General features: G+C 56.2%; 760 protein-coding genes, 6 tRNA genes, 8 pseudogenes and 1 riboswitch (1 of these 775 only partly in view). Of the genes and pseudogenes, 336 read left to right on the top strand and 438 right to left on the bottom strand.

Going from position 1 to position 911,628, the window contains the following annotated elements; translation table 11 throughout:
* Positions 1 to 189: 189 nt before the first annotated feature.
* The 4 genes from LA5095_RS32645 to LA5095_RS05270 form a co-directional block, all read right to left on the bottom strand.
* Positions 190 to 360: a hypothetical protein gene (locus LA5095_RS32645; RefSeq protein WP_158510343.1), complete on the bottom strand. Its 171-nt coding sequence runs from the start codon at positions 358 to 360 to the stop codon at positions 190 to 192.
* Positions 361 to 733: 373 nt separating this feature from the next.
* Entirely contained in the window at positions 734 to 2,818 is a 2,085-nt protein-coding gene (gene pbpC, locus LA5095_RS05285; protein WP_055112820.1) for a penicillin-binding protein 1C, read from the bottom strand.
* Positions 2,819 to 2,871: 53 nt separating this feature from the next.
* Positions 2,872 to 8,310: an alpha-2-macroglobulin family protein gene (locus tag LA5095_RS05280; RefSeq protein WP_208992542.1), complete on the bottom strand. Its 5,439-nt coding sequence runs from the start codon at positions 8,308 to 8,310 to the stop codon at positions 2,872 to 2,874.
* 572 nt (positions 8,311 to 8,882) lie between these two features.
* Positions 8,883 to 9,767 carry a LysR family transcriptional regulator gene (locus tag LA5095_RS05270; protein ID WP_055112511.1) on the bottom strand — a complete coding sequence of 295 codons (885 nt, stop codon included), beginning with the start codon at positions 9,765 to 9,767 and terminating at the stop codon, positions 8,883 to 8,885.
* A 99-nt stretch (positions 9,768 to 9,866) separates the two neighbouring features.
* Here LA5095_RS05270 and LA5095_RS05265 point away from each other — a divergent pair, with 99 nt between their 5' ends.
* Together LA5095_RS05265 and LA5095_RS05260 are read left to right on the top strand one after the other, a co-directional pair.
* Entirely contained in the window at positions 9,867 to 10,484 is a 618-nt protein-coding gene (locus LA5095_RS05265; protein WP_055112509.1) for a LysE family translocator, read from the top strand.
* Positions 10,485 to 10,512: 28 nt separating this feature from the next.
* Positions 10,513 to 11,076, top strand: a complete 564-nt coding sequence (locus LA5095_RS05260) for a GNAT family N-acetyltransferase (RefSeq protein ID WP_144436060.1) — start codon at positions 10,513 to 10,515, stop codon at positions 11,074 to 11,076.
* A 159-nt stretch (positions 11,077 to 11,235) separates the two neighbouring features.
* Here LA5095_RS05260 and parA read toward each other — a convergent pair whose 3' ends face one another.
* From parA to phnC, 7 genes are all read right to left on the bottom strand, one after another.
* The gene (gene parA, locus LA5095_RS05255) at positions 11,236 to 11,877 is read right to left on the bottom strand and encodes a ParA family partition ATPase (RefSeq protein WP_055112818.1); all 642 of its coding nucleotides are present in this window, start codon (positions 11,875 to 11,877) and stop codon (positions 11,236 to 11,238) included.
* 140 nt (positions 11,878 to 12,017) lie between these two features.
* Positions 12,018 to 13,217 (bottom strand): lytic murein transglycosylase, encoded by a 1,200-nt coding sequence (locus LA5095_RS05250; protein WP_055112506.1) that lies wholly within the window; start codon positions 13,215 to 13,217, stop codon positions 12,018 to 12,020.
* 147 nt (positions 13,218 to 13,364) lie between these two features.
* The gene (locus tag LA5095_RS05245; protein ID WP_055112504.1) at positions 13,365 to 13,889 is read right to left on the bottom strand and encodes a cysteine hydrolase family protein; all 525 of its coding nucleotides are present in this window, start codon (positions 13,887 to 13,889) and stop codon (positions 13,365 to 13,367) included.
* 77 nt (positions 13,890 to 13,966) lie between these two features.
* Positions 13,967 to 15,304: a phosphonate ABC transporter, permease protein PhnE gene (gene phnE / locus LA5095_RS05240; RefSeq protein WP_055112502.1), complete on the bottom strand. Its 1,338-nt coding sequence runs from the start codon at positions 15,302 to 15,304 to the stop codon at positions 13,967 to 13,969.
* Between the two features lie 11 nt (positions 15,305 to 15,315).
* Positions 15,316 to 16,164 carry a phosphonate ABC transporter, permease protein PhnE gene (phnE, locus tag LA5095_RS05235; protein WP_055112500.1) on the bottom strand — a complete coding sequence of 283 codons (849 nt, stop codon included), beginning with the start codon at positions 16,162 to 16,164 and terminating at the stop codon, positions 15,316 to 15,318.
* A 76-nt stretch (positions 16,165 to 16,240) separates the two neighbouring features.
* Positions 16,241 to 17,158 carry a phosphonate ABC transporter substrate-binding protein gene (gene phnD / locus LA5095_RS05230; protein WP_055112498.1) on the bottom strand — a complete coding sequence of 306 codons (918 nt, stop codon included), beginning with the start codon at positions 17,156 to 17,158 and terminating at the stop codon, positions 16,241 to 16,243.
* 54 nt (positions 17,159 to 17,212) lie between these two features.
* Positions 17,213 to 18,046: a phosphonate ABC transporter ATP-binding protein gene (phnC, locus tag LA5095_RS05225; protein ID WP_055112496.1), complete on the bottom strand. Its 834-nt coding sequence runs from the start codon at positions 18,044 to 18,046 to the stop codon at positions 17,213 to 17,215.
* 397 nt (positions 18,047 to 18,443) lie between these two features.
* On the opposite strand from phnC, the gene LA5095_RS05220 reads away from it, so the two are divergent.
* The 6 genes from LA5095_RS05220 to LA5095_RS05195 all read left to right on the top strand — a co-directional run bounded on the left by LA5095_RS05220 (position 18,444) and on the right by LA5095_RS05195 (position 21,792).
* The gene (locus LA5095_RS05220) at positions 18,444 to 19,070 is read left to right on the top strand and encodes a DapH/DapD/GlmU-related protein (RefSeq protein ID WP_055112494.1); all 627 of its coding nucleotides are present in this window, start codon (positions 18,444 to 18,446) and stop codon (positions 19,068 to 19,070) included.
* A gap of 78 nt (positions 19,071 to 19,148) precedes the next feature.
* Complete coding sequence (locus tag LA5095_RS05215; protein WP_055112492.1) at positions 19,149 to 19,586, top strand: GFA family protein; 438 nt, start codon at positions 19,149 to 19,151, stop codon at positions 19,584 to 19,586.
* Entirely contained in the window at positions 19,583 to 19,993 is a 411-nt protein-coding gene (locus LA5095_RS05210) for a VOC family protein (RefSeq protein WP_055112490.1), read from the top strand. Before LA5095_RS05215 ends, LA5095_RS05210 begins: the two co-directional genes overlap by 4 nt.
* Positions 19,994 to 20,043: 50 nt before the next feature.
* Positions 20,044 to 20,616, top strand: coding sequence for a helix-turn-helix domain-containing protein (locus LA5095_RS05205; RefSeq protein ID WP_055112489.1), 573 nt, complete (start codon positions 20,044 to 20,046; stop codon positions 20,614 to 20,616).
* 49 nt (positions 20,617 to 20,665) lie between these two features.
* Positions 20,666 to 21,286, top strand: coding sequence for an HD domain-containing protein (locus LA5095_RS05200; RefSeq protein ID WP_055404373.1), 621 nt, complete (start codon positions 20,666 to 20,668; stop codon positions 21,284 to 21,286).
* 140 nt (positions 21,287 to 21,426) lie between these two features.
* Positions 21,427 to 21,792 carry a SpoIIAA family protein gene (locus LA5095_RS05195; protein ID WP_055112487.1) on the top strand — a complete coding sequence of 122 codons (366 nt, stop codon included), beginning with the start codon at positions 21,427 to 21,429 and terminating at the stop codon, positions 21,790 to 21,792.
* Positions 21,793 to 21,805: 13 nt separating this feature from the next.
* Here the strand turns inward: LA5095_RS05195 and LA5095_RS05190 are convergent, their stop codons facing one another.
* Both LA5095_RS05190 and LA5095_RS05185 read right to left on the bottom strand, forming a co-directional pair.
* The gene (locus LA5095_RS05190; protein WP_055112486.1) at positions 21,806 to 22,594 is read right to left on the bottom strand and encodes a class II glutamine amidotransferase; all 789 of its coding nucleotides are present in this window, start codon (positions 22,592 to 22,594) and stop codon (positions 21,806 to 21,808) included.
* 14 nt (positions 22,595 to 22,608) lie between these two features.
* Entirely contained in the window at positions 22,609 to 24,075 is a 1,467-nt protein-coding gene (locus tag LA5095_RS05185; RefSeq protein ID WP_055112484.1) for an aminotransferase class V-fold PLP-dependent enzyme, read from the bottom strand.
* 104 nt (positions 24,076 to 24,179) lie between these two features.
* Here LA5095_RS05185 and LA5095_RS05180 point away from each other — a divergent pair, with 104 nt between their 5' ends.
* Entirely contained in the window at positions 24,180 to 24,641 is a 462-nt protein-coding gene (locus LA5095_RS05180) for an Lrp/AsnC family transcriptional regulator (protein WP_055112482.1), read from the top strand.
* Between the two features lie 55 nt (positions 24,642 to 24,696).
* On the opposite strand, the gene LA5095_RS05175 is transcribed toward LA5095_RS05180, so the two are convergent.
* The 3 genes from LA5095_RS05175 to LA5095_RS05160 all read right to left on the bottom strand — a co-directional run bounded on the left by LA5095_RS05175 (position 24,697) and on the right by LA5095_RS05160 (position 30,001).
* Positions 24,697 to 27,378, bottom strand: a complete 2,682-nt coding sequence (locus LA5095_RS05175) for an SH3 domain-containing protein (protein ID WP_055112816.1) — start codon at positions 27,376 to 27,378, stop codon at positions 24,697 to 24,699.
* A 751-nt stretch (positions 27,379 to 28,129) separates the two neighbouring features.
* Entirely contained in the window at positions 28,130 to 29,254 is a 1,125-nt protein-coding gene (locus LA5095_RS05165; RefSeq protein WP_055112478.1) for a Gfo/Idh/MocA family protein, read from the bottom strand.
* Between the two features lie 36 nt (positions 29,255 to 29,290).
* Positions 29,291 to 30,001 (bottom strand): GntR family transcriptional regulator, encoded by a 711-nt coding sequence (locus LA5095_RS05160; protein ID WP_055112476.1) that lies wholly within the window; start codon positions 29,999 to 30,001, stop codon positions 29,291 to 29,293.
* Positions 30,002 to 30,230: 229 nt separating this feature from the next.
* On the opposite strand from LA5095_RS05160, the gene LA5095_RS05155 reads away from it, so the two are divergent.
* The 6 genes from LA5095_RS05155 to LA5095_RS05130 are packed head-to-tail and all read left to right on the top strand — an operon-like array spanning position 30,231 to position 36,016.
* On the top strand, positions 30,231 to 31,385 hold the full coding sequence (locus LA5095_RS05155; RefSeq protein ID WP_055112474.1) for an LLM class flavin-dependent oxidoreductase: 1,155 nt from the start codon (positions 30,231 to 30,233) through the stop codon (positions 31,383 to 31,385).
* On the top strand, positions 31,385 to 32,275 hold the full coding sequence (locus tag LA5095_RS05150) for an aldo/keto reductase (RefSeq protein ID WP_055112473.1): 891 nt from the start codon (positions 31,385 to 31,387) through the stop codon (positions 32,273 to 32,275). Before LA5095_RS05155 ends, LA5095_RS05150 begins: the two co-directional genes overlap by 1 nt.
* Positions 32,275 to 32,790: a flavin reductase family protein gene (locus LA5095_RS05145; protein WP_055112471.1), complete on the top strand. Its 516-nt coding sequence runs from the start codon at positions 32,275 to 32,277 to the stop codon at positions 32,788 to 32,790. The genes LA5095_RS05150 and LA5095_RS05145 overlap by 1 nt, the downstream gene beginning before the upstream one ends.
* Positions 32,791 to 32,849: 59 nt before the next feature.
* Entirely contained in the window at positions 32,850 to 33,440 is a 591-nt protein-coding gene (locus LA5095_RS05140) for a TRAP transporter small permease (protein ID WP_055112469.1), read from the top strand.
* Entirely contained in the window at positions 33,440 to 34,930 is a 1,491-nt protein-coding gene (locus tag LA5095_RS05135) for a TRAP transporter large permease (protein ID WP_055112467.1), read from the top strand. The genes LA5095_RS05140 and LA5095_RS05135 overlap by 1 nt, the downstream gene beginning before the upstream one ends.
* Positions 34,931 to 34,957: 27 nt before the next feature.
* Positions 34,958 to 36,016: a TRAP transporter substrate-binding protein gene (locus LA5095_RS05130; protein ID WP_055112465.1), complete on the top strand. Its 1,059-nt coding sequence runs from the start codon at positions 34,958 to 34,960 to the stop codon at positions 36,014 to 36,016.
* Between the two features lie 121 nt (positions 36,017 to 36,137).
* On the opposite strand, the gene LA5095_RS05125 is transcribed toward LA5095_RS05130, so the two are convergent.
* Positions 36,138 to 36,533 (bottom strand): tetratricopeptide repeat protein, encoded by a 396-nt coding sequence (locus tag LA5095_RS05125; RefSeq protein ID WP_235808849.1) that lies wholly within the window; start codon positions 36,531 to 36,533, stop codon positions 36,138 to 36,140.
* Here LA5095_RS05125 and LA5095_RS05120 point away from each other — a divergent pair.
* The 3 genes from LA5095_RS05120 (at position 36,519) to metG (ending at position 40,990) form a co-directional block, all read left to right on the top strand.
* The gene (locus LA5095_RS05120) at positions 36,519 to 37,943 is read left to right on the top strand and encodes a cytochrome-c peroxidase (protein ID WP_208992541.1); all 1,425 of its coding nucleotides are present in this window, start codon (positions 36,519 to 36,521) and stop codon (positions 37,941 to 37,943) included. The two genes, LA5095_RS05125 and LA5095_RS05120, sit on opposite strands and share 15 nt — an antisense overlap.
* An 11-nt stretch (positions 37,944 to 37,954) precedes the next feature.
* Entirely contained in the window at positions 37,955 to 38,950 is a 996-nt protein-coding gene (locus tag LA5095_RS05115; protein ID WP_055112462.1) for a YeiH family protein, read from the top strand.
* Between the two features lie 519 nt (positions 38,951 to 39,469).
* Entirely contained in the window at positions 39,470 to 40,990 is a 1,521-nt protein-coding gene (gene metG, locus LA5095_RS05110; protein ID WP_055112460.1) for a methionine--tRNA ligase, read from the top strand.
* Between the two features lie 88 nt (positions 40,991 to 41,078).
* On the opposite strand, the gene LA5095_RS05105 is transcribed toward metG, so the two are convergent.
* The 3 genes from LA5095_RS05105 to LA5095_RS05095 form a co-directional block, all read right to left on the bottom strand.
* Positions 41,079 to 41,366, bottom strand: coding sequence for a YciI family protein (locus LA5095_RS05105; protein WP_055112458.1), 288 nt, complete (start codon positions 41,364 to 41,366; stop codon positions 41,079 to 41,081).
* Positions 41,367 to 41,399: 33 nt separating this feature from the next.
* Positions 41,400 to 42,002 carry a TetR/AcrR family transcriptional regulator gene (locus LA5095_RS05100; protein ID WP_055112456.1) on the bottom strand — a complete coding sequence of 201 codons (603 nt, stop codon included), beginning with the start codon at positions 42,000 to 42,002 and terminating at the stop codon, positions 41,400 to 41,402.
* Between the two features lie 180 nt (positions 42,003 to 42,182).
* A complete protein-coding gene (locus LA5095_RS05095) occupies positions 42,183 to 42,461 on the bottom strand; it encodes a hypothetical protein (RefSeq protein ID WP_144436061.1) in 279 nt (92 codons plus the stop codon).
* A gap of 77 nt (positions 42,462 to 42,538) precedes the next feature.
* Here LA5095_RS05095 and egtB point away from each other — a divergent pair, with 77 nt between their 5' ends.
* Both egtB and egtD read left to right on the top strand, forming a co-directional pair.
* On the top strand, positions 42,539 to 43,804 hold the full coding sequence (gene egtB, locus LA5095_RS05090; RefSeq protein WP_144436062.1) for an ergothioneine biosynthesis protein EgtB: 1,266 nt from the start codon (positions 42,539 to 42,541) through the stop codon (positions 43,802 to 43,804).
* The gene (gene egtD, locus LA5095_RS05085) at positions 43,801 to 44,748 is read left to right on the top strand and encodes an L-histidine N(alpha)-methyltransferase (RefSeq protein WP_055112451.1); all 948 of its coding nucleotides are present in this window, start codon (positions 43,801 to 43,803) and stop codon (positions 44,746 to 44,748) included. The genes egtB and egtD overlap by 4 nt, the downstream gene beginning before the upstream one ends.
* A 26-nt stretch (positions 44,749 to 44,774) precedes the next feature.
* Here egtD and LA5095_RS32640 read toward each other — a convergent pair whose 3' ends face one another.
* Together LA5095_RS32640 and LA5095_RS05075 are read right to left on the bottom strand one after the other, a co-directional pair.
* Entirely contained in the window at positions 44,775 to 44,912 is a 138-nt protein-coding gene (locus LA5095_RS32640) for a hypothetical protein (RefSeq protein ID WP_158510342.1), read from the bottom strand.
* Between the two features lie 92 nt (positions 44,913 to 45,004).
* Positions 45,005 to 47,404, bottom strand: a complete 2,400-nt coding sequence (locus tag LA5095_RS05075; RefSeq protein WP_055112448.1) for a GcvT family protein — start codon at positions 47,402 to 47,404, stop codon at positions 45,005 to 45,007.
* Between the two features lie 92 nt (positions 47,405 to 47,496).
* Between LA5095_RS05075 and LA5095_RS05070 the strand changes: the two genes are divergently transcribed.
* From LA5095_RS05070 to LA5095_RS05045, 6 genes are all read left to right on the top strand, one after another.
* Positions 47,497 to 48,366 carry a MurR/RpiR family transcriptional regulator gene (locus LA5095_RS05070; RefSeq protein ID WP_055112446.1) on the top strand — a complete coding sequence of 290 codons (870 nt, stop codon included), beginning with the start codon at positions 47,497 to 47,499 and terminating at the stop codon, positions 48,364 to 48,366.
* Positions 48,367 to 48,418: 52 nt separating this feature from the next.
* Positions 48,419 to 49,384, top strand: coding sequence for a TAXI family TRAP transporter solute-binding subunit (locus LA5095_RS05065; protein WP_055112444.1), 966 nt, complete (start codon positions 48,419 to 48,421; stop codon positions 49,382 to 49,384).
* An 80-nt stretch (positions 49,385 to 49,464) separates the two neighbouring features.
* The gene (locus LA5095_RS05060) at positions 49,465 to 52,080 is read left to right on the top strand and encodes a TRAP transporter permease (RefSeq protein ID WP_055112811.1); all 2,616 of its coding nucleotides are present in this window, start codon (positions 49,465 to 49,467) and stop codon (positions 52,078 to 52,080) included.
* 13 nt (positions 52,081 to 52,093) lie between these two features.
* On the top strand, positions 52,094 to 52,522 hold the full coding sequence (locus tag LA5095_RS05055; protein WP_055112810.1) for a universal stress protein: 429 nt from the start codon (positions 52,094 to 52,096) through the stop codon (positions 52,520 to 52,522).
* A 392-nt stretch (positions 52,523 to 52,914) separates the two neighbouring features.
* Positions 52,915 to 55,344, top strand: a complete 2,430-nt coding sequence (locus LA5095_RS05050; protein WP_055112442.1) for an EAL domain-containing protein — start codon at positions 52,915 to 52,917, stop codon at positions 55,342 to 55,344.
* A gap of 28 nt (positions 55,345 to 55,372) precedes the next feature.
* Positions 55,373 to 56,149, top strand: coding sequence for a substrate-binding periplasmic protein (locus LA5095_RS05045; RefSeq protein ID WP_082442780.1), 777 nt, complete (start codon positions 55,373 to 55,375; stop codon positions 56,147 to 56,149).
* 51 nt (positions 56,150 to 56,200) lie between these two features.
* On the opposite strand, the gene LA5095_RS05040 is transcribed toward LA5095_RS05045, so the two are convergent.
* The gene (locus LA5095_RS05040; protein WP_055112438.1) at positions 56,201 to 57,088 is read right to left on the bottom strand and encodes a LysR family transcriptional regulator; all 888 of its coding nucleotides are present in this window, start codon (positions 57,086 to 57,088) and stop codon (positions 56,201 to 56,203) included.
* Positions 57,089 to 57,184: 96 nt separating this feature from the next.
* Between LA5095_RS05040 and LA5095_RS05035 the strand changes: the two genes are divergently transcribed.
* The 6 genes from LA5095_RS05035 to LA5095_RS05000 all read left to right on the top strand — a co-directional run bounded on the left by LA5095_RS05035 (position 57,185) and on the right by LA5095_RS05000 (position 66,196).
* Entirely contained in the window at positions 57,185 to 58,444 is a 1,260-nt protein-coding gene (locus LA5095_RS05035) for a M24 family metallopeptidase (RefSeq protein WP_055112808.1), read from the top strand.
* A 206-nt stretch (positions 58,445 to 58,650) separates the two neighbouring features.
* Positions 58,651 to 59,523, top strand: a complete 873-nt coding sequence (yghU, locus tag LA5095_RS05030) for a glutathione-dependent disulfide-bond oxidoreductase (RefSeq protein WP_055112807.1) — start codon at positions 58,651 to 58,653, stop codon at positions 59,521 to 59,523.
* Between the two features lie 389 nt (positions 59,524 to 59,912).
* Positions 59,913 to 61,496 carry a Re/Si-specific NAD(P)(+) transhydrogenase subunit alpha gene (locus tag LA5095_RS05025; protein WP_055112436.1) on the top strand — a complete coding sequence of 528 codons (1,584 nt, stop codon included), beginning with the start codon at positions 59,913 to 59,915 and terminating at the stop codon, positions 61,494 to 61,496.
* Between the two features lie 12 nt (positions 61,497 to 61,508).
* A complete protein-coding gene (locus LA5095_RS05020; RefSeq protein ID WP_055112434.1) occupies positions 61,509 to 62,942 on the top strand; it encodes an NAD(P)(+) transhydrogenase (Re/Si-specific) subunit beta in 1,434 nt (477 codons plus the stop codon).
* A gap of 437 nt (positions 62,943 to 63,379) precedes the next feature.
* Positions 63,380 to 65,173, top strand: coding sequence for a calcium-binding protein (locus LA5095_RS05010; protein ID WP_082442779.1), 1,794 nt, complete (start codon positions 63,380 to 63,382; stop codon positions 65,171 to 65,173).
* Between the two features lie 423 nt (positions 65,174 to 65,596).
* Complete coding sequence (locus LA5095_RS05000; RefSeq protein WP_055112428.1) at positions 65,597 to 66,196, top strand: RNA polymerase sigma factor; 600 nt, start codon at positions 65,597 to 65,599, stop codon at positions 66,194 to 66,196.
* Positions 66,197 to 66,270: 74 nt separating this feature from the next.
* On the opposite strand, the gene LA5095_RS04995 is transcribed toward LA5095_RS05000, so the two are convergent.
* From LA5095_RS04995 to LA5095_RS04975, 5 genes are all read right to left on the bottom strand, one after another.
* Positions 66,271 to 67,269 carry an ABC transporter ATP-binding protein gene (locus LA5095_RS04995; RefSeq protein ID WP_055112426.1) on the bottom strand — a complete coding sequence of 333 codons (999 nt, stop codon included), beginning with the start codon at positions 67,267 to 67,269 and terminating at the stop codon, positions 66,271 to 66,273.
* Complete coding sequence (locus tag LA5095_RS04990; RefSeq protein ID WP_082442778.1) at positions 67,266 to 68,300, bottom strand: Gfo/Idh/MocA family protein; 1,035 nt, start codon at positions 68,298 to 68,300, stop codon at positions 67,266 to 67,268. Before LA5095_RS04990 ends, LA5095_RS04995 begins: the two co-directional genes overlap by 4 nt.
* Complete coding sequence (locus LA5095_RS04985) at positions 68,297 to 69,136, bottom strand: carbohydrate ABC transporter permease (RefSeq protein WP_055112424.1); 840 nt, start codon at positions 69,134 to 69,136, stop codon at positions 68,297 to 68,299. The genes LA5095_RS04990 and LA5095_RS04985 overlap by 4 nt, the downstream gene beginning before the upstream one ends.
* Positions 69,137 to 69,146: 10 nt before the next feature.
* Positions 69,147 to 70,061, bottom strand: a complete 915-nt coding sequence (locus LA5095_RS04980) for a carbohydrate ABC transporter permease (protein WP_055112422.1) — start codon at positions 70,059 to 70,061, stop codon at positions 69,147 to 69,149.
* Positions 70,062 to 70,127: 66 nt separating this feature from the next.
* A complete protein-coding gene (locus tag LA5095_RS04975; RefSeq protein WP_055112804.1) occupies positions 70,128 to 71,381 on the bottom strand; it encodes an ABC transporter substrate-binding protein in 1,254 nt (417 codons plus the stop codon).
* 418 nt (positions 71,382 to 71,799) lie between these two features.
* On the opposite strand from LA5095_RS04975, the gene LA5095_RS04970 reads away from it, so the two are divergent.
* From LA5095_RS04970 to LA5095_RS04930, 8 genes are all read left to right on the top strand, one after another.
* Complete coding sequence (locus LA5095_RS04970; RefSeq protein ID WP_055112420.1) at positions 71,800 to 72,453, top strand: NADPH-dependent FMN reductase; 654 nt, start codon at positions 71,800 to 71,802, stop codon at positions 72,451 to 72,453.
* Positions 72,454 to 72,598: 145 nt separating this feature from the next.
* Complete coding sequence (locus tag LA5095_RS04965; RefSeq protein ID WP_055112418.1) at positions 72,599 to 72,940, top strand: hypothetical protein; 342 nt, start codon at positions 72,599 to 72,601, stop codon at positions 72,938 to 72,940.
* Positions 72,941 to 73,517: 577 nt separating this feature from the next.
* Positions 73,518 to 74,057 carry a VPLPA-CTERM sorting domain-containing protein gene (locus LA5095_RS04955; RefSeq protein WP_082442777.1) on the top strand — a complete coding sequence of 180 codons (540 nt, stop codon included), beginning with the start codon at positions 73,518 to 73,520 and terminating at the stop codon, positions 74,055 to 74,057.
* Between the two features lie 284 nt (positions 74,058 to 74,341).
* Positions 74,342 to 76,789, top strand: a complete 2,448-nt coding sequence (locus LA5095_RS04950; RefSeq protein ID WP_055112411.1) for a tetratricopeptide repeat protein — start codon at positions 74,342 to 74,344, stop codon at positions 76,787 to 76,789.
* 52 nt (positions 76,790 to 76,841) lie between these two features.
* The gene (locus tag LA5095_RS04945; protein ID WP_055112410.1) at positions 76,842 to 78,398 is read left to right on the top strand and encodes a GumC family protein; all 1,557 of its coding nucleotides are present in this window, start codon (positions 76,842 to 76,844) and stop codon (positions 78,396 to 78,398) included.
* A 34-nt stretch (positions 78,399 to 78,432) separates the two neighbouring features.
* Positions 78,433 to 79,257: a CpsD/CapB family tyrosine-protein kinase gene (locus tag LA5095_RS04940; protein WP_055112408.1), complete on the top strand. Its 825-nt coding sequence runs from the start codon at positions 78,433 to 78,435 to the stop codon at positions 79,255 to 79,257.
* Positions 79,258 to 79,569: 312 nt separating this feature from the next.
* Positions 79,570 to 80,280 (top strand): VPLPA-CTERM sorting domain-containing protein, encoded by a 711-nt coding sequence (locus LA5095_RS04935; protein WP_208992540.1) that lies wholly within the window; start codon positions 79,570 to 79,572, stop codon positions 80,278 to 80,280.
* Positions 80,281 to 80,807: 527 nt separating this feature from the next.
* Positions 80,808 to 81,560, top strand: a complete 753-nt coding sequence (locus LA5095_RS04930) for an ExeA family protein (RefSeq protein WP_235808848.1) — start codon at positions 80,808 to 80,810, stop codon at positions 81,558 to 81,560.
* A 176-nt stretch (positions 81,561 to 81,736) separates the two neighbouring features.
* On the opposite strand, the gene LA5095_RS04925 is transcribed toward LA5095_RS04930, so the two are convergent.
* Positions 81,737 to 83,080: a nucleotide sugar dehydrogenase gene (locus tag LA5095_RS04925; RefSeq protein WP_055112403.1), complete on the bottom strand. Its 1,344-nt coding sequence runs from the start codon at positions 83,078 to 83,080 to the stop codon at positions 81,737 to 81,739.
* 286 nt (positions 83,081 to 83,366) lie between these two features.
* The gene (gene xrtD / locus LA5095_RS04915) at positions 83,367 to 84,977 is read right to left on the bottom strand and encodes a VPLPA-CTERM-specific exosortase XrtD (protein ID WP_055112399.1); all 1,611 of its coding nucleotides are present in this window, start codon (positions 84,975 to 84,977) and stop codon (positions 83,367 to 83,369) included.
* Positions 84,978 to 85,291: 314 nt separating this feature from the next.
* On the opposite strand from xrtD, the gene LA5095_RS04910 reads away from it, so the two are divergent.
* Positions 85,292 to 86,506, top strand: a complete 1,215-nt coding sequence (locus tag LA5095_RS04910; RefSeq protein ID WP_196905442.1) for a glycosyltransferase family 4 protein — start codon at positions 85,292 to 85,294, stop codon at positions 86,504 to 86,506.
* Between the two features lie 36 nt (positions 86,507 to 86,542).
* Here LA5095_RS04910 and LA5095_RS04905 read toward each other — a convergent pair whose 3' ends face one another.
* The 5 genes from LA5095_RS04905 to LA5095_RS04885 all read right to left on the bottom strand — a co-directional run bounded on the left by LA5095_RS04905 (position 86,543) and on the right by LA5095_RS04885 (position 93,931).
* Positions 86,543 to 87,739 carry a glycosyltransferase gene (locus LA5095_RS04905; protein WP_055112394.1) on the bottom strand — a complete coding sequence of 399 codons (1,197 nt, stop codon included), beginning with the start codon at positions 87,737 to 87,739 and terminating at the stop codon, positions 86,543 to 86,545.
* Between the two features lie 9 nt (positions 87,740 to 87,748).
* Positions 87,749 to 88,510, bottom strand: a complete 762-nt coding sequence (locus LA5095_RS04900; RefSeq protein WP_055112392.1) for a PHP domain-containing protein — start codon at positions 88,508 to 88,510, stop codon at positions 87,749 to 87,751.
* Complete coding sequence (locus tag LA5095_RS04895; RefSeq protein WP_144436063.1) at positions 88,507 to 89,724, bottom strand: hypothetical protein; 1,218 nt, start codon at positions 89,722 to 89,724, stop codon at positions 88,507 to 88,509. Before LA5095_RS04895 ends, LA5095_RS04900 begins: the two co-directional genes overlap by 4 nt.
* Before the next feature lie 11 nt (positions 89,725 to 89,735).
* Positions 89,736 to 90,356 (bottom strand): polysaccharide deacetylase family protein, encoded by a 621-nt coding sequence (locus LA5095_RS04890; protein WP_186009640.1) that lies wholly within the window; start codon positions 90,354 to 90,356, stop codon positions 89,736 to 89,738.
* A 689-nt stretch (positions 90,357 to 91,045) separates the two neighbouring features.
* Positions 91,046 to 93,931, bottom strand: a complete 2,886-nt coding sequence (locus LA5095_RS04885; RefSeq protein ID WP_082442776.1) for a right-handed parallel beta-helix repeat-containing protein — start codon at positions 93,929 to 93,931, stop codon at positions 91,046 to 91,048.
* Between the two features lie 696 nt (positions 93,932 to 94,627).
* Here LA5095_RS04885 and LA5095_RS04880 point away from each other — a divergent pair.
* The 6 genes and pseudogenes from LA5095_RS04880 to LA5095_RS04860 all read left to right on the top strand — a co-directional run bounded on the left by LA5095_RS04880 (position 94,628) and on the right by LA5095_RS04860 (position 101,954).
* The gene (locus LA5095_RS04880) at positions 94,628 to 97,735 is read left to right on the top strand and encodes a right-handed parallel beta-helix repeat-containing protein (RefSeq protein WP_055112384.1); all 3,108 of its coding nucleotides are present in this window, start codon (positions 94,628 to 94,630) and stop codon (positions 97,733 to 97,735) included.
* Positions 97,736 to 98,177: 442 nt separating this feature from the next.
* The gene (locus LA5095_RS04875) at positions 98,178 to 99,296 is read left to right on the top strand and encodes an acyltransferase family protein (RefSeq protein WP_055112382.1); all 1,119 of its coding nucleotides are present in this window, start codon (positions 98,178 to 98,180) and stop codon (positions 99,294 to 99,296) included.
* Between the two features lie 317 nt (positions 99,297 to 99,613).
* A pseudogene (locus tag LA5095_RS31975) lies at positions 99,614 to 99,826 on the top strand (transposase); the annotation flags it as partial.
* Between the two features lie 88 nt (positions 99,827 to 99,914).
* Positions 99,915 to 100,166 (top strand): annotated as a pseudogene (locus tag LA5095_RS04870) (transposase domain-containing protein); the annotation flags it as partial.
* Between the two features lie 39 nt (positions 100,167 to 100,205).
* Complete coding sequence (locus tag LA5095_RS04865; protein ID WP_055112380.1) at positions 100,206 to 100,658, top strand: SMI1/KNR4 family protein; 453 nt, start codon at positions 100,206 to 100,208, stop codon at positions 100,656 to 100,658.
* 552 nt (positions 100,659 to 101,210) lie between these two features.
* Positions 101,211 to 101,954, top strand: a complete 744-nt coding sequence (locus LA5095_RS04860) for an FkbM family methyltransferase (protein ID WP_055112378.1) — start codon at positions 101,211 to 101,213, stop codon at positions 101,952 to 101,954.
* Positions 101,955 to 102,016: 62 nt separating this feature from the next.
* Here LA5095_RS04860 and LA5095_RS33500 read toward each other — a convergent pair whose 3' ends face one another.
* Together LA5095_RS33500 and LA5095_RS33170 are read right to left on the bottom strand one after the other, a co-directional pair.
* Positions 102,017 to 102,994, bottom strand: a complete 978-nt coding sequence (locus tag LA5095_RS33500) for a glycosyltransferase family 4 protein (RefSeq protein ID WP_328586520.1) — start codon at positions 102,992 to 102,994, stop codon at positions 102,017 to 102,019.
* Between the two features lie 227 nt (positions 102,995 to 103,221).
* Positions 103,222 to 104,154 (bottom strand): glycosyltransferase family 2 protein, encoded by a 933-nt coding sequence (locus tag LA5095_RS33170; RefSeq protein ID WP_235808847.1) that lies wholly within the window; start codon positions 104,152 to 104,154, stop codon positions 103,222 to 103,224.
* A gap of 593 nt (positions 104,155 to 104,747) precedes the next feature.
* Between LA5095_RS33170 and LA5095_RS04840 the strand changes: the two genes are divergently transcribed.
* A complete protein-coding gene (locus LA5095_RS04840) occupies positions 104,748 to 106,100 on the top strand; it encodes an O-antigen ligase family protein (protein WP_055112370.1) in 1,353 nt (450 codons plus the stop codon).
* A gap of 127 nt (positions 106,101 to 106,227) precedes the next feature.
* Here LA5095_RS04840 and LA5095_RS04835 read toward each other — a convergent pair whose 3' ends face one another.
* From LA5095_RS04835 to LA5095_RS04815, 5 genes are all read right to left on the bottom strand, one after another.
* Positions 106,228 to 106,452 (bottom strand): hypothetical protein, encoded by a 225-nt coding sequence (locus tag LA5095_RS04835; RefSeq protein ID WP_055112368.1) that lies wholly within the window; start codon positions 106,450 to 106,452, stop codon positions 106,228 to 106,230.
* Between the two features lie 238 nt (positions 106,453 to 106,690).
* A complete protein-coding gene (locus LA5095_RS04830; protein ID WP_055112367.1) occupies positions 106,691 to 107,839 on the bottom strand; it encodes a Coenzyme F420 hydrogenase/dehydrogenase, beta subunit C-terminal domain in 1,149 nt (382 codons plus the stop codon).
* A gap of 425 nt (positions 107,840 to 108,264) precedes the next feature.
* Entirely contained in the window at positions 108,265 to 109,446 is a 1,182-nt protein-coding gene (locus LA5095_RS04825) for a polysaccharide pyruvyl transferase family protein (protein ID WP_055112365.1), read from the bottom strand.
* 8 nt (positions 109,447 to 109,454) lie between these two features.
* Positions 109,455 to 110,186: a CatB-related O-acetyltransferase gene (locus tag LA5095_RS33165; RefSeq protein ID WP_158510341.1), complete on the bottom strand. Its 732-nt coding sequence runs from the start codon at positions 110,184 to 110,186 to the stop codon at positions 109,455 to 109,457.
* Positions 110,187 to 110,208: 22 nt separating this feature from the next.
* Complete coding sequence (locus LA5095_RS04815) at positions 110,209 to 111,648, bottom strand: oligosaccharide flippase family protein (RefSeq protein ID WP_082442771.1); 1,440 nt, start codon at positions 111,646 to 111,648, stop codon at positions 110,209 to 110,211.
* 150 nt (positions 111,649 to 111,798) lie between these two features.
* Here LA5095_RS04815 and LA5095_RS04810 point away from each other — a divergent pair, with 150 nt between their 5' ends.
* Complete coding sequence (locus tag LA5095_RS04810; RefSeq protein ID WP_144436066.1) at positions 111,799 to 113,625, top strand: asparagine synthase-related protein; 1,827 nt, start codon at positions 111,799 to 111,801, stop codon at positions 113,623 to 113,625.
* 231 nt (positions 113,626 to 113,856) lie between these two features.
* Here LA5095_RS04810 and rfbA read toward each other — a convergent pair whose 3' ends face one another.
* From rfbA to rfbC, 4 genes are read right to left on the bottom strand one after another with little or no spacing between them, the layout of a single operon-like run.
* Positions 113,857 to 114,726, bottom strand: a complete 870-nt coding sequence (gene rfbA / locus LA5095_RS04800) for a glucose-1-phosphate thymidylyltransferase RfbA (RefSeq protein WP_055112354.1) — start codon at positions 114,724 to 114,726, stop codon at positions 113,857 to 113,859.
* On the bottom strand, positions 114,723 to 115,571 hold the full coding sequence (gene rfbD / locus LA5095_RS04795; RefSeq protein ID WP_055112352.1) for a dTDP-4-dehydrorhamnose reductase: 849 nt from the start codon (positions 115,569 to 115,571) through the stop codon (positions 114,723 to 114,725). The genes rfbA and rfbD overlap by 4 nt, the downstream gene beginning before the upstream one ends.
* Positions 115,568 to 116,611 carry a dTDP-glucose 4,6-dehydratase gene (gene rfbB / locus LA5095_RS04790; protein ID WP_055112350.1) on the bottom strand — a complete coding sequence of 348 codons (1,044 nt, stop codon included), beginning with the start codon at positions 116,609 to 116,611 and terminating at the stop codon, positions 115,568 to 115,570. Before rfbB ends, rfbD begins: the two co-directional genes overlap by 4 nt.
* Before the next feature lie 8 nt (positions 116,612 to 116,619).
* Entirely contained in the window at positions 116,620 to 117,171 is a 552-nt protein-coding gene (gene rfbC / locus LA5095_RS04785; RefSeq protein WP_055112348.1) for a dTDP-4-dehydrorhamnose 3,5-epimerase, read from the bottom strand.
* A gap of 996 nt (positions 117,172 to 118,167) precedes the next feature.
* On the opposite strand from rfbC, the gene LA5095_RS04780 reads away from it, so the two are divergent.
* On the top strand, positions 118,168 to 118,842 hold the full coding sequence (locus LA5095_RS04780) for a sugar transferase (RefSeq protein WP_055112346.1): 675 nt from the start codon (positions 118,168 to 118,170) through the stop codon (positions 118,840 to 118,842).
* A 375-nt stretch (positions 118,843 to 119,217) separates the two neighbouring features.
* Here LA5095_RS04780 and LA5095_RS04775 read toward each other — a convergent pair.
* Positions 119,218 to 120,360: pseudogene (locus LA5095_RS04775) on the bottom strand (IS3 family transposase); the annotation flags it as partial.
* A 368-nt stretch (positions 120,361 to 120,728) separates the two neighbouring features.
* On the opposite strand from LA5095_RS04775, the gene LA5095_RS04765 reads away from it, so the two are divergent.
* A complete protein-coding gene (locus tag LA5095_RS04765) occupies positions 120,729 to 121,643 on the top strand; it encodes an MBL fold metallo-hydrolase (protein WP_055112344.1) in 915 nt (304 codons plus the stop codon).
* Positions 121,640 to 122,590 (top strand): MBL fold metallo-hydrolase, encoded by a 951-nt coding sequence (locus LA5095_RS04760; RefSeq protein ID WP_055112342.1) that lies wholly within the window; start codon positions 121,640 to 121,642, stop codon positions 122,588 to 122,590. The genes LA5095_RS04765 and LA5095_RS04760 overlap by 4 nt, the downstream gene beginning before the upstream one ends.
* 20 nt (positions 122,591 to 122,610) lie before the next feature.
* Here LA5095_RS04760 and hemA read toward each other — a convergent pair whose 3' ends face one another.
* The 13 genes from hemA to LA5095_RS04695 all read right to left on the bottom strand — a co-directional run bounded on the left by hemA (position 122,611) and on the right by LA5095_RS04695 (position 134,294).
* On the bottom strand, positions 122,611 to 123,825 hold the full coding sequence (gene hemA, locus LA5095_RS04755; protein ID WP_055112340.1) for a 5-aminolevulinate synthase: 1,215 nt from the start codon (positions 123,823 to 123,825) through the stop codon (positions 122,611 to 122,613).
* A complete protein-coding gene (locus LA5095_RS04750; RefSeq protein WP_055112799.1) occupies positions 123,825 to 124,259 on the bottom strand; it encodes a DUF302 domain-containing protein in 435 nt (144 codons plus the stop codon). The genes hemA and LA5095_RS04750 overlap by 1 nt, the downstream gene beginning before the upstream one ends.
* Before the next feature lie 91 nt (positions 124,260 to 124,350).
* Positions 124,351 to 125,610: an NAD(P)/FAD-dependent oxidoreductase gene (locus LA5095_RS04745; protein WP_055112798.1), complete on the bottom strand. Its 1,260-nt coding sequence runs from the start codon at positions 125,608 to 125,610 to the stop codon at positions 124,351 to 124,353.
* Positions 125,611 to 125,632: 22 nt separating this feature from the next.
* The gene (locus LA5095_RS04740) at positions 125,633 to 126,241 is read right to left on the bottom strand and encodes a c-type cytochrome (RefSeq protein ID WP_208992539.1); all 609 of its coding nucleotides are present in this window, start codon (positions 126,239 to 126,241) and stop codon (positions 125,633 to 125,635) included.
* A gap of 102 nt (positions 126,242 to 126,343) precedes the next feature.
* The gene (locus LA5095_RS04735; protein WP_082442770.1) at positions 126,344 to 127,636 is read right to left on the bottom strand and encodes a c-type cytochrome; all 1,293 of its coding nucleotides are present in this window, start codon (positions 127,634 to 127,636) and stop codon (positions 126,344 to 126,346) included.
* The gene (gene soxC / locus LA5095_RS04730) at positions 127,620 to 128,891 is read right to left on the bottom strand and encodes a sulfite dehydrogenase (protein ID WP_055112337.1); all 1,272 of its coding nucleotides are present in this window, start codon (positions 128,889 to 128,891) and stop codon (positions 127,620 to 127,622) included. The genes LA5095_RS04735 and soxC overlap by 17 nt, the downstream gene beginning before the upstream one ends.
* Positions 128,892 to 128,913: 22 nt before the next feature.
* Positions 128,914 to 130,611 (bottom strand): thiosulfohydrolase SoxB, encoded by a 1,698-nt coding sequence (gene soxB / locus LA5095_RS04725; RefSeq protein WP_055112334.1) that lies wholly within the window; start codon positions 130,609 to 130,611, stop codon positions 128,914 to 128,916.
* A 92-nt stretch (positions 130,612 to 130,703) separates the two neighbouring features.
* A complete protein-coding gene (soxA, locus tag LA5095_RS04720; RefSeq protein WP_055112332.1) occupies positions 130,704 to 131,534 on the bottom strand; it encodes a sulfur oxidation c-type cytochrome SoxA in 831 nt (276 codons plus the stop codon).
* 33 nt (positions 131,535 to 131,567) lie between these two features.
* Positions 131,568 to 131,897, bottom strand: coding sequence for a thiosulfate oxidation carrier complex protein SoxZ (gene soxZ / locus LA5095_RS04715; protein WP_055112330.1), 330 nt, complete (start codon positions 131,895 to 131,897; stop codon positions 131,568 to 131,570).
* Between the two features lie 23 nt (positions 131,898 to 131,920).
* Positions 131,921 to 132,343, bottom strand: a complete 423-nt coding sequence (gene soxY, locus LA5095_RS04710; protein WP_029065275.1) for a thiosulfate oxidation carrier protein SoxY — start codon at positions 132,341 to 132,343, stop codon at positions 131,921 to 131,923.
* A 21-nt stretch (positions 132,344 to 132,364) separates the two neighbouring features.
* Positions 132,365 to 132,820, bottom strand: coding sequence for a sulfur oxidation c-type cytochrome SoxX (gene soxX / locus LA5095_RS04705; protein ID WP_055112328.1), 456 nt, complete (start codon positions 132,818 to 132,820; stop codon positions 132,365 to 132,367).
* A gap of 156 nt (positions 132,821 to 132,976) precedes the next feature.
* Positions 132,977 to 133,537, bottom strand: coding sequence for a thioredoxin family protein (locus LA5095_RS04700; protein WP_055112326.1), 561 nt, complete (start codon positions 133,535 to 133,537; stop codon positions 132,977 to 132,979).
* A gap of 16 nt (positions 133,538 to 133,553) precedes the next feature.
* On the bottom strand, positions 133,554 to 134,294 hold the full coding sequence (locus LA5095_RS04695; protein ID WP_055112324.1) for a cytochrome c biogenesis CcdA family protein: 741 nt from the start codon (positions 134,292 to 134,294) through the stop codon (positions 133,554 to 133,556).
* A gap of 81 nt (positions 134,295 to 134,375) precedes the next feature.
* On the opposite strand from LA5095_RS04695, the gene LA5095_RS04690 reads away from it, so the two are divergent.
* The 4 genes from LA5095_RS04690 (at position 134,376) to LA5095_RS04675 (ending at position 137,568) form a co-directional block, all read left to right on the top strand.
* Entirely contained in the window at positions 134,376 to 134,744 is a 369-nt protein-coding gene (locus LA5095_RS04690; RefSeq protein WP_235808846.1) for a hypothetical protein, read from the top strand.
* An 81-nt stretch (positions 134,745 to 134,825) separates the two neighbouring features.
* Positions 134,826 to 135,134 carry an ArsR/SmtB family transcription factor gene (locus tag LA5095_RS04685; protein WP_082442808.1) on the top strand — a complete coding sequence of 103 codons (309 nt, stop codon included), beginning with the start codon at positions 134,826 to 134,828 and terminating at the stop codon, positions 135,132 to 135,134.
* A gap of 41 nt (positions 135,135 to 135,175) precedes the next feature.
* A complete protein-coding gene (locus LA5095_RS04680; RefSeq protein ID WP_055112318.1) occupies positions 135,176 to 136,231 on the top strand; it encodes a YeeE/YedE family protein in 1,056 nt (351 codons plus the stop codon).
* Between the two features lie 245 nt (positions 136,232 to 136,476).
* Positions 136,477 to 137,568 carry a YeeE/YedE family protein gene (locus LA5095_RS04675; RefSeq protein ID WP_055112316.1) on the top strand — a complete coding sequence of 364 codons (1,092 nt, stop codon included), beginning with the start codon at positions 136,477 to 136,479 and terminating at the stop codon, positions 137,566 to 137,568.
* A 59-nt stretch (positions 137,569 to 137,627) separates the two neighbouring features.
* On the opposite strand, the pseudogene LA5095_RS04670 reads toward LA5095_RS04675, so the two are convergent.
* A pseudogene (locus LA5095_RS04670) lies at positions 137,628 to 137,833 on the bottom strand (integrase core domain-containing protein); the annotation flags it as partial.
* A gap of 302 nt (positions 137,834 to 138,135) precedes the next feature.
* Here LA5095_RS04670 and LA5095_RS04665 point away from each other — a divergent pair.
* The 7 genes and pseudogenes from LA5095_RS04665 to LA5095_RS32305 all read left to right on the top strand — a co-directional run.
* Positions 138,136 to 140,127: a serine hydrolase domain-containing protein gene (locus LA5095_RS04665; protein ID WP_144436067.1), complete on the top strand. Its 1,992-nt coding sequence runs from the start codon at positions 138,136 to 138,138 to the stop codon at positions 140,125 to 140,127.
* 188 nt (positions 140,128 to 140,315) lie between these two features.
* Complete coding sequence (locus LA5095_RS04660; RefSeq protein ID WP_144436068.1) at positions 140,316 to 141,494, top strand: helix-turn-helix domain-containing protein; 1,179 nt, start codon at positions 140,316 to 140,318, stop codon at positions 141,492 to 141,494.
* Between the two features lie 403 nt (positions 141,495 to 141,897).
* Positions 141,898 to 143,088 (top strand): glycoside hydrolase family 5 protein, encoded by a 1,191-nt coding sequence (locus LA5095_RS04655; RefSeq protein ID WP_199485812.1) that lies wholly within the window; start codon positions 141,898 to 141,900, stop codon positions 143,086 to 143,088.
* 292 nt (positions 143,089 to 143,380) lie between these two features.
* Positions 143,381 to 144,283 carry a fatty acid desaturase family protein gene (locus LA5095_RS04650; RefSeq protein WP_158510340.1) on the top strand — a complete coding sequence of 301 codons (903 nt, stop codon included), beginning with the start codon at positions 143,381 to 143,383 and terminating at the stop codon, positions 144,281 to 144,283.
* 8 nt (positions 144,284 to 144,291) lie between these two features.
* Positions 144,292 to 144,762: a P-loop NTPase family protein gene (locus LA5095_RS04645; protein WP_055112307.1), complete on the top strand. Its 471-nt coding sequence runs from the start codon at positions 144,292 to 144,294 to the stop codon at positions 144,760 to 144,762.
* A 450-nt stretch (positions 144,763 to 145,212) separates the two neighbouring features.
* Complete coding sequence (locus LA5095_RS04640) at positions 145,213 to 145,779, top strand: sugar O-acetyltransferase (RefSeq protein ID WP_055112305.1); 567 nt, start codon at positions 145,213 to 145,215, stop codon at positions 145,777 to 145,779.
* Between the two features lie 334 nt (positions 145,780 to 146,113).
* Positions 146,114 to 146,419: pseudogene (locus LA5095_RS32305) on the top strand (integrase core domain-containing protein); the annotation flags it as partial.
* 178 nt (positions 146,420 to 146,597) lie between these two features.
* Here the strand turns inward: LA5095_RS32305 and LA5095_RS04625 are convergent.
* The 5 genes from LA5095_RS04625 to LA5095_RS04605 form a co-directional block, all read right to left on the bottom strand.
* Positions 146,598 to 146,687: transfer RNA gene (locus LA5095_RS04625), tRNA-Ser, on the bottom strand.
* A gap of 437 nt (positions 146,688 to 147,124) precedes the next feature.
* Positions 147,125 to 148,405 carry a TRAP transporter large permease gene (locus tag LA5095_RS04620; protein ID WP_055112301.1) on the bottom strand — a complete coding sequence of 427 codons (1,281 nt, stop codon included), beginning with the start codon at positions 148,403 to 148,405 and terminating at the stop codon, positions 147,125 to 147,127.
* A 1-nt stretch (position 148,406) separates the two neighbouring features.
* On the bottom strand, positions 148,407 to 148,937 hold the full coding sequence (locus LA5095_RS04615; protein ID WP_055112299.1) for a TRAP transporter small permease: 531 nt from the start codon (positions 148,935 to 148,937) through the stop codon (positions 148,407 to 148,409).
* A 50-nt stretch (positions 148,938 to 148,987) separates the two neighbouring features.
* Positions 148,988 to 149,986: a TRAP transporter substrate-binding protein gene (locus tag LA5095_RS04610; RefSeq protein ID WP_208992538.1), complete on the bottom strand. Its 999-nt coding sequence runs from the start codon at positions 149,984 to 149,986 to the stop codon at positions 148,988 to 148,990.
* A 226-nt stretch (positions 149,987 to 150,212) separates the two neighbouring features.
* Positions 150,213 to 150,959 carry an SDR family NAD(P)-dependent oxidoreductase gene (locus tag LA5095_RS04605; protein WP_055112792.1) on the bottom strand — a complete coding sequence of 249 codons (747 nt, stop codon included), beginning with the start codon at positions 150,957 to 150,959 and terminating at the stop codon, positions 150,213 to 150,215.
* A gap of 484 nt (positions 150,960 to 151,443) precedes the next feature.
* Here LA5095_RS04605 and LA5095_RS04600 point away from each other — a divergent pair, with 484 nt between their 5' ends.
* Entirely contained in the window at positions 151,444 to 152,160 is a 717-nt protein-coding gene (locus tag LA5095_RS04600) for a ribonuclease activity regulator RraA (RefSeq protein WP_055112297.1), read from the top strand.
* Entirely contained in the window at positions 152,136 to 152,867 is a 732-nt protein-coding gene (locus tag LA5095_RS04595) for a FadR/GntR family transcriptional regulator (RefSeq protein ID WP_208992537.1), read from the top strand. The genes LA5095_RS04600 and LA5095_RS04595 overlap by 25 nt, the downstream gene beginning before the upstream one ends.
* A gap of 169 nt (positions 152,868 to 153,036) precedes the next feature.
* Here the strand turns inward: LA5095_RS04595 and LA5095_RS04590 are convergent, their stop codons facing one another.
* Together LA5095_RS04590 and LA5095_RS04585 are read right to left on the bottom strand one after the other, a co-directional pair.
* Complete coding sequence (locus LA5095_RS04590) at positions 153,037 to 153,384, bottom strand: cupin domain-containing protein (RefSeq protein WP_055112295.1); 348 nt, start codon at positions 153,382 to 153,384, stop codon at positions 153,037 to 153,039.
* Between the two features lie 361 nt (positions 153,385 to 153,745).
* Complete coding sequence (locus tag LA5095_RS04585; protein ID WP_055112293.1) at positions 153,746 to 155,155, bottom strand: nucleotide sugar dehydrogenase; 1,410 nt, start codon at positions 155,153 to 155,155, stop codon at positions 153,746 to 153,748.
* A gap of 613 nt (positions 155,156 to 155,768) precedes the next feature.
* Between LA5095_RS04585 and LA5095_RS04580 the strand changes: the two genes are divergently transcribed.
* A complete protein-coding gene (locus LA5095_RS04580; protein ID WP_144436069.1) occupies positions 155,769 to 156,482 on the top strand; it encodes a hypothetical protein in 714 nt (237 codons plus the stop codon).
* 1 nt (position 156,483) lies between these two features.
* Positions 156,484 to 157,056 (top strand): NUDIX hydrolase, encoded by a 573-nt coding sequence (locus LA5095_RS04575; RefSeq protein WP_144436070.1) that lies wholly within the window; start codon positions 156,484 to 156,486, stop codon positions 157,054 to 157,056.
* A 32-nt stretch (positions 157,057 to 157,088) separates the two neighbouring features.
* On the opposite strand, the gene LA5095_RS04570 is transcribed toward LA5095_RS04575, so the two are convergent.
* From LA5095_RS04570 to LA5095_RS04505, 14 genes are all read right to left on the bottom strand, one after another.
* On the bottom strand, positions 157,089 to 158,558 hold the full coding sequence (locus LA5095_RS04570; RefSeq protein ID WP_082442768.1) for a sigma-54-dependent transcriptional regulator: 1,470 nt from the start codon (positions 158,556 to 158,558) through the stop codon (positions 157,089 to 157,091).
* A 31-nt stretch (positions 158,559 to 158,589) separates the two neighbouring features.
* Positions 158,590 to 162,090 carry a PAS domain S-box protein gene (locus LA5095_RS04565; protein ID WP_144436071.1) on the bottom strand — a complete coding sequence of 1,167 codons (3,501 nt, stop codon included), beginning with the start codon at positions 162,088 to 162,090 and terminating at the stop codon, positions 158,590 to 158,592.
* Between the two features lie 68 nt (positions 162,091 to 162,158).
* Positions 162,159 to 164,123, bottom strand: a complete 1,965-nt coding sequence (locus LA5095_RS04560; protein ID WP_055112287.1) for a hypothetical protein — start codon at positions 164,121 to 164,123, stop codon at positions 162,159 to 162,161.
* A 13-nt stretch (positions 164,124 to 164,136) separates the two neighbouring features.
* On the bottom strand, positions 164,137 to 165,645 hold the full coding sequence (locus tag LA5095_RS04555; RefSeq protein WP_055112285.1) for an MBOAT family O-acyltransferase: 1,509 nt from the start codon (positions 165,643 to 165,645) through the stop codon (positions 164,137 to 164,139).
* Positions 165,646 to 165,648: 3 nt separating this feature from the next.
* A complete protein-coding gene (locus tag LA5095_RS04550; protein ID WP_055112283.1) occupies positions 165,649 to 166,875 on the bottom strand; it encodes an SEL1-like repeat protein in 1,227 nt (408 codons plus the stop codon).
* Complete coding sequence (locus LA5095_RS04545; protein WP_055112282.1) at positions 166,872 to 167,087, bottom strand: hypothetical protein; 216 nt, start codon at positions 167,085 to 167,087, stop codon at positions 166,872 to 166,874. Before LA5095_RS04545 ends, LA5095_RS04550 begins: the two co-directional genes overlap by 4 nt.
* The gene (locus tag LA5095_RS04540) at positions 167,080 to 168,348 is read right to left on the bottom strand and encodes a hypothetical protein (RefSeq protein ID WP_144436072.1); all 1,269 of its coding nucleotides are present in this window, start codon (positions 168,346 to 168,348) and stop codon (positions 167,080 to 167,082) included. The genes LA5095_RS04545 and LA5095_RS04540 overlap by 8 nt, the downstream gene beginning before the upstream one ends.
* Positions 168,349 to 168,523: 175 nt before the next feature.
* Positions 168,524 to 170,125, bottom strand: a complete 1,602-nt coding sequence (locus tag LA5095_RS04535) for a glycosyltransferase (RefSeq protein WP_082442767.1) — start codon at positions 170,123 to 170,125, stop codon at positions 168,524 to 168,526.
* The gene (locus LA5095_RS04530; RefSeq protein ID WP_082475908.1) at positions 170,125 to 171,699 is read right to left on the bottom strand and encodes a PilZ domain-containing protein; all 1,575 of its coding nucleotides are present in this window, start codon (positions 171,697 to 171,699) and stop codon (positions 170,125 to 170,127) included. The genes LA5095_RS04535 and LA5095_RS04530 overlap by 1 nt, the downstream gene beginning before the upstream one ends.
* A gap of 298 nt (positions 171,700 to 171,997) precedes the next feature.
* Positions 171,998 to 173,893: a calcium-binding protein gene (locus LA5095_RS04525; RefSeq protein ID WP_055112277.1), complete on the bottom strand. Its 1,896-nt coding sequence runs from the start codon at positions 173,891 to 173,893 to the stop codon at positions 171,998 to 172,000.
* A gap of 497 nt (positions 173,894 to 174,390) precedes the next feature.
* Positions 174,391 to 175,365: a TAXI family TRAP transporter solute-binding subunit gene (locus tag LA5095_RS04520; protein ID WP_055112275.1), complete on the bottom strand. Its 975-nt coding sequence runs from the start codon at positions 175,363 to 175,365 to the stop codon at positions 174,391 to 174,393.
* Positions 175,366 to 175,401: 36 nt separating this feature from the next.
* Positions 175,402 to 177,483, bottom strand: a complete 2,082-nt coding sequence (locus LA5095_RS04515; RefSeq protein WP_055112273.1) for a TRAP transporter permease — start codon at positions 177,481 to 177,483, stop codon at positions 175,402 to 175,404.
* On the bottom strand, positions 177,480 to 178,745 hold the full coding sequence (locus LA5095_RS04510) for an alkyl/aryl-sulfatase (protein WP_055112272.1): 1,266 nt from the start codon (positions 178,743 to 178,745) through the stop codon (positions 177,480 to 177,482). Before LA5095_RS04510 ends, LA5095_RS04515 begins: the two co-directional genes overlap by 4 nt.
* Positions 178,746 to 178,748: 3 nt before the next feature.
* On the bottom strand, positions 178,749 to 180,392 hold the full coding sequence (locus tag LA5095_RS04505) for a sulfatase-like hydrolase/transferase (protein ID WP_055112269.1): 1,644 nt from the start codon (positions 180,390 to 180,392) through the stop codon (positions 178,749 to 178,751).
* Between the two features lie 134 nt (positions 180,393 to 180,526).
* Here LA5095_RS04505 and LA5095_RS04500 point away from each other — a divergent pair, with 134 nt between their 5' ends.
* The gene (locus LA5095_RS04500; protein WP_055112267.1) at positions 180,527 to 181,384 is read left to right on the top strand and encodes a helix-turn-helix domain-containing protein; all 858 of its coding nucleotides are present in this window, start codon (positions 180,527 to 180,529) and stop codon (positions 181,382 to 181,384) included.
* Between the two features lie 387 nt (positions 181,385 to 181,771).
* Here LA5095_RS04500 and LA5095_RS04490 read toward each other — a convergent pair whose 3' ends face one another.
* Genes LA5095_RS04490 through LA5095_RS04455 form a run of 8 tightly spaced genes read right to left on the bottom strand, consistent with a single transcriptional unit; the run spans position 181,772 to position 189,929 of the window.
* The gene (locus LA5095_RS04490) at positions 181,772 to 182,545 is read right to left on the bottom strand and encodes an SDR family oxidoreductase (RefSeq protein WP_055112263.1); all 774 of its coding nucleotides are present in this window, start codon (positions 182,543 to 182,545) and stop codon (positions 181,772 to 181,774) included.
* Positions 182,546 to 182,601: 56 nt separating this feature from the next.
* Positions 182,602 to 183,783: an OsmC family protein gene (locus LA5095_RS04485; RefSeq protein ID WP_055112779.1), complete on the bottom strand. Its 1,182-nt coding sequence runs from the start codon at positions 183,781 to 183,783 to the stop codon at positions 182,602 to 182,604.
* A gap of 54 nt (positions 183,784 to 183,837) precedes the next feature.
* The gene (locus tag LA5095_RS04480; protein ID WP_055112261.1) at positions 183,838 to 185,349 is read right to left on the bottom strand and encodes an aldehyde dehydrogenase family protein; all 1,512 of its coding nucleotides are present in this window, start codon (positions 185,347 to 185,349) and stop codon (positions 183,838 to 183,840) included.
* A 10-nt stretch (positions 185,350 to 185,359) separates the two neighbouring features.
* Complete coding sequence (locus LA5095_RS04475) at positions 185,360 to 186,157, bottom strand: nuclear transport factor 2 family protein (RefSeq protein WP_055112259.1); 798 nt, start codon at positions 186,155 to 186,157, stop codon at positions 185,360 to 185,362.
* Positions 186,158 to 186,167: 10 nt separating this feature from the next.
* Positions 186,168 to 186,950 (bottom strand): coniferyl-alcohol dehydrogenase, encoded by a 783-nt coding sequence (locus LA5095_RS04470; RefSeq protein WP_055112257.1) that lies wholly within the window; start codon positions 186,948 to 186,950, stop codon positions 186,168 to 186,170.
* A 16-nt stretch (positions 186,951 to 186,966) separates the two neighbouring features.
* Positions 186,967 to 188,343: a TRAP transporter large permease gene (locus LA5095_RS04465; RefSeq protein WP_055112775.1), complete on the bottom strand. Its 1,377-nt coding sequence runs from the start codon at positions 188,341 to 188,343 to the stop codon at positions 186,967 to 186,969.
* A 5-nt stretch (positions 188,344 to 188,348) separates the two neighbouring features.
* Positions 188,349 to 188,873, bottom strand: coding sequence for a TRAP transporter small permease (locus tag LA5095_RS04460; protein ID WP_055112256.1), 525 nt, complete (start codon positions 188,871 to 188,873; stop codon positions 188,349 to 188,351).
* 45 nt (positions 188,874 to 188,918) lie between these two features.
* On the bottom strand, positions 188,919 to 189,929 hold the full coding sequence (locus LA5095_RS04455; RefSeq protein WP_055112253.1) for a TRAP transporter substrate-binding protein: 1,011 nt from the start codon (positions 189,927 to 189,929) through the stop codon (positions 188,919 to 188,921).
* Between the two features lie 76 nt (positions 189,930 to 190,005).
* On the opposite strand from LA5095_RS04455, the gene LA5095_RS04450 reads away from it, so the two are divergent.
* Together LA5095_RS04450 and LA5095_RS31955 are read left to right on the top strand one after the other, a co-directional pair.
* Positions 190,006 to 190,908: a LysR family transcriptional regulator gene (locus tag LA5095_RS04450; protein ID WP_055112251.1), complete on the top strand. Its 903-nt coding sequence runs from the start codon at positions 190,006 to 190,008 to the stop codon at positions 190,906 to 190,908.
* Positions 190,909 to 191,068: 160 nt separating this feature from the next.
* A complete protein-coding gene (locus LA5095_RS31955) occupies positions 191,069 to 191,761 on the top strand; it encodes a DUF930 domain-containing protein (protein ID WP_199485811.1) in 693 nt (230 codons plus the stop codon).
* 115 nt (positions 191,762 to 191,876) lie between these two features.
* Here LA5095_RS31955 and LA5095_RS04440 read toward each other — a convergent pair whose 3' ends face one another.
* On the bottom strand, positions 191,877 to 192,146 hold the full coding sequence (locus tag LA5095_RS04440; protein WP_172670855.1) for a hypothetical protein: 270 nt from the start codon (positions 192,144 to 192,146) through the stop codon (positions 191,877 to 191,879).
* 325 nt (positions 192,147 to 192,471) lie between these two features.
* Between LA5095_RS04440 and LA5095_RS04435 the strand changes: the two genes are divergently transcribed.
* Positions 192,472 to 193,251 (top strand): alpha/beta hydrolase, encoded by a 780-nt coding sequence (locus LA5095_RS04435; RefSeq protein ID WP_055112249.1) that lies wholly within the window; start codon positions 192,472 to 192,474, stop codon positions 193,249 to 193,251.
* A 216-nt stretch (positions 193,252 to 193,467) separates the two neighbouring features.
* On the opposite strand, the gene LA5095_RS04430 is transcribed toward LA5095_RS04435, so the two are convergent.
* Positions 193,468 to 193,932 (bottom strand): GNAT family N-acetyltransferase, encoded by a 465-nt coding sequence (locus tag LA5095_RS04430; RefSeq protein ID WP_055112247.1) that lies wholly within the window; start codon positions 193,930 to 193,932, stop codon positions 193,468 to 193,470.
* 175 nt (positions 193,933 to 194,107) lie between these two features.
* Between LA5095_RS04430 and LA5095_RS04425 the strand changes: the two genes are divergently transcribed.
* A complete protein-coding gene (locus tag LA5095_RS04425; protein ID WP_029066255.1) occupies positions 194,108 to 194,635 on the top strand; it encodes a hypothetical protein in 528 nt (175 codons plus the stop codon).
* A gap of 43 nt (positions 194,636 to 194,678) precedes the next feature.
* Here LA5095_RS04425 and LA5095_RS04420 read toward each other — a convergent pair whose 3' ends face one another.
* From LA5095_RS04420 to fliK, 6 genes are all read right to left on the bottom strand, one after another.
* Positions 194,679 to 196,220, bottom strand: coding sequence for a glycosyltransferase family 39 protein (locus LA5095_RS04420; RefSeq protein ID WP_055112245.1), 1,542 nt, complete (start codon positions 196,218 to 196,220; stop codon positions 194,679 to 194,681).
* Positions 196,221 to 196,397: 177 nt separating this feature from the next.
* Positions 196,398 to 197,018, bottom strand: coding sequence for a LysE family translocator (locus LA5095_RS04415; RefSeq protein ID WP_055112243.1), 621 nt, complete (start codon positions 197,016 to 197,018; stop codon positions 196,398 to 196,400).
* A 93-nt stretch (positions 197,019 to 197,111) separates the two neighbouring features.
* Positions 197,112 to 197,507, bottom strand: coding sequence for a GFA family protein (locus LA5095_RS33020; RefSeq protein WP_055112241.1), 396 nt, complete (start codon positions 197,505 to 197,507; stop codon positions 197,112 to 197,114).
* Between the two features lie 3 nt (positions 197,508 to 197,510).
* Positions 197,511 to 198,992: an Asp-tRNA(Asn)/Glu-tRNA(Gln) amidotransferase subunit GatB gene (gatB, locus tag LA5095_RS04405; protein ID WP_055112774.1), complete on the bottom strand. Its 1,482-nt coding sequence runs from the start codon at positions 198,990 to 198,992 to the stop codon at positions 197,511 to 197,513.
* 163 nt (positions 198,993 to 199,155) lie between these two features.
* Positions 199,156 to 199,443, bottom strand: coding sequence for an EscU/YscU/HrcU family type III secretion system export apparatus switch protein (locus tag LA5095_RS04400; protein ID WP_029066260.1), 288 nt, complete (start codon positions 199,441 to 199,443; stop codon positions 199,156 to 199,158).
* 9 nt (positions 199,444 to 199,452) lie between these two features.
* Positions 199,453 to 202,086, bottom strand: coding sequence for a flagellar hook-length control protein FliK (gene fliK, locus LA5095_RS31950; protein ID WP_082442765.1), 2,634 nt, complete (start codon positions 202,084 to 202,086; stop codon positions 199,453 to 199,455).
* Positions 202,087 to 202,312: 226 nt separating this feature from the next.
* Between fliK and LA5095_RS04380 the strand changes: the two genes are divergently transcribed.
* Positions 202,313 to 202,555, top strand: a complete 243-nt coding sequence (locus LA5095_RS04380) for a DUF6455 family protein (protein ID WP_035900960.1) — start codon at positions 202,313 to 202,315, stop codon at positions 202,553 to 202,555.
* Between the two features lie 20 nt (positions 202,556 to 202,575).
* Here LA5095_RS04380 and LA5095_RS04375 read toward each other — a convergent pair whose 3' ends face one another.
* Positions 202,576 to 202,878 (bottom strand): hypothetical protein, encoded by a 303-nt coding sequence (locus LA5095_RS04375; protein ID WP_055112233.1) that lies wholly within the window; start codon positions 202,876 to 202,878, stop codon positions 202,576 to 202,578.
* A gap of 302 nt (positions 202,879 to 203,180) precedes the next feature.
* Here LA5095_RS04375 and LA5095_RS04370 point away from each other — a divergent pair, with 302 nt between their 5' ends.
* Both LA5095_RS04370 and LA5095_RS04365 read left to right on the top strand, forming a co-directional pair.
* The gene (locus tag LA5095_RS04370) at positions 203,181 to 203,435 is read left to right on the top strand and encodes a hypothetical protein (RefSeq protein WP_144436073.1); all 255 of its coding nucleotides are present in this window, start codon (positions 203,181 to 203,183) and stop codon (positions 203,433 to 203,435) included.
* 264 nt (positions 203,436 to 203,699) lie between these two features.
* Positions 203,700 to 203,957: a YjhX family toxin gene (locus LA5095_RS04365; RefSeq protein ID WP_029066267.1), complete on the top strand. Its 258-nt coding sequence runs from the start codon at positions 203,700 to 203,702 to the stop codon at positions 203,955 to 203,957.
* 93 nt (positions 203,958 to 204,050) lie between these two features.
* Here LA5095_RS04365 and soxR read toward each other — a convergent pair whose 3' ends face one another.
* Entirely contained in the window at positions 204,051 to 204,515 is a 465-nt protein-coding gene (gene soxR / locus LA5095_RS04360; RefSeq protein ID WP_055112229.1) for a redox-sensitive transcriptional activator SoxR, read from the bottom strand.
* 101 nt (positions 204,516 to 204,616) lie between these two features.
* Here soxR and LA5095_RS04355 point away from each other — a divergent pair, with 101 nt between their 5' ends.
* Positions 204,617 to 205,006 (top strand): VOC family protein, encoded by a 390-nt coding sequence (locus LA5095_RS04355; RefSeq protein WP_055112227.1) that lies wholly within the window; start codon positions 204,617 to 204,619, stop codon positions 205,004 to 205,006.
* 190 nt (positions 205,007 to 205,196) lie between these two features.
* Positions 205,197 to 205,556 carry a cupin domain-containing protein gene (locus LA5095_RS33495; RefSeq protein ID WP_029066270.1) on the top strand — a complete coding sequence of 120 codons (360 nt, stop codon included), beginning with the start codon at positions 205,197 to 205,199 and terminating at the stop codon, positions 205,554 to 205,556.
* A 95-nt stretch (positions 205,557 to 205,651) separates the two neighbouring features.
* Here LA5095_RS33495 and LA5095_RS04345 read toward each other — a convergent pair whose 3' ends face one another.
* From LA5095_RS04345 to LA5095_RS04310, 8 genes are all read right to left on the bottom strand, one after another.
* The gene (locus LA5095_RS04345) at positions 205,652 to 206,896 is read right to left on the bottom strand and encodes an HlyD family secretion protein (protein WP_055112225.1); all 1,245 of its coding nucleotides are present in this window, start codon (positions 206,894 to 206,896) and stop codon (positions 205,652 to 205,654) included.
* 15 nt (positions 206,897 to 206,911) lie between these two features.
* Positions 206,912 to 207,409 carry a hypothetical protein gene (locus tag LA5095_RS04340; RefSeq protein ID WP_144436074.1) on the bottom strand — a complete coding sequence of 166 codons (498 nt, stop codon included), beginning with the start codon at positions 207,407 to 207,409 and terminating at the stop codon, positions 206,912 to 206,914.
* A gap of 184 nt (positions 207,410 to 207,593) precedes the next feature.
* Positions 207,594 to 208,361, bottom strand: a complete 768-nt coding sequence (locus tag LA5095_RS04335) for an SDR family NAD(P)-dependent oxidoreductase (RefSeq protein WP_055112223.1) — start codon at positions 208,359 to 208,361, stop codon at positions 207,594 to 207,596.
* Between the two features lie 176 nt (positions 208,362 to 208,537).
* Positions 208,538 to 209,896 carry an adenylate/guanylate cyclase domain-containing protein gene (locus tag LA5095_RS04330; RefSeq protein ID WP_055112221.1) on the bottom strand — a complete coding sequence of 453 codons (1,359 nt, stop codon included), beginning with the start codon at positions 209,894 to 209,896 and terminating at the stop codon, positions 208,538 to 208,540.
* 97 nt (positions 209,897 to 209,993) lie between these two features.
* A complete protein-coding gene (locus LA5095_RS04325; protein WP_055404351.1) occupies positions 209,994 to 211,145 on the bottom strand; it encodes a helix-turn-helix transcriptional regulator in 1,152 nt (383 codons plus the stop codon).
* 457 nt (positions 211,146 to 211,602) lie between these two features.
* On the bottom strand, positions 211,603 to 212,427 hold the full coding sequence (locus tag LA5095_RS04320; RefSeq protein WP_055112217.1) for an MBL fold metallo-hydrolase: 825 nt from the start codon (positions 212,425 to 212,427) through the stop codon (positions 211,603 to 211,605).
* A gap of 10 nt (positions 212,428 to 212,437) precedes the next feature.
* On the bottom strand, positions 212,438 to 212,896 hold the full coding sequence (locus tag LA5095_RS04315; protein ID WP_029066277.1) for a cyclic nucleotide-binding domain-containing protein: 459 nt from the start codon (positions 212,894 to 212,896) through the stop codon (positions 212,438 to 212,440).
* 99 nt (positions 212,897 to 212,995) lie between these two features.
* A complete protein-coding gene (locus LA5095_RS04310) occupies positions 212,996 to 215,578 on the bottom strand; it encodes an ABC transporter transmembrane domain-containing protein (protein WP_055112215.1) in 2,583 nt (860 codons plus the stop codon).
* Positions 215,579 to 215,796: 218 nt separating this feature from the next.
* Between LA5095_RS04310 and LA5095_RS04305 the strand changes: the two genes are divergently transcribed.
* From LA5095_RS04305 to LA5095_RS04280, 6 genes are all read left to right on the top strand, one after another.
* The gene (locus tag LA5095_RS04305; RefSeq protein ID WP_055112214.1) at positions 215,797 to 217,020 is read left to right on the top strand and encodes a glycosyltransferase family protein; all 1,224 of its coding nucleotides are present in this window, start codon (positions 215,797 to 215,799) and stop codon (positions 217,018 to 217,020) included.
* Positions 217,021 to 217,057: 37 nt separating this feature from the next.
* On the top strand, positions 217,058 to 218,278 hold the full coding sequence (locus LA5095_RS04300) for a glycosyltransferase family 4 protein (RefSeq protein WP_055112212.1): 1,221 nt from the start codon (positions 217,058 to 217,060) through the stop codon (positions 218,276 to 218,278).
* 21 nt (positions 218,279 to 218,299) lie between these two features.
* On the top strand, positions 218,300 to 219,427 hold the full coding sequence (locus LA5095_RS04295; RefSeq protein WP_055112210.1) for a glycosyltransferase family 4 protein: 1,128 nt from the start codon (positions 218,300 to 218,302) through the stop codon (positions 219,425 to 219,427).
* Positions 219,424 to 220,590, top strand: a complete 1,167-nt coding sequence (locus tag LA5095_RS04290) for a glycosyltransferase family protein (RefSeq protein WP_082442764.1) — start codon at positions 219,424 to 219,426, stop codon at positions 220,588 to 220,590. The genes LA5095_RS04295 and LA5095_RS04290 overlap by 4 nt, the downstream gene beginning before the upstream one ends.
* A 30-nt stretch (positions 220,591 to 220,620) precedes the next feature.
* Positions 220,621 to 221,421 (top strand): methyltransferase domain-containing protein, encoded by an 801-nt coding sequence (locus LA5095_RS04285; RefSeq protein ID WP_082442763.1) that lies wholly within the window; start codon positions 220,621 to 220,623, stop codon positions 221,419 to 221,421.
* A 108-nt stretch (positions 221,422 to 221,529) separates the two neighbouring features.
* Positions 221,530 to 222,216: a polysaccharide deacetylase family protein gene (locus LA5095_RS04280; RefSeq protein WP_208992536.1), complete on the top strand. Its 687-nt coding sequence runs from the start codon at positions 221,530 to 221,532 to the stop codon at positions 222,214 to 222,216.
* Between the two features lie 473 nt (positions 222,217 to 222,689).
* Here LA5095_RS04280 and LA5095_RS04275 read toward each other — a convergent pair whose 3' ends face one another.
* Positions 222,690 to 223,205: a peptide-methionine (S)-S-oxide reductase gene (locus LA5095_RS04275; protein ID WP_055112772.1), complete on the bottom strand. Its 516-nt coding sequence runs from the start codon at positions 223,203 to 223,205 to the stop codon at positions 222,690 to 222,692.
* Between the two features lie 128 nt (positions 223,206 to 223,333).
* Positions 223,334 to 224,236 (bottom strand): LysR substrate-binding domain-containing protein, encoded by a 903-nt coding sequence (locus LA5095_RS04270; protein WP_055112202.1) that lies wholly within the window; start codon positions 224,234 to 224,236, stop codon positions 223,334 to 223,336.
* 115 nt (positions 224,237 to 224,351) lie between these two features.
* Here LA5095_RS04270 and LA5095_RS04265 point away from each other — a divergent pair, with 115 nt between their 5' ends.
* From LA5095_RS04265 to LA5095_RS04245, 5 genes are all read left to right on the top strand, one after another.
* Positions 224,352 to 224,786, top strand: coding sequence for a cupin domain-containing protein (locus LA5095_RS04265; protein ID WP_055112200.1), 435 nt, complete (start codon positions 224,352 to 224,354; stop codon positions 224,784 to 224,786).
* A 114-nt stretch (positions 224,787 to 224,900) separates the two neighbouring features.
* Entirely contained in the window at positions 224,901 to 225,533 is a 633-nt protein-coding gene (gene nthA / locus LA5095_RS04260; RefSeq protein WP_055112198.1) for a nitrile hydratase subunit alpha, read from the top strand.
* Positions 225,530 to 226,189 (top strand): nitrile hydratase subunit beta, encoded by a 660-nt coding sequence (gene nthB / locus LA5095_RS04255; protein ID WP_055112196.1) that lies wholly within the window; start codon positions 225,530 to 225,532, stop codon positions 226,187 to 226,189. The genes nthA and nthB overlap by 4 nt, the downstream gene beginning before the upstream one ends.
* A complete protein-coding gene (locus LA5095_RS04250; protein WP_055112194.1) occupies positions 226,176 to 226,529 on the top strand; it encodes a nitrile hydratase accessory protein in 354 nt (117 codons plus the stop codon). The genes nthB and LA5095_RS04250 overlap by 14 nt, the downstream gene beginning before the upstream one ends.
* Before the next feature lie 10 nt (positions 226,530 to 226,539).
* Complete coding sequence (locus LA5095_RS04245; protein ID WP_055112191.1) at positions 226,540 to 226,992, top strand: methyltransferase family protein; 453 nt, start codon at positions 226,540 to 226,542, stop codon at positions 226,990 to 226,992.
* Between the two features lie 6 nt (positions 226,993 to 226,998).
* Here the strand turns inward: LA5095_RS04245 and LA5095_RS04240 are convergent, their stop codons facing one another.
* The gene (locus tag LA5095_RS04240) at positions 226,999 to 227,889 is read right to left on the bottom strand and encodes a LysR family transcriptional regulator (RefSeq protein WP_055112189.1); all 891 of its coding nucleotides are present in this window, start codon (positions 227,887 to 227,889) and stop codon (positions 226,999 to 227,001) included.
* A 146-nt stretch (positions 227,890 to 228,035) separates the two neighbouring features.
* Between LA5095_RS04240 and LA5095_RS04235 the strand changes: the two genes are divergently transcribed.
* Positions 228,036 to 228,323, top strand: coding sequence for a DUF1330 domain-containing protein (locus LA5095_RS04235; RefSeq protein ID WP_055112187.1), 288 nt, complete (start codon positions 228,036 to 228,038; stop codon positions 228,321 to 228,323).
* A 218-nt stretch (positions 228,324 to 228,541) separates the two neighbouring features.
* On the opposite strand, the gene LA5095_RS04230 is transcribed toward LA5095_RS04235, so the two are convergent.
* From LA5095_RS04230 to LA5095_RS04190, 9 genes are all read right to left on the bottom strand, one after another.
* A complete protein-coding gene (locus tag LA5095_RS04230) occupies positions 228,542 to 229,135 on the bottom strand; it encodes a class I SAM-dependent methyltransferase (protein WP_055112185.1) in 594 nt (197 codons plus the stop codon).
* 65 nt (positions 229,136 to 229,200) lie between these two features.
* Positions 229,201 to 230,382, bottom strand: a complete 1,182-nt coding sequence (locus LA5095_RS04225) for an ABC transporter permease (RefSeq protein ID WP_173937320.1) — start codon at positions 230,380 to 230,382, stop codon at positions 229,201 to 229,203.
* Positions 230,379 to 231,404: an ABC transporter permease gene (locus LA5095_RS04220; RefSeq protein WP_055112183.1), complete on the bottom strand. Its 1,026-nt coding sequence runs from the start codon at positions 231,402 to 231,404 to the stop codon at positions 230,379 to 230,381. The genes LA5095_RS04225 and LA5095_RS04220 overlap by 4 nt, the downstream gene beginning before the upstream one ends.
* A gap of 339 nt (positions 231,405 to 231,743) precedes the next feature.
* Positions 231,744 to 233,609 carry an ABC transporter substrate-binding protein gene (locus LA5095_RS04215; RefSeq protein ID WP_408009897.1) on the bottom strand — a complete coding sequence of 622 codons (1,866 nt, stop codon included), beginning with the start codon at positions 233,607 to 233,609 and terminating at the stop codon, positions 231,744 to 231,746.
* Positions 233,610 to 233,629: 20 nt separating this feature from the next.
* Entirely contained in the window at positions 233,630 to 235,516 is a 1,887-nt protein-coding gene (locus LA5095_RS04210) for an ABC transporter ATP-binding protein (RefSeq protein ID WP_055112179.1), read from the bottom strand.
* Between the two features lie 202 nt (positions 235,517 to 235,718).
* Positions 235,719 to 237,599, bottom strand: coding sequence for an adenylate/guanylate cyclase domain-containing protein (locus LA5095_RS04205; RefSeq protein WP_055112177.1), 1,881 nt, complete (start codon positions 237,597 to 237,599; stop codon positions 235,719 to 235,721).
* A gap of 104 nt (positions 237,600 to 237,703) precedes the next feature.
* Positions 237,704 to 238,297 carry an NUDIX domain-containing protein gene (locus LA5095_RS04200; protein WP_055112175.1) on the bottom strand — a complete coding sequence of 198 codons (594 nt, stop codon included), beginning with the start codon at positions 238,295 to 238,297 and terminating at the stop codon, positions 237,704 to 237,706.
* A 27-nt stretch (positions 238,298 to 238,324) separates the two neighbouring features.
* A complete protein-coding gene (locus LA5095_RS04195; RefSeq protein ID WP_055112173.1) occupies positions 238,325 to 239,512 on the bottom strand; it encodes a CaiB/BaiF CoA transferase family protein in 1,188 nt (395 codons plus the stop codon).
* A 29-nt stretch (positions 239,513 to 239,541) separates the two neighbouring features.
* Entirely contained in the window at positions 239,542 to 240,039 is a 498-nt protein-coding gene (locus tag LA5095_RS04190) for a class I SAM-dependent methyltransferase (protein WP_082442762.1), read from the bottom strand.
* Between the two features lie 224 nt (positions 240,040 to 240,263).
* On the opposite strand from LA5095_RS04190, the gene pepN reads away from it, so the two are divergent.
* The 3 genes from pepN to ppk2 all read left to right on the top strand — a co-directional run bounded on the left by pepN (position 240,264) and on the right by ppk2 (position 246,857).
* A complete protein-coding gene (gene pepN / locus LA5095_RS04185) occupies positions 240,264 to 242,909 on the top strand; it encodes an aminopeptidase N (RefSeq protein ID WP_055112169.1) in 2,646 nt (881 codons plus the stop codon).
* Between the two features lie 169 nt (positions 242,910 to 243,078).
* Positions 243,079 to 245,418: a sensor histidine kinase gene (locus LA5095_RS04180; RefSeq protein ID WP_235808844.1), complete on the top strand. Its 2,340-nt coding sequence runs from the start codon at positions 243,079 to 243,081 to the stop codon at positions 245,416 to 245,418.
* 395 nt (positions 245,419 to 245,813) lie between these two features.
* The gene (gene ppk2, locus LA5095_RS04175) at positions 245,814 to 246,857 is read left to right on the top strand and encodes a polyphosphate kinase 2 (protein ID WP_082442804.1); all 1,044 of its coding nucleotides are present in this window, start codon (positions 245,814 to 245,816) and stop codon (positions 246,855 to 246,857) included.
* Between the two features lie 110 nt (positions 246,858 to 246,967).
* Here ppk2 and LA5095_RS04170 read toward each other — a convergent pair whose 3' ends face one another.
* The 5 genes from LA5095_RS04170 to LA5095_RS04150 all read right to left on the bottom strand — a co-directional run bounded on the left by LA5095_RS04170 (position 246,968) and on the right by LA5095_RS04150 (position 254,699).
* Entirely contained in the window at positions 246,968 to 249,973 is a 3,006-nt protein-coding gene (locus LA5095_RS04170; RefSeq protein WP_082442761.1) for a bifunctional [glutamine synthetase] adenylyltransferase/[glutamine synthetase]-adenylyl-L-tyrosine phosphorylase, read from the bottom strand.
* Entirely contained in the window at positions 249,927 to 251,384 is a 1,458-nt protein-coding gene (locus tag LA5095_RS04165; RefSeq protein WP_055112165.1) for a sensor histidine kinase, read from the bottom strand. The genes LA5095_RS04170 and LA5095_RS04165 overlap by 47 nt, the downstream gene beginning before the upstream one ends.
* The gene (locus LA5095_RS04160; RefSeq protein ID WP_104703005.1) at positions 251,368 to 252,054 is read right to left on the bottom strand and encodes a response regulator transcription factor; all 687 of its coding nucleotides are present in this window, start codon (positions 252,052 to 252,054) and stop codon (positions 251,368 to 251,370) included. Before LA5095_RS04160 ends, LA5095_RS04165 begins: the two co-directional genes overlap by 17 nt.
* A 188-nt stretch (positions 252,055 to 252,242) precedes the next feature.
* On the bottom strand, positions 252,243 to 253,775 hold the full coding sequence (locus LA5095_RS04155) for a Do family serine endopeptidase (RefSeq protein WP_082442803.1): 1,533 nt from the start codon (positions 253,773 to 253,775) through the stop codon (positions 252,243 to 252,245).
* A 276-nt stretch (positions 253,776 to 254,051) separates the two neighbouring features.
* Complete coding sequence (locus LA5095_RS04150) at positions 254,052 to 254,699, bottom strand: glutathione S-transferase (protein WP_055112768.1); 648 nt, start codon at positions 254,697 to 254,699, stop codon at positions 254,052 to 254,054.
* Between the two features lie 129 nt (positions 254,700 to 254,828).
* On the opposite strand from LA5095_RS04150, the gene LA5095_RS04145 reads away from it, so the two are divergent.
* Both LA5095_RS04145 and LA5095_RS04140 read left to right on the top strand, forming a co-directional pair.
* The gene (locus LA5095_RS04145; RefSeq protein WP_055112766.1) at positions 254,829 to 255,827 is read left to right on the top strand and encodes a DUF2336 domain-containing protein; all 999 of its coding nucleotides are present in this window, start codon (positions 254,829 to 254,831) and stop codon (positions 255,825 to 255,827) included.
* A gap of 162 nt (positions 255,828 to 255,989) precedes the next feature.
* Positions 255,990 to 257,069: a DUF2336 domain-containing protein gene (locus LA5095_RS04140; RefSeq protein ID WP_055112765.1), complete on the top strand. Its 1,080-nt coding sequence runs from the start codon at positions 255,990 to 255,992 to the stop codon at positions 257,067 to 257,069.
* A gap of 21 nt (positions 257,070 to 257,090) precedes the next feature.
* Here the strand turns inward: LA5095_RS04140 and LA5095_RS04135 are convergent, their stop codons facing one another.
* The 6 genes from LA5095_RS04135 to LA5095_RS04110 all read right to left on the bottom strand — a co-directional run bounded on the left by LA5095_RS04135 (position 257,091) and on the right by LA5095_RS04110 (position 263,866).
* A complete protein-coding gene (locus LA5095_RS04135) occupies positions 257,091 to 258,332 on the bottom strand; it encodes a bifunctional alpha/beta hydrolase/OsmC family protein (protein WP_055112161.1) in 1,242 nt (413 codons plus the stop codon).
* Between the two features lie 122 nt (positions 258,333 to 258,454).
* The gene (locus LA5095_RS04130; protein ID WP_055112159.1) at positions 258,455 to 259,231 is read right to left on the bottom strand and encodes an ABC transporter ATP-binding protein; all 777 of its coding nucleotides are present in this window, start codon (positions 259,229 to 259,231) and stop codon (positions 258,455 to 258,457) included.
* Positions 259,228 to 260,139, bottom strand: coding sequence for an ABC transporter ATP-binding protein (locus LA5095_RS04125; protein ID WP_235808843.1), 912 nt, complete (start codon positions 260,137 to 260,139; stop codon positions 259,228 to 259,230). The genes LA5095_RS04130 and LA5095_RS04125 overlap by 4 nt, the downstream gene beginning before the upstream one ends.
* 2 nt (positions 260,140 to 260,141) lie before the next feature.
* Entirely contained in the window at positions 260,142 to 261,071 is a 930-nt protein-coding gene (locus LA5095_RS04120; protein ID WP_055112157.1) for an ABC transporter permease, read from the bottom strand.
* A complete protein-coding gene (locus LA5095_RS04115) occupies positions 261,071 to 262,132 on the bottom strand; it encodes an ABC transporter permease (RefSeq protein ID WP_082442760.1) in 1,062 nt (353 codons plus the stop codon). The genes LA5095_RS04120 and LA5095_RS04115 overlap by 1 nt, the downstream gene beginning before the upstream one ends.
* A gap of 135 nt (positions 262,133 to 262,267) precedes the next feature.
* Positions 262,268 to 263,866 (bottom strand): ABC transporter substrate-binding protein, encoded by a 1,599-nt coding sequence (locus LA5095_RS04110; RefSeq protein ID WP_158510339.1) that lies wholly within the window; start codon positions 263,864 to 263,866, stop codon positions 262,268 to 262,270.
* A gap of 213 nt (positions 263,867 to 264,079) precedes the next feature.
* On the opposite strand from LA5095_RS04110, the gene LA5095_RS04105 reads away from it, so the two are divergent.
* On the top strand, positions 264,080 to 265,018 hold the full coding sequence (locus LA5095_RS04105; RefSeq protein WP_158510338.1) for a LysR family transcriptional regulator: 939 nt from the start codon (positions 264,080 to 264,082) through the stop codon (positions 265,016 to 265,018).
* Positions 265,019 to 265,037: 19 nt separating this feature from the next.
* On the opposite strand, the gene LA5095_RS04100 is transcribed toward LA5095_RS04105, so the two are convergent.
* From LA5095_RS04100 to LA5095_RS04060, 9 genes are all read right to left on the bottom strand, one after another.
* Positions 265,038 to 265,538 carry a cytochrome c-type biogenesis protein gene (locus LA5095_RS04100; RefSeq protein ID WP_186009642.1) on the bottom strand — a complete coding sequence of 167 codons (501 nt, stop codon included), beginning with the start codon at positions 265,536 to 265,538 and terminating at the stop codon, positions 265,038 to 265,040.
* Between the two features lie 7 nt (positions 265,539 to 265,545).
* On the bottom strand, positions 265,546 to 267,534 hold the full coding sequence (locus tag LA5095_RS04095) for a heme lyase CcmF/NrfE family subunit (RefSeq protein ID WP_055112151.1): 1,989 nt from the start codon (positions 267,532 to 267,534) through the stop codon (positions 265,546 to 265,548).
* 30 nt (positions 267,535 to 267,564) lie between these two features.
* Positions 267,565 to 268,014 (bottom strand): cytochrome c maturation protein CcmE, encoded by a 450-nt coding sequence (gene ccmE / locus LA5095_RS04090; RefSeq protein WP_055112149.1) that lies wholly within the window; start codon positions 268,012 to 268,014, stop codon positions 267,565 to 267,567.
* A 57-nt stretch (positions 268,015 to 268,071) separates the two neighbouring features.
* Positions 268,072 to 269,205: a c-type cytochrome biogenesis protein CcmI gene (gene ccmI, locus LA5095_RS04085; protein WP_055112148.1), complete on the bottom strand. Its 1,134-nt coding sequence runs from the start codon at positions 269,203 to 269,205 to the stop codon at positions 268,072 to 268,074.
* Between the two features lie 118 nt (positions 269,206 to 269,323).
* The gene (locus tag LA5095_RS04080; RefSeq protein ID WP_055112145.1) at positions 269,324 to 270,799 is read right to left on the bottom strand and encodes a hypothetical protein; all 1,476 of its coding nucleotides are present in this window, start codon (positions 270,797 to 270,799) and stop codon (positions 269,324 to 269,326) included.
* Positions 270,800 to 270,906: 107 nt separating this feature from the next.
* Positions 270,907 to 271,344: an RT0821/Lpp0805 family surface protein gene (locus LA5095_RS04075; RefSeq protein ID WP_055112143.1), complete on the bottom strand. Its 438-nt coding sequence runs from the start codon at positions 271,342 to 271,344 to the stop codon at positions 270,907 to 270,909.
* Positions 271,345 to 271,513: 169 nt separating this feature from the next.
* Positions 271,514 to 272,941 (bottom strand): ATP-binding protein, encoded by a 1,428-nt coding sequence (locus LA5095_RS04070; RefSeq protein ID WP_055112141.1) that lies wholly within the window; start codon positions 272,939 to 272,941, stop codon positions 271,514 to 271,516.
* The gene (locus LA5095_RS04065) at positions 272,931 to 273,599 is read right to left on the bottom strand and encodes a response regulator (RefSeq protein ID WP_055112139.1); all 669 of its coding nucleotides are present in this window, start codon (positions 273,597 to 273,599) and stop codon (positions 272,931 to 272,933) included. The genes LA5095_RS04070 and LA5095_RS04065 overlap by 11 nt, the downstream gene beginning before the upstream one ends.
* Before the next feature lie 78 nt (positions 273,600 to 273,677).
* Positions 273,678 to 273,932 carry a PepSY domain-containing protein gene (locus LA5095_RS04060; protein WP_208992535.1) on the bottom strand — a complete coding sequence of 85 codons (255 nt, stop codon included), beginning with the start codon at positions 273,930 to 273,932 and terminating at the stop codon, positions 273,678 to 273,680.
* Between the two features lie 412 nt (positions 273,933 to 274,344).
* Between LA5095_RS04060 and LA5095_RS04050 the strand changes: the two genes are divergently transcribed.
* Positions 274,345 to 275,082: a DUF1194 domain-containing protein gene (locus LA5095_RS04050; RefSeq protein ID WP_186009643.1), complete on the top strand. Its 738-nt coding sequence runs from the start codon at positions 274,345 to 274,347 to the stop codon at positions 275,080 to 275,082.
* Positions 275,083 to 275,084: 2 nt separating this feature from the next.
* Here LA5095_RS04050 and LA5095_RS04045 read toward each other — a convergent pair whose 3' ends face one another.
* On the bottom strand, positions 275,085 to 276,263 hold the full coding sequence (locus tag LA5095_RS04045; RefSeq protein ID WP_055112135.1) for a phytanoyl-CoA dioxygenase family protein: 1,179 nt from the start codon (positions 276,261 to 276,263) through the stop codon (positions 275,085 to 275,087).
* An 85-nt stretch (positions 276,264 to 276,348) separates the two neighbouring features.
* Here LA5095_RS04045 and LA5095_RS04040 point away from each other — a divergent pair, with 85 nt between their 5' ends.
* Entirely contained in the window at positions 276,349 to 277,371 is a 1,023-nt protein-coding gene (locus tag LA5095_RS04040; RefSeq protein WP_055112133.1) for a LacI family DNA-binding transcriptional regulator, read from the top strand.
* A 22-nt stretch (positions 277,372 to 277,393) separates the two neighbouring features.
* On the opposite strand, the gene LA5095_RS04035 is transcribed toward LA5095_RS04040, so the two are convergent.
* Together LA5095_RS04035 and LA5095_RS04030 are read right to left on the bottom strand one after the other, a co-directional pair.
* The gene (locus tag LA5095_RS04035) at positions 277,394 to 278,095 is read right to left on the bottom strand and encodes a helix-turn-helix transcriptional regulator (RefSeq protein ID WP_055112131.1); all 702 of its coding nucleotides are present in this window, start codon (positions 278,093 to 278,095) and stop codon (positions 277,394 to 277,396) included.
* 12 nt (positions 278,096 to 278,107) lie between these two features.
* Positions 278,108 to 278,482: a VOC family protein gene (locus tag LA5095_RS04030; RefSeq protein WP_055112129.1), complete on the bottom strand. Its 375-nt coding sequence runs from the start codon at positions 278,480 to 278,482 to the stop codon at positions 278,108 to 278,110.
* A 285-nt stretch (positions 278,483 to 278,767) separates the two neighbouring features.
* On the opposite strand from LA5095_RS04030, the gene LA5095_RS04025 reads away from it, so the two are divergent.
* From LA5095_RS04025 to LA5095_RS04005, 5 genes are all read left to right on the top strand, one after another.
* Positions 278,768 to 280,708, top strand: coding sequence for a calcineurin-like phosphoesterase C-terminal domain-containing protein (locus LA5095_RS04025; protein ID WP_082442759.1), 1,941 nt, complete (start codon positions 278,768 to 278,770; stop codon positions 280,706 to 280,708).
* A gap of 82 nt (positions 280,709 to 280,790) precedes the next feature.
* A complete protein-coding gene (locus LA5095_RS04020) occupies positions 280,791 to 282,050 on the top strand; it encodes a HupE/UreJ family protein (protein WP_055112125.1) in 1,260 nt (419 codons plus the stop codon).
* A gap of 149 nt (positions 282,051 to 282,199) precedes the next feature.
* On the top strand, positions 282,200 to 282,454 hold the full coding sequence (locus LA5095_RS04015; RefSeq protein ID WP_029065761.1) for an HP1242/YdcH family protein: 255 nt from the start codon (positions 282,200 to 282,202) through the stop codon (positions 282,452 to 282,454).
* Positions 282,455 to 282,776: 322 nt separating this feature from the next.
* The gene (locus LA5095_RS04010; RefSeq protein ID WP_144436075.1) at positions 282,777 to 283,217 is read left to right on the top strand and encodes a hypothetical protein; all 441 of its coding nucleotides are present in this window, start codon (positions 282,777 to 282,779) and stop codon (positions 283,215 to 283,217) included.
* A 95-nt stretch (positions 283,218 to 283,312) separates the two neighbouring features.
* The gene (locus LA5095_RS04005; protein ID WP_055112121.1) at positions 283,313 to 284,062 is read left to right on the top strand and encodes an SDR family NAD(P)-dependent oxidoreductase; all 750 of its coding nucleotides are present in this window, start codon (positions 283,313 to 283,315) and stop codon (positions 284,060 to 284,062) included.
* A 6-nt stretch (positions 284,063 to 284,068) separates the two neighbouring features.
* On the opposite strand, the gene LA5095_RS04000 is transcribed toward LA5095_RS04005, so the two are convergent.
* A complete protein-coding gene (locus LA5095_RS04000) occupies positions 284,069 to 284,497 on the bottom strand; it encodes a secondary thiamine-phosphate synthase enzyme YjbQ (protein WP_055112755.1) in 429 nt (142 codons plus the stop codon).
* Between the two features lie 141 nt (positions 284,498 to 284,638).
* On the opposite strand from LA5095_RS04000, the gene LA5095_RS03995 reads away from it, so the two are divergent.
* Positions 284,639 to 285,931: a glycosyltransferase gene (locus LA5095_RS03995; protein ID WP_055112119.1), complete on the top strand. Its 1,293-nt coding sequence runs from the start codon at positions 284,639 to 284,641 to the stop codon at positions 285,929 to 285,931.
* A 115-nt stretch (positions 285,932 to 286,046) separates the two neighbouring features.
* Complete coding sequence (locus LA5095_RS03990) at positions 286,047 to 287,693, top strand: FMN-binding glutamate synthase family protein (RefSeq protein WP_055112117.1); 1,647 nt, start codon at positions 286,047 to 286,049, stop codon at positions 287,691 to 287,693.
* A gap of 125 nt (positions 287,694 to 287,818) precedes the next feature.
* Here LA5095_RS03990 and LA5095_RS03985 read toward each other — a convergent pair whose 3' ends face one another.
* The 9 genes from LA5095_RS03985 to LA5095_RS03945 all read right to left on the bottom strand — a co-directional run bounded on the left by LA5095_RS03985 (position 287,819) and on the right by LA5095_RS03945 (position 297,756).
* Positions 287,819 to 288,751, bottom strand: coding sequence for a DUF922 domain-containing protein (locus tag LA5095_RS03985; RefSeq protein ID WP_235808851.1), 933 nt, complete (start codon positions 288,749 to 288,751; stop codon positions 287,819 to 287,821).
* 83 nt (positions 288,752 to 288,834) lie between these two features.
* Positions 288,835 to 289,617: a coiled-coil domain-containing protein gene (locus LA5095_RS03980; RefSeq protein ID WP_055112113.1), complete on the bottom strand. Its 783-nt coding sequence runs from the start codon at positions 289,615 to 289,617 to the stop codon at positions 288,835 to 288,837.
* A gap of 150 nt (positions 289,618 to 289,767) precedes the next feature.
* A complete protein-coding gene (locus tag LA5095_RS03975) occupies positions 289,768 to 291,648 on the bottom strand; it encodes a flotillin family protein (protein WP_082442756.1) in 1,881 nt (626 codons plus the stop codon).
* Between the two features lie 53 nt (positions 291,649 to 291,701).
* A complete protein-coding gene (locus tag LA5095_RS03970; RefSeq protein WP_055112112.1) occupies positions 291,702 to 292,460 on the bottom strand; it encodes a YqiJ family protein in 759 nt (252 codons plus the stop codon).
* 2 nt (positions 292,461 to 292,462) lie between these two features.
* Entirely contained in the window at positions 292,463 to 293,146 is a 684-nt protein-coding gene (locus LA5095_RS03965) for a PspA/IM30 family protein (RefSeq protein ID WP_055112754.1), read from the bottom strand.
* A 151-nt stretch (positions 293,147 to 293,297) separates the two neighbouring features.
* Positions 293,298 to 293,804, bottom strand: a complete 507-nt coding sequence (locus tag LA5095_RS03960; protein WP_055112110.1) for a hypothetical protein — start codon at positions 293,802 to 293,804, stop codon at positions 293,298 to 293,300.
* Positions 293,805 to 294,077: 273 nt separating this feature from the next.
* Positions 294,078 to 294,923: a helix-turn-helix domain-containing protein gene (locus LA5095_RS03955; protein ID WP_055112108.1), complete on the bottom strand. Its 846-nt coding sequence runs from the start codon at positions 294,921 to 294,923 to the stop codon at positions 294,078 to 294,080.
* A gap of 270 nt (positions 294,924 to 295,193) precedes the next feature.
* Positions 295,194 to 297,077, bottom strand: a complete 1,884-nt coding sequence (locus LA5095_RS03950; protein ID WP_055112106.1) for an ABC transporter ATP-binding protein — start codon at positions 297,075 to 297,077, stop codon at positions 295,194 to 295,196.
* 46 nt (positions 297,078 to 297,123) lie between these two features.
* On the bottom strand, positions 297,124 to 297,756 hold the full coding sequence (locus LA5095_RS03945) for a helix-turn-helix transcriptional regulator (RefSeq protein WP_055112104.1): 633 nt from the start codon (positions 297,754 to 297,756) through the stop codon (positions 297,124 to 297,126).
* Between the two features lie 381 nt (positions 297,757 to 298,137).
* Here LA5095_RS03945 and LA5095_RS03940 point away from each other — a divergent pair, with 381 nt between their 5' ends.
* Positions 298,138 to 300,135 (top strand): putative bifunctional diguanylate cyclase/phosphodiesterase, encoded by a 1,998-nt coding sequence (locus LA5095_RS03940; protein WP_208992534.1) that lies wholly within the window; start codon positions 298,138 to 298,140, stop codon positions 300,133 to 300,135.
* A gap of 45 nt (positions 300,136 to 300,180) precedes the next feature.
* Positions 300,181 to 300,501: a DUF2293 domain-containing protein gene (locus tag LA5095_RS03935; protein ID WP_055112100.1), complete on the top strand. Its 321-nt coding sequence runs from the start codon at positions 300,181 to 300,183 to the stop codon at positions 300,499 to 300,501.
* Here LA5095_RS03935 and LA5095_RS03930 read toward each other — a convergent pair.
* The 6 genes from LA5095_RS03930 to ettA form a co-directional block, all read right to left on the bottom strand.
* A complete protein-coding gene (locus LA5095_RS03930) occupies positions 300,498 to 300,872 on the bottom strand; it encodes a RidA family protein (RefSeq protein WP_055112098.1) in 375 nt (124 codons plus the stop codon). The two genes, LA5095_RS03935 and LA5095_RS03930, sit on opposite strands and share 4 nt — an antisense overlap.
* A 64-nt stretch (positions 300,873 to 300,936) precedes the next feature.
* A complete protein-coding gene (locus LA5095_RS03925) occupies positions 300,937 to 301,554 on the bottom strand; it encodes an MOSC domain-containing protein (protein ID WP_055112753.1) in 618 nt (205 codons plus the stop codon).
* Positions 301,555 to 301,938: 384 nt separating this feature from the next.
* Positions 301,939 to 302,766 (bottom strand): hypothetical protein, encoded by an 828-nt coding sequence (locus LA5095_RS03920; protein ID WP_144436076.1) that lies wholly within the window; start codon positions 302,764 to 302,766, stop codon positions 301,939 to 301,941.
* 192 nt (positions 302,767 to 302,958) lie between these two features.
* Positions 302,959 to 304,971 (bottom strand): FUSC family protein, encoded by a 2,013-nt coding sequence (locus tag LA5095_RS03915; RefSeq protein ID WP_158510337.1) that lies wholly within the window; start codon positions 304,969 to 304,971, stop codon positions 302,959 to 302,961.
* Between the two features lie 105 nt (positions 304,972 to 305,076).
* Positions 305,077 to 307,167 carry an FUSC family protein gene (locus LA5095_RS03910; protein ID WP_158510336.1) on the bottom strand — a complete coding sequence of 697 codons (2,091 nt, stop codon included), beginning with the start codon at positions 307,165 to 307,167 and terminating at the stop codon, positions 305,077 to 305,079.
* Between the two features lie 182 nt (positions 307,168 to 307,349).
* The gene (ettA, locus tag LA5095_RS03905) at positions 307,350 to 308,999 is read right to left on the bottom strand and encodes an energy-dependent translational throttle protein EttA (RefSeq protein WP_055112089.1); all 1,650 of its coding nucleotides are present in this window, start codon (positions 308,997 to 308,999) and stop codon (positions 307,350 to 307,352) included.
* Between the two features lie 536 nt (positions 309,000 to 309,535).
* Here ettA and LA5095_RS03900 point away from each other — a divergent pair.
* Positions 309,536 to 311,518, top strand: coding sequence for a methyl-accepting chemotaxis protein (locus LA5095_RS03900; RefSeq protein WP_055112087.1), 1,983 nt, complete (start codon positions 309,536 to 309,538; stop codon positions 311,516 to 311,518).
* Between the two features lie 266 nt (positions 311,519 to 311,784).
* Positions 311,785 to 312,261, top strand: a complete 477-nt coding sequence (locus LA5095_RS03895; RefSeq protein WP_055112084.1) for a PM0630 family protein — start codon at positions 311,785 to 311,787, stop codon at positions 312,259 to 312,261.
* Positions 312,262 to 312,301: 40 nt separating this feature from the next.
* On the opposite strand, the gene LA5095_RS03890 is transcribed toward LA5095_RS03895, so the two are convergent.
* Positions 312,302 to 313,282, bottom strand: coding sequence for an acyl-CoA desaturase (locus LA5095_RS03890; RefSeq protein WP_055112082.1), 981 nt, complete (start codon positions 313,280 to 313,282; stop codon positions 312,302 to 312,304).
* A gap of 225 nt (positions 313,283 to 313,507) precedes the next feature.
* Between LA5095_RS03890 and LA5095_RS03885 the strand changes: the two genes are divergently transcribed.
* Together LA5095_RS03885 and LA5095_RS03880 are read left to right on the top strand one after the other, a co-directional pair.
* Positions 313,508 to 313,873 carry a metalloregulator ArsR/SmtB family transcription factor gene (locus LA5095_RS03885; protein ID WP_055112751.1) on the top strand — a complete coding sequence of 122 codons (366 nt, stop codon included), beginning with the start codon at positions 313,508 to 313,510 and terminating at the stop codon, positions 313,871 to 313,873.
* 142 nt (positions 313,874 to 314,015) lie between these two features.
* On the top strand, positions 314,016 to 314,975 hold the full coding sequence (locus LA5095_RS03880; RefSeq protein WP_055112080.1) for a 2-hydroxyacid dehydrogenase: 960 nt from the start codon (positions 314,016 to 314,018) through the stop codon (positions 314,973 to 314,975).
* A 93-nt stretch (positions 314,976 to 315,068) separates the two neighbouring features.
* On the opposite strand, the gene LA5095_RS03875 is transcribed toward LA5095_RS03880, so the two are convergent.
* Both LA5095_RS03875 and bla read right to left on the bottom strand, forming a co-directional pair.
* Complete coding sequence (locus tag LA5095_RS03875; protein WP_144436077.1) at positions 315,069 to 315,434, bottom strand: hypothetical protein; 366 nt, start codon at positions 315,432 to 315,434, stop codon at positions 315,069 to 315,071.
* A gap of 50 nt (positions 315,435 to 315,484) precedes the next feature.
* The gene (gene bla / locus LA5095_RS03870) at positions 315,485 to 316,369 is read right to left on the bottom strand and encodes a class A beta-lactamase (RefSeq protein ID WP_055112749.1); all 885 of its coding nucleotides are present in this window, start codon (positions 316,367 to 316,369) and stop codon (positions 315,485 to 315,487) included.
* Positions 316,370 to 316,517: 148 nt separating this feature from the next.
* Between bla and LA5095_RS03865 the strand changes: the two genes are divergently transcribed.
* A complete protein-coding gene (locus LA5095_RS03865; RefSeq protein ID WP_055112076.1) occupies positions 316,518 to 317,393 on the top strand; it encodes a LysR family transcriptional regulator in 876 nt (291 codons plus the stop codon).
* Positions 317,394 to 317,399: 6 nt separating this feature from the next.
* Here the strand turns inward: LA5095_RS03865 and mnmC2 are convergent, their stop codons facing one another.
* The gene (gene mnmC2, locus LA5095_RS03860) at positions 317,400 to 318,161 is read right to left on the bottom strand and encodes a tRNA (5-methylaminomethyl-2-thiouridine)(34)-methyltransferase MnmC2 (protein WP_055112074.1); all 762 of its coding nucleotides are present in this window, start codon (positions 318,159 to 318,161) and stop codon (positions 317,400 to 317,402) included.
* An 89-nt stretch (positions 318,162 to 318,250) separates the two neighbouring features.
* On the opposite strand from mnmC2, the gene LA5095_RS03855 reads away from it, so the two are divergent.
* A complete protein-coding gene (locus tag LA5095_RS03855; RefSeq protein ID WP_055112072.1) occupies positions 318,251 to 319,420 on the top strand; it encodes an NAD(P)/FAD-dependent oxidoreductase in 1,170 nt (389 codons plus the stop codon).
* Between the two features lie 80 nt (positions 319,421 to 319,500).
* On the opposite strand, the gene LA5095_RS03850 is transcribed toward LA5095_RS03855, so the two are convergent.
* The gene (locus LA5095_RS03850; RefSeq protein ID WP_055112071.1) at positions 319,501 to 319,689 is read right to left on the bottom strand and encodes a hypothetical protein; all 189 of its coding nucleotides are present in this window, start codon (positions 319,687 to 319,689) and stop codon (positions 319,501 to 319,503) included.
* A 244-nt stretch (positions 319,690 to 319,933) separates the two neighbouring features.
* Between LA5095_RS03850 and LA5095_RS03845 the strand changes: the two genes are divergently transcribed.
* On the top strand, positions 319,934 to 320,410 hold the full coding sequence (locus tag LA5095_RS03845; protein ID WP_055112069.1) for a YbaK/EbsC family protein: 477 nt from the start codon (positions 319,934 to 319,936) through the stop codon (positions 320,408 to 320,410).
* Positions 320,411 to 320,413: 3 nt separating this feature from the next.
* Here the strand turns inward: LA5095_RS03845 and LA5095_RS03840 are convergent, their stop codons facing one another.
* The 4 genes from LA5095_RS03840 to cysQ form a co-directional block, all read right to left on the bottom strand.
* Positions 320,414 to 321,427, bottom strand: coding sequence for a GDP-mannose 4,6-dehydratase (locus LA5095_RS03840; RefSeq protein WP_055112067.1), 1,014 nt, complete (start codon positions 321,425 to 321,427; stop codon positions 320,414 to 320,416).
* Positions 321,428 to 321,643: 216 nt separating this feature from the next.
* Positions 321,644 to 323,551, bottom strand: a complete 1,908-nt coding sequence (cysN, locus tag LA5095_RS03835; RefSeq protein ID WP_104702968.1) for a sulfate adenylyltransferase subunit CysN — start codon at positions 323,549 to 323,551, stop codon at positions 321,644 to 321,646.
* Between the two features lies 1 nt (position 323,552).
* Positions 323,553 to 324,482 (bottom strand): sulfate adenylyltransferase subunit CysD, encoded by a 930-nt coding sequence (gene cysD, locus LA5095_RS03830; RefSeq protein ID WP_055112063.1) that lies wholly within the window; start codon positions 324,480 to 324,482, stop codon positions 323,553 to 323,555.
* Positions 324,483 to 324,552: 70 nt separating this feature from the next.
* Positions 324,553 to 325,371 carry a 3'(2'),5'-bisphosphate nucleotidase CysQ gene (cysQ, locus tag LA5095_RS03825; RefSeq protein WP_055112061.1) on the bottom strand — a complete coding sequence of 273 codons (819 nt, stop codon included), beginning with the start codon at positions 325,369 to 325,371 and terminating at the stop codon, positions 324,553 to 324,555.
* Positions 325,372 to 325,970: 599 nt separating this feature from the next.
* Here cysQ and LA5095_RS03815 point away from each other — a divergent pair.
* Both LA5095_RS03815 and LA5095_RS03810 read left to right on the top strand, forming a co-directional pair.
* On the top strand, positions 325,971 to 326,450 hold the full coding sequence (locus LA5095_RS03815) for a PilZ domain-containing protein (protein ID WP_144436079.1): 480 nt from the start codon (positions 325,971 to 325,973) through the stop codon (positions 326,448 to 326,450).
* A gap of 134 nt (positions 326,451 to 326,584) precedes the next feature.
* Positions 326,585 to 327,088 (top strand): PilZ domain-containing protein, encoded by a 504-nt coding sequence (locus LA5095_RS03810; RefSeq protein ID WP_055112747.1) that lies wholly within the window; start codon positions 326,585 to 326,587, stop codon positions 327,086 to 327,088.
* A gap of 27 nt (positions 327,089 to 327,115) precedes the next feature.
* Here LA5095_RS03810 and LA5095_RS03805 read toward each other — a convergent pair whose 3' ends face one another.
* The gene (locus LA5095_RS03805) at positions 327,116 to 327,463 is read right to left on the bottom strand and encodes a hypothetical protein (RefSeq protein ID WP_144436080.1); all 348 of its coding nucleotides are present in this window, start codon (positions 327,461 to 327,463) and stop codon (positions 327,116 to 327,118) included.
* A 469-nt stretch (positions 327,464 to 327,932) separates the two neighbouring features.
* Between LA5095_RS03805 and LA5095_RS03800 the strand changes: the two genes are divergently transcribed.
* Entirely contained in the window at positions 327,933 to 328,307 is a 375-nt protein-coding gene (locus LA5095_RS03800) for a hypothetical protein (protein WP_055112053.1), read from the top strand.
* A gap of 109 nt (positions 328,308 to 328,416) precedes the next feature.
* On the opposite strand, the gene LA5095_RS33015 is transcribed toward LA5095_RS03800, so the two are convergent.
* Both LA5095_RS33015 and LA5095_RS03790 read right to left on the bottom strand, forming a co-directional pair.
* On the bottom strand, positions 328,417 to 329,862 hold the full coding sequence (locus LA5095_RS33015; protein WP_055112051.1) for a pentapeptide repeat-containing protein: 1,446 nt from the start codon (positions 329,860 to 329,862) through the stop codon (positions 328,417 to 328,419).
* A gap of 337 nt (positions 329,863 to 330,199) precedes the next feature.
* Positions 330,200 to 330,274 (bottom strand) — tRNA-Gln (locus LA5095_RS03790).
* 337 nt (positions 330,275 to 330,611) lie between these two features.
* Here LA5095_RS03790 and LA5095_RS03785 point away from each other — a divergent pair.
* The 5 genes from LA5095_RS03785 (at position 330,612) to LA5095_RS03765 (ending at position 334,243) form a co-directional block, all read left to right on the top strand.
* Positions 330,612 to 330,688, top strand: a tRNA-Pro gene (locus LA5095_RS03785).
* A 264-nt stretch (positions 330,689 to 330,952) separates the two neighbouring features.
* Positions 330,953 to 331,987 (top strand): DUF3089 domain-containing protein, encoded by a 1,035-nt coding sequence (locus LA5095_RS03780; protein WP_055112049.1) that lies wholly within the window; start codon positions 330,953 to 330,955, stop codon positions 331,985 to 331,987.
* A 117-nt stretch (positions 331,988 to 332,104) separates the two neighbouring features.
* On the top strand, positions 332,105 to 332,761 hold the full coding sequence (locus LA5095_RS03775) for a nucleotide-binding protein (RefSeq protein ID WP_055112047.1): 657 nt from the start codon (positions 332,105 to 332,107) through the stop codon (positions 332,759 to 332,761).
* Positions 332,758 to 333,441 carry a YcjF family protein gene (locus LA5095_RS03770; protein WP_055112045.1) on the top strand — a complete coding sequence of 228 codons (684 nt, stop codon included), beginning with the start codon at positions 332,758 to 332,760 and terminating at the stop codon, positions 333,439 to 333,441. Before LA5095_RS03775 ends, LA5095_RS03770 begins: the two co-directional genes overlap by 4 nt.
* 214 nt (positions 333,442 to 333,655) lie before the next feature.
* Entirely contained in the window at positions 333,656 to 334,243 is a 588-nt protein-coding gene (locus LA5095_RS03765) for a YcjF family protein (protein WP_055112043.1), read from the top strand.
* A 95-nt stretch (positions 334,244 to 334,338) separates the two neighbouring features.
* On the opposite strand, the gene LA5095_RS03760 is transcribed toward LA5095_RS03765, so the two are convergent.
* From LA5095_RS03760 to LA5095_RS03720, 9 genes are all read right to left on the bottom strand, one after another.
* Positions 334,339 to 334,554, bottom strand: coding sequence for a hypothetical protein (locus LA5095_RS03760; protein WP_055112040.1), 216 nt, complete (start codon positions 334,552 to 334,554; stop codon positions 334,339 to 334,341).
* Positions 334,551 to 335,957: an ABC transporter substrate-binding protein gene (locus LA5095_RS03755; protein WP_055112038.1), complete on the bottom strand. Its 1,407-nt coding sequence runs from the start codon at positions 335,955 to 335,957 to the stop codon at positions 334,551 to 334,553. Before LA5095_RS03755 ends, LA5095_RS03760 begins: the two co-directional genes overlap by 4 nt.
* Positions 335,958 to 335,962: 5 nt before the next feature.
* Entirely contained in the window at positions 335,963 to 336,829 is an 867-nt protein-coding gene (locus LA5095_RS03750; RefSeq protein ID WP_055112036.1) for a prohibitin family protein, read from the bottom strand.
* Positions 336,830 to 337,010: 181 nt separating this feature from the next.
* Entirely contained in the window at positions 337,011 to 357,560 is a 20,550-nt protein-coding gene (locus LA5095_RS32300; RefSeq protein ID WP_145902518.1) for a non-ribosomal peptide synthetase, read from the bottom strand.
* Positions 357,557 to 358,891: a flavin-containing monooxygenase gene (locus LA5095_RS03740; protein ID WP_055112032.1), complete on the bottom strand. Its 1,335-nt coding sequence runs from the start codon at positions 358,889 to 358,891 to the stop codon at positions 357,557 to 357,559. The genes LA5095_RS32300 and LA5095_RS03740 overlap by 4 nt, the downstream gene beginning before the upstream one ends.
* Complete coding sequence (locus LA5095_RS32295; RefSeq protein ID WP_055112030.1) at positions 358,888 to 379,566, bottom strand: SDR family NAD(P)-dependent oxidoreductase; 20,679 nt, start codon at positions 379,564 to 379,566, stop codon at positions 358,888 to 358,890. Before LA5095_RS32295 ends, LA5095_RS03740 begins: the two co-directional genes overlap by 4 nt.
* An 8-nt stretch (positions 379,567 to 379,574) precedes the next feature.
* Positions 379,575 to 381,911: an ACP S-malonyltransferase gene (fabD, locus tag LA5095_RS03730; protein WP_055112029.1), complete on the bottom strand. Its 2,337-nt coding sequence runs from the start codon at positions 381,909 to 381,911 to the stop codon at positions 379,575 to 379,577.
* Positions 381,908 to 383,557, bottom strand: coding sequence for a cyclic peptide export ABC transporter (locus LA5095_RS03725; protein WP_055112027.1), 1,650 nt, complete (start codon positions 383,555 to 383,557; stop codon positions 381,908 to 381,910). The genes fabD and LA5095_RS03725 overlap by 4 nt, the downstream gene beginning before the upstream one ends.
* 3 nt (positions 383,558 to 383,560) lie before the next feature.
* Positions 383,561 to 385,195 carry a cyclic peptide export ABC transporter gene (locus LA5095_RS03720; protein ID WP_055112025.1) on the bottom strand — a complete coding sequence of 545 codons (1,635 nt, stop codon included), beginning with the start codon at positions 385,193 to 385,195 and terminating at the stop codon, positions 383,561 to 383,563.
* Between the two features lie 479 nt (positions 385,196 to 385,674).
* Here LA5095_RS03720 and LA5095_RS03715 point away from each other — a divergent pair, with 479 nt between their 5' ends.
* Complete coding sequence (locus tag LA5095_RS03715; protein WP_029061352.1) at positions 385,675 to 385,923, top strand: acyl carrier protein; 249 nt, start codon at positions 385,675 to 385,677, stop codon at positions 385,921 to 385,923.
* 21 nt (positions 385,924 to 385,944) lie between these two features.
* Positions 385,945 to 387,909, top strand: coding sequence for an asparagine synthase (glutamine-hydrolyzing) (gene asnB, locus LA5095_RS03710; protein WP_055112024.1), 1,965 nt, complete (start codon positions 385,945 to 385,947; stop codon positions 387,907 to 387,909).
* An 8-nt stretch (positions 387,910 to 387,917) separates the two neighbouring features.
* Here the strand turns inward: asnB and LA5095_RS03705 are convergent, their stop codons facing one another.
* Genes LA5095_RS03705 through LA5095_RS03685 form a run of 5 tightly spaced genes read right to left on the bottom strand, consistent with a single transcriptional unit; the run spans position 387,918 to position 392,722 of the window.
* Positions 387,918 to 388,688: an enoyl-CoA hydratase/isomerase gene (locus LA5095_RS03705; RefSeq protein ID WP_055112022.1), complete on the bottom strand. Its 771-nt coding sequence runs from the start codon at positions 388,686 to 388,688 to the stop codon at positions 387,918 to 387,920.
* 16 nt (positions 388,689 to 388,704) lie between these two features.
* Positions 388,705 to 389,934 carry a beta-ketoacyl synthase N-terminal-like domain-containing protein gene (locus tag LA5095_RS03700; RefSeq protein WP_199485810.1) on the bottom strand — a complete coding sequence of 410 codons (1,230 nt, stop codon included), beginning with the start codon at positions 389,932 to 389,934 and terminating at the stop codon, positions 388,705 to 388,707.
* Positions 389,915 to 390,160, bottom strand: coding sequence for an acyl carrier protein (locus LA5095_RS03695; RefSeq protein ID WP_055112018.1), 246 nt, complete (start codon positions 390,158 to 390,160; stop codon positions 389,915 to 389,917). Before LA5095_RS03695 ends, LA5095_RS03700 begins: the two co-directional genes overlap by 20 nt.
* A 19-nt stretch (positions 390,161 to 390,179) precedes the next feature.
* Positions 390,180 to 391,436 (bottom strand): hydroxymethylglutaryl-CoA synthase family protein, encoded by a 1,257-nt coding sequence (locus LA5095_RS03690; RefSeq protein WP_055112016.1) that lies wholly within the window; start codon positions 391,434 to 391,436, stop codon positions 390,180 to 390,182.
* On the bottom strand, positions 391,433 to 392,722 hold the full coding sequence (locus LA5095_RS03685) for a cytochrome P450 (protein WP_055112014.1): 1,290 nt from the start codon (positions 392,720 to 392,722) through the stop codon (positions 391,433 to 391,435). The genes LA5095_RS03690 and LA5095_RS03685 overlap by 4 nt, the downstream gene beginning before the upstream one ends.
* A 109-nt stretch (positions 392,723 to 392,831) precedes the next feature.
* On the opposite strand from LA5095_RS03685, the gene LA5095_RS03680 reads away from it, so the two are divergent.
* Positions 392,832 to 393,656 (top strand): metallophosphoesterase family protein, encoded by an 825-nt coding sequence (locus tag LA5095_RS03680; protein ID WP_055112012.1) that lies wholly within the window; start codon positions 392,832 to 392,834, stop codon positions 393,654 to 393,656.
* Here the strand turns inward: LA5095_RS03680 and LA5095_RS03675 are convergent, their stop codons facing one another.
* Positions 393,657 to 394,466: a 4'-phosphopantetheinyl transferase family protein gene (locus LA5095_RS03675; RefSeq protein ID WP_144436082.1), complete on the bottom strand. Its 810-nt coding sequence runs from the start codon at positions 394,464 to 394,466 to the stop codon at positions 393,657 to 393,659.
* Between LA5095_RS03675 and LA5095_RS03670 the strand changes: the two genes are divergently transcribed.
* Positions 394,465 to 395,433: an acyltransferase domain-containing protein gene (locus tag LA5095_RS03670; RefSeq protein WP_082442754.1), complete on the top strand. Its 969-nt coding sequence runs from the start codon at positions 394,465 to 394,467 to the stop codon at positions 395,431 to 395,433. The two genes, LA5095_RS03675 and LA5095_RS03670, sit on opposite strands and share 2 nt — an antisense overlap.
* Positions 395,434 to 395,448: 15 nt before the next feature.
* Here LA5095_RS03670 and LA5095_RS03665 read toward each other — a convergent pair whose 3' ends face one another.
* The 5 genes from LA5095_RS03665 to LA5095_RS03645 form a co-directional block, all read right to left on the bottom strand.
* Positions 395,449 to 396,687: a cytochrome P450 gene (locus LA5095_RS03665; RefSeq protein ID WP_055112008.1), complete on the bottom strand. Its 1,239-nt coding sequence runs from the start codon at positions 396,685 to 396,687 to the stop codon at positions 395,449 to 395,451.
* Positions 396,687 to 397,964 carry a cytochrome P450 gene (locus tag LA5095_RS03660; RefSeq protein ID WP_055112007.1) on the bottom strand — a complete coding sequence of 426 codons (1,278 nt, stop codon included), beginning with the start codon at positions 397,962 to 397,964 and terminating at the stop codon, positions 396,687 to 396,689. The genes LA5095_RS03665 and LA5095_RS03660 overlap by 1 nt, the downstream gene beginning before the upstream one ends.
* A gap of 74 nt (positions 397,965 to 398,038) precedes the next feature.
* Positions 398,039 to 399,340, bottom strand: a complete 1,302-nt coding sequence (locus LA5095_RS03655; protein WP_055112005.1) for a cytochrome P450 — start codon at positions 399,338 to 399,340, stop codon at positions 398,039 to 398,041.
* A 199-nt stretch (positions 399,341 to 399,539) separates the two neighbouring features.
* Positions 399,540 to 400,352: an FkbM family methyltransferase gene (locus tag LA5095_RS03650; protein ID WP_158510335.1), complete on the bottom strand. Its 813-nt coding sequence runs from the start codon at positions 400,350 to 400,352 to the stop codon at positions 399,540 to 399,542.
* A gap of 670 nt (positions 400,353 to 401,022) precedes the next feature.
* A complete protein-coding gene (locus LA5095_RS03645) occupies positions 401,023 to 402,384 on the bottom strand; it encodes a transposase (RefSeq protein ID WP_145902517.1) in 1,362 nt (453 codons plus the stop codon).
* Between the two features lie 189 nt (positions 402,385 to 402,573).
* Between LA5095_RS03645 and LA5095_RS03640 the strand changes: the two genes are divergently transcribed.
* On the top strand, positions 402,574 to 404,052 hold the full coding sequence (locus LA5095_RS03640) for a toll/interleukin-1 receptor domain-containing protein (RefSeq protein ID WP_158510334.1): 1,479 nt from the start codon (positions 402,574 to 402,576) through the stop codon (positions 404,050 to 404,052).
* Positions 404,039 to 405,562, top strand: a complete 1,524-nt coding sequence (locus tag LA5095_RS03635) for an argonaute/piwi family protein (RefSeq protein WP_055111997.1) — start codon at positions 404,039 to 404,041, stop codon at positions 405,560 to 405,562. The genes LA5095_RS03640 and LA5095_RS03635 overlap by 14 nt, the downstream gene beginning before the upstream one ends.
* 550 nt (positions 405,563 to 406,112) lie before the next feature.
* On the opposite strand, the gene LA5095_RS03630 is transcribed toward LA5095_RS03635, so the two are convergent.
* Both LA5095_RS03630 and LA5095_RS03625 read right to left on the bottom strand, forming a co-directional pair.
* Positions 406,113 to 406,652, bottom strand: a complete 540-nt coding sequence (locus tag LA5095_RS03630; protein ID WP_144436084.1) for a hypothetical protein — start codon at positions 406,650 to 406,652, stop codon at positions 406,113 to 406,115.
* Positions 406,653 to 406,735: 83 nt separating this feature from the next.
* A complete protein-coding gene (locus tag LA5095_RS03625) occupies positions 406,736 to 407,821 on the bottom strand; it encodes a helix-turn-helix domain-containing protein (RefSeq protein ID WP_158510333.1) in 1,086 nt (361 codons plus the stop codon).
* Positions 407,822 to 408,236: 415 nt separating this feature from the next.
* On the opposite strand from LA5095_RS03625, the gene LA5095_RS03620 reads away from it, so the two are divergent.
* Together LA5095_RS03620 and LA5095_RS03615 are read left to right on the top strand one after the other, a co-directional pair.
* Complete coding sequence (locus LA5095_RS03620; RefSeq protein ID WP_144436085.1) at positions 408,237 to 409,094, top strand: hypothetical protein; 858 nt, start codon at positions 408,237 to 408,239, stop codon at positions 409,092 to 409,094.
* A gap of 404 nt (positions 409,095 to 409,498) precedes the next feature.
* Positions 409,499 to 409,915 (top strand): universal stress protein, encoded by a 417-nt coding sequence (locus LA5095_RS03615; protein WP_055111991.1) that lies wholly within the window; start codon positions 409,499 to 409,501, stop codon positions 409,913 to 409,915.
* Positions 409,916 to 410,273: 358 nt separating this feature from the next.
* Here LA5095_RS03615 and LA5095_RS03610 read toward each other — a convergent pair whose 3' ends face one another.
* The 3 genes from LA5095_RS03610 to pcaQ form a co-directional block, all read right to left on the bottom strand.
* The gene (locus LA5095_RS03610; protein ID WP_055111989.1) at positions 410,274 to 410,885 is read right to left on the bottom strand and encodes a ferric reductase-like transmembrane domain-containing protein; all 612 of its coding nucleotides are present in this window, start codon (positions 410,883 to 410,885) and stop codon (positions 410,274 to 410,276) included.
* Between the two features lie 20 nt (positions 410,886 to 410,905).
* Positions 410,906 to 411,394 carry a peptidase associated/transthyretin-like domain-containing protein gene (locus LA5095_RS03605; protein ID WP_055111988.1) on the bottom strand — a complete coding sequence of 163 codons (489 nt, stop codon included), beginning with the start codon at positions 411,392 to 411,394 and terminating at the stop codon, positions 410,906 to 410,908.
* Between the two features lie 223 nt (positions 411,395 to 411,617).
* Positions 411,618 to 412,538: a pca operon transcription factor PcaQ gene (gene pcaQ, locus LA5095_RS03600; protein ID WP_055111986.1), complete on the bottom strand. Its 921-nt coding sequence runs from the start codon at positions 412,536 to 412,538 to the stop codon at positions 411,618 to 411,620.
* 92 nt (positions 412,539 to 412,630) lie between these two features.
* Here pcaQ and pobA point away from each other — a divergent pair, with 92 nt between their 5' ends.
* Genes pobA through LA5095_RS03565 form a run of 7 tightly spaced genes read left to right on the top strand, consistent with a single transcriptional unit; the run spans position 412,631 to position 418,566 of the window.
* Complete coding sequence (gene pobA / locus LA5095_RS03595) at positions 412,631 to 413,800, top strand: 4-hydroxybenzoate 3-monooxygenase (protein WP_055111984.1); 1,170 nt, start codon at positions 412,631 to 412,633, stop codon at positions 413,798 to 413,800.
* Positions 413,800 to 414,600: a 3-oxoadipate enol-lactonase gene (pcaD, locus tag LA5095_RS03590; protein WP_055111982.1), complete on the top strand. Its 801-nt coding sequence runs from the start codon at positions 413,800 to 413,802 to the stop codon at positions 414,598 to 414,600. The genes pobA and pcaD overlap by 1 nt, the downstream gene beginning before the upstream one ends.
* Entirely contained in the window at positions 414,584 to 414,973 is a 390-nt protein-coding gene (gene pcaC / locus LA5095_RS03585; protein WP_055111980.1) for a 4-carboxymuconolactone decarboxylase, read from the top strand. The genes pcaD and pcaC overlap by 17 nt, the downstream gene beginning before the upstream one ends.
* Positions 414,974 to 415,005: 32 nt before the next feature.
* Positions 415,006 to 415,731, top strand: coding sequence for a protocatechuate 3,4-dioxygenase subunit beta (gene pcaH, locus LA5095_RS03580; RefSeq protein WP_055111978.1), 726 nt, complete (start codon positions 415,006 to 415,008; stop codon positions 415,729 to 415,731).
* Position 415,732: 1 nt separating this feature from the next.
* Positions 415,733 to 416,353, top strand: a complete 621-nt coding sequence (gene pcaG, locus LA5095_RS03575) for a protocatechuate 3,4-dioxygenase subunit alpha (RefSeq protein WP_055111976.1) — start codon at positions 415,733 to 415,735, stop codon at positions 416,351 to 416,353.
* Positions 416,354 to 416,362: 9 nt separating this feature from the next.
* Positions 416,363 to 417,199, top strand: a complete 837-nt coding sequence (locus LA5095_RS03570) for a 3-oxoadipate:acetyl-CoA acetyltransferase (RefSeq protein ID WP_055111974.1) — start codon at positions 416,363 to 416,365, stop codon at positions 417,197 to 417,199.
* A 53-nt stretch (positions 417,200 to 417,252) separates the two neighbouring features.
* Positions 417,253 to 418,566, top strand: a complete 1,314-nt coding sequence (locus LA5095_RS03565; RefSeq protein ID WP_055111972.1) for a lyase family protein — start codon at positions 417,253 to 417,255, stop codon at positions 418,564 to 418,566.
* Between the two features lie 6 nt (positions 418,567 to 418,572).
* On the opposite strand, the gene LA5095_RS03560 is transcribed toward LA5095_RS03565, so the two are convergent.
* From LA5095_RS03560 to LA5095_RS03515, 10 genes are all read right to left on the bottom strand, one after another.
* The gene (locus LA5095_RS03560) at positions 418,573 to 419,928 is read right to left on the bottom strand and encodes a TRAP transporter large permease (RefSeq protein ID WP_055111970.1); all 1,356 of its coding nucleotides are present in this window, start codon (positions 419,926 to 419,928) and stop codon (positions 418,573 to 418,575) included.
* 7 nt (positions 419,929 to 419,935) lie between these two features.
* Positions 419,936 to 420,448 carry a TRAP transporter small permease gene (locus LA5095_RS03555; protein ID WP_055111968.1) on the bottom strand — a complete coding sequence of 171 codons (513 nt, stop codon included), beginning with the start codon at positions 420,446 to 420,448 and terminating at the stop codon, positions 419,936 to 419,938.
* Entirely contained in the window at positions 420,448 to 421,482 is a 1,035-nt protein-coding gene (locus LA5095_RS03550; RefSeq protein WP_082442799.1) for a TRAP transporter substrate-binding protein, read from the bottom strand. Before LA5095_RS03550 ends, LA5095_RS03555 begins: the two co-directional genes overlap by 1 nt.
* A gap of 403 nt (positions 421,483 to 421,885) precedes the next feature.
* Positions 421,886 to 423,118, bottom strand: a complete 1,233-nt coding sequence (locus tag LA5095_RS03545; RefSeq protein WP_055111966.1) for a Tm-1-like ATP-binding domain-containing protein — start codon at positions 423,116 to 423,118, stop codon at positions 421,886 to 421,888.
* A complete protein-coding gene (locus tag LA5095_RS03540) occupies positions 423,115 to 424,089 on the bottom strand; it encodes a phosphotransferase enzyme family protein (RefSeq protein ID WP_208992533.1) in 975 nt (324 codons plus the stop codon). Before LA5095_RS03540 ends, LA5095_RS03545 begins: the two co-directional genes overlap by 4 nt.
* The gene (locus tag LA5095_RS03535) at positions 424,082 to 425,386 is read right to left on the bottom strand and encodes an aspartate aminotransferase family protein (RefSeq protein ID WP_235808842.1); all 1,305 of its coding nucleotides are present in this window, start codon (positions 425,384 to 425,386) and stop codon (positions 424,082 to 424,084) included. The genes LA5095_RS03540 and LA5095_RS03535 overlap by 8 nt, the downstream gene beginning before the upstream one ends.
* 14 nt (positions 425,387 to 425,400) lie before the next feature.
* Entirely contained in the window at positions 425,401 to 426,888 is a 1,488-nt protein-coding gene (locus LA5095_RS03530; RefSeq protein WP_055111962.1) for an aldehyde dehydrogenase, read from the bottom strand.
* A gap of 6 nt (positions 426,889 to 426,894) precedes the next feature.
* The gene (locus tag LA5095_RS03525) at positions 426,895 to 428,418 is read right to left on the bottom strand and encodes a tripartite tricarboxylate transporter permease (RefSeq protein ID WP_055111960.1); all 1,524 of its coding nucleotides are present in this window, start codon (positions 428,416 to 428,418) and stop codon (positions 426,895 to 426,897) included.
* 7 nt (positions 428,419 to 428,425) lie between these two features.
* Complete coding sequence (locus LA5095_RS03520) at positions 428,426 to 428,965, bottom strand: tripartite tricarboxylate transporter TctB family protein (RefSeq protein ID WP_055112742.1); 540 nt, start codon at positions 428,963 to 428,965, stop codon at positions 428,426 to 428,428.
* 69 nt (positions 428,966 to 429,034) lie between these two features.
* Entirely contained in the window at positions 429,035 to 429,970 is a 936-nt protein-coding gene (locus LA5095_RS03515; protein WP_208992532.1) for a tripartite tricarboxylate transporter substrate-binding protein, read from the bottom strand.
* A gap of 285 nt (positions 429,971 to 430,255) precedes the next feature.
* On the opposite strand from LA5095_RS03515, the gene LA5095_RS03510 reads away from it, so the two are divergent.
* The 3 genes from LA5095_RS03510 to LA5095_RS03500 are packed head-to-tail and all read left to right on the top strand — an operon-like array spanning position 430,256 to position 433,061.
* A complete protein-coding gene (locus LA5095_RS03510; RefSeq protein ID WP_055111957.1) occupies positions 430,256 to 431,041 on the top strand; it encodes an IclR family transcriptional regulator in 786 nt (261 codons plus the stop codon).
* Positions 431,031 to 431,693 (top strand): HAD-IA family hydrolase, encoded by a 663-nt coding sequence (locus tag LA5095_RS03505; RefSeq protein ID WP_055111955.1) that lies wholly within the window; start codon positions 431,031 to 431,033, stop codon positions 431,691 to 431,693. The genes LA5095_RS03510 and LA5095_RS03505 overlap by 11 nt, the downstream gene beginning before the upstream one ends.
* A 12-nt stretch (positions 431,694 to 431,705) precedes the next feature.
* Positions 431,706 to 433,061, top strand: a complete 1,356-nt coding sequence (locus LA5095_RS03500) for an aminotransferase class III-fold pyridoxal phosphate-dependent enzyme (RefSeq protein ID WP_055111952.1) — start codon at positions 431,706 to 431,708, stop codon at positions 433,059 to 433,061.
* 57 nt (positions 433,062 to 433,118) lie between these two features.
* Here the strand turns inward: LA5095_RS03500 and hpaR are convergent, their stop codons facing one another.
* Positions 433,119 to 433,571 carry a homoprotocatechuate degradation operon regulator HpaR gene (gene hpaR / locus LA5095_RS03495; protein ID WP_055111950.1) on the bottom strand — a complete coding sequence of 151 codons (453 nt, stop codon included), beginning with the start codon at positions 433,569 to 433,571 and terminating at the stop codon, positions 433,119 to 433,121.
* A 103-nt stretch (positions 433,572 to 433,674) separates the two neighbouring features.
* Between hpaR and LA5095_RS03490 the strand changes: the two genes are divergently transcribed.
* The 5 genes from LA5095_RS03490 (at position 433,675) to LA5095_RS03470 (ending at position 439,005) form a co-directional block, all read left to right on the top strand.
* On the top strand, positions 433,675 to 434,061 hold the full coding sequence (locus tag LA5095_RS03490) for a 5-carboxymethyl-2-hydroxymuconate Delta-isomerase (RefSeq protein WP_055111948.1): 387 nt from the start codon (positions 433,675 to 433,677) through the stop codon (positions 434,059 to 434,061).
* A gap of 3 nt (positions 434,062 to 434,064) precedes the next feature.
* Positions 434,065 to 435,579 (top strand): 5-carboxymethyl-2-hydroxymuconate semialdehyde dehydrogenase, encoded by a 1,515-nt coding sequence (gene hpaE, locus LA5095_RS03485; protein ID WP_055111947.1) that lies wholly within the window; start codon positions 434,065 to 434,067, stop codon positions 435,577 to 435,579.
* An 87-nt stretch (positions 435,580 to 435,666) separates the two neighbouring features.
* Entirely contained in the window at positions 435,667 to 436,647 is a 981-nt protein-coding gene (gene hpaD, locus LA5095_RS03480; protein WP_055111945.1) for a 3,4-dihydroxyphenylacetate 2,3-dioxygenase, read from the top strand.
* Between the two features lie 51 nt (positions 436,648 to 436,698).
* Positions 436,699 to 438,096, top strand: coding sequence for a pyridoxal phosphate-dependent decarboxylase family protein (locus LA5095_RS03475; RefSeq protein WP_055111943.1), 1,398 nt, complete (start codon positions 436,699 to 436,701; stop codon positions 438,094 to 438,096).
* Between the two features lie 123 nt (positions 438,097 to 438,219).
* A complete protein-coding gene (locus tag LA5095_RS03470; RefSeq protein ID WP_055111941.1) occupies positions 438,220 to 439,005 on the top strand; it encodes an aldolase/citrate lyase family protein in 786 nt (261 codons plus the stop codon).
* 131 nt (positions 439,006 to 439,136) lie between these two features.
* Here the strand turns inward: LA5095_RS03470 and LA5095_RS03465 are convergent, their stop codons facing one another.
* The 7 genes from LA5095_RS03465 to LA5095_RS03435 all read right to left on the bottom strand — a co-directional run bounded on the left by LA5095_RS03465 (position 439,137) and on the right by LA5095_RS03435 (position 449,594).
* A complete protein-coding gene (locus tag LA5095_RS03465; protein WP_055111939.1) occupies positions 439,137 to 440,507 on the bottom strand; it encodes an HlyD family type I secretion periplasmic adaptor subunit in 1,371 nt (456 codons plus the stop codon).
* The gene (locus tag LA5095_RS03460; protein ID WP_158510332.1) at positions 440,504 to 442,243 is read right to left on the bottom strand and encodes a type I secretion system permease/ATPase; all 1,740 of its coding nucleotides are present in this window, start codon (positions 442,241 to 442,243) and stop codon (positions 440,504 to 440,506) included. The genes LA5095_RS03465 and LA5095_RS03460 overlap by 4 nt, the downstream gene beginning before the upstream one ends.
* A 91-nt stretch (positions 442,244 to 442,334) precedes the next feature.
* A complete protein-coding gene (locus LA5095_RS03455; RefSeq protein ID WP_082442750.1) occupies positions 442,335 to 445,514 on the bottom strand; it encodes a beta strand repeat-containing protein in 3,180 nt (1,059 codons plus the stop codon).
* A gap of 410 nt (positions 445,515 to 445,924) precedes the next feature.
* Entirely contained in the window at positions 445,925 to 446,908 is a 984-nt protein-coding gene (locus LA5095_RS03450; protein WP_158510331.1) for a LysR family transcriptional regulator, read from the bottom strand.
* 489 nt (positions 446,909 to 447,397) lie between these two features.
* Positions 447,398 to 448,378 (bottom strand): LuxR C-terminal-related transcriptional regulator, encoded by a 981-nt coding sequence (locus LA5095_RS03445; protein WP_158510330.1) that lies wholly within the window; start codon positions 448,376 to 448,378, stop codon positions 447,398 to 447,400.
* Positions 448,379 to 448,380: 2 nt separating this feature from the next.
* Positions 448,381 to 448,620 (bottom strand): hypothetical protein, encoded by a 240-nt coding sequence (locus tag LA5095_RS03440; RefSeq protein ID WP_055111929.1) that lies wholly within the window; start codon positions 448,618 to 448,620, stop codon positions 448,381 to 448,383.
* Positions 448,621 to 448,817: 197 nt separating this feature from the next.
* A complete protein-coding gene (locus tag LA5095_RS03435; RefSeq protein ID WP_082442749.1) occupies positions 448,818 to 449,594 on the bottom strand; it encodes a DeoR/GlpR family DNA-binding transcription regulator in 777 nt (258 codons plus the stop codon).
* A 68-nt stretch (positions 449,595 to 449,662) separates the two neighbouring features.
* On the opposite strand from LA5095_RS03435, the gene LA5095_RS03430 reads away from it, so the two are divergent.
* Positions 449,663 to 450,253, top strand: coding sequence for an NUDIX domain-containing protein (locus LA5095_RS03430; RefSeq protein ID WP_055111927.1), 591 nt, complete (start codon positions 449,663 to 449,665; stop codon positions 450,251 to 450,253).
* A gap of 399 nt (positions 450,254 to 450,652) precedes the next feature.
* On the opposite strand, the gene LA5095_RS03425 is transcribed toward LA5095_RS03430, so the two are convergent.
* A complete protein-coding gene (locus LA5095_RS03425) occupies positions 450,653 to 451,171 on the bottom strand; it encodes a Crp/Fnr family transcriptional regulator (RefSeq protein WP_055111924.1) in 519 nt (172 codons plus the stop codon).
* A gap of 66 nt (positions 451,172 to 451,237) precedes the next feature.
* On the opposite strand from LA5095_RS03425, the gene LA5095_RS03420 reads away from it, so the two are divergent.
* Both LA5095_RS03420 and LA5095_RS03415 read left to right on the top strand, forming a co-directional pair.
* Positions 451,238 to 451,825, top strand: a complete 588-nt coding sequence (locus LA5095_RS03420; RefSeq protein ID WP_055111923.1) for a hypothetical protein — start codon at positions 451,238 to 451,240, stop codon at positions 451,823 to 451,825.
* A gap of 40 nt (positions 451,826 to 451,865) precedes the next feature.
* Complete coding sequence (locus LA5095_RS03415; protein WP_144436086.1) at positions 451,866 to 452,153, top strand: hypothetical protein; 288 nt, start codon at positions 451,866 to 451,868, stop codon at positions 452,151 to 452,153.
* A 145-nt stretch (positions 452,154 to 452,298) separates the two neighbouring features.
* Here LA5095_RS03415 and LA5095_RS03410 read toward each other — a convergent pair whose 3' ends face one another.
* The 10 genes from LA5095_RS03410 to hmgA all read right to left on the bottom strand — a co-directional run bounded on the left by LA5095_RS03410 (position 452,299) and on the right by hmgA (position 463,793).
* Entirely contained in the window at positions 452,299 to 454,770 is a 2,472-nt protein-coding gene (locus LA5095_RS03410) for a methyl-accepting chemotaxis protein (protein WP_158510329.1), read from the bottom strand.
* Between the two features lie 209 nt (positions 454,771 to 454,979).
* Complete coding sequence (locus LA5095_RS03405) at positions 454,980 to 456,146, bottom strand: ABC transporter substrate-binding protein (RefSeq protein ID WP_055111917.1); 1,167 nt, start codon at positions 456,144 to 456,146, stop codon at positions 454,980 to 454,982.
* A gap of 352 nt (positions 456,147 to 456,498) precedes the next feature.
* Positions 456,499 to 456,711: a DUF2783 domain-containing protein gene (locus LA5095_RS03400; protein WP_055111914.1), complete on the bottom strand. Its 213-nt coding sequence runs from the start codon at positions 456,709 to 456,711 to the stop codon at positions 456,499 to 456,501.
* Positions 456,708 to 458,321: an FAD-dependent oxidoreductase gene (locus tag LA5095_RS03395; RefSeq protein ID WP_055112740.1), complete on the bottom strand. Its 1,614-nt coding sequence runs from the start codon at positions 458,319 to 458,321 to the stop codon at positions 456,708 to 456,710. Before LA5095_RS03395 ends, LA5095_RS03400 begins: the two co-directional genes overlap by 4 nt.
* Before the next feature lie 23 nt (positions 458,322 to 458,344).
* Positions 458,345 to 458,869: a DinB family protein gene (locus LA5095_RS03390; protein WP_055111912.1), complete on the bottom strand. Its 525-nt coding sequence runs from the start codon at positions 458,867 to 458,869 to the stop codon at positions 458,345 to 458,347.
* An 8-nt stretch (positions 458,870 to 458,877) separates the two neighbouring features.
* Positions 458,878 to 459,483, bottom strand: a complete 606-nt coding sequence (locus tag LA5095_RS03385; RefSeq protein ID WP_055111910.1) for a hypothetical protein — start codon at positions 459,481 to 459,483, stop codon at positions 458,878 to 458,880.
* Positions 459,480 to 460,439, bottom strand: coding sequence for an MBL fold metallo-hydrolase (locus LA5095_RS03380; RefSeq protein ID WP_055111908.1), 960 nt, complete (start codon positions 460,437 to 460,439; stop codon positions 459,480 to 459,482). The genes LA5095_RS03385 and LA5095_RS03380 overlap by 4 nt, the downstream gene beginning before the upstream one ends.
* 89 nt (positions 460,440 to 460,528) lie before the next feature.
* The gene (locus tag LA5095_RS03375) at positions 460,529 to 461,536 is read right to left on the bottom strand and encodes a fumarylacetoacetate hydrolase family protein (RefSeq protein WP_055111907.1); all 1,008 of its coding nucleotides are present in this window, start codon (positions 461,534 to 461,536) and stop codon (positions 460,529 to 460,531) included.
* 5 nt (positions 461,537 to 461,541) lie between these two features.
* Positions 461,542 to 462,411 (bottom strand): MBL fold metallo-hydrolase, encoded by an 870-nt coding sequence (locus tag LA5095_RS03370; protein ID WP_055112737.1) that lies wholly within the window; start codon positions 462,409 to 462,411, stop codon positions 461,542 to 461,544.
* Positions 462,412 to 462,419: 8 nt separating this feature from the next.
* Positions 462,420 to 463,793, bottom strand: coding sequence for a homogentisate 1,2-dioxygenase (gene hmgA / locus LA5095_RS03365; protein ID WP_055111905.1), 1,374 nt, complete (start codon positions 463,791 to 463,793; stop codon positions 462,420 to 462,422).
* Positions 463,794 to 464,015: 222 nt separating this feature from the next.
* Between hmgA and LA5095_RS03360 the strand changes: the two genes are divergently transcribed.
* Positions 464,016 to 464,333, top strand: coding sequence for a hypothetical protein (locus tag LA5095_RS03360; protein ID WP_055111903.1), 318 nt, complete (start codon positions 464,016 to 464,018; stop codon positions 464,331 to 464,333).
* 45 nt (positions 464,334 to 464,378) lie between these two features.
* Here LA5095_RS03360 and LA5095_RS03355 read toward each other — a convergent pair whose 3' ends face one another.
* Together LA5095_RS03355 and LA5095_RS03350 are read right to left on the bottom strand one after the other, a co-directional pair.
* Positions 464,379 to 464,849 carry a DM13 domain-containing protein gene (locus LA5095_RS03355; RefSeq protein ID WP_055111901.1) on the bottom strand — a complete coding sequence of 157 codons (471 nt, stop codon included), beginning with the start codon at positions 464,847 to 464,849 and terminating at the stop codon, positions 464,379 to 464,381.
* A gap of 109 nt (positions 464,850 to 464,958) precedes the next feature.
* Complete coding sequence (locus LA5095_RS03350; protein WP_055111899.1) at positions 464,959 to 466,434, bottom strand: helicase HerA domain-containing protein; 1,476 nt, start codon at positions 466,432 to 466,434, stop codon at positions 464,959 to 464,961.
* Between the two features lie 261 nt (positions 466,435 to 466,695).
* Here LA5095_RS03350 and LA5095_RS03345 point away from each other — a divergent pair, with 261 nt between their 5' ends.
* The gene (locus LA5095_RS03345) at positions 466,696 to 467,352 is read left to right on the top strand and encodes a cupin domain-containing protein (RefSeq protein WP_055111897.1); all 657 of its coding nucleotides are present in this window, start codon (positions 466,696 to 466,698) and stop codon (positions 467,350 to 467,352) included.
* A 4-nt stretch (positions 467,353 to 467,356) separates the two neighbouring features.
* Here LA5095_RS03345 and LA5095_RS03340 read toward each other — a convergent pair whose 3' ends face one another.
* Entirely contained in the window at positions 467,357 to 467,941 is a 585-nt protein-coding gene (locus LA5095_RS03340; protein WP_055112732.1) for a DUF2867 domain-containing protein, read from the bottom strand.
* Between the two features lie 213 nt (positions 467,942 to 468,154).
* On the opposite strand from LA5095_RS03340, the gene LA5095_RS03335 reads away from it, so the two are divergent.
* Positions 468,155 to 469,258 carry an efflux RND transporter periplasmic adaptor subunit gene (locus LA5095_RS03335; RefSeq protein WP_055111895.1) on the top strand — a complete coding sequence of 368 codons (1,104 nt, stop codon included), beginning with the start codon at positions 468,155 to 468,157 and terminating at the stop codon, positions 469,256 to 469,258.
* Positions 469,259 to 469,273: 15 nt separating this feature from the next.
* Complete coding sequence (locus tag LA5095_RS03330) at positions 469,274 to 472,423, top strand: efflux RND transporter permease subunit (RefSeq protein WP_055111893.1); 3,150 nt, start codon at positions 469,274 to 469,276, stop codon at positions 472,421 to 472,423.
* A gap of 62 nt (positions 472,424 to 472,485) precedes the next feature.
* Here LA5095_RS03330 and LA5095_RS03325 read toward each other — a convergent pair whose 3' ends face one another.
* Both LA5095_RS03325 and LA5095_RS03320 read right to left on the bottom strand, forming a co-directional pair.
* Positions 472,486 to 473,070 (bottom strand): nitroreductase family protein, encoded by a 585-nt coding sequence (locus tag LA5095_RS03325; protein ID WP_055111891.1) that lies wholly within the window; start codon positions 473,068 to 473,070, stop codon positions 472,486 to 472,488.
* 99 nt (positions 473,071 to 473,169) lie between these two features.
* Positions 473,170 to 474,105 carry a DMT family transporter gene (locus tag LA5095_RS03320; RefSeq protein ID WP_055111889.1) on the bottom strand — a complete coding sequence of 312 codons (936 nt, stop codon included), beginning with the start codon at positions 474,103 to 474,105 and terminating at the stop codon, positions 473,170 to 473,172.
* 63 nt (positions 474,106 to 474,168) lie between these two features.
* Between LA5095_RS03320 and LA5095_RS03315 the strand changes: the two genes are divergently transcribed.
* The 3 genes from LA5095_RS03315 to trhA all read left to right on the top strand — a co-directional run bounded on the left by LA5095_RS03315 (position 474,169) and on the right by trhA (position 477,248).
* On the top strand, positions 474,169 to 475,122 hold the full coding sequence (locus LA5095_RS03315) for a LysR family transcriptional regulator (RefSeq protein WP_055111887.1): 954 nt from the start codon (positions 474,169 to 474,171) through the stop codon (positions 475,120 to 475,122).
* 113 nt (positions 475,123 to 475,235) lie between these two features.
* The gene (locus LA5095_RS03310; RefSeq protein WP_055111885.1) at positions 475,236 to 476,588 is read left to right on the top strand and encodes a DHA2 family efflux MFS transporter permease subunit; all 1,353 of its coding nucleotides are present in this window, start codon (positions 475,236 to 475,238) and stop codon (positions 476,586 to 476,588) included.
* Positions 476,589 to 476,603: 15 nt separating this feature from the next.
* Complete coding sequence (gene trhA, locus LA5095_RS03305; RefSeq protein ID WP_055112730.1) at positions 476,604 to 477,248, top strand: PAQR family membrane homeostasis protein TrhA; 645 nt, start codon at positions 476,604 to 476,606, stop codon at positions 477,246 to 477,248.
* Between the two features lie 19 nt (positions 477,249 to 477,267).
* Here the strand turns inward: trhA and LA5095_RS03300 are convergent, their stop codons facing one another.
* Entirely contained in the window at positions 477,268 to 477,999 is a 732-nt protein-coding gene (locus LA5095_RS03300) for a L,D-transpeptidase (RefSeq protein WP_055111883.1), read from the bottom strand.
* 154 nt (positions 478,000 to 478,153) lie between these two features.
* On the opposite strand from LA5095_RS03300, the gene LA5095_RS03295 reads away from it, so the two are divergent.
* From LA5095_RS03295 to LA5095_RS03285, 3 genes are all read left to right on the top strand, one after another.
* Positions 478,154 to 479,221 carry a dipeptidase gene (locus tag LA5095_RS03295; protein WP_235808841.1) on the top strand — a complete coding sequence of 356 codons (1,068 nt, stop codon included), beginning with the start codon at positions 478,154 to 478,156 and terminating at the stop codon, positions 479,219 to 479,221.
* A 100-nt stretch (positions 479,222 to 479,321) separates the two neighbouring features.
* Positions 479,322 to 479,600 carry a hypothetical protein gene (locus tag LA5095_RS32635; protein WP_055111879.1) on the top strand — a complete coding sequence of 93 codons (279 nt, stop codon included), beginning with the start codon at positions 479,322 to 479,324 and terminating at the stop codon, positions 479,598 to 479,600.
* On the top strand, positions 479,483 to 480,385 hold the full coding sequence (locus LA5095_RS03285; RefSeq protein ID WP_082442746.1) for a GntR family transcriptional regulator: 903 nt from the start codon (positions 479,483 to 479,485) through the stop codon (positions 480,383 to 480,385). The genes LA5095_RS32635 and LA5095_RS03285 overlap by 118 nt, the downstream gene beginning before the upstream one ends.
* 25 nt (positions 480,386 to 480,410) lie before the next feature.
* On the opposite strand, the gene LA5095_RS03280 is transcribed toward LA5095_RS03285, so the two are convergent.
* The 6 genes from LA5095_RS03280 to LA5095_RS03255 all read right to left on the bottom strand — a co-directional run bounded on the left by LA5095_RS03280 (position 480,411) and on the right by LA5095_RS03255 (position 487,894).
* Positions 480,411 to 482,036, bottom strand: coding sequence for an ABC transporter ATP-binding protein (locus tag LA5095_RS03280; RefSeq protein ID WP_055112728.1), 1,626 nt, complete (start codon positions 482,034 to 482,036; stop codon positions 480,411 to 480,413).
* A 10-nt stretch (positions 482,037 to 482,046) separates the two neighbouring features.
* Positions 482,047 to 483,171, bottom strand: coding sequence for an ABC transporter permease subunit (locus LA5095_RS03275; protein ID WP_055111875.1), 1,125 nt, complete (start codon positions 483,169 to 483,171; stop codon positions 482,047 to 482,049).
* A gap of 14 nt (positions 483,172 to 483,185) precedes the next feature.
* On the bottom strand, positions 483,186 to 484,109 hold the full coding sequence (oppB, locus tag LA5095_RS03270; protein WP_029063583.1) for an oligopeptide ABC transporter permease OppB: 924 nt from the start codon (positions 484,107 to 484,109) through the stop codon (positions 483,186 to 483,188).
* A gap of 90 nt (positions 484,110 to 484,199) precedes the next feature.
* Positions 484,200 to 485,786 (bottom strand): peptide ABC transporter substrate-binding protein, encoded by a 1,587-nt coding sequence (locus LA5095_RS03265; RefSeq protein ID WP_055111873.1) that lies wholly within the window; start codon positions 485,784 to 485,786, stop codon positions 484,200 to 484,202.
* 598 nt (positions 485,787 to 486,384) lie between these two features.
* Entirely contained in the window at positions 486,385 to 487,113 is a 729-nt protein-coding gene (locus LA5095_RS03260; protein ID WP_082442745.1) for a helix-turn-helix transcriptional regulator, read from the bottom strand.
* A gap of 256 nt (positions 487,114 to 487,369) precedes the next feature.
* Entirely contained in the window at positions 487,370 to 487,894 is a 525-nt protein-coding gene (locus LA5095_RS03255) for a BA14K family protein (RefSeq protein WP_082465661.1), read from the bottom strand.
* Between the two features lie 216 nt (positions 487,895 to 488,110).
* On the opposite strand from LA5095_RS03255, the gene LA5095_RS03250 reads away from it, so the two are divergent.
* Complete coding sequence (locus tag LA5095_RS03250; protein ID WP_055112726.1) at positions 488,111 to 489,922, top strand: ABC-F family ATP-binding cassette domain-containing protein; 1,812 nt, start codon at positions 488,111 to 488,113, stop codon at positions 489,920 to 489,922.
* 535 nt (positions 489,923 to 490,457) lie between these two features.
* Here LA5095_RS03250 and LA5095_RS03240 read toward each other — a convergent pair.
* The 4 genes from LA5095_RS03240 to LA5095_RS03225 form a co-directional block, all read right to left on the bottom strand.
* Complete coding sequence (locus LA5095_RS03240) at positions 490,458 to 490,994, bottom strand: GNAT family N-acetyltransferase (protein WP_055111865.1); 537 nt, start codon at positions 490,992 to 490,994, stop codon at positions 490,458 to 490,460.
* On the bottom strand, positions 490,991 to 491,548 hold the full coding sequence (locus tag LA5095_RS03235) for a helix-turn-helix domain-containing protein (RefSeq protein WP_055111863.1): 558 nt from the start codon (positions 491,546 to 491,548) through the stop codon (positions 490,991 to 490,993). Before LA5095_RS03235 ends, LA5095_RS03240 begins: the two co-directional genes overlap by 4 nt.
* Positions 491,549 to 491,786: 238 nt before the next feature.
* Positions 491,787 to 493,049 carry a beta-ketoacyl-ACP synthase II gene (gene fabF / locus LA5095_RS03230; RefSeq protein WP_055111860.1) on the bottom strand — a complete coding sequence of 421 codons (1,263 nt, stop codon included), beginning with the start codon at positions 493,047 to 493,049 and terminating at the stop codon, positions 491,787 to 491,789.
* Between the two features lie 98 nt (positions 493,050 to 493,147).
* On the bottom strand, positions 493,148 to 493,567 hold the full coding sequence (locus LA5095_RS03225; RefSeq protein WP_055111859.1) for a MarR family winged helix-turn-helix transcriptional regulator: 420 nt from the start codon (positions 493,565 to 493,567) through the stop codon (positions 493,148 to 493,150).
* Positions 493,568 to 493,705: 138 nt separating this feature from the next.
* Between LA5095_RS03225 and LA5095_RS03220 the strand changes: the two genes are divergently transcribed.
* Positions 493,706 to 494,269 (top strand): HdeD family acid-resistance protein, encoded by a 564-nt coding sequence (locus tag LA5095_RS03220; protein ID WP_055112724.1) that lies wholly within the window; start codon positions 493,706 to 493,708, stop codon positions 494,267 to 494,269.
* A 274-nt stretch (positions 494,270 to 494,543) separates the two neighbouring features.
* Positions 494,544 to 495,662 carry a TauD/TfdA family dioxygenase gene (locus tag LA5095_RS03215; RefSeq protein WP_055111857.1) on the top strand — a complete coding sequence of 373 codons (1,119 nt, stop codon included), beginning with the start codon at positions 494,544 to 494,546 and terminating at the stop codon, positions 495,660 to 495,662.
* Between the two features lie 60 nt (positions 495,663 to 495,722).
* On the opposite strand, the gene LA5095_RS03210 is transcribed toward LA5095_RS03215, so the two are convergent.
* The 6 genes from LA5095_RS03210 to fabI (LA5095_RS03185) form a co-directional block, all read right to left on the bottom strand.
* Positions 495,723 to 496,421, bottom strand: coding sequence for a pseudouridine synthase (locus LA5095_RS03210; RefSeq protein ID WP_055111855.1), 699 nt, complete (start codon positions 496,419 to 496,421; stop codon positions 495,723 to 495,725).
* Between the two features lies 1 nt (position 496,422).
* On the bottom strand, positions 496,423 to 497,466 hold the full coding sequence (locus LA5095_RS03205; protein WP_055111852.1) for a class I SAM-dependent methyltransferase: 1,044 nt from the start codon (positions 497,464 to 497,466) through the stop codon (positions 496,423 to 496,425).
* A gap of 60 nt (positions 497,467 to 497,526) precedes the next feature.
* Positions 497,527 to 498,105, bottom strand: coding sequence for a GDYXXLXY domain-containing protein (locus tag LA5095_RS03200; protein ID WP_055111850.1), 579 nt, complete (start codon positions 498,103 to 498,105; stop codon positions 497,527 to 497,529).
* Positions 498,102 to 499,547 carry a DUF2157 domain-containing protein gene (locus LA5095_RS03195; protein ID WP_208992531.1) on the bottom strand — a complete coding sequence of 482 codons (1,446 nt, stop codon included), beginning with the start codon at positions 499,545 to 499,547 and terminating at the stop codon, positions 498,102 to 498,104. Before LA5095_RS03195 ends, LA5095_RS03200 begins: the two co-directional genes overlap by 4 nt.
* 441 nt (positions 499,548 to 499,988) lie before the next feature.
* Positions 499,989 to 502,604: a DUF3141 domain-containing protein gene (locus LA5095_RS03190; RefSeq protein WP_055111849.1), complete on the bottom strand. Its 2,616-nt coding sequence runs from the start codon at positions 502,602 to 502,604 to the stop codon at positions 499,989 to 499,991.
* A gap of 9 nt (positions 502,605 to 502,613) precedes the next feature.
* Positions 502,614 to 503,378, bottom strand: a complete 765-nt coding sequence (gene fabI / locus LA5095_RS03185) for an enoyl-ACP reductase FabI (RefSeq protein WP_055111847.1) — start codon at positions 503,376 to 503,378, stop codon at positions 502,614 to 502,616.
* Positions 503,379 to 503,852: 474 nt separating this feature from the next.
* On the opposite strand from fabI (LA5095_RS03185), the gene LA5095_RS03180 reads away from it, so the two are divergent.
* Both LA5095_RS03180 and LA5095_RS03175 read left to right on the top strand, forming a co-directional pair.
* Positions 503,853 to 505,892 (top strand): hypothetical protein, encoded by a 2,040-nt coding sequence (locus LA5095_RS03180; protein WP_055111845.1) that lies wholly within the window; start codon positions 503,853 to 503,855, stop codon positions 505,890 to 505,892.
* Positions 505,889 to 507,205, top strand: coding sequence for a transporter substrate-binding domain-containing protein (locus tag LA5095_RS03175; protein WP_055111843.1), 1,317 nt, complete (start codon positions 505,889 to 505,891; stop codon positions 507,203 to 507,205). Before LA5095_RS03180 ends, LA5095_RS03175 begins: the two co-directional genes overlap by 4 nt.
* A gap of 58 nt (positions 507,206 to 507,263) precedes the next feature.
* On the opposite strand, the gene katG is transcribed toward LA5095_RS03175, so the two are convergent.
* Complete coding sequence (gene katG, locus LA5095_RS03170; protein WP_055111841.1) at positions 507,264 to 509,435, bottom strand: catalase/peroxidase HPI; 2,172 nt, start codon at positions 509,433 to 509,435, stop codon at positions 507,264 to 507,266.
* 273 nt (positions 509,436 to 509,708) lie between these two features.
* On the opposite strand from katG, the gene LA5095_RS03165 reads away from it, so the two are divergent.
* Positions 509,709 to 510,605 (top strand): LysR substrate-binding domain-containing protein, encoded by an 897-nt coding sequence (locus LA5095_RS03165; RefSeq protein WP_055111839.1) that lies wholly within the window; start codon positions 509,709 to 509,711, stop codon positions 510,603 to 510,605.
* A 46-nt stretch (positions 510,606 to 510,651) separates the two neighbouring features.
* Here LA5095_RS03165 and LA5095_RS03160 read toward each other — a convergent pair whose 3' ends face one another.
* Positions 510,652 to 511,812, bottom strand: coding sequence for an MFS transporter (locus tag LA5095_RS03160; RefSeq protein ID WP_055111837.1), 1,161 nt, complete (start codon positions 511,810 to 511,812; stop codon positions 510,652 to 510,654).
* 277 nt (positions 511,813 to 512,089) lie between these two features.
* On the opposite strand from LA5095_RS03160, the gene LA5095_RS03155 reads away from it, so the two are divergent.
* Positions 512,090 to 512,398 (top strand): EthD family reductase, encoded by a 309-nt coding sequence (locus tag LA5095_RS03155; RefSeq protein ID WP_158510326.1) that lies wholly within the window; start codon positions 512,090 to 512,092, stop codon positions 512,396 to 512,398.
* Positions 512,399 to 512,655: 257 nt separating this feature from the next.
* On the opposite strand, the gene LA5095_RS03150 is transcribed toward LA5095_RS03155, so the two are convergent.
* Positions 512,656 to 513,294, bottom strand: coding sequence for a class I SAM-dependent methyltransferase (locus LA5095_RS03150; RefSeq protein WP_208992530.1), 639 nt, complete (start codon positions 513,292 to 513,294; stop codon positions 512,656 to 512,658).
* Between the two features lie 70 nt (positions 513,295 to 513,364).
* Positions 513,365 to 513,511, bottom strand: coding sequence for a hypothetical protein (locus LA5095_RS32630; RefSeq protein ID WP_158510325.1), 147 nt, complete (start codon positions 513,509 to 513,511; stop codon positions 513,365 to 513,367).
* 84 nt (positions 513,512 to 513,595) lie between these two features.
* On the opposite strand from LA5095_RS32630, the gene LA5095_RS03145 reads away from it, so the two are divergent.
* Positions 513,596 to 514,504 (top strand): LysR family transcriptional regulator, encoded by a 909-nt coding sequence (locus LA5095_RS03145; RefSeq protein WP_055111831.1) that lies wholly within the window; start codon positions 513,596 to 513,598, stop codon positions 514,502 to 514,504.
* Positions 514,505 to 514,569: 65 nt separating this feature from the next.
* Here the strand turns inward: LA5095_RS03145 and LA5095_RS03140 are convergent, their stop codons facing one another.
* Positions 514,570 to 515,469, bottom strand: a complete 900-nt coding sequence (locus LA5095_RS03140; RefSeq protein ID WP_055111829.1) for an alpha/beta hydrolase — start codon at positions 515,467 to 515,469, stop codon at positions 514,570 to 514,572.
* A 395-nt stretch (positions 515,470 to 515,864) separates the two neighbouring features.
* On the opposite strand from LA5095_RS03140, the gene LA5095_RS03135 reads away from it, so the two are divergent.
* From LA5095_RS03135 to LA5095_RS03120, 4 genes are all read left to right on the top strand, one after another.
* Positions 515,865 to 516,569, top strand: a complete 705-nt coding sequence (locus LA5095_RS03135) for a ParA family protein (protein WP_055112720.1) — start codon at positions 515,865 to 515,867, stop codon at positions 516,567 to 516,569.
* A gap of 141 nt (positions 516,570 to 516,710) precedes the next feature.
* The gene (locus LA5095_RS03130; RefSeq protein ID WP_055112718.1) at positions 516,711 to 517,667 is read left to right on the top strand and encodes an HlyD family secretion protein; all 957 of its coding nucleotides are present in this window, start codon (positions 516,711 to 516,713) and stop codon (positions 517,665 to 517,667) included.
* On the top strand, positions 517,664 to 518,602 hold the full coding sequence (locus LA5095_RS03125) for an ABC transporter ATP-binding protein (protein ID WP_208992529.1): 939 nt from the start codon (positions 517,664 to 517,666) through the stop codon (positions 518,600 to 518,602). Before LA5095_RS03130 ends, LA5095_RS03125 begins: the two co-directional genes overlap by 4 nt.
* On the top strand, positions 518,599 to 519,744 hold the full coding sequence (locus LA5095_RS03120) for an ABC transporter permease (RefSeq protein ID WP_055111827.1): 1,146 nt from the start codon (positions 518,599 to 518,601) through the stop codon (positions 519,742 to 519,744). Before LA5095_RS03125 ends, LA5095_RS03120 begins: the two co-directional genes overlap by 4 nt.
* Before the next feature lie 12 nt (positions 519,745 to 519,756).
* On the opposite strand, the gene LA5095_RS03115 is transcribed toward LA5095_RS03120, so the two are convergent.
* Complete coding sequence (locus LA5095_RS03115; RefSeq protein ID WP_055111825.1) at positions 519,757 to 520,677, bottom strand: DMT family transporter; 921 nt, start codon at positions 520,675 to 520,677, stop codon at positions 519,757 to 519,759.
* A 229-nt stretch (positions 520,678 to 520,906) separates the two neighbouring features.
* Complete coding sequence (locus LA5095_RS03110; protein WP_144436087.1) at positions 520,907 to 521,239, bottom strand: hypothetical protein; 333 nt, start codon at positions 521,237 to 521,239, stop codon at positions 520,907 to 520,909.
* Positions 521,240 to 521,581: 342 nt separating this feature from the next.
* Here LA5095_RS03110 and minC point away from each other — a divergent pair, with 342 nt between their 5' ends.
* From minC to minE, 3 genes are read left to right on the top strand one after another with little or no spacing between them, the layout of a single operon-like run.
* Entirely contained in the window at positions 521,582 to 522,397 is an 816-nt protein-coding gene (minC, locus tag LA5095_RS03105; RefSeq protein WP_055111820.1) for a septum site-determining protein MinC, read from the top strand.
* Positions 522,398 to 522,450: 53 nt separating this feature from the next.
* A complete protein-coding gene (gene minD / locus LA5095_RS03100; protein ID WP_055112714.1) occupies positions 522,451 to 523,272 on the top strand; it encodes a septum site-determining protein MinD in 822 nt (273 codons plus the stop codon).
* Entirely contained in the window at positions 523,269 to 523,529 is a 261-nt protein-coding gene (gene minE / locus LA5095_RS03095) for a cell division topological specificity factor MinE (protein ID WP_029063613.1), read from the top strand. Before minD ends, minE begins: the two co-directional genes overlap by 4 nt.
* Before the next feature lie 159 nt (positions 523,530 to 523,688).
* On the opposite strand, the gene LA5095_RS03090 is transcribed toward minE, so the two are convergent.
* Positions 523,689 to 524,984, bottom strand: coding sequence for an MFS transporter (locus tag LA5095_RS03090; RefSeq protein WP_055111818.1), 1,296 nt, complete (start codon positions 524,982 to 524,984; stop codon positions 523,689 to 523,691).
* 753 nt (positions 524,985 to 525,737) lie between these two features.
* Between LA5095_RS03090 and LA5095_RS03080 the strand changes: the two genes are divergently transcribed.
* The gene (locus LA5095_RS03080) at positions 525,738 to 526,352 is read left to right on the top strand and encodes a VPLPA-CTERM sorting domain-containing protein (protein WP_158510324.1); all 615 of its coding nucleotides are present in this window, start codon (positions 525,738 to 525,740) and stop codon (positions 526,350 to 526,352) included.
* Between the two features lie 520 nt (positions 526,353 to 526,872).
* Here LA5095_RS03080 and LA5095_RS03075 read toward each other — a convergent pair.
* From LA5095_RS03075 to LA5095_RS03060, 4 genes are all read right to left on the bottom strand, one after another.
* Entirely contained in the window at positions 526,873 to 527,718 is an 846-nt protein-coding gene (locus tag LA5095_RS03075; RefSeq protein WP_055111812.1) for a hypothetical protein, read from the bottom strand.
* Positions 527,719 to 527,878: 160 nt separating this feature from the next.
* Positions 527,879 to 528,619, bottom strand: a complete 741-nt coding sequence (locus LA5095_RS03070; protein WP_055111810.1) for a class I SAM-dependent methyltransferase — start codon at positions 528,617 to 528,619, stop codon at positions 527,879 to 527,881.
* Between the two features lie 130 nt (positions 528,620 to 528,749).
* The gene (locus LA5095_RS03065) at positions 528,750 to 530,351 is read right to left on the bottom strand and encodes a peptide chain release factor 3 (RefSeq protein ID WP_055112712.1); all 1,602 of its coding nucleotides are present in this window, start codon (positions 530,349 to 530,351) and stop codon (positions 528,750 to 528,752) included.
* Between the two features lie 155 nt (positions 530,352 to 530,506).
* On the bottom strand, positions 530,507 to 531,415 hold the full coding sequence (locus tag LA5095_RS03060) for a LysR substrate-binding domain-containing protein (RefSeq protein ID WP_055111808.1): 909 nt from the start codon (positions 531,413 to 531,415) through the stop codon (positions 530,507 to 530,509).
* A 125-nt stretch (positions 531,416 to 531,540) separates the two neighbouring features.
* Between LA5095_RS03060 and LA5095_RS03055 the strand changes: the two genes are divergently transcribed.
* The 4 genes and pseudogenes from LA5095_RS03055 to LA5095_RS03030 form a co-directional block, all read left to right on the top strand.
* Positions 531,541 to 532,488 (top strand): acetamidase/formamidase family protein, encoded by a 948-nt coding sequence (locus LA5095_RS03055; RefSeq protein WP_055404369.1) that lies wholly within the window; start codon positions 531,541 to 531,543, stop codon positions 532,486 to 532,488.
* 204 nt (positions 532,489 to 532,692) lie between these two features.
* Positions 532,693 to 533,642, top strand: a pseudogene (locus LA5095_RS31775) (IS630 family transposase).
* A 326-nt stretch (positions 533,643 to 533,968) separates the two neighbouring features.
* Positions 533,969 to 534,928, top strand: a complete 960-nt coding sequence (locus tag LA5095_RS03035) for an alpha/beta hydrolase family protein (protein WP_055111800.1) — start codon at positions 533,969 to 533,971, stop codon at positions 534,926 to 534,928.
* Between the two features lie 439 nt (positions 534,929 to 535,367).
* Positions 535,368 to 535,769: pseudogene (locus LA5095_RS03030) on the top strand (DUF2585 family protein); the annotation flags it as partial.
* 226 nt (positions 535,770 to 535,995) lie between these two features.
* Here the strand turns inward: LA5095_RS03030 and LA5095_RS03025 are convergent.
* Entirely contained in the window at positions 535,996 to 536,670 is a 675-nt protein-coding gene (locus LA5095_RS03025) for a GntR family transcriptional regulator (protein WP_055111798.1), read from the bottom strand.
* The gene (locus tag LA5095_RS03020; RefSeq protein ID WP_055112709.1) at positions 536,663 to 537,700 is read right to left on the bottom strand and encodes a Gfo/Idh/MocA family protein; all 1,038 of its coding nucleotides are present in this window, start codon (positions 537,698 to 537,700) and stop codon (positions 536,663 to 536,665) included. The genes LA5095_RS03025 and LA5095_RS03020 overlap by 8 nt, the downstream gene beginning before the upstream one ends.
* A 189-nt stretch (positions 537,701 to 537,889) precedes the next feature.
* On the opposite strand from LA5095_RS03020, the gene LA5095_RS03015 reads away from it, so the two are divergent.
* Genes LA5095_RS03015 through LA5095_RS02980 form a run of 8 tightly spaced genes read left to right on the top strand, consistent with a single transcriptional unit; the run spans position 537,890 to position 544,871 of the window.
* On the top strand, positions 537,890 to 538,903 hold the full coding sequence (locus LA5095_RS03015) for a TRAP transporter substrate-binding protein (protein ID WP_055111797.1): 1,014 nt from the start codon (positions 537,890 to 537,892) through the stop codon (positions 538,901 to 538,903).
* Positions 538,904 to 538,956: 53 nt separating this feature from the next.
* Entirely contained in the window at positions 538,957 to 539,493 is a 537-nt protein-coding gene (locus tag LA5095_RS03010) for a TRAP transporter small permease (protein WP_104702781.1), read from the top strand.
* On the top strand, positions 539,490 to 540,773 hold the full coding sequence (locus LA5095_RS03005; protein ID WP_055111795.1) for a TRAP transporter large permease: 1,284 nt from the start codon (positions 539,490 to 539,492) through the stop codon (positions 540,771 to 540,773). Before LA5095_RS03010 ends, LA5095_RS03005 begins: the two co-directional genes overlap by 4 nt.
* A gap of 13 nt (positions 540,774 to 540,786) precedes the next feature.
* Entirely contained in the window at positions 540,787 to 541,077 is a 291-nt protein-coding gene (locus LA5095_RS03000; protein WP_055111793.1) for a putative quinol monooxygenase, read from the top strand.
* Positions 541,074 to 541,871 (top strand): N-acyl homoserine lactonase family protein, encoded by a 798-nt coding sequence (locus LA5095_RS02995; RefSeq protein WP_055111790.1) that lies wholly within the window; start codon positions 541,074 to 541,076, stop codon positions 541,869 to 541,871. Before LA5095_RS03000 ends, LA5095_RS02995 begins: the two co-directional genes overlap by 4 nt.
* Positions 541,868 to 543,100, top strand: coding sequence for a 3-oxo-tetronate kinase (otnK, locus tag LA5095_RS02990; protein ID WP_055111788.1), 1,233 nt, complete (start codon positions 541,868 to 541,870; stop codon positions 543,098 to 543,100). The genes LA5095_RS02995 and otnK overlap by 4 nt, the downstream gene beginning before the upstream one ends.
* Positions 543,097 to 543,744 carry a 3-oxo-tetronate 4-phosphate decarboxylase gene (gene otnC, locus LA5095_RS02985; protein WP_055111786.1) on the top strand — a complete coding sequence of 216 codons (648 nt, stop codon included), beginning with the start codon at positions 543,097 to 543,099 and terminating at the stop codon, positions 543,742 to 543,744. Before otnK ends, otnC begins: the two co-directional genes overlap by 4 nt.
* A gap of 11 nt (positions 543,745 to 543,755) precedes the next feature.
* Positions 543,756 to 544,871 carry an isocitrate/isopropylmalate dehydrogenase family protein gene (locus LA5095_RS02980; RefSeq protein ID WP_055111784.1) on the top strand — a complete coding sequence of 372 codons (1,116 nt, stop codon included), beginning with the start codon at positions 543,756 to 543,758 and terminating at the stop codon, positions 544,869 to 544,871.
* A 7-nt stretch (positions 544,872 to 544,878) separates the two neighbouring features.
* On the opposite strand, the gene LA5095_RS02975 is transcribed toward LA5095_RS02980, so the two are convergent.
* On the bottom strand, positions 544,879 to 545,913 hold the full coding sequence (locus LA5095_RS02975; RefSeq protein ID WP_055111782.1) for a LacI family DNA-binding transcriptional regulator: 1,035 nt from the start codon (positions 545,911 to 545,913) through the stop codon (positions 544,879 to 544,881).
* Positions 545,914 to 546,115: 202 nt separating this feature from the next.
* On the opposite strand from LA5095_RS02975, the gene LA5095_RS02970 reads away from it, so the two are divergent.
* The 6 genes from LA5095_RS02970 (at position 546,116) to LA5095_RS33145 (ending at position 556,656) form a co-directional block, all read left to right on the top strand.
* The gene (locus tag LA5095_RS02970; protein WP_055112707.1) at positions 546,116 to 547,639 is read left to right on the top strand and encodes a sugar ABC transporter ATP-binding protein; all 1,524 of its coding nucleotides are present in this window, start codon (positions 546,116 to 546,118) and stop codon (positions 547,637 to 547,639) included.
* 2 nt (positions 547,640 to 547,641) lie between these two features.
* Positions 547,642 to 548,664, top strand: coding sequence for an ABC transporter permease (locus LA5095_RS02965; protein ID WP_172670756.1), 1,023 nt, complete (start codon positions 547,642 to 547,644; stop codon positions 548,662 to 548,664).
* Between the two features lie 98 nt (positions 548,665 to 548,762).
* Entirely contained in the window at positions 548,763 to 549,719 is a 957-nt protein-coding gene (locus LA5095_RS02960) for a substrate-binding domain-containing protein (RefSeq protein ID WP_055111780.1), read from the top strand.
* 85 nt (positions 549,720 to 549,804) lie between these two features.
* Positions 549,805 to 550,866: a sugar phosphate isomerase/epimerase family protein gene (locus LA5095_RS02955; protein ID WP_055111778.1), complete on the top strand. Its 1,062-nt coding sequence runs from the start codon at positions 549,805 to 549,807 to the stop codon at positions 550,864 to 550,866.
* A 233-nt stretch (positions 550,867 to 551,099) separates the two neighbouring features.
* Complete coding sequence (locus LA5095_RS02950) at positions 551,100 to 552,260, top strand: Gfo/Idh/MocA family protein (RefSeq protein WP_055111776.1); 1,161 nt, start codon at positions 551,100 to 551,102, stop codon at positions 552,258 to 552,260.
* Positions 552,261 to 552,897: 637 nt separating this feature from the next.
* On the top strand, positions 552,898 to 556,656 hold the full coding sequence (locus tag LA5095_RS33145; RefSeq protein ID WP_055111774.1) for a LamG-like jellyroll fold domain-containing protein: 3,759 nt from the start codon (positions 552,898 to 552,900) through the stop codon (positions 556,654 to 556,656).
* Positions 556,657 to 556,857: 201 nt separating this feature from the next.
* On the opposite strand, the gene gcvA is transcribed toward LA5095_RS33145, so the two are convergent.
* Positions 556,858 to 557,817: a transcriptional regulator GcvA gene (gene gcvA / locus LA5095_RS02935; protein WP_196890748.1), complete on the bottom strand. Its 960-nt coding sequence runs from the start codon at positions 557,815 to 557,817 to the stop codon at positions 556,858 to 556,860.
* A gap of 126 nt (positions 557,818 to 557,943) precedes the next feature.
* On the opposite strand from gcvA, the gene LA5095_RS02930 reads away from it, so the two are divergent.
* Positions 557,944 to 558,798, top strand: a complete 855-nt coding sequence (locus LA5095_RS02930) for a DMT family transporter (protein WP_055111769.1) — start codon at positions 557,944 to 557,946, stop codon at positions 558,796 to 558,798.
* Between the two features lie 220 nt (positions 558,799 to 559,018).
* Here the strand turns inward: LA5095_RS02930 and LA5095_RS02925 are convergent, their stop codons facing one another.
* From LA5095_RS02925 to LA5095_RS02915, 3 genes are read right to left on the bottom strand one after another with little or no spacing between them, the layout of a single operon-like run.
* Positions 559,019 to 559,930, bottom strand: a complete 912-nt coding sequence (locus tag LA5095_RS02925; protein ID WP_055111768.1) for an NAD(P)-dependent oxidoreductase — start codon at positions 559,928 to 559,930, stop codon at positions 559,019 to 559,021.
* 30 nt (positions 559,931 to 559,960) lie between these two features.
* Positions 559,961 to 560,509, bottom strand: a complete 549-nt coding sequence (locus tag LA5095_RS02920) for an isochorismatase family protein (protein ID WP_055111766.1) — start codon at positions 560,507 to 560,509, stop codon at positions 559,961 to 559,963.
* 11 nt (positions 560,510 to 560,520) lie between these two features.
* A complete protein-coding gene (locus tag LA5095_RS02915; RefSeq protein WP_208992527.1) occupies positions 560,521 to 561,387 on the bottom strand; it encodes a HalD/BesD family halogenase in 867 nt (288 codons plus the stop codon).
* A 119-nt stretch (positions 561,388 to 561,506) separates the two neighbouring features.
* On the opposite strand from LA5095_RS02915, the gene LA5095_RS02910 reads away from it, so the two are divergent.
* From LA5095_RS02910 to LA5095_RS02870, 9 genes are all read left to right on the top strand, one after another.
* Complete coding sequence (locus tag LA5095_RS02910; RefSeq protein ID WP_055111762.1) at positions 561,507 to 562,376, top strand: LysR family transcriptional regulator; 870 nt, start codon at positions 561,507 to 561,509, stop codon at positions 562,374 to 562,376.
* A 758-nt stretch (positions 562,377 to 563,134) separates the two neighbouring features.
* The gene (locus LA5095_RS02905) at positions 563,135 to 564,271 is read left to right on the top strand and encodes a hypothetical protein (RefSeq protein ID WP_055111760.1); all 1,137 of its coding nucleotides are present in this window, start codon (positions 563,135 to 563,137) and stop codon (positions 564,269 to 564,271) included.
* A gap of 123 nt (positions 564,272 to 564,394) precedes the next feature.
* Positions 564,395 to 565,804: an aminotransferase class I/II-fold pyridoxal phosphate-dependent enzyme gene (locus tag LA5095_RS02900; RefSeq protein ID WP_055111758.1), complete on the top strand. Its 1,410-nt coding sequence runs from the start codon at positions 564,395 to 564,397 to the stop codon at positions 565,802 to 565,804.
* On the top strand, positions 565,801 to 566,691 hold the full coding sequence (locus tag LA5095_RS02895) for a TIGR01459 family HAD-type hydrolase (protein ID WP_055111756.1): 891 nt from the start codon (positions 565,801 to 565,803) through the stop codon (positions 566,689 to 566,691). Before LA5095_RS02900 ends, LA5095_RS02895 begins: the two co-directional genes overlap by 4 nt.
* Positions 566,692 to 566,702: 11 nt before the next feature.
* Entirely contained in the window at positions 566,703 to 567,719 is a 1,017-nt protein-coding gene (locus LA5095_RS02890; RefSeq protein ID WP_055111754.1) for a hypothetical protein, read from the top strand.
* A 404-nt stretch (positions 567,720 to 568,123) separates the two neighbouring features.
* Entirely contained in the window at positions 568,124 to 569,647 is a 1,524-nt protein-coding gene (locus tag LA5095_RS02885) for an ABC transporter substrate-binding protein (protein ID WP_055111752.1), read from the top strand.
* An 8-nt stretch (positions 569,648 to 569,655) separates the two neighbouring features.
* Positions 569,656 to 570,594, top strand: coding sequence for an ABC transporter permease (locus tag LA5095_RS02880; protein WP_055111750.1), 939 nt, complete (start codon positions 569,656 to 569,658; stop codon positions 570,592 to 570,594).
* Entirely contained in the window at positions 570,594 to 571,409 is an 816-nt protein-coding gene (locus LA5095_RS02875; protein ID WP_055111748.1) for an ABC transporter permease, read from the top strand. Before LA5095_RS02880 ends, LA5095_RS02875 begins: the two co-directional genes overlap by 1 nt.
* Positions 571,409 to 572,833: an ABC transporter ATP-binding protein gene (locus LA5095_RS02870; RefSeq protein ID WP_055111746.1), complete on the top strand. Its 1,425-nt coding sequence runs from the start codon at positions 571,409 to 571,411 to the stop codon at positions 572,831 to 572,833. Before LA5095_RS02875 ends, LA5095_RS02870 begins: the two co-directional genes overlap by 1 nt.
* 309 nt (positions 572,834 to 573,142) lie before the next feature.
* On the opposite strand, the gene LA5095_RS32625 is transcribed toward LA5095_RS02870, so the two are convergent.
* Positions 573,143 to 573,301: a hypothetical protein gene (locus LA5095_RS32625; RefSeq protein WP_158510323.1), complete on the bottom strand. Its 159-nt coding sequence runs from the start codon at positions 573,299 to 573,301 to the stop codon at positions 573,143 to 573,145.
* Positions 573,302 to 573,454: 153 nt separating this feature from the next.
* Here LA5095_RS32625 and LA5095_RS02865 point away from each other — a divergent pair, with 153 nt between their 5' ends.
* On the top strand, positions 573,455 to 573,679 hold the full coding sequence (locus tag LA5095_RS02865) for a hypothetical protein (RefSeq protein ID WP_055111745.1): 225 nt from the start codon (positions 573,455 to 573,457) through the stop codon (positions 573,677 to 573,679).
* A 467-nt stretch (positions 573,680 to 574,146) separates the two neighbouring features.
* On the opposite strand, the gene LA5095_RS02860 is transcribed toward LA5095_RS02865, so the two are convergent.
* The 10 genes from LA5095_RS02860 to LA5095_RS02810 all read right to left on the bottom strand — a co-directional run bounded on the left by LA5095_RS02860 (position 574,147) and on the right by LA5095_RS02810 (position 580,964).
* Positions 574,147 to 574,222 (bottom strand) — tRNA-Phe (locus tag LA5095_RS02860).
* Between the two features lie 434 nt (positions 574,223 to 574,656).
* On the bottom strand, positions 574,657 to 576,267 hold the full coding sequence (locus LA5095_RS02850) for a bifunctional metallophosphatase/5'-nucleotidase (RefSeq protein WP_055112701.1): 1,611 nt from the start codon (positions 576,265 to 576,267) through the stop codon (positions 574,657 to 574,659).
* 343 nt (positions 576,268 to 576,610) lie between these two features.
* Positions 576,611 to 576,811 carry a DNA gyrase inhibitor YacG gene (gene yacG, locus LA5095_RS02845; protein WP_055112699.1) on the bottom strand — a complete coding sequence of 67 codons (201 nt, stop codon included), beginning with the start codon at positions 576,809 to 576,811 and terminating at the stop codon, positions 576,611 to 576,613.
* Between the two features lie 40 nt (positions 576,812 to 576,851).
* The gene (locus LA5095_RS02840) at positions 576,852 to 577,478 is read right to left on the bottom strand and encodes a Maf-like protein (protein WP_029064071.1); all 627 of its coding nucleotides are present in this window, start codon (positions 577,476 to 577,478) and stop codon (positions 576,852 to 576,854) included.
* Between the two features lie 42 nt (positions 577,479 to 577,520).
* Positions 577,521 to 577,739: a translation initiation factor IF-1 gene (gene infA / locus LA5095_RS02835; RefSeq protein WP_006939340.1), complete on the bottom strand. Its 219-nt coding sequence runs from the start codon at positions 577,737 to 577,739 to the stop codon at positions 577,521 to 577,523.
* A 104-nt stretch (positions 577,740 to 577,843) separates the two neighbouring features.
* The gene (locus LA5095_RS02830; RefSeq protein ID WP_029064072.1) at positions 577,844 to 578,296 is read right to left on the bottom strand and encodes an arsenate-mycothiol transferase ArsC; all 453 of its coding nucleotides are present in this window, start codon (positions 578,294 to 578,296) and stop codon (positions 577,844 to 577,846) included.
* A gap of 5 nt (positions 578,297 to 578,301) precedes the next feature.
* Positions 578,302 to 578,805, bottom strand: coding sequence for a UPF0262 family protein (locus LA5095_RS02825; RefSeq protein ID WP_055111735.1), 504 nt, complete (start codon positions 578,803 to 578,805; stop codon positions 578,302 to 578,304).
* A 14-nt stretch (positions 578,806 to 578,819) separates the two neighbouring features.
* Positions 578,820 to 580,127 carry a histidinol dehydrogenase gene (hisD, locus tag LA5095_RS02820; protein ID WP_055112698.1) on the bottom strand — a complete coding sequence of 436 codons (1,308 nt, stop codon included), beginning with the start codon at positions 580,125 to 580,127 and terminating at the stop codon, positions 578,820 to 578,822.
* Between the two features lie 52 nt (positions 580,128 to 580,179).
* The gene (locus tag LA5095_RS02815) at positions 580,180 to 580,617 is read right to left on the bottom strand and encodes a DUF2948 family protein (RefSeq protein ID WP_055111733.1); all 438 of its coding nucleotides are present in this window, start codon (positions 580,615 to 580,617) and stop codon (positions 580,180 to 580,182) included.
* 134 nt (positions 580,618 to 580,751) lie between these two features.
* Positions 580,752 to 580,964: a hypothetical protein gene (locus tag LA5095_RS02810; protein ID WP_055111731.1), complete on the bottom strand. Its 213-nt coding sequence runs from the start codon at positions 580,962 to 580,964 to the stop codon at positions 580,752 to 580,754.
* 136 nt (positions 580,965 to 581,100) lie between these two features.
* Here LA5095_RS02810 and LA5095_RS02805 point away from each other — a divergent pair, with 136 nt between their 5' ends.
* Positions 581,101 to 581,577: a DUF3124 domain-containing protein gene (locus LA5095_RS02805; RefSeq protein ID WP_029064077.1), complete on the top strand. Its 477-nt coding sequence runs from the start codon at positions 581,101 to 581,103 to the stop codon at positions 581,575 to 581,577.
* 68 nt (positions 581,578 to 581,645) lie between these two features.
* Here the strand turns inward: LA5095_RS02805 and murA are convergent, their stop codons facing one another.
* Positions 581,646 to 582,935 (bottom strand): UDP-N-acetylglucosamine 1-carboxyvinyltransferase, encoded by a 1,290-nt coding sequence (gene murA, locus LA5095_RS02800; protein WP_055111729.1) that lies wholly within the window; start codon positions 582,933 to 582,935, stop codon positions 581,646 to 581,648.
* A gap of 166 nt (positions 582,936 to 583,101) precedes the next feature.
* On the bottom strand, positions 583,102 to 583,281 hold the full coding sequence (locus tag LA5095_RS02795; protein ID WP_055111727.1) for a hypothetical protein: 180 nt from the start codon (positions 583,279 to 583,281) through the stop codon (positions 583,102 to 583,104).
* 439 nt (positions 583,282 to 583,720) lie between these two features.
* On the opposite strand from LA5095_RS02795, the gene LA5095_RS02790 reads away from it, so the two are divergent.
* Positions 583,721 to 583,795: transfer RNA gene (locus LA5095_RS02790), tRNA-Thr, on the top strand.
* Positions 583,796 to 584,052: 257 nt separating this feature from the next.
* Here LA5095_RS02790 and LA5095_RS02785 read toward each other — a convergent pair.
* Positions 584,053 to 585,039, bottom strand: a complete 987-nt coding sequence (locus tag LA5095_RS02785) for a GlxA family transcriptional regulator (protein WP_055111725.1) — start codon at positions 585,037 to 585,039, stop codon at positions 584,053 to 584,055.
* Positions 585,040 to 585,122: 83 nt separating this feature from the next.
* Between LA5095_RS02785 and LA5095_RS02780 the strand changes: the two genes are divergently transcribed.
* The 3 genes from LA5095_RS02780 (at position 585,123) to LA5095_RS02770 (ending at position 587,997) form a co-directional block, all read left to right on the top strand.
* Entirely contained in the window at positions 585,123 to 585,746 is a 624-nt protein-coding gene (locus LA5095_RS02780) for a lectin-like protein (protein ID WP_082442741.1), read from the top strand.
* A gap of 582 nt (positions 585,747 to 586,328) precedes the next feature.
* On the top strand, positions 586,329 to 586,973 hold the full coding sequence (locus tag LA5095_RS02775; RefSeq protein WP_055111721.1) for a hypothetical protein: 645 nt from the start codon (positions 586,329 to 586,331) through the stop codon (positions 586,971 to 586,973).
* Positions 586,974 to 587,646: 673 nt separating this feature from the next.
* Entirely contained in the window at positions 587,647 to 587,997 is a 351-nt protein-coding gene (locus LA5095_RS02770) for a VOC family protein (protein ID WP_055111719.1), read from the top strand.
* Positions 587,998 to 588,164: 167 nt separating this feature from the next.
* Here the strand turns inward: LA5095_RS02770 and LA5095_RS02765 are convergent, their stop codons facing one another.
* The 38 genes and pseudogenes from LA5095_RS02765 to ehuR all read right to left on the bottom strand — a co-directional run bounded on the left by LA5095_RS02765 (position 588,165) and on the right by ehuR (position 631,181).
* A complete protein-coding gene (locus LA5095_RS02765; protein ID WP_055111717.1) occupies positions 588,165 to 589,775 on the bottom strand; it encodes an isochorismatase family protein in 1,611 nt (536 codons plus the stop codon).
* 57 nt (positions 589,776 to 589,832) lie between these two features.
* Positions 589,833 to 590,681, bottom strand: coding sequence for an N-acyl homoserine lactonase family protein (locus LA5095_RS02760; RefSeq protein ID WP_055111715.1), 849 nt, complete (start codon positions 590,679 to 590,681; stop codon positions 589,833 to 589,835).
* A 44-nt stretch (positions 590,682 to 590,725) separates the two neighbouring features.
* Positions 590,726 to 591,601 carry an amidohydrolase family protein gene (locus LA5095_RS02755; RefSeq protein WP_055111713.1) on the bottom strand — a complete coding sequence of 292 codons (876 nt, stop codon included), beginning with the start codon at positions 591,599 to 591,601 and terminating at the stop codon, positions 590,726 to 590,728.
* Positions 591,598 to 592,701, bottom strand: coding sequence for a vWA domain-containing protein (locus tag LA5095_RS02750; RefSeq protein WP_055111711.1), 1,104 nt, complete (start codon positions 592,699 to 592,701; stop codon positions 591,598 to 591,600). The genes LA5095_RS02755 and LA5095_RS02750 overlap by 4 nt, the downstream gene beginning before the upstream one ends.
* On the bottom strand, positions 592,698 to 593,579 hold the full coding sequence (locus tag LA5095_RS02745) for an AAA family ATPase (protein WP_055111710.1): 882 nt from the start codon (positions 593,577 to 593,579) through the stop codon (positions 592,698 to 592,700). Before LA5095_RS02745 ends, LA5095_RS02750 begins: the two co-directional genes overlap by 4 nt.
* A 3-nt stretch (positions 593,580 to 593,582) precedes the next feature.
* Positions 593,583 to 594,605, bottom strand: a complete 1,023-nt coding sequence (locus LA5095_RS02740) for a xanthine dehydrogenase family protein molybdopterin-binding subunit (protein WP_055111708.1) — start codon at positions 594,603 to 594,605, stop codon at positions 593,583 to 593,585.
* Between the two features lie 491 nt (positions 594,606 to 595,096).
* Positions 595,097 to 596,515, bottom strand: a pseudogene (locus tag LA5095_RS02735) (xanthine dehydrogenase family protein molybdopterin-binding subunit); the annotation flags it as partial.
* Positions 596,515 to 596,997: a (2Fe-2S)-binding protein gene (locus tag LA5095_RS02730; protein WP_055111705.1), complete on the bottom strand. Its 483-nt coding sequence runs from the start codon at positions 596,995 to 596,997 to the stop codon at positions 596,515 to 596,517. The gene LA5095_RS02730 and the pseudogene LA5095_RS02735, both read right to left, overlap by 1 nt.
* A complete protein-coding gene (locus LA5095_RS02725) occupies positions 596,997 to 597,800 on the bottom strand; it encodes an FAD binding domain-containing protein (protein ID WP_055111703.1) in 804 nt (267 codons plus the stop codon). The genes LA5095_RS02730 and LA5095_RS02725 overlap by 1 nt, the downstream gene beginning before the upstream one ends.
* A gap of 3 nt (positions 597,801 to 597,803) precedes the next feature.
* Complete coding sequence (locus tag LA5095_RS02720) at positions 597,804 to 598,247, bottom strand: SRPBCC family protein (RefSeq protein ID WP_055111701.1); 444 nt, start codon at positions 598,245 to 598,247, stop codon at positions 597,804 to 597,806.
* A gap of 17 nt (positions 598,248 to 598,264) precedes the next feature.
* A complete protein-coding gene (locus LA5095_RS02715) occupies positions 598,265 to 598,723 on the bottom strand; it encodes a nuclear transport factor 2 family protein (RefSeq protein ID WP_104703343.1) in 459 nt (152 codons plus the stop codon).
* Positions 598,724 to 598,755: 32 nt separating this feature from the next.
* Positions 598,756 to 599,193 (bottom strand): SRPBCC family protein, encoded by a 438-nt coding sequence (locus LA5095_RS02710; protein WP_055111699.1) that lies wholly within the window; start codon positions 599,191 to 599,193, stop codon positions 598,756 to 598,758.
* Positions 599,194 to 602,673: a flotillin family protein gene (locus LA5095_RS02705; protein ID WP_055111697.1), complete on the bottom strand. Its 3,480-nt coding sequence runs from the start codon at positions 602,671 to 602,673 to the stop codon at positions 599,194 to 599,196.
* Between the two features lie 21 nt (positions 602,674 to 602,694).
* Positions 602,695 to 603,522, bottom strand: a complete 828-nt coding sequence (locus LA5095_RS02700; RefSeq protein WP_199485807.1) for a phosphoenolpyruvate hydrolase family protein — start codon at positions 603,520 to 603,522, stop codon at positions 602,695 to 602,697.
* A gap of 2 nt (positions 603,523 to 603,524) precedes the next feature.
* Complete coding sequence (locus tag LA5095_RS02695) at positions 603,525 to 605,690, bottom strand: ABC transporter permease (RefSeq protein ID WP_055111694.1); 2,166 nt, start codon at positions 605,688 to 605,690, stop codon at positions 603,525 to 603,527.
* On the bottom strand, positions 605,683 to 606,498 hold the full coding sequence (locus tag LA5095_RS02690) for an ABC transporter ATP-binding protein (protein ID WP_104703348.1): 816 nt from the start codon (positions 606,496 to 606,498) through the stop codon (positions 605,683 to 605,685). Before LA5095_RS02690 ends, LA5095_RS02695 begins: the two co-directional genes overlap by 8 nt.
* Complete coding sequence (locus LA5095_RS02685; RefSeq protein WP_055111693.1) at positions 606,495 to 607,562, bottom strand: branched-chain amino acid ABC transporter permease; 1,068 nt, start codon at positions 607,560 to 607,562, stop codon at positions 606,495 to 606,497. The genes LA5095_RS02690 and LA5095_RS02685 overlap by 4 nt, the downstream gene beginning before the upstream one ends.
* Positions 607,563 to 607,565: 3 nt before the next feature.
* The gene (locus LA5095_RS02680) at positions 607,566 to 608,579 is read right to left on the bottom strand and encodes a branched-chain amino acid ABC transporter permease (protein WP_055111691.1); all 1,014 of its coding nucleotides are present in this window, start codon (positions 608,577 to 608,579) and stop codon (positions 607,566 to 607,568) included.
* A 207-nt stretch (positions 608,580 to 608,786) separates the two neighbouring features.
* The gene (locus LA5095_RS02675; RefSeq protein ID WP_029064037.1) at positions 608,787 to 609,620 is read right to left on the bottom strand and encodes a helix-turn-helix transcriptional regulator; all 834 of its coding nucleotides are present in this window, start codon (positions 609,618 to 609,620) and stop codon (positions 608,787 to 608,789) included.
* 150 nt (positions 609,621 to 609,770) lie between these two features.
* The gene (locus tag LA5095_RS02670; RefSeq protein ID WP_055111689.1) at positions 609,771 to 611,201 is read right to left on the bottom strand and encodes an aldehyde dehydrogenase family protein; all 1,431 of its coding nucleotides are present in this window, start codon (positions 611,199 to 611,201) and stop codon (positions 609,771 to 609,773) included.
* On the bottom strand, positions 611,201 to 612,352 hold the full coding sequence (locus LA5095_RS02665; RefSeq protein ID WP_055111687.1) for an iron-containing alcohol dehydrogenase: 1,152 nt from the start codon (positions 612,350 to 612,352) through the stop codon (positions 611,201 to 611,203). The genes LA5095_RS02670 and LA5095_RS02665 overlap by 1 nt, the downstream gene beginning before the upstream one ends.
* Before the next feature lie 82 nt (positions 612,353 to 612,434).
* Positions 612,435 to 613,688, bottom strand: a complete 1,254-nt coding sequence (locus LA5095_RS02660; protein WP_055111685.1) for an ABC transporter substrate-binding protein — start codon at positions 613,686 to 613,688, stop codon at positions 612,435 to 612,437.
* 355 nt (positions 613,689 to 614,043) lie between these two features.
* Complete coding sequence (locus LA5095_RS02655) at positions 614,044 to 614,817, bottom strand: HpcH/HpaI aldolase family protein (RefSeq protein WP_055111683.1); 774 nt, start codon at positions 614,815 to 614,817, stop codon at positions 614,044 to 614,046.
* A 207-nt stretch (positions 614,818 to 615,024) separates the two neighbouring features.
* Positions 615,025 to 616,212, bottom strand: coding sequence for a hypothetical protein (locus LA5095_RS32615; RefSeq protein WP_055111681.1), 1,188 nt, complete (start codon positions 616,210 to 616,212; stop codon positions 615,025 to 615,027).
* A gap of 22 nt (positions 616,213 to 616,234) precedes the next feature.
* Positions 616,235 to 616,948, bottom strand: coding sequence for a vWA domain-containing protein (locus LA5095_RS02645; RefSeq protein WP_055111679.1), 714 nt, complete (start codon positions 616,946 to 616,948; stop codon positions 616,235 to 616,237).
* Positions 616,945 to 618,336, bottom strand: coding sequence for a PrsW family intramembrane metalloprotease (locus LA5095_RS02640; RefSeq protein ID WP_082442737.1), 1,392 nt, complete (start codon positions 618,334 to 618,336; stop codon positions 616,945 to 616,947). The genes LA5095_RS02645 and LA5095_RS02640 overlap by 4 nt, the downstream gene beginning before the upstream one ends.
* Positions 618,333 to 619,142 carry a PP2C family serine/threonine-protein phosphatase gene (locus LA5095_RS02635; RefSeq protein ID WP_055111675.1) on the bottom strand — a complete coding sequence of 270 codons (810 nt, stop codon included), beginning with the start codon at positions 619,140 to 619,142 and terminating at the stop codon, positions 618,333 to 618,335. The genes LA5095_RS02640 and LA5095_RS02635 overlap by 4 nt, the downstream gene beginning before the upstream one ends.
* On the bottom strand, positions 619,135 to 620,523 hold the full coding sequence (locus tag LA5095_RS02630; protein ID WP_055111673.1) for a serine/threonine protein kinase: 1,389 nt from the start codon (positions 620,521 to 620,523) through the stop codon (positions 619,135 to 619,137). The genes LA5095_RS02635 and LA5095_RS02630 overlap by 8 nt, the downstream gene beginning before the upstream one ends.
* A gap of 570 nt (positions 620,524 to 621,093) precedes the next feature.
* The gene (gene doeB, locus LA5095_RS02625) at positions 621,094 to 622,083 is read right to left on the bottom strand and encodes a N(2)-acetyl-L-2,4-diaminobutanoate deacetylase DoeB (RefSeq protein ID WP_055111671.1); all 990 of its coding nucleotides are present in this window, start codon (positions 622,081 to 622,083) and stop codon (positions 621,094 to 621,096) included.
* Positions 622,084 to 622,085: 2 nt separating this feature from the next.
* Complete coding sequence (gene doeA / locus LA5095_RS02620) at positions 622,086 to 623,273, bottom strand: ectoine hydrolase DoeA (RefSeq protein ID WP_055111668.1); 1,188 nt, start codon at positions 623,271 to 623,273, stop codon at positions 622,086 to 622,088.
* Positions 623,274 to 623,292: 19 nt separating this feature from the next.
* On the bottom strand, positions 623,293 to 624,285 hold the full coding sequence (eutC, locus tag LA5095_RS02615; RefSeq protein ID WP_082442793.1) for an ectoine utilization protein EutC: 993 nt from the start codon (positions 624,283 to 624,285) through the stop codon (positions 623,293 to 623,295).
* Position 624,286: 1 nt separating this feature from the next.
* Positions 624,287 to 625,294, bottom strand: coding sequence for a hydroxyectoine utilization dehydratase EutB (gene eutB / locus LA5095_RS02610; protein ID WP_055111663.1), 1,008 nt, complete (start codon positions 625,292 to 625,294; stop codon positions 624,287 to 624,289).
* Entirely contained in the window at positions 625,291 to 626,085 is a 795-nt protein-coding gene (locus LA5095_RS02605) for an aspartate racemase/maleate isomerase family protein (protein ID WP_055111661.1), read from the bottom strand. The genes eutB and LA5095_RS02605 overlap by 4 nt, the downstream gene beginning before the upstream one ends.
* Positions 626,086 to 626,134: 49 nt before the next feature.
* A complete protein-coding gene (locus LA5095_RS02600) occupies positions 626,135 to 626,572 on the bottom strand; it encodes a universal stress protein (protein WP_055112691.1) in 438 nt (145 codons plus the stop codon).
* Positions 626,573 to 626,583: 11 nt separating this feature from the next.
* Entirely contained in the window at positions 626,584 to 627,867 is a 1,284-nt protein-coding gene (locus LA5095_RS02595; RefSeq protein ID WP_055111658.1) for a TRAP transporter large permease, read from the bottom strand.
* A gap of 20 nt (positions 627,868 to 627,887) precedes the next feature.
* On the bottom strand, positions 627,888 to 628,466 hold the full coding sequence (locus LA5095_RS02590) for a TRAP transporter small permease (protein ID WP_235808840.1): 579 nt from the start codon (positions 628,464 to 628,466) through the stop codon (positions 627,888 to 627,890).
* A gap of 85 nt (positions 628,467 to 628,551) precedes the next feature.
* Positions 628,552 to 629,562 carry a TRAP transporter substrate-binding protein gene (locus tag LA5095_RS02585; protein ID WP_055112688.1) on the bottom strand — a complete coding sequence of 337 codons (1,011 nt, stop codon included), beginning with the start codon at positions 629,560 to 629,562 and terminating at the stop codon, positions 628,552 to 628,554.
* A gap of 230 nt (positions 629,563 to 629,792) precedes the next feature.
* Positions 629,793 to 631,181, bottom strand: coding sequence for a MocR-like ectoine utilization transcription factor EhuR (ehuR, locus tag LA5095_RS02580; protein ID WP_055111656.1), 1,389 nt, complete (start codon positions 631,179 to 631,181; stop codon positions 629,793 to 629,795).
* A gap of 63 nt (positions 631,182 to 631,244) precedes the next feature.
* Here ehuR and LA5095_RS02575 point away from each other — a divergent pair, with 63 nt between their 5' ends.
* The 3 genes from LA5095_RS02575 (at position 631,245) to LA5095_RS02565 (ending at position 634,737) form a co-directional block, all read left to right on the top strand.
* Positions 631,245 to 631,766, top strand: coding sequence for an Lrp/AsnC family transcriptional regulator (locus tag LA5095_RS02575; protein ID WP_173937345.1), 522 nt, complete (start codon positions 631,245 to 631,247; stop codon positions 631,764 to 631,766).
* Between the two features lie 91 nt (positions 631,767 to 631,857).
* The gene (locus LA5095_RS02570; protein WP_208992526.1) at positions 631,858 to 633,339 is read left to right on the top strand and encodes an NAD-dependent succinate-semialdehyde dehydrogenase; all 1,482 of its coding nucleotides are present in this window, start codon (positions 631,858 to 631,860) and stop codon (positions 633,337 to 633,339) included.
* Between the two features lie 24 nt (positions 633,340 to 633,363).
* Complete coding sequence (locus LA5095_RS02565) at positions 633,364 to 634,737, top strand: aspartate aminotransferase family protein (RefSeq protein ID WP_055111654.1); 1,374 nt, start codon at positions 633,364 to 633,366, stop codon at positions 634,735 to 634,737.
* Positions 634,738 to 634,776: 39 nt separating this feature from the next.
* Here LA5095_RS02565 and LA5095_RS02560 read toward each other — a convergent pair whose 3' ends face one another.
* From LA5095_RS02560 to LA5095_RS02535, 6 genes are all read right to left on the bottom strand, one after another.
* Positions 634,777 to 635,643: a metal ABC transporter permease gene (locus tag LA5095_RS02560; RefSeq protein WP_055111653.1), complete on the bottom strand. Its 867-nt coding sequence runs from the start codon at positions 635,641 to 635,643 to the stop codon at positions 634,777 to 634,779.
* Positions 635,643 to 636,560: a metal ABC transporter permease gene (locus LA5095_RS02555; protein WP_055111651.1), complete on the bottom strand. Its 918-nt coding sequence runs from the start codon at positions 636,558 to 636,560 to the stop codon at positions 635,643 to 635,645. The genes LA5095_RS02560 and LA5095_RS02555 overlap by 1 nt, the downstream gene beginning before the upstream one ends.
* On the bottom strand, positions 636,560 to 637,432 hold the full coding sequence (locus tag LA5095_RS02550; RefSeq protein WP_055112683.1) for a manganese/iron ABC transporter ATP-binding protein: 873 nt from the start codon (positions 637,430 to 637,432) through the stop codon (positions 636,560 to 636,562). The genes LA5095_RS02555 and LA5095_RS02550 overlap by 1 nt, the downstream gene beginning before the upstream one ends.
* A gap of 108 nt (positions 637,433 to 637,540) precedes the next feature.
* Positions 637,541 to 638,413, bottom strand: coding sequence for a metal ABC transporter substrate-binding protein (locus LA5095_RS02545; RefSeq protein ID WP_281926600.1), 873 nt, complete (start codon positions 638,411 to 638,413; stop codon positions 637,541 to 637,543).
* A 203-nt stretch (positions 638,414 to 638,616) separates the two neighbouring features.
* The gene (locus LA5095_RS02540; protein WP_055111645.1) at positions 638,617 to 639,531 is read right to left on the bottom strand and encodes a DNA-binding response regulator; all 915 of its coding nucleotides are present in this window, start codon (positions 639,529 to 639,531) and stop codon (positions 638,617 to 638,619) included.
* Positions 639,521 to 642,910, bottom strand: coding sequence for a hybrid sensor histidine kinase/response regulator (locus tag LA5095_RS02535; protein ID WP_055112680.1), 3,390 nt, complete (start codon positions 642,908 to 642,910; stop codon positions 639,521 to 639,523). Before LA5095_RS02535 ends, LA5095_RS02540 begins: the two co-directional genes overlap by 11 nt.
* A 321-nt stretch (positions 642,911 to 643,231) precedes the next feature.
* Here LA5095_RS02535 and urtA point away from each other — a divergent pair, with 321 nt between their 5' ends.
* From urtA to LA5095_RS02500, 7 genes are all read left to right on the top strand, one after another.
* On the top strand, positions 643,232 to 644,479 hold the full coding sequence (gene urtA / locus LA5095_RS02530; RefSeq protein WP_408009893.1) for an urea ABC transporter substrate-binding protein: 1,248 nt from the start codon (positions 643,232 to 643,234) through the stop codon (positions 644,477 to 644,479).
* Positions 644,480 to 644,686: 207 nt separating this feature from the next.
* Positions 644,687 to 646,306: an urea ABC transporter permease subunit UrtB gene (gene urtB, locus LA5095_RS02525; protein ID WP_055111643.1), complete on the top strand. Its 1,620-nt coding sequence runs from the start codon at positions 644,687 to 644,689 to the stop codon at positions 646,304 to 646,306.
* Complete coding sequence (gene urtC / locus LA5095_RS02520) at positions 646,303 to 647,541, top strand: urea ABC transporter permease subunit UrtC (protein WP_055111641.1); 1,239 nt, start codon at positions 646,303 to 646,305, stop codon at positions 647,539 to 647,541. The genes urtB and urtC overlap by 4 nt, the downstream gene beginning before the upstream one ends.
* A 7-nt stretch (positions 647,542 to 647,548) precedes the next feature.
* Entirely contained in the window at positions 647,549 to 648,292 is a 744-nt protein-coding gene (urtD, locus tag LA5095_RS02515; protein WP_408009716.1) for an urea ABC transporter ATP-binding protein UrtD, read from the top strand.
* Positions 648,293 to 648,339: 47 nt separating this feature from the next.
* Positions 648,340 to 649,035 (top strand): urea ABC transporter ATP-binding subunit UrtE, encoded by a 696-nt coding sequence (gene urtE / locus LA5095_RS02510; protein ID WP_055111637.1) that lies wholly within the window; start codon positions 648,340 to 648,342, stop codon positions 649,033 to 649,035.
* Positions 649,036 to 649,218: 183 nt separating this feature from the next.
* Positions 649,219 to 650,526, top strand: coding sequence for a UDP-glucose dehydrogenase family protein (locus LA5095_RS02505; protein ID WP_055111635.1), 1,308 nt, complete (start codon positions 649,219 to 649,221; stop codon positions 650,524 to 650,526).
* Between the two features lie 272 nt (positions 650,527 to 650,798).
* Complete coding sequence (locus tag LA5095_RS02500) at positions 650,799 to 651,536, top strand: sugar transferase (protein ID WP_268873268.1); 738 nt, start codon at positions 650,799 to 650,801, stop codon at positions 651,534 to 651,536.
* Positions 651,537 to 651,588: 52 nt separating this feature from the next.
* On the opposite strand, the gene aroQ is transcribed toward LA5095_RS02500, so the two are convergent.
* Positions 651,589 to 652,032 (bottom strand): type II 3-dehydroquinate dehydratase, encoded by a 444-nt coding sequence (gene aroQ / locus LA5095_RS02495; RefSeq protein ID WP_055111631.1) that lies wholly within the window; start codon positions 652,030 to 652,032, stop codon positions 651,589 to 651,591.
* A gap of 199 nt (positions 652,033 to 652,231) precedes the next feature.
* Between aroQ and LA5095_RS02490 the strand changes: the two genes are divergently transcribed.
* The gene (locus LA5095_RS02490) at positions 652,232 to 652,453 is read left to right on the top strand and encodes a hypothetical protein (protein ID WP_029064030.1); all 222 of its coding nucleotides are present in this window, start codon (positions 652,232 to 652,234) and stop codon (positions 652,451 to 652,453) included.
* 21 nt (positions 652,454 to 652,474) lie between these two features.
* Here the strand turns inward: LA5095_RS02490 and LA5095_RS02485 are convergent, their stop codons facing one another.
* On the bottom strand, positions 652,475 to 653,017 hold the full coding sequence (locus LA5095_RS02485; RefSeq protein WP_082442792.1) for a response regulator: 543 nt from the start codon (positions 653,015 to 653,017) through the stop codon (positions 652,475 to 652,477).
* Between the two features lie 279 nt (positions 653,018 to 653,296).
* Between LA5095_RS02485 and LA5095_RS02480 the strand changes: the two genes are divergently transcribed.
* On the top strand, positions 653,297 to 653,476 hold the full coding sequence (locus LA5095_RS02480; protein ID WP_055111629.1) for a hypothetical protein: 180 nt from the start codon (positions 653,297 to 653,299) through the stop codon (positions 653,474 to 653,476).
* A 42-nt stretch (positions 653,477 to 653,518) separates the two neighbouring features.
* Here the strand turns inward: LA5095_RS02480 and ccoS are convergent, their stop codons facing one another.
* The 9 genes from ccoS to LA5095_RS02435 form a co-directional block, all read right to left on the bottom strand.
* Entirely contained in the window at positions 653,519 to 653,677 is a 159-nt protein-coding gene (gene ccoS, locus LA5095_RS02475) for a cbb3-type cytochrome oxidase assembly protein CcoS (RefSeq protein WP_029063994.1), read from the bottom strand.
* Positions 653,678 to 653,683: 6 nt separating this feature from the next.
* Complete coding sequence (locus LA5095_RS02470) at positions 653,684 to 655,930, bottom strand: cation-translocating P-type ATPase (RefSeq protein WP_055111627.1); 2,247 nt, start codon at positions 655,928 to 655,930, stop codon at positions 653,684 to 653,686.
* 10 nt (positions 655,931 to 655,940) lie between these two features.
* Positions 655,941 to 656,453, bottom strand: coding sequence for a FixH family protein (locus LA5095_RS02465; protein ID WP_055111625.1), 513 nt, complete (start codon positions 656,451 to 656,453; stop codon positions 655,941 to 655,943).
* 10 nt (positions 656,454 to 656,463) lie between these two features.
* Positions 656,464 to 657,927, bottom strand: a complete 1,464-nt coding sequence (ccoG, locus tag LA5095_RS02460) for a cytochrome c oxidase accessory protein CcoG (RefSeq protein ID WP_055111623.1) — start codon at positions 657,925 to 657,927, stop codon at positions 656,464 to 656,466.
* Positions 657,928 to 658,118: 191 nt separating this feature from the next.
* Positions 658,119 to 658,997: a cytochrome-c oxidase, cbb3-type subunit III gene (ccoP, locus tag LA5095_RS02455; RefSeq protein WP_055111621.1), complete on the bottom strand. Its 879-nt coding sequence runs from the start codon at positions 658,995 to 658,997 to the stop codon at positions 658,119 to 658,121.
* A gap of 3 nt (positions 658,998 to 659,000) precedes the next feature.
* The gene (locus LA5095_RS02450) at positions 659,001 to 659,156 is read right to left on the bottom strand and encodes a cbb3-type cytochrome c oxidase subunit 3 (protein WP_029063999.1); all 156 of its coding nucleotides are present in this window, start codon (positions 659,154 to 659,156) and stop codon (positions 659,001 to 659,003) included.
* Positions 659,157 to 659,161: 5 nt separating this feature from the next.
* A complete protein-coding gene (gene ccoO / locus LA5095_RS02445) occupies positions 659,162 to 659,896 on the bottom strand; it encodes a cytochrome-c oxidase, cbb3-type subunit II (protein WP_055111619.1) in 735 nt (244 codons plus the stop codon).
* A gap of 12 nt (positions 659,897 to 659,908) precedes the next feature.
* Positions 659,909 to 661,564 carry a cytochrome-c oxidase, cbb3-type subunit I gene (gene ccoN, locus LA5095_RS02440; protein WP_055111617.1) on the bottom strand — a complete coding sequence of 552 codons (1,656 nt, stop codon included), beginning with the start codon at positions 661,562 to 661,564 and terminating at the stop codon, positions 659,909 to 659,911.
* A 247-nt stretch (positions 661,565 to 661,811) separates the two neighbouring features.
* Positions 661,812 to 662,702, bottom strand: a complete 891-nt coding sequence (locus LA5095_RS02435; protein WP_055111614.1) for a LysR family transcriptional regulator — start codon at positions 662,700 to 662,702, stop codon at positions 661,812 to 661,814.
* Positions 662,703 to 662,803: 101 nt separating this feature from the next.
* Here LA5095_RS02435 and glyA point away from each other — a divergent pair, with 101 nt between their 5' ends.
* The 4 genes from glyA (at position 662,804) to LA5095_RS02415 (ending at position 668,105) form a co-directional block, all read left to right on the top strand.
* Positions 662,804 to 664,126, top strand: a complete 1,323-nt coding sequence (gene glyA, locus LA5095_RS02430; protein WP_055111612.1) for a serine hydroxymethyltransferase — start codon at positions 662,804 to 662,806, stop codon at positions 664,124 to 664,126.
* A gap of 78 nt (positions 664,127 to 664,204) precedes the next feature.
* Positions 664,205 to 665,338, top strand: a complete 1,134-nt coding sequence (locus LA5095_RS02425; protein WP_055111610.1) for a PAS domain-containing protein — start codon at positions 664,205 to 664,207, stop codon at positions 665,336 to 665,338.
* A 35-nt stretch (positions 665,339 to 665,373) separates the two neighbouring features.
* Positions 665,374 to 665,742, top strand: coding sequence for a response regulator (locus tag LA5095_RS02420; RefSeq protein ID WP_029063991.1), 369 nt, complete (start codon positions 665,374 to 665,376; stop codon positions 665,740 to 665,742).
* Between the two features lie 35 nt (positions 665,743 to 665,777).
* Positions 665,778 to 668,105 carry a methyl-accepting chemotaxis protein gene (locus LA5095_RS02415; protein WP_144436091.1) on the top strand — a complete coding sequence of 776 codons (2,328 nt, stop codon included), beginning with the start codon at positions 665,778 to 665,780 and terminating at the stop codon, positions 668,103 to 668,105.
* An 88-nt stretch (positions 668,106 to 668,193) separates the two neighbouring features.
* On the opposite strand, the gene LA5095_RS02410 is transcribed toward LA5095_RS02415, so the two are convergent.
* Positions 668,194 to 669,249 (bottom strand): AbrB family transcriptional regulator, encoded by a 1,056-nt coding sequence (locus LA5095_RS02410; protein ID WP_055111606.1) that lies wholly within the window; start codon positions 669,247 to 669,249, stop codon positions 668,194 to 668,196.
* A 60-nt stretch (positions 669,250 to 669,309) separates the two neighbouring features.
* Positions 669,310 to 670,074 carry a glutathione S-transferase family protein gene (locus LA5095_RS02405; RefSeq protein WP_144436092.1) on the bottom strand — a complete coding sequence of 255 codons (765 nt, stop codon included), beginning with the start codon at positions 670,072 to 670,074 and terminating at the stop codon, positions 669,310 to 669,312.
* A 76-nt stretch (positions 670,075 to 670,150) separates the two neighbouring features.
* Between LA5095_RS02405 and hemN the strand changes: the two genes are divergently transcribed.
* Positions 670,151 to 671,527: an oxygen-independent coproporphyrinogen III oxidase gene (hemN, locus tag LA5095_RS02400; RefSeq protein ID WP_055112664.1), complete on the top strand. Its 1,377-nt coding sequence runs from the start codon at positions 670,151 to 670,153 to the stop codon at positions 671,525 to 671,527.
* 18 nt (positions 671,528 to 671,545) lie between these two features.
* Here hemN and LA5095_RS02395 read toward each other — a convergent pair whose 3' ends face one another.
* The 6 genes from LA5095_RS02395 to LA5095_RS02370 all read right to left on the bottom strand — a co-directional run bounded on the left by LA5095_RS02395 (position 671,546) and on the right by LA5095_RS02370 (position 676,896).
* The gene (locus LA5095_RS02395; RefSeq protein ID WP_144436093.1) at positions 671,546 to 672,145 is read right to left on the bottom strand and encodes a hypothetical protein; all 600 of its coding nucleotides are present in this window, start codon (positions 672,143 to 672,145) and stop codon (positions 671,546 to 671,548) included.
* A 213-nt stretch (positions 672,146 to 672,358) separates the two neighbouring features.
* Positions 672,359 to 673,072: a helix-turn-helix domain-containing protein gene (locus LA5095_RS02390; protein ID WP_055111600.1), complete on the bottom strand. Its 714-nt coding sequence runs from the start codon at positions 673,070 to 673,072 to the stop codon at positions 672,359 to 672,361.
* A 276-nt stretch (positions 673,073 to 673,348) separates the two neighbouring features.
* Positions 673,349 to 673,735, bottom strand: coding sequence for a response regulator (locus LA5095_RS02385; protein WP_208992524.1), 387 nt, complete (start codon positions 673,733 to 673,735; stop codon positions 673,349 to 673,351).
* Between the two features lie 99 nt (positions 673,736 to 673,834).
* Positions 673,835 to 674,446, bottom strand: coding sequence for a response regulator transcription factor (locus LA5095_RS02380; RefSeq protein ID WP_055111598.1), 612 nt, complete (start codon positions 674,444 to 674,446; stop codon positions 673,835 to 673,837).
* 39 nt (positions 674,447 to 674,485) lie between these two features.
* Positions 674,486 to 675,649, bottom strand: a complete 1,164-nt coding sequence (locus LA5095_RS02375; RefSeq protein WP_055111597.1) for a two-component system sensor histidine kinase NtrB — start codon at positions 675,647 to 675,649, stop codon at positions 674,486 to 674,488.
* 74 nt (positions 675,650 to 675,723) lie between these two features.
* Positions 675,724 to 676,896 carry a pyridoxal phosphate-dependent aminotransferase gene (locus tag LA5095_RS02370; protein WP_055111595.1) on the bottom strand — a complete coding sequence of 391 codons (1,173 nt, stop codon included), beginning with the start codon at positions 676,894 to 676,896 and terminating at the stop codon, positions 675,724 to 675,726.
* Positions 676,897 to 677,142: 246 nt separating this feature from the next.
* Between LA5095_RS02370 and LA5095_RS02365 the strand changes: the two genes are divergently transcribed.
* On the top strand, positions 677,143 to 680,664 hold the full coding sequence (locus tag LA5095_RS02365; protein WP_055111592.1) for a PAS domain-containing hybrid sensor histidine kinase/response regulator: 3,522 nt from the start codon (positions 677,143 to 677,145) through the stop codon (positions 680,662 to 680,664).
* A gap of 4 nt (positions 680,665 to 680,668) precedes the next feature.
* Here the strand turns inward: LA5095_RS02365 and LA5095_RS02360 are convergent, their stop codons facing one another.
* Both LA5095_RS02360 and LA5095_RS02355 read right to left on the bottom strand, forming a co-directional pair.
* Positions 680,669 to 683,065, bottom strand: coding sequence for a putative bifunctional diguanylate cyclase/phosphodiesterase (locus LA5095_RS02360; protein ID WP_208992523.1), 2,397 nt, complete (start codon positions 683,063 to 683,065; stop codon positions 680,669 to 680,671).
* Between the two features lie 363 nt (positions 683,066 to 683,428).
* Positions 683,429 to 684,109: a response regulator gene (locus LA5095_RS02355; protein ID WP_055111587.1), complete on the bottom strand. Its 681-nt coding sequence runs from the start codon at positions 684,107 to 684,109 to the stop codon at positions 683,429 to 683,431.
* A 472-nt stretch (positions 684,110 to 684,581) separates the two neighbouring features.
* On the opposite strand from LA5095_RS02355, the gene LA5095_RS02350 reads away from it, so the two are divergent.
* Positions 684,582 to 685,451, top strand: coding sequence for a thioesterase family protein (locus tag LA5095_RS02350; RefSeq protein ID WP_055111585.1), 870 nt, complete (start codon positions 684,582 to 684,584; stop codon positions 685,449 to 685,451).
* Positions 685,452 to 685,697: 246 nt separating this feature from the next.
* Here LA5095_RS02350 and LA5095_RS02345 read toward each other — a convergent pair whose 3' ends face one another.
* The 3 genes from LA5095_RS02345 to LA5095_RS02335 form a co-directional block, all read right to left on the bottom strand.
* Positions 685,698 to 686,234 (bottom strand): hypothetical protein, encoded by a 537-nt coding sequence (locus tag LA5095_RS02345; RefSeq protein WP_055111582.1) that lies wholly within the window; start codon positions 686,232 to 686,234, stop codon positions 685,698 to 685,700.
* Positions 686,235 to 686,358: 124 nt separating this feature from the next.
* On the bottom strand, positions 686,359 to 688,008 hold the full coding sequence (locus LA5095_RS02340; protein WP_055111580.1) for a cisplatin damage response ATP-dependent DNA ligase: 1,650 nt from the start codon (positions 688,006 to 688,008) through the stop codon (positions 686,359 to 686,361).
* Positions 688,009 to 688,095: 87 nt separating this feature from the next.
* Complete coding sequence (locus LA5095_RS02335) at positions 688,096 to 690,417, bottom strand: methyl-accepting chemotaxis protein (protein WP_055111578.1); 2,322 nt, start codon at positions 690,415 to 690,417, stop codon at positions 688,096 to 688,098.
* A 307-nt stretch (positions 690,418 to 690,724) separates the two neighbouring features.
* On the opposite strand from LA5095_RS02335, the gene LA5095_RS02330 reads away from it, so the two are divergent.
* Positions 690,725 to 692,782 carry a DEAD/DEAH box helicase gene (locus tag LA5095_RS02330; RefSeq protein ID WP_055111576.1) on the top strand — a complete coding sequence of 686 codons (2,058 nt, stop codon included), beginning with the start codon at positions 690,725 to 690,727 and terminating at the stop codon, positions 692,780 to 692,782.
* 56 nt (positions 692,783 to 692,838) lie between these two features.
* On the opposite strand, the gene LA5095_RS02325 is transcribed toward LA5095_RS02330, so the two are convergent.
* Positions 692,839 to 693,873: an MBL fold metallo-hydrolase gene (locus LA5095_RS02325; RefSeq protein ID WP_055112657.1), complete on the bottom strand. Its 1,035-nt coding sequence runs from the start codon at positions 693,871 to 693,873 to the stop codon at positions 692,839 to 692,841.
* Between the two features lie 463 nt (positions 693,874 to 694,336).
* Between LA5095_RS02325 and LA5095_RS02320 the strand changes: the two genes are divergently transcribed.
* Positions 694,337 to 695,503, top strand: a complete 1,167-nt coding sequence (locus LA5095_RS02320) for a M24 family metallopeptidase (protein ID WP_055111573.1) — start codon at positions 694,337 to 694,339, stop codon at positions 695,501 to 695,503.
* A gap of 24 nt (positions 695,504 to 695,527) precedes the next feature.
* Here LA5095_RS02320 and LA5095_RS02315 read toward each other — a convergent pair whose 3' ends face one another.
* On the bottom strand, positions 695,528 to 695,971 hold the full coding sequence (locus LA5095_RS02315; protein WP_082442735.1) for a DUF6841 family protein: 444 nt from the start codon (positions 695,969 to 695,971) through the stop codon (positions 695,528 to 695,530).
* Between the two features lie 489 nt (positions 695,972 to 696,460).
* On the opposite strand from LA5095_RS02315, the gene LA5095_RS02310 reads away from it, so the two are divergent.
* On the top strand, positions 696,461 to 697,270 hold the full coding sequence (locus tag LA5095_RS02310) for an FkbM family methyltransferase (protein ID WP_055111571.1): 810 nt from the start codon (positions 696,461 to 696,463) through the stop codon (positions 697,268 to 697,270).
* A 188-nt stretch (positions 697,271 to 697,458) separates the two neighbouring features.
* On the opposite strand, the gene LA5095_RS02305 is transcribed toward LA5095_RS02310, so the two are convergent.
* On the bottom strand, positions 697,459 to 698,481 hold the full coding sequence (locus LA5095_RS02305; RefSeq protein ID WP_055112656.1) for a ligase-associated DNA damage response exonuclease: 1,023 nt from the start codon (positions 698,479 to 698,481) through the stop codon (positions 697,459 to 697,461).
* A 133-nt stretch (positions 698,482 to 698,614) separates the two neighbouring features.
* On the opposite strand from LA5095_RS02305, the gene LA5095_RS02300 reads away from it, so the two are divergent.
* Both LA5095_RS02300 and pdeM read left to right on the top strand, forming a co-directional pair.
* Entirely contained in the window at positions 698,615 to 701,119 is a 2,505-nt protein-coding gene (locus tag LA5095_RS02300; protein ID WP_055111569.1) for a ligase-associated DNA damage response DEXH box helicase, read from the top strand.
* A complete protein-coding gene (gene pdeM, locus LA5095_RS02295) occupies positions 701,116 to 701,853 on the top strand; it encodes a ligase-associated DNA damage response endonuclease PdeM (protein ID WP_055111567.1) in 738 nt (245 codons plus the stop codon). Before LA5095_RS02300 ends, pdeM begins: the two co-directional genes overlap by 4 nt.
* 43 nt (positions 701,854 to 701,896) lie before the next feature.
* Here the strand turns inward: pdeM and LA5095_RS02290 are convergent, their stop codons facing one another.
* From LA5095_RS02290 to LA5095_RS02270, 5 genes are all read right to left on the bottom strand, one after another.
* Positions 701,897 to 702,265 carry a hypothetical protein gene (locus tag LA5095_RS02290; RefSeq protein WP_144436094.1) on the bottom strand — a complete coding sequence of 123 codons (369 nt, stop codon included), beginning with the start codon at positions 702,263 to 702,265 and terminating at the stop codon, positions 701,897 to 701,899.
* Between the two features lie 229 nt (positions 702,266 to 702,494).
* Positions 702,495 to 703,595 carry an AI-2E family transporter gene (locus LA5095_RS02285; protein ID WP_055111562.1) on the bottom strand — a complete coding sequence of 367 codons (1,101 nt, stop codon included), beginning with the start codon at positions 703,593 to 703,595 and terminating at the stop codon, positions 702,495 to 702,497.
* 146 nt (positions 703,596 to 703,741) lie between these two features.
* Complete coding sequence (locus LA5095_RS02280; RefSeq protein ID WP_055111560.1) at positions 703,742 to 704,527, bottom strand: TIGR02186 family protein; 786 nt, start codon at positions 704,525 to 704,527, stop codon at positions 703,742 to 703,744.
* Positions 704,524 to 705,453 (bottom strand): sulfite exporter TauE/SafE family protein, encoded by a 930-nt coding sequence (locus LA5095_RS02275; protein ID WP_055111557.1) that lies wholly within the window; start codon positions 705,451 to 705,453, stop codon positions 704,524 to 704,526. Before LA5095_RS02275 ends, LA5095_RS02280 begins: the two co-directional genes overlap by 4 nt.
* Positions 705,454 to 705,578: 125 nt before the next feature.
* Positions 705,579 to 709,670, bottom strand: coding sequence for a peptidoglycan-binding protein (locus LA5095_RS02270; RefSeq protein ID WP_055111555.1), 4,092 nt, complete (start codon positions 709,668 to 709,670; stop codon positions 705,579 to 705,581).
* Positions 709,671 to 710,091: 421 nt separating this feature from the next.
* Between LA5095_RS02270 and LA5095_RS02265 the strand changes: the two genes are divergently transcribed.
* The 8 genes from LA5095_RS02265 to LA5095_RS02230 all read left to right on the top strand — a co-directional run bounded on the left by LA5095_RS02265 (position 710,092) and on the right by LA5095_RS02230 (position 719,359).
* On the top strand, positions 710,092 to 710,553 hold the full coding sequence (locus LA5095_RS02265) for a MerR family transcriptional regulator (RefSeq protein ID WP_029063961.1): 462 nt from the start codon (positions 710,092 to 710,094) through the stop codon (positions 710,551 to 710,553).
* A 317-nt stretch (positions 710,554 to 710,870) separates the two neighbouring features.
* On the top strand, positions 710,871 to 712,667 hold the full coding sequence (locus LA5095_RS02260) for an acyl-CoA dehydrogenase C-terminal domain-containing protein (protein WP_055111553.1): 1,797 nt from the start codon (positions 710,871 to 710,873) through the stop codon (positions 712,665 to 712,667).
* Positions 712,668 to 712,772: 105 nt separating this feature from the next.
* Complete coding sequence (locus tag LA5095_RS02255) at positions 712,773 to 713,411, top strand: glutathione S-transferase family protein (RefSeq protein WP_055111551.1); 639 nt, start codon at positions 712,773 to 712,775, stop codon at positions 713,409 to 713,411.
* 23 nt (positions 713,412 to 713,434) lie between these two features.
* Entirely contained in the window at positions 713,435 to 714,643 is a 1,209-nt protein-coding gene (locus LA5095_RS02250; protein WP_055111549.1) for an acetyl-CoA C-acetyltransferase, read from the top strand.
* 3 nt (positions 714,644 to 714,646) lie between these two features.
* Positions 714,647 to 715,045 carry a cupin domain-containing protein gene (locus LA5095_RS02245; protein WP_055111547.1) on the top strand — a complete coding sequence of 133 codons (399 nt, stop codon included), beginning with the start codon at positions 714,647 to 714,649 and terminating at the stop codon, positions 715,043 to 715,045.
* A gap of 17 nt (positions 715,046 to 715,062) precedes the next feature.
* Positions 715,063 to 717,273, top strand: a complete 2,211-nt coding sequence (locus tag LA5095_RS02240; protein WP_055111545.1) for a 3-hydroxyacyl-CoA dehydrogenase NAD-binding domain-containing protein — start codon at positions 715,063 to 715,065, stop codon at positions 717,271 to 717,273.
* A 144-nt stretch (positions 717,274 to 717,417) separates the two neighbouring features.
* Complete coding sequence (locus LA5095_RS02235; RefSeq protein ID WP_082442734.1) at positions 717,418 to 718,551, top strand: AraC family transcriptional regulator; 1,134 nt, start codon at positions 717,418 to 717,420, stop codon at positions 718,549 to 718,551.
* Positions 718,552 to 719,083: 532 nt separating this feature from the next.
* Positions 719,084 to 719,359, top strand: coding sequence for a DUF6460 domain-containing protein (locus LA5095_RS02230; RefSeq protein WP_055111543.1), 276 nt, complete (start codon positions 719,084 to 719,086; stop codon positions 719,357 to 719,359).
* A gap of 15 nt (positions 719,360 to 719,374) precedes the next feature.
* Here LA5095_RS02230 and LA5095_RS02225 read toward each other — a convergent pair whose 3' ends face one another.
* Together LA5095_RS02225 and LA5095_RS02220 are read right to left on the bottom strand one after the other, a co-directional pair.
* A complete protein-coding gene (locus LA5095_RS02225; RefSeq protein WP_055111541.1) occupies positions 719,375 to 720,292 on the bottom strand; it encodes a histone deacetylase family protein in 918 nt (305 codons plus the stop codon).
* A 79-nt stretch (positions 720,293 to 720,371) separates the two neighbouring features.
* Complete coding sequence (locus LA5095_RS02220; protein ID WP_055111539.1) at positions 720,372 to 721,109, bottom strand: DUF8737 domain-containing protein; 738 nt, start codon at positions 721,107 to 721,109, stop codon at positions 720,372 to 720,374.
* Between the two features lie 88 nt (positions 721,110 to 721,197).
* Here LA5095_RS02220 and LA5095_RS02215 point away from each other — a divergent pair, with 88 nt between their 5' ends.
* Both LA5095_RS02215 and LA5095_RS02210 read left to right on the top strand, forming a co-directional pair.
* On the top strand, positions 721,198 to 721,539 hold the full coding sequence (locus tag LA5095_RS02215) for a winged helix-turn-helix transcriptional regulator (RefSeq protein WP_055111537.1): 342 nt from the start codon (positions 721,198 to 721,200) through the stop codon (positions 721,537 to 721,539).
* Between the two features lie 52 nt (positions 721,540 to 721,591).
* On the top strand, positions 721,592 to 722,944 hold the full coding sequence (locus LA5095_RS02210) for an MATE family efflux transporter (protein WP_055111535.1): 1,353 nt from the start codon (positions 721,592 to 721,594) through the stop codon (positions 722,942 to 722,944).
* Here LA5095_RS02210 and LA5095_RS02205 read toward each other — a convergent pair.
* Both LA5095_RS02205 and LA5095_RS02200 read right to left on the bottom strand, forming a co-directional pair.
* Complete coding sequence (locus LA5095_RS02205; protein WP_055111534.1) at positions 722,941 to 724,035, bottom strand: quinone-dependent dihydroorotate dehydrogenase; 1,095 nt, start codon at positions 724,033 to 724,035, stop codon at positions 722,941 to 722,943. The genes LA5095_RS02210 and LA5095_RS02205 overlap by 4 nt on opposite strands.
* Complete coding sequence (locus LA5095_RS02200; RefSeq protein ID WP_055111532.1) at positions 724,032 to 724,376, bottom strand: DUF952 domain-containing protein; 345 nt, start codon at positions 724,374 to 724,376, stop codon at positions 724,032 to 724,034. Before LA5095_RS02200 ends, LA5095_RS02205 begins: the two co-directional genes overlap by 4 nt.
* Positions 724,377 to 724,603: 227 nt before the next feature.
* On the opposite strand from LA5095_RS02200, the gene LA5095_RS02195 reads away from it, so the two are divergent.
* Both LA5095_RS02195 and LA5095_RS02190 read left to right on the top strand, forming a co-directional pair.
* Positions 724,604 to 725,509 carry a thermonuclease family protein gene (locus LA5095_RS02195; RefSeq protein ID WP_055111530.1) on the top strand — a complete coding sequence of 302 codons (906 nt, stop codon included), beginning with the start codon at positions 724,604 to 724,606 and terminating at the stop codon, positions 725,507 to 725,509.
* Between the two features lie 150 nt (positions 725,510 to 725,659).
* Positions 725,660 to 726,463, top strand: coding sequence for a pyrroline-5-carboxylate reductase family protein (locus LA5095_RS02190; RefSeq protein WP_055111528.1), 804 nt, complete (start codon positions 725,660 to 725,662; stop codon positions 726,461 to 726,463).
* A 47-nt stretch (positions 726,464 to 726,510) separates the two neighbouring features.
* Here the strand turns inward: LA5095_RS02190 and LA5095_RS02185 are convergent, their stop codons facing one another.
* Entirely contained in the window at positions 726,511 to 728,169 is a 1,659-nt protein-coding gene (locus tag LA5095_RS02185) for a lysine--tRNA ligase (RefSeq protein ID WP_055111526.1), read from the bottom strand.
* 254 nt (positions 728,170 to 728,423) lie between these two features.
* Between LA5095_RS02185 and LA5095_RS02180 the strand changes: the two genes are divergently transcribed.
* Positions 728,424 to 728,795 (top strand): tellurite resistance TerB family protein, encoded by a 372-nt coding sequence (locus tag LA5095_RS02180; protein WP_055112654.1) that lies wholly within the window; start codon positions 728,424 to 728,426, stop codon positions 728,793 to 728,795.
* Positions 728,796 to 728,868: 73 nt separating this feature from the next.
* Here LA5095_RS02180 and apaG read toward each other — a convergent pair whose 3' ends face one another.
* Positions 728,869 to 729,270 carry a Co2+/Mg2+ efflux facilitator ApaG/CorD gene (apaG, locus tag LA5095_RS02175; RefSeq protein WP_029063944.1) on the bottom strand — a complete coding sequence of 134 codons (402 nt, stop codon included), beginning with the start codon at positions 729,268 to 729,270 and terminating at the stop codon, positions 728,869 to 728,871.
* Positions 729,271 to 729,419: 149 nt separating this feature from the next.
* Here apaG and LA5095_RS02170 point away from each other — a divergent pair, with 149 nt between their 5' ends.
* Entirely contained in the window at positions 729,420 to 730,028 is a 609-nt protein-coding gene (locus tag LA5095_RS02170; RefSeq protein ID WP_055111524.1) for a CDP-alcohol phosphatidyltransferase family protein, read from the top strand.
* A 33-nt stretch (positions 730,029 to 730,061) separates the two neighbouring features.
* Here the strand turns inward: LA5095_RS02170 and LA5095_RS02165 are convergent, their stop codons facing one another.
* Entirely contained in the window at positions 730,062 to 730,955 is an 894-nt protein-coding gene (locus LA5095_RS02165) for a LysR family transcriptional regulator (protein ID WP_055111521.1), read from the bottom strand.
* 86 nt (positions 730,956 to 731,041) lie between these two features.
* On the opposite strand from LA5095_RS02165, the gene LA5095_RS02160 reads away from it, so the two are divergent.
* On the top strand, positions 731,042 to 731,662 hold the full coding sequence (locus LA5095_RS02160) for a LysE family translocator (protein ID WP_055111519.1): 621 nt from the start codon (positions 731,042 to 731,044) through the stop codon (positions 731,660 to 731,662).
* Positions 731,663 to 731,667: 5 nt separating this feature from the next.
* Here the strand turns inward: LA5095_RS02160 and LA5095_RS02155 are convergent, their stop codons facing one another.
* Positions 731,668 to 732,465: a Stf0 family sulfotransferase gene (locus LA5095_RS02155; RefSeq protein ID WP_055112652.1), complete on the bottom strand. Its 798-nt coding sequence runs from the start codon at positions 732,463 to 732,465 to the stop codon at positions 731,668 to 731,670.
* 278 nt (positions 732,466 to 732,743) lie between these two features.
* Entirely contained in the window at positions 732,744 to 733,502 is a 759-nt protein-coding gene (gene mddA, locus LA5095_RS02150) for a methanethiol S-methyltransferase (protein WP_055111517.1), read from the bottom strand.
* Positions 733,503 to 733,686: 184 nt separating this feature from the next.
* On the opposite strand from mddA, the gene LA5095_RS02145 reads away from it, so the two are divergent.
* The gene (locus LA5095_RS02145) at positions 733,687 to 734,382 is read left to right on the top strand and encodes a winged helix-turn-helix transcriptional regulator (RefSeq protein WP_055111514.1); all 696 of its coding nucleotides are present in this window, start codon (positions 733,687 to 733,689) and stop codon (positions 734,380 to 734,382) included.
* 163 nt (positions 734,383 to 734,545) lie between these two features.
* Here LA5095_RS02145 and LA5095_RS02140 read toward each other — a convergent pair whose 3' ends face one another.
* On the bottom strand, positions 734,546 to 735,745 hold the full coding sequence (locus tag LA5095_RS02140; RefSeq protein ID WP_055112650.1) for an O-succinylhomoserine sulfhydrylase: 1,200 nt from the start codon (positions 735,743 to 735,745) through the stop codon (positions 734,546 to 734,548).
* Between the two features lie 44 nt (positions 735,746 to 735,789).
* Positions 735,790 to 735,869, bottom strand: a riboswitch (SAM riboswitch).
* 128 nt (positions 735,870 to 735,997) lie between these two features.
* On the opposite strand from LA5095_RS02140, the gene LA5095_RS02135 reads away from it, so the two are divergent.
* Positions 735,998 to 737,134 (top strand): 2'-deoxycytidine 5'-triphosphate deaminase, encoded by a 1,137-nt coding sequence (locus LA5095_RS02135; RefSeq protein WP_055112648.1) that lies wholly within the window; start codon positions 735,998 to 736,000, stop codon positions 737,132 to 737,134.
* Positions 737,135 to 737,140: 6 nt separating this feature from the next.
* Positions 737,141 to 737,689, top strand: coding sequence for an IMPACT family protein (locus LA5095_RS02130; protein ID WP_055111512.1), 549 nt, complete (start codon positions 737,141 to 737,143; stop codon positions 737,687 to 737,689).
* A gap of 138 nt (positions 737,690 to 737,827) precedes the next feature.
* On the opposite strand, the gene LA5095_RS02125 is transcribed toward LA5095_RS02130, so the two are convergent.
* Positions 737,828 to 738,325: a phage regulatory CII family protein gene (locus LA5095_RS02125; RefSeq protein ID WP_051645002.1), complete on the bottom strand. Its 498-nt coding sequence runs from the start codon at positions 738,323 to 738,325 to the stop codon at positions 737,828 to 737,830.
* Positions 738,326 to 738,595: 270 nt separating this feature from the next.
* Here LA5095_RS02125 and LA5095_RS02115 point away from each other — a divergent pair, with 270 nt between their 5' ends.
* Together LA5095_RS02115 and LA5095_RS02110 are read left to right on the top strand one after the other, a co-directional pair.
* On the top strand, positions 738,596 to 739,078 hold the full coding sequence (locus LA5095_RS02115; RefSeq protein ID WP_035899561.1) for a DUF992 domain-containing protein: 483 nt from the start codon (positions 738,596 to 738,598) through the stop codon (positions 739,076 to 739,078).
* A gap of 162 nt (positions 739,079 to 739,240) precedes the next feature.
* Complete coding sequence (locus tag LA5095_RS02110; protein WP_144436095.1) at positions 739,241 to 741,163, top strand: hypothetical protein; 1,923 nt, start codon at positions 739,241 to 739,243, stop codon at positions 741,161 to 741,163.
* 95 nt (positions 741,164 to 741,258) lie between these two features.
* Here the strand turns inward: LA5095_RS02110 and LA5095_RS02105 are convergent, their stop codons facing one another.
* Positions 741,259 to 742,713, bottom strand: coding sequence for a gamma-glutamyltransferase (locus LA5095_RS02105; RefSeq protein WP_055111506.1), 1,455 nt, complete (start codon positions 742,711 to 742,713; stop codon positions 741,259 to 741,261).
* Positions 742,714 to 742,769: 56 nt separating this feature from the next.
* Positions 742,770 to 743,570, bottom strand: a complete 801-nt coding sequence (locus LA5095_RS02100; RefSeq protein ID WP_055111504.1) for an ion transporter — start codon at positions 743,568 to 743,570, stop codon at positions 742,770 to 742,772.
* 159 nt (positions 743,571 to 743,729) lie between these two features.
* Between LA5095_RS02100 and LA5095_RS02095 the strand changes: the two genes are divergently transcribed.
* Positions 743,730 to 743,803 (top strand) — tRNA-Gly (locus tag LA5095_RS02095).
* A gap of 622 nt (positions 743,804 to 744,425) precedes the next feature.
* On the opposite strand, the gene LA5095_RS02090 is transcribed toward LA5095_RS02095, so the two are convergent.
* Together LA5095_RS02090 and LA5095_RS02085 are read right to left on the bottom strand one after the other, a co-directional pair.
* Positions 744,426 to 746,048 carry a GMC family oxidoreductase gene (locus LA5095_RS02090; RefSeq protein ID WP_055111503.1) on the bottom strand — a complete coding sequence of 541 codons (1,623 nt, stop codon included), beginning with the start codon at positions 746,046 to 746,048 and terminating at the stop codon, positions 744,426 to 744,428.
* Complete coding sequence (locus tag LA5095_RS02085; RefSeq protein ID WP_055111501.1) at positions 746,045 to 746,758, bottom strand: FCD domain-containing protein; 714 nt, start codon at positions 746,756 to 746,758, stop codon at positions 746,045 to 746,047. The genes LA5095_RS02090 and LA5095_RS02085 overlap by 4 nt, the downstream gene beginning before the upstream one ends.
* 225 nt (positions 746,759 to 746,983) lie before the next feature.
* Here LA5095_RS02085 and LA5095_RS02080 point away from each other — a divergent pair, with 225 nt between their 5' ends.
* The 8 genes from LA5095_RS02080 to LA5095_RS02045 all read left to right on the top strand — a co-directional run bounded on the left by LA5095_RS02080 (position 746,984) and on the right by LA5095_RS02045 (position 755,953).
* Positions 746,984 to 748,453 (top strand): aldehyde dehydrogenase family protein, encoded by a 1,470-nt coding sequence (locus LA5095_RS02080; RefSeq protein ID WP_235808838.1) that lies wholly within the window; start codon positions 746,984 to 746,986, stop codon positions 748,451 to 748,453.
* 52 nt (positions 748,454 to 748,505) lie between these two features.
* Positions 748,506 to 749,480, top strand: coding sequence for an ABC transporter substrate-binding protein (locus LA5095_RS02075; RefSeq protein WP_055112645.1), 975 nt, complete (start codon positions 748,506 to 748,508; stop codon positions 749,478 to 749,480).
* A gap of 62 nt (positions 749,481 to 749,542) precedes the next feature.
* Entirely contained in the window at positions 749,543 to 751,063 is a 1,521-nt protein-coding gene (locus LA5095_RS02070) for a sugar ABC transporter ATP-binding protein (protein WP_208992521.1), read from the top strand.
* Positions 751,060 to 752,043 carry an ABC transporter permease gene (locus LA5095_RS02065; protein ID WP_055111499.1) on the top strand — a complete coding sequence of 328 codons (984 nt, stop codon included), beginning with the start codon at positions 751,060 to 751,062 and terminating at the stop codon, positions 752,041 to 752,043. The genes LA5095_RS02070 and LA5095_RS02065 overlap by 4 nt, the downstream gene beginning before the upstream one ends.
* 28 nt (positions 752,044 to 752,071) lie before the next feature.
* Entirely contained in the window at positions 752,072 to 753,049 is a 978-nt protein-coding gene (locus tag LA5095_RS02060; protein ID WP_055111497.1) for an ABC transporter permease, read from the top strand.
* A complete protein-coding gene (locus LA5095_RS02055) occupies positions 753,046 to 754,143 on the top strand; it encodes a mandelate racemase/muconate lactonizing enzyme family protein (RefSeq protein ID WP_055111495.1) in 1,098 nt (365 codons plus the stop codon). The genes LA5095_RS02060 and LA5095_RS02055 overlap by 4 nt, the downstream gene beginning before the upstream one ends.
* A gap of 8 nt (positions 754,144 to 754,151) precedes the next feature.
* Positions 754,152 to 755,186 carry a (R,R)-butanediol dehydrogenase gene (locus tag LA5095_RS02050; protein ID WP_055111493.1) on the top strand — a complete coding sequence of 345 codons (1,035 nt, stop codon included), beginning with the start codon at positions 754,152 to 754,154 and terminating at the stop codon, positions 755,184 to 755,186.
* Positions 755,183 to 755,953: an SDR family NAD(P)-dependent oxidoreductase gene (locus LA5095_RS02045; protein WP_055111491.1), complete on the top strand. Its 771-nt coding sequence runs from the start codon at positions 755,183 to 755,185 to the stop codon at positions 755,951 to 755,953. The genes LA5095_RS02050 and LA5095_RS02045 overlap by 4 nt, the downstream gene beginning before the upstream one ends.
* 284 nt (positions 755,954 to 756,237) lie before the next feature.
* Here the strand turns inward: LA5095_RS02045 and LA5095_RS02040 are convergent, their stop codons facing one another.
* Positions 756,238 to 757,086, bottom strand: coding sequence for a PfkB family carbohydrate kinase (locus LA5095_RS02040; protein ID WP_055111489.1), 849 nt, complete (start codon positions 757,084 to 757,086; stop codon positions 756,238 to 756,240).
* 90 nt (positions 757,087 to 757,176) lie between these two features.
* Between LA5095_RS02040 and LA5095_RS02035 the strand changes: the two genes are divergently transcribed.
* The 6 genes from LA5095_RS02035 (at position 757,177) to LA5095_RS02010 (ending at position 762,847) form a co-directional block, all read left to right on the top strand.
* Complete coding sequence (locus LA5095_RS02035) at positions 757,177 to 758,043, top strand: dihydrodipicolinate synthase family protein (protein WP_055111487.1); 867 nt, start codon at positions 757,177 to 757,179, stop codon at positions 758,041 to 758,043.
* Entirely contained in the window at positions 758,040 to 758,693 is a 654-nt protein-coding gene (locus LA5095_RS02030; RefSeq protein WP_055111485.1) for a GntR family transcriptional regulator, read from the top strand. The genes LA5095_RS02035 and LA5095_RS02030 overlap by 4 nt, the downstream gene beginning before the upstream one ends.
* A gap of 43 nt (positions 758,694 to 758,736) precedes the next feature.
* Positions 758,737 to 759,732 carry a TRAP transporter substrate-binding protein DctP gene (gene dctP / locus LA5095_RS02025; protein ID WP_055111483.1) on the top strand — a complete coding sequence of 332 codons (996 nt, stop codon included), beginning with the start codon at positions 758,737 to 758,739 and terminating at the stop codon, positions 759,730 to 759,732.
* Between the two features lie 55 nt (positions 759,733 to 759,787).
* On the top strand, positions 759,788 to 760,351 hold the full coding sequence (locus LA5095_RS02020; protein ID WP_055111481.1) for a TRAP transporter small permease: 564 nt from the start codon (positions 759,788 to 759,790) through the stop codon (positions 760,349 to 760,351).
* Complete coding sequence (locus LA5095_RS02015) at positions 760,348 to 761,643, top strand: TRAP transporter large permease (protein WP_055111479.1); 1,296 nt, start codon at positions 760,348 to 760,350, stop codon at positions 761,641 to 761,643. Before LA5095_RS02020 ends, LA5095_RS02015 begins: the two co-directional genes overlap by 4 nt.
* Before the next feature lie 298 nt (positions 761,644 to 761,941).
* Positions 761,942 to 762,847, top strand: coding sequence for a sterol desaturase family protein (locus LA5095_RS02010; protein ID WP_082442730.1), 906 nt, complete (start codon positions 761,942 to 761,944; stop codon positions 762,845 to 762,847).
* A 145-nt stretch (positions 762,848 to 762,992) separates the two neighbouring features.
* Here LA5095_RS02010 and LA5095_RS02005 read toward each other — a convergent pair whose 3' ends face one another.
* The 4 genes from LA5095_RS02005 to LA5095_RS01990 all read right to left on the bottom strand — a co-directional run bounded on the left by LA5095_RS02005 (position 762,993) and on the right by LA5095_RS01990 (position 769,190).
* Entirely contained in the window at positions 762,993 to 763,892 is a 900-nt protein-coding gene (locus LA5095_RS02005) for a regulatory protein RecX (RefSeq protein ID WP_055111476.1), read from the bottom strand.
* Positions 763,893 to 764,248: 356 nt separating this feature from the next.
* On the bottom strand, positions 764,249 to 766,393 hold the full coding sequence (locus tag LA5095_RS02000; RefSeq protein WP_055111474.1) for a S8/S53 family peptidase: 2,145 nt from the start codon (positions 766,391 to 766,393) through the stop codon (positions 764,249 to 764,251).
* 17 nt (positions 766,394 to 766,410) lie between these two features.
* A complete protein-coding gene (locus tag LA5095_RS01995; RefSeq protein WP_055111472.1) occupies positions 766,411 to 767,526 on the bottom strand; it encodes a phosphatase PAP2 family protein in 1,116 nt (371 codons plus the stop codon).
* A 23-nt stretch (positions 767,527 to 767,549) separates the two neighbouring features.
* Positions 767,550 to 769,190, bottom strand: coding sequence for a hypothetical protein (locus LA5095_RS01990; RefSeq protein WP_055111470.1), 1,641 nt, complete (start codon positions 769,188 to 769,190; stop codon positions 767,550 to 767,552).
* A gap of 143 nt (positions 769,191 to 769,333) precedes the next feature.
* Here LA5095_RS01990 and LA5095_RS32290 point away from each other — a divergent pair, with 143 nt between their 5' ends.
* Positions 769,334 to 769,534 (top strand): hypothetical protein, encoded by a 201-nt coding sequence (locus LA5095_RS32290; RefSeq protein WP_144436096.1) that lies wholly within the window; start codon positions 769,334 to 769,336, stop codon positions 769,532 to 769,534.
* Between the two features lie 308 nt (positions 769,535 to 769,842).
* The gene (locus tag LA5095_RS01985) at positions 769,843 to 770,682 is read left to right on the top strand and encodes a transporter substrate-binding domain-containing protein (RefSeq protein ID WP_082442729.1); all 840 of its coding nucleotides are present in this window, start codon (positions 769,843 to 769,845) and stop codon (positions 770,680 to 770,682) included.
* On the opposite strand, the gene LA5095_RS01980 is transcribed toward LA5095_RS01985, so the two are convergent.
* A complete protein-coding gene (locus tag LA5095_RS01980) occupies positions 770,647 to 771,528 on the bottom strand; it encodes a sterol desaturase family protein (RefSeq protein WP_055112640.1) in 882 nt (293 codons plus the stop codon). The two genes, LA5095_RS01985 and LA5095_RS01980, sit on opposite strands and share 36 nt — an antisense overlap.
* Positions 771,529 to 771,674: 146 nt before the next feature.
* Between LA5095_RS01980 and LA5095_RS01975 the strand changes: the two genes are divergently transcribed.
* Positions 771,675 to 772,316 (top strand): alpha/beta family hydrolase, encoded by a 642-nt coding sequence (locus LA5095_RS01975; protein ID WP_055111468.1) that lies wholly within the window; start codon positions 771,675 to 771,677, stop codon positions 772,314 to 772,316.
* A gap of 3 nt (positions 772,317 to 772,319) precedes the next feature.
* Here the strand turns inward: LA5095_RS01975 and LA5095_RS01970 are convergent, their stop codons facing one another.
* From LA5095_RS01970 to LA5095_RS01950, 5 genes are all read right to left on the bottom strand, one after another.
* Positions 772,320 to 775,718 carry an efflux RND transporter permease subunit gene (locus tag LA5095_RS01970; protein WP_055111466.1) on the bottom strand — a complete coding sequence of 1,133 codons (3,399 nt, stop codon included), beginning with the start codon at positions 775,716 to 775,718 and terminating at the stop codon, positions 772,320 to 772,322.
* 15 nt (positions 775,719 to 775,733) lie between these two features.
* Entirely contained in the window at positions 775,734 to 777,149 is a 1,416-nt protein-coding gene (locus tag LA5095_RS01965) for an efflux RND transporter periplasmic adaptor subunit (RefSeq protein WP_055111464.1), read from the bottom strand.
* A 177-nt stretch (positions 777,150 to 777,326) separates the two neighbouring features.
* A complete protein-coding gene (locus LA5095_RS01960) occupies positions 777,327 to 778,301 on the bottom strand; it encodes an Hsp33 family molecular chaperone (RefSeq protein ID WP_055111462.1) in 975 nt (324 codons plus the stop codon).
* A gap of 12 nt (positions 778,302 to 778,313) precedes the next feature.
* Positions 778,314 to 779,243: an ornithine carbamoyltransferase gene (gene argF / locus LA5095_RS01955; protein WP_055111460.1), complete on the bottom strand. Its 930-nt coding sequence runs from the start codon at positions 779,241 to 779,243 to the stop codon at positions 778,314 to 778,316.
* Positions 779,240 to 780,439, bottom strand: a complete 1,200-nt coding sequence (locus tag LA5095_RS01950) for an aspartate aminotransferase family protein (protein WP_055111458.1) — start codon at positions 780,437 to 780,439, stop codon at positions 779,240 to 779,242. The genes argF and LA5095_RS01950 overlap by 4 nt, the downstream gene beginning before the upstream one ends.
* Before the next feature lie 530 nt (positions 780,440 to 780,969).
* Here LA5095_RS01950 and LA5095_RS01945 point away from each other — a divergent pair.
* The gene (locus LA5095_RS01945; RefSeq protein WP_055111456.1) at positions 780,970 to 781,506 is read left to right on the top strand and encodes a GcrA family cell cycle regulator; all 537 of its coding nucleotides are present in this window, start codon (positions 780,970 to 780,972) and stop codon (positions 781,504 to 781,506) included.
* An 81-nt stretch (positions 781,507 to 781,587) separates the two neighbouring features.
* Here the strand turns inward: LA5095_RS01945 and LA5095_RS01940 are convergent, their stop codons facing one another.
* From LA5095_RS01940 to LA5095_RS01905, 8 genes are all read right to left on the bottom strand, one after another.
* Positions 781,588 to 782,208: a helix-turn-helix transcriptional regulator gene (locus LA5095_RS01940; RefSeq protein WP_055111454.1), complete on the bottom strand. Its 621-nt coding sequence runs from the start codon at positions 782,206 to 782,208 to the stop codon at positions 781,588 to 781,590.
* A 66-nt stretch (positions 782,209 to 782,274) separates the two neighbouring features.
* Positions 782,275 to 783,267 carry a succinylglutamate desuccinylase/aspartoacylase domain-containing protein gene (locus tag LA5095_RS01935; protein ID WP_055111452.1) on the bottom strand — a complete coding sequence of 331 codons (993 nt, stop codon included), beginning with the start codon at positions 783,265 to 783,267 and terminating at the stop codon, positions 782,275 to 782,277.
* Between the two features lie 76 nt (positions 783,268 to 783,343).
* Complete coding sequence (locus tag LA5095_RS01930) at positions 783,344 to 784,471, bottom strand: aminotransferase class I/II-fold pyridoxal phosphate-dependent enzyme (RefSeq protein WP_055111450.1); 1,128 nt, start codon at positions 784,469 to 784,471, stop codon at positions 783,344 to 783,346.
* The gene (locus LA5095_RS01925) at positions 784,455 to 785,159 is read right to left on the bottom strand and encodes an ABC transporter permease (RefSeq protein ID WP_055111448.1); all 705 of its coding nucleotides are present in this window, start codon (positions 785,157 to 785,159) and stop codon (positions 784,455 to 784,457) included. The genes LA5095_RS01930 and LA5095_RS01925 overlap by 17 nt, the downstream gene beginning before the upstream one ends.
* Positions 785,156 to 785,857, bottom strand: a complete 702-nt coding sequence (locus tag LA5095_RS01920; protein WP_055111446.1) for an ABC transporter permease — start codon at positions 785,855 to 785,857, stop codon at positions 785,156 to 785,158. The genes LA5095_RS01925 and LA5095_RS01920 overlap by 4 nt, the downstream gene beginning before the upstream one ends.
* Positions 785,858 to 785,944: 87 nt before the next feature.
* A complete protein-coding gene (locus tag LA5095_RS01915) occupies positions 785,945 to 786,721 on the bottom strand; it encodes a transporter substrate-binding domain-containing protein (RefSeq protein WP_055111444.1) in 777 nt (258 codons plus the stop codon).
* 17 nt (positions 786,722 to 786,738) lie between these two features.
* Positions 786,739 to 787,503: an amino acid ABC transporter ATP-binding protein gene (locus tag LA5095_RS01910; protein WP_055112638.1), complete on the bottom strand. Its 765-nt coding sequence runs from the start codon at positions 787,501 to 787,503 to the stop codon at positions 786,739 to 786,741.
* Positions 787,504 to 787,559: 56 nt separating this feature from the next.
* The gene (locus LA5095_RS01905; RefSeq protein ID WP_055111442.1) at positions 787,560 to 788,528 is read right to left on the bottom strand and encodes a Rossmann-fold NAD(P)-binding domain-containing protein; all 969 of its coding nucleotides are present in this window, start codon (positions 788,526 to 788,528) and stop codon (positions 787,560 to 787,562) included.
* A 143-nt stretch (positions 788,529 to 788,671) separates the two neighbouring features.
* On the opposite strand from LA5095_RS01905, the gene LA5095_RS01900 reads away from it, so the two are divergent.
* Positions 788,672 to 789,661, top strand: coding sequence for a threonine ammonia-lyase (locus LA5095_RS01900; protein WP_055111440.1), 990 nt, complete (start codon positions 788,672 to 788,674; stop codon positions 789,659 to 789,661).
* A gap of 435 nt (positions 789,662 to 790,096) precedes the next feature.
* Positions 790,097 to 791,749 carry a vWA domain-containing protein gene (locus LA5095_RS01895; RefSeq protein WP_082442728.1) on the top strand — a complete coding sequence of 551 codons (1,653 nt, stop codon included), beginning with the start codon at positions 790,097 to 790,099 and terminating at the stop codon, positions 791,747 to 791,749.
* Between the two features lie 89 nt (positions 791,750 to 791,838).
* Here LA5095_RS01895 and phoB read toward each other — a convergent pair whose 3' ends face one another.
* The 8 genes from phoB to LA5095_RS01855 form a co-directional block, all read right to left on the bottom strand.
* Positions 791,839 to 792,537 (bottom strand): phosphate regulon transcriptional regulator PhoB, encoded by a 699-nt coding sequence (phoB, locus tag LA5095_RS01890; RefSeq protein WP_029063894.1) that lies wholly within the window; start codon positions 792,535 to 792,537, stop codon positions 791,839 to 791,841.
* Between the two features lie 69 nt (positions 792,538 to 792,606).
* Positions 792,607 to 793,305: a phosphate signaling complex protein PhoU gene (phoU, locus tag LA5095_RS01885; protein WP_055111436.1), complete on the bottom strand. Its 699-nt coding sequence runs from the start codon at positions 793,303 to 793,305 to the stop codon at positions 792,607 to 792,609.
* 31 nt (positions 793,306 to 793,336) lie between these two features.
* Complete coding sequence (gene pstB, locus LA5095_RS01880; protein ID WP_055111434.1) at positions 793,337 to 794,134, bottom strand: phosphate ABC transporter ATP-binding protein PstB; 798 nt, start codon at positions 794,132 to 794,134, stop codon at positions 793,337 to 793,339.
* An 11-nt stretch (positions 794,135 to 794,145) separates the two neighbouring features.
* The gene (pstA, locus tag LA5095_RS01875; protein ID WP_055111432.1) at positions 794,146 to 795,495 is read right to left on the bottom strand and encodes a phosphate ABC transporter permease PstA; all 1,350 of its coding nucleotides are present in this window, start codon (positions 795,493 to 795,495) and stop codon (positions 794,146 to 794,148) included.
* Positions 795,495 to 796,967 carry a phosphate ABC transporter permease subunit PstC gene (pstC, locus tag LA5095_RS01870; RefSeq protein ID WP_055111430.1) on the bottom strand — a complete coding sequence of 491 codons (1,473 nt, stop codon included), beginning with the start codon at positions 796,965 to 796,967 and terminating at the stop codon, positions 795,495 to 795,497. The genes pstA and pstC overlap by 1 nt, the downstream gene beginning before the upstream one ends.
* An 86-nt stretch (positions 796,968 to 797,053) precedes the next feature.
* Positions 797,054 to 798,091, bottom strand: a complete 1,038-nt coding sequence (locus LA5095_RS01865) for a substrate-binding domain-containing protein (protein ID WP_055111428.1) — start codon at positions 798,089 to 798,091, stop codon at positions 797,054 to 797,056.
* Positions 798,092 to 798,513: 422 nt separating this feature from the next.
* Positions 798,514 to 799,695 carry an ATP-binding protein gene (locus LA5095_RS01860; protein WP_208992520.1) on the bottom strand — a complete coding sequence of 394 codons (1,182 nt, stop codon included), beginning with the start codon at positions 799,693 to 799,695 and terminating at the stop codon, positions 798,514 to 798,516.
* Positions 799,696 to 800,050: 355 nt separating this feature from the next.
* The gene (locus LA5095_RS01855) at positions 800,051 to 800,530 is read right to left on the bottom strand and encodes an SRPBCC family protein (protein WP_055111424.1); all 480 of its coding nucleotides are present in this window, start codon (positions 800,528 to 800,530) and stop codon (positions 800,051 to 800,053) included.
* A gap of 338 nt (positions 800,531 to 800,868) precedes the next feature.
* Here LA5095_RS01855 and LA5095_RS01850 point away from each other — a divergent pair, with 338 nt between their 5' ends.
* Positions 800,869 to 801,771, top strand: a complete 903-nt coding sequence (locus LA5095_RS01850) for an MBL fold metallo-hydrolase (protein WP_055111422.1) — start codon at positions 800,869 to 800,871, stop codon at positions 801,769 to 801,771.
* Between the two features lie 5 nt (positions 801,772 to 801,776).
* On the opposite strand, the gene LA5095_RS01845 is transcribed toward LA5095_RS01850, so the two are convergent.
* Positions 801,777 to 802,763: a DUF1499 domain-containing protein gene (locus tag LA5095_RS01845; RefSeq protein WP_055112636.1), complete on the bottom strand. Its 987-nt coding sequence runs from the start codon at positions 802,761 to 802,763 to the stop codon at positions 801,777 to 801,779.
* A gap of 240 nt (positions 802,764 to 803,003) precedes the next feature.
* On the opposite strand from LA5095_RS01845, the gene LA5095_RS01840 reads away from it, so the two are divergent.
* The 3 genes from LA5095_RS01840 to LA5095_RS01830 all read left to right on the top strand — a co-directional run bounded on the left by LA5095_RS01840 (position 803,004) and on the right by LA5095_RS01830 (position 805,240).
* Positions 803,004 to 803,396, top strand: coding sequence for a hypothetical protein (locus tag LA5095_RS01840; protein ID WP_055111420.1), 393 nt, complete (start codon positions 803,004 to 803,006; stop codon positions 803,394 to 803,396).
* Between the two features lie 289 nt (positions 803,397 to 803,685).
* Positions 803,686 to 803,829 (top strand): hypothetical protein, encoded by a 144-nt coding sequence (locus LA5095_RS32895; RefSeq protein ID WP_172670762.1) that lies wholly within the window; start codon positions 803,686 to 803,688, stop codon positions 803,827 to 803,829.
* 436 nt (positions 803,830 to 804,265) lie between these two features.
* On the top strand, positions 804,266 to 805,240 hold the full coding sequence (locus LA5095_RS01830; protein ID WP_055111416.1) for a magnesium transporter CorA family protein: 975 nt from the start codon (positions 804,266 to 804,268) through the stop codon (positions 805,238 to 805,240).
* Between the two features lie 36 nt (positions 805,241 to 805,276).
* Here the strand turns inward: LA5095_RS01830 and pdxH are convergent, their stop codons facing one another.
* Complete coding sequence (gene pdxH, locus LA5095_RS01825; RefSeq protein WP_055111414.1) at positions 805,277 to 805,912, bottom strand: pyridoxamine 5'-phosphate oxidase; 636 nt, start codon at positions 805,910 to 805,912, stop codon at positions 805,277 to 805,279.
* Between the two features lie 80 nt (positions 805,913 to 805,992).
* Between pdxH and LA5095_RS01820 the strand changes: the two genes are divergently transcribed.
* Positions 805,993 to 806,460, top strand: a complete 468-nt coding sequence (locus LA5095_RS01820; RefSeq protein WP_208992519.1) for an RT0821/Lpp0805 family surface protein — start codon at positions 805,993 to 805,995, stop codon at positions 806,458 to 806,460.
* Between the two features lie 202 nt (positions 806,461 to 806,662).
* Positions 806,663 to 807,670, top strand: coding sequence for a DnaJ C-terminal domain-containing protein (locus LA5095_RS01815; protein WP_055111410.1), 1,008 nt, complete (start codon positions 806,663 to 806,665; stop codon positions 807,668 to 807,670).
* A gap of 168 nt (positions 807,671 to 807,838) precedes the next feature.
* On the opposite strand, the gene LA5095_RS01810 is transcribed toward LA5095_RS01815, so the two are convergent.
* Positions 807,839 to 808,330: an SRPBCC family protein gene (locus LA5095_RS01810; RefSeq protein ID WP_055111408.1), complete on the bottom strand. Its 492-nt coding sequence runs from the start codon at positions 808,328 to 808,330 to the stop codon at positions 807,839 to 807,841.
* Between the two features lie 4 nt (positions 808,331 to 808,334).
* On the bottom strand, positions 808,335 to 808,676 hold the full coding sequence (locus LA5095_RS01805; protein ID WP_055112634.1) for an ArsR/SmtB family transcription factor: 342 nt from the start codon (positions 808,674 to 808,676) through the stop codon (positions 808,335 to 808,337).
* A gap of 108 nt (positions 808,677 to 808,784) precedes the next feature.
* Between LA5095_RS01805 and LA5095_RS01800 the strand changes: the two genes are divergently transcribed.
* Genes LA5095_RS01800 through LA5095_RS01790 form a run of 3 tightly spaced genes read left to right on the top strand, consistent with a single transcriptional unit; the run spans position 808,785 to position 810,327 of the window.
* On the top strand, positions 808,785 to 809,315 hold the full coding sequence (locus LA5095_RS01800; RefSeq protein ID WP_055111406.1) for a MarR family winged helix-turn-helix transcriptional regulator: 531 nt from the start codon (positions 808,785 to 808,787) through the stop codon (positions 809,313 to 809,315).
* The gene (locus tag LA5095_RS01795) at positions 809,312 to 809,644 is read left to right on the top strand and encodes a hypothetical protein (protein WP_055111405.1); all 333 of its coding nucleotides are present in this window, start codon (positions 809,312 to 809,314) and stop codon (positions 809,642 to 809,644) included. The genes LA5095_RS01800 and LA5095_RS01795 overlap by 4 nt, the downstream gene beginning before the upstream one ends.
* Positions 809,641 to 810,327, top strand: coding sequence for a GNAT family N-acetyltransferase (locus LA5095_RS01790; RefSeq protein WP_055111403.1), 687 nt, complete (start codon positions 809,641 to 809,643; stop codon positions 810,325 to 810,327). Before LA5095_RS01795 ends, LA5095_RS01790 begins: the two co-directional genes overlap by 4 nt.
* A 47-nt stretch (positions 810,328 to 810,374) precedes the next feature.
* Here LA5095_RS01790 and LA5095_RS01785 read toward each other — a convergent pair whose 3' ends face one another.
* A complete protein-coding gene (locus LA5095_RS01785; protein WP_055112633.1) occupies positions 810,375 to 810,881 on the bottom strand; it encodes a ClbS/DfsB family four-helix bundle protein in 507 nt (168 codons plus the stop codon).
* Between the two features lie 278 nt (positions 810,882 to 811,159).
* Here LA5095_RS01785 and LA5095_RS01780 point away from each other — a divergent pair, with 278 nt between their 5' ends.
* Positions 811,160 to 811,555 carry a hypothetical protein gene (locus tag LA5095_RS01780; protein ID WP_055111401.1) on the top strand — a complete coding sequence of 132 codons (396 nt, stop codon included), beginning with the start codon at positions 811,160 to 811,162 and terminating at the stop codon, positions 811,553 to 811,555.
* Positions 811,556 to 811,589: 34 nt separating this feature from the next.
* Here LA5095_RS01780 and LA5095_RS01775 read toward each other — a convergent pair whose 3' ends face one another.
* Both LA5095_RS01775 and LA5095_RS01770 read right to left on the bottom strand, forming a co-directional pair.
* Complete coding sequence (locus tag LA5095_RS01775; RefSeq protein ID WP_055111399.1) at positions 811,590 to 812,912, bottom strand: NAD(P)/FAD-dependent oxidoreductase; 1,323 nt, start codon at positions 812,910 to 812,912, stop codon at positions 811,590 to 811,592.
* A 1-nt stretch (position 812,913) separates the two neighbouring features.
* Positions 812,914 to 814,239, bottom strand: coding sequence for an NAD(P)/FAD-dependent oxidoreductase (locus tag LA5095_RS01770; protein WP_055111397.1), 1,326 nt, complete (start codon positions 814,237 to 814,239; stop codon positions 812,914 to 812,916).
* A gap of 228 nt (positions 814,240 to 814,467) precedes the next feature.
* Here LA5095_RS01770 and LA5095_RS01765 point away from each other — a divergent pair, with 228 nt between their 5' ends.
* Positions 814,468 to 814,698 carry a DUF3329 domain-containing protein gene (locus LA5095_RS01765; protein WP_208992518.1) on the top strand — a complete coding sequence of 77 codons (231 nt, stop codon included), beginning with the start codon at positions 814,468 to 814,470 and terminating at the stop codon, positions 814,696 to 814,698.
* A gap of 7 nt (positions 814,699 to 814,705) precedes the next feature.
* Entirely contained in the window at positions 814,706 to 817,093 is a 2,388-nt protein-coding gene (locus LA5095_RS01760; RefSeq protein WP_208992517.1) for a fatty acid cis/trans isomerase, read from the top strand.
* 7 nt (positions 817,094 to 817,100) lie between these two features.
* Here LA5095_RS01760 and LA5095_RS01755 read toward each other — a convergent pair whose 3' ends face one another.
* A complete protein-coding gene (locus LA5095_RS01755; RefSeq protein ID WP_055111393.1) occupies positions 817,101 to 817,994 on the bottom strand; it encodes a LysR family transcriptional regulator in 894 nt (297 codons plus the stop codon).
* A gap of 163 nt (positions 817,995 to 818,157) precedes the next feature.
* Here LA5095_RS01755 and LA5095_RS01750 point away from each other — a divergent pair, with 163 nt between their 5' ends.
* From LA5095_RS01750 to LA5095_RS01740, 3 genes are read left to right on the top strand one after another with little or no spacing between them, the layout of a single operon-like run.
* Complete coding sequence (locus LA5095_RS01750) at positions 818,158 to 819,774, top strand: GMC family oxidoreductase (RefSeq protein WP_055111391.1); 1,617 nt, start codon at positions 818,158 to 818,160, stop codon at positions 819,772 to 819,774.
* Positions 819,771 to 821,258: an aldehyde dehydrogenase family protein gene (locus LA5095_RS01745; RefSeq protein ID WP_055111388.1), complete on the top strand. Its 1,488-nt coding sequence runs from the start codon at positions 819,771 to 819,773 to the stop codon at positions 821,256 to 821,258. The genes LA5095_RS01750 and LA5095_RS01745 overlap by 4 nt, the downstream gene beginning before the upstream one ends.
* 15 nt (positions 821,259 to 821,273) lie before the next feature.
* Positions 821,274 to 822,485, top strand: coding sequence for a mandelate racemase/muconate lactonizing enzyme family protein (locus LA5095_RS01740; RefSeq protein ID WP_055111386.1), 1,212 nt, complete (start codon positions 821,274 to 821,276; stop codon positions 822,483 to 822,485).
* 167 nt (positions 822,486 to 822,652) lie between these two features.
* Here the strand turns inward: LA5095_RS01740 and LA5095_RS01735 are convergent, their stop codons facing one another.
* Positions 822,653 to 823,300: a GntR family transcriptional regulator gene (locus LA5095_RS01735; RefSeq protein WP_055111384.1), complete on the bottom strand. Its 648-nt coding sequence runs from the start codon at positions 823,298 to 823,300 to the stop codon at positions 822,653 to 822,655.
* Between the two features lie 139 nt (positions 823,301 to 823,439).
* Between LA5095_RS01735 and dctP (LA5095_RS01730) the strand changes: the two genes are divergently transcribed.
* The 5 genes from dctP (LA5095_RS01730) to LA5095_RS01705 all read left to right on the top strand — a co-directional run bounded on the left by dctP (LA5095_RS01730) (position 823,440) and on the right by LA5095_RS01705 (position 828,129).
* On the top strand, positions 823,440 to 824,423 hold the full coding sequence (gene dctP / locus LA5095_RS01730) for a TRAP transporter substrate-binding protein DctP (protein ID WP_055111382.1): 984 nt from the start codon (positions 823,440 to 823,442) through the stop codon (positions 824,421 to 824,423).
* 59 nt (positions 824,424 to 824,482) lie between these two features.
* Positions 824,483 to 825,016 (top strand): TRAP transporter small permease, encoded by a 534-nt coding sequence (locus tag LA5095_RS01725; protein WP_055111380.1) that lies wholly within the window; start codon positions 824,483 to 824,485, stop codon positions 825,014 to 825,016.
* Complete coding sequence (locus LA5095_RS01720; protein WP_055111378.1) at positions 825,016 to 826,329, top strand: TRAP transporter large permease; 1,314 nt, start codon at positions 825,016 to 825,018, stop codon at positions 826,327 to 826,329. The genes LA5095_RS01725 and LA5095_RS01720 overlap by 1 nt, the downstream gene beginning before the upstream one ends.
* A 24-nt stretch (positions 826,330 to 826,353) precedes the next feature.
* Positions 826,354 to 827,139: a maleate cis-trans isomerase family protein gene (locus LA5095_RS01715; protein ID WP_055111375.1), complete on the top strand. Its 786-nt coding sequence runs from the start codon at positions 826,354 to 826,356 to the stop codon at positions 827,137 to 827,139.
* A gap of 258 nt (positions 827,140 to 827,397) precedes the next feature.
* A complete protein-coding gene (locus LA5095_RS01705; protein WP_055111370.1) occupies positions 827,398 to 828,129 on the top strand; it encodes a spermine/spermidine synthase domain-containing protein in 732 nt (243 codons plus the stop codon).
* 143 nt (positions 828,130 to 828,272) lie between these two features.
* Here LA5095_RS01705 and LA5095_RS01700 read toward each other — a convergent pair whose 3' ends face one another.
* Positions 828,273 to 828,650: a VOC family protein gene (locus LA5095_RS01700; RefSeq protein ID WP_055111368.1), complete on the bottom strand. Its 378-nt coding sequence runs from the start codon at positions 828,648 to 828,650 to the stop codon at positions 828,273 to 828,275.
* A gap of 39 nt (positions 828,651 to 828,689) precedes the next feature.
* Between LA5095_RS01700 and LA5095_RS01695 the strand changes: the two genes are divergently transcribed.
* From LA5095_RS01695 to LA5095_RS01675, 5 genes are all read left to right on the top strand, one after another.
* Positions 828,690 to 829,238 (top strand): winged helix-turn-helix transcriptional regulator, encoded by a 549-nt coding sequence (locus tag LA5095_RS01695; protein ID WP_055111366.1) that lies wholly within the window; start codon positions 828,690 to 828,692, stop codon positions 829,236 to 829,238.
* 289 nt (positions 829,239 to 829,527) lie between these two features.
* Positions 829,528 to 831,321 (top strand): FAD-dependent oxidoreductase, encoded by a 1,794-nt coding sequence (locus tag LA5095_RS01690; protein ID WP_055111364.1) that lies wholly within the window; start codon positions 829,528 to 829,530, stop codon positions 831,319 to 831,321.
* Positions 831,318 to 833,198, top strand: a complete 1,881-nt coding sequence (locus LA5095_RS01685; protein WP_055111362.1) for a 2-oxoacid:acceptor oxidoreductase subunit alpha — start codon at positions 831,318 to 831,320, stop codon at positions 833,196 to 833,198. The genes LA5095_RS01690 and LA5095_RS01685 overlap by 4 nt, the downstream gene beginning before the upstream one ends.
* Positions 833,198 to 834,247 (top strand): 2-oxoacid:ferredoxin oxidoreductase subunit beta, encoded by a 1,050-nt coding sequence (locus LA5095_RS01680; protein WP_055111360.1) that lies wholly within the window; start codon positions 833,198 to 833,200, stop codon positions 834,245 to 834,247. Before LA5095_RS01685 ends, LA5095_RS01680 begins: the two co-directional genes overlap by 1 nt.
* Positions 834,248 to 834,341: 94 nt before the next feature.
* Positions 834,342 to 834,614, top strand: a complete 273-nt coding sequence (locus tag LA5095_RS01675) for a GNAT family N-acetyltransferase (RefSeq protein WP_055111358.1) — start codon at positions 834,342 to 834,344, stop codon at positions 834,612 to 834,614.
* Between the two features lie 90 nt (positions 834,615 to 834,704).
* Here LA5095_RS01675 and LA5095_RS01670 read toward each other — a convergent pair whose 3' ends face one another.
* Entirely contained in the window at positions 834,705 to 836,864 is a 2,160-nt protein-coding gene (locus LA5095_RS01670) for a malate synthase G (protein WP_055112629.1), read from the bottom strand.
* A gap of 227 nt (positions 836,865 to 837,091) precedes the next feature.
* On the opposite strand from LA5095_RS01670, the gene LA5095_RS01665 reads away from it, so the two are divergent.
* Both LA5095_RS01665 and LA5095_RS01660 read left to right on the top strand, forming a co-directional pair.
* Positions 837,092 to 838,012: a DMT family transporter gene (locus tag LA5095_RS01665; protein ID WP_055111356.1), complete on the top strand. Its 921-nt coding sequence runs from the start codon at positions 837,092 to 837,094 to the stop codon at positions 838,010 to 838,012.
* A 65-nt stretch (positions 838,013 to 838,077) separates the two neighbouring features.
* Positions 838,078 to 840,888, top strand: coding sequence for a cation:proton antiporter (locus tag LA5095_RS01660; protein WP_082442725.1), 2,811 nt, complete (start codon positions 838,078 to 838,080; stop codon positions 840,886 to 840,888).
* Between the two features lie 33 nt (positions 840,889 to 840,921).
* Here the strand turns inward: LA5095_RS01660 and LA5095_RS01655 are convergent, their stop codons facing one another.
* From LA5095_RS01655 to LA5095_RS01635, 5 genes are all read right to left on the bottom strand, one after another.
* Positions 840,922 to 841,728 (bottom strand): mechanosensitive ion channel family protein, encoded by an 807-nt coding sequence (locus tag LA5095_RS01655; protein ID WP_055111354.1) that lies wholly within the window; start codon positions 841,726 to 841,728, stop codon positions 840,922 to 840,924.
* 125 nt (positions 841,729 to 841,853) lie between these two features.
* A complete protein-coding gene (locus LA5095_RS01650) occupies positions 841,854 to 843,371 on the bottom strand; it encodes an ankyrin repeat domain-containing protein (protein WP_055111353.1) in 1,518 nt (505 codons plus the stop codon).
* A 187-nt stretch (positions 843,372 to 843,558) separates the two neighbouring features.
* Positions 843,559 to 844,422: an SDR family oxidoreductase gene (locus tag LA5095_RS01645; RefSeq protein WP_055111351.1), complete on the bottom strand. Its 864-nt coding sequence runs from the start codon at positions 844,420 to 844,422 to the stop codon at positions 843,559 to 843,561.
* 178 nt (positions 844,423 to 844,600) lie between these two features.
* A complete protein-coding gene (locus LA5095_RS01640) occupies positions 844,601 to 845,344 on the bottom strand; it encodes a crotonase/enoyl-CoA hydratase family protein (RefSeq protein WP_055111349.1) in 744 nt (247 codons plus the stop codon).
* 22 nt (positions 845,345 to 845,366) lie between these two features.
* The gene (locus tag LA5095_RS01635) at positions 845,367 to 847,148 is read right to left on the bottom strand and encodes an acyl-CoA dehydrogenase (RefSeq protein WP_055111347.1); all 1,782 of its coding nucleotides are present in this window, start codon (positions 847,146 to 847,148) and stop codon (positions 845,367 to 845,369) included.
* Positions 847,149 to 847,357: 209 nt separating this feature from the next.
* Between LA5095_RS01635 and LA5095_RS01630 the strand changes: the two genes are divergently transcribed.
* The 6 genes from LA5095_RS01630 to LA5095_RS01605 all read left to right on the top strand — a co-directional run bounded on the left by LA5095_RS01630 (position 847,358) and on the right by LA5095_RS01605 (position 855,853).
* Entirely contained in the window at positions 847,358 to 848,350 is a 993-nt protein-coding gene (locus LA5095_RS01630) for an L-threonylcarbamoyladenylate synthase (RefSeq protein ID WP_055111345.1), read from the top strand.
* A gap of 558 nt (positions 848,351 to 848,908) precedes the next feature.
* On the top strand, positions 848,909 to 849,838 hold the full coding sequence (locus LA5095_RS01625) for a histone deacetylase family protein (RefSeq protein ID WP_055111343.1): 930 nt from the start codon (positions 848,909 to 848,911) through the stop codon (positions 849,836 to 849,838).
* A gap of 120 nt (positions 849,839 to 849,958) precedes the next feature.
* Positions 849,959 to 850,207, top strand: coding sequence for an exodeoxyribonuclease VII small subunit (locus LA5095_RS01620; protein WP_055112627.1), 249 nt, complete (start codon positions 849,959 to 849,961; stop codon positions 850,205 to 850,207).
* Positions 850,208 to 850,774: 567 nt separating this feature from the next.
* Positions 850,775 to 851,920: a helix-turn-helix transcriptional regulator gene (locus LA5095_RS01615; protein WP_144436097.1), complete on the top strand. Its 1,146-nt coding sequence runs from the start codon at positions 850,775 to 850,777 to the stop codon at positions 851,918 to 851,920.
* A gap of 387 nt (positions 851,921 to 852,307) precedes the next feature.
* Complete coding sequence (gene dxs, locus LA5095_RS01610) at positions 852,308 to 854,227, top strand: 1-deoxy-D-xylulose-5-phosphate synthase (RefSeq protein ID WP_055111339.1); 1,920 nt, start codon at positions 852,308 to 852,310, stop codon at positions 854,225 to 854,227.
* Between the two features lie 165 nt (positions 854,228 to 854,392).
* Positions 854,393 to 855,853 carry an MFS transporter gene (locus LA5095_RS01605; RefSeq protein WP_082442724.1) on the top strand — a complete coding sequence of 487 codons (1,461 nt, stop codon included), beginning with the start codon at positions 854,393 to 854,395 and terminating at the stop codon, positions 855,851 to 855,853.
* A 278-nt stretch (positions 855,854 to 856,131) separates the two neighbouring features.
* On the opposite strand, the gene LA5095_RS32610 is transcribed toward LA5095_RS01605, so the two are convergent.
* Positions 856,132 to 856,287, bottom strand: coding sequence for a hypothetical protein (locus tag LA5095_RS32610; protein WP_158510321.1), 156 nt, complete (start codon positions 856,285 to 856,287; stop codon positions 856,132 to 856,134).
* Positions 856,288 to 856,350: 63 nt separating this feature from the next.
* Here LA5095_RS32610 and LA5095_RS01600 point away from each other — a divergent pair, with 63 nt between their 5' ends.
* The 9 genes from LA5095_RS01600 to ribB all read left to right on the top strand — a co-directional run bounded on the left by LA5095_RS01600 (position 856,351) and on the right by ribB (position 863,740).
* A complete protein-coding gene (locus LA5095_RS01600; RefSeq protein ID WP_055111337.1) occupies positions 856,351 to 856,842 on the top strand; it encodes a copper chaperone PCu(A)C in 492 nt (163 codons plus the stop codon).
* Between the two features lie 22 nt (positions 856,843 to 856,864).
* Positions 856,865 to 857,491 carry an SCO family protein gene (locus tag LA5095_RS01595; RefSeq protein WP_055111335.1) on the top strand — a complete coding sequence of 209 codons (627 nt, stop codon included), beginning with the start codon at positions 856,865 to 856,867 and terminating at the stop codon, positions 857,489 to 857,491.
* A gap of 25 nt (positions 857,492 to 857,516) precedes the next feature.
* A complete protein-coding gene (locus tag LA5095_RS32890) occupies positions 857,517 to 857,654 on the top strand; it encodes a hypothetical protein (protein WP_173937351.1) in 138 nt (45 codons plus the stop codon).
* A 51-nt stretch (positions 857,655 to 857,705) separates the two neighbouring features.
* A complete protein-coding gene (locus LA5095_RS01590; protein WP_055111333.1) occupies positions 857,706 to 858,446 on the top strand; it encodes a TlyA family RNA methyltransferase in 741 nt (246 codons plus the stop codon).
* A 207-nt stretch (positions 858,447 to 858,653) separates the two neighbouring features.
* Positions 858,654 to 859,076, top strand: coding sequence for a hypothetical protein (locus LA5095_RS01585; protein ID WP_144436098.1), 423 nt, complete (start codon positions 858,654 to 858,656; stop codon positions 859,074 to 859,076).
* The gene (locus tag LA5095_RS01580) at positions 859,045 to 859,908 is read left to right on the top strand and encodes a hypothetical protein (RefSeq protein ID WP_055111329.1); all 864 of its coding nucleotides are present in this window, start codon (positions 859,045 to 859,047) and stop codon (positions 859,906 to 859,908) included. The genes LA5095_RS01585 and LA5095_RS01580 overlap by 32 nt, the downstream gene beginning before the upstream one ends.
* Before the next feature lie 79 nt (positions 859,909 to 859,987).
* On the top strand, positions 859,988 to 861,220 hold the full coding sequence (locus LA5095_RS01575; protein ID WP_055111327.1) for a class I SAM-dependent RNA methyltransferase: 1,233 nt from the start codon (positions 859,988 to 859,990) through the stop codon (positions 861,218 to 861,220).
* 3 nt (positions 861,221 to 861,223) lie between these two features.
* Positions 861,224 to 862,336: a class I SAM-dependent methyltransferase gene (locus LA5095_RS01570; protein ID WP_055111325.1), complete on the top strand. Its 1,113-nt coding sequence runs from the start codon at positions 861,224 to 861,226 to the stop codon at positions 862,334 to 862,336.
* 84 nt (positions 862,337 to 862,420) lie between these two features.
* The gene (gene ribB, locus LA5095_RS01565; RefSeq protein WP_055111324.1) at positions 862,421 to 863,740 is read left to right on the top strand and encodes a 3,4-dihydroxy-2-butanone-4-phosphate synthase; all 1,320 of its coding nucleotides are present in this window, start codon (positions 862,421 to 862,423) and stop codon (positions 863,738 to 863,740) included.
* Positions 863,741 to 863,793: 53 nt separating this feature from the next.
* On the opposite strand, the gene yghX is transcribed toward ribB, so the two are convergent.
* Positions 863,794 to 864,699 (bottom strand): YghX family hydrolase, encoded by a 906-nt coding sequence (gene yghX, locus LA5095_RS01560; protein WP_055111322.1) that lies wholly within the window; start codon positions 864,697 to 864,699, stop codon positions 863,794 to 863,796.
* A gap of 145 nt (positions 864,700 to 864,844) precedes the next feature.
* The gene (locus tag LA5095_RS01555) at positions 864,845 to 865,705 is read right to left on the bottom strand and encodes a LysR family transcriptional regulator (protein WP_055111320.1); all 861 of its coding nucleotides are present in this window, start codon (positions 865,703 to 865,705) and stop codon (positions 864,845 to 864,847) included.
* Between the two features lie 95 nt (positions 865,706 to 865,800).
* Between LA5095_RS01555 and LA5095_RS01550 the strand changes: the two genes are divergently transcribed.
* Positions 865,801 to 866,565, top strand: coding sequence for a sulfite exporter TauE/SafE family protein (locus tag LA5095_RS01550; RefSeq protein ID WP_029063836.1), 765 nt, complete (start codon positions 865,801 to 865,803; stop codon positions 866,563 to 866,565).
* 56 nt (positions 866,566 to 866,621) lie between these two features.
* Here LA5095_RS01550 and aroC read toward each other — a convergent pair whose 3' ends face one another.
* A complete protein-coding gene (gene aroC, locus LA5095_RS01545; RefSeq protein WP_055112625.1) occupies positions 866,622 to 867,707 on the bottom strand; it encodes a chorismate synthase in 1,086 nt (361 codons plus the stop codon).
* Between the two features lie 328 nt (positions 867,708 to 868,035).
* Between aroC and LA5095_RS01540 the strand changes: the two genes are divergently transcribed.
* Positions 868,036 to 870,303, top strand: a complete 2,268-nt coding sequence (locus LA5095_RS01540; RefSeq protein WP_055111318.1) for a putative bifunctional diguanylate cyclase/phosphodiesterase — start codon at positions 868,036 to 868,038, stop codon at positions 870,301 to 870,303.
* Between the two features lie 29 nt (positions 870,304 to 870,332).
* Here LA5095_RS01540 and LA5095_RS01535 read toward each other — a convergent pair whose 3' ends face one another.
* From LA5095_RS01535 to fabI (LA5095_RS01525), 3 genes are all read right to left on the bottom strand, one after another.
* On the bottom strand, positions 870,333 to 871,502 hold the full coding sequence (locus LA5095_RS01535) for a DUF3095 family protein (protein ID WP_082442723.1): 1,170 nt from the start codon (positions 871,500 to 871,502) through the stop codon (positions 870,333 to 870,335).
* A gap of 105 nt (positions 871,503 to 871,607) precedes the next feature.
* Entirely contained in the window at positions 871,608 to 872,252 is a 645-nt protein-coding gene (locus tag LA5095_RS01530; protein WP_055111316.1) for a histidine phosphatase family protein, read from the bottom strand.
* Between the two features lie 71 nt (positions 872,253 to 872,323).
* The gene (gene fabI, locus LA5095_RS01525) at positions 872,324 to 873,142 is read right to left on the bottom strand and encodes an enoyl-ACP reductase FabI (RefSeq protein ID WP_055111314.1); all 819 of its coding nucleotides are present in this window, start codon (positions 873,140 to 873,142) and stop codon (positions 872,324 to 872,326) included.
* Positions 873,143 to 873,312: 170 nt separating this feature from the next.
* Here fabI (LA5095_RS01525) and LA5095_RS01520 point away from each other — a divergent pair, with 170 nt between their 5' ends.
* The 4 genes from LA5095_RS01520 to LA5095_RS01505 all read left to right on the top strand — a co-directional run bounded on the left by LA5095_RS01520 (position 873,313) and on the right by LA5095_RS01505 (position 879,997).
* Positions 873,313 to 874,725 (top strand): FAD-binding oxidoreductase, encoded by a 1,413-nt coding sequence (locus LA5095_RS01520; protein WP_055111312.1) that lies wholly within the window; start codon positions 873,313 to 873,315, stop codon positions 874,723 to 874,725.
* Between the two features lie 1,071 nt (positions 874,726 to 875,796).
* A complete protein-coding gene (gene dnaA / locus LA5095_RS01515) occupies positions 875,797 to 877,260 on the top strand; it encodes a chromosomal replication initiator protein DnaA (RefSeq protein ID WP_055111311.1) in 1,464 nt (487 codons plus the stop codon).
* Positions 877,261 to 877,605: 345 nt separating this feature from the next.
* Positions 877,606 to 878,049 (top strand): glyoxalase superfamily protein, encoded by a 444-nt coding sequence (locus LA5095_RS01510; RefSeq protein ID WP_055111309.1) that lies wholly within the window; start codon positions 877,606 to 877,608, stop codon positions 878,047 to 878,049.
* 145 nt (positions 878,050 to 878,194) lie between these two features.
* Entirely contained in the window at positions 878,195 to 879,997 is a 1,803-nt protein-coding gene (locus LA5095_RS01505) for a caspase family protein (protein ID WP_055111307.1), read from the top strand.
* Positions 879,998 to 880,169: 172 nt separating this feature from the next.
* On the opposite strand, the gene LA5095_RS01500 is transcribed toward LA5095_RS01505, so the two are convergent.
* Entirely contained in the window at positions 880,170 to 881,030 is an 861-nt protein-coding gene (locus LA5095_RS01500) for a class I SAM-dependent DNA methyltransferase (protein WP_055111305.1), read from the bottom strand.
* Positions 881,031 to 881,105: 75 nt separating this feature from the next.
* Positions 881,106 to 881,849 carry an SOS response-associated peptidase gene (locus tag LA5095_RS01495; protein WP_055112621.1) on the bottom strand — a complete coding sequence of 248 codons (744 nt, stop codon included), beginning with the start codon at positions 881,847 to 881,849 and terminating at the stop codon, positions 881,106 to 881,108.
* Positions 881,850 to 881,982: 133 nt separating this feature from the next.
* Between LA5095_RS01495 and LA5095_RS01490 the strand changes: the two genes are divergently transcribed.
* The 5 genes from LA5095_RS01490 (at position 881,983) to LA5095_RS01470 (ending at position 884,994) form a co-directional block, all read left to right on the top strand.
* Positions 881,983 to 882,495, top strand: a complete 513-nt coding sequence (locus tag LA5095_RS01490; RefSeq protein ID WP_055111303.1) for a hypothetical protein — start codon at positions 881,983 to 881,985, stop codon at positions 882,493 to 882,495.
* Positions 882,496 to 882,531: 36 nt separating this feature from the next.
* Entirely contained in the window at positions 882,532 to 882,954 is a 423-nt protein-coding gene (locus tag LA5095_RS01485; RefSeq protein ID WP_055111300.1) for an NUDIX hydrolase, read from the top strand.
* Between the two features lie 99 nt (positions 882,955 to 883,053).
* A complete protein-coding gene (locus LA5095_RS01480; RefSeq protein WP_055111298.1) occupies positions 883,054 to 884,082 on the top strand; it encodes a DUF3179 domain-containing protein in 1,029 nt (342 codons plus the stop codon).
* Between the two features lie 38 nt (positions 884,083 to 884,120).
* A complete protein-coding gene (locus tag LA5095_RS01475) occupies positions 884,121 to 884,531 on the top strand; it encodes a TIGR02301 family protein (protein WP_082442722.1) in 411 nt (136 codons plus the stop codon).
* 190 nt (positions 884,532 to 884,721) lie between these two features.
* Positions 884,722 to 884,994, top strand: a complete 273-nt coding sequence (locus LA5095_RS01470; RefSeq protein ID WP_029063820.1) for a hypothetical protein — start codon at positions 884,722 to 884,724, stop codon at positions 884,992 to 884,994.
* 60 nt (positions 884,995 to 885,054) lie between these two features.
* Here LA5095_RS01470 and LA5095_RS01465 read toward each other — a convergent pair whose 3' ends face one another.
* On the bottom strand, positions 885,055 to 885,717 hold the full coding sequence (locus LA5095_RS01465; protein WP_055111296.1) for a LysE family translocator: 663 nt from the start codon (positions 885,715 to 885,717) through the stop codon (positions 885,055 to 885,057).
* Positions 885,718 to 885,900: 183 nt separating this feature from the next.
* On the opposite strand from LA5095_RS01465, the gene LA5095_RS01460 reads away from it, so the two are divergent.
* Positions 885,901 to 886,575 (top strand): hypothetical protein, encoded by a 675-nt coding sequence (locus tag LA5095_RS01460; protein ID WP_082442721.1) that lies wholly within the window; start codon positions 885,901 to 885,903, stop codon positions 886,573 to 886,575.
* 36 nt (positions 886,576 to 886,611) lie between these two features.
* Here the strand turns inward: LA5095_RS01460 and LA5095_RS01455 are convergent, their stop codons facing one another.
* Positions 886,612 to 887,049, bottom strand: coding sequence for a cupin domain-containing protein (locus LA5095_RS01455; protein ID WP_055111294.1), 438 nt, complete (start codon positions 887,047 to 887,049; stop codon positions 886,612 to 886,614).
* A gap of 144 nt (positions 887,050 to 887,193) precedes the next feature.
* On the bottom strand, positions 887,194 to 888,126 hold the full coding sequence (locus LA5095_RS01450; protein WP_055111292.1) for a LysR family transcriptional regulator: 933 nt from the start codon (positions 888,124 to 888,126) through the stop codon (positions 887,194 to 887,196).
* Positions 888,127 to 888,227: 101 nt separating this feature from the next.
* Here LA5095_RS01450 and LA5095_RS01445 point away from each other — a divergent pair, with 101 nt between their 5' ends.
* From LA5095_RS01445 to LA5095_RS01430, 4 genes are all read left to right on the top strand, one after another.
* Positions 888,228 to 889,187, top strand: coding sequence for a Bug family tripartite tricarboxylate transporter substrate binding protein (locus tag LA5095_RS01445; protein WP_055112617.1), 960 nt, complete (start codon positions 888,228 to 888,230; stop codon positions 889,185 to 889,187).
* A gap of 62 nt (positions 889,188 to 889,249) precedes the next feature.
* The gene (locus tag LA5095_RS01440) at positions 889,250 to 889,717 is read left to right on the top strand and encodes a tripartite tricarboxylate transporter TctB family protein (protein WP_055111290.1); all 468 of its coding nucleotides are present in this window, start codon (positions 889,250 to 889,252) and stop codon (positions 889,715 to 889,717) included.
* Positions 889,718 to 889,722: 5 nt separating this feature from the next.
* The gene (locus tag LA5095_RS01435; RefSeq protein WP_055111288.1) at positions 889,723 to 891,237 is read left to right on the top strand and encodes a tripartite tricarboxylate transporter permease; all 1,515 of its coding nucleotides are present in this window, start codon (positions 889,723 to 889,725) and stop codon (positions 891,235 to 891,237) included.
* Positions 891,230 to 892,336, top strand: a complete 1,107-nt coding sequence (locus LA5095_RS01430) for a lyase family protein (RefSeq protein ID WP_082442720.1) — start codon at positions 891,230 to 891,232, stop codon at positions 892,334 to 892,336. Before LA5095_RS01435 ends, LA5095_RS01430 begins: the two co-directional genes overlap by 8 nt.
* A 61-nt stretch (positions 892,337 to 892,397) precedes the next feature.
* Here the strand turns inward: LA5095_RS01430 and LA5095_RS01425 are convergent, their stop codons facing one another.
* The 4 genes from LA5095_RS01425 to LA5095_RS01410 all read right to left on the bottom strand — a co-directional run bounded on the left by LA5095_RS01425 (position 892,398) and on the right by LA5095_RS01410 (position 897,309).
* Positions 892,398 to 893,051: a class I SAM-dependent methyltransferase gene (locus tag LA5095_RS01425; protein WP_055111285.1), complete on the bottom strand. Its 654-nt coding sequence runs from the start codon at positions 893,049 to 893,051 to the stop codon at positions 892,398 to 892,400.
* Positions 893,052 to 893,071: 20 nt separating this feature from the next.
* On the bottom strand, positions 893,072 to 894,334 hold the full coding sequence (locus tag LA5095_RS01420; RefSeq protein ID WP_055111283.1) for a BtaA family protein: 1,263 nt from the start codon (positions 894,332 to 894,334) through the stop codon (positions 893,072 to 893,074).
* A 156-nt stretch (positions 894,335 to 894,490) separates the two neighbouring features.
* Entirely contained in the window at positions 894,491 to 895,702 is a 1,212-nt protein-coding gene (locus tag LA5095_RS01415; RefSeq protein ID WP_055112615.1) for a L,D-transpeptidase, read from the bottom strand.
* A gap of 275 nt (positions 895,703 to 895,977) precedes the next feature.
* On the bottom strand, positions 895,978 to 897,309 hold the full coding sequence (locus tag LA5095_RS01410) for a dihydroorotase (protein ID WP_055111281.1): 1,332 nt from the start codon (positions 897,307 to 897,309) through the stop codon (positions 895,978 to 895,980).
* Positions 897,310 to 897,488: 179 nt separating this feature from the next.
* Between LA5095_RS01410 and ygfZ the strand changes: the two genes are divergently transcribed.
* From ygfZ to LA5095_RS01385, 5 genes are all read left to right on the top strand, one after another.
* Positions 897,489 to 898,367 carry a CAF17-like 4Fe-4S cluster assembly/insertion protein YgfZ gene (ygfZ, locus tag LA5095_RS01405; RefSeq protein ID WP_055111279.1) on the top strand — a complete coding sequence of 293 codons (879 nt, stop codon included), beginning with the start codon at positions 897,489 to 897,491 and terminating at the stop codon, positions 898,365 to 898,367.
* Positions 898,368 to 898,392: 25 nt separating this feature from the next.
* Complete coding sequence (locus tag LA5095_RS01400) at positions 898,393 to 899,055, top strand: YfbR-like 5'-deoxynucleotidase (RefSeq protein ID WP_055111277.1); 663 nt, start codon at positions 898,393 to 898,395, stop codon at positions 899,053 to 899,055.
* Between the two features lie 55 nt (positions 899,056 to 899,110).
* A complete protein-coding gene (locus tag LA5095_RS01395) occupies positions 899,111 to 899,617 on the top strand; it encodes a tyrosine phosphatase family protein (protein ID WP_055111274.1) in 507 nt (168 codons plus the stop codon).
* Positions 899,618 to 899,634: 17 nt separating this feature from the next.
* Positions 899,635 to 900,618 carry an NUDIX hydrolase gene (locus tag LA5095_RS01390; protein ID WP_055111273.1) on the top strand — a complete coding sequence of 328 codons (984 nt, stop codon included), beginning with the start codon at positions 899,635 to 899,637 and terminating at the stop codon, positions 900,616 to 900,618.
* A 326-nt stretch (positions 900,619 to 900,944) separates the two neighbouring features.
* Positions 900,945 to 902,105, top strand: coding sequence for a cell wall hydrolase (locus tag LA5095_RS01385; RefSeq protein ID WP_055111271.1), 1,161 nt, complete (start codon positions 900,945 to 900,947; stop codon positions 902,103 to 902,105).
* A gap of 18 nt (positions 902,106 to 902,123) precedes the next feature.
* Here LA5095_RS01385 and LA5095_RS01380 read toward each other — a convergent pair whose 3' ends face one another.
* The 5 genes from LA5095_RS01380 to nadA form a co-directional block, all read right to left on the bottom strand.
* Positions 902,124 to 902,627: a YqhA family protein gene (locus LA5095_RS01380; RefSeq protein WP_055112613.1), complete on the bottom strand. Its 504-nt coding sequence runs from the start codon at positions 902,625 to 902,627 to the stop codon at positions 902,124 to 902,126.
* Between the two features lie 234 nt (positions 902,628 to 902,861).
* The gene (locus LA5095_RS01375) at positions 902,862 to 903,893 is read right to left on the bottom strand and encodes a GlxA family transcriptional regulator (protein WP_082442719.1); all 1,032 of its coding nucleotides are present in this window, start codon (positions 903,891 to 903,893) and stop codon (positions 902,862 to 902,864) included.
* A gap of 140 nt (positions 903,894 to 904,033) precedes the next feature.
* A complete protein-coding gene (gene nadC / locus LA5095_RS01370) occupies positions 904,034 to 904,897 on the bottom strand; it encodes a carboxylating nicotinate-nucleotide diphosphorylase (RefSeq protein ID WP_055111269.1) in 864 nt (287 codons plus the stop codon).
* Between the two features lie 14 nt (positions 904,898 to 904,911).
* Positions 904,912 to 906,513: an L-aspartate oxidase gene (locus LA5095_RS01365; protein WP_055111267.1), complete on the bottom strand. Its 1,602-nt coding sequence runs from the start codon at positions 906,511 to 906,513 to the stop codon at positions 904,912 to 904,914.
* 102 nt (positions 906,514 to 906,615) lie between these two features.
* Entirely contained in the window at positions 906,616 to 907,698 is a 1,083-nt protein-coding gene (gene nadA, locus LA5095_RS01360) for a quinolinate synthase NadA (RefSeq protein WP_055111265.1), read from the bottom strand.
* A 387-nt stretch (positions 907,699 to 908,085) separates the two neighbouring features.
* On the opposite strand from nadA, the gene LA5095_RS01355 reads away from it, so the two are divergent.
* Positions 908,086 to 909,321 (top strand): MFS transporter, encoded by a 1,236-nt coding sequence (locus LA5095_RS01355; protein WP_055111264.1) that lies wholly within the window; start codon positions 908,086 to 908,088, stop codon positions 909,319 to 909,321.
* Between the two features lie 71 nt (positions 909,322 to 909,392).
* Here the strand turns inward: LA5095_RS01355 and LA5095_RS01350 are convergent, their stop codons facing one another.
* From LA5095_RS01350 to glyS, 3 genes are all read right to left on the bottom strand, one after another.
* Positions 909,393 to 910,436: a fatty acid desaturase gene (locus tag LA5095_RS01350; RefSeq protein ID WP_055111262.1), complete on the bottom strand. Its 1,044-nt coding sequence runs from the start codon at positions 910,434 to 910,436 to the stop codon at positions 909,393 to 909,395.
* A 266-nt stretch (positions 910,437 to 910,702) separates the two neighbouring features.
* Positions 910,703 to 911,182 (bottom strand): GNAT family N-acetyltransferase, encoded by a 480-nt coding sequence (locus LA5095_RS01345; RefSeq protein ID WP_144436100.1) that lies wholly within the window; start codon positions 911,180 to 911,182, stop codon positions 910,703 to 910,705.
* Positions 911,183 to 911,234: 52 nt separating this feature from the next.
* Positions 911,235 to 911,628, bottom strand: the 3' portion of a protein-coding gene (gene glyS / locus LA5095_RS01340; RefSeq protein ID WP_055111257.1) for a glycine--tRNA ligase subunit beta. The gene runs 1,694 nt beyond the window's last position; only the last 394 of its 2,088 coding nucleotides appear in the window; its start codon lies beyond the right edge, outside the window; its stop codon occupies positions 911,235 to 911,237.

Raw genomic sequence — 911,628 nt, 5'->3', positions numbered from 1 at the left:
TCGGCTGCCTGGGCGGTGGTAGCGGTAGCAGCAGCTGCTACGCCGAGCATCAAGCCCTTGAGTTTCATTTCTGACCTCCAAAAGTCAATTTCAATTCAGAGCCTTGAACTACCGGATTTTCGGCCTGCCGGGCTCTGTCCCCGCGATTTCTCTGAAAAATAGACCAAAACAACGTTACGTGATCCATTTCTACTGACGATTACTCGCCATCGCACCAATGGTAAAACCAAATTTGCGCTCAACCGGCAAGCGCAAAACAACTCCAGAGCTCACAACTGTTACGCGCTGTGCTTTTTTAGTAACATTGTTTTTACTGGCTTTTTCTCGATTATATATGAAAATCGAAACAAATTTTCTCATATTGAACCCTGGTTACACACATCAAATCAACCAATGAATGTATAACCTATGGTTGAATTTAAAAGATTAAGAAAATAATCAATTCATATAAATAATTGCATAATAGTTTTTCGACTCTTAAAATTACAATCTATTCGATTTTTACATGTATAAACTCCAAATTAATCTAATTATACTTAAGTTTAAAAAATGACTCTGAGTCAGATTAAGTATTCTCTTATAACGCGAGTTGCAAGTAGCAAAAAATACACTCCTTTTCTCGATCCGGCACCTGGCGCCAAATCCGCTTCCAACCAAGCAGCAGGCCCGAAAATGCAGAGGACGCGTCGAATCGAGTCTCGAATTTTCGATAAAATCGTTTTAATACAATTACTTATTTGATCTTCACGGAAACGCTTGCGCTTTTTCCGCTGGCGTCCTTGACCGTCACATTTGCAAATCCGGGTGACTCCGGCTGCCAGATCAGTTGTCGTTGAGTAGAATCGGTTTGGAACGGGGCTCCGTTGACAAGAACCGCATAGGGTGCAACGCCACCTTTGAATTTGACAACGAGCGGTTGGGAAAATTGCCGTCCTTCTTCCGACGGCTTCAGCCCCAGGTGCAGTTCCGCACCATCCGGTGGATACGAAATCAGCAGTCTGTCTTCCTGGCGGGGTACACTCCGATTTCCAGATGTTCTGGCATATTGGAGCGGTAGCGGTACATCTCCGGCAAGTGCGGCAGCGACATTAGGCGGGTGTGGAGGAAATGGCACGCGTGCTATACTCAGTTTTTGAAAGACTTCAAAAAGAATCGGTACAGAAGTCTTTTGTCCTGTCTGCCCCGGCACCGGTGATCCGTCTGGCCGTCCGACCCATACGGCGGCAACGTATTTTCCGTCGAACCCGAGCGCCCACGCATCACGATATCCATATGAAGTCCCGGTCTTGTAGGCAATATGCTGAGTCTCGGAGCCTTGAAGCTGTGGCATCCCGACCAGAATGTCGCTCACCATGACTGCCGCCTTTGCCGAAAGCACCTTTTGAGATTGCTGTTGCGGCCCCTGCGGAAGACATGACACCCGGCAATGCCTGAATTCGATCGGTTGGCCGCCCCGCGCCAGGGCTCCGTAAGCCTGCGCAAGGTCCTTCAGCGACAAACCCAGTCCACCGAGACTGATCGCCAATCCCGCTGGCTTGCCTTTTTCCAGAACCGGCCGGGCGCCCGCCCGTTTCAAACGCGCCAGCAGCCGCGCTGGTCCAACTGCTTCCAGTAACTGGACAGCCGGCGTGTTCAGGGAAAGCTGCAAAGCTTCTCGCAGTGTCACCGTCCCCTGGTAAGCGCGGTCGAAATTGGTTGGCTGATAACCCCCTATATTGGTCGGTCGATCCCTGATCAGGCTTTGCGGGACCCCAACGCCTTCTTCAAATGCAAGCCCGTAGATGAATGGCTTCAGTGTCGAACCGGGTGAACGCACTGCCCGGGTCATGTCGATATGACCCAATCGCGCTTCGTCCAACAGGTCCGGTGCGCCGAGCCGAGCTACAATTTCACCGCTGCGGTGGTCCGCCACGATGATTGCAAGGGAAACCGGCACCGGAAAGCTGTTGGCGCGCGTTCGTGCGAGTGCTTCCAGAGCCGACTGCAGGTCCTTGTCGATCGTCAGGTGATGTACAGCCCGCTTTGGAGCCATGATTCGCACGTGGCGGCTTTCATGGGCAGCAACCAGCGGCATATTGTTGCGCCGTGTCCGCACGGGTTCCGCTGAGGCCGAAGCAGCTTCGGCCGGTGAAATAACGCCAGCGACAACTGCTCTGGCAAGAACCCTGTTGCGTGCTTTTCGGGCCCGGTCAGGAAAGCGGTCCGGCCGACGAGCTTCCGGGCTTTGAGGCAGCGCAACCAGAAGCGCGGCCTCGGCCACCGTCAAGCGCCCTGGCTCCTTGCCGAACCAGGTCAGGCTTGCCGCACGGACCCCTTCCAGGTTGCCGCCGAAGGGTGCTCTCAACACGTAAAGCCGGAGAATGTCCTCCTTGGAATAAGTCTGTTCGAGCTTCACGGCCTTCAGGACCTGCTCATACTTGCGCCGAGCACTTCTTGTCGGTGCTTCATCCAGCAGCCGTGCGACCTGCATTGTCAGCGTCGAACCACCGGAAACGATGCGGCCGTGCCGAACACCCTGCAAAATCGACCGGATCAGGGCACGCGCATCAACGCCGTCATGCTCAAAGAACCGTTTGTCTTCGAATGAAAGCAGCATCTGAACATAGAGTGGATCGATCTCGTCAAGCTCAACCGGTAGCCGCCATTTCTCATCGCGACTGGTAAACGCCCTGAGCAAACGATCTTCACGGTCAAGAACGACGACCGAAAGCGGCAAATCAGAAATTTGTGGTGGCGGCGCAAGGGCCTTGAAGTCAGAGAGTACTTTCCAGCCTCCAGCTCCCAGGAATGTGCAAAGGCAAACTCCGGCGATCGCCATCGATCGCCGGTTTCCTTGCCAGAACTGCCGCAACCGGATTACCATTTCCAGTGTTACCGGGTCGGGCCCAGAACGTTGAAGCGGCCAGTTTCCGTGATCGCACGACGGTCAGGCCGGTACATGTCCTCAACCGAGGCCGGTGGATGAGCGAATGCGCCGGGTATCGCTGCACGTGCCAGATACGCAAACGTCAGTTCCTGGCCACCCTGCCGGGTCTGATCAACGGCAACCTCGAACCTGTCATCGTAAAAGGCAGCATGCTGCGGGGAGTCTATGGTTGACAGGAAGGAAAGCCCCCCAAGGTCACCGGAGCGCACCAGTCTCGGATTGTCGATGTCGAGACCTGCCGGCAACCGGTCGACAACCATCAGCCGTCCTGGCTGATCTGTCAGTGCACGCACGGTGAGAACAACGGCGAGACGTGTATTGACCGGGACTGCCGACGGATCCACCAGATTGCCGTCCAGATCGTAGATCCGGCGCTCGACTGAGTAATCCTTGCCGCCGGCCGGCTCCGGTGTAACCGGCTGCCCGACAACAGAAACGAGAAGATCTGTCGCTGCCGCGCCGTTATTTGTCACCTGAACCGGCACTCCTTCCAGTTCGCTGCCACTGAACGCCCATGCCAGTCGGCCTGGGGTTTCTGCGCCGCCGACTGATATCCGGGCCTCGTCCGCTGACTCGTTTAGTGCCTGCGCCGCAAGAAGCAGCCACGCCATGTCCTGTGTTGATCGGTTCGACGTTCTGCTCTGCGCAGCCTTCAACCTGTCAACCGCGTCTTCTTCCAGCTGCGTTCCGGCCGAGGCAGAAACGATGTAATCTGTTACGCCCGCGCTGTCGCGCAACGAAGAACCATAGTCACTGCGGTAGGTCTGGTTCTTTTCCCGAGGCAAAGCATTGAGAGCTGCGGTAAATCCGGTTGCGGCCCGTTCCCTCTCGCCGTAAAGCGCAAGTCCTGCGGCAACCTGCGCCTTGGCAAGCGGTGTCGCAAAGCTTTGCAGCTTCGCATCCAGGTAGTAGCGCAGATCGCCCATCGACGCGCGACCGTTTCTTGCAAGCACATACAGCGCGTAGGCAATTCCCTCACCACCGTCCTGAAAGTCGGATGCATAGGCCATCCGGTTCTCCAGATTGTCCAGTGCCGTGGTAAACGCGAGGTCCGGGACCCGGTATCCCTTCTCCCGGGCGCGGGTCAGGAAGTCGGTCACATAGGCGTCTAGCCAGGTGTCACCATCGCCAAAGCTGTTCCAAAGGCCAAATTCACCTGAAGAGGACTGGTTGGCGAGCACAGCCGAAATGGCCTTGACCACCCGACCCCTGATCGCGTCGTCACCGCCAAGCCCTGCCGCTTCGGCGACTTCGCTCAAATAGAGCAACGGCAAGGCCCGGCTCGTGGTCTGCTCGGTGCAGCCGTATGGATACCGGTCGAGCGCGGCCAACAAGCCGGCAACGTCAATGCTGGCAGCACCGCCCGCCGTGAGCGTGACATCAACGGTTTGCGCCCTCAATCCGTCGAAACTGTCAGCGCTCAGGCTCAGGTTGTCTCCGGATGCGAGCTGGAAGGACGACCTTCGCACGACATTGGGTTGCGTGTCCCTGATCTCAAGCCCGATTCGCTTGACGGTGCTCTCACCGTCCGGACCCGTAAGCGACGCAACGACTTCACTGTCTGATGGATCGGAACCGGCGCTGACCGGCAGCAGTGCAAGAACCTTCTTGCCCTTTTCAATCTCGAATGAACGGACTTGCCTTGGAGCATTGTCGATCGACAACCCTTCACCAGCAGTGACCTCCAGTTCATAGGTTCCGGTCTCACCGTCCACATTGTCGATTTCGATCGCGAGACGCGAACTGTCCCCGGGAGCGAGGAACGCGGGTGCACTTGCCGTCATCACGACGGGCGACCTGACTTCCACTTCCTGATCGGCATGGCCTACGCCGTCAGGCGTCCAGGCAACGGCCATCAACCTGAGTGCACCATTGAAGGCTGGAACATCGAACGAAACCGTCGCATTTCCATCTGAATCGACGTTCACGAGCCCCGAAAACAGAGCGACCGGCTCCTCGTCGGGCGGCGGGGAATCAAGTCTGAGTGACATGGCATCACCGCCGGACCGGATCCTTCCCAAAGTACCGGCCATCCGGTCGATCAGCTGTCCGTAAAGATCCCTGATATCCGTTCCGAGCCGGCGCTGGCCAAAATACCAGGCATCCGGGTCCGGTGTCTTGAAATTTGTCAGATTCAAAATGCCGACATCAACGGCCGCGACAGTCAGATAGGCCTCGGTACCAGGCTGAAGATTGGCAAGCCTGACCGGAACCTCAAGTGTGGTTTCCGGCAGGATCCGTCCCGGTGCAGACAACTCGACATCAATCACGCGATCGCCCGGATCCACCTTAAGCCAGGACAGTCCGATTGCCCGCGAGGGCATGCGTTTCTGGTCGATATCCATGGGGCGGTAGAGGCTCGCGGTGACATAGGCACCCGCGCCCCATTCGTCGCTGACGGGAAGCTCGATTTCGGTTTCTTCCGCAGACACTTCAATGGTGCGGCTCGCAAGAAGACCACCCGAGACAACGTTCACCACCGCAATCCCGGCCATCTGCGGCTTCAGCCGCAACTTCGCCGTCTCACCAGGCCGATAGCTTGCCTTGTCCAGTCCGACGTCGAGATAGTCCGGCGTTTCGGATGACGCGTCCGCGGAGTACCAGCCAGCATTGAACGAAACACTTGTCGAGGTCTGAAGCGAACCGCTCCCCTTTACATCGAGCCTGTATTCACCCCATTCCACCGGCAGGGACAGTTCGGCGGGTTTCGCCGCTTCAATGCTCACTTCACCGCTGGCCACCCGCTCTGATGTGGTTATCGGCTCAAAGGACCAGCGTCCGTCAAGACGGTACCACTGGTATCTCCGGCTGACCTTGGAAAGTGTCCATGACAAGTCGTCCGCGTCCAGCTGCTCGCCGTCCGCACCGATGACAATCAGGGAAAAGGCAGCAGGTCCGCCCTCATCAACACCGCCATCGAATGCCGGTCTGATACCGATACGTGGCCCATCCAGGGCAACCGGCAGGTCAAGATCGCGTTCAACATAGCGTCCACCCGCCTCGACCAGACGTGCAACCAGTTCAGCGTCATACAGGGTCGTCGTCTCGGGCAGGGTCGGCAGGGTCACGTCAAAAGAGAGTTTGCCATCCTCGTCCGTTTTCAGACCTGACGGGATCGCACCGCGCTGGGAATAGGTCTCTTCATTCTCCAGTCCGAACAGATACCCCTGATAGGCCTTGAGCGTGCGAACGGGGCGCACGATGACATCGCCTTCCAGAGTCTGGCCGCTGGCGGGAGAACCGTAGAGAAACTTCGCCTCCAGCGTAATCGATGTCGGAGATGTCTGACTGAAGGCTGTCGCTCGGGTTTCCAGCTCGAAATCGACCCTTTCAGGTCGATAATCTTCCACAAGGAAAGTCTCCTGCGCGAGCGCTCCTCCCTTGGGATCGGCGAAGACCTGCCAGGACCAGATCCCCTGTTGCACGGTCCCGCCAAGATCGAGATCCTGCAAATGACCACCAAGACCGCTATCGGTCACGGTATAACGGGCATGTTCCACGCCGTCGGGACGGCTGAAAACAAATGTCAGCGGAAAGTCTTCCTGTGCCATTGCCTTCGAATTGCGAAGGAGAGCCTGGGCGTGAACCGTTTCGCCGGCCTTGTAGATCCCACGGTCAGTCCAGGCAAAGACATCCAGTGGTCCCGGCGCAGGCCTGCCTTCAACCCCGCGGTCGGAAAGATCGAATGCGGGTTTGCGCAGATCGAGGAACGAATAGTCTCCCTCCCCGGTCTCGGCGATGAGAACTCCCGGTGCAGATCCACCGCGACCACGCGTCAGGCCGGCTGCAAACTCGGCGAAGCCCTCCGCGTTTGTCGTGGTCTCACCGAGCACTTCATTGTTCACCGCCAGAAGCCTGACGGTAATGCCATCAAGCGATTTTGCTGTTGAGAGAGAACGGATATTCGCTGCAATGCCGCTGTCGCCTGTAAGTGCGGTCAATCCGAGGTCCGACACCAGGAACCACTGTGTGGCAAGTGTGCCCCAACGGTTCTGCAAATCGAGTTTGGAGCGCGCCGTCATGGCATAGACACCGGGCTTCAGTTCGATCCCGGTATCGGAAACGGGGAACGCCGTAGTGACGTCCTGGTTCAGCGTGTTTTCGGTTTCGAGAATTCCGGACCAGACCTTTTCGCCAAGCTCGTCCTCGATCTGATCTGCCTTCCACGAATCGAGCTGACGCAGGAAACGGTTGTCGCGCAGAACGTCCGCGACAGACCGGTTACCGACGCGATAAATCACGGTTTCAACCTCGGTGCTGTTTACCGACACGATCGGAATGGTTGGATTGCCACCTGAGGGGAGAACGTAAGAGCGGCTGAGGAAATGGACCGATGGCGCACGATCCTTCACGTAGATCGACAATTCAGCCGTCTTTTCAAGCTTTTCGCCATCGGCGGCCGGCAAGCCACTGCGGGCTGTGACCTGATAGCGGGCTCCGTGCTCCAGACCGTCGGCACAGATCTGGTTCCCCTCGGTTTCGACCGAGACCGAGCCGGAACCCTTGACCGTGACATAAGGCCCGAGGTCTTCGCCCAGAGAGAGCTTTTGCGAAAAGGTCAGACAGATTCTGGGAGAGACGCTGTCCGAATCAACCTGATGATCGACGATACGAAAGCCATGCTGTGCAACAAGGCCGTCGTAACGGCGACGCAGGTCCGGATTTTCCTCGAGTGCGAGCGAGGCGCGCAGTGCCTTGATCGCCGGTTTGAATTCGTTGCGGCGTTCCAGCGCCCGTCCGAGCAGATCAAGTGCAAATGCCCTCTCCTGCGAATTGATCGCCTTCAGATAGGCATTGATGGCAGCGGATACCGCGTTTTTCTGCTTGGTTTCCCGTTCCTGCCAGTTATCCGGATTTTGAAGCAGCAATGCTGCTGTCAGGCTTGTCCAGTCGTTGAAGTCGCCAGGTTCCAGAACGATCAACTGGACAAAGTCCGCCTCGGCGAGCGCTCCATTGCGATTGTTCAGCGCTGCAATCCCGTTGCGGCGCAGCTGTTCCACCGTTTGTGCCGTCGAGCGGCCGGAATTGGCGATGCTTTGCGTGTAGGTTGCCGCGGTTTCCAATTGCGAACCGGGCAGAAACGCCAGTTCCGCTTTCCTGTCCGCGCTCAGATCTGCGCGTGGCGCCCTGACTTCAACCACCCTGCCTGCAATGGCGCCAGCGAAACTCTGGAGTTCGCCGAAATCCGATTTCAAAAAGCACCAGCCGGCCGACGTGTTGAACGTAAAGGCGCGGCACTGATTGTCAGTCAGACAGGCCGCCTTGCAGCCCTCCAGATCAACATCCTTCACGGTTCGGTAGTCACTTCCGAAGAAGTCGGCGTCATCGATCGTCACGATGCGCCGGTCCTGCGCAACTGCAGGCATTGCCAGTATGGCAGCCACTCCTGCAACCAGAATCGGACGGAAAATCCTAGATTTTCGGCTGTTCCGATGCGCTGTTTTTGAATAAACGGATTTGAAAACTTTGGAAAAAAGAAACATGGCCTGTCCTCCCGGACCGATAATTTCCCCTATCAAGGCATCGGAACGTGACTAGGACAAGGCAAAAATTTCGACAAATGCACCGGTGCAATGTCCGACCAGACCGTGGTCTGGCACATACGCGCCGATACCGAAGGGCGACCAGCTTGGCGAATGCGGGCAGGTTTGCCGTCCGCTTCTCTCATCGAGCAGCAACACGATGGCCGCGCTCTGTGAAATTCAAGATTCGATCGACCGGCGTTCGAACCCGACAGACGTGGCGCTTGAAGCAAACCGGAGAACGCATATCACATTCGGATTGCCTTTTTGCAGCTTGAAACACGCCGCTTCGTCCAGTGCACTTTCTGCTCAAGAGAGTATGACGGGCTTCGCTGCCTGCAGTCCCATTTCGCCAGGCAAGTCCTGATTTGCGTTGTTGCAAACTTGAGAGGCATCTGCATATGGAAAAGTGCTATCTGCCAGGGGTTTGATTTTTAGGTCTGACTTGCTGCCTTTTTCAGCCAGTTGACAAATTCCCTCGCTTTTGAGCTCAAGCCGGAACGCGTAACGAGGTAGTACGCCAATGGAGCACTGTCCTCAGCATAAAGCTCCTCGAGTATGCCAAGATTCAGATCCGTCTGCACCAGCGCCCGCGATTGCAGGGAGACGCCATGGCCAGCTCTGGCCGCCGCAATCACGAGCGAGTTGGTTGGATAGTGACGGTTGGTCCGTGCATCGAAATCGATACCATGCCTTTCGGCCCAGTCACGATGCTCCTGGCGCGACGCTTCAAAGAGCCATGGGTAAGATTTGAGATCACTCAGATCGCTCAGTTCCCTCGATACGGCCGCATCAGCGAGGCCGGGCCTTGCGACAACGACATACTCCGCCGATGCCAAGCGTGTCGTCTTGGTGCCGGGCCACTTCCCGAGACCGTATCTGATTGCCAGATCGAACTGCTCGCCGCGGATTTCGGCAAGCTGCAGACTTGGCTGGAGACTTATCTCAATATCCGGATGTTCCTTCCAGAAGCTATCCAGTCTCGGCATCAGCCAGATCTCTGCGAATGCCGGTGTCAATGCGACAGTGACAGGCCGGTTCTCCTCGGCAGCAACAAGAGAATTGACCCCTTGAACAAGTGTCTGAAAGCAATCGGACGTGGACGCTGCCAATCGCTCTCCCGTTTTAGTCAAGCTGACACCCTTGCCTTTGCGCTCGACAAGGCTGACACCAAACCATTCCTCCAGTCCGCGAACATGCTGGCGCACCGCAGCTTCCGTGACATTTAGTTCGCGTGCCGCAGCCGTAAAGCTCTTGTTTCGCGCCACCGTTTCAAAGGCGCGCAACGCATGCAAAGACGGTATTTTCTTCCAATCCATATCGTAGCTCAACTTCGATTATGAATTTCATATTGATTTGATTTTTTCACGAACTCAAACAAAATTTAGCGAAATTCACATTGATATTAGGAGAGCACGATGAATATCGAAGTTTGGCTTGCGTTTACATTTGCCTCGCTCGTGTTGCTGCTGGTGCCTGGTCCGGTTGTCATGCTTGTGATGGGATATACAATCAGCAATGGCAGATCGCTTGCTGCTGCGGCCATTCCCGGGGTTATCCTTGGTGACTTTGTTGCCATGACAATTTCGCTCCTTGGCGCCGGTGCGATCCTGCAAGCCTCCGCAACCTTGTTTTTGACGCTGAAGTTCGCCGGAGCGGTTTATCTGGTATGGCTGGGTATCAAAGTGTGGAAAGGCGGAGCGGGATCAACGTTCAAGGAAAGCATCAATCGCCCACCTACGCGCATCCGGATAATGCGCGATGCCTTTCTGGTCACGGCACTGAACCCCAAGGACGTCCTTTTCTTTGTCGCCTTTCTCCCACAGTTCATCACACCGAACCAACCATTATTGCCGCAAATCATCACACTTGAAGCAACGTTCCTGGTGATTGTCTTTTTCACGACGACTGCGTGGGTTGCATTGGCGGACACGCTCGCCCGTCAACTGAAGTCCCCTGAAACTTCAAAGTTGGTTTCACGCTTCGGTGCCAGCTGGTTAATCGGCGCCGGTATTGTCACAGCCGCACGCGCCTGAAAACCTCACACAACAGGAAACTGCTCATATGACCTGCTTCAAGATACCGACAATTGAATCCGAACGACTGATCTTTCGTGAATTCCGGGAAGAATGTGATTTCGATGCATATGCGCATTTCTACGCCTCGGAACAGACCCGGTATTATGGTGGCCCGCTTGACCGATCTTCCGCATGGCGTGCGGCATCTGCCATGATGGGACACTGGATCATCCGGGGATATGGCGCCTGGGCAATCGAAGAGAAAGCAACGGGTGATTTTTGCGGCATCGTGGGACTGTGGTACCCTGAAAGCTGGCCCGAACGTGAGATTTCCTGGAGCATCGTCACTGAAAAACAGGGGCAAGGCTTCGCATACGAAGCTGCAATCCGAGCCCGTCGGTATGCCCATGAAATCCTCGGGTGGGACGCGGTTCACAGCTGTATTGTGGAGGGCAATAATGCTTCGATAGGCTTGGCAAAAAAGCTCGGAGCCGTCCTCGAACGGGAAGAAGAGCACCCCACACGTGGCAAATTCTTGATATTCCGCCACAAGGACCCAATCGCGGCTTCCCCGAACCCAACGAAAAATAGAGGTGGAACCGACACGTAGCCAGACATGCGAAACGAACAAACGAAAAATCAGACCAGTTCAGTAAACGTCAGGATTTTCCGAACTTTCGTCCTTGTCCGCGTCTGTGACATCGATCGATGTCACAGACAGCCTTGGCGAACCCGCAAATTCGGACGCCAGGTTTTGTGACCCTATGAGCTAGCCAACCCGGTTGACCAATTCATCAATCAGCGACGCAACTTCGAGAGAGGCTTTGCTTGAAGGTGCTTCTTCGGTAACGGCAAGCCCCTTGCCCATCGCCGAGGCAAAAACGGTCCTGTTGCCCAGGCGGGAATTCAACGCATCATAGCCTGACGCAGCGATCGCATCGGCCATTTCACCGGTGAGTGATGCGCGCGGTGGAACACGGTTCAACACCAGCAAAGCCGGTGTACTCTCGCGCGCAGCGAGATCGATTGTCTGAGAGGTCGCCCAAAGATCCACAGGTGTCGGCTGGACTGGCACAATGACAAAGTCCGCCGCGTCTATGGCCGGTTTGGCATCTGTATCGGTTTTCGGCGCCGTGTCGACAACGACATAACCATGTGATCTTGCCAAGGATCGGGCTTCACGCCGCGCGCCCCACCCCGATGCCGTCCGGAACTCAAGGCCGGTGCCGGCTTCTCCCAGATTTTCTTCACGTGCCTCGAACCAGGTACCAAGGGAGCCTTGAGGGTCAACGTCCAGAATCGCGACGGGCTCGCCTGATCGACCGGCAAGGGCAACCGCCAGATGTGCCGCCAGAGTTGTTTTCCCTGACCCGCCCTTTTGTTGGGCTACAGTCAATATTCGACCGGACATCGCAATCCTCCTGGAAACAACCGGTATATTGCGATGCCATTTTTCGCAGCGCAACAAAACAATGCTGCAATACGAAATATTCCCCTGTCGATTGCAAAGACCGACCTGTTTTGCAAGCAAAGAATGCCGGTCCTGCGTCCTTACTTGCCACCTAGAGAATTATAGACATTCCAGGACGGTCGCCCGGTAACAGGCAGCCCATATTTGGCTTCGGCCTTTCTGATCCCGGCCCGCGTAAGCGGCCCGACCTTGCCGTCCGGTTCGCCTACATTGAAGCCATTCCTGTTGAGGAGCTTCTGCAATTCCAGCCGCTGCGCCCTGGAAAGACCCGGATTGTCTGTCGGCCACGGTGTCTTGAAAGGATCGCCATCCGACACGAGTTCGGACAGGAGCGCAATCGCCAGGCCGTAGGAGGTCGATGCATTATAGGAGCGAAGCGCGTTGAAATTCCGCGTTACCAGAAAACCCGGTCCGTTCGCACCAGCCGGGCGGATCAGTGCGGCCTCGGTCTTGCCGGAGATGTTTCCACCATCGATCTTCTTCAAGCCCCGTTGACCCCAGGTTGACAGGGACGCCCGTTTCTTGAGACCGGCAGGGCCTGAGTATCCAGCGGGAACCTTGACCTCATAACCCCATGCGCGGCTGTCGCGCCAACCGGCATTTTTCAGGAAATTTGCCGTCGAAGCCAAGGCGTCGGGGACGGAATTGACAAGATCTTTGCGTCCGTCGCCGTCGAAATCAACAGCAAGACTGTTGTAGGTGCTGGGCATGAACTGCGTCTGCCCGAAGGCACCAGCCCAGGACCCCTGGAAGTCACTGGCCGGTACGTCACCGCGCGACGCAATCTGCAAGGTCTTGATCAATTCGCCACGGAAATATTTCTGGCGGCGCTTCCCCGCGCAAACCAGGTTCGCGAGAGCATGGGGTGTATAGAAATCCCCCTTGAACTGACCGAAGTCGCTCTCAATTCCCCAGACAGCAAGAACGATATGACGATCGACATCGTAGCGTTTTTCGATGTCGGTCAGGGTCTTGCGGTGTTTTTTCAGGTTCTTTTTGCCGTCCTTGATACGTTCGGCGTCGACAAGGAAGGCCATGTAGTCCCAGATTTCAGTCTTGTATTCCGGCTGGGATGTCGAAAACCGGATGACCTTTTCGTCGAAGGAAGCCCCCTTGAGCATCCGCTCCGCGATTTCAGGCCGAACCCCGGCGGAAACGGCCTGCTTTTTGAGCGCCGAAACACAGCTTTCAATGGCGAACGCTGCGCCGGTCATCGACCCGGCAAAAATCCCGGATCCGAGAACCACTGCAATAAGTTTTTTCCAGCCGCCTTGCTGCATCAGCCCCTCCACGTGCGTTGAATCATCCGCCGATCGTCGTGACCATGGCACGACGGAAATGCGGCGAAAAAGGGTTCTGAGAGAACTTAACCACATACAACGGCTGCCTGTCGCCGCAATCAGGGAAAATCCAGCGCACCGCGGCGGTCATGATCCATCGAAAAAACTGGTGCCGGACTGATCGGCCCAGACATTGTCTTTCCCGATCAGACGGCGCAATGCCACAAGTCCTGCCGCGTGCCCATCGGGCCCACCTCCTGATGCGCAGGCCCATTCCAGCACGACGGGTTTGAGGGAGACTTCAAAGAGTGCCGTGGCAGACGTCAGCACACAGATTTCCGTATCGATACCGCAAAGATGAACTTCCGAGAGACTGTTGAGATGAACCCACCGCAAAAGTTCAAACGAGACGGCCGAGTATTGTGGCTTGTCAAAAACGAAAGCTTCTCGTGACGGCTTGAATGCAAGTTCCGTTTCATTTGTGCCTGGCAGGAAACGGTTCCAACCCAGAAAGCAGCGATGAGGCGAGTTGACGTTGTTCAAGAACCTCGATGCCGCGACATGGCGATAGTCGTTCTGCACCTTCTCTACAATGCGAGGGATATGCGACGTCCCGGGTGCAACAAAGCCCCTTTGGACGTCAACAATCAGCAATCCGATGTGATCCAGCATGGTTTTTGCCTCCTGCAGGTCAAGCGGACCATAGGGGGCAAAAAAGCGCAACTGCCGCGCTTTTCTGTTTTCGCGGCTTATCTTCCTTCAATCAGCTTGCGGCGCAGCCAGCTTGAGGTCTGGTCCATCACGATCACGACGACGATTGTCAGAATGATGATGTAACTGGTGTTTTCCCAGTCACGCGAGGTCTTCATGGTCTCGACCAGCATCAGGCCGATCCCCCCGGCCCCGAGGGCACCGATCACGGTGGCCGAGCGTGTATTCGATTCAAGGTAGTAGAGCACCTGGGAAACGAAGACCGGCAGGATCTGCGGGATCACGCCAAAGCGGTATCTCTGGATCTGGCTGGCGCCGGTTGCCCTGACACCTTCGACCTGTTTGTTGTCTATGTTTTCCAGTGCTTCGGAAAAAAGCTTGCCGAGGGAACCGGTATCGGTGAAGGCAATCGCGAGTGCGCCGGTAAGCGGACCGAGACCGAAGGCTCGAATGAAGATCAAGGACCAGATCAGCATGTCGATGCCACGCAGGAAGTCGAACAGTCGGCGCGTTCCGAAGCGCAAGAACCTGGACGGCGTGAAATTCCGAGCGGCAAGAAAGGCCAGGGGCAGGCCGAACAGGGCTGCGGTGATCGTGCCGAGCACAGCCATCATGATCGTCTCGAAGAGGGCCACAAAGACCTCGCCATGCTGCCAGTCCGGATTTTCCAGAAAATCATGCATGATCAGCGACATGTTGGACCTGTTCGGATCCAGGCGCTCATTGGAGAGCGCTATTGCCCAAAGCTGGCTGAAGGACATGCCGTGGAGTTCGGAGTGAAACGGAAACCAGAAATTCTCCCAGCCGCCGAAATAGTTATGCACTTCAATTTTGGTCCTCGTAACCTGCACACGGCGATCCAGCGTGGGCCTGGCATCGAGCTTTTTCGGGTTGTCCTTCAGCCAGTCGGGTACCGGACCGGCGGGAAGCTCGGTCTCGACACCACTGTTGGTCGCCGTGACCTTGATCGTACCATAGTCAGGAACGGTAAATTCCATCACCTTGCCTGCGATCGTGACCCCGTAGCCCTCGCCAAGATCGATCACGGCGTCGGTGCCGTCGACTTCAACCCATTCGGGCAAGTCTTCCTGTGAATAGGTTGCGCGACGTTCCCCTTCAATGGCGACTTCCATGATGTCGCGGCGCAGAAACTTGGTCACGTGAACCTTGTAGGCGACGGAATCGGTCGCAAGGATCGCCGCGCGCTCGGGCTGTGCCTTGGCAAGCAGGTTCGGCACATTGAAGGCAAACCAGGTGTAGGTCAGATATGCCAGGATCGCCAACGGTGCACCGACCGTGATCCAGGCTCTGCGACGTACATTCCTGAAGACCATATCCCGATTGAAGACCGGCTCATTGAGCGTGTCGATTGCCATCTCAGTTCTCCTCAATGAGCGCGACTGGCGCCGACAAGTTTGCCGCGCAGGAAGGAAGAAACCTGGTCAATCAGCATGATGGTGAGAAACAAAAGCACGAAGATTGCTGCTGTTTCGTCGCCTGCCCCCTTGCCCCAGCCGATTGTCCGGCGCAGTTCCTGGCCGATACCGCCGGCACCGACAAACCCCAGAATGGCAGACGCGCGGACGTTGATTTCAAGCCGCAACAGGAAATAGCTGAGATAGTTCGGCGCGACCTGCGGCATGACCGCAAACCGGATCCGCTGAAGCCAGCTGGCGCCGCAGGCAGACAGGCCTTCTATCGGCTTTCGGTCGATGTTTTCATTGACCTCGGAAAACAGTTTGCCGAGTGCCCCCGCTGTGTGGAAGGCAACTGCGATCATTGCCGGAACCGGGCTGGATCCGAGAACGAAGATCAGGAAAAGGGCAATGATCAGCTCCGGAAACGCTCGCATGATGTCCATCATGCGCCGGACGACCGGGATGAGCGGGCCCCAGCTGTCGACGTTGCGGGTGGACGCCATCGCCAGAATAACCGCCATGGCGCCACCCAGAAGGGTCGCAACCCCGGCAATATTCAGCGTCTCCAGCATCGCAGGTACGTACTGAATGATCAGGCCGAAGAAGGCAGGTCCGGCCTGCCACGCTTCCACAACGATTTCGCCCGGATAGTCAAAGAACTTGGAAAGGCCTTGCAGGAATCCTCCGGAATTCATCTCGTTTGATTTCGAGTATCCGGAAACCAGCACCGCCGCTACCAGCAGAATTCCCATGAGAGAATAGAGCTGACGGCGTTTGCGCATGGACAGGATTTCCTGTTCGAGAGCGGCAACAGCCATTACCAATGTCCTTTGAAGCAGATCGCAAGAAAACGCGGGCCGAAATGCGGCCCGCGTTCCGGTTCGGACGAACCGATCAGTTTTTGTTTTTCGCCTTACGGGCTTCAACAATGTTGACGTAAGCCTCGTGAGTGATCGGCATGAAACCCCTGGTCTCGCCGGCAGCGATGTTGTAGGCGCAATCCGGATCGATGGAATTCAAGGACGCGACAAGGCCGGTCATCTTGATCTTGACGTCTTCCGGCAGCTTCTTGGAAAGAACAATCGGGCCTTCCGGAATCACCGGGGATTGCCAGATCTTGCGCAGTTCGGTCATGTCGACAAGACCGGCATCAGAGGCCTTGCGCAAGGCACCGGAGTTGTAGCCGTCTTCCCACTCGCCGAGGCCGTCAGCCCAGGTCACACCGGCGTCGATATCGCCGTTGGAAACAGCAACAATGGTCTGCTCATGGCCACCGGTGAAGACCACGTCGCCGAAATATTCGCCGGCAGACATGGAGTAGCCTTCCTGCGGAATGGCGATGGAGGGGATCAGGTAGCCTGAAGTCGAGTTCGGATCGCCGAAGCCGAAGACCTTGCCCTTCATGTCATCCAACGAGTTGATCTCGCTGTCGTTGCGCGCAAAGCCGATGGAATAGTAGCCGTAGCCGCCATCCACGTTCACCTTGACCAGAACCGGATCCACAGCTTCCGGATCGGTAATGAAGACCTTCGCATAGCCGGAAGCCCCGAGCCAAGCCATGTCGAGATTGCCGCCGAGCAGACCTTCGATCACACCATTGTAGTCGGCTGGTGCGAACAGTTTGACCGGCACACCAAGCAGGTCAGCGGTTTTTTGTTCCAGGCATTCGTAAGCACGCAGGCGGTCAGAAGCGTTTTCACCACCCAGAATACCGATGCGGAATTCCGTGATTTCTTCTGCTCCAGCAACTGAAGCGTTCAGAGCGATCATGCTGACAGCAGCAAGCGCAGCAATTTTGGAAACGATTTTCATTTGGGACACTCCCCGGGATCTGAAACTGATGACGTTTATCTGAGCGCAGGCGGATTAACCTGCTGCCGCCGCCGGGGTCATCGCACCGACGGATTCTCTTGTGCCGGTATTTCCGGCATCAATGGCTGTGGAAGTGGCGGCCTCGTTGAAGCTTTCGTCCGCGCCGTAAATTTCACGAGCAGCGGTGGTCGTGAGTTCTTCCGGCTTCCCATCAAAAACGATGAAACCGTCACGCATGCCGATCACCCGATCGCAATAGGAACGCGCGGTGTCGAGCGTATGCAGGTTGCAGATGACAACCTTGTTGTCGCGCTCATGAATTTGCCGAAGCGCATCCATGACGATTTTCGCATTCATGGGATCAAGAGAGGCTATCGGCTCATCTGCAAGGATCATGTGGGGGCCTTGCATCAGCGCGCGGGCAATCGCTACCCGTTGCTGTTGCCCACCGGACAATTCTTCGGCACGTTTCGTTGCCTCCTGCACAATACCGAGGCGATCGAGAGCCTGGAGCGCATCCGCGACATCCGCTTCGCCGAAGATATTGAAAAGGCTCTTCAACGTGCCGTGGCCATTCAACCGGCCCAGCATCACGTTGGTCGCGACGTCAAGGCGGGGAACAAGATTGAACTGCTGGAAGACCATGGCGCAATCGCGCTGCCAACGGCGCATCATCGCGCCTCGAAGGCGAAGTATGTCACGTCCCTCGAACAGGATTTTTCCTGAAGTCGCAGGTGTGAGCCGATTGATCATTCGCAGCAGTGTCGATTTACCGGCACCCGACCGACCGATTATGCCGACCATCTGCGGTTCGTCGATATTAAAACTGACCTTGTTGACCGCAGTCCGAGACCCGAAAGTCTTGGTGACATTCTGAAACTGAATCACGCGCCAGCCCTGTTCTTTTTCGATTGATAACGCTGGGCGACATGAGCCATCCGTCGATTACAGAAAGATGACGAGTTCTTGACAGTGAGGCTAAGAATTTACGTCAGTTCAATGACATGGATCTTTCGATCCTTGTTCCGGCTTTGCCGGTTAAGTGAATTCAATCCGTTCTTACCGATCCTTAGCGCGATTGATTTACAGCTCATGAGCGCTGAACGGTTCGGCCTGATTTCGAGATGCTGTTTACGGGATTGTCCGATTTTTGTGGTTTTCCACGATGTTCAACAGGCAAAATTAGCGGCTGCCGTCATGACAACGTCATGAAAGCTTCACGCACACAGACTCTGTGCTCGCTAAAAGGCACTCGCCTGGAAGGTCAGCACTTGAAGGAGGTCCGATGTCCGCACCCACGCAAAAACCCTCGCTCACGGAAAGCCCGAATGTTCACCGGGACGCCAACATCATGAATTGCGAACTCGGCATCTGGACGGAGGTCGGCGCGCGAACCGACATGCGTGAGAGCCGGATGGACGACTACTCCTACATCGTACAGGACGGCGACGTCATCTGGACAAGCATCGGCAAGTTCTGCTCGATTGCACGTCGCGTGCGGCTCAATCCCGGAAACCATGCGACCTGGCGCGCTTCCCAACACCATTTCACCTACCGGGCGGCCGCCTATGGTCTTGGTGATGACGACGCCGAGTTCTTTCAGTGGCGCAAGGACGACTGGGTGACCATCGGAAACGACGTCTGGATTGGTCACAACGTCACCGTGCTTGCCGGCGTCACCATCGGAACGGGTGCCATCGTGGCTGCGGGTGCGGTGGTCGCGCGGGACGTTCCCCCATATACGGTGGTTGGCGGTGTGGCCGCCAAACCGATCAAGCGCCGTTTCACCGAAAATCAGGAAGACGCTTTGATGGAGATTTCATGGTGGGACTGGAGCCATGAGCAACTACGCGAACGTTTGCCGGATTTCCGCAACTTGCCGATTGATGCCTTTATTGAAAAATATCGATAGGTGTCTTCGATAACACCCCTATTGAACGCATCCAGCTCGAGTGCTTTGCTGCAGGTCGAAACGCGTTGGAGGCGATAGATGGTGAAACGAACGGCATCGTGCAGATGCGGACAGCTGAGCGCCGTGTGTGAAGGCGAACCGGTACGCATCTCCGCCTGCCATTGTCTTGAATGCCAGAAACGGACCGGCAGCGTGTTTGCCGTTCAGGCACGATGGCCGGACGAGCATGTCACGCTTTCGGGCAAGTTTTCAGAATGGCAACGGGATTGCGACAGCGGGCACACGGCCACTTATCGCTTTTGCCCCACCTGCGGGTCGACCCTCGCCTTTGTGATCGAAGGCTGGCCAGGCGTGACGGCTATCCCGGTCGGAGCGTTTGCCGATCCGGATTTTCCAAGTCCGCGCTTTTCGGTATATGAGCACCGCAAGCATCAGTGGGTCACGGTTCCGGGCGAGAATGTCGAGCATTCGTCCGATCCCTCGATCGCCTTCACACAAGGCGAACTCAAAAAATGAACGAAGCAGAACAGACCGGTTCGCGGTGTGTCGAGACCCCGATTGCCGCCGGCCTCCATCGCATCATCCTTTACGTACGAGACGTGGATATCAGTACCTCGTTCTATGCATTCTTCTTTGGTTTCAAAGCCATCAGGACCCCAACCGACCGGTTGACCGAACTGGTGCCGGAAAATGGCGGTGCGCACTTGCTGCTTCACAAGGCAGGCAAAGCGCAAAAGCTCGGCCAGGCTGCGGTCAAGCTTGTGTTCGATGTGGCGAACGTTGCAGCCTTTCATGAAAGTGCCTCGAACAAGGGATTGAAGTTCGGTTCCATTCACCAGGCAGACGGATATGAATTTGCAAATGCAAAGGATCCTGACGGCAACTCGGTTCAGGTGTCCAGCAGGGCATTCAAGTCAACCTGAATGCGAGCTGCCGCCTCCCCCTGCGCGGCATTTGGCGCTACAATCGAAGCATGACTATTGATACAGCCGTTCTTCAATCGAGCCTGGGCCCTTCACTCAGAAGGTGGCGCGTGCTCAACCGGGTCAAGCAGCATGCACTTGCGGAAGACCTGGGCGTTTCCCAAAGCAGGATTTCACGTTGGGAAAGTGGACGGTCCGAGCCCGACGACCGCGCCCGGCGGAAAATCACGCGTCTATTGCGTGCTCGTCCGGAAACCGCGTCAGATCGTGCTCTTCTGGACCTTGTCACGCAGGCCTCGACGCCTGTGCACCTTGTCTGCGACCTGACTCACCGGCTTCTTGCCGCATCACCGAAACGCGTGCGGCTTTGGCACGTGCCTGTCTCGGAGCTGATGGACAGGCCCTTGTGGCAATTTGCTTCCGAGAGCATTCGCCGTATCGAGCACCAGTTGGAGGACAAAGGCTGGTTCGAACCCTGCGGCGTCGACATTGTCTACCGCACGGAACGCGCGGAATTCACCGAACTGACAATACCGGAAAGCGATATCCGGATTTCGCGACTTGCCCTGTCAGACGGACGATTTGCGCGCCTCGTACGGGATGAGCCAAAGGCACCTGCATAAATTATTCAGACTGTCGAAAAGCTGCAGCGGGAACGTTATCATCGACACCATGTCGCTATCAGATCCCGAGATGCCAGCTGCGGCCATGCAGCCTCAACGACTGACCGGACTCCTGACCTTTCTCCAGGAGGCAGAAAGGTTGAAAGACACACTGCGGTCCGGCTCAACGCGCCAGGGCCGTCCGGAAAGCACGGCGGAACATAGCTGGCGGCTCGCACTCATGGTTCTTCTGTTTGAAAGGGAACTTGCGGGAGTCGACTTGTCGAGGCTCATGAAACTGTGCCTGATACACGACCTCGGTGAAGCAATTTCCGGGGACGTTCCGGCACCGCTGCAACGCGATGGCGATGATCGGGAGAAGCGGGAAAGAGCCGATTTTCAGACGCTTTGCGCCAGCCTGCCAGCAGACGTTTCACGAGATTTTCTTGTCCTGTGGGACGAATACGCTCAGGCTGAAACGCTCGAGGCGCGTCTTGCCAAGGCATTCGACAAGCTGGAAACCATTAAGCAGCACCACCTGATGCCGCCCCAAAGCGTTGAATTTCATGAGTTCAACCTGACATACGGACGCGAGCGCACGGATGTATTTCCCCTGACGCGGCAAATCCGCGATATCGTGGACGAAAATACGCTTCAGATTTTATCGGAGTTAAGGAAAAGTGCCGACTGAACCCGGAACGCATCTTTTCGGCGAAGCAATCACATATCCCCGGGTGTGGACCGGCCTGGAAGGCTTGATCACCTTTCCCGGATTGCACTAGGATTTTCCTCCTGCAGCGGAAATGCCCGCTCACTTCGGAGGATGCACCCATGTATACGATCCTGCCCCGCAGCAATGGCCCGGTTCTCGGCGTCGAAATCTCCGGCAAAGTCGATATCGAGCAGGAAACGGAATTGATTGCAAAGGCCGAAGAGATGATCGAAGCCTTTGACAAGATCAGTATCCTGGTAGTCCTCGGCGAGCATGTCGGCATTTCCTTCGAGGCAGCCGCGTCGGACATCAAGTGGGTGCTTACTCACATGAAACACCTTCACAAGGTTGGGATCGTGGCTGATGGCAAGCTTATGGCAGCCCTTGTCGCGATTGACGCGACATTCGCCAAGATGGTCGGTATCCAGGAAAAGCACTTCGACAGGGACGAGATAGAAACGGCCTGGCACTGGATCGAAAGCTGAACGCCAATTGAGCTCACGCGTGTGCGAGTTCTTCCTCGCTGAGGAAGGCTACCACTTCCACTGCGCCGTCACTTACCTTGATCATGTGGCCCTGCGGGACTTCAACCCAGCAATTTCTCGCTTCGTCCAGGGGCTCTGAAACGACCATGATGCCGTCTTCAAATTGCCGGTAATAGAGCGTCGGTGCAAACTTGTCCGACGCGTAGCGCGCTGCATAGAGCGTTGTTCCGTCAGACCAGGCCGATGCAAATCGCATGTGAGGCGCAACGCCCGAATACCGTGACAGGGCTTCCGCCTCGCGAACAGCCCTGGCCATGGCGGCCCGCGGATGCAAATTAAGACCATAAGCCAGCGCGACCAGAAACAGGCATTCGCTGTCCGTGCCACCCATGCGATGCCCGTAAAGGTCGTCCGGGATCATATTGTCCAGCCGGCGGCGAACCTTTTCATATCCACCGACCTGACCGTTGTGCATGAACGTCCAGCGCTCATGTGTAAACGGATGACAGTTGTCGCGTGTCGTCGCCGTCCCGGTCGAGGCACGCACATGCGCCAGAAAATGTCTTGAGCGGATATGCCGCGCGATCTGCAGGAGGTTGGGGTCCGACCAGGCCGGCCGCACGTCCTTGTAAAGGCATGGTGTCTCCCGATCTCCGTACCATGCGACGCCGAAGCCATCGGCATTGACTGCCGTTTTGCAGGACAAGGCATTGCGACTCTGATCGATCAGGGAATGCTCCGGATCGCAGATGACTTCTTCCAGATATCTCGGAGCTCCGCTCCAGGCTGCCCAGCGGCACATATCAGCTACTTTCGTTATGCGGCATCGCGAGCGGCATTGAACCGCGCGGTGGTTTCGTCACAAGTATAACGGTCTGCGATCGGATATGGCGCACGCGCCAGATGATCTACCGCAGTTATGATCTTATCCGCCTTTTCGCTGGTGAGCAGAACCGAAAAATTCAGCCGGGTCCATCCGGGCTTCTTCAGTTCCTCGCCGGACAGGATCCCCTGCCGGAGAATTTCGGACTCAGAGCGCTCAATACCGAGCAGACGGTGTGCGTAAGGTCCTGCGCAGGCGCAGCCGCCGCGCGCCTGGATACCGTAGGCGTCCGACAGCATGCGTGTCACGAGCTGCTGGTGAATGTATCCGCCCCGTTCAAGGTCCCGCATCCTGAAGGAGAAAACCGGCAGGATATGGCGGGCACCCTGGTTGCCCATGATCTCGATTGCAGGGTTTTCCTGCCACTTGGACAGCGCTTTTTCGCGCCATGCGGCGTTGCGCGCGTCCATGACGTTCTGACCTATGGCTTCCTTCACCAGAAATGCGAGCGCTGCACGTATGTCACCGATCACGTTCGGTGTTCCCGCCTCTTCGCGCGCCGCGATATCCGGTGTGTAGTCGTGCCCCCAGGGCGAGACAAATCGAACCGTTCCGCCACCTGGAAAAACCGGAGCATCCATTCTCACGGCAGACTTGCGCACAATCATGACACCGGATGCGGCAGGTCCACCGATGAACTTGTGAGGCGATACGACAACTGCATCCTTTTGGGCATCCGAACCAGCGTGCATGTCGATCGGAAGGTAGGGTCCGGAACCGGCGCAGTCCCAGACGCTCAAGGCCCCATGTTTCCTGAGGAGACGCGTCACAGCTATATCGTCGGTCACGATGCCCGTCACATTGGACATCATCGAGAACGCACCGACGGTGAGCCTCTCCGCCCCCGCTGCTTGCAAGACGATTTCCAGTTCGTCCAGGTCCGGGCCACCGGTGTCAGCCTCCCCTATCTCGATCACTTCCGCGCCACTTTCACGCCAGGGCAGAATGTCGGAATGATGCTCGTAGGGTCCAAGGACGACGAGGGGATTTTTCCCCTGCCGTGCCGCCGCATCGACACCAAGGAGATGAACAAGCCGGTTCAATCCTGCCGTGGCACCAGAACCACAAAACACCGTGGCATATGTTCCGTCCGCGCCGCAGATACGGGCGATCTCCGATCTCGCCGCTTCGCGCATCCGCGTCATGGCACTGCCGCAATAGGAGGCCTCGGTATGGCTGTTGGCATAGACGGGAAGAACTTTCTCCAGAACAAAATCCTCGATCTGACGCAGGGCCCTGCCCGAAGCCACGTAATCGGCGTAGATCATCTCGTGTTCACCCATGGGACCGGACACGTTTGTCCCTTCCCCGATCAGACCGGCCCTCAGGCGCTCTAACAGGTCAGGGCAATCAAGTGACCTGTTGAATTGATCAATCGCCGTTCCGGTTTTTTGTGTCATTTGTCTCTCCAGGATCCTATCCGGAGATCATATGACCAATCATGATTGGTATTCTTCACCTGATACTTTTGATTTTTTCATGTTTTTGTGTCATTTGATCGAAAATGAAAGAAAATCTCGATCAAATAGACAGATCACTGCTGCGTGCGCTTCAACGGGATGCACGTTTGTCGCAACGCGAATTGGCAGAAACTGTCGGCCTTTCCCAAAATGCCTGCTGGCGGCGGCTCAAGACACTTTACGAAGGTGGATTGATTGAGGGACACACGATCAGGCTGGACCCGGCACGCCTTGGTCTCAACCTCACCGTCTTTGTCATGATCCGAACAAGACATCACTCCAAGGACTGGCTCGCGACATTCCGGAAGGAAGTCTCGGCCATTCCCAACGTAATAGATTTTTACCGGATTGCTGGCGATTACGACTACATGCTGAAAGTCGTGGCCGAGGACATGAATGCCTTTGATCGCGTTTATCAGCGGCTGATCGAAAAAGTCGATCTGGACACAGTCACCTCCTACATGACCATGGAGGCGATCGCGGACGCCCGCGATCTGCCGATTTAGCGAAGCGGTGAAGTGGTGTTGGCACCTCTGTCACATTGCCTGACACCGCACGACCTTAACGCCTGCGGTGACCACCACCCCTGCGCTGCCCGCCGCCGCCGCCGCCACGATTCGGCCGTGCCTGTTGTGGCCGGGCCTGCTGTGGACGGTTTCGCTGGACATTCCGCTGACGGTTGACCTGCCGGTTTCCGGAGGTCCGGGCCTTCCGGTCCCTGTTCAGGTGCGCCGGCGCCTGTCTTGTCTGCTTGGCTGGACGTGTCGCCGGTCTTTGCGTATTCGGGCGCTGCGCAGCTGGCCTTTGTGCCGGTTTTTGTGCATTCGGCCGTTGCGCAGCCGGCAAGTTGGTCGGACGTTCGCCCGCCGGACGGTTCACATTGGGGCGCTGGCCTGCCGGGCGATTTTGCGGGCGCTGCAAATTGCCCTGCCCGGCATTCGGCCGGTTCTGCAGGCGATCGCCTGCCGGACGGTTGGCAATCGCTGCTCCGGCGCCGGCTCCAATTGCCGCGCCGGCACCAACATCTCCCAGACGGTTTTGAATGTTCTCCCTCGACGGCGCAGCAACTTCACCCCAGCGCCCGCCTTCGAACTTCTGCCAGTTCTCGCCATCACGCCGGTAGACCGACCCGTCACGCCCTGCAAATACGTCACCCCTGCGGTCGAGACTGCCGACGCGGCCGAGATTGCCGTCTTCTTTCCACCTCTTGGCGGCTCCTGCCTGTATATCCCGCGTGCGCGACCATTGTGGTCCGGACACCACCGCTCCCCCCCAGGAGCCATAGATACCGCGCGCGCCACCGGCGACGATCCGGTTGCCGGTGCGGGGATTATAGGCGGTGATGAAGCCGGCGCTGCCGCGCGGACCGCTGATAGCCGCTCCACGGATGTATCCGCCGGTGCGGGGATTATAGATGCCGCCACCCGCGATGCCGCGCCGGGGTCCGTAGGCATATCCGTAGCGGCCGTAGACGCCGCGAACAGGGTTGTAGAAAGCCCCGATGCCGTAGGTAACCGGGCGCCGGAAATAGATCGGCCGGTAACCCGGGCGGTACCACGGCCGGTAATACCAACCCGTGCCGTAGACAAAGACGCCCCAGGCAAGGAAACCGGTCAGGTATCCCATCGTGTAGCCGTACCAGACGGCATTCGGTTCACTCTCGTAAACCCGGACATACGTCACGTTGTAGACCGGTGAAGACGGCGGGATGGTGTAGATCTCATCCGGAACGGCGGTCGCGACAACAAAGGGTCCTTCCGGGCTGTCGCCCACGAACCAGACACCGTCCTGAAGAACATAGTACTTGGCGCCGACCTGGATGACCTGGTCATTGGTGTTGACCGCATAAGACATGGATGTGCCGTCGATCGACTGGAATTCCGGGTCTCCTGCATACGCAATATCTGCACTGACAGAACCGACTTCCACGCGTGCCGTCGTCGGAATGCTCGCCTTTAAGCGCGCCTGCGAGGCTTCAGATGTTCCCGGAATGGAAGACCGAACCGAGTAGTAGGGCGCATTTTCGGGAATATTCTGGAAATCGGACGGCATGTCAGGTGTCGTGAATTCCCAGGGCCCGTCCAGTGAAGCCGATTTGAACCAGCGTCCCGAAACCAGAATGTACCAGGTCGAAGTTGTTTTCAGGAAAAACACGTCGCTGTCCGTGTTCGATGCCCATTCGAGATCGGTACCTTCTACCGGTTCCAGTTTCGGCTCCCCTTCAAAAACAATCATCTCGGCCGGTTTGTCGGAATAGATCACCTTCGGCGCCGTGTTGTCTGCAAACGCCTGCGGCGGAATGGCTGCACGGGTTTCCGACCAGTTGTCGTCATCGGGAAGTTTCGTGATCAGGTCCGGTAATTCGGACACGATTTCCCAGCCGGCGGAAACATCCTTGGTCTTCAGCCAGGACTTCTCGTCTCGCAGGTAAAATTCCTCGGTTTCGTCAATCTTGAGTATGTCCCAGTTGGTATTGACGACGAAACTCAGCCCCTGATCACCCTTGACCGGTGCCATGATGGGCGCACCCTCGGTCTGAACCAGGATAGCAGGCTCGGTCGATATGAATATGGGCGGTGCTTCCGCATTCAATCCCTTCACGTCTTCCATGCGCTTGTATTCCGCCAGACCGGCCGTGATCCTGTCCTCTTTCACGGTAATCGTTCCCGTCGGCATGATCTTTCCGACCTGAAGCGTCAGATCCGTCAGGGAGGTCCTGTCGAGTGAAGAGAAATCCAGCTGCGTGACCTGTATGTCGCTGACCTCGACTTCACCCTGTGCCGGATCGGCGAGCGTACTCCCGCTGACACCGATCACACCAAATACCGGCTGAGCTTCCTTGTCCTTGACATATTCGGCGGCAATCAGCGCCTTGAGCGTCTTGAAATTGTCCCACTCGGTAAATTGCGGCTGGTAGAGGATCAGGGTCGCACCGCCGTCGGTTTCAAAAGACCGCGGCCATCCCGTCGTCTGCTCCGCTTCAGACAGTTGAAGATACTGACCGCTGATAAAACCGTTTTGACCATTGATACTCACGGAGCACCAGGCACCGGTGTCGTCGCAGTTCTCCAGTTCAACCTGGGATCCGTTCGGCACGGTCCCGAGCGACCCAAAGCCGGTTCCAGGTCCCTGCCGGAAATTCACATTTGCCGTCGTCACCGCTGGTGCGGCGAACGCGCCGTTCACGAATACGGTTTGAATGATCAATGCTGAAGACAAAATCACGGAAATAGTCTTGCGCATCAGGCCCTCCCAAAGGCGGAAAATGCATATGTTTACAACACCGGCTGCGCCCTTTGACCACATGGCCAGATTTTGCAACCCAACAACCGGAGCACGAACTTGCGCCGCACATTTTCAGTGTGCCCAGCGTCACAGGCATAGAAAACGACGCCGCGTTAGTTCTGTCCTCACAGCACCATGACACAGATTTTGTAGAGCTGTAAGGCCCGGAGGTTTTGACAATGTTTCCACTTAGTCGCGCGATGAGAGTTTGCTTGAGCGGTGCGGGTTTTGCCCTGTTTGCAGCCCTCTTTGTACCGTCTTCCGCGTCGGCGGAAGTTTTTCACTGCGAAAGCACGCGCACGCCGAACGGTAGCTCGAAATACTGTAATTTCCTGCTTTTCGATTCGAATTTCAGCCGCCATCGTCAGGTAGTTGTTGCCCAGGGAGCCCGGCGAAACATCGCAATAAACGGACGCTACGACGTCTTCTGCGTGCTCGTGCAAGACCACAGCGGCGTGCCCAACAACATTGCGCTGAGGACGAAGCAATGCCGAAAGTCGCACAGCGGTCGGAATTACCAGGTCGCGATAAAAAAATACAATTTGCGCCGGGGACGCGACGGCTTCAGCACCAATGCACCTCAGATCGTCCGACCGGTGGATCGCTGGTAGGAAAAAGGCCGGGGCGGCATCAGCCGCACCGGCAACAGGATTGCAAGGATTTGGTCTCCCGAGAAGTCGGCAATCGTCTTTCTGCTAAAAACGCCGGATCAGCAGGCAACCGAGGAAAGACCGGGAGAGGACAAGATCACGGCCTGCCCAGAACGCGCGGATTGTTGGGCCGCGAGCCCCATTTCAACAGCGCGTCTGCCATCTTCCAGACTGACTTCGGGCGTTTCAATTTCGCCGCGCACCAGTGCCAGGAAGCGCTCATGCTGATAGTAGGTCGAGCCGTTGTGATCACCGGCGTCCAGAAGTGCCGGATCGACCGGAATATCCAGACTGCGCGGACCTTTCGGACTACGGGGCGACACGACCAGCTGTGCGACTGGAGGATCTCCAAGGTCCTCGGGCCAGAACCGGCCAGGTCCGGGCACAAAGGCCTCGATCTTGCCTTCCGGACCGACTGCGACAACCTCTTCCTGATATTTGGCACCTTCCGCGAACATGCAAAGATCCAGCAGCGCACGGGATCCGTTCTCGAAATCGACAATCACGAAACCATTGTCGAGTATGTCCGGCCGCTCGCCGTCATAAACTTCGTCCTTGTGATTGGCATCCTGACCCGCTGACGCCATCACGCGGACAGGTTCCGACTTCATGATCAGACGCATCAGATCGAAGAAATGGCAGCATTTTTCAACAAAAGTGCCGCCTGAATACCGGTTGAACCTGTTCCAGGCGCCCACCTTGTCCAGAAACGGGAACCTGTGCTCGCGGATGGTCAGCATCTTGATGCCGCCCGTGACTTCCCCGGTCCTTGCGATCAGAGCCGCAATCGCGGGCATATAGCGATACTCCATCGCCACCCATATCGGTGCCGGATATGTTGCCTTGAATGTCTCCAGTTCGGCCTGCTCCCTGGGATCGGTAAAGAGCGGCTTTTCCACGAGCAAGGGCAAAGGCCTTTTCTGACGGATTTCCTGCATTTGCGGAACATGGCAATGGTTCGGGCTGGCAATAAGGATGCAGTCCAACTCATCAACGTCCAGCAATTCGGAGACCGAACCCACGAAATTTGCAGCCGGTGCGATTTCCGCTGCCGCTTCAGCCATATGCGTGTCCGGTTCGAAAATGACCGTGACTTCGGTGTCTGGCAGCAGAGCGATATTGCGCAGATGCTCCTGCCCCATCATTCCACATCCGATCACACCGTATCTTACCTTCGCAGGCATTTATGTCTCCTTTTGCGGCCGGTTTCTGCGACCAGCCTATTTCAACCGCTGTACGTAATGTGCCCTGCCCGTGTCGAACCAGGTGCGTGAATATTCGACGGATTCGGGGCGGTCCGCCCAACTGAACCTTTCGATGAAACCCGTGAGCGTGCCGGGTTCCAGGGTGAATTCTTCCGGCGCCCAGTCAGGCACCTTGCCGATCGTAACGCGGTCTTCCGCACGCACGATCCAAAAGCCGAGATGCTTTTGATAGAACCTGTAGAGCGAGTCCGAAAGCAGGTCCCGTTTTACAAATCCGGCATCTCCGTCAAGCCAGATTTCCTCGACCGCGATTATGGTCTCGTTCAGATACCTGAGCCGGCGGATCCGGGTGCCTTCCCCGCTGGTGCCGAAAGCCGGCAGGTCTTCCGGCTTGCGCGTACGCACAGCGTTCAGGATGTCGGCCCGGGGCAACCCGCCGCCGGAAAGCAATTCCAGCCGGAACATCGCATAGATGCTCTCCTGCGTGCCGCCTTGACGTATGTAGTTTCCCGAACCCTGAATGCGCTCGAGTAAGCCCTTTTCCGTAAGATCGGCAAGCGCCTTGCGCAGTGTTCCGATCGAGATACCCAACTCGTCAGCCATGTCGCGCTCAGGCGGAAGCCGCTCGCCGTCAATCAGGCGTCCCGCCGCAATATCCCTGATCAAAAGCTCACTGATCTGCAGATAAAGCGGCAGTGCATTTGAGGACTGCGACGTGGATTGCATGGTGATCGGCGCTCTGTTTTTTAAAATTGATACACTATTGATTTACATCAATGCGGATGATAAGCAAGAAGAAATCGACGGTAAAGTGAAGCTGTTCGAAATCAAATGAAACCTCGCCCATCGAATGCTCGGTCGCAGATGCTGCAGGTTTGAAAATACTGAATGACTAACAATGGGTTGAGCACATGATCGCTTCGGGAATGGCGCTGGATGCTCAGGGGAGTTTTTTATGACAGTTGTCCCAGTGACATCGCCGGATCTCGACGCAGCGGAAGTATCCTGGTTCGCTGCCTTGTGTTCTGACGACTATCAATTCCTGGGCGTCCCGGAAGGCCAATTGCGCTCATCCTGGGACCATTGCTCGACGATCGTCAAAACGGCGGAACAAGAAGGATTTCGCAATATCCTGTGCCCATCTTCCTACCAGGTGGGTCAGGACACGTTGTCGTTCGTCGCCGGTTGCGCACCGATCACCGACAAGATCAACCTTCTTGCAGCCGTTCGCTGCGGTGAAATGCAGCCGATCATGCTTGCCCGTACGATCGCAACGCTCGACCACATGCTGAAAGGCCGCCTTACGGTCAATATCATTTCCTCTGATTTTCCGGGCGAGCAGGCCGACAGCGGGTATCGTTACCAGCGTTCACGCGAGGTCGTCGAAGTCCTGAAACAAGCCTGGACACGAGACGAGATCAACTATGAAGGCGAGGTCTACAACTTTACGGGCCTGACCACCGACCCGGTGAGACCGTATCAGACCGGCGGTCCACTCCTTTATTTCGGAGGTTATTCGCCAGCCGCTCTGGAGCTGTGCGGTCAGCACTGCGACGTCTACCTGATGTGGCCCGAGAAGATTGAAGAACTCGAAGGACGCATGAAGGCTGTCAACACGGTCGCGGAAAAATACGACCGGACGCTCGATTATGGTCTTCGTGTCCACATGATCGTGCGCGACACCGAAAAGGAAGCGCAGGAATACGCCGACTACATTGTCTCGAAACTTGACGACGATCAGGGCACGGCCATCCGCGAGCGCGCGCTCGACGCGAAATCGCTCGGCGTGAGCCACCAGGCCAAAAACCGCGATGTTGCCGACGAGTTCGGTTACATTGAACCCAACCTCTGGACTGGCGTCGGCCGGGCCCGCTCCGGTTGCGGGGCTGCTCTTGTCGGCTCGACCGACCAGGTCATGTCCAAGATCGAGGCTTACCAGAAGATGGGCATCAGAGCCTTCATCTTCTCCGGCTATCCGCATCTGGAAGAAGCGCGGCATTTCGGCAAGCGCGTGCTGCCGAACCTCAAGACCTGTTCGCTTCCCCACGCTTATGGCCGGGTTCCGGCCGAAACACCTGCAACCCCGCTTGGCAATGGAGTCCGCCGCTAATGCAGCGCGTATCGCTTACAGAATCCCTGGAATTTTCCCGCCTCATCTACGGCATGTGGCGGCTCGGTGACGATGCGGACACGACCCCGGCCTACGTGGAACGGAAAATCCAGCTGTGTCTCGATCAGGGGATCACCACGTTCGATCAGGCGGATATCTATGGCGGGTACACTGCGGAAGCGGTTCTCGGCGGTGCGCTCAAAGCCAATCCGGCCCTGCGCAACAAGATGGAGATCGTCACCAAATGTGACATCGTCGCTCCCGTCGGTCGCCATGAGCAGGCAACGGTGAAGTATTACGACACCTCCCGGCAGCATATCGAGAAGTCGGTCGAAACGTCGCTGAGCGACATGGGGATCGACACCATAGATATGCTTCTCATTCACAGACCCGACCCCCTCATGGATCACCATGAGACCGGTGCCGTGCTGGATGACCTGGTCAAGAGCGGCAAGGTCCGGAATGTCGGCGTGTCGAACTTCCGCCCGTGGGACTGGGACCTGTTGCAGTCGGGAATGTCCAACAGGCTCGTGACCAACCAGATCGAGGTCTCGCTGGCTGAAATCACGCCGTTTACAAACGGAGACATTGCCTTTCACCAGCGCCTGGGCACGAATCTGATGGCCTGGTCCCCGCTTGGGGGCGGGGCACTGATCTCCGAAACCGGCAAGCTTGGCGCGGTCATGGACGACGTAGCTGCCGGCTTCAATGTCGACCGGTCTGCCGTCGCCATCGCGTTCCTGCTTACCCATCCGGCAACCCTTCTGCCGGTTCTGGGAACAAACAATCCTGACCGTATCGCAAAGATTTCAGATGCACTGAAAGTCTCGCTTGATCGTGAAACCTGGTACCGGCTCTACGAAGCCGCCCTTGGAAATGAGGTACCCTGATGACCATGCAAAATGCCAATCATCCTGTTACCTTCGCACCGCACACGGACAACACCCGTTTGCTGCGCGACGCGTTCGGCCGATTTGCAACCGGCGTGACTGTCGTCACCACCGGATCGGATGACGGGCCGGTCGGCATCACGGCGAACAGCTTTTCGTCCGTATCGCTCGATCCGCCACTCGTGTTGTGGATGCCGGACAAGGGTTCGCGCCGTTTCCGCTACTTCGAAACCGCCGAAAACTACGCCATCCACGTTCTCAGCCATCACCAGGCTGAAGTGTGCAACGGCTTTGTACGCAATGCGAATGCCTTCGACCAGTTGCCGCACAGGATTGACGAAAACGGCGTGCCGTTGCTCGAGCACTGCCTCGCACGCTTCGAATGCAAACGGTTTGCCGCTTATGAAGGCGGCGATCACCTGATTGTTCTGGGACAGGTCATGCAGGCAGAAATGCGTCATGGGGAGGCGCTGACCTTTTTCGCAGGCAAACTTGGACAAATCGCTCCGAAATGAGAGCAAACGGCAGGACGGGAACCGCCCTGCCGACAGGAAGTAATTAGGGAGGAGCCCGAATGGGGGCATTGCTGGCGGTCCTTGCACCGCTCGCCTTTGTCAATTCGCAGCTATTGCGGATCGGCAGAGCGATAGGCATCGTAGCCGTGGCCTTGATGGTCGTTGCGATCCTGATTCAGGTCGTATTCCGCTATGTATTCAACAACGCGTTGCCCTGGCCAGACGAGGCAGCGCGTTTTTGCATGTTGTGGATGACGGGCCTGATGGCACCAACGGCGTTCCGTCGCGGCGGCTTCGTCGCCATCGACATGCTTGGCCACGCACTTCCTCAGGCTCTGGGCAAGCTGCTTTCCCTGCTCTTGCTCATCGTGTCGCTCCTCGTCCTTGCGATCGCGGTACAGATCGGCTTTGCCGAAGTCACCGGCTTTGGCGGCAAGTTTGCGACAGCGTCACTCTACGTTCCGGGAAATATTACACTGACCGAATGGATCCGTGTGCCCAGAAGCTGGATGATGATGTCCTTGCTCGTCGGTGTCGTTCTGCTGACCCTCGTCAATGTCGAACTCATCTTGCGCAATCTCATTTCTCTTATTGGCGGCAATGACCGACTGCCGGCCATACCCGATGCTGACATGGCGGGAGCGGACTGATGCTTATATGGTTTCTTCCTGTTTTTCTCCTGTTCCTGATGATCGGACTACCGGTCTTTTTCGGCTTGCTGGCGGCTCCCGGCATCCTGCTTTGGCTGAATGGCCAGGAACGCGACATCACGCTGCTCTACCGTAACGTCTACAACGGCATGGACAGTTTTCCTCTCATGGCGATTCCGTTCTTCATGCTCGCAGGCGAGCTGATGAACAAGGGCGGGATCACGACCCGCCTGGTAGAATTCAGCCAGGCACTCATGGGCCACCTGCGCGGCGGCCTTGCACATGTGAATATCCTGTCGTCGATGCTGTTTGCCGGTCTTTCCGGTTCGGCAGTCGCCGACACGTCCGCACTTGGCTCCATGCTTATTCCAGCGATGGAAAAACAGGGGTACACGCGCCGGTTCGCAGCAGCGGTAACAGCAGCGTCGTCTGTTATCGGTCCTATCATCCCGCCGTCCGGCATCATGATCATCTATGCCTATGTCATGGGCGAAAGTGTTGCCGCCCTCTTCCTGGCCGGTATTGTCCCCGGCGTCATGGTCGGCATCGGCCTGATGCTGGTTGTCCGACTGATGGCTGACAAGTACGATCTGCCCAAGGCCCAGCGGATCGTCAATCCCGGTCAGAAAATGGCGCCGGTCGAATACTGGGTGTCGTTCGCATTGCTCAGGATCAATCTCGCATCGCTCCTGCTGGCGCTTGCATTCGGCATTCTCAGTCAGACCTCTCTGGACGTGTCGGGTATCACGACTTTCGTCCTGTTTGTCGTCCTGATTGGAATGTCGCATCTGCTATTGAAGGGTCTGCGCGGCGCAGTGTCCGAAGATTTCCGGATGGTCTGCAAAAAAGCCGTCGTGCCTTTGCAGACACCGATCATCATTCTGGGTGGCATCCTGATCGGTGTCTTCACGCCGACGGAAGCGGCCGCCGTCGCAGTCGCCTATGCGCTGATCATCGGCTTTTTCGTCTTGCACTCCATCAAGGTGAAGGAAGTTCCCGGCATCCTGAACAGGGCTGGCATCACGTCGGCAGTGGTTCTTCTTCTTGTCGGCGCTGCAATGGCCTTCAAGACCGTCGTCAGCCTTAGCCATGCTCCTGAAATCATGGCCGACTTCGTACTTTCGCTTTCCGACAACCCGCTGATCCTGCTGTTCCTGATCAACCTGCTCCTGTTCATTGTCGGAATGTTTCTCGATGCGGGGCCAGCGATCATCATCCTCGGACCGATCCTCGGGCCCATTTTCACATCGATGGGAGTGGATTCGATCCACTTTGCCATCATCATGAGCGTGAACCTGACCATCGGTCTTGCCACGCCGCCAATGGGCCTGGTGCTATTTGTCGCCGCCTCGGTTTCAAAGGAACGGGTTGAAACCATTGCCAAAGCCATTCTGCCGTTTCTGGCGGTAGAAATCGCGGTGATCTTCCTGATCACCTACATACCGGCACTTTCGATGACGATCCCTCGATGGACCGGATTTGCCAACTGATCTTGAGCTTAATATGGGAGGTACCTGATGCTCAAATCTGCTCTGAAAACACTCACCGTCGCGGCGATGCTCGCCGGTTCTTCGCTGAGTGCCGTTGCTGCCGACTATACGCTGCGTGCAACCGCCAATTCCAACGAGAATGACGAAGATTATGATGGCCTTGTGGTCTTCAAGAACTTCGTTGAAGCCGCATCCAACGGAGCAATCGAGGTCGAACTCTTCATCGGAACACAGCTCTGCTCGAATGGTGCTGAATGCCTGCAGGGCGTTGCCGGTGGTGCGATTGACATCTACATCTCCACATCAGGCGGAGCCTCCGGCATCTTCCCGTATGTTCAGGTGCTCGACCTGCCATACATGATGTCCGACGACCGGATCGCCGAACATGTCCTGTCCGGCAACTTCACGCGTACCTTGCGCAACATGGCGCTTGAAGACAGCGACAACACGATCCGTCTGATGACGGTTGGCAACACCGGTGGCTGGCGGAACTTTGCCAACACAAAGCGCCGTGTCGCCAATCCGGCCGACATGGAAGGCCTGAAGATCCGTACCGTTGTGGCCGACCTGCCGCAAGAGCTGGTCAAGTCGCTGGGTGCTTCTCCCACCCCGATCCCGTGGCCTGAGCTGTTCACATCATTCCAGACCGGTGTCGTTGAAGGTTCCAAGAACGGCATCACCGACATCATGGGCATGAAATTCCCCGATGCGGGCCTGCAGTATGTGACGCTCGACGGCCACGCCTACATGGGTGCCCTCTGGTGGATGAGCAACGAACGGTTCCTCGCCATGCCGGAAGACATGCGCCGGGTCGTGGTGGACGGCTTTTATGCTCTCCAGCAAGCAACATTCGCTTCTCCGAAGCGTAAATCCATCCAGGCCTACGAGGACTTCGTTGCCGGCGGCGGCGATCTTTATGTTCCAACGCCGGAACAGAAAGCCGCTTTCAAGGAAGCAGCCGCACCGGTCTACGACTGGTTCAAGGACAATGTCGCACGCGGCGGCGAGATCTTCGGCGCACTGGAAGAAGCCGTTCAGGAAGCTGAAACCTCCGTCAACGGTGCGCGTGACGCCGACCTGAACTAAGCTGTTCTTCAATCAGACACGTCCGGCCAGTTGCCGGACGTGTCAATTTTCGAGTTCGCCTCGACAACTCCGGAAAGACAACAAGCCGATTTTCGGATCCGGGGTTGCAAATGAGCAGGATCTACCGGAACGGGTACATCCAGACCTTGTAGTCATCGACCAGAACATGCGCCTTTTCAATTTCCTCTTTGGTCATTTTCTTCACGACTTCCTCAAGCGAGATCGCCGCATCGGGATCTCCTCCGATGGCGGAAAGCGTGTACCACATGTAAGCGCGAACAAGATCCGGCGCGGGCATTCCCCGGCCGACCTCGTAATACCAGCCGATACCGGATTGCGCGCCCGGATGCCCCTTCATGGCGCTTCTGAGATACCACTCGAAAGCGCGCTGATCGTCCCGCTCCACGCCGAGACCCATTGCATACATCACGCCGATCAGTTCCTCGGCATCCGCGTTGCCGGAACGTGCGGCGGGCCAAAGTTCCTTCCTGGCCTCCTCAAATTGTCCGGCCTCCATCAGATCGCGCGCGTTCTCGATTTCAGCCTGGGCAGGGCCCGCAGCCAGGAAAAGCCCAATCACGGCGGCTTTCAGCATTTTCGTCATTTTTTCCGGTCGTTCTTTCTTGGTGTTCTTCTGGCAGCACCAGCTCATTCCGCGGAGCTGCCCTCCCCGCTGACTGACGATGATTTCATCGCCTTCGACAGGAAACAGGCGGCCCTCGGTCAGCTTCTCTTTTACGACAGGATCCTTTCCGGGAACAGGAATATTGCCTGTTCGACATGTCATCATCCGGTCCTTGGAACAGGAGACGGCCTTTCCCTCGGCATTGGCGAAGGCGGAGAAGGCCTCGGACCGGACCGGACCGCACTTGTCGACGACAACCGAATTAAGAAAAGGATTCCGCGAAATGCGCCAGGCCTCTGGAATCTCGGGGCAAAAGAGCTTCACACGCTTTTCCACGACGGCCGTCTTTCCATTTCCGACGACTATGAAAACGGCTTCAACTCACCGGCGGAGGAATGGCTTCCCGAGGGCCTGAACAGCCTTCTTGCGGCCCAGGCGATTTTTCCGCTTGTTGCCCAGTTCGAAATGGCCGGCAATCCGAAAGAAAACGAGATCGCAGGCGCCGTTCACAACCGGATAGACGCCTCCTGGCCAATTATCGCCAAGCGGGTCCGTGTCATACCCGAATACGGCAAGATGTTTGTCGATGCGTTCGATCACATCGATGAGCCCGAGCAAGTCTCGATTGCCGAGATCGGAAATGCACTTGCAGCCTTCCAGGCGATCGAGTGGACGAGTTTTGACAGTCCGTTCGACCAGTATATTTCCGGCAGGAAGGCCGCACTGACGGATGCGCAAGAGCGCGGCATGGGTCTCTTTTACGGAAAGGGTAATTGCTCCAGCTGCCATTCCGGCAAACTCATGAGTGACCAGGAGTTTCACGCAATCGGCCTGCCCCCCTTCGGACCCGGACGCACGCGGCGTTTCGATCCAATGGTGCGGGATGTCGGCCGCATGGGCGAAAGCGACAGACTGGAAGATGCCTATCGTTTCCGCACACCGATGCTGCGCAATGTCGAGCTGACATCGCCTTATGGCCACAACGGCGCCTACCCGACGCTCGAAGGTATTGTTCGCCACCATCTCGACCCGGACGGAATGCTGGCAAAATGGCAACCGAAAACAGCTGCACTTCCCGACGCACCGTGGCTGGAACCAATCGATTTCGTGGTCTATAAGGATCAGCGTGAAATGGCCAGGCAGGCCCGGCTTCGGGATGTCGAGCGGATTTCACTTTCCGATCAGGAAGTTTCCGATCTCGTCGCGTTTCTCAAGGCGCTCACCGGTACGTCTTCGGTTTCTTCTCCTTCCTTCGGCATCCCCGATAGAGTTCCCAGCGGGCTTCCAGTCGACAGACCCTAAACAGGACAAACATGATCGAAACTTTGAAGACCCGGGCAAACCAGCTTTTTCCCGGTATCGCCATCGCCGGGCTCGTGGCCATTTCGGCTCAGTTTCTGAATGAGCACTACGGCGCACCTGCCATGTTGATGGCGATCCTGCTGGGCATGCCTTTGAATTTCCTCTCGGACGAACAGCGTACCTCGGAAGGCATTGCCTTTGCTGCAAGAACACTCCTGCGGGTCGGCGTTGCGCTTCTGGGCGTGCGCATCAGTATCGAGATGGTGCAGGCACTCGGCCTGCCCTTTCTGCTTCTTGTCATCCTCGGTGTTCTGGCGACCATCGTCTTTTCGCTGATGATCGGAAACCTTTTTGGCAAGGACCGGCTCTTCGCCTTCCTTTCCGGCGGAGCGGTCGCCATTTGCGGTGCATCCGCGGCGATGGCGATCGGCTCGATCCTGCCAAAACGGCAGCATGCGGAACGAGACCTCGCCTTCACGGTAATCACCGTGACGGTCCTGTCCACACTGGCCATGATCGTCTACCCGATTCTGACAAGCAATCTCGGACTTTCCGTTGATGCCACCAGCGTGTTTCTCGGCGGCACCATTCACGACGTTGCCCAGGTGGTGGGTGCCGGATTTTCCGTGTCCGAAGAAACCGGAGATCTGTCCACGCTTGTAAAACTCATCCGCGTGACCCTGCTGGCGCCCATTGTGCTGGTCGCTGCCCTGATCCTGCGCGGCAGCGCCGAGCCAGGTGCAAGCCGTCCGCCGCTGATGCCTGTCTTCGTACTTGCCTTCCTGATCCTGGCGGCCTTCAATTCCTTCGGCCTGGTTCCTGAAACCGCAAAAGACCTTGCGGGCCAGATTTCCCGTTGGGCGCTGCTTGCCGCGATTGCCGCCGTTGGCATGAAGACCTCGATCCCGAAACTCCTGGAAGTCGGTGGTCCTGCAATCTGGATGGTGGTGTCCCAGACAGTGTTCCTTGCTCTGTTCGTGCTCGCGGGGATATGGGTGATCGGGTAGGCTATTTCCTCATCGCCCTAACCGCAGCAGAGCGAAGATTTGGGATTGGGAGTGACATAGCCCCTTGAATCAGCTTTCAAGCAAGGCGGTTATTGGATCCCTGCTTTCGCAGGGATGACAAGGGATGTGAGGACATTTGCGCTTCTTGCTTTTCCCAGGCGATTGTCATCCCGGACACAGCGGAGCGGAGATCCGGGACCCAGTACACCACAGCGTTTCGGATTTCAGCCGGAGGTCTGCGGTTGTTGGTTCCCAAACGGAGCAAATGCCCGCGAAAACGGGTAAAGGGATGACGAGGGAGCACTTTGCCACTCCCTCACTCAAGACCTGCGTGTCTGGTCTGAACATTGCCAATCGCGCCGGAAACCCCACATTGAGGTCAGAAACCCGAAGCGGGGCTTTCCTTGATCCCTTGAGTGTGAAATATAGCTGCGGTCCCCTTCCCGGGAGCGCATCAGCTATCATGCCGCATATGTTTATGCGTTTTGCTCGTGATACAGAAAATTCGAAAGCGTTTGGATGAAAAGCTACATCACAACCCCGATCTATTACGTCAACGGTTCTCCACATATCGGTCATGCTTTCACGTCCATCATGGCCGATATCCTGAAGCGCAACCGCCAGGCACTGGGTTATGAACTGATGCTGTCGACGGGCGTGGACGAGCACGGCCAGAAGAACCAGGAAGCCGCGCAGGAACTGGGTATGCCGGTCGAGGAATATCTCGACATGCGCTGCGCGGAGTTTCGCGACGTTTTCGAAAAACTCGGTGTCGAATTCGACTATTTCGTCCGCACAAGCCGCGAAGGCCACAAGAAAGCCGTCGCGGAGATGGAGCAGCGCATCTTCGACAAGGGACTGATCGTCAAGAAGCAGTATACGGGCACCTACTGCAAGGGCTGCGAGGAGTTCAAGAAGGAGAGCGACCTCACAGAGGACGGACAGTGTCCGCTGCATCCGACCATGCAGGTCGAGCAGACGGACGAAACCAATTACTTTTTGAAAATGGAACCGTTCCGTGTACAGCTCCTGAAACACATCGACGACAATCCGGATTTCGTCCAACCCGAGTCGTTCAGGAACGAGCTGAAGAAAATGCTGGCCGAACCGCTGGAGGATCTGTGCATCTCCCGGCCGAAATCCCGTGTGACCCTCGGCGTGGAATTGCCCTTCGACACGGACTTCGTCACCTATGTCTGGTTTGACGCCCTGGCCAACTACCTGACCAATATCGGCTGGCCGGAAGATGGCTACCAGGACTGGTGGGCGGAGTGCGAGCACATGATCGGCAAGGATATCCTCAAGCCGCACGGTGTCTACTGGCCCCTGATGCTGATGGCCGCTGATCTGCCGCTGCCGAAAAAGCTCTCGGTGCACAGCCACTGGGTCGGCGCCGGCGGGGTCAAGATGTCCAAATCCATCGGCAACACAGTCGATCCGATAGAGGTCATGGACAAGCTCGGCGTTGACGCGTTGCGCTGGTATCTCGCCCGCCACATGCGTGCGGACAGTGACAGCCAGATTTCGGTCGAGCTGATTGCGCAGACTTACGAGAGCGAGCTCAACAACAAGCTTGGCAACCTGCTTTCTCGCGGTGCCAAGTTCGCCAGAAAGAACTTCGACGGAAAACTTCCGGTCAAGGGTCCTCTCACGGCAGAAGACGAGGCTTTGCGTCAAACGGTGCTTGATGCGACCGCAGGCATGGGTGAATGGATAGATCTCGCCGACATTCCGGCGCGGATGCAGTCCATCATCAATGCGGCGGCCGAGATGAACAACTATTTCGACAAGCAGGCTCCCTGGACGCTCTTCAAGTCCGAAGAGACCAGGGACCGCGCGCGAGATGTCGTCTATGTCGGTCTCGATTGCCTGCGTATCGTGATGGAAGCGTTGCAGCAGGTGATCCCGGTGTCGGCCGGCAAGGCCCTTGCCACGCTGAACGTCACCGACATTGCCCGTCCATGGAAACCGGAGCTGGACAGGCTACCGGGCGGCAGTGAACTGGACGAAATCGAGCCGCTTTTTCCGCGGGTTCAGTAAGGCCCCACCCGACAACATGTAAAAGCGCCCCTGCGGGCGCTTTACTTTTTTGATCAAGGCCGATATCCAGCTTCAGTCGCTCAAGACCTTACGCCGCCAGAAACTCCAACCGCTCGTCCAGCCGCGCGGGCGTGATTTCCAGAATTTCGGCACTCACCACGCCTTCGGAAACGAATGGATCTTCTCCGACGAAGACTTCGATTTCCTCTCGGGTCGTGTTGTGAGCGATGATGCCGCCACCCATGTTCGGCTGCAGGCTGCCAACCATCAGAAACAGGCCCTGATCGAAGCCGTCTTTGATCCATGCCTTGTGCCCGTCCATCAGGTCACCGGCACGTGCCTTGTTGTCAGAAAACTTCAGCGTCACGATAAACATTTCATTCTCCCTTGAAACAGAATTGAAGCTCTTTCAGATGCCGGCCAGACCGGGTTGCCGAAGACTGGAACTCGGCGACACCCGTCCGACCCAGTCGAGGATCTGATCCACTTCCCGCCGAACGAAGTCTTCATCCCTGAAGGCCTGCGCCAGTGTTGCAACCCCCTGGCTCCAGCTGAGGACATGAAGCGCCTGAGCCTCAGCGTCAGCGTCGCTGTCAAGTTCCGAAAACTGGCGGGTCAGCCAGTCGCGGAACAATCCCATGATGCGGTTGGCGTTGCCGCTGGAGGCGTGCTCAAGCTTGGCAAGTTCCATCGTCAGCGTCCCGACAGGGCAGCCATAGGCAAATATTTTCGTCTGATTGACGATGAGTATCCGCACGAAACAGGCAATTCGCTCTGCCGGGTTCCCGGACATCTTGTCCCAGTTTCGCAGCATGTCTTCCCGGTCGGACAAACGCTTTTCGATGACCGCGTCGAGGATCTCATCCTTGGTTTTGAAGTGGTAATAGAAGTTTCCGCGCGAAATGCTGACCGATTTCGCGATATCGGCGAACGAGGTTTCGCCAAATCCCTGCGCGTAGAACAGCTCATCCGCCGCATCAATGATCTGCTGCCTGGTGGAGCTGGATTTCATTTTGATTTTCCCGGCACATTTTTCATGTTTGATGTCACTCTAGGACAATTGACCTATTTTTAGTTAGGACAATTGTCCCAAAATGTCAATCAAGTGCGAAACGAGACCGGCAAAGACCTGTTTGCAACACAATTTAGAGACACCCTGCCCGCACATCTCATGGTTGGTGCGCACAACCCCTCACACGTTTGTGAAGTCAACTTCCCAACAATCCTGACAGGCAGTTGTCAGGAACAATTTCTTACTTTCAGCACCATCAAAAGCCGGATGACTCGTTCTGAAGGCGCGAACTTCTGACTGAAAATCAATGAATTGCGGATTAACTACCATGAAACCGGACGTTATGCTTTTTTCAAGCACATGGTGACTTTTGTCACCAAACCATTCTTTCACAGCTGCATGGCGCGTTTTTGCACCGGCATGGTGCAAATCCCAACGTTGGAATTCACGATCCGTCACTTACGTAGAGGCCGCTTGGTGGCAGTCACAGGGCCGGCTCGAGGCGTCAAAGCCGTTGCCTGCGTGGAGGGAAACATATGACCTACCTGGATGAGCGGAGCGAACCGTCTTCCGCTTCGGAACTCCTGGATCTATTTTACGCAACACGAACGCAAACGGAAAAGCTAACCGCCCCACTCAATGACGAAGACCTGGGTCTTCAATCCATGGAAGACGCCAGTCCGCCCAAGTGGCACCTGGCGCATACGACCTGGTTCTTCGAGGAATTCATCCTGAAACCATTCCTGCCCGGTTACCAGCCAAAGGACAACCGTTTCGCAGTTCTCTTCAACTCCTACTATGTTCAGGCCGGCCCCAGACACACGCGCTCACGGCGTGGCCTGTTGTCCCGCCCGACGGTCACGGAAGTCCTTTCCTATCGGGCGCATGTCGAAGATGCATTGCGGGACGGTCTTTCGCGCGGCGGATTCACTCTTGACCCTGACAGGCTGGACGCACTGGTTACACTGGGGTGTCACCATGAAATGCAGCACCAGGAACTGTTGATTACCGACCTCCTGCACGCCCTTTCCTTCAATCCGCTGCTACCGGCCTACATTCCCTCACAACCCGGCGCCGTTACCGCCATACGAGAGCAAGACTGGACATTGCATGCGGGCGGGCTCGTTGAAATCGGCCATGATGGCGACGGCTTTGCCTATGACTGCGAAGGACCGCGGCACAAGGTCTGGCTGGAACCGTACAAGCTTGCCGACCGCCTGGTAACCAACGGCGACTGGATCGCCTTCATGAATGACGGCGGATATGAAACCCAGACGCTCTGGTTGATGGAAGGCTGGGCGGTTCGCGAAAAGAACGGCTGGGATTCTCCCCTCTACTGGTGGCAACAGGACGGCCAATGGTGGACCTACACGCTGCAAGGTCCGCGTCCCGTCGATCTGTCTGCTCCCGTGGTCCATGTCAGCTTTTACGAGGCCGATGCCTTCGCCCGCTGGAGCGGTCGTCGGCTGCCGACAGAAGCGGAATGGGAAGCGGCGGCCGAAGCGACTGAAATCGAAGGAAACTTTCTGGAAAACGGCACACACATACCGCAGGGGCGCCACGCAAGCCTCTGGGGAGATGTCTGGCAGTGGACCAGCAGCGCCTTTTCTCCTTATCCGGGCTTCTCGCCTCCCGATGGCGCCATCGGGGAATACAACGGCAAATTCATGGTGAACCAGATGGTGCTGCGGGGCGGGTCCTGTGCAACCCCGAAGCTTCAGATGCGTTCTTCTTATCGAACCTTTTTCTATCCACAGCAGCGCTGGCAAATGCTGGGGCTCAGACTGGCGGCAGATCAATGACCAAACATGTTCCCCCTGTACGAGCCGACAAAACCTTCAGGTCCGACGTCCTTGCCGGCCTGAAAGCGGCGCGCAAATCCGTCAGCAGCAAATGGCTTTATGATGATGTCGGCTCGCATCTGTTCGAAGCCATAACCGAACTGGACGCCTATTATCCAACCCGAACCGAACTTGGCATCCTGGAGACTGAAATCCGCCAATATTCGCGGCTGCCGGGAGCCCGTGGCGCAATGGTCGAACTCGGCAGCGGCTCCAGCCGGAAGACGAACCTGCTTCTCGGCGCCTTTCCCGACCTTTCGGTCTATATGCCGGTCGATATTTCCGCCAACCATCTGAAAGACGCTGCCGAACGCGTTCGGCGGGCCTACCCGTCACTGGCCGTGATCCCGGTCGCGGCCGATTTCACGCAGCCTCTCGGCAAACTGCCTTTGCTGCCCGAACTGCCCGTGCTGGTCTTTTTTCCCGGCTCGACAATCGGCAATTTCGAACGCGCCGAAGCCACGGCTCTTTTGCGGTCTCTCCGCGAGGCCATGCCTGGCGCAACGATGATTGTCGGCGTTGACCGTCCGAAGGAAGAAGAGGTGCTCCTGGAAGCATATGACGACCCTGCCGGAGTGACTGCGGCCTTCAACCTCAATCTCCTGCAACGGATAAACCGGGAATGCGGGGCAGATTTCGAACTCAATGCCTTTGCGCACAAGGCTATATGGAACGCGGATGAGAGCCGGATCGAAATGCACCTGGAAAGCCTGACCGAACAGTCGGTCACGATCGGCGCGGATACCATCGCTTTCCAGAAGCACGAAACGATCCACACCGAAAATTCCCACAAATACGACGAAGAGGCTTTTTCAGAGATTGCGAACCAGAGCGGCTGGAGGGTCCTGGATCAACATTGCGATGCGCAATCCTGGTTCTCCGTCTACATCCTTCAGTCCGGATAAAGCTGATCAGGCGACCACTGCCCGGATCAACCTGACTGGTTGGGTTCGGGCAGGTTCCATCCCGATCCGTGACCGGCGATCGCAAGACGCAGGGCAAGCCCGGTGCAAAGGCCAGGAGAAACCACGAAACCGGCAACCCGGCCCTGAAAAGCCGATTGGGTCAAAACGAGTTTGGCGTCCGATCCAGACGCAAACCCGGATACGACCGAAGCGACAAGGAAAGTTCAAGTCCAGGAAGGATCGAATTTATTTGAAGTCAAGACGGCCGCATGCGACTGCCCTGAGGATCGAACAGCGGACCAATGGTGACAGTTGCCTTGAACAATGACCCGGCAATGTCGACATCGACCTCAGATCCGGACTCTAGCGACTGCTCCACGTGCGCCAGGGCAATCGGCCGTCCGATACGGTAGCCGTAAGCACATGTCGTCGTTTGCCCCAAAACCTCCCCATCGAGCAGCAAAGGCTCGTGTCCGAGCGGAACCGCAGCCTCGTCCTCGAACGCGAGTGAAACCACCTTCGATACGCCACCACCTGCCTTGTGTTTCGCGATGGCGTCAGCGCCGATGAAACCACCCGACTTCCGGGTCATTGCATCAAGACCGGCCTCCACCGGTGTCACATCGCTGTCAAGTTCGTGTCCCATCGCGCAGAACCCTTTCTCGACACGCATCGATGTCTGTGCAAACAAGCCCGCCGGTTCGGCACCGGCATTCGTCAGCGCCGCGTAGATTGACCTGGCGTTTTCAGACCGGCAGGTTATCTCCCACCCCGCTTCCCCGACATAGGACAACCTTGCAGCCCGCACATGATGACCTGCGATATGTGCTTCGGCGTGTTTGAAATACCCGATATCGTTGAGTTCGGGCGCGCCGACTTCTGCCGCAATACGGGCACTCTCCGGTCCCATGAGACCAAGAACGGCGTAGGTTTGGGTAGTGTCGGTGAGTGACACATCGAAGTCCGCGGAGTGTCTCCGGAGCCAGGCCAGGTCCTTCCTGATCGCGTTGGTTCCGACAAAGAGACGATAATGGGCATCCGAAAGGCGCTGAACGGTAATGTCGCTTTCGAATGTGCCGCGTTCGTTGAGGATCGCGGTATAGATGACCGACCCCGCACGGCGACCAACATATCCTGCACAGACCCTCAACAGGAATGCTTCTGCATCCGGGCCCTCGATCTCAATCTTGCCGAAGGGTGACGCATCGAAAATGGCGGCAGTCTCGTGCGCTGCCATCACCTCCTGCCTGACATTTTCAAACCAGTCCGGCCGACCGAATTTCAGTTCAGGTTCCTGCTCCTTGCCGAAATACAGCGGCCGTTCCCATCCGAAGAACTGACCGAAATGGGCTTTTGCCTCTGTGTATTCACTGTCGAGCGGCAATCTCCTCAGTTTGCGGGCCGTCTTGAACTGCTTGCCGGGATAGGCAATGTCGTAATGGGTCCCGAGAACCTCCGGCGCGCGCGCCATCAGATGTTCGACAGAATTGAAGACCGGTGCGAAGCGCTTGGCATCGGCTTCGGAAAGATCATATGACGGCGCTCCGTGAATGATCGTGTGGGCGAGGTTCATTCCCGCGCCTCCCCCGGCGGCAACGCCCACCGAATTCATGCCACATCCCAGGAAAAGGCCTCGAGTTTCCGCGGCCTCACCCAGCATGAATGTCCCGTCCGGCGTGAAACTCTCCGGGCCATTCAGGAGCATCTTCACTTCGGCGGTCTCCAGTGCCGGCAACCGGTGAAGTGCGTTCATCATCATCGGCTCGAAATGATCCCAATCCTCAGGAAGCAGGCCGAATTCGAAACTCTCCGTCAGGACACCGGGTGCGATCGGTTTGCCCATCGGCTCAAAACAGCCAACCAGCAGGCCGCCGCTGTCATCGCGGATATAAAGATGATTGTCATGATCACTGAGGGTCGGTGTGTTACCGACTATTCCGTCGACCGGCTTTGTCAGAAGATAGAAATGTTCACAGGCAAGCAGAGGCACTTCAGCTCCCGCCATGGCACCGGCTTCACGTGACCAGAGGCCGGCACACAAGGCAATGGCATCACACATTACCGTACCGTTGACTGTTTCCACGCCTTTGACCTTGCCGTTCTCCGTCAGGATTGCCGTCACCCCGGTCTTTTCGAAAATCTTTGCGCCCAGCGATCTGGCGCCTTTCACGAGAGCGGCGCAAACGTCTGAAGGACTCACGCGCCCGTCATCCGGCGACCAGACTGCGCCAAGGACATCGTCCGCGTTCATCAACGGCCAACGTTCCCTGGCTTCATCCGGACTGATGGACTGCGCAGGAATTCCATAAGCTTTCGCGAGCGCTTCCTGCCGCCTGATGTGGATCATCCTGTCCTCACTGGTCGCGATAGAAAGTGAGCCTTTCTGGATCCAGCCGGCAGCCTGCCCCGTCTCCTGCTCCAGCTGGCCATACAGCTCGACCGAGTATTGAATCATGCGCGTCAGGTTGCGAGAATTCCGAAGTGCACGCACCTGTGCCGCGGAGTGCCAGGTGGTTCCGGATGTCAATTGGTTCCGCTCCAGCAGGACCGCATCAGAAACACCCATTTTGGCAAGATGATAGAGGGTAGAGCAGCCCATGATTCCCCCGCCGATGACAACGACGGGAGCATGTGCGGGAGGAGTACGAGTGGACATTTGAAAACTTCCGCGGAGGCGATAAAAACTGCGACAACGAAACATTTGTTTCAAGATTTGACAAGAGAAAAAACAAATGAAACAGTAAACAAATGGAAACCCATTCGCCGCCCCAGATCCGGACCGCGATTTCGACCAGCTATGCAGAGCTGAGCGATACTCTGCGAATTGCGGCTGACTATATTGCTGAAAACCAGGTAGAAATCGCGACGAGAAGTTTGAGGTCCGTGGCTTCCGCAAGCGGCGTTTCCCCGGCAAGCTACACAAGACTGGCACGCGCACTCGGTTTTTCAGACTATGAAGCGCTGCGCGAACAGGCCCGATCCGAACTCAACAAGCGAGAGCAGGACAGCTTTCAGGACAAGGCGAGACGTCTTCGAACCGATGCCGATCAACCCCTGTTGCCTCGGCAGGTCGCTGCTTGCATCGCCAACATCAACGGCCTCTTGGAAGATGTCGATCAAGAACTCCTGGATACGGTCGTCGATCGCCTGGATTCTTCCCGCAAGATCGTTCTCATCGGAGCGCTCGCATCGGCAGGTTTCACCGATTATTTCGCTTATCTGGCCAAATGGTTCGATGACCGCTGGCTCGTTGCCGGTCGCAATGGAACAACGCTCGGCAGCACGCTTGCAGGCGTCGGACCGGAAGATACGGTGCTGATAATCTCCAAACATCCCTATGCGCACCGATCCGTCCGTGCCGCGGCGGTTGCCGCCGGAAACGGTGCAACGGTTGTTGTCCTGACCGACAGCCATACATTTCCGGGATTGCAATACGCAGACTTTCACTTCATACAACGTACTGAAAGTCCACACTTTTTTTCGTCTTACGCAGCCACGCTCGTCCTAATAGAAACGATAACAGGCATGCTGGTTGCGCGAGCCGGGTCCGGGGCTGACGCCCGGATCCAGGAGGTCGACAAACATAATCGTTTGCTCGATGAGTTTGAAAATGTCTAGGGTGTAGGTCACTCTGGACCAAAGAAGTTTAACAAGAGGGAAGCCTAGTCAAATGATGATGAAAATGAACCTTGCTGGTGCCGTTCTCGCCACCAGCATTGCATTTACCGGCGCAGCATCGGCTGAAGAATTCATCACGATTGGAACCGGTGGCGTCACGGGTGTCTATTACCCGACAGGCGGTGCGATCTGCCGGCTGGTCAACAAGGGCCGCAAGGACCATGGTATCCGCTGCTCGGTAGAATCCACAGGTGGATCGGTCTACAACACCCGCACGATCCGTCAGGGCGAGCTGGATTTTGGTGTCGTCCAGTCCGACGTCCAGGCTGCTGGGCTTAACGGCACCGGTGCCTTCAAGGACGATGGTGCCTTTCCGGAACTGCGCGCGATTTTCTCCGTGCACCCGGAGCCGATGCACGTCATGGCTCGCGCCGATGCCGGCATCAATTCGCCTGAAGACCTGAAAGGCAAGAAGGTCAATATCGGCAACCCGGGTTCCGGTACTCGCGTTCTCGCGGAAACGCTGATGGAATACACCGGTATCATCCCGGACGATTTCGCGCTCGCCGCCGAGTTGAAGTCTTCCGAACAGGCCGCGGCACTGTGCGACGGCAAAATCGATGCGGCAATCTGGGCGGCAGGTCTGCCCAACGGTTCGTCCCAGGAAGCAACGTCCACATGCGACATCAAGATCGTGCCGCTTGCTGGCGCGCCGATCGAGAAACTGCTTGCCGACAATTCCGCCTATGCAGCCGCCACCATTCCGGGCGGCATGTATCCGGGCAACGCCGACGACATCCCTTCCTGGGGTCCGAAGGCAACGATCGTGACCTCCGCAAATACGTCTGACGACGTCGTATACGCACTGGTTTCCGCAATCTTCGAAAACTTCGACGATTTCAAGAAACTGCATCCGGCTTTCGGACGCCTGATGGAAGAGGATATGATCAAGGATGGCCTGACCGCCGACCTGCATCCGGGCGCTGTTAAGTACTACAAGGAAAAAGGCTGGATGTAATCCGCCACCGAAATTCTGCAGCCCGGCTTTCCGGGCTGCAGTTTCTTTAAGATATTGAAAACATGCGGGTTGGGGACAGCATGACCGACAAATCGGCAGAAACAGCGTCAAACGACCTTGAGGACATTGTCGCGGAGGCCGATACCGGCGCCCGCGCGCCCAAGGACAGTTTTTCAAGAAACGTACTTTGGTTCGTTCCATTATTCTGGTCGGTCTACCAGCTCTGGATCGCATCACCCCTGCCCTATCTGATCGGGGTTGGCGTTCTCAACGATACCCAGACACGGGCAATCCATCTCGGATTTGCAGTCTTCCTGGCCTTTCTTGCCTTTCCGGCGTTCAAGAACAGTCCACGCAACTACATTCCAATTCTGACATGGGCGGTTGCGATCATTGCAGCCGTCTCCTGTTCCTACCTGTGGTGGGATTATCGCGGGGTCGCCGACCGAACCGGCGTTCCGAACACCATGGACCTCATCATGGCCGGGGTCGGTCTCGTGCTGCTTCTGGAAGCCGCTAGACGCTCGCTCGGTTTCCCTTTGATGGGTGTTGCGATTTTCTTCATGTCCTACGTCTTCTTCGGCTCCTGGGATGGATTGCCAGACGTCGTTCGCTGGAAGGGCGCGTCTTTTGAAAAGGCGATGAGCCACCTGATGCTGACCACCGAGGGTGTTTACGGTGTGGCGCTCGGTGTTTCCTCCGGATTCGTGTTCCTGTTCGTGTTGTTTGGCGCGCTGCTTAATCAGGCGGGTGCGGGTAACTACTTCCTGCAGCTTGCCTTTGCCGCGCTCGGCCATTTGCGTGGCGGTCCGGCAAAAGCCGCGGTTATCGCCTCTGCCGCGACCGGATTGATTTCCGGCTCTTCCATCGCCAACGTGGTGACGACCGGCACATTCACTATTCCTCTGATGAAGAAAGTCGGTTTCTCGCCGACAAAGGCCGGTGCGATCGAAGTCTCGTCATCAATCAACGGTGTCCTGACACCACCTGTCATGGGCGCAGTTGCCTTTCTCATGACCGAATATGTCGGCATTTCCTATGTAGAAGTGGTCAAGACCGCGATCATCCCGGCGGCGATTTCGTATATCGCCCTCGTCTATATCGTGCACCTGGAAGCGCTGAAAAGCGGCATGAAAGGCACATCAACCACGAACAACGTCACCTTCCTGCTGGGTGCGATTTTCATCATCGCGATTTCCATCGTCATTGGTGGCGGAACTTTGTTCCTTCTCGGCTTTATCGTCGATTTCTTCGAAGCAACATTTGGAGGCGCCGCGACACCCCTCCTGATTGTCCTGTTGGCCGTCGCCTATATTGCCGCTGTCTGGTACGCGTCAAAGGGACCTGACCTCAACACCGACTTGGATACGATGCAGCACCTGCCTCCGGTCGGCGTCATTTTCAAGACCGGCATACACTATCTTCTGCCGATACTGCTTTTGATGTACATGCTCATGATCGAGCGCAAGTCGCCAGGACTGTCCGCCTTCTGGTCCGCGATCGTGATGCTTGTCATCCTCATGACCCAGAACCCGCTGAAGGCTTTCTTCCGCGGGCAGGGCGAGCTTTCCCGGCATATCAAGGACGGCTGGGAAAACCTGACCGAAGGGCTGGTCGTCGGAGCCCGGAACATGATCGGCCTGGCAGCAGCCATGGGTGTTGCAGGCATCATCGTCGGGTCTGTGACACTCACCGGCGTTGGTCAGGTGATGGCGGAATTTGTCGAATTCCTCTCCGGTGGCAACCTGCTCGCGATGCTGTTTTTCGTGGCGTTAATCTCCATCATCCTCGGCATGGGACTTCCAACGACGGCGAACTATATCGTCGTGTCTTCGCTGATGGCTGGCGTCGTTGTCGAACTCGGTGCGCAGGCCGGACTGATCGTACCTCTAGTTGCCGTTCACATGTTTGTCTTCTATTTCGGGATCATGGCCGACGTTACGCCACCTGTCGGACTTGCGAGTTTCGCGGCGGCTGCGATATCGAAAGGCGATCCGTTGAAGACAGGATTCCAAGCCTTCTTCTATTCGATCCGGACGGCACTCCTACCATTCCTCTTCATCTTCAACACGGACCTCCTGTTGATCGATGTCGGGCCGGTTCAGGCGATCTTCGTATTCATCGTCGCGCTGATTGCGATGCTCTTGTTTGCGGCCGGAACGATGAACTATTTCATCGTCAAGTCACGGCTCTGGGAGAGCGCGGTGCTCTTACTCGTCGCCTTTACGCTGTTCCGACCGGGTTTCTTCTTGAACATGGTTGCTCCGGAATTCGATACACGGCCTGCGGATCAGGTTTACCAGATGGCGCAGGACGCGCCGGAGGGTTCTTCCTTGCAGGTCAGGCTGACCGGAGAAAACCTCGAAGGCCAACAGGTCGATGCCAAATATCTCTTGCCGCTCGGGTCTAAAGGGGCGGATGGCCAGGACAGGCTCCTTGATAATGCAGGTATCGCCTTCCGCGACGAAGGAGGTGCGTACCTCGTTGACGATCTCGCGTTCGGTGGACCGGCAGAGAACCTGGGAATCGATTTCGATTGGGAGCTGAAAGAACTCGAGGTACCGGCAGACCGGCCACCGAAAGAACTGTTCTACATCCCTGCTCTTCTCATACTGGGGATTATCGTGCTTTTGCAACGGCGGCGGTTAGCGATCGCCGATGCAGACGAAAAAGAAGCTGCATCCGCAGCAGCATGAGGGGAGAAAACTCATGAAAAAGAACGTTCTCGCAGCGATAGATCTCACTCATCTTCAAGACCAGAAACACATTCTGGAAGAGGCAAAACGCTTTGTTGACCTGGACGGAGGAACTCTGAACGTCATGACCGTCCTTCCGCCGCTCGGTGGTGCCTGGGTTGCAACATGGTTCAAGGACGATGCGGAGGAGACCATGCTGCAGGAAGCGGACAAGGCGTTGCATACATTTGTCAACGAGACGCTCGGCACAGAAACCAAGGCGCGTCACATCGTCAGCCATGGGACTGTGTATGAAGAGATCCTCGAAATGGCTGAGCGGCTTTCGATAGACCTGATCGTGATGGGGGCGCATCGCCCCGAACTGAGCGACTATCTTCTCGGTCCGAACGCAGCCCGTGTTGCCAGGCATTCGAAATGCTCGGTTTATATCGTGCGGGAATAGGTCCGGCTCCTCCCTTTGTAGATCCGGGGGCGCAATTCGTGTTGGTACCAGCCAGTCGCGCCTCCCCGAACTAAACATCCAAAGCACAAACGCCTCACGTTCCGCTTCTCCCTTGATTGGGAACGTGGCGCAGAAAACCGTGTTCTGGTGAAAACAGTCTGAAACAAGAAATACAATCACTGATTTACTAGATCGAAACACAACAATTCAAGATTGGATCGACCGAACACCAGTGTTACCACCCTGAAATTGCAGACTGAATTCATACTGACGATGATCCCGTAGTAGCATTTCGCGGAAAAAGCCAATAGATACGATAAGTTAAACTATATCTGGTAGCTTCATCTGCAATGCAACCATATCCAAAAATGCAACCGGGGTGATATTGCTCCATGCTGGGGCTCATTCGCACATCTACGCAGCGGAAATTTCTCGCGATCATGTTTGCGGCACTCATTGCCGTGAACGGTCCGCTGCTGGTTACGTTTTTTATCGTTACCAAAGACACCCTTGAGCGCGAAATGATCGCAAAGAAACGGGTTTTGCTCGACGCCAACAGCAAGGCGCTGAGCAAGGTGCTTTGGGATTTCGACTATGAAAACCTGCGCAAATGGACCGTTGCGATCGCAAACGACCGCGACATTTTCAGTATCGAAATTCTGGACGACAACGACAAGCGGCTCGCTTTCGTTTCAAACAACGAGAACGAAACCAACATTCCCGAAAAAGAGGAAGCGCTCTTTTCCAAGGAAATCACGCATGCTGTTGACGGAACCGATCATGTCGTCGGAACCCTGCGTATCAGATTCATGTCCGATCGCATTAGCAACGCTGCGATGGGTGAAGTCGGCAAGTCTGTAATACTGTTCATCGTGTCGACCATTTCGGTTCTTGTGGCTGCGCTCATTGCCAACCGCTTCATGATTACAAGGCCACTCCTCCGCCTGAATGAAGCGATCGAAGCAACCCATCGCTCGGGAACAAGAACAAAGGTGGACTGGTCCTCGTCTGACGAACTTGGCCGGGTCACCAGCGCATTCAACGAAATGCAGGACAGCCTCGACCAGGACGAGGCCAAGCTGCTCAAGGCGAACAAGCGGCTTGCATTCCTCTACAACAACACCCCGGTCATGCTGTACTCGATCGACCGGGAAGACCGCATCATCAAGGTTTCAGACTATTGGCTCCACGCGACTGGTTACAGCCGCAAGAACGTAATCGGCCGCAAATTCCGCGAGTTCATTCATCATGAATTCAAGGAAGAATATCTGAACAATCGCAGCCTGCTCTCCACCGGCAGGAACGAAACGCTCGAGTTCACCTCCGTTTTTGAAAAGGCGGACGGAACCCAGCTTGATGTCCTGATCACCGAAGCAAAAGACTACGACGACAGCTCAAGCGGCCGCAGGTCACTGTCTGTCATGACCGATATCTGCAAATTGAAGGCAGCCGAAGCGGAAATCCTGCGCCAGGCACGTACTGATTTTCTCACCGGGCTATTGAACCGGGAAGGCTTTGCAGATCGCCTGAACACCGCCATCGAAGAAGCCGGCGACACGCTGGAAATTGCGGTCCTGTTTTTCGACCTCGATCGCTTCAAGTGGGTCAACGACAATCTGGGACACTTTGCGGGTGACCGGGTTCTGCAATCGGTCTCACGGGAAGTGTCACATCTGCTGGATGAAGGGGACTGTTTCGGCCGGTTCGGTGGAGACGAGTTCGCGATCATGTTGTCGAGCAACGCCGTAAGAAAGCGCGCCGTTGAACTCGCGACAAGGATCAACAGGGTGCTGAACAAGCCGATCGACCTCGGCGGCAGGACGCTGCAGATTTCCGCAAGCGTGGGTATTTCCTTCTATCCTGAAAACGCAATGAATGCGGAGGACCTGCTGAAAGCGTCCGATGTTGCAATGTACCGTCAGAAAAACAGCGGAAGAAACGGTCATTGCGTGTTCAACGAGAAATTCGGCAGGGAGGCGGCCAGACAACTTGAAGTCAAAGAGGTCATTTCCGAAGCCCTCAAGAACGATTGGTTCGAACTGCATTTCCAGCCGATCGTCGATTTGAAGAGCCGATCGACAATCGGTTTTGAAGGACTTCTTCGGCTGGTGCATCCCGGCAAGGGTATTCTCCCACCACTTGAATACATCCGGGCTGCGGAGCAGACGGGTGGCATTCTTGAAATAGGGGACCTGGTGCTGGAATTGGGGCTGCAGGCCCTTGAGCGCCTTCATTCGAAGCCCGAATGGCAATCAACTTATGTCGCGTTGAATTTCTCTGCCGCACAATTTCTACCGGACCTGCCCGCCAATCTTGCACAGAAACTGTCAGCTCACTCGATCGATCCCGATCGCCTGGTACTGGAAATTACCGAAACAACCCTGATGCAGAACAACATGGGTCTGGCCAGCTTGATCGAGGACATCAGAAATCTGGGCTGCGTGTTCGCACTCGACGATTTCGGCACAGGCTTTTCGTCGCTCAGCTACATGAACCGCTTTCCGGTTGATACGGTCAAGATCGACAGTTCCTTCATCAGCGGGCTGGACGAGACAGCCGGCAGCGAGCGGGCCAACAAGACCCACGCCCTGATCGAAGCAATCGTCGGGCTTTCGAAAAGACTCGAACTCAATGTCATTGCAGAGGGTATTGAGAACGAAGAACAACTCCGCTGCCTGATCGAGATGGGTGTTGAAACCGGCCAGGGTTTCCTGTTCGGGAAAGCTGAACCGCTCGACACCGTCCTTTCCGGGCATACAGCGCGGCAACCGGAAATAATTTCCTTACCGGATATGAAACTGAGCAACACCGGGTATGGTTAGATCAACGTAACGTAATGAGGGTCAACCGATGCGATTTTTGACAAGACGGTCCGTCGTCGCCGGAATGGCTGCCTTCACGTCCCTAACGCTGATCCGCTCGTCGCATGCGAGAACCGGGCTCGGCTCCTTGAAGGTCATGACGGAGGAATATCCGCCCTACAATTACAAAGACGGGGCAGGCCTGAGCGGCATCAGTGTCGAGATCATGGATGAGATGTTCAAGCGGGCGGCGTCGGGGCACAATCGGGAAGACATCGCTCTTTTGCCTTGGGCCCGGGGCTATAATCTCACTCTGCAGCGCCCAGGACACGCATTGTTTTCCACAACACGCACGCCGGATCGCGAGGATCTGTTCAAGTGGGTGGGGCCGTTCGTTCCAACAGTCGTCGGACTGACAGCGAAGAAAAGCCGCCACCTTGAGATCAAAACGGTGCACGACCTTGCAGATATTCGGATCGGGGTTGTCAAGGATGATGTCGGTCAGCTTCTGTTGCGGGCACAAGGTGTGCCGGACGACCGCATCGAGACGGTGCTGTCGAACGAACAGAACTTCCGCAAACTCATGGCAGGCCGCGTGGATGCGATCTCCTACGAAACCAAGGTCACGCGCTGGGGTTTGCAAATGCGTGGCGCCGATCTTGAAAACTATGAAACCGTCTATGAACTGGACCGGGGGGAGTTATTTCTGGCGCTGCACTACCAGACCTCCGACAAAATTGTCGAAACGCTGCAAAGTGCCTTCGACACGATTGTCGCAGACGGAACACACGAGAAAATTCTGAAACAGTACGGCATTACATCCTAGCGAAAATTCTCCGATCCATACCAGCGGCAAACTAGCAGCAAACTTTCCAGATCAACTGCTCCCCAGGAGCACATTTTTCAATCGCTCGGCCTCATCACTCATCGGGCGCGCCTTTGGCCACGCGATGTAATATCCCTTGCCGGTAGACAGTGTCCTGGAATTCATGGCCACCAGATCTCCCGACGAAAGCTCATCCTGCAAAAGGGGCAGTGCACCAAGTGCGATCCCCTGCCCTTTCAGCGCACGTCCGATCGTCTGGTTGTAACTAGCGCAGTTCAGCACCGGCCATTCACGAAATTCCGACCATCCGGTTCGCTGGATCCATACATTCCAATCGGTCCAGTTCGGTGCCATTCGTGCAAAGTTCAACAGCACCTGACCGTCATTCTGTCTGAATGCACCTGCTTCATCTACTACCGCCAGAGTTCCAACTGGAACAATTTCCTCTTCAAACAGCAATTCAGCATTCCAACCCGGAAGCCGGTTTTCACCATGCAGGATGACCAGGTCGTGTTCCGGGCGGAGCAGATCCCCCAATTCGTCTGCGCTCGTGAGGTTGAACGGACAAGCCTCATCGGAAAGTGCGAAAGACCTTAGTTTGGGCTGTAGCCAGAAGGTCGCGAGCGCCGTTACCGACGCAATGCGGACCACCGGTTGGGACGGGATCTTTACCGTCCGCAATGCCTGGTCCAGATAGTCCAGTGTCATACCGGTCTTTTCGGCGAGATATTCACCAGCTTCGGTTGGTATCAACTTGCGACCGGAACGCTCGAACAGATCGACGCCGAGCCAGGTTTCCAGTTGCCGGATTCGCTTGCTGACCGCCGCCTGCGTGACAAAGAGTTCGTCGGCTGCTTCCGTAAAGTTCTGATGCCTCATTGCCGCTTCAAAAAAGACCAGCGTGTCCAGCGGTGGCAGTGACTTGCGATAACTTAGCATTCCTGGAAGTTATCAATACGGGTGAATTTTTCCAGGCTTTTCCTGTCGGTTCAAGATGCAATTATTCCCTGATGTGTGTTTGGAGACGAAATCATCATGGCGGAACTTGACTGGCACGCGGAGCGAAGCGATCTGGCTGACATTGTACAGCTCGACCGGTCACCGGAAACCGACGGCATTGACCTTGCTGGTGTGCGCGCCTACCGGCAGGCGCGCGTGCGCCGGAAAATGTCCGAATACGGTGTTGATGCCGTGATCCTCTCAGATCCCGTCAACATTCGCTATGCGACCGGCACACGCAACATGCAGGTCTTTTCCATGCGCAATGCTCCGTCGCGTTACCTGCTTTTGACACTGGACAAGTCAATCCTGTTTGAATTCACCGGCTGCCTGCATCTGGCGGAAGGCTTCGAAACCATCGATGAGGTCCGCCCGGCGAGAACTGCCAGTTTTGTTGCCGCCGGACCGCATATTGTAGAGCGCGAGGCGCTCTGGAGCGCGGAAATGGCCGACCTGATTCATGAGCTGACGGACAACAGGAAGGCCACTGTCGGCCTGGAGCGCTTGAATGCGGGAACGAGCATTGCTCTTCGAAACCGTGGTCTGTCAATCGTCGACGCGCAGCAACCGATCGAAATGGCGCGCGCGATCAAGTCGCCTGAGGAAATGAAATGCGTGATCGCCTCGTTGCGGGCGACGGAAATCGGGGTGGGCAAGCTCAGGGAGGCGATCCGCCCAGGCCTGACGGAGGCCGAACTCTGGTCCGTCCTGCACAAATCAATCATCGAGCAAAACGGCGACTATGTGGAAACCCGATTGTTGAATGCCGGCGACCGGACAAACCCCTGGTTTCAGGAAACGTCGGCGAACCTCATTGGCAGAAACGATCTGATCGCGCTCGATACGGATGTCGTCGGCTGTCACGGTTATTATGCCGATTTCTCGCGCACCTTTCATGCCGGGCCGGACAAACCCAGCGCCGAGCAGCGAGACCTCTACAAGATCGCCTTTGAGCAGGTGCACCACAACATGGACATCCTGCGCCCCGGCATGACATTTCGCGAATATGCAGACCGGGCATGGAACATACCCGAGAAATACCACACCAACCGCTACTACCTGTCTGCACATGGTGTCGGCATGACCGGCGAATATCCCTATCTCTATCACCATGGAGACTTTCCGGAAGCCGGTTATGACGGCGCGCTGGAATCGGGAATGACGATTTGTGTGGAAAGCTTTATCGGCGAAGACGGAGGCAGGGAGGGTGTCAAGCTGGAACAACAGGTTCTGATCACCGACAGCGGGATCGAGCTTCTGTCCAGATTTCCCTTCGAGGATGACCTGCTGGCCTGAGATCCCGGTTCCTTTCACCTGGCTGCAGTTCCCAACCGGTTTGCCAGGGATTGTCACCATGAGATACTTTTTTGGACTGCATCGGACAAAAACTCTAGGCAAAGCGAATTTGCCACCCTATCTAATCGCAAGATTGCGATGAATTGGGGACTTGCCCAGGCATGCGCAGACTGTTTCAACCTGATCCGAGCCGGAGAGCGATTCTGATGACTGACACCCCGACCTACACGCCACCGAAAGTCTGGACCTGGGAACAACCGAATGGCGGCGAGTTTGCCAGTATCAACCGGCCAATCTCCGGCGCAACACATGAGAAAGACCTGCCCACCGGCGACCATCCCCTTCAACTCTATTCGCTGGCGACCCCGAACGGCGTCAAGGTAACCGTGATGCTTGAAGAGCTTCTGGCGCTCGGCCACAAGGAAGCCGAATACAATGCCTGGCTGATCCGCATCAATGAAGGCGATCAGTTCTCCAGCGGCTTTGTCGGAGCCAATCCAAATTCGAAAATCCCTGCCCTGGTGGACCACAGCACGGAAGAACCGACACGGGTGTTCGAATCCGGGTCCATTCTTCTCTACCTGGCAGAGAAATTCGACGCATTTTTGCCCAAAGATGCTGCAGCCCGCACCGAAACACTGAACTGGCTCTTCTGGCAGATGGGGTCCGCCCCCTATCTTGGCGGCGGTTTCGGCCACTTCTATGCCTATGCTCCGGAAAAATTCGAGTATCCGATTGATCGCTTCAGCATGGAAACCAAGCGTCAGCTGGACGTGCTCGACAAGACACTGGCCGAGCGACCCTATATCGCCGGCGAAGATTACACGATTGCGGACATGGCGATTTTCCCGTGGTACGGCGGCCTCGTACTCGGCCGTCTCTACGATGCTGCCGAGTTCCTCGCTGTTGACGAGTACAAGAACGTCAAGGCATGGGCAGAAAAGATAGATGCCCGTCCCGCGGTCGTTCGCGGCAGGAAGGTCAACAAGGCGTGGGGAGAGGAATCCGAACAGGTTCACGAACGCCACAGCGCGGACGACCTAGATCCGAAAGCAGCGGTTGAAGCGGCCGCAGAGTGAAGTCCCGGCAGCGACCTGCGTCCACAGGTCGCTGCCTGCACTCAGCACAGCGAAATTTCCTGGACACAATCTCAAAACGCGCGTCTTGCTCAGAATAAATTGCTAAAGCTGCCGAATTTGTGAGTATTCCGGCTAATCTTCGGTATGGATTTAAAGACTCCAGTACCCCTGAAAGCCGATTTCGCCAACTTTCGGATCTCGCGCTTGTCTGCCTTCAGTGACGGAATACCGTCCTGCTCCCTGGCAAACACATCTTGTCATAAGTAAAATTTTCGTCTCTATAGTCGAGCATGCATACAAAGTCCGCACGATACCGATGAATTCCTTCGTCGTAAGGTGCAGGCTCCCCTTCTTTAGGCCATGTCCTGGTCACCATCTTGGAGCGACATATGTCAGAAGCCCTTAAGATAGGCACACCCAAGGAAATCTTCCCCGGGGAGGCCCGTGTGGCCATGACCCCGGAATCGGCAAAGCAACTGCAGAAGCTGGGCTATAGCTGTCTCATTCAGAGCGGCGCCGGCAAGGCTGCAGGGTTTTCAGACGACGCATACAAGGAGGCAGGCGTCGAGATCGTCAAGACCGCGCCCAGTCTCTGGAAGCAGTCGGACATTGTCGCAAAGGTGCGCCAGCCCGAAGACAAGGAACTGGGTTACCTGACGAAGGTCAAGACGCTGATTTCCTTCTTCAATCCGGGCGGCAACGAAGCCGGGATGGAAGCGGCGAAGGAAAAGGGCGCCAACGTCATCGCCATGGAGATGGTGCCGCGAATCTCGCGCGCGCAGAAGATGGATGCACTGTCTTCGATGGCCAATATCGCCGGATACAGGGCGGTCATCGAGGCCGGCAATAATTTCGGCCGGTTCTTCACCGGCCAGATCACCGCTGCCGGCAAGGTTCCGCCGGCAAAGGTGCTCGTGGTTGGCGCCGGCGTTGCGGGCCTTGCGGCGATCGGCACATCCACGTCGCTCGGTGCGATTACCTACGCGTTCGACGTTCGCCCCGAGGTGGCTGAACAGGTTGAATCCATGGGCGCTGAATTTGTCTATCTCGATTTCGAGGAAGACCAGCAGGACGGGGCGGCAACGGGTGGTTACGCAAGCGTGTCCTCACCGGAGTTCCGGGAAGCGCAGCTGGCAAAATTCCGCGAACTCGCGCCCGACATGGACATTGTCATCACGACGGCGCTCATTCCGAACCGTCCAGCACCGAAGCTGTGGCTTGAAGACATGGTCCAGTCCATGAAGCCGGGTTCGGTGATCATCGATCTTGCCGCGGAGCGCGGCGGCAACGTGGAAGGTACGGTTGCCGACAAGAAGATCGTCACCGACAACGGCGTGACGATTGTCGGTTATACGGACTTCCCGTCCCGGATGGCAGCCCAGTCTTCTACCCTATACGCAACGAACATCCGCCACATGATGACGGATCTGACGCCGGAAAAGGACGGTCAGCTCGTCCACAACATGGAAGATGACGTCATTCGCGGCTCAACGGTGACCCATGGCGGTGAGATCACCTTCCCGCCGCCGCCGCCGAAGGTCCAGGCGATCGCGGCCAAGCCGAAGGAAAAACCGAAGGAGCTGACGCCGGAGGAAAAACGCGCTCAGGAAGTTGCCGCCTTCAAGCAGCAGACCAAACAGCAGGTCACTTTGCTTGCCGTCGGAGGGCTGTTCATGCTTCTCGTCGGGCTCGTGGCGCCGGCCAGCTTCCTGCAGCACTTCATTGTCTTCGTGCTTGCGGTGTTCGTCGGTTTCCAGGTGATCTGGAACGTCAGCCATTCGCTGCACACGCCGCTGATGGCGGTGACCAACGCCATCTCGTCGATCATCATAGTCGGGGCATTGCTGCAGGTCGGTTCGGGATCGTTCCTGATCATCCTGCTTGCGGGGCTTTCCATATTCATGGCCGGGATCAACATTTTCGGCGGTTTCCTCGTCACACGGCGCATGCTCGCCATGTTCCAGAAGTCCTAAGGAGCCCGACCCATGGAATTTGGCTTTACAACTGCCGTCTACGTGGTTGCGGCAATCCTGTTCATTCTCTCGCTCGGCGGCCTGTCAGGTGAAGAGAGTGCAAAACGCGCGGTCTGGTACGGTATTACCGGCATGGCGCTCGCCGTCGTTGCAACGCTCATCGGGCCCGGTTCCGGTCTCTGGCTGCTGTCGGTGATCCTGATCGCAGGCGGTGGTGTCATCGGCTACTACGTCGCCCAGCGGGTCCAGATGACCGAGATGCCTCAGCTTGTTGCAGCAATGCACTCGCTGGTCGGCATTGCCGCCGTGTTTGTCGGTTTCAACGCCTATATCGAACTCGGCCGCGTTCTGGCCATGGGCGATGAAGAGCGCAAGGCGCTCGAAGGGTTTGCTGCCTTGCTGGCGAAGAAGACTTCTGCGGAACAGTCCATCCTGAAGGTCGAGGTTTTCCTCGGCGTCTTCATCGGTGCGGTCACCTTTACCGGCTCGGTCGTGGCCTTCGGCAAGCTGGCCGGCAAGATCACGTCCAAGGCGGAAAAACTGCCCGGTGGACATGCCCTGAATGCCGGTGCGGCGATCCTTTCGTTCATTCTCCTGATCCTGTTCCTGAGCGGTGCCGGTATCTGGACGCTCATCCTGATGACATTGCTGGCGTTCTTCATCGGCTATCACCTGATCATGGGGATCGGCGGCGCGGATATGCCGGTGGTCGTCTCGATGCTAAACAGCTATTCCGGCTGGGCGGCAGCAGCGATCGGCTTCTCGCTCGGCAACGATCTGCTGATCGTCGTCGGCGCGCTTGTCGGTTCATCCGGTGCGATCCTGTCCTACATCATGTGCAAGGCGATGAACCGCTCGTTCATCTCCGTCATTCTCGGCGGCTTCGGCAACACGACCGGACCGGCGATGGAGGTTGAAGGTGAGCAGATCGCCATCGATGCCGACGGTGTTGCAGCTGCCCTTGATGACGCGGACAATGTCATCATCATACCGGGCTACGGCATGGCGGTGGCCCAGGCACAGCAATCGGTCAGCGAACTGACCAAGCGCTTGCGTGCGAAGGGCAAGAACGTGCGGTTTGCGATCCACCCGGTCGCAGGTCGCCTGCCCGGCCACATGAATGTGCTTCTGGCGGAAGCCAAGGTCCCATATGACATCGTTCTGGAAATGGACGAGATCAACGAGGACTTTCCGGAAACCGATGTCGCCATCGTCATCGGTTCCAACGACATCGTCAATCCGGCTGCCCAGGAAGACCCGAACTCGCCGATCGCCGGCATGCCGGTTCTGGAAGTCTGGAAAGCCAAGCAGGTGTTCGTCTCCAAGCGCGGCCAGGGCACCGGTTACTCCGGTATCGAGAACCCGCTGTTCTACAAGGAAAACACACGCATGTATTATGGCGACGCAAAGCAGTCTCTCGACAAACTGCTCACCATGATCGAGTGATTTCCCAAACTCGACTGTAAAAAAGGCCGCTCCGGAACCCCGGAGCGGCTTTTTTTCTGGAATGATTGTATTGACTTAGTGTCGCGTTTCGATGGGGGGAAGAAACGCAATGACTCTTGTGATGTTTGTGCATTTTTTGGCAGGCAGTTACAGAGCCATGATCGCGTTCAGTCCCGAACCAGAAGACACACCGCTACCCGGTTTCAATCCTGATCACCCAACCGCGTTGAAAATGCCGGTCCTGGCCCAGATCCGCCTGACACACCGATGTGGGCACGCTGCAAAATCTTTTTTTGAACCTTTTTCGATCGCCTGAGCACCAACAAGTACTCGCACCTGGCGAGGTCACCATCGCGGTCCTTTGTTGACGTCTGGCGGCAGACCACTGCGTCAGACCGTCGGGACGATTGGTGATTTTTCAAGACAGGAGATTTGCAATGAGCTTCCTTTATTCTTTCCTGAATTTCTTCAAACCCCAATTCATCAACGGGTCTCATCAAAGTGATTATCTCTTTGGAGGATTTGCCTCCGACTTCATTTTTGGCAATGGCGGTAACGACAGTATCTTTGGTCGCTTCGGAAACGATTTTCTTGATGGCGGAAAAGGCAACGACAAAATCTTCGGCGGCTTCGGAAACGACACGGTGTTCGGTGGGCACGGCAATGACAAGATCGACGGAGGCTTTGGAAACGACATCCTTTTCGGGGGCAAGGGCAACGACAAGATCCTTGGCGGCTTCGGCAAGGACACATTGTTCGGAGGTATCGGGAACGACAAACTTATTGGAGGCTTCGGCAACGACACACTGAATGGCGGTGACGGTGAAGACACGTTGCGTGGTGGCAAGGGCAATGACCGTCTTGTCGGCAACAAGGGCAACGATCGGATGTTCGGCGGGTCCGGCGACGACCTACTTCTCTGGAACAACGGTGATGGGTCCGACCTGATGAATGGCGGCAGCGGCTATGACCGCGTCCAGGTCAACTTCAACACCGATCTCGTCAATGACGATCTTCAGAACAAGGACGTTGCCGAATTCTCCGTGACACCGAACGGCGTCCAGTTCGCCCGGGTCGAGTTGAACGACCAGAACGTCAACGGCCTGTTCCGGCTGGATATTCGCAAGACTGAAGTACTGGAAACCAATTTCGGCGGCGGTGACGACACTGCGCAGATCGTCGATACCGTTCTGGATGAGATCAAGCTCGACCTGGATGGTGGCGACGGCATTGACACGCTGGACCTCTCCCGGGCAGCCGAAGGCGTCGAGGTCGATCTTGCCGCCGGAACGCTCGAAGGCTCCAGGGCCGTCAACTTTGAAAACGTTATCGGAACCGAATTCGACGACAGGATAACCGGCGACGATCAGGACAATGTCATATCCGGGCTCGGTGGTGTCGACACGATCCATGGCGGAAAAGGCAACGACATCCTTGTTGCCAACAAAGGCAATGATTTCGTCTTCGGCGAAGAAGGCGACGACCTTCTTGTCTGGAACAACGGCGATGGGTCCGATCTTATGGACGGTGGTGCGGACTATGACCGCGTCCAGGTCAACTTCAACACCGATCTCGTCAATGACGATCTTCAGAACAAGGACGTTGCCGAATTCTCCGTGACACCGAACGGCGTCCAGTTCGCCCGGGTCGAGTTGAACGACCAGAACGTCAACGGCCTGTTCCAGCTGGACATTCGCAAGACTGAAGTACTGGAAACCAATTTCGGCGGCGGTGACGACACCGCACAGATTGTCGATACCGTTCTGGATGAGATCAAGCTCGACCTGGATGGCGGCGACGGCATTGACACGCTGGACCTCTCCCGGGCAGCCGAAGGTGTCGAGGTCGATCTTGCCGCCGGAACGCTGGAAGGCTCCAAGGCCGTCAACTTCGAGAATGTCACCGGAACCGACTTCGACGACACGATCACCGGCAACGATCAGGACAATGTCATACGCAGCGGCTCAGGGTTCGATATCATGTCAGGCGGAGAAGGATCCGACACCTTCCTTTTCACCGCCGACGACACGGGTCTGAAGGTCATCACTGACTTCGACTTCGAAGAAGACCGTTTGCTGTTTGTCACGGACGAGGACTTCAACGCGACTGACCTTGTCGATCAGCTGACCCAAATCGGTGATGATGTGCAACTCGACGTGAACGGCAAGCTCATTACGTTCGAAGGCGCGAGCGTCGACGACTTCGGCACAGACGCGTTTCTTTTCGGATAGAGCTGCTCGATCCCTTTGCTTCGTGTCTCGATCCCGCCGGCTGACCAGCCGGCGGGATTTGCAATTGGCGGTGCAAACTCCCGTCGTGCCGAACATCTGACCGGGAGAAGGTTTCCTCCATCCGGCGCTGCATGACGTGAATAAGGGACACTCGCGTGAATTCGAACGGCGACCACCCTCGCCTCGTCTCAGGCCCATGTTGCGCGCTGCACCGACGCGGCGAGAATCAGATTGTACTTTCGCAAGGCACCGTATTTTGATTGTGACGCGCGTCATAAGCACCGCAGGCGAAACCGGCCATCTTTGGATCAGGTTCCGCGCAGATTTCTGGAACCTCAATTTGAATTCGCACAGGAAACGTCGACGCAACCCTTTGGCCGGGTCTGCGAACGGAACTTTTTTGATTGAGGGTTGGCAGCTGACATGAAACGTCTTGATTCACCGGGCAAAAACAGTTCGAATTCCCTGTATCTGGATGACAAGCATCTGTTGGTAGCCGTGACAAATGGTGACCTTGCTGCCTTCGAGACGATCCACCGCAAACATTTTTCCAAGCTCATGAAATTCGCAACGCGGATCACGGGAAACCACGAAGCGGCCGAAGAGGTCATCAACGACACGTTCATGGTTGTTTGGCGAACGGCCTCGCATTTTCAGGGACGTTCAAAAGCAACGACGTGGATGTTCGGGATTGCCTACAGGCTTGCGATAAAGAAAAAACAGAAACTCGGCCGGTTGAAAAACGACATCTGTCTTGATGAATGCGTGATCCGCGACACCGCAAACACGATGGAAACGGTCCTCTTCCGGCGTGATGTTGACGACGCGCTTGGAAAGTTGAAGCCCGAATTACGGGCTGTCGTCGAGTTAACCTACTTCAGCGGGTACCTCTACTCCGAAATCTCGGAATTGCTCGGATGTCCGGTTGGGACCGTCAAGACGCGCATGATGACGGCAAGACAGCATTTACGCAGACTGCTCTCAGAAGAACCGGCACGCATGCCGGCGCTTGCGGCCGCCTGAAGGACAGACATTGCAAAACAGGTGCATTTCACCTTGCTGCCAGCGTAACTGATCCCTGTTTCGCTTGAGGAAGGTTATGCGCCGAGACGCACTCCCGAACCGTCAAAGTAGTAGCTCTTCCCGTCGGAAATCGCGAGGTCGAGTTCCCTGCCCGGCTCGATGGCATGCTGACCGAACAGACGTGCAGTGACCTGTTGTCCGTTGACCCTGCCAATCACATTGGTGTCGCCGCCCAGTTGTTCGACATGCTCGACCCTCGCTTTGAGTGGACCATTGTCGGAGAGATAAAGATCTTCGGGACGAACACCCAGGGTGCGCTCGTCCCCTTCGCTCAAAAGTCCGGCCGGCAGAAAATTCATGGCAGGAGATCCGAGAAAACCAGCAACAAACTGGTTGACCGGATTGTTGTAGAGCTCCATCGGACTACCGATCTGTTCGACATGTCCATCTCTCAGCACGACAATCTTGTCGGCAAGTGTCATTGCCTCGGACTGGTCGTGGGTCACATAGATCATGGATGCTTCCAGTTGGCGGTGCAGATTGGCAATCTCCAGTCGCGTGTTCATCCTGAGCGCGGCATCCAGGTTCGAAAGCGGTTCGTCGAACAGGAACAGTTTGGGATGGCGAACAATGGCGCGGCCGATGGCCACCCGTTGCCGCTGCCCTCCAGAAAGCTCGGACGGATAGCGATCCAGGTAATCTTCCAAATTCAGCATGCGCGTCGCCTCGGCGATGCGCTGATCGATGACATCCTTTGTCTGCCGCTCCTGTTTCAGCGCCAGCGACATGTTGTTTCTGACATTCAGATGCGGATACAGGGCGTAGCTCTGGAACACCATAGCGATGCCGCGTTTCGAGGGCGGCGTGAAGTTGACATGCTCTCCGCCGATATGAATATCGCCTGATGACACGTCCTCAAGACCTGCGATGACACGCAACAGGGTCGACTTGCCGCAACCGGATGGCCCGACAAAGACAACAAATTCGCCGTCTTCAACCTCAAGATTGACATCTTTCAGAACGTGAACGGCACCGAAGAACTTGTTGACGTTGTGCAGAGTGAGCGCTGTCATTGCGTTGGCTCCTTCAAGATGACGGAATTGCCGGTGCGGACGCTGTGATCGGCGGCCAGGCATATGGCCAGCGACCGGACGGCATCCTGCATGTGCCGGGTGAGATCGATATTTTTGGTGATTGCGCGCAGCATATAGGCTTGCTCCGCGTCGCAGAGTTCCTGGTGACCCGGTTCATCTGGCAGGCTGATGCTGGTGTCGCCGCCCGGACGATGAACCAGCAGACCTCCCACCTTTGTGTGGCCATCCACATCCGCGGAAGCACCCTTGTTGTCTTCCACGATGGAGACGGAGCCGGCGGGAGAAACGACATCTTTCACAAAGAAGGCCGTTTCGGACATCATGGGGCCCCAACCGGCCTCGTACCAGCCGACGGAACCGTCGTCGAAAACAACCTGGAACTGGCCATAATTGTACATGTCCGGTGCAATCTCGTCGGAGAGCCGCAGCCCCATACCGTTGACCTTTACCGGTGTCGCATCGGTGATCTGGCACCAGACATCCACATAGTGCACCCCGCAATCGACGATGGGAGCAGTGGTCTGCATCAAGGCCTTGTGCGTTTCCCACTCGGAGCCGGAGCTCTGCTGATTGAGGTTCATGCGGAAGACATAAGGGCCGCCGAGTGCACGCGCCTCCTCTATCAACCGGACCCAGGACGGGTGGTGACGAAGTATATAGCCGACAACAAGCTTCTTTCTCGTCTCCCTGGCACATTCAACGACACGCCTGGCATCTTCAACGCTGGTCGCCAACGGCTTTTCGACGAAAACATTTGCGCCCGCATACATGGCCGCGACCGCATAGTCGGCATGAGTGTCCGAATATGTGGCAATCACCACCAGATCAGGTGACGTTTTTTCCAACGCAATGTCATAACTGGTAAAAACCGGATAACCCGCCAGTTCATCGTGCTCGACGCGGCCCGACCGATTGACCAGCCCGACAATCTGCGACGCATCGTTGCGATGGTGCGCCAAGGCATGAGAAAGGCCCATATTGCCTAGCCCCGCTATCAAAACCCGGATCATTTGACAGCTCCTGACGTGATGCCCCGGATCAACTGGCGTGAGAAGATCACATAGAGTATGAGGACCGGCAAAATGGCCATGCTGAGTGCGGAAAGCACGGCATTCCAATTGGTCACGAACTGCCCGATGAACACCTGGCTGCCAAGCGTCAGCGTCTTGGTTTCCTCTGCGGGTGCCAGGATCAACGGGAACCACAGGTCGTTCCAGATCGGTATCATGTTGAAGACCGCAACGGTTGCCATCGCCGGGCGGACCAGCGGCAGCACGAGACGGAAGAAAATCGTGTACTCCGACAGTCCGTCAATCCGGCCCGCGTTTTTCAGGTCGTCGGAAACCTGCCGCATGAATTCACTCAATATGAAGACTGCGAGCGGCAGACCCTGCGCCGTGTAAACCAGGATGAGCGCCGTCAACGTGTTGACCAGGCCAGTTGCGACCATCATTTCCAGAATTGCAACCGTCCCGATCCGGATCGGGATCATGATCCCGAGCGCCAGGTAGAGCCCAAGCAGAAGGTTGCCCTTGAAACGGTATTCGCTGAGCGCGAACGCTGCCATGGCGCCAAACAGCAGAATGAAGAACAGCGACGCGACCGTGACGATCATCGAGTTCTGGAAATAGAGGAAAAAATCCCCCTGTTTCATCACTGTCTGATAGCCGATCATTGAAAAACTGTCGGCATCTGGCAGGCCCAATGGCTCGCGGAAGATTGCCTTGCGTGTCTTGAAGCTGTTGATCAGGATCACGAAAACCGGGAACAGTGCGATCAGCGTGTAGAGGATCAACGCACCGTGCATGGCGGCAGTGTTGAACGGATTTGTACGTGCCTTGTTCATCTTGCGCCCCTTACAGCTGATACCTGCGCATCCGTGTCTGGATGCCGAAAAGGTAGATGCAGACACCGATCAGAATGATCGCGAACATGGCGCTTGCAATCGCCGAGCCCATGTAAGGATCGCCCAACTGAAGCTGGAAGCCGAAGAAGGTGCGGTACATGAATGTCCCGAGAATGTCGGTTGAGAAATCCGGCCCTGCCAAAGCACCCTGTGCGGTGTAAATCAGGTCAAAAGCATTGAAATTGCCAACGAAAGTGAGGATCGAGATGATGCCGATAGAGGGTAGAATCAGCGGTAGCTTGATTTTCCAGAAAGCCGACATGCCGGTAATGCCGTCAATCTCTCCCGCCTCGAGCACCTCCTCCGGAATGGACAGCAGCGCCGCATAGATCAGCATCATCGGGATTCCAACGAATTGCCAGACCGAGATCAGCGACAGGGCCGTAAGCGCATACTCCTCCTTGCCGAGCCAGGGAGCGTAGAGCGATTTCAAGCCGACAGCATCCAGCATCGAGGGCGCAATGCCCCAGATCGGTGACAGGATCAGTTTCCAGGCGAAACCGACGATCACGAAGGACAGGATGGTCGGGATGAAAATGGCCGAGCGGTAAAATGCAGCGAAGCGTAACCTCGGATGGCTCAATATGGCGGCCAGAGCAATGCCGATCGGATTCTGGACCAGCATATGGACCAGGAAGAACCAGAAATTGTTTCCCAGAGCATTCCAGAACTGATCTGACCAGATCGGGTCGCCGAACAATGTCGTAAAATTCTGCAGTCCGACAAATACCCGCTCCTGATCGATCTTGCTGTAGAGGGCAAGCCGCAACGTGTTGAAAAGCGGAAATATCATGACTGCCGTGTAGACAATGACCGCCGGGGTCAGGAACACGACGACGTGCCAACGTATGCGAGGCTTGCTCATCAGAAGCTCCGGTCAATGGGTCCCGAACAAGGCGCACCTTGTTCGGGAATATGTTTTGAAGGCAGATTACTTGTGCGGCTCGTACCAGGTGGCCAGGCCGTCCTGCAGTTTCTTGCCGAGCGCTTCGGGAGTTTCCGCACCCTTTATGGCTGCAACAGAGGCGCCCCAGGTCTCGTTTTCCAGGTTCGGCGTTCCGCGCGACAGGATCTGATATGTGGATCGGATCGTGCTTTCACACTCTTCGCGCCAACCGACGAATTCCTTGGCAAGGGGATCTTCAAGCTCAACCGGAGTTTTCGAGAGCGGGAAGAAGCCCGGAAGCGCATTGCCGAAAATCGACGCAAATTCCGGCGAAGCGACCCATGCCAGGAAGGTCTTGGCGGCTTCCGGATGATCTGTCGCAGCGTTCATGCCAATGCCGATATCCGTGTGATCGGAAATGTAGCACGTGTCGCCCGCGCTCTGGACCGGCGCTTTGAAGGCACCCATTTCAAAATCTGCCTGCGCGTTAAAGCCGGAGATCTCCCAGCTGCCCGCCGGGTAGACCGCTGCACGGCCAAGCGTGAAGAGGTTCTGGCTATCCGGATAGGTCTGCGCCTCATAGCCGTCACCGAGATACGGGCCCCATTTCGCCAACGTCTCGTAGGGTGCCACCCATTGCGGGTCGGTAAGTTTCTGCTCACCCTTGATCAGGGCGTTACGACCTTCCTCACCCTTCCAGTAGTTCGGACCAATGTTGTTGTAGCCCATGGTGGCGGCTTCCCACTGGTCGTTGGTTCCCATCGCCATCGGAATGTAGTTGCCGTCTTCCTTGATTTTTTCAAGAACGGCAAAGAACTCTTCTTCGGTCGCGGGCACGGAAAGGCCAAGTTCGTTGAACGCATCCTTGTTGTAGATGAAGCCGTGAATCACGGATGCCATCGGAACGCAGAAACTGGCCGATCCGTCATCGCTCTGCCATGCAGACTTGGCGACGTCGGAAAAGTTGCTCATCGCCTCCATGTCAGCGAGGTCAACCAGGTGACCGGCGTCAAAAAGTGCAAGTGAGGCATCGAATGGGCGGCAGGTAATCAAGTCGCCGGCGGAACCAGCATCCAGCTTGGAATTCAGGACGGCATTATATTCTGTCGGAGCAGAAGGCGTGAACTTCACCTTGATACCCGGATGAGACGCTTCAAAGGCCGGAATGATTTTTTCCTGCCAGAGGGTCAGGTCGTCGTTCCGCCAGCTTTCGATCGTCAACGTGACGTCTTCCGCATAGGCACTGCTTGTAATCAGAGCTGTGCTGACCATTGCCAAGGATAAAAACTTACGTGTCATTGCGCTGTTCCCTGTTTTCACTCGGTTTGTGTTGTTATCCATTAAATACAGCCTGACGAGGCGCGTCCCCATGCTGAATGACTGCGCGCCAACAAACGCCCTGACCGGTGCAATGCCTGACAATTCATTGGCACGTGGCCGGACGCTTCCCGTCAGCCTTTCAAAATATAATACCTATTTAATACCATTTGTCGACTATTAAGTTTCATAAAGAGAAATTCAAGGGATTTTGCGGGTTGAAAAGGCTTAATCAAGGTGATTTAGTGGCATTGTCACCTCTCTTTCGAACCAAAGGCATTGTAAAGGTATTACACTGTTAAGCGTTCGTTAAGAGTGGGAAAGACGGCTCACTTGAACCGCATTTCAGTTGACACGGCCTGCGGTTTGACAACCGCTTCCCCTCTTCGACGGAGCTTCAATGAACTTCCTGGTCTTCCTTGGTTCGGAAAGAGACAGTACGCCACCGCGCCCGGCTCGCCTGGGAGAACGTGTAGCGGCCGCATGTGCAAAGAGGCTTACCGCCAACAATGTCGAGCACAAAATTGTCGACCCCCTCGAGATCAACCTGCCGACTCCGTTCAAGCCACATTTTTCCTACGCTCGGGGCAAGGCACCGCCTGCACTTGAAGATCTTGCGGAGCAAATCTCCTCAGCCGACGGCTATGTTATGGTAAGCCCGGAATACAATCATTCAATGTCACCTGCGCTTGCCCACCTGCTCAACCATTTCGGCAGTTCGCTCTTCTCCTATAAACCGAGCGCCATCGTAACGTACTCCGCCGGGCAATGGGGCGGTGCCAGGGCAGCCGTCAACATGCGCACATTCCTTTCTGAAATCGGATGCCTTCCTGTGTCGGCGATGATCCATATTCCGAAAGCCCAGGAAGTCTTCGACGAATCGGGTCTGTATCTTGCCGGTGTCGACCCGGAACAATGGGATGGGTATCTGGATCGCACATTGAAGCAACTGTTGTGGTGGGCTGAAGCTGCCAACTTTCAAAAAATGTCAGGCACGACCGACGTACCTGGAGCGTTTACCCGGACACCCACCCAAAGAAATGCACCTGACTGACCTCGCTCGATCAGGTTCCAGCAAAACTGCCGAATGTCAGACCAACCGAAATGCCAGGCCCTTGCCTTTACACGGGAATTGAGAATTTCAACACCGCTTTCCACTTAAAGTTTCGCTTTCGAAAATTGCCATCAAGACACGTTCAATGTGCGAATATCACCTGAATTTTATCGCTTTTCCGCAGCCCACTCTTTTCAAAACCCAATCGAAGCAATACTCTGTTAACCTAATCTGCCCTATCGGGGAGCGTGTTTTTCACGCTGGCAACCGAGGTTTTTTGATTATGTTTTTGCTAATTGGTGCCGGACTGTTTTTGTATTTTTGTGTGGCTCTGGCGATTTTTGCACTCAGCGCATTGGAGCTTAGTGAAACCGGTCGCGGCAGTGCAGCATCGATTTGTGCCGCATTATTCGCAGCCATCTTTTGGCCTATTACAATTTCAGTCATGTCGACCCTGGTGATTTTGACCAAGGTTCGTCATAGCTGACATCGAATGACGTGCCATCCCAAAAAAGTGATCGCGGCCAGGTGCCAACTGTCAGCGCCAACCATCACCCGCTATGTGGAACATCCATTGATCCCTGTGCGGCGGTCCCGGCCAAGGCACCCTACAGTCGGCTGATCTGAAAAGCGGAATCGTTTTCGAGCGCTTCACCGCTGCTTGGAACCTGAACGAATCATATCTGGATTTATCGCGGAATTCCCGCATTCCCAAGCCGATTTCCCCGCTGACGCCAATTGTCATGATCAGCCGCAGATCAACGAATTCGACGCTTATAAAAGCCGTCTGATTCCTTCTCGGTCAGCACAGTCGAAATTCTTTTTTATTGCACTGGCTAACGCATACATAATTCTGACAATGCCGGGTTTTTGCGGTTTTGAAGCAGACGCGACATTCAAAGTTGCCTAAAATTTGATGGATTTGCCTCCAAATGCTTCAATTTTCTGAAAAAATCCGTTTGACTTTGACGCGGGTTTTTGGTTTAAATTCTGTTAATGCGGTATATGAGGTTTGCTGCGCTGCAGCGTAAATACACATTATTGTAGTGAGAGGGTTATCTCTAATGAAACTATTTCAAGCTCTAAAAACGGCGGCAATTGCAGCTGGTATGGGCATCGCGATGCTCGGTGTTGCAACTGCAGCGCCGATCAGTGGCGCGATCTCGATCTCTGGTCCAATCGTCAACCCGACCGACACCACCGGTGTTGACTTCGCTGGTTCGGGTTTTGTGAACGGTGGCAGCGGCGACTTCGCCGGTATTGCTGCTGGTACACTGGTCAACCTGTTTGACATCTCCTTTGCTGCGCTTCCGGGCACAGTGTGGAACGTCAGCGGTTTCTCGTTCACCATCAACTCCTTGACTTCTGCAGTTACGACCAATGCACAGGGCGGTATCAGCTTCAATGCATTCGGTACACTTGCAGGCGCTGGCTTTGATGACACCGATGGAAACTTTGTCTTCAACGGTTCAAGCATCGGTGGCGTTGCTAACTTCTCATCCGTAACTTCAGTTGTTCCGCTTCCGGCTTCTATTCTTCTGCTCGGCGGCGCACTGGTTGGAATGGGTGCAGCAGCACGTCGTCGCAAGAACGCGGCAGCTTGATGTGATATGAACTAAGGTCTGGTTCGAAAGCATCTGAACTAGAACCGGACTGAAGTTGAAAATTTGAATTGGGGGATCGTTCCAATATTGGGTGATCCCCCTCTTCGTTTTTATGAACGCATCTTCGTGTTCGCGAGACTGCTGTCGGTCTCACAGGTTGAATTTCAGTTCTTCAATTTCTTTAACCTTGAGTCGAATTTTACAAATTGGTTACTCGAACTTTAATGTACATAGCCCTATCTTGTGGGAAATAAATTTATTGGAATTTTGCAGGAGTTGGTGTGATGCCCCTGGCGCCTCTGTTTAAGCAGGTAGTCACTTATTTTGCGCTCTCGCTGGGAGTATTGTTTCTAGTCGGTTGCAGTTCGTCTGAGGAACGGGCCGAAAACCATTACAAACGTGGTCTGGAGCTTGTCGAAGAAGGCGAACTGACGAAGGCAAGCCTGGAATTTAGGAACGCGCTCAAGCTGAATTCTGATCATGTTGACGCGCTGTTTGCCTTCGGAGAAATCCAGGAGCGTCAGCGCGAAATTCAGGCCGCCTACAGGGTTTACACCGCAGTCGCCGAGCAGGACCCGAATCACATTCCGGTTCGCCTGAAACTCACCTACATGCTTCTGAGTGCAAATCAGACCGAGCAGGCGCGAAAATTTCTGGATGAAGCCCTGGCGCTTGATGCCGAAGCACCAGAAATCAAGGTTGCCAAAGCGACATACGAGCTCAAATCGGGAAATCATGACGCGGCTGAACAGATCGCCAAGGAGGTTCTCAAAGCAGAACCCGGGTCAAAGGAAGCGTTGGTCGTTCTTGCCTCGTCGCGCATTGCAGCGGAAGACCCTGCCGGAGCTTTGGAATATCTCGACAGTGCATCGGAAGAAGGTAAAGACGATATCGGGTTTCAAGTCTTGCGACTTTCCGTTCTGGAAACACTGGGCGATGACGCGAGGATCGATGAATCGTTTGCTGATCTCGTTGAGCGCTTTCCCGACACACCACAATTCAATCAAACGTGGACCCAGTGGCACCTCAGCAAGGGACGCACTGACAAAGCCGAAGAGATCATTCGTCGATACGCGGCAGATCGCTCGGACGATGATGTCGCTCAACTCAACCTCGTCTCCTTCCTGATATCGCGAAGAGGGAACGACGTCGCACAAACCGAGCTCGAGACCATCATCAAGACCCGTCAAGAAGCGGGCGGTGACGCGTTTCCGTTCAAAGTTGCGCTTGGTCAAATGCATTTCGTTCTGGACAAACAGGACGAGGCCATAGATCTCATGCGGACCGTGCTGTCGGAGACCGACGACGCGGAACAGAAGAACCAGGCGCGGATTGTTCTTGCAACGATGCTGATCCAGAACGGGAACTATGCCCGTGCGGATGAACTGGTAAATGAAGTTATTGAAGAAGATGACAAAAACGTCGAAGCTCTGCGGCTCAGGGCCACAATCAAGCTGTCAAACAACGACAGTGCAGGCGCCGTGGACGATATTCTTCTTTCATTGAATGAAGCACCAAACGACGCAAGACTGCGCGTAATGCTGGCAGGTGCCTATGAGCGCAATGGTTCAACCATATTGGCGGAGGAGCAATACGCCAAAGCGCTGGTGCTTGACAACAATTCACCGGAAGCTGGCCTGCCAATGGTTCAGTTCCTTTTCCGGCACGGCAAGGCGGAACAGGCAGAGCGCGTACTTGAGTCCATCCGCGAACGTCATCCCACCAACCGCCAGGTGCTCAACCTTGTTGCCCAACAGCGGCTGGCAAGACAGGACTGGGTTGGCGCACAGGAAATTGCGGATATCCTGAGAAACACCGATGAAAGCGATAATTCGGCATTCGCTGATCGCATTACCGCGGCGGCCCTCGGTGGCCAGGACAAGCATGACGAAAGCCTCGATCTGCTCAAGAATTCCATGACCACGCCTGAAGATGAGGCAAGGCTGTTGCCTGACCTTGTCCGTGCTTATGTCCAGGCTGGAAAACAGGGCGTAGCCATTGATCATTTGAACTCCGTGCTTGCCAAGGAACCCGACAATGTTCTGGCGCAGGTCCTGCTTGGTTCTGTTGTTTTGTCTGAAGGTCGAACAGAAGAAGCAGAGGAAAGATTAAAGTCCGCGGCTGCGATCGAAGGTAGCGTTCTGGGCAACACGTCTCTGGCGCAATTCTACTTTGCGACCGGCAAGCTGGAAGAGGCTGACGCAGCTATCAGAAGCGGGTTGGCAAAAGACGAGAACAACACCGCGTTGCGCCTGATGTTGACCTCCGTTTTGCAACAGACCGAAAAATTTGACGAAGCGATCGAGGAATACGAAAAGCTGTTCAAGGCGGATCCCGATTCAACCATTGTTGCCAACGATCTTGCGAGTCTTCTTTCCGAACGGCGTGGAGATGAGGCATCTCTGGAACGCGCCTTTGAGATCGCACAAAGGTTTCGTACCTCTGAAGTCCCTCACTATGTAGATACCCTGGGCTGGATTTACTATCTGAGAGGAGAGTACTCATCCGCTCTGCCGCTTCTGCGAAATGCTGCGGAAAAACTCCCCAACCTGGGCCTGGCGCAGTTTCACTATGGAATGACGCTTGCGGCATTGAACCAGAAGGAGCAGGCGATCACTTCGCTGGAGAAGTCACTGGATCTTAAGACACTTATGACAGAAAAAGACTTTGAATTAGCCCGCTCTACAGTGGAAAGACTGAAAAGTCCGGAACCGCAAACAAAGTCCAACTGAGTTGGCGAATTTGCTTAACCGGTAATCACTCAGGCACAAACGGTTTGAATTGATGGAACAGAGTTTTGAACTTGGAATGATATGGGCGATTGTCAAGCGCCGCTATCTCTACTTCGTTGTACCGTTTGTCCTGGTGTTTGCCATCGTTGTTGTGGTCGCCTACGCCCTGCCCCGCAGCTACGAAGCCAAAGCGACGATCCTTATTGAATCTCAGCGAATTCCCAGCGAGCTGGCCTCCACCACAATCACAGCCAGCCCGAGTGAACGGATCAAGGTGATCGAACAGCGTTTGTTTGCTCGTGACAATCTGCTGAGCATCGCAAGCAAGTTCTCGTTGTACAACTCGGAAGGCCGAAGAGACAATTCACCATCCGAAATCGTCGATTTCATGCGGGATGCGATCGAAATAAAGCAAATCGGCGTCGCAACATCGCGCAGGAATACTCAGGTCATTGGCTTTGATGTCACGTTCCTTTATACAAACGCGACATTGGCTGCACGTGTCACAAACGAGTTGGTGACGTCGATCCTCTCGCAAAATCTCGAAACCCGTCTGAGCCGCGCTGCTGAGACAAGTGATTTCTTTCAGCAACAACTGAGCAATCTTGAAAAGAAACTGCTGGCAGTCGAAAACCAGATCGCCGCTTACAAAAGAGATAACGAGACAGCGTTGCCGGACACTCTTGCCATCCGGCGCGAAAAACTGACGGAGATATCCGCCAATATTGACGCGATAGGCCGGCAGATCACGCTCTCGGAACAAGCTGAAAACGGCGCCGGATCAACGGGCGGCGCGGAAGCGCAACAACTTGCCTTCCGTCTTCAATCCCAGGAACTGAACTACGATGCGTTCGTGGAACGGCGCGAATTGCTGGCACCGCTTCTGGAAAAAGGGTTCGTCTCGCAGAGAACCATGGATGATCTGGACAGGCAGATTGCGCAAGCCGAAATTGAAATCGCGGCCGTGAAGTCCCAGATGGCTCAGCAGGGCTTTACCGCTGATCCCGACACCAGGCTCAAATTGCTACAATCGCAAAAGGTCGAATTCGAGCGAAGGGCCGACGACCTTCGAAAGAGCATTTCCAGAACGCCTTCTGTGGAAGTCGAACTGGCTGCAATGGTGCGGGAGTATGAAAACCTGCGGGCGGAATATACCCAAACCAAAGCAAAACTCACGGATGCAGAGATCGGCGAAAAGCTTGAGCAGGACAGGCAGGCTGAACGTTTCGAAGTCCTCGAGCAGGCCACAACACCGGAAGAGCCAACAAAGCCGAACCGTATTCAGATTGTCGCAGCCGGTGGAGCCGGTGCAATGGCGCTAGGCGCGGGACTGGTTCTTCTGCTTGAGTTTCTCGACAAGAGCGTTCGAACCGCAAGTGATCTGGAGAGACGGCTTCAATTGCGTCCAATCGCCGTCATTCCCTATGTCACGACCCGACGAGAACGGATTCGTCGTGTCGCAAATCGCGTTTTAGCAGTTTGCATCTTGTTGACTGTCGTCGTCGGAGCCCTGGCAGCGGCCCATCTTTTCATTACCCCCCTCGATATTTATGCCGAGCGCATGTGGCAAAAGGTTCAACCTTTGCTGCCGATTTCGTTGCTGTCGTAAGTTTCGTCCAGGTCTCGATGTTTGGAGAAAATGAGTGGAACACATCAAGAGTGCACTAAAAAAGGCCGGCGTTCTGGACGAAAATATCGAGTCGGTTGCCCCTGCGCGCGCACCGGAACGCAGGATGCCCGTCAAGGAATTCGAGGCGACCGAACAACCGGAACCTTTTACACTGCGTCAGGTTGAAATAGACCAGAAGCACCTTGAGAAAACGCGGATCGTGTCAAAGTCCATGGACGATCCCAACCACATCGCCTTCAACCTGCTTCGCACGAGAGTGCGCAAGGCAATGTCCGACAACAAGTGGAATTCCCTTGCGATCACATCGCCTACAGCCGGTTGTGGCAAGACCATGGTTACCTTGAACCTGGCGTTCAGTCTTTCCCGAAATCCGGGGCTCAGGACAGTTGTCGTCGACCTGGATCTCAAGAGACCGTCGGTTGCGCCTACACTCAAGGTCGAACCGGATCGATCTATTGCCCAGTATCTTTTGGGAAAGGCAGAAGCCAAAGACTGTTTCGTACAGGTGGATCCAAACCTGGTTCTGGGTCTCAACAGCGGCCATACGCCCGCCTCGTCCGAGTTGCTTCAAGCTCCCAAAATGCTGGAACTGTTTGAATTTATTGAAACCAAACTCCAGCCTGAAGTCATCCTGTTCGATCTCCCTCCCATGCAGAGCAGTGATGATGCGCTGGGGTTTCTCCCCCGAGTGGACACTTCCCTGCTTGTTGTGGCGGCAGGAACGACAACAACTGCCGAAGTTGACGAGTGTGAATTGCAGATAAGCGAACTCGACAAACTTCTCGGCATCGTCCTGAACAAGTGCGAAAGCGCTAAGAGTGAAGAATATTATTATTAGAGCAAGTGTCATTTTTGAGTTTCGAGCACGGGCTGATTTGCCGGTCCCGGTGGATCGGTCGCAGAATTGAACGCCAATCCGTATCGCAGTCGTGAGAATACATCGCTGCAACATTTTCGGCGCTGACGATATCCACTCTTGAATGGGCAAAACAAAAAACGCTCTAAAGACAAATATGACTAATCGTAACCTTGTTTTCAAAAATTCCGTAGAGGCACTGCAATCCTGCTTGTCACTCCGTATCGGAGATGATAACTCAATTTTGTATAAAAATAGATATAACTGACAATGCAATAAAAGGCTGTGTTAATCATGAAGTTTAAGAGTGTGGTTTCCGCGTGTGCCCTCTTGGCGGCCAGTGCGAGCATGGCTGTCGCGGCCCCGATTTCCCTGACAAAGACAAATCCGAGTGACACATTTGACGGCGGCGGCCGGAAGTCTCTCAGAATTATCAACGATGCCGGACCTGCACTCAATCAGCGAGTGACCGCAGGTGGTTTCCGTCTCACCGATCAGACAAATGGCATTGATTTTATCGCGTGGTGCGTGGATATCGCGCACAACCTTTCGCTGAAGGGTCTCTACGAGGTCACGAGTGCGCCGTTTACAAATACGTTTGCATTCACGCAGACGCAAAAAGACAACGTCAAGAGCCTCTTTGAAACAAGCTATTCCAGTCTGAACCTGAATAACAACAATGAGTCTGCCGGTTTTCAGCTGGCGCTCTGGGAAGTTATTTACGAAGATTCCGGAACATTCGATGTGAAGAATGGGTCATTCTATTCGAACACGAATACCTCTGCCCGGAACATTGCCAATGGTTTCCTTGCAAACCTGGGTGGTGCGGTTACGCAGGCGTATAACGTTTCGTATCTGGAGTCTCTTGGTTGGGAAAAAAGTGGCAAAACGAAATATAGTCAGAACCTTGTCAGCGTGACACCGGTTCCACTGCCCGCGGCTGGACTATTGCTGGCTTGCGGCCTGGCAGGACTTTACGCTTCAAATCGGCGCAAGAAGACATAACTTTTTGTTGCGTTACTTGAACGCGCAAACTATTTTGCATGTCGAATTGTATAAAGTCCGGGTTTCGGCCCGGATTTTAATATTATTTTTAATTAGAGTTGGTATTTTGCTTTCTACTTTGCAGTCCAAGCGCGAATTTGCTGCCTTTTCGCCGCAATTCAACCCTAGGCTTAAATACGATCAAATTGAGCGGACGAATTTGCATGGTTCGACTTGCAGGTTCTGAAAATCATTTGATCGTGTGCAAAGGGAACGTCGTATCGAATTTACCTTTTTTGGAGTAAGATCTTGAAAACGTCCCGTAAACTTGTTTATTGAAATTCAAAATGAAACTGTAAAATTGCAATCAAATTAGAACAGTCGAAGCATTGCAATTTTATTGGCTTTAGCTGATGCAACAAGAACCAAAATTTGAACAATCGCGCACCTCGGGGTCGATGATGTACGAGCCGTATTACGGTCTCTTGATGAAGCCTTTTGCACTGGTTCCCGACCCCCGATTCATATATTGGGCGGGACCGCACAGCATGGCATTTGCCATGCTGGAATATGGAATAGTCAACCACGCCGGTTTCACCGTCGTGACCGGTGAAGTCGGTGCCGGCAAGACAACGCTCATTCAACACCTGCTCAGCAAGCTGCCGGGAGATATCCAGGTTGGGTTGCTCGACAATACGGGTGGCACCGGAGAACTGCTTCAATGGATCCTGATGGCGTTTGATCAGGACTTTGATAGCGACTCACACGTCAAGCTGTACAAGCAATTTCGTGATTTTCTCATCGAGCAATATGAGGCCGGCCGCCGCACCGTTCTTATTGTCGATGAAGCACAGAACCTGGGTTCGGAAACGCTCGAAGAACTGCGGATGCTTTCCAACATCAACACGCATGACCGGGAACTGCTTCAGATCGTGTTGAGCGGGCAACCGGAGCTGAAAACACTGCTCGCGGCGCCGAGCTTGAGGCAATTCGTTCAACGGGTAACGTCCGACTTCCACCTGTCGTTCCTCGAGCAGCAGGAAGTTGCCGGATATATCGCGCACAGGCTGAAAGTCGCTGGCGCAAAACGAGCCCTGTTCACTCCAGGAGCCTGTGATCTGATATATTACGCGACACAGGGCACCCCGCGACTGATCAATACGCTGTGCGACACAGCGCTGCTCTACGGCTTCGCCACAGAAGCAGAGGAAATAACACCTGACATCGTCAAAAGAGTGCTCGATGATAAACGGCGCTTTGGTGTGTTTGCCGTACAGCCGGATCTTGCATTGCCGCAGTGATGCGCTGAGAACCGTCTGGAGGCGGTTGCAGGCTTCGTGAACGCATAGCAGAGAACCTGATTGAGTTATCAAACAAACGCGGGCCCAGGGTCCGCGTTTTTGCGTTGTTGACGCTGTCAGAAGCTGGACCGGTGTCGGTCCGGGATTTCACTGCGGCTTGAAACGGAACCAAAGCTTCAGGCTTTTGAGACCATTTCAGTCGGCAGACCCCGCCGGGCAATGGCGTTTCGTGTATCAACGATCGGTACGTTCAGGCGGATCAGCGCTTCATAGTCAATTGCATCATGATCCGTTGAAATCAGAATGGCGTCGTAGTCTGCGTCCCCGACTTCCACAGAGCTTACGGATTCCCGTCCAAGAAGATGAGCAAACTCTCTCATGGCCGGGATCCTGTCGATATGAGGATCAAGAAAATCTACTTCCGCCCCGCTTTTCAGCATCATGTCCATCAACGTGACTGACGGGCTTTCCCGCATGTCCGGCACATTCTTCTTGTAGCTTATTCCGACAAGCAAAATCCGTGAGGTCGAGAGCCCCTTCCCGCACTTCAGATCCAGGACCTCACGCAATTTCGAAATGACAAACTGAGGCATGTTGACGTTGATCTCGCCGGCTAGCTCAATGAACCGGGTTGTGTGGCCGAATTCGCGGGCCTTCCAGGTCAGATAAAACGGGTCGATAGGGATGCAATGCCCTCCCAAACCCGGCCCGGGGTAGAAAGGCATGAAACCGAATGGTTTGGTTGACGCGCCGTCGATCACTTCCCAGACGTCTATTCCCATCGCGTCGTAGATCACCTTCAGTTCGTTCACGAGCGCGATGTTGACCGCTCGAAAAATGTTTTCCGTGATCTTTACTGCTTCGGCGGTGCTGGTCGTCGAAACGGGCACAACCTCGTCCACGACCTTGCTGTAAAAAGAGACGGCCAATTTCCGTGAGATTTCAGAATCGCCGCCAACGATCTTCGGAATGGAATGCGTGCGATAATCCTTGTTGCCGGGATCCTCTCGTTCCGGGCTGAAGGCAACCCAGAAATCTTTGCCGGGACAAAGGCCACCTGAGGCCAGAACCGGTGTAAGAACTTCCTTTGTTGTCCCGGGGAAAGTCGTGGACTCAAGAACAACCAGGGTCCCCTCCAGCATGTTTTGCGCAATGACCTTTGCCGTATCTTCAACGTAGGACAGATCTGGTTCGCGATGGCGCGTGAGTGGTGTCGGGACACAAATGACGATGACGTCGCATTTCGCCAACCCTGAAAAATCGGTCGTCCAGTTCACAGATCCGATCCGAGAGGCCTCATTGAGCATCTCGTCTGTCACCGCGTCGATGTAGCTCCTTTCTTCCTCCAATCGACTGATCTTGTCGGCGTCGATGTCAAAACCCGTAACGGAAAACCCTCGCAACGCGACGGTTACGGCAAGCGGCAAGCCGACATAACCCAGACCGATTACCGCGATCCTGGCCTGCTTGCTCTCAAGCATTTCCAGCAGTTTGACGCTATTCCTGTATTCCGTATCCATCTTGGGGTCCTGGTCAGTTGAGCATGCGCGCGCCCGGCAAAAAATCAGAATGAGATGTTTATCTGTTTTTCACCGGCGTTCAAAAAAAAAGGAAAGCGGTTCATGGAATTCAACCGCTGCGCTTTCGTTCATTGGGTTATCACTCGGGCCAAAGAACTCTCCAGACACAAAAACACCCGGCCGGACTGCGAATGTCCTGCCGGGTGCTCTTCAACTGACTACTTTCAACTGAAGTCTCCGCTCGGAGAAAGCGAGTGACCGCGATGTTGTGCGCTCAGCGCTGTTCTCAGTTTTCAATTGCCGGGAAATAACTCGGCAATTGCGGAACCACGCTGCTCAGGAAATTCTGCAAACGCTCGTCGGCGAGCTCAACATCTTCCGTCCGCGTGAGAGGTGTGACGACACGCACAAGACCGCCATCAGATCGACCATCAGCAAACGTATCCCACATCGATGCGAATTTCGCTTCGAAGTCATTCGTGATCCGGCGACCACGCTGCTCGAACCAGAAATACACCAGCTGGCGTTCAAGTCCTTGCTGGATAATTGCGCGGTTCACCGGAAAACTCTGCTGTTCGCCATCGCTTCCAACTGTAATTGTCCTTTGCTGCCACTGGGAAACCTCCCAGCCGCCACCTGGCAGGCAAATTTCAGGAGAGTGAATGCCGGAGCCCTTTGTCTGAGACTTGTAGAACGTCATCAGCAGGTTGATGTCCTTCTCTCCGTCACTGAAATCCGCCAGGAGATATTCGTCAGCGCCCAGAACCCGTTCGATATCTCTGTCGAGGATCGTTGCCCGTCCCTGCCAGTTCTCGACATTCATCGGGAATATGCCAAGCGGCAGCCGATTGATCGGTGCAGGCTCTTGCGTGGGTGTCATCTGCCAGGCGATGCCCGCAAGCAACGCAATAACCGCAGCGGAGATGAAGGCGCGGCCTGCCTTGAGAGACGGGAGCTTCTTGAGAGGCCCCATCATACCCTGATAGTCCATGCCGATGATGTAGGCGGGGCGCTCTCTTCCGAATGAGAAGTAGCGCGACAGGATCCAGGCCAGAATGTAGAGGATGGCGGTACAGGAGATAAAGATTACCCAGCCTTCAAAATAGTGCAGGAAACCTTCGGCCTGTTCAATTCCGTAGTAGTTGACCAGAACCCCGATCATGCCGACCCGGAAACTGTTCATCAAGATTGTGACTGGAATTGTTGCCAGAAAGATCACGACCCTGTGCCAGTTCGGACCGTTGTAAAGCACAGCCATCAGCCAGCCAAAGCTGAACAACGGGAACAGGTACCGAAGGCCGCTGCACGCTTCAGCCACGAGCAGCTTGTATTCGCCAAGATCGATTACCGTGCCATCCAGCAATACGGGAATGTTCATAAGCTGAATGACCGCAACACCAAGTTCGGCGGAAACAGCCTGAAGATGCGTGGAAACCTGCAGATAAATGAAGGCAGGCAAAGGCAGCATGAAGATCAGGTGCAGCCAGCCGGGCCAGAACCTGAATCCTTCCCTGGTGCCAGCCAGCAGCAAGATCAGCGCGCCAATATAGAGAATGAAGCCGTAGGTGATGATGTCGGGAATCTCGACGAGGTTCCCAACCAAGCCGATCAGGAGAGCGGCAGCGAGAACAATGAACCCAACAATCCGACTGCCGTGATCGGCTTTGACCGGATGACGGTTGATTTCAAGAAGCGTCATGTAAAGGGTGATGAGCGGAACAAGCGGGCCGTAACTGTATTCCGGCCGCGCCCATGCGTATCCCAGGGAAATCAACCCATCCCAGTAAAATGCGGCCGCCCCGAGTGACGCAACCAAGATCCACGGAATTGCGCGTGTCGCAAGCGAGGCATAGTCGGTAGACGCACCGTGTTCATCGTTTCGAAAGTCGACAGTCATAAAATGTTCCGTCCAAAATCGTTAAATTCGGTAACCCAGAAATTCAAATCTGATCTTTGAACTCTACATACCTACATTCCGGCCCTATTTGTAACTAAATTATTGGTGAGAATGCGAGCATCATTAGAATTTGAATAAAACAATTGACGAATTAAGCTTAATTTCGGATCGATATTGAATTTGGCCAGACTCTGTTTGACCTTGCAAACTGGTTCGCCATATACCTTGCTTGATTTGATTTTTGATTTGTGTACCGAGGAGTTGGATAGTTGGTAGAAACGTACAACAAGCCAATGCCTGTTCTGGGAAAAGTATTGATAATCGTAGAAAATCTTCCTGTCCCGTTTGACCGCCGGGTATGGCAGGAGGCGACAGCGCTTCGGCAAGCCGGGTATGAAGTCTCTGTTATTTGCCCTACCGGTAAGAAGCATACTCTCCTAGAGGAAACTCTGGACGGCATTCATATCTACAGGCACAACCTGCCGCTGGAAGCATCCGGAGCTCTCGGTTACCTCGTTGAATATTCAGCTGCGCTTTTCCATGAAATGCGGCTGTCTCTCAAGGTTCTGAGGAGACATGGTTTCGATGCCATTCATGCCTGCAATCCGCCAGACCTGATTTTTCTGGTTGCGCTCTTCTACAAGTTGTTTTTCGGCAAAAAATTTATTTTCGACCAGCACGATATCAATCCGGAGCTCTATGAAGTCAAATTCGGCAAAAAGGGCTTCTTTCACAAGCTGCTGACATTTTTCGAACGCTGCACCTTCAAGCTTGCAGACGGGAGTCTTGCAACGAACGAAACCTTGAAGGGAAGAGCCATTGAAACGGGCAAGATGCCGCCGGACAAGGTCTGGGTCGTCAGAAGCTTTCCAGATATCGAACGGTTCAAGAGAACCACTCCGGACGAGAGTGCAAAAAGAGGCCGGCGCTATCTGGCGGGTTATGTCGGCATCATGGCCGAACAGGACGGTGTTGAGTATCTCGTGCGGGCAATGGACCATATCGTCAATGGTCAAGGTAGAGACGATATCGGCTGCGTCATTATCGGCGACGGCCCCGATTATGATCGATTGCGCGCACTTGCGGCCGAACTCAATCTGCTCGACCATGTTGAATTCACCGGATATCTCTCAGGAGCGCCGCTCCTTGAAAAATTGTCCGCATGCGATATCGGCGTCATCCCCGACCCGCCAAATGTCTGCAACGACAAGCTCTCCATGAACAAGGTGTTCGAGTACATGGCGCTTGGAATGCCGTTCGTGCAATTCGAGCTTGAGCAGGCCAAGATCGACGCCGGAGAAGCCGCTCATGTCGTCCCTGAAAAGACGCCGGAAAGCCTGGCGCAGGGTATGATTGACCTTCTGGGCGACCCTGAGCGGCGCACCACAATGGCGACCTATGCTTCGCATCGTGCACAAAGAGAATTCCACTGGGATCTGGAGAAACATTCCCTGCTGGATGCATACCGTACACTTTTGCAGCCAAAGGAAGCCGCGAAGATCACTGAATCGGTCAGCGTCTCTCAGTGAATACGCCGTCATTGCGACGTAGCATGGCCACAAGCTTCATTTTGGCTTGTCGAGTGCGGCGCAAACCGAGTCTTTATAGGTCGCGATGACATTTTTCCGCTGAAACTGCGATAATTTGCCGGATTCCTGCCAAGTTGCCAGTTCCTTTTTCAAGGCAACTTGCTCGACAACCAGTCTTTCCATCGCGGCTTCGATGCCCGATCCGTCATTCGCCGACACGCCGAGAGCAAATAAGGCTTCGTCGAAAAACCCATCGATTGCCCAATCCTTTGGAAACACAACCGGGCATCCCGCAAGCAGCGCCTCAAGAAAGACCATGCCAAAAGTTTCGCGTTTCGAGACCATCGCAAAACCGCAGGCACCGTTGAGCATTGACTGGACATTTTCGTGCGGGATTGGGCCTTTGCGCACAAATGAGGTCGCCTGACAATCAGCAATCAGCTTGTCGATCGCTGTTTCCTGTTCGGCCGCCCCGCCCCCATAAAGGTGAAATGCATAGGCGGGGTGCCGCTTTTGAATTTCTGAACTTGCCTTTATCAACGCGGCGACGTTCTTGTTGCGATAATCCTTGAGATGAAAAACGGACGCCAACACAGGATCGACAACGCGCGGTGCAATTATCCGGTCTTCGGGTGACGTGCACGGCAGGAGAATGGTCGGTTTTGTGCGCGCGCCGAGTGCATTGTCACAAACGCGCTGGCCCATCACGGAAAAGGGGAACACCAGCTCTGCTCCGTGGTAGATCCGTCGATAACTGGCGAGAAGGTCCGGGCGAAATTTCAAGATCTTTCGGTCCGTGTTTACCTGGATCGAAAGCGCGTAAGGGCACCCGAAATATTCGCTGAGTTTTTCAGCGATCAATCCCTCAATGGACAACTTGTGGCCGTGTATCAGGTCGGGCTTTATGCCTTTTGTGACCAGATCATCGGCAATCCTATCCGCCAGCTGCAAGAGTGAGGCCTGCATGTAAAGACCACCTGGCAATCCCTCATAGCGAATTGCTGTTACGCCATCCTTCTCGCGTTCAAAGCCGATACCGAACGCGGGTTTTGCCGGATTTCCAATAAGTGTCGTGAGTGCCGAAACAGCGGATGGGGACGCCCGATTGATCGAGTAGACGTGCTGGTCGAATGCTTTGTGAACAGCTTCGACAAGACTGCTGACTGCCCTTGTTTTTCCCGGCAGAAAACTATCGGGGTAGTCTCCCGAGACATGCACAATCACTTTGGCCATCTTCAGGAACTACCTCTTGCCGGCTTTCTTGTTGTTTTTGCTCCCAGAACCCGGTCTTAAGCGTTTCAGGCCCCGTCTCAGCTTCTCCAGCACTTCTGATAACGGTGTTGAAATCTCGTCCTGCGCGTTGAGGATACTGCGGCCCATCAACATCGGCTGCAGCCTCCTTTCCCGGATGGCCCTGACAAGTTCCTGCTCCAAGTCGTCGCCCGAGACATTGGTGCGATGTGTCAACGGCCAATAGTGGCGAATATGATGAAAGTCGACACCGACGGTGGCGGACAGCCCGGATTTGGCAATCAGGGACTTTGCTTCCTTGCCAGGTGCCACACCATCAGACTTGCGGTTCCAGACTTCGATGCCGTCCAGATAGGGAACGAATGCCTCTTCGAACTTCAGATAGGCCTGACGCCTGACCGGATGGGCGAAGATCGCGACGCCGCCCGCGGATTTGACCTTTTGCAACGTTTCGAGAACCGGCTGGTGTTCACTCAGAAAATGATCGAGCCCCCAGGTCAATATGTGAATGTCATTGTCGGGAGAAGAATATTCAATTCCCGGAACCAATGTACATTTCCCCGTTGATGCGCTGGCGCATTCGGCCCTGTAGTCATCAAAACTCGCAGGTTCGAATCCCGTGTCGTGTTCGCTCATCATAACAACGTCAACACCACGGGCACCGAAGAAATCCGCAATCTCCGCAAGCGTCCAATGACCATCATAGGACCAGAGGGAATGCGCATGCAGAACGACATTGAGCGTCCGGTTCATCTGTTGCGTCCCCTGATCCCCTTCACAACGGTGAATGCCGCTTCCCGCAGAAAGAAGAGCGGAAAAGCGCGGTCATAGTTATAGAAGCCGGATGGTGAATGAAGTGAGAAAACGCCGCAGGCGGAACGAAAGAAGTTCGGCCACCTCTCCGCATGAAACTTGCTCTTTGGTCCCTTGATCACGAAGAGAAGGTGCAGAATTTCCCGCCCCAGATGACGAACCCGTCGGTCGTCGGGGGAACCGGGCGATGCGTCGGGATGAAAGCCCGGATCAAATGCCTGTTCGACGGCCCAGCCTGGATAGTCGTAACCATTGCGACGCGTAAGGGCCGTGGATCCCCACAGCCGGCCATTCAGTTCGATAAACCAGCTATTGCCTTCCTCATCGGTCAACAACTCGACCATGAACGGGCCCTGCCAACCAATGGACGCTATGAAGGTCTTCACCTTGTCAATCAGGTCATCCGCGGGTCTTGTCGCGCAGCAAGCACTTGCGCCTGACCCGTGCGGGTTCATCATCCTGATCCGGCGATGTCCGAAAACCTGTGCGACCCCATCCTTTCCCGCAAATCCGAAAACGCCCTCACCCGTTCCATGAATAAGTGGTTGAACAAGTACCGGAAAGGAAAATGCCTGTTCGCCGGGAAGCGTTTCAAGGTCTGTCTGGTCGAAGAGGTAGTGGGCATCTCCCTTCCTTATCCGACCGGCATGGTCCAGCGATACTGCGCGAGCAGGTTTCACGATTGCCGGGAATTTTGATGCCTTGAAAATTTCATCCCGCGAACTTGCAACGATTGTGGGCGGAACTGCCAGACCTGCGGCCTCTGCAGCTTCGATCTGTCGAGCCTTGTCGAGGGCAATGTCCTTTTGTACTCCGACAGCGTTCGCCAAAACGGGCTTGCGTTCCGCGTCGCCAAGACTGTTTAACGCCTCGTTTGCGAGCCACAAACTCGTATCGTCAAGCGCAAGCATCGCATCGATGTCCGGGTTGTTGCGAAGCAGGTTGGCCAGATCCCGTGTCGCCAGATCGGCGCTTTGCTCGGGTGCGTGTATCAGGAAGGGTTCACCCACCGGAAGAATTTTCGACAAGGGGGCAACAGTATCCTGACGCTGAAACACTCGCACCTTGTATCCCTTGTGATACAAGCTGAAAAACACTTCGGGCGCAGCCAGGGCATCCGCGAAGCCAATGAGGACAGTCTTTGCGTTTTGCACTGGTTTCATCTTCAAAGGATCTGTTTCTTGGCTTTGGCAAGTGAGCGGCGCAAGCTCCTGACGATGCTTTCCCGGCCCGACAGAAAAAGTGCCACCGCCTCTTGTGATGTATCAGCGCGTACCGACCAGCGCGGTATTGGGTATGGCGTACCTGAATACCCGCCCCCGTCACTTGAAAAAACACGCTCATATCCGTTGAATTTCAGTCGTTCGAGAGTGGATCTTCCGTACTGTCCGAACGGAATGGCAGCTTCGGTGATCTTTTCGCCTGTGCAGTCTTCCAAACGCGCCTTGGCGTCTACAAGTTCCCTGCGCGCGCTGGCGTCGTCGAGATGCTTCCAACTCACGTGGTCATACCCATGAGATCCGATCTTGTGTCCGAGACCCAATAGCTCACGCAGATGCACGCTGCCCAGAGAGCCTTCCTCGTCCAGACGACCGGCCAGGGGGAAGAATGTTGCAGTCAATTCTCTTGCCTCCAGCCCCTTTGCGCCAATCTCCAGATCGGACAGGTTGCCGTCGTCGAATGTAATAAGGACCCTGTCCTTGACCGGGGCGATCAGATCAAGAAACCGGTGATACTGCTCCTCGCTGATCCAATAGTGCGCCTCCCCGTCTTCCAGGGGCCGCATCGGCGAACCAATTCCATGAAAATTGACAATTAGAAACTTGTTTTTTTGCATGTTGTTCAAAATCCGGATACTTCGGAAAAATCTTCAATATCACATATTTCATCAGCATTGATCAGCACCGCTCAGGTGATTCACGGTGATTGTTAGTCCATCATCGACTGTGGGTCCATTGAGATGATGGTTTGTGGTGCCGGACCTACACATGCCAACCAGCATCTCTTGACGCACCGTGATCCATTTGTGGTCAGCTAGACAAACTGGTGAGCCAGTACATTCACGTGAAGACCAGAAGATACTCGTGCCGGCAAAGACACAAAATAGTCGCTGCTCAGAGGCGTAAAACTGGTGTCGAATATGACTGGTACAAGCGCGACGTCATTGATTTCAAAACTTCGAACAGCTTGAAATCACATTGCCGAACAACCTCAAGAAAAAACCATCAAGCGCATCCGTTTCTCCGGACAAACCGGCAGACCACGTCTGTGGAGGACAACAACCTGGTCTCCGGAGTCGTTCAACCCGCTGCGAGAGGTATTAGCTCCGCGCAGCGGGTGAAGTCTCAGTGAGCGCCTTTGCACGTATTGATCAGCAAGGCACTCGTCTCATTTGGATGTGGTGCCCGAGTCAGGTGAGTGATTGCTTGTGAAAACCCAACCCGCGCAAGTGTCCAATCCGTTGAACGCTCAAACCTAGAAGATTAGATCACCGAGCTGAAATTCTGCTGAGCCCGGCACTTCGCCGGTGGCAAGAACTGTTCCATCGTCGGTTAGTATCGTGGCTTCAGCGCTTACAAGGAACAGCTTTTCATCCCGATAGCGAGTTGTTTCGATGGCGTTGAAAATTTCATCATCAATTTCAACCGTGCCGATGAAACTCGCCGTGCTGAAAGAATCGGCGTCATCAAAAATGACCGTATCGTTCGAGTCTGCACTGATCTGCAGATATCCGGTCTCAGAGCCATTCTCGTTGAGGTGGTGCACTTTCAAGGTGTCAGCATGATCGTTCTTGATATCGATTTCTTCGATATTTCTGTGATAGCCGTCAAACCCTGAAAAATCCAATACGTCTTCTGAGTCTTGGAACTGCAGAATATCGTGGCCTTTTCCGCCATCGATGCGAATATCGTCCAGGTCTGCGACCAGTACATCGTTGCCATTGCCACCGATCAGCGTATCAGCGCCCTCGCCTCCAACGAGAACATCGTTGCCGCCATATCCGACAAGAACATCATCACCGCCGCCGCCATCGAACGCATCGTCGTCATTGCCCCGACGGATTTTGTTGTTTCCGTCATCGCCAACAATATCAAATTTCCCACCGGTATCGCCCGTGTCTCCGGTATCGCCCGTGTCTCCGGTATCACCTGTGTCACCGGTATCGCCCGTGTCGCCGGTATCACCCGTGTCACCGGTATCGCCCGTGTCGCCGGTATCACCCGTGTCACCGGTATCGCCGGTATCTCCCGTGTCGCCAGGGTTCCCTGGATCTTCATCGCGATTTTCAATCCGGTGGACAATTTCCTCCTGGCTCAAATCATAGGCAAGGAAAGAAACGTCAGACAACGCACCTTCGAAGTGATCCTTGTTGAAGCGATCACCAAGGTACAAGTCCTGCGGAGCCATGCCGCTCTGCATCGCGCCCTTAAGGCCTGAGACTTCCTGAACCACCTCGCCATCCACGAAGAGGGTCAAAGTGCCCTTTTCGCTGGAGAATGTCAGAGATACGGAATGCCAACCGTTATCCTGGATCTGCGGAACCGGAGCTCTCAGCCATTGAGTTCCCTGATCCGTCGTAACGGCGATCGGAATGTCGGTTTCACCAATAAAGACTGCAAAGCTTCCAGGAAAATCAATCACCCTGCCGCTTGCGTCCGCGTCGTCTTTCTTGAAGTCGAAAGAGAGCGTGTAACTATCGTTGTTGTAGTAGTCCGAAGACGCCTCGACCCGCACGGTATCTTCATTAAGTCGGATTGCAGAGCGATCGTCTACGTCAACAACTTCAACTTTTGATCCAGTCGTTGCCGAATTGGCAAGATCACTGCTGTCTTTCACGCCATCGCTGAGATCGAGATCAAACAAGTTGGGGGACTCGACCTCGATGGTCTTCTGTACTTCCAGTGTGCGCCCGTCGGCAAGCTTGACAGAAACACTGACCTCTTGCACTCCACCTTCTGCAAAGCGGTGATCAACCTGCACGCCCGATTTCGTTGTTCCGTCAGAGAATGTCCAGACAACTTCAAGCGTGTCCTCATCAACCAGGCCAGCATCGGTAAAGATATTTTTGGCGTCAAAGGAGACAAGCATTGCATCACGGCCGCTATGACCTTCAGTTGCAATGAAACCGGCAACATCTTCTGGCGATGTGTCGAACGCAGTCAGTTCCGCACCATACCCCTCTACTATCGAGCCAGGAATGGCCTTCAGTTCTGAAATGAGGGCCTGCGGGTCGAGCGCGTTCACGAAAAGTTTGCCGACATAATTGGGTTGAGAACTGTCATGCATCTGGACATAGACATTGTCGCCGATTTTTTGGTTCTCGTTATCGGACGCTATTTCGTGTGACAGTATATTACCTTCGATAACCGCGTTTTCGGTTCCAAAACGAAGAATAATAGTCGGACCGTCTTGCTCATCGCCTGAACTTTGCAACAAGGTGTTGTTCAAAATGGAGAGGTCTTCGACGCCTTCCATTCGAATACCCTGTCTGTCCCCATTGAAGATTACATTGTTTTCAATAAGAACGTTCGAGAACTGATTACCTTCGGTATCTCCGTTATTATCGAGATAAATTCCCAAGAGAGCAGCGCCGTCACCCTGCTCAAAATAGTTGTCCCTGATAATGATGTTTTCACTATCAAACGTCTGATCACCGTCAATCCAGAAATGAACGTGATCTCCGTGGTCGCCGGCGCCACCCAAATTCCATGGCGTTGAGCTATGGAAGTGATTGCCTTCCAGCAATACGTTTGAAACTTCAGCACCGTGTATGGGTGTCGTCCTCAAGCTATGGATTTCCGTTTCCAAAAGCTCAAAACCAGCGACATTCGAGAGCAAAATGCCTTTGTGAAACTGTGAAATCTCCATGTTGTCGAAGACAACATTGCTCGAATCCACAATTGCAGCAGCACGACCGGCAGGAAGCCCCAGGACGCTACCGGACGGATTTTCGGTTCCAATCGGGGAATCCGGGTCAATACCGTTGACAGCCGGCCCACCCTCGATAGTGGAATTTTGGAAGGTAATGTCTGATGAGTATTTTACGTCGACTGCCTTCGTCAGATAGGACGTTTCGCTATCCGGGACAAAATCAACAAATACATCGTCGAACGTTATATTCGATGAGGATGCAATCTTAACCGACGAAAAGACGGCCTGATCGGAAGAATCCTGAGATTTGATAGTTATGTTTGCGTCTGGACTAATGTTGTGAAACAGAACGTCGCCATAATCTCCAGGCTCGAGGAGAATTGTCTCTCCACCAGTCGCTTTTGCGACGGCTTCCATTAACTCGCTGGCTGACGAAACTGTTATCGTGGCAGGCGTACCCGAAGAGTCGTTAAGCACAAGTCCAGACATATAAAATTCCTCGTGATTGCGAAGTTGCGAGGAAATTACCAAGCCGCTGTTGATATGCTGTTTAATCTCAGATGAGTTATTGAGGAAAATTTTAACTAGTTTTACTATCTAATGTAACTTTATGTAATTACAGAAGAAATTTATTCGAGAATATTTCCTGCAGGGTGATTTTTAACAAGTTTAATACACATCGGTACTGTTTTCTTTCCGCCACCCTGATCGGCTTTCATACGCAGACTCAGTGCGTCAGGCACCGCCCCGATTTTGGTTCAGAACAAATTTCCAACGAACAGGTTCATCAGGTCGCTTCGGATAGACCACTCAGTGTTCAATAAGCGGCAGTCCAGCCAGTTGTTTCAAGGCGGAGTGGAATGCCACATCACCTTCAGGACTGGGCAATGCCTCAACGAAATCTGCAAATCTGCTGTACGTTTTGTTTTGGACAATCAGGACCGGTACGACCAGGACACCGCATTGGCTCAAACTGGCCCATCAGTGTTGTGGATCGGGCCTAGTGGTAGCGGCGTCAAACGATGTTATGTATATTCTCATCTTTGTCGCCGTAACAATTTCTGCACCGTCAGCTGTCTTGCCGGAGCGAAAACGTCGCATTGCCTGTAGCTAATTCCAATTCAATGCATACATGACTGACAAGAATCTTGCGACAAACCTAAAGGCCAACATGATCGTGGTAGCATGAGTAATTGCCAGCAATTCAATCCGCCGGTCACCCGGCGAACGTTCCTCGGCGCCACGCTGAGCATTGCTGCGCTGTTCAGCAGTACCGCGCTCTCTTCGCCTGCCGCTGCGGAGCCATATGCGAGCAACACGGGTTTCCAGGCGGACAAGGACGAAGGTACGGATGGAGACCTGTTCGTCGATAACGTCAACGGTTCGGATTCAAATTCAGGGACGAGCGTCAGCGACGCCATGGCAACTGTTTCAGCAGCCCTGGCCATTGCGAAACCCGGCCATGTCGTCAAGATTCGCAATGCAGGTGGCACCAAGTACCGGGAACGCATTGCCGCCCCCTCCGGGACTGCAGGCAACACGATCGTTCTGGAGGGATATGGAACTGAGAAGCCAGTCATTACGGCAGCCGAGCCGTTGACCGGTGCAGTTGCATGCACAGTCGCCGACGAGCCTGTCCTGGGCAAAAACTATGCGTCGATCTACAAGGTGCCGGGGTTCGCAAAGGAGGACATAGCATCCGGCGATCCTCGCGCTGCATTCCTGTTCGAAGGTGACAAGCGTTTGATCCCGTGTATGGGTCGCAAGCCGAATCCACAATATCCGCATACAGAAAGAGCCACAAAGGACTGGCTCGACGCTGACGAAACGGTGACCGACGGTGGTGATCCGAACCTGGTTCTTGGCACCCGGCTTCCGGGCTTTACTGATCGGTTCACAGCAGCACAAATCGAAAACTGCGACATTCTTTTCCATCGTTTCCCAAACCGTGATGCGCGGACAACCGTGGCGTCGTTTGATGCGGCCAGTGATACCATCTACCTGAGCGATCAGTCGTGGACGGCCGAGACCAACGCGAACAAGGACAAATTCATCCTCGTGAACCTTTTGCCACAGATGCGGAAAGGCGAATGGGGTTTCGTCGACAATGGAGCGACCGTTGATCTTTACTTCTGGCCCAATGACCCATTGAGCGTTGACAACAACATCGAGTACTCCCGACGATCCATCTGCGTGGATGGACGCGGGCAAAGCCACTTGGCGTTTCGGTCCATCATTTGTGAAAGGTCCAGCGCCGCAGGGCCCCGCACGGATGGCCGTTACGCAATGACATTCGGTCATGTGGTAGGTGCACCTTATGCAACCGATGTCACGCTGGACAATTGCTGGATCAGGGATACCTATCGGGATGGATCAAGCTACGCCCCGGTCTGGGTTCGCAATGTCAACAACTTCAAAATGTCCAATTCCACGGTATCCGATGCAATCAATCAGTTCGGCATCCAAGTTCAGGGTCCGTTTTGGAACAAATATGAGGGGGCGGCGCTTGGCTGTGTCATCGACAGAAACATAGTCCTAAGATCCGACCAATCGCCCGTTCGGTTGTTCGGCCTTGAAAACTTCATGGTCGTTCGCAACCAGTTTATCGACTGCGGTCAAGCCGCCCACGCAAACAAGGGCAATATCTACCAGGGTGGTCACAACGGTCTGTGGTGGCACAATTACTGGTGGGCCTGTTCCGGATACTGGACGTTCCAGCGCTCGTCCGCTCAATTCTTCGGCTTCAATTTCATTCATGGCAACACGCTGGATAAAGATGGGCGCGCCATTGAAGACCAAAACTTCGACAGAACCTCGAAACTAACCAATTTGTCTCCAGCGACTGGCCAAGGCATAAACGGCGATTCATATTTCCTGAACAACATGCTCGTGCCCTGGCGAAACGCCGCGACCTATGCCAACTCGCTCATCTTGGGGTCAAAGAGCGAAGCTGCGATCAATTTCTCTGTGATGAACAACATCCTGAATGGCACAGGCTTTGTGACCGAGAAGCTCATCGCAAACGGCATTAAAACAAATGTCTACACCAACGGAACACCGTTTGATGCGTCAGACAGTCTGCGCCCCTTCGGCGATGTCTATCAGAACATCACAATCGGAGACATCGCAGTCAAAGGCAACAGCCCGACACTGAAGGCTCCATCTACCGCAATCGACAGTCTTCCGGGAATGGACGGGAGTATTTCGCTTCGTTCGAAGTTCCCTGACTTTGACGGCTTTGGGATGGACATAGCAGGCAAACCGGTCGATCTTTCGAAGCCGCCCGTCGGCCCGGTCAACGACCCTGCCGACCTGCATCGGTTCGACCCGATCTGGATCTTGCGTCCGAAACTGACAGGAGCGCCGACTGTCGGTGGTTCCGTCACGGCCGACGATGGGTACGTGATGGCGCTTGGTCACACCTCCCGGACTTACCAGTGGTATCTGGTGGAGGACGTCTATGATCCGCGCGACGACTGGACGCCCATCGCTGGGGGAGATTCCGCGACGTACTCACCTGTCACGAGTGATGTCGGCAAGTATCTTGCACGGCGTACGACCATGGATGGGGTGCCTACATATTCATTGATGTCCGCGCCCGTCGCATCCTCTTTCCCGATCGGCAAACCTGTCAGTCTCCTGAACCCACGCGCGGTTGACGCTCGCAAGTTTGCTGCGGGCAAGTGGCTCGAAACAGCGACGTTGGCAACGTCCAACAAACCGCTTCTGGTGATCGTGTCGACTTTGAATACCGCTTTTGGGAAAATCGCCAGCCTTTCCATCACTCTGGGAGCAGAAGGAAGGGAAAACGGATCGGGCAAGGAGCTATCCGTTGATCCTACGGCAGCCCTGCGGACAAGGAACCAGTTGTCGGTGGCCACGATTCTCGAACCTGGAACCGGCGTGCAGACCATTCAGGTAAGCAGTGACGACAACTGGACGAACATTCACGTGACAGTTCTTGAAGTGGATGGCCTTGCCGGCATCGCTGTCGGTTCGGTTCAGGGTGGCTCAAAACCGACCGAGCTTTCACCAGCAATCACCACGAGTATGGACAACACGCTGGTCCTCTATGCCCTCAATCGATATGACGGCACCGGAGATCCGATCACCTGGGACGGGGGCACGACACTTATTGAAGAACCAACGGGAAGAGGTCATCCCTCAAATTCGCTACGCGTGTCCTACACGTACGAGCAGGCCGCCTCTTCAGGCACGTACTCCAAAACTGCGTCCTGGTCCGTGACCCACGGGGCTGCAACATCGTTTGCGATTGAATTGCGGGCTGCATGACTTGCGGTTCACTGCAAGCTGCACTGATACCGGGTTGAATTTGTCTTCGCTGCTTCCGGATATCGGCGAACGACGAGAATCCCGAAAATCGAAGAAATTGCGTCAATTCTCAGCGAATGCCAAATCGCTGCAAGCAAATTTGCGACTACGACACTGCGACGCTTTCCGGGCCACATCGTGGTAGGGATGACCTGTCGACAGACCATTCCGCCACCGCTTTTGTTACTAGACTAGTTTGCGGAAGGCCGGGTATACAGAACTTTAATATCAATGCCTTACTAGGAATACAGTCCGCGGATTTCGTATCCAGCGCAAAGTAGATACCCATTTGTGTTTATTACGGCTCAGATTCGGGCTTCTATTGCGAGCGTGATTGAGACCGTTGCTTGTTTTTATGGCAATTCCAATACCTTCGTGTGGTAAGCAAGGATCACTGGCTGAGATGGCGGCTGTCACCAAACTAGAAAACATTCAGGCCTTGAGAGCCATTGCGGCTCTTGGTGTGGTCTTGTCCCATGCACACAGTCGCGTGGAACGCACCTACCCATCCCTGATTTCTGAATCCTTTGTCGATCGCTTCGGGGGGCTCAGCTGGATTGGCCATGCCGGAGTGGATCTGTTCTTCGTCATAAGCGGCTTCATAATGATCTATGTGCACTTTGACGACTTCGCCACCCGGAATGCCCCGTTTCAGTTTTTTGTCAAACGACTGATCAGGATTGTTCCCATCTACTGGCTTCTTTCGGCCACCGCGCTCGCGCTTTTGTTTATCGAACCAAGTCTGTTCTATCACGCCCGCTCGTTGGACGTGGAATGGATCGTATCCTCGTTCCTGTTTTTCCCGATCCGTTCCGAAACGGGTGTAACGACCCCTCTTCTGGGACTGGGATGGACATTGAATTATGAAATGTACTTTTATCTGATATTCGCCTTCTGTCTGTTCTTCAGGCGGTCGTTTCTTCTGCCATTCATGTTGATCTTTTTTGGAACGAGTATTTTGATCGGTGTATTGATTTCACCGTACAAGCTTTTCGTCATCCTGATGACCAACTGGCTCTTGCTCGAGTTCTTTCTCGGCTGCCTGATTGGTTATGCCTTCAGATCAGGTTACAATAAATTGCCTCTGCCCCTTGCGGTGGTCTTGATAGTATCGGCGGTCGCGACAATTTTGGCGTGGGTAACATTCGGCCCAAATCATGAGATCCGCGGACTGCCTCGCTTCTTGTGGTGGGGCCTGCCAGCTGCGAGCATCGTTGCAGCATTGGTCCTTTGTCCAAGACTGGTGGATCTCAAAGTTCCCAAGTGGCTCCTGGAACTGGGGAACGCTTCCTACAGCATCTACCTTACGCACATATTCACCTTGCCTGCGTTGGCACTGATACAAAAGCGGGTCGATCACATCGCTCTCCTGCATCCAGATGCGGCTATCGCAGTCATGATCGTCGTCAGCGCCATTGCAGGCTATGTATTCTACCGTGTCGTCGAAAAGCCGATTACACGCCTGCTGACAAAGCGTTACCGGCCAATGGCTTCAGCTCGACAAAAGAGCGCCACGGGTTGATGCGCAGACTTGTTGTGCTGTGTTGGCGATCGCATCGGTGCGCTGTCACGCGTTGGCCTGAAACGGGGCAGTTATGGTTCGGGCGAGTCCGAACACCGAACTGTCTGCCGCGGAATCCGCCTCACATCCCCTGCTCCATCGTCATGCAGACTGCTGGCTTGTATCCCGCTTCCAGGTGAAAACGGATCTTCGATGGCGACGGTCTTTCATGAATAATGCAAGTGAGCTTTGATGTAAGCGGTGTTTTGACCCCACCTTCCGTTTGGTTTTGAGATCTGCGAGTTCATGCGAGATGTGTATTCTCGCGGATTAGCTCCATGGATGGACACAGAGAGTTTCTCACACATTCTGATTTGATCCTTGGCCCCCGGGGACATCGGCGATGGCCAGATGAGGTGAAGGCCCGCATTGTTGCGGAGACTTTGGAGAATGGCGTGCGGGTCCCGGAGGTTGCGCGTCGCTATGGTCTTCGCCCGAACCATTTGTCTGCCTGGCGGCGTCTTGCGCGTGATGGGAAGCTGGTTCTACCCGCGCCTGTGGTCGATGCCGGGCTGGAAAAGGCCCAGTGTTTGCACCGATGATCGTCGAACCGGTGACACAGCCTACCGAGCAACCTTCATTGAACGCGACAACAACACCGTCGAACGCACCATCCGCCCAATCGCCCTCAATCGGAAAAACGCGCTCTTCGCCGGACATGATACCGGCGCTCAAAACTGGGCTATGATCGCGTCACTGATCGAGACATGCAAACTCAACGCGATCGAACCACACGCCTACCTAACAGGCATTCTGACAGCCATAGCCCAAGGCCACAAACAGGCTGACATTGCCGCGCTGCTGTCATGGAACTATGCCAAAGCCGTGTGATCGGCGCACCGCTTACGTTAATTTTGACTAGGAACAAATATGTCGCTGAAAAAAGTACAACAAGCTCTCGATCTAATTGAAGCAAACGATGACGCCGACTTCGTTGGACCAGTATCCGAGGAAACGATTATTGAATCTGAGGAGAGGCTGGAGTTAGTATTTCCGCCTTCGTACAAGCTTTTTTTGAGTACACTGGGCTGTGGAGATATCGATGGCTTGGAGTTTTACGGCATAGTTAGTTCTGATCTGAGCGTAGTTGGCGTTCCAAACGCAATTTGGGTGACATTAGATGAGAGAAAAAGAGGGCTTCCACATCGTTATGTAATAATTGGCGCCGGCGGCGACGGTACTTTTTTTGCAATTAATACTGCGACTTGCGACGAAAACGGGGAATGCCCTGTTGACGTTGTCAGCCCGGGTGGAGATGCTTCTCGCTGCCATGGTACCTTTGGTGAGTATTTTTATGAAGAACTTGAAAATGTTTTTGAGTGAGGGAATCATTGTTTGAATATTGTTGAATTGTTCCGAACTGATTATTTGATACGAAAGGCTTGGAGTCTAGATTAGCGCAGAAAAATTTGTCGTAGTTTGTTCTTATACTTCAGAACAACGAAACAAAATTTGCAATGTGGTGAGGTTCAAAACACCGCTTACGCTTTGATGAGGGTCCCAGCGACTATTTTCTCAATCCTGTTGACACTGACTTCACTTGGCCCAAGAAAGTCACACGACAATTGTGTTCGGGAAACAAGATGAAACGTTCAATGGCAGGTTTCTTATGATAATAAGACGCCAATAGGATTTTCAAATCTTTGAGTTGCCTGCCAGATACCCAGATTCAGAAACACGCACCATCATGCACTCCGGATTAACAACTCTCACATATTGTGGGAGACTAAACATTGACGAATTTGACCCCCAGTGGTCGCACCCAAGTTAGTGCTTCATAAAAAATGCCGAGAACCTCTCCCAGAAAATCAGATTAATCGACGGAATTGTTACATTATTCCAACAAGATCGCCGCTATCGAAAAGGTGCAAACGTATGACCATCAGGGATTTGCTAAGCTTTCAATACAGGAAGAAACTCCCGGCAGAATTCGGGAGCGGCCGTGTACTTGTGACAGGGCGCTCAGATATGCGGGTTCTGAAACCAGGTTGGACGGCATGCGCTCACGATCTTATGCTTGTAACTCGCAGTATTGTCGAAAAGGATATGTGTGTCTGGGACATCGGATCTAACCTCGGTATTCTTTCCGCTATGGCTGCGGGAAAAATCGGCCCTGGAGGTTCCGTGTACGCGCTGGAAGCTGATCCTGAATATGCGCGGTTGATTAACCTGACCGCCGGCAAACTGCCTGAGTCCTACGCCCCTGTCACTGTGCTCTGTGCCGCAATCGCAGACAAAAGAGGCGTCATGACTTTTGGTGTCGCCGACAAGGGGCATGCTCGCAGTAAACTGCTTGGAATATCCGATGATGATGATTTCAAAGTTGCGTCCCAAAAGCAGGTTGTTACTGTCACGGGAGACGAGTTGCTTGAATATTGGTCACCGCCCGCGTTTGTGAAAATGGACGTTGAAGGTGCCGAGTTGTTGGCCTTGAGTGGCAGCCAACGGCTTTTAACTGAAATTCGTCCAATTTTTTATCTCGAAGTATCCCCACAAAATCAAACAGAAGTCAGCAAACTCCTGAAATCAAATCAGTATGAAATCTTCCATCTCAAAGGGGATGGCAGCGAGCAACAGGTCGACGAATGTACTTTTTATACAATTGCAAGACCTGGGTAATATTTGGTCCGGCCTTGTAAACGCGGGTTCTTATGTCAACGCACTCGGACTGCTCAGTACGATCACATTACTGATTTGTATGTTTTAAGCATTTCCTGCGCTTTGATTTTCCAGAGGTGCTCTGCCAACAACTTCTGACGTCCACCCGCTCCTAGCTTGTTGCGCAACACTGGTTCTGCAAGGAGCTCCTTGATGGCATTGGCCAGGTCCATTGGCATCTTTTGCGGGTCGGTGACAGGAATTCTCAGTCCTGTCCCGTCGTCGACAATGAAGCCGGGACCGCCAGCCGAAACAGTTATCACGGGAAGGCCCCAGCGCATGGCCTCAAACAATACGCCCCCCATGGATTCCCGGAAACTGGGAAAGACAAATACATCGCTCTCTTGATAGTATTTTTCGATTTCTTCCCGCGGCAACTTGCCAAGAAACTGCACCCTTTCTGAAACACCCAATCTTTCAGCTTCGGCCTTGCAGATCGCAATTTCCTCTCCGTCACCGATGCTCGTAAGCGTAACATCCGGGAATTCCTTCAGATACGCCATTGCCCGCACAACATCGCGCAAACCCTTCGTTCTGACGGCACGTCCCACATGCAACATTTTCATCGTTTGTGGAACCACTCGACGCTCTACCGCCGTCTCAACACTATCAACACCGATTGCCAAAAACGGCTGAAAACGCTTTTTGGGAATAGCTCGCAGAATATCGTTCATATAAGGAGCGACACCGAGAACCAATTCCGCCCTGGCATAGCTTGACCGCAGATAAGGGTCATACTTGAATCTCACCTGATCCAGGCCACGCAATCGTGTATACCAACTGGCTGAACCGCATTCGCTCGAGAAGGCTTTTGGCGTTGGCAATGCGCCGCCAAGCGAACCAAGAATGTATGGAATATCGAACTTTCGAAAGATCGTCGGATAACGCGGCGCCGCCGGGAGTATCTGGTGCGCGACATCCCAGGTTCGTCCTTCCGACAACGATTTACGAATCCACTTTTCTGCGAACCAGGCAACGACAAATATGTTCGGGCGGAACATGGCGCGCATGCGTTCATATCTGCGAAGCCATTCCGGCTCTTCAAACGTAACCACTTCCGCATTTGGCAATTGTTCCGAGAGCGGCGGCCCCTTGGTACATTCAAGCGCGAGAATAGTCAGATCTGCTATTTTTGAAAGCTCTTCCAGGAGCCGAAATCGCGTCAGGCTTTCTCCCACATCATATGCATCAATATGTGGCGCCAGGATCAAAGCCCGTAGTTTTGAAGTCATATTCTGCCGCTCCAGGCATTTCCCAATGCCAGAAACACACGTCGAAAATGCAAAGCACGTTCCTTTGTGACCGGCGATGAGGATACCATGTTGCGAAGGGTCCAAAACACGGCCCTGGTCGCATTGAAAAAAGCCAAAATCAACCAACAAACGGAAGCAGCAACCAGCCCTCCGTGCTTCCTGTGAAGCTTAACCTTTGAGTTCGTGAGCAATAAGTCACGTTTATGATTGAGTTTTTTGACCGATCCGCCACCGTGATGCGTAATTTCTCCAACCGGTGCAAACATGAGTTGCCAGCCAGCACTGCGAATTCGATAGCACCAGTCCGTCTCTTCACCGAAAAAGAAGAAGTGTTCATCCAGAGGGCCGACTTCGCGGATCACTTCCTGACGCAACAACAAGTAACAGCCCGAAATCACTTCAACAGATCTTTCGGAATCTCGCTGCCAATCCGTCATGAGGTATTTCCCAAACCAACGCGGCGATTTCAGCTTCCATAGTCCTGAAGACATAACCAGTAGATTTGTTAACGTCGGAAACTCGCTACAAGTAAGTTGAACAGATCCGTCAGTATTCAATACACGACACCCCATGGCACCAACGCTCTTGTGCTCAACCAGATAGTTCACAGATTGCTTTAGAACATCTCCATGGACAATGGTGTCGGAATTTAACAGTAAGACATACTCACCTTTCGCAATACGAAACCCTTGATTATTTGCGGCAGCAAACCCGACGTTTTCTTTGTTTTTGATAAGAACCACATTTTGGAACTCACGCTCGACCATCTCCTGGGAGCCGTCACTTGACGCGTTGTCGATAACGATGACTTCCGCATCGAGATCATCGAGATTTTGCACAACAGACGTCAGGCAGTCTCGTAACATGTCAACTGTATTCCAGTTGACGACAATGATCGAAATATCCATACCGGCTTCCATGATCCCGCTAACGTTCACTTGCAATTCTGCTGACTTTTTCTGTACGGAAAAATTTGTTTAAGATTAAAGATTGTATTTAGGGTTACTTCCTACTCTTTTGCGTCGATAGCAACTGAAATAATGCTTAACAATTTGTTGAGTGATCAGCTTGTTGCCTTATATGCGACAACAAATCCAATGTTTTGTCTCTCCCAAACCACCCGGTCGCTCATCGCTGTCGTCCCCGAGGACTCGCGCCGGATATTACTCAATTATTCCCGAGAGACAATGACCGTCATGAAGGTTACCAAACATGGACAAGTTCGGAAAAGAAACAATGACTTCTGGTATTGTGATCGCAATCGGCACAAAGAGTTGGACAAAGGTCAACTTCGCGTTGGCCTTGGCGATGAAGACTTGGTACGTACGCGTGAACTCAAGGAACATCGGCCAGCGATGACCGGATCGATACCATAAATTGATCGAACAATAACCAGTCCATGCAATATATATTTACTCAATCGCACCTAAATTCATATGACTAAAAAACCATTCACCAACGTCATTACCGCAATCGTCCACCCAAGAAGGACTAGTTTTCGATGGCTTTGAACCAAGATCAAACGCTGGATAAAGTCAGTCCGAATCAGGGTATTGGCATATTTGGGCAGCTTTTGATAATTTCTCTATTCATCCCTCTTAAGTTTAGTCTTGGATCACTGCTTTTAACTCCCTACCGGCTTGTAATATTAGTTGCAATCGCACCTGTGATGATGAACTGGCTGTCTGGGGCGGCAGGCAAAAAAACCAAACCTGATTACTTTATGCTCATTTACGTTACCTGGTCCGTGATCGCGACCATGTACAATCACGGGTTTGTGCTAATCGAAAAAATGGCTATCTATTTCATTGAAATAGGCGGGACATACTTTATTGCCCGGACACAGATCCGGAGCGTAAAGGCCGCGGTGGATGCGTTCAAACTGTTGTGGCTTGGCGTCCTGTTCCTGTTACCCTTTGCACTCTATGAGAGTTTCACAAACCGAAGCCTGTTTCAGACCTTCCTTGGGTCATTGAGCAGCCCCAGAGTAATGGCAGATACCCGGCTTGGTCTATTTCGGGCACAAGCAGCATTCGATCACCCAATACTGCTGGGAATGTTTGCAGGCAGCATAATAGCACCATCGTACTATGTGCTCGCTCACGGAAAATCGTTTATCCAGAAAATCATGAAGACCCTGATCCCGCTGGCATGCGCATTTTCGTCGCTTTCATCAGGAGCCTTTGCAGGCGTGGCAATCCAGATCGGCCTGATCGGTTGGGACACAGTGGTCAAGGCGAAAAACCGTTGGAAGATACTCTCGTTGTTGGCGGTTGCGGCATATGTGGCGGTCGACTTGCTTTCAACTAGGTCTCCGTATGCAGTCCTGATCAGCTATCTCAGTTTCAGCTCCGGTTCCGCATACAATCGAATTCTCATCTGGCGGTTTGCACAAGATGATCTCTTTCGAAACCCGATCTTCGGGATTGGCTTCAATGAGTGGGATCGTCCGGCGTGGATGCACTCTGCAAGTACAGACAATTTTTGGCTGGTTATCGCCCTCAACTACGGGATAGTCGGTTTCTTGTTCTTCTTCTTGGCATTCATCTTCGCAATTCGCTACCTGATCATGCAAAATTTCACTGATCCCCTGGCAATCGCTTACCGGCGCGGATACATCATCATGCTTGTCGGGCTGGGCACTGCCATTTTCACCGTTCATATGTGGGGCGCAGCCATTATTGTTTTCGTGTTTTATATCGGAATGCACGCGATCACGGCGGAAGAGGGAAATGCGGCGACGCAGTCCAGTCCCCAGGCCAAGCCTGAGAAGCGCAGATTGCCGACAACACGCCGCCGCCAACCTGCTGCAGGGAGGCTTCATAGAGGGGGAAGGAAACAGAGTGCTTCCTAATCGATGCATTTCCTTCCAAAACTCTTGGTCACTTCGAGGCGTACTGACAGGGCGTCCTGCCGTACGCGCATCTGCTTTGCCCCGTTCCACGGCTTACCGGACTAGAGCGCATCCATTGAATGTTGGATCATTTGACCGGCGCGCTTTCTTCGGCTGCCCAGGCGGCTTGTGTGCAGCGGTGTACCCCACCACAAGCGCAAGCCAACGCAGTCAGCGGGAGAAAGAGCCCGGCCCTTCGGGTGCCGGAAAGCAGCGCATCGGCAGCGTTGCGCCACTTGACCGATGCACCGCATCGCCCTTCGTGACGCGCCTTGCCGAGTGACCCGCTTTCCGGCATCAAACGAACCAACATTCAATGGATGCGCTCTAGTAGCGCTCAAGAAGCGGCTTTGTTCACCGAACAGTCTTCGTTAGCCGGTGCTGCACGTGCGTGCATTGCGCATATCCAGGCCGGATGACGATCGGTTCAGGTCGCGATCGTTTCTGCGGAAAATGAAAAACGCAATAGAAACGGGAAAATTGCGCGTCGCGTTTTTGAAGTTGAATTTTTTTTGGACAAGACCCAACAAACGAATTTCAGATGCGAATAGCTAGGGAAGCTTCCAGAGGCGACGGCGCCAAATTCTCTGCAAAGTCCCCAACGTCGAACGCACCTTGGTACGAAACGGCAAGTCAAGCCAAATCGAGAAAAGGTCGACGTCTTTGAACTTTGCATTCGGCATGCCCATAACGCGATGCATCTGCCTTCGGCCCCAGACAGCGCCCTTCTTTCTCAACAACCCAGCCTGGGATTTTTCGAGCTTCCAGACTTCCGCCGGAGTTGCAGTCAGATAGCCATGCTCAATTGCGCCTTCGATAATTTCTCTGCCCAGCCTGGTACGCGCCACAAGGAGTGAAAAACCCGGATTTTCGCCATCCGGTTCCTCGTACCAAGGATCACCGCAGGATATGTCGGCCAGTTCACCCGATCCATCTGGCCACTGGTGGACAGCCCATGGGCGATATTGTTGCAGATAAGCCCAGGTTTTGTCGTATATCCAGTGCTGCTTTGGCTCTTCTGAGGCACATTGCGTGACGAAATACCCTGGCCAACCGTAACCGCGGTAGCGCAAACTTTTCAGTGCACCCTCAGAAACACCCAGTTTCTCCAGAAGAGATCTCGTCGCCTTGGTTGGGGGCGTCTCCGCGCAAAAGAACGAAAGCGTCAAACCAACATTTTTTTCCAGAGCCGGCCGCAAATTCATTGCATTTCGTGTCGCTGCAATTTCAACCGGCTTGCCGATGACAACGCACGGTTTGGGAGCCGTCTCAACCATTTCCAGTCCGTCACATACCGACGCCGGAGAGTATCTGGATCCTACTACCTCCAGAAGCTCTTCGCGGGAACGCGACAGTCTGGATTTGTTTCTAATTGGATCATCCCGGTTTTGTCCGGTATGCAACACCCCGTGCATTTCGAGCACTTCAAGGCAGTATTGTGAAATGGCAGTCAGCGCACCGCCGGAACTGCCCTTGAACCGTATTTCGTCGTCGCCTGCGTGACCTTCCCAAATCCCCGTGATCGCTCCCCACGCAGCCTCCGTCTTGCTGTCAACAGCCGGTTCATAATCGTCTCTCCTCCTTAGTATTCCAAAATCGGAGGAAACCGTCGGACAGGCCGACATCGCTTCTTTTACCGACGCCGGGCTAACGTTTTCGGAGAACTCTGGACGCACGCCCAGATGATCGACATCGATCATCGAGACCTTGTCTTTTGAGCAAATATAGGAGCATAGACCGCAGCCCAGACAAAGCCGCGGATCAGTGAGGCGCTTGATATCAGTCTCTAAACTCATAAACGGTCAATCGCTAACAGGAATTCTCTTCAATGGTAGATACGCAGGTCATCTCCTGCCGATCAAGTTTTTCACGCATCCGACAAAGCATTGCTGCCCCGTGTTTCACAACGATCCCGACCCCGCCCATTTGCCTGGCCAAGCCAGCGCCCCGGTATCTGCCTGAAAACGTCTGCATCAAGCGTGGCGCCGGTTTTTGCTACGGTCCGCGCACGAGCCCACGTTAGCGTCGGACACGGACAAGTAACATCGTTGCCATGTTTCTTGCAGATTACGCCATCCCGGTCGTAAACCTGCATTTCGGAGAGGAAACGACAATTGGTGCATTGCTATGCAGCACGTTTGGTGTTCTCCATTACTTCTCTCAAATAGTCCTGGTAATGGACCAGTTTGCGCTCTGCTTCCTGAAACGCATTTTCAACATCCACCTTCAGTTCCTCGCGGCGCCCAAAAGCGCTTGTGACAGCCTCGACTATCTCTTCTGTTGTTTGCGCCTTGCAGTCTGCAAGATGGTCATAGCCAAGGGTGCCGAACAAACCTGCAAATTTTCGGCTGTAGGCCATCGACAGAACAGGGACGCCCGAAGAAAATGCCGCTATGCACGCATGCATGCGAGCGCCAGCGAAAAAGTCCATGGTCGCAATATATGTCTTGGCATCCGAAGGGCTTTCAAATCGAGGTGCGAGTACTGCTGACGGATATTTCGCGGCCAGCTTCTCAGCGACCCTGTAGTCATCCTCGACTTCGTGATTATGCGAATTGACGTGGCCCAGAAGATGCAACTCTACACCGGGCTGGTTCGTGAAATACTCGCAGAGCGCATGGATCACAGCGGCATAGTCCGCGGACAGCGCAAACATGTTGTCCTGGCTGTAGCCTCCGTTGAACAGAAGACCCGATACATTCAGTCCGACCCGGACGTTGCCGTCCTCGCGTGGTGCCGGCAATTCGTATGGAAGTCGCATGGCTACATCCGTGGACTCGATGAGACGGTCTGCCAATCCCAACTCACGCAGATAGTCGCTGGAGAGCTTGTCGCGCGTTACGACCTTTTTTGCACCGCGCATAGCAACCGTCGCCAGCAGCCTGGTCCACCATCTTTGAAATGGTCCGATTGTCTGGGGGCTGAGAATGAGCGGACGCCAGGACGCAATGACGTTGGTCTTTGCAATAATATTGTACAAGAACCGTTGCCGGCCATAGATGTCGGCAAAGCTGTCGCCTGCGGAAATATCGAGGATCAGATCACAGCTCCGTGCCGACGACCAGAGGCCGGAAGGGCTCAGCAAATCCCTCGCCCGCATCGGCACGACCTCGATATTGTCGCCCTTGATGTAAGACGGTTCGGGGTCTCGCCAACCAAGAATCTTGAATTTCAGCTTCAAATTCAGGTCAGCGGCAACCTCTTCAAGTATCACGATCTGAGAAGCCGTAAGCGCCCCTATTCCCAGGTTGTCGGAATTAGTTGAATGCCACAAAAGGCCGATCGTGAGAACGCTGTCATTTGTCATGAGTGGTTTTACTTCTTCGGTGTCATCAAATTGTTGAAATAATTCAGACTCTCAACTGTAAGCGGCTGTAAAATCCACTTTTTTTGAGTCAACAGACTGGTCAAGTTCAGCTCCCACCATCGCAGCTTCTCGAGCCCATCGGCGACCTCTTCTTCAAATCGCATTTTGAGTTTTTTAGCTGGAACACCTGCAACTATCGTGTAGGGCGGTACATCACGTGTGACCACGGAACCTGCGGCAATTACTGCCCCGTTCCCAACCGATTTGCAACCTGCCAGGATCGATACCCGTTCACCGATCCAAACATCGTGTCCGATTGTGAGTGGATTTTCGCTGTTTGACGGTATGGTGTCCTTTCTCAGATAGCCCAGACCGCTGTTATAGAAAAACGGATGCTGCGAAAGTCTGTCAAAGGGGTGATTGCGCCGCAAAACAACCAGACCGGCACCGATGGAGCAATAGTTTCCCACTATTGTGCCAACGGGCAAAATCCCCGGGGTCAGGATGGGCCCATAAGAATACTTTCCAATGGTTACACCGTGGTATCGTGACAATATTTCCCGAAGGGTGCTTGAATAGAACGAGCCGTGTTCAAGCCTATTGCAAAGACTAAGGCAGATTGATCGCAGGCGCCGAATTCCGTAAGCCTTGACTAAAAGGGGGGCAAATCTGCTGGATGCTTCAGCGTCCCTTTGCGTGGCCATCCGCTCGGCATTTTCATTCCACAGTTCTTCGTTCAACGATGCACCCATTTTTCGGTATCTAATGCGTTTGGTTGGTAGCCTTGCCGCCTCCGCTTCGATGCAGACTGAGCATGTGCTGAACCCAGGCACGAAGATCACGCATCGACCACATGAGGGCTGCAATCAAGACTACTGTCAATGCGGCCTGAGCAGCCCAGGCTTCAATTGAATTTTCAGTGACAATTAAGCTGTTTGACGCTGCAACACCATAGGCGAGTGCGGAAATGGCTAACGGAATTGACAATGGTTTAAGCGGCAGATTCTGGCGCTTGTGCAGCATCAACAAGGACACGACGAGAGCGAGGGCCTCACCGGCTATCGCCACGTAGATGATCGTCATGATTCCCCCGCCCTGCGTCAGAGCGAGCCATGCGACCGGGAGAGCGAGAAAACGACATGCATTTGCAATCATCGGATTTTTTGTGTCGGCTTTGGCTGTCGCCGCAATTGCCGGGCCTGCCTTGCCGATTCGCAAGCCCTGGGCGATGAACAGCAGGACAAGCAAGGGCACTGCCGGGCCGTATTTTGCTCCGTAGAGAATGTGAACCAGAAATTCGCCCAGCAACACTGCAAGAAGTGTGAGTAGAACCCCCGCGAAAAGCGCAGCTTGCGTCGACGCAAGATACAAATGACCAAACTCTTCCGGTTTGCTCTGAACCCTGCTCAACTGGGGAAGAAAGAAACTATCCAGAGTTTTTCCGATGACGACTGTCGGCGCTATCGCCAATGTAAGTGCTGCGGAAAACCACCCCAGTTCCTTCATGCCGATCATGCTTCCGACCAAAACTCGGTCGCCCTGAAAAATCGTGAACATCAGGATACCGTTCAGCAAGAGTGGCCAACCGAACACAAATGCACGCTTTGCAACTATCGAGTCGAACGACCAGCGATACCTGCGCTTCGCCAAAACGTGTGACAAAATGGTGTAGGTCGATTGTTGCAACAACAAGACCCAGAGCATAGCGCGATAGTCCTGCAGCCAAATGGACAATGGAAATGCAGATGCTGTGGCCAAAAACACAGCGCCCATTTCGACACAGATAATTGTTCTGAACTCGAGTTTTCGCTGAAGCCGAAACATGTCGAAATGGGCTAGCCCCCTCAACAACGGCACAAGGGCGAGAAGCTGATAGGCCCAGGCAACATCAGGAACACCGAAAAGGACAGCAATCGGCCCGGCGGCCAAAAACATGATCGCCGCGCCAATTGCACCACGCGCGGCCTGCAACATCTGCACACTTGACTGAAAGCGGTTAGAGCCTCCGTCTGACGTCTGAACCAACATGCGGTCCAACGCGAAATTGCTCGTCATTTCAATCAAGGACATCGTGACAGCAAAAGTACTCGCTATGCCGAAATCTTCTACGCTTATCAGTCTTGCAATCAATATATTGCGGAACAGATTAACCAGAGCGATTAAGCCATTGCTTGCGCTGAGGGAAAGTGCTTGCTTTAACATTAATCGGTCTCTAAGAGGTGGGCGTTTTCGAAAAGTGTCTGTATATTACTAAGCACATAATGCCAATGTTCCTTGCCCAAAGATTAAACGACTAATATTTGAGTAACTTTCTTGGGTAAGCAAACTAATAACTACCTGGAGACAACACGCGTGATAACACGAATCCAATATTGTTCGTTGATATTATCATTTTCAAGCGAAATTGACCCAGATAAAAAGCAGAATATATTTAACAGAGCTGCCAATTCCCTCGCATTTTTTGGTGATCCCGAAATAGGCGCAGTGACGGTTGATGAGACCACGACAATTCTGTCCAATTATCCGCGTGAGAAAATAGCACACAAGGATGGTAGCTGGTTGTTTTTGCACGGCACCGGCGGCCTGGATTCAAACGGCGAACTCCTGAACGCAAATCGGCTGTTGCCCGAGTATCTGGACAAGGGCCCGACTGCACTGGACAGGTTCGAGCCTCCCTTTGTGGCGATAGCCGCAACCGACGGCGGAGCATCGGCGCATTCTGACTTTGTGGGGCTCGGACATCTCTTCTCCTTTCAGGGAAGCGATTGTGCGGTCGTGAGTACATCCGCGTCCGCGATCGCACGCACTTTCGATCGACCATTGAATCATTTCGGGCTTTTCCAGCAAATGACAATTGGCCACCTTCTGGACAACACGACTTTGTTCGAAGATGTGACAATGGTTCCTGCGGGAACAAGCGCACGCCTAAAAAACGGCACTGTCTCTTTCGAGCAAAGTCACGAACACGATGCCGGTTCGCAATACGCTGGAATTGCAGACGGGGCGGCTGCGATCAGGACATCCGTCGAACGTTGCATTACGTCTATGCCGGACGCCGCAATCGAGCTGAGCGGCGGCCTTGACTCACGCATTGCACTGAGTGCGATACCTGAACAACTCAGAGCCGGCAGACACGCCATCACGATTGGCTACCCGGATTCACCAGACATCGCCAGCGCCAAGAAGCTAGCAGAGGTATGTGGTTTATCGCACGAAATCATAGACCTTTCACAATTCAACGATGAATCCATCGAAAAGGTCTGGGAGCGTAGCCGAAGGGTCGCTTACCGAGACGATTTTTCGACCAACGCCTATGATCGCCTGACGATTGATTGCGTGGACGACTTTCTTTTGGAAACGTCCCGCATCGGCGGAGTGAATGGCGAATTCGCACGGGGTTTTTACTACGCGGCAATGCCCATCGAAAAACCGGTCACCCAGGAGAGCATTTCAAGACTGTTGTCCTGGCGCCTGACAACAAACGATGCCGCTCCCGAAACCTTGTTCAGACAGGAACAAAGAAGTGCATTCCAATCGCAACTTGGCGAGTTGGTGGCCGATTTGCTTTCTGCCAACGACGAACCGCTCGGAAGTGCCCTCGACCGCTTCTACCTGAATCAGAGAATGCGCCGGTGGGCTGGCAGTGCGATTACACGTGCCATGGCCGATCGCACGATCTTCACTCCGTTTTTCCATTCCGATTTTGTCAAATGGGCAAGCGTCGTTTCTGCGACTTCAAAACGGGATTCAGTTGCTTTGAGCAAAGTCCTGCAAGACCTGGATGAACACCTGTCCAACATTCCTTTGGACAGCGGGTTGTTACCTGCTGCGATTGCAAATGGCGGCCTTGCGATGAAATTGGCGGGATTTCAGCAAAAGGCCAGAAAACTAAAAACGAAACTTCTGCAAAGATTTGGCGGATCAAGGAAATTGAGCCTAGGCGGCAAGAATTTTCAACAAAAACTATCGGCAAAAGACTCGATAGACAGACTTAACTGGTCAGCTATCGGCGACATCGGCTTTTTTGATCAAAAAATGATTGAACAACTAAGAAGTTACGAAATAAATGGCAGCCGCACCACTATCGGATACCTTCTTCCACTGAGCTTCCTCACAGAGTACCTTCGTGAACCTGACAACAAAGCAAGGGTCACTCGATTGGCACCCGGCGAAAACTAGAATGCCTTTCGGTTTTCAGAGAAAGAACCGAATTCTCAGCTTTGTCTGACCTTCACATTTCGACGCGGGACTGGTGAACAAAAGTTCGCCATGGAACCTGCTCTGTCGGGACCCGACGCTTGCGAGCACAATCAAACGCGACCAAACCAGATGCAACCGCTGGTCAATCCGTTTTCCCCCGAGCGTTGCCAGATTTTGCGAGAATGGTCCGGCCGGTTCTTGCGACTGCACTCAAGCCAGGGTTTCCAAATATTTTCCGTAGTCCGTTTTGCCGAAGAGCCTTGCATGTTCAAGCAGCTTTTCCCGGTCAATCCAGCCGTTTGAGAATGAAATTTCCTCGGGGCAACCTGACTGCATGCCCTGTCTGACGGATAATGTCCTGACAAAGTTGCCAGCATCCAGCAAGGATTGATGCGTGCCCGTGTCAAGCCATGCAAAACCGCGGCCCATCCGCTCAACGCTCAGCGCTCCCTCGCGCAAATACATATCCAACAACGTAACGATTTCCAGTTCGCCGCGAGCGGACGGCTGGACCTCACGAGCCCTGCGCGGCGCATCGCCATCAAGGAAATAGAGCCCTGTTACGGCGAAATTCGAGGGAGGAACAGCCGGTTTTTCAATAATCTCCTGGGCGAGGCCCTCTTCATTGAATTTCACAACACCGTATCGTTCCGGGTCGGCAACATGATATCCGAACACCGTGCCTCCCGAGTCGCGCTGGTCGGCGGCATGCAATATTTCCGGCAGGCCATGACCGAAGAAGATGTTGTCCCCGAGAACCATGGTCGAAGGCGCACCATTCAGGAAGTTCTCAGCCAGAATATAGGCCTGAGCAAGCCCGTCCGGCGAAGGCTGCTCGATATATTCAAACAGCATGCCCCACTGGCTTCCATCCCCAAGAAGGCGCCTGAATTGGGGTTGATCCTCGGGGGTGGTGATGATGGCGACTTCACGAATACCGGTCAGCATCAGCACAGACAAAGGATAATAAATCATGGGCTTGTCATAGATCGGCATCAGCTGCTTCGAAACGGCCATCGTCAGCGGAAACAGCCTGGTTCCGGATCCGCCTGCCAGAATTATGCCCTTGCGTTGTGTCATGAATTCACACCCAATTTTGTCAAAGTATCTGCGACGCCAGCTTTCCAGTCGGGACGATCCAACCCGAACACCGAGAGCGAACGGCAATCCAGCCGGGAATTCAACGGACGCCTCGCCGGCGTCGGAAAATCGGATGTCGGAATATCTTCAACATGGACCTTCCGGCCAGCCTGATAGAATATCTCGCGCGCGAACTGTGCCCAACTGACGTCGGGGGCTCCGGAAAAATGGTAGATGCCGGACTTTGCAGGTTCGTTCTTCAACTGTCGCACCACCTTGACGCACGCATCAGCAATCGCCGCGGCCGGCGTCGGACCGCCAACCTGATCAGCAACGATGGTCAAACGATCACGCGTTTCAGACAAGCGAAGCATTGTCTTCAGAAAATTGGCGCCATGTGCCGAAAACACCCAGCTGGTCCGCAGGATTGCACAGTTCGCGCCCTCTTTCTGAATTGCCTCTTCACCGCGAAGTTTCGTCCTGCCGTAAGCACCCAGCGGCCCGGTTGCCGCATCCGGTAAAAAGGCTGCCTCGCCACCACCGTCAAATACGTAGTCGGTCGAGATGTGAACAAGCGGCACACCCAGCTTGTGCGCGGCTCTTGCCATCTCCCGAGGACGCTGCGCATTGATTATCAACGCCAGGTCTTCTTCTTCCTCTGCCTTGTCGACGGCGGTGTAGGCAGCGGCATTAATAATGCCGTCCGGATTGTATCTTTCGATAACCGGGCCCAAGTCCGCTTCCCGCGACAAGTCGACCTTGTCCCGGCCCAGAAAAACGGCATCCGGCACCAACGCGCGCAGTTCGCTTGCCACTTGACCGGAGGAACCGAAGACCAGGATCATGGTTTCGTCCCAAGCCGTTCACCGACACCTTTCCGGTTCTGCAACGCGCGCCACCAGTTTTCGTTATCAAGGTACCATTGAACCGTCTTTTCCAGCCCTTCTTCAACGCTGACACTTGGACGCCATCCAAGTTCGTCACTGATCCGGGAAGGATCAATGGCGTATCGCATATCGTGTCCCGGCCGGTCGGTGACAAAGGTGATCTGATCCGCGTAAGTTCCTTCTGCCTTGGGTCTCTTGCGGTCGAGAAGCTCACATATCGTCCTTACCAGATCGATGTTGCGCCGCTCATTCTCGCCACCGACATTGTAGCTGCGGCCCGACGTGCCCTTCTGCAGAACCAGCAACAAAGCGTCCGCGTGGTCTTCAACGTAAAGCCAGTCGCGTACGTTTTCTCCCTTGCCGTATACAGGAATGGATTTGCCGGCAAGCGCATTCAAAATGACTACAGGGACAAGTTTTTCGGGAAAGTGGTAGGGTCCGTAGTTGTTGGAACAATTTGTGACGACGACCGGCAGGCCATAGGTCTCGTGCCAGGCGCGTACCAGGTGGTCTGACGCGGCTTTTGAAGCAGAATACGGACTGCGTGGATCATAACCCGTCGATTCGGTGAACAGCCCTTCTTTTCCCAACGAACCGAAGACTTCGTCCGTTGAGATATGGTGAAACCGAAATCCCTCTGGCCGCCCCATGTCTTCCCAATAGCGACGGGAAGCTTCAAGCATGTTGAAGGTTCCACCGATATTCGTGTCAATGAAATCCGAGGGTCCATCGATCGACCGGTCAACATGGCTTTCCGCCGCCAGGTGCATCACGGCGTCGGGACGGTGTTCAGCAAATATTCTTTGCAGAGCCGCGCGGTCCCGGATATCCGCCTTTTCAAAGGCATACAAGGGATCGTCGGCAACCGAAGCGACATTCTCAAGACATGCCGCATAGGTCAATGCATCGACATTGACCACGCTCAATCCGCGCTGAACTGCCAAACGTATAACCGCCGAACCGATAAAACCCGCTCCGCCCGTCACAAGAATTTTCATGGAAAGCCTCAATATTGGAATGGTGTGTCAAATTCGGAAAACACGGGCGCTGCAGCATCTTTTCCTGACAGAACAGGATCGTGAGACACAAGTGGCCAATCAATTCCGCAACTGTCCCAGCGAACTGCTCCATCGCACTCGGGTGCATAATAGTCGGAGCATTTGTAGATTATCTCGCTTCCTGGCTCCAGAGTCATGAAGCCGTGGAGAAATCCTTCCGGAATAAGCACCTGTTTCCCGTTTTCAAAGCTGAGTTCAACACCGTACCATTTCCCGTATGTCGGGGAGCCTCGCCGGATGTCGACGGCCACGTCGAAAATGCGGCCGCGGCCGCACCGGACCAACTTCGCCTGTGCGTGAGGAGGTGCCTGAAAATGAAGTCCTCGTACAGTTCCCTCGCTGGTGCTGAGCGAATGATTGTCTTGAACGAACTCCGTGTCGATACCGCGTTCGGCAAAGGACCGCATGTTCCAGCTTTCAGCAAAAAAACCTCGCTCATCTCCAAACCGCTTGGGCGTAATCAGAAATACGCCCGACAAATTCATTTCTTCGACAACCATTTAAACTCCAAAACTCAAACCGCTATTGATCAAACGCACCAGCCGAACACCAGCTCAACTCGGGGGCTTCCAGTTGGTGCTCATGCCGACTGACCTTGTTTCCCTACCGCTGGCGAATTGCTCAAACTTTAACAACTGGCCACAAGGCTTTTCGGCCTGGCAACCATGACACCAATTCAATGTCCCGGCAGGGCTGCGAAACGGGCGCGACTATACCGTCATTTTTCCAAGATGACGAAATCAAACCAACTGAATTAAGATTTTGGTAAATTTAATAAAGTGTTCATGTGACACAAATGTAGACGAAGCCAGCCGATCGCCCAAATTCGACGACTTGCTTACCCCCTTTCCTGACCGTTCGCCTGGAAATAGGCAACCAGTTTCTGCTGCAACAATTCCATCCCTTCGCACGTGGGGGAAGTCGCCTGAAGGTGACCTGGTCAGCGCAACCCGGGAGCCGGTTAGTTCTGCAATGCTCCCTTGGGCCAAGTGCGTTGCCGGGCGCAAACAACTACCCGGCTGAAATCCTCCACCGGCTCGCGGCAAACGGCTCTTTGTCGATAGTGTTCCCGCTGGTTCTCGCGGCGTCACCCACCATCCGCGCTACCTCAACGCAGCTTCACCCTGACAAGAGCTATCGAAACTTCACATGCATAGGTTTTATTTCTCTCAATTTCCCTCATAGGCTGAATACGTCAATTTTACCAATAAGTCAGGGCGCTTTGGCGAGCTGACCAGCGCGCTCACACTATCGTGTATCAATTTCCTCTTTCATGGCGTGAAGATCGTATGTGATTGAATGTATGCATTAAAACGAGCCCCCAGTTCAACCAAGCCGAAAATTTCAAGTTGCAACGCAGCGTCCAATCGATTAACCTGCGATTAACCAAATTTATGGCGACCACAATTTTTTTTAGTGGTCATTGAATTGATGAGAATACTCCGTGCCCGTTTTTTTCAACGGTGTTTTGAGATAAAAGTGTAAGAGTTTTTAGAATGACTGACGATGTTTTCGGATTTCATGATACTGATTTGGGTCGATCTGTTAATAATGCAGATAACTCGCATTCTTCTCAATTTTCGAAGCGTGGGCTCGATATTTTCGGTGCTGTCGCCGGACTTATTGTTCTGCTGCCACTCTTTGCCTTCCTTGCCGCGGCAATCAAATTGACAAGCAAAGGTCCGGTGTTCTTCAAACAGAAGCGCCATGGTCTCAACGGCAAGATTTTCACGGCATACAAATTCCGTTCGATGTATACAAATCGATGCGATCAATCCGGTGTCCGGCAGACAACCAAGAATGACCCCAGGATTACGCCGGTCGGACGCTTCCTGCGCCGAAGCAACTTCGATGAATTGCCGCAGTTGATGAATGTCCTGAAAGGCGAAATGTCTCTTGTCGGCCCTCGCCCGCATGTTCCGGGCATGCTTGCCAACGGCGTTCCCTACGAAGTTTTCGACCCGCGCTACCAATCCCGCCACAAGGTGAAGCCCGGCATAACCGGTCTGGCCCAGGTCAAAGGTTTCCGCGGCGAGACGAAAGACGCCTATGCTGCCTCGATGCGTCTTAAGTACGATTTGGAATATATCGAGACCCGCTCGCTGTTTGTTGACGTGAAGATTCTCATCAACACCGTAATCCAGGAATTTTTGGGCGGGAAAGGCTACTAAAACCTGTTTTGGATTTCCGGACGCACCCGTTCTCCGGTTGGTAGCGGCGTTGTAGATATGCCGGTGCTGTTGGGACATTTCCATTTGCCTCCTATTTCTAGGACGACGGAGATGCGCATGTGCAATGATCCGCGCGAGGTTCAACGCAAACCACGCATTCTGAGAAATGCAGATGGGAGTGGGCAAACTGTGATGACCTGTGTCAGTCGTAGTATGGAGTTGGTCGTTCCAGGTACTACCGTTGGCAAGAGGCCAATCGTAAGGACGGCAAATGCAGAATGGTTACCTACTCCCAGTTCGTTGGACAGGTTTTGGCGTAAATTTAGCTACTCTCTGCGCCTGCCGATCGGGTTGGTTGTGTTCGTTGCACTGCCAATAGACCACGGCAGGCGGCTTGCCGCCAAGGGCTGAGTATGTGGGCTTCCGGTTATAGATGTCCACCCAATTTCGGACACCGGCCCTGGCCTGCGATCCGGTTTCCCAGGCGTGCAGGTAGACGCACTCGTATTTGAGCGTATGCCACAGCCGCTCGACGAAGATATTGTCGAGGAACCGTCCCTTGCCGTCCATCGAGATGCGCACGCCCATTCGCCGTAGTCGATCCATCCATGCAAGCGAGGTGAACTGTGATCCCTGGTCCGTATTCATGATTTCCTGCGCGCCGAATTTGTGGATCGCTTCATTCAACGCCTCGACGCAGAAGTCGGCTTCCAGCGTATTGGAGCTGCGCTACGCCAGCACCTTGCGGGCGAACCAGTCCATGATCGCGACCAGGTAGAGGAACCACGACGCATCGGCAAATACGTGATGTCGGACGCTCAGGCCTGGTTCGGCCGTTCCACCCGCAATCTCTTGAGCAGATATGGCCAGATCTTGTGTCCCTTGGCTGGCCTGCTTGTATTGGGCTTCTGGTAGATCGGCATCAGACCCATGAGCCGCTGGATCCGCTTCTCGTTCACCGGATGACCTTCGTTCTTTAGGTGCCAGGTCATCTGCCGGACGCCGAAGAACGGCGTCTCCCATCGCCTGACAGGCGTTGCGCAGCAACGCCGAGAAGAGGGAACTGTTCGTCGATCTGGCGCATCAGCATGAGGTTCATCTCGCTCTTGCCCTTCGGCGTGTAATAGAAAGACGAGCGCGAGATCGACAGCAGAAAACACTGCTTGCCGACCGACAGGTTGGGATGTCCCGGCTCGATCATGCCGCGTCTCACTTCACGCCCCAAGGCTTGAGCTTTCTGGACAAAAAATCATTGGCGACCGCCAACTCCCCGATCTTGGCGTGGAGCTCTTTCATCTGGTCCTCGTCAATCTCCGGCTTTCGTTTGCCACCACGTGCAAACACGCCCGAGGCACCTTCAAGAAGAGCCCGTTTCCATTGATGGATCATGGTTGGGTAAACACCGAAGCGGCTCGCCAGCTCGGATACCGTCTCCTCGCCCTTCAAGGCTTCCAGGACGAGAGTGCTGCTTACGTTTCGACATCTCTGATCTCCTTGCTCTTGAAGATCAGAAGACAACAAATCGTAGCTTACGTCAGTGTCCGATTTCGGGGGAGTAGGTCAGTCTCCATTTGCGACGAAAAACCCCTCTCAGACCAAATCGTATCCATTAGTTTTTGGTACATTATCACAACATCAAGATATCGACGCAACACGTGATCGACGGTCCCTTCGACTGATCCCGACCACGGGAAATCACAGACACTGAGCCTTGATGCTCAGGAAGTGGACTGCCCCCACCGGTGCTTCTCGCTTGTGGCAAGGTCCGGTGCTGTTGTTTGTCTGCGGCGATGCCATGTTCCTGCTTCAACGGCACGCGAAATTTCTTGCGAAGAAACGCAATCTAATACATATTCTAATATTAGAATTTTATATGAGGTTGTGTCATGCCCGTGTCCCGTCGCACTTTCCTGTCCGGTTGCGTTGCCTTGCCTCTTTCCGCACAGACAAGCGGATTTTCGGTGGCTGAACAGTCAGTTGGAAACGGCACACTGACAACGATAAGCGACGGACATCTGACACTTCCGGGCAGCTTCGTGTTCGACCCAATGCCGAGGGACGAACTTCTCCCCCTGTTGGAAAACGCGGGCATTTCAGAAAAAACACTCACACCCGAGTGTAACGTCTCACTCTATCAGGACGGCCAAAACACCGTCCTGTTCGATGTCGGTTCCGGCCCCGATTTCCAGTCATCCGCGGGCAAGTTGCCGGATGGTCTGGAGTTGGCTGGAATCGCGCCTGAAGACGTCACCCACGTGGTTTTCACACACGCTCATCCGGATCACATCTGGGGGCTTTTGGACGAATTCGACGACCCGCTATTCTACGATGCGACCTACATGATCGGCAGAGCGGAATGGGACTATTGGTGGAACCCGGAAACGGTGAACACGATTGGCGAGGCGCGTGCCGCGATGGCCGTCGGGGCCAAACGGCGGCTGGAAGCGATTGAAGACACCGTCGAGTTTTTCGATGGCGGCCAGGAGATACTCTCCGGTATTCAAGCCGTTGCAACACCCGGACACACCCCCGGGCATATGAGCTTCGAGGTTCGCGGTGGATCCGACGCCGCCATGATCATCGGCGACGCAATCACAAATCATCATGTTGCGTTTATGAGACCTGAATGGCTTAGCGGTTCGGACCAGGATGCGGAGACGGCCGCGTCCACGCGAACCGCGCTGTTCGACCGTATTGTTGCAGACAACCTGAAGATAGCGGGCTTTCACCTTCCCGGTGGCGGGGTCGGACACGTGGAACGAAATTCCGAAGGCTACCGTTTTGTTCCGGAGAACTCATGATGCGTGTCATTGGATTACTTGTTTCGGCATGCCTTGCCGCTGCGGCTCATGCCAGTGAAGATATTGCCGACCAGTATCCTGCTTCGGCGCTCTATTCCAAGCCGGTCGAAGTGATACCGAATGTCTGGTCTGCCATTGGTGCCACTGCGCCACCGACCTACGAAAACTCGGGCCACAACAACAATCTGAGCTTCATTGTAACCGGTGACGGCGTGATCGTTGTCAATGGCGGTGCGGCTCACATCCTCGCCGAGGCCCTTCACGAGGAAATCAGGAAAGTCACGAACCAACCGGTAAAGCTTGTCATCGACGAGAATGGCCAGGGCCACGCAATGCTCGGCAACTCCTACTGGGCAGAACAGGGCGTTCCTATCCTTGCGCATGCCGATGCTGCTCACGAGATTGATGAACGCGGCAACCAGATCCTTGAAGCCATGAAGCGTTACAACGGCGACAAGGCCGAAGGCACATTCGTGGCCCCACCCACGGATACGTTCGAGGACAAACGTGTTATCGAGATGGGGGACTTCCATGTCGAGGTACTTCATCTCGGGCCGGCGCACGGACCGGGTGACACACAAGTGTGGCTGCCCGAACAAGGTCTGGTGATTGCCGGTGACATGGCGTTTCACGAACGCATGTTGCCGATTTTTGAAGACACGATCGTCTCGGACTGGCTCGACACCTGGGAGACCGGCTTCGAAGCGTTGAACGCGACCTATGTCATTCCCGGCCACGGACATCCGACCAACATGGCTCAGGTGCGCCGCTATACCCACGGGTATCTGACCTATCTGCGTGGCAAGATCGGAGAGCATCTTGAAAATGGCGGAGATCTCGCGGATGCCTACTACGTGGACCAGTCTCCTTACGCGCATCTCGATACATTCGAGGAACTTGCGACAAAAAACGCCGGACGCGTCTATGAGCAAATGGAGTTCGAATAGCCTATGCCTGAAGGCGTAGCCTAGGCTGCGACGGGCCGGCGTGCCAATTCGCATCTGGTCCACAGCGTTTCCAGTGCATGGACCAGGTGATTAATATCCGCTGTCGAATGCACCGGTGACGGCGTAATGCGCAGTCGCTCGGTTCCTTTTGCAACGGTCGGATAGTTGATCGGCTGAATATAGATGCCGAAATCCTTCAGAAGAACGTCTGAAATGTATTTGCACTTCAGCGGATCGCCGACCATCACCGGAATGATATGACTTGGGTTGTCGAGATGAGGCAAGCCCATGGCGTCGAGGCGCCTTCTCACCTCCGCCACGTTGGCCTGTTGCCGGCGACGCTCTGCGTTGCTGGCCTTCAGGTGCCTGATGGATGCTGCAGCACCAGCAGCCACAGAGGGTGGCAGGGCAGTTGTAAAGATGAAACCACTGGCAAAGGAACGCACGAAATCGCACATTTCGCGGGAGCCGGTGATATATCCGCCGACCACACCGAATGCCTTGCCGAGCGTGCCTTCAATCACCGTCACCCGGTCCATCACACCGTCGCGTTCGGCAATACCTGCCCCGCGTGGTCCATAAAGGCCAACGGCGTGAACTTCATCAAGATAGGTCATGGCACCATACCGGTCGGCCAGTTCGCAAATCTCCGTGATCGGCGCAATGTCACCATCCATGGAATAGACACTTTCGAACGCAATCAGCTTCGGTTGGCCAGTGGGCAATTCAGCAAGCCTGGCTTCCAGATCGTTCAGATCGTTGTGTTTCCAGATTATCTTTTGGGCACGGCTGTGCCGGATGCCTTCGATCATTGAAGCGTGATTCAAGGCGTCCGACAGCACAACGCAATCCGGGATGCGCGACGCGAGTGTGCCCAGCGCGGCCCAATTGGCCACATAGCCGGAGGTAAAGAGCAGCGCCGCGTCCTTGTCATGAAGATCGGCAAGCTCAGCCTCCAGCATCGCATGGTCATGGGTATTGCCCGAGATATTGCGCGTGCCTCCCGCCCCAGCGCCAGACCGATCAAGCGCCTCGTGCATGGCAGTCAACACCTTGGCATTCTGCCCCATGCCCAGGTAGTCGTTGGAACACCATATGATCACATCGCCCGGACCGTTGTGGCATGTCGCGTTGGGAAAGTCGCCACAGTGCCGTTCCAGCTCAGCGAATGTACGATAGTTGCCCTCCTGCCGAAGGGCTTCCAGTTCTGAACGAAAAAAACCGTCGTAACTCATCAGTCGCCTATTGCTTCTGCAACAATCTGCTGCATCAGATTCTCGACAGCCTGCATGGATCCGTCCGGATAATCCTTGTGTCCGATCGTAACCCCCTCACCTGTTTCCATGACGAAAATTCCATAGGGGCAATGGGTTATGTTCATCGGATCAATTTCCATGACTTGCCGGGATATCAACGCCGAGCAGAACAGGAAAATGTCGGCGTTCTTGAAGATCATCTTGTCGCTGCCGACATCGGCCCCGGTCCGGTTGAGCATTTCACCGACATGGCTGACATAGTCGATGACGAGCCCCTGACCGACGATCGCGCTTTCAACGGCAAAGGTCGCGTCTTCGAACGAACCATCAAAGGGATATGTGAACGGCTGTTCCGCATGGGCTGCAGTGCAAAGCGCAACGCCAAACGCGGCGGCGAGAATAGTCGATTTCATGCCTTGATCCTCCATTGGGTTGGACAAGCCTTGCATACCACCACGCCCCGTGCATTGAGCCAGATCCAATCCGGGACGCGGTGATGTCAGATCATCCGAGCATGTCTGTGGTGATACCGGTGTACCAACCTTCAGATTCCTCGTAGGTCGCCTTGCGCAGGTCGGAACTTTCCCCGGTCTGAGAAATAAACCCGTCGACCTTGGCTATCTTCTCCGGCGTCGCCTCGTATGTTGCCCCGACCTTTACACCATCGTCTGGCGCAATCAGGGACCAACATGTATTGGAGAATTTTGCCGGGAAGACCTTGGAACCCGTCAGAGCACCCCGCACTGCATTGGCGCAGACCTTGGCCTGCGAGTTCGCCGAAAAGCCTGACTTGGGCATATCACCCTGGCTGGAAGCGTCACCCAGAACATAGACATCGGCATCCGCCTTTGTTGACATGTCCGAGGCATTCACCGGTGCCCAATTGCCGTCGGTTACACCTGCAAGCTCGGCAATACGGCCGGCCTTCATGGCCGGGATGACATTGCAAACGTCAACCTTGGTCACCTCGCCATCGATTGAGACCGTCATTTCATTCGGATCAACGGAAACATTTCCGCCGCCAAAATCATCGCCGATCCAGTCGATCATACCTTCGTAGTGGTTCGCCCATCCCTCCTGGAACAGTGCCATCTTGGAAAATTTTGGCTTCGGATCGGCCACGATGATCTTCGCGGTCGGATTGTTCTGCTTGAGAAAGTGGGCCACCATCGATACACGCTCGTATGGTCCCGGAGGACAGCGGTACGGATTTGGGGGGGCGACCATCGCAAAGGTGCCACCTGCCGGCATAGCCATCAGCTGCGCCTTCAACAGTTCGGATTGGGAACCTGCCTTGTAGGCGTGCGGCATCGCGTTTTGAGCGCTGAGCCCCCAACCTTCCACCGCACCTTCGACAAAATCAATGCCTGGACTGAGGATCAGCTTGTCGTATGGCAGCGAACCGCCGCCGGCCAACGAAACGGTCTTGGCATCCCGGTCCACGCCAACAGCCCAATCATGCACCACGTTCACACCGCCCGCGGCCAGACCGCCATAGGTGTGGCCAATGTCCTCGATTTCCTTGAAACCACCCAGATAAAGATTGGAGAAAAAGCATGTGTAGTACTTGCGTGTCGGCTCAATCAACGTGACGTCGACTGCGCCCTTGCTGCCCTTGGCGATGTAGCGCGCTGCTGTAGCACCGCCAGCACCGCCGCCGACCACCACAACGCGCGGCTTGCCTTGCGCCCTTACCATGGGGGCCGACAGGACTGCGGCCATTGTGGCCGTGGTGCCGATAAATTGCCTTCTATTCAGTGTCATTTTCTCCTCCATAAATGCACTGTCATTGTTCCAGCGCGGCGAAATATGCTGCAAGAGCAGCGATCTCTTCCGCATTCAGTCGTCCAGCCATCATCTGCATGACCGGATGTGCACGTTTCTTGTTCTTGTATGCGTACATCGCGAGAACGAAGTCTTCTTCCGGCCAAAGAACAATGGACGGTATCCCGTCGTCTCCTCCATCGGCCTGATGACATGTCGTGCATTCGCTGCTGAGATATTCCCCGTATTCAGGGTCACCCTTCAACGCGAGTATCGCCGGATCCAGGTTGTGATCCGTCGCAGTCGCTGTCGGGTCAGCCTCCGGAATGTTGGCCGGGTCATCTGAGAAGATGCGCAGGTAAGCAATAAGGTTCAGCCGGTCTTCAGTCTTTTTAAGACCGGCGAAACTCATGCGCGTACCGCTCGCGATGGCCCGTGGTTTTTCCAGAAAGGTGTCCAGGGTATCAGCATGCCACTCGAGCCCGCCCGTTCCGGCCCGCACAAGTGCGCGTGAGTATCGAAAATCCTCATGACTGGCGACCTGCCGCCCGAATATGCCATTCAAATGAGGGCCAATACGGTGTTTTGCCCCCTCTCCCAGCTGGTGGCAACTCTTGCACTTTCGGAACACCTTTTCTCCCGCGACAGGGTCCCCGAAGTTATCTGCCAAGGCGGCCGTGCAAGATACTGCCAGCGCAACTGTGAGGAGGAACCGAGAGAAACTCATTCTCCCTCACTCTCCGAAAGACTTGAGGTAAGCCTTAATGGCGGCCAGATCCTCTTCCTTCTTCAGGCCGGAGAAGGACATTTTTGTGCCTTTCATGTAGGATTTCGGTTTGGCAAGGAATTCAGTCAGTGCCGTTTCATCCCAGATCCGGCCCTCGCCATGCGCCGCAACAAACACCTTGGAATACTTGAACCCTTCGACAGCGCCCATCGGACGGCCAATCAAGCCATTCAGTTGCGGACCGGACTTGTTTTTCGCTCCTTCTCCGACCGCATGGCAGGCCTTGCATTTCTTGAATACCTTTTCGCCCGACGCCAATAGTGCGGGATCAATGGCCGGAGATGGCGCTGCGGTTTCCGCCTCGCCACCGGTGGCGTCCGAAGTTGCGGCCTTCGCGACAAATGTCGGCGTGTCGTCCGCTTTGGCATCGTTCATGACGGATTCGCCACCGTTTTCAGGTGTCACGTCCAGAAATGTCGCCCGCATCGTGATTTCGACAGAAGGCTTGCAGTTCTCCATGCAAGGTTCGCTGCTCCACCTTGCATATTCACGCTCGGGACGGTCGTCGATCAGGAAACCGCCCTTGTTGTACATTTCAAAACCCGAGAAGTTTTCGTGACTTAGCTCAAATTCATCATCCACCAGATCGTTGGAATAGAGAATGTAGGCAACAATCGCGTAAGTCTCATCCGGCGTAAGTGTCTGCGCTTCGCCAAACGGCATCGAACGATGGACATAGTCCCAGACAGTGGACAGATGTGGCCAGTAAGATCCAACGGTCTTCACCGGGTCCTTGTCCGCCAGTGTATCAAATCCACCGGCGAGGACCGGCCAGTTGTCGACCCCTTCAGCGAAGTCGCCGTGACATGAGGCACATTTTTCGGCGAAGACTTCTTCTCCGGTAAATACATCGCCGCGCCCCTGCGGAAGACCGCGGCCGTCAGGGAGCACGTCAATATCCCAGGCCGCGATTTCCTCGGTGCGTGCCTTGCGGCCCAGGCCGTATCCGCTTTCCCTTTTCGGAGCATATTCCGTCAGGCCTGGATTGCTCGCAGCACGGACCTTTGCATCAGCTTGAATTTCGGCAATTTTTGCTTCCAGTTCAGCGGTGACGGCTGCTTCCTCACGTGCCTTTCCAGCGGCCTCGTCAGCCCGCATCGACGCTTGTTCCAAGCGCCCCTCCAGCGAAGAAATCTTGTTCTGCCCGTAATCCAGATTCGCGACAACGAGCGCAAGCGACAATGCCAGTGCGGTGCCGCCGGCAACCGGAAGAACGATCTGGCTAAGAGACTTCGACATTCTCTACGACCCCATTTTCATCCACGTACCAGGTCTGGATGCAGTTGTTGTGATAGACCGAGTTTTCGCCACGCGAATCCCTGAGCTGCTGCTTGGTCGGCTGGACGTATCCCGTTTCGTCCATGGCGCGGGACTGCAGCAGCATCGCTTTGCCATCCCAATCGCCATCGAGGTAGAAGCGTGTCAGTGCCTTGGAATCACCCTGTTTTCCCAGACGCGCCTTTTGCCAGGTAATACCGCCGTCCCTGGACACATCCACCCGTGTGATCTTGCCGTGACCAGACCAGGCCAGACCCGAAATGACCATCGGACCGGGTGCATGGCTGACCGGCATCTGCGGACTGGGGGACGTTATGACGGATTTAGCATCCATGACCCAGGTCCACTTTCGTGCGGTCCCGTCCTCGTAAACATCGGTATATTTGGAGGTTTCTTCCCGGCTTTCGACCGCTGCATCGGTTACCTCGATGCGTCGGAGCCACTTGACCCACATGTTTCCTTCCCAGCCCGGCACAACCAGGCGGACCGGGTAGCCGTGCTCCATGCGCAACGCCTCGCCGTTTGCCTTGAAAGCGACCAGAACATCGTCCAATGCCTTTTCCATCGGGATTGACCGGCCATTGGAAGATGCATCGGCACCTTCGACATAGACCCATTTGCCTGTCAGGTCGCCAGCTGCCCCCAGTCCCGCCTCGTTCAACAGGGTTCGGAGAGGGACCCCGGTGTACTCCATGTTGTGGATCATGCCGTGGGTGAATTGTGCACCGTTCAACTGCGCGCCGGCCCACTCCATGCCGGTGTTGGCAGCGCACTCACAGAAGTAGACGTGGTTTTCTCTCGGGAAGCGCTCCAGATCCTGGTAGCTGAACACCAGCGGCGTATCGACCAGACCATTGACCATCAGGCGGAAATCTTCCTTGCGCAGCTCAATCGCGCCCGAATGATGACGCTCGAAAGCACAGCCTTGCGGTGTGATGGTACCGTCGAGGGCATGAATCGGCGTGAAATTGATCGAGGAAATCGGCGATGCCGTCAGCCATTCGACGTTTCGGCGAACCACGTCTTTTTCGAAGCTGATCGGCATTCCGTAAGGCGTTTCATCTACGCCGACACCTGTCGCGGACGCCCACTCCTGGACTTCGGTGATCAGGGGATCGGCCTCGTTTGCGACTGCTGCCCCTGCAACTGACCCGCCTGCCAGAGCGACACTGCCTTTCAGGAACGTCCGGCGGGACGTTTTCATTTTGCTGTCCATTCTTCGGGCCTCCCTGTTTCGGCTAAGCACCAACCACCTCGACACTGTTGTTTTCCCGCGCCGTCACGATGCCGAGGTTTCGAACATGGTTCTCGACAACGTCCCAGATCTGCGGACCCTCGGTGCCTTCGTTCACACTGGCCCAGCCGGCAACCACGTAGGATCTCGCCGGGTCTATGGCCTCACCACTTTGCAGCAGCGTCATATTCGAAACCCTGTCGCCTTGAGGCTTGTTGACGTCGATCCTGTATCCAAGCCCACCGGTTCGAACCATGTCGCCGCCCTGCTGGTAGTAGGGATCGGGATTGAAGATGTTGTCCGCCACGTCTTCCAACACGATCTTTAGAAATTCGCCTGTCATTTCAGTACGGTATGCCTTGCCATAGGTCATCGACGTCACATTGAAAATGTCTTCGCGCGTGATGTCCTGACCCGGGATCAGTGACGGCCCCCAGCGCACACCGGGACTGAGCGCGATTTCCGCATCGCGTTCGGAAATCAACGCATCGCAGATGAGGTCATCCCACGTGCCGTTGAAGTTGCCGCGCCGGTAGAGAAGGCTGTCGGTCTTGCCGATAACCTCCGACATGTCCTCCAGATAAGGGGCTCTTTGCTCATCGATCAGGGCAGATACTTCGGCATCCCGCTCAATGACGTCCGCAAACACGGGAATGAGCTTGTGCCGATATCCCATCAGCTGACCGTTCCGGATGTCCAGATCAACCCGGCTGACGAATTTACCGTTGGACCCAGACGGCACGATGATCGTCTTCCCGGAAAGTACGGGTTCGGGAAGAGCATCATGGGTATGGCCTGAAAGTATGACGTCGATGCCATCGACAACCGTTGCCATTTTCTTGTCGACGTCGAAGCCGTTGTGGCTCAGGACGACAACACATTCCGCACCATCAGCGCGAACTTCGTTCACCATGGCCTGCATGTTCTTGTCCCGAATTCCGAACGCGAATTCCGGAAACATCCAGCCCGGGTTTGCAATCGGCATGTAAGGGAATGCCTGCCCGATCACCGCAACCTTCGTGCCGCCGCGCTCGAACATCTTGTAAGGCGGGAAAAGCTCCGTCGGCTCGTCCCATTCCACGTCGAATATGTTCTGGCCAAGCGCGGCAAAGGGAAGGTTTTCGACGATCTCAGTCACCCGATCGCTGCCGAGTGTGAACTCCCAGTGAAATGTCATCGCGTCCGGGTTCAAGGCGTTCATGACATTGACCATGTCCTGACCCGCCGTCTTGTAGCAGGTATAGGACCCATGCCATGTATCGCCTCCATCCAGCAGGATGGCATCCGGCCGGTCCGCACGAATGGCCTTGATGACAGTGGCCACGCGATCCAGTCCACCGACACGCCCATAGCCTTTTGCCAAAGAGGCGAAATCGCCGGAACTCAGGGCATAATGGCTCGGGCTGCCATCCTCTATCCCATAAAGGCTGCGAAACCTTGCGCCGGTTACGTGCGGGACGGCGCCCTTGTTGCTGCCAACACCTATGTTTTCCGAAGGTTCCCGAAAATAGACCGGTTTCAGTTGGGCATGGATGTCGGTGACATGAATGAGGGACACGTTTCCAAATGTTTCGAATTCGAGAAGCTGATCCTGTGACAGCGACTGCTGCGCCGCCAGACGAGCCCAGTTGCCAAAGCCGGATCCTCCGACGATTGCCGAGGCGGCCATGCCGACCTGTAGAAAATCGCGCCGCGATATCATATTCCTGTCAGCTCCTTGTTAAATATTCATATATTTGAATAATTATAAGAAATGAAAAGCCCAACGCCAGACGGCGACGGGCTTCTCAAATCTCAGTTTCGTACGGACGGCGTTTCCACTGAAAGACCCTGTCCGCGCGACGCAAGGTAGAGCTCCAAAGCCTTGAACTCGTCGCCACCTTCCTTGAAAGGCTCGGCGCGAATGTTCTTCATGCACCCCTTGAAGCGAGCATGGATGGAATTCAGCTTGGCATTTTTCAACCTGTAGGTCGGAAACCCGTTGATTTGACCCTGGGACAGGTGATCGGCCCGGATCATCACACCATAATTGTTCTCGTGGCAGTTGGAACAGGCCATGTCCAGCTGACCGACCCTGGTGTAATAAAGTTCCTTACCCTTTTCCCAGAATGGCGCCGCTTCACCGTCGATCTTGACACCGACGGGCATGCCCCGGGATTGCAAGCCGATCAACGCGGTCATTGCAGTCATGTTGCCACCCGACCATTTCCACGGCTCGGCACCCATTCGTTCCGTGCGGCAGCCGTTCACAAGGTCTTCCATCGCAACAAGTTCACCGTCCTGAACTCGTGGCAACTGCGTACGAAGACCCGCGAAGTCCTCCACGTCTTCATGGCACGAGGCACACGCCTTGCCGGCAGAACCATCGACCTCTTCCCAAAGATCCAGGCCCTGATCAACGAAAACAAAGGCCGGATTGTCAAAGTCGTCTGTTTCCAAAGCCTGTGTTTCGCGCGAGCGAAACCGCCATCCTGAATAGATCGTATCGAAATCTTCCAGATGCGCCGGAGCAGCGGTTTCGGTGACAAGCGTTTCGCCGTCAATCACCAGTTCGTTGCTGTCCTGTGCGATGGCAGCTGTCGACAGACTGCCCACCGCCAGGGATATCCATAGCTTCAGGTTCATGCTCCCCCTCCCTCGTTAGATCAATTCTCCCTGTCAGGAGACCTTGATCTTCTTGGCTGTTTCGTAGACTGAACCGTCATCATCGTACCAGGTGAACTTGAACTCGCCCGACTCTGGCACCACAGCGTCGAACTGGAAGTACGGATTGGTCGAAATCGCGGGCTCCAGGGTCACGTCAATGACGTTTTGACCGTTAAAATCTGCGGTGAAGCGATTGATAATGGAACGCGGAATGACATTTCCGTCGTCATCTTTGCGCTGTCCGCTTTCCATCTTGTGGCTGATCAAGGTCTTGATCGTGATCGTTTCGCCAGCGGATGCCTTTTTGGGGACTTTGACACGGGGTTTTACACCGGATGCCATGTTCTAACTCCTCGTCTCGTCACTCAGCCGCCGCAGCCACCGATTGTTACCTTCACGTTGGAAGAGGCCTTTTGAAACGACCCGTCTTCCATTTGCGCGATTGCGATGACATTTTGCGTCGACGCCAATCGAATTCTCGTCGAAGCGCTGCGCGAGGCGCTCAAAGGTCCGAACTTGAACGTTGCGACGCTCGGAACCGGATTGCCGTCCGCAAACAACGTCACCGAAACAGCGCCCGGAGCATCTACCGAAATCGGAACGGTGTTGCCGTTTTCCGCGATTTCCGGAGCGGTCAATGAAATCGCACCTTCTCCGATTTCCTTGCCACCCGTAAGCGACGCAATCGCATCGTCTGCGAGATTTGCGAATGCCGGCAGTCCGGACAAACTGGTAAAAACCAGCGCTCCAGAACCTACCGCCAGGATTTTTCGCCTTGTCAGTTCCATGTCGTGCTCCAATAGGGATTCTTACTCTTCCTTGAGCGTCATCAGATACGCCACCACATCTTCCACTTGCTGAGCAGACAAGATGCTCTTTCCAGCAAAGTCTTCGAGAGGACGCTCGTAACCGCTGTCGATGTAGAACGCCGGCATAATCGTGCCCTCAAAGACCATCTTGGAGTTCGTCACGATCGCACGCAGTTCGCCTGCGCTCCAGCGATCGGCAACACCATCAATCGGCGGGCCAACCTCTCCGTGAAAGATCTCTTCCGACAGGTCCGAGTTCACATGGCAGGCAAGGCAGTTGCCCTGCTTGCGGTTCGCAAAGACCTTTCTGCCTTCGACGGGGTCGCCGGGTTGCCCGGTCAGCGACGCTTCGATAACTCCGTCCGCCAAAGTGACGTTTGTCGGCGCCACTGTTTCCGCGAGTGCCGCAGATACTGTCATGGCCGCGATCGCAGCCAGTCCAATTGCGCGTTTCATGCCCCCTCCCTTGATACGATTCTTGTCGACCTTGGAAGGAAGCGTACATCACACATTCCTTTTAACGCAATAACAAATTCAATTAAATGAATTTTTGTATCTGTTCGCATCTGCAGCAATTTTCACAAGAAAGTGTCTCAATACGCCCAGATTCTCTCAATTTTTCTGACTTTCGAATTTTCGCGCATGATACTTCTGGAAAGGTTCATCGCTGCTGTAACCTTTCTCGACAACCCAATTCAGCATATTGAAGGTTGTCCACCGCCCGAATGCACCCGGCATGTTGGCAACTGCAACCTGGCTCGCCATGAGCCCTTCCGGCACCTCTTGTGGGAAAAAATAGATACTGGGCGTGAACAGTGCCCCCCAGCGTTTCACCATCTCCTTTTCAGGCAGCGCCGTGCCATCAAAATCGGTCACCTCGACATCACCAAACATGTTTATCTGAATGACGAAGTAGTTGTCCTCGATAAATTTCCTGATTTCAGGGACGACGAAAACCTCCTCATGCATCTTCCTGCAATAGATACATCCCCGCTGCTCGATGATCACCATCAGACGCTTGCCTTCAGAGTTTGCCTCTTCAAGATCCTCTGAAAGGTCCTTGAATGTATCGCGCATCCAGGAGGTCTTGTGGAGGCCGTCATCGCCTATATCGGCGGCGTGAACCTGGATGGAAAAAAGAAGAGCGGTGACAAAAGCGAACAGTCTTACCATGCGATTTCTCCCTGAATTATCCAATGGCGCCGAACCAAGGCACATTTTCCAGCATCCATTGAGCGATGATGTTGATTGAATTTGTGGCGATCAGAACCCCGAACAGGATCAGCAGCATGCCCATGAGCTTTTCGACTATGCCCAGGTACCTGCGAAACCTGGCCATCGCCGACATGAACGGTCCGATGAACAGGGCGGCTGCGACAAAGGGAAGTGTCATACCCAGGCCGTAAACAAGAAGCAGCCCGGCGCCTTGTCCGGCTGTTTCCTGCCCTGCGGCCGTAAACAGGATGGCGGCGAGCACAGGGCCGACACAAGGTGTCCAGCCGAATGCAAATGCCAATCCCACCACATAGGCGCCGAAAAGGCCGGTGTTCGAACGCTCACCGGTATCGGCCCTGAGTTGTCGGTAGAGAATGCCTATGCGGATGACACCTAGGAAGTGCAATCCCATCGCGATGATGATGGCTGCCGCGAACCAGCGAAGCACGTCGAAATAGTCACGTACCATCTGGCCAAATGTTGTGGCGGTCGCTCCCAGCCCGACAAAGACGGTGATGACCCCCAGGGCAAAGAAGCAGGCCGCCAGGAAAGCGCGGGCGCGCACCGCTCCCGTCACTTCGCCGCCGGCCCCGACCTGGTTCACTCCGACACCGGCGAGGTAGCTGAGATAGAACGGGACAATCGGCAGGATGCAGGGCGACAGGAACGACAAAAGTCCAGCTGCAAAAACTCCCAGAAAAGTTAGTTCGAACATGTATGATTCTGCTTCTCACCTTGATATATTCACAAATTAGATTATGATTAAGTTTATGAGTTCGTCAATCGGAGTCGCGTTTTGAAATTACTGAAGACGCTGATGGTATTGCTTCTGGCCCTGACACCGGTTGCGGCCGGTGCCGACACCTATCTGCTCATGGCCGAGGAAGAAGGCTGTTACTGGTGTGGCAAGTGGGACGAAGAAATCGCGCACATCTATCCAAAAACAGCCGAGGGCAAGACCGCGCCGCTGAGACGCTTCGAGCTGCACGGCAAGACACCGGATGTGGCGTTTGAAAAATCGATCCACTTCACACCCACGTTCATACTCGTGCAAAATGGTGTGGAAGTGGGACGAATCGAAGGCTATCCCGGCGAAGATTTCTTTTGGGGCTTGCTTGGTATTATGTTCGAACGTGCAAAAATCACCGTGGACCAGACAGGTTGAACAGACATGACAATTGATGCCACAACCAAAACCGATGGTCCGACCGAGGCGCCTTCGCGGCTGCCGGTTTTTGACGCAGACATGTGTGCTGAGGATATGGACCGGATGATGAAGAATGCTCAGCGTGCTTCCAATTTCCTGAAGGCGATCAGTCACGAAGGGCGCCTGATGATCCTTTGCCACCTCGCCTCGGGCGAGAAGTCCGTGGCGGAACTGGAAAATCTGCTCTCCGCAAGACAGGCTGCCGTTTCACAACAACTCACACGATTGCGTCTGGAAGGGCTCGTCACGCCGCGACGCGACGGCAAGGCGATTTACTACAGCCTGGCTGACGATCGCCCCAAGCAAATCATGGAAGTGGTCTATGACCTGTTCTGTCGAGAGGACTGACCGAACGCTGTTTTAGCGTCCGGTTCGGGGAGGAGCCGGATATGCTGGAACAGCTTGGAGAAGCGAACACCGCTACCCTCATAGGTCTCGGCGGTGGAGTTGTGCTTGGACTGGCGGCCCGCATCGGGCGGTTCTGCACATTGGGAGCCATCGAGGACTATCTTTACGGTGCAGACGACCGGCGGCTGCGCATGTGGGCTCTTGCGATCGGCGTCGCGATCATCGGTTGCCATCTCGCAATGTCAACAGACCTGCTGGATGGCGCCAGCACAGCCTATCTCGACAGGGTCTGGAATCCCGCTGGTTCGATTGTCGGCGGGCTGATGTTTGGCTACGGCATGGCGCTCAGCGGAAATTGCGGTTATGGCGCGCTCGCCCGCCTGGGCGGAGGAGACCTCAGATCCTTCCTTATTGTCATTGTCATGGGGCTCTCGGCCTATTTCGTGATGTCCGGCCCGCTTGCTCATGTCCGTGTCTGGCTGTTTCCGGTTGAAACCGGTGCGCAATCGCCTCAAGGGCTGAGCCAATACCTGGACGCCAGTCACGGTGTAGACCCCGCCGTGACAGGACTGGTTGTCGGTGGCCTGATTATCGTTGTCGCACTTTGCAACTCCACATTCCGCAAATCACCGGTGCACATCTTCTGGGGGAGCATCGTTGGGCTGGCCATCGTGTCAGGCTGGGTTGGAACGTACTGGGTTGCCATGACCGGGTTTGAAGCCGAACCAATCGAAACCCATTCCTTCGCAGCACCGATCGGCGACACGATTTACTACGGCATGACCGCTTCCGGGAACATGTTGTCATTCAGTGTCGGATCGGTCGTTGGCGTTGTCATCGGGGCGTGTCTCGGATCTTTCTCCAAGGGGCATTTCCGTTGGGAAGCGTGTGAAGACCCGCGCGAATTGCGTCGCCAGATTGTCGGTGCCGCCATCATGGGACCAGGCGCCATTCTGGCCGTCGGTTGCAGTGTCGGCCAAGGAATCTCCGCGTTTTCGGTTCTGGCCTATAGCGCGCCCGTGACGTTCCTCGCGATATTCGCAGGAGCCGCCCTGGGCCTGCGGCAACTCATCACCGGGTTTGTGCCGGCGGAGTAGTTTCTCCTGCCGTTTAGGTCATGCGATTGAGAGCGGACCTGTTACGGAGGACCCGTTACCTTGCGGGTGTAGGCCAACGCGAATCAATTGCCGAATGACCGCAGCTGCTTTCAATGACACACATTCATGTTTTTGATTTTTTCTATGTATCCTTGAGATCGGTCAATGCGGACCGCATCGGCACTGCCAAAATCAGATGAACCTGCTGCTGCAGACCGCTGCCAACCGCAATGCCGGGGTATCTCATGGACCTGACATACATTCTCGAAAGAATGTCGGAACCCACGGTGCTCGTGCTTGCAGGTCTGCTGGTCGGCATCCTGTTCGGCGCCCTCGCACAGCAAAGCCGTTTTTGCCTGCGTGCTGCGGCCCTGGAATTTTCCAGACGGAAACCCTCAGACCGACTTCCCATCTGGCTCCTTGCCTTTTCAAGCGCGCTGATAACCACTCAGCTTCTTTCTCATCTGGGTGGAATTGACGTCGGCGAGACCCGCCAACTTGCGTCTCCTCAGAGCTTGTCCGGCGCCCTGATCGGCGGCCTGATGTTCGGCACCGGCATGGTTCTGGCCCGCGGATGCGCCAGCCGTCTGCTGGTGCTGTCTGCGACCGGTAACCTGCGTGCCTTGTTGTCGGGATTGGTGTTCGCCGTGGTCGCCCAAGCCAGTTTGCGGGGCAGCCTCATGCCGTTTCGTGACTGGTTGTCCGGCTTGTGGACGACGGTCGATATCGGCGGGAACGATCTCGCGGCCCATCTTGGCATCAGCGCAATTACCGCCTACCTGTTTGGCGCATTGTGGTTCTTGGCCGGGCTGTTACTTGCCTGGCGAAACCGCAGCTCGATCTGGCAGACAACGGCCGCCGTCGGTGCAGGGCTCGCCGTTCCACTCGCGTTGTGGTTCACGACCAGCATGACACGCCAGGCTTTCGATCCGGTCCAGGTGGAGGGCCTCACGTTCACGGGGCCGTCGGCAGACATGCTGATGCTGTTCCTGTCCAGGCCAACCGGTGGGCTCGACTTCAATTCCGGCCTCGTCCCCGGCGTTTTTGCCGGCTCGTTCCTGGCAGCGCTTCTGGCCCGGGAGTTGCTGTTGCAGGGCTTTGAGAGCGGCCCTTCGATGGCTCGCTACCTGACCGGTGCGGCACTCATGGGATTTGGCGGCATGCTCGCAGGCGGATGCGCGGTTGGCGCCGGCATCACCGGAGCCTCGCTCTTCGCAGTAACGGCATGGCTTACCCTGTGCGGGATATGGCTCTCGGCGTCGATCACTGATCTGTTGCTGGACCGGAAACAGCGGCCCCACTCCCTGGATCCCGAAACTCAGCATTCAGCCGTCTAGCTCATGCGGCACGGCGCGGGATCGTTTCCATATCGCTGGCAAACCGCAGGGCGAGCAGTCCAATCCTGGCATACAGTTTTGTGATCGCGTTCAACCCGGGCGTTCTGTTGCGGCTTGCCTGGTTGAAAACATTGTAACCCGATCCCGCGCCCCGAGAGCCATAGTTCCAGTGTGCGGATAACGCGAAGGGCTGGACTTGTGATGTCCACACCGCAATACCCAAACCCTCACGATCGACGTCGTCCAGAACGTTCAAGCTTCTGAAGCTGCTCGGACCAGTTCACAGGGTTAAGACCAGCGCTGTCCACCAGGGCTTGTTTGGTTCATCCGATCTTGAGCGTGCACACCGTTCCGTCGTCCCAGCTTCGCAGCCTGACCGACGTTCGTGTCCAGACATGCTGTTTACAAACAACACGGTTAAACCAGCATTTTTCCGCAATTCCGGAAGTTGTCAGCCGCTGGCAGGCGTCCTCAACAGACAATCATCTGGGGAAACAGCCGACACATCGCAAAAGCGCGCATCCCTGCAGCAAAAACACTGTCTCTGCCCATACAGCAGGACGACGCGTGAAGGATTCTTCACCGTATCTGTGCCGACAATTTGACCGCCGCCCCCAGCCTCACCTGACCGACCCGACAATGCTCAAGACATCCATCGATTTGATCTGCATCCAAGGTCAGCGCGCATTCGATTTTACAAAGGTTGTTTTATCCCTTGGCATCGCATTGTGCCTTCTTGTCCCCTCTGTCGAGGCAGAGCCAAACCCATCCTGGCACCGGGTTCTGGAGGGATTCGTAGACGGGCTGGTAACGACCGGTCTGGATCAGGATGCCGTGGCCGGCGCTGTTGTGGTCATTGTATCCGGCAACGACGTTATCCTTTCAAAAGGCTACAGGTTGGCGGACGCGAGAACCGGGAGGTTGATGACACCCGAAGATGACATCGTACCGCTGGCATCCGTAACGAAGGTGTTCACCGCGCTTGCAGTCCTTCAGCTCGCAAGGGACGGTCGGCTCGCGCTCGACGATCCGATTGCAAAGCATCTGCCGGACTTGAAGTTGCACCAACCGTTCGGGGACATTCGCATAATCCATCTGTTGAGCCACACGGCCGGACTGGAAGATCGCTATCGTGGCTATTTTGCAGATCATGGCAATGGCGCAGATGCGTCCAGGCTCGACCATATTTCGGCGGTGTTACCCGCACAGGTTCGCCCACCGGAAGATGTGATTTCCTATTCGAACGCAAGCTATGTTCTGCTTGGCGAGATCGTGGCGCGGGTTTCGGGTCAACCGTTCGAGACCTATCTTGCAGAGGCGATCCTGGCCCCGATGGGGGTTGATGACCCTCATTTCATGCATGACCAACGTAGTTCAGGCAGCATCAGCCCGTTTCATGTCTGGCAAGTCGGTCGCCATAAGGCCATCGAACCGGAACCGTTCCCGGCCATCCACACGCCGTCCGGTGGGCTTGCTCTGACCGGGCGCGACATGGTGCGCGTCATGCAGTTGCTGCTGCGTACCGGTTCTGCACACACAGGGGCTGCGCCGACTGCCAGCTTGGTTGCGGACATGAAACGATCCGCCTGGCCCGGCCGGCCGGCATTTGCGGGGCGCACTCTCGGGTACTGGACGGAAATCTGGGCTGGGCAACAGGTCTATCATCACGGCGGCACCCATTTCGGCTTTCATACCAACATGACGCTTGTTCCTGCGCTTGACATCGGGATCTTTGTCGCAGCCAACGGCCCGAGCGGCAGTTCGTTGATGGCGCTACCGCGCCGCCTCCTTCGCGAGATTGTCGCACCGCACGCAAGACCTGTCGCCAGTCGCGTCGTTTGCGATGCGGTCTGCCTTCGCGTTCACGAGGGCCGCTATATCACCACTCGGCGAAACGAGACAGGTCTGGACCGCATCCTGGTACCTTATCAAACGGCGTTCACTGTCAGGGCCATGGAGAACAACGCACTCATGGTTTCCGGGCTTGGCCACTCGCGCCGGTTCGAGGCCATTGGCAAGGATGTCTTTGAAAGCCCGGAAGGCGACACTCGCCTGGGGTTCCGTCGTAACGAAGTTGGCCACATCGTTGGAGCCTATCTCAACGGCGGAATACACAGTTTTGACACGCTGGATTTCTGGCACACAGCAACCTCATTGGAGTCAGCTTCCTGGGCAGCTGTCATTGGTTCGCTGCTTTGTCTGGCAGGTGCGGTTTCGAGTTGGCGGACACGGCGATGCATTTTGAGCCTGCCTCTGTGTCAGGCAGTTTTGTGGATCAGTATCATCCTTGGATTTATGGAGATCCTGGATCAGATCACGCACGGGGATGAGCTTTCCAGGCTTGCTTCGCCAAGTGCCGGGCTATGGGCCATGACAATCCTTTATGGCATTGGCGTTGCATCGGTGCTGCTGATCACCTTCTGGCTCCTGTTCACGCCCAGCAAGAAACGCATCGTAAAAACGGAGCGGCTTGCTGTGCTTTCTGCATTGCCGTTTTTTGTCTGGTCCTTGTTTGCAGCCTGGAAGTGGAACCTGCCGACAGCGTCCCTGACCTGGTGATCCCGCCTCGATCAGCGCTGCAGTTTGGGCATTGCACAAAGACAGGTTGCCGTCGACCGGATGCTCCCTCAAATTGTCCTTCCCGTCCGGCACGGACATGACCCCGCGCGATCGCCGTTGAGCTGGATCGGTCTTGAGGATAGTCATTGTGCGGAACGCGCTACACCATCCGCAGGCGGACCCTGGAGATGACCTTCGACACCAACGTCCTACTGGCCGCAACGGTATCGGCCACGTTGACCGTTGCCGCCTTGGCTGCCTTGATCAACTGGTCGCAAAGACGGGTAAACCCGTCACGTATGACCTTGGCTGCATTCTTTGCAGTCTTTGCAATAAGCGAGGTCGATTCCATTGTTGCCGTACTGATCCAGACCTCACCCAAAGCCGTCCGGAACGGATCAGAGTTCGTGGGCTTCGCGGCAAATTTCTGGCTTGGGCCGATTTTTTTTATCTACGTAAGAGAAATCGCGGGCAGGCGCTGCAACTCCGGTGATCGGCGCTCAATGGCCCGTCATTTTTTACTGCCTGTTTCGGCTACAGTCTTTGCGATAGGCACCTTTCTTTTGTTGGATGTCATGCGTGACACCCGGCACCCAGTCAGCTCGTCAGAGTTCGAGGCGCTCGTCCTGAGTTTTTTGCACTATGGGTTCATGTTTCTGACCGTCGCACTTGCAGTGCAATGGGCTGTATATGTTGCCTGGGTTTTGGTCACGCAGGCGCAGCATCTCGAGCGCTTGAAACAGTATTATGCCAGCACCGAAGGCATGGAATTGCGATGGGTATCCGTCCTGGCATGTGCTTTGGGCATCTATGTTCTGCAGCACCTGATTGGGCAGATCATGGTCCTGCAGGGCAGGCAGGATTTCGTCGGCCCATTGTTCGACGGATTTCTGGTCCTGGTGGTAATTTTTGCGCTTGCACTTTGGAGTTTGCGACCCTCTCCCGACCTGGACAACGCAACCGGGATACTGGCTGAAATCGAAACCCCAAAAGACAAGAAGTATGAAAAAAGCGCACTGGATTCTTCCCAGTCCGAGCGCATTGCCCGAAAACTCGTGCGCGCAATGGAAGAAGACTGCCTGTATCGGGACCCGAATCTGACGCTGAGCATGCTGGCGCAGCATGTAGGTGTTTCACTCAATTATGTCTCACAAACCTTGAACCAGAATCTTGGTCAGTCATTCTTCGAATTCGTGAACAGTTGGCGCATCAGGGAGGCGATGCCGCTGGTTGAAAAGGGCGAGGCAACTGTCCTGGCCATCGCCTACGAGGTGGGCTTCAATTCCAGGTCGTCATTCTATTCAGCATTCAAACGCGAAACCGGTCAAACGCCGACTTCCTACAAGTCAGGCAGTGCCAGACCATAGGCAATCAAGATATCAATTCCCTTCATCTGAAATCGGCATGATGCCCGAGCGGGGTTTTAACCCATGATTTCTCGCGTTCACACAACATCTCCAAAAGAAAATGTGCTGCCCTGCCGTCTCGGACAATGATTGTGTTCCGAGCCTGTAGGGCTGGACGATTCCGGAGGCGAATGGGATTAGCGAGTTTGGCAACCATGTTACCCGGGCTGGTGCAGTGTAAGGGAAACTCTCATGCCTGACCCAAATTCGTTTTTTGCCCCGGCCTGATCGCCAATCTTGAGATTTGAAAACATGCGTCACGAAAACGCCAACCACTTCTGGTTGATTCGACAAAAGACATGCAAGCAGATTTCGGCTTGTCGGGAACTACGTCTCTCTCTCTGGAACCACGGATACGCCTAAAATGCATCTGGTGAAGTTTCTTGCGTTCGTTTTGCTGATTTGCACCATGGCGCAACCCGTTCGGTCCGAAGATCCCATGACGTTCTGGGACACCCCGCGCAAGGGCGGAAATGCATTCAACACAGCCCCTCAGGGGGAAGAATACTATACTGCCCTCGCAGGCACCGGCGCGACATGGGTGAGGCTCATGTTGGGAAAATGGCAGAGCACCGGGCGCGATTTCCTGCTGGGAAATGCAGACGCTTATGAGGGTCTGGTCGATACAGACCTGTCGGCATTGATGGCCGAACTAGACACCGCTCACGCCGCAGGCCTTCGTGTCGTCCTTGCTCCAGTCACCCTTCCCGGCACAAGGTGGGCGCAGCACAACGAAGGAGTTTACGACGACCGTTTGTGGTCCAGTGCCGCATTTCAATCACAAGCCGTAAATTTCTGGGTGGATCTCGCTACCGAATTGAAACAGCATCCTGCAATCGTGGCATATGACATCCTGAACGAGCCAGCTCCCGAACGTCTGGCGGGCCCCGGCGAAAACAGCCCCTTGGAAACACTTAAGGAGTGGCAACAGGATCAGGAGGGCGGAACGCGAGACCTGCGTGCATTTTACACCAAAGTAATTGCAGGCATTCGCGCAGTCGACGACAAGATGCCCATCATGGTCGGCGGCGGGTGGTTTGCCAATCCGCGTTCGCTTGCAGCGTGGCCTGCTCCATTGTCGGACAACCGGGTCATTTACGCATTTCACATGTATGAACCCTACGCGGCGACCAGTGCCGGCAACATGCGACGAGACAAACCGCTTCGGTATCCGGGCGTGAAAACCTTCTATGACGGGCAAGATCTTGCCTGGGACAGGCAAGCCGTCAAATCCCATGTCGACTTGGCATACAGCTGGGCCGCGCACCACCGCGTTCCGTTAAAACGGGTCGTTGCTTCCGAGTTCGGCTGCATGCGGCGCTGGAAGGATTGCGGATCCTATCTGACCGATGTTCTGGATGCCGTGGAGGACAGAAACGGACACTGGGCATTCTACGCGTTTCGCGAAGATGAATGGGACGGGATGGATTACGAATTACCCGCCAGCTTGAAACCAGGGCGCTTTTACTATCTCAAGCAGGAAGGCAAAGCTGAACTCATTCCCAGGAATGGGGAACTCATGGAACTTTTGCAGAAACGGATGAAGGCACAATAGCGGTGCTGGGATCAACACATTCTGCCAGCCTTCCAATGCCACGCGCAGCACAGAATGCCGTGCTTTCGCGCTGAACCCAATCAGAACCATCAAGTGACGTGAGACAATGCCCAGCTTCCAGCCCAAGAGCGAGTTCTCATCGCAGCTCAATGCTCGTGCGAGCAGATACCTTTCCCGCAGCAAAACAGGCCGGTTTGCCGGCGTTGGCCAATGGTTCAGATCCGGCCTTTTCTTTCTGTTTTGTGCTGCTGTCTACAGCTTGCTTTATGCTGATCTGAACCCTTGGATCCTTATGATTTCGGCCGCTGTCTTGGGCGCGGGCATCTACACTCTTGTCGCGACGGTTTGTCATGATGCAGCGCATGGCTCATTTGCAGCCTCCAGATGGGTGAACGGGATTTGTGTTTTCGCCGGATTTTCACTCATAGGGGTTTCAGGAAAACTCTGGGCCGAACGGCATCTGAGGCTGCATCATATGTATCCCAATATTGCTGGAACCGACATTGATGCGGACGGATCCAGCCTGCTAAGACTGTCGCCATCCAAGCCTTGGCGGCCATGGCACAGATTTCAATGCTGGTATGCCGTTTTCCTGTATGCACTTGTGTTGCCCCATCTGGCCTTTGCCGAAGATTTTGAACATCTTCGCAAGGCAAGACGGAATTGGCCGAACAAATTTTCGGGCGTCTGGCCACTTGCCGAATTCGCGACATCCAAGATGATCCACATTTGCCTTTTCCTGACAATGCCGTTTTTCATGTCGGAACACGGGTATTTTTTGCTGGCGGGCTACTACTTCGTATTCGTCTCTTCAGCATCCTTGTTGTTTGTCGCGATCAATGTCGGCAGTCACATCAGCGACAAAGCCGAGTTTTTTGATCCTGACGGAGACGGGAAGCTTCCGCTGGATTGGGCCCACCATCAAATACGTACTTCGGTCGACTGGGCGCCAACTTCGAGATTGGCAATTGCGTTGACAGGCGGAGCAAATGCCCACTGTGCGCATCATCTCTTTCCGCGGTTCGCGCATACGCACAACAGGGCACTTAGCCGGATGGTTATAAAGACCGCGAATGAGTTCGGAGTTTCACTCAACATCCTGGCCCCCTGGAAGGTTGTACAGGCGCATATGTCCCACCTCTACAAGATGTCCCGACCGCCGCAGATCGTTGATGGCAGGAATGTCGTGGGGTAGTAAAACGGATGGCCTGTTCCAGGATCATGATCGTCGGCGGTCCCGGGTCAGGCAAGACTTGGCTCGCCCGGCAACTTGGTCTCCAGTACGATCTGCCCGTTCATGCGGTTGACGATGAAGTTTGGGATGGGAATGGTCACTTGCGGGCGCCAGATGACATTGACAGGCGCGTGCGCCAACTGACAGCCCAAGACAAGTGGATCATAGAGGGTGGCAACGGCCGAACGTATAGCGATCGAGTTGAACGAGCCGACGCAATCATTCGACTAGCTCCCCCGATATGGCAACGGCTACACCGTGTTCTCCGCCGCGACAGTTTGCAGATCGAGCTGCTTCGTTGGACACTCAGGTACGACAGAGTGTTTGGCGCAAGGGACTGTCGAGCCCTTCAGGATGGGAGTGAAACGGCAATCTGCATCGATATCCGCTCGAACAAGGATATGCAGCGCTTGATGCTCGCCGGAATTGCGAAATCCTGAACCAACCAACCTCGTCTATCTCATCAAACCCGGACAACACGTGTTTCCGGACTTTTACACCATGTCGCGATCTGCTGCCTCCCGGTGACGCTCGTTCTGCTGTCTCATGCTTCACTCTTGCCGACGTGAAGATGAGCCAAAATCTCTTCCTCAGGCAATCATGCCACCTGGACACATAGGCGCTGACGGGGAACTCATCGGGTGAAAATTCAGAGAGCTGTTTGACTTCGCACCTTTTCCAGTACTGCGCGGACAGTCACAGAAGTGGGACGACCGGACGTTGGTTCCAAAAGACTTTCTGGCCAATCTGCTTTCAGGTAGTGCGCCCCCTCCTCCGGGTGGTTCATGAGCACGCATTTTGCTTTCTATTTGCAACTTGAATACGATCCTTCATCTTAAGTCACACCGAGCTTCCTGTTGGCGGAAGTGAACAATGTACCCCGAGGCTTCATGGTAAAGTCCGAACGCGAGAAAATGGCTGCAGGCGAATGGTACTCATGCCTGGATCCCGAGCTGGACGCTCTGAGAAAAGTCGCGCAATCCGCGGTTCACGAGCATAACCTCATGCACCCGGGAGCTCGGGATGGTATGGGTCCGTCCTTGCGGGAGTTGCTAAACGCTCCGACGGCCATTATCGAAGCACCCTTTTATTGCCCCTACGGTTTCAACATAGCGCTGGGTGACGACACTTTCCTGAACGCGGGTTGCACTATTTTGGACAGCGCCCCCGTTACGATCGGCGATCAGTGTCAGCTTGGGCCGAATGTCCAGATCTATTGCGCCGAACATCATCAGGACCCAGACAAGCGTACCGCCGGCCTGGAAATCGCCCTTCCTGTAACAATTGGCAATCAGGTCTGGATCGGTGGCGCTGCCGTGATCCTGCCGGGCGTCACCATTGGCGACCGTGCCATTGTCGGGGCGGGTAGCGTGGTGACCAAGAACGTCGCTGCAAACACAATAGTGGCGGGAAATCCGGCCAAGCCGATTCATCGTTCCAGGACGACCAAGTCATGACTTCTCCTGCCTGGTGTCGCCTGACGTCCAAGGACTTCGCGGCGCAAAGATTTGCCTGTTGCTGAGATCTGCCAGGATCAGCGAGGAGACTTATTTCAACTGACGCAGGAAATATGCAGATCTGAAGCCGTCTGAGTTGAAGCGGCTGCGAGAGCTTGAGCAGGAAAGCGCCCGGCTGACGAAGATCGTCACTGACTTGTCTTTCGACAAGGAAATGCTCCGGGACATTGTCAAACGAAAGCTCTGATGCCTGTGCCCGGCAAAAACGCTGTTCAACGAGATGCGATCAGGCTGGCGGTATCCATTCACGGTTCGTACGAGGTGATCTGGCTTGATCCGGGTTGATCAGGGCTAGGAACTCATCTCATGCGCTCTGGATCTGTGAGCTTGCAAGCGCGGCGTTCCGCCGGAGGTCTCCCCGCCTGGCAAACACACCGACAATGCGTTCATTGAGGCTTTCAACGGAAGGTTCAAAGCAGAGTGTTTGAACGCGCATTGGTTCCTGAGCCTTGCGAACGAACCTGAAAAGATGGAGAAATGGCGAAGACACTACAATGAGGATCGACCTCATTCTGCGATCGGATACAACGTCCCGATCGCACGGCATGATCCCGGTGGCGACCGCGGCCCGTCACCGTGAAAGAAGTGCTCTAACCCTCTCCGGGAGTACGTTGGGTAGCGCTCCACAAGAGCTTGAGGCAAAATATCTTGAACGAACGGCAAGGCCGAGAACACCCTAGTCGCTTGATGGCCTGAATGATGATCTGAAGGGCAACCTTGAGAATTTGCCCCAAAATACAAGTACGTAATAAGAAATATGGCGGAGAGGAAGGGATTCGAACCCTCGAGACGGTTGCCCGTCTACTCCCTTAGCAGGGGAGCGCCTTCGACCACTCGGCCACCTCTCCGGCAAATCCCGTTTAGTGCCCGAAGCCTTGGGAAGCAAGCCCTTTTTCGCCCTCAATGAACTTTTCCACCTCAGGTGCTCCAGCAGTTTCGCGCAAGAACATGCCGCGAACGAAGCGAGACTTGCAAAGGTCTGCGCACAAATCCGCGACAGGGTTGTCCGATCGTTGATCTCGTTGAGAGGTTCACCAGTTGCGGGCGTTGCGCCGAAAGACAGAATTGCAGCCGCCAGGATGGAAGCCGGATGTGTCCTCATTCGTTTCCCCGGCGATCTCAGGCCACATACGGGCACGCGCGCGGGGGGCATCGGCAGGTTGTTCCTGATACTCAGCATGCCCCCTCGCTTCCGTTAACTCCCACTTCTTCCGTCTCCGGTGAACGGCGTGCGCAATGACATCGGCCTGCCGACGTCTTCCAAATGAGAGTGCTTCAAAACCGACTACTCGAACAACGAAGGCAGGAACATGGAGATTGCGGGAACGTAGGTCACCAGCATGAGTGCTACGAAAAGCGCCAGGTAAAACGGCCAGATCGACTTCAGGGCTTCCTCGATTTTTATCTTGCCGACCGCGCATCCGACAAAAAGACAAGTGCCTACCGGAGGTGTGCAAAGTCCAAGGCCGAGATTGACCAGGAGCATGATGCCGAATTGGACCGGGTCCATGCCGAGGTCGCGCGCGATCGGCAGGAAAATAGGCGTGCAGATCAATATCAGGGCGGCCATGTCCATGATCATGCCGAGCATGAGAAGCATGATATTGATCATGAGCAGAATGACGATCTTGTGCTCGGAAATGCCAAGCAGAAACTCGCTCAGCTTTGACGGGACCTGGTATAGGGCCAGCAGATAGGCGAACGAACTTGCAAATCCGATGAGGATCATCACCATGGCGGTCGTGCGCAGCGCCGAGGTCACCGAGATCACAAACTCGTTCCAGCCAAGTGTCCGATAGGCAACCGCGGTCAGGACAAGCGCGTAAATTGCCCCGAACGCACCGGATTCCGTAACCGTGAAGACGCCGGAGAGCACACCACCGACAATGATGACCGCAGTTATGAGACCTGGTATGGCGCTGACTGCAGTCTGCAGGACAACCTGCCACCCTGGAAAAGGTTCTGACCCGTAATTGTGCTTCAGGGCAACCACATAAGCGGCAACCGCAAGGCAGAGACACATCACCATGCCCGGGATGACGCCGGCCAGAAACAGTTTCGAGATTGAAATTCCACCACCGGCAGCGACAACGAAGATGATCATGTTGTGGCTCGGCGGGATCACAATGCCGGCTATTGACGAGGTTACGGTCACGTTGACCGCATAGTCAGGGCGGTAGCCCTTTTCCTTCATCACCGGGATCAGCAATGACCCGAGCGCAGAAATGTCGGCAATCGCTGAGCCGGATATCCCCCCGAACAGCATGCTGGAAAAGATATTGACCGACGCGAGGCCACCGCGGACATGGCCAACCAGTGCGGAGGCAAACCGGACAAGCCTTACAGCGATGCCACCGTGCAGCATCAGCTCTCCGGCAAAGACAAAGAACGGTATCGCGAGCAGGGAAAACGTCGAGATGCCCGAGATCGCGCGCTGAAACGTCATCAGCAACGGGAACCCTTCATACCAGAACGCGGCAGCGGCCGAGATCCCCATCGCAAATGCGACTGGAACCCCGAGTATGACACTCACCCCGAAGACTCCCAGCAGAATCGCGAGACCCATTTCAGTTTTCCTTCTTGATTTCGTAGATCTCGCCGCGAAGCGCAAAGCGACTGCGAAGCAGGAACCTTGCGCCTGCAAAAATCACCATCAGTGCACCGCAGGCAATGGCTGCGGCTGTCCGGATGCTTTCGGGAATATTGAGCATCGGGAGAAGTGTCGACCAACCGAACTGGAACAATTCAAGGCTTGCGACCAGCATCACACCACCAAAAACGGCAAGGCAGAGGTCAGTCAACAGCAACAGCACCTGTTTCACCTTCGGCGGCAACGCATCCCGCAACACCGTGACACCGAGGTGCGTTTCTTCGTGAATGCCGACGGCCGCACCAAGGAACGTGATGTAACAGATCAAAAGCAAGGCAAGTTGCTCAACCCAGGTCGGCGTCTGATTGAGGACATATCTTCCAAAGACCAGCCAACCGAAAGTCGCGACAAGGATAACAAGCGCGATTGAGCCAACGAGGACACAGACTTTTTTCAGCAGGAACAACCAGTGTTCGAGCCGATCCGAGGTGCTGCCAGAGCGCGACATCAGTCTTCTCCAGTGCGGACTGCGCTTGCAGCGCAGTCCGCCTTCATTGCTTACTGGGCGTTCTTGAACATCTCGACCAGATCGGTCAGATCAGGGCTTTGCGCCAGGAACTGATCGTAGACCGGCGACATTGCAGCCTGGAACGGAGCCTTGTCTGCAATCTCGTTCACCGTCACGCCACCCTCGGACACCTTGGCCATGCTGGCGGACTCGCGCTCCTGCCAGAGCTTGCGCTGCAATTCGGTGCTGTTGCGCCCGGCCACCCTGACAATCTCCTGCTGCTCGGGAGTCAGGGAATCGAAGGTCTTCTTGCTCATGCAAAGGCACTCCGGAATGATCAGGTGCTGCGTGAGCGAGTAATATCCCGCGACTTCGAAGTGATTGGTTGATTCATAGGATGGCGGATTGTTTTCCGCTCCATCGACAACACCGGTCTTGATCGCCTGGTAGACTTCGGCAAACGCCATCGGCGTTGCGTTGCCACCGAGCGAATCCACCATGCCGACGAACAGGTCATTGTTCATCACCCGTATCTTCATGCCCTCGACATCAGCTGGTTCGTTGATCGCCTTGACCGAGGTGTAAAACGAACGCGCACCGGCATCGTAATATCCAAGAGCGACAAGGCCCTTCGCTTCCAGACCTTTGCTGAGAGCCTTGCCCGGCTCCCCGTCCATCACCTTGTACATCTGGTCGACGTCTTTGAAGATGAAGGGAAGCGAGACAACGTTCGCCTCCGGAACAACCTGCCCCATCGGCCCGAGGCTGAATACGCCGAAATCGATGACGCCAAGCCTTGTCTGCTCGATTGCATCCGGCTGGGAACCAAGAACGCCGCTATGGAAAACCTTTCCGGAAATCGCGCCGTCGGTCTTTTCACTGACTTCCTTCACGAAGGATTCCATGCCGTGCGAGACAGGATAATCCTCAACGTGAATGTTCCATCCGCGAAGGTCGCGTGCTTCGGCGACGACTGTTGCCAGGAGCAGAGACGCGGCGACGGTTGTACCGCGCAGCGCACCCGTTTTAAGTGAATTCATCAAAGTCATTGGATCCTCCCTTTTGACCTGTTAGCACGATATGTATTTTACAAATTATTACAAGTTAAAAATCTATATTACAATTTTTTAAGCTAAGCTACGGATTTTGCGAGAAAATTCGCCCCGCCTCACCAACTCATGATAAAATTTTCCAAAGCTAATTTTACAAATATGTCCGAATTTACAAACAACTGGCGACAGGCGGGCGAGGCCATGAAAGGCCTCGCCGTCCGCGTCAGGAGAAGAACAGACCGCCATTGATGTCGACGCAGGCACCGGTGATATAGGCAGCCTGGTCAGATGCGAGAAACACCGCCAAGTTTGCCACCTCTTCGGAAGTCCCCTCACGCTTGAGCGGCGTGACACCTGCAACGTGCTGGCGCACTTCCGGCTTGGTGAAGACGTTGTGAAAATCCGTATCGATCATTCCCGGGCACAGGGCATTGACCCGAATTCGCGGCGCAAGCTCCTTTGCCATGCCTCTTGTCATCGTCATGACAGCGCCCTTCGACATCGCATAGGCCATTGCACCGGGGCCGCCGCCATCCCGACCGGCCTGCGAGGCCATGTTCACGATCGCCGCACCCGGCCTCAGATGCGGCAAGGCCGCCTGAACAAGCAGAAGCGCCGACGTTGCATTAAGGTCGAATACCGACTGCCAATGCTCGGGCGTGATCTCGGCAATCGATTTGCGGGCAACCAAACCACCCGTTATCGGCATGACGATATCCACCCCGCCGAATTCATCGACGGCCCTCGCCACCAAAGCGTCAACATCCGCCTTCTTCGTCATGTCGCCCTGCAAGGCAAAGGCGCTTCCTCCCGCAGCACGGATCTCGTCGACAGCGCTGTCGGCACCCGCGCCACTGCTGAAATAATTTACGGCAACGCTGGCACCGGCCTTTGCCAACGCCATTACGCAGGCACGACCGATATCCCGGCCACCACCAGATACGATTGCAGCTTTTCCGCTGAGGTTCATTTCGGACATCTCCTGAATGTTGCTGTTTGACTACCGGCTAGAAATCTGGCGCTTCGCGTTGCCTTAAGACCAAATGCTCCGCATTCCGCCCGGCTCCGGGACGCCGTCGACAGCTCGGCAATCCGGAGGCGCCTCAACCGCATAACGCACCTTTGCCGCCCAAATCAAGACTAATTTTTACAAATAATTACAAAACAAGGATACCCAAGGAAAAATCGACCGGTCCATCTCCCATCAAATAAATTCACAGATAGATTGACCAGAGAATCCGGGGCGAATTTGCGATAATTTTAGACAGCCTTTGAATTTCGGATGCGATTTTTGTGTTATTTTTCATTATTTTGCTCAATATTAACCTCACCGACCCCGCTTCTCAGATTGCGTTCAAAGCTGTGATTTACAAATATTTGACAAATTGTGCTGCGCTGGCTAGTTTCCGGCGCAAATCACACATCTGTATCAAACCGGCAACGGAGCATTTTCCATGAACGAACATATCAATGTAACGGAAATGAAACTGATGCAGGTAAGCACTGCAACATTGACAACGGTCTTGTTCAAACGCGGTTTGAAAAACATTTTTCTTCAGGGTCTGAACCGCTTGCGCCCCGGCTCCAACATGGTCGGCCCGGCCTATACGCTGCGCTACATACCGGCCCGTGAGGATCTGGACATTCTCGACTCGTTTGCCGACCGCAACAATGCTCAGAGGAAGGGTGTCGAGGAGTGCCCGTCCGGCGCTGTCTTTGTCATCGATGCAAGGGGAGACGCTTCAGCTGCCTCAGCCGGGTGCATTCTTGCAGCACGATTGCAGTCCAGGGGCTGCAGAGGGGTTGTGACTGACGGCGGCTTTCGCGACACGCCGGAAATAGCCGGCCTGTCGATGCCAAGCTACCATGCCCGCCCCAGTGCTCCGACAAACCTTACCAAACACCATGCGATCGCAATAAACGACCCGATTGCTTGCGGAGGGGTTTCAGTTTTTCCCGGAGACATTATCGTGGGAGACAACGAGGGAGTTGTTTGCATACCGCAACATATGGCAAACGAGGTTGCCGAAGAGGCGGCAGAGATGACTGTCTTTGAAGACTTCGTAATGGAAATGGTGCAACTAGGCGCGTCGACATTCGGGCTCTATCCCCCGACCGATCCGTCGACTATGGACAGGTTTAAGACGTGGCGGAAGGAAAAAGGCAGATAGATCAGCCCTCGACAACCGAGCGACAAGTCCGGGACCGGACACTTTCCGACAAGGTTTACGAGAGCATTCTTGCCAAAATAATGGATGGGGACATTCCCATCGGAGCAAAATTGCCGACTGAGCAAACCCTTTCCGAGGAACTGGGTGTGTCCAGGCCAATTTTACGCCAGGCCCTCAAGCAATTGCGTGAAGATGACGTTGTTGTTTCCCGCCAGGGGTCAGGGTCATATGTAAAGCGGCGTCCGGAGGGAGCTGTGCTCGATTTTGCCCCGGTTGGGTCCATCGCAGATATTCAGCGCACATTCGAATTCAGGGCAGCCGTCGAGGGAGAAGCTGCCTTTCTCGCCGCTGAACGGCGCACGGACGCCAATTTGAAGCAACTACAGGAGACGCTTGAGGAACTGGACCGCTGCATCAGTGAGAATGAACTTGGCGTCGTCGCCGACGAAGATTTTCACGTCGCCGTTTGCAATGCGTCCGACAACAAGTATTTCGTCGCAGCCAGATCTTCCATGAAGTCCAATATTCTGACAGGGATGAACCTGACCAGAAACCTCTCTCTTACCAAGCCGGAGGACAGGCTGCGTCTTGTCCAGGGAGAGCACTACGACATCTTCGAGGCGATCAGGGCGCGCGACAGCGAGGCAGCAAGGGCAGCGATGCGTGCCCATGTTGAAAACGCCAGAAAGCGGATTTTCGAAGGCTGACCGCTGCGCGGACAGGCGCGGATCGCAACAAGAATTTGGGGAAACCAAAAAAGCCCCCCTTGCGGAAGAAAGCTTGTGGGAATTCTTGTCGCAAAGGGGCCGGGAAGTGACGAACCTTCCATGAAGACCGCAATTGTCTTCGGTTCAAATTACCCGCAGTGGAAAGCTGTCAACTGGGTTGCCAACCATGCGCTTCGAGAAAATCATCCCGCCGCGGTGTAAACGCATCAAGAAGATTCCCGGCCTCCTCGCAAACACAGGAATGGACCGCGTTTGAGGGAATCACCATCGCATCGCCCGGTCCGAGCAGATTTGTCTCGCCTTCGACCGTGAAGCGAAAGCGACCCGAGGCAACATACGTGGTTTGAACATGCGGGTGGTTGTGCGGCAGCCCTTCCCCACCCTTTTCGAAGCGAAACTCGACCATCATGATTTCCTTGTTTTCACAAAGAATCCTGCGCCTCGCTCCAGGACCGGAATCCATCCATGCGGATGGCGCATCTGAGTGAACCAACATGAAACCCTCATTTGTAAAAATTAATTATTGATTTGTCTTATTTGTCTTCTGCAGTATAGCGAATTCAAAGTCAAGTTCAGATCACCAAGCAAGAAAAAGACCCGTTCAGGCACGTTTCCGATGTGACCTGAGCGAGATGATGGACAGCAATTGCAGTTTCATGCGGTTCGAAAACAAACAGCTTCCCGGCCAGGTCTTGATCGGATTACCGACTGGGAAGAAAGCGGTCCATCTATCAAGTCTCCAAACGTCGGCAAACCTGCTGCAAGAAACATCCTGTGATCCGAATTGAAGGGGTGTCCGCCCCCTCTCAGGGCGTCGATGGGGGCAGAGAGAGAGGGAGCGGACGGGAGTGTGCGGCCTACCAGCCTATTCCGATATAGTGGGAAGAGTTCGGGACTTCTGCGGAAATGCGGACTAGGTCCACGACCGTTGCCTCTTCCTTCTTCGACCTGAGCACACTCCGAAGCTCCGGCAGTTTTTGTGTAACGATGATCGCATCTGCGTCGCGGATCGCGGATTTCGGCGTTGATTTCATGAACCCGGCAAGACCGTCGACCACTTCTTGAAGATGGGGTGCCGCATAGCGCATGTATTCAAACTGCTGTGCGATGTGCGGACCTGGTTGGATGGCCGGATCATAGGCGACCACTTCGATACCGTCCCGCTGAAGCTCGGAGATGAGTTCAAGAGCCGGGCTCTCGCGCAGGTCATCGGTTCCAGGTTTGAACGCGACACCCAGGACGGCAACTTTTTTCGCGCCGGTCTCGCGGATCATCCCGATGGCCTGATCAATCTGTTTCTCGTTGGATGGCGTCAGGGAATCCATCAGCGGCGTCGCCACGCCGAGCTTTTCCGCCAGATGCGTGACAGCACGCACTTCCTTGGGCAGGCAGGAGCCTCCGAAAGCGAAGCCCGGCTTCAGGTAATAGGGAGAGAGATTGAGCTTCGTATCCTGAACAAAAATGTCCATGACCGCGTGACTGTCGATGCCCATCGGTTTGCAAAGACGACCGACTTCGTTGGCGAAGCAGACCTTGGTGGCATGCCAGACATTGTCGACATACTTCACCAACTCGGCGACCTCAACGGTCGTCACGATCGGGCTTTCGTCCACAGGAGCATAGATCTCAGCCAGAACGTCCGCGGTTTTCTGGTCCGAAACGCCGATGACAGTTTTCGGAGGTGCGTGGAAGTCGGCAATTGCGGTGCCTTCCCTGAGGAACTCCGGATTGAAGCAAATTCCGAAATCCTTGCCGGCAACCTTGTTGGAATACTGCTCAAGGACGGGTTTCATGATGTCGAGCGTTGTCCCTGGAGGAACCGAACAGCGCAAGACCACAATGTGAAACCCGTCCTTTTTGGCCAAGGCTTCACCGATGCCACGCGCAACGGCCTCGATCGCCCTGGTGTCACAACCACCATCCTCGCTGGTCGGGGTCCCGACCGAAACAAACGTGACATCGGTTTCCAGAACCGCTCGTTCCAGATTGGTCGTTGCATGGAGAAGATCCTCAGCAACACCTTTGGACAGAAGTTCACCCAGACGATCTTCGTGAATGGGGCTCTGTCCCCACGCGATGGAGTCGACTTTCTGATTGTCGATATCCGTCCCGACAACGCGGTGTCCAAGGTCACTCAGGCAGGCAAGAGACACTGCACCGACATACCCAAGGCCAACGACGCTTATTGCTTTTTTTTGCTCGACAAGCCGCAGTGAAACGCTGTCCAGCTTTTGAGCCGTATCGAGGCGACCGACAAACATGTTCATATCTCAGTACTCCCAGTTAAAGCTATCTGGGTTTGAGAAGAACAATCTTCGTGCCAAACACGTTCCTATTACAGTTTATATATATTTTTCATATGCTTACACTATTTCTCAAATCTGAAACGATTATCGGGCTTTCAATTTTGGAAACAAAAAATTCCCGTTTTCGATCTTTTGATTGCAATACGGCAATGTCACTGCCAACCGAGTTTCCAAGGAACGTGCGCCGGACACCCAGGACAGTCCGGGCTTCAATTTTCAACGGCTGTTTGAAGGCCTATGTATAAAGCCTTCAGAAGGCCGTTTCGGGCGTTCTCGAAATTGAAATTGCAGTTTTCCATTTCGCAAAACCGTTTTTGGATTTTTACATCTCCTCTTTCCAAATTCGAAGCCAACCTATTGAAAAATATAGTTTTAATTTACTCCTCGAATTTGGCCACTGTCTTGCAAAGACCTCCTCAAGTCTAGTCATCGAAGAGGCAATGCAATGTTTTCCAACAGCAGATTCAAATTGATCGGCCAGGTCGCAGGTCCATTCGGAATTCAAAAAGATTCACCTCGGAGCGATGTTTTTCTTTTTGATGTCAATGCCCTCTTCGAGGCGCATCAAAGCGAAATGGACAGCGCCTTTTCTGGCTATCTGGCGGAGTTCGCCGCACAACGCTCTTGCTACCTTCTGTCCAGCCTGAATTATGCTGAAACCGCAGCTCGTATCCCTTCACGCCTGCGCAGGACGCTCGCCGGGATTTTCTCTTCCGCCGGCACAGAGTTGTGGCGTCAGAATGATTTGCTGATCCGCCACGATCACGACTTTTGCGACGACCTGTATGAAACTGTCGCCAAGCTGGTTCTGCAAAGTGCGTATCCCGACAAACAGGCTCCATTGATCGATTGCGGACCCGCAACGTTGCGCATCTGTCTCGCCGGGACGCGAATCGGCCGGACTGCAAAGCGGAACTACGTGGCCTGGGAGCGGGAGCATAGGGAACTCGACAAATTCGTCGCAGCTATCCGCACCCGATTTCCAAATCACTCCGTCTGCAAGGATTCAGAAGGCAGCTTGCTCATCATGCCGAACACCTACTCAACAGCAAAAGTTCAGGAGCACCTGCTGAGGCGCCACAAGTCGGCGCGACTGGTTGCCTATCTCGGCGAAACGGCAGCCCGCGGCTTTGCGAAGCCGATGTGCGATGCGTTTCTCAAGGACAACATCCTTTCCACGGTCGGCGGCGCCAGCGACATCAGCCAGTTGCTGAGTTACGAAATGCGGCGGATGCAGGAACACCTGATGGTGGAGCCAGCCCCCCTCCGCCTGGTTCATGGAGCTTGAAATGAAAGCCATGCCAATCATCATCGATGACCCGAACTGGTCTGTTCTCAAAAGTGACACGGTCTACGACTCCGGCAACCAGCTACGCGTTGTTCGCCAGTGCGTGCAGCTGCCCGACGACCGGATCGTCGACGACTATTTCAGGATCGACCTTCCGTCATTCGCAACAGTTTATGCGGTTACTGAAGACGACGAGGTTCTGCTGCTTCAACAATACAAACACGGCGTTGGACAGGTGTGTCTGACGCTGCCGGGCGGCCAGGTGGACCCGGGCGAAGACCCCGAATTTTCAGCGAGACGAGAGTTGCTGGAAGAAACAGGTTACGGAGGCGGGCGCTGGTTGTCTGGTCCTTCGCTCGTTCTTCACGGCAATCAGACAATTGCAAAGGCGCATGTGTTCGTTGCCAGACATGTCATCAAGATCGCCGACGCCTGCTCTGACGACCTGGAAGACGCAACCCTTGTGACAAGACGGCGTTTTGAACTACGCAGTGCGATCCTGGCTGGAGAATTGCCGGTCACTTCACATGTTGCCGCGGTGGGGATCGCCGAAGCGCTTTTTGAAGCGACCTGATTGCTGGGTTTCAAGTGGTGCGTGACGACGTCTCACGCACCTTCAGCGGCAATCTGAATGTCTTCGCCTGATGGTTCGTCCTGCTCTGCCCAGATTTCCTTTTTTCGATAGAGTGTCGATGGGCTGACCTGAAGCGCGCGGGCTGTTTTGGGCAGGCTGCCACCGCAAGCGTCAATTGTTGCCTCGATGATCTGCCGTTCCAGCATCTCGAAAGGTTGGCCAAGCGTCAAGGTGATCGCGGGCCAGGAACCATTGCTTTCGACGGTGCGGCCGGCGTCTGTATTCACGCTCAACGGGGCCTGGAGGGGATGTGGCGCGGCTTGTGTCTTCGGAACGGGTGCACGGCCATGGAGGGTCGCCAGCATATCGGCTTCCACGTAGGGACCTTCGTTCAATACCACCAGGTTCCTGATGGTATTCTGCATCTCGCGAACATTGCCCGGCCAGCTGTGAGACAACAGGATTTCCTCTGCTTCCACGGAGAACCCCTCAAAAGACTTGCCTTCTTCACCGGCAAATTGCATCAAGAAATGCTTTGCAAGTTCAAGAACATCGGTGCCCCGGGACCGCAACGGCGGCAACCCGATCGGAAGGACATGCAGCCGGTAAAAAAGATCTTCGCGAAACCGGCCGGCCTCGACTTCCTCCAACGGATTCCTGTTTGTGGCGCAGACAATGCGAACGTCAACCTTCTTGAGGGTGTCGCTGCCGACCTTCTGTATCGTTCCGCTTTGCAGGAAACGCAGCAGCTTCGCCTGAAGACCAAGTTCAAGTTCGCAAATCTCGTCGAGGAAAAGTGTCCCTCCGTCTGCCCGTGCGGCGGCACCATCGCGATCCGAGGTCGCGCCGGTGAAGGCTCCCTTGATGTGTCCGAAAATTTCAGACTCGATCAGGTCCTTCGGGATGGCCGCGCAGTTCAGCGGAACAAATGGTTTCTTTGTACGCTGACTAGACCTGTGAATTGCCTCGGCGCACACTTCCTTGCCTGTACCACTTTCGCCAGTGATGAAGACAGCGGCGTTCGAGCGGGCAACGCTTTCAATCATCTTGTAGACCGCGGTCATCGGCAATGAAGAGCCGATGAAGCCATGCTGAACCTTGCCTGAAGCCGGTTTGCGAACTTCCTCGACGACTTCGGTGAGGGTTTCGCGTTCGAGCGCATTGCGCGTCGTCGTGACTAGCCGCTCCTCGGCTACAGGTTTCACGATAAAGTCGTAAGCACCCGCCTGCATGGCATCGACGGCCGTCTTGATCGAGCCGGAACTGGTGACAACGACCACTGTTACGGGAAGTTGCTCCTCGCGAATGGACGCCAGAACATCCATTCCACCCATGTCGGGCAATTGCAGATCCAGCAGGACAACGCTGATTCCACCCTTGCGCAAGCGTGCCAGGGCGTCAGCCCCAGTTTCCACATGTACCGATTCAAGACCCGCGCGCGAGAGCTGATGACCATAAACCGTTGCAAGGGGCAGTGCGTCTTCAACAAGCAGAACCTTCAACTTACGCTCCTTCCACGCATCAGATCTTTCCTCAGGTATCGAATGATACCCTGACACCTATTTCTACAGCCAATGCTTTCACTTCCGTTAGTGTATGCTCGCAAACTTGCGAAAGCTCGTCCATTTTGCCCATGGCGTCGATCGTTTTGCCGTCCCGCACAAGCGTGTTCATCGTGCTTGCCACCGTAGCCAGTTCCAAGGCACCAAATGTGCCCGCCACGCTTTTGAGCGCATGCGTGGCTCGCTCCAGCTTTTCAAGATCCTGCGCTTCAACAGCTTCCTGTGCCGAATGCCGCCGCTTGAGCGTATCGTCAACGAACTGCTGCAGAAGCTTTTGCTTCAACTCAGCCGGCATGGTGTCGAGGATCTCACGCGCGGCAGCAAGAGATTCCGTTGTACCGGAGGCCACGTCTGCCGGAACCTCCAAGTCATGCTTGGCGACATTTCTTGAAATGCAGGCAAGAAGGTCATTTTTTTCCACCGGTTTTGCCAGAAAATCCGTCATTCCAGACGCCAGAAACCGTTCCCTGTCGCCGCGAAGCGAGTAGGCGGTGAGCGCTACAATCGGCGTCGAAGTGTTCCGCTGTCCGCTCCGGATTCTTCGAGTGGCTTCAATGCCGTCCATTTCCGGCATCGAGATGTCCATCAAGATGCAATCATAGTCGCGTTTGGATGCCGCCCGCACCGCTTCCTTTCCATTGTTTGCGATATCGATAGTGCAGCCGACGCTTTCCAGCGCATGGCTGACCACGATCTGGTTGGTCGCGTTGTCTTCGGCAAGCAGGACCGTCAGGTCCTCAGGCAGCTCCGAAGGACTCTCGTCGTATTCCTCTTCGGGAATAACGGTCTGGTCGTCAGCCAGTGTGATCGGAACAAGGAATTCGAAGGTGCTGCCGGCGTCCTGCCGACTTTCAACCCGAACTTTTCCTCCCATGAGATGCGCGATCTGCTTGCAGATCGCAAGACCAAGTCCGGTGCCACCCTGTTTCTTGGTATAGCTGGTGTCGATCGTGACAAAGTCACCAAAGAGCGCATCATGCTTGTCCTCGGGAATGCCTATTCCTGAATCCTTGACTGAAATGCGGAAGGTTGGCTCTACCGGATCCTCCTTTTCGATGTCGACGCTGATCTCGACAAATCCGATCTCGGTAAACTTTACCGCATTCGACACAAGATTCAGGATCACTTGCCTCAGGCGGCCGGCGTCACCGACCACGTTGTGGGGCAGTCCGACCGGATAGTTCAGGGAAAGGTCAAGACCCTTGTCCCTTGCGATCGGCATGAAGAGATCAACGACGCTCTTGACGACCGACTTCAACCTGAACGGCACAGGGTCGAGATCCATTCGACCGGCCTCAAGTTTTGAAAAGTCCAGAATGTCATTGATAAGTTCGAGCAGCGACCGTCCGGACTCGCGTGCTGTCTTGACGTAATCCGCCTGCGCCGGGCTCAGATCGGTATCACGCAGCAAGCTGAGAATACCGAGAACACCATTCATGGGCGTGCGGATCTCGTGGCTCATCATTGCCAGAAACTTGGCCTTTGCCTCGTTGGCAGCTTCCGCCCGCTCCTTGGCAACCCTGAGAGCCGCATCCGCTGCCTTTCGCTCGGTGATGTCCCGCACGTACCCGAGGAAGAGTGGTCCTTCGGCGCCCTTGGTGTGGCGGATCGCAAGTTCGACAATGATTTCGTGACCGTCTCGGTGCTGCCCCTCTATTTCGATCCTCTTGCCGAGAACCGGTCCCTCCCCCGTCTTGAGGAAATTGGCCAAACCGTCGTCGTGAGCCTGTCGATACTTGTCGGGAATTATGTAGTCGGACATTTTCCTGCCGACGATATCGCCCACCTTCCAGCCGAAGACTTCCTCGGCGGCCGGGCTGAAGTCGAGCACGATGCCGTCCCCGTTCATGACGATGACACCGTCGAAAGACGCATCGACAACATTGCGCAGCAGATCCTCGTTCCGCCGCAACTCCGCTTCGCGGTTCTTCAACTCAGTGATGTCGACCCGGAAGCCAACGAGACCTCCCTCACTCGTGCGCGATTCGATCACGCGCAACCACCGGCCGTCATCGAGATGCTGTTCCATGGGAGCGCCGGGGTTCTGATGATGTTCCATGCGCATGGCAACCCAGTCTTCAAGGACGCCCTCCGCCACCTGGTACTGGCCCCGCATGGCCCCTTTTCTGATTATTTCCTCAAACGTTGCGCCCGGCTGTATGAGATCAGCGCTGGAGCTGTAGAATTCCCTGTATTTGCTGTTGCACAAGACGAGCCTGTCTTCTGCATCATACAAAACAAAACCGTCCGGCAAGGACTCGATTGCATCGACAAGACGGGTTTCGGCTTGCTCGACCTTGGCGGCAGCCGCCTGCTGTTCCGTCAGGTCCCGGAGAATTGCGGTGTAGGTTGGCGTACCTTCAATAACGACCTCAGAGAGGGACATCTCGACGGGATACTCGACGCCATCCAGCCGCCTGCCAATGGTTTCCAGTCGTTTGCCCGTCGCTTCAAATGATGTCGCCGCTCCTGAACAGCATTCGAATGGCAGATCTTCATTGCTGGTGCCGGGTAGGACATCACTGATGAGACGCCCGACAACGTCCTCGATATTTGCGGCACCGAACATTGACAGAGCAGCCTGGTTGGCGCTTAGCAAATTGCCCTTTGGCGACAAGGTCAAAACACCGTCGAGCATCGTGTCGAGAATGGTGCTGACCTGTGCTTCACCTGCTTCAGCGCGTTGCGTCGCCTTGAGCAGTGCTTCGTTTTTTTCACGTTCCGCCTCCGCGAGGCCCGCAAGTCTCCTCATGGCGCGCTGCCGCTGAAGGGAGAGGACGAAGGTCAGCGCAAGTGCGGCCACAAACGCGACCACCAGCATGAAAATCAAGTTGTCGATCGATGTGAAACCATTTCCGTACAACGCACTCGCCGGAATGATAACTTCCTGAATTCCCCGGATGTCGCCGACTTCCCACACCGTCTTGGGTGACTGAGGATGAGTGTTGTGGCAGGCGACACAGCTTTCTTCCATCCGAACAGCAGTCGCGCTTCGGAAAAACGTACCGTTGTCGCGCTGTTCAAGGCGCTGGAACGGCGCTTCCGGTGACTTTTCCAGGGCAGCCAGTGCTTCCTTTTCAAACTTGTCGAGATTTCGATCCAGACGCCAAGGCCAAGGATGATTTGACAGCATCCGGATAGCACTGGTTGCCCCTTGCGCCTGCAACTCGTCCTCGAGTGCAAGTGTCATCGACACCGGTGCCGGTATTGTCAGGTCCTTGTCATGATAATCATGACTGACCGAGACATCCTGTGACGAATAGAGCTTGTCGACGACTTCCCTGGAATAGAACGATCGTGCGGCTGTCAGCAGTTCCGACTGCGCTCTTGCCGCTGCCGAAAGGTCAGCGGTCCTTGCCTTTTGCCCGAAATCGACCGCGAGCACATACGCGGCAATCGCTGACGCCGAAATGAAAACCAGGACGAGCCAGAACGTGGCGTCGTAGGTCAACTCCTGGATCCACTTGCGCATATTTTTGTCCCCTCGGTTCTGGTGCTCAGACCCGTTTCCAGCGCGTAGGCCTTCTGGTGAATGCTTGCTCATTGGTTATGAATTTTCGATGTATTGCCGCGCACTTCCTGTTTCGTTTCGGTCGAAACGTCCGTATCGGCCGTCGAAATCAGAAAAAACGGATTGGATTTCAGGAATGACTGCCAGCTCGAAAACGACTGCCGGCCCTGAAACTGACAGGTTTGCCTGCAGGAGTGAAAGTCGATTGTGAGCTGAAACCTGGCTGCGGGATCAAAGAGCCGGGAATAGACGTAGAGACTGTCCGCAGAGAACCGTCCCGGCACTGGTGCTTCGTAGGCCAACTGCAACTCTTCTGTCGCGTAGTGGCTCCAGCCTCCTGCGGGAAACCACCGGTGCCCTGCGGGCCCATCTCCATCGAGATCCCTGGGTGTCTCCTTGCCGAAGGAAAGAATGTAGTCCAGACGTCTTTTGACAAGATCGGCGGTTTCCGGGGCCAGGCCCTTCGTGAAGTCGCTCAATGTCAGAAGCGTAATCCCAGCATGGCCCGTATCTTCGAACCTTTGGTCACCCAGTTGGTCTCCGGTCAGCCCTTTCTCCAGATAGTATTGGCTGGGCCAATAGCGCCAGAGCCCGCCGTTCTTGTCGGATTGCCATTCCTTGAGGAACGCCTGCACGATTTGCCGAGCACGTGCCTTGTAGTCAGCATCGGGCAATTCGCTCAGCAGCGCGGCGAATGCGATTTGCCAGTTCCAGGGAGCAAACTTGCCGGCGAAGCGGAAATCGACCCGGGCGTTTATTGTGTAGATGCCCGCTTCGGTATCGAAATCTTCTTCATAGGCTCGAGCCAGGCAAAGGTTCGAAGCGGTGATTTTACGCGACAACGCGGGCGGACACAGTTTTCCGAGTTTCCGGCAGGAACTGTCAAGCGCGTTGGCGATCATCGCCTGATTGATCATCAAACTGAGCCGCTCATCGGCGTTTTGTCCGTATATCGTCGAGCTCCAGCCGCATTCGGGATTGGAGATGCCGGCCCGGCCCTGCTTACCGTCCTGCGCCGCCAGCGTCAGCCGCATCGATTTCAGGGCAAGGGCGGCGAATGCCTCGTCCCCGGTTTTCTGAAACAGCGTGGAAAGCGAACGCAGCCGATAGCTCTGGTTCCAGCTTTGAAGGCCTTCTGCGTCGGAGGCACAGGCGCGCACTTCACCCGATTGGGAAAGCAGGAGACCTGTTGCAGCGTAATAAAGCTGAAGTGCGGCGGGGGTGCCTGAAACCACGGCGACGGTCTGCCCATTCGCCGTTGCTGCCGACCCAGGTATTGTCGCGAACTCGGCGGTCGGCGAAATCAAAAGCGGTGCGCCGATTTCACCTTTCTCCATGTCAATCCGGAAGATACCACCGTCGGTTCCCTCACCGCAGTCCATTTGCGCCCACAGAATTCCATTATCAATGCGCATGCGCCCGGGCCGGCAGCTGCCAAAGTCTACGAGTGTTCTTGCGCGAGGCTCTATCCGGCCTTGGAGATTTCTCGGATAGAGATTGAGATGCCAGGATTGAGCATCACCGCTTTCCAGAATTATTGCCTCATTTTCCGTGAACCGCAGTATTTTGGGGGAACCCGAACGCTCCCATTTACGGACAATCTGCCCGTCCTGCAGCAATTCTGTTTGTTTATCTCCAGTTTTCCAGCTTCGAAGCAAAGCGAGCGACCCATCCCTGGCGAGCCGGACGGAACCAAGTCTTGCAGCACCCCCCGCGTCTGAGACCCAACTTTGAATTGTCCCGTTCACCGTCACGTTTGGGACGTCGTCACCCGGGTTGCGGCTTACCACCAACCTGGACCCACCGGCTTGCGACACGGTTTCCAGACATTGCCCGGTGACGCCCTTGCGGCTCACGGCGCCCGTTTGCAGGTCAACTTCAGTTCCCTGCGCGGGCAGGATCAGGTGACCGGACTTCAACCCAGGCTCCTCTGCCAAGGCGCAGGACGCAACCAGGACAGAGAAGAGAGCAAGCACGTGCGAAAGATAGTTCATCCTGGTCTGCTTCCTAGAAGTTGAAATAGATGAATTCGGTCAATTCAGCCAGACGGTATGTCTGGATGAGAGCGACCCCGAAGAGGACAGAAACAGCTGCAGCCCAACCGGCGCTCGGCTTCCAACGAACCGGCAGAAACCCATCGGAGCGCCTCTGGGCAACGAACTTCTTCAGGCCGAGCACCGGGTTGTAGTTTTCCGTGAATTCGATGGAGTTCGGCAACAGGAAGACGATGGCGGCAAGACAGATCATGGCTGCCCAGATCACTGCCGTACCGGTGACCATGGTCTCCCAGAGTTTGGGCTCATAGACCGTCGACAGTCCTGTCATGCCCGCCAGGATGTTGTTGGCACCGTCGAAACTTTCCGCACGGAAGTAGACCCAGGCGACCACAACCGCCAGCAAGGTAATGCCGCGGCTAAGCAGGTTTCCGACTGACTTCGGCAGGATGGAAGGAACATAACCGGCAGCGACCAGTGCGGACCAGCCGTGGTTGATTGCCAGGTAGGCCCCATGGAGACCGCCCCAGAAAACAAATGTCCAGCTGGCACCGTGCCACAGACCGCCCAGCAACATGGTGATCATCAGATTTCCGTAGCGCCGCACCGGACCGCTTCGGTTTCCGCCGAGCGGGATATAGAGGTAATCACGCAGGAAATGGGACAGGGTGATGTGCCAGCGGCGCCAGAAATCGGAAATGCTGGTTGCCTTGTAAGGTGAATTGAAGTTGACCGGCAGGCGAATTCCGAAGAGACGCGCAAGACCCAGGGCCATGTCGCAATATCCGGAAAAGTCGAAATACAGCTGGAACGTATAGGCAAGAGCACCGATCCAGGCCGCTTCGAACGGCACGCCGGATGTGGTTTCGGCCAGGTTGAAGACTGAATTGGCGTACGGCGCAATACCGTCCGCGAGTACGATCTTCTTGAAGAGGCCAATTGCAAACAGGGTGCTGCCAACAGCCAGATTGAGGACCAGCTTGTTCCTGAACACCGGCAGCTTGAACTGCGGAATGGTTTCCTTCTGCATCACAATCGGTCCGGCGATCAACTGCGGAAAGAAAACGACAAACAGCATGTAGCGCGGAAAGTCGCACTCCGTGACGTCCCCCTTGTAGGTGTCGATCAGGAACGAGATCTGCTGGAACGTGAAGAAGGAAATTGCCAGCGGCAACACAAGGTGGAGCAGCGGAATATCCGACCCGGCGAAAAAGTTCGCATTGCCAATGAAGAAATCCGCATATTTGAAGACCGCGATCAGTCCGAGATTGAACACAATTCCGCAGATCAGGATAAACCTGTCCCGAACGGTGCGAAGGATGCGATGGAACCCAAAGTTGATGACGACCGAACCCAACAGCAATGGGAGATAAATCGGCGTCCACCAGCCATAAAACGCAAGAGAAGCCAGGATGAGCCACCAGATGATTCCGTTTTCCCATCGGTAGTGGCGAAGAACCAGATAACCGAGCAGAACCGGTGGCAGGAACAGGTAGATGAATTCAAGGGAACTGAAAACCATGGTTCAACCCTCCTTCTTGGCAGATTTTTGCGAAGTGGACTTTTCGATAACGGTCAGGTTTGCCTCGTCTTCCTGCAACAGATCCTGCAGCAGGCTCGCGCTGCCCTGGTGACCGCGGTCGGTCCCCTTCCGGGCCAACTCAAGGGCCTTTGTGCGGTCTTGAGGCACGTATTTGCCACGGGCGAACAGTCGTCCCAGTTCTTCCATGGCCCCGGGGTGACCGACGGCCACACCACGCTCGAGCAGTTCGACCGCACTTTCCGGTTCGAGGTCGAAGCTCTGCTTGAGATGAAGGCGCGCGAGAGCGGTCAACGCGCCGCCATGCTCAGCGGTTGCTGCGAGCCTCAGCCATTTCAACGCTTCTTCCGCGGATTTTTCGTCCAATGATGCGCTGATCAGCATCTGTGCAAGATCGTGCATCGCCCCGGCATCGCCGAGGTTTGCGGAGCGCAGGAACCAATCCCTTGCGCGCGAGCGATCCATGGCCATGAATTCGCCATCGCGGTAAATCCGGCCCAGCGTTTTCGCCGAACTCGCGGATCCGTCCCTGGCTTTTTGTTCCAGACCCGCGATCGCACGTTCCGCCCAGAACCGAGCACGTTCGGGATCAGGCGTCACACCGTAACGGCCTGTCAGCAATATCCGGGCATAGTTGATGGTGGACGAGGGATACCCGGCAATTGCGGCCTGTTCATAGTGGTAGAACGCTGCCGTGAGATCACGCTCCGTCCCTATCCCGCGTTCATGATGCTTGGCCAGTTGCACATGCGCCTTCGGATAATCCCAGTCGAGTGCCTTCATGAACCACTGCAACGCGATTTCGGCGCATTTTTCGCCTGACGAGCGTTGAAACAGTCGGCCGAGTTCATAAGCGGTTTCACCGCGATAGGCGAAAGAGTACCTGACCGCTTCCATGAAAATCAGACGCGACTGTTCCAGGTCCGTATTGACCCCCCAGCCGTTCTTGTAGGCCCTTCCGAGGTGGAACAGGGCAACGGGGTGGCCGTCATTGGCGAGCTGGGTGAGAATATCAGCGGCGGCTTCCCAACGCCCTACCTTCTGCAAACCGCGAGCCTGCTTGATCATCTCCTCGATCGTCGGATCAATCCGCTCGGATTTGATCTTTACCGGCATGGTTTCCGAAGTAAGGGCTACCACACCTGCCACACCAAACACGGCGCCGAGCAGCAAACCCTTCCACAGGAATGATTTCTTGTCTGTCCGGGTCATTGCAACACCTCCAGGGCGAGTTGTTCGTATTGCCGGCCGATTGCCATATCCTGCTGGTGCAGGCCGTCTTTGTGGCAATGGCTCTCAAGTTGAACGGGTTTTTGCGAAGTCCGGTCAGGCGTTTGCGTGAAGCCGGTTGCCGCGATGGCCCCGACAATCAAGCCGGTTGCACAAATGAGAATTTCCCCGAGTGAAAAGCGCAGATTAGCCATCGGTCTTCCTCCAGATCCTGCACGACGAACCTTCAAGGAGCTCCAGCGTTCCTTCAACGTGAGACCGCGATGTCTCGGCTGGCGTTACGGGGCAGACCAGGTCCTTGCGACGGCTTGATGCGGTGGCAACACGCTTCGGGTCGCGATCGATCAACATCAACAATTCGCCGACGATCCTTCGCGCCGGGTCCGAGCCGAAATGATAGGCGTCGGTGAAATTGCCGAGTTCCCGCGTAAAGGGCGTGTCGAAGTCCAGATCGACCACGGGAGCCAATGTCGAAAGACGTTCACGGAACTTGTGGTTCGCAGCCGTCAGTCCGAAATCGGAGATCCGGCGCTGCATTTCGGAAATGGTCGGCGGGATCAGAAACACGAGTTTCACGTCATTTTCGGCAGACCAGGATGCGATTTCCTCGATCATGTTCCAGAGGTCTTCGGACTGCTTGAACCGGCGCCAATCCGCGGCACCATTGGTACCGACCTGTTTTGCAAAGAGCTGCGGCAGGTCGCGGTCGATCGAGATTTCGGGCCAGTAGCCCGCCCAGCGCCCAAGGCCGAACCCGTGGCCATGATAAACCGCCGGAAGCCTCAAGGACGAGACCGACGCGCTCAGTGCACACTCGTCGCAAAGTGACGGGTCAAGAAGAGCTTCGACCGACAAGGTGCTGACGGCTGTAAAGTCCGCGGCAAGGGCCTCTTGAACCGGCCAGAGCGAGACATCTTCAAAAAGAGCGGTCAAACCAGGATACCGGTCCTGAAGCAGACGCCAGCCGGTCTTTGTCACAAACCAGTTGGTGTAGTAGGCAAAGGGATTGTCCGCGAGCGCAATGGCCTCGGGGACCCGGTTCATGCTGCCCTTGAAACGGGCATCCATGCTACGGAGAGGCAGACTGACGATAAGCGTGTCAAGTTCGACCGTTTCCCTCAGATATCTGAAGGTGTCGTAGATCTCGTAGACCGTCGCTCCACCGTAAGCGAAATTATAGACATCGTCCCGGCCAAGCTCCTGCCAGTATCTGTCCTGCAACGCGCGCGCTCGGCTATCCCCAAGGATCACCGTCGGTGCCTTGATCCGAGGATATTCCATCATCTTGTAGAGCGGGTAATGCGCCTTGACGCTGATCTCCTTCTTGTCGAGATCGAGTTCGACAAGACGATTGTGGTCGAACGCGTCGACGACGGCATTGAAGGCAATCGGTGCCAGCGCGATCATTGCCGTGACGGCCATCGCAGCGGTATACAGTTTTGGGATAGGTCTCATGGCATAGCCCCTGGATTTGTTTCCTGTCTCTTGAGAACAAGAACCGGGCCAATCGATATTCTTCAAGAAAACGCATATAAATCAGAAGCTTAATTTTGAATTCTCAATTTGAGAACGTGAACCCATTTCGATTTTGGAAAAACCGGTTTGCAAAATCGGAAGCTGCCTAGCCGCCTCAGGTCGATGCAGTCAAACCAAGCAGATACGAGATCATCCGGGTGCTCGGTGGATCGATGAGGCCCGCCATCAGGCAAACGGCAAGAAAGAGGATCGTGACGTATAAAAGCGTCAGATAGCTTGCCATCCAGTTCTGCAACGTGGCGACAAATCCGTCACCGTCGCCCGCGCGTTGATCGCCCCGGTTCGACCAGCGCTGCTTGGACAGCCTGAAGATACAGTAGACCTTCACCGATGCGTTGATGAGCTGGTTGAAGTAGAGAATGAAGGGATAGCTGAGATCAACCTTGCGCGCATACTGGAACAGAAACAGGGACAGCAGCATCCGCGTGATACATATGAAAACGACGTAACCGAAAACGTAGTGTGGGTCATAGAGGACAGAGGTGCTCACGGCCAAAACCGGGCTTACAAGCATGGTCCACATGGACATTCTCTGATCGAGCAGGCACCACCAGATAAAAAACGGCATGCGGTGCGGTCCGAGCGCAAGTGCTCTTGTGCCATTCCGCAGCATGTTGCCCGACCAACGGCGGAAGTTCTGCACCATCCGGTCCATGCCGGATCCCTCGATCACCTCGACGGTATAGCCCATCGCGTCCGGTACGTAGAGCATGCGGCACCCTGACTGCAGCATGTAGTACCAGGTACTCTTGTCGTCACCGGACAGAAACCGGAATTTGCCCCAGAGCCAGTGCTCGAGGTGGTCGGCCTCAAGCAGACGTATGAATTTCAGTTTCACCAGATGATTGGCCCGAAAGACCGACATGCGACCTGTCAAGGTCAGGACCCTGCCGGACAGGGAATGGGATTGCATGGCAAGACGACGCTGGGCGAAACGCATTGTCAGCCAGTTGGCGATCCATCGGGGACCGATGCACAGAACTTCCTCGTCCGTGGTACAGGCCTGCAGATCCGGATAAAGCTTGAACAGCGGCAGACAGGCTCCGACGGCGTTTGGCGCGAGAATGAAATCGCCATCCATGAAGATGATGAGATCGTCCTTTTCGACATTGCCGCGACTCATGGCACGCAGAACCAAACCGATCGCGAGCCGTTTGCCCGGCTGGTTTTGCCGCACAACGTGAAGGGTGACATCCAGGTCAGACCATTCGCGAAGAAGAAGGCTGGAAATCAGCTCCTCATCGGAGCGGTCGCCGGAACCAAGCCAGATCGTGCCCGGAACGCCGGCGTCCTTGATCTCACGGCAAATCGAACGGATCACCTTTTCGGTTATATCGCGGTGTTCCTTGTAGGTGGTCATCATGAAATGAAGGTGCCTGGGACGCCAGCCGTCTTCCCAGACCTTTTTCCCGGCGTCGCGCATGGACGGGTAGACAAAACGGCCGTAGATCCAGGCGCGGACCGCGTGGGTGAACCACCATCCGTAGCGCCAGATACCAAGCAGACCAATCACAAGGGTGATTTCCCTGGTCGACGGACTGAAGAAGACGTTTTCGAAAACGGTGAGCCCAATGAAGCAGAGACCGAAATAGAGCGTAATCTGAAAGAGCGCCCAAGGGGTCCATTTCGCCCACCCCTTTGGCTGGTGCATGATCTCGTCGACCTTGTAGGGGAGCGATGATTTTTCCTGTCCCATCACAGTCCCCTTGTCAGCTGCTGCAGTGTCCTGAACACCAGATTGTTTCGATGGCGTTCGAAATAGACCGTGACAGGGGTGCCGCTCGACGGCAGGTCCCCTTCCGCCGGTCGAAGCGTGACCTGTGCGGAGCGACCATCCGGCGACCGGAAGCGATGTGTTTCCGTCACCTCGTCGACAAAACCAGCAGTTCTGTCGATTTCCATCACTTCGGCTGACATCCAACGGTTTTCCGTCGGCACATAAAGAGATGCCGTGCTTCCCCTGCGCACCTGAAGCACTTCCTCCTGGGTCAGGAAGGCCCAGATTTCTTCCGCACCGGTTTCTTCGAAAACCAACAACGGAGCACCCTGTTTGACTGCGTTCCCCCGGGCAATCTCAACCGAGATCAACCTGCCGTCGGTCGGTGCAAGTACTTCTTGTTCCGTCTCTCGCGCGCCAAGATCCTCGACAAGGCGTTGCTGATAGTCCTCTTCGGTCTTGAGGCGGGCAACCCTTGCCTCCATTTCGGCGAGCCGTCCTGCGAAGGCATTGCCGGTGAAAAGACGGATGCTGTTGCCGCCGTCGATGAGTTCTTTCAGTTCCTGAATATGGATTTGCTTCCGGGCGAGATCGGAATCAACCGATTTCAGGGACAATTCCGCTGTCTCAACTTCGTCTGTGAGAATGAGGCCCTTCGCTGCCAGTGCGCGCACGCGATCAAGCTTGAGGCTTGCATTTTCCTTGGCAAGTGCAAGCCCGGCAAGCTGTGATTCCGCCTGGCGAACATTGTTCTTCGCAACAAGTGCATATCCTTCCGCGCGCCTTCTTTCCTCTTCGACGAGAGCCTGTCTTTCCGCCAGTTCGGCACGCGTGGAAGCAAGCTCGGATTTTGCCCGGCGGAGCGTGTCCTGCCGATCAGTGTTCTCCAGCACGGCCAGCAAGCTTCCTGCTGTCACGAGGGCGCCTGTTCGCTGCGGCAGATCCACAATGCGGCCGGCGACAGGCGCCGTGACCGTCGATCGGTCCGCCGTCACGACGGCAGATTCAACCTCAAGCCGGAAAAGGGTCGCAAAAGCATAGACGCCCACATAGCCGAAGACCGCAGCTCCCAGGGCAACATAGAAAAGTGTCATGACGATCTGCCTGAGCGGCCATCTGCGAACCGGCAAAGCCTCGACAGGATTGGGATCCGGTTTTGTCGGAACCGGTGTGACCGGAGTGTCGATCCGCACAATCGTGTCCGCAACATCGGTCATCTTGCCGCGGACGAGGTCTTCCACAAAATGCTGCATCAGGGCAGCTTCACGCTCACCAAGCTGCACGAACCTGAAGGCGACCTCACCGCCGGCCTCATCCAGGCGAACAACTTCCGCTTCGGCCTGGAGTGTTATGTTGAACCCCTGAAAAGGAAGTGTGCACAAGAGCGTGTGGCAGGATCCCATTTCCGGAAGATCACGAAACGCACCTGCGATCCGGCACCCGCCAAGACCCCAGTCGACAGCATCGAAAGACTGCGCCCCCATGGCAACGCGCATGGGCGCCGTTACCCTGTAGTGCAGCCTCTGGCTGGGTCTTTCGTGAATGATTTCCACGTTGCGGTTCCTGCTGTTGCGTCGACAGCAGACACTTTGCAACACGAATGCCAAGTGCTCAGCACAGTTAACGGCGAGAATTCAGATTCAGGAAAGCGCTCTAACTTACTGATTTTCATTATCTTTCAAAAACAAGCTAATTGAAACTCACACCAGGTTTGCAAAATGGGAAAACCTTCGAGACTTTCCGAGACCGGAGATCTTCCCATTTTGCAAAGGTTACGGTTTTCGCTCAGGCGTAAACCGGGCGGCGGTTTTTCCATCCGCAACCCGGTTTTCAGTTTTCAGTTTTCAGTTTTCAGAAGATGAAGCAGTCACTGTCGTAAAGAAACTGGACAGACTGATCTCCTACCCCCTGCAAGGTGCAGATGTCCTGATAGGTTCCGTCACCTCCCAGATCGACCGATAGATGCGTATCGCCGTTCGACGCCGTTGTCTGAAGCTTGTCCAGAAACGTCTCATCACTATCGCTGCCTGCAAGGTGGCTGAAGTCCAAGAGATCGGTGCCGACAATGAAATCGGTGATGATATCGAGACCACTCAGATCGTAGCTGCGGAAAATGAAGGTATCCACGCCAGTTCCGCCAGTCAGGGTGTCACTGCCACCCAGGCTTCGGATTGCGTCATTGCCTGCACCGCCATCAATGACATTGACGCCCGACGTACCTTTCAAAATATCATTGCCGGATCCGGACCTGATATTGTCGATGAAATGCAATGTGTCTGTCCCGATCTCCAGGCCATGCGCCTTCTTGTTATGGAGAAGGATAGACAGATCGACATCATAGGCTGTGTAGTCGACGGTGTCGTTGCCACGGCCACCATGCATATAGTCGTTTCCGGCGTCTCCGAAGAACGTGTCATCGTCATGACCGCCATAGAGCCTGTCGTTGTTGTGGCCGCCGCGAAGTTCGTCATTTCCGGCACCACCCTTGAGGGTGTCTTCGCCGTAACCACCCAGCATCACGTCGTCTCCGGAACCGCCGATGATCATGTCATCGTCGTTCCCGCCATCCAGCGTGTCATTTCCGGTTCCACCATTCAGAGTGTCATTGCCGCTTTCTCCGTAAAGCGTGTCGTCTCCATTGTTGCCGTTCAGTTCGTCACTCTGCTGGCCCCCAAAGAGCGTGTCATTACCGGAATTGCCGTAAAGCGTATCCTCACCCGAGTCTCCGTACAGGTGGTCGTTGCCACTGCCGCCATGCAACTCGTCATTGCCGTTGTTTCCATAGAGCCAGTCATCGCCGGATCGACCGTGAAGCTCGTCGGCACCGGCACCACCATGCAGAAAGTCATTGTCGGTGCGTTCGATAACCGGCGTGTCTCCTCCATTGCCGGGGTCAGGATCGGTGCCACCGGAAGCCGTGTTGTAGTGGGCGTTCAGGACAAGGGCATTGGCAAGGCCGATGTCGACGGTGAAAACGCTGTCGTCGAAGTCGCGGTCTCCCCCGTTGAAAAGATCCTCAAAACCCAGGGTCAAGGTTCCTGCATCGGTTTTCAGAACGCCGGTCGTGTGCAGGAGATTGTCCGGATTCAGGTTGACCGTGTCGCCGTGGGCGGACGTGTGATAGGGGTCATATTGAACGAGCGTCTTCGTGCCGTCCGGCGCAATATGGTAGAGCCGCGGGCTGTCGCTGGTGAGCGATGCTTGCGAGCCATCGGCATTCTGGAACTCGAGAGTTCCGTTTTCCAGGTCGAGATGCGAGTAGCCGCCATTTCGGCTATAGCCGTTGGAAACGATAAAAAATGCGATTCGATCGCCGGCGCCGACATCGAGGAATTCGCGCGATTCCCCCTGGATCAGATTGCCGCCGCTGCCTTGCAGCGATGCATTCGGCCAGATGAATTCAACGTCCGTGATCGTGCCATCTTCCGTGATCTTGTAGTATCCGAAGGTATTGCGGTAACCCGCTGTTTCGCCTTCAAAAACCACGGAAACCGGATGGTCGTCAGTAATTTCGACTGAGGTCACCTGGACCAGGCTCGGACCACCCGATCCAAAGAGGATGTCGTTGCCATTGTTGCCGTAGAGCGTGTCGTCTCCCGTTCCGCCCCAGATTTCGTCGTTGCCGTTCCGGCCGGTCAGGAGATCGTCACCGAAACGTCCTGACATGACGTCAGAATGTTTCGATCCGTTCAGTACATCATCTTCATTGGTCCCGATGACAGGACGTGTTGCGGGTAAGCTTGGCATTGTCTTGCACTCCTAATACTGATGCGCGACTGCGCAAATCAGCGGAGGCATTGCAGTAAACGGGCCATTAACCCTGGAGCGAAACAAGGAATTTTACTTATATTTTTCAGATAGTTGCTGATTTCCGAAAATTTAAATTCGCCAGATCTTTCGAAAAAGCGACGAAGTTTTTTTATTTTGCAATGTCTATTTTGATAGTTGCAGAGCTCAGACAGTTGTTGCTGTAGTCGAACCAGTTCCAACTCCAGAACACGATTTCAAGAGTGTCCGGCCCAGCGTTCCCTGCCCATAGAACCAACCGGCTTTGACGCAACCACACAGACCGGTGTCAAATCTTCACCAGGTCGAAATGCCGTTCCATGGCGTCTCTCTTTCTTGGTCACGAACTGTGACTGCGACTTGATCGCGGCCCGATCTCAAACTGATCGTCATTCACTGTCAAACCCGATCTCCCGGGCCGCATGTTGCGGGAAGCCAGGACCTCCCGCAACTCAGGATCATTCAATGGCATCTGCTTCGCGGTAGTAGCGTTCCGCACCCGGATGCAGCTCCATCAGGCCGCGCTTGGAAGCCGCAAACTTGACGTCCAGCGCCTTTGCCCAGGGAGCTTGCGACGTGACCTGCTCCAGGTTGTCCCAGAAGGTTTTCGTGATCTGGTAGACAGTTTCCTCGTCAACATCGGCGCGGACACCGATACCGACTGCGGTGTCAAAGGACATCACCGCTTCCTCGTTGGTCTGACCGTCATACATTCCCGAGGGGACTTCAGCGCGATAGCGCCATTTGCCAAGCCACTTGTCGACTTCCTCGCCCTCGTCGCTCTCCGGTCCGATGAAACGCAGGCTCTCCGTTTCGGTGAACTGGATGAACTGCCCGCACGGATCGAGGCAGCCATTCACATAGACGTCGATCTTGCCATCAAGAAACGCCTGAAATCCGGTCTGCCAGTTGGCCTTGATGGCGTCATAGTCCTCGCCGACCACAAGGCCAGTGGTTGCCTCCACCCATCCGCGTGCCGCGTTGTAGGCACCACCGCCCTGGGGCCCAAGAAACACGGATGCACCCTCGATGTCGTCGAGTACCTGAATGTCGCTGTCGCCGCGAACCGTGAAGTGATACTGGCCGTACGGGAACCACATCAGCAGCTTGTAGTTCTTGGCAAGCTCAGGTGCTTCCGGCTCATTGGCATACATGGCCTTGCCCGCAGACATCAGGTTGTAGATGACGGGGCTGGTCATAGACAAATCGAGATTGCCGCGCGCGACTTCCATCATGTGCAACGTCGCGGCGCCACCACCCGAGACCTCGATTTCGACATTGTCCAGATTGTCCGTCACGATATTGGCAAAGGTCGCCATGGTGATTGCCTGACCGAGACTTGGCGCGATCGTCGCCATCTTCAGTGTTTCCTGTGCCTGGACCGGCGTTGCCCAGATCATGGCTGCACTTGCAGCAATTGCCAGTTTCCGCATGCGATTTCCTCCCTGAAAAATGCGTTTTGATTGTGTTCAGACCGATTTTGCATCGACCGGTGACGGGTCTCCTCCCAGAAACCTGTGTCCAATGACGAGGCCAATTCCCGCAAAGAGTGCCGTTCCGGCGATCGCCATGTTCGGGATCAGCAGGGCGATACCGGCAGCGCTCCTCAAGATCCGTTCCAAGATGTTGAGACGGTTCTTTTCAAATCCCGTGACAGCCGAGGTCAACAGCCACATGGCAAGCGTGAAGGCAAAGAGGATCCAGCCAAGATCCAGCCAGGTCACGCTGGAGATATCGATCATCGCCTTCGATGTCGGCACCTCGCCGCCGAACCAGCCAAACAGGACCTGGAGCTTGTAGAGAACGGCCGGGTGATAGACAAAAACGAAGGGAATGATGAACCCGGCCAAGGCAAGCCGGGCGGCCTGAAAGCCTGTGCGCACCGGATCGGCACCGGCAATCGGTGCGGCTGCGAAGGCAGCAAGTGCGACGGGCGGTGTCACGGTCGAGATAACCGCGAAGAAAACCACGAAGAGGTGCAATGTCAGCGGAGCTATGCCGACCGCATCGATGCCGGAGCTGAGCGCGATGACGATGATGAAATAGGTTGCACCCGGCGGCAGTCCCATTCCCAGGACAATGGCGCCAAGGGCAACAACCACCAGCGTTCCGAAGAGTGGCCCGTCTGCAAGCTGTGCGAGCAGCAGAGACAGACGGCCGCTGAAACCCGACACCTGGATGAGGCCGACGATCAGGCCGATGGCCGTGACAATGACGATGATCGAGGCGGACATGCGACCGGCACTGACAAACGCACTGTACAGCATTTCCCGCGAGCGGAAGCCGCGGAAAAGGACCAGCGCGGATGCAAGCGCAACGATGAAGCCGTAGAAACCCGCCTTGGGAACCGAAGGCTGGGCGAACAGGAAATAGCTCAGCACACCAAGTGGCAGGACAAAGACGAGACACTGGACACGTTCTGCACCCGTCAGTTTCGGGCGTTCATCTGCCGGCAACGGGCCAACACCCTGGCGACGCGCTTCAAAATAGACCGTCAGGAATGTGCCAAGGTAGAAGAAAATTGCCGGAATGATTGCCGCGATCACGATGTACCGGTACTCAAGTCCGATCTGACCGGCGACGAAGAACGCCACAACGCCCATCACGGGTGGCATCACCTGCCCGCCGGTTGACGCCGCCGCTTCCACTGCCGCGGCAAATGCAGGCTTGAAGCCAGAGCGCTTGATGACAGGGATAGTCATCACTCCGGTCGAAACAACATTGGAAATCGCAGCCCCGCTCAAGGTGCCGAAGAGCGCGGAACTTGCAACTGCTGCATGTGCGGCACCGCCAGTGAGCCCGCCTGTCAGCCGATTGGCGATCTTCATGAGGAGATCCCCTGCTCCGCTTGCCATCAAAACTGCGCCAAAGACGATAAATATCAGGACGTTGCCGGAAACAACCTGCAGGGGTTGCCCGAACATACCACCCGTCTGCGACCAGAAATTCAGCACCATGGAGCGCATGCTTTGTGCCAGCGTCGCCTCCGATCCGGCAAGAATACCGGTCCATTCCGGCAGCCAGCCACGCACGAAAAAGTAAATGATCCAGAAGAGGCAGAACCCGACAATGAACGTGCCGAAATTGCGCCAGGTCAGATAAAGCACCAGCGCGGTTGCAATCGGAAACAGAACAAAATCAAGCGGCCGTGCGGCGGGCAAGGCCCCACCGTCCACGGCAAACAGGTTCGCGACCCAAATACAGAACACAAGGCTCGACAGGGTGGCCAGGACCCAATTCACCCATGGCCGGATTCCGGTCAGGCTGAGAAAGGAAATTGCAAACGCAAACAGGATCGGCAACCCAAGGATCAGGCCGGTCGGCAGCAGAAACGTGCGCTCGAAAGACCGGAATCCGCCACCGAGCCAGTGTTCGCGCGCAAGTAACCGCTGTTGACGACGCGACAGCTCATCGAACCCGGGAGTGGTGACCTCGATCACCCAGCGTACGAATTCCGACAAGGGACCCGAGGCAGCAAAAACCAGTATCACCAGCGCGAAGACAAAGGCCAGAAGATCGGCAACGCGTTGTTCAACACGGACCGGTGTCATCTGTTCGTCTCCCCACCGCGAAGTCTGCGCGCGTGCCAAAGATAGGTGTTTCGGGCCGTCGCGTTGATCTCGTCCTCTGCGATGGTTTCCATTGTCTCCGCCTTGAGCAGCTCTACCGGTTCGCCAAGGGCAATCAGGTGGTCACATAGTTCCAGGCGCCACTGCGGGTCGATTGTTGAACGTGCCGCTGCCGTCAAGGCTTCGACACCGCCGGCAAGATCCGCCATGTGCCTCGCTCGTTCAGCTGATGAGAGCGTCCCGAGTGTTGTCGGATTGCCGTCATACCAGCCGAGCGTTCCACTCGCGAAGGCGCGGGCTGACCAGCTCGCCCTGCCGTAGAATTCACCAAGCCAGGGCTTTGAAGCGATGTCATCGGGAAGGCGAAGTTCCGATACGATGTCATCCATGGACTGACCCTTGTCCATGCCCTCGGCGGTATGACGCATCACGTGCAGGATCGCCCGACGTGTTGTACTCAGCACCTCCCGCACCTTGTCCTTGCCGAATACCGGCATCGTGTGCCCCGGTGCCAGAACAGCCGCACCGAGCTGTTCAAGCAGCTCCAGGCTGTCCGCCCAGGCGGCAAAGTCGCGGTACGGCGTGCCTCGAATGGCATAGAGATTTGGAAAGGCGTGATACCAGTTGTCTCCGGGGATCAGAACGCCTGCCTCTTCCAGCCAGACGGCCATGTGATCCTCCGTCTCGCCAGGTGCCATGATGAGCCTCGCCCTGACACCGTCGAGATCGATATCCTGATCGTCTTCCATGAACTGTGTTGGCGGCAAAAACCCGCCCCCCAGCCCCTCCATCGGACGATCACCTGGACCGCACCCGAGAGAAATACGTTCTTCAGGGGAAAGCCCGATGCCGAACTGTGCTGCTGTTCTGCGGTTCAGGGCTTTGTGGGGTGCGATCTTGTTACCGTCCTGCCCGACCAGGTCCGATTTGAATTTTGCATTCGCGATCACCGGACACACGCGACCTTCTGCGAAAATGGCAGCGCCGGATATATGATCCCGATGACTGTGGGTGTAGACGATCCGGCCGACAGGCTTGCCGGTCCTTTTGCGAATTTCATCGAGCACGTTCTTCGCAGCGCCGGTGCTCTCCGACGTGTCGACCACAGTCAGAGATGAAGCCCCCTCGATGACGTGTTGCGTCGATGCCGCATAACCGACGGCGGTCCACATGCCGGGTGCCAACTCGACAATCGACTTGCGGAACTGGATCTCATTGTGATGGAGCAGATCAGCATTGGGCATGGTTCAGCCTCCCGTATGCTTCTGTGGCGCCGGTCCGCGATAGTGTTCCGTCAATTCATCGGGAACTTCCGAACCATCCACCAGAAACGGCAGAATACCTTTCCTGATGGACCTTCCCCGCATTCCCTTTATGTCATCGTCTGAGCGCGTTACCCTTTGAGCACAGCGCCGCCCCCATTCGGCCAGCATTGCATAAAGCCTGTCGATTTCTGCCCGATGACCTGTTTCCTTTGCCAGGTCGTGGAACTCATCGGGGTCGTGTTTCAGGTCGAAAAGCATCGGCCGGAAGCCGCCTTCGGCATGCATGAGCTTGTAGCGACCATCGAACACCATGAAGAGACGGCAATCCCTGGGTTCCAGCCCCAGTTTCACCGCTTGAGGGGTCGGTGAAAAGTCAAACTCGGAAACGGCGAATTCACGCCATTCCGGTTTTTCGCCGTGAAGCCACGGCAGAAGCGAACGACCCTCAAGAATATGATCCGGCACCTTGCCTCCGGCGGCCTCCACGAAGGTCGGCGCGAGATCTATGGATTCAACGAGAGCATCGCATGTCGTTCCACGCGTTCCGTCCGCTTCCGGGCGCGGATCATAGACGATCATCGGGATCTTGACCGAAGGATCGTGGAACAGATCCTTTTCGCCGAGCCAGTGGTCACCGAGATAGTCACCGTGATCAGATGTCAGGACGATCATCGTGTCTTTCAGGCGGCCGGTTTTCTCAAGGTGATCCAGCAGGACACCGAGTTGATCGTCGCACTGTTTGATCAGGCCCATATAGGCGGGGATGACCTTTTGCCTGACGTCGTCCCTTTGAAAGGCGCTGGAGATCCGATTTTCCATGTAGGCTGCATAGACCGGATGGGGATCGTCCCGTTCGACCTCGTGCCGGCTGGCGGCCGGAACATGGTTCAGACCGTACATATCGTGATAGGGGGCGGGAACGATATAGGGCCAGTGTGGCTTGATATAGCTGACATGGGCGCACCACGGTCCGCTCTGCGCTTCGATGAAATCGACGGTGCGCGCTGTCAGCCAGGGTGTCTCGCTGTCTTTCTCACGGATATTCGCCGGTTTGTCGGCATTGGCGAACATCCAGCCGGAGGCAATGTTTCCGTCTTCATTTATTCCGGCGTTGGCAAAATCCGCCCAGGGATTCTGACCTTCATACCCTTTTGATTTCAGGTATTCGTTATAGGGCGAACGTTTCTCGTCATAGAAGCCGTCCGGGCCACTGCCCCACAGGCCGTCGTCACGGATCCAGACATCAAATCCGCATTCGACCTGACGCGCCCCGATCACACTGTCCGGTGCCAGCCCAAGACGCTTCATGCCTTCCTTGTCGGCTTTCATGTGGGTTTTGCCGATCAGCCAGCAATCCATGCCGGTATCACGCAGGTGGTCGCCAAGTGTGTGCTCGCCCACACGCAAGGGAAAGCCGTTCCAGGCAGCACCATGGGAAGAAACATATCTGCCGGTGTAAAAGCTCATCCGGCTGGCGCCACAGATTGGCGACTGAACATAGGCATTGGTGAAGCGCACGCCCATCGCTGCGACACGATCGAAATTCGGCGTGTGCAGATGCGGATGTCCGGCGCAGCTGAGATAGTCAAACCGCAGCTGGTCATACATGATGAAAAGAATATTCAAGCGCGGATTTCTCCACTTTTTGCCGACCAGATTGACCGGTTCCCTCCCGCGGGCAATGCCCGTTTGTCAGAGAAGTATTGCCCTTCCTTTTCGAGTTGTCTAATCTTCAGTCCGCTAGGCGGACCGATGTAACGATGACCGAAAATCCTCGAAACGAGCGTGTCAGATCCCTTGAACGGGGGCTGGAAATCATCGAATTCCTGTCGCGCCGCACACGGTCGTCCCTGGCTGATCTGCGCCAGGCAACCGGCTATTCCAATGCTACGCTGTTGAGGCTGCTCGCCAGCCTGCAGCACCGGGGCTGGGTCCGGCGCAACATCGTGGAGGGCCAGTACGAACTCTCGCATTCTATCGGCAAGGTGTTGGGCGAAAATGCTCGCGCGCATCCGCTCGCGGAACTTGCCGGCCCCATTCTTCTGGATCTCAAGGGACGGCGGACAGGTCTGCCGTCCGACCTGAATGCCGTAACAGGTCCGGGACGCATCGAAATCATTGAAAGCACGCGCTTGCGCGGTCCCATGGCCCCGACCCGTACCGCACTCGGCATTCGTCCGTCGATGGTATTGTCTGCACACGGCCGCGCCATCCTCGCCTTTTCACCCGAACCCGTCGCGGAAAAACACCTTGAGAGCCTCAAGAACTTCGCCGGCAAGGAAGAACTTCGCATGATTGAAGGCGGCTTTCTGGCAACTGAAATCGCCGATACACGCAAGCGCGGTTTCGGTCTTCGAGAGGCCGCCTACTGGCAGGCGCCGTTCGATCCGGGGCCGGAACTCGGCGCCATGGCGGTGCCGATCATTTCCAGTTCGGGCGTTCACGGATCCATCAGTATCTTGTGGATGGTCGACGACATGAATATCGACGAAGTGCTGGCCTTCGGCTGTCTTGACGACCTTCAAAAGGCAGCTCGAAGGGTGGCAGAGGTGCTGGATCGTGAGCGGATCAAGGCGCCGGATATTTTGTCAGCTCAAACTTTGCCTGGAAACAGATGATTACCCGCTTCTGTACTCCCTTAACTTGCCTGCAAGCTTTGACATCATCGCTTTGGCTCGGAACAAAATATGCAACAACATTCCAAAAGCATATAATAACGGAAAAGTTATGTAAAAATAAAACCTGAAAGGATCTGGAACAAGCTTAACCAAAAGAACCATAATGATGAATAATAAAATTAAAGTTATATAACTATATTTGCTCTTCGCACTATAAACTCTGCACAAAACCCTCTCGAATTTTGAAGATTGACCCTTTTCGACAATCATTTGCCTGCTTTCCAGCTTTTGACCTCATGTTCGGCGCTTGATACTTACGCGACAAGCATCCAAGGCGATAGAGACTTTGTCATTCTGGTGAGCGAATGAAGCCTGTAAATTCAGTTATCACGTTCCTGAAATTTCCAGCGCCTCGCTCATCGCCATCGCGCTCATGCCGCCATCGATGGTCACGTCCTGGCCCTTGATCCAACCGCTTTCCGGCGAGGCCAGAAAGACGATCACCTCGGCGACTTCCTCCGGCAGGCCGGGCCGGCCGGCGCGCGCCACGTTTTTCACCATCCTATCTCCGAAGGCTGCGGCGAAATCTTTCAGAATTCCAGTGCTGACGGCGGCCGGGCTGACGGAATTCATTCTGAGGTTCCGGGCAATCAGATTTTCGGTTTCCGCCATGGTCATGACGATCACCGCTTCCTTGGAAAGATTGTAGGCCCGCGTCGCGTCAATGCCTCTTTCGCTGATGAACGCCGGAAGTTCATCCGGCTGGAGAGACATCAATGCCTTGACCTCCTCAAGGTTATCCCGCCACATCGCCCCTGCCCGCGACGCCGTATTGACGATCGCAGCACCTGGTTCCAGCTTGTCCAGCATGCCGTCCATAAACCTGCGCAAACCGAACCAGTTCACCTTGAGGATAACCTCCTCCAGGCCATCTCTCGGCGGCAAGCCAGCATTGTTGATGATCGCATCGTACTTTCCGGACACAGCATCGGTCGCCGCCTGGATCGAGCCCGGATCGCTCAGGTCCGCCTTGATCCAGCGCGAGACCTGAACCTGAGGCTCAGAGATATCAAAGGCTGTTACCTCGTGCCCGAGCTCCGCCAGCTTCCTGGCAACTTCGGCCCCGATCCCCGACGAGCCTCCGGTCAACGCCACGCGCATCTCAATCCTCCCCTACCCTGTCTCGACCTAGACCTTCCTGCCAATCGCCGCTCGCGTCAAACGCGGACAACTTTCAGCCTGGTCTTCAAATCCGTCCGGCAGAAGGCATGCAGGAAACAGGTTTGCTCGGAGATATCGAGCATTTCCTGGGCCGTCTCATCGCTTTCCGATGTTTCCAGATAGACATGGGTTTCGATCGGATCGGCTTCGCCGGCCCGACCCGTGCCGCCAGAGGCGCCACCAAGGGAGAAATGCGTGTCCTGAACGATACGATAGTCCGGCAGGTCCAGCTTGAGCATCGAAACGAAGCGCCCGAACTGGGTCATGAAGCAAAAGCCTATTCCCGCGCTAATCAGCGTGTTGGCATCCGGTGCCCGGCCGTCTTCGGAGCTCAGGAAACGAAAGCTCGTTCCATGGGGCGAATAAAGCCTCTGCTGGATGTCCTTGATGCCGTCAGGCCTGAGTTCGGCAATCGCGCCCGGGTTCAAACGCCGGTTCTGTTCATCGGCAAGACTGGATGCCGCCGCAGCCGTTCCAAGCGCCACGTCCTTTTTCGGCGTCATCCCAACCGGCTCCACCAGCATGAATGAAGACGACTCTGCCCGGCTTTTGGCGAAATGGTTACCCGGATCGGGAAAGAGGTCTCCTTCCAGTTCCGCAACCTTCGCAGTCGGCAGTTCGACACCGTTCCTGCCGAGCTTGAACAGGCTTTCCAGTTTGCCGCGCATCAGGCCGTTGAGAGGCGAGGCATGGATCGCGTTCATCAGGAAGGTGTTGAGCGCACCATTCTCCAGGTCGCAATCGATCTCCACGCGCAATTCCACCGGTTCGGCGCCGCCCACCATGGTGCGCTTCGGCATGGACCCTTTCATGGTGTAGAAATTGTCCTGGATCAGCTTGAGTTTCCTGATCTCGACCCCTTGCATGTCGGCAAGCGCACAAATCTCGTTCATGTAGCTGGCAATCATGCCTGTGGTCAGAAAGGCCAGCGGGCAAGGTGCTTCATCGTGACCGCTCAGATAAGGTCCCTCATCGGAAACCAGACGCCAGGTGTCACCGGTTTTAGCGGATCTGACGAGCGCCTCCTTCTGAAACCCGGACAGTGAGCGTACCCAGGTGCGAAGCGCATCACCCTTACGGTTCTCCGGCGCATTGATGCCAACTTCGACCGCATTCGACACCTTGAAAAACGGCGCCAGGCTGCTTTCACCTATGACGTTCTCGCCAAGTTTTGCCATGTCATTCATCTCCCGAATATCTGTCTTTTTCCGATCCCGCCAGGGTCGACGGAATCATTGCGGTCGCTCGGGCAGGAACCCGGCAGGAGCCGATATGGAATGTGGTTCGGCGAAAGCCAGCGCACCGTCATATCCGAGGTTCCGGCCAATGCCAGACAGTTTGAAACCGCCGAACGGTCCGCGCCCGTCCTGTGCCATCGGCCCGTGGCCATTCAGATAGGTGTAACCGGCCTCCAGCCGCCGGGCGATGCGCACCGCGCGTTCCGCATCGGAGGTCCAGACGGACGAGCACAGGCCGAACTCACTGTCATTTGCCGAAGCGACGGCTTCGTCTTCGGTGCGGAACTTCATGATCGGCAGACAGGGGCCGAACTGTTCCTCGCGGACCATCTTGAGCGAAGGATCAGCGTCGTAGACAAGTGCTGGCTTCTGGAAATAGCCACCACCATTGTAAAGATCCTCGTCCGGCACCTGGCCGCATTCCTTCAGATCTGCGCCCCTTGCCCGTGCCTCCGCGATCATGTCCCTGACGATCTTCAGCTGGCGCGGATTGTTGACAGGTCCCATAGTGGTCTCGGGCTCAAGACCGTCGCCAACAACGGCCCGCTCGCAGGCCGCGGTAAAACCGTCGACGACTTCATCGTAACGACTTGCGTGAACATACATCCGTTTCAGGGCCATGCAGATCTGGCCGGAGGACCCGAACGCACCCCAGTACATCTTGTTGAATGCTTCTTCATTCAACTCCGCATCCTCCAGGATCAAGGCCGCATCGTTGCCCCCTAGTTCAAGCGTGACGGGCGTGATGTTTTCGGCGGCCACTTTCATAACGTGTCGTCCAACGCCGACGGACCCCGTGAAGTTGACCAGTCGCACCAGCGAGTGGCCGGTCAGCGTGTCACCAATCTGTCCGGCATCACCGGTGATGATGTTCAGGACGCCCGGCGGCAGCAGTCTGGCGATGATCTGCAGAGTAAGTACCGGTGCCATTGCGCTGTCTTCCGAGGGTTTCACCACCACGGTATTGCCGGTTACCAGCGCTTGCGGAAGTTTGGCGCCAAGGATCGACAACGGCCAGTTCCAGGGAACGATCAACGCGGCAACACCGCGCGGCTGCCGGGTGATGATGGTATCGAATTTCGGGCCGACATCCGCCGGTCCGAGTTCCTCGTCGACCGCCATGCGTTCACCATAGGCAGCCGCCTGGAGGAAACGGTCGCCAAGGCGGCTCATTTCCAGCAGTGTCTCGCGCGCGATCTTGCCGTGTTCACGGGTAAAAAGGCGAGAGCGATACTTGACGTCTTCCTGATCCGCCACCAGAGCCGAGGCAATATCGCGCAGCCTTCGTGCCCGTTCCTCAAATCCAAGGGCCGCCCAGGCCGGAAACGCTGCATGCGCCGCCTCGACGGCTTCATTCATATCCTCTCGGGTTGCCGCTGCTGCATGACCGACAAGCTCCGAGGGTCTGGCAGGGTTGAACAGATCATAGACAGCGCCGCCCGAAGCCGGGCGCACCTTCCCGTTTATGAAGATGCCCGTGGTTATCTCCTGGTCCATGTTGTTCATGATCTTGTCCTCAGAACTTTCCCTGGTTGTTCCATTCCTCGGGTGCGAGGATCTTTTCGGTGACGTCCCAATGCTCGACGATCCGGCCTTCTTGCAGCCGGAAGATGTCGAAGACGCAATAGTGGCTCCTGCCCATCTGCATGTGGCTGAGGGTCACGACGAAATTGCCCTGGCCAATCAGCTTGTGAAATTTCCAGTAGCGCATGGTTTCGCCGCGCGCCGCCAGATCCGACACGAGCCCTGCAAGCCCATCGAGTCCGTCGGCCGCATCGGGATTGTGCTGCAGATACTCGTTCGCGGAAATGAAGTCGGCAGCGCGCGCAAAATCACCATTGATCAGACACGCGTCGCAAAAGGATCGTACGAGGGCCTTGTTGGCTTCGGTCCTGTGGAGATCCTCGATCCTTGTGGTGCCATCCGTCATCGTGCGGCCCGACTTCGTCCTTGTTTCGAACGTCTGGATGACGTCCCAGTGCTCAACAACCCTGGCGGTCTCGTCGGTGTCGAACAAATCGCCTGTCACCCATTTGCTCTCACCATTGTTGAGGCTCTGAAAAACGTGAAGGAAGACAAAGGATCCGTCCTCAATGGCGCGGATCACTTCGATTTGGCGTACCGGGTTGCGCTCGAGGAACGGACCGAAGAATTCAGCAAAACCCTTCTGTCCATCGCCAACTCCTGTCGAATGCTGCGTATAGCGGGCACCGGTGTGCGCGTTGAGCGCCTCCCAGACCTTCCCGTCCCGGATGCCGTCGAGATACAGTCCCTTTGCGTGATGAACCTTGTTGGTGCCTGACAGCGAATGCATGATGGAAGCCTCAAAACTGGTGAAAATTGCTCAGGATATGGCCGGACATGCCACCGTCGACTGTCAGGTTTGCACCGCGGAACCATTTTGCATGTTCGCTCAGTGCAAAGGCGACGACAGGTGCCACATCCTGTGGTCTCCCCGGCCGGTCCATGTGCTTGCGATCTTCCTTCGCCCGCTCGCCAAGCGTTTGAAGAAAGTCCCCCAGGATCGGCGTGTCGACCGGGCCCGGGCTGATGCAGTTCATCGTTATGTTTCGGTCGCGCCAGGTCCATCGGTTCTGCATTGTCCAGACAATCAGAGCTTCCTTTGACAGAAAATAGGAACGGCCACCCTCGGCATTATCGAGACCTTCGGCCCGGCAAAAGCCGGCGACATCGTCATCAAGCGACACTTTCATCGCCCGTTTGACCTGATCGACCGCATTGGGCCAACCGAACCCTGCCAGGGATGCCAGGTTTGCGATCGATGCTCCGTCCGCGAGCTTGGGTACGATCGCGAGCGTCAAGCGCTGCAATCCGTAGAAATTGACTTTCAGAACTGCTTCGGCTGCCCGGGTTGGCGGTACACCGGCAATATTGGCCAGTCCATCCGCCCCCTCGGGCAGCTCTGCGACAAGGGTGTCAATTGACGCAGGATCTCCCAGGTCTGCCTCGAAAAACCGATCGGCGTTGCCTGTTGGATCGCGATCGACGCCGATGACGGTTGCGCCCTGCTCCTTCAGCAATCGGCAAGTCTCTGCTCCGATACCTGACGCTGCCCCTGTTACGATAAACGTCTTGCCGTTGTTCATGAAAATTCTCCCAAGGTCAGCCCACCATCGTCTGCGGCAGGAAAATTGCGATTTGAGGAAACAGTGCGAGCAGCAGCAGCATGAAGGCCATGGCGAACCAAAACGGCCAGATGCCCCTGAAAATCTGCCCCATGGGAACGCCAGGGGCGATGGACTTTACGACGAAGACATTGAGGCCGACCGGCGGTGAGATCATGCCCATCTCCAGCACGATCACCACGACAATCCCGAACCAGATCATCTTCATGTCCGCCATGGAAGGGTCAAAACCGAATTCCAGGGCGGCGATGATCGGAAGCACGACCGGGATCGTCAGCACCAGCATGGCAATGCCTTCCAGAAACATGCCGAGAAACATGTAGATGAGGATGATGATCAGGAGGATACCGTAGTCGCCAATGGGGAGCGACGTCATCAGGCTCACCAGTTGTCCGGGCAGTTCGGTGATCGACATGAAGGGGATGAAGATGAATGCACCGATAATGATCAGAAATACGGTCGCGGATGCCTTCACGGTCTGAAGTGTCACTTCACTCAGCGCTGCAACAGTGAGAGACCGCCGCCACAAAGCGACCAACAGCGTGAGAAATGCGCCCACCGATGAGGCTTCGACGGGCGTGAAGAAACCCGTGTACATGCCTCCGATCGTGAGCCCGACAACGGCGACGAACGGCAAGGCGGCAATCGTTGCTGACCGTCGCTCGGACCAGCTGGAACGTGGTCCCGGTGGCCCGGCTTCGGGGCGACGCAGGACGGTTGCGTAAATAGCGCCGATGAACAGAAGCGTCATCAGAATGCCCGGTATGACGCCCGCCATGAACAGGCGGCCAATGCTCTGTTCCGTCAGCACCGCGTAGATGATCATGCCGCCAGAGGGCGGGATCAGAAACCCGAGCGTTCCACCTGCCGCGACCGAACCGGTCGCAAGACTATTCGAATAGTTGAATTTCTTCATTTCCGGGAGCGCAACCCGCCCCATGGTGATGGCGGCTGCAAGGGACGATCCGGAAAGTGCAGCAAATCCTGCACAAGCCGCAATTGTCGCGGACGCCAGACCGCCCTTCATGTGTCCCATCCATCGATAGGCCGCCTTGAACAGATCGGCGGACATACCCGACACCCCGGCAAGGTTTCCCATCAGGACGAACATGGGAATGACCAGAAGGTTGTAATTGGAAGCCGCTTCAAAGGTTTCGCCGGACAGATTGGACATGGCCGTCTTGAAACCCCGTGCCCACGCCTGGTCCGGGCCCATGCCAAGCAGGAGGAAACGATTTGCAGTTGCGACAATCGTGCCGACGACACCAACCAGTATCATTGCAAGCGCCACGGGAAACCGGAGCGCCAGAAGGACAAACAGGAACAGGAGGCCGAACACTCCGAGCATGGTCATGCTGATCACAGGTCTGCCCCCAAAGCGATTTGCCGGATCTTGCCGCACAGCAAGAGTTGAATTGCGTCGCTGGCCAGAACGAGCGCATAAACGGCAACGCAGATGGCCAGAAGGTAGTAAAAGGGTTCGTAGGAGATCAGCAGCTGCTGGGTCGTCTCTCCGAATTTCGTCGCCTTCCCGCCTGCTTTGACAAGCTCATAGGACATGAGGAGCATCAGAGCGCCGGCGACAAGACGCAGACCCAACATCGACCAACGGGCAAAGCCGGGAGACATCCGACTTTCCATAACCTCGATTTCAATATGAGCGCCGCAGCGGCCACCAAAAGGAATGGCAATTGCGACGAGGATCACCAGCGACAGGATCATAAGGTCTTCAGCACCCCGGACCGGTGCATTCATGACCTTGCGCATGACCAGCACGTTCCAGGTTCCGAACAGCGTCATGAAGGCGAGCATTACACCCCCCATGATGAGCGCGAGCCAAACCAGCAGCTTGTCCAACGCCTTGATCCACATCAGATCGGGCACGATGCACCTCCATCCTGGAACGGCGGCCAAAGGCCGCCCGTGCCATCACTTGTTGATCGCGTTGTAGATATCTTCGGCATTGTCGATGCCGCGATTGGCATAATCGGCGAAAATTGCCTTCATGCCTTCGGCCACGGCCGCATCCATCTTTGCCCGTTCTTCGTCGGCAACCGAGACCCAGCTGACTTTTTCCATTTGCGGTGCGGACTTCATGATCTCGAGCGAACGCTCGTCTGCACCATGAAAGCTCCGGGCACCCATCATCGAGAAAGTCTCGCCGGCGAGGTCGTCGATGATGGCCCTGTGCTCATCGGAGAGTTCCAGATAGCGTTCCTTGTTCATCGCGACAAAAAACACGGCAAACTGAACCGGTACATTCTCGATGAAGTGGCTTGAAACGTCCCAGAAGTTCCACGGCGGTGTCATGTTGTTGTAAGTGGCCGTCGTGCTGTCGATGGTTCCGGTGCTCAGTCCGGTATACATCTCCGTGACGGGCATCTGCACCGGCACCGCCCCCAAGGCTTCGACAAGTGGTGTCGTCATCGCCGCATAGGGCACCATTTTCGTTCCCGCCAGGGATGCGAGAGTCGAATAGTCCCCCGTTGCAGCCCACGCATTTCCAGCCACAGTGAACACACCAAGAAGTTTCACGTCCTCGTATTCGTCAGCCAGATGCTCGTCGTATACCGACAGGAGACGTTCCGTGGCCTCCAGTGCAGTTGTTGCCTTGCCCGGCGGAATGATCAACATCGTCTTCGGGAAGATGGCGGGAGTGTAGGCCTGCAGCCCAAAGGTAATATCCGCAACGCCTTCGACGGCGCGCTTGTATTGTTGCACCGGCCCTGCGCCAAGCTGGCCTGCCGGGTAGACCTTGATCGTGAGCGTCCCGCCCGAACGCTTGTCGACTTCCTCCCCGAACCATTTGAACAGGACTGAATTCGTGTGATGTTGCGGCGGTACAAAATTCGCGACGGAAAGCTCCTCCGCAGAAACGGCAAGCGGCATCATCGACACGAGCGCAATTGCGGCCGCGCCAAGCAGCGATTTCGATTTCATGGCTTCCTCCCAGAATGTTCCTCGGAAGATATGCAGAATTGGACATCGAAACCATTCATGACTATTCATAATAGATATGAGCAAAATCGATTTTCATAATCTGGACGGCCAGATCCTGCGCACTTTCCTCGCGATCCTGGAAGAGTCATCCGTCTCTCGCGCAGCGGAACGCCTGGAGGTAACGCAGTCAGCGGTGAGCCACACGCTGTCAAAACTTCGACTGATCCTGGGTGACCCGCTTTTTGTCAGATCTGGGCAGGGTCTGACCCCGACGGAGACAGCGCTTTCGCTGAAGGGACCCGTGCGCCAGGTTCTGGACAGTCTCAAATCCTTGACGGAACAACGACCGTTCGATCCCAGATCGGAGGACATGCGCTTCGTCGTGGCGGCGAATGATATGCAAAGAGACCTGCTGTTTCCGCAACTGGTGAGAGACGCGCTGCGGGACGGGGTGAATTTGTCGCTCGAGTTCAAACCTTCAGGTGTTCCGAGCGTCTCCCTGTTACGGGACGCCCGCTGCGACCTCCTGCTGACACCAATTCCGCCCGATGCGCCGGACATGATCCAGTTCAAGCTGTTTTCGGGCGAGATGATGTGCTTTTTCGATGGCAGCTGCACCCGCCCGCCAACCTCCGTCGAGGATTACCTGGCTGCCCGACACGTGACGGTCCAGTTCGTCCTGGGTGGCGGTTCGAACGATGTTCTGAGGGCTCCGGATCTGCCTTACATCCCCAAACCAACTGTAACGGTTTCGAATTTTTCCGGAATTACACCATTTGTCCGTGGTACATCGATGCTCGCTACCGAATTGGAGTTCATGCACAGGACGTCCCTTCGTAATCTTGATATGGCGCCCCTGCCATTCGTGACCGAATCCTTGAACGTCTTCATGGTCTGGCACGAGCGGTCCACCAACGACCCCGCTCACAGATGGTTGCGGGAAGCGGTTACCGCGTGTTCGCGCGCTCTTGTTTTCTGAGGATACGGATGTTTCACGGATCTTGCCAAAACGGATGGTCGCATTCTTCCGATTTTCGGGGAAAACCGGATACGACAACTCCCCTGCAATCAAAATATGGACACAGTGATCAGAGTCTATTGCCAGCCTGAGTTGAATTCGAGCCAACGGACGCTGCGCCATGAGCGATGTCGGACACGAAGGCATACACCGGTTCGTGGCGGAGCGAATTTCCTGGGTTATAGCCGTTTGGGTGCATGTGCTGGTATTTGCGATGCTGACAAACATGGAAATGTTGGATCTGTCTGACACGAAGGTTTCCGCACCTCTCGTCGTTGACATTCTGTCTCTCCGGGAATTCCAGCAGGAAGCCTCGCCCAACCCTGCCCTGCAACCAAAATCCGTCCCGAAAGTTGCTACTGAACGCGCTGCACCATCGGGAACAGGAACACCACTTCAAAAAACTCATGTTCCCCCGCCGAACGCTGCCTGGAACTACGCAACGTCATTTTACGCGCATGGTGTTCTCAGTGACCCCCGATCTGCCCAGGCCCGAGCGGCACTGGCAACACTCGTTGGCGGCGACCGCCTTGAGCAACTTTGTGCATTGGAAGCCATGGAACAGGTTAGACGCGCACAACCGGGCTTCCGTCCGACACGATTGGCGCCGCACGCCTTTCGAAATTCCGTGAAAATAGCAGATGAGATTTTTGCCTCGGCAGCCGCCCTCAGAAGCAACCGCACCTGGTATGAAATTGCCTACAGGTGCCAGCTTTCAGCGAATGGTGCCGAAATCATCGGTTTCGAATTCGCGCTTGGCGAACCGATAGACCGCTCACTGTGGGATGAGCACGGTCTTGCGCCTGTGCACTGACGCCTCAAAGGGAAGAGAACCGCCAAAATACAAAACGCGGCAGGAGTACAATCTCCGCCGCGTCAGATAAAATCTACAGGTTCAGGTGCCGTTTGGCCGGCAGCCTCGTACCTTGTCAATGCATCGACAGCCATTCACGTGCTGTGCGCTGCGCCTCGGCAATCTGAGACGGGCTCATTTCACCGGAAATCTCCTTGCGGTACTGAGCAGCATTCTTGTTGCCCTTCAAAGCGGCGATGTTGAACCACTTGTGTGCCGTGATCAGATCAGTTTCGCCGTTGCGGCCACAGGCGCTGTCCAGCCCCATCTGAAACAGGATGTCGGCGGTGACGGGCTTTTCACCCATGGCGGCCATATCAGCCGAGTGTATTTCAAAACGAGCCATTTCGCTCCCCTTTCGTCCTCTGTTAGACTTCCCCAGAAACGTAAGCTTTCGTGCAGCTTTCCCGTTCGTTTCTTGATGTCTACTTGATCAGGACCAGTTAAATAGCTCGTAAAAAAACAGGTTTAACGCATCGAGAACAAAACTTTAAGCAAATCTGAAATTTACAGGATGGTAATCATGAGCGTACGAATTCAGCTGATATTTCAATGATATTACCCGAGAATTTGACAAGGCACATAAACACTCTATTCACCAAGCTGAGCGTTTCAGTCTTTTTCTCAGATACATCCAACCGCAGATCTTCCAACAATCCGGGGCCGCAAACATGTCAGCGCAGACGATTGTCTTTCTTCACGGCACCAACGCTTCATCGTGGACCATGTCCCCGTTCCACAAATTTTTCGAGGATCATGGATATGACTGCCACAGTCCGACTTATCGCTTTCACGATCTGCCGGATGGCGCGGAAAGAACAGATGCGCTGCGCGGGGCCAGCATTGCCGACTATGTTGACGATATTGCCGGGTTCATCGGAACGCTTGGGACAGAACCCATTGTTGTTGGCCATTCACTTGGTGGACTGATTGCACAATTGCTTGCATCGCGCGGCTTGATCAAGGCAGGTGTACTGATCAACAGCAGCATCATCAACGGTACGGTGCCGACAACGGAAATGGAACGCGCACTTGGCAAGATGTTCATGTCCGCCGGGACTTTCTGGGAAGAAGTACCCGGTCAGGATTTCGATCTCCTGGCAGCTTACGGGCTGAATACAATGCCGGTCACGCAGCAACATGAAATCTGCGACCGGCTCAGCACGGAATCCGGACAGGTTCTCTTCGAGCTGTTTTTCTGGATGTATGACATGCAACAGACCACGAAGGTCGACTTCGAAAACGCTGATACCCCACTTCTGTTTTTGTCAGGCTCAGAAGACAAGGTCGTTCCTCCCTCGACGGCGAAAACGATGGCTGACAGATATGGCGATCTGGCAACCTTTGTCGAAGTCGCGGGCCGGTGTCACTACATGCAGCTTGAAAAGGGATGGGAGGAACTCGCTCAACACAGTCTGGACTGGGTTCGCCTGCTTCAGCACAAGACATGACAGGCTCACGCTTGAGGGTTGCGTCATCGGCGGGCTTGCCTGCAAAGGAGAAGCCTGGATCCGCGCAGACTGAACCAGAACGATCGCTGGGCCACCGCGATTTGGCAAGACCCCGCCGCGTCCGGAAATCGCACACTGTCGCAAAATGTTTCGCCAATGCAGCGGAGTAAACACTGCTTCATTCGACCTGCTTTCACCTTCCAACGACAGAAGTTGTCAGACCAGCATCTTCTTGTAGCCAAAGTGGCTCTGATCATATCCGAGACGCAGATAGAAGTGGTGCGAGCCTTCCCGTTCCTTGTTCGATGTGAGCTGCAGCATGCAGGCATTCGCGCTTCGGGCAAGAATTTCGGCGTGATCCATCATCTGCCGACCGATGCCATTTCCCCTCTGGTCCGGCCTTACGTGCACACTTTCGATTGTGGCGCGCGGGCGCCCCTTGAACGCAATGCCTTTGAGGAAGTGGATCTGATAAGTGCCGACCACTTCGTCTGCATCGTTGAGTGCCACGTAAATATCCGCTTCGGGAGCGGTCACCAGGGCTTCAAAAGCAGGCTGATAGTCCTGCCATTCTGCAAATTCCCGTCCCTGGCGCACACTTGTGGCGCCAACATTGATGATGGCGACGATTTCGCGAAGGTGACCCGGTTCTGCCCTCACAATCCGTATCTTTGAAGTCACTTGACGTTCCCTGAATCTCCACGGCGGCCAATTGGCCTCGCCGACATTGGACCGACCATCAGGATCACCTGATCTGAACCGATAAAAATTGAATCAACTCATCTTCAATTCATGTATCAAGATTTAAGCCGCGATCCATACCCTTTCCCAAGATTTCGGCAACTCGGTGGGGTTCATGGACATGTTTGACTGGGGCGGTTGGGCAGTGGCTATCGGCAGCGGGCTGATCGGTGCGGCCCTGGTCTGGGGCCTGTCCGCATCAGCCCGGCCGACCGCGGTTCGAAAGGGACATGTCTGCTACCTGACCTATGGCTGGCCGGTCAAGTGCCTTGCCATTTCACTGGTGCCGTTCGCCATCTTGTTTGTCTATGCGATGGCGCATGCACCCGCCAGACAGATCGCGATGGCGTTCGTCGTGACGGTCGCGTTTCTCGCGATCACCATCTTCGTCAACTATCAGATCTTCTTCGTCAAATTCGGATATGACCGGAACAAGATCTATTTCAGCAGCCCGTTTTTGAGAAACGCGAGCGTTCCCTGGGACCATCTTGAATTCGTCGGCCATTCGCATCTGGTCCAGGCCGACTACATGGAAGTCTCGGGCATCGGCCGCATCTGGTGTTCCAGCTTCCTCAACGGTTATGATGAACTTGGCCTGTTTCTGGAACGCAAGGCAGATGCACTCCTGACACCAGGCAGTTAGGCAACCGCCAAGATCTCACGACTGAAACAGCGTTTGCCTTCGATCAGCGACACAATTCGTCGCTCGCGTCGAGTTCCGCAACGCCCCACCAGGTCGTCCGCCATCCATGGTCTTTCCAAATGTGCGGCCAGTTGCCTGCCAGATAGGTCGCAGACAGCGGCATGACGGGACTGCCGAAAGTCACTTGCGTGTACCGGTTAGCCGCGGGACTTTCGGGTTGTTTCTCGCCATCTTCCCAGACAAAGAAGCATTTTTCCCGTGGCGGCGTTCGCGCCGGGATCGCGTTGGTCACAACCCTTGCACCCGGAAACAGAACTCTCAGGTTGCCGCCCGTGTATCCGTTTTCCGCAATCAGCGTCGCCTTCTCCGCTCCCAAGGCGGCAAGCGGGCTCTTGATGTCGGCATAGGGTTTCATGTGGCGGCACTTGCCGCCGCACCAGAACCTGTCCGGCGCGATAATTCCGGGAATGCGGGCAACAAAGACCACCGCAACAACGGCAAGGATGATCGCCCCCAGCCAGCGCCATTGCTTGAGAAACCCGAAGCGCTCAAGATCCGCAAACAGATAGATCGGCAAGAGCAGCATCAGGGGATGCATGTGCCGTTCCTTGACATAGGTTGCGCCGGTGACGGCAATCATCAGCGCCGTCAGCACGATCATCGCCAGGACGGTTCGGCCACACAGGCGGGCAACATCGCCAACTTCCGGAACCACAGGCGCTTTCCTGCGAAGATATCGCGGCCAGAAAACAATGAGAAGCAGCGGCACCAGGAGAACGGAGAAACCAAGCAAACCAAATGCGAGCTTGCCCAACCCCTGCCCGGCCCTGGCGAGGTGGGACGTCTCTGCAGCCACGCCCATCGTCTTTGACACCGAGGCAAACAGCTGAAGACCTTCCGTCATGATCCACCAGGCGTAAGGGCTATAGACGATTGCAGCAGCAACCGGAACAACCGCCAGGCCCAATACCCTGATCCGGTTCCGCCAGACGCCGTCGCTCAGCGCAGCCAGAACCAGAGCCAAAACGAAGATCGGATAGGAATGTTTTCCCAATAGCCCGGCGCCGGCAACGGCGCCAAACAGCAGATAAAATGACAAGCGCCCTGTTTCGAGCGCCTTGATGAACAAGAACGCACTTGCGGCGCATGCCGTTGTCAGAACAACGGTATGGGTCACACCCTCGTGCAGGTTCCAGCCGAACTGGTAGTAGAGCGAATAGGAAAAGGCGCAGAGAGCTGCCAGCCGCGGATCGGACATTGCCTTGCGTGCGATCAGGAACAGAAACAGCGCCGCAATCGAGATCAGCGTGTATTTGACGAACAATGCAGCCCAGATCGTCGGACCGAATGCCTGCTGTGCGGTCCACAACACCCATTCATAAAGCGGTGGCTGACGCAGCATGTAACCGGGTTCGAGCGTTTGAACGAGAACGTTCTCGAACATGTCGTCCGTCCCCAGAACGGGCGTTGACAGAGCTCTGAGCAGAAGGTGTGACAATCCCCATAATGCGACGAGGCCCCAGACACCAAGTGGTGTGGCAAGAAACGGCACGGTCTGTCGGGCAGAATTGGCGGTTGCTGTCATTCGGTCAATTGAACGCTTTCAGGTTGCCAAGCCCTTTAGCTTATTTGGCGGCACCTGCCTAGCACAGTGCTGCTGGTTTCAAGTTCAGGTAGCGTCTTGCGGGTGCATTCGGCCAAGGCCCGAATACACTCCCTCAAGCCACCTGGTCTGCGTAGCGCCTGCCAGGCCGGCGAACGATCAGCCGCGATAGGTCGCCAGTTTGTACGCAGCCAGGGAAAAGAAAACACCCAGCCCTGCTTCAATCCAGCGCCTGCTCCTCCGGTAGAAGTCGACAACCGGTTGCGTCGAGAAAGTGATCGCATAGCCGAGGTGCCCGAGGACCGACATGAGCGTGCAACAAGAAATCAGCGACAGGCCAACCCAAAGCGGCGCGTTTGGTCCAAGACCCACGCCCACGATCGCGATCCAGTGGAGAGCTGCCTTCGGATTGGTCATCTGAATGGCAAGCCCCTGAAGAAACAACCTGTTTCCTTTCGCTGACCGCACCGCGACATTTCCCTCCGGTGTCGCTGCCGACCGGAAGGCCCTGTAGGCAAGCCAAAGCAGATAGATGGCGCCCAGAATCTTCAGGAAGGTAATCGCATGCGCATAGGCTGCGATCAGCGCGGTCAGTCCAGCCACGGTGAGCGTCGCCCAGATGCCGGAGCCGATCCCGACGCCAAGCGCCAGCTTCACACCCGATGCCCGCCCCCGCTCCATGGACGTTCCGATGATCGCCAGGATATTGGGTCCGATGCTGATGAAGCCGACGGAAAAAATTCCGAGCGCCAGGAGAAGGCTTGCAAGATCCGCGTTCATGACAGTTTTGATCCATCAGTTCCTGAAGTAACACAGCAACCAGCAGACCTGGTGGTGTTGCGGAACTAAACTAACAGGGTTAGCTGATGGCTCTCAATCCAAAAACGACCAGGTGTCCGCCCCGTCGAAGTGGCGGTGGCCAATGGCTTCAATGGTTCCGGGACGGGCAAGACGCAGGTTGACTGCCATGCGCCCTTTTGCATCACCGGCAACGGCTTCCCAATGAGTGGTTGAACCGCAGGTTTTGCAGGTATGAAAGGCGAGCTGCCTGTCGCCCCAAACATAGCTGGTTGTTGCCCCGGGTTTCGCCGTCACCGCAATGTCCCCGACTTCACCATGGCCCCATACGGTCCCCAGACTGCGGCAGATCGAGCAGTTGCATTCCACGGCGAAGCGAGGCCGTACCTTCAACTGGTAAGTCACGGCACCGCAATGACAGGAACCGGTAATGGGCAGTTCTACGGCCGAGACTTCATTCTCACCTGCCATAACTCACTCCAGGCCGATCTTCTGTTTCAAAAGATCGTTCACTGCCTGCGGGTTGGCCTTGCCTTTGGACGCCTTCATCACCTGACCGACGAACCAGCCGACAAGGTTCGGCTTTTCCTTGGCCTGTTCGGCCTTGTCCGAATTGGCGGCGAGGATCTCGTCGACAATCGCCTCGATCGCGCCCAGGTCAGTCACCTGTTTCATACCACGATCTTCAACGATCCGTGCCGGGTCACCGCCTTCCGTCCAGACAATTTCGAACAGATCCTTGGCGATCTTGCCTGAAATCGTTCCAGCCTTGATAAGGTCGATGATGGACCCGAGTTGAGCCGCGGAAACCGGGCTGTCCGCCAGATCCGTGCCTTCCTTGTTCAAGCGGCCGAAAAGTTCGTTGATTACCCAGTTTGCAGACAGTTTGGCGTCACGCCCCTTGGCAACATCCTCAAAGAAGTCGGCAGATGCCTTTTCGACAACCAGGATATCGGCATCATACGCGGTCAGGCCGTAGTCACCGATGAAACGAGCCTTCTTGTCGTCCGGCAGCTCCGGTAGGTGGCCAGAGAGTTCATCGACAAATTCCTGGCTGAATTCGAGCGGCAGCAGGTCGGGATCCGGAAAGTAGCGGTAGTCATGCGCTTCTTCCTTCGAGCGCATGGACCGGGTTTCACCTTTCACGGAATCGAAGAGACGGGTTTCCTGATCTATTTCGCCGCCATCCTCCAGAATCGCGACCTGACGCCGGGCTTCGTATTCGATGGACTGTCCCACAAAGCGGATCGAGTTGACGTTCTTGATCTCGCAACGGGTGCCGAATTCGCCGCCGGGACGCCTGACTGAAACGTTGACGTCCGCGCGCATGGAGCCCTGGTCCATGTTGCCGTCACATGTTCCCAGGTAGCGCAGGATCGTGCGCAGCTTCGTCAGGTAGGCCTTCGCCTCGTCAGACGAACGAAGGTCCGGCTTGGACACGATTTCCATCAGCGCAACGCCAGAGCGGTTCAGATCCACGAAGGACATTGTCGGATGCTGGTCATGCAATGACTTTCCGGCGTCCTGTTCCAGGTGGAGGCGTTCAACACCGATCTCGACCTGTTCGTCCGGCATGTCGAGCAGGATCTTGCCTTCGCCGACGATCGGCTGTTTGAACTGCGAAATCTGATAACCCTGCGGCAAATCCGGGTAGAAATAGTTCTTGCGGTCGAACACGGATTTCAGATTGATAGCCGCCTTCAGCCCGAGACCGGTTCGGATTGCCTGCCTGACGCATTCCTCGTTGATCACCGGCAGCATACCTGGCATGGCGGCGTCGACGAGACTGACGTTGTTATTCGGGTCCTTGCCGAATTCGGTCGAGGCGCCGGAAAAGAGCTTGGCTTCGGAAGTCACCTGGGCATGGACTTCCATGCCGATCACGATTTCCCAATCGCCGGTCGCTCCCTTGATGAATTTCTTCGGATCGGGTGTGCGTACGTCGACAATCGTCATCTTCGTCAAAAATCCTGTTCTGTTCGATTTCGCGCGCAAAGGAGCGGTGTCAAAACGAACTCCAAGGCGCAACTACTTTGCAGACTGTTGACCTATTCGGGAATTGATTGGGCTGCAAGGTTTTCCTTGCCAAGAACTGTTTCTTTCGCACAGAGAGCTGACCCTATTGGTCAGGACCGGGGTTCTGCGCCTCGCCCGTGCGCATGATGAAGCCAATCAGAACCGCGACTGCCTGATAAAGTTCTATTGGAATTTCCTGATCGATTTCGATCTGGGACAGGGCTTCGGCCATCATCGGGTTCTGTTCAATCGGCACACCGGCTTCCTTGGCCAGCCTTTCAATCTGCTCGGCAATCGAACCAGCCCCTTTAGCCGTGACCACCGGTGCGCCTTCGTTTTCGTATTGAAGCGCGACGGCCAGCTTCTTTTCCGGCGGTTTGTTCGAACTCATTGCCTTTTCCTATGATTGCCGATCGATCAGCGCGCCGTATTTCGCCGCCGTTTTGGGCGGCAAGCCCCGGACGAGCCGAAACTCCTGCAGATCGAGTCCAGCATCGGCAAATGACGCTTCGACTGATTCACGAACGGAATTCAGGTTGTCGAAAGTTTCCTTGCGATCCACCCAAAGGCTGACAAACGTTCCGCCGCCGCGCAAACTGACGGCTGCCTCCAGAGGGCCTGTTGCCGTGAGGTCGAGTGCGAAACGAAGCCGCCAGGCCTGTTCGTCCTCATCACCTTCCTCCTGCCCACTGCCATCCCTGCCAACCTGCATTTGCATAACGGCGGTTTCCTGACCAAGCGAAAGAGGCAGTTCCAGCACGATATCCATCGGACGCGTACCCAGCTTTTGCCGTTCGTCGCCCGCAAGACCCGAGTTGACCAGTTGCGTCATCCGCATTCGGGCAAGCGCAGCGTCGGTTTCCTTCAGCAATGACTGCAGGTTCTGCGGAGCCGCACCTGTCCAGAATCCGCTTGCGGCTTGTTGCGCCTGCGCTTGGGGTGGGCCTTGCAATGTCGGTACAGAGGGCTGGCTGGCAGGCCGGGTCACCTGGCCCTTGCTACCAAATTGCTGCAGGATCGATCTGAAGGAGAGCAGAACGGACTTGAGATCCCCCTGGCCAGCCGAACTCCCCTGACCGGGAAGTACAAGATTTGCCTCCCTGAACTGCCCCGAGTGGCGAACTGCTTGTTGAAGGCCGGCAGCCGTCGGTTTCTGTACAGTGTTCAGCCTCAATCCGAGGATCTGCTGCATTGCCTTGACCACAGGATCAGGCATCGATACCTGCCCGCTTGCCTGTGCGGACATCAGACTTCCAACCTGTGCGAACAGATTTCCAAGACCCGATTGTTGCTCGCCGAGTGGCTGCATCAACTGACGTGCAATTTCCCTAACCGGTGCCTGAGTGCTTGACGCAGCAACGTTTGTCGGAGCACTTTCCCGACTATTGCTCGTCAAACCGGCGGGTTGATAAGGCTGGCTTTGAGCAACACGCAAACCTTCCCCTGCCTGCAACTGTCCCTGCAGCTTGGCTCCCGTCGCCCCGGATGTAATTGCGGAAGCGGAAACCGGTCCAATAGGCGCCTGAACAATGCCGCTGACAGTTGGGCCTGCAATGTTCGGGGAAGCCGCGCTTTGGGTCGTCACGCCGGGTTGCGCCGTCAATGGTCCGGGTGGAGCCGCCAGTCGACCGGGCAATTGTCCGGGTAACGATGGCAAGGGGCCAGTTGCTGACTGGCCTGCAACAGTGCCGGTCGCACTCGTCCCGCCCCCCAGCGCAATACTCCCCTGCGCAACACTCCCTTGCGCAACACTCCCTTGCGTAACGCTTCCGGGTGTAGTGTTTCCTGGAGAAGCAGGTTGCGCTGTCGTCGTGCCTGTGGAAACCGGCGCTGTGGGGGGCACAGGACCGCGTGAAGCGGCAGGGCTTACTTGCCCTTTGGCTATGACTGTATCAGTGCCTACTTTAGGTTGCGCAAGCAGCGGCTTGATTACCTGGCTCGAAGGGCCTGAAATCGATACAGCGGATGCGGTAACAGGTCCGGACGAAATGGGTGTCGCCGGAGACGCGGGTGCCGTTGAGGTTGCCGGCGCGGTCGGCGCCGGTGCCCGCCCTGTGTTTCCGGTTTGCGGCAGCGCTGTAGAATTTCCTGGCAACGGTGCTGGAACAGAACCCGAGACACGGGGGAGATTGCCGGCAGCGGGCAGATCAATTGGCGACCCACCCGCATTGACAGTGACCTGTGCAGGTTGCAGCGGTGCAGTGCTTTTTGCAGGAGTTCCGGCCAGACCTGGTGGAATGAAAGATCCGCCCGGTCTGAAACCTTCGGTGCGAGGAGCGACTTGCGTTTGTGCCGGCTGAACAGGCGTTGTTTGCGTGGTTCCGGAGTGGACCGGTGCCTGACCCGTCGGCAAGTGCAAGGCCCGCCCCCCGGTTTGCTCGGCAGTGGCCTGAAATACAGGTCCTGCCGGTCGCGGGGCCTGCGCATTGGCCTGTGGCGCCTGTGAGGCCTGCGGGGCTTGCGGGACTTGTGGGGCTTGTGGGGCTTGTGGGGCTTGAGTGGAATTTGAAGCAACTGGAGCGGTTCGAGCCTGTGCCACGTTCGGCTGCGTTTGAAGGATACCCGCGGCTTCATTTTTTAGCTGCCCTGCAACGATTCCGGGTTGCGGAACCTTCTGGGGCTGGGGTTGGGGCTGGATCTGAGGTTGCGGCTGGGGCTGTTGCGGCAGTTGACCTTGAAGCTGCGACGGATTTTGAGGCTGCGGCTGAAAACCAGGCTGCGGAACGGGTTGAGGTTGGGCCTGAGGTTTCACCTGAGCGCCGCTGCCGTCAAGACCTTGAGGGGGAACAATCGTGATCTGAATGGCAGGGTTCTGTCTGCTACCTGTCACGGTAACAACCACTTCCGTACCCGGCGGCAGCGGTGTCCGGACCCGCAAGTCGATCTTGGCATCGGCAGTCACCAGGCGCACGACACCACCCGGCAGATTGGTCTCCACCTTTGCTTTCAATTCAAGACCAGGCTCAAGCCTCTGTGATCCCACGGCAATTCCGGGACCCAGCGTCAGCGGTTGAGCGCTTACTGTTTCGACCATCGCACTGCCTCACGCAATCGCGGAACTGCAGAATCATAGACTTACAGTATGGCCGGTTTCTTAAGCTGTGCCCAGACTTGACCCTGATCAATGCCAACTTGAATTCAACAGCCCATCCTTGAGGTGAATCTGACAGGAGATGGCAGCCCGGCAAAGCAATGCCCTGACGACCGACCGGAGCCAATTTCAACGTCAGTCCTGAAGAAGGAGAAACAGCTTGAACTGGATGGATCGCCTCAATGAGCGTGCGGAACTGATGGGTCGAATGCTCGATGCGATCGGTGCCATGAAGAACATGCCGACCGGAATTCACTCGAATGCAGCCATACGATCGGCAGCCGTGCGCTGTATCAATTGCCGGAATACCGAGGCCTGCAAACAGTGGCTTTCCGATCACCCGGATGGTGCAACTCACCCGATGAAGAACTGTCCCAACGCAGAACTCTTCAACAGTTGGCTGGAAGACTGATCTTCCTCATGGATTGGCAGTCAGGTTTTGTTGCGTTGCCTGTTCAGCCAGAATGCCAGGCTGCCGGCCAGAACACCACCAACGAAGCGAAACGGAAACATCGCCAGGGCACCCGCGTCCTGTGAAATCAGCTGCGGCAATTGCAGCATGCCGACTGCAGCTTCCAGGATCAGCGAAAGTGCCGCTGCGGCAAACCCGGCAATCCAGAGTTTTTGAGCTCCATCGGCCCGCCATCCCAGATAACCGCCGATGACAAGCGCGAACGGGTTTAGGAGTCCGGACATCCCGAAGAGATCAAACCAGGTATCAGATAGCATTTCCATACCCCCTCTTATCGCTGGCTCCGCTGAAATGCGAGACAAAATCTGCCTTGCATCATGCCGATTGCGCCAGAGAGATTATTCTAGTTGGTCAAAATAAACTTTTCTAAACGGTCAAATATCATTGCCATGATGCTGATTGCCGTGAATAAATCGTCGAACAATCGACCGACACTGCAGTGAGATAAATCTCGGTTCACCTACATATTCTCTGTTTTACTTTTCCGGTCCTTGTGTTATCTTTCCTACTGAACCTTATTTTATGTCCGATGAACTTCGGACACTATTGTTTGCAAGTTTTTATCATGACCGTTGCCTCAACCGCACCATCCGACGATCCCACTATCGAAGCCCTGGGTAAATCCGACCGCAGGCTTGCGATCTTATGTGGTCACTGTGGCCGTTTCCGTTACATGAACGGTGCCCGGTTCTCGCAAAACCAGAAAGTTTCCGCCCTGAGCGAAACTCTTTCCTGCGGATTGTGCGGATCAGAAGATGTCACTGCAATAGCAGTTTCAAGACATCCCGAAAATGGCTACTGGCCAGCTGAACGCAGCTGAATGACCTCATCACCACGGGTGAAACCAATCCGCAACACCTTGGCTTGAACCGCCTCGATTCGGCTAGTCCACGTTTCTGCAGGTATTGTCAGTTCTTCAACTCCATGATACCCGCCCCACAGAATTTGAGAGGATTTATGTCCGGATCACAAGAGTCCCGGTAATCCCCGACTGAAGACAGTCGGGTCATGCAACACGGCGCGGCATGCGATCTGCTGCAGCGACCGGATTCTTGCATTCAGATTCAGGTTCTCAAAGACATCGATGGACATATCAAAAGCCGAGCAGCGGGTCTTGCACCTGCTCGCACAAGGTGGCTGTATTCTCGTGGAAAAGAACGAGGCAGGCCGCATCACCAAACAGGAAACGATCACACGGGATGGCTGGTACTGGGGAGGCTGCTCTCTACGGCTGTTTCGTAAACTCAAATACAAACGCCTGATTGCGTCACGAAACAGTGGTCCCTACAGGATTACACCGCTGGGACTGCGAAGGGTCCGGTCCCAGCTGGACAATCGTTGACACTTTTCAAACCAGACCAAGAAAAGAAGGCGCGCCGAAAACCGGCGCGTTTTCTGTTCATGTGGTGTGACGGAATCCGCCTGTTGCAGCCGTCTAGGCTTCAACAATATCCGGTTTGTCGCCAAGCAGATAGCGCGGTCCTCGCCCATGGCGGGATGCGGCGTCGCCAGCGTTATAGAGCCTGCAGGATTTCATCGAAAGACAGCCGCAGCCTATACAGGCATCCAGCTTGTCCCTGAGCGCGGTCATCCGTTCGATGCGTTCATCGAGATGTTTCCGAAACTCTCTGCTGATCCGGGTCCAGTCCGCCTTGTTCGGAGCCCTTCCTTCCGGAAGTCCGGCCAGCTGCCGTGATATTTCCGAAATCGTGAAGCCGAATTCCTGAGCCACAAGCACAAAGGACAAACGCCGGATGTCGGCCCTGAGGAAGCGCCTTTGCCCACCGCTGTTTCGGACGGGATGAACCAGACCCTTTTCCTCGTAGAAGCGGATCGCTGATACGGACAGCCCTGTCCTTTCCGACAACTCTCCGATCGAGAGGAGGTCACTACCTTTCATAACCCTGTTCAAAATATTCTCATTTTTGCTCTTGACCTCAAGTTTACTTGAGGAATTATGTCAGGTGTCCAGAAGGATTGAAACCTTGAAAGGACACTGCGATGAGCACCCCGTTTCTGGAACATGTAAATGTGACCGTTCGCGATCCGGAAGCAATGGCAAAACGCCTGGAAGACTGGTTCGGCTGGAAAGTGCGCTGGAAAGGCGCGGCGCTCAACGGTGGGACGACCTATCACATCGGCAACGAGACAAGTTACATAGCCGCGTACAGCCCGTCTCACAACACGACACCGGTCAACGGCACGAGCTATAGCCATCATGGCGGCCTCAACCATATTGCGGTCGTCGTCGATGACCTTGATGCCACCGAAGAGCGCATCAAGGCCGGCGGTTACAAGACCCACAATCATCAGGACTACGAACCCGGTCGCCGCTTTTACTTCGATGATGACGACGGCATCGAATTCGAAATCGTCAGTTACGCCGACTAACAAGCACCAAAACGCAGGACCGTGACCGGCAGTCACGATCCTGCGTTGAAAATTATCGAGGGCTGACAGAGGCGACGGCCAGATTTTGGCGTTTTCTTCTGAAACACTCCGGACTATTGCAACGCCACCTTGTGTGGCAGCGCTACCGGAACGAGCATTTTACGTTCCGGTCAGCAGTCGGGAGGGACGGATGAGGCTCGTGAGAAACGAAGAGGTCGCCTGGACCAATGGTTCAGGCTACAGGAAGAAAATACTCCTTCGGGACAAGGAGGTTAACCTGGAAGGCGGGCTTGTGCAGCTGGTTGAAATACCACCCCACACACAGGTGAATGATCATTTCCACAAGTCCTGCACCGAAGTGTTTCATGTCATATCCGGGAAAGGCGTTTTCTGGATCGATGACAACCGGATAGACCTGGAACCGGGGCAAACACTGACCTGTGAACCATTGGAAGTTCACAGGACGGAGAACCCTTTCGATTATCCCTTTACCTATATTGTCTTTAAAACGAACGCTGTCGAAAATGACCTGTTCTGGTGCGATCAGTAAAAACTGCTTCACACTTACTCGTTTCGGCACCAACCCTGAAGAAACGCCAAAAATCACGCGAATGACAGAAGCCATCCGCGCTGCTTCGATTGTGCTCAGTGACCGGTGAGCACCAACGCGGTAATCGGGTATCTCAGTGCCTGGCCACGGATCATGATCGCATGGACAATGCCGACGGTGTCGACAACATGCAGGAAGACAAACTCACCCGTGCCCAGGTTCTCGTCCGACGACAACTTCTCATGATTGCTTGTATAGGCGTTTACCGAACAGCTCGCACCGGGAGGCAACTTGTCCAGCCCGCCCTCGTAGAGCGGTTCGAGGATCGCCGTGACAGTGCCCTGCTTGCCTGAAGTCTGTGACGCATCGAAAAGCTGACTACCTGCGGTCACCTGCCCGGAGGCGATTGCGTTCTGCACATCCGTTACGACCAGGGGTATGATCGTAAAAGGGACTGAAGGGCAAAAGGCTTCCGCGACCATGCCGGTCTTCATGACCTGGGCTTCGATCTGGCTGAAACCGGCGACGATGCGCTCCTGCTGGGAGTCTGCCGGAATCAGGACGCCAGCCGGCCGCATCAGCGGGTTCACGATATCCCCGGGGCGCAGGACGAACTGACTGACGGTTCCGTCAACACCGGCATAAACGGTCATCTTGGACAGCTCGACTTCCGCTTCCTGTTCTCGTGCTCGCGCACTCTCCAGAGTTGCGGGCAAGGCCACATTGATCTTCGTTTCCACCAGATCCTTGTTGGCCTGTGCCGCAGCCAGGGCACCTTGACGTGCATCTACCGTGGTCTGAAGCTTTTCGATATCCCGCTCGCTGACCACATTCGCATTCCGCTGGAACAGTTCCTGTTTCGTATCAAGTTCGTCCTGGGCCTGCTTGAGCGAGGCTTCCGCTTGCTCGACTTCAGCATTTGCAACGGCAAGCTCGCTTTGAGCGAGCGCAATCTCGCCCTCGATTTCAACAATTTGCTGCTTTGCCGTTGTGACATCGGCTTCCTGGCGGCTGCTGTCCAGTTTGAAGAGTGGATCGCCTGCCTTGACCTCCGTATCAAGCGACAGCGGCATGAAGACCTCTGCAACCCGCCCCGAGCCCTCAGGCAGGATAGGAAGCACGCGGAACGTTGACACAGCGCTCGTCGAGGAAGGATGGAAATAGAATATCAGCGTAATCAGCGAAATCGTGAGCATCAGGCAGGAGACGATGCCGTAACGCAGTTCGTACCAGACCGAATAAAGCGTTATCTCATGGCCTATGCGCTTGCCCTGAACATAACGTCGGAACAGATAATCGGGAAGGAGCGTGACCATGGAACAGAAAAGGGTCTCAAACATCTATCCTGCCTCCCCTCACGCTTTTTCTGTGTTCTGCGAGGGCAACCCCGGCTCGGCGATCTGAATTTCTTCCGCTCCGCTTTCAGGAAACTGCCCGTTATCGTCCGGATCCGTCGGGAACTCGGGCTCATCATCAATCGGATCCACCGACTCTACATTTTTTCCGTCATATTTCCGCGCAATTCTGCTTGCCGAGTTCGCGATCGTCTCAAGTGGCGACATGAAATCGGGCAGCTGGACAAACGCCAGCACAAGAGCAGCAACCCAGAAGATCTGATTGTGGGTGAAGAGAGCCAGCAATCCCAGGACCGCAACAAGCTCGAACTGAATTCTGCCATGCTTGTGCGCCAGCCGCTCGGGCAGTGAATGAAGGTACAGATAGAACGTCCCCAAGAGCAAAACAATCACAATGAGGAAGATCAGAACCGTCAACATCATCTGGTCGCTGCCGTCTGCCTTTGGAAGAAAAAAAGGCAGGTGATGCGGCGCAAGCTCGTGCATTTTCTCAGTCATCTTCAAATCCGTAAAAAAATCCGCGTCGAAGACAACCTGTGCCAGGATCAAGTTGGCGTCAAACAAAAAGGAATTTGGTTGCACTGTTAGCTGAATTGCAGGCGCGGGAAAACACCCGGACCGGATTTCACCGGTTCGAAAATTCCTTGGCAATCGTGAACGACGAGCGTCCGGCCCGCTCGCGCTAGCGCGGCGCCATTCGGATAGCACCGTCCAGACGAATGGTTTCCCCGTTCAGCATGTCGTTCTCGCAAATCGATCGGACGAGTTGGGCAAACTCATTTGCTTTCCCGAGACGGGACGGAAACGGCACTTGCTGGCCCAACGAGTCCTGCACTTCCTGCGACAAGCCGAGCAGCATCGGCGTTTCAAAAATGCCGGGAGCGATCGTCATCACCCGGATGCCGGATTTCGAAAGATCCCGGGCTACGGGGAGCGTCATGCCGGCAACACCGGCCTTCGACGCAGCATAGGCAACCTGTCCAATCTGACCGTCGAAAGCTGCAACGGATGCCGTTGAGACAATCACACCGCGGCCGCCATCCGGCGTCACCGGATCAAGAGTGGCCATGCCGGTGGATGCAATGGAAAGGCAGCGGAACGAGCCGACCAGATTGACCGCCACGACCTTTTCAAACATATCCATCGGGTGCGGTTCACCCCGGGATGTCGTTTTGGCTACCGGGGCAATGCCGGCACAATTGACGAGGATCCGCTCCTGTCCGTGGGCGCTGCGCGCCCGTTCAAATCCAGCTTCAACGCTGGCCTGGCTGGTAACGTCCACATCCGCGAAGACGCCGCCGATATCAAAGGCAGTTTCCTGGCCCCGTTCAGGGTCTCGGTCGAATATTGTTACTCTGACGCCCGCCCCGGCCAGCATCCTTGCTGTAGCCGCGCCCAATCCCGACGCACCGCCGGTCACGATCGCCGATAAGGCTGAGTCCAGATTCAAGGGAACCTCCTTTGGAGTTCAATTCCATGATTCTATTATGTTAATTCAATCAAATTGACGATAACGTCAATTTTTCGACAAAGTGGCGAAGAATTGGCTGTCGGTCAAGCGTATTCATGTCGTCAGCGGCATCTTTTAACGCAGTGACGAATTTCCCTGTCCTTGCGATGCGGTTCTCACTGGTCGACCAAAACCACAAGATCAACCGGCCTAAGCATGCCGGCCACCTCCACATGCGGCCGGGTTTCAACGGGTTTGGCATCATAGCCTTGCGCAATGGCGAGATCCCAGGTGGCCTGATCTGTCAGCGAGGCGGACTTTTGCGCCTTGTTCGCGTCTTCCAGCTTGGCAGCGCGATTGACGGCATCGCCGATCACCGTAAACTCGAGCCTGTTTTTAGAACCGATAACACCTACCGTTACTGTTCCGGCCGAAACGGCTGTGCCGATCCGCAGCCGTCCTGGCCACCCGACATCACGAAAGCGCTGCTGCTCGTTGGCAACACAATCCACGAGTTTTTCGGCGGCTCTCAGCGCATCGGCTGCATAGGAATCCGACGGGTGAACGGCGCCGAAGGTGGCAAGTATGCCGTCGCCCAGAAACTTGTCCACGCGACCGCCTTCCTGATTGATGACCTCAACAGCAAGATTCTGGTACTCGGCCAGAACGGACAGAACACTTTCGGGTGGCAAGGTAGCAGAGGTTGATGTGAACGAACGTATGTCGGCATAAAGGATCGCCGCCTCCCGCAGGCTCCCCTCGCCGGCCTCAAGCGAGGTACCCGCATCCGTGATTGACGCAGCAACCTCGGGAGCAAAAAAACGGCGCAGGTCCTTTGCTGCAGCCTGATCGCGGGTTGCCTCGAACAACATTGACCGCCCCCTGTAAAGCGCAACGGACAATATGATGGTCACGGCAAAGATGACCATGGTCTTGTCGAGTTCCGCACCTATCAGGATCGAGTTTCCGGTCAGATACTCGACATAGTTTCGCGTCACCCGCATGGAATCCATGTCCGCAAAGGCGGCGTAGAACACCAGCCCAAGCCAGCCGGCAACGGCAACTATTCCTGTTGTCAGAACAAAACGCGGATCAAACCTGAGCGCTCTCAGCCCAATGAAGATGAACACATACATCAGCGTTGGTGTTTTCAGGTAAAAGGCCGGGTGCTGATCATACTGGATATGGAAAGAGAAGATCAGGCCAACGAGGAGCGCCATATCGACACCGATCGATATGAGCAAATACCACTGGGGCAACTCGAACCGATACGAAAGCGCAAGACGCAAGACGGTGAACAGAAAGTAGGCGCCCAGTGCAATCGGCACAAAATTGAAGCCCGCCGTGCCTTCCGCCCTGGGGGCGATCGCGTAAAGCGAGGAAAAGAACAGAACAAGCCCCAGCTGCACCCAACTGATCAGGCGCTCGGAGGAATCTTCGCGTGCACGGATTTCCGCGCGGACCCGGTCAGGCAAACCTGTTTCCGGTGGTCCGCCCTGAAGGATGTAGCGAAGGGATTGGGTAATTGAGCTCATAACGGTCCAATATCAAATTGTGACCGGAGTTTCTCCCTTCGGCAGCTAATACGCAACAAGGTGCGCGTGAAAGTGACCGTTCGTGAAGGTGGAGGGTCTACCGGCCTGACAGGAGCCCGAGCTGTTCGATCCTGTGAACGAGTTCACGCTGCCTGTGACATCCGGTTTTTGACAGGGCCGCTTTGATCTGGTTACGCACGGTATGGATGCTGACATCCCGTTCCGCCGCGATTTCGCCTGGCGTCAGTCCTTCTGAAAGCAGGAGCGCGGACTCTGCCTCAGCCTTGCTCAAGGACAGGGAATTCTGCAATCTTTTCAGAGTTGTCGACCGGTTACAAACCGGCTTGAAAGCCAGAACCGTCGCCAAGCCGGAACCTGTTACAAAGGTTCCGAAAGGTGACTTGTCCAGATCTCCCAGACGCATCCCCATTGTTCGGCAGATCCATTCCTGCCCGTCCCTGTCGTAAAGTCTGACATTCTTGAACATGTTCGGATTGTCGCTTGCCTGGACACCAATATGAGAAAGAAATTGCGCCTGAACCTTTCCGGAGCGGAATTTCAGGCGGCGCATCAGGTCACTGCCTATCAATTTTCCGCATGCAATCAGATTTTCAGCTCCCTGACACGTGTAGTGGATCATCATCGCCGAATCCACGACAACGATGGCCGTCCCCGCTCCGAGCAGATGTCGTTCTGCCGCCCATTTCTCAAACTTCAACCCCGTGAGCATGCGATTGATTTCAAGTGACTGGCGAATGATCGGCGCCAGACTTGCACAAAGCTGCAGCCAGTCGCCTTCATGCTTTTCCTTGTCCTTTGCGCGCATGTTGCCGCCTAGCAGGAACATGCGATCGGAATCGAAGGCAAGCATGGAGCCACCACCTGCATACAGATCCTCAAGCGGGTGCAGGATATCGGCATAAAACTGGGTTCGTTTCAAGGTATCCGGTGCACAAAGTTCAGCACTCGAGATCACATCACCGATCCCGCACTTGGGAAAATTCACCGCAAACGGATTCCTGTCGGCGAAATACGTCTCGTAGAGTTTCAGGATTTCCGGATCATATCCGGAAGAATAGGCCAGCGGAGCCGCATTGGTGGCCTTGTCGTATCCAATGAGCTGAGTACACACATGCGAGGGCATCGCGCCGGCAACGGCCTCAATAAACACCTGCCATTCGTCTGGATCCATTGCGGCTGCCACAGCCAGATTGGACAATTGAATGTACTTTTCCGCGGTTAGGACCACACCACCCCCCAAGTGTCAGCGGCTGTTTCTTTGGTGCAGCAACGCGGCACAACCGGCCTGCAACTCATAATTTATAGCCTGATATAGTCCATTTGGATCATGCATGCTGCGCATAGTTCCAGTAAACAAGTGTTGATCGTGCAGTGCAGTTCGCTGCAGCGGCTATTTAGGTTGCTCGAACTGTTTTCCGGACGCAGCATGGGAATTCCCGCATTCCCGCATTCGGCAAGCGATAAATTTTTTATGCTATGTTATTTTTTGGGCGGCCATTTGGGCCGCCGTTTTTTCATCTAAATTCATGATTGACCGGGAGCGTCCTGCGCATCAACCGGTTCGCTCTGGCGCATTCGGTCCAGTTCGATAAAATCGTTTTATTCTGCCGAAACAATTCTTCAGAGATACAAGGGTGAATGAAGATGCTCGCAGCCGGGTGTCAGGCAGTCCGGCCTGCTTGACCCTAAGGCTTCAGGATCATGCCTTCGCTGGCGACGAGCGTCCCTGGATAGGCATCTTGCGCAGCCAGTCCGATCTCGTCCAGTTCGTCGTCGGAACGGCGGGGGTCGTGATGGAAGAGGACCGGTGTCTTGACGTTCGCGGCACGGGCGAGTTGCACGGCCTTTTGCCAGGTCGAGTGACCCCATCCCTTGAAGGTCTCATATTCATCGTCGGTGAACATGGCGTCATATATCATCACGTCCGCATCCTTCACGAATGCCGGCAGGGCCGCATCGACCTCCGGGTCTCCATGTTCGTGGTCGGTGATGATGCAAATGGACTTGCCCTGATAATCAAATCGGTATCCACAGGCTCCGCCTGGATGATGCAGCCGTATGCTGCGTATCTCAAGGTCGTCTGAGCGGGGAATTTCATCCCCTGCGGTAAATGATTTGAATTCGACGGCCTTTAGCGTTTTGGCGGCGACCGGGAAAATCGGCGGCGACATGATCCTGCTGACGATATCGACCAGGTTCGTCTCATCCTGAAAATGGCCCGCCCAGGCAGTGACCTCAAAATTCGGATCATAGGCCGGTTTGAAGAACGGCAGCCCGCAAATATGGTCGAGATGCGTATGCGTGAACAACAGATCGAACTTGCGCACCTTGCCCTGGCAAAGCTCCATCCCGAAATTTCTTGCTCCGGATCCGCAATCGACAAGCACCAGGGCGTCTCCCGCCCGGATTTCAAAACAGGAGGTCTCTCCCCCGTATCGCAGCGTGCTCGACCCCGGTGTCGGAGTAGACCCTCTTACACCCCAGCAGCGAAGGAAGAATTCATCTGCCACGTTTTACTCCCTAACCACCGGAGGTTCCCCGGCGGGCGTCGGCCAGATCGCGGGTTGTCCGCTCGAGGCGCAATGCCAAAGTCCGCATGACTTCCAGCGAAATATCCGGAAACTCTTTCAGTAGTTTCAGGAAATCATCTTTGGATACCGTTAATACATCCATGTCGCTTGCAGCAACCAATGTCGCCGTTCGCGGGACATCGCACAAAATTGCGATTTCACCGACGATCGAGTTTTCGGCGACCTGTGCGACTTTTTTCTCTCCTTCCGGAGTATCCACGAGCACATCCGCGGCCCCGGACAGAATAATGAAGGCACAATCGCCATCTTCTCCTTGCGAACAAAGACGCTCACGTGCGGGATACTCCGTCCGCTCACTGATAAATGCCAGCAGACGCAGCTTGGTCTCGTCGATGCCATGGAACAGCGGCACCTTCCGAAGGGCTTCGACTTCCGTTTCTAGCGTCATAGTTTGCTCCCGACTTCATTGTTCTTCTTGCATATTTACATCTGTGTATGCAATTGGATGCCGAAGGTTCTCCGCCTACGTACCTGCACCAATATGTCTTTATGCTTTATCTGATATCCGTCCCTGATCCAAAACAAAGCGTTGATCGAATTCGGACGCGATTTCGGCATTCGAGGTGCCATACAGGAACGTCTTGCCGGACAGGAACTGTCTCAAGCCCTCGCGCAGGGCCTTGTCATCTTCGGTCAGGCCGGTAGCAATATCATCCAATATGGTGATTTTTGCGTTTTTCAAAAGACCGCGAACCAGCGCGATGCGCCGACGCTGACCCGCAGACAGGCGCGACCCGGATACGCCAACATGATAGCCGAAGCCTGCGTAGATAATCGGATATCGCAGCCCGGTTTCCTCAACGATTGTTCGAATTACATCGTCAATACGCCGACGGGCATCCCGCCGGTCAACGCGCGCGCGGCCGAACAGAAGATTGTCCTCGATCGTCAGCGGCGGCAAATAGACCTCCGGATCAAAGGCAACGAAACTGTCGCTGGTTTTGACGACACTTTCCAGGAAACGTTTCCGGGCCTCGATCACCTCATCCCTTAGCTCGTCGGTCATCACACCGAGACGATGGCGCGCGGGGACAAGTTTGAATGCCAACCCGGTCAATCGGGATCGGTCCGAATCTGTCAGACCGGGCCGCTGCTGCCCGGATTTCGCAATCCGAACGATCCTTTCAAATTCCGGCAAATCGTCCTGGTTGATGAAGGAGTAAGACCCCAGAAGGCCGCTGTCGCCGGAGACATTGGCGAAGAGCTCAAGCATGGTCTCTGCAATCTTGAGCCCGATCTCCTGCAGTTTCTGGTCGAACCCGGTGTCGGCGAGGAAGGTTTTGACCTCCTCCAGATCCGGCACCTGGTCCATTGTTATCTCGGGATCGGACGGAACCGCAAAGAACAGGTTTTCCGCAAGGCTTGCGCTCGCGTTGAAGCTGTCGGGATTCCAGAGTTCGACAAGGCCGCTGAGCTTGGGTTCATTCGCTATCCGACCCGCTAGGCTCTTGCGGACATTCAGGATCTTTTCCGCAAATGCATCATTCATCGACGGATCGAACCTGGATTGCAGTCCGAGCCTGTAGATATCGTTGTCCAGACTGACCGTTTCGAGCAGTTCCAGCGCCTTTGCGTCCAGCTCCTCGTCTGATTTGACACCCGCCGCAGTCAGATCATTCCAGTCCGCGGCCAGATCGTAAACCGGGTTCCTGGTCTGATTTGCCTCGTTGACCCGGCGTTTATACTGCTTCAGCTCATCGCCTTCCCGCTCAGGCAGCACCAGCGGCCGGTGGCGAAGACCGTAATAGAGATTGTCGCGGATGGTTCCGGTCCAGACATGCACCGCACCGCCGACATAGGCGATTTCCCGGCCAAGGGTCGAATCCGTCAGCTTGTCCAGATCATAGTCACCGATCAGGACCTTGCCGGAAGACGCGGAGACGAGCCCCGCGGCCAATTGCAGAACTTCCGAACGCCCGGAACCGTCTGGTCCGACGATCGCGCATTCTGTTCGTGCCGGTACGGTCAGAGAAATATCCATGACCTCCTGCCCCGCGGCACCTCCGGAGAAGCTGACGCTGTCGAATTTGACATCGCCATCAAGTTTGACGTCCTCGTCGGCGGTCAGCCGTTCAGTGTCGTAAATGTCTGACGGATCGAAATTCTCAACAACCGTCTGGTATTTCACGCTGACATCCGCGGTCATCTGATAGAAGGACAGCAGGAGTTTCCATGGGCCTGCCAGATCCTTGTATGCGGCGATCACCGCAAGCAGCGCACCGATACTGAGGTTGCCCTGAATCACCAGATACCCACCGATCAGGTAGAAGAAGAACGGTGTCAGCTGGTTCATGAAGTTGTTCAGGAACTTGATCAGGAATTTCCGGTTGAAAATCTCATACCGGATCTTGAAGTTCTCATAGAGGCGGTCGGAAATATCCGCCGAATGCCAGGCTGCGGCGTCGTTTGCGTGAATTTCGGCAACCCCGGTAATGCTCTCGCCGACCTTGTCGGCAATGATGCGAACATTCTTGACCCGTTTGCGTGACAGCAGGATGACCCTCTTCTGCAGCAACGGGATGACGTAGCCCTGGATCGGATAGGAGCTTATGGCGGCAAGACCCAGCAACGGATCCTGCATGAAAATGAAGCCGATCTGAACGACCAGCATTCCGCCCTGGTAGGCCGGCAACGCAAATGCTTCGCCGATATATCCGCCGACATCCTCGACTTCGGACGTGATCATCGGAATGATTTCGCCCGAGCTTACTTTACGGAAGTGCGGAAGTCGAAATCGCAGGACGCGCTGAAAGAGCTCGAAGCGCAGCCGGCGCAGCATGCGCTCACCGAGCCTGCCCTTGTAGATATTCAGATAGAACTTCAAGCCGTTCGAAACGACGACCAACCCGAGAAAGGTGAAACAAAGCAATACCAAATAGGGAATCTGATCAAAATCAAAACCCAGAATGTCGCGCGGAAAATTGTCCCCCTGAACCGCGTCGTTGACGATCAGCTTCGGTAATTCAAGCAGGAAATAGACCACCGGGTATGTGAACACGGTGACCAAGATAATAAAGATCTGCTGCCGGGCACTATACTTCCAGATAAAGCGAAAAAGGCTTTTTTCCATTAGCTCATCCAAACACTTATGGATCTATTCTGTTCAAGCAGACCATTTTGGTATATTAGCGATCCATCTTCGATGTGCTAGCCGGGATTAGCATTTGCCACAACCAGTTTAATACCGCTTGTTGCCAAAAAACACGCATCCGTGCACTTCCGGACGTGACAACGACCAATCACTTGAGACATAAGCTTCCAAGGGCAGCATTACAAATCAGGGGCAGTATGAGTTCCAAAACGCCGAAAATTCTGATCTACAGCCATGATTCATTCGGTCTGGGTCATCTGCGGCGGTGTCGCGCAATCGCTCAAGCCCTTGTTGGTGATTTCGATACACTGTCCGTACTTATTCTTTCCGGTTCCCCCATCATTGGCAGTTTCGAATTCCGTTCGCGTGTCGACTTCGTGCGCATCCCCGGCGTGATAAAACTGCGCAACGGTGAATACACGCCTTTGTCGCTTCATATCAATATTGACCAAACGCTCGCGATTCGCTCGTCCATAATCGAACACACCGCAAAAGTTTTCGAGCCGGATATCTTCATTGTGGACAAGGAGCCGCTTGGTCTGCGCGGCGAAGTTCTCGGAACTCTGGAAGCCCTGAAGAACACAGACACACGACTTGTGCTCGGTCTTCGCGACGTCATGGACGATCCGCAGGTCCTCAAGGAAGAGTGGGACCGCAAAAACGTCTACCCTGCGCTGAACGACCTTTACGATGAAATCTGGGTCTATGGACCACAGGACATCTGCAACCCGCTTGACGGGATCGACATACCGGACGGCGTTATGGAGAAGCTGCGCTACACCGGCTATCTGCGACGCGAACTCCCGGAATCGTCGCTGGAGCATCCGGATGCAACACCATTTGGTGAAGAACCCTACATTCTGGTGACGCCAGGCGGCGGAGGTGACGGTGTCGAAATGGTCGACTGGGTCATGCGTGCGTATGAAACCCGCCAGCGACCGCTCTTTCCGGCCCTGATCGTCCTTGGTCCGTTCATGCCAGCAGCTGCTGCAGCGCAATTCAGCGAACGCGCAGAACATCTGCGGGATGTGGAGATCATTCGCTTCACACCGCAAATTGAGCCCTATCTGGCCAATGCGACGGCGATTGTCGGCATGGGCGGCTATAACACGTTTTGTGAGATCCTCTCCTTCGACAAACCGACCCTGCTTGTCCCGCGTGTCATTCCCCGCCGGGAACAAGCCATTCGCGCGGAACGTGCGGAAAAGAGCGGATTGTTGAAAGTTCTGCCGATCGACAATTATCCGGATTCCGATCTGATGGCTACCGCGCTGTCCGACCTCCCTGCCCTGAAGCCGCCCTCGTCGGCCGGCGTCGACAAGCTCCTTGACGGACTGAACGTCATTTCAACGCGCGTCGGCGAAATCTTCAACGCACATCAGTCGGAAGACGGTGAGCGCAAACTGGTCAATTTCAAATAGACCACACTTCTAATCAATTCCTGGAACAGTGACACCAATGTCTCGAATTGCCGTCGTGGTCAAAGGCTATCCGCGCCTGTCCGAAACCTTCATTGCCCAGGAAATGCTCGGCCTTGAACGGCGTGGTGTCGAGATCCTGATTGTCGCCCTGCGCAAACCCTATGATCCCTATATTCACGACCTGCACCGACAGATATCCGCCGAGATCATGTATCTTCCCGAATATGTCAGGGACGATCCGGCAAGGGTTGCCAGAGCGAAGCAATGGGCCAGAAGGCAACCGTCATTCGAGGCGGCAAAGGCGCTGTTCGATGCAGATTTCAGCCGCCAACCCAATGCTGATCGTCGTAGAAGATGGGCACAGGGCTGCGTATTCGCCCATGAACTGCCGCAGGACGTTTCGTGGATATATACCCACTACCTGCATACGCCCTGTTCTGCTGCACGCTACGCGGCGCACCTGAGCGGACGAAAGTGGTCGTTTTCTGCGCATGCCAAAGACATCTGGACCAGCCCGGAATGGGATTTGAGAACCAAGATCAACGACGCGGACTGGGGCGTGACCTGCACACGTGTCAATGCCGACTATCTCAAGAGTTTGTCCGTCGATCCGGAAAAGGTGGAACTGCTCTATCACGGACTTGATTTTTCCGGTTTCCCTGAACCTGAAAACACTGTTCCGACACGAGACGGCAGCGGCGAACCGGTGCGTCTCGTTTCCGTCGGCCGCGCTGTTGAAAAAAAGGGTTATGACGATCTTCTCGCCGCGCTCGCCATGCTTCCCGACGTACTCAACTGGCATTTCACGCATATCGGCGGCGGCGAACTTTCGAACGAGCTGAAGGCAAAAGCGGACGAACTGGGCCTGTCTTCCAGGATCAACTGGCGCGGTGCCCAACCCAGGGAAGAAGTGATCGCGGCCTGCCGGCAGGCGGATCTGTTCGTGCTGCCGTCCAAACTTGCCCGGTCGGGAGACCGAGACGGACTTCCCAATGTCCTGATGGAAGCCCAGTCCATGGGGTTATGCTGCCTATCCACCAGGGTTTCGGCAATTCCGGAGCTGATCGTGCAGGACGAAACAGGGGTTCTCGTCGATCCCGGCAGCCCGGACCAGCTCAGCATCGCGCTCGAGACCCTTGTCAAGGATCCCGAGCAGCGCAAGAAACTCGGACTGGCTGCGGCCAAGAGGGTGAGGACGCACTTCTCGACAGATCCGGGACTTGACCGCCTCGCCGAAAAATTTCGTAAGGTGCTCTGAGATCAGAACAGAGACCGGCACATGAAAATCGCCTTCACCGCTCCGATGAAACCATTGGACCATCCGGTCCCCTCCGGTGACAGAACCATGGGGCGGTTGATCGTCAAGGCGCTCCAGTCGGCTGGACATGACGTGCGAACCGCGAGCACTTTCCGATCCTGGCGGCGGGAAGGCGGCAATACGATTCAGGGAATGGTTCGCGCTGAAGCACTAGCTGAAGCAGATCGGATTGCGCAGGAATGGCGGCAAGACGGATACCGTCCCGATCTGTTTCTGACCTACCACCTCTATCATAAGGCGCCGGACTGGATCGGACCATTCTTGTCAGGTCAGTTCGACCTGCCTTATGCGATCGTCGAGGCAAGTCGCGCTCCCAAGCGCGAGAAGGGGGATTGGGCGTTCGGCTTCGCGGCGGCCGATGTTGCCCTGAAACAAGCTGATGCGGTGGCGGCACTGCATCATGCGGACGCCGAATGCCTGCGAGCGGTGGTGCCAGGCGACAGGCTGACAGTGCTTTTGCCTTTTCTGGATGCAGCGGCCTTTCAAGAGGTACCGGAGGCTGCCCGGATTGGGGCAATGCCGCCGTTGAGGCTCCTTGCGGTGGGAATGATGCGCGACGGCGACAAGACACGGTCCTATGAGGTTCTGGCAAAGGCGCTGGAGCGGATCGATGACCTGCCATGGCACCTCACCATCATCGGCGACGGCCCCAACAAGGACCGCATCCTTTCGCTTTTTCGCGAGGCCAGAACAACCTGGCTCGGCACCTTGCCTCCCGATCGGCTCCCCGAGCAATATGCGTGTCACGATCTTCTTGTCTGGCCGGCGATCCGCGAAGCTTTCGGTCTGGTTTTCCTGGAAGCACAGGCGAGCGGCACCGGTGTGATCGCAGGCGACACGTTTGGCGTTCCCGATATCGTTGTGAACGGAGAAACGGGTCTCCTGTCTCCTGAAGGTGATGCAGCCGCCTTCGCGGCCAACCTGCAGCGCGTACTCGATGACCCTGCTTTGGCTGACCGGATGGGCCGGGCAGCTCGGAAACACATTGCTGAAAATCACACACTGGCTGCCGGAGCAAAACGGCTTGATGATCTGGCACGATGCGCTATTCGCAACCATTCACACAGGCAAGAGGCGGAACTGACGTGAGGTTCACGGCCTTCATCCACGTCCAGCACCTTCTTGGGACCGGTCATGTCGTCCGTGCCGTGAACATCGGCAAGGCGCTGGCAAAAAAAGGTGGCGACGTGACGCTGGCAAGCGGCAACACGATCCCGCCGACCCTCGACACGGGACCTCTCGAAATTGTCAAACTTCCGGCGTGCCGCAGCCCGGATGCTGCCTTCAAGCGGCTTGTGACGCTGGACGGTGAAGATATTGACGATGAATGGAAATCCGCACGCGTTAAAGCATCGATTCAAGCGTTTGGTTCGAAGAACTACGATCTCCTTCTGACTGAAACCTATCCCTTCGGGCGGCGGCAACTGGATTTCGAGCTGACCCCGCTCCTGAACCATGCGAAGTCGATGACGAAACCACCCGTCATCGCGACATCGATCCGGGATATCCTCGTGCGCAAGAAGGAACTCTGGAAAGAGGAATGGATGGCGGACCAGGCCTTGAATTACTATGACCGCGTCCTGATCCATGCCGATCCGGATTTCATCCAGCTTGAAGACAGCTTTCCCTTTGCCGAGCGGGTAAATCACCTTGTGCGGTATACCGGATACGCAAGTGGAGACGCACGTTCTCAGGCAGAAGGCAGCGACGGGGAGGACGAAATCGTTGTTTCCTGCGGCGGCGGTGCAGTGGCTGAAGGACTGCTCCTGGCGGCGCTTGAAGCAAAACCTCTCTCCCGCCGGGCCGAAGATGCAACCTGGCGCGTGCTGATCGGCCATGACATATCGGAAGACGCCTTTTCGATCTATAAGTTGAGCGCTCCAAAAGGTGTCATTGTTGAGCGTGCCCGCCGAGATTTTCCTGATCTCCTGAAGCGTGCACGCCTGTCGGTCAGCCAGGCCGGCTACAATACCGTTCTCGACATTCTGATCGCGGGTGTTCCGGCGGTGTTTGTCCCCTTCGCGCAGGAAAACGAGACCGAACAAGGCCAGCGTGCGGAGGCTCTTGCGCACCATGGACGCGCTGTTGTTACACCGGAGGCCGGACTGGCACCCGAACGTCTTGCGGCCGCCGTCGATGATGCCCTTGCCCTGCCGCGCAGTCATCACCAGGTGCAGCTCGGCGGTGCCGAGACAAGTGCCGACATCCTGGTGCGCGATCTGCAAATTCGGTCCGCGGAACAATCACCCTGAACAGAAACAGAGCGGGAAAGGCTGCAGTCAATGGAATTGCGTCATTTCAAGTCGATGAACCAGGTTCACGAGACGTCCGAATACATCAAGGCACTGGAAGCCTTCGACGGTATTCCGCAGTTGCAGGAGCTGAAGTCTCTGGCCATTGAGCGCACCAATATGGCACCGGGAAAGTCCGTGTTGGATGTCGGGTGCGGTTTCGGACTGGAAACACTGCGCCTGGCGAAAAAAGTGGCCCCTACAGGCCGCGTGACGGGCGTCGACGTCAGTCCCGAATTTGTCGATGAGGCAATCAGAAGGGCAAGAACGGCTGAGCTTGAAGTCGACTACAAAGTTGGAGATGCGCGTCGCCTCCCCTTTGCCGACGATACATTTGACTGTGTCCGCGCCGAACGCATCCTTATCTATCTGAAGGACTTTTCCAATGCGCTCGCCGAAATGGAGCGCGTTCTGAAACCAGGTGGCCGCATGGCGCTGATCGAGCCTGATTTTTCAACCAACACAATCAACACGGACGATCGCCTGCTAATGCGCCGGATTGTGGATCACGAGACTTCCCAGGCGGTCGAGCAGAGCTACCTTCCCGGTCCGCTGGCTGCGGCCCTGGAGGACCTCGGATTTGCAGATATCGAGATTGCAACGAGGGTCCTGATCTTTCCTCAGGACCTGGGAGCTTCCTATTTCAATAGCATCGGGTCGCATGCAAACGAAGCTGGCGTCGTCTCCGCGGGTGAATTGGAGGAATGGCGCGGTGCCATTGACTTGCTTCGCAAAAACAACCACGTCTTCGCCTCGATTGGATATTTCCTGTTCACCGCCTCCCGCAATTGAACCACCCGGACCGTTTCCTTGACTTCAATCTCATTGCCGACCGATCAACAGCGCTTCAAAGACGAACTTTTTCAGCACCTTGACTGGTTCGCGGAGAGAGGCCGAAAGGTGCGATTCTGGTGGCGGGACGACGATGCCATCGAGCCGACCCCAGCCCTTGAGCGCATGCTGAAGCTCGCCAATGAACACGGCGTTGACCTGGCTCTTGCAGTCATCCCCAAAGATGCAACGGAAGCGCTTGGTGAACGGCTTTCAAACGAACCGCACGCTTTCGTGTTGCAGCACGGCTGGCAGCACAGGAATTTCCAGCTCAAGGCAAAACGGGAAAAGGCAGCCGAACTCGGGTCCCGGCGTGATCCGGACGAGTTGATGGCGCAACTTGATGATGGCAAGGCAAGGCTTGAAGCTCTGTTCGGCGCCAGGTTCATCCATGCGATCGTACCGCCCTGGAACAGGATTGACCCCGAGATCGCACGACGTCTGCCCGGCATTGGCCTGCCCGGACTTTCCACTTTCACCTTTCACAATTTCCCGCATCCCCATCAGGTTCAATCGCATATCGACATTCTGAAGTGGAAAAAGCAGGTCCGTTTCATCGGCTGGGAAAGCGCCCGTCTGCGGTTCGACCTGCAACTCACCCGTCGGCGGAACACAAATTGTGAACCTGTCGGCCTGCTGACGCATCATCTCGCGCATGACGAGGCGAGTTTCGAGTTTCTGGAAACGTTCCTTGCGATTGCCGCACATCATGAAGGAGCAATGTGGCCGGAGGTGCGGGAGTTGTTTGCAGTCTGAAGAGGGATGCGTCCTCTGGTTCTGTGCCGATGTTTTGGCAGGCAGCAGCAACGAGACGTGTCTGATTGTTAGCGAAGACTGTCACGAGCTTTCAAATCGCCTCGCGTTGAGACCCGTTCCAGAAATTCCTTTTGGATTCAGTATCAACCGCGGCTTGACCGGGGATCCACTCATTGCCAGCGCGTTCTCGGAGTGCCGTGGCGTTTGCCGGTTTCTCGTAAAAACATAACACCGTCACTTTTGCGCGGCCGATGGATCCCGATCTAGTCGGGGATGACGCACGTGGGCGCAGGACGGCTGATATTCCTGACAGTCCTGACGTGAACAAGCGGCGGCTCATGATCCGGCACGCCACTGTTCCATTTTTCCAAACAAATCAGGCGGTCACTGGATTCCTGCATTCGCAGCGATGACAAGGGAGTGTTTGGTAGCGCCCCGGAGCCCCCCAAATCAAAGCTTTCGGAGGGAAATTCCTACTCCGCCGCAGCTGGGGTCTCCCTGAGCGCGCCGCCATATCGTTTCCGCAACAGTGCCAGTTTCGGGTCGATGTAGGTTTTACAGAATGGACGGTCCGGATCCGTCGCGTAGTAATTGCGGAAGCGTTCGTCCGATAACTTGAAGCCGGCGAGCGACAATACGTGTGTCACCAGGGGCTCTTCAAACTCGCGCTGAAGGCCGCGCAGGATGCGGCCCACCTTCACACCTGTTCCGGCATCATAGACATAAACGGCGGAACGGTACTTGCCGCGCATCTTGTGATGCGAGGTGCTGGAATGGGTACGCAGGTGAATTTCGATCAGACTTTCCAGCGGCAGCGCGACCGGGTCGAATGTCACGACAACAGCTTCCGACCAGCTGTCCTCCGGCGGTTCGGAGCGGATGAAGCCCTGTTCCACGTCTGATATGCCGGCAAGTGCCTGGAAGACGGCCTCCGTGCACCAATGGCAGCCACCGCCAAGTCCGATCTTCACCTGCACCTCCAAAGTCATTTTGATTTCCAATCCCGATCTTGACAAATCTGCCGACAATCACAAATGCCTCGGCCGAGATCTCCCCAGACCAGTTCGAACCGCGAGTTGCGGACTCCGATGCAAGCTCAATGATACGCAATACTTGCCTATGATGCCGCACTGGCACTGCTGCTGTTCAACATGATCCATTCCGCAACCCTTCGAACAGGAGAATCCTCGGCCTCCGATTGTGAAAATGTCACGAAATAGCCGCGCCCCGATCCCGCGGACACGTCAGTCAGGCGGACAAGTGCACCGCTTTCCAGAAAAACATCAAGCAGCCCTGCCCAGCACAGGCAAATGCCCTGCCCCGCCAGCGCGGCATTGACCATCAACGCATAGCTGTCGAAATCAAGTGACCGCAGCTTCCTCGTCGCAGGCGTCCCGATCGCGTCGAACCAGGTTTCCCAGTTGTACCACGCACCGGCATCACGTTGCTGTCCCAGCAAACGATGCGACTTCAGCGCTTCAACCGTGAACGTTTTCCCGGTCCGTTCGATATAGGCCGGACTGGCCACTGGAAAGACCTCCTCCCCAAGGACTGCGCGAACTTCAAGTCCATGCCAGTCTCCGTGCCCGAACCGGATCTGCACGTCAGCGTTCGTAACGTCTTCTGCATACGCCTGACTTATGATCTGAATGGACGTTTCCGGCAATGCCTGTTCAAGTTCAGGCAACCGGGGGATCAGCCAGTAGGCGGCAAAACCGGAACCGCAACTGACACTGACCACATCATGCAAAGACTTTTCACGCAGACGGCTGACAACGGCTTCCAGTCTGGCGAGTCCGGACCGCAAAACATCGTAAAGCTCCTGACCGTCAACAGTTAATTGTAACGGCCGCGTTCCTCGATCCAGCAAGACGCAGCCGAGATCGTCTTCAAGAGCGGCAAGCCTGCGGCTGATTGCCGGTTGGGAAACATTCAATTCCACTGCGGCGCGGGTCAATGTCCCATGACGGGCAACGGCATCGAAGGCAAGCAGTGACGAGAAGGAAGGAAGCCTGCTCATAGTATAACCTCAGCGTATGATGTCATGAGATTTTAGTGTATTGTGCAAAATCGTCTTTGCAACGAAATTCCCCTTGTCCAGACGCACTATTTCTCCTTCAAGCGGAGTGTATTTCATGCTTGCCAATCACGTTCCTGAAACCCCCGGTGATGTCGTTCACACCATCGTTCCGTCGGCCCGCGGATTTGCCGAGCATGTTGATCACCAGACAGTTGAAGGTGGAGAAGATCCTGTCTTTGGCAATGTAGAATGGCGCACACTGATCTGTGCCAACAAGACGCCCTCAAACGGCCTTGTCTTCGGCGTGGCCAGTTTCCCCTGTCATGGCCGTCTCAACCCTCATCGCCACGAGCCGGCTGAATTCTACTATGGCTTGACCGGTTCAGGCACCGTGACCATCGACAGCGAAGACCTCCCGATTGGACCGGGTATCGCGGTTTTCATTCCCGCCAACGCCGTGCATGGCGTTGTTGCCGGCGAAGAAGGTCTGTGCATGGCCTATGGGTTCCCCACCGACAAATTTGAAAATGTCGCCTATGAGTTCGGTTGACATCTGAATACCGTCAAGTTCCTCAAGTTTTTCAACATGAAAACGAGACTTGGCTTGGCATTGCGGACATGGTGCCTATTATCCTGACTCCCAGAACCGGATTCAGGAATCGTCATGTCGCACGACCACAATCACGATCATGATCACTCGGAGCTCCCGGAAATCGAACTTCGCGTTCGGGCGCTCGAAACACTTCTGACGGACAAGGGATACATCGACCCGCCCGCGCTCGATGAACTGATCGAGACATATGAGACCAGGATCGGGCCCAAGAACGGCGCAATGGTCGTGGCCAAGACCTGGACCGACGCGGACTATCATGCACGTTTGATGGCCGACGCCACCGCGGCAATTGCGGAACTCGGCTTCACCGGACGCCAGGGCGAGCACATGGTGGCCGTGGAAAACACCGCTTCGACCCACAACATGGTCGTCTGCACGTTGTGCTCCTGTTATCCGTGGACCGTCCTTGGCCTGCCACCTGTCTGGTACAAATCCGCACCCTATCGCTCCCGCGCCGTTCGTGACCCGCGCGGCGTCCTTGCAGAGTTCAATGTGAGCCTGCCGGAAGACACCGAGATAAAGGTCTGGGATTCCACAGCTGAAGTCCGCTACCTGGTGATCCCGCAAAGACCGGAGGGAACCGAAGGCTGGAGCGAGGAAAAGCTCGCCGAACTCGTTACCCGTGACAGCATGATCGGAACCGGTCTTGCGCTTGCCCCTTCCGAACTGGAGGACGTGGCATGAACGGCGCTCAGGACCTTGGAGGCCAGATGGGATTCGGTCCGATCGAGCTGGAAGACAACGAGCCGAACTTCCACGCCAAGTGGGAGGAACGCGCGTTTGCCGTAACCCTTGCCATGGGCGCGACCGGCACCTGGAACATCGACACGTCCCGTTTTGCCCGCGAAACACTGCCTCCTGCCGTTTACCTGTCCTCCAGCTACTACAAGATCTGGACGCTTGGGCTCGAAAAGCTGCTGGTTGAAAGCGGTCTTGTGAGTGAGCAGGAACTTCAGACAGGCAGGTCTCTCAATCCTGCCAAACCGTTGAAGCGCGTCGTAAAGGCCGAAGATGTTGCTGCCGTTCTGGCAAAGGGCGGTCCTGCCAATCGTCCGGAGCAACAGCCTAGCCGCTTCAAGGCAGGTGACCGGATCCGCACGAAACGCATGAATCCGGAACACCACACTCGCCTTCCCCGCTACGTCCGCGACGTTGAGGGCACAATCGAAACCGTCCACGGGGTCCATGTTTTTCCGGACGCGAATTCCCAAGGGCTCGGGGAGCAACCGACCTGGCTCTACGGGGTGGTTTTCAGGGGACCCGACGTCTGGGGACCAGACTGCGATCCAAAATTGACCATTCGACTCGATCTCTGGGAGCCATACCTTGACGCTGTCTGATGCCGTTCAGTCGACCCCTCGCCTGCCGCTCGATCAGGAAGGTGGGCCTGTCTTCACCGCCCCCTGGGAAGCACGCGTATTTGCCATGACGCTGCAGGCCCACGAAGCCGGCCTCTTTGCATGGCACGAATGGGCGGAGCACCTCGGAGCGGAACTTGCCAAGGACGGTGACGGCAGCGGCGAGACCATTGGCTATTACGATCACTGGCTGACCGCGTTTGAAAAAATCCTGTGCGGGAAAGGTATCGCGGCGACAGACACGCTCGGCGACCTCAAAACCGCCTGGGACGCAGCTGCCAGGGCAACGCCACACGGACAACCGATCGAGTTGAATCGGTGATCGGTGCGCAATGAAGCTCAAGGTTCCTCCACCCCTGGTCCTGATCGTCGCCGTGATGTCGACCTACGCTGCCGGTTCTTGGTTTCCCGGACTGACATTCAGCTTTCCGGGTCAGGTCGTTCTGGCGGCGATCATGTTTTTTCTGGGCCTGATCCCTGACCTGCTGGCGCTTTTGACCTTCATTCGCCGCAAAACCACCGTCAATCCCATGAAGCCCGGCGAAACGACGTCACTTGTCACGGATGGCATCTACAGGCTCAGCCGCAATCCGATGTATCTCGGTCTGCTGTTTCTTCTGGTGGCGGCATCCCTTTATTTCAGCAGCTACCTGTCTTTCATCATCATCCCGGGCTTTGTCTGGTATCTGACCGAGTTCCAGATCAAACCGGAAGAAAAAATCCTGCGAGAAACCTTCGGCGAGACTTATGAGAAGTATCTCACGAAGGTTCGCCGCTGGGTTTAGAGTGCTTCAAGTCCCGAGATAAAGCCCGCTCCTGGCCTTGAAGGCATCGGCCGCGAAGCGAAGGAAAGTCCGGATGCGGGCAACATTCTTCAGATCCGGATGGGTCAGTACCCAGATATCGAGATAACGGGATGGTTCCATGCCCGGAATTCGCACGAGATCAGGATCCGGATCACCGAGAAAACACGGCAACCTGCCAACACCGATGCCGGCCTTGACCGCAGCAAGGAGCGCAATCATGTCATCGGCGACAAGGCTGATGAAGGCCGACGTGTAGCGCGTCCGGATTTCCTTCGGCACACCTTGCCCCCACCACTTGAAGGTGACGCAAGGCAACGGAATGCTGGCGTGTCCGGTCTCCATCGTCTCGCGATATTTGCGGGTGAAATTCCGGGACATGTAATAACAACGGTTCTGGCCCGTCGCGAGACGGCCGAAAAGCGTTTCGCCGGGATTGTCCGTCACCCGGACGGCAATATCGGCCTCCCGGCGATGCAGGCTCAGCTTCTCGTTGGCCGCAATCATCTGCAGTTCGATGCGCGGATGGCGTTCGGAGAACTGCTGCATGATCTCGGCAAGCTGCACCTGAAACAGCAGCTGTGCCGCCGTTATCCGCAACGGACCTTCGAGTTCGGTGTCCTGCGCCGTGATCCGGGTATCGAGCGTCAGGACCTCGGCCTCGACACGCCTGGCGGCCGCAACTGCCTGCTCTCCGGCTGCCGTCGGAACAAAGCCTTCCGGCAGACGTTCAAACAACCGGGTTGCCATGCTCTCCTCGAGCGCTGACAGCCGGCGCGACACGGTCGAATGTGTCACTCCCAGCCTCTTGGCCGCCCTTGTGACGTTGCCTGCGGTGGCAATCGCGAGCACGAATTTCAAGTCATCCCAGTTGTCCATAAGGCACCAAAGGCTGTTAACCCGTCACAATCAAACAAAAATTAATTGCTCGTGCATTTTTGCACATGCAGGTTCCAATTTTGAAGAATTTTTCGCATTCACATTTCCGGCTACCGTGCAGACATCTTGAACAATGGAGACATCCGATGACCGTACAAGCCCTCGCCATGATCACCGTGACCGACAAGGAAACTCTTGGCGCTTACAGGGAAAAGGCGGCAGAAGCCCTTGCCAAACATGGCGGCAGCGTCGTGGCCGCGGACCCCGAACCGCTGGTTCTGGAAGCGGCAAACGGCGCCCCGAACATCACCGCACTCCTGTCCTTTCCGACCACGGACGCAGCAAAGGCCTGGCGTGAAGATCCGGACCTTGCCGATATCCATGCGCTCCGCAACAAGGGCGGCAAATCGACGATTGTGGTGTTGCCGGAGTGATTGTTCAAACGCCGAGAAAAGCGGCACTACCCTGAACAGCGTCTCTCAATGGGACGTACTCTTATCTTCACTTGTGATCCCTGCCAAGGCAGGGATCCAGTCGCCACTGCCCTTGCTTTTACCAGAATCAAAATCAAGCCGAAAACTGGGTCCCGGCTCGCGCTCCGCTTGGCCGGGATGACAACTTTGTGGTTGTGAATTGCTCGGGATTTATCGCGCTATCCCACAGGCTTCACCAGTCGCATGCGCCAGGTGACACCCTTTTTGTCCGACACGAGCCGGTAGTCGTCGAGCACGTCCCATTTCGCTTCTTCATCGGTTGCCGCCCACAGGCTGTTGATCAGTTTGTTGGCGCCTGATTCCGGCTTTTTCGGGGAATACATGGAGAGCGCGATAACGCCGTCCTTTTTCAAGAACGGCACGTAGCGGCTGACAACAGCAGCCGGGTCGTCGGCAAAATGCAGCACTTCGTTGAAGACGATGGCGGAGAATGTTTCGCCTTCCTTCGGCTCGAAGGAATGCATGTCGCCAGCGCGCAGCGAGGCGATCCCGGGGTCGACGTTAGCTATTTCAAGTGATGCCGGAGACAGGTCCATGCCAACATAACGCCTGATACCCATCGGCTGAAGACGCTCATAAAGCAGCCCCTCGCCGCAGCCGATGTCCAGGACCTCGTCCATGGATCCCGTCAGTGACAGCCACATGCCGATGATGCCGTATCGTCCGCTTTCGGGCAGCGAGCGCAGAAAGGCCCAGCGCCCGGCTTCGTATTCCTCGTCCCAGCCCTCGGCGGTGGTTGCGTTTTTCGACATGGCGGCTTCCTAACAGCAAAGGCGGGCCAGGTCGGCCCGCTGGATCAGATCGGTTTTCAAAGGCATCACTTATAGGGATCTGCCGCGTCGCGCAAACCGTCGCCAAGGAAATTGAACGCCAGAACCACAATGATGATCGGAGCGACCGGTGCCATCAGCCAAGGATAGACTGTGACGACTGAAATGTTCTGGGCCTCATTCAACAAAACGCCCCAGGAAATCGCCGGGCGGCGCAAGCCGAGGTTAAGAAAGGAAAGCGCCGTTTCGCCCAGGATCATTGCCGGTATCGACAGTGTTGCGGACGCGATGATGTGGCTGGTGAACCCGGGGAGCAAATGCCGCGTGATGACACGCTTCGGCTTGGCCCCCATCAGCACGGCTGCCTTGGCATATTCCTCTTCGCGCAGGGAGAGCAGTTTGGACCGGACAGCGCGCGCAAGTCCCGGCCAGTCGAGTAGTCCGAGAATTATCGTGAGGCCGAAATAGATCCAGACAGGGCTCCAGGTTACCGGCAAGGCCGCAGAGAGCGCCATCCAGAGCGGAAGTTCCGGCATCGAGCGAATGATTTCGATCATCCGCTGGATGATGCTGTCCAGGAAACCGCCGAAATAGCCTGCAATGCCGCCGAAAAACAGACCAAGGACAATGGAAATGGTGACCCCGACAAGACCGACTGTGAGCGACAGGCGCGCACCGTAGACAAGCCCCGAAAACTGGTCACGTCCCAGACGGTCCGTACCGATCAGGAACAGTGTTCCCCCTTCAGCCGGGCAGAACAGATGGAAATCGGCGTCGAACAGGCCCCAGAATTCGTAAGATGCCCCCCGGCAGAAGAATCGGATCGGCTGGACGTTCTCCGTATCCTCCGTGAAGACCCACTGCAGGGTTTCCATGTCGATCTGGGATGTCATGCCGTAAACGAACGGACCGACGAATTCCCCTTCGTTGAACAAGTGCACCGACTGTGGCGGAGCGAAAAGATGAAGGCTGTCCCGCGTGTTTGGTCCATAAGGTGCAATCACCTCGGCGAATGGCACGCAGAGATAAAAGAGGATCAGGACAACTCCGGACCAGACCGCAATCTTGTGGCGCTTGAATTTCCACCACATGATCTGCCACTGGGAGGCCTGGTAAAACTGTTCCTGCTCCTCCGTCATCTCCTCCGTGACAGCAGGATTGAACGGTGTTGGGTCGACGTAGTGTTCCACTTCACGCGCCGGACCTCCGTCCCTGGTGTCCATGCTCATGACGAGGCCCTCCCGCCAAGCCGGATGCGTGGATCAAGAACCGCGAGCAGCAGGTCGGAAATCAGCATCCCGATCAGGGTCAGGACGGCTACGAACAGCAGGATGAAACCGGACAGGAACTGATCCTGAGACTGAAGTGCGGACAGGAGAATCGGTCCGACCGTCGGCAAGCTCATGACAACGGAGACAATGACCGAGCCCGATACCATCGACGGGATCAGGTTGCCGATATCGGCGATGAAAGGGTTGATCGCCATGCGCAACGGATACTTGATCAGGAGCTGGTTTTCCTTCAGCCCCTTTGCCCGCCCGGTCGTGACGTACTGCTTGTGAAGCTCATCGAGCAGATTGGCACGCAATCGCCGGATCATGGCTGCGGTGCCCGACGTCCCGATTACGATCGTAGGCACGATCAGATGCGCCAGAACCGACATGGCCTTGTCGAAACTCCAGGGCTGATCGATGTATTCGGGCGCCATCAGACCGCCGACCGACAGGCCAAACCACTGATTGAACAGGTAGAGAAGGATCAGTGCGAGCAGGAAGTTCGGCGTTGCAAGGCCAATGTAGCCTATGAATGTGAACCCGTAATCGCCCCAGGAATACTGGCGCGTTGCCGAATAGATTCCGATCGGAAACGAAACAACGTAGACAAACAGGATGGTCGCGAAATTGAGCACGATTGTCAGCGGCAGCGTCGGCCCAACGACCTGGTCAACGGGCTTGTCGAACTCGAAGGACCAACCCCAATTCCCCTGGATAAGGCCATCAAAGCCATGCGGCCCTTGCCACAATCCGATCCAGATCAGGTAACGCTCGAAAAACGGCCGGTCGAGCGAAAACTCCTTGCGCAGAAATTCCAGCTTGGCAACCGATGACTGTTCACCCGTGGATTTGAGGGCTGCGATCTGGTTGGAAATGTAGTCGCCTGCGGGAAGTTCGATGATAAAAAATGTAAGAAAACTGATCACCAACAGTGTCGGGACCATCATGAAAATCCGGCGAATTATGTAATAGAGCACCTATACTCCCCTCACCCCGACACGACCGCGGACACAACTGAAACCGCACCGCGCAAAACAACGGTATCCGTTTCACTGTTGCGACACCGCCAAAGCGTGTGTCTACCCAACGGCCCCATTCACATTCCCGTCCGGTGCACGCAAATCCGATGCACCAAAATGAACCTGTTCATCCTGCCATCCATGGCTGGACCCGTGCCCATTCCGGACAGGTCACCACGCCTCGGACCGCTTTGGCAAGTCAACAAATCCTAGCCCCAGTCATCATGAAACGGCAATCCGGTTTTCGTGCAATGCACCACCAGAGTTGCCGTTCCTGACCGAACTTTGACGTCAAACTCAATCTTCGTCCAAATAGAATTCGTCCATCCGATGGATACCGAAATGAGCGCCCGGATCCCAGCCGTAGATCCCTTCCAGTGGCACGTTCTCGACATCCTTTACAACCACCGGCTGGCGAACACCGGAAACCAGACCGATATGAATGGTTTCATCGGCATGTATCTGCAGCATTTCGTCCCAGATCTTCGTTCGTTCCTCGGGCGTTTTTGATGTCAGCCAGGCATTGTATAGTTCCATCAGCCGCTTGGCGGGTGCCCAGTCCGGTTTTTCACCGCCTTCTCCCTGGGTTTCGTAATAATCGCCCCATGCGTGCCAGGAAAGAGCGTCACCGCGGACCGGCGCGTAGTCGGTTGGAGGCATTTCAGATGTCGGAATGCCGTTTTCAAACCCCCACCAGACGGACATGAGCAGATCGCCTGCAATAGCGCGTTCGCGCATGTTGTCGCGCTGACTGGGTTTGGCGAACAGCTTTATGCCGATCTCGCCCCACATCTCGCCAACCAGTTCGAGAGCATCTTCCTGCACCTGGGCTTCACCGGCTGTCTCGACGATTATCTCGAGCGGGCGGCCGTCCGGCAGCAATCTGATGTCATCGTCATTCCGCTTCGTGAGACCGATCTCGTCCAAAAGAGCGTTGGCCTTTTTGGGATCATATTCAGCCCATTTGCTCGTGTAGTCAGCCTTGTAAAGCGGGCTTGCAGCGAGCACGGTATCGTTGCCGGGTGTTCCAAGACCAAAGAACAGCACCCTGTTCAGAAGATTGCGATCAATGCCCAGGGACAATGCGTGACGGAACCGCTTGTCGCGCAGAAGCTTCCGCCAGACAGGATCCTTCACAGTCATGTTCGGCAGAATGGAAATCTCCGACCCTTTGGTGTTCGACCAGAGCGCGGTGACATAGTCGTTCTTCTTCTCGCCTTTTTTCAGGACAGTGATATCGGAGAAACTCAGGTTCCGAGCCTGGAGTTCACTCTCGCCTGCCTGGGCTTTTGCCGGAATCAGCTTGCCATCGGCAACCGTCATGATGACCTTGTCGATATAGGGCAGTTGCTGACCGGAGCTGTCGACACGGTGATAGTAGGGGTTCCGCTCCAGAACAAAACGGAGGTCGCTGTCATCGCGCTTGCGAACCCAGGGCTGCAAAGTCGGTAACTCGACATTGCGCGCGTTGTACATGTCGTCTTTCTTGTTGTGCAACGGTGCCCAGCTGCGGGCCTTCACCTTTTCCGCTTCCTTGGCGATGAAGTCCGGATCGCCGTATTTGCCGTGAAAACGCCTCAGATAATGCGATGGACGGTAGATAAAAGGTGGCCTGGATTTTGCCAGTTCAGGAAGAAAGAGCGGGTTCGGCTCGTCCCAGGTAAAACGAACCGTCGTGTCGTCGACGACCTCGAATTTCGGGCCCTTTCCGTTAACGAGTAGAAACGGCGGCAGACCGGACGGGGTCAGATTTTCATCGCTGACGATGTCTTCGAAATAATACCGGATATCTTCCGAGTCGAACGGATCTCCGTCGGACCACTTGTGACCTTCGCGGGTGTGAAGCGTAAAGATCCGCCCGTCCTCGACTTCCACGTCCGCCAGTATATCGGGAAGCAGCTCGAGCTTGTCATTGTAGCCGACAAGGCGGGCATAACCCCACACATTGATAAGGCGCACGTCCTTGGCACGGCCGATAAGCGTATCGAGGGAGCCGCCGGGCTTGCCGATCTTTCGTCCCTTCGCCTCGAGATCAACGATCAGGGGTTCTGCCGGCACGCGTTCGGCAATAGGCGGAAGCGATGGATCCAGACCTGGTGTTTCCTTCAATTCCAGCGCCACCAGCGGCGTGGTTATCAAGGCTGCGGTCAAAAACAGCCCCATCCTCGTCAAGTATTCAAACTTCATGCTGCAGTCCCCTCAAGTGCCCCGGAATTCTTAAGTCCGGGTGCGCAAACAAAATGATCCGGCTCCATTTCAACCAAAGACGGTTCCGTGCCTTCGGTAATCGTGAACGGTTCCGGCCAGAGCTGCGGTTCAGATGCCCTGTTGGCATCCAGCGCGGCAAAATCCAAAGGCGCCGACAGGTCCGGCTCCGGTACGGCGGACAAGAGCGCCTTGGTGTACGGGTGAAGCGGATTTCCAACGACCGTCCGCGTCTCGCCCATTTCGACCAGGCGTCCGCGGCACATGACTGCGATCCGATCGGCGACATAGTCTACCACGGCAAGGTTGTGGCTGACGAACAGATAGGTCAGGTTCAGATCCCGCTTCAGGTCCTGCAGAAGGTTCAGGATTTGTGCCTGGACGGAAACGTCGAGCGCCGAAGTCGGCTCGTCACACAATATGAACTCGGGATTGAGTGCCAACGCCCTTGCAATTCCGATGCGTTGGCGCTGACCTCCGGAGAACGAATGCGGGTATCGCCGCAGGAAGCGTGGATCAAGACCGACGAGACTCATGAGGTTCCTCACGCGCTCCGCCCGCTCCTGCTGTGTTCCAATGCCGTGCACCTCGAACGGTTCCAGCAGAGTATCATTGATCGTCATGCGCGGATTGAGCGAAGAGAACGGGTCCTGGAATATCAGCTGGACCCGACGCCGGTAGTCCATCAGGTCGGCACCTGTCAGGTTCGCAATGTCCTCAAGGCCATTGCCACGATTGTAAAGAACCTGCCCACCTTCCAGAGATAGCGCGCGAAGAATCGCCTTTGCCGCGGTCGTCTTGCCTGAACCCGATTCTCCCACAAGACCCAGGCATTCCCCCCGCCTGATCGTCAGGCTGATACTGTCCAGGGCAGTCATCGTCTTGGACTTGGAGCCCAGCAGCGAGCCCTTGCGCAGCGAAAACTGCTTGGTGACATCCTTCATTTCAACAAGGGGTTCGCCCGGTGCGACGTCGCAATGCGGCCTGTTCTTGGTCAGGTCTTCCGATTTCAATTCAATTGGTCGGATCGGAACTAGCCGCTCGTCCCTGTCCATGTGGAAACTGGGAACCGCATTCAAAAGTGCTTTCAGGTAATCATGCTGAGGATCGGAAAAAAGCTGCTTGGCCGTCCCCTTCTCCATGATCCGGCCATGATAAATGACCGCGATTTCGTCAGCCATATTCGCCACGACGCCGAAATCGTGCGTGATCATCAGGACGGACATCCGCAATTCAGACTGAACTTCGCGGATAAGTTTCAGGATCTCGGCCTGAATTGTCACGTCGAGCGCCGTTGTCGGCTCGTCTGCAATCAACAGTGCCGGATGACAGATCATTGCCATTGCAATCATGGCACGTTGACGCAACCCGCCGGAAAGCTCGAATGGATAGGTATCCAGCGCCCGGCCTGGATCGGGAAACTGGACTAGACGCAGCATCTCCTGTGTGAGTTCGCGGGCTTCCGCACCCGAAACATCACGATGAAGAAGGGCCGCCTCACCGATCTGGTCGCCGATCGTGTGCAGCGGTGACAGCGATGTCATCGGTTCCTGAAAGATGATCGCAACCCGATTTCCGCGCAGGTGGCGCATCTGGGGGCCCTTGCGTTCCAGACCGGCAATATCGACAGGCGGTTCGGCCCCCGTCGGATCGGCCAGAATTACCTTGCCCGAAGTAATTGCCGCTGCCTGAGGCAACAAACCCATGATCGTTTGGGAAATAACCGTCTTGCCGGAACCGGATTCACCGACCAGTGCGACCGTGCGGTTCTCAGGGACGACGAAGGAAACGTCGTCGACAGCCCGCACCCGGCCTTCTGCCGTATTAAAATCAACTGTCAGTCCCTCGATCGAGAGAACATTCACTGCGCTTTTCCTCCCCGGCAAGGATTGTCTGCGTGAGGCTTACTAAGCCTTTTTTGCAATACAAAGACAACCAAATTCGCCGTTGGATAGCAATGCAGAATTCCAAAGAAGTACGCTGTGATTTGAATTGCAACAGGCAAATTCCTGTCTTTTTTTCAGAATCTTGCACCAAACAGGCATCTGCAATGCAGGAATTGCGAGATTACTCGGCTGCGGAAACCGGAACTGCCTGCGGTGACGTCTCCATGGAAGGCGCCTGCGGATGGGGGTCGATCCAGTAAACCTCCATCAAGCCACTGCGACCTCTGAGGTGATGAGCACCGACAGGCCTCTTGTTGTGTTCACCCGGGAGCCTTGCAACGGTATCGGCACTGGCAAGTATGGTCACCTCCGGTTCACCGTCGACTTCCTTGCCGAGGGTTTGAAGTCGTTCAGCAGCATTCACCGTGTCGCCGACAACCGTATAGTTCCATCGATCCAGCGCGCCGACGTTTCCGACGACCGCCGGACCTGTATGTATGCCGATGCGTGTCAAGATCTGCGGTCCACCCTGGGCCTCGGCCTGCACATTCGATTCATGAAGGGCGGATGCAATCCGCCGCGCCGTTCTCACCGCGGCTTCGGCATGGTCGGGCCGTTCATCCGGAGCTCCCCAGAAGGCAAGCATACCGTCGCCCAGGAACTTGTCGACCGTTCCCCCTTCTCCTTCAACGGCTTCGACCAGGATTGCAAAATGATCGTTCAGTATCCGCGCTGTTTCTTCGGCGCTCAGATGTTCGGAAAGCGCCGTGAATCCGACTATATCGGTGAACAGGATGGTGAGTTCGGCTTCTCTTGCTTCCGCTGCCTGGCTTCCTCCCAATCGCATCAACTTGATGAACAGCGACCGCGGCACGTAAGTGTTCATCGCCTTCAAGCCTTCGACCATCGAATTGAAGGCCAGGGCTACCTGATCAATTTCTGCAACGCGGCTGCGTGGCATCGGTTCGACTTCGTTCAGCGAAAGGGTCCCGACGCGCTCCGACTGGACCGCCAGATTGCGCAATGGACGAGCCACTCTGCGCCCGATCCAGAAAGCGATCAGAACCGATATGACAAGCGCGCCGAACCCAACAAACATGGAGCCGGCGAGCCTGCGGACCTCCCGGGAAACCGTTGCACTCTGATAATACTGTCCGATAATCCAGGGTTTGTCGCTGAAGCCGTCGAATTCAGCTTTCATGATGATGTATTCGTCATCGTTCGCTTCGACGAAAGACACTTCGATACCGAGATCGGCGGCCTTTTGAAACTCCTCGATCGGTTGCTCGTCTGCCATTCCTGCCAGTACCGGATCCCCGATCCTTTCCCAGGCTTCCGGCAAATTCGCCTTGATGCTGCCGCCTGTCTGCAATCCGGTTTCATCGGAATGCATTATGACGCGCCCGGCCCCGTCAACTATGAAGATGGTGTTGTTGAGACCTTCGTCCCGGGCCTTGACGATATGGGAGAGATCTTTCATCGAGCTTGCAGCTGTCAAGGTGCCGATCAGTTCCCCATCTCTCACCAGGGGCACCGAGACATTGGCAAAAAGTCCGACCTCGTGTTCCACCAAGGGGCCCCAGGTGGGCAAACTTGCCTGATCAAGAGCCGGAAGATCGGCCATGTTCATGCCGGGCGGCGGCACATCGGTCTCTATCCGCCACAGTTTGCCTGAGGGCGCCCGGTAAATGCCAAGGCGCCGCCCATCCGTTGCAGTGACAGCCAGGGTCGTAACGTCGCTATTGGACTTCAGGGCGATCGAAAGGTCTTCGAGCGTGCGCTCGGGGTCCTCAAAACCGATCGTCCCGTCGTCAAAAAACGGTTTCAGACCCACGACGGCCTTTTCCACGGACGTGAAGTGAGTGCGCAGCTGTGTTTCAAGCGCATCCGTGCTCAAAATCGTCTTGTCGTTGAGCAGGGAAAACGTGTTGCTGAAGTTCGCGCTCACCGAGAGACCCAAAACCAACCCGATGGCGAGCGCAACAAACGCACCGAACCCCAGACCGACAATTGATGTCAGCGGGAGTTTGATCCGTCGATCACCGCGCTTTTTCCTTGGCATAAGGCGCAAGTCCTCTCATTGCCTTTGTAGCTTACCTGCCTGATCTTTTGCGTCAAATTAAGGCGGTCGACCACCTGAAACGCGACGACAGGAACCCGTGGACGCTATCCGTCATGCGACGCGTAATCGCGCAACGCAAGATTTTGCAGAAGCAGGATCGTTTTTGCATCACAGATTTCTCCGGTCCGGATCATCCCGAGCGCCTTCTGGAGCGGAACATGCATGACTTCAATGTCCTCACCTTCGTGTTCCACACCACCGCCGTCGCCCACCTTGTTGTTCAGATGGTAGGTACCTGAATAAAATGAAAGGCACTCGGTCACCGACCCCGGACTCATGTGCACGTCAAAAAGATGCTCGAGTTCCGAGACTTCATATCCGGTTTCCTCGATGAGTTCGGCACGCATCCTGTCCTCAGGGTGGGCCCCTTCCAGCAATCCGGCAGGCGACTCGATCAGGAAAGGATCCTTGCCGTTCAAATGGACAGGTAGCCGGAACTGGCGCGTCAGCAGCACACACTTTGTCTCCGGATCAAACAGAAGGCATGTTACGGCATTGCCGTGATCATAGGATTCCCGGCTCAGCTCCTGCCACGATCCGTCCCGGCGCCGATACTCCAGCCGATACCTGGTGAGCCTGCCCCAGTTTTCAGAGAGAACTTCTTTGTCGATAAAGCGCAAATATTCGGTGTTTTTCATAGGACGGAGCATCTCATGGTGAAAAAGTCATGTTTCGGATCCGGCAGCATCCAAACCGAGTTCGGTCAATACTTCAGCGGTGTGTTCCCCCAGTGATGGTGCGGCCCGTTCGAGAACCAGATTGCCGTTCCTGAAGGCAATCGGCGTGCGCACTGAAGAAACCGCGCCACCTTCGACACCATGTGCCGGCAGATCAACTTTCAGACCTCTGGACCGGACCTGACTGTCGGCAAAGACATCCTCGACCGAATTGATGGGACCGGCCGGCACACCTTCCATTTCCAGTGCAGTCAGGAGATCGTCCCTCGCGCGGCTCGAAGTTTCCGCACTGAGCAGCGGGACGAGTTCGGATCTTGAAGCGACGCGCGCAGCATTGGTCGCGAATTTTGGTTGATCTGAAAGTTCAGGCAGTCCGAGCACGCCGCACAGTCTTTGAAACTGACTATCGTTGCCGACAGCAATGATGAGATGGCCATCCTTAGCGGAAAAAACCTGATAGGGAACTATGTTCGGATGGGCGTTCCCAAGTCGCTTTGGCGCTTTTCCGGATACAAAGTAATTCAGAGCCTGATTGGCCAGAACAGCAACCTGTGCATCGAGCAGCGCCATGTCGACCCATTCACCCTCCCCGGTGGCGTCCCTGCGACGAAGGGCACTCAGGACACCAATCACACCATAAAGGCCGGTGAAAATATCTGCGAAGGCCACGCCGATCTTCTGCGGAGAGCCTTCCGGCTCGCCGGTCAGGTCCATGATGCCACCCATCCCCTGAATCATGAAGTCATATCCTGCGCGATGGGCGTAGGGACCATCCTGGCCGAAGCCGGTAATGGAACAATAGATCAGCTTCGGATTGACCTCTTTCAGGCTCTCGTAATCCAGGCCGTATTTGGCAAGCCCGCCGACCTTGAAATTTTCAACCAGTACATCCGCCCGGGCAACAAGCCTGCGAACGATTTCCTGGCCTTCCTTTGTGCGAAAATCGGCAACCACCGACCGCTTTCCGCGGTTGCAGGAATGAAAATAGGCCGCATCGAAATCGTTGCCTTCTTCATCCTTGATGAATGGCGGGCCCCATCCCCTCGTGTCGTCGCCCTGCGGGCTCTCCACCTTGATCACGTCCGCACCCAGATCGGCCAGTGTCTGGCCGGTCCAGGGGCCGGCCAGAATGCGTGCGAGTTCGACAACCTTTATGCCTTCGAGGGGCGCGGACATGTACTTTTCCCGGTTTGAACGATTAAGGGTCAGGCTTCGGCGAACTTGCGGTAAATGTGATACCTGCCCGGATGGATGCCTTCCGGTTTTTCGAGAAGTTCGAAATTCGGCAGATCGAGTTCGAGTGCCGTCAAAACGAAGCCTCCAACCGCCATGCGTTCATCGATCAGCGGTGCGAGCCAGTTGACGATTGCAAGATCGTTTGTCGGGTCCGCCGATCCAATGTCGATATGGGCGAAAGAGGCCTGTGCCCGAACACGCGGAGCACAGAAGGCAAGCGTATCGCGTATGTCACCGAGTATCATGTGATCCGCGTCCGGCGCGCAGCTCGGATGGCAGTTCATCGCGAAATCGAAAACAAAGATTTCCTTGTCGGGATAGATCTCCCTCAGATGATCATAGGTTCTGCCATTGCCAAGGCCGAGTTCCAGGACCGGCCCCTCCACAAGGTTGACCTTGTCGACCAGGTATTCCAGCAAGATTTTCTGCGAGGTCATTCGGCGGATAAAACTGTCCAGACGACTCATAAATTGTTTCCCTGTGACTCAAGACGTCTCTCACATAGTCAAAGGCTGTCCATAGGTCAAAATCTGCCCACTCTGCAGATCATTGCGCCGGACGCATGTTTGATGATGCCAGGACCAGAAACAGGACTTTGCCACAATGCACGATCATGCTAACGCGTTAGCCCCGGTTCAGGGTGCCGCCCCTGACCTGCACTTTCGTATGAACCAAATACCAGGAGACCTCGATGCGTTCCGAAACGGCGCCCGCCATTCGGCTGGAAGATTATCAACCACCCGTCTACCGTATCGAAAAGGTTCACCTGACAGTAAAGCTTGATCCTGCCGAAACCGAGGTCGTTGCAACGCTATCGGTCGCAAGACAGGCAGATGTGCAGGCCGGAACACCTTTGGTGCTCGACGGCGACGAACTTTCGCTTCGCGAATTGAAACTGAACGGTGAGGTATTGCCGGACGACGGTTACACGGTTTCGCCTGACAAGCTGGAAATTCATGCACCGCCAAGTAAACCATTCGATCTTAAAATCACAACGCAAATCAATCCGGAAGCCAACACCAAACTGATGGGGCTGTACAGGTCCTCAGGGACCTATTGCACCCAGTGCGAGGCCGAAGGTTTCCGGCGCATCACGTATTTTCTCGACCGCCCGGACGTTCTCGCGATCTACACAACACGGGTCGAAGCACCGAAAAACGACTGCCCTGTCCTGCTTGCAAACGGCAACCTGATGGAAAAGGGTGATATCGACGGGACAGACCGCCACTACGCGCTCTGGCATGATCCCCATCCCAAACCGGCCTATCTCTTCGCACTTGTTGCAGGCAATCTTGCTCAGGTTCCTGACCGGTTTACCACCGCATCAGACAAGAAGGTCGACCTCAATATTTACGTTGAGCACGGCAACGAAGGGCTGTGCAGCTGGGCAATGGATTCGCTCAAGCGCTCCATGAAGTGGGATGAAGACGTGTTCGGCCGGGAGTATGACCTGGATGTCTTCAACATCGTTGCCGTTTCAGATTTCAATATGGGCGCGATGGAAAACAAGGGCCTGAACATCTTCAACGACAAATATGTTCTGGCCGATCCGGAAACCGCGACCGATCAGGACTATGCCAATATCGAGGCGGTCATCGCGCACGAATATTTTCACAACTGGACGGGAAACCGCATTACCTGTCGCGACTGGTTTCAGCTGTGCCTCAAGGAGGGTCTGACTGTTTTCCGTGATCAGGAATTCACTTCCGACATGCGATCCAGGCCGGTCAAACGCATCACCGATGTCAGGCTACTGAAAACACATCAGTTTCCGGAAGATGCGGGGCCACTGGCGCACCCTGTTCGACCGCGGGTCTATCACGAGATCAACAATTTCTACACGGCGACCGTTTATGAAAAAGGCGCCGAAGTCGTGCGCATGCTGAAGACGGTGCTTGGTGACGAGGGCTTCCACAAGGGACTGGATCTCTATTTCGACCGACACGATGGAGAGGCGACGACGATCGAAGCCTTTCTGACCTGTTTCGAAGACACGACCGGGACGGACCTCAGCCAATTCGCGCTCTGGTATGAGCAGGCAGGAACACCCGTTGTTTCTGTCGCATCGGCTTACGATGCGGATCGTCAGACCTATTCGCTCTCGCTTTCCCAGGAAATTCCACCCGTTCCGGGACAGAGGTCCAGCAAACCAGCTGTGATCCCGCTCCGCTTTGGTCTGCTTGGCCCGGATGGGAAAGACATGCATGCAACCTCCGCCAGCGGCATCAAGATATCGGGTGATGTCTTGCTGATGGAGAAATCCAGGCACGAAATCACCTTTTCAGGCATCTCGTCTCAACCGGTCATGTCGCTTCTGCGCGCGTTTTCCGCCCCGGTGCGAATTGACCAGAAGTTTGCAACTGCAGATCTCCAGTTTCTTGCCGCCCGGGACAATGATCCCTTCAATCGCTGGCAGGCTGTGCAATCTCTTGCCATGCAGGAGCTCGTGAGGCTGACGGGAACACTACGGCATGGCAAGCTAGGCGCGCCCGCTGATGGCGTGGTTTCGGTTTTTGGCGCAGTCCTGAATGATCAGAACCTTGATCCCGCCCTCAAGGCGCTGGCGCTGACGCTGCCGAGTGAAGCCGACATTGCCCAGGAAATCGGCAAGAACGTCGACCCGGATGCCATTCTGGCGGCTCGCAAGCAGTTGCGGCAGGCAATTGCTCGGCAATTCCATGGCGCATTGCGCGCTGCAGCGCTGGAATTCGCACCTAGGGGAGACTATTCCCCTGACGCGGAAACGGCCGGCAAACGAGCATTGTCCAACCGGGCCGCCTACTACTATGCGGTTTCGAATACTGAAGATGCGGCGCAATTCACCTGGGACCGGTTTTCCTCAGCCGACAACATGACGGACCGCCTCGCCGGCCTGATGCTTCTGGTGCATGACCACATGCCCGGGGAAACCGCTGCGCTCGACCTTTATCTGTCACGGCATGAGAAGAGCTCCCTGGCCATGGACAAATGGTTCATGGTGCAGGCGACCGCACCAGGCGATGGAACCCTGGCGACTATCAAATCGCTCTTTTCTCATCCGCTTTACGACGCGACCAATCCGAACAGGGTTCGTGCCCTGCTGCAGTCCTTCGCGACCGGCAATGCAACGCAATTTGCCCGCCCTGACGGGGCCGGATTCGAATTGGTCGCCGAATCAGTACTTGAGATCGACAAACGCAATCCCCAGGTCGCATCGCGACTTTTGACCAGCTTCCGCTCTTGGCGGGCCCTTGATGCCAATCGTTGTGCCTTGGCTGAATCCGCTCTCATGAAGATTTCATCATGCGAAGATCTGTCAAGAGATAGCCGCGATATCATCGACAGAACATTGCAATAGTGTGATTTACTGGAAAAGGTTAACAAACATGCCGAGAGTCATGATGCGCGTTAACCATTTTCTTCTTGATCAGGACTAGACAAGAACCGAAGATTTGATTCAAATGGAAGTGATTCGGGGCAAGCTCCGATGCGGCGGATTTTGAGGCACACTTCCAATGGCGCGAGCAATGGCTGGCGACGCTACCACGCGGCGCAGCGACAAGGATTCGGATTCCGAAAAGAGCGCAGGCAAAGCCAGCCTGCTGTTCTGGCCGGTTCTCGTTTCCCTTCGTGACACCATCATAAGCTCAGACAGCGTCATGCGGCGCATCATTCCCGGACTGGCAATTGTCTTTATCGTCATTCTCGCCCTGTTTCGTGCTGGAGAACTGGCGACAGAGTACACCGAAACAGAGCAATCTGCGCAGACGACCCTGAGCCTGATGGCCACGGTGGTTGCCAACCGGCTCGGCGCCATTGAAGGTACTCTTCCGGAAGTCGGGTTTCGAACAACCTTGAAACGCTCTCTTGCGGACAGTCTGCCGGCAGGCGCCACAAGCAGATCCCGCATCTTTCTGGTCGCGGATACGAACGGCAAGATCGCGGCGACCGCCCCGGCACATCCGGGTCTGGAAGGCCGACCGATCGCCGACCTGCTCAGTCCAAGCCAGCCGCTCACAGTGTTCGGCGCGCGCGCTGGTGTTCTTCCCGTTCCGGTCGACCTTGGACGCGGTGAAGGCAGCGAACAGTTTCTTGCAACCGTGCATCATCTGAACGGCAATCTTGGCATGATTGCCGTGTTGCAGCCGGAAAGTGCCATCTTTGCGGACTGGCGTGACGACCTTTCGGCAAATGTCACCCTGTTTGCCGGGACAGCCCTGGTTCTGCTCGCCGTTATCTACGGCTTTTTCAGTCAGGCAAGCCGTGCCGAGCATGCCGATGACATGTATGCGGCCACCCGGGCACGCATCGACACAGCCCTCACCCACGGCCGATGCGGATTGTTCGATTGGGATCTTTCGCGTGGACGCATGTTCTGGTCGTCCTCGCTTTATGAGCTACTCGGGCGTGAACCGAAGGATGACATCCTGAGCTTCGCCGATGTTGCCGACATTACCCACCCTGACGACATTGATCTTCTCGGACTTGCGGAACATCTTCTGGAGACCGGTGAAACACTTGTCGACGAAACCTTCAGGATGCGTCATGCGGACGGCAGCTGGATCTGGTTGCGTGCACGTGGCGAGATCCAGTCCGAGGCCGGCCGCGCCGAACCCCATCTCATCGGGATCTGTATCGACATTACCGAGCAGCACAAGCTGGCGGAAAAAAGCCGGATGGCGGATTTGCGGCTGCGCGACGCAATCGAAACAATATCCGAAGCTTTCGTTCTGTGGAACGCCAACAACGAACTGGTGATCTGCAACTCAAATTATCAGTCCTTGCACAACTTGCCGAATGCAGCCGTCAACCCGGGCACCCCTTACCAGGACGTCATGGCCGCAGCATCGAATGCGGAAATCGCTCCGCAACCCGTGACTGTCACGCAGCGGGGCGGTGCGCCGGAAGGCTCTTACGAAGCACAACTGGAAGACCGCCGTTGGCTGCAGATCTCCGAACGCCGGACCAAGGACGGTGGATTCGTGTCGGTCGGCACCGACATCACGGCGCTGAAAAAACACGAAGAAAAACTGATGTTGTCCGAGAAGCGGCTGAAAGCGACTGTATCGGATCTTCAAAAGTCGCGACAGACACTGGAATACCAGGCACGCCAACTGGTGGAAATGGCCGACAAATATCAGGAAGAAAAAACCCGAGCGGAAGCCGCCAACAAGGCCAAATCCGAGTTTCTCGCCAATATTTCCCATGAACTCAGGACACCCCTGAACGCCATTATCGGCTTCTCCGACATCATGACGCAGGAAATGTTCGGCCCTATCGGCACGGAACGATACAACGATTATTGCAAGGACATCTATTCCTCCGGCACTTATCTCCTCAACGTGATCAACGACATCCTCGACATGTCCAAGATCGAGGCTGGCCGGATGTCTATCGATACGGAAGTCGTGAATGCCGCTTCTGTCACGGATGATGCAAGCCGGATCGTGACGGGCGCCGCGACAGAAAAGAATATTTCCGTCACAACGGACGTCGCCGAAAATCTTATGGTTCACGCAGACAAGCGGGCATTGAAGCAGATCCTGCTCAACCTGCTTGCCAATGCGGTCAAGTTTACCTCGGACAGCGGCGTGGTTGCACTCAAGGCGGAACCGCGCGGCGACAAGTTGCGCTTCGAAGTTACAGACACGGGAATCGGCATTTCCGAACGTGATATCGAACGGCTTGCGGAGCCATTCGTCCAGGTGGAAAACCAGTTCACCAAGACCCATCAGGGATCCGGGCTCGGGCTTGCCATCGCGCGGTCCCTCGTGGAGCTCCACGGCGGTAAGCTGTCGATCCGATCGGAAGTGAAAAAAGGCACGACCGTCAGCTTCACGTTGCCGCTTGCAGACAGCCCAGCCTAACAACCCGTCCCGGCCTGAATCCTCTGATCCTCACGTCCAATTTCCGGTAAGCCAGCGCCCGTTTGCAATGCACTAAAAACAGATAGGACCTGTTCCCATTGCGTATCGGGAGCAACACGGTCCTGCGGCCGACATGCAAACCCGGTCGCGAAAACCCCTTCTCCGAACACAGTTGCGCGGTTACGGCCTCCTGCCGAAACAGATTTGGCTCTTCAGCGCGCGAAGACCTTGTCTTCGTAACGAAAAAAATTTGCTCCGCTTGCCTGAAATCAATGCATGGCGGCAATTCTTTGGTTTCCATTCCAGTTGATGTGCACTTCGCACAGGTCGAATTGCCCGGAAAGGCGCGAGCACAACTTGCCGCGTGTTTTCATACCAGCAACGAAAGGGAGGCCATGAAAGCGAGATCCAAAGAAGAACGTACGCCGGACGTATCAACCGCTGAGCGCGACACCAAAACATCCACCAAAAAAACCTCCAACCGGCGGGAAGCAGGGCCTCGGGCTGCATCACCTCCAGAGGCCGGCAACACAGTGACCATCAAGTCCGTTCACCATGCGGCGGTACACAAAAGTCCAGCGCTCCTGTTGCATGAGCGATCTATTTCGAAAGGCAACAGTGCGCGACTGCCGGAAAACTATCCCTACAAGAGACGCATGCGCCGAGAACAGTATGAGGCGCGTAAGCAGGAGCTTCAGATTGAACTTCTGAAAGTCCAAAACTGGGTAAAAGACAGCGGCCAGCGCATAGTTGTTATTTTCGAAGGTCGGGATGCAGCAGGCAAAGGCGGCACGATCAAACGTTTCATGGAGCACCTGAACCCTCGCGGCGCCCGGGTTGTCGCACTCGAGAAGCCAACGGAAGAGGAAAAGGGACAGTGGTATTTTCAGCGCTACGTTCAGCACCTGCCGACCAGGGGTGAAATCGTTCTGTTCGACCGTTCCTGGTACAATCGTGCCGGTGTCGAAAAGGTCATGGGGTTCTGTTCACCTGCGGAGTACATGGAATTCATGCGCCAGGTGCCCGAATTCGAGCGCATGCTTGTGCGAAGCGGCATACGTCTCTTCAAATTCTGGTTTTCCGTCAGCCGGGAAGAACAATTGCGCCGCTTTCAGGCGCGCAACAGCGATCCGTTGAAACACTGGAAGCTGAGTCCGGTCGACGTTCAATCGCTTGATATGTGGGACGACTATTCAGAAGCCAAGGAAAACATGTTTTTCTATACCCACACCGCCGACGCCCCCTGGACCGTCGTGCGTTCCGATGACAAGAAGCGAGCACGTCTGAATTGCATGCGCTATTTCGCCAGATCGCTGCCTTATCCCGGGGCAGATGCCCAGATCCAATTGGACCCCGACCCAAAGATTGCCGGACCGGCTGACATTTTCTACCAGACGCTGGAAGATTTTGATGCGCGTCGCCAGCTCAAGGTTGAATGAGACCAACCTGGAAACGACTTGCTTCCGCCAACTGGGCGGGAGCCATTTCCGTGATCCGCCATGTTCATACAAAGAGGGCGCAATCTTCCCGGGGAATTATGTCTGGGCAATCAGGGAGAGACCTTTGTCTCGACGGCTTCAACCGGGCCAACCAACTTAACGAATGTCTGGCGGACCCTGTTCTGGAGCTCCGCCAGCTCTATCTCGAGCCGGGTGAATGTCGGGCAGTTCGAGGCCTGTACAAGCAAATCCAGAACACCCCCGGGGGCTTGTGTCGCCACGAACTTTCCCGAGAGCGACAGGCGCAACACCTGTGTCAGCCGCTGATACATTCGCAATGCCTCAAGGAGCAGCTCGGCATCACCGGGATCCAGGCAATCTGCCTCCCGGAGACCTTCCAGCGCTTCTTCCGTACCCTGTGCCAGCACACCGGGCGTTTCATGCGCATGCACAAGTTGAAGGTACTGTGCGATAAATTCGATATCCACGAGACCGCCGGCAACCTGCTTCATGTCCCAGACGTCTTTCGTGCCCTTTTCCTTTTCGATCCTCGCCCGCATGGAGCGAACATCATCCGCAAGCTTGGCCCTGTCCCGGGATTTCGTGAGTGTCTCCCGGATGTTATCCATGATCTTCTGCCTGAATTCCGGGTTCGAAGACGCGATCACCCTGGCTCTCGTCAAGGCCATGTGTTCCCAGGTCCAGGCATTTTTTTCCTGATAGGTGATAAAGCCTTCCAGATTGGTTGCCAGCGGCCCTGCGTTTCCAGACGGACGCAAACGGAAATCAACTTCGTAAAGCTGTCCTTCCGCGGTGGGTGCCGAAAGGGCCGTTACAAGCCGTTGCGTCAAACGCATGTAATACTGGGTAATGGCCAGCGGCCTTTTGCCATCGGACTCCTTGACACCGTCCGGGGCCTCGTAAAGCAGGATCAGATCAAGGTCTGACGATGCCGTCACTTCCCTGCCGCCCAGTTTGCCCATGGCCAACACCGCGACATTGCCACCCGGCACAACGCCATGCGTTTCGCCGACATGAAGCACGACCTGCCGGAGCAGCCTGTCCACGACGACTTCCGCCAGGCGCGCCAACGCAAAGCCGACACGATCAGCAGAAAGTGTATCGGAGATCAAACGCAGACCGATCAGGAATTGTTGCTCCTGGGCAAAGATGCGCGCCCTGTCGAGTGCCTCCTCGTAAAACCGGGCCTGGGACAGAGTGCGGTCGAGACCAACACGAAACTCTTCGACACTCGGCATGGCTCCGAAAAAGGCCGGATCAAGTACCGCGTCCAGCACATGAACGCGTTTGGAGACCGTTTCTGCGAGCCGCGGTGCCGCGCCCATGGTCGTGGCAAGCAGGCTCAATAATTGCGGATTGGATCGCAGAAGAGAAAAGAGCTGAACTCCCGCCGGCAGTTTCGACATAAAGCTGTCGAACGCGACCAGCGCCGCATCGGCATTGTCGGTAGCCGCAAGCGCTCCGATCAGGGTCGGATGCATCTCCGTCAGCCGCTCACGGGATTTGGTCGAACGGGTGCACGGATAGCGGCCGAAATGCCAGGACTTCACGATGCTCGCGGCCTCAGCCGGTTGTTTGAACCCCAGACGCGACAGGGTTTCCAACGTCTCCGGATCGTGGTCGTCTCCCGTGAAAACCAGGCTGCCCAACTCAGAAGACAGTCCAGGCTCATCTTCAAAAAGCTCAGCGTAATGATGCTGAACCTTTTTCATGTGAGCCAGAAACTCGTCCTCGAACGACTGAAGAGTGACAAAACCCATCAAGGACGCGATGCGCGTCAGGCCTTCTGCGTCCTTTGGCAGTAGTTGCGTCTGCTCATCGTTCAACATCTGGATGCGATGTTCGACATTGCGCAGGAACACATAGGCCTCGCGCATCTCGTCGCGTGTCCTGAGGCGGATCCAGTCGGCTTCGCAGAGGGCATCCAGCATATCAACCGTACGCCGGCCCCGGAGCGCCGGATTGCGGCCACCTGCAATGAGTTGCTGAGTTTGAACAAAAAACTCGACCTCACGGATACCGCCACGCCCCAGCTTGACGTTGTGCCCTGCAACGGCAATTGCACTGTGCCCCTTGTGCATATGGATCTGCCGTTTGATCGACTGCACGTCGGCAATTGCCGCAAAATCCAGATATTTGCGCCAGATGAACGGGACGATTTCGTGCAGAAACGCTTCACCCGCGGGCAAGTCGCCGGCACATGCGCGCGCCTTTATCAGGGCCGCGCGTTCCCAATTCTGGCCAAGGGATTCGTAATAAACCAGTGCAGCGGGAACTGACATTGCCAGCGGCGTGGCGCCCGGATCCGGCCGCAAACGCAGATCTGTGCGGAAGACGTAGCCATCTGCTGTTCTGTCCTGCATGATCTTGACCAGGCGCCGTGTCAGGCGGACGAACTCAACCGGTGCTTCCACTCCTGCCGCCATCGGCGCTTTGTCGGGGTCGTAGAGAACAATCAGGTCGATGTCGGATGAGTAATTCAGCTCGTTCGCGCCGTGCTTGCCCATGGCAAGAACGATCAAACCGCTGCCGACTTCGGGTTTTTCCTGATCTATCGGCTCAAACTTGTTCCGGCGTGACAGATCTCCCAGGCAAAAACGAATGGCCGCCGTAAGTGCCGCATCGGCAAACCCGGCAAGTGCACCTGTCACCTGTTCCAGGTCGATTGCACCACAGATGTCGGCAAGCCCCAAGGTCAGCGCAAGATCGTGCTTGAGCAACCTCAACGCCCGCATGATACCGGCTTCATCCTCCGCCGTTGTGTCATGTGCCAGTGACAGAAGCCGCCGGATCCGGAGTTCCGGTGCCTCCTTCAGGATGCTCAGGAGCCTCGGTGGGTCTGCCAACATGAGATCGCGCAGATAAGGCGAGTTGCCGACGATCCCCATCAGGAACGGTTCCAGGTTCCTGTGTGAACCGAATTGCGATCTCAGCGTGTCACCGGCTTCCGGATGATCAAGAAGATCCTTTAAGAACAGGGTGGCACGATCGACATCAGGTGTTACAGGAACGGTTGCAAAACGATCGACAAGAAGTTGGAGCTGCTTGTCAATTTCCTGCCGGCTGCCCTGCCTGTCCGGATTGTCCTTCGCCATGCCCGCTCCTGCTGTTTTCCGGCGCGACCGGCGCCAGATCTATTCGGGCTGAAAGGCCCACGTCCTCATTTTTGAAGCGCAAGTCTCCCCCATGCAAGCGGGCAACGGCTTTGACAAGGCTCAATCCCAAGCCCGTTCCAGGTTCCGACCTGCTTTCTTCCAGCCGGACAAAGCGATCCATGACCCGATCGAGGTCCTTGTCGGGAATTCCGGGGCCGTTGTCGGCGACTGTCAGGTCGACGCGGCCATCCTTTTCCTTTGCAGACAGCCGGATCACAATTTCCCCGTTGTCCGGACGGCCGTATTTCAAGGCATTTTCAATAAGATTGACGAGAACCTGGCTAATGAGATCCCGGTTGCAGACGGCAGTCAGGCCTTCAGGAATGTGGGTTTCCAGCCTGCCTCCCTCATCCTCGACCAAAGGGTCGTACAATTCGGCAATCTCGGCAACGAGACGCTTCAGATCTGTCGGTTCCATAACCGAACCGGGCGCCATGGACTCCACACGAGCGATCCTCAGCAACGCGTTGAAGATCCGAAGGAGATGATCGGTCTCGTTCAACGTGCTTTCCAGCGCGCCGCGATAGCCTTCTTCACTACTGGCTTCCCGCAGCGCCGTTTCTATCCGGGTCTGAAGCCGTGTCAGCGGTGTCTTGAGGTCATGGGCAATATTGTCTGTCACATCCTTCATCGACTGCATCAGAACTTCGATGCGGTCGAGCATGTCGTTCAGGTTTACGGCGAGGCGGTCAAACTCGTCATTTGTGCCGGCAAGCGACAAGCGCTCTGTCAGGTCGCCATTCATGATCATCCGACTGGAAGCAGATATGTCGTCAATACGCTTCATGACCCTTCGGCTGACAAAAAGCCAGGTGATGACTGCCATGACGACGACGACGACAAGCCATAGCCGCAGCGCGTTTGCCAGAAGATTGGAAAATCTCAGCTGGTCACCAAGGTCTCTGCCTACAAGAAGGCGGAAGCCGCCACGCAGCTCGAACGTCCGGACCATCGCCTGTCGCTCGATTTCCTGGGTTCCCTCTCCCAGGCGCGTATAGCGTACACGTCGCAGACCGCCGTCGGCTTCCTCAAGAACGATTGTCGGAAGGCGGGAAATATTGCCGACCAGGGCATTTCCGGAGAAGTCCATCAGAAGATAAAGACTGGCATCGGGATGCCTTGTCCTGTCGTCGATGGTTTCGACGAGATCCCGAATTCCACCGCGAACATATACGTCCGACAGGCCCTTGAGTTCTGCATCGACAGACTGAACGACCTGTTCGGACATGAGATCTTCGGTGCTTTCGGAAACATAAACCAGAAGCACGCCAGACATGACCGTGAAGACGGCGACATACAGCAACGACAGCTTGAACGCTGTCGTTCGGACAAATCTAGTGAGCCGCGTCACGGATCGTGTACCCGGCACCCCGGATGGTATGAAGCAAAGGTGTCTCGAAGCCCTTGTCTATCTTGCCGCGCAGCCGCGAAATATGGACGTCAATCACGTTGGTCTGTGGATCGAAATGATATTCCCAAACGTTTTCCAGCAGCATTGTGCGTGTCACCACCTGCCCCGCGTGCTGCATGAGGTATTCCAGGAGCCGGAATTCCCTTGGCTGCAGCGGAATCTCGGTTTCTCCGCGACGGCAGGAGTGAGCCATGCGATCAAGGGTCAGATCGCCGACGGAATAGGTGGTTTCGACCTGATTGGCCGATTTCGGCCTGCGCGCGAGCGCTTCGATGCGGGCCTGCAGCTCGGTAAAGGCATAAGGTTTGGGCAAATAATCGTCACCGCCTGCCTTCAATCCCTTCACCCGATCGTCGACCTGGCCGAGAGCAGATAAAATGAGAACAGGAGTGTGATTGCCTTCGCGTCGCAATTCCTGAACTATCGAAAGGCCGTCGAGCTTCGGCAGCATACGGTCGACAATCAGTATGTCGTAACTGCTGAGCAGAGCCATTTGCAGGCCATTTTGGCCGTCCGCAGCGTGATCGGCCGTGTGGCCGAGTTCGCTCAATCCCTTGACGAGATAGCTCGCCGCTTCCGGATCGTCTTCGATAACTAGAATTCGCAACATGACATCCTTTTACCTCGAGTTGCTTTGAATTGAAATGGCTGGCGGCGGCGATGGATGTGAGGCGCCGCCGCCAGACTGGCTGGGTTTACGGGCGAAACCCATGGCGAAGACCGGCCCGTCGGGGTTGGGGGCAGAGGGCAAGCCGGTCTCGCCGGTCAGGCTCCGGTTCTTGTCGAACCGGTTCCTGATCAGGCCAGGTTCATGGGCAGAGCCACAAACCGGGTTGTGTCGTTGGTCTCGATCCGGAAGAGAACTGCCTTTCGGCCGTCACTTTCCGCCTTGTCGAGCGCCTTCAGTACGTCATCCGCATTGTTGACCTTCAAGCCGGCCACTTCGAGGATCACATCACCGGCCGACAGACGCTTGTCGGCAGCCGGTCCATCAGGATCGATTTCCGCGATAACCACGCCTTCACCGTCAAGACCTGCTTCAGCCTTGGTCGTCACGACCAGGCCAAGATCGTCAAGGCTGGTCCCGGTCTTCTCGACCTGTGGTTCCGCTGCCTCGGCAACCTTTTCCCTTTCCTGGAGACGGCCCAGGGTCACAGAGAGATCCTGTTCCTTGCCGTCGCGCCAGATCGTGACGTCGACCTTGGTGTCCGGTTCATAGGCCGCCACGATCTTGGAGAGATCGCGCGGGCCGTCCACCTTGGTGCCGTCAACCGAGAGAATGGTGTCGCCCGAGCGCAGGCCAGCCTTCTGAGCCGGGCTGTTTTCCTGCGCTTCCGCGACGATGGCGCCGCGGGCCTCTTCAAGGCCAAGGCTTTCCGCGATGTCATCGGTGACGTTCTGTATCTGAACGCCAAGCCAGCCACGGATAACGGTGCCGTCATCCCTCAGCTCCATGATGACATCTTGCGCGGTCGAGGCCGGAATTGCGAAGGCAATACCGACATTGCCACCGGACGGCGAGAAGATCGCCGCATTCACACCGATCACTTCACCGTTCATGTTGAAGGCCGGGCCACCTGAGTTGCCGCGGTTCACCGGCGCATCGATCTGGATAAAGTCGTCGTAAGGTCCCGCACCGATGTCACGCCCACGGGCGGACACGATCCCTGCGGTTACCGAACCGCCCAGTCCGAACGGATTACCGATCGCGACAGTCCATTCACCGACCTGAGGAGCTTCATCTGCAAAATCCACATACGTGAAATCTTTGCCGCCCTCGATCTTGAGCAGTGCAAGGTCTGTTCTCTTGTCGGCTCCGATCAGCTTGGCGTTGTATTCGTCACCTTTCTGATCAATCACGGTGAATTCCGTACCACCGTCGATCACATGGTGATTGGTAACGACATAACCGTCCTTGGAGATAAAGAAACCGGACCCCTGGGATGTACCATACTGCCGCGGCGACCGGCGCTGCTTCTGGCCTTCTTCACCGCCTCGGCCACCGAAATCACGGAAGAACCGTTCAAACGGGTGGCCATTCGGCAGGCCCTTGAAGAATTCATCAGTGCTGTTGCCACCGTTGAAATTCATCATGCGCGGCTCGGCTTCCTGCTTCACCTGAACACTTACAACAGCCGGGCTGACGGTGCGGACAACGTCTGAAAAGTCTGCTGGCGCAGTCGCGTCGACACGAACAGGCTCTGCTTGCGCGAGCTGGCTTGGGACGACGGTCTGAGCGGTCAAAAGCCCGGCAGTACCGAGTGCGACAACTCCTGCCAGCAATTTGGCGCGGCGGGACCGCAAAGGAGAGACTGACCCACGATTTTGCATATTTTTTTCCTCTGTCGACATAACAATTGGAGGCCACAAATGGAGCGCACGGGGACCTACGCTCCGGGCTCAGTGAGGAAAGTAGGTATTCCCGCCTTACCGTTGCCTGTCGGAGGAGTTACATTTTTGTTAGTTTGAGAATTCGACCTCTCCCGCATCAGACAAAAGCCTCGATGCGTGTCGTGGAAGCTTATGTATTTGCGGAGAAATTTTCTGTTGCCCCTGCATTTTCCATTCCCGTGGAAATGACAAACCCACGCATCTTTTCCACAAACATCAAGCTGGAAAACGGATCGGTCGGTCGTCAGCGGTCCATCTCTGCCACTTCGGCATGACAGATTGAAATCTCTCTGAGCACTCGAATGCCTCGAGCCACTTTTTCAGGGCAAGCCACTCTTCACCATCGAACCAGGCGCGGTCCGTATTGGCAAACTGACGGACGAAGGGAAGGATTGCATAATCGGAGAGAGACGCGCTGTTGCCGAACAACCAGGCCCGATTTGAAAGTCGCTCATTCAAGTCAATGAGAAACTCTGACGCTGCCGTGCGTTCGTGTTCTCGTTGCGCATCTTCATAGCGCGTGTGGTACTTGTAACGATCAAGATGGATCTTGAATGGACCATCGCACCGGGTGATCAGTGCAAGCAACTGCTCCCTGTCGCCTTCAGCGGGTCGCAACCAGCTTTCCGGATCGTGGATCCCAAGCGCCCACAGCATGATATCCAGACTTTCATCAAGTACAAACGCATCCGTTTTCAGGCATGGCACCGTTGCAGAGGGAGAGGTCTGAAGAAACTCCGGAGCCTTGTCGCGCAGCACGATCTCGCGCAACTCGACCGACTGTCCACTCGCCGCAATCGCCAGGCGTGCACGTATTGCGAAAGGGCATCGTCGAAAAGAGTACAGGATTGGAAGAGTGTGCATGTCCACTCCATGGCGCATCATCGGCAAAAGGTCAATTTCGCCCACAGATTGCGATTTCACAAATTCAACCGCAGACTTTCACCGGATGTAAAGAATATTCCATGATACTCAATGTCACGGGATATCAACATGACTGATTCACTGATTCAACTTGCCAAGGACAGTTCTTCAGAGAAGAAACATGAGCTTGCAGAGCATGTCACCGGCTTACTTACCGTACGTTCCAAAGACGATAGCTCTGAAGCAATAAATCTTCTGAATAATATGCTTGAAGGTGTCTACGGGTCACTGGAACTCGAGGCAAGAAAGAAGATGTCAGAACGGCTGGCGGATGTTGGATCAACGTCCTCCAAGCTCGCAGAAGCAATGGCGAATGACGAACTGCCCGTTGCTCAGGCCGTCCTCGAGCGGTCGAAGTCCCTCTCAGAAGACGCCTTGCGTTCGATCGCACAGAAGAAAGATCAGGGCCACCTGCTGGCCATGGCCAAACGCGATCATATCAGTGAGGACGTGGCCAAGCTTCTGGTCAAGCGTGGCAGCAAGGATGTCAGGCACGCACTGGCGTCCAACCTGGGTGCCGAAATGCAGATGCCGGTCTTTGAAGAGCTGGTCAAGGACATGCCGAAACAAATGGGGGAGCGGATACGGCACCTTCGAAAGTCAAACGAGGAACTGATCGAGGATCTGTTCCGGGAAGACGGTGAAATCGCTTCGGGGCAGAAACTGGAAAAGCGGGCCTCCAAGATCAGCCCGAAAGCCTGGCTCATGGGTATCAAGCTCGGCAAGACGACGCTGAACAAGGCTGTCTACCAACTGGCTCATGAACACAATCTTCTGGACGTTGCCGGGCTCCTGTCGGTCTTTTCCGGCCTTGAGATGAAATATGTCCACAACCTGATGGTGAGGTTCGATGCGACAGGCATCGCCACGGTCTGCCGTGCAAGCGGCATCGGCGCGATGGAATTCCAGGCGGTATGCAAGGAACGCTGCAAGCACCTGAAGTTCCCGGAAAGCACCGGGAGCAAATGGCTAACCAACTATCATATGCTGGACGACAACGATGCGCGCCGCCTGCTCGCACTCATGAAGATGAAGTTGGGATCCGCAGAAACTCATCAGGCTGCCTAGACGACTTCGGCAGTATGTTATGAAGCGCTTCACAGTACATTGCTGCGGAACGCTTGTTCATTGCCCCAAAATCGCTAATTTTCACATTTTTCAACTTCGCCTTATCCACTTGTAAACTGTCTCCGAGGTATTGTTGGCACCACAAGAATGGATGGATCCGACATGATCAATGATCTTCTCAATCAAGCTCAGGACAGTTCACCTGAAAAACGCCGCAAGCTGGTTGAACATGTCACAGACCTGTTTGCAACTGGTGCCGACAGCTATCAGACAGAAGAGATTTCGCTCTTCAATGCTGTTCTGGAACGCATGCTCCCGTCGATGGAAACCGAGCAGAAGAAGGAAGTGTCAGAGCGTCTTGCACCGATAGACACGACCTCCCAGAAAATTGCCTACGAGCTTGCAAGCGACGAAATCGATGTTGCTCAGCCGATGCTGACGTCCTCGAACGCGTTGAAAGAAGAAGATATTCTGCGTCTTGCAAAGACCATGGGACAAGGGCACCTGCTTGCCATTTCAAAACGCGATCACCTGGAGGCCAAGGTAACCGACGTTCTGCTGGAACGCGGCGAAAGCCCGGTGAAACAATCTGTTGCAGCCAACTCAGGTGCCGAGCTTTCCGATTGGGGCGGACGCCTTTTGGTCAAGCTGGCCGAGCGCGACGAAAAGATCCGTGACGCGATGGTTGAGCGCTCGGACGTGTCCGAGGCCGACTATGAAAAGCTGATTTCACAGATGCCCGAGGCGCAGCAAGCCAAAATCCGCAAGATGCGCGAAGAAAACGAGCAGCTGGTCCTGTCGCTTTTCCACGAAGCCAGCAAGGTGGTCGCAAGCTCGAAACTGGAGCGGAAAGCTACACGTATCAATGCAAAGGTTATCCTGAAAGACGTCCGCGAAGGCCGAGGCGATCTCGGCAAGGCAATCACCCAGATGGCGTTGTCAAACAATCTCTTCGACATCAGCTTCATGCTTGCCGAAATGGCTGGACTGGATCAGAAATACGTCACAAACGTCATGGTTCGCTACGATGCGACCGGTATTGCCGTTCTTTGCAAGGCGATGGGCGTAGACCACAACGGATACATAGCGTTGAGCCGGGCTCGGGCCACAAACAACAAACAACCCCAGACGACCGTCCAGAACTGGATCGGTGATTACCAGAACCTGACGGAAAAAGACGCGCGCCGTCTGCTTTCCTTCATGAAAATCCGCCTCAGCACACTTGAAGAACAAGCTGCCTGACCGGACGCACGCGCCTCGGTACTATTGCCCGGGTTCAACTTCACGGGTGATAACCGCCGCGCCCGCCTCAAGTGTGCGGTGAACCGGGCACTTGTCCGCGATCTCGAGCATGCGTTCGCGGGTCGCCGCATCGAGCTCGCCTTCAAGCGTGATCAGCCTCTCAAAGCGGTCAATCTTGCCCCCGCGCCCCTTCTGGTCATCCGAACAGTCTTCGCAATCTGCGGCGTGCACCTTGTTGTGCAGAACACGCGTGCCGATCCTGTCGACCTTCAATCCCTTTCGATCCGCATACATGCGCAGCGTCATGACTGTGCAGGCGCCAAGCGCCGTGGACAGATACTCGTAAGGTGACGGGCCGCTGTCATAGCCGCCATAATCGGCAGGTTCGTCGGCGATCATGCGGTGATTTCCGACCGCAACCATGGACTGGAACTTGCCCTGCCCCGTTTCCACAACGTCGACACCGTCTCTTGCAGCTGAAGCTGTCGGCGCGGTTTCCGCATCAAGATACCTGCTGACCCAACCTGCGATCACTCTTGCCGCATAGGCCGCGTCTTCGCTGCGCGTCAAAAGGTGATCGGCCTTGTCGAGCGACACGAAACTTTTCGGGTGCTTGGCAGCAACGAAGATGTTTGTGGCATTTTCAATGCCGACCGTGTCATCGAGCGGCGCGTGCATGACCAGCAGCGCCTTGCCGAGATTTGCTGCCTTTGCCTTGACCGTCTGGGCCTCCAGATCCTCCAGAAACTCCCGGCGGATGGTAAAGGTACGGCCGGCAAGATCAACGTCGCCCGCGCCCTTGGCGCGGATCTCGTCAACAGATCCCTTGAAGTTGTGAACGACATGATCGGCATCGGACGGGGCTCCGATCGTCACGACGGCACGCGCTTCAGGGATCTCGCCAGCCACGGAAAGAATGGCTGCGCCTCCCAGCGAATGTCCGATCAGAAGCCGGGGTGCCTCGTAGTTCTGCCTCAGAAAGTCGGCTGCCAGCTTCAGGTCCTCGACATTGGAGGAAAAGCCGGTCGAGGAAAAGTCCCCACCGCTGCCGCCGAGGCCGGTGAAATCAAAGCGCAGCACGGCGATGCCTTCCGCGCTGAGCGCACCTGCGATATGCCGTGCAGCCGGAATGTCCTTGGAACAGGTGAAACAATGCGCAAACAAGGCAAATGCGCGGATCTTACCGGCAGGAAGATCCAGCCGTGCCGCAAGCCTGGCACCATGCGCACCATCAAATTCGAGTTTCAGCGGTCGGTTTGCCATAATTCACCCTCCAGCATTTTGTCGTGTCAGACGTAGGCACGAACACATGGCATGCAAGTCACGGCTTGGTGTGATCGCTGTGAAGGAACCTGCCTCCGCAACTGCCGTCAAGAGGCTCGTTTTCAGGCAAACTCCTGGAACGTTTCAAGGGCAGCCCTGTCGTAACCTTGCGAAGCGGTCCACAACTGCTTGGTATAGGCGTGTGTCACTTCGCCGGTTCGCATCTGATCCTCGGTAATTTCCTCGACGATCTCACCCCGGTTCATGACAGCGATCCTGCTGCAAAGGTGCCCGACAACCGCCAGGTCGTGGCTGACCATGATGTAGGTCAGACCATGAGCCTTGCGCAACGCCGACAGGAGATTGAGTATCTCGGCCTGGACGGACACATCCAGCGCGCTTGTCGGTTCATCGAGCAGGATGACACGCGGTTCCAGGATCAGTGCCCGGGCGATCGCCACACGCTGACGTTGGCCTCCCGATAGCTGGTGCGGGTATCGGAAGCGGAATTCAGGGCCAAGGCCGACTTCCTTGAGGATTTTCAATATCCGTTCTTCGCGGTTGTCTAGTCCGTGAATGACCAGTGGTTCGCTCAAGGTATCGTCGAGCGTGCGTCTTGGATGCAGCGAACCGTAGGGATCCTGAAAAACCATCTGCATGTGTTTTCGCGATTCAACGGACCTTTTGTGCGTCAGCGCCTCGCCAGCAACCCTGATCGTGCCGTCCCAATGTGAATTGATACCGACCATGGCGCGCAGAACAGTGGATTTGCCCGAACCTGACTCCCCCACCAGACCGTAGCTTTCACCTTCTGCAACACTCAGGTTGAAATTCCTGACCGCGCGAATCTGGTTCTTGCCGGACCCGAAGGTGATGCTGAAATCCTCGATCTCGATCATGCCGCGCCTCCCTCCGGGACATCATCGCCTTCCGTCAACCATGCCGGGTCACGTCTGAGAACGGGGAGATCGTCATGATTGCCATCCAGGCGCGGAAGACAATTCAGCAATCCCCTTGTGTAAGGATGCTGCGCCTGGTCGAGATTTTTTGCATCAAGACTTTCCATTATCCGGCCACCATACATGACCAGGACACGGTCACAGAAGCTCGAGACCAGATTCAGGTCATGACTGATCAGCACAAGTCCCATGCCCCGTTCTCGTACCATGTCGTCCAGCAGGGAAAGAACCTGCATCTGAACCGTGACATCAAGCGCAGATGTCGGCTCGTCGGCTATCATGACCTGCGGATTTGTAATCAGCATCATCGCGATCATGATCCGTTGCCCCATTCCACCGGACACCTGGTGGGGATAAAGCGAATAGACTTTTTCAGGCTCGCGGATACGCACTGTCTCCAGCATGGCCAAGGCACGTCTTTTCGCTTCGGCGCGGGAAACATTTTCGTGCCGGCGGCAGGATTCAGCTATTTGTTTTCCGACGGTCAATACCGGGTTCAGTGAATATTTCGGATCCTGCATGATCATGGAAATACGGGATCCTCGGATACTGCGCATGGTTTTCGCACTGGCCTGCATCAGATCCTTGCCATCAAACATCATCCGGCTTGCTTCGATCGACCCATTGCCGGCCGTCAGGCGCAGGAGTGCCCTCCCCGTCTGAGACTTCCCCGATCCCGATTCTCCGACAATCCCGAGTCGCTCCTTTCCCAGGTCGAAGCCGACGCCGCGAACAGCATGAACCTGGCCCTTCGGTGTCGCAAACCGGACATGAAGATCCCGGACGGAAATCAGCGGAGCCTCCCCCGGAGAGGATGTCTCAAAACCTGTCATTTTCATCTTGTTCATCGTCATTTCGCCCCGGAACTGCGGGGATCGAGCACGTCACGAAGACCGTCACCCAGGAGATTGAAGCCGAGAGAAACCACGAGAATCGCAATCCCGGGAATGGTCGGCACCCACCATTGGTCGAGAAGAAAATCCCTGCCCGAGGCAATCATGGCCCCCCATTCGGCAAGTGGTGGCTGCGCGCCGAGGCCAAGAAAACCCAGTCCAGCAGCTGTGAGGATAATGCCGGCCATATCCAGCGTCAGCCGGACGACGGTCGAAGACAGACACATCGGCATTATATGCGCAATCAGTATCCTGATCCTGGAGGCACCCAAAATCTGGGCGGCCATGATGTACTCGCTGTTGCGCAACGTCAGTGTTTCTGCACGTGCAAGCCGTGCATAGGGGGACCATGTTGTGAGTGCAATGGCCAGTACCGCGTTCTCAAGGCCAGGCCCGAGAACCGCGACAAAGGCAAGCGCCAGAATTAGACGCGGAAAGGCCAGGAAAATGTCGGTGATACGCATCAACGTTGAATCCACCGCACCGCCGAGCAGTCCGGCTGTCGTCCCGATCAGGAGACCGATCGGCATCACGATTATGGAGACAAGAAAGATGATATAGAGCGTGACCCGCGAGCCCCAGACGATCCTGGCGAAGATGTCACGGCCGAGTTCGTCCGTTCCGAACCAATGCTCCGCGCTCGGAGGTGCAAGGCGATTGGCCAGATTCTGGGTCGTTCCGTCGCCGCCGGCAACAATGGGTGCAAACAGTGCCACCAGGCAGAGGAAGAGAACGATTGCCAGACCGAGCATCGCGATCGGATTGGACTTGAACGAAAGCCAACCGATGTAAAGACGCTGACACCTTGCCTGAAAGGCGTTGTTTGGCGAATCCGCCAACAACCATGATGCAGATCCGGATTTTGTCCCAAGCGTGCCGTCCGACATTATTTTGCCCTCGGATCGACTATCCGGTAGAGCAAATCGGACAGCATATTGATGAATACGAATGAAATCCCGACCACCAGCGTGCCGCCGATAACCGCATTCATGTCGGCGTTGAACAGCGAATTGGTGATGTACTGGCCGATACCCGGCCAGGCGAACACGGTTTCTGTCAGGACGGATCCTTCCAGAAGACTGGCATAGGTCAGGCCAATGATCGTAATCAGCTGAACCAGGACGTTTCGAAAAGCGTGATACCAGATCACGGTTCCTTCGCGCAGGCCCTTGACCCGGGCGGTGAGCACATATTCCTGATTGAGCTGGTCCAGCATGAAGGAGCGCGTCATGCGCGCGATATATGCCAGCGAGTAGATCGCCAGCATCGACGCGGGCAGGATCGCGTGCGAGAGCGCATTCTTGAAGACGTCCCACTCTCCGGCCATTGCAGCATCGATCATGATAACGCCGGTCACCGGTTCCACGATACCATCGTAGAAGAAATCAATCCGGCCAGGACCCGCAACCCAATCGAGTTTGGCATAGAAAACCAGCAGCGCGACCATACCAAGCCAGAAAATCGGAATGGAATGGCCAAGCAATCCGACAATCCGGACGACGTGATCTATCAGTGTTCCCTGCCGCACAGCAGCCAGAACACCGGCTGGAACACCGATAACAATTCCAGCGATCGTCGCGATGGTGGCCAGCTCGAGCGTTGCCGGGAAAAAGCGCTTGATGTCTTCAAGAACCGGTTGTCCGGTCATGACCGAACTTCCGAAATCCCCACGCAGAATGTCGCCAATAAATATGAGGTACTGTTGCCAGATCGGCTTGTCGAGACCGAGTTGGAGGTACATAGCCTCGTAGACTTCTTTCGAGGCGCGGTCGCCAACAATGGCAACAACGGGATCATTGGGCATGATCCGGCCAATGATGAAGGTGATTGCGGTCAAGCCGATGAACGTGAGGATCAGCATGACTATGCCGCCGCCGATCTTCCTTGCCACATCCAGATACGGCCTGAAATCCACCCCTGAGCGTTGTAGTGTGGAACTGTCGCTCATTCCCAACGCATCCCCCGATTTCGCTGCATATTAACAGAAAGCCGCGCTTCCCCACTCAATTTGAGGAAGCGCGGTCCAGCATGAGACCGGCCATTCGCGACACAAGGTTGATGTGTCGTGAACAGCCGAACGTGCTTACTTGGTGACAGTCTTGTAGTAGGCCTGATCGGAGGTCACGCCGTTGACGAAGCCTTCAACGTTCGCGCGCTGGCCGAAGGTACCAATCGCCTGGAACATGATGGTGAAGGGCGAGTCTTCCTGCACCATCTTCTGCAATTTGGCATAGATTTCCTCACGGACTTCCGGATCAGATTCTGCAGCTGCCTGGTCGGTCAGCTCAGTCAGTCCGTCAGCAGGCCAGGCATTGCGCCAAGTCAGCTTGCCCGTCAGTTTTGCTTCGAAGTCATTGTTCGGGTTGTGCGCAAACGCATCAGCGTTGGAATGCGGATCGGAATAATCCGGGCCCCAGCGCGCAACGATCAGCTCATGCTTGCGTGCACGATACTTCGGCCAGAGCGTGGCGCCGTCGGACAGGATGATTTCAGAATCGATCCCCAATTCCTTCAAGCTGGCCTGAACGCTCTGGGCCACTTCCGTGAACGGAGACTTGTTCAGCGTGTCAATCGTGATCTTGGTGTCGGCGTCAAGTCCGGCATCTGCGATCAGCGCCTTGGCCTTTTCCATGTTGTGGCTATACGGCGTATCGGTTGCCGCTGCCCACATGCCTGATGGCCAGAAATTCTGGTGGATCTTGTATTGGCCGTCGAGGAAGGACCCCACCATGCCGTCATAGTCGACCATGTATTTCAGCGCTTCACGAACCTCTGGCTTCGACAGGACCGGATGGTCCATGTTGCTCGCCAGATACATCAGGTATCCCTTGGGATAGCTCTCCGCGGAGACGTCCGAATTGCCGGAGAGTCCCTTGAGCTGATCGGCCGTCAATTCCATTGCGGCATCAACATCGCCTTTTTCCAGAAGCAGGCGCTGTGCGGATGGTTCAGCAACATGGCGGATGACGACGCGGTTCATGGCCGGTTTGCCCTGGCGGTAATCGTCAAATGCATCCAGCATGACAACTTCGTTGGCTTTCCAGGTTTTCAGCTTGTAGGGACCTGAGCCAGCGGAATGATCTTTCAGCCAGGCGTAACCCATGTCGCCGTCGACTTCGTGTTTCTGAACTTCCTTCATGTCCACGATGGATGCCACGCCTGCCGACAGGAGGTTCAGCACGAGCGCTGGTGACATGTCCGCCAGAATGTTGATCTCGACCGTGGTGTCATCGACAGCAACCACTGCCTCGTCGACATTCTCGGGCGTCCAGCCGATCTGCTTGATGATGAAAGCCGGCGTCTTGTCGAGCTTCACAGCGCGGCCAAGCGAGTAGGCAACGTCTGCAGCGGTGATCGGGTTACCGGAATGGAAGGTCAGCCCGGGGCGCAGCTTGACGGTGATTTTCTTGCCGTCGTCGGAAAACTCGTAGGATTCGGCAATACCACCGACAAGTTTTGTCAGGTTGTCAGGCTCGAACAGGAACAGCCGCTCATAAAGATTTGCGACGATCCTGCCACCGGTGAACTCAAAGCACTCAGCAGGATCAAGCGTAATTGCATCCGCTGTGTTGCGGGCGATCACGAATGTGTCCGCGGGTGTTTCGGCTATCGCGGGAAAGGCAGCGGTTGTTGCCAGCATTGCTGCCAATGAAAGACTTTTCAGAGGTGTTGTAAATTTCACGATCATTCCCCCTCAGGAACTTGGCTTATGGGATGGTGCCGGAAAAACACCGGCGGAATTGCATGCGGACACGCTTCGTTGACTGAGCATGATTTCCGCACCTGGGGCAAAAGCTTATATCGATTGCTTGAATTCGACCAACAGCCTTGTTATGCAAATTTTGCATATAGTTTGTTTTGCTCGTTTTTTCAGCAAGACCAAAGGGAGAAACTGGTGGACACAAACTGGCTGGCCGACTTTCTTGTCCTGAGCAAAAGAGGAAACTTTTCGCAGGCAGCGGACGAGCGGAACATTACCCAGTCCGCGTTCAGCCGTCGGATCAAGGCGCTGGAAACCTGGCTGGGAACGGAACTCTTCGACAGAAGCAGCTATCCAGTGTCCCTGACACCTGACGGTGAGGTTTTTCACGCAACAGCTCAGAACGTGCTTAGGGAACTGGAACTCAATCGGGTTGAGTTCCAACGTCGCAATTCAGATGCTACTCCGGATATCCGGCTGGCCGCCTCCACGTCTCTCGCATTGAGTTTCGTCCCTGAGTGGCTGCACCAGATCAAGCAGGCCTGTGGAACCTTTTCGGTGTCCATCGACACCTATGATTTTTATGAAATGATCGAGCTGCTCGGCGACGGAAAGATGGATCTTGTGTTGCTGTATTCGAAGCCAGAGGTGCCGTCATTTTTCGAGCATCAGGAATTCGAAGCGATCAAACTCGGCGAAGATACTATGCATCTTTGTACTGCCCTCGACGCAGAAGGCCGTTCGGCGTTTGATGTCGACAACCCGCCGGCGCGCGGACTTGAGTATATCGGATACGGTCAGACCGGATATTTTTCGAAAGTCGAGGACCTGCTTTTTTCCGCGATGACCCCCCAGGATCCGACATTCGTCTGCACGTCGCAAAGCGGTACCTGCGAATTCATGAAGCGGCTCGCGCACATGGATCAGAAAATGCTCTGGCTGCCGGCCTGCAGTGCCCATGACAGCATTCGTTCCGGGCAATTTGCACTTGCTGGAAACGGACGCTTCGACACCGAACTCGAGATCTGGCTCTACAAGAAACGGGAGACCACTTCTCCACTGGTCGAGAAGGTCTGGACCCACCTGAAAAGCAATCCCTGCACAAGTCACCTCGAAGCGTTCAGGCTCACGTGAGCCAGAGCGCCAGGAGACATCATTCGTTTCCAGGCACGTCCCTTTTTTCCAGGAGTGCCTTCAAACGTTCTTCTTCTTCCGCAGAAAGGTTTGCAGAGCCTGCCGTTGCGACTTGCGAACCGCGCCGCGAACGACTGCGCAGCGCCAGAACAATCGCAATCAGTCCGGCAAGCAGGGCGACAGGCCCTGCCGCCCAAAGGACAAGCGTATGCCAGGCAAAACGCGGCTTCAACAGCACGAATTCGCCGTAACGGGAAACGAGATAGTCAATCACCTGTCCGTCGCTGTCTCCGGCGACGAGACGCTCACGCACAAGAACACGCAAGTCCTTGGCCAGGGGTGCGTCACTATCATCAATGGACTGGTTCTGGCACACCATGCACCGAAGCTCCGCTGAAAGCGCCCTTGCCCGGGCTTCCAGGGCCGGGTCGTCAAGCACCTCTTCAGGGGCAACTGCCAGCGCAGGTGCAGTGAGGATGGCAAATGCCAGAATCAGGCTTGTCAGAATTGTCCGGATCATCAACGCGTTACTCCGCCGCGGCCGTCTGAACGGCCTTGCGGCGCGCTGCCGGTTTCGGCGCCCCGACCCGGAGCCGACGGTCAGCCATTGAAAACACCGCCCCGAGGGACATGATCACGCAACCGATCCAGATCAGCGTGATCAGCGGTTTGTAGTAGACGCGAACATCGACGGCACCATCACCACGGCTTTCCCCGAGCGACAGGTAAAGTTGCGAGAAGCCCGTCGTATGGATTCCGGCTTCGGTGGTCGGCATCTGGCGCGCGGTGTAGACGCGCTTGGAAGGATCGAGGTCGGCCACGTAGGCGCCTGCCTTGCGAATGGTGAAATGGCCGACTTCCTCGGTATAGTTCGGACCGCGGCGCGGCGCCGCACCGTCGAATGTCACTTCGTATCCGGACAGTTCGACACTATCGCCCGGCCGCATTGTCTCGATGCGTTCCTCCTGAAAAGCGGACGCCGTCACAATACCAAGCACCGTGACACCAACGCCGAAATGCGCGACGACCGTGCCCCAGGCGGACCCGGGCAATCCGACAAGGCGAGCGAAACCTCGTTTCGGGCCGATTTCAAAAAACTTCACACGGGTCACGATCTCCGATACCGCACCAGCCATGACCCAGACAGCGAGGCCCACACCCATTGGTGCCAGTACCTTTTCCATACCCCACAGCCAGAACGTCACGAGCGCGAACAAGAGCGCAAGACCGAAAGCCGCATAGAGCCGTTGGCTGGCCGCGTGAAGGTCGCCCCGCTTCCAGGACAGGACCGGACCGAACGGGATCGCCATCAGCAGAGGCACCATCAGCGGACCGAAAGTCAGGTTAAAGAATGGGGCTCCAACCGAAATCTTCTCTCCCGTGATTGCATCAAGTGCAAGCGGATACAGCGTGCCGACAAACACCGCGGCGCAAGCCGCCGTCAGGAAAAGGTTGTTCAGTACCAGCCCGCCCTCGCGGCTGATGGGCGCGAAAAGCCCGCCCTGTTTCAGCATTGGAGCCCGCCACGCATAAAGCGACAGGGACCCGCCGATGAAGATGCACAGGAGGACCAGTATGAACACACCGCGCGCCGGGTCTGTGGCGAACGCGTGGACTGATGTCAGAACACCAGAACGCACGAGAAAGGTGCCGAGCAGAGAGAGCGAGAACGTGAAAATGGCCAGAAGAACCGTCCAGATCTTCAGCGCCTCCCGCTTTTCCATGACAATCGCTGAATGAAGCAAAGCCGTCCCGGCAATCCAGGGCATGAAACTGGCGTTTTCGACCGGGTCCCAGAACCACCAGCCACCCCAGCCGAGTTCGTAATAGGCCCAGTAAGACCCCATGGCGATGCCAAGTGTCAGGAAACACCAGGCCAGGAGCGTCCAGGGACGGACCCAGCGCGCCCAGGCAGCATCCGTGCGACCAAGAAGGAGAGCTGCGACCGCAAATGAAAATGTGATGGAGAAGCCGACATAGCCGACATAGAGAAGCGGCGGATGAATTGCGAGACCGATATCCTGCAGGATCGGATTGAGATCCGCTCCTTCCAGAGGCGGATTGACCACACGCTCGAAAGGGTTGGACGTGGCAAGCAGGAACAGAATGAAACCGGCCGAAACCCAAGCCTGAACCGAAAGCGTTGCTGCCTTTAGATCTTTCGGCAGGTTACCGCCGAAAAATCCGACAAGCGCCCCAAAAAACACCAGAATGAGGACCCAAAGGAGCATGGACCCCTCGTGATTGCCCCAGACGCCGGTGAATTTATAGATCAGCGGCTTGGCGGAATGGGAATTCTGCAGCACGTTCAGAACCGAGAAATCCGAATTCAGGTAGGCAACAGTCAATGCGACAAACGATATGAGCACCAATACGAACAACATGACGGATACAGGCGGTGCAACAGCCATCAGCCTGTCATCTCCCGACAGCGCCCCCCAAAGCGGCAGAACGCACTGGACGAGTGTCAGCGCAAAGGCCAGCACGAGTGCGTAGTGTCCCAGTTCAACGATCATTTTCGCGTCCTGTCTCTCCCGTGGCAGCTTCTAGTTGGCTTCGCCTTCGCCGCCCTGCCAATGACCTTGATCCTTCAGCGCTTCTGCCACTTCCTTGGGCATGTAATTCTCGTCATGCTTGGCAAGAACGCTATCGGCAACGAAAACACCGTCCGGTCCAATGACCCCCTCTGTCACGACCCCCTGCCCCTCACGAAACAGGTCCGGTAGTATTCCTTTATAGGTAACGGCAACAGCGTTCGCCATGTCCGTCACACGAAAATTCACCTGAGCGTTGTCCGACTTCTCGACCGATCCTTCCTCGACCAGTCCGCCAAGTCGAATGCGCTGTCCGGCGGGCATTGTATTTTGGGTGATGTCGGTCGGACTTTGAAAAAAGACAATCTGATCGTTAAGGGCAAAAAGAATCAGCCCGAGTGCAATTGCCAGCACGGCTCCCGCCGATCCGATCAGGGTCAACCTTCTCTGCTTGCGCGTCATGTGTTCCGTCCAGTCTGTGCAAGCTGAGCCTTTGATCCAGCCGGCAAATCCGTTTTGTCAGGACCCGCTTAACCCAAGCGAACTGGCCGTGTCTTTGATCAGAGACAAGTCCGCAGGTTTATCTGAATGGGCGGCTTCAGCAGCAGCGAGCGCCTCCTCGGCCTTTTGCTTTTCACCAAGAACCATGTATGCCCGGATCAATCGGCTCCATTCATCCGCGCTGCCACCGTCCGAGGCAAGACGTCCTGCGAGGCCGTTGACCATTCCCCTGATCATTTCCTGCCGGTCTTCAGCGGACAAATCCTGCGAAGCAGCGATATCCGCCTGCGAGGGACCGTTCGGTGCGCTTTCGTGAGAAGGCACGCCCTTCAACTGTGCAAGTTGCTGTCGTGCAACGCCAACCCACGCAGCCGTCTCGTCAGCTCCGTCCAACAGGTCTTCCCAGGCCTTTGTGGCGGCCTCGATATTGCCATCCTGGCCCAGGGCAATAGCAAGAAAGAACCTGGGTTTGGCGGCGGACGGCTGCAAGGCTACCGCCTGCTCGAAGGCTTTCCTCGCCTCTTCCGTAACGAGCCCCTGATTGGCCATCGTAAGAGCTTCGCCCATGTCGGTCAGCCATTCCGGATTCGGTCCCAAGATACGGATTGCATTGGCATAGGCACGCGCGGATGCCTGCGGTTGACCCATCGATAAATAGACCGGTGCAATCACCGACCATCCCTGCCCGTCTTCGGGGTTTTCTGACAAATGGCGCTCGACACGCGCCAAAAGCACATCGACCGACTGCCCTTCAGCAGGTGCGCTCAATCGCGTAATCAGCGGCTGGTCGGGTTCTTCGGGAGAGCCAAGAGCGAAGTAGGTGCCAAGCGCAAAGAGCGGCAGGGCTGCCAGGGCGAAAACCTGGGCAGCCTTCAACCGCCCTCCGGAGGCGGTGGTCTGGTGTTGCTGCTCATTCTTGTCGTGCGCAGCAAGCAACCGTCGGGCAATTTCGGTTCGCGCGGCTTCAGCAGCTTCAGGCTCTATCAGCCCGCGGTCCAGCTCGCTATCGATGGCAGAGAGCTGTTCCCTGTAGACCGCTTCATCCGCACTCCCGTCCGCTCTTGCCTGCGCCTTGCCGGCCCGCGCGAGCGGAACAAGAACACACAACGCGGCGACACCCGTCATGACAGCGAGTAGGATCCAGAATATCATGGGCGCACTATAGACAGCGCAAACTCGGCAAATGCAAGACGATTGGGCTGTGACCAGCCGTCGCGCCGCTCAAATCCCGTTGACCCTTCGTCAGCAACCGCGTTCTTTGAGCCGAGCCCTACCAGCGCTCGAGTGCGTTTGAAACAAGTTTGCGTTCCGGCGCAGGTTCGTTCTTCTTTTCCTTGCCGGTTGCCTTTGCCACCGCGGACTGACGGCTGCGGCGAAGCTGACCGGCATATTCCGCGCCAAAATAGATTTCAGAAAGCATGATCGCGACATCCACTGCCGCAAGCTGCGCCTCCGCCTCCTGGCCATGCAGTCTTCCAAGGTCGGTGATCAGTGAACGAGTGACAATTTCAAGAGTCTGTTCAACCGTTTGACGCGTTTGCTTGCCAATTTCGTTTACCGCAAACGTCTCGGACGCATTCCGTGCCATCGTGACGACGCGCAAGGTCCGAATGGCTTCGTCGATCGCCGGCTGTTCTATCCTGAGCTGACCGTCCCCGTCGAATTTGGGTACCTGCAGTGCCCTGCGAATGGCCCCATGTGCGTTTTTGAGTTCGCGCGTGACCTCACCGGAGATGTTTCGCTTGGTGTCCGCCAACCGCTGATGCCATCGTCCGGAAATGGAAAGGTCCATGTCCCGTTCAACACCGCGCACAAGCGTATGATATTCTGACAGTGCCTGCGAAAACGCGACCGGGTCCGGATTGTTGTTCCTGTGCTCAAGCGCGAGTATCTGCAGACGTTCCGCCTCGCTCATCACAACGTCGACCATGGAGGCGAACTGCGATCCGGCAATAACCTTGGGATCCTGGTCTCCAGCCAGACGGCCCGCGAATGTGCAAAGCGCGGACGGCGCCTCGGAACGTTCAACCAGCGCCGCGGCGAGCAGGGGAACGTGATCCGGAAAGCGCGCTGAACATTTGTCCACGAGGCGCAACACGTCATGGTCCTGCTTGAGACGATGCTCGTTGATCCGCTCGGGAATGCTTTGCAGAAACGGTACCAGCCAGCGTTCGGCGGCGAAGATCTTGTGAATGTCCCTGAGTTCGGAAATGCCACGCTCGCCGCCGAGCTCCACACCGATCTGGCGCCGCACCTTGTCCGATATCTCGCTGCGTTCCAACGTCTCCTCGACCGCTTCCACGGACCGGGTTCTGAGCGCCTGTACAAGAGCAACGACCCGCTCGTCGCTGACGGTCGCATCGCCGGCCTGATCGAGCACGGTCTTGACGTCGTTCGGAATCACATCCCTGCCGAGCCAGTTCCAGACCCGATCCAGCATGATCCGATTGATCCGGCCTTCCTGCCGGTTGGGCAGGGTTTCACCGATCAGGAAATCATTGAGAGGTGCGAAGAACATCCTTTGAACCTGCGCGCGCCGGAACTTGCCGTTCGGAATACCGCCGGCAAAAGTCTGCGGCTTGCGCATGAGTGTAACGGCGGCTGTCAGGATCAAGCTGAGATGCGGATCAGAATTGTTCTTGCCTTTGGCCTGCTCCAAATTGCTGACCAGTGCCTCGACCGCTTGCGGGCTCAAGCTGCTCAGGTAGTCCTTAATTTTACTCTCAAGCTCGTTCGAGTAGGTCATTCAAAGGGTCAACGCCGCAATCCGAATCCGGTCGATAATACCGGTGCAAGGATTAAGCAATTGTTGAGAATAAACCTGTCTTCTCCGGTGATTTTAACCTTTGCGGCCTATCCGATAACGGTCCAGTCGCCCCGTCCGGATTCGCAAGCGGTTCCGCGTGCCTGAAGTGTGCGGCCCTGAAGAACCATTTCGTGGGTAAATTCTCGGCACTTTGTGTCGTTGACGGTGTAGACCGGACCAGGCCTGACCTGCCCACTTCGACCCGTACGGTCGTTCTGCCAGGCTACGGCGGCGCCAAGGCCCCTTGATCTCAAGGCACGGGTCTGGGCGTCCTCGGCAGCACGGCGGTCGGATGGATCCAATGCATTGCCAAACTCGTTGTTCACCAGCACGGAAATGGCGGTGTTCGCCTCGGTGCCTGATACATTGGCGCCGGGATCACCGAAAGACGATCCCCAACCGCCCGAACCATTGCTTCCAGACGTCGCAGAGCATCCTGCCAGAACGACAGCAAGGGCAACAAATGTGGCACTGCGCAAACGCATGCTTGAAAGCTCCCCCAAGAGCAACAGACAGGATCAAACCCGAAGACAAGTCAGTGGTATTTTGAATTTGTGGCCGAACTTGGCCAGACAATGGTCTTTTCGTCCCAGTGCCGGATCACATCCTAACACAGCACTCCGACGCCGGTCTCTTCGCCGTCATCGTAATCCCCTATTCCCTTGTCAGTGCCGGCAGCACAAGGCTGGCCTTCAAACCTCCCAGGGAAGACATATCGAGGTTGAGAGTACCACCGTAAAGCGCTGCAAGGTCTGCCACAATTGACAAGCCAAGGCCTGTCCCGGGCACGGTTTCATCGAGCCTCCTGCCACGTTTGACAGCCTCGGCCCGTTGTTCAGGAGACAGGCCCGGTCCGTCGTCCTCGACCGTGAGCACGAACATCTCGCGGTTCGTGGCCGGATCGTCCTGAGACACAATGTCGACCGAAACCCTTGAAGAAGCCCACTTGCAGGCATTGTCGATCAGGTTGCCTCCCATTTCCTCAAGATCCTGGCTCTCACCCCGAAAACGGATGTCCCCGGTCTGGTTGAACGCAACCTCGATACCCTTGTCCTGATAGATTTTCCCCATTGCCCGGATCAGCCTGCCAAGAACCGGTTCGGTTTCGCAGGATACACCGATCACCCGCCGCTGTGCTGCCATCCTTGCGCGTTCGAGGTGGTGTTGAATCTGGGTCGACATGATCGCCGCCTGCTCGCTCACCTTGTCGGCAAACGGACCTTGAGAAGCCCGCGCTTCGTTGGAGATCACTGAAAGCGGTGTCTTCAGGCCATGTGCGAGATTTCCGACATGGGTTCGAGCTCGTTCGACAATTTCCTTGTTGGAGACGATGAGCGCATTCAACTCGACTGCCAAAGGCGCGATTTCGCGTGGCAAGGCTTCATCAATGCGCTCCGTTTCTCCCAGCCGAACCGCCGAGAGCGAGGAGCGCAGCCTTGCCAGAGGCCTGAGGCCGACCCGGACTTGAAGGAAAATTGCGAGAATGAGGCCAATACCGACGATGCAGAGCGTCAAGGTGACAGTCCGCGAGAATTCTGCAATGTCCGCCCAGAACCCGGCCGTTGCAGCCCCCACCGCGATAACGTAGGAGGCCTCTCCGATCGTGATGCGCTGCTGCAGGACCCGCACTTCATCTCCCGTCGGACCGCTGACAAAGCCCGCACTGCTGTCCATGTCGCCAATCGGAGGTGTATTCAACGGATCACCGAGCAGCGATTCGGACGCAAACATTATCGACGGGTTGTCTGCACGCCGCACGGTCCAGTACCACCCGGACAAGGGCAGGGAAAATCTCGGATCGCCCCGGTAGACCGGCGCCGCCACCGACTGGATCAACGTTTCCGGTCCGCCGTTCTGACCTGTTTCCAGCATTCCGGCGATGAGGCCCTTGATATGAACTTCCAGCTGGGCATCAAAGGCCCGCTCACTTGCGCTCTGATAAAGACTGACGAGGAAAACGCCTGCCAATGCAAGTGTTATGGTGGACCAGACGGCCGCAACAAAGACCAGCCGGGACGCGAGAGACCACTGACGACTACCTGTCTGTTGCGCCTTGGCGACAGCATCACGGTCAGTCGTCACTGGGCTCTCCAAGACGGTACCCGAGGCCCCTGATCGTTTCGATCATGTCTGAACCGATTTTCTTGCGCAATCTGCCGACGAACACTTCGACCGTGTTAGAGTCCCTGTCAAAGTCCTGATCGTAGAGATGCTCGGTCAGTTCGGTCCTTGAAATCACCTTACCTCTGTGATGCAGCAGATAAGACAGCAATCGATATTCGTGGGATGTGAGCTTGATCGGATTGCCGTCGACGGTTACCCGCCCCGCTCTCAGATCCAGGCGCACGGGACCGCAGATCAGCTCGTTGGAGGCATGGCCGGCTGCCCTGCGAACGAGTGCACGCACCCGTGCCAGCACTTCTTCCATGTGAAACGGCTTGGCAACATAGTCATCTGCACCGGCATCGATGCCGGCCACCTTGTCCGACCAGCGGTCACGGGCAGTCAGAATCAGGACAGGCATGGTTCGGCCGTCCCTGCGCCAGTTTTCCAGCACAGACAAGCCATCGAGTGTCGGCAGGCCAAGATCCAGAACCACCGCATCATAGGGTTCCGTTTCACCCAGAAAGTGGCCCTCTTCCCCATCGGCGGCGCTGTCAACAACGTAACCTGCCTCCTCAAGAGCAGTGACAAGCTGACGGTTTAGGTCGGTATCATCTTCGATGACGAGAATTCGCATTGGAACCAACTTCTTGATTAATCGATCGGAACGGTGGGTGGCGGCTGCAAATCCGTGCAATCACCGCCGGTGTACCAGTCACCGGCTGGCGTTGACTGTGACATTCGTCACCTTGCCACCCTTGAGAACAGATAAAACGTAGACATAACCGCCGCCCTGCTGACAAAGCTGCGCCTTCACGATTTCCCCACCGGCGCGGCCCGCGACCGAACCAAGAGGTGCGGCCTTGCCGCTCGCCACGGCTTCCCGCGCCTGAGCCTGGGACAGGCAGGCTGCTTCAGCTGGCAGGACCGCAGCGAAGGTCACTAGCAAAAAGGCAAAGATCTTTTTCACGAATCCCGTTCCGGTTCTGTGTCTCCAAGTCATGGGCAAGGTGTAATCAATTTTACCTGAACGCAAGCTGAACCCGGCATTCAGGGCGTTTGCGAAGAAACGGAGACGCTCGACTCGAATTCAGGAATTGCCAATCGGGCGCGGTCTGTACAGCAGCCTGGTTGATCAAAAGCGGAGTACAATGACGTCCAGCTGGCCTCAAAATCAGGCCGAGGGGGCATTTCAAACCATCACCATCATTCCGGTGACCGCTCTGTTGCCGCAGAACACAGTGTTCAACGCCCTGGAAGGGGACTCAATCATATAACTCAAGGGGAGCAGCAATGTTAAAAAGAGCTTCCAGTTCACGTTCACAGTAAAACTACTTACATCACATCTATGCCTGTTCACGACGAACTGCTAAGCTTCGCCCATGTTCAGGCAATTCGTTCGATCACTCACGGATACCGCACATAATCCCGCCCGCAGCCTGCGCGTTTGCATTGGCGCTCTTGGCCTTGCCGTTTCCGCAATGGTTCCTGTTCCCGCAACTGCATGCTCGCTCGCGCTCGTTCTGGCAATGGACGGATCGTCCAGTGTTGATCATCTGGAACATGACCTGCAGCTGAACGGCATGGCGCAAGCGCTCAGCGACCCGGATGTCGTTCAGGCGATTGAAGCTGTTGGCGGTATCTGGATCATGAGCTTTGAATGGAGCGGCCAGCGGCAACACTTCCTTCAGCTGGGATGGCAGCACCTGACCGATGCTGAAAGTGCCGAAAGGGCAGCAAGCACGCTCAGAGAATCGCGGCGCGGTTTTATCGGTTTCCCCACAGCGATCGGTTATGCATTGGGCTATGCCTCCGTCCAGATGAGCCGTGCGCCCGCCAAATGTGCGCGAAAGGTGATCGATGTGGCAGGCGACGGGATCAACAACGACGGATTTCCGCCGTCGAGCGCCTACAAGGCATTTGATTTCGAAGGCATTACCGTCAACGGTCTGGTTATTGAAGGAGCCGAAGACTCCCCGCTTCAATACTATCAAAGCCACGTCATCAGCGGTCCTGGAGCATTTATCGAGGTTGCCGACGACTATCAGGACTACGCGCGCGCCATGAAGCGCAAGCTCATCCGCGAAATCATCGGCAACGGTTATGCCCTCGTGAACTGACCCTACGCCTTGCGACGGCTGGTCTGCTCGGCAAGCGCTTTTGAAAACGATTCCAAGGGTAGTCCGTCACCGAGCGCTCTCAGAAACAATTGCTTTTGCGTTTCGGGAGCAAGGCCGCCGACCGGCGGGTCGTTGTCCAGATTGGTGGGGAAGGAATATCCTTCCGCACACGCGGAAACTGCCGCATCAACTTTCGCCTTGTCCCAACTGCCGGATCGGGTCTTTTCCAGAAGTATCGGATAGAGCGTCTTGCACATTCTTTCGCGGTCAGAAGTTTCCATGGCACGGCAGAAGGCTGACGATATCTGAAGAAGGTTGGCCAGCCTTTGAATGTCTGTGCTCCTGTTTTCCCCGGCCGCGTGGAAAAGCGCAGGATTGAAAAAGAGAGCGTCTCCTTTTTTCAACGGCAGCTGAACATAGGCACTTTCAAAGAACTCCTTGAAGACATCCTGCCTGTAGGCCATGTAGCCTGGCCGGTACAACTGGGAAAACGGCAGCAGTTTGGTCGGACCGCTTTCAACGGGCATGTCGGTGTGCGCGATGGCACCCTGCAGCGTCATAACCGGTGACAGATCGTGCACATGTGCGGGATAGTCTGCACAGACTTCCTCAGTCTGGAAACCCAGATGATAGTCGCGGTGCGCCTGTTGCGCACCACCGCCGGGCCGCACGAGATTGACCTGAGAGGTCATTTGATAATTCGGACCGAGCCAGGCCTCGCAAACGGCATCGATCACCGGATTGGAAAAACAGCCGGCAAAAGCCTCCGGATCGCGGAGACACAGTTTCTGAAGCGAATTCCAGATCCGGTCATTCGCGCCCGCAGCTGCAAAATGGTCCGCACCACCACCCGAGGCTGCTTTCTCTTCCCGGATAATGTCCTGGAAGACGCTCGTTGCCGCGTCGAGTGGGGTTGTATCGGAAAAAGCGCCCTCCAGCACGAGAACGCCGGACCGGTGCATCAGGATATGCGCCCACTCGGCCAGAAGGCAACGCCTGCCCTCAGTTCCTGAGAGCAACCTGTTGATCTCGGACACGTTGTAAACCGGAATGTTCGACACAATGCGCTCTGCGCGAGGCGCGTCGCTTTCGCTCAACTGCTGGTCTACCAGAACCTTGAAGTCATCAATGCTGCAACTTCCGGCATCGAAATAGCCATTGGGGATCACCTGACGATCCATATTATTCTCCCATCGTCATGTTGTGCCTGCAATTCTAGCGGATCCGGACTTGAAGTGTTTCAGATATTCCATCAAGAATCCATCAATGACCCATCGTTTCCCTGTCAAGGAAATCGCGCTGCAGTCGGGATTGAGCACTGCGACCGTCGACCGCGTCCTGAACAACCGGGCGCATGTCAGCCCGCAAACCCGCAGGCGTGTGGAAGACGCAATCGAGGAACTGGCGCGACAGGAAACCCAGCTGTCCGCCAAGGGCCGTCGCTTCTTTATCGATATTGTCGTTGAAGCACCTTCACGGTTCAGCCGCGAAATTCAGCGCGCGAGCGAAGCCGTCCTGCCGCTGTTCAGGCCCGCGGCGCTCAGGCCGCGTTTCACTTTTGCTGAAACCATGACGGAAAATGACTGCGTCACCGTGCTGGATCGAATCCGGAAACGTGGCAGCCAGGGTGTTTGCCTGAAGGCCCGCGATACGGAACGGGTGCGCGCGGCAATTGACCGGCTGACGGCAAAGAACATTCCTGTTGTCACAGTTTTTACAGACATCCCGGATGCCCGAAGGCTGGCCTATGCCGGCCTCGACAACATCAAGGCCGGTCAAACCGCGGCATATCTGATGCTAAAGCTTCTCAAGCCAACGGACACGTGCGTCCTGACAACACTCAGTCAGCATGCGTTCCAGGGCGAGGAAGATCGTTTCCACGCATTTCGCCTCGAGCTTCACAGGTTGCGCCCCGACATCGAGCTGATCGATGCGAGCGGTGGAGGCGGCCTCAACCCATCGACCGCCCAGGAAGTTTCCGCGAAGTTGAGCTGGCCTGCCAAGATTGCAGGTGTCTATTCCATGGGAGGCGGCAATTTCGCGATCCTCAATGCTCTGAAAGCCTCCGGCCACACGCCAGATTTCTTCATCGCCCACGATCTGGATGAGGACAATCTGGAGCTCCTGCGCAAGGACGTGCTTACGCTGGTGCTGCACCATGACCTGCGTGACGACATGCGAATGGCCTTCCGACACATCCTCGCGTTTCATGGCGTCGGCGAACCATTGAACCAAACGGAAAGCGATATCCAGATCGTCACGCCGATGAATATTCCAGCCGGATTCTAGGCAGCGTCCGGTTCAGTCAATCTCAAGCATCGGAGCGTCCGTAGCCCTGTTGTTCCATGGATCGATAGAAATCCTTGAGCGTCTTGCCCGGCTCAGGCCTGAAAGTCTCTCCGGTCTCTTCAACGTCCGACATGCGGTCCAGGCGGAACATGCGGAAATCCCGTCGCAATTCACACCAGGCGACAAGCGTCCAGACCTTTCCCCAGAACCAGAGACCGAGGGGACGTATGACCCGCCTGGACGCGTCACCCTTGCCGTCCATGTAGGCGACCGACAGGCTCTTGCGTGTATCTGCCGCGGCCTCGAGACGGTCAATCAGGTCACGTACCTGCGCTGTCATTTCAGGGGCAAAGGCGTGGATTTCGACTTCGTTCTGCCGGACCCGCATCTTTTCCGGAATAACGGCATCGATCTTGATCATGGCCTCTTCGGCCGCACGCGCCATGGCCGCCCCTCCCCAGGCGCGGATCAGACGCGCACCAGCCAGAAGAGCTACGATTTCGTCTCGGGTGAACATGAGAGGTGGCAGATCATATCCGTCGCGCATGATGTATCCGACGCCCGCCGCTCCCTCGATCGGAACACCGGATGCCTGAAGGTCGGCAACGTCGCGATAGATGGTTCGTTCAGAAACTTCCAGCCATTCAGACAATTGCCGTGCCCGGACGAGCCGGCCGCCACGCAGATATTGCACAATCTGAAACAGGCGGTCGGCACGTCTCATGCGAGTGGCTCCTTAAGCGGCGAACATTCCGATCGAATTGCCATCCGGGTCGATCCCATAGGCGAATCGCCCGGCGGGGATCGGGATCGGATCCGATACTACCTCTCCGCCGGCCTTTGCGAAGCGTTCCATCGTCTCTTCCAGGTTGTCCGGACATGCAATGTGAACCGTCGGTCCCGTTCCCTTCTCGGCGGGCTTGCCGGGATAGAGGTGGCCTGCGATGCCCATCTTGTCCTTGGTCGGAAACATTGCGATGTGATTTGGTCCCATGTCGGTGATGCGATTCAATTCGGTTTGGAACACCTCGTTGTAGAAGCTGATCGCCTTGTCGAGATCCGAGACAGGGATCTCCATCCAAACGGTGAAATTGTCAGGTGCGAATGTCATGGGAAGTCTCCTTGAATGCTGTGATGGAACGCAATCTAGCAGGGGTCTCCTGACACCCTTCTGTCAGGAGTATTTCCTCTCTTTCCCTGTTTTTTTCGAGCATTTCCGTCGTTTTCTGACTTTGCATCAACTGCGGATCAGAGCGAACATGACAGTTTGCCGACTTTGTGACATCGCGTGTGCACCGATTGAAACAAAACTTTAACGTGATAGACAATCTAACGTCATTGAAGCCGGGGAGAGTTACCGGCGGCTGAACCAACAGCCCTACCCTCGGAGGTTCTCATGAGAAAATTGACCTTGGCCCTGCTCCTTGCAGGCACAGGCGCATTTGCATCCGGCGTTGTCGCCAAGGATGCAGGCTATGTCGGAAACGTCGACACCGTTCACGGCGAACAGGCCGCAAAAAGGGCGAGCGGCAAGGTGTTTGTCGACACCAACCGGAATTCAAGGCTGGATGCAGGCGAAAGCGGTCTGCCAGGCGTCCTTGTTTCGAATGGTCGGGAAGTCGTTGTCACCGGACCGGATGGCTCCTATGAGTTGCCGGCCTATGACGACATGAACCTGTTCGTCACGAAACCCGCCGAGTTTTCTCCGCCGGTCAATGCGGATCTGGTTCCGCAGTTCAACTACGTTCACAAGGTGGCCGGTTCCCCGGACCTGCGCTTTGGCGGAATAAAGCCCACGGGTCCGCTGCCGCAGGCTGTGAATTTTCCGCTGATCGAGGACAAAGTCGGCGACGATTTCCAGTGCCTCGTATTCGGCGACACGCAGCCTTACACAAATGCGGAGATCAGCTATGTGCGCAAAACCGTAGGCAACATGCTGACCAACCGCGACAACTCCAAAACCCAATGCCTTCTTTTCGAAGGCGACGTGATGGGTGATGATCTGTCGCTTTATCCGCGCTTCAAGAAGATCATCGCAACCGGCGGCGTGCCGCAATATTACGTTGCCGGCAATCACGATCTGGATTTTGATGCCACGAGCGATGCTGACAGCTTCGATACCTTCCGCCGCGAATTCGGTCCGGAATACTACTCCTTCGACATCGGTCAGGTGCATTTCATCGTTCTCGATGACGTGCGCTACCCGTGTAACGGTGTCGATTCCCACGCGTTCTGCGATCTGTCCGCCAAACCGTCCTACAACGGCGTTATCTCCGAGCGCCAGCTGGAATGGCTAAAGAACGATCTGGCCCATGTACCGGACGACAAACTGATTGTTCTCAGTGCCCATATTCCATTCGTCACCTACACGGATGCCTCCGCGCAGAAACATCAGGTGGACAATCTGGACAAACTCTACGAGTTGATCGGCGACCGGCCGGCACTCGGCCTTTCCGGCCACACTCACACCACCGAACAGATCCTGCCGGGTGAGTATTTCAAGGGTTGGAAGGAAGCAACCAATACCGGACCGGCGAAATTCCACCAGATCGTTACGGGAGCCGTTTCCGGCTCCTGGTGGGCTGGCGATCTCAACAATTCGGGTGTGCCGCATGGGACGCAGCGCCTCGGCTCCCCGCGTGGCTACTATGTTCTGGATTTCTCCGGCCCGGACTATGTCGATACCTACATGACCTTCGAAGGCACCAGGGACGATCAGTTGCACGTCTCGTTCAATACGCCTCGGTTCCGCGACTGGGCGGAAAAACTGGTCAGTTACACGGATCTTTACGATGTCCCGAGCGACATCACGCCGCCGGTCACGGTCAACGATCTCGGCGACATGGACATGCTGACGAAGAAGGATCTCGCCGACACCACCTATGTTGCCGTCAATGTCTGGAACGGTTCAAAGGACTCCGAGGTTTCATTCAGGATCAACGGCGGTTCGGCATCTGTGGCGATGCGCACGCAAAAAGGTGACGGCGAAGAAGTCCTCGACGGTCCGACCTATGCTGACCCACTCGCGCTTGCCAGGCAATCAACAAACGGCAGAATTGCTGTGAGGAGCACCGAAGGCGGCGAGGTAAACTCCGGGTTCTATACCTGGCAAGGCACTCATTGGACCGGTGCTGCGGGGCCGTTCCAGAACTGGATGCTGTCCACGAAGTCCAGCCACCTATGGCGTGCGGAGCTCCCCAAGGACCTGCCGGTCGGTATCCATACGCTGGAGGTAACAACAACGGACCGCTACGGACGCTCCTTCCGGCAGACCAAAACCTTCGAGGTTGTTGAAGACCTGCCGCAAATGACATGGCAGGATAAATTCTGGCAGTAACCTGAATGCATTCGTGACAACACTCTGAAAGCACCGTCCCGGACACACAGCGTGCCCGGGACGCATAACGGAAGAGATGCAGATGATCCGCGCTTACATTGCCGATATCGTAAAACACCTGGTGCAGAGCCTGTTTGTCATTGTGCTCTCCGGAATTCCCGCCGCCGCGCATTTTTCAGAAGGCGCCAAGGTCCGTACGATCCTGGTTGCAGAAACAGACGGCGTCCTGATCGCGTATGTTCGCGTACCGGCGCCGCTTGTTTTTTCTGATCTGGTCGGCAAGGCACAGGTCGATCAGGCTCCCCTCCTCTCTCCATTCCTGCGGGTTGAAACAACAGGTAGCGGTGTCCGTTACCGGCTCGACACTGAAGCCATTTTCCAGGATCGTTCCAGCTTCGAAGACCGTCTTCAAAAAGCACTGATATTCTCTCAGGCCGGACTGGATCTGCCATCATCAATCACTGGTTTCACGATCCGGAACAACCGACCGATACAGGCTCTGGACAGAGTCGCCGCGGCAAGAGCTGCGCTCAATGCAGAAAGCTCCTCACTGGATCCGGTGTTCGGGCAGGCCTTCATCGACTATGCTGTCAGGTTCGACAGCCCGGACCCGGGCGGCGTGCTCCAAATCCAGTCGGGCTATGCACCCCTTTTGCCGGGCCCCGGGGTTTCGATCGAGAACCATCTTGTCGATGCCAGAGTTGATCCTCCGGTATCGACAACGGCTTCAGGACAGCTTGAAGCGCCTACGGTCATGGACGGATCACGCCTCTCCACCTTTCTCCATTTCGTTTTTCAAGGCATGTTGCATATCCTGGAAGGACTGGACCATGTCCTGCTGGTAATCGCGCTTGCGCTTGGCGTTGGTGCGACGCGCAAGCTTATCTACCTGGTCACCGCGTTCACGCTCGGCCACTCGGTGACCCTGATAGCAACCTTTCTCGGCGCAACACCCTCGTGGTCGTGGTTCATTCCGGCGGTCGAGGCGGCCATCGCTGCATCCGTGCTTTATGCGGCCATCGCAGCCATGGTCAACAAGTCGGGATCAGTTCTCGTTTTCACCGGAATTGGGCTGCTTCACGGTCTCGGCTTTTCTTTTGTTCTCAGTGACATTCTAGGACGCAACGCGCCCGATCTGGTTCCAGCTCTGCTGGCGTTCAATGTTGGTATCGAGTTCGGTCAATTGATCATCCTGGCCTTGACCCTTTCCTTTGTCCTGGCGCTTGAACGCCTGGCGACCCCAGCCCTCAGGCCAGCCCGGTTTGGCACCTTGACCGCGATCGCAATCCTCTCTGCATGGTGGGTCACAGAAAGGCTCGGCGGCATGGTTTCGTCCGTCTGAAAACGGATTTTCGATTCTGAAACCGCAAAGCTCCGAAGAATACCCGGTCGAAGCGTATCCGGTCCCCCTGCAAATCATGTTCGATTGATCTGGCTCAAGGTGTCGCCGTCGAACTGGCGGCAATTTGTTTGTCTCAAAAGGAGGCACGAATGAGTCACGTTCCACACGAACTGCACGAAGAATTTCCCGAATCTGCGGACGAATTGCATACGCTCAAGACCAAAGACACTCATTTTGCGCGACTGGCAGACGAGTATCACACCGTGAACCGGGAAGTGCATCGCATTGAAACCAATGTGGAACCTGCCGCCGACGACGTGCTTGAAGACCTGAAGAAGAAGCGACTTCACCTGAAAGACCAGATTGCCGCCATGTTGGCGGCTGCTGCAAACACCGCGACCTGAGCCCCTCCTTTTCAGGCCGGTGTTAGTGCCCGCGTCGTCCCCGTCCGACGGCGCGGGCCGCCCCTCCCGGGCCCGAAAAATAAAAAACGGCGCCAGGACTTGTGTCAAGTCCGGCGCCAGTCTGGGGAGGAACGACCCTCATCGTTCGATTGAAATGTGGGTTTTTCAGCCTGGAGTTACAAGGCAATAAAGTGTGAGAATACTGTGAGTATATTTCACGCCAGATCAAATTTGCACTGACAGCACAGAGACTTGTTTGAGACCTTGACGAAATGCCAGTTGTGAGATTTGCTGCCGCAAACGATAATGTTCGGAGCAAATCATGGTTAAACTTATTTCTACACTATGCTCCTTTATCTTCTTGATTCCAAACCTTGTTCACGCTGCTGATTTCTGTATCGACGTGAATTCCAAAAAGGGTTGGCAGGGCATGACGCTTCCAGACGGCAATATTCGCCGCGTCAGTTACGCCGGCAGCTGGAGTGTTATCTCCGGCATGTACAAACCGGTCGGACCGAGAGGCTATTCAGGCTCGGATGCCAAGAAACTCGGTCCGCTTTACGGTTACAAGTTCGATCAGTCGTACTCATTCGGCGAAATGCTGGTAAGGGATCAGACAGGCCGGATTGTACCTTTTGCCGAGTTTGCCGCGCTGGCGGTCAATACACCGGATCCGGCTGGAAATTACGCCTTTCGTATCAATGACGTGGACCTGGCGCTTTGGGATAATGCAGGGGCAATCAGAGTTTGCATTTCCATGTAGTGAAATATCATTTTCGCTGACACACATCTGATTTTTTCAGACACGGTGCTGGAAGCGTCGCGGCCTTAGAACACTTCATCCAAACGAGGGAAAAGATGCAGAAAACTGCACTTGTCACCGGCGCGGCGAGAGGCATTGGCCTTGCCACGACAAAGCTGATGCTCGATCGCGGCTGGCATGTGGCCATGCTCGACCGGGACAGCGACGAACTGGAAATTGCATCGGCAGGACTTCACGGTGCAACGCCGTTTTCGTGCGACGTTTCAATCCAGAGCCGGGTCGAGGAGACAATTCCAGCCATTCTGGATAAATTCGGAAGGCTGGATGCGGTCGTCAACAATGCGGGTGTCGCCCATTTCGGCCCAATGGAAAATACGGATTTCCAAGCCTGGCGCACAGTGATGGAAACCAATCTGGATGGCGTCTTCCTGGTTTCCCAGGCAACGGTACCCGCGCTCAAGCAGACCCGGGGCTCCATTGTCAATATTGCCTCCATTTCGGGTCTGAGAGCGTCGACCCTCAGGGTTGCCTATGGCACGTCGAAGGCAGCGGTGATTCACCTGACCAAGCAACAGGCAGCGGAACTCGGAGAATTCGGAGTTCGTGCGAACTGCGTGTGTCCCGGACCGGTGCGTACAAAGCTGGCCATGGCCGTGCACAGCCAGGACATCATTGATGCCTATCACGATGCCATTCCTCTCAACCGCTACGGAAGCGAACAGGAAATTGCCGAAGTCATAGCCTTCCTGTGCTCGGAACAGGCCAGTTATGTCACGGGCCAGATCATTGCCTCCGACGGCGGGTTCGAAAGCACGGGAATCGGATTGCCGTCCTTGAGAAACTGAACCGTCTTACACGGGTGTTGCCAGAAAGTGTGCCGCCACCTGGCGCTGGTGCGGGTTGGCGCGATGTTCAAACAGATAGATCCCCTGCCAGGTGCCCAGGACCATACGACCTGCGGAGACCGGAACGGATAGCGAAACGGGTAGTATCGACGCCTTGATATGTGCCGGCATGTCGTCCGGACCTTCGTAGGTATGGACAAGATAGTTCATGCTCGGGTGATCGGACCCTGGCACCAGCCGCTCGAAAAAGGCTTTCAGGTCCACCTGAACATCGGGATCGGCGTTTTCCTGAATCAGCAACGAGCAGGATGTGTGGCGAACGAACAAGGTCAGCAATCCATCCGCTGCTCCTTCATCCCGGAGCCAGGACGAGACGGAATGTGTGAACTCATAAAGGCCCTGCCCGCTTGTGCGCACTGAAAATACGGTCTGCATGATGATCGCCGGTTCCTGTGTCCTTCTTGTGATAAAGGCATAGGCGAACAAATCCCCGGTTGCAATTTCGCCGGCCGACCGCCATGTGAAGCGATGTGACTTTCTCGTCCGCCCTGTCAGGACACCTGCCCCGGATCAAGCATGCCAGATGTCAGACCGAAAATCATGATTGCCTCGCTCGGCACGCGTGGCGATGTGCAGCCCTATGTCTCTCTGGCGGGAGAACTCAACCGGATCGGTGTCGACGTGGTGGTCAGTACCGGTGAAGGTTTTGAAGACATGATCGAACAGGCCGGTGCCCGAGCCCGTCCGGTTCCGGTCAATTACCAGGCCCTGCTGCAAAAACCGGAAATCAGGGAGGCCCTTCATTCCCTGAAAGGCATGATCAAGGCAGCGCGCCAGAGCATCGCGCTTCAACGGGATGTCGCCAGGGTCCTTTGGGAAACCGGTTTGGACGAAAAGCCGTCTCTCATCCTGTTCAATCTGAAAGCAACGGTCATGACCCTTGTCGGGCGCAGATTGGCAGTCCCGACGCTCCCCACCGCGCTCCAGCCTGCGACAACGCCAACCGGTGACTTTCCGCTTCCTCTCTTCGGATTGCCTGCCATGGGCTCATTTCTCAATCGCAAGAGCTTCGGTGTGGGCCGGATGCTCATGAAGGCCGGCCTTCGTCCACTGCTCAATCCATTGAAGCTGGAAGCAGGACACGAGCTTGCCATGTCGGGTTCGTCGATTGACGGCTTTATGCCGAACAATCAAAAAGCTCTGACGCTCCAGGCGTTTTCGCGTGCACTGGTCCCGACACCGGAAGACTGGAGCGCAGAGAACTGGCAATGCGGCTACTGGTTCACCGAACCGGACGCCGAATATCAGGCTCCCGAGGAACTGGCCCGGTTTCTCGAAGCGGGCGAACCACCTGTCTATCTCGGTTTCGGCTCCATGCCGAGCCGGGATCCCGGAGATCTGACAAGGACGGTGGTTGGAGCACTGGAAAAAACCGGCCAGCGCGCAGTGCTCGCCACCGGTTGGGGCGGACTGCTGAAAGAGGAATTGCCGGCGGAGCTTTCCGAACGTGTCTTTCTGATCGACAAGGCACCGCACAGCTGGCTGTTCCCGAAATGTGCGGGCATTGTACACCACGGCGGTGCGGGAACGACCCATGAAGCAGTCCGTTGGGGGAAACCGTCGCTTGTCTGCCCCGTGTTCGGCGATCAGCCTTTCTGGGGCGAGCGAATATTCCGGATCGGCGCCGGCCCTGAACCAATCCGCCAGAAAAAGCTGACGCCGGATAACCTTGCAAAGGCGCTTAAGGATCTCGAGAACCCCACCTACGGACAGGGTGCCGAGGCCGCGCGGCAAATCATAGAGCAGGAACCGGGCGCCAGAGGTACTGCATCAAGGGTGTTGTCCCTTGTCCCGAAAGACGTGACCTGAACTCCTGCAAATTCTGTCCTTGCCCAGGAACAGGTAACACGGTTGTATACCCTTTCCTTTTCCTTCACAGCCTGACACAACTAGGGAAGCAAGCTTTCAAGAGGGGTGCCCAGTCTTGTTTCCTGCCCGCTATACTGTTTTCTTCCTTTGCCTCGCATTAGCCTTCGTCGCCTTCGTACTGATGTTCGCCGTCAACGTACATTTCATCTGGCCGTTTGCCGTATTCGGCGTCTTGTCACTCATTGGCGTCTTCGACCTGCAGCAGACCCGGCACGCCGTTCTGCGAAATTATCCGGTATCAGGGCACTTCCGCTATCTCTTCGAAGCGATCCGGCCGGAACTGAGGCAGTACTTTTTTGAAAGCAACCAGGATGGCCGCCCTTTTTCAAGGGAGCGGCGATCCATGGTCTATGACAGGGCCAAGAACATCGAGGACGTCCTGCCGTTCGGCACCGAACTCGACGTCTACAACGACCAGTACGGCTGGGTGAATCACTCCGTTACACCGAAACCTGAGAATCACGAAGAATTGCGGGTGACGATCGGTGGACCGGATTGCAAGCAGCCCTATTCCGCATCGCTCTACAACATCTCGGCCATGAGTTTCGGCTCGCTATCCGGCAATGCCATCCTTGCGCTGAACAAAGGTGCGAAAGCAGGGCATTTCTACCATGACACCGGGGAAGGCAGCGTCTCCCGCTATCATCGGGAAGGCGGTGGGGATCTTGTCTGGGAACTCGGCAGCGGCTACTTCGGCTGTCGCGCGGCGGACGGAAAATTCGATCCGGAGAAATTCAAGGCGCAGGCGGCCAATCCCCAGATCAAGATGATCGAAATAAAAATGAGTCAGGGTGCAAAACCCGGTCATGGCGGCGTGTTGCCGGGTGCGAAAGTGACGGAAGAAATTGCCGAGGCTCGTGGCGTGCCACTGGGTCAGGATTGCATTTCGCCCGCTTCGCATTCAGCCTTTTCAACCCCTATCGAGCTGCTGGAATTCATCCAGACGCTTCGGAACCTTTCCGATGGCAAGCCGGTCGGGTTCAAACTCTGCATCGGCCACCGCTGGGAATTCATGGCGATCGTAAAGGCCATGCTGAAGACAGGGATAAAACCGGATTTCATCGTCGTCGACGGAGCGGAAGGCGGCACAGGTGCAGCCCCGATCGAATTCGCCAACCGGCTTGGCACCCCGCTGCTGCAGGGCCTGCTCTTCGTTCACAACAGCCTGGTCGCCACCGGATTGCGCGATGACATCAAGCTGGGTGCCAGCGGCAAGCTGATCAGCGCCTTTGATATTTCCGGCACCATGTGTCTCGGAGCCGATTGGGTAAATTCGGCACGTGGCTTCATGTTCGCAGTCGGCTGCATCCAGTCGCAAAGCTGTCACACCAACCGGTGCCCGACCGGCGTTGCGACCCAGGATCCGAAGCGTCAGCAGGCGCTTGTGGTTCCCGACAAGGCCGAGAGGGTCACGAATTTTCATCGCAACACGCTGAAATCTCTAATGGCCTTTACAGCAGCTGCCGGGCTCAATCATCCCAGCGAATTCAGGCCGGAGCACTTTTATCTTCGTGGCGGCGCGCGCGAAATCATGTCTGCAAATGCGGCCTTCTCCTGGCTCAAGAAAGGCGCGCTCCTGGACGAAGCACATGACCTGCCGGGCTATTCAGCCTTTTGGGCCATGGCCGATGCGGAGAGCTTCAAACCGGCCAAGTCACTCGACGCGGCCAAAACACTGGGCCATCACAGGGCGCATCATTGAGGTCGAGCGGAGCCACTCTTTCCAACGGCTCCGTTTGCCACAGCTACTAAACTTCGATGTAAAAGACTGTTGCTGTGCTCCACGAGAGTTTTTCGTCGCAACCTTGAACAAGTCGGAAGGTCCTCTCACGGCAAGTGATAGAACCAAACCCGGTCTGGTTCCTGCTCAAAGAAGCAAAGGATCATGTTGTCGGAAGTTCTCCGGACACATGGTGAACTGTCGATAAAGGCATACTCGGCCGAAGTGTTGTTCCAACTCACGGGTCCCCCTTCATTGTACTGGACCTGAATGCGCTCCGTGGACCAGCTGTAGTTTATCGTGCAACGCGACGATTGGGGTTCACACGAACGCTCGAAACGGCACTCGACATGCTGAATGGTCTCAAGATCATCAGACAGTTGACACCATCCGTGCATTGCCTTGTCCGGACTTCCTGCCACAGGCGTCTGCACGCCAACCCGTACGGTCAAATCGGGGAATTGTTTACTTCCATATCCAAGCCGCTGTTCGATAGCCCTACCGCTAGCCCGATAAAGTCGCGAAATATGGTGTGCCCTTTTGTTAACTGTTTCCTTGAGCTCATTACAGTCTTCAAATATTTCAGTTCGCAAATAAAGCTGTTCTATTTCCTGGGCGGCCTTCAAGCCGTTCGACTTCGATTGACGCAAATACAGGTCAATCGCGGCTGTTGTTCGTCGCAATCTTGCCCTCAATTCAGGCGTTGCATCCGTTTTGTTCAACCAGCGAGGCAACCAGTTCTCAACGATGACGGATGCCTCGACACGTGATAGTCCACATCCGGTTTCCAGTTCCCGCCACCAGTATCTCCACTCAGTCGTCCATTCGCTTTTCGCCCAGAAAAATTCGCCCCAGTTTGTTTGCGTTTCAGTGTAACGCTTCAGGTTTTCCTTGATTTCCACTGCAGTCGTTCCAAACACGCTGAAGTAGTTTTTCTTGGTTTCGACTGCAGGAGTAGCGGAGACAGATTGGATACAAAAAAGTATGCAGGCCGCAGCCAAACTGAATACCAGGGCGTTCGAAAGAGTTGCTCGGTACACGGTTTTCAAACCCTCTTCTGCTGGCGCCCGTCAACTGCGTGCCAGAAATTTTCAAATCACAGCTCAATAGTTCCGGAGACTACCTATCGGTCCACCGTGACCTGCTCGAACGGAACGGAGGCACCGTCCACATTGAACTGCACAACAGCAAAGGAAGAGACCCTGGAATGTGGCAAGTAAAAACGGAAGCGTAGATTTACGGGCCGCGCCTTGCTGACAAAAACATTGGCCTTGTAGCGGACCTCTTTTTCAGAAGCCGTTCCAAGCGTAAAGGAAGAGATCCGGTAAGCATTACCGTTGTTGTCTGCGACGAGAGTACCGGCGTTGGAAACTTCAACCTTGCGTCCGGTGCGTCCCAGGTTATTCAGGCTGACATCACAATAAACATACATCATCTTCTCAGCACATCCGACAAGATCGACCTGAATATCGTTTATCACCTTGGTTCGAGCGTCTTTTTCAACTGCAAATGCCTGTTCCTGCGGCCTAGCCGATGCCACCGTTTGGACGCGTTGCTCAAGTTCTTCGATACGTTTTTGCGTTTCCTCCAGACGACGCTCAAAATCAGCTGCCATCGTCGCTTCGATCTGCTTGACAAGATCTGACACCTGATCGCGAAGATTATTCTGCTCAGCTAACAACCGGGATAAATCGCTTTCATTCCTGTCCTCGCCTAGTCGGCTCTCAAACGACTCGATACGTGCCAGAAGCTCCGCCTTGTCATCGTAGAGGCGACTTACTTCCGTATGGAAGTGGAAGACCACGCCAGCGAAAAGGATCAGGATCACGAATATCAGTATGGCCGATATCTCGAGAAACAGATTCCCACGAGGCTTGAAGTGGTTTTCCTTGTTTTCGTAATCCATCCCGTTCCACCAAACTCGTGCCCTTTCGGGTCGTCGCTTTTCTCGCGGACAAGACTGCAGGCCGCGTGATCCGCCGGCTGCTTTCCCGGTCGATATCCCGGTCGATATCCCGGAGCCAGCTGGCTCCGGAATATGTGTCGTGCAAGGCGATCAGGTAGTCGGATCAGCACTTTCTTGTTTGGGAACCAACGGAGCTGCCTCCCCGGAGGTGTCCGCGACTGTCTCCGCCGTCAAGCTTCCAGTCGACGGATGGGCCGCATTGTCTGCAGCGCCGTTTTCGCCCGCAGTCGTTCCATTGGCAGGCGCTTCACCAAGACCAGCAGTCAGCCCCGAAAGTCCCGACCCGTCCAGGCCGACTTCCTTCATCATCGCGTCCAGAAGCGGGGCCTGAGAGCGGTATTTAAGCGCGGAGGAGACCATCTGGTCGGCAAGGTTTCCACCTCCCGATCCATTGCCGGTCGAGCCATTTGCAACGCCACCGGCACCACCGGTCATGCCATCCACCTGGATGATCTTGATACCGTCGATCTGCTCCATCGGCTTGACGCTTTCGGCAATGATCTCAGGCAACTGCTCCAGAAGCTTGACACGGATCTGCATCGCGATCTGGTCCGGAGACAAGAGGTTGGCAGCCTCGTTGATCGCACGCTGACCGTCGGCCTCCACTTCATAAAGCGCTTTTTCAGCTTCCGCGCGAAGCTTGTCAGCCTCTGCGGAGCCCTGCGCTTCGATGCGAAGTTTTGCAGCCTCGGCTTCTGCGGCGATCCGGACCGCTTCCGCCTGGTCGGCGGCAGCCTGTTTTTGCGCCTCGGCACCGACGGTGATCGCGACAGCATCCATTTCGGCCGCCTTGCGGGCTTCAATCAGTTCGATCTGCTTGTCTCGCTCGGCAACTTCGGTCTCGCGAGCCGTCGAAACCTGTTCGGCAGCACGCGCCGCGATTGCCCTTGCCTCATCGGCCTCGGCTTCCGCCTCGGACTTTTCGCGGGATTTGGCGGCTACCGCGATATCGCGGTCCTGCTCGGCAAGTTCAATCAGTTTCTGTTTTTCGACATTGGCCGCCTCGACCGAGCGTTCCTTGGAGATTTCCCGTTCACGCACCTGCTGATCCATCGCGATCTGACGTTCGGTGACAGCCTGGTTGGACTCGATGTCCTTCTCCTTGACTTTCTGGCTCGCCAGGATCTTGGCTTCCTCGGCTTCACGCTCGCGCTCCGCTTGCTGCTTGGCAATCAGAGAGGATTGCTCTGCCTGGCGGATCTGGATCTCGCGCTGCTGTTCAAGCTTGGCGAATTCCTCTTCGCGATTGATCTGCAGACGCTCCTGTTCGGCCTCCAGGTTCTTGCGCTTGATCTGGATTTCGGTTTCCTGCTCGATGTCGTTCCGCTTCTTCCGGCGTTCCTCGATCTCCTGGGTAAGTTTCGTGAGACCTTCGGCATCGAAGGCATTTTCAGGATTGAAATATTCGCGGTTGGTCTGGTCCAAGCCGGTAAGTGATACCGATTCCAGCTCAAGACCGTTTTTCAGAATGTCTTCCGAAACCGCAGCCTGCACTTTCTGCACAAAGTTCACGCGCTGCTCGTGCAGCTCTTCCATTGCCATTTCCGCGGCAACCGCGCGCAAGGCATCAACGAACTTGCCCTCGACAAGTTCACGCAGAGCCTCCGGCTTCATGGTCCGCTGACCAAGCGTCTGCGCTGCATTGGCAATGGATTCGATGGTCGGCTGAACCCGGACATAGAATTCTGCCAGGACGTCGACACGCATGCGGTCCCTGGTGATCAGCGCCTGATCGTTGGAACGGCGGACTTCCAGACGCAACGTATTCATGTTGACCGGAATGACGTCATGCAGCACAGGCAACACAAGCGTGCCGCCGTTCATGATGACACGCTGGCCACCGAAACCGGTACGCACAAACGACACTTCTTTCGAAGACCGGCGATAGAGCCTGGAAATGATCAAGCCAACGGCCAGCAGCGCCACAAAGCCGATGCCGACCAGGATCAAAATACTTATGAGTTGGTCCATAACTTACAACTCCCTTTGTTTTTTTGATGAAAATTTTCAGCCCGGCACCAGCGTCAATCGCCAGCGCCGGTCAATGTCGCGTTGGTATTCCTTATCGCCGTGAAATGCGGTCCCTGCTGGCGTACGATGATGATGTTCGTACCCTGCTCGAGCACTTCGCCTTCAACGTCCGGCTCCACAAGCACATAATGGGACTGACCGGTCGGGTCGCTAAGACGCGCCTGCGCAGGAAGGCCTTCCTTGGCATGTCCCTGCACGATCACCGCGGGTTTTCCCACGAAAGTCTGCCGAGAGACGGCGTCGCTTTCGTCCTTTGGCATCACCTTGGACAATCCGAGTGCGGTCACCCTGGTAAAGGGCAACGCTCCCGCGAAGGCTCCGGCGGAGGCCAGGATACCCGGCAACAGATATCCGGAGACGGATTGCACCAGACTCTGGAGGACATACCCGACGAGGCCGAACCCCGTGAGGAAGATCACCAGGATGATCAGCGCCGGCACCCTGCCGAAGCACAACCATCCGAGTATCTGGCTGAAGATACCTTGTCCGGGCCCGGTCAACTCGGTCCCTGCCGCAACCGTATCAAGATCTCCCGGCAGGGCACCGGCCTGGATATCCGCGTCGAAATCCGGCGCATCAACATCAGGCAGATCCACGTCGGGCAGATCCACTTCCGGAAGCAGACTGTCGATCATGCTCGACAGGCCAAGTCCCATGAGCGTGCCGACACCTTCGGCGAGCGCGATCGCAATCATCAGGCCGAGAGCGACCGCAAAAGGTGTGTTCTGGTCGGCTAGGATGAACTCGACCATGTTCAACCGTCTTTCGCCGACGCCTTCAATGCGGCAAGGCGTTCAGAAACCCTGTTCTTGCGGGCAAGATCTTCCAGCTCGGCAAGTTTGGTTGCGTCGGCCTTGTCGGTCGAAAGTCCGCCGGGCAGACCGGTCGCATTCTGCATGACACGGTCAAATGCCTGTTCCGCCTTGCGGGTCTTGCCTTCGACACTGTCCTTTGGAGCCGCAACTCCCGACGCTGCACTGTCCGTCGCGCTTTGTTGCTGGGAACGGCGGAAATTGACCAGTTCCGCCTCCATCTCACGCTTGCGCGCCTGGAGTGCGCTCACATAGCCTTCCAGTTCCTTTTCCTCCCGGCTGGCATCTGCGACTGCAGACTCCAGAACCGGAATTTGAACTTCGAGGTCAAGCTGGCGCGCAATGGCTGCTTCCGCGAGATCGTCCCGCCCTTCTTTCACCGCCACGGCAATCTGACCCTGCAGCTCTTCGTGACGTGTTGTCGTTTCCCCAAGCCGGGTGTTTGCAAGGTGCTTGTTCGCCAAGACACCGGCCAATTCATCACGGACCTGATCGACGGCCCGGTCCACTTCCCGGATTGCCTCTTCCATGACGGTTGCGGGGGAAGTGTTTTCAATGGAGTCCACCAACTGGTTCACACCGCCGGAGACCAGACGCTTGACGCGTGTTACGAGACCTTCTGCCATCTTTCCTTCCTTTCCGTTCCACTTCTCAAAAAAATCAAAAAATCCGGTATCCAACCGATACCCGAAACGACGGGTTGGTGCGCATGTTACTGCTACACTTATTCCGTATTTACCGTGGCCCGTTCAGCAGTCATTTGCCGATACAGGCCCCCTAGTCCCTGGTTTGACGCCTTTGATCCAGCAGCCGCGCAACTTCGAGAATGGGCTCGAGACGCCTGTCCATGAGTACCGGATCGTAGGTTCGGCTCGGGGTGGTCAGTCCGAGGTCAAATATCTCCTCGATCAGTGAAAACAGCTCTGCGGATAACGCTGCCTCGAACTTTACCAGATCCTGTTCTCCCTGTTCCGGTCCCGGCGCCGATGCGATGAGTTCCGCCAGCATTTCCGGCAATCGCTCATACAGTTTCATGACAAGATCGGATCTGTTTCCGATTTCCCTTTGTAATTGCCGAAGCCCCTTCTCGGCCGGCCGCGCCATAGTGCGGAGCAGATCCTCACAGGCCTCGACATCCTGAACGCCCTCTTCGCGTTCCCGCGCTGCCTTCAGAATTTCTCGCATCTTGTCGCTTGGGGTTCTGGCGCCCTGAACCTCGTAACCCGCCAGGAACGAGACATCGTCATCGCTGAGCCTGACACTTATCGGAATACTCTTTGGCATGCGCGTCACCAATTGTCTTCGTTTGCATCAATTCGTTTACATTTGTATTCAATAGTTTTCATTTGTCAAGAAAAATCGACTGATGAGTGTGTCATGCGCCCCATGCACCTGACCACTCAACGCAGTGTATTCAAGGAAAAATCAAACTATTTTTAAAAACCAGCCCCCTACGGTTTCCAACGGCACAGGTGCAATCGTGCGCGCAATTGCTTTGCGCGACCACGTTGCAGCCCTGCAAAATGCCAAGGTTCGTGAGGAAAAGGGCGGAGAGATTCAGATGTCGCTTGCAAGCCGCGACACGAAATCCCCGGCTTCATGCGAGCGGACCACCGCGTGGCGTACAAGATCGTCGAAATGGCCCGCGAAAAGTTGCACGTGGCGGGTATTTGAAAAAGCGAGGTATCTCTGTCCGAGATAAAGCGCTGCCCATTTCTGACCGAATACCGTGAAGGGTGAGGAATAGCGATCTGTTGCCCCAAACAGATGAAGCCGCAATGAAGGGTAAAGATCCGACAGGCTTTTGCCCATGACTTCAAGCTGTTCGCGCCGCTCATCGGGCGAAAGTCCGGACCAGAGCCCCTCTCCTCGTGCGAAGCCTTCCAGAGCTTCGCGGGAAAGGGCAATTTCCATGTCCGATTCTGCCCGGTGCAACAACGCTCGCTGATCCCGTGTTCCGGTGATCGCCTGATCCGCCGTGCGCAAAGTTTCCCCCGCGTATTCATAAGCCAGGACTGCCTCGGTCTTCAAAACGTCAGGCAGGTTGGCTGGAACATGACGGATCTTGGCGCCAACCGCATCGCGGTACCAGGCCAGAAGGTGCTCATCGACCGGGTGCCGGTCGGTTTCTGCTATCTGAACAGCCTGATCCAGAATTTCCGCCGCGGCTCCACGGTGCGTGGACAATCCCAAAAGCCAGTCCGCAGACACGCCGAGCGCAGTTGCGATCGCCGCAAGCGCCTGACCGTTTGGCAAGCGCGGCGCGTCTTCCGACAAGAGTTGCGACACCGTCGACCGGTCCAGCCGCGCGCCCCGCGCCAGATCGCTGCGGTTCATGTCCCGGCTGCGGATCGCGTCGGAAAGGCGTTCACGAAAGAGTTCTGCGCGTTCTCGTTTGTCCATGCGGGAGTATTGTGACCCTTCTTTCGAAAAATCAACAAGTTGCAGATCAAAATCAACGAAACATCCAAATTGGCCGCGCGAGCAATGGTTCAAACCCTTGTTGGGCTATGGGAAGGGCACCAGGCGGGTGGGAAATGAACTCCGTCACCGTTTCGAGGTACTCCATCGCCACATGACGACGGAGTGTGCATTCGAACAGTGGCACCTCTAGGCCGTCTTGCAGCACCGCTAGTGCCGCTCGGTTGCGCCGATCAACAGGGCCTCTCCGAGTTACTCAGCCGCATTGAGCGCCAGAAAACCGCCGGATTGCCGTTCCCAAAGCACTGCATAAAGTCCACCGAGAGCCAGGAGATCACGATGATTTCCTTCCTCGACAACCCTGCCTTTGTCCATGACCACAAGACGATCCATCGCAGCGATTGTCGACAGGCGGTGCGCGACGGCCAGGGTGGTCCTCCCCTCCATCATCCGGGCAAGATTTTGCTGAATGGCAAGCTCTGCCTCGCTGTCTAGTGCAGACGTTGCCTCGTCCAGAATCAGGATCGGTGCGTTTTTCAACAATACCCTGGCGATCGTGATGCGCTGACGCTGACCGCCGGAAAGCTTGACGCCCCTGTCGCCGACATGTGCATCGAGCCCTGTTCGACCCTTGCTGTCTTTTTGCTCATCAATGAACTCCAGCGCCTCCGAAGCCTTTGCGACCGCCCGGATTTCGTCATCACCCGCATCCGGCTTGCCATAACGGATGTTGTCCCGGATCGACCTGTTGAGCAGCGAGATGTCCTGTGTGACGACGCCGATCTGACTGCGCAGCGAGGCCTGGGTCACGCTCCGTATGTCCTGTTCGTCAATCGAGATACTGCCGCTCGTTACATCCCGCAAACGCATGAGCAGGGAAATGACCGTCGACTTGCCTGCCCCCGACAGGCCCACCAGTCCGACACGTTCCCCTGGTTCAATGGTCAGATTGAAAGCCTCAAGAATCGGCTTTCGGTCCTTGTGATAGGCAAAGGAAACATCCTCGAAGCTGATCCGCCCTTTTGTCACGTCCAGCGCCGAGGCACCCGACCGATCGGTGATCTCCGGCCGGCTGGTCATGATGGGCATCGCATCCTTGATGGTTCCCAGCGTACTGGTGATGGACTGGCCGACGCCAATGAATCTCGAAGAAGCTGCCGACAGGGATCTGGTGACCGTCAGTCCTGCAACGAAATCGCCAATCGACACCCACCCGCCGGTCATGCCCCAGAAGCCGATGGCCACGACCGCCAGGATCATCAGCACGTTGAGGAAATAGACACAGCTGTCGGTCAGGATATAGGACCGGTTTTCGCTATGCCTGGTATCGATCGTTTCGCCAATGACCTTGCGGATCGCTCCCGCCTCGGAGTCTTCGGCCGCGAAAAGCTTTACCATCGCGATATTGGAATAGACGTCCGTCATGGCGCCGGTTGCGCGCGAGTTGGCAGCGGCCACCTTGGCAGATCGTTGCATATAGGTCGGGATTGCCAGCCAGGCGACAAGTGAATTGGCCGCTATCCAGACCAGAACGGGTATCGCCAATGGCCATGACAATGCCAACAGCAACAGGAACGAACCGCCGAACTGGATGACAAGATAAGGGATCGTCTCGATTGCAAGCATCATCTGCCGGTGGACCGACATTGTCACCTGGGCAATACGCGAGGCCACTTGCCCGGCAAACGTGTCTTCAAAAAAGGCAAGATCCTGGGCCTCGACGGCCTTGTGCGCCTGCCAGCGCATCGCTGCCGGCAACAGAATGCGCACGGTTTGAAATGCAAATGTCTGGCGCAAAAGAAACGCCAGGGGGTCCACGATCACAAAGAGAACGAAAAAGCCTGCGAGCACCCAGCCATGGCCGCGCAGAAACACCGCTGCTCCTCCCGCGGTAACGCCATCGACCACGTAGGCTATCGCCCAGATTCCGGCGAGCCCAAGCGCGGCGGAAATCATCGCCAGCACCGACACGATCACGAGTTGCCGGCGGAACATCTTGGCAAAATGCCAAACGAGCCGAAGTGGCCCCTGGTCGGGCAGAGGATTCACCGGCAGGTCAAGAGGTTTCAGGTGTTTTTCGAAGGGCCGGAAATACCTGTCAATCAACCCGGCCAACAGCGGTCTGGCAATCGCCACGCCTTACACTCCCGAATTCAGCAAACGGAAAACTGCGTCCCCGTGGTCAGGAACAATCCTGCGGTTTGATCCTGTACATGCAACGCCGGTCTCCGGACAAAAGATGTTCGACACGCTCAACGGCGACATCTGGTCCCAGAACATCCTTGAACAGTCTCAGTTCCGAGCGACAAAATCCCTGGCAGGCCGTTGCCGCGGCGCAAATCGAGCAGTGGTTTTCCACCAGAAGAAAACCGTCATCATCCCGGATTACTTCTGCCATATAGCCTTCGCGGCTGCGCAAATCCGCCAGCACCTCGACCCTCTCGGGCAGATCGGCCAGATCGCTCAGGGCCTCTGTATAGGACTGTCGGGTTTTCTCTTCGCGATGCGTGATGAGCTTTTCCAGGCCGTCATCTCCGTAGAGATCGCTAAGGCCGCTCAAAAGACCCACAATCAACGTCGAGTGACTGTCCGGGAATTGCTGATGTCCTGCGGAAGTCAGATCCCAGACCCTTTTGGGGCGGCCGACTGACCCCTTCACGTCCTCAAAATCCACCAGGCCGTCCTGGTGCAATCCATCAAGATGCTGCCTCACGGCGACGGACGTGACGCTGAGGTCCTGGGCCAGGTCCGCAGCCGTCTGCGGACCGGCGGACTTCAAGGCATTTAACAGTCGTGTTCGGGTGCGATCAGCCATGAATTCAATATAGGGTCAAACGAACATAAAAAAATAGATCTCTTATCTTATTGTGAACGCTGTTGAAGCGAGATGGTTCGGCAAGACTGACGAGCGAAAGTCCAGCCGTGCCCCCCAAGGTAAAAAGCCTTAAATTGTTAACTGCTTGGCCGATCCATTCGACTGTCTGGATCGCAACGCTCAACCGCTTGAACTCGCATAGCAAGATTCGACCTAAACGAAGCGGATCTTCGAATTCTATCTCGGAGTTCTGTTCGTTTTATCAGCTGTTTTGAAACAACATCATATGCTTGATAATATTGTTGTGCCGATGCACCAATTTCCCGCCCTAACTGTTCTTTTAGTTTCTTCAATATAAAAACAAATAAAGTGGAGGGAATGATGGACAAGATCAGGGCTTTCCTGAGATGGATGATGATCGATCCCCGTCATCCCGAAATCGCTCAGGCTCAATACAACGAGCTGAAAACCCAGATTCCATCGCTCTATGCGCTCCTGATGGTCAATGCGATTGCCGTTGCCTATACGCATTACGATGTTGCGCCGGTTTATCTGACCGTCGGTGTCCTCGTGCCGATGCTTGTGCTGACATCGTTTCGGATGATCGCCTGGTTGCGTGCCAGCCGGATTACGCCGGGGCCGGATGAAGCCATCCGGAAAATGCGTCAGACCGTCGTGCTCGGCAGTCTCATGGCCGTGATCTACATATCGTGGTCACTCAGCCTTGACGGATATGGTGGACCTGAAGAAAGAGGACACGTAGCCCTTTTCATCGCCATTACGGTGATCGGATGCATATTCTGCCTGATGAACCTGCCTCAGGCTGCGCTGGCCGTCATGTTCATCGTAACGGTTCCTTACCTCATCTATTACATGCGGCAGGATCAGGATGTCTATTTTGCCATTGCGATGAATATTTTCCTGGTCTGCCTTGTCGTCCTCCAGGTGCTGATCAGCGGTTACAACGGGTTTTGCAAACTTGTCAGATCGCAGGCGGATCTCGCCGTCAAACAACGGGAAACAGAGCAGCTCAACGCGGAAAATGAACGGCTTGCCCAGACCGACGCCCTAACGGATCTGCCAAACCGGCGATATTTCTTCAACCGCGTCGAAGCCCTCATCAAATGCGCGACAGAGTCCAAGCGGGAATTTGCAGTTGGCGTGATCGATCTCGACCGGTTCAAACCTGTGAACGACACCTATGGTCACAAGGCGGGCGACCATCTGTTGATGGCCGTTGGTCATCGATTGAAATCGTTGGAGCTTGAAAATGTTGAAATCTGCCGCCTCGGCGGTGACGAGTTCGGCTTTCTCTTCCTGGGGAACCTTGAGGACGCAGCGAGGACAGGTCAGGAAATCTGCGATCGCGTCAGCGCTCCTTATCGCATCGGAGACATGAACCTGACGGTTGGCGCCTCCTGCGGCATCGCTTCCTACCCGGAAGCAGGCAAGACGGCTCATGCGCTCTTTGATCGCTCGGATTATGCTCTCTACAATTCCAAAACCACATCACGTGGCCACACAACGGTTTATTCGGAAGAGCACGAAGCTCGCATCCGATCCGAACGTGCCATCGAAGGAGCCTTGCAGAACGCGGATTTCGATGCCGAATTTCAGGTCTACTTCCAGCCGGTTGTTTCACTCCCCGCTCGGATCATTGTCGGCTTTGAAGCACTTGCCAGATGGCACAGTCCCGTGCTGGACAAGGTCCCTCCCGACAGGTTCATCGCGGTGGCCGAAAGAACTGGCCAGATCAACAGGCTTACGCTTTCCCTTTTCGACAAGGCACTTCGACAAATCTGCGAACTTCCTGGGGATCTGTGCCTTTCATTCAATCTTTCGGCGCAAGATATCACGTCACCTGAGACTGCACGGACGCTTCTTGAAACGATTGAGCGTCACGGCATCAATCCGAAACTGATCACCTTTGAAATTACCGAAACGTCTGTAATAGGCAGCTACGAGACTGCCAAAACTTGCCTTCAGACGCTCCGCGGCGCCGGCGTAAAGCTTGCGCTCGATGACTTCGGAACCGGCTATTCAAGCCTTGGATACCTGCATCGCTTGCCGATCGACTGCGTCAAGGTGGATCGAAGTTTCGTCGCAGACATACACGACCCGGTCGCAAGCGGCGTCATCACGTCGATCATCAACTTGTGCCGCACAATGGATTTGCTTTGTATCGTGGAAGGCGTGGAGGACAGAAACCAACTCGATCTGTTGTCAGCTCTTCGCTGTAACCTTGTACAGGGATTTCATTTCGCGCAGCCCTTGCCGTTTGACGAGATTGTCGGCAGCGTGCGCGCGAATGGCACTGTCGCCGGTCTCCCGCTGTCCAGCACGGACGGGCTGGAAGAACTGAGGCTTACCGGCGCCTGAACTTCGTCAGGCATTAAGCCGGGCCTGAACTCAAGAGCAAAAACTATGACTGGCGGCACAAAACGACAAAAGGAAATGCGCAAGGCATTGCGGGCGTTGCTCCCTCGGGTACCGATGCGCGACGCCGAGGCGATCCTGTCCGTTGCGCTCGCCGGCCATCTGCGCCACCTGCCGCCGACAATTGCGCTCTGGCAGGCGACGACAAGTCATATCCGACATGAACTCACCGAGTATGATGCCCTTCTGGAGGAAGGGTATGACAGGGACTCGGCCCGGTTCTTCATTCTCGAACCGATGAACGAGACCCTGCGCGAATGGGGCTGCAACAGGGAAGTTGCCGAGACTTCGGACGAATTCAGTTCCTAGGGCCGCTTTGCTACCAGGTCGATCTCGACAAGCGCATCCAACGCCAGCCCGGTAACGCCGATACAGGTACGACCAGGGAGCTTGTCCGGAGGGAAGAACGACAGATAAGTCTGGTTCATTTCCTGATAGTCCCGCTTGAATTCGGTCAGGTAAACTCTTGCGAACACTATATGTTCAAATCCAAGACCAACTCCGGCAAGGACCAGTTTCAGGTTCTCCATTACCCTTGTTGTCTGCGCCGCAATACCTTCCGGCAAAGGCGCTTGCGGATCGTCCGGGAAGGTGGGCATCTGGCCGGTGACGCAGATCCAGCCATCGGCCTCTACGGCATGCGAAAACGGGGCAACGGGCTGTGGGGCGTTGCCGATCATGTGATGGATAGGTAGCACGATAGTCTCCACGAGATTCAGTCTGGTCACTCTCCAGACTACTCGCTCAATCGCGCGGGTAAATCCATTGCTCGGAAATATGTGCGGTGACAGCTTCTCCCGGCGCGATCACGCCGGGCTTTTCAATGTATCCGACCAGACCGCGCAGTCCTCTTGCCTTTTGCGGAAACAGCAGGTCCAACCCTTCCCTGTCCGGATAATTGGATGCGATCGCTTCTCCCGCAAACCGGCAAGGCAGGTTGTCACCATCGATGCGGATCACCGTACCACTTTCAAAAACCAGCCGGGTACGTGGCGGCAGTCTGGTCAGGTTGGCAATCCCGGACAGCATGAAATTGCCGCCAATCCACTCCGGGCGGATTTCATCAAGCTCCATCAGATCAGCTATCCTGGAGAGTTCAACTCCCGACAGGATTGAAACCTGTCGTTCGTTGCACATCTCGGTGCCGCGCGGATACCAGGGCTCACGGCCTCCGGACTTTCTGGTCATGCCGGCATGCCTGTCACCGGGGATCCCTTCAAAGGTGAGTTCCAGGCTCTCAACGGCAACGGTTTGAAAATCTTCCGGAGCCTCTGTCCTGAAGAGGCCTTCTACCCGTCCGGCCACCCTGAATTTGGGAGTTATCCGGATCTCTTCCTGCAACAACGATGCTTGATCAGTCATTTCGTCGGTCGACCTTGTCAGAACTTGTACCAATAGCGATCAGGTATCGCCCGCTCCCGGTTCGTCTTCAAGTCATTTTCAATCCCGACGATCAGTCGGTCTCCGGGACCTGCCTCTTCAATCGCAGCACGAAATACCGGGGGCAACCGGAATGATTTGCACCTTCAAAGAAAATGAAAATTGAAATAAAGCCGTGCATGTTTTGCCTCGTCCAGGAATTCCCGCATAGACAACAACACCACTTTCAAATTGGTATCGGGAGCGAAGCGATAGTGAAATTACCCTGAAACTGAAGTACCTGGCGTACGTTGTCGACGAGAATTCCCGGCACATCACCTGAAAAAAGAAGCCCCGCAGATTGCGGGGCTGTTTGTTGAGTGAAAATCACTGAAGCGGGACGGTGCAAACCATCTGCGTATGTTGTGAATTGATCCAGCAATTTGGCGGAAGTGCCCCGGTCGGGATCGGATAATAATAGTAGGTTGGCTGCTTCGACGCATTGGCGATCGCAGCTCCGGTTGCAACACCGGCCGCATAGGCTCCCGGGTGATAGTAGGGACCATAAGGCGGGTAATAGGGATGGTACGGCGGATAATAAGGATGATAGGGATGATACGGGTGATGCCAGGCCCGGCAACGCGGATCCTGCGGTGCGTGGTAGCAATAGGGACCGTAGGGTTCAAACCCCACTGAACCCGGTGCCGTTGCAGTTGTGTGGCCATGACGATGGTGCGGTTGACGGGCACTGCGGTCAATAAAGAGGGCAACTCCTTTTGCACTCTCAGGCAAGTCACCGCGCAACACCTTGACGCCATAAACAACCGATGATCCCTCCATCTTTGCGGAGGTCAGCTCCACCAAAGCCGGCGCTTTGTCCGTCTTGCTCAGGACGGAGACAACTGCATTGGGCGGGTCACCCTTGAAGCCAGTGTCAGCATCCCAGTATCCCGCAAAATCCGAGTTGGAGATCTGTCCGCCGACCCGGTACGGCCGATCGCTGAAAAACAGCACACCGGTATTGGCATCCGAGAGCGTAAGAGAACTGCCGTCGTAGGACATTTCTCCGGCTTGCTGCACAAAGTCGTATGTTGGCGGCGGTGTCGGGTCGGCGGCGGCCGGTTGTGCGTCCTGCGCCTGAGCCACTCCAATCCCCATCCCGGCCAACAGACCGGCGCCGACAACCATTCGGCGAGTTTTCTTCAAACAGATCATTCTTAAAAATCCTCCTCCCGGGCAAGAGGGAGGCCCGGTCGCTGACAAGTCACTTTCACGCGAGCATCCCGTTCTGATTGTTACACTGAAGACAGTCTGCCTTCCAGATTGCAGCCGGACAATGGCGGTCAGATTAATTAAGTGAAAGGTATGGCTCCAATTTCAGCTGCAGAACATTCTGCAATTCGGATATCAGGCGACCTCCTCCCGGAACCCGTCAAGGCAGCGGATGACCTTTCTGGCGTGGTAGAGCATCGCAACCCAGTCCGTCATGAAACGATCATCGTCCTCGGCGGTTGCCGGCATCGCGGCCTTCCACTCTTCAGCCAGACCCGGCATGGCCTGCTTGCCTTTTCCGTCCTGAACGGCGCCGATTTCATCGTGAATACGCTTGTCCATTGTGGCGACGAGCGTTTTGACGCTAGCGTATTTGTCAGAGTCGGCCAGGACGTTGGCTCTCGCCTGGCGATACAGCGCGATATAGTCCGCCAACAAGACAACAAGCGTATCCAGTTTGCTTGAGGACCTGGTGAAGGACGACCAGGGAGCGCGTTCCGTTCGATAGGTTCTGGCAGTTGCGAGCACTTGGTGGGCAGTGGCCTTCAACCTGGTGTAGCCGGGATCATTCGGCCCGCTATCCGTCTTGAGGTATTCCGAGCAGGCGTTCAGATAAGAGACCTCCAACCGCTCGACACTATCACCGCTTCTGTTCGGGAAGAGCAGCCAGGCCGCGGCCAGCCCTACAGCCGCACCAATCAGTGTGTCGTAAAGACGGGACCAGAATTCCGCAGTGGGCAACCCGGTCAGCGTCTGGAGCCCGATCAGCACGAGGAAGCTGATGATCCCTGCAGCGATCCCATAGTTGCGTTCAAACAGAACTATTACCGGAGGCAACAGCAGCACGATCAGGGCAACCCGAAGTTCGGGATAGCCTGCCAGCACCGGCTCCAGAAGAATTGCACACACGAATCCGACCGCGGTGCCCAGCGTGCGCTGCACGGTCTTTTTCATTGTTGCGCCAAGGCTGCCGCAAAGAACAACGATAACCGTGATGGTGACCCAGTAGGCGTGACTCAGGTTGAAATAGATACCTATGCCGTATCCGACACTGGCAGCGACACCTGCCTGAACCGCAAGTCGCCAGGAAATCAGCTGCCACCAGTTTCCCGACTTGACCTCCAGCCTGGTGTCGTCGTCTGCTCTCAGTTGCGCTGTCCCTTCTGCCAGTTTCCAGATCCGCTCGAAAGCCTGCGCAATTCTCAACAGCTGAAACTTGTCACCCTTTTGAAAACCGACTGCAAGTTCCGCCCAGGCAACGTCAAAGGGTGTTTCGCCGGACGGACTGTCGGACCTCACTACCTTCTCCTGAACCTGACCAACCACTTGCTGATAAGTGGCGTTCGTGATCAATTCCGCCCGGCATTCAGGCGAGAGCGCAGCCGTCGCATCGCGCACGACTTCCAGTGCAAGCTGCATCATCGCCGCCGATTCTAGCGACAGTCCTCGGATAGCCGATCCGGGTTCTGCCAGGTCGATGCTCGTTTCCAGCTCCGAACGCAGACTTGCGATGTCGGAGAGGTTCAGCCGGCGGCGCCTGTCGATCGAAAGCTGTCCGTTTGCTGCAAGCTTCAGGTAATCAGCCATTGCCTGCCGATTTGCCCTTTCGACCCTGCGATACGTCTTTTCGGGTGACGGCCTCCAGAAGCCGATGCGGATCACGAAGGCCAGTACGGCGCCAAAAACCGTCATGGCCGGCAACCAGAATCCCGGCGACCCCGAACCGCTCGACATGATCACGAACAGCCAGTAAATCGACACCATGCGCCCCGTCCGCAACCAGAACGGCCCAAAGCCTTCAAGACCGAATCCGATGGCAATGAAGCCAATCCACATGGCCTGAAGCACGACCTGCGTGTTCTCGCCCGCGATCAGTTCGGACACCATTCCCACGACTGCCAGGCCTGTCATGATCAGCCCAAGCCAAAAAAGGTTGCTGGCCTCCTGCCTGCGGGTCGAAATCGGCGTGAACAAAAGACAATGCGCGCCGGCGGCAGCCGCCAGAACAGAAAGCGTAAAACCCGGAACACCATTGGCGAAAGGCCCTAGCTGGTTGGCCAGCAAACCTGCCGTAACAACCGTGATCATCAGATGCGCCCCGCGCACCAGGCGCAATGCACCGGGGTCATACCGGACAAAACGGTTCATCGTTCGAAAGATCGGCTGAAGCATCGGTAGAACTTGAATCCCGGAAGCCAATATCCTGACCCTATTGGAGAATTTGATTTGTACCAAGGTTGGCCCGGGCCGAATTCACCGGTCCAGCGCCAGGGCTGCGGCCCACTTGGGATCCCGCCTCAAGCCATCCAGGCAGGTAGTGAGCTTCCGCACGTAATAGAGCATCGCAACCCAGTCGGTCATGAGTTGTTCTCCTCTCCCGCCGGCTACTGGTATCATGGACTTCCATTCTTCAACCAGACCGGGAACGGTCTGTTTCTCCCTGCCGTCCAGAACTGCCTCGAATTCATCATGCATCCGCTTGTCCATTTTGGCGATGATCGGCGAGAGCGGTGGCTCGAAGTCGTACTTTGCGGTCTCGGCCACGACGGTCATCCGCGACTGGCGATAGAGAACAACATAATCGGCAAGAACCAGAACCATGATATCAAGCTCATCGGAGGAATTCGCGAAGGAAGCCCAGGGCGATTGTTCCACGCGATAGTCCTGCGCGGCAGATACCAGGTTGTTCGCCGCTGACTTCAGTTTGGCATATTCCTTCTTTTGCTCCGCTTCGGTCCGATTCTCCACTTTCAGGTATTTGTAACAGGCGGTGATATAGTCGACTGCCAGTGCGTGAACGTTTTCAGCGCTTTTCCGCGGCAACAGCAGCCTGGCCGCGGCCAGGCCTGCGGCGGCTCCGATCAGCGTGTCGTAAAGGCGTGGCCAGAACTGCGCGACCGGCATTCCCGTGAGCGCCTGAAGTCCAATCAACACGACAAAGCTTATGATTCCGGATGCAATGCCGTAATTCCGTTCCAGAAAGACAACAATCGGTGGCAGCAACAGGATGATCAGCACCAGCCGGATTTCCGGAAACTGCGCGAGAACGGGCTCCACGGCCAAGGCAATTGACACACCAATTGCGGTCCCCACAGTCCGAGAAACCGTTTTTTTGACGGTCGCCCCAAGACTGGCACACATGACGACGACGACCGTGACCGTGATCCAATAGACGTGACTCAGGTTGAAATAGACACCCAATCCATAACAGGTCGCGGCGGCGGCACTGGCTTGAAGCGCCAATTCCCACGAAATTTTTCGCCACCATCGCGACTGCACCGAACTGCCGGCAGCATTCGGTCCAGGTCGTATGTTTTCGGTCGACCGGGACAACTGCCACAGTCTTTGAAACGCTTGCACGATGCGAAGAAGATGGAACTGATCATCGGTTGAAACATCCGCAAGCGAACGGGACCAAACGTTGTCCAGGCCCGGTTTTGCCGTAACCTGTTCCCCTGTCTCAAGGGTGCCCATCAAGTCCCGAACGGTGTCCCGGTAGGATGTCCCTTCAGTCAACTGGGCACGGCATTGATCCGAAAGGGCCGAGACTGCTTCCCTGACAACTTCCAGTGCGAGCTGCATCATGGCAGCGGCTTCCGGCGACAAAGCCCTCAAATCGTTTTTGGGACCGATCAACTGGATGCAGGTTTCCAGCTCGGTCCGAAGAACGGCAAGCCGCGCGAGGTTCTTCTTGCGCAAACCGGCACTGTTCAGGCTGCCCAGAGCTGCAAGTTGAAGATACTCTGCAATGACCTTCCGATTGGTCTTTTCCACACGCATCAAGGTTTTCGTCGGCGACGGCCGCCACAGGCAGATGCGGAAGAAAAATGCGACTGCAGTTCCCAATGCGCCCATGGCTGGTAGCCAGATACCGGGTGCGACGGGTTGGCTGGCAACGACGACAAAGATCCAGAAAATTGCCAGCATCCGCCCTGCCCTGAGCCAGAACGGCCCAAGCCCATCCATGCCGAAGCCGACCGCGATCACGCCAATCCAAAGAACCTGAAGAACCGGGATGGCCGTTTCCTGAAACAACGTGATGATCACGGCACCGATTGCAAAACTTACTGTCAATATGACGCCGAGCCAGAAAATGTCAGATGTTTCCTGCCTTCTGGTCGATACGGGTGTGAACACGAGTATGCCGGCTCCCGCTCCGGCCGCGAGCACGGCAAGATCAAAACCGGAGACGGGAGACTGAAAGGGACGAGCCAGTTGCATCGCCAACAGCGAAGCGGCAACGATCGTCAAGGTCATGTCTATGCCGCGCATCAGTCGCAACGCGCCGGGGTCGTAGCGACCGAGGCCGGTTAGCGAACGCGCTATCAGCTGAAGCGTCGGCATAACTTGAAGCAATCCCTGAACTCTTCCATCAATCGCCAATGGGCCCGGATGCAGAACAAGAACGCACTGCCCGGGGAAACCGGTACAGAATGCAACCGGAAGGCATTCTTCGTAAAGAGACGGCAGGCAAACAAAAAAGGCGGCCCGCATGGCCGCCTTTCGTCACTTCGTCTATTTGCCGCTCAGCGTGTCAGCGGCTTGTACTTGATCCTGCGCGGGTCGGCAGCATGGGCGCCAAGGCGGCGGACCTTGTCTTTTTCATAATCTTCGAAATTGCCTTCGAACCACTCCACATGGCTGTCGCCTTCGAAGGCAAGCATGTGCGTGGCCAGACGGTCGAGGAACATACGATCGTGCGAAATCACCACGGCGCAGCCAGCGTAGTTCTCCAGCGCGTCTTCGAGCGCGGCCAGCGTTTCGGTGTCGAGGTCGTTGGTCGGCTCGTCGAGCAGCAGAACGTTGGCGCCCTTCTTCAGGACTTTCGCCAGATGCACGCGGTTGCGCTGACCGCCGGAGAGGTCGCCGACTTTTGCCTGCTGAGCAGGGCCCTTGAAGTTGAAGGACGAGCAATAGGCGCGGGAGTTGATTTCCTTGTCATCGAGGTAGATCACCTCGGCGCCACCGGAAATCTCTTCCCAGACAGTGTTGGTCGGGTTGAGCGCATCGCGCGACTGATCAACATAACCCAGTTGCACGCTGTCACCGATATTGACGGCACCTTTGTCCGGCTTGTCCTGACCGGTCAGCATCTTGAAGAGCGTCGATTTGCCTGCCCCGTTCGGGCCGATCACACCGACAATGCCGCCGCGCGGCAGTTTGAAGGACAGGTCATCGATCAGCAGACGGTCTTCAAAGCCCTTCGAAACACCGTCAACCTCGATGACATTCGCGCCAAGGCGCTCACCAACGGGGATGAGGATCTGTTCAATCGACGGCTGCCGCTCTTCCTGGGCGGAAAGAAGGTCATCAAAGGCCCGGATACGGGCTTTCGACTTGGTCTGGCGGCCTTTCGGGCTCATGCCCATCCACTCGCGCTCACGGGCAATCGCCCTGGAGCGGGCCATGTTCTCGCGGCCTTCCTGCGCCATACGCTTGGTCTTCTTTTCCAGATAGACCGAGTAGTTGCCTTCGTAGGGTATGCCCTGCCCGCGGTCGAGTTCCAGGATCCAGCCGGTGACGTTGTCGAGGAAGTAGCGATCGTGGGTGATGATCAGGACGGAACCCTTGAATTCCCGCAGATGACGTTCCAGCCAATGGACGGTTTCGGCGTCCAGATGGTTGGTCGGTTCATCAAGCAGCAACAGGTCCGGTTCGGACAGCAGCAACTGGCAGAGCGCAACTCGGCGACGCTCACCGCCAGACAGGTTTTCAACGGAAGCGTCGGACGGCGGGCAGCGCAAGGCTTCCATCGCCATTTCCACCTGGCTTTCCAGGTTCCACAGGTCCTTGGCGTCGATCTCGTCCTGAAGATGGGAAGCTTCATCGGCGGTCTCGTCCGAGTAGTTCATCATCAGTTCGTTGTAGCGGTCGATCTTCGCCTGTTTGTGGGCGACACCATCCATGACGTTTTCCATCACGGTCTTGGTTTCGTCCAGCTTTGGCTCCTGCGGCAGATAGCCGACCTTGGCGCCTTCGGCAGCCCAGGCCTCACCGGAATACTCCTTGTCGAGACCGGCCATGATCTTCAGAAGCGTCGACTTGCCCGCCCCGTTCGGACCCAGGATACCGATCTTGGCATCCGGGTAGAAAGAGAGGTGGATATTGTCGAGGACTTTCTTGTCGTTATAGGCCTTTGAGAGGCCGTGCATATGATAGATGAACTGGCGCGCCATGGGGCTCCGCTTCTCCACTTTCGAAAACTGACGGGAATCTCTGGAATTCTGCCGCGTCTTTTAGGGGAAATGAGCGCCGGGGGCAATGGGGAGAATGCAGCTGGAAACCAGCCGGCCCCATGCGCGCACTCCATGACGAACAACAATCGTCTCTCAGGTGTTCAATGAGGCAGCCCAGCGAATGCTTGCGACATCCGTATCAAGACACGGCGGCGCAGTGCGTCCGGGTCGACTTCTTCCGCAAATCTCAATCGCGCTCCGGACATCCAAAGCGCCGTCTGCACCGGACAACCTCGCTTCGACTAAAAACAACACCCAGTAAATATACGCACTGGTTGTGGTAACAATCATAAATGTGAACAATTTTATACTGTCAATACAACTTAGCTTCAACTGAATTAAGTCGTTTTAAAATATACAAAATTCAATTTCCTTACGCATCAAAAACTGCGCTGGTGATTTTCGGAAAAACCGTAATTTTTTATTTACGCATACATTCAACACTACCCAGAGTTTAAATCTCGTGGAGCGTTGAGATGGTTGTACGCAACGGCATTCGATTTTCAGTTGCCGCAAAGGTACTTACGATAGTTCTCGTTCTCAGTCTGGTAATCGTTGCGCAATCCGTATTCAGTGTCACGCAGCTCAACAAGATCGGCAAGGAACTTGAGACCATCGCGGAATCCGACATTCCGTTGACCGAAGTGCTGAGCCGGATCACCTCACACCAGCTTGAACAATCTGTCCTCTTTGAACGGATCCTGCGTCTCAACGGGCTCGCTGCCGGTGACCTGGAACTGCAACGCAAAGCGGCGCAAAAAAAGTTCAAGGAATACGCTGCGCTTGTCGACGAAGAAATTCTGGAAGGCGAACGAATTGCCGAAGAAGCCCTGAAACACGCCTACGATCAAAAAACGCTTGACGAAATTCAACATGTCCTGGACGCATTGAAAAAGATCGAAGTCGAGCACAAAAGCTACGATCTTCATGCCGAACAGATTATCGCATATGCCGACAGCAACGAAACCGAAAAGGCGCTTGATCTCCTGCACGAGGTCGAGCAGGAAGAGGCAAATCTCAACAATGAACTGGTCGCCCTGCTGCATGAAATCGAGACCTTCACCCTCGAGGCAACGATGGCGGCCGAACAACACGAGAAAGAAACCGTTCGCATCCTGATCGTTGTCGCGATTGTTTCCACGTTGCTTGGAATTCTCATATCCGCGGCACTCGCCCGGCTGACCGTCACGCGCCCGCTGCGCCGTGTCTCAGGTGCGCTCCATCAGCTTGCCGACAATGACCTTTCAGCCACGGTTGCAGTCAAGGGCAATGACGAGATCGCCGACCTCGCGGAGGCCTTCGAAACATTCAAGGACAAGCTGATCCTGATGCGAAAGCTCGAGACCGACCGCAAGGAATCGGAACGCGAGAACATCCGCCAGCGGCGGGAAACGCTATCGCTCATGGCGACCGAAGTTCGTGACAAGACCGACCAGGGCATCTCGACAATCGCCAACAGCGCCGATGAGGTCGAGGTTCAGTCCAACGGAATGCGGTCGGCGCTGGAACGGGCAAGCAGCAGGATTGACGGTCTGCTTTCCCAGGCGAAGGAAACCCATCAGCGCTCGATCGAGGCCGGCGAGCTTTCCGAAGGTTTGCTTTCCGCGATCAGCGAAGTTGCCGAAAAGACGGAAAAAACCAACGAACTGACAACAGAAGCTGTCACGCTGTCTTCGTCCTCACACGAAACGATCGGCGAGCTCGCGACGGCTGCGGAGAATATTGGGCAGTTCGTGTCCGTCATCAGCGACATTGCCGAAAAGACGAACCTTCTCGCGCTGAATGCCACGATCGAAGCAGCTCGTGCGGGCGATGCAGGCCGGGGATTTGCCGTTGTCGCCGCGGAAGTCAAGGAACTGGCCGAACAGACCAACCGGTCCACAGAACAGATTTCCGAACAAGTCGTCACCATTCAGAGCAAGACAGGCGCGGCCGTTTCCTCAATCGACCAGATTATCGAGAGCATCGGCCGCCTGAGCGAAATGGCGGCGTCCGTTGCCTCCGCCACCGAAGAGCAACGTGTGACCACCGAGAATTTCGGCCAGATCGTCAACGAATCCGGCCAGGCGGTCGGCGGCATCACGGAGGGCATGTCGGAGGTCTCCCGGATCGCGCAGGAAACCCTGTCAATCGCCAACACCATGAGCGAGAAAACGAGTTCCATGGCCCTGGCTGCGCAGGACATGCGCGAGGAGATCCCTGCCATCATCCAGTCGTCACTCGACGAAACGGAGCGCCGCTCGGCACCGCGCACCGATGTCAACGAAACCATCGAGGCAACAGACGAAACTGGTGACTTTGACGCAGTGCTTCTGGATCTTTCCGACAAGGGCTGCCGCATCAGCGATCCGGGAAGAGAGCTGAAAGGAAATGTCGAGATCAATGTCCCGGGTGAAGGCTGGGTCTCGCACATGGTCGTGTGGACCGAAATGGACAAGGTCGGACTGACAAGGATATGAGGCAATCTGTTATCAGGTGCAGCCGACCGGAATGCGTGAGACTGCTATCGCTACCGACAGCATTGTCCAGATGATTGAGCAAAGGTCTGGCGGCCGGTTGCCCTTCCCTGCCACCCCCAAACTCCAAACGGGCACACCGCGGCTGCAATCCATTTCATGTGAAATAGCTGAAACCTCTTGCTACCGATACGTGTTGACATGCGAAATCACCCGGAAACAATGGCAGCCTTGCCAGTTCTATATTCGATCAAAGGATGTGGTTACGAATGATCGGCACAATTCCGAGAAGACTTTTTCTGATCGTTTCCGCCTTCGCTTTTCTGGCAACCGGCGCAAGGGCGTTCGAGATTGAAAAGACGGAGTTCGTTGTCGGTCTCTCCGATGGCAACTATGACCCGGTCTACCTGCCTTCGGACGTGGTTCCTCTCTTGCCTGACAGGGCCTGCTTCGGCTGGCGCATCAAGATCTCGGGCGACGAAAAACTCGTCTTTACCAGGGAAATACTCAAACTACCGGAGCAGCCTGAATATTGGTCCGGCGAAGATGACAAGTACAGTACCTCGCAAATCTCCGAAGACCGTACCACGGCTATCACCGATGAATATCTGCCGGTCGTCGACGGATGGGTGGAGAACTACTGGTGCGTTTCCGAAGGCGACCCGATTGGTGATTGTCTCCTTGAGGTCTATTTCGGTGATGTGCCGGCCGGCAGATTTGAGTTCGAGATCGTTTCCGCGGATTGATCAACTGACCCGTCAGAAGACAAAACAAGACAACATCCAGTTATCCTTCCGGCAGTGAATGCAGCCAGCCAGGCTCCCTCACAAAGTTGCCACGGTTTTCTCGATTGACGGTCAATCCAGTTCGCGCTTCAAGCGTCTCCGGCGTATTCACGTCCCACGCGAGCCCGAGTCTCTCCAGACCAGTAACCAGCCACCAGCCTATGTCAGTTTGGCCCGGCAGGAAACCGAGTTTGGCTGACGCCGGAAAGGCATGATGATTTTCGTGAAAGGCTTCACCGAATGTCACGACGCCAAAGTGTGGCAGATTGTAGCCCTGAACGCAGGCGCCTTTGACAAAAAGCAGATGATCCTTCGGCTGATGCGCATAGTAGCCGACGAGCCAGTGACCGATCAGCGACACGGAAACCCTCCAGCAAATGCCCCAGACAACAAACGGCAGACCGCCCAGGAGATAAAGCGGTACGGCGATAACAAGTTGCTGTGCCATCCAGAACTTTTCAACCTGCCGATAAAACGGATCTTCGGCAATTTCCGGCTCAATCTCAAAACGCGGCTCCTGCTTCAGATCAATACCGCAGCACAGCTGCCAGTAAGCGTCTTTCCAGAAGCCTGCACGGTGCGCGAAGAAGTCATGGCAGTCGACCTGACGCTGCCCCCAGTCACGGAAGTCATGCAGGCGGATCATTCCGAAGGGGCCGGCCATGCCGACCAGAACGCCTAGATAAACAAGAAACTTTTCAATCCACGGCAACGTTTTGAAGGACCGGTGGATCAACAGCCGGTGCATACCCACCGAATGCCCGCCGCAAATAGTGAGAGCGGTCAGCGCGACAAAGACACCAAATGCAGCCCAGGAGAATGTCAGCGGCCCGCCGATCAGAGCGACGGCTGTCATGCCGAAGATCCAGGCCAATTTCGCGGGTTTCAGAACGACTGTCCCGTGAACCGGATTGGCACCGCCATCGGATGACACGCGCTCCGTTGAAACAGGCTTCGGACTTTCCTCACAGTTTCCAGACATGGTTTTCCTCTCCTTCACCCGCCTGTGGGCAGGTGTGGTCGTGTTCCGGGGGTCTGCCCGGAAGCATCAAATCTTTGTAAATCGGCCTGCTGCAACCAGTAGGCACTTGCCTCGGGAAAGGACGTCCACTATTTAGGCAATAAGCTAATTACCACTTATTATATAATTAGGCAATTACCTAATTAAAATATGATGAACGCGTTCGAACGGGAGTTCCAGACCGAAATGAGTGACCAATCCGACACGCTGAATGCTGCAGAAACCGGTGGCATTCAGAAGGTTTTCGAAGCTCTTTCGTCTGCTCCGCGACGCAAGATCCTCGCCTACCTGGCACATAGCTCTCTGACCGCCGGTGAAATCGCGGACCGTTTCGACATGTCGAAACCGTCTATTTCCCAACACCTCAATGTGCTTGAAGGTGCCGGGCTGGTGCAGAAGGAAAAACGCGGGCAATACGTTCACTACTCGATCGTGCAGGAAAGTCTGGCCAACACGCTCAACGGATACGTTCAGGAAGTCTGCCCGGTGTCACGCCCGCTCAAGAAGGAAAGTGCGTCGATCGCAAAAACGCAGGACGAGAACCGAGATTGAACCTTTGACTTTCATGGTTCGCGCTTCGTGTGGGGGATGACCATCGATCAGGTGCTTTTCCTCTTCCCCTTGACGCCAATTCTTGTAATCTGCCGCCATTGCCGTTCGCGCTATCGACATCTCCCCTTCCCGGATCGCCTTCATGCCAAAACCAGACATTCTCGTAACCAAACCGATGCTGCCTATCGTCGAGCAACAGCTGGATGCGGAGTTCACCGTTCACCGGCTGTACGACGCCGAGGACGAACAGACGATGCTGGCGGAGGTTGGCGGCAGGATCCGGGGCGTTGCGCTGTCGTGGTGGCAGGTGAACGAGGCTTTCCTGAAACAGCTCCCAAATGCCGAGATCGTTGCCAGTTTCGGTGTCGGTTACGACCACGTGGATACCGACGCCTGCCTGGCAGCGAATGTGATGGTGACCCACACGCCGGATGTCCTGTCAGAAGAAGTCGCGGACACGGCAATCGGCCTGCTGCTCATGACCGTGCGCGAGCTTGGACAGGCGGAACGGTGGCTGAGAGACGGCAACTGGGCAGAAAACGGCGCCTACCCGCTCACCCAGGCAACCATGCAAGGCCGCACACTCGGCATTTTCGGTCTCGGGCGTATCGGCAAGTCGATCGCGCGGCGCGCGGAAAGTTTCGGCCTCAAGGTCGCGTATCATGGCCGCTCCCGCCAGGACGGTGTCGATTATCGCTTTCACGCCAGCCTCGTGGCGCTTGCCGCGGCCTGTGACACCCTGATGGTGGTAGCGCCGGGAACTCCTGAAACGAGGCACGCCGTCAACGCAGAGGTCCTGAAGGCCCTCGGACCGACAGGTATCGTCATCAATATCGGCAGAGGTTCGGTAATCGACGAGACGGCCCTTACAGAAGCGCTCGAGAAAGGTACGATATATGGAGCAGGTCTCGATGTCTTCGAAGAAGAGCCCTGTCGGCCTGAACGCCTCATGAAACTGCCGCGTGTTACCCTGCTGCCCCATGTCGGATCAGCCTCGCAGGCAACCCGCAATGCCATGGGACAACTCGTCGTCGACAATCTGAAAAGCTGGTTTTCCACCGGACGTCCGCTCACTGCGGTGCCCGAGTTGAAACAAAAATGACGCCCCCTTGTCTCTCAAGATGATCGGCGCACGCAAGCGCGCCGATTTTGCTTCATTCTTCCACCGGTATCCACCGGCGCATTTCGCTCCAGGCTATTGACTGACCCGGGCAGGACAACCAAACGGCAAAAACGTACTTCCCATGTTTGCGCTGATCGTCATCATCGTGAGAAGATTGACGAATTCAAAGTCCGGTCCGGATATCGGACATGCCCTGAGATTGGACAGACATCCGGCCTTCACGAACTCAAGGTTTTTTTCCATCAGATCCGATGTCAGTCCCTTTGTTCCGACCCGGACTTCGGCCTCGGCAACCATCTCCTGATAGCGGGCGCAATTCTCCTTGCGCCTGTCTTCTCTCTCATTTGCCCGTGCATGTTCAACCGCAACGGCATTGAACAGGACAAGCACAACAAAGATTGCCGGCAGGCACGCAAGGCAGTTCTGTTGACTTGTCATTGTCTTCCGCTTTTCGAAACGGCCGGCCCGGGTCTCTGCTGGATACCCGATCATGGCTGAAGAGCAGCCGGGAGCGCTTGCGCGATGCTGGCGATGGCCTTGTTGCGGGCTTCGAATGCCGCGGTTGTCTGGGTGATGTAGATTGCAATCACCAGCGGTTTGCGGCCTTCGGGCCAGATAACGGCAATGTTGTTGCGCGACCCGTTGGCGCCTGCACCTGTCTTGTCGGCGATGCGCCAGCCTTCGGGCAACCCGGCACGTAGCGTGCTGTTTCCAACCTTGTTGCCTTCGAGCCAGCCCGTGAGCTTGGCTCTGGCATCTGCCGCCAGGGTCTTGTCAAGAACAAGCTTCCTCAGCGTTTCAGCCGCCGCATCTGGTGTCGTTGTGTCCCTGTCATCGCCGGGGATACCGGTGTTCGACTCAGGTTCCCAGCGATCCACGCGGGAGATGTCGTCTCCGATGCCTCGGAGGAAGGCTGTCACGCCCTCGGGCCCGCCGACCTCTTTCATGACGATGTTTGCCGCAGCATTGTCGCTTATGGTGACCGTGACCCTGCAAAGGTCCTCAATCGTGAAGCCTGCACCGCCGACCCGTTTTGCGGTGACGGGTGAATAAGAAACGATATCGCTTTCCTCCACCACTACCTCGCGGCCCGCGTCAACAGTCCCGTTTGAGGCTGCATCCAGCAAGGCGGCACACAGAAAAGCCTTGAAAGTGCTGTTCATCGGAAACCGTTCGTCACCTTTGTGCGACCAGGTTTTTCCCGATTCAGTATCAATGATCGAAACACCAACCCTTGCCGACAGGCGAGTCTCGATGTCCTCGATCGCCTTGGCAACGGGACGAGGATTGAATTCGGCCGCCTGAGCTGACCCCAGTGTCAAAAATGGAAGGAGAATGCCTACGAAGGCACTCTTGTGGATGCTCAATGTCATCATGGTCTCCAGGAAATTAGATATATTGCCCGCTACATCCCGCCCCCGTGAGGACTGCAACTGGTCCAACAGACATTGCTCTTGCCATTTGCATAAGACAAATGATGAATGGTGGTATCAGACATGAGAAAAACTAGGCCATAAGCCCGTGGACATATCCAGGATACCACTCAACGCCCTTCGCGCTTTCGAGGCTTCTGCAAGGCTGCAGAGTTTCACAAGGGCCGGGCTGGAACTACGCGTTTCCCAGACGGCCGTAAGCCACCAGGTGAAGGCACTTGAAGAAACACTGCAGGTGTCGCTGTTCAAGCGGCAACCCCGCGGTGTCACGCTGACAGATGAAGGCCAGGCACTGCTTCCCGTGCTTTCCGATGCCTTTCGCCGCATGAGCGAAGCGCTCAGCCGGTTCGAGGATGGCAACTTTCGGGACGTTCTGACCGTCGGCGTGGTGAGCAGCTTTGCCACCGGCTGGCTTCTGCCGCGACTGCAGGATTTTTCCAAGTCGCATCCGCAGGTCGATATCCGCCTCAAGACAAACAACAACCGTGCCGACCTGCTAACGGATGGGCTGGACTGCTTCATCCGTTTCGGTGATGGCGCCTGGCACGGAACGGAAGCCGTAAGCCTGTTTGCTGCCAAGCTGTATCCGGTCTGCTCACCGGGAGTTGCGGACCGTATTGGAGAACCTGCTGATCTTCTGCGCGAAAACTTGCTTCGGTCCTACAGGTTGAATGAATGGACACTGTGGTTTCAGGCAGCAGCCCTTGCTCCACCAAGGAGCCGCGGCTGGATCTTCGATTCATCGCTTTCCATCGTTGAGGCGGTATCGCAGGGAGCCGGGATAGGTCTTGTTCCCGCCCGCCTCTTTGAACGGGATCTCAGGGCCGGACGGATCGTGCAACCATTCAAAACCGGCGTTGAGACCGGGAGCTATTGGCTAACCTGGTTGAAGTCACGCGAGGAAACCGGTGCAATGCGTATCTTCCGCGAATGGATCACCGGGATTGCAGCTTCCGAAAAATAGACCGGATCAACTCTTGCGTCCGACGACCATCTCGCGTTTCCCCGCAAAACCCGCTTTCTTTTCGATGGCAAATCCGGCCGAATGCAGATTGCGTCGAACCCAGCCTGCAGCCGTGTAGGATGCGAGTGTACCGTCCCACGCGGTCAGTGTCGCGGCACTCGCCAGAAGGTCCGCATCCCAGAGTTCAGGATTTTTCGCGGGACTGAAACCATCCAGATACCAGGCATCGACGGGTGCGATGACCGTTCCATCCACCGGCACTTGTCCGCTTTCAACGACAAGATCTGCAATCAAATCTCTTGCATCGCCAATCCCGAGCAGAAGATCTGCCTTTGAGACCGTCATCCGGTTCCAGCCCGGTTTCGGTGCCCATTTCGAGATCAATTCCGCCGAAGTTTCAGCAAGCACCGGAAACGCGGCAAGGGCCCGTTCCAACTGACCGGCCGTCATCGGAAAGAGTTCAAACGAGATGAAATGAAGTCCGGGGGGCCTGCTCATGCCGGCGAGCGTTGCAAGCGTTGTCAGGAAGTTGAGACCGGTTCCGAAGCCGAATTCTGCGATGGTGAAAGCCTGACGCCCCTCAAACCGCTCCGGCAAGCCGTTGCCGTCCAAGAAGACGTGGCGGGTCTCTTCCATGCCCCCGGCCCTGGAAAAATAGGTGTCGTCAAAACCCCGGGCCAGCGGCACCTCGCCCTCCAGCCATTTCAGGTCCGGTGCACCTGAAAGCTCCCTGGACGTGTCTTTCTGTTTGGGGTCTTGCGCCGTCATCTTTCCAAGTGCCTTATTTCCTTTGCCAAGCGTGCCGTGTTCTCATATGAGAGCCGGTCTAGGCAATCAATCCCAGGAAGCCCTCCGACATGGCGTCACCGTCTGCCGCCCCATTCGATATTGCCATTGCCGGCGCCGGAATTTTTGGCCTTGCCATTGCCTGTCAGGCGATCAGGGCAGGCCTGCGCACCGTCGTGCTTGAAACCGAGCGTGTCGGTGCCGGTTCGAGTGGCGGACTTCTCGGCGCCCTGATGCCGCATATGCCGGCGCGGTGGAACCCTAAAAAGGAATTTCAGTTTCAGGCACTTCTCTCGCTGGAAAACCATATTCAAGCGCTGGAAGCAGACACCGGTCTCAATTGTGGTTACAAGCGCTGCGGTCGCATTCTGCCGCTGACGACAACGGACAAGCTTGAGCATCATCTGGAACGTGCCGAAGAAAGCAAATTGCGCTGGCACCCGGACGAAACCGGCTTTTCGTATGCGGTTGAGCCTGCGGGGAGCCGGTCCGACTGGCTGAACGGTGCAGCTGCACCCTATGGCATCGTTTATGAGACGCTGGCAGCACGTGTCTCCCCGCGAAGATATCTCTCGGCTCTTGCAGCATATGCCAAACAGCGCGGAGAATTGCGCGAAGGCGCAAGGGTCGTGGGTTTCGAGGACAAGTCAGGCGAAGTGCTTGTTGAGGGGCAAGCTTCTCTATCCGCCAAACGTCTCGTTATCTGTGGAGGTTTTGCGGCATTCGACCTGATTGAACAGTTTACCGGTGAAAAAATCGGACGCGGGGAAAAGGGTCAGGCGCTGCTGCTCGACGGCAGGGGGCTCGAGGACAAACCGGCGATCTACTGCGACGGGCTCTATGTTGTTCCGCATGGCGACGGAACTGTCGCCATCGGCAGCACGTCCGACCGGACATATGAAGATGCGTTCCCCTTACCGGCGCGTACGTCCGAGCTGATCGAACGAGCAACAAGTTTTTGTCCTTCACTGAAAGGTCGGGAGGTTCTGACCGATTGGGCCGGCATCAGGCCACGGTGCAACAAACGCGATCCGATGGTGGGAAGACTTCCCGGCTTTGACGCAGTTTACGCTGCTACAGGCGGCTACAAGATCTCGTTCGGCATCGCGCATCTTGTCGCCGATTGCCTGGTCTCCGAATTTGCGCAAGGCAAACCTCAGCACGAACTGCCGCAGACCTTTCGGCCAACACACCACTTCGGTGCAAATCATCTAAAGGACGACAACTGGAGAAAAGGCTAACCCATCAGTGTTGATGCGATCCGGGTTAGAACCCTCATTTTCGATTTTGATCTCAGGGGATGACGAACGCTGAATTACGGTCAGAGGAAAGTGGTGACCGCATAGAGCCAGTAGAGGCTGAGCGAAACGGAGCCCCAGAACAGAAGATTTTTCGCCACAAGAAACGAGAGGGTTGCAACCGTACCGCGATGTTTCGACAGCGCAGCAGGTTCGCTTCTTCCCAAATCCGGGTTACGAACTTCCCTGACGGCTGTCATGGCTCTGGCCATACTGGCGATCCTCGAAACTTTTGCGCGGTCTAGCGCAGGAACATTATTCTCCGGTACCTTATTAATAAACATTACGGAGCAAGTGTTTAACTCACGTTTAAATTCAGTATGAATGCATTCTTAATTTTCGATAGGATAAAATTAAAAATATACACAACTTGTTTGCGTATCTGTTGATTGTTTTAATAAACATTCAGTGTCAAAATTTACGATCTCTTCAACAACATTGGAAATCTACTCTCTCATGAGCCTAGAAAGTGTACGCGACCATTTTGCCAATGCGGCACCCGAGCTCGAAATCATCCTGACGGACGAGAGCAGCGCAACAGTGATCCTCGCCGCAGCGGCGCATGGCGTGTCTCCCGGCCAGATTGCAAAGACATTGTCATTTCAGTTGAAGGACAGGGTCATTCTGGTTGTTGCCCGTGGCGATGCTCGCCTGGACAACAAGAAGGCCAAGGCGGCTTTCGGCGGAAAGGTGAAAATGCTTGGTCTCGAAGAAGTCGAAAAACTCACGGGACATCCGGTGGGCGGGGTCTGCCCGTTCGGACTTGCCCAACCGCTGCAAGTCTATTGCGATATCTCGCTGAAGGATTTCGAAATAGTAATCCCGGCAGCTGGAGCCACGAATGCCGCGGTCAGAATTGCACCGGACCGCATGGCCGAAATTACCGACGCGGAATGGGTCGACGTGTGCCAGCCTCCGGCAAACGGCAGCTGATGATCAGACCTGATAGTAGTCACGATACCAGGCGACAAATTTGGCGATGCCGTCCCTGACGGACGTTCTGGGCGTATAGCCTGTGAGCTTGCGCAACAGATCGGCATTCGCCCAGGTTGCCACGACATCACCGGGCTGCATCGGCATCAGATTGCGTTCCGCCTTCTTCCCGATCGCCGCCTCGATTGCGTCGATGAACTCCGTCAGTTGCACGCTTGTGGAGTTGCCTATGTTGACGACCCGCCAGGGCGCAACCGGTGACAGGCTGTCGCCCTCGGGAACCTCTTCACCGTCAGCGGGACGCACAGGGACGGCATCCATCAACAGCCGGATCCCCTCAACAAGGTCCTCGACATAGGTGAAATCCCGTTTCATGTCGCCAAAGTTATAGACGTCGATCGGCCGCCCTTCGAGGATGGCCTTTGCGAACTTGTGGTGTGCCATGTCCGGTCGCGCCCAGGGGCCATAAACGGTAAAGAAGCGGAACATCGTGATCGGCAGATCGTAGAGATGGGCATAGGAATGCGCCATCGACTCGGTCGCCTTCTTGGTCGCGGCGTAGAACGACACCTGATGGTCGGCCTTGTCCGTCTCCGTATATGGCATGTTCTCATTCGCACCATAAGCGGACGATGTTGACGCCAGCAGCATATGTTCAGGTGGAAAGGCCCGCGCGGCCTCGAGAAGCTCGAACGTGCCGCCGATGTTGCTTTCAAGATATGAACGCGGATTTTCAATCGAGTAGCGGACACCTGCCTGTGCCGCAAGGTGGATGACAAAATCCGGCTTTTCCGTCCGGAACAGGGTCATCAGGAGGTCAGATGCCTCGATCCTGTCGTTGATCGCCTGAAAGTGCTCGTGCTGCAGGAGCATCTGCTGCCTGCGTTCCTTCAGCCGGACATCATAGTAATCCGTCATCGCGTCAAGGCCGATGACCCTGAACCCGTCCTTCAAAAGACGCGTGCACAGGAAATAGCCGATAAACCCCGAGGAGCCGGTCACCAGTACGGTTTTCATTTGCGCCCGTCGTCCCTTCGCCGAAACGGAATAGTCGATGGCGTCTTAAAGTGCTTCTTGTTCCCGGGCAACGGCAAAGTCCGTTTGGGGGCTGCTTCCGCCGGGGGCCAAAGACCCGTCCGGCCGCGTGTTGTGCCCCAAGCAAACGGCGCGGCCCCCATTTTGCGGAGGCCGCGCCGTTCAATTTTCAGCCCGCGGGACAGACATCCCCTTTGCTCAACTTCCCAGGAAACCCCGCTCGCGCAGATAGGCGATCACTTCCTCGGCAATGTCCTCCGGTTCCCGGTCAACATTTTTCAGGTGAACTTCAGGGGTCTGCGGCGCTTCATAAGGACTGTCGATCCCGGTGAAATTCTTGATCTCACCACGATCCGCCTTCGCATAAAGGCCCTTGGGGTCACGCTGGCGACAGATTTCGATCGGCGTATCGACAAAGACTTCGATGAATTCGCCCTCTCCCATCAGGTCCCTGGCCAGTTGCCGTTCGGACTGGAAGGGAGAAATGAAGGATACCAGGGTGATCAGACCGGCATCGGTGAACAACCTGGCAACCTCGCCAACGCGCCTGATGTTCTCCACGCGATCAGCGTCTGTGAAACCGAGGTCCTTGTTGAGACCGTGGCGCACGTTGTCGCCATCCAGCGTGTATGTGTGCCTGCCGTCAATGTGCAGCTTCTTTTCGACGATCGAGGCTATGGTCGACTTTCCCGAACCGGAGAGGCCGGTGAACCAGAGAACCGCCGGTTTCTGGCCCAGCTTTTCGGATCGGGCACCTTTGTCGACGTCGAGCGCCTGCCAGTGAATGTTGCTTGCCCGACGCAGCGCAAACCAGATCATGCCGGCGCCAACCGTCGCGTTGGACATGCGGTCGATCAGGATAAAGGACCCGGTGGACCGGTTGGCCTCATACGGATCGAACGGAACTGCCGAAGACAGCGCGAAATTGCAGAAGGCAATCTCGTTCAGCTCCAGCGTCTTGCCTGCGACATGCTCGAAGGTGTTGACGTTGATCTTGTGCTTGATCTCGGAGACCGTCGCTGTCACCGTCCGGGTACCGATTTTCAGAAGATACGGGCGGCCCGGCAGCAGCGGCTCGTCGCTCATCCAGATCACGTGTGCAGCAAACTGATCGGCTACATCAGGCCGATGAGCGGTCGTGGACAGAAGATCACCGCGCGAAATGTCGATCTCGTCTTCCAGCGTGATCGTGACCGCTTCGCCTGCGGCAGCCTCCGGAACCTCACCTCCTGCTCCGATTATGTTCTTGACCCTGGACATCTTTGCCGGCCCGGCAACGACAAGTTCATCGCCGACTGATACACGCCCGCTGGCTATCGTGCCGGAATATCCACGGAAGTCGAGATTGGGCCGGTTGACCCACTGCACCGGAAAGCGGAATGGCGCCTCAAGCGCATGCTCGCCGACTTCGACGGTTTCCAGATGCTCCAGCAGCGTTGGGCCGGAATACCAGTCCATATGCTGCCCTCTGGCCGTGACGTTGTCGCCAAACCGGGCGGACATCGGGATCGCCTGCAGCGTTTCAAAATCGAAACCATTGGCGAAAACCTCGAACTCCTTGCGAATTTCATCGAAACGGCTTTGAGAATATTCGACGAGGTCGATCTTGTTGATCGCCAGCACAACGTGCCGAATGCCGAGCAGCGAAGCGATGAAAGCGTGCCTGCGGGTCTGCACGAGCAACCCGTTGCGGGCATCGACCAGCAGAACGGCAAGATCCGCCGTTGAAGCCCCTGTCGCCATGTTACGGGTATATTGTTCGTGACCCGGGGTGTCGGCGACGATGAACTTGCGCTTGTCCGTTGCAAAGAAACGGTAAGCAACGTCGATCGTGATGCCCTGCTCGCGCTCGGCTTCAAGACCGTCGACCAGAAGCGCAAGATCGATGTCTTCCCCGACCGTGCCGTGTTTCCTGGAATCGCGCTCAAGCGCGGCCAGCTGGTCTTCGAAGATCAGCTTGGTGTCGAACAGCAGGCGTCCGATAAGCGTCGACTTGCCGTCATCCACGGACCCGCATGTGAGAAAGCGCAGCTGGTCCTTGGTTTCCTGCGCCAGGATATAGTCCGTGACCGCCGTTTCCGCGGCTTCTTTTACATCTGCAGTCATCTCAGAAATATCCTTCCCGCTTTTTCTTTTCCATGGACGCGCTTTCGTCCTTGTCGATCAGGCGGCCCTGCCGCTCCGATGTGCGGGCGATCAACATTTCACGAACGATGGCGGGGAGCGTGTCGGCATCGGATTCAATGGCACCGGTCAGCGGGTAACAGCCGAGCGTGCGGAAACGAACTTTCTTTTCCTGGATGATCTCGCCCGGATTCAGCTTCATCCGGTCATCATCGACCATGATGAGCATGCCGTCTCGTTCCACCACCGGTCGCTTGGCCGCAAGGTAGAGCGGGACCATCGGGATGTTCTCGGTCAGGATGTACTGCCAGATATCGAGCTCGGTCCAGTTGGACAGCGGGAAGGCCCGGATGCTCTCACCCTTGGCAACGCGGGCATTGTAGAGGTTCCAGAGTTCGGGACGCTGGTTTTTCGGGTCCCAGCCATGGCTGGCATTGCGGAATGAAAACATGCGTTCCTTCGCGCGCGACTTTTCTTCATCCCGGCGAGCGCCACCAAATGCGGCATCGAAACCGTATTTGTCGAGTGCCTGTTTCAAGGCTTCCGTTTTCATGATGTGGGTGTGAACGGATGAGCCGTGATCGAACGGATTGATGTTTTTCTGAAGACCTTCAGGGTTGGTGTAGATCAGAAGATCCAGTCCCAGACGTTTGGCGGTATCGTCCCGAAACTGAATCATCTCCCGGAATTTCCAGGTCGTGTCGACATGCAGCAGCGGGAAAGGCGGTTTGGAGGGGTAAAACGCCTTCATTGCAAGGTGCAGCATGACGCCGGAATCCTTGCCGATGGAGTAAAGCATCACCGGATTGGAGAATTCGGCCGCCACTTCCCTGATGATGTGGATGCTTTCCGCTTCCAGACGCTTCAGGTTGCTGAGGCGCTCGGGCGTGATCCCGTGAGATTGCATATTCATGTTCACTTTTCCGTTGTGTCCGGCGAACCGGCCTTATCTGGACCTGTCCTGTCAATATTGTGGCAGCCCGCTAAAGAACGGGAGCAAACCCGGGCAAAAGCTCTCTCGTACTGACGGCAATGAAGTGAGAGTTGCGGAGATCGTCCTTGGTGGCATTTTCCGGCATCGCATAAACGAAATCAGCGCCTGTGTCCGCAAGAACGACGGCCCCGCCCGCTGCGCGCACGACCGCATCTCCCGCCGCAATGTCCCATTGCATGGTCGGAGCCAACCGCGGGTAGAGATCCGCCTTCCCGGCAGCCACCCAGCACAGTTTCAGCGAGGAGCCGACCGAAACAATTTCATTGACTTGCAGCTTGTGCATGAATGCAGCTGTTTCGTCGGACATGTGGGACCGGCTTGCAACAACCGTCAGGTCTGGCCGGGGTGCATTCACCGCGATCGCCTGAACGTCTTCGATGTTATTGGTGTCCTGGACACGACCGGCAAACGCGCCTTGCGCACTTCCCCAGTAGATCTCCCCAAGAACCGGGGCATAAACCACGCCGAACACCGGCACGCCGGCATCTACCAGGGCGATGTTGACGGTGAATTCACCGTTCTTCTTGAGAAATTCCTTGGTGCCGTCCAGCGGGTCCACCAGGAAATAGACATCGCCGACGGCCGGAAGATTGCCTGCTTCGACAGCTTCCTCGGCAACCACCGGAATGTCGGGGAACGCGTCTGCAAGTCCGGCCAGTATGATCTTCTCGGCCGCTGCATCCGCCTTGGTTACAGGAGAACCGTCAGTCTTGCTTTCGACTTCGAACGGCTCGGCATAGATTTTTAAGATCTCCTCGCCAGCACGAATTGCCAACTGGCTCAATAAGGATATCTGGTCTTCAGTCATGAACGCCTCTAGTTCGCCAAAATCTGCCGATCTTGAGCGAGTTGTACCGGATTTGTAAGTCCGTAAGTAAATGGAACGCATGCATCAATTCAAGAAATGGCGTTCCACGATTGTGCCTGAAAAGAAAAAGCTTCGAACAATCGGCCCTCTGATGAAGGCTATTGTTCCGCACTCCGGGTCACAAACCTGCGAAGCGGGGAATACGACTGTTCTTGAATTCGAATGCCTCCTGCAGTTCGCAAAACACGGGACCTGGATCAGTTATTCTTCTGCATTGCGAAAGCACGTTTTCGCACCAGTCTAAAATCCGGAAAGGCAATCTGCAACAAATCTCTTCATTAAATTGCAATCAAACATCGAATTTCAACCGTAAATTACTTCAAATTTAGTTATATTTTTACGCTTTTACGTTAATTTCAGAATTTCATTAGTTAATTTTTCGGAGAAAATCAATATAACTCGTTATCTACACATGAAAAATCTAAAATTCGGAAACAGTTAAACGTTTGATGGGATCGATTCATTTATTGGAAACCGCTTTCAACTAGGCTTTAATGACAATAGGTGCCGACAGATTTCCGAGCCTACGCGAGATGACCATGTCGAACGTCAATCCTGCACCGCAGCAGAATGCGGAAGATGAAGAGCTTGAGGATTTCAAGCCACGCGCCCGGCGCGCCCGCGTCTACAAGAAAGGCAAGATGGTCTTTCAGAACGGGTTGAGATCCATACCCTGCGTTGTCCGGAATATTTCCGATGGTGGCGCGATGCTGGAATTCGACCAGCCTTATATCCTGCCCAAGGATTTTGAACTTTATATCGATCTGGAAGACTACGAAGTAACCTGCGAGCGCCGCTGGGAAGCCGGCCTGAATTGCGGCGTCATGTTCACAAGTGAAAGACGCAATGTTCCGCAGCAACGCTACCAGACGCTGAAGCCGTCCGATAACACCTTGCAGGAAGATCACGAAGATGATCTTGAAGAAGATGACGCGCTGGACGCGGAAACTTCCGGCGAGGCGTCACAACGCCAGCATCCACCGGTGAGTGGAAAACCGGCCTTTGGAAAACGGCGCTGACGCGCACGATAATTCACAAGAGGGTGCGAACCTGAGCCGGATTCCGATTCACGGAATGACAAGGTCTTCTTGTTAAAAGAGTCATGTTCCCGGGCATTAAGTGCCCCTGAATGACCGTGAGATGTGAAACGAACATGCCCGACGCAAAACAAGAACCGCTGACGTCAAGCGAAGAGACCGAGAGCGACATCAACGAACGTGCACGTCGTGCCCGTGCCTTGAAACGGGGCAAGCTTCTGTTCAATCGAGGCCTGCGTTCCGTGCCCTGCATCATTCGCAACCTGTCCGATACCGGTGCCAAGCTGGAATTTGAACAGGCCTATCTGCTGCCGCAGGAATTCGACCTGCAGATCGATCTTGAAGATTTCGAGGTGACCTGCGAGCGCCGCTGGGAAGAAGGCCTCAGATGCGGCGTGGAATTCATCAGCGAAAAGCGGCCGGTTGGAAAACTGCGTGCCCAGATCCTGAAATCATCAGACGACGCGCTCACCGAGGAAATCGATGAGCTGAGAGACTCGCCGGACAACTATTTCTCGCGCAAGCGCGTTATGGACGAGAAGAACAAGCCCGAATCCGAGCAGCCCGTCAGAACCGCGCGCCCAGCAGGCGGCAAACCCGGATTCGGCAAACGGCGCTGAGCCGAAACGCTTGTCACGGATGCAGGATCAGGAGACCCGCGGTCCTGCGCTTCCTCCGTCACGCCCGCGGCTCACCGCTCGGCCTGCACACTTCCTGTAGCGCTCGTCCCGGTCAAACGCCGTGGCCAGCGGAATGGTGTTGCCTGCCGATCCGATGCCGACAACCATCGGTATCCCCACATCGATCGGCATCATCCAGCCCCCCGCGATGGAAAGCAGCCCGGTTCCAGGAGAATGTAGCCCACGGTCAATCCAGGCGAGAAAGAAATTCCCGACCGGGACACAGTAGTAGACGTCGCAGGCGCCCTTGCATGATTGGCCTGCAAGAAACGGGGTTGAAGGGTCGAAGATCTGCATGATGACCATCGTCAGCACCAGCCAGCCGCCCAGACGTCAGTGAATACGGCACATAACGGCGAGATACATGCAACCTTCAGGGGTTTCCTCCTCCCAGACTGTCCGTCGCGCCGTCAAACGTGTCCGACACCGGCGCCACCCCGCATGAAGCAACAATGTGAAATACACAGACACCGGAGCCACAATCCCCGGTTACCTTGCAAAGAGCGTGGTCCCGATTTGCCAGCCGAGCCGCATTCTGACATGATCGCGGCGCCGGACCGTATTTTGGTTCGGTTATACCGCATTAAGCAAGAAGCACCCCGGCAACACTGCTGGGGTGTTTCGCGTTTGGGTCGAAGCCTAACTCCGCAGCCCTCTCCCCGACACGCCCTGCTGTTTTTATCATCGACACAATGGAGTTCCCCCGGTTTGATGGACGTTTACACGCTATCAGATATCGTTTGCCACGATCCTTGCGCCGGGAACCGGAGCACAGACCATTCAGGTGAGCAATGATGACGGTTGGTCCAATATTCACGTGTCGGTTTTTGAGATTGACGGAATGGACAACATTGTCGTCGGTGGCGAGATCGAGGCATCCAACCCGCTAAGCCTGTCACCAGCGATCACAACGGGACAGATCAACACGCTCGTCTTCTATGCGGCCAACCGTTACGACGGCACCGAAGACCCGTTGTCATGGGAGGGTGGCACAGCGCTCTTGAGCGAACCGACCGGTGCGGGAGGCGCGTCTACTTCCTTGTGGGCCGCCATGGCCTTCGAACAGGCTGCGTCGACCGGCAACTACTCGCGGACTGTGTCCTGGCTGTCTCAGCACGGCGCGGCAACGTCCTGTGCGGTTGAGATCCGGGCGGCGTGACCAGGTCAGCGACTGGCGGCCAGGCTAGGGCGTGACTGCTCCGGCCAGTCGGCTGAGCGGTAACCTTCCAGGTAAGCGGGCAAGAGCCGGACGGTTGCGCTATAGGCTTTCATTTATCTTTATCTTCTCGCCATGCGAGCCATCGTTTATTTACGTCGCTCGGTATGAATACTCTTTCTGGCCAGTGCTGTGGTCTGTCTAGACGCCTCGGCAACTTCGTGCTGCCATCGCCATACGCTGAATTGATTTGAAGCTGTGTGACAAAGTCATTGACACTGAGATCTGCGAACACCAGAAGCGCACCCGAGAAACTGCCGCCGGAGGTATCAGCCCCACTCAGGTCCGCCCCACTTAGGTCCGCCCCACTCAGGTTCGCCCAATACAGGTCCGCCCCACTCAGGTCCGCCCCACTCAGGTTCGCCCCACTCAGGTTCGCCAATCTCAGGTCCGCCCCTTCCATAGTCGCCCTACTCAGATCAGCGCCCTGTATGTTTGCATGGAAAAGGTCAAGGCCCGGCAGAAATGCTTCCTTGAGGTTTGCCTTGCTCAGTTTTGCGTTAGGAAAATCATTGGCACGCAGCTTGGACAGGAGGTTTTTGCGCTGATTGCGAAACGCAGTCTCGGCTGCATCGACCCAATCCGCGTCCTTGTGCTCGGCTTTTTCTAAGTCCTTTCGCCGAACACCGCTGTATTTCACCTTGAATTCTTCCAGGGCTTCCTCGTAAGGCAGCCAGTCTTTGGGGCGCTCGACGATATCGGCACGATAGAGGTGTGTAGGATAAAAATTGTCCGCATCACCAAGAACGAATTGTTCCGTCTGAATGCCACCGGTTGACTTCTCCCAACCTTCAATCAGCAGAACCCCGGAAAATATCGCCCAGACCAGGGCCAAAGGCTTTATTTGGCCTGCCCAAAATGCTCTATCGGAATTTTCCTGTCCGGTTCGAAGGATCCGATGCCAGAGAAGATGACTGATGCTACCGCCAAGAACGGAGAGCGCCACCATTGCCCCGGTCCATGCCGTCAACCAGCCATCATGCGGTGGAAAGCTTCGAAACCAAAACAACAAGAGAACAAGGGGTGCAGCCGCCCACAAAAACGAGAATGACACCAGCCGCGTCAGCCAGCGAAACGGCCGTTTTGGTGCCCCAGGTTTCAGAAAAATCGCTGCATCGGATATCAGCCACGGAAACACAAGATCATCCAGCCAGACACCCCTGGCCGGTTGCGCGTCAATCGTCGCCAGTGCCCGCCACAACTTTATGAGATACAGGTGCAGATAGGTGTAGAGACCCAGCACGATCAACGGACCGGCATAGAAGAACGACTTGATTGGCACCGACACGCTGATCACTGGCAGCACCAATGCAGAGTCATAGGTGAAATAGTCTTGGTCACGCACCCCAGCGACAGTAATTGCGGAAAAGAGAAGCACCGCGATCAGCGAAAGCCAGGTGCCTCGCGCATTTTTCGACACCGCGTCGATGTGAGCGAGTTTTGCATCAAGTTCCTTCGGTAGCTCGGCTCCCGGTTCAACCGCTTGCACCTCTGCCATCGGTACAATCCCACGCTGAAAAATCAAAAATATAGTCTAGGTTTGTGGGCATAAACATAGCGGGAACTTCCCAGGACCTACAACCCACGGATCTTGATGGAATTCGCGACACTGTTTTCCTGCCTGCAATGCCTCCAAGAAAACTACTGGCCCAGGCCACCGCTCATGTAACCTCGTCCCCCCCGCTCTGCAGAGGCAATCTCAGTCACAAACTAGGTGCCAAGTGAAGTTGCGCGTTTGGCCAAATGAAGTTGCGCGCCACATTTCGGCAGGCACGGCATATCCGCACATGTCACTGGAGACACGCGAATTCATCGTTGAATATGCTGGGAAAAACTGGCTGGGGTGGCTGGATTCGAACCAGCGCATGCCGGTACCAAAAACCGGTGCCTTACCGCTTGGCTACACCCCAAGGCCGTGGAGACGCTATATAGCGAGGTCATTTCAGAAGCGCAAGCCTTCCCTAACCCAATCTTTCCGGCAGCCACAGGAGTTTTCCCCAGGTCCGGCAAGCGGGGCCGACAAAGTAATCCGTCAGCTCATTTATGCGCCGTGCTCCGGCCGGAGTTCAAACAGGCCGCGGAACGTGCGTTAGGGCTAACCAGCTGGCATTGCAGGCGATTTTAAAAAAGTGATGTGCGGACCGGCAAATCTCTTGCGGGATCAGATGAGCTTTGCTAAATGACCCTCCACGCAGCGAGGGCTTGCCCCGCTGTTCCCGATGGGTTTAGCTGAAGCCCTGCAAATGTCGGAGTGTAGCGCAGCCTGGTAGCGCACCTCGTTCGGGACGAGGGGGTCGGAGGTTCGAATCCTCTCACTCCGACCATTTTTTTTCTCTTGCATTGAATTGCTTCCAGGGCGTTTTTCGCACCGGTGAGCTTTGTGCTGAGTTCTCGATGTTTTCAGGCCCATGATTGGATCATCGGTTCAGCTTCAAGGCAGCTGATTTGCTCTTCTTAAATCAAAGCCGGAGCCAATGAGTTCTGCGGAAGAACCAGAGAAATCATGGACAGGGGCTACTTTTGGTTGTTCAATTTGGCCTGCACCTTCGTAAAGGTGTTCAACATCCAGAGAAACTCGGGAATGGCGCATGTATCGATTTTTTGAGGCAGTGTTTTTCCGAAACGCGAAGCGCATTGCCATTCTGACAGCGATCTTGTTTGTCGTGCCTTCTCCGGGAACCGCAAACGAAAAACGTCCCAGTCTTCCCCCTTTTACCAAGGCTGATGTCCCCCCCGCTCCTGATTATTCCAAGAAGACGAGCTGGCTCGCAAAACCCGAGGATCCCGATCAGTTCGACATAGATATTTTGTGGCTATATCCCACGGTTCTGACGGGTGACAGCGCCTGGTTGATGAACATTTCCCGCAAAGACCTTGTCGCGAGCGCGGAATTGAGCATCAAAACCGAAGCCCGGGTTTTCTCCGGGCAGGCCAACCTCTATGCCCCCCTTTACCGGCAAATGAATCTGGCCGGGTTCTACCTGTCCGAGCCAGATAGGGACGCTATTGTCGAGTATGGTGTCCATGATGTCCGGCAAGCTTTTGAACACTACATGCAGCACTACAACAAGGGACGACCGTTTATTCTGGCGGCCCACAGCCAGGGATCCTACCTGCTGACCCAGTTGCTGGTGGAGTATTGGGGCAAAATCGGGATAGAAGACCAGTTGATAGCCGGTTACGTGGTGGGCTGGTCCATCACTGATGAAGATCTTCGTGACAATCCGAGTATCGAAATATGCGATGCTGCCCACCAGACCGGCTGCTTCGTCAGTTATAACTCGGTCGCGCCCGGCAAACAGAAAGACTCACCAGTCATTTTTCCCGGCGCCATCGTCGTCAATCCTCTCACCTGGACGCGGGAGGATACGCTGGCACCTGCTTCACGCAACCGAGGCTCTGTGTTCATTGAAAAGAACGGGACCTACCAGATCCTGCCTGGATTTGCCTCCGCCCGAATCGCCAATGGCGGCCTTGAAGTTGTCGCCGAAGATCCGGACAGGCTCAATTCCAAGTTTTTCCCGGAAGGGGTCTATCACAGCTACGACTATCCCCTATTTGCCGAAAACATCTCCATGAACGCAGCGCAGCGGATCCAAGCCTATCTTTCGTCTGGAAAGTAGGGCTGACAAGGCCCAGGCAGACGGTTGCTCCCTGGCCTCTACAAAGACCGTGGTTTTCCGGTCAGTTTTTGCTAGAATTTCCGGTAAATCAGTTAGAATCAGCGGGGCCAGAGGCATATGAGCGGGTCAGTTGTCACCATTGCCTCGTTAAAAGGCGGCAGCGGCAAAACCACTCTGGCCACTTGTCTCGCCGTCCATTGGCATCTGAAGGGCCTGAACCCGCTTCTTGTCGATGCAGATCCCCAACGGTCCACCAGCCGCCTTGTGGAACGCGATCAGGCGCTTGGCGGGGTCAACGTACTTGAACAGGCCGACAAGGATGTCTGGAACACGATCAAGCAGCAACGTTCATCCCACAGTATCACGATCGTCGACACGCCCGGTTTCGACAGCGACATCACCATCGCGGCACTTGCAATCGCTGACATCGTTCTGATCCCTGTCAAAGCCTCACCTTTGGATGTGGATCGTATGATGGATACAGTTCGAACCCTGATGAGCGGGGTCAAGGGCTGGGCACCGACTTTCCGCTGCGTTTTGACACAGACCGTTAAAGGCAGCGTCATTTCACGCCATGTCCGCAGTGAGCTTGAGGACGGCGGATTTCCCTTGCTGACAAGCGAAATGCACAATCGCGTCGCCTACGCAGAAGCAGGTCTTTTCGGCGCAACGCCCAGTCTGATCGCGCCGGAAGGTCCCGCAGCGCGGGATATTGCGCACATTGCGGATGAAGCTGACGCGCTCATATCGACAAAAAAGGCGCTCAGCGCATGAGCAAGAAACTGCCCAGAACCTCGCAAAGGACGCTCGACGATTTGCGCAAAGCTGCAAATTCCGCGCTCCATGCCGAGGAAACGGCCCAGCGGCGGATCACACCTGAAAGTTTCCTTGAACCGGAGGAAGCAGAGCCAGCTCAAGATCAGGAGCCGCTCAGCGGAAAACCGGAAAAGACAGGACCTGACCAGAAGGCTGTTCGTTCCCAAGACAAGGACGCCCGCGCCGTTGCTGTTCATGCTCGACAGGAAAGTCGCGGTAACCGCCCAGACAGAGAAAGTTTCCGGAGGTCGTCGGCCAACCTGATTGTTGAGCGGCACGCCAATTTCGCGGCCATCGCAAGTCTTGTGCCCATGCCATGGGTAGACCTTGCAGCAATTGCTGTGGTGGTCGATCGCATGCTGCGTAAACTGGCCCGCCTCTTTGGCGCTCCCCTCGAGCGTTACAGGAGCAAACGGCTAGCCACAGCAATGTTAACCGGAATGGCTGCGCCAGGAATCGCCAGCCTCACGACAGTCGGATTGTTGCGTATGGCACCGGGACCCAATATTTTGGGAATGGCAATCACGTCAGTTTCAGCAACGATTTTGATCCGGATCGTAGGGGAAGTTTACATCTCGCACTTGTCGTCACCGGACGCACAGATTGGAGCTGTAGAACCCGACCCGGTTCCTTGTTGAAACCGATCAACCAGGGAATTCACCCTGGGTTTTTCCGATGTTTACTTGAGCAACCCACATATAAAGGTCGATTTGCTGCGGTAACCCTTTCCATTTATCATCATAAAGAGTACCGTTTCGTCCGAGCGATATGCCGTTCAGAAATACAGGCCACCTTCATTCCAGCCGGACGATGGGGAAACTCTTCGGCCAAAGCTGATTTCAGGAGATTTCTATGGCGAGCAAGAGTACCGCAAGCGAATCGGAAGAACCCGAAGTCGCGGAGACTGACGTTGAAGACCTTCAGGAAGATCAGGAGTTTGATGTCACCCGGGATTTGACGGCTGACAATCTAATAAAGGACTACGTGATCGCCTCTGTCGCGGCGAGTATTGTTCCAGTCGCCTTCTTTGACATCGCTGCTGTTGTCGCCATTCAGCTTCGCATGATCCAGAAGCTCTCCCGTCTCTATGAAAAGCCGTTTTCTGAAAAGCTGGGCCGCAAGGTGGTTTACGCTTTGGCCGGTGGTGTACTCGGGTATGGGGCCGGATACGTTGTTGCGGCAAGCGCGACCAAAATTATCCCCGGCATTGGCTGGATGGTTGGCATGGTCTCCCTGCCTGTCGTTGCCGGCGGCGCGACATATGCGGTTGGCCGGTCCATCGTCAAGCACTATGAAGAGGGCGGCACCCTCATGGACTTCGACGCCAGCAAGATGCGGGATTTCTACAAGGAGCAGTTCGAAAGAGGCAAGGATCTGGCCCGTAGGGCGAAAGACAAAGTCAAGCCGGAATCTGAAGCTTCCGAGGAAGCAGCGTCCTGACCACGAACTGACGACTTACAAGTTTGCGACAAGCCGCCTTGATAATTCAGGGCGGCTTGTTTGTTTGGCGTGTTCAACCGGTCAAAGCCTGAAGATCAGATAATACGGCGGCCCTTTCGCTTCCGGACAGCCAAGGGACTCTTTGCACGCTCTGCGGCAAGCAGCACGAGAATGCCGACGACCGGACTGAAGACGAATGCGATCAGGAAGTTTCCCACAAAACCAAAACGCGTATCACGGCCCAATATCCCGATTATCCAAGCAGCAACCACCCAAATCAGAAAAATCCATGGATTGATGAATATGGTCATTGGCGTTTCGTCTCCTTGGCGGATGAAGCCGGTTTTCCATCGTCCTCGCCGGACTGAGTGTCTGTTGCGTCACCGGTTCCGGTATCTGAATTCCGAATGTTAAGCGGCACCTGGAACTTTGCCACGGTGTGGAACTCTTCGCCATTGTGCCGAACGACAAATACCTGAGTATCGGTGATGGCGCCCTTGCGATCAAATACCAATGGTCCGGTCACGCCCACAAACTGCTCCTTGTAGCGTGCGACCTTCAGTGTATCCGAGATCTTCTGTGCATCCAACGTATCGGCGCGCTTGACCGCGTTCCGAAGGAGAGTGACGGCGTCATAACCCAGCGCTGCGTTCAAATCCGGCAGATGCCCATATCGCGTCTGATATTCCTCGATGAATGTCTGCCCCGTCTTCGAAAGACTGTCCCGGTCGTAAAGGGACACGCCAATGGTGTCCTTCATGTCTTCCTTGCCAACTTTACGCTCAATTGTTGCGGAAAAGATGTACTCCATCCCCAGAATCGGCAAATCCAGCCCAAGGAAGCGCGCCCGCTTGATGAAGTTTGCAGTTTCGTCGACAGATGATGAAACGATGAAAATTGCATCGAAATCAGTGCGTTTGAAAAGTTCATTGTCGAGGACGAACATCAGAAGCTCGTCGGTTGACCGCTGTGTTCCCGACAAAAACCCCCGATAGACAATATTGGCTCCAGCGTTTGTCATTGCCTCGGTGAAGAAGTTTGCACATTCTTTGCCATAGTCGCTCTTGTCAGAAAAAACGAGGATTCGCTCCAGGCCATTGGACAGGGCGTAACTGGCAATCACATCGGCGTTGGTTGCATTGTTCGGCTGAAGTGCAAAGACCGTTTCAAAGCCATGATTGGTCAGCGATGTCGCGGTCGCGTGGGTCGCCAGATAAAGAATTTCATTGCGTGAGTAGATCGAGCTTGCGGTTATAGCTGTATCTGACCATTCGTGGCCGATGACACCAATCAGGTCTTTTTTCTGGGCAATCCGATCGGACAGGCTCATTGTTGTCTGAACGACTGTTTCCAACGCGGTCTTGGTTGTAACGCCTCTTTCCATGGCAAGCTGCAGTACCAATTCTTCTCCCAGAACCTGCTCCTTGCTCGCATTGATTTCATCGACCCCCATCTGTGCGCCATTGATGAAGCTCTGTTCCTCCCGGTCTTCGGCATAAACGGCAACGACGCGGTACCCTTTGAAGTCGTCCTGCCAAAGACCTGCAATTCCGGGGAACCACTCCTTTAGAATGCGGGGCTGGGGGGTCATCATGCCGATGCCTGCAACGAGTACGGCCATAAACGCAACAACACCGGTGACAATCAGAAAGCCTTTGAACCAAGGCCGCCCCGCCGGTTCGTTTGTATCCGTTTCGTCGCCGCGCTCCACCATCGGATCTATCGGTCACTGCCCAGAATCAGCGGTAAACCATCCTTGCCGGAACCGATGACAACTGTCTTGGAATTCGGAGACGACGCCAGATCCTTGGTTGCCTGAACCCCTTGCCAACGCAGCAGATCCTCCGTCAGGCTTTGTTTGACAATGTTCTGGTATTTCTTGATGCCTTCTGCCTCGATAACCTTGCGTTCCGCTTCCTTCTGCTCGATCTGAAGGCGATAGGTGTAAGCCTTTTCCTGTTCAGACAGGGTCAGTTTGTTTTCGATGGCCAACCGCACAGCCGCCGGCAGTTCGACGTTCCGAACGAGAACATCATCGACGATAACATAACGGTCTTCGACACTCGTCAGACTTCGAATTACGACTGTTTCAAGAAATCCGCGTTTGGATGTGTAGACCTGTTCAGGCGTGTACTGGCCGACTGATCGGCGCAGGACGGCTTCGGTTTCCGGGAATACGATTTTTTCCAGATAGTCCGGGCCAACAGTTACGTGCAACAAAGGCAAAAGACGTACATCAGGCTGATAGCGCACTGCGATTTGCAGATCGACCGGAAGACCGTCTCTGGTCAACATCGTGTAATTGCGCTCTTTGGTCTGCAGCCGGACATTGTAGATGTTCATCTTGTTCCACGGCCAGATGATATGAAGTCCCTCACCGTAGATCCGCGACAATTCCGTGCCGGAAAGCCAGCGATACAGAACGCCAGCCTCACCGGACTGCACCGTGATGACAATCCTGTTCCACAAAACCCCGAGACCAATGCCGCAAGCCAGCAACAAAATCAGAAGGTAAAGCTGAAGACGCCGCCGACGGTCACTTCTTAGCTCTTCTTCGTAGTCATCATATTCATCTTCGTAAGCCATACGGCTTGCTCACCCCACGCGAGACTGCGAGAAACTGGACTATACGAACAAGCTGCCCGGCTTTCCAGTGAAGAAGCATCTTGTCCAGCGGCGATTGTAAAGCCTTACGTCCGTTTCGATTTCCTCTCCTCTGTCGAGCCTGTACGCAGATAAAACAAGGCAATCGGAACAGGGTGGTCCATCAGGGCTTCTGCTGCGTGCCAAGCCGGCTTGAAAGCCATTCCTTCAACTCAGGTCTGTGGATGAGCGAGAAGTGGTTGGCATCAACGCGATGCAACAGAACCTTTGCGCTCGTCAGTGCAGACCAGCCGTCCAGGTAATCGCCGTCGGCTCCCTCTGTCGCCCGAACCAGATGGATCGATACATCCGTTCGCTCGGGGACGTATTCGAGAGCTGCCTTGTAGTTCGCCGAATAGACGGCAAACAACCGGCGCAGATCCTCCGCCGTGCCCCCCGGGAACATCAATTCAAACTGAGGGAACCCGAGTGCCTGTTCGACAACATCCTGATCCGGCTCAAACTCCACATCCGCTGCGAACAAGTCTCTCAGAAACGCTCTTTCACACGCTTTTTCAAAACCGGCTTCCTCAAGCCCTTCAGTCTGTTCGAAAGCCCGCAAATCATCGGGCGCATAACTGTCGACCAGCCCCAGAAAGCTGACTTCCTGCCCGTTTTCGGAAAGCTGCCGCGCCATTTCGAAAGCGACGATACCGCCAAACGACCAGCCGCACAGGCGGTATGGCCCATCAGGTTGCACCTTGCGAATTTCCTCGCAACAAACTGATGCCAGTGCCTCTACGCTTTGCGGTTTGCAATCCTCGCCGGGCCTCAGTCCATTGGCACGCAGTCCATAAAGGGGCGTATCCATGGTCCAGGCATCCACCAGTGGCTGATAAAAGCCCAAGGTTCCGGCCGCTGCATGCAAAAGGAAAAGCGGTTTTTCTTGCTTTGCATTGTCGCTCAGGGCGGCATTTTTCAGATTTACAAGCAAAGTCCCTTGTCCTGAGGGCACCTCAATCGGACCCGGATTTTTGATTGCTCCTTCCTCATTCTTGTCCTGAAGCAGCCTGGCCTGGCCCGATATCGTATTGGCCCTTGCCAGATCGGTAACCGACAGCTCCGTTCCAAAAACCTCTTGAATACGGCTCAAGAGCCGAATGGTCAGCAGACTGTTACCGCCTGCCTCTCCGAAATCGTCATCAGCACCAAGCTGGCTCGTGGCAAGGTCTTTGCCGAGCACCTCATTCCAGATTTCAACCAGCCGGCTTTCATGCCAACCGTGCGTGCGCGCCCCTGGTTCGCCCATGTTCCGGCGGCGTGTCTTCTTCAATTCTGCCAATGATTTGCGATCAATCTTGCCGCTCACCGTCTTGGGCAATCCCTCAACAATGACCCACTCGACCGGCACCATGTAGGCCGGGAGCATTTCTGTAACATTCTTTTTCAACTCAGCTGATTGAACCCGATCATCGACTGAACCGACATAAGCTGTCAGAACCCTGTCGCCCGCCGAATTGCTTTCCAGGACGACCGCCACTTCGGCAATTCCGTTTGCCGAAATTGCAGCTTCCACTTCTCCAAGCTCGATCCGGTGTCCCCGCACCTTCACCTGATCATCAACACGGCCGTGAAACTCGACAAGTCCTCCACTGTGCGGTCGGAAAGATGCGAGGTCCCCGGTGCTGTACAACCTGATCGTTCTCTTGTTGAGGCTGTACATGCCAAACTTTTCGTCGGTCAGGTCCGGTTGATTGTGATATCCGTCCGCCAGCCGGTCTCCGCCAATGTGCAATTCTCCAATGATGCCGTCGGGCACCGGATTGCCGTCTTGGTCAAGGATATAGATTTCTGTGCCAGGCAGAGGCCGTCCGATCGGAACGCTTCCCTCAAAACCATCGGACTTCACGTTATAGACAAGCGCAGTGATCGTCGCCTCGGTTGGCCCATAGGCGTTGATCAGACGCCGGTCGGGCAGATCGCAGGCTTTCCAACGGCTCAGCAGATCAGGTGTAAATGCTTCGCCGCCAACGACAAGCAGCCTCAATGGCAGTGCCGTCAGGTCCTCATCGTTCATTGTCCAGGATCTCAGGAGTTCACTGAGATAAACAGGAGGCAGGTCCGCCACCGTTACGCCTGCCTTTTTCAGAAATGTCAAAAATGCCCCGGGTGACTGAAGATCCTTGGGGTGCAGTTCCAGACGCCCGCCCACGGTCAGGATCGGCAGTATTTGCTCCAGTGCAGTGTCGACGGAGGTGGAAGCGAACTGCAGCACCACATCTCTTGGAGACAAGCCGTATTCTTCGCCAATGATCTGGCAGTGCGCGGACAATGCCTTGTGTGAAACAATTACACCCTTCGGCCGGCCCGTGGAACCTGAGGTGTAGATGATATAGGCGGGATCGTCCGGCTTGACGTTTCGGACAGACAACCGGGTGAAACGGCTTTTTAGGCTGCTCCGTCGATTCTCAAGATCCAGAACGTGCCTGGGCGGGTTTGGAAGATCTCTCAGCTTCTTGACCCAGTCGCCTTTAGAAACCACTGCCAAGGCACCCGCGTCCTTCAAAATGAAGGCAACGCGTTCCTTAGGCAGGTCCGGGTCGATCGGCACCCAAACAGCACCGACGCTCATGGCAGCCATCAACGTTGCAATTCCGTCGCTCTCGCGTCCCAGCAGGACAGCGATGCGGTCGCCGCGTTCGAGCGAGAAACTTTCAAGCGATCTTGCAATCTCGTGGCTTCTGGCAATCAACTTCTTGTAGGACAGGTTAGTGCCATTCCCTGAAATCGCGACGGCGCTAGGTGTCCTTTTGGCCTGGTTCAGGATCAATTCATGGATGGGTGTTTCGGCAACCGCCGCCCTGCCCGACCGGTTCCAGTGATGCAGCGCCCTGTCTTCTTCGGCAGCGGTCAGAACCGACATTTTCGAAAGGGAAAGCCCGCTGCCCCCCGCCATAAATTCCAACATCTCCTGATAGTGCTGCAGCATCAGCGCCACTGTGTCGGACCGGAAAAGGTTGCTATCAAAGTTGGCAACCAGGCGAACATTGCCGCCAGTCTTTTGAATTTCTATTCCGAACACCGAACCGCCCGTCTGCCGTATCTCGGGCATCAACTCAACTTCGCCGCGGGCAAATACAGAGTGTTCGCGCAAATGATCGCCGAACCCCTGGTAGGCGAAGGTCACCTCATAGGGTGCTTCACCGGTCTCGGTACCGCCAGTCTCACGAGCGACTTCAGCAAATGGATACTCGCTCTTGGCAAGTCCGGCTGCGAGTTCCCCGTCGACAAAGTCCGCGAATTCAGCGTCCGTTTGACCAGGATCGATAGCCAACCGCAGGGCGACGATGTTGGCACAGTAACCGACTGTTTCCGCAAATCGCCGCATTGGGCGGCGAAGGGCCGGGATACCGATCACAAGGTCCTGTTGGCCGGTGTATTTGTAAAGAATTGACGCGAATGCGGACAGATAGACAGAACTCGCGCTAACACGCCGCTCTCTGGCGCGTTGGTCCAGTCTGCCGGCGAGATCGTCAGACAATCTCACCACCAGGCTCTCGCTGGCACCGGTTTCTTGATGTCTGACTTTGTCGGCAATGGGCCATTGCAACCGAGGTAGCGGCCCCTTGAGCATGTCCAGCCAATATGATTTCTGTTCCTGGCCTTTTTGCGAGCGTATGAAACCGGCCTCCCACTGGGCAAAGTCGGCATAATCGGCTGACAAATCGTTTTTTGCTTCAGGCGCTGATTCACCGTAAGCGAAATGGGCATAGGCACTCCAAAAGTCCCGAGCCAAAATCTCAGATGTGAGCCCATCGGTTATGATGTGGTGCGCCGTGATCAGAAAAATACTTTCCTGACGGTCCAGCTTTCCGCCTGCCGCATGCTCAACTCGGAAAACACCTTTGTCGAGGTCAAACGGAATGGCAGCTCGCTGTTTCAGACAAGCCTCTGTTTCGATCTCCTTCGAAAGCGTGATCGGCTGGACCTCGATGCTGCCCGACATTGCGGTCAGGGCCGCTGTCTCGCCGTCAAGAACAACCCTGGTTGCCAGAATTGGATAGCGCAAGACCAGCCAATCGACCGCCTGCTGCAGGGCCTGCCTGTCCGCCGAGGTGCATTTGAAGGCCATTGGAACGTTGTAGTCTGAGCTTCCGGGATATAGTGACTGGTAAACCCAGAGCCCCTTTTGCGCCTCGCCCAGAGGTACATAATACGGTCCTGCCCTGCCTGGCAGGTGATCGATCGAGGGTGTGTGTGCTTCACCAGGTGGAAAAGTCTCGACAATTGCGGCCAACTGAGACGGTGTCTGCTCCCAGTCCAAATCATCATTTTGAAGAACCACACCAAGTTCTTTCTCCAGCTCGTAACCAAGCCGCATGCGGGCCATTGAATCCACGCCAAGAGCTGCAAAACTCGCATCACTTTCAATATCGGCGGCAGCCACCCCCAGCTCGCGTGCCAGAGTGCTGCAGATAACCTGTAAAGCTCCCGGCCGTTTGCCTGCAGTTGTTTTTTGCGCTGTCCTGGAAGGAGGGGATGCGTTGATTGTCCCTGTATCGGGTTCCTGCGCCTCGGACTTCAGCCAGTGGCGTTCACGCGCGAACGGATAACCTGGCAGGACCAGCATGGGTCCGGATCTTGAAACAGCGACAGCGTCGTCGGAGACGGGTTCTCCATGAAGCTGTGACGGCAACGGGCTTTCGAGTTTTTCGATAAGTTCCTCGATGTTTGACGCTGAATAAGTGATGCCAGCGTCAAGGGTTTCCCGGCCAAAGGACAGTGTTCGTGAAAGAGCCTCTAGCGAGAGACTATTTGCAGAACGAAGGTAGCCGGCGAGTTCTTTCCGAACCTCCTCCAGTTGGCCTCTGGTGCGGGCAAATACCGGGAAAGGACGGCGGATGCGGGGCTCAGGAACAGGATGATGCTGAACAGTGGCCGGAGCCTCTTCCAGTATTACATGAACGTTCGAACCGCCGGCACCAAAGGAGCTGATTGCAGCTCTGAGAGGCGTTTCCCGGGTGGTTTCCCAGACTTGTCCCTTTAACTGCGGCTTGAACGGCAATCCGTCAAAAACGCCCTCAACTCCTCCTTTGACGAATGACGGAAACAACTCGCGGTGCTGAAACTGCAGCAGCACCTTTGTCAACTGAGCCAAACCCGAAGCGGCTTCTGCATGGCCCATGTTGGTCTTCACAGACCCGAGGGCAACGGCATTTTCGTGCACCGGACGTCCGGTGAAAACTTTGGATAGAGCCCTCAGCTCAATCCTGTCGCCTATGTTGGACCCGGTTGCCGCAACTTCGATGTAGTCAATCGTATCCGGATCAATACCGGCGCTCTCGTAGGCCCCCTGAAGCAGTTTGACTTGTGCGTCGGCATTTGGGACGGCGTATCCGGCGGAATGGCCGGAATGATTTGCAAAACCTCCCTTGATCACACCCAGCACATGGTCCTGGTCTGCCAAGGCACGATCCAGCGGTTTCAGCAGCACGGCTCCCACACCTTCGGCAGGTAGATATCCATCTCCTTCACCAAGGGACCGCTTCTGCGGATCAGAGCTAACCAGTCCGGCACGGCTCAAGGCCTCGAATTTCAAAGGGTGAATGGTGAGATTGACACCACCGGCAAGCGCCAACTGGCATTCGCCGGCGTTGAGGCTTTGGCAGGCCTGATGGACGGCCTGAAGACCTGACGAGCACATGCTGTCCAGCGCGATACTCGGCCCCTGGAGGTCAAAAAAGAAAGAGACCCTATTTGCGATCGCCGAATATGAGTTCAAAGCCAGCAAGGCCTTGGCATCTTCCTCGACGGCCAGGCCCGGATACTGGTTGTACATGGCTCCGACAAAAACGCCGACGCGCTTGTCATAGTGTTCGGCCAGATGCGGCCGGGTATGGCCAGCGCGCTCAAAAAGATGCCAGGCTGTTTCCAGAAACAGCCGTTCTTGCGGATCCGCAAGATCCGCCGCGCGGGGTGAATAACCGAAGAAATCGGCATCGAAACAGTCGACACCTTCCAGGAAGGCTCCCCATTTGCAATAGCTGGTGCCCGGTTCTCCTTTGGACGAAGAATATCGTTTCAAAAGATATGCGCGGTCCTCCGGGATCTCTGTCACACAATCACGGCCTTCGCGCAAAAGGTCTGCGAAACCCTCAATCGTCTCCGCACCCGGAAAACGCCCGGCGACCGCGATGATCGCGATCTCCCGATCCCTGAGTGAACCATCCCGTTCAGAAGCGCTTTCTCTCAACGGCGGTGCCAACAGCTCAGCGCTGTCCGACGTTCCGTCAAATGCGGTTCCCCCTCGCCCGAGAAGTTCGTCTGCCAGACGGCCGATGGTTTGAAACTCAAACAGAATGGTCTGCGACAGCGGGCCAAAATCACGCTCCATGGCCTCGACGATCTCCAGCGCGGACACGGAGTCCACACCGAACCGGTCGATTGTGCTCTCCTCGTCCAACCGATCTTCCGGGATACCGAGACACTTGGAAAAAGCTGTCTTGATCGCAGCAACAATTGCCATGCGTCGGAAAGCTCCCGCTTCGTTTGCGGAAGTTCCGGTCATTGTTGCTTTTGAGATGGTGCTTTCCGGTTTCTCGGAGGATGACCCGTCTCCGGGTCTCATCATCTCGCGCAACCGGGCATGATCGCCTTCAAGAACCAGAACCTGTTCCCGTTCAACAGAGGCCACGATCACATCGAGCGCCGCTATTGCCGGTCCCGTTTCCAATGGCTGGACTCCGGCGCTGCGATCCATGAGCCGGATTGTGTTGGCGTCCATCTGCATGCCGCCATCGCGCCAGTAAGGCCAATCTATGGAAACTGACCGACCCCGGCGCAAGCCCGCCTCCGCTTGTACATTGCGCCAGGCTGCAAAGCGATCAAGGAACGCGTTGGCCGTGCCATAATCGGTCTGTCCGGGATTTCCAAGAGCGCCGGTCGCGGAGGACAGCAACACAAAAAACTCGATTGGCATGGAACCGATAGCTTCGTCGAGCACTGTTGCTCCGGCAACTTTTGGAGCAAGAACGCTTTTGAATGTGGTCTCTGTCTTCCGGCTCAGTAAGCCGTCCTTCGTAACCCCGGCTCCGTGGAAAACACCGGTCAGATCACCATCGGATTTCCGAATTTCGTCCAGCAGAGCCGAAACCGCTGCCTTGTCAGTGATATCGACCGGACGGTAACGGACTGTCGCTCCCGTCATTTCCAGATCGCGCACCTGCTGTTCGATCACCTGGTCAGGGGCGGAGCGCCCCGTCAGCCACAGGATCGGTTCTTTGGTCCCATCTGCAATTGCGCGGGCAATGTGAAGACCCACACCACCTGCGCCACCGGTCAGCAGATACACGCCCCGGTCTTTCCATGGTCTGGTCTCATCAGTCCTTTCAGGCTGAATTTCATTCCAGGAGCGGACGAAACGCAAACCTGACAAATACCGAATTTCACACTGTGTTCCGGCGGTATGCGCATCAGCTTCCAAGCAGTCCGCAAAATTGCCCGCAGACGTATCTGTGCCGACAAGTTGACAGGACCATTTCTTGTTTTCCAGAGCGGCGGAGCGCAGTAAACCGGACAAGCCTTCCAACAAACTGCCATGCCTGTCCGTCGGCACCACGACTTGAAGAGTGGCCTTTAGCGGCCCTCCCGACAGTGTCTTTAAAAACGTGAATAGCTGCAGCGCGCAGGATTCAAATACCGCATGCGGCTCAGCCTCCTCGGTTACGAGGCTAAGAACCGTGACACCACGCCGCTCCAGCTCATCAGCCAACAACGGGTGGGAAGTTCTCACCCCGCACAGCACACAGTAGCGGTTTTGAACGGAGGCATTCCTTCCGGAGGGACGCGGGATCTCAGCCCAAACCGGTTCAAATAACAACGGCAGCATTTCCCGGTGTTTCGACGGTCCGGACGGGGTCAAGGTTTGAGGCGCCGCATCGGGCAGCCAGCAATAGTCTTCCGCAAACGGGTAGGTCGGAAGACTGATTGGCAACGGGTCCCGGTCCACCCTCAACGCAGCCCAATCGACATCACCAAAACGCACCCACCGGTCAGCTGTTTCGGAATACCGATTTGGGGGAACACCTTCGCGCGTTTGGCGCTTTGCGCCGTTGTGAAAAATTCCCTCGATCGCAGGAGCGTCCGCCAGATAGCAATCCAGCTTGTTCACCAGATCAGCCCTATCATCGGCGACAATCGCCAGACGCTGCTCAAAAGTTTCCCGCCCCTCCTGCAGCGTATAGGCCACAGACGGCATGTCTTTGTCTTCGAGCTGTTTCAGGTGGTTTCGAAATCTGGAGAGAAGGACGGACAGACGTTCCGCGTCCCGGGCAGAAAACGGATAGACCGCAGGACCAATTGGCGAAACGGGCTCCGTTTCCTTCTCATACTCCGCTACCACGAAATGGGCGTTCGAACCTCCGGCCCCAAAGGAGGAAAGACTGGCGATCCTGGCCTGGGCAGTTCCTTCATTCCAGTCTGTTTCCCAGGTTGCAAGCTTTTGCTGGACTTGAAAGGGCGAGGCATCAAAATCTATATGAGGATTGAGACGGTCCGAGTGCAACGACGGCACGATCTGCTTGTGTTCAAACTGCAGCAGCACTTTGGTTAGACCTGCAATTCCCGCCGCGCTTTCCGCATGTCCGATATTGGATTTCACGGAGCCGATAGCACATCGGCGGGAGCGGTCCGAAACCCCGCCAAAAACGCGGGTCAGAGCTTCTATTTCTATCGGATCGCCGAGACTGGTGCCAGTGCCGTGGGCCTCGACGAAGCTGACTTCTTGCGCGGTTATGCCGGCATTCGACAGCGCCTTTTGAATGACGGCCGACTGGGCGGACAGATTGGGCACGGTATAGCCGTTGGTCTTGCCGCCATGGTTGAGCGCTGACCCTAAGATAACACTGTAGATCCGATCACCATCGGCTTCCGCCCGGCTCAGCGGTTTGAGCAAGACAGCTCCAACGCCTTCTGCGGGGACATAGCCGTCACCGCCCTCACCGAAGCTTTCGCATCGACCTTCGCTGGACAGAAAACGTCCCTGTGCCAGTGCGAGGTACTTGTTGGGATGGGTTGTCAGATTGACCCCGCCCGCAAGAGCCACGGAGCATCCGCCAGACCGCAAGCTTTCGCAGGCCAGATGGATAGCCGTCAGGGACGACGAGCACATGGTGTCGAGCGCAAGGCTTGGCCCGTTGAAATTCAGAAAATAGGAGACACGGTTTGCGATGGAAGCCGGGTTGCCTGACAGTGCAACCGGATGCCCGGCAGCGGCCATGTCGCGGCCATAGAGCTGATACTCCTCCCACATGACCCCGACAAAAACGCCGGCATCGGCGCCTGCCAGACCGTTTGCATGGCCGTTTGCATGGCCGGTGAGAGACGCCCGCGTATAGCCCGCATCCTCAAGTGTTTCCCAGGCACATTGAAGAAACAGCCGCTCCTGGGGATCCATAAATTGCGCTTCGCGCGGAGCGATGTTGAAAAACATCGGATCGAAACGATCATGTCCCTCGATAAAACCGCCCCACCTGCTTGTGGTTTTCCCTGGTTTTCGCTCGGGGTCATAGTGGTCGGAGTGATCCCAACGGTTTTCGGGAATCTCGGTGATACAATCACGCCCCGCCGCAAGGTTTTGCCAGAACTCCTGTGGTGTTCGGGCACCCGGATACCGGCCGGAGAGCCCAATTATCGCGATCGCGTCGTTGGAGCGCTCACCCGTGGGCGCCACGTTCTGGAGCGCAGGTGTCGAAGCGACGAAATCCCGCTGGTTCCCTTCTCCGCCAAACATCTCCGCAAGCCGTTGCCCGTGATGTTCCTGAAAGTATCCGATCAACTCTTCCAGAGACTGGTGCTCAAAGAACAATGTTTTGGGCAGTTTCCCGAAATCGCGCTCCAGAAGGTCCGTCAGGCGCATAATCAGCACCGAGTCGATGCCGTAATCCTCAAGAGGTGCTGACAATGAGATCAGCGAGATTTCAACTTCTGTTTCCCGTGCGATCAATTCGGCAAAATACTGCCCGGCAGCAATCCCTGCCGGTGCGCCAGACCCGGTCGCTTGAGCAACAGCAGATGGCCGTTCCGTGACTGGAGCCTTCAGCTCCTTCAGCGAAAAACCCTCAAGTCGGACACAGATTTTGCCCGTCTCGCCGAGCAGATCAATGTTCAGTTTTCGAATGCCGCTTGCTGCCGGCAAAACTGACAGATGCGCCCACATGTCCGGAACCGTCGGGCCGTAAACCGTCAATCTATCGATCGCGAAGGGCAGAGCGAGCCCCGCGTCACCATCACTGGCAAAGGCGACAAGAACAGCCTGAAAAGCAGCATCGAGGATGCTGGGGTGCAGCAGGAAATCACCTTCCTGATCCGCGATCACACGCGGCACACGCAACCGGACAAGGACGCCGTTGCCTCCCGTACTCAACTCCGTAATCGCGCGGAGCGAGGGGCCATAATCGATACCAAGAGCCGAGTAACAGGCATAAAGCCAATCCGGGTCATGCGCTGTCCGGCAAATCTCGTGAAGACTGTTCAGGTCAACTGATGAAGGCTGGATGGCAGCCGGCAGAGCGGAGACCTTACCCGTGACATATGGGACCGGCTCTCCGGTTTCCGGCACAAGCTTGAATGGCACTGACGCGGTTTCCTGATCTCCAAACAGGACCTTGAGCGCTTTCTGACCCGCGTTGAGTTCAACCGGCCGACGCCACGTCACGTCCGTCAGAGCGAACGGTATTTGGGCAATACCCGGTGCTGCCAGCGCGGCCTGACAGGTAATCTCGAGACTCATCGCTCCAGGCAAGATGCGGTTGCCTCGCACGACATGATCCTTGAGGTAAAACGCATCTGCCTCGACAATATTGGCGGCAGATGCATCGGCATTCCCGGTCTGGCCATCACCGTCCGCGCTGTCCGTCTCGATCCGGAATATGTCCCGGGCGAAGGAATAAGTCGGCAATCTCAACCGTCGGTGTGAACCGGGATTGACGATCTTCCAGTTTATTTCTCCACCATCTATCCAGTGCCGGGCAATTTCGTCCGGGTGGGCACCAGGCCTAAGCAAAACGCCTTGAGGCGGGCTCCAGTTATCAGGACCGGCGAACACTGTTTCCGCTGCCTCACCCCGCAGATACCGCAACAGGTCCGTCCGGAGATCATCCAAATGCCTGCAGACAATTGCCAGACGCACTGCCATATCAGCCCGGCCGACCTGCAAGGTGTAGGCGAGATCCGCAAGGCAATCATCAGGAACTTGCCCGGTATCAAGGTGCCTCAACAGAGCTTGCGCACTTTCGTTCAACCGGGTTTTATCTCTTGCCGACAGCACAATAATTTGCGACGGGACGTTTTCTGGATGAAGAGGATGCCGATTTTCCGCAGGACGGTACTCCTCCAGAATCGCATGGGCATTGACGCCGCCAAAGCCAAAACTGCTGACGCCTGCACGCAGCGGCTGTTCGATACCGCTCTCGTCGGGAAGTGGCGTCCATTCTTCCCGTGCTCGAACGACACGGAACGGAGTGCCATCGAGATCGATGTAGGGATTGATTTCCTTGCAGTTCAGGCTAGGAGCCAGCGTCCTGTGCTCCATCTGCTTGAGCACCTTGATCACGCCGGCAACCCCGGCCGCAAGCTCAAGATGGCCGATATTCGTCTTGACCGACCCCAACCCACAGAGGCCGGTATTCCGCATTTCCGTTTGTCCCGATGGTGACCGGAATGCGGACTTCAGAGCGTTGACTTCTACCGGGTCACCAAGCGCGGTTCCGGTTCCATGTGCTTCGACATAGCCAACAGTTCGCGGATCCACCCCAGCGTTTTCATAGGCGGCCGTCAGAAGGTCGGCCTGAGCACTTGTGTTCGGTGCTGTCAGAGAATTGGCATGGCCGCCATGATTGATCGCTGTTCCCCGGATAATGGCCAAGATCGGATCACGATCGCGTTCAGCATCCGACAAGCGGCGGACAAACAGCATGCCCACGCCTTCGCCGCGGACATAGCCATCTGCGTCCGCAGAAAAAGTCTTGCAACGGCCGTTCTCGGACAACATACCAGCGCGGGCAAAGTTGATATGAGCTTCCGGTGTGAGGATGGTATTCACCCCGCCGACAAGCGCCATATCACAATCACCAGCCTTGATTGCCTGAACCGCGCGGTGCAGTGCGACGAGCGAACTGGAACACGCTGTCTCGACGGGTTCACTCGGCCCGTGCAAATCCAGAAAATAACTGATCCGGTTGGGACCGACGGACGGCACAGAGCCGGTCGCGACGTATCCCTCGCCTCCCGCGTCGCTACCGATCTGACCACGGTAGCCACTGGACGAAGTGCCGACAAAAACCCCGACTTTCTTCCCGGCAAGGCCGCGCGGCGAATGGCCTGCATCCTCAATCGCCTTCCAGGCATGCGTCATCATCAGACGCTGCTGTGGATCCATCAACTTGGCTTCGCGTGGCGAAATACCGAAAAAGAGCGGATCGAATTCGTAAACACCATCGATGAAACCGCCCCAATGAATATTGGTTTTTCCCGGCTCTTCTCTCGGATTCCCATCGACTGCCTGCCACGACCAGCGATCGGCTGGAATTCTCGATATGCAGTCGCGTCCGGCAACAAGATTGGACCAGAATGCATCACCATCCTCAGCCATCGGGAAGCAGCAGCTTTGGCCAACGACCACGATCGGGTCATCAGCGGCCTGAAGGGATGAAACTTGCGCCGCCTTGGATGCGTCGTCACCGGACTTCTTTGCCTTGCCGGGTACTGATGCAACGGCCCCTTCTTGCTGACCTGGTCGCGACATACCAAGCTGCTCATCGGTGAGGCCGTCACAGATATGATCTGCCAATCTGGCAAGGGTTGCGAATTCGAAAAAGTCCGCCGGAGTGAGTTCAAGGCCGAGATCAGCGTTAATTTGCGTTGCAAAACCAGTCATGCTGACGGAATCGAAACCAAAGTCGCCAAGCTCCGTATCGACATCCAGCGATGACGGTTCCACCTCCAACGTTCTTGCGGCAATATTTGTGACGATTTCAAGCGTCTGCTTCTGACGGCCGGCCTCTTGCGCGGGTTCGCCGAACACGGTGTCAGCACCTTCCTTGGAACCGGCGGAAGCCGGACTACGCGTCACAAAACCTTCGAAAATGACTTTGATATTGCCCAGATCATCGCAGAGGCTGATATCGAAAGAAGCATCTCGTTTCCGAACAACGGCCCACATCTCCGGGTGTGTCGGACCGTAGACTTTCGTGCTCCGGACGGAATAGGGCAGCGCAAGCTCATTGCTGCCTGAAGCATCTGCTTGCAGCGCAAGAACGGTCTGCAGAGCCCCGTCAAGCATGGAAGGATGCAAGGCAAAGCCGGTATCCGATTCCCTGGGCAGTTCCAGGCGCGCGACCGCCGTGTCTTCACCGCGCCAAATCCGGTTGAGCCCGCGGTGTGCGGGACCATAGTTCAGACCAAGGTCTTCAAACTGCCGGTACAGTTCAGCGACATCAACCGGCTCCGCCGCGATGCTTCGTGCTGCAGGCAGGTCCAGAGCCGGACTGGAAACGGACAGCAGCTTGCGAAGAACTCCTTCAGCATGCCGCTGCACCCCGTCGGCGGATTTCGCCGATATGACATAACGCGCGTTCTCAACCGGGCCATCCGGCAGCGACACTTCAAGCTCCACCTCGCCCGTGGTCACCGGGACACTTCCGACCCAGGTATGGCCTGTCAGCTCAAAGGCTGTTGCATCTCGTGGTGAGCTTGCCAAACACCGGCTCAAAAGCTCGAGCGAAAAAACACCGGGCAAAATCTTGGACCCATGGACCTGATGATCGCGCAGGTAGCTTTCCGAGCCGTCCATGGCATGAGTGAAGGCAGTGTGCGGCAGGGAGGCCTTTTGACGGCCCGGCGTTTCACCAATCCAATAGCGGGTCCTGGAAAAAGGGTACCCCGGCAGTGCCACCCGGGCACCTGGGCGTCCTCTGCGAACAGTAGCCCAATCGACACCAAATCCATCGACCCAAAGCGCCAGGAGATCATCCGCGCGACCCCTCGTGGCAAGCCCGGCCGCCGCCTCCCGCAGCGGGCCGTCGTTTTCCAGAACCGAAGTTCTCTTGCGGCCGGACTTCAGGTTCCCGGCATGAAGCTTTCCGGTATTGCGCCCGTCGACGAAAGCCTGCAACCTCTCCAGAAGGACTGAATGACTGCCCGCCAGGAAGCCGAGGCGGAATTCCATGGCTTCCCGGGCCTGCTGAAGCGTGAAGGCAATATCGGAAAGCTCAGGTATGTTTTTGCCAGAAGACAGGAACTGGATGAACCGTTCTACGGTTTCCTTCAACTGGGCTTCTGTCCTGGCCGACAGGATGATCAGCTCAGGTTCGTCAACTCTATAGTCTGATGGTGGCGAGATGGCAGGTTGGTATTCTTCAAGAACGACATGCGCATTCGTTCCGCCGAACCCGAAACTGCTGACACCCGCCCGCCGCGGGAGATTTTCGCCCTTGTCCGTGAAACCGGGCTTCCAGATTTCGGCGCGATCTGCCAGATGAAACGGACCCCCTTCAAGTTTCAAATACGGGTTGGGATCACCGCAATTCAAAGACTTGACGATTTCGCCGTGACGAAGTTGCAGCAGTACCTTGATCAAACCGGCAATGCCGGCGGCAAGTTCCAGATGGCCGATGTTTGATTTGACGGAACCTATTGCGCAATGTTGGCTTGGGGCAGCCCCGTATACAGCTTCGGCTTCTTGGGAAAGGTCGGAAAAAGCTGCCGTCAGGGCTTCTATTTCAATGGGATCTCCAAGCGGCGTTCCCGTGCCATGTGCCTCGACATAGCCAACGGTTCTCGGATCAATTCCTGAGCGTCTATATGCGGTCCGGATGAGATCTGCCTGCGCTTTGGGATTGGGTGCCGTCAGGGAGGCAGCATGGCCACCATGGTTTTCCGCGCTCGCCCGGACAACCGCCAGAATACGGTCACCATCCCGCTCGGCAGCCGCCAGGGATTTCAGCATTACAAGCCCGATCCCCTCTCCCCTGGCGTATCCGTCTGCCCGGGAGGAAAACGGCTTGCATCGCCCCTCGGGCGACAACATGCCTGCCTTGGCAAATCCGACGAAGGCTTCGGGAAGAAGCAACGTGTTCACACCGCCGGCGATCGCGTGCAGGCAATGACCCGAGCGTATGGCCTCAACGCCCCGGTGCACTGCGATCAGGGCGCTTGAGCACGCGGTTTCAACCGCAATGCTTGGTCCATGAAAATCGTAGAAGTAACTGATCCGGTTCGGTCCGAGAGACGGTGCCAATCCGGTCATGGAATAACCTTCGACCTGAATGCCCGCCTCCGCGACCAGCCGACTGTAGCCTGTGTCAGCAGTCCCGACGAATACACCGGTATCGGAACCAGCGAGAGACGAGGGAGCATATCCTGCATCTTCCATGACCCGCCACGCCTGCGTGAGCAGCAGGCGGTGTTGTGGATCCATCATCCGCGCTTCCGGTGGTGTGACACCGAAAAAAGCGGCATCGAACTCTCCGATGCCCTCGAGAAAGCCACCCCACTTGACGTTCCCCTTGCCAGATTCCGTCAGCGGATCCCCCCAATAGTCCCGCCAGTCCCAACGGTCTTGCGGAACCTCCGAAATCGCATCCCTTCCCTCTTTCAGAAGTTGCCAGAAAGCCTCCACATCCGTGGCGCCCGGGAACTGGCCACTCATGCCGATGATGGCTACCGCGTCATCCTGACGGTCCGGGCGCTCATTGATCACCGCGGCAGCGGGGACTGAGGGTGCCAGATACTTCGCAGGCTCTGTCGGATCACCGGGAATTTCGAAGCCCGAATTTCGTGCATCATTTTCAGACCCCGACGTGCCCATGCCAGGAGCAACTGGGATGCGACTGCGTTTCTCATCACACAGATGCGCTGCAAGTCCCGCCAACGTCGGAAACTCGAAAAACAGTGTTGGCGTCAGCTCGAGGTCAAAGTGTTCGTTCAGGCGATTGGCAAACTGGGTGAACCCGATGGAATCGAAACCGTATTCCGTCAATTCTTCGTCCGGATCGAGATCTTCCGGCTGGACCTTCAACTGCTCGCTGGCGATTTCCGTCAAGCTTTCCAGAAGCCGCCGGTGCAAAATTGCGGGGTCAGCCGATTTCTTGGACAATTCGGTGTCGACAGGTAGAATCGGCGGTTGCTGAATTTCTGTTTCCGGTTTGAAAACCTCTTCGACAAAACGGCGGATGCGATCAGCCTTGCCAGTAGCAAACATGACGCGGGATGCAGTGCCAGCGAGCGCTTCGTAGAGCGCCTTCAACCCATTTTGGGTCTCAAGCGAGGCAAGACCCGTCGTTCGGCGCATAAGATCTTCTTGCACCTTCGACAAAGTCATGCCGCCATCGCGCCAAAGCGGCCAGGCAATCGACACCGTGCGACCCTGGCATTCTCCTCTCAAGCGGCGGCTTTCGCGTTCGTGCGCAAAACCGTCGATAAATCCATTGGCCGCGCAGTAGTCCACTTGCCCGGGATTTCCAACAACTCCTGATATCGAAGAATAGAGCGCAAAAAAATCAAGCGGCTCGGTTCCAAGGGCGTGGTCCAGGGCGATTGCTCCGGACACCTTCGGCGCTAGAACACAGTCCAGCTGTTCTGGTGTTTTTTGAGAAAACACCCCATCGGCGATGACACCGGCCATATGTATGACGCCGTTCAACTGTCCGTATTTGCGGCGTAAGTCTGCCACAGAGCGCATGACCGCTTCTTGATCCGACATATCAACCGTCAGGTGATGAAGGCCGGAGGTCTTTCTGATCCAGTCGGCGAGCGCTGCATCGGGATCGCTCCGGCTCGCCAGCACGACAGTGCAATCGGTGACGTGCGTGAAAATCTCCCGGGCAAGACCTTGTCCCAGCGCACCGGTTCCACCGGTGATGAAATAGACACCGCCCGTCCGCCAGGGAACGTCTTCAGGTGTGGGCGATGCCGGCACTTCTTCCCAAATTTCTTCGGTAAGCGCACCACTTTGAAGCCTGAGGACAGCACCTGCCGGGGCCACAGGATGCCCGGTCAGCACAGCCTGGAGGTTCTCAGGAGAAGGCCTTTCAGACAGCAAGAGAACCTGACCGCCTATCGAACGGTGTTCGCGGCGAATGCTGCGGAACATGGAAGCCAGCCCTGCCAATGCGGTTTGGTCTTCCGCAGCTTCCAGGATCAACTGGATCAGAACTTCACCGCTGGAAAGCTCTCCCTTTGCAATTTCGAGAATTTGGCGTGCGAGCATGCGATACCGCTCATCCAAACGCGCAGCCGGGTCGTCATCGAGCAAACGCACGTCCCATTCCGGCGATCTGTCAGCCAACATGCCTGATATCTTCGATGACCCGACGATAAGAACGACCCTGCGCAGGCGTTCCTCAACGCCGGTGGTTGTCGGGAGCGGACGCTGCCGTGGCTCAAAACGGAGACATTCATTCTTCTTCGGAACATTGAGAGCCCTGGTCGCAAATCCCTTCAGGGCAACGCGCACGCTGCCGTCACCGGCGACAAGATCGACATCCATCTTCGGGCGAGCAGCTTCCCGACCCCCGATTGTCCGGACACTGACCCACATCTTCGGCTCACAAGGACCGAACGTTTCCGCACTGTCCAGTGAGAAGGGTAAAGCGGTTTCCGGCCCCTGATCATTCCAGCCAACTCCGATCGCCGACTGAAGCGCCCCGTCCACAAGACTTGGATGAAAAACAAAATTACCAAGTGAAACATTCAGGTGTTGAGGCAGTTCGATTTCGGCAAAAACCGATGAGTCTATCTGGTTCCGTTCGTTTATCGTCAAGCGGTTGATCACACGGTGGCCGGCCCCATAGGCCAGACCAATCCCATCGAAAGCGGCATAGACCTCGTCGTGGGTCAGATATTGACCGCTGGATTGCTTCAAAGCCTCGAGGTTTATGGATCTTTCGACACAAGAACCTGCTTCACTTACGTGCAATTGGGCATGCAGTTGGCGTTCACCAGTATCTGCCAAACTGGAAACTTCGACCCTGAAGCCGCCATTTTCTGCCGCAGCGAAATTGCAAAACAGTTCGGCATGTCCTTCTACCCGAAGCGGTGCCAGCCAGACGATCTGCCGGAGAAGCGGGTTTTTCAGACCGTTTTGAACGGCAGCCGAGCGCACTAGTTCCAGGTAGGCAACACCGGGCAGAACCGGTTTGCCGGCGACCTTGTGATCAGCGAGGAACACTTCCTGGCCGGTCAGAACCAGAGCAAACTGCCCCACCTCCCCCGGCTGTGGCGAGAGCGGGCCATTTTCATGCCGCGGGTTTGCCTCTTCAAGTGGCAACCAATACCGTTTGCGTTGGAACGCATAGGCCGGAAGCGATACGCGGCGCGGTCTCTCTTTCCCATAAAGACGCGCCCATTCGACGTCGCCGCCCTCAGCCCAATGCCGGGCGATGATTTCCGCGCTTCTTTTTGAAGGATTTAAAGGATCGGCTTTGCCGCGCCGCCCGCCCGGAACCCTTCCGGTGATAGCGGCTGTTGCATCGCCGCCAAGATACACTTCCAGTTTCCGCGCAAGGTCCTCGCTGCTTGTTGCAAGGAATACCGCGCGGCACCGCATTGCGTCCCGGCCGGCCTGCAGGGTGTAGGCAAGCTCACGCAGATCCGCCTGTCTTGCGACCGCACACAATCTTGCGATCCCTGCTTCAAGCGCTGCTTCGGTTTTCGCGGAAAGCGGAACAACAAGAGGTGTTTCAACCTCGTGCCATGCATTTCCGGCAGGGCGGCGGTACTCCTCAACGACCAGATGGACATTGGCCCCGCCTGCGCCAAACGAGCTGACACCCGCTCGCAAGGGCTGTGTCTTGCCATCAAGATCAAGACGTTTCCAGTCAGAGGCTTCCTGCAGCAGGTAGAACGGGCTGCCATCAAGGTCCAGCAAGGGATTGGGAGTACCGGCGTGGATCGTCTTGAAAAGCGTCCCGCCTTTCATCGCAAGCAGCACCTTGATCAGACCTGCGACACCAGCCGCTGTTTCCGTGTGCCCGATATTCGATTTGACCGACCCAAGTCCAATGGACGCCTGCGCCGGAGGGTCCAGGCCCCAGTTTTCATAAAGTTCCTTGAAGGCAAGTTTCAGCCCCTCGGTTTCAACAGGATCTCCGAGAGGCGTTCCGGTGCCGTGACATTCGATCAGGCCAATTGTGCGTGGATCGACACCGGCCTGTTTGTGCGCCTCGACGATCAAACGGGCCTGCGCTTTCGGATTCGGTGCAGTCAAGGACGTTGCGCTGCCACCATGGTGTTCAGCAGATCCCCGAATGACACCCAGGATCGGATCGCCGTCTCGTTCGGCCAGGTCGAGCCGTTTCAGTAGCACGGCCCCAACACCATCGGACCGGGCATACCCATCCGCGTCCCGGGAAAAGGCTTTGCAGCGGCCGTCCTGCGTGATCATTCCCACCTTGGAAAACATGATGTGCTGCATCGGTGACAACAGCAGGTTCGACCCTCCGGCAATCGCCATTTCGCAGCCTTCAAAGCGAATGCAGCTTACGGCCCGGTGTACCGCGACGAGAGAGCTTGAACACGCCGTATCCACCACTTCGCTCGGCCCATGGATATCCAACAGGAAGGACAGCCGGTTCGGGCAAAACGCATGACCGAGCCCCGTAAGCTGCTGGGCGTCCATTATTCCCGCGCGATTGACCATATTGGTGTAGTCGAGCAGGTTGATGCCCAAAAAGAGGCCTATCTTTCGGCCTGCAAGCGACCCTGGAGCATATCCGCCCCTCTCTATCAGGCTCCACACACATTCCATGAACAGCCGGTGTTGCGGGTCCATCAACTCTGCTTCGCGCGGTGAGATGCTGAAAAACCCCGCGTCGAAGTGATCGGCCTGGGGAATGAAGCCACCGAATTTTACATCGGTGAAGGCACCCTTCTTGGGATCCCCGAATACACTCCTCCAGTCCCAGCGTTCTGCCGGCACCTCCTCCATACAGTCATCGCCAGCTGCCAGATGACTTTCGAATGCCTGCAAATCCGGGCTTTGAGGAAACATGCCTTCCATCGACAGAATGGCAATCGGGACAGCGCCCGCTTCTTGCTCCGATGGTTTCACGTGAGGGATGCTTTGCTCCGCATGAGTTGTTGCCGTCCCGCTGGGTTTGGCATCATGCGGTTTTGCCGGTTTGAACACCGCGCGATATCTGCGCATCCATCGGCTTTCGGCTCCGGTTTCGCCCTCGTGAGTGTCAGCTGTGTCCGCCTGGCCGGCAGGTTCACTGCCGCGCTCGTGCCGTCGATTGGCAGAATTCGCGATCGGAGTGTTTTCCATGATCGATGCGGCGTAGTGTTTCTCGATCGGTGAACCATACCGGTCCATCAGGATCGCGCCGAGGTCATCGAGGTTTTTGGCCTCAAAGAATGTGGTTGGAGCTACGGAAATTGCGAAGTGTTTCGAGATCTGCGCCATGATTTCGGTGATCGCAATGGAATCAACACCGAAATTGGCCAGGTTTTCCTGAGGATCGAGTTTGTTTTCCGGAATGCGCAAGGCTGCGGCTGCGATCTTGCAGACATCGGCAGAGAGGAGGTCGGATGCGGCAACCACCTCCCGGGGTGTTGCGACAGCATGTGCCAACCGGGTGGCATCCTGTGCAGCCAGGCGCACATGTGCCCGCTCGACCAGCTCCTTGTCCAGAAGCTGAGCCATTCGGGTCCGCGTGTCGCTGGGGCCAGGGCTCATTCTGCAGCCGCCTCCCGAGACCTGTCTGCATCATCACCCAGCATATCGCGGTAGTGGCGCATATGGCCGAGAAGTTTCCAAAGATCGGCCTCCCACTGATGCCGGTAGGAATCGATGAAGTAATTCTGTCCGAGATCCGGCGTGTCGGTTTTCTTGGCTTTCAGGAACTGCTCCAAGCCGGGCGTCCTGCCGAACAGGGCGCGGGCATAGTTCAAAACGAACAGACCCTGGGTTTTCAGCCCGTCTCCCAGTCCACCCGCAGCATTTATGAAACCCATGAACAGGATGTTGTCCAGATCGCGCGGCGTGGAATGCAAGAATAGATCAGGGATATCTCCCTTCCACTCCAGCAAACCTTTGTCGAGAAAAGGAAAATCGCGGCTATAGCCAGTCGCGTAAAGCACCAGATCAACGTCTTGCCTGGTTCCGTCCCTGAAGATGGCAGTCTTGCCCTCAAAGCATTCGATATCGCCTTTTGGTGTGATATCACCATGGCCGATGTAGTAGAGCAACAGCGAGTTCATCACCGGATGGGCCGCATCCAGCGGATAATCAGGCTTCGGAAGACCGTAGTCTGTGCCATCGTATCCGGCGAGCTTGAAGACTTCCTCGATGTAAGCAAGCGTTTCTTCTTTGGTCGGAAACTTGTTCCCCAGCTCCATCATCCATTGAGGGGTGGGTTTTCCATAGATGAATTTCGGCTGGTAGTAATATCCGCGCCGCGTACTGTGCGCGACGCTTTGCGCCGTTCGCGCGGCGTCAACGGCAATATCACACCCAGAGTTACCGCCGCCGACCACAAGAACCCGTTTTCCGGCAACCTGGCTCGCCGACTTGTAGTCTCTGACATGGAGGATTTCGCCCCGAAAATCGCCAGAGTAAGCAGGCTCCGGATATCGAGGGACGCGCTGCAGGCCATTGCAGACAATCACCAGCGGATAAAGTGCATCATGCCCGGCTCGGGTTTGAAGCCGCCAGTTTTCGCCTTCCTGCGTGAGTTTTCTAACCGGAGCATTGAAGTGTGCCTGGTCATAAACACCAAACTCCCTTGCATAGGAGCGGATATAGGCCAGCATCTGCATGTGGTTCGGATAGTGCGGATAGCTTTCCGGCATTGGAAAGTCGGCGACCTGAGTGTTGAACTTCGGCGAAATCAGATGAAGGGACTCATACGTCCGGCCACATTCGGCCTCCGCATTCCAGACACCTCCGAAATCAGCTTCAGCCTCATAAAGATCCACCTCTATGCCGCCTTCAATCAGCTCACGCGCTACCCCGATGCCCGTTGGTCCACCCCCGACAATCGCAACCTTGTTTGGCACAGTGCTCATGAGGGAAGGTTCTCCTCGATCGCAAAGCCCTGGACCTTATCCAATGTCGTCAATTTGACACCAACCAGCCGCAGGCTTTCATTTCCGTCCGTATTGTAGACCTCCACCGTGACACCATTGGAAGATCCGCTCGCAGCAGACAGTTTCACGGTGACCTGATCGCTGGCAGGTTTAAAGCCATACATGGCCTGAACACTCATGGGGAACGGCAACGCCTTCGGGCCATCATGTTCAAACGAGGTGTCCGACACTGTGAACGCCAGCAAGCGCCAGACCGCATCCAGAATGAAGGGATCGAAAACCATACCCGCCGCTTCGGCAGCGTCATTCGACGGGCGCGTGAGCCTCGCCCAGAACACAGCGTCGTCACGGCATACCTGATCAACCCGTGCCATCTCAGGTGACGGCGGACCGGAGTGAATAGAACAAACTTCGGCAAAACTTCGGAACACGTCGGTGATTTCTGTTCCCGGCAGCGGTTGATTGCCAGCCAGGGTCTTCCCGGCAGGCGCTGCCAAAGCCCCGGAAACGCTGGATCCAAGATGGCACGGATGTCCGTCCTCTCCGTCAGCTTCGACCCTGAAAAGCAACCCTTCGGCATCGGACATCACCGAAATATTCAGTTCGCGCGGCTTACCGTTTATTGCAACCGGCGCTCCCCACAACAGGTGCTGCAATCCGTTGACCCGCGTGCCGGTCAACCGCTCCAAAACGCTGCGAGACATTTCAGGCAGCAATAGCCCTGTCATCAGTCTTTGCTCGCCGCTTGTATGCGTCGTCAGGTAGGGCTCGGCGCCGCTCAACCGAATAGTCATCTGGCCGACTTCGCTCGCTATCGCCTGTTCGCCAAACCAGGACGGACCACCCGTCAAAGGCTCGGACACTGCCGGGCTTTCGTGGTTCGCGGCTTCCGGTTTTGGCCAATATGCAGTTTTCCTGAACGGGTAGCCGGGCAAGTTGATCCGCGCAGTTTCGGATTTGGGCCATCTCAAGTCAACGCCGCCGGCCCATAGCGCCAAAGCCTTGTCCACTTGACGCGCATCACCAGACCGGAGCCACTTCTCTCCCAGCGCCCGCACTTCCCCATCCTGTTCAAAGCCCGACGAACCGGTGTTGCCGTTTGACGTGAAGTGCATGCCCTCAAGCGGAACCCCGTTTGCTGCAGCTGCCAGTTTGCGCAGAAGATCCGTCCGGTCGTTGAAGACGAAGGCCAGCCGGTCGCAAAATCCGGACCGGCTCGCCTGCAGGGCCGCGGCAAGACCGTCCAGATCGATGTTCTGCCGCGCCGTGACAAAGCGCTCAACCTCTGCCGCGTAGTCGATCAGACGATCTTTGTCTTTGGCAGACAGCACGAAGGCACGGGGCTTCATCCCTCCAAAATCCTTGGTTCGCGCAACGTGTTCTTCAAGTACCAGATGCGCATTGGTGCCGCTGAAACCGAACGAACTGACGGCGACACGCCGCGGTGCACCAGCCTTGTCTTGCTGCCACTCCTCCAGTGACTTGCTGACTGAAAAAGGTGTCTTGGAAAACGGGATATGGGGATTTGGTATGTCGATATTGATTGAAGGCGGGATCTGCCTGTGTTCCAGCGCCAGCATAGATTTCAAGGTCCCTGCAACCCCCGCAGAAGCAAGCAAATGACCGATGTTGGATTTTACCGAGCCGATCGGACAACTGTATCCTGCCGCAACATTTTCAAACGCGTCGGTCAATCCTTCCACTTCGATGGGATCGCCCAAGGGCGTGCCCGTGCCGTGGCACTCCAAAAGTCCAATGCTCGCCGGATCGATGTCGAACCTTTCGTAGACCGATTTGATAAGGGCGGTCTGGGCTTTCGGATTTGGCGCCGTAATTCCGTTGGTGCGCCCGTCCTGATTGGTCCCCCAGCCGCGAACAATAGCTCTAATCGGATCGCCGTCCCGTTGCGCTTCCTCCAGACGCTTCAGCATGACGACACCCACCCCCTCTCCGGGGACAAAGCCGTTTGCGCGTTCGTCGAAGGAAAAACACCGTCCATCCGCCGACAGCATGCTCACCTTGGCCGTATCTATGAACATTTTCGGACCAATAAGAACGCACGCCCCGCCTGCAATCGCCAGGTCGGAAGTGCCCGACAGCAGACTTTCGCATGCCTGGGCGATGGCGACCAGAGAACTGGAACATGCCGTGTCCACCGAGATCGAAGCTCCGCGCAGATCGAGCAGATAGGAAATCCGTGCGGCCAGGATCGACCCGGAATTTCCGAGAAGACTGTAGGTATTCTCCTCCTCGATCAGGCCCTGGTATCCGCTCGGACCGGACGCCGCATAAACGCCGCACCGGCTGCCGGAAAGTTGTGCCGGATCTATCGCGGCGTCCTCAATCGCGTGCCAAGCCGTCTCCAGGAAAAGCCGTTGCTGCGGGTCCGTAAACACTGCTTCCAATGGCGTGACGTTGAAGAACTCGGCGTCGAAACAGTCAATTCCTTCGAGGCAACCCATCCACTTGCAATAGGTTTTTCCCGGAGCCTGAGGATCAGGATCATAGTACCGGTCGATATCCCATCGTGTGGACGGAACTGCGTCGATACAGTCCCGGCCAGACGCAATATTCTGCCAGAATGTCTCGAGGCTTTCCGCCTTTGGAAACTTGCCGGATGCGCCGATGATGGCGATTGCTCCGCTGCCGGTAACTGGTTCTGTCTTTGCTGCATGCAACGTGACCGGTGCCGGGCCGGATCTACCCGGTGGCGGCTCGACAGGCTCCTCCGAATGATGCTCTTCGCGTTCCCTGACCGGATTTTCCGCCGCCGAGATCAGCCCGGCAATATGCGAGACGAGCGCACCTGCGGTTGGATGCGCATAAACAGCCGTCGCGGGGAGATTGATTTCATACTGCTCGTTGAGTTTTCGGATCCATGTCACGGCAAGGATCGAGTCCAGCCCGAGATCCAGGAAGGCAGACTGATCGGAAATCTCTCCCGGATCGATCATCAGGTCCTGTGCGAGCGAGGTAATGATGTCTGACCGCAGATCTTGATCGACGGCACTTGCTTCCTCCGTGCCTTCGACGGATGCGGCAGCAGCCGGTTGTTGCCCGGCTTCGGCCTCCTCGCGCGGTTCATCTGCGTTACCGGCACCAATCACCTCTGCAACATGACCGGTCAGAGCCTGAACCGTCGGATATGCATAAACGGCCGTCGCCGGTAAGGCGATGTCGAACTGCCTGTTGAGATTGCGGATCCAGGTAACGGCCAGAATTGAATCCAGTCCAAGTTCCAGGAAAGTGTCCTGTGGCCGGATGTCAGATGCGTCAATCATCAGGTCATTCGCCAATGACATGATCAGATCCGCTTTCAGTGCCGACCGGTCAAGATCAGGCTCTCTTTCAGGTTCCCTCTCTTTGGACCCTAAAGTTTCGGAAGAAAACTTGGCTGCGATCCGCTGTTTGACGTCCTGATTGCCGATGAAAGTCTTCTCGTGCATGGCAAGTTCGCACTCAAGAACCTTTTCCAGCGCAAAGCGGACACCCTCGGCATGCCCTGTTTTTACGGCAATCAGCCGTTCAACCGGTTCCCTGGCCAGCGCATGGGCTTCGTCCAAGGCAAAACCAAGCACATCGCGCGCCGGATGACTTGTTGCACGCTCTGTTCTGTCTGACAGGTCTTTGCCCCGGTACTGTCGCGCCGAAAACAGGATTTCCCGTCCAAGTTCATCACCTAGTCTTTTGGGGAAGATCAGTGTTGCCCCGGCTCCAGGCGTAAAACCCAGCAACAGATAGTTGCTTTGGTAGATCGCCTCGTCGGCCATGATCGTGCGATCGCAATACATGCCGAGAGACCAGCCGGCTCCGATCGCATGCCCTTGCATAGCCGCAATGACAGGAAGGCGACACTCCAAAGGCAGGGAATAGATCTTCCGGTCTGTAAACCGGCTACCACCTTGCTGAAGATCGTCGAGCCCTTCCCGGGTACCGCCACATGCGAAATAGGTGTCGTGCCCAGTCAGCACCACCACCTTGGCCTCCGGCAGCAAAGCGACGGTTCCGAAGGCCTCTTCTAGTCCGTCCATGAAATCGGGCGTGAACATGTTGCGGCCGGACCGCTCCAGCATGGTTATGAGAGCCACCCCATCCTCAAAGAGCTCAAGGCGCATCACATCCGTCTTCAAGGTGATCGGTCTTGAAGACGGATGTGGCTTCCTGCCCTCGGGGGCCCGCACCGCATTCATGGGGAACAGCGCAGCTGTGTTGTCACCAAGAAGCTGCGGCAAATCGCGACGCATGTGCTGCTTCAAGAGAACCAGCGACTTCCGCGGTCCCTGTGCGATATCTTTCGCCAGCGCCAGGGCCGCGTCATACTCCTGCCCGGCGTCCACCCGAAGTGCACCACGCCATTCTTCCCTACCGAGTGCGACAGACCGTCTTGCGACAATGAAATCGGCGACAGCAAGAAGTGCGCTCGCCCGGTCAGGCGTATCGCCACCGGCACACACCACAACCGGAACAGGGCACTCAAGCAAGACTGCCAATTCCAACTCGGCTGGCCAATCCCCTGACGTGTCCCAATCATCCGCCAGAACGACTACAATCGCGCGTATGGTTTCGTCCACGCCCGATTTTTCAAGCGCCTGGGCGAACAAATCAGCTTGTTGAGGCCCCCAGATGCCCGAAAGGGTCAGAACATGAACGCCCTCTGTAGTCGCATCTGAAAGGACTTCGCCAGCCATAGCTTCCTTTTCGGAAGTGGCCGCAAGGGGTGCGAGAACGACTTTTCCGGATCGGGCGACGGCGGAACCGCGCGAGACCGCAACTTCGGCAGCCGGCTCCGCCAAGGTTATCTTTGGTTTGGGAACCGCCGCCAGGACAGGCTCGCCGCGCTTTGCAGACGGCGCCGACCGGGTTGCAGAATCGTCACCGGGCGTATTGCGGTCCGCCGCTGCTCGCTTGCCAGCCACCCAGTAGCTCTTGTCGGCAAACGGATAGGTTGGCAGCGGCACCCGAAGCCGTGGACGCTGGAAAACTGATCCGGTGTCAATGGAAGCGCCTGCCAGGAATTTCCGTCCAAGGGCCCTCAAGTTGGCGCCCCTTGTGTTGCCGACCGCTTCCGTCAGCCTTGCAGGCAACTGCGGCCCGCCATTGACGGTGACAGGGAACTCTCCGGATTCCACTCCGCTGTCCGCGCGCCCCCGCAGCCATGTTCTCAAGGCCTGGCAGACGTCGTCCAGGCCACTTGCGACAAGTGTCAGCCGGTGCGCCATTGACCGTCTGCCAACCATCAACGTGAATGACACATCTTCGGCGAGGAGCTCATGAGGCTTTTCAAGATGGATGACCAGGATTTCAGCCTGTGCCTTCAGTTGATCTTGGGTACGGGCAGAAAGCACAAAAAGCAGATCACCGGCGGGTTCCGGTTCTTCCTTCCTGTCCGGCGCGTCCTCAATGACCGCGTGGGCATTGGTGCCGCTGAAACCAAACGAACTGATCGCCGCCCTGCGTTTCTTGCCCCCACCCTTTGGCCACGCCACCGGTTGCGTATTGACCGCAAATTGGCTGGAAGGGAAATCGATGGCCGGGTTACCTGTGCCGAAATGGATGCTCGGGGGAATAGTTTGCTCGCGCAAGCTCAAGAGCACCTTGGCAAGGCCTGCAATTCCCGCCGCAGTGGTCGCATGCCCAATGTTCGACTTCACCGCTCCAAGATAGACTTTACGCCGATTGTTTTTGCCAAATGCCCGGGTGAGAGCTGCATGCTCTATCGGGTCTCCCAGAACGGTTCCCGTGCCATGAGCCTCGACATAGTCGATGGTGCCCGGATCAATGGCATTTTCCTCGTAGACCTGACGGATCAAACGCTCCTGAGACGATGCGCTCGGCGCAGTGATGCCATTGGTGGTGCCATCCTGATTGGTTCCTGACGCGGCCACCACACCGAGGATCGTATCGCCATCTTTCAGCGCATCCTTGAGTGGCCGCAGGAGAACAGCTCCGACGGCTTCTCCCGGAACGATACCGTCGGCGCTGGCACCGAAGGCGGCGCAGCGGCCGGTCGATGACAACATCCGTGCCGCATTCGCATAGCGGAAAAAGCGCGGTGAACACTGAACGAAAACGCCGCCTGCCAGCGCCAGGTCGCATTCCCCGTTTCGAAGGCTCTGACAAGCCAAATGCAGTGCAACGAGGGAACTTGAGCAAGCTGTATCAATGGCGACTGCCGGTCCTTTCAGATCAAGCCAATAGGAAATACGCGCCGGGATAAGCGACGTCGTGTTCCCCCAGAACGCCTGGCCCGGCGGCTGCTCATCAAAAAGTTCCTGATAATCCCCATGCGCACAGCCCACGAACACGCCACAGCGACGACCGATCATATCCTCGCCTGCATGTCCAGCGCTCTCCAGCGTCTTCCATGCCTCTTCCAGGAAGAGCCGTTGCTGTGGATCCATATAGGTCGCTTCAACGCCGGAAATTCCGAAGAACACCGGATCAAAGCCATCGATACGATCGAGGAAGCTGCCATGCCGGCCATAGTTCCCCGCTTCGGCATCCCGGTGAAACGGCGACAGATCGAAGCGCCTCACCGGCTCAACCAGGTCTTCAGCTGCAATCAGATGGTCCCAAAGATCGTCCATCGTCGGTGATTTTGCGAACCGGCCGCTTGCTCCAACGATCGCTATCGACTCATCGGTCTCCCTCGGTGCAGCGGCCGTGATCTCGGGATCCGCTGACGGTTGCGCGGCAGAGGCGGCAAGTGTGTCGCGGGATTCGAAGGCTGCCTTTTCACTTTGTTCTGAAATCCCGGGATAGCCGCTGAGCAAATGCGCCAGCAATCTGGAAGCATTTGTAAAATCGAAGAGAACGGTCTGATCGATCTCAATTCCAAATGTCGTGCGCAAACGGTGAACGAACTCGGCACCCAATATCGAGTCCAGACCGTAATCGGCAAAACTGCGCTCAATTTCAATGGCCGCAGGCACGATGTTGAGCGTTTCACCCAACGCCGCCAACAGGCAGTCGCGAACGGTCACATCCGTTTCGCCATACGCTTCGGAAGGGAGTGCAAGGCCAGAAACCTCAAGCGGCCTTTGATCTGCTTTGGCAACGATAATCTGTTGCCCCAACTCCTGTTCCTGGGCAGAAGAACAACAGACCCACTCAAAGCTGTTTGCCTCAAGCGCCTCTCGCCAACCTTCGGAAGTCAGCGAGGGCGACCCCGGGATACGCCGGTCTCCATCGACAAAACGCCACCAGCCATCCAGCAAACCAAAAGTCACATGCGTGAAGACGGTGGGTCTGCTGGTTTCGTTTAAGAGCAGGAGACCGCCCGGCCTTAACGTTTCACGCACCCTTGCAATCGTGCTGGAAATATCCGCTGTTGCATGTAGAGCGTTCGCGGCAATCACAATGTCATAGCACCCGGATTCGATACCCTGTTCCGAGAGCGGTTTTTCAATGTTCAGCAGCATCGGACGCAAACCGGCAACCCGGTCGGCATAATTCCGTTCGGCGTGAATCAAAAATGCCCGTGACACGTCCGAATATCCATATTCGGCAATCCTGTCCCGATGGGGGGCCAAAGCTGCAAACACGGGTTCGCTCGTACCACCCGTCCCTGCTCCGATTTCCAGAATTCGGAATTTGCGCCCTGGAGTCTTGTCTGCCGCCACAATTTTTCCGACGGTTTCCGCGACCGTTTGACTGAAGCGCGCAGCCACCTGGTTCTCCTTGTAGACCGCTTCTACAAGAGACTGACGCCCATCTGGGAATAGAACGTCGGTGGCTTTTTTTATACCGGTCAGGATGTCCGGCAACGACCGCAGGGCCGTTTCTGCCAATTCAAATTGTGCCCGCGACTTGCCTGCCTGCCTGGCCTTTTCCCAAGCGGTCCACGCTTGAGGTTCATCGCATTCGCCAGGCCCGTTTGATATCAGGGATCGCGCCGCGCCAAGCCATTTCTTGAACGGCAGCGTCACCTCGTCGTCTCGAACTTCGTTCAGAACCGCCGCCAAAACGCGGGAGGCCGCAGCTTCCAGATGCTGTTGGTGTTGAAGCAGCCCAACGTCGCCTCGCTTTTCCTCAACGCTCTGACGAATGTCCGCGACTTCGATTGGGGCGGTGTGGGGCACCGCGTTGTCCAGTCCAGTTACACTTCCGGGGAGCCAGTATCTGTTTTTTGCAAAAGGATAGGTTGGCAAAGAAACGATGAGCCCGGAACGATGCCCTTGCAAGTGTTCCCAATCCACATTCACGCCTTCGACCCAAAGGCGGGCAACTGTTTCCAGATGGCCGGTTTCCCAGGCTCTTTCGACAACATCCCCGATTACCTGATCAGCTGCCAGCGCACCAAGCGCGCCTTTCCTCGAATTCTGAATACTCTGCGCGTGCGGGACGCACGGCTCTTCATCTTTCAGCCAGGCATCAAGCGCGTTCCGCAGCTCATCCGCACTAGCCGTCACAAGGGCAAGCCTGCAGTCCATCGCTTCACGGCCGATCTGCAGCGTATAGGCGATATCGGCAAGGTTGGGAGCAGTCCGGGGAAATCCCTGGTCAACAGAATTCGACGCAATTAGCTCAAGCAGACCATTGATCGAGCGGGACATATCCAAATCCGCAGGCGTTGGGCGGCGCCCAAAGGTCTTTTCGCACCAGTTTTGCAAAGCAGGAATATGTGATGTTTCCAGTCCAAGAGCATCGAAATCTTCCTCGGGGTCAATCTGTGCCGGATCAATTGCCAGGATACGGCCGAGTTCAGCCTGAACTTCTTCAGGTGACACGCTTTCACTAAAAGACTTCCGGTTCGGCAAAGGAGAATTCTTCAAAAATCCGAGCAGCCGCTTCACATACTCTTTCAGCCTGTCGGGGTCTTGTGCTGACATCAAAATCAGTTGCGGTGTTTCAGCGACATCCCCACTCGAAGAAGGGCCATTCTGGTCTACCCATTCTTCCAAAATCACATGAGCATTCGCGCCGCCGGCACCAAAGGAAGATACCCCGGCCCTTCTCGGTGACCGGGACGACCAAGTTGCTGCCTCCCTTTGAATTACAAATGGTGTTTCCTCCAGGGCGATATTCGGGTTGATCCGCTCCGCATGCAGACTGGGAACGAGCACCCGGTTCTTCATTTGCAGAACCACCTTGGTCAAGCCGGCGATCCCAGCAGCAGCTTCCAGGTGACCTATCGAGGATTTCACCGATCCCAGTGCACACGAACCGGCATGTTCCGTTACAATGCCAAATGCCTGAGTCAATCCATCGATTTCAATTGGATCGCCAAGTTCCGTGCCGGTCCCGTGCGCCTCGATGTAACTGATGTCGCCCGCCTTGAGCCCGGATCGGTCAAGGGCGGCGTCTATCACATCCCGCTGCGCGTCTGGGTTGGGAACAGTGTATCCGTTTGTGCGGCCGCCATGGTTTACGGCACTGCCCCGAACGACCGCGTGAATCCTGTCCCCATCTGCTATGGCCCGGGACAACGGTTTCAACAGAACGCATCCGGCTCCCTCACCGGGAACAAACCCGTCGCCGCCTGCGCCAAAACTCCGGCACCGGCCTGTCGGGCTCAACATTCGAGCCGCGCTTAGCTCAGCATAATTCGATGGATGCAGATAAAGATTGACGCCACCGGCCAGTGCCAGGGCGCAACTCCCGCTTCTCAGTTGCCCGCAAGCCTCATGGATTGCAGAGAGCGAAGACGAGCACATCGTGTCGACAGGCAGACTTGGGCCGGAGAGATCCAGGATGTGCGATACCCGGTTGGCGAAGCTGGCAAAGGATGTCGATGGCCGCACCATCGCCCCGTGCTCGGACCGGAATGGCCCAAAAAGCGCGAACCCGGTCTTGGTCACGCCTGCAAAAACACCAACGCGTGCACCACCGTGCTCTGTACCGGCTATTTCCTTCAATCGATCTCTCGTATAGCCGCCATCTTCGATAGCCTGCCAGGCGGTCATCAGAAACAGCCGTTCCTGCGGATCCATGCCTGCGGCCTCCCGCGGAGACAGACCGAAGAACATCGGGTCGAAATCGGCGAAACCGTCCAGAAACGCACCCCACTTGCAGTAGCTTTTGCCCTGCGCCACGGCCTTGTCGGGATCGGGGTCGAAGACCTCCTCCAACGCCCAGCGGTCATCGGGGACAGCACCGACTGCGTCATGGCCGGCAAGCAAGTTGTCCCAGAATTCTTCCAGATTGGCTGCATCGGGATAGGTTCCGCTCATGCCGATGATGGCAATCGGTTCATCATCGGCGAGGCTTGACGACGATATCCCGGAGGTGGGCACAACGCGGGCGCGTCGGCTTAAAGGCTGTTCAGACCCGGCCGTTTCCCCCGTCCATACTCCACATGCTACGGGTTGGGTTTCAACGAGGAACGTACTGACCTCATGCAGCGTCCGGTAGCGGAAGAACAGGGTTTTGGGCAGTTTTTCAAAGACGTCATCCAACCGGCTGTTGAGCCTGGTAATCATCAGCGAGTCGATGCCGTAGTCTTCCAAGGGCGTTTGCGGATTGATCGCGCTTGCCGCAAGACCGCTGATCTCGGCGAACAAAGCGCCGAGTTTCCGGACCACTTTGTCTTTAAACTGACCTGAAGCGTTCGCGAGACCTGCATCATCGTGTACAGGCGCTGACCTATCCGGCGCCGTCGCTCTTTCTCCGGCGGCAAAAAACGCCCGAATTCGTGCCTCGTTTCCACCAACCACGGCTACTTGGGCGGCGTCAGACACAATGGCTTTTTCCAGCGCGGCCAAACCGGCTTGTGTCTCCAGGGGTCGCTGCCCCATCCGGCGGTAAAGAGCGTCTTTCACCGTGTCATCAGCAGACATGCCGCCATCCGCCCAAAGGGGCCAGTCGACAGCAGTGATCCTGTTTCCGGATCGTGTTGCGAGAACGTCCAGAAAGCCGTTTGCTGCAGCGTAACAAGCTTGCCCGGCATTTCCGAACGGCCCGGCAAGCGATGAAAACAATACGAACGCGTCGAGTGATGTATCTGAACAAGCGTCCGCAAGCGCCAGCGCACCCTGCACCTTCGAAGACATGACACTTTTCAAGTGCCTGCTGGACTTTGTGGCAATGTATCCGTCGTGCAAAACCCCGGCACAATGGAAGACCCCGTTTAGTTTTCCGTGCACCTCAATGATATGGGCAGCAAGATCACGGACAGCCTTCGGGTCACAGACATCAACCTGACGGTAGGCCGCGACAGCACCCTTTTCGCGCAACCCGGACAAGACTTTTTTCCGGTCTGCATCAATCGGACTGCTGCCAGTCAGAACAATTACGGCGTTCTTGACGGTCACGGCAATATGTCCGGCCAATAACCGCCCCAGACCACCCATCCCTCCCGTGATCAGATAAACACCCCCGGTGCGCCACGGGGTTTCGACGGTTCGCTCTGCCAGCTCCTGCCAACACCAAACCTGACGTTGTCCTTCAACGTAGCGCATGCGCACGCTGTGCAAATCGCCAGCAGCCTCCTTCAGCCAGACCAGGGTCTGCTCGGACGAACCGGCAAGCGGGACCTCAACGACCTGACCGCGAATACGAGGGTCTTCTTCGTGAGCCGTTTGCAGCATGCCGGTCAGCCCGCTGAAAAGAGCATTTTCTCCCTCAAGTGGAACGGCAAGTTGGACAAGAACATCTTCCTTGCCACCGGAGGCCATTTCCTGCCGCAGGATTTCCAGAAGCTGTTCGGCCGCATCGGTATATCTGTCGAAGATAGTCCCGCCGGCAAGAAGCAGGTTGTGGCTGGTTACGGCCCGGTCGGCCGGAACATGGACCCCGCAACCGACGACGACATGGCGGCCCGAGAAAGGAGTGGAGGCTGTCGCCTCTGCTGTTGTCCACTTCGCCGAAAAGAGCATCTTCTCGCGATTGCTTTCAGCACGCCTTGCAGCGGGCAGCCAATAGCGGGTCTCGTCGAACCTGTGCGCTACCAACGGGGACCGTGTCAGGCGCTGCTCAGTATCGACGCTTTCCAGCACAACATGTGCGTTCGCACCACCGAACCCGAAACTGCTTACCCCGGCCCGTCTTGGGTGGCGATCATTGCCTCGTTTCCAGGGTTCCCGCCGGGTCAAAATCCTGAATGGACTGCCCTCCAGATCGATGTGCGGACTGCGTGGTTCGCTGTGTAATGTGGGTGGGAGTTCGTTCCGGCGCATGGCCATCAGCACCTTGATGACACCGGCGATACCGGCTGCGGCCTCCAGGTGACCGATCGCCGATTTCACGGTTCCAAGGCCAATCCAGGGATTGGCAATTGGCTCAGCGCCCAGCAATTCGGAATAGGCGCGGCGCAAACCGTTGATTTCAACGGGATCTCCCAGTTCGGTCCCTGTGCCATGCACCTCAATGTGGCTGACGGACTTCGGATCAATATCTTGCATTGCCTCGATGATCAGCCGCGCCTGTGCTTTGGCGTTCGGAGCTGTCAAAGCTCCCGACCGGCCACCATGGTTTTCAGCGCCCCCGGCGATCACACCGTGGATGCGATCACCGTCGCGTTCTGCGTCGGTCAACCTTTTCAGCAAAAGGGCTGCCACACCCTCGCCTCTCGCATAGCCGTCTGCTGCCTGTCCAAAGGTGTGGCAACGGCCGGCTGGTGACAGCATTCCTGCCTGATACGGACCTTCAAAGCCGTCCAGCGCCAGACACAAATTGACGCCACCGACAATGGCAGCCGAACATTTGCCACTTAACAGAGTGTCTCGAGCCCGCAACATTGCAACGAGTGAGCTGGAACATGCCGTATCAATCGCCTGGCTCGGTCCGTGAATATCGAACTGATGCGAAAGACGGTTTGCAGCCATCGCGAGGGAATTGCCAGTGGCAACATAGCCATCGGACGGGAGGTCCTCCGAACGCCACAGTTCGGCATAATCCAGCGAGGTTATGCCGATGAAAACACCGGTATCGCGCGGCAGGTCCTGCGGCTTGTATCCGGCGTCTTCCAGAGTACGCCAGGAGGTTTCCAACAAGAGTCTCTGCTGAGGATCAAGCCGTTCGGCTTCGACCGGCGAGACATTGAAGAAAGCCCCATCGAAGCGGTCAATATCCTTCAAAAACCCGCCATGCTTTGCAAAACCCGCTTTTGCAAACCTGTCGGCATAGACTTGGGAATATCGGCCAAGGGGCAGATCGCCCGTTAAATCGTGTCCCTCCAGCAGATGATCGAAGAACGTTTCAACATCTGGGCTCTGCGGAAACCGGCCAGCCATGCCAATAATTGCGATCCGGTTCTCCGGTGCTGGCTCCTCAGGTGTACCCGACCAACGCGAAAACCGGGCGCTTCTTTCACGCATGCCCCCGTCTTCCAGACCATCAGAAGACGCCACGCGCAGAGTGTCTGCAACCTCAGGCATTTCCGGAGGTTTCAGATCATGCCGGCCGATCAGATGGTACGTAAGCGCTTCTACATGTTCACATTCGAAGAAAACCGCCGGTGAAACCTCGATGCCGTAGGCCTGGCTGATGTCGTTTGCGAAACGCGCGAGGGAAATGGAATCGAAACCCAGGTCATGGAAGGTCTCGCGCGCTCCAATATCGGCGGCTGAAAACTTCAGGATTGCGGCGGCCTTTTCCCGTAAATCCCGTTGAAGCGTATCTGCGTGAGTTTCCGAAGGTCCCGCGTCAACGTCAACATATGTTTGACCTGCCGCAACCTGCTTTCGCGCGCCCAGGCGGATATCGGAGATGATCCCGACGACTGATCCGTCCGCGTTCAGAAAGTGAATATTTGGGAGGCCTGTGCGCCCGAGGCGGCAAAGTATGTATGCTATTTCACCAGCTGCTAGAGAGACATGTCCAAGGCCTCGCAGTAGTGATCCAGCTTCAGCGGGAACCACAATGCGGAGCAACTCAAAAGCGGCGGCAAGCGCTGGAGCTGGACAGCAAATGTTTTTCTTGAAGAAATCCTGTTGCAGCGGCTCGTCCTTCAGGCGGCACAAGGCCCCGCCACCGGATAGTTCCCAAAGACCCTCCACACTCTCCAGATAGGGCGCAAAAGAGAGGCGCTGCTCTTTCAAGCGACCATAGAAATCTTTGACGTCGAGAAGGCGGGTGGAAGCATTTTTCAAGGCCTCCAGGTCGAACCTGCTGTCACCTGTCGTGCCTCCACGCGCAGCGCTCGCTTCGGCCCACTTGAGGCGGTTGCCATCCACCGTCGCCACGGTGATCTCGATAATGCAGCCGTCCGCTGATTGAGGCCTGACCTCAATCTGGAGTTCCTCTACTTCCGGCCACACCGGAGTGAACAGGAATTCGAGATTTGACAGTGTCGGCTCTTCGGCAACGCCAGAGATTTTTGCCACCGAGCAGGCGATCTCCGCGGCGGCGATTGGCAGGACCGTCTCCCGGCCCGCGTCGAGATAAACATAGTCCCGCAATTCTTTGAGGTGAAGCACTGTGCGGTAGCGCAATCCGGTCACATCCGACTGGTTTTCGCCAATAAAAGGGTGCAGTTTGAAGCGTGACCCGAGCGGATTGACGACCGACGGAGCATCGGCGTCCTGCTGATACCAGCACCGGACCTTTTCGAACGGATAGGCAGGCAGGGACATTCGGCGCACGTCTCTGCCGAGATTGAAGAGGTCCCAATCCATGGGTGCGCCATGGCACCAGGCTTTTGCGACCGTCTGCAAATGCCGCTCCGCGCAAGCTGTAGCCACATCCTCAAGATCGTCGGGCGGATCGGTTTCAAGAATATTCGGGACATACATCATGCCCGATACGGGCGTATCCGATGTCAGAAAACTCTCAATGAAGGTGCGCGCATCCGAAATGCTTGTGGCGGCCACTGCCATCCGGCAGGAAAGTTCGTTTTTGCCGGTCTGCAGCGTATAGGCCACATCGGAAAGGCGGCAATCCGGCGTGCGTTCCAGAAAGGCGGCAAAGCGCTTCAAAACTTCTTTCAGTCTCTCCGGTGCCAGCGCAGAGAACACCAGAAGGTCAGGTTCACCCAGGTCTGCCGCGCGGACCGCCGCGCGGTGTTCTTCCAAAACAATATGGGAGTTCATCCCCCCGGCACCGATGGAGGTAACACCCGCCCGGCGCGGCAGTTCGACGCCGTTTTCATCAATCAGCCGGCGCCAGGGGGTCAATGCACGCTGGACAAAAAACGGGGAAGTCTGAAAGGGAATGTCCGGGTTCAGCGTCTCGGCGTGAAGCGAAGGCGCAAGCTGACCATGTCTGAACTGGGCCAGCACTTTGACCAGGCCGGCAAGTCCGGATGCGCCAAGAAGGTGAGCCACATTGCTCTTGACCGTTCCGATGGGGCAGGTTTGCACCGCATCGGTGTGTTTGCGGAACACATGCGTCAGGGCCTTTACCTCAATCGGATCCCCGAGAGCGGTTCCCGACCCGTGCCCTTCGATATAGCCGATCGTCTGCGGTCCGATACCGGCGTCCTCAAGTGCCCGCTCTATTGCTACCGCCTGCTGGTTGGGATTGGGTACGGTGAAACCGTTGCGGACACCTGCATTGCTTATGCCTGTGCCGGTGACGACGCCATAGACATGATCTCCATCGCGTTCGGCATCTGCAAGCGGCTTCAGAACCAGCGCACCGACGCCTTCGCCAAGGATCGTACCCTCCGCGCCGAGACCGTAGCCCCGAATGACATCGGCGGACTTGGTAGTGAAGTGCTCCTGCGACGTCGCGATCAGCTTTTGCGGATGAAGAAGCAGGCTGACGCCACCAGCCAGCGCCATTTTACACCGCCCTGCCCGCAGCATGTGAACGGCTTCATGGACACAGGTGGACGAGGCCGAGCACATTGTGTCCAGGAAATAAGAGGGACCGGTGAAACCGTAAAAATAGGACACCATATTTGGAACGGTCCCGGTGTAGCTGCCACTGGCGAGGGAGCCACGCATCAGCATGTTCTGAAAACCGTAGAGGTCGTATTCATTGGTCATCGAACCAACGATCACGGCAACGTCGCCATCATAGCGCCTGGCCATGGTTTCGCGCGAATAACCGGCATCTTCGAAGGCTTCGACGCTGGCCTGAAGGAAGAGCCGAACCTCTGGCGACATCAACTCCGCCTCCGCCTTTGAGATGCGGAAGTAACGCGGATCAAACTTGTCGATATCCTTGAGAAACGCACCGGTCTTGACGACGGTCTTGCCCAGAACATCCCGCTCTGCGTGATGAAGGGCGCCATTGTTCCAACGGTCCTTTGGAACCGGTTCAAACCCGTCGATGCCTTCCGAAAGCAATTTCCAGAAAGCGTCCTGATCGTCGGCTTTCGAAACATGCAGCGACAGGCCGACAATGGCAATGTCATGGCTGCCGGCCCGGGCGGGTTGCGGCCCGGCAGGATCGGTTTTGACCGGGATCGGCTGCGAACCAATCTGGTCACCGACACTGCTCCGTGCGGCAGCGGATTGTCTCGCCGGTGTCTCCTCTCCAAGAGCCTGTTGAAGCGCCGCGGCATGTTCTTCGATGAGATGGCTTGCAACGCCATCCACGTCTACAAATTCAAAGAAGAGCGTTTTCGACAAAGGGCCGATCGCCTCTTCCAAACGACTGGTGCTTTCAACAATCGCAATCGAATCCAGACCGTATTCTTCCAGCTTGCGGTTGGCTTTGATCCGGGAAACATCCATTTCCAGAACATCAGCGAGAATTCCGCGCACGAACTCGATGGTTTTTCGTTTGAGGGCCTTCGTGTCGGTAACTGGTTCTGTAATTGTCGGCGCGCGCGCATTCTTGGCTATGCTTGCGTCAACATCCTCCGGTGTCTGGCCATACTCGGCCAGAACATCGTCGATCCGCTCCAGATCGCCGTGTAGAACGGTGCAACGTGGTGTGCCCTGCCCCGAGAGGATCGTTTCAAGCGCTTTTAGCCCGGCTTCGCGAGGCAATGGCGTCAGGCCAAGGCGTTTTTTCACAGCGCCCAGCGTTGCCTTGTCGACGGACATGCCACCATCGGCCCAAAGGGGCCAGGCGATTGCGACCACCTTGCCTTTCCGCCCGCCTGCCAGAACATCATTTGCGCGACGTTCTGCAAAGGCATCCAGAAAGGCATTCGCTGCACCATAGGCGGCTTGACCGGCATTTCCGAAAACCGACGCAATGGAGGAGCACAAGACAAAGAAGTCCAGGTCGATGTCTTTTGTGACCTTGTCTATGTTGACGGTCCCGGTGACCTTGGGTGCAAAGACGTCCTCAGCCGCCTTCGAATCCTGAAGCCGGATAAACCCGTCATTCAGGACACCGGCCGATTGAATGATCCCTTTCAAAGGACCTATTTCCCGGTCAGCGCGTATGGAGATACGTTCCACATCCGACAAATCGGAAATGTCACAAGGCCAGTAATGTACTTGTGCGCCTTTCTTGCGAAGACCTGACATCCACAGTTCTGCATCACCGGGCGGCGTGTCGCTGCGACCGGTCAGGAGCAGCTTCCGCGCTCCCCTGGAAAACAGCCAGTCGGCAAAAATGCGCCCCAAACCACCCAATCCGCCCGTGATCCAGTAAACGCCTTTCGAATTGGCGTGAAAGGGTTCAGATTCTCCAAGGACGGCGTTTGATACCGGAAGCCAGGCGCTTCGGTTCCCGCTCGCGTCGTACCGTATTTCAGCCAATTCGTCGCTAGCGGCGTGTTCTGCTCCCGCAATGGCGCGCAACCGGCCAATGGAGATGTCTCCAGCTATTGAAACAAGACGTCCCCGGACCCTGGGGCTTTCGATCATCGCGGTTTTCAAAAGACCAACGAGCGGCGCAGTTACAACCGCCGGAACGTCTTCCGCCGCCAGCACGAGAATGTCGACAAGTTTTTCGGCTCGATTCTCAAGGCACTGCCGAACAGCCGAAAAGCCTGCGGCATAAAGGACTTGAACTGCTTCCGCATCTTCAAGTCCCCCCACATCCGGCAGTCTCTCAACGCTCCAACCCGTCGCATTGACAAGCTCGGCTGCAACGACCTCATCAATCCCGATCAAGAGGAGCCGAAGCCGCCGGTCACCGACATCGCTAGCGCGGACTTCTAGCGGAAGACTTTGCCATCCACCGTCAGTCACGATCAGCGGCAGGTCCTCATCTGCGCCGGAAACCGGCTCCAGCAGATGGTCGTGATCGATGACCCGCAACACCAGACCCTTGAATTTGACTTTGCGCGCGCCACTGCGATCCAGCAAATCGATATCCAGTTGCCGAACCGGTGCGTCCTGCGCGCCATCTCGCATCCGGACATGCGCCCACATCACCATCTCGCAGGCACCATGGACTTCAATCTGCTGACATGAAAACGGGACACCGGCTCCCGTTGGCGGCGCGTTTCCGGAAGCAACCCACGCCTGTATTGCAGCATCCAGCAATACCGGGTGCAGCGGCATCGCCTCGAGAGAAGCCATCAGACGACGGGGCAACTTTATCTGGGCGAGAACTTCCTGACCACTTCGGTTTACCCTGGACAACGCCCGGAATGCAGGCCCGTGATCAACGCCGCTCTGGCGAAGCCAGTCGTAACAGACGTCCGTCTCAACAGGATCCGCAATGCGGCGTATCAATTCTTCGAGGTCCTCGACCTCCTGATCTGCAAAGTCACGAATGCAAAGGGTGCCAGTTACATTGGCCTCGTTCTTTGCGCTCCCCGGTGCGGCTATCTGAAAATTGATTTTCTCCTGATCTTGCCGTTCCAGACGTGTTTCAATGGTTAGTGTCTGCCTGTTCTCAAGTTGGACTGGACGGCGCCAAATCACATCTTGAATTAGACACCCCCCGGAATTCAACACGCCAGCCAGATCCGAAGCCCCTCTGGCCATTTCGAGAGCCGCGACGCCGGGCAGAATCTGCTTGCCGCCGACATGATGGTCCTCAAGAACAAATTCACTGCCTGTCAAACAGGTTTCATAGCTGCATCTGTCAAAGCCGGATGTGTTGGTGTGCAGCAGCGGATGAAGCGGTCCCTGTTGGCTCTTCGCTCCCAGGGACAGATCCATCCAGTGCCGCTTTCTGTCGAAGGGATAACCTGGCGCGTGCGTTCGCCGCCCTTTGCCGATCCTCCTCGCCGACGCCCAATCAACAGATTGGCCTTGCAACCACTCGTTCGCAAGGCGCCTGATTTTGGATGATTTTGCGGAAGTCTTGCCGGAACTGTCTTTCGGCAGGACAATTTGCCCGTCAGCACCCAAGACCAGAAACTCCCGCAAGGCACAGGCAAGTTCAGTTAAATCCGAAACAAGAAAGACACAGCGGACATCCATTGGTTCGCGGGCCATCTGATAGGTGCGCGCGATGTCGGCGAGCGTAACGGTGTCTGGATTGATCTCTTCAACAAACCCTAGCAGCCGTGCCGCGTATTCTGCCAAACGCTCGGTACTTGTTGCAGACAAGGGAACAGCGGCGATCGATCTTCGCATCTGCCTGACGCTTTGACCCGGGGCCTCTTCCAGCAAGACATGCCCGTTGCTGCCGCCAAATCCGAACGAACTGACACACGCCCTGCGTGGACGGTCTCCACCTTCCGGCCACTCGGTTTGCTCCTTTTGAATCCGGAAGGAGGATCCGCCAAGATCAATCAGGCGGTTTTCCTCCCTGAAACCGGAATTTGCCGGTAACCGACCATGTTTGAGCGCGGCCAGCACCTTGACGACACCGGCCACTCCGGCAGCTCCCTCCAAATGACCGATGTTTGTCTTGACGGATCCTATGCCGCATGCCCCAGCCGTCAGGCTCACCTTGTTTTCGGCAGCCAACTCGGAAAACGCTGCTTTCAGCCCGGCAATTTCAATCGGGTCACCAAGTGGCGTGCCTGGGCCGTGAGCTTCGACAAAATCGACGGTATCAGGTGAAACACCCGCCTCGCGATGAACCTGCTTGATCAGCTCTGCTTGCGCGTCCGGACTGGTGACGGTCAGCGAGTTTGTCCGACCGCCATGGTTTATTCCAACGCCCTTGATGACGCCATGAATTGGATCTGCATCTGCAAGCGCATGTGACAAGGGTTTGAGCAGCAGAACGGCACCGCCTTCCCCGCGCACATAGCCATTCGCAGCATCATCAAACGCCTTGCTCTTGCCGTCTTTGGACAACATGCCCGCTTTGGAAAAGGCCACGAAATGATTGGGTGACCAAATCAAATTGACCCCGCCGGCGAGAGCAAGATCACATGTTCCGTCCTGGAGCGCCCGAACGGCCTCATATATGGATGTCATGGAGGCTGCGCACGCCGTATCGTTGGTGATGCTGGGGCCATGAAAATCAAAAAAATGAGAAACCCGGTTGGATATGATCGAAAATGCAATGCCTGTCGGTAGATAGGCATCGACAACCGTCAGGTGTTTTTCCAGAAGTTCCGCGTAGTCCCAGTGGCACACGCCCATGAACACGCCCGTACGGCTGCCTGCCAGGTCAGATGCCCGGTATCCGCCGTCTTCGATGGCCTGCCACGACATTTCCAAGGCAAAACGCTGCTGCGGATCCATCCACGCCGCTTCACGAGGCGAAATTCCGAAAAATTCCGCATCGAAACAATCCGCGTCTTCGACAAAACCACCCCAGATGCTATTGGTCTTGTTGCCCTTTGCCGGATTTCCATAGACCGCCTTTGCATCCCAGCGTTCCGCAGGCACTTCCGTGATCAAAGAGCGCTCAGCAGCCAAATGCTCCCAGAAGCCGTCCAAGGTCTCAGCACCGGGCAAACGCAAACCCAGCCCAATGATCGCGACCGGTTCTTTCTGACTGTTTCCCCCCATAACAGCCCCTATCCAGTAAATACCGACAAGCGGCGGTTCAATAGATCCGCTGTCTGCTCCAGCAAATGAAGCCCGATGGCATCTGCATGCCGGTTTTGCCAAGCCTCAAGGGATGACCCTGCCACCCATTGATTGAAGGCCCCTTGCGCAGGTCCGCAATGAACCTGGAAGTCAACCTTGCGCTCGGTCATCCCCTTCAGAGCCCAATCTGTCGTATCGCGGTAATAACGTTTGAAAACCAGCGCCATCTTGTGCTTGGGCATACGTTGCGCCCGCTCGATTTCTTCTGCCGGATAGGCTTTTGCAATCTGTTCAAAAACCTCACCGAAACTGCGGCCCAAATACCTGTCCTCGATCTGACTGCGCAGTTTTGGCTCGATGGTTTCGAGACTGTCATGCTGGCGGTAGGTCGCAACCAGCTTTTCTGCGCGCGAGGGAAAAAAGACCCCTTTCTTCAGCACCTGTATCTTTGAACCCAATTCAAACATTTCTCCGGACGGTGCATAGGCGGTGTCATAGACATTCACATCTGCAAGCATATCCTTCACGGCTGCGCTGGTTCCGGCCTCGACGGTGCATTGATTGATCGATCCGGTGATGATGAAATCGGCGCCCAGGATCAGGACTGCCGCGGCCGCCTCCGGAGTTCCAATTCCTCCGGCTGCTCCGACAAAAATTCTCCCCGAAAGATCAAACGCCTCTTCCGCAGCCTCTCTCAGTTTCAGCACAGGCGGGATCAGGGCAAACGGCATACCCTGATCAGTATGTCCGCCGGAGTCGGCCTCTACACAAATCGCATCAGCCATAGGCACGCGCCGAAGCAGGTCCGCTTCTTCTTCGGTGATCGCTTTTTCGTGCAAGAGTTTTTTGATCATTGGTTCGGGAGCCGAGCGGAGAAACTGGCTGGCAACGTCGGGACGCGAGACTTTGGCTATTACCCTGTTATCAGCCTGAACTCTGCCACTTTCTGATCGCAGGCCCTTGGCCCGGTACCGGACCAGCGCCTGCGTTACGTCCATAAAGGCGGACGCTTCGATCAAGGAAACGCCTTCGGCAAGAAGCAGGTCCGTCAACTCGTCTTCAAGGTGAGGTCGATTGAGATGGGCAATGAAGTTGACGCCAAACGGCCGGCCCGCAGGAATGTTCGACCTGATCCTGGCAATCGCAGCCTTGATCTGCGGGATCGGCAGTCCTGCAGCCCCGAAGATCCCGAGCAAACCGGCCTTTGCCATTCGAATGACGAGGTCAGCGGACGCGATGCCCTGATACATGGCGCCGCTGCCATAAGGATACCGGACCCCAAAGGCCTCACAGAACGCTCGAGAACCGATGTTTTCCATCGAAACATGACTGAATTTGACGGCCGAGCCGTTCATTTCAATCGGCTTGCCCAAGCCTCGGGTGTGGCTGTCGTCCTGTTTTTCAGTCTTGGGACGCTCCATCAGCGGAGGAAGTTCCGCCGCCAGTTCCGCACTATCCAAAGGGCCGGCCTCAAGTTCGGTTCGTTTAAACATTGGCCGGACGATTGGTGGGCCTTCCGGACCGACTTCCTGAATATCAGAAAATGAAACTCCCTTTGCGAGCAAGTAGCGAAGACTATCGCTCCAGCGGACCGGCGATGTCACTTGCTCGATCATGCGCGCGGCAATATCAGCATCCACATGCGGCCTGGCGGTAACATTCGAGATGACCGGGATGTTCTGACTTTCGAATTCGAAACAGGATATGAACTCAGCAAACCTCCGGCACGCCTTCTCCATAAAAGGTGTGTGAAATGCACCGCTGACCTGCAAGACCTTGTAGTGCGACGCGCCCGCATCAACGAACTGCCGTTCAGCGCCGATCACCGACTGTTTTATGCCCGACAAAACGATCTGTTTGGGCGTGTTGTAATTCGCGGCAAAAACGTCATGGATACCCTCGGATCTGAGGATCTCTTCAATCTCATTTGCTTTCAGGCCAAGGACCGCAGCCATCCCGCCGCCTTGCGCCTCCGACATGAGTTCACCGCGCTTCACAACGATTTTCAAACCCGTTGCGAAATCCAGTACGCCAGCTGCAAACAGGGCGGCATATTCCGACACGCTATGCCCGAGCAAATATTCCGGCGTGCGACCGCCGTCTTCCAGATATTTCAGATATTGCAGGCTGTTAACGGCGTATAGCGCCGGTTGAGTATATTCGGTCTGGCTGAGTTTTTCGATCGGCCCATCTTTGCAAAGTCTGGCCAGATCATAACCAAGAATATCGTCCGCCTGTTCTTTCAAGTCCTTGAAACGGACGAAGATGTCTTGCCCCATTCCCAGGCGCTGAGCGCCTTGTCCGGGAAACATGCAGACGCTCATTCTGCCTCCAACTCGGCCTTACTCTTTACCCACTCGATTTTGCCTAGATCCAGTTTGACCACTCGGTCTGCGACTTTCCAGTACTTTTCATCATGGGTTGTAACTATGACAGTTTTCCCCTGCCTGCGAAGCTCGGGAAGAATGCCATTGTAAAAATGGTCGCGGAACTGGACATCCTGTTCAGCCGACCATTCGTCGAACACATAAACCGGCCTGTTTTCGAGAATGGCCGCGATCAACGCCAGGCGCTTTCTCTGTCCCGTCGACAACTGAAGCCGATTGAAACGCCCATCTTCAAATGTAACCTTCCCGGAAAGCTCCATCTCGGCAAGCAATTGATTGACCTGTCCCGGATCGATGCCTTCCAGACCATACAGCCGGTCGAAAAGATGAAAGTCGACAAAGACCGAAGAGAAAAGTTCGCGATATCCGGCGACCGCCTTGCCCGTAACTGTCTTGTCGTCAACACCGATCCAACCCGACTGCAAGGGAAGGAGACCGGTCATCATTCGCAATGCGGTCGACTTGCCGCTCCCATTGCCGCCAACCAGAAAGATGATTTCTGCCCGTGACACTGTGAGGTTCAACGGACCAACGACATATGCCTCCTCATCCATGGGATCGTAGCTGAAACGGATGCCGTTGAATGTTATCTTTGAAAAATCGAGATATTCCTTGCCGAGCGAGCGGGCCTGCTCCGGCGAAATGCTGGAACCGGACGAAAGTTCCCGGTCAATGGACAGGATCGACTGCAAACCGACTTCCGCGCGGATAAACATGGGCGACTGAGTAACGGTCTTTGCCAAGGTTCCCATGCAGAAAAGCAGGACCGGAACCAATTGAAAGATCGTCGCGTTGTGCCCTGCTATGTATTTTGGAAATGCAAAAGCGACGACGCCCAGCATCGTGAACATGGTCACGCTACCGAGCATGATCAAGGATACCCAATGCTCGACTGAACGGACCAGCAGGCGCTCCAGAAGCGTGGAGCGTTTGCGGTAGGCCTTGCCAAGCGCATCGCTCCGATCAGCGCTGAGCCGCAGCTCCTTGCTGCCGCTGATAGTGTCGAGGATGGCATCAAGCATTTCTGCCTGCATCCGCTCCACCAACTTCAAGATCTGACGGTACCGGCTGTCGATCACCTTGAAACCGATAACGCCGGCCCCGACGGTCGCCCCAAAGACAAAAAAGGCGGCGGGTGAGAGATAAAGAAGATAAAGCACTGCCACGAACAGGAGGACGACCTGCTGGACCGCATCAACGATAAGCGGGAATGTTACCGAAAGATGGTTGGTTTCCTTCGCTACCAGATTGTAAAGCCGCCCCCGATCAAGCCGGTCGACGACGGGCAGCTCTGACTTCCGCAATTTGTCGGCAACCTTCAGCCTCAACTGGTTCAGAAGATCTTCAATGATCGCCATGGACCGAACAAGCGCGAACTGATTGGCCAGGTAGTAGAGCCCGAAAGCACCGAGAAAGGACATCCAGGCGACCAGATCGGGACGCTCCGCGTTGGCAACGGATTTTGCAACATTTGTTATGACCACGATGAGGGCGGCGTTGGCGCAGCCGGCAATGACGGTCAGCAGGATCATCCATCTGAGCTGATTGCGGTTCGCCCCTTTTACAAAATCAATCAGGACCATGACCTAACGCTCTCCATCCGGAAGGATCATGCCGAGATCCAGAACAATGCGTCGGTCGCAAAGGTGCCAATAGTGGTCGTCGTGGGTAACGGCCAGAACCGTCTTTCCGCGCGCTTTGAAATCGGGAAGAATTTCGGAATAGAACTTTTCCCGGAAATGGGCGTCCTGATCAGCAGCCCATTCATCAAAGATGTAGACTTCCCGATCTTCCAGCATGCCGACGATCATGGCCAGACGCTTGCGCTGACCGGTCGACAGGTCCCGCGTCGTAAAGCGGTCATTTTCGAATCCGACCTTGCCGCCAAGCTGCATACGCTCGATCAAGCGCTCCACTTCTTCCGGTTCAATATCTCCGATCCCGTAAAGACGGTCGAACAAGTGGAAGTCCGTGAAGACGCATGAGAAGATCTCCCGATATTCCTGCCGGTTGGTATCTTCGACAGGGATGCCATCGCACAGGATTTGGCCGGCATCCGGCGTGTACAGCCCCGTCAGCAATTTCAGCGCCGTGGACTTTCCGGATCCGTTCCCGCCCGTCAGAAAAACGACTTCTCCGCGATTTAGAGTCAAATCGAGAGGTCCCGCCTTGAAGGAGACGCTTCCATCCAGATCTGCATATTTGAACTCGACGCCTGCCAGTTCAATCTTGGAAAAGCCACGGAAGGCGGACCGTTGCCTCGGCCTCGGCTCGATTGGCAGCGATGCCCCATGATCAAGCTTCTTTTCAAGCGCGTAGACATGCCCCAAACCTGCCTCCGCACGGCCTATGAGACGGACAACCGAAAAAATTGCCGCTATGGGCCCCAATGCAAACACGGAGGCTGCCGTGATCTTGTAGATGCTATCGTCGTAGCCGTCGAAAAAAACAGGGAGGACAAAGACGACAATCCCGACCAGCAGGAAGATAAAGGCGTTGCTGAATTGCAGGAGCGTTACCCAACGGCCCCCGAGCTCGGTGACCACATCTTTGAGCCGGTCCGTAACGCCGGAGAAATGATTGAATAGCGCTTCATTCTTGTCTGCGTTCAGCCGGATTTCCTGAAACCCAAGCGTAAAATGCATCAGGCTGTCGAGCATTTCAGCTTCCCGATGATGGACTTCCGCCAGGGACGCCGTCAAAGCCCGTTGCCGCGCCATAAAGACTCGCGCGCCAAAGAACGAAAAGGCTGCAATGACAAAGAAAGAAATCAGCGAAATCGACGCAATGTAGAAAAACAGGAACAGGACCAGCAGAGCACTTTGAGCCGCGCCAATCAACAAAGGCAGCGTTTGCGAAAGATGGTCGGTTTCCTGAGCGACCGTGACGTAGATGTCGCCTTTTCCAAGCCGCTCCAGTGTCCGGAGATCCGCCATCCGGATTTTGCGAACGATCCGACGCCGGGTGGCCTCCAGACGCGATTGCACGAACCGGTTCGCCTGTTTCAGCGCAGAACGATTGGAGATAAGGAAAAACAGCAGTGTCAGGACATAAACGACAAGCAGGCGTGGTTCGACATCGAGGCCGAACAGCGACTGCTCGGCCGCCTCGTTAACGAGACCGACCAGACCGGCATTTCCAAGCCCGGTCAAACCGGCAAAAACAAAGATCATTCGGCGGCTGGCGGGTGGGCCATCCCTGAGCAGGCGGAAGATATTCATACCAAACCTGCCATGATGGTTTGCCCCTCTCACACCCGGGCTCGCCGGACATTTTGATTCGGCTCGCTGCCATTGAAACCGGCAGGATCGCCGTACCCCTGCAAAAGTCAGTATTCACAACTAGCGTTGCGTTGCCTAGAGGGCAAAAGCACAATTTTTTCAATCTCTAATGCTCTTTTCCCCAAGGAGAAGCGCCGTAGCTGCAGCACCGATTGAGGGCGACCCGGCGAAAGACACAGCGAACTCCACCCGCATTTGGGCACATAACATCCGGTTTCCTGACATTGGGCGTGGATGAAGTACGCTTCTGCAAGTTTTTCCGGCTTTATTTCTTGGCGGTTTTCAATTTACTGTAGCTGATGATTGCTGTTGTTATCTGGTCGCTCTGCCGATCCATTTCGAACAGAATCCACTGTGCAACAAAGCCGAAGCGGCCCAAGACTGCTGTTTGCGACCCTCTTTGAAGGCGTACACTCAACATGCAACAAATTCGCGACTTTATTGAAGATCAATTTTTGATTGAGTTCGACGAATCTTTCCCTGAAACCTCGGATCTTTTTAAAGAAGGTGTGATGGATTCGTTTGGATACATCCAGCTCATCCGCTTTTTGGAAAAGGAATTCGACATCAAGTTCTCCGAGCAGGAGATGACAGCGAATGTTATGGTCAGTTTGAGCCTGATCGAGAAAACTGTCAGTCGAAAATTGTCAGAATCAATCACTGATTGACCTTGGACAGGCGGAAGTTTCATGTGCGGTATTGCCGGTATTATCGACCCCTCTCGCGTCGCCGACACGCTTGTCAATGATGTCCAGAATATGCTCGCCCAGATCGGGCACCGGGGACCGGACGGAGCAGGCTGTGTGGTCGATAACGGTTTTGCCCTGGGCAGCGTCCGGCTGGCCATTTTGGATCCCGCTGCCGGACAGCAACCGTTTTCAGATCCTTCGAACCGCTATTGGCTCAGTTACAACGGTGAAATCTACAATTACCTGGAGCTGAAATCCGAGCTGGAAGCCATGGGCTGCCGATTTCAGACCAACTGCGATACCGAAGTCGTTCTGAACGCCTGGATAACCTGGGGGCCTGATTGCCTGCGCCGCTTCAATGGCTGTTTCTCATTTGCTGTTTACGACTGCAAGACAGAAAGCCTGTATCTCGCACGTGATCGCTTCGGCAAACGGCCGCTTTTCTATGTCCGCCAAGGAAATGCTTTCTATTTTGCTTCCGAAATGAAGGCGTTCCTGGCTATTCCGTCTATCTCCTTTGAACAGGACGCCGGCCAGCTTGCGTCGATCCTGTGTGTCTGGACTCCCCTTCCCGACCAAACGGGCTTTAAGGAGATCAAGAGCCTTCCGATGGGCCAATGGCTCACATTGAAAAACGGTGATTTGACAACTGAAAGCTATGCCGAACTTCGTTTCGACGAAGAGCCTCAGCCCAATGACGAACATGCGGCTCAAGAACTCATTCGGGAGCGAATGAATCGCAGCGTTGAGCTGCGTCTGCGCAGCGATGTTGAAGTCGGGGTATATCTCAGCGGTGGCATCGACTCCTCGATCGTCGCGCTGCTTGCTAAAGACTTCTCGGCAAAACCCCTGTCAACGTTTTCCGTCGAATTTGATGACGCGGAATTCGATGAATCATCTGATCAGCAGCTGATCTCTGAATATCTCGGAACTCGGCACTGTGCTGAACGAATCTCTTATCAGGACATTTGCGATCAAACCCCTGCAGCCGTGTATCACGCTGAAGTTCCGGCATTTCGAAGCGCGTTTGTTCCAATGTATATTCTCTCCGACCGGACCCGCCGCGAGGGTGTCAAGGTTGTGCTGAGCGGTGAAGGAGCCGACGAAGCGTTCCTTGGCTACGACCTTTTCAAGGAAACACTGTTACGCACCTCCTGGGACCAGCTTTCCGGGGAGGTGCGCCGGTCCCGGATCCAGGAACTTTACCCGCATCTCGCGCATTATGGCCCCGAAGACACAGCTGCGATGACAGGCCTTTATCAGCAATTTTCCAAGGAACGCATGCCGGGCCTGTTTTCGCACGAGCTGCGATTTCAGAACGGGCAGTTTTCAACGCGGCTTTTGAAGGACAAGAACACTCCGCTTGCAGCGATAACTGACCTGATATCGTCCACTCCGGATTACGATGCACTCTCTCCGGTCGAGAAAGCCCAGTGGCTGGAATACAAAACCTTGTTGCCCGGCTACCTGCTTTCGACACAGGGCGAAAGGATGAGCCTTGCGCATGGTGTGGAGAACCGCTGTCCGTTTCTGGATCCGGGCGTTTTTTCCCTGGCAACGGCCATCAATCTGAAGTTCGACGATGGTTTACGGGAAAAACGGCTTTTGCGGGAAGCTTTCCGCAACCGCCTTCCAGACAGGATCATCGAAAAGCGCAAGTTCCCCTATCGGGCTCCGGACGCGGCCGCCTTTGCAAAGCACCAACCCGACTACCTGGATCTTGTCTTGAGTGATGCGGAGCTTGCCAAACTGCCATTCCTGAATGCCGCATTTGCCAAACGTCTTGCCAACAAGGTGCTGACCAAACCAGCCAGCGACATCAGCACAAAGGAAAACCAGACGTTTCTTTATCTGCTTTCAATCAGTCTGTTGCATCGCTCATTTGTGCGCCGGGAAACCTTGCCGCGCGCAACATTACCTCCGCTGGAAAAGGTTATCAATCTCCAGCGGGAAACTGCCGCTTAGGAACGGCCTTACCTTTCCCACGGGAATTTAAGTTCGCTGACATAGCGCCGAATTCCAGCCAGCACGCCCGGATCTGTAAACATATCCCGGTTTGCAACCAAGGCGGCCGCCTTGTCCTCCTCCGGGTTTCCGCTGCAGGCAGCCAAATAGGCTTTGTAGCGAGCGATCGCAGGCTTCTGAAGGTGGGCCAATCGCACGAGATGTTGCCTGAGTGCGGCCTCGGTATTTTCGGTCAGGACATCCACAAGTCCAACCTCACGGGCTTTTTGCGCGTCGACCGGCTTTGTCATCAACGTCATGTAATGTGCAGCTTGACGGCCAACGCGCCCGATCAGGAACGGAAGAACACACGCCGGAAACAGTCCAAACAACAACTCCGAAAGCGCGAAACTCGCACTCTTGTCGGCAATGACGATATCCGATGCAGCCACAAAACCAACACCTCCGGCGTTAACCCTCCCCCGCACCAGGCAGATAGACACATAAGGACCGCGGGACAGTTTCAACCACACATCATAGAGAGGTTCCGGATCGCCGGCAGACCCTGTGTTCGAAATTGCCTCAAAATCACCCCCGGCGCAAAACACATCACCCTGGCCCTCTAGCACCACCACGGTTACCCGCTCTGAGGCAGGCCCCTGCTCTTCCGTGCACCTGGTCAAGACCTCAGACATCTCTTCGACCATGCGGGCATTAATCGCATTTCCGGCCTCCGGCCGATTCAAGCAAATGCGGCATATGTTTTGTTGAAAGGTAGCGTTCAACGTGTCGTAAGCCATGCGGACCTCCAGAAGGTTACGGCGCCGCGATTACCAATGCCGTATTGATGCCGCCAAAACCGAAAGAGAACTTCAGGGCGTGACGGATTTCGTGCGAAACCGGTTCTGCCTTGACCCAATCAAAGCTTTCATCGATTGGATTTTCCAGGTTCCGTGTGGGGTGAAGCCGACCTTCCTTTATCTGCAACAGGACGGCCGCCAATTCCAGTGCTCCGGCAGCGCTCATGCCGTGACCAACGATGGATTTGGTTGCGTTGATCCGTGCATGGTGCAGTTCGAGCGAGTGATAGGTCCTGCACTCTTCAAAGTCTCCCTGCGGAGTTCCCGTTGCGTGCCCGTTTACGAAATCAATTTGTTTGGCGGTCAAACCGGCTTGCGCCAGAGCATTCAAAGCCGCGCGCACTTGTCCCTCGGAATTCGGTTCCGGGCCTCGGCTTCCATCGGCAATATGTCCGGCACCGATGAGATCACCATAGGAATTGTGAGACATGGACAGGTCCTTGCGCATCAAAACCAGCGCAGCACTGGCTTCGCCATAGATAAAGCCGTAGTGCGCAAGGTCCATCGGGCGGCAGGCTTCTCCGGGCCGTGCCGCATGATCTGCACCGCCCATGACACCCAGTGACCGCATGGCATGCAGATCATAACCTGAAAGATCCTGAAGCGCTCCAAGTGCGATACAGACATCCACCCTGCCGGAACGCACAGCGTCCATCGCCTGAATCACCGCCACCGATCCGCTGGCTGATGCCGCATCCACGCTCTGGGAAAAACCGCGGATTGGGAGGACGGAGGTGCAAAGACCGGCAATATCAGAGCTCAGAAACATGTGGCCGTGGCGCGGCGGTACAAATTCCAGCTTGTCTGCATATCTTTGTGCGGCCAGCGCCTGTTCGCGCGACATGGGGTTGCTGCTTCCGACCACAAGTCCGATCCGCTCGGGATCGACCTGATCAAGTCCCGCATCTTGCCAGGCTTCCTGTAACACAGCCATGGCAACGCGGCTGCTCAGCGTGGCGGTACGGGCCAAACGTGCAGGTAGTACATTTGGCGGCTCGTCCAACTCGACACCAACAAAGGGCGGTTCTCCGCCGGCCGGTTCACGCCCGTGCCGGGTCAATTCGGAAAATACACCGCGAGCTTCAAACAGTCCTTGCAGAAATGCGGCCTTACCGTATCCAAGGCCGCTGGCAACACCTATCCCCGTTACCGCAATCCTCACCCTGTCATCCGGCGCTTTTGACAAGGAGCAAATCCGCCAGTTCCTGAATGTCTTTGGGCCCATGTAACTGAACCATCGGAATTTTCAGGTCCAACCGTTCCATTGCCGCCAAAATGACTTCGCTGCGCTCGATGGAGTTTACGCCCAGGTCCACCATGGAATCGCTTGCGGAAATCGGTTGACCTTCCAACTCGGGAACAGTCTCCCGAATTTCTTCAATCAGGATATTGATGATTTCGGTGTTATCCAATGGGTTCCCCATCCTCCGGTCAGATCCATTTGTAGTTCCGCTGGTAGTTCACCAGATTATCGAGAACAAGCAAATCCCCGTTGCCGGACACAGGCCAGGCAGACGGAATGATCTGATGATCCAATTCGGCATCTTTCGTACCAAACCTGACAACTGACTTTCCCGAAAGCAACATTTCATATTCTTCGATCGAAAGCCGGTATCGTCTGTCCAGTTTTTCCGCGATCCGCATTTCCTTTAGCAAACTCTGGCTCTTTGATGTCGCCACACCGCTCAAAAATTCCGAGCAACAACCTGAGCCATAGGAAAACAGGCCAATGCGGATGGGCTCATTGACCTCACCGGCATCCAGCGTTCCGGCAAGGGCAACAAATACAGAGCCGCCCGCCGTGTTTCCAACCCTTTGTCCAAATGTCAGGCTCGGGCTCAGCCTCTGTTCAAAATCCTCCTGAATTTCCTCAGGTTTCGCCTTATGGAGTTTTCGCATCAACTGCCTGTGCGCCCCTTTGACCATGCCGCCAAAAGGTGTGTGAAAGCAAAGCTGCGAAAAGGTCGATTTGAAATCAGCGCCCTGAACCCGATCGGAATAGTCCTTGAATGCTCCTGCACAGCAATCGAGATAAGCCATCAGAGAGAGATCTGCATCCCCTGCTTCCGTATCCGGACCAGGCCGGCAGGTATCCATGACCTCGAAGGCGTAATTGCCATAAGCGCCGACATCGAGTTGCAGGATTTCCGGCATGTCCGAGACCAGCATCGCAACAGCACCGGCGCCTGAACTGGGCTCAGAGTAAGCCCATTCCTGCACGGCGTTGGCATCGGCCAGCGCGAAGCGGGAAATGTCGGTGGTTATCACCAGTGCCAGCGCGCCGGGAGACGTCTGCGACAATATGAAATTCACCGCCATCTGCAGGCCAGCAGCACCTGAGTAACAGGCTTGTTTTATCTCAAACAGGCGACAATTTGGCTGCAAATCCAGAAGTTTGTGAACATGAGTACTGAGCGATTTTCCGAAATCCAGACCGGATTCGGTGCAGGTAATAACCATCTCAATGCGCGAGCGTTCCTGCTCACTGAGTTGATCGACTATCGGTTTGGCCGCATTTACAGCGAATGTGACCGGGTCCTCATAGGGTAGCGCTACGGTCTTTTCCTGCATGAGCAGATTCTCGAACCGGGAAGTATCGAGACCCCGGTGAATGCAAAGCTCCCGAACATCCAGACACGCCATGCCGCCGAAGACGTTGATGGCTTGAATTCCGGCAAGTCCGCTCATGCCACGGCTTTTACTTTGACCGGCAAGCGGCCCAGGCCGCGCGCATTCATCCGGTCCAGCCGCCACTCCGGTTCTCCGGCCAGCTCAATCTGTGGATATTTTTCCAAGAACCTGGAAAAGGCGATCTGTGCTTCCAGCCGGGCCAATGGTGCGCCGATGCAGAAATGCGCCCCTCCGCCAAAAGTGAACTGTGCATTCGCCGGGCGGGCAATATCAAGCACGTCCGCGTTTTCAAAGCGGCCCGGATCCCTGTTGATTGCACCGATCAACCCGATGACCGGCGCGCCCTTCGGGATGGTCACTCCTTCGACGTCGAAATCCTCGCGCGCGACCCGCAAGATCATGTTCCCCCCCGGTTCCATGCGCAAAAACTCCTCGATCGCGGTTCTTGTCAATCCGGGATCTGATCGCAATCTGGCCAATTCGTCCGGATTGGACAAGAGGAGCAGCATGCCATTGCCGATCAAAGTCACTGTTGTTTCGTGCCCTGCCACCAGCATAGACACCAGATTGGTCAGAGTTTCCTCCTCATCAAGCGTACCGTTCTTTTGTGCCTGAATGGCAAGGCCCATAAGATTGTCTTCGTTGTTGTTTTCCCGCTCCTTGATCTGCTGACGCAGAAAATCCTTGAACTCCGCCAGAGCTTCCATCGCCTCCGATTTCTGTTCCGGCGTCATCAGGATATCTCCTATCCGGATAAGAGACGCGCTCCAGCGGCTGATCGTGTCATCAAGGCTTTCCGGAATATCAAAAAGCTCGCACAGCACACGAAGCGGCAGAGGGGCCGCAAATGCCTCGATGAAATCAATTTCTCCCTTGTCAGGCATTGCTGCCAACAGCCTGGATGCCTGATCAGCAATCAACGGTTCCAGCTGGGACATGGCCTGCGCTCGAAACGCTGGTTCGTAGACCTTGCGCATGCGCTTGTGTTCTTCCCCGTCGGAATTGATCATCTGGGGCTGAAATTCACTGAACAGCATGTAGCCGACCGGGTCATGTTGCCGGTAATCCTCGGAGTTCCAACCTCCGGTCCAGTTCCGCGTGTCGCGCCCCATAGCCGAGGATTTCGAAACACGCGCGAACGCCTTGTGACCGAGTACGAAATATATGCCGTTCTTCCGATCAAAATGCACTGGACCTTTGGCCTGCAAGCGGCGAAGTTCCGAATATGGATTTTCCAAGAACGTCTTGTCCGAGAGGATCGACCACCAATCAATGGCATCATCGCAATTGCTGTCGCTTTCCGTCTCCGGAAGGATCCCATCCAACGGGCTATCTTCAGCCATTCCTGCTCTCTGCTGGGAGTAATAAGAAGACGGGTTTTTGTGTCTTATGCGGGAAGTGTTTCGTATTTGCACCTTATCGTCAAGGAAGTAAGAGACTATCTCAGACAACATGAAACTCAGAGCAATAAGCGACCTCCATCTGGCAAGTCCGTCCAATCGCGAGGCGCTCGATGAACTGCAGACGGCGCCCGACGACTGGCTTATCGTTGCGGGCGACATCGCGGAACGGTTTGAACACATCAAATTCGCATTTGAGGTTTTTGAACGGAAATTTGCCAAGGTATTCTGGGTTCCCGGCAATCACGATCTTTGGGCGATCCCGGAAGAGAGAGACCAGCCTGCGCTTGCAGGAGAAGCAAGATATCTGGCGCTGGTCGAGCTCGCGCGCCAATATGGCATCCATACGCCTGAAGACCCTTACGAGACTTGGAATGGCCCGGGAGGTGCGCATGTGGTCGCGCCGCTGTTTCTCCTGTACGACTACAGTTTCCGGCCACAGGATATCAAGCGGGACGATGTTGTCGCCTGGGCGCGCGCGCAAAACTCGGTGTGTGCGGACGAAACTTTTCTCGATCCGGCCCCCTGGGACAGCCGGGAGGATTGGTGCGCCAGCCGGTGTAGGGAAACCGAATTGCGCCTTCAGGAAGTCCCCGACGGGATGCCGACAATTCTGATCAACCACTATCCGCTCCGCCGGGACCTGATCCATATTCCCCGGATACCGCGGTTTACACCCTGGTGCGGGACTGTCAGAACGGAAGACTGGCATCAGCGGTTTAATGCCAAAGTGGTCGTTTCGGGCCATTTGCATACACGTCGGACAGATTGGCGTGACGACACCCGCTTTGAAGAGGTTTCGCTCGGCTATCCGAAACAATGGGACAGACGGCTCGGTATCGAAGCCTATTTGCGTGATATTCTGCCTGGTGAATAGTCAGGCTTGAGCGAGGTTCCGAAGAAACTCCATCGGAGCCGGTCCTGCTTCTACCCTGAGATTTGCCTTTGCAGGGTGGCGGATCGCCAGAGCCATCAAATGATCCGGACCGGGCTGGTAGCGCTCAAAGTGCCAATGGTCCGGATCGTCTGCCGACCGGTCCAAAAAGGTGATATTGAGGCCATTCAGATCAAACTCAAACGCATCAAGCGGTTGAGAAAGGCCTTTTCCGATCGCTTTCACGTAGGCTTCTTTCAGCGTCCAGTAGGCCAAAAAAATGTCGAGCTTTTTCTCCTTGCACGCGCGCTGAACGTCCCGGCGTTCGCTTTCTGCAAACATGCGTTGCGCAAGTTCATCAACCATGGCATCGCGATGGCGCCATTCAACGTCGACGCCGATATCGTGTTCGCTGGTCAATGCGACTGCTGCCAGCCCTCTCGTGTGAGATATGTTAACGCGGATCCTCGGGCCACCTGCCGGGGATATCAGCTCCGGCTTGCCGTGATCTTCAATGGAAAAGCGCCAGTTCTTGGCGGGTTGACCCAGATGGTAGCTCAGGAGACCGCGGCAAATCCCGTGAGCGGCGATGTAGATTTGCCGATCCCGTTCGAAATGAAACCGTTCGGCCCTGGCCAACTCTTCATCGACCAGCAATGCCTCCAGCATTTCCAGATCGTCCTCGGTGAGGTGTTCCAGCAGCAACCACCATGCGGCGACCCCGTCTTTGCTCACCAGTGCATTGCCATCTCTCACAGCACCATGCGACAAGAAGCCTTCGCTAGGTTGTCTGCCTCCCAGGGTCTTCCGCATGCTCTCAAGTTCCTCTTCCTTGCCCGTCGCATTCTGTTTTGCCGGGCAAGGTTCTCAATACTTCCATATGGCGGCGGCCTTCCTGAAGACCTATCCGGTCTTCAGGCAGTGGATGGATATCGGTGACCGGATCGTCCAAAATGCGCAAGGGTTTTCTGTTCTGGATATCATCTATTCCGACGAACACGGCATCAGCGATCCCTTTGACCGTCTGGAACATTCCCATCCCGCGCTCTTTATCACCCAGTTTGCAGTGGCAAAACTTTTGCAGAACCAGGGCATCAGGCCCGATCTTCTGCTTGGGGCCAGCCTGGGCGAATTTGTTGCCATGAGCGTTTCCGGCATGTTGCCGTTTGAAACGGCCTTGAGAGCTGTGGCATGCCAACCTGCGCTCTTTGAAAAGTCCGCTCCCAAAGGCGCCCTGATCGGGACCCTGGCATCGGCAAGTGTACGATCGCAGTCAAAGATATTGGCAGAAAGCACAGAGATTGCCGGCAAAAACGGCGCCAGCCACTGTGTTCTGGCGTGCCGGAAAGCTGACCTGGAAACGGTTCTTGGAGAGCTGCGGAGGTTGGACATCTCCTTTCAGACACTTCCCGTCCCTTTTGCCTTTCATTCGCGCTGGATCGAACCAGCTAAACAGGACTTCCTGAACACGGTCTCCGGCTTGCACTTTGAAACGCCCTTTTGGCCGGTCTGGTCTTCCTGTCTTTGCCGCGACGTGCAACAGGCCGACGGCAGGCAGCTCTGGGATATTGTCAGGCAGCCCATGCAGTTGCAGGCAACGCTGCATGCCATCGAGGCCAGGGGTGGTGCCCGATACATCGACCTCAGTCCCACAGGAACGCTGGCGGCCGTATTCCGACAAGAGTTGTCTGAAAAAAGTGCATCAGAGGTGGTGCCGCTCATGTCGCCCTATGGGGGAGATCTGAAACGCATCGAGGCCCTCTTTCCCGCCAGTCCGTAGCGGCCGGAACGTTGCCTACCTGCGACTGAACCGCAGCGGCAAGGTCTGCAATCCGCGCTGATTGGTCCGGTCCGTCCACCAGACCGGTTCTCCTGCCAATTCGATTTTTGAGAAATTTCGTATCAATTCGCTGAATGCCACTTCGACCTCGAGCCGCGCCAATGCTGCACCGATGCAAACATGCGGCCCGCCGCCAAAAATGGATTGCGCATTTGGCCGCCGCGCAACGTCAAATGTTTCAGCCTTGGCAAAGCGGGCTGGATCCCTGTTAATCGCACCAACCAGGCCAAGCACCAGGGATCCTGACGGTATTGACACACCGTGACTTTCGAAATCCTCGATTGCCACGCGCAGGATGAAATTTATAGCCGGTTCAAAGCGGAGGATTTCCTCAATCGCCGTTCGCATCAGATCCGGTTGTGTGCGCAGGCGGTCGAATTGATCCGGGTGGTTCAAGAGCGTCAATAGACCGTTGCCGAGAACGTTGACCGTTGTCTCATTGCCAGACACGAGCCCCTTGAGATTGTTCAGGGTTTCGTCCTGATCCATGACTCCGGCATCCCATGCTTCTATCGCCAGGCTGATCAACCGATTGTCCGGGTTGCCGCGCTGATCCTCCAAATGAGACTTCAGGAACCGCTTGTAGCCCTTAAGCGCTTTCAAGGCGTCTTGCTTTTGATCCTGTGACATCATGATGTCACCGATCTTGATCAGCGAGGCATTCCACTCCGCGAGCTGGGGGTCCATTTCCGGTGAGATATGAAACAGATTGCGGACCACCCGAAGCGGAAAAAGGTTCGCAAAGACCGTCATGAAATCGACCGGAGTTTCCTCGGGGATGTCCTCGAGCAGCAAACACGCTTCCCTTTCGATCATGGGCCGAAGCGGCGGAATGTCAGCAGGGCGGAACGCTTTTTCATATACATCGCGCATCCGCCGGTGATCCGGCTGGTCCGAATTCACCATCTGGCGCTGAAATTCACTGAAGAGTTCGTAGCTCAGCGGATCTCGCTGCTTGCTTTCCGGTCTGCTCCAACCGTTTTTCCAAAGCCTGGTATCGCGGCCCATTCTTGATGAGCGGACCATGGAATTGAATTCTTCATGTCCGAGAACGAAATAGATATCCGACGGCGCATCATAGTGAATCGGCCCGAGTTCCCGAATGCGCCGCAAATGCGGATGCGGATCAACGAGATATCCCGGATCGGTTAGCATGCCCCACCAGTCAATCTGCTCGCTCGCGTCCTGATCCATCAAGCGTTTCCCAAGGTTATCGGCAAGGCATTCAGCCCGTGCTGGTCGGCCCTGTGCTTCCACCACTCGGGCTCCCCGGCCAGCTCGATCCTGCCGAAGCGATCCATCAAAGCGTTGAACAGCACCCGGGCAGTCAAACGGACAAGTGCCTTGCCGATGCAAATATGTGCTCCGACTCCAAAAACGACGTGCGGGTTCGGGTACCGTGTCACATCGAAACGATCAGGATCCTTGTAGGTTCTGGGGTCCCGTCCGATTGCTGTGACCAGGCCGATCGCCAACGCTCCTTGCGGTATCAAAACATCACCACACTGGTAGTCGTCAATGGCTACGCGCAGGATGAAACTGCACCCGGGTTCAAAGCGCAGCATTTCCTCGATGGCCGTTTCCATCAGCTCGGGATTGCGACGCAGCAGTTCGAATTGGTCCGGGTGACGCAAAAGGGTCAAAAGCCCGTTTCCAAGCAGTGTGGCCGTTGCGATACCGCCTGAAATCAGTGTCATGAGGTTGTTGAGGCACTCATCTTCATCCATGACGCCGTCGGTGTACGCTTTGATCGTTGCACCAAAAAATCCGTCATTCGGGTCGTCAATTCCGGAAGCCATTCGCTCCCTGACGTAATTCCTGAACTCGGTAAGTGCTTTCAGGGCATCCTGTTTTTGCTGCGGAGCGATGATTACGTTGCCGATCACGCTCAGAGCATCGACCCAGCGCGCAAGATCCGCATCCATGGATTTTGGAATATTGAAGATACGTTTTGAGATGTTCCGTGACAACGGATCTGCAACCGTCTGCATGAAGTTGAATGATTGCTCAAACGGCAAGGTGTCCAGGATTTTGCGGCATTCATCCTCGATCATCGGGATCAAGGCCTGAATATCTGTCCTTCGAAAGGCTTTTTCGTAAACATCCCGCATGCGGCGATGGTGCGGTGCATTCGCATTGGTCATCTGGGGCTGGATTGTGTTGTACAATTCGTAACCGACCGGATCGGCTTTCTTGTTTTCCGGATTGTACCAGCCGCCTGACCACAAACGCGTGTCACGGCCCATATCCGTAGACAGGGCCATTTTCTTGTATTCCGGGTAGCCTAAAACAAAATAGATCCCTGAAACGGGATCAAATTGCACCGGCGCTTTTTCACGAATTACACTCAGTTTTTCATAAGGACTGGCCAGAAATGCATCGTCTGCAAACATTTCCCACCAGTCGATATCGGGGCTATTCAGAGCAGCGATGCCATCAGCACTGATTTCCAGATTAGAACCGTCGGACACACACCCCACCCCCAATGATTGATAGAATTCTCACTACACCATAGAAGCGAATTCTTTTCCAACGAATATGCTTGTCAGGCCGGCGTCAATTTCAGGGGCAGTGAACTCAATCCGCGTTGATCACTCCGGTCAGTCCACCATGTTGCATCGCCCGCCAGCTCAATCCTGCTGTAGCGGTCCATCAGAGCATTAAATGCCACTTCCGTCGTCATGCGCGCCAACGCCTTGCCGATGCAGATATGAGGGCCACCGCCAAAAGCGGAGTGATGGTTCGGCTTGCGCGTGATGTTGAACGTGTCCGGATCGTCAAAGCGCGCCGGATCGCGATTGATAGCTCCAACAAGGCCAATCGCCAGCGCCCCGGCAGGAATGCATACATCTCCACACTGGAAATCTTCCACCCCGGCCCTCGGAATGATGCTGCTTCCCGATTCATAACGCAGCATTTCCTCGATTGCCCTTGGCATCAAGCTCCGGTCCGCCCGTAATTTCTCCATCTGGTCAGGGTGCTTCAAAAGCGTCAGCAAACCATTTCCCAGCAGAGTGAGCGAGGTTTTGCTACCGGCAATCAACATCACCACGTTGTTGAGGGTTTCCTCCTCATCCATGGTACCGTCGTCCGCAGCTGCCAGGGCCATTCCGACGAAACCATCGCCGGGATTCTTCCTCAGGCCTTCCAAGTGCTCCTTGACGAACTGCTTGAATTCCTGATTTGACTTCTTGACGTTCCGCTTCTGCTCCGGTGTCATCACGATGTTGCCCAACCAGCTCAGGTCGGAAATCCACTTACCGATCTGAGCTTCCATTTCCTCTGGAATATCGAACAGTTTCAAAGAGATTCGGTTCGGCAGCGGGTTGCCGAACAGATCCATGTATTCGAACGCCTCGCTTTCCGGCAATCCGTCCAGAAGCTTGCGGCACTCGTCCTTGATCATCGGCAGATAGCGCATCATGTCGCGCGGACGGAACGCCTTGTCGAACACACCCCGCATCCTGCGGTGATCGGGCTGGTTCGCATTGATCATCTGCGGCTGAAAATCAACAAACAGCTCATACGTTTCCGGGTCATTCTGCCGGTTTTCAGGACTGCTCCAGCCATTTCTCCAGTAGGTCGTGTCCCGGCCCATACTGGACGTCTTGGCCATCAGGCCAAATTCCTTGTGCCCGAGAACGAAATATATCCCCGACTGGGGGTCGAACTGGACAGGCGCCAGCTCGCGTATCCGCTTCAACTCCGGATAGGGATTTTTCAAAAACTCCGGGTCGGTCAACATCGTCCACCAGTCGATGTCGAAACATGGAGCCGTCGAAGCCCCGGCCCCTTTGTCGTCACCGGCATCGGGTGAAGGACTGTTTTCCACGTGGACTTCAGACATTTAATTGGCTCCGGCACTCACTCGAACGAAGGGTGTTAAGGCGTGCAATCACTCACAGACCGGGCCACTAACGTTCGGCTCGATACTGCCTGCGGTCCCGACAGGGCACAAGACTGAACCGGATGGTCCGGCAGCCCGTTCACTAAAGAAATCCGGTTGAGAACCGCTCTGGGAACAGAAGACCGGTTTTGGATCCAGGTCATGAACGACGCGCATAAATGTGGAACACCGGCGCTCCGCCCTGGGCCATCGGGTGATCCTCGACTGTTGTTTTGTAACCGCGTTCTTCAAGCTCGCCCCTGATCGTCGTCAGCTCGTCCGCGCCCCGGTGCACTTCGACGAGAAGCTGGCGTATCCTCGGCCACAGATCTTCGCCGATTCCGTCAAGCACAGGGCGCTCCTGCCCCTCCGTGTCGATCTTGAGCAAGTCAATCCGGTCCAGCCCGAACCGGGTGGCGACGCTGTCCAGCGTGTCGACTTCCACGGTCACTGTTTCCTTCTTGAACAGCCTTTCGATGAAGGCGTCGTCATCCAGGCGCTCATGCGCTCCCGTGCTGTCGATGATCGCGCGAATATCTTCGCTCGCGCCCTGGCCGAACAACAGCTTCTTCAGTCCATCAGCCAGCTTTTCACCGACGGAGGAATCGCCCGTGGAAAGTGCAGAAAGCGCGGGGTAATGATCGAATTGAGCGGTTCCGGTCTTGTCCCCTAAAGCCAGGCATGACGCCTGGATGGCACCACCGATTTTTTCGGTATTGCTCCTCAGTGCGCCAAAGGCGGCGGGCATTGGTTCGAAGGCAAATATCCTGGCATCGGGACACAGGTCCCTGAGGCGCAAGCAGAACAATCCGATATTGGCGCCAACATCCAGATAGGTTCCGTCGACCGGCAGATCCAACCCGCGTTCGATCAGATCGTCCGAGACAATTTCATGCCAACCGAAACCAACTTCATAATCGTTCACGCAATGAATTTCACGGCCATCCGGAAGCTCTGCCATTGAAAGGCTCATGATACTCTTCCCGCCACTTTTGCACTTTATCCACTTCACAAGCATGAAGCGGTAACAGCCGCACTTCAACAACTTTAACGTACTCTGGCAGCTCGCCACGCAGCCGTAAACCCCGCTCACGAAAATCGTCCTGGACAGTGCGATCCCGCTCAAAAAAACGGCCACGATCGGCTTTCCCTCGTTGCAGACGAGGGGGGCGGAGCTTCGAATCATCTCACTCCGGCCAATTTCCTTCTCTTTGACCAAATTGATTTCAAAGCGTTTTTCGCGTTGGCGAGGATCGTGCCGTGCATCTGGAATGATTGGACCAAAGCTTCAGGGTGGTTTTTTCGGCAAAGGCCTTTCCGATTGCCAATTACGACGGTTCAGGCATCTGAGTGTCAGATGTCCGCGTGTGCCCTCAAATTGGTCGTTCGACTGGTCTCCGCTTGCACCCGAAAGCCGACATTCGTTGCAGGTGCTGTGAGCTTGCAGGTTGGGCGGGAAGCGGACGTTAGCGGCGGTGTCAACAAATAACCGAAACTGGGCCGATTGCCATTAGCCCGGTTTTGGCTGTCGGTGCTGGGAAACGGACATTGAAATGCTTGCCTCGCATTGGCGCTGGTGACCACATGAGTACCGCGGCAATAAGGAATGGTTATGCCCCCACACACTAGGAAAAGTCTGTCGCTCAAGGGCTTCGAAACGTCTTGTTTGGAAGGCCGTCCCAGTGCACTCCGTCACGCCCCTCCGCTTGAGGAGGTAGAATAAGGCTTGTCAGTGTAAGAGGCCGCTTGTCGCCCCTGATACCGCGCCACTGAAAAGTCTCATCGAACGCCCAGGTTTCTTCGGGTGAAGCCTCAGGGGCAAAGTAGTGCCAATAGATGAATGACAAGGGTTTGCCTTTTGGGTCGAAATCATTGATCGTCTTCATAATCTTTTCATGGCGGCGATATTCAATAAGGTCGTCACCCAGAGCTTCCAGGCCGATATGGATGATCCCCGGGCGATCATCTGGCAGCTGCTTGTTTGCGTCGAAGAGTTTGCGTTTGAAATCCCGCGCTTTTTTCTCTATCGCGCCTTCAGATAGACTTCGTGTACGAAGGACGACAGCCTGGTCGACCTTGTCGATGAAGTGAGGGTTCTGAGCGTGTTTTACTTTCTGAAGTGTGTTCAGTTCATCGTAACGAATATAGGTGCCAGTCAAGAGCTTATTATAGACTGGGCTAGGGTAGAGCAGGTATCCATTTTTAAGTGCAGTCTGGAGGGGTTCTAGGTCGAGATCGCCAATGACACCGAAAGCGAAGTCGTCTGTCCAAAGATTTGAATTTTTCCCAGAATGCAGGAAATCAATCACGTGCCGAACTAGGTAATCATCCGGGACATCGCTCAGTTCTACAGAGAAATCGACTTTTGCGTAAATGCTTCGGCCCGAGGGTATGATGAGCCGCGTTGCCGGTAGCCAAAGCTCTCGCTTTCGCGCTCGTTCGCTTTCGACATAGTCACCGTTTTCGAACCGTTTGCACTCAACAGCCCAGAACGCCCCATGTACTTCGACGTCCAAGTCATATGCCTTCGCGCGACCGGGCTCTTCAGGCTTGAAGGCAACTTTTGCGCCGTCGCGTGCATAGGCCATGGCAACCAACATCTCAAAGAGACCACCGTTGGGTTGGGACCTCTCACGTCCGATCAAGCGCTTGGCGCGCTCGTTAAAGCCCTTAATCTGAGGGATCAGTTCCAGGTTGCGCCCTATAGCGGCAAGGACAGGTACGATGCGGCACCCATAGAAAACTTCATAGTTTTGAGGGTGGTCAGTTAAAGCCTCGCCGAGGAACAAGTACCAGCCGAAAAGGTCTTCGAGGCCGTAGAAACGTCCTTCTCCGCTAGGATCTTCCTGTTCGCCGACCAATGAACGATAAAAGTGCCAGGCGGCAGCCTCGCGGCGGTCCTTCCACTCTTTAATACCTATGAGGTCTTTGAAGTAGCCAACGCCTGCACTTAGTTCGGGAAAATCACCATAATGGAAAGATTCATCGGGCAGGCGTTCGAACATGTGAGGGGGAAACTCTGGTAACAACATTCCTTTTCATACCTCTGAAAAAACGTTTCCTAACCCGAGTCGATGCGACAAAGAAGGTGAATGATTGCTCCCGAAACAAATTTTCCAACTCTTAGTTGTTTTCTTGGTGGTTACCTTATGTAATGTGTGAACGATTCTCATCAACGAAAAAATTGGACGCAAGTGGAAGCCCAACAACAAAGAGATGTTGTATTCATTAGTCACGCGACCCCCGGTGACAATGCGTTTTCAATTTGGTTGGCCTCAAGGCTCGCGCTTGCCGGATACAATGTCTGGTGTGATCAGGAGAAGCTGCTTGGGGGCGAAGACTTCTGGAAAGACATCGAGAGAGTCATCAGAAACCAAGCTGCAAAGATGATTCTTGTCGTTTCAAAAAATGCCTTTGACGCTGAAAGGCTTTTGAGAGACGGGATTGCTAAAGAAGTTGCCTTGGCAGACATTATGAAAAAGAGTCTTTCAGACCAATATTTTCTGGTCCCGGTTCGAATCGATCAAACCAGCTTCAGCAATTTTCCCATCGATTTTATCCGTCTGAATGGCATCGATTGCCAGCAAAACTGGGCGGATGGTCTGCACAGGATTATCAAGGTTCTGGAGCGCGATGATGTGGCCCGAAGCCGCGCCCCCCACCCATCCATTGCAGGTTGGCGAGATGTTCATCAGGAACTTTCCAAAACTATCTCAAGCGTCCGCGAGAAGCTCCAGACAAACTGGCTTGCGGTCACAGCAGTTCCCGAAACACTCCGCTTTTATGAAGTTCAGCGCGAGCTAAAGCAAAACGAATTGCGGTCCATTGCATCTGAGTGCGCGTTGCCGTGCTTTGATCATGGCCGGTTGCTCGTATCATTTGCAGATTTGACCGAACTTCAAACCGCACTGGGGCCGTCTGTCCCGATATCATCGCGGGGCACCCTGAAAACCGATGATTTTCTTATCGGCGAAACCGGCGACATTCTTGGCATTGCGCCCCGGGACGCGAAGAACAAAATCTCTTCATTGTTCAGGCAGGCATGGGATAACACATTGCGGGCAAAAGGCCTGACACCCTACGAAATGGCGAACCAGAAACTTGCTTGGTGGTTTCCTGAGGGCCTGGTCGAAGATGAGCAGCTTCGTTACACGGATTTCAACGGTAAGCCCCGTAAACGTGCCGTTCGCGGAACACGGGGAAAGAAAGATGGCCCAGACGATACCGTTATCCCGAGATATTATTGGCATCTGGGTTTCACGGCCAAACCCTACTCCACCGAGGTACCATATATAGCCATCCAGCCCCGGATAATTATCTCCGAAGACGGGCAAACACCTCTTGCAAACAAGACACGCCTGAATTCAGTAAGGCGCTCAGTCACCAGCATGTGGTTCAATGAAAGATGGCGCGGACTGATATTGGGCTTCGCGAACTGGCTTGCCGACTCCGGAGATGAAATCAAACTGGCCGTATCTGCCAGCGAAGCCATCAGACTCAGGAAAGTCCCGATGACTTTCGATGCCGATTTCGGGATTACTGCTGATCCTGTCAATCTGGAAACCGACGACGAAGAGCTTGCCAGCTTTGAAGCCTCTGAAACGCATGAACGTCTTAACGACCCGGCGTTCCGTTCCCTCGATGAAGATGAGGACAACGATGTCGACGGTTGAAAAGAAAATAAAGCTTCTCCCGGAGCCGCTGCTGCAATTTGCCAACAACCAATGCGAAGAGCACCCCAAGGACGGATTGATGCTGTACGGGCCTGCTGATGCGGCGTCAAAAAAAGGCTCTCTTAGTTTCGGCGTCGTCGGCACGAAGACTGGTATTGCACTTTTTAACAGCTGGGCGGAATCAGTCCGGGGATACATTCCTCCTTTCCGTGAAAACGTCGCTCACCATTCAGGCTTTCCGGGTTTTGAGGCGGCTTTTGGCCTTGAATGGCCGGACACTCCTATTGCCTGTGTGGAAGTTGAATCCCAGAAGATCGACAAAGCCATTCGGCTTCATAACCGCCATGAGGCAATCAAGGCCACAACAGACATATTTGCGGATGCGATTTCCAAGTATCTGCGGGAAGAAAGCGATGTGACCCCTGACTTCTGGTATGTCGTAATACCGGACGAGGTGTATTTGTGGGGGCGTCCGAAGAAGGCACCACCGGTTTCAGAGCGCGTGGCGGGCAAAGCCGATATGAGCAAAAAGGATGCGCGACAGTTCCTGAATGCACCTTCATTTTTTGAGGGTGACAACTGGCAGGCCGAGTTACAGCTCTATGACTTGAATTTTCACAATCAACTTAAAGCAAGACTGCTCAGCAAAGCGGTCATTCAGATTGTGAAGGAAACGACGCTCCGGGAAGCCTCAGACCTTGATATGGATAATGTCAGGAGGAAGACACAGGACCCCGCCACTATCGCGTGGAATTTGTGCACTACATCCTACTATAAGTGCGCGGGTCCGCCTTGGAGGCTGAAGGATATCCGGCCCGGTGTTTGCTACATAGGCATTGTTTTCAAATTGGATCCGTCAGATCCCAACTCCGGAAATGCCTGTTGCGGTGCACAGCTGTTTTTACGTTCCGGGGAGGGGCTGGTTTTCAGGGGTGCGGTTGGCCCGTGGTACTCGAAGGAACTCAAACAGTTTCACCTTTCGAAGGAAAAGGCTGCGGAACTGATGCAGCTTGCTGTCAAAGCCTATGAAGACATTCATGGAGCACCGCCTGATGAAGTGTTCATTCACGGACGAACGCGCTTTGAAAAAAGTGAATGGGACGGCTTTCTGTCAGCGGTCACCAATCAAACCAATGTGGTCGCGATCCGGATCAGGCCGACTGATGAACTAAAGCTTTACCGACTTGCAAAGCAGCCTCCTATTCGCGGTTCCTATCTCGAGATTCATGAACGCATGGCCTATTTGTGGACGAAAGGATATGTTCCGCGCTTTGGCACATATCCGGGATTCGAAGTTCCCAATCCGCTTGCGATTAATCTTGATTGGGGCAATGCGCCGATTGAGCAGGTACTCGCTGACATAATGGCGCTGACCAAGGTGAATTTTAACGGATGCAGTTTTTCAGATGGACTGCCTGTGACTTTGAAATTCGCGAATGCGATTGGCGAAATTTTGACCGCAGCACCCGAACTTGAAGACGCGCCACAACCCTTCAAGTACTATATCTGATTTCGGATGGAAGCGATTTGGCCCAGGTATTATGAGCAAGCACGGTATCGTAACCTGTGTTGAAAATGACAACTTTTTCCATCGTCCACATCAAAAGTCGACTTCTGCTTGCGGGATGCGTTCCCGAACTGTTGAGTGCCCGAATTGGAGACGCGAAGCAGACGCTTTCTAGCCAACGCCGCAACGACCGCTCCGGGCCGGGAGTGCCAAGTGGGCCGTTGTTCACAACGCGCAATCCGGGCGGAAAGCAGACTTTCACGGCGGACAGGAGGCAGTTGCGGTAATTCGGAAAAAGCTGACCTTGATCGTCTGCATGTCGTCAAACTCGCGAGTTCCGGTCCAATAGCGGGAAGCGGAAGTTCGCTGCACGTGCCGGGTTAGAACCAATGCCGTTGACCGTCCTGCATAGTCTTGCCTTCGCTTCGATATGCACAGGTCATTGTGAGTTTGTACCTTGATCGCCGGATATCAGAATCGCGCCTAGGGTGACAGGCGACACCGGACGGATTGCAATCCGGTTTCAGCAACATCCGCGTACGGAAGTTTTGTTCTATGGAAGCGTCGTTGTCAGGGTTGCGCAATCCACCAATGTAGTGCCTGCGCCCAGGATATCCGCCATCAGGTTTCGACCAGGATTTATGACAAACCCGGTATCCGCTGAAAGGCCACGAGCCAAAAAAAGGTCTGTCGCCTTATCTGCGGAATTGGATGTGACGCGCACCCTGTCGCTGACCAGATCACGCCCTGCCAGCAGGTCGCGCATGACCTTCGGGGCGGTGATGACAATTCGGATCGAGCCTGTTCGCCCCACATCAATGCGTTGGCCGGAAAAGTCGCCCGCGACAAAACGGACAGGCATGGTGTGACATGTCCTGTTGACCCGAAACGTGGCGGTGCCATTCCCTGCAAGGCCACGCAGCATCAGCAGGTTTCCTTCCCGTGGATGCGGAATATCGATAACAGCGACATCCTGTTTTGTGTCCGTATTCGATTCAGCCTGCGCGGCGTCGACAGAAGAAACTGCGATCAACGTCGTAAAGAGGGCCAAACCAATGACCGCCAGCTGATCTCCAAGGTCTTCGATGTTCACGACATTTCCTTTCTCGGTTGCTTTCCCGTGCATGGGGGTTCTGCAAGCATGAAAGGCGAGAAGCGCTTGAGCCGCGCCCAGGTCTACGTATTCGAACGTTTGAGATCGCGATTGCGGACGTTCTTGTTGCCGGAACCTTGCCGTCTTTGACAGGACGGCGTTTGACCGGTGAGGCGGCGAAACTCGGTGTTAAAGCTGGATTTGCTTTGGAATCCAGCCTCCAACATGATGTCCGTCACAGGCAAATCGGTGGTTTTCAGAAGCATCGTGGCATGGCGCACGCGAAACCCATTGATGTAGCGCGAGATATTCTCGCCATGGATGCGATTGACCGCTTTAGACACACTTCGTGCGGGGCAGTGTAGCCTCCGACCCAACCGCGCGAGCGTCAGGTCCGGGTCAGTGAACATCTTGTGTTCGATCATCAGCCTGTCAAGCTTGCGCAACAGGTCCTGATCCTCTTCAAGCGTTTCCTGCCTCGCCGATTCGCGGGAAACGTCTCGCGTCCGGGGTCCAAGAACAAGTGGCAGGCCAACAAGCGCGCAGAGCAGGACCACCGCAACAACCACGCCGGATGCGCCGGTCAGGAGGCGCATTACCCCTGCATTGCCCGCAGAGAGCATCGCAGCAAGGATCGTGGCATCGGCTGCAACGATCAGGGCGATAAAGAGGATTGCGAATAGCAATGCAATTCTGACCAAGCGAAATTTGTTTGGTGCGACCTGAACAAATGCGTCCGGCGGCTGGCGTAGCATCGCCGTCAGCAAAACAGCATAGACGGCATTTGTTCCGATCACGATCACATCAGCGGACCAGGCCGTCGGTACGAGAAGCGCGAATTCCGCCAAGGCCAGTCCCGTGGCTGCGATCTGAAGCGACTGTCGTGTCGGGGACCCGGTCGTTGACGCTAGTGATTGAAAACCAAGCCAGAGCGTCGGGGCAATCAGTATCGCGATATGAGGCTGTACCCTGCCAAGCACCTCAAAACCATATTCCACTCTTAGCCCCACAAACGCGGTGACCACCGCAATGAGGCCAAGTCCAAGGCCAAACAGAACGCGCGCTGCAATCGGTAGAAGCGGTCTGCTTACAACCGCCGCTGCAATGAACACAGCGAGAATCGAAATGATCCAGGACGTTGGAACCGTGTTCACAGTCGTATTCCTCAAGCCAGGTTCCCAAGCGCGCAACCACATAGATGTCCCGCAACGATTCAGGAACCGCGCAAATGCGATGCCCGACATGCAAGACTATGATGGCACGAAACTGGATGCCACACGGATCAGCACTCTGATTGCGGTCTGCAGTTCTAGATCGCGTTTCAGAACTATTTTCAGCCTGAAAAGTGTTCTGTGTCCCGCGCCGTGTGAATTCGCAGAGTGGCATGTCCGGTCCAGGCATGCATCTGACCAGGCGCTTGCTGGCAGACCCTATATTGTTGGCGATGTCATCGGTAGACCACGCAAGACTTCACGAAACCGCTTCAGGTTCGCTATTTTTAAAAGCAGGGAGTTACTGACAGAGCTCAGATGACATATATTGGTTTGGCAAAGTGAGTGACCTAAACAGATACCGGAGACTGATGTGTCACCAAGTAAGGGCCGCGTCGAAAGACTGATTGATACGATTGCTTCAGAGTTCCAGTCTCATCTCATCGACTTGTGGAACACCTCCACAGTCCTCGATATCCAGGACGGCGCCGTTCAAAAAATGATCTCAAGCGAAGCACCTTTTGGTGTCATCGGGATCAAGATCCTGATGCGCAATCCGGGAGACGCAGATCGTCTTTTTGAGCATCAGTGGAATTTCAGCATCGGGATCACCGGATGTGAATTCACGCTTTTGGATGTCGACTACCAGAACGACGTTTGGATCGGTGATGCGAATTCCGCCGCATTCGCTGGGCACGAACACATTGCCTACAAATCGGTTGAACACATGATTGCCTTTCATGGCGACGATTTCGGCGTCGGAAAAGTCTTCATCGAAAAAATTGGTGCTCTCTGCCCCAGCCTGCTTGAAAAGCCACCATTGTTCTTTCGACTGCCGCGCAGGGCGCCACCCGCCTACAGATTTACGGCAGCCCCCCAGGCCATTCGCGAAGAGATAGGCCTTTCATCTGATGACCGCGTGGTTCTGATTGAGACGATGATCAAAGAACACGGGATTGACCCATACAAGATCCTTCTGTCCTTCCATTCTGATGAAAACTTCTGGCTGGTTGATCTCCCCGAAGCGCTTGTCGACCGTTACCAGCATGGCCTGATTGATCCAAGCCTTGGTGAACACCATTCAAATCTTGAGGTCGGGGTATCCATTACGGCAGAGGCTCTGAGGAACAGGATCCGGCAGAAGTCAAACAGCGCTGAGCGCGATAACGACGTCTTGTTCTCAATGTCTGGAAGCGGTTCCGCGTCAGGTTACTTGAACCGATTGAATTGAGTTTACGTTGGCTGGTGTCATTTTTTTGCTGCGAGAAAGCGCGCAATTCCTGACCGTCTCCTCCCGGATTCAAAACCGACCTTCGCTGCGAGCGTATTGGGTTACAACAATGCGCCTCAGGGTCGGACGTTTGTGGATTTTCAGCCAGGTTTGAAAAGTTGCCATTCACAGCAAGGCAACCGAAAGTGTATTGTGGGCGTAGAACGGACGTTCGCAGCATAATGCATCAAGGTCGGCAATGCTGACGAAGCGTTCATTTGCTTCCAGCGGTTAGAAATGATTTACCTTCTCGCGAGGTCCGCGACACGCGCGGTCCTTAAAAACCAGCGTGAGCAGGTGTCTGGAGCCCAGTGGATGGGCGGCATGACGGCCAGGATAAACCTGCAAAACTGGGGAGAAAAACGATGTTCAAGCGTATCATGGCGCCGGTTGATCTGGCACATGTTGAAAAACTGAGGGCCGCACTCGAATGCGCCGCAGATCTTGCCAAACACTACAGCGCACCTGTTGTGTATGTGGGCGTCACCTCATCCCAACCCAGCGAATTGGCACATAATCCAGAAGAATTCGCACAAAAACTTGGCATATTTGCAGCGGCAGAAGCTGCCAGGTACGGCATAGAAACTGTGGCATATGCCACTATCGCGCACGATCCGACGATCGAGGTTGACGATGCACTGATGCGCGCAATCAAAGAAACTGGCGCCGATCTCGTCGTCATGGCAAGCCATGTGCCGAATGTCATGGACCATATCTGGCCGTCTAACGGGGGAAAACTTGCCGCGTACGCGAAATGCTCAGTGATGGTTGTGCGCACTTAGACCCCACAAGACAACGCACGAGTAGCCCACAGATGGTCGTCGAAACTACTGTTGAGCCCAAGGGTGAAAAATCTCGAGGCCCATAGTTGGCAAACGCTCGACAGGGCCGGCGCAAGTTGAGAGCCGGCATTGCCTTTCCACGTGTAAAAACCGGCAGTCCTCAAACGACCCCAATTCAGTTGCTACTCGACCAACACCAACCTTATTGCCTCATCCGCAACAACTCCGCATTCGCCCCGAAGACAAATTCCATCACAGCCCCTGCCCTCCAGCTTTTGTCGTTTCATTCTCGAAAAATGGTTCACATCCGTTGCCGAAGAGATTGTTGATGATTTCTGGCGCTCGATTGACTTTATGCCTAAGCATCCCGCCGGTGCCGTGAGGTCCAGACTTTCAGATCTGCGAAGGCTTTCAGGAATGCCGCAAGCACCAGCCCGCACAACGCCACCTTTGTCACAGTTTCCATCGTGCCTTCGATCAGAAGAGCATGAATCACGCTGCCTGCGACAATCACGAGGACAAGCGAAGTGTGTGCCAGACGCCATGTGCGCGGTCTCAGTTGCAGGCGGCGGCGAATCGCGGCCAGCAGCGCTGCGGCAAAGACGGCCCACATGGCAATCACGCCCCATACGGAAAACGGTGTCGGCGAGCGGAACAGAAGCGCATCAATCACATCCGGCGGACTGGTGATCCAGAGCCCCGCGACGTGAACGATTACGGCCAGAACGAGAACACCGCCAACCCATCGATGAAGCCTGCGTCCGCGTTGCCTCGCCAGTCCGGGCAGATAACCACCGGCCAGCAATGGTTGAACGAGAAGGAGTGCCATCGCGATGATCCCCGCAAAGCCGGCCGCGATGTAAACCGGTTGGCGCCATTGCAACAAGGGACTGGCCGCGGCAGCTGCAACCGGAATCAGGAGGACAGCCGCAAGGACACCCCAGATCAGGATCGCTCTTGTTCTGCCCATTTAATTACGAACCGGCCCGGTCAAGCAGGCTGAAGAACGAAATGCACCTCCAGGGTGGTGTCCCTGGCGCTGCTCATGACCGGACGCAGGAACACGGTTTCGAATTCTCCGCTGTCATAGGCAAGGTGGCCATGCGGCTGTCCGAAGGCCGGTACAATTTGCGGCATCTCCAGCCGGAACACTCCGTTGGCGTCGGTGAGCGTTGCACCGTGACTGCGCTCGTCGCGCTCGTGTCCTTCGGTCGTATGTGCCCAGACCTGGATGCGCTGACCTTCAAGGGGAGCGCCGTCGCCTGCGCGGCGGACGGTTCCCGTCATCCAGAAGCCGCCACCGCCGATACGGTCGACGATCGGGGCGCCGGGACGGTAATTGTTGGATCCACCGCGCATCGAACGCGTCGGTGCCAGATCCTGTGCACGGGCAGGAACAAGCAGCCCGGACATCCCGGCTACCGCAACGGCGCCACCGGCAGCCAGAAGATTTCGGCGGGTGAACAGGTCGGTCGTCATTCAAAATTCTCCTATCGGACAAGGCGCATCCGGCCTTCTGTCTGGCCAATGTAACTGCCGATCTGAAATTATAGGGCGATTGTGTCGATTTCCGAGTTTTCGAGGGTGGTACAATCGCCGATTTTGCTCACGGTTTCGTGAACTCGCCTGGTCCGGGTTTGCCGGCGACTGTCTTTCCCGTTGTTTCGGTTCTCGTGACAGACCTGCTTCATCCAGTTTGAGATCACGACGTCAGATCCAGGTCGCTGATGACTGTTTGAACAGCAAGCAGGAAGATCTGGACCTCGGCACTTTGCTGGGTGTCCGGCCGCGTCATGAGGCCGACCGGCCCCTTGGTGATGTCGCTGTCAAATGGCAGCCGGACCAGGGTGCCGTCCTCGGTCTCGGTCTGAACAACGCCCGATGATATGATCCAGACTGCGTCGGTCTGGCGGGTATAGAGCCGTCCGAACGCACCTGAAACGCTTTCAATGCGGTGGGGGATCTCGCCGACGCCATTGGCAATCATGAAACGCTCGACCAGCGGCCTGATCGCCGACCCTTCCGGCGGATAAATGACGGGCCAGTCGACGATGCGTTTGACATCCGGGTCCTTCAGCAACGGATGTCCCCTTCGTACGACCAGGTCGACGCGCTCTGAATAAAGCTGCGTGAAGGAAACACCTTCCATGGATTCCGGGCGTCCGAGCCGACCGATCACAAGATCGAGCTCTCCCAGTTTCAGGCGCTCGATCAGATAGCCATGCGGTCCATCCATGATCTTGACAAGGACACTGGGTGACAGTTCGGCAAACTCCCTCACCACCGGCGGAATGAAGCTTGCCGCGACGCTCGGAAGCGCGCCGACCTTGAGTGTCGCCCGGGCATGGTCGCCTTCCTTTTCAACGCCGTCCAGGCCCTGCTGCAGGCTGGCAAGCGAAATCTGGGCGAAGTGCAGGAAGACCTTGCCCTGTTTCGTCAGGGCGATCCCTGCCCTGTTGCGGGTCATCAGGGTCGCGCCGATGATGTCCTCGAGCTCCTTCAGCGTCTTGGAAATTGCCGGTTGGGTGAGTGACAGCTTATCGGCGGCAAGTTTGAGGCTGCGCTCGTGCGCGATTTCAACAAAACACTGGATGTGGCGGAATTTGATACGGCGGTCGATCATTTAGTTTCCCATTCCAGCAACAAAAAAGCTCATTATCTCATTTTACTTCTCATTTTTGGACATTCAATATAGTGCCAACAGAGGAGGAAAACATGCGTACTCAGGTTGTCATTGTGGGCGGCGGGCCTTCGGGACTGTTGCTGGGGCAACTGCTTCACCGCAAGGGCATCGAGACGATCATTCTCGAACGCAAGACGCGTGACTATGTACTCGGACGGATCCGCGCCGGCATTCTGGAAACAGGTCTTGTCGACATGATGCGCGAAGCCGGTGTCTCGGACCGGATGGACAAGGAATGCTTCATCCACCACGGCACCTGTATCTCCTATGAAAACGAGATGTTCGACATCAATTTTCAGGAGCTGATCGGTCAGAACGTGATCGTCTACGGCCAGACGGAAGTCACCCGCGATCTCTACGACGCAAGGGACGCTTGCGGTGGCAGGACACTCTTCGAAGTCGAAGACGTCGAAATCCGCGATGCGGAAACAGACAGCCCCCATGTCACCTTCACAATCGATGGCAGTGCAAAACGCATCGACTGCGATTTTGTCGCCGGATGCGACGGCTTTCACGGCGTCAGCCGCAAGACTATCCCCGACACGGTGCGCAAGGATTACGAAAAGGTCTTCCCGTTCGGCTGGCTCGGGGTCCTATCCGAAACACCGCCTGTGCATGACGAGCTTGTCTATGCCAATTCAGCGCGTGGATTTGCGCTGTGTTCCATGCGCAATGAACATCTTTCGCGGTACTATGTGCAGTGTGATCTCGACGACGATGTCTTTGAATGGAGTGACGACAGGTTCTGGGACGAGCTGAAACGCCGCCTGCCCGAGTCCGTCGCCGACAAACTCGTCACGGGTCCTTCCATCGAAAAATCGATTGCCCCACTTCGGTCTTTCGTCTGTGAGCCGATGCGTTGGGGCAGGCTGTTCCTGTGCGGCGACGCGGCCCATATCGTTCCCCCAACCGGCGCCAAGGGCCTGAACACCGCCGCATCCGACGTCCATTACCTGTTCGAAGGTCTGGTTCAATATTACCAGGACAACGACACAAACGGCATCGACCGTTACTCGGAGCGCGCTCTGGCGCGGATCTGGAAAGCGGAACGCTTCAGTTGGGCCACCACGAACATGCTGCATCGTTTCCCCGACCAATCGGAGTTCGACCTGAAGATGCAGCGCGCTGAAATCGAGTCCCTTCACTACAATGAAACCGCGCAGAAGTGGTTTGCGCAGAATTATGTGGGGTTGCCGTACTGATGCAGATCGCACGCCTCAAAACCGTCGACCTTCACTGGAGCGAGGATGGTGACCCGGACGGCATCGCGGTCGTCTTTGCAAACTCCCTTGGTACTGATCTCCGCCTCTGGGACAAGGTCATTCCACTCCTGCCGCAAAAGGGATTACGCCTGATCCGTTTCGACAAGAGGGGCCACGGCCTATCATCGTGTCCCGCCCCGCCTTACACGATCGACGCACTGACGGATGACACAGAACAGCTTTTGGACCGGCTCCGGGTCAAGACCTGCATTTTTGTCGGACTTTCGATCGGCGGCATTATCGCTCAACTTCTGGCCAGTCGCCGGCCGGAACTGGTGAAGGGTCTGGTTCTTTCGAACACGGCTGCCAAACTCGGCACAGCAGACATGTGGCAGGAAAGAATTGACCGCATCCGGAAAGACGGCATCGAGGCGATGGCCGATGCCATCCTGGAACGCTGGTTCGGGGAAGAATTCCGCCGGAGCGACGAGGCCATGGCCTGGCGCAACATGCTGACGCGGACACCGGTGGAGGGATATATCGGCTGCAGCGAAGCCATAGCGGCAAACGACCTGACAGCTTCGACATCGAAACTGAAGCTGCCGGTGCTCGGAATTGGCGGCGAACACGACCTGGCCAGCCCTCCGGATCTTGTCCGGGCGACGACGGATCTGATTGACGGCAGCCGGTATGTCGAAATCGGGAATGCAGGCCACCTGCCCTGTGTCGAGCAGCCGGACATCTATGCCGGCCATCTCGTTAGATTTTTCAAGGAGGACCTCAATGTCGGAGCGATATGAGCGCGGCATGGCCGTTCGCCGGGCGGTGCTCGGCGACGATCACGTAGACCGGGCCGAGAATGGCAAGACGGATCTCGACGGACCGTTCCAGACTCTGATCACCGAGGGCGCCTGGGGAACGGTCTGGTCGTCGGAGGGCATCAGCGCGCGCGAGCGGTCAATGCTGACACTTGCGCTGCTGGCGGCACTCGGTAACTTCGAGGAAATCGCGATGCACATCCGGGCAACGGCCCGCACCGGCGCCAGCAAGCAGGACGTGCTGGAAGCGTTCCAGCATGTCGCGGTTTATGCCGGCGTTCCGCGCGCCAACCAGGCCTTGAAGATCGCCAGGGAAACCTACGCCGAGATGGAACAGGGTAACCAGCAGGCATGAGCTGACCGGGCTGCCAGAGGGAGAAAACAACGATGAAACCAGGTCCGTATTATCAACGCGACCGGCAGTGGCAACCAGCGGCGCTGACGCCGGACTACAAGACCAGCGTGTCCCGCTCGCCGCAATATTCGATGATCAGTCTGGAAACGACGGTCAGCGAGGTCACGGGCCCCGTTTTCGGTCACAATGACATTGATCCGCTCGACAGGGATCTCTTGAACAACTTTGCCAAGCCGGGTGAAAGCCCGATCGGAGAACGCATCATCCTGCATGGGCGCGTGCTCGATGAAAATGCGAAACCGGTTCCCAACACGCTGGTCGAGATCTGGCAGGCCAACGCAGGCGGCCGCTACCGGCACAGGAAAGACACTTACCTCGCCCCGATCGACCCCAATTTCGGCGGTTGCGGCCGAACACTCACGGACGAGGACGGCCACTACCACTTCAGGACGGTCAAACCCGGTGCGTATCCCTGGCGCAACTGGGTCAACAGCTGGCGTCCGGCCCATGTTCACATATCGGTTTTCGGTTCAGCATTTGCACAGCGCCTGATTACACAATGCTACTTCGAGGGTGATCCGCTTATCGCAAAATGTCCCATCGTCAATACGATCCCCGACAGCGACGCGATCGAACAGTTGATTGCCCGGCTCGATCTCAACGCAACCCTTCCACTGGACACGATCGCATACAAACTCGACATCGTGCTGCGGGGGCGCCGGTCGACCCTTTTCGAAAACCGGCCGGAGGGCAACTGACATGCGCCAGCATCTTGACTACCTGAAGGAAACCCCGTCACAGACAGCAGGTCCCTACGTTCATATCGGCCTTGCGCCTGGTGCGGCGGGATTTGAAATCTACAATCAGGAACTCGGCTGGGACATAGCCGGACCCAATGCAGCCGGTGAGCGCATCCGCGTCGAAGGCCGGGTCATCGACGGGATGGGTTCTCCGATCAAGGACGTGCTTCTGGAAGCATGGCAGGCCAATGCAAACGGCATTTACGCGCATCCGGAGAGCGAAGGTGATGTTGAAGACGGTTTCCGCGGCTGGGGGCGTGTGATCACGAATTTCGAGACCGGCGAATGGGGGTTCGACACGGTCAAGCCCGGCAGCGTGACAGACGGCAACTCACGCGTGATGGCACCCCATATCAGCCTCTGGATCGTGGCGCGCGGTATCAATGTCGGCTTGCACACGAGACTATACTTCGAAGACGAAAGGGATGCGAATGCCGGGGATCCGGTGCTGAATCTGATCGAATGGGAGCACCGCCGGGCAACATTGTATGCGAAAAGAGGTGAACGGGACGGCAAAACCGTCTACCGGTTTGACATAAAGTTACAAGGGGAAGATGAGACCGTCTTTTTCGACATCTGAGTGAAACACATGACAAAACCCTGCATCATCTGCGTCGCAATCACAGGTTCGGTGGCGACCAAGCAAAACAATCCGGCGGTGCCGATCACGGTCGCCGAACAGCTTGAAAGCACCCACGAAGCCTTCGAAGCAGGCGCTGCCATCGTGCATGCCCACGTGAGAAACGACGACCAGTCACCGACGTCGGATCCGGAAAAGTTCGCCCGTCTTAAGGAAGGCCTTGAGAAACACTGCCCGGGAATGATCATCCAGTTTTCAACCGGGGGGCGTTCCGGAGCCGGTGAAGCGCGCGGCGGCATGTTGCCGCTGAAGCCGGACATGGCCTCGCTTTCCGTCGGCTCCAACAACTTCCCGACACGGGTCTATGAAAACCCGCCCGACCTGGTCGACTGGCTGGCCGGTGAGATGCGGACCTATGCCGTCAAACCCGAAATCGAAGCCTTCGACCTGAGCCATATCCACCAGGCCGCCGCGATGAACAAGGACGGGCGCATCCCGGGCAGGCTCTACGTTCAATTCGTCATGGGTGTCAAAAACGCCATGCCGGTCGATCGGGATGTATTCGACTATTACATCAAGACCGTTCAGAGGCTTGTGCCGGATGCGGAATGGTGTGCAGCCGGTATCGGCAGGTATCAGCTGACCGTCAACGAGTGGTGCATTGCCGCCGGCGGGCACACAAGGACCGGCCTTGAAGACAATGTGCGCTTTGACAGGGAAACGCTTGCACCTTCCAATGCTGCACTGGTGAGGCGAGCCGCGGAGCTTTGTGAAAAACACGAGCGTCCGGTTGCGACCTGGCAGCAAGCCCGCGATATCCTGGAGCTTCCACTCGAAGCGGCTTGACGTTGATGAATGCCTGGCTCTCAATTGAGGGCGAAACCCGATAGTTGAGAGCCATGCCCGTTTCCCTGTTTTCCAGCCAAGTCCACGCCGGGCTCTTCGCCGACGACAGCCTTCTGCCGATACTTGACGATGCAGGAGACGTTCGGCACATGGTTCGTTTCGAACAGGCGCTGGCTGTTGTTCAGGGGCGTCTCGGCATTATCCCCGCGGAAGCCGCCAGGACGATTGAACAAGGCCTTGAAGACACCTTGCCGGATCCGGCGAGCCTGAGCGGGGGAACGGCATCGGCAGGTGTTCCTGTACCGGCACTTGTCGCCGCCTTGCGAAAAATGGCCGGTGAAGAAGCGGGCAAGTGGCTGCATTGGGGGGCAACCAGTCAGGATGTGATGGATACGGCGCAAATGCTGCAGTCCAAAGCCTGCCTGGAAATCCTGGAACCCCGCCTGTTCCGGTTGATCGATACCCTTGAAACACGAAGCAACGAGACTGCCGAACAGCTTCTGGCCGGGCGGACACGCAGTCAGGTTTCGACGCCGGTCACGCTCGGGTACCGGATCGCCCAATGGGCGCATCCCCTGATCGATGCCGGAAACGATCTGGCGGCACTGAGAGCCTCGGCACTCAGGGTGCAGTTCGGCGGCGCTTCCGGTGTCAACAGCGCGATTGCGCCGGACGGAACGGGAATCGCTGATGCTCTTGCAGTCGAACTAGATCTGCAGAACGCTCCCTCCTGGCACGTGAACAGGACACCTTTGCTGGCGTTGTCTGCCTGGCTGCAACGGATCTGTGCGGCCCTTGCCAAGATGGCCGGTGATCTCATCGTGATGGGCAGGACGGATATCGCAGAACTCGCCAGTGGAACGGGTGGCGGCTCATCGACAATGCCGCAGAAATCAAACCCGGTTCAGGCGGAGACGATCCAGGTTCTTTTCCAGATCGCCAATCACTCCCATGGAGTACTGGCGAGCGCCGCAGATCCTCTGGAAGAGCGGGACGGTGCGAAGTGGCCCCTTGAGTGGATGATGCTGCCGCAGATGTTTCTGGCGGCAGGATCTGCGCTACGTCATGCGCAGGCTCTTGCAGACAATCTAAGACCCGACGCTGCTCGCCTGGATGCGGTGCTTGCTTCCAATCCGGAAGTCATGGCCGAAACCGCCAGCTTCGTGCTTGCGAAAGCCGGGATTCCGCGAGCTGACGCAAAGGACCTCGTCGCTCGTGCAGTCTCCGACAAGGCGCCCTTTGCCGACGCTCTGGCAAATCTCAGTCCAGTACAGATCAACTGGCAGACGGCGCTTGATCCCCAACTTGTCATCGAACCCTGCCGGCAAATGTCCGGGAGGATCTTTGCGCGCCGGGTTAGCAAATAGGCCTTTTCATCGGAGGATTTCCGGCAGCCAGAGCGCAATCGCCGGGAAGCTTACCAGCAGGATTACGCGGATGACCTCGGCCCCGAAGAAGGGCGCAACACCCTTGAATGTCTCAATCATCGGCGTGTCGCGGGCAAGCGAGGAAATCACGAAGACATTCATCCCGACCGGCGGCGTGATCAGGCCGAGTTCCACGACAATCAGCGCCAGGATCCCGAACCAGATCTTGAGGTCCTCTGTGCTCATGCCGAAACCGGCCCCGTCAGCCCCCTGATAAATGCCGCCATTGATGTCGACCAGCACCGGCCAGAAAAACGGAATGACAAGGAGGATCATGGAGAGACTGTCCATCAGGCAGCCGAGAATGATGAGGGCGACAAGCAGGATGATCAGGACTGTCATCGGCTCCAGGCCGGAATTCGAAATCCAGGCAGCGGTTTCCTGAGGCAACCCAACGCGAGACATGAAGATCTTCAGGAGTTCCGCACCGAGGATAATCAGGTAGATCATCCCGGACGTCGCGGCTGTTTCCTTGAGTGCAGAGACAAAGTCGGAGCGCGACAGGTTCTTCTGGACGACACCGAAAAACAGCACCAGGAACACGCCGACGGCCGCGGCTGGTGTCGGATTGTAAAGGCCGCCATAAATTCCGCCGATAACCAGTCCGAAGATGACGAGAACCGGGATCATGCCGATCGTCGCCTCGACAAACTCGCCTCGATCCGCCACGCCGCCCTTCGGGCCCGAGGAAGGATTGATGGCGACATAGATCGCGATCGTCAGAAGAAACAGGATAACCGCCAGGAGACCGGGCAGAAACGCGGCCATGAACATGGTGACGATATTCGCCTCGACGATGACGGCGTAGATGATCAGGACCACAGAAGGTGGAATGAGAATGCCCAGAACACCCCCGGCCGCGAGTGTCCCGGTGGCGAGCGCTCCCGAGTAGTTGTAGCGGCGCAGTTCGGGAAGCGCGACCTTGCCCATCGTTGAAGCTGTTGCAAGCGATGATCCGCAAACGGCTCCAAACCCGGCGCATCCGGCAATCGCGGCCATGGCCGTGCCGCCGCGCATCCAACCAAGCCAGGCATTGGCGCCCCGGAACAAGGCCTGACTGAGGCCTGTTTTGGAGGCAATTGCGCCCATCAGGACGAACATGGGAACGACCGACAGATCGTAGATCGAGAATTGCCCATAGGCCAGGGTCTTGAGCTGGCTGAGAACCAGCGCGGGACCGTTCAGCATCATTGTGCCGACGCCGCCCACAAGGATCATGGCATAGGCGATCGGGATGCGGATTGCGATCAGGAAGACCAGCACGGCGAGAGCGCCCAGGCCGAGCACGAGTGCATCTGTCATGTGCAGGTTATCCTTTCGACAGAATGCTTGCGTCGCGCAGCAGCGTAAGCAACGCGGCAACTGCCAGCAGCGCCAACGAAATCAGAATCGGGATGAACGCGATCCAATGCGGTATCTGAAGGATCGTCGTCGTGTAGTCGTATTCTTTCTGATCGAGCATGCCGAAATACATGCGCCAGATCAGAAGAATCGCGAAGCCGAGAGCGACCAGAGACCCAAGCAGCGTGAAAAACGCGATCATCCTCTTGGAGGCGCCTGAAGTAAAAATATCGGCAGACACATTCGCACCTACCAACTGGCAATAGGGCAGGAACGAAAAGACAGCGACCGCCACACCCATTTCGGTCAGCTCGAAATCTCCAGGAAAGGGCTCACCGAAGAAGTTCGACCCGATGATGGAGACCATGTTCACGGTGACGACAAGAAGCAGCAGCAAGCCGCCCAACAGTGCCCAGCCCGTTATCAGCCTGCCGGCAGTTCCGGCGAAACCGGAACTGCCTGCTTGCATTTCAGTGGTCATCAGTTGGACGCGTTCCTGGCAACTGCGGCCCTGGCTTTTTCAACCAGTGCGTTGCCATCAATTCCTTTTTCTGAAACTTCGTCCACCCAGCGACCGACGACAGGTGCCAGCGCCTCGTTGAAAGCTGCTGTTTCTTCAGGTGTCAACGTGATGTGCGTATTGCCGGCCTTGGTGGCCAGACCAATACCGAAATCATCGGCACCGGCCCAGATATTGCCGACTTCCTCTGACCAGGTTGCATCGGAGGCGTCCCGGAATGCCATTTTCACATCGTCCGGCAATGCGTCCCAGCGTGCCTTGTTCATGGAAACCTGGAACACCGTCGTTCCGAAGCGCTCCTTGTCGGCACCTTCGATCTGATATTCGGTCTGTTCCTGGATTTTGAGCGGCGGAATGATCTCCCAGGGGATCATGGCGCCGTCAATGACGCCCTTTTGCAGCGCCGTCGGCAATTCGGGAACCGGCATTGCAACAGGCGAAGCGCCGAGCGCTTCGATCACCCAGGCTCCGGTGCGCGTCGGGATGCGAATTTTCTTGCCTTCAAGATCGGCAGGAGAGCGGACTTCCGTGTCTGTCATGTGAATGCCCTGCCCTGCATGTACATGCAGGAACATGACTTCCACACCCTTGTAGTCGTCTTTCAGATCGCTTTCGAACAGTTCCTTGAGCGCGAGGTTCGTTGCCGCGGTATCATTTTTATGGACACCGGGAAGCTCGAAAACCTCGGAGCGCGGAAACAGGCCAGGCGTGTAACCGTTCACGGTCCATACAAGATCGACAACACCGTCGCGGACCTGGTTGATCAGCTCCGGCGGGCGTCCGCCAAGCGTCATCGCCGGATAGATTTCAATCGAGACCTTGCCGCCGGAATTCTCTTCAACGCGCTTTGCCCAAGGCACCAGCATCTGCGCATGCGCCGGAGCCTTTTCTCCAATGAAGTGATGCAGCTTGAACTCATGGTCCGCTGCCACCACCGGTGTTGCACCAAATGCAAACAGGGCGGCCCCCAGAACCGCATTCTTGAAATTGCTCATGTTTCCTCCTCCAGTCGGCTTCCGTGTCCGGTTGTCTTGATTGTGTCTTCCAAAACGGACTTTTTCGACCTTTGCCAACACCTTATCGGTTCAATCGGCAATCGTCGCGCCTTTCCGCCTATTTGAATCCGTTCGACCGGGCACGGCAGCCTCCGGAAAATCAAAGGCCGCTCTCCGGTCACCAGATCATATTCATTAATTAGTTTGGGAATGTAAATTGAGATATCCGGCCATATACTTTCCGTTTTCGGAAACAATAACCGCCATACGGTCGCATGAACTAGGTACCGGCGCGTACCGTTTCTGGCGCTTCGGCCTTCGCAAAGCTGGACTTGACGGATCTCGCAGGTGAAGCGAACAACAGCGACTCGCACAGCGGTCCCTTCCCTACTTCGGCATTTCCCTACTTCGGCCTTACAACGCCACGATCCACCCAATCGTCGAAGATCGTCAATACGGCTTCATCGAATTCAGGATCGTTTATGTGGGCATCGATCTCGGTCATCGGAATTCGTCCTGGCAGCACGATACGAGCCTCTTCCACAAAGGCGGACAGCCCTTCCGGATCATGTGCTTCCTGTCCGGGCCGATCCCATTCTTCTATTCCGCCCGTCGGAAGCAGGAAGTGCACTTCACCCTCAGCACCTTCGAGCCGGTCGCCAAGTTCGTGAACCCAGCGGCGGCGCTCGTCTGAATTGAAAACCGAACTTTTGATAAGCCTGTTATGTTCATGGAAGGGCCGGTCGGCATATTGTTCCGGGATCTCCTGCCAGCCCGCAAAGTCGACGAGATCGAGCGCTCCGGGCGCAACAATCTGCGGAATTCCGCTCTTGCCTGCGCTGGTCAGCCGGTCACTGCCGCTACTGACCAGGGACCCGGCCAACAGGTTGCCGAATTCCTGCAGGCAGAAATCCATGACGCAACAGAAAGCGCCGCTTTTTGCCAGGCTTTCAAATGCCATGCCACCCATCCCTGTCGAGTGAAATACCGCGACCTCAAAGCCGCGTTCTTCCAACTCCGGTTTCAGGGATTTCATGTATTTCAGACAGCTTGATCCGAGTGACGTCATGCCGATCAGTGGCTTTGCGTTGTCTGGCGGCTGTGCCGCCCTTGCGGCTCCAAGAACGGCTCCGGCAGCCTGGGCAAGCGAGGATTTGCAGATCGAGTTCAGGCCGTAAAGGCCGCCCGCCCACAAGATCATCTGTATGTCCGGAGCGAGCCTCTCCGGCGGGATGAGTGGAGAAAAGCTCACTGTAGATACGATATATTTGGGAACACCAAGCGGCAGGGCCTGTGCGCAGTCGAGGGCCAGGTCAGTTCCCATGGTGCCTCCAAGCGCGATCATGCCGTCGACACGTCCCTGGCGCCAGGTCTCTGCCGCAAGTTTGGCCGCGCCGTCGGACATGACCCTGAAGGCCTGGTTTTCGTCGCCGAGCGCAATCACCTCGTCAATGGTCATACCCCCGGCGCGGGCAACTTCGTGTTTTGAAATCGCAGTTGGTTGCGCAGGGTCACCAAGAACGCTCACATCCATCGTCAGCACCTTGCCACCCTGCTCCTCAATGCGGGCCTGAATGAATTCCAGTTCCGCATTCTTGGTGTCATAGGTGCCGATGGAGAGGATTGTCTTGGTCATGGCGATACCTCAAGATTCGGGAGGGGTGAGACCCGGGAAGTGGACAGAAAAGCTTCGGCAAGCGTCGTTGCCTCCGAAATCATGCGCTTGTTGCGGACCAGGCCACCATCTTCTTCCAGTCTGGGTATGATCCAGCCGACATAGGTCACGGCTCGCAAAGCCAAAAACAGATCAAGCGCCGAGGTGTCTATCGGACGTTCCTCGCGATACGCCCGCAGCATCGCTTCTCGAAGTTCGGGATAGTCCGGCTCGTGCCTGTTCTTGATCAGCGCTGTTGCGATATCGAACAGACGAAAACCAAATCCGCCATCATCAAAATCAATCAGATGAAGAGTTTCGCCTTCAACCATGACGTTTTCGCGGACAAGATCAGCGTGGATCAGGCCGGTGTCCAAGCCTGTTTCAAGTTCTTTCAAAGCCAGGTCGGCTCGGGTCCGAAATTGCAGCAGCAATTCCCTTTCCGCATTGTCCAGGTCCGGGTTTTCCCAGAATCTTCCCCAGAGCGGATCGGGACCAACCAGTGCTTTCCGGCCCCAGGTGGCGCGTGTGAATCCTGCTGGCAGGCTCCAGCGATCTGAAAGGGCATGGACCCGGGCCATCAATCGCCCCAGTTTGCGAAAGATGCCTTTTCGGTCCGGGTGCTCGAGGGGTTTTCCGGTCCTGCCAAGCGGACTGCCGGACATCCACGACAGCATGCTCACCTGCTGCCCGTTCGTTTCCCGCAGATATTTGCCGTTGTCGGACGTAACGGGAGACGGAACACTGATCCCGACCCTGCTGAGTTCCGCCATCCATGCGAGCTCTGATTGGAGTTCTTTGCTCGATCTCAGTCCCCTGCGATGCAATCGCAAAGCGGTCGTGCGCGCGCCATCATACACCTTGAAGACTTGATTTTCACGGGCGGCAACCAGTGACACCTGTGCGTTTTCCATCCCCCAGGGCGCCAGCAGATCTGCAAGGTCTTCATGCATGGCGGAGTGGCGTCGATGTCAGAACATCGTCCAGAGTTTCAAACAAGAGATCGACATGTTCGGCCGCAAACGGCATAGGCGGCCTGATCTTGAGCGTGTTCTTGTGGCGGCCGAGCTTGCTCAGGATGATTCCACGCCGTCGCATCTCATTCACGATGCGGTCTGCATAGTCGCCGGCCGGTTCCTTCGTGCCACGATCAACCACGAATTCAGCGCCGAAAACCATGCCGCTCTGGCGCACGGTACCAATTACCGGGTGCTTTTCCGCCAGGTTTGAAAGCCGTTCGGCCGCCAGCGCTCCCATGCGGGCGGCATTCGACCGCAAGTCCTTTTCTTCAAGTTCCTCCAGCACCGCCATGGCAGCAGCGCATGAAACGGGATTGCCTCCGAACGTGTTGAAATAGCGGAAAGCATGGCGAAAGCGGGCCATGATTTCGGACGTGGTAACCAGGCCCGCGACCGGGTGACCATTGCCCATGGGCTTGCCCATGGTCACGATATCAGGGACGACGCCCTGCTTCTGATGCGCCCAGAAGTGACTGCCGCATCGGCCGAAACCCGACTGCACCTCATCGCAGATCAGCAGGCCGCCCGCCTTGCGGACCGCCTCGGCGGCTGGCCTGAGCCACCCTTCAGCCTGCGTAGGGAAACCTTCATTGAGGAAGAGCGGGCACACGATCAGCGCTGCAAAGCCGGTCCCGTGGTCTTCAAGTTCGTCGATGGATGCCTGAACATGCGCTGCAAAGCGCTCACCGTCCGGATCGTCGATCCGGTAACTGTCCGGCGCTTCCACGTGACGGATATAGTCTGCGAGACCGAAACCAACTTCCGGCACGTTGCTTTTGGAAAGGTGGCTTACCAGTGTCGTATTGCCGTGATAAGTCGCGTTTGTTGCGATAATCCCGCGCTTGCCGGTCATCGCCTCGGCCATCCTGAGCGCGATGTCGTTCGCCTCGGACCCTGCACAGGTCAGGATCGCCGTTGACAACGCATCATCAAAAGTACCCGTAAGCCTCTCAACGTAATCAAGAATACCTTCGTGCAGGTATCTGGTATGCGTGTTCAGCCGAGAAGCCTGACGAGAGACAGCCTCGACGACGCGGGGATTGCAATGTCCGACATGCGGCACATTGTTATAGCAGTCCAGATATCTGCGCCCATCCGCATCCCAGAGCCAGACGTCTTCACCCCTCACGAAATGAATCGGCTCATCATAGAAGGTTGACACATTGGGCCCCAGCAGGCGCCTGCGGCGTTCAAGCAGTTCTGCCGTCTTTGGTGGCATTGGAGCGGTCATGACATGAGATTCCGTCACAGCTGGATCCAGGCGGTCTTGAGGTCGTGATACTTGTCCAGGGCATGAAGGGACTTGTCATGGCCGTTGCCGGATTGCTTTACTCCGCCCAGCGGCACGGTCAGATCGGCACCACCATAGGTGTTGACGTGGATGACACCGGAGCGAATTGCGGCGATCATGCGGTGCGCACGGCCGAGATTTTCCGTCCAGACACCGGACGCCAGACCGAATTCCGTGCTGTTGGCAATCCGGATCGCATCATCTTCGTCCTTGAAGGGCGTCACCGCCAGAACCGGGCCGAAAACTTCCCTTTGCGCAATCGTATCGGTCGGCTTCACATTGGTCATGACGGTCGGCTGCATGTAATACCCGCCCGTTTCTTCCAGGATCCGTTGCCCCCCCGTACGCAGGTCAGCACCTTCAGCCTCAGCCGTCTCGACAAAGCCAAGATCCGCTTCCAATTGCGTCAGGCTGTGCACTGCGCCGATCTGTGATTTCAGATCCAGTGGATCGCCGACCCGGAATGCCCGGGCATGGGCACAAAGGGCGCTCACGAAGTCGTCGTGAATGTCCTGCTGGACGAGCAATCGTGACCCGGCGACACAGACCTGGCCGGAGTTTCTGAATATGCCTGCGGCGGACACCCTGGCTGCTTCTTCCAGGTCCGGTGCGTCATTGAAGACGATGTTCGGTGATTTGCCACCCAGTTCCAGATAGCAACGCTTGAGGTTGGACGCCGCAGAGTAGTTCAGGAGCCGGCGGCCTGTCGCGCCTGAGCCGGTAAACACGAGCACATCGACATCCATAGACAGCGCAAGCGCTTCGCCGACGACGGCGCCGGGGCCGGTGACGACATTGAACACACCGTCTGGAACCCCTGCTTCGGCAGCCAGCGCGGCAATCCTGAGAAGGGACAGCGATGCAGATTCAGCAGGCTTCAGAACCAGTGAATTTCCCGCTGCAAGTGCCGGGGCGATTTTCCAGGAACCGATCATCAACGGAAAGTTCCAGGGTACAATGGCTCCGACAACACCGACCGGCGCATGATGCACAAGCGCGAGAATGTTCTGTGCCGTGGGTGCAATTTCGCCATACACCTTGTCGATCACTTCAGCGTAGTACCGGAAGGTCCCGGCGGCAGACAGGGCCTCGGCCTTGTAGGCCATGTTGATTTCCGTGCCGTTGTCCCGGACACCGAGCACGGTCAGCTCCAGGGCGTCACGCTCGATCAGGTCGGCAAGCCTGTGCAGGACTTTCTTGCGATGCGCGGGAGCCGTCTTCGACCAGCGGCCATCCTCGAATGCTGCTCGCGCGGAACGGACTGCCCGGTTCATGTCAGCAGCACTGCCGGATGCCAGACCGCAAAGGCGGGCCCCGTCAATCGGGGAAACAACATCAAGCACTTCACCGGTTTCCGCGGGCGACTGCCGGCCATCGATGTGATGACCCTGATCGGGAACCGGGATTGCGCGAAGAGCATCTATTGCGCCCTGTTCCAACATTGGTTTTTACCCTTGTTGTGTTGAGGTATCTGAATTGCTTGACGTTTCCTGCAAGCGTTTGGACTTGTGCTCACGAATGACCGTCCGCACGTGCAGGATCAAAATGAGCAAGATCATGACGAACAAGACTGCCGCAATCGGCCGGTCGACAAAATCGAGTGGCGATTTCACCCGCGCCATGGCGCTGCGCAGCTTCACTTCCATGATACCGCCCAGAACCATCCCGAGAATTATGGGAACGATCGGCAGGTTGAGCCGTTTCAGGATAAGGCCGAAGACACCGAACGCGGACGCGATGGCGCAGTCGGTGATCGAGTTGCGCAGCGAATAGACGCCGACAAACGACAAGGTCAGGATCATCACTCCCAGGAACCGTGTGGGGATCTGGATGATTTTCAGAAGCAGGTTCGTGGACGAGAGCAGGAAAGCCAGCACGATGACATTGAGCAGGATCAGCGCGATGTAGATCGCGATCACGAAGTCCAGCTGCCCCTGAAACAACTGCGGACCGGGAATGACATTGTGAACATAGAAGACCGACAACATCATGGCCGTCAGTGCTTCACCTGGTATGCCGAGCGCCAGGAGCGGTATCATCGCGGCGCCCGGAACAGCATTGTTCGCCGCCTCCGACGCGATCAGACCTTCGGGAGCCCCATTGCCGAATTCATCGGGTGTCTTCGAGGTTTTCTGTGCGTAGGTATAGGACAGGAACTGGGCCGTGAATTCGCCGACACCCGGGATCATTCCCATCAGGACTCCGAGGCTGGAAGACACCGAAGCGACGCGCTTGAAGCGGAACAATTCGCTCAAGCCGGAAAAGAGATTGCCTTCCACCCGGGCCTCACCGGGCTTGTGATCCTTGTCGACCAGAAGCAGAAGCGCTTGCGAAATTGCAAACAGCCCGAGCACGACGACGATCAGGTTTATGCCCGACGTCAGCCAGGTCATGTCGAATGTGAAACGCTTGGTGTATTTGACCGGCTCCAGCCCGATCGTGCTCAGAAATATGCCGAATGAGGCCAGCATACCAGCGGCAAAGACCTGACCGCGATGGGCGAGCACGACGAGGATGATGCCGAGCAACGCTGCAAGGAAAATCTCCCGGCTGCCAAAATGCGGGGCGATCATGGCAAGCAGAGGCGAGAGCAGGATCAGGCAGACAACGGAGAAGATGCCGCCAAAAAAGGATGCGGAATAGGCGAGCGAGAGCGCGCGATGGCCCTCGCCGCGCTTGGTCATCGGGTAACCGTCATAGGTTGTCAGTGCATTGACGGCCGTTCCGGGCGTATTGATCAGGATCGCCGGAATCGCACCGCCATACATGGACGAGCCGTAGACGCCGAGCATCAGGGTCAGACCGACGATCGGTTCAAATGCGAAGGTTGCCGGCAGGAGAATGGCAATGGCGACCGCCGCGCCGACGCCCGGCAATGCGCCAATAATCACACCGCCGATCGACCCGAGCAGAAGAGCGACCAGAACCTGCCACTGGGACAGAATGGCAATGCTTGAAAGAAGTGTTTCCATTACCGCCTCACAAATAGGTCAAGGCAAAAGCCCGGAGTGGTTCAGGAAATGCTTCATAGATCTGTCCTGCGGGAATTTTCACTTGCAGGATCGACCTGAAGATCACCGCGACACAGACCGCGAACAAAGCAGCAAATCCAATGAAACGAGGGGTGGCCAGACCGACGCGAACCGTCAGAAGACAAGTGAACAGCACTGTCGTCGGCAGATAGCCAAGCAGGGGTACGACCGCGACATAGAGCAGAAAATAGAGAACGAACTCCAGCGACCGAAGCCAGAAAACGACCTCGAACCACCTGCCTAGAATGCGCGGTGAGCACAGGGAACCGACGAAGTGGAAAATCGCGAACAGCGTCATCGCGATCAGCGAGGCTGCCGGCCAGAACCGGGGCTGTGCGAACCACTTCGTTCGCTTGACCCATGATGTTTCCCCATAGATCTGCGTGAGCAGGAAAACGGAGATAGCCAGGAAAAGGATCGCAAAAACAATATCGCCGGGACGCCTGTGCCGCCGGAACAGTTCCTGAAGTGTCTTGATATGTGCCATCAGCCCGACCTTTTGCACTGCACAGGCCGGACGGTTGCGTCACGCAGACCGTCCGGCCGAACGAGAGGCTTATTCGCCGAGCAGTTCGGAGATCTTGCCGTTGACCGCCTTGTCCGAAGCGATCTGGGCGTTGGATGCATCCGCATCCTGCCAGTAGATCAACACTCCTGTTTCGCCGATCAGATTCCGGGCCTCGGGCTTTTCAAGGGCGGCCTTGGCGGCAGCTTCGATCTTTTCGCGCGCATCCGCAGGAACATCTTTGTGCACGAAGAGACCATTCCAGAGCGCAACATCGAGATCCGGGTTGATTTCAGACACCCTAGGCACGTCCGGAATGATGGAAATCCGCTCGGTACCGATGCTTGCGAGGATCTTCAGATCGTCCTTGCACGGAAAAATCTGCTGCAGGGTGGTGTTGATCACGTCCACGTCGCCAGATGCAAGCGTGTTGCAGTTGAGTTCGTCAAACGCTGCTTCGCTGGCGAAATCGAAATCGGACGAAGCTGCCAGCGCGAACGTAATCCGGGTTGGCGGCAGCACGGAGCCGAAATGGCCAAGTGCCACGTCATTTTCCTTCGCATATGCCACCAACTCCTCCCAGGTGGAGTATGGCGCATCAGCGCCGGCAGCGATCACAAAGGGGTAAGTCATGAAAATGCCAACCGGCTCAAACGGGTTGGGTGTCAATTCGGGAATTCCGATGAGTTCACCGGCTATCGGTACGGCGGGAACGAAGGACCCGATTGTGTAACCGTCCGCCGGCGCGGTCGCGACCTCCACGGCACCAGGGAACGGACCACCGCCACCGCCCGGCTTGTTCACGACCGCAGCCGGAACGCCATACATGTTTTGAAATTCATCCGCGATCATCCGCGTCAGAACATCTTCCAAATCGCCCGGAGGCCAGGGAACGATGAAGGAAACGGGCTTTTCCGGATAGTCCGCCAAAGCAGCCGTTACACTCATCAAGCTTGCCGCAGTTATGGCAATTGCATGCTTCCTCATAATCACGTCCCTCATCTGGTGGTTATCTGCCTGCCTTGTTCGGCCGGTCTGAGTAATTTTTTATTTGCATTGTTAAAGGTTGTCATATTAAATAACTAACTGTCAACCTCCAATCAAACGGCGGATTGCACAATGTCATTCTCGAAGATGGTTCAAATAATGAACCCTCGGTCGCAAATAAATATTGTTTCAAATGCAACTATCTGTCAAGATCAATGTGAAGCGACGCTCGCGGCCACGTTGCCGGGAGACACAAAACGGCAATTGACACGGACCGGATATTCGATGGGTACGATCACTAAGGCGCTCAATCTGCTGAACCACTTTTCTCCGAACCATCCGGAAATCGGTCTGACGGAATTCCGTAAACTGTCAGGTCAGGACAAGGCGACGGTTCACCGGCACCTGATCGAACTCACTTCAAACGGCTTCCTTGAGCAAAATCCCGTAACCCGCGGTTATCGGCTCGGGCCCGCGATCCTTCGGCTCGCTGCCGTCCGCGAACGCCTGTTTCCGGCAAGAACGATCGTTGCCCCTCTGGTGGAAGCCCTGGCATCCGAACTTGGCGAACTGGTGCATGTCTCGCTTCGTGAAGGCAATCACATGTCACCGTTATTTCATCATGACGCCCTGATCCACGGTACGCGGGTCTATTTCGATGAGGCGGAACTGCTTCCCCTGCATGCAACGGCATCGGGTCTGGCAATGCTGGCCTTCGGTCCGGAAAACCTGCTGCCCGACCTGCTCAAAACGCCCCTGCCAGCTGCCACCGAACACACCATAACCGATCACAATCTCCTGAGATCGACGGTCGAAAAGGTGCGCGAGGCGGGGATCGCCTTCGTCGACCAGGGATTCGAAGCACACGTTTCCTCATTTGCGGCCCCCCTGTTCGGCGACCAGCCGGAAGCTATCGGAACAATCGCGGTGGCCCTTCCAACCGTCCGGGTGACCGATGACATGAGGCGCAGAATAAAGGCCGCCCTTCCCCGAACCGCCAATGAAGTCACCGAAAAGCTCGGCGGCACGGTCCCGGTTGATCTCAGAAGGATCTGGACCAATGCCGCTTGAAGCCGACGCTCTTGTCCTGGACTTCGGCGGGGTCGTCACCCGCACCCTCTTCGAGACCCATGATCTCACCGAACGCGCACTTGGCCTGGAACCGGGAACCTTGACGTGGCAGGGGCCGTTCGAGCCCGGTTCGGATCCCCTTTGGCGATCCATGCAGGCAGACGAAATTTCCGAACGTGACTACTGGCGCCGGAGAACCGAGGATGTCGCTGCCCTGACCGGCAGGCCGTGGTCGGAGATGGCCGATTTCGTGAAAGCGGCGCGTGGTGCGGATCCGGAGGCCGTCATACGCCCGGAGGCGCTGCAGGCTATCGAGACCACACGCAAGGCCGGCAAGAAACTCGCAATCCTCTCCAATGAACTCGATCTCTTTTACGGGTCGGACTTCAAAATGAAACTGCCGTTCCTGCAAGGCTTCGACACCATTGTCGACGCCACCTACACAAAAATCCTGAAACCCGACCCAAGGGCTTACGAACTCTGCCTGAGCGAACTCGACCTGCCTGCGGAGGCCTGTGTTTTCGTCGATGACCAGCTCCGCAACATCAGGGGCGCGGAAGCAGTCGGCATGCACTCTGTACACTTCGACGTTCTCGACCCGGCAGCTTCCTATTCGGAAGCCTTTGGCCTGCTCGGCCTGTCATCCAGTTAAAGGAGATCCGAAATGAAGGAAGCAAACTTCCTTAAGGAAAACAATGCCCGGCACGTGTGGCATCCCATGGCGCATACAGCTGACAGCCTGGCAAATCCACCCGACATCATCGTCGGTGGTGACGGGGTCGAGATCACCGACGTCGACGGCAACAGGGTTGTCGACGCCGTTGGCGGTCTCTGGAACGTCAATCTCGGATATTCCTGCGAACCGGTGAAGCGGGCCATTTCGGATCAGCTCGACAAGCTGCCCTACTACTCGATCTTTCGCGGCACGACCAACGATGCGGTGATTGAGCTGAGCACGATGCTCCGGGATTTCTTTGAACCGGACGGTCTGAGCCGCGCCTTCTTCACCTCGGGCGGTTCCGACAGTGTCGAGGTTGCCCTCCGCCTTGCCCGTCAGTATCACAAGATTCGTGGCGAATCTGGCCGGATCAAGTTTCTCAGCCTGAAGAAGGGCTACCACGGAACCCATACCTTGGGCGCGTCTGTAAACGGCAATGCCAATTTCAGAACAGCCTATGAACCGCTCATGCCGGGCTGTTACCATATTCCCGCGCCTTACACCTACCGCAATCCATTCAACGAAACGGATCCGCAGAAACTGGCTCAGCTCTGCCTGTCGGCCCTGGAAGACGAAATCAGGTTCCAGGATCCGAGCACCATTGCCGCTTTCATCATGGAGCCCGTACTGGGCGCCGGGGGTGTCATTCCGCCACATGAAAGCTTCATGCCGGGTGTCCGGGAGATCTGCTCCAAACACGGCATTCTGCTTGTTTCCGACGAAGTCATAACCGCCTTCGGCCGCACGGGCAGTTGGACAGGTGCCCGGCACTGGGGTGTTCAACCTGATCTTTTGTGTTGTGCCAAGGCGATCACCAACGGCTATTTTCCGTTCGGGGCCGTCATGGTCGCGGAAGGCGTTGCAGAAGTGTTCGAGAAGGATGAAACCGGCAAGGGATCGATCGGTTCCGGCTATACCTATTCGGGCCACCCGGTCGGCGCAGCGGCAGCTATCGCCTGTCTTCACGAAACCGAACGGCTGAACGTGAAGGACAATGCCGCGGCAAGGGGCAAGCAACTGCACGAAGGCCTTCGCAAGCTTTTCATGAAACATGAACTGATCGGAGACGTTCGCGGCGGCCACGGCCTGATGTGCGCACTGGAACTTGTTGCCGACCGCGCAACAAAAGCGCCGATCGACAAGGCAACCATCGGCAAGGTGCACCGGACAGCCTACGACAACGGCACGATGGTACGGGTCTCCGGCAACAACATCATCCTGTCGCCACCACTGGTGCTGACCGAGGGACATGTGGACACCATCCTGAACGCCCTTGATGCAGGCCTGGCGGCGGCAGGCTGACCAGCGCAAAAATGTGACGCTCGATAAGTGGTCAACGTTTTTCGAGTCGGCAGGTTTTCAGAGCTTCTGGAAATCCTCCAGAATATCCAGCAGCTCTGCCAGCCGGTCCTTGCCGATGACCTCCTCGATGCGGGTGGCGATGGCCTGTGCCTGGTCCAGCTTGTCGTGGATGATCGCCTGACCGGCCTCGGTGATGGCGACCGTCTGCTTGCGCCGGTCCGTCTCGTCTGCCTGACGGGTCACAAGGCCCTTTTCCAGGAGCGTCTGCACGATCCGTGTCTGGCTCGGCAAGAGCAGGCAGGCCCGCTCGGCCAGCGATGACGCGTCCTGCGGTCCGAACTCTTCCAGAACCCTGAGGATCCGCCACTGCTGCTCGGTGATGCCGCAATCCGACAGCATCTCGCGTATCGGGCCCATGACCTTTTCCCGCGCCCGGATCAGGGCGATCGGAACGGAGCGTTTCGTTGAAGGCAGCGCAAGGGCGCCAGTGGCATTCAGATCGTCGGTCATTGTCGGCTCATAGCGAATTGTGGTGCGGTTGGACACAAAAAGTTTGACATCGTCATCTCAATATATTTAACATAGCAAATATTGTGCTGTTAAGGAAAATGTCATGCCGCACATTACCATCGAATATTCCGCGAACCTCGAACAGCGCATCACTGTTCAGGATCTGTGTGAGCACCTGCGCGTGGAAGCCGCCCGGATCGACGCCTTCCCGATGCCGGGTATCCGCGTGCGTGCCCTGAAGGCGGAGCATTACAGCATTGCCGACGGCAATCCGGAACACGCCTTCATCGATATTTCCGTGCGCCTGCGTGCCGGACGACCGATGGACGTCAAGAAGGACGCCGCCAGCCGCCTGTTCAACGCCGCCAAGGCGTTCCTGGAACCGGTCCTGGCCACCAGTTCGCTCGCGCTTTCCCTGGAAATGCGCGACATCGATCCGGACCTTTCGCCCAAGACGGGCACCATACGCGACCATTTGGGGACTGCTTGAACCATGTCTGACCTTCAGGACAACATTCAAAAGCTTGACGGCTACCTTGCCCGGTTCAAAAACACCGGCGTCTTGAACCAGATCGGTGGCGAGGCGCTGCCGGCCCAGTCCGGCGAGGCGTTCGAAACCCGCTCTCCGGTGGACGAGAGCCTGATTTGCAGTGTCGCCAAAGGCGGTGCCGCCGATATCGATGCAGCTGCCAGGGCCGCGAAGGCGGCCTTTCCCGCCTGGCGGGACATGGCCGGGGCCGAGCGCAAGAAGATCCTGCACAGGATTGCCGACGCCATCGTGGAGCGCGCGGAGGAAATCGCACTGTGCGAATGCTGGGACACCGGCCAGGCCCTGCGCTTCATGTCAAAGGCGGCGCTGCGCGGCGCGGAGAATTTCCGCTTCTTTGCCGACAGGGCTCCTGCGGCCCGGGACGGCCAGTCCCTGCCCTCGCCGACCCTGATGAACGTGACCTCCCGCATGCCCATCGGCCCGGTCGGCGTGATCACGCCGTGGAACACGCCGTTCATGCTGTCGACCTGGAAAATCGCTCCGGCGCTGGCGGCAGGCTGCACAGTGGTACACAAGCCGGCGGAGTTCTCGCCGCTGACCGCGCGTATCCTGATGGAGATCGCCGAAGAGGCCGGTCTGCCGAAGGGTGTCTGGAATCTCGTCAATGGCTTTGGCGAGGATGCCGGCAAGGCGCTGACCGAGCATCCCGACATCAAGGCGATTGCCTTTGTCGGCGAGAGCCGGACCGGCTCCATGATCATGAAACAGGGCGCCGATACGCTGAAGCGCGTGCATTTTGAGCTTGGCGGCAAGAACCCGGTCATCGTGTTCGACGATGCGGATCTCGACCGGGCGCTCGATGCGGCGATCTTCATGATCTATTCGCTCAACGGCGAACGATGCACCTCCTCCTCGCGTCTTCTGGTTCAGGAGACAATTGCAGACGAATTCGAAGCCGGGCTGATCGAACGGGTCAACGCCATCAGGGTCGGCCATCCGCTCGATCCACTGACCGAAGTCGGCCCGCTGATCCACAGAACCCATTTCGACAAGGTGACCGGCTATTTCGACATTGCCCGGCAGAACGGCGCGACCATTGCCGCAGGCGGTCTACGTGTCGGCGACACCGGTTACTTCGTCCGCCCGACCCTCTTCACCGGCGCAACCAACACCATGGCCATTGCCCAGGAGGAAATCTTCGGGCCGGTGCTGACCTGCATCCGCTTCAACACCGAGGACGACGCCCTCCGGATTGCCAACGATGTTCCCTATGGCCTCACCGGCTATGTCTGGACCAACGACCTGACCCGCGCACTGCGCTTCACGGATAGCCTGGAAGCGGGAATGATCTGGGTGAACTCGGAAAACGTCCGCCACCTGCCCACCCCCTTCGGCGGGGTCAAGGCAAGCGGTATAGGACGCGACGGCGGCGACTGGTCCTTTGAATTCTACATGGAACAGAAGAACATCGCCTTCGCGACAGGTAACCACAAAATTCCGAAACTCGGGGCGCTGTGAGCAAGTCTGACTACTGAAAGTTTCCGGACTTCAAGCGCAACAGACACCGCCGGCCTTCCGGCAACTCATGACCAACAGGACGAAGACATGCCGATTCCCGCACCCAATCTTTATCCGCCATTCAACATCGTCCGGCTCAGCCATGTGGAACTGGCAGTGACGGATCTTTCGAAAAGCCGGGCGTTTTATGTGGATACGCTCGGACTGCAGGTTACTGACGAGAGCCCGGAAGCGATTTATCTGCGTGCAATGGAAGAACGCGGGCACCACTGTATCGTCCTGCGGAAATCAGATGAACCCTGCGCCCGTGATCTTGGGTTCAAGGTGTTTGACGAAGATGATCTCGACAAGGCAGTGCATTTTTTTGAAGGCAAGGGACTTCCGGTCGAATGGGTGGACCGGCCTTACCAGTCGCGCACCTTCCGCACGCGGGACCCACATGGCATTCCGCTTGAATTCTATTCCAGGATGGACCGCCTGCCGCCGATACACCAGCAATACGCACTTTATCGCGGTGTGAAGCCACTGCGGATCGATCACTTCAATTGCTTTTCGCCCAATGTCGATGCCTCGGTCGCCTTCTATAATGAACTCGGTTTCCGCGTGACAGAATATACCGCAGATGAGGAAACCGGACGGCTCTGGGCGGCCTGGACGCACCGCAAGGGCGGCGTCCACGATATTGCCTTCACCAACGGCAGTGGGCCTCGCCTGCACCACACGGCCTTCTGGGTGCCGACACCGCTCAACATCATTGACCTGCTCGACCTCATGTCCACGACGGGATGGGTTTCGAACATCGAACGCGGGCCGGGTCGGCATGGCATCTCAAATGCGTTTTTCCTTTATGTCCGCGATCCAGACGGCCACCGGATCGAGATCTACTGCTCCGACTATCAGACCGTGGATCCGGACCTTGAGCCGATCAGATGGGACCTCAAGGATCCACAGCGCCAGACCCTCTGGGGAGCCCCTGCCCCCAAGAGCTGGTTCGAGGAAGGCTCGCTGTTCGAGGGCGTCGACATCCAGGCATCCAGTCTCGCCGCCCAGCCGATTGTCGCGCCATGATTCTGGCGCATAATCGACGTGACCGAATCGCCAGGCTTTAAGGATTAGCGCATGGACTGGGACGAGTTCGCCGAGTGGAGCAAACAGATCGCCGATTGGGCAGTGGACTATCACAAGACGCTTGCGGACCGTCCCGTTCGTGCGCAAACGGCTCCCGGCGAGATCGCGGAGCAACTGCCAGTCGCGCCACCGGAAGACGCCGAAGCCATGGAAACGGTTCTTGCGGATTTCGAAACCATCGTCATGCCGGGCATGACCCATTGGCAGCATCCGCGTTTCTTTGCCTATTTTCCGGCCAATGCCGCCCCACCCTCCATGCTGGCGGAAATGCTGGTCACGACGATCGCCGCGCAGTGCATGCTCTGGCAAACCTCACCTGCAGCGACCGAGATGGAAGGCGTCATGGTCGACTGGCTGCGCCAGGCGCTAGACCTTCCGGAGACATACACAGGGGTCATTCAAGACAGCGCGTCTTCTGCAACTCTTTCCGCCGTTCTGACCATGCGCGAACGCGCAACCGGCTTCACCGGCAACCGGCATGGATTGTCCGGCAAAGGTAATCTGCGCATCTACTGCTCGGACCAGGTGCACAGCTCCATTGACCGCGCCTGCTGGGTCGCGGGGATCGGCCAGGAAAACCTGGTCAAACTTCCGGCCACCGGGCCTCGATTTGCGCTTGATGCCAATGCATTGGAGCAGGCCATTGCAAGAGATCTTGAAGACGGGCAGATCCCGGCGGGCATCATCGCGATTACCGGCGGCACCGGCGTGGGCGCTTCGGACCAACTCGAACCCGTCCTTGCCGTTGCTAGGAAACACGATCTCTATACGCACCTGGACGCAGCCTGGGCCGGGGCGGCGATGATCTGTCCCGAGCTGCGTGCCGATTTCTGGCACGGCGTGGAAGGCTTCGACAGTATTGTCTTCAATCCGCACAAATGGCTGGGGGCGCAATTCGACTGTTCCGTTCAGTTTCTGTCCGATCCGCTTCCCCAGCTCAACACACTGAAGATCGAACCGGAATATCTCAAGACCACCGGAGAGGCGGTCACCAATTATTCGGAATGGACCATTCCGCTCGGCAGACGTTTCCGTGCATTGAAGATCTGGTTCCTGATCCGCTCATACGGGCTGGAAGGTCTCAGGGCCCGAATACGCAATCATATTGTCTGGTCCGGGGAAATTTGCGAGCAGATCCGCGCGTTCGAGGGTTTCGAAATCGTGACCGAACCGATCCTCAGCCTGTTTTCGTTTCGCTGCCCGGGCGATGACGCGACGCAGCAACGTCTCGTGGATGCGCTGAATGATGATGGACGTATCTACCTCACCCAGGGAGCCTTTCAGGGCCGCAAGGTCATCCGTTTCCAGGTGGGTCAGTTCGACACGACCCGGGAAGACGTCATGATGGCTGCCGGCGTCATCAAGGACGTCTGGAGGCGCATTGCGTGACAACGCGAATTCGATTGACGGACACGCACCCTTGAACCGCGGTTTCCGGCGCCGGGCAGATCGTTTGAACGCACGGTCCCCGATCTCTTCAACACGGTCAACGGTATCTCACAGGAGTTTTAAATGCCTGCCCCACACAATCCTTTCAAGGCGGCCCTGAAAGAAGGAAATATCCAGATGGGCTGCTGGCTGGGCCTGGCAGATCCCTATCTTGCCGAGGTCAGCGCCCATGCCGGCTTCGACTGGCTCCTGATCGACGGCGAACATGCCCCGAACGATCTGCGCTCCATCATTGCCCAGATGCAGGTGATTGCAGCAGGCAAGAGCCATGCCGTCGTCAGGCCCGTGATCGGCGAAACCTGGATGATCAAGCAGCTTCTGGATGCCGGTGCACAGACGCTCCTTGTTCCCATGGTGGAAGGCGCCGAGCAGGCACGCGAACTTGTTGCCGCGGTCACCTATCCGCCGCATGGTGTTCGCGGCGTCGGCTCCGCCCTTGCGCGTGCGTCAGGCTTTGCAGGCATTCCCGATTATCTGACGACCGCGCGGGACGAGATCTGCCTGCTTGTTCAGGTCGAGAACCGAAAGGGCATCGCTGCCCTCGACGACATCCTCAACGTTGAGGGTGTCGACGGCGTGTTCATCGGTCCTTCCGACCTCGCCGCCGACATGGGGCATATCGGCAATCCCGGTCATCCGGATGTCGAAATTGCCGTTCTTGATGCCATGAACAAGATTGTTGCTTCCAACAAGGCCGGCGGGATCCTCACCTTGCAGCCCGGGATGCAGAAAAAGTGCCTTGAGCTTGGAGCGACTTTCGTTGCAACAGCCGTTGATGTCACGCTCTTTGCAGCAGCGATACGCAAGAGCGCTCAGGAGGCACAATCCCTGCGGAACGGCTTTCCCTGATATCAGGGTCGCTGCGTTTCACAGAAAAAACGGGGCATGATTGAACCGGAAACTCCAGACATGACCGTAACCAATTGATTTGACCGCTGTCATGTCCGGGACAAAGTGCACACTTCTCCTGTCACCAAAATTTACTCGATGAAGGTTCGCGACAGGCGTTCGCTCAATGGCTGTGCAAGGTAGCTGAGGACCGTGCGTTCGCCAGTGGTGATGAACAGGTCAGCCGGCATGCCCGGAACCAGATCCAGACCGGCGACATTCGCCGGCTGATTTTCATCAAGTCTCACCTTTGCCACATAGAAGGCATCGCCCGTTCTTTCGTCGGTGACGGAATCGGCCGAAATGTCATAGACCTTCCCGTTCGCTTCCGGCACGTCCTGAAGGTCGAATGCGCTCAGCCTGACCCTGGACACCTGCCCGACGCGAAGTTTTTCAATATCCGAAATGTTGATGCGCGCTTCCACGATCAGCTCTTCACTGAGCGGGACCAGCTCCAGAATGTCTTCTCCCGGACGCACCACACCACCCAGCGTGTGAAGTGCCATGTTGACGACAGTCCCGTTGACCGGGGCGCTGACGACCACCCGCTTTTGCCGTTCCACGGCACCCTTGAACTGCGGTTCCACTGCCGCAAGCTGTGCCTCAACCGCCGCAAGGTTCTCAGAAGCTGATTCAAGACGTTGCTGCTTGGCACTGAAATCATTGAGTTCAAGCTCGCCGATCTCGTTTCGCGCACGGGCCTGATCGGTTCTGAAACCCGCATCAAATCCGACCAGACGTTCTATATCCAGGCGTATGGAGTTGATCCTTGCCGCGGTAACGAGCCCCTTTTCAAACAGCGTTTGAAGGGAAGCAAGTTCACTTCTGGAAATCTCGATCTGCCGCGCATTGGACTGGCGCTGTTCTTCAAGTCCCCCGATCTCGTCTTCGAGAGCTGTTAACCGGCGTTTCAGGACATCTTGTTCGCTCATGCGTGCCCTTGCCTCCGTGTCGAACACACGTTTCTGGGTCAGATATGCGCTTTCCCAGAGGACCTCGGGAATTTCCTCTTTGATCATGTTGGCAACGTCTTTCCTGCGGAACGTGGCTTCTCCGCCGATCTGGGCCAGCAGACGTGCGCGTCGCGCCGACAGTTCACCGACCTGGCTGCTCAGAACCGTCAGATCGACTTCCGCCTCGGTACTGTCGAAGACAACCAGCGGCTGCCCGGCCTCGACGATGTCTCCGTCCGACACGAGCAGATCGCGGACGATGCCGCCGTCGAGGTGTTGCACGGTCTTCCGATTTCCATCGACGACGAAGGAGGCCTCGGCTACCACCGCACCATCCAGCTTAGCCTGTTGCGCCCAATACGCGGTTCCGCCAAAAAACAGGGCCACGACGAGAAAGCCGAACACGACAAGCTTGCCGATGCGCGGCTCCGGCAAGGGCTCATCCTGGCTTTTTCCGGGCTCAAGATGTGAAACATGGCGGTTTTGGGAAGAAAGTGTCAGATCTTTCACTGGACTGCCCTTTCCTGATTGGTCTTGGTGATTTCATTCGAGTTCTGGCTACGGGCCGGAAGGACGTTTCGCTTCATGTCGCGCAAGACCTCGTCGCGCCTGCCGAAGGCCGTCTGGACCCCCTGGTTAAGCACAAGAACCTTGTCAACAACCTGCAAGGTGCTGGGACGATGGGTCATCATCACAACGACACCGCCTTGCTCCTGGGTGGCGCGGACCGCTTTCTGGAGCGCGGCCTCACCCGTTGAATCTAGATCGGAATTCGGTTCGTCGAGCACCAGCAGAAACGGATTGCCGTAAAGCGCCCGGGCAAGTGCGATCCGCTGACGCTGGCCACCCGACAGGAAGTAGCCGTTGCCGATCTGTGTTTCATAACCGTCCGGCAAGTTCGAGACGAGGTCATGCACGTCGGCGGCAAGCGCAGCTTCCAGCACGAGAGCATCGTCGATTTCAGCAGCAAAACGGGCAATGTTCTCCCTGATCGTGCCGTCGAACAGCGCCACGTCCTGGGGCAGGTATCCGATATGGCTGCCCAGGTCCTCGGCCTCCCATTTGGCCGTCGGGTTGCCGTCAAGCCGGATCGAGCCGCGCTGCGGTGTCCAGACACCGGCAAGCATCTTCGCCAGTGTCGTCTTGCCGGAGGCGCTCGGCCCGATCACCGCAACCGCATCCCCGGCCTGCAGGTTCATGCGGATATCGGACAAGGTTGCATTTTGTGCCGTCGGCGGACCCGCCTTCTGGATCGCCACGCTGACCGACACCTGCGGCCGAGGCAACTGAAGCCGTCTTTGACCGGCCGGATACTCGTGAACAAGTTTCTTCAGCTTTGCATAAGATCCCGTCGCGGCCAGAAAGCTGCGCCATTGCCCGATCAACTGGTCAATCGGAGCGAGGGTCCTGCCGAGCACGATGGTTGCCGCAATCATGATACCGGCTGAGCTTTCGCCTGTGATCGCAAGGGCTGCTCCGAGCCCCAGAATAGCCGACTGAAGCCCTGTCCGGAGGGTTTTGGAGACGACCGAAAATGTGGAAATGCGGTCGTTCACCCTGCCTTTCAGGCGATGTGCTTCAAATTGCAACTGGCGCCATCTTTGCGCAAGGTCGCCACGCATGCCCATGGCATGGACTATTTCGGCATTAGCCTCTCCTGCCCTGTAGAGCGTGTCGCTACGCCTGCGCGCTTCAGCAGCTTCCATCATCGTTTCGTGGCTGCGCGCATTGTTGATCAGCGCCAGAACAGTCAGGACGATCGCTCCGGCCAATCCAAGATGGCCGAGATAGGGGTGGAGAACATAAAGGACGGCGATGTAGACCGGTATCCATGGCGCATCGAAAAACGCAAGCAAGGTACTTCCGGAAATGAAATCCCTGAAGCCGTTCACATCCTCGATCGAATTGTCGCTCGCCGACTGGCTGCCGTGAATTTTCCGCTGCATTGCCGCGTTCAGAACAGACACGCCGACTTTCAGTTCGAATCTGGCCCCCAGACGGTTCAACATCCGCTGACGGACCCAGTCGAGCAAACCGACTACGACAAAAACACCGCCGAGCAGCAAGGTAAGGGCGATCAGAGTGTCCATATTCTGGCTGGTGAGCACCCGGTCATAGACCTGCAACATGTAGAGGGGTGCAGCAAGTGCAAGAATATTGAGAGCCATGCTGAATGCGGCAATGGCCCAAAAACCCGCACTCAGCGAAGACCAGGCATTGCGGACGGGAGAGATCTTACGGAACATTTCTTGCTCCATTTCCTAAGTTCGGGTCGAAGTACTTTTCGGGAAAGTTCCAGGGTGGCGGAGGCGAACACCGCCACCCCGGGCAACCGGCTCAGACGAGGAAGTCGTCTTCGCCCAGTTGCGACGCGTCGATGTTGACCAGGCGCAGTGAGCTGTCCGACCCGAAGGACAGAACTGCATCCGAGCCATCCTGGATCGCGCCGGAGAGAACTTCGGCAACATCGAAATCATCGGCGAAATCACCGCTTGATATCCGGTCGGTGCCGAGTTCGAAGTCAGTTACCGTGTCGGCACCCTGGCTTGCGGCGAAAATGTCCGCACCGTCGCCACCTTTGAGCAGATCGTCACCGCCGGCACCGTTCAGGAGGTTGTCGAAACCGCTGCCGGTAATGACATCGCCGTCGTTGGAACCGATGACGTTTTCGATTGAGCTGAGAACATCCGTTTCGACACTGTTTTCGATCACGTCCTCGCCGACAACACCTGTGCTGGAAATCGGCTCGACGGAATCGAGTGTCGCTCCGGCATCCACAAGCGTATCTTGAACAACAGGACCATTCTGGCCTGCAGGTGCATTGTGAAGGTGGATTGCGGAGACCACTCCCGGAATCGGTGTCTGCAAATCCGCTTCATTGAGGCCAGAGACATCCAGCACGCTGGAATAGGTGACTTCACCCGTTGTCAGGTTCTGGACGATGGTCACCGTTGCCTCGCCGGTTGCTTCACTGTCGGAGAGCGGTCCCGGTTCCTGGGCAGCATCCAGTCCTCCGGAGAGTTCGATGGTCCGGATGCCGTGTTCCGTTACGTCGCTGTCGACCAGCAGCTGCCCCCTGATCTCACCACCCGGGAAGTCCGAAGTGTGGATGTTGTAGTAGAGATTGCCCGCGGCTGCCTGGTTTGCGAATGCGGCTCCGTCCGCAATCGCAGAACCGAATTGCGCAGGCGCGGCAACCACCGCATTTTCCACTCGCACGGTGAAACCGGTATCCCGCGTTGCGGTTCCGTTGCCGTTGGCGCCGAGGTTCACGTTGACAGCGACATCCAAGTCGGAAAAGTCCGCCGTGTCGACGCCCTCCCCACCATCAAGGAAATCGTTGCCAAGGCCACCGACAAGGACGTTGTCGCCCTCACCCGCGATCAGGGTGTCATTTCCGGCGCCGCCATTAATGACGCCATCGACGAGACCGAGATCGACAAAGATGTCGTCCTCGTTGCCGAGCAAGACATTGCCGTTGATGACGCCGCCGTCGTTGACGATGGTAACGGAGCCGCCTTCGCGGGCATCGATCGCGTTGACGGTGCCCGAGATTTCCCCTTCGTTGATGATGGCTCCCAGAATGTCCAGACCGCCATCGATGCGGATGCCTGCCGCAACCTCGGACGCTTCGGACCCTGCAATGACACCTTCGTTTTCGACAAGACCGGCAAACCCTGCGTCTTCAACGTTGGAGAACAGACGCAGGCCATCACCGATTGTGTTGCCTTCGCTTGCATCGCCGCCACCGAAAATCGCTCCCTGGTTGATAATCGAGGCCGAGACAATATCGCCGTCGACATCACCGGTCTGCAACGAAACTCCGGACGCGTCGTTGCCGTTGGCGTCCACCGTCCCCTGGTTGGTGAAGGTGTAGTTGTCCGCTGTCCCGTCAGCATAAACGGTGCCGTTGCGCTGCGTGCCAGTTGCAAGGATTGCGCCCTGGTTGACAACATCCAGGCCTACGCCGTCGATGTTCAGGGCACGGCTGTCGGAGGAAACGGTCCCCTGGTTGACGAATGATCCGCCGGAATGGTTACCCGCTCCGAAATAGACACCATTTTGAGCGCCGGCAAAAACACCGCTGGCTTCATTTACAAGCGCTCCCTGGAAATCGACGCCGTTGACCGCTCTGAAGGCAGCGACTGTACCTTGCTGACTTTCAGCGGTCACAGTACCGGAGTTGATGATCGACCCGGTGAACAGCGCTGTGGCAAAACCACCCTCAGCCAATCTGGCGCCTTCCAGCCTGATGCCGTCTCCCGCGGTTCCGGCAGCCGCGGATGCCTGGCCACGACCAGCAATGGTTCCCGCGTTTTCAACTTCAACCTCACCGTTGCCGTTTGCGGACAGGGAGAGAGAAATACCGGCGCCATTGTTGTTTGCGCCAGCATCGATCACACCGGTCGGCAGGTTGCCGATGGAGTAGTCACTGGCTGTGTCATCGGCATAGACCGTGCCGTTACGTTGATCACCCGTTCCCAGAATGTTGCCGCCGTTGAGGAGGTTGACGCCGGAACCGTCGATATTGACCGCGCGGCTGCCTGACTGGATGGTTCCGAAGTTCTGAACATCCAGATCGTGCTCGGCATTGCCGATATAAAGACCATTGCGCGGTCCTTCGATCGTGCCGGTGCTGGAGTTGAAGATCCGGCCCTCGGCTGCAATACCATCCGCGATACGGATTCCAGCCGTCGTACCCTGATTGCTTTCGGTGCTGATGAGGCCACTGTTGAAGATGTCGGTCTCCAGCACAGCGCCATCTGCCCCGTCATCAATCCGGATTCCATCGCCTGCTAGCGGCGTGTTGGACGCAACTTCATCACCCCGGCCCTGAATGACACCACCGAACCCGTTGAATATGCTGCCCTGGACAACGTCATTGAGTTCATCACCAACCTGAAGCGAAATGCCCGCTCCCTGGTTGCCTTCGCCCGCATCGATCGTTCCTCCGGTGAAGTTGCTGATCGAAAAGTCTTCCGCGGTACTGTTGGTGTAGATCGTACCGTTCCGCTGATCGCCCGTGCCGACGATGTCTCCGAAGTTGCGGACGCTGACGCCCTGACCCTGAATATCGACCGCGCGGCTGTCTGACGAAATCACCGCACCACTGAAGTTATCCAGTCGCCCTGATGATTGTGCACCGGCAAACTGGACGCCGTTGAATTCGCCATCGACTGCTCCGAAATTCCGGATGTCGGCGCTGCCGCTTACCTGGATTCCGGTGGCAAGCGCATCCGGACCGCTGTTGGCTTCAATCCGTGCATTGCGAAAATTGAAAACCTGAGCGTCCTGTCCGCCAACGGATACCGCGGCGGCGGCATTGTTCGTGGTCACATGACCAAAATTCAAGAACCGTGTGAAATCATTGTCGAGGACAAACGCGGGCGTGTTGTCAACGACCACATTATTGAAAACACCGTTCGTAAGCGATTGACCGTCACGAGCGGTTTCCTGTGCCAGGGTGGACGTCGTCAACAAGCGCGCCCGCATACCGGCAAGCATCCCAGATACCATTTGGAAATCTCCATAAGAGTTGTCATCCGGATACGCCCTCTGAATGACGGCGCCCGGTACTCATGGATCTGTTGTGAGCACCTGAGTTCTTGAAATTCATAATGCCAATACACGCCATAACCTGACGAAATGATCACGGAGCGTGTTATCAGGTAGAATTATTTATCCTCATGTTTACAGAGGCTTGCCACTTTTCCTTTCGAGACTGAATCTATTCGTTCACCTGTTTTGGCAAAAACGTGAAGCAAAACAAAAATGAAAGCATTCGCCGTTCGATCCGCGTCAGACGACTTCTGTCAGATGCGGATGCCGAAACGCGATACCTGAGGACGATCTGCACTGATTTCGATTGCCGGGTTTATCGCAGCACACGAGCACTTGAAAAATCATGGGCCACCCAAAAGAGGTGATCAGATCGCCGCTGCGGTACGCTCAGTCACTGAATGCACTACAGCTTGCCGTGCGCCATGGGTGCCCTTGGGAGGCGTTTCGCCAATATAGGAACTGATCGAAGCGACCACACCGTAACGGGAATATTGCCGGCGGGTAATCGCTCCGAGTTCGCGAACGCTGCCCTCACCATCAAACGGAACAAAGGCAAGACCGAGATTGTCGCGCTTGAACTGTTCGGCAGCAATTGCGTTCACGATTGTGCATGCATCGCAATGCACCAGGTGGCGGCACAGGGTTTCGAAGCGAGCGGACCTGACATCGATCCCAAGCCGCTCGGCGGCATCTGAAGACGAGGCAGGAAGATCCTTTTCAAGGTCATAGCCGAATGGAATGTCGAAACGGATCAGATATTTTGCGGGAACGTCTGCTGCGCGAATACCATTCCTGCCTGACAGAACATGCCCTTCCCGCATACCGAGATAAAGAGGCTCAAACCAGAGCGGTGTAAATGTCAGCGCATCATCAGAGCCTCCGCCATACAGCATGACATGGCTGTTGCGGGAGATCAGAGCTGCATCCAACTGCATCTGTTCGACCATCCTCGACAACTCGGTCGGTTTTTCCTCGACGATCACTAGCCTCAGATCCGGAAACAGCTCAGCGATCATGTCCAGAAAATAGCCTGACAGATAGGCGGCAAGTGTTGGTGTCATGCCCAGCCGAAACGGTGTTGCCTCAAGTTTTCTGAAGTGCTGCGCCGTTTCAGATATGCGGTCTACCAGTCCGTTTATTTCCGCCGCAACTTCAGCGACCTGCTCGCCAAATTCCGTCAAAAGAACATCGTTTCGCGTGCGCTCGAAAATCTGAACGCCGAGTTCGAGTTCCATTTTCTTGATCTGGTTGGACAACGCTGGTTGGCTGACATGGACGGCGCGGGCGGCGCGCGTGAAATTTCTGTGGTGCGCCACGGCAGCAACATATTGCAGATCCCGAAGGTTCATTCTGCTCTCGGACATGACTGGTTAAGTTCGCGCGCATACTGCAACAGGAAAATTCACAGATAAAATGACATTAAATTTATGGATTTTGACTGTTTACTAGAAGCATCTGCCCGCATGGCCGCGCCAGATTGAAGAAAATATTCAACAAGTCTCGTTTTAATTTTTTTGTAACCTAACCGTATGCCTTGCAAATCATTCTGCCACCGGACCGGCCATGATTGCCGGTGTTCTGCAATTCTGCCTCACAGAGGTTACGCTCGCGCAGAAAAGATCTTTCAAGTTGGGAAAGATTGCTCATGTCTCCCTGGCCTGCACTCATGTTCTTGTCGATTGCGCCGAGAATGCTAATGAACGAGATATGCGCGGAGACCCGTGCGGGATACGGACTGGGGGTCAGGACCCATTAATCCGGAAGGTCGCAATGACCGCTTCAAGGCAAACGAGATCAATGCCACTTGTGGAACGAATGGCGGCTTTCCGAGCCCTGCCTTAGGTGTCGAAACCCACGATCAGGCGTAAGAGCTCAATTTGGCTTCTGACGCCGACCTTCTCGTAGACTCGCCTCAGATGTGTGCGCGCCGTGTTCTTCGAGACACCCAAAGCGTCTGCTGCCTCGGCAATCTCAAGACCATTTGCGATCAACCTGACAATTTCTGCCTGCGACTTTGAGAGCGCGTAGATTACCTGCAATATTTCTATCTGTTTGGATAAATCACTGTTGTGCCCAAAAAGGATATAGACACGACCGTCGGCTACCTTGACCCAGCATAGCAAGAGAGCACCATCGGTATTTTCGCCCAAAACAACCGGAAACTGGACTTCGCCTCCGCCAGAACTTTTTGCGCGATTGAACTCGCCAAAACCGGTCAGCCTATGCGCGCCCGAGATGGCATTTCGCAGTTCGGAATTCCATGAAGGCTTTGAGGCGCGGAGCGTTCCATTGCTGACAGTGAGACCCTTGAAATTCTTCAACTCCGATTGAGCTGCACGATTCATCCAAAGAACACGACCATCTTCAGCAACTTCAATCGCAGCGCTTTCAATGTCTCGCAAAGATTCAGCCCAACACCCGTGAAAGAGGATGCGCCAAGCCCCATTCGCATGCTCTAATAGACGAAAGTTGTGTGAATGATTTGGTGCGGCCCGTGGATTGGACGTACTTGTTACAGTTTCTTCGTAAGTCGCCCATGCAACATTATTGGATATCTCAATTTCCAAGTTCTCAAACCGCACCTCGGCTTTGACCGGTTCAGGCTCTGTGTCCATTGCGTCGAACACATTCAGACGGAACTCTTCGAATGAGTGCGCAATCTGCATCGTTCCACATTCCATGATGCTTCGAAAACGCGAGTCATTCACCCAGCACTCCAGCCAGGCATCACGGTCACGCGCGAGGTAGCTTTTGATATCCGCCTCGAGAACCTGACGAATGGCATCGCGTGCTGCGGGCAAATTTAGGTACTCAGACATGTTCATTTTTTCATAGCTGGATCCGTATAAGCTACTCCGGCAACCGGCAAACGCAAACCGCGTTCAATGTGCACTTGGATGACGCGTGCGAACACCATGAACATCTTCAAGCTGACTGCCAGAAGCCGAGAGCTTTCCGGACCTGCGAAAAACTCAAAATATGCATCTTGCTCCGATTTCGTCCTACCAGCGAAGTCGCCATGTTTTTTTGCGCTTCGGGAAATGTCTGCCCAGTCTGCCATTGTGTCCCTCCAGGAACGTAACCCTGAAGATTGGCTATCATTGAAATAACTCTTGGCTTGTCACCCGCGCGGACGACAAACCCTAAAAAAGCACGTCATAGACGTGAAGCCGGCCTTCGCGTAAAGCGCAGCAAAATAACTGCTCCGAGACCATTTAGGCGGACGCTGCGCCGTAGCCGAACGACCGCCTGTCGGGCTCAGCGCCGAGATCCGGTCTGATTGGTGGAAAGTATTTCGCAGCCGAGATGACCAAACAACTCCGCCGCTTTTCGGGAAGCTGCTTGGGCGACAACAAGACCGTCAATGTTTGTCCAACGCGCAACTTCGAAGGATGAAACTGCCCCGAACTTTTCTGACGATGCCAAAATCACGGCTGATCCCGATTTCTCGATAACCGCGCGTTTTACCTCTGCCTCTTCGCTTTCTCCCGTCGTAACCCCTTGATCCGGGTGCAGCCCGGTGGCCCCGATAAAGCAGATATCGGGGCGGTAGCGACCCAACCAGGCGATAGTCGCGGCACCACTTGTCACGATGGAATGACGCAATAGCCTGCCACCCACAATTTCGACTTCCAGTCCTTGATGGTTGAGAAGTTCCATCGCGATGTTGGGGCTGTGCGTGATGACCGTCGCATCGAGGTGTCGAGGCAGATGCCGCGCAAGTTGAATCGCTGTCGTACCGCCATCCAAAAACACAACATGACCCGGCTCGATCATCGCAGCAGCACGTTTGCCAATCTCAACTTTTTCAGGGGTGGCAATTCCGATTCGACCCGGAAACGGAGCATTGGCCGGTGCGATCGGAACGGCACCGCCATGCACGCGTTTCAGGCGTCCGTCCCTGGCCAGCTCACGGAGGTCGCGCCTGATCGTATCTTCGGACAGACCCAGTTCACGGCTTACGTCCTTGGCGACAACGCTGCCTTGTTCATCAAGCAGGGATAGCAGGTGGGTCTTTCGTTCATGACTCAGCATTGCACGATCTTTCTTGACTCTGCACGTTTTTGCACGTTACTGCTTCCCAGAGCCAGGAGCAAGATTTTATGAATTCACGTGAATACTACCGTCCGATTTCGAAGGAAGTTCTGTCAGACGACTGGGGTCTTTTGACAAAGCACGAGTTTGAGCTTCTCAGGCGCAATGGTGAATGGCAGCGACAGACCCGCGAGACTTATGATCGTGGCAATGGAGCGACCTGCCTCCTTCATAATCCTCAGACAGATCACGTCTTGCTCACGCGTCAATTCCGACTTCCGGTATTTCTAAATGGTGGTCTGCATTCGATGATCGAGACGCCCGCCGGACTGTTGGACGGAGCGCGTGCCGATGAGCGGATGCGGAAAGAACTCATCGAAGAAACCGGCTTTGAGGTCGACACCCTGACGCATTTGTTTGACGTTTACATGAGCCCGGGCTCGGTGACGGAGTATCTCGCATTCTTCAAAGGCACCTATTCCGCATCCGATCAGACCGGTGATGGCGGCGGCACGTTCGAAGAGGGCGAGGACATTGAGGTGATGCAGGTTGCGCTGACGGAGGCGATGCGGATGATCGAGAACGGTGCGATCTGTGATGGCAAGACGATCATCCTGCTTCAACATCTTTTCATCAACACGCTTTTGAAAAGAGCCTAGACATACTGATCCTGATTTCCGGACCCTACCGTTCAGGGACCAACGACAATCCCGAAAAGATGGCGGCAAATCAAAACGCGCTTGAAGCGGCATCATGGCCGATTTTCCAGCCCGGATACATCCCGGTGATTGGCGAGCGGGTTGCTCAACCTGTCTGGCAATCAGCCGGAGGGAAACTGCCAGGCGATGATCTCCATGAAGAGATTTTCTGTCCCGCCGCGGAGCGGCTCATCTCGATCTGCGATGCAGTGTTGAGGTTGTCCGGCGAAGGTCAGCAAAGTTCCCATTGCTGTTGTCGGTGCCCGGTGCAACCAATTTCCGGAATGAGCCTCGTCTACCCAAATACCCCTCCGTAGCAAAAGTCTGCCCATGCCAATCAGCGGCCTGGACGATGAACACTCACCTTCGCCGACGTGCCAGCTCGCGATAGAGTGCGGGTGGCGATACACCTATCTGATCGGCAACCCTTATCCATCCGCCAGACGGTGGTTCACCGTTCAAATCCAACCAGGCGTCCAACCTGTCCGCCACCCGGCGAAGGCGCAATATCTCGATGCGCGCCCGTTGGGACTGGATCTCCCTGGCATAAGTTTCGATAAGGCCTAGAGCATCGTCTGGCCGGTCACGCAGCGCAGATCGGAAGGTGGCACGAGGCATGAACGCTATCTTGGAATTCAGGCATGCGATCGCATCGCAGTGATAGGTCTTTGCTGACAACGACGCCTCGGCCAGAGCCATTCCAGACGTGGCAACGCTGAGCGTAAGCGCGGTTCCATCCGCGAGCGGGCGCTCAAGCGCGACCATGCCGGATCGAACAAGATACATCGACCGAACGCGATCTTCCCGACGAAAGAGAATAGCACCCTGCTCCAAGGTTCTTGTCGGCGCATCCTCAAATAACTGCTTCCAGTCTGACATGATAGAAATCATACGACGTGGGTACAACGTTGGATAGGGTGTTCTCGACAATTGCGAGGCAAGAGAATGAAAACGAAGACAATTTTGGCCGTCGTAGTGCTGCTCGGTGGAGCGGCCTTTGCAGTTGCCCAAACGACCCACTCAGGCCATGACGACTGCACGGATCACGCGACCCACGTTCAAGACCAGTCACCCCGGGGCACGATCCTGAGCGAGCCGGGACAAGGGGCTTTCGCGGCGCTTTCTGAAGTTGTGCGCGTGCTCGAAGCCGATCCCGACACCGACTGGGGCCAAGTTGATCTGGCGGGCCTGCGGGCGCATCTGGTTGATATGGATCGCCTGATTTCGGACGCGATTGTGGAAGAGACAGCACTGCCGGACGGCCTTACCGCGATTGCGACGGGGGATGCTGACACGGTCGCCACACTGCGACGCATGGTGCCCGCACATGCAGCCCAATTGGCGCAGGACGACCGCTGGACCGTCACAGCAATCGAAGCGGAAAACGCAGTGGAGCTGCGCGTCACAAGTAACAATCCCGCCGTGGCCGCGCGCATAAAGGGGCTGGGCTTTTTTGGACTTATGGCAAGTCAGGACCATCACCGGGAACATCATCTGATGATGGCGCGTGGCGCAGATGCCCACGCACATTGACGCGGCCTGACACGTTTCGCCCAAAGCCGGAGCTCATGTCTTGGCACAAGGGATGCGAAGTCGATGGCAACCTGCCGTTCGACCGGCTGGATTGGAAGGCAGCAAAGTCCGCATTTTCCAGATTCTCGCTGGCGCGCATTTCCATGAACTGGTCGTGGCCTTTGTGATGATTTCAACGAGAGTGATCGCTCCAGCTTTCACTGTTTCAATGCTGACGGGTTCGCCGGCAACTCCGGACAGCGGCATAAAGAACAAAAGAAACAACAACTTCTTCATCAGTCACGCCAAACAAGAAGTTAGCGAAAAGCGCAACTGCTCGTCGACGTAGTCAACTTGTGGTGCTTGAAAAATGCAAAGACCGCCGGCTGCAAAAGCCGGCGGTCCATTCATCTCTATAAAGTTTGAAGCAGGCCTCACCAGATTTTTTTCAGGGCCCAGCTTTTCTTTCAGCTCTCTTGCTGCGCGTTATTGGGTCACGCGGCAGCGACCTTGGCCAGGAAGTCATCGACCACGACCTTGATGTGGCGTGCCTGATCCGCGACCTCGTTGGATGCCATTTCCACCTGGCCCGCAGATTGTGCGGCTTCGGCGACAGCGCTCATGACACTGGATATGTTGTCAGCCACGCCCTGGGTCCCTTCTGCCGCATCGCGAACGTTTCGGGAAATCATCGCCGTTGACGCGTCCTGCTCCTCAACTGCTGCCGCAATGGCCGACGTCGTCTCGTCAGCCTGTTCCATCGTGTCACGGATCTCCTGGATCGCGACGACAGACTCTCCGGTTGATGACTGGATTGCCTCGATCTGCGTGGCAATTTCCTCTGTCGCCTTCGAGGTCTGGGTCGCCAGTTCCTTGACCTCCGCAGCAACCACCGCAAAGCCCTTACCGGCCTCACCTGCCCGTGCTGCCTCGATCGTCGCATTCAGGGCCAGAAGATTGGTCTGTTCCGCAATGGCCCGGATCAAAGTGACGACTTCGCCGATCTTGTTTGCCGATTCAGCGAGCTCCGAGACCTTCTCGGTCGTCATCCGGGCACTTCCGGAAGCGTTTGTGACAATCTCGGTCGCACGGGAGACCTGTTGCCCGATTTCCGCGATCGATCCGGCAAGCTGTTCTGCCGCCGAGGCGACCGATCCGACGTTTTCGGATGCGGCCGTGGAACTTGCTTCTGCTTCGGAGGCCTGAGAGGCGGTCTCGGTGGAGATCTGGCTCAGAACCTGTGCTGTGGATTGCATTTGATCCATGTTCGCGGTGACATTGCCAAGCACGGATTCCATCTCGTCGCGGAAGTCCGTGATCATATCTTCGATACGGCTCTGCCGCTCCAGCTGCGCGTTCTGTTCGTCTCGGGACACCGCTTCAAGGTTATTGCGTTCCTTCGCGTTTTCCTTGAAGACTTCCATCGCCTTCGCCAGATCACCGATTTCATCGTTGCGGTTTGTTCCGGCGATATGTCCATCGAGCTCACCGTCGGCAAGCGCTCGGGTAATACTGACAAGACCCAGCAGTGGTTTCACCAGTCCACGGTCGACGACAAAGAAACCGATTGCACCTGCGATTACGAGACTCGCTATCCCGATGGCGATCAGGGCCAGGGACCCGTTGTCGAACAGCCTGTTGATCTGTGTCGTTGCCTGATCTACCGCCGCCAGTTCCATTTCGATGAGCGAAGCGACGGACTGACCGATACGCTCAACCGCGGTGAACATCTCCGTCACCTGTTCGTTCGACTTCCTGGTGCTGGTGAGTTCTTCCAGGTGATCGCGCAAAAGACCGTTGTCGGGATTGCCATACGCCAGCAGCTGTTCGAGTTGTGCCTTGATGTCCTCAGACCCCAGGGTATCAAGGCCGTCACGCATGTGTTTCGCGTCGGCTGTAATTTTCTCCTGAAGCGGCACCAAGAGCGCCGGATCCTGCGTCAAGCCACCTTGAACAAGGGTTGCGACAAACTTGTTGGCAAAGGCCTGTGCTTCCAGGGTGCTCTTCAACTGGCCCACTTGATTGTTCAGCAGATCGGAGATGATTGCCGAATTTTCCGTTACAGCCTCTTCCGTGTCGATCGTCAGCGTGAACAACTGGTCGTCGATCTGCATGATAAGAGCGTCGTCAATCGCCTTTTGAAGGCCGATCGCCGTCTGCAGTGTCTGCTTCTGCTCACCGGCAGTGATGTTTCTGGCCTTACTCTTTGCGAGTGTTGCAGAAACCAGATCGTTCAGCTTACCGAACTCGGCTTCAGCACCGGAACTCAGATCCTGTGCCTTCAGCTCTTTCTGGTAATCGGCGATCTTCTTCTCTGTCGCGATGATCTTGTCTTCAAAGAGTGTCAGCAGCGCCGGATCATCCACAAACGCAACGGTTTCCGCCAGCCCGACCAGCAAGTTGGTTTCCGCGCGCAGCTCCAGATACAGCCTGAGCTTCGCCATTTCGGTGTTGGCAAGATTGTCGACGAGTTCCTTGCTCTGAGCTGCCGCGTCTTCGCCACCCAGCACAACGGTAAAGTAGGCATCGTCTACGATCGGCGTTATTGCGCTGTTCACGCCGTCATAAGCCTTGAAAAGAGCGGCCATGCGCGCATCTTTTGCGTCTCGCGCGGCAATTTTTTCCTTCGTCGCCTGATCGAGGACGCCAAGGCGTTCCTTGAATGTATGGCTTTGGGAAAAGAGCGCTTCAACAATCTCGCGGTTCGAGTCTGAAGCGACAAAAGTTGATTCTATGCCTTCGATGACAGCGACAGATTTCTGAAGAGCCTGAAACGAAACTTCCTGGGACTGCAGCGTCACGCTATTGGCTACAGCTGCGGCCGCAGTCGCAACTTCCGTACTCGAAAGCGCCAGCTGGGCTGCGTTTTCAATTGAAGGCAGCCGTTTTTCAGAAAGTTCCGCAAAACCGCTTTCGACCCTCTGAAAGGAAAAAAGGCCTATGCCGATCGCTGTCGCGGTCAGCAAGACCAATCCCGCAAACGCGGTGAACAGTTTTCCCCGGGTCCTTAAATTGAATGATGATCTCATTCGAGAAGGCCCTGAAAAGAATTTTTTAAACCCAACCATGTTCCCGACAGTCCCCCAAAGAACACATGCTCTGCCATGTTATCCAACCCCAGATGGCAGAATGGAATTTCGCTGGCCCGTGTTCCGGGCCAGCGACAAGGAGCTCATTAGCTCGCAGGCTTGTCGATCGGCGAGAAGCCGCCGTCTTTTTGAATGGTCGTCAGGAAGACGTCGTTCATGCCCTGGTTGTCGTCCTGACCGAAGGACAGGGTCACGCCGCCCAGGTCAAAGTCACCAGTGGACCAGAAAGCGTTCAGGAAGTTTTCACGCGTGACGTCTTTTCCGGCTTTTTCCAGACCCATGACAGCCAGTCGACCAACCACATAACCTTCCAGCGTGACAAAGCCCGGCTCAGCAGAAGGATCTTTTGCCTTCAGTGCAGCCTGATATTCCTTGACGAGCGGAACAGTCGTGTCCCACGGGAACGGAACAACCTGGGAGATGATCACACCTTCACCGGCATCACCGAGTTCAGCAGAAAGGGCTTTCGAGCCGACGAAGGAAATGTTGACGAATTCCGCATCCATCTTGACCTTCTTGGCAAGCTTGATGAATTCCGCGATCGGCTTGTAGGCACCGACCATGACAACTGCCTGCGGCTTTGCCTTGCGAATTTCAAGAAGCGCAGACTTAACGGCGGTGGTGTTGCGCTGATACGTACCTTCCGCGACGAGTTCCAGGCCACGCTTTTCCATGGCAGCCTGAACACCGGCAAGACCGACACGGCCAAATCCGTCGTCCTGATAAAGAATGGCGATCTTGTCGAGGCCCAGCGCGCCGTTCAGGTGATCGATCCAGGCTTCGGTCTCTGCAGCGTAGGTCGCCCGGACGTTGACAATGTTGCCGTGCGCCGGATCACGCAGGAAACCAGCTCCGGTGAACGGACCGACAAACGGAACTTTCGCAGCTGTTGCAATTGGTTGGGTCGCCTTGGAGGTCGGCGTGCCGACCGGGCCGATCAGACCGAAGACCTTGTCGTCATTGATAAGCTTGTTGACCGCTGCAATCGAACGATCCGGCTCGTAGCCATCGTCCATGCTGATCAGTTCGATCATGCGCCCGTTGACGCCGCCAGCAGCATTTGCTTCGGCAAAGGCTGCTTCGATTCCCAGCTTCATTCCCGTGCCGAGAGCGGCAGCCGGCCCTTCAAGAGCAGCAGCCTGACCGAATACGACCTTGGAATCCGTGATACCATTTTCCGCAAGCGCCGGACTGATCGACATCATAAGTGACGCAGCCAGCGTTGAAACTAAAGCATTTCTCAATGTTGTCATTATTTGAGCTCCCCCAAAGAGTGTGCGACGCACAACTGCACGTCTATTCCGCTAAGGTAGAGTCAAAGTATTAAAAACCAGTTTTCGTTGAATACACAGTTGTAACTTCAGGTTTTACATTCACCACAAGATTTATATTTATGAGCTTAAAATTCATGTTTTAAGGTACTGAGTTTACACATGAAAACTCAAAATCCGACTGATTGAAATTTAGCAGCAAATCGCTGCAACTTTCGAGATTCCAGCCAATTTTTCAGCGCGCACATTCAAGAACACCCTAGGGTTTCATTGTAATAACAACCCAATACAACCCCTTTTTGCGCATGTCTCTCGTTCAAGATTCATATGCCGCTCAATATTGTTGCTTCGAAACCCGGTCCACTTTCGCAGCCTCCAACAATTGACGCAGTTCGCCCAGATCCCCGATACGGTTTGCCATCAGCAGAATGAGCCGTGCGTTGAAGGCATCGCTCTCTTCCTTGCCGAGTTTCTCATGAGCGGAAAGCAAATCGGCGTAGAACGCGTCGGGAGCTTCCAGATTTGGTGTGGTGACGCTTTCGCTCATTGAACCTTCCCTCCGATTGCCTTGGCTAATGCCGCCCCGATCTCTGTTTGATCGCAATCCAGCCATCGCGCCGCGACATGCTGATCCGGGCGGATCAGGTAGATTGCGGCTGCGGCGTTTCCAAGATAGCGATCCCGGAGCTCCGGACTGATGTTTTCCCTGCCGATAGTGATGCCGGTGAGCGAAACACCGTTGATCTCGTTGTCTGACGGAATGTCGACGCCAAGCCCGAGAAGCACGAATTCCCCTGTCAGGTGATCAAGCAGCCAATCTTCACCGAGTGGTGCATCCACAACGGTACTGCCCGGGCGAGTTCTTTGCGGCAGAGAACTGACATCCGGACCGTTCAGCGGCGAACCGTCATACGTGCAAGGGACGGACAGGCGCCCTGAATTCACAAGCGGCCGGGCAAATTCGTAGTGTTCCGAGAGATCGAGCACAGCATCGCGGAAAATCCGGCTCATTTCCGATTTCGGTGTTATGAAATCCGTCGAGCGGGAGCTTTGCAGTATATTTTCGTCGGCACCATGCTCGCGCTCGAATGAATAACTGTCGAGCAGCGTTTCAGGTGCCTTGCCGTCAAGAACCAGCTTCAGCTTCCAGCCAAGATTGTCGACGTCCTGGAAGCCGGAATTTGCACCGCGGGCTCCGAAGGGTGAAACCTGATGGGCCGCGTCACCGGCAAAGATCACCCTGCCGTGGCGAAACTCTTCCATCCGCCGGCACTGGAACGTGTAGATGGATACCCATTCCAGGTCGAACTCAACGTCGTCCCCGAGCATCTGCTTCAATCGGGGAATGACGTTTTCCGGCTTCTTTTCCTTTTCCTTGTCAATGTCCCAGCCGAGCTGAAGGTCGATCCGCCAGACACCGTCCGGTTGCTTGTGAAGCAGTGCCGACTGGTCCTTGTTGAAGGGCGGGTCGAACCAGAACCAGCGTTCGGTCGGAAAATCGGCCTTCATGATGACATCGGCAATCAGGAAATTGTCTTCAAAAACGCGTCCGACAAAGTCGAGGTCGAGCATCCGCCGCGTCGGCGACCCTGCCCCGTCACAGGCAACAAGCCAGTCGGCCTCCAGGTTGTAGGCTCCTTCCGGAGTCTCGATCGTTACAAGCGTATGGTCATCATAGCAATGCAGGTTTTCAACGCGGTTGCCGCCCCGGATTTCCACCGGCTTGCCTTCCGTCTGCAGCGCCCTGATGCGTTCGACCAGATAGAGCTCGCAGTAGTATTGCTGCAGATTGATGAAGGCCGGACGCTTGTGACCGTCCTCGGGCAGCAGGTTGAAGTTATAGACCTGCCGGTCACCGAAATGGACCTTGCCGAGGTTCCAGACGACCCCCTTGTCGACCATTTCGTCACCGCAACCCAGCCGGTCGAATATCTCCAGGGAACGCTTTGAAAAACAGATCGCCCTGGAACCGACACTGACCTTGTCATTGTCGTCGAGCACAACGACTGGAACGTTCGCCTGGGCAAGATCGATTGCCATGGCAAGCCCGACGGGTCCTGCCCCGATAATGACGACCGGGTGGCGGACAGGTGCCGGCGCATCCTGGTCAGCGGTGCGCTTGTAGGGATAGAGCGGCACTTCAAATAATTTGGTCACAGGTTTGTCTCCCAGCTCCCGCGTCACATGTGTTTTTCAGCCGCCGAATGGCGGTCGAACTCAAGAAAGAACTCATCCAGCTGAGGCGGTGCGACACCGGTTCCGGCCAGCATGGCATGCACCTGTCCACGGTGATGGATCTGGTGCTGGAAGAGATGCAACAGCGTGTTGCCAATGGTCTCTCGCATGACACCATTGTTTCCCCGGTCCTGCGCAACGCTTCTGTCCAGATCCGTCTCGCTCAAGCCGTCACAGAACAGAACAAGTTGTTGATCCTGCCAGGTTTGCGCCGATCTCAACTCCTCCGCAGTCTGAAGATGCGGCGTCTCGTAGACAGCCAGGCCCTTCCCATCTTCGCGCAGTGCATCCAGGTAGTAGCGATCGACTTCCCAGTTGTGATTAAGCGTTTCCCGGATCGACGGGAAAAAGCCGGTCCGCTCGGCCTTGAACTCTGCCTGACTGATTCGGCAGCACGCCTGATAAAGCCGTTCGTTGGCATAGGCATTGTTGCCCGCCATCAGGCGGAGATGTTGAAGTGCTGTAGACATGAGGACCTTTAGTACAAGCCAAATCGAGCGTGAGAACTTACAAGTTCCTCGAGCTCTGGTTCCAGATCTCCAACGCCGTCAAATACCCGCTTTGCGTGATCTATCATATCGTCTGAAGCAGCAAACAGCGTTCCACTGCCACAAAGGTCCGATTGCGATACCACCAGCCGGTCTCCAGTATCCAGTATTGGAGGGCTAGGAAACACACCGTTTGCAAGATCCTGGGGTTCGCGATGAAACTTCCACATGCTATCGGTGTTCACATTCAATACTGCAAGGCCAAACAAGAACTTTCTGCCTTTCCATGTTGCGTGTTGGCAAGCCAAAGACGCTTCATAACCTCCTGCAGGTAAAAGGACTATCAGGTCGCTACCTTGCATTAACGGTGCCGCATTCCCGCGGATCTGATCGGTAACTTCGATGACAAACTCCAAAGGTTTGCCTTGAGTTTCAAGAGGCCTCATTTGCTGTATTGTGCAATCCGCGAAGCGCCCGGCCACTACGATTTCTGAACGTATGAGGCGTTTTACACTTCCTGCACCCGAGCGAGTGCATGCCGTAGCAGCAGAGGTCAGCAAAACCAGCATTACGGCTATTGCGACCAGAAATTTCACCCCTGAAGATCCGTCCACATTTTCGCATCCCGTTCGGCCGTCCAGATACGCGGCGTGTCGATGCCGAGTGCCTCGTCATAGGCCCGAGCAACATTGAACGGCAGGCAATGCTCGTAGATCGCGTAGTCCTTGAACTTTGGATCGCATTCGGCGCGGCAGGCGTCCCAGGCCTCTTTCAGCGATCCGCCACCCTGAGCGATCCGGGCGACCGGCCGGTAGGTCGAGGACACGAAGTCGGCCGTGTTGGTCAGCGCCTTGCCCACCATCTCCTTGCCAACCAGCGCGTCGCCGCGACCCGGTGCGATGGCTTCCACATCGAAGGTACGGATTGCTTCAAGCGTTGCCGGCCAGTCGTTGAAATGGCCGTCGCCGCAATAGCAGGCGGAGTGGTATTCGACGATATCGCCAGTGAACATGACGTTCTGGTCCGGCACATGGATGACGATGTCACCCGCCGTATGGGCGCGACCAAGGAAGCGCAGATCGACCCGGCGCTTTCCCAGATAAACGGTCATGCGGTCGTTGAAGGTGGTGGTCGGCCAGGTCAGGGACGGAATGTCGTTGACATTGTCATAACCCATGAACAGACGCGGGAACCGCATGAATTCAGATTCCCGGTCTTCAGCGCCACGCTCCACAACCATGGAACGGGCCTTCTGGCTCATGATCACGGTCGGTGCCTGATAGGCGGCAGCGCCCAAAACGCGCACGGCGTGATAATGGGTCAGCACAAGATGGCTGATTGGCTTGTCCGTGACGGAGCGCACCTTTTCGATCACCTTGTTGGCAAGTTCAGGTGTCGCCTGCGCCTCGATGATCATGACGCTGTCATCACCGACGATGACGCCGGTATTCGGGTCCCCCTCGGCGGTGAAGGCCCAGAGGTCCTTGCCGATCTCGGTGAAGGAGATCTTCTTTTCCGCCATGTCCCCGGCGGATGCGAATTGTTTGCTCATGCGTACTCCCCAGACACTGCGCCTGCTTGTTGTTTGATCCCGATCGGGTCCGGGACCGTGTCAGCTTCGATTTGACCGGCAAGGTCTGCCTAGACCTTCTCCACCGTCTGCTCGATCGCTCCGAAGATCGAATGCCCTTCCCCGTCCATCATTTCGATACGCACCGTGTCACCGAATTTCATGAAAGGAGTCTTGGCCTGACCGTCATTGATCGTCTCAATCATGCGGATTTCGGCAATGCAGGAATACCCGACGCCACCGTCTGACACCGGTTTGCCCGGGCCTCCGTCAAGCTTGTTCGAAACGGTACCTGAGCCGATGATTGCTCCTGCGCCAAGATCACGCGACTTGGCTGCATGGGCGATCAGCTGGCCGAAATCGAAGGTCATGTCGACACCGGCTTGTGCTCGGCCGAACGGCGCGCCGTTCAGATCCACATGAAGCGGCAGGCTCAGCTTGCCGTCTTTCCAGGCATCGCCCAGCTCATCCGGTGTGACAGCAACAGGTGAGAACGCGGAAGAAGGCTTGGACTGGAAGAAGCCGAATCCCTTGCCGAGCTCCGCAGGAATAAGACCGCGCAGAGACACGTCGTTGACAAGCATCACCAGCTGAATGGATTTCAAAGCGTCCTCGGAGCTGACACCCATTGGCACGTCGCCAGTGATGACGGCGATTTCGCCCTCCATGTCGATGCCCCAGGCTTCCTCGCGCATTCTGATCGGATCGCGCGGTGCGAGGAAAGTGTCGGAGCCGCCCTGATACATCAGCGGATCGGTCCAAAAACTGTCCGGCATCTGGGCGCCTCTTGCCTTGCGCACCAGTTCCACGTGGTTGACATAGGCCGAGCCGTCCGCCCACTGAAATGCGCGCGGCAACGGTGACAGGGCATCATGTTCGTGAAACCGGATCGTCGGCACGGCATCGTGCGACAGGCTTTCGGCCAGCAGCTTCAGCTTGGGCGAAATGACATCCCAGTCGTCCAGCGCGGCCTGCAGCGTCGGTGCGATGTGGCTTGCATCGGTGCAAAAGGTCAGCCGTTCGTTGACCACCACCAGCTTGCCGTCCCGGCTGCCATCCTTGAGCGTTGCCAGTTTCATTAATTTCAGCTCCTTGTGATTGTCAGCCCGTCATGGCCGACAATGGTTTTACCGGAAAAGGCTTTCGTGGCATCCAGCCATTCTTCTGTTTCAAACCCGGGCAGATCCGCCGGGATCAGGTGGTTGAGCACGAGCGTCCCGGCCTTAGCAGCCTCGGCAATCTTCGCGACATCGGGCGCCGTTGTATGGCTCGCCAGAAGGTGTTCCCTTAGCCGCGCACCATTGCCCGTGATTTGCACGATCGTGTCAACACCGCGTTCCAGCATCGCCTCGTGAACAAGCACTGCACACCCTTGAGCAAACTTCGCCAACGGCGGAAAATAAGTTGTATCGGCTGAAAAGACGACAGACCAGTCAGCCGTTTCGAACCTCAGTGCAAAGCAATCGGCAACCGGCGGATGATCAACCTTCAGCGCTCTCACGGATAGCTTTTCGTCTTCCAGCGACAGGTCGCCTTCCCGAATCAGATGGATCTCCACCAGATCACGCAAATCGGGCCGGCCTTCATCGTCGATCCTCAGATCGATGTCGTAGCGCATGGAATTCAGGAAACCGTCCCAGTATTCCATCAGGTCTGCCGGACCGTAGACCCTCACCGTACGCGCAAGTCCCGTTGTCCATGCGGTGTGAAGAAGCGGCCCGAGTTCCAGCACATGGTCTGAATGCATGTGCGTGATGAAGACAAGGTCGAGGTCCTTCAACTGAACCCCTGCCTCCACAAGGCCTCGGGTTACACCCAGCCCGCAATCGACAACGCATCTTCGGCCGCCAATCTCGATCAGCGAACTGGTCGGCGACGGGCCACCCGGACGTATGGCCGGGCCACCTTTCGACCCGAGAATGACCAGGCGGTCCTTGAGATCCGTTGACGCCATCTGTCCAATCAACCCTTGTTCCACGTTCCTTCCGGGGTCCCGTCAAACTTTTTCTCAAGTGTCTCCCAGCAGTCAATATAGTCGTCCTGAAGCGGTGCTTCCCGGGCAGCAAATTCGGTAAGGTGCTGCGGAAAGCGGGTCTCGAACATGAACGACATGGTGTTGTCGAGTTTTTCCGCTTTCAGATCCGCATTGGACGCGCCCTCGAAGGCATTCTTGTCAGGTCCGTGCGGTATCATCATGTTGTGCAGACTCGTGCCGCCTGGAACAAAGCCTTGCGGTTTGGCGTCGTACTGACCGTAGATATTGCCCATCATTTCCGACATGATGTTCTTGTGATACCAGGGTGGACGGAACGTATCTTCCATGACCATCCAGCGCTCGCGGAACAGCACGAAATCGATATTGGCCGTGCCAGGCACGCCAGACGGTGCTGTCAGAACCGTGAAGATCGACGGGTCCGGGTGGTCGAACAGGATTGCTCCGATAGGGCAGTAGTTCCTCAGATCGTATTTGCATGGGGCATAATTGCCATGCCAGGCAACGACATCCAGCGGAGAGTGTCCGATCTTTGTCTCATGAAACTGACCGCACCATTTCACTGTTACGGTTGACGGCGCTTCGCGATCCTCGAAACAGGCAACAGGCGTCTTGAAATCCCGCCGGTTTGCCATGCAGTTGGCACCGATCGGTCCCCTGCCCGGCAACTCGAACTTCTGCCCGTAATTCTCGCAGACGAAGCCGCGCGCGGGACCTTCCAAGACTTCGACCCTGTAGACAAGTCCTCGTGGCAGGATGGCAATTTCCTTTGGCTCCAGCTCAATGACGCCGAGTTCCGTACAAAACCTCAGGATCCCCTCCTGGGGCACCACCAGAAGCTCGCTGTCGGCTGAAAAGAAATACTGGTCTTCCATCGATTTCGTGACGAGATAGATATGGCTCGCCATGCCGACCTGGGTGTTGACATCACCGGCGGTGGTCATCGTGCGCATGCCGGTCAGCCAGGTGAGATCTTCATCCGTATGGGGCACCGGATCCCAGCGGTATTGGCCGAGCGAGATGACATCCTCATCAATGTTCGGCGCGCTCTTCCAATAGGGCAGATCTATCTTCCTGAAGCGGCTGGTATGCTTCACAGACGGACGGATGCGATAGCACCATGTGCGTTCATTCTGATGGCTCGGCGCGGTAAATGCCGTGCCCGAGAGCTGCTCACCATAAAGACCGTAAGCACATTTCTGCGGGCTGTTCATGCCCTGTGGCAAGGAGCCCGGAAGCGCTTCCGTTTCGAAGTCGTTGCCGAAGCCCGGCATGTAGTCGGTCTGCGAAGAATTGCGGCCGTTGCCGGACACATCCTGAGTGCTATCCGTTCTCTGATCCATCACGTCCTCCCGGGTCAGGGCTAAATTAGTTACATATGTAACCAATATTCGAAATGGGTCAAGATATATCGGCAATGATTTTTTCAACTTCAATTTATTGAACGCTTAACTATCTGATTTCACTGAAATAATTTACCTGCTATCCCCCTTTGCCAACAAGGTGCCTTGATCGCCGGGCCAGATTACGCTAAAAAGAACAAACTAAGAACATTTGAGGTAAGCATGCAATTTGTCAGCCCTGTCCAAGGCCAGTTTGCTGTTGTGGTGGCTTCACAAACGTCCGGTTTCGATGCGTTGCCGACCACGGATGTCACGCCGGAAGATGTCCGCGAGATGATGACCTACCTGCGCAAGGCCAAGGAACGGGCGGTCGCCATACGGGATCACTCGCCGGCAGGCAGTTACATGGAAAGTGTTTTGACGAGAACCATCGACGGCATCACGCTTGAACTCTCCCAACTTGACTACCTGCTTGCACGCAAACCCGTCATGCTGGCGGAAAAAGGCCCATCGGACCGGCGCATGCGTCCGGCAATCTGATACGGTCTCGGAAGATCCCGATCTCCCCGGAAGTGTCGTTCGGGTTTACCTGTACTTTCCGGCGGTGATGAACTCACCGAAGGCCTCGCACCACACCAGCACCGTATTGTAATCGTCGATGCTCACGTCCCCGGGAACTTCAACGATGAAGCCGTCGAAAGTCTTGATATCTCCGAGCCGGACAGCAGACTCCTTCATGGCAATAAAGCCGGCCTCATCATCGACGAACTCCTTGACGAGATAGAGTTTGTAGTCCGGGCCAGGCGAGAGTTCGCCTTTGTGGACAATCCGGCGATCGGAAAGACTGATCGTGCCTTCGCCCCAATGGAGCAGGTCGCTACCCTTGAGGTCCCGAGACAGGGGAACCTCATATCTTGCACCTTCCGCCGCTGCAGCCAGCGCGGTCGCGTCCGGCCCATTTGGTTCTGTCAGGATCGGCAGAAAATAGACGCCGAGCGCGAAACCGATGGCCAGAACGGCGCCATGGGAAACCAATAGAAGAAGCAGCTTCAGCATATCAGGTCCTTGTTATCGATTTGGCGTGCGCTTCAACAGGTGAAGACATGTGACGATACAACCAAGTCAAGGTGACAATTGCGTGCAAGACAGTTGAACCGGGCCGCCCTTATGCCGCCGCCTCGTCGCCTGGCGCTGTCTGCCAGCCAAGATCTGTCAAGGTGACAATGCGATTGCCGCGCAGGTCCGTTGCGCAGACGAGGAAACCGCGCTCTTCCATGTGGCTCAACAGCCATCTTGCCCTTCCTGGCGACCTCGTTCCATAAGCTGTTGCAATCTCGATATTGCCCGGACATGGCGTTTTTGCCAGCGCGGCTTTTGCAAGCAGCAGATAAACGCCTCGCATGTCGTCGGGCAATTCCGCCGCGATCAGTTCCGCCTGCGCCCAGGCACCTTCATCCATCTCACCCTTTTCAACCCCTGCCCGCGCAACCGACAGTTTTTCCCGAAAGTTCTGCAAATCCGGCGCGCCGCCTGCCAGTTTGGCAATCCGGCACCGAACCTGGAAATCCTGATAGAGCGTTGCAATCGGCTGGAACGCCGCGTCTTCGTCTTCCAGAATACCTGCAATGATCTCGGCGACTTTCTCCTCGCGCTCACCGAAGTCCAGCAGGTTCTCGGCCTGAGGTAACGCATCTTCGCCGGCCAGTTCGGCGCTGGAAAGCCGATCAAGCACTTCGCCTGTCGAAACGACCGGCTCCACAAAACGCTGTCTGATGGGCCGATGCTCATCTGCTGAGGGCGTGAAGATCAGATCCTTCGCCTCTTCCTTCGGCTGATCCGGCAAAGGCATCAGTTTCGGGCTCCCGCCGCGCCCCATGGTCTCAACGGGGCCAATCTTGATGGGCACGGGCCGTCGTGACAAGGCAGGACCAAGTGCGATGAAATTGCCCCGGTCCAAATTGCGGAAACTTTCAGCTTGCCGGCGTTCCATACCAAGCAGATCCGCGGCACGCGCCATGTCGATATCGAGAAATGTGCGTCCCATCAGAAAATTCGAGGCTTCCGCGGCAACGTTCTTGGCAAGCTTTGCCAGACGCTGGGTTGCAATGATACCCGCCAGTCCGCGTTTACGGCCGCGGCACATCAGGTTTGTCATCGCTCCCAATGAGCGTCTTCGGGCTTCTTCCGTGACTTCACCGGCAGCAGCCGGTGCGAAAAGCTGGGCCTCGTCGACAACGACAACCATCGGATACCAGAGATCGCGATCAGCGTCGAAAAGCCCGTCCAGGAAAGTTGCAGCCGCCTTCATCTGGCGGTCTGCGTCGAGGCCTTCCAGATTGAGGACAACGGAAACGCGGTGCTGACGGACCCTTCCTGCAATCATCTGCAGGTCCTTTTCCGTACCAACGGCATCGACAACGACGTGACCGAATTTCTCCGCCAGAGACACAAAGTCTCCTTCCGGATCGATGATCGCCTGCTGCACCCAGTTCGCCGACTGTTCCAGGAGACGCCTTAACAGATGCGATTTGCCCGAGCCGGAATTGCCTTGCACCAGCAGACGCGTTGCAAGCAACTCTTCCAGATCGAGCCCGGCGCGCGAACCACCCGTCATTTCTCCGATATCGATCTCAACTGTCATACGAACTCGTTCAGCGTATTTCGACGCTTCGATTACTCCGCTTGTGCCGCCTATCAAGTACGCGACTCAGCACGATTCCTCGGCCATTGCAAAGACCACCGGACAGGAATCCGTCGTTTTCCAAGAATTCCACGCAACGGGTTTTCGCATACCGGAAATTCCGGCCCGCCAATCCCCAACGAATTGATTTCTCCTCTCCTCTTCAAAAGCGTATTTGTAGCTCCATCTAATTCTAAGGCACTGCCTTGAGGGAGAGACCAGATGAAAATCCACGCCGATCTGAGCGTACGCGCCGTTGTCGACAGTGCGGCCCTGGACTGGGTGCCCTCGCCGATGGCTGGTGTCGAACGACGTATGCTTGAACGCGATGGTGAAGAAGTCGCGCGTGCGACCAGTCTCGTGCGCTACGCACCCGGATCAGCTTTTTCCGCACACACACATGACATGGGCGAAGAGTTTTATGTTCTGGACGGCGTCTTTTCAGACGAAAGCGGCGATTTTCCCAAAGGCATGTATGTTCGAAACCCTCCAGGCTCAAGCCATGTGCCTTCCAGCGAACCGGGTGCGGTGATCCTTGTAAAGCTGCGCCAGATGCAGGCAGACGATGATGTCTATGTGCGCGTCAACACGCTTGATCCGGCCGGTTGGCAAGTGGGACGGCCGGGCGAATCCATTCTGCCGCTGCATATCCGTCCGGACGAGGAAGTTGTCATGCTCGACTGGGAACGCGGCTCCAGTTTCTCCCAACAGACGTTTCCCGGCGGGGTCGAATATTTCGTTGTGGAAGGCAGTTTCGAAGATCAGAACGGAAGATATGACCAGGGCGCCTGGCTCCGCCTTCCCCCGGACAGCAGCCAGACCATCATGACCAACCAGGGCACAAGGGTCTGGCGCAAGACGGGACATCTGTGCCGTTGAAGGCCTAAGACGCAGTTGCCGTCGTGAGCCTCTGCTTAACTGCGGTATCCAGTACGGTTGAAGCGATCTTCTTGTGAAATGGCAGAATCAGAGCGAGATAGACGTGGCCGAAAATGTTGTGTCGCTTGCAACAGGTGGATGCAAAGATCCTGGGTGACCGGTCAGTTCGGCGGAATATCGACAGCCTGAAGTCCTGGTGCCAATCATCCTCGCCGAGAAGGATCTCGTTGTCTTCGACACGGAAGATCCTGAAAAAACCTATCCGGTCACCTGGCTTTCTGTCTTCAAGTGGCGTGTCTTTCTGTTCCAGACCGAGATCTTCGGTTGTTTTTAACCCGAACGGCTTGACAACGGTATCACGCAGCGAGAGCAGCGCGTTCATCCAGCCGATCTCGGCCATCAGGATGTGATCAGCAAGGACACGCATGTCCGCAGCTTGAAGATCCGGCCTTTCTGCCAGTGACACGGAATAGACGTCCATGAAATCACGTGGTGCATAATAGGTGTTGAGAATGCTGTCACTCGGCAGTCTGTCTCGAACGCTCGTATCAAGACCCCATCTGGTGTGCTTTCCGGGACAATACACCATCACATCAACGTCCTCATCGCGCCGATTGACACACCCCGCGACACATGGACTTTCTGTTGGAATTTCCACCTGGAAAACTGGAAGCCGTTACGTCCGAAGATTGCGAAGACGGCCAAAATAAATTGTAAATTGCCCTGTTTTCAATCGCTTCGCCGCGCATTCCGGTTATGATGAAAATCGATTTGAATTGGACATGTTTCGGCTGGAGGGGTCATGAAAGCTGCCAAGGTATTGTTGGGCCTGACTGTCGGTCTTGTCAGCGGGATCGGTGCGAGTGCTCAGGAAAGCGGATCATCCCCTCAAAAAGTCAGCGTAGCCAAAGTCCAGATGATCACACCGGCAAACAGTTCGCGTTATGTCGGCCGCGTCGAGGCAACGAACAGCGTCGACATCGTCGCCAGGGTTGAGGGCTATCTGACAGAACGCAAGTTCACCGAAGGCGGTTCGGTCAAGCAGGGCGACCTGCTTTACGTGATCGAAAAGGATCTTTACCAGGCAAGCGTCGACCAATCCAAAGCCACGCTCGAGGGAGCGAAGGCAACGCTCAAAAACGCGCAGATCGAGCTGGAACGCCAGCGGCAATTGCTTGCCAAGGGAGACGTCTCACAGGCTGTCTATGACAGTGCGAAGGCGACGGCGGATCTGGACCAGTCCAATGTGGACGAGGCACGGGCCAACCTGGAAACGGCCACGATCAACCTGGGATATACGAACATCACCAGTCCGATCGACGGCCGCATCAGCAAGACCAATCTCAATGTCGGCAATCTTGTCGATTCGAACACCGGCGCGCTCGCGACCGTTACCAGCGTCAATCCGATCTATGTCAGCTTCTACATGGGTGAAAAGGATCTGATAAAGGACCGGGAAGCTGGCCTTATCGGTGACGACGGTGCAACGTTTCAAGTCGGTCTTACCCTTGCCGACGGAACGAAATATCCCTCCGAGGGAAAGATCTCCTACGTGGGAACCTCCGTCGAGGAAGGCAGCGACTCCGTCGAACTGCGCGCAACATTCGACAACCCGAAAAACCTCCTGATCCCCGGTCAATTCGTCAATGTCTCCGTCAAGGACGACACGCAGACGCCGATGCCGGCAATTCCGCAATCCGCAATCCAGCTCGACGCGAAGAGCCATTTCGTTTTCGTGGTCGGTGCGGACAACAAGGTCGAACGGCGGGACATCGTGCTCGGCCGGCAATCGGGCACGCTCTGGGAAGTCACATCGGGCCTCAAGGATGGAGAGCAGGTCGTTGTTCAGGGTCTTCAACGGATTCGCCCCGACATGACGGTCGACCCGGTTGAAGCAAAAAGCTAGAAGAGACCTGAGGCCATGCTGTCCAAGTTTTTTATCGACCGACCGAATTTCGCGCTCGTGCTGTCGCTGATAGCGTCCCTTGTCGGGGTGATCGCCATCATCTTCATACCGATTGCAGAATATCCGGACGTCACTCCGCCGCAGATCGTGGTGGCTGCGCAGTATCCCGGTGCCGATTCCGAACTCATCGAAAAATCGGTCGCGGTCCCGATCGAAGAGCAGGTGAACGGCGTCGACGACATGCTCTACATGTCCTCGACCAGTTCCAACTCCGGTTCGTATCAACTGACCATCACGTTTGAAGTCGGCACGGATCCGGATATTGCGGCGGTAAATGTGCAGAACCGGGTGGCGCTCGCCGAACCGACCCTGCCGCAGTCCGTCAAGACACTTGGCGTTTCCACGCAAAAACAATCCGCAAACATGCTCCAGGTCATCAATCTGGTTTCACCGGACGAAAGCCGGGACGCCATCTACCTGAGCAACTACGCGACCATTCACATGCAGGACCGCCTGTCCCGCCTGCCCGGCGTTGGCAGCGTGTCGCAATTCGGTCCGCTGGACTACAGCATGCGGGTCTGGATGAACCCAGACCAGATGGCGGCCCTCAACCTGACGGCATCCGACCTTTCGAACGCAATACAGGCCCAGAACGCCCGTGCAACAGCCGGTCAGATCGGTGGAGCGCCCTTTGCGGGCCCGACCGACCTGCAGTTTACGCTGAAATCGCAGGGCCTTCTGGAAACGACTGAGCAATTCGGCAACATCGTGGTATCAGGCGACACTTCAGGGCAACTCGTGCGGCTGAGAGACGTGGCAAGGATAGAGCTCGGCTCCAGTTCCTATTCGGCCTATTCTGCGCTCAACAACAAACCGGCAACGTCTATCGCCGTTTACCAGAGCCCCGGCGCCAATGCGCTCGACGTGGCAGCCCTCGTCGCCGAAGAGCTTGACAGGATGAAGGCGGACTTTCCGTCCGGCGTCGAATACGAGCTTCTTTACGATATTACCAAGGCGGTCCGTGCCTCGATCGAGGAAATTCTGACGACCCTTGCCATCACAACGGCACTTGTCGTGTTCGTTGTGTTCATGTTCCTGATGAACTGGCGTGCGGTCATCATCCCGGCCGTTGCCATTCCCGTATCGTTGCTTGGAACGCTGGCGGTTCTCTACCTGATCGGGTTTTCCGCAAACCTGATCACGCTGTTCGGTGTTGTCCTTGCCATCACGCTCGTTGTCGACGATGCCATTGTCATCATCGAAAACACCGAGCGTATCATGAGCGAGGAAGGTCTCGCACCTCGTGAAGCCACCCTCAAGGCCATGAGCCAGGTGACGAGTCCCATCATCGCGACCACATTCGTACTGCTTGCGGTTTTCGTGCCGGTTTGTTTCTTTCCGGGGATTACCGGACGGATCTATCTGCAATTCGCCCTGACGATCACCGTCGCTTTCTGCCTGTCCGCGGTCAATGCGCTGACACTGTCACCCGTGTTGTGTTCAATCCTTTTGCGCCGCTCGGATGCCAAGCCGCCCCGGCTTCTACGGTTCTTCGCCAGGTTCGTCGACAAGGTTCGCGACGGCTACGTGTGGCTTGTCCGGATCATGATCCGCCACGTCGCACTGTCACTTCTCATACTTGTCGCCGCTGTTGCAGCGACTGTCTTCATGTTCCGCGAAACAGCAACCGGCTTCATACCGCTTGAGGACAAGGGCGTCCTCTTTGCCAATGTCCAGCTTCCGGATGGCGCATCTCTGCAGCGATCGGACGCGCTGGCAAAAGAAATGACATCAGTGATGCGGGAGGTCGAGGGCGTGACCGATGTCATTTCCGTTACCGGCTTCAGCATCATTGCGGGTGAAGGCTCCAACTATGTCACGCTGATCCCGATCCTGGCTCCCTGGGATGAACGGAAAACGAAGGCCACCCAGTGGTACAACATCCTTGGGACGCTCAACGAGAAACTTGCAACATTCGAGGAGGCGATCGCCTTTGTCTTTCCCCTGCCCCCGATCGACGGACTTGGAATTTCCGGTGGCATAGCAGCCCAGATCCAGGATGATGCCGGTGCCAGCGTGGTTGATCTGGGAGCGGTAACGAACGCGGTCCTCTCGGCGGCGAACGACAACCCGATCTTCCTGCAGGTTTTCAGTTCCCTTTCCGCCAGCAATCCTCAATACGAGGTTGATCTGAACCGGGACAAGGCAGAGGCCCTCGGCGTCGATGTCAGCGACATATTCACCGCTCTTCAGGCCAATCTCGGGTCCTACTACGTCAACAATTTCATTCTCGACAGCAAGATATTCTGGGTCATCCTCGCTTCCGAGGCGGAGTATCGGCAGACGCTTGAAGATGTAGGCAACATATATGTCCGAGGCTCATCCGGCGACATGATCCCGCTCAGTACGCTGGTCAATCTTACCCCGGTTGTCGGTCCCCAGAGCGTAACCCGCTACGACATGGTCCGCTCGGCAGCGGTTCAAGGCCTCACCAACACGGGTTTCAGCACCGGCGACGGGATCACCGCTTTCGAGAAAGTCGCCCAGGACGTTCTGCCAAAGGGGTATTCCATTGAATGGACGGGCATGTCGCTACAGGAAATCGAGGCCGGCTCCTATGTCATCTATATTTTCCTGCTGGCCTTCCTGTTTGCCTATCTCTGTCTTGTTGCGCAGTACGAGAGCTGGCTGTTGCCGATTTCCGTGATGCTGTCGGCAGTCTTTGCGGTTTGCGGCGCCATGATCCCGCTCTACCTGATCGACGTTCTGAACAACAACATCTATGCCCAGATAGGCATGGTGCTTCTGATCGGATTGGCGGCCAAGAAGGCCATCATGCTTGTCGAGTTTTCCCGCAATTGCCGTGATGAAGGCATGAGCATAACGGACGCGGCGATCAGCGCGGCACACACGCGGTTCCGCCCGGTGACGATGACCGGCCTGTGTTTCATCATCGGGGTCTTGCCGCTGGTATTTGCGACAGGTGCCGGGTCGGCGAGCCGGATTTCCATTGGCCTGCCGGTTTTCGCCGGAATGATCCTGGACAGCACGATTGGTCTCCTGATGATCCCGGTTCTTTATGTGGCGGTTCAAAGTTTTCGAGAGAAGGTATTTGGGAAGCCGTCGTCGGAACTGGACAAAGTTCAATCCGGCTCAAGTGCGTGATGTAGCGGGGTGGCGATGCAATTATTCGCCACCTTCGCTCAATGCACGAGAGAACCGTTTCGTCAGCCCCAGGTTCCCGCAAAGGCGATTTCGCTCAGTGGTTTGCGAGCGCTCGGCGTTTCGCGCTCCTGCAGACTTTCCGACAGTTGAGACGCATCGCCCCGCCTGCCGATTGCAATGGCGATTTCCGGCTTGAACCGGTCCGGGACACCCAGCCGCTGGTGAATATCCTCTATCAAGATGCCGGCCATCCCATGTGTGTGATACCCGAGCGCGGTTGCCTGTAGAGCGACATGGGCCCAAGCCGATCCCGCATCGAAGGAATGGGTGCCGCTCGCCCGGTTCGGCTCGTCGTTCTTGCCGTCAACTTCCGTGTCAGAAAACAGATAAACCAGCGCTGAGGCATGCTGGGCCCAATCCAGGTTGAAGGGGTTCAGCAGATTGACCAGGGTTTCCCAATGGTCATCCCCTCGGCGTGCGTAAACGAACCGCCAGGGCTGAATATTGAAGGCCGACGGCGACCAGCGCGCCGCTTCGAGGATGGTTTTCAGATCGGCTTCCGGCATTTCGGATCCGTCAAAAGCGCGCGTTGACCAACGATCGACAAAGAGGTTTTCGACGGGATGATCGGGATTGCGACCAGTCATTGGCAAGTTCTCCTAGGCTCATGCGGGCTTCTAGCCGCCCGGGTGAGCCGGAGATAATCACTTTTTATCTTTATATCAAGATACTTTTTATAAAGATATTTATCCTGCCTGGACGACCCTCGGTTCCCGTACCGGGCTGGCACCCGGTGCAGGCGCAACCAGTATCGCGGACAGAACGAGCAACGCACACACGAGTTCGAGCAATCCGAATGTCTCACCAAAAACAAGCCAGCCAACCAGGAACATGGTGGGCAGCTCGAAACTGCCGGCTGCTGCGGTTCGCATCGGACCGATTTTTTGGCATGCGATCGTGTACATGATCTGCGGAACGAGCGCCGTGACCAGCCCCATCAACACAATCAGCCACAACTCATCGAATGATGACGGCAATATGGATCCGCCACCTTCATAGAGCGCCAGCGGCAACAGGCCGGCAATGGCACCTACCAGGGTGCTCACTGCGCGCTCAAGAGGATTGAGATCACCGGACATTCCGCTCAGGACGACGATCAGAAAACCGAAGGCGATCGGCGCGGGGATTGCCCATAGCAAAGCCGCAAGGATCTGAGGCGACAACGTGGACGGGTCCAGCAGGAGCGAGGCCGCCCCAAGCACCAGAGCGATCGCGGCGAAGGTTCTCCAGGTGAGCGCCTGGCGCAGAAGTACCCATGCAAACAGTGCTGCGAAGGCGGGGTAGGACATGTAAACGACGCCGGCTGCTGCGAGTGGCGCCATGCTGATCGCCTCCAGATAGCCGATCAGACTGAGGCCGACGACACCTCCCGCGCCGGCAAGAAGCAAGGCCTTTCCCCATTTATGCCGCTCGCGCGGAAGAAACGGCAGCAGCACAACCACCGAGATCCCGTAGCGGTACAGCGCAATCGTGGCCGGACCGGTTCCCAGCCCCTGAAACTCCCGGACAAAGACCGGTACCAGACCGAAGCAGATAGCCGTCACCACGATTGTGAGTGTTGCGACTGCAGGACTGAGTTGGAAGCGGGGTAAAGAGAAGACTGACATGCCCTTTCGATACATCGCCTCTCTCCATAAATAAAATTCTTAGTTTTCATTTTGATCATGAAATGATTTCATGGAGAAATGATACCGAAACTCGCCATTCATCACCTGACGCTCCTCTCCGCCCTGAATGAAACCGGAAGCATGACCATTTCCGCATCCCGCCTGGGCATAACCCAGTCCGCCGCCTCCCACCGGCTTCGCGAAGCCGAGCGACGGATCGGGATTTCTCTCGTCCAACGGGGTGAAACCGGCTTTCAGCTGACACCCGAAGGCGAACGCCTCAGGCGGCTGGGGGAAAATTTTCTCGCCGAGTTGTTCAGGCTGGAGCAGGAACTGGAGGCTTCCGCGCAGGAACAACGTCTGCTGGTCCGGCTCGGTCAGGCGACTTACAGCCGTTACCACTGGTTCCCGGCCTTTCTGGAATATCTGGAAGCCGAAGACACCAACCTGACAGTAGATCTTTCGGGCAACGCGACGTCCCGGCCGCTCGCCTCGCTGATCGACGGTTCCGTGGATGTTTCGCTGGTGTTCGGCAGGGAACCTGCCCTTGCCCAATTCAAGGCCACAAAACTTGGATCCGACCCGATCGTCGCCGTCATGTCGGCAAATCACCCACTGGCAGGCGAACCCGTCGTCAACAGTCTGAACATGGGTGACGAGCGATTTTTCGTATATCCGCTGACGGCCGAACCCGGTTTCGACTGGACCACCCTTCTCGGCGCTCCGGTCGAACCTTTCCGCCGCCTGACGTCGATGCCGACACCGGAGGCCGTCATCGATCTTGTGCGAGCAAGTTTCGGCGTTGCGCTTTTCAGCCAATGGGCGATCGAACCCGAACTGGCGGATGGCACACTGGTTGCGCGGCCAATCGCGGACGACGGCATGTATCTCGACTGGTGGTGCGTCAGACGCGCATCGGACCCGAACGACGGTCCGGCGGCCCGCCTGGCAGCGGCCCTGTTGTCCTGGAGTGCGCAGTCTGACCGTGCCTTGTCAACGCTGGCCTTTGCGGCAGATCGGCCAAGCCTTTGATTGCATTCTCAAGAAACAGCTATGCTACCGTCTGCCGGCTGACTTAAGGTGGAAATTGACCGGCACAGGGCAAGCAACGCCCAAAGTGTTTATCGACAAGGAAGCAGCGGATAATGTCACTTTCCGACAAAGAGCGTAAGCGGGGTCTTGTTCTTGCGGTTGGTTGTCTCGGCGGTCTCGTCATGCTCGACGAAACGGTGCTCGGCGTGTCATTGCCCGCCATTCGCGAACATTTCCACCTGTCCGCGACAACGACACACTGGATACTCAACGCGTACATGCTTGCCTTCACATGCTTTGCTGCCGTTGGCGGCAAGGCAATCGACCTGTTCGGATTTCGACCTGCCCTCATTGCCTGCAGTATTGTTTTTGCCATCGCCAGTCTTGTCGCGGGATTGGCAGACAGCATCGCAATACTGATCGCAATGCGTGTCGTTCAAGGACTTTGCGCGGCGATCATGTTTCCCATGTCACTCGCCGCCGCAACTTTGACTTTCGACGAAAACGAACGCGGCAGGGCGATCGGCATACTGGCCGCCATGGCGACCATTTTTCTCGCAGCCGGTCCATTGGTCGGCGGTGTTCTGACGGATTTTCTTTCCTGGCGGTGGGTCTTCTGGATCAACATTCCTGTTGTCGTCGCGGGGAGTGTTCTTGCCTGCATCTTGTGGCGCAATCCGGAACACTCGCGGCCACGCCCCGTCATCGATCCCATCGGACTTGTGCTGATGCTCATTGGGCTCACCGCATTTATTTTCGGCCTGATGGAAGGGCCCGATTTCGGCTGGTTGTCACCGGTGATCCTTGGAACCGTGTTCGGAGGTGTCATCGGCATCGCGGTGTTCCTGGTCTATGAGACCAGAAAGGCCAAGCCGCTGATCGATGTACGCCTGTTCAAACTGCCCCCGTTTCACGCGAGCGCGATGATCATTCTGCTCACCCAAATGAGCAAGATTGTCGTTGCGATCTATGTGCCGCACTACCTGCAGCTGGATCTGTCCTATTCAGCTCTCTGGGCTGGAATCGGCACAGTCATCGCCGTCTTGCCGATGCCCATTCTGGCTGCCCCGGCCGGAAAATTCTCGGACAAATACGGCTCCCGAAAACCGGTTCTGTTTTCCATGGCCCTCCTGGCGGTAGCCAACATACTGATTGGCCTGGTCATGCTGCTGAACACTTATTGGGCGCTGGCGCCAGTTCTGCTCATGTGGGGGATTTTCCTGCCGTTCGCAATGATCCCGACAGGACGCATAACCGCAAACTCCGTGCCGAGAGACAAACAGGGCGAAGTCAGCGGCCTCATCATCAGCGCCCGTCTTGTCGGCGGCACACTCGGTGTCACTCTGGGAAGCGTCCTCCTGGCCATGGGAGCGGGTTTCACGTCGATATTCGTCACCATGGGCGTCATGATCGCCCTGGCATGTGCCTACAGCTCAATTGCACTGGAATATGATTCGACATCATGAGGCGTGGAAGGTGAAATGACGGAATTCAGGGCTCAATCACTCGCAGAACTGATCGCTGATGGTGCTATCCACACGATTGGCATCTGCCTCGGTCTGACCGCAACGGTCGTGCTCGCGGTAACGCTCTGGAATACCGGCGACGCGACCCGGCAGATCACCGTGATGATCTATGCGGCCTGCCTGATGACCATGCTGATCTGTTCAGCGCTCTACAACTTGCTCGCCAAGGATCACAAATCCGGCATTTTGCGGCGACTTGATCATGCGGCGATCTTCCTGATGATTGCAGGTACCTATACGCCTCTTGCTGCTGTCATCATAGGAGGTTGGACCGGCGGCATCCTGCTTGCGATCGTTTGGACGGGTGCCCTGTCCGGAGCCCTGCTGAAGCTGGTTCACCTGTCCCGTACCGAGCGATTGACGGTTCCGATCTATCTGGGCCTTGGCTGGGTCGTTGTCTTTGCCGCCAATCCGCTGATCGAAAGAGCGTCGACATTCGGCTTCTACATGATCCTGGCCGGCGGATTGCTCTACACGATCGGGACTGCATTCTATGCCTGGAAGAAGCTGCCCTTCCAAAACGCCATCTGGCACGCGTTCGTCCTCGCCGCGGCAGTCTGCCACTTCAGTGCAGTCCTGCACGACGTTGCCCTAACCTAGGCTCTGGCACCACTCGACGTTACGCCTCGGCGTTGGGGTCCTTGCTCAGCACGACCACCTTCGTTCGCAGCGGAACACGGTTGAACAGGTCGATCACGTCTTGCTGCCACATGCGAATGCAGCCGGAAGAAACGCTCTTGCCGATGGAGGAAGGCTTGTTGGTGCCGTGAATACGAAAAAGCGTATCGACCGGCCCCTGCCAAAGATCCATGGCACGCGCACCGAGCGGATTTTTCAGGCCGGGCGGATAACCCTTTTCCCAGTATCGCTCGAGTGAGGGCTTCCGCGCGATCATCTCGCGTGGAGGGCGCCAAATCGGATGTTCGCGCTTCACGCGGATCAACGCTTCACCGGACCAGTCAAATCCGGCGCGACCGACACCGATGCCGTAGCGAAGCGCTTTCTTGTTGCCAAGGGTCCAGTAAAGATAGTTGTTGTACGGATCGACAATGATCGTGCCTGGTCTTTCCCGGGTCTTGTACTCCACGATCTGCCGCAGATAACTCTCATCGAAATTCTTGTAATTGATCGCCGGCCAGGTGTACTCGCCATCCGGCAAAGCCGCGTAGGCGGTCGCATAGTCGAAGTTCTCGTCCGGCAGCTCGGCCTGATCCGGCAGCCCGACGGCCGTCTGGCATCCTGCCAACGCGGCACCGGTGAGCAACAGGCCTCCGGTCAGAAATGTCCGGCGTGAAACCAGGCCATCTTTTCCCAAAATTGAGTTTTCGTGCAGCGGCAATTCGCGCGTCATTGTGACCTCCGAAAAATCTGGCACTCTTCTTGGGCCAGCTTTTCAACAGTTGCAAGTCACTTTCGCAAAAGCGCCTTACATTATTTGCGCGAACGACTAGAGTATGCACGTCGCCCCCCCATTTGTGATCCTCCGGTATCTTCAAGGACATTTCGTGCAACACGACGCTTCAGCTTCTCACTATCCGATTTTCGACGGTCACAACGACACGCTGCTCAAGCTTGAGATCAACGCGATCAAGGGCGAGGAACGCGACTTTTTTGAACGGTCTGACCAGGGGCACATCGATTTTGTTCGCGCAAGGCAAGCCGGCTTTTCCGGCGGCCTCTTCGCCATGTTTGTTCCATCGAATCCGGACCAGGACTTTTCCAAGTCGTTCAATCCGAAGGACCCGTCCAATTTTCAAGCAGTACCGCAAAAACAGGCGCTCGACTTCACCAAGCGCCTGTTGGAGCGCGCCGAACAGATTGAAGCCGCCTCGAACGGTTCAGTAGTCATCTGCAAATCTCCAAAGGAAAACCGGGAAGCGATCGAAACCGGCAAGCTTGCCATCAGTCTTCACATCGAAGGCGCCGAAGCCATCGACACGGAGTTCCACGCCCTGGAAGAGCTCTACGAGCGGGGACTTCGTTCCATCGGCCTTGTCTGGAGTCGTGAAAATGCCTTCGGTTACGGCGTTCCGATGTCCTATCCGGCATCACCTGATATCGGTCCTGGCCTGCCAGAAGCCGGGCGTGAACTTGTCAGGGCCTGCAACAAACTTGGCGTTTTGCTGGATGTCTCACATCTCAACGAAAAGGGATTCTGGGACCTTGCAGGCATTACCGACCGGCCGATCGTCGCAAGTCATTCCAATGTGCATTCCATCTGTGCCAGCAGTCGAAACCTGACCGACAAGCAACTCGACGCCATCAAGGAAAGCGGAGGCCTGGTCGGGGTAAATTTCCATGTGGCCTTCCTGAGACCTGACGGCAAATTTCAGAAAGACACATCCCTTGAAGTCGTTGCCGATCACACTGCCTATCTCGTGGATCGGCTCGGCGAGGACCATGTCGGCCTGGGCTCCGACTACGACGGGTGCATTCCGCCTGCAGATCTGAGTGATGTAACCGGTCTGCCACGGCTCTTCGATGTGCTGCGAGAGCGGGGTTTCAGTTCTGAAACACTCAGAAAACTGGCTTTTGAAAACTGGTTGTCCATGCTGGAAAAGTCGTCCGCCTGAGGGCACCTGATCCCGACCCAAACCGACTGCCCGTGGCTTCGGACCTTTTTCTGCTCGCGAATTTGTTACTAAAGCTTTCGAATTCGCGATTGCAATCATTGTGACCAAGGTCGAAGATGTACACATCAGCACTTTTTGCAGCCGTTCAAATGTCAATTCCGGCATTGTGAGAATCCCACTTTCAGGCAATTTTGACCAACCCGGTTTTCACCAGAAACGTGGAAAGGTCACAAAAGACCGGCAGATGGCTGCTATTGGTCGGTGCGCCCCATTGACCGGTATTCCGTTGCTGGCGGAAAATCGGATGACAAGGAGCATGCAGGGTTGCCTGAAATTTCCGGCATCCATTGCAGCTCCTTGCGGCGATACCGATCTTTGATCAGTGGCGGGGGCGACGACGTGAACATACAGATTGCTGCGGACAAGACGCCGCAAGCAAAAGAGGTTTCAGGGGACAAACGCACCCGAAAATCGGAGTCGGTTTTTCAGGACTTGAAAGGCCGTATTCTGACTGGCCAGCTTCGGCAGGACAGCCCCATGACCGAACAATCCCTCGCAAAGGACTATGCGTGTTCTCAAAGCACGATCCGGGAAGCCCTGATGTTGCTGCAGGAAGGCGGCCTCGTTGTCCGCAAAGGGTATCAGGGAACCTTCGTCACGGACCCTTCCGTTTCCGAAGCCCTGTTATTGCTCCGGTTGCGCGTCAATCTTGAAACCACCGGCATCATGGAAGCGGTAAAGAAAATTACTCCGTGCAAGCTCGCTGAACTTCGTGACCTCGATCGGCAATTCGTGGAAGCCCGAAGCCAGCGGGATGTCTTCACCTGCTCGGAAATCGATCGCGATTTTCACCTGCAGATCTTCAAACTCGCTGGAATGCCCGCACTGGACTCCATGCTGGTCAGAACGTTGATGATGCTTCAGCGCATCATGCTGCCGAATCCGAGGCCGGACGAAGCATGGACCCACCCGGATATTGTGCAACACGACCTGTTGCTTGATGCGCTCGAAGCAAGAAACGACAAAGCAGCGGTCAAAGCGCTGAAGGATCACGTGTTTTCCAGCGCAACGCTTCTTGCCAAACAGTATTACGGCCGGGATCCCGTCGCCTTGCGGGCGCTGTGTGAAAGAGAGCCCGACCAGGTCGTTCTGGAAGGGCTCTGAAAGTCACATATCATACTGAGCCAAATCAGGCAGTTTCCATCATTTGCTGCTGGGTCAGCATCGCGGCACCGATAAGTTCTTTGGTGTAGTCGCATTTAGGCGCTTCAAATATCGCGTCTGCCGTACCGGCTTCGACCACTTTGCCACGCTGCATGACCATCACCGTGTCTGACAGCGCGCGCACGACCGCGAGGTCATGGGAGATGAACAGATAGGTCAGTTCATGAGTTTTCTGCAAGTCACGCAGAAGCTCGACAACCTGTTTCTGAATCGTGCGGTCCAGAGCCGACGTCGGCTCGTCCAGAACGACGAATTCAGGCTTCAGAACCATCGTGCGGGCAATGGCTATGCGCTGACGCTGCCCACCGGAGAACTCGTGCGGATACCGGTTGCGCATGACAGGATCGAGAGACACCTCCTCCAACGCCTGGCAGGCACGTGCATCCCGGTCTTTGGCGGTCAGCGATGGCTCATGCACGAGCAGGCCTTCGGAAATGATCTGACCGACCGTCAAGCGCGGACTGAGCGAGCCAAACGGGTCCTGAAAGATAAGTTGCATGTCCTTGCGAAGCGCTCGCATCGCAACCTTGTCCAACCCGGAAATCTGTTGTCCGTGAAAGACAACGCGCCCCCCCGCGGGCAACAGGTTCAGGATCGCGCGGCCAAGCGTTGACTTGCCTGATCCGCTTTCACCCACAATGCCGAGCGTCTGGCCCTTGCGCAGTGAAAAGCTGATGTCGTCGACCGCGCGCAAGATGTGCTTGGGTTGCAGAAAACCGGAATCCAGTTCGAACTCGACCTCGACTTTCTGGGCTTCCAACAGAACTGGAGCGCTGTCGGGTACCGGAGGCTTGTGACCTGTCGGTTCGGCATCCAGCAGCATCTTGGTGTAGGGGTGCTCCGGCTGCGCGAAGATCTTGGCGGTTTCACCGCTTTCAACGACCTCACCGGTTTTCATCACATAGACGCGATCGGAGATCCGGCGCACGATGCCAAGGTCATGGGTGATGAACATCACCGCCATACCAAGGCGTTTTTGCAGATCACGCAGAAGATCAAGGATCTGCGCCTGGGTCGTCACATCCAGCGCGGTCGTCGGTTCATCGGCGATCAGCACGTCCGGATCGTTTGCAAGCGCCATGGCGATCATCACGCGCTGGCGTTGACCGCCGGACATCTCGTAGGGATATGCCTTGATCTTGCGTTCCGGCTCCGGAATGTTCACCAACTTCAGAAGTTCAAGTGCCTTTGCCTTGGCCTCTTTCCAGGACAGGCCGCCATGAACCACCATCGGTTCAGCCAGTTGGCGGCCGATGGTATAAAGCGGATCAAGCGATGTCATCGGCTCCTGAAAGATCATGGTGATCTTGGCACCGCGTATATCGTTCAACTGCCTGGTCGACAATCCGAGAATGTTGCGGCCTTTGTAGATGACTTCGCCTTCCGTTCGCCCGTTGGAGGCAAGAAGGCCCATGGCCGCCATCATGGTCTGGCTCTTGCCGGACCCGCTTTCTCCCACGATGGCGACCGTTTCACCGGCTTCCACGTGGATGTCGACGCCACGAACGGCATTAATTGTGCCCGTGCCGGTTTCAAAATCGACCTTCAAGTCGCGGATGGAAAGAACCGTTCTGCTGTTTTCCTGGGTCATGGTGCTCTCCTTACCGGTCCTTGGGATCCAGCGCATCGCGCAGGCCGTCGCCGATAAAATTCAGCGCAAACAGGGTCGATGTCAGGAAGATTGACGGGAAGATGAGCATCCAGGCTGCCCCTTGCAGGTTCCGGGCGCCCTCAGAAATAAGAACACCCCAGCTCGTCATCGGCTCCTGGATGCCAAGTCCCAGGAACGACAGGAAACTTTCAAGCAGAATGACTTTCGGTACGAGCAATGTCATGTAGACCACGACAGGTCCGAGGGTGTTCGGAATGATGTGACGCTTCAGGATGCCGCCGTCGCCCACACCCATGGCTTCTGCCGCCTGCACGTATTCCTGACGTTTTATTGTCAGGGTCTGGCCACGCACGATGCGGGCCATATCCAGCCATTCGACCGCCCCGACCGCAATGAACATCAAAATGAAGTTCCGGCCAAAGAACACGACAAGCATGATGACGAAGAAGATGAACGGGAGTGAATAGAGGATATCGACCACGCGCATCATCATCTGGTCCACGCGCCCGCCGAGATACCCGGAGGTGGCGCCGTAGATGACGCCGATCGAAATGGCAACCACCGTCGCAAGCAGGCCGATCGTCAGGGAGATACGTCCGGCGATGAAGGTCCGGGTCATCATATCCCGGCCATTGGCGTCCGTCCCGAAGTAAAAGTGCATGTAGTTGATGCCGGCGCGGATGGTTGCGGATTTCTTGTCCACGGACATGTCTGTCAGCTGGGCATCCTTGAAGAGATCACTGCGATCGAAATACCGTGTCGAACGCGGATCGATTTCCCGTTTCGACATCACGTTGGCAACCACGGTGTCCCCGTCCCGTTCGTACCCCTCCACTGTCATGCGAGCCCTCTTGGCGACGGACATGAATCCGGGCTCGACCTGTTCCGGTCTCGGATAGGCTTCCAGGCTCGCGGGAACCTTGACGTAGTCACGGTAAACCGTGTCGAATTCATGCGGTGACAGTGCCGGTCCCAAAACGGACACCAGAGCAATCGCCACCAGTACGATCATGCTGGCGACGGCCGCCCGATTGGCCAGCAATCGATCACGCGCATCATCCCACAGCGATCGACCTTTTGCAGGTGCGTCATTGTCTGTAACGGTTATCGTCATGATCCTGTCCTTCCTCAATCGTAGCTCACGCGCGGATCGAGCAGCGCATAAAGCAGATCCACGACGAGGTTGAACATGATGACGAAGCAGGCAACGACCACGACAGTTCCCATGACCAGTGTGTAGTCACGATTAAGCGCGCCTTGTACGAAGTACCGGCCAATGCCGGGAATGCCGAATATTGTCTCGATGACGACGGAGCCGGTCAAAAGCGCCGCGGCCGCCGGCCCGAGATAGGAGACGACCGGCAATATGGCGCCGCGCAAGGCATGCACGACGATGACCATGTAACTGGTCAGACCATAGGCACGTGCTGTGCGGACGTGGTTGGACCGGAGCGCCTCGATCATGGAACCGCGTGTCAGCCGCGCCACGACAGCGACCTGTGGCAGAGCCAGTGTCACGACCGGCAGTATGACATTGACAAAGGCACCGCCGTTCCAGCCTCCCACGGGGAGCCAACCCAGCCAGACACCGAGGATCAGGGTCAGGATCGGCGCGACGACAAAATTCGGAATGGTCACGCCGAGGGTCGCCGCCGCCATCACGGAGTAGTCTGTTGCCTGGTTCTGCCTGAGGGCTGCAACGACACCCAGCGTGCCACCGACCACAAGCGCAAGACAAAGAGCAGACAACCCGAGTTGAATGGAAATGGGCAGACTTTGGGCAAACAACTCGTTGATCGAAAAGTCGCGAAAATAGAAACTCGGCCCGAAGTCCAGCTGAACAATGCTTTTCAGGTAAAGCAGGTACTGGTTCCAGAGCGGTTCGTCGAGATGGTAGATCTTGTTCAGATTCTCCATCACCTTGGCCTCGAGCGGCCTTTCCAGGTCAAACGGACCACCCGGCGCAATCCGGATCAGGAAGAACGATATTGTAACGATCAGAAAGAGAGTCGGGATTGCGCTGAGCAATCGACCGAGCACGTAACGGTGCATAGGATCTGCCCCTGTTGTTCTGCTGGTGGTCTTTTTCATGCCACCTTGCAAAAACCGGCAGGGAAATCCCTGCCGGTCCTGTTTTTCGGTTTATTCGGAAATGCTCATGAAGCGGGTCGGGTGAACGTTGAGGAGATTGTCCTCAAAGCCGGCGACCTTGTCGGAAACCATGTTCATCGAACCGTAGTACATCAGCGGGATGAACGGCAGATCGCGCATGAACAACTCTTCCGCCTGCTTCAGGATTTCGGACCGCTTTTCCAGGTCGACCGTTGCCGCGGCTTCATCCATCAGGGCGTCGTATTCCGGGTTCTCGTAGCGAGCGTAGTTGAAACCCGTGTTGTCGCTTTCAACCATGAACAGGAAGTTCTGCGGGTCGGAATAGTCTCCGATCCAGCCTGCCCGGGCGACGTCGAAGTCCTGACGGTCACGAAGCATCGCGTAATGGGTCTTCGTGTCCGTGTTGACCATGGCTACTTCAACACCAAGCGGCTTCCACATGTCGGCGATGGCGACCGCCGTGTTCTTGTGGTTTTCAGAGGTATTGTAGTTGATGGTCAGCTTCACCGGATTGTCAGGGCCATAACCGGCCTTTTCCAGAAGGTCCATCGCCTTTTCTTCGCGATCGATCTGGGACATGTCCATGTAGTCGGCGAAAGCCGGTTCTCCATAGTTGCCGATACCCGGCGGCACGAACGAATAGCCCGCAACCATGGTGGAGCCCCAGATTTCATCGGCCAGGAACTCGCGGTCGATCGCCATGGAAAGCGCCTGGCGAACTTCAGGGCTGCTCAGCGTTTCGTCTTCGTGATTCAAGGCATAGTAGTATGTGCCCAGATACGGAGCGACGCGGAACTGGTCGCCCAGATTTTCCTTCATGAAGGCAACTTGCTCGGTTGGAGCATCGTTGTTGGTATGAAGTTCGCCAGCCTGGAAACGACGCAATGCAGCGCCCCGGTCTTCTGTCGGGTAGTAGAAGACGGTGTCGATCTTTACGTTGTCCGCATCGTGAAAATTCGGATTCTTGACGGCCTTGACGTGCGCGTTCGGAATGAATTCGGCGAGCGTAAACGCACCGTTGGTGACGATGTTTTCCGGTTTCACGAAGTCGGTGTCGTGTGCATCAACCGTCGCAGGATGAACCGGCAGACCAGTCTGGTGCGTCAGCTGCTCGATGAAATACGGGGTCGGCGATTCAAGCGTGATTTCCAGCGTGTGATCGTCCAGTGCCTTCACACCGATTTCTTCCGGCGCCAGTTCGCCCTTGTTCACCTTCTCCGCATTCTTGATCGGGTAAAGGATGTTTGCGTATTTCGCGCCGGTTTCCGGCTTCATGATACGGCGGAGGGAGTAGACGAAGTCGCCTGCGACAACCGGATCACCGTTGGACCACTTGGCGTCATCACGCAGGTTGAAAGTATAGACCATGCCGTCTTCAGCGACATTCCAGTCCTTGGCAACGCCGGGAATGACCTTGCCGGCTGCACTGTAAGCAACAAGACCTTCGTACAGGTCACGAAGAATATGAGCTTCGTAGGTCGTGGACGTCTTGTGCTGGTCCAGAGTTTCCGGATCGGCCGTGTTACCACGATGATAGACCACCTCGGCAAATGCGGTCAAAGATGTGGCTGCCATCAATGCAGCCGCAAGCGCTGTTACACGCATGGACTTGATCATATCGCTCTCCCCTCTTGGGTTATTGTTGAAGATATGGAAACGATAACGGACAAGATTCCACGCTCTTTGCGCGCAATCAACCGTCCCCCAACGGCATATTCCACACGTGGTCGCAAAAAGGCGATGTTTTTGCACTTTGTCCGACAGAAAAGAAAAATATTTCCCCGAATTTGCACATTTGTTAAATAAATCTGCATACGAGCGCGAAATAAAGTTACAATCCTGACGGCAAAAACGATACTTTCGTTTATAGCTCAATCAGGATCTCGTGTCGCCAATTTTGGTTGGAAATTCCCGCCAGGATTGTTCTTGTCCATTTTGACCTGTCCCGTTGAGACAGAAAGCACGAAGGCTTGTGGGAGACCGGTTCGGAATCCACGATGAAATGGTCTCGTCGTCGAGGAGTGCATTGGTGACTTCCGATGCCGGCAGTCCGGTCTGCCCGCCTTTGCGCCAGACGGAAGCAGACGGACCGGTTGGAGAAAGTTGCCGCCCACTTCCGGCGGCAAAGACCTGATCGTTGTACGGACATTTTCAGTCGCGGGTTGCGAATGAGGAAAAACCGGCTTGCTCACAATCGCAGAGCCAAAAACTCAATTCAGAGCGGCAAGAGATTTGAAACGATGGCAACCGCAAGCGCCTGTTCACGGGTTCGGGCACCAAGCTTCTCACGCGCATTGCGCATGTGAAGATCCACAGTCACAGACTGAATGTTCAGTTTGTTGGCTATCTGTGCGGTCCTCTGACCGTTTGCCAACAATATCAGACATTCCTTTTCCCTGTTCGTCAGATATGCGTCCGGTCTTGTCACCGTTTGACTGATTTTTTGGTCGGCAAGTGCCGCACAGACATGCAGAACACCGCCATGGGCATCATTCAGCGACATGATTTCCTGCCTGGAAAGATCACCGATCAGGTTCCAGCCTCTGACCACGCCGTCTTCGCCGCCAGCCATCTTGAGGGCGATTCCGCTGGTCAGATTAAAAGATTCTGCCCGCCGAATTACGGCAACGTCTTCTTCCCGCAGATAGGGATGGTCTTCCAGAAAATTCACGCCTGTAAAAAAAACGCTCGGCAGCTGTGGTGCATAGATGAACAGAGGATCCCGCTCGTAATCCTTGTGCGCCATGTAGGACGTTTTCCAGTCGGACAAGGCGTTGGAAAAACGAATGTTCTTTTCATTGGGTGTCGTTTGTAAATGCCTGATCCCGTACATTGATCCTATAAAGCCGAAGCTCTCAAAAAAACTTGTAGCTATGTTCCACACTGCCAGCGGGTCATCTGCACCTAAAACCGAATTAGAAAAATCTTCCAATCGAGAAATCATGTATTTCAGTACCTCAGAAGCATCTTGTCATTGCCCTTCCACCTAACAGATTCATTACCTTGTTGAGCTCTAAGTGAACAGCACGATTTTCAATTACCTTAAGGAAAGAATAAGAAACAGCAGCAATGCCTCTTGTCTGCCCGAGACAATCCGGTTCGAGCGGAGCAAGTGAAGGTCGGAATGACTTGGTTTTCGCGTTTGACCGACGCGGGGTCACCAACCTAATTTTTCATACAAGCGTGAGACTTTGGCGATCCTAGCGGCAAAAACGATACCTTCCGCTGTAGGCCAGATACGTGCCCGTGTTCGGATTGAAGGACTTGAACTTGCGCGAGCAATACGCCACCCATTGCGGGGTGAAAGGGGCCAGTCCGGTTTTGGTAAAGGGCACCCGTTGCGGCTGACCGACATGCCTTCCCCTTGGTGCAATATAGAGCGGCGGCCTTACGTAGCGGCGCGGGGCGACATAGACCCGAGACCGGTACGGATAGGCACGGCGGTCATACGGGTGATAGTAGTAGGGGGGGCCGTAGGGCCGGAACGGGGGCCCTGCAAAACCGCCTCGATATCCGTAAAAGACACCGCCGCGATATCCGCCCGTGCCGAAAGCAAAGCCCACACCGCCGGTGCCGACGTAAAACGCATCCGCTTCAGCGGGCTCCGGGAAGGCCATGGTGACGAGCCCGGTTCCGCCAAATGCGAGCACCAGCGCCAGGCTGCACGACTTGAGCAACTTCGCGACTTTCCCCGATTTGACGGGACCCTTGATCAGATCAAACATCATTGGTCTCCTTCCAGCTCTTCAGCCGGTGATTTGACAACAGGCCCCTGACCACACGCCAATCATAACGCATATCAGCACAAAAATCCGGCGGAAACGCATCAAATTTCCGAACAACTCCATTCACGTGACGTTGCAAGTCGGGTTTGGCGCTTGCGCGGCTCACATCAGGACAGTAAACCGGGCGCCGATCAATCGACGACGAAACAGGACTTCATGGCCCCACCCCTACTCACACTCCAAGACGTTCAGCTTACTTTCGGAGGAACACCCCTCCTGACCGGTGCGGAACTGTCCGTTTCCGAAGGTGATCGAATATGTCTTGTCGGCAGGAACGGTTCGGGCAAATCCACTCTTTTGAAGATCGCATCCGGACAGATCGAGGTGGACAAGGGGGAGCGGTTCTTTCAACCGGGCCGTACGGTCCGTTACTTGCCGCAGGATCCGGATCTGTCCACCTACGCCTCGACACTCGATTATGTCAACGAGGGACTGACGGAAGGTGACGACCCCTATCGAGGTGCCTACCTTCTCGACGTCCTCGGGCTCAGCGGCAATGAAAAACCTGAAGCGCTCTCCGGTGGCGAAGCCAGGCGTGCCGCCCTGGCCCGCACCCTCGCACCGGAACCGGACATTCTTCTTCTGGACGAGCCGACCAACCATCTGGATCTTCCGGCCATCGAGTGGCTCGAGGAGGAGCTGAAGAGCCTCAAGTCCGCACTTGTCCTGATTTCCCACGATCGCCGGTTCCTGGAAAACCTTTCACGGGCAACCGTCTGGATCGACCGGGGTATCTCCAGACGCCTGGACAAGGGGTTTGCGCATTTTGAAGCCTGGCGTGACGTGGTGTTGGAGCAGGAAGAGATCGACCAGCACAAACTTGCGCAGAAGATCAAGCGCGAAGAACACTGGATGACCTACGGCGTCACCGCCCGTCGCAAACGCAACATGCGCCGCGTACGGGAACTTGCAGACCTCAGGAAACAGAAGCGAGAGCATCGCGGCCCGCAAGGCACGGCAAAACTGAACGCAAGCGAAGCGGAAGCATCCGGCAAACTGGTCATCGAGGCGAAAGGTCTTTCCAAGACATATGGCGACCGCACCATTGTCAAAGACTTTTCAACGCGCATTCAACGCGGTGACCGGATCGGTTTTGTAGGGCCGAATGGTGCCGGCAAGACCACGCTCTTGAAGATGCTGACTGGCGAGCTGGCTCCCGACACGGGCACCAACCGTCTCGGCACCAACCTGGAAATGGTGACACTCGACCAGAAGCGCGAGAAGCTTGATCTCAATGACACCCTGGTCTCGGTGCTGACCGGCGGGCGCGGCGACATGGTCGTCGTTGGCGACGAGACCAAGCACGTCATGTCCTACATGAAGGATTTTCTGTTTTCGCCTGAACAGGCAAGAACTCCGGTCAGCGTCCTTTCGGGCGGTGAGCGTGCCCGTGCGATGCTGGCACGGGCATTGGCCAACAAATCCAACATGATGGTGCTTGACGAACCGACCAACGACCTGGATCTGGAAACACTAGACCTCTTGCAGGAACTGCTTGCCGACTACCCGGGAACAGCCCTGATCGTTTCGCATGACCGCGATTTCCTCGACCGGGTCGCAACGTCCGTCATCGTCTCGGAAGGTGATGGCCTCTGGCGCGAATATGCAGGCGGTTATACCGACATGCTTGCGCAACGCGGCGAGGGTGTCGCCGCCCGAAAGATTCAAAAAACTGCCCCGGCAAAGAAGGAAAAGCAGAACCTATCAAGCGGTTCAGCGGAAAGCCCTAAGACGAAAGCAAAACTCAGCTTCACCCAGCAGCATCTTTTGAAAACCCTGCCCGACACAATCGAGCAACTTGAAGCAAAACTTGAAGAGCTTCAAAGTGATATGAACGATCCGCAGCTCTACACAAAGAACCCCAAGAAGTTCTCAGAACTTTCGCAGAAAATCTCCGACTTGACTTCAGCAAAGGACGAAGCGGAAGAGCAATGGCTGGAGCTTGAGATGCTCGCCGAAGAAGGCTGACCAAAGCTTCCTGTTATTCCAAATCCAGCCTCGTCCTATAGGGACGGCCTTTTCCGCACACACTCAAAAGTTTTATCGATATCTTCTTTTTGAACGTAATTGGAATCAATACATGCAACCGGTTGGAAGCAATGAGTAAAAATCCGCAGTTGGTGACATCGGTCCTGGTTGTCCTGTTCGCCACCTTTTTGAGTGGCTGCCAGTCGAACAATGAAAGCGCAACCCCGGAGGTTTCGGCCCCGGAGAATGCTTGCGAGAAATCCAAGAAATCGTGGGATTACAACACTGCGGGTGGTCGGGCGCTCGCGAAAATAACGTGCTCCGGTAAAACCTATCCGGACTACAAATCCTATAATCAAGCTGCGTGGCGCGAACACACGCGCCAGAGACAGTGCAAACAGAACACCGGAAAGTTCTGCGAAGACTGAAGCTTCGGGACTCCAGGCCAGCCTGAAACGCAGTAATTGCGCGCCTCATCTCGTCCCGCATCCTGGCTCTGCACATTCGCGGGGTCGACACTCGACGAGGTCAGCCCCTACCGAAGATCCCTGTAAAAAACCGTGGTCGCGTCCAAGTCGCCGTGGCTGCCATAGGCGTAGTCCGGAATGACGCCTACTTTCCGGTATCCGCATGTTGGATAGAGCTGTTCGGCCCGGTCACCCGTGACGGTGTCGAGAACGAGGAGCCAACGGTCCAACGACAGGGCCAGACCGTCGATTGCCGCCATCAGCTTGCGCGCCAGCCCCTGCCGGCGATGGTTTGGGTGAACCATCAGCTTCGCGACCTCCGCCCGGTGCTGGCCGTTATTTTGCGGCGCAAGGGCGAGCATGACGACGCCCGCAATTTCCTCTCCGTCCCGTACGGCCAGGAGAAAGGACTTTCCGGAATCCAGCGTCGACAAATGTCCTTCCCAGAATGCCTTGGCCTTTTCACGCTGAAGCGGCAGGATGAAGCCGATGCCGGCACCATCTTCCACGCAGGCCTTCAGAAGATCCGCAAGAGTTTCGAGCGAAGAGCGAACTTCCTCCGGCGACAGAAGGAACACCGGCGGTTCCGGGCGAAAGCGTATCATGGGGTGATCACCGTCAGGAGGTATCGGGCGGAACCGGGTCCAGGGGCATGGTAGGCGTTGGCGGTGTTGAGGCGGAAGCGCAGGCAATCGCCCGGCGACAATTCATGCCGCTCGTCTCCGATCGTCATCACCAGATTTCCTTCCAGAAGAACCAGATGATGCTCCAGGTCCGGTAGCGGCGGCACGGAATAGGAAATGATTTCACCGGCGGGCAGTTCCCCCTCGACCACACTACCGCGAAACCCGTTTGAAACAGGTGAGACGCTCCGGCGGCGAAAACCGGTTTCCGGATCCTGCCAGACCGGCTGGTCGCCCCGCGCGATCCTGGCGTCCAGCGCAGGCGATCCGAAGCCGAAAAGATCGGCCATGGAAATCCGGAACGCCCGGGCCAGTTGCCCGAGCACCACCGCGGTCGGGCTGGTGTCGCCGCGTTCGATCCGCGACAGGGTCGCCCGGCTCACTCCCGACTTTTCCGCCAGCAGATCCAGCGGCCATCCTCTTGCCCGGCGCAGCCCCGCAATCCGCCGGCCGATATCCTGTTCAAGATCAGACATGATAATTCCCACAAATGAGATTATTCTCATAAATGGAAATATCCTGTTTTCCAAGTGAAATTTATCGTTGCGTAGGAGAAACCCTTTCGAACCTGTACCGGGGCTGCGAGCAGTCAATATTGTTGAGACCGCCACTCACCGTGGAGCGGTCGAATTGCAGCAAAGCTGCCCCGGCTCCAAACCGGGGCGGCAGAGTACTTGTCCAAAACCTATCGACACCGGTCCCAAAAAAGGCGCGTCAAACCTTTGAAAACACCGCGCTGGCATTCACGCCGCCGAAGCCGAAACCATTGGTAAGTACGTGATCAACGCGCCTGTCGATTGCCTTGCCCGGAATCATTTCGAACCGGGTCATTGCCTCGTCCGGAGCTTCCAGGTTCCGGGACGGAGGCAGCTGTCCGCTTGTCAGCGCCTTGACGCAGGCCACTGCCTCGACAGCACCGGCTGCGCCGAGCAGGTGCCCGAACATGGATTTTGACGAGGACACGGCGAGGTCTTTGCCCCTTCCTTCGAACAAGGTCGTCAATGCGGCAATCTCCGCCGCATCGCCAACCGGTGTTGATGTGGAATGCGCATTGACGTAGCCGATTTCGGCAGGTGTCAGTCCGGCAGATGACAGTGCCTGGCGCATCGCACGCAAGCCTCCCTCGCCGTCCGGTGACGACGCGGTAACGTGGAATGCATCAGCCGTCGTACCGTAACCCTTGAGTTCAACCAGAATGTTGGCGCCACGCGCCTTTGCATGCTCCAGTTCTTCCAGGATCAGGATGCCCGCGCCTTCACCCATGATGAAGCCGTCACGATCCTGATCAAACGGGCGGGACGCATGAGACGGGTCGTCGTTACGCTTGGAGGACATGGCCTTGGCCGCGCAAAAACCGGCATATGAAACCTTGTCGATACAGGCTTCCGTACCACCGGCCACCATGACGTTGGCCTCGCCCGAGCGGATCAAGCGAGCGGCATCGCCCAGCGCCTGAAGGCTGGCTGCACAGGCTGTCACCGGTGCGCCGATCGGTCCTTTCAGACCAAATCGGATGGAGACCTGGCCAGCAGCCAGATTGGCGAGGAATGACGGCACCAGGAACGGCGAGGCCCGGCGGGGCCCCTTCTCGTCGACCAGCCTGGTCCCGGCGGTCATGGCCGGAAAGCCGCCGACACCGGTGGCGATGATCGTGCCGGTCCGTTCTTTTTCCTCGACGGTTTTTGGTTCCCAACCGGAGTCTGCGAGCGCTTGCTGGGCCGCTCCCATGGCAAAGTGAATGAACCTGTCGGAGCGCCTTTGTTCCCGAGAATCGAGAACCGCATCGACGTCGAAGCCGAACTCGTCCTCATCCTTTGACGGCACTTCGCCAGCAATCTGGCAGGCCAGGTCGCTCGGATCGAAATGGCTGATCCTGCGGATGCCATTCGCGCCCGACGTCAACCTGCTCCAGAATGCGTCAACCCCGGTTCCGAGGGGAGACACGATCCCCATTCCCGTTACGACTACCCGACGCATGTTTACCTCACTTTGCTCATGTCAGATGACGCCCTGTCACGTGTTTCGTGTTCAAGCGGTGTTAAAGGTCCTTTAGAAAGAGATTCAAGGAACCATTGTCAAAGTTGCGAAAGCCTCTGCAACACATTGATTGTTTTCAGGAACTCCTCCCTGCCCAGAAGGGTCTCCACATCTTTCTGCGCCTGGCGCCAAAGCGGCAGGGCACTCTCCAGCAGCGCTTCGCCCTTCCCGGTCAGATGATGGTTCTTTCCTCTTGCGTCGCCCGTACGCGCCGACACGACGAGGCCCTTTCGATCCAGAAGCGCGATGTTCCGGACCAGGGTAGTACGATCCATGGAAAGCCTTTCTGCCAGTTCGCCCGTGGTTTCGTCGCGCGCCTGCCTGATGGCGACCAGCACTGAAAACTGGCCTGCGGTCATCCCGACCTGTCGTGCCAGACGATCATAGTGACGACTGACCGCCCGGGCCGCTTTGCGGGCGTTGTCAAGGACACATTGGGAAAAGTCATCGTCTTCCATGGCCCTTTGTGTGCATATACACACCGAATGTCAAGTTTCTTAATCCCCAACGCTAACCCTTCGTAATGTCATCAATATTTTGCGTTTTGCCGCGAAGCAGTTACGGTGCCTGAACAACCGGAACGTGAGGAGGTCAAAATGGCAGATGCGGTTCAGGCTGTCGAAGACATGAAAGCGAAGATCCAGGAAAACTGGGGCTGGTTCCTGGCACTCGGCATTGCGCTTGTGATCGGCGGAATCATTCTGATTGCCGCCCCGCTGGCGACATCCATTGCTGTCACAATCCTGATAGCAGCCGTGCTATTCGTAGGCGGACTTGTTCAGATCTACAATTCATTCAAGACACAGGGTACGTCGAGCTTTCTGTGGAACCTCATCACGGGCATCATCGCAGTCATTGGCGGTATCGTGATCTATTTGAACCCGCTTGCCGGTACATTTGCACTTACGCTTGTGATCGCGGCGATCTTCGTCGCCCAGGGCGTCAGCCAGATTCTGCTGGCCTACAAATTGAAGCCGCATGAAGGCTGGGTATGGGTTCTGATCGCCGGTATCGTTTCACTTGCAGCCGGGGTCATGATCTGGATGGATCTGCCAGGTTCGGCCGCCTGGGCACTTGGCCTGATCGCCGGTATCTCGGTGCTCGTCAACGGGTGGAGCTACATCGCAATCGCGCTGGCCGCGCGCGCCGCCAAGGGCTGAGTTACCAGCGCGAGTCCAGTAACTTGAAACGTGTTCACGCCCGGCAAAAAACCTGTTGCCGGGCGTATTTATTGATGTCATTTTGCCATCGAATTCATCTGAAGGTGCCGCCTTTGAACGGGTTACAACTGGATGCTCCATATCCTCGGCCGGAATCCCGGAAATCCGCATAACAAAGCCTATTGGTGGTGGCCGCCTCCCGCCTGCCGTTGATGAGCCGCGTCCTCCGGACGCGAATTTTTGTTTCACTTTCAAAAATCAACGGAACTCAACCATGACAACCGCAACTCTTCGCGGCGGCGACCGCGTCGTGAATGTCTGCTGGCCAAATGGAACCAGCGCGGACTTTCCCTTTCTCTGGCTTCGGGACAATTGCCCGACGGGCTTTCATCCCGACACGAGGGAGCGCCAGTTCGACCTGACAAGCATTCCTCTCGGATTGAGTGTCGGCAATGTTTCGCTCGAAGATGGCGATATTGTCGTGACCTGGGACGGGGAATCTCACACCAGCCGATTTGATCCGGGCTGGCTATACGATCACCGGCCCGGCATAGGACTTCTGGACCCGGCCCAGGTGGATGCAACGCTCTGGCGCGCCGACTTTTCACCGGCCGATCTTCCTCGCGCGACATCAAGCGATCTGACGTCAAGCGACGCACTTTTGCTGGAATTCCTGCTGGAAGCCAAGAAAACCGGACTTGCCATCGTTGACGGCATGGCACACGACAAGGATGCCGGAATGGCGATGGCACGGCGTATCGGCTTTCTCAGAGAAACAAATTTCGGCACGACGTTCGAGGTCATGTCGAAGCCAAATCCGAACAATCTTGCCTATACGTCCCATGCCCTGCCGCTTCATACGGATCTTGCCAACCAGGAACTGCCACCTGGCTTCCAGTTTCTGCATTGCCTTGCCAACGAGGCGGAAGGTGGCGGGTCGACATTCTGTGATGGATTTGCCATCGCCAACGACCTTCGCAATGACGAGCCGGAAGCCTTCCGGCTGCTGTCCGAAACGCCTGTCCCCTTTCGCTTTCACGATGAGGACTACGACATCCGGCGCCATCACACGGTGATCGATCTTGATCTGTTCGGAAACATGCAGGAATTGCATTTCAATGCCCATCTTGCGGGAATTTTCGACCTGCCGGCCGACAAGATGGAGCCTTACTACACTGCGTATCGCAAACTCATGGAGATGACGCGGTCAGAAAGATACGTGATGACCACACGTCTGCGGGGTGGAGAAATGGTGATTTTCGACAATCGCCGCGTCCTGCACGGTCGCGCCGCATTCGACCCGAACACCGGATTCCGGCATTTGCGTGGCTGCTACGTCGACCGTGGCGAGTTCGACAGCCGCATTCGGGTTCTGAGCCGGTCGCAGGGTTGACTGCACCATAGCGACCCAAGGAGTTGCGAAGAGGTTCGGCATTCCCGGACCTCTTTGCCTTCACGCGAAAATTTTGGCCTTTTCGTTATCGGAAAGTGCCTTCCACTCTCCTTCCGCCAAACCTTCCAACCCCAGCGCGCCAATCCGGCTGCGCCTGAGTTGCGCCACGTGGTTACCGGTTGCGGCAAACATGCGGCGAACCTGGTGATAGCGGCCCTCGTGCAGGGTCAATCGGGCGGTCGTGTCGTCCAGGACTTCCAGTTGGGCAGGCTTCAGCGGCCTGTCTTCGCTTTCAAGCATCATTTCGCCGGAAGCGAACAAAGCGGCTTCATCCCCCTTCAAGGGACGATCCAGAGCGAGTTCGTAGACTTTGGGAACATTCGATTTCGGCGAAATCACCTTGTGAAGAAACGTGCCGTCATCGGTGAAGAGCAGCAGTCCCGATGTCTCCTTGTCGAGACGACCAATAGACGACAGTGCAGGCTTGCGGGTACGAAACCGGTCCGGCAGCAGATCGTAGACCAAACGCCCGTGATCCTTTGTCGAACAGGTATATCCGACAGGTTTGTTCAGCAAAAGCACGACGCCCTGTGCCGGGTCGAGTGGCTCGTCGTCGAACAGGACGTCCTCATGCGCCGTCTTGCTGTCTGGCTTCAGCCTATTGCCGTCCCTGTCCGTTACCCAGCCATTGCGGATCGCCAGCTGCATTTCCTTGCGGCTGCCGTAGCCGAGATTGGCGAGGAGTTTTACGAGCCGCATTCTAGCGCCTTCCCTTGCCCTTGACCGCGCGGATAACCTTGTAGCCGCCCTCGTCAGCCAGTTGCCTGACGTCTGCAAATACCTCGGTCAGTGTCTGTTCGTAAGGCAGGTGACGGTTGGCAACCATGAAGAGTTCGCCTCCCGGGCGCAAACCCGCTGCTGCGGCCCGGATGAACCCCTGACCGACATCAGCGCGATCTGCCCTGCCCGCCTGGTGAAACGGCGGATTGGAAACGATGAAGTCGTAAGGACCCTCAATCCCCCTTGTCACGTCGCACCAGAAACCGTTCAGACGTCGCTTGCCCTTGAAGCCGCCAAGGTTCTGCTCCGCAAGGTCGAGTGCGCGTTTTTCAGCTTCATAAAGATCCATTGCGGACACTTTCGGGGCCTTTTCCAGAACTGTCCGCGCGAGGTAGCCAAAGCCCGCCCCGAGGTCGGCCCCCTTTCCCTTGAGTGTATCCGGCACCATGTTGCCAAGGAGCTTCGAGGCCGGATCGACACGGTCCCAGGCAAACAGGCCCGGGCGGCTGACATACGCTCCGTCCAGCACCGGCCGAGCAACATCAATGGCCAGCCAGTCTTTCAGAAGCGCCTGGTTGACGCTGTCGGCATGAGAGGTGGCCCAGACGACACGGCATTTGTTCTTCGAGAGATTTTCCGTATTGCCGAGAAGATCGGCAAGATCCCTCTCCAGCGTCCTGGCGCCTTCGGTGTTGGGGGCACTGGCGATCACGATACCGCCGGTTGTTACCCTGGAAACAGCCTCTGCCAATTGCGCCCGCGCTTCCTGTCTTTGACGGCCGGGGAGAACAAGCACAGCATCGAATTTCCCTTCCCCAGGCTCGGCGCTCACCTCCAGACCCGCCTTTTGCAGGGCATCGCGATCGGGTGCGAAACTTTGAACGCACAGAAGATCCAGTCCATTCAAGGCATTCAAGGCTCGGCCATAACGGGCACGCAGAAACAGGACCTTCGCGCCTGGGTGAAGTTCAATATTCTCCGTTTCCAGAGGAAGGATGAGCGTGTCGAGCGCGGGATCGGACATCAGGGACCAGGTTTCCTATTCAATGCGTTGCAGCGCTCATAGCGCCCGGAGCACCGTCCGTCAAAAGGTCCCGTCCGATTTGAACGCCTCGCCGTCGACCAGCAACGTGAGCGGGAGGGAGCGTCCGTCTTCCGCAATCGCGACTTCCAGCAGTACCCGACTGGTATCGAGCTTTTCAATCACCCGTCCCTCGCCCTCGGGCAAAAAGAAAGCATCGATGCCATAGTCCACCCAGATCTTGTCATCTGAAACCGACGTGACAGTGCCTGCGATGACGAGTTCTCCGGATTGCCTCGGTGTTTGCGACATCGAGACGGGCTGAGCAGAAGCCGTGCCATCGCGCGCAAGCTCAACGTAAACCGTGTGACCGGACTTGACGGTGTCCGCGCCGGGAAGGTCCGTGGACAAACGTCCAATCGCGAGGTTTATGATCACATAGTCGCCGCGCAAGAGATCCCTTGGATCCACGGGGACAAGTTCCAGCGAAACCACCGTTCCCGAAACCTGCACCTGAAGCCGGTCAACCATGGGAATCGAGATCAGTGCGAGCTGTATGAGTGCCAGCAGCCCCCAGCGCAGGTAGGCGAACCGGGAATTGGATGGCCGGGCAGGTTCGTCGGGAACGGAAGCGATACTCATGTCAGGGCCTCGTTGCGATCAGGCCCGGCGTCCGGAGCATCTTTGCCTTTCCTGAAGAGACGTGCGAGCCACAATGCCACACCAAGCAAGAGGACCCCTGCAACGAGGAAAAACACCGACTGGCCCAGGAGAGATCCGATTGTAACCTGCAGGAGCCAAAGCGCTACTGCGGTCAACCCGAGATAGGCACACAGCATCCAGAACCGGTTGTTGAACCATGTGGCGAGGGCGCAGAGCCCCACAAGCGAGCCCATGCTGATGGCAGCGAGCACAAGGCTGTTCGCCGTAAAGACCGGCATCAGGACAGCAAGAACCGCGAGCCCGATCGCACCAAACAGTGATTGAGCCTTTGTTGTCTTGTAGGAAAGAACAAAGCCCGAGACGAGCAAAAACACAGCAAGCAGCAGTGGCAACAGCGCCGGGATTTCCCAAATGCCGGCCACAGCGACGCGCTTTGAAATCTCTGGAACCAGGACAAGTGCTGCGGCAATGAGCGCGCAGAGAACAAGAAAGCCTGCATCTTGCAGGGATCTTCCCATGAGCCAATAGCCATGGCCACGAGATGGAAGATTGCTTGACCATTTGACAAACAGGTCCGCGACCGGATCGAGCAGCACCATGATCGCCGCCAGGCCTCCTGCCCCAGCGAGCGCCATGGCAAGGATATAGCCGTCGTCCACAGACAGGATCTCGGCGGATTCCGCGAACCACCTGCCGTAAGTGACCCAGACAAGGCTGATCGCAAGCCAGCGCGACAGGCGCGCAGGATGAACAAGCGGATGAGCGAAGACAGCGGCCAGGATCAAAAGGCCGATGAGATCCTGCAACAGGACAGCTTCACCCAGCTCCGCGCGTGTGAACTGCCACATGATTGCAGCGATCGCCGCTATGACAATCGAGGTTTTTGATCCTGTCAGCCAGGCTGCAGCCAAGCCTCCGAGGCAAACAAGAAACGCTCCACCGGCCCAGTCCGAGGGCAGATGAAAAATCTGCCCCACCAGGGCCATTCCTCCGACGAAGACCAGCGTTGCAAAGCCTGTCAGCAGATCCGCGATACCTCTCCGCCCATTCGCCGCTGCTTTTGCCGCGGCGCCGTGACTGGCAAGCAGGAGGCAGGCAATACCGATCAGTTTTACCGTTTTCGGGATCGCGGCCCAATTGGCTGCGATAAACGCAAAGAGTGCCAAGGCAACACAGACCATGCCGATACCGGCCAGAGCCATCGGCAACCTGGATCGCCCGTCTTCCTGATCCTGTTCGCGCAGGATGGCTGCGGCACCGGACGAACTGACCCAGCCTTTCGAGACCCAGACCTCCAGGTCATCCTTCAGTCTTTTCTTGTAGACCCAGTCGAACATCAGTTTCTGCCAGCCGCCTGCAATTTCAAGGATGGACACCTTGATTGTCTGGCCAGCCTGATCTGTTTCAGCAAGAGCATACACGTCTCCGAGAATTCTCAAGTGGCATCATCGTCATGACTTCAGCCCTCTGGTGGATCTTTTCAACTCACAATCCAGGCGGCCAGCATCGCATAAAAAAGAAAACTGCGTCCATTTCCGGGCGATGACCGGCATCTTATCGAGCAAATCCATCTACAAACGCACAACAGCGGCAAGCGCCCGTGCCGGCGCCGGGCACACATTGCTGTCCGCCCGCCACGATTAAATTGCCATCTGGTGAGGGTGGGACTTGTAGCTACAGCGGTTCTTGGTATTGTGATGCATCCAATTTTGCTGTCGCTGGAAACACGGAGGGCCAGGTGGGCTCGCTGTTGAAGTCGGATGCGACCGGAAAAGTTTATATTCTGCAGATCAGAGCCTAACTCCAGCAAAAAACCAGGGGGGCTCTGAAGGGCGTCCGAGAGGCCCGGACGCCCTATCACCTTATTCTGCAGGTTCTTCCGAATTTTTCGTCGTGCGCCGTCTTCCGCGCGTCGCCGGTTTCGCGGCCGCTCTGCGTCGAGGAGAGGTCTTTTGCGCCGCTTTGCGCTGTGAGACTTTCTGTGGTGCCTTGGTTGTGGAGGCGGCGACCTCCGCAGTTTTTTCTGTGTTCCCGGATTTTTCGGGACTATCCACCTTTTCCGTTTTAGCGACTTCTTTGGGCCGGACCAACGGATCTTCAGTCACATCTTCGGATGCAGGCGGCAATCCCAGAACCTTGTGAAACTTTTGCAATGTTTCCAAAGTGTGTGATGTCATCTCATCGATGGACCCGGGAATGTAACGTACGACCCTGGAAGCCAGCTCACGCTCTTCTTTTGTCCTGAGCAGCTTCGGCAGTGACGTGATCGCCTTTTCAGGCGCGAATTCCACGATCAATGTCTGTTCCTGCAGCATGAAGCTGCGTTCGTCCGGTGTCAGCGACTTGAATGGTTCATCTTGTGTCAGAACACGCGATGATCGCTCCAGTCGGTCGCGGCGGACATTTCCCCTGCTGTCCGCCAGCAGGATGAGCATGCGAACGACGGCTTCACGGAAACCGCCTTCCTCGATATGCATCAGAGCGGTTTGAACCGGGGGCAGACTGCGCAATTCCTCTTTTTTCATCAGCGTTCGGCCCGGCTGTTTCGTCCGCCCGAACCAACGCATGTAGGGCGATCCCCAGATCGTGTAGAACAGGTTCTCGTACATTGTGTCGCGCAGGTCCCGGAACAGGTCCATTGATTGCTCGATGAGCGCTGCGTTGACCCGCTCCAGCTCGACGAAGGGATTGTCCGCGGTGACCGGTTTTCTATCCTCCTTCACCCGCTCCGCCAAACCCGGCAACATGTTCAGGAACGGGTTCATGCTGGAAAAGAGCTCGCGCTGCATCCGAAGAGGATGAGTCTTGCGGCGCAAATCCGCGCTTTGTTCGGTGACGCCGGCCTGAACAAGAGGACGCATGCAGACATCGTAAAACTCCGCCTGCTGTTCAGAGGCTCTTGCGACAGCCGCAAAGGGAATCTCATCGTCCCGGCCGTCGTCCATCGCCTTGAGGTCTTCCATCTTGCGCTCATGGAAACTAACCGTGAAGGACCTGTCCAGGATGTCACCCTCGTAGTCGTCGATCGTCATTTCATAAAGACCGGGAGGCAGGGCTTCGATGGTCTTCAAGGTCGACGTGACCTCGGTGTGCTCTTTCTTGGCTATCTTGGACGAGACAAAAATTCCAAGATGCCCGACCTGATCGTGAACCATATAGATGATCCGCTGCCCGCGAATGACGATCTCCCGCTCGTCGGCATAACTGTCGATGATCCAATTGAGCGCCTGTTGTGGCGGGGTGATATTGTCACCAAAGCTGGCAAAGACGATAATCGGCGCACGGATCTGCTTGATGTCCACATTCCGTCCAGGTTCGAGCTGTGCCTCGTTCTTGGACAGCCTATTGCCGACGAAAAGTTGCTCGACGATCCACTTCATTTCCGCTTCGTTCAGCAGGAAATAGCCACCCCACCAGCGTTCAAACTCGAGGAAGCGATGCGGCTCGGTATCAACCCTGGCGTAAAGGTCATAGTACTTGCCGAAATAGTTCCGTGACGGATTGAGCAGTTCAAAGTTCTGAACGATATCAGCACCGTCGAAAACGCCGTGGCCAAGATCGGAATAATACATGGCATTCCAGGTGCCTCCCAGTATTCCGCCGTTGTAACGCATCGGATTTTCTCCGACACGTCCGGCCCAGGTCGACACGGGTGCACCGTTCAAGATGATGGGACCGGTGAGGTCCGGGTTCGTGGCCGCCAGCAGCAATGTTGCCCATCCCCCCTGGCAGTTTCCGGTTACAACCGGGTTGGGCGCGTCGGGATGCAATTCACTCACCTTGCGCACGAACGCCGCCTCGGCGTGGGTGACATCGGCAAGCGTCTGCCCCTTTTCGGGCATGCGCCTGAAAGCGACAAAATAGACAGGGTGACCATCGCGAAGAGCGACACCGACCTGGCTGTCCGGCTTGAAACCACCGATACCGGCACCGTGTCCCGCGCGCGGATCGATGATGATGTATGGACGTTTCCAGGACTTGGTCGCGCGTTGTTTTCCGTCCGCAGGCTGCTTGATCTTCAAAAGCATGTAGCAGCAGGGCCGCGGCAGGTCGGCCCCATCCATGACGACATCGTAGTCGTAGATCAGCACCGGTGGGCAGCCGGCTTCCTCATGTTCAATGAAGATATCGCCGCGCTGACGCAGCGTATCCATGGTCAGGACAATGCGCTGCGCAGCGTCCTGCCAGTAGTTTTCAAAGGCACTGTGGAGACTGCCGCCTGATTGCGCCCGAGTGAGACCCTCAAACGCCTTGCCATACGCGGACAGGCTCTCCTGCCAGCGGCTCTTGTGATGATCGGTCATATTGGTCAAATGCATGGTCAGCCCCCTGCCCATGAGTTCGGCCATGTTGGAAATCTCGGTTGCCTGCGCCTGCAGAGCCGTGAAACGCTGTGATGATGACCATGCCGTGGCGTCGTGCAGCGAGTTGAGGAACTCGTTGTGACCTTTTTCGAGAGCGTCAAAAATGTCCTTCATCAGGACCTCCTATCCAACAATGCTGTATCCGCCATCTATGAAGTGAATGCCGCCGGTAACGTTGAAGGCTTCCCGGCTTGCCAGGAACGCAGCGTAGGCTCCAACATCGTCGATTGTTGCAAGCTGATGCGTGGGCGCACGCTCGGCAGCGTCGTTCAGGAGTTCGTCGAACTCCGCAATTCCTGATGCCGCACGGGTTTTCAATGGTCCGGGCGAGAGCGCATGAACGGATATTCCCCTCGGTCCCATTTCAGCGGCAGCATAACGGGTTGCGGCTTCGAGCGCCGCCTTGACCGGTCCCATGACCCCATAGTTCTCGACAACCTTCTGTGCCCCCATGAAGGACACTGTCATGCAGGTTCCGCCTTGCGGCATAAGCGGTTCAGCGCCGCGGATTAGGCGCAGGAAAGAGTGTACAGAGATATCCATCGCCAGACCGAACCCCTCGGCGGAACAATCCACGACACGCCCGTGAAGGTCTTCCTTTTTCGAAAATGCTATCGAGTGAAGCAACGTATCGAGCCTGCCCCATTTCTCCGTGATCTCACGAAAGAGCGCATCCTGCTGTTCCAGGTCGCGAACATCGAGCGGCGCAACGATTTCAGCGCCCAGTTCTTCGGCAAGCGGCCGGACATGCGGTTCGGCCTTTTCATTCAGGAACGTAACCGCCAGGTCAGCCCCCTGCTCCCTGAACGCCTTAGCGCAGCCGTATGCGATGGACTGGTCGTTTGCGACCCCCACCACCAACACTTTCATGCCCGTCAAATCAAACATATGCGGTCAGCTCCCTGACGCTGGAACAGATTGGAACCGGCACGAACCGGACGAGACCTCCCGCTGTTTCAGATGCAACCTGAAAACACATTGCAGTGCAACATGATCCTTGTGACGAGAAAATGACCAATCGCAAATATAGTTGGTTGTGCGGACCCCATTCCCAACTCGAACTCATTTACTTTAGGTAACTTTTAACAACACAACCAAGACACAACTTTATATTGAAAATATTAATCCGACCATTATTTGAAGAAATTTCCTTATTTTCAATTGTGGACATGTTATGATTTCAACCCCATCTTTTAGAATTGAACAGAAAAATTTATTTAACTTGAGGACCGCGTCATGAGGAATGTTTTGATTATCCTCCTGTTACTATCTGGCAGCACGGCACCTGGCTTTGCACAGACAGCCTGCAATCCGGCAACGCAATATTGCCGCTAAGAGCGTTGAAACAAGCAGGTACCAACGATGCCTGATCTGGTCGCCTTGCTCTTTGGAGCCTTGATCATAGGCGTTTTCTCTTACGAGCGATTCAACAAGGCAACTTATGGCGGGCGCAGGCAGCTTGAGCGTCTGGTCGATCTATTGACACCCGACAAGCTCCGCGCACGCAAAGTCGTCTTCCATGCTTATACCTTTTACGCGCTGACGATGCTGATGATCTATTTCTTCTTGTGCGCTTATGCCGAGGTCATCCCCTATCTCGGCGGTCCGGATATCGTCTCCGACACGGTCGGTGCGAGCCAGTTGCCAACGGCACCGACAGACGACGCGGACAGTTCGACAACCGGGTTTGTCCCATTGCCCAACAGCGACAGCGTTTTCTGGGCACAGCCACTTTCAAGCGAAACGGGTCCGTCCGAGAAAAGAAACTTCCTCGATATCGGCATAGATCCGTCCATTTCTCTCACGATCGCACTCATCATTGTCGGTCTTGCCCCGACCTTCCCGATCCTGCAACGCTTTGAAGACTGGATGCGCAGTGCGGCACACCGTCTCGCGGGTATTCCCACGCGTGTCATCGGGGCCGGCGAGGATCTGCAGCGCAATTCAATCCAGATCCGGGATGCAGGGGATCCGGGCAACGACATTCCGAAAAACAGCCTGCTGATCCCGCGCGGCCATTGGGAGCGCATCACTCATTATTCAAAGGCAGCGGAAGGGCAACTTGCAGACCCTCAGGACTTTCACGAGGACCTTGATCTGATCTTTGCGATTTCGTCCTGGATCCTGGATCGAAAGCTGAAACTGGCCAATGCGAGCCAACGCGAAGAGTTCGACAAGCTCGAGGCCGCCCTGACCAGACGCAGAGATGTTCTCCTTCTGGAACTGGACGAGAAGTCGAGTTATCAGGCCGGCGAGACCCTAAGCTCTTCGGAACATTCAGAGGCGACTCTGGAAGCGGAAACACCTCACGAAGGCAACGGGGCGGCGGAAAACTCCGCGTCCAGGGAAAAGAAAAGGGCCAGTTGGGAACGACTTGCCGAACATGCCGATCACCTGGCAGACGATCTTTGCATATTGCTGGCCCTTTATGTCGAACACGAGATCATCATTTCGGAGGCAACTCACAAAAGGTCAGACAAGAATACTCCCAGCTCGGTCAGACAACAGATTCTCGCGAAGGAAAAGCTCGAGGCCTTCTTGAGCGACTTGCTCAACGAACATGCCGGGCCGGTGCATTCACGCTCTCACGCAATGCTTACAATACTTTGGTCCGCCGGCATCACCATCCTGCTCGCTGTCGCATGGAGTATTTTTCCCGGCCCCTATGAATCCGCCCTGCAGAGCGGGACGCCCGGAAACCCGTACTGGCGCGCGCTTGGGTATGCCACCACCTCCTTCAACAGTTTCTGCATTCCGATCATAATCGCCCTCGCGCTCCGGGACGGCGCTCGCCAGACCCACCGGTGGCGGAACATGTCGCAGTCGCACTGGACCAAGAAACTGCCGCAAGCCCTGCTGCTGGTTTTCATTTCCTGGGCGGTCGCAACCCTGTTCATTATCGGATTGGTGCTCTGGCGCTCGGCGATCGAATCCGGCGGATGGTCTGAAAATCAACGCACTGTCTGGACAACACTGAGATCATCATTCGAATACAATGCCCCGACCCCCTTGAGAGGGGCTGTGCTTGCGCTGATCCTTGTTGTGCTGCTTGACGCCGCCTCGACCATGTCCAGATCCGCCGTAGCACAGAAGACTCAGGCATGGAGCCGTGGCTGGGCGATCCGCGCCGCGATCATCATGGGTTTATGCGGAGGCGCGACGCGTTTTCTGACGTCCTGGGCGTCCGCGCTCAACCGGTCAGCGGAACAACCACAACTGGATGCGATCGATCATGGTCTGATCGCATATGCGGCCATCTATTCATCTATCCTCGGGTTCCTGGTGGTCTTTTGCATCGCTGAAGCGCTTCAGAACCAAAGGCGACGACAATCGGGCGCGCACGCCAAAGCATCACAATCGACCGGCCATGCACCGGCAAAATCACGCACGGCCGCCTCATGAGGTGGCTGATCTCCCTTGGGCTCATCCTCGTGCAGGCACTCGTTGCTGCCTCCACCGGCAGTGCGGAAGAAAATGACAAGCCGGTCAAAATGGCCGTTCGAACGGATACCAGGCCATTCATCTGGATGAACAAGGACTCTGGAGAATACCTGGGATTTTACTGGGATATCTGTACAGAGGCGATCCACCGCGCAGGATACCAGCTCGAAACCGTCGAGATCGGCACGGCGGAACGAAAGTCCATTCTCGAAACCGGGCGGATCGACGTCGGTGGGGACAAGCTGGTTCCACCGGGGACTGCAACGGCCAGCACAACATTCCCCGAGACCGAAAAGGTCTCTTCCGGCGGCACCGAGATCGATTTTCTATGTGATCCGACCACCATCACGCTGCTGCGCATGAAGAGTTTCCCGATTGAAAACGGCACACCCGTGCTTCATTTCTCGCAAATTGTCTTTGTAGCCAACAGTTCCTTTGTGAAGTCCAAGCCAGGAAAGGATCTCACCAAGAACGAGGCCAGACTGCCTGAAGACGGGACGAAGCCGACATGCGATTGCATTTTGCCGTGGATCGATCATGTGAGCGCCGTTGGCAGAGGAGAACCGGCGCCTGAACACACATGTGAAAACGCGTGGTGGCCGGAGGCGGCACCTGATCAGGCAAATTCGGCAGCAGAGGGTGGCGAAGCCGGCAATGGAAACCCGAGCGGCCAAAGCCAGGCAAGTTTCTGGGATCGGTTCAAAATCGATTTTCAATTTGTGCCCGCAACGCCGCAACAGGTGAAAACCGAAGCTCCCAAAGACTATGAGGTCTGGGGATATGTCGAAGGGTCCACGATCGGCGACGCGCTCAATGCCCGGCTGAACACGCCGCCCAAAAACCAGATTGGCGCCAAGATTATCTGTTCGCGCAACTATGCCTCGCACACCGAGGCAGCCAGGGCATTCTGCAATGGTGAATTGTCACGCTATTATGGCGATCTCGATATTGTTCAGGCATCGCTTGCAGACCAGCGTAATCAGACCAGGAGAGACTGCGCAATGGATCCGGCGCCGTCTGCCACCGGCAGGTACGAACCTTATGCGTTCGTCATTTCATCGAGAACGCATCCGGGGCTGCCGGAGAAGGTCGACCTTGCGCTCTACAGCATGTTTCAGGATGGAACCATTGAACGGCTGTTTGCCGGTCACTTCCCCGACACCAAGATGTCGGACTTCCTGAACACGCTCTTTCGAATAAACAGCATTCCGGCCGGAACCGCGCTTGCAAATGATGCGCCGGACAATCCGGCCTCAGCCCGGAACCAGAACTGAAAAAGCCGGCCCCGCGAGATGCGGGACCGGCCTGTGGCTCAGAGCGTGGAGCGAAGGCTTACGCCAGATCGAACCGGTCCGCATTCATGACCTTGTTCCAGGCAGAAACGAAATCCTTGACGAATTTCTCCTGGTTGTCGTCCTGGGCATAGACCTCGGCATAGGCACGCAGAACCGAATTCGAGCCGAGAACCAGATCCGCGCTGGTCGCGGTCCACTTCAACGTGTTCAGCTTGCGATCCCGAACTTCGTAGGTACCGCCTGAAACCGGGTTCCAGCTGTTGGCCATGTCGGTCAGGTTGACGAAGAAGTCGGTGGTCAGCGCTCCTTCGCGGTCCGTGAAGACGCCATGCTTTGTACCGCCGTGGTTGGTTCCAAGAACACGCAGGCCACCGACAAGAACCGTCATCTCCTGAGCGGTAAGGCCAAGAAGTTGCGACCGGTCGAGCATCATTTCTTCCGGGCTGACGACGTAGTTTTCCTTCTCCCAGTTGCGGAAGCCGTCAGCCAACGGCTCCAGAACGTCGAAGGAGTCGGTGTCGGTCTGTTCGTCTGTTGCGTCGCCGCGTCCAGCGGTGAAGGGAACCGCAACATTGAAGCCGGCGGCCTTGATCGCCTGTTCAAGTCCGACATTCCCGCCAAGGACGATGACATCCGCGAGTGAAGCACCGGCTTGTGAAGCGATCGGTGCAAGAACCGCCAGCACCTTGGCCAGACGCTCCGGCTCATTGCCTTCCCAGTCCTTCTGGGGGGCAAGGCGAATGCGCGCGCCATTGGCACCACCACGCTTGTCGGAGCCGCGGAACGTGCGGGCACTGTCCCAGGCGGTTGCGATCAATTCGGCTGCGGACAGTCCGCTTGCAGCGATCTTAGCCTTCACCGCATTGACATCATAAGACGTCGTGCCTGCCGGGATTGGATCCTGCCAGACAAGTTCTTCAGCCGGAACATCCGGTCCGAGATAGTTTGCCTTGGGGCCCATGTCGCGGTGGGTCAGCTTGAACCAGGCACGCGCGAATGTATCGCGGAAGTAAGCTTCATCTGCCATGAATTTCCGGCAGATCTCGTTGTAGACAGGGTCCATTTTCATGGCCATGTCCGCATCGGTCATCATGGGGTCATGATGGACAGACTGGTCGGTCGGATCTACCGGCTTCTGGTCTTCCGGCATGTCGACCGGCTTCCACTGCCAGGCACCGGCAGGTGATTTGGTCAGCTCCCACTCGTAGTTGAAGAGATAGTCGAAGAAACCCATGTCGAACTTGGTCGGCTCTTTTGTCCACGCACCTTCAATACCCGATGTGAAGGCATTTGTTGCCTTGCCGTCCTGACCGGGGTTGGACCAACCAAGGCCCTGAGCTTCCACACCCGTGGCTTCCGGCTCGACGCCGATCTTGTCCACCGCACCGCGTCCATGCGCCTTGCCGACCGTGTGGCCGCCACAGGTCAATGCCGCGGTTTCCTCATCGTTCATTGCCATCCGGGCGAAAGTCTCGCGAATATGCGCGCCTGTCTTGACCGGATCAGGATGACCATTGACGCCTTCCGGGTTGACGTAGATCAAACCCATGTGAACGGCCGCGAGCGGATTTTCCAAAGTGGTCGCATCGTCCAGGTTTTCATACCGGTTTTCCGACGGCGCCAGCCATTCTTTCTCAGAACCCCAGTAAACGTCGGTTTCCGGTCCCCAGATATCCTCGCGGCCAAAGCCGAAACCAAAGGTTTCAAAGCCCATGGTCTCGTATGCCATGTTGCCGGCCAGAATGATAAGATCAGCCCAGGAAAGGGCGTTGCCGTACTTCTTCTTGACCGGCCAGAGCAGGCGCCGTGCCTTGTCGAGACTCGCATTGTCCGGCCAGGAATTCAGCGGCGCGAAGCGGATGTTGCCTGAACCCGCGCCACCACGGCCGTCCTGCATGCGATAGGATCCGGCGGAGTGCCAGGCAAGACGAATCATGAGGCCTCCGTAGTGACCCCAGTCAGCCGGCCACCAATCCTGGCTATCAGTCATCAACGCCCGGACATCGGCTTTGACTGCCTCATGATCCAGTCCCTTGGCGGCTTCACGGAAATTAAAATCCGGATCCATCGGATTGGTCCGGGCGCCGTGCTGATGAAGAATGTCGAGGTTGAGCGCATTCGGCCACCACTTCGTGACCGGCTTGTCCATCGACGTGTTCCCGCCGTGCATTACCGGGCAACCGCCCGCCTTATCGACTTTCGCGTCCATTTTCCTCTCCAATTCAGATGTCGGTGCATTGCACCGGCTTACACAACTCCGACCTCGTGACAACAGATTGACAGCGAGCCTTCGAGAAAGGCCAAGGCGCTGCGCATATGCTGATGAGAGGCCGCAGTACGACAAAAAAGCTGTGAAACAAACCGGGCAGCGCAACCAGGAGTTCCCGACAACACGCTGCTCCAGTCTTTTCTGATTCCAAACTAGCAGAGCAATTCGATCAGAAGAAGTTGAATTTCCTGATTGCTTTGATAGGATTTTCTTATGATAAATATCACCCTGAAACAGCTTCGCTATTTCGAGGCGCTCGCGCGGCATGGTCACTTCGGCAAGGCGGCAGAAGCCTGCGCGATTTCCCAACCGGCCCTGTCAATGCAGATCAAGGAAATGGAAGAAACGCTCGGCGCGTCCCTGATCGAGCGTGGCCCGCGCCAGGTGAGGCTGACACATTTCGGCGAAGTCGCCGTGGAGCGTGCCCGTGACATTTTGCGAGCGGCTGAAGAACTCGGCGACCTGGCCCGTGCCTCCCGAGATCGCCTCGTCGGACGGTTGCGTATCGGCGTTATTCCGACGATTGCTCCGTATCTTCTACCAAGAGTGATCAGCGCGCTTACAGTGCACCATCCCGAACTGGAAATTCATGTGCGCGAGACGGTGACGCCGAAACTCATCCAGGAACTGGGTGAAGGCAAACTGGATACGGCTATTGTCGCCCTGCCTGTTTCAGAGGCTTCCCTTGCCGAAACACCCCTCTTCAGCGAAACCTTCATGCTCGTTCGTTCAGCCAGTGAGGCCAGTGCGCCCCTCCCGAGCGCCGATACCCTGAGGGAAATGCGTTTGCTGCTGTTAGAGGAAGGCCATTGCTTCAGAGACCAGGCGCTTTCCTTCTGCAACCTGCCGTCCGGCCCGCCGCGCGAGATGCTTGATGCGAGTTCGCTGTCGACCCTCGTCCAGATGGTCAGTGCCGGCATGGGAGTAACGCTCATCCCGGAAATGGCTGTCCCCGTCGAGACCCGCTCCGCTTCGGTTTCCATCTCCCGTTTCGAGAACCCCGAACCGACCCGGACCGTCGGCATGGTCTGGCGCAAATCCAGCCCGCTGGCGGGCCAGTTGAACGAGATCGCGGACATCGTGCGCAGTTCGGCAGAAAGTCGCCCTTGATCTCAGGGTTGAGACAGTCGCAAGTTTTTGCCGGCAAATAGAATTGTCAGCGACGAAACGTCAAAACTCCCAGTACTGCCATAGTACCTGCGAGAGCCAGCAGAACGGTGCGTGCGTCGTCCCCGGCGGCAAAGAGCGCCACGACCAGACCGGCAAGCGGTTGAGACAGATTGTTGAGGCAGATGATGATGCCGGTGGTCTTGCCGAATTCGGCCGGTGGAATGATCTCCTTACGGAGGGTACGGACATAAATGTTGAACATCTTGTCGAAGCCGGCGATCAGGAGAAAACCGGCTGCGTAGATCAGCGGATGCGCGCCGAGACCCGTAAGAACTGCACCAAGACAGATGAAGGCATAGGCTGTTCTTCCAAGTGTGTTGAGCCCAAGATGGACATGCGCGGTCAGCGTCAGCACGGCAAGGGTTGCAACGGCTCCACCAACCTGCAGCCAGGCATAGGTCTGTTCACTCTGGGCGAAAAATCCCGTCATCATCGCCGCAGCTGTTGCCAGTGTCGCACCGATGATCAGGTTGACGCCGGCTGCCTGCAGGATCGCACGCGTCAACCCAGGCAGTTGCCAGACCAGCCGAAGCGCAGTCGTCAAGTCAGCAACCGGATGCCGGCGCTCCCCAGCCGGTTGTCCTTCCAGGCGTTCCTGTCCGCGCCACATCATGAAAATACCGTCAGCGAGGAAAAACAGGCCCGTCGCCACGAAGACAACGGTTTCCCAAGGCCAGAGCGCCATCAGGTAGGCTGCCGTCAACGGCCCCAGGACAACACCCATCTGCGAGGCAATCTGACTGTAGCTTGCCACCTTTTCAAACCGCTGGTCCTTGAAACCACGGACCAGTACCATTTCAAGTGCAAGCATGCCCTGGGTCGTCAAAATGCCTACGAGCGCAGACAGACCGATCAACCACCAGACCCCGCCAAACACGATCTGACCGGCGATACCGACAAGGCAGACGGCAGCCCTTGCGATACGGCTGATCCGCAAAAGCAGGATCGGGTTGAATCTGTCGCACAGGATGCCGGCGACTGGAAAGGTGAGATAGCGCGGCAATGTTTCGAAGAAAAATGCCAGTCCGGACCAGGCGACGTTTCCGGTTATCTGGAAAATGACCAGAGGCACCAGAAAGAGCAGGATCTGGTCGGCCAGAACCGTCAGGAACATGGACGTGAAAAAAGCGCGGTCACGGACGAGCATCAGGGACTTTCTTGGGTGCGCCAGAGGGAGCGCCTCCTACGTAACACCCGCTTCACGGCGCTGCAAGCCGCAGAAACGGGTCATTTCAATCGATTTAAATCTTTTGAATGTTTTTAAGCTGCAGGTTTTCCGTGTCACGTAATCCCTTCTGCAGGTCATGAGCCACCCGCTCTATCGAACACCGGTTTCAAGACCCAGGCGGACTATTTCAGCACGAGTTCTTGACCATGCCGACCATGTCCGACAGGCTCTGGCTATTGCAAAAAAGGGGACCGAGTTGAGCGCAACACTCCACGTTATGTATCCGACGGGCGAAGGCCTTACATTTGATCATGACTATTATGCCGGGCACCACATGAAGCTGGTACGTGACGGCCTGGGCGACGTCGCCGAGAGCATGTCAGCCTCCAGGGGCATTGCTGGTGGCCCCGACATTCCGCCGGGATATTTCGCTGTGTTTACACTCACCGTCGCATCGCTTGATGTCCTGCAAGGCGCGCTTGCAAATTCGCAAGCAATCCTGGACGACATTCCCAATTATTATAACGGCCGACCGACGATACTGATTGGTGAGACGATCCAATGACGAGGGAAAGTACGGCATGAAGGTGCCGCCCTTTTCCTGAAATCAGAGTTTCCCACCAAAGACGTTTTCTGCACAGGTTGCCGAAAGCCGACAAAGCCGCCCCTTTGTCAACACAGCGCGGAAACAGCACGGTAAGTGTCGACACCTTCGTGCTGCGGGCCTGGGTAGTTTCGGACCTCGAGAATGCGGAAGTGCGGGACCCGGGAACATTTCCGGATCTCCACATTCGCCGCGACGTCCCGGTGCAAACAGCGCAATCAGGCCTTCCGCGCGACGATGAACCTGCTGCGCGGTTCCGGGTACGTGCCGGTTTCGATGATGTCGAACCCTGTCCGGCTGATCATGTCTTCCACCGAGGCAAAGGAATAGACGCGTACGAAGGGAGCTTTGCCGACCAGTTGCATTGCCTTGATCAACGGCACGAACAGCCAGGCCTTGTCCGCCAGACAGACCGTCTTTGAGATAAAGAGCCCGCCCGGTTTCAATAGACCGTGCACGCGTGCCAGAAGGTCTTCCGGATTTTCGACGAGGTGGAGGAAGTTGAAGCCAAGGATCGCGTCGTAACCTTCAGGCACTTCGACGCTTTCGCTGAAAACATCGGCGGTCAGAAAACGCAGGCCGTCGTGCAACTTGCCCCTGGTTTTTTCGGCTTCGAGCTTTTCGTCCGCAATCCTGATCATGCCCGGAGCAAAGTCCGTTGCAAGATATGATCTGACATTGCCGTCCATGATCAGGGCAGTCGATCCCGTGCCGCAACCAAGTTCGAGCACATTGTCCTTTGGTCCAAGGTGTTCGAGCGTGCGGGCCAGCGTCTTTTGGTAGGCGTCCTCATCCTTGATCGGTGAAGCAGCATATTTACGTGCTGTCTTGTCCCAGAAACGGGTCGATGATGTCATGTCGTTCGTCCATGCAACTGCCATGGTAGGGCTTTCTCAAAATTCGGGAAAAGGACGGGAAACGTCCGGTTTATTTGCGTCTTCCAGCGCTGCCGCGAAGGCCGAGGCGCTCAAGCAGACCGCGGCCGAGATCCCTGCCGCCGGTTGGCGAGGCCAGGAATTCCAGCACGGCAATCGCAGCATTTGCCAGGTGCGAAACTAAAGTGTGCAGGCTCATCTGAAGCGCTCCTTGCGTCCCTTCTAACCTCTCCAAAAACGAATGGAAATTGCCGAAATCTCGCTAGGTGATATACAAAAATGCATGAACTGGAAAAGCATCACCTTCGACTGGAACCAGGCCCGGGCCTTTCTCGTGACGGCAGAGGAGGGATCCCTGTCGGCTGCCGCACGCGCTCTAGGCCTGACGCAACCGACCCTGAGCCGTCAAGTCGCCGCACTGGAGGAAACACTTGGAGTTACCTTGTTCGAACGGGTTTCCAAAAGCCTCGTTCTGACAGAGGCCGGCATCGAGCTTGCCGAACACGTGCGTGCCATGGGTGACGCAGCCAGCCGGATCTCGCTTGCAGCGTCCGGCCAATCCCAACAGATTGAGGGATTGGTGACAATCTCCGCAACAGATCTGATGGCAGCGAATGTTCTGCCGGACATCCTTCGGAACTTGCGTCGCAAGGCCCCGGCCATCGAACTCAAGGTCCTTTGCACCAATAGCCTCAGCGACCTGCGGCGGCGCGAGGCGGATATTGCCGTGCGCCATGTCGAACCGGATCACCCCGATCTCTATGCGCGCAAGCTGCGCGAAGCACCCGCCCGGATCTATGCCGCAAGGTCCTATCTGGAAAAAATCGGCAGAAAGCCAACCAGGAAAGACGCTGCGGATCTCGACTTCGTCGGCTACGACAATAATGAAGAACTGGTCAAATATCTGCGGGTCTTCGGACTCGATGTCAGCGAGGCCAACATTAATCTCGGTTCGCCCAGTGGCATCGTTGCCTGGCAATATGTCTGTGAAGGGTTCGGATTGTCGATCATGGCCGACGAGATCGCGGCACACTACCCAGAAATTGTTCCAGCCTTTGAGGATGTTGAGCCGATCACGTTTCCGATCTGGCTGGTCACGCACCGGGAACTTCACACCAGCCGCAGGATCCGCATGGTGTTTGATCATCTGGCTGAGGGATTGCTCGCGGTCAGACCACCGGTCGTGGGTTGAACCCGGTTCTTTGCATCATGCTCTCGACCACAGACGGTTCATCATCGCGTGCCGGGGGCTTCATGTCATCCCAGCATCCAGTTGAGCACCAGGCGCCAGTCTGTCATGCGGATCGGCGTGCCGTGCGTGCCTGTGTCGAACAGCGTGAAGCGGATCGGGTAGTTGGGTGCCCTTGACTTGATCTGCTTGAAGAAATTGGCCTGGCTTTCCCAGTTGTAGACCCGGTCGAGCGTCCCCTGCCCCATGTATATCGGCACGTTGCGCGACAGTCCCCCGGACGAGAGGAAGTTCGGATCCTTCGGCGAACCGAGTAGCATGATGCCGTTGACCAGACGGGAATAGTTGGCGCTCTTCACCAGGTTCCAGCAGATGATGCCTCCCATGGACCCGCACGCCACCACGACCTTTGCACCAGGCGAGAGTTGTTTCTGATGCTGGATAAGGGCAGCGACATCGGCTGTCCCACCCTTGCCGAAATTCTTGATATCGACCGTCAGATATGCACCGCCATTGCGCACCATCAGGTTCTGCACACGGTTGAAATTGCCGCCGAAGGAAACGTCGTTCATGCCCTGGAAGCGGTTGCCGCCCTGGCCGTGGATATAGATGACAATGGCCTTTGCGCCGCCCTTCCACTTGCCGGTCCCCATATACTGGATCGTCCGGCCGTTGGCCTGCAGTTCGGCGCTGCCCCTGCCCCGCTTGGGCTTGTAGGAGACATAGTTGCCGAACACCTTGCGTTCGTCGACTTCGTCCCGGTCACGCAGATCACGCTGCTTGGAATATTCTACAACGATGAAGTCGCCGTTGTAGAGCGTCTCGGAGACCTTCTTGTATCTGAAGAGACGATCCTTGTACGGCTTCAGAACATCGGCCTGCGCTGTTCCTGAACATGCAATGGCAGCGCCCAGCAAGACACCACAAATCAATCTCATCGAGTGGGCAGACATCAATCGGTGCAGCATAAATGGCTCTTCGTTCAGGCAACGCGTTCAAGCAAATCAGTCGATAACCTACGCGCCACGCCTGCGCAGTGCAATTGCGTCCCGGGCAAAAACCGGCGGCCATCGTTACACGGGCCGGCGCCAAAGTCGCACCCGGCAGGTAGCTGTTTCCAACCGGGCTTTGGCTTTTTCAATTTGTGAAAACGCGGGAATTTTCCGAAATCGACTACCCACACTGCGATTAATACGGAGGAAATTCGCAACTTTATCCACACCCTGGAAGGCTCTTTGAATAACTTCCTCGCAAATTGCGAACTTAAGGAATTGGTAACCATAAAATCCCAAGATTTTCAATGAGACAGGTCCGAAAGAGACCGAACCGCAAGACAATGCACGGCAAGTTCAGGAGAACCCAGATGCCAGTCATTTCCTTCGCAAATGCAAAAGGCGGCGCGGGCAAAACCACAGCCGCCCTGCTGCTGGCGACAGAAGTCGCGGCACGAGGAAAACGCGTGACCATATTCGATGCCGATCCGCAAAAGTGGATCTCGAAGTGGTTTGAACTACCAAGGACCTGTCCGGGCATCTCGGTCGTCAGCGAAATGTCTCCGGCCTCCATCACAGAGCAGATCACGCACGCCACCGAATATTCCGACTATGTGATTGTCGACCTGGAAGGCACCGAAAATCTGATCGTTGCCAACGCGCTGTCGGTCTCCGATCTGGTGGTCGTCCCGATCCAGGGTTCTTCGATGGACGCGCGTGGCGGCGCCAAGATCCTGACATTGATCAAGAAACTTGAAAAGATCGTCCGGCAGGACATCAAGCATTGTGTCGTTCTGACGCGCACAAACGCAGCCGTTACAACACGCGCCATGAAATCGGTTCAGGAGTTCCTGTCCACCCAGAATATCGACGTGTTGATGACACCGATTGTCGAACGGGCGGCTTTCCGCGATTTGTTCGAGTTCGGTGGCGGGCTTGCAAACCTCGACGCATCGGTGGTGTCCGGTGTTGCCAAGGCCCGGGAAAATGCTGCGCTCTATGCAGCGGAGATCCTTGAGCGGGCAATCACGGTGCCGAAGAAACGCTGGTACAACATCTTCAAGCGCGCCAGCTGACTTGTGATCGCACTGATACGAGAAGCCGGGCTGTGCCCGGCTTTTTACGTTTTGGCCAGTGGTTTGCCTGGCGTGATCGGACTAGTGTGAAGCTGCTTAGAATTGTGTCCGGTCCATGTTGCTGATCTTGTGGAGAAAGTCATGTTGTTGTTTCTTGTCCGTTCAGCTCGGGTGAGTGCAGCCTGCCTCTTCCTGGCAGGGTGTTTCGGCGAGGAGAGCGACGTGGCGCTCGGGTCGCTGGAACGAGACCGGGTGGCTCTGACCGCCACTGCCAACGAGGTGCTGATCGACCTGCCCATTCCGCAGGGAACGTTTGTCGAGGCGGGAACGGTTCTCGCTCAGTTGAACCCGACAGAACAGCAGGCCGTCGTCAACCAGGCGCAGGCCGAAGTGCAAAAGTCGAAGGCCAATCTGCGAAAGCTGCTCAACGGCTCACGAGAAGAAGATATTGCAAAAGCCCGCGCAAATGTCGCCGGAGCGAACGCTGAACTGGTCGATGCAGAGGCCTCTTTCCAGCGCTACAGCAACCTGACGGGACGTGGCACCACCAGCCAGGCACAGCTTGACAGTGCGCGGGCCGGTCGGGATGCAGCGGCGGCCAGCCTGAAAAGTGCCGAAGAAGAGCTGAAGGAACTTGTGGCGGGGTCCCGGCCGGAGGATATCGACATCGCCCGCGCGGAACTTGCCGCCGCCGAGGCCAGTCTCATGACCCAGATGACGATCTTATCGGACCTGACAATCACGGCCTCCCGTGACGGTGTCCTAGACAACCTGCCATGGAACCTTGGAGAACGCGTCACCGTAGGCAGTCCCGTTGCCGTTCTGCTTGCAGGCAATGCGCCCTATGCACGCGTCTATGTCCCGGAACCGCACCGGGTCAAGATCAAGGAAGGCGACAAGCTCAAGGTCAGGGTTGACGGCCTCGACGCGTCCATTGAAGGTCATGTCCGCTGGATCAGCTCCGACCCTTCGTTCACGCCCTACTATGCTCTCAATCAGTCTGAACGCGCACGGCTGATGTATGTCGCAGAGATACAACTTCCCGACAGCGCGTCCGATCTGCCGAACGGCGTTCCTGCCCAGGTGGTGCTTCCGTGATTGCGCCTGCGTCGGACATCGTCGTCAGGGCTGAAGGGCTGGTGAAAAAATTCAAGAACTTCCGTGCGGTCGACGGGCTCGACCTCACGATTGAGCGCGGCATGATCTACGGCTTTCTCGGTCCCAACGGCTCCGGCAAGACAACTGCCATGCGCATGTTGACAGGGCTACTGACACCTACCGAGGGCACGGTCGAGGTGCTGGGCCTGTCCGTTCCAAAGGATGCGGAGACGCTGAAATACAAGATCGGCTACATGACGCAAACATTCTCGCTCTACGGCGATCTGACGGTTCTCGAAAATCTCAATTTCATGTCGACGATTTACGGCCTGCCGAGAAAAAAGCGCCAGGACCGCATCCGGGAAGTGATGGACCGGTATGAACTGACGGACCTGAAGGACCGGTTCGCCGGCAAGATGTCCGGTGGCCAGCGCCAGCGTCTTGCCCTGGCAACCGCCGTGTTGCACGAGCCGCAGTTGCTGTTCCTGGACGAACCCACCTCTGCGGTCGACCCTGAATCCCGGCGGCATTTCTGGGAGCAGCTGTTCGACCTCGTGGAAAACGGTACCTCGATCATCGTGACAACGCATTTCATGGACGAGGCGGAGCGCTGTCACAAGATAGCAATCCTGGAAGCGGGCCAGAAGCGGGCCGACGGCGCACCCAAGGAACTGATGGCAGCGATGGGCGCCAACGTGGTTGAAATAGAAGGCCCGAACCTTCGCGAGATCCGCCGTCACCTTCTGGGAACGGCCGGTGTCATGGCGGCCGCCCAGTTGGGTGCCCGCTTGCGGGTGCTGGTCGATGACGACATTCGGGACCCGCGGTCCTTCCTCAAGGAGAAACCGGAAACCGACGGTGCAACGCTGATCGAGCAGGTTCGACCCAATCTCGAGGACGTTTTCGTGACGGCAACCGGAGAAGGCCGCCAATGAGGTCATTGTCCCGCATTTCCGCGATTTTTCTCAAGGAACTGGCACAGCTCCGCCGTGACAGGATGACCTTCGGCATGGTGATCATGATCCCGCTGATCCAGCTGATCCTTTTCGGCTATGCCATCAACACCAACATCCGCGACATTCCCGTTGCTGTGGTCGACCAGAGCCAGACAGCGCTCAGCCGTATCCTGATCCAGATGGTGGAAGCCACGCGAGTGGTCAAGGTAACCGAACGCCTGAGCACCCCGGAAGAAGCCGAAGCGGCGATCAAGTCCGCTCGTGTACGCGCCGCTTTCGTCCTGCCCGAAGACCTGTCGCAACGGATCGTGCGGTCTCCTTCAGTCGGCCGCGGCACACCGCCGTCAACGGATGAGGAAACCAGCAGGCCGGTGGCACAATGGATCGTCGACGGTTCCGACACGATGATAGCGGGGGCTATCAAATCACTCCGGTCGATGCCGCTTTCAGAGCTTAACCGACAGGCACCGAACCGATCCACGCCGACATTTGAAGTTGCCCTCTTCTTCAATCCGGAGCAGCGGACGGCCATAAACATCGTCCCGGGCCTGGTGGGCATCATTCTCACCATGACAATGATCATGTTCACGTCTGCGGCAATCGTGCGCGAACGCGAGCGTGGCAACATGGAAATGCTGATCAACACCCCTGTAAGGCCAATGGAACTGATGATCGGGAAGATCATCCCTTACATCTTTATCGGCCTGCTGCAGACGGTGATCATTCTGGGTCTGGGTCACATGCTCTTCAACGTGCCTTTCGGCGACAAGACACTCGATCTTCTGATCGGAACACTGCTGTTCATAGGTGCGAGCCTGTCACTCGGTCTGGTGCTGTCAACCATCGCGCAGAGCCAGCTCCAGGCCACCCAGATGACCGTCTTCGTGCTGCTGCCGTCAATCCTGCTTTCCGGGTTCATGTTCCCCTATGAAGGCATGCCGTTGATTGCGCAGTACATCGCAGAGGCCTTTCCCGCCACCCATTTCATGCGCATGGTGCGCGGGTTCGTTCTGCGCGATGCCGGCCTTGTCGACCTGCATCGCGATGTCCTCTGGATGTGCGGTTTCTTTGTTCTCGGCATGACGGTCGCCGCCCTTCGTTTCAAGAAGCGGCTGGACTGAGCAAACACGGATTCATTTCGGCTGCGGCCCCGTGTCGACCCGCGGGTTCGCGGTTCGAAGGACCGGTGTCTGATCCGAGACATTTTCCCTGCTTTCGCGCCAGACCACGAAGATACCCGACAGGATGATCACCGAAGAGCCAAGGGCAACGTAAAGGTCCGGCGTTTCGGCAAAGAAGAGCGCTCCGAACAATGTTGCCCACAGGATCTGGCTGTATTGCAAGGGAGCGACAAACGCAGCCGGCGCGGCCCGGTAGGCGCCGAGAATACAAAGCTGCGCAAGCACGGACAGGAAGCCGACAACCGCCATCAACCCGAGATCGGGAAGCGATACGGGCACATAAACAATCGGCAATGTCATCGACATGACCAGCATCGACAGGAGCATCGGAAACAGGATCAGGACGGCGGGACGTTCCTTGCCACCGAGCTTGCGGGCCAGGATGGATGACATGGCACTTGCACCGGCGGCCGTCAGCCCGGAAATGTGCCCCCATGTGAGTTCGGTAACGCCCGGCCTCAGGACAATCATGACCCCGATCAGCCCGACCAGCACTGCACCCCAGCGTTGCATCCTGACCGTCTCTCCGAGGAGCGGAACGGACAGTACCGTCACCAGAAGCGGCGTGGCGAAAAGCAGCGAATAAACTTCGGCAAGAGGCAGGACGGTAAATGCGTAGAACCCGCAAGACATCGCAACGATGCTCAGCCCGGCACGGCAAAGAACAAGGACAGGAAAATGTGGACGGAAATTGTCGATGGCCTTGTCAGCCAACATGATGATGGACATCGGCACAAAGGCAAACAGCATCGAGAAAAAGATGATCTGGAACACCTGGTAGGTTCCGCCAAGCGACTTGATAACGGCGTCGTGGGTTGAGAAAAGAGCGAACGCCCCAAGTGCCGCGAGGAGTCCCCTGAGCAATGCTGACATGGCTGAAGCCCTCTTCGGCTGGGTAGATCGGCCCGCTTGTGACGCAAGCCCGAAGACATGAGGAACGAAGCGCGTCGAGAAGTTTTCCGGTTCGCATGCCGGAGGCCGTCAATGACGCCGCTCCAGACCCTAGTTACCAGAAAGCGTGCAATCGCCAAAGACCCGCTGGTTGCTCCAAGCTGCGAAATCTACAGCAAGTAACCATCAATTCCGGTCAACTCGGTCAATGTCAGACAAATACCCGTGCCAGAGTTGCCACAGCCATCGCGGTTGCCGCGCGTTTGGGTCCATCGAATTCTGCAGCGGCCTGTCCGGGAACTGTCAGGTTGACGCGGTTTAGATCCGATGCTTCCAGTTGATCCAGATCCGCTGACTTGGCGGCCTCTTCCGCGGAGATGCGGATCTCGTCCAGCATCCGGACAAGGCACTGCCAGATATGCAAGGGGGGTGCTTCGCTTGTGTCGCACCAGCGAACAATTTCATCTTTTGATACGTCAAGAGCAGCAGCGGCCTCGTCTATCGACAGACCGATGTACTTGACCATATCACTGAAATTACTCATCTTTTCACCCCAGACGTTGAACGTCCGTACACATCCACCTCCATATAGTGCGCTGCAATATGGCGAAATTCCAGCATTTTACAAGATTTTAGTTAAATCATTCATCGGCAAAGGATTTGAGCGCCGGAACATAACGATGATTCTCGCAGCCGCTCTCGGTAGTTCTCGCGAGCATAGCGGACGTCTATTGATCCTACGTATAGGTTGAACCGTCAATTATCTGAAATTGCTCGACAAAATCGATATCGGTGGAAAACGGACCGCTGCCGGAATGTCAGGTTCGGTTAATGGTAGGTTTATTTGACCAAATCAACCGACCTGACATGCCGCCGGACCCCGTTCATGAAGTTCAAGGGAAAATCCTTTATTGCGATCGTGCTTTCACCTGAGCAACCCTTCGATGCGTGGTTCAAGGAAGTTGACCGGATCATATCGCGCTCGCCGGGTTTTTTCATCGACCGGCCGATCATCCTTGATGTTCGAGGCACCAACATCCCGATCGAGGATCTGGAACAGCTCCTCGACGGTTTGAACGAGCGCTCGATCCGCGTCATGGGAATAGACGGCGTGTCCGGGACGCGCCTCAAGAAAGGCATGCCGCCGAGCTTTGGCGGCGGACGGCTTGCTTCAGATGTGGCGGTGCCCGAGCCAGGCAATGTCAGTGACGAAGACAACAAAGAGGTCCAGTCAGCTGATGCATCAGCCGCAGCCCCAAGTGAAACATCCGTGGTCAATTCGAAAGACGGGGATGTAAACGGACAATCAGTCAACGGCCATACTTCTGCCAAACCGGACACGGAGACATCGGATCCTGCCCCAATGGAAGAAGGTGCATCGATCGTGATTCCCGAACCCGTTCGCTCAGGCCAGAGCATCCTCCATCCGGATGGAGACGTCACGGTGATCGGGTCCGTCAGCTCTGGTGCAGAGATCATTGCGGGCGGGTCCATCCATATCTACGGGGCACTGCGTGGCCGGGCCCTTGCTGGCGTTGCCGGCAAGGACAATGCCAGGATTTTCTGCACGAAGCTGGATGCCGAACTGGTCTCCATCAACGGACTTTACAAGGTCGCGGACGACTTCGACGCCGCCTTACGCAATTCACCGGCACAGATCCGCTTCGAGAACGAAACGCTGGTCTTTGAAGAACTGAACTGAACAGGACCCTGCCAATGAGAGACGGGACTGAAGTCAAAAACGGGACGGACACCATGAGCAACGCCACTGTCGTTGTGGTCACGTCGGGCAAAGGCGGGGTTGGCAAGACGACCACAACCGCCGCGATTGCTTCGGCGCTTGCCAAAGAAGGCTACCAGGTCTGTGCGATCGATTTCGATGTCGGGCTGCGCAATCTCGATCTGATCATGGGCGCGGAGCGCCGGGTGGTGTTCGACCTCGTCAACGTTGTACGCGGCGAAGCGTCTATCAAGCAGGCCCTGGTGCGCGACAAGAAGCTCAACAATCTGTTCCTGCTGCCGGCGTCCCAGACCCGTGACAAGGATGCCCTCACCGAGGAGGGTGTCGCCAGTGTCATCAACGAGTTGCGCATGTATTTCGACTGGGTGATCTGCGACAGCCCGGCCGGCATCGAACGCGGAGCGACACTTGCCATGCGCCACGCCGACGAGGCCATCATCGTTTCCAATCCGGAAGTGTCTTCCGTTCGGGACTGTGACCGGATCATCGGTTTGCTCGATGCCAAGACCAAGGTTGCGGAAGACGGTGGCCGGATGCCCAAGCATCTGATGATCACGCGCTATGACACGGACCGCGCAAAGACTGGCGACATGCTGGCAACTGACGATGTGGTCGACATTCTTTCGGTTCCGCTGATCGGCGTCGTACCGGAGAGCAAGGATGTTCTGAAGGCGTCCAATGTCGGCCTCCCCGTCACGTTGTCGGATGAAAATTCTCCGGCTGCAAAAGCGTACATGGAAGCGACGCGCCGTCTGCTCGGGGAAAACATCCCGGTCACAATCCCGGAAGAGAAGAAGAGCCTGTTCGGCAAGCTCTTCAAAGGGAGGGCCGCATGAACATCCTGAGCCTCTTTGGCAAAAGAGGCGAAAGCGCCTCTGTTGCCAAAAACCGGCTGCAAATCCTTCTGGCACACGAACGGGCCGATGACGGATCCGATGCCGTTCTGATCTCGAGCCTGCGGGAAGATATCCTGGCCGTTGTTGCCAAACGGGTCGACATAGACCCGGACTCCGTACGCCTTGAAATGGACCGTTCAGGCGACGTCACGACACTCGGCATTGATATCGAGCTGCCGGCAGCGAAGGCTTCCTAACACACTGTTTCAGGCACGAACCGGCTGACTGGCCGGTTCGTGTTCTGGCGTTTGACAGCTCTTTGGGGCGTCGTCCTGTTGAATGTCTCTCAACGGCGACTTGCTCAGATCAAGCAGACCCGATGTGCAGACGGCAACCTGCGGCGCCCGCTCCGGCCGTTACGCCCTGCTTGACGTTTCGTCGCCGTTGTATACCTCCACGCTGCTGATCAGTTTCGGCAGGCGCCAGATCACCGGGATCGAAACGAGCGTCGCGATGATGATGTAGTAGACCGGCGCAAAATCGTCACCGGTCCTGTTCACAAGATACGTCGCAACGATTGGTGTCGTTCCGCCGAATACAGCCATACAAATATTGTAACCGAGCGCCACAACGCTGCAGCGAAGGTGTTGCGGCGCCATCATCGTAAGCGCACTGACCGAAAGGGCCCAGCCGGCCGTACTGCTGAGCGTCAACCCGAGCTGGCCTGCAAAAACCGAAATGGTGTCCGGTCGGTGCATCAGCCACCAACAGGGTGCGGCCGCAAGAAGCGTAACGATCGCGCCGGCCAAAAAGACCGGACGAAATCCGAACCTGTCGGCTGCCATGCCGCAAACCGGCACGAACAGTGCCATGACGATGAGATTGATTGTCGTGATGTCGAGAGCTTTCGAAGAGGAAAACCCGGTTTCCGACCCCAGGTAAGACACCGCGTAGACGTAGATGACAAAATAGATCACGGCCGTTGGTATCAGCAGCAAAACCATCTGTCCGATCAGCCCCTTGTGATTGCGCAGGCTTTGCAGAACGGGAGACGTCCTGTCGTCCGGGTTTTCAGCCCTGACGGTTTCAGTCAGGCTCAAGCGCAGGATCGCACTGAATATCGCGACAAGACCACCGATCGCGAATGGGAGTCTCCATCCCCACTCAGCCATTTGTTCGGTGCTCAGGACCGTGCTGAAACCCGCCGGAACGGCAGACCCGAGAACACAACCCCACATCATGGCAAAGGCGACCCATGCACCGGTCATGGCCCTGCGCCCCTCACGCGCCTGCTCGACAAGCAACACGCCGGAAGCCGTGTACTCACCGGCAACGGATATTCCCTGCACGACGCGGATGGCAACCAGAAGCAAGGCGGCAGCAATACCGATTTCCTCATAGGTCGGAAGTGCGGCGATGGCAAAGGACCCGCCTCCCATCAGCAGAACGGAGATCATAAGTGCCGTCTTGCGCCCGATGCGGTCACCTATATGTCCGAAGATAACACTTCCGATCGGCCGTGCGGCATACCCGACCGCGAGAACCGCAAAGGCGGACAGGAGCGAGGCCAACTTGTCCTCCGACGGGAAAAAGAGCGTTGCCAGCGTCGGAGCCAGAAAACCGTATACCGTAAAATCGTACCATTCCAGAACGTTGCCGCTGGACGCGGCCACAATGGCTTTGGGTGTCAGTTTCGATTTTGTCTCAGTCATGACACCTCGTCTCTGCGGTCAGGCGCCCCATTCACAGCTGCCGATGACCTGCGCCAGCTGCCAAAGTGTTCTTGCCAGCAAGCAAAAAGCATACGGTCAATCCTGTCTGCGCCGTCACCCTGTGCGCCACTGCCGATATCCAGCGGCACAATTGACAAGCTCAAACAACATGTCGGTCAATAGACAGCCAGCCGCACTGTCGCATTGCTGGTGTCATCACAACGTTCATTATCGGGAATTGTATAAAGTGATTTGCCAGTTTCTGAAAGTATTTCGGCCTCAACCGCAATAGCTGCGGACCGGGTATCTGAATTCCCTGCGAGCCTTGGCATACATCTCTTCCTGTTGATTGAAAACGTCGCCTCCCATCATTGATCCGGGTGGAATTTCTGTTGCGTTTGACTTCGTTTTTCATACGACAAGATCACATTCCAATAACTGGAAACTCTTGTCGAATTGCGAAGGCCTGTTCGTGACACAGGCATTTGTTCGAAAAAAGCCGGCTGCAATGAACGAATTTTGTTTGTGATCCATGTCTGTCACTTGGCCCAGGGCTTGCTTGACCAAGGTTCATGCATTGGAGAACAGGCGTAAATGTGCACACACAGGACGGTTGACGCAGTTGTCAGTTTCAAAATGAGACTATTTGCCCGTCAAATCTTTCACTTCCGTTACTGCACGCAATAAGTGCTTGCCCGGTTGTATTTCCATGCTAAGTATGACTAAGAAAAATTAACCATGGGATCGTTAAACATGAAGTCATTGAATTTCGCGGGAATTGCGGCAGCCATCTTTCTTGCTGCCTCCACAGTTGCCAGTGCCGCTCCGACGCTTAGCTTTTCAGGGCTCAATCAGGCTCAAATCGAAGCGCTGACCCCGGTTGCGAATATTGCACCGACGTCAACAACAGGAAACTACTTTAACAACGTGATCGGCAACCAGTTCAATGGTGGCGGCGGGTTGATCGCACGATCTCCGTGGGAGGGCACGTCCCACCAGAACACCGACGGTGTTTTCAGCTCGGTGCAGGGCGGATCTTCGGCAACCTTTGAATTTGACAAGGTCCAGACCGGACTGTCCATGATCTGGGGATCTCCTGACAGCTACAATGACCTGGTGATTACGTTGTTGGGAGGTGGTGGCACCTACACCATCAACGGCAATGACGTGAAAGGCCCAAGCGGCATTCTGGCTTCACTGGTCGGCGTCACGAATGTCGCATTCCAGAAAATTGTTCTCACGTCGGGTTCCAACGCTTTTGAGTTTGCCAACCTGAAAACCACACCCGTCCCGATCCCAGCCGGCGCTCTGCTTCTGGTGACCGCGGTCGGTGGGCTCGCGCTGGTGCGTCGCAGGAAGTCCGCGTAACCCGCAATTTCCGGGATCGTAGATCCCGTGAACGAAATCAAAGTCAAAGGGGCTCCGGGATTTTATCCCGGAGCCCCTTTGACTTTGTGAGCGGATATCGTCAACAGGCGTCAAGCTCTGTCACCCATGAGAGCAACGTCAGCCGCCCAGGACCAGCTACGGACAACCGAAGAAACGTTAATGTTCTGAATGAAGCACTTAAGCGGCAGGAATTCATCAACCATTCCAGGATCTTGGAAGGGGTCCCTTTGAAACCGATTCATTGAAGATCAGCGTTGTTCACTGAGTTCGACCGGTCAATTTGACCTCCTTCGGCAACTGCTGATCTTTTTATCGCTCGAATGGAATGACCAGTGAACGCAATGGGCCGGGATTCGATCGGCGGACCGGCCGGTGACATCGTCGCTCAGACTGTAGCAACCGGCATCTTACCAACTGTCGTGGATTACCCCGGCGACGGCGGACAAGAAACACAGGAATTTCCAGCGAGCGGAAGCAATCCGATACACAAAGGACGGCTCTAGCGTTGCGGCCCCAGAAGCGCCATGTCCTTTTCGGCCAGCAACAGATTGGAATAAAGATTGGCGATCCACTGGCGCCCGGAGGTCGTGATTTTCAGATAGTCGATTGCCTTTTGTATGTAGGGTGCAACGCTGTTCCAGTAGAACTGCGGATAAAGATGGACCAGGTCAGCCGGGGTGTCATAGCCGAGTTGCTTGTTGAGGCCGGATTCTTCGAATTCATAAAAGAGGGCATTCGCCTTGCGAATATAGTGCGGGTCGCCAAGCTGACCGATAAAGTCGGCAGCTCTCAACAAATTTGCTTCTTCGCACAGTGTTTCGCCGTCATCCGGAAACCTGTTGGGAAACCGGGTGCCTTCGATTGCAGTTGCAACGCGCTCAGGGTCGAGAAGGCTGTTGCCCGCAAGACGATGATGTACGAAGAGTTTGGAGCGATCGACATGATAAGGTGTCAGCGACGCATCCGACGCGCCGCGCGGCAATTTGATTTTGTCGCCGGCAGGATCAATGACGAAACGATTGTCTTCGTCTTCCGGCAGGATACCACGCACATAACCGATATCATGGGTAAGGCAGGCAACGATGACATGTGCATAGTCGGTCGGGGCCATATCCGAATGGAGCGCACGGCCGCGCAGAATGTCATGCCCGGCCAGCGTCACCAGCATTGTGTGCTCGATATTGTGATAAAGCGCGTCGCTATTGCCGATACACTCCAGGGCGATGCGTGCAATAGACGGTAACAGTTCGGCAAGTTCCGGATCCGAGCGGCCGAAACGGCGCTGAACATAGGTTGTCAGGAAATCGCCGAGAGCGTCTGCCGCAAGTTCCGGGACGGTAATCATTGGTCGGAAAATTCCTGATCTATACTTTTAATAAAAAGCAAACTTCCTGAATTGGTACCGTTGCGAACGTATATGTCAAGGTGATGTCGGTAAACGTTTGGACTTCTGTCTGAACCTTCGCAACAGCATTATCATGATGCGGTTCGGCGACAGTGCCTGTTCATCCTGCCTTTTCCGCAGACAGCACGATGCAGCTCGGATTGTCCAGGTACCAGGCCCAACCGACCAGATGGTGTGTTTGCTCCGGCGGAAACTGGAGCGGATGCCAGCGAATATTGGTCAACCCGGCGCGTTTGAGCGCTTCTTCATGCTGCTGCCGGCTCCATTGCCATATCGGAACTTCAAAATCCTTGATGACGAGCGCGTATGCCGGTGGGTCAATGATGCGGTAATGAAAGCCGATCCGTTCTTCCATGTCGTCCGGAGCACTGGTAAAATCATAGTCCGGATTGATCGTATAGGTTACGAACTTCCCACCGGGTTCAAGGTTACGGCCGATCAGGTCAGCCATATGGTCAAGTTCCTCAACACTGCGTGCATAGTGAAAAAGATACATCGCCGTGACGATGTCTGCCCGCGGGGTCATTTGAAAGGTCTCGTCCGTGGCGCTGACCTCGCCATAGCTCACCCGATCCGGGAAGGCCTCAGGTTGCCCCTCGGCGTTTTGTTCCCTGGCGTGTTCCAGCATTTCTTCGGAGACATCAAGACCAAGAACCTCCGCAGCTCCGCCATGGGCAAGAACACGTGTCAAACGACCGTCACCACAGGCCAGGTCGAGAACGCGTTTGCCTGTGACAGGCCCCAGCACTTCCAGGAACACCGTCCATTCAAGCAGCCTGTAGGGGTTGTCGGCGACCGATTGCTGCAGATAAGGTGCGGGATTCCTGTCATAGTCTGCCATTGTACACCTCGCCGACCGGATTGCGGTTCAGGCAACCGCTTCTGATTGATTGTGCACAGTACCGGATAACCGGTTTCCGAGACAGACCTCGGGCAGACTTCACCGCACCTGAAGATTTGCTCTCAGCGCATCACGCCTCGTAGACGATCTCGCGGGTTTCGCGGAAGGTCACATCAGGAAATTTCTCAGTGACATGACCGACTTCCCAGGCGTTCTTGAACAGGAACACCGGCTTGTCATCGCGGTCGTTTGCGATCGACATGCGATGGGCTTCGATCATCTTCTGCAGCGTCTGGCTATCTGTTTCAATCCAGCGGGCGGTGTTGTAGGGCACCGCTTCAAAACCGATCTCTGTGCCGTATTCGGCCTTCAGCCGATCAACCACGACATCGAGCTGAAGCGCACCGACCACGCCGACAATCCAGTTGGAGCCAAGGTCGGGTTTGAAGATCTGCACCAGACCTTCCTCGGCCAGATCCTGCAGACCCTGGCGCATCTGCTTGACGCGCATGGTGTCGGACAGGCGCACGCGTCGCAGAATTTCGGGTGCGAATGCCGGCAGGCCCGTGACGTGAATGTTCTCACCCTCCGTCAAGGTGTCACCGACGCGCAGCTGGCCATGGTTCGGGACGCCGATGACGTCGCCCGGATAGGCAAGATCTGCGATCTCGCGTTCCTCGGCAAAAAAGAAGATCGGTGCGGAGACCGCGATCTGCTTGTTTGCGCGTACGTGTTTCAGTTTCATGCCGCGCTTGAATGTTCCCGAACACAGGCGGACGAAAGCAATACGGTCGCGGTGTTTGGGGTCCATGTTGGCCTGTACCTTGAAGACGAAACCGGTGACCTTGTCTTCCTCGGGCATGATTGTACGCCCGCCGGTGGCCGGCTGGGAATGTGGCGGCGGTGCAAAGGCCGCTATGAAGTCAAGCACCTCTTCAATACCGTAGTCGCGCAGCGCGGAGCCGAAAAAGACCGGTGTCAGGTGGCCCTCGAGAAAGCTCTCCCTGTCGAATTCGGCGTAGCCTTCCGCACCGAGTTCCACGTTCTCGGTCAGTTCATCCATGATCCGGTCGAACACGGTTGCGGTCAGGATCTCGTCCTCAAGACCCGAAACGTCCCTGGTCTCGGCATAGGCGCCGCCGCGCTCGCCTTCGGACGTATGGAACTTCTTCTGCTGCCAGTCATAGACGCCGAAGAAGTCTGAGCCCATGCCGACCGGCCAGGTCTGCGGCGAAACATCCAGCGCAAGCGCTTCCTGGACCTCGTCCAGGATCTCCAGGGCGTGACGGCCTTCCCGGTCGATCTTGTTGACGAAAGTGATGATCGGGATGTCGCGCAGGCGGCAGACCTCGAATAGCTTGCGGGTCTGGGTCTCGATGCCCTTCGCCGCATCAATGACCATGATTGCCGCATCGACGGCCGTGAGCGTGCGGTAAGTGTCCTCGGAAAAATCCTCGTGGCCCGGTGTGTCGAGGAGATTATAGACGATGCCCTTGCGCTCGAAGGTCATGACGGAAGACGAAACCGAAATGCCTCGTTCCTGCTCGATCTTCATCCAGTCCGAGCGAGCCCTGCGACGTTCACCGCGCGCCCTCACCTGCCCGGCTGCCCGGATCGCACCACCCGAAAGAAGAAGCTTTTCGGTCAGGGTCGTCTTGCCGGCATCCGGATGCGAAATAATTGCAAATGTGCGCCGTGATTGATACGGCGCCTTTCCGTTGAGGCCTGCCATGAAATTCTCCTGGTCCGCTGATCCGGCGGGGTCTGCGCATTCGCGACGGTTGATACCGGTGCGCAACAACACTCTTGGTGGCCGGACGGATTGATGTTTCGTTGGCGCAAGGTCATAGAGGGAATAAGAGAAAAATTCCAGAAGAGAATTGACGTCTACAGGCTGGCAACCAGGAATTTGGCGAAACCCACAGAAGCTTCTCCGCGCGGCTTGTTCACTGCCTGGACCAGATAATATCCAAGTCCCGTGTGGTGTGGCTGGTCGTCCATCTGGACAAGCCGACCCTCTTTCAAGACGGTTGCAATCACGTTGAGACCGCCGAGCGCAATCCCCTGACCGGCAATCGCGGCTTCCAGCAGGATCGGATAGCTGTTGAAGGTTACCGTCTCCGGCGGTTGTGGCCTGTCGTATTCCACAGAGCGGAGTGAAAACCAGGCCTCCCACGTAATCCAGTCCGGAGACAGCGGTTCCAGCTGGAGCAATCTCGCCTTTTTCAGATCTGCAGGCTGATTGAAGGGACCATTTCTTGCCAAATAGTCCGGTGAACAGACGGGCACAGCAACTTCATCAAACAGCAGGCTCGCCTCCAGCCCCGGCCAGTCGCCCGAACCGTGGCGAATGGCAAGGTCGATGCCGCTTCCGGGATTTTCGATATCATCCTGCTCACCGGTCATCAGGCGCAGCCCCACGCCCGGGTTTTCGATCTGGAAATTGAGTGCCCTTTCACGAAGCCAGTAGAAAGAAACGGCACCGTTGGCGGCAACGGTCAGAGTCCGGCCTTCGCTTGCCTTTCGGATCTGGTAAGCGGCTTCCGCAATGTGTCCGAGGCCGTGGCTCACGGCCGACAAGAGACGTTCACCTGCCCAGGTCAGGTCGATCCGTCGGTGGGAACGGGTGAACAGTGCCGTGCCCAGACCCTGCTCCAGCTTCTGGATCTGATAGGTCACCGCGGCCTGTGTGATGAGAAGCTCCTCTGCCGCAGCGGTAAAATTCTGATGCCGTGCCGCTGCTTCAAAAGCAATCAGCGCTTTTGGTGACGGAATGTTCTTTCGAAGATTTCGCATTAAATTTTTTAATTTTACTCCTACAAAACATCTGATTTCACAAGGACCGTGATGTTAATTCATTAATTGATACCGCCTGAACGGCGGAACAACAATGCTTCGCCATCGCATCTTTGGAGGTTTTCATGGCCACGCACATCATGGATTACGGATATCACTATGCTTGGGACAAGACTCTGACGCCCCAGCTCGAAGTTGATTCCGGTGATCGGGTCATCTTTGAATGCCGTGAAGCCGCAGACGGTCAGATCACTCCTTCATCCACCTATCAAGATCTGGAAAACGGCGATATCGGCCGGGTCCATGCCATCCAGGGTCCGATCTTCTTGAAGGACGCAGAAGTCGGTGACGTTGTTGAAGTGGAACTGACGACATTCGAGCATCATGGCTGGGGCTGGACCGCACTGCAGCCGAAATCGGACGGCGTACTCGGCAAGGGGCTGCTGGAAGATGAATATTCCGACTTGAAGGAACTGCGCATTCTCAACATCGGTGACGACGACTGCCTCGACTTTCTTCCCGATGTCCGGATCCCGATCAATCCGTCCTGCGGCCTTGTGGGCCTGGCCCCGGAAGAGCCCGGACCGCATCGCACGCTGCTGCCGCGCCGCACCGGTGGCAATATGGACAATCGATACCTGCGCGCCGGTTCCAGGGTGTTCCTGCCGGTTGAAGTGGCAGGTGGCCTCCTGTCTCTTGGTGATTGTCACCTTTCCCAGGGCGACGGACAGTCGAGCCTTTATGCGGTCGAGGCTCCCATGACGGTGACAGCGCGCATTCGCCTCCACAAGGACTGGCACATCGCGGCACCGCACTACATCACCGCGCCCGGGTGCCGGCATCGCAACGACAGCATGGCGTTTTACTCAACTTCTGCCTTCGGACCTGACCTTTACAAAAACGCACAGGATGCCAACCGAAGCATGGTCGAGTGGCTGATGCGGCTCCACGACCTGAAACTGCCGGATGCCTACCTGTTGACGGGCCTTGTCGGCAATCTGGTGATCAACGAGATCGTCGATACACCGCATTACCACGTCTCCATGCAATTGCCGCGCGACATATTCCGGTAGATGACGGAATCTGATGAACCCAATTCGCAGCGCTGTCGATTTTGACAACTAGAGGCGGACTTCTTTCTTAGAAAGTGCCTCAAAGATAAGAGTCCAACGTCTTTTTGAACTAGGGCATTTTCTGATCTGCGTGAATCGAATTGGGATTCCGAAATCAGTTGAGAAGTGATTCAACATGCCGGCTGGAGCTGGAGGCCAGCCTGCATGTCCAAAACTCTTTCTGATGAACTACGTGAGCGTGTTCTTGATGCTGTTGCCGCCGGCGCATCGTGCCGTGCTGCAGCGGCTCGCTTTGGTATTGCGCCCTCAACAGCGGTACGTTGGGTCAAACGCTTTCGGGAAACGGGAGATCGAAGAGCTCTGCCTCAGGGCGGTGACTATCGCTCCCAGGCCATAGAAGCTCACGCAGACTTCATTCTGGAGCTCGTTGCCGCACGAAAAGACATAACCCTTGCCGAGATTGTCGAACGCCTCATGACGGAGAGAGCATTTGCCTGCGCACAGAGCACCGTTTGGCGGTTCTTTTCACGGCGTGGTTTCACGTTCAAAAAAAGACAGCGCATGCCAGCGAACAACAGCGCCCGGATGTCTTGAAACGCCGACATGCCTGGTTCGAAAATCAACTGGACCTTGATCCGGACAAGCTGGTGTTCATCGATGAGACGGGCGCGTCCACGAAAATGGCCAGGCTTTATGGGCGTTCAAAGCGTGGAGAGCGCTGCCGTGCACCGGTGCCCCACGGACACTAGAAGACAACAACGTTTGTGGCGGCACTCCGTCGAACCGGGCTGACCGCGCCCATGGTACTGGACGGGGCCATGCACGGCACCGCATTTCTGGCCTATGTGGAACAAGTCCTCGCCCCCACGCTCAAACCTGGCGATGTTGTCGTCATGGACAACCTGCCTGCCCACAAGCCTATCGCCATAAGAGAGGCTATTGAAAAAGCCGGGGCGACCCTTCGATTTCTGCCACCCTATAGCCCGGACTTCAACCCGATCGAAATGGCCTTCTCAAAACTCAAGGCCATCCTGAAGGCAAAGGCCTGCCGCACAATCAAGGAACTCTGGGCAGCCATCGGTGATGCCATCGGCCAATTCAACGCAAACGAATGCCAAAACTATTTCAATGCTGCCGGATACGAACCCGTATGATCAGAAAATGCTCTAGCAGACGAAAAGACTATCAAGGGTATTCCTCGGGCAAAAGACGTCAAAGTTATGTCCTCAGGCCCCGAATCCAACCACCACAAACGGACGGTCCGAAGCGGTCTCGCTTGAAAAGCCTTTAGGCTCAATGACAAGGTGCGTGGAGGAGTTTTCTATTTTTCAGGAGCGGCTGGACAGCGAGGTCCGAAATGCAATTGGCTCACGAGACGCTTACGACACTTGACAGATCATCTTAGGTATTTGATTGTAGTTCATTGTATATGCAATTTTGTAGTTAGTTCACTAAAGATTCCATCGAAAGAATAATCCTTATGTTTATGTCAGTTCTAGATTTTTTTGGTCGACATCCGGTTGGCACAGCAATTTGTGTAATAGTGGTTCTTTGGTTGGCGGGGGTTCAGGCCTACAATGCGATTAACCTTGAGCCTGGCGAAGCCAGAATCTCCAAGACTTTGGAATCTATTGAAGACATTGCTGCTGGAAAAACCGCGTCTGATTTAAATGAAGCTCGACATTTTGCAGCATTGAGCGCGCTTGTTTATGGAGAACCTGATGAGCGCGGAGTGTTCCAATTGAAGCACGAGCCAGGGAACTGCAGGCTCAAACCGCTTCTTGGTGAATGGATCCAATTTCCGGTTCCCGACGGTATTCTTGAGGCTGCGATGAAGCGGTTAGGAAAGAAAGCGAAATGGGATTCCGACTTGGTGCTCGGGCTCTGGTATCGTGAGAAAAGTCAGACAGATATAGATGTCGCATTAGTCTTCCGCGGTACCGACGGCAATGGCGATTTTTACAGCAATTTTCGCTGGGTCACCCGGTTACTGCCATTTGGTTGGGATCAATACGATCTGACACGCGCGATCTCCCAGGACATCGTAGATAAAATAAAGGAAGACAAACACTTTGCTGGAAAGTCGATTGAAGTCATCGCGGCGGGTCACTCTCTCGGCGGTGGTCTGGCGCATCAGGCCGGGTATGCGGCATTCGACATCAAGCGCGTTTACGCGTTTCACAGTTCAAGCGTCACGGGGTATTATGACCTTGACCGGGATGTGAGGGACAAAAATAGAATGGGTATGCGGATCTATCGCATCCATGAGCGGGGGGAGGTTCTTGCGTACTTGCGCACGCTCATGGGCTTGATCTACCCAGTCGTGGAAAAAGACCCTCAAATTATCGAGATTACGTACAATTTCAGCAATGGCAATGCTGTTACCCAACATAGCATCGCTTCTATGGCTTGTGCCCTTATTGAGACGCATCCGACGTAGTCGTTTGCAAACGCTATCTAAGTTTGAGCCCACAAGGCTTAGGTTGCCGGTCCAATTACAAGACATCGTTTGAAGATCGGCATGATAAGGCGCTAATTCGGACTTCTTGTGCGAGTACCAAATTTATTGCGTGTTGGTTGTTCGTATCCAAGAGTGCTGCCAATGACACCTGTTTCAACAGGGAATAGCAGATATTGATGGAGTAAACGTTTGCAAAAGCACCAGCCACGCGGCCAATTTGCCGACCGATCTGTTCCTTTGCCTTTTCTGCTAGATTGAAAACAGCGTATAATTTTTTCAAACACCTATATGAAACACTGATACTCGGTGAAGTTATGCGTCATTAGCCGAAAAACATCGACGGTGTTGAGTATCGATAAATTTATGCTGGAGGCGTCGCAAATCTGCCAGACGATCTCGTGGACTCATTACAACACATGCTAGCTGGTACACCTTCTCGCATATCATCCACGGCTTCATTTTCTACTGGGTGCTCTGGTTTCTGTTCCGGCGAAGTACAGTGTGCGAGCGCGCGCTCGGAGCAATCTTCCTTGAAGCAGCGTGGGAAGTTGCCGAGAACAGTCCCTGGATCATCGACCGGTTCCGCGAAGCGACAATCGCCGTCGGCTATACCGGCGACAGCGTGCTCAATTCTGTATTCGACATCGTCTGGATGCTGGCCGGATTCTTCATTGCCTGGCGGATGCCAGTCTGGGTGACAGTATTGACCGCGATCATCTTCGAACTGCTAGCGCTTTGGGTGGTCCGGGACAATCTGACCCTGAACGTTCTTATGCTCGTCTACCCGGTTGAAGCGATCAAGGTCTGGCAGGGCGGATAGAAACGAAGACGCACGCTCTTCCTTGTCATCCCGGCCAGGCGCAGCGCGAGCCGGGATCCAGTATTCCAGCTTCATTTGCGGTTCGCGGGCCATTTCAAGGCAAGTGCTTACTGGATCCGTGCCTTCGCAGGGGTGACAAGAAAGGCGTTCAGTTCTCTGAACTGTTCCTTGGTTCCGGATTCCAAGGCGTACTCATCAAGGTCGAACATGGCCGCCCGCACAGCGCTTAAAGTTGAAACAGTTTGTGTTTTTTCAGAAGGTCGATCAGCACTTCTCTTGCGTGTTGGCGATGGACTCTGTGACGCTGTCGGGCGGTCACCGGATCGCCTTGTCTGATGGCATCATAAACCGCCCGGTGATCCTCGTTGGACTTGACCGGCAAAGGACGAATGAACAAGGTCATGGCCCTGGCGCGCCTCACCTGGTTCGCCATCATGGAGACGATCGTCTCGACCCTGGAATTGCCACCCAGCCGGACAAGTTCTTCGTGAAAATCATTGTCCGCAACGGCCCAGTCTTCCCGGTCCTGCCGCTCAAGCGCATCTTCCATCGCCTCGATCGCACGCTGAAGGGTCGCCAGATCCGATTCCGAATATCCTTTTTCAGCTGCTTCTTCCGCGGCCAGGCTCTCCAACTCCGTCAGTACCGCATAGATTTCTTCCATGTCCGTCAATGAAAGTGTTGCAATGCGAACGCCCTTTCTGGGACGCACTTCCAACAGACCCTGCTGGGCCAGCATCAGCGTTGCCTCCCGGACCGGCGTTCGCGACATGCCGAGCCGGTCGGCGAGCTCGCTTTCCAGATGGTCCGACCCTGCAGCAAGTTCACCGTCGAAGATCAGCTGACGGATCTGCTCCATCGCCTGTGTCGTGATCGTCTTCGGTTTCTGTGCTTCAAGCACTTTCGAACCCCCGGATTTTCATGCCTTCGCGATCAGAACGGTAGAGTGCCCGTTCGATCGCAATCACCTTGAGATAGTCCCTTGCCTCGTTCTCCAACGGCTTGCCGTCAAGAAGACCCTCAACCACGTGACATATCAGATTCTTGACACAGTCACCTCCGAAGCCCTGCCACTTTCGAGCGGCCAACAGCACCTTCTCTTCCGTCGAGCCGAAAGACCGCAATCGCACGGAACCGTCTCCAGCAAGACTGAGCGTTCCCAATGTTCCCTCCACAAGCGCTTCTCCGAGAGTCGTCCTGCAATTTTCAGCGGCGTGATCGAGCAGCCTGTTGCCGTCAAACAACGCCCGGGCACCGTTCGGATAGTCGAAAATGAAGTACCCGGCGTCCTCCCCGGCAATCACCGGGTTCAGCTTTCGCAGATCCGCGTAGACCGCGTCGGGCTCACCGAGCAGATAGCGGAACGTATCGATCCAGTGAACGCCCGTTTCGTGAATGAGCAGCCTCGGCATCCGCTGGAAATAGGGTTGCCTGTCCAGATACGCTTCCGGCCCCTGCCCGTCGCCGGTGCGCAGGCGGAATGTGACCTGCAGCAAATCACCGACAAGCTTGTCGTCAAGCGCCTGTCTAATTGCGCGATACCAGGGCTGGAACCGGAAGTTCTCGTGGACGACAATAGGAATGCCCGCTGCTTCAGCCAGTTGAACGGCCTCTCTTGCCTCTTCGATCGAGTTGCAAAACGGTTTCTGGCAAATGAGTGCCTTGACGCCATTGTCTATTGCCATGCGAATGGCTGCAAGGTGGGTCTGCGGCGGTGTGACAATGTCGAGCAGATCCGGCCGCGCCATCTTCAACATCGTTTTCAACTCATCGAACGCGGGAAAACCTGTCGCCCTCGCCTTTTCCAGGTCGCGGTCGCAGGCGCCGACAAGCCTGACGCGCGGCAAATCCTGCCAGGCCTCGTAGTGAAAACGGGCAAAATATCCGGCTCCCAGGCACGCAACCCGCAAAGTCTCACCGTCTTTTTTCATGGCTTTCTCTCCGTGGCCCTGACGCTGATACGCACATTGGGTCGTTTTCGCAGCACCTTTCTGGAGCGCCTGCATCTTCATCTTTTTGATAGTGGACATCAGTCAAGTTGACAAGGGATTGAATTACGTATACGCAAATCAATGTGTAATTAGATACGATCTCAAATCCGATCGTGGGAGGAGACTGGAATGCTTGATAAGAAAACCCTGAGCCGTCTGCTGATGAGCGCTGCAATCGTTGTGGCGAGTGCGGGAAGCGCTGCTGCCGCGGAAACGCTCCGGTTCAGCCATACGGACAATCCTGGTGGTTCTCGCCAGGCGGCGGCGGAGCTTTTTGCCGAAAAGGTCGCAGAATACACAGACGGACGCTATGAAGTTCAGATCTTCCCGTCGGGTCAGCTGGCAAACGATCCGAAGGCCATTGAACTGCTCCAGCTCGGTGGCATCGACTTTACGGTCTCCGCAACGGGCAGCTACGCCACTCACCTGCCGACGCTTAACCTCACTGCGATGCCGTTCCTGGTCGACACATATGAGCAGGGCTGGGAACTCTATGACAATTCGGATTGGCTGCAGGGCGAATTTGACAAGCTGCCTGAAAAGGGCTTCCGCGTCCTGTCTACCTGGGAGGCCGGTTTCCGGAGCTTCACCACGAACGAGCCGCTCGCTTCCCCCGAAGACGCCCAATCCATGAAGATGCGCGTCTTTCCGAACGACATGATCCGCTGGTCGATGGAAGCCATCGGTTTTCAGACGGTCGTCATGCCGATCACAGATGTCTACCTGTCGATCCAGCAAGGCATCGTGAATGGCCAGGAGAACCCGGTCGACACGATCAATTCCCTTCGGTTCTATGAAGTGGCTCCCAACATCACGCTGACGCGTCATGTCTATAGCCCGCTGCCCCTGACGATTGCCGAGAAGACCTGGCAATCCTTTTCTGACGAAGACAAGGAAGCAGTACGGAAGGCAGCTGCCGAATCCGCAGCCTTCAGCCGCAACCTGGTGAAAAGCTCCGTCGACAGCCAGCTGTCCCAGATGACAGAGGACGGCGCCAAGGTCAGCGTTCCTGAAATCGGACCGTTCCGCGAAGCCGTGCAGCCGGTTTATGCAAAAGCAAAAGACGTCTACGGCGAGGAAGCTGTCAACAATATCCTCTCCGATGCCGCGGCCATCAGAGACGCGCTTCCGGCGCAAAACTGACCTAGAGCATCAACTGACCGGAGCCTTTTCGGCTCCGGTCCTTTTCAAAAGAGATGACCGTGGATTACCGAGATCATTATCCGGCTGTGCTTCGCTGGCTCAGCCATCTGGTGGACTTTGGCCTCATGCTGGGAGGCTTTTCGATTGTCACACTTGTGTTCTGCAACGCCTGGCTCCGGGGCTTTGCCGGCTTTGACCTGGCCTGGTCCCTTGAGGTTACCAGCTTTCTGCTGCTGTGGAGCACATTCACCGGCTGCGCAGCGGCTGTGGCACGCGGGGCGCATATGCGCGTGACGGAGATCGTCGAACGGCTCATGCCGTTTGCCGCGCAAAGACTGCTCTCGATCGCCATCGACGTAATCATCGCAGTCCTTTTGATCAGCCTGATCTACACAGGATACAACATCTCGGTTCACACCTGGGCACAGAAGACGACGGTTCTCTACTGGCCTGTCGGGCTTCTCTACGCATCCATGCCCGTCGGCATGGCACTGACGCTGATCTTTCATCTATTCAACATGGTTTTCGATATCCGGAACCCGGTCGTGCCTCACGGAACGCATTCGGATGGCGGGGAGGCGCTGCTATGATCCTGATATTCGTCGTAGCCGTGTTCCTGACCACGGTCTTTCTAGGCGTTCCCCTTGTGTGGGCCATCCTGATTACGGCTGTTTTGCCAATCATTGTCTTTGACCTCGGCTATCCGCTGCAGGCGCTCTTCCTCAACTTCATCGGCGGCGTCGAGCCAAACCATTTCCTGGCGATACCGCTATTCATCGTCGCTGGTGAAATGATGAGTCGCGGCGGTGTAGGTCTGCGCATCATCGGATTTGCGCGCGCCGCCTTCGGGTTCATGGCCGGCGGCCTCGGCATGGTCGTTGTCGGAGCCTCGATGATCTTCGGCGGCATTTCCGGATCCGCCATTGCCGACAGTGCCGCAATCGGTTCGGTCATGATCAAGAACATGTCGCGAGAAGGCTACAATACCGCATTTGCGGCCGGGCTTGTCGCCGCCGCCGGTACGATCGGGATCATCATTCCTCCCTCCATTCCGATGCTGATCTACGGCTTTGTCGGCAATGTTTCGGTTGCGGACCTGTTTTTGGGCGGCATGGTCCCCGGCATCCTGTTTGGTGCCATGTTCATGGCGGTCTGCTACTACGTCGGCAAGACCAGCAAGTGCGACCCGGGTGGGCGAACAACCTCCTTGAAAGAACTGAGAAGCTCCTTCATCGGAACAGCCCCCGCCCTCTTCATGCCGGTCCTTATCCTAGGCGGCATTTTCACCGGCTGGGTCACGCCGACCGAAGCCGCCGCGCTTGCCGTTGTCTATGGACTGTTCGTGACCACAGTCGTCTATCGAGACTTCAAACTGAGGGACCTGCCGAGGCTTCTGGTGGATTCGTTCGTAACAAGTGCCGTGGTGATGGTGGTTATCGGTGCTACCACCGTGCTCGGCTGGCTGATCACGCTCGAACAGATGCCGCAGATACTGGTCGGTTTCGTCCAGGAATTTTCTAGCGGTCCCTGGATGTTCCTTCTGCTTGTGAACATTGTCCTGCTTATTCTCGGGCTTGTACTCGACCCGGTTCCCGCAATCCTGCTCACGGCCCCCTTGTTCCTGCCAACGGCAAAAGCCTTCGGCGTCGACCCCGTTCACCTCGGGGTGATCATGACCTGTAACGTTGCCGTCGGTCTGTTCACACCACCCGTGGGAGCAACGCTTTACGTTGCCTCCAGGATTTCCGGTGTCGGTGTGCTTACCATCGCGCGCAACATGGCGCACCTCTACCTCGCTGCCATCGCGGCTCTTCTCGCCGTGACCTATATCCCGTTCGTCTCAATGGGTATGGTGCATCTTTTCCGGTAACAAGGAGAACCACGTGTTTGCAGTCACGGTCCAATTCCAGATCAGGGACGGAATGTTCGAAACCTTCATGCCTCTGATGATCGAGAATGCCAAAGCCTCGCTTGAAGGCGAACCCGGATGCCGGCAATTTGATGTCTGCTCCGATCCGGACAGGCTGAATGAAGTTTTTCTCTATGAAATCTATGATGACGCGGCCGCTTTCCAGGCGCATCTGAAAACCCCGCATTTTCAGGCCTTTGATGCTCAGGTCGCGCCGATGATTTCCGAAAAGTCCGTTGCGACTTATGCGAAGGTAAGATCATGACACCCTGGGAAGTCTTTGCCGTAAAATATGCGGACAGGAACCAACGGACCCGCAAAGACAGCTTCATCCTTGATGACGATCATCATCTTCCCCACGAGATGGACTACTTCATCTGGGTGCTGCGCCAGGGGAGCGAGATTGTCCTGGTCGACACCGGCTATGACCAGGAGGAAGGCGACCGGCGCGGACGGCCCATCAGGCTGAACCCGGTTGAAGCGCTTGCGCCGCTCGGCGTCGACCCGCAGACGGTCTCGACAATCATCGTTACACATCTTCACTACGACCACGCAGGCGGTCTGAAGCATTTCCCGAACGCGACGATCCATTTGCAGGCGGCGGAAATGGCCTATGCAACAGGCCCCTGCATGTGCCACGGAACGCTGAAAGACCCCTTCACGGCTGACCATGTCTGCGAGGCTGTGCAGCGTCTGTATTCAGGCCGCGTCGTCTTTCACGAAGGCGATGGGCAGGTAAGGGAAGGTGTGACGGTTCATCACACGGGTGGTCACAGCAAGGGTCTTCAGGCCGTGAGAGTGTTGACCGAAGCGGGCTGGATGTGCCTCGCCTCCGATACGTCCCACTATTACGAGAACTTTCTCGACGAAAAACCGTTCCCGATTGTTGTCGATCTCGATGACATGCTGGAGGGGTTCAGGACCATTCGGCAGCTTGCCAGCGCAGACAGGCTCGTCATCCCAGGACATGATCCACTTGTGCGGGACTTTTTTCCTTCCCACGGACCGGACCACGTTACTCGCCTCGACCACGGTCCGACCAAATGGATAGACGCATGAAGCTGGGTGTGATTGCAGATGATTTTACCGGCGCGTCCGACATCGCCTTGACACTGTCTGAAGGCGGCATGCGGACGGCCCAGTATGTCGGCGTACCGTCCAGGGCGGCCAACAGTGACATTGAAGCCGGTGTCGTCGGGCTTAAGTCGAGAACAGCGCCTGCGGGTGACGCCATTGAGGTTTCGCTCAAGGCCTGCGACTGGCTTGTCGACCAGGGGTGCGAACAGATTGTCTTCAAGATCTGCTCGACTTTCGATTCCACCGACGAGGGAAACATCGGCCCGGTCGGTGCAGCGCTTGCCGACCGTCTCGGCGAGACCTCCGTTCTGGTCTGTCCAGCCTTTCCTGAAAACGGACGCACCGTCTACGAAGGGCATCTGTTTGTGAAGGACAGGCTGCTCAGTGAAAGCGGCATGCAAAATCATCCTCTGACACCCATGCGCGACCCGGATCTGCGCCGCGTGCTTGCCGCCCAGACAGACTGGACCGTGGGTCATGTACCAATTTCCACAGTCCGGGGCGGAGTTGATGCAATCGTTGCCACACTGTCCGATGCCGGAAGGGCCATGTTCATCGCGGACGCGGTTCGAAACGAAGATCTTGTTGCCTTGGGACGGGCGGCAGTTGATCGGAAACTCATTGTCGGCGGTTCCGGCATTGCGCTCGGTCTGCCCGAAAATTTTGACGTGGTGCGCAGGGAGACCCGCTGGCATGGTCTTTCCGGCAAGGCGGTGGTCCTGTCCGGCTCGTGCTCAACGGCAACGCGCGAACAGGTGGCAACATTCAAGGCCTTCGCTCCCGCGCGCGAGATTGCGGTTGCGGACATCATGGAAAACAGGGTGTCGCCTGAACAACTTGTTGATTGGGTGCTGCAACAGGATACACCTCCGCTCATCTATTCGTCTGCGGAACCAGATGTGATAACAGCCGCACAGGAAAGATACGGAAAAGACGAAAGCTCCCAATCGGTTGAGCACCTCTTTTCAGATCTTGCCGCAGCTCTCTCACAGGCAGGTGTAACACGGATTGTTGTGGCCGGAGGCGAGACCTCCGGTGCGGTCGTCTCCGGTGTCTCAGCCAACACGCTTGAGGTTGGACCGAGGATTGCGGCCGGTGTGCCCGCGCTCAAGGTTACCGGAAGCGAACTCGTCCTTGCTCTGAAATCGGGCAATTTCGGAGGCCCAGATTTCTTCCGCGAAGCACTGGCGGTGCTGGAGGGGCGCGCATGAGTGAAATCACCACTGTTCGCGACCAGATCGCCTCTTGCGCGAAGTCCATGTTCGACAGGGGCCTTACCCATGGCTCGACGGGCAACATCTCCGCCCGTTTGTCGGACGGTAGCCTGTTGGTGACGCCGACGGGGTCGTCAATGGGATTCCTCGATCCAGGGCGGATCAGTCATCTTTCAGCGAGCGGCGACCTTCTGTCGGGAGACCGTCCCACCAAGGAAATGCCCCTTCACTCTGCCTTTTATGATACCCGCGCAATGACAGGTGCAGTCGTTCACCTGCATTCCTGTCATTCGGTCGCCCTGTCATTGCTACCGGACATCGACCCGGAGAATGTGCTCCCGCCCTTGACGGCCTACGGGATCATGCAACTCGGAAAGGTCCGGCTGCTTCCCTTTTTCGTACCAGGGGATCCAGCCATGGGCGACGCAGTCCGGGGCCTTGCGGGAAAACGGTCGGCAGTCCTGCTGGCCAATCATGGGCCGGTCGTTGCGGGCAAAAGTCTCGAGGCCGCAGTGAATGCGATGGAAGAGCTTGAGGCGACGGCAAGACTTGCAATGCTGTTGCGCGGTGCAAACGCCACCGTATTGAACGCAGATCAGATCGACCGGATTGTTGACCGGTTCGACGTTGACTGGACGTAAGGACTGAAAAAATGAGAATTGCCCTGATCAAAGGCGACGGTATCGGCGTGGATGTTGCGGAGGCAGCAATGGCCGTTGTTGAAGCTGCCCTGCGCAGAACCGGCCAGACACTGCCTCACTATGACAACATTTGTGCAGGAGCCGGACACTACAAGGACACCGGTCTTGATATCGAAGCCGACGGAGAACAGCGCGCCGGGGCCGCTGATGCGATCTTTCTCGGTGCGATCGGTCTTCCCTCGATCCGTCACGATGACGGCACCGAAATTTCCCCTCACCTGCGCTTGCGTGACCGTTTCGGCCTGTATGCCGGTGTCAGACCCGTCAAGGCCTATCCGAATGCCCCGCAACGGCTGGCCGATCCGCGCGCGGCCGGGATCGACCTTGTCATCTTGCGCGAGTCGACGGAGGGCCTGTTCTACTCGGCCGCCACCCACAAGCGCAGCCTCGTGGTGAACGACGACGAAGTTCAGGACATACTCAGGATCACGCGCAAAACCACGACGAAACTGCATCAATTCGCTTTCAATCTCGCTCGCAAGCGTCGCGAAAGGGGCAGTCCCGGCCATCTGACCTGCGTCGACAAGGCGAATGTGTTCACTTCCCTCGCCTTTTTCCGGCAATTGTTCGACGAGGTAAAGGGAGCCTTCCCGGATGTTCCGGTCGGTTACAATTATGTCGACGCCCAGGCCCTCGATCTCGTACGCAAACCCTGGGATTTCGATGTGCTGGTGACCGAAAACATGTTCGGAGACATCCTGTCCGACCTTGCCGGCGGGCTTGTGGGCGGCATGGGCATGGCGGCCTGTGCCGAAATCGGAGATACCACCGGGCTCTTCCAGCCGGCGCATGGCAGTGCGCCCGACATCATGGGACAGGACAAGGCCAATCCACTTGCTGCAATTTTGAGTGGTGCACTGATGCTGGATTACCTGTCGGAAAAACTCGACCGGCCTGTGCTGAGCGAGGCTGCCGAACTCATCAACAGCTCGGTGGAAACCGGCTTTCAGCAAAACAACCTTCGACCCATGGAATTCGGGGGTGACATGGGAACCCGCGATGTGACCCGGCAGGTTCTGTCCTACATTGAGGAAACTGCGGGCGCCCGCGCTTCCATCGGAGCATGAATTCAGACTACTTCCGCTGTCTGGAGACACCGGCACAGCTTTCGCGCACGATCAGATCGCCGTGGAGAAGGTGGCTCCTTGTTTCCAGCAAACGGTTGGCAAGGCGGTTCAGCAGGATGTTCATTGCCTTTTCACCGATGTGATGTCGCGGTTGACGAATGGTCGTCAGGCCGGGCGAAAAGTTACTGGCAAAGGGAATGTCGTCAAAACCAAGCACAGAAAAATCTTCCGGAACCCGGTATCCACGCAACTGCAGCGCTGAAATGACACCGATTGCGGTATTGTCATTGAAACAGAAAAAAGCGGTGGGCAGGTCATCCTTGATAAAGAGGCGTTCAACTGCCGCCCGTCCGCTTTCACTCGTACCGTCTCCTTCCACGCGCCAGTCGCGCAGGTCCTCGGGCGATTCCCGCAGCCCCTGCCTGTAGCCGGAATGGCGCAGATCGCTGCGGATGTCGGAAGGGCCACCCGAAATGAAAGTGATTTTGCGATGACCAAGCGAAATCAGATATTCCGTTGCCATCTTGCATGCAGCAACATCATCCACCCCCACATAGCTGATCTCTCTGTTGGAGACAGGCCGTTCGGTGGCAACGATCGGCGGCAACGTTGTCAATGGCGTCTGGGGCTCACCGGCGACCGGTATGTGTCCGGTCAGAAGAACCAGGCCATCTGCCATCCCCGTTGACAGGAAACGAAGGTAGTTCTGCTCCAGTCCGGTTGTTCCCTCGGTGTTGCCAATCAGGACACCATAGCCACGGTCGTTTGCAGCCTTCTCAAGCCCGGTCAGGAGCCCGGCGAAATTCGGATCAGCGATGGACGAGGCCAGCACAAGAACCATCTTGGACCGCTGCATCCGAAGGTTCTGTGCCATGGCATTGGCCGTGTACCCCGTCCGCGCAATAGCCGCGGTTACCTTCTTGCGCGTGCTTTCCGCCACCTTCTCCGGCGAACGCAATGCCCGGCTGACGGTCGCAATCGAGACACCCGCCAGTTTTGCCACATCTTCAATTGTTGCCGGCTTGTCGACCGGTTCACTCATTTTAAGGCCCCGATCATGCTGCGCTGCGGGCTGCGATTAAGTGCATGAAATTCAATACTCTCCTAGCTGTATAGACTCTGAACTGATTCATGAAAAGGTTTACAAACCTCAATGTAAAGGTTTACATCGATCATGAAAACGTTTACACGAGTTTCATGGCATCAAAGTGACTGAAGCTGATGGTGCCTGGGAGGAACTTCAAATGGATTTTGGGACGTCCGCTCCGGCGGCGATCGTCGAAGCTGTGAACATCAGCAAGTCATTCGGCCCGGTACCTGTCCTGTTCAGCGTGAGCATGGACATCCGACCCGGAGAAGTGCATGCGCTGATCGGCGAGAACGGTGCCGGTAAATCAACATTGATGAAGATCCTTTCGGGTTTCCACGACCCGACTTCAGGCCAGATCCGCCTCGACGGAAAACAGACCACCCTCCCTCCCAACGGTGCGGCCGAGAAACTCGGCATCGTTCTCATCCACCAGGAACTCAATCTCGCGGAGCAAATGACCGTTGAGGAAAATGTGTTTCTAGGACGGGAGGCCAGATCGAACGGCTTTCTGGATCGCAAAGGCATGCGGGAGGCAGTTCAGGGACTGCTGGACGAGATCGGACTTGAGATATCGCCAACAGACCGGATTTCAGACCTCACGATTGCGCAGAAGCAGATGGTCGAAATTGTCAAGGCAGTCAGCCGGAATGCCCGCATCCTGATCATGGACGAACCAACCGCCGTACTCACGGAGGAAGAAACCGAGGTGTTCTTCCGACAGGTTGAAAAATTGAAGGAAAGTGGCGTCGGCATCGTTTTCGTCTCCCACAAGCTGAACGAGGTCAAGGCAATCGCAGACCGGATCACCATCCTTCGCGATGGTCAGTGGATCGATACACGCCTGTCCCGTGACCTGACGCCCGATACGATGGCGCAGATGATGGTCGGTCGCGAACTTTCGGATCTCTATCCGCCCATGCATGAGGCAGATGTCGATGCGGAAATGGTCCTTGAAGTCCAAAACCTCAGGGCGCCCGGCATAGACGATGTCAGTTTCAGCTTGCGCAAGGGAGAGATTCTCGGCTTTTCGGGTCTGATCGGCTCAGGCCGGACTGCCGTCTTCGAAGCCGTTTGTGGCCTTGCTCCAATCGATAGCGGCACGATCAGGCTGTTCGGCAGCGAGACTGCTCCCCTGAGCGTTGCCCGGGCACGCGATGCAGGCCTTGCCTATCTTACCAAGGATCGCAAGGAGAAGGGGTTGCTGCTTGACAAGAAGATGCAGCCAAACCTGACCCTTTTTGCCCTGCCGAAGTTCGTGAAGAACTTTGCCATAGACAAAAAAGCGGAAGAAAGTGCACTTGAGCGCGCTATCCGCCGGTTCGACGTCAGAGCACGCGATCCCGGCATCACCGTCGGCAAACTGTCCGGCGGCAACCAGCAGAAGCTGCTTCTTGCCAAGATCATGGAATGTGATCCGAGGATCGTGATCATCGACGAGCCGACGAGAGGCATCGATGTCGGCACCAAGCAGCAGATCTATCATTTTATCGCCGCGCTCGCCGCGGAAGGGGTTTCTGTGGTCGTCATCTCGTCCGAGATGCCGGAAATCATCGGCATCTGCCACCGGGTGGCAGTAATGCGAGAAGGCCGTATCACCGGCATTCTGACAGGCGACCACATCAACGAAAACGAAATCATGCGCTATGCCGCCGGGCTGAAACGGGAGGACCTCCATTGACCATGATGACCGCATCAGACGACAAAGCGGCCAAGACGGCCAAACGGTTTTCCGTTGATTTCAAGACGCTTGGTCCGGCGCTCGCCCTGCTCCTGCTTTGTATCATCGGGTTTCTGCTCAATCCTGCCTTTGTCAGTGAAGGCAATCTGACCAATCTTCTGACCCGCTCTGCCTTTATCGGCATCATTGCGGTCGGTGCGACATTCGTCATCACGGCGGGTGGCATTGATCTGTCGGTTGGATCCATGGCCGCTGCGATAGCTGGCGTGATGATCATCGTGATGAACAATGCCGTAGAAACGCTCGGCACGGGTGTTCCAACCGTTCTCTTCGGGTGCGGTATCGCCATTCTGCTCGGGATCGGCGCCGGCTGGATCAACGGGGCCCTGACCACCAGGGGCAAGATCGAGGCCTTTATCGTCACGCTCGGCACCATGGGTATCTATCGGTCGCTGGTAACCTATTTCGCAGACGGAGGCACGTTGTCGCTGAATTTCGATATCCGCGGCACGTATCGTCCGGTCTACTATGACGGCTTTCTTGGGCTTCCGTTCCCCGTCTGGGTCTTCATCGGCGTCGCCATCTGTGGCTGGCTGCTGCTCAACCGGACAGCGTTCGGGCGCTATTGCACGGCGATCGGTTCCAACGAGGCGGTAGCCAAATACAGCGCCATCAATGTCGACAGGGTGAAGACACTTACCTACATCATCCAGGGATTGTGCGTGTCCTTTGCGACGATCATCTATGTGCCGCGTCTCGGTTCGGCCTCCGCATCGACCGGCGTCCTTTGGGAACTGGAGGCGATTGCAGCCGTGATCATCGGGGGCACGGTGCTGAAGGGTGGGTATGGCCGCATAGGAGGCACCATCCTGGGCGCACTCATTCTGACGACAATCGGCAACATCTTGAACTTCACCGATATGATTTCGAATTACCTGAATGGAACAATGCAGGGTCTGATCATCATCGTTGCGGTTCTTCTGCAGCGCAGCGACTGGAAGTTCGGCAGAAACAGCAAGTCGTAACTCGCTGAATTCAAGATAGAGGGACCCGTCCCCACTTTTGACCGGATCGCACCGGACGGGAAAGGTGCGTCCAATCGACAGCATTGGAGGAGGAAACGATGCTCTGGAAGACAACACTTGGAATGATGGCCGTTACCGGCATGCTGGCTCTTGCCGGTCAGGCATCGGCCGAAGACAAGATCAAGATCGGCGTCAGCTATCCGACGCCGACACACGCCTGGGCAGCCGGCATGAACTGGCATGCCGAACAGGCGGAAAAACGACTGGAAAAGCTCTACCCCGACGTGGATCTGATCCTGGTCAATTCTCCTGACCCGGGTGCGCAGGCAAGCGCGCTGGAAGACCTCGTCTCGGTTCACCAAATCGACGCACTTGTCGTGCTGCCGTTCGAATCCGAACCACTGACCGACCCGGTTCTGAACGTCAAGAAGTCAGGGGCCTGGATCACGGTGGTTGACCGCGGTCTCAGCCAGCCGGGCATCGAGGACCTTTATGTGGCCGGCAACAATCCGGAACTCGGCCGTGTCTCGGCACAATACATGAAAGGCCGCCTGAAAGACGGGGACAACATCGTTGTCCTGCGCGGTATTCCGACCGTGATCGACAATGAACGTTTCGATGCTTTCATGGAAGAAATCGAGGGATCCGGCATCAACGTGCTGGACCACAAGCACGCCAACTGGAACCGCGATGACGGCTTTGAGGTCATGCAGGATTTCCTGTCGCGCTTTCCGGATATCGATGCGGTCTGGGCCCAGGATGACGACATTGCGGTCGGTGTTGTGGCTGCGTTGAAACAGGCTGGCCGCGACGGTGATGGCATGTTCGTTGTTGGTGGTGCCGGCATGAAGGAAATCATCAAGGGCATCATGGACGGTGACGAATTGATCCCTGTCGACGTTCTCTATCCGCCGGCAATGATCGCAACCGCCATGGATGCAACAGTCAACGCGTTCAAGTCCAACGGACCGGTTGCCGGCCGCTACATTCTTGGCGCGACCCTGATCACCCGCGAGAATGCCGAGAGCTACTACTTCCCGGATTCGCCGTTCTAATCGTTCAGCGAAAACTGGCCGGGGTCTTTGCGATGGGATCCCGGCCCCTTTTTTTCAGACCTGGCCCCAGTTTCGGAGAAGAGCCATGAAGACCATAAAGGGCCCCGCCCTGTTTCTTGCCCAGTTCGCGGGAGACGAGGCACCGTTTGATTCCTGGGACTCGATCACCAAATGGGCAGCCGATTGCGGTTACCGCGGCGTTCAGGTTCCGAGCTGGGACGGGCGGCTGATCGATCTCGCCAGAGCCGCCAGTTCAATGACCTACTGCCAGGAACTTGCCGGCACCGCCAGGGAGAACGGTATCGAGATCACCGAACTCTCCACCCATCTTCAAGGGCAACTTGTCGCCGTGCATCCGGCTTACGATACTGCCTTTGACGGGTTCGCGGCAGCGGAAGTTCGTGGAAATCCTGCAGCCCGTCAGGCATGGGCAGTCGATCAGGTCAAGCTTGCACTTGCAGCCAGCCGCAATCTCGGCATATCCGCGCACGCCACTTTCTCCGGCGCCCTGGCCTGGCCTTACCTCTATCCCTGGCCGCAGCGTCCAGCAGGTCTGGTCGAAACGGCCTTTGACGAACTGGCCAGGCGCTGGCGTCCGATCCTCGACTTTGCCGACGAAATGGGCGTCGACGTGTGTTATGAAATTCATCCGGGTGAAGATCTCCATGACGGCATCACATTCGAGATGTTTCTGGAACGCCTGAACAGCCACACGCGCTGCAAGATGCTCTACGATCCGTCACACTATGTGCTTCAATGCCTGGACTATCTCGACAATATCGACATTTACAGGGACCGGATCGGCATGTTCCACGTCAAGGACGCCGAATTCAACCCGACCGGTCGGCAGGGCGTCTATGGCGGTTATCAGTCCTGGGTGGACCGGGCGGGCAGATTCCGCTCTCTCGGTGACGGTCAGGTCGACTTTGCCGCTGTTTTTTCCAAAATGGCCGCGAATGATTTCGACGGCTGGGCTGTCGTCGAATGGGAGTGCTGCCTGAAGCATCCGGAGGATGGTGCCCGAGAAGGTGCGCAATTTGTCCGCGATCACATCATCCGCGTTACCGAAAAGGCCTTTGACGACTTTGCCGACGGTGGTTCTGATGACGCAGCCAATCGGAAAATGCTGGGGCTTGACCGGGATTGACGGTTCAAGAACACCCAGACGCCCGGTCGTGCCAGATGACGGCCGGAAAAACACGGTACCGTTCTGAAGATGGCATGCGGGTTCACCCTGAGGACGGGCCACGCGCCCGGGAAACAGAAAGCTTTTGTTCGAAACGGCTTTCAGGTGCTTCCATCGGGCCGGGTTTCTCTATAGGAATGTAATCGATTACAGTACTGCACCCCGAGACCGCTGGTGCAAACAGGAGGAGCGATATGGCCATAGAAGGTAAAGACAACCCGCAGACGCGTCCGATCCGTCTCGGCATGGTCGGTGGCGGCAAGGACGCCTTTATCGGAGCGGTGCACCGGATTGCCTCGCGCATTGACGGTCGCTACGAACTGGTCGCAGGCGCGCTTTCGTCAACTCCGGCGAAAGCCGAGGAGTCCGGTCGTGCCCTGGGCCTCGACGAAGACAGGATTTATGCCGATTTCGAGGCGATGGCCAAACGCGAAGCCCGGCTGAAGAACGGCATAGAAGCGGTCGCTATTGTCACGCCGAACCACGTTCACTATCCGGCAGCCAAGGCATTTCTGAAAAGAGGTATCCATGTCATCTGCGACAAGCCGCTGACGTCGACACTCGCCGATGCCAGAAAACTTGCAAAGGCGGCGGACAATTCAGACGCGCTCTTTTTCCTGACGCACAATTACACCGGCTATCCGATGGTCCGGCAGGCGCGGGAGATGGTTCACAACGGTGATCTCGGCACGATCCGGGTGGTCCAGGTGGAATATCCGCAGGACTGGCTGACAGTCGAACAGAGCAACAAGCAGGCCGACTGGCGCACGGACCCGGCCCGCTCCGGTGCCGGCGGTTCAACAGGCGACATTGGCACGCATGCCTACAATCTGGCCTGTTTCATTACCGGCCAGTCTGCAGAAAGCCTTGCCGCCGATCTGCAGTCCTTCGTTCCCGGACGTCAGGTCGACGATAACGGGCACGTCATGTTGAGATATGCCAGCGGTGCGCGGGGCATGCTCTGGTGCTCGCAGGTGGCGCCGGGAAACGAGAACAATCTCAAGATCAGGGTCTATGGCGACAAGGGCGGCCTGGAGTGGCATCAGGAAAATCCGAACTATCTCCATGTCACGCCGTTCGGGGAACCAAAGAGGATCGTCACCCGTGGCGGGGCCGGAATGTCGGACAGCATCGCGCCGGCAACCCGGATCCCTCCCGGACATCCGGAGGGCTACCTGGAGGGCTTTGCAAATCTCTACAAGGACGCAGCCGATGTAATCCGCGCGCACCAGGCAGGCAAGGAAATTGCATCACTCGTCCCGGGGATCAGCGACGGCCTTGCAGGTGTGCAGTTCGTCGACGCCTGCGTGAGATCCTCGGCCCGGAATGCGGCCTGGGTAAAATTGAACGGCTAAAGCAGTCTCACTGGCCTTCCGAAGCGATGGCGGTCGTCTCTGCGGAAGCCAAAGACCATTCAAAACAGCTGCGCGTTGGTCTCAGGACCAATGCGCAGCCTTGATTGTCCGCTCGGCAATCGCGGCATTCTCGCCCGGACACGCGAAAAAAAAAGCCCGATACACATTCAGGTTCCGTCCGCCTCTTGCAGGGAATTGATGTCGTCCTCACCATTTGCAGATTGCAACCCACCCACAACCTTTTTTTGATTTTCGCAGCTTAACTTTGTGAAAAAGACGCTGAAGAGAAGATTTACGCCTGCATCAGCAACGGCGCCACTGGATTAAGAGTAATTTAAATAACAAATACTCGCCAAATGGTAACTCAAGGAATCCTAGAGATTCAAATTAATGATAAAAATCATGCATTTCGCACTTTTGAGTAAAATTTGACATTTACTTGACTTACTCCAATCAAATTATCATCCAAATATCGTATTTTTTTCGTCTTATTTGCTCCGATTTTTCGTCAAATTGTCGCGAATACATTTAAGGCACAACAACGACTCACCGAAATTAATCGCTTGGACACATAATTATAAATGCCGAGAAACTTCGGCTTATCAGGCTGAATTGGCCTGACCAGGGGGTACCAAGCATGAAGTCGACCACGTCAACCGCATTGTCCGAACCCGTCTTTGCCATTGCGGGGGAGACGGAGTTCTCCGGAGAGAAGGGTGATTATCTTGATGCGGGCAATGCGGCGGCGCTGTCGCTGGCGGCCGGCACCATCGCCATGACCTTCAATGCCGACCATGTCTGGGGAAGCCAGGCGCTGTTTTCCAAGGACGGCAGCGGCTATGACGATGGCGGCCACCTCACCGTCTGGCTCAAGGACGGACGGATCTATGTCCGCCAGCAGACCGACGACAGCACCGAATACCTCAAGGTGCCCGATCTGATGATCAGCCAGGACACCGACTATCACCTGGCCGTCTCCTTCGGCGAGGACGGGCTCAATGTCTTTGTCAACGGCAAGCTCTGGGCGTCCGAGCCGGAGATGAAGCAGGGCATGGACATGAACGAGCGCTCCTTCCTTGTCGGAGCCTCCGGAGCCTGGCGCTCAGACGACGGCCACACCGCCCACCAGCAGTTCAACGGCACCATCGCAGACGTCATGGTCTTCGGTGAACAGGTCGAGGGCGAAGACATGGCAGCGCTTGCCGGTGCCGTCGACCCGGCCTTCGAGGCGGACGCCCTGGCCGCCATGGCACAGGACGACCTGATGCCCGCCTTCCAGCAGCTCCATCACGGCTCCGACGAGGCAAAGGCCCTCGCCATGGCCTACGGCTTCAACCACATGGGCCAGATGACCTCCGGAGCGACCTATTCCGAAGGCACAGATGCCGGCGAGACCATCGAGGGAACCAGCGGCGATGATGCCATCAATGCGGGCCTGGGCGACGATACCGTCAACGGCAATGACGGCAACGACATCCTCCAGGGATCCTACGGCAACGACATCCTCAATGGCGGCGACGGCAACGACGTGCTCGACGGAGGGCACGGCGAGGACATCCTCAACGGCGGGGCCGGCAACGACCTCCTGATCTCGCAGTCCGACGGACGCGAGGGCGCCGTTGCCTATGACGCCGACCGCGACGAGGGCGATCCCTATAACGAGCTTACCGGCGGCAAGCTCTATCCGGACCAGCCGCTGCATGCCGACGATGTCATGACAGGCGGCGACGGCGCAGACACCTTCTACTTCCAGACCCTCATCAACGCCAAGGCACGCTTCCTGGAAGAACACACACAAGATGACGGCACCATCAGATGGCACGGCGTCGCAGGCGAGAACGAGAACATCCACGACCACTGGGTCGATGTCATCGGCAACGACGTCATCACCGACTTCAACAGGGGCGAAGGCGACACCATCCTGATCGAGGGACATACCACCAAGATCAGATCCATCTCCTATGGAGACACAAACGGCGACGGCATCGTCGATCACTCCCTGATCTCCCTCTACTCCGACCAGGGATCGGGCGGCGGGGCCCACAACAACGACGACCTGGGCACCATCACCGTCTATGGCGACCTGATCACGCTCTCCGACATCTCCACGACCGCCAAGCCCGCCTATGGCATCGTCAGATCGATCGCAGATATCGACGAGGCCATCAAACCCATCGAGATGGGAACAGACAGGGGAGATATCGAACCACCCGCAGACATCCCGTCACAGGATGACCTGCCCCTCCCCGAAGGCATGACACCCGTCTTTGCCATTGCGGGGGAGACGGAGTTCTCCGGAGAGAAGGGTGATTATCTTGATGCGGGCAATGCGGCGGCGCTGTCGCTGGCGGCCGGCACCATCGCCATGACCTTCAATGCCGACCATGTCTGGGGAAGCCAGGCGCTGTTTTCCAAGGACGGCAGCGGCTATGACGATGGCGGCCACCTCACCGTCTGGCTCAAGGACGGACGGATCTATGTCCGCCAGCAGACCGACGACAGCACCGAATACCTCAAGGTGCCCGATCTGATGATCAGCCAGGACACCGACTATCACCTGGCCGTCTCCTTCGGCGAGGACGGGCTCAATGTCTTTGTCAACGGCAAGCTCTGGGCGTCCGAGCCGGAGATGAAGCAGGGCATGGACATGAACGAGCGCTCCTTCCTTGTCGGAGCCTCCGGAGCCTGGCGCTCAGACGACGGCCACACCGCCCACCAGCAGTTCAACGGCACCATCGCAGACGTCATGGTCTTCGGTGAACAGGTCGAGGGCGAAGACATGGCAGCGCTTGCCGGTGCCGTCGACCCGGCCTTCGAGGCGGACGCCCTGGCCGCCATGGCACAGGACGACCTGATGCCCGCCTTCCAGCAGCTCCATCACGGCTCCGACGAGGCAAAGGCCCTCGCCATGGCCTACGGCTTCAACCACATGGGCCAGATGACCTCCGGAGCGACCTATTCCGAAGGCACAGATGCCGGCGAGACCATCGAGGGAACCAGCGGCGATGATGCCATCAATGCGGGCCTGGGCGACGATACCGTCAACGGCAATGACGGCAACGACATCCTCCAGGGATCCTACGGCAACGACATCCTCAATGGCGGCGACGGCAACGACGTGCTCGACGGAGGGCACGGCGAGGACATCCTCAACGGCGGGGCCGGCAACGACCTCCTGATCTCGCAGTCCGACGGACGCGAGGGCGCCGTTGCCTATGACGCCGACCGCGACGAGGGCGATCCCTATAACGAGCTTACCGGCGGCAAGCTCTATCCGGACCAGCCGCTGCATGCCGACGATGTCATGACAGGCGGCGACGGCGCAGACACCTTCTACTTCCAGACCCTCATCAACGCCAAGGCACGCTTCCTGGAAGAACACACACAAGATGACGGCACCATCAGATGGCACGGCGTCGCAGGCGAGAACGAGAACATCCACGACCACTGGGTCGATGTCATCGGCAACGACGTCATCACCGACTTCAACAGGGGCGAAGGCGACACCATCCTGATCGAGGGACATACCACCAAGATCAGATCCATCTCCTATGGAGACACAAACGGCGACGGCATCGTCGATCACTCCCTGATCTCCCTCTACTCCGACCAGGGATCGGGCGGCGGGGCCCACAACAACGACGACCTGGGCACCATCACCGTCTATGGCGACCTGATCACGCTCTCCGACATCTCCACGACCGCCAAGCCCGCCTATGGCATCGTCAGATCGATCGCAGATATCGACGAGGCCATCAAACCCATCGAGATGGGAACAGACAGGGGAGACATCGAACCACCCGCAGATATCCCGTCACAGGACGACCTCCCCCTCCCCGAAGGAATGACACCCGTCTTTGCCATTGCGGGGGATCTGAATCTGGAGGGCAACCGGGACGGACAGATCGCAATTGCTCATACGGATGCAATGGAGATTTCCGAGGGAACGATCGCGTTTTCCTTCAAGGCAGACACGGTATCAGGTTACGATGCGCTCTTTTCCAAGGACGCCAGCGGCTATGGAACCGGCGGCCATCTGACCGCCTGGGTCACCGGATGCGGTGACGTCAAGGTTCGCTTCCAGGACGAAAACCAATCCGTGTGGCTGAAAGGTGAAGATGTCTTTGAAGTCGGCAAGGAACACGAATTCGCCTTCACCTTCGGTGATGATGGCGCAGCTCTCTTTATCGACGGTGTCGCAGTCGCCAGGGATGACGAGTTTGAAGCCGATTGGCTTGATAACGAGGAATACCTGATGATCGGCGCAAACGGCTGGGGCAGCCCCTCCGGTGAAATCGGCTGGACCAACGATCACTTCGACGGAGTGATCTCGGACTTCACCGTCTTGAACCAGCAGCTTGACCAGGAGCGGATCAGCGACGGATTGTTTGTTTGAAGAAGCGCAATAATCTCCATTCAACCGGGTTCATTTGAACGGTTCCTGGAACCTGACCGAGGGTCAACAACCAGAACATTTGTGTTGATGCTGTTGATCCGCGGCAGACGTTGTTCGCATGAAGGAAAGACAGCAACTCAACGATGAACCAATCAAAGGAGAAGAATCCGCTCTCAAGACGCATGCAGTTTTTCAGCCCGGTCAACTGCCTGACCGCGCGCTCTTCATGGATGTCATTTCCATCTCGTAACGTTGTTGCGACCGCGCTGCTTCAGCTTCAATCCAGCCCAGAAACGCGGCGATGCGCGGGCGGGATTGAGCTCCGTCCGGGCAGACCAGATAATAAGCTGAGGTTGCGGGACAATGGACGTCAAACAATCGCGTCAGACCTGCCGCGCTCAGGCCGCTGTCCACATGCGCACTGCGGGCAAGCGCAACCCCCTGCCCTGCGACAGCCGCTTGCAACGCCATGTTCGTGTTGGGAAACCGTGACCCTTCGTCAAGCGGCAATTCCGGCACGCCCGCGGCGGAGATCCAGGTTTCCCATTGCGAACTCATTGCGTCGTCATTTACCTGCAGCAACGGGAATCGTGCCAGATCGATGGGGTGCTCAGGCACGCCCAATCGGTTCAACAGTTGCGTGCTGCAGACAGGAAAAACATATTCATGAAACAAGAGACTGCTGTGCAGACCAGGGTAGTTTCCATTGCCAAATCTGATCCCCAGATCAACGTCCTCAACCGAGAAATCAATCAGATCGTCCTTGGTCGAAATCCACACGTCGATTTCGGGATAGTGTTCATGGAAGTCACCGAGTCGCGGTACCAGCCAGGTTAGGGCAAAGGATTCCAGCGTGCTTATCTTCAGAGGACCCGGCAGATCCTCAACACTGAAGCTCTCAAGCGTGGCTGACAATTTTCCGAAGAAGTCACGTGCAATCGGCACGATTTCCGCGCCGCACTTGCTCAAGGTGAGCGGTCGCGTACCACGCTCAAAAAGCTTGTGTCCCCAGAGGCTCTCCAGGTTGCGGATCTGATGACTGATTGCGCTTTGCGTCACGTTCAACTCGTCCGCAGCACGGGTAAAGCTGCGATGACGGGCAGCAGCTTCAAGCGCACGCAGCGCTGCAAGTGGCGGCAGGTGACTGGACATGATCAACATGAACGTTAACTCATGAAGAATATGAAGACAATTCTTTTGTACAGGTCACTTCTGCCAACTATTTTACCATCTCTACATGAACTGAATTCACAAAGCTGAATTTGGAATTTCGGAGGGTAAATTGGCTTGAGTATCGTATTTCTCGTACTCGCATCTGCAACGCTCCACCCCATCTGGAATTTACTTGTCAAAAAGAATGCCGATCCACAGCTCGGGTTTCTCCTGCTCATGGCAGTGGCCGCGGCATGCTCGCTCATTCATGGTCTGATTGCAGGGGTGGATTTTTCCACGGTGTTTACAGTATTGCCCGTCGTTGCACTGTCTGTATGTGGCCAGTTGATCTATGGAACATGCCTGACCGCGACCTTAACGCGTGGCGATCTGTCCACATACTATCCGATCATCCGCGCATCACCTGTTTTCGTCGTAGCGGCCAGTATCTTGCTGTTTGGAAAATCCTATTCGTTGCTCACTTTATTTGGCATCAGCTTGGTCGTTGCAGGCAGTTTTCTACTTCTATACCGACGCGGCAGCCACTATCTTGATGATCCGGTTACACTTCTTTATGCCTTGCTGGCATTGTGCGGCACCGGCATCTACTCACTTGCCGATGCCCATGTCATGCAACATATCGCGCCACAGGTGCTGGCGTTTACTGTCGATAGCGCGGTATTGCCGTTTTTTCTGATTTTATGGCTCAGAAAACGCTCCATCACGCGCTTGCAGTCAGATGCGACATTCTCGTTTTCACCGATCTATGTGCTGCTACCAGGTGTTCTTTGCTACCTCTCGTACTACCTGATCCTTGTCGCCTACCAACTTGGCGGAGATGTCGCGGTGGTGACATCGTTGCGACAGGCTTCGATACCAATTTCGGTCGCCTTGGGAGGAATGTTCCTACGAGAAGGTGCCATGACTCGGCGCTTCGTTGCAGCTTCCCTTCTGGCATTGGGGATTGTTGTGATTTCTGTTTATGGATGACGCTGCTTTGATCTGGATGCTACAGCCGGCAATACACATTCGCAGAAACCGGCTGACAATTGCATTCCAATCGACGGTTCGTCATCGCTCAAATGATCCGGTGATTGCCGGATCTGCGTCACCTAGTTCTTCCTGTCCATGAACAGATCACCATGACCTGAGACCGGAGCGAAGTGTTGCGCCCGACTTCTGGAGAGCACGCCAAAAGAAATGCGTCGTTCTATTTTTCCCAATGTGGAACCCAATCCCCATCGAGACGCAGAGAAACGCCTGCGGCGTCTTCTTCAAGTTTCACCACATGCAGTTCGCCCTTGTCACCGCCGTATTTTTCGCGCGCCGCTTCAAATTGCGCGCAGACCAGCCGTGTGGCCGGGGCGGCGGTGTCTGCGTCGTTGCAGGCTTCAACGATCAAGCCCAGATCCTTTTTGCACAGATCGAGGTTGAAGGATGGATCGTAGTGCCCGGCAAAAACGGACGGAGCATCGTGGTGCATGCACCAGCTTTCGCTTGCACCGATCTTGAGCGCATCCCAGGCACGGGACAGTTCGACGCCGGATTTCACCGCCATCACAAGGGCTTCGCCCATGGCTGTCGCATGGATGGCCCAAAGCTGGTTGCTCGCCAGTTTCGTGATGGACCCGCTGCCGTTGGCGCCCATGTAGTGAAGCGGCCCCATCAACTCCATCACAGGACGAATACGCGCAACCGTCGCTTCGTCGCCGCCTGCAAACTGGGTCATATTTCCAGCGCGCGCGCCGTCCACGGCCCCTGTGACCGGTGCATCGATCACCTGCACGCCAATCTCTGCGAAAGTGGCTGCGAGCTCGCGCACATAGGCGGGTTTGTTGGTCGTCATATCCACCCAGACCTGACCGGCGGACATGGCGGACAGCAGCCCGTGATCTCCGCCTACCACCTGCTCGATTTGCCTGGGTCCAAAGACCATGGTGAACACCAACTCCGCACCTTGCGCAGTTGCCGCCGGGCTATCCGCCCAGGTTGCGCCAAGGGAGAGATGCTCCTCCGCCCGCTTCGGATCAAGATCGCAGACAGTGAGTTCATGCCCTCCCCTGATCAGGTTCAAGGCAGCCGGTCCGCCCATGGTGCCAAGCCCGATAAATCCAATCCGCATGTGCGCCGTCCTCAGGTTTATGTGTTTTTCCTAGGCGTTCAGGATGGTGTCGGTGGAGTGTACCGCACCGAACTCACCATGCAGGTTTGCAAGCGTGACAGAGTGTATCTGCTCGGCGCTGTGGCTTACGCCATCCGGCCCAATCGCCTCGTAGGCCCAGACCGCGTCGGAGGCATAGACCATCTCAAAGCCCAGACTGCTTGCCGAGCGTGCGGCGGATTCAGCGCAATGATTGGCCGTGGCCCCGCAGATAACCACGCGCTCAATATTTTCAGCACGCAGATCCGCCTCAAGCGAGGTTCCCGCAAAGGCGCTGGAGACGTGTTTGATGATCACGGCCTCGTCACCCCGTGGTGCTGCAAAAGGCTGGACTGCCGCACCTGGTGCATCGACGTGAAAAGGGTCCTCCGGGTCAAGACCGTGGTGATGCACATGGATGACTTTGTCACCCTTCGTGCGGAACTCGTCCAAAAGCCGACCGATATTGTCAGCGGCCTCCGGGCAAGACCGTACGGCACCGGTGGCATCCTCGTGGGCCAGCGCCATTTGTACATCAATGACGAGAAGAGCGGTTTTCATGGCTTGGTCCTTTATGCGTTGATGCTGGTAGCTGCGCGATCCGCGAGGATCTTTTTGACGCGATCGCCATAGATGCGCATGTTGATGTCGTCGCTGATCACTCGGCCTTCTTGTTCGTCGTAGGTCATGATGGCAGTGACGCGCGGGATCGCCCCTTCGACTTCGGTCACCCCGTGCAAAGAGTAGCCGCCGCGAAACAGAGTGAATGTGCCGGCGCTACGACCGAATGTCTTTGCATGGGACATATCACCGGCAAGCAACCGATCCACAGCCTCGCGGTCTTCGGTTTCAGCGGTGCGCGAGTTCGGCAGAAAAGCGAATTCCCCCCCGGTTTCAGCCGCTTGCAGCAGCAGCGTCACGGTGCATTCCGTCGTATCGTAGTGCCAGGCATGCCAACTGCCGGGGTGCAGGGCGACGACATTCAGCGCCTGGAATTCATCGGCACAGCGATGGAGCACCTCTTTCTTTTGCACACGGCGAACGAAATCAGTCAGAATCTCGGACTGATAGAGCCGTTGAATGAGCGTGTCACCCGGCAGTTGATCATCCGCCAGTTGCGTCGCCACATGTGTATATTCCTTCCGGCGCGGGTCATCTTTGGGCAGCGTCGGATCAATCGCGCCTTGATAGATGTTGCGCTTGATGGTCAGAACCTCGGCGCACGGCAACAAAGCGTTGGATTCCCCGGCCAAAGCTTCCAGGGCCTCGGGGCGGACGAACCCGTCCAGATTGCACCACCCGTGCTCCTCCATCTGGTCCTGACAGGCCTTCAGAAACGCAGCGCCTTTGCCGCTTTCCAGGTCCGCGATGGGATAGCGCACCAGGTCCACAAGGCTCAAAACCATGTCGGCATCTGGGTCTCGATTGATCTCCGGCATAGCTTGCTCCTTTGCGTCCGGCCGTCTTCGCCTCGGCTTACTCCTGTGTAGCCGCCGAATGAGATGAAGAAAAACGAAAGAATTTGCCTCCATGCACATAAAAAACTTATGAGTAAGCGATGAAGGGCAATCTCAATCTGAATTGGCTGCGGACCTTTGAAGCCGCCGCACGTCACCTGAGCTTTACCGCCGCCAGTCGAGAGCTGGGGTTGACACAAACGGCTGTCAGCCAGCACATCAAGGCATTGGAAGGTCAGCTTGGGCAGAACCTGTTCATTCGTAAGGCCAAAAGCCTGCAACTGACGGAAATCGGTCGAGCCTATTTGGTTTCGGTTCGGGACTCGTTGGAGCACATCGCATTTTCCACAAACGGGCTGTTTGGGCCAGCACAAGAAACAACGATAGTCGTGCGGGCGTCTGCGGCCATGATCATCTGGCTGTCTCCGCAACTTGCGTCCTTTCAGAAAGCTAATCCGAGCATCGGGATAAAACTCGTCACATCGCTTTGGCAGAACGACCGAGAAGGGCATCCGGTGGACGTCGACATCCTGCTGGCCGCGCAATCCCAATCCGACACGCGCATGGTCAAGCTGTCAGATGAATACATCGTACCGGTTTGCGGTCTTCACACTGCAAAAAAGATCGAAATGCCCAAGGATCTCATGACCTGCAACACCATCCACGTGCTGGGATTCGACGACCATTGGGCGCGTTATCTGTCGTCCCATGGCCTTCCGTATGCAGACATATCCTCACGCCTCGTCGTCGATACCTCGGTTGCCGCCTGCGAACTAGTGGCCGCCGAGAACGGCTGCACCATCATGATCGACCGTTTCGCGCAGCAGGCCATCGCGGCCGGTCGCCAGATTAGAATTGTCGGTGACCCGGTTGATACAGGTCAGGCCCACTACTTCCTGCAACGCAAAATCCGTTCGGCAGGCTCCCAGGTCTCCACAGCCTTCTGTGACTGGTTGAAAACCTGCTTTTGAAGTCGGCATTCAATAATCGAGCAAACGTAATATGCCTGGCAAGGCCTGATCACGGTCTTGCCAGGAAGTTCATTCAACCGGCAGCATCGGTCACACTGAGCTCAAATCTGACCATTTCTGCAATTGGAACAAGCGGCGGCTTCGCGTCACCAACTCCGATATTCCATGCGTCAGAACATGACCCCCGAAAGCCGACGTCCGTTGGGATCAGGGTGAATTTCTTGGATCTGAAGAAATCTGCCGTTGTGGGTTTTCCGAGTAGAGTTTCACGCTCATTGCAGGACCAGCTCCACTGAGCATTCTGCAGTCACTCAGTCTGATTGAGCTCAACCTTCTTTTAGCAGGTAGTCGCTCGCGCTCTGTCAGGGTGCGGACCAGTCGCGGTCACAGGAGCATCCTCGTCGAAGAAAGTTTGCATCCTGATGCCAAAAAACCCTTTTCATGACCAACGCCATCCCTCCGAAATACCGAGCTAAACCTTAAGTAGAGCTTATTTAGCAACACCTCGATCACAGATGTCGTATCTGCAAATCTCGGTGCAACATTTTGCACACGTAAAAATTGATAAAACTGTGAAACTTACGATCAAAACGCTAAAAATGACCTATTTCTTTAATTAAACTGAATTGAATCAATAGTTTATAAATTTCGCCTTTGACGAGAGAAAATTCTCTTGACCATCATCAAAAATATGACTTTATTACTCAACAATTAATTACCTATGCGTGTATATTCCCCAAATCGAAAGCGAAGCTCGGATGCGCGAAGAAACACTTTTGATCGTCGGCAATGGTGTTCTTGCTGGTCATGTTCTTTACATCCTAAGTCATGGCACACGATACAAAAAGATCGTCATAGGATCTCGCGACATAGAACGGGCGAGCCGAAAAGCAAATACACTGCAACAACATGCGTTGAACATTGGCTACGATGTAGACATCGAAGCTATACATCTGGACCTTGACAACATCCATCAAACGGCAGCTTCGATATCCAAGGTATCCCCCGCCGTCATATTCAACACCGCTTCAATGCAGTCGTGGTGGGTGGTCACCACTTTGCCGGACGAAGTAAGGAGCAAGGTTGCCGAAACGCGCTTCGGCCCCTGGCTTCCAATGCACCTGTCCCCCACTCTTTCCCTGATGGAGGCCCTCCGGCAATGCGAGAACGATGCAATTGTCGTGAATGCAGCGTTCCCGGATGCAGTCAATCCTGTATTGGCACGTAATGGGCTCGGACCCACCGTTGGTATCGGCAATATCGCGAATGTCGTCCCTGCCCTGCGCCTGGCGGTCGCAGAACAGCTCAATGCCAGAGTGCAGGATGTGGATGTGCGCATTTGCGGGCATCACTATGTCAGCTATCGCTTGTCACGCCTTGGTCACCCTGATGGAGCACCGGTCTTTTTTCACGCTTCAGTCAACGGCACGGACGTCACCGGCAGCTTAGATCAAAATGCGGTTTTCAGGTCGCTAACCGAGCGCCATCGCAGAACCGGCGGTGTCGAAGGACAACCTGTGACAGCGTCTTCGGCGGTTGCGGTGCTTGAGGCCCTGCAAGGTCGCACGAGGACGCTTGTTCACGCACCCGGTCCCAACGGACTACCTGGTGGCTATCCTGTTTGGATCAGCAAAGCGGAGTGCGAGATATCCTTGCCGCAGAACATTTCGCTGGACGAAGCGGTAAGCGTCAATGAAACCGGCCAGATCCATGACGGCATAGAGAGTATCGACAAGCACGGCAACGTCAGGTTCGCCGAGGAGCAGATGGCTGCCATGTACGACCTTTTCGGCCATCAGTGTGACGAACTACGGCTTGCTGATGTTCACGAAGTCGCCAAGGACCTGAGCGGACGATATCAGCACTTCCTTGAGCGAAACGGTTTGGTGCACTGAGTTATGGGGCAATGGATGGTTTCGCCGCGACAAGAGTGCGAAAGCACTCCATTGGACCGACTAAAAGACTGTCGCCTGGCCTTGGCCGGGACAGACGAGCAAGGCCGGAAGATTCATCCGGGGATGTTTGACGCGGGAGTGATCTCGCTTGCCCATGGGGACGGGACACGCCGCCCGCCTCCAGGAGCGCTGCGTGCCGGTGTTGAGGCACTGCTCGACCCGGCATTGTGTGCTTTTGACGACTATCTGTTTCTTCAGCGGTTCGAGGCCCTGGAAGACCGCGTTTCGCAGAATTTCAGACAAGCAGGCATTCCGGCGGAGAGCGCAGACAATATTTGCATCGAATGCGGCACAACACGACTGTTCGGTGCTTTCCTGCATTGTGCGGCAGAACAAGGTGACCTGTTCCTGGCAGCGCCGACCTACTATCATTCGTTGCCGGATTGGTGCGCGTGTTTTGGGGCCGAACTGGTCTGCGTACCGACGTCGCCTCATGAAGCCTACAAGCTGACAGTTCCAGCCCTTGAAGCCTGGTTTGAGCAAAACGTGGCGACAGGCCGCCAACGTAAGCCCCGGGGGTTGTTCTTGTTCAATCCGACGCAGACTGGAGGCCTTTACTCATCAGCAGAGTTATCTGAGTTGGCCCGGTTCATTGCGGACAACGACCTCATCGTATTGGCGGATCACGTTTTTGCCTCCACAGAGTTCCCTGGTTCTCCACCCGCCGCGTATTTGGCGGCACAAGACGGCATGACTGATCGCGTTGTAACTTTGGGCGGTGTTTCCAAATCACACAACCTTGCAAATATAAGAATTGGCTGGGCTTGCGGCCCCAGGCAACTGATCGAGGAGATGCGGCGGTATTCTGTCAGCACGATCATCTCGGTACCGCGATTGAACAAAATAATGGCCCTGGCGGCGCTGGATGATGATCGCAAATTCCTCAATGAAAACGCAAAGGAATGTCTACGCAGAGTGAAGTTGATTCAGGACTGCATTGCACATTGGAACACTGAACTCCACCGACACGCACCTAACTTCCCGGGATTTAGGCTCGTCCATCGCCCACGAGCCGGTCACTCCCTGCTTCTGTCTTGCGATGCGCTCAAGGGGTGTCATTGGTCGGGAGGCAAGATCCGCAACAATGTCGACGTCACACGGTTCTTTTTGAGCGAGGCACGGGTCGCTGTTTCACCCGCCTTCTCGAGCGGACTCGACGGATGCGAGATAAGGATCTGTTTCGCCTCGGTAGGATTGTCGGAAACCTATTTCTATTCCTCTGAAACAGAGTGCCGTGCCGTTGTGGATGGGGTTCGCAGCCATCTTCGCAAGGAGAGCGCCCTTCCGATTGCAGCCACATCTTTCTCGAACGGAAACAACGCGCCGGAGGCTCCAGTCAACCAGATGTTCCTACACGGCAGAACAATGATCCAAGAGGCAATGATTGAGCGGATGCTGCCCGCAATCTTAAAGGTCGTCGGTCCAAAGGAAAAAAACCACGATCAGGCCACCGTGCATGAAGGTGGCACATGAACAAGTTTTCTGTTTCGAACTCTGCTGCCGCTGGCTCTGTGCACGCTGGCGTCGATTTGATCGCTCCACATTTTGACGCCTTTATCGTAGACGTCTGGGGCGTTGTTTGTGACGGGGTTTCAGCCTTTCCCGCAGCTGTTGATGCGCTCAGGAATCTACGAGCGATAGGCCCGGTCGCACTGCTGTCAAACACCGCAAGACGATCTCATGCACTTGCACGCCACCTTACAGGTCTCGGAATTGATGTTGACTGTTATGATGTGCTCCTTACCGCGGGTGAGGCATGCCATCTCGCCTTGAAGTCCGGGCGATGGAGGGCAGAAGGACAAACCGGCGACGGCGGGGTACTCTATATTGGTCCAGACCGTGACCGGACAATTCTGGCTCAATCCGGTGTGCAAGAGTGCCGTAGTCTCACAGAGGCGACTGCCATCGTGTGCACCGGCATGCTGGAGACATTAAACTCGGTTGAGGCGCACGACCGCCTCCTGGTCGAGTGGCTCAAGAGGGATTTGCCTTTCATCTGTGCCAATCCTGATCGTATCGTAAGGATCGGCGCGAAGACTGTGCCATGCGCCGGAGCGCTCGCGGAGCGTTATCAATATCTTGGCGGGCGCGTCCTTCAGTTTGGCAAACCAGAACCTGCAATCTACCACGCATGCATCAACAAGCTCCAACAGTTGCGGCCATCATTGACGCGCGCCCGCATCCTCGCGATCGGTGATGGGTTGGAAACCGATATTGCGGGCGCCAATCGACAGGGTCTCAATTCTGTTTTGGTGAAGACAGGCATCCACGGATTGCAGGAAACAGAAGGGTTGGTCGAACGAAAATACGCCGAATCACCCCCGGTCCCCAACTATGTCGCAACAGCACTCGACTGGTAGATGTCCGGATCATGAGTTTCGCGTCTATTCTGGTCCTTGGTGCCTCGCTTGCCAGCTGGGCACTGCTGCTTGTGACCTGCCGCGTTATCCTATTCGCATGGCCTGTCGACCCCTGGTTGTTCACACTCATTCAGATGATGGCCGGCGGCATTTTCCTGATTGCCATTGCAGGTCGCGGCAAAGGCTTTGCCGATGCGTTGAGTGACCCGTTTACCTGGCTTTACGGTGGACTGCGGGTGGCCACCGCCGCCTTCTTCACCGCTGCACTGACCTATACATCGACGTATAATGCAGCGTTCCTGGGCATCGTGTCAGTTCCAATCAGCCTGGCTGTGCTTTGGCTGATCTTGTCTCGTCAACCATCCCGGATCGAGTTGCCCGGCCACTGCGCTGTCCTTTTCGGGTTCGTGTTTCTTGCCGGAAGCCTGGATGACGGCTGGCGAAATCCGGCGATTGTTCTGATGATCTTGTCAGAGCTTTGCGTCGTCGCATCGACGCTAATCGCAGAATTTCATCCGCTGAACCAAACCAGTGATACGCGCCAACGCGCCCGCCTTACCGGCATCATGCTTCTTGCGAGTGCCTTTGTCATGCTGATCCTGGCAACAGGTTTTGGCTTCGTCGCACAGTGGTTGCCTGACCTTCGGTCTGGAATTCCCGAAACACTTACCCGGATGACAGATCCTTCGGAGGTGTTCAATCCAGCCTTGTGGATTTCAGCGACCTTGGTTGGCGTCGTGTTGCGGGGGCCATCACTGTTTCTGGCGCTGAAAGCGATCCACCATGTTCGGACAGAAAAATACATTGCCGCAATGGCCGGGCTGCCTTTTTTGACCTTTGCAATGGAGACGCTCGCCGTCTCTTTCGGATGGCTCGCTCCAAGTCATTCAACGCAAATGACAGTCTTCTGGGGCAGCGTCATGACGTTTGGTTCCCTGAGCGTGCTCATTGCACGCTCGCGCAAGGAAACGGTCAGACACCCGCATCGCGAAACAGCACCAGAAGCAACCGAAACCAATCGGCATTGATCAATGCGATCTTGCGGATGTGAAAGACGTTGTTCTACCTGAAACGTACTGGCGTGAACAAACCGGTTCCACCGGCAACACCATCACTTGAAGCAGTTTGGGCGTGCCTGCCGATCACCAACAACAACCGATTTTGGCAACTTGGTTATTCATGCGCATGGGCGTCCTGGAATTCCATCTCTGATCAACCAACAGCAGTACACCGCTCCATTTACATTACCGAAGCCATCGGCTAATTTACGCATGCAAGCAGTGATCTCGACAGGTCCAGCCAGCCTTCCCAAAAAACCAAGACAATCGCGCGGTTACAACTCCCGTAGAGCGTTTCCTGAAAATTGGCGACGTCTATCCAGGGCGTCCATTGCGTTGACTTTTATCTTTGCAAGACTGAGGAAACCCATTCGATGAAACACTTTTTCCTTGCCGCTGCCGTGACCGGTGCAGTGATATCGTTGACAGCGGCACCAGGTCATGCAGGTCCAGCCGACGACACGATCCGTATTGCGTCACCGTGGAAGATCGGTGCTCTAATCCCTTCCGCCAGTACAGCGCTATCACGCACAGGTGTTGTTGAAACGCTGACAATGCCGACTACCGACGGCGAAATTGTTGGTTTGCTCGCCGAAAGCTGGATCCCAAACGACACGTTGACGGAATGGCGGTTCAAAATTCGCTCGGGTGTCTTATTCCACGATGGCAGCCCTTTGACCGCGGAGACAGTCGCTGCCAATCTGACCAAATTCCAGGAGCAAAGCTCCTTGCGAACTGCCCCAGTTACGAACATCGCTTTCGAAGGTGACGAAGTCGTCGTTAAGCTTGATCGTCCGTATTCCATCTTGCCCGCGGTTCTGGCGGACTGGAACACCGGGATTGTTTCCGCAGCGAACCTGACTGATGAGACAGGCGACAGCGTCGCGGGAACCGGACCATTTTCTGTTACCGATGCTTCCGACCCGACAATGCTGAAGCTATCGGCGAATGATGATTACTGGGGCAAGAAGGCGACGATCGGCAAGGTCGAGTACCTGTTCGTTCCCGATGCCCAGGCGCGTCAAGCCATGGCCCAAGCGGGTGAAGTCGAGTTTGCGTTCAGCTTACCGGTCACAGCGACAAAAATGCTTGCAAGCGCGGACAGTGTGCAAGTGCAAATTCAAGCAATCCCGCGCGTTAGGGCACTCAAGCTCAATGGGGGCCTGGCTCCGCTGGACGAAGTCGTGGTGCGTCAGGCCATCAGCTACGCAATTGACCGCAAAGGTATCGCGTCCTCCATTGTCGGCAATCCAGACACGGCGGCATCGCAGTTATTCCCGGCCAGCCTGCCCGCATGGCACGATACATCACTCGAACCTTTTTCCCATGATCCTGCAAAAGCCGCAGAATTGCTGGCCAGTGCTGGTTTCACAAAGGGCGACGACGGCATATTGATCCGTGACGGCGACCGTTTTGAAATCGAAATGCGGACATATGACTCGCGCCCGGAGCTTCCCGTCATTGGCGTTGCGATCCAAAGCATGCTCAAGGAAGTCGGCATTGAAGTTACGATGAAGCAAGGCGACTGGACCGTCATATCGGACGGGCACACCGATGGAACGCTGGAGGCTGGCATTGTTTCAGACAGCTTCGTGTACGTTCCCGATCCAATCGGAGCCTTGAGCGAGAACTTTTACAAGAGCGGGGGCTTCTGGGGTTCCATGAACTGGAACAACGACGAGTTTGACGCATTGGTCGAGACGTATCAAAGAACGGTTGATCCGGAAAAGCTGGCGCAGCTTCGTACCGATATGGTCGCGATGATCCATGAGGAACATCCCATGGTGACGGTCACCTGGTATGACGATGTCTATGCGGTTTCGAAGAATGTATCGAATTTCACGTTCGACGTTTACGAACGCGATTTCGGCCTTAATCGTCTGACCTGGGCGGAGTAGTCTGCTGAATGACGCTTGCCGCACTTTTGGCGAGGAAGGCGCTGCTCATCCTGACCATCACGTTGCTTGTCGCTTCGTGTTCATTTTGGGCTGTGCATCTCCTTCCGGAAAACATTGCCATGCAGATCGCGGCAGCGAGGTTTTCCGGCACTGAACCAAATCAGCAACTGGCGGAGGTGGTCAGTCAGTCCTATGGGCTGGACCGCCCGATACTGGTTCAATATGCCGATTGGTTGGCCGGAACACTGACACTGGATTTTGGCGTCTCGCTCGTGACCGGGCGAGACGTGGTGCACGATATCGCGCACCACGGTCAGAATTCTTTGCGAACCGTTTTCTGGGGCTTCATCGCAGGTGTCGCCCTGGCGATTCCAACCGGATATGTCTGCGCGCGTTTTGCAGGCAGCCACCTGGACACGGTATTGACGGTCTTTAGTGCCGCCATCTCTACAATTCCGTCTTTCCTCGTTGCTATCGTCATGGTGCAACTTTTCGTGGTCGAACTCGGCCTTGCAACACTCAGCGGCACATCAGGATGGGCACGTCTCTGGGTGCTTGTCCTGACGATTGCCCTGTCGATTTCCGGTTTGCTGAGCCGCGTCGTCAGGACAGCCGTCATTGATGTCCGTTTGCAACCCTTTATGCTGCACGCCTTGATACGCGGCGTTCCGGAGCGAGAGTTATTCTGGCGGCATGGGTTGAAAAACGCGCTGCGCCCAGTGCTGAATTATCTTCCCGTGGTCTTCATGTTCCTGATTTACGATGTGATCGTTATCGAAACGGTCTTCAACTATCACGGTCTGGGCTGGGCGCTGATCAACGCGGTCAAAGCGCTGGATGTGCCGCTGATGCAGGGACTCGTTTTGGCGCTCGTGCTGTTTTATCTTTGCTGCACAACACTAAGCGACCTTTTGACGTGGCGTATCTATCGTCGCAAGGCCTCGTGATGTCTCATGTCAGCGAAGCGCGTAGGCCCTGGAAACTAGGCATTGCACTGACGCTCTTGTTCGTCATGACAGCCACCTTCGGGCCGTTGCTATATGCAGTGGACCCCAATGCACAAAACCTGCTCTCGGTTCTTTCACCGCCTGGCGCGCAGTACCCATTGGGCACAGATCAGCTTGGTCGTGACGTCCTTGCAAGGTTGCTTCATAGTGCGCGATATTCGGCCGGCATTGCAATTGCCGTTGTTGTCTTCAGCATTGCACTGGGGTGCATCTTGGCCGGGATCGCGCAGTGGACTGGCGGAATGATCTCCACCTCACTCGTGATGTTCTCCGATGCGGTCTACGCCCTTCCAGGCCTGTTGGTAACACTTCTCCTGGCAGATGTTCTGGGCGGTGGTGCGATGGTGATCGTTTTTCTACTCTGGATCGTCGCCTGGCCAGAATACTTTCGTTTGTCCTATTCCGTGGGGCAGCAAATTGTGAACAGCGACCATGTGCTTGCATCCCGCCTGGCAGGTGCCAGCGGGGGAACAATTTTCCGCCTGCAGGTTCTGCCCGTGATCCTGCCTTACCTCTTGTCACTGGGGGCAATCTCCGTAGGGCGCATCGTTCTGGCGATTGCCACTCTTGGATTTCTCGGCGTCGGAATTGCACCACCCCAGGCGGAATGGGGCATGATGATCAATGATCTTCGCGTCTACTGGCAAATTTCACCCGTTCAATTGGCAGCACCGGTGTTCGCGATAGTCTGGGTAGTGCTCGCCTTGCTTATCCTGTCGCAATCAATGCCCAAAGCCAAACCGGGCTTGAATTGATGCATTGTCTTGAGGCCCGCAATCTCAAACTGTCTGCAGGACAATTGTCGCTGGATGTTCCACACCTGCGTTTCAAGCAGCGAAAAACCTGTTGTGTTGTCGGGCGGTCAGGTTCGGGAAAGTCACTCCTTGCAGCTGCACTTTCAGGATTGCCGGTTCCCGGGATGGCCATGACCGGAGATGTTTGTCTCAATGGCTCCCCCGCAGACGGACCACTTTGGAAAGACCATGTCTTTGTCCTTCCGCAAGAACCGGCACTTGCACTCAATCCAACCATGCCTGTCGGCAAACAGTTGGCTGAAGTGTTCCGTTGGCGGAGCGACCCTGCGTGTTCCTGCAAGTCGCCAGGCGCGATCAGCGCGGAGGTTGGTCTCGACCAGGATGATCTGAAAAAGATCCCCGGCCAGCTTTCCGGCGGGATGCAACAGCGTATCATGATCGCCATGGCACTTGTCGCGCGTGCCAGTTTTGTCATCGCCGATGAACCGACAAAAGGGCTCGACGGTGGCAACAAGAAGCGGATTATCGACTTGTTTGGCCGGTTCAGGACGCCCGGTCGCGGCCTGATTGTCATTACCCACGATCTTGAGGTGGCGAGTGCTCTGGCCAACGACATCATCGTTTTGGGGGATGGCCACATTGCCGAACAGGGGCTGGCCAGTCAGGTGCTCACCAACCCGCGAAGTGAGGCAACGCGTGAATTGATCCGCAGCGCACCGCAAAACTGGCCAACTGCTGCCGCAACACCGCAAAAACCACATTGCCCTGTCGTGCGTCTGGAAGATGTCACCTTTGGCTATCGGCGCACCAACCCAATCCTCAGTGAAGCAACGATGGAGATCGATGGCGGCGAAATCGTCGGTCTACTGGGTCCGAGCGGTTCCGGTAAATCCACCTTTGGAGATCTCTGTCTCGCACTGCAAAAGCCGCAGTCGGGGACAGTGCAATGGTTTGGCTCAGACCTGAATTCCGCGTTGATCCGGAAGCGACGCAAAAAGTTCCAGAAGCTGTTTCAAAACCCCGTAACGTCCTTTCCACCAAACCTTGTTTTGCGGGACGTGTTCGACAAACTCACGCCGCAAAGTGCCGGAGCCAATATCAGAACCGAATTGATGTCGAGGCTTGGATTGACGGATGATTTGCTCCTGCGGCGGCCGGATCAAGTGAGTGGTGGAGAGTTGCAGCGTCTTGCGATCATACGCGTGCTATTGGCTCAACCAAGTTTTCTAGTCTGTGACGAACCCTCTTCACGCCTCGACATGTCCATACAACGGCTCGCAATCGACGTCATAGCTGAATATTCGTCACAATTTTCTTCTGCTGTTCTGCTGATTTCTCACAACGAAACCGTTTTGCGCAAACGCGCGAATCGTGTTTTTGAAATCTCGCATGAGGGGCGTCTATCGCTTAAAAGCTATGATTAGCGTCTCTCGTCTCCACGAAAACCAGCCCGAAGCCTGGTTCGTTTCACGAGCCAGATTTTGTCTGCAGGCTCCACATTGGAAATTGAAAGCCAATGGCTCATTCCGGGCCCACAAGTTGATTTCCGATGACATCAACTTGTTCCGACACCGCCGCATGTCAAAGCTGAACAGTGAGCTACTCACCAATCACGTGACAGGTTTATCGTAAATTGGACTGCTCCTTGTTTCCGCTGTCCTGGTTGGATTTCATTCTTTCGCAGCCTATGGACCGCTGCTGAAAGCCGGCCGCCAAGAGCGGAATGGGGGCGTTCAAGATTGTAGAACTCCATCCATCGAAATGCGTATGAAGTTTCGGCGCAGACGATCCGTCCAGACAAAGGACATGGACTGACTGCGCTGGACGCCCGTCCAGGAGCCAAGTGGTGATCTGGCTTTGAACTCCGGGCAATGCTGCTTCCGTTTCGACATTGCCAATCTCCCTGGTGATGAAGATCAGCAGACAGAAAATGGCAGATTAAGTGAGTATCCGCATTCCTGGGGTACTTCAGCGCCGACACTACCCAAATCCTTTTGCAAGGCTGGAGCGATCTCAACCGAGCGATTCTAGAGCGCATCCATTGAATGTTGGTTCGTTTGATGCCGGAAAGCAGGTCACTCGGCAAGGCGCGTCACGAAGGGCGATGTGGTGCATCGGTCAAGTGGCGCAACGCTGCCGATGCGCTGCTTTCCGGCACCCGAAGGGCCGGGCTCTTTCTCCCGCTGACTGCGTTGGCTTGCGCTTGTGGTGGGGTACACCGCTGCACACAAGCCGCCTGGGCAGCCGAAGAAAGCGCGCCGGTCAAATGATCCAACATTCAATGGATGCGCTCTAGACTGGCACTCCAGTCTGTTGGCCTGTGATCGAACCATCAAGGGATGCGGTGGAAGCAGCGCCGGCAACTGACGCAGTTACGCTATTTGCAGGTCACTCGTGGACGGTTTCGGGCTTCGGGGCATGCTGGCGCAATATGCGCCTTGCGCTGCAAGCGGACAGCAGAGTGCAACCCGACCTGACGCTTTCTGGCTTGCGACACATCTTGGCGACAAAACTCAGGGAAACTGAGTTGGACGAACGCGCTGCCGTAGACGGACCTGGACAGATGACCGAAGCAAAGGCCTCGCACTCCTGAAGGAGCGCGGATCTGAGGCGTAAAATGGCCAGCATTGGGAAGGTTTTTGGGGCAGAAGTGAACAACCGAAGAGCCAAAACTGTCAAACCAATAGGCTTGAACAGTGCACGCAAACAAAAAGGCAAGGAAATTCAGAAAGTTGAGTGGTGCCCAGAGGCGGAATCGAACCACCGACACGCGGATTTTCAATCCGCTGCTCTACCAACTGAGCTATCTGGGCGCGCTTTGCTTGGGTCGGGAAAAGCCCCCGTTCGCTGAAAGCCCGGTCCTTATAGAGGCTGGTTCAGACCTTGTCCAGCACTCTGGCAAAGTTTTTTGCCCGCTCCTGCCAGCAGGGTTGGGGAAAACCACAGTTCAGTTCAAGATGCTGAAAACACGTATTTTTTTGCGACATGGCGAAATTCGAGCGGGATGAGGTGATTGCATGGATGCACATCACGAGATTGTCGTGCGCGCGCGTCAACAGCGCCGGGTACCTATCCGTTCCGGCACATGCAATATCAGGGCATTTACACCCGGTCAGGGGCAACCGGTGCGCACAGAACTTCGTTCTGCCGGTACCGGGTTGAACAGGCTTCGTTTCCCGTAACGCCAAACACCGAAAAAAAACGCGCCGGCATGCGGCGCGTTTCAATTGGCGTTCGGGGGAACACTTTACTGTTCGGTGATCCTGCCATCGGTGTAGGGCGCATAGCCGTTGCGCGCTGCGAGGTAGTCGGCAACCACCGCCTCCAGTCCGGGCCCGAAGTCATACGCATTCATGCCGTTTTCGGCAAAGACCTTGTAGCCGTCACCGCCACCGCGCATGTAGTTGTTGGAGACAACACCATAGACCTTTTCCGGATCAAGCGGCACCCAATTGCCGTCTTCCATGACTTCGACAACGAGGACGCGCCCGGCGCCAGGATCCTTCTTGCGCGTCCAGGAGTATTTCAGACCGGCAACCTGAGGGAAGCGACCCGCGCCATCCTCGACCTGGGAGACACCGTTTTCCAGCGCCGTTACGACGTCCGCTCCCTTGAGCTGAAAAGTGGACAGGGTGTTCTGGAACGGCAGAACCGTCAGGACCTCACCCATGGTGACTTCACCGCCATCAATGGAGGCGCGCAAACCGCCACCGTTCTGAATTGCGATCTGGACACCCTGGTCCATGACACGGTCAAGCATGGCGTCGGCAACGAGATTGCCCATCTGGCACTCGCCAGCGCGGCAGGAGCCGCGGTCACCGTCGATGACATCTTCACTGGATCCGATGACCTTGCCTTTCAGTTCCTCGATCGGCGCAGCCAATTCGGCAACCCGGCCCGCGAAGCCTTCATCCGGTGTCACGGACGCATCCAGCAGGATCGGTTCGCCCTCGGCCTTGAGGAGATTGCCGTCATCGTCCCAGGTGACATCAAGTTCGCCAAGGAACTTTCCGTAGGCATACGCCTGAACGATGGGCACTTCCTTGCCTTCCGGATTTGTAACAAGAACCGGATAGGGACCTGACGCACCTTCCTGCGTGTTGGAAAGTAGCGTGTGAGAATGTCCTCCGACGATCACGTCGATTCCGGGAACGGCCGCGGCAATTTCCATATCCCGTGGCAAGCCCATGTGAGTGACTGCAATGATCTTGTTGATGCCGGCAGCCTCGAGACCCTCCACGGCACCTTTCAGATAGTCTTCGGCCTGAATGAAGCGGACACCATCGCCCGGTGAGGATGTATCGACCGTGTCTTCGGCCAAAGCGGACACGATACCGATTTTTTCGCCACCCCTTTCCAGGATGACGATACCGGGAACCTTGCCTTTCAGCAGCGGCTCGGCGCTGACCTCGATATTACCGGAAATGATCGGAAACGTCGCCTTGCCGATGAAATTGGCGAGACCCTCCGGGCCATCGTCGAATTCGTGATTGCCGACCGCCATGGCGTCAATATTCATTTCGTTCAGGAATTCGACCGCCGCGTCGCCCTTGTACGTCGTATAGAACAGCGAACCCTGGAACTGATCACCTGCGTCTAAGATAATGACATTCCTGCCATCTGCTTCGAGCGCATTGCGGCGTTCGTCGAGTTTCGTCTTGATACGGGCAATACCACCGAAACATTTTCCTTCCGCTTCGTCCTCCGCGTCGCATGTGGAATCGTACTTGTTTATCGACTCAATACGTGAATGCAGGTCGTTCAAATGCAGTATCGACAGTGAATAATCAGCATATGCAGCCGAAGACAGCGCCGTCGAGAGAGACAACACTGCAGCGGTAAGAAATCGGTTCTTCATCGGACCCTCGCCCTGGATTCTGGTTGTTTTTCGGTTCCGCGCAAAAGGCGGGCATCGCACCTGCCGAGCTCGATATTCCGATTGGTCACAGGAGCGCATGAATTCACAGCGCCATAACCTCCTGTCACTACCGGGAAATCGGGCCGGGTCAGCCGGTGCCTGAAATCTTTGATCAGATTTGTTGCCACCGCAAGTGGACGGTGCGAGATAAAGAAAAATTAATTTAACCGGAGAAGCTTCGCGCACCAACGCGACGCGAGAATTCGGTAAAATGTCTGACGTGGGAATTCCGGACTGCGCGCCCGATGCGGAGATCCGGACAGTCCGGCTTGTGTCCGGAAAGTCAGTCTTCGGGAATATTGCTCTCGTCGATGTCGTCGGTTTCGACCACAGGGATCGTATAACCCTCTGAAAACCAGCGGTTCAGATCCACCTTGGCGCAGCGGTCCGAGCAAAAGGGGTAGTCTTCCCTTGTCGACAGTTTCGAACAGATCGGACAAGGACGCATGCGCCGAACCGATGTCTCGTTGTCATTTACGGTCATCATGCCTCGCAGTGTTTGGCCGGGTTGCCCCTGTCTGCCGTCAGGCGGCAGCTGTCGCCCAGCCCTGATGAACCGGATAGCCGGCCGCACTCAGAAGGTTCGCCGTCTCGACCAGAGGCAGTCCGACAACAGAGGGATAAGATCCCACCAATTTGACGACGAAACTGCCGGCAAGGCCCTGGATCGCATAGCCACCCGCCTTGCCTCGCCATTCTCCTGACGCAATATAGTCGTCGACATCCATGCGGGACAGGCGCTTGAACCGGACACGTGTTTCAACCAGCTTGGAGCGAACCTTGCCGTTGGCTTCTGCAACGGCGACACCGGTGAAGACCCGATGCCCCCTGCCGGAAAGAAGCGACAGGCACATCAGTGCCTGCTCGGTCAGTTCCGCCTTCGGCAGCGCACGACGGCCGACAGCGACGACCGTGTCAGCCGCAAGCACGATACCCCCTTTGAGCTCCGGTGAGGCATCCGCCGACTGGCGAACGGCCTCGGCCTTGGTGCGGGCAAGCCTCAGTGCAAGACTGCGGGGCGTTTCATGCTTCCTGGGCGTCTCGTCAATGTCGGCGGGCATGAGGTGATCGGGATCGAGCCCGATCTGCTGCAGCAGCGCGAGGCGGCGCGGCGAAGCTGATGCCAGAATGAGCGGAGAATCATCGGTCATGGGAGAAAGAGCCTTGCAGCCGGAACCACCTTGAAAAGACCGCTACTTGAAGCGGTAGGTGATCCGCCCCTTGGTGAGATCGTAGGGGGTCATTTCGACAAGAACCTTGTCGCCCGCCAGAACGCGGATTCGGTTCTTGCGCATGCGCCCTGCCGTGTGAGCGATAATTTCGTGATCGTTTTCCAGTTTTACGCGGAACGTCGCATTCGGCAAGAGTTCTGTTACGACGCCCGGAAACTCCAGAGCTTCTTCTTTAGCCATTTGATATCCTGAATAAAGCGGGTCCTGCCCGCGGGTGCCGGGGAAACTAACGGATTACTGTCAGAATGTGAACAGTTCTTTCTGATCCTTACAAAAAAGAAAACTCAGTCGGCCGCCGAGGGCGACCAGTCGAAGCGTTTCTTGATTCGCATCATCAGCTGGTCACGCACGGTCCGGTATTCGTTCAGGATCTGTTCGCGACTCCCCGTTGCAAGTGTCGGATCCATGGTTGGCCAGTATTCCACGTCCATCGCATCCGTCCTGGTCATCTCGAGAGCCTTGTGGTGGGCCTCGGGCGCCAGGGTGACAATCAGGTCGAATCCAGATTCGTCCAGGTCTTCGAAGGTCTTGGGCCGATGTTTGCCCATATCGACACCGATCTCGGCCATTACCGCATCCACGAAGGGGTCGACCTTGCCTTGCCGGACACCGGCAGAGCGCACGTAGATCCGGCCGGGGAACAGTTTCTGCATCAGACCTTCGGCCATCGGGGAGCGAACGGAATTCATCCCGCAGGCGAACAGAACCGCAGTCGGACGCAGGCCCGGCCCGGTCACTTGTCTCAGCCTTTCCAGTGCAAGGCGTAGACCAGCGTGAACAAACGTCTCGCTGTCTGCATGTCAACCGCGATCTTTCCTTCCAGCCGTTCCATCAAGATAACCGATCCTTCATTGTGAACTCCGCGCCGCCCCATATCGATCGCCTCGATCTGGCTTGGCGTCGCATGGCGGATGGCTTCATAATAGCTTTCGCAGATCAGGTCATAATCCTTGACGATCTTGCGAAGCGGCGACAGTGACAGGACATGAGTGACGACCTCACGCTCGTCATCTGTTCTTATGCGAAACACCAGTTTCTTTTCGACAACCGCAAGGTCGAGAACATATTTCGCGGGTGGGTGCCCCACTGGCTGGAAACTGTTTTCCTCGATCAGATCGTAGATCGCGACTGCCCGGTCATGCTCGACTTCCGGGGTGGAACGCGCAATGGAGGCTTCGTCCAAAACGATATCCACCAGCCGACTGCCGGCGGATTGCGAATTGGTTTCCGGTTGCGTATCGCTCATGTGCGAGAAGCCTTCTAGAATCTCCGTTGCATGTTCAACCTGATGGAAACAGAGCGCGCGTGCGCCGACAACCCCTCAGATTCACCCAATGTGATTGCCGCCGGGCCAAGAGCCCGCAGATTATCCGCATTGCACTTCAGGATCGAGGTGCGCTTGACGAATTCCAGAACGGAGAGACCTGAGGAAAACCGCGCAGACCGCGCCGTGGGCAACACGTGATTGGAGCCACCGACATAATCACCAATCGCTTCCGGCGTATAGTGCCCGAGAAAAACTGCCCCCGCATTGCGCACTTTTTTCAAGAGATCTTCCGGATCGGCAACAGCCAGCTCCAGGTGTTCGGGTGCGATCCGGTTGGCCAGCGGCATTGCGGCCTCAAGGTTCTCCACCAGAATGATCGCACCGAAATCCTGCCAGCTGGCCCTTGCCACCTGCTCGCGCGGCAACGTCTTCAGCTGCGCTTCCACTGCTCTTTCCACCTGAACGGCCAGATCTTCGCTATCTGTCATCAGAATGGACTGGGCGGCCGTATCGTGCTCGGCCTGAGCCAGCAGATCGGCGGCAATCCAGTCGGGATTGTTGTCGCCATCCGCAACGATCAGGACTTCGGAAGGCCCGGCAATCATGTCGATGCCGACGGTACCGAACACCCGGCGCTTTGCAGCTGCAACAAAGGCATTGCCGGGACCGACGATCTTGGCAACCGGAGAAATGGTTTCAGTACCGAAGGCAAGAGCGGCAACGGCCTGGGCACCGCCAATACGGTAAATCTCGGTGACGCCGGCAACACTGGCGGCCGCCAGAACGAGCGGGTTCAGAACACCGTCCGGGCTTGGCACCACCATCACGATGCGATCAACACCGGCAACACGCGCCGGAACGACGTTCATCAGCACCGAACTCGGATAGTTTGCCAGACCGCCGGGCACGTAGACGCCAACAGCCTCAATCGCTGTCCAGAGCGTCCCCAGTTCCACACCGATGTCATCGGTATAACGTTCGTCCCTGGGCACCTGGCGAGAATGATGCGCATGAATCCGGTCATGAGCGAATTGCAGGGCCTCCAGCGTTTCCGCCGGCACTTCCTTCACTGCTTTCTCAATTTCCTGCCCGGAGACTGTGAGCTCCGCCATGCCGGCTGCATCGAGCCGGTCAAATTTTGCGGTATAGTCCAGTACGGCCCTGTCGCCGTTCGCGCGAACATCTTCGATTATGTCGCGAACCACCTGGTCGACATTTTCCGAGACTTCCCTCTTGCCCGCCAAAAGGTCCTGGAACCGTTCCTCAAATCCCGTTTCGGTGCTGTTTAGGCGTAGAACCACGCGCATCTCCATCACAAACGGTGCCAGGCACCGAATTAGTCCCGATCATCGGTCAGCTGAGGTCGTGTTGCGGCAGGTTGGGGGTCGACCAGGCGGCACCGAGGTCGGAAAGCTGCGCCTCTATGCACTCCACGTCCAGCGCAATGCTGGCACCACCGGCAAAAGCGAGCTGGATTTTGCCTGAAGGCTCATCTGCTGCCTCAAACGTGACAGCCAGCAATTCCAGCACCACGCCCTTGGCTTCCTGCCGGATGTTCTGCACCTTCATACCTGTCACCTGCCCGACAGCAAGGGCGGATCTGCGACGCTCGTGTTCCCTCGTACGCTTGTCCGCCTCCTTGTCCCAAACGAAGCGGTTCACGATGAAGACCGCCTTTTTCTCCTTCGGCAGAAAGCGGATGTCCGCCACCGTCATTACGGCGTCCTGCAAGTGGGTGGAAAGAACCTGCAGGTCTTCCTGGTCGAGGGCGGCAAGTTTCAGCTGATCCATAGCGGTCTGATTCTGATCCGGTTAGTCTTGTTTTCGGCAGACCGCATATAGGGCGTGTCTGGCATTATCCCAAGGGAGATGACCTAAAGCGGAAATCAGCGTTTTGCAACGCCGAATAACTTCGACAGGGCGCGTCAGGGGCCGTCATCCACGCGCTGACGCAGATCCTGCCTGATTTCATCGAGTGTTGCGATGCGCTTGAACACCCTGCGTCCAAGCCAGAGACCGAACACCAGAAGAAAAAAACCAAGTGTCGGTCCGAAGGGCGAAGCGACAAACACAACCGCCAGCAATCCAGCCAGGGCAAAACAAACCTGGATCAGGAACCTGATTGTCTGTGCACCCATCTATTCCCTCGCTCTTCGCCAGATTGACTGCCCGATGATGACCGCGCCAATATCGCTGGCCGCGCTGGCTTGCAATCGCTGCAAGCATCTAGGACAGTGCGTTCAGGTCAAAATACCCTTCGCTGTCAGGAATGCCATGTTCAAATCGCTGTCCGGCCTCTTTTTCAGTCTTGCTGTTTTGTGGACAGCTGCCGCGTCAGCACAGGACGTCACCGAAAAGGTTCTTGGCGAAACGATCTATGTGCCTGCCTATTCCAGGATCTTCTCCTATCCGAACCGCTCGGACCTGCTCGCAACTACGCTTGCGGTGCATAATGTCGATCCGGACACGACCCTGACACTGACCAGGGTCGATTACCACGGCGAAGACGGAAAGTTGCTGCGCAGCCTGCTTGAAGCTCCGTTCGAACTTGCGCCGCTGCAGTCAAAGACCGTGCTTATTCCGATCAACGACACCAGCGGTGGCGTCGGGGCAAATTTCATAGTGGTCTGGACGGCCGGCAAACCCACTCTCGGCCCGATTGCCGAGGCGATCATGACAAGCGGCAGCGGCGGTCCCGGTCCCTCCTTTACCTCAAGGGGCCGTGTAATCGCACGTCAGCAGGCGGAATAACCGGTTCGCCTGCCCCTCAAGTGTAGCCGCCGACGGATCAAGTTCAGGATCGCAGCCCGGTATCTGTCTTAACCGGAAATCCGCTCGATCTGCGCGCCACAGCGGGTGAGCTTGTCTTCCAGGCGCTCAAAACCACGATCGAGATGGTAGACCCTGTTGACGGTTGTTTCGCCCTCGGCTGCCAGTCCTGCAATCACGAGCGAAACGGAAGCCCTGAGATCGGTTGCCATGACGGGTGCGCCGCGCAATGTTGACACGCCGTCGACCGTCGCAGTGCGGCCGTCGACCTGGATCTGGGCGCCGAGACGGGCAAGTTCCTGGACATGCATGAAACGGTTTTCAAAAATGGTTTCGGTGATCTGGCTGGTGCCGCCTGCCTTGGTCATCAGCGCCATGAACTGGGCTTGCAGATCGGTCGGGAAGCCCGGGAAAGGTTCCGTGGTGACATCGACCGGCTGAATACCGTTGCCATTGCGATGGACCTTGATGCCATCCGGTGTCTGGGTGATGTCGGCTCCGGTCTGGCGCAGCGTGTCCAAAGCTGCCTCCAACAAATCCGTGCGAGCGCCCTGAAGAAGCACATCACCGCCTGTCATGGCCACCGCCATGGCGTAGGTTCCCGTCTCGATCCGGTCAGGAACAACGGCATGGTGAGCACCGTGAAGACGCGGAACCCCCTGGATCCGGATGGTCGATGTCCCCTCCCCCTCAATCCTGGCGCCCATGGCCTTCAGGCAACGGGCCAGATCGACAACTTCCGGTTCGCGCGCGGCATTGACGATTTCCGTCTCACCGTGTGCGAGGGTCGCCGCCATCATGACGGTGTGCGTTGCACCCACGGAAACCTTGGGAAACTCGACACGCGCTCCCTTCAGGCCACCTGGTGCCCTGACCACAACATAACCACCCTCGATCTCGATCTCGGCACCGAGCGCCGCCAGTCCGTCGATAAAGAAATCGACCGGGCGCGTTCCGATTGCACAACCACCGGGAAGCGAAACACGCGCCTCGTGCATGCGCGCAACCAGCGGGCCGATAACCCAGAAGCTGGCCCGCATCTTGGAGACCAGTTCGTAAGGGGCCGTCGTGTCGACAATTTCACGGGCGGTCAGGTTAAGCGTCTGGCCTGCCAGGTCGTCCTGACCGCTGCGCTTGCCGTTGACAGAATAGTCGACGCCGTGGTTGGAAAGAATCTGCATCAACTGCGCGACATCGCGCAATCGCGGTACATTTGAAAGCGTCAGGGTTTCGTCTGTCAGAAGCGAAGCGATCATGAGCGGCAATGCCGCATTCTTTGCCCCGGAAATCGGGATGATACCGTTCAGCTCCGCGCCGCCGACGACCTTGATGCTATCCATATGAACCCCGAACCCGGCCGCTTTCCCCAAGCGGCCTTCCCTTAGAACAATCTCTCACCAAACCTGCGGTCTACACACAAGTTGTGACCCATGCAAGGCGGCGATTGGCCGGACATCGGGCGTTTTCGTGACAGCTCACAAGCTCCCGATCCCGATCTCCAGCACTTCAGTCCTGCTTGCGGGCCCTGGCTGCACTTTTGCGGCGGCGCAGATTTGCTCTCAGGGCCTCGGCAAGTCGATCGTCCCGTGAAGGTGAGCCAGGCTTTGCCTTGGAGACATCACTGTCTTGCGAGGAGTTTGCGCCGCTATCGTCAACCGATTGGCCTTTTTGATCTTTTTCACTCATGGGCGTTGTGAACGTCCTTTCTGGTCCCTCGTCTTCTATCAACAGGCAGGCGCCGGGGAAAGTCGGCCTGAACTTGCGGCATGAAGCAGCACGCCGGTTCAATATCGTCCCGCTTGCGCTTCTTCCCGGTTGCAAACAAGATGCGACAGCCTGTTGAATACACCCCGAAAACGCCTCTTTACAGACTATATCCACAAGCAGGTTTTACACTGTTTTTCAGCCGGGATTCAGAACGAAATTGCATTTGAGATTCGCGCCACAATTTCCCAGGCGACCCTTGCCAAAAAAAATCCAAATGACGGCTTGCCTCCAGCAGGCTCTTATGGCACAAGCCCCCTCATTCCGGGCGGCACCGCTGGTCGGGAACAGCATTCGCGTCTCAATGCCCGGGCTTTTTGCCATTTCCGGCAACGCGGGGCTCTTCAAGGCGCCTTCATATGCTGCCGTAGCTCAGGGGTAGAGCACTCCCTTGGTAAGGGAGAGGTCGAGAGTTCAAATCTCTCCGGCAGCACCATTTTGCAGGCACTGCGTCAAGTTACCCCCTAAGACATTGAATGGTAATGAATATTTGGTGTCCAACACCCCTTTCGCGACAGTAATTCGGAAGGTCAATACACCATTCCAAGCACCATTTTCTGCAAGTCTGCCCTGCAAGACCGCCATAAACTGCCATATTGTTCAGTTTCAGGTGATGCCTGCCGTCTTCATGTAAGACTATTGCAGGTAGTGTAACGGCGCGCAAATTTGCCGTACCTAAGAGACAACAAAAATTCAACTTTTGCCAAATCCAAAACGGTTTCTGTATTCTTTCGGCGAGATTCCGAGGACACGTTGCATGGCACGTCGCAAGCGTTCGTCGTCCTCGAAACCGGTTCGTTGCGCAATCGTCGCGACAGGAAGAGCGGTGTCTTCGAGCAGGTCGCGCGCTGCTGCAACGCGAAACAGTTCGATGGTTTTGGCAGGCGTTCGACCGGTGGTTGCCCGATAGACCCTGGTGAAATTGCGTTCACTCATTCCTGCTTGCTCAGCCAACCGGTCTACGCGCAAATCTCCTTTCAAATTTTCCCCGATCCAGGTGTGAAGCGCATCGAACCGACCGCTGGCATCATTGATTTGACCGAGAAGAGCGGAGCTGAACTGAGTCTGGCCACCGGGGCGGATCATATACACGACCAGTGTTTGTGCGAGACGAACGGCAACTTTTCTCCCCGAGTCTTCTGCCACCATGGCAAGAGCCATATCGATGCCCGCGGTCACTCCTGCCGAAGTCCATACATTTCCATCTTTCACGAACATGCGGTCCGGCTCTACCTTCACCTTCGGATGCTGACAGGCAAGATCGTCGCAGGAATACCAATGTGTTACCGCGCGATGGCCATCCAGCAGACCACTTGCCGCGAGAACGAACGCGCCTGTGCAAACAGAGCCTATGCGCTCGGATTGATCGGCCAGAAGAACCGTATCTTCCAGAAGTTTCGGATCTTGCGCTGCCGCTCTCGCACCCCAGCCGCCCGAAATCAGGAGAGTATGGAGCTTTCTGTCGCGCCATCGCTCCATGGGTTCCGTGCTGATTTCAACCCCCGTGTCCATCAGCTGAACTCCGCCTTCCGCAGACACAAGCACGATCTCGTAGTCTTCACCTCCACATACTTTTGCATCGGCGAAAACCTGCATTGGACCGGTGATATCCAGCAGTTTGGCGTCTGGAAAGACGACAATTACAACAACCGGGCGCGATTTGGCGGAAAATGAGGGCATATTGTCGGTTATGCCAAAAAATTAACTGTTAGTCTATTTCTGAAGTATTGAAGTTTTTTTAAGTATAGTATTGAGGAAATCTCATGAAAAGAATACTACTAACTGCAGCTGCAAGCCTTGCAATGATTTCCTCGGCTGCAGCTGCACCATTCCAATGGTCTGCCGGATCCGGAGGCAACGATCACTGGTATGAATTTGTTGTGCTCGGGTCCGGAGACCCGTCATTGATGGCAACACAGGCAGAAGCGCTTGCCGGGTCATCTTCCTTCATGGGGCTGGGTGGCTATCTTGCGACGATAACGTCTGCAGCCGAACAGACATTTCTCAATTCGCACTGGCCTGGTGCAGGCAGCGTGACGGGCCAGTTCCTGGACTACAGCTTCTTCCTGATTGGCGCGACGGACCGCAACACAGAAGGTTCGTTCGAATGGCTGGACGGGCCTGAAGGTGGAAATCCTTTGGCGTATACCAACTGGAAGCCGGGCGAACCGAACAACTCAGGTGGTGAGGACTATGTTGTGGCCTGGTGGGAAGACAGCGCCACTGGTCGCTGGAACGACATACCAAACAACGCGAATGTTCGTGCCTATCTCGTTGAGTATAGCGTCACGCCGGTTCCCGTACCGGCTGCCCTTCCGCTTCTGATTGGCGGGCTTGGGTTGCTGGGGTATGCCGCGCGCCGCAAACGCAGTTCAACAGAAGCCTGATCTGTAAACACGGATTAGCAAACTTGGCCCGCCGTTTTGGCGGGCTTTTTTTGTGCTGGTGTGCAGACCACGCGTCCTTCGAAGTCGGGTAACCCCGCCCGTCGCAAGCGCAAATGCGATGTCGTAATCTTCACCTCCACAAGTTTTCGCATCGGTGAAAACTTGCATTGAACCCGTAATATCCAGCAATTCGGCGTCCTGAAATTCGCCAATAACAACAACCGGGCATGATTTGGCGGAAAATGAGGTCTTATTGTCGGTTTTACCAAAAAATTAACTGTTAGTCTTACGACAAGCGATACTGAGTGGTTGATCGGTATTGTTTGCCGCGTTCATAACAAAAGCGGCAACAGTTTCTAAGAAAGTTGAAAACCACTCCCCTCCGGCAAAAATTCCGTAGTTGATTGCCGGTTGTTCGATCTCGCTTTGCTGAGGAGCAACCATGTCAATTCTTTCTGCCAACTAACAGGGAGAGAGATCTAGAGAATCAAGAACTACATATTCGGACCAGGTGCGATGGTTTCCTCGGCAGCAGCTGCACCATTCCAATGGTCGTCTGGGTTTGTGGTTTGGAGGTTTGAAATGAAAAAATTTCTTATCGGCGCGTGCGCTGCTCTCGGGTGGATTACCAGTGCTCAAGCTGCGCCAGTCACATTCGCAGGTCTCACATTCGACGATACCGCTTTTGTCGATGTGTCAAATGCGGTTCAGGGAACTTTTGATCCGACCGGTGTTATCGGTGGTAATTTTGCGACAGGCATTAACTTGCAAGAGCCTCCGGGAAGCATCCCACGTGTAGCGGAACTGAGCTTTACCGACAATACACTGGTGAACGGCTCTGGCGACGACCTGGCTCTGTTTGTGCCAAGTTTCGTGTTTAACCTTGGCGTTGCGACCGAGTTTCCGGGACCGACAGGTGGACCCACACCATTTCAAGGCCGGAACGGCATTTCGACCGGCGGTGGCATGATAGCGTTCCTGTATGACCTGTCTGACTACGGTATTGCTGATGGCGGTTCCGTGAGTTCCTTCTTTTTGACCAGACTTGGCGATGTTGAAGCATTCACTTTTGCAGCGGCCGCTTTGAATGGTGGTCCGATTATTGACCCACCCGTCGCTGTACCATTGCCTGCCGCTTTGCCAATGCTTGTGGGGGGTCTGGGTTTACTCGGTATTGTCAGAACTCGCCGCAAACGAGGCGCGATGCAGGACAAGCCTGAACTTTGAAAACGGATCAACAAACCTGGCCTGCCGTGATGGCAGGCTTTTTTGTACCGTCTAGCGGAAGGTCAACTGAACTCCCAACGAACAGACAGGCATTCAGAAGTTAAAAGATCCAATAAGTCAGATATTTATACACAGAACAGGGCAAATCTGCTTTCCTTTTCCTCTCGGTGTCCAACAGCACCCACTGCTGTACTTTCCTGGTTGAAAACATGCTGCGAACTGGCGAGGGGCATGAGACCAGCGGTGGAGGGAGCCATGTCGGTGAAGTATTTGAATGCCCCCCAATATTTGTAGACGCCTTCTTCCCAAATCTTGGTGCAGGAAGGTCAAGACGAGCGCGAGCGTGAGCGCACATGCGCTCCATGCCCGGAAGAAGACGTTCTCCAAGTCTCCCGTTCCCGTTGGGCTTGTTCCGGACTTCTTCACGCGAGAACAACCGGATTCGGGTTTTCAAAAACCGCCCTGACTTGATGATCCCTTCCGCTCGCCCCTTGTGCATTTGATGAGCTCGGTGAACGCCTTGCAGTTTCCGCTCAAAACACGGCTGTGCAACCGTTCCGAGCAGCTTCCGGAACGGGGCATTTGTTACGCGGCACACAGCCGTCCGGGATGCAGTCGAAACTGACATTGAGCGGTTCTGTTGATATCCTGCTTTCGCAGCGGAGGATATTGCATGACCGTCAAGCGCATCGTGTTCGACATCGCGACAAGTTCAGTCGATGAAGTTCGAGAATTCTATGCCGAACTTTTTGATCTTGAAACGATCATGGATCAGGGCTGGATTGCTACCATGGCTTCAGATGCGACCGCCAGGGTTCAAGTCAGTATTGCTTCCGAGGGTGGCTCAGGGACGCCTGTTCCCGACGCGTCCATCGAAGTCGATGACGTTGACGAGGTCTATCGCCGTGCGAAAGAACTTGGTCACAAAATCGAGTACGAATTGACAAACGAACCTTGGGGTGTCCGGCGTTTCTACGTGAACGACCCTGCCGGAAAGCTTCTCAACGTCCTGTCCCATCTTTAGGTCGGCATCGTCAATTTGGGGCCCCAGGCGAACCTGGTACAATTGAACCGGTCAGGAGTTTCGGCGCTTCAGATCGATCTGCGCTCGTGCAAATTCAATCTGGCTGAAATCCTCAGTCACAAAGAACCCGGTGGCTGCCGCGATATCGTGGTGCGTTGCCTCCCGGTCTAGCGCAAGGCTGCAATGACGGATGCCGTATCGGTGACATTTGCGACGTTCTGCATGCCAAAATTAATCGAAGCCCGGTGCCAGTCCGCATTCATGGTTGAACAGGCATCTTCCGGAACGATGACCTGGAACCCTTTGTCCGCAGCCGTGCGGGCCGTGTGTTCAACGCTCATGTTGGTCCAGGAACCAGTGTTGATGATCGTGTCGATGCCTGCGTGGTTGAGGTAGCTTTCAAGGCGCGACGTCTCCCAACCGCTCATCGACATCTTTTCACACACGAGATCTTCCGGCCGCGGCTCAAGCCCCGGCACAGGGGCAACACCCCACGTACCCCGGACAAGGGCATTCTCCCCTTTCAATCCCTGAAAGAGAGGAGCATGCTGGGAGAGCAGCGGATGCCCCGGTTCACAGACCATCCATATATGGATGACGGGCATGCCGTTTCGGCGCGCGGCTTCCGCAAGCGCAATGGCGTTGGACACCACATTCTGGTCACGAGCGTGCTGCGGCGACCCGGTTTCGGCAAACGCACCACCGTCCATCATGACATCGTTCTGAAGATCCTGAATGAGCAGTGCCGTTTTCTTCGGGTCAAGAACGGGGCAAGCGGCAATCTGCAGCCCCTTGGAGGACGCATTCACGGAAGAACCGACGTTTGCCGCCTGTTCGAGTGAAGAACTTTGGACCGTTTTCGGCGACATGAAGGGTTCGGACCGCGGCCGGATTTTGGTCTTTATCGTGTAGACAGAGGTGCATGCGCACATGAAGAGGGTTTGCCAGTCTTCACCACCCCAGTGAAGGTTGGCCACCATCTCGGGTACTTCGATCTTGCCAATCAGCATCCCCTCGAAGGAATAGACCCAAACGCCACCGGGTGCGGTGACCCAGACGTTGCCGTTGGCATCGGCCTTCATGCCGTCCGGCACGCCCGCCTTGACGCTGTCCTTGATGCCTGAGGCAAACATCCGGCTGTTTTTCAGTCTGCCGTCTCCACCAACATCGAACATGCGAATGTTCGCCTGCTCGGTATCATTGACCCACATCCAGCGTTCACACGGTGAAAAACACAGTCCATTGGGCTGTGTGAACATGTAGCGGTCGGAGACAAGCACGGCTTCATCGCCGGGTTTGTGGTCCGGCGGAAGCATGTAGACACCCTGGAACCCCAGTTGAAGCGGGCGAGGCACACCAAAGTGTTCCAAACGCCCGTAGGTCGGATCCGTGAAATAGATCGCCCCGTCGGATTTGACGACAATGTCGTTCGGCGAATTGAGTTCCTGCCCCTCGAAGTGGGATGCAAGAAGTTCCCGCGATCCGTCCGGGCGAAAGCGGGCGACCGAACTCGTTGCATGTTCACAGACGAGGAGATTGAGCTCCGCGTCATAAGTCATGCCGTTGCCTTTGTTCGACGGGCGAAGCTGTTCCGTTACGCCGGATTGCCGGGTCCATTTGCGCCGAACATCGCCGGGCATATCGGAGAACAGCAGATACTGGTCTACCGGATGCCAGATCGGACCTTCAGTGAAGACGAAACCGGTGCCGATACGCTCAACGGCAGCATGCTCGTCCACCAGGTCTGTAAATTTCGGGTCAACAACTGTATGGCCCACGGATCCCTCCCAGTCTTTCGTCAAGCGGGAAGCAAAAACTTCCCGGAATACATCAAGTTACATCGGGAACCACTGCCGCTCGGGCACCGTTTCGGACATCGGACCGGGAACGGTCATGGCAAGCCTGCCAACCACTTGCTGGTTCTGGATTTTTGCCGGCCGGTCATGAACAGGAAGCAGGAACGTGTAATTGTTCAAAAGCTTCTTGATCGCGCCCTTTTCTTCCCGTTTCGAGCCGGAATGGTTCCCCGTCACGCGCGGTTCCATCCAATTGTTGGTGTGGACGTGGTTCACGATCTGATCGTTGAAATCGTAAATGACGTCACCGCAGATGCAGGCAAGGCCCTCCGCCGTTTCCACGATCACATTCATCGACCCTTCAGTATGTGCGCCGGCCGCTTCACACCACACGCCCGGAATGATTTCTTCCGCGCCGGTAATCTCAAGATCCAGGAAACGCATGGCTTCGGGTTCATAGATCCGCTCCACCAGATGCATGATGTCGGGTTTCGGATATTGCGGGTACATGATCCCGGACACGGAAAACTCCATCTCCCTGCGGTTCAGGACCACGGTCGTATTCATCGGGAACTTGTCGTCCTTGCCTGCGTGATCGATGTGAAGATGCGTGTGCAGGATGTAACGAATATCGCCGAGCTTCAGACCATGTTTGGCAAGCTGGTTCTCGATCATGTTGTCGTGGAACTGCAGTCCCCGCATCCCGAGACTTTCCATGATCGCGTTGTCCCGGTACCCAGTATCGACGAGAACGGGATGCGTGCCACCGAGGATCAGGAACCCGTAGACGGGTACGCGGCGGATCCGGCCGCATTCATGACCGAGCACAAGAAAAGATGTCTCAAGTTCAATGTCGCCATAGTCCAGAACGTGTATGGTAAGGGCCATTTGTTTTACTCCCATGGAAAGAATGAGCTGCGACAGAGCATCGGCTATAGCCGATAGATCCGCTCAGCCGTATCGTTGAAAATTGACTGCCTTTTCACCTTGGTCAGACCCTTTGCCCCCTCCTGAAAGGCGCCAAAGAGTTCAGCGTAGGTCGTCCAGAGTTTTTCGATCGGGAAATTGGAACCGAACATGCACCTGTCTGCACCGAAAAGGCTGACGGTCTGCTTGATCATGAAGGCGACAAACTCGGGATCATTCCTATGAATGAAGGTTCCGAAAGCAGACAGCTTGGTCGCAACGTTGTTGCATTCAGCCAAACGGCGCATGCCCTTGCGCCAAAGTTTGACGCCGTCGGCACTGGTGTCTTCCAGCATGCCGGCATGCATAAGCACAAATTGCACGTCCGGACAGCTTCGAGCCAGCTCCGCGGCATATTCCATTTGTGAAGGAAACACCTGCAAATCAAAACTCCAGCCATACTCGGCCAGGTAAGCGATATTCTTGCGAACAAGCGGATCGGCAGGCAGGTCAGGTCTGGCTGCAAATCTGTAAAGCGGGTTTTCGTGCCAGTGAAACTGCTGACGCAGCCCACGCATGAGCGGGTAGCGTTTCAGCCTGTCGAGCTGCGGCCTGACATCTTCGCTGGTGAAATCGGCAAAGCCGACAATGCCATGAGGCCAACCCGACGTGTCAGCAACCGATTGCACCCACGCAACTTCATCTTCGAACCAGTTCGGAGCCCAGTTTGCCTGCACATAAACGGACTTGATGATCCCGGTTTCCCCGAGATCCTCTCGAAACTCATCAATGAGGTAATCACGTTTTATTGAGGCATAAGGACCGAAAATCCGTGGCTGCTCGGGCCCGAGAAGCCACGGAAGATCCTTTTGCCGCCAGATATGATGATGCGCGTCGATCATGAGGGCCTCGAAAGACTGAGAACATGTGTGCAGAGAGCCTCGATCCTGTCTCCCGGCACGAGACTGTCGAGAAACGGAAGGCAAGCCGACAACGCTTCGGTTCGCGGCTCATATCCCGGATCGGCTGCAAGGGGGGTGAGCCAGTCCAGTCGCCAGCACAGACGGGCCAGTTTCCGGATGGCCTCGACAAGCGTCGCCGGCTCACCGCGTTCCAGACCGTCGGACAGGATCAGGACAGCAGCGCCTCGGGCCTGGCCGGCGAAACGCGGAACCGCAAGAAAGGCCTGAAGGGCATCACCTATGCGCGTTCCACCGTCAAAATCCGCGACCGTGGCCCCGACACTCTCCAGGGCCTGATCGGTGTTCTTGATCCGAAGGGAGTGGGAGACCCGCGTCAACCGCGTTCCGAAAGTGAACGTTTCCACGCGTTCGGCCGCTTGCGTGAGCTTGTGTGCAAACCGCATTGTTGCGACGCTCTGGTCTGTCATCGATCCGGATACATCGACCAGCAGCAGGATCCGTCGCTGTCTCGTTTTTCTGCGGGTAACCGGCAAGTCGAATACTTCCCCATCCTGTCGCAATGCCTGTTTAAGAGCTTTCCGCAGATCAATCCGGTTTCCGCGTTGCGAAAAAGCGCGCCGGTATGACAGGCGTCGCGGCAGGTCCTTTTCCGCCCGGCGCGCGAGGTGCCTGAGGGCACCACTTTCGTCAGCGGGTACAAATTGCCGTCGCCTCAGAATTTCAGCAGAGGTCGCAAGGTCGCCGGTTTCGTCTTCCTCCATCCCCTCTTCAACATCCACCTGGGCCCCTGTCGGCTCGTAAGCCTGGACATCATCATCTTCGTCATCGTCTTCAATTGACGCCGCAAGTCCCTGACCCAGGAAATAAGCCTTGAAAAGCGCATCGAATTCCGTTTGCCGGTCCCTCGGCACCGACAGCATGGCAATCGCAGCGCTTCGGATATCGCGCATGTCCCTTGGCCCCAGCAGCCCGACGGCTTCCACAAACCCCATTGTCTGATCCGGAGCGACGGGAAAACCGTGTGCCCGAAGAATTGCGGGAAACTCGACAAAGGGTCGTATCGCGGCAGGAAGCGTCATGCGGCCTCCTGCGGCATGAAACTGTCGAGACGGCCTTCCAGAAAATCCAGATCGTCATGGTCCTTGAGCGCAACACCGATGGCACGTCGGAACGCTTCCGGCCAGGTCGCCCCCTGATCGTGGAGCAACGTTGCGGCCTCGGCCCATTCCACAGTTTCGGCGACACCCGGCGGTTTGGCAAGCGGCTCGGTCCTGAGTTTCGCAACGGCCCCGGCAACAGCGGCGGCAGTGGCTTGCGCCACGGTGCTGGCCCGCGCCATCACGATCCGCGATTCCAGATGGATGTCCGGATAGTCGATCCAATGATAGACACAGCGCCGTCGCAGCGCTTCGTGAAGATCTCGTGTCCGGTTCGAAGTCAGAACCACGACAGGCGGCCGCACGGCTCGCACTGTTCCCGTTTCGGGAATGGAGATGGCGAAATCCGAAAGAAACTCCAGCAGAAACGCTTCGAATTCCTGGTCGGACCGATCAATCTCGTCAATCAGCAGGACGCAGTCATCGGGAGAGCGAAGCGCTTCCAGCATGGGCCTTTGCAGCAGAAACTGGTCGTCGTAGATGTTGATGTAGTCATCACCGGCTTGTCGAATGGCAAGCATTTGACGTGTGTAGTTCCATTCATAAAGTGCTGATGCGGCGTCAATGCCTTCAAAGCACTGCAGCCGTACAAGGCGACGGCCAAGCACTGACGCAATGGCCTTGGCGGCCTCCGTCTTGCCGACGCCGGGTGCGCCTTCGAGCAACAGGGGTTTGCCGAGCGCCAACGCCAGATACGCTGCGGTCGAAAGTTCATCGCCTGCAATATACTGGGCAGCGATCAGCGCATCCCTCAAGCGATCAGGGCGATCAATTCCAACGATGGAAGGCTTCACCGGCATGGATCAGCGCACTCCCTGTGGCCTGGCGCCACCATTCGCGAGCAATCCGCGCAGAACTCTTTCCGGCGTGATCGGCAGCGTGTCGCAGCGAACGCCAACAGCGTTGTAGACCGCATTCGCTATTGCGGGAAGAACAGGATTGGCGCACATTTCGCCGGGACCCTTGCCGCCAAAGGGCGCGTCTTCGGCAGGCCGTTCGAGCACGGCGATGTTGTGATCAACAACCTCACCGGGACCGGGCATCAGATAGGCATTGAAGTCTTCCGGCCCATGGTTCCGGTCGGGATAGTAGGGCTCCGTCGTTTCATAGAGCGCATGCGAAACCCCCATCCAGGCACCACCAATCAGCTGCTGTTCGACAAGGCGCGGGTTTAGCGCTCGACCAACTTCATACGCAGAATTGATTTCATTGACGGTGACCTCGCCAGTCTCGTCATCCACTTCCAGATCCACGACTAGAGCCGCATGGGCGAAGCAGGAAACCGGCGTCATCTCGCCGGTATCCGGATCGACGTCCGACGGCGGGATCAGGAAAATCCCTCTGCCCGACAGTGTCCTGCCCTGCTTGAACTGCGCCGCGATTGCCGTGTCGGCGACTGTGATTGTCCGTGTTGGCGCACCCTTTACGTGAATGTTCCCCTGACCGTCTGTTTCCAGGTCTGCTGCATTGACTTCGAGCTCTTCCGCCGCAGCCTCGAGCAACGCCTTTCGTGCTTCTGTCGCCGCGCGAATGACCGCGTTTCCAACCCTGTGTGTTCCACGGGATGCGAACGATCCCATGCAATGCGGACCAGTATCGCTGTCTGCGGTATCGACGTAGACGTCGGCAACTGGAACCCCGAGCGTTTCTGCCGCGATCTGGCGGGTTACCGACTTCATGCCCTGCCCCAGATCAATGGACGACAAGGACACCATGAACTTTCCATCCGGCGTTGAATGAACCAGCGCCTGACTCGGGTCACCACCAAGGTTCATGCCTATCGGGTAGTTGATGCAGGCAAAGCCGCGCCCCTTGTGGACAGTCATGATCAACGCCTCCTTGAACCGGACAAGAACCTGGACACGCCAGGCCGATTGACACCTCGGGAAAAGGGTTTTTCGGGTTTGTACGGCTGAGATGCAGCATCTGGAGCTGGCGGCTGCGGCGCCGTGGCTGGCGGCTCGGGCGACGCCTGCGGTGCCGGTGGCGACAGTGCGGGTTGCAGGGCGGGTTGCAGGACTTGCGAGCTGCCGGATGGCGCGACAGGACCTGGGCGGGCTGCCGGAGGTGGTGGCGAAGCAGGCGCGGCTGCTTGAGGACGCGTATCGGTCGCAATCGCGGCTTCAGGTATCCTGGTGGGCGTGGACGAAGGCCCTCTGTAGCCGGTGCGGGACGGATCCATGATCATGTCTTCGTCCTGGGGGGCCGCGGCAACGATTGGAATACCCTGTGTTCCGGCCGGCACGTTCCCCCTGGCAGACGCGCCTTCACCTGGCGCAGTCGGGATTACCGAGCGCCTCCGCTCCCCTATCTGCCCGGCCATGTCCGTGACCGTTTCGGGAATTTCAGCCCTTGGGCCACCGCCTCCCAGAAGAGAGGATTGACGCGCTGCCTCGGCGCCAATGCTCCAACCGGATTTTTGCGCGGCGACCTGGCAACATTCAATCAGCGCGGTATTTTTTGCCAAGCGTCGGTGCGGCTTCATATCCCCGTCCCGATAGGCATTCAGGATCCGCAGTTCGATCGGGTTCAGTCCAACGGCTTCTGCGACCTTGTCCATGTGACACTCAATGGCAAAATCGACGCCCGTGATGCCGAAACCACGCATTGCGGTTGCCGGCGTGCGATTGGTGAAAACGCAAAAGACATTCGCGGCGACGTTGGGGATTGTGTAGGGGCCAGGCAGATGGGCCGAACACTTGATGATCGCGTAGGAAGACAACCGGGTATAGGCACCAGCGTCAAAAAAACCGGTAAAGGCCCGTGCCAGAATGCGTCCATCGCGCGCAACGCCGTCCTTTATGCGCCAGCGTTCGGCACCGCGTGGCGCTCCGACCTGCATTTCCTCTGTACGATCCCACATGAATTTCACCGGGCGCCCGGCAAGGACCGCGCCGAGAACCGAGAGCGGCTCCACAATGCTATCGACCTTGCCGCCGAAGCCGCCGCCGACTGTTCCGCCTATGAAATGAAGCCGTGAAGACGGCATATCCAGCAACTTGGCCGTGGTGCCCAGAGAGAAGAAAAGTGCTTGTGTCGAGGTATAACAGACGTAGCGGTCATTGGTTTCGGGTGCTGCGATTGCACCACAGGTTTCAATCGGTGCCTGTTCGATCGGCGACATCTGGTATTCGCCCTCGACAATATGATCTGCTTCGGCAAAGCCCTTGTCGACGTCGCCAAACCGAAGCTTTTGATGATCGTAGAGATCATGATAGTCGAACGTGTTGTTCGGATAGACTTCATTGACGACCGGTGCCTGAGGCGAAAGGGCCTCTTCCGGGTCCAGGACATGTGGCAGAACCTCATAGTCCACTTTCACCGCAGCGCATGCGTCACGCGCCTGCCGGTCGGTTTCGGCGATGATGGCTGCAACAGGTTCGCCGACATAGGCGACCTTGGTATCCTGAATAAGCTTCTCTTCATCCTTGCCGAAATTGATCAACGACAGCAACGTGTTGAGATTGTTGGGAACATCCCGCGCAAGGATCACCCGGATGACGCCTGGCATGCGTTCGGCAGCACCGGTATCGATCGATCTGATCCGGGCATGGTGGTGTGGTGAGCGTACACAGCGCATGTGCAGCAAACCGTCAAAGAGATGATCGTCATAGTAGGGCGAACGGCCCGTTACGTGGCCAAGAATATCCTGCCGGCGCGTGGGCTTGCCGATTTCCTGGAGATTGTCGTCACGCTCTTCCCTGAAGAGATCTTTGCGGAATTCCACGGAAGACATCAGCCCGTCCTCCGTGTCGCTTGACCGCTCGCAGCCATGATCGCGTCGATTATGGGGTCGTAGCCCGTGCATCTGCAGATGTTGCCGGAAATCGCTTCGATGACTTCCTCCCGGCTTGGTCTGGGAGTGCGGTCAAGCAGGGCTTTGGCGGCCATCAGCATCCCGGGTGTGCAATATCCGCACTGGGCAGCAAAGTTTTCCATGAATGCTTCCTGAAGCGCATGAAGGTTTGGCCCGGCGGCCAGTCCGTTCGTCGTTTCAACGGACCGTCCTTCAACGGTTTCAGCCAGGGTCAGACAGCTCAAATGCGGTTCACCGTCGATCAGCACAGTGCAGGATCCGCAGGTACCCTGACCGCAGCCGTATTTTGGTGTCAGATCTCCAACACCGCGCCTGAGAACGTCGAGCAGGTTTTGGGCATCGTCGACGAACACTGCCGCAGACGATCCATTGAGTGAGAATTGAACAGGTGTCTTGGCCATCATCGTGTTCCTTGCCCCAGAAGCAGGCGTCCCAGATGCACGGGTGCAACTGCCTTCCGATACCAACCGGAGGCCAGGCTGTCGTCGGGAGGGTTCAGGTTGTTTGCGACGCTCTGCAGCGCGCGTTCAATGCCATTTTGATCGAGATTGACGCCTTCCAGAGCTGCCTCCACCTCCGGAACCCTAACCGGTGTGGGTGCCATCGCGCCGAAAGCCACGCGAGCACCGGAGACGCGTCCTGCACGCCTGGGCAACCAGGCAGCAATGCTTAGAACAGACGCACCTCTCGGCTTGACCCGGGTGACTTTCAAAAACCGGAAATCATCTCCGGCAGGTCGCAAGGCGGAAACGGATTCAACAAGGCGGGTTTCCGTGTCACGAACCGGGAGCAGGCGATCCAGATCCATCTCGCTGCCATCAGACATGCGAAGCCTTGCATCCAGCACCAACAAGGCGACTGCAAAATCTCCATATGGATGGGGAGCGAAAATGTTGCCGCCGACCGTTGCCATGTTTCGGATTGCCGGACCTCCGACGGCACGTGCGACGGGATGCAGAAACGCCGTATCGCCGGATTTCATGATCGTCGCCATGGTTGCGAAGGCCCCCAGCCGGATGCGCTCGCCTTCCGATGAAATTCCTGCAAGAGGTGTAGGTTGCCTGAGGCGAACGATGCGTGACACGTCCTGGTCGCCATAATTGACACCGCGCATGAGCAGGGTTCCCCCGCCCAGGAGTGACGACCCCTGACCACTGCTTGCGGCGGCCTCCTGCAGTGTATCGACCGTAGTAATCGTCACCATTGGTTACGCCTCCAGTCCCATGAAATCCGAAACGGCCTTGAACCCGGCCACATAAATGTCGTCACCGACCAGCGCTGCGAGTTCCCTGTCGCGGCCTGCCGGGACATCGAAGCGGCTTTGCCATTCCCACAACGTCGTGTCGTCATCGGTCACCGGGGACAGGCGGACATGTGCGACATAATTGAAGAGCGGTATTGGCGTATCCAGAAGGCAATACGAGTAGGTCTGTTCCAGATCTGAAAGTGTCAGGAGCTGTTCCCTGAGCTCGGACCCATCTTTCAGTCTGAAGCGACGGACTGCGCCGACCCTGTCAGCGCTGCCGCCGCGTTCGATCTGGCTTGTTGTAACTGCCGGGTGCCAGCGGTCGTGACCGTTGAAGTCGCGCAGAACCTCCCACACGGCTTCAATCGGTGCGTTGACTATTGTGCTGCGGACGACCTTGACCACGACCTTTCCAACTCCGCCTATTTGAACTTCATGTCGTTGGGATCGAATGTGGTCACCTGCGCGTACATCAATCCGTCGCGGGTGACGTATGCATCTGCTCCCTTGTAGGGCTCAGCGAGATAGTCCGCCTCCACCCGCCAGGACACATTTACGGTGTCACCAACCGTTTTGACCTTTTCCGCAATGAACGTTGCGCCCTTGAAGCCACCCTCTTCTCTTGGCTTGCAGAAGCCGGCAAAAACGTCACCTATGTTTTTCCGGCCTTCGATCCACACTCCGTTCGGCAATATGAAAAGCACTTCTTCGGGATATTGAGCCATGAGCCTGTTCCAGTCACAGGCGTTCAGCGCGTCGATATGCTCGAATGTCACGCGTTCAGCGTTCGGTTGAATAGCGAGCGGCGGCAAATCCTGTGCCATCGCACCCGTCGCGTACAGAACCATGCCCATCGCGATTGCAAACTTCCGACATGCCATCGTCATTCCTCCTCTTTTGAAAAAGATTTCCCCTACCCGCCGAAATGCCTCTTCAGGGCATCAAAGCCGCCCTGAAAAACGTTTGTTCCGATACCGGTAACCAACTCGTCTTCCTTTTCCTGTTCACAGGAAAACTCCGCAGACCATTCAATGAATGTGCGGTCACCTTCCGTGACAGGCGTCAGACGCATTGTCGCGATGTAGTCGCTCAGCGGCATTGGGCCTTCGAGCATCGAATAGCTGTAGAAAAGATCGTAGTCAGACAGCCCGAGCAGTTGCTCGCGAATGTTGTCGCCGTTCTGAAGACTGAAGTTTCTGATGCATCCAATCTTGTCGGAAGGCAAGGCCTCCTCGATACGGCTTTCGCGTATCCGGGGATGCCATTTGGGCAAGCCGTTGAAGTCCCTGATACGTTCCCAGACCCTGGCCGAAGGGGCATCAATCACCGATGAGGTGTAAACCCGCGCCATTTATTTGCCCTCCTTGGACGCGCCTGGCCCTTTCGGCTTTTCGTCTGCCTTCAACCGTTTCATTTCATTGGCGGCACGGGTCATGTCGTTGGCCGTCCGCATGACATCCGATTTGGCGAGATTTGACCCGTCGATCCCGATATCACTCAGCAGGCTGTCCACCATTGGTGCCTGCACCCGGTATCGAAGTGCCGAATTGATGACCTCGTCAGTCGGGCTGCCGCCGCCACCACTACCTCCGGTGCCGGTGCCGTTCCCGTCCGCCCAACCGAGACCTGACGTCCCGCTGCCGCCTAGCTGCATGATTTTGATATCGTTGATTTTTTCAAGCGGCTTGACCGATGCCGAGACGATTCCTTCGACATGTTCCAGCATCTTGCGTTTGAAGAGTGAATGGCGCGCTGCATCGGTCAGCACATTCTCGGCTTCGTTGATAAGCTTTTGTGCCTCGGCTTCCACCGCTTTGCGGACCTTTTCGGCGTCTGCGGCAATTCGTTTTTCTTCGGCTTCCTTTTCGGCCAGAACCACGTCAACCGATTTGCGTCGGGTCGCAGCTTCGGTTTCCTGTGCCGTCTTGACCTTCTCGGCCGCCGCGGTTGCCCGCGCCTTCGCTGCATCCGCTTCTACAGCGGCAGCGCTTTCATCAAGCGATTTCTTGTAAAGCTCGATGGCCTTGTCCATCTGTGCGGTTTCGACAGCCTTTTCGCGTGCAATCTCCAGACGTCGCCGCTCGGTCTGATGGCCAATGCGGGCATCGTCCAGACCACGCTCAGATGCGATCTGAGCTCGCTCGATCTCTTCCTGACTTGAAATTTCGGCTTCGCGCAGTGCCTGAACACGTGAGATTTCGAGCTGTTCGAGTACCTTCTTGCGTTCCAGCTTCCTCGCGTCCAGCTCCTGCTCCGCAAGTATCTTCTCCGCATCGACGGATTTCTCCTTGGCAACTTTTGCTGCCTCGATTGCCTGATCGGCGGCAACCTGCGCCTCGTCGATCGCCTTGTTGCGGGCGATTTCCAGCGCACGGATCTTCTCGTCCCGCGCGATCTTTTCGGCAGTCGTCTCCTGCTCCTTCTCGATCCGAAGCTGTTCGACAGACCGGCGCGAAGCGACTTCTGCCGTTTCAATTGCTTCCGCGCGCTCGATCTCACGTTTTCTGACGTCAGTCTCTTTGGAGATCTCTGCTGCGCGCACCTTGTTTTCCTGCGCAATGCGCGCTGCTTCGACCAGTTCCTGCGCGGAAATGTTGGCGACATCCACCGCTCTGTTGCGGGCGATCTCACGCTCCCGGAGATCCTGTTCGTAAGCAATTCGCTCGGCAGCGACCTTTTTCTCCTTGGCAATGCGGGCCGCCTCTGTGGCTTCCGCCTTGGCAATTTCCGCCGCCTCCAGGGCCCTGGACCGGGCAACATCGCGCTCCCTGGTTGCCTCGTCGCTTTCGATTCGCTGCAACGCGGTTTTCGCTTCCTGGGCGATACGCGCGGCATCAATTGCCTCACGGGCGGCAATCTCGGCCTCTTCAACAACCTGGTTGCGGGCAATCTCGAGTGCCCTCGATTCCCGCTCAAAACCTATCCGCTCTGCGACAATCACTTTTTCCTGAGCGATGCGCTTGGCTTCGGTTGCCTCCTTGGCCGCAATATTGGCTGCATCCAGGGCCGCCTGGCGTGCGACGTCACGCCCATCCGTCTCTTCCTGAGCTGCGATCCGCTCGAACGCGAGCTGCTTGTCCTGGGCAATTCGCGCCTTTTCAACAGCTTCGCGGGCAGTAATCTCCGCCTCGTCGATTGCCTTGTTGGAGGAAATCTCGAGATTACGGATCCGCTCTTCCTGGGCAATCCGTGTCTTGTTGGTTTCCTCACGGGCGGCAATCTGCGCTATCTCGGTCTCGCGCTGCTGTTCGATCTGGAGCGCACGCGTGGCTTGCTCCGAGGCGATCCGATCTGCCGAAAGGGATTTCTCCCGCGCAATGCGCGCAGCTTCGGTGGCTTTCTGACTGGCGATCTCGGCTTCTTCGAGCGCTTTCTGTCGTTCAATCTCGAGCCGGCGAGTTTCACGATCCGCCTCGATACGAGAGGCGTTGACGGTCTGCTCCTGGGCAACTCGCAGTTTCTCGGCAGCTTCCCGCGATGCAATTTCTGCCTGCTCGATTGCCAGATTTCTGGCGATTTCCTTTTCGCGGGTGACGCGCTCAAACGAAATTCGCGCTTCGGTTACCGCTTCTTCCTGCGCGATCTTTGCCTTTTCGACCAATTCGCGCGCGGCAATATCGGTTTCCTCGATCGTTTTGCGACGCTCGATCTCGAGCGCTTCGGTTTCGCGATCTTTCGCGATCCGGGCCTCGTTGAGAGACCGTTCCTGAGCAATGCGTGCCTTCTCGACCGCTTCCTTCGCGGCAATGTCGGCCGCCTCCGTCATCTGCTGAGTGCGAATGCGTTCTTCCGTCAGGGTCTTTTCCTGACCGATCCTGGCTTTTTCCACCGCCTCACGGGTGACTATTTCCGCTTCATCAATGACACGCTGGCGTTCGATCTCCTTTTGCCGAACCTCCCGTTCCGATGCGATCCGGGCCTCTGAAATGTGCCGTTCGTTCTCGATCCGGGCCGTCTCGATGGCTTCCCGGCTCAAAAGCGAGGCGTGCTCTGCTTCCTTTTCGCGTTCGGACCTTTCGCGGACCAGATCGGTGTGCTGCTGCGCCCGTTTGAATTCTATTTCGCGTTCCTGCTCCAGGCGCGCATTTTCGCTTTCGCGTTCAATGTCGAGCACCTGTTTTTCCGCTTCCAGGTTGCGCGAACGAATGCGGATCATCGAATCCTGTTCGATATCGTTGCGCATCTTTCTTCTGTCCTCGATTTCACGGATGACAGTCGTCAGGCCTTCGGCATCGAACCGGTTGGAAGGATTGAAATATTCGATCCCGGTCTGATCTATATCCGTGATGGCGACGCTTTCGAGTTCCAGCCCGTTCTTGTCGAGCCCGACCTGAGCGGCTTCAAGCACACGGTCGACATATACGTGCCGGCTTTCATGAAGTTCCTCCATGGTCATCTCGGACGCAACGGTACGAAGTGCCGATATGAATTTCCCTGACAGGAGCGAATGGATACGTTCCGGTTCCAGTGTACGCCGCCCGAGCGTGGAAGCGGCCAGGCTGACACCCGTTTTGGTCTGCCCGACGCGGACATAAAACTCCGCGTCCACATCGACACGCAGCCGGTCCTTGGTGATCAGGGCATCTTCCTTCTCACGTGTCAGCGCCATTTGCAGCGAGTTCATGTTCACGGGAGTTATGTCGTGAATGATGGGCCAGACGAATGCACCGCCGTCGATCACCACCTTCTCGCCCAGGAACCCCGTTCGCACGAAAGCGACTTCCTTGGTCGATCGCCGGTATAGCCAATGCATCACCCAATAGAGGATGAAGACGACAATGACCGCGAGAATAAGCCACAGCACCAATTGCCCGATGAGCTGACCAGCCATGTTCAGTCCTCCCTCCCCGGCTCAAGAGCCGCGGATTTCCTTGAATTTTCTAGTTTGTTCGACGAGCGCGATTTCGGTCGGCAGACGTTCCATCGAGGAAGCACCGTAAAAGCCGTGACAGTTGCGCGTGTTTTTCAAAACGAATTCGGCATCGTCGGGCATCGCGACCGGCCCGCCATGCACCAACACAATGGCGTCCGGGTTGAAAGCAAGGGCCGCTTCCGACCATTCATCAACGATGGCCGGGCAGTCGGCGAGTTTCAACGATGTCTCGGCGCCTATGCTGCCGCCTGTCGTCAGGCCAAGATGGCAGACAATGATGTCGGCCCCCGCTTTCGCCATCGCCGTGGCGTCGGCTGGCGAAAAGACATACGGCGTCGTCAGCATGTCCTTGTCGTGGGCCATCGCGATCATGTCGACTTCGAGCTGATAGGACATGCCGGTCTCTTCCAGATTTGCCCTGAAGTTTCCATCGATCAGACCGACCGTTGGAAAGTTCTGGACGCCTGAAAACCCAGCTGCTTTCACCTCTTCCAGGAACCTGTCCATAAGCCTGAAGGGATCAGATGCGCAGACACCTGCCAGAACCGGCGTCTTGCGAACAACAGGCAACACTTCACCGGCCATATCCATCACGACCGAGTTGGCGTCGCCATACGGCATGAGGCCGGCAAGACTGCCGCGTCCGGCCATCCTGTATCGTCCTGAATTGTAAATGACGATCAGGTCAATTCCCCCGGCTTCCTCTCCCTTCGCGGACAGACCCGTACCGGCGCCACCGCCAATGATCGGCTCGCCCCGGGCGATCATGTCGCGGTACCTGGCAACAAGTTCCCTGCGATCAAACATGCTCAATCTCCTGCTGCTCGGCTGCGCCGGCTTGAATGAAATCCCCGGAACGTCGAGACGATCAGGTCTGCGAATTCAGGGTCGTTGATATTGTGTGGCACCCTGATCAGCCTGCGCTCGCTTGTCCGGCGCACGGTGTCTTCAAGGGATCTGAAAAGCGCTTCGTCGGCGGCCGGATCATGGAAAGCCATTCCCGGGGCATCGAGAAGTGACACGCCGCCTTCCGGCAGGAAGAAGCGGACGGGTGCGGTCATTTCATTGAGACGCTGGCCGATCCAGCGTCCCATTTCGACGTTTTCCTCGACAGTGGTCCGCATCAGCGTGATCTGCGGATTGTGCTCGTAGAACGTCCGCCCGCGATATTTCTCCGGCACGGTGTCAGGCGCATTGAAATTGACCATGTCGAGCGCACCGCAGGCGCCGATGTAAGGCACACCGGCACGGATAGAAGCGCCGAAGCGGTCCTCGTTGGCGGCGAACACACCACCGGCGATCATGTCGCAGACTTCGGTCGTCGTGAGGTCGATCACAGCAGTCAGCATGCCGCTGTCCATGAGTTTTTCCATCGACCGGCCGCCCACGCCGGTGGCATGAAAGACCAGACAATCAAAATCGTCCTCGAGTGCCGCCGTAACCGTTTGTACGCATGGTGTCGTGACCCCGAACATCGTGAGCCCGACTGCGGGCTTCGCATCCAGGATCGGTTTGCGCTTCGAACGCGCCTTCACTGCTCCGGCAAGCGCACCCGCACCGTTTCCAAGCACTTCCCGGGTTATGGAATTGAGGCCCTGAACATCGGCCACCGAATGCAGCATCATGATGTCCGAGGGGCCAACATACTGTTCGACATTGCCACTCGCGACCGTCGAGATCATGATTTTCGGCACACCGACCGGCAACATCCTCATGGCCGGAGTAACCAGGGCCGTCCCACCGGATCCTCCGGCGGAAATAATCCCGGCAACGTCTGACTGCACCTTCATCCATCGCTCAAATGCCAGGGTCATGGCCGCGACGGCAGTGCCACGATCACCGGTAAAGACGCCGCTCGCTCCACGCGGATGAAATGCTGCAATGGCGTGAGGCGGAACTTCGGCACCGGAGGGTTTGCCGCTCGTCGAAAGATCGATCAGCTGCACCGTCAGGTTTTCCGCTTTCAGGATGTCACGCATATAGCGGAGTTCAGCACCCTTCGTATCTAGCGTTCCAGCGACATAGACCTTTGCCCCCGCTCTGGAACGCTGAGCGGACAAAGGCATCACATTCGCGGACAGCGCATCAGATGCCGTGCTCGTACGAGCAGAACTTTCGAGCACCCTGACCGGAACCGGTTTTGACCAGCGTGTCGGGACCTTCGGGTTGGACAGATAGATCCGACGCACGGATGAGGGCCTGGCAAGGTCCGTTTCAGCTTCCTGGGTTCTTGAGGGCGCCGGCGTCTCGTCATGAGCGTGACGTCCGACACCGAGAAGCGCCTGCTGGAGATCCCTGTCAGCAGCAAGTTGTGTCGACGACATGATCCGGTTGATCTTGCCGTTGACCATGATCGCCACCTGATCGGCGACCGCGCAGGCAACACCGATGTTCTGCTCGATCACGAGCACATCAATGTCGCCTTCCTGCCCGAGACGCACCAGCATTTCGGCCACCTGATTGACGATGACGGGCGCCAGTCCTTCGGTAGGCTCATCCATGACGAGAAGTCTGGGATTGAGAAGAAGCGCACGACCGATCGCCAGCATCTGCTGTTCACCACCGGAGAGCTGTGCCCCTCCGTTCGATCGGCGCTCAGCCAGTCTGGGAAAGACCGAATAGACACGTTCAGGCGTCCAGTCACCTCCGCGGCGTGCCACCAGTTTGAGGTGCTCATCAACGGTCAGGGATTGCCACAAACGGCGGCCTTGCGGAACATAGCCAACGCCGAGCCGGGCGATTTCTGCCGGTCCAAGGCCCGCAAGACTGCGGCCGGACAAGCTGATTGTGCCGGACGCAACCGGCACGAGGCCCATAATGGCCTTGCAGGTGGTCGTCTTGCCCATGCCATTTCGTCCAACAACGGACAAAACCCCATGGTCCAGCGTCAGGTCGACACCCTGAAGCGCGTGCGAATGACCGTAATAGACATTCAGGTCCCTGATTTCGAGCGCAGGTGCGGTGCGATCAACCATGCCCAAGCCCCTCTTCGCCACCAAGGTAAAGCGCCTGGACCTCTTCATCGTCTTCAATTTCGGCAGGTTTGCCTTCCTTGAAGATCCGGCCGTTGTGCATCATCGTTACGGATTCAGCGACCCTCAGGGCAACATCCATATCGTGTTCGATGATGATAAAACCCATGTGGCTCGGCAGGCCGGTGAGAATGTCAATCAGTTCGCGGCGCTCGGTCGGGGACAGGCCGGCTGCAGGTTCGTCGAACAGAATGAAGCGCGGAGCCCCGGACAGTGCCATGGCAATCTCGAGCTGGCGTTGCTGCCCATAGGAAAGGTCCTCGACCTTCGTTTCACGCACATCGTCCAGATGCACCACCTGGACAAGGCTTTCAGCACTCGCCATCAACGCATCATCGCGTCCAGGTCGAATGAATGAAAACCGGCCGCGCGAAACGCCACAACAAGCCAGATAGACATTGTCGAGGACACTCAATCCTGCAAACAGCAACGAGATCTGATAGGTCCGGCGCAAACCGCGCCTGATACGCTCCTGGGCAGGAAAGGCGGCAACTTCCTCGCCAAAAAACCGGATCGATCCGGTCGTCGGTGCAAAGTCACCGGTTATGCAGTTGAAAAGTGTCGTTTTGCCTGCGCCATTGGACCCGAGAACGGCACGCCGCTCTCCCGGTTTGACGATCATGTCGATGTCGGCAAGCGCAACCAGCGCGCCGAACATCTTGCTGACTTGGCGAAGCTCGAGCGCGTTGGCCGTGCCCGTGGCACTCAGGCGGTCTGAAACTGATGATGTCGCACGATCAAGCAGTGTCAAAGCGGACCCTCCCCGCGATCGAGAAGCGGGTCGCGTTTGCGGAACTCCTGCCAGCGATCCCAGAGACCGAGCAGTCCATCAGGCGAGAAGAAGACGATCGCCAGAAAACCCAGGCCAATCAGCAACTGAAATCGCTCTCCGCTCAACCCGACGGAAAGCAGGACGTCGATGGCAAAGGTCTTCAACAAAACATATATGAAGGCGCCGATGAACGGACCGGCCGGGCGTCTCATGCCACCAATGACTGCAATCACAAGAATGTCGATCGCTGGCCCGATCCCGGCCGTGCCCGGTGAAATCTGTGCGGATTGCCATGTCAGCAAAATGCCACCAGTGCCCGCGATGAGTGCGGCGAATGCGTAGGCAGCAATTCTGTGCGCATTGACGCTGTATCCCAGCGCAGCCATGCGGCGGGGGTTATCCCTGACACCTTGCAGTGCAAGCCCGAATGGTGCCCGCGATACATAGAGCACTGAAAAATAGGCGACTGCCGCCCAAAACAGAGTGAGGTAATAAAAGGGCTTGCTTTGCCGCCAGTCGACCCCGAATAGCTCTGGTGGAAGCACACCGTTAAATCCGGAAAATCCGTTGAATATGATATAGTTCTGGCGGGTGAAGTAGAAGAATGCCGCTGCAACGGCAAGCGTGATCATGATTGTGTAGATGCCTTCGGTCCGCACGGCGAGGGATCCGACAATCGTACCGAAGAGCATCGCCACAATCAGCGCAAGCGGAATTGCGATATACCATGGCCAGCCCATGCTGATGTCGGTGATCGCACTGTCACCGAATATTGCGACCATGTATCCGGCCAGGCCTGCAATCGACATCTGAACAAGGCTTACCATGCCGCCATAGCCGCCAAGGAACATCAGGCTGAGCGAAATCATGCCGAGAATGAACGTCCAGCCAAACACCTGATAGAGTGCAAAATCACTTGCGAATGCGGGCATTATCAACAGGGCAATGCCAACCACCCAATAGCTCGCAGGTATGCGTTCGAACCAGACCTTGCGCTGGCCGCTATTTGTTCGTGGGAGCGTATTGGATTCCGTTATCGCCATGGGTCAGGATCTCCCCATGAGGCCCTGGGGCCGGAACGCAAGAACGAGCACCATGATCAGGAAGGTCAGAACGACCGCATAAGTCGGGAAATAGACCGATCCGAACTGTTCGGCGAGACCGATCAGCAGCGCTCCCAGCGCGGCTCCCGTGATCGACCCCATGCCACCGACGATCACAACGACAAGCGATGCCAGCAGAAACCTTATGTCTTCGCCAGGCGCCACGGACTGGAAAGTCCCTCCCACGACACCTGCGATACCCGCGAGGCCTGCCCCGAATGCGAACACTCCGACAAAGACGAGCTGGATGCGGGCGCCTGTTGCCGACAACATGTCCCTGTCATCGACCCCAGCCCGGATCATCATGCCAATCTGCGTGCGGTTCAAGATCAGCCACATGGCTATTCCTATGACCACCGAGGCAAGAAAAATAACGACCCGAACAACCGGATACTTCAGGTAGATGAGGTCACCCGACGATCGCTTCACGCCGGTCACCAGGAGTGTTTCCATCGGGCCGCTCAACCAGCTGGGCGGCGTGATGTTGTAGAAATCTCCGCCGAAGCCCCAAAGCATCAAGTCCGCCATCACGATGGAGATTCCGATCGTTACAAGCGTTTGCCTGAGGTCCTGCCCCTCCATCCGGCGGAAGATGAATATCTGCATCAGGATGCCGACGGCAGCTACGAGGACAAACGCAACGGGAAAGGCAAGGAGCCAATAACCCGTTGACGAGGCAACGAAATAACCGATGTACCCACCAAGCAGGTAAAGGGAGCCGTGCGCAAGATTGACATTGCGCATGAGACCGAAGATGAGCGTGAAACCACTGGCGACAAGAAAGTAGAGGCCACCGAGCGTGATGCCGTTGAACAGGGCGTTGAGAAACACTTTCTTGCGGCCGATCACATCGACCAGACCTTTCGGCCAGATTGCGAAAATCGACCAGATCAGCGCGGCAGCTACCAGCAGAATGACGATCGACCAGCCAGGATGTCGGGACGCAAAGTTCCTCATGTGCGGTCCTCGCAGATCCGACCATCCCCGGTGTTGTCTTCAAATTGCCGCATAGCGCGACATCCTCCCAAAGCGCTGTTGACGACAAAGTCTTTCGCTCTCGGGAAAAGGCTACGGCTTAAGTTCGGAAATCGGCGTACCCGATAGTCTTCTCGGATGGCCCATCATCGGCATTATTGAATGCAGACGCGACCTGGTAAGCGGGCGCTACTCGACGTGGGCGACACGGCGGTAGTCGCTTGGCGGAATTCCAACGTTGGAAGAGAAGAAGCGTGTAAAGCTTGCCTGTGACGAGAACCCCAAATCGTAGCTGATTTCCGTGACCGATTTGTCGGTCGTCATCAGGTCCGAAATCGCCTGTTCGGCGCGCAGCGTATTCAAGTAGAGATTGGGAGTGATACCCATCTGCTTCTTGAAAAGCTTGAAAAAATGGGGCCGAGACAGCCCGACTTCACGGGCCAGCCATTCCACCTCGACTTCTTCGGTGTAATTCTCCTGCATCAGGCGCAAAGACCGACGCACACGATAATCGGTAAAGCGGCGCTTGCTGTCTTCCAGCACCGAATTGCGATCCGCATTGCGCCAGGATTGTTCGAAGCACTGCATTGTTGTGCGATAGAGATACCCGTCGAAAAGGTGATCATTGCCGCCGTCCAGAAGCAGCGAGGTCAAGCGTTTGACCCAATTCATGACGTCGGGTGTCATCGCGATGTGCGAGCTACCGAAATTCAGGGCAAATTCCGCAGATTGGCTGTTTTCAAGAAACCAGATCGGTTTGATATAGAGCACGAGGCACAGACATGCCTCCGCATTGGCTTCAGTTTTCGGATGAAAGCTGTGCTGTTCCCACGGGCTGACGGCCACACCGGTATTCTGGTCGGCAGGCACCCACTTGTCGGATACGCTGACCCTGGCTTCCGCACCGCTCAGATAGAAGATCAAATGACCTTCCCGATGCGCGTGTGTCACGATCGGTTTGTCCAGCCTATAAAGAGCCGCGCGTCCGAATTCACCGTGGTGGACGGATATCGCTTCGCTCATCACCATTCCTCCCGATGATTTGCGCGTTTATCGATGTAAACGTTTTCTTTTAAGTATCCTCTGTAAAAATCGATATTGGCAAGACAGTATGGCTCACAAAGAGACTTAGAGTTACGGAAAAAGACTTTTGAAAATGCTGCAATGCAGCGATCAGGGCCGAATATAACTTGTTTTTACTGTGCTGAAAAACTCGGCTGCGTAGCGCCCCTGTTCCCGGGGACCATAGCTTGATGCCTTTCGGCCACCAAAAGGTACATGATAGTCCACCCCGGCCGTTGGCAGGTTCACCATGACCATGCCTGCACGGGATTCCCTGCGAAAATGTGCGGCGTGCTTGAGACTTGTTGTCATGATGCCCGAGCAAAGTCCGAAGTCGGTATCGTTTGACGTTGCCAGAGCCTCTTCATAGTCGCGAACACGAATGACCGATGCAACAGGTCCGAAGACTTCCTCGCGATTGATGCGCATGTTGTTGTCGGTGTCGGTGAACAGGGCGGGTTGCAGGAAATAGCCATGGTTGTGACCCTTGACGATGTCGCCACCGCAACGCAGGTTTCCACCCTGTGCACGCGCAATCTCAATATAATCGATATCCGTTGCCAGTTGTGACGCACTGGCGACCGGACCTATGTCAGTTGCGGGATCCAATGCATCGCCAACCGTCAACCCCCTGCATTTTTCGGTCAGTTTCTCAATGAACCTGCCGTAGATCCCCTCGGTTACAATCAGGCGTGACGACGCTGTACATCTTTGGCCCGTGGAATAAAACGCTCCGTCAACCGCACAGTCGACCGCAAGATCCAGGTCCGCGTCGTCGAGCACGACAAGCGGGTTCTTGCCGCCCATTTCGAGCTGCAGCTTGCGCATGTGCTTGATGCTGGCCTGAGCAACAAGGGACCCGACCGCCTGTGAACCGGTGAAAGTAACGGCCTCAACGTCTCTTGCTGAAAGCATCGTATTCCCGACAACCGAGCCCTTGCCGGTGACCAGATTGAAGACCCCCTTCGGAATACCGGTACCGTGAAGAATTTCCGCAAGGACCCAGGCGCATCCCGGCACGAGTTCGGCGGGCTTGAAAACGACCGTATTACCGTAACAAAGAGCAGGTGCAATCTTCCAGCTCGGTATTGCCAGCGGGAAGTTCCAGGGCGTGACGATCCCGACGACACCGAGCGGTTCACGCGTAACTTCCACGCTTACGTCTGGGCGGACGGAGGGGATGAGATCTCCGGCAGGGCGAAGGCACTCTCCTGCAAAGAACCTGAAAATGTTGGCCGCGCGCTCGGTTTCCTGAAGTCCTTCACGAAGCGTTTTTCCCTCCTCGCGGGACAGAAGCGACGCTATTTCGGATTTGCGCAAGGTCAGTTCGTCTGCCACCTTATTCAGGATTTCGAACCTGAATTGCGGTGTGCTTGCCGCCCAGGCCGGGAAAGACAGTCTTGCAGCTTCTATTGCGGCCTGCGTTTCCGCTCTGCCGGCATGGGCATAAAGACCGATGACCTCGTCAGTGTTGGAAGGATTTCGGTTTTCCTCGGCATGTGAAGTCGTGATCCACGCACCATCGATCAAAAGTGGCTTCATCAATTCACCCGGGATTCGCGCGAGAGAGCCGATTTCATGATCGCAAACAGGCTCGGGCTGCTCAAGGCTCTCGGGCTTTGAACCGCGGCAAGATCAGATGCAGCGAGATCGGCGGCGATCCGGATCTCTTCCTCGTCTATGCCCATCTCGGCGAGGCTTTCAGGAAGCGGCAAGGTATAAAGAAAATCAGCCACGCTGCGGGCGGGCGTTCTGTTCTCTCCGGATTTGAGAACCTGATTCAGCGTTGTGTATTTGTCCCGGGCGGCATCGGCATTGAATTGCAGGATCGCCGGCAGAAGCAATCTGCTGAGAGCGCCGGGATCAAGCCGCCTGCCGGCGACTGTTTCAAGTGCGCAGCCTATCGCGTGAATCGCGCCAAGACCTTTTTGCAAGGCCAATGCACCGTTCAAACTGGCAGCCATAAGCTCCCGCCGGCCCTGTACAGTGTCTTCGGTGAGCACCTTGTGCAAGTTGCCGATGACGCGTCCGAGCCCATCCAGTGCTATCCCGTCTGCCGGTGGATTGAACCCCGGCGAGAGATAGGCCTCAATACACCGGCCCATGGCATCCGCCCCGGCACTGGCACTTTCAATCCGGCCCGCGCCGAGTGTCAGCGTCGGATCGCAGATTGTCACCGTCGGCACCAGTTTCTTGCACATGAGCCGGGTGCGCTCGCCACTCGTCAGAATGACAGGCGCATGGGCACTCACGGCTGCTCCAAAACCCTGAATGCTCGGGATTGCATAAAGATCGGGCAAGGTCGTCCCTATGCGTCTCGATCCGCCACTGGCATAGGAAAAGGTTTCCAGGGGTTCGGAATGGGCAATCGTGATTCTTGAAATCTTGGCAAGGTCGATCGCCGTGTTTCGCCCGAAGGCGATAAGAAGGTCCCGATCTGAACGCCGAAACGCAGTCGCAATATCCTTGGCGGCGGTTTCGTTCGGGATGTCGGGGATATCGCTGAAAATCTCGACGGACGTTCGTACGGGCAATCCGGCCAGCAATCGCTCAAAAAGTTCACTGTTCAGATGATGATCATCGGTGATGATCAGGGGACGTTTCTTGCGATTGACTTCGATCTCGGACCAAAGCGCTTCTTCCAAAACGCCGTCGGCGAAATGAACTCGCGTGACGTATGTGATGAGCGTCATGGCCTGATCTCGAGAAAACACGGTAATCGAGCGTGAAAACATGTCGGCACCGGGCAGAGTGCTCTGCCCGGTGCAGTGGCCATCAGTAAGAGGTCTTACACTCAGGCACATCGCGGCTTGGGAGGCCGATCTTTGCAAAAACATCGGGATCAATGCCGAGTGTCTGCGGTACATTGTCCTTGATCTTCACCAGCTTGGTCACAAGCGAACCGTCGTCCAGTTCGACAACTTCGGAGACGAAGTTGGCACCAATTGCCTGACGGTTGCCATCGAGAGTGATCTTGCCATTCGGAGCATCCAGCTCAAGATTGCTCAGGCAAGCACGGAAACCCGCATGTCCGTCGGAAAGATCACCGCCAACTTCATCAAGGCAGGTCATTGCAGCGGTCGTGGCGTTGTAATAACCGGTTGCCAGAAGTGACGGGCTCGGGAAGCGTTGATCGGGCGGGAATGCATCCTGGTAGGCTTTTACATATGCCTGCCAGCCTTCGTCGTCCCAGGTGTCAGCCTGTGGTCCGGAAGACGGCGTTCCAATCAGAGCCTTTTTCGCGTCGCCTTTGGAGTTCAGGACGGTGCCATCAACCATAATGGATCCGCCAATCAGGTTGGCATCGCCACCTGCCTGCTGATACTGGTTCAGGAAGTTGACGGCATCACCGCCACCCAGGCCAAGATAGATCGCGTCAACATCATCCGGAAGTGAAGCGATGATCGAGCCGAAGTCCTTTGTTCCGAGCGGAACCCAGAACCGGTCGGTGATTTCACCACCCGCCTGGCAATATTCCAGCGCAAATCCGAAGACCTGCGTATAGATGAAGGAATAATCCTCGCCGATGGTGGCAACGGATTTCCAACCCTTGTCATTGAAGACGTAATCGCCAAGTCCAGCAGACCATTGGGCACCATCCGTGTTGAACCTGAAGAAGTTATCGGACGGCGTCACATAGGTTGTTTCCTGCGCACCGGAAATGCCATTCAGGAATGTGACCTGGGGCTGGGTCTTGGAATAATCGCGGATCGCGATACCTTCAGAGCCCGAGAGCGGACCGATGACGATGTCCACCTTGTCCTGTTCAACCAGTTTACGCGCGCCGCGCACGGCGCTGTCCGGCGAGGCATCGGTAGACTGAATGATCAGCTCGAGGTCACGGCCACCGGCTTTTTCACCCTTGACGGCCAGCGCGGTTCTTAGCCCGCGGACACCATCTTCACCCAAAACCGTATATGTTCCCTCCAACGTGGCCAGAACACCGACTTTCAGTGGGTCAGCCGCATATGCGGCACCTGTCGATAGAAATGCAGCCGCTGATACTGCGGCCAGGAGTTGCTTCTTCATCCGTTCCTCCCAACGAATTCCAGCCGCTTCTGGACGCAGGCGGAGCAAAACATTTTGCAGTTTTGTTCGCTTTCTTTGCGTCTACGGCAACACCGTCAGCATGCGCCAAGGTGGAATTCGGACCTATCTCGGAGAGTGCGTGTCATATAACGCTCAGTCTGTTTTTGCGGTCCATATCAGCCGGAAGAGGTTCAACTGTCGCACTTGTCGCAGGTTTCGGGATCTCCCGCTGCCGTTTTTCTGGCGGCATTTCGCATGCGATCACACCGTCCAATCACCGGGTGTCGATCGAAACGTCCTGGAGCGCAGAGTCAGTCAGGCTGCCTCCATGTGCAGAAACGGGTCGCGGTGCCTGTCAGTCTTCTTCATTTCTGACAGTTGCAACGGCGATAGCCGCGCCCATCTCGATGAACCTTGCGTCAGAGCTGACCGTGACCATGTTCATGCCGCGCTCCCGCGCTTTCCTTGCATAGGGGGCAGTACCGCAATGGAGGCAACATACCAGCCCTGCCGTGGCGGCCGTTTGACGGATATGCTCAATCAGGTCGACCAGTTCAGGTTCCTGCCGGTCGAAACCGGGACCAAACCCGAATGCGGAGCCAAGATCCGACGGGCCGATATAGACCCCCGTCAGACCAGGCACTTTCAGAATATCTTCCAGGGACTCCACGGCGGATTTCGTCTCGATCATCGCCAGGGTGACGATCTCCCGGTTGGCGCGCTCGGCATAGTCTGATCCCCAGGCCAGTCGCGCACGGATGGGACCGAAGCTCCTGCCGCCTTCGGGAGGATACCTGCACGCGGACACAAACCTTTCCGCGTCAGCAACGGTTTCGATCATCGGTGCAATGATGCCAAGCGCTCCCGCGTCAAGAGCTCTCATGATGGCCGCCTCATCCACCCAGGGCACTCTGACCAATGCGGCGGCTCCGGATTTTTCAATAACGGGAAGGAGCGCCAGCAGATCGGCGTAGTCCGCTGTGCCATGCTGCATGTCGACCGTCAGGGCATCCCAGCCGGCGACCGCCATGGCCTCCGCGCCAATGACGGACGGCACGGCCAGCCAGCCATTGATGGCCGAGCGACCCTCGTTCCAGCACCGCAGAAGAGGATTTGAGAATTTTGACATCGGTCTGGTCACCTTGCTACCGGGGAGCTTCGGGTTTTGTCTCTCATCAGTGCCTTGCGCTGACCTTCGCGGGTCGCACCCGAGTGGTCACTCTCTTCCAATCGGGCTGACGCATCAACAATCCGAGTTTAACAGCACTGATCATGCCGGCTGCTTCAAATCAGTTTTCACAGCCTGACATGCTGGTCCAAACGCCCGGTAGGTGTTTCAGTTTGGCATGTGATTGACGTGCAAGAGACCTGAATAGCTGTTTCCAGAGGTATCCTGCGTCACGTAGTTGAAATGTGTCTGATCACGCACCGTCGCCCTGCCCTTTGCGATCTGCTGTCCATTCGAAAAAATCAGATAGTCGAATCCCCCGGCCTGGGTGTTCATTTGCGCCTGCATCATCATCATGCCGTTTTGAGACTGCGCGTAGAGGACCACTTGCCCGTTGTTGGAATTGCTTTCTGAAGCCGACATTTGCCACACCAGGCCGTTGTCGTCGGAAAAATAGAAAGACTGCTGTTGCTGGCCACCGCCGCCTTGCTGGCCACCGCCGCCTTGCTGGCCACCGCCGCCTTGCTGACCGCCACCGCCTTGCTGGCCGCCACCGCCTTGCTGGCCACCGCCGCCTTGCTGACCGCCACCGCCTTGCTGGCCGCCGCCGCCTTGCTGACCGCCGCCGCCTTGCTGACCGCCACCGCCTTGTTGACCGCCACCGCCTTGTTGACCACCGCCGCCTTGTTGACCGCCGCCGCCTTGCTGGCCTCCGCCACCTTGCTGAAATCCACCGCCTGAAAACGCAAAGAACAGTCCAACCACCACGACGCCGATGACCGCGTAGAGCTGTGGTGGCTTCATGAGTTTCGAGAAGAAATCGTCGCCGCTTTTTGCTGTGGGCGGAGCATCCGGACGCGATCCTGTATTGGCGGTCTGTGCCTGCTGATCAGCAGGTGTGGTCGCGGCTTCGGAGATACCCAGCCAATCGTCATCTGACGCTCCCGCGGGGCTGGGTGGAACCTCAGGCATCGGGGGAACCGTGTCCGAGCCCGACGCGGTATTCTTGCTGATAGTGCGAACCTGGGAAGACGGCAGTTCAGACATTTCCATGCTGAAGGCGATCGCCATGACCGCGCTGCGCGCGATGTCACTGCGTACACCGCGGCTTTGTTCAAGACGTTCAGACATGCGGGTAATCACGATGGAGCGATCCTGCGGATCGGCGCGCATCAATTCAGCCGGTATCCCGTCATCAATCGCTGAAATAACGATATTGATCTCGTTGATCTTGTCGAACAAATGGTCAGCCAGAAGCCCCTTCAAGCGCTTTGTATTGCTGAAGGTGTCTTCGCCATATCGCCGTTGAGCTTCCTTGAGGAGCGAGGCTACGTCATCATATTGGTTGTCAGCCATGTCACCTGAAACCTTGGTTGGGTTACCATACAATTTCACTGTCATCTGCAAGCAGACGGTTTGTATCCTGTGCAAGGCCCTCAACACTTGAGGGTGCGTTCGTTGGCGAGGACGTCGCCTTGACAGGTGCTGTTGTTGCCCACTTGATATGTTTCACAAGGTCGGGCGCACTTCTTGCGCACAAGGGAGCAATGCCTGTCTTTTCGGTGTCGACGAAGGTTCGAAGCGCGTCTTCATCGGCCGAGTCGCCAATCGCAATGGCGATCCGCATCGCGCATTTTGCGGCCTCGTGTTGCATGAAACTTGCAAAGGAAGCGTCGAAATCGTCGGTCGCGTACCCATCCGTGACAAGCAGAACGATCGGGGGAAGCTGGCGGCCGGAAAACTTGCCGCTGTTGAAAAAATCAACGGTCATGTCAAGCGCCTGCCCCATCGCCGTCTCCCCGCCTGCGGCAAGGTCCACCCACTGCAGGTCATCGATTGGCGTCGGCGTATCGATGTGCCACTCGGCCCCGGTTGAGAATTTGAGCGCGCTCAGCCTGACATCGATTTCGGGGTTTTCTTCCGCAGCCGCCCGCAACTCCGAAAGCGCGGAGCGGATTGCATAGTTGAGCGAGGCAATTTTTTCACCCGCCATTGATCCCGAGCAATCGAGCAGCAGAACAAGCTGCAACTGCCGCCGGCTCACGACGGCGGTGGGCATTGTGGGCATCGGAGGTGTGCCGGAGTCCGTCATTGGTCAGGTTCCTCCACACTCGCAACCAGATCAGGACCGAATTCGATGGTGACCCCCTTGGCAAGACGCACATTCCGGCCGGGCTCCAGCTCGGTGTGTTTGCCATCACGCAGCGTTGCTTTCCAATGACGGGTCCCCGTGTTTTTCAATCCGATAACGTCGGCGCGGGTCGGGTGAACACTGACTGTCGCCGCCAGCCCCTCCGTGCCCATTGCTGCCAGGGGACTGAAATCGACATCCTGTCCCGCAACGACCGGCAGCCTTGTATTGCCGACCACCAGGAAGACCCCTTCGCCGGGTGCCTTACGCGGCTGAACCGGGGTTTCTCCTACCGGGCTATGTGCAGGCCCGGGCGGCGCCGCAGCGGGCTGTGCCGGAGACGGGCGATCACCCGGCTGCACGACGATCGAACCATAGTCTTCACGAGTCGTGCCAAATCGTGACTCGATCTGTCGAGCTTTCAACAGACAGGAAACGTAAAGAACGGCCGTTGCGGCAACGGAAAGCGGCGCCAGCAGGGCCATATGGCTCTGACTGTTCCAGGCTGCATGAAGGGCCGAGACGACAATCCAGGCGTAGACCACGAATTTCCAGCTGCCCGGACGGATTACCCAGAGACCGATGAAATATCCGGTAATTCCGGCCCATCCCATGTGGCCAACCATTCCGGAAATCGTGCGGGGGAGCAAAAGCATGAGCCCGCTCAGCAATGTTTCCGCGGTTGCCTGCTTGGCAAATTGCTGCGGAAAATACTGAAAGCCGGTCTCGACAAATATGAACATTGCGCCGCCGACAGTGCCCATCAACAGCCCGTCCAGCGGCCCTCTTATGACAAGTATCTCGAAGAGCTTCGGGTTTGAATTTCTAATTTGGGTGTAGTTCACCGCCAGGATCGCACCGACAATAACCGTCGTAACCTTCATCAGTTCTTCCATCAGCCCGGCGGCAAAGAACATATAGACAAAGTGCAGCGCGAAGGACGGGTTCCCCATCCAGTTGGGGTCAAGAAACCCTCTGAAAACAATGAAATATGGCTGGCCCAGCGGTGTCGTCAGACAAGCATAGACGAATGCCGCGGGGATGAGGAAATGCCAGACCGGCCGGTCTGTACGTGAATAGAGGTAAATCGTTATCAGTATCGACAGGATGATCCAGCCAATCAGGATCAGGCCGAAGAACATGAATTCGTTTATCGTCGGCGATTTCAAAAATGAGGAAAAGGACGAATACATCAAAACGATGATGATACCGGTTCCGCCAATAACCCAAAGCAACGGGCTTTTCAGAAGATTTATCTTCTTTGACCGAAATGGCACCAGTTCGCTGACCGTCGGTTCCTTGTAGTCACGGGGCGTAGGCGATTGTTTTGGTGGTTCCGAATTACTCATCGCATGGTTCCATTCGGCTTCAGTTTAACGGCCAGGATCATACTGGCATCATCGCCTGACCCGTTGGCTGCAAGGTTCTCCAGCCATTGCGGGAGAGCGGACATTGTTTGGGAAAACACCTCGGCGCCCGAACGGCAGCGTTCTCGGTACTGCGCAGCGACGTCATGAAATGCGTCTTCAGAAACAAGGCTTTTCGATACGCCATCGCTGCCGGCAAGAATGAAATCCGGCAACTCGTCGTCCCAGTCCCGGTGCGCGACCCAGCCGTGCAGGTGGTTCTCGGCATTGGGCAGACAAAGCGAATAGGTCTGTTCACCCCACAAGCCGGTGTCAGGAGCGATGGGGCGTTCGATCCGTCCATCAGGGAACCCCAGCAATATGTCACCGTCCCCGAGTTGCATCAGGCAAACCTGCCGATCGTCGGCCATGAGACCAAGCATCGTTGCGCCATAGGGCGAATAGTGCTCCGCAACACCTTGCTCGTAGGGATCCTGCGCCACATCGTCATCGACGCGTTTTCGCCAGCTTTCAACGACCGTTTGCGCAAGACTGTCTATGTCAATGTCCTCCGAGGATTCCGCGGTCCATTGCAGCAGTTCGATAGCGGACTCAACTGCAATTCTCGACCCCCGGTCAGAGCGAAAATGCGGAGAAGCTCCATGCCCGTCCGACAAAGCGCCAAAAATTACCGGTGTCGGCTTGTCGCCACTCGGGCGCACCGCCGCAGCATCCTGGTTCGGCAGGCCTCGTCGTATATGCGCAGGGCCAATGACCGAACTTGCGCCAATCATCCAGCCTTCAGTCACATCGCGCCTCGTTGCCGCTGCCGGCTTTCAAACTCGAAATCGCATCGGGAGCAACAACGGTCGCCTGGTTGGCTCCTGCCTCGATCCTGAGCCCGTCAGCCAGGAGCACGGTTTTTCCGGGCGACACCATGGTTTCCTGCCCGCCCGGCGGACGCACGCGCCATGGCTCCTGGGTCGTGTTCTTAAGTCCGAATACGCCTGGTTTTTGCGGATGTTCCACAACAATGGCCATGCTTTCCCAGCGAGGGGCGTTTGCGTGGCCAAAGTCTGCCAGGGTAACCACCGCTCCCTCGCCCAATGCAATATACTTGGTGCCGATGAGCAGCATCGGAGGAGGCGCCAGCGCAGTGCTGCAATAAACACACTCCCCGGCCGAGCGGCCTTGCACGTGATCGTAAATGTGCTCGTAGCGACAGTCCGAACAGGCGAAGGTTGCACGCTGAAAGCCGTCCATCGTCTTCAGCCATTCCTTTTCAATGACGCGTTTGTTCGGATTATTCAGACCAATGCCGAAAGCGCGCAGAAACAGGCTGCGCAATTTCTCCGGCAGTGACCGCCAGCGGCACACGAGCATGTCATGCATCGGAGAAACCGGCCCGTTTGAAGTGTCGTTTTCGTCGAACAGGAATAGCGGTGCCGTGCCGTACAGCTCATGTTCAAGCTGCTCGGTCAGCAGATTGGCCTCGGCTTCCTTTTTTCCGTCAAGCGGATGCCAGCCGATGAGAATGTAGAAGAAAAGCACGGCCATGGAATAAAGGTCCGTGCGCCCGTTCGGTGTCGTCTCCCGCCTTACTATTTCCGGTGCCATGAATTTGCGGGTGCCGTAGACGCTTGCCTCGCTGCCGTCGACATTGACATTGTCATTGTCGCAAATCAGCACCCGGCCGGATGTCGGGTGAACAAAGAAATTGCCGAAATTTATGTCCTGATAGCAAAACCCCTTTGCATGCAGGCTCAGGAAGCTGTCTGCGATCTGCTGACACACGAACAGTCGTTTTTCCAGGCTCAGTTCGATGCGGTTGGGGGGCGGAGCGAGAAGTTCCCGGATCGATCTGAACTCGTCTGGACGCAGCCCCATGACATAGCCGAAACTGTCCGTTCGCGCGGGATGCTCTACCAGTTCCAGTGGCCAAAGAAACCGGTCATCGGGTGCGCCACGCGCAATTGCCCGGCGCAATCGTTCCATCAAGGTTCCGTCGATCTCGACATAATACGGGTGATACCACTTGAGCGCATAGGTGCCGCCGCCAAACTCGGATTTGTAAACGGACCCCTGCCCTCCTTCCCCCAGAAGATCACCCACGACACCGGTTCGCAGCTTGTTATGGGAATAAAAACGATCTCCTGCGGCCAATTCGCGACCGGAATTTTCAGCTTCCATAATCAGCCGTCTGTTGCTCAAACCAACCAAGAGAAATAGTTGAAAATACTTGCTATTTCAGGTCGGTCAAAAATAAAAACTATATAACGGTCGTTGTCACGCCCCCCCGTTTTGGACAGCCGCAAGAACGATTTTCAAACCAAACTCCAGTGAATTAAACAGCAAACTGGTATGTATTTGCAAAGGAAAAATTAACCAATCCCGCCACGTCAACCTCCGTGGTGAAGCCGTTCGACAGGTCGGAACAATTGACGATGCACACACTAACGGTCCTGATTTGCCGTCAAGGGTTTCCGGATACTTGCCGAAACACTTGCATTACGAATGCAACTCGCAGCGCAAAACCAGAAAACGCCTCACTCGTGAACGCTTTCCTTGTGGTTCCAGACAATAGTCAGCCAATCTTGGATGCGTGGTTAGGGAGATCTGACTTGGCAGCCACCCGGGAACCGGCCTTTGGAAAGCCAGACATGCTGTCGGGCGTGCTGTAAAAACGCGATCGAATCTCCGCCGAATTCATCCGGAGCAGTCCGACCGGCTGTCAGAGTTGTTTTCTTCGTTCACATGTCTTCAAACCACGGTCGCAACGACAGACAGGCAGTCTCCAGACTTGATCAGACCCGGGAAATGCCGTGCCATCAGGATGCCGGAGCGTTTGGCGCGGTATTCGACCGGTGCAACACCCGTTTTGCCGGTTGCCCATACCCTTGCGACAACATCTCCTTTGGAGACTTTCTCACCCAGGTCGATCACCGGTTCGATCATGCCTTCGCCTTCGCTGAAGACAAAACAGTCTCCGTCGGGCATATCGAGCGAAACCGTCGGCTCAAGCGTAATGTCACCAGCCATGATGCCCGCATGCCTCAGGACATTGCGTACGCCTTTCCTGGCGATCGCAATCGAACGAGCCGTCGCGGTTCCTCCACCACCGAGTTCCGTCGTGACGAACACTTTTCCCTGCTGCTCAACGGCCGTGTCATACATGCCGACATTGTCTATTTCGAGCATGATTGCCGTGTAGGGAGCGTTGAAGGCGCGGACGGCGGCGACACAGGCATCCTGCTGGTTCTGGTCATCCAGCACATGCGCGGATGCAAACGGCACGAAGTCCAGCGTCTTTCCACCGGAATGGAAATCAAGAACGATATCCGCCATCGGGATCAGGACAGTGTCAAAGTAATGCGCGATCTTCTCGGTGACCGTTCCGTCGGGTCGCCCCGGAAAGGACCTGTTCATGTTCCCCTTGTCGATCGGAGATGTCCGCGATCCGGCGCAAAAGGCCGGGTAATTGAACGCGGGTACGATAATGACGCGTCCACTGATTTCACCGGGTGAGAGCGTCAGGGCAAGATCTTGAAGCGCGACCGGCCCCTCATACTCATCGCCGTGGTTGCCACCTGTCAGCAAGGCCGTCGGCCCCTCGCCGTTTTGAACAACGGCAATCGGGATCATGACCGATCCCCAGGCAGAATCGTCCCGGCTGTAAGGCAAACGCAAAAACCCGTGATGGACACCATCCTCGTCAAACGGGATGTTCGGTGTGATCGGATTGGCAGACATCGTCAGGCCTTCACAAAAAGCTTGCGGGGAACATTGGAAAGGCACTCCGGCGCGCCGTCACGGATGACAATGCTTTCGGTGATCTCGAAACCCCAGTCATCCATCCACAGACCGGTCATGAAGTGGAATGTCATGTTTTCCCGCAAGACAGTGCGGTCGCCGCTCCGCAGCGACATGGTGCGCTCGCCCCAGTCGGGTGGATAGGAGATACCGATCGGATAGCCCGTGCGGTTGTCCTTGGTGATGCCGTACTTCTTCAGAACGGCAAAAAACGAGTGTGCGATGTCTTCGCAAAGATTGCCGGCCCTGGCGGCCTCAAGCCCGGCTTCCATGCCTTCAAGCACGGCTTTTTCCGCATCAAGAAAGGTCTGTGTCGGCTTGCCGAGAAACAACGTCCTGGAAAGCGGGCACTGATAGCGGTGATAGGCTCCGGCGACCTCGAAAAACGTGCCTTCACCGGATTTCATCGGCTTGTCGTCCCAGGTGAGATGTGGAGCTGCCGCATCACTTCCCGACGGCAGAAGCGGAACGATTGCCGGATAGTCGCCGCCGGCCTCGAGACCGGCATCATAGCGCAGGCCCGCATCATAAATGTCGGCGACGAGATCGCATTTGCGAAGACCGGGCTCTGCCTTTTCCAAAATGCGCGCATGGATCTTTTCGACCAGTTTTCCGGCCGTACGCATATAGGTGAGTTCCTGTTCGGATTTCACTGCCCGTTGCCAGTTCACCAGCGCCGTCACATCCCGAAAGTTTGCATCGGCAAGGTGTTTTTGCAGCGACGCATAGGATGCTGCTGTGAACCAGTAATTATCCATTTCAACGCCGATGTTCGACGATGCCCAGCCCCGCTCCTCAATCCGCGCGGCCAGATAGTCCATCGGATGGCGCTCGGTCGACTGAACGTAGTGGTCCGGATAACCGATGACATTGTCCGGGTGCATGAAGCAGGTCCTGAAGGCTCCTTGCGCGTCCTGCCCGCGGCCGAACCAGACGGGATCTCCGTCGAGGCCCAGCAGTACTGCCTGGTGGACGTAAAACGACCAGCCGTCATAGCCTGTCAACCAGGCCATGTTGGAGGGGTCGGAAACGATGATGACATCGACACCGGCCTGCTGCATGGCCGTTCGCGTCCGGTCTATCCGGTCCAGGTATTCTTGCCTTGTGAAATGAAGGGACGGCTCGATCATGTAGCTCTTCCAATGAGGGTCAGGTATCAAAATGTGTTCCGGCGCCGGCAGTCTCGGCCTGCTGACGCGCAAACGTCGCAATCGCCGTGTCCTGGACGCCGGTTCCGGTCAGATCGCAAATCGTAAGATCCTCGGGCCGTTTTCGGCCGACAGCCTTGCCTGCAACGATGTCACCGAGTTCATCGAACCTGGTTTCACCCGAAACAAACCCGGTTGAAATCGCATGATGGAGCTCGCCAAGGAGTTCGGTCTGCGATTGCCGGTCGGGAACATATAGATCTGCAAGATCAAGACAGGCGGGTTCAAGCTCGTTCTTGTGGTGCTGGTCTGATCCCATGGCCGTCACGTGCTGCCCCGCACGCAGCCAACGCCCCTTGATCAACGGTTCTGCACTCGGTGTTGTCGTAACGATAACGTCAGCCTCCGCAACGGCCTCCTCCAGCCTGGCTGTCGGATTAGCTTCAATTCCAAGGAGCTGTGCCATTTCCCTCGCGGTCGCCTCGGCTTTTGCAATGTCTCGCGCCCAATAGGAAACTTTTTCTATCGGTCGGACAAGGCACAATGCCTGCAGCTGCAGCTTCGCCTGCATCCCGGCCCCCAGAATGCAGGCCGTTCTGGCATTTTCCGGTGCAAGATGTTTTGCCGCGACAGCTCCGGCTGCAGCGGTTCTGATATCCGTCAGATAGCCATTGTCCAGGAGCAGAGCCTCGACCATGCCGGTTCGTGCGGAAAAGAGGATCATCAAACCCGATGTGCTGGGAAGGCCGAATTTCGGGTTGTCGAAAAAACCGGGAGACATCTTGATGGCAAAACTTTCGACGCCCGGCACATAAGCGGTCTTGACGTCAACTTCACCGTTATAGTCCGGTATCGCCATGGACAGGATCGGTGGCATGACGACACCGCCCTGAGCCAGTGATGCAAAGGCGCGTTCCACACAGTCAACGGCAGCAAGATCGAGATGGACGATCTTGCGGAGCTCTGCTTCCGTGAGCAATTTGATAGCGGGCAATTCAGATCTCCCCTTCACCGGCAACATCGACATCCTCACCGGAAATGATGCGCTGATGCATGTTCATGTCGATATTGCATCCGGACAACAATGCCACTGAAGGGCCTGCAAGCTTCGCCTTGTCGGCGACAAGGGCAGCCAGGCAAACAGCTCCCGAACCTTCAACAACCTGCCGCTCCTGCCAGTATGCGTGACGTATGCCGGCCGCAATTTCCACTTCGTTCAAAAGAACGATATTATCGACAAGGTCCCGCACAACATTGAACGTATACCGGTTCTCCAGGCCGATGCCACCGCCGAGAGAATCCGCCAGTGTCGGCAATTCGGGAACCTGAACCGGATGGCCGGCAGCCTGAGAAGCGGCCATGGCGGCCCCGCGTTCCATGGAAACACCGATGATCTTCACATCCGGTTTTCGCGCCTTGACCGCTTCGGCGACACCGGAAATGAGCCCGCCACCGGAAAGTGGCACGAGAACAGTCTCCACGTCCGGAACGTCCTCCAGAAATTCAAGACCCAATGTTCCCTGACCGGCAATGATATCCTTGTGGTCAAATGGTGGAAGAAGGGTCATTCCCTCTTCATCAACCAGTCTGTCGACTTCAACCTGGGCCTCGTCCTGTGAAGACCCGACAATTCGCACTTCGGCACCTTGGGCCCTGATGCCGTCGATCTTGTTTTGCGGCACGAGGCGGGACATGCAGATGATGCACTTGACGCCTGCCTGCCTTGCGGCATAGGCGAGCCCGCGTCCGTGATTGCCGGTTGAAACGCCAACGACGCCGTTTGCCTGCGCCGTTTCATCCAGCGCCAGCACGGCATTGGTAGCGCCGCGCAACTTGAAGCTTCCCGTTTTCTGCAATTGTTCAAGCTTCAGGTGAACCGGCACGCCGGCTCGCTCGCTCAGGCTCGAGGAATGAACCATCGGGGTGCGCAGGATCCTGTCCGCGATCCGCGTTCGTGCTTGCGTGAAGGTTTCCGGAGCAAACTGGAAAGAGTTGGGATTCATGCGATGTCTCGGACCTTCTCACTTGCAAGATCAAACGAATAGAGTTTTCCGAATTCGGCAGGGCGATGATCGGAAAGACCGCCCAATCGGGTCAAGAGCCAACCAGCGGCCTGGTTTGATGTCACCACAGGTTTCCCGATGCGGTCCTCGATTTCTACGATGCTGTCAAGCACGGGCAAGGCCGTACACGAAATGAACAGGGCCTGGGCATCCTTCCGATCAGCGGCAACCGCCGCATTGATGATTGTCTGACGGCTGATACGGGCCATGTCACGATCGTCCTCGACACCAAGGCAATCGAAATTGACAACATCCAGTCCCTGACTGGTGAAGAAATCCGCCATCGGCTGGCTCGTGGCAATCGTGTAAGGTGTCAGAACGGCAATTCGGCGGACGTCGAGTGCCTCGAAAGCTCTGATCGCCGCCGCGGTGGGTGTCACGACGGGAATTCCCGGCAGTTCTTTCTGGATTGAGCTGCGCACTTCATGATCGCCGATAACAACGGTGGCTGCCGTGCAGCTGTAGCAAACCGCCTTCAGAGGCGAGACAGGTGCCAATAGTCCGGCTGCCTTGACAAGGCGAGGCGCCATCAGCTGCAGGTTGTCGGGTGTTGTCGGGTTTTCGAACGCGAGCCGGGACACATGGATAGCGACATCCCTGCCCTGCATCTGCTGATAAAGATCCCTTTCGCTGGTCAGGTCCGTCGCGAGTGCGACCAGACCGAACCTTGCTGTTTCCGGAATGTCGAAACGGACTTCCTCAGACGATATTGAAGGCACAACTATTGCCATTTTGATTTCCTGTGAGGGTGCCGTTTGAAGCGGCGCCTGATTGAGACTTCTACACGACCAGAACCGGGCAATCCGCCAGGCTGGTGATCTTGTGCGACACGCTACCGAGCAAAAATCCCTCGACATCGCCAAGACCACGACTGCCGACAACGATGACATCAACATCGTGTTCTTCGGCGAATTTCACGATTGTCCGGGCCGGTTGGCCGATTTTTACGAAGGCCCGCACCGTTTCAGCCCCTGCCCGGCTCGCAAACTCCTTCGCCTGTTCCGCGATCTCCCTGGCATGGTCACGCATGGACTCATCCGGTGGCGAGGGATCATCAGGTCGCACCATCGACATTGATGCTTCAAGCAGGGAGTGGTGCCTGTAGACCGTCAGGACCAGCAGGTCCGCACCGCAGCTAGACTGAAGCCCGACCGCGACACCAAGAGCCTTTTGGGCACCCTGCGACCCATCGACCGCAACCAGGATGTTTTTGAACATGATTGCCCCCATCATCGGAAAGCCAGGTCACGCAGGAACAGCGCAATCTGAGGAAAGAAGATCAGCGCGGCGGAGACGCAGAGCAGAATGACCGTGAACGGGAAAATACCGCGAATGACATCAATGTAAGGCCGCTTGAATATGGCAATCGCCGTGAAGATGTCACATCCGAAGGGAGGTGTTGCGGAACCGATGGCAACCTGCAGCGTGATGATCGTGCCCACCAGAACCGGATCAAGTCCCACCGACTTCACGACCGGCGCAAAGATCGGCACCAGAATCAGGATCACCACGATCGGGTCGACGAACATGCAGCCAATGAAGAATGCAATCGAAATGACAGCCAGGACGCCATGCGGTCCCATCTCCGTAATCCCGATACTCGCCAGGATCTGCTGTGGCACCTGCGCGAACGAAATCACCCAGGAAAAAGAGGCGCCAGCCCCCACAAGAATGAAGACGACGGCCGTGATCAGTCCGGTGGATTTCGCGATGGTGTACATTTCCGGCCATTTCAGGGACCTGAACACCACGAATTCGAGGAATACGGCATAGAGTACGCATACGGCCGCAGCTTCCGTCGGGCTGAAAACGCCACCGTAAATTCCACCGACGATGATCAGCGGAAATCCGAGTGGCCAGACCGCTCTCCTGACCGCGGCCAACCGCTCTCCCCAACTGGCCTTCGGCTCGGTCGGAACACCTTTTACCGTCGCGTAAATCATGCTGTAGGCGGAAAACAGCACGAGCAACAGAAGACCCGGCCCGATACCGGCAATGAACAATTCTGCAATCGACGTGCTGGAGATCACGCCATAGATGATCATGCCGATGGACGGCGGGATCAGAAAGGCGATGTCCGAGGCATTGATGATGAGTGCCAGGACAAACGAGTCCTTGTATCCGGCCTTGAGCATGCGCGGGCGCAGTGGCGAACCAACGGCAACGACAGTCGCCTGGGTCGATCCGGAAACAGCTCCGAACAGGGTACAGGCCGTTGCCGTGCTGACGGCAAGACCACCTTTGACATGGCCGACAAACTTCATGACCATGTCGATCAATCTGCCGGCTGACTGTCCACGCGTCATGATGTCTGCCGCAAGGATGAACATTGGAACTGCGATCAGCGACGCCGGACGAATGCCCGCCATGATCTGCTGAACCATGAAGTCCGTCTTGCCGATATCACCGAACAGCATCATGAAGCCGGTAAACGTCGCGGCAAGCAGCGGTATCATCATGGGAAAGCCGAGCAGCAGCAGCACGACCATGATGAGAAATATTGTGAGCGCCATCGGTCCTACCTCGTCAGCCTCTAGACTTCGAACTCGTCGTCTTCGTAACCCTCAAGCACCTGGGTCGAGAGGTAGATATCCTTGTCGAAAATGTTCTTGACCGCGGTCAGCGCGTACTGGACGCCGGTCATGAAAAACCCGACCGGCACCCATAGAAAAATCCAGAAGACCGGAATGGCCAATGCGGGAAGAACCCGGCCCGAGGCCGCAACGCTGGTGATGTATCGGATCGCGAAAATGCAGAGCGCGAACATGGCCAGTGAGGTGACGCAGGCGATCAGGATCATCATGACCTTGCGGATGCGCGCAGGCATCATGTCGAAAATAGCCGACATCCGGATGTGGCGACCCTGTCGCGCGGCGTAACTGATGCCTGCAAACGTGATCAGGATGATCAGAATCCGGTTCAGTTCTTCTGAAAAAAACAAGCTGTGCTGAAACACGAACCGACCAACGACATTGATGACCGTGTTGGCTGCCATCAAAAGAACGCCGAATGCCAGCATGAAGGATTCAACACGGCTGACTGCCGTATCGAGCACCCCGAGAAAGCCGTTCATCTGATGTTGATCAGTGCTGTTGGGATCGTCGCTTTTCACCGTTCTCTCCAGCCGGTTCGTGACTTGCGGGAGGCTTGCAAACTGCTGCCTCCCGCACCAGAGCACCGGGTCGTTCAGGACCCGGTCAGTCGCGCGTTGCGTCCAGATCCGCTTTCATCTGGTCGAGGATGGCCTTGCCGCCCTCTCCGGTCATTTCGATGAACTTCGCCTCCACTTCGGCGGCCGCATTCTTGAAGCAGGCCCGCTCTTCGTCCGACAGGACAGTGATGGTCATTGCGGGTTTTGCTTCCTTGATCTTGTCAAGTTCGCTGTCCGCCAGGCTTTTCTGATATCCGACAATGTAGTCGAAGGCGGATGCGGCGGCGTCCTGGACGACCTTCTGTTCTTCGGCACTCAAACCATCATAGAACTGCTTGTTGGCCATCAGCGCGGTGGTGAAGTTGTTGTGGCCCGCATAGGTGATATGGTCTGTCACTTCGTAGATCTTGGTGGAAAAGAGGAAGAACGTCGGGTTCTCCTGCCCCTGGATGATGTTGGTCTGCAAGCCGCCATAGACCTCGCCCCACGGCAACGGTGTCGGCGTGGCACCAAAGGCCTTGTAGGATTCCACCAGCAGCGGATTGGTCATCACGCGAAATTTGACTTCATCAAGATCCGCACAGCTCTTCACGGGCGACTTGGTGGTCATCGCCACCTCGCCTTCCGGATACATGGACAGGAGTTCCAGTCCCTGGTTTGCATAAAGACCGACGAAATCCTCGTTGATCGCCTTGGAATTCTTGAAGAAACGGCCGAGATGATCCTGATCGGTCGGAAGCAGGTAGGGAACAAAGAACACCTGTGCCTCGGGGATCAGGGCTCCGGTGAAACCGGGAGACTGGTTAACGAACTGAAGCAGGCCGGCCTGCGTCTGCTCCATGATGTCGGCGGACTCGCCCAGCGAGCCATAGGGAAACAACGTTATCGTATGATCGGAATTCGCTTCGACGGCTTCCTTGAACTTCGTGGCGTAAACTCCCTGCACGTCCGTCAGGGATTCCTCAAAGGCGTATTTCCAGTCAGCGGCGTGCGACAGGGTCGCACCGGCAAGAAGCATTGCCGTGCTGGCAAGGAGTGTTCTGAATTTGGTTTTCATGAATTTGACCTGCTTTTGCTGTTCCCTGGCCAACACGCCTTTTCAGACACACGGAGAGCGTCCGCGGAGATGACACTCTAGGCGCATCCCATCGGCACCGGTCCGCACGAAAAGACGTGACAGCCGTTCAATTGAATTTCCGGGTTGTTGTTATTGCCTCAACTTGAAATGAGGACAATTAAGAGTCAATCAAAACATTAAATCATGACAATTTTAACATATAAACGCATTCAGAATGCCAGCAAGGCAGGCTCCGGAGGACTTTTGTAAAGGCGCGCGATCAGCTGCACGCCGCGTGCCAGCGCTTCCTCCTGTATGCCCCCTAGGCAAATACGGACACTGTGGTTGGCGGTGGTATCTGAAATGGCGAATGCAGAACCCGGTGCCACCGCGACACCTTTCTGCCTGGCATTGGCAACGAAAGCTTCCTCGGTCCAGGACCCCGGCAGCGGCAACCAGATGTGCATTCCGTTGGGACTCGCCCCAAACGGGATGCCGTCCAGAATCTTTGCCACCATCGCATTTCGCCGCCCCAATGCGGCCTTCTGCCATGACAATAGTTCGTCCGCAGTTCCGTTTTCTATGAAGAGGGAAGCGATTTCCGCCATAATGGGCGTTGCCACCCAATCTGTTACCAGGTGACGATTGGCGGCGGCTGACGCCAGCAATTCGGGAACAACGAGATATCCGTGCCGAAGCCCGGGAAACAGGCACTTTGTAAAGCTTGTGAAATAGAACGTCCGCTCGGGCGCGAAGGCGGCGATCGGCGGCGGCCGGTCCGGCTGGATCGGTCCCCATGCGTCGTTCTCGATAATTGTGAAGTCATATTTGCGCGCAAGTGCGGCTAGCGCTTCCCGCCGGTCACTTCCCATCATGCGAGCCAGTGGATTCAAGCCGCTCGGCATGACATAGAGCGACTTCACCGGTTTGGATCTGCAGATTTTTTCGAGTTCGTCCGGCACGATGCCTTCATGATCGAGAGGAATGCCCTCCAGACGCAAATCCATGTATCTGGCGAGTGGAATGAGCGTGTGATGACACATGGCCTCCGTCAGCACGAGTTCGCCCGCATTCGCCGCCGTCATCAGCGCTGTCGTCATGGCCGGTGTCGCACCGTTCGTCATGATGATCGAATCAGGTGCACAGCTGAGGCCGCAGCGCGCCAGCCAGGCAAGGGCCGCCCTCTTGAACGGCTGCAGCGCATTGGACGGCTTGAACGAGAAGATGGATGTATCAGCCAGAGTGTCTGAAAGCTCGGCAAAAGCCGCACTCATTCTTTCCCTGTGAACCGGCGCCGTCACGGGTTTGAGGATCGAAAGATCGACCAGTTGCCCGTCCTGACCTGCCGGGACGAAAGGCCAGTTCGATTTGGCTGGTCCCGAGCTGACAAACGTTCCCCGCCCGACCTGCCCTTCTATGAGGCCACGCCGGATGAGCTCGTCGTAGGCCCGGCTGATGGTCTGGACACTCAAATCAAGCTGATAGGCCAATTCACGATGCGTCGGAAGCCTTTCACCGACCCTCAGGTCCCCGTTGTCGATCGCATCGGATATCAGGTCGGCGAGCGAGCGGTAGGCGGGACGTGGGATTGTTTCGGGGAAATTCTTCCATATTGTCATGATTTCATACTGACGATTTTCATAACAATTGACAAGTCAATTCATCCTGTTCATGGTCGCGCCATGATTGGGCTGAAACTCGACGATCGCGACCTGAAAATACTGTCCATCCTGTCCCGGGAAGGCAGATTGGCAAAGGCCGACCTTGCCAAACGGGTCAACCTGTCGCCGACACCGCTTTGGGAACGTCTGAAACGCCTTGAAAAAGCCGGTATCATTCGCGGGTACAGCGCCGAAATTTCCCTGAAGGGTGTTGCCGCCCATATCGAGGTTTTCGTGACTGTCGAGCTTGAAAACCACCGGGCGGAGAGCTTCCAGACATTCGAACGCACGATCAACCATCATGACGAGATCGTGGCCTGCTGGGCCATCGGTGGCGGGTTCGACTATGTTCTGCAAGTCATCACGAAGGATATAGACAGCTACCAGCGCCTGATCGACACACTGCTGGACGGCAAGATCGGTCTCGCCCGCTACTACACCTATGTCGTGACCAAACAGGTCAAACTTCGCGGCGCTCCCCCGTTTGGCATTCTGCTCGGCAATTCGCCGGGAGACGAAGCTGCTGGCAGTGACGGCAGTTAAGAAAAGATCGTCTGCCCCGGCGCATGTTTATGGTCGTTTCCTCCTGATCCACGCTCGTACGATCCGGCCATGAAAACCGGAGGCCGGATCAATGGAAATGCCTGTTCACCAGGAAACGACAACATTTCATCTGAGGGACAAACGTCTTTTCCGTTCGTTTGCCTATGTCGACGGAAAGTGGATTGCGAACAGGGACGGAGAGACATTCCCGGTCCTTGATCCTGCAACGGGTGACCATGTCGGAGAAGTGGCGAAGCTGAGCGGTGCTGAAAGTCGCGATGCGGTCGATGCCGCGCACCGGAGTTTTGTCGCCTGGGCAAACCTGCTGCCGCAACAGCGAGCCACGATCCTGCGCCAGTGGTTCGAACTTATCCTGGAAAACCGCGAAGACCTTGCTCAGATCATGACGCTTGAGCAAGGCAAACCGCTGTCCGAGGCCCGGGGCGAGATCGACTACGGAGCGTCCTTTGTCGAATTCTACGCCGAGGAAGCCAAGCGTCCCAATGTCGAGGGCGTGACATCGCACCTGCCGGATGCCGAAGTCGAAGTCTGGCTCGAACCTGTGGGTGTTGCGGCTCTGATCACGCCGTGGAATTTTCCCAGTGCGATGGTCACCCGCAAAGCTGCGGCTGCGCTTGCAGCCGGGTGCACCGTGGTCGTTCATCCCTCCGGGGAAACACCATATTCGTGCCTGGCCCTTGCCGAACTTGCCGAACGTGCGGGACTACCCGCAGGCGTCTTCAACGTCATCACGGGTGATCCGTCGACAATCGTCGCGCCCTGGATGGAAGATGCCCGTGTTCGTGCGGTTTCCTTCACCGGGTCGACGGATGTCGGCAAGCTGCTTTACCGCCAGAGCGCGGGCACGATCAAGCGCATGGTTCTGGAACTTGGCGGCCATGCGCCGTTTCTCGTCTTTGCCGACTGCGACCTCGATCTTGCCGTGGACGAAGCGATCAAGGCAAAATTCGCGACTTCGGGACAGGACTGCCTTGGGGCCAACCGGTTTCTGGTAGAACGCCCGGTTTACGAGATTTTCTGCCAACGCCTGGCAGCCCGCACGCGTGAACTCACCGTCGGCGCAGGCTGGACTGATCCGGATGTCGGTCCGCTGATGAACGCCGGGGCCGTGGAAAAGCAGGAAAGTCATGTTGCCGATGCAATCCAATCGGGCGCGCAGCTCCTTTGCGGTGGCAAGCGTCACAAGGCCGGACCGTTGTTTTTCGAACCCACAGTTCTGTGCGACGTTCCTGCCAGCGCCAGGATCATGAACGAAGAAACATTCGGGCCCGTTGCCGCCATTGCCCCGTTCGATGACGAGGTTGAGGCGCTCCAGCGGGCGAACGACACCGAATTCGGTCTGGTCGCCTATGTGCATACCAGCGACCCGCGACGGATATACCGGGCCAGCCGCCACTTGCAGTTCGGCATGGTGGCGGTCAACAGAACGAAAGTCACCGGGGCTCCGATCCCGTTCGGCGGAATGAAGCAGTCGGGCCTTGGACGGGAAGGCGCCCGGATAGGCATGGCAGAATTCATGGACGTCAAATATGTTTGCCGCGATTGGGCGTGACCAGACAACAACAAAGGACAGAATATGCTTCGCAACGACCAGCTCGATCAGTGGGATCGCGAGAATTTCTTTCACCCTTCGACCCATCTCGCTCAACATGCGCGCGGGGAAGCACACTCCAGGATCATTGAGACCGGATCAGGTGTCCACATAGAGGACCGGGACGGCAACAGGCTTCTGGATGCCTTTGCGGGCCTTTACTGCGTCAATGTCGGCTATGGCCGTCAGGAAATCGCCGAGGCGATCGCCGAGCAGGCCAGGAAACTGGCCTACTATCATGCCTATGTCGGCCACGGCACGGAAGCGTCGATCACCTTGTCAAAGATGATCCTGGACCGGGCTCCGGACAACATGTCCAAGGTCTATTTCGGGCTCGGCGGGTCCGACGCCAACGAAACCAACATCAAACTGGTCTGGTACTACAACAACATCCTCGGCCGTCCCGAAAAGAAGAAAATCATTTCACGCTGGCGCGGCTATCATGGGTCCGGACTGATGACAGGGTCGCTGACAGGACTTGAGCTCTTCCACAAGAAGTTCGACCTGCCGTTCGACAACGTGCTGCACACCGAAGCACCCTACTATTTCCGCCGGCCGGACCTGGCCATGAGCGAAGCGGATTTCGTATCGCACTGCGTCGCCGAACTGGAAGCCATGATCGAGCGAGAAGGTGCAGATACCATCGCTGCGTTCATCGGTGAACCGGCCATGGGCACCGGTGGTCTCGTACCCCCACCCAAAGGTTACTGGCAGGCGATCCAGCCGGTCCTCAAGAAGCACGATATTCTTTTGATCGCGGACGAAGTGGTCACAGGTTTCGGCCGTCTCGGCTCGATGTTCGGATCCGAACACTATGGCATCGAGGCCGACATCATCACCATTGCGAAAGGCCTGACGTCAGCCTACGCGCCGCTGTCCGGATCGATCGTGTCAAACAAGGTCTGGGATGTGCTGATGAAAGGGACAGACGAAACCGGTCCGATCGGTCACGGCTGGACCTATTCCGCCCATCCGATAGGCGCAGCGGCTGCCATTGCCAACCTGAAGCTGGTCGACGAACTCAATCTCGTCGAGAATGCCGGCGTGGTCGGATCACACTTTACGTCTGCGATGCGTGACGCCCTGGGTGATCATCCGAATGTCGGTGAAATCCGAGGTGAAGGATTATTGATGGCAGTGGAATTCGTCGAAGACAGGGAAACTCGCCGTTTCTTCGACCCGTCAAAGAAGATCGGGCCCACGATTGCAGGTGAACTCCTGAAAAACGGGGTTATTGCACGGGCAATGCCCCAGGGCGACATCATAGGCTTCGCCCCTCCGCTGTGCCTCACGGGCGACGAAGCACAGCAGATCGTGGATGCCATGACGAAAAGCGTTGAATCGGTTCTTGGCCGCTGAGAATGCATTCACAGGTCTCCGGGGACACCCGGAGACCTGTTACCGGGTTGAGGGGTCACCATCTGACGCCACTCGCAGCATCGACGCCCTGTGTGTCAGCACCAGGCGTCTGACAAAGGCGACAACAAAAAGGCCTGACAAGATCAGCACAATCGTCGGTGCCGGGGCGCTGTCGAGAAAGAAGCTTGCATATGTTCCGGCAAGCATCGACGCCATGCACACGAGGACGGAAACCCAGAGCATCGTCCCGAATGTGCGCACCAGCAGAAAGGCGATGGCACCCGGGGCGATCAGAAGACCGATCGCAAGAATGAGCCCCGCAGCGGACAAGGTTGCCACGATTGTCAGCGAGAGTGCAGCCAGAAGACCATAGTGAAGCAGATTGACCGGCAGTCCCGAGGCTTGCGCCTGGGCCGCATCGAAACTGTGCAGGACCAGGTCCTTCCACTTCAGAACAAGACCGGCACCGACCAGCGCGGCGATAACACCGGCCGTCAAAAGATCCTGCGTACCGACACCGAGCATGTTGCCGAACAGGATATGGTCCAGATGGGCGTTGGTTTCGACAGCGACATAGAGCACGATGCCGAGCCCGAACATGCCGGAAAACACCACACCCATCACTGTATCCTGCTTCACCCGGCTGTTTCCGGCGAGATATCCCGTTGCGAGCGCACAGATCATCCCAGCGGCGAAGGCACCGATCAGAAGCGGAATCCCGAAAATATAGGCAATCACGATGCCCGGCAGAATGGCGTGGCTGACCGCATCGCCCATCAGCGCCCAGCCTTTCATGACCAGGAAACACGAAAGCAGGGCCGTTGGAACCGAAACGATGATGCAGATCAGGAAGGCGTTCTGCATGAAGGGAAACTTGAAAGGCAGCAGAAGCGTGTCGAGGTCCATCAGATCGTCTCCCCCTTTTCCTGTCGGCCGGATACCCACTCAGGAGGCATCGTTGAATCTGCCGGCCCGTTTCGCAGGGCATCCGCCGCCTTCCGGCGGGCCGCCAGCAATCCGTGCTTGGGAGCCAGCAGGAAGGCGACCAGGAAAATCAGTGTCTGCAGCGTCACGATGATGCCACCGGTTGCCCCGTCGAGGAAATAGCTGACATAGGCACCGGCAAAGCTTGTCAGCGCGCCGATAGCAACAGAGAGCGCGATCAGGCGCGGGAACCGGTCGCACAGGAGATAGGCCGTCGCACCGGGCGTAACGACCATTGCGATTACCAGAAACGCGCCGACCGTTTGCATGGCGGCAACGACGGAGGCAGACAGCAGAACGAAGAAGACCGCCTTGAGCAATCCCGGTTTCAGCCCGATCGAACGGGCATGGTTCTCATCGAAGAAGGTGACCATCAGGTCCTTCCACTTGGCAAGCAGAACCGCCAGCGACACGAAACCGATAATGGCAAGTTGCAGGGTATCTTCCGGTGTGATGGCCAGAATATTGCCCATGGTGATGGTCTGAATGGAGACCGACATCGGGTTGACGGAGACAATGAAAAGCCCCAGTCCAAAAAAGGACGTGAAGATCAATCCGATGATGACATCGACTTTCAAGCCGGACCGTTCGGAAAGAAACAGCATGGCTCCGGCCGCAAGGCCACCTGCGATAAACGCGCCGAGCGAAAATGGCAGGCCGATGATATAGGCCCCGGCGACACCGGGAACCACGGAGTGAGACAGAGCGTCTCCGATCAGCGACCAGCCCTTCAGCATCAGGTATGCGGACAAAAACGCACAGACGCCGCCCACAAGCGCCGACACCCACATGGCGTTGACCATGTAGTTATAGGCAAACGGTTCCAGGAGGGCTGCCATCAGCTGCCGCCTTCGGTCGTCTGGGTTTCATCGCCGTACTGAACAAAGGGACGCTCGTCATCAGTCAGGATGGTTACCTTGCGCTGGTCGCCGTCGGTATGGAGCGTCTGATCGGAAATCGTGAAGTGTCGCAGGACGCCGCCGAAAGCCTGCTCCAGATTTTCACGGGTGAAAGTCGTTTGCGTTTCGCCGTAGGACAAGACAGTTCCCTTCACCAGCACGGTCCGGTCGCAGAATTCGGGCACCGAGCCCAGATTGTGCGTCGAGACGAGCATCACCCTGCCCTCGTCACGCAATTCCTTCAACAACGCGACGATCTGTTCCTCTGTCTTGACGTCAACGCCGGTAAACGGCTCGTCAAGCAATATCACCTGCCCGTCCTGCGCCAGGGCTCGGGCAAGAAACACGCGCTTGCGCTGGCCGCCGGACAACTCGCCGATCTGGCGGTGCCGGAAATCTTGCATGTTGACGCGCATGAGTGCCTGATCGACGGCTTCATGATCGGATTTTCCGGGACGGCGAAAAAAACCCATATGGCCGTATCGGCCCATCATGACCACATCCTCGACCAGAACCGGAAAGGACCAGTCAACTTCCTCGGACTGCGGAACATAGGCGACAAGGTTCTTGCGAAGCGCATCACGAACCGGAAGGCCTAAAATTCTGATCCTGCCTCTGGCAGCTGGAACGAACCCCATGATGGCCTTGAAAAGCGTCGACTTTCCTGCGCCGTTGACCCCGACCAGTGCAGTCACCGTACCTTTTGGAATGGCAAAGCTGGCATTCCAGAGCGCGGTATGGCCGTTCCGGTAGGTGACTGTGACATCTTCAGCAGAAATTCCGCCGGAATCCGCTGTCGCGGTCGCATCCATTTCCGGGTCCTTGACGATTTGAAGCACGGGCCACCTATTAAAGAGCTTTATTCGACACTTAACAATCACGACCTCGCAACACGTGGTTGCGAGGCTCCAATCCGTTCGTCAGTTGCCGGCTGATTTCAGTCCGTCCGCAACCGTTCCGGCGGTCACCTTCAGCAGATCCAGGTAAGTCGGCACTTTGCCGCCGGGCTCGCTCAGGGAATCGACATAGAGCTCGCCGCCATAGCTGGCCCCGGTTTCGCGCGCGACCTGTTTTGCCGGCGAGGTATTCACAGTGCTTTCGCAGAAGACGACAGGTATCTCGTTCTCGCGCACACCGTCGATGACGGATCGCACCTGTTGCGGGGTGCCGACCTGGTCGGCATTCATCGGCCAGAGATAGAGTTCCTTCATGCCGAAATCGCGGGCCAGATAGCTGAAAGCGCCCTCGCAGGTGACAAGCCAACGCTGTTCTTCCGGGATCTCGGCAACGGCCTCACGCAGCGGTTCGATTGTCGCGCGGAGCTGCTCCTTGTAGGCAGCGGCATTCTTCTCGTAAGTCGCTGCGTTTTCCGGATCCTGTTCCGAGAACGCCTTGACGATGTTGTCGATGTAGACGAGCGCATTGTCGAGCCCCATCCAGGCATGGGGATTTGGCTTGCCTTTGTAGGAGCCGGATCCGATGGAGATCGGATCGATGCCGTCAGTCAGCGTTGCCGAGGGGATATCTCCCAGATTGGAGATGAACTGCTCGAACCAGAGTTCCAGGTTCATACCGTTCCAAAGGATCAGGTCGGCACCGGAGGCACGCACGATATCCTGCGGTGTCGGCTGATAGCCGTGAATCTCCGCGCCTGGTTTGGTGATGGACACCACCTCGGCGGTCTCTCCAGCTACGTTGCTCGCGATATCTGCAAGCACGGTAAAGGTGGTCACAACCTTCATCTTGTCCGCGGCAATCGCGCCGGACGCTATGGTCGCCGTGAGCGCAGTCATGGACGCAACCAGCACTAATTTCTTGAGCATTCTGATCTCCTGAGAGGGAATTTCGTTCCTCTTGCAACTGATATTGCAAATCATTTGCATCTGTCAAGCTTGTTGCGAATGATTTGCATTAAAAGAGTTTGGAATGGCGGAGGCTGGCAAGGGCCGCGGCCGGTGGAAACTTCAGACCAGATGGACTTTTGAACTAAAGCTGCTCACAACGCGTAGATGATTTCCGCAGCCCGGACCGCTGCAGAAGCACGGTTCTCAACACCCTGTTTCACAAAGATCTGCTCCAGATGCTTGTTGACGGTGCGCGGTGACAATCCAAGAATTTCGCCGATATCCTTGTTGGACTTGCCCTTTGCGATCCAGATCAGCACTTCAGCTTCGCGCCGCGTCAGACCAAACCGATCCTGGAGTGCCTTGACCTGTCCGGCTTCATCTTCGGTGGTGAGGCGAAAGAGATTCTCGTCCGGACCAACCCGACCAAGCGGATGCAATTGTACTGTCAGGGTCTCCGACAACCCGAGCACGAAGCTCTTTTGCGGGACTTCGGAGTGCGCTGCCTCACCAAGCCATTCCCCCAACGCCCTGCCCAAGTGCAAGAGACTCGTGTCGCCGTCTCCCGTCCGGCTCAAAAGCGAGTGGATCTGAGGCGTCGACCAGAGGATGTTGCCTTCAGCGGTCACCGCCACCAGATGGCGACCGGCCGCATCCAGGGCAACATGTGCACTTTGTACCGAACGGGCATTCTTCAGATGTACGTTGATCCTTGCCTTCAATTCGTCGACGGCGATCGGCTTGGTGAGGAAGTCGACGCCGCCTGCCTCAAGCGCCCTGACGATGTGTTCTGTTTCCGACAGCCCGGTCATGAATATGACCGGAACATGCTGCAACACCGGATTGATCTTGATCTTCTTGCATGTCTCGAACCCGTCCAGCCCCGGCATGACCGCATCCATCAATATGGTGTCGGGAACCACTTTCGAGCAGACCGACAGCGCCGCCTCGCCGCTGGTTGCCACCAGGACAGCGATTCCTGTCTTCTTCAGGGCTTCGGTCACAAACCCGAGGGTTTCGGGGCTGTCGTCAACCACCAGCACCGTATCGCGGCGATCATCCGTCATTGGTTTCCAATTCGCTCAATGTGTCCCGATAGGCGTCGAAATCAAACCGGTTGAGATGGCCATGAAGGGCATCAACCAGTGGACGATGCTCCGGTGTGCCCGCGAGTTCCGTGAGTTTGGCCTCGATGCCTTCCACATATCCGATCTCGGCAAGCGAGATCAGATCGGCAACATGCCTTTGCCCGGGCGACCGGAATCTGGTCACTGCCGGCCTGTCCACGTGACCGGAATTCGGAGTTTCGGTCCAGGTCAAGCCAAGGCTGTTTTGCAACAGGTCGAGAAGACGGCCGATGTCGAAAGGCTTTCCAAGCGAGCCGTCGTGCAGCGCCGGACCATCTGGACGCAGGGACTGGTCGCCGATATTTGCAGACAGCATGATGATCGGTGCAACGTCTTTTCTGTCCCGGAGAGCCCGGGCAAGTTCCCACCCGTTCATTCCCGGCATCAGGATATCTATGAGATAGAGATCGGGTTTCAGATCACTGATATTCGCAAGACAAATTGAACCGTTTTCCGCCTCGAGCAGTGTGAAGCCGATCGGCTCCAGAACCTCGCGCACCAGTGCACGGTGTTCCGGGTTGTCATCCACGACTGCAATTGTCTTGCGGGTGCCCCGGTATCCCCTCACCTGGCGTTCGAGGCGCACGGCGTCCACAGGTCGATCGACGGCCGCCAGCATGAGCCGGACCTCGAAAGAAGCGCCCTGCCCCAGTTCGCTTGCCAGAGCCACGGCACCACCCATCGATTCTGTAAGCAGCTTGGTGATCGTCAGTCCGAGACCAAGGCCTGGCGCCTTGCGGCCACTGGCGGCCTTGCTGCGCTCGAAAGGTTCGAAAATCTTCGCCTGTTCTTCCAGCGCGATGCCCGGGCCGGTATCGGACACCACGAAACTGGCGACTTGCGAACGATAACCGACACGGAGCGAGACGCTGCCACTGTCCGTGAACTTGATTGCGTTGGACAACAGATTGACCAGGATCTGGCGCAGACGCTTTTCGTCGGTCCGGACAAAGACCGGCAGGTTCCGTGGTTTTTCAAAGGAAAACCCAAGCCCTTTTGCGCTTGCCTGCATGCGGAACATGTCGACGATCTGGTCGAGAAATCCATGAATATTGATTTCGTTGGAATAGATCTGCAGCCGGCCGGCCTCAATTCTGGAGATATCCAGCAGGCCATCGATCAGGCCGGACAGGTGCTCTGCACTGCGGCGGATCGTACCGACTGCGGGCCTTCTTGCCTGTGGTAACGTTTCGTCCATCTCCAAAACCTGCGCATAGCCGAGCACCGCATTGAGCGGCGTCCTGAGCTCGTGGCTCAGGCCAACGACGTAGCGGCTTTTGGCAATATTGGCCGCTTCAGCGTCTTCCTTTGCCTTCTGGAGTGCGGCGTCCGTGACACCGTGTGCGTCGATTTCCTTTTGAAGCAGAGCGTTCTGACGGGCAGATTCCTCTTCGGCGACCTGCCGCGTATCATGGGCCAGCACCAGAAACCAGCAGGCAATACAGGCCACAATGGCAAACACGAAGAAGATCAGCGACACGGTTTGGGCGATGAGGCCTGTCGGGTCATCAAGCCGACTCGCCGCCTGGGCGTAGATGATCCAGAGGACAAGGCCTATTCCCGTTACTGCTAGAACAGAGGTAACCGCGTAACGGCCAAGACGGGAACGAAGACTGTCGAGTACCGCATCTGGCAGGAATACAGCCGCGACGGACCCGACCTGATGGGTAATACGGGCGTTCGGCTTGCAGGAATCATGACAACGGGCATCCAGGGAACAGCAAAGCGAGCAGATCGGTGACTGATAGGCCGGACAATAGGCCATGTCTTCCGGCTCGAACGGATTTTCGCAAATGGAACAGGCGATATGGTCCCTGTCCTGCCAGTGCGCACGAGGCTTTCGTGCCAGATAGAATTTTCCTTTGGTCGCGAATGCAATGACGGGCGCCGCGACGAAGGCGACCGCCATCGCCAGAAATGTCGCGAGTGCAGCGGCAATGTCGCCGAACAAGCCGAAATGCGCTGCGATAGCCAGCCCGGCGGCAAGCAGCATGGCTCCTGTTCCGACCGGATTGATGTCAAAGAGATGCGCTCGCTTGAACTCGATACCCGGCGGAGAAAGACCAAGCGGCTTGTTGATGAAGAGGTCCGCTGAAATTGAAGACAGCCACGCCATTGCAATGATGGAAAAGATGCCAAGCGTTTCTTCCAGAAGCTTGTAGATGCCGAGTTCCATCAAAAACAGCGCAATACCAACGTTGAACACCAGCCAGACAACACGTCCGGGGTGTGAATGGGTCAGCCTCGAAAAGAAATTCGACCAGGCAAGCGAGCCGGCATAGGCATTCATCACGTTGATCTTGAGCTGTGCGACGACGACGAAAGCCGCCATCAGCAACAGGACGACGGTTTCGCTCGGGATCATGTAGCCGAATGCCACCGCATACATCCGCGACGGCTCGTCGGCGTGTTCGACCGGAACGCCGTGCGAGAGCACGAGCACGGCGAGGAACGATCCGGCGATCATCTTCGGAGCTCCCAGGATCACCCAGCCCGGCCCGGCGAGAAACAGGGCCAACCGGTGACGCCGGCCGGCGAAATCTTCCGCAGGAAGGAAGCGCAAGAAATCGACCTGCTCTCCGATCTGCGCCATCAGCGCAAGAATAACCGCGGTTGCCGCACCGAAACTGACGAGATTGATGTTGTTCCAACCACCCGGTTCCAGGCGCTGCGCTTGAGTTATCGGGTCGATTCCGGAAAACGAGAGCCATTGCCCGACCGATTGCCAGTCGGTAAACGCGATGAAAATGAACGGCAGGATGTTCAGGATGATCCAGAATGGTTGCGTCGCCAGCTGAAACCGGCTGATCCAGGTTACACCATGGGTGACCAGTGGAATGACGGCAACCGCGCTGATGATGTAGCCGAGCCAGAGCGGCACGCCGAATGCGAATTCCAATGCACTCGACATGATCGAGGCTTCAATTGCAAAAAGAATGAAGGTGAAACTTGCATAGACAAGCGATGTGATCGTTGAACCGATATATCCAAAACCCGCACCACGCGTCAGCAGGTCAATATCGACGCCATACCGCATCGCGTAGCGGCTGATCGGCAGGCCGACGATCAGCAGCACCAGGCTTCCGACAAGGATCGCCAAAAATGCATTTGCGGTTCCGTGCGACAACGTTATCGCACCGCCGATCGCTTCAAGCGCCAGAAAGGAGATGGCCCCTATTGCGGTCTGGGAGATCGCACGGGAGGAAAACCGGCGCGCGCCCTTGGCCGTGAAACGTAGGGCATAGTCTTCCAGCGTCTGGTTGTTGACCCATTTGTTGTACTGGCGCCGAATGGGCAGGATGCGCTGACGGGCGGTCATTTCAGACCAATCGCCCGAATTGACGCCAGTTGCATAAATTTTTGGCAACTCACGGCCAGAATTGCCCCGTTTTCCAACCTGTTTCTCATTGGCTTTCCTGCAGAGCACGATTCATGCCGAACGGCACAAACGCCCGCCAGAGCGCGCCACCGGCGACTTACGTCAATTGACGTATGTTGCGGTGCAATGTTTCCGGCGCACGATCTTTCCCCGGTGGCGGCAGTCCTTCCAGCCGCCTTGCACCGGCCGGGAACCGGTGCCTTATCAAAAAGGGGAACTGGCATGAAAAACACTCTCACAAAACTCGCGCTGGCAGGTCTGATGGCCTCCACAATGATCGGCAGCGCAGTTGCTCAGGAAGACACGATCAAGGTCGGTGTTCTCCATTCGCTGTCCGGCACGATGGCGATTTCGGAAACAACGCTTAAGGACGTCATGCTGATGCTCATCGAAGAGCAGAACAAAAATGGCGGACTTCTTGGAAAGCAGCTTGAAGCCGTCGTCGTCGACCCTGCTTCAGATTGGCCGCTTTTTGCTGAAAAGGCACGCGAACTGATAGAAGTGAACGAAGTCGACGCCGTGTTCGGTGCCTGGACCTCCGTGTCTCGCAAGTCCGTTCTTCCGGTCTTTGAGGAACTGAACTCCCTGCTGTTCTATCCGGTGCAGTACGAGGGCGAAGAATCCCAGCGGAACGTCTTCTATACGGGCGCTGCTCCGAACCAGCAGGCAATCCCTGCGGTTGATTACCTCATGAATGAAGAAGGCGTCGAGCGCTGGGTCCTGGCCGGTACAGACTATGTCTATCCGCGCACGACCAACAAGATCCTGGAAGCCTACCTGAAATCCAAGGGTGTTGCTGAAGAAGACATCATGATCAACTACACGCCGTTCGGACACTCCGACTGGCAAACGATCGTCTCCGACATCAAGACTTTCGGCTCGGCCGGCAAGAAAACCGCAGTGGTCTCCACGATCAACGGTGACGCAAACGTTCCCTTCTACAAGGAACTGGCAAACGCCGGCATCAAGGCGGAAGACATTCCGGTCGTCGCCTTCTCGGTTGGGGAAGAAGAACTCGCCGGTCTCGACACCGGTCCGCTGGTCGGACACCTCGCCGCCTGGAACTACTTCCAGTCTGCAGATACCGACGCCAATGCCGAGTTCATCGACGCCTGGCACGCCTTTATCGGTGACGAAGAGCGTGTGACAAACGATCCGATGGAAGCCCACTTCATCGGTTTCAACATGTGGGTAGAAGCCGTTGAAAAGGCGGGAACAACCGACCCGGATGCCGTGATCGACTCCATTGTCGGTGTTTCCGTGCCGAACTTGACGGGTGGGTACTCGGCAATGATGCCAAACCACCACATCACCAAGCCCGTGCTGATCGGCGAAATCCAGGATGATGGCCAGTTCGAAACAGTTTGGGAAACATCCGGTCTCGTCATCGGCGATGCCTGGTCCGACTACCTGGAAGGTTCCAAGGACCTGATCTCCGACTGGCGTGCTCCGATGTCCTGCGGCAACTTCAACACTGTTACGGGCAAGTGCGGAGGCTCCGGATCCTAACAGGGAAAACGGTGTCGGGGCGGGTTCGAATGACCCGCCCCTGACCGGTATTCATCCCGGTCAGTCAAACACGATCCCGGGATCCAGCAGTCGCCGACCCGGACTACTGGACCCCGGCCTTCGCAGGGATGACGGGAAACCGGCCGACGACTGTCGCCGGGCGACAATTCCCGCAATTGGAAACAAACAATCAACGCCGGTGGACCCATGTCCAACTTGAAATCAATCTTTGTCTTGTTTTGCCTCGTTGCCGGTCTGGTGAGCCCCGCGCTTGCCCAAAGTGACACCGAAAGCCTGCGCTCGCTGGTCGACGCACTTGCAAAAGGCAAATACGCAGAGACGGAACAGCAGATCGGAGCCCTGGTCGCAACCGGCGATCCGGCAGTCGCGCCGGCGCTTCAGGCTCTCGGTGCCGGTGACCTTTATTTCCGCAAGTCGGACGGCCAGGTCTTCATCGCGGAAAAGGACGGCAAACGATTTACCCTTACCGACCCGTTGACGCTGGAAGTCGAAGGCGACGCAGGCAAACGGGAAATCAAGAAGATCAAGGTCAACAACAAGCTGCGCCGGGTTATCCGCTCGGCACTTGGGTCCCTGACGCTCATGGCGGCGGACCCGAACGTTCGCGTCGCAGCCGCCGAAGCGATATTCAAGGCGCAAGACCCCGCGGGCATCGACGCACTCGAGACAGCTCTTGCCGCCGAGACAGACGACAACGTCCGGCTTGTCATGGAACAGGCCCGAGCTGCCGCCGTGCTGAATTCCGATCTGGAGGAGGCGCAGAAACTTGCAGCCGTCGAGACGCTCTCGGAGATGGGAAACCGCGAAGCCCTGTCGCTGTTGATCGGCGTCCGGTCCAATTCCGAAGGAGCGGTACGGGACGCGGCGAACCACGCGGTTGAAAAAATCGAAAAATCCATCGCAGCCTGGAACACGGCACAAAACGTCTGGTACGGCGTTTCGCTTGGTTCCGTTCTCCTGCTCGCGGCCATAGGCCTGGCCATCACCTTCGGTGTGATGGGGGTGATCAACATGGCTCACGGCGAGATGGTGATGATCGGTGCCTACACTACATTTGTGGTTCAGGAGATTATCCGCACCTCTGCACCAGGCCTGTTCGACTATTCCCTGTTTATCGCGCTGCCCCTCGCCTTTCTGACCGCGGGCCTGATTGGCATCGCGATTGAACGCGGCGTGATCCGCTGGTTATACGGCCGACCGCTGGAAACGCTTCTGGCGACGTGGGGAATCTCACTGATCCTTCAACAGGCCGTCCGCTCCGTCTTTGGTCCCACCAATCGGGAGGTCGGCAATCCGGACTGGATGTCAGGAGCCTTCGAACTTGGCCAGATGACCATTACCTTTAATCGAATGTGGATCGTCGTGTTCGCCCTGCTGGTGTTTGCCGGCCTCATGCTGGTCCTCAAGAAAACACCCTTCGGCCTCTACACGCGCGCGGTCACTCAAAATCGCCGGATGGCGGCCTCGATGGGCATTCGCACGCCCTGGATCGACGCCCTGACCTTCGGCCTCGGCTCCGGCATTGCCGGCATCGCCGGCGTTGCGCTTTCACAGATCGACAACGTCTCGCCGAACCTGGGACAAGGCTACATCATCGACAGCTTCATGGTCGTCGTGTTCGGCGGTGTCGGAAACCTGTGGGGCACGCTCGTCGGAGCCATGACACTCGGGGTCGTCAACAAATTCCTCGAACCCTACGCGGGCGCCGTTCTCGGCAAGATCTTCGTACTGGTGTTCATCATTTTGTTTATTCAAAAGCGTCCAAGGGGTCTCTTCGCCCTCAAGGGCCGGGCAGTTGAAGCATGATGACCTCCTTTCTGTTTCGGGCCATGGATGCTCGTGCCGGCGTTTTTCTGGCGATCATGGCGGCCGTCGTCATTCTGGTGCCAGTGGGCAACCTTCTTGTCCCGCACGGATCACCCTTCCACGTGCCGACCTATGCCGTCACACTGATGGGCAAGTATCTCACCTACGCCCTGCTGGCCCTGGCGGTGGATCTCGTCTGGGGCTATTGCGGAATTCTCTCGCTCGGCCACGCTGCCTTCTTTGCACTCGGCGGTTATGCGATGGGCATGTATCTCATGCGCCAGATCGGCACGCGCGGCGTTTATGGCGACCCGACCCTGCCCGACTTCATGGTCTTTTTGAACTGGCAGGAACTGCCCTGGTACTGGTACGGCTTCGACATGTTCTGGTTTGCGGCCCTGATGGTGCTTCTTGTCCCCGGATTGATTGCCTTTGTTTTCGGCTGGTTCGCCTTCCGCTCCCGGGTCACCGGTGTTTATCTGTCGATCATTACACAAGCCCTCACCTATGCACTGCTGCTTGCCTTTTTCCGGAACGACATGGGGTTCGGCGGCAATAACGGCCTGACGGATTTCAAGGATATTCTCGGCTTCGACATACAGGCAGACACGACCCGGGCCGGCCTGTTTGCAGCCTCCGGCCTGGCGCTGGTTCTTTCGTACATGATCTGCCGTTCCATTACCCGATCCAAGCTTGGCAAGGTTCTGGTTGCGGTGCGAGACGCGGAAAGCCGGATACGCTTTCTGGGGTACCGCGTCGAACACTACAAGCTGTTTGTCTGGACGCTTTCGGCGATGATGGCAGGTGTTGCGGGCGCCCTTTATGTTCCGCAGGTCGGCATCATCAATCCGGGCGAGTTCGCGCCGGCAAACTCCATCGAAGTGGTGATCTGGGTGGCGGTCGGCGGCAGAGGAACACTGGTCGGAGCCGTTTTGGGTGCCGTTCTGGTGAACTTTGCCAAGACCTGGTTCACCGCGGCACTTCCCGAAATCTGGCTGTTTGCACTCGGAGGACTGTTCGTGTTTGTCACGTTGTTCTTGCCCAAGGGAATACTGGGCACCTTGAATGACGGTTGGTCGACGCTGCGTCAACGCAGGAATTCTTCCGATCAGGAAGACGGGACCGGCGGCCCGCGGCCACAGGCAAAACAGTCTGAAGATGCACCCGCCAGCACGCCTCCTCCCGTTCCGGCCATGTCCCGCGCCGGTGCTTCACATCCTCAACCGGCGGAGTAAGACATTGGTGAAAGCAACCAGCCTTCTCTATCTCGACGGGGTTTCCGTCACTTTCGACGGTTTCAAAGCGCTCAACGAACTTTCGCTCACCATCGCTCCTGGAGAAATGCGCGCAATCATTGGACCCAACGGTGCCGGCAAGACCACGATGATGGATGTCATCACGGGCAAGACAAAGCCTGACCGAGGCGAGATCTATTTTGACGGTGCGATCGACCTGACCGGCGAAGACGAAGCCTCCATTGCAGAAATCGGCATCGGACGAAAATTCCAAAAGCCCACCGTCTTCGAAAGCCACACAGTCCGGGACAATCTGGAACTGGCACTGAAAGCCCCCCGTGGCCCGTTCGCCACGCTGTTTCATGTCATTTCCGGCGGAGAAACGAAACGCATCGACGACCTTCTCGGCCTCATAAGGCTATCCGACAGGAAACATGAACTTGCGGCCAATCTCAGTCACGGTCAGAAACAATGGCTGGAAATAGGCATGCTGCTGGCGCAGGACCCGAAACTGCTCCTCGTCGATGAACCGGCAGCCGGCATGACCGACGCGGAAACGGCAGAAACGGCCGAGTTGCTCAAGGACATCGCGCAAGACCACTCGGTTGTCGTGGTCGAACACGACATGGAGTTCGTACGCTCGCTCAGCGTCAAAGTCACGGTGCTTCATGAAGGATCCGTTCTAGCCGAGGGATCCCTTGATCATGTGTCTGCCAACGAACGTGTCGTCGAAGTCTATCTGGGGCGATAATTTTTGCCGCGGAACATTCGCTGTCTTCCCCGAGAAGGTGCAATACAATGCTCAAAGTTGAAAACATTGATCTTTATTATGGCGCGGCTCAGGCGCTGAGTGACGTTTCCCTGACTGCCGAAACCGGCAAGATCACCTGTCTTCTGGGCCGCAACGGCGTTGGAAAGACATCCACTTTGCGGGCGATTTCAGGCCAGCATGGTATCGCCGCCGGTAAAATCCTGTGGAACGGAGATGACATTTCATCGCTGCCGGCCTTCGCGCGGGCGCGCAGGAGAATTGCTGTCGTTCCACAAGGGCGCGAGGTTTTTCCTCTTCTTACGGTGAAGGAAAATCTCGAGACGGGATTTGCACCTATCCGTCGAAGGGACCGCTTTATTCCCGATACCGTGTTCGACCTGTTTCCGGTTCTCAAAGACATGCTGAACCGCCGCGGCGGCGACCTGTCAGGCGGGCAGCAGCAGCAACTTGCAATCGCGCGCGCACTCATCACACGACCACAATTGCTGGTTCTCGATGAGCCGACGGAAGGCATACAGCCATCGATCATCAAGGACATAGGCCGCGCAATTGCATGGCTTCGGAACCAGGGAACCATGGCGATCGTCCTTGTCGAGCAATTTTTCGAATTCGCCAGGGATCTCGCCGATGATTATGCAGTCATGGACCGTGGCGAGATTGTTCTTTCAGGTTCAGGTGCAGATCTGTCGGAAACCGAAGTTAGGCGATTTCTGACGGTGTAAGCGCACGTTTTCCCAGACCGACCGCAAGGCGTCACATGACAGTCCGCGAGAATCGCCGGACTATATGGGCTAGCAATCGCGACGTCAGTCGTGCTAGGGGCATGACAGCTTCAAAGCTGCCGAAAAATTCAGGACGCAGTTACTTCCTGCGCCCGGGTCAGCCTTAGGAACTGGAATTATATTATGCGCGTTGCAATGATTGGGACCGGCTATGTCGGTCTGGTATCGGGAACATGTTTTGCCGATTTCGGTCACGTGGTGACCTGTATTGATAAAGACACTACAAAAATTGATGCCCTGAACAATGGAAAGATTCCGATCTACGAACCGGGTCTTCAGGAACTTGTCGCAAAGAACGTTGACGAAGAACGGCTCTTTTTCACGACCGATTCATCGGACGCCATAAGGACCGCCGATGCCATCTTCATCGCAGTCGGAACCCCGACGCGGCGAGGAGACGGACACGCCGATCTTTCCTACGTCTATGCGGCCGCGGAGGAAATAGCCGGACTTCTGGAAGGCTTCACAGTCATCATCACCAAATCGACGGTTCCGGTCGGCACAGGTGACGAAGTCGAGGCGATAATCCAGAAAACCAATCCTGATGCCGATTTCGCCGTGGTTTCAAATCCGGAGTTCCTTCGTGAAGGGGCGGCCATCAACGACTTCAAACGGCCTGACCGTGTTGTTGTCGGTACGGAGGACGACAAGGCTGTCGAAGTGATGCAGGAACTCTATCGTCCGCTGTATCTCAACGAAACGCCGATCATCGTTACCAAGCGGCGGACCTCCGAACTCATCAAGTACGCGGCCAACGCGTTTCTGGCAGTCAAGATCACGTTCATCAACGAAATCGCGGATCTTTGCGAAAGCGTTGGTGCGAACGTGCAGGAAGTGTCTCGCGGAATTGGCCTGGACAACCGTATCGGGTCCAAGTTCCTGCATGCAGGACCGGGTTACGGCGGCTCATGTTTTCCGAAAGACACACTCGCGCTTTCCAAGATTGCCGCGGACGCCGGGTCTGATCTCAAGATCGTCGATTCCGTGATAGAGGTGAACACCGCTCGCAAGAAGAAGATGGCAGACAAGGTCGTCGATTTCCTGGACGGTGACGTCAATGGCAAGACAATCGCGCTGCTGGGCCTCGCCTTCAAACCCAACACCGATGACATGCGCGATGCTCCCAGCATCGACATCGTTGAGAAACTGCAATCGTGTGGCGCCAGGATCCGTGCCTACGATCCTGCGAGCATGGAAGAAGCCGGCAAGATGATGTCGGACGTCCTGTTTTGCGACGGACCCTATCACGCCATCGAAAATGCGGATGTGGTCGTGATCTGCACGGAATGGGACCAGTTCCGCGCACTTGACCTGGAGCGGGTAAAATCCCTGCTAAAGGCACCGAAGGTGGTCGACCTCAGGAACATATACAAACCCGACTACATGCTTTCCCGCGGCTTTGAGTATACAAGCGTCGGCCGCAGCTACTGACCCTTCCATTCTGAGGGCAATGTCTGATCATGGAGCTGCCGGAGAGAGAATTTTCGGCAGTTTCAATTAAAGTTTTACAAAAATTTAACTCGTTTTTCGCACCGCGATGTTGCAGCTTGAATGTCGAGCTGATAACAAATCCCAATAAATCAAGGATTTTACGCTCTCTGTTAACCATTGATTAACGAATACTTAGCACCTGCCGCTTCAACGGGCTATGTTGCATCGGCAAATCCTTTAGACCACACGTATTGGCTCGAGGCTTGTAAAGCTTGGCAAACGAATCCGTTAGATATGACGATACCAGTCGCTATCGATACATTGGTAAAACAACCAATTATTCTTTTAACCCATCAGTTTTTGATCAGGATAACCGTCCAATAAAGAAAGTTACCCCTTCGACACAAGGCAACAGCAAACTAAAGAGAATTCTGGACATCCTGGGAGCAGGATCTGGAATGCTTCTTCTGCTGCCTCTTTTCGTGGCGATCGCCATCGCGATAAAGGTCACAAGTCGTGGGCCTGTCATATTCAGGCAGGAACGATACGGACTCGACGGAAAACTTTTCACGATTTTTAAATTCCGGACGATGCACCAGCATCTGGGTGATGGATCAGGCGTGACCCAAACGGTATCCAACGACCCGCGTGTTACCGCTGTTGGCTCGTTTCTGCGCAGGAGCAATTTCGACGAGCTTCCCCAGTTGATGAACGTCCTTCGCGGAGACATGTCGCTTGTCGGGCCGCGTCCGCACGTACCGGGCATGCTGGCGGCCGGAATTGACTACGAAAAATTCGATACAAGATACATGGAACGTCATCAGGTGCGCCCGGGAATTACGGGTCTCGCACAGGTCAACGGATTTCGTGGGGAAACCACGGATGCCTTTTCCGCGAAAATGCGTCTTGAATATGATCTTCAATATCTGGAGAGCCAATCTCTCCTGCTTGATTTCAAAGTCATCGCCCAGACAATTGCGCGCGAATTTTTCTCCGGAAACGGATACTAGAATACGTCTTCAGCAATGACCCATTGTCTGGAGCTTGTCCGATTGAAACCCGTCAGCTTTCCTTCAGCAAGGTCGCTGCCCGTTGCAATGCAAGCAGGTAGCCCTCGACACCGCACCCTGCTATCACCGCGTCTGCTTTTTGCGAAACATAAGAGTGATGACGAAAAGCTTCGCGCCTGTGGATGTTGGAAACATGCACTTCGATCACCGGACACGTACACGCACTGAGAGCGTCCAATATAGCGATGGACGTGTGTGAGTAAGCGGCCGGATTGATAATGATGGCGTGAGCTGCTTCCCTGGCTTCCTGCACCCAATCGATCAGGTCGTGCTCTGCGTTGCTTTGCCGGAACACGATATCAAGTCCGTCATTTTCCGCCTGAGCGACGCACATTTGATGAACATCGTCCAGTGTCTGATGGCCATAGATCTCCGGTTCCCTCTTTCCCAGCAGGTTGAGATTCGGTCCGTTCAAGATATAAACGACTTTTGCCATTCGTGCCCTTTCGATCGCTGCCTCCAAAATGCGGTCAAACAGCGTCTTTTGCCAGTCATTCAGCCAGTTCTTCCCCAGAAGGCTGTGGACGGCCGGAACCTTCCGCCATACGGGTAAAACTCGCTATTGCGCGTGTCAGATTTACTCACTATTAACTATAAATATCCAAGGTGGCGGAAAATAAACTCAGCGGAAGACAATGATCAAGCTGCGTGAACGGCTGGACACTCCGGAAGCACTGATGGCGGCGATTGAGGGTTACCAACATCTCTCGATCGACGTCCTGTCTCAATTTCTGCTCGACAATTATACGGTTGATCTGGACGTGCTGGCCCAGTTTGCAGATGCACTTGAAGCAAGTGCCTCCAATACCGTGCACACGACAAGTGAACCCTCAAAATCAGCACAATCGGCGGCCTGAGTTCCCCCACGATCGAAATACCTAACCAATCGCGGTGACGTTTTCGGGTTCTTCTGCAGCTTCTCCAGGCGGCTGCCCGGGCGGTTGCCCCGGTCCGCCCTGCCAAATCTTCTGCCGATTTCTTATTTCCCGGGGAGCGGGACCGAAATAGGTCGCTGTCTTGATGAAATCACGCGGATGAAGGATCACGCTCGAAACCCGCTGATACAACGACTTTGCCGAAATAGGCTTCGACAGCAACTCGTGCACGCCTAGCCTGCGGGCTTCGACAATCCGGCTCCGTTCAGTATGGGCCGTTACCATGATGATCGGGATGTACGCGAACGGATTGTTCGGGCTGCGGATCATGCGCACCATGTCTGCACCGTCCAGAATGGGCATGACCCAGTCCAGGATCAGAATATCCGGGTTTGCACGATCCATGGCCTCGAGGCCGGAAGCACCGTCCTCTGCCTCCACAATGCGACGCGCACCGAAACCCTGCAACATCGTCCGCAGAATCGTCCGCATATAAGCACTGTCTTCGACCAGCAAAAATGTCAAAGAGGCAAGATCCAGGCTCACCAATTCCTCCTTGTTTCCCCTTGTCTTGCCATGAAAACCTGAAGATTGGGTTAGCCGTATCCCTGCCGAGGTGGAAAGCATCGGGCAACAGCAGCAAATCGAAGCTTAACTCATTGAATAATATTCATAAATCTAATTTCAGATTTGTAATCAAGCTCAGTTTTCACAACTTGGTAATGCTGTGGCCAATTAACTTTTTCACACGCCACGGATTAACGGGACTTTCAGAGCTGAAGGTCATCCTGCTTCCAGAAACAAAAAAAGAGATGTCACACTTCAATGATCACGAGCCTCATGACCACAGACCGGGACAAGAGCAGGCAGGACGAGCCGCTTGCAGGCGAGCACGAGCCATCTACGGCGGGCTCCAGCGGACTGCGCGAGAATATTCTGCTTCTTTCAGGAGTGGGGCTTGTATTGCTGGCGGTTGCGATGGCGCTGTCAAACATTCTTGCCTGACATATCCTTCGACAGACCGTACGCGGGAAACGGGTCCTTGCGTCAGCGCTTGTCTTCCGGCAGGTCGTCATCGTCCAGAATCCGCCACTTCGCGCCTTCCAGATCATCATACTGACCATTCTTCAACGACCAGAGAAATGCAATCAGGCCGAGGGCACCCAAAAAGAGTGCGATCGGGATCAGGAAGATCAGGACATCCATCGATTGCTATCTCCCGTCTGACGGCTTTGGCGTTTGCGCGCTGCCGGTACCGGACGAACGGCTTGTTTCGCCCCACTTCAACTTCAGGGCGTTGGCCGTAACCGCCAGCGAGGAAGCCGACATTGCAACGGCTGCCATGAGAGGCGTCACAAAACCGGCCACCGCAATCGGTACGGCAATGACGTTGTAGAGGGCAGAAATCCAGAGGTTCTGTTCGATCGCCGCCCTTGCCCTTCTGGACAAGTGCAAAGCATCGGCCACCGGCATCAGCCTGTCTCCCAGAAACACCGCGTCTGCTGCCGCCTGACTGAGATGAACCGCGGAAACAGGCGAGAGTGAAACATGTGCACCCGCCAATGCAGGTGCGTCGTTCAGTCCGTCGCCGACCATGAGTACCTTGCGGCCTTCTGCCTGCAGTTCCTCAAGACGCGCTATTTTCCGTGCAGGTTTCATGCCCGCGCTCCAGGCAGAGATCCCCAGCGTTTTTGCGCAGTCCTCGACAGCCGGCAGGGTATCGCCGGAGATGATTTCAAGCGTGTACCCTTCCTGGCCCAGCCGATCGATCACACTGGCCGCATCCGGCCGCAGGCTTTGCCGGAAAGTCAACAGTCGCACAGGTTCGTCACCGTAGCTGATTGCGAGCAGGGAAGCGCCGGGAACCCTTTCAAGGGCTTCGTCAATCAGCTCCCGAGAGGCTTGGCAGAACTGTGGACTGCCCAGACGGAGCTTCTTGCCTTCATGGTTTGTTTCCAGACCTGATCCGGCAATTTCCTCAATATCGGGCAACGGCATGATAGCGCCAGTTGCCCGGACCAATGCTGCGGACAATGGATGACGGCTGGCAAGGGCCAGACGCCCGGCCAAGGCTATCGTCTCGTCTACCGGGTCAACGGTTTCGAAAAGTTCAGGCTCAGGCCTTGTCAGCGTGCCGGTCTTGTCGAAAAGGATCGTGTCGATTTCAGCCAAGCGTTCGATGGCATCCCCTGAATTCAGCAGGATACCACGCCTGAACAATTGTCCGGAGGCCACCACCTGAACTGCCGGGACGGCAAGTCCCAGAGCACAGGGGCACGTGATGATCAGGACTGAAATCGAGATTACCAGGGCCGGTTGCCAGGCCAGGCCGGCCAGAAGCCAGCCAAGAAATGTCAAGGCAGCAGCACCATGCACCAGCGGAGCGTAGAGTCGCGCCGCACGGTCGGCGATCCGGACGTAGGCGGACTTGGCCTGCGACGCGGTTTCCAGAAGCCGGTTTACTTCGTCAAGAAGCGTCGTGCCCGAGGCAGCTTCAACGCGAACCTGAAGTGCCCCTGCCCCATTCAGGGTACCGGCATAAACTCTTTGTCCCCGCCTGACTGGCACGAGAATGCTTTCGCCCGTAACCAGGCTCTGGTCAATTTCCGACTGTCCCGTTTCCACGACGCCATCCACGGGCACACGCTCTCCGCCTGAGACCAGGACAAGGTCACCCGTGTTGATCTTGGAAAGCGGGACTTCGCGTATGCTTCCGTCGGAATTCATCCGGGCGGCAACTTCCGCTTTCAGTGCAGCAATGTTTTCGGCAAAGGACCGGGTTCGTCCGCGCATGTTGTGGTCGAGATAACGACCAACCAGCAGGAAAAAGAGCAGCATCACCGCAGATTCGAAATAGGCATGTTGCTGGTGCTGCAGCGTCTGGACAAATGACAGTGCCACGGTCAGAAACACACCGATCACAATAGGCACATCCATGTTGAGCCGGCCTGCAGCGAGCGCTCCAAAGGCACTTTTCGTGAACGGACGCCCAGCGTAGGCAACAGTCGGCAACGCGATCAGGGCCGACAGCCAATGGAAAAAGTCCCGCGTTTCGGGGGTGATGTCCGTGGCATTTCCCGACCAGACTGACACCGACAACAGCATGATATTCATGCCGGCAAATCCCGCGACAGCCAGGCAGCGCAGCAGCTGTTTGCCTGTCTTGTCCTGACGCTCCTTCTGGCTTGCTGGATCGAACGGGTGGGCCGCGTAACCCAGTCTGGCCAATTCACCGACAATCTCTTCGGCGCCCGTCTGGTCCTCAACCCAATCGACGGCAAGCCGCTGACTGGTGAGATTGACCCTGGCGGAACGGATACCCGGCAAACGTTTCAGGCCACGTTCGATTTCCCCCATGCAGGCGGCACAGGTGATCCCGTCAACGGCAAGGTCCATATGAACCGCGCCGTTGTTTCCCGGTGTTATGAATGCCTGCCAGTCACGCTGATGTACCGTCACGCGGAGTGCCTCAGTCCTTCAGGAATATGCGGTTTTCAGACTTGAATTTGCGGTTTCCGTCCTGCTCGATCTCCAGGACAAGCGTCCAGTTGCCGGCGGGTAGATGTTCCAGATCGGCCACATAGCGCCCGCCGCCATCCGCACGCAGGTTCGCTTCCACGTCTGCCATTTCCTGGGCCGGGCGCCTCAAGAGGACATTGATGTCGATGCCGTAAAGCGGGGTCGCTTCGGCATCTGCTGCGTGTACGACCAGTTTCCAGGTGTCGTCGGTTGACCGAACGACTTCGCTCGAAACCTGCCAGTTCAACTGTTCCTGAGCTTTCGCCGCCGCCAGTTCCTGGTTGTAGCCCTGGCCGGCTTCATAGGAACTCTCCACCACCACGCCCGGGAAAGACCCGAGCGCGAGGTAGATGAACACGGCATTGGCTGCGAAAATCACCCCGAAGAACCCCAGCAGCCAGATCAAAACGGTTTTGCCGGTAATCGCCTTGGGGTCTTTCATGTTCGACTGAACCATTGTCATTGTTTACTCCTCAAGGCTTGTCTGGCGCTTTGAAAGTATCTTGTGCGGTTACGACCTCACCCATCACGCTTTCGGTGATGCGGAACGTCACCGGCGTTGAATGCGGCATCTTCTCCCAGGGCGGCGAACTTACAAGAACACGCACTTCACGTGTTGTGTCGGGGCCGACCTCGATAATCGGACGACCGGCAAAATTGGAATCCGCGCCGACGGCCTCAACCTGCGTGTTCGTGGGCATGCCTTCGACATGGAGCATGAATGCCCTGGTATGGCGCCGTTTGTTGGACAGACGCACGGTGTAGCCATTGCGCACCGAACCGTCGGATTGCTCAACGAAAACCGGATTGCGGTCGTGAAGCACGCTGATATCGGCAAAATCCCGGTTGAGCAGCGCAAACAGCATGATTGCGCCCACGAGAGCGATAATCACGGCATAGACCACGGTCCTGACCCTGACGATCTCGTAGACCGGCTCCTTGCCTTCGATCCGTCGCTCGATGTTCTCGTCGGTATCATAGCCGATCAGGCCCGTGGGCTTGCCGACCTTGGTCATGATGTTGTCGCAGGCATCGATACACAGACCGCATTGGATGCAGTCAAGCTGCATCCCCTTACGGATGTCGACGCCGGTCGGACAAACCTGAAAACACTGGAAACAGTCGATACAATCGCCTGCGGGCAAACCTTCCGCCGCAAGCTTCTTGTTCTGTTTCAAAGATCCGCGTGGCTCGCCTCTGTCCCAGCGATAGGTAACATTAAGCGCTTTTTCATCGGTAAGGGCAGCCTGTATGCGTGGCCACGGACACATGTAGATGCAGACCTGTTCGCGCATGAACCCTGCGAGCAGGTAAGTCGTTGTCGTCAGGATCGCGATCCAGATATAGGCGATCATCGGCGCCTGAAACGTGAGCAGTTGCCAGACCAGCGTCGGCGCGTCGTTGAAATAGAGGACCCAGGCCCCGCCGGTCCACCAGGCGATCATGAGCCACAGGAAGTGTTTGGTAGCGCGCTTGCTCACCTTGCCGAAAGTCCAGGGATCCTTGTCGAGAGCAATGCGTTCGCGCCGATCCCCTTCCACCTGCCTCTCGACCCACAGAAATAGGTCCGTCCAAACAGTCTGGGGACACAGGTAGCCGCACCAGATCCGGCCGGCGACGGCGTTCATCAGAAAAAGTGCAACAGCCGCGATGATCAAAAGCCCGGTGAGGTAATAGACTTCCTGCGGCCAGATCTCGATGAAGAAGAAATAACCCCGGGCCTTTTCCATATCGACCAGGACTGCCTGTCCGGGAGCTTCCGGACCGCGGTCGTAGCGTACAAACGGCAGGAAATAGTAAATGCCAAGCGTGATGAACAGCAACGCCCACTTGATCCTGCGGAACAGGCCGTGGGTTGCCATGGGGTAGATTTTCTTGGCTGACGCAAACCACTCTTCGGAGTGCTCGTCCTCATGCGTATCGGTGTCCGCAGACATACCGTCCGTCCTCTTTGTCGCGATCCTGCCCCAATAGGATCCTGCTTCAATCGGAACGGGACCCTCATCCCGTTCTCATCGCCGATCAATATCAGCATTGCTTGAAAATAATCCGGCGCAAAGCGTCACACTTTGCGCCGGATCAAATGCTTCAGGCGACCCGGCGCATTTGCCGTCTCCTCACCATCTTGTTACTGACCACCGCCAAAGGAGTGGACGTATACGGTAAGTGACTTGACGGTTGCCGGGTCAAGGCGGTCAACCCATCCCGGCATCACACCGTTGCGCGGGGTGGCTACCTGCCTCTTGATGTCATCGAGCGTCTTTCCGTAAAGGTAATTCGCAGACATCAGGCTCGGCGCTCCGACTTCCTGCAGGCCTTCCAGATTGTCGCCGTGGCAGGCGGCACAATTGTCCTCATAGAGGGTTTGCCCGGCAGCCAGGTCCACACCGTCATCGGTTTCGACACCGGCACGGGAGGCGACGAAGTTGGAAACCTGGTTTATTTCGTCCCTGCTCAGCAATTCATCGCTACCGAAAGCCGGCATATCGCCGAAGCGCGTGTCTTCACTTTCCGAGCGAATGCCATGGAGAAGCGTGGTGTGGATGTCATCCAGCGTTCCACCCCAGATCCAGGTATCGTCCTGGAGGTTGGGATACCCTTCCGCACCCGTGCCACCCGAGCCATGGCAAGGTGAGCAGTTGTCACCAAACGCAGCCTGTCCGCTGGCCAGCGCAAACTGCAACAGCTCCTGATCCTTGGATATGTCCTCAAGTGCAGTTGCCACGATCTTGTCTGCAAACTCGGACTGCTCCGCGATCCCCTTTTCGTAGGCAGCAACTGCTTCCTGGCGCTGGTTCGAGCCCAGGATGCCGTGTGTGTACCCGTTGACCAGGGGCCATGCGGGATAAAGCACCCAGTAGATTACGGCCCATACGATGGTGACGTAGAAGAGGTACAGCCACCATCTCGGCAAGGGATTGTTCAGTTCCTTAAGACCATCCCATTCATGGCCGGTCGTCTCGACCCCGGAGATTTGGTCGACTTCCTTGTTTTGTGTATCTGCCATGGTTCAATCCTCCCGGAACGGGATCTGGGCCGCGTCGTCGAATTTTTTGGCGTTCTTTGGCCACAACGCATAGGCCAGGACGATGCCGAACAGGACCACGAAATAGACCAGGCCCCAGGTCTGTGCGAAGCTTGCAAAAGCGTTATACGTTTCGTTCATCGCCCTTACCTCGAGTTTGCCTTGTCGTCGTAGATGGAGAAGTCGACCATGGTGCCCAGCACCTGAAGATAGGCGACCAGTGCGTCCATCTCGGTGACTTCCTTCGGATTGCCGTCAAAGTCGCGGACAGTTGCACTGGGCCAACGCTCTTCGAAGGCATAGGCAGCATCGGAGTCCGGCATTGCCTGCCCGAGGAGATCGGTCCTGGCATTTTCGACCTGTTCATCCGTGTAGGGCACGCCGACAATGGTGTTGACTGTCAGAGCGGACTGGATGTCCCGCGTGTTCAGCCTGTTTTCCGCAAGAAACGGATATCCGGGCATGATGGATGCGGGAACCAGTGAGCGCGGGTCGACCAGGTGCTCGACGTGCCAGGCATCGGAATACTTGCCGCCGACCCGTGCAAGGTCCGGTCCTGTCCGCTTGGACCCCCATTGGAACGGATGGTCATACATGCTTTCCGCAGCCAGAGAGTAGTTGCCGTAACGCGCGAGCTCATCGCGCATCGGGCGGATCATTTGCGAGTGACACAGGTAGCAGCCTTCACGGACATAGATGTCGCGACCCGTGAGTTCCAGCGGCGTATAAGGCCGCATTCCCTCAGTCTTCTCGATTGTGCTCTTCAGATAGAAGAGCGGGGCAATCTCGACCAGGCCGCCAATGGCGACCACGACCAGGATACCGACCAGCAGAACGAAGGAGTTCTTTTCGAAGACTTCGTGTTTTTTCCAAAGTGACATTGTTGTCCTCCCTTATTCGGCCGGAGCCAGGGAGCCAACCGGCGTGGCTTCGGCTTCCTCAGCCTCGCCATGACGGACGGTCATCCAGAGATTGTAAGCCATGATCACGGCACCAAGCACGAACAGTGCGCCTCCGAGAGCACGGATGATGTAGAAGGGATGCATCGCTTCCACTGTTTCGACGAAGGAATATTCCAGGAAGCCGAGGCTGTCGTAGGCACGCCACATCAGACCCTGCATGATACCGGACACCCACATCGCGGTGATGTAGAGCACGATGCCGATCGTCGACAGCCAGAAGTGCCAGTCAACGAGCTTCAGGGAATAAAGCTGCTTCTTGTTCCACAGCCAGGGGATCAGGCAGTAGAGCGCACCGAAGGAGATGTAGCCAACCCAGCCAAGAGCGCCGGAATGTACGTGGCCAATGGTCCAGTCGGTGTAGTGCGACAGGGAGTTGACCGAACGCAAACTCATCAGTGGACCTTCGAAGGTCGACATGCCGTAGAAGGCAACCGATACGACCATCATGCGCAGAACCGGATCGGTTCTCAGCTTGTCCCAGGCACCCGACAGCGTCATCAGGCCATTGATCATGCCACCCCATGACGGCATCCAGAGGATGATGGAGAATGTCGCCCCCAGCGTCGATGCCCATTGCGGCAACGCCGTGTAGTGGAGGTGGTGCGGACCAGCCCAGATGTACAGGAAGATCAGCGCCCAGAAGTGAATAATCGAAAGGCGGTAGGAATAGACCGGACGATCAGCTCGCTTCGGGATGAAGTAGTACATGATGGCAAGAAAGCCAGCGGTCAGGAAGAAGCCCACCGCATTGTGACCGTACCACCACTGCACCATCGCATCCTGGACACCCGCCCAGACGATGTAGGACTTGGTCGAATAGATCGAGACCGGGACCGTCAGGTTGTTGATGATGTGCAGCATGGCGATCGTGACGATAAAAGCCAGATAGAACCAGTTCGCCACATAGATGTGCGGTTCCTTGCGTTTCCAAAGCGTCCCCAGGAACAACAGCAGGTAGAAGACCCAGACGATGGTCAGCCAGAGATCGGCGTACCATTCAGGTTCCGCGTATTCCTTGCTCTGGGTGACACCGAGCAGATACCCGGTACCCGCGAGGACGATGAAAACGTTGTACCCCAGGATCACGAACCAGGGCAGGATCTTGCCCGGCATGCGCACACGGCACGTCCTTTGAACGACATACATGGACGTCGCCAGCAAGACGTTACCGCCGAATGCAAAAATCACCGCCGATGTGTGCAGGGGACGCAGCCGGCCGAAGTTGGTCCAGGGAAGATCGAAATTCAATGCCGGCCAGGCCAGCTGAAGCGCGATTATGAGACCGACCGTGAACCCGGCAAGCCCCCAGAACATGGCGGCGACCGCACCGAATTTGACCGGCCCCATATTGTAGTTCGGTTTTCCGTCGATTTCGGCCGGGAAAGGTTCCCCGCCATCGTCAAAGAAGTTCTTGAAGATCAGAAAGACGCTGACCGCGGCGAAAAGCGCGCCGATGCCAGCGTGAAAAGCCATGACCTGATCAAAGGTCTTGCCTGCTACGATGATGCAGACGAATGCAAGCAGCACAAGGAAGATGGCGAAACCACCCTCCTCGAGCGAGACCAAACCGGTCTTTTTATGTGCCATTTCAGCGCCCCAGTTTATTAGAATCCATGCAAGGTGCCAACGATGGCACGACCATGCGCACGACTCCCTGTGAGCCGCGTTGATTCATATCAAGAGCGGTCTTACTGCATTCAAAGATGTGAAAGTTGCCCGCACAATGTCGCACGCCACAGGCAGAGTGTCGCAATCGTAGAACTGCGTACTCGCACTCGCGTCCGGCATTGCATGAAAACATCCCCGCCGTCCAAAAGCCCAACACGGCTCATGGTCAAAATACCGAACCAGATTGCTTCAGGCTTTCAACGACATCGCTGAGAATTTTAATGTGATGCCTGCTTGGCAAAATCCACATTGTAATTCTCCCTGTGAGCGGCACCTGTGTCTTGAATGGGGCCACCAACTCTCCCTTCCGGAGATGATGCAAAACGAGGGACTTGTGTGCCATGAGAACACCTGCCCCGCTCAACGCCTCCTGGAGTGCAACCGAATAAAGTGAAAAGACCGGACCGTCGGGACTGAAGTCGGCTTCCGGCATCACTCTTTGCGCCCACAGCTTCCAGTCATCGGCCCATGCAATATCAGTCAGGCAGGAAACAGTTTTCAGGTCTTCCGGCCGCGTGAGTTTGCGCGCCAGTTCGGGAACGCAGACCGGCAGGATTTCTTCACTTCCCAGCTGTACTCCTCCCGGGGGGGTGGTGTTTGTGTAAAACAGGCAAAGATCGAACGGCACCCGTTTGAGGTTTGGCGGCGTTTCCATGGCAGTCACTGACACATCGACGTCAGGCAGTCTTTCTCGCAGCATCGGAAGTCGCGGTGCGAGCCAGAGCTGCGCCAGGGCAGGCAGTGCGGCAATGTGCACCTTGTGGGGCGTGGCATCCTGCCTGAGGTCGCGCACCGCCTGGCCCAGAGAATCGAAAACCTCCACGAATGCCGGCAGTGCTCTTTGCCCAATCGGTGTAAGCGTCACACCTCGGGTACTGCGGACGAACAGGCTGGCACCGATCTCCTCTTCCAGCGACTTGATTTGTGCGGCAACCGCACCCGGGGTCACTCCGAGTTCTTCGGCTGCCAGCGCAAATCCGCCAAGCCGCGCGGCCGCTTCGAAGGCACGAAGGGCATTGAGCGACGGAATTCGAGGTGTCGGGGGTGATACAGGCATCTTTTGACCTATTTTTTCTGGCCCTTGTTTTTCTAAAATCTGATTTGCGAATGTGCAAGCCCGGGTCCACTCTGATTGCAATTCGGATTGGAGAAACCTGAATGTCTGCACACGAACTCCGGCCATGGTTGCCGCAAAACGTCGCCTCGCGTATCGACGGAATAACCAGGAGCACCCGTCCCCTGACTTCAGCTCAGGTTGCCGGTCGCGTCGACCAGCTGGTTGCAGAAAACCGCAAGGTCCATGAGCGGGACTGTTTCAACCTGAATCCCGCGACCAATGTCATGAACCCGAAGGCCGAGGCACTTTTGGCCAGCGGCATCGGATCACGCCCGTCGCTCGGCTATCCGGGCGACAAATATGAAATGGGCCTGGAGGCGATTGAAGAGATTGAGGTGATTGCCGCCGAGCTTGCCTGTGAAATTTTCAGCGCGACATATGCGGAAATCCGGGTCGCATCCGGTGCTATCGCCAATCTCTACGCCTTTATGGCGACCACAAAACCCGGCGACGTGATCATCGCTCCTCCCGCCTCCGTCGGAGGGCATGTGACGCATCATGGTCCGGGTTGCGCCGGCCTTTACGGGCTCGAAATTCACGAAGCTCCGGTTGATCCGGACGGATACACGATCGATCTGGAGGGCTTGCGGGCCCAGGCCCTGGAGCTGCGCCCAAAGCTCATCACGATCGGCATGAGCCTCAACCTGTTTCCGCATCCGGTAACGCAGATCAGGGCGATTGCAGACGAGATTGGCGCCTATGTCCTGTTCGATGCGGCCCATCAGTGCGGCATGATTGCAGGTGGCGTCTTCGCCGATCCGCTGGCGGAAGGTGCGCATCTCATGACCATGAGCACCTACAAGAGCCTTGGCGGGCCGGCAGGCGGGCTACTTGTCACCAACGACCAGGAATTGTCCAGAAGGCTCGACGGGATCGCCTTTCCCGGACTGACGGCGAATTTCGATGCTGCCAAATCTGCTGCGCTGGCTGTATCGCTTCTGGATTGGCGCGACTTTGGACCTGCCTACGCGCAAATGATGGCCGCAACGGCAAAAGCCCTTGCAACAGCCCTTTCTGAAGAAGGTCTGCCGGTCTTTTCTACCAGGCTGGGCTTTACCGGATCACACCAGTTTGCCCTGGAAGCGGCTTCGCTGGGCGGTGGACAGGCAGCGTCGAAGAAGCTTCGCAAGGCCGGCTTCCTGGCGTGCGGCATCGGCCTTCCCGTACCGCCTGTCGACGGGGACATGAACGGACTGCGGTTCGGTACACCGGAACTGGTCCGCTGGGGCATGACTGAAACCGACATGCCGGAGCTTGCACGCCTTATCGCCGAAGCCTTGCGGTCAAACGATCCTGAAGCCATGGCAAGCCGTGTCTCGGACTGGCGGAAACAGTTCGGCGAACTGCACTTCGTTCGAACCTGAATCTGCAGTCTTCCGTTTTTCCGTTTCTCTGCCTACCCTCCTGTTGGCGTGCCTTTGAGTGCTTGGGGGGAAACAGACATGCAGAAGCGACTGGACCAGGGATATGCGGCTCTGGAAAGAATTGCCGATAGCTCGCCCGACTTGTTGAAGTCACTGCTTGAAGGGTCACCAGACACTGTCAGCGTCTCGGACGCCAGACTTCCGGACCTGCCTCTCACTTACGTCAATCCGTCATTCACAAAAACGACAGGATACAGCGCAGACGAGGTGCTGGGTCGCAACTGCCGTTTCCTGCAGGGCGAAGATACGGACAGGGATGATGTCGCCAAAATCAGGCAGGCAATCGAGGCTCGGCAACCTGTTGACGTCGTGTTGCTGAACTACAGGAAATCCGGTGAGCCTTTCATAAATTCCCTGCGTATGGCGCCGATCTTCGACAAGTCCGGCCAATTGTCGGCGTATCTCGGCATCCAGCGCGACATTACCGAGGAACGGCTACAGGCCGAACGGAATATCGGACAGAACCGCCTGGAAGCGCTAGGAACGGCGTCAGGTGCATTGGCCCACCAGCTCAACAACCTGCTGCACCCGGTCACGAGCCTGATCTCCCTGCACTTGCCCGACATCGAGGATCCGGGCATCCGCAAGGACCTGGAAATGGCACACTATAGTGCAAACCAGGCCGCCGACCTGTCGGACAATCTGCTTGGCCTGTCACGCGGCAGTTTCCAGGACAGCTCCGATGTCACGACACTGCCTGCCGGACTGATTCGAGCAGTCGATCTGGTTCGACTGATGCTTCCACCGACCATCACCATTGAAACTAGTTTCAGAAACATCTCAGGGGAACTGAATGTTCCAATCAATGAAACACTGTTCGCACAAGTATTAATCAATATCATTACAAATGCGTCCCAGGCGACCAAGCATTCAGGGAAAATACGTATAGAAGTCGCAGAACACGACAGTTCAAGAGTGAAAATTTCGATTTCCGACAATGGCCCCGGCATCCCACCTTCACTCAGAGAAAAAGTATTTTCTCCATTTTACTCAAAAAGCCACAGTAAAAACAGCTCCGGCTTAGGGCTGCCTGTCGCTTTGCAAATTATTAATAAAGTTGATGGACAAATTATAGTTGAAGACGGCCTGATACAACCTAACGGCGACGGATTTGGTTGTATGTTTATTATAGATATACCGAATATTACGTAGGGTTGTATTTCGGTAGATCTGGGAGAGACAGACCAATGTGTCAGATTCTACTGATTGACGATATGCAGCCAGTCCGGCATGCCATTGCAGCGACACTTCGCAAGGCAGGGCATGATGTTGTCGAGACCGACGACGGCAACAAGGGGTTGGAAATCGCAGCCAAAAGGCAGTTCGACCTGATTATCACCGATATCATGATGCCGGCATCTGACGGAACAGATGTCGTTTTCGCGCTCAAGTCCGGTGGAAGCGGACCCAAGGTAGTTGCAATGTCCGGCGGCGGGTCGGGCATTGCGGCGCAAGACGCCTTGAGCCTTTCGGCGTCCCGCGCCGATGCAGTTCTGAAAAAGCCTTTCACCAATGAAGTCCTGATCGAGACCGTGAGCTCACTCACCTCGAACTGATCACCAATTCATCCACGCTTTCGGAGGGGAAAATCGTGGCCTGGTTTTTTAATATGCGGATAACGCAGAAACTTCTGCTCGCGTTCGGTGTTTTGCTGCTGATCCTTGCGTTCCTTGGCGGAAAGTCAGCCCTGATGTTCCGTACGCTGGATCACGAATTCACCGAGTTTACCGAGCACGGCAACGCTCTGGCCGCTGCCACCGACATCACGCAGTCTTTTTCCGACATGGAGATCAAGGCGATTGAGTTCGTCGCGAATTCGACCGAGGAAAATCTTCAGCAGGTCGATGCGGCGCACACGAAGGTCGTTCAGCAGATTTCGGACAAGATCAAGAAACTGCACGTGCCGGAAGAAATCGAGCGTCTCGAGGATGCCAGGAAGCATGTCGAGATCTATTGGGGAAACTTCAAGAAACTCGCACATGAACGCGAATTGCAGCACGACATCGTCGACAACAGCCTGCACGCGGCCGGTGACAAACTTCAATACGAAATCGTCACCGTGTTCAAACACAAGCAGGAACAGGATTCCAAGAACGGCAAGCCGGCAGAAACGCTTGAACTCGTCACGGATGCAATGATCCACCTGCTGATCGCCAGGGACCATGCCAACCGCTTCGTCTACTCGGGACTGGAAAGCGAACTTGACTATGCGCTCAAGGAAGTCGAGCGGGTCAAAAAAGACCTGACCAGCGATGCGATGGCAAAGCTGGATGGCGAAGACAAAAAGCTTGTCAACGACGCCCTGCATCAGATCGACGTCTACGTGAGCGCCCTTGAGGAATTTCGTGTTCTGGAAAAGGACATCACGCATCTGGAAAATGATGTGATGTTCTCAGAGGCGAAAATCATCGCGAAAGACCTCGATATCATCAAGGAATTCGCGATCAACGCAGAGCATAAGCTTGAGGAACAGGTGCACGCCCAGACCGCCGAATCGATCATGTTTTCGCTTGGTGGAACCGCGATCGGGTTTGTCATCGGCCTTGCCGCTGCCATCCTTCTTGGCCGGATGATCAGCCGTCCGATCAACGGACTTTCAAAAACCATGAGCGACCTGTCGCACAACCGGCTCGACACACTGATCCCGGAAGCCAAGGGCAAGGATGAAATCGCGGAGATGACCCAATCGGTCATCGTGTTCCGCGACGGACTGGTCGAACGCCAGAAGATGCGCGAAGAGCAGGAAAGAAACCGCGAAACGACCAACCGTCGCCGCGACGAACTGGACCAGATGATCGGCATTTTCGGAAATACCATTCGCGGCATATTCAAACGGATGTCAGATTCCTCGACCGAAATGTCCGAGACAGCCGTCACACTGACCGAAACGTCGGAAAACTCGACGTCCCAGGCAACAGTACTCGACAAGGAAGCAAGCGACACTTCTTCGATGGTGGCAACCGTATCCTCCGCCGCGGAAGAACTGATTTCCTCCATTCAGGAAATCCGGCGGAACGCGGATCATTCAGCAGAGATTGCCGCACGTGCCTCCGGCCGGGTGGAAGAAACCAAGGCCAATTTCACCGAGCTTGTGACTGCGTCTGACCAGATCACCAGCGTTGTCGACCTGATCCGCGAAATAGCCGACCAGACAAATCTCCTGGCCCTGAACGCCACAATCGAGGCCGCGAGAGCCGGGGAAGCCGGCAAGGGCTTTGCGGTGGTCGCCTCGGAAGTCAAGGAACTCGCCGCGCAGACCGCACGGGCAACCGGTGAGATCAGCAACCAGGTGGGTGCTGTCCAGCGGACTGCCCAAAGCGCTGAACACTCCATAGGCGAGATTTATGGCACCGTGCGCGAGATCAACGACGTCGCGACCAGCATTGCCTCTTCGGTCACACAGCAGGAAAGCGCAACGTCGGAAATCGCGCGGAGCATGGAAACGGTCTCCAGCAGCGCAACACGTGTGCGCGACAGTGTTTCCGTCATGAGACAGAACTCCGAGGACACCGCAAGTTCGTCCAAGCTGGTTCAGGATGGAAGTTCAGTGGTCTATGACGAGGCGGTGCTTCTGGGCGACGAAGTTGAAACCTTCCTCGACGCGATCGGTAGCCGCGGTGACGACGAAACCTATCGGATCTACGAGGTAGACTGGGCGGCGACACTGGAAATCGATGGCAGGCTCATCAATGCCACCACAACGAAAATCTCGTCCGCCTACTGCACGGTCAACACCAAGCTCAACCTGGCTCCCGGCACTCCGGTCGTGTTTGCATGCGAAGAGCTTTCGATGACAATCAAAGCCCGCGTTGCAATGGTTGAAGACAATTCCACCACCCTGCAGTTCCCGCTGAACCTGGATCATATATCGGAACTCAAAATGCTGCTTGAGCAAATGAACCTGCAGGCAGCTGCCTGAGCCCATGTCCACGCAATCTTCGGGGCGCCGGTGAAACACCCGGCGCCCCGAATTTCATTTCAGCGCCCATATCCGGATCACATCGCCGCTATGACCGAGGCTTTGCCCGCCCGAATACCAGTCCGGTAATCAACGGCAACAGCAAAACCATGCCGGTAAACCTGGCAATCTGGTGCGCGGCGACGAAGGCCGGATCAAGATCCAGCATGAATGCCAGGAGGGTCATGACCTCAAGACCGCCCGGCGCATAGGCCAATAGCGCCTGACCGAACGGGATATCCACCAGCGACGATATGGCCAGCGCTCCCAGAATGGACATCAGGAATGCAGCGCTGAACGCAGCAACGGACGCGCCAAGAACGCTGACGAACTGCCGGAAAGTCATGCTTCCGAAACGGCACCCGATCATGGCCCCCATCAAGACGAAACAAGGCAAGACCATGTAGTCGGGCAAAATAAGTGTCCAGGCGCCCGATGCATTCAGGCCGGCGCTCATGAAAAAGGCACCCGTCATAAGTCCGCCCGGCACGTTCAGCTTCAGCGCGATCAGGCTTGCAAGAAGACAGAGGGGCAGGCCGATCATGATTTCAAACCAGCTGGAGACTTGCAGCAAGCCGGTTTCGCCTTCGAGCGTACCGCTGGTCGACACCACCGCGAAAGGCAGGATCGCAACCAGAACGAAAAGCCTGAGTGACTGACTGGACGCAATACGGGGGAGATCGGCACCACGATCGGTAGCCAAGGCGATCACATAGGAGAGCGTCCCCGGAATTGCGCCGAAAAAGGCTGTTTCCTTTGACCATTTGGCACCAAAATGCAGCACGGCATATCCGGCAAGCGTGACGCAGACAACGACAACGAGCAACAGGGCCATGGATATCGGCCAGTCGCCGATGCGTTCCACCACATCCGGGCGAACACCTGCTCCCATGGAGACGCCGATGCCGACAAACAGTGCGTCTCGAAGCGGGTCCGGCATGATCGTTGGAACGCCTGCCAGTGTGGCGGCGGCGACAAAAACCATTGCGCCTGACAACCAAGCTGCCGGCAAGCCCATCAGATAGAACGTCCCTCCCCCCAATGCCGCAAGCAGAATCGTCACGGGCAATCGGGTCAGGGTTGAGTTGAAGAACGCAGAATTCATGAAATCCGTCTGGGTTGATCCGGGATTGTCGTCATGACCTACTATGGTTGATCGTTGTCGTCATGGTTGATTGTATCGATCAACATAATGCTTTTGTTCCCGTGCGAGAGTAACCGGAACCGGCCTTGTAAAAGGGGCACCTGCAATCAATTCCATCTCGCACGCCCTTTTGACGGCAGGCCGGCACTCAAGGCGCTCGAAAACGCGCCGCAGCCCGGGTGAACTGCCCAGGTCCCATCGCCCACAATTACCATAAATCTGGGCCCAGCGTGCACAGGCGGCGGCATAGAAATCAAGGCAACCCGGATCCGGACCAAGAAGGAACGGGCCTTCCTTTGCAACAAGCTCGCGTTCCAGAAGCTGAAAACCGGAATCGATGCGCTTTCTCAGCGCCGCAGCGAAAACGCCAGACTGGTCTTTGGCAGGAAAATAGCGATGCGGCTTGAATGATATGCGCAGGTCGGCGTGCAACGTGTTGGACAGGAAAAAAAGCCACTTCAGGAAACGTCCGCGCTCAGGTGCCTCTTGCACAGGCGCGAGCCGGCGATGATGATCGACAAGCATCAGCACGATAGCTCCGGTCTCGAACACGGGGGCATCCTGTCCGGGCCATTCCAGTACCGGTATCAGCCCCTGCGGGTTCAGTTGCCGGTAGGTCTCCGATTTCTGCTCCGATGCAACGCGATCTACGTGGACAAAGTCATATTCCGCTCCCAGTTCCTCCAACACCATGCGGACAACCAGATTTGCGTTGTCCGGTGCCCCATGGAGCCGGCAGCGCGGCGTCCGGGCCTGTCCTTGAGCTGTTTCCCACCCGTCGATCACCAAAATTCTCCAAATCCAGAAGCCGGACTTGAGCGATATCAAGGTTCCAGTCGGCACTTGAATGAATTATGCCGCCATGACTCACGATCCGCTCTCCTACGCGCTGCGCAATGTGCCGCGCTACACAAGTTACCCGACAGCACCGCATTTCCACGATGGTGTCACGGCTGAAACCTATGCAGACTGGCTCGGCGCGATCTCCCGGGACGATAGCCTCTCGCTTTACCTGCATGTGCCATATTGCCGGGAACTTTGCCACTATTGCGGCTGCCACACCAAGGCAACCCGTCAGGATGCGCCACTAAAGACCTATGCGGCGACTCTCGGGCAGGAAATCGGACTGGTAAGCGAACACTTGAAAGAAGCTGGTCCGGTACGGCACATCCATTGGGGTGGCGGCACGCCAAGCCTGTTGCCGCGTCAAAGTCTCATCGATCTGACGGATCTGTTGCGGGACCGGTTCGATCTGTCGCCCGACCTGGAACACGCGATCGAACTTGATCCGAGACTGGTGACGGAAGACCTGGCTGAGACACTTGCACAGGTGGGTATCAATCGTTCCAGCCTGGGTGTGCAGGACTTCGACCCAGACGTGCAAAAGGCCATAGGCCGGGTTCAGCCATATGAAATCGTGGCAAAGGCAACAAGGTTCCTTCGGTCAGCGGGTTTAAATGCACTCAATTTCGACCTGATGTATGGCCTGCCCGGTCAGTCGCGTGACACCATTCTCGACACGGTCGACAAGACGCTCTCGCTGGCACCGGGACGGATCGCGCTTTTTGGGTATGCACATGTCCCCTGGATGCGGAAGCATCAGCGACTGATAGACGAGACCGCCCTGCCTTCTGCCGCCCAGCGCCTTGAACTTGCGGATCTGGCAAGGGCCGAGCTACTGAATGCAGGGTATGTCGCAATCGGTCTCGACCATTTCGCGCGCGCCGACGACAGCATGGCGATTGCGCTCGCCGATGGCTCGTTGAAGCGTAACTTCCAGGGGTACACGACTGACCAGGGTGAACAGCTTGTCGGCTTCGGTGTGTCATCTATCGGGAAAATGTCCAGGGGCTTCATCCAGAACATGCCGGACGTCGGCAACTGGCGCCGCAGCATACTGGCAGGCGAGTTGCCCGTTTCCAAGGGCCTCGCCCTTTCGGCAGACGACAGGATGCGCGGCCGGATCATTGAAGAGCTTATGACCAACTATGCCTGTGATCTCGCACCGGTCTGCGAGAGATACGGTCTGTCACTGCGGGATCTAGAGACCGCACTGGACACCTTGCAGGACCTGATCAGGGATGGAATGGTCGCGCTGGACTTCGGCGCAAATGACAATGTGAGGGTAAGCGTCACAGAGACCGGCCGACCGTATGTGCGCCTTGCAGCTGCAGCATTTGATGCCTATCTGGCCGAAAGCCAGGCGACCGGCAAGGCAAGACACTCGGCCGCCGTATAGCAAAGCTCAGGGCCGCCGTTAACCTGCGCGTGCGCCGCGAACCGTGATTTCGACCAAAAGCAATATGGACGCAATCATCAGATGCGCCGCCTCACTGGAGACCGGCTCATCGAGTTCGAGTTTCCAGTCGCGAGGTTTCAACAGGCCTCTCAGCTTTTGCAGCCTTGTGCCGGGTTCTTCCTCGCCGGGCCGCAAGGCCCGTCTCACCACACCAACACAGCGATCCCGTGACACAACAGCATAACTGTCAGCCCAGGAGCCAAGTGCGGTTTCGACGGTTTTTGCTGTCCATTTGCGGGGATCAACCACACGGAAGAGTTCGTTGGCGGAGGCGTCGCATGCAAGCCACGCACTTGCGCCATCTGCCACGACCATACCGCTTTCACGGTCTTCGCTCTCGGTGAGATGCCAGCGTTTGTTGAGAAATTTCTTTTCAGGCGACAATGTTCGCGTTGATTTGTCCATCAGATTGACCAGAGCAATCGGCTTGGCGATCGTTCTCCTGGAAAGATCGCAGCGAACGAATTCTTCCTCATTCGCCAGGACTGAATATTGCTTGTCCGCATCGCCGTCGGGTGCCGACGCCTGCACAAAACGTAGTGAGTTGATCTGCATCACGATCGCGTCCGATCCCTGTGAAACCAGAGACTCATATGCAGTTTCAACTGTTAAGATTCTTCCGCAGATCTCCGCCAATTGGTGGCTGTTCAAATGAAACTGGAGACATGGCTAAGAAACGATTTCTATCGTCAGCAGGAAAAGTATCCAGTTGAACCAAAAAAAAAGCCGCGACATGATCGCGGCCTTTTTCAGATCGTTCCTGATGTCTGCTCAGTGAATGCCTGTCATCTGGCAGAGGCTGCAGACCTTGTTGAGGTGAATCTTGTCAGCCTTGTCCACTCTTATGACACCGCGCCGCTTCAGATCGGAGACAACCCGGCTGACGGTTTCAATCGTCAATCCCAGATAGTCGGCGATTTCCTGGCGCGTCATGTGCAATTGCAAGTCGAAGCCGTCATTTTCTTCGTCTTCGGGACCTGCACATCCCAGACCACCACGATCGGGAACCAAGTGCATCAGAAAGCTGGCAACCCGCTCGACGGCCGATTTACGTCCAAGAAGAACCGCATGTTCATGCAGAACGTGCATCTGGCTGGTCAGGCTTTTCGTCAGGATACTTTGCAGTTCCTGAGATCGCTCGACCTGCCTGAGGTCAATTTCCTGCACGATCGAGCTGGTCAGCGTTTCAGCGGTGCAATCGTTTTCGTCGGTGCTTGCCAGCCCGAAAATGTCGCCCGGACGCAGTACTTCCACGACCTGACGACGCCCATCCGGCAACAGTTTATAGAGCATGATCGAACCGCGAACCAGTTCGTAAAGCCGTTTTGCGGGGTCGCCTTCATAGTAAACAACGGCATGGGTTTCATATGCCGTCGATTTGCCACCAAAATCGGAGAGATTTGATTTTGCGGGACTGCATGGTGTTCTGCCTGTGGGCCGTGCGACAGCACCGTGGTCAATAACACTTGCTTCCAAATACGCCATTTTCCCTCCTTTGCGCGCATCTGCGCGGCCTGGCCTGCAATGGCAGTCCTTGTTCCTGGTCGCCGATCCCGAAACCGGCCAATACGAACCAAACAAGCACCGCCCCTTGTTGCCGAGGCGTCCCGTCCGACGTCTCGCAACTTGCAGGGGCTACACTAAAGCTTGGAATCCATTGAAGGAATTCGGTCGACTGCGTAAGAGGAACTACATATGAGCCGATTGGACGCAGGCAACGAAAGTATTAGTCGGAGTGAGCGCAGGTGTTTGCCAAACGCGTCAAATCAATGCGGATGTCAGCATGTCGATGGACAATGGCTTGCGCAAAATGGTCAGGTCCTGCATTTCCCGCATTTGCCGCAGGATCTTGACCCGTGACTTTCCCGAGATCGCAATGATTTTCGGAGGTATCGCCAAGCTCTTCAATTTCTTGACGATTTCTGCGCCACTCACACCGGGAAGTCCCAGATCGACAATAACCCAATGGCAGGCGGACAGGTTCGCCTGTGCCAGGAAGGTTTCGCCATCTTTGTATATCCGGGGACGATGGTCCAGATGTTCGAGCGTAAATGCTAACGCGTCGGCAACAGCTACATCATCCTCAACGATGTGAACAATCACACAAAACAATCCCAGGAAGCCGGCGACATTGCCAGAACTCCCCATATACTTACGTCAAAAGTACTACTGCGAATGTACGCAGAAATACGTCTGTCGCTAAAACTTGCGTGATCGGCCGGGAACTTTTTTCGCGAATCGGCTCTTTCAACCGGCTGCTGGATGCCCCAGCACAATCCTGACCAGATCCGCCGCGTTGCGCGCACCCAGTTTTTCCATGATCCGGGCACGATGAACCTCGACGGTCCTCGGGCTTATCCCAAGTGTCCTGCCAGCTTCCTTGTTCGAGGCCCCGTCCGTGATCTGCTTGAGTACTTCGAGCTCCCTGCGGGTGAGCAAGTCTGCCCCCTCGAACGTTTGGGACCTGTCTTCGTCTTCCCGCTGTTTCATCGCCGCGATCGCTTCCTTGACACGGTCAAGAACAGTTTCCGCGGAGAAGGGTTTTTCAATGAAGTCGAATGCTCCGTTTCGGATTGCCTCAACAGCCATCGGAATGTCGCCCTGGCCGGAGATAATGAATATCGGTGCGGGATAATTCTCGGCATTCAATGCCTTGAGGATCTCGATACCAGACCTGCCGGGCATATGAACGTCCAGCATGACGCATGCCGGAACCGACTTGCTCGCGGACTGAATGAACGTGTCTCCGTCAGAGAAGGTTTCAACAACATAGCCTTCCATGTTGAACAGGACGGATAGCGCATCACGCACCGCAGGGTCATCATCGACGATGTAAACGGCCTCTGCGTCAGCTTCCATTGTTTTTCAGTCCTCAGTTATGCCATCGCTTCGCGAAAGCTAAAGCTTTTCATCCAATGATTCCTCTCTTGGATGAACCGGCAACGTCAACAAAAATGATGCGCCACAGCCGTCCGGCGTGGATTCAAGTTTCAAATCGCCACCGTGATTCTGGGCAATTGATCGCGAGATCGCCAATCCCAGTCCAACACCCTTGTGCTTTGCACCGGTGAAAGCGCGAAACAGTCCATCAATGAGTTCGGCAGGGACACCAGGTCCGTTGTCCTTTACCCTGAACTCAAGGGACTCTGCGTTCATGATCACCGACAAGCTGACTTTCTTGTCTGGCTGGTCAATAACCGCTTCGCGGGCGTTTCGCAAAAGGTTGATCAGGATCTGTCTTATCTGTACCGGATCTGCCTGCAGGGGCGGTAGGTCGGGTTCGATCGTGGCCGAAAGAAATGTCTGCTTTTCACCACTACCGAGTTGAGCCATTTCCAGACAGGATCTTACCAGTTCGGCAACATCGACCGTCTGTCTTTCGGGAGCCTTCTTTTCGACCAGCTGCCGCATCCGCTGGATGATTTCACCGGCACGTTCCGCCTCTCGGACTGCCTTTTCGATTACAGACAGCACAAGCGGATCAATCGAAGCGTCCGACTTCGCTTTCCGCGATACGGACTGAAGGTACAAAAGGACAGCGGTCAACGGCTGATTCAGCTCATGCGCGATTGCTGCGCCCATCTCGTCGAGTGCGCTGAGCCGTGTCATGTGCAACAATTGGGCCTGCGTCTTGGCCAGCCGATCCTCGATCTGCTTGCGGGATCTAAGATCTCTCAGGATACCGATGAACTGGCGCCCATAGGACGATTCGGCCTCGCCGACGGACAACTCGATCGGAAAAACCGTTCCGTCCTTGTGCTGTGCCTGCACCTCACGGCCGATACCGATGATTTTCTTCTCCCCGGTATCAATGTAATTTTGAACGTAGTGATCATGCGCCTGCGCGTATTCCCGAGGCATGATCTTGTTGACGTTCCGTCCAAGCAGATCTGCTGCCTCGTATCCGAACAATCGCTCACAAGCTTTGTTGTAGGCCAGCACCAGACCGCGATCATTGATAACGATGATACCGTCGACAGCGGTATCGAACACACTCGCAAGCCGCGCCTCTGAAACAGCGGCCGTTTCGGCATTGCGATCAATTACACTGTCGTCTGCCATCCCGGCACCCAAATGGAAATCACGTCCATTCAAGGTTTAAGGGGTTTCACGTAGACCAGCAACCCAACATATGTCTAAATCTCTGGAAGCCAAGCGTTAATTCGCCGTACCGCCTCGGCCAGCTGATCCTGCCCGCGGGCGTAGCAAAGACGAACAAAGTTCTCACCTCCCGGACCAAACGCAGAACCGGGTGCCAGACCGACACCGGTCTCCCGCACAAGATCAAGCGCAAATCGGCGCGTGTCGGTAACGCCATCAATGGAAAAGAACAGATAAAACGCGCCGTCAGGCGGTTTTGCGCCAATGCGACCGGTCTCCTGAAGTCCTTCGAAAACGGCGTTCCTTCCAAGGCGCGCACGTTCTATTTGTGATGCGAGGAAGTCTTCTCCCTCCGTCAACGCCGCAACGGCTCCCCATTGCATGAAAGCGGGAACACCGGAGGTAGAGTACTGGATCAGGTTTTCGACAACCTGACCGATTATCGGCGGTGCGGAGATCCAGCCGACACGCCAACCTGTCATTGCCCAGTTCTTGGAAAACGAATTCACAAAAATGATCTGATCGTCTTCATCCGCGATATCGTAAAACGACGGTGACCGAGGTTGCTCCCCATAAAAATACTGGGCGTAGATCTCGTCAGCTATGATCCAGAGGCCATTTTTGCGGGCAATTTCCAGAAATGCGCGCAACAGGTCTTCCGATGCAGTCCATCCGGTCGGATTGCTCGGAGAATTCAAAAAGAGTGCGGCGGTGTGAGGTGTGATCGCAGCCTCGATTTCCTCCATGTGCAAGCTCCACCCGCCGTTTGCCTCGCGGAGCGGTACCGGTACCGGTCTGGCTCCATGTATTTCCACTGCAGCAGAAATATTCGGCCATGACGGAGACGGAACAATCACTTCCCTGCCGGGGTCCACGACAGCCTGCACGGCAAGCTGGATCGCCTGCATGCCGGATCCGGTGACGAAGAACCTTTCAGCAGAAAACACCCTGCCATACAGGTCCTGATGATAAGCCGCCAACGCTTCGCGCAGCTGGGGAATGCCGCGCTGGTAGGTATAAAAGGTTTCCCCCCGGTCGAGTGAAGCCTTCACCGCCCGGTTGATGAAATCCGGCGTCGGCAGATCCCCCTCACCTGCCCAGAGAGGTATCAGAGCTTCGTGATGCCAGCCCGCATTGAACACTTCGACAATGCCGCTTTCTGCCGTATTGCGTGCACCTGCACTCAATCGCTCGATCAGGTTGGACAACTCACATTTCCTCGCATGCTTTCCCCGCGCACCTTAGCTCGTTTGAAACCAATTGTTTCATGAAACGATGTGAACAGGACTTCACCAACATTGATCAGTTACCCCTTGGCAAACCGGTCGATATTCTGTTTTGCGCTCATTGTTCGCAAGACGAATGGACAGAATGGTTTCGCTGTGCTCCGATCTGGATAAGGCGGCGAAACAAATTGCTGCAGGAACCGGGTCGGGAGGACAGTAAACAGCGCAATGTTGCACGGATGGATCGTGATATTGACCGCAACGGCCTATATCCTGCTGCTGTTTGCCATTGCCAGCTATGGCGACCGGATGACGCGCCGCAAATCATCACGCGCCGGTGGACGTCCATTCATCTACGCACTTTCCTTATCCGTCTATTGCACGTCCTGGACATTCTTCGGCTCGGTTGGAAACGCCAGCAGGAGTGGTGCGGAATTTCTGACAATCTATATCGGCCCCCTGCTTGTATTCGCACTTGGTTATCCGCTGCTGCGGCGGATCGTCCAGATCTCGAAGACGGAGAGCATCACGTCGATTGCCGATTTCATCGGCGCGCGATACGGCAAAAGCCAATCCGTGGCGGCACTCGCAACACTGATCGCCGTGATTGGCGTAATCCCCTATATCGCGCTGCAGCTGAAAGCCGTTTCCCTGTCGGTCACGACCATGGTGGGGCCGCTGATTTCGCCCGGCGACATCTTTACCCCTGTCTTCGACGACGTGACGCTGCTTATCGCACTGGGCATGGCCATCTTCAGCTGGGCTTTCGGAACTCGTCACATCGATGCGACGGAACACCAGGAAGGCCTCATGCTGGCAATCGCAACTGAAGCGATCGTCAAGTTGTTTGCCTTTCTGGCCGTTGGCGTATGGGTCACTTATTGGCTGTTCGACGGCCCGTTCGACCTGGTCCGGGCCATTACGGAAGCTCCGGAGGTGGCAGAGGTATTCGAACAGCCGATCAACGTGAGCAACTGGCTGATCCTGTCAATTCTGTCCGGATTCGCGGTTCTGATGTTGCCGCGTCAGTTTCATGTCACCGTCACGGAAAACAACTCCGATGCCGAACTTCGGCGGGCAACCTGGCTGTTCCCTGTCTATCTGGTTCTGATCAATCTCTTCGTGATCCCGATTGCCGCTGCCGGAATGCTGCGCTTCGGCCAGGATATCAATCCCGATACTTTCGTTCTTGCCCTGCCGATTGATGCCGGCCAGAACTGGCTGGCACTGTTTGTCTTCATCGGCGGATTGTCCGCCGCAACTGCAATGGTCATCGTCGCCACGGTAGCGCTGGCAATCATGATTTCCAATGACATTGTTGTTCCGCTCCTTCTTCGCCGCCACAGTGAGGACGAGCTGGTCAATACCAGTGGACGGGACATGAGCCGGCAGTTGCTCACGATCCGCCGCCTGGCGATTTTTGCGATCCTTCTTCTGGCCTATGCCTATTACCGGGCTGCCGGTGACACCGCGGCGCTGGTATCGATCGGCCTGCTGTCCTTTGCCGCGATTGCGCAATTCGCGCCTGCCTTTATCGGGGCCCTTGTCTGGCGCAGGGCAACCTCTCTGGGGGCGCTGGCAGGACTGAGCGGCGGGTTCGTGCTTTGGGTCTACACTCTTCTTTTGCCGACTTTCGCTCAATCCGGGCTGATTTCGGCCGGTTTTCTGGAAACAGGTCCGTTCGGCGTGGGCGTTTTGAACCCGCAATCGCTCTTTGGAATCGAGGCCGATCCCTTTATTCATGGGACGCTCTGGAGCCTTTGTATCAATATCCTGCTTTTCATCGGCGTCTCCTTTATCAGAAAACCGCTGCCGGCCGAAACGCTGCAGGCAAATGTATTTGTGCCCGCAGAATTCACCCCGTCGCCGAGCCTTCGATACTGGCGAACCTCCGTGACAGCAGGCGACCTGCAATCGACTGTCGCCCGCTATCTTGGCGAGGAACGCACGGAACGTTCGTTTCATCGGTTCGCGACCGAAAGAGGTATCCCGCTCGACCCCAATACCCTGGCCGATGCCAATCTGCTGAGGTTTTCCGAGCAACTCCTGGCAAGCGCCATCGGCGCTGCATCTTCACGTCTGGTTCTGACGCTGATGCTCAAACGCCACGATCCGTCGACCAAGGGAGCAGTAAAACTTCTCGACGACGCATCCGTTGCCATCCAGTACAACCGCGATCTTCTGCAAACAGCGCTCAATCAGGTTCGACAAGGCATCGGTGTTTTCGACCGGGATTTGCGACTGATCTGCTGGAATCGCCAGTTCAGGGACCTTCTTGGACTGCCTGCGGAATATGGTCAGGTCGGCACCACTCTCGACGCGATTTTGCGCGTGAACGCAGAACGCGGCGAACACGGCCCGGGGCCAGTCGAAGCGATTGTCGCCGACCGGATCGAAAAGCTGGTGCTCGTCCAGGAAACCTTCCAGGAGCGTCTGGAATCCAGTGACACTGTGTTTGAAGTTCGGATCAGCCCCATGCCGGACGGAGGAATCGTCACCACCTATACCGACATCACGGAACGGGTCATGGCAGAAGATGCACTTGCGCGCGCCAACGAAACGCTCGAGCGGCGCGTCAGGGAAAGAACCGAGGAACTCACGCACGTCAACGAACGCCTCGTCGAAGCCACACGCGCCGCAGAAGAAGCCAATATCGGCAAGACCAGATTTCTGGCTGCTGCCGGCCATGACATTTTGCAGCCCCTTAACGCTGCAAGACTTTACTCGTCCGTCCTGGTCGACAAACTCAAGGAAGGTGACGACGGCGATCTCGTGCGCAACGTGGAAGCGGCACTGGAATCGGTTGAGGACATCATAGGCGCCGTGCTCGACATTTCCCGGCTCGACACTGGTGCCTTGAAACCGGAGCCGACCGTATTCCGGCTGGATGAAATCTTGCGTGGTCTTGCGCTTGATTTTCAACCCGTCGCGCAGGAAAAGGGTCTCGAACTGAGGATCGTGCCGACGTCAATTTCCATTCGAACCGATCGTCGGCTGTTACGCCGCCTGCTGCAAAATCTGGTTTCCAATGCGTTGAAATACACTCAGGAAGGCCGGGTTCTGGTCGGCTGCAGGCGTCGTGGCAACCGTGTGCTTGTCGAGATCCACGACACCGGAATGGGAATCCCGAAAAGCAAGCAGAAGGCCATTTTTCAAGAGTTTCACAGGCTTGATGATGGCATGCGTGTTGCCAAGGGCCTTGGACTTGGCCTGTCGATCGTGGAACGGATCAGTCATGTTCTGAACCATCCTGTCGACCTTCGCTCGGACGCCGACAAGGGATCCTGTTTCTCCGTTGAGTTACCGCGTTCAGCGGCAGTTCCCGATATCGAACCCGCCAAACAAGCCCCTGCTGCAATCGGCAATCTGGACGGCCTTTGCGTCGTGGCAATTGACAACGAACCGGACATCTTGAGCGGGATGCACCATCTCTTGTCGAGCTGGAACTGTACAGTCGTCACCGCTGCAAATGAGCATGAAGCCGCTGCGCTCCTGAACAAGGCAGGCCTGACGCCTGACGTCATCCTGGCCGACTACCATCTGGATGAGGGCACAGGCATTGAGGCAATCGTCAAACTCAGGTGGAAATTCGGAAACAGCATTCCGGCAATCCTGATTACCGCAGACCGGAGCAGACCCGTGCGGTCAGAAGCCGGAGACAAGGATATCTCCTTCTTCAACAAGCCGGTCAAGCCTGCCGCGTTGCGCGCGCAGCTTGCCCGATGCCAGGCTGGTCAAGCGGCAGAGTAAATCTTCACGATGCGGAGGATTTTTTTCCCGGCACCTGTTGAGGCTCCAGGGAGTTTTGTGGTGCGGTACTGGGGCTACGGTCTTCCCAGTCTTCAGAACTGACTTGCGTTATCTTCATCGGATTTGCATGTGGTTTGCCGAAGTAATAGCCCTGCAGCGTGTCACACCCCAGGGTGCGCAAGGCTTCCACCTGGAACTGGCGCTCAACACCTTCCGCAGTCACCTCAAGGCCGAGGTTGTGCGCAAGAGCGATCACAGCAGAAATAATGGCCAAACCATCGCTGCGTTCTCCGATCTCGTCCACAAAAGACTTGTCGATCTTGATCTTGTCGAACTTGTATTGCCGCAGGTAGGACAGCGACGAATAGCCGGTACCGAAATCATCCAGCGAGATCTTGATACCGAGATCGCGAAGTTTTTCCAGTTTGTCCGGCGCTGATCCGAAGTCCCGCAGAAAAACCGATTCTGTGATCTCAAGAACAAGACGCTCGGGTGGAAATCCGGTCTCATCAAGAACGGACGTGATATGCCCCACAAGGTTGGGGTCCATGAACTGCACCGGTGACAGGTTCACCGCGACGCTCTCCAGTTCGGGGCATTGCGCCGCCGCCGCACATGCCTTTCGCAGAACCCAGTTTCCGAGCGGCAGGATAAGACCGGCGTGTTCGGCAATGGGTATGAAAGTATTCGGCGTAACTTCACCGCGCGTTGGATGGAACCAGCGGACCAAGACCTCGCTTGAGACCACTTTTCCGGAACGGGAATCAACAATCGGCTGGAATTCGACACTGAGCCTGCCGTATTCGAAGGCTTCACGCAGATCCGCTTCCAGTTCCCGGCGTTCGCGAACTTCGCGCTCCATGTCACTTTCAAAAGCAAGTGCCCGGCCACGGCCACTTTCCTTGGCCTTGTAGAGGGCGATGTCGGCCTTTCGCATCAGATCGTCGACCGTGTCCCCTTTGTCGCGCAGCCGCGTGAAGCCGACCGTTGAACCGATCGCGAAGTCTCGCCGTCCAATCCTGAAGGGTTTTCGCGTCACACTGACAAGCTCTTCGGCAAAAGCACTCGCCGCCTGGTCGCTGACGAAGCGGCCAAGTGCAGCGAATTCGTCTCCCCCGAAACGGGCCAACGCGGTCCTGCCCTCGCTGATGGCCGTAAACCTGTCGGCAACCTGCCGCAAAAGCTCATCGCCGGCCGGGTGTCCGCTCGTATCGTTGACAACCTTGAAATTGTCCAGGTCGATGAGAAACAGCGTCAGCGTGTTCTGGCCGGTCCGGGCTTGTTCCTCCAGCATGCTCTCAGCCTGCTTCAGGAACCAGCTGCGGTTCCCGATACCGGTCAGTGAATCATGGTCTGCCAGATGAGATGCAAGCGCATTGGCGCGTCGAGGTTCCGTGATATCGGAGGCCACCCCCCGGTATCCAGCGAATGAGCCGTGATCGTCATAGATTGGTCTTGCGGCAAGGGACCACCAGCGTTCTTCACCATTGACCGTCAGACCGATGATCATCTCGCGGAAAGATTTTTGCAGGCCAATGGCTTCCTCGAGTTTGGCGACCGCATCCCGCGCTTCGTCCTCATCGAGAGAGTAGGCCAGATCAACCATGCGCATGGCATGGAGTTCCGATCTGCTTCGACCGCTCGCATGCAGAAACCGGTCTGAGACATTCCGGAAATTTCCGGCACTGTTGGCTTCCCAGATCCAGTCGCTCGATGTTTCCTCAAACTCATTCAGCAGCAGTGCAATCAGCTCGCTGTGCTTTTCGAGCTCCGCCTCTGCGAGAAAATGAGACGCAAACAACCATCCCGCCGCCGTCGTGCTGCCGATCACCACGAAAGCGTAGCTGGTTAGCAAAAACAGGAGCGGCCACATCATCACGCCCTGATCGATGACAAGCGCGACAACGGTTGCCACATAGAGGATTGCGACCCACCTGAAGGCGGCCTGGGGTACCGTGGCAAGTGCAAACCCTCCGCCACAAATCATCCCGGTGGTGATGCAGGACGCAATCCAGATACCGTTCAAATTTCCACTTGCAAAGGCGACGATGGGCACGACGGCCCAAAGCGCACTCAATACGGTGGCGTGGCGCAAGGCTGCTGAAAGGGCTCGTCGGGATGCCAGTTCCACCGGCGAACGTTTCGCGAGAAACCACTTTATCGCGGTGAGCGCCATAAGGCTCAACACCGCAATCACCCAACCCAAAACATAAGGAAGCGGCAGGACCAGCGCCAGGACAGGAGTGACGACCACCACGTTGACGATGTTGGCAAGAATAGTGAGCGGCGTCAGGCGGGCGATACTCGCGATCTGCGCCGCCCGCACCTTGCAGGCCAGGTACTGATCGACGACAGGATGACCGAATGCAAGAAGGAGAGCCCTCGACGGACTGGAATCCATTTGCCCATCCGTCTTCGACGCTGCAAATCTAATGCGCGTCCCGGGTGACACTAGCGCCATCAATATCGTCTGGAGGATCAATTTCCAATTGGCGCCGGGCCGCATCTCGTCTCCGCATCCACTACTCGCCGCTGTGGGCGTCACAGTTCAATGGGGGGAACGTAAGTGCAATCCCTGAAATTCCGGTAAAAGGCTTGGTCGGAATTACGGAAATTTCTGAAACATTTAAAGAATTTAGAGCTAATGCCCGTTTAGGTTAACAGACTGCTTCCGAGGTCCAGTTGGCACATAAACAACGCACAGACCGCTTTCGTTGCGGCCTGTATAGGATGATTTGCCGACACCCGTGCTGGAAGGATGTTGCTACGCCCCGGCAGCTTCCTGCGTCTCCCCGCCGAGCTGCCATTGCCCGGCCTCAATCTTGGAGGCGGCGATGACGGCTTGAGTTCGGCTTTCCACACCAAGCTTTTGCAGAATGGCAGAGACATGAGCCTTGACCGTAGCCTCGGACACCGACAGCTCATACGCGATCTGCTTGTTCAGCAGGCCTTCGGACAACATCATCAGAACGCGAACCTGTTGCGGTGTCAGCGTGGACAAGCGTTGAACCAGATCATCACTGCCATCGTCAGCCTTCAGATCGACATCGGGTGGTGTCCACATGTTGCCGGACATGACCTCAGAAATCGCCTGACGGATGACTTCGATGCCGTGTGATTTGGGTATGAAACCAGAAGCTCCGAATTCAATTGCCCTCCGGATTGCCTGCGGCTCTTCATTCGCGGAAACAACAACCACCGGAACGCCGGCATATTGCGCACGCAAATACATCAGGCCGGAAAAGCCCCGCATTCCAGGCATCGTCAGATCGAGAAGGATGAGATCGGCATCGCCGTCCTTTTCAAGGCGCGACGTTACATCTTCAAGCGCCCCTGCTTCCTCTATGGACGCATCAGGATACTGCGTTTCGAGCGTTTGCCGCAGAGCTCCACGAAACAGAGGATGATCATCTGCGATGATAAAACGATATGAGGTCGACGACACGTTGTTTTTCCTCCCTCAACGGTCACTTTTCCGCCTTACCAGCCTTTTTTTCGCCGAGCGCTCCGCTGCAAGCGTGCGCTTCAAGGCGACTCTATCGGCTTTTTGTTCCGTAATGCGGCTTGTTTGAAGTATGTTTGCATCATGGGTTGCGCGCAAGTCAAACAATGCTTTTGGTGAATGTATGCACTTTTTCATCCGCGCCTCTACGGCAAGGCGATAGATTTTCGCCGGCACGCAATTCTTCCCTTTTAATATAAAACCTAGATTAACTTCATATCGGAACGTGCAACTACGGGTTTAATGTTAAGTTTCCGCAGTAGCATTTCACCTATTGAGAATATTTCGCGATCAATCCAAACTATTTTTTCCACAGTCTACATTTCTTATTGATAAAATCTCAAAAGAGAGCAACAAATGAACTTGTACCAATTCGCAAAAACCTAATAAATCACTAAGCGCACGAAGTTATAGAATGACCATTCAAGCTACTCTTTACTCATTTGTGAATCGCTGGGAATGCGATGAAAATGATCACCTAAACGTTCAGTTCTATTTTAACCGATTTGAAGAAGCCGACCGCCAGTTCCGTTTGATGTGCGGGTTGAGTGAAACAATCGTCGGTGCAAGGCGTGTGAGACACGTCCGCTACCACCGGGAACTACGCACAGGCGATCTGATAACTGTACACTCCAGCGTTGCCTTCGACGGTCCGCACATGTTGACCGTTGTGCATGAAATGCGTGACGGAACCACAGGCACCCTGGCGGCAACCGCTCTCGACGGATATGAACCAAGCCCGAATTCCGCCAAATCGCTGCGTCAGCGTTTCAAGGAATTCCAGACCCCCATGATTTCCGAAGCAGCGCCGCGAGGAATCCCGTCCGGCCCGGCGGGACTACGCACCTCGTTGCCAGGACTGTTGTCTCACGGCGCGGAAATCTGCTTCAGGGGAACGGTGCTGCCGCGCAACATCGGGCCGGATGGAAAGGCAGATGACCAGTTTGCCCTCTCCTGCTTTACCGATGGCGTCGCGCATGTCTGGCAGCGCACACCGATGGATCATGCATATCTAAACCAAAACGGATATGGCCGGGTCGCCGCAGAGATGAAGCTGACCTGGTCGACACCGGTTAAATCCGGAGACACAGTGGTCGTCGCAACAGGATTTACCAGCGTCAACGCCAACACTTTCTCGATGCGGCATCATTTGTTTGAAAGCCGTACGACCAGACTGGTTGCGACCCTGGACGTTGTCGCCCTGACAATGGATCTTTCGACGCGCAAGGCCGTTGCCTTGCCGGAAGAGGCTCACAGCAGCATTTCAAAGATGCTAATCGACTGACTCAAACGGTTTAGCAGTTAAGACCGGGCGCAAGGCAATCCAAAACTTGCCTGCGCTTCTCAACCCGAAATTCGCTCGTGAGCACCCAGGCGGCTTGTTGGGCTTCAATTCAATTTGCGACAGAATACAGGGGCAAGTGCGAGACCCCTCATCGTACAGGCTCGTGAATGCTTTACGGTGGGTGCTATTGATCACTGGTCTCCCGGACACCGTGTTCGAAGAAGACACCCAGTTGAGGCACCACGTCTAGTTCCCGTCGTTGTCAAAGTCTTTCTGCAAGTCGCGCACCATGCCGAAAAATCGCCGCATGGCACTTTCAGTAAAGGTCAGAACCCGTTCCAGCTCCTCATCCTCCTCGATCCATCTGGATGTCTGGTCTCCTTCATCTGTCTTCGGACCCTGCCGTTTCAGAGTCGAACCAGGTGCTTGCGGCGCGGGAGATCCGGCCTGATCTTCCAGTTGCTCAAGACGGGCTGACAGGCGGTCAACTTCCGCTGCCAGCTCATTGATTTCCGCAAGATAGGCTTCTTCCGCCAATGGCACCGGGTTGCATCTCCAGGAGCTGTTCTGTTTCCGGCAAATCGAAACAGTGCCAGTTTGCCGGTCGACCCTCAGGATGTCTCCGTCGGCTTCAACAAGAGAGAACCGCTCGGGCTGTCCCTCGGTCACGGCCTGGGAATCCTTGCCTGCCATTCCTGACTGGGCTTGCGCAGGTACCGCCAGGACCAAGACAGCCGCTACCGCGCCAAGGAGGTAAAGGAACGTAATCTTGCGCATCGTCATCGTGGGTCTCCGGGTTTTGCTCAACAGCAGACCTGTCGCTGTACTCTCATAGCGGTGATGGGTGACACAAATCCATGGCCAAAGCGCGGCTTGCGGAAACTTTCCGCCTCATCCCTGTCAATGCTCAACTGTCCGGCAACAACGCTTCCAACGCTTCCAACCGGTCGGCTTCCGCCGGCGGCTTGTCCCATCGCAACCTGGATATTCTTGGAAACCGCATGGCAACGCCGGACTTGTGCCGGGTCGAACGGTTCAGTCCTTCGAAGGCCACTTCCAGAACAAGACCTTGATCCTTGCCGTGTTCGACTTCCCGCACAGGGCCGAAACGGTTGATTGTGTTGTTGCGGACAAATCGGTCAATTTCACGAAGTTCTTCATCGGTGAAGCCAAAATAGGCTTTGCCGACCGGCACCAATTCCTCGCCGGCATCTCCGCGCCGCCAGACGCCAAATGTGTAGTCCGAGTAAAAGGAAGACCGTTTTCCGTGTCCCCGCTGAGCATACATGAGCACGGTGTCGACCAGAAACGGTTCGCGTTTCCATTTGAACCAGGGTCCTTTCGGCCGGCCACTGACATATGAAGAGGCCCATTGCTTGAGCATCAGTCCCTCGACAGCTTCGGCGTCGTCGGACCGGAGAAGTTTGTGCGGGTCGGCGCGTGCGGCGGCTATTTCATCCCACCCGTTCACTTCAACCATCGGCGACAGCTCGATGCGCGGATCTGAAACTGTACCAATGAATACCTCCAACCTCTTGCGCCGCTCAACAAACGGCCTGTCGCGCAGATCCTCGTCACCTATCTGGAGCAGATCATATGCCCGGATCGCTGCCGGATGGTCCCGGATCAGTTTCGGTCCTGCTGTCTTGCGATTCAGACGTTTTTGAAGGTCGGAAAAGGGTTTTACCTTGCCATCATGAACAATCAGAAGCTCACCATCTATGCAGGCATTGAAATCCAGCAACTCGACAATATCGGGAAACGCCCTGGAAATATCCTCGCCCGTGCGGCTGTAAAGGCGGCGAACCGTTTCACCGCTTGAAGTCTCCCCTGCCGCTGCCTGCACCCGGATGCCGTCCCATTTCCATTCAACTGCGTAGTCCGCAGCCACCAGTATGCCGGTATCCCGGGCTTCATCCAGCGGGTGCGCCAGCATGACCGGCCGGAACGGTGCCGGATCCTGATTGTCAGGTCTTGTGCCTTTTCCCTCTGCCCAGGCAAACAGAGTTTCATAGGGCGGTTTCAATCCATGCCAGACTTCTTCAATCTGAGACACATCCAGACAGCCGAGCTTTGCAACCGATGTCTTGGCAAGCCTTGAGGAGACACCGACACGCAGGCCGCCGGTCACGAGTTTCAACAACGCCCACCTGCCTGTCTCGTCCAGCCGGTCAAGCCATGCCGTCAACAATCGGGGAACGTCTGTTTTTCCGGCAGTCTCCAATTCAGTAACGACCTGCGTCAGCGTCAATTCGCCGTTGGTCACATCAGGACGGTTCCTTCCGGCCTCGGGCCACATCAGCGCTATTGTCTCGGAAAGATCCCCGACAAAATCATAAGATAGCGCAAACAGCTGCGGATCTGTTCGTTCACTGATCAGGGATCGAAGAAGCGCAGGTTTTGCGTTTTTGAACGAAAGTCCCCCAGTCAGTGCGGCAAGGGCGTAGCCACGATCCGGATTGGCCGTTTCCTGAAAGTAACGCACCAGCAACGCCTCCTTCGCAAGGCGCCGGGGTTCGAGGGAAAGTCGGTCCAGAAGCTGGGAGAAAGCCTGCATGAACAGAGAAAAGCCGGGAAAGCCTTGCGATGCAAGTCTTTCCCGGCCTTGTGCGAACTAGCTCAATTGCGTGGAGGGGGTTGCAATTCAAGCCGCCGCATACAGGTGGTCTTCAGCCGCATTGATTTTCAGTCCGGCAATACCATCCTTCACCCACCTGACTTCCATGGGGTGCCTGTCACCGGACGCGTCCTCATAGGTAATGCGCATTCCAACGTCGGCACCTTCAAAGCTGGTGACTGCAACACCACCTTCGGAACTGTTCACCAGGCTGGTCGTAATCTCGCGCCCGTCTTGAGTAGTCAATGTTACCGTCTGACCCGTCTCCAGTGTGCGCGAGGCCCGGCGGCGTTCCTCAACATCCTGGGCCATTTCAACAAGGAACCCTTCGATGCCCTTTGCCATCTGATCGGCAACGTCCTTGACCTCGCCGGAGATACGATCGACGATTTGAGCTTCACCCGCAGTTGTCTGAACGGCCTGATCGACGCTTTCGGCGCTGTTGACGGCATTGCTCGTCTCGCTCGCGGCCATGGTGATGCTTTGCGAGATCTCCTGCGTCGCAACGCTTTGCTCACCGACCGCGGTTGTGATCGCACTGGTCACTTCACTGATCATCTCAATGGAACCGGAAATCTTCCGAATGGAACCGACGGCTTCATCGGTCAGTCCCTGCACGGAGGAAATCTGACTTGAGATTTCCTCCGTTGCCTTGGCGGTTTGCGTGGAAAGCTCCTTGACCTCCGCCGCGACCACCGCGAACCCCTTGCCGGCCTCACCGGCTCTTGCGGCCTCTATGGTCGCATTCAGCGCCAGGAGATTGGTCTGTTCGGCAATTGCCCGGATCATCTCCACGACGGTTCCTATTTTTTCCACCGCTTCCGCTAGGCTTGAAACACTCTGATCAGTTCGTTGCGCCACACCCGTCGCGTCGCTGATGACAGTGTTGGCACGATCGGCCTGGCTCATGATTTCCTGGATCGCGGCGGACATCTCTTCGGCTGCGGCTGCGACTGTCTGAACGTTGTTTGATGACGAGGCGGATGCATCGCGGGCTTGTGTTGCAGCTCCAGATGCTTCTTGCGAGATCGACCGGACACGCGCAGCAATCTCGGTCATGGTGCCTGTCTTTTCGTGAACTTCGCCTGTAACGCTGTTCATCAGATCCTTGAACTTGTTGATCAATTCCTCAACGTGATTCTGGCGCATGCGCTCGCGATCACGTTCCTTGGCAGCTTCGGTCTCCAGTTTCTGACGCACCCTCGCGTTCTCCTGAAAAACACCACCGGCACGCGCGAGATCCCCAATGACGTCGCTACGCTCGCCGTAGGGCATCTTGAACTCGATATCACCATTGGAAATGCGCACGAGGTTGGCAGTCAGGTTTGCCAGGACACCGTTGACGCCGCGGAGCTGCCAGACACATATTGCAAGGGTCAGAAGGATAACAGCAAGCGTTTCGGCAATTACGTAATTCAGGTGGGAAATCGCGGCAGCAGCAAGCTCCTGTGCTCTTAGTTCTCCGGCCTTGAGCATCCCCAGCGATGTCTCTCGGATCAGGTTCAGGCGTTCGGTCGCCTTACCGAACCAGACGGATCCCTCGATCCCCTGACCGTCCTGCGTCTGCGGCAAATTGCGCAGAACACTGCGCCACTCCGCGATCTGATTGACAGCCGGCCCCACCACGATCTGGTTGTAGGATGCGAGCTCTTCCGGCGTCGCAACACTCTTGAAGTTCTCCAGAAACGTGGTTTCAACCGACAAGCGATCAAAATAGGCAAGAAACCGATCAACTGGTATTTCTTCGTTCTTCTCGATGATCGTGAAGAGCTGAGCACCAAGCGCACGTTCCAGCCCACCTGCCTCGATCGCTTCGGTGAGCAGCAGGAATGGTGTCATCTGTTCGGCGTATTCGGGATCCGCACTCGCATGCTGGGCTTCCTGAATAATCAGGATCAGGTCGCGAATCTTACCTGAATAAAATTCCAGGTTTTGCTTGCCGTTCAGGATCCGGCCATCGATTCCGGAGCGGTGCCCTGCGATGGTGTCCAACCCGCTTGCAGTGGCGCGGACTTCTTCAACAAGCTTGGGATTGCCGACATTGAAATCAACAACCGTCTTTCGCAGGTCGTCAAGCGCCTTGTCGGTTGCGCCGCGTTGCCTGTCCAGGAGGGCCCTGGGCTCATCGGAGTAGCCTGATGCAAGAAGAACGGCAGTCCTGCCCCGCTCCTTCTGCAATTCATGCAGCACGGCCTCGGATTTTTCGGCCATCAGCGCCGTCGGATAGATATCGGCGGCAACCCGGCTTTCCGTGTAGGCCTCGTTGAGCGCGATAAATGTCGCAACACCGTAGGCCAATAGCGGCACAATCGCCAGCAGGGCGATCTGCATGCGAATCGATTTCAGCATCGGACACTCCCATCGCTTCAACTGACCGGATTTAGCATGGTTGCAGGTTAATAAATTCACTCTACCTGAGGGTGAAAATACAATCTTTTATGTCTAATGTTAAAAATTACAACTAAATTCATACCAATCACATTTGCAACCATCGTTACTACTTTCACTTGTGCCTAATATTGAGTCATGTGGTCGCTGTGGACGACAGCCGCTTTTGCATATATAAGCCGCGCAAATCCTCGCCCGACGAAGTCCGGGCGGATCCGGTAGACTGCTGATTGGCATGCAGATGATCCGGAGCAGTTGAAAGATCTCTATGACCGAATTGAATTCACTCGCCCCGGCCCTGTCGGCCGCGTTGGCGAAGCGGGGCTATGAAAGCCTGACGCCTGTCCAGGAAAGCGTTCTGAGCGACGCACCAGCAGAAGCGGACCTTCTCGTGTCCGCCCAGACCGGTTCCGGAAAAACGGTTGCCTTCGGCCTTGCTCTCGCCCCGACCCTCCTTCGCGACAATGAACACCTTGGAAAAGCCGGTGCTCCGATTGCCCTTGCGATTGCCCCGACCCGTGAGCTTGCGCTGCAGGTCAAGGAAGAACTGACCTGGCTTTATGAAGAAGCCAGGGCCGTCACCGCGTCCTGCGTCGGCGGGATGGATCCGCGCACCGAGCGGCGGCAACTGGATCGCGGCGTGCACATCGTCGTCGGAACACCTGGCCGCTTGCGTGACCATATCGAGCGCGGCGCGCTTGACCTGTCTGAATTGCGCGCGGTCGTACTCGATGAAGCCGATGAAATGCTCGACATGGGTTTCCGCGAGGATCTTGAGTTTATTCTCGACGCGGCTCCTCAGGAGCGCCGAACGCTGATGTTTTCGGCGACCGTTCCCAAGCCGATTGCGGAGCTTGCGAAGAGGTTTCAGAAGGACGCGGTTCGTCTCTCGACTATCAACGCGCGGGAGCAGCACGGCGACATCCATTATGTCGCTCATCCTGTTGCGCCGAATGAACGAGAGAACGCAATCATCAACGTCCTGCGAATGCATGAGGCTGAAAAGGCGATTGTCTTCTGTTCTACACGCGAAGCCGTCAGCCGTCTGACGTCGCGACTCGCCAACCGCGGCTTTTCGATTGTTTCTCTTTCCGGCGAGCTCAGCCAGGAACAGCGTTCCAGTGCATTGGCCGCCATGAAAGACGGCCGCGCGCGCGTCTGCGTTGCCACCGATGTTGCCGCACGCGGGATTGACCTGCCAAATCTGGATCTGGTTGTCCACGCGGATCTTCCAACCGGGAAAGCTGGACTGCTCCATCGGTCCGGGCGTACCGGCCGCGCAGGACGAAAGGGAACCTGTGTTCTCATGGTGCCGTTCCCAAGACGGCGCCAGGCTGAACGCGTACTTCAATTTGCGGGGATCAAGGCAACCTGGACCGGTGCGCCCACGGCCGAAGCCATCCGCGCAAACGACAAGGAACGGCTTCTTGCCGACCCTGCGCTGTCAGTGGAACTCGAAGACGAGGACCGTGCACTGGCGATGGAACTCCTCGCACTGCACAGCGCGGAACAACTGGCAGCTGCGTTCGTCAAGCTGAGACAGTCTCGCATGCCCGCGCCGGAAGAGATTGCGGAGATCGATGAATCTTCGCTCAGGGGACGGGACGCCGGATCACGTGGTGGCCGAACCGCGGAAATTACCGGAAAGTTCGAGGACGGCATCTGGTTTTCCCTGTCGCTCGGTCACAGGCAACGGGCAGAGCCACGCTGGATCCTGCCGATGATCTGCCGCGCGGGCCATGTCACCAAGAAAGAAGTCGGTGCGATCAAGATCTTCCAGAACGAGCTGTATTTCGAAATCGCAGGCAGTCACGGCAAGCGCTTTTCCGATGTTATCAAGCGTGAGGGTTCAGGCGAGGAAAACGTCACGATCACGCTTCTGGACGCTCGGGGCGGCAAGATCCCCGCACCACCCAAGGACGACGGGTTCCGGCGCGACCGCGGCGGTCCGCCCAAACGCCGCCCGCGCAAGGCGGATGCACCAGACTACGAGACACTCGGACCGGAAGACAGCCTCAAATCCGGCAAACCGAAACGTGGCCCGAAGCGCGATTTCGATGCGCCACGCGGCAAGAAACGGCGCCGCGACGATGATGCCGCTCCCAATCATCCCGCTTATGAGCCGCTTGACATGAAGGCGCTTTCAAAGGACCAGGATAGCGGCGACAGCAAACCGCACCGGAAGGGCGCCAAGGAAGGCGACGCCGATGCGCGGCGCAAGCCGAAACCACGGATAGCGGCCAAAACGTCCGCTGCCAAAAAGAAGGCCCCGAAAAAGAACAAGCCTTCCCGTGCAGAGCGGAAGGCGTCAAAGGCGCAGAAATAACAAACAGACCGGTTGCCAAGGCAATCGGTCTTTTTTTCGGACGCGAAGACCAGGCGTTAGTCGACCGCCTCGATCTCGCCACCTGCGGCTTTCCAGGCGCGAAATCCTCCAGGCAGATGCGCAAGTCCCTTCAGATCGTATTCATTGGCTATTTCAACAGCAAGCGTCGAACGTTCACCAACGGCGCAATAGATCAAAAGGTCCGCGTTCCTGTTGAGGCTGCGAAGTGTGCCGGCATCCGAACAGTGGGAAGCAAACCGTCCATAGGGCAAATGAATTGATCCCGGGATTGCGCCATCACGTCTGCGCTCGCTCTCCTCACGGATATCGACGAGCTGCATCTGTACATTCGGCCAGTCCGCAAGCAACGCGTCCACTTCAACGGAGGGCACGCGGTGTTGAGCTTCCATTCGCAGTCCGAGCTTCAAATTCTCGGGAACCGCGACGTCCATCATCTTCGGATTGGGAAGATTCAGGTTGTTCATGATCTCGGCGTATTCTTCCGCCGAGGAAACATTGAGGCGAGGATTGTACGCCTTCTCTTCCGCAATGGTGCTGACGGTGTCACCCTTGTAGTCGTGCCCGGGGTAGACAAATGTCTGTTCCGGCAACTTGAGCAAGCGTTCAAACAAGGAGTGGTACTGATCGTACGGGTCGCCGTTCTGGAAATCGGTGCGGCCAGTGCCCCTGATCAGGAGAGTGTCACCGGTAAAGACGCGGTCGTCCATCAGGAAACTGTAGCTCTCGCTCGTGTGGCCGGGTGTGTGAAGCGCTCTAAGCGTCAACCCTTCAATGGTCAGTTTCTCGTTGTCACCGACCCGCATGGAAACGACTTCCGTCGGCGACTGTTCACCCATGACGGTCACGCAACGCGTAGCGTCCCTGAGTTTTCCCATGGCGCTGACATGATCGGCGTGAATATGCGTGTCGATCACCTTGACGAGTTTCAGATCGAGTTCTTCAAGAAGTTTCAGATAACGGCCGGTCTGTTCAAGGACCGGATCAATCAGGAGCGCCTCACCGCCACTTCTGCTCGCCATCAGATAGGTGTATGTGCATGAGGTCTTGTCGAACAATTGCCTGAAAATCACAGGGTAACCTCCACTGGTTTTCACTTTCCGGATCTTGTGGCCGGATATACAGGTCGCCGAAACTGTTGCTGCCAATTAGACAAATTGATTTTCAAAAGGCCAATCAAAAAGCATTCACAATACGGCTTTCCCGTCATTGACGCATCATTTTGCCGTTTTGGAAAGACCTGTGCCCTACATCGATCCACGTCGCGCGATTGAACCGAAGCCGATTGCCGGTTCGATGTGCCGAAAGCCGTATTCCGCGCACGCTCACGCAAAACAGGACCCTTTGCGACTGGCAGCGGAACGCGAGCATGCCGCCTCTGCCTTGCGCTCGCGGCGACCACACATCGGCTTGCAATAGCGTTCAAGGTTTCTATTCTCGTTCGGAAAATGGATCGAAGCAGCCAAATCCGACTGAGTTCGAAGTCGTTCATCCTGCCTCCGTCTGCGCCTCAAGAACACTACGGGACGCCCGGCCTTGGAAATTGAACGCGATCGTCTGATCAGAGAAACCCACAAGCGTCTTGTTTCGGTCATGACCGAACGTGCTGTTCCCGCAGTGCTGACGGCCAACCCGATCAATATTCTCTACGCGACCGGTGCTCGGAACATGACTGTGTTCAGCCTCATGGGCCCATTCCGGTTTGCCCTCATATTGGCATCGGGAAAAGTCGTTCTTTGGGAATTCGCAGGCTGCGAACATCTGCAAACGGGCAATCCGGTTGCAACAGACATCCGTGCGGCTCCGGGGATCTCCGCCATTTCCGGTGCCGGATACCGCTCCGAGATCACCCGTTTGGTTCGCGACGTCAGATCCGCATTGGGTGTGGAAACCCGGCTTGCGATAGAAGGTTTCGATCTACCGGTCATTGATGCGTTGCGCGAGGACGGGCTTGAACTGGAAGATGCGACCGATGTTTTTTCGACTGCGCGTCTCATCAAGCAGCCTTTGGAAATTTCAGTCATGCGCGAGGCCGTCAGCCGCGTGGAGGCTGCTGCACGCTCCCTTGAAGCGGCTATCAGGCCCGATGCCAGTGAAGTTGAAGTGTGGTCCGAATTTCACCGCCACCTGATTGCGACAGAAGGCGAATACGTCTCGACCCGGCTATTTCAATCCGGCAGCAGAACGTTCCCTTACTTTCAGGAGGCAGGCCCGCGGCGTATGCAATCCGGGGATCTGGTGTGTTTTGATACCGATGCCCTGGGCTATCTGCACTATGCCGTGGACTTTTCGCGAACGTTCCTGTGTGGTGACCGTGCGGCCAGCCCGAGACAAAAGGATCTCTACAGGCTCGCCCATGACCAGTTGCACCACAATGCGATGCTCCTCGGACCCGGTGTCTCCTACGAAGAATTTGCGCGTGCTGCCTGGCCTATTCCGGCCGAGTATCGCGGCCATGGGTATTATTGTCTCGGTCACGGCCTCGGACTATGTGGCGAATTCCCCTATGTGCCGCATTATTTTGATGGCGTTCCTTATGTATTCGAAGGTTGTTTCGAGCCTGGCATGGTGATCTGCATTGAAAGCTATATCGGCGCGGAAGCGGAAAGCGAAGGTGTCAAACTGGAGGACCAGTACCTGATCACCGAGACGGGGGCCGAGCGGATGACCACTTACCCATTTTGCGAGGCTCTGCTTGCCTGAGACTATGGCCCTATACAGCGGCGATCATTCATTGATGATACAGGTGATCACCCAGTCAGGCCCCTGCTGGATCAGTTGATAGTGGCACGTGAACTCAAACACGGCTTCACCATCAGCACTTTCCTGCGACCAGTCGAGCGTCACGAGAGCAGCCGATCCGCTGACGTGGCTCGATACGACCTGAAATTCCGAGTGCGCGATCCCTTCCTTCTCGAGCGCTTTCAGAAGGGCTTCGATGTTCTCGATCAGTTCGTCGTCATTTGCAAAAACATGGCCCTTCTCGTGCTGCCAGATAATCACCGGCAGGGCAAAGCAATCGCAGATACGTTCAATATCGTAGTCGTCGAAGCCGGCCTGGTAGTCGTCGAAAAGCTGCGCAATCGCCTCTTCGGCATCGCCGTTCGCGCTCGTCCCCGATCCGTTCGCCTGGCCGTTTCCGGCCTTCTCAAATCCACCATTGTCCGTCATGACCGCCTCCCCAGAGGATGGGCACAAGCACACAGGTAGTCTTACGCCCCTGAACCTGTGTGTTGCCCGCATCCTCACCATCGTCATAGCCTATCATATTGAGTGCTTGAGCGTTTCGTCCATTCAATTCGCGCCGGAGCAAACGCGCGTCCCCAGTGTCGTTCGTCACAAAGATCTACCCTGAGCCCATTTCGTGAATCGCCTGGTCACTGGATAACCGAGACCACGACCTTCGCGCCGGCAAAAGCGGTTGAGAAAGCTGGCAGCAGCGAGGGCACTAGCCAAAACCGCGTTCTGAGTGTAGGGCAACAGAAGTAAATCTGGTTCAACGGACAATCGAATGCCGGTTGCCGAGCGCAAGGCTTCACGATGGTGTTCAAAGAAGACAAAATGCCATCGTGGCCAACCTGTTTGGTTGCACTGCAACTTTTTTGAAGCAACCCGGGCTTCGACGGCAAAGATCGACAGCATTCAATCAAGGAAGAAAAAATGGGATTGCGCAAAAGCATTTCGAAATTTCTATACGAAGACAAGCGCCCGCGATCCAGAGTCAGCGAACCAGATGACCTTGTTGAATTCATCAAGATGCTTAGACCAAAACCTACTTCACATGAACTTGTAAGAATAGGAGAAGAAGGCGATGGCGGTTATCTGGTTCCAGATGACTTCCAGGGCATAGGTTTTTGCTTTTCACCCGGTGTCTCGGTAAAGGCGAGTTTTGAAGAGGAACTGGCGTCCAGGTATTCGATAAAATCGTTTCTGGCGGATGCCAGTGTCGAGAACCCGCCGGTGCTCAACGAGTTCTTTTCGTTTGAGAAGAAGTCTCTGGGAAGTCGGGACGAAGGAGATTTCATCCGGCTGGAAAGTTGGCTGAATTCGAAGGAAGAGCAAATTTCCGGTCAGGATCTTTTGCTGCAAATGGACATAGAAGGCTTTGAGTACGACGTCCTCATTGATACGTCCATCGAGACCCTGAAACGCTTCAGGATCATGGTTATCGAATTTCATACGTTGCAGATGCTCTTTGAGAGTTACACCCTGCGGCTAATGAAAGCTCTGATGGAAAAGATCACCCGCGAATTCGTTGTCGTTCACATTCATCCCAACAACTGCAAGGGTTTGGTGGAACGGAACGGAATTCACGTTCCAAAGGTCTTTGAAGTTACATTCCTGCGCAAGGACCGGGTAGATGCTTCGAACCCGACAAGAGAACTCGTGTTTCCGCATCCTCTCGATGAAAAAAACATCCCAGAAAATCCAGACGTAGTTTTGCCGGACATCTGGTGGAAAGAGGATTAGTCAAACCTCTCTAGAAACAGCGCGTGACAAAAAGCGCCGGGTGCGGAAACTGACGCTATCCCGCGTTATGCCACTCCGCCGATAATGAGAACATGAGACGGTCGCGAGGCCGGCAGGATCGATGCCGAGGTTCATCCGCTCGGTCATGACCATCGAGCCAACTGCGCGGAGCAGGCGTTGCGCGACCTTCACGATTCTGTGGCATGCACATCGTCGGTATCCTCGCCATCGTCATAGCCGATCATATTGAGAGGCCGGGCCTTTCGTCCGTTCAACTCGCACCAGTGCACGAGAGCTTCCTCGGCGCCGTGCGTGACCCAGATCTGCTCTGCCCCTGTTTGCAGAATCGTTCGGCAAAGGTCATCCCAATCGGCGTGATCAGATATGATGAGCGGCAATTCTGCTCCACGTTGACGCGCCCTGGCACGTACTCGCATCCATCCGGATGCCATCGCGGCGACAGGATCGCCAAATCGCCGCGCCCAGCGATCACTCAACTGCCCCGGCGGGCAGATTATGATCTCTCCCTGAAGCTCCTTGCCGCGTTTTCCAACCGGTTCAAGCAGACCCAGATCTATCCCCTGTGCCTGGTAGTAGTCCGTCAGCCTTTCCAGAGCGCCATGGAGGTAAATCGCCTTGCCATAACCGGCGGCCCTGATCTCCGCGATTACGCGCTGCGCCTTCCCCAGAGCATAGGCGCCAACCAGATGAGTCTGCTCGGGAAAAAGATCGAGCGAGGACAGCAGTTTCGCAATCTCGAGTCGTGCTGGCGGATGGCGGAAAACGGGTAACCCGAAGGTCGCCTCCGTCACGAACGTATCGCAAGGAACCGGTTCGAATGGAGCGCAGGTCGGATCGCTCTGGCGCTTGTAGTCGCCGGAGATAACGACCCTCTGTACGCCAGTCTGCAACAGGACCTGCGCCGACCCCAGCACATGGCCCGCGGGATGGAGCGAAACGTCGACGTCTCCGACCCGGAGGGTCTCGCCGAAGTCGACAGCCTGGGCTGTGCCGCAGAAATTCTCACCGTAGCGGATCGCCATGATATCGAGTGTCTGCCGCGTCGCCAGAACAGCTCCATGGCCCGCCCTCGCGTGATCCGCGTGACCGTGGGTGACGACGGCTCTTTCGACCGGCCGGACGGGGTCGATGTGAGCTCGCGCTGCAGGAGAATAAAGACCTTCGGGGGTGATTGTCAGTGGATCGGACATCAGGAGATTTAATTCCTGATCAGGTGCGACATTCAAGAGCCTTTTCATCATTCGGCCACCCACCGGAACACAAAGTGAACAAAATCAACCTGATCCCCTCGCCTTTTCACAATGTCTGGCCTAAAACCGTTTGATGGACGCTGCGCTGCTACCCAATCGGTTTCAATCCTGGTTTGCCTCACGAGGCTGGGCCCCGCGGCCGCACCAGCTGCAGCTGATCGATCACCTGACGCTGGGCCATTCCACGCTCCTGATCGCGCCGACAGGTGCAGGCAAGACACTGGCCGGATTTCTTCCGAGCCTTGTGGAACTTGAAAGGCGGGGAAAACGCAAACCCGGACAGCCTGGATACGGCATACACACGCTTTACGTCTCCCCGTTGAAAGCCCTGGCGGTCGATATTGCCCGCAATCTCGAGGCTCCCGTTTCGGAGATGGGCCTGTCCGTTCGACTTGAGACGCGCACCGGCGACACGCCCTCCCACAAACGGCAGCGTCAGAAACTCAATCCACCGGACATCCTGTTGACCACACCGGAACAGATCGCCCTGCTTCTTTCCGATCCGGCGTCCGACAGATTGTTTGCCTCCTTGAAAACGGTCATCCTGGATGAGCTCCACGCGCTCGTCACGTCCAAACGCGGTGACCTGCTCGCCCTCGGCCTGGCGCGGTTGCGCCGTCTGGCACCCGGTGTTCGCACCATTGGCCTTTCGGCGACGGTGGCTGAACCGGATGATCTGCGCGCCTATCTGGTTGACCAGCCGGATGCGAACAAAAGAGCTTTGTCGCATGTTGTAGAAGTTTCGGGAGGAGCCCGACCCGACATATCGATACTGGAATCGCAGGAACGTCTTCCGTGGTCCGGGCACTCCTCACGCTACGCGATCGGCGACATCTACCGATTGATCAAGGCACATAATGTTTCGCTGCTCTTCGTGAATACAAGAAGCCAGGCGGAAATGCTCTTCCAGGAACTCTGGCGTATCAACGACGATACACTGCCGATCGCTCTTCACCATGGCTCACTGGATGTCGGTCAGCGGCGCAAGGTGGAAGCTGCGATGGCATCCGGAGCCCTGCGGGCCGTCGTTGCGACTTCATCGCTCGACATGGGTATCGACTGGGGCGACATCGATCTTGTCGTCAATATCGGCGCACCGAAGGGCGCAAGCCGTCTTGCGCAGCGGATCGGGCGGGCCAATCACCGGATGGATGAACCGTCAAAGGCCGTGCTTGTGCCGTCCAACCGCTTCGAAGTCCTCGAATGCCAGGCGGCGCTTGCAGCATCCAGGCGCGGCGATCAGGACACTCCACCACTTCGCAAGGGCGCTCTTGATGTGCTGGCACAGCATGTTCTCGGCCTTGCCTGTGCCGACGCACTGGATCTTGCCGCGACCTATGAGGAAATCCGATCGTCCGAGACATATCGCACACTGGACTGGGAAACGTTCGAGCGCGTCATCGACTTCGCCGCAACGGGGGGATATGCGCTAAAGAGCTACGACCAGTATGCCAAGCTTCGCAAGGGAAAGGACGGGTTCTGGCGGATTGCCAACCCGAAAATCGCCCAGCAATACCGGCTGAATGTCGGCACGATCGTCGAAGCTCCCAAAATCAAGGTCAGGCTTGTGCGCTCGAAGGCGGATGGCCGACGGACACCGGTGGGGCGCGGCGGGCGGATACTTGGCGAGATCGAAGAATACTTCATCGACCAGATGGTCCCCGGCGATACGTTCCTATTCAGCGGCGAAGTCGTGCGCTTTGAGGCAATCCGCGAGAACGAAGCCTATGTTTCGCGCGCGAAAACCGAAAACCCGATGATACCGTCCTACATGGGCGGCAAGTTTCCGCTCTCCACTTATCTGGCGGAGGGAGTTCGGGCGATGCTGGCAAATCCGTCGAGCTGGGACCAGTTGCCGGGACAGGTTCGGGAGTGGCTGGAAATCCAGAGGGACAAATCCGTCCTGCCGACGCGGGACGGACTGCTGGTCGAGACCTTCCCTCGCTCGAACAAGCACTACATGGTCTGTTATCCCTTCGAAGGGCGCCTGGCGCACCAGACGCTCGGCATGTTGCTGACGAAGCGGCTGGAGCGGATGGGCGCCCGCCCGATGGGATTTGTCGCCAACGACTATGCTCTGTCGGTCTGGGGTCTTGGCGACCTCTCCCTGCTGTTTTCGTCAGGCCGCATTTCACTGGATGAACTCTTCGAGGAGGATATCCTCGGTGACGATCTTGATGCCTGGCTGGCGGACTCCAGCCTGATGAAGCGTACCTTCCGCAATTGCGCCGTGATCGCAGGCCTGATCGAACGCCGGCATCCGGGCCAGGAAAAGACCGGTCGTCAGGTCACGGTTTCCTCCGACCTCATCTACGACGTTCTCAGGGCGCATGAACCGGATCACATTCTGCTCAAGGCGACCTGGAGCGACGCGGCCGAGGGACTTCTGGATATCTCTCGTCTTGGTGAACTTCTTGCCCGCATTCGGGGGCGAATCGCACATACTCAGCTCACACGCGTCTCGCCGCTTGCCGTGCCTATCCTTTTGGAAATAGGCAAAGAACCAATCTATGGTGAAGCCATGGATTCCCTTTTGGAAGAGGCGGCAGAGGATCTTGTTCTGGAGGCTATGGAATGAATGTTCTGACATCACATGTGCGCAATTATCAGACTGCGCCGGTGTGCCATGACATTCAGATCAACGGCCAGCTGGTGGGTCTGCACGACAGCGGCATTCTCTGGTGGCCTGACGAGTCCCTGCTGGTCGTTGCCGATCTTCACCTGGAAAAAGGCTCCAGCTATGCCAGAAGGGGAGTCATGCTCCCGCCCTATGATACGGGAGCGACTCTGGAAAAGCTCGCTGGCGTGATGGACGCCTTCGATCCGGCCTGTGTCATCTGTCTCGGCGACAGTTTCCATGATGCTGACGGATCCGACAGGCTGCCGGCACCCTATCGCGCCATGCTGACCACCCTGCAGTTGGGCCGGGAATGGATCTGGGTGACCGGCAACCACGATCCGGTCGCCCCTGTGCGGCTTTGCGGCGAAACGGTTGACGAAATTACCGTCGGCCCGTTGAAATTCCGCCACGAACCGGTTGAGGAGATCGGTGTCGAGCGCGCGGCCGGCGAGATTTGCGGCCACCTGCATCCCGTCGCCCGCGTCAGGCGCTTCGGCCGGTCGATCCGGCGCTCCTGTTTCATCACCGACGGTACCCGTCTCGTCTTGCCCGCGTTCGGCGCCCTGACCGGCGGGCTCAATGTGACCGACCGCGCCTACGCGACACTCTTCAATCGCCGGCAATTCTCGGTCTTTCTGCTAGGGAATGACCGTCTCTTTCCGTTCACGGCAAGCCGGTTGGTGGGGGATTGATCGATGTATTTTATTCTCGAGACAGAGCGGTAACCAGCTGGCATTAGTCGGTTGACGAACTCGGAATTGGCAAGTGGTAGCTGGTGGCCCCTCTCGTCCTGGTTCGCTTGACGAGTTCCACTGGTTCGCCGACGCCAACTGTTCCATTGTTTGATGTACGCGCCGTAACAATAGTTCCGTCTTCCAATTGCACGTGCAAAATCTTCTGAACCGAGCCATCGTCTCGTGGGGCAAGATTGTAGTGATGCAATACGCCGGTAACCTGCTCTTCGGTAAAGTTGTTTACGCCGCTCATCGAGACCATGAGGAGACTGATCACGACGGCGACCGGCACTCCGATTACCAGGAATATCAGCGCGTTTTTCGCTCGTTCCATCCACATGAGCCGGTCAAGTTTTTTGTTCGCACTCAAGCGTTTCCATTGCCTCGTCTGATGCTGTTTCCTCGCACGGAATTCCTGCATCGTGAACAGGTGGTGATTTGATCTTCATTTGCAACCGGCCCCCGAACAGCGCAGTTCGGCGTGCAAGTTCACCCCTTGACGCATACGGCTTGGCCCGATCACGCGCGCGACTTCTGCTCCGGGTCAGGGAACATTGGCGTCTGGAAACAAAACCTGTTGCGCGATCTTTTCGCCTCTTTCAGCCGTCCTCTCCAGCTTTCACCCAGGCGATGACCAGCTCATAAAACACCGCGAGGACAACCGGACCCAGGAAAAGACCGAGAAGACCGTGAGCGATGGTGCCGCCGAGCACACCGATCAGAATGATCAGCATGGGAACATCCAGGCCACGCGACATCAGGATCGGCCGCAACACGTTGTCCACGAGCATGACGGGTACCATGAGGACCGTGAAGGCAAGCGCGGGGACCAGGTCCCAGGAACTCCAAGCCCAGATTATGGTCGGAATGATCACCAGTGCCGGCCCAATCTGAATGATGCACAGGATCAGTGCGGCGAATGTCAGAACGCCGGCAAGAGGAACGCTGAACACGATCAGCAAGACACCCGTCAGAAGTCCCTGGATGACCGCAACGCCGATCACTCCCCGCGAAACGTTGCGGATCGTGGCGCCTGCAAGATCAACAAACTCAGCACCGCGCGGAGCGATAATACGATCGGCAAAGCGTTTGGCTCCTTGCGCGAGACCGGGTCCGGGAACAAACAGGCAGCCTGCAAGGATGATCGAAATGATGAAGAACAGGACGCTGCCGCTCAGCGAGGCGAGCATGGACAGGATACGACCACCTGCCGGCACGACCATCGGACCGATCTTCTCGAAGAACAGTTCAAGACTTCGACTGGCAAGGTCCCACAATTCGGACACCCGGTCGCCGACGATCGGAAGCTCTGCCAGCTTTTGGGGTAATGGTGGCAGTTTCAGGCCGTCGCCTGTTATCCCGTGTAACCAGAACTGCAGCGTCTCAACGAGGCTTACCACCAGTACTGCAACGGGGCCGATCACAATGGCCAGGCACACCAGCGTGATCAGTAGTGCGGACAATACCTTTCGGCCGCCAAGCCTGGCCGCAAGCCAGCCATAGGCCGGATAGAGCGCGACCGTAAGCACGACGGCCCAGAGCAGGAACAGAAAAAACGGCGCGATCAGCTGCAGTGAGAAATAGGCAAACAATCCCAATACACCGAGACGAATGGCAACATCGATCACCCTGGCGTCTAGCGTCGTTTCCCGTTTGGCGGTTCCTTCGGCAGTTGGTTCGGATGAAGACTGATCGGTCATGGTGCCCCACCTTGTGATTCCCGGTAATTTCCTTCGCGGAAGAATAGCGGTAGGACACGGGAGTGCCAGAGGAATATGAGGCACGACCTCAGGCACCCGTCAGAGCCCAAACAGTCCTCGCTATTACCGGAACACCCGGAAATTCATCAGTCTTTCTTGAAGATGACGCCTGCAAGCCAGCCAGTGAATATCGCCAGGATCACCGCGAGAACACCGTAGACCAGCGGATAGTTCTGGGCGAGTTCAAACGTTACCTGTTCGAAACCGATCTTTGCGACTGCCAGTGTCTGCTCGGTCTGTGAAACCAGATCCCCCCGGTTGAACAGGAAGCTCTTGATCTTGTAGTCGCCGACAGGGATGTTTGCCGGGAGGGGAATATTGGTGCGGAACATCGTATCCGTCAGAAACTCGATCGAGGTTTCCCGCTCCGAATAAAGATCCGATTCCTCGCGAAGCCGTACAAAGGCCTTGCGAAAATCATCGCGGTCCGACAGCGGAACGTTGGAAACCCCGGAGACTGCCAGATTTAGGTGATTGAGCCCTATGCGGTATTCGTCCAGCACGTTCCGGTGAGCGATGTCGCCGATATCTGCCGTGCTCGCAACCGCATAAAAAGACGGTACATTCTGAAACCGTTCCGCCTCGCGGTTGACCCAGACACCCAGAAAGCGACCCTTGCGCCGCGTCGTGATGTCCTGCGGCGGTCCCTCGACGACAATCGCGAGCTCAAAATCGCCGGCGGCGTGCGGTGCTCTTTCTATGTCGCTGGCCTGACCGAAAATGACAATTTCGGTGCCGGTGAAGTTCGACTGGATCGAGACCGTGTCGGAGGAAAGCGCCGTGACCAGATCCTTGGAAGAGGCCTCTTCCTGCGCGAGCGAGAGTGACGCTCCGAAGACGGCAAAGGCAAAACTGAGAGCAAACCGGATCATGCGCCCGCCCCCTTGCGAATTGCGATCGAGTAGAAGTCCTCGGGCACCAGCAGGAGGTCTACCGCGAAGCGCAATCCGACACCCATAACCAGCAATGCCAGAAGAAGACGCAACTGGTCGCCGCGCAGGTTCTGACCCATTCTTGCACCGAATTGCGCGCCGATGACACCGCCGATCATCAGTGTCATCGCGAGAACAATGTCGACGGTCTTTGTCCCCATCGAGTGAAAAATGGTCGCCGCAGCCATGGTGAAGAGGATCTGGAACAGCGAGGTACCGATCACGATATTTGTCGGCACCCGCAGAAGGTAGATCAGCGCTGGAACCATCATGAAGCCACCACCGATACCCAGGATCGTACCTAGGAAACCGATTATGGCGCCAAGACCAACCACAGGAATAACGCTGACATAGAGCTTTGACCGGCGGAAACGCACCTTCAACGGCAAACCGTGGATCCAGTTGTGCTGGCCCGGCTTTCGCGCAGATGGTGCAACACCCGACTTTCTGCGCCGTATCGCCCGTATGGACTCAAACAGCATCAGGCCGCCGATCGCGCTCAAAAACGTGACGTAGGAGAGCGAGATGACCAGATCGAGCTGTCCGACGGACTGCAACACGTCAAACAGGATCACGCCAATAAGCGACCCGAAGACCCCCCCTGCCAGAAGGATGGTGGCGAGCTTCAGATCGATGGCCTTGCGTCGCCAGTAGGTCATGACCGCCGATGCCGACGAGGCCACAACCTGCGTCGTGACGGTGGCAACCGAGACCGCGGGCGGAATACCGGAAAAAATCAGAAGTGGTGTCAGCAGAAACCCGCCGCCGATACCGAACAACCCGGAAAGGAAACCCACAGCACCACCCATGGCGAAGATCACGAAGATATTCACCGGAATTTCGGCTATGGGCAGGTATAGTTGCACTGGGTTACGCCGGACAGACTGCAGATAGGACTGCGACAAAGTTAAACTGGACTGGTTAAAAACCCGTGCCTGCCAAAGTGTCAACCAGCAAGCACGTCACTTCTCTTTGCAAAAACGACTTTTGGTCAGATTGCCTGGCTCTTAAGCTCTTCGATCAGCTTACTGTCGACCAAACCTGTCTCCGGCATGCCGATGCTGCGTTGAAACGCCTCGATCGCGCTGCGGGTGCGTGGACCCATCTGACCGTCCGGAGTTCCCGTATCGAAACCCAGGTAATTCAGTTTGTCTTGCGCCTCGCGGATCATGTCCGTGTCGGCGGCAGGTGCGATTGACGATACGTTTGCTGCAGGCAGCGACGCCTCCTCGGCCCAGGACGGTTCGAGCGTGACCTTGTTTGCAGCAGGATCGGCTTCCGTCAATGCGAAACTTTCCACTGCGAGGCGGGCATTTGCCAGTGTCTGCTGATCCATCATGTTGGCGACGTCGTCGCGGCGCTTGGCCGCCTCCGGGTCGCCTTTGTCAGCTGCAATCGCAAACCATTTGTAGCTGGCCACAAGGTCCTTATCCACACCGATACCGCCGGCGTAGAGGATACCGAGATTGAACAGGCTGTCCTTGACGCCGTAGTTGGCTGCCGCCTCAAACCATGTAGCGGCCTTGCCGTAATCCGGCTCTTCCCCACCTCCCTCAGCATAAAGGACCGCAAGATTGTGCATCGCCTTGGCGTTGCCGGCCTGCGCTGCCAGTGAATACCAGGCTTTCGCCTTGGCAACGTCCTTTTCCACACCCCTGCCTTTTTCATAGAGGCTGGCAAGACGATACTGCGCAGGCGGCAAGCCCTTGTTGGCCGCTTTCTGGTACCAGACCGCTGCCTTGGAAAGATCGGCAGGGACGTCCTTGCCTTCGGTGTATTTGACGCCAACCAGGAATTCCGCCGCCGGATTTCCTCCCGCAGCGGCGCTGCGCAATGCCATGGGACCGACGCCTTCCGGCGGAAGATTGGCGATGAGAGCGGATGCGCCGTTTTCGGTCGACGAAGAGGGGGTTGAAGGTGCAAATGCCGTGGTGTCGTCGAGGACTTTTTCCTTGAAGCCGTTGTCGACATTGGCCGGAGGTGCGAATGCGACTTCCGCCTCCGGAGTGACCGTGTTCGATACAGAAGCCGACTGTACATTCGAAGTGGCCGCAATCGGGTCGGTCCGGGGTATCGGATCAGCCTCCACGACCTCCGCAACCTGTTCCGGTTGCACTTTCGGTGCTACAGGTTCAGCAATCTCAACTGCGCTTTCCGCCGGTCCCGGGGCTTCTGCAACCGTATTTGCCGCCTCTTGGCCGTTGTCGAGGCCAGCGACGTTTGCCGAAGGCTCGGTCTCCACAACAGATTCGACTTTTTCCGAAAGTACCCCGGCCGGTGCCGCTGTTTCCTGCTCTGTCGAGGCAAGGTTCTCACCTTCGGGCGCACTCGCCATAAACCTGTAGGCCGTCAAAGTTCCAAGCGTCAGTACAACAGCCACGGCAGCCAGCATGATGGCTTTGCGGCGGCTTCCGCCTGACGACGGGGCAGCCTCAGGAGCCGGACGATCACCCGGCAGGACCGGTGCATCCTGCGCTTCCATGTTGTCTTCGGCGAGGTCTTCGCTGCCAAGCTCCAGTTCGTCGGCAGCTTCGTGCCCGTCAGTTTCATCGCGTGAAGGCTTGCCGCGTTTCAGGACATTGCGCAACCAGCCGACACGCTCCTTGCCGCGCTCTTCGTCAGCTGCTTCCTGGTCTTCGTGAGGCGCCCGCGCCTGATCGAGTTTCGCGGCCTCCGCAGATGCCGCCTGCGCAGCTCTTCGTGCTGCCGCAATGAAATCGGCCTTGCGGTCCCTGGTCTTATCGTCCGGGTGAGTTGTCCTGGTCTCCGCGGTTGCCGCTACATATTGCACAGGTTCCTGTACCCGCTGGGTAACAGGCGTGAACTGAAGTGATGGCTCCTCACCGGCAATAGGTGCGGCAGCCACTGCGGAATAGGGCATTGCCGACGTGGCCGGTGCGGTGATTTCTGCCCGTTCCAGACTGTCCAGGCGTTCAGTCAGCGACCCGAGAACCGATTTCACGCTGTCAAAAGTGTTGCGGGTTCGCTCCTCACTGCCTTCGGCAGCATCGAGGAGCCGCTTTAAGTCCCCCTGCAGGGCGGAAATCGCATCGTCATACTGGGCGACATACTGATTTGGCGCGTTCGCGACCGCGTCGAACGCCGCCTTCCTGGCAATTTCCGTGACGTCCACCTTGGTTTGTGCCAGGCCGCTTTCTATCCTTTCAAGGGCCGGCGAGACCTGTTCCAGGCCCGATACCGGTGCGGGGTTGCTTGCGATCTGTTCCGCCAGCGCGGCAACCTTTTCACCCAATTGCTCGAACCGGTTGTCGTCCGTGGATTCCGCTCCCCTGGAGACAAGCTGTGCAAGATCGGAGATCCGCGCTTCCAGAGATTCGGTTGATGAGGGCGCGGCGACGCTCGCGCGCATCGACCCTATTTCCTCACGCAACTTGTTAAGATCAGAGGACGTTACCGTGTCCTTCGGCTCGTCGAGCCGCTCGGACAGGTGATTAAGTCTTTCCTGCAGTTGAGAGAGAAACTTTGCGTCAGCCCCTGGCGCGGCCTTCATCGCAGCAGTTTCCAACATCGAAACAGGCTTGGATGATTTCTGTTCGATGGAGTCAATCTTGCCCGAAATGCTCTCGAGGCGCTTCTCAAGTGCCTCAAAGGCCGTGCTGTCGGTCGCAGGCAACGGACCTGCCTGCTCCATTCTCTCCAGCCGGTCAACGATCTCGTCCAGCCGCTGGTCCACCTGTGACATGTGCTCTTGATCACCGGAACTTGCCCGATCATCCGCCATCATGCCGGCAATATCTTCCAGACGTCCCTGCAGGCGTGCAATTGTCTCCGGTTCCGGGATGCGCTCTTCCATCGCCGACAATCGCACATCCATGCCGCGCTGCTCACGCGCAAGAACCTCAATGTCATCCAGTCGACCGGAAACGAACTTCATGCGATCGTCGATACCCTCGACGAGACCCTTGACATCAATCTGCTCGACATAGCCCCGAACTTCGCGCAATTCGGCCCGAAGCGGTTCAATTTCCACCTGTTCCTTGCGCTGCAGGAGTTCTTCCATGCGCTCGGCAATGGTGACGACCCGATCTTCAAGAACCACCATGTGCTCGGAACGAGGAAGAGCTGCAAAGGCTTCCTCGATCTCGTTCAATCTTGCGGTCACGCTGTTGAGAACACGCGGATCCAGGGACGCCCGGGAAAGCTCATCCAGTCGCTGAAGGATATGAGAATAGCCGTGCTCAAGCGTCTGCAGCGCACCTTCCACATTCGTGCGGCCGACCATGGTCTTCAGGTCGGCGACTTCCTTGCGGATTTCGTTGGTAAACTGTTCGCCGCGTTTGTCGACACGCAGCCGATCAACCATGTCGGCGAGCCGGCGCAGCTCGGAATTCTGGCGCCCCACGGTTTCGCTGGTGCCTTTGGTAATGCCCCCGAGAGCAGCGCGCAGCGACCCCAGCTCTTCGCGAACCTGATTGAGAGCTTTTTCATGCGGGGCTCTCAATGCGTCTATCCGCCGTCCCAGGTCCTTGTAGATATGGAGCGATGCATCGTTATGCCCATATTGGCCCCGGTCGCGGGCCGCATGCGGGTCAAGACCGTATTGTTCCTCATAGCCTCCCGCGCGCTCACTTCCGTAGGACACTTGTGACCCAATGCTCTGGTCGTTTTCGTGCAGTGTATCCATTGCGTAACGCCCCGGCTGTGGGTATGGGCGGGAGGGCGCAGACAATCCGACTTCGTGCGTATCGGACGCGTTCGCCAATCCCTGTACCTGTTCGTCAAGCCGGTCCAGCGCTCCAAGAACGTCATCCATGCCAGGACTGCGTGAAGGCGTTCTCGGCGGCGATGCACTGCGCTGCGGCCGGACGGATGCTGTCCGGCCAGCTCCGACACTTCCGCGCTCCGACAACATCCTGTCCAGTTCGTCCGCGACAGCATTGAGGTCATCATCACGACCCTCCCTGGCGCGCGTATCGTAGCCGTTTCCCAGGGACGTCGCAGTACGCGTCAACCGTTCGATGCGTTCGCGCGCCGGTTCCCTTCCGGTCGTTTCATAGAAACCGTCGCTTTCATACGCATCACGGCCGCGGCGTCCTGCCTCGTGTTTCTTCCATGCCGGCATATCTAGACCCTGGACTGACGGTCATTCAGACCGCTGATTTAGCGGGCTGCCCCTATCTTCCGCCAAAGAACGGACCAGTTGCAGCGTTTTGATAGACTTTGTCGACTTAGGGTAAACAGGTCGTTAACCGGTGTTGCTAAATGCGAAAATCAACCTTTTTCGAGTAAAATGGCCTGTTCATATCTTCTTGCAGATACAAATTGCAGACGCATTCGTTAACGCTTTTTTTACTTCGTTTCGACCGCACTGGACCTTTACGCAAACGTAAGCTAAACAATTATCAGGAAACCGGCTGGCGATTGTCTTGCGGTATGCACAGCGGCGTGCAGAGGCAAGTCACGAAACCTTCAACACCGGTCCGCGAGAACCAAAAAACCCAACAATGAGCCGGTTAACGGCGGGAAATAGAGTATCAATAGCCATGAGCGAAGCGCTTTCCATCCTCAACGAAGACGATCTTGTCGACGTGGTCTCCGCGTCCGATGACAGCACCAAGAAAACCCAGTTCACAATCGGGGACCTTGCCAAGGAATTCAGCTGCACTTTGCGGACCTTGAGGTTCTATGAAGACAAGGGCCTATTGAACCCGAAACGTGACGGCATGAACCGGATCTACAACAGAAGGGACCGAGCGCGGCTGAAACTTGTCCTGATGGGCAAACGAGTCGGGTTCTCTCTGACGGAAATCCGCGACATGCTCGACCTTTATGACCTGCGGGATGGTCAGGTGACCCAACTGCGTGTCGCCCTGTCCAAGTTCAATGAGCAGATTGCGGTTCTGGAAGACCAGCGAAAAGACATCGAACAGGCAATCGAGGAATTGTCGCGCACCGTGGAAATTGTCTCGGGAATGCTGAAGCACAAGGAAGCAGAAGAAGCCTGACAAACCGACACTTCATTGACGCCGCCGGCCAAACTGGCCGGCGGCTTTTTGTTTGCATGCCGCCGGCTATCCGGTCAGGTCGACACCTTCACGACGGCCGAGACCCTGAAAAACTTCAAATAAAAGTCATCCCGGCATGAATCTGACGTGGTCACCGCCGAAAACTCTTCCAATTTACGTGTTTTAGGCACATTTTTTTGTCATCCCTTCCGTGGGGACACCACTTGCCGGACGAAATCGAGACGCGTATATAAACATCACCTGACGTTTACGGAAACGTAAAGCTGACAACACCCGGCAGATCTGGGAGGATATGCATGCCAAGCTATACTGCGCCCGTTGAAGACACCCTGTTCCTGTTGAAGGACGTCTTCGGCTACGAACGCTATTCCAATCTTCCCGGTTTTGCAGATGCACCACTCGATCTGGTGGAAGCTATCCTGCGCGAAGGCGGGAAGTTTGCCGAAGAAGTCCTGCAACCACTTAACCAGGTCGGTGACCAGGAAGGTTGCACTCGCAACGAAGACGGAACCGTGACGACGCCAACAGGTTTCCTGGAGGCCTACAAGGCGTTTTGTGAAAACGGATGGGGGACATTGTCTGCGGATCCAGACCATGGTGGCCAGGGTCTTCCCCATACGCTTGCGACCATTTTCAACGAATTTGCGTCCTCGGCGAACATGGCCTTTTCCATGTATCCGGGCCTGACTGCCGGAGCCGTCGCTGCGCTTACAATTCACGGAACCGAAGAGCAGAAACAGACTTACCTGCCCAACATGATCGCCGGGACCTGGACCGGAACCATGAACCTGACCGAGCCGCACTGCGGAACCGATCTCGGCCTGATCCGTACAAAGGCCGTGTCACAGGCGGACGGGTCCTACAAGATCAGCGGAACCAAGATATTCATCTCGGCCGGCGAACATGACATGTCGGACAACATCATCCATCTTGTTCTTGCCCGCATCGAGGGGGCTCCGGAGGGTGTCAAAGGCATTTCGCTGTTCGTGGTCCCCCGCAACACAATCAATGAAGACGGATCGGTGGGCGACAACAACGGCGTCTCATGCGGGTCGATCGAACACAAGATGGGCATTCACGGCAACGCGACCTGCGTGATGAACTATGACGAGGCCACCGGCTGGCTCGTCGGCGAAGAGAGCAAGGGCCTGAAGGCCATGTTCGTCATGATGAACGAAGCCCGCCTCGGAGTTGCGGTACAGGGATTGTCCCAGTCCGAAGTCGCCTATCAAAACGCGGTAACCTATGCAAAAGACCGCTTGCAGGGCCGCTCGTTGACGGGTCCGAAGGCTCCGGACAAGGCTGCAGACCCGATCATCGTGCATCCGGATGTACGCCGCACCCTGATGTCCATCCGCGCCTTCAACGAGGCAGCACGGGCGCTTGTCATCTGGACCGCGCTTCATGGCGACAATTCACATCGCTCGGACGATGAAAAAGACAGGCAATATTCCGACGACATGATGGGTTTGATGACCCCGGTGCTCAAAGGCGTCCTGAGCGATACCGGTTTCGCCAATGCAGTCAACGCGCAGCAGATGTATGGCGGTCACGGCTATATCGCAGAGTGGGGCATGGACCAGTTTGTGCGCGATGCACGTATCGCCATGATCTATGAAGGGGCCAACGGCATCCAGGCACTTGACCTTGTGGGCCGCAAGTTACCGGCGAACGGCGGCCGAGCCGTCATGAGTTTCTTCAACGAAGTCAATACGTTCCTGAAGGACAACAAGGACAACGAAGACCTGGCAGCGTTCACGGCCCCGTTGAAAAAAGGAGCGGACGACCTGCAGGCCGCGACCATGTGGTTCATGAACAATGCCATGAAGAATCCGGACAATGCGGGCGCGGGCGCTGTCGACTACATGCACCTGTTCGGTCTTGTCGCGCTTGGCTACATGTGGGCCAAGATGGCCAAGACCATCAGGGATCAGCTTGCAGAAGGCGCTGGTGACAAAGCCGACTGGCTGCAAAACAAACTGGCCTTCGGCACCTTCTTCATGGAGCGTACCCTGCCGGAAACGGCCGCTCATCTTGCCCGGATCTCCTCTGGCTCGGAAACGATCATGTCTATGGACGCAGACGCATTCTAGGACCGACCGGTCCGGACTCGCCGGACCGGAACTTCACCCGCGCGAATCCGCAGTCGCCGGTGTAGGCTCTCAGCCGACAAGATTTGCCAGGGAGATGAAACAGGTATGGCCGAACACGTTCTTTATTGCATGGCCCAGTCAGGCCACTCTTACAAGGCGGCCCTTATGCTGGAATTGTGCGGCGCCGACTGGGAACCCAAATGGGTGGACTTTTTCGGCGGCGAGACGCGCACGGATACATTCCGCAAAACCGTGAACGAGATGGGAGAAGTTCCCGTTCTGGTTCATGGCTCGCGATCCCTGTCACAGTCCGGTGTCATTCTGGACTATCTCACGGACGTTTTTGGCAAGTTCGGCGGGGCGGATGACGATGAGCGCCGCGAAATCCTGCGCTGGACCATTTTCGACAACCAGAAGGTTTCGGGTGTGGCCGGCCCGCTGAGATACATGCGCACCCTCGTCAAGACCGGTGAAAACGACGTTACCAAATTCCTTGACGGCCGGCTGAAGGGAGCGCTCGCCATTCTTGAAAAGCACTTTGAAAGTCACGCGTTCGCCATCGGTGACAAGCCGACCACCGCCGATTTTTCACTGTGTGGATACCTTTATGTCCGGGACGAAATCGGGACCGATTTTGCACCCTACCCCAATGTCATTGCCTGGCTTGAGCGGATCAAGGCACTGCCCGGCTGGAAACATCCCTATGATCTGATGCCCGGCCACCCCATGCCGGATGCCAGGTAAGTAACCGTCCGAAGGAGGACCAGATGGCTGAAGCCTATATCTTCGATCACGTGCGTACCCCGCGGGGCCGCGGCAAGAAGGACGGCGCACTCCATGAAGTGCCGTCGGTGCGGCTGGCCGCAACCGCATTGGAGGCAGTCCGGGACAGGAACGGTCTCGACACGGCCAAGGTTGACGACGTCGTTCTGGGCTGCGTCGACCCGGTCGGGGAAGCAGGTGGCGACGTCGCCCGCGCCGCAGTGTTTGCAGCCGGATACGCTACCTCCGTTCCCGGCATGCAGATCAACCGCTTCTGCGCCTCTGGCCTCGATGCAGTCAATATGGCGTCAGCCCAGGTCATGTCCGGCCAGCACAAGCTGGTTATTGCCGGTGGGGTGGAGAGTATGAGCCGGGTCGGCATCGGCGCTTCCGGGGGAGCTTGGCCCATTGAGCCCCAGGTGGCCGTGCCGTCCTATTTTATGCCCCAGGGCGTGTCGGCGGATCTGATCGCTACCAAATACGGTTTCAATCGTGACGACTGCGATTCCTATGCCGTCGAAAGCCAGAAACGTGCCGGCAAATCCTGGGAAGAAGGCCGGTTTTCGAAGTCTGTCATTCCAGTCCGGGACATAAACGGCATTACAATTCTCGACCGGGACGAACACATGCGGCCGGAAACAGACATGCAGTCTCTCGCCGCACTCAATCCTTCCTTCGAGTTGATGGGCAACATGGGCGGATTCGATGCAGTCGGCATTCAGGCCCATCCGGAAATCGAGGCCGTCAAACACGTGCACCATGCAGGAAACTCTTCCGGCATTGTAGATGGCGCTGCGGCTGTCCTGATCGGCTCCAGCACGGCCGGCCGATCCTCGGGCCTCAAGCCTCGTGCCCGGATCAAGGCATTTGCCAACATCGGATCAGAACCTGCGCTCATGCTTACAGGCCCGGTCGACGTCACCGAGAAACTCTTGAAAAACGCCAAGATGGACATGAAGGACATGGATCTCATCGAGATCAACGAAGCCTTCGCCTCCGTGGTGCTGCGCTATCAGCAGGCGTTCGATCTGGATCCGGACATCGTCAACGTCAATGGCGGTGCTATTGCCATGGGGCACCCGCTGGGCGCGACCGGCGCGATGATCCTTGGCACCGTGCTGGATGAACTCGAACGCCGCGACCTCAACACGGCTCTGGTCACGCTTTGCATCGGTGCAGGCATGGGTACGGCCACCATCATTGAACGGGTCTGAGTGATGATCAGCAACATTGACGCTGAATTCGCAGAGATCACCGAATACTGGTCGCCGCGCGTGGTTGCGGATGTGAATGACCAGTGTGTCAAACTCGCAAAGCTGAAAGGCGAATTTGTCTGGCACGACCATGAGGATGAGGACGAGTTGTTCTTCATCGTGAAGGGCAGCCTGACCATTCGCTACCACGACAGGGAAAATGCGGTTCTCACGGCCGGTGATATCCATGTCGTACCCAAGGGTATCCAGCACAATCCGATCGCAGAAAGTGAGTGCTGGGTGATGCTTTTCGAACCGGCAGAAACGAAACACACGGGCGATGTTGTCGCCGAAGGCACCAGGTCGGCCGCGCAGCAGCGCACCCATTTGCAGTCGAACGATCTGTATTCGAACGGTGTCTGAATCGAGGAGATATTCCCATGAGCTACAAGAATTTCACGATAGAGACAGACGACGACGGCATCGCTCTCATCACCTGGGACATGCCCGAGAAATCCATGAACGTCATAGACCTGTCGGTCATGGACGAACTCGAGGCGATCGTTGATCAGGTTGCAGGAGACGACGCAATCAAGGGCGCCATTATTCAATCCGGCAAGGCGGCCTTTTCGGGTGGCGCGGATCTGACAATGATGGAAGGTCTTCTGAAAGACTTCCACGTGAAGCGCGGAAATGATCCTGAAGGCGCTGCCAAGGCACTTTATGAAGGCTCTCGCAAACTCACGCTGGTCTATCGAAAGCTTGAAACCTGCGGCAAACCCTTTGTGGCCGCTGTTTGCGGCACATGCATGGGTGGCGGTACGGAACTGGCTCTGGCCTGTCACGCACGCATTGTTGACGAAGGCCTGAAGATGGGACTTCCGGAAGTCAAGGTCGGACTGTTTCCAGGTGCAGGCGGAACGCAGCGCGTCATGCGCATGACCGATGGCCAGCAGGGCATGCAATTCCTCCTGCAGGGAAGAACCCTGCGCGCACCGCAAGCAAAACAAATGAAGCTGGTTGACGAGGTCACGGGCACCAAAAAGCTTGTTGCAGCAGCCAGAAAATTGCTGAATGCCGGGCTCGACCCGGTCAAGGACTGGGACAAGAAGGGTTACAGGCTGCCCAACGGTAAAGTGTATTCCCCGGCAGGGTTCCAGTTCTGGCCGGCAGCCAACGCGATTTACCGACGCGAAACCCATGACAACTATCCAGGTGCACGCTACCTGCTTCATGCCGTGGTCGAAGGCCTTCAGCTGCCGATGGACCTCGCCCTTCAGGTCGAGAGCCGCTATTTTGCCAAGGTGCTTCAGACGCCGGAAGCTGCCAACATGATCCGCTCCCTGTTCGTTTCCATGCAGGAATTGAACAAGCTCGCACGCCGTCCGGAAGGTCAGCGTCCGAACAAGATCAGGAAGGTCGGTATCCTGGGTGCCGGTTTCATGGGCGCCGGCATCGCCTATGTCTCCGCCAAGGCGGGTATCGATGTCGTTCTGATTGATCGCGAACAGGAGGCAGCTGACAAGGGCAAGGCGCACTCCGACGAATTGATGAGCAAGGCGATCAAACGCGGCAGGGCCAGCGAAGAGCAGAAGCAAAAACTGTTGGCGCGTATCAATCCAACCGTCGACTATGAGGCGCTGGCAGACTGCGATCTTGTCATTGAAGCTGTTTTCGAGGACCGCGACATCAAGAAAACGGTTACCGAGAAAGCCGAAACCGTGATGAAATCGCGCGCGATATTCGCCTCCAACACCTCGACGCTGCCGATCACGTCACTGGCACAGGCCTCGAAGCGTCCGAAAAACTTCATCGGCATCCACTTCTTCTCTCCGGTCGACAAGATGATGCTTGTTGAGGTGATCCTCGGCAAACGCACATCCGACCGGGCGTTGGCAATGGCTCTGGACTACATCAAGGCGATCAAGAAGACGCCGATTGTTGTCAATGACAGCCGTGGTTTTTATACGTCACGCGTCGTGATGACCTATATCCGCGAGGGTCTGATGATGCTCGCCGACGGTGTTCCCGCCGCGATGATCGAAAACGCGGGCAGAATGGCCGGAATGCCGGTCGGTCCGCTGTCTCTTGGTGACGAGGTGGCACTCGACCTTGCCTGGAAGATTGTTTCGGCCACCCGCAAGGATCTCGGTGTTAAATATGTTGAGGGACCGCTCGACAACATCCTTGAGGCAATGGTGGTCAAGCAGGAACGGTTCGGCCGCAAGAATGGCAAGGGGTTCTACGACTACAAGGGCAAGGACAAGACTTTGTGGCCCGGGATCACGGATGTAACCGGTCAACCCAAACCGGCGGAAAGCTTCAACATCGAGGAACTCAAGCAGCGGCTTCTGGTCATGCAGGCGCTGGAGACGGCACGGATCTTCGAGGAAAAATGCCTGACGGATGTTCGCGAAGCCGACGTCGGTTCCATCCTCGGTTTCGGCTTTGCGCCCTATACGGGCGGAACGCTCAGTTACATCGACATGATGGGCACCGCAACGTTCGTGGACCTCTGCAAGAAGTTCACCCGCAAATGGGGACCGCGCTTCAAGCCCAACAAGTTGCTGCGCGATATGGCCAGGGAAAACGAGTCCTTTTACGGAAAGTTCCCCCCCAATCCAGAACAAGCAACTAAAGACGCTGCGTAATTGACTCTCGAACCATCTCCTGCACGGAGATGGTTCATCCCTTAGTCTGAAATAGCAATGTTATTATCCATCGTGTCTTGATCCGCGTTGTCATGTCATGCAGAGTTTGCGATACAACTGTGCACGGGTTGGCCGGAGAAAAGAATGCCGCTTGAAGGCGAATGGGCACGCGCGGACGTGTTCCGGGTATTGCGGGATTTCAGTTCAAACACCGATTTGAACTGGCCGCATATTGCCGAGCTGTACAACTTTGATCTTGCTTGCATCGAGGATCCTCAAGGTACCGTTCCCATTACAGCCTGGCATGGCGTTTTTGAACATGTTGCCAAGGCGCTTGGCGACGACGGCGTCATGTTCGATCTGTTCAATAATGTTGAAATCGGCTGTTTTTCCATCTTCGACTATCTGTTCTCCTGTGCACCGACCCTCCGGGATGCGTGTGTTGCCTGGATAAAGTTCATTCCGATCCGCACCAACGCTTACCGGTTGACTTTCGAAGAGGGCGAGACCGGCGGGTACGTCGAGTGGCCCATTCTGGAAGGCCGCGGCGAATGGCGCCAAAACATGTTTGCGAGAACCGGATGGGCAACCCAGCAACTTGAACGTGCCCTGGACATGCAGGTTCCTCCCATTCTCATCGAACTGGCGACCACGGCACCGCAAAATACTTCGGCCTTTCAGAAAAAGTATCAGGGGCGCCTGAAATTCGGTGCGTCACACAACCGGATCTTCATACCACGGTCACTGCTGTCACGACCGCTGCAACGCAGCGATACGCACCTTTACGAGATCATTCTCAAAGCTGCGATGGAGGAACTGGACCGCTTCGGACAGCTTGAATCACCCCTCACGAGAATTGCAAACGAGGTGGCATCCAACCTCGCCCATGGCGCGTGCACCCTGCCCCACATTTCGGCCAAGCTCGGCATGTCGCAAAGAGCCGTGCAAAGACTTCTTGAAAAGGAAGGCACAAGTTTCCGCAAGTTGAGCGAGGAAATCCGTCGCTCGGCCGCCGAGCGATATCTGCGAGGCACTGATCTGCCAATGAAGGAAATCGCCTACCTCATCGGATTTTCGGAGCTCAGTACGTTTTCCAGGGCCGTCAAGTCCTGGTTCGGCATGTCACCGCGCAAATTCCGGGAAGGATCAGCAAAAAACGCCGAAGGTGGCGGAGGTCAGCGAAAAAGAGCCAGCCTTGTCCGCCTCTCCAAGATGCCCCATCCCGCGAGTCGTTCAAAAGAACTAACCGAGCGAAAGACGCGTATGCGTGCCGACTAGATTTTTCTGATCCTGTCGGTGCACATTTCAGCCGGAGAATTTCGGCACGGTGGCGGTTACGGGCTGTACCACCGCCGTGCCAGAGATAATTCAAAGGTCCTTGAAACGCCCAGTACTCCCTGACTGACGCTTCCCCGGAATAGATGCCCTCAAACTGCGAGAGGTGTACCATCCCGTCCCGGACCGGTCCTGCAACGTGCCTATTTGTAGTCCGTGCCGGATTGAACCGGTGCGGGATTATCTTTCGCTGCAAGCAGAGGTAACTTAATCGAAAGCAGAAGTGGGCATTCCGCAAACGAAAAATCTCAGCTACCCGATTTCTTTCTTACGCGAGCGCGACTAGCGTGTCTTTGGCTTGAGACCTCAAGGATTTAACTATTCACGACACGTCTTGCGGGGTATTGTAACAATTCGCAGTGTTCTGTTTCGTGGACACCTTTCAAGATGCTGCTGGAACCACGTTGTAATTGTCGTCAATTGATCTTAACTAACCGGGATAGCTAACTACCGATTTCACATTCCGGAGGAACACATGTCCGACAGCGGCCTGAGCAGATTTCTAGGTGGGTCTCCCGCCCAGGTTCTCCTGCGGCTCGTGTTTCTTTCCTTTGTCGTCGGGATAATCCTTTCCGCACTCAACCTGGATCCTCTCGATCTGGTCAATATGACCGTCAACTTCTTCGAGCGACTTTGGAACATGGGTTTTCACGCAATCGGCAGACTTGGCAGTTATCTGGTGGTCGGGGCGATTGTGGTGGTTCCCATCTGGATGATCACACGGCTCCTCGCTATGGGCCGGTCACGCTGACCCCCCGGAGCCGGGTCACTCCCGGCTCCTTGCTGCCAAATCCCTCGCAGTCCTGTGCAGCGTGACGTGGCGGTCCGCGAGCTCATCAATATCAGTCGAGTACCCTCCGCCCAGCACACAGGCGATCGGCAGCCCTTGGGATCTTACCTTTTCGATCACGTACCGGTCCCTCTGTCGCAGCCCGTCCCGCGACAATTTCAGCCGCCCGAGACGATCGTGCTCATAAGGGTCGACACCGGCATTGTAGAAAACAATGTCCCAACGTTCGCGTTCAAGAAGGTCCGGTAAAACAGCGCACAGCGACTTCATGTAACTCTCGTCGCCGGTTTCATCCGGCAACCCGATGTCAAGATGCGAGGGGACCTTGCGGACCGGGTAATTTTTCTGGGAATGCATCGAGAAGGTGAAGACGTCAGGGTCTCCTTGAAAAATGTCCGCAGTGCCGTCGCCCTGGTGGACATCAAGATCCAGGACCAGCACCTTTCGGATGGCACTGTCGGCCTGCATGACCCTGATTGCCACGGCTACATCGTTGAATACACAGAAGCCGGCACCATGGAGACGGCGCGCATGGTGACTGCCGCCAGCCGTGTTGCAGGCGATGCCATGCTCAAGAGCAAGATAACCGGTCAAAACAGTGCCACCTGTGGCACATTGCGCGCGCAACGCAATGTCGGCACGCATTGGAAATCCGATTTCCCGGGCGACCTTCGCCGGAACCTTGCCGTTGAAGACCTGATCGACATAAGCGGGATCATGCGCAAGGGCGATCCATTCAAATGGAGCAGGCCGCGGGCGGAAAAACGGTCGCCCGTCAAGCAGGCTTTCCGCGCGGATCAAATCCGCAACCGCTCGAAACTTGTCCATGGGAAACCGGTGATTTGCGGGCAAATCGGCGCAATAGGCCGGGTGATGAACGATCGGCAAAGGCATCAGGTGCACTATAGTGCTTCTCTCAATTCCTGCCAGTCCGGCAAATGCCGCCGGCGGCTATGCGCCGGCGGTCGCTTTGTCATGCGGTAACCGTTTTTTGGCGAGCCGCGCGGCGGAGCTGCAGGATCGAAAAGACGTGTGCAGCGAGAAAAATCGGAACAAAGAAGGCTGGAAACAGAACAAGCGGGTAGTTGTTGATGATGTTCGGTTCTTCCAATGCCATGACGTGCAGGAAACCTTCCGAGGTCAGAACGCCGGTCAGGACTGCAATTGCGAAATCGGAAAGACCTATGATGTTGGCTCGCCAAACGAGTGCGTTTGCATTTGCCCTGCCCTGTTCAAGCGCCTTGAATGCCTGCCATCCAGCAATTCCGGCCCAGATGTCGCCGACCCCGGCAGGCAGTGCAAATTGCCAGGGAATTTCGCCGAAGGCCCAACCGACAAGGAACACAAATCCCATAACCCGTGGCACCTGGAAGGCGATCATCTCGCGCTGATCTGCACTTTCGGCAATTCTTCGCCCGGCATGCGTCGCGCTACCCAGCAAAACAAGCAAACCTGCCCCGCCGAACAGGAAGATCAGAACGTAGGGTATACCAGTTGGCGTCTGGGGCGGCATCAGCAGCCCGAGCTCGCCCGCTCTTGCTGCCAGGGCGTACCATAGACCCAAAACAATCCCGAGCACCGACAGTGCAATCGCGGTTTTGAGCAAGGACAATTTTGCCCTTTGTGCTGCGATTGCAACGGCAATGACGGCGAGGACCGGCAGCAGCGTAGCGAACGCGCGGACATAAAATTCAAGGAACGTTGAAAACATGCACTTCTCCCCTTACTTCCATTTGTGAAGTGACTCTTAATTTCGTAGTTACTTCACAAATTGCAATGGGTCACCTACATTTCAGTTCATGAAAGATATTTCCCGCGCTCACTGCCCTATCCGCCGGGCGACAGATATTCTGACAGACCAATGGTCTTTTCTGATCCTCCGGGAATTCTTCCTGGAAGGAAGAAAGCGAAGATTCCAGGACCTGCAGCAGGAATTGGGATTGTCGCCGAACACACTTTCCAACCGTCTCAAGCACCTGGAAAACACGGGCATACTGGAGCGTCGACTTTACTCCAGTCATCCTCCGCGCGCCGAATACGTTCTGACGGAAATGGGTGCCCGGTTCGGACCGGTTCTCGAAGCGCTCTATGATTGGGGAACCAGTTACCCGGAAACGGACAAAAAACCGAAAAGCGATTGACGAACGCGTTGTCGCTGGACATGAAGGGTCCTTATTCAGATCAGAGCCCCTCATGCCCCATTCCAATGGCACGGACGATCCGTCCCGCCTATCCTTCGCAGTGACGCACCGTTCCGTGCTGGCCATCGCCATTCCGATGACGCTCGGCTATTTGTCGACACCGCTTCTGGGCGTGGTCGACATGGCTGTCATTGGACGGCTCGGCGATGCCGCGCTGCTCGGCGGGATCGCGCTTGGCGGGATCATATTCGACCTGGTGTTCACCACATTCAGCTTTCTGCGCGCTGGAACGACCGGACTGACGGCTCAGGCCGCCGGAGCACGCAACGATGAGGAGATAAAGGCAACCCTTTTGAGAGCGCTCGTCATTGCGCTTGTGGGAGGTGTTCTGGTAATTGCGCTCCAGTCACCTATCCGGGAAACCGGCCAATGGTTTCTCGGTGGCAGTGCCGATGTTCGATCCGTCACGGCCCGCTACTTCGACATACGTGTGCTCAGCTCACCTTTCCTTCTTGCGAACTTCGCCATACTCGGATGGTTCATCGGGCTTGGCCGGGCGGGCACCGGGCTGCTGCTGCAGCTTGTCCTGAACGGGTTGAACATTGTTCTCAGCATCTGGTTTGTCATGGGACTCGGGTGGAGCGTCGAAGGTGTTGCGGCGGCGACCGTCTTGAGCGAGGCAGCGGCAACACTGCTCGGCCTTTTCCTGATATTGACCAGCGTCCGGCGCGGAACCTGGCCGAAACCCGCGATCATTTTCAACCGGCGGCTTCTGTTGCGCATGATGGCCCTAAATCGGGACATCCTGATCCGGTCCTTTGCGCTTCTTTATGCCTATGCATTCTTCATGGCACGCTCGGCAGACCAGGGTGATACGGTGCTTGCTGCCAACGCCGTCCTCGAAAAGTTCATACTGGTTTCCGGATATTTCCTCGACGGACTTGCAACCGCTGCCGAGCAACTGGCAGGCCGGGCCGTCGGAGCAAAGTTCCGCCCCGCCTTCGACCGGACACTCAAACTGACCGCATTGTGGAGTTTCGCAATGGCAGGTTTGCTGTCTGCCATCTTCGTGATTTTCGGGTCCGCCCTGATCGATTTCATGACGACTTCCGGCGAGGTTCGGGCGCTTGGGAATACCTATCTCATCTGGGCTGTCCTGGCGCCTTTGCTCGGCGTTCTGGCCTTTCAGATGGACGGAATTTACATCGGCGCAACCTGGTCAGGCACAATGCGAAACATGATGCTGCTGTCTCTCGCAGTCTATATCGCCGCTTACCATGTCCTGTTTCCACTGTTGGGAAATCACGGTCTCTGGCTCGCGCTGTCGATTTTTCTGGGATTGCGCGGCGTGACGCTTCTGGCCGCATGCAGGCGGCGCGCCGACAAGGCCTTTGCGCAGGTCTAGATCTCTTCCGAGGCCCAAACATCCACATTCAGGTCCCTTGCTTCCCGCAAGGACGCATAGCCATAGTGGTCGAGATTGTCCGCAAGTCCCGACAGGATCTCGCCGATCAAGGCCGGTCCCTTGAAGACAAGTGACGAATAGAGCTGCAGCAGATCAGCACCGGCAGTGATTTTTGTCCAGGCGGTTTCGGCACTGTCGATGCCACCAACGCCGACAATGGGAAGGTCCGGACCTGCCAGCTTGCGGGCGCGTGCCAAGACGGCCGTAGATTTCCTGAAGAGCGGTCTGCCGGACAGCCCTCCTGTTTCCTGATGAGGTCCGGTTCCAGCCAGTTCGTCTCTGCCGACGGTCGTGTTGGAGACGATCAATCCGTCGAGGGACTTTTCCAGCACCTCTTCGACAATGTCCTTCAGATCTTCATCTACGACGTCGGGCGCAATCTTGAGCAGCAACGGCACTCGGCGTTCTGCCTTGTCTGCACACAGATCGCGCGCCGAAACGACGGCCTGCAGCAAATCGGCCAGAGCCGAACGCGCCTGCAGATCTCTCAGGCCCGGCGTGTTCGGCGACGAAATGTTGACCGTGAAATAGGAAGCCATGTCAGCGAATTCGGTTATTCCGGCGACATAGTCGGCAATTCGATCAGAGGCATCCTTGTTGGCACCGACATTGATGCCGACAATCCCATCGTTCCGCTTTCTCGACAACAGACGTTTGCGCATTGCCGTGTGGCCATCATTGTTGAAGCCATAGCGGTTGATGACGCCTTCATCAACTGGCAGCCGAAACACGCGCGGCCGCGGATTGCCAGGTTGAGGTCTGGGCGTCACGGAGCCGACTTCCGTAAAGCCAAATCCCAGGTTCAGAAGTGCATCGGGCACTTCGGCGTTTTTGTCGAACCCGGCTGCCATTCCGAGCGGATTGGGAAACTCCAGATCCCAGAAACTCGAGGTGAGACGCGGGTCGGCCGACGTGTTGCCACCCGATATCAACCCTGCTTTCAGGGCAAGTACTGTTACACGGTGCGCATTTTCCGCATCAAGAAAATGAAGTCCCCTGAGTGCAACACCTTCAATCCAGCCGGATCTCATCCGTCAAGCTCCGGAAAGACGTGTGTTCCCTTGTCGGACAATGGCAGCTCGCGAACCCAGATTGCATCTCCCGGCCGCAAATCATCATACAAGTGCGGAAACAGCGCTCCCCCCCGCGATGGCTCCCATATCAGGGCCTCACCGAGTGTTTCGGCGTCAAATGCTGCCAGCAGCAGATCTGTCTGACCGCTGAAGTGTTTTGCGGCTGTTTCCCGGACCTGCTGTGCTGTCGAAAAGTGAATGAACCCGTCGGTCAGATCGATCGGCGCACCCTTGAAGACACCCGCGTCGACGGCTTCCTGCCACATCGTTCTCGGGACGATCTTGAAAATCAGTGTCATGACTGCCTATTACCGTGACTGTTCCTGTTTTGCCGATCTTTTGCGGGACCGGACTCGATCCGCGCGGACACTACTCACAGGGCTGCCGCCAAACAAGCCGGACCGCCGGACTTTCTTGAGGAATGACAAATTCACAGGGAAAATGCAGTATGGCGTGGCTTAAAATTCTCGGAATTCGTTTTTCCAGGCCTTATGATTGCACTCCAAAAGGAAACAAGTGACTCGCGATGAAGCTTCGGCCTTTCCTGGTGCCTGCTCTCTTGCTCACCGTCTCCAGCGGTGTGGTTGCCTGGTTGCTGCTGGCAGAACCGCCCGAAGCTCCGGAATCCCAGATTGCCGAAGCGCTGAGACCTGGTCTTGCGGAAACGACGGACGTAATTTCCGAGCCCGAAATTCCGACTGAGGGAAAGTTGTCTTCGGATGATCCGGTCGCGACAGCAGCACCGCTCCCGGTGGACATACGCAATGTCTCACCCGACGGGGTTTCCGCACCTCAGGTCAGCGGTGGCCTGAAGCGTATAGAACCTTCCAAGCGGTTTCAGGAGCTCGTCAATCCACCGGTCGAACCGGTCCCGGACGGACCACTTGAACTCATTCGGGTGCAGGTTCTGGACGGAGGCCGGATAAAATCGAAGAAACTGGTCGTTACGCTCGCGCATATCGAGCCGATGAAGATAGATGAAACCTGCATCGCCCAGCAAGGCGGCGTCTGGCCCTGTGGCACGCGCGCCAGAACCTTTTTGCGCGGCCTGATCCGGCAATTCAAGATCACGTGCGAAAAGATTGCAGAAACCGGACCGCAAGAGATATTGGCGACCTGCAAGCGGGGCAAGATCGACTTGAGCACCCGTCTTGTGCGCTATGGCTGGGCGGATCCGGCGCCCGGCGCCCCTGAGGGATTTCAGGACTTCGCACTTCTGGCCAAACAACGCAAACTCGGGAAGTGGCAGGACCAGTGGCAATTTGCGACCCCGGACTCGCGGTGGGATGCCGATCCGAATGCACCCCTGCCCGGTCTTGAGGACCTTGAACCGGAAATCGTCGAGTGGAGCCAGCGAACGGAATCGGCCGATCCGAACCAGGAGTTCTTCGGATTCGAACCGGACGTCGCTGAAGATATTCCACAGCAATGATGCAAGGCCGGACGGTTCAGGAACTCATTGTCAAACTGCGACGACCGCCCAGCACTGTCGCATCCCATTCGGAAGACGTCGATTAACTTACCTGCGTTTCGTAAACTTGCCTCTAGGCTCCATAAAACCTGTCGCTTATCGGAGACCGCCATGTCACACAAACTCAAGGTCGGGATTGTCGGTGGAACGGGTCAGCTTGGTGCCGCCATGGCAACCGGCTGGCTTGAAAGCAATCACGTCAGTCCGCAAGATCTCTGGATCTCGAACCGGTCCGGTAAGGCAAGCGGCTTTGCCGATTGGCCGGAAGTCAATTTCACCACCTCAAACCAGGTTCTTGCCGAAGCCTGTGACGTGATCGTTCTGTCCGTCCCGCCTGACCAGACTGGCAAATTGAATGTTTCCGCCAGCGACAAGCTGGTTATTTCGGTTATGGCAGGTGTCTCGCACAAGCAGATTCGGGAATTGACGGGAACACGCAAGGCCGTGCGCGCAATGTCGAGCCCTGCTGCCCGGCAAAGGTCAGCCTATTCCGCCTGGTTTACAAAAGATGGACTGGATGCTGCCGACCGCAGAACTGTTCAAGGGCTATTGTCCGCAATTGGCGCTGCGGATGAAGTTGCGGACGAAGGACAGATAGAGGTTTTCACAGTCCTCACAGGTCCTGTGCCCGGCTTTGCCGCCTTCTTTGCCGATTGTCTTGTGCAATTTGCCCTGGCAAACAATGTTGCCCCGGATGCGGCCGTGAAGTCGGTCAAGCAGCTGTTTCTGTCGAGTGGTAAACTTATGTCGGTCAGTGACCATTCACCTGATTTTTTTGTGAAGGAAATGGTCGACTACGGGGGCACGACCGCCGCAGGCCTTGTGAAGCTTCAGGAACTCGGGACTGTCAGATTAATTGAAAAAGGCCTCGATGCCAGCCTGGAACGTGTTCGGACAATCGCGTCGTCCGATTGACAATCTGGAGTGAAGACCAAATCTCCACCCCTTTTTGTTCACCTGGCTCAAGCAGCCAGTTCGCCGCCCAATGCCTTGCGGATCATCTCGCGTGTTTCGTCAATGCCGTAAAGGGCGACGAAAGACCCGAAACGCGGGCCCTTCTCCTGCCCCAGAAGCAGTTGGTAGAGCGCGGAGAACCAGGCCACCGACACGCCAGGACCGCCGTCCGGCCCCTTCTTTTTCGGGTCCTGATAACGTTCGATTGCGCGGGCAACGTCCAGGACCGCGTCCTGGATTTCGGCCCCGTCCGCATTCTCGGGAAGACCGGCCAGTTTTGCGTCCAGCTGTTCGAGCGCCATGCGCTCGGTGTCATCGGGAACCTTGAAGGATTTCGTCGGTTTGACGAAATCATCGAAGTAGCGGATCGCATAGCCAACCAGCGCGTCCAGTTCCGGGTGCGTTTCGGCCGTCACGCCGGACGCGTAGCGGGAAATGAAGGCCCAAAGCACCTCTTTGTTTTCCGCATTCGACGCGGAAACAAGGTTCAACAGCATGGCGAAGGGGACCGGCATATCAATCTTCGGAATGTTTCCGGAATGGATGTGCCAGGCCGGATTCTGAAGTCTCTGCTCCACCGGCATCTGCTCATATTTCTGGACGAAGGTATAGTATTCGTCCACGGCCTTCGGAATGACATCGAAATAGAGCTTCTTGGCTGTTTTCGGCTTCTGAAAATTGTAGAGCGCGAGGCTTTCCGGCGACGCATAAGTCAGCCATTCGTCGATCGACAGACCGTTGCCCTTCGACTTTGAGATTTTCTCACCGTTTTCGTCAAGGAAGAGTTCATAGACGTAGTGCTCCGGAGCCTTGCCACCCAGGATGTTGCAGATCTTGTCATAGATCGGTGCATTGGTCTGGTGATCCTTGCCGAACATCTCGAAGTCGACATCAAGAGCCGCCCAGCGCATCCCGAAATCTGGCTTCCACTGCAGCTTCACCTTGCCGCCGGTCACGGACAGGGTGATTTCCTCACCGGTTTCATCGTCAAATGTGATCGTCCCGTCCCTGGGGTTCACGTCTTTCATGGGCACATAAAGAACACGGCCCGAGGTCGGCGAGATCGGCAGAAATGGGGAATAGGTGGCCTGACGTTCCTCACCGAGTGTCGGCAGCATCACATCCATGATCTTCCGATATTTTTCGGTCGCCCGGACAAGCACTTCGTCAAATTTTCCGGATTTGTAGTACTCGGTCGCACTTGCGAATTCATAGTCAAAGCCGAATGTGTCCAGGAACCGGCGCAGCATGGCGTTGTTGTGCGCTGCAAAACTCTCGTAGTCGCCGCCAAAGGGGTTCGGGACGGTGCTGAGCGGCATCTGCAGGTAGGGCTCCAGCGCTGCACGGTCCGGAACGTTCTCCGGAATCTTGCGCATGCCGTCCATATCGTCGGAAAAGCACAGAAGCCGCGTCGGAATCTTGTCCTCGGTCAACAGGCGAAAAGCCGTCCGCACCATGGTGGTGCGCAGCACTTCGCCAAAGGTACCGATATGAGGCAGCCCGGAAGGGCCGTATCCCGTTTCAAACAGAACCGGTTTTTCCAAATCCCGACTTCCGATGCGTTTGACCAGTTTTCGCGCTTCTTCGAACGGCCACGCTTTCGATTTGGTGGCCGCCTCGACAAATTCTTGCGAAAGGTCAAGCGAAGGCAGGGATTGGTCGGTCATGTTCGGGTTTCATTCTGCTAAATTGGAAGAAGTCAGTGCAATTCCGGCTGGTTTACTGACGCGAAGCCTTATGTTGCGGCGCGACACTAGAAAAGCACGACGCAAACGTCAATCGATTGTCGCCTTTCCGTGACTTGAAGCTTTCCTGACAACCCTATAAACCGGGCCTTCGATTTGCCCAAAACCGGCGCACTGGAGATTGAATAGTGTCTAGCAATGAACCGATCAGCGTTCAGGAAGCCCTCATCTACGTGATGGTGATTGTGTCAGCGTCAGACAACGCTATGACGGACAAGGAACTGGCCACGATCGGTGACATGATCAAAATGTTGCCGGTGTTTGAAACCTACAACGAAAACAGGATCATTCCGGCCGCACAACGGTGTGGCGACATCCTTCAGGAAGAAAACGGCCTGTCGCTTGTCCTGGAACTGGTCGGCGACGTCCTGCCTGCGAAACTCTACGATACTGCCTATGCTCTGGCGGTGGAGGTTGCTGCAGCCGATCTACACGTCGAACAGGAAGAACTCCGTGTCCTGCAGATGCTTCGCGACCGTTTTAGCCTCGACAAACTGACTGTTGCGGCCATCGAACGCGGCGCGATTGCCCGTCACCGCAAGGTCTGACCCAGCTGTTCAGCGTGTGCCGGTAAGGTTGACCGCGGGGCTGACGATATGCTCCGCGAACCGGCGAGCGCTGTCAATTCAGGCTGCGGATCGCGTCCGGCAGGTCCAGGGAAAATGGTGGGATGGCGACGTGAAAACGGCTGCCGTCCGGCCGTTCCATCGCGTATGATCCCGCCATGATACCGTTGTCGGTCGAAAGCGGGCAATGTGACGAATATTCATATGTTTCGCCGGGTTCGATCACCGGCTGTTCCCCGACAACACCCTCGCCGTTTACTTCCTCCAGACGGCCGAAGCCATCGGTGATCTGCCAGTGCCGCGTTTTCAACTGCACCGGTTCAGAACCGCTATTGTGGATCTCGACCATATACGCCCAGATGAATTCGCTTTCTTCCGGTTTCGATTCATCGTCGAGATAAAACGGCTCGACAGAGACTTCGATTCCCTGCGTAATGGCGCTGTAACTGCCTGACACGGTTGTTCCTTCAATCCTGGGGCGGTTATCCGCAACTTCAGGAAGGGCTTATAGGGCGAATGACATAAGCGTGAAAGAGACTTACTTGTGATTTCCGAAAGGATTTTGCATTTACAGCGCTGATTTGTCCAAGTCAGGAACCTCAATTAGTGTTCGACGCCCGTATCCGACCCTTGATCGACCCGCTCCTCAACCGCCTGGGCCTCACTCTTGCCAATGCCGGTGTCGGTCCGATCTTCGTCACGCTGGTCGGATTCGCAATGGGAATGGGGGCCGCGGTCGCAATTGCTGCGGGTTATTTTCTCCTTGGCTTTGTCCTGATCGCGTTCAACCGCATTGCCGACGGTCTGGATGGTGCCGTTGCGCGAGCTACCCGGAAAACCGACCTGGGCGGTTATCTCGATATTACGCTCGATTTTGTCTTCTATGGCGTCATTCCGCTGGCCTTTGCGCTCCAGGACCCGGCTGCCAATGCCTTGCCAGCTGCAGCACTCCTTTGCAGTTTCTACGCCAACGGCTCTGCGTTTCTGGCCTTTGCGATCATGGCGGAGCGCCGCGGGCTTTCAACCGACAGGCAGGGTCAGAAATCTCTCTATTATCTTGGCGGTCTGGCCGAAGGTACCGAGACGATCGCCCTGTTCCTGCTGATGGCTTTGCTGCCTGACTGGTTTCCAGTGCTGGCGTGGGCATTTGCAGCTGTCTGCTTTGTTTCGGCGGGCGCACGCGTGATGATCGGCGTAAAGTCGCTCGACCGTTAGAAGCGGTCGAAAACACATTCAAATGGGCGGTGTTCAGACCGAAAACTTTTGACAGAAACTCCAGAACCTGGCTGCAGCTGCCGAACGCGGTGTGTCTTCCTTGCGTGCGAAGCCGATTGATCGCGGTGCGTCGGGTACCAGCGGCAGAACCTTGCATTTGCCGGGCGTTTCGGGCAGCGCAAGCTCCGCGATGACAGAGACGCCGAGATTTGCCTCGACCAGCGCGATTATCGAGTTCACCTGCAGGATCGTGTGAGCCACCCTTGGTGTGTGTCCGGTTTTCATGAACCAGTCCTCGACCAACGGGCCGCTGCCGCCCCTGGTCATGATGAAGGGGTCCCCCGCAAGATCTTCGGCTTTGAGCGTGTTTCTGTCTGCCAGGGGATGATCCGCGCTCACCAATGCGACAAGCTTGTCATTTGCGATTTCAATGACATCCAGACCTTCGTCCGACCCAAGGGACAAGACCGCCAGATCGACGAAATCCTCTTCCAGAGCCTGACGAAGTTCCATGTCCGGATATTCCTGGATTTCGACGTTTATCCCGGGATAGGCCCTTGCGAATGCCGCCAGTGTCTTCGGCAGGATATGAAATGACGCAGAGGACCCGAAAGATCCGAGCCTGACGCTTCCTTGCCTGTTGTTCCTGGCATCATCGAGCTTACGCAGCACCTGTTCCTGAACAAGGTCAGCACGCTCAGCGTATTCCGCAAGCACTGTTCCTTCCTCTGTCAGAAGGATCGGCCTTCCGCCCCGCCGCAACAGCTGCGTCCCCAGACGCTCTTCCAGCTGTGCAATACCCTTGCTTATCGCAGGCTGACTGATGCCGAGAGAACGTGCAGCAACGGATACACTTCCCGAGATCTGGATAAACCTCAGCGCTCTGGCAACTGTTATCGGGATGTCGGCTTCGGGCGATCGTCTCATAAATACATAACCTGAAGTTATTTTCTTATGTTTTTTATATCTGAGAATTATTGAATTTCCAATCCATCACGCAACCGGAACACTTCATGTCCCTCGAAACCTGGCTGGCCTTTGTTGCCGCATCACTCCTGCTGACCTTGACCCCGGGTCCAAGCATTCTTCTCGGCATGGTACACTCACTGCACTTCGGGGCCCGGAGAACACTTTTCACGGCCCTTGGCGATGTCAGTGCGAACATGATCCAGATGATCCTCGTCGCAATCGGCCTTGGTGTCGTGCTCGCGCATTCCGCACTTGCCTTCCAGATCATCAAATGGACAGGCGTCGGGGTTCTGCTCTACATGGGATGGCGCGCATGGCACGCTCCTGCCTTGCAAAAACCGGAACCGGACAGCCATCTTGGCGGCAAACCCACACGTCTCTTCACAGCGGGATTTCTGGTCGCCTTCAGCAATCCCAAGGCGCTTGTCTTCTTTACCGCCTTCTTCCCGCAATTCATCGACCCGGAAAGGGACCTGGTTATACAACTTATGCTGATGTGCCCGACGATGACGTTTCTCGATTTTTTGTTCGTCATGCTGTACGCGGCAGGTGCAAACGGTCTGGCCGGGCATCTCAAGCAGCATCCGAAGGCACTCAACCGCGTGAGCGGATCCGTCCTGATTAGCGCCGCCGGTCTTATGGGTCTGATGACCCAAGGGTCGTGAAGCGGTCAGTCTTGACCGGTGATATCCGGATCGGATTGCGTCTCTGAACGGAAGCGTTCGATCCATGCCCTGTTGACCCCGTCCGACAGGCGGGCAACGGGCAAATCAATGTTTTTCGCGTGTGCCGGATCCCGTCCAATCCGGACAAGTGTCTCTTCGATGACCGTTTCCGGTTCCCTGGAGAGATCATCGTAGGTTATCCGGAGCGGCATGATGTTCTCCGCCTTGAACCAATCCGCCCACGCAAGATCGTAGGCAGTCATAAGATCAACATGTTCCCGGATCAGCGCCGCGTCATAGTTCGGCTCGCGCGGTGGTGCCAGTCTTTCCAGTTCCGTGCCGTCCGGTGCCTTGTGCCATAGCCCAGTCTGGCTGGCCTTGACGAAGGAAACCGCTTGAGCAAGTTTGTCGCTTCGCGTCAGGTGAATGAACAGCGTCTTGCCGAAGACTGCTTCAAAGCGCCCGGAATGGGTTTCCCTGCCCGGACACAAGATCGCAAGCTGGCGGACGAAATAATCGAAACTCTTGCGTTGCAATCTCAGGCCGAAGATTCCGCTCCCGGCAGTCCCTTTGTTGCGCGCCGTCTCAAGGACTGTCGTTAACTGCTCTTTTTCATTGGCGAAAGACGTTTCATCCAGTCCGAGTGACCTCTGCCAGTCCCCGACATCCGCATTGTGGAAATAGGATCTTGGATCACCCGCCTGACCTGTTGCAGCCAGTAACTTGCACAACAGGGTGCTGCCACTGCGAGGCGAGGTGCAGATGACGTAGGCCTGATAGCCTGTTTCCGGCTGCGTCGTCATGAACTGGTGTCCCAAGTCAAAACTGTCAGATCGATCACTGTCGAATATCTCAATGATCTGAATCGGTTCTCTGACAGAATTCAACTTGAAGTACAAGTTGAATTGCCTCGAAACGACGCCGGGCAAGCCGCCGCCTGAATTGTCTCCATATACAGAGGTCTGCCATGCGGGCGACGCGAAGCTTGCGCCCGCATCGCCCGCTTTTGTTCCCAGGCGATACCGATCTTGGGCACTCAGTTCAGTCAGTAAAGGAAAATGAGGGAGCAATCCGGGTGCCGTCAGGCTGCGTGCTTTGACGGCGCTCTGGAAAACAACCGAAGAGGATTGGGCAGCAGCATTGTGACACGAGCCTGGTAGTCCCGATAGTTGTCGCCGAACTCCCGCACCAGCGCGCGTTCTTCAAAATAGAGACCGATCAGGACGTAGCCGGTCATGGCGACTGCAAAGAACAGATGCCCGACGGTCATATGAGGCGTTGCAAAGAACGCGAGCATGACGCCCAACTGCATCGGATGACGCACCAATTTATAGAGCAGCGGGGTGCGGAACCGCGGCGACGGCATCGAGGAACCCCTCCCTGCAGACCAGACCTGGCGCAGGCCGAACAGTTCGAAGTGATCGATCAGAAATGTCGACAACAGAAGAATCGTCAAGCCAATCGCGAAGACCAGATAGACGGCTACCGCACTCCAACCCGTGACGGACCAGATTTCTGCCGGCATCGGTTTCCAGAAGCCCATGAGGAGCGACAGGAACGCCGCAGCCTGAAGAACATAGGTACTCCGCTCGGCTTCAACCGGAACGAACCTGGTCCACCAATTCTTGAACCACTGCCGCGCCATCAGGCTGTGAAAGAACCCAAACAGAAAAATCAGCCCGAAATTTGTGACCGCGGCAATTCCAAGGGATGCGACATTGCCTTCATTGATGGACTTCGGAACACCGACATCCAAAAGGAACCCTGCCAGATACAGGAAAGAAATATTGAAAGCGGCATAGCTCACGATGCCATAGAGTAACAGTACCGGACGTTTCATTTCGGGTCTCCGATTGCGTAAAGGCGCAGAGCATCGATGCAATGATCGGGCGCCTTCACTGATTTCATCCATGCAATTCAGGTATTGGATGTCGGAGGTCGGAGATACTTCAGCAGGCGTAGTATCGAACTACGGATTGCGTAGTTGGCCTGTTCGTCCTAAGATTTTCTCACGAAGGAGCGCAATGAAAAGATACGGACAATTCTGCCCGATCGCGAAATCGGCCGAAATTCTGGGCGACCCGTGGTCTATCCTTATCGTGCGCGAACTCCTGCTTGGCAGTTCTCGATTTTCCAGTCTGCAGCGTGGACTTCCGAAGATTTCACCGACAGTTCTGAACACCCGGCTGAAGGACCTTGAAGCCTGTGGCGTAATCACCAAGCGCCCGATCAACGGTCAACGCGGGCATGAATACAGGCTGACACCCGCAGGCAAGGAACTTTCATCGGTTGTCGACGCACTTGCTGTCTGGGGTATGCGGTGGGCACGTGATGAGATGGATGACGACGATGTCGACGTGACCTTCCTGATGTTCGACATTCAACGCAACATCTTGCTGGATCAGCTGCCGGATGGAGAAACTGTCCTCTGTTTCCAGTTTCCGGATCTGGACCAGTTCGGGACCTGGTGGCTGGTCTGCACCGAGGATGATGTCGATCTGTGTCATCAGGACCCGGGAAAGGATGTGAATGCCTACATCACATGTCAGTCCAGGCACATGATGGAGATCTGGATGGGCGACCTGCCGCTCGCGGCGGCCTTGAAAAGCGAAACAATAAAGCTGCTGGGTGAAATCGCCGTTTGCAAACGCTTTTCGAAATGGTTTCCTCTGTCGCAAGCGGCGGTCATCCCAAGACCGACTGCAACCGGTCTCGCCTAGCCCGCCATTTGCAAATCGTCGAGGCCTGAATGCTGCGGAAACCCAGACCTGGAAAACTCAACCTCATCCGACATTACAGCCTGTTGTTCCCTGCCTTCCTTTTTCCCTGCCTTCAATTCGGGTCGAGGCAAGGAAATCTCTTTCAGCCGGTCGAGACAAAGCCTCAAACTGCGTTGAGGGCCTTTTCGACATCCTCCAGGAGGTCCTGCGGATCCTCCAGGCCAACGGACAGGCGCAGAATGCCATCGGTGATGCCAAGTTCTGCACGCGCTTCTTCTCCGATCGACTGGTGCGTTGTCGTGGCCGGATGCGTGATCAGGCTCTTTGCGTCACCGAGGTTGTTGGAGATCCGGATGATGTCCAGTGCATTGGTGAAACGGAAGGCTGCTTCCTTGCCTCCCTCAACTTCAAGTGCGAGCATCGTCGAGCCCGCACGCATCTGACGCCTGGCGAGTTCTGCCTGCGGATGATCGTCGCGGCCCGGATAGACCAATCGTTTGACCTTGGCCTTCCCGGCCAGATGGTCCGCGATCTTGCGGGCTGTATCTGTCTGGCGCGCGACACGAACATGGAGCGTTTCCAACCCCTTCATGAGCACCCATGCATTGAATGGGCTCATGTGCGGTCCGGTGTGCTTGACAAAGGGCATGACTTCCTCGGTGATCCACTCCTCGTCGGACAGGACCACACCGCCAAGGCAGCGGCCCTGGCCGTCAATGTGCTTGGTTGCCGAATAGACGACCACATCGGCGCCAAGCTTGAGGGGCGACTGGTAAAGCGGCGTTGCAAAAACGTTGTCGACGACCAGACGTGCACCGGCCTCCCTGGCAATATCTGCTACCGCTGAAATATCGATGACTTCCAGCGTCGGATTGGTCGGGCTCTCCAGAAAAAGCGCCCGCGTGTTCGGACGCACCGCAGCTTTCCACTGTTCGATATCCGTGCCGTCGACAAGGGTGCTCTCCACACCGAAACGCGGCAACAGCGTTTCGCAGATATAGCGACAGGAGCCGAACAGCGCCTTGGCTGCGATCACATGATCACCGGCCTTGACGGAGGCCATCAGGGCCAGATTGACAGCGGCCATGCCACTGGCGGTTCCACGCGCGGCTTCGGCACCTTCCAGCGCCTTTATGCGGTCCTCGAACATGGAGACCGTCGGATTCGCGTAACGTGAATAGACGAAGCCCGGATCCTCGCCGTTGAACCGTGCTTCCGCAGCCTCTGCATTGTCGTAGACAAAGCCCTGGGTGAGGTACATGGCTTCCGAGGTTTCACCAAAAGGCGACCGCATGGTGCCGCCGTGAACCAAAGTGGTTTCAGGACGCCAGTTCTTGTTTCCGGTCTTGGTGGTCTCAGTCATCTTCTTGTTCGCTCCAAACGCAAAAAACCCCAGCCTCAAGACCGGGGTTCGCACCTCCGGCCTATTTAGCAACTTGTTTAACGTGGCTGCAAGCCGGCCGGCCCAAATCACCACGAAGTGCGTTTGTCGTACGGGAAAACGCTTCACCGGTCAATCATCTTTGTCGAAAGTGCCTGCCGCGTGACAAAGCCTGTTGGCGTGGGCCACCCTATCCTTTAAGGATTCTCCTCTGGAAAGATGACGGGAATTCTCATGAACGTGACAGCAGGTCAGGACCTGAACGGAAGCGCAACTCTTGCAGCGAACGGCATTCTGCCTGAGCGGATCATCAAGGCCATGTTTGCAGCTGGAGAAATCTCCGCGACCACGCCACCTGTCAGCGGACAGATCCAGCCTGCAAGTCTCGATCTCCGGCTTGGCGCAGTCGCCTATCGTGTCAGGGCAAGCTTCCTGCCCGGACCCGAAATCCGGGTCGCTGACCGATTGAAAGAACTCAAACTTCATACCGTCGACCTCGAGGACGGCGCCGTGCTCGAAACAGGCTGTGTCTATATCGTTCCGCTGCAGGAAGCTCTTGCCCTGGCAGCCGACATTTCAGCAACCGCCAATCCGAAGAGTTCCACAGGGCGTCTTGACGTCTTTACCCGCGTGATCACGGACAACGGCCTGGCGTTTGATACCGTTCCGGCGGGATATGCAGGTCCCCTTTATGCGGAAATTTCACCCCTTACCTTTCCAATCCTCCTGCGCAGTGGCTCGCGGTTGAGCCAGATCCGGTTTCGCCGGGGCCAGTCACTGATACCCGATGCGACACTGGAAGAAATTCACAAGTCCGAAACCCTGATGAGCGGCGGAAACGAGCGCATCGGCGGTGGGGTTCAGCTTTCCATTGATCTGGAAGGTGGCGGACCGGGCAGCCTGATCGGCTATCGTGCGAAACACCATTCGGGCCTGATTGACGTCGATGCGATCGGTGCGCAGGATCCGCTCGATTTCTGGGAACCGATCTACCGGCGTAACAGGGGTGAACTTATCCTCGATCCGAATGCGTTCTACATCCTGGTCAGTCAGGAAGCCGTGCACGTACCGCCGGACTACGCGGCCGAGATGGTGCCCTTTGATCCGCTTGTCGGCGAATTCCGGGTTCATTACGCCGGTTTCTTCGACCCCGGTTTCGGCCACGCAGGAGCCGGAGGTGTCGGATCGCGGGCCGTTCTGGAAGTGCGCTCGCATGACGTGCCGTTCATTGTCGAACACGGCCAGACCATCGGAAGGCTGGTCTACGAGCATATGGCCGAACGTCCGGCGAGCCTCTACGGCGAAGGCATCGGCTCCAACTATCAGGGCCAGGCACTGAAGCTGTCGAAGCATTTCAGGATGCCGACCTGAGGTCTCATGTCCTTCAACACCGTTGCAACCGAATACGAGGGGTTCCTGGAGGACCGGAAATCCCGGTTCCTGGCGCACCTGGTACCACTCGATCATTTCGAGCGGAGACTGGACGAGCTGCGCAAGGAACACTGGAAGGCCAATCATGTGGTCACGGCGCACCGCAAACTTCTCGATAACGGCAGGATCGAGGAAAGCGGAAAGGATGATGGTGAACCGGCTGGAACCTCCGGGATGCCGACCCTCAGGGTTCTGCAAGGTGCCGAACTGATCAATTGCGGTGTGCTGGTCGTGCGCTACTTTGGCGGAACCAAACTCGGGGGTGGCGGCCTCGCCCGTGCCTATTCCGGCGCCGCCCAGGACGCCATTGCCAATGCCAAGCTGGTGCCCTATCGAAAAATTCTTTCCAGGAAAGTCAGTGCGGATTTTGCACTCAGCTCGGACCTCGAGCGCCGGGTCGACAGTCTGGGGCTGGTCGTGCTTGCCCGTGACTACACCAAAGACGGCGTGGAGTTGACGGTGGAAGGACCTGAGGACGCCATCAGCCGGCTTTAGTGCTCCCGAAGTTACCCGGCTCGTTCACATCCTTATCGCATCTATCCAGATTTCCGAGCCTGGCGCCGAGTTATCCGACCTTTGGAGAAAAAGGTTCGGAGTCGGCCAAAAGCTCGACGGGCACGAATGGCCGTCCCGTCAGGGCGTCCCGTCCGGAATGTCCGGATCATCGATCTGGGAAATCAGGTCTGACCTCATGCGCATCAGTGTCCTGACCACATCCTGGTTGATCTTGAGGAGCTTGCGGGCTTCCGACTTGTCGATCACACCATCCGCGATAAATTGCGCCCAGTCCCGGAACAGCTTGGAGACTTCCTCTCCGGTTTCGATGATGTCGATATGAAGCTGGGACTTTCTGTCCGTGAAATCGACCTTGTACATGATGTAACCGGACTGATCTGCCAGATATTCCGTTACAGCTGGAAACTCTGCATGCGTTTCAAGTTCCGTCACGATGTCGACGGGCATGTTCTTGCTGGAATTGGTGGCACTGTCGTCGGTGTAGTTGAAGAGTGTAGTGCTGGTTACACGACAAAACTCTGCTGCTGCAGCCGGTCCACCACACATTTGCACCAGAGCGGACTGAGCCTCCTTCAGGGTTCCGGTTTTCCTCTTCTTGTAGGTCCTGTCGATCATCTATCTTCCTTCGTCGGGCTTCCGTCAGTCCGGAAGTCCTTCGTTTCCCGTTGAAGTCCATAGGTTTGTCAAATTTCGGCTCGGACCGCTAGGGGAATTTCAAGCGCTGAAATTCCCCCCGCAGGGAATAACTGCATTGATGAATCACTTTTTTCAAACAGCAGCATTTTGCATTTTCCGATGCGGGTCATCCGGACAAGTGCCTCAACGGGCACACGGTCCGGCCAAAAAGGATCCTTGTTTTGACAAGCATATGTAAGGAATTGCCACATGTTGAATTTCGCCAGAATTGCAGCCGTTTCCGCGATAACCCTGTTCGCAGGTGGACACGTTTTGGCCGAAGAAGCCAAATCCACAAAACTCGGCGTCCTTGAGTGCACAATCGAAGGCGGTTTCGGTCTGCTGCTGGGCTCGAGCAAAAAAGCCACCTGCAGCTTTGAACACGCGGACGGCACCACCGAACAATATACCGGCGAGCTCAGCAAGCTGGGTCTCGACATCGGGGTTTCGGGCGAATCCTACATGACATGGATCGTCTTCACCCCGATCGGCAACGAAATCGGCTCCCACGCGCTGAAGGGCAAGTATGCCGGCATTACGGCAGGCGCTTCTGTCGGCCTTGGTGTTGGTGCAAACGCACTGATCGGTGGATCCAACGAAAAAATTGCGCTCCAGCCCCTGAGTGTCGAGGGCAAAACCGGGCTGAATCTTGCTGTCGGCCTGAGTTCTCTTCAGCTGACGCCTGCCGGTTAACGGACCGGTTGCCCCGTGATTGTTCGACCCGCGCCACAAGTGCGCGGGTTGGCCATTCGGCATTTTCCGACTGGAGCCATGTTCATACCTAAATTTCAGATCAATTTTTGACGAATCCAACTATTACTGTGATCGGGCGAAGCTGAGGATTTTGAGATTACCTTGAACGTCATGACATTGCTGAAACAAGAGGACTGCGCTGACAAGCCGGTATCAAAGGACACTCATTTGCTGCGCGGGCATAATCCCGTGCCCAATGCGTGTCTCCGCCAGGGGTGGGCTGAAACCCTCACGACCGGTTCGGAATGCGCGCTAGCAGCCGCAACTTTGTGCTGGGAGCTTTCGACGCCGCGTTCCGCTACTGCAGGTCGTCGTATTTCTGCGAGTTCCGGCATCTGGACGGGATTTGCCCCCTACTTGTTTCTCCTCGTGCTCACTTTCCTCACGTTGCTGACTTCAGTCGCCAACGCACAGATTGAAGTACCAGGAAGCGATACGCCAAGCGCACAGAATGACGCCGAAATCTCCGCATCCTTGAATGCAATCACGAGTATCCTTGTCGCCCAGGACGCGAAGCGGCAAATAGCCGGCGAATTGCGAAAGGCAATTGAAAATGCCGGCACCGAAGTGGATCGAGCAGAACTGAGCGAACGCCTGAAGACAGTCAACCTGGAACTTGTCCGGCTGGAAAACCAAATCGTCAGCCTGGCCACCGGTTTCACCGAAAACGAACTGAATCCGGCAGACGCTTCCTTCGAGCTACAGGCTGAAGTCGAGGAACTCATTCGCCCGTTTATCTGGACGCTGAAGTCGGCGACCGAAAATGCCCGCGAAATAGAGCAACTCAAACAAACCATACTGGCGACGAGCGAAGCAACGGATCAGGCGGAAAAGGCGATCGAGCGCGTCAAGCCGATGATCGAGCGCGCACCCGCCGACAGTATCCTGCGTGAGCGACTCGAACTCATTCTTCAGGACTGGGAAACCCGGTTGATCCTGGCACGTGATCAGTCGATCACCGTGGAACAGCAATTGCGGTCAAGGCTCGACCAAAAAGTCGACCCCAGCGATGTTGCAAGTCAGGCATTCACCTCCTTCTTCAGCGATCGGGGGCGAAACTTTTTCATCGGCCTGTTCGCCTTCGTGCTTGTGATTTTTGTCTCGCGCCTCATGAGGCGTGTCCTGCTTACGTTGATTGGCAGAAGCCGGAACCGCAGTTTTCCGGTTCGTCTGGGCACCTTGATTTACGATGCCTTGACGCTTTGCCTTGCATTCGGGACCACGATCGCAATCTTCAATTTCTACAACGACTGGTTCCTGACGGGCGCCATGCTCCTGGCCTTTCTCACCATCGGCTGGTTTCTTCTGAAGTCGCTCCCAAGCCTGATCGAACAAGTTACCCTGCTGCTCAACCTGGGTGCCGTTCAGGAGGGGGAACGGGTCGTCATCAACAATGTTCCCTGGCGCGTCAGCAGGCTTGACCTTTATTCGGAACTTGAAAATCCAAGTCTCAGAGGTGGACACTACACGGTGCCGGTGCGCGAATTGAGAGGCCAGCATTCAAGGCCCATGGACGGCAATGAAAAGTGGTTTCCTTCCGAGGAAGGCGACTGGGTCCTGCTCGACAATGGCTTGTGGGCCGAAGTGATCCTGCAAAGTCCGGAAGCGGTTCACCTGCGCGAGGAAGGCGGCGCCGTTTCCCACTTCACGACGCCGGCTTATCTGGATCAGAATCCGAAGAACCTGTCCGACCGCTATCGGGCAACGATTGAATTCGGCATTGACTATGCGCATCAAGCCGACGCCGCTACACTGATTCCGGAAAAAATGCAGGCCTATATCGACGGTGCGCTTCGCGCCAAGTTTGGCGAGAAAGGCATCCTGTCAACCTATGTCACGCTGTTTCGGGCTGGTGCCTCATCTCTTGATTTCGAGATCGAAGCCGACGTCGGTCCCGGCATGGGTCATGTTTATGAAACCGTCGAGCATGCATTGGCGCGCTTCGCCATTGAATGCTGCACCCAAAATGGCTGGACGATACCGTTTCAGCAACTCGTTGTTCATCGAAGCGCCGACGGCTCTTGAAGGAAACCTTGGAGGTACATTCGGTTTCGAGGTCAGTTCTGCTGCGACAGTGCCGTCAATGGCGAACCGAGCACAGCTTCATGCAGGCTCCAAAGTCACTCAACGATCACCGCGGCGCCTTCCCTGCGACTGTCTCCAACACTCTCGAACCCACTGTTGCCGTCAGTTGAAACGGCATGCACTCCTCCGAAAAACATGTTCTTTTCCGGCCAAATGCGATGGTCGGGGAAATGGTCTTTCAGTTGCGATATCCCGCTATCAGTACCAAATGCCTCAACGTCCAGGTGCCCGTTCTCGATATGCAGCCGCGGCGCACGGACAGCCTCTTCCAGTTCGGCAGATCCGAGGCACAAGCGCGCGACAACCTGGAGGATTGCCGAGCGGATCCTGCTGGACCCGCCCGAGCCGAGCGCTACCAAACGACCACCCGGTGCATCGATCAGGGCCGGACACATCATGGATGCAAGCCTGGTATCCGTGGGCCAGTCCGCTGAACCATGCGGGTTCACATCCTCTTCTCCGAGAATGTTGTTCAGCATGAACCCATAGTCGCCCACAACCTCGCCGTTTCCGGTCCCGTTGGAAACGGTGACCGAACAGGCATTTCCCTCAGCATCCACGGCTGAAATGTGAGTTGTTCCCTTCTGGCGCAAGGGACGGTCCAGAAGCCTGCCGAGGTCTCCGCAGGCTGACAGCCGCGCCTGTTCGGTCAAGTGAAGCGCTCTTGCGAAAGCCGGCAAATCGCAGCCATCAAGACGGGAGAGTGCGTATCGGATCAGTACCCCGCAGGCTGCGGGTGGCGGGTTCAGGAAAACATCTGCTCCGCCCAGAGCAACGTCAAGCGGTTCTCTGGCGACCACTTCATAGGATTCCAGATCTTCACGGCTCAAGTGGCCGCCATCGCTTTGCTCTGCCAGCAATTGATCTGCGATGCCGGTTTGCAGCCAGTCCGTGCGCGCCAATTCGCAATACAGGTTGGCAAGCCCGGGATTGTAGAAAAGCGAATTGACAGCCGGCAGTTCCCCGGAAGGCGCAAAAAGGTTTTGCGAAGCCGGAGTTGCAGTCAGTATCGGCCGGACCACCGTCGACAGATAATGCTGATATCCGGTGACGCGATGCCCGGATTTTCCAGCGTCTATTGCGGGTGCGAACAGATCCGCCAGAGGCAATGTCCCGCCGAATTCATGAAGCGCTGTCAGACCAGCGAAAAATCCCGGCACGGCAACCGTTGCCGGCCCGATGTGAAAAACCTGCGTTGCCGATCCGAAATCGGCGGTAATACTGTGAAACCCGATGGAACAATTGCCACGTTTTTGTTTCGGGGTTTGCGGGAAAAAGTCGAGCAGCGTGGTCCTTCCGCTCTGCCCATCGCGAATCATGGCAAATCCGCCACCGCCCGGTGACGCCAGAACCGGTTCGCACACACAAGCCATCGCCAGTGCGGCTATTGCGGCATCAAAGGCGTTGCCGCCCTCACGCAACATTTCAGCCCCTGCATCGGCCGTAAGCTGATGACCGGCCGCGATGGTTCCCTTTGGTGCCTGTGCCATGGTTTGGTCAAATCATGCGCTTCAAAGAAACGCAAGCGCAGCCTGCTGGATATGCCCTAAGTCGATTTTTCGGAGACTTTGCCGCGCAGTTCCTTCAGCTCCAAACGAAGCGCCTTGACCTCTTCCAGGATCTGGCTTGTCTCGTCCTGGATTGCCTGCCGGTTCGCGTCGGCCTCCGCTTCGTGCTCCTCCTGCATGGCCGAAACGATGATACCGATAAAAAGGTTGAGCACCGTGAAGGCTGTACACAGAATGAAGGGAACGAAGAAAAGCCAGGAAAGCGGAAAGACTTCCATCACCGGACGCACGATGCCCATGGACCAGCTTTCAAGCGTCATGATCTGGAAAAGCGTGTAAAGCGAAGCCCCGAGATCGCCGAACCATTCGGGAAATGCCTGTCCGAACAGTTTCGTTGCCATGACTGCAAATACGTAAAAAACAAGCGCCATCAGCACGACAATCGATCCCATGCCCGGCAGTGCAGCGATCAGACCGCCGATTACGCGGCGCAACGAGGGAACTACCGAAATCAGGCGCAATACGCGCAAGATGCGAAGCGAGCGGAGCACGGACATGGCTCCGCTGGAAGGTATCAAGGCAATTCCGACAATTACGAAATCGAAGATGCTCCACGGGTCCTTGAAGAAACTCAGGCCATGGGCGTAGAGCCTAAGGACCAGTTCCACCACGAATATTCCGAGAATGATCTTGTCGAACAGAACAAGCCATCCGCCGATACTGTCCATCATAAACGAGCTTGTCTCAAGCCCCAGCGTCACCGCGTTCAAAACGATGATCGAAATGATGCAGAATTCCCAATTGCGCGAGGTGACCAGCGCCCTGACCTGATTTCGCATTTACCTGACCCGGGGTTCGTTCGATGATAAATCCGCGCTGTTGCGCCGGCGCGAACATGGCGATTTCTTAGCCGCAGCGCAAGATCACGTCTCCTGGGAAAAGGAAAGTCCCCAACTTGACAGGTCTGGCAAGTCGGCGCAGAAATCAATCCGGTCGAAGCGGGTGTAGCTCAATGGTAGAGCAGAAGCTTCCCAAGCTTAAGACGAGGGTTCGATTCCCTTCACCCGCTCCATTTTTTTTAGTTTCTCCGAGCTCGTTCAGCCAAAGGCTATTTTTCGCGGATGCACCGGGGAAGCATGAGGCAGTGTTTCGTGCGACCACTATCCTGCTACCCATTCAACTCAAGACACTAAAAAAAACCTGTCGTACGGGCATTCCAATCGACCGTCCAACTGAATGCAAACTTGGTCAGCGTGCCGCGTCGGATTGGAAAAGAGACGGGAAAGGAATGGGAAAGAAAACTGGCAACTCAGGTATGTCGGTCAAACAAATCCAGTAGTCCTGCCACCTGGCATCGAGGTATTTATTTGCCCTGGCGCTCATTAAGAAAACCCGACCGCCCCCCGATTGGCTCCCTCATTTTGGACGAGCACATTAATTCCGGCCTGTTTCCAACAGCGGAGAAAGTTCGCGAAGCAATATCTTGCCTGATTGTCGCGAAGCGGATGTAGGCAAAAGTCATGTTCGATGACTGAAAGACGCCGAAATCAGAAAAAGGTTTTGTCAGAAGCGGTACACGGATTCTTTCCTGCCGCTGTCACACGACGTTTTCCCATCCTGGGCAGAAATTCGACCGGCCCGAAACTTCAGCGGAAGGTGGCATGCCAGATAAAAGTGACGTTTCTATGCGACCGTCAGTTTTTCGATGCCAGCACAAACTCGGCGCATCGTGATCCAATCATCATTGCAGGCGCATTGGTATTGCCAGCATTGATATCCGGCACAGCGGACATGTCGCATACTCTCAGGGCCTCAATTCCACGCACCTTCAACCGGGCATCGAGTACTGCCATTCCGTCGCCATCGGCACCCATGCGAGCCGTTCCGGCAGGATGGTAGTTTGTCTTTACAAACCGCTTGCAGTGATTTCTCAATGCCATGTCCGAATTGTCCCCGGGATCCGGGATCGCGACATTCCTAATCTTCGATGCCAACGGCTCAGATTTGAACGCATCAACAAAAAAACGTTGACCAGCGATCATTTCCTGCATGTCCTCTTCTTCCTTTAACAGATTTGGACAAACGATCGGCATGTGAGACGGGTCTGCCGATGCGAGCTTGACTTCGCCTCGCGACTTCGGTTTCACGACAACGGTCGTGACGGTTACCCCGTACCCGTCCTTCAACTCGGTTTGAGCATCCCGGTCGAGATAAACGATGGGAACACAAAAGGCCTGTATTGTCGGTTCGGCATCCCGATTTCCTGGATTCACAAAGGCACCCGCCTCCACACCTGCAGAGGTCACGGGACCGCTGCCGAAAACCTTGAACTGAAGGCCGTTCCAGAGCATTCGCAAACCTTCACCCTGACGGTAGTACCCATGAGGTCCATTTGAATAGGCCGTGATTGGCACTTCCGGGTGATCGATTAGGTTCTGGCCGACGCCAGGCAAGTCACATTGGACGGCGATATCGAATTCCCTGAGATGCTCCGCCGGCCCGATGCCAGACAACATGAGAATCTTTGGCGTAACCAATGCACCCGCTGCAAGAATGACTTCACCACTTGCACGCGCTTCATGAGAGCCTGTGGGGTCTCGATACCTCACACCTACCGCCCGACCGTTTTCGACAATCACCTTGTCAACGGAGGCCTCAAGCTTGATTGTCAGACGAGGATCATCCTTGATTGGCTCAAGAAACGCATAGGCAGTCGAACTTCTCCGACCGTGCCTGTTGGTGAACTGATAAAATCCCACACCGCGCTGGCTTGAGCCATTGAAATCGGAGTTGTAGGGCTCGCCAAGTTTCTGCACAGCCTGCACGAACCATCGCGACATCGTATCTATGTAACCCGGATCGGAAACCTTTACTTCTCCGTCCGTTCCATGAAGGTCGCCGGAAAGCCGGTTGTTTGCTTCCATCCCGGTAAAGTGCGGCAGCACATCCGACCAGGCCCAGCCTGGATTGTCGTTGTTGCCACACAAGATCCCGTTCCAGCTGTCGTAGTCCTGCGGTCGGCCTCGCATATAGACCTGTGCATTGACGGATGATCCACCGCCAAGGACATTGCCTTGTGGAATTTCGTGCCCTCTCCCGTCCAGATGCGATTGCGGTGTTGTCCTGTGGTATCGCATGTATTTGGATCCGTTGATCAATTTGAAAATGCCAGGTGGCATATCAAGCAACGGATGCCGGTGGGAGTACCCTGCTTCAAGAAGCAAAACGCGAGCACCACCCGATGTGACCAACCTTGACGCGGCAACACCGCCGCCAGATCCCCCTCCAACCACGATGTAATCGAATTCGGCCGTCATTCTTCCCCCCAATCGAACGTGACACGGACGAATTCCCAGGCCGCCTTCAGATGATTTGTGAGCGCCTCTTCGGCAGCCAGCGGATCACGTTCCATAATGGCGTCCAAAATGGCCTTGTGCGCCAAGTAATTCACTTCATTGCGCTCGGGTGAGCGCAGCATGCGATCCCACTGCGGTGCAAGCCAGGACGTATAGCCTTCGTGGATCGTGGGAAAGATCGGGTTCCTCGGTATCCGGTAAAGAACACCGTGAAAGGCAACGTCGGTCCGGTAGAACTCCGAGGAATCGGAAATGGCATTCCGGTTGTCTTCGAGCGCAGCCCTGAGATTGACAATGTCTTCCTTGCGCGCTGCCAAGGCAGCTTCCCGAACCAATGCGCGCTCGATGAAGACACGGCTGTCATAGAGGTTCTTTATGCCGGAACGTTCCGTCAAAAGGTGCTGAACGACATTGCCGCACGCGTGCAGTACGGTTGCATAGTCCGGTTTGCGAACAATCGGCCGGAATCGCGGGCGCGTTTCTATCAAGCCCCTGCTGGAGAGTTTGGAGATTGCTTCCCTGATGACGGTCCGGCTGGCACCGAACTGTTCCATCAACTCCCGCTCGGCCGGTAGTGGCGCCCGGTTTTCCAGTTCACCGGAAACAATCTTCGCTTCCAGCATCGCAACCACACTATCCGCCGCACGCCCCGTGTCGTTCCCGATGTCCATGAGGCATCAACTCTCCCGTGTCATCGTTTTCATCTATTTTGGTATGACATAAATATTTTTCTCGTAAAGCAATTTTTTCCAACTCCTTGAAATTTTCCCTTATTTTCTCTTGTTTTTCATATGTTTATTATTTTTAAGTACCAATTTGCCAATTTAAGATTGACTTTGGTCTCTTTTATCAACTTACTTATCTAAGTTTGGTCATACCAAAGGCAATACAATCTCGTGTTCGACATTACCCTCAGTTCCGAAATGCCCACAGCCGCCGAGATGTTCATCAACGGCCAATGGGTCGAACGTGGCCAGACGAACGCGCTGGAGGTCGAGAACCCCTCGAACGAAAACGTCATTGCGACAATCCCGGACGGGAACGCCGAGGATGCCCGCAAAGCACTCACATCTGCCAAAAAGGCACAAGCGGCCTGGGCGGCAATGCCTTCCGCCGAACGCGGCAGCCTTGTCGCCTCGCTCGCCGATCAGGTCGCGGCACAAAGACCACACCTCGCGCGACTTGTTACCCTTGAACAGGGCAAGCCGCTGAGCCACGCACTTCAGGAGATAGATGCCGGCATCACCTTCCTGAGATACGCCGTGGAAAACGCTCGCAGGATCGAAGGCGACATCGTCACATCGGACAACCGTTCGGAAGAGATCCACATCAGACGTCACCCCTACGGCGTTGTGGTTGGATTGACCGCCTGGAACTATCCCTTCGCACTGGCAGCACGAAAGCTGGGTCCTGCACTGGTAGCCGGAAACACATTCGTTTTGCTCTCACATGAGGCGACCCCGTTGTCGGGTCTCGCGCTTGCGCAATTGAGCGACAAAGCCGGTTTCCCGGCAGGAGTGTTCAACGTGGTCACCGGCCGCGGGCGCGTCGTCGGAGAAGCGCTTGTCCGAAGCCCGCTATCCGATCTCGTCACGATGACCGGAAGCACGCGTGCCGGGCGCGAGATTTACAAATCCGGCGCGGAGGATATCAAGGTCATCCGTCTTGAGCTTGGAGGCAAGGCACCCTTCCTCGTCATGGAAGACGCAGACATCGACAGCGCGGTCTCCGCGGCGGTTGCGGCGCGGTACACCAACTGCGGACAGATCTGTACCTGTAACGAGCGCATGTATCTTCACCGCTCGATTGCAGACGAATTCCTGGAAAAATTCATTGCTGCGTCAGAAGCGCTGAAAATCGGCGATCCGCTCGGCAATGTGGACCTCGGTCCCAAGGTCAGCCGCGTGGAAAGGGACAAGGTTGCCGACGTCGTCGCTCAGAGCATTTCCTCAGGTGCCGACATTCTCCTCAAGGGCGGCATTCTGGAGGACGGTCCCTTTGCGAAGGGACACTGGCTCGCACCCACCGTTCTTGAAGCAACGCGAAATGACAATCCTGCCGTCCGGGAAGAAATATTCGGCCCAGTGGCAACTGCTGTAAGGGTCGATGATTTCGACATGGCGGTCGCGTATGCGAACGACACGTCATTCGGACTGTCCGCGTACCTGTTCACCCGCGATTACAAACGTCTGGCCGAGGCACCCTACCGCCTGAAATTCGGAGAGCTCTATCTCAACCGGTCCAACGGAGAGGCGGTTCAGGGATTTCATACCGGATGGGGCCTGTCTGGACTGGGCGGAGAAGACGGCCGCTACGGCTTCGACGGCTACCTGCGCAAGCAGACAGCCTATCTGAATTGGGGTTAGTGCCTCAAAATCTCGCGACCGGGGGGATTCTGGTCGCACCAAAGTGGAGGAAATGATGAAACGGACACTCTTGCTGGCAACTGCCATCGCCTTCGGCGCGGTGACTTCGATCGCCTCGGCCGCCGGCTTGCCGCCCCTTGAGCAAAAGGATCGATACAAGGTCGGCTTTGCCCAGATGGAATCCAACAATCCGTGGCGGATCGCGGAAACCAAATCCTTTCATGATACGGCCGAGAGCTGCGGCTGGGACCTGATTGCGACAGATGCAGCCGGTTCTGCAGCCAAGCAGGTCGCTGACGTCGACAGCATGATCGCACAGGGCATCGACGTTCTGTTCCTGCCACCGCGCGAAGAAAAACCGCTTATTCCTGCTGTCAAAAAGGCAAAGGCAGCAGGCATACCGACATTCCTGGTCGATCGTTCCGTCGATCCGAATGCCGCCAAGCCGGGCGAAGATTTCGTTGCCTTCCTTGGGTCTGATTTCATCGATCAGGGTCGCCGCGTCGCGGAGTGGACCATCGCAAACTTCAAAGGTGACAAGGGCATCATCGTCGAGCTGGAAGGAACAACAGGTTCATCGCCGGCAAATGACCGCAAGAAGGGGTTTGACGACCGCATCCTGGAAGACGACCGCTTTGAGATCGTTGCCTCGCAATCCGGTGACTTTGCCCGCGATCTCGGTCGCCAGGTCATGGAAACGCTTTTGCAGGCACATCCCGACGTCAACATCGTTTACGCCCACAATGACGAAATGGCGATCGGTGCCATCCAGGCGCTTGAATTGGCGGGACGCAAGCCCGGCGAAGATGTTCTGGTCGTCTCGATCGACGGCACGAGGGATGCGCTTCAGGCGATTATCGACGGAAAGATGGGCGTAACCGTCGAAAGCTCGCCGTTCTTCGGACCGCTGGCCTGCGAAACCATGAAACGGTACGCCGCCGGTGAATCCATAGAGCATTGGGTGCAGGTCAAGGACCGTATCTTCACCACTGACAATGCTGCGGCGAATATCGACGAAGCCTATTGATGCCATCTGCCGGAAGAGACCACTCTTCCGGCTTTTTTCCTTCCGTGCCGACAGGAATCCACATGGCACCCTTGCTCACGATGACCGGGATCAAGAAACATTTCGGCGGAGTACCTGCTCTGCGAGATGCGTCTCTTGAAATCGAACCCGGCGAAGTTCATGCACTGATTGGCCAAAACGGTGCGGGAAAATCTACCCTGATCAAGATCCTTACCGGGCTTTATCGCCGCGACGAAGGTGAGGTTGAATTTGCCGGTGCACCCAGCCATCTGTCGTCACCGCGAGGAGCGCAAAGCGCCGGAATCGCGACAATATATCAGGAACTCAACCTCGTTCCGCTGCGTTCCGTCAGCGAGAATGTCGTGATGGGTCAGGAGCCGAAATCCTTCGGCTTCATGATCAACTGGCCGGAAGCGCACAGGCGCACCCGAGAAATCCTGTCCCGCTTCGGCATTGAAATTGACGTTACCGCACCGCTCGGCAGCTATTCCACCGCGATCCAGCAGCTCGTGGCGATCGCGCGTGCCGTTTCCATGGACGCCAAGCTTGTCATCATGGATGAGCCGACTTCGTCGCTGGACAGTTCCGAGGTTGAAATCCTGTTCGGTGTCGTCAGAGAGCTGAAATCATCTGGCGTTTCCGTGCTTTACGTATCCCACTTTCTCGACGAACTGTTCCAGATCTGTGATCGCGTGACAATCATGCGCGACGGCAAAACGGTTGGCTGCCGCGAAATCGCCGATACGACGAAACTTGACCTGATCGCAGCCATGCTTGGGCGCAACGCCGATGAGATCGAGGCGGAGGGGCTGACCGAACTGGCGGGCGGCAGTGCTGCCTTCGACGAAGTCGTGCTCGATGTCGACCATGTTGCCACCGGACCACGACTGTCGGAATTTTCAATGTCTCTCCACCGGGGTGAAATCGTCGGCCTCGGCGGCCTTCTCGGGTCGGGGCGCACAGAGGCTGCAAGAAGTATTTTCGGTCTGGATCCCCTGACCTCCGGAACCCTCCGGCTGAATGGCAGGGAGTTCAAACCGGCAGAACCTTCCGAAGCTATCCGGGCCAGGATCGCTTTCCTGACGGAAGACCGGAAGGCGGAAGGTATCGTTCCAGATATGTCCGTCCGGGAAAATCTGACACTCGCGCTCTTGCCGAGCCTGCGAAGAAACGGGCAAATCGACAGGGAACGCGAAAAGGAGCTTGTCAGCGAGTTCATCAGAAAACTCGGCATCAAAACCTCACACATGGATCAACCCATTCGTGAGCTTTCCGGAGGAAACCAGCAAAAGGTTCTGCTTGCCCGCTGGCTGGCCACGAAACCTGACATCCTGATACTCGATGAACCGACACGCGGCGTCGATGTGGGTGCAAAACGCGAGATCCAGGCGATCATCCGGACCTTCGTCGACGAGGGGCACGCTGTTATCCTGATCAGTTCCGAATTCGAAGAGCTGGTCGAAGGCGCCAACCGTATCGTCGTGATGCATGAAGGCAAGTCGGTATCCGAGCTGACCAATCCGGGCATAACTGAAAACGCCCTGGTCAGAGCGCTTGCCCACCACGAGGATGCAACGCCATGACCACTGTGACATCGGAAGAGACCATGCGCACAGACTATACGTCCCGCCTCAAGGATCACGGAGGCCTGATCGCGCTGGCGATTATTCTGGTCTTCAATATCCTCGTGACGCCGAACTTCCTCCACACACAGACGCTCGCGGTCAACATTTCCCAGGTCGCTACAATCGCGATTGTCGCCATGGGCATGACGCTGGTGATTGCGACGGGCGGGATCGACCTGTCGGTCGGTGCGGTCATGGCCCTTTCAGGTGCCCTGGCACCTTTGATCTTTCTGTCCGATTTCGGACAGGCCTATCCGGTCCTCGGACTGATTGCAGCACTGTTGTTCCCGCTGTTGGCTGCACTGGTGTGCGGCATGTTCAACGGCATCATCGTGTCGGTCCTCAAGGTGCAGCCGATCATCGCGACGCTTATTCTGTTCATTTCGGGCAGAGGCATCGCGCAGGTTCTCACCAACGGAAACCTACAGACGTTCTCCAATCCCGAATTCAGCTATCTGGGCACCGGCAAGATCCTCGGATTTCCCTTCCAGGGTTGGCTGGCGCTGGCGATCGCCTGCCTGCTGTTCTGGGTGGTGAATCGGACGATCTTCGGCCGTTACCTACTTGCAATCGGCGGCAACGAACGGGCTGCAAGGCTTGCTGGCGGCCCTGTTCGCGGCGTCAAGATCGGCGCCTATGTCATATGTTCCGTTCTGTCCGGTCTCGCCGGTCTGATTGTCGTTGCCATCAATTCCGCCTCCGATGCGGCGCGCAACGGCAATCTCATGGAGCTCGATGCGATTGCGGCAGCCGTGGTCGGCGGCGCACTGTTGCAAGGCGGCAAAGCGCCGATCTTCGGTGCCATTCTCGGCGCAGTCATCATCCAACTCGTCAAATACACATTGCTGGCCAACGGCGTTGAAGACGAGGTCGCGCTCATCGCCAAGGCCGCGATCATCCTGGCTGCCGTCTACATCCAGCAAGCGCGAAAGGAATAGGACAGTGCTTGATCAAAACGCCTTTGACATGCGCAAATACATCTCGCGCAACCCGCAATCGGTGGCGGTGTGGATCGCGCTGTTCGTGCTCATCGTCTTTGGATTACTGCGCTACGACAATTTCGGCAGCGCCTACAACATCACGTCATTCCTGAACTACAACGCGATGTTCATCGCGATCTCCGTCGGCATGTGTTTTGTCATCCTTACGGGTGGCATCGACCTTTCCGTGGGATCCGTTGCCGCCTTCACCTCGGTCGTCGCAGCCTATCTCAGCCCCTATGGCATCGAAGTGGCGATGCCGCTTGCCATTCTCTCGGGTGTCGGTTTTGGCCTCTTCAACGCGGTCTGTATCGTGTTCGGCAGAATACCCCCGTTTATCGCGACGCTCGCAACAATGCTGGGTGCAAAGGGTGGCTCGCTCGTGATTTCCGGAGCCCAGACAATTGCCGTCGACTGGGGGTCGAATTTCACACATCTCGGCATGGAAAAAGCCATGGGGATCGTGCCCTGGACAATCGTGCTGGTCGGTATCCTGATCATTGGCCTCTGGATTGTCCTGGAGATGACCAGTCTCGGACGAACGATCCTGGCGGTCGGCGGCGGTGAAGACGCTTCCGTCATGATGGGTCTGAAGGTCAACCGTGCCAAGATCTTTGCCTACGCGCTTTCCGGTGGCTGCGCGGGGCTTGCGGGTGTTTTTCTGGCATCCGGGTTCGGCGCCGGACAACCGCTGGAAGGCGTCGGCTGGGAACTCTCGGCCATCGCATCGGTCGTGGTTGGCGGCACACTTTTGACCGGTGGTCTCGGATCGATCCCCGCAACTGTTGCAGGTGCGCTGCTTCTGGGTCTTGTGTTCAACATCCTGAACTTTGAAAACGGCAAGGGCTGGATCAGCTTCAGCGCCTATTGGCAAATGGTGATCCGCGGAGCTTTCCTGTTCGCCGTGATTCTCTTCCAGACGCGTGTCATGTACCGCCGACCCAATGTGGAGTTCGCCAAATGACTGCGATCAGGGAGATCCACACGAAACTGTTCCACGTTCCCCTCGCGGAAGTACTTGTCGATGCCAAGCATGGCGACCACACCCTCTTCGAACTGGTGACCGTCACCATTGTGCTCACCGACGGAACAGAGGGCACGGGCTACACCTATACGGGTGGAAAGGGTGGTCACGCGATTGCCGCAATGGTTCACCACGATCTGGCCCCGTTTCTGATCGGCCAGGATGCCAGTGCGGTCGAAGATCTCTATGACGGCATGCAGTGGCATATTCATTATGTCGGGCGCGGCGGAATTGCCTCCTTCGCGATTTCGGCCGTCGATATTGCGCTCTGGGATATTCGAGGCAAAAAACGCGATTGGCCGCTCTGGAAACTGGCAGGTGGCGCAGACAATCGCTGCAAGGCCTATTGCGGCGGCATAGATCTCAACTTCCCGCTGCCCAAGCTGCTCAAGAGCATTCAGGGATATCTCGATCGCGGGTTCAACGGCGTCAAGATCAAGATCGGTCAGCCAACCATCGAAGCCGACCTTTCACGCATTGCAGCTGTAAGGGAATTCATCGGTCCGGACATAGCATTCATGGTCGACGCAAATTACTCCATGTCTGTGGACGAGGCGATCACCGCTGCACAGGCGTTTGCGCCGTATGATATTCTCTGGTTCGAGGAGCCTACCATTCCGGACGATTACAAGGGATACGGCAAGATAGCGAACGCAACGGGTTGCCCGCTTGCAATGGGTGAAAATCTTCACACGATCCATGAATTCGAATATGCGTTCAGGGATGCCAAACTCAGCTTCATCCAGCCGGATGCTTCCAATTGCGGCGGCGTGACCGGCTTTCTGCAAGTTGCCGATCTGTCGCGCGAGCACAATTTGCCGATTTGCAGTCACGGCATGCAGGAACTCCATGTCAGCCTCGTGTCCGCTCAGGTCAATGCCGGTTGGATTGAGGTTCATTCCTTCCCGATCGATCAATACACAAAGCAGCCGCTCCGGGTAGAGAACCATCTGGCGCTCGCTCCGGAGGCACCCGGTATCGGGGTTGACTTCGATTGGGCGCTTCTTGAACCCCACAATATTCTTACCCTTTAGAGGTTTTCATGATCAGCAATGCTGCCGTCTATCGCGGCGACAAGACGTTTTCCCTCGAGCAAAAGCATGTATCCGCGCCGGGATCCGGTGAAGTTCAGGTCAAGGTGGCCTATTGCGGTATCTGTGGAACCGATCTCCATATTTTTCTCGGTCACATGGACCAGCGTGTCGGCTTCAAACGCACGATCGGGCATGAGATGTCCGGCACAATCGAGGCCGTCGGAGAGGGAGTCGATGGCTTGGCACCGGGAGACCGGATCGTGGTCAGACCGCTCGATCACTGCGGTGAATGTCCCGCCTGCCGTGCGGGCCATGATCATATCTGCCATAACCTGAAGTTCATCGGGATCGATACGGAAGGCGCATTCCAGGAGTATTGGAACGTCCCGGCACACACCATCCATGTTCTTCCCGCAGACCTTGACCTGTCTCACGCCGCCCTGATCGAACCGCTGGCAGTCGCATGTCATGACGTGAGCAGAGCCCGGGTCAGGCCGGGCGAGGACGTGCTTGTGATCGGCGGTGGCCCTATCGGCCTTCTGGTCGCCCTCGTCGCACGCAATGCCGGTGGCAACGTCGCGATCAGCGAGATCAGCGAAAGCCGGCTTGCCTATGCGAACAAGCTGGGTTTCACAACCATCAATCCGAAAACGTCCGATGCTGCCGAACAGGTCAATGATCTGACCGGTGGCAAGGGAGCGGACGTGGTGTTCGAAGTCTCGGGCAGTCAGCCCGGTGTGGACCTGATGACCGATGCGGCCGCCGCACGTGGCCGTATCGTGATGGTGGCCATTCATGCGAAAAAACCGGACGTGGACATGTTCCGCTTTTTCTGGCGTGAACTGGAGCTTTTCGGAGCGCGCGTCTATCGGCCCGAGGACTACGAACAGGCCATGCGGCTTCTGGCCGAGGGTGTCGTCGAATGCTCGAGCTTTATCACCGACATCCAGCCGCTTGAGGATATCCAGGGCGCTTTTGAAGCGCTGACACAGAATCCGAGCGCAATCAAATCCATGATCCAGATAACCAGGAACGACACATGAGTGTTTTGGACAGTTTCAGCCTTGCGGGAAAAACCGCCCTTGTCACGGGCGCCAAGCGGGGGATCGGCAAAGCCATGGCAGTGGCACTCGCAGAAGCCGGAGCGGACATCATCGGTGTCAGCGCCAGCCTGGAAAGCGCGGGCAGCGCGATCGAAGCTGATGTGAAGGCGCTCGGCAGAAGCTTTCACGCCTACCAATGCGACTTCGGTGACCGGAGCGCATTGAAGGCCTTCGCAGCGAAGGTCAACGAAGAACACCCGGTCATCGACATCCTTGTGAACAATGCCGGCACGATCAAGCGGGCACCCTTGACCGAACACGACGATGACATCTGGGATGAGGTGATTGAAATCAATCTTTCCTCGCAGTTCCTTCTGACCCGCGAAGTCGGATCCCGCATGGTTGCGCGCGGTTCCGGCAAAATCATCTTCACGGCATCCCTGCTGACGTTTCAGGGAGGCATCACCGTTCCGGGCTACGCTGCCTCAAAGGGAGGGATTGGCCAGCTCACGAAGTCCTTTGCAAATGAATGGGCCGCAAACGGGGTAAACGTGAACGCCATTGCACCCGGTTACATTGCAACGGACAACACCGAAGCGCTGCGAAACGATCCGGCGCGCTCAAAGTCGATTTTGGAGCGCATTCCGGCAGGCCGTTGGGGCAAAGCCGTGGACTTCGCCGGTCCGGCTGTTTTCCTTGCCTCGGCAGCTTCCGACTACATGAACGGATCCATTGTGACTGTCGACGGTGGCTGGATGGGTCGATGATGACCGTGCTGCAACGGAAATCCGCTTCCCGTTCTCAGACATTTGCTCGAAATAGAACAAATGCCGGCTTTCGGTAGCAGGCGGACATGAGTCGAACGTCCGTTTCGAGGGCGCGAAGCAGACAAATGACAAGTCTCGGGATCAGGGCCTGTCACTCGTTTTTTCGCGACCCCTCACCGCGTGGGGCCGAATGGGAATTGCCGGATGTCACCCGGCATATTGGTAACCGGATGGCGCAGATGGTTCCTGCACCCAATCCAGGCATCCTGAAAGCCGGCAATATCTCAGTTTTCGAGTTTTTCCTGGACCTCGTCATAGGTAGGAAATCGCTCCTCCCCAATGCGCGAGACGAACAGCGCCGCTGATGTGTTGGCAAATTCAACTGCGTCCGGCTCGTTGAGCCCGTCACCCAATGCAAAGGCAAAGGCACCGTGCCAAACATCACCTGCTCCCAGCGTGTCCAGTGATTTCACCTGCGGCGGGGCAATTGTGCTCCCATCATGAATTTGCACCTCGGCTGCTCCGCGCGTCGCGCACGCCCAGCATTGGTTCTGTGCTGCGATCCCCGACAACGATTTGCCACCAAAGTCAGCCAACCCCTGTTCGGAAAGTGCAAGGTGGCTGACAAAAGGCAGGAGATCCCGAGGCAATGGTGCCTCACCGTCCAGAACCGCGGGCCTGCCCTGCTGATTTGCCATCGCAAACAATTCTATCGCCAGATTGCAGCACCGCGTATCTGCCAGAACGACGTCGAATTCGGGAACATCGGCCGTCAATTTCATGTCACGCAGATGATCCGGTCTCTGATTGACAATGGTGCGCTCACCATCAGCGGTAACGAATATTGCGGAATGAGCCGTTGCCTCGCCCCGCAGGGTTTGAACAAGAGCATCATCAATTCCACGCCGCGTCATTTGACCGCGAAGGTACTGACCGAACAGATCGTCACCTATGGCCCCGGCGAGCCGGGCCGTCCCGCCCAATCGCGCAATTGTCGTTGCCGCAAGCAGCGCACCGCCACCGGGTAACAGCCGGGCAGAGCTTGCCCTGACCTTGCTGCCTTCCTGCGGATAAGCGTCCAGATCGTATACCGCATCGAGAGTTATCAATCCGGCGCAGATGACGGTTGGCATGGTGGCCTCTCTAAAATTTACACGTAACATGTTAGCCTGTACATGTTTAAAATGTCATGTATTATGGAGTAGTTCAATCCAGGGAAACCGATGGCACAATTTGGCGTTCTGACAGCATTGCTGACCCCATTCACAGATGATGGCTGCATTGACGTGGCGCGGCTTGCCACTCATGCAGCTTCGGTAGTCAGCCGGGGTGTGTCTGGCGTGACGTTGTTTGGCACCACGGGCGAAGGTGCTTCGATTGCCGCAAGCGAGCGGCACATCGGGATCAGTGCGCTGCTCGAAACCGGCTTGTCCTGCAATCGCATCGTATTGGGTGTTTATGGGTCGGCAGCAGCGGATGTTGCGGCCCAGATTGACGAAGGAATGCGAGCCGGGATCACTCGCTTTCTGGTGCCGCCTCCCTGCTACTTCGGCAATGCTGGTGAAGATGGCGTCTTTCGGTGGTTTGCCGAGCTCCTGGCCTTAAGCAACTCACAAGCCGGGATCATTCTTTACAATATTCCTCAGGTTACCGGTGTCGGCATATCGTCGTCCCTGACCAAGCGCCTCAAGGAAGCCAACCCTGAACGGATAGTCGCCATAAAAGACAGCTCCGGTGACTGGGCAAACGCCGTTCGATTGTTGGAAAGCAAGCTGCTGCCGGTTTTGATAGGCGATGAACGCCTGTTGCACAAAGCTGTTCCAATGGGTTGTGTCGGGTCCATCACGGGCGTTGCCAATCTGTATCCCGAAAGGCTTTGCAACATCATCACCTCTTCAACCGAAGACACGATGCTTACGCAAACCGTTGACCGGATTGTGGCCCTGCCTGTTATCCCGACCCTGAAGGTGTTGTTGGCCAATGCGTTGGGTGATCCGGTCTGGGAAAACGTGCGTGCACCCCTGACCCGGTTAACGGCGGAACAGAAGTCCGAAATTCTAGCGGCGGAAGGAAAGGGCATGGCCGCATGAACAGGACCGAACGCCGCCTTCGCGATGACGCTTACTCCAGTTTCACCGAAAAGCTCCTTGCGCGTGATATTCAGCCAGGGCAGATCGTGTCTCAACGGGAACTTGTCGACCTCACAGGGATGCCCTTGGGCGCAATTCGCGAGATGATCCCCCGGCTTGAGGCGGACGGTCTGATCCGCACGGTCCCCAAACGGGGTCTGCAGGTTCTCAATATCGATCTGGAACTGATCCGCAATGCTTTCCAGCTGCGCAGGATTATCGAAAGCGAGGCCTTCGCGTGTTTTTGCGAAAATGCGCCGGATGCCGATATTGAGCGCATCGCAAGCGAACACCGTAATACATTGAGTGAAGCGGAGCGCGGCGTGACGCCGGAATTACTGTCGCGTGCACAGCATATGGATTGGGCATTCCATGATTTTGTCATCGATTTTCTCGGCAACCGGATAATCTCCGACATTCACCGGGTGAATGCGATCAAGATACGCCTGATCAGAAACTCCGACACCCGCATGTTGCCGGAATTGGTGGAGTCCGTAATGACCGAACACCTGGTGATCATCAACGCACTTGAGGTTCGCGACGTTGGGAAAACTGTTGAAGCTGTGCATGCTCACGTGGACAGCGCAAAACGCCGGGCCCTTGGGGTTTGACGAAGAATGCGGGAAACACCGCAATGACTGAGGAGGAAGTAAAATGAAATCATCTTTTGTTCTTAATAGTTTAGCTGCATTGACGGCTTTGGCGATTGCCACGTCCGCAGTGGCTGACGACAAGGTTACGCTTCGCATGTCGACGCCGGCATCCGAAACCGACCAGCGGTCGGTCGCCTTGGCCGAAGTATTTGCACCGGAAGTGGCGGAATTCGCGACATACGAGCCCCATTACAATGCGTCACTGATCAAACAGAATTCGGAGCTTGAAGCCATCGCTTCGGGTGACCTGGAAATGTCGATCGCATCCGCCCAGGAACTCGCACAGTATTTCCCCGAGTTCTCGATTTTTGCGACTGGCTATGTGCATCAGGATGCCGACCATCAGGTGCGTGTTTTCAACGATCCGTTGATGGACCCGTTCAAACAGAAGGTAGAAGACGAACTGGGTGTGAAACTTCTGGCCGTCATGTATCTGGGCCGCCGTCATGTCAACCTGCGGCAAACCAAGGATGAGTTGACGGTCAAAACCCCGGCTGACCTTGCCGGTGTAAACCTGCGGATGCCGGGGACCGATGCATGGCAGTTCCTGGGCAAAGCCCTGGGTGCAAACCCGACTCCGATGGCTTTCACGGAAGTTTACACCGCATTGCAAACCGGTTCTGTCGACGGGCAAGACAACCCTCTGCCGACCGTGGTGGATGCAAAGTTTTTCGAAGTCACCAATCAGATCGCACTGACTTCGCATCTGGTGGATTTGAACTACGTGGCGTTCTCAAAGGCTGTCTGGGATGAACTCACTCCGGAACAGCAGGCGAAAGTGAAAGCTGCAGCGGAAGCTGCCGCCGAAAGCGGTCGCAATGCCCAGCTTCAAAAGGAAGCTGAACTGGTATCGTTTCTGGAAGAAAAAGGTTTGGCGATTTACGAACCGGACCTGAATGCCTTCCGTGACCATGTGCAATCTCAATATGTCGGTTCCGAGTTTGCTGCCTCCTGGCCTGACGGTGTGCTTGATAAAATCAACGCACTGGGCAACTAACCCAGGCAGGGCAAGGGTGAAGTTTCGCCCTTGCCCAAATTGGTGAACGGCAAACATGAAACAGATTGCTGCAGGTCTGAGACACGCGGCCCAGGCGGCCGCAGCGGCCATGATGGCCGTTATGTTCCTGACCTTCTTACTTCAAATTTTCATCCGTTATTCGGCACGCCTGGAGTGGCTGCCTGAATATCTTCCTTTTCTTGAACCGACGCTGTTTGGCTGGACCCTGGAGCTTTGCCTTGTCATGTGGCTATGGCTTGTTTTTTGGGGCAATGCCTTTGTGGTTCGCGAAAACGATCACGTGCGTTTCGACATATTGTACAGCCGGGTCAACCGGAAGCTGAGGCGCATCTTCGTGATTGTCTTCGGCTTGTGCATTGCCATTGGCCTCGCCGTTTCGATTGAACCCACCTGGTCCAAGTTCTACATACTGAGGCTCAAGAAAACCGCCACGCTCTCTTCATTGTTCGGCGACTGGATCAGAATGCGCGACCTTTATGTGGTCTACATGCTGTTTCTCGTCGCAGTCTCGGCGCGCTACTTTTGGACTGTCTGGCAGGCTTACCGCCATGGCTTGCCTGAAATGCCCGAGCAAGACGGCCGGAGACAGAGCGAATGAGCATTCAATTTCTGCTGTGCCTCGGAACACTGTTTCTGCTGGCAGGCCTCGGTGCGCCGATCGCGTATGCCATCCTGGTCTCATCGCTGGTCTATCTGTTTGCTGCAGGACAAGACATCGGCCTTGCCGGAAAAGTGCTCATGGACGGGCTTTATTCCAGCTTTGTGCTTCTGGCTGTTCCCTTGTTCATCGTCGCCGCAAACATCATGAATGCAGGAACGATCAGCGATCGGCTTCTGCAGTTTTGCATCGCACTTGTCGGCCGTTTCCGTGGAGGGCTGGGCCACGTAAACATTGTTGCGTCCCTGATCTTTTCCGGAATGTCGGGATCCGCCGTGGCCGACGCGGCAGGGATCGGCAAGATCATTATCGAGATGATGACCAAAAGCGGTCACTACACGCGCGGCTATGCAGCCGCGATCACCGCCGCGTCCGCCACCATCGGGCCAATCATTCCCCCATCGATCCCGATGGTGCTCTATGCGCTCGTTTCCAACACCTCGATCGGCTATCTGTTTCTGGGAGGAATTGTTCCGGGCTTGTTGATGGGAGCCGTGCTGATGGGGCTCAACATCTGGCTGTCGCATCGCCGGAATTTCGCACTGGAGCCGGCGGTTCCCCTGGTAGAGTTGCCGCAACTGACCGTCAACGCCTTCCCGGCCCTTCTGATGCCCGCGATCCTGCTCTACGGAATTTATGGCGGCGTCACGACACCAACCGAAGCTGCTGCGGTCGCCGCCTTCTATGCGCTTGTCCTGGCAGGACTTTTCTACCGGGCCCTGTCGCTTCGTTCGCTTTACGGGATCCTCGTTGAAAGCGCACGGTCTTCCGCGGCGGTGGGCATCGTGATCGGTGGCGCGTTGATCCTGAACTACATCGTTGCTTCAGAGAACATCCCGACACTCATGGCGGCGCAACTGGTTGGCCTCGATATCCACCCGCTGGCCTTCCTGATCATGGTCAATATTCTGCTCCTGCTTCTGGGATGCGTTCTGGATGCCACGACGATCATCCTCGTCATCATTCCGCTTTTCATACCGACATGCCGCGAGCTTGGCATCGACCTCGTTCACTTCGGCGTGGTGGCAGTCGTGAACTGCATGATCGGATTGATTACCCCTCCCTACGGCATCCTTCTGTTTGTCATCAACGCGGTCACCCGCATCCCGCTGAATGAAATCATCAGGGAAATCTGGCCTTTTCTGGCAGTGTTGCTGGCAGCACTTTCCGCGTTGATCCTGTTTCCGGGTCTTGTGCTCTGGTTACCCCGAACATTCGGTTATCTGAACTAGGTTCCAGCCTTGAAAACGAGGGGACACTTCGGAATCGCCCAAACCAGCAAACTTCGGCAGTTGCTGATCTGGTTGACGCGCCGCTCCAATAGAGCGATCACATCAGAATTTGGACCCCATAGCGAGGCAAATTGGCCTTTGGTCTCGTGGATGCTGTTTTCAGTACTCACGAAGACGGATGCAGGGCGCTGTTGACGAGACGTCCTTAGCGCCGGCAACCCCTTAAGCCAGCCTTAACACCCCGGCCGATAAGCTGTCACAGGCGATATTTTCCTGTTGTGCAAAGGCTTGTGGCTCAATGAGCGAAGCGCTGATCAATCTTATTGCGACCTCGATCGCGGCCGTCGTTTCGGCTTTCAAGGGACTGCTGGTGCCGATCATCTTTTTTTCGCTGCTCGCGATGCTCATGCGGCGGAAAAAAGCTCTGGACGACCTGCGCAGGGCCCTGCCTGAAATCCACCTCAACGTCAAACTCATGCTGTTTGACGCGATGTTCATTGTGCCGATGATCATCATTCTCGGCACATTCCTGTCAGAACTCGTCCGTGACAATGGTCTGAGCCTCTTATCGCTGGACACCTGGTCGGAACTGCCAGGTTGGCTGACAATACTGATCGCAATCGCGATTGCCGATTTCGTCGGGTATTGGCGGCACAGGCTGGAGCATACCTGGGTCCTCTGGCCTGCGCATGCGGTGCATCACTCCGACACGCAGATGACCTGGATCGCGGTGCAGCGCTTTCATCCGATCAACCGGTTCACAACGTTTGTCATCGACAATCTAGCGCTTTTCCTCCTGGGAGTTCCCCCATTCGCAATCGTCGCGAACGGCCTCGTCCGGCACTATTATGGCGCGTTCATCCACGCGGACCTGCCATGGACCTATGGTCCGCTCGGCCGGATTTTCGTGTCGCCGGCCATGCACCGCTGGCACCATGCGACCGACCCAAGGGCCTTCGACACCAATTTCGCAACCGTATTCTCGCTCTGGGACCAGATGTTCGGCACCTGTCGTGTTCCAGGACCCTGTGACGTTCCCACGGGTGTTACGGACAACATGAAGCAGAGCCTTCGCGGTCAACTGATCTATCCCTTTACGAAAAAGGCCTATCCGCAGATTTTCGGCAAATCGGAAGCGGCGACCGAAGCACCTGCCCCAGAACAAAATGATGTTTCCGCCAGCGCCCGCAGGCTCGAACATTAAGTCTCGCCTCAAAAAAATAAGCGGCGGGGACAAGCCCCGCCACCGAACACGATTAAAAACAAATTTCAGATTAAATGCCTAGCGCTTCAGGTCCTTTCGGACCGTCGGCAAAAGATCTGGTGCGGTTGCCCGCAAAACTGAAAACTTACACAAAATGATACCCGTCAATCACGTTTCGATAGTAACCGGCAATATCCTTTGATGCCTCGACTTCGGGGTGAAATTCGTCCGTCCAGCGACCGCGAACCATGTTCCGGATATCAACCACGGTCACGTTCGGAAACTGAGAATCGACATCGTGAAGGAAGCCGTAGAAACGGTCGACGAGATAAGTCAGGATCGCGTTGATCAGTTCCTTGTCAGCTTCGAAGCGGAAATTGCGCTTTGCGAAGGGACGACCGAACCATGGCCCGTCGCTGTGTGCGACCGGATAGTCGTATCCCTGGACAAGCAACTGCGTGCGCGGCGCCTGTTTCAGGACGTGTTCGGCAATCTCGACATATCCCTTTTTCAACTTCTCCAGAACCGCTTCCAGTCGATCCATGTGCAGATAGTCTTCCGCACGATCGGACCCCAATACAGCGCTTCTGTCCTTCAGCAGCCTGGAAAGAGCGCAGCCGCCCAGCAGCTCGTTGCCGCCGCCTGAAAACACGAAATAATCATAGACACCGGTATCCACGTGAACGCGGAAAGGCTTTTGCTCGATCAGGTCGTCGAAGGTGTATCCCGGCCAGGCAGAGCTTGCTGTCTGGTAGTAACATTCGAGGATGTCGAAGAAGGTCTTGTTGTAGCCAAGATACCGTGACACTTCGATCACAACGTTGATCCAGGAGTCACCACTTGCGCAGATGCGGATCGGCGACCGGCGAATCCTGATCGGGTGCGCATCTTCTCCCTTGCCTGACGCTGACCACTCAACAGCAACCTGCTCTTGAGTAAGTGGAACACGATTGTCATCCAGAACGTGATAGGCAAGGCATCTGTTGGGATCCTTCTCATATCGCGTGTTGTTCAAGACTGTCGCTTCCAGGATGTCGGCGTACATGATTACCTCCAAAGCTTTCGTCGATACGTTGTTTGAGGAAGCAGGCAGTCGATGGGGCTGTCTTCCTCGCGTCGGGCCTCGTGGCAACCGTTTCCCGGTGCATCGTGGCCCGCAAATATCCGTTTCAAAGCCGGACGCTCAATCTTCCCTCTTCACGGAACCACCTTTCGAGGGATACTTCTGTCGCACTTGTTTCCGTCTCCGGAACGCGTCTGTGCTGTTGCTCTGCTCTTGAGGCTATTAGTTACAATATTCATTGCGCTCACGCGCGTGAGAAAAGCGTGAATTAAGTTCCGAACAAATGAAAAAGCCCGGCTGAAACCGGGCTTTTGAGTAAATTTTCAACTTTTACTAATTCAAATAACCAGAAATTCACCTAATCGCGCACGACCCTCGACACTTTGATCCGATAATGCAATCGATTGCACGATCGGAAGGTAATTGTCTTTTTCCGCGCTCTTGATCTCCTGGTCCGAACATCTGGCAAATGCTTCCGAAAGTCGCCTTGCAACCAGCGGCGCGGCAACGCTTGTACCCTGAACAGAAGAATAGGAACCACTGCGGGTTCCTGCCCCGACGATGCCGGGAACTATGTTCGACCGGTCAGCCCGTGCCGTGCAATCGACGCCGCCGACCGCTGGACCGGAGGCGGTTTTTCCGGCGGAGCTGAAGGTCGATGCCGTCAACTCACCCCTTTCGAAACGGGATCCGATCACTGGTCGCGATCCTGCAACGACCAAAGTGGTCGCGCCGGTTGCCATCCCGTTCAGGCTGCCGAAACGTTTCACATTGCTGTCTGGTTGATCGCTCTCTTCTTCAGCACCCTTTTCGCTTACGAGGCGATAGTCATCATCGTGAAGATAGCTCTGACGGGAACCGGTCAAAAAGGGCTCCAGATCGATATCGCGTTGCACCCAGAGATAGATCGGTTCGTGATCCCTGGGGGCCACATCTCCGCGGCTCAGGACAATCTTCCATTCACCCGCAGGGGCTGCCGGCAAGGCAGGGTCATGCGGTTCACTGGGCGCAAGCGCGATCAGGACACGCCAGCGACCGGACTTCCTGTGATTGTCGAGACTGATCTGCCCGATGGCGTCGCCTTGATGAGGTGGATCGAGCTGAATTGACTTGAAGTTTCGCGGGTCGCCATGCTGGTATGACGGATCGGGTTTCAACGCCATTTCAGCGCTGATTTTGCCAAACGGACCCTTGACTTCAAGATCAAAGTCACCGGGATCCAGCTGATCGGGAAACCATATTTCGAGGTAGTTTGACGACAGGTCGTTCGGTTGGGTTTTCCAGCTGAATTCAAAAGACCCCGACCCCAGGTGACCGGATGTGATTTCCCCGTGCAGCCGATCCTGGAAAGTGTTTCCGGATGGTATGACGATCGCGGTCGGTCTGCCCAACTGGCGCCGCTTTGCGACGATCTCATCCATCGCAGCTTCCAGTTCTCCCTCCCCGTCATGGCGACCGGCCGAGAATCCGTAACTGATATTGATGGTTACGCGAATATCCTTGACCCCGTAACCTTCAGCAATCCGTTCTGCGCGTTCAAGGATGTAATGCACGGCGGACAGCATATACATGTCCTTGCCGAAACTGGACGTGTCCCAACCATAGGTGTTGGGAAGCTGCACGGCGATCAGACGGGTTTCTTCCGGTGGGGCGTGTCCCTTGTCCGGATTTGAGCCAGCAGCAATATCCATGACATTCGAGCCATGGGTTGCAAGCCGGTTGATGGCCGCCCCCGAACCGAACTGCTGGTCGGAAGCTCCTGCCTCTGCATAAAGCGCATCCTCATCCTCCGGGTGCTTCGCGATAAGCTGTTCAATGGTTTCTCGGGTGAACTCCCGGCCAAACAGCACACTTGGATGGTCTTGCCCCTCTTTCTTGTGTGCCGATTGCAACCAGCAGAATTCCAGTCTGGTTCTCTTGCCATCGGCAGCACGGAAATTCCGGTGAGCAAACGGGATGCCGTCGTCGATCACCCCCAACACATTAATCGTCCTTTTGGGTCCATCACCGGTCCCGACGCCTGTATCCGGTTTCCAGTCCGGATCAGCCGTCATTCGCCTGGCGTGGCGGTGCATCGCTTCCTCTTCAACAGGAAAGGCCATGCGAAAGCGTGCCTCTCCAATCGGGTCCGACGGCATCGCTTCCGTGAGGTTCAGGGCCAAGCTGTCTGGTGCAATGCCGTCATCTGAACGGTTTTCAACAACGATCGGCCAGAAGCGCAGGGCAACGTCGTCCTCCTTGCCCCAGACGGTCGGAAGCCACATTCCGTGACCATCGCTCGCCACACTATCAAGAAGAGAATGCGGCCTTTGCGGTTCTGGATGTTCCGCCAATGCCGATAAAAAACGAACGTCGTCACCGCGATAAGCTGGAAAAGCGTAGGCCTTGCCGAGACCAAAATTCCAGGCTTCGTAGGGGCCAAGATAGTTCTTGATCGCGACGGCGTCTGCGAGACCACCGTCATTTGTGCTTGTATCGGTCATGCTCGGTTCGCCCTTTCCTAGAGGTCAAACTCATCGACCGCACTCTTCCAGAGCCATTCAAACTGGTCACTCTTGTCGACAGTGCAAAGCTCCAGTTCGGAGACACCGTGAGCGCCCCATTTGGTCGGCTGATATTGCGAGATCATGAAGTCCGACTCCGCGCGGGCTTCGTATTTCAGCCCTCGCATTTCGGTCTGCACGCCACACTTGTTCAACACCATCTCGCCAACCATCTTGCCCAGCAACGCACCGGCCCAGCTGTCGACAGGGTAATGAACTCCGGCAACCGTCCGGCTGACGGCAATGCGTTCGGCCTGTTTGCGCAGCAGGTTCTTGCGCTTGTCACCATCGGGATAATGAGACCCCGACGCATCAATCAGTCCCTCGAGCATACGCACGACCGCGAAGGCCTCGGTCGCATGCGCGCTCGGAAAGCTGCCATGACCCGGTGTCGGGATCATTGGCAGGATCGATACTCCAATTCGGTCAGGGCGCCGAATTGCCAGATGATGCTTCACGATCATCGCAACATGCGCTGCCAGAACCTGTGTCAGGGTGATCAGTTCAAGGGTCTTGTTGTTCCTGCCGGGGATGAGACCGATTATCATTGCGAAATAAGGGGTCGGGAACCCGAGTTGCGACGTAATTTCCGCAGTGCGTTCAGGGCGCTGGTCCATATAGGAACGAACAAGGTCCAGCTGTTTGTCGAACAGTTCACCATCGGGGCGGACCACGGAGAAGAACGGCTGCAGTGCACCTCCGCCGTGAGAGCGATAGGACAGCGTCACTTCATCGGTGGGGCCTTGTTTCGCTTCCCAGGAAAGTTCGCTCATGAAATCGCTTAAATAAAGGGATGCCCGGACCCAGTCCGCCCATTTGTCGAGGTTTTCGCTCGACGAAAAATTCATTTCCCTGGATGGATGAGTGGTTCCATCCCCGGCTGCATGACTTATCGCCTGGGCACTGGTTTGCAGACCTTGAATCGTCAGAGGGTCAAGCGCTCCACTGCCTCCAAGAAAGCTGCCGAGACCGGTTGCATTCAGGTTCCCGATGCCGCCAATGCCACCGATACCTCCAATGCCACCTATGCCACCAATTCCACCGATACCGCCAATTCCACCGAAATAGGCCATGATTACCCCCTTCAATTACTCGTCTAAAAACCAACCGCCCGCAGGGCGCGCATTGCATTTTGGCCAACCTGATAGTCGGCCGCCGGGTGTGCGTTCATGTAGCCCTCAACCGAAAATGTCGGCTGCCTGCGCCGTAATTCATCTGCAATTTCCTTTGCTTCCGCAGTTCGATCCAGGAAATGAAGTGCAATAATCTTTGCACGCAACGTTGAAAGGTGTCGTTGGTTACGCTCCAACGAACTGTTGGCGAACTGCAACGCCTTTTCGTAATCTTCTGCCGCCAGGTAAGCTGTCGCGCTCAGGCAATCGTAAAAATACCTGAAGGGATCAATGGGCGATAACTTGCGGGCCTTGTCGACCGCATGAACCGCTTGTTCACCTGAATCCTGAAACGCGTAGAGCGCTCCGCGCAAAAGCCACGAGAGTGCCTCATTCGGATTCTGGTCAAGTGCAATTTCGTAGCGGTTGGATGCCACATCCAACCGTCGCAGCAAGTTGTTGTGCGCAAAACCGTCGATTGTCATGCAGAACGCGTTTTCCGGATCGATATCAAGCGCCTTGGTAGTACTGCCAACGGCACTCTTCGTGTCTTTCGCCGGATCTGAACTCCAACCGTTGATGACACTCAGGACGTGCCATTTGCCGCGCCAGGCATGCACCTCCGCCGACCGTGGCGATCGCCTCAGGGCCTCATCAAGCAATTCGCGTGATTTCGCGAAATCACGCAGGGTCGAACGATGCATCAGGCTTACGCTTGCCATCAGAAGCTTGTGGTCGGCGATTTCGCTGATCGGCCGACCGCGAACATAGCGCAGCGTGTCGGAAGCAATGGCATTGCCGACGGATGTCACGATGTTGGTCAGGCCCTGACCGGCGTCACTTATAAAGTCATTCAGCTTTCCGCTGAACTGCCGGGTCCACAAAATGCGCCCGGTCTCGGCGTCCAGAAAATCGACATCTGTAATAACTTCGTCGTTGATCTGCCGGATGCTTCCTGCCACGCAATAATCAACTTTCAGCTTGGAACGGATGACCTCGATATCGATCCGGCGTCCGGCAAGTGAGCGACTGGAAAAATGCGATATGACCGCCAGGAGGTTCGTTCTGGAAAGCGAACGGCAAATCTCTTCGGCAAACCAGTCTCCCAGTATCGTCAGCTCGGGATTGCTTTCAATGCTGAGCAACGGCATCACCGTTACCGTCGGCACAGGCGGTCTTGGCAACGCGGAGGTTGGCGCGCGGAACAGCGCATGGATCTGTTCAGGGTTGGCTCTGACCGAATCACGCCACTCCTCAAACAGGGGCGCAGGCACGTCAAGGCCTTCCAGGAACGTCCCCTGTCCGGGTTGACCCGCGAAGACGACGTTGCTCAAATCAAGTGTGACTTCAGAATTGTTGGTGTTGATGAGCTGACTGTAATATGGCCCCATTGCAGACTTGATGTCTGACAAGGCGCGCCGCAGGCTTTGCCTGCCCGTATCATAACAGGAGGCTCCCCAAAGGGTTTCCTGCAGGAAAGTCCGGCTTCTGCAGCCATGAGGCGCCGTTGCAAGCAACGCGAAGATTGCACGGTGCTTCTTGCCTGTGATCTCGAACGCCCCGGGCTCAAGCGAGCGGACGATACAGGAACCGAACAAACTGATTTCCAATAACTTTGCGCGCATGCCCCATCGCCTCGAGAAAAATACGTATTCTATAGAACAGCAGTTATAGCCTCTATCCAACCGCTTCACACTTTTTTCACACTCGTGTCCAGCCAACTCCCTCTAAACTCACGCAGTGAGGAACAGAACCGCGAGCAAGAAAATTGTCTGAAAAAAGCTCTATAATTGATGATGTGTCCGATGTTGTTGATTTTTTCCTGGCCTGGAACAATCATCGTGAAACCGTATTAAAAATTTCTGAGATGGATCAACTGGATAGCGAACAGAAAAAGACCCTGCGCTGGCTGGTCAAGATGGCTGACCGGGTCAGTCTTACGGACCTGGAGAAGGATGAGCTTCACTAAACATTGACGCTCCTTTTCCCAGTTCGGTGCGTTTGGTCAGCGAATACCTGTTCGGCGATCTGCACGTACCAACACGGTGCGATGCGGACGAAGCCGGCTGATTGTCACGCAGACCGGATGGAGCCGCGTCGCTGACGTCGTTGTCCGTGTTTGTGATCTTGTGCCGAGATCAAGGGAACCTATTTTTCTGACGCACGGTGTCGGTTTCCGCTATGATCTGCTGAAAGAAAGGCGACTCGCCTGCCCCGGTCACATGGACAGTCGCCCGAAACCATGACAAGCAACCCGGTCTCACGAGCTCAGGTTTCATGAAGCAATTTCAGGTCGCGTCCCTGTTCGCGGTATTTGTTGTTTTTCTGCTTCCGGCTTCCGGTTACGGACAGTCCGCAGATGTCCGCGTTCCGAACTTCTGGGATCCCAAAGCTGTCCATGACAGGCCAAATTCAATTCCGGACAAGATCCAGTTCCTCGCAACCGACAACTATCCCCCCTTCGTGTTCCGCGACCCTCAAGGCAGGTTGACCGGGTTCAATGTCGATCTTGCCCGCGCCCTTTGCCAGGAACTTGGAAGTTCCTGTGCGCTCAGGATCAAAAACTTCAATGTGCTTTTGTCTGCACTTGACGAGGAAGAAGGCGACGCCATCATTTCCGGCCTTTCGCGAAGCTTACCCGCAACGCGCCGGCTGAATTTTACCGACGATTATCTCAAACTTCCCGCAAGATTCGTTGTCCAGAAAGAAGACACCAAAGCGTTCGACGAACAAGCCCTTGCAGGCAAAAGCATTTCGGTCGTGTCAGGATCACGGTACGAGGCATTTGCAAAACGTTTCTGGCCCGGTGCAGACATACTCGGACTGGACTCCGTCGCCGCCGCCCGTGCGGCGGTCAAAAACGGCGAAGCGGACGTGCATTTCGGTGACGGCCTGGGTCTTGCCTTCTGGTTGCCCAGCGAGGCGGCGGAGGGGTGTTGCGACTTCGTCGGCGGCCCCTGGCTGGAGCCTGGATATTTCGACCAGGGCATGGCGATAGCGACCAGACCGGAGGACACCGAGCGCGCCGCCGCGCTCAACTACGCGCTCAGGCAATTGCAGCAAAAAGGTATCTACCGCGAGTTATACCTGCGTTATTTTCCCTTCAGTTTTTACTGATGCCTTGTCCGCACTTTCGGCCTTGTCGCCCTCATCTTCCTTGATCCGCCTGTTTTCAAGAAACGGAATGACAAGACTGAATGGCAGCTTGTGAGCGTTGGGCGTCAAAGACGGTCCGAGGCCGATTTCCATTGCCTGGTGTCCTTTTTCGGGTTCCTCGACATATGTTCCGAAGAGCCTGTCCCAGATGGAGAGATAGAAACCGTAGTTTGAATCGGTTTCCCGTCGTATCACGGAATGGTGGATCCGGTGCATGTCCGGTGTCACGATCAAAAGGCGCAGCAGCCAATCGAAGCCTTTCGGAATCCGGATATTCGCATGCCCGAAAACCGCGGACGCGTTCAGCACGATTTCAAAGGCCAGAACAGCTTCGACAGGTCCGCCAAGGGCGACAATCACGAGGCCCTTCCAAACGAAGGAAAGAAGGATCTCGATCGGATGGAACCTGAGCGCGGTTGTGGCATCGACTTCGCTGTCCGCATGATGGACGCGGTGAATGCGCCAGAACAGCGGAACCTTGTGCGAGGCCACGTGCTGGGCCCAGACGGCGAGGTCCAGAACCAGGAACGTGACAATCCCGGCGAGAAGACCGGTCCAACCCAGCAAGCCGAAGAGACCCCAGCCATTTTCCTGCGCCAGAAGCGCCAGTCCAACCCCTCCAATTGGAAAAATCAGGCGCACAAGAATGGAATCGAGGAGGATAAGGCCCCAGTTGGTAGGCCAGCGTTTGAGCCGGCCGTTTTCCATCTGGCGCCTGGGCAGTCCCGCTTCCAACAGGGCCATGACCAGAAAAATTCCGCCAAAACAGGCCATGCGCAGCTGGTTGATGTCGAACTGTTCAAACATGCCGTCTCTCTTCCGGAAGGTCCCGAAGCCGCTTGTAACATCCAGCAAGGAACGATAAGGCAAACAACATGGACATCATCTAGTTCTTCATTCCTGAAAGTATAGTCCGCATTCCCTCATTTGAAGCTGCGACAGATCACATCACCATGAGCAACCTAATCTGGAACCGTACCGACACCTCTCCCGAAGCCACGCTTCTAATGGCGCATGGCGCCGGTGCACCGATGGATTCCGCCTTTATGGAAAAGCTGGCCGGAGCACTTGCGGCAGAAGGCATAGCCGTTGCGAGGTTCGAATTTGCCTATATGGCCGGTCGGCGAACGGGAGGTTCCAAGAAGCCCCCGCCGCGCGCTGACAAACTGATCGGTGAATTCCAGACTGCGCTACAATCCTTGTTGTCGGGCACGGAAGGACCGCTTTTTCTCGGCGGAAAATCCATGGGTGGGCGCGTTGCGGCGATGCTCGGCGGTGGCGGCTCCCTGCCTGCCCGGGTCAAGGGCATCTGCTGTTTCGGCTATCCCTTCCACCCGACAGGCAAGCCAGACGCGGATTGGCGCCTGGCCCCGCTCGATGAGGCAAAGCGCCCTGTGCTGATCCTTCAAGGCGACCGCGATCCCTTCGGTTCGAAAGCCGAACTCGACGCTGTTGCACTGCCTAAACACGTCTCCCTCACCTACCTGGAAGACGGCAATCACGATTTTGGTCCGCGCGGAAAGTCTCCGGCAACGCTCGATGGCAATATCCGGGCAGCGGCGGCGGCAACGGCGACCTTCGCCCTGTCGCGCTGACGGTCACTCGGCCGGAGTAAGGTTCCGTCCGTCTCCAGAACCTGGATGCTCCTGTCGCCTTCGGCTCAGAAAGACTATTCTGCCGATATCGTCGCCGATCATGACCAACGCCGGAACCAGGACAAGAACCAGGGCTGTCGCCGTCGCAAGGCCGAAGACAATGGTGATTGCCATCGGCAACAGGAATTGCGCCTGAAGACTGGTTTCGAACATCAGCGGCAGCAGACCGCCGATCGTGGTCATCGAGGTCAGCAACACGGCACGCAGGCGATCGCAGCTGGAACCGATTGCCGCCGTATCAATTGCTTCGCCAAGTGACAAACGCTCCTCGAAGCGCGCGACCAGAATTATCGAGTTGTTGACCAGAATTCCGGCCAGTCCCAGAAGGCCGATCATACTGAGGATCGTGAGGTTGAAGCCCATCAGATAGTGGCCGACAATCGCGCCGACGATCCCGAAGGGAATGATCGACATCACAACGATCGGCCTGGAGTAACTGCCAAAGATCGCCGCCAGGATTATGTATATGCCAGCGACGGCCATCATGACGCCTGTCAGGAGGTCCGAAAAGGCATTGGACTGTTCTTCCGCACGGCCCGCAAACGAGTATTCCAAGCCGTATTTCTGAGTAAGTGCAGGCAGGAATTCCGCGCTGAGTTCGGCAATGATCTGGTTGTTCGACGTGATCGTGCTGTCCACGTCCGCGACAACCGAAACCACGGTTCCACCGTCTCGCCGCAGGATAACGGAGAACCCTTGTGCGTCCGTCAGGTTGACCACTTCTGTCAACGGAACGAATTCGCCAGCCGGAGTCCGCACAGACAATTGCCGAAGCGCCGCCGTTCCGTCCGCGCCGAAGACCTGCTTCACCCGGACGGCAACTTCCTCGTCACCTTCGGCAAAACGTCTTGCAATATTGCCCTCAAAGGCATTGCGGATCTGCCGGGCCGCACTTTCCACGGTGAAGCCGAGCGCACGCCCTCGTGGAGTGAGTTCCACCAGCAGTTCCGGTTTGCCGAAAGGCAGATCGTCTTCGACTGCGCTTGTGCCGGGAAATGCAGATAGTTCCTCTTGCAATTCCTCAGCGGCGACTTTGAGGTCCTGCAGGGAAGCCCCCGTCAGGCGTATATCGAGATCCCGGCCTGGAGGCCCTCCCCGGCGCTCCGCGACTGCTATGCGCGATGTGCCGGGAATGGACGGAATTGCTTCTCGCCAGGCGCGCACGATATCAGGGGTGCGAACAGTCCGGTCCTCCGAACGACTGAGCTGAACCGTGATGTTGGCAACGTTGTCGCCGCGGTTGTTTCCGGCCCTGCCCAACGTGGCATAGGTGGCTTGGACAAGCGTTTCACCGTTGTCACGTGTCAATCCGGCTTCCGCGTCTTTCAGCGCCTCTTCGATCCTGCCGATACCTGCAATTGCTTCCGTTTCGGGAATCCCTGCATGGAAGAAGATCGACGCCGTCAGGTTTTCCGCCTCCGGAGACGGGAAGAACGTAAAGCCGACCCGTCCACCGCGCACCAGGCCCACCGCAAGGACCATGGCTGCGATCGCCACGGCCAGCGTGGCATAACGCCAGTGCACCGCGACAGCAACAAAGGCCCGGAATGGATAGTCGCGCACCCAGTTAAAGCCCGTATCGAAGCCCCGGCGGAACCAGCTTGGCCGGTCGGGGTCTTCCTGCCGCTGCTTGCTTCGACGCAGGGCCATGAGGAGTGTTTCCAGCGCCAGCGCCAAAACGAAACAGACACTGACAACAATCATCTCGAATACGAAAACGCCTGCCGTGTCCCTGAGACTGCGGAGCGGATCATCGACAATATCGAGATAGGGCGGAACTGAAATATCCGGTTGTGCAACCAGCGCGCTCAGAAAAAACGCCGGAACACCCGCCACGATAACAACACGCCACCAGCTCCATCCAGGGCGACTGCCAAGGGCATGCGACAAGTGACCCGGCAGAACAAGGAAACATTCGATCAGGGAGGCGATTACCACCGCGACCACGACAACCGGCAAAGTTCCCATAATCTGGCCAAGCACGTCACTCACCAGAAGAATCGGCAGAAAGGCTGCAATCGTGGTGAGACTGGCGGCAAAAATCGGTGCAAGCATCGTGGTCGCACCGTTGACCGCAGCGTCGTCCGGACTGTCACCCATACTCTGGCGCGTTGCCGTGTGTTCGCCCACGACAATGGCGTCATCGACGATCACGCCAAGCATCATGATGAGCGCAAACATGGAGATCATGTTGATGCTCTCGCCCATCAGCCACATGATGCCGAGCGTCGCCATCATTGCGACCGGAATTCCGGCTGCGACCCAGAGCGCGATCCGCGCATTCAGGAAAAGAAAGAGGATGGCAACGACCAGAACCAGGCCCGTAAGACCGTTTTCAACGAGGAGTGAAATCCGACCTTTCACCGCGTCTGCGCGTACATCGTATTTCAGGATCTCAAGCGTCTGCGGCAATTGCCGGGAGATGTCGTCAAGATAGTCATCGACAATCTGGGCAGCCTTCAGCGTGTCGGTTTTTTCCGTCCGCAGGATCTGCAGTTCGATCGCCCGCGTCCCCTTCGAAAAGCCCTGATTTTCACTTGAATCAAAGTCCCGGACAACAGTGCCGATATCTTCAACACGCGTTTTTTCGCCGGATGCAAAGGACTTGACCTCGATCCTGCCAACCGCTTCTGGGGACCGGTCCTCGGACAGGGCCCTGATCTGACGCTCGACCGCGCCGTCGAGATTGCCGGCAGGAAGATCAATTGTATTACCGGCGATCCGTCCCGCAATGTCGGCTATGGTCAGATCCAGCCGTCTGAGCTCGCGCTCCGGAATTTCAACCAGATATTCCGGGGACCGGTAGCCGTAGAGTTCAACCTTGTCGATGCCCCGCGCAAGAAGATCGTCACGGATCTGGCGGGCAAAGACCTTGAGCGCCTGCTCCGAAAACGGGCCACGCAGTGCTATTGTTGCGACGCCGTCTGTGAATGTGGAGGCGGATACGACAGGTGTTTCGGCATCGAGTGGCAGCGTCGTGACGCCTGACACGGCCTGTTCCACATCGGACAGCGCTTGCTGCATATTGGTGCCTTCGATGAATTCCATCTGCACCGATGCGGCCCCTTCGCGGCCATAGGACACGATTTCATCGAGCCCGTCGATGAACCGCAGCTCAGGCTCGATCACCTCAAGAATATTGGCGGCAACGTCTTCCGCGCTGGCACCGGGCCAGGAGATGGAAACGGAAATCCTGTCCGTTATGACCGTCGGGAAGAATTGCGTGTTCAGCTTGGCCAGACCGTACGCACCGAACAAGACCATGACCGCCATGATCAGGTTCGCTGCATTCGCGTGGCGAACGATCAGTTCAAGGAAACCGCGGGATCGAATTTCTCTCATCGCGCAACCCTTCCGTTACTCGGTCTCGGATTTGCGGTTGTTCGCCGTCTGAGGAGCACCGTCCTGAGATCCTTCTGGCTGCTTCGCGACGTCATTCACAAGCAGGCCGGAGCCGGCTTCGGGAATGCGTGTCGTCAGCAGGGTTTCACCAGACTGAAGATCACCGCTGACCAGTATGAAGCCGTCATCAATCGCCAGCGCATCGACCTGGCGCGGCCTGAGCCTTCCGTCTTCAATCACATAGACCGTGCCTTCGCCGTAATAGGCTGTCTCGGGAATCCGAAAACTGTCCCGATACGTCTGATCCGGTAACGAGATCTCTACAAATGCACCCGGGCGAAGCGGCACGGCCGCGTTTGCGCTGTCGATCGTTGCAATGAGATCCACACCACCACGTGTGCTGGCGACATCGGCGCCGATCCGGCTCACGGTTGCGGGATAGGTAACCGGCGCATTGCCGAGATACCAGATCACTTCAACCGGGCGGTCCACCACAGTGCCGCTCTCGGCAAGCAGGCGTCCATACTGATTGTCGGAAAGGGTGAAACGGACCTCGAATTCGTCGCTGCTGTAAAGCGCAACGACAGCATCATTGACACTGACAAGTCGTCCCGGTTCGGCTGCTTCCGTGCGCACAATCGCATCAAATGGGGCGCTCAGGATGGTGTTGTCCAGTTGCCGCATCGCATTTTCGAGGCGCCACTCGAGACGTTTGACCGTAGCCTTTTGCTGCACCACCTTTGCTTCTTCGAGCGCAAGCGTGTTCTGGGTCTGCTCGACCGACTGCTGGCGTTGTGACACGAGCAGCTTGCGGTCATCGACTGTTCTTTCCGTGACCGCGCCACGATCGACCAGTTCTTCAGCACGCTTCAGGTCTCTTTGAGCAAATTCCAGCTGTTCGCGGGCGCGAAGTACATTTACCCTTTCAAGTTCGACCCGGCCTTCACTTTCCACAAGCCCTGCATTTGCTTCTGCAAGATTGGCTTCCGCTTCGGTGACGGCGCCTTCATATTCAAAGCGGTCAATGGCAACAAGCACATCCCCTTCCGAAACATGGCCACCCGCCTTCAGATTGGGATGGACACCGACAACCTCGCCGCCGACAAGGGCGCGCAATTCGACCTCACGCCCAGCCGTGGTTTCACCGAACACGTTGATGTCCGGCGCGTAATCGCCCTGCGCCACGGTGACGGTTTCAACGGCATAGCTTCGTTCCTGAATCGGGCGCTTGGGAACGTCCGGCTTTGTCGCGACCAGGGTGTTCATGCCCATGAACGCACCAATCAGTATCGCGAAGGCAATCAGTGCCTGAAGCAGCGCCTTGAGAACGAGCAAGGTTCGCCGCCAGCGACCACCTGGCTGCGGGTCGGGCGGCGGGAGGATTTCGGAGGCCGGTTCATTTCCGGATTCCTGAGGCAAGGATTGCAACATTATCGGCGCACCGGAGCTTCTTCGTTCTGATCGGGTTAAATACTATCACGCATGCAAATAGATTTTATTCGCAGTGCAAAATTCAAGACCCGAATACGCCTAAGCAGGATAATTGGCACTCGCAAAATTGTAACGAAGTGTGTCCGACTGTCCATGATTGCAAACGAACCGCGGTCTTCAGCCGTCGAATTCGTACTTCGCGTTACAAAACTCGCAAGTCACGACGATCCGGCCATCAACGGTCATTTCGTCTTTTTCCTCGACGCTGAAGCCTGACAGGACACCTTCGATCTTTTCCCTGGAGCAACGGCACTTGTCCGACAACGGCTGCGGATCGAACAAACGGACGCCGCGTTCGTGGAAGAGGCGGAACAACAGCATTTCGACGCTGACTTCCGGGTCGGTCAGCTCAACGTCCTGCACGGTGTCGACGAGCGCCTTGGCTTCCACCCAGGCATCGTCCTCCTCCATTTCGTGCAGCTGTGTCCCTTCCGGGGCATCTCCAGGGTCAATATCCGCCTGCCTCAACCGCTCCGGCGCCTCCGGCAGGAACTGAATGAGAATGCCGCCCGCGGTCCAGGTTTTGGAGTGACCCTCACCTTCGTTGCGGGTGTAGAGCTCGCCGACACCGAGCCGGACTTCCGTCGGGATCTGCTCGGACCGGTCAAAATAGCGCCGTGCAACCTCTTCCAGCGAAATCCCGTCCAGCTCCACCAGCCCCTGATAGCGCTGCATGTGCTGGCCCTGGTCGATTGTCATGGCAAGATGGCCGTGACCAAGCAGTGCTTCCGGTGTTGCCTTGCCGGCCTTCACCAGCGCTTCGACACGCCCGGTATCGAATGTGGCGCAAGCGCGTATCGCATCGGGAGACGCAAAATCAACAACCAGCATCGACACTGGTCCCTGGGTCTGGGTCTGCAGTGTGAACCGGCCATCGAATTTCAGGGATGTCCCGAGCAAGCTCGCCAGAACAATCGCTTCGGCCAGCAGGCGCGAAACCGGCTCAGGATAGTCATGCCGATCCAGGATGCTTTGCAGAACCGGACCGAACGCGACCGAGCGGCCGCGCACGTCTAGACCTTCGACGGCAAAGGGCCGGACAGCGTCCAGCCCTGCGGGTGCAATACCCAGTTCCTCAAGATTCAGTGCCACGTCGGCCTTGCCTCAATCCCTTCCGAAACACCAGGCCAGAATGCCCTTCTGGGCATGGAGCCTGTTTTCGGCTTCATCAAACACCACAGAATTGGGACCGTCCATGACTTCGGAAGTCACTTCCTCGCCGCGATGTGCCGGCAGACAGTGCATGAACAGAGCTTCGCTGTTTGCTTCAGCCATGAGACGCTCGTTCACCTGATAGGCTCCCAGGAGATTGTGACGCGATTCCGCATCGTCGTCTCCCATGGATACCCAGCAATCCGTCACAACGCAGTCGGTTCCCTTGACCGCCTCATATGGGTCCGAGGTCACCTGAATGGAACCACCCTTGGCGCGTGCTGCTTCAATCAGTTCCTGCGGCGGTGCCAATTCCCCCGGTGTGGCGATGCGCAACTCGAAGTCGAGGCGAGGTGCTGCATGAACCCAGGATGCGAGCACATTGTTGCTGTCCCCGGTCCAGGCGACGCTCTTTCCGCGGATCGATCCACGATGTTCTTCGAACGTCATCAGGTCGGCCATGATCTGGCAAGGATGCGAAATCTTGGTCAGGCCATTGATGACGGGAACGGTCGCGTGTTCTGCGAGCTCGTTCAATTCGTTGTGGTCCAGGATGCGGATCATGATGGCGTCGACAAAACGGGACAGGACCCGTGCGGTGTCCGCAATGGTTTCGCCACGGCCAAGCTGCATCTCCGTACCCGTCAGCATGAGCGTCTCGCCGCCGAGTTCGCGCATGCCGACATCGAAAGATATACGCGTACGTGTGGACGGTTGTTCGAAAATCATGGCCAGCACCTTGCCGGCAAGCGGTCCCTCGCCCCGGCGGACACCATCGCGGGATGCCTTTATCTTTCGGGCGATATCCAGAATGCCGCGAAGGTCGTCACCCTCGAAATCGGTGAGGTCCAGAAAATTTCTATAAGCTCCGTTCGCGGTCATTCGGCCGCTCCTTCCACAAGCTTTGCTTCAACCGCCTGGGCAGCCTGTTCAAGGCGCTCCACGGCGGTCGCGATTTCGTCTTCGGTCATCGTAAGTGGCGGCATGATGCGCACGGTATTGTCACCGGCCGGCACCGCGAGAAGCCCGGCATCGCGTGCCGCAGCAACATAGTCTCCCGCCGGCACGACGCACTTCAACCCCATCATCAGACCTGACCCACGGACAAGCTCAAGGACCTTGGGATGGCTGTCGACAAGGCCCGCAAGCTTCTGCTTGAAATTCAGCCCTTTTTTCTGCACGTCTTGCAAAAAGCCGTCTGCCAGGATGACATCGAGCACCGCGTTACCAACCGCCATTGCAAGCGGATTGCCGCCAAATGTCGTTCCGTGCGTTCCCGGTGCAAGAGCCGCCGCGGTTTCCGCGGTCGCCAGACAGGCCCCGACCGGGAATCCTCCGCCGATCCCCTTCGCCACAGCCATCAGGTCCGGAGCGACACCGGACCATTCGTAGGCAAACATCTTGCCCGTGCGTCCGACACCAGTCTGGATTTCATCAAATATGAGCAGCAAACCATTGTCGTCGCACAACTGGCGCAGCGCACGCAGAAACTCGGGCTGCATCTCCTTGATACCGCCCTCACCCTGAATGGGTTCGATCGCGATCGCAGCCGTCTGCGGACCGATCACCGCTTTCAAAGCCTCCAGGTCGCCTGCCGGCACCTGGTCGAAGCCTGGTGCTTTCGGGCCGAAACCTTCCATGTATTTGGCCTGGCCACCTGCCGCGATAGTCCCGAGTGTACGACCGTGAAAGGCACCCTCGAATGTTATGACATGGAACCTGTCCGGCTGACCGTTGTCATACTGGTAGCGACGCGCGCACTTGATGGCGGCTTCCATCGCCTCGGCACCGGAATTCACGAAAAGCACCTTGTCTGCAAAGGTGTTGTCGACCAGTCGCTGTGCCAGGCGTTCACCTTCCGGCATCTGGTGCAGGTTGGAAATGTGCCAGAGTTTCGCTGCCTGGTCCTGCAACGCCTTTACAAGATGGGGATGACTGTGCCCGCAGGAATTCACTGCAATGCCGGAACCGCAATCGAGAAATCGTCGGCCGTCCTTGGTAACAAGCCAGACACCTTCCCCGTGATCGAAACTCAGGTTCGATCTTGCGTAATTTCCGAAAAGCGCAGTCGCGGACATAACCTCTTTCAACTCCCTAGAGCAGTCTGCATTCGTTGCTATGCGAACCAGATGCCTCCAACGTTGTGACAATGACCAGTCATGAATGTCATCAATTTCGACCTGAACATTCACTGGTCCGGAACAGCTCGTCCACCCGGTGAAATTTCCATCTCATGCCGGTATGTCTCACAGGTGCAGATGAGCCAAAAACGCAATGTGCCGCCCCGATGAGGCGGCACGCAGCGGAAACCTTATACACCGTCAGCACCGTTATCTGTCAATGGTACTGCTGCGCCGGGGCTTCCAATCGGGAATTCATAAATTTCTCGAAGGCCTTACCATAACTGGGGAAAAGTCGTTTCTTCCCCAACTGGTTTGGGTGAAGCGGTTGCCTGACAAATTAACGTTATTGTAACCTCTGCTCCATCAAACACGATATCTCGTGAGGCAAATCAATCAGAGGCACTAGATATGCCATCGCTGGGCATGCATATGCATGCTTAACACGGGGTTAATGGCTGCAAAAGCCAAGCTGAAGGGTGCGGGCAATGAGTTGGACGAACGAACGGGTTGAACTGCTCAAGAAACTTTGGAGCGACGGCCTGAGTGCAAGCCAGATTGCAGGTGAACTTGGTGGTGTGACCCGGAATGCCGTGATCGGCAAGGTTCACCGGCTCGGACTTTCCGGACGTGCGAAAACGTCCAATTCAAGTGCCAAACCTCGTCGCCCCCGGACCTCCACGGCTTCACCGGGCAATTCGCCAAAGAGGGCTCCGCAGCAACCACAGTCAATCGGCGCGACCGCTCTGAAGGCAGATATCGATCAGGCACCGGTCGTTGCGGTCAAACCCAATCTGGAGCGCCTTCCTGAACTGGTTGTTCCAATCTCCCAGCGCGCTTCCATTCTCACGCTGACTGAGCGGACGTGCAAATGGCCGATCGGAGATCCCGCAACCGACGACTTCTATTTCTGTGGCCGTCAGTCCGATGCGGGCGTTCCCTATTGCGCGCATCACTGCAAGATTGCCTATCAACCCGTCGCGGACCGGCGGCGCGAACGCAAATCCATCGCCCGGGCATCCTGATCAGCTAATCAAAACGAAAATGCCCGCCTCGATGGCGGGTTTTTCATGTCTTGCGAACTCGCAATCGAAATTCAGGTCAACCTAACGGATCACCTTGATATCGTTGTAAATCGTCGCGCGGCTGACATTGAGGACACGCGCAACATAAGAAGCTGCATGCTTTTCGCGCAAGCCGTCCGTGCGAACAATCTCACCCAGCAATTCAAGGCGATCTTCCTTCGCCAGGGCGTCAACGTTCTTGTTCTTGTCGCGGCACCAATCGACGATGAACCTGTTCATCTTCTCATGCCAATCGTTCTTGAACAGGGCGTCCGGCTCTCCGGTGCTTACCGGCGCACCGATCAAGGCCGTGATCGCATTTTGGGCCGCCATGATATCGGACAGGTCATAATTAAAGCATGTCAAAGCAAAGGGCTTGCCGTCATCGCCTCTCAAGACAGCACTTATGGTGCGCACAACGCGGCCATCCCAGTTGACGCGCTCATGCGGGCCGATGACGTCTCGGTCATCATCTTCTCGAAAATCCAGTTCGGAGAGATAGGACGGATCACCTATCTGCCGTTTCGAATAGGGATTGCAGATATAAGCTACCGTTTCGGTTGCCAGCGAGTGGATGACGATCTCGACATTCGACCCCAGCAGTTTCGACAGCGCTTCCGCGATCGGAACTGCGGTGCGTTCCACCAATGCGTCCTGGCTCATTCAATGCCTCTGAAAACACAGTAATTTTGCAATATTCTTATCCCAGCCTTGCCTGCAGGCAAAGTGTCAGTCAACCGGATGGCCGATGACACTTATGCAATCGCCCCGGCGGACAAGCCCCTGACCTGCTGTACAGAACAGAAATCCGGTGGTTCGCGCCTTCACCGCCACAGGCGCAGTCTCGGCCCTGTCGACCAGATGAAGTCTGCCGACGGCATCACCTTCCCGAACGCGATCTCCCAGTCCGGCTAGAGGCTCGAAAATGCCCGCATCGTCGGCGTATACATAGTGATGAAAACCGTCGACGAGCACCGTTTTTGAACACTGCGTTGTATCGCAGTTGTCCGGGCCCGCCATCAGCCCCATGTGCCGCATCACACCGTCAATACCCTTTCGTGTCACAAGCAGTGTCTCTTGCGACAGCGTTCCCGACCCGCCGAGTTCTGTGGCCAATATCCGTTTGCCCTGCCGTTCCACCTCGGTATCGATCATAGTCTCCACCTGCGGCTCTCGCAGGATGACCGTGAGCGGGGCATCAAACGCTGCAGCAAGTGCACGGATTTCACCGGTCGCGGTTTCCGTAGTCTGCATCGGCACAATTGTTGACGGCAGGAACCTGAGCGATCGCCCACCTGAATGCAGATCGAGCACCACGTCAGCCCTGGAAATCAATTCACGGCTCACGAAGTCAGCAATGCGCTCCGTTGCCGAGCCGCGCGGGTTTCCCGGAAAGGCCCTGTTCATGTTGCCGCCATCGAGTGGCGACAACCGCGACCCGTTCATCACAGCAGGTAGATTCAATGCCGGAACGATTATGACTTGTCCGTGGATGTTCGCCGCATCGATCCCGCCATTGGCAAGGTTCGACAGGACGACAGGTGCTTCGAATTCGTCTCCGTGTGCGCCCCCGAGCAACAGGAGAGACGGGCCTTGCCCGTTCTTGAAACTGTAAATCGGCACACGCTGGTTGGACCAGGCACTCAGATCCAGCGAAACGGGAACATCGATGTAACCTTTTTGAACACCGTCCTTGTCCAGGTCGAGGGAAGTGGTCAGCATGAGTGGATCCGTGTTTCAGAAATTTCACAGGAGCGTCGCACCGAAAATCGCGCGGCCTGCCGCCGTTCCGATTGGTTCAAGCGGACTTCAGTACGTCCTCGACCACCAGGTTAAGCCGCCGGAGCCCCTCCTTGAGATGCGCCTCGGGCAATGCGGAGCTGAACCTGAAATGGTTTTCAACATGGAAGCGGCTGCCGGGAATGACAAGTACATCCTGTTCGCGCACAAGCCGCATGGCCAATGTTTCTGAATCGATCGGGAGATTGAAACGCACAAAGGACATTGCCGACGCATGCGGCGGTGCCACAGTGAAGATGTTGTGATGAACCGCCAGAGCCTCGGTCAGTGTTTCAAAGCCGGTCCTGATCAAACGGCGCGCCCGCTCGACGAGCGCAGTGCGCGCGGGTTCCGCAAGAGCTGCTTCAGCCAGCTTCATGGAAACAGTGCTTGTGGCAACCGAAGCATATTCGTGCCGACGCCAGCAAGCCGTGATTGCATCGGCCGGACCAACCAGCCAGCCCAGACGCAAGCCGGGCAAGCCATAGGCCTTGCTGGTCGAGTTGAGCACCATCACCTTGTCATATGCTCCCCAGAAACTGGGGGTCGCCTCGTCGGTGTCCCGCTCGGTCCCGATATAGACTTCATCCGCGACGATCCATGCTCCCACGCTGGCGGCAGCGGCAATGATACCCTCGCGCTCACGATTGCTCAAAACACGACCTGTCGGATTATTCGGATTGATGACATGAATCAGCTTGGTCGTCGGGCCCACAGCTGCCATGACGGCTTCGGGGTCTATCGCCCAGCCGTTGTCGGCTTCCATGTCGACATAGCGCACATCCACACCCCGGTTCCGCGCGTCACCGGTCAACTGTTCATAGATGGGCCTGAAGGCAACCATACTGTCGCCCGGTTGAAGCAACGTATTGGCAATCAGCGTGTTGGCTTCAGTGGCACCAACAGTCACAAGAACGTTGTCGGCATTGGTTCCCGGATACATTGCCGAGATCTTCTCTCGAAGAAACGTACTTCCGTTCACTTGCGGATAGTCGAGCATCGTGTTCCACAAAACATCCGGCTCCAGACCGACCAGGTCGACCAGCTCCCGGAGTGTCATGGGATGAACGCCACTTTCCGAGTAGTTGTACTTTACGCCATGCTCCAGCTCAGAAAGAAACTGTTCAACGTCAAACGGGTGAAACATTGGTTTTCCTCTCTCGTTCCCATGCAAGGCGCTTTTCAATCGCCGAATAGGACAGTGTCAGAACCATTGCCAGCACGAGGTAAATTCCTCCTGCCGCAATGAAGGATTCAAAGGGGGCAAAGTGCAGCGCCGACAGTTTGCGGGCGATCCCGGTGAGATCCATGATCGAAATGGTGCTCGCCAGTGCCGTGCCCTTGAGCATGAGGATGGTCTCGTTGCTGTACGACGGCAGGGCGAAACGCACTGCCTGTGGCCCCAGAACCAGCCGCGCGATCTGCAGCCGGGAAAAGCCATATGCTTCTGCGGCTTCGATCTGTCCGCGCTCAACGCCGATAATGCCTCCCCGCATGATTTCGGAGGTAAAGGCGGCCGAATTCAATCCAAGCGCCAAAACCGCACAGAACCAGGCTTCCCTGAGCAATGGCCAGGCGAAACTGTCGCGAACGACTTCGAATTGCCCCAGGCCATAGTAAATCGCGAAAAGTTGTACCAGGAGCGGTGTGCCACGGAAGAACAGTACATAAAAGTCTGCGGCCTGGGCAATGACAGGTGCGCGACGCATTCTTGCCCAGCACAACAGTGCTCCCAGGACAAGTCCAATGGCCAGGCTGCAGACCAGAATGCTCAACGTAACGGGCAAACCAGCCACCAATTGCGGAACAAAGGAGAGCAGAAGATCCCAATTCATGCGCTTGCTTCCTTGAGCGCAAACCGGGCTTCAGCTCGCTTGAACAGCCGTTCGGAGAGAAAGGACACGCACAGATAGATCAGCGCTGCCACGGCATAAAATGTAAAGGGCCGGTGAGTGGCACCGGCCGCGACACTTGCCTGGCGCATCAATTCCGCAACGGCTGTCATCGATACAAGAGCCGTGTCCTTCAACATGACAAGCCAGATGTTTCCCATCGCCGGCAAGGCGACCCGCAGCAATTGGGGAAGCTCAATCAGGGTGAAGCGTTTGACAGGCCCGAAACCGTAGGCATCAGCCGCTTCCAGCTGACCCTTTGGAATACTGCTGGCTGCTCCGCGAAAGGCTTCGGCAGCATAGGCGGTCGCAATCACGGCAAGGGCAAACACACCGAGTGCAAATCCGCTCAGGTTGATACGCGGGGTGTATCCCAGACTGGATGCCACGGACTGAATGACAGTGCCTGTTCCGAAGAAAAAGAGATACAGAACAAGGAGTTCCGGGACGCCGCGAAAAACCGTGACGTAACTGACCGTGACATAGCGGGCCATGGTTCCCCGGCGTCGGAAAAGCATGAGAAGCAGACCGCAGACCAGACCCACCCCAAATGCGAGAACTGCAAGCGCCATGGTGGTTGCGAGGCCCGACAACAGCTCGTCGCCCCACCCGGATTTGCCAAATGACAGCAGCTCAAGCATTCCCTGCGACCCTTGTTTTCTTGAAGAGGCATCCGCAGGATCGTGCGTTGCCTCTTCGATACCTGAGATCCGAAATCTTGCCGGGACTTAGGGCGTAACGTCGTAGCCGAACCACTTGTCCGAGGCTTTGGCGATCGTGCCGTCGGCCAGGAGTTCGGCAATCGCATCGTCTATCCTGGCTTTCAGTTCGGCATTGCCCTTGCCGATCCCCAGTCCGATCCCGTCACCGAGTTGCGGATACTCCGCATAGGTCATCAACGGACCGAACATGGTCAAATTTGCGTCCTTGTCGGCGCCACCGAATTCATCCCAGGCTGAAACTTCCATCACGGCGGCGTCAATCCGGCCGGTCTTCAGGTCTGCGATGATCTGATCCGCCTGCTGATAGGTCTTGACGTTGGCGGTCGGGAAATGTTCGGCAACCACCCGCTCGAAAATGCTCGACCCCTGCACGCCGACCGCCTTGCCGTCGATCGCGGCCTGCAGGCCGGATTTGTCCGAAATTTCGCCAAAGCTCTCGCCGAGCGTACCGAACGATGCCGGGGCCTGCGCATATGCGGTCGAAAAATCGATGCTGTTCTTCCGTTCCTCGGTGATGGATATCGCGGACATGATCAGATCGTACTGCCCGGCAACGAGTGCCGGCAAAAGCCCGTCATACGCCTGGTTGGTCCATTCGCATTCCATCTCGATCCTTGCGCAGATGGCATTGCCGACATCCAGATCGAAACCCAGCATTTCACCGGAAGAATTCACAGATTCCCAGGGCGGATAGTCAGCGCTTGTTGCAATTCGCAATGTCTCGGCGCCGGCAGGCAAAACCGCAAATGCGGAAAGCGCTGCCGCGATTACCAGTTTTTTCATTTCACTCCTCCTCCTAGTCACATTACGGACGCCAGAAACTGAGCGGCGCGCTCGGTTCTTGGTGCGTCAAAAAGCTCTTCAGGCGTCCCGCTTTCCGCAACCCTCCCCTGATCGAGGAAAATCACCCGGTCGGAAACATTGCGGGCAAAACCCATTTCGTGTGTCACCATCAGCATCGTGTTGCCTGCGGCGGCCAGTTCCTCGATGACCTTCAAAACTTCTCCAACCAGTTCCGGATCAAGAGCGGATGTCGGTTCGTCGAACAGCAGCGCGCGTGGCTCCATCGCCAGCGCACGCGCGATCGCTGCACGCTGTTGCTGGCCGCCGGACAACTGATGCGGATAAAAGTGCATTCGTTCACCGAGGCCGACACGCACCAACAGGTCGTGTGCACGCTCATTCGCTTCGGCGCGGGGCTTACCCAGCACATGGATCGGAGCGATCGCCACATTGTCGCGGACACTCATGTGCCGCCACAGATTGAAACTCTGAAACACCATCGGCAAGGCCGTTCGCAGAGCCCGCACTTCCTTCGTTACCTTCAGACCGTGGGCATTGCTGGAATATGCGACAGGCCTGCCGTCCAGGGATATCGCCCCCCCATCAGGCACCTCCAGCAAATTCAGGCATCGGAGGAACGTGCTCTTGCCCGAACCCGAGGAGCCAATAATCGTGATCACCTGACCCTCATCGGCCGCAAGCGAGATGTCGTGGAGAACGCGCAGCGAACCGAATGATTTGCTAAGGTTTTGAACCGACAAACGCGTTGTTGCAGCTGACATTTCGTAGTTATCCGTATCGTTTTGATGCACGAGGGCCAGACCCGAAAAAAACCTGTTCAATGGTTTTGCAGTTCCGCCTGTTTCAGCTTGCGCCACACGGACCTTGCGATGGCAGCATCCTGAACAGCGACCCCGGTGAGATCGACTATCGTGATATCTTCCTCCGCCCGGTCGAGCCCGCCCTCAAGCAGCACTTCGCCAAGAAGGGTCAACCGGCTCCTGGAAATGTCGCCGGTCTTCAATGCGTTGGCGGTTTCGCCGTGCTCGGTGCATTGATCCAGGGAATCGACAACCACGTGTGATGCTTTTGAAAACAGCGCCGGTTCCAGCTCCTGCTTGCCGGGTGAATCCGCACCCATCGCCACGATATGCGTACCCGGCCTGACAGCAGGGGACTTGACGATCGCTTCGCGGGATGCGGTCGTCGTGACAATCACCTCAGAAATCGCGCAGAGCGCCTCAACGGTATCCGCTTGCGAAACGCTGACATCACTCATCTCCGCCTTCAGGTCTTCGACCACGGCAGAGACCTTGTCCGGCGAACGCCCCCAGACGACAACCCGGCTGAATCCCAATTGCCTGCAGATCAGCATCGCCTGCAAACGTGACTGAATGCCAGTGCCGATAACTCCAAGCGTTGTCGACCCTCGCCGGGCCCCGACACGGACCGCAATGACACCCGCCAGAGCCGTGCGCAGGTCCGTGAGCGCGCCCTCGTCCAGAAGGATCGCCAGCGGCATTCCCGTTGCTGCGGAGACAACCGCCATGAAGCCATTGCTGGAAGACAGACCCAGTTCCTGATTTCCGTAAAATCCGGTTGCCAGCTTGACGGTGAAAACCTCGTCATCCCCCAGATGCGCGCATTTTATATGGCACTCGCCATCAGCCTTGGGAAAGGCGAGATGGGTTACCGGCGCGACCTGGGCCTCCCCTCGCGCAAAGGTTCTGAAAGCTTCTTCGATTTCCGCAAGCGCGGCGCATTCGTCGATCTGCGCCAGAATTTCCTGCTTGTTTACCAGCCGCATCTGTCTCTCTCTGCCAGAACGCCACGAGCCGACGCCCCGGATTTGGCTGGCTCGTATCGAATTTCTAGACAAATTGTCTAATTTAGATTATTTTGTCAATACTCAATCTGCAATGGTTTCAGAGACAGGAGAAACGGGAAAACATGGTGGAGCTGGAAGACATCCATGCCGCACAGAACCGCATTGCGGACTTTGTTCGGCCGACGCCCTTGCGCAAGTCGCATGGACTGTCGAGGGATTTGAACGCCCCGATCTGGCTCAAGATGGAAACGATGCACGATACGGGCGCATTCAAACTGCGCGGTGCGGCAAACAGATTGCTCACGCTGGATGGCCAACAGAAATCGCGCGGTGTCATCACCGTTTCGAGCGGCAATCACGGTCGGGCCGTCGCCTATATGTCCAGGCTATTGAACATCCGCGCTGTTGTTTGCGTCACCAACATCGTTCCACCGGAAAAAGTAAAGGGACTTCACGACTTCGGAGCCGAGGTGATCGTGTTCGGCGAGAACCAAGATGAAGCGGATGCTGAAGCGCGTCGCATTGCGGATCGGGACAATCTCGTCTTCATCTCTCCGTTCGACGATCCGCATGTGATAGCTGGCCAGGGAACGATCGGCCTGGAACTGCTGGCAGACCGGCCTGATCTTGAAATCGTCTTCATTCAGCTCAGCGGCGGCGGCTTGATGTCCGGTGTGGCCAAAGCACTCAAAAGCCTGAAACCGGAAATCAGAATTGTCGGTGTTTCCCTGGAACACGGTGCGGCGATGATGGAAAGCATCAAGGCGGGCCGGATTGTCGAAGTCGATGAAAAACCGTCGATAGCCGATGCTCTTCCCGGCCCGATTCCGACCGATAATCAATACACATTTTCCATGTGCCGCGAACTCGTTGACGAATTTGTACAAGTCCGGGAACGAGAGATCGTGGACGCAATGAGATACGCGCTTACGCATGAGAAGTGCCTGATTGAAGGTGGAGCCGCGGCCGGGATCGCGGCCCTTCGCAAGTGCGTCGACACGCTCGATGGCAGAACGGCAGCAACGCTGTTGACCGGTAACAACATCAGCCTGGACCGGGCCCTCAAGGCCATGGACCTCGACCCGGAGTCAGAGCCTGAGCCTGCCTGCTGACGACATCAATTTTCCCAGACGGGGACCGCGCTCCAGCGTGAGTACAATCGTCGCGCCGGAACCGATTGCGTCAGCTTGGTATCATGCCGACCGATACCAACGCCAATGCACTCGGACGGCCTTTCAGTGCACGCCAACTATTCTTGCTTCGACACAGCAAGTGAATATGCGCTCCACCCGGTCGGTCAAGAGCAGATCCATCAGATTTAAAAGCCTGCCAAACAGTCGCTCTTTTTTGTTTGTTTACCTTACTTAGCGATACCTTCAAGATATTCCCGTAGATATACGGAATTGTGACCAATATTACAGATAAACTTCCGTTCTCTTCTAACCTGAGGCCGATCGAGAGAAAGTTCAAGTAACTATTTCGCAACTCTCTCTCTAAATGACTGGTTGATAGACCTTCCAGCCAACTACGAATTTTAGAGGAATCGGATGAAAAGCCTTAAGATACTTACAGCATCTACTGCTCTCGCATTCGGCTTGACCACTGGTACGCAAGTCCTGGCTGATCCGTCTTCCATGTTTATCCTTGACGCTTCCGGGTCTATGTGGGGACGTCTTGATGACGGCCGCCCCAAGATATCCGTCGCGCGGGAAGTCTTGAGCAGCGTTACTTCGAAGCTTCCGGTTTCGGTAAATGCAGGACTGATTGCCTACGGGCACAGACGCAAGGGAGACTGCTCCGACATCGAGCTGGTTCATCCCATTTCCGCCGCGGGAGGGGCGGCGATCGGCGGCAAGCTCAATTCTTTGTCTCCGCGCGGAAAGACCCCGATTACCGAAGCCTTGCGCCTTGCCGCAGAAAAGCTGACGGGACAGGAAGACGACAGGACCATTGTTCTGGTCAGCGACGGAATTGAAACCTGCGAGGGCGATCCGTGCGCGCTCGCTGAAGCATTGCAAAAATCCGATGCCGGCCTCAAGATCCATGTTGTCGGATATGGTGTGGACGTAGACGCACAGAAGCAGTTGCAATGCGTGGCGGAAAAGGGCGGCGGCGCCTACTTCCCGGCCAACGACACATCAGGTCTTGTCGAGGCTCTTTCACAAGTTACGGAAAGCATCGCCACACAGGAGACCATCGTTGTTGAGGCACCGGAAGTCACCGAGGCAGCCGACACAATTCAGTTGCAGATTGCAGGTCCCGGCACGATCCAGCTGAAGCTCGCCGACTGGGTGAAAATGCCGAAGTACTGGAAGATAACGAACCCGGAAACAGCCGACGAGATTGCAAAGGTCACAGAAGACAGCGTCTCGGCGATGCCCGGTGCCTATCAGCTGGTCTGGAGACATCTTGAACACGGTGCCCAGGAAGTGACACTTCCCGAGGTGGTCTCGGTGTCATCCGGACAGACGACTGAGGTAGCAATCGATACCGGCCTTCAGCTCGTGCCACCCACCGGTGAGGACAAGCCCTATTACTGGCAATTGCTCACCAATGACAGCGATCTTGAGAACAGTTTCCGCAAACGGGAACCTGCTGCCTGGTACTGGGTCTGGGACGCTGTTCCGGTTCCTCCTGGCGACTACACTCTGATCGTGCGCCAAAGTGAGCATGACCATGCGGAAGTCAATCTGGGTCGGATTTCGCTGGACAAGGGTAAGCTCACTCAGATTGCGCTTGACCAGGGGCTGAACCTTAGCTGGAACGCGGACTGGGACCAGATTTATTATCTCAAAGTCACGGATGCGGCCGGCAACGAAACCAAGTTCGACGGACAGGGCCCGATTTTTCTGGCTCCGGGCACTTATGATCTGGCGCTCAGGTTGACCGAGCACAATCACAGCGAAGCCGATTTCGGAACAATAACCGTATCCGAAAAAGGCTTTGTCGACGCCAAACTGACTTCCGGAATCAAATTCGACACCCAGATCCCGGGTGAAATCAAGGTGACAGCCAAGAACCTGGATACGGGCAAGGAAGCCAGCATCAGCTGGAGCGGTTCATCCAGCAACCGCTGGCCACCGATGCCCCTGGGAGCCGGACGCTACCAGATCGACATGCAGATCAAGGGCTCGGCACCAATGACGATCGTCCCTGAGGTATCCATCAAACCCGGTCAGTTCATCACGGCGAAGATGTGAGACATCGAACCGGTCTTAAAAAAAGCCCGCCATTCGGCGGGCTTTTTCATTATTGGAGCTTTGCCAGAAGGGGCCTGTCCTGGAACGGATCAGCCGGCGACCGAGAACTGGTCATTGAACGCGTAACCGGCACCGCGGACCGTGCGGATCGGATCCTTGGCCTTGCCCTTGTTGAGCGCCTTGCGCAGGCGCCCGACATGAACATCGACCGTGCGTTCATCAACATAGACGTCATGACCCCAGACACCGTCGAGAAGTTGTTCCCGGGAGAAAACGCGGCCGGGCGATGTCATGAGAAACTCCAGAAGCCTGAATTCGGTCGGTCCCAGATGGACTTCCCTGGTATTCCGGCGCACACGGTGAGTTTCGCGGTCCAGTTCAATGTCCCCGGACCGGAGCATGGTCGAAACGACTTCCGGACTCGCTCGGCGCAGAATGGCCCTGACACGCGCCATCAATTCCGGGACGGAGAAAGGTTTAACGACATAGTCGTCTGCGCCCGTGGACAGACCCCGGATCCGTTCAGCCTCCTCGCCGCGTGCTGTCAGCATGATAACCGGGAGGCGCTCGGTGTCTTCGCGGGCGCGCAAGCGCCGGCAAAGTTCGATCCCCGACAATCCCGGCAGCATCCAGTCAAGCAGCAGAAGATCCGGCTGGCTTTCACGCAGGCGGATTTCCGCTTCGTCCCCGCGAATGCAGGACTCCACCTGATATCCCTCTGCTTCCAAATTGTATCTCAAAAGAAGGCTGAGCGGTTCCTCGTCTTCAACGATAAGCACCTTCGGCATTCATTCTCGCTCCGATATTGTCGGCCGGCAAAAGGACGCCGGCCGGGTATTTCCCGCTAATTCCGACGGCTAAACGGCACCGGTTGTTTCATCGAGTTTTGCGCGGTCTTCAGGAAGGCGGTCACCCGTGACCATGTAGTAGACGTTCTCGGCGATATTGGTTGCATGGTCGCCAATGCGCTCGATGTTCTTGGCGCAGAAAAGCAGGTGCACGCACTGGGTGATGACCCGCGGATCTTCCATCATGTAGGTGAGCAACTCGCGGAACAGGGAGGTATAGATGGCATCGACTTCCGCATCCGCTTCCTGTACCCGCCGGGCTGCCTCGGCGTCGCGGCGCGTATAGGCATCGAGGACCTGTTTCAACTGCCCCAGTGCGAGCTCGGTCATGTGCTCGACACCAATGGCAAGTTTTTTTGATTTCAGATTGCTGTCGATGGCAATGGCGCGCTTTGCGACGTTCTTGGCAAGGTCGCCGACACGTTCCAGATCGTTCGCGATACGGCTGGCAGCGGTGATTTCACGTAGGTCCTGCCCCATGGGCTGGCGAAGTGCGATCATCTCGATGAGTTTCATCTCGACCTCCTGATGAAGGGCATCGAGACGTTCGTCGTTCTCAATCGTCGATTTCGCCAGCTCGTGATCCTGTGTGACGAGTGCGGACACCGCGTCGGCAAACGCGCGCTCCGCCAGGCCACCCATCTCGGCGACTTTTCCGGCCATTGCCGTCAGTTCTTCGTCATATGCCGAGACTGTATGTTCAGACATCCTGTGTCCCCTTCAGATTTCGGTAATTCGATTAGCCGAAGCGGCCGGTGATATAGTCCTGCGTACGCTTGTCTTTCGGATTGGTGAAGATGTCCTGCGTTGAACCTTCCTCGACCAGAATTCCAAGGTGGAAAAATGCCGTACGCTGCGAAACACGGGCCGCCTGCTGCATGGAATGTGTCACGATAACGATGGTGAAATTCTCGCGCAATTCGTCGATCAGTTCTTCGACTTTAGCCGTTGCGATCGGGTCAAGTGCCGAACACGGCTCGTCCATCAGGATCACTTCCGGACTGACGGCAATCGCTCGCGCAATACACAGACGCTGCTGCTGACCTCCGGACATCCCGGTACCGGGCTCATCCAGACGGTTCTTCACCTCTTCCCAAAGACCGGCTTTTTGAAGACTGGAGGAGACAATATCGTCGAGCTCCGCCTTGTTCCGGGCAAGACCGTGGATCCGTGGGCCATAAGCGATGTTGTCGTAGATGGATTTCGGGAAAGGGTTTGGCTTCTGGAAAACCATTCCGACCTTGGCGCGCAACTGCACGGGGTCGACTTTCGGATCATAAATGTCTTCGCCGTCAATCCTGATCGAGCCTTCTACGCGGCATATGTCAATCGTGTCGTTCATCCGGTTGATCGTGCGCAGGAATGTCGACTTGCCGCAGCCGGACGGGCCGATAAAGGCGGTTACCGACCGCGGCTGAATTTCAATGTCCACGTCTTTGATGGCATGGGTATCGCCATAATAGACCTGTACCTTGTTAGCGGAAATCTTGGTCTCGGTCATGTCTGTCGCCTGTTCAATGTTCGGCATCTCATTCATCGGATCAATCCTTACCAGCGGCGCTCAAACCTGCGGCGCAGGATTATCGCGATAATGTTCATCGTGAGGAGGAACACCAAAAGGACGATAATTCCGCCCCAGGCTTTTTCGTAGAACGCAAAGTCCGCACGGGCCGCCCATGTGTAGATCTGTGCAGGCATCGCGGAGTTCGGCTCGGTAAAGCCGGCAATGAAGCCATCCGGGTAGCCACGTGCGACAAAGCCTACCATACCGATTAGCAGCAGCGGTGCTGTTTCGCCAAGTGCCTGTGCCAGCCCGATGATGGTGCCGGTCAGAATTCCCGGCATCGCCAAGGGCAGCACATGATGGAAAATCGCCTGCATCTTGGATGCGCCGATGCCCAGCGCGGCATCGCGGATGCTCGGTGGAACCGCCTTGAGAGACGCTCTGGTCGAAATAATGATTGTCGGGAGTGTCATGAGCGTCAAGACAAGTCCGCCAACGATCGGAGCCGACTGCGGCAGATGCATGAACTGAATGAAGACCGCCAGACCCAGAATACCGAACACAATGGAAGGAACCGCAGCCAGATTGGAAATGTTCACTTCGATCAGGTCCGTGAACCTGTTCTGCGGAGCGAATTCTTCCAGATAGATGGATGCGGCGACGCCGATCGGCAGGGACAGGAAAAGAACAACAAGCATCATGAACAAGGAACCGACAACGGAAGCCCCGATGCCCGCAGCCCCCGGATTATCCACGCCGGAATCAGCCCCGGTAATGAAGTTCCAGTTGAACACCGTCTTGATGACACCTGCTTCAACCAGATTGTCCACCAGGTCCAGATCGGTTTTCTGCAGGAACCGGCTGTCAGTCATGTTTTCGCGGGTGACGCGACCGTTCATGTAGCCATCGACCCTTGAAGACGCAGCCAGTTCAAATGCCGCTGGACCACCCAGCTTATCCTGATTGGCAGTGAAAAACGACCTGATCGTGTTGCCGGGCTTGCCGACGATACGCTCAATGGTGGTAGCGTCAAATGGAACACTGACGCCGCTTTCCTGCAGCTGCCCCTGGAGCGCACCGATAAAGATCTGTTCATAGGCCTTGGTCTTGAAGAGCTGGCCTTCGGCTTCGTCAAATTGCTCCTGTGTCAGGCTGAATTCAACCTCAACAATAGTCTTTGTAAAAGCAGGAATGCCTTCACTGATAATCGTGTAGGCCAAAACAAACAGGAAAAAGAGACCGACACCAATCGCTGCCATTCCATAGGTCTTGAACCGCTTTTCGGCTGCATTTCGCTTGCGGGTCAGGTCATCAACTTCGTACAGCGATTTAGACTTGAACGGCAATTTGGCCGGCTTTTCGGCAGCCTCGGGAGAAAGAGTTGTCTCGGTCATCAGTCATACTGCTCCCGGTATTTGCGCACGATGTAGAGCGCGACAATATTAAGACCCAGGGTAACCACGAAGAGGGTCATACCCAGAGCAAAGGCAACCAACGCGACAGGTGATGCAAAGTCGGCGTCGCCTGTCAGCTGACTGACAATCTTGGCCGTCACGGTGGTCATGGCTTCAAAAGGATTGAGGCTTAAGCGCGCCGCCGCCCCGGCTCCCAGAACCACGATCATTGTTTCACCGATGGCACGTGAGGCTGCGAGCAGTATGGCGCCGACAATGCCAGGCAGCGCCGCCGGCAGAATGACATTCTTTACCGTTTCCGACTTGGTTGCGCCGAGCCCGTAGGAGCCATCGCGCATGGCTTGCGGTACAGCGTTGATGATGTCGTCAGAGAGCGAGCTCACAAACGGAATCAGCATGACACCCATGACCAGGCCAGCCGTCATAACCGCCGTACCGGCCTTCATGATGCCTATGCCGTTGTCGCCAAAGACAGATAGAAGAAGTGGTCCCACAGTCAGGAGTGCAAACAGGCCGTAAACGATGGTCGGGATACCTGCAAGGATTTCCAGCAGTGGCTTCGCCACGGCACGTACCTTCGACCCTGCATATTCAGCCAGGTAAATTGCCGCAAACAGGCCAATCGGCACAGCTACGGCCAGCGCCACAAACGAGATATAGAACGTACCCCAGAGAAGCGGAATAATACCCAGTTCGGAAGACCCGCCGCGACCGGAGAAGCTTGGGGACCATGTCAAACCAAAGAAGAAATCAGCGGCCGGGTAAAGCTTGAAGAATTCAACGGTGTTGAACACCAGCGACAGAAGAATACCAATGGTCGTCAGGATTGCAATGGAAGCCGCTGCGATCAGAATAACCCGGACGCCTTTTTCGACGGTATTCCGCGCCCTGAACTGAGCGTTGGTTTCTCTGAGGCCCCAAAGTGCGCCGACAATTGCAACCAGGATTACGGCAATTGTCATATAGAAATTGCCTGCAGCGGCCAGAACCCGATAGCGCTGCGCAGCACGCAAGACGGGCTGCGTGATTTCCGAAGTGACGATCTGGCCGGCTTCCTTTAGACGCACGGTGATATCGTTGAAGTCGGCACGGGCGTTGCGCGCGAATTCTTCCGTCATGGCACCGGCGGCAACAGCATTATCGAGACCACGTGCAGCCCGGCGCACTTCAGCCAGGACGAGTCCGCGGGACGAACCGTCGCTGATCGCACTGTCCGGGATCATCGCCGAAATGTCGCTGTTGACGTAAAACGGCTGCGCAAGCAACCAGACAATCAGGAGCAGAAGGGCGGGCACTGCCGCCTTCATTGCTACGTTCGCCCCGTAATAGGACGGAAGGGAGTGCAGCGCAGAACGCACTCCCCCGGCGCTGGACATGGCCCGCGCCCGCCCCAGAACATACCCCACCACGGCTATGGCGAGTACGATCAAGATGAGCCAGAACAAAGACATTTGCTCCCCCGGAAAGCTTTAAAAAGGTCCAAAAAGGAAAAAGGGGCGGCGGAATATGCCGCCCCGAATATCGAGCAGGAGCTCGATTACTGCATTGTTTCTTCGTTGGAAACGGAAGCCTGAGTGGCTGCCAGCTCCGGATCGGAAACCAGACCGTAAGTGGCAAGCGGGCCGTCTGCACCGGCAATTTCATCAGCGATGAAGAACTGGGCATATTCTTTCAGGCCCGGGATAACGCCGATATGCGCCTTCTTGACGTAGAAGAACAGCGGACGGGAAACCGGATACTCGCCGGAAGCGATGCTCTCGGTTGTCGGTGCGATACCGCCCATGGTGGCAACCTTGAGCTTGTCGGTGTTGTTCTCGTAGAACGCCAGGCCGAAAACGCCGATGCCATTCGGGTTGGAGTCGATGCGAGCGAGAGTTTCAGTGTAGTCGCCGTCGATGTCAGTGGACTTGCCGTCCGCACGAACATCGATACACGCGTCTTCAGCATCGTCTTCGGACATGCCACTGTCGATCATGGCCTGCAGTGCGCCAGTCGCTTCACAACCAACGGCCAGAACCTTCTCTTCGAACACTTCGCGGGTGCCGTGCTTGGTACCCGGAATGAAAGCGGCAATTTCAACTGCCGGAAGGTCGGCATTGAAGTCGGCCCAGGTGTTGTTCGGGTTGTCGACGAGCTTGCCGTCTTTCAGAACTTTCGCGCCGAGAGCATTGAAGATGTCGGCCGGCTGAAATGTCGTGAATGCGGGACCGGACTTCTGAGAAGCGAAAACGATACCGTCATAACCGATGCGGACTTCGATGATGTCTTTGACGCCAGCTTCCGCACATGCCTTGATTTCTTTTTCGCGAATCTTGCGGGAAGCATTTGCGACGTCGATCGTGTTTTCGCCAACACCTTCACAGAAGCGTTTCAGACCAGCGGAAGAACCGCCGGACTCGACAACCGGTGTCGGGAAATCGGTGTTTTCACCGAAAGCTTCAGCAACGATGGAAGCGTATGGCAGAACGGTGGAAGAACCGGCAACCTGAACCTGGTCGCGTGCCTGGGCCGCGCCGACGAATGCAGTGGAAGCAACAGCCAGGGCGGTTGCACTAACGAGGGTCGAAAATTTCACTTGACCGCTCCCTTTGAATGTCAAGGTTTGTAGATGATCGCCGAGCCCTAGAATGCTCGAGCGATGCCGGGAACCTAGGCCCCATGGATGAGAGTTCTATGACAGTTCTTTTTCAGTTTTGTGACAATTTAACTATCTGATAAATATAAATATTTTTTGCATTTGCCTATTTACACAGGAGATTGCGCAGCGCTTGCACCAGAATCGGCGAATGCCCCTTGCGCAGTCTAACTCGCCGATGACCTGACATTCCGGCGTCGCGTGGAAACAAGAATGCACGTGGCACGACAACAAGTGTCGTTCCCGATCTTCGCGCGAAGGACCGGAAGCGCGAGGTTTTTTTAGCTGTCGAGGCTCAAGGTGAGGACGTCAGCCTTCCCCGGCTCAATAGTCACAGGGGCAAACACAGGTTTTGAAACCCGTCAGGCGGATATTTTTTCGGCGGAACCATCCGTGTTTTCAAGGGCCGGGAGTTTTATCCTGAATTCCGCCCCCTCGCCGGGGTTGCTTTCCACTTCCAGACGCGCACGGTGCCTGGTGAGAATGTGCTTTACGATTGCAAGTCCGAGACCAGTCCCCTTCAAGGCCCGGCTCGATTCAACGTCCACGCGATAGAATCGTTCCGTCAGTCTTGGAAGGTGTTCGCGTGGTATTCCCTCTCCGTAATCGCGAACGGAGAGAACCCAGTAGTCCGCGTCCTGATCAACGGATTGCTCGTACACGCGCACATCAACGACTTTGCCGGAGCTGCCGTATTTCAGGGCGTTTTCGATCAGGTTTTCGACCACCTGAATTAGTTCATCCCGATCGCCCTTCAACCTGACCGGAATGTCGGGCACATCGATGCGAATTTCGACCTCCAGGTCCCTTGCCAGCGGTGAGAGCGCGTCAGCCGTGTGACGGATAATCTCGGTGAGATCAACTACCGTAGCAGGGCGAACATGTGCTTTTAGCTCGATGCGGGACAGAGAAAGAATGTCGTCAATCAACCTGCGCATGCGCCCCGCCTGATCCAGCATGATCGACAAAAAGCGTTCCTGGGCTTCGGTATCGTTCCTGGCGGGACCCTGGAGGGTTTCGATAAATCCGGTCAGGGAGGCCAGAGGTGTGCGCAACTCATGGCTCGCATTCGCGACAAAGTCTGTCCGCATCCGCTCCAGACGACGGTTTTCCGTCAGATCCTGGATAACGACAAGAATGAAATCCGGGCGCTCTCGCAAGCGTTCCTGGTTGCCGGATCCAGGCATGTAAATCGGCGCGATATGAGCTTCGTACCAGGATTCCGTCGGTACTTTTTCTATCCAGCTTATGCGTTCTTCTCCGCCTGTACTGCAGACACGATCAAACGCTTCGAGCAAAGAAGGCGCACGCAGGGAAAACGACAACGGGTCTCCCGGCTTTACCCCGTCATAGGTTGCCAGTGCCTGGGCGTTGACGTAACGCGTAATTCCGCGTCCGTCGGCAACGAAACACGGCGTTGGCAGCGCGTCCACCGTCACCTTCATTCCGGTTCCCGGCCACATCCGCCGCAACTCGCGCTGTGATTTCAACTTGACGCGTCGGCTCACGGACCGCCTTGGAACAAAGGCGGCAACCGCAGTCATGAGAAGGACTGCACCTGCTGCAGGCCAGAATGGGACACCAAAAACGACAACGGCGACGACCGCAGAACAGAATGCCGTCAGCAAAATCCATCTGGCTTCGCCGATCCTCGTAAATGGCGAGGCGGCAATTTGAGGCTCAGTGGCATCCTCTAATGATGATGGTGAAGACATGGATCTAAGCGTGAGTTTGGAAACCTGTGGGGTACACCACGTTTGGCTGACACTATTTCGACGCCTCAATAATTTGCAAGGTCGAAATAGGGCAACTCGTTGCTGGTGCCAGCCCAATTACCACACCAAGCATGTCAGGCAGGCGACAGACCATTTGATTTGTATATAAATGCAAAAGGCACGCTTATCGCCAGCTTACATTTGCAGCAGCGGTCTTCAGGTTCGAGATTATCCGTGGCCAACCGTCAGCTTGCTGCATCTGCACCAGATACTGCTCACCTTTTTCGCCGTGCCGAAGAAATTCGTTATGAACAATTTCAAGGCGGGTTTTTTCACCGGCTTCGCGAAAGTTGACCATAACGCGGCTGGCCGTAAGGGGATCGGCAATTTCCTCGCCCTCTTGGGAAACCTGCCATGCCAGACGAACATAAATCGGGGGTTCTATCGACAGCACCGTTCCCCAGATGCGCTGTCTTCCATTGCCGTCGATCTCGAAGCAGCTGCCTCCAACGCATGGCTCGATCCCCGGCTCCACCTGTCCTTCGCCCGGATTTCGAAAAGGTGAGACCCACCATGCGTCGAGCCGGTCAACACACAGCGAGAATGCCCGATCCCGCGGCAAGTCCAGCAAAAAGTCAAAGCGGCATTCCTGTTCATCGGCCATTCTTGTTCCACCAAGTTTCTGCTGCTGCACACATTTTATTTCGAATCACTGTAACCCATTGGCAGGCAAAGTTCCCTGTCCCGGGAGGCTCGCCTTCGAAATTGGACAGAGTGGCAACCTTGCCGAGTTGAAAACGGCCGACCTATGAGATCCCTTCCGTCTTCAATCGAATTTTGGCTGCCCTAGCCGATTCGAAAGTCATATACATGACGCAAGGGCCCGCCGCGGCCCCGAGTTCAATAGCCGGCCTGCCTGAATTTGACGAAAATGGTTGCCATCCCCACCGAACTGCTTGAGGTTCATTCGGGAAAAAGTCAAATTTCTGCAACCGGCCCTCAATGAAACACGACCGCGACTTCAATCCGGAATACGGAACTCCCGTTGAGATTTCCCCCGGCATCCGGCGCCTGACCGCTGAAAATCCCGGCCCCTTCACCTTCCGGGGAACGAACAGTTACCTGCTGGGATCGCGCCGGCTTGTGGTAGTCGACCCCGGCCCGGCATTGCCAGGTCACCTGAACGCCATTTTGAAGGCAGCAGATGGTGCTACAATCGAGGCAATCCTTGTAACCCACACACACATGGACCATTCGCCCGGCGCGCGTTTGCTCAAGAACGAGACCGGTGCCCCGATCGTAGGATGCGGACCGCATCGTGCAGCTCGCGACCTGTTCGAAGGCGAGGTCAATCCGCTCGACAGCAGCGGCGACAAAGAACACATTCCGGACCGGCTACTTACGGACAGCGAAACATTCACGGCGACTGAATTCTCCATCGAGACAATCGCAACTCCGGGACACACCGCAAACCACTTATGTTTCGCAATCCAGGGCGAGGACATCATTTTGTCGGCCGATCACGTTATGGGTTGGTCGACTTCGATCGTCGCGCCACCTGACGGCGCGATGCGGGATTACATGACTTCAATCGAAAAGATGCTTGATCGTTCTGAAAATACTTATTTTCCAGGGCATGGCGGTCGCATCCATGATGCACATTCCTATGTCCTCGATCTGAAACAGCACCGCCTCAACCGTGAGGCATCGATCCTTGCGACGGTTTCGGAGCGTGAACGGACGATAAAGGAGATCGTCGCGGAGCTCTATGCAGAGGTCAATCCCTCGCTGCATCCCGCAGCAGGTCTGTCCGTCTATGCACACCTGGAAGATCTCGTTGAACGCGGTCTGGTATCGGCACGTCCAGACCTCTCGTTGACAGCAGGCTACAAAAGAACCGCCTGAAGACCTTAACCCTCCAGGTCGGTCGCATCCGGATCATCTGGAGCCGATAACTCGTCATCCCCGAAATAGGGTTTGAAGCCCGGCAGAGGAACAACTTCTCGCGGATCTTCTACAATTTCAGGTGTCAGTTCGTCTTCCAGTTCGCCCTCCTCAACGGAGAGCCGTGCGAGATCCCCGTAAGTTTCCAGCAAAACGCGATCGATTTCGGCGAATACGGTTCTGATCTGGCCCGCGTTGGTGGAAAGATCCTGTAATGGGGTTCTGGAACGCGAGCGGACGTCCAGCAGCGCACCGACCTGATCGGGTCGTATGCGGAGCGCAACGTCGAACTTCAGTCCGAGATAACGCGTTACACCTTCAGCCTGTAATCGCGTTGCCGCATCCAGCAGGTCAGGCGGCAATTCGTCGACCACGGTCCAGTTCAGGTTTTCCAGCGCCTTGGCGCCGGCAACGTGTAGCTGGCCAGGAGCAATCCGGTATCGGCGAGGCACAATATCAGCAGAATTTCTCGACAGATCTCTGCCTTGAGAAGACGGGGAGATCGAAAGTCCGGACACCAATGGCCAAACGTTTTCTTCCAGCTTGACAGTCGCCCAGTTCAAAAACGGCTGCGACGATGCGATCTTCTCTGACTTGAGTTCAGGAGGATCGATCTTGTCTGTAGAAATGTCATTCGCCCCGGGACTGGCGACAAGTGTTCCGATCACAATAGACGGCGGCACGAGGGCAAGAACACCAAAGAACGTCCCGATCAACGCTTCAGAGACGCCAGGTCCACCATAGCTCCAAATGCGCTGGAATGCCGCCAAGGCAGCCACGATCGCGACAATGGCCAAAATTGCAGCGCAAGTCAGGGAAAGAACGAATACATCCGCATCGACCAGACCGAACCGTTTTGCAACAAAAGCGGTCAATGCGATGGCAAGCGCTATCGCACCAATGGTCCGGCTCACCGGCGCCGATGCTGTTTTGTAAACGGCGTATTGCTTCATTTCTTTCCAACCTGCATCGCAGGCCATGCTATGAGGCCGTGATCGGCAAAACCAGATTTGTTTTCTTGTTTACAGGCAAATTGTCAATTTTGAACTTCACTTCCGCAATCAGCTCATCATAAATTCGGTCGGTCAGGTTCAAGAATCATTTTCGCAACCGGCAACAAGTTGGAGCCCTGACCAAGCAGGGTGAACATCACTGGACCGAATTCCCGTCAACCGCCAAATGAAGCGCACCTTATGGCAAACCTGAACAAGCCGAATGTGGACGCACGAGTCGCAGGGCCGATTGCAACGAGTCTTGGAAACGTATTCGTTTGTTACGCGCTTATCCTGACGTTTTTTCTGGCCCCTCTGGCGCTGTTCATTGCAATGCGGTTTTCCGAACCTGCAGAACAAAGCGTATTTGCGCATTTTTATTACATCCGCACAACGATCGCTCTCTTGGTGATCGGTTGCTGTGTGGGAGGTCTGCTGATCCTGTTGGGGGCTGATCTGTCGTCCTCGCTCATCCTTGTCGGGCTCGCGATTTTTGTGCTGACCGGGTTTCTGACCCTGGCACGCTGTCTGGTCGGCGGATTCTGTGCGCTTCGCGGCAGGCCGCCAAGAAGTTACAGGTCCTACCTGGTGTAGCAACTATAAATTTATACCCTCATAAGTAGTAAAAATGGAAGAAAGTTAATCTTTACTTAACGATATACTTCAAATTCACTCCCCTTACGTTACATCCTGTTATAGAATTTGACTGGCTGAAATGGCTAAATAAGCGCATGATTTCTATGCCGGTTGCGGAAAAAATGGAATTGGCGAGAAACTCGCCCTTGGAATGCCGCAATTGGATACGACATGCACGCGGCCCGCAGTTATCCGCGCACCCAATTGCCAGTTAGCGGGAACTGGATAAGATAACGGACCTGGAAAAATGTCTGAACAAACATCCCACCCGAACGCCAAAGTTCCGGCGGGAGCCAAATTGATTAATCAATATAAGCCAGTCGGCATTGCCGCATTGAACGCCGCAGCACTCTGCAAGAACGCAGGCGCAGCGACGAAGAAAAACAAATAACCGGCCGCAATTTTCAGCGCCCGATTATTTCAAGACCTCTTGTCGGCCTCAGCCGGCCTCAACCGGTTTCTTCATCAGGTACCGCTGAGCTTGCCGTGTCCCGATCTGTTAGGCAAACTGCCGCCGACAAGGTCTATTGAGAATCGAAATTCATCGTGATTTCGAAGCAAGCCGCAGTCCGTCAACAGGCGAAAACAGCTGGCCGTCCCTTTCGAGTGACTGCCTGATCCGTTGCGCCGATTGCCCCTGCGACGTGCTTCTCGCCCCGAAGCTGCCCCAGTCGGATCAACCGGATCGTTCTGGCTGTTCATGCCGCCGCCGCTCATGTCGGTTGCTGCTCTCGGGGCAATCATCCGACACGATCGCAACTCATCAGGCCCTGGCACTTTTTCGCCGGTTACCACCGGCATGCCCTGTCCCATCGGAGACTGCCCTGATGATCATTGCCTATTGCCCGTCCGTAAAAGGCCTCGAACGTATCGAACTCGCAGCTGAGGCTCCCCTGCCTGCGACGTCGGTGTGGATAGATCTCGTTGCGCCGACACGCGAAGAGCAGAAGGCCGCTGAAAAGCTGATGGGCGCGGAAATCCCAACGCGCGAAGAAATCGCATCGATTGAAACCTCCGAGCGACTCTACGTGGAGCCCGGCGCGGTCGTCATGACGGCCCAGATGCCCATAGCGACCCGGACGCTGGATCCGATCCTGTCCTCCGTCACTTTTGTCCTGAGTGCCAAACGGCTGGTGACCCTTCGTTACGGGGAACCCAAGTCAATCTCCATTCTGTCCAAGAAAGTTCAGTCTGACCCCACAATCGCACATATGGGACCGGCCGTGCTCTTTGCGTTGCTCGACATTATTGTCGACCGCTGCGCAGATGAAATGGAAAGCGCATCGTCCCGCTACGACAACCTTGCTCTCCAGGTGTTCGGCGACGGGCTCAACATGCGCAAAACGGCCAGCTATCAGGTGGTGATAAAGCAACTTGGGCAAATCGGCCTGCACGTTGCCAAGATGCATGATGTGTGCACGAGCCTGTCACGCGCCCTTCTCTTCATGAATACCCACGCTAAGAGGCTCACCCTGACCGAGGAGCAGGTAACCGAGTTGAAGACCTATGGCCGCGATATCCGGTCAATCAAGGAACATGCAGACGCCCTGGACAACAAACTTGCCTTTCTGCTGGACGCCACTGTCGGGCTGGTCACACTTGAACAGAACCAGATTTCAAAAATCTTTACGGTCCTGGGTCTGGTCTTCCTGCCCCCTACCCTGATCGCCTCAATCTATGGCATGAACTTCGCCAACATGCCCGAACTCAACTGGGAACAGGGTTTTTTGTTTGCACTCGGTCTGATGCTTGCGTCCGTGATCGCAACATTTCTGTTTTTCCGCTGGAAGCGGCTGCTTTAGATCCGTGTCACGTCCGTATGCCGATCGCTGTTTCGCTCAAGGATATAGCCGCTCCTTGTCCCAGGGCTGGTCGGGACCCTCGCGCGTGAACAGAATTCGATCGTGCAGCCTGAATGGCCGGTCGTGCCAGAATTCGATGGATGTCGGCTCAAGCCGCATGCCTGACCAGTATTCCGGCCTTGGTATGTCTCCGATCCCGAATTTCGCGGTGAACCTGGCAACTTCCTTTTCCAGAGCGAAACGGCTTTCCAGAGGCCGGGACTGTTTTGACGCCCAGGCACCTATCCTGCTGCCGCGCGGACGGGACTGGTAATAAGTGTCCGCTTCATCGACGGTTACCTGATGGACCACGCCGCGCACGCGCACCTGACGTCGCAGTGACTTCCAGTGGAAGCACATTGCGGCCTTGCCGGACGACAGCAGCTCCCTGCCCTTCGCACTCTCGAAATTCGTGTAAAACACGAAGCCGCGATCATCGACGTCTTTCAAAAGGACCATGCGCACATTAGGCAAGCCGGACGGGTCAACAGTTGCAAGCGCAAGGGCATTCGGATCATTGGGTTCCGATGCCTTGGCGTCTTCAAGCCATTCAGAAAAAAGATCAAATGGTTTCTTGACCTCCGCGAAGTCACCTTTTGTTAACTCTTCAGAGGGATGCTTGAGGTCTGTCATAGGTTACCTGTCGAAGAATTCGATCGCCTGCAGCACGGCAAGAACATGCCAGCTTGGAGGCTGTCCGTAAGATGTTTCGTATGCGTTCATATACTCTCACGTACAACAAGATCCAGCCCTTTATGGGCATCATTGCGCTGCTTGGGAGCCTGCTTGCAGGCTGCGCGCAGGTTACAGTTCCGATAGGCAGCAACAATGTGGATACGCCCACTGTCCTGACGGGCTCGATTCCATCCTCGACCGATCAGGCCTATACAGACGTCAACGCGGAAGATCGTGCTGTCATTGCAGAAAACCTCGATTCGCTTGACCAGACCCTGGACAACTATGACGCCCGCCAGGACGTGCTGCTGTCCTGGTTGAATCCGATCAGTGGCAATTCAGGCACCGTGACAAGCATCAAGGCTGACGGACTCACTGAAACAGGGTGCCTTTCCTTCCAGACGACGGCAAACACAATTGCCGGCATCAGGCTTTACTCCGGAACGGCCTGCCGGGATATCAGCCAGAAATTCGCTGTGACAGCCCTCAGCGTCGCCGACGCTTGATCAGCCGATCAAATCGCCTCATAAGGAAGTGCTTTGTTGCTGGAGGCGAAGGACTGGAATTTTGCCCTCTTCGTTCCGATATAGTAGTTAAGTCCGGTCAAGTATTGTCTCAGGAAAACGCGCGCTTCGGAGCAGGTCATGTGTCCGGAGCGTTTATGCGTGAGGCGACAGGCTGGAGAATCTTAGAAACCTGGTGATGTGAATGCGAGATCCCTATAGCGTTCTCGGTGTGGCGAAAAGCGCCAGCGAGGGCGAGATCAAGAAGGCTTTTCGGAAGCTGGCCAAGAAATACCATCCGGATCAGAACAAGGACGATCCGAAGGCGCAGCAGCAGTTTGCCGAAGTGAATCAAGCCTATGAAATCATCGGCGACAAGGACAAGCGCGCCAAGTTCGACAACGGTGAGATCGACGCGGAAGGCAAGCAGCGCTTCCAGTCGAGGGGCTTTGACGGCTTTTCCGGATTTGAGGACTTTGGCGCTGCAGGCGGTGCACGCGGCCACAGGTCGGCGGGCGGCGGCAGCACTGGTGGCGGCGCTGGTGGCTTCGACGACATCCTGAACGACATCTTCGGCGGCTTCGGCGGTCGCGGCAACCGTCCGGGAGGCGGTCCCGGCGCCGGGCCAGGCGCTGGCTTTGCCGGTGGCAGCGCGCGCACGAAAACACCGCACAAAGCAAAAGGCAAAAATGCCGAAATCATTGCCCGCGTGTCGTTGGAAGACATCGTCAACTCCGGCAAGACCCAAGTCACACTGCCGAGCGGCAAAACAGTCAACGTGACCTTGCCGAAGGGTGTCGAGGAAGGCGAGAAAATTCGCCTGAAAGGCCAGGGTCATCCAGGTGAAAACGGCGGTCCGGCAGGCGACGTGATGGTCGAGATCCGGATCAGGCCACACACACTCTACGAGGTGAATGGTTCCGACCTCCACCTGGACTTGCCGCTGACGCTTTACGAGGCAGTGCTCGGCGCCAAGGTCCGCACACCAACGCTTTCCGGTGCCGTGAACCTGACCATTCCGCCAAATACGTCAAGCGGCAAGGCCATGCGCCTGAAAGGCAAGGGCCTGCCCAACAAGAACGACGGCCATGGCGACCTTCTTGTCAAACCCCAGATCATCATGCCGCATCATAGCGACGAAGAGCTGGAAACACTGATGAAGGCCTGGAAGGAAATCACGCCCTACCGAGCGCGTGGACCGGAGTTCGACTAGATACTGACCGGCTTGCAGCGCCAACGTGGCATAAAGATTTGGCCCACAAATTTTGTCATCTGACGCCACCCCGGCCTCGAGCCGGGGCAGCTTTTGCAAAGGGACCTGTCCTGTTTGGGTCCGGGACGGCACAGCAGGTTCGGTTTCCAGGAGTGCCGCCCGAGATCGTCAGCCCTGTAATTCTTCCAGCAGGTTCGCCAGCATTTCCATGCCCTTGCCCCAACCCTTGTCGAGGCCACTGATGGCTCCGGCAAAGCAGGTTATTTCCGCTTCGCTCGCCTCATGGGGTGTCCAGATGAGGCGTACTTCGGTCTGATCTCCAGCCTGTATGAAGGTCACGGTCGTCAGGAGAGTGCGCGGCCAGTCGGGCATCATCGGATTTGCTGAGATTTCCCAGTCCGCGTCGGAGACCGAATGTAGCCAGACAAGTTTTTCAGGCTCGACGACTTCAGTATATTCGACGCGTTGAAAGTGGGAGCCACCGCCGAATTTCATCTCGTTCAGCCAGAGACCTCCCGGCTGCACGTCCAGTTTGTGAATAACCGTTTCAACACCGGGCCCATACCAACGGGCCAGCAATTCCGGTTGGGTCCAGGTTTTCCAGACAAGTTCGCGCGGCGCATTGAAACGTCTTTCAAGAATGTATTCAGGCAATGACATTAATTTACTCCCACTGATCGGTGTTTTTGAGTTCTTCAAGAAGATTGTCGAGCTGGTCGAAACTGGAGGACCAGAATTTTCTGAATTCCTCAAGCCAGGCGACCGCCTCTTTCATCGGCTTCGCGTTGAGACGGGCCGGACGCCGTTGACGATCGGTTCCACGCGTTATCAAACCTGCACGCTCAAGAACCTTGAGGTGTTTCGACACAGCGGGCTGACTCATTTCAAACGGCTCGGCCAGTTCGTTCACCGACGCCTCGCCTGAAGCCAGTTTCGTCAAGATGGCCCGGCGAGTCGGGTCGGACAGGGCGGAAAACACTGCATCGAGGCCAGGTTTGCCAGACATATAACCAACTTGTTCCATAACTTAATGGTTATATCAAGCAATCGAATTGTCAAGTTGATTAATTTATATAACTTATTATATTACTAGTTATGCTTATGGAGTCTAACCATGATTGAAGATGTTGTCCGATCACTCGGGTACGGCACACTTGGCAGCAGGCTGAAACGGATCGGTGAAAAACTGCAGTCGCAAACACAGGAAATCAGCAACGAAGTTGCCAAGGCGGAGTTGTCCGCGTCGCTCAATCCGGTGCTGGCGACTCTTGATCGAAACGGCTCCCTTAGTATCGGTCATCTTGCAGAGGCGCTTGGACAAAGCCAGCCCGGTGTCACACGCATGGTCAACAAGCTGAAGGCTGCAGGGCTTGTCGAGAGCCAGCCGGATGAAAAAGACCGGCGTGTCAACAGAATCGCACTGACCGATCGCGGCGTTGCGCTCGTCTGGCATCTGCAGCAGACCCTGTGGCCCAAAGTCATGCTGGCGGTCAAGGATGCCTGTGCAGGACTGGAGGGGTCGCTTTTGCAACAGCTTTCCCAACTGGAAGACGCGCTTGACGAGCAACCGCTTAGGAAACGATGCTCCTCGGATTCCCTTCCCGACTGGAGTCGATTGGCACAGGAGATGGAGGACCCCCGATGATCAAACGCATCTGGCATGGCTGGACGACGCATGAAAACGCCGATCGGTACTTCGGTATCCTGACGGACACGGTCATTCCCGGCATCGAGGCCAAGACCATTCCAGGTTATCTCGGCATTGAAGTTCTGAGACGCGATCTGACAGATGAAGTGGAATTCAAAACCATCATGAGTTTTCGCTCGATTGACGATGTCATTGCCTTTCAGGGGCCGAATTATGCAAGAAGCCATGTTCCCGGTGCTGCACAGGAAGTTCTGAAGCGTTGGGACCAGACGGCCGAACACTATGAATTCCTTTTATCCCGGAACGCTGCAGGTGCCATGACATGACCAGTTTGCTGAACCGAGTTGTCTGGTCTGCTCTCACGACCCGCCAGGATCACTTTTCAAAGCGGGGAACGCTCGCTCGGAGGTTCGATCCAGAAATTTCGCCGTTTGCAGCCTCGAAAGACAATTCGGCAGATGCGCTCGCAGCCTTGACAGAGCTGATTTGCCCCGGCGACAAACCGGTCTTCCTGCTACAGGCTGAACAGATCACGCTTCCCGAAACGCTGGTCGCGGACAAGACCGCACTTGGCGTTCTGATGATGGAAAACACCGCCCGGGAACCTGAAGCCTCCGCTCCCATGATCGTGCCCCTGTCGAGTGACGACATTCCGGAAATGGTCGCACTTGCGGACCTCACTCAGCCAGGCCCTTTCACCAGACGCACCCCGGAACTCGGGACGTTCTGGGGCGTAAAACTGGACAATCGGCTGGCTGCCATGGGCGGCACGCGGTTGAACCTTGAAGGTTACACGGAGATCAGCGGTCTTTGCACGCATCCGGACTTTCAGGGGCGTGGACTGGCAACCGCCCTAACGCTTCACATTGCCAAAGTCATACGGAGCCGCGGCGACAAACCATTTCTTCACGCTTATGCAGACAATCATGGCGCGATTGCACTTTACCGCAAGCTCGGCTTTGACATCTGGAGCGAAGTAAACGTCGCGGTCGTCCGCCGGAGTTCCTGAGCTGCAGGCAGAACTGTCATGCACGACAACCCGGCAAAGTTCCCACCTTATTGGGGCTTGGAATTGAACCGCCTGATCCCCTGGCGCAAATACTTTGTTGCCGAACGATAGTGGCTCGGTCCCGCTGCTTCCGCCCAACGGCCCGTCGGCCAGGCATTGTTGGCGCCTTTCATCGGTGCGCTGTAGAGCTGATCGTCAGACAGGGACTCAATCAATCGCAGCAGCTTGTTGTGATTACGTTCAAGCAGCGCAACTGCTTCTGTCCAGGTCATCCCCTTCTGCCGAGCACGAAGGTCGGCGTTGTACCGCTTTGTTTCGTTCCATTTGTACCCCTCGGCGGGAAAGTAAACTGTCTTTTCCTCTTGCCCATCCAGATACCAGCCAAGGAACAGGTCGATCCAGTGCGCCCGATGAGCGACTATGTCCTTGGGCGAAACGCCTTCATCGTCCAGTTCAAGGCGAAGACCGGCAGGCAGGATATCAAGCAACCGGCAGAGTTTTTCAAATTCCTTCAGTGCAAGTGACAGGAGTTCCTGTTTCGATTTGGCCGCCATTGCATTCTCCCACCTGTTTCCGTGAATAAAGCGCAGCCAGTAAAAAGCGGCATTGATCTTTGCCAAGCCGCATGTCGAATGCCTGTCAAGTCGCCGGGCATCCGGCAAATCAATGCGGGAATCGCTGGCCTTCCGGATAGAACAACCCGAGCAACCTATCCAGAGCTGCATCTTGGCAACACGTGATTATTTTTACGCGTCAAACAGCATCAGTCATTGCAATTAAAAAGGGTGTCTTTTAGCCAAGTTACACTCGATAATAATGACAAGGTCAGACAATGCGCATTCTACTCGGCTTCATATTCCTAGCCCTGTTTTCCACCTTTAGCCTCGCTGACACGATCCGGGAAACAGTGCCGGCGAACAGAGCATCTGCCGTCGGCTCTCACGCCGTTTACGGACCCTATTGCGGCGCCGGCATCATTCCGAAAATGAAAGTTACCAGAGCTCCGAAAAACGGCTCGGTTTCGTTCAAGCAGGTCAGCGGAAAGCTTGGCGAAAATGCCGGTCGTTGTGCGGGAAAAACGGTCAAGGGTACGGTCATCGTCTACAAACCGAACCGGGGCTTCCGCGGCGAAGATGTCTTCAATGTAAGATTTACAATGGACATGCACACCTATGGGACTGCCAAAATCAGAAACGTGTCCAACAAATACATCATCCAGGTCAAATAGATTTCCGGAAAGGCTGATTAACCGGCTGGTTGCGTTACCGGTCAAGCCACCCGTAAATCCAGTAGGCGCCTTGCAGATACAATTTTCGGAAGGCCGGCAAGGGGAACTTTCGAAACGGAATTTGCAAAGGAGACGGCAGATCGTCCCGTCTCAGAGAGCCGGTTACCAGACCGGCGATCTTCTCACCGGATAGGGACGCCATCGCTATTCCGCTGCCATGCCAGCCCATGGCCGCGTAGATGCCGTCCATGCGCGGGACTTCCCCGACGAATGGCGTCAGGTTGCGCGCGAGACAGACATTGCCGTGCCAGGCAAATTCCGTCTCGACATGCGCCCATGCCGGAAACATGGTCTCAAAGTCGTTGCGGGCGCGCTTTTGCATGGCTGTCAGCGCGGGCGCCTTTTCGAAGATCCCTCCGCGGGTTCCAAACAGGAACCGTCTGTCGGGCAACAGGCGAAAATAATGCAGCAGTTTTCTTGTATCTGCAGCCATCGTGTCCGCGGTCCATCCCTGATCGGACAGCTCTCCTTCGCTCAGCGGACGCGTTACCTGGATGGATGACATGACCGGCAACGTGCGGCCATGCAACCATTTCGGCACGGTCTCACGGGCATAACCGTTGCCTGCCAGCACGATCTTTTTGGCCCTGACGTATCCATGCTCCGTTTCCAGGCGCCAGCACTCACCATCCTGATTCACACCAGTGACCGGTGACTTGCCAAAGATCCGACCACCAGCCTGGCGCACTTGATCACCGAGTGCGAGTAGATACTTCAGCGGATTGAGGGCAAAGCCATATGGCATATGCAGGCCACCATGGAATTCCGGACCACCATACCCTTCCGAATCCAGTTCACTCTTTCCAAGAACGCGGGTCCTGATGCCGAAGTTATCCTTGAGGAATGCCGCCTCTTCCTTCAGGCTTGCAAGATCCTTCGGACGATGCGCCAGACAGATTTCTCCCTTCGAGTGACAGTCTGCATCGACACCCCAGTTTTCGAGCCGTTGTGCAACAAGATTGATCCCCGCGACCTGATAGGCGGCGAATTTCCGCGCCTCATCAAGCCCAAACCTCCTGATCAGCTGGCGTGCATCGAGTTTCGTTCCACCCAGGCAACAGAAACCTCCGTTTCGTCCGGACGCACCAAAACCGACATGTTCGGCTTCCAGAACTCCAATCGAAAGTCCGCTCTTTGCAAGCTTCAACGCCGCGCTGAGACCGGCGTAACCAGCCCCGATAACAGCGACATCAAAATGCGCATTGCCGATCAGCTGCCGGTCCTGACGCACGTGGTCGACGCTTGCCTCCCAATAGCTGCCTATCGTTTCGCGCGGGGTCCTGCTCTGCTGCAACATGTCAAAACCCGAGCCTGTCGCGAAGCGAAAACCATGTCATTGCCAGAACCAGAAGCGGAAACCGCAGACGATCCCCGCCCGGAAATGCGGGAATTTCCAGCTTGTCGAAAACATCGAACCGACCGGCGGTCCCCGATACTGCCTCTGCCAGGATCTGTCCGCCGAGGGTCGCCATGGCGACACCGTGCCCTGAATAGCCCGTCGCAGTCAGCATGTTGGGGGCCAGCCTTGCAAAATAGGGCATGCGTTTCGGCGTTATCGCCAACGTGCCTCCCCAGCCATAGTCAATGCCGACATCTTTCAGTTGCGGGAATATCTCCAGCATGGGAGCACGGACAAAGGACTTGATATCGTCCGGAAACCTGTAACCGTAATTTTCACCACCGCCGAACAGGAGGCGGCGGTCCGCGGAAAGACGGAAATAGTTGATGACAAACTTGCTGTCGGCAACGGCGGCATTGTTTCCAATGAGCTGCTTTGCTTCTTCTTCGGAAAAAGGTTCTGTCGCCACGATGTAGTTGTTGATCGGCATGACGTGAGCAGCCGTCTGGCGATCGAGGCGGCCGAGATAGCCGTTGCATGCCAGGATAAGGTGGTCGGCCTTGACGTCGCCCGTTGCCGTCCTGACCGTAATCCGCCCGCTACCCTTGCCATCAATCCCGGTGACCCTCGTTTCTTCGAAAATCTTCGCACCGGCGGCCTGGGCGGCACCGCCGATCCCCAGCGCAAAGTTCAGTGGATGAAGATGTCCGGCGCCCAGGTCGAGCGATCCGCCGAAATAACGCGGGCTGCCGACATGTTGCCCTATCTCGTCACCATCGACGAACCGGATGTCCTCATAGCCATAAACGAGCCGCAGATGCTCGACATAGTCACGGCTCTCCTCGACATATGACTTTCGGTGGTCAGCATGAAGAATGCCAGGGGAGTAATCACAGGCGATGCCATGACGCGAAATCAGCCCCCTGACGAGGGCTTTTGACTCTTCCGCCAGACCCCACAGGAGTTTTGCATGTGCCTGTCCGTGACGTTGCTCCAGCTCGGTCTGCTCCACACGCTGCCCCGATCCAACCTGCCCGCCGTTGCGCCCTGAAGCCCCCCAACCAATCCTGTTTGCTTCCAGAAGAACAACATCCAGCCCTTTCTCGGCCAAATGAAGGGCAGCGGACAGGCCGGTATAGCCTCCTCCGACGATGCAGACCTGGCAGTTCAGCGTTTCATCAAGCCGCGGGTGAGCCGTCATCGCATTTGCTGTCGCAGCATAGTAGGAAGGCGCGTGGCATCCCGGCGTGTCGTTCGCCGTCAGGAGATCAAGCGTTGTCAGCATCGCGGATCGCCAGCTCCCTTTTGAAAGGATTGCGTGTTCTGGTCCGAATTGCGCTCACCTTCTCTCGTTCACGCGGCGGATTCAAGACGAAATCAACCTTCGGTGAGCAAGTTTTGCTTGATTTTGCAAGCCCTTGCCATTCACCTTGCGTTAAATTGACGGTCTTGACAGTTTCGGCGCGTCCGATGAAATGATCGAGCCCGCATGACCCGGAAGGAAGGCAAAACTGTGTTAGGACCTGCAGAACACCCCTGGCTAGATCCGTTGTGGCGACGCATTGTGCTTGTCGTATTTTGTGGTGGCTGGGCAGTGATGGAATACGCTCTCGGAAATTCCGGATGGGCAATTTTCGTCGGAGCTGTCGCACTTTACGCGGCCTGGTCCTATCTTTACGCATACAAGGGACCTGAAGACCCCACCCGGCAGACCCGGCCAAGAATGGACGAAGACGGGGGATAGATGCAGCATGCGGCGCAGGATTCTTTCACTAATTCGGCAGGTTGCCAGTCTTGGAAAGATCCATGGCATGCTCTGTCTTCTGCTGCTGCCCCTGATCTTTGCTGTCATCGATTCTGCTTCGGCGAGTGACACGAAGGAAGCTTCATCCCATTCGACGATCCAGGATGTTCTCAACAAACGCTGTGTTGTCTGCCATGGCTGCTATGATGCGCCCTGCCAGTTGAAACTTTCATCGGCAGACGGATGGCAACGCGGCGCCACGAAGGCGAGGGTGTACGATTCCTCGCGCCTTGAAGATGCGCCGATGACGCGGCTCGGCATTGATGCGAGGACGGTTCCCCAATGGCGTGAAAAAGGATTTTTTTCGGTCAACGGCGGCAGCGGGCACCAGTCCATGCTCGAGCAGCTCCTGAAGGCCGGACGCAGCCAGGATTTCAAACCGGGCGCTGCCCTGCCCGACAGCCTCGACATCAGCCCGCTGAGAAAGAACAGCTGCCCGACACCGTCTGAAATCAGCGGTTTTTTGGCTGATCACCCTTTCGCCGGCATGCCCTTCGGAACCGCTCCGCTTCCCGACGAGGACTATCGTCGTCTTCTCGCCTGGGCATCCGATGGTGCCCCCGCGGATACGAGCGCAACGGTCATTCCCCAGAACATTGCAGACGAAGTCCGCAGGGTTGAGGCTTTCTTCAACAGGGAGACGCTCAAATCGAAACTTGTTGCCCGCTACATTTTCGAACATCTCTTTCTGGCGCATCTCTACATTGAAGGTGACAGTCCACGGCGTTTCTTCCGCCTCATCAGATCCAGCTCGGCACCAGGCTCCGAACCGGATGAAATCCCCTCCCGCCGTCCGTTCGATGATCCCGGAGGTCGCTTCTTCTATCGGCTGGTTCCGATCGATGGCACAATTCTCCACAAGGAACATATTGTCTACGAGATCGGTCAGAACCGGCTGCGCCGCTTCGAGGACCTGTTCCTTTCGAACGACTGGACGATTGACGAGCTTCCGTCCTACTCCAAGGAGGCTGGCGGGAACCCCCTTTCCACCTTTAAGGCACTTCCGCCACACAGCCGGTACCAGTTCCTGTTGGACGATGCGCTGTTTTTCGTGCGCACCTTCATTCGAGGTCCCGTCTGCTACGGGCAGGTTGCGGTCAATGTTATCCAGGATCGATTCTGGATATCGTTCCTGGACCCCGCTTCAGATCTGTCGGTCACCGATCCGACCTACCTTCAAGACGCGATTCCGATCCTCGAACTTCCGGTCGCCGTTTCGGACGACAAGATAACAGAGCGCCTCAAGAGTTTTCTCCTGGTTGGGCCCGTCAAGTATCAGGCCTTCCGGCAAAAGCGCTATGCCGAGAAAGCCAGGACAGACGGCGGCCTCGGGTATTCTGATATCTGGGATGGCGATGGAACCAACATCGATGCACGGCTGACGATTTACCGGAATTTTTCCTCCGCCTCGGTGGTCACCGGGTATCAGGGAGCCTTTCCGAAAACTGCCTGGGTAATCGACTTTCCCCTGTTTGAAAGGGTCTACTACGATCTCGTCGCAGGCTTTGATGTTTTCGGGAATGTGGAGCACCAGCTGACGACCCGGATGTACATGGACAATCTTCGCCGCGAGGGTGAAAGGATGTTCCTGTATTTCATGCCACCCGACGTCAGGGAACCACTCCATGACAGCTGGTACGAAGGACCACTCGCCACACTGATCGATCAATGGAAGGAAAGTCCTCTCGATACCGAGACACCAACAGGTGTTGACTTCAAAACGGACCATCCCAAGTCCGAATTCCTGTCTGAACTGCTCAAGACTGAACCCGATCTCTGGCCAGCGAGCGACCCTATCAACCGTTGCGACGGCAATAATTGTGCGCAGCAGACCACTGTCGCCGGTCAGTTGCGTCCGCTGAGCGGACATCCTGCTCCATTCGTGAAATTCCTGCCCGACATTTCAATACTCATTATCGAGGACGGGCAGACGGAGGACATTTTCACGATTGCGCACGATATGGCCCACAGCAATGTTGCATTTATCTTCAACGAAGATCTGCGGCGGGAACCGGAAGAGGACGAACTTACAATCGTGCCGGGCCAGTTCAGCAGCTACCCGAATTTCGCATTCAGAATGGATGCAAAAGACGTCCCCGCCTTTGTTGAGGATGTCAGGTCCATCCGCAGCCAACAGGACTATCTGAAGGTGGTAGAGACATATGGTGTGCGCAGAACCGATCCCCGGTTCTGGCAAACCTACGATCTTGTCCAGTCCCGCCTCAACGAGCAGAGTGCTGTCCAGGCCGGACTTCTTGACATCAACCGATACCGCGACCCCAAACCCCTGGATCCCATCGAAAGGCTGTTTCAATTCACCTTTTCGGTCGATTGATGAACGGTCACAGATCCTTGGCTCCCAGTTCACCGATCAACCAGCTGCAAAAAATCTGAGCGTCTGACCCCAGACCCTGCCGCGGACCGGAGGTGACCAGATAGTAGCTGTGGCGGCTCTTGATTTTCCTGTCACAGGAAAGAACCAGCCGCCCGGTTTCCAGGTAGGGCTGCGCGAGCGTTTCAAGCACGAGAGCATGGCCATGGCCGAGAGCGGCCAGTTCCAATGCAGACAGCGTCTGGTCCACCTGAAGCCCGGTCCGTCGTGGCGCAGGATGCCCGAAAGCCCTGAAGAAGCTCTCCCAGGTGTCTATCACGCCCATGATGTCGAGCCGCGAGGCATGCGCCAGCGTATCAAGATCCCTCTCCCTGACGTCAAACGAGAATTGGGGATGACAAACGGGGACGATCGGATCGTTCAACAGGAACTCAACAGCTCCGTCCCGCCAGCTGCCGTCACCAAAGCGGATATCAATGTCAAAGAGATCCGGGTTCAGCGTTTCGGCCCAAGACGCCGACATCATCTGCAGTTCAATTTCCGGAAAAGCCTGCTGGAACGACTTCAAACGCGGAATCATCCAGAGCTGGCTGAAACTGTTCAGACAGCGGAAACGGACCGGCTTGCGATCCCGTTCGCCGAAAACCGAGACCGTGGCGATGGAAAGGTCCGAGAACGCCTTTTCGACACTGGGCAAATAGGTTTGGCCCAGTCTTGTGAGGACGAGTTCACGGTGAACCCTTTCAAAGAGCGGATAGCCAAGCTTCTGCTCCAGCTGACGCACCTGGTAACTGACCGCTGCCGGTGTAATCAACAGTTCTTCTGCCGCCCGGGTAAAGTTGCCAAGGCGAGCCGAAGCTTCGAACGCACGAAGCCATGACAGGGGTGGGAGGCTATAGACCATATCTCTAGGCTCAGCGTTTTTTGCAACACCCGACATTTCGTATTCGGAAACAGGTTCTTCCTACAAAATTTTTCAATGCTTCTCCAAATATTTTTTCGTTTCATGGATTTTGCAATCTCGTGGAAACTTCGCGGCAGACACAACACGACAGCCGGTGTCACCAATGCAAAGAGCCGATTACATCATCGTCGGAGCCGGGTCTGCCGGATGCATCCTTGCGGAGCGCCTGAGTGCCGACCCGCACTCCACCGTGCTTTTGCTGGAAGCCGGGAGCGCCGACAATTCACCCTGGGTACGATTGCCTCTGGGATATGCCAAGCTTGTCTCAGATCCAAAGTGCACCTGGCAATTCAAGACGGAGCCGGACACGGGCCTGAATGGACGCAGTATTTCCTGGCCGAGGGGCCGCATGCTGGGGGGATCGGGTTCTGTCAATGCCATGGTTTATTGCCGCGGCCTTCCAAGAGATTTTGAAGACTGGGAGGCATCCGGAGCAGAAGGCTGGGGTTGGCGGGACGTCAAACCTGTATTCGAACGCCTGGAAACGAAAGTGTCGCCCAGCGGCAGAAAAATGGGATGCGGCTGGATCCACGTCCAGGACACGTCGAAACAGATACACAGACTTAATCGCCATTTCTTTTCGGCACTCGACGAGGCAGACCTGCCACGGTCGGACGATTTCAACGGCGCAGCGCCCGAAGGCGGTGGCAACTACCACATCAATACGAAAGACGGGAAGCGCTGTTCGTCCGCACGCGCCTTCTTGCATCCGGCCCTGTCCCGCCCGAATCTCGAACTGCTTACGGAAACACAGGCCAAACGGGTCCTCTTTGAGGGCAACACGGCTGTCGGCATCGAGCTGACGAGCGGTGAAGTGCTTCGTGCCGATCGGGAGCTCATCCTTTCAGCCGGCGCCATCGGCTCACCCCAGCTGTTGCAAGTATCCGGGATAGGTCCGGGTAACCTGTTGCAGGATCTTGGAGTTCCCGTGCTTGTTGCCAACCCCAATGTCGGCGGAAACCTACAGGATCACCTTGCCGCCAACTTCACGTTTCGGGCCAAAGAAGCAACGCTCAATGCCGTGTTGCGCCCCCTGGCGGGCCGGGCACGTGCCGCCCTGCAATATGCGGTTACACGAAAGGGCCCTCTTGCGCTGTCTGTGAACCAGTGCGGCGGGTTCCTGAAATCGCAATCCGGGTTGGAACATCCAGATCAACAGCTTTACTTCAATCCCATCAGCTATCGGCTGCTCCCGAACGGCAACACGGCAAAGCTGACCCTGGATCCCTTCAACGGCTTCATCATCTGTGCGCAACCGACCCGGCCAACCAGCCGGGGACGCATCGATATCAAAAGCGTGGACAGTACTGTTGCTCCCTTGATCCAGCCGAATTCGCTTGCAACGGAAGAAGATCGCGAAGCGGTCATTGCCGGCGGCCGGCTTTGCCAGAAAATCATGTCGAGCCAGGCCATGCGCTCTGTTGTGGACGCATCCGTCGCACCTCATCTGGAAACGCTCGACGGCAAAGGAATTCTGGCCGATTTCCGCGACCGTGCCAGCACCGTCTATCATCCGGTCTCGACCTGCCGGATGGGTAAAAATGCAGAAACATCGGTGATCGACAGCCGTCTCAAGGTTCACGGAGTTGACGGCCTGAGAGTTGTCGACGCCTCTGCCTTTCCAAATATTACCTCGGGCAATACCAATGCCCCAACCATGATGCTTGCCCTGAAAGGGGCTGACCTCATCCTTCAAGACCGGAAACGAGCCACGCAATGACAGCTCATGACATCGCACAAGATTATCTGAAGACCGGCAGGCTTGCAGCCCTGCCCGATGGCCACTTCATTGACGGCAAGACCACGCAGCCATCGAACCGGAAAATGGAAAGCTTCGATCCGGGACGGGCGGAGGCCTTCGCGGAATTCTCCCTCGGTGAAGAGACCGACATGGATCTTGCCATTGCGTCAGCCGAAACAGCCGCACGGCACTGGCGGCAGGTGACGCCGGGCGAGCGTTGCAGGATCCTGAACAATGTCGCCCGCCTGTTTCGAGAGAATGCCGACCGGCTTTCAGTGATCGAAGTGGTCGACAGCGGCAAGACCCTGGCGGAAGCACAGGGCGACATTCAATCCTCCGCGCGGCTGTTCGAATATTACGCAGGCGCCGCCGACAAGCTTGACGGGCGGTCCGTCAATCTCGGGCCAGCCTACACAGCCTTTACCGTGCGCGAACCGGTCGGGGTTACCGGGCATATCATTCCCTGGAACTATCCAACATCGACCTTTGCGCGCGGTGTCGCACCTGCGCTTGCCGCAGGATGTTCGGTTGTTGCAAAGCCAGCGGAGACAACACCCTTCACCGCCCTCGTGATGGCAGAACTGCTCTGCGAGGCAGGTGTGCCGGCGGGGCTGGTCAATGTCGTCACCGGCCTTGGCGCGGATATCGGTGCCCGGATGGCACGTGACCCGCGGATCAAGCAACTGACGTTCACAGGGTCCGTTTCGACAGGCATCAATGTTGCCCAGATGGCAGCCCCCAACGTCACGCGGCTGACCCTGGAACTTGGCGGCAAGTCTCCCCTGATCGCCTTCAGTGATGCAGACCCTGAAAAAGTGGCGGACGGAGCCTACTGGGCGATCTTCTCCAATTCCGGTCAGATCTGCTCTGCCGGGTCCAGGCTCATCATGCACAAGGCGATCCGCGACGATGTTCTTGCCATTCTTGGTGAGCGGGCAAAGTCGATCAGGACCGCACACGGACTGACCGCACCGGATATGGGTGCGATCAACTCGGAGCTGCACCTGTCGCGGATCAAGGCGCATGTCGAAGCAGCGAAAGGCCGCGGCGCCCACCTTCTGACCGGCGGCGACGTGACGGTCGACGCCGACACCGGCAAGGGCTGGTTCTTCCAGCCGACCGTAATTGCCGACCTTGAACCTGATGACCCGGCAGTACAGGAAGAGATATTCGGGCCGGTGCTCTCGGTTCAGAACTTCGACACCGAAGACGAGGCCATACAACTGGCCAACGGCACGGAATTCGGCCTGATCGCGAGCGTTTATACCCAGGATGTCAGCCGGGCAATGCGGGTCGCCTCGGCCATGGACTGCGGCCAGGTATCGATCAACGACTACTGGGCCGGCGGATTGGAACTGCCATTCGGCGGCAACAAGAAATCCGGCTATGGACGCGAAAAAGGCTGGGAAGGACTCGATGCCTATACCAAGGTAAAGTCGATCACGATCAGCAACGCCAGTTAGGTCAGGACCTGTTTGATGAAACTCGACCAAATCGAGACCTTCGTTGTCGGAAACCCACCGCCTCGTCATGGCGGCCGGTATTTCATTTTCGTCAAGCTGGTCACACGTTGCGGTACAGTCGGCTATGGCGAAATCTACAACGCCACGTTCGGCCCGCATCTCGTGGCGGAAATGGCCAGAGATGTGTTCCAACGTCAGTTCGAGGGCGAAGATCCTCACCACATCGAGCGGCTTTGGCACAAGACCTACGGTGCCGGTTATACCCAGCGGCCGGATGTTTCCGTGATGGGAGTTCTCTCCGGTCTGGAGATGGCCTGCTGGGACATCATCGGAAAAGCGGCAGGCAAACCTGTTTATGAGCTACTTGGTGGCCGGGTTCACGAGCGTCTTCGGTCCTATACCTATCTCTATCCCAACGATGGTGACGTTTATCCGGATCCGGACACTCCAAATGTCTACAACGATCCCGACATTGCTGCTGCGGCAGCCATCAAGGCCGTCGAACAGGGCTTTACCGCGGTCAAGTTCGACCCGGCCGGACCCTACACGATCTATGATGGTCACCAGCCGAGCCTTCGGGATCTGGATCGCTCGGAAGGATTTTGCAGGACCATCCGAGAGGCTGTCGGTGACAGGGCTGATCTTCTTTTCGGAACACACGGCCAGTTCACCGTGTCCGGCGCCAAGCGCATGGCCCGCCGTCTGGAAGCCTATGATCTGCTCTGGTTCGAAGAGCCGATCCCGCCGGAAAAGCCGGAAGACATGGCTGAAGTTGCACGCTACACATCCATACCGGTCGCGACGGGTGAAAGGCTGTGCACGAAATACGAGTTTTCACGCGTTCTGGACACCCGGGCCGCCAGCATTCTGCAGATGAATCTCGGCCGCGTTGGCGGCCTGCTCGAAGCCAAGAAAATCGCCGCCATGGCGGAGTGCCATTCCGCCCAGGTCGCTCCCCATCTTTACTGCGGCCCACTGGTAGCACTTGCCAATATCCAGCTGGCGACATGCAGTCCGAATTTCCTGGTGCTGGAGTCGATCCGGACGTTCGATGGTATCTATTCCGATCTGCTGACCACCCCGATCCGATGGGAAAACGGCTACGTTCTTCCCTCTTGTGAACCCGGACTGGGGCATGATCTTGATGAAGACGTGGCCCGTGCACATCCTTATGAAGGCAACGAGTTACACCTGGGTCTGCAGGAAGATCCGGCCCGGCCACTTTGATGGAAATGACGTCGTGAACGGTCTGACACGTTAGTCGGGCAGAAAACGAAACAGTCCGGTCGGCCAGCCTCGTGGCGCGACGCGACTATGTTCCGTGTTTGCAAAAACGATGGGATCCGTTGGGCGAAGGGCCTGCCTGACATCTGGGACACGCTATTTGGGACATGCTATCTGGATTCGATTGCCTCCAAAATAATAGGTAGTCGCTGACCTTGCAGCATCATGTGATCCCTCATGAGATCATCAGCTTCCGCACCTTTGTTTTCAAGAATCGCCTCTGCGATTCTTGCGTGTTCCTCGGTTGACTTCTGAAGCCTTCCGCGCATCTGGAACGGCATCGCGCGATATGGGTTGATATGTCCGGCAAGCTGTTCGATCTGTTCAACAAGCCTGCTGTTGCCTGCTGCCAGATGAATAGACTCATGAAATGCCAGGTTGGCCTTTGCGTATGCGGTCTTGTCATCCCGGTTGACCGCGTCGCGGCACAACTGCATGGCCGTCTCGATCGATGAGGCGTCCTCACCGGTCAATCGCTCCGCTGCCAGGCGGCAAGCCATGCCTTCCAATTCGGCAGCGACTTCGAACAAGTCAATGAGTTCCTTTGCCGTCAGAACTCTTACGAAAGCTCCCTTTCGAGGCCTGGTTTCGAGCAACCCGCTGTCGACGAGAGATCTCACCGCCTCTCGAACGGGTGTGCGCGAAACATCGAAACGCTCGGCCAATGCAGCCTCTTCCAATTGATCCCCCGGTCGCAAGGCACCGGAACGAATTTCATTCCGCAGTGTCTCGATCAATTGGTCAGCAACGCGCGCCATCTTAGTCAATCCCTTGATTTCTGTCTCTTTTTAGACTGCACCTTTCAGCTTGTCGATACGTATGTTGACACATATGTATTTTTAAATTACCTATATGTATACATATAAGTCTTATTTGTACCAACAGGAGGAAGCTATCATGAAATCAACCCTGCTCGCCGCGGCTGCAATTGCCTCGATTTTTTCCACCCACTCCGCACAGGCATCGGAACTTCGCCTGTCGCATCAATGGTCCACCAAGGACATTCGCCACAACGTGGCACAGATGGTGGCGGACGAGGTTGCCGCCGCAGACGTGGATCTCACCATCAAGATCTTTCCGTCAAAATCGCTGTTCAAACCGCGCGAGCAGTACAAGCCGCTCAGCAGGGGACAGCTCGACATGACGGTCTTTCCCCTGAGCTATGCCGGCGGCCAGCGACCGGCGTTCAACCTGACCCTGATGCCCGGTCTGGTGAAGAATCACGACCATGCGTCCCGCCTTTCGGACTCGCCCTTCATGGATGAATTGAAGGCGGAAATGGAGAAAGACGACGTCATGGTGCTCGTTGACGGCTATCTCGCCGGCGGTTTTGTCGGAAAAGACAAGTGCATCACCAGGCCGGAAGATGTTTCCGGGCTTCAGACCCGTGCAGCCGGAAAGTCCTTCGAGCAAATGCTGGTCGGCGCAGGCGCTTCGATTGCATCCATGGCATCGTCCGAAATCTACAGCGCGATGCAGACCGGAGTTCTGGATGCCGCGAATACCTCGTCATCATCTTTCGTGTCGTACCGGATATTCGAGCAGGTCAGTTGCTACACTCCGGCTGGCGATGTGGCGCTCTGGTTTCTCTATCAGCCATTGTTGATGAACAAGTCCACTTTCGAGGGATTGAACAGCAGTCAGCAGGAATCTCTGCTTGCAGCGGCCGAGAAGGCCGAGGCCTTTTATCTGAGCCAGGCAAAAATACAGGATGCCGCTTCAGTCGAAGTCTTTCGAGAAGCAGGCGTCGAGATTGCAGAGATGACACCAGCAGATTTCAAGGCCTGGCGCGCGCTCGCAAAAGACACTGCCTACAAGTCCTTCGTCGAGTCCGTGCCCAACGGACAGTTCCTGCTGGATTTGGCGCTTTCGGTCGAATGACCCAGTCAGGGCGGCCTGACCCAGGCCGTCCATTCCTCAAAACGCAAATGGAGTGAAAAATGGCTCAAGAACGCACTGGTGGTGCGCGGGTCGGAGCGACCGGCGTCATAAGGCAGATTTCCGAAGTCTCCGGCTGGATCGCGGCGACCATGATCCTCGGCGCAGTGTTCCTCACCTGCCAGATGATCTTCATCCGCTTTGTCCTCAACGGCTCGACTGTTTGGCAGACCGAAATCGTCGTGTACCTGGTTGTCGCCGCAACGCTTCTCGGACTGCCCTTCGTGCAGAAGCACAAAGGGCACGTCAATGTTGACCTTCTGCCGATGTGGCTTGGGCCTAAGGGTGCCAAGCTGCTGAGGGTGGCAACCACCCTCTCCTCTCTTTGTATCATCGGCGTCTGCAGCTTCTACGGCTACGAGTACTGGCATCTTGCCCTTACCCGAGGCTGGACATCGGACACCGTTACCGCCGTACCGCTCTGGATTCCCTACCTGGCCCTGCCGGTCGGGTTCGGGCTTTTGTTTCTTCAGCTTGCATCGGATTGCGCGGATACGTTTTTCAACCTTTCCGAAAAATCGAATGGAGCAGTCTGATGGACCCTCTTCTACTTGGGTCAGTCGTCGGACTGATCACAATCCTGATATTGTTCAGCGGCATTTCGGTCGCCATGGGCCTGCTTCTCGTGTCTGCCGTTTTCCTGGTCATCTTCGATGGCATGAGATCTCTGGAACTGATGCCGGAAATATTCTTCGGCAAGCTCGACAGCTTTGCGCTCCTGTCTATCCCGATGTTCATCATCATGGGCGCGTCAATTGCCTCGACCAGAGCCGGTGCCGATCTTTATGAAGCGCTCGAACGCTGGCTGACGAGGGTTCCCGGCGGCCTTGTCGTCTCCAATCTTGGTGCCTGTGCGCTCTTTTCCGCCATGTCCGGATCCAGTCCTGCGACCTGTGCCGCAATCGGCAAGATGGGCATCCCGGAAATGCGCAAGCGCGGCTATCCTGAGGAAATCGCCACCGGGTCGATCGCCGCCGGCGGCACTCTCGGCATTCTCATTCCTCCTTCCATCACAATGATCGTCTATGGTATCGCCACCGAGACATCCATTGGACGGCTGTTTCTTGCCGGGGTGATCCCGGGCCTGTTGCTGGTAAGCCTCTTTATGGCCTGGTCGATCTATGCAACGTGGCGCTCAGGGGAACGATCGGCGGCACAAGTCAGCTATTCCTGGAGTGACAGGGTAGAGATCCTCCCGCGCGTTCTTCCCTTCATCGCGATTATCGTGGGTGTGCTCTACGCGATGTATGGCGGTGTTGCGACACCGTCCGAGACCGCCGCGGTCGGCGCTCTTCTGTGCCTGTTGGTTGCCATGGTGATTTACAGGCTCCTAAGCCCCAGATCCCTTTGGGCAGTTCTGCGCGACAGCACCAAGGAGAGCGTGATGATCCTTTTCATCATCGCGGCCGCCGGCGTGTTTTCCTACATGCTGTCCAGTCTGTTCATCACGCAATCGATCGCCGCCTGGATCGGCGACCTTGAAGTCAACCGCTGGGTGCTGATGGCGGCGATCAATTTCTTCCTCATCGTAGCAGGGTTTTTCCTGCCACCGGTTGCAGTCATCCTGATGGCAGCCCCAATCCTCTTGCCGGTAATCGTCAGCGCCGGATTCGACCCGATCTGGTTCGCGGTGGTGCTGACCATCAACATGGAAATCGGGCTGATTTCCCCGCCGGTCGGCCTCAATCTCTACGTGATCAACGGAATCGCACCGGATATTTCGCTCAAGAAGATCCTGGTCGGGTCCCTGCCGTTCGTCCTCTGCATGCTTGTTGCGATTCTCCTGCTGTGCCTGTTCCCGGGTCTCGCAACTTGGCTTCCGGACCTCGTCATGGGACCCGCTTACTAAACCGGCCTCGAAAGGAGAAACAACATGACCAACTCATCAAAGTATCGCCGCATCGGACTGATTGTCCCAAGCTCCAATGTTACCATGGAAACCGAGATACCGGCCCTGCTGAAAGCGCGAGAGACGATCCTGCCGGACCGCTTCACGTTCCATTCCTCGCGCATGCGCATGAAGTCCGTCGTCAAGGAAGAGCTGGAGGCGATGGATGCCGACAGCCTGAGATGTGCGACCGAACTCTCGGATGCGGCCGTCGAAGTGCAGGCCTATGCCTGCCTGGTGGCCATAATGTCCATGGGTTTGGGTTATCATCGCACCTCTTCGGAAAAGTTGCACAAGGCTACTGCCGAAAGCGGTTGTCCAGCGCCTGTGTTGAATTCAGCCGGCGCGCTGGTAGAGAGTTTGCATGAGATGAGCTTCAAGAAAGTCGCAATCATCTGCCCGTACATGAAACCGCTCACCAGACTCGTTGTCGAGTACATCGAGAACGAGGGTATCGAAGTGCAGGATTTCCTGGCGCTGGAAATTCCCGACAATCTGGACGTCGCCTCTCAGGACCCGGCAGCGCCGGCCGAACTCTGGCGCAAGCTGGACGTGCGGGGCGTCGACGCGATCGTTGCTTCGGCTTGCGTGCAGATGCCATCGCTTCCGGCGATCGAGATGATCGAGCGTGCATCGGGGCTGCCTACCGTCTCGGCCGCTGTGGCGACAACGCGCAAGATCCTCCAGAATCTGGGCCTGACCGAGGTTGCGCCGGGCGGTGGCGCGCTCCTGTCGGGCGGGCAGCTCGCACGGCTTCCGAAAGTTGCCTGAGACCATCGGAAAGAGGGGCCTGGATGAGGCTGCGGATCAGGTCGAAACTCGCATTGATGCCGGCTTGGATGCTCGACAGGGCAAAGGCCAAATGCGTTTTTCAGGAGCAATTCATAACCCCTCCGGCTCCGGAAAGTCCGGCTCTTCAAGCCCAAGGACAGACCACCCAAACAAGGACCGAGGCACCCGCGTTCGCATTTTGGCTGTTATTGTCGGTTGCCTCTTTCCAAATCATCGAGTTGTCGCCATGGTGCGCTGATGAGTGCCATGTTTGAAGAACTTGATTTTGCCCCCACGCCAATTGGCGCAATATCGCTGCGTCGGCGGCATATCCTGGCCCTGAAGACCGACGTCTTTGAAATCCTGCTCGGCGACGAGCATTTGATGTCGAGCCTTTTCACGGCCTCCGAAGTGGCGTTGGCCGAACTCGGCCTCTCCGCCTTGGCTGACGACAACCTGGATATTCTGGTGGGCGGTCTCGGCTTGGGTTACACCGCCCAGGCGGTGCTTGCGCATGATGCGGTGTCCAGGCTCACGGTGATCGATCTTCTGGAGCCGGTGATCCGCTGGCATCAGGAGGGGCTTGTGCCCATGAAAACCGAATTGGCCGATGATCACCGCTGCCGGCTGGTGCAAGGAGATTTTTTTGCGCTGGCATCTTCGGAAACCGGATTCGACGCACAACAGCCTGGTCGTCAATACGATGCCATTCTGATCGACATCGACCACACGCCGGAGCGGTTGCTGCATGGCGGGTCGGCCGGGTTCTATACTGTCGATGGCCTCAGCAACTTGCAGCGTTTCCTGAAACCCTCCGGGATTGTCGGGCTTTGGTCCGACGAGAGGCCTGATGAGGCGATAACCGGATTGCTTGGTGGCGCATTCGCACAAAGCTGGGCAGAGCCGGTTGTTTTCGCAAATCCCTTGCAGGATGGGCGCGAGATCACTCAAACAGTTTACCTGGGTCGCAAGGCACCAGCTGAGATCTGATACCGTTCCCTGTTTTCCGCCCCTAACTGGTATTGTCGTCCGGCCAATCCGATCTCGATCCGCGTCCTTGCTGCCTGCTACCTCACGTTCGAAAATGCCGAAGCGCACGACCGGCAGCAGGCACCACCAGGGTCAATATCGGATCAGGTGTTGCCGGTAAGGTCCTGTGCGAGCATCAAGGCATTGCCGTCCGGATCATAGAATGTCGCCGTCTTGACCATGCCCTCGACGACGTCGGTTTCGCCATCGAATTTCACCTCCGCCTGTTCCAGTTTGTTCCTGGCCGTGTCCAGATCCGCGATCCCGAAAACCGGAACGCAATTGCCGGGTGCCGGCTGGGCATGCTCCCCCAGCCCTATGGTCACTCCGGCGGTGTTGGTCTGAAGCTCCGACCAGCCTGCTTCGTCCGCATGATAGAGCACCTCAAACCCCAGCATCTTCCCGTACCAGTTCGCGCTTACGTGACGGTCCTTGACCGACATCGCAATCGTGATGGTTTGCTCCAACGAAATTAACGACATGATCTTCCCTTTCGACTCAAAATATACTAACTATACTTTATGGACATTAGTCTTTTTGTCAACATCACGTCAAGGGCCTGGGCAGTCCCGATCCTGTCGAGCCTGCATGAAGGTGTTGCCGGTCGACAGGCACCATTGCTAACGGCAACCGGTGCGAGCAGATCGGCCTTTGCCCAAAGCATCGAGCATCTCATCAAGATGGGTTTGCTGGAAAGGAATCCAGGCCATGGTCACCCTCTGCGACCGGAGTTTCGCCTGACAAAGGCCGGTCAGGCAGCTGCTTCACTGGCAAACAGAATTCACATTGCATCAAAAAACGAAGATCAGAATTTGCTGCGGCGATCATGGACCATTCCCATTCTGACGTCGCTTCAAAGACCTCGTTACTTCAACGAAATCAAACGGGATCTGTCGACTATAACCGACAGGGCACTGTCACAATCCCTGAAGGCCATGGAGACCCGGCATTGGGTGCGGCGAAGCGTCAACGATGCCGCCCGCCCGCCCAGATCCCTCTATGAAACAATTAATTTCGGCAGTAAAGTCAGTCAGATAGCTGGCACAGAGATCAACATTCCCACAAATTAGGGCAAGGGCAGCCGATCAATTCCGGGGTCGAATTTTATTTAGCTCGGGATCTGAACTCGCAGTCGGGCATGTGCAAATCCCTGTCGTTCAAAGAACGCACAGGCAGCCTGGAAACCGCCCCTTATCGCCTCTGATTTTTAGCATTGCCCGGACGCTGTGCCTCCTCGTTACAAGTATCCGAAAGTCACATAGCGTCTCCGCGACAGCAATGTAGTCTTTACATACGACTTTGCGACGCGCTTTAATTTCAACAGCCAAACGTCTTGGACTCGATGGGAGGGGAGAGGACTTGCAAGCCACCGACACGACGAATCCGGAATATTTCCACAAGGTCGTCGACTGCCAATATGCCTGCCCAGCTCATACGCCGGTGCCTGCCTATATTCGCCTGATCGCTCAGCAACGATACACCGACGCCTATCTGATCAACTGGGAAAGCAACGTGTTTCCCGGCGTGCTCGGCCGCACCTGCGACCGGCCTTGCGAACCCGCCTGCAGGCGCGGCCGTGTCGAAGCGGAACCCGTCGCGATCTGCCGGTTGAAGCGTGTTGCTGCAGACTTCAAGGATGAAGTAGCCGACATGCTTCCCAAGGCCGGTCCTCCCAATGGCAAGAAAGTCGCGCTGATCGGTGCAGGTCCTGCGTCGCTGACGGTTGCCCGGGATCTTGCCCCCCTTGGTTACGAGGTGCACCTTTACGACGCGCAGGCCAAGGGCGGCGGCTTCATGCGCAGCCAGATACCCTCCTTCCGACTGCCAGAAAGCGTGCTGGATGAAGAAATCGGCTACATCCTGAACATGGGTATCTCGACAGTGTTCAACACCTATGTCGACAGCATGGCCGGGATGTTGACCAAGGGATACGACGCGATCTTCGTCGGCTCCGGTGCGCCGCGGGGACGAGATCTTCCCAAGCTGCCCGGCCGCAAGGAAGCTGACGCGAACATCCATATCGGAATCAACTGGCTGGCCAATGTTGCCTTTGAACATACAAAGGAGATCGGCAAGCGCGTGATTGTCCTTGGCGGCGGTAATACCGCCATGGATTGCTGCCGGACTTCGCGCCGACTTGGCGGGGAAGAGGTGAAGGTCATCGTCCGCAGCCCGTTCGCCGATATGAAGGCCTCGCCGTGGGAAAAGGAAGATGCTGTTCACGAAGGCATTCCGATCATCGACAACCACGTCCCGCGCGAATTCGTCATCGAGAAGGGCAAGCTCGTCGGCATGACATTCGACAAGGTCGAGGCGATCTACCAGGAAGACGGTCGGCGTGACCTGGTATCAACCGGGGAAGACCCGGTGTTTTTTCCATGTGACGATGTGCTGATCGCAATCGGCCAGGAAAATGCCTTCCCCTGGATCGAAAAGGAGACCGGCATCCGCTTCACCAGCTGGGGAACGCCGATCATCAACGACGACGAGACATTTCAATCCACCCGCAAAGAAGTTTTCTTCGGCGGCGATTCAGCCTTTGGACCTTCCAATATCATCACCGCCGTGGCGCATGGGCACAAAGCGGCGGTATCCATCGACCTTTATTGCCAGGGCAAGAACCTGTCCAAGCGACCGCCACCCCACGTGACCCTGGTGGGACAGAAGATGGGTATTCATGAATGGAGTTATGATTCCATTCCAATCACGGACGAGCGCAAGATTGTGCCGCTGGAGGATCTCAAGAAATCCCTGAACGACCGTATGGTCGAAGTCGAACTGGGTTTCGATGTCGAGACCGCCTTTATCGAAGCCGAACGTTGCCTGAATTGCGATGCGCAGACGGTGTTCACGGACGCCAACTGCATCGAGTGCGACGCCTGTACGGACATTTGTCCCACAAGCTGCATAACGTTCACGCAGAACGCTCCTGAAGGCGAACTGCGCAACAAACTTCTGGTTCCGGCCGAAAACACCGATCAGGATCTTTATGTTTCCGGCACTCTGCCGACCGGCCGCGTGATGGTGAAGGATGAAGATGTCTGCCTGCACTGCGGGTTGTGCGCCGAACGTTGCCCGACGGCAGCCTGGGACATGCAGATGTTCCTCTACAACATGGCGAAAGCGACGCCTGACCTGGTGGACGTCAAATGAAGCAGATCAAGGGTATCAACGATTTCGTGGTGAAGTTCGCCAACGTAAACGGTACAGGTTCGGCTTCGGCCAACCATCTGTTCGCGAAAGCGATTTTCCGGATGGGTGTCCCCGTCAGCCCGCGCAATATATTCCCGTCCAATATCCAGGGCCTGCCAACCTGGTACGAGGTACGCGTCAGTGCAAAAGGTTATCTGGGCCGCCGTGGTGGCGTTGATCTGATGTTGTGCGTCAATCCGCAAACGATGGAAGACGACATCGCCAGCATCGCGCCCGGGGGATATTTCGTCTACGATTCCACCAGACCGCTGGCACCGCATCTCAAACGCGACGACATAAGTTATTTCGGTATCCCGCTGACCGCGATGTGCATGCGCGAGTTCAAGGTTGCGCGATTGCAGCAACTTTTGAAAAATGTTGTCTATGTGGGTGCACTTGCGGCTCTGCTGGATGTCGATTTCTCGATCCTCAAGGACCTGTTGAACGACCAGTTCAAAGGCAAGGAAAAACTGATCCTGCCAAATGTCCACGCGCTGGAAATGGGGTATCAGTTCGCACAGGACAACTTTTCCTGTCCGTTGCCGATCCGGCTGGACTCCAGCGTGATTGACGCGCCGCATATCCGCGAAAGCAAACACATCCTGATGAATGGCAATACAGCCGCCGCCCTTGGTGCGATCTATGGCGGGGCGACGGTTGCGGCATGGTATCCCATTACCCCGTCGACATCCGTGGTCGACGCATTTTCCAAATATGCCGAACGAATGCGGATCGACGCGGGCACCGGCAAACGGAACTTTGCGATAATACAAGCGGAAGACGAACTGGCGGCCATGGGTATCGTCGTCGGTGCCAGCTGGAATGGTGCGCGGGCATTTACCGCCACCTCCGGCCCGGGCCTTTCGTTGATGAGCGAATTTCTGGGCCTGGCATACTTCGCGGAATTGCCCGTCGTGCTGATCGATGTCCAGAGATCCGGACCGTCGACCGGAATGCCGACGCGAAGCCAGCAATCGGACATATTGGCCGCCGCATATGCCAGCCACGGCGACACCAAGCACGTGCTGCTCTTCCCCGCGACGCCGCGGGAGTGCTTTGACATGACTGTTCAGGCCTTTGACCTTGCCGAGCAACTGCAAACACCGGTTATCATGATGTCCGATCTCGATCTGGGCATGAATGACTGGATGTCGCCGCCGCTGGAATGGGACGACGATTACGAGATGAGCCGAGGAAAGGTCCTGGACGCCGAAGCGCTGGACGAGGCTGAATCGTGGGGACGCTACCAGGACGTCGATGGCGACGGTATCTGCTATCGTACACTGCCTGGCGCGCATCCGGACAAGGGCGCATTCTTCACGAGGGGATCGTCAAAAAATGAAATGGCGATCTATTCCGAGAAAGGCGAAGATTACGTCCGGAATGTCGATCGGCTTTTGCGCAAGTTCGAGACCGCAAAATCCTATGTTCCAGAACCCAAGGTTCACGACCCGATCCCGGTAAAGAAGCCGAAAACCAAACTGAAGCTTGGTGCGCTCTTCTTCGGGACCTCGGCCTCGCCGTCTTACGAGGCGGTTGAAATACTGGCTGAAGAGGGCTACCCGATCGACGTCATGCGGATCCGCGCCTTTCCTTTCCACAAACGTCTCGACGCGTTCGTTCACGACCACGACATGGTTTTTGTGATCGAGCAAAACCGGGATGGTCAGATGCGGCAGCTCATCATGAACGAGTGCCATATCGCGCCCGACAAGTTGACTTCGGTTCTCAACTACTCGGGGACACCGATCACGGCGCGCACGATCGCCCGTCAAATCCGTCAGGCGTTGAATGTCGATAGCGCCGATATCGTCGAGCTGCATCCGGAGATTGCCTGATGTCCTATTACAAGCCGAAATTCCAGCATCCCAAACTCCCCAAAAACGAGCTGGGCTATACGGTCGCCGACTACGATGGTGCCGTTTCCACGCTTTGTGCGGGGTGCGGGCACGACAGCATTTCAGGTGCAATCCGAAACGCCTGTTTCCTGTCGGCAATCCCCCCTCACCGCATCGCCAAGCTTTCCGGCATCGGCTGTTCCTCGAAGATGCCCACATATTTTCTTGGCAAGAGCCACGGATTCAATTCCGTGCATGGCCGCATGCCGTCCGTTGCGACCGGTGCCAGTGTCGCCAACCGTGATCTGATCTATCTCGGTGTGTCCGGTGACGGCGACACGGCCTCGATCGGCATGGGTCAGTTCGTTCACCTGATCAGACGCAACGTGAACATGACCTACATTGTCGCCAACAACGGCTGCTATGGATTGACCAAGGGTCAGGACAGCGCCACTGCAGATCTGGGGTCAGTCGGCAAATACGGTGTAAAAAACCCGTTTGACGGTATCGACCTGGCCAGTCTCGCGGTTTTGCAAGGGGCAAGTTTTGTCGCACGCAGTTTCTCGGGCGACAAGGAACAGCTGGAGCCCCTGATCCGCGCCGCGATGGCTCACAGGGGCTTTGCCTTCATTGATGTCGTTTCTCCCTGTGTCACCTTTGCCAACAATGTCGGCTCGACAAGAAGTTACGCCGCCACCCGTGACAATCTGGATGCAATGCCGATCGACTTCGTGCCGATGCGCGAAGAGATTCGAACTCAATACAAGGAAGGCTCAAGTCAGACGGTGACACTGCACGATGGCTCCATTATCCATCTGCACAAGGCGAGCAGAAAATACAAGCCGGACAGCCGGGAGGACGCCCTCATGGCCTTGCAGACAGCCAATCGCACCGGAAAGGTGCTGACCGGGCTGCTCTACCTCGACACCGACTCGCAGGATCTCAACCACACCCTGGCACTCGCAACCAAGCCGCTGAACAGCCTGGGCAAGGATGAACTGTGTCCCGGAAGCCGGGTGTTGAAAAGCATCAACGAAGGACTGCGATAGTCCCCGGTCGGGTGGAGACCTGCTCCCGGTACGGTTCTCCACCACACATTCAGCTCCGGTAACGAGAAAGAGGACGCAATGCCGTGGAAGCACGGTGTCCGTTGACTGCATCGGCAAGCAAGCCTGGTGGGGCATGCTTGCCATCGATCCTTCTCATCGAGGTCAGGGGCTCGCGCTTGATCTTGGTGCACAGGCTATTTTGGAGATGAACTCAGATTTCGGTGTCAAAGATTTCATGCCGGGCGTTCAACCCGGAAATTCCGCTTCGGAGGCTGTTTGCGGTCGTATGGGCCTCGTCCCCGGGGAATTCGCCATTATCGGGTGCGCCGACCCGCAAGCGTTGGCAAATGGCCGGATGACGAAATAGGATTATCCCGTGTCGAACTGACTTGCGAGGCGGCCCTGCCGGCCACCTCGTCTCCCCCTCAGCCAACCGGCCCGGAAGCCGTGTTTGTCGTCAGGCAATCTTCGCCTTGAACTCGCTCCGGCGACGATGGAGAACCGGTTCCGTGTAACCGTTCGGCTGGCGTGTTCCATCGATCACCAGTTCGCAGGCGGCCTGAAAGGCAATGGACTCGTCATAGTTTTCAGACATCGGACGGTAAGCCGGATCACCGGCATTCTGGCCATCTACGACAGCTGCCATCCGTTTCATGGTTTCCATGACCTGGTCCCTTGAGACCACGCCGTGATGCAGCCAGTTGGCGATGTGCTGCGACGAGATCCGCAAGGTTGCCCGGTCTTCCATCAGCCCGACATTGTTGATGTCCGGCACCTTGGAACAGCCGATCCCCTGCTCAACCCAGCGCACGACATAACCCAGGATACCCTGGGCGTTGTTGTCGAGTTCCGCCTGGATATCCTGCGGTGTCCAGTTCGGGCGTTCAGCCACAGGAATGGAAAGAATATCTTCCAGCTTCGCGGATTCACGAGATTTCAGCTCTGCCTGCCGCGCCGAAACGGAAACCTTGTAGTAGTGAAGTGCATGCAATGTTGCCGCCGTCGGGGACGGAACCCAGGCAGTGTTTGCGCCCGACATCGGGTGACCGATCTTCTGTTCCAGCATGGCCTGCATCAGGTCCGGCATTGCCCACATTCCTTTTCCGATCTGGGCATGACCCGGCAAGCCGCAGGCAAGACCGACGTCTACATTGTTGTTTTCATAAGCGCTAATCCAGGTCGAGGTCTTCATGTCACCCTTGCGGATCATCGGACCTGCTTCCATGGATGTATGCATTTCGTCACCGGTGCGGTCGAGGAAGCCGGTATTGATGAAGAACACACGGTCCTTTGCCTGGCGGATACATTCCCCCAGGTTGAGTGTCGTGCGACGCTCTTCGTCCATGATGCCCATCTTGAGCGTATTGCGCTCCATGCCCAGCGCATCCTCTACCCGATCGAAAAGCCGGGAAGCGAACGCGACTTCTTCAGGCCCGTGCATCTTGGGTTTGACGATATAGACGGAACCTGCACGGCTGTTGAGATTTCCACCGTTCGGGCCGATGTCATGCAGCGCGATCAGCGAAGTGATCATGCCGTCGAGCATACCTTCCGGCACTTCGTTGCCGTCCTTGTCCAGAACAGCGTCAATGGTCATGAGATGTCCGACATTGCGGACCAGTAGAAGCGAGCGGCCGTGAAGTGTCAGCGCGCTGCCGTCGGGCGCCGTGTAGTGCCGGTCGGCATTAAGCCGGCGCGTCACCTCTTTGTCTCCCTTGCGGAAGGATTCTTCCAGATCACCCTTCATCAACCCGAGCCAGTTGGTGTAGATGACGACCTTGTCTTCCGCGTCGACAGCTGCGACCGAGTCTTCGCAATCCATGATCGTGGACATGGCCGATTCCAGAACCACATCGGACACATGTGCCTTGTCGGTCTTTCCGATCGGATGCTGCGCATCGATGTTGATTTCCAGATGCAGGCCGTTTTTCACCAACAGGATCTTGTATGGTGCTGCCGTCTCGCCCGAGTAACCGGCAAACTGCGACGCATCTTCCAGGGTGGTCTCACCATTTTCTGTCGCAATTTTCAGGACTTCGTTCTGAATGCTGAAACCGGTCGCATCCGACCAGCTTCCCGCAGCAAGAGGAACCGCTTCATCGAGGACGTTGCGGGCGTAGGCAATCACGTCTGCAGCACGTGCCATGTCAAATCCACCGGCTTGCGGTTTCGATCCCATGGCGTCGGTGCCATACAGCGCGTCGTACAGTGATCCCCAGCGGGCGTTCGCTGCGTTCAGTGCGTAGCGCGCGTTCATGACAGGCACGACCAGCTGTGGGCCGGCGACAGTTCCGATTTCCGGGTCCACCTTGTCAGTGCCAACCGCAAAGCCCTGGCCCTGTGGAACAAGATAACCGATTTCGCTCAGAAACGTCTTATATGTCGCCATATCCGGTGTGCCCGGATTCGCCTTATGCCAGGCATCGACCTTTTCCTGAATTGCATCGCGCTTTGCCAGAAGGTCCCGGTTTTCTGGAGCCAGATCATGAACCAGTGCCGAAAGGCTCTTCCAGAAATGATCTTGATCTACACCCGTTCCGGGCAGGGCCTGTTCATTCACGAACTCGAAGAGTTCGTTGGCAACTTGCAATCCATGGGCGTCTGTACGGGCGGTCATAATTGTCTCCACGCGATGGGCTCGTGTCATGTTGTATGAATGTGTGTTTTGGGGGCAAAGCGGGTCATCGTCAATTGCACGACAGCACTCATGACTTTTTCCATTTTGGAAATAATACAGATTATTATCTCCATCATATTGTCTTCCAGGCAAAGAATGGGCTTTTAGTCCTCTCCGCAATCCGGTACCGGTGACAACTCTGCCAGGATTTCCTCACAAGGCTCTTCATGTTCGCGATTGCAAGACGATTTGGTGACCTCACCTATGGCAATGCCTTTGTCATGCTGACGCTGACAACCCTGTTCTGGGGAGGCAACACCATCGCGGGCCGCCTCGCTGTCGGTGAAGTGTCCCCCATGATGGTCGTGTTTCTGCGCTGGCTGATCGTCGCGGCTATTTTCGTCCCCTTGTTCTGGTCCAGAATACGATCCGACTGGCCTCTCATGCGTCCCTATTTTTCACGCATGATCCTGATGGCCGCCTTCGGCTTCGTCGGCTTCAATTCGCTTTTCTATATTGCCGCCACCCAGACCACTGCAGTCAACCTGGGCATCATCCAGGGGTCGGTGCCGATCATTGTTCTGATTGGCTCTGTGATCGCATTCGGAACAAAGGTCCGCGTTTTGCAGGTGCTGGGAATTCTGCTGACGCTTGTGGGAGTGACCATAATCGCAGCCCAGGGCAGCCTCGATGTCCTTCTTTCGCTGGCCGTCAACCCGGGTGACGGCTATATGCTGCTGTCCTGCGTTCTGTATTCCGGGTATGCGCTTGCGCTCAGGGACAGACCGAAAATCTCGGGACTGACCTTCTTTGCGGTGCTTTCCGGCATCTCCGTCCTTGCCTCGATACCGGGGCTCATTTTCGAAGTTTCGACCGGAACAGCTCAATTGCCTTCGTTCGACGGATGGCTCGTGGTTCTCTATATCGCGGTCTTTCCGTCGTGCCTCTCCCAGATTTTTTTCATGCGCGGTGTCGACCTGATCGGCCCGGCAAGGGCCGGTGTTTTCGTCAACCTCGTTCCGATCTTCGCGGCGGCCCTTGCCGTAACCATCTTGAATGAGCCTTTCAAATGGCACCACGGTGTCGCGCTCACGATGGTGCTTGGCGGGATCTGGCTTTCAGAACGGAAGGCAGGGCGCGGGAATTGAACGTACAACCCAACTAAAAACGCGGCGAATTTGATATCGCCTCATTCGCAAGGCACAGTGCGTTTATGGAAACACCTTTAATTACAGGCGCCTTCGCGCTTTTATTGATAACGATCTCACTATTGCAACCGCTCGCCCGGCGGCTGGGGCTTGCCCCAAGTGTTCTGCTCGCCATCGTGGGAACGCTGATCGGAATTTCGGCGACCTATCTTTTTTACACAAGCCACACCAACCGCTTCGACGATTTTGCCCAAATCTTCGCGGATCCTCCCCTGGACTCGGAGATGATCCTCTACATGTTCCTGCCGCTCCTGCTGTTTCAGACAACTCTGACACTCGATATCAGGCGTATCCTGGAGGATATCGTTCCGATCCTGGTCATGGCTGTCGTGGCGGTGTTCGTTGCAACCGGATTTATCGGTTTTGCGCTCTTTCCGCTCACGTCGTACTTTCTGTCGCCTGAAATTACCTTGATCGTCTGTCTCCTGCTGGGGGCGATTGTCGCGACGACCGATCCGGTTGCCGTTGTCGCGATCTTCCGGGATATCGGTGCCCCTGCAAGGCTGGGTCGGATCGTGGAAGGCGAAAGCCTCTTGAACGATGCCGCCGCCATCGTGATTTTCGTGATCCTGCTGGGAATTCTGACGCAACAGCAATCGCTCACACCGGGCGAAGCTGTCGTGGCCTTCGGCCGTTCTTTCGTCGGTGGTTTGGTCGTCGGTGCGGTTCTGGCGCGCATTGCCGTCAGCCTGTTGTCCCTGATGCGCGACCTGCCGCTTGCCCAGGTTACGCTGAGCCTTGCGCTTCCCTACGGCACCTACGTGCTGAGCGACCAGTTTGTCGACGTTTCAGCTGTCGTGGCCGTTGTCTGTGCAGGAACCATATTCAACCTATATGGGCTTGCGCGTATTCAGCCCGCCAGCTGGCAGTTTCTTCATGCTGTCTGGGAACAGCTGTCCTTCTGGGCTGCCTCACTGATCTTCCTGCTGTCCGCGATCCTGATCCCGAAACTGGTGGCGGGGTTTGCTCCGATCGACATCCTCCTGCTCATCGTGGTGATTGTCGCATCGCTGGCAGCACGGGCAGTCGTGATATTCGGGTTGCTGCCTGTGATGAGCCTGTTCGGTGCGGGACAGTCGGTCAGCAACAAGTACAAGACCGTCATCCTTTGGGGTGGAATGCGCGGTGCAGTGACGCTGATCCTCGCGCTCAGTGTTTCCGAACACGCCATACTCTCCGAAGAGGTGTCCGGGTTCGTGACGAAGCTTGCAACCGGCTTTGTCCTGTTCACCCTGCTCGTCTACGGAACCAGCCTTAAGCCGCTGATCCGCCTTCTCGGCCTGGACCAGCTGAACGCAAGGGACGAGGCTCTCAGGACGCAGTTTCTGTCACTGGCCCTCTTGGATGTGCGTTCCGAACTCGAGACGGCTGCGAAAAGCTATCATATCAACGAACGCGTGACGACGAACGTTCTCAAGGGCTACGAGAACCGGGCTGCCGCGGCCGCTTCGGAAACGAACAAACTGGAAGAACTCAAGGACTGGGACCGTGTGCGCATGGGTCTCATCGCCCTTGCAGATCGTGAACAACAACTCGTTCTGGAACATTTTCACGAAAAGACGATCTCCGGTCGCGCTGTCTCACGGTTCCTGACCCTGACCGGACGGACAGGCGACCTGACCCGCAGCGACGGCCGCTCCGGCTATAACAAGGCAACGCGGCAACCCTTGAAGTTCGGATTCGGCTTCAGACTGGCACAGACGCTTCAAAGGCGATTGCGGATCACCCGGCCCCTTGCCAATCAACTCGCCGACCGTTTCGAGTTTCTGCTGATTTACCGGATACTTGCCGATGAACTGGTTGATTTCAACGACAGCCGCATCCGTCCCTTGATGGGAGACCGCGTCGCCGACATTCTTCTCGATACTCTCAGCCTGCGGCAGGATGAAACGATCCAGGCGATTGATGCGCTGCGACTGCAATATCCGGATTATGCCGACTCGCTCGAAGGCCAGTTCCTGTTGAAGGCCGGTGTGCGGCTGGAAGAAACGGCCTATGACGAAGCCAAGGGCCAGATGCTGATCGGCACCGAATTGCATCGGGACCTGTTGCGAGATGTTGAAAGGACGAGAAGAACGAGCCACACGAGGCCAAAGCTTGATCTGGGTCTGAAGACCGGTGACCTGGTGAGCGCGCACCCTCTGTTCAAGGATCTGCCCCGCAAGCAGCAGAAGGCTATCCGGCGCATGATGCGGCCCCAATTCGCAACCCCGCGCGAGAAGCTGATCCGTCGGGGCGACCGGGGTGATGCAGCCTATTTCATCGCCTCGGGAGCAGTGGAAGTTCAGGCACCCACGCACAGCGTTCGTCTCGGGCGAGGCGATGTCTTCGGGGAAATCGCACTCATGACCGGTGGGCGGCGCAGTGCCGACGTTGTCGCGCTTGGCTATTGCCAGTTGCTGAGTCTCGGCGCTCATGATTTCAAGTCCCTGATGGAGCAGCACCCGGACTTGCGCGAACACGTTGTGGCGCTGGCCACCAATCGGCAGCTGATGAACACGGACAAGGCCGAACACGAAATCGAAGACCCTGTCGTTCCCCAATTCACACTAGACGACCCACCTGAAGACCAGACGTCTGAAAATGACGAAGCAGGGAACATGGACGGCGATCTGGATCAATCGACAAGTGAACTGCCGGAGGGTCCAGAAACTGACACCTCGACGGTGGAAATAGAGATCACCGAAGAGATCAAGGTGACCGAAACCATCAAGATCGCCGAAGACAAGGAACTGCCTGACACGCATCAGGACAGTGATACGGACGCTGACGAAAAGACAGGCAATGTTACAAAAAAGGAGACCGCATCCGGGTGATGCGATCTCCAAAGCCGATACGGTTCCGGCGTTTTATCCCGCCTTTTGAATTTCGACCGAATGCGGATAGGGGATAGAGATGCCCCCGGCGTCGAACGCTTCCTTGACCGCCTTGAGCATGTGGAACTTCAATTCCCAGTAGTTTTCGGCGGCACACCACAAACGCACGCCCAGATCGACCGAGCTGTCACCGAGATTGGTCACACGCACCCACGCCTCCGGATCCTTGTGTACGCGCTCGTCCGCATTGGCGACATCCAGAATGATCTGGATCGCCTTGTCGACGTCGTCGCCGTAGTCGATGCCAAAGGTGAGGTCCAGCCGCCTCGTGTCATGTGCCGAATAGTTGGTCACGACCGACCCCCATGCCTGGCCGTTCGGCATGATGATCTGGACATTGTCCGGTGTCACGAGTTCGGTCACGAAGATGTTGAGATCCTTCACAGTGCCGGAGGTTCCGCCAACGTCGACAAACTGGCCGATTCTGTAGGGCCGGAAGATGATCAGCATCACCCCGGCCGCGACGTCACTCAAGGTTCCCTGTAACGCCAAGCCGATCGCCAGCGTACCGGCGCCGAGCACCGCGACCAGGCTGGTCGCCTCGATACCGAACAACTGCAGGACAGCTATCAACGTGATCAGCAGGACCAGCCAGCGAACGATCGACGCGGCAAAACCGCCAATCGTGTCGTCGATCTGAGGGTGACTGACAATCCGTCGCCGCACCAGTCCGGACAGCATACCTGCGACTATCCAACCTATGATCAGGACAACGACGGCTTTTGCCGCGTTGATGAGAAGCGGAGCGTAAGCACTCACCTGATCCATTGCGCCTTCCATGAAGCCCCTCCTTGATAACCGAGCCTAACGATAATGTTTCAATACCAGACTGAACGACCAACCAAAACAACCGGTCCTTCCACCGGAAATTGGGGGCGGACCAAGCCGTCCACCCCCAAACACTACTAGCGGCTAGCGTCCCGCCAGTCTTCGAGAAACTGCACCATATCCTCGTTGCCACACCCTGCAATGAAGTTCGGATAAAGAACACTGCCTGCTTCCAGGAGCAGTCGAGCGCACGCCAAGTGATCCGCTTCCGGTCTTTTGGGGGCAAATTCCGAACCGTGAATGACAGTATCGAGTGCATCCCCGCCGTAGTCATTCTTGCGGGTTAGGTCCGGGCCGAGTGACAGAAAGTAAGCCATTTCTTCGCGGAGCCCGTTCCAACCGGCCACATGCAAGGGTGGCAAGCCCATGCTGTCCGTCACATCCGGGTCCAGTCCGGCTGACACCAGCCGTTGCATGTGACCGAGATTACCGGGAATGAAGGCAAGTCGCGTCAAAAGTCCCTTGTCCTCGTCGCTCAGATGCGTGACATCCAGAGGACCCGGCGCAGGGCCGTTGTCAGCGCACGCGGCGAGAACCATCTCGTTCCGGTCAAGCGGTTCGGCATATCCCTTCTGGTCCAGAAATGCGGCAACCGGTCTGTTTCCGTAGATCATCGCCATGGCGTAAGGGGTGTGACCGTCCCAGCGGGCAACCGGGTCGGCGCCGAATTTCAGCAACAACTCGACGATTTTCACCGAGCACCCCCGTCGCGCTGCCTGATGGAGCGATGGAATCGTGTTCATCGGTTGCCCGCTCGGGTGGTCAGGCACGGTCAGATTTGGGTCGGCTCCCGCTTCCAGCAACAGACGGACCATCTCCGCGTTGTCGAAATCGAGTGCGCGTGGCAACGCGTTGGTACCATCAGGCTTGGCCCCGTGCCTCAGGAGCAATTCAAGCGCTTTGGTATGTCCAAGTTCGGTGCTGTGATAGAGGCTTTCGTCGTCGTTCGGATTGGCACCTTGTTCCAGCAACCATCTGCCGAGAGCAAAATTGTCCGCGTGGCAGAGTGCTCCGTAAAGCGCAGACAGTTTGTAGTCACCCTCTGGCTCCGGAGAATAACCTTCGTCCACATCGGCTCCGTGGCTGATCAACAAATCGGCTATCGCAGTCATGTCTGTTGATTTATCAGGCCTGCGATGAATGTCTTTTGAATAGGCCAGGTGAAGAATTGGAGACCGGATGCCAACAACACGGGTCGCCGCCGAAGCATCTGCCTCGATTGCTGTGCGGACGGCTTCAAGATCGTAAAGTGCAATCTGGAGGCCCAGATTGTCATTCTTGAGGTCCGGATCGCCCTGAAGCAGTTTCTCCGTTACCCAATGCTGGCCGAAATATAGTGCCACCTTGAGCCGTTCGGCACGCTGTGCCCGGCTCATGGCTCCGCTTTCGATCGCAAATTTCAGTTTTGGCCAGCTTTCATGGCCTCCTTCTCGCGCGATTACGTGGAGAAAGTCAGCATGCCTGAGCTTCTTCTCAACGCTCACGTGTTTCACAACACGCGCAATCGCTTCCGGATCACCTTTGGCATGCGACTTGCGCAACCGGCGCGCCGCATTCTTGTAATTTTCGAGTTCCTGGAAATTGCCGTCCGACATGGCTTTTCTCCTGTTCAAACTGCCCGGGCGATCCGCTGGGTTCGGGCGCAGGTGAAAAACCGGCTATCATCGTCGTGTGTCAGGGTACTTTCGCTTTCCGCGGATCCGGCTGCCGCCCTCGTCGGCACCTAAAAGCTGCATGAACGAGCCGCGGAATGCAAGCCCGTTCACAGGTGATGACCATCATTCAATCCTTGGCCGGTCCAAGATCGGCCGGCGCGTCGACGCCCTCGGGGACGAAGAAATCCGGCGCAAGTGCAAGACTGGGGTCGACCCGGTACTTGTCAAAATCGGTGACACCCCTGCTTGCCAGGAATGTATCGTCGATCACGAACTGACCGGTAAAATCTCTTGACGGCGAGACGAAGATTTCATGGGCCGCATCTGCAAGAATGTCCGGCGTACGGCTCTGCTGCATCATCTTGTCGCCGCCGATAATGTTCTTGATCGCTGCCGTTGCGATGGTCGTCCTCGGCCAGAGCGCGTTCACCGCAATCCCCTTGGATCTCAATTCCCCGGCAAGGCCAAGAACAACGAGGCTCATTCCGTATTTGGCGATGGCGTAAGGCGTAAAGGGTGCAAACCACTTTTCCTGCATGTCGAGTGGTGGCGACAACATGAGGATATGCGGGTTGTCGGCGTTTTTCAGATGCTCAATCGCGTGTTTGGAACAGGCCATTGTCCCACGCGTGTTCACCTGGTGCATCAGATCGAACCGTTTCATGTCGGTCTGCTGCAGGGGCGTCAGCTGAATGGCGCTCGCATTGTTGACCAGAATGTCCAGGCCTCCGAAATGGTCCGCCGTCCTGTCTATTCCCGCCTTGACAGCTTCATCGTCGCGTACGTCAAGGACAAGTGGCAGCGCCTTGCCACCTGCAGCCTCGATCTCTTCGGCTGCCGTATAGATCGTGCCTTCGAGTTTCGGATGCGGTTCGGCCGTCTTGGCCGCTATTGCGATGTTTGCACCGTCCCTGGCTGCCCGTAGCGCAATCGCCTTGCCGATACCGCGCGAGGCGCCGGTGATGAAGAGTGTCTTACCCTTCAAGGACATGATTTTCTCCTCCAGAGTGTCGCCATGGCGGCGATGGTTTGATTGTGCTGATCATTCAACTCGCGTTTCGTGTCCGTGCACCATTCCGGATTGTAGCGCGAGCGGCAATGTCGGCATCCGGCAAGCACTTGGCAACAGTCCGACCGGAGCACGTTCATCGCCTGCATTCATTGTCAGGTCAGGCCTTCTTTTTCGACATGAAGGCCTGGAACGCGGCGATTGTTTCGGGTGCCGTCAAGCGCTCCGCAAAGATCCTGATTTCTTCTTCGACCCGTTCGGAAACGGCCTGCGTGTCTCCTCGCAAAAGTTTTCGCGACAAGGCCATGGCTTCCGGTGGCTTTGCCGCAATCTGCCTGGCGCAGGACAGCGCGGCAGTCTCGACGTCTTCTTCCACGATTTCGTTGACCAGTCCGATCTGCGCAGCCTTGTCCGCCGTCATTGGATTGCCCAGACACAGCAATTCAAAAGCTCTTGCGTGACCCATGAGTTGCGGACCGAGCAGGCTGGATCCGGCTTCCGGCACCAGTCCGAGATCGACAAACGGTGACCGGATAAAAGCGCGCCGGCTGGCAAATACCATGTCGCAATGCATCAGCAAGGTGGTGCCGACCCCAATCGCAATGCCGTCAACAGACGCGACCAGCGGCTTTTCGTTGCGCACGAGCGCGCGCAGGAAGCGCACAACCGGCGTCTCCGAGATTGCGACCTTGCCTGCATACTGAAGGAAGTCACCAATATCGTTGCCCGCTGTAAACACGTCCGGCTGCCCGCAGATGAGATGACACCGCACCTCGCCATCCGTGTTTCCTGTTTCCAACGCTTCGGCAAGGTCGGTGTACATGGCGCCCGTCAAGGCGTTTTTCTTTTCGGGCCTGTCCAGACGCAGGATCTGAACGCCGTCTTGCAGGCTTTTGCGGATCATTCCAATACTCCGATCAGGCTGTTCAGGACGCAAGGGCTTCGGCGTCAAAGGCCTGAATGGCTTCGGCCGACAAAACGATATCCGACTTCAGGCCTGCCGTTTCGCCGAGCACCGTTTCACAGAAACTCCGGGCCAGGAGCGTCCGTTCCGCCAAACGCGCGGCCGGCTCCGACACGGATCGCAGCGCCCCCTTGGCCAGCAGTGCGCCGCCCAGTGAAAGGCCCGCGACACGCAGATACGGCGTCGCACCGGAAAGTGCGTCCGCAATCCGGCCTTCGGCCTGAGCTGAAAGCATGAATTCGGTGGCCTCTTCAAGATCTCGAATGCTTGCGTTCAGCCGGTCTGCGGTCGCACCGAATTCTGGGCGATTTGATGCCGCAACCTCATCTGCGATCGCCTTGAGTTCTGCGATGAAACCGTTGATCTGAGTGCCACCCGATTGTGGCAGTTTACGCATAACGAGGTCGATCGACTGAATGCCGTTCGTCCCCTCATAGATTGGTGCAATGCGGGCATCGCGCAGGTGCTGCGCGGCACCGGTTTCCTCGATGTAACCCATACCGCCGTGAATCTGGACGCCGAGTGACGCCACTTCAACGCCGAAGTCTGTTGAGAGAGCCTTGGCTATCGGTGTCAGAAGACCAGCACGTTCGTTCCAGAATGTTCGTCCCTCGTCGTCGTCCGCGATACTGGTCATGTCGATGGCATGCGCGCAGGCGTAACAAATCGCGCGGGCAACCTGGGTCTTGGATTTCATTGTCAGCAGCATGCGTTTGATATCGGGATGGCGCGCGATCGGGCTCATGCCTTCGCCCTTGTCGCCTGGCGCCCTGCCCTGCTTGCGCTCAACGGCATAGTTCAGCGCATGCTGATATGCCCGTTCGGCAACACCCAACCCCTGGATGCCGACCGCAAGGCGCGCGTTGTTCATCATCGTGAACATGCAGGCAAGGCCTCGGTTCTCCTCACCGATCAGCCAGCCTGTCGCGCCGCCGTCGTCGCCGTAAATCATGGTGCAGGTGGGCGACCCGTGGATCCCCATCTTGTGTTCAACACCGGCCACGCGGACATCGTTCCGAGCCCCAAGAGCACCGTCGTCGCCGACCAGGAACTTCGGCACCAGAAACAAGGAAATCCCCCTGGTCCCGGCGGGCGCGTCCGGCAAGCGTGCAAGTACCATGTGAATGATGTTGTCGGTCAGGTCGTGATCTCCGTAGGTGATGAAGATCTTCTGGCCAAAGATGCGGTATGTTCCGTCATCATTCCGCTCTGCGCGGGCTCGCAACGCATTGAGATCCGAACCGGCCTGAGGCTCGGTCAGGTTCATGGTCCCCATCCATTCACCGCTCACCAGCCTGGCCAGATATTTTGCCTTCAATTCATCCGAGGCATGTTTTTCCATGGCCTCCACCGCGCCGATGGTCAGCGTCGGGCCGATCGCGAATGACATGGACCCCGAGTTCCACATCTCAAGCGCAGCTGCCGAAAGCATTTGGGGAAGCCCCTGCCCGCCAGATTCCGGATCCGCCGACAAACCATTCCAGCCACCGTCAATCCATGCATGATAAGCTTCGCGCCATCCCGGTGGTGTGGTTACTTTCCCGTCTTGAAGCGGTGTACCGTGCTTGTCAGCAACCGCGTTCAGCGGTGCAATTTCTTCGGCGGCAAACCTGCCTGCTTCCGCGACAATTGCGTCGACAAGATCATCTCCCAGTTCAGCGTAACGCGTATTTTGCTGCAGGTCGCCAAGGCCGCAGACATGTTTCAGCGTGAAGGCGATCTCGTCAACTGGAGCGCGATACATTCAGGTCCTCCCAAGACCGGCCGTTTTCGGCAATTGTCGGTTTTCGCCATCCCAAGCTTGACGGAGGCGGTACTTGTCCGCAAAAGGCGCATGAGACAGGTATTTGACAGGACAATAGACCAGTTGACGTTAACGTCAACCCGTACCGCAACGGCATGTCATTGTCTTTTTGTTTAATACACAATGCCGGAAGCCGCAGAGATCAGGACATGCAACGCTGGACCCTCGATTTGAACAGACCGGACTGGCGGAACGCTCTCGAAGCCTCTGCCGTTTGCTCGGCGATTACAAACGGTGAACTGGTGGCGGTGCCAACTGAAACGGTCTACGGACTGACGGCTGATGCCACCAACGGAGAAGCATGTGCGAAGATTTTTGCAGCCAAGGGCAGGCCGCAATTCAATCCGCTGATATCGCACGTCGCTTCGCTTGCCGATGCACAACGGCATGGAGAGTTTGACAGCCCGGCGCTGGACCTCGCCAAGGCCTTCTGGCCGGGACCCTTGACCCTTGTCGTCCCGAAAAAGAAGACTTCGACCATTTCCGACCTCGCAACAGCAGGTCTGTCGACAGTTGCCTTGCGCGTTCCGGAGGGGCCAGTCATGCGGTTCCTGTCGGAAAAGACGGGCTGTCCCCTTGCAGCGCCCAGTGCAAACCGCTCGGGAAAAATCAGTCCGACACGGGCTGACGACGTGATTGCCGACCTCGAACCCTGTCTCAGCTTCATTATTGATGCAGGGCCGTGTTCCATCGGGATCGAATCCACGATTGTCGGGCTCACAGACGGTACGCCCAGACTGTTACGGCCGGGTGGGACAACGCGTGAAGACCTGCAAGGCGTCCTTGGTTCAAGCCTTCAAGGTGCACCCACAAATGTGCAACCAGATGCGCCAGAGGCACCCGGCATGCTCCTGTCACACTATGCGCCGAACGCAAAAATGTCCTTGAATGCTTGCGAAGCGGTACCATCAGACGCCTTGCTGTCCTTCGGACCCGACAGGGTGCCCGGCGCGGATCAGGCTTATGCGGAATTCAACCTCAGCCCGAGAGGGGACTTTGCAGAGGCAGCAGCCAACCTCTTTCGGGGGATGCGGACCCTCGACGCCAGCGGTACGAATACCATTCGGGTACAGTTTATCCCCAGCTTTGGGTTGGGTGAAGCAATCAACGACCGTTTGCAACGAGCAGCCGCACCTCGTTGACGGAATGGGGCTGGCCACGCGCGTCTGCGACAGGTGTTGTGTTGTCCCTACCTCGTTGATGCAATTTTCAGCTGCAATCGAAAACAGCATATATTTCAGCGTTTCACGATAGACACTTGTTTTGTCAGTTGAACCACGTCCGCCTAAAGTTATCACAGCACCAAGGCAAGCTTCCAATATAACAGATAAACAAAAATCAAGTTCACTCGCATTTAAAATCTTGGCAATTCATACAAGGAACAGTGAGTGCAAAGGTCTGCTTCCAGACTTATCAACAAGTTGCATAGGCTGAGTTACGGTAAAAAGCTCGCTTTACGTTACGAGAATCACTTAGTCTTGTTGTCAGAATTGAGATGCAGCGGACCTCCCCTCGGGCATTGCGGTGCTCGCACCTTTAAACGGCCGGCCAAAGAGCCGGCCTTCTTTTTGAGCCGCTCACCCGCTGCAATCACGCATTTGTCGCTCTTCTTAAGACCTATCATCAATTGACAGGCCCGCCACCGGCGGCTCAGATGCTCCCCTGTTGCTCAAAAAACAAAACTTTTCGGAAACGCCGCCTTGTCCACGCTTCTCTTGCATCATTCCTGCTATCTCGACCATCTGACCCCGCTCGGGCATCCTGAAAGGCCGGACAGGATTCGGGCGATAGACAGGATCCTGGAACATGAAAAGTTCCAATCCGTCGAACGCGACCTTGCCCCGGTGGGTGCACTGGAGGATATCGCGCGCGCGCATCCCATGAGTTACGTGGACCAGCTCCACCGACTGGCCCCGGACGAAGGTGTGGCGCGAGTTGATGCGGACACGACAATGTCTCCTGGCACATGGGAAGCGGCTCTCAGGGGGGCGGGCGGTGCCTGCCGTGCTGTCGACGAAGTGTTGACGAAGAAGGTCGACAACGCCTTTTCCGCTTCCCGCCCGCCGGGCCACCATGCGGAAAAAGAACGGGCGATGGGCTTCTGCTTTTTCAACAACGTTGCCGTTGCCGCCAGATACGCTCAGGAGAAGCACGGTGTCGGCCGAGTGGCGATCATTGATTTTGACGTCCATCACGGCAATGGCACACAGGATATTTTTTGGAACGACTCCAGCGTGATGTACTGTTCCACGCATCAGATGCCGCTCTATCCAGGCTCCGGCGCTGCGTCTGAAACCGGTGATGCGAACACCATTGTGAACGTTCCGCTTGCCCCCGGTGAGGATGGCCTCGCCTTCAAGGAAGCATTCGAGGTCGCGATCCTTCCCCGGCTCGATGATTTTGCTCCGGAATTCGTGATCATTTCCGCAGGTTTCGATGCACACGCCCGCGACCCCCTGGGGGGGCTCAACCTAGTCGAGGCCGATTTCGCCTGGGCGACCCGCGTATTGATGGATGTCGCCGACAAACATAGTGATGGACACCTGATTTCTGTTCTGGAAGGCGGCTACGATCTGGAGGGACTCGCCCGGTCGACGGCGGCGCACGTCATGACTCTCATGACCGGCTGACCTCTCCGAATTGAAAAACGACGGGGATGATCCTGTCTATCTGACACTTCACGGCTTGACCTGCACGCTCAAGCCCGCAAGTTTCCAGATGAACTCATGCTTCAGACAAGGACCGCACCAATGAGCGACGCTGCAGGCGACATTTCCAAACTCTCTTTTGAGGACGCACTCAAGCAGTTGGAAACGATCGTGCGGGAACTCGAGCAAGGCAACGTCGCCCTGGAACGCAGCATCGAGATGTATGAACGCGGTGATGCCTTGCGCAAGCACTGCGATACGCTATTGAAATCTGCGGAGGCAAAAGTGGAAAAAATCCAGCTTGGCCAGAACGGCGAAGCCAATGGATCCACCGAATTGGACGCCCAGTAAGCCAAGCTGGTCCGACGACGGCGAATGACGGGCGGAGCCTGTCGGTGCGTGGTTTTTCCAAAAAACTAAATTCAGACAGAATTCCTTATTCCACCCGTTTGTTGCCATCCGGTTCCGCGAACTGCCGAGTGCAAAACCGAAACCTGCTCGCACCGGTCCCGATCTGCCGATCGTTTACCAGGGTTGTTGCCGATCACATCAAGAGGTCGAGACGATAATCCAATGGCTCGGTACATGTCCGTTACGCCATAGCCCGATGCCCGACTAACGTGCTGATCATGTCCCTTCAACTGGTAACCGCTCCGGAGGCATCCTGGCAAAACAGCCAAGCCTTCTCGTACGATCCAACCCGTTGACAGCGTAAAGAGTCACAAGCTCCCTCAAGCGTTTCATTTGCTATTTCTCAAAGAAATTGATAGTAATATTTACAAGTTTAAGCGGTCTTTATGTAATATTTAGTAGATGCTTTATAACATGCCGTCACTTAGTAAATCAGATGAAGTAGATCTACTTTTACGAGTATTGAGATGCTCCACACAATCGGCCGATTGGACGAGCGTGCTGGATTTGATCGATTCAAAACTGAACTGTACTTCGTTTCTGGTGGAGTTTGCGAAAAGCAATGTTCCGACCAACCGGTTCGGAGGGGATCACTCGACACGCAAGCTGAACGGAATGTTGCAGACTTCGGCAACCGGCGGAAGCCGCAAGGCTTTGCAGTTCCTGCTGACAGAAGCCCCTCTGCATTATCCCTTTTGCAGAACAACGCTCGGCAAAGGCGAATTCAATGGCCGCAAGCCTCTCGGCGAGACTGAAAAGACATCAGAAGACCTTGCACGAGCGATGGAATACGATGCCGATGACAATCGCCCGGACCGTCATGTCATTCAGCCCGAGATACCCGGTCTGGTTTCTCCTCTGAGACGCACTGAAAGCTCCACGATCCTGTTCGGCTGCCTCTTTCCCGAACACACGATCACGTCGATTGACGTCGCAATCGCCAATAAAACGTTCAGCGTGCTTGCAACATTGCTGTCTCCCGGGCTGGACACCTTTTTCCAGATCGACCAGGAGCGTGCCACCAACCGCATCCATCGAACACTTCTTTCATTCACTTCCTGCCCCGCCGTCCTTGCAACGCAAGAAAGAATTGTGCTCGGCCAGACGGCATCGGGAATAGACAAACTGATTGCGACCGGCGGTGTCAGCCTTCGGGATGAGAAACTGGATTTCAAGAACAGGAGAATGGAAACCTGTCTGCAAGGTCTCTTGAACGAGATACAGGGGCAGGAACATTTCCACGACGCTGAAAACAATTCGAATAGTGCGACAGAGAGCCAAAGCCAGGAGCATGCCGTCTTTATTGAAGACCCAAGCGGGCGTCTGAACCGGATTACCTTTGGTGCGATCACGCCCGCGCCGGTAGATGACAGATGCAGGTCTGCACCCTGGATCCTGATCAGGATGGCCGAACCTTCCGAACTGCCGCAAGCTGTCGAACTCGCTTTGCAGGACTATTATCTGCTGTCCCAATCCGAAGCGCATCTGGCCCGCTATCTGACGATGACCGGTTCGATGACCGACACGGTCGAGCAGCTTGGCATCACCAGGAATACGGCCAAAACACACATGCGCCGGATTTTCGAAAAAACCGGTATCAACACACAGCTTCAGCTGGCGAGGCTGGTGCACAAGCTATCGGGATACTTCTAGGTTAATCAAAGCAAACTGGTCGGAACAACGTCCAAGCGCTCGAACATCTGTTCGATTTCCGGTCATTTCGGCACAAAAAGGGGCCGCAGGTGTGCGACCCCAAGTTGATCACTGTGCACGTGGCCCCATCGACCACAACCAATGCATTAGGCCAGATCCGACTCAGATGCATCACCCAAAAGGGTGACTGATTTTCAAAATCGCGCGATAGCGCAATAAATGCACACGATCTGCACCTGGTTTGAAAAAATCTGTTCTACAAATTGCTGCAAGTCTCTTGTTGAGAGCACGCAACATTTTGGCGCATTACTGTTGAGGCATTTGCGCCCTATAATTGGTTAGTGTATGCCTGCCCGCCAGATTTAGATTCATGGAGCCATCAGCAGAGTGTCTTCAAAACCCAATACCCCTCTCCTCGACAAGGTCAGGTCCCCCAAGGACCTGCGCACGCTCGAAGAAACAGACCTTCAGCAGCTTGCCGAGGAGTTGCGGTCGGAAACCATCGATGCCGTGTCGATCACGGGCGGTCATCTAGGAGCCGGTCTGGGGGTGGTCGAACTGACGGTCGCGCTCCACTACGTGTTCAACACTCCGGAAGACAGGATCATCTGGGATGTAGGACATCAATGTTATCCTCACAAAATCCTGACGGAACGGCGTGATCGTATCCGGACGCTGCGTCAGGGCAATGGTCTTTCCGGTTTCACCAAGCGCGCCGAAAGCGAATACGATCCCTTTGGGGCTGCGCACTCTTCCACATCCATTTCCGCAGGTCTCGGCATGGCGGCCGGGCGCGATCTAAAGGGCGAAGACAACAACGTAATCGCGGTGATCGGTGACGGCGCCATGTCTGCCGGTATGGCCTACGAGGCCATGAACAACGCCGGACATCTCGGTTCACGCCTGATCGTCATTCTCAACGACAACGATATGTCCATAGCCCCGCCGGTCGGAGCGATGTCGGCCTATCTTGCGCGGCTGGTTTCCGGCCCGACCTATCAAACGCTGAGGGATGCGGCGAAAAACATCGTCAAGAACCTGCCGAAACCAGTGTTCGAAAAAGCTGCACGCGCCGAAGAATATGCCCGCGGCTTCTGGACCGGTGGGACGATGTTCGAAGAACTCGGGTTCTACTATGTCGGTCCCGTTGACGGACACAATCTGGAGCATTTGCTGCCGGTTCTCAAAAACGTACGCGACACGCATCACGGTCCGATTCTCATCCACGCCGTGACCCAGAAGGGCAAGGGTTATGGCCCGGCAGAAGGTGCCAGGGACAAGTATCACGGCGTCGCAAAGTTCGATGTCATAACCGGCAAGCAATCCAAGCCGAAGGCGAACGCTCCCAGCTATACGAACGTCTTTGCGACATCGCTGATCAAGGAAGCGGAAGCTGACGAAAAAGTCGTCGCGATTACAGCGGCCATGCCCGATGGAACCGGACTGAACCTGTTCGGTGAAGCGTTTCCCAAACGCACATACGACGTCGGCATAGCAGAGCAGCATGCGGTAACCTTTGCCGCCGGCATGGCGACCGAAGGCTTTAAACCGTTCGCGGCAATCTACTCCACATTCCTGCAACGCGCCTACGATCAGGTCATCCATGATGTGGCAATCCAGGGTTTACCGGTGCGCTTTCCGATCGACCGTGCCGGCCTTGTCGGCGCGGATGGACCAACGCATGCGGGTGCATTCGACACTGCCTTCCTGTCCTGCCTTCCCGGCTTTGTGGTGATGGCGGCTGCCGATGAAGTCGAACTGCGTCACATGGTGGCAACAGCCGTTGCCTACGACGAAGGTCCGATCTCCTTCCGCTATCCGCGCGGCGAAGGTGTCGGGCTCGACATGCCCGAGCGCGGCAGCGTTCTCGACATCGGCAAGGGCGTCATCCGCCGCGAGGGCACAAAGGTGGCGCTCCTCAGTTTCGGTGGCCGGATGAACGAATGTCTGGAAGCAGCCGACGAACTTGATGCCGCCGGTCTTTCGACGACAGTTGCCGATGCTCGCTTTGCCAAGCCGCTGGACATGGACCTGATCCGGCGCCTTGCGCGCGAACACGAAGTTCTGGTGACGATCGAGGAAGGATCCGTCGGTGGATTCGGCAGCCACGTACTGACGAATCTCGCCGAAGAAGGCCTCCTCGACAACGGTCTCAAGGTGCGTACTCTGGCCTTGCCGGATCTCTATCTCGATCATGACAAGCCGGACACGATGTACGCGAGAGCAGGCCTGAATTGCGAAGGCATCATGAAAGCCGTTTTCACCGCACTTGGCACGGAAAGGCTGAGTGCGCCGCAGCGCGCGTAAACGGCTTCGCAGACTGACAGAATCGACGCCGGCAAGTGCGCATGCGTCACGCTTCAAATCGTGATTGACACGAGCTGCCATAACTGAAAATGCTGGTGCTCAGGATCAAACGCGCCGGTTCCAACCGGCGTTTTTTGTTTTGGAACGAGTCACCGGGAGGCAGCCATGGCTCAGACACTCATTTCCGTGTCCGCTCTTTTGTTGTCCGTTGCCATGCTCATTTTCGGGCACGGTCTTCAGACCACGCTCCTGCCGCTGGCCGCGGACCGGTTCTATTTCAGTGATTTCGAAATCGGTGCAATCTCTTCAGCCTACTTCGTAGGACTGGTTCTGGGCTGTCTCGGTGCACCGCTGCTGATCATGCGCGCCGGGCATATCCGCGCCTTTGCGGCGCTCGTTTCACTGATGTCCGGAGCCGCGATCCTGCATCCGGTTCTGATCGACCCCTACTCATGGTTCATCATTCGCGTTGTCTCTGGCTTCAGCCTGGCCGGTTTTTACATGATCGTCGAAAGCTGGCTCAACGAAAGCGCGACCAACGAGAACCGCGGAACGATCATGTCGGTCTATATCGTTATCGTGTTCGGTGCGATGATCCTCGGGCAGGTTTCGATTGCCAGCATGAATATTTCGTCCTTCGTGCCGTTCGCCGTTGCCTCTGTTGCGTTGAGCCTTGCCGTGATGCCGATTTCGCTGACGACGGCAACGCAACCAGCACCGATCACGCTTGTGCGCTTCCGGCCGATACGCCTCTACCAGACCTCGCCGGCAGCCTTTGTCGGAATTCTGCTCATCGGGGTTTCGCAGGGTGCCATCTTCACACTTTCTCCGCTGTACGGGTCACAGATAGGCCTTTCAACCAATCAGTCAGCCTATTACGCGGCTGCAATCATCGGCGGCGGCATGATGGCACAGTGGCCGGTCGGCCGCTTGTCCGACCGGATGGACCGCCGCCTTGTCCTTGTGGGCCTGGGTGCTGCGACTGCGGTGGCTGCACTCACGATTGTGGTGTTCTCACCGACAGCATTTCCGATTGCGATCCTGTCGGCGGTGCTTGTCGGCATATTCACCCAGCCACTTTACGCCATAGCGGTTGCCCACGCTTTCGACCACGCCGCGCCGGAGGACTTCGTTGAAACCTCGTCCGGGATGTTGCTGTCATTCGGCATCGGTTCGATCATCGGCCCGTTGGTCGCCTCGCTGATTATGGGACAAATCGGACCTTCCGGACTTTATGTCATGATTGCCGCTGTCAGTCTGACAATGGCTGCATTCGTGCTGACACGCGTGTTTACGAGAGAGGCGTTGACGGACGACGAGAAAACGGATTTCGAGTACGCTGCAACGGCGCAGGTCGGCTCGGTTATTTCGCCCGAACCTCTCGACGCGGAAGCCGAGGAATATGTCATTCCGCCGGAGGAATTCCCGGCCTATGAAGACGATATCTATAATTTCGATACGCCTTCGGACGAAACCGAAGATGACACCGGTGGCGGGAACGGGCCGTCCGAAGATGATCTAGCTGCCGACAACAAGGACGCCGGGGCCAAGAGCGACCGCTCCGGTGAAGCCGTTCTTGAAACACATCCGGAGACAGGCAAATCCGAAAAGCCCGACGGCTCCTGACTTATTGTGGTGACATGCGCGGTTTCGCCGCTCGACAGAAAGACGGAACAGGCCTATAGCCCTCACATGGCTTTGCGTGGCGCATATCTGCAGACCTTGCGACGTGAGCGTCATCCACTGGTGGCGTTTGCTGCGCTTGCGTTTTCGTTGCGTCTGGGCCTCGTTGTGCTCGCAACAGCCATTTCACCCGACTATGCAGCCGCGTCGGGCCTGACAAGCCTTTGTCAGCCTTCCGGTCAAGAGCAAAGCACCCCCTGGCCGCACGACATGCTGGCCTGTCAGTGCGGTCCCGCGTGCGCAAGTGGCTGTGCGCCCGGATCGTGTCTGCCAGGCATCTCCTCGGTGATGCCGTTCGAGGCCCCGGGATCGTGTGCTCCATCGGACGTCGCAGACAAGCCAATCTGCATTGCTGACAAACGTTGCGTCACGCCCATTCGGGGTCCCCCCTCTTCCTTGGTCTGAAACCGTTCAAAAACCCAGATTCCAAGGATACCGAAATGAAACTCTGGACATCCATCGCCGCTGCGACGGCGCTTACCGTCTTTTCTCTTTCCGCACTCGCGTCCGACTACCAGGCGGGCGACCTGTCACTCTCAAAAACATGGACGCGCGCAACCCCGCCCAAAGCCAAGGCCGGCGGCGGTTTTGTGGAAATCGTCAACTCCGGTTCAGAAGCAGATCGCCTGGTCTCCGCAAGTTCCGATGTCGCCGCCAAGGTTGAAATTCACGAAATGGCCGTTACCGATGGCGTGATGAAAATGCGGAAAATGCAGGACGGGATCGAAATCCCGGCCGGTGAAACCGTTACCTTGAAGCCCGGCGGCCTGCACATCATGTTCATGGGACTGAACCAGGCATTCGAAGAGGGGTCCACTGTCCCAGTGGTGCTCACCTTCGAAAAGGCGGGGGATGTCGCCATTGATCTTGATGTCGCCAAGATGGGCGCGAAATCGATGGATCACGGCCACATGAAGCATAGCAAAAACTGATATTTCCTGAAGAGGACGACCCATGTCTGGCTTGAAACTCTTCCGGTACGTGGCCTGGGCGGCAGTTGCCGTCCTTGCCGGCGTATCCGGGGTGCTTGTGTATCAACAAACGGCCGGAAACGAAAATTCCGGTGGCCTGATTGAACCGCTGGCGGCGATCGGCGGCCCATTTGAACTTGTCGACGGAAACGGCGAGACCGTAACGGACGCGACTTTTGCCGGAAAACCGACCGTCTTGTTTTTCGGTTTCACCTATTGTCCGGACGTGTGTCCGACGACCCTCTCGGAGCTGCAGGGCTGGATGGACGCACTCGGTGACGACGCGGAAAAGCTGAACTATGCCTTTGTTTCCGTTGATCCGGAACGCGATACCCCCGAAGTCATGCGTGACTATGTCTGGGCATTCGACAAGCGCATCACACCGCTGACCGGATCGCGTGAACAGGTCGATGCCATGATCAAGGCCTATCGCGTCTATGCCAAGAAGGTGCCTCTTGACGACGGCGATTATACGATGGACCATTCCGCTGCCGTTTATCTGATGAACGCGGACAACAAGTTTGTCGGAACCATCGCTTATCAGGAAGCGGAAGATACAGCCTTGCCGAAGCTCCGCCGCCTGATCAAGAACGCGCCTGCTTCGTCGTAAGGACCAGTGAAGCGGAAACACATCCATGCGCATGCCGCTCTTTGTAGGACTGATTGCCGGCGCGACGGGTTTCGTCGCGCTGTCGGCAGTCTTGTGGCTTTACGCGGGAGAGCGTGTCTACGCTGACCGCCTGCTGTCCGCGATTGCAGGTTGTTTCGGCTGAGGTACCAGCTTGTGCTTTTCATTCGTCCGGACTGTGCCTAAAAGACCGCTCATGTCCACGAAGCGTCTTGATCAACATCTTGTCGATACCGGCCACTTCGCAAGCCGTGCCCGCGCGCGGGACGCGGTCCTGCGTGGCACGGTCAGCGTCGCAGGCAAGATCTGCAGGAAACCGGCCCAGAAGGTCAGTGCGGATACTTCTCTTGAAATAGATGACCCGGCTTCCTGCTACGTTTCCCGGGCAGCGCTTAAACTGATTGAAGGCCTGAACCGGTTCGGTGTCGATCCAAGAGGCAAGATCTGCATGGATATCGGCGCATCCACGGGGGGCTTTACTCAGGTCCTGGTGGATCGCGGAGCAGAGAAGGTCCATGCGATCGATGTCGGTCACAACCAGTTGCACGAGAGCCTGCGTTCCCATCCGAGGGTTTTTGCGCAGGACGGATGCAATGCGCGGGATCTGACTATCGATCACCTTGAAGGAGACCGGCCCGGATTGCTCGTTTCCGATGTCAGTTTCATCTCGCTGAAACTCGCACTCCCGCCGTCACTGGATCTTGCTGCGCCCGGCGCTGAGGGGGTTTTTCTGGTCAAACCGCAGTTCGAGGCGGGCAAAGACAGGATCGGCAAGGGCGGGATCGTGGATCCCACGGTGGCCGAGGAAACAGCTCGCGAGCTTCAAAAGTGGCTGACGACTGTTCCCGGCTGGGCTGCGGGTGACTTGATCCCCTCCCCGGTCAAGGGTGGCGACGGCAATGCCGAGTGGCTGCTAAACGGCAAGAAAACGGACTGAAGCGCTCATCCTCCCTTTCCAGAACTGCTCACGTGGGCGCCGGCAATCCGTCAGATCTCACACTGTGCCAAGTGTAGCGAAGGCATTTGCAAAATCACCTGATTGCAAATCAAGATTTCTATCAAAAGTTGAAATTTATCCAATTGCATTTTCCTTTTGAAAACGATTTCAGACTTATAAAACGGTCATATGCAAAGGGAGACACTCATGGATATTCCTGCTTTGGACCGCGTGGAATGCGCAATTCTCCATGACCAGTTCAATCCGTTGGATGGTGGCGTCATTTTCGAGGCTGTCAAAGAATTTTCCAGTCATCTTGGGTATGCATCGGAGGTACAGCGGATCGCCTCGTCGACCTCGCAAGACATACATGTCAACGCGGGTCGGCATCGCGTTCTGATCAGCCAGAACGACGAACCGCTTGGGCTTGCGGGATTCCGTACGGCGCTGACGACCCCCTATACCGGCCTAGTGCTTCCCAACGCACAGGACATCGTACGACGGCACAAGGCGAACACGTTCGTGACGATCGCCAAGGGCATGCATGCTGGATGTGCAGCTCTTTTCGGAAGAGCTGCGAAAGCTCGGAGACGAGTTTGTGGACTCGCTTGCGGCGGAATCGTCCTTTGACAGCCTTGGCGAAGCCGACCGGGCGAGATTTTTCTGTTACTGGCTGAGCAAACTGATCATCAGAAATAATCCGGCAAGCGCGGTTCTTTGGTGTGTCAGCGACAATCTTGTGCCGCAAAGCTTCTTCGAAAGTGCCGGAGAGGCTGGCGATCTCGCTCTTTTGAATATCCGTCCAATTCTCACGTCCAGCGCAGGGCGGTTCGGAGAAGACCTGCCTCTTGGCATGATCGTCAGCGGCTCCCAATGGGTGATCGGAAAGGTGATCGAATTCCAGGAGGCTCGTGTTCCCCTGCCATGGATGATGGAAGTGGTACTCGGCTTTATTAATTTGTGCCAGGTCCGCGGATCGATCTTGCCGCACAACAACTCCTTCAGCGACGAGAGCAACGCGTGGGCTGTTGCGGTCTATCACGAGAAACTGGAGGGGCACGACAGTTGGGAAAAGGTTCGACTGGTCGTCGTGAATGCGCCGCAATTCGGCATTCACGGCGAGGTGACGGCGCAACGTTCCTATACCTACAAGAATGCCGACGATGTCAGGAAACGGGCCGAAGAGGAAAGAACCGAGGTTGCCGCTGCCAACGACCCGCAACCTTATGACAGACGACCGGAAACCGTTCCGGAGGCCGGTTCGTCACCTTCCGGCATGCAGACGGAAGCTGCAGTTGCAAACGATCCGCACCGGGAGATCAAGATCACACAGCAGAAACAGGACATGAACGCGCTACGCGACTTTGCCATACGCTCCAGCACTTCAGACACGCCAGCCACCAAAAGTGCATCGCGCGGTCTACTGTCACGCGCGCGAGGATTGTTTTCGAACCGACGTTGAGACCTCCGCCCTATCGAAATTCACGCTGCCGCTCTTGCAAGAGCTTGCTCCGTCCCGCCGTTGACGGTATCGCTCTGCCATGAGTGAACAAGAACTGATTATTTCGGAACTGGGCCATCGTGGTGACGGAATTGCGCAGACCGACAATGGTCCGGTCTATGTGGCAGGCGCATTGCCGGGCGAGAAGGTGCGAGCAAAGGTGGTCAACGGTCGGGCGACCGAGATCTCAATCGTGACCAGATCGCAGGACCGCGTTTCTCCTGTGTGTAGCCATAGCGAGGCATCCGGCAGCTGTTCCATGCAGCACCTTGCCGAGAAACCCTATCTTGAATGGAAGCGTGATCTGGTCAGCCGCGCCCTCAAGGGCAGCGGCATTGAAGCCTTCGTATCTGAAGCCGTTTCAGCCACCGCCGGCGGGCGTCGCCGCGCGGTGCTGACCGCCGGACGTGCCGGCCGCCATGTCATCCTCGGCTATCACGGCAAGGCGAGCCACAAGCTGGTTGACGCTGCCGGCTGCAAGGCGCTTTCGCCCGACATTGAAAAGGCGTTGCCCGGTCTCAAGCAACTCGCGGCAAAGGTCCTGCCCAAAAAAGGCGAAATGCGCGTTACCGTTCTTGCCACCACGTCAGGTCTCGACGTTGCCCTCGACAAGGCCGACCGAAATTACGACCGGATGATCGCGGAGCTGTCGCAAAAGACCATAGAACTCGACCTGGCCAGACTTTCCGTGAACGGCGAAATTCTGCTGGAGGTCCGCGCACCGGTGCTCGACATGGACGGCATCGATGTCGTCCCGGCTCCCGGAGGGTTTACCCAGGCAACCCATGCGGCCGAAGACGCCCTCTCCCGTCTCGTGCTCGATGGTGTCGGCAAGGCCAGGACAGTTGCCGATCTCTTTTGCGGGGTCGGAACATTCGCGCTGCGCCTGGCGCGTCAGGCAAATGTCCACGCCGTAGAGGGCGATGCAGCTGCCATTGCAGCACTCGACAGGGCCTTGAGAAGACCGCAAGGGCTGAAGAAGGTCACTTTCGAACGGCGCGACCTCTTCCGGCGACCACTGGTGCGCGAAGAACTGGAGCCCTTCGACGCGGTGGTTTTCGATCCGCCCCGGGCCGGAGCGCAGGCGCAGGCGGAGTTGTTGGCGAGATCGAAGGTAAAGACCATCGTTGCCGTCTCCTGCAATCCTGCCACCTTTGCCCGGGATGTGCGCCTGTTGCTCTATGGCGGATACACGCTTCAAAGCGTCACACCGGTGGACCAGTTCCAGTATTCGCCCCATATTGAAGTGGTGGCAGTCTTGAAAAGGGAGTGAGCCATGGGCTTGGTGGATGAGAAGCTTCAACCCTCAAAGGGAAACGGGAGGCGTCCACCTATCAGGGGTTTGGCGCGGCGCGCTCGATATGCGCTGCACCAGGGCAGCCGTGTCGCGCTTTACACACTGCACTCGGAGGCCATGCGCCGCATGAACCGGCGCCTGCAAGAGGACTTGCCGGAAACACCCAAAGTTCAACCGGACGGCCCGGTTCCGGGGCAGCGACGCATGCTGGCCGATATCTTCAAGCTCTTCGCGGACGATATGAAGGCCGTCGAGGACGGGCTCTACCCGATGCCTTCTGACGGAAGCCTGACCGCGCGCGAGCTTCTTGATACCAGCAGAGCCTTCTTCAGGGATGTGCCGGAAGTCGCCCGGCGCCGAGCAACCGGCGCACATCAGGAAGTCAACGAAGACACCGGCGGATTTGCCGAAGCGCTCCCTCGCTACTATCGCCAGAACTTTCATTTCCAGACTGACGGCTGGCTGTCGCAGGAAAGTGCGAGGCTTTACGATTTCCAGGTGGATGTCCTGTTTTCCGGTGCAACGGCGGCCATGCGCCGTAGGGCTCTTGTGCCATTTGCCGAGATCCTGAAACGCAAGGACCAGCGCAAGATCACGTATCTCGATCTTGCCTGCGGCACGGGCGGACTGCTTCATCCCGCGCTCAAGGCCTTTCCCCGTCTCAGGGGCATTGGACTTGATCTCTCCGAACCCTATCTCGGCGTTGCACAAGAACGATGTAAGACGCGGCGCGCAGGCTATGTGACTGCCATGGCCGAGGCGCTGCCTTTTGCCGACAGTTCCATCGATGTTCTGTCCTGCGTCTTTCTCTTTCACGAGTTGCCACCAAAAGTCCGGAGGCAGGTGATCAAAGAGATTTCCCGTGTTCTGAAACCCGGTGGCTCCTTCCTTTTCGTCGACAGCCTGCAGACCGGCGACGTGCCGGACTATGACGGCCTCCTGTCGATTTTTCCGCAACTCTTTCACGAACCCTACTTCAGTTCCTACCTCAAAGAGGACCTTTCAGCTCTTTGTTCTGCCCAGGGCCTTGAGCAACGCTGGATCACACCTGCATTCGTTTCGCGTGCCGCTGAATTCGTGAAAACGCGATGAAAGTAACGCCGACCTTTCAGTGTCACTGAAATTTCTTCAAGACATCTCTTGTGACTGAAAGCGAACGCGCGTATATGCGTTTGCATGAGACTCGATCAATGGCTCTCGCAGACCGGAGAAAACCGGAGCGCATTCGCGCGCCGCGCAAACCTGTCTCCTGCCTCCGTAACAGCCCTATGCAACGATCCGAATGTCTGGGTGTCGCGGGACATGGCCCGCAAGATCGCCATCGCGACCGAAGGCGCCGTCACACCCAATGATTTTCTCGGACTGTCCACAACCAAGGAGCATCCCGTGTCCCAGGCCCGTGTCGCAGAAGCCATCCGCGCGTTCGAACGCGGTGAAATGATCGTCGTGACCGACGATGACGACCGCGAAAACGAAGGTGATCTGATCGTTGCCGCGTCGAAGATCACCTCGGAGCAAATGGCTTTCATGGTCCGCCACACATCCGGCATCATCTGCGCCCCGATGACACCGGCCAATGCGCGCCGCCTGAGACTGGATCCGATGGTCGCGGAAAACGATGCCCCGCTCGCAACCGCCTTCACTATCTCCGTTGACTATCGCCAGGGCCTGACAACGGGTATTTCGGCGGAAGAACGCGGCGCGACCGTGCATGCGCTTGCCAATCCGAATGTCGCAGCCGACGACTTCGTCCGCCCGGGTCACATCTTCCCGCTCGTAGCGAAGGAAGGCGGCGTAATGATGCGTTCAGGACACACGGAAGCTGCGGTAGACCTTTGCCGCCTTTCCGGCCTTGAGGAAGTCGGTGTGCTCAGCGAACTGGTCAATGATGACGGCACAGTCAAACGCGGACCGCAGGTTGCCGAATTTGCCGCCGAATTCGATCTGAAAATGGTCTCCGTCTCCGATCTGATAGCATGGCGCCAGCGCACGGAACGGATGGTCGAAAGGGTCAATGAGCAGCCCGTCGAAACCATAGCGGGTCCCGCCTATGCCATGACATATTCGACGCCCTATGACCCCATGCACCATCTTGCAATCGTGTACGGCGACATCCTCGACGGCCGAAGTGTCCCCGTTCGTCTGCAGCTGGAATCGGTTCTGGACGACGTCTTCGGAGAGACGAGACCGCTCGATCCCATCATGAAACACTTCGCCGATCGCGGACGGGGTGTCATTGTCTTCCTGAGGGAAGGATCCGTTGGTGTAACGCGCCAGTCCCGGCGCACCCGCTCCGATTTCGAGGCCGCGGACAGCGAAGAACACAGTTCTGCACAAGCGCGCCAGGAGCAATGGCGCGAAGTCGGCCTCGGCGCCCAGATCCTCAAGGATCTCGGTGTCAGTTCAATCCGGCTTCTGGCTTCGCGCGAGCGCCACTATGTCGGTCTGGAAGGCTTCGATATCAAGATCGATGATACGGAGATTCTCGACACCTGATCCAGAAACGAAACGGGTGCGGACGACCCAGCGTGCGCACCCGAATTCTTTCTTCACATCAGGTTTTCCTTGAAAAACGCGATTGTGCGATCTTCGGCAAGCTTGGCAGCATTCTCATCGAAACGAGGTGTCGTATCGTTGTGGAAGCCGTGGTTCACACCTGGATACATGTGTGCCACGTAGTTCTTTCCGTTGGCCTTGAGCGCCTCCTCATAGGCAGGCCAGCCGGCATTGATACGTTCGTCCAGTTCGGCGAATTGCAGCATGAGCGGCGCCTGAATTTTCGGCACATCCGCAGCATCTGCCTGGCGTCCGTAAAACGGCACACCGGCGGCCAGTTCGGGATATGCCACGGCAATCGCATTGACAACGCCACCGCCATAGCAAAAACCGACCGCGCCGACCTTGCCCGTGCTGTCGTCGCTTTTGAGCAAGTACTCAAAACCGGCAAAAAAGTCGTTCAACAGCTTTTCCCGGTCGACCGTGCGCTGTAATTCGCGCCCCTTGTCGTCGGTGCCGGGATAGCCTCCGACAGATGTCAGGCCGTCCGGCGCCATTGCCATGAAACCGGCCTTGCCCAGGCGGCGTGCGACATCTTCAATGTAAGGGTTCAGGCCACGGTTTTCATGGATGACCAGCACTGCAGCAAGCTTGCCGGTGCTACCGGCCGGTTTGACCAGGTAGGCGTTGACCTCTCCGTGACCGTTCGGGGAAGGATATGTAATCCGTTGGGTCTCGATGGAGGCGTCTTCCGGATCCACCTGCTGCGCGAGCGCATAGTCCGGCGCCAGTTGGTCGAGGAGCATTGCAGCGGTCACACCGGCAACGGTGAATTTCGCTGCGCCGTTCAAAAACTCCCGCTTCGTGATCTTGCCATGCGCGTAAAAGTCGTAGAGATCGAGAAGTTCCTGCGGAAAATCCTTTGCCGTCATGCGGCGTACCGGTGTCATATCATTCATCACATTGCTCCTTGAACCAGACGAGGCTGAATGCAGTTCTGAAACTAGAAGAACCACGCGCAAGGTCCACCGTTAAACGACGATTATGTTGTAACCGATTGTAACAGACAGCCCTGCAAATCTGTGTTGAGCCGTTGCAAACCTGTCAGCCTTGCCTTTGAGAGAAGATCTGTTCGATCCAACGACTAACGGCAACCATGCGTGCGAGACCGCTCTGATCGCTATGCTGCATGAGCCACACCTCCCGCAACAGGTCCGGTTTCGGCTCTTCCAGTTTCTGCAACCGATGGTCCGTCTCAGCGATCACCTGTGGAATGACGGAACGTCCCAGGCCGGCAGCGATTGCTTCGATCACACCTTCCAGGTCACTCGGACGAATGTTCGAAGTTCTATCGTTACCGGATTTCAAATGCTCGCTCATCCACCTGGCCTGAGGAAGGAAACTCATGTTTTCGTGATACATGATCCAGGGCAGATCGTCCCGTGCACCTCCTGCCGGCCCATAGACCGCGTGCGTTAGAGCGGCAATTCGTCTTGCTGTCACGTTGTAGCCACCATCCTGCGGCCGGCCCAGCCGGATAGCCATGTCTGTCTCGCGCCTGGTCAGGCTGACATTTCGCACTTCTGACGCCAGGTGCATCTCGATTCCAGGATGGCGTTCGGAAAACCGCTTCAATTCAGGCATCAGAATTTTGCTGTTCACTACGGGAACGGACGAGATCCGGACCATTCCCTCTTCAGCAAGACGCGCTCCGGTCAATTCCGTGCTCAAGCGGTCAAGTGTGGTTTCGACAGATTCGGTATGCGATATCGTCCGGAGGCCGGCTGCCGTCAGTTCGAGTGAGCCGCTCGCGGACTTTTCGATCAACTGCGTCCCGATCTCCTGTTGCAGAGCTGCAAGCCGTCGTGACACGGTCGTTGCATCGACCTTCAGGCGGTCGGCCGCACCGGAAAGAGAGCCGGCGCGATAGAATGCCAGCAGATATTTGAGGCTTTCCCAGTTCATTTCTGCATTATTGCAGCTGATGCCTGCAATTTCGAGAATTTACTTGCGTTATCGCAGCCTGTTAGAAAACGGCCGGTTTGAACGAAAGAGTGATAATGCTTCAGGATCTGACAAGCTGGACAGGACTGCCTCCGAGTTATCTGGTGATCAGCGCCACCATGGTGTTCGTTGCAGGCGCGGTTCGCGGCTTTGCCGGGTTCGGCCTGTCTGCGGTTCTCATGGCCAGCATTGTCGTTTTTGTCCCCCCTGTGGAACTGATCCCCGTCTGCTTTATTCTGGAAGCAGCAGCCAGCCTGGCCATGTTTCGCGGAGGCCTGAGGGAAGCCGACCTGGGAACTGCCGTGACACTTGCACTTTTCAGCGCGATCGGTGTTCCCCTCGGCCTCGCCCTGACAACCAGCATAGATGCCGACCTTTCCAAGCTGTTTGCCCTGGTGCTGGTGCTCACCCTTACGATCCTGCAGCTTCTGAAGGTCAAAATGGCCGTCACCTCACAGCGTGTTGCCATCCCGGTCACCGGGTTCGCTGCAGGTGTCGTCAGCGGGCTGGCATCCATCGGGGGAATGGTGATTGCCCTTTACATTCTCGCTTCACCGAAAAAAGCGCGGGAAATGCGAGGCGCCCTTGTCCTCTACCTGTTCTTTGGAATGCTGACTTCATCGGTAACGCTATTCCTGTTCGGCGTACTGGATGAAAAGGCAGTTGTTCGCGGCGCAATCTTTTCGCCGCTTGTTCTGGCGGGTGTCTTTGTCGGCAGCAAACTGTTCAGTCGCAGCCTTGACCAGACCTACCGCCGGGGGTGCCTCTATCTTCTGATGCTGTTCGCCGGCGCAGGCCTCATCAGAACCGTCATATTCTAGGTCAAAAAATACGTTCATACCGAGGTACGGAAATTTCAGAGGATTGTCGGAGCAATCTACCCAATCTGGCCGCGGTGCCTCAGATAGTGGTCGGCAAGTACGCACGCCATCATGGCTTCGCCCACTGGAACCGCCCTGATACCGACACAAGGATCGTGCCGTCCCTTCGTCATCACATCCACTTCTTCGCCCTGCCGGGTTATCGACTTGCGCTCGGTCAGGATTGACGACGTCGGCTTGACGGCAAAGCGCACGACCAACGGGTCTCCATTGGAGATACCTCCAAGAACGCCACCGGAATTGTTCGTCAGGAAGACCGGTCTGCCGACATCATCCACGCGGATCTCGTCGGCATTTTCTTCTCCGGTCAGGCTGGCAGCTTCAAAACCATTGCCGACCTCTACACCCTTGACCGCATTGATCGACATCATCGCCGCGGCCAGGTCGGTATCCAGCTTGCCATAGATCGGCGCTCCCCAACCCGCCGGGATACCTTCGGCAACGACCTCTATGACTGCGCCGACGGATGACCCGGCCTTTCTGACACCATCAAGATAATCTGCCCAGAGCCCGGCAGCCTGAGGGTCCGGTGAAAAGAACGGATTGTTGCCGATTTCCGACCAGTCCCAGTTTTCCCGGTCGATCTTGTGCTCTCCCACCTGGACCAGAGCACCACGAATTGTAACGCCCTGAAGAACCTTTCTGGCAACAGCTCCGGCTGCGACCCGCATAGCGGTTTCCCGGGCGGACGAACGGCCACCGCCGCGATAGTCGCGAATACCGTACTTGGCATCATATGTGAAATCCGCATGCCCGGGCCGGAACCGATCCTTGATCTGCGAGTAGTCCTTCGACCTCTGATCCGTATTTTCAACCATCAGGGAGATTGGTGTACCGGTGGTTTTCTGAACCTCGTCGTCATCGACCATAACGCCGGACAGGATCTTCACCTCATCTGCCTCACGCCGCTGTGTCGTGAAGCGAGACTGGCCGGGCTTGCGCAATTCCATGTAGCCCTGGATGTCACCCTCCGTCAGCGGGACAAGCGGCGGGCAGCCGTCGATCACGCAGCCGATGGCCGGGCCGTGGCTTTCCCCCCACGTTGTGACACGAAACAAGTGACCAAAACTGTTGTGCGACATGAAGATTTCCAATTTCCAGCAGGAAAGACGTCAGATGCCGAGCGATAAGCCAAACTGCCGGGAAGCTCAAGCCCCGGTTCATTTCCACTGTCCTTGCCAAATCCGTTTCCACGGCTTCTCGGACACTCAATAATCCGCAACCCTCAAAAACTAATATTCGATGAAAATACGGCCTCTTATACTTTCACTTGTTTGTGACTTTCGACGCTAATTCTTAAACTCACTCAACAGTTCAAAACATCCTGTAAAACTGGCTCTGTATTTGCCAATCCTTAAGGCACGTCGGATATCAGACTAAACCTCGGGCATCTTAACGTGGGGCACAGTTGTGCATATCAGAGGTTGGCTGACAGGTCTTATCGTCTTCTTGCTGGCACCTTGCCTGCTCTTTGCCTCGCTCTGGTTTCACAACAAGTTCGAGAATGTCAGCTCGATCGACCGTAGCCTTGCCGGGCTCAACCTGGTTCAGTCGCTGGGCCCGCTGATGCAGGAAAAGGCCCTCACAGGGCAGATCAGCCAGCCAACTGAAATGCTCCGCCGACGCCTTGTCGATTTCGACACGTCACAGACCACAGACGAACTCGCCACCGAACTTGATGATTTTCTTCAAGAGCCAAATGTTCCCGATGCGCTACGCAAAGCCAGGTTGCTGACGGCAAAGATTTCACAACTCGCAAAGCTCAGCGCCTCATCGTCCTACGAAACCTCCAAGCTTCCGCATTTGATCAACGACACATTGATGACGGTCGTCATCGAAACGTCCGTCATGGTGAAAAACGGCGAGATGCTATCCGGAAAGGCGGCCATCAACACCTGGGACAAGATGCTCGTTCCCGTCCAGGGAGGGCAATTCAAGGTCGCGGCGGACGGAGCCTCCCGGGCGACCAGGGAATATTTTCAGGGCCTGGAAGGACCGAGAGCAGATGTGCTCAGGGACAAGGCGGCCGCCTATCGCAGTGCCAATCTCGCCTACCAGTCTGCCGGTTCGAAATTGCTGTCTTCGACAATCAAGGGAAACAGCGGTGCGGACATCACCAATGAACAACTGAATTCCGTCCAACCTGATTTCGTGCGCACCATTTTCGCGCTGTGGCAGGAAACCGTCGACTACCTTCATGAGGATCTGCAGCAGCAACGGGCCGAGACTTTGTTTGCCGTTGCACTTGCCGGGCTCGTCGGCGGCCTCGTCATCGTGGCAGCCTTCGCCATAGCTGTCGCACTCAGCAGAGCACTTGCCGACCGGACCCAGCAGGAATTTGAAAACCTGGGTTTTCATGACCCGTTGACCGGATTGCCGAACCGCCGGGCGCTCCTCAGGTCGATCCGGGCACTGCCTCCCTGTGCGGTGGAAAACAGTACCGGGCTGATCATCTTCGACCTTCGTCACTTCAAGAAAATCAACGATCTTTACGGCGACCAGGCAGGAGACACCATTTTAAGAGATACCGCTGAGCAACTGGTCCAGTTCGCCGAAGCACAGGACATTCTGTGCAGGACCGGTGGAACGGAATTCATGCTGCTGCGCCCCAATGTGTCCGACGCACCGGAATTTGAGAAACTACCCGCCAGGATCATTCGGGAACTCGGCAAAGAACGTATCGTTGATGATCAGAAAATAGTGCTTGAGTCCAATGCCGGGTTGCTGATCAACAAATTCGGCGATCCGGTCACCGATCAAATTCTTGTCGATGCGGAATTGGCCCTGCGGTCGGCGAAGCAGAAAGCGCCATGTAAATGCGCCCTGTTCACATCCGAAATGCGTACAGTGTTCGAGGAGAATGGGGAGATTGCCAAGCGGCTCCACAAAGCTCTGAACAACGATGACATCCTGCCGTGGTTCCAGCCGCAAATAGATATAGTGACCGGCGAGGTTGTCGGTGCTGAAGCACTCGTTCGCTGGCTGGATTACGGGCAGATCCGCTTTCCGGGCTACTTCCTGCCGGCGGCCGAGGAAGCTGGATACATGGACCGGATTGAAGACATTGTACGCCGGAAAACCATCGACCTCGCGGCGGAGCTTGCCGGCCGGACACGCCGAACGATCCATTTCGGTCTGAACGTGTCGGCTGACTTGCTCAGCAGTGCAAGGGCCGTCGACGCCCTTCACTGCCAGGTCAAGGACGCGGGCCTTTCTCCTTCACTCATCAGTCTTGAAATTCTGGAAGCGGTCATGATCGACGAGGATACGGCCGCGCCGATCAAGGAGAACATCGCCCATCTTTCCGAGCTCGGTTTTTTTGTTGAACTCGACGACTTCGGGACAGGTCATTCGAGTATCTCCAGCCTGCGGGATCTGAAGATCGACAGGGTCAAGATCGACCGGAGCTTCGTGTCCGGCGTGGATATGAAGCCTGACCTGCAGAAATTCACCAGTGCCCTGATCAACCTCGCCAAAAGCCTTGATATCGACGTCCTTGCCGAAGGTGTCGAAACGACAGGTGAGCGTGACTGGCTCAGACAGAATGGCTGTGACGTCATACAGGGATTTCTGATCTCCAAGGCAGTGCCGGAAGTCGATCTAAGCACGATAATCCTCAGACAGAACTTTGGTGCGCGCCCAACCACAAACGCTGATCGGAAGTCCGCAATCGCCTGAGCCGGCATTGTCCCGAAGCGCGGCCCCGTTCAGGCGGTTTTCAATATGGCCTGACGCTGCTTGAATTCGGCAGCCGCCATGGACAGACCGCCGTTTGAACCGTCAACAAAGTGAATGTGCTGACTGTTGCCGATATCCTGGACAAAACAGGTCATAAGCGCTTCGCCCGACACGTGCATTCCAAAAATGACCTCGCCTTCATCGTAGGTTGACGCCAGGCACGTCTCAAGAGCTTCAAGTTGCTGCGGGGTAAGATCCAGCACAAGCTGCAAGCTGTCTCCAACCTTCCGATGATCGGTGTTGAGGCCCAGTTCGCGAAAATATTTTTTCGGGTCAAAGGGACCGACACGAAAACCGGTCGCATATCCCCAAACGAAGAACACGCACTCAAACAGGCCTTTGGCCCAGCCACGGGCATGTTTTCCGGCAGATGCGAGGTTCACTTCCAGACCAAGGCCTTTTGGTGGGAAACGAAATTTCAAACGCGGTTTTTCGGCCAGCCTGGTTCGATTGTCGTCGACAAGCGGATTGAAGCCAAGCTCCTCGGCAATCCTGTCCATCAACTCCGTCAGGGACCTGCGCCCTGCGGGCTTCAGAATGAGGGAGACAATATGCCCGTTTTGCGCAGGCAGTGGTTCCCAACGGCAGGAGAGTCCTTCCAGGGGTGGCAGATCCGCATTGTCGGAGGTTATCGCATAGGGGTGGACAGCTTCCGGGTCCTTCAAGATCCTGTCGGCAATATCAAGACCGTCTCCAACGATCATTGCCAGGTGATTTCCCGGGCTCAGGAGATATTTGCGCAACTTGATGTCACCACCGCGAGCTCGGATGACAGCAACTGGGATCGCGGCGGCGCGCAACTCGAGTTCCATGACATGGCTGGCCAGATCAACTACACCAGCCAGGGCTTCCTTGCCTTTTTCCAGATCCGCGGCGGGGATCAACATCATGGCGCCGTCACCACCGAACACGAACGGAACCCTGTCACGACCGACGTTGTTCAGCACAGCAGCAATGACTGCCGCGCCAGTCATGTTGACGTCCTTGTAACGTCCCTGCGCGACCGCATCGCCCGAGCGGACAATATCCGCGGCCAGAACATACCAATCGTTGGGAACCGGACGATAGTTCTCCAGCTTCGCAACGCTGCTGAAATCGGAGAAACTCGGCAGTTCACGGTAGAATTCTTCTGCGGACACAACACCCCCCTCGGATTGCGAAGGTTACGCGGTGATCGTCAGAGCCGATCACCACGTCATGGAAAACACTGTGTCACTAAATCGTGTAATTCCGTAGCAGATACGTCAAATCGCGCTGAATTGTCCGTTCCGCCAGACAAAAACCTTGTCCTGAGGCACATCAAGCTTCGGGACGTTTGCGCTTTCAAGCCCCTCCAGCCAACCGCGCAGCACCCTGAAGACACCGCCATGTGCAACGACCACCGTTGGCTGCAAGACACTCTTGAGCCAGTCACCGACCCGGTCCGCCAGCATTTCGTAGCTTTCGCCACCCGGTGGAACAAATCGCCACTTGTCCGCCCGCCGTTGCAGGAGCAGTTCCTGCTCCTTGTCGGCAAGATCCTCGAGCCGAAAACCTTCCCATTCGCCGAAAGTCAGTTCCAGAAGCCTTTCTTCCAAACGGTAACCATCAACACCCAGTCCCATGCCGTCCCGCAAAAGTTCCATTGTGTTTCTGGTGCGGCCAAGCGGGGACGCGACAAAATCGAAGGCAGTGGGGTCAAGCCCCTCACGCTTCATGAAATCCCTGAGCCGAACGCCGTTGGACGCAGCCTGTTCCCTGCCAGTCCCGTTGAGAGGAATATCCAGGTGTCCCTGCATTCTGCCTTCCCGATTCCATTCCGTCTGGCCATGCCTGACAAATATCAGAAGGTCGGGGTCATGAATTTGCGGCAATCGGACTGTTGCGCCGCCGGTTTGTAACGTCGTCATGATGTTTTCCAGGATCAGGTCTGTCCTTGAACAGAAAAAAACGGCCGGTCAGTACCGGCCATTCAGCTCAATCAGTCCTTGACGACCGATATATCCGGAGCGTCGACCGCCTTCATGCCAACGATGTTGTAGCCACAATCGACATGCTGAATTTCTCCGGTGACACCGCGCCCCAGGTCGGACAGCAAGAACAGAGCGCTGTCGCCGACCTCTTCGATTGTCACTGTGCGCCGAAGCGGTGAATTGTATTCGTTCCACTTCAGAATATACCGGAAATCGCCGATGCCGGACGCGGCCAGCGTCTTGATCGGACCGGCCGAAATGGCATTGACGCGAATGTTCTGCGGACCAAGATCCATTGCGAGATATTTCACGCTCGTTTCAAGTGCAGCCTTGGCGACGCCCATGACATTGTAGTGCGGCATGACCTTCTCAGCACCGTAATAGGTCAGTGTGAGGATCGACCCGCCCTCGGACATCAGTTTTTCAGCGCGTTGGGTCACAGCTGTCAGTGAATAGCAGGAAATATCCAGGGTACGGGCAAAGTTGTCGGAAGACGTGTCGACAAAACGTCCTGTCAGTTCAGCCTTGTCCGAAAACGCGACAGCATGGACCACGAAGTCGATCTTGCCCCATTTGTCTTCAAGGGCCTTGAAGACGGCATCGATCGTTTCGCCCTCGGTAACGTCACAATGACCGACGACAATTGCACCCAACTGCTCGGCAAGCGGTTCGACCCGTTTCTTCAAAGCATCGCCCTGATAAGTAAGCGCCAACTCGGCTCCCGCGTCGGCCAACGCTTTGGCAATACCCCAGGCAATCGACTTGTTGTTTGCCACGCCCATGATCAGGCCGCGTTTGCCATTCATCAGTCCGCGCGTTTCCGCCATCTTCTTCTCCGAAAAGGATTCCTGTACCACCCGAGCGGGCTGGCCTCCTATGGCACAAGGGTTTGGTTCCTTCAAGAGTCACAGCGACCGAATGCGCCGTCGACGTGCGCGAAAACACCTACTATTGTGACGCCCGATTCCCGCCATTCAACTTCGCAAGGACCCCGCTCATGGAGCGCATTCCACACGCCGACCGTTTCGCTGAATTGATCGGCGCCGCAAACGTCATGACCACCCCGGAAAACCAGGTTCCATACCTGAAGGAGTGGCGCGATCTATATCAGGGTGTCACGCCGATGGTGCTTCGTCCAGGCAACGTCGAAGAGGTCAGTTCAGTCATGAGATATGCTTATGAACATGACATCAAGATCGTTCCACAGGGCGGCAATACAGGGCTTGTGGGGGGGCAAATTCCGCAGGAAACCGGGGATGAAATCGTGTTGTCCCTCTCTCGGCTCAACAAGATCCGCTCTGTCGACTCCGCCGGTTTCACCATTACGGTAGAGGCAGGAGTAGTCCTGGAGACGCTTCATGACGAGGCCGAAAAAGCCGGTCGCCTGTTTCCACTTTCACTTGGTTCTCAAGGCTCGTGTCAGATCGGCGGGAACATCTCAACCAACGCCGGCGGGACAGCCGTCCTGGCCTATGGCAACACGCGCGACCTCGTCCTCGGACTGGAAGTTGTCCTGCCAACAGGTGAAATCTGGGACGGTCTCAGAACGCTTCGCAAGGACAATACCGGTTATGATTTGAAACAATTATTTATCGGCGCAGAGGGTACCCTGGGGATAATTACGGCTGCGTCTTTGAAGCTTTTTCCCAAGCCCAGGAAACTGGAAGCCGCCTTTGTCGGGTTGCCGGATCCTCAGGCGGCACTCAAACTCTTCACAATGGCAAAGGCTCAGGCCGGACCGGTTCTAACCGGATTTGAAATCATGCCGCGTGTGGGTCTGGAATTTTGCCTGAATCATCTGGAGGGTGCACGCGATCCGCTCAATGGCACCCACGCCTGGTACATTCTCCTGGAGCTCTCGAGCGGATCTGATGCCTTCCCGATCAGGGATCTGATGGAAAGCATACTCGGCGAAGCCTTCGAGGAAGGTCTGGTGGAAGACGCAGCCTTTGCCCAGAACCTTTCGCAAGTGCAGGACTTCTGGCATATCCGCCACGGCATGTCGGAAGTCCAGAAACCCGAAGGGGGTTCAATCAAACACGATGTCTCCGTACCGGTTGCCTGCATCCCGGATTTCCTCGACAAGGCAATCGCCGCAGTCAAGGCTTTCGTGCCGGGTTGCCGGCCCGTGCCCTTTGGACATATCGGCGACGGAAACATCCATTTCAATGTCTCCCAGCCCATCGACGCCGACAAGGATGCCTATCTTGCGAAATGGGACGAGATGAACGCCATCGTCCACGGCATCGTGCACGAATTCGGCGGCAGCATCTCCGCCGAACATGGCATCGGCCGCCTGAAAAGAACCCTGCTGAAGGACGTGAAATCCAATGTTGAACTGGACCTGATGCGCCGGATCAAGAAAGATCTGGACCCAAAGAACCTTCTGAACCCCGGGCGCATTATCTGACCCTCCTGTCCCGGTGTCTGACACCGTTTCGTTGCCTGTCCGCATCCGGTTGCGCACATGTCCGCAATGGCCTTGCCATCCCTTGGCAGGATTTCGGCGAGAGACCGCCGGTCCGTTCAGACCGATTGTCGGGCGAAGAGTGCGCGGTCCGGTTCTCCTTTGATTTTCCGAGCCGGACCGCTGCTTTCCTCTCCCATGGAATAATTCACTATTACTTATACAATTCTTAGGCGAGTCCAAGTTGTACCAGCTTCGCCTGAGATCAATTCCCGGGCTACAGCCAGTTAGCGAAATTCACGGCTTTGCAAGCAAGTGACACGCCGATATGTCCTGGATCAGCAATATACGAGGAGGCCCAAACGAAGTCTCTCGTCAAACTCCGGTGTAGCTGCTGGATTGAGAATTCGAAACAGATAATTGAATTAATTCGTATTTATTCTGTTTTCATCGACACCGGCCAACTTCTCATCGGAGCGTCAATCCGGTGATCTGCTCCCGAAAATCTCCCTGACTTTCATGGACTCGACGCTCATTCGGGCCTGAAATACGGGGTGATTCACGTACCTTCTGACTGGCAAGCTTTTGTTCATCAACAAAGTTCCTTGTAAAAAATGACTGATTTTTCAATCAGTAATATGCAAAACCCTCGCGGAAATTTACAAAATCGACAACTACCTTTTGAAAACTTGCAGAAAAAACGCTCAAAAGTTAAATTTTTATTAAAAATGCTTGCGTGCCTGAAGGCATTGATGAAACACTAGCAGAAGGAAAAACTCGATCAGGACTTGCGGCATGTCCTGAAATCGATGAGGCGTAAGTTTTGATATGTATTATTTACCTTCAAATATCTCCTCATCTACACAAACTACGATGCGAAGCGTCTATGACCTCATAAGAATAAGCTATTTGTAAACATGGTAAGTAAAAGGTTAATCATGTGTCATAGGCGTCAATAAGCCAACCGGTCGAAAGACCTGACAAAAGCAAAAGAGTTGCGAAGGCGGAACCAGCAGCTCGCAGACAGTGCACGGGGGAGAACGACACAGTCGTTCTCCTAGATGGAGGCCACAAATGCAGGTTCAGAACTTAGCCAGTTCGGATCAATGGGATCGTGTGAAAAATGAACTGAGAAATGAACTCGGTGAGGATGTGTTTTCAAACTGGTTCGGAAGAGTGAAGCACGAAGAAACCGTGGGCGATTCAGTTCATCTTTCGGTCCCCACGCGTTTTCTGAAAAACTGGATCCAGAACAACTACGAGAAAAAGCTGGTCGGACTTTGGAAGCGCGAACTCGACGACATCAATCGCATTGAACTGACCGTCCGCGGAGCGTTGCGCCCGCGTCAGGTCAACGTAACGCACCCCCCGAAATCTATTACTGCGCGCCGGATCAGTGGCCGCACCGCACCGTTCGGCAATCCCGCCCAATTCGGTGCAGCCAACAGGTCTGCCGCGATCCCCTGCCTTGCAGACACCGGAGATGAAGCTGCTGCGGAATTCCTGAGCGGAGCAGCGGTCAATCCCAAGCTGACGTTCGAGACGTTCGCGGAAGGCTCTTCCAACAGCCTGGCCTGTGCCGCCGTCCGACAGATGGCGGCAGGACATGAAGGCACTCTGGAAATGCTCTTCATTCACTCTTCGACCGGTATCGGCAAGACGCACCTGCTTCAGGCAGCAGCTGCGGAAGCCCGCAAGTCCGGCCGGCGGGTCGCCTATCTGTCCGCCGAGTTTTTCATGTATCACCTGGTACCTGCCTTGCGGACACCGGCCTTTCCGGTCCTTCGCCAGGCAATGAAGTCGATCGACCTGTTGCTTGTCGACGATCTCCAGTTCCTCCATGGCAAACAGGCGCATGAGGAATTCGGCAGAACACTCGAAATTCTGATGGAAGCACCCAGTCAGATCATCATGGCAGCCGACCGGATGCCCGATGCCCTCGGTACGCTGAGCGGCAAGGTCATGCAGAGGATACAAACCGGTGAGGTCGTCGGCATCCAGGCGACGGACTATGCGTTGCGGCATGACATTTTGCGGAAGCGGATTGCGGCGGCCAGACGCACCCATCCAGCGTTCAGCGTGCCCGAGGAGGTCGCCGACTACATAGCGCGCTACGTTATTTCTTCGGCACGCGATCTGGAGGGGGCACTGAATCGCCTGTTCGCTCACAATCAGCTGACCAAACAGCCGGTTACAATGGATCTTGCGGAAAAAACGCTGCACGATCTGGTCAGGATCGGTGAACCGCGCACGATCAAGGTGGAAGAAATCCAGCAGATCGTCTGCAAACATTTCAGTGTCACCAAGGCGGACCTTTTGTCGTCCTGCAGGGCCAGGACCCTTGTACGCCCGCGCCAGATTGCAATGTACATCGCCAAGGTCGTAACGGGACGGTCGCTCCCCGAAATCGGCCGCCGTTTCGGTAATCGCGACCACACAACGGTTCTCCATGCCGTTCGAAAGATCGAGGACATGGTGACAAAAGACAACGTATTGGCGCAGGAGGTCGAACTCCTCAAGAGCCTGATACAGACCTGACCGGCTCCAGGGTGACGTCTACCCTGTTGACCTGCGGCAGCGACAAGACTGCCGTCACCCCCGGCACCGGGCACAATATCCGCCAGGTGTCATGCAAACCTCCCTTACTTGAAGCCGCGAAAGCGGCTTCTTTTTTCTTTCATTGACAGATGCAAGTTGTCCGAATATGCGTGAGGTCGGTTTGAGGAAGCCAGCCGCCCGCGGGCAGAGCCCAAGGTGAAATTCCTTTCACGAAGTCTTCTTCGTCGAATGTCGACCTTCACAGGACTGTGCAGGCTGATGGCAATGCGGGCCCCATTGGAAGGCGATTGCCTCCGACCCTGCCTTTCTTGAAAAGGTAATATCATGACACTCCCCAGTGTTTCCGAATTGAAATCCCAGGCGAAACGCCTGCGCAAGGCCCTTGCGGCAAACGGCAAGCAACTGTCACACAGCCAGGCGCTCGAACTTGTGTCGACGCAACATGGTTTCAGGGACTGGAACACCGCCAGTGCGACAGTGTCGCGCCCCAACCACTTCGCATTTTCGGTCGGTGACCGGGTATCCGGCACTTACATGCAGCAGGCCTTCCAGGGAGAAATCACGGCTCTCTCCAAGGTCGGGACGACAGAGCGATACCATGTGACGATCCAATTTGACGAACCCGTCGATGTGGTCACATTCGACAGCTTTTCCGCGTTTCGAAGCCGCGTGAACTGTCTCATCCGTTCTGACGGTGTCGCCGTGAAGAAAACATCCGACGGTGAGCCCTATCTGCGACTGAAACCGGCAGAACCGGACGCGGACTGACGGCATCCTCCAGGGTTGGACGAGCCCTCCGGAACACAATCTCCCGCAGTGTCATGCTGCGGGAGACCTGGCATGCTCGTTCTGGAGGCCTCTGGTATTCCTGGCAAACACGTTGCAAAATCTCTCATTGGCCGGGGGAGACAGAATGCATCAGCTTGGAATTGGCGCCGTGAAGCAGTTGAAGATGTTGGGCATTGTCCTGTGGGCGCTCGTCTGCCTTGCAGCGACGACCGTCCAGGAGACCAACGCAGCCGTGATCCCCGGCGGAAACGGGGGATGGCTCGTGGTCGCGAGCCGCCCCAACGCGTCCGAGGCTGTCAATGTTGCGCGCGGTTACGCCAGCCGGTTTCCGAAAACAACGGTCTTTCAGTCCAGCAATGGCTGGTTCGCGATCACACTGGGCTGGATGACCCAACCCGGCGGCAATCGCTACAAGGCCAACCTGCAGTCCGGCGGCATCATCCCGGGAGACAGCTATTTCCACAATGGTCAACGCTTTCAGTTCGCTGTCTGGTCGGCGACCGGCATAACGGGGGGCGCGTCCCGGTCGCTGATTGCATCAACCCGCATCACGACCGGCTCGGGAGGTGTAGCAAGCCCTCCTACGACATCGCAAAATGCCTTTGTCTCGGGCCTCGATCCAACCGGTGACAACTACCTGTCGCTTCGCACGGGACCGAGCACACGGTATCAGGAAATCGTCCGCATGGGTTTAAACACCCCGCTGACCATCCTTGGCAGAAGTGGACCCTGGCTCAATGTCGCACTCGCCGATGGGCGAACCGGCTGGGCGTACGGCAAGTATGTCGCTTCCGCTCCCGGATACGCACCGCCGCCGCAACCATCCATCGCGCCTGCACCTGTCACACCACCGACTGTTGCCAAACGGTCGATCACGCCGCCGAGCCCAGGCGTCGTGGGAGACCTGAGCGGGACCAGTGACAACTTCCTGTCGCTCAGATCAGGTGCGGGAACAGGCCACTCTGAAATTGCAAGACTGCTCGAAGGCACCAGGCTTTCCCTGCTGGCGCAACAGGGTGCCTGGTTCGAAGTTGAACTTTCAAACGGGATGCGTGGCTGGGCTTACGGCCAGTATGTCGATGCAGCAAAACCCAGACAAAGCGCATCCCAATCGGTCCCGGTTATCGGTCCGGACCCACAACCAGATCCAAATGAAAGCAAACCGCGCCAAAGGCATGAGACCGCAACAAGCCCGAAGCTGCCGGATCTGGGAACCCTTCCTGAAGGCAAGCGGGTCGCCTTGATCATTGGCAATTCGGCATATGAACACGCCCCGCCCCTGCCCAATCCGAAAAACGATGCTACCGACTTGCAGGAATCGCTGAAGCGCCTGGGCTTCACGGTTATTCTCGGTCTGGATCAGAGCAAAATCGCCATGGAAGGAACAGTCAGAGCGTATGTACGTTCGATCCAGGATGCAGATGTCGCCCTGTTCTTCTACGCAGGTCATGCGATGCAGTTGAGTGGAAGAAACTATCTCATTCCGATAGACGCAAAACTCGAAGACGAAACCGCTGTCGACTTCGAGACGATCGAACTCGGCACGGTGCTGGACTACATGAATGCGCCCGGCCGACTGTCGATTGCGCTTCTGGACGCATGCCGTGACAATCCACTCTCACGCCGGTTTTCACGCAGTCTTGGCGTCAGCCGCAGTTCGCAGGTTGAACGCGGGCTTGCCGCTCCTCAGGCTGGCGGGGGCAATATCCTCATCGGCTTTGCAACGGCTCCGGGCGAGGTCGCCCTGGATGGCGACGAAGACAACAGCCCGTTCACAACGGCACTGCTCACTCATATCGAGACACCCGGCCTTGAAATCGAAATCATGATGAAACGGATCAAGGCGGATGTGTACGATTCGACAAGGGGTACACAGTCGCCGTGGCACAATTCAGCGCTGAGACGGGAATTCTATTTCAAAAACTAGAGCCTTTTTCGAAGAATAAGGCACGGGTTGTGCCGATATTCAGGTTTATCGGGCATGCCCGGTTGTTTCAGCGGTCTGGCCAAACTCAAGCAGCATCGGACTTCAGGTGTCCCAGTGATGAGTTGAACCGGGTCCATCAAGCGTCTCGGCAATCCTCACAAGAGCCCTTCGCTCATCGCAGTTGCGCCAGAACCAGATGCCCGGGAACCGGGTTACCTTCTTCCAGCCGGACTGTAATCGGATCCATGGCGAGAATATCAAATCCGGCGACATCAAGGGAGGTTCGGATATACTTCTCCGACTGGGCGAAGCGGCTCTTGGGTCCCACCATGTAGGAGCGTCCGTCCATTATCTCGTCAGGTAGGGTCTCTGTCGAAAAGGCGAGATATCCGGCAGTATCGAGACGATCCGCAGCTGCATTCAGAAATGGTTCGACGGCTCCAAGGTAAGGGAAGACATCTGTTGCCGCGATCAGGTCCCAGACTGGCCGAGTTCCATCGTCTTCTTCAAATCCTTCAAGAAATTCCACGGCTTCGCCGATGTAAAGGTCTTCGTAGACGTCCCGGTCATAGGCGAGTTCGATTATCTTTTCGGACAGATCCACACCGGTCTGGCGGGTTGTGCAGTCCGCAAACGCCATTCCGGTCAAGCCGGTGCCGCACCCAAGATCTAAAAGACGATCGAACGGTCCCAAGCCCAGCCTTCCGACGAGATCGCGAAGGAGCAGCGGCACACAATATCCAAGTTCATCGACGAGGATCTCGTCGAAGACATCAGCGTGCTGATCGAACAGCGTGGCGACATAGGCATCGGGCATTTTTTCCGGCGAAGCTTCCACTCCGATCGCCGCAAGACGAATGCTCGCCCCGCCGCTATCATCCGGATCCAGTGCAAGAACCTGACGAAATGCCTGCTCTGCGCCTTTCAGATCACCTGATTTCTGCCGCTCAAGACCTCTGTTATAGGCTTCGGCAAGCGCTTCGTCCGAAGCATCGTCATCCAATTCGGGCGCTCTTTTATCGGTTTCGTTCATATTGTCTGCCTGACCGGGTTTTCCTCCCCCTACACGGCTGCCATGTCCTTTGCACGGGAAATCTGCCGACGCGGTTCAGAACAGATCCAATTGGCTGTCGTCCTGTCTGGAGTCCGGCTTTGAACTTTCATTCAACTTGGCCCCGGTCTCGCCGACATCGACAGGGTTCTGGATGTCGGCATCGTCGTTGACAACCTTGTTCACGCGCGTGGAAATCGGGGTGGCGACAAGATAATCGTCATCGATCGGCACAAGCATCTTTTTTGCTTCCCGCGCCTCGACATTTGCCGTGTCGAGCCATGTCTCAAAGGCATCCGGTTTCACGATCACAGGCATGCGGTGATGGATCTCTGACATCATCCGGTTGGACTGGATCGTCAAAATTGCGCCGGTGTCCATATCGCCGCCGTCCGGGTCCGACCAGGTATCCCAAAGCCCGGCAAAGGCCATGACATCGCCATCCGCCGGTCGGATCCAGAATGGCTGTTTGCCTTCGGAGGTCCGCCGCCATTCATAAAATCCGGACGCCGGAATGAGGCAGCGGTGATGGCGCATTGCTGCCCGGAATGAGGGCTTTTCCGCGGCCGTTTCAGCTCTTGCATTGATCAGCAGTGTGAAATCCGACGGATCCTTGACCCAGGAGGGTATCAAACCCCAACGCACAAGGTGAAACCGTCGGCTGCCATATTCGTATCGAACCGTCGCGATAGGCTGGGTTGGCGCAATGTTGTAGCGCGGCGGAAAATTCGGCCTGTCGGTATAGTCAAAGAAGTCCCTTACCGCATCCGGCGGCGTGGTGAGAGCAAGTCGGCCACACATATAATATCTCCAGTCCACGTCGAACGCCTGCGGCGATCGTATCGTCGAATTGCCGTCGTGCTGCTGCAAAGTTAGGCAATTGGAAACAAAAAAGAAGTAGCCTGCACACGAAGTCAATAATCAGGGGGCAGGTATGGAATGTTTGGATCCAGTTTTGGGCGCCGGAGATCTGGCTGCCGAACGGCTGGAACAGGCAAACATCAATCCCCAGACGGGACTTGCCACTGATTATCTCAATCATTTCAACGAAGTCATGATGCTCCTTGAAATGCTACCCGACATGCCCGACTGCGCCGAAGACGTTCTGGACTGGGAACCCTTGGGTTATGAAGGTCATTTTGAGAATTCGACTTTCAAGGACAAGCAGCTGGCAATCATGGCCTATTCCGCGGCGCCGGCCTTCCTGAGAGAGCATCTTGAGACACATATAGCGGATATCGACGAACTGGTCGGTCAGATCCAGGATCAGTTGCGCAATTCCAGCGACGCTGCTTCTGTTGCTGAAGACATCGCTTACAGAGCGACACACGAAATCAAACCGCTGATCGCCCTTGCAGGTGCCGTCATTCACGGGCACCTTGAACCGGAAGCAACACAGCATGAAGGCGACGGTGCGCAGGCGGAAATCGACGCACTGTTTGCCTGATTATTCTGCCCCGACCCTCTTTTTCAGAAATGCTCCATGTCCCGATTCTATCCAGACGCACCCCGTATCGGCGTAAGTGTTCTCTGTCACCGGAATGGGCATGCTCTGTTGATCAAGCGCGGCAAGGATCCCTACAAGGACCACTGGAGCCTTCCCGGAGGCCTTGTGGAGCTTGGCGAAACGCTCGCTCAGGCAGCAGAACGGGAACTTCTGGAAGAAACAGGCGTCAAGGCCAACCTAGGTGACCCGGTCGAAACCTTCGATTCCATTCAACTGGATGATGATGGCAGGGTTCTTACCCATTTTATCCTCACTGTTTTTTGTGGCCCGTTCCATTCCGGCGTCTCGGTTGCAGGAGATGACGCAGCCGCAATCGACTGGGTCCATCCGGATGAACTCGACGCGCGCATGATGACACCAGACACACCGGAGCGTATTCGCCGCCACCTGCACCGGTAGCGCAAAGGTGAGTGCCTTCACGGAGGTTTGCAGATCCGTGATTCCCAATTCCGCGGGGTTTGGATGAGCATGACTGCACGCTAAAGTCCGGAGGCTCTCATGCGCTTTTATTCCGTGCAACTTTCATGTCTGGCCCCGTGCATCGCTCTGGCCATGATCGTGGTCTGCATCCTGGCACCTTCCGCAAAGGCCAGCCCGGATCAGTGGCGCCGAGCCGGATTTTCGACGGATTTCACCAAAACGAGCATCGACCTGAACTCGATCTTTTCCGGTGGTCCACCGAAAGACGGTATTCCCTCAATCGACAAACCGGCATTTCAGCCTGCAAGCAGCGTCGACTGGCTTCAGGACCGGGAGCCTGTGATCCTTCTCGAGATGGATGATGCCGTCAAAGCCTACCCGCTTCAGATCCTGATCTGGCATGAGATCGTCAACGACCGGATCGGCGCGACACCGGTATCGGTGACCTATTGCCCACTGTGCAATTCCTCCATCGTCTTTGACCGGCGCTTTGACGGCGACGTCCTCGATTTCGGAACGACTGGCCTTTTGAGAAACTCCGACCTTGTCATGTATGACCGACAGACCGAAACCTGGTGGCAGCAGTTTACCGGTGAGGGCATCGTCGGCACCCATGCCGGGCGCGACCTGAAAATGATCCCGTCCCGGGTCGTCGCCTTCGAGGCAGTCCGCAAGACACACCCTCAAGCCGCGGTTCTTGCCCGTCCGTCGCCGCCTCGGCGCAACTACGGGTCCAATCCTTATGTCGGATACGACAGCCGATCGGCGCCATATCCCCTCTATCGGGGAGACCTTCCAGACAACATCAACCCCATGGCACGGGTCGTGGTCGTTCGTGATGGTAACCAGATTTTTGCCGCCACACTCGATCACGTCAGAACGGCAGGCCCGATCTCCATGTCGGAAAACGTGCGGTTAAGCTGGAGTGGAGAACAGGCTTCCATTCTGGACCAGCGCGAAACCGGTAGTGGCCGATCAATCGGGTCCGTCGAAGCGGTCAGGACAGAAAACGATCGGGAAGTACCCCTCGTCCATGACGTGACATTCGCATTCGTTGCTAATGCCTTCCACCCGGACATTGCAATTCTTGGGATCACTTCACCGTAGCGCTTGAAGTACCCCTTGCCCGCGCGCATGATCCCCGCATGAGGAAAAAACGCGTAGCTGATTTCATTTGCCGGGCGATCATTTTTGCAATGCTGGCACTTTCCCTACCGGTTCAGGTTGTGTCCGCTCAGCAAGCCGGGATCGATGCGCCGCCCTATGAACAGCAGCTGATGCGCCTTTCGGAAATATTCGGCGCGCTCCATTTTCTGCGCCCGTTATGCAAAGAAAACGACGACCCGAGCTGGCGCGACCGGATGGAAGATTTTCTGGACGCCGAAACCATCGACGAGAATCGGCGACGCAGATTCATTGAACGGTTTAACCAGGGATATCGTGGATTCTCAGTCGCTTACAGGGACTGCACAGACGCGGCCCGTATCGCAATGGCACAATACCTCAACGAGGGTGAGACCATCATCAGCGACGTAACCAGCCGGTACGGCAGATAAACCGGGGCAAAATCTTCAAAACGTTACGAGTTGGTTAACCTTTTGAATCAAATTTGTGGGTGGCCGTTAAGTTTGCATTCACGGTTACTTATCAGCGCGGATCACCGTGCTAGGATCAGGTTATGAGATTCGGGACAGGGACACGTTGGAGTTGTCTCCAAGCGTTCGGGACAGACCGGTAAGGGAACGAATGATAAACGACGATTATGCTGAGGCAGCAATGGACGCCGAATTTGCCGAGGACGAAGACATCAGACGCGCTGCGCTCGGCTTTATTTCGGATGCCTGGGCGGAAGCCATCGCAAACGGCGTGGATGCCGACGCGGTTGCACACGCCGCAATGTTTACCGCACTTGCTGATCTCGTTGCGGCCTATGGTGAAGATGCCGTGGCGAAACTTGCCGAAGGATTGCCGGACCGCATCCTTCAGGGCGACTACACGGTGAACCGGGTTCTCCAGTAATCCTGATCCGACGAATATACAAGGCCGGCTTGTCCGGCCTTTTTCATTTCGTGTACTGGATCAATGTCCCCAGATACCGGCTGCGTGACCGAGCCTGTCCAGAGCCAGGTTCAGGTAAATCAATCCGCCGAAAACAATCAGTACAAATCCGGCGATGTGGTTGGCCCGGCCCAGCCAGCGATCGTCAATCCTTGACTTGAAATGCGAGACCGTTGCCGAGACGAACAGCCACCATGACGTTGCACCACCGGCCACGCCGGCGACCATCAGCAGTGACCCGAAATGATCGTCATGCGCCGGTCGATAGTCTCCCAAAACACCAAAAATGGCTGCAAACGCAAAAATTGTTCCCGGGTTGGTAATCGCCATGAAAAAGGCCGCGGCGGCATCTCCCAGATAGCTGTATTCGCGTCCGTTGCCGTCTTTTTCAATATGCGGATGGGTGTTCCAGATCCTGATGCCAAATACGATCAGCAGCGCGCCCCCAACAATCTCGATTAGCCCAAACCGGGAATCAACGAAATTGGTGACCGCCGACACACCGAATATGGCCGCAGATGCGAAAATCGTGTCTGCCACCACTGCGCCGAGCCCGACAAAAACCCCGTGGCTGAAACCGTTTTTGACTGCGTGCTGAATTGCCATGACATTGACAGGGCCAACAGGTGCTGTCGTGAGAATCCCGACAAGAAAGCCGATCAGCACATATTCCAAGACTGTCACAGCCGGTCCTTTTCACTAGGCCCTGGTTTTCGAATGGAAGCCCCTGCCGGGTCGCGCACGACGCGGGACGCCGATAACACGCGCAGGAAAATACCCTCAGCCAGTTTCCACCGTGCCACGAATTGTTTAAGGAATGTCCCTGCGGGGCAAAGCGCAACAAATCAAAATTCACAGGAGTTCGCCATGGGACGGGTAATTTGGGTGGCGGTTCTGGTTTTCTGCTTTTTTCCAACTGCCGGCATCGGCAAGAGTGTCACGACGGACACAATACCGGTCAGTCCCGAAAGCAATTCGCAAACAGCCCCGATACCGGTGGATCAACTCGGCGTTCCACAAAGCGAGCTATCGCGTGAACCGGATCAAACCAAGGCGGAAACTTCGACAGATCTCACACCGCCACAGGTTCTCTACAACACATCTGTCCTGCCAAAACCGGTCGCGCGCATGCACTCGCAGTTGAGACAAGCAGCCCTTGAGGGGGACATGAACCGGTTGCGAATGGTCCTGGAGAGCAACGAATTGCCGCCGACACTTTCCTTCGGTGACATCGGTGATCCGATCGACTTCCTGAAGGAAAGTTCGGGCGACGGCGAGGGTTTTGAGATCCTGGCGATTCTCGCCGATACGCTCGAGGCCGGCTTCATTCACGTCGATGCCGGAACACCGCAGGAAATGTACATCTGGCCGTATTTTGCCCGCTTCCCGCTATCAAGTCTGACGCCGGACCAGAAGGTGGAAATGTACCGGATCATTACAGCCGGTGATTTTGCGGAAATGGAAGAATTCGGGGCCTGGACATTTTATCGCGTCGGCATCGGTCCGGACGGAACCCTGCACTATTTCGTGGCCGGGGACTGACCCAGGCACCAACCCGGCAACGATGAAGCCTTCTCGCTAGCCGACTATTTCCAGCCCCTCTTCAGCGCAAACCCTTGCAACCCATGCCATGTCAAGCTCCGGTTCGGGAGAGGGCCACTCACGCGACCCCGGCTCCAGCTTGGTGCCACAAATCCTGAATACGTTTTCATGAATGGAGCCCGGCACATTGAGGATCAGCATTTCCGCTTCCTGATCCGTCGCATTGCGAAACGCATGAACTTCGCCCCGCGGAACCTTCACAAACTGGCCTGGCCCGGCGGTTATGATCTCATCACCGACAGAAAACTCGATTTGGCCCTTTTGGATAAAAAATGATTCCTGATCATTCATGTGACGATTGGGTGGCGCACCGGCGCCGCTTGAAAGAATAGCGCTGCACAGGAAATATCCGTCTTCGGCACTGGACGAGTGAAAGTCCATGATCATTCCCATGAGATAATAGGTTTCAGACATAACTCCTCCTGTAACAACCTCCCGGAAACTTCAAACTATTCCGACAAACTAAAATGTTTGCAATTTTACCTTGAGTAAATTCGTAGATATATCATGCATTGTCGTTGAATACTATTTTCAAGAATTTTGGAAATCGAATTCAAATCATTTCCCTTCATCTGATCCTGCGACCAGAAGAGTTGGGCTCCTTGCCGCCAATTGTTCCGAGAGTGCGCGCAGGATGTCCTCCAGTTGAAGAAGAGCTGCGGATTTCTCCTGGCCTGCAGGATAAAGCAGCCCGAAAGTCATCCATCGTTCCGGAACAACCGGCACAAGGGCGAGACGGTCAAGGGACACCTGCGCGGCAACAAGTTCGTCTGCGATCGTGATGCCATATCCTTCAGCCACCAGTGAGCAGGCCAGCTGAGATGCTGCTACTTCACAACTCTGTTGAGGTGTTATGCCGGCTGACCGGAAGAAATCGTCCAGTTGATCGCGCAAAAGCAAGCCGTGCATGAGACGTATCACCGTGTCGTTGCGAAGATCGGCAGCGGTGAGGCTCTGCCGATCTGCCAATTTGTGTGTGCGGGGAAGAACGGCCTGGGCACGTACGCGGATCAGCGCTTTCGTCCGGATCCCCGGATGATCCACCGGAAGGGCGCCAATACCGATATCGTATTCGCGCCCGGCGAGCCATTTTCCGGCGTCGCGCCGCGCACGAACATCCAGACTTACATTTGTCTCGGGGTTCTCGGACATGAAGCGCGCCACTGCGACAGCTGTCAGGGATTGCGCCACGCGCGGCATCGTGACGACCCGCAAGGTTTCGGTTCTGCCGGCCCGGATCTCCGCGGCGATACGCGGCACTTCGTCGAGGTTGTCCAGGATGCGCCCGGCCTCGCGGTAAAACGCCATCCCCTCCCGGGTCGGCGTCAGGTTTCGGCCGCTGCGGTCAAACAACGGCAGTCGCAATTCAGCTTCCAGTCCGGATATGAGCCGGCTAATCGCCGGCTGACTGAGATGCAGGATCTCGGATGCGGCTGTCAAAGATCCTTCCGAAAGCGTGGCGCGAAAGGCCCTTAGCGCTTTGATGTTCATCGAGTCTTACTTTCAAAATTTGCAAGAGTAGATAACATATTTGCATTTTTCGCAATTGAGAACATGGCGTAATGTCCGACTATCGAGTTCGGGAGGAAAAAATGAAACGCAGAACGTTCCTTGGCGCTGTTGGTGCGGCGCTTGCAATTGCCGTCACTTCAGGTGCAAGTCTTGCGGCCGACTGGCCCAAACGTCCCATCAATCTCGTGGTGCCCTACAAGGCAGGCGGGGGAACGGACGCCTATGCCCGCGCGATCTCCAAGGCCGCGGAAGGCATACTGGACGTGCCCGTCGTGGTGGTGAACAAGCCAGGGTCTGCAGGACTGAACGGGGCCAATTCGGCCGTCGGCGCACGCCCGGACGGTTACACGATGATGATGACCTCCGGCGGATCGTTCCTGCTGTCCACGCTAACGCTCGACACCGACATCGACGCGCTTGAGAGTTTTCAGTTCGTGGCTCAGGTCGGCCAGTTGCAGACATCGCTCATGGTGCCGACCGGCAGTCCGTTTCAATCCGTTCAGGATGTAATTGACGCAGCCAAAGCGGATCCGGGTTCACTTCGCTGGGCTCATTCCGGGCGTGGTGGATTTCATCATGTCGGCGGGCTTGGTTTTCTTGCCAGCAACGGCATCGATGCACAAGATGTCCCGTTCAAGGGCGGCGGTCCGACCCGTGCGGCCCTGATCGGCGAACAGGCGGATTTCGGGTTTCTCGGTGTCCAGCAGCTTGCAGGGTTTGAGGATCAGCTGCGGGCCCTGGCGGTCAACAGCCAGGATCGCGATGCCGTCATGAAGGACGTGCCGTCCTTCGGCGAACTGGGTATTCCGTTCGCCGCGGTTTCTTCCCCTGTCATTGTCTTTGCGCCGAAGGACACACCTGCCGAGATTGTTTCGGCCATGGAGACTGCGCTTGAACAGATCGCGTCAAAGCCGGAATTCGCAGAATTGCTTGCGCCTCGGGGTACGGGTCCGGTTTACCAGAAAGGTGTCGATGCGAAGGCAACCTTGAGTGCGATGAAAAACGACGCCCGGCCACTGGTCGAGAGCCTGAGCAACTGAACTGTCAATGACGGGCTGTCTCTTCAGTCCGTCACTCCTCCAACGGAATTCGGGAGACTGTCATGCGCGCCTATTCCGAAGGCCTGGTTCTGGCTGTGGTTGCCCTTGTCGGGCTCTGGGGAGCCTGGCAGGTACCCGCAGCATCGACTGGTGACACCTGGGCGGGAATTGTTCCGTTTTCTGCAAGTCTGGCTTTGCTCGGCCTAGCGTCGTTCATGCTCGGCAGCACGGCATTTGCCGGTGCGTCCAAGCCGGGAGAAGACGAGAAACAACCGTTTCCCGGGGATGTCATAGGGCTCTTTGTCATTGCCCTGCTTTACCAGCAATCGATCCGATGGTTCGGCTACGTTCTACCCACCGCCCTTGCGGCACCGGTCGTTCTTTTCCTGTTCGGTATTCGCAGCCGGGTCGGTCTGGCCGTGTCGGTCATCCTGTGCCCGCTCATCTTCCACATTCTGTTTTTTGAGCTGCTCGGCGTGTTTCCGCCCTATGGCGAAGTGTTCGATCTGCTCGACTGGATCAAAGGGTAAACCCGATGGAAATCTTTCCTGCTCTCCTGTCCGTCGTGACCGATCCGACCCTTCTCGCGGCGATCCTGCTGGCGGCCGTCGTCGGAATGATCGTGGGCGCAACGCCCGGACTGACAGCATCAGCGGCAATCGCTATGCTGTTGCCGATCACCTTCTACATGTCGCCGCTCTTCGCACTGGCTTTTCTTTACGTCATCGGCAAGTCCGGCCGTTACGGCGGTTCGATTGCCGCCATCCTTTTCAATACGCCGGGAACGGCGGCAAGCGCCGCGACCCAGATCGATGGCTACCCTCTTGCCAGGGCCGGAAAGGCCGGAAAGGCCATGAAGGTCGCAACGATTTCATCGGTCATCGGCGATTTCATGGGTGACATCCTGCTTGTTGCAGGGGTCGGTTTCATCGCAGCTATCGCGCTCAAGCTCGGGCCGCCGGAAACCTTTGCAATCTATTTCGCAGCCTTTGTGGTCATTGGATCCGTCATCGGAAAATCCATCGTCAAGGGACTTGCATCCGCCCTTCTCGGCGTTTTGGTCGCGATGGTCGGTCTGGACCCGATCTCCAGCGAAGAGCGTTACACTTTCGGTTCCTTCGAACTCTCCAACGGCATTGGCCTGGTGCCTCTCATGATCGGCGTTTTTGTCCTCGGTGAGGTATTCTCACAGATGGAAGAACGGCGAAAATCAGCTGGCAGAATTGATGACAACCAGACAGCGGCCGATGATGACAGCCTCACCTGGGAAGAATACAAGCCATGCCTGCCGCATGCATTCAGAGGCGGTCTTATCGGCGCCGGGATAGGTGTGCTGCCCGGACTGGGTTCGGCAATCGCCGCCTTCATCTCTTATGGCGAAGGCAAACGACGCGCAACAAATCCGCAGCAATGGGGCAAGGGAGCCCTGGAGGGCGTTGCAGCGCCGGAGGCAGCCAACAATGCCGTTTCCGGTCCGTCCATGGCTCCGCTGCTCACCCTGGGTATTCCCGGCTCGACGATTGGCGCAATTCTTCTGGGTGTCTTTCTCATCCACGGCATCCAGGTCGGACCAACGCTTTTTCTGACGGACAAGGAGCTGGTCTATCGTTTGTTTGCATGTGGCATGCTCGGCATCGCGGCATATGGCGTCATCGGGTACTTCGGTGCAACACAGGTCGCCCGGCTAATTTTGAAAATCCCGACCAACGTTCTTTATCCGATCATTTTCCTGACAAGTTTTGTCGCGGCCTACTCCGCGCGCGCGTCCATGTTCGACGTTACAGTTATGACAGTTGCCGGGTTTGTCGGCTGGCTGATGCGCAGACATGACTTCAACATTGCCGCATTCGTGATTTCGTTCGTCCTTGCCAAGGGTGCGGAAGAAACTTTCCGCCAGTCTCTTCTGATGTCGGACAGCGGCCTCCTGATCTTTTTCGAGAGACCGATTGCGCTTGCTTTCCTGTTGATCGGATGTGCCGCTATCGCATTCCGCATCCGGTCCATCGTCAAGGAGCGCAGGATCGCTGACGGAGAGCTCGGCGATGCTTGATTTTCCCCTTTACCGGGACTGTTTTTCGAGCCCCGAAATGCGCGCTGCCTGGTCGGAGGACGCAACCATCGAATGCTGGCTCAGGGTCGAGCAGACACTGGCAAGACATCAGGCCGCACATGGCTTGATACCTGAGAGCGTTGCAACGGCACTGGCAGGCCTGTCTCTTGCCGATATTGACCGGCACCAACTTCGTGAAGACATGATGCTGGTCGGCCGGCCGATCGTAGGTCTTGTGAGGCAACTGCGCGAAAGCCTGGGAGACGCTCAGGGCCATGTTCACCATCACGCCACAACCCAGGACATCATGGACACCGCCCTGGCACTTCAGATGCGCGATGGACTTCGGCAGATCTCCACTCTTCTTGACGGCATCCTCGCTGGCATCGATGCGCATATCAACGACCATGGAATGCAGCAGATGATCGGCCGGACCAACGGTCAACATGCCGTGCCGCTGAACCTTGCCACCAAACTCGAAGTCTGGAAATCGGAGCTGCGCAGAAGGGCAATTTGCATTGAACAGGCCGGACAACGGGGATTGAATGTGCAGATCGGTGGTCCGGTCGGAGACCTTCAAGCCTACGAGAGTGGAACAGGCAAAGCGATCAAAGCTGGAATTGCCGAAGATCTCGGACTGCATGTTGTCGAGCCACACTGGCAAAATGCCCGGGACGGGATCGCCGACATAGTGGGTGCGATCGGAACCCTTTGCGGCACACTTTGCAAGATCGCGCAAAACGTCAACCTGCTGTCTTCTTCCGATATTGCCGAGTTTGCGGAAAACCCGTCACCCGGCAAGGGGGCTTCGTCTGCCATGGGCCACAAACGCAACCAACGCGCATCGGAATTCGCTGAAGCTGTGGCGAGGCTCGGACGCCAGCGCGCCGAACAGATCGGGGAACTCGCTCTTCACCAACACGAACGCTCCGGTGGGACCTGGATCGGTGAATGGGTCGTCGTCCCCGAGACTTTCCTGTTGGCGTCCGGTGCTCTTTCCTGGACTGAGAAGCTTTTTCAGATCCTGTCGATAAACAAAGGTGCGATGGAGCGGAATCTTGCAAACGCGATGCAAAAAGTACGCGAGCAAGCGCATTGACGGCTTTCCCATTGCCGCTCGCCGGGAGGAGTTTATCTTTGCAGCCGTAAAAGGATCGGCATCATCTTTTGAGCAATTCCGCATAGTCCGAATAACCGCGGTAAAGACTGCGGAATTCAAGCCGGCACGCTGACTTTGCTGCGACCAGTTCCAGCTCTTCTCTCAAATCAGCCCGAGGTGTGACGTGAAACGACTTCAACCACCTAAACAGGATTTTGCCGAACCAGGCTGGAAGCCCGCTTTGCTGACCGAAATCGACCACAAGGATGCGGCCACCCGTGTTCAGGCGAGATGCCCCGGCTGAAAGCGCTTCCCGCCAGACCGGGATCATCGAGAGCGTGTAGGAATAGAACACCCGGTCGAACGACGCTACGCCCAGGGCGTCAGTTGCTGCCGGGTTGGCAGCATCTCCTTCGATCAGCCTGATCCGGTTGCCCAGTCCCGCTCTTGCGATATTTCTTTCAGCCGTTTCCAGCATTTGCGCTGAAATATCCAGACCATAGAAATTCGCGTCGGGATAGATTTTTGCAGCCGCGATCAGATTTCGCCCGGTGCCGCATCCCAACTCGAGAACATCACCGCCGCTTGGCGGCAGCAGTTCCCTGATCAGATGATCGCGACCCAGCAGATAGTATTTTCGCGTGAGATCGTAGACATGGCGCTGATGGCGATAGACCGCGTCCATCAATCTAGCCGTTTCGACAGCTTCACTCATCCGGCAATCCGTTCCGCGCACTATCCGTTGAACACGTAAAGATGGAAGCCACCATAGATGGAGGAGCGATCCTGCCGGCCGAGTTCCAGGCTCTCGCCTTCCTCGTAACGCCATTGATCGAGGATGTCGTCCGCAACACGGCCGGGAAGCAGTGTCGGTTCGGCGGCGGTCCGGAAAATGACCCTTGCGCCAGGCCGCGCTGTGCGGGTGATTTCCGCCCAAAGAGAATTCAGCTGAAAATCCGTCATCCAGTCCTGGGCATCAAGGAGCACGTAGGCGTCGAGACTGTCGCCGGAGACGGATTGAAGATGTTCGGTAAAATTCCGGTTCAGGACCCGTACCCTGTTCGCTCGGGCCCGAATCTCCTCGAAATGCGCACGTTTCAGATAAGGTGGCAACGGGCCCGATTTCCCGGTCGACTCCCCTGCCTGGGGTGCATAGCCGCGGCCAAATGCCTGCCAGGCAAAATAGTTGTCTTTCATGGAGAAATCGCATGCCAGCTTTTCCAGCCGGTCGCGCAGAACAGCGGACATGTCACCATCAGCGTTCGCGGAAACAAGCGCATCATACTGTGCAGGAGGGATCCCAAGACCATAAAGAGACATTTTCTTCGAGGTCGCCCAACGCACCAGACGCTTGTCGAAAAGTGGCGCCAGGGCGGTATCGAAGAAGGTACGCTGTTCTTCCAGGGAGCGGGCCTTGACCATGTGCTTCGGATTGATCCCGTAAAGGCGTGCAATGAGATGGCCCGCTCCGATACAATACCCAAGCAGGCCATGATGATAGAGATCGCGCGAGAACAGTGAGATGCGCCTGCGGCCCCAGTTGGCCAGGTCGCGCCCTTCCCAGTAGGCTATGGTGTCCGGATCGAGATTGTCTTTCAAAAACCGGTTGTACGCAGCAACATTCGCCTTCTCGTCAGCCTCGCCGAAGAACCTGTAGAATGTCTCATAGTTCGGAAAGTGCCTGGCTGCTGCAAGCTTCAAACGGCCAAGAGCCACATGGGCCCGGTTCAGATCGACGGCGGTGATTTCCGCGGGATTGGCAGTCAGATAGGACATCACATTGCAGCCACCCGATGCGATCGTGATCATCCGGCATTGTGGCGTCAGCCGAAGCGCCTTCATGTCGACGTCCGGATCTTCCCAGATCTGCGGGTAAACCAGCCCCTTGAAGGCAAAGGTGAAGAGACGCTCCAAAATGCCTTCGCGTGAAGTAACCTCAGAGCGGTGTACCGCATTGTCGAGACGTTTCTTTGAAGCTGTGAGCGTGCTCTGCGCCATTGGTTTCTCCCGAGTCACCGCATCGATGAATTGCCTTCCGATACGTGACTGACACGACAGTTTGGTGACGATCCGGGTGAAATGTGCGCTTATCCGGACAATAAAAAACCCCCGCAAAAGCGGGGGTAATTTACAAGTCCAACGGAAAGTCCGGGTTCAGCGGGTGATCACCACGAAGTCGGTTCCCAGACCGGTGTTGCGCTTGAAGCTCCGGTCCGTGATCGTCAGCGAGGTGCCCGGTGTCAGCATCTTGGCAAGCTCCGTGGCAACCTTTTTCGGAATTTCGATCCGGTTCAGCAACTCGTCCGATTGACCGCCACGTTCTCCTTCGGCAGAGACCGCAATCCATTCGACGGAGTTGTCACCCCTTTCAAAGTCGAGAGCGGTGTAAACATGTGTGCCGATTTCCTGGTCGATATTCTTGACGGAGACCGGGGCCGAATAGATATCCGAAAACTTGCGGCGAACACGAAGGATCGCGTTCTGCGGCTTTTCGTAACCTGCCTCCATATGGATACGTGCGACGAGTGCATCCGTGATGCGTCCGGTAACCGGCAGGTCGGCACCTTCCTGATAGAGGCGGATTGCCGCACGGGTCTTGCGGCCGACAACTCCGTCAACCGGACCGGCGTTGTAGCCCATCTGGTTCAGCAGGCGCTGCAACACCCTTCTCTTGCTCGGAAGTTTCTGAGGCGTGATGATCATCCGCAGCGGACGATCAAAATATGGATTTTCCGGCTGTGCGACCGGCAGCGAAGCCTGCAGGTTCGCAGGGCGGATCGCACCGCGCAAGGCAGGATCCGAGGCGATGGTCTGCCCGGAAAGACTTGCCACTTCAGTTGCCGGCACATAGGGCTGTGGCAACACGCCGTGACGAACGGACACAGGCTCCGCGTGATCACGCGTCACAACAACATGCATGCCGCGCTCTGTCATGGAATAGAGCGACTTTGCGAAGGAACGGGGCAGTCGGATACAGCCATGCGAGGCGGGATACCCCGGAAGCCGCCCTACATGGAGCGCGATTCCAGACCAGGTCAGGCGCTGCATGAAAGGCATCGGCGCATTGTCATAGAGATTTGAGAAGTGCTTGCGGCGCTTTTCCAAAATCGAAAACACACCAGTCGGTGTGCTGTGCCCTCGCTTGCCGGACGAAATCGGCGACACTTCGATCAGGTCCAATCCACGGTAGACCTTGATCTTCTGCTCTTTGATGGAAACCAGCATATGGAGCGGCGTTTCATCCGGCTGCTCCCTGCCCGCGTCAGCAGTCGTATCACGTGCGACTGACGCAGAAATGGTGCTGACTGAAAAGACTGCGGCAGTGAAGAGAAGGCCCAACCTGCCAGTACGCATTACTTGAAACATTTTTGACGACATCCCTGAGCTCTCCAACGAAAAACCCTTAAAGCTCGCAGAAAACTCTATTCAAAACTTTTTTAGATCGGGTTAGGAAACACGGTTACCCATTGGTTTCCTTCGCCCATTGGCAATTTGACCCTGGCAGTTTAGCCAGCTTCCAGCTGTTATTCACATCACAAATTGTACGGATGGTTTTCAAAACTGCGCGTGATCCGGTCCATCTTGGCGGAAAGAGCCCCGAATTTCGCGGTATTTTCAATCAGTGTCGCCGAAAAGGAACCCTACTTCCTGATCCCGTCCTGAAAAACGACGGCTTCCCCCCTGGACGGTACCGACAATTCACCTTCCCACATCACGCGCTCGCCGCGAACCATCGTGCCGACAGGCCAACCGGTGACCTCCTTGCCGTCATAGGGCGTCCAGCCGCATTTGGATGCGATCCAGTCATTCCCGATGGTTTCCGTGCGCTTGAGGTCGACCAGCGTGAAGTCGGCGTCGTAGCCGACCGCGATCCGCCCCTTGCGTGCCGTCTGAAAGAGGCGTGCCGGACCCGCGCTTGTCATGTCGACAAACCTCGCCAGGCTCAGGCGACCCTTGCTGACGTGATCCAGCATGATCGGAACGAGCGTCTGCACACCCGTCATCCCCGACGGCGAAGCCGGATAGGTTTTCTGTTTTTCTTCCAATAGATGGGGGGCGTGATCTGACCCGAAAATATCCAGAACACCTTGCTTCAATGCCCACCAAAGCCGCTCGGAATGACGTGGTGCGCGTACAGGCGGGTTCATTTGCACCAGCGTTCCGAGACGGTGATAGGCCTCGTCCGTCAGGGTCAGATGGTGCGGCGTCACCTCGATCGATGCCACATCCTTGTGATCGATCAGGTAGTCGACTTCTTCTGCAGTGGAAAGATGCAGAATATGGATCTTTGCACCGGTTTCACGAGCAATACCAACAAGACGCTGCGTACATTGAAGGGCAGCAATCTCGTCGCGCCAGATCGGGTGCGAACTCGGATCCCCCTCGACCCGCTCTCCCTGACGCTCGCGCAGGCGGAACTCGTCTTCGGAGTGAAATGCTGCTCGGCGACGGGTCACCGACAGGATGTCCCTTACACCGTCGTCATCTTCCACCAGCAGATCACCCGTGGAGGAACCCATGAACACCTTGATGCCGGCAGCGGCAGGCAGACGTTCCAGATCCGGTATGTCCTTTACGTTCTCCCGGGTCCCACCAACCCAGAAGGCGAAATCACAATGCATTCGGTGGTGCCCACGCCTGACCTTGTCGGCCAATGCTTCCTCGTTCGTCGTCAAGGGATTGGTATTGGGCATTTCGAACACTGCCGTCACGCCGCCCATGACTGCGGCGCGGGATCCCGATTCAAGGTCTTCCTTGTGGTCCAGCCCCGGTTCGCGGAAATGCACCTGAGTATCCATTACCCCCGGAAGGACATGCAATCCCGTGCAGTCGATCACATCGCCGGACTGCGAAGCATCGAAGGATCCGATCCCGGCAATCCGCCCATTTCTGATACCGACATCGCGAATGCCCTCACCGTCCTGATTGACGACCGTGCCACCTTTCAGGATCAGGTCATAGGTCTCGCTCATCGGGTTTCCTCCGTCGGTGAATTCGTCTGCGGTGTGTCGTCTAATCGGGCTTATACGCGCGCGCTGTCAAAAGGACCAGATCCGGTTTGCGTAATCCCGCCCTTGCCGCGCTCCGTCAAAACACTTATTTCGCCGAAGAGACCATAGCTTCATTCACGTAACCCTATCAGGAGCGCGCCGTGCCGTCCGCCAAGATAACCCACCTGACCGACCGTGCCCTGATCCGGGTTGCCGGTGACGACGCACATCATTTCCTGCAAAACCTCGTGACGGCCGATATCGAGAAAACCGACGAGAACGGCGCCTGTGCAGGTGCCTTGCTAACACCTCAGGGCAAAATCCTTTTCGATTTTCTGATTTATAAGACAGCAGACGGCTACCTGCTGGATGCACCTCTTGAGACGGCACCCGACCTGTTGAAACGCCTGACGTTCTACAGACTTCGTGCCAAGGTCGATCTGGAATACATGGATGAAGATCTCGGCGTGATTGCCGTCTGGAATGGAACGGCTGTATTTGAAACTGCGTTGCTGGCGGTGACAGACCCGCGAGTACCGGCGCTCGGAGAACGTGTTGTCGGTAAGGTCGGGTCCCTGCTGGCGGAAAATACTGCCGAAGCCGCCAGCCTGGAGGACTACGATTTTCACCGAATCGCCCTTGGTGTTCCCGAAGGGCTCAAGGATTTCGATTATTCCGATATCTTTCCGCATGATGCGGACCTTGACCAACTCGGTGGCGTTTCCTTTAGCAAGGGTTGTTATGTCGGGCAGGAAGTCGTCTCGCGCGTCCACCACAGGGGGACATCCCGCAAGCGGTTTGTTCTGGTAGAAAGTTCGGACAAGCTGCCGGAAAAGGGAACACCCGTCACCTCCGGCGGCAAATCGATCGGTGAACTGGGTTCGAGCACAGGCCAGATCGGTCTTGCGCTGGTTCGTCTTGACAAGGCGGCGCAAGCCAAGGACAACGGCACCCCACTTCAATGCGGTGTCGCGAAGGTGCAGGTCAGGATCCCAGATTGGGCATCCTTTTCCTGGCCAGAACAGAGCACCGCAAACTGAAACCGCCATTCGCACCCCAGGACCGATGCCCACAGCCCGTCCCGATCAGCCTCCCCGCGCCTGGCAGCGCATGTTGTCCGGTCGACGCCTCAACCTGCTCGACCCCTCACCGCTGGACGTCGAAATTTCAGATATTGCTCACGGGCTTGCCCGTGTGGCGCGCTGGAATGGCCAAACCAACGGTGACCATGCCTTTTCGGTGGCCGAGCACTGTCTGGTCGTCGAGGACATCGCGCTGAAGCTGAAACCCGACCTACCGCCTCACTGGCGTCAGGCCGTCCTGCTTCACGACGCCCCGGAATACGTGATCGGTGACATGATATCGCCGTTCAAGGCGGTTATCGGCGAAGCCTACAAAGCGGTGGAGACACGCCTTCAGGCGGCAATTCATCTTCGTTTCGGCCTGCCGGCCGAAATTCCGCAAACCGTCAAGAAGCTGGCAAAACGCGCCGACATTATCTCTGCTTATTTCGAAGCCGTGGAACTTGCCGGATTTGATGAGGAGGAAGCCGCCAGGATCTTCGGGCGTCCCAGGGCTTTTGCACACGGGAAGGACAACCGTCTGCAGTATGGGCTGGAGCCATTGCCGGTGGCACAGGCTCAAGAGAAGTTCCTGGAACGGTTTCATGAAATAGAAAAACTGCGCGAAGCTGGGAACAAACCGAGTGGTGAGCGCGCAAACGCGTGACCTGAAGGGCGAATAACCCTACCTTAAAGGCAGAAACAAATAACCCGGTTCTGCCATGCTGCACGTGTGCTCACTATCAAAACTGAACGAAACAGTCGCCGAAACAGGGGCGAGGTCCGTCGTCACCCTTATCAATGCGGAGATGGACGTACCAACGCCCGCAGGGGTCTCCCCCGACCGTCACCTCTTCCTGGCTTTCAATGATATCGTTGAACAGGTCGCCCTGCTGACACCACCGAACGAACAGCATGTTGAAGATCTGCTTGCCTTCGTCAGGGAATGGGACAGGAAAGCCCCCATGGTCATCCATTGCTGGGCCGGAATCAGCCGCTCGACAGCCGGCGCCTATGTGGCTGCGTGTGCCCTCAACTCCGAAGCGGACGAATACAGGTTGGCGTCGGCGCTGCGCGAAACGTCACCTTCCGCAACGCCGAACGCACGCATTATCGCCATGGCGGACAAGTTGCTCGGACGGGATGGCCGCATGATTGATGCCATTCGGGGTATCGGCCGTGGTGCCAATGCATTCGAAGGCACTCCATTCATAATGCCGATCGACTAGACCGACCGGGGAGTTTCATGCCACACAGGCACGCCAGTATTGAGATCGGTTTGAACGCGGTCATCGTTTCGGTTTCGGACGGAACGCCTCAGATCGTGCACGTCAACGACGAGAAGGAGGCGGACCTCGACAGCCTGCCCTTCGGCCCCTTTGACCCCATCCATCACCGGACATTCGAAATCGGTCTCAGAAGCTGGGTGGAAAACCAGACTGCGCTCAGCCTGGGATATGTCGAGCAACTCTATACCTTCGGGGACCGTGGTCGCCACAGGGTCACCGGAGACGAGGGACCCCATGTGGTCTCTGTCGGCTATCTGGCGCTCACCCGCCAAACGGCAGGCTCCGAAAACACGCTTGCCCGGCACAATTCGGCCTGGCGCTCATGGTACGACTATTTTCCCTGGGAAGACTGGCGCAGCGGGCGGCCCTTCCTTCTGGACAGGGACATTCTTCCTGCCCTTGAAACCTGGGCGAGCGAGCCGCCGATGGAGGGCGAACCTCCGAGACCGCTCGCGCGTCAGGAACGTGTTCGTCTGGCCTTTGGCACGGATGCCACGCACTGGGACGAGGAAAGGGCACTGGAGCGTTTCGAATTGCTCTACGAAGCAGGCCTGCTTCGCGAAGCCAAACGGGACGGCCGCCCGGCTGCGCTCGCAAGAGACACCCTGCCCTTTCTGGGTGTGTCCATGCGTTTCGACCACAGGCGGGTGCTGGCGACAGCCATTTCCCGTTTGCGCGGGAAACTGAAATACCGGCCGGTAATCTTCGAACTGATGCCTGAAGTGTTCACGCTGACGGAACTGCAGACTTCCGTCGAAGCAATATCGGGCCGTCACCTTCACAAGCAGAACTTTCGAAGGTTGGTCGAAAACGCCGATCTTGTAGAGCCAACCGGTTCCACGTCGACTGCCACGGGTGGACGTCCGGCAGCGCTATTCAGGTTCCGCCATCAACTCATGAGCGAGCGACCGGCGCCGGGTCTGAGGGTCGGCGGGCGTTAGACTTTCATTAAGAATATCCTCCAGTAACCGACCTGTGAGGTATCGTTAAAACTTTGTTGCGTTAACCATAATTCCCCTTGCGCTAGAAAAAAATCCGCGAATACCGGTCAAATCATCTCGCATTAACGCTCTTTCAAGGTTAAGCGGACATTCTCAATTCCGGCGTTGTTGTTCACACAACGTTAGCGCTGATCGTCCGGCTTCCGGGACGGTGTGCAACGAGTTGGAGTTGGCTGCGTATGTTTGGCCCTTTATCCCGCCACGGAAAGCGGTTTTTTTCTGCAGTTTCACAGAACAAGAGCTCGGCTCGCACACGCTTGCGCCGAATGAAAATCGCTCTGGCGACAAGCCCCGTGCTGTTTTTCATGCTTGGCGGCTCCATCGGCGAGCAGGACATCTTTGCACTGATCAACGCAAGGAAAGACCAGTCACCGCGCTGGATGATGGCGCTTGAACCGGCAAATTTCGCCACGAGGGTCGCTCCAAAGCTCGCACTTGGCACTCCGGCAATTCCCGACTACACGAGCGCACCGATCCTGACGCTGACCTCGGCTGAGCGAGGTGTCGAAGCCCGCCCGCTTTATGGCCTTGAGGACGTCTTTGCAAGCGCTCGACCGACAACCGTACCCGACACGATCCTGACCAACACATCGGCAAAAGGCGACCGCCTCATCACCATTGCTCCGGACCGGCACATGGTCGACGGGGCGTCAGGCAACGTTTACGCCATGTCCAGCATGATCTCCACCGAGAAGAAGCATGAAGATCTGCCGCGTGTTGCCTTCGTCAAGCCTCAACCGCTCGATTCAAAGGAAACCACACGTCTCGCGGAGGCGGGCAAGAACGGTCTTCTTGAAGGTGGTCCGCTCGACCTGCAGAAGGTGATGATGGCGCGAAACGCGGCAGCGGCGAGTTTTTCACTCGTATCCGCCTATGCACCCGAAAGCGTCAAGGAAACGAAGGAGCCCTTCGACGCTCTTTTCGGTGCGGCGAAATACGAACAGGAACTGCCGCCCCCTGAAGATCCGGACAATCCGCACTGGTGGGCGCAAAAGCCACTGCCACTTTCCGTCGGCACGAAGAAGGAACAGCGTTGTCTGGCCGAAGCAATCTATTTCGAAGCACGCGGTGAAAGCGAAGAAGGCCAGGTTGCCGTCGCGCAGGTGGTTCTCAATCGGGTGAAGAACCCGTCTTATCCGAAGTCAATCTGCGGTGTCGTCTACCAGAACAAGCACAAGCGCAATCGCTGCCAGTTCTCCTTTGCCTGCGACGGCATCAAGGACCGGATTTCCAGCAAGGATGCCTGGAAGACGGCGAAACGTCTCGCCAGAGACGTTCTGGACGGAAAACAGTATCTGAAGATGGTCGATGCCTCGACGCACTACCACGCAACCTACGTCAATCCGCGTTGGGCCAAATCGATGGCCAAGCGTGGCCAGGTCGGATTGCACATCTTTTACAAGACCTATGCAGGCGGCTGGAACTGATCAGGATTTCCTGACGGTTCAATCGCTGGTCCTGAAAACATTTGTGACCACATAGGTCGCCAGCAGGATCAGGTGGAACCCGAACAGCGCGGCGACCTGCAACGCATTGACTTGCGAAAACTCCAAAAGTTCGCTGAGAACATGGATCGACGAGATGATGACGATCGTCGACACGATCCGATGCTTCATCCGTCGATAAGCCCTTTCGCTTTCCTTGATGAACCCTTCGCCGTGGGCGGAAGATTTCAGACGGAAGGTGTTGTAGGTGTTGTTGGCCACCATCACCACCAGATTGGCGATGAAAACCATGTCCAGCAGGTTGAGGATCAGCAGGATCGTCTTCTTGCGGTCCAGAAACTCGTAGGTGGCGACCGCGTCGTAGATATCAACGAAAAACGTAATCAGAAAAAGGACCATGCCGACCGAAAGGCCGATCAGCATCGGAATCTGCGCCAATCGGGTCAGCCGATGCGCCACGTCGAATTCATCCGACTTTCCAGCATCTGGATTCTGATCGCTCATTACGGTGTCCCAATGCTCCCTTTCCAGAATGTTCGAGCCGACGCTAAGGCAAAAACCGATCGGAAGGAACCACTTGCGACCAGTTCGGCGGTCATTTGCATGTCCGATGGAACTCGCTCGAAAGGTTTTTCCAGCCAACATCCCGATCCATCGAAGATCGGCAATGCTCAAGTCCTGTTGACTGATGTTGTCGGCAATATGACTGAAGGCGCCATGTGCAATGCGTCCGTTGTCTCAGCGTTCCAGCTTCCGGCTCCGGAGCTCTCTGTCCTGCGCCGGGCTCAGGCCATGCGCTGCACGGTAACGTTTTGAAAAATGAGAGCCGCTGGAAAATCCACAGGCAACACCGATATCGATTATGCGCATCGACGTCCGGCACACCAGTTGACGTGCGATGTCGATGCGGATCTTGCTGTAATAATCGAGCGGGGTGCAATTCAGGTATTTGTGGAAATCACGCTGCAGCTGGCGCGGGCTCGCACCGAGCCGGTTGGCAATTTCCTGAAGTGACAGTGGTTCGCTGACATGTTCGGTCATCAGTTCGATGCAAACGCGCAGTTTTTTCGGCACCATCTCCAGATCGTCGCGCATTACCGTATGCTGCCGCTCCTCGCCCGACCTCATGTCGTGGTGCAGCGCTATGTCCGCAACGTCACCGGCAACCCTGCTCCCGTGCACTTCCGCAATAAAGCCGACCATGAGATCGATTGCGGCAGTGCCGCCCGCGCATGTCAGGAACCGGCCATCGGCCTGGATGAGGTTGTCAACCAGGTCGGTCCTTGGGAACATTTCCCGGAACAGATCGGCGTATTCCCAGTGAATGGTGCACGCCCGGCCGTCCAGCAACCCGAGATCAGCCAGAACGTAGGCACCGGTACAAATGCCCGCGACACGGTTGACCCGCAAGGCAAGCTGCCGGATCAGCGCCTTTTGTCTTGCCGTCAATTCAACACGTTCAACGTCATCGCTGCTGCAAACTGCAACCAGATCAGCCCTGGCAATTTCTTCCAGTGCACAATCAGCTCGCATGACACTGCCATTGCTTGCGATTGCATCAAGACCGTCAACCGTGCAGCATCTGTAGTTGAACGACTTGCGTTTCAGAACCTTGTTAGCGATACGCAGCGGTTCAATCGCGGACGCAAAGGACAGCAGGGAAAAATTATTCAAAAGAAGGAAACAAACATCCACCGTCGTGGCATCAGATCTGCCTGCGTCCAGATACTGGTCCGGTTTCGCCGGGTTGCCGTCCTGAGATTGTTCCAAAGCGCGTCGCCGTGATGCCTACTTGCTGTCACAGAAAGCCATCCGCCTTCACCTTGACAGTTCATGGAAGTTCAGTTGGTTCCCGGCTCAGACTGACGCACTTCCGCAGATAAGTCGAGGTCCCGCCACACGGCACGAGGTCAGGCGATCTCGATATCGAGCCCGAGATCCAGCACGGGGGAAGAATGGGTGATCCAACCTGATGAAATCAGATCCACACCTGCTTCTGCCACGGCCTTGACCGTATCCAGCTCAATGCCACCGGACGCTTCCAAAATGACCTTGCCGGCTGCAATCTCGACGGCGCGTTGAAGCGTTTCAGGGCTCATGTTGTCGAGCATGACCACATCCGGCCCAGCTTGAAGTGCTTCGCGAAGCTGGTCGAGCGTATCGACTTCCACCTCGATCTTCACCAGATGTCCGGCAAATGCCCTGGCCGCATCGATGGCCTTTGAAACACCACCGGCAACCGCAATATGATTGTCCTTGATCAGGATCGCGTCATCAAGACCAAACCGGTGGTTGGCGCCGCCACCACATTTGACCGCGTATTTCTCGAACGCCCTCAAACCCGGCGTGGTCTTGCGCGTACAGACAATTTTCGCCTTGGTATGCGCAATCTGATCTGCAAAGCGCGATGTTGCAGTGGCGATGCCCGACAAATGCCCCAGGAAATTCAGCGCAACGCGTTCGGCAGAAAGCAAAGCCCGCGCCGGTCCTTCGATCCTGGCAACCTGATCGTTCGGGGCGAGGCGCTCTCCATCCTGCTTGAGAGGCAAGAAGGAAAGTGCTGCATCGGTTTGGCGGCAAGCACTTTCGGCAAATCCCAGTCCGGCCAGAACACCAGGTTTGCGCGCGGCGATGACGGCGCGTGCACGTGCATGCTTGGGCAAGGTTGCCTGGCTGGTGATATCACCGGCACGGCCCCAGTCCTCCAGAAGTGCAGCTTTGACCGTTTCATCCACCATCAGCTGTGGCAACTCGGCAAGAAGTCTATCGATCATTTACTCGATTCCGCTCAAGCCGTCTCAAGTGCCTCGGCTGAAATCGCCTCGACCTCTTCCAGACTGGTATAAGATCTTTTGGCCATAGCCGGATTTTCCTGCGGGAAGTCCTTGCGAAAGTGGCCACCACGGCTTTCCTCGCGCTTCAATGCCGCCGCGGCAATGATCTTGCCAGAAATCATCATGTTCTTGATCGATCGCCGGACACAGATCTTTTCCGCATTGGCAATATCGGCCAGTGCCGTTCTGAGACCGGCTGCATCGCGCAACACACCGACGTTGTTCGACAAAGTTGTTCTGAGAACGCTGATGGCGTCTCGTTCTTCAACGTTTCGCTGGCTTGGCAGTCCCGGGGCATCGTCCATCTTGTCCCAAAACGCGCTGCGCGGCGTTGGCATGAGGCCCTGTATGTCCTCGGCAATGCGCGCTGCGAAAACAACCGCCTCCAGAAGTGAGTTTGACGCGAGCCGGTTCGCTCCGTGGGCGCCGGTCGAGGCCACTTCTCCCGCGGCCCAAAGACCGTCGAGGGACGTCCGGCCGTTCGCATCCGTCAAGACACCGCCCATGTGATAATGTTCCGCCGGCGCAACCGGTATGAGATCCTTTTCCGGATCGATGCCCGCCGCACTTACTGCCGCATGGACTGTCGGAAACTCTTCCCTGAAGTTCGAACCGATGGCTTGCCTGCAGTCGAGATACGCACCGCGGCCTTCCAGGATTTGCCCGTGGATCGCCCGGGCAACTATGTCGCGTGGCGCAAGCTCCATATCCCGATGTACCCCTTCCATGAAGCGGTTTCCGGCCTTGTCGACAAGAAGAGCACCCTCGCCACGCAGGGCTTCGGTTGCCAATGGTGCCGGATCCTTGCCGACATCCAGTGCGGTCGGGTGGAACTGAACGAATTCTGCGTCGGCAATCACGGCGCCTGCCCGAGCAGCCATCGCCAGTCCATGACCGTTGGCCTCGTGCGGGTTCGTGGTCAAGCCGTATAGATGGCCAACCCCACCGGAGGCGAGGACAACTGCCTTGGCCGGAAAGGCAAGACGCGAAATACCGCCCCGGCGACGGACGAGAACGCCGGTGACATAGCGGCCTTCACCCAGAAAACTTTCGCCGATGTATCCTTCCAGCACACGGATCGAAGGTGTGTTCCGCACGGCTGTCGTCAACGCATCCATGATGGCCTTGCCAGCCATGTCGCCACGAACGCGCACGACACGGCTTTGCGAATGAGCCGCCTCGCGGGAAAGCTGCAGGCGACCTTCCAGGTCCTGGTCGAATGGAACGCCATAGGACAGGAGGTCGTGAACCCGGTCGCTTCCTTCACGGGTCATCTGGTCGACGATCTTGGGCTCGCAAATACCACCGCCGGCGGCCAGCGTGTCATCCCTGTGCTCTTCTACCGAATCCTGTTCCGATATGGCCGCCGCAATACCGCCCTGAGCCCAGGCGGAAGATGCCCCCTGTCCGATCGGAGCATTGGTAATGACAGTAACGGGTCTGGGGCTGAGTTTGAGCGCGCAGAAAAGGCCGGCAAGCCCGCCTCCCAAGATGACGACATCATCCACATCCTTGCCGATATAGTCAGGTGCAAAATCATCAACCGACACGGCCATTGGAATCTTCCTGGAACAGATTGGGCATTGCCCGAAAAACCTCCGGACCAGGAAGAGTCCCGGGTCCGGAAGCATGCTTCGTGCGGTTTAGACCGAAGACGGTCAGATTTTCAAGTTGATCATCCGTTCAACTGCCGTGCGTGCGCGATCTGCGACTACCGGATCGACCACAACTTCCTCTTTCATCTCGACAAGGCTGTCGAGAATCTTGCCAAGCGTGATGCGTTTCATGTGCGGACACAGGTTGCACGGCCGGATGTAATTCACATCGGGGGTCTCGCTGGCGATATTGTCCGCCATCGAACATTCGGTGACCATCATCACCTTTTCCGGCCGCCTTGTCTTGACCCAGTCGATCATATGAGCGGTCGAGCCGGCAAAGTCGGCTTCGGCAACAACTTCCGGCGGGCATTCCGGATGAGCGATGATTTTCACATCAGGCTCGATCCTGCGATAGTCGCGAAGTTCTTCGGCGGTGAAGCGCTCATGAACCTCACAGGCACCGTCCCAGACCAACACTTCGACATCTGTTTTCTTGCCGACATTGGCAGCCAGATACTTGTCCGGAACAAGGAAAACCCTGTCAACGCCGAAACTTTCGACCACCTGCAAGGCGTTGGAAGACGTACAGCAGATATCACATTCGGCTTTCACCTCGGCCGATGTGTTGACATAGGTGATGATCGGAACACCGGGATTGCGTTCCCGCAGGGCGCGAACGTCCGCTCCGGTGATGGATTCCGCCAGAGAACAACCGGCTCGCATGTCAGGGATCAGAACCGTCTTTTCAGGGCTGAGAATCTTCGAGGTTTCCGCCATGAAATGCACACCGCACTGGACGATAACCTCCGCATCCGTTCGGGTCGCCTCGATGGCGAGTTGAAGGCTGTCACCGAAAATGTCGGCTACACCGTGATAGATGTCCGGCGTCATGTAGTTATGCGCGAGAATCACCGCGTTGCGCTCTTTTTTCAGCTTGTTGATCGCATGGATCGTCGGTGCGAGCGCGGCCCATTCGATGGCCGGGATGAAGTGCTTGACCTTCTCGAAGATCGGCGCCGTCGCTTCGGCTATTTCGGGCGTGTAGCGCAAGTCCGGACGCTCCACATGTCCGAAGCGTTCCAGCGCTGTCAGACCAGTCGTGATGGGTTCGGATACCGAATAGGCTGTCTGGGCAACGGTCATGGCGCCCCTCCTGTAAGCAGGCTGAAACCGGTGTTTCAGCTCACAGATTATTTATACTCAACTTGAGCAAATCAAATGCAAAAGAAAACAGGCCCAACGGCCCTGACCTTTTGCTCTTTCAGAGTTTATATAAGCGGATCACGACAAAAAATCCATCACTTTCGCACCATTTTTTGGTTTTTCAGATTTTGCGTTTTGATTTCATAGGCTTGGGCGCTGCTTTTTTTCGACCTGATCCTAGCTGGCTAATCTTTGTGCGCTCTGCTGCAGCATGTGCGCTCACCACTGCGATCATGCATTCCATTTTGTGATCCATCGATCAAAATTTCGCGTTTTACCAATTTGCGTATGCCGCTATTTCTTAATCAACCAAAAACGAGGCATCCGATGACAGCAGCTCAAACCAGGGCCCTCTCGAGACCGAACATACCGCTGGTGATTGTCTGCGGTTGCCTGATTGCCATGATCTCGTTCGGACCACGCTCCGCCATGGGACTGTTTTTCCTGCCAATGACCGAGGCGCAGGGCTGGAGCCGCGAGGTCTTCGCGCTGGCGATTGCCATTCAAAACCTGGTTTGGGGCATAGGTCAGCCGGTCTCGGGCATGATGGCAGACCGCTTCGGCACATGGAAATCAATGGCCCTTGGTGCAGTACTCTACGCAGCCGGACTTCTCATGATGATCGATGCGCAGAGCGCCCTTGCACTGCATTTGTCCGCAGGTGTTCTGATCGGACTCGGAATAGCCTTTTCATCCTTCTCGCTTGTGCTGGCAGCCTTCGGACGAACCGTTTCTCCCGAACAGCGGTCTCTTGCGTTCGGCATCGGCACCGCCTCGGGTTCGCTCGGTCAGTTCCTGTTCAACCCGCTAGGTGCTGCGCTTATCGAAAGCATCGGATGGCAAACCACGCTACTCGTATTCACCGGACTCATTGCAACCCTTCCTCTCCTGGCGGTGGCGCTGAGGGGAAAACCGGAACAATCGGCGGCAAGCGGTACTGCCGGCGATCAGAAGCTCACGGACGCCGTCGCGGAAGCATTCGGAACGCGAGGCTTCATCCTGCTGACAACCGGATTTTTCGTCTGCGGTTTTCACGTCGCATTCATTACCGTGCACTTGCCGCCATACATCGCCGATCTGGGGCTGGGAACTGCGCTCGGGGGCTGGGCGCTGGCATTTATCGGCCTCTTCAACATCGTCGGCTCCCTCGCATCGGGTTATGCCGGCGGGCGGCATTCCAAACCGATCCTGCTGTCCCTTATTTATCTTGGACGGGCCATCGCAATCTTCGCGTTCATCATGTTGCCGATAACGCCGGCTTCCGTCCTGGTTTTTTCAGCCGTGATGGGGTTGTTGTGGCTCTCGACCATTCCACTGACATCCGGCCTCGTGGCGGTCATGTTCGGGCCCCGCTACATGGCTACACTTTTCGGATTCGTGTTCCTGTCGCATCAGATCGGGGCATTTCTCGGTGTCTGGCTGGGGGGCAAACTCTACGACGAAACAGGTTCGTACGACGCCATCTGGTGGTGCGCCATCGTGCTGGGAATTCTGGCCGCAATCATTCACTGGCCAATTGAGGAAAGACCGGTGCCCAGACTGGCTCAACAGGCTGCGGAGTGAAACGCAACGTGCCATTAATGTCCCGCACTGATAGATCAGCGGTGCGCATCGGAAATCAAAGACCGGTTAAATCAACCGGCCGAGTGAAGCAGCGGCTTTGCCTGGGAAAATGACAGCAACCGTCTGGACTTTTCATCCCAAAGATGGAGACGGATACTGGCAATGCTCTGACGGATCGTCATGCAATTGCGGTCTGCCAGATCCTTGTGATCCCGAAGAACTTCCGGCAGCCGATAGAAGGGGATCCGGCTGTTGAGGTGATGGACATGGTGGATGCCGATATTGGCAACTGACCATTGCAGCACGGGCGGCAACACATAGTGGGAACTTCCGAACAGCGCTGCATCATGCAGCTGCCAGTCTTCTTCCGTGTCCCAATGTGTCGTTTCGAATTGATGCTGCACATAAAACAGCCATACGCCGACCGTCGCAGCAAGAATGGTCGTTGGCAAAAAGATCAGCAGGATCGGCATCCAGCCACCGAACACCAGAATTAGTGCAAGGCCGACAAAGATTGCGGCGTTGGTTGTCATGGCATAGAGCCAGAATTTCGCGTTGGCCATGAAACCGAAGGGAAGACGGTTCTCCAGAAAGAACGTATAGGCCGGGCCAAGCCCGAACAAAACGAATGGTGACCGATAGACGCGGTACTTAAAACGGCTGCGGGGTGTCAGTGCGCTGTATTCCGCAACGGTCAGGGTATGAATATCCCCCATGCCGCGCCGCCCAAGGTTGCCCGAAGAACTGTGGTGCATGGCATGTGACCGCCGCCAGACATCATACGGCGTCAATGTCAGAACCCCGATGACCCGGCCAAGCCAGTCACTGACGGTACGGTTCTTGAAAAACGACCCGTGCCCGCAATCATGCTGGATCGCAAAAAGGCGTACAAGAAACGCTGCATTGACCATGGCAATGGCCGCCGTCAGCCAGTAGCTGACATCCAGCGACAACCAGGCCAGAATCCACAGAAGAATGAAAGGTCCCGCCGTGACCACGAGTTCAAACGAACTGCGTAGCGTGCTGGGTTCACGGTAGTTTGCAAGAATCGCAACCCAATCTCGTGGCGCTCGAATTTCCGGCTCAGCGCCAGCGGCATTGGTTTGTTCACACATATAACTGCTTCTTATGATTTCAGTCTTCTACATAGACGGTTGGGGACCGCTTGCAATGCCGGAATGTGAAGTTAGGCAACAAATCTTTGCATTGAGCCGATTTTAACGCGCTTACGTTGCATTTTGGCAAGACCGCTACCGACTTGCCGACGCTTCTGTCCTTCTCCTGGATCGGTTGTCCGGGGTCATCTGCGGCAAACGGCCCCGCCGAAACTCAATACCGGCGTAACCTTCCGAACAAAAATGCGACCAGCGGAAGACTGCGCCTACTTCAGTGCAAAGCGTTTTGAGACGCTCTCGCCACCCGAACGATAATCAACGAAACCCATCCTCGAATAATAGCCGAGCCCGCCGGTGTTTTCCCTGCGGATCGTTGCGTCGATGTAGCTCACGCCGGCGTTTTTGGCGGCAACAGAGGTGCAGCCAAAAAGTGCACGTCCAACCCCTTTTCCATGCCTGTCCGGATCAACATACGTCGCGATCACAGCCCAGTCCGACGGCAACTTGTCCGGGCCGGTCCAATCCGGGTCGCACCACAAGAGCGCCTGAAACCCGCAAGTGCCCAGTTCGTCGGATGCAATGTGGCAGCAAATTCCAAGTTTCGGCTCAATGAACTCGCTCACGATCCCCGCGCCGTCAAACGGCTGGCGGTAGGCAGTTGTGCCGCCAGCCGAAATAATACGGTTGAGCAATTCGGCCATTGCCTCTGCATCATGCGGCAAAGCGGACCGTACCTCTATCGGCACTGCAATCTCCTTCGCTGATCCAATGCTTCTGCTGACACTTGCGACACTGGAGTTATCCAGCCACCCTGGAAAAGTCGGCTACGACATGGGTCGCATCACGTATCTCCGCCAGAAGCTGCAATCGGTTCATCCGGAGTGCGGGCTCCTCGGCATTGACGAGAATGTCTTCAAAGAACCTGTCAACCGGAGCCCTGAGTTTCGAGAGGGCCTCCATGGCGCCCTCGAAGTTTTCAACGGCAACGGCCCCGGCAGCCTCGGCCCGTGCAGCATCGATCGCGGCAGCAAGGTCTATCTCTGCCTGTTCTTGGAAGTGATCGGAATGCGGCCTGCCGGTCACCGGCACGCCATCCTTCTTTTCCTCGGCCTTCAGAATGTTGACCGCACGCTTGTAACCTGCGAGCAGGTTGGCTCCATCGTCGGATGATACGAAGCTGCCGAGCGCTTCG

Origin of the sequence: Roseibium album, assembly GCF_001404515.1 — a bacterium.
GTDB classification, from domain to species: Bacteria; Pseudomonadota; Alphaproteobacteria; order Rhizobiales; family Stappiaceae; genus Roseibium; species Roseibium album.
The sequence above is the reverse complement of the archived record's forward strand: the minus strand, read 5'-3'. Positions and strand labels throughout refer to the sequence as shown.

What these genes read in the sequence shown, in the direction of transcription:
- LA5095_RS32645 (WP_158510343.1), bottom strand. Translation starts at nt 360, where the DNA reads ATGAGAAAATTTGTTTCGATTTTCATATATAATCGAGAAAAAGCCAGT.
- pbpC (WP_055112820.1), bottom strand. Translation starts at nt 2,818, where the DNA reads ATGGCGATCGCCGGAGTTTGCCTTTGCACATTCCTGGGAGCTGGAGGC.
- LA5095_RS05270 (WP_055112511.1), bottom strand. Translation starts at nt 9,767, where the DNA reads ATGGATTGGAAGAAAATACCGTCTTTGCATGCGTTGCGCGCCTTTGAA.
- LA5095_RS05265 (WP_055112509.1), top strand. Translation starts at nt 9,867, where the DNA reads ATGAATATCGAAGTTTGGCTTGCGTTTACATTTGCCTCGCTCGTGTTG.
- LA5095_RS05260 (WP_144436060.1), top strand. Translation starts at nt 10,513, where the DNA reads ATGACCTGCTTCAAGATACCGACAATTGAATCCGAACGACTGATCTTT.
- parA (WP_055112818.1), bottom strand. Translation starts at nt 11,877, where the DNA reads ATGTCCGGTCGAATATTGACTGTAGCCCAACAAAAGGGCGGGTCAGGG.
- LA5095_RS05250 (WP_055112506.1), bottom strand. Translation starts at nt 13,217, where the DNA reads ATGCAGCAAGGCGGCTGGAAAAAACTTATTGCAGTGGTTCTCGGATCC.
- LA5095_RS05245 (WP_055112504.1), bottom strand. Translation starts at nt 13,889, where the DNA reads ATGCTGGATCACATCGGATTGCTGATTGTTGACGTCCAAAGGGGCTTT.
- phnE (WP_055112502.1), bottom strand. Translation starts at nt 15,304, where the DNA reads ATGGCAATCGACACGCTCAATGAGCCGGTCTTCAATCGGGATATGGTC.
- phnE (WP_055112500.1), bottom strand. Translation starts at nt 16,164, where the DNA reads ATGGCTGTTGCCGCTCTCGAACAGGAAATCCTGTCCATGCGCAAACGC.
- phnD (WP_055112498.1), bottom strand. Translation starts at nt 17,158, where the DNA reads ATGAAAATCGTTTCCAAAATTGCTGCGCTTGCTGCTGTCAGCATGATC.
- LA5095_RS05220 (WP_055112494.1), top strand. Translation starts at nt 18,444, where the DNA reads ATGTCCGCACCCACGCAAAAACCCTCGCTCACGGAAAGCCCGAATGTT.
- LA5095_RS05215 (WP_055112492.1), top strand. Translation starts at nt 19,149, where the DNA reads ATGGTGAAACGAACGGCATCGTGCAGATGCGGACAGCTGAGCGCCGTG.
- LA5095_RS05210 (WP_055112490.1), top strand. Translation starts at nt 19,583, where the DNA reads ATGAACGAAGCAGAACAGACCGGTTCGCGGTGTGTCGAGACCCCGATT.
- LA5095_RS05205 (WP_055112489.1), top strand. Translation starts at nt 20,044, where the DNA reads ATGACTATTGATACAGCCGTTCTTCAATCGAGCCTGGGCCCTTCACTC.
- LA5095_RS05200 (WP_055404373.1), top strand. Translation starts at nt 20,666, where the DNA reads ATGTCGCTATCAGATCCCGAGATGCCAGCTGCGGCCATGCAGCCTCAA.
- LA5095_RS05195 (WP_055112487.1), top strand. Translation starts at nt 21,427, where the DNA reads ATGTATACGATCCTGCCCCGCAGCAATGGCCCGGTTCTCGGCGTCGAA.
- LA5095_RS05190 (WP_055112486.1), bottom strand. Translation starts at nt 22,594, where the DNA reads ATGTGCCGCTGGGCAGCCTGGAGCGGAGCTCCGAGATATCTGGAAGAA.
- LA5095_RS05185 (WP_055112484.1), bottom strand. Translation starts at nt 24,075, where the DNA reads ATGACACAAAAAACCGGAACGGCGATTGATCAATTCAACAGGTCACTT.
- LA5095_RS05180 (WP_055112482.1), top strand. Translation starts at nt 24,180, where the DNA reads ATGAAAGAAAATCTCGATCAAATAGACAGATCACTGCTGCGTGCGCTT.
- LA5095_RS05175 (WP_055112816.1), bottom strand. Translation starts at nt 27,378, where the DNA reads ATGCGCAAGACTATTTCCGTGATTTTGTCTTCAGCATTGATCATTCAA.
- LA5095_RS05165 (WP_055112478.1), bottom strand. Translation starts at nt 29,254, where the DNA reads ATGCCTGCGAAGGTAAGATACGGTGTGATCGGATGTGGAATGATGGGG.
- LA5095_RS05160 (WP_055112476.1), bottom strand. Translation starts at nt 30,001, where the DNA reads ATGCAATCCACGTCGCAGTCCTCAAATGCACTGCCGCTTTATCTGCAG.
- LA5095_RS05155 (WP_055112474.1), top strand. Translation starts at nt 30,231, where the DNA reads ATGACAGTTGTCCCAGTGACATCGCCGGATCTCGACGCAGCGGAAGTA.
- LA5095_RS05150 (WP_055112473.1), top strand. Translation starts at nt 31,385, where the DNA reads ATGCAGCGCGTATCGCTTACAGAATCCCTGGAATTTTCCCGCCTCATC.
- LA5095_RS05145 (WP_055112471.1), top strand. Translation starts at nt 32,275, where the DNA reads ATGACCATGCAAAATGCCAATCATCCTGTTACCTTCGCACCGCACACG.
- LA5095_RS05140 (WP_055112469.1), top strand. Translation starts at nt 32,850, where the DNA reads ATGGGGGCATTGCTGGCGGTCCTTGCACCGCTCGCCTTTGTCAATTCG.
- LA5095_RS05135 (WP_055112467.1), top strand. Translation starts at nt 33,440, where the DNA reads ATGCTTATATGGTTTCTTCCTGTTTTTCTCCTGTTCCTGATGATCGGA.
- LA5095_RS05130 (WP_055112465.1), top strand. Translation starts at nt 34,958, where the DNA reads ATGCTCAAATCTGCTCTGAAAACACTCACCGTCGCGGCGATGCTCGCC.
- LA5095_RS05125 (WP_235808849.1), bottom strand. Translation starts at nt 36,533, where the DNA reads ATGGAGGCCGGACAATTTGAGGAGGCCAGGAAGGAACTTTGGCCCGCC.
- LA5095_RS05115 (WP_055112462.1), top strand. Translation starts at nt 37,955, where the DNA reads ATGATCGAAACTTTGAAGACCCGGGCAAACCAGCTTTTTCCCGGTATC.
- metG (WP_055112460.1), top strand. Translation starts at nt 39,470, where the DNA reads ATGAAAAGCTACATCACAACCCCGATCTATTACGTCAACGGTTCTCCA.
- LA5095_RS05105 (WP_055112458.1), bottom strand. Translation starts at nt 41,366, where the DNA reads ATGTTTATCGTGACGCTGAAGTTTTCTGACAACAAGGCACGTGCCGGT.
- LA5095_RS05100 (WP_055112456.1), bottom strand. Translation starts at nt 42,002, where the DNA reads ATGAAATCCAGCTCCACCAGGCAGCAGATCATTGATGCGGCGGATGAG.
- egtB (WP_144436062.1), top strand. Translation starts at nt 42,539, where the DNA reads ATGACCTACCTGGATGAGCGGAGCGAACCGTCTTCCGCTTCGGAACTC.
- egtD (WP_055112451.1), top strand. Translation starts at nt 43,801, where the DNA reads ATGACCAAACATGTTCCCCCTGTACGAGCCGACAAAACCTTCAGGTCC.
- LA5095_RS05075 (WP_055112448.1), bottom strand. Translation starts at nt 47,404, where the DNA reads ATGTCCACTCGTACTCCTCCCGCACATGCTCCCGTCGTTGTCATCGGC.
- LA5095_RS05070 (WP_055112446.1), top strand. Translation starts at nt 47,497, where the DNA reads ATGGAAACCCATTCGCCGCCCCAGATCCGGACCGCGATTTCGACCAGC.
- LA5095_RS05065 (WP_055112444.1), top strand. Translation starts at nt 48,419, where the DNA reads ATGATGATGAAAATGAACCTTGCTGGTGCCGTTCTCGCCACCAGCATT.
- LA5095_RS05060 (WP_055112811.1), top strand. Translation starts at nt 49,465, where the DNA reads ATGACCGACAAATCGGCAGAAACAGCGTCAAACGACCTTGAGGACATT.
- LA5095_RS05055 (WP_055112810.1), top strand. Translation starts at nt 52,094, where the DNA reads ATGAAAAAGAACGTTCTCGCAGCGATAGATCTCACTCATCTTCAAGAC.
- LA5095_RS05050 (WP_055112442.1), top strand. Translation starts at nt 52,915, where the DNA reads ATGCTGGGGCTCATTCGCACATCTACGCAGCGGAAATTTCTCGCGATC.
- LA5095_RS05045 (WP_082442780.1), top strand. Translation starts at nt 55,373, where the DNA reads ATGCGATTTTTGACAAGACGGTCCGTCGTCGCCGGAATGGCTGCCTTC.
- LA5095_RS05040 (WP_055112438.1), bottom strand. Translation starts at nt 57,088, where the DNA reads ATGCTAAGTTATCGCAAGTCACTGCCACCGCTGGACACGCTGGTCTTT.
- LA5095_RS05035 (WP_055112808.1), top strand. Translation starts at nt 57,185, where the DNA reads ATGGCGGAACTTGACTGGCACGCGGAGCGAAGCGATCTGGCTGACATT.
- yghU (WP_055112807.1), top strand. Translation starts at nt 58,651, where the DNA reads ATGACTGACACCCCGACCTACACGCCACCGAAAGTCTGGACCTGGGAA.
- LA5095_RS05025 (WP_055112436.1), top strand. Translation starts at nt 59,913, where the DNA reads ATGTCAGAAGCCCTTAAGATAGGCACACCCAAGGAAATCTTCCCCGGG.
- LA5095_RS05020 (WP_055112434.1), top strand. Translation starts at nt 61,509, where the DNA reads ATGGAATTTGGCTTTACAACTGCCGTCTACGTGGTTGCGGCAATCCTG.
- LA5095_RS05010 (WP_082442779.1), top strand. Translation starts at nt 63,380, where the DNA reads ATGAGCTTCCTTTATTCTTTCCTGAATTTCTTCAAACCCCAATTCATC.
- LA5095_RS05000 (WP_055112428.1), top strand. Translation starts at nt 65,597, where the DNA reads ATGAAACGTCTTGATTCACCGGGCAAAAACAGTTCGAATTCCCTGTAT.
- LA5095_RS04995 (WP_055112426.1), bottom strand. Translation starts at nt 67,269, where the DNA reads ATGACAGCGCTCACTCTGCACAACGTCAACAAGTTCTTCGGTGCCGTT.
- LA5095_RS04990 (WP_082442778.1), bottom strand. Translation starts at nt 68,300, where the DNA reads ATGATCCGGGTTTTGATAGCGGGGCTAGGCAATATGGGCCTTTCTCAT.
- LA5095_RS04985 (WP_055112424.1), bottom strand. Translation starts at nt 69,136, where the DNA reads ATGAACAAGGCACGTACAAATCCGTTCAACACTGCCGCCATGCACGGT.
- LA5095_RS04980 (WP_055112422.1), bottom strand. Translation starts at nt 70,061, where the DNA reads ATGAGCAAGCCTCGCATACGTTGGCACGTCGTCGTGTTCCTGACCCCG.
- LA5095_RS04975 (WP_055112804.1), bottom strand. Translation starts at nt 71,381, where the DNA reads ATGACACGTAAGTTTTTATCCTTGGCAATGGTCAGCACAGCTCTGATT.
- LA5095_RS04970 (WP_055112420.1), top strand. Translation starts at nt 71,800, where the DNA reads ATGAACTTCCTGGTCTTCCTTGGTTCGGAAAGAGACAGTACGCCACCG.
- LA5095_RS04965 (WP_055112418.1), top strand. Translation starts at nt 72,599, where the DNA reads ATGTGCGAATATCACCTGAATTTTATCGCTTTTCCGCAGCCCACTCTT.
- LA5095_RS04955 (WP_082442777.1), top strand. Translation starts at nt 73,518, where the DNA reads ATGAAACTATTTCAAGCTCTAAAAACGGCGGCAATTGCAGCTGGTATG.
- LA5095_RS04950 (WP_055112411.1), top strand. Translation starts at nt 74,342, where the DNA reads ATGCCCCTGGCGCCTCTGTTTAAGCAGGTAGTCACTTATTTTGCGCTC.
- LA5095_RS04945 (WP_055112410.1), top strand. Translation starts at nt 76,842, where the DNA reads ATGGAACAGAGTTTTGAACTTGGAATGATATGGGCGATTGTCAAGCGC.
- LA5095_RS04935 (WP_208992540.1), top strand. Translation starts at nt 79,570, where the DNA reads ATGAAGTTTAAGAGTGTGGTTTCCGCGTGTGCCCTCTTGGCGGCCAGT.
- LA5095_RS04930 (WP_235808848.1), top strand. Translation starts at nt 80,808, where the DNA reads ATGGCATTTGCCATGCTGGAATATGGAATAGTCAACCACGCCGGTTTC.
- LA5095_RS04925 (WP_055112403.1), bottom strand. Translation starts at nt 83,080, where the DNA reads ATGGATACGGAATACAGGAATAGCGTCAAACTGCTGGAAATGCTTGAG.
- xrtD (WP_055112399.1), bottom strand. Translation starts at nt 84,977, where the DNA reads ATGACTGTCGACTTTCGAAACGATGAACACGGTGCGTCTACCGACTAT.
- LA5095_RS04905 (WP_055112394.1), bottom strand. Translation starts at nt 87,739, where the DNA reads ATGGCCAAAGTGATTGTGCATGTCTCGGGAGACTACCCCGATAGTTTT.
- LA5095_RS04900 (WP_055112392.1), bottom strand. Translation starts at nt 88,510, where the DNA reads ATGAACCGGACGCTCAATGTCGTTCTGCATGCGCATTCCCTCTGGTCC.
- LA5095_RS04890 (WP_186009640.1), bottom strand. Translation starts at nt 90,356, where the DNA reads ATGCGGCCCCTGGAAGACGGGGAGGCGCACTATTGGATCAGCGAGGAG.
- LA5095_RS04885 (WP_082442776.1), bottom strand. Translation starts at nt 93,931, where the DNA reads ATGTCTGGACTTGTGCTTAACGACTCTTCGGGTACGCCTGCCACGATA.
- LA5095_RS04880 (WP_055112384.1), top strand. Translation starts at nt 94,628, where the DNA reads ATGAGTAATTGCCAGCAATTCAATCCGCCGGTCACCCGGCGAACGTTC.
- LA5095_RS04875 (WP_055112382.1), top strand. Translation starts at nt 98,178, where the DNA reads ATGGCGGCTGTCACCAAACTAGAAAACATTCAGGCCTTGAGAGCCATT.
- LA5095_RS04865 (WP_055112380.1), top strand. Translation starts at nt 100,206, where the DNA reads ATGTCGCTGAAAAAAGTACAACAAGCTCTCGATCTAATTGAAGCAAAC.
- LA5095_RS04860 (WP_055112378.1), top strand. Translation starts at nt 101,211, where the DNA reads ATGACCATCAGGGATTTGCTAAGCTTTCAATACAGGAAGAAACTCCCG.
- LA5095_RS33500 (WP_328586520.1), bottom strand. Translation starts at nt 102,994, where the DNA reads ATGTTCCGCCCGAACATATTTGTCGTTGCCTGGTTCGCAGAAAAGTGG.
- LA5095_RS33170 (WP_235808847.1), bottom strand. Translation starts at nt 104,154, where the DNA reads ATGGATATTTCGATCATTGTCGTCAACTGGAATACAGTTGACATGTTA.
- LA5095_RS04840 (WP_055112370.1), top strand. Translation starts at nt 104,748, where the DNA reads ATGGCTTTGAACCAAGATCAAACGCTGGATAAAGTCAGTCCGAATCAG.
- LA5095_RS04835 (WP_055112368.1), bottom strand. Translation starts at nt 106,452, where the DNA reads ATGTTGGTTCGTTTGATGCCGGAAAGCGGGTCACTCGGCAAGGCGCGT.
- LA5095_RS04830 (WP_055112367.1), bottom strand. Translation starts at nt 107,839, where the DNA reads ATGATCGATGTCGATCATCTGGGCGTGCGTCCAGAGTTCTCCGAAAAC.
- LA5095_RS04825 (WP_055112365.1), bottom strand. Translation starts at nt 109,446, where the DNA reads ATGACAAATGACAGCGTTCTCACGATCGGCCTTTTGTGGCATTCAACT.
- LA5095_RS04815 (WP_082442771.1), bottom strand. Translation starts at nt 111,648, where the DNA reads ATGTTAAAGCAAGCACTTTCCCTCAGCGCAAGCAATGGCTTAATCGCT.
- rfbA (WP_055112354.1), bottom strand. Translation starts at nt 114,726, where the DNA reads ATGACACAACGCAAGGGCATAATTCTGGCAGGCGGATCCGGAACCAGG.
- rfbD (WP_055112352.1), bottom strand. Translation starts at nt 115,571, where the DNA reads ATGATCCTGGTCTTCGGTTCCTCCGGTCAAGTGGCAAGCGAACTGCGC.
- rfbB (WP_055112350.1), bottom strand. Translation starts at nt 116,611, where the DNA reads ATGAAAATTCTTGTGACGGGCGGAGCGGGTTTTATCGGTTCGGCGGTT.
- rfbC (WP_055112348.1), bottom strand. Translation starts at nt 117,171, where the DNA reads ATGGTTGTCGAAGAAATGAATTTGTCGGGCGTATTTCTGATTACGCCC.
- LA5095_RS04780 (WP_055112346.1), top strand. Translation starts at nt 118,168, where the DNA reads ATGACTGACGATGTTTTCGGATTTCATGATACTGATTTGGGTCGATCT.
- LA5095_RS04765 (WP_055112344.1), top strand. Translation starts at nt 120,729, where the DNA reads ATGCCCGTGTCCCGTCGCACTTTCCTGTCCGGTTGCGTTGCCTTGCCT.
- LA5095_RS04760 (WP_055112342.1), top strand. Translation starts at nt 121,640, where the DNA reads ATGATGCGTGTCATTGGATTACTTGTTTCGGCATGCCTTGCCGCTGCG.
- hemA (WP_055112340.1), bottom strand. Translation starts at nt 123,825, where the DNA reads ATGAGTTACGACGGTTTTTTTCGTTCAGAACTGGAAGCCCTTCGGCAG.
- LA5095_RS04750 (WP_055112799.1), bottom strand. Translation starts at nt 124,259, where the DNA reads ATGAAATCGACTATTCTCGCCGCCGCGTTTGGCGTTGCGCTTTGCACT.
- LA5095_RS04745 (WP_055112798.1), bottom strand. Translation starts at nt 125,610, where the DNA reads ATGACACTGAATAGAAGGCAATTTATCGGCACCACGGCCACAATGGCC.
- LA5095_RS04735 (WP_082442770.1), bottom strand. Translation starts at nt 127,636, where the DNA reads ATGTCGAAGTCTCTTAGCCAGATCGTTCTTCCGGTTGCCGGCGGCACC.
- soxC (WP_055112337.1), bottom strand. Translation starts at nt 128,891, where the DNA reads ATGGACAGCAAAATGAAAACGTCCCGCCGGACGTTCCTGAAAGGCAGT.
- soxB (WP_055112334.1), bottom strand. Translation starts at nt 130,611, where the DNA reads ATGATATCGCGGCGCGATTTTCTACAGGTCGGCATGGCCGCCTCGGCA.
- soxA (WP_055112332.1), bottom strand. Translation starts at nt 131,534, where the DNA reads ATGAACCTGAAGCTATGGATATCCCTGGCGGTGGGCAGTCTGTCGACA.
- soxZ (WP_055112330.1), bottom strand. Translation starts at nt 131,897, where the DNA reads ATGGCATCCGGTGTAAAACCCCGTGTCAAAGTCCCCAAAAAGGCATCC.
- soxY (WP_029065275.1), bottom strand. Translation starts at nt 132,343, where the DNA reads ATGGAACTGACAAGGCGAAAAATCCTGGCGGTAGGTTCTGGAGCGCTG.
- soxX (WP_055112328.1), bottom strand. Translation starts at nt 132,820, where the DNA reads ATGAAACGCGCAATTGGACTGGCTGCGATCGCGGCCATGACAGTATCT.
- LA5095_RS04700 (WP_055112326.1), bottom strand. Translation starts at nt 133,537, where the DNA reads ATGGTAAGACTGTTCGCTTTTGTCACCGCTCTTCTTTTTTCCATCCAG.
- LA5095_RS04695 (WP_055112324.1), bottom strand. Translation starts at nt 134,294, where the DNA reads ATGTTCGAACTAACTTTTCTGGGAGTTTTTGCAGCTGGACTTTTGTCG.
- LA5095_RS04685 (WP_082442808.1), top strand. Translation starts at nt 134,826, where the DNA reads ATGTGTGCTGAGGATATGGACCGGATGATGAAGAATGCTCAGCGTGCT.
- LA5095_RS04680 (WP_055112318.1), top strand. Translation starts at nt 135,176, where the DNA reads ATGCTGGAACAGCTTGGAGAAGCGAACACCGCTACCCTCATAGGTCTC.
- LA5095_RS04675 (WP_055112316.1), top strand. Translation starts at nt 136,477, where the DNA reads ATGGACCTGACATACATTCTCGAAAGAATGTCGGAACCCACGGTGCTC.
- LA5095_RS04660 (WP_144436068.1), top strand. Translation starts at nt 140,316, where the DNA reads ATGACCTTCGACACCAACGTCCTACTGGCCGCAACGGTATCGGCCACG.
- LA5095_RS04655 (WP_199485812.1), top strand. Translation starts at nt 141,898, where the DNA reads ATGCATCTGGTGAAGTTTCTTGCGTTCGTTTTGCTGATTTGCACCATG.
- LA5095_RS04650 (WP_158510340.1), top strand. Translation starts at nt 143,381, where the DNA reads ATGATTTCGGCCGCTGTCTTGGGCGCGGGCATCTACACTCTTGTCGCG.
- LA5095_RS04645 (WP_055112307.1), top strand. Translation starts at nt 144,292, where the DNA reads ATGGCCTGTTCCAGGATCATGATCGTCGGCGGTCCCGGGTCAGGCAAG.
- LA5095_RS04640 (WP_055112305.1), top strand. Translation starts at nt 145,213, where the DNA reads ATGGTAAAGTCCGAACGCGAGAAAATGGCTGCAGGCGAATGGTACTCA.
- LA5095_RS04620 (WP_055112301.1), bottom strand. Translation starts at nt 148,405, where the DNA reads ATGGGTCTCGCGATTCTGCTGGGAGTCTTCGGGGTGAGTGTCATACTC.
- LA5095_RS04615 (WP_055112299.1), bottom strand. Translation starts at nt 148,937, where the DNA reads ATGTCGCGCTCTGGCAGCACCTCGGATCGGCTCGAACACTGGTTGTTC.
- LA5095_RS04610 (WP_208992538.1), bottom strand. Translation starts at nt 149,986, where the DNA reads ATGACTTTGATGAATTCACTTAAAACGGGTGCGCTGCGCGGTACAACC.
- LA5095_RS04605 (WP_055112792.1), bottom strand. Translation starts at nt 150,959, where the DNA reads ATGAACCTCAGCGGAAAAGCTGCAATCGTATCTGGTGGTGGCCGGGAT.
- LA5095_RS04600 (WP_055112297.1), top strand. Translation starts at nt 151,444, where the DNA reads ATGAACGAACATATCAATGTAACGGAAATGAAACTGATGCAGGTAAGC.
- LA5095_RS04590 (WP_055112295.1), bottom strand. Translation starts at nt 153,384, where the DNA reads ATGTTGGTTCACTCAGATGCGCCATCCGCATGGATGGATTCCGGTCCT.
- LA5095_RS04585 (WP_055112293.1), bottom strand. Translation starts at nt 155,155, where the DNA reads ATGAACATGTTTGTCGGTCGCCTCGATACGGCTCAAAAGCTGGACAGC.
- LA5095_RS04580 (WP_144436069.1), top strand. Translation starts at nt 155,769, where the DNA reads ATGGACAGCGCCTTTTCTGGCTATCTGGCGGAGTTCGCCGCACAACGC.
- LA5095_RS04575 (WP_144436070.1), top strand. Translation starts at nt 156,484, where the DNA reads ATGAAAGCCATGCCAATCATCATCGATGACCCGAACTGGTCTGTTCTC.
- LA5095_RS04565 (WP_144436071.1), bottom strand. Translation starts at nt 162,090, where the DNA reads ATGCGCAAGTGGATCCAGGAGTTGACCTACGACGCCACGTTCTGGCTC.
- LA5095_RS04560 (WP_055112287.1), bottom strand. Translation starts at nt 164,123, where the DNA reads ATGAACTATCTTTCGCACGTGCTTGCTCTCTTCTCTGTCCTGGTTGCG.
- LA5095_RS04555 (WP_055112285.1), bottom strand. Translation starts at nt 165,645, where the DNA reads ATGGTTTTCAGTTCCCTTGAATTCATCTACCTGTTCCTGCCACCGGTT.
- LA5095_RS04550 (WP_055112283.1), bottom strand. Translation starts at nt 166,875, where the DNA reads ATGACCCGGACAGACAAGAAATCATTCCTGTGGAAGGGTTTGCTGCTC.
- LA5095_RS04545 (WP_055112282.1), bottom strand. Translation starts at nt 167,087, where the DNA reads ATGGCTAATCTGCGCTTTTCACTCGGGGAAATTCTCATTTGTGCAACC.
- LA5095_RS04540 (WP_144436072.1), bottom strand. Translation starts at nt 168,348, where the DNA reads ATGAGACCTATCCCAAAACTGTATACCGCTGCGATGGCCGTCACGGCA.
- LA5095_RS04535 (WP_082442767.1), bottom strand. Translation starts at nt 170,125, where the DNA reads ATGGGACAGGAAAAATCATCGCTCCCCTACAAGGTCGACGAGATCATG.
- LA5095_RS04525 (WP_055112277.1), bottom strand. Translation starts at nt 173,893, where the DNA reads ATGCCAAGCTTACCCGCAACACGTCCTGTCATCGGGACCAATGAAGAT.
- LA5095_RS04520 (WP_055112275.1), bottom strand. Translation starts at nt 175,365, where the DNA reads ATGCGGAAACTGGCAATTGCTGCAAGTGCAGCCATGATCTGGGCAACG.
- LA5095_RS04515 (WP_055112273.1), bottom strand. Translation starts at nt 177,483, where the DNA reads ATGACACCGGTCCGTGTTGAACAACGCGTTGCCGATCTTCTGGCCTTT.
- LA5095_RS04510 (WP_055112272.1), bottom strand. Translation starts at nt 178,745, where the DNA reads ATGCCCAATGCTGATCTGCTCCATCACAATGAGATCCAGTTCCGCAAG.
- LA5095_RS04500 (WP_055112267.1), top strand. Translation starts at nt 180,527, where the DNA reads ATGACCGAAAATCCTCGAAACGAGCGTGTCAGATCCCTTGAACGGGGG.
- LA5095_RS04490 (WP_055112263.1), bottom strand. Translation starts at nt 182,545, where the DNA reads ATGCGCGTGGCGTTGACCGGAGGCTCGTCGGGGATCGGGGCCGAAGTT.
- LA5095_RS04485 (WP_055112779.1), bottom strand. Translation starts at nt 183,783, where the DNA reads ATGGCAAAACTTGGCGAGAACGTCATAGGTGAAAGCAGCCTGGCGCCG.
- LA5095_RS04480 (WP_055112261.1), bottom strand. Translation starts at nt 185,349, where the DNA reads ATGAACAACATGGACCAGGAGATAACCACGGGCATCTTCATAAACGGG.
- LA5095_RS04475 (WP_055112259.1), bottom strand. Translation starts at nt 186,157, where the DNA reads ATGCATTCGCTGTCAGGCACCAACAAGGTTCATCACGCAAAGGGACTG.
- LA5095_RS04470 (WP_055112257.1), bottom strand. Translation starts at nt 186,950, where the DNA reads ATGAACAACGGCAAGACGTTTATCGTAACAGGGGCAGCGTCAGGTATC.
- LA5095_RS04465 (WP_055112775.1), bottom strand. Translation starts at nt 188,343, where the DNA reads ATGACCATGCTCGGAGTGTTCGGCCTCCTGTTCCTGTTTGTCCTTCTG.
- LA5095_RS04455 (WP_055112253.1), bottom strand. Translation starts at nt 189,929, where the DNA reads ATGAAATCGAAATCGCTGCTTGGCGCGGCCGCAATTGCGCTCGTGTCG.
- LA5095_RS04450 (WP_055112251.1), top strand. Translation starts at nt 190,006, where the DNA reads ATGAGCAAAATCGATTTTCATAATCTGGACGGCCAGATCCTGCGCACT.
- LA5095_RS31955 (WP_199485811.1), top strand. Translation starts at nt 191,069, where the DNA reads ATGAGCGATGTCGGACACGAAGGCATACACCGGTTCGTGGCGGAGCGA.
- LA5095_RS04440 (WP_172670855.1), bottom strand. Translation starts at nt 192,146, where the DNA reads ATGGCTCGTTTTGAAATACACTCGGCTGATATGGCCGCCATGGGTGAA.
- LA5095_RS04435 (WP_055112249.1), top strand. Translation starts at nt 192,472, where the DNA reads ATGTCAGCGCAGACGATTGTCTTTCTTCACGGCACCAACGCTTCATCG.
- LA5095_RS04425 (WP_029066255.1), top strand. Translation starts at nt 194,108, where the DNA reads ATGGACATGTTTGACTGGGGCGGTTGGGCAGTGGCTATCGGCAGCGGG.
- LA5095_RS04420 (WP_055112245.1), bottom strand. Translation starts at nt 196,220, where the DNA reads ATGACAGCAACCGCCAATTCTGCCCGACAGACCGTGCCGTTTCTTGCC.
- LA5095_RS04415 (WP_055112243.1), bottom strand. Translation starts at nt 197,018, where the DNA reads ATGAACGCGGATCTTGCAAGCCTTCTCCTGGCGCTCGGAATTTTTTCC.
- LA5095_RS33020 (WP_055112241.1), bottom strand. Translation starts at nt 197,507, where the DNA reads ATGGCAGGTGAGAATGAAGTCTCGGCCGTAGAACTGCCCATTACCGGT.
- gatB (WP_055112774.1), bottom strand. Translation starts at nt 198,992, where the DNA reads ATGACGATTGTCGACGTACGCACACCCGATCCGAAGAAATTCATCAAG.
- LA5095_RS04400 (WP_029066260.1), bottom strand. Translation starts at nt 199,443, where the DNA reads ATGAGTTCGAACAAACCGCCGGAAAAGAAGCTGGCCGTCGCGCTTCAA.
- fliK (WP_082442765.1), bottom strand. Translation starts at nt 202,086, where the DNA reads ATGGTCGAAACAGTAAGCGCTCAACCGCTGACGCTGGGTCCCGGAATT.
- LA5095_RS04380 (WP_035900960.1), top strand. Translation starts at nt 202,313, where the DNA reads ATGGATCGCCTCAATGAGCGTGCGGAACTGATGGGTCGAATGCTCGAT.
- LA5095_RS04375 (WP_055112233.1), bottom strand. Translation starts at nt 202,878, where the DNA reads ATGGAAATGCTATCTGATACCTGGTTTGATCTCTTCGGGATGTCCGGA.
- LA5095_RS04370 (WP_144436073.1), top strand. Translation starts at nt 203,181, where the DNA reads ATGACCGTTGCCTCAACCGCACCATCCGACGATCCCACTATCGAAGCC.
- LA5095_RS04365 (WP_029066267.1), top strand. Translation starts at nt 203,700, where the DNA reads ATGGACATATCAAAAGCCGAGCAGCGGGTCTTGCACCTGCTCGCACAA.
- soxR (WP_055112229.1), bottom strand. Translation starts at nt 204,515, where the DNA reads ATGAAAGGTAGTGACCTCCTCTCGATCGGAGAGTTGTCGGAAAGGACA.
- LA5095_RS04355 (WP_055112227.1), top strand. Translation starts at nt 204,617, where the DNA reads ATGAGCACCCCGTTTCTGGAACATGTAAATGTGACCGTTCGCGATCCG.
- LA5095_RS33495 (WP_029066270.1), top strand. Translation starts at nt 205,197, where the DNA reads ATGAGGCTCGTGAGAAACGAAGAGGTCGCCTGGACCAATGGTTCAGGC.
- LA5095_RS04345 (WP_055112225.1), bottom strand. Translation starts at nt 206,896, where the DNA reads ATGTTTGAGACCCTTTTCTGTTCCATGGTCACGCTCCTTCCCGATTAT.
- LA5095_RS04340 (WP_144436074.1), bottom strand. Translation starts at nt 207,409, where the DNA reads ATGACTGAGAAAATGCACGAGCTTGCGCCGCATCACCTGCCTTTTTTT.
- LA5095_RS04330 (WP_055112221.1), bottom strand. Translation starts at nt 209,896, where the DNA reads ATGAGCTCAATTACCCAATCCCTTCGCTACATCCTTCAGGGCGGACCA.
- LA5095_RS04315 (WP_029066277.1), bottom strand. Translation starts at nt 212,896, where the DNA reads ATGACGCTAGAAACGGAAGTCGAAGCCCTTCGGAAGGTGCCGCTGTTC.
- LA5095_RS04310 (WP_055112215.1), bottom strand. Translation starts at nt 215,578, where the DNA reads ATGGAAAAAAGCCTTTTTCGCTTTATCTGGAAGTATAGTGCCCGGCAG.
- LA5095_RS04305 (WP_055112214.1), top strand. Translation starts at nt 215,797, where the DNA reads ATGAGTTCCAAAACGCCGAAAATTCTGATCTACAGCCATGATTCATTC.
- LA5095_RS04300 (WP_055112212.1), top strand. Translation starts at nt 217,058, where the DNA reads ATGTCTCGAATTGCCGTCGTGGTCAAAGGCTATCCGCGCCTGTCCGAA.
- LA5095_RS04295 (WP_055112210.1), top strand. Translation starts at nt 218,300, where the DNA reads ATGAAAATCGCCTTCACCGCTCCGATGAAACCATTGGACCATCCGGTC.
- LA5095_RS04285 (WP_082442763.1), top strand. Translation starts at nt 220,621, where the DNA reads ATGGAATTGCGTCATTTCAAGTCGATGAACCAGGTTCACGAGACGTCC.
- LA5095_RS04275 (WP_055112772.1), bottom strand. Translation starts at nt 223,205, where the DNA reads ATGACTTTGGAGGTGCAGGTGAAGATCGGACTTGGCGGTGGCTGCCAT.
- LA5095_RS04270 (WP_055112202.1), bottom strand. Translation starts at nt 224,236, where the DNA reads ATGAGCAGGCTTCCTTCCTTCTCGTCACTGCTTGCCTTCGATGCCGTT.
- LA5095_RS04265 (WP_055112200.1), top strand. Translation starts at nt 224,352, where the DNA reads ATGCTTGCCAATCACGTTCCTGAAACCCCCGGTGATGTCGTTCACACC.
- nthA (WP_055112198.1), top strand. Translation starts at nt 224,901, where the DNA reads ATGTCGCACGACCACAATCACGATCATGATCACTCGGAGCTCCCGGAA.
- nthB (WP_055112196.1), top strand. Translation starts at nt 225,530, where the DNA reads ATGAACGGCGCTCAGGACCTTGGAGGCCAGATGGGATTCGGTCCGATC.
- LA5095_RS04245 (WP_055112191.1), top strand. Translation starts at nt 226,540, where the DNA reads ATGAAGCTCAAGGTTCCTCCACCCCTGGTCCTGATCGTCGCCGTGATG.
- LA5095_RS04240 (WP_055112189.1), bottom strand. Translation starts at nt 227,889, where the DNA reads ATGGACAACTGGGATGACTTGAAATTCGTGCTCGCGATTGCCACCGCA.
- LA5095_RS04235 (WP_055112187.1), top strand. Translation starts at nt 228,036, where the DNA reads ATGACCGTACAAGCCCTCGCCATGATCACCGTGACCGACAAGGAAACT.
- LA5095_RS04230 (WP_055112185.1), bottom strand. Translation starts at nt 229,135, where the DNA reads ATGTCGAAAAACGCAACCACCGCCGAGGGCTGGGACGAGGAATACGAA.
- LA5095_RS04225 (WP_173937320.1), bottom strand. Translation starts at nt 230,382, where the DNA reads ATGAGCATGGACACCAGGGACGGAGGTCCGGCGCGTGAAGTGGAACAC.
- LA5095_RS04215 (WP_408009897.1), bottom strand. Translation starts at nt 233,609, where the DNA reads ATGGGGCTGTTTTTGACCGCAGCCTTGATAACCACGCCGCTGGTGGCG.
- LA5095_RS04205 (WP_055112177.1), bottom strand. Translation starts at nt 237,599, where the DNA reads ATGCCAAGGAAAAAGCGCGGTGATCGACGGATCAAACTCCCGCTGACA.
- LA5095_RS04200 (WP_055112175.1), bottom strand. Translation starts at nt 238,297, where the DNA reads ATGAAAAACACCGAATATTTGCGCTTTATCGACAAAGAAGTTCTCTCT.
- LA5095_RS04195 (WP_055112173.1), bottom strand. Translation starts at nt 239,512, where the DNA reads ATGTCCGCGCCCCTCGAAGGCATAAAGGTTGTCGAACTCGCACGCATT.
- LA5095_RS04190 (WP_082442762.1), bottom strand. Translation starts at nt 240,039, where the DNA reads ATGAGTCGTCTGGACAGTTTTATCCGCCGAATGACCTCGCAGAAAATC.
- pepN (WP_055112169.1), top strand. Translation starts at nt 240,264, where the DNA reads ATGCGTTCCGAAACGGCGCCCGCCATTCGGCTGGAAGATTATCAACCA.
- LA5095_RS04180 (WP_235808844.1), top strand. Translation starts at nt 243,079, where the DNA reads ATGGCTGGCGACGCTACCACGCGGCGCAGCGACAAGGATTCGGATTCC.
- ppk2 (WP_082442804.1), top strand. Translation starts at nt 245,814, where the DNA reads ATGAAAGCGAGATCCAAAGAAGAACGTACGCCGGACGTATCAACCGCT.
- LA5095_RS04170 (WP_082442761.1), bottom strand. Translation starts at nt 249,973, where the DNA reads ATGGCGAAGGACAATCCGGACAGGCAGGGCAGCCGGCAGGAAATTGAC.
- LA5095_RS04160 (WP_104703005.1), bottom strand. Translation starts at nt 252,054, where the DNA reads ATGTTGCGAATTCTAGTTATCGAAGACGATCCGGAAGCGGCGAGCTAT.
- LA5095_RS04155 (WP_082442803.1), bottom strand. Translation starts at nt 253,775, where the DNA reads ATGCAAAATCGTGGGTCAGTCTCTCCTTTGCGGTCCCGCCGCGCCAAA.
- LA5095_RS04150 (WP_055112768.1), bottom strand. Translation starts at nt 254,699, where the DNA reads ATGCACACTCTTCCAATCCTGTACTCTTTTCGACGATGCCCTTTCGCA.
- LA5095_RS04145 (WP_055112766.1), top strand. Translation starts at nt 254,829, where the DNA reads ATGACTGATTCACTGATTCAACTTGCCAAGGACAGTTCTTCAGAGAAG.
- LA5095_RS04140 (WP_055112765.1), top strand. Translation starts at nt 255,990, where the DNA reads ATGATCAATGATCTTCTCAATCAAGCTCAGGACAGTTCACCTGAAAAA.
- LA5095_RS04135 (WP_055112161.1), bottom strand. Translation starts at nt 258,332, where the DNA reads ATGGCAAACCGACCGCTGAAACTCGAATTTGATGGTGCGCATGGTGCC.
- LA5095_RS04130 (WP_055112159.1), bottom strand. Translation starts at nt 259,231, where the DNA reads ATGATCGAGATCGAGGATTTCAGCATCACCTTCGGGTCCGGCAAGAAC.
- LA5095_RS04125 (WP_235808843.1), bottom strand. Translation starts at nt 260,139, where the DNA reads ATGAACAAGATGAAAATGACAGGTTTTGAGACATCCTCTCCGGGGGAG.
- LA5095_RS04120 (WP_055112157.1), bottom strand. Translation starts at nt 261,071, where the DNA reads ATGTCGGACGGCACGCTTGGGACAAAATCCGGATCTGCATCATGGTTG.
- LA5095_RS04115 (WP_082442760.1), bottom strand. Translation starts at nt 262,132, where the DNA reads ATGAGCGACAGTTCCACACTACAACGCTCAGGGGTGGATTTCAGGCCG.
- LA5095_RS04100 (WP_186009642.1), bottom strand. Translation starts at nt 265,538, where the DNA reads ATGATCCGGACAATTCTGACAAGCCTGATTCTGGCATTTGCCATCCTC.
- LA5095_RS04095 (WP_055112151.1), bottom strand. Translation starts at nt 267,534, where the DNA reads ATGATCGTTGAACTGGGACACTACGCACTCGTGCTGGCCTTTGCGCTG.
- ccmE (WP_055112149.1), bottom strand. Translation starts at nt 268,014, where the DNA reads ATGACGCGCAAGCAGAGAAGGTTGACCCTGATCGGATCGGCGGGAGCC.
- ccmI (WP_055112148.1), bottom strand. Translation starts at nt 269,205, where the DNA reads ATGATATTCTGGATCCTACTCGCTGTCATGACGGGTGTCGCCGCGTTG.
- LA5095_RS04080 (WP_055112145.1), bottom strand. Translation starts at nt 270,799, where the DNA reads ATGACCTACTCGAACGAGCTTGAGAGTAAAATTAAGGACTACCTGAGC.
- LA5095_RS04075 (WP_055112143.1), bottom strand. Translation starts at nt 271,344, where the DNA reads ATGCGTTTGCGCAGTGCCACATTTGTTGCCCTTGCTGTCGTTCTGGCA.
- LA5095_RS04065 (WP_055112139.1), bottom strand. Translation starts at nt 273,599, where the DNA reads ATGCGAATTCTCGTCATCGAAGATGATACCGACCTAAACCGTCAGCTT.
- LA5095_RS04050 (WP_186009643.1), top strand. Translation starts at nt 274,345, where the DNA reads ATGTTCAGGCAATTCGTTCGATCACTCACGGATACCGCACATAATCCC.
- LA5095_RS04045 (WP_055112135.1), bottom strand. Translation starts at nt 276,263, where the DNA reads ATGGATCGTCAGGTGATCCCCAATGGCTATTTCGATGCCGGAAGTTGC.
- LA5095_RS04040 (WP_055112133.1), top strand. Translation starts at nt 276,349, where the DNA reads ATGACCCATCGTTTCCCTGTCAAGGAAATCGCGCTGCAGTCGGGATTG.
- LA5095_RS04035 (WP_055112131.1), bottom strand. Translation starts at nt 278,095, where the DNA reads ATGAGACGTGCCGACCGCCTGTTTCAGATTGTGCAATATCTGCGTGGC.
- LA5095_RS04030 (WP_055112129.1), bottom strand. Translation starts at nt 278,482, where the DNA reads ATGACATTCGCACCTGACAATTTCACCGTTTGGATGGAGATCCCTGTC.
- LA5095_RS04025 (WP_082442759.1), top strand. Translation starts at nt 278,768, where the DNA reads ATGAGAAAATTGACCTTGGCCCTGCTCCTTGCAGGCACAGGCGCATTT.
- LA5095_RS04020 (WP_055112125.1), top strand. Translation starts at nt 280,791, where the DNA reads ATGATCCGCGCTTACATTGCCGATATCGTAAAACACCTGGTGCAGAGC.
- LA5095_RS04015 (WP_029065761.1), top strand. Translation starts at nt 282,200, where the DNA reads ATGAGTCACGTTCCACACGAACTGCACGAAGAATTTCCCGAATCTGCG.
- LA5095_RS04010 (WP_144436075.1), top strand. Translation starts at nt 282,777, where the DNA reads ATGGTTAAACTTATTTCTACACTATGCTCCTTTATCTTCTTGATTCCA.
- LA5095_RS04005 (WP_055112121.1), top strand. Translation starts at nt 283,313, where the DNA reads ATGCAGAAAACTGCACTTGTCACCGGCGCGGCGAGAGGCATTGGCCTT.
- LA5095_RS04000 (WP_055112755.1), bottom strand. Translation starts at nt 284,497, where the DNA reads ATGCAGACCGTATTTTCAGTGCGCACAAGCGGGCAGGGCCTTTATGAG.
- LA5095_RS03995 (WP_055112119.1), top strand. Translation starts at nt 284,639, where the DNA reads ATGCCAGATGTCAGACCGAAAATCATGATTGCCTCGCTCGGCACGCGT.
- LA5095_RS03980 (WP_055112113.1), bottom strand. Translation starts at nt 289,617, where the DNA reads ATGGATTACGAAAACAAGGAAAACCACTTCAAGCCTCGTGGGAATCTG.
- LA5095_RS03975 (WP_082442756.1), bottom strand. Translation starts at nt 291,648, where the DNA reads ATGGACCAACTCATAAGTATTTTGATCCTGGTCGGCATCGGCTTTGTG.
- LA5095_RS03970 (WP_055112112.1), bottom strand. Translation starts at nt 292,460, where the DNA reads ATGGTCGAGTTCATCCTAGCCGACCAGAACACACCTTTTGCGGTCGCT.
- LA5095_RS03965 (WP_055112754.1), bottom strand. Translation starts at nt 293,146, where the DNA reads ATGGCAGAAGGTCTCGTAACACGCGTCAAGCGTCTGGTCTCCGGCGGT.
- LA5095_RS03960 (WP_055112110.1), bottom strand. Translation starts at nt 293,804, where the DNA reads ATGCCAAAGAGTATTCCGATAAGTGTCAGGCTCAGCGATGACGATGTC.
- LA5095_RS03955 (WP_055112108.1), bottom strand. Translation starts at nt 294,923, where the DNA reads ATGGACAAACGAGAACGCGCAGAACTCTTTCGTGAACGCCTTTCCGAC.
- LA5095_RS03945 (WP_055112104.1), bottom strand. Translation starts at nt 297,756, where the DNA reads ATGGCTGATCGCACCCGAACACGACTGTTAAATGCCTTGAAGTCCGCC.
- LA5095_RS03940 (WP_208992534.1), top strand. Translation starts at nt 298,138, where the DNA reads ATGGACAAGATCAGGGCTTTCCTGAGATGGATGATGATCGATCCCCGT.
- LA5095_RS03935 (WP_055112100.1), top strand. Translation starts at nt 300,181, where the DNA reads ATGACTGGCGGCACAAAACGACAAAAGGAAATGCGCAAGGCATTGCGG.
- LA5095_RS03930 (WP_055112098.1), bottom strand. Translation starts at nt 300,872, where the DNA reads ATGATCGGCAACGCCCCACAGCCCGTTGCCCCGTTTTCGCATGCCGTA.
- LA5095_RS03925 (WP_055112753.1), bottom strand. Translation starts at nt 301,554, where the DNA reads ATGACTGATCAAGCATCGTTGTTGCAGGAAGAGATCCGGATAACTCCC.
- LA5095_RS03920 (WP_144436076.1), bottom strand. Translation starts at nt 302,766, where the DNA reads ATGATCTGTTTGAAGAAAACTCGCCGAATGGTTGTCGGCGCCGGTCTG.
- LA5095_RS03915 (WP_158510337.1), bottom strand. Translation starts at nt 304,971, where the DNA reads ATGAACCGTTTTGTCCGGTATGACCCCGGTGCATTGCGCCTGGTGCGC.
- LA5095_RS03910 (WP_158510336.1), bottom strand. Translation starts at nt 307,167, where the DNA reads ATGCCGACGCTTCAGCTGATAGCGCGTTCGCTAACCGGCCTCGGTCGC.
- ettA (WP_055112089.1), bottom strand. Translation starts at nt 308,999, where the DNA reads ATGGCGCGCCAGTTCATCTATCATATGCACGGCCTCTCAAAGGCCTAT.
- LA5095_RS03900 (WP_055112087.1), top strand. Translation starts at nt 309,536, where the DNA reads ATGGTTGTACGCAACGGCATTCGATTTTCAGTTGCCGCAAAGGTACTT.
- LA5095_RS03895 (WP_055112084.1), top strand. Translation starts at nt 311,785, where the DNA reads ATGATCGGCACAATTCCGAGAAGACTTTTTCTGATCGTTTCCGCCTTC.
- LA5095_RS03890 (WP_055112082.1), bottom strand. Translation starts at nt 313,282, where the DNA reads ATGTCTGGAAACTGTGAGGAAAGTCCGAAGCCTGTTTCAACGGAGCGC.
- LA5095_RS03885 (WP_055112751.1), top strand. Translation starts at nt 313,508, where the DNA reads ATGAGTGACCAATCCGACACGCTGAATGCTGCAGAAACCGGTGGCATT.
- LA5095_RS03880 (WP_055112080.1), top strand. Translation starts at nt 314,016, where the DNA reads ATGCCAAAACCAGACATTCTCGTAACCAAACCGATGCTGCCTATCGTC.
- LA5095_RS03875 (WP_144436077.1), bottom strand. Translation starts at nt 315,434, where the DNA reads ATGACAAGTCAACAGAACTGCCTTGCGTGCCTGCCGGCAATCTTTGTT.
- bla (WP_055112749.1), bottom strand. Translation starts at nt 316,369, where the DNA reads ATGACATTGAGCATCCACAAGAGTGCCTTCGTAGGCATTCTCCTTCCA.
- mnmC2 (WP_055112074.1), bottom strand. Translation starts at nt 318,161, where the DNA reads ATGACGGCGCAAGACCCCAAACAGAAAGACACGTCCAGGGAGCTTTCA.
- LA5095_RS03855 (WP_055112072.1), top strand. Translation starts at nt 318,251, where the DNA reads ATGGCGTCACCGTCTGCCGCCCCATTCGATATTGCCATTGCCGGCGCC.
- LA5095_RS03850 (WP_055112071.1), bottom strand. Translation starts at nt 319,689, where the DNA reads ATGGCCAGAGCCATGACAGCCGTCAGGGAAGTTCGTAACCCGGATTTG.
- LA5095_RS03845 (WP_055112069.1), top strand. Translation starts at nt 319,934, where the DNA reads ATGAGCCTAGAAAGTGTACGCGACCATTTTGCCAATGCGGCACCCGAG.
- LA5095_RS03840 (WP_055112067.1), bottom strand. Translation starts at nt 321,427, where the DNA reads ATGAAAACCGTACTGGTGACCGGCTCCTCGGGGTTTATCGGCTATTTC.
- cysN (WP_104702968.1), bottom strand. Translation starts at nt 323,551, where the DNA reads ATGACTGCAGATGTAAAAGAAGCCGCGGAAACGGCGGTCACGGACTAT.
- cysD (WP_055112063.1), bottom strand. Translation starts at nt 324,482, where the DNA reads ATGAATATGCAATCTCACGGGATCACGCCCGAGCGCCTCAGCAACCTG.
- cysQ (WP_055112061.1), bottom strand. Translation starts at nt 325,371, where the DNA reads ATGACTGAAGACCAGATATCCTTATTGAGCCAGTTGGCAATTCGTGCT.
- LA5095_RS03815 (WP_144436079.1), top strand. Translation starts at nt 325,971, where the DNA reads ATGTCGAACGTCAATCCTGCACCGCAGCAGAATGCGGAAGATGAAGAG.
- LA5095_RS03810 (WP_055112747.1), top strand. Translation starts at nt 326,585, where the DNA reads ATGCCCGACGCAAAACAAGAACCGCTGACGTCAAGCGAAGAGACCGAG.
- LA5095_RS33015 (WP_055112051.1), bottom strand. Translation starts at nt 329,862, where the DNA reads ATGGCAGAGGTGCAAGCGGTTGAACCGGGAGCCGAGCTACCGAAGGAA.
- LA5095_RS03780 (WP_055112049.1), top strand. Translation starts at nt 330,953, where the DNA reads ATGTATCGATTTTTTGAGGCAGTGTTTTTCCGAAACGCGAAGCGCATT.
- LA5095_RS03775 (WP_055112047.1), top strand. Translation starts at nt 332,105, where the DNA reads ATGAGCGGGTCAGTTGTCACCATTGCCTCGTTAAAAGGCGGCAGCGGC.
- LA5095_RS03770 (WP_055112045.1), top strand. Translation starts at nt 332,758, where the DNA reads ATGAGCAAGAAACTGCCCAGAACCTCGCAAAGGACGCTCGACGATTTG.
- LA5095_RS03765 (WP_055112043.1), top strand. Translation starts at nt 333,656, where the DNA reads ATGGCGAGCAAGAGTACCGCAAGCGAATCGGAAGAACCCGAAGTCGCG.
- LA5095_RS03760 (WP_055112040.1), bottom strand. Translation starts at nt 334,554, where the DNA reads ATGACCATATTCATCAATCCATGGATTTTTCTGATTTGGGTGGTTGCT.
- LA5095_RS03755 (WP_055112038.1), bottom strand. Translation starts at nt 335,957, where the DNA reads ATGGTGGAGCGCGGCGACGAAACGGATACAAACGAACCGGCGGGGCGG.
- LA5095_RS03750 (WP_055112036.1), bottom strand. Translation starts at nt 336,829, where the DNA reads ATGGCTTACGAAGATGAATATGATGACTACGAAGAAGAGCTAAGAAGT.
- LA5095_RS32300 (WP_145902518.1), bottom strand. Translation starts at nt 357,560, where the DNA reads ATGAGCCCTGGCCCCAGCGACACGCGGACCCGAATGGCTCAGCTTCTG.
- LA5095_RS03740 (WP_055112032.1), bottom strand. Translation starts at nt 358,891, where the DNA reads ATGAGCACTGTGCCAAACAAGGTTGCGATTGTCGGGGGTGGACCAACG.
- LA5095_RS32295 (WP_055112030.1), bottom strand. Translation starts at nt 379,566, where the DNA reads ATGGGGGGAAACAGTCAGAAAGAACCGGTCGCGATCATTGGGCTGGGT.
- fabD (WP_055112029.1), bottom strand. Translation starts at nt 381,911, where the DNA reads ATGAGCGTCTGCATGTTTCCCGGACAAGGCGCTCAGCGCCTGGGAATG.
- LA5095_RS03725 (WP_055112027.1), bottom strand. Translation starts at nt 383,557, where the DNA reads ATGGTCCTGATTGATTTTGTAAAAGGGGCGAACCGCAATCAGCTCAGA.
- LA5095_RS03720 (WP_055112025.1), bottom strand. Translation starts at nt 385,195, where the DNA reads ATGAATATCTTCCGCCTGCTCAGGGATGGCCCACCCGCCAGCCGCCGA.
- LA5095_RS03715 (WP_029061352.1), top strand. Translation starts at nt 385,675, where the DNA reads ATGCAACAAATTCGCGACTTTATTGAAGATCAATTTTTGATTGAGTTC.
- asnB (WP_055112024.1), top strand. Translation starts at nt 385,945, where the DNA reads ATGTGCGGTATTGCCGGTATTATCGACCCCTCTCGCGTCGCCGACACG.
- LA5095_RS03705 (WP_055112022.1), bottom strand. Translation starts at nt 388,688, where the DNA reads ATGGCTTACGACACGTTGAACGCTACCTTTCAACAAAACATATGCCGC.
- LA5095_RS03690 (WP_055112016.1), bottom strand. Translation starts at nt 391,436, where the DNA reads ATGAGCGGACTTGCCGGAATTCAAGCCATCAACGTCTTCGGCGGCATG.
- LA5095_RS03685 (WP_055112014.1), bottom strand. Translation starts at nt 392,722, where the DNA reads ATGGCTGAAGATAGCCCGTTGGATGGGATCCTTCCGGAGACGGAAAGC.
- LA5095_RS03680 (WP_055112012.1), top strand. Translation starts at nt 392,832, where the DNA reads ATGAAACTCAGAGCAATAAGCGACCTCCATCTGGCAAGTCCGTCCAAT.
- LA5095_RS03670 (WP_082442754.1), top strand. Translation starts at nt 394,465, where the DNA reads ATGCTCTCAAGTTCCTCTTCCTTGCCCGTCGCATTCTGTTTTGCCGGG.
- LA5095_RS03675 (WP_144436082.1), bottom strand. Translation starts at nt 394,466, where the DNA reads ATGCGGAAGACCCTGGGAGGCAGACAACCTAGCGAAGGCTTCTTGTCG.
- LA5095_RS03665 (WP_055112008.1), bottom strand. Translation starts at nt 396,687, where the DNA reads ATGGATCAGGACGCGAGCGAGCAGATTGACTGGTGGGGCATGCTAACC.
- LA5095_RS03655 (WP_055112005.1), bottom strand. Translation starts at nt 399,340, where the DNA reads ATGTCTGAAGTCCACGTGGAAAACAGTCCTTCACCCGATGCCGGTGAC.
- LA5095_RS03650 (WP_158510335.1), bottom strand. Translation starts at nt 400,352, where the DNA reads ATGAGCCTTTCAATGGCAGAGCTTCCGGATGGCCGTGAAATTCATTGC.
- LA5095_RS03645 (WP_145902517.1), bottom strand. Translation starts at nt 402,384, where the DNA reads ATGTTCGAACGCCTGCCCGATGAATCTTTCCATTATGGTGATTTTCCC.
- LA5095_RS03635 (WP_055111997.1), top strand. Translation starts at nt 404,039, where the DNA reads ATGTCGACGGTTGAAAAGAAAATAAAGCTTCTCCCGGAGCCGCTGCTG.
- LA5095_RS03615 (WP_055111991.1), top strand. Translation starts at nt 409,499, where the DNA reads ATGTTCAAGCGTATCATGGCGCCGGTTGATCTGGCACATGTTGAAAAA.
- LA5095_RS03610 (WP_055111989.1), bottom strand. Translation starts at nt 410,885, where the DNA reads ATGGGCAGAACAAGAGCGATCCTGATCTGGGGTGTCCTTGCGGCTGTC.
- LA5095_RS03605 (WP_055111988.1), bottom strand. Translation starts at nt 411,394, where the DNA reads ATGACGACCGACCTGTTCACCCGCCGAAATCTTCTGGCTGCCGGTGGC.
- pcaQ (WP_055111986.1), bottom strand. Translation starts at nt 412,538, where the DNA reads ATGATCGACCGCCGTATCAAATTCCGCCACATCCAGTGTTTTGTTGAA.
- pobA (WP_055111984.1), top strand. Translation starts at nt 412,631, where the DNA reads ATGCGTACTCAGGTTGTCATTGTGGGCGGCGGGCCTTCGGGACTGTTG.
- pcaD (WP_055111982.1), top strand. Translation starts at nt 413,800, where the DNA reads ATGCAGATCGCACGCCTCAAAACCGTCGACCTTCACTGGAGCGAGGAT.
- pcaC (WP_055111980.1), top strand. Translation starts at nt 414,584, where the DNA reads ATGTCGGAGCGATATGAGCGCGGCATGGCCGTTCGCCGGGCGGTGCTC.
- pcaH (WP_055111978.1), top strand. Translation starts at nt 415,006, where the DNA reads ATGAAACCAGGTCCGTATTATCAACGCGACCGGCAGTGGCAACCAGCG.
- pcaG (WP_055111976.1), top strand. Translation starts at nt 415,733, where the DNA reads ATGCGCCAGCATCTTGACTACCTGAAGGAAACCCCGTCACAGACAGCA.
- LA5095_RS03570 (WP_055111974.1), top strand. Translation starts at nt 416,363, where the DNA reads ATGACAAAACCCTGCATCATCTGCGTCGCAATCACAGGTTCGGTGGCG.
- LA5095_RS03565 (WP_055111972.1), top strand. Translation starts at nt 417,253, where the DNA reads ATGCCCGTTTCCCTGTTTTCCAGCCAAGTCCACGCCGGGCTCTTCGCC.
- LA5095_RS03560 (WP_055111970.1), bottom strand. Translation starts at nt 419,928, where the DNA reads ATGACAGATGCACTCGTGCTCGGCCTGGGCGCTCTCGCCGTGCTGGTC.
- LA5095_RS03555 (WP_055111968.1), bottom strand. Translation starts at nt 420,448, where the DNA reads ATGACCACTGAAATGCAAGCAGGCAGTTCCGGTTTCGCCGGAACTGCC.
- LA5095_RS03550 (WP_082442799.1), bottom strand. Translation starts at nt 421,482, where the DNA reads ATGAGCAATTTCAAGAATGCGGTTCTGGGGGCCGCCCTGTTTGCATTT.
- LA5095_RS03545 (WP_055111966.1), bottom strand. Translation starts at nt 423,118, where the DNA reads ATGACCAAGACAATCCTCTCCATCGGCACCTATGACACCAAGAATGCG.
- LA5095_RS03540 (WP_208992533.1), bottom strand. Translation starts at nt 424,089, where the DNA reads ATGCATGAAGACCTTGCAGATCTGCTGGCGCCCTGGGGGATGGAAAAC.
- LA5095_RS03535 (WP_235808842.1), bottom strand. Translation starts at nt 425,386, where the DNA reads ATGACCGCTCCAATGCCACCAAAGACGGCAGAACTGCTTGAACGCCGC.
- LA5095_RS03530 (WP_055111962.1), bottom strand. Translation starts at nt 426,888, where the DNA reads ATGTTGGAACAGGGCGCAATAGATGCTCTTCGCGCAATCCCGGTTCCC.
- LA5095_RS03525 (WP_055111960.1), bottom strand. Translation starts at nt 428,418, where the DNA reads ATGGAAACACTTCTTTCAAGCATTGCCATTCTGTCCCAGTGGCAGGTT.
- LA5095_RS03520 (WP_055112742.1), bottom strand. Translation starts at nt 428,965, where the DNA reads ATGGCACATATCAAGACACTTCAGGAACTGTTCCGGCGGCACAGGCGT.
- LA5095_RS03515 (WP_208992532.1), bottom strand. Translation starts at nt 429,970, where the DNA reads ATGAGGAAGCATGCAATTGCCATAACTGCGGCAAGCTTGATGAGTGTA.
- LA5095_RS03510 (WP_055111957.1), top strand. Translation starts at nt 430,256, where the DNA reads ATGGGTACGATCACTAAGGCGCTCAATCTGCTGAACCACTTTTCTCCG.
- LA5095_RS03505 (WP_055111955.1), top strand. Translation starts at nt 431,031, where the DNA reads ATGCCGCTTGAAGCCGACGCTCTTGTCCTGGACTTCGGCGGGGTCGTC.
- LA5095_RS03500 (WP_055111952.1), top strand. Translation starts at nt 431,706, where the DNA reads ATGAAGGAAGCAAACTTCCTTAAGGAAAACAATGCCCGGCACGTGTGG.
- hpaR (WP_055111950.1), bottom strand. Translation starts at nt 433,571, where the DNA reads ATGACCGACGATCTGAATGCCACTGGCGCCCTTGCGCTGCCTTCAACG.
- LA5095_RS03490 (WP_055111948.1), top strand. Translation starts at nt 433,675, where the DNA reads ATGCCGCACATTACCATCGAATATTCCGCGAACCTCGAACAGCGCATC.
- hpaE (WP_055111947.1), top strand. Translation starts at nt 434,065, where the DNA reads ATGTCTGACCTTCAGGACAACATTCAAAAGCTTGACGGCTACCTTGCC.
- hpaD (WP_055111945.1), top strand. Translation starts at nt 435,667, where the DNA reads ATGCCGATTCCCGCACCCAATCTTTATCCGCCATTCAACATCGTCCGG.
- LA5095_RS03475 (WP_055111943.1), top strand. Translation starts at nt 436,699, where the DNA reads ATGGACTGGGACGAGTTCGCCGAGTGGAGCAAACAGATCGCCGATTGG.
- LA5095_RS03470 (WP_055111941.1), top strand. Translation starts at nt 438,220, where the DNA reads ATGCCTGCCCCACACAATCCTTTCAAGGCGGCCCTGAAAGAAGGAAAT.
- LA5095_RS03460 (WP_158510332.1), bottom strand. Translation starts at nt 442,243, where the DNA reads ATGTTCCGTAAGATCTCTCCCGTCCGCAATGCCTGGTCTTCGCTGAGT.
- LA5095_RS03455 (WP_082442750.1), bottom strand. Translation starts at nt 445,514, where the DNA reads ATGGTATCTGGGATGCTTGCCGGTATGCGGGCGCGCTTGTTGACGACG.
- LA5095_RS03450 (WP_158510331.1), bottom strand. Translation starts at nt 446,908, where the DNA reads ATGAACCTTCGGGATCTGCAATATGTTGCTGCCGTGGCGCACCACAGA.
- LA5095_RS03445 (WP_158510330.1), bottom strand. Translation starts at nt 448,378, where the DNA reads ATGTCTGAGTACCTAAATTTGCCCGCAGCACGCGATGCCATTCGTCAG.
- LA5095_RS03440 (WP_055111929.1), bottom strand. Translation starts at nt 448,620, where the DNA reads ATGGCAGACTGGGCAGACATTTCCCGAAGCGCAAAAAAACATGGCGAC.
- LA5095_RS03435 (WP_082442749.1), bottom strand. Translation starts at nt 449,594, where the DNA reads ATGCTGAGTCATGAACGAAAGACCCACCTGCTATCCCTGCTTGATGAA.
- LA5095_RS03430 (WP_055111927.1), top strand. Translation starts at nt 449,663, where the DNA reads ATGAATTCACGTGAATACTACCGTCCGATTTCGAAGGAAGTTCTGTCA.
- LA5095_RS03425 (WP_055111924.1), bottom strand. Translation starts at nt 451,171, where the DNA reads ATGTCAGACTGGAAGCAGTTATTTGAGGATGCGCCGACAAGAACCTTG.
- LA5095_RS03420 (WP_055111923.1), top strand. Translation starts at nt 451,238, where the DNA reads ATGAAAACGAAGACAATTTTGGCCGTCGTAGTGCTGCTCGGTGGAGCG.
- LA5095_RS03405 (WP_055111917.1), bottom strand. Translation starts at nt 456,146, where the DNA reads ATGACAACATTGAGAAATGCTTTAGTTTCAACGCTGGCTGCGTCACTT.
- LA5095_RS03400 (WP_055111914.1), bottom strand. Translation starts at nt 456,711, where the DNA reads ATGAGCGAAAGCGTCACCACACCAAATCTGGAAGCTCCCGACGCGTTC.
- LA5095_RS03390 (WP_055111912.1), bottom strand. Translation starts at nt 458,869, where the DNA reads ATGTCTACAGCACTTCAACATCTCCGCCTGATGGCGGGCAACAATGCC.
- LA5095_RS03380 (WP_055111908.1), bottom strand. Translation starts at nt 460,439, where the DNA reads ATGAGCAAACAATTCGCATCCGCCGGGGACATGGCGGAAAAGAAGATC.
- LA5095_RS03375 (WP_055111907.1), bottom strand. Translation starts at nt 461,536, where the DNA reads ATGAAACTGGCAACGCTCAAGGATGGCAGCCGGGACGGCAAGCTGGTG.
- LA5095_RS03370 (WP_055112737.1), bottom strand. Translation starts at nt 462,411, where the DNA reads ATGGCGTCAACGGATCTCAAGGACCGCCTGGTCATTCTCGGGTCGAAA.
- hmgA (WP_055111905.1), bottom strand. Translation starts at nt 463,793, where the DNA reads ATGGATCAGAGAACGGATAGCACTCAGGATGTGTCCGGCAACGGCCGC.
- LA5095_RS03360 (WP_055111903.1), top strand. Translation starts at nt 464,016, where the DNA reads ATGCAATTTGTCAGCCCTGTCCAAGGCCAGTTTGCTGTTGTGGTGGCT.
- LA5095_RS03355 (WP_055111901.1), bottom strand. Translation starts at nt 464,849, where the DNA reads ATGCTGAAGCTGCTTCTTCTATTGGTTTCCCATGGCGCCGTTCTGGCC.
- LA5095_RS03350 (WP_055111899.1), bottom strand. Translation starts at nt 466,434, where the DNA reads ATGACAGTTGAGATCGATATCGGAGAAATGACGGGTGGTTCGCGCGCC.
- LA5095_RS03345 (WP_055111897.1), top strand. Translation starts at nt 466,696, where the DNA reads ATGAAAATCCACGCCGATCTGAGCGTACGCGCCGTTGTCGACAGTGCG.
- LA5095_RS03340 (WP_055112732.1), bottom strand. Translation starts at nt 467,941, where the DNA reads ATGGTGTATTGTCCCGGAAAGCACACCAGATGGGGTCTTGATACGAGC.
- LA5095_RS03335 (WP_055111895.1), top strand. Translation starts at nt 468,155, where the DNA reads ATGAAAGCTGCCAAGGTATTGTTGGGCCTGACTGTCGGTCTTGTCAGC.
- LA5095_RS03330 (WP_055111893.1), top strand. Translation starts at nt 469,274, where the DNA reads ATGCTGTCCAAGTTTTTTATCGACCGACCGAATTTCGCGCTCGTGCTG.
- LA5095_RS03325 (WP_055111891.1), bottom strand. Translation starts at nt 473,070, where the DNA reads ATGACTGGTCGCAATCCCGATCATCCCGTCGAAAACCTCTTTGTCGAT.
- LA5095_RS03320 (WP_055111889.1), bottom strand. Translation starts at nt 474,105, where the DNA reads ATGTATCGAAAGGGCATGTCAGTCTTCTCTTTACCCCGCTTCCAACTC.
- LA5095_RS03315 (WP_055111887.1), top strand. Translation starts at nt 474,169, where the DNA reads ATGATACCGAAACTCGCCATTCATCACCTGACGCTCCTCTCCGCCCTG.
- LA5095_RS03310 (WP_055111885.1), top strand. Translation starts at nt 475,236, where the DNA reads ATGTCACTTTCCGACAAAGAGCGTAAGCGGGGTCTTGTTCTTGCGGTT.
- trhA (WP_055112730.1), top strand. Translation starts at nt 476,604, where the DNA reads ATGACGGAATTCAGGGCTCAATCACTCGCAGAACTGATCGCTGATGGT.
- LA5095_RS03300 (WP_055111883.1), bottom strand. Translation starts at nt 477,999, where the DNA reads ATGACGCGCGAATTGCCGCTGCACGAAAACTCAATTTTGGGAAAAGAT.
- LA5095_RS03280 (WP_055112728.1), bottom strand. Translation starts at nt 482,036, where the DNA reads ATGACCCAGGAAAACAGCAGAACGGTTCTTTCCATCCGCGACTTGAAG.
- LA5095_RS03275 (WP_055111875.1), bottom strand. Translation starts at nt 483,171, where the DNA reads ATGACGATAACCGTTACAGACAATGACGCACCTGCAAAAGGTCGATCG.
- oppB (WP_029063583.1), bottom strand. Translation starts at nt 484,109, where the DNA reads ATGCACCGTTACGTGCTCGGTCGATTGCTCAGCGCAATCCCGACTCTC.
- LA5095_RS03265 (WP_055111873.1), bottom strand. Translation starts at nt 485,786, where the DNA reads ATGATCAAGTCCATGCGTGTAACAGCGCTTGCGGCTGCATTGATGGCA.
- LA5095_RS03260 (WP_082442745.1), bottom strand. Translation starts at nt 487,113, where the DNA reads ATGATTTCTCGATTGGAAGATTTTTCTAATTCGGTTTTAGGTGCAGAT.
- LA5095_RS03255 (WP_082465661.1), bottom strand. Translation starts at nt 487,894, where the DNA reads ATGTTTGATCTGATCAAGGGTCCCGTCAAATCGGGGAAAGTCGCGAAG.
- LA5095_RS03250 (WP_055112726.1), top strand. Translation starts at nt 488,111, where the DNA reads ATGGCCCCACCCCTACTCACACTCCAAGACGTTCAGCTTACTTTCGGA.
- LA5095_RS03240 (WP_055111865.1), bottom strand. Translation starts at nt 490,994, where the DNA reads ATGATACGCTTTCGCCCGGAACCGCCGGTGTTCCTTCTGTCGCCGGAG.
- LA5095_RS03235 (WP_055111863.1), bottom strand. Translation starts at nt 491,548, where the DNA reads ATGTCTGATCTTGAACAGGATATCGGCCGGCGGATTGCGGGGCTGCGC.
- fabF (WP_055111860.1), bottom strand. Translation starts at nt 493,049, where the DNA reads ATGCGTCGGGTAGTCGTAACGGGAATGGGGATCGTGTCTCCCCTCGGA.
- LA5095_RS03225 (WP_055111859.1), bottom strand. Translation starts at nt 493,567, where the DNA reads ATGGAAGACGATGACTTTTCCCAATGTGTCCTTGACAACGCCCGCAAA.
- LA5095_RS03220 (WP_055112724.1), top strand. Translation starts at nt 493,706, where the DNA reads ATGGCAGATGCGGTTCAGGCTGTCGAAGACATGAAAGCGAAGATCCAG.
- LA5095_RS03215 (WP_055111857.1), top strand. Translation starts at nt 494,544, where the DNA reads ATGACAACCGCAACTCTTCGCGGCGGCGACCGCGTCGTGAATGTCTGC.
- LA5095_RS03210 (WP_055111855.1), bottom strand. Translation starts at nt 496,421, where the DNA reads ATGCGGCTCGTAAAACTCCTCGCCAATCTCGGCTACGGCAGCCGCAAG.
- LA5095_RS03205 (WP_055111852.1), bottom strand. Translation starts at nt 497,466, where the DNA reads ATGTCCGATCCCGCGCTCGACACGCTCATCCTTCCTCTGGAAACGGAG.
- LA5095_RS03200 (WP_055111850.1), bottom strand. Translation starts at nt 498,105, where the DNA reads ATGAGTATCGCTTCCGTTCCCGACGAACCTGCCCGGCCATCCAATTCC.
- LA5095_RS03190 (WP_055111849.1), bottom strand. Translation starts at nt 502,604, where the DNA reads ATGAAGGACATTTTTGACGCTCTCGAAAAAGGTCACAACGAGTTCCTC.
- fabI (WP_055111847.1), bottom strand. Translation starts at nt 503,378, where the DNA reads ATGTTTGATTTGACGGGCATGAAAGTGTTGGTGGTGGGGGTCGCAAAC.
- LA5095_RS03180 (WP_055111845.1), top strand. Translation starts at nt 503,853, where the DNA reads ATGCCTGATCTGGTCGCCTTGCTCTTTGGAGCCTTGATCATAGGCGTT.
- LA5095_RS03175 (WP_055111843.1), top strand. Translation starts at nt 505,889, where the DNA reads ATGAGGTGGCTGATCTCCCTTGGGCTCATCCTCGTGCAGGCACTCGTT.
- katG (WP_055111841.1), bottom strand. Translation starts at nt 509,435, where the DNA reads ATGGACGCGAAAGTCGATAAGGCGGGCGGTTGCCCGGTAATGCACGGC.
- LA5095_RS03165 (WP_055111839.1), top strand. Translation starts at nt 509,709, where the DNA reads ATGATAAATATCACCCTGAAACAGCTTCGCTATTTCGAGGCGCTCGCG.
- LA5095_RS03160 (WP_055111837.1), bottom strand. Translation starts at nt 511,812, where the DNA reads ATGCTCGTCCGTGACCGCGCTTTTTTCACGTCCATGTTCCTGACGGTT.
- LA5095_RS03150 (WP_208992530.1), bottom strand. Translation starts at nt 513,294, where the DNA reads ATGACATCATCGACCCGTTTCTGGGACAAGACAGCACGTAAATATGCT.
- LA5095_RS32630 (WP_158510325.1), bottom strand. Translation starts at nt 513,511, where the DNA reads ATGAGCCTGCACACTTTAGTTTCGCACCTGGCAAATGCTGCGATTGCC.
- LA5095_RS03145 (WP_055111831.1), top strand. Translation starts at nt 513,596, where the DNA reads ATGAACTGGAAAAGCATCACCTTCGACTGGAACCAGGCCCGGGCCTTT.
- LA5095_RS03140 (WP_055111829.1), bottom strand. Translation starts at nt 515,469, where the DNA reads ATGCTGCACCGATTGATGTCTGCCCACTCGATGAGATTGATTTGTGGT.
- LA5095_RS03135 (WP_055112720.1), top strand. Translation starts at nt 515,865, where the DNA reads ATGCCAGTCATTTCCTTCGCAAATGCAAAAGGCGGCGCGGGCAAAACC.
- LA5095_RS03130 (WP_055112718.1), top strand. Translation starts at nt 516,711, where the DNA reads ATGTTGTTGTTTCTTGTCCGTTCAGCTCGGGTGAGTGCAGCCTGCCTC.
- LA5095_RS03120 (WP_055111827.1), top strand. Translation starts at nt 518,599, where the DNA reads ATGAGGTCATTGTCCCGCATTTCCGCGATTTTTCTCAAGGAACTGGCA.
- LA5095_RS03115 (WP_055111825.1), bottom strand. Translation starts at nt 520,677, where the DNA reads ATGTCAGCATTGCTCAGGGGACTCCTCGCGGCACTTGGGGCGTTCGCT.
- LA5095_RS03110 (WP_144436087.1), bottom strand. Translation starts at nt 521,239, where the DNA reads ATGAGTAATTTCAGTGATATGGTCAAGTACATCGGTCTGTCGATAGAC.
- minC (WP_055111820.1), top strand. Translation starts at nt 521,582, where the DNA reads ATGAAGTTCAAGGGAAAATCCTTTATTGCGATCGTGCTTTCACCTGAG.
- minD (WP_055112714.1), top strand. Translation starts at nt 522,451, where the DNA reads ATGAGCAACGCCACTGTCGTTGTGGTCACGTCGGGCAAAGGCGGGGTT.
- minE (WP_029063613.1), top strand. Translation starts at nt 523,269, where the DNA reads ATGAACATCCTGAGCCTCTTTGGCAAAAGAGGCGAAAGCGCCTCTGTT.
- LA5095_RS03090 (WP_055111818.1), bottom strand. Translation starts at nt 524,984, where the DNA reads ATGACTGAGACAAAATCGAAACTGACACCCAAAGCCATTGTGGCCGCG.
- LA5095_RS03080 (WP_158510324.1), top strand. Translation starts at nt 525,738, where the DNA reads ATGAAGTCATTGAATTTCGCGGGAATTGCGGCAGCCATCTTTCTTGCT.
- LA5095_RS03075 (WP_055111812.1), bottom strand. Translation starts at nt 527,718, where the DNA reads ATGATTACCGTCCCGGAACTTGCGGCAGACGCTCTCGGCGATTTCCTG.
- LA5095_RS03070 (WP_055111810.1), bottom strand. Translation starts at nt 528,619, where the DNA reads ATGGCAGACTATGACAGGAATCCCGCACCTTATCTGCAGCAATCGGTC.
- LA5095_RS03065 (WP_055112712.1), bottom strand. Translation starts at nt 530,351, where the DNA reads ATGGCAGGCCTCAACGGAAAGGCGCCGTATCAATCACGGCGCACATTT.
- LA5095_RS03060 (WP_055111808.1), bottom strand. Translation starts at nt 531,415, where the DNA reads ATGCGAAATCTTCGAAAGAACATTCCGTCACCAAAAGCGCTGATTGCT.
- LA5095_RS03055 (WP_055404369.1), top strand. Translation starts at nt 531,541, where the DNA reads ATGGCCACGCACATCATGGATTACGGATATCACTATGCTTGGGACAAG.
- LA5095_RS03035 (WP_055111800.1), top strand. Translation starts at nt 533,969, where the DNA reads ATGTTTATGTCAGTTCTAGATTTTTTTGGTCGACATCCGGTTGGCACA.
- LA5095_RS03020 (WP_055112709.1), bottom strand. Translation starts at nt 537,700, where the DNA reads ATGAAAAAAGACGGTGAGACTTTGCGGGTTGCGTGCCTGGGAGCCGGA.
- LA5095_RS03015 (WP_055111797.1), top strand. Translation starts at nt 537,890, where the DNA reads ATGCTTGATAAGAAAACCCTGAGCCGTCTGCTGATGAGCGCTGCAATC.
- LA5095_RS03010 (WP_104702781.1), top strand. Translation starts at nt 538,957, where the DNA reads ATGACCGTGGATTACCGAGATCATTATCCGGCTGTGCTTCGCTGGCTC.
- LA5095_RS03005 (WP_055111795.1), top strand. Translation starts at nt 539,490, where the DNA reads ATGATCCTGATATTCGTCGTAGCCGTGTTCCTGACCACGGTCTTTCTA.
- LA5095_RS02995 (WP_055111790.1), top strand. Translation starts at nt 541,074, where the DNA reads ATGACACCCTGGGAAGTCTTTGCCGTAAAATATGCGGACAGGAACCAA.
- otnK (WP_055111788.1), top strand. Translation starts at nt 541,868, where the DNA reads ATGAAGCTGGGTGTGATTGCAGATGATTTTACCGGCGCGTCCGACATC.
- otnC (WP_055111786.1), top strand. Translation starts at nt 543,097, where the DNA reads ATGAGTGAAATCACCACTGTTCGCGACCAGATCGCCTCTTGCGCGAAG.
- LA5095_RS02980 (WP_055111784.1), top strand. Translation starts at nt 543,756, where the DNA reads ATGAGAATTGCCCTGATCAAAGGCGACGGTATCGGCGTGGATGTTGCG.
- LA5095_RS02975 (WP_055111782.1), bottom strand. Translation starts at nt 545,913, where the DNA reads ATGAGTGAACCGGTCGACAAGCCGGCAACAATTGAAGATGTGGCAAAA.
- LA5095_RS02970 (WP_055112707.1), top strand. Translation starts at nt 546,116, where the DNA reads ATGGATTTTGGGACGTCCGCTCCGGCGGCGATCGTCGAAGCTGTGAAC.
- LA5095_RS02965 (WP_172670756.1), top strand. Translation starts at nt 547,642, where the DNA reads ATGATGACCGCATCAGACGACAAAGCGGCCAAGACGGCCAAACGGTTT.
- LA5095_RS02960 (WP_055111780.1), top strand. Translation starts at nt 548,763, where the DNA reads ATGCTCTGGAAGACAACACTTGGAATGATGGCCGTTACCGGCATGCTG.
- LA5095_RS02955 (WP_055111778.1), top strand. Translation starts at nt 549,805, where the DNA reads ATGAAGACCATAAAGGGCCCCGCCCTGTTTCTTGCCCAGTTCGCGGGA.
- LA5095_RS02950 (WP_055111776.1), top strand. Translation starts at nt 551,100, where the DNA reads ATGGCCATAGAAGGTAAAGACAACCCGCAGACGCGTCCGATCCGTCTC.
- LA5095_RS33145 (WP_055111774.1), top strand. Translation starts at nt 552,898, where the DNA reads ATGAAGTCGACCACGTCAACCGCATTGTCCGAACCCGTCTTTGCCATT.
- gcvA (WP_196890748.1), bottom strand. Translation starts at nt 557,817, where the DNA reads ATGTTGATCATGTCCAGTCACCTGCCGCCACTTGCAGCGCTGCGTGCG.
- LA5095_RS02925 (WP_055111768.1), bottom strand. Translation starts at nt 559,930, where the DNA reads ATGCGGATTGGATTTATCGGGCTTGGCACCATGGGCGGACCGGCTGCC.
- LA5095_RS02920 (WP_055111766.1), bottom strand. Translation starts at nt 560,509, where the DNA reads ATGAAAACCGCTCTTCTCGTCATTGATGTACAAATGGCGCTGGCCCAC.
- LA5095_RS02915 (WP_208992527.1), bottom strand. Translation starts at nt 561,387, where the DNA reads ATGCCGGAGATCAATCGAGACCCAGATGCCGACATGGTTTTGAGCCTT.
- LA5095_RS02910 (WP_055111762.1), top strand. Translation starts at nt 561,507, where the DNA reads ATGAAGGGCAATCTCAATCTGAATTGGCTGCGGACCTTTGAAGCCGCC.
- LA5095_RS02905 (WP_055111760.1), top strand. Translation starts at nt 563,135, where the DNA reads ATGCGCGAAGAAACACTTTTGATCGTCGGCAATGGTGTTCTTGCTGGT.
- LA5095_RS02900 (WP_055111758.1), top strand. Translation starts at nt 564,395, where the DNA reads ATGTTTGACGCGGGAGTGATCTCGCTTGCCCATGGGGACGGGACACGC.
- LA5095_RS02895 (WP_055111756.1), top strand. Translation starts at nt 565,801, where the DNA reads ATGAACAAGTTTTCTGTTTCGAACTCTGCTGCCGCTGGCTCTGTGCAC.
- LA5095_RS02890 (WP_055111754.1), top strand. Translation starts at nt 566,703, where the DNA reads ATGAGTTTCGCGTCTATTCTGGTCCTTGGTGCCTCGCTTGCCAGCTGG.
- LA5095_RS02885 (WP_055111752.1), top strand. Translation starts at nt 568,124, where the DNA reads ATGAAACACTTTTTCCTTGCCGCTGCCGTGACCGGTGCAGTGATATCG.
- LA5095_RS02880 (WP_055111750.1), top strand. Translation starts at nt 569,656, where the DNA reads ATGACGCTTGCCGCACTTTTGGCGAGGAAGGCGCTGCTCATCCTGACC.
- LA5095_RS02875 (WP_055111748.1), top strand. Translation starts at nt 570,594, where the DNA reads ATGTCTCATGTCAGCGAAGCGCGTAGGCCCTGGAAACTAGGCATTGCA.
- LA5095_RS02870 (WP_055111746.1), top strand. Translation starts at nt 571,409, where the DNA reads ATGCATTGTCTTGAGGCCCGCAATCTCAAACTGTCTGCAGGACAATTG.
- LA5095_RS32625 (WP_158510323.1), bottom strand. Translation starts at nt 573,301, where the DNA reads ATGTCGAAACGGAAGCAGCATTGCCCGGAGTTCAAAGCCAGATCACCA.
- LA5095_RS02865 (WP_055111745.1), top strand. Translation starts at nt 573,455, where the DNA reads ATGTTGGTTCGTTTGATGCCGGAAAGCAGGTCACTCGGCAAGGCGCGT.
- LA5095_RS02850 (WP_055112701.1), bottom strand. Translation starts at nt 576,267, where the DNA reads ATGAAGAACCGATTTCTTACCGCTGCAGTGTTGTCTCTCTCGACGGCG.
- yacG (WP_055112699.1), bottom strand. Translation starts at nt 576,811, where the DNA reads ATGACCGTAAATGACAACGAGACATCGGTTCGGCGCATGCGTCCTTGT.
- LA5095_RS02840 (WP_029064071.1), bottom strand. Translation starts at nt 577,478, where the DNA reads ATGACCGATGATTCTCCGCTCATTCTGGCATCAGCTTCGCCGCGCCGC.
- infA (WP_006939340.1), bottom strand. Translation starts at nt 577,739, where the DNA reads ATGGCTAAAGAAGAAGCTCTGGAGTTTCCGGGCGTCGTAACAGAACTC.
- LA5095_RS02825 (WP_055111735.1), bottom strand. Translation starts at nt 578,805, where the DNA reads ATGAGCGATACGCAACCGGAAACCAATTCGCAATCCGCCGGCAGTCGG.
- LA5095_RS02815 (WP_055111733.1), bottom strand. Translation starts at nt 580,617, where the DNA reads ATGGATCAGCTGAAACTTGCCGCCCTCGACCAGGAAGACCTGCAGGTT.
- LA5095_RS02810 (WP_055111731.1), bottom strand. Translation starts at nt 580,964, where the DNA reads ATGGGTGCACAGACAATCAGGTTCCTGATCCAGGTTTGTTTTGCCCTG.
- LA5095_RS02805 (WP_029064077.1), top strand. Translation starts at nt 581,101, where the DNA reads ATGTTCAAATCGCTGTCCGGCCTCTTTTTCAGTCTTGCTGTTTTGTGG.
- murA (WP_055111729.1), bottom strand. Translation starts at nt 582,935, where the DNA reads ATGGATAGCATCAAGGTCGTCGGCGGCGCGGAGCTGAACGGTATCATC.
- LA5095_RS02795 (WP_055111727.1), bottom strand. Translation starts at nt 583,281, where the DNA reads ATGAGTGAAAAAGATCAAAAAGGCCAATCGGTTGACGATAGCGGCGCA.
- LA5095_RS02785 (WP_055111725.1), bottom strand. Translation starts at nt 585,039, where the DNA reads ATGCCCTCATTTTCCGCCAAATCGCGCCCGGTTGTTGTAATTGTCGTC.
- LA5095_RS02780 (WP_082442741.1), top strand. Translation starts at nt 585,123, where the DNA reads ATGAAAAGAATACTACTAACTGCAGCTGCAAGCCTTGCAATGATTTCC.
- LA5095_RS02775 (WP_055111721.1), top strand. Translation starts at nt 586,329, where the DNA reads ATGAAAAAATTTCTTATCGGCGCGTGCGCTGCTCTCGGGTGGATTACC.
- LA5095_RS02770 (WP_055111719.1), top strand. Translation starts at nt 587,647, where the DNA reads ATGACCGTCAAGCGCATCGTGTTCGACATCGCGACAAGTTCAGTCGAT.
- LA5095_RS02760 (WP_055111715.1), bottom strand. Translation starts at nt 590,681, where the DNA reads ATGGCCCTTACCATACACGTTCTGGACTATGGCGACATTGAACTTGAG.
- LA5095_RS02755 (WP_055111713.1), bottom strand. Translation starts at nt 591,601, where the DNA reads ATGATCGACGCGCATCATCATATCTGGCGGCAAAAGGATCTTCCGTGG.
- LA5095_RS02750 (WP_055111711.1), bottom strand. Translation starts at nt 592,701, where the DNA reads ATGACGCTTCCTGCCGCGATACGACCCTTTGTCGAGTTTCCCGCAATT.
- LA5095_RS02745 (WP_055111710.1), bottom strand. Translation starts at nt 593,579, where the DNA reads ATGCCGGTGAAGCCTTCCATCGTTGGAATTGATCGCCCTGATCGCTTG.
- LA5095_RS02740 (WP_055111708.1), bottom strand. Translation starts at nt 594,605, where the DNA reads ATGACTGTCCACAAGGGGCGCGGCTTTGCCTGCATCAACTACCCGATA.
- LA5095_RS02730 (WP_055111705.1), bottom strand. Translation starts at nt 596,997, where the DNA reads ATGGCCAAGACACCTGTTCAATTCTCACTCAATGGATCGTCTGCGGCA.
- LA5095_RS02725 (WP_055111703.1), bottom strand. Translation starts at nt 597,800, where the DNA reads ATGGTGACGATTACTACGGTCGATACACTGCAGGAGGCCGCCGCAAGC.
- LA5095_RS02715 (WP_104703343.1), bottom strand. Translation starts at nt 598,723, where the DNA reads ATGGCATGTCGGAAGTTTGCAATCGCGATGGGCATGGTTCTGTACGCG.
- LA5095_RS02710 (WP_055111699.1), bottom strand. Translation starts at nt 599,193, where the DNA reads ATGGCGCGGGTTTACACCTCATCGGTGATTGATGCCCCTTCGGCCAGG.
- LA5095_RS02705 (WP_055111697.1), bottom strand. Translation starts at nt 602,673, where the DNA reads ATGGCTGGTCAGCTCATCGGGCAATTGGTGCTGTGGCTTATTCTCGCG.
- LA5095_RS02700 (WP_199485807.1), bottom strand. Translation starts at nt 603,522, where the DNA reads ATGTTTGATCGCAGGGAACTTGTTGCCAGGTACCGCGACATGATCGCC.
- LA5095_RS02695 (WP_055111694.1), bottom strand. Translation starts at nt 605,690, where the DNA reads ATGGTTGATCGCACCGCACCTGCGCTCGAAATCAGGGACCTGAATGTC.
- LA5095_RS02685 (WP_055111693.1), bottom strand. Translation starts at nt 607,562, where the DNA reads ATGGCGATAACGGAATCCAATACGCTCCCACGAACAAATAGCGGCCAG.
- LA5095_RS02680 (WP_055111691.1), bottom strand. Translation starts at nt 608,579, where the DNA reads ATGAGGAACTTTGCGTCCCGACATCCTGGCTGGTCGATCGTCATTCTG.
- LA5095_RS02675 (WP_029064037.1), bottom strand. Translation starts at nt 609,620, where the DNA reads ATGAGCGAAGCGATATCCGTCCACCACGGTGAATTCGGACGCGCGGCT.
- LA5095_RS02670 (WP_055111689.1), bottom strand. Translation starts at nt 611,201, where the DNA reads ATGAAGCCACTTTTGATCGATGGTGCGTGGATCACGACTTCACATGCC.
- LA5095_RS02665 (WP_055111687.1), bottom strand. Translation starts at nt 612,352, where the DNA reads ATGACGCTCATCACATACGTCACGCGAGTTCATTTCGCCGACGGCGTT.
- LA5095_RS02660 (WP_055111685.1), bottom strand. Translation starts at nt 613,688, where the DNA reads ATGAAGAAGCAACTCCTGGCCGCAGTATCAGCGGCTGCATTTCTATCG.
- LA5095_RS02655 (WP_055111683.1), bottom strand. Translation starts at nt 614,817, where the DNA reads ATGTCAAAATTCTCAAATCCTCTTCTGCGGTGCTGGAACGAGGGTCGC.
- LA5095_RS32615 (WP_055111681.1), bottom strand. Translation starts at nt 616,212, where the DNA reads ATGGCTGACAACCAATATGATGACGTAGCCTCGCTCCTCAAGGAAGCT.
- LA5095_RS02645 (WP_055111679.1), bottom strand. Translation starts at nt 616,948, where the DNA reads ATGACGGACTCCGGCACACCTCCGATGCCCACAATGCCCACCGCCGTC.
- LA5095_RS02640 (WP_082442737.1), bottom strand. Translation starts at nt 618,336, where the DNA reads ATGAGTAATTCGGAACCACCAAAACAATCGCCTACGCCCCGTGACTAC.
- LA5095_RS02630 (WP_055111673.1), bottom strand. Translation starts at nt 620,523, where the DNA reads ATGGAAGCTGAAAATTCCGGTCGCGAATTGGCCGCAGGAGATCGTTTT.
- doeB (WP_055111671.1), bottom strand. Translation starts at nt 622,083, where the DNA reads ATGTCTGCCAATCCGATCACACCGAACATCCCGTTTGACGAGGATGGT.
- doeA (WP_055111668.1), bottom strand. Translation starts at nt 623,273, where the DNA reads ATGATCGAGCCGTCCCTTCATTTCACAAGGCAAGAATACCTGGACCGG.
- eutB (WP_055111663.1), bottom strand. Translation starts at nt 625,294, where the DNA reads ATGAATCCCAACTCTTTCCAGTTTGCTCCGGAAACCTTCACGCAAGCA.
- LA5095_RS02605 (WP_055111661.1), bottom strand. Translation starts at nt 626,085, where the DNA reads ATGGCAATAGTTGTGCCTTCAATATCGTCTGAGGAAGTCCGTTTCGAC.
- LA5095_RS02600 (WP_055112691.1), bottom strand. Translation starts at nt 626,572, where the DNA reads ATGTTCAAAAACATCCTGGTTGCGGTCGATGGGTCGCAGGGTGCCCAA.
- LA5095_RS02595 (WP_055111658.1), bottom strand. Translation starts at nt 627,867, where the DNA reads ATGGCGCTCACAATATTTCTCATCATGGTCGTGCTGCTGCTGCTCGGC.
- LA5095_RS02585 (WP_055112688.1), bottom strand. Translation starts at nt 629,562, where the DNA reads ATGAAAACCAAATTCAGAACACTCCTTGCCAGCACGGCAATGCTTCTT.
- ehuR (WP_055111656.1), bottom strand. Translation starts at nt 631,181, where the DNA reads ATGACAATATGGAAGAATTTCCCCGAAACAATCCCACGTCCCGCCTAC.
- LA5095_RS02575 (WP_173937345.1), top strand. Translation starts at nt 631,245, where the DNA reads ATGATTGGGCTGAAACTCGACGATCGCGACCTGAAAATACTGTCCATC.
- LA5095_RS02570 (WP_208992526.1), top strand. Translation starts at nt 631,858, where the DNA reads ATGGAAATGCCTGTTCACCAGGAAACGACAACATTTCATCTGAGGGAC.
- LA5095_RS02565 (WP_055111654.1), top strand. Translation starts at nt 633,364, where the DNA reads ATGCTTCGCAACGACCAGCTCGATCAGTGGGATCGCGAGAATTTCTTT.
- LA5095_RS02560 (WP_055111653.1), bottom strand. Translation starts at nt 635,643, where the DNA reads ATGGACCTCGACACGCTTCTGCTGCCTTTCAAGTTTCCCTTCATGCAG.
- LA5095_RS02555 (WP_055111651.1), bottom strand. Translation starts at nt 636,560, where the DNA reads ATGGCAGCCCTCCTGGAACCGTTTGCCTATAACTACATGGTCAACGCC.
- LA5095_RS02550 (WP_055112683.1), bottom strand. Translation starts at nt 637,432, where the DNA reads ATGGATGCGACCGCGACAGCGGATTCCGGCGGAATTTCTGCTGAAGAT.
- LA5095_RS02545 (WP_281926600.1), bottom strand. Translation starts at nt 638,413, where the DNA reads ATGACTGCGCTCACGGCGACCATAGCGTCCGGCGCGATTGCCGCGGAC.
- LA5095_RS02540 (WP_055111645.1), bottom strand. Translation starts at nt 639,531, where the DNA reads ATGACGGATGATCGCCGCGATACGGTGCTGGTGGTTGACGACAGCCCC.
- LA5095_RS02535 (WP_055112680.1), bottom strand. Translation starts at nt 642,910, where the DNA reads ATGACCGCCCGTCAGCGCATCCTGCCCATTCGGCGCCAGTACAACAAA.
- urtA (WP_408009893.1), top strand. Translation starts at nt 643,232, where the DNA reads ATGGCCTCCACAATGATCGGCAGCGCAGTTGCTCAGGAAGACACGATC.
- urtB (WP_055111643.1), top strand. Translation starts at nt 644,687, where the DNA reads ATGTCCAACTTGAAATCAATCTTTGTCTTGTTTTGCCTCGTTGCCGGT.
- urtC (WP_055111641.1), top strand. Translation starts at nt 646,303, where the DNA reads ATGATGACCTCCTTTCTGTTTCGGGCCATGGATGCTCGTGCCGGCGTT.
- urtE (WP_055111637.1), top strand. Translation starts at nt 648,340, where the DNA reads ATGCTCAAAGTTGAAAACATTGATCTTTATTATGGCGCGGCTCAGGCG.
- LA5095_RS02505 (WP_055111635.1), top strand. Translation starts at nt 649,219, where the DNA reads ATGCGCGTTGCAATGATTGGGACCGGCTATGTCGGTCTGGTATCGGGA.
- aroQ (WP_055111631.1), bottom strand. Translation starts at nt 652,032, where the DNA reads ATGGCAAAAGTCGTTTATATCTTGAACGGACCGAATCTCAACCTGCTG.
- LA5095_RS02490 (WP_029064030.1), top strand. Translation starts at nt 652,232, where the DNA reads ATGATCAAGCTGCGTGAACGGCTGGACACTCCGGAAGCACTGATGGCG.
- LA5095_RS02480 (WP_055111629.1), top strand. Translation starts at nt 653,297, where the DNA reads ATGATCACGAGCCTCATGACCACAGACCGGGACAAGAGCAGGCAGGAC.
- ccoS (WP_029063994.1), bottom strand. Translation starts at nt 653,677, where the DNA reads ATGGATGTCCTGATCTTCCTGATCCCGATCGCACTCTTTTTGGGTGCC.
- LA5095_RS02465 (WP_055111625.1), bottom strand. Translation starts at nt 656,453, where the DNA reads ATGACAATGGTTCAGTCGAACATGAAAGACCCCAAGGCGATTACCGGC.
- ccoG (WP_055111623.1), bottom strand. Translation starts at nt 657,927, where the DNA reads ATGTCTGCGGACACCGATACGCATGAGGACGAGCACTCCGAAGAGTGG.
- ccoP (WP_055111621.1), bottom strand. Translation starts at nt 658,997, where the DNA reads ATGGCAGATACACAAAACAAGGAAGTCGACCAAATCTCCGGGGTCGAG.
- LA5095_RS02450 (WP_029063999.1), bottom strand. Translation starts at nt 659,156, where the DNA reads ATGAACGAAACGTATAACGCTTTTGCAAGCTTCGCACAGACCTGGGGC.
- ccoO (WP_055111619.1), bottom strand. Translation starts at nt 659,896, where the DNA reads ATGTCACTTTGGAAAAAACACGAAGTCTTCGAAAAGAACTCCTTCGTT.
- ccoN (WP_055111617.1), bottom strand. Translation starts at nt 661,564, where the DNA reads ATGGCACATAAAAAGACCGGTTTGGTCTCGCTCGAGGAGGGTGGTTTC.
- LA5095_RS02435 (WP_055111614.1), bottom strand. Translation starts at nt 662,702, where the DNA reads ATGCCTGTATCACCCCCGACACCTCGAATTCCGTCGCTCAATGCCCTT.
- glyA (WP_055111612.1), top strand. Translation starts at nt 662,804, where the DNA reads ATGTCTGCACACGAACTCCGGCCATGGTTGCCGCAAAACGTCGCCTCG.
- LA5095_RS02425 (WP_055111610.1), top strand. Translation starts at nt 664,205, where the DNA reads ATGCAGAAGCGACTGGACCAGGGATATGCGGCTCTGGAAAGAATTGCC.
- LA5095_RS02420 (WP_029063991.1), top strand. Translation starts at nt 665,374, where the DNA reads ATGTGTCAGATTCTACTGATTGACGATATGCAGCCAGTCCGGCATGCC.
- LA5095_RS02410 (WP_055111606.1), bottom strand. Translation starts at nt 669,249, where the DNA reads ATGAATTCTGCGTTCTTCAACTCAACCCTGACCCGATTGCCCGTGACG.
- hemN (WP_055112664.1), top strand. Translation starts at nt 670,151, where the DNA reads ATGACTCACGATCCGCTCTCCTACGCGCTGCGCAATGTGCCGCGCTAC.
- LA5095_RS02390 (WP_055111600.1), bottom strand. Translation starts at nt 673,072, where the DNA reads ATGGCGTATTTGGAAGCAAGTGTTATTGACCACGGTGCTGTCGCACGG.
- LA5095_RS02385 (WP_208992524.1), bottom strand. Translation starts at nt 673,735, where the DNA reads ATGGGGAGTTCTGGCAATGTCGCCGGCTTCCTGGGATTGTTTTGTGTG.
- LA5095_RS02380 (WP_055111598.1), bottom strand. Translation starts at nt 674,446, where the DNA reads ATGGAAGCTGACGCAGAGGCCGTTTACATCGTCGATGATGACCCTGCG.
- LA5095_RS02375 (WP_055111597.1), bottom strand. Translation starts at nt 675,649, where the DNA reads ATGGCAGACGACAGTGTAATTGATCGCAATGCCGAAACGGCCGCTGTT.
- LA5095_RS02365 (WP_055111592.1), top strand. Translation starts at nt 677,143, where the DNA reads ATGTTGCACGGATGGATCGTGATATTGACCGCAACGGCCTATATCCTG.
- LA5095_RS02360 (WP_208992523.1), bottom strand. Translation starts at nt 683,065, where the DNA reads ATGGATTCCAGTCCGTCGAGGGCTCTCCTTCTTGCATTCGGTCATCCT.
- LA5095_RS02350 (WP_055111585.1), top strand. Translation starts at nt 684,582, where the DNA reads ATGACCATTCAAGCTACTCTTTACTCATTTGTGAATCGCTGGGAATGC.
- LA5095_RS02345 (WP_055111582.1), bottom strand. Translation starts at nt 686,234, where the DNA reads ATGACGATGCGCAAGATTACGTTCCTTTACCTCCTTGGCGCGGTAGCG.
- LA5095_RS02340 (WP_055111580.1), bottom strand. Translation starts at nt 688,008, where the DNA reads ATGCAGGCTTTCTCCCAGCTTCTGGACCGACTTTCCCTCGAACCCCGG.
- LA5095_RS02335 (WP_055111578.1), bottom strand. Translation starts at nt 690,417, where the DNA reads ATGCTGAAATCGATTCGCATGCAGATCGCCCTGCTGGCGATTGTGCCG.
- LA5095_RS02330 (WP_055111576.1), top strand. Translation starts at nt 690,725, where the DNA reads ATGACCGAATTGAATTCACTCGCCCCGGCCCTGTCGGCCGCGTTGGCG.
- LA5095_RS02315 (WP_082442735.1), bottom strand. Translation starts at nt 695,971, where the DNA reads ATGACGGACAATGGTGGATTTGAGAAGGCCGGAAACGGCCAGGCGAAC.
- LA5095_RS02310 (WP_055111571.1), top strand. Translation starts at nt 696,461, where the DNA reads ATGGGATTGCGCAAAAGCATTTCGAAATTTCTATACGAAGACAAGCGC.
- LA5095_RS02305 (WP_055112656.1), bottom strand. Translation starts at nt 698,481, where the DNA reads ATGTCCGATCCACTGACAATCACCCCCGAAGGTCTTTATTCTCCTGCA.
- LA5095_RS02300 (WP_055111569.1), top strand. Translation starts at nt 698,615, where the DNA reads ATGGACGCTGCGCTGCTACCCAATCGGTTTCAATCCTGGTTTGCCTCA.
- pdeM (WP_055111567.1), top strand. Translation starts at nt 701,116, where the DNA reads ATGAATGTTCTGACATCACATGTGCGCAATTATCAGACTGCGCCGGTG.
- LA5095_RS02285 (WP_055111562.1), bottom strand. Translation starts at nt 703,595, where the DNA reads ATGACCGATCAGTCTTCATCCGAACCAACTGCCGAAGGAACCGCCAAA.
- LA5095_RS02280 (WP_055111560.1), bottom strand. Translation starts at nt 704,527, where the DNA reads ATGATCCGGTTTGCTCTCAGTTTTGCCTTTGCCGTCTTCGGAGCGTCA.
- LA5095_RS02270 (WP_055111555.1), bottom strand. Translation starts at nt 709,670, where the DNA reads ATGCCGGCATGGAAGAAACACGAGGCAGGACGCCGCGGCCGTGATGCG.
- LA5095_RS02265 (WP_029063961.1), top strand. Translation starts at nt 710,092, where the DNA reads ATGAGCGAAGCGCTTTCCATCCTCAACGAAGACGATCTTGTCGACGTG.
- LA5095_RS02260 (WP_055111553.1), top strand. Translation starts at nt 710,871, where the DNA reads ATGCCAAGCTATACTGCGCCCGTTGAAGACACCCTGTTCCTGTTGAAG.
- LA5095_RS02255 (WP_055111551.1), top strand. Translation starts at nt 712,773, where the DNA reads ATGGCCGAACACGTTCTTTATTGCATGGCCCAGTCAGGCCACTCTTAC.
- LA5095_RS02250 (WP_055111549.1), top strand. Translation starts at nt 713,435, where the DNA reads ATGGCTGAAGCCTATATCTTCGATCACGTGCGTACCCCGCGGGGCCGC.
- LA5095_RS02245 (WP_055111547.1), top strand. Translation starts at nt 714,647, where the DNA reads ATGATCAGCAACATTGACGCTGAATTCGCAGAGATCACCGAATACTGG.
- LA5095_RS02240 (WP_055111545.1), top strand. Translation starts at nt 715,063, where the DNA reads ATGAGCTACAAGAATTTCACGATAGAGACAGACGACGACGGCATCGCT.
- LA5095_RS02235 (WP_082442734.1), top strand. Translation starts at nt 717,418, where the DNA reads ATGCCGCTTGAAGGCGAATGGGCACGCGCGGACGTGTTCCGGGTATTG.
- LA5095_RS02230 (WP_055111543.1), top strand. Translation starts at nt 719,084, where the DNA reads ATGTCCGACAGCGGCCTGAGCAGATTTCTAGGTGGGTCTCCCGCCCAG.
- LA5095_RS02225 (WP_055111541.1), bottom strand. Translation starts at nt 720,292, where the DNA reads ATGCCTTTGCCGATCGTTCATCACCCGGCCTATTGCGCCGATTTGCCC.
- LA5095_RS02220 (WP_055111539.1), bottom strand. Translation starts at nt 721,109, where the DNA reads ATGTTTTCAACGTTCCTTGAATTTTATGTCCGCGCGTTCGCTACGCTG.
- LA5095_RS02215 (WP_055111537.1), top strand. Translation starts at nt 721,198, where the DNA reads ATGAAAGATATTTCCCGCGCTCACTGCCCTATCCGCCGGGCGACAGAT.
- LA5095_RS02210 (WP_055111535.1), top strand. Translation starts at nt 721,592, where the DNA reads ATGCCCCATTCCAATGGCACGGACGATCCGTCCCGCCTATCCTTCGCA.
- LA5095_RS02205 (WP_055111534.1), bottom strand. Translation starts at nt 724,035, where the DNA reads ATGAGATCCGGCTGGATTGAAGGTGTTGCACTCAGGGGACTTCATTTT.
- LA5095_RS02200 (WP_055111532.1), bottom strand. Translation starts at nt 724,376, where the DNA reads ATGACACTGATTTTCAAGATCGTCCCGAGAACGATGTGGCAGGAAGCC.
- LA5095_RS02195 (WP_055111530.1), top strand. Translation starts at nt 724,604, where the DNA reads ATGAAGCTTCGGCCTTTCCTGGTGCCTGCTCTCTTGCTCACCGTCTCC.
- LA5095_RS02190 (WP_055111528.1), top strand. Translation starts at nt 725,660, where the DNA reads ATGTCACACAAACTCAAGGTCGGGATTGTCGGTGGAACGGGTCAGCTT.
- LA5095_RS02185 (WP_055111526.1), bottom strand. Translation starts at nt 728,169, where the DNA reads ATGACCGACCAATCCCTGCCTTCGCTTGACCTTTCGCAAGAATTTGTC.
- LA5095_RS02180 (WP_055112654.1), top strand. Translation starts at nt 728,424, where the DNA reads ATGGTGATTGTGTCAGCGTCAGACAACGCTATGACGGACAAGGAACTG.
- LA5095_RS02165 (WP_055111521.1), bottom strand. Translation starts at nt 730,955, where the DNA reads ATGAGACGATCGCCCGAAGCCGACATCCCGATAACAGTTGCCAGAGCG.
- LA5095_RS02160 (WP_055111519.1), top strand. Translation starts at nt 731,042, where the DNA reads ATGTCCCTCGAAACCTGGCTGGCCTTTGTTGCCGCATCACTCCTGCTG.
- LA5095_RS02155 (WP_055112652.1), bottom strand. Translation starts at nt 732,465, where the DNA reads ATGACGACGCAGCCGGAAACAGGCTATCAGGCCTACGTCATCTGCACC.
- mddA (WP_055111517.1), bottom strand. Translation starts at nt 733,502, where the DNA reads ATGAAACGTCCGGTACTGTTACTCTATGGCATCGTGAGCTATGCCGCT.
- LA5095_RS02145 (WP_055111514.1), top strand. Translation starts at nt 733,687, where the DNA reads ATGAAAAGATACGGACAATTCTGCCCGATCGCGAAATCGGCCGAAATT.
- LA5095_RS02140 (WP_055112650.1), bottom strand. Translation starts at nt 735,745, where the DNA reads ATGACTGAGACCACCAAGACCGGAAACAAGAACTGGCGTCCTGAAACC.
- LA5095_RS02135 (WP_055112648.1), top strand. Translation starts at nt 735,998, where the DNA reads ATGAACGTGACAGCAGGTCAGGACCTGAACGGAAGCGCAACTCTTGCA.
- LA5095_RS02130 (WP_055111512.1), top strand. Translation starts at nt 737,141, where the DNA reads ATGTCCTTCAACACCGTTGCAACCGAATACGAGGGGTTCCTGGAGGAC.
- LA5095_RS02125 (WP_051645002.1), bottom strand. Translation starts at nt 738,325, where the DNA reads ATGATCGACAGGACCTACAAGAAGAGGAAAACCGGAACCCTGAAGGAG.
- LA5095_RS02115 (WP_035899561.1), top strand. Translation starts at nt 738,596, where the DNA reads ATGTTGAATTTCGCCAGAATTGCAGCCGTTTCCGCGATAACCCTGTTC.
- LA5095_RS02105 (WP_055111506.1), bottom strand. Translation starts at nt 742,713, where the DNA reads ATGGCACAGGCACCAAAGGGAACCATCGCGGCCGGTCATCAGCTTACG.
- LA5095_RS02100 (WP_055111504.1), bottom strand. Translation starts at nt 743,570, where the DNA reads ATGCGAAATCAGGTCAGGGCGCTGGTCACCTCGCGCAATTGGGAATTC.
- LA5095_RS02090 (WP_055111503.1), bottom strand. Translation starts at nt 746,048, where the DNA reads ATGACGGCCGAATTCGATTACATCGTGGTTGGAGGGGGATCTGGCGGC.
- LA5095_RS02085 (WP_055111501.1), bottom strand. Translation starts at nt 746,758, where the DNA reads ATGGACATCGGGAACGACACGGGGCGTGCGGCGGATAGTGTGGTTGCG.
- LA5095_RS02075 (WP_055112645.1), top strand. Translation starts at nt 748,506, where the DNA reads ATGATGAAACGGACACTCTTGCTGGCAACTGCCATCGCCTTCGGCGCG.
- LA5095_RS02070 (WP_208992521.1), top strand. Translation starts at nt 749,543, where the DNA reads ATGGCACCCTTGCTCACGATGACCGGGATCAAGAAACATTTCGGCGGA.
- LA5095_RS02065 (WP_055111499.1), top strand. Translation starts at nt 751,060, where the DNA reads ATGACCACTGTGACATCGGAAGAGACCATGCGCACAGACTATACGTCC.
- LA5095_RS02060 (WP_055111497.1), top strand. Translation starts at nt 752,072, where the DNA reads ATGCGCAAATACATCTCGCGCAACCCGCAATCGGTGGCGGTGTGGATC.
- LA5095_RS02055 (WP_055111495.1), top strand. Translation starts at nt 753,046, where the DNA reads ATGACTGCGATCAGGGAGATCCACACGAAACTGTTCCACGTTCCCCTC.
- LA5095_RS02050 (WP_055111493.1), top strand. Translation starts at nt 754,152, where the DNA reads ATGATCAGCAATGCTGCCGTCTATCGCGGCGACAAGACGTTTTCCCTC.
- LA5095_RS02045 (WP_055111491.1), top strand. Translation starts at nt 755,183, where the DNA reads ATGAGTGTTTTGGACAGTTTCAGCCTTGCGGGAAAAACCGCCCTTGTC.
- LA5095_RS02040 (WP_055111489.1), bottom strand. Translation starts at nt 757,086, where the DNA reads ATGCCAACCGTCATCTGCGCCGGATTGATAACTCTCGATGCGGTATAC.
- LA5095_RS02035 (WP_055111487.1), top strand. Translation starts at nt 757,177, where the DNA reads ATGGCACAATTTGGCGTTCTGACAGCATTGCTGACCCCATTCACAGAT.
- LA5095_RS02030 (WP_055111485.1), top strand. Translation starts at nt 758,040, where the DNA reads ATGAACAGGACCGAACGCCGCCTTCGCGATGACGCTTACTCCAGTTTC.
- dctP (WP_055111483.1), top strand. Translation starts at nt 758,737, where the DNA reads ATGAAATCATCTTTTGTTCTTAATAGTTTAGCTGCATTGACGGCTTTG.
- LA5095_RS02020 (WP_055111481.1), top strand. Translation starts at nt 759,788, where the DNA reads ATGAAACAGATTGCTGCAGGTCTGAGACACGCGGCCCAGGCGGCCGCA.
- LA5095_RS02015 (WP_055111479.1), top strand. Translation starts at nt 760,348, where the DNA reads ATGAGCATTCAATTTCTGCTGTGCCTCGGAACACTGTTTCTGCTGGCA.
- LA5095_RS02010 (WP_082442730.1), top strand. Translation starts at nt 761,942, where the DNA reads ATGAGCGAAGCGCTGATCAATCTTATTGCGACCTCGATCGCGGCCGTC.
- LA5095_RS02005 (WP_055111476.1), bottom strand. Translation starts at nt 763,892, where the DNA reads ATGTACGCCGACATCCTGGAAGCGACAGTCTTGAACAACACGCGATAT.
- LA5095_RS02000 (WP_055111474.1), bottom strand. Translation starts at nt 766,393, where the DNA reads ATGACCGATACAAGCACAAATGACGGTGGTCTCGCAGACGCCGTCGCG.
- LA5095_RS01995 (WP_055111472.1), bottom strand. Translation starts at nt 767,526, where the DNA reads ATGGCCTATTTCGGTGGAATTGGCGGTATCGGTGGAATTGGTGGCATA.
- LA5095_RS01990 (WP_055111470.1), bottom strand. Translation starts at nt 769,190, where the DNA reads ATGCGCGCAAAGTTATTGGAAATCAGTTTGTTCGGTTCCTGTATCGTC.
- LA5095_RS01985 (WP_082442729.1), top strand. Translation starts at nt 769,843, where the DNA reads ATGAAGCAATTTCAGGTCGCGTCCCTGTTCGCGGTATTTGTTGTTTTT.
- LA5095_RS01980 (WP_055112640.1), bottom strand. Translation starts at nt 771,528, where the DNA reads ATGTTTGAACAGTTCGACATCAACCAGCTGCGCATGGCCTGTTTTGGC.
- LA5095_RS01975 (WP_055111468.1), top strand. Translation starts at nt 771,675, where the DNA reads ATGAGCAACCTAATCTGGAACCGTACCGACACCTCTCCCGAAGCCACG.
- LA5095_RS01970 (WP_055111466.1), bottom strand. Translation starts at nt 775,718, where the DNA reads ATGAGAGAAATTCGATCCCGCGGTTTCCTTGAACTGATCGTTCGCCAC.
- LA5095_RS01965 (WP_055111464.1), bottom strand. Translation starts at nt 777,149, where the DNA reads ATGTTGCAATCCTTGCCTCAGGAATCCGGAAATGAACCGGCCTCCGAA.
- argF (WP_055111460.1), bottom strand. Translation starts at nt 779,243, where the DNA reads ATGACCGCGAACGGAGCTTATAGAAATTTTCTGGACCTCACCGATTTC.
- LA5095_RS01950 (WP_055111458.1), bottom strand. Translation starts at nt 780,439, where the DNA reads ATGTCCGCGACTGCGCTTTTCGGAAATTACGCAAGATCGAACCTGAGT.
- LA5095_RS01945 (WP_055111456.1), top strand. Translation starts at nt 780,970, where the DNA reads ATGAGTTGGACGAACGAACGGGTTGAACTGCTCAAGAAACTTTGGAGC.
- LA5095_RS01940 (WP_055111454.1), bottom strand. Translation starts at nt 782,208, where the DNA reads ATGAGCCAGGACGCATTGGTGGAACGCACCGCAGTTCCGATCGCGGAA.
- LA5095_RS01935 (WP_055111452.1), bottom strand. Translation starts at nt 783,267, where the DNA reads ATGCTGACCACTTCCCTCGACCTGGACAAGGACGGTGTTCAAAAAGGT.
- LA5095_RS01930 (WP_055111450.1), bottom strand. Translation starts at nt 784,471, where the DNA reads ATGTTTCACCCGTTTGACGTTGAACAGTTTCTTTCTGAGCTGGAGCAT.
- LA5095_RS01925 (WP_055111448.1), bottom strand. Translation starts at nt 785,159, where the DNA reads ATGAATTGGGATCTTCTGCTCTCCTTTGTTCCGCAATTGGTGGCTGGT.
- LA5095_RS01920 (WP_055111446.1), bottom strand. Translation starts at nt 785,857, where the DNA reads ATGCTTGAGCTGCTGTCATTTGGCAAATCCGGGTGGGGCGACGAGCTG.
- LA5095_RS01915 (WP_055111444.1), bottom strand. Translation starts at nt 786,721, where the DNA reads ATGAAAAAACTGGTAATCGCGGCAGCGCTTTCCGCATTTGCGGTTTTG.
- LA5095_RS01910 (WP_055112638.1), bottom strand. Translation starts at nt 787,503, where the DNA reads ATGTCAGCTGCAACAACGCGTTTGTCGGTTCAAAACCTTAGCAAATCA.
- LA5095_RS01905 (WP_055111442.1), bottom strand. Translation starts at nt 788,528, where the DNA reads ATGCGGCTGGTAAACAAGCAGGAAATTCTGGCGCAGATCGACGAATGC.
- LA5095_RS01900 (WP_055111440.1), top strand. Translation starts at nt 788,672, where the DNA reads ATGGTGGAGCTGGAAGACATCCATGCCGCACAGAACCGCATTGCGGAC.
- LA5095_RS01895 (WP_082442728.1), top strand. Translation starts at nt 790,097, where the DNA reads ATGAAAAGCCTTAAGATACTTACAGCATCTACTGCTCTCGCATTCGGC.
- phoB (WP_029063894.1), bottom strand. Translation starts at nt 792,537, where the DNA reads ATGCCGAAGGTGCTTATCGTTGAAGACGAGGAACCGCTCAGCCTTCTT.
- phoU (WP_055111436.1), bottom strand. Translation starts at nt 793,305, where the DNA reads ATGTCTGAACATACAGTCTCGGCATATGACGAAGAACTGACGGCAATG.
- pstB (WP_055111434.1), bottom strand. Translation starts at nt 794,134, where the DNA reads ATGAATGAGATGCCGAACATTGAACAGGCGACAGACATGACCGAGACC.
- pstA (WP_055111432.1), bottom strand. Translation starts at nt 795,495, where the DNA reads ATGACCGAGACAACTCTTTCTCCCGAGGCTGCCGAAAAGCCGGCCAAA.
- pstC (WP_055111430.1), bottom strand. Translation starts at nt 796,967, where the DNA reads ATGTCTTTGTTCTGGCTCATCTTGATCGTACTCGCCATAGCCGTGGTG.
- LA5095_RS01860 (WP_208992520.1), bottom strand. Translation starts at nt 799,695, where the DNA reads ATGACTGCGGTTGCCGCCTTTGTTCCAAGGCGGTCCGTGAGCCGACGC.
- LA5095_RS01855 (WP_055111424.1), bottom strand. Translation starts at nt 800,530, where the DNA reads ATGGCCGATGAACAGGAATGCCGCTTTGACTTTTTGCTGGACTTGCCG.
- LA5095_RS01850 (WP_055111422.1), top strand. Translation starts at nt 800,869, where the DNA reads ATGAAACACGACCGCGACTTCAATCCGGAATACGGAACTCCCGTTGAG.
- LA5095_RS01845 (WP_055112636.1), bottom strand. Translation starts at nt 802,763, where the DNA reads ATGAAGCAATACGCCGTTTACAAAACAGCATCGGCGCCGGTGAGCCGG.
- LA5095_RS01840 (WP_055111420.1), top strand. Translation starts at nt 803,004, where the DNA reads ATGGCAAACCTGAACAAGCCGAATGTGGACGCACGAGTCGCAGGGCCG.
- LA5095_RS32895 (WP_172670762.1), top strand. Translation starts at nt 803,686, where the DNA reads ATGTCTGAACAAACATCCCACCCGAACGCCAAAGTTCCGGCGGGAGCC.
- LA5095_RS01830 (WP_055111416.1), top strand. Translation starts at nt 804,266, where the DNA reads ATGATCATTGCCTATTGCCCGTCCGTAAAAGGCCTCGAACGTATCGAA.
- pdxH (WP_055111414.1), bottom strand. Translation starts at nt 805,912, where the DNA reads ATGACAGACCTCAAGCATCCCTCTGAAGAGTTAACAAAAGGTGACTTC.
- LA5095_RS01820 (WP_208992519.1), top strand. Translation starts at nt 805,993, where the DNA reads ATGCGTTCATATACTCTCACGTACAACAAGATCCAGCCCTTTATGGGC.
- LA5095_RS01815 (WP_055111410.1), top strand. Translation starts at nt 806,663, where the DNA reads ATGCGAGATCCCTATAGCGTTCTCGGTGTGGCGAAAAGCGCCAGCGAG.
- LA5095_RS01810 (WP_055111408.1), bottom strand. Translation starts at nt 808,330, where the DNA reads ATGTCATTGCCTGAATACATTCTTGAAAGACGTTTCAATGCGCCGCGC.
- LA5095_RS01805 (WP_055112634.1), bottom strand. Translation starts at nt 808,676, where the DNA reads ATGTCTGGCAAACCTGGCCTCGATGCAGTGTTTTCCGCCCTGTCCGAC.
- LA5095_RS01800 (WP_055111406.1), top strand. Translation starts at nt 808,785, where the DNA reads ATGATTGAAGATGTTGTCCGATCACTCGGGTACGGCACACTTGGCAGC.
- LA5095_RS01795 (WP_055111405.1), top strand. Translation starts at nt 809,312, where the DNA reads ATGATCAAACGCATCTGGCATGGCTGGACGACGCATGAAAACGCCGAT.
- LA5095_RS01790 (WP_055111403.1), top strand. Translation starts at nt 809,641, where the DNA reads ATGACCAGTTTGCTGAACCGAGTTGTCTGGTCTGCTCTCACGACCCGC.
- LA5095_RS01785 (WP_055112633.1), bottom strand. Translation starts at nt 810,881, where the DNA reads ATGGCGGCCAAATCGAAACAGGAACTCCTGTCACTTGCACTGAAGGAA.
- LA5095_RS01780 (WP_055111401.1), top strand. Translation starts at nt 811,160, where the DNA reads ATGCGCATTCTACTCGGCTTCATATTCCTAGCCCTGTTTTCCACCTTT.
- LA5095_RS01775 (WP_055111399.1), bottom strand. Translation starts at nt 812,912, where the DNA reads ATGTTGCAGCAGAGCAGGACCCCGCGCGAAACGATAGGCAGCTATTGG.
- LA5095_RS01770 (WP_055111397.1), bottom strand. Translation starts at nt 814,239, where the DNA reads ATGCTGACAACGCTTGATCTCCTGACGGCGAACGACACGCCGGGATGC.
- LA5095_RS01760 (WP_208992517.1), top strand. Translation starts at nt 814,706, where the DNA reads ATGCGGCGCAGGATTCTTTCACTAATTCGGCAGGTTGCCAGTCTTGGA.
- LA5095_RS01755 (WP_055111393.1), bottom strand. Translation starts at nt 817,994, where the DNA reads ATGGTCTATAGCCTCCCACCCCTGTCATGGCTTCGTGCGTTCGAAGCT.
- LA5095_RS01750 (WP_055111391.1), top strand. Translation starts at nt 818,158, where the DNA reads ATGCAAAGAGCCGATTACATCATCGTCGGAGCCGGGTCTGCCGGATGC.
- LA5095_RS01745 (WP_055111388.1), top strand. Translation starts at nt 819,771, where the DNA reads ATGACAGCTCATGACATCGCACAAGATTATCTGAAGACCGGCAGGCTT.
- LA5095_RS01740 (WP_055111386.1), top strand. Translation starts at nt 821,274, where the DNA reads ATGAAACTCGACCAAATCGAGACCTTCGTTGTCGGAAACCCACCGCCT.
- LA5095_RS01735 (WP_055111384.1), bottom strand. Translation starts at nt 823,300, where the DNA reads ATGGCGCGCGTTGCTGACCAATTGATCGAGACACTGCGGAATGAAATT.
- dctP (WP_055111382.1), top strand. Translation starts at nt 823,440, where the DNA reads ATGAAATCAACCCTGCTCGCCGCGGCTGCAATTGCCTCGATTTTTTCC.
- LA5095_RS01725 (WP_055111380.1), top strand. Translation starts at nt 824,483, where the DNA reads ATGGCTCAAGAACGCACTGGTGGTGCGCGGGTCGGAGCGACCGGCGTC.
- LA5095_RS01720 (WP_055111378.1), top strand. Translation starts at nt 825,016, where the DNA reads ATGGACCCTCTTCTACTTGGGTCAGTCGTCGGACTGATCACAATCCTG.
- LA5095_RS01715 (WP_055111375.1), top strand. Translation starts at nt 826,354, where the DNA reads ATGACCAACTCATCAAAGTATCGCCGCATCGGACTGATTGTCCCAAGC.
- LA5095_RS01705 (WP_055111370.1), top strand. Translation starts at nt 827,398, where the DNA reads ATGAGTGCCATGTTTGAAGAACTTGATTTTGCCCCCACGCCAATTGGC.
- LA5095_RS01700 (WP_055111368.1), bottom strand. Translation starts at nt 828,650, where the DNA reads ATGTCGTTAATTTCGTTGGAGCAAACCATCACGATTGCGATGTCGGTC.
- LA5095_RS01695 (WP_055111366.1), top strand. Translation starts at nt 828,690, where the DNA reads ATGGACATTAGTCTTTTTGTCAACATCACGTCAAGGGCCTGGGCAGTC.
- LA5095_RS01685 (WP_055111362.1), top strand. Translation starts at nt 831,318, where the DNA reads ATGAAGCAGATCAAGGGTATCAACGATTTCGTGGTGAAGTTCGCCAAC.
- LA5095_RS01680 (WP_055111360.1), top strand. Translation starts at nt 833,198, where the DNA reads ATGTCCTATTACAAGCCGAAATTCCAGCATCCCAAACTCCCCAAAAAC.
- LA5095_RS01670 (WP_055112629.1), bottom strand. Translation starts at nt 836,864, where the DNA reads ATGACCGCCCGTACAGACGCCCATGGATTGCAAGTTGCCAACGAACTC.
- LA5095_RS01665 (WP_055111356.1), top strand. Translation starts at nt 837,092, where the DNA reads ATGTTCGCGATTGCAAGACGATTTGGTGACCTCACCTATGGCAATGCC.
- LA5095_RS01660 (WP_082442725.1), top strand. Translation starts at nt 838,078, where the DNA reads ATGGAAACACCTTTAATTACAGGCGCCTTCGCGCTTTTATTGATAACG.
- LA5095_RS01655 (WP_055111354.1), bottom strand. Translation starts at nt 841,728, where the DNA reads ATGGAAGGCGCAATGGATCAGGTGAGTGCTTACGCTCCGCTTCTCATC.
- LA5095_RS01650 (WP_055111353.1), bottom strand. Translation starts at nt 843,371, where the DNA reads ATGTCGGACGGCAATTTCCAGGAACTCGAAAATTACAAGAATGCGGCG.
- LA5095_RS01645 (WP_055111351.1), bottom strand. Translation starts at nt 844,422, where the DNA reads ATGTCCTTGAAGGGTAAGACACTCTTCATCACCGGCGCCTCGCGCGGT.
- LA5095_RS01640 (WP_055111349.1), bottom strand. Translation starts at nt 845,344, where the DNA reads ATGATCCGCAAAAGCCTGCAAGACGGCGTTCAGATCCTGCGTCTGGAC.
- LA5095_RS01635 (WP_055111347.1), bottom strand. Translation starts at nt 847,148, where the DNA reads ATGTATCGCGCTCCAGTTGACGAGATCGCCTTCACGCTGAAACATGTC.
- LA5095_RS01630 (WP_055111345.1), top strand. Translation starts at nt 847,358, where the DNA reads ATGCAACGCTGGACCCTCGATTTGAACAGACCGGACTGGCGGAACGCT.
- LA5095_RS01620 (WP_055112627.1), top strand. Translation starts at nt 849,959, where the DNA reads ATGAGCGACGCTGCAGGCGACATTTCCAAACTCTCTTTTGAGGACGCA.
- LA5095_RS01605 (WP_082442724.1), top strand. Translation starts at nt 854,393, where the DNA reads ATGGCTCAGACACTCATTTCCGTGTCCGCTCTTTTGTTGTCCGTTGCC.
- LA5095_RS32610 (WP_158510321.1), bottom strand. Translation starts at nt 856,287, where the DNA reads ATGGGCGTGACGCAACGTTTGTCAGCAATGCAGATTGGCTTGTCTGCG.
- LA5095_RS01600 (WP_055111337.1), top strand. Translation starts at nt 856,351, where the DNA reads ATGAAACTCTGGACATCCATCGCCGCTGCGACGGCGCTTACCGTCTTT.
- LA5095_RS01595 (WP_055111335.1), top strand. Translation starts at nt 856,865, where the DNA reads ATGTCTGGCTTGAAACTCTTCCGGTACGTGGCCTGGGCGGCAGTTGCC.
- LA5095_RS32890 (WP_173937351.1), top strand. Translation starts at nt 857,517, where the DNA reads ATGCGCATGCCGCTCTTTGTAGGACTGATTGCCGGCGCGACGGGTTTC.
- LA5095_RS01590 (WP_055111333.1), top strand. Translation starts at nt 857,706, where the DNA reads ATGTCCACGAAGCGTCTTGATCAACATCTTGTCGATACCGGCCACTTC.
- LA5095_RS01585 (WP_144436098.1), top strand. Translation starts at nt 858,654, where the DNA reads ATGGATATTCCTGCTTTGGACCGCGTGGAATGCGCAATTCTCCATGAC.
- LA5095_RS01575 (WP_055111327.1), top strand. Translation starts at nt 859,988, where the DNA reads ATGAGTGAACAAGAACTGATTATTTCGGAACTGGGCCATCGTGGTGAC.
- LA5095_RS01570 (WP_055111325.1), top strand. Translation starts at nt 861,224, where the DNA reads ATGGGCTTGGTGGATGAGAAGCTTCAACCCTCAAAGGGAAACGGGAGG.
- ribB (WP_055111324.1), top strand. Translation starts at nt 862,421, where the DNA reads ATGAGACTCGATCAATGGCTCTCGCAGACCGGAGAAAACCGGAGCGCA.
- yghX (WP_055111322.1), bottom strand. Translation starts at nt 864,699, where the DNA reads ATGAATGATATGACACCGGTACGCCGCATGACGGCAAAGGATTTTCCG.
- LA5095_RS01555 (WP_055111320.1), bottom strand. Translation starts at nt 865,705, where the DNA reads ATGAACTGGGAAAGCCTCAAATATCTGCTGGCATTCTATCGCGCCGGC.
- LA5095_RS01550 (WP_029063836.1), top strand. Translation starts at nt 865,801, where the DNA reads ATGCTTCAGGATCTGACAAGCTGGACAGGACTGCCTCCGAGTTATCTG.
- aroC (WP_055112625.1), bottom strand. Translation starts at nt 867,707, where the DNA reads ATGTCGCACAACAGTTTTGGTCACTTGTTTCGTGTCACAACGTGGGGG.
- LA5095_RS01530 (WP_055111316.1), bottom strand. Translation starts at nt 872,252, where the DNA reads ATGACGACGTTACAAACCGGCGGCGCAACAGTCCGATTGCCGCAAATT.
- fabI (WP_055111314.1), bottom strand. Translation starts at nt 873,142, where the DNA reads ATGGCGGAAACGCGCGGACTGATGAATGGCAAACGCGGCCTGATCATG.
- LA5095_RS01520 (WP_055111312.1), top strand. Translation starts at nt 873,313, where the DNA reads ATGGAGCGCATTCCACACGCCGACCGTTTCGCTGAATTGATCGGCGCC.
- dnaA (WP_055111311.1), top strand. Translation starts at nt 875,797, where the DNA reads ATGCAGGTTCAGAACTTAGCCAGTTCGGATCAATGGGATCGTGTGAAA.
- LA5095_RS01510 (WP_055111309.1), top strand. Translation starts at nt 877,606, where the DNA reads ATGACACTCCCCAGTGTTTCCGAATTGAAATCCCAGGCGAAACGCCTG.
- LA5095_RS01505 (WP_055111307.1), top strand. Translation starts at nt 878,195, where the DNA reads ATGCATCAGCTTGGAATTGGCGCCGTGAAGCAGTTGAAGATGTTGGGC.
- LA5095_RS01500 (WP_055111305.1), bottom strand. Translation starts at nt 881,030, where the DNA reads ATGAACGAAACCGATAAAAGAGCGCCCGAATTGGATGACGATGCTTCG.
- LA5095_RS01495 (WP_055112621.1), bottom strand. Translation starts at nt 881,849, where the DNA reads ATGTGTGGCCGACTTGCTCTCACCACGCCGCCGGATGCGGTAAGGGAC.
- LA5095_RS01490 (WP_055111303.1), top strand. Translation starts at nt 881,983, where the DNA reads ATGGAATGTTTGGATCCAGTTTTGGGCGCCGGAGATCTGGCTGCCGAA.
- LA5095_RS01485 (WP_055111300.1), top strand. Translation starts at nt 882,532, where the DNA reads ATGTCCCGATTCTATCCAGACGCACCCCGTATCGGCGTAAGTGTTCTC.
- LA5095_RS01480 (WP_055111298.1), top strand. Translation starts at nt 883,054, where the DNA reads ATGCGCTTTTATTCCGTGCAACTTTCATGTCTGGCCCCGTGCATCGCT.
- LA5095_RS01475 (WP_082442722.1), top strand. Translation starts at nt 884,121, where the DNA reads ATGAGGAAAAAACGCGTAGCTGATTTCATTTGCCGGGCGATCATTTTT.
- LA5095_RS01470 (WP_029063820.1), top strand. Translation starts at nt 884,722, where the DNA reads ATGATAAACGACGATTATGCTGAGGCAGCAATGGACGCCGAATTTGCC.
- LA5095_RS01460 (WP_082442721.1), top strand. Translation starts at nt 885,901, where the DNA reads ATGGGACGGGTAATTTGGGTGGCGGTTCTGGTTTTCTGCTTTTTTCCA.
- LA5095_RS01455 (WP_055111294.1), bottom strand. Translation starts at nt 887,049, where the DNA reads ATGTCTGAAACCTATTATCTCATGGGAATGATCATGGACTTTCACTCG.
- LA5095_RS01450 (WP_055111292.1), bottom strand. Translation starts at nt 888,126, where the DNA reads ATGAACATCAAAGCGCTAAGGGCCTTTCGCGCCACGCTTTCGGAAGGA.
- LA5095_RS01445 (WP_055112617.1), top strand. Translation starts at nt 888,228, where the DNA reads ATGAAACGCAGAACGTTCCTTGGCGCTGTTGGTGCGGCGCTTGCAATT.
- LA5095_RS01440 (WP_055111290.1), top strand. Translation starts at nt 889,250, where the DNA reads ATGCGCGCCTATTCCGAAGGCCTGGTTCTGGCTGTGGTTGCCCTTGTC.
- LA5095_RS01435 (WP_055111288.1), top strand. Translation starts at nt 889,723, where the DNA reads ATGGAAATCTTTCCTGCTCTCCTGTCCGTCGTGACCGATCCGACCCTT.
- LA5095_RS01430 (WP_082442720.1), top strand. Translation starts at nt 891,230, where the DNA reads ATGCTTGATTTTCCCCTTTACCGGGACTGTTTTTCGAGCCCCGAAATG.
- LA5095_RS01425 (WP_055111285.1), bottom strand. Translation starts at nt 893,051, where the DNA reads ATGAGTGAAGCTGTCGAAACGGCTAGATTGATGGACGCGGTCTATCGC.
- LA5095_RS01420 (WP_055111283.1), bottom strand. Translation starts at nt 894,334, where the DNA reads ATGGCGCAGAGCACGCTCACAGCTTCAAAGAAACGTCTCGACAATGCG.
- LA5095_RS01415 (WP_055112615.1), bottom strand. Translation starts at nt 895,702, where the DNA reads ATGTTTCAAGTAATGCGTACTGGCAGGTTGGGCCTTCTCTTCACTGCC.
- LA5095_RS01410 (WP_055111281.1), bottom strand. Translation starts at nt 897,309, where the DNA reads ATGAGCGAGACCTATGACCTGATCCTGAAAGGTGGCACGGTCGTCAAT.
- LA5095_RS01400 (WP_055111277.1), top strand. Translation starts at nt 898,393, where the DNA reads ATGCCCACAGCCCGTCCCGATCAGCCTCCCCGCGCCTGGCAGCGCATG.
- LA5095_RS01395 (WP_055111274.1), top strand. Translation starts at nt 899,111, where the DNA reads ATGCTGCACGTGTGCTCACTATCAAAACTGAACGAAACAGTCGCCGAA.
- LA5095_RS01390 (WP_055111273.1), top strand. Translation starts at nt 899,635, where the DNA reads ATGCCACACAGGCACGCCAGTATTGAGATCGGTTTGAACGCGGTCATC.
- LA5095_RS01385 (WP_055111271.1), top strand. Translation starts at nt 900,945, where the DNA reads ATGAAAATCGCTCTGGCGACAAGCCCCGTGCTGTTTTTCATGCTTGGC.
- LA5095_RS01380 (WP_055112613.1), bottom strand. Translation starts at nt 902,627, where the DNA reads ATGAGCGATCAGAATCCAGATGCTGGAAAGTCGGATGAATTCGACGTG.
- nadC (WP_055111269.1), bottom strand. Translation starts at nt 904,897, where the DNA reads ATGATCGATAGACTTCTTGCCGAGTTGCCACAGCTGATGGTGGATGAA.
- LA5095_RS01365 (WP_055111267.1), bottom strand. Translation starts at nt 906,513, where the DNA reads ATGGCCGTGTCGGTTGATGATTTTGCACCTGACTATATCGGCAAGGAT.
- nadA (WP_055111265.1), bottom strand. Translation starts at nt 907,698, where the DNA reads ATGACCGTTGCCCAGACAGCCTATTCGGTATCCGAACCCATCACGACT.
- LA5095_RS01355 (WP_055111264.1), top strand. Translation starts at nt 908,086, where the DNA reads ATGACAGCAGCTCAAACCAGGGCCCTCTCGAGACCGAACATACCGCTG.
- LA5095_RS01350 (WP_055111262.1), bottom strand. Translation starts at nt 910,436, where the DNA reads ATGTGTGAACAAACCAATGCCGCTGGCGCTGAGCCGGAAATTCGAGCG.